Annotated in this window: 727 protein-coding genes, 4 tRNA genes, 1 rRNA gene, 1 other RNA gene, 30 pseudogenes and 3 riboswitches (2 of these 766 running past the window's edge); of the genes and pseudogenes, 360 read left to right on the top strand and 403 right to left on the bottom strand. The window is 62.0% G+C overall.

Going from position 1 to position 787518, the window contains the following annotated elements; translation table 11 throughout:
- Positions 1-1186, bottom strand: a 16S ribosomal RNA gene (locus NL528_RS07300) (it extends 305 nt beyond the left edge of the window).
- An 831-nt stretch (positions 1187-2017) separates the two neighbouring features.
- On the opposite strand from NL528_RS07300, the gene NL528_RS07295 reads away from it, so the two are divergent.
- The 4 genes from NL528_RS07295 to NL528_RS07280 all read left to right on the top strand — a co-directional run bounded on the left by NL528_RS07295 (position 2018) and on the right by NL528_RS07280 (position 6871).
- Positions 2018-4075, top strand: coding sequence for a M23 family metallopeptidase (locus NL528_RS07295; protein ID WP_309182026.1), 2058 nt, complete (start codon positions 2018-2020; stop codon positions 4073-4075).
- Between the two features lie 156 nt (positions 4076-4231).
- Positions 4232-5854, top strand: coding sequence for a hypothetical protein (locus NL528_RS07290; protein WP_309182025.1), 1623 nt, complete (start codon positions 4232-4234; stop codon positions 5852-5854).
- 329 nt (positions 5855-6183) lie between these two features.
- On the top strand, positions 6184-6543 hold the full coding sequence (locus NL528_RS07285) for an SPW repeat protein (RefSeq protein WP_309182024.1): 360 nt from the start codon (positions 6184-6186) through the stop codon (positions 6541-6543).
- Positions 6544-6604: 61 nt separating this feature from the next.
- Positions 6605-6871, top strand: a complete 267-nt coding sequence (locus NL528_RS07280) for a hypothetical protein (RefSeq protein WP_309182023.1) — start codon at positions 6605-6607, stop codon at positions 6869-6871.
- Between the two features lie 57 nt (positions 6872-6928).
- On the opposite strand, the gene clpB is transcribed toward NL528_RS07280, so the two are convergent.
- Positions 6929-9568, bottom strand: coding sequence for an ATP-dependent chaperone ClpB (gene clpB / locus NL528_RS07275; protein WP_309182022.1), 2640 nt, complete (start codon positions 9566-9568; stop codon positions 6929-6931).
- Between the two features lie 326 nt (positions 9569-9894).
- Between clpB and NL528_RS07270 the strand changes: the two genes are divergently transcribed.
- From NL528_RS07270 to NL528_RS07260, 3 genes are all read left to right on the top strand, one after another.
- Positions 9895-10683 (top strand): MOSC domain-containing protein, encoded by a 789-nt coding sequence (locus tag NL528_RS07270; protein WP_309182021.1) that lies wholly within the window; start codon positions 9895-9897, stop codon positions 10681-10683.
- Positions 10684-11090: 407 nt separating this feature from the next.
- Positions 11091-11852, top strand: a complete 762-nt coding sequence (locus NL528_RS07265) for a DUF4239 domain-containing protein (RefSeq protein WP_309182020.1) — start codon at positions 11091-11093, stop codon at positions 11850-11852.
- A gap of 164 nt (positions 11853-12016) precedes the next feature.
- Entirely contained in the window at positions 12017-12412 is a 396-nt protein-coding gene (locus NL528_RS07260; protein ID WP_309182019.1) for a nuclear transport factor 2 family protein, read from the top strand.
- Between the two features lie 270 nt (positions 12413-12682).
- Here the strand turns inward: NL528_RS07260 and NL528_RS07255 are convergent, their stop codons facing one another.
- Positions 12683-13435 carry a class I SAM-dependent methyltransferase gene (locus NL528_RS07255; RefSeq protein WP_309182018.1) on the bottom strand — a complete coding sequence of 251 codons (753 nt, stop codon included), beginning with the start codon at positions 13433-13435 and terminating at the stop codon, positions 12683-12685.
- Between the two features lie 3 nt (positions 13436-13438).
- Entirely contained in the window at positions 13439-13795 is a 357-nt protein-coding gene (locus NL528_RS07250) for a hypothetical protein (RefSeq protein WP_309182017.1), read from the bottom strand.
- 20 nt (positions 13796-13815) lie between these two features.
- Here NL528_RS07250 and NL528_RS07245 point away from each other — a divergent pair, with 20 nt between their 5' ends.
- The 3 genes and pseudogenes from NL528_RS07245 to NL528_RS07235 form a co-directional block, all read left to right on the top strand.
- Positions 13816-14181 carry a hypothetical protein gene (locus NL528_RS07245; RefSeq protein WP_309182015.1) on the top strand — a complete coding sequence of 122 codons (366 nt, stop codon included), beginning with the start codon at positions 13816-13818 and terminating at the stop codon, positions 14179-14181.
- Between the two features lie 270 nt (positions 14182-14451).
- Complete coding sequence (locus NL528_RS07240) at positions 14452-14628, top strand: hypothetical protein (protein ID WP_309182014.1); 177 nt, start codon at positions 14452-14454, stop codon at positions 14626-14628.
- Between the two features lie 30 nt (positions 14629-14658).
- Positions 14659-14781, top strand: a pseudogene (locus NL528_RS07235) (DUF899 domain-containing protein); the annotation flags it as partial.
- A gap of 194 nt (positions 14782-14975) precedes the next feature.
- Here NL528_RS07235 and NL528_RS07230 read toward each other — a convergent pair.
- On the bottom strand, positions 14976-15626 hold the full coding sequence (locus NL528_RS07230; RefSeq protein WP_309182013.1) for a TIGR02594 family protein: 651 nt from the start codon (positions 15624-15626) through the stop codon (positions 14976-14978).
- Positions 15627-15861: 235 nt separating this feature from the next.
- Between NL528_RS07230 and NL528_RS07225 the strand changes: the two genes are divergently transcribed.
- Positions 15862-16734 (top strand): alpha/beta hydrolase, encoded by an 873-nt coding sequence (locus NL528_RS07225; RefSeq protein WP_309182012.1) that lies wholly within the window; start codon positions 15862-15864, stop codon positions 16732-16734.
- A gap of 123 nt (positions 16735-16857) precedes the next feature.
- Here the strand turns inward: NL528_RS07225 and metW are convergent, their stop codons facing one another.
- Positions 16858-17520, bottom strand: a complete 663-nt coding sequence (metW, locus tag NL528_RS07220) for a methionine biosynthesis protein MetW (RefSeq protein ID WP_309182011.1) — start codon at positions 17518-17520, stop codon at positions 16858-16860.
- The gene (locus NL528_RS07215) at positions 17517-18728 is read right to left on the bottom strand and encodes a homoserine O-acetyltransferase (RefSeq protein ID WP_309182010.1); all 1212 of its coding nucleotides are present in this window, start codon (positions 18726-18728) and stop codon (positions 17517-17519) included. Before NL528_RS07215 ends, metW begins: the two co-directional genes overlap by 4 nt.
- 84 nt (positions 18729-18812) lie before the next feature.
- Positions 18813-18892: riboswitch (SAM riboswitch) on the bottom strand.
- Positions 18893-19086: 194 nt separating this feature from the next.
- Between NL528_RS07215 and NL528_RS07210 the strand changes: the two genes are divergently transcribed.
- The 3 genes from NL528_RS07210 to NL528_RS07200 are packed head-to-tail and all read left to right on the top strand — an operon-like array spanning position 19087 to position 22025.
- Positions 19087-19935, top strand: coding sequence for a chorismate mutase (locus NL528_RS07210; protein WP_309182009.1), 849 nt, complete (start codon positions 19087-19089; stop codon positions 19933-19935).
- 30 nt (positions 19936-19965) lie between these two features.
- Positions 19966-21075: a histidinol-phosphate transaminase gene (hisC, locus tag NL528_RS07205; RefSeq protein ID WP_309182008.1), complete on the top strand. Its 1110-nt coding sequence runs from the start codon at positions 19966-19968 to the stop codon at positions 21073-21075.
- On the top strand, positions 21072-22025 hold the full coding sequence (locus NL528_RS07200; RefSeq protein ID WP_309182007.1) for a prephenate/arogenate dehydrogenase family protein: 954 nt from the start codon (positions 21072-21074) through the stop codon (positions 22023-22025). The genes hisC and NL528_RS07200 overlap by 4 nt, the downstream gene beginning before the upstream one ends.
- A gap of 45 nt (positions 22026-22070) precedes the next feature.
- Here the strand turns inward: NL528_RS07200 and NL528_RS07195 are convergent, their stop codons facing one another.
- The 3 genes from NL528_RS07195 to NL528_RS07185 all read right to left on the bottom strand — a co-directional run bounded on the left by NL528_RS07195 (position 22071) and on the right by NL528_RS07185 (position 24399).
- On the bottom strand, positions 22071-22589 hold the full coding sequence (locus NL528_RS07195; RefSeq protein ID WP_309182006.1) for a hypothetical protein: 519 nt from the start codon (positions 22587-22589) through the stop codon (positions 22071-22073).
- Between the two features lie 192 nt (positions 22590-22781).
- On the bottom strand, positions 22782-23015 hold the full coding sequence (locus NL528_RS07190; protein ID WP_309182005.1) for a hypothetical protein: 234 nt from the start codon (positions 23013-23015) through the stop codon (positions 22782-22784).
- A 196-nt stretch (positions 23016-23211) separates the two neighbouring features.
- Positions 23212-24399 carry a DUF2125 domain-containing protein gene (locus NL528_RS07185; RefSeq protein WP_309182004.1) on the bottom strand — a complete coding sequence of 396 codons (1188 nt, stop codon included), beginning with the start codon at positions 24397-24399 and terminating at the stop codon, positions 23212-23214.
- Between the two features lie 109 nt (positions 24400-24508).
- Here NL528_RS07185 and NL528_RS07180 point away from each other — a divergent pair, with 109 nt between their 5' ends.
- Positions 24509-25114: a gamma-glutamylcyclotransferase gene (locus NL528_RS07180; protein ID WP_309182003.1), complete on the top strand. Its 606-nt coding sequence runs from the start codon at positions 24509-24511 to the stop codon at positions 25112-25114.
- Between the two features lie 727 nt (positions 25115-25841).
- Entirely contained in the window at positions 25842-26471 is a 630-nt protein-coding gene (locus tag NL528_RS07175; protein ID WP_309182002.1) for a hypothetical protein, read from the top strand.
- An 817-nt stretch (positions 26472-27288) separates the two neighbouring features.
- Here the strand turns inward: NL528_RS07175 and NL528_RS07170 are convergent.
- The 4 genes from NL528_RS07170 to NL528_RS07155 form a co-directional block, all read right to left on the bottom strand.
- A complete protein-coding gene (locus NL528_RS07170; protein ID WP_309182001.1) occupies positions 27289-27465 on the bottom strand; it encodes a tetratricopeptide repeat protein in 177 nt (58 codons plus the stop codon).
- 144 nt (positions 27466-27609) lie between these two features.
- Complete coding sequence (locus tag NL528_RS07165) at positions 27610-28989, bottom strand: adenylate/guanylate cyclase domain-containing protein (protein ID WP_309182000.1); 1380 nt, start codon at positions 28987-28989, stop codon at positions 27610-27612.
- A gap of 280 nt (positions 28990-29269) precedes the next feature.
- The gene (locus NL528_RS07160; RefSeq protein ID WP_309181999.1) at positions 29270-30931 is read right to left on the bottom strand and encodes a hypothetical protein; all 1662 of its coding nucleotides are present in this window, start codon (positions 30929-30931) and stop codon (positions 29270-29272) included.
- A 559-nt stretch (positions 30932-31490) separates the two neighbouring features.
- Positions 31491-31775, bottom strand: coding sequence for an usg protein (locus NL528_RS07155; RefSeq protein ID WP_309181998.1), 285 nt, complete (start codon positions 31773-31775; stop codon positions 31491-31493).
- A 254-nt stretch (positions 31776-32029) separates the two neighbouring features.
- Here NL528_RS07155 and NL528_RS07150 point away from each other — a divergent pair, with 254 nt between their 5' ends.
- Entirely contained in the window at positions 32030-32347 is a 318-nt protein-coding gene (locus NL528_RS07150; RefSeq protein ID WP_074272317.1) for a co-chaperone GroES, read from the top strand.
- Between the two features lie 140 nt (positions 32348-32487).
- On the top strand, positions 32488-34137 hold the full coding sequence (gene groL, locus NL528_RS07145) for a chaperonin GroEL (protein WP_309181997.1): 1650 nt from the start codon (positions 32488-32490) through the stop codon (positions 34135-34137).
- 133 nt (positions 34138-34270) lie between these two features.
- Here the strand turns inward: groL and NL528_RS07140 are convergent, their stop codons facing one another.
- Entirely contained in the window at positions 34271-35320 is a 1050-nt protein-coding gene (locus NL528_RS07140; RefSeq protein WP_309181996.1) for a malate/lactate/ureidoglycolate dehydrogenase, read from the bottom strand.
- 334 nt (positions 35321-35654) lie between these two features.
- Here NL528_RS07140 and NL528_RS07135 point away from each other — a divergent pair, with 334 nt between their 5' ends.
- Positions 35655-36089, top strand: a complete 435-nt coding sequence (locus NL528_RS07135; RefSeq protein ID WP_309181995.1) for a VF_A0006 family four-cysteine protein — start codon at positions 35655-35657, stop codon at positions 36087-36089.
- Between the two features lie 69 nt (positions 36090-36158).
- Here the strand turns inward: NL528_RS07135 and NL528_RS07130 are convergent, their stop codons facing one another.
- From NL528_RS07130 to ftsE, 4 genes are all read right to left on the bottom strand, one after another.
- On the bottom strand, positions 36159-36932 hold the full coding sequence (locus NL528_RS07130; protein WP_309181993.1) for a 1-acyl-sn-glycerol-3-phosphate acyltransferase: 774 nt from the start codon (positions 36930-36932) through the stop codon (positions 36159-36161).
- A gap of 132 nt (positions 36933-37064) precedes the next feature.
- Positions 37065-37784 carry a YdcF family protein gene (locus NL528_RS07125; protein WP_309181992.1) on the bottom strand — a complete coding sequence of 240 codons (720 nt, stop codon included), beginning with the start codon at positions 37782-37784 and terminating at the stop codon, positions 37065-37067.
- Positions 37785-37858: 74 nt separating this feature from the next.
- Complete coding sequence (locus NL528_RS07120) at positions 37859-38830, bottom strand: ABC transporter permease (protein ID WP_309181990.1); 972 nt, start codon at positions 38828-38830, stop codon at positions 37859-37861.
- A 22-nt stretch (positions 38831-38852) separates the two neighbouring features.
- Positions 38853-39512: a cell division ATP-binding protein FtsE gene (gene ftsE / locus NL528_RS07115; RefSeq protein ID WP_074270991.1), complete on the bottom strand. Its 660-nt coding sequence runs from the start codon at positions 39510-39512 to the stop codon at positions 38853-38855.
- A 211-nt stretch (positions 39513-39723) separates the two neighbouring features.
- Here ftsE and NL528_RS07110 point away from each other — a divergent pair, with 211 nt between their 5' ends.
- Both NL528_RS07110 and NL528_RS07105 read left to right on the top strand, forming a co-directional pair.
- The gene (locus tag NL528_RS07110; protein ID WP_309181989.1) at positions 39724-40593 is read left to right on the top strand and encodes an MJ0042-type zinc finger domain-containing protein; all 870 of its coding nucleotides are present in this window, start codon (positions 39724-39726) and stop codon (positions 40591-40593) included.
- Positions 40594-40686: 93 nt separating this feature from the next.
- Positions 40687-41061 carry a response regulator gene (locus tag NL528_RS07105; RefSeq protein ID WP_309181988.1) on the top strand — a complete coding sequence of 125 codons (375 nt, stop codon included), beginning with the start codon at positions 40687-40689 and terminating at the stop codon, positions 41059-41061.
- 127 nt (positions 41062-41188) lie between these two features.
- Here the strand turns inward: NL528_RS07105 and NL528_RS07100 are convergent, their stop codons facing one another.
- Both NL528_RS07100 and NL528_RS07095 read right to left on the bottom strand, forming a co-directional pair.
- Complete coding sequence (locus NL528_RS07100; protein ID WP_309184821.1) at positions 41189-42262, bottom strand: DUF4175 family protein; 1074 nt, start codon at positions 42260-42262, stop codon at positions 41189-41191.
- A gap of 79 nt (positions 42263-42341) precedes the next feature.
- On the bottom strand, positions 42342-44216 hold the full coding sequence (locus NL528_RS07095) for a TIGR02302 family protein (RefSeq protein ID WP_309181986.1): 1875 nt from the start codon (positions 44214-44216) through the stop codon (positions 42342-42344).
- Between the two features lie 182 nt (positions 44217-44398).
- On the opposite strand from NL528_RS07095, the gene NL528_RS07090 reads away from it, so the two are divergent.
- The 4 genes from NL528_RS07090 (at position 44399) to NL528_RS07075 (ending at position 47609) form a co-directional block, all read left to right on the top strand.
- Positions 44399-44779 carry a carboxymuconolactone decarboxylase family protein gene (locus NL528_RS07090; RefSeq protein WP_309181985.1) on the top strand — a complete coding sequence of 127 codons (381 nt, stop codon included), beginning with the start codon at positions 44399-44401 and terminating at the stop codon, positions 44777-44779.
- 158 nt (positions 44780-44937) lie between these two features.
- Positions 44938-45849, top strand: a complete 912-nt coding sequence (locus NL528_RS07085; RefSeq protein WP_309181984.1) for an NAD(P)-dependent oxidoreductase — start codon at positions 44938-44940, stop codon at positions 45847-45849.
- Positions 45850-45965: 116 nt separating this feature from the next.
- Positions 45966-46907, top strand: a complete 942-nt coding sequence (locus tag NL528_RS07080) for an ABC transporter substrate-binding protein (RefSeq protein WP_309181982.1) — start codon at positions 45966-45968, stop codon at positions 46905-46907.
- Positions 46908-46928: 21 nt separating this feature from the next.
- On the top strand, positions 46929-47609 hold the full coding sequence (locus tag NL528_RS07075) for a DUF2270 domain-containing protein (RefSeq protein WP_309181981.1): 681 nt from the start codon (positions 46929-46931) through the stop codon (positions 47607-47609).
- Between the two features lie 76 nt (positions 47610-47685).
- On the opposite strand, the gene NL528_RS07070 is transcribed toward NL528_RS07075, so the two are convergent.
- The 4 genes from NL528_RS07070 to argH form a co-directional block, all read right to left on the bottom strand.
- Positions 47686-48516 (bottom strand): sulfite exporter TauE/SafE family protein, encoded by an 831-nt coding sequence (locus NL528_RS07070; RefSeq protein ID WP_309181979.1) that lies wholly within the window; start codon positions 48514-48516, stop codon positions 47686-47688.
- Positions 48517-48861: 345 nt separating this feature from the next.
- Positions 48862-50127 (bottom strand): diaminopimelate decarboxylase, encoded by a 1266-nt coding sequence (lysA, locus tag NL528_RS07065; protein WP_309181978.1) that lies wholly within the window; start codon positions 50125-50127, stop codon positions 48862-48864.
- A gap of 169 nt (positions 50128-50296) precedes the next feature.
- The gene (locus tag NL528_RS07060) at positions 50297-50572 is read right to left on the bottom strand and encodes a lipoprotein (RefSeq protein WP_309181977.1); all 276 of its coding nucleotides are present in this window, start codon (positions 50570-50572) and stop codon (positions 50297-50299) included.
- Between the two features lie 103 nt (positions 50573-50675).
- Entirely contained in the window at positions 50676-52073 is a 1398-nt protein-coding gene (gene argH / locus NL528_RS07055; RefSeq protein ID WP_309181976.1) for an argininosuccinate lyase, read from the bottom strand.
- 112 nt (positions 52074-52185) lie between these two features.
- Here argH and NL528_RS07050 point away from each other — a divergent pair, with 112 nt between their 5' ends.
- Positions 52186-52863 (top strand): TlpA disulfide reductase family protein, encoded by a 678-nt coding sequence (locus NL528_RS07050; protein WP_309181975.1) that lies wholly within the window; start codon positions 52186-52188, stop codon positions 52861-52863.
- Between the two features lie 9 nt (positions 52864-52872).
- Here NL528_RS07050 and NL528_RS07045 read toward each other — a convergent pair whose 3' ends face one another.
- The 6 genes from NL528_RS07045 to NL528_RS07020 all read right to left on the bottom strand — a co-directional run bounded on the left by NL528_RS07045 (position 52873) and on the right by NL528_RS07020 (position 57009).
- Positions 52873-53055: a hypothetical protein gene (locus NL528_RS07045; protein WP_309184820.1), complete on the bottom strand. Its 183-nt coding sequence runs from the start codon at positions 53053-53055 to the stop codon at positions 52873-52875.
- A gap of 235 nt (positions 53056-53290) precedes the next feature.
- On the bottom strand, positions 53291-54172 hold the full coding sequence (locus NL528_RS07040) for a 3-hydroxybutyryl-CoA dehydrogenase (RefSeq protein ID WP_309181974.1): 882 nt from the start codon (positions 54170-54172) through the stop codon (positions 53291-53293).
- A gap of 191 nt (positions 54173-54363) precedes the next feature.
- Complete coding sequence (locus NL528_RS07035; RefSeq protein WP_309181973.1) at positions 54364-55308, bottom strand: FAD-binding protein; 945 nt, start codon at positions 55306-55308, stop codon at positions 54364-54366.
- On the bottom strand, positions 55308-56057 hold the full coding sequence (locus tag NL528_RS07030) for an electron transfer flavoprotein subunit beta/FixA family protein (RefSeq protein ID WP_309181972.1): 750 nt from the start codon (positions 56055-56057) through the stop codon (positions 55308-55310). Before NL528_RS07030 ends, NL528_RS07035 begins: the two co-directional genes overlap by 1 nt.
- Positions 56058-56173: 116 nt before the next feature.
- Positions 56174-56746, bottom strand: a complete 573-nt coding sequence (locus NL528_RS07025) for a cob(I)yrinic acid a,c-diamide adenosyltransferase (protein ID WP_309181971.1) — start codon at positions 56744-56746, stop codon at positions 56174-56176.
- A gap of 68 nt (positions 56747-56814) precedes the next feature.
- Positions 56815-57009 carry a twin transmembrane helix small protein gene (locus tag NL528_RS07020; RefSeq protein ID WP_074271005.1) on the bottom strand — a complete coding sequence of 65 codons (195 nt, stop codon included), beginning with the start codon at positions 57007-57009 and terminating at the stop codon, positions 56815-56817.
- Positions 57010-57145: 136 nt separating this feature from the next.
- Between NL528_RS07020 and NL528_RS07015 the strand changes: the two genes are divergently transcribed.
- Positions 57146-58039 carry a YihY/virulence factor BrkB family protein gene (locus NL528_RS07015; protein WP_309181968.1) on the top strand — a complete coding sequence of 298 codons (894 nt, stop codon included), beginning with the start codon at positions 57146-57148 and terminating at the stop codon, positions 58037-58039.
- Here the strand turns inward: NL528_RS07015 and NL528_RS07010 are convergent.
- Positions 57966-59216: an ATP-binding protein gene (locus NL528_RS07010; protein WP_309181967.1), complete on the bottom strand. Its 1251-nt coding sequence runs from the start codon at positions 59214-59216 to the stop codon at positions 57966-57968. The two genes, NL528_RS07015 and NL528_RS07010, sit on opposite strands and share 74 nt — an antisense overlap.
- A gap of 83 nt (positions 59217-59299) precedes the next feature.
- Entirely contained in the window at positions 59300-60172 is an 873-nt protein-coding gene (gluQRS, locus tag NL528_RS07005; protein ID WP_309181966.1) for a tRNA glutamyl-Q(34) synthetase GluQRS, read from the bottom strand.
- Positions 60173-60408: 236 nt separating this feature from the next.
- Between gluQRS and NL528_RS07000 the strand changes: the two genes are divergently transcribed.
- Positions 60409-61056 carry a DNA-3-methyladenine glycosylase 2 family protein gene (locus tag NL528_RS07000; RefSeq protein ID WP_309181965.1) on the top strand — a complete coding sequence of 216 codons (648 nt, stop codon included), beginning with the start codon at positions 60409-60411 and terminating at the stop codon, positions 61054-61056.
- A 2-nt stretch (positions 61057-61058) separates the two neighbouring features.
- Here NL528_RS07000 and NL528_RS06995 read toward each other — a convergent pair.
- Positions 61059-61706, bottom strand: a pseudogene (locus tag NL528_RS06995) (LysR substrate-binding domain-containing protein); the annotation flags it as partial.
- Between NL528_RS06995 and NL528_RS06990 the strand changes: the two are divergent.
- The 4 genes and pseudogenes from NL528_RS06990 to NL528_RS06975 all read left to right on the top strand — a co-directional run.
- Positions 61684-61857, top strand: a pseudogene (locus NL528_RS06990) (long-chain fatty acid--CoA ligase); the annotation flags it as partial. The pseudogenes NL528_RS06995 and NL528_RS06990 sit on opposite strands and share 23 nt — an antisense overlap.
- Positions 61858-61984: 127 nt before the next feature.
- Positions 61985-63073: a DUF2855 family protein gene (locus tag NL528_RS06985; protein ID WP_309181964.1), complete on the top strand. Its 1089-nt coding sequence runs from the start codon at positions 61985-61987 to the stop codon at positions 63071-63073.
- Between the two features lie 95 nt (positions 63074-63168).
- The gene (locus NL528_RS06980) at positions 63169-64956 is read left to right on the top strand and encodes an NAD(P)/FAD-dependent oxidoreductase (protein ID WP_309181963.1); all 1788 of its coding nucleotides are present in this window, start codon (positions 63169-63171) and stop codon (positions 64954-64956) included.
- 119 nt (positions 64957-65075) lie between these two features.
- Positions 65076-66047, top strand: coding sequence for a peptidyl-alpha-hydroxyglycine alpha-amidating lyase family protein (locus tag NL528_RS06975; RefSeq protein ID WP_309181962.1), 972 nt, complete (start codon positions 65076-65078; stop codon positions 66045-66047).
- Here NL528_RS06975 and NL528_RS06970 read toward each other — a convergent pair.
- Positions 66044-67804, bottom strand: a complete 1761-nt coding sequence (locus NL528_RS06970) for a chloride channel protein (protein ID WP_309181961.1) — start codon at positions 67802-67804, stop codon at positions 66044-66046. The two genes, NL528_RS06975 and NL528_RS06970, sit on opposite strands and share 4 nt — an antisense overlap.
- Positions 67805-67988: 184 nt before the next feature.
- Here NL528_RS06970 and NL528_RS06965 point away from each other — a divergent pair, with 184 nt between their 5' ends.
- Positions 67989-68546 carry an HNH endonuclease gene (locus tag NL528_RS06965; protein ID WP_074277668.1) on the top strand — a complete coding sequence of 186 codons (558 nt, stop codon included), beginning with the start codon at positions 67989-67991 and terminating at the stop codon, positions 68544-68546.
- A 40-nt stretch (positions 68547-68586) separates the two neighbouring features.
- Here the strand turns inward: NL528_RS06965 and NL528_RS06960 are convergent, their stop codons facing one another.
- Both NL528_RS06960 and NL528_RS06955 read right to left on the bottom strand, forming a co-directional pair.
- Positions 68587-70005: a M20 family metallopeptidase gene (locus NL528_RS06960; protein WP_309181960.1), complete on the bottom strand. Its 1419-nt coding sequence runs from the start codon at positions 70003-70005 to the stop codon at positions 68587-68589.
- Positions 70006-70943: 938 nt separating this feature from the next.
- Entirely contained in the window at positions 70944-71573 is a 630-nt protein-coding gene (locus tag NL528_RS06955; protein ID WP_309181958.1) for a LysR family transcriptional regulator, read from the bottom strand.
- Between the two features lie 122 nt (positions 71574-71695).
- Here NL528_RS06955 and NL528_RS06950 point away from each other — a divergent pair, with 122 nt between their 5' ends.
- Positions 71696-72373, top strand: coding sequence for an L-2-amino-thiazoline-4-carboxylic acid hydrolase (locus NL528_RS06950; RefSeq protein WP_309181957.1), 678 nt, complete (start codon positions 71696-71698; stop codon positions 72371-72373).
- 307 nt (positions 72374-72680) lie between these two features.
- Here NL528_RS06950 and NL528_RS06945 read toward each other — a convergent pair whose 3' ends face one another.
- Positions 72681-73331 (bottom strand): hypothetical protein, encoded by a 651-nt coding sequence (locus NL528_RS06945; protein ID WP_309181956.1) that lies wholly within the window; start codon positions 73329-73331, stop codon positions 72681-72683.
- Between the two features lie 1624 nt (positions 73332-74955).
- On the opposite strand from NL528_RS06945, the gene NL528_RS06940 reads away from it, so the two are divergent.
- Positions 74956-75063, top strand: a complete 108-nt coding sequence (locus NL528_RS06940; RefSeq protein WP_309181955.1) for a hypothetical protein — start codon at positions 74956-74958, stop codon at positions 75061-75063.
- 253 nt (positions 75064-75316) lie between these two features.
- Here NL528_RS06940 and NL528_RS06935 read toward each other — a convergent pair whose 3' ends face one another.
- From NL528_RS06935 to NL528_RS06910, 6 genes are read right to left on the bottom strand one after another with little or no spacing between them, the layout of a single operon-like run.
- Positions 75317-75598, bottom strand: a complete 282-nt coding sequence (locus NL528_RS06935; protein ID WP_309181954.1) for a hypothetical protein — start codon at positions 75596-75598, stop codon at positions 75317-75319.
- 37 nt (positions 75599-75635) lie between these two features.
- Positions 75636-75806 carry a hypothetical protein gene (locus NL528_RS06930; protein WP_309181953.1) on the bottom strand — a complete coding sequence of 57 codons (171 nt, stop codon included), beginning with the start codon at positions 75804-75806 and terminating at the stop codon, positions 75636-75638.
- 23 nt (positions 75807-75829) lie between these two features.
- Positions 75830-77245, bottom strand: a complete 1416-nt coding sequence (pyk, locus tag NL528_RS06925; RefSeq protein WP_309181952.1) for a pyruvate kinase — start codon at positions 77243-77245, stop codon at positions 75830-75832.
- A gap of 3 nt (positions 77246-77248) precedes the next feature.
- A complete protein-coding gene (locus tag NL528_RS06920; RefSeq protein WP_309181951.1) occupies positions 77249-78559 on the bottom strand; it encodes a glycerate kinase in 1311 nt (436 codons plus the stop codon).
- Positions 78552-79625: a tartrate dehydrogenase gene (locus NL528_RS06915; protein WP_309181949.1), complete on the bottom strand. Its 1074-nt coding sequence runs from the start codon at positions 79623-79625 to the stop codon at positions 78552-78554. The genes NL528_RS06920 and NL528_RS06915 overlap by 8 nt, the downstream gene beginning before the upstream one ends.
- A gap of 47 nt (positions 79626-79672) precedes the next feature.
- A complete protein-coding gene (locus NL528_RS06910) occupies positions 79673-80980 on the bottom strand; it encodes an MFS transporter (RefSeq protein ID WP_309181948.1) in 1308 nt (435 codons plus the stop codon).
- A 143-nt stretch (positions 80981-81123) separates the two neighbouring features.
- Between NL528_RS06910 and NL528_RS06905 the strand changes: the two genes are divergently transcribed.
- From NL528_RS06905 to NL528_RS06885, 5 genes are all read left to right on the top strand, one after another.
- Positions 81124-82029, top strand: a complete 906-nt coding sequence (locus NL528_RS06905; RefSeq protein WP_309181947.1) for a LysR family transcriptional regulator — start codon at positions 81124-81126, stop codon at positions 82027-82029.
- Between the two features lie 142 nt (positions 82030-82171).
- The gene (locus NL528_RS06900; RefSeq protein ID WP_309181945.1) at positions 82172-83689 is read left to right on the top strand and encodes an AMP-binding protein; all 1518 of its coding nucleotides are present in this window, start codon (positions 82172-82174) and stop codon (positions 83687-83689) included.
- 215 nt (positions 83690-83904) lie between these two features.
- Positions 83905-85020: a hypothetical protein gene (locus tag NL528_RS06895; RefSeq protein WP_309181944.1), complete on the top strand. Its 1116-nt coding sequence runs from the start codon at positions 83905-83907 to the stop codon at positions 85018-85020.
- Between the two features lie 181 nt (positions 85021-85201).
- Positions 85202-86173: a S1C family serine protease gene (locus NL528_RS06890; RefSeq protein WP_309181943.1), complete on the top strand. Its 972-nt coding sequence runs from the start codon at positions 85202-85204 to the stop codon at positions 86171-86173.
- A 37-nt stretch (positions 86174-86210) separates the two neighbouring features.
- Positions 86211-87296: a dienelactone hydrolase family protein gene (locus tag NL528_RS06885; RefSeq protein ID WP_309181942.1), complete on the top strand. Its 1086-nt coding sequence runs from the start codon at positions 86211-86213 to the stop codon at positions 87294-87296.
- A gap of 42 nt (positions 87297-87338) precedes the next feature.
- On the opposite strand, the gene NL528_RS06880 is transcribed toward NL528_RS06885, so the two are convergent.
- Both NL528_RS06880 and NL528_RS06875 read right to left on the bottom strand, forming a co-directional pair.
- Positions 87339-88238 (bottom strand): SDR family oxidoreductase, encoded by a 900-nt coding sequence (locus tag NL528_RS06880; protein ID WP_309181941.1) that lies wholly within the window; start codon positions 88236-88238, stop codon positions 87339-87341.
- 36 nt (positions 88239-88274) lie between these two features.
- A complete protein-coding gene (locus NL528_RS06875; RefSeq protein ID WP_309181940.1) occupies positions 88275-89015 on the bottom strand; it encodes an SDR family oxidoreductase in 741 nt (246 codons plus the stop codon).
- Positions 89016-89135: 120 nt separating this feature from the next.
- Here NL528_RS06875 and NL528_RS06870 point away from each other — a divergent pair, with 120 nt between their 5' ends.
- From NL528_RS06870 to NL528_RS06855, 4 genes are all read left to right on the top strand, one after another.
- Entirely contained in the window at positions 89136-90074 is a 939-nt protein-coding gene (locus NL528_RS06870) for a LysR family transcriptional regulator (RefSeq protein ID WP_309181939.1), read from the top strand.
- 152 nt (positions 90075-90226) lie between these two features.
- The gene (locus NL528_RS06865; protein ID WP_375144043.1) at positions 90227-91549 is read left to right on the top strand and encodes a hypothetical protein; all 1323 of its coding nucleotides are present in this window, start codon (positions 90227-90229) and stop codon (positions 91547-91549) included.
- A gap of 7 nt (positions 91550-91556) precedes the next feature.
- The gene (locus tag NL528_RS06860; protein WP_309181937.1) at positions 91557-92429 is read left to right on the top strand and encodes a hypothetical protein; all 873 of its coding nucleotides are present in this window, start codon (positions 91557-91559) and stop codon (positions 92427-92429) included.
- Between the two features lie 91 nt (positions 92430-92520).
- Positions 92521-92727, top strand: coding sequence for a hypothetical protein (locus NL528_RS06855; protein ID WP_309181936.1), 207 nt, complete (start codon positions 92521-92523; stop codon positions 92725-92727).
- Positions 92728-92947: 220 nt separating this feature from the next.
- Here the strand turns inward: NL528_RS06855 and NL528_RS06850 are convergent, their stop codons facing one another.
- From NL528_RS06850 to NL528_RS06825, 6 genes are all read right to left on the bottom strand, one after another.
- The gene (locus NL528_RS06850; protein WP_309181935.1) at positions 92948-93601 is read right to left on the bottom strand and encodes a DsbA family protein; all 654 of its coding nucleotides are present in this window, start codon (positions 93599-93601) and stop codon (positions 92948-92950) included.
- Positions 93602-93756: 155 nt separating this feature from the next.
- The gene (locus tag NL528_RS06845; protein WP_309184819.1) at positions 93757-94536 is read right to left on the bottom strand and encodes a sulfite exporter TauE/SafE family protein; all 780 of its coding nucleotides are present in this window, start codon (positions 94534-94536) and stop codon (positions 93757-93759) included.
- 88 nt (positions 94537-94624) lie between these two features.
- The gene (locus tag NL528_RS06840) at positions 94625-95347 is read right to left on the bottom strand and encodes an LrgB family protein (protein WP_309181933.1); all 723 of its coding nucleotides are present in this window, start codon (positions 95345-95347) and stop codon (positions 94625-94627) included.
- Positions 95344-95730 (bottom strand): CidA/LrgA family protein, encoded by a 387-nt coding sequence (locus tag NL528_RS06835; RefSeq protein ID WP_309181932.1) that lies wholly within the window; start codon positions 95728-95730, stop codon positions 95344-95346. Before NL528_RS06835 ends, NL528_RS06840 begins: the two co-directional genes overlap by 4 nt.
- A 63-nt stretch (positions 95731-95793) precedes the next feature.
- The gene (locus tag NL528_RS06830; RefSeq protein WP_309181931.1) at positions 95794-96273 is read right to left on the bottom strand and encodes a PaaI family thioesterase; all 480 of its coding nucleotides are present in this window, start codon (positions 96271-96273) and stop codon (positions 95794-95796) included.
- 6 nt (positions 96274-96279) lie between these two features.
- The gene (locus tag NL528_RS06825; RefSeq protein ID WP_309181930.1) at positions 96280-96714 is read right to left on the bottom strand and encodes an acyl-CoA thioesterase; all 435 of its coding nucleotides are present in this window, start codon (positions 96712-96714) and stop codon (positions 96280-96282) included.
- Positions 96715-96802: 88 nt separating this feature from the next.
- Between NL528_RS06825 and NL528_RS06820 the strand changes: the two genes are divergently transcribed.
- On the top strand, positions 96803-97369 hold the full coding sequence (locus NL528_RS06820; protein WP_309181929.1) for a TetR/AcrR family transcriptional regulator: 567 nt from the start codon (positions 96803-96805) through the stop codon (positions 97367-97369).
- A 29-nt stretch (positions 97370-97398) separates the two neighbouring features.
- On the opposite strand, the gene NL528_RS06815 is transcribed toward NL528_RS06820, so the two are convergent.
- Complete coding sequence (locus NL528_RS06815) at positions 97399-97881, bottom strand: hypothetical protein (protein ID WP_309181928.1); 483 nt, start codon at positions 97879-97881, stop codon at positions 97399-97401.
- Between the two features lie 206 nt (positions 97882-98087).
- Here NL528_RS06815 and NL528_RS06810 point away from each other — a divergent pair, with 206 nt between their 5' ends.
- Together NL528_RS06810 and NL528_RS06805 are read left to right on the top strand one after the other, a co-directional pair.
- On the top strand, positions 98088-98351 hold the full coding sequence (locus NL528_RS06810; RefSeq protein ID WP_309181927.1) for a PsiF family protein: 264 nt from the start codon (positions 98088-98090) through the stop codon (positions 98349-98351).
- Positions 98352-98489: 138 nt separating this feature from the next.
- Entirely contained in the window at positions 98490-99575 is a 1086-nt protein-coding gene (locus NL528_RS06805; RefSeq protein ID WP_309181925.1) for an AbrB family transcriptional regulator, read from the top strand.
- A gap of 106 nt (positions 99576-99681) precedes the next feature.
- On the opposite strand, the gene NL528_RS06800 is transcribed toward NL528_RS06805, so the two are convergent.
- The gene (locus NL528_RS06800; RefSeq protein ID WP_309181924.1) at positions 99682-100218 is read right to left on the bottom strand and encodes a disulfide bond formation protein B; all 537 of its coding nucleotides are present in this window, start codon (positions 100216-100218) and stop codon (positions 99682-99684) included.
- Positions 100219-100371: 153 nt separating this feature from the next.
- Here NL528_RS06800 and NL528_RS06795 point away from each other — a divergent pair.
- Positions 100372-100456 (top strand) — tRNA-Leu (locus NL528_RS06795).
- Positions 100457-100866: 410 nt separating this feature from the next.
- Entirely contained in the window at positions 100867-102030 is a 1164-nt protein-coding gene (locus tag NL528_RS06790; protein WP_309181923.1) for a tyrosine-type recombinase/integrase, read from the top strand.
- A gap of 128 nt (positions 102031-102158) precedes the next feature.
- On the opposite strand, the gene NL528_RS06785 is transcribed toward NL528_RS06790, so the two are convergent.
- The 5 genes from NL528_RS06785 to ccrA form a co-directional block, all read right to left on the bottom strand.
- The gene (locus tag NL528_RS06785) at positions 102159-103544 is read right to left on the bottom strand and encodes an AMP-binding protein (protein WP_309181922.1); all 1386 of its coding nucleotides are present in this window, start codon (positions 103542-103544) and stop codon (positions 102159-102161) included.
- Positions 103545-103552: 8 nt separating this feature from the next.
- A complete protein-coding gene (locus tag NL528_RS06780; protein WP_309181921.1) occupies positions 103553-104374 on the bottom strand; it encodes an enoyl-CoA hydratase-related protein in 822 nt (273 codons plus the stop codon).
- A gap of 13 nt (positions 104375-104387) precedes the next feature.
- Positions 104388-105524: an MFS transporter gene (locus NL528_RS06775; protein WP_309181920.1), complete on the bottom strand. Its 1137-nt coding sequence runs from the start codon at positions 105522-105524 to the stop codon at positions 104388-104390.
- Positions 105525-105596: 72 nt separating this feature from the next.
- A complete protein-coding gene (locus NL528_RS06770; protein ID WP_309181919.1) occupies positions 105597-106802 on the bottom strand; it encodes an ABC transporter substrate-binding protein in 1206 nt (401 codons plus the stop codon).
- 147 nt (positions 106803-106949) lie between these two features.
- Positions 106950-108191: a crotonyl-CoA carboxylase/reductase gene (gene ccrA / locus NL528_RS06765; RefSeq protein ID WP_309181918.1), complete on the bottom strand. Its 1242-nt coding sequence runs from the start codon at positions 108189-108191 to the stop codon at positions 106950-106952.
- A gap of 225 nt (positions 108192-108416) precedes the next feature.
- Here ccrA and NL528_RS06760 point away from each other — a divergent pair, with 225 nt between their 5' ends.
- Positions 108417-109163, top strand: a complete 747-nt coding sequence (locus NL528_RS06760) for a FadR/GntR family transcriptional regulator (protein WP_309181917.1) — start codon at positions 108417-108419, stop codon at positions 109161-109163.
- 24 nt (positions 109164-109187) lie between these two features.
- Here the strand turns inward: NL528_RS06760 and NL528_RS06755 are convergent.
- Positions 109188-109687, bottom strand: a pseudogene (locus tag NL528_RS06755) (GNAT family N-acetyltransferase).
- Between the two features lie 105 nt (positions 109688-109792).
- Between NL528_RS06755 and NL528_RS06750 the strand changes: the two are divergent.
- Together NL528_RS06750 and NL528_RS06745 are read left to right on the top strand one after the other, a co-directional pair.
- Positions 109793-110431, top strand: coding sequence for an XRE family transcriptional regulator (locus NL528_RS06750; RefSeq protein ID WP_309181916.1), 639 nt, complete (start codon positions 109793-109795; stop codon positions 110429-110431).
- Positions 110432-110957: 526 nt separating this feature from the next.
- On the top strand, positions 110958-111422 hold the full coding sequence (locus tag NL528_RS06745; protein WP_309181915.1) for a GNAT family N-acetyltransferase: 465 nt from the start codon (positions 110958-110960) through the stop codon (positions 111420-111422).
- 259 nt (positions 111423-111681) lie between these two features.
- On the opposite strand, the gene NL528_RS06740 is transcribed toward NL528_RS06745, so the two are convergent.
- Together NL528_RS06740 and NL528_RS06735 are read right to left on the bottom strand one after the other, a co-directional pair.
- Positions 111682-112557: an alpha/beta hydrolase gene (locus NL528_RS06740; RefSeq protein ID WP_309181914.1), complete on the bottom strand. Its 876-nt coding sequence runs from the start codon at positions 112555-112557 to the stop codon at positions 111682-111684.
- Between the two features lie 153 nt (positions 112558-112710).
- Positions 112711-113112, bottom strand: a complete 402-nt coding sequence (locus NL528_RS06735) for a hypothetical protein (RefSeq protein WP_309181913.1) — start codon at positions 113110-113112, stop codon at positions 112711-112713.
- A gap of 1502 nt (positions 113113-114614) precedes the next feature.
- On the opposite strand from NL528_RS06735, the gene NL528_RS06730 reads away from it, so the two are divergent.
- The 7 genes from NL528_RS06730 (at position 114615) to NL528_RS06700 (ending at position 120550) form a co-directional block, all read left to right on the top strand.
- On the top strand, positions 114615-116054 hold the full coding sequence (locus NL528_RS06730; RefSeq protein WP_309184818.1) for a TIGR00366 family protein: 1440 nt from the start codon (positions 114615-114617) through the stop codon (positions 116052-116054).
- A 275-nt stretch (positions 116055-116329) separates the two neighbouring features.
- On the top strand, positions 116330-116494 hold the full coding sequence (locus tag NL528_RS06725) for a hypothetical protein (protein ID WP_309181912.1): 165 nt from the start codon (positions 116330-116332) through the stop codon (positions 116492-116494).
- 202 nt (positions 116495-116696) lie between these two features.
- Positions 116697-117029, top strand: a complete 333-nt coding sequence (locus tag NL528_RS06720; protein ID WP_309181911.1) for a hypothetical protein — start codon at positions 116697-116699, stop codon at positions 117027-117029.
- Positions 117030-117034: 5 nt separating this feature from the next.
- A complete protein-coding gene (locus NL528_RS06715; protein ID WP_309181910.1) occupies positions 117035-118846 on the top strand; it encodes a DNA polymerase in 1812 nt (603 codons plus the stop codon).
- Positions 118843-119214 carry a hypothetical protein gene (locus NL528_RS06710; protein WP_309181909.1) on the top strand — a complete coding sequence of 124 codons (372 nt, stop codon included), beginning with the start codon at positions 118843-118845 and terminating at the stop codon, positions 119212-119214. Before NL528_RS06715 ends, NL528_RS06710 begins: the two co-directional genes overlap by 4 nt.
- Before the next feature lie 137 nt (positions 119215-119351).
- Entirely contained in the window at positions 119352-119561 is a 210-nt protein-coding gene (locus NL528_RS06705) for a hypothetical protein (RefSeq protein WP_309181908.1), read from the top strand.
- A gap of 179 nt (positions 119562-119740) precedes the next feature.
- Positions 119741-120550 carry a hypothetical protein gene (locus NL528_RS06700; RefSeq protein ID WP_309181907.1) on the top strand — a complete coding sequence of 270 codons (810 nt, stop codon included), beginning with the start codon at positions 119741-119743 and terminating at the stop codon, positions 120548-120550.
- A 50-nt stretch (positions 120551-120600) separates the two neighbouring features.
- Here the strand turns inward: NL528_RS06700 and NL528_RS06695 are convergent, their stop codons facing one another.
- The 3 genes from NL528_RS06695 to NL528_RS06685 form a co-directional block, all read right to left on the bottom strand.
- Positions 120601-121638 (bottom strand): amidase family protein, encoded by a 1038-nt coding sequence (locus NL528_RS06695; RefSeq protein WP_309181906.1) that lies wholly within the window; start codon positions 121636-121638, stop codon positions 120601-120603.
- A 151-nt stretch (positions 121639-121789) separates the two neighbouring features.
- A complete protein-coding gene (locus NL528_RS06690) occupies positions 121790-123025 on the bottom strand; it encodes an IS701 family transposase (protein WP_309181905.1) in 1236 nt (411 codons plus the stop codon).
- The gene (locus NL528_RS06685) at positions 122988-123386 is read right to left on the bottom strand and encodes an amidase family protein (RefSeq protein ID WP_375143988.1); all 399 of its coding nucleotides are present in this window, start codon (positions 123384-123386) and stop codon (positions 122988-122990) included. Before NL528_RS06685 ends, NL528_RS06690 begins: the two co-directional genes overlap by 38 nt.
- Before the next feature lie 579 nt (positions 123387-123965).
- Between NL528_RS06685 and NL528_RS06680 the strand changes: the two genes are divergently transcribed.
- The 7 genes and pseudogenes from NL528_RS06680 (at position 123966) to NL528_RS06655 (ending at position 130233) form a co-directional block, all read left to right on the top strand.
- Positions 123966-125732, top strand: coding sequence for an AAA family ATPase (locus tag NL528_RS06680; protein WP_309181904.1), 1767 nt, complete (start codon positions 123966-123968; stop codon positions 125730-125732).
- 920 nt (positions 125733-126652) lie between these two features.
- Positions 126653-127101 (top strand): annotated as a pseudogene (locus tag NL528_RS06675) (IS3 family transposase); the annotation flags it as partial.
- A 34-nt stretch (positions 127102-127135) separates the two neighbouring features.
- Positions 127136-127741 carry an HNH endonuclease gene (locus NL528_RS46955; protein WP_375143987.1) on the top strand — a complete coding sequence of 202 codons (606 nt, stop codon included), beginning with the start codon at positions 127136-127138 and terminating at the stop codon, positions 127739-127741.
- A gap of 60 nt (positions 127742-127801) precedes the next feature.
- Positions 127802-128455: a hypothetical protein gene (locus NL528_RS06670; protein WP_309181903.1), complete on the top strand. Its 654-nt coding sequence runs from the start codon at positions 127802-127804 to the stop codon at positions 128453-128455.
- A gap of 105 nt (positions 128456-128560) precedes the next feature.
- A complete protein-coding gene (locus tag NL528_RS06665) occupies positions 128561-129043 on the top strand; it encodes a phage terminase small subunit P27 family (RefSeq protein ID WP_309181902.1) in 483 nt (160 codons plus the stop codon).
- Between the two features lie 215 nt (positions 129044-129258).
- Positions 129259-129531 carry a hypothetical protein gene (locus tag NL528_RS06660; protein WP_309181901.1) on the top strand — a complete coding sequence of 91 codons (273 nt, stop codon included), beginning with the start codon at positions 129259-129261 and terminating at the stop codon, positions 129529-129531.
- 261 nt (positions 129532-129792) lie between these two features.
- On the top strand, positions 129793-130233 hold the full coding sequence (locus NL528_RS06655; RefSeq protein ID WP_309181899.1) for a hypothetical protein: 441 nt from the start codon (positions 129793-129795) through the stop codon (positions 130231-130233).
- A 392-nt stretch (positions 130234-130625) separates the two neighbouring features.
- On the opposite strand, the gene NL528_RS06650 is transcribed toward NL528_RS06655, so the two are convergent.
- A complete protein-coding gene (locus NL528_RS06650; protein WP_309181897.1) occupies positions 130626-131063 on the bottom strand; it encodes a potassium channel family protein in 438 nt (145 codons plus the stop codon).
- Between the two features lie 275 nt (positions 131064-131338).
- Between NL528_RS06650 and NL528_RS06645 the strand changes: the two genes are divergently transcribed.
- Entirely contained in the window at positions 131339-131524 is a 186-nt protein-coding gene (locus NL528_RS06645) for a hypothetical protein (RefSeq protein WP_309181896.1), read from the top strand.
- A 117-nt stretch (positions 131525-131641) separates the two neighbouring features.
- A complete protein-coding gene (locus tag NL528_RS06640) occupies positions 131642-132187 on the top strand; it encodes a hypothetical protein (RefSeq protein ID WP_309181895.1) in 546 nt (181 codons plus the stop codon).
- A gap of 168 nt (positions 132188-132355) precedes the next feature.
- On the opposite strand, the gene NL528_RS06635 is transcribed toward NL528_RS06640, so the two are convergent.
- Complete coding sequence (locus NL528_RS06635; protein ID WP_309181894.1) at positions 132356-132928, bottom strand: hypothetical protein; 573 nt, start codon at positions 132926-132928, stop codon at positions 132356-132358.
- A 476-nt stretch (positions 132929-133404) separates the two neighbouring features.
- Between NL528_RS06635 and NL528_RS06630 the strand changes: the two genes are divergently transcribed.
- Positions 133405-133593: a hypothetical protein gene (locus NL528_RS06630; protein WP_309181893.1), complete on the top strand. Its 189-nt coding sequence runs from the start codon at positions 133405-133407 to the stop codon at positions 133591-133593.
- Between the two features lie 93 nt (positions 133594-133686).
- Here NL528_RS06630 and NL528_RS06625 read toward each other — a convergent pair whose 3' ends face one another.
- The 4 genes from NL528_RS06625 to NL528_RS06610 all read right to left on the bottom strand — a co-directional run bounded on the left by NL528_RS06625 (position 133687) and on the right by NL528_RS06610 (position 136720).
- Positions 133687-133836, bottom strand: coding sequence for a hypothetical protein (locus NL528_RS06625; protein WP_309181892.1), 150 nt, complete (start codon positions 133834-133836; stop codon positions 133687-133689).
- A gap of 86 nt (positions 133837-133922) precedes the next feature.
- Positions 133923-134318 carry a hypothetical protein gene (locus tag NL528_RS06620; protein WP_309181891.1) on the bottom strand — a complete coding sequence of 132 codons (396 nt, stop codon included), beginning with the start codon at positions 134316-134318 and terminating at the stop codon, positions 133923-133925.
- Between the two features lie 143 nt (positions 134319-134461).
- Positions 134462-135706, bottom strand: a complete 1245-nt coding sequence (locus NL528_RS06615; protein ID WP_309181890.1) for an integrase family protein — start codon at positions 135704-135706, stop codon at positions 134462-134464.
- Between the two features lie 237 nt (positions 135707-135943).
- Positions 135944-136720: an outer membrane beta-barrel protein gene (locus NL528_RS06610; RefSeq protein ID WP_309181889.1), complete on the bottom strand. Its 777-nt coding sequence runs from the start codon at positions 136718-136720 to the stop codon at positions 135944-135946.
- Positions 136721-136930: 210 nt separating this feature from the next.
- Between NL528_RS06610 and NL528_RS06605 the strand changes: the two genes are divergently transcribed.
- The gene (locus NL528_RS06605) at positions 136931-137902 is read left to right on the top strand and encodes an AraC family transcriptional regulator (RefSeq protein WP_309181888.1); all 972 of its coding nucleotides are present in this window, start codon (positions 136931-136933) and stop codon (positions 137900-137902) included.
- 346 nt (positions 137903-138248) lie between these two features.
- Here the strand turns inward: NL528_RS06605 and NL528_RS06600 are convergent, their stop codons facing one another.
- Entirely contained in the window at positions 138249-138515 is a 267-nt protein-coding gene (locus NL528_RS06600; RefSeq protein WP_309185370.1) for a hypothetical protein, read from the bottom strand.
- On the opposite strand from NL528_RS06600, the gene NL528_RS06595 reads away from it, so the two are divergent.
- Entirely contained in the window at positions 138399-139595 is a 1197-nt protein-coding gene (locus NL528_RS06595; protein ID WP_309181887.1) for an outer membrane beta-barrel protein, read from the top strand. The two genes, NL528_RS06600 and NL528_RS06595, sit on opposite strands and share 117 nt — an antisense overlap.
- A gap of 64 nt (positions 139596-139659) precedes the next feature.
- Here the strand turns inward: NL528_RS06595 and NL528_RS06590 are convergent.
- From NL528_RS06590 to NL528_RS06580, 3 genes are all read right to left on the bottom strand, one after another.
- Positions 139660-140849, bottom strand: a protein-coding gene (locus NL528_RS06590; protein WP_375143898.1) for an IS3 family transposase whose coding sequence is annotated in 2 segments (ribosomal slippage) — positions 139660-140600 and positions 140600-140849 — 1191 coding nt in all. Because the reading frame shifts where the segments join, the coding sequence is not laid out codon by codon here.
- A 121-nt stretch (positions 140850-140970) separates the two neighbouring features.
- Positions 140971-142428: an aspartate ammonia-lyase gene (gene aspA, locus NL528_RS06585; RefSeq protein ID WP_309181886.1), complete on the bottom strand. Its 1458-nt coding sequence runs from the start codon at positions 142426-142428 to the stop codon at positions 140971-140973.
- A 183-nt stretch (positions 142429-142611) separates the two neighbouring features.
- A complete protein-coding gene (locus NL528_RS06580; RefSeq protein WP_309181885.1) occupies positions 142612-143214 on the bottom strand; it encodes a hypothetical protein in 603 nt (200 codons plus the stop codon).
- Positions 143215-143495: 281 nt separating this feature from the next.
- Here NL528_RS06580 and NL528_RS06575 point away from each other — a divergent pair, with 281 nt between their 5' ends.
- Positions 143496-144842, top strand: coding sequence for a hypothetical protein (locus NL528_RS06575; protein ID WP_309181884.1), 1347 nt, complete (start codon positions 143496-143498; stop codon positions 144840-144842).
- A gap of 114 nt (positions 144843-144956) precedes the next feature.
- Here NL528_RS06575 and NL528_RS06570 read toward each other — a convergent pair whose 3' ends face one another.
- Complete coding sequence (locus NL528_RS06570; protein WP_309181883.1) at positions 144957-145682, bottom strand: hypothetical protein; 726 nt, start codon at positions 145680-145682, stop codon at positions 144957-144959.
- Positions 145683-145812: 130 nt separating this feature from the next.
- A complete protein-coding gene (locus NL528_RS06565) occupies positions 145813-146058 on the bottom strand; it encodes a hypothetical protein (protein ID WP_074271061.1) in 246 nt (81 codons plus the stop codon).
- A gap of 142 nt (positions 146059-146200) precedes the next feature.
- Between NL528_RS06565 and NL528_RS06560 the strand changes: the two genes are divergently transcribed.
- Complete coding sequence (locus tag NL528_RS06560) at positions 146201-146857, top strand: hypothetical protein (protein WP_309181882.1); 657 nt, start codon at positions 146201-146203, stop codon at positions 146855-146857.
- A gap of 200 nt (positions 146858-147057) precedes the next feature.
- Here the strand turns inward: NL528_RS06560 and NL528_RS06555 are convergent, their stop codons facing one another.
- Positions 147058-148038: a nitronate monooxygenase gene (locus tag NL528_RS06555; protein WP_309181881.1), complete on the bottom strand. Its 981-nt coding sequence runs from the start codon at positions 148036-148038 to the stop codon at positions 147058-147060.
- 107 nt (positions 148039-148145) lie between these two features.
- Between NL528_RS06555 and NL528_RS06550 the strand changes: the two genes are divergently transcribed.
- Positions 148146-149708, top strand: a complete 1563-nt coding sequence (locus tag NL528_RS06550; RefSeq protein WP_309181880.1) for an AMP-binding protein — start codon at positions 148146-148148, stop codon at positions 149706-149708.
- A 150-nt stretch (positions 149709-149858) separates the two neighbouring features.
- Here the strand turns inward: NL528_RS06550 and NL528_RS06545 are convergent, their stop codons facing one another.
- The 9 genes from NL528_RS06545 to NL528_RS06505 form a co-directional block, all read right to left on the bottom strand.
- Complete coding sequence (locus tag NL528_RS06545) at positions 149859-150431, bottom strand: dihydrofolate reductase family protein (protein ID WP_309181879.1); 573 nt, start codon at positions 150429-150431, stop codon at positions 149859-149861.
- Between the two features lie 50 nt (positions 150432-150481).
- Complete coding sequence (locus NL528_RS06540; RefSeq protein ID WP_309181878.1) at positions 150482-151252, bottom strand: SRPBCC domain-containing protein; 771 nt, start codon at positions 151250-151252, stop codon at positions 150482-150484.
- A gap of 149 nt (positions 151253-151401) precedes the next feature.
- Positions 151402-152172 (bottom strand): thioesterase family protein, encoded by a 771-nt coding sequence (locus NL528_RS06535; protein ID WP_309181877.1) that lies wholly within the window; start codon positions 152170-152172, stop codon positions 151402-151404.
- A gap of 10 nt (positions 152173-152182) precedes the next feature.
- On the bottom strand, positions 152183-152818 hold the full coding sequence (upp, locus tag NL528_RS06530) for a uracil phosphoribosyltransferase (RefSeq protein WP_309181876.1): 636 nt from the start codon (positions 152816-152818) through the stop codon (positions 152183-152185).
- A 226-nt stretch (positions 152819-153044) separates the two neighbouring features.
- Positions 153045-154013 (bottom strand): nitronate monooxygenase family protein, encoded by a 969-nt coding sequence (locus NL528_RS06525; RefSeq protein ID WP_309181875.1) that lies wholly within the window; start codon positions 154011-154013, stop codon positions 153045-153047.
- A 135-nt stretch (positions 154014-154148) separates the two neighbouring features.
- Complete coding sequence (locus NL528_RS06520; RefSeq protein WP_375144042.1) at positions 154149-154673, bottom strand: hypothetical protein; 525 nt, start codon at positions 154671-154673, stop codon at positions 154149-154151.
- A 119-nt stretch (positions 154674-154792) separates the two neighbouring features.
- Positions 154793-155374: a YqaA family protein gene (locus tag NL528_RS06515; protein ID WP_309181873.1), complete on the bottom strand. Its 582-nt coding sequence runs from the start codon at positions 155372-155374 to the stop codon at positions 154793-154795.
- A gap of 94 nt (positions 155375-155468) precedes the next feature.
- Entirely contained in the window at positions 155469-155867 is a 399-nt protein-coding gene (gene hisE, locus NL528_RS06510) for a phosphoribosyl-ATP diphosphatase (protein ID WP_309181872.1), read from the bottom strand.
- Between the two features lie 110 nt (positions 155868-155977).
- On the bottom strand, positions 155978-156403 hold the full coding sequence (locus NL528_RS06505) for a hypothetical protein (protein WP_309181871.1): 426 nt from the start codon (positions 156401-156403) through the stop codon (positions 155978-155980).
- Between the two features lie 254 nt (positions 156404-156657).
- Here NL528_RS06505 and NL528_RS06500 point away from each other — a divergent pair, with 254 nt between their 5' ends.
- The 5 genes from NL528_RS06500 to NL528_RS06480 all read left to right on the top strand — a co-directional run bounded on the left by NL528_RS06500 (position 156658) and on the right by NL528_RS06480 (position 163795).
- On the top strand, positions 156658-157716 hold the full coding sequence (locus NL528_RS06500) for an ABC transporter substrate-binding protein (protein WP_309181870.1): 1059 nt from the start codon (positions 156658-156660) through the stop codon (positions 157714-157716).
- A 122-nt stretch (positions 157717-157838) separates the two neighbouring features.
- Positions 157839-159611 (top strand): glucan ABC transporter ATP-binding protein/ permease, encoded by a 1773-nt coding sequence (locus NL528_RS06495; protein WP_309181869.1) that lies wholly within the window; start codon positions 157839-157841, stop codon positions 159609-159611.
- Between the two features lie 206 nt (positions 159612-159817).
- Positions 159818-161236: a D-alanyl-D-alanine carboxypeptidase family protein gene (locus NL528_RS06490; RefSeq protein ID WP_309181868.1), complete on the top strand. Its 1419-nt coding sequence runs from the start codon at positions 159818-159820 to the stop codon at positions 161234-161236.
- A gap of 176 nt (positions 161237-161412) precedes the next feature.
- A complete protein-coding gene (locus NL528_RS06485) occupies positions 161413-163095 on the top strand; it encodes a long-chain fatty acid--CoA ligase (RefSeq protein WP_309181867.1) in 1683 nt (560 codons plus the stop codon).
- Between the two features lie 214 nt (positions 163096-163309).
- A complete protein-coding gene (locus NL528_RS06480; protein WP_309181866.1) occupies positions 163310-163795 on the top strand; it encodes a peroxiredoxin in 486 nt (161 codons plus the stop codon).
- A gap of 199 nt (positions 163796-163994) precedes the next feature.
- Here NL528_RS06480 and rnhA read toward each other — a convergent pair whose 3' ends face one another.
- Genes rnhA through ispH form a run of 3 tightly spaced genes read right to left on the bottom strand, consistent with a single transcriptional unit; the run spans position 163995 to position 166398 of the window.
- Positions 163995-164456 (bottom strand): ribonuclease HI, encoded by a 462-nt coding sequence (rnhA, locus tag NL528_RS06475; protein ID WP_309181865.1) that lies wholly within the window; start codon positions 164454-164456, stop codon positions 163995-163997.
- Complete coding sequence (locus NL528_RS06470) at positions 164444-165424, bottom strand: homoserine kinase (protein ID WP_309181864.1); 981 nt, start codon at positions 165422-165424, stop codon at positions 164444-164446. Before NL528_RS06470 ends, rnhA begins: the two co-directional genes overlap by 13 nt.
- 11 nt (positions 165425-165435) lie before the next feature.
- Positions 165436-166398 (bottom strand): 4-hydroxy-3-methylbut-2-enyl diphosphate reductase, encoded by a 963-nt coding sequence (ispH, locus tag NL528_RS06465; protein ID WP_309181863.1) that lies wholly within the window; start codon positions 166396-166398, stop codon positions 165436-165438.
- A gap of 220 nt (positions 166399-166618) precedes the next feature.
- Between ispH and NL528_RS06460 the strand changes: the two genes are divergently transcribed.
- Together NL528_RS06460 and NL528_RS06455 are read left to right on the top strand one after the other, a co-directional pair.
- A complete protein-coding gene (locus NL528_RS06460) occupies positions 166619-167311 on the top strand; it encodes a DUF1013 domain-containing protein (RefSeq protein WP_074271078.1) in 693 nt (230 codons plus the stop codon).
- A 256-nt stretch (positions 167312-167567) separates the two neighbouring features.
- The gene (locus tag NL528_RS06455; RefSeq protein ID WP_309181862.1) at positions 167568-167864 is read left to right on the top strand and encodes a hypothetical protein; all 297 of its coding nucleotides are present in this window, start codon (positions 167568-167570) and stop codon (positions 167862-167864) included.
- A gap of 237 nt (positions 167865-168101) precedes the next feature.
- Here the strand turns inward: NL528_RS06455 and NL528_RS06450 are convergent, their stop codons facing one another.
- The 9 genes from NL528_RS06450 to NL528_RS06410 form a co-directional block, all read right to left on the bottom strand.
- Positions 168102-168308: a DUF6494 family protein gene (locus tag NL528_RS06450; RefSeq protein ID WP_309181860.1), complete on the bottom strand. Its 207-nt coding sequence runs from the start codon at positions 168306-168308 to the stop codon at positions 168102-168104.
- Positions 168309-168323: 15 nt separating this feature from the next.
- Positions 168324-168596, bottom strand: coding sequence for a hypothetical protein (locus NL528_RS06445; protein WP_309181859.1), 273 nt, complete (start codon positions 168594-168596; stop codon positions 168324-168326).
- A gap of 222 nt (positions 168597-168818) precedes the next feature.
- Positions 168819-170729, bottom strand: coding sequence for a propionyl-CoA synthetase (locus NL528_RS06440; protein WP_309181858.1), 1911 nt, complete (start codon positions 170727-170729; stop codon positions 168819-168821).
- Between the two features lie 287 nt (positions 170730-171016).
- Complete coding sequence (locus tag NL528_RS06435) at positions 171017-172375, bottom strand: tetratricopeptide repeat protein (RefSeq protein ID WP_309181857.1); 1359 nt, start codon at positions 172373-172375, stop codon at positions 171017-171019.
- Between the two features lie 164 nt (positions 172376-172539).
- A complete protein-coding gene (locus NL528_RS06430) occupies positions 172540-173289 on the bottom strand; it encodes a lysozyme inhibitor LprI family protein (protein WP_309181856.1) in 750 nt (249 codons plus the stop codon).
- 278 nt (positions 173290-173567) lie between these two features.
- A complete protein-coding gene (locus NL528_RS06425; RefSeq protein WP_309181855.1) occupies positions 173568-174371 on the bottom strand; it encodes a glucose 1-dehydrogenase in 804 nt (267 codons plus the stop codon).
- Between the two features lie 23 nt (positions 174372-174394).
- A complete protein-coding gene (locus NL528_RS06420; protein WP_309181854.1) occupies positions 174395-174805 on the bottom strand; it encodes a DUF1850 domain-containing protein in 411 nt (136 codons plus the stop codon).
- Positions 174766-176874: a TRAP transporter permease gene (locus NL528_RS06415; protein WP_309181853.1), complete on the bottom strand. Its 2109-nt coding sequence runs from the start codon at positions 176872-176874 to the stop codon at positions 174766-174768. The genes NL528_RS06420 and NL528_RS06415 overlap by 40 nt, the downstream gene beginning before the upstream one ends.
- Positions 176875-176965: 91 nt before the next feature.
- Positions 176966-177913 carry a TAXI family TRAP transporter solute-binding subunit gene (locus tag NL528_RS06410; RefSeq protein ID WP_309181852.1) on the bottom strand — a complete coding sequence of 316 codons (948 nt, stop codon included), beginning with the start codon at positions 177911-177913 and terminating at the stop codon, positions 176966-176968.
- A gap of 627 nt (positions 177914-178540) precedes the next feature.
- On the opposite strand from NL528_RS06410, the gene NL528_RS06405 reads away from it, so the two are divergent.
- Complete coding sequence (locus NL528_RS06405) at positions 178541-179698, top strand: EAL domain-containing protein (protein ID WP_309181851.1); 1158 nt, start codon at positions 178541-178543, stop codon at positions 179696-179698.
- Positions 179699-179953: 255 nt separating this feature from the next.
- A complete protein-coding gene (locus NL528_RS06400; protein ID WP_309181850.1) occupies positions 179954-181138 on the top strand; it encodes a YncE family protein in 1185 nt (394 codons plus the stop codon).
- 96 nt (positions 181139-181234) lie between these two features.
- Here the strand turns inward: NL528_RS06400 and NL528_RS06395 are convergent, their stop codons facing one another.
- Positions 181235-181714, bottom strand: a complete 480-nt coding sequence (locus NL528_RS06395) for a hypothetical protein (RefSeq protein WP_309181849.1) — start codon at positions 181712-181714, stop codon at positions 181235-181237.
- A 215-nt stretch (positions 181715-181929) separates the two neighbouring features.
- Here NL528_RS06395 and NL528_RS06390 point away from each other — a divergent pair, with 215 nt between their 5' ends.
- Positions 181930-182235, top strand: coding sequence for a hypothetical protein (locus NL528_RS06390; protein ID WP_074277682.1), 306 nt, complete (start codon positions 181930-181932; stop codon positions 182233-182235).
- 240 nt (positions 182236-182475) lie between these two features.
- Positions 182476-183819, top strand: a complete 1344-nt coding sequence (locus NL528_RS06385; RefSeq protein ID WP_309181848.1) for an IS5 family transposase — start codon at positions 182476-182478, stop codon at positions 183817-183819.
- A 99-nt stretch (positions 183820-183918) separates the two neighbouring features.
- On the opposite strand, the gene NL528_RS06380 is transcribed toward NL528_RS06385, so the two are convergent.
- Positions 183919-185112 (bottom strand): hypothetical protein, encoded by a 1194-nt coding sequence (locus NL528_RS06380; RefSeq protein ID WP_309181847.1) that lies wholly within the window; start codon positions 185110-185112, stop codon positions 183919-183921.
- Positions 185113-185205: 93 nt separating this feature from the next.
- Positions 185206-185835 (bottom strand): CoA pyrophosphatase, encoded by a 630-nt coding sequence (locus NL528_RS06375; protein ID WP_309181846.1) that lies wholly within the window; start codon positions 185833-185835, stop codon positions 185206-185208.
- 79 nt (positions 185836-185914) lie between these two features.
- On the opposite strand from NL528_RS06375, the gene NL528_RS06370 reads away from it, so the two are divergent.
- From NL528_RS06370 to NL528_RS06355, 4 genes are all read left to right on the top strand, one after another.
- A complete protein-coding gene (locus NL528_RS06370; protein WP_309181844.1) occupies positions 185915-186340 on the top strand; it encodes a PaaI family thioesterase in 426 nt (141 codons plus the stop codon).
- 157 nt (positions 186341-186497) lie between these two features.
- Positions 186498-187511, top strand: coding sequence for an aldo/keto reductase (locus NL528_RS06365; protein ID WP_309181842.1), 1014 nt, complete (start codon positions 186498-186500; stop codon positions 187509-187511).
- Positions 187512-187538: 27 nt separating this feature from the next.
- Complete coding sequence (locus tag NL528_RS06360; RefSeq protein WP_309181841.1) at positions 187539-188855, top strand: tetratricopeptide repeat protein; 1317 nt, start codon at positions 187539-187541, stop codon at positions 188853-188855.
- A gap of 186 nt (positions 188856-189041) precedes the next feature.
- Positions 189042-189302, top strand: coding sequence for a DUF1488 domain-containing protein (locus NL528_RS06355; protein ID WP_309181839.1), 261 nt, complete (start codon positions 189042-189044; stop codon positions 189300-189302).
- Between the two features lie 11 nt (positions 189303-189313).
- Here the strand turns inward: NL528_RS06355 and NL528_RS06350 are convergent, their stop codons facing one another.
- From NL528_RS06350 to NL528_RS06335, 4 genes are all read right to left on the bottom strand, one after another.
- Entirely contained in the window at positions 189314-189541 is a 228-nt protein-coding gene (locus NL528_RS06350) for a hypothetical protein (RefSeq protein WP_074277691.1), read from the bottom strand.
- A gap of 274 nt (positions 189542-189815) precedes the next feature.
- Positions 189816-190274 carry a hypothetical protein gene (locus tag NL528_RS06345; protein ID WP_309181838.1) on the bottom strand — a complete coding sequence of 153 codons (459 nt, stop codon included), beginning with the start codon at positions 190272-190274 and terminating at the stop codon, positions 189816-189818.
- Positions 190275-190337: 63 nt separating this feature from the next.
- Positions 190338-191603 (bottom strand): serine hydrolase domain-containing protein, encoded by a 1266-nt coding sequence (locus tag NL528_RS06340; protein ID WP_309181837.1) that lies wholly within the window; start codon positions 191601-191603, stop codon positions 190338-190340.
- A 168-nt stretch (positions 191604-191771) separates the two neighbouring features.
- Complete coding sequence (locus tag NL528_RS06335) at positions 191772-192929, bottom strand: hypothetical protein (RefSeq protein WP_309181836.1); 1158 nt, start codon at positions 192927-192929, stop codon at positions 191772-191774.
- A 919-nt stretch (positions 192930-193848) separates the two neighbouring features.
- On the opposite strand from NL528_RS06335, the gene NL528_RS06330 reads away from it, so the two are divergent.
- The 5 genes from NL528_RS06330 to NL528_RS06310 all read left to right on the top strand — a co-directional run bounded on the left by NL528_RS06330 (position 193849) and on the right by NL528_RS06310 (position 197324).
- Positions 193849-194649 (top strand): lytic murein transglycosylase, encoded by an 801-nt coding sequence (locus NL528_RS06330; protein WP_309181835.1) that lies wholly within the window; start codon positions 193849-193851, stop codon positions 194647-194649.
- Positions 194650-194824: 175 nt separating this feature from the next.
- Positions 194825-195250: a hypothetical protein gene (locus NL528_RS06325; protein ID WP_309181834.1), complete on the top strand. Its 426-nt coding sequence runs from the start codon at positions 194825-194827 to the stop codon at positions 195248-195250.
- Positions 195251-195380: 130 nt separating this feature from the next.
- On the top strand, positions 195381-196163 hold the full coding sequence (locus NL528_RS06320; protein ID WP_309181833.1) for a transposase: 783 nt from the start codon (positions 195381-195383) through the stop codon (positions 196161-196163).
- Between the two features lie 187 nt (positions 196164-196350).
- On the top strand, positions 196351-197079 hold the full coding sequence (locus NL528_RS06315; protein ID WP_309181832.1) for a hypothetical protein: 729 nt from the start codon (positions 196351-196353) through the stop codon (positions 197077-197079).
- Positions 197080-197201: 122 nt separating this feature from the next.
- On the top strand, positions 197202-197324 hold the full coding sequence (locus NL528_RS06310; protein WP_309181831.1) for a hypothetical protein: 123 nt from the start codon (positions 197202-197204) through the stop codon (positions 197322-197324).
- A gap of 47 nt (positions 197325-197371) precedes the next feature.
- Here the strand turns inward: NL528_RS06310 and NL528_RS06305 are convergent, their stop codons facing one another.
- Both NL528_RS06305 and NL528_RS06300 read right to left on the bottom strand, forming a co-directional pair.
- On the bottom strand, positions 197372-197494 hold the full coding sequence (locus NL528_RS06305; RefSeq protein ID WP_309181830.1) for a hypothetical protein: 123 nt from the start codon (positions 197492-197494) through the stop codon (positions 197372-197374).
- Between the two features lie 145 nt (positions 197495-197639).
- Positions 197640-197828: a hypothetical protein gene (locus NL528_RS06300; RefSeq protein ID WP_309181829.1), complete on the bottom strand. Its 189-nt coding sequence runs from the start codon at positions 197826-197828 to the stop codon at positions 197640-197642.
- A gap of 111 nt (positions 197829-197939) precedes the next feature.
- Here NL528_RS06300 and NL528_RS06295 point away from each other — a divergent pair, with 111 nt between their 5' ends.
- From NL528_RS06295 to NL528_RS06285, 3 genes and pseudogenes are all read left to right on the top strand, one after another.
- Positions 197940-198317: a hypothetical protein gene (locus NL528_RS06295; protein ID WP_309181828.1), complete on the top strand. Its 378-nt coding sequence runs from the start codon at positions 197940-197942 to the stop codon at positions 198315-198317.
- 47 nt (positions 198318-198364) lie between these two features.
- Positions 198365-198487: pseudogene (locus NL528_RS06290) on the top strand (type II toxin-antitoxin system RelE/ParE family toxin); the annotation flags it as partial.
- 244 nt (positions 198488-198731) lie between these two features.
- Entirely contained in the window at positions 198732-199262 is a 531-nt protein-coding gene (locus NL528_RS06285) for a hypothetical protein (RefSeq protein ID WP_309181826.1), read from the top strand.
- Positions 199263-199785: 523 nt separating this feature from the next.
- Here NL528_RS06285 and NL528_RS06275 read toward each other — a convergent pair.
- Entirely contained in the window at positions 199786-200274 is a 489-nt protein-coding gene (locus NL528_RS06275) for a GGDEF domain-containing protein (RefSeq protein WP_309181823.1), read from the bottom strand.
- A 495-nt stretch (positions 200275-200769) separates the two neighbouring features.
- On the opposite strand from NL528_RS06275, the gene NL528_RS06270 reads away from it, so the two are divergent.
- On the top strand, positions 200770-201465 hold the full coding sequence (locus NL528_RS06270) for a DUF1223 domain-containing protein (RefSeq protein ID WP_309181822.1): 696 nt from the start codon (positions 200770-200772) through the stop codon (positions 201463-201465).
- Positions 201466-201497: 32 nt separating this feature from the next.
- Positions 201498-202352, top strand: a complete 855-nt coding sequence (locus NL528_RS06265) for a protein-disulfide reductase DsbD domain-containing protein (RefSeq protein WP_309181821.1) — start codon at positions 201498-201500, stop codon at positions 202350-202352.
- 99 nt (positions 202353-202451) lie between these two features.
- Here NL528_RS06265 and NL528_RS46950 read toward each other — a convergent pair whose 3' ends face one another.
- The gene (locus NL528_RS46950; RefSeq protein ID WP_375144041.1) at positions 202452-202691 is read right to left on the bottom strand and encodes a hypothetical protein; all 240 of its coding nucleotides are present in this window, start codon (positions 202689-202691) and stop codon (positions 202452-202454) included.
- Between the two features lie 488 nt (positions 202692-203179).
- Between NL528_RS46950 and NL528_RS06255 the strand changes: the two genes are divergently transcribed.
- The 4 genes and pseudogenes from NL528_RS06255 (at position 203180) to NL528_RS06240 (ending at position 206821) form a co-directional block, all read left to right on the top strand.
- Complete coding sequence (locus NL528_RS06255; RefSeq protein WP_309181819.1) at positions 203180-203872, top strand: haloacid dehalogenase type II; 693 nt, start codon at positions 203180-203182, stop codon at positions 203870-203872.
- A 973-nt stretch (positions 203873-204845) separates the two neighbouring features.
- The gene (locus NL528_RS06250) at positions 204846-206036 is read left to right on the top strand and encodes a 50S ribosomal protein L11 methyltransferase (RefSeq protein WP_309181818.1); all 1191 of its coding nucleotides are present in this window, start codon (positions 204846-204848) and stop codon (positions 206034-206036) included.
- A gap of 30 nt (positions 206037-206066) precedes the next feature.
- Positions 206067-206180 (top strand): annotated as a pseudogene (locus NL528_RS06245) (RNA polymerase subunit sigma); the annotation flags it as partial.
- Between the two features lie 2 nt (positions 206181-206182).
- Positions 206183-206821, top strand: a complete 639-nt coding sequence (locus NL528_RS06240; protein WP_309181817.1) for a DUF1109 domain-containing protein — start codon at positions 206183-206185, stop codon at positions 206819-206821.
- Here NL528_RS06240 and NL528_RS06235 read toward each other — a convergent pair.
- From NL528_RS06235 to NL528_RS06220, 4 genes and pseudogenes are all read right to left on the bottom strand, one after another.
- Positions 206745-207635, bottom strand: coding sequence for a hypothetical protein (locus tag NL528_RS06235; RefSeq protein WP_309185368.1), 891 nt, complete (start codon positions 207633-207635; stop codon positions 206745-206747). The two genes, NL528_RS06240 and NL528_RS06235, sit on opposite strands and share 77 nt — an antisense overlap.
- Before the next feature lie 58 nt (positions 207636-207693).
- Positions 207694-207861, bottom strand: a pseudogene (locus NL528_RS06230) (IS3 family transposase); the annotation flags it as partial.
- A gap of 4 nt (positions 207862-207865) precedes the next feature.
- A pseudogene (locus tag NL528_RS06225) lies at positions 207866-208015 on the bottom strand (IS30 family transposase); the annotation flags it as partial.
- 41 nt (positions 208016-208056) lie between these two features.
- Positions 208057-208620 (bottom strand): annotated as a pseudogene (locus tag NL528_RS06220) (IS3 family transposase); the annotation flags it as partial.
- A gap of 14 nt (positions 208621-208634) precedes the next feature.
- Between NL528_RS06220 and NL528_RS06215 the strand changes: the two are divergent.
- The 11 genes and pseudogenes from NL528_RS06215 to NL528_RS06165 all read left to right on the top strand — a co-directional run bounded on the left by NL528_RS06215 (position 208635) and on the right by NL528_RS06165 (position 216070).
- Entirely contained in the window at positions 208635-209030 is a 396-nt protein-coding gene (locus NL528_RS06215; protein WP_309181816.1) for a transposase, read from the top strand.
- Positions 209027-209374, top strand: coding sequence for an IS66 family insertion sequence element accessory protein TnpB (gene tnpB / locus NL528_RS06210; protein WP_309181815.1), 348 nt, complete (start codon positions 209027-209029; stop codon positions 209372-209374). The genes NL528_RS06215 and tnpB overlap by 4 nt, the downstream gene beginning before the upstream one ends.
- Before the next feature lie 94 nt (positions 209375-209468).
- A complete protein-coding gene (locus NL528_RS06205) occupies positions 209469-211100 on the top strand; it encodes an IS66 family transposase (RefSeq protein WP_309184817.1) in 1632 nt (543 codons plus the stop codon).
- Positions 211101-211113: 13 nt separating this feature from the next.
- Positions 211114-211485: a hypothetical protein gene (locus tag NL528_RS06200; protein WP_309181814.1), complete on the top strand. Its 372-nt coding sequence runs from the start codon at positions 211114-211116 to the stop codon at positions 211483-211485.
- 160 nt (positions 211486-211645) lie between these two features.
- A pseudogene (locus tag NL528_RS06195) lies at positions 211646-212278 on the top strand (IS630 family transposase); the annotation flags it as partial.
- 612 nt (positions 212279-212890) lie between these two features.
- On the top strand, positions 212891-213169 hold the full coding sequence (locus tag NL528_RS06190; protein WP_309181813.1) for a DUF2282 domain-containing protein: 279 nt from the start codon (positions 212891-212893) through the stop codon (positions 213167-213169).
- Between the two features lie 68 nt (positions 213170-213237).
- The gene (locus tag NL528_RS06185) at positions 213238-214092 is read left to right on the top strand and encodes a DUF692 domain-containing protein (protein ID WP_309181812.1); all 855 of its coding nucleotides are present in this window, start codon (positions 213238-213240) and stop codon (positions 214090-214092) included.
- Between the two features lie 9 nt (positions 214093-214101).
- Positions 214102-214329: pseudogene (locus tag NL528_RS06180) on the top strand (DNA-binding domain-containing protein); the annotation flags it as partial.
- Between the two features lie 21 nt (positions 214330-214350).
- The gene (locus NL528_RS06175) at positions 214351-214857 is read left to right on the top strand and encodes a hypothetical protein (protein WP_309185367.1); all 507 of its coding nucleotides are present in this window, start codon (positions 214351-214353) and stop codon (positions 214855-214857) included.
- 18 nt (positions 214858-214875) lie between these two features.
- Positions 214876-215355: a DoxX family protein gene (locus NL528_RS06170; RefSeq protein WP_309181811.1), complete on the top strand. Its 480-nt coding sequence runs from the start codon at positions 214876-214878 to the stop codon at positions 215353-215355.
- A gap of 220 nt (positions 215356-215575) precedes the next feature.
- Positions 215576-216070, top strand: coding sequence for a YHS domain-containing (seleno)protein (locus tag NL528_RS06165; RefSeq protein ID WP_309181810.1), 495 nt, complete (start codon positions 215576-215578; stop codon positions 216068-216070).
- A 619-nt stretch (positions 216071-216689) separates the two neighbouring features.
- On the opposite strand, the gene NL528_RS06160 is transcribed toward NL528_RS06165, so the two are convergent.
- Positions 216690-216947 carry a hypothetical protein gene (locus NL528_RS06160; RefSeq protein WP_309181809.1) on the bottom strand — a complete coding sequence of 86 codons (258 nt, stop codon included), beginning with the start codon at positions 216945-216947 and terminating at the stop codon, positions 216690-216692.
- Positions 216948-217029: 82 nt separating this feature from the next.
- Between NL528_RS06160 and NL528_RS06155 the strand changes: the two genes are divergently transcribed.
- A complete protein-coding gene (locus NL528_RS06155; RefSeq protein ID WP_309184816.1) occupies positions 217030-217797 on the top strand; it encodes a heme-binding protein in 768 nt (255 codons plus the stop codon).
- Between the two features lie 602 nt (positions 217798-218399).
- Positions 218400-219461, top strand: a pseudogene (locus tag NL528_RS06150) (IS630 family transposase); the annotation flags it as partial.
- Positions 219462-220073: 612 nt separating this feature from the next.
- Here NL528_RS06150 and hutC read toward each other — a convergent pair.
- Complete coding sequence (gene hutC, locus NL528_RS06145) at positions 220074-220778, bottom strand: histidine utilization repressor (protein WP_309181808.1); 705 nt, start codon at positions 220776-220778, stop codon at positions 220074-220076.
- Positions 220779-220806: 28 nt separating this feature from the next.
- On the bottom strand, positions 220807-222222 hold the full coding sequence (locus NL528_RS06140) for a formimidoylglutamate deiminase (RefSeq protein ID WP_309181807.1): 1416 nt from the start codon (positions 222220-222222) through the stop codon (positions 220807-220809).
- 114 nt (positions 222223-222336) lie between these two features.
- Between NL528_RS06140 and hutI the strand changes: the two genes are divergently transcribed.
- From hutI to NL528_RS06120, 4 genes are read left to right on the top strand one after another with little or no spacing between them, the layout of a single operon-like run.
- The gene (gene hutI / locus NL528_RS06135; RefSeq protein WP_309181806.1) at positions 222337-223539 is read left to right on the top strand and encodes an imidazolonepropionase; all 1203 of its coding nucleotides are present in this window, start codon (positions 222337-222339) and stop codon (positions 223537-223539) included.
- The gene (hutG, locus tag NL528_RS06130) at positions 223536-224363 is read left to right on the top strand and encodes an N-formylglutamate deformylase (protein ID WP_309181804.1); all 828 of its coding nucleotides are present in this window, start codon (positions 223536-223538) and stop codon (positions 224361-224363) included. Before hutI ends, hutG begins: the two co-directional genes overlap by 4 nt.
- Positions 224360-226024 carry a urocanate hydratase gene (gene hutU, locus NL528_RS06125; RefSeq protein WP_309181803.1) on the top strand — a complete coding sequence of 555 codons (1665 nt, stop codon included), beginning with the start codon at positions 224360-224362 and terminating at the stop codon, positions 226022-226024. Before hutG ends, hutU (NL528_RS06125) begins: the two co-directional genes overlap by 4 nt.
- Before the next feature lie 37 nt (positions 226025-226061).
- Positions 226062-226610 (top strand): HutD family protein, encoded by a 549-nt coding sequence (locus tag NL528_RS06120; protein WP_309181802.1) that lies wholly within the window; start codon positions 226062-226064, stop codon positions 226608-226610.
- A 45-nt stretch (positions 226611-226655) separates the two neighbouring features.
- Here NL528_RS06120 and NL528_RS06115 read toward each other — a convergent pair whose 3' ends face one another.
- The 7 genes from NL528_RS06115 to NL528_RS06085 form a co-directional block, all read right to left on the bottom strand.
- Positions 226656-228095: an FAD-binding oxidoreductase gene (locus NL528_RS06115; protein ID WP_309181801.1), complete on the bottom strand. Its 1440-nt coding sequence runs from the start codon at positions 228093-228095 to the stop codon at positions 226656-226658.
- Positions 228056-229165, bottom strand: coding sequence for an aminotransferase class I/II-fold pyridoxal phosphate-dependent enzyme (locus NL528_RS06110; protein ID WP_309181800.1), 1110 nt, complete (start codon positions 229163-229165; stop codon positions 228056-228058). Before NL528_RS06110 ends, NL528_RS06115 begins: the two co-directional genes overlap by 40 nt.
- Positions 229146-229754, bottom strand: coding sequence for a carboxymuconolactone decarboxylase family protein (locus NL528_RS06105; protein WP_309181799.1), 609 nt, complete (start codon positions 229752-229754; stop codon positions 229146-229148). Before NL528_RS06105 ends, NL528_RS06110 begins: the two co-directional genes overlap by 20 nt.
- Before the next feature lie 26 nt (positions 229755-229780).
- Positions 229781-231343 carry a histidine ammonia-lyase gene (gene hutH, locus NL528_RS06100; protein ID WP_309181798.1) on the bottom strand — a complete coding sequence of 521 codons (1563 nt, stop codon included), beginning with the start codon at positions 231341-231343 and terminating at the stop codon, positions 229781-229783.
- 14 nt (positions 231344-231357) lie between these two features.
- Positions 231358-232152 carry an ABC transporter ATP-binding protein gene (locus NL528_RS06095; protein ID WP_309181797.1) on the bottom strand — a complete coding sequence of 265 codons (795 nt, stop codon included), beginning with the start codon at positions 232150-232152 and terminating at the stop codon, positions 231358-231360.
- The gene (locus NL528_RS06090) at positions 232152-233051 is read right to left on the bottom strand and encodes an ABC transporter permease (RefSeq protein ID WP_309181796.1); all 900 of its coding nucleotides are present in this window, start codon (positions 233049-233051) and stop codon (positions 232152-232154) included. The genes NL528_RS06095 and NL528_RS06090 overlap by 1 nt, the downstream gene beginning before the upstream one ends.
- Before the next feature lie 86 nt (positions 233052-233137).
- Positions 233138-234124, bottom strand: a complete 987-nt coding sequence (locus NL528_RS06085; protein WP_309181795.1) for an ABC transporter substrate-binding protein — start codon at positions 234122-234124, stop codon at positions 233138-233140.
- 147 nt (positions 234125-234271) lie between these two features.
- Here NL528_RS06085 and NL528_RS06080 point away from each other — a divergent pair, with 147 nt between their 5' ends.
- From NL528_RS06080 to NL528_RS06055, 6 genes and pseudogenes are all read left to right on the top strand, one after another.
- A complete protein-coding gene (locus NL528_RS06080; protein ID WP_309181794.1) occupies positions 234272-235057 on the top strand; it encodes an IclR family transcriptional regulator in 786 nt (261 codons plus the stop codon).
- Positions 235054-236052 carry an NADPH:quinone oxidoreductase family protein gene (locus NL528_RS06075; RefSeq protein WP_309181793.1) on the top strand — a complete coding sequence of 333 codons (999 nt, stop codon included), beginning with the start codon at positions 235054-235056 and terminating at the stop codon, positions 236050-236052. Before NL528_RS06080 ends, NL528_RS06075 begins: the two co-directional genes overlap by 4 nt.
- Positions 236049-237251: a CoA transferase gene (locus NL528_RS06070; RefSeq protein WP_309181792.1), complete on the top strand. Its 1203-nt coding sequence runs from the start codon at positions 236049-236051 to the stop codon at positions 237249-237251. The genes NL528_RS06075 and NL528_RS06070 overlap by 4 nt, the downstream gene beginning before the upstream one ends.
- A gap of 10 nt (positions 237252-237261) precedes the next feature.
- The gene (hutU, locus tag NL528_RS06065) at positions 237262-238935 is read left to right on the top strand and encodes a urocanate hydratase (RefSeq protein WP_309181791.1); all 1674 of its coding nucleotides are present in this window, start codon (positions 237262-237264) and stop codon (positions 238933-238935) included.
- 298 nt (positions 238936-239233) lie between these two features.
- Positions 239234-239470, top strand: coding sequence for a hypothetical protein (locus NL528_RS06060; RefSeq protein ID WP_309181790.1), 237 nt, complete (start codon positions 239234-239236; stop codon positions 239468-239470).
- 1147 nt (positions 239471-240617) lie between these two features.
- Positions 240618-240986 (top strand): annotated as a pseudogene (locus NL528_RS06055) (VOC family protein).
- Between the two features lie 610 nt (positions 240987-241596).
- On the opposite strand, the gene NL528_RS06050 reads toward NL528_RS06055, so the two are convergent.
- The 7 genes from NL528_RS06050 to NL528_RS06020 all read right to left on the bottom strand — a co-directional run bounded on the left by NL528_RS06050 (position 241597) and on the right by NL528_RS06020 (position 248709).
- Complete coding sequence (locus NL528_RS06050; protein WP_309181789.1) at positions 241597-242349, bottom strand: enoyl-CoA hydratase/isomerase family protein; 753 nt, start codon at positions 242347-242349, stop codon at positions 241597-241599.
- Positions 242330-243844, bottom strand: a complete 1515-nt coding sequence (locus NL528_RS06045; protein ID WP_309184814.1) for an AMP-binding protein — start codon at positions 243842-243844, stop codon at positions 242330-242332. Before NL528_RS06045 ends, NL528_RS06050 begins: the two co-directional genes overlap by 20 nt.
- A gap of 83 nt (positions 243845-243927) precedes the next feature.
- Entirely contained in the window at positions 243928-244926 is a 999-nt protein-coding gene (locus NL528_RS06040) for a branched-chain amino acid ABC transporter permease (RefSeq protein ID WP_309181788.1), read from the bottom strand.
- A 113-nt stretch (positions 244927-245039) separates the two neighbouring features.
- On the bottom strand, positions 245040-245933 hold the full coding sequence (locus NL528_RS06035) for a branched-chain amino acid ABC transporter permease (RefSeq protein WP_309181787.1): 894 nt from the start codon (positions 245931-245933) through the stop codon (positions 245040-245042).
- Positions 245934-246031: 98 nt separating this feature from the next.
- Positions 246032-246796: an ABC transporter ATP-binding protein gene (locus tag NL528_RS06030; protein WP_309181786.1), complete on the bottom strand. Its 765-nt coding sequence runs from the start codon at positions 246794-246796 to the stop codon at positions 246032-246034.
- The gene (locus NL528_RS06025) at positions 246797-247561 is read right to left on the bottom strand and encodes an ABC transporter ATP-binding protein (RefSeq protein ID WP_375143986.1); all 765 of its coding nucleotides are present in this window, start codon (positions 247559-247561) and stop codon (positions 246797-246799) included.
- Between the two features lie 35 nt (positions 247562-247596).
- Positions 247597-248709, bottom strand: a complete 1113-nt coding sequence (locus NL528_RS06020; RefSeq protein WP_309181784.1) for a substrate-binding domain-containing protein — start codon at positions 248707-248709, stop codon at positions 247597-247599.
- A gap of 411 nt (positions 248710-249120) precedes the next feature.
- Here NL528_RS06020 and NL528_RS06015 point away from each other — a divergent pair, with 411 nt between their 5' ends.
- Complete coding sequence (locus tag NL528_RS06015) at positions 249121-249834, top strand: GntR family transcriptional regulator (protein ID WP_309181783.1); 714 nt, start codon at positions 249121-249123, stop codon at positions 249832-249834.
- A 458-nt stretch (positions 249835-250292) separates the two neighbouring features.
- Here NL528_RS06015 and NL528_RS06010 read toward each other — a convergent pair whose 3' ends face one another.
- Positions 250293-250796: a hypothetical protein gene (locus NL528_RS06010; protein ID WP_309181782.1), complete on the bottom strand. Its 504-nt coding sequence runs from the start codon at positions 250794-250796 to the stop codon at positions 250293-250295.
- A gap of 239 nt (positions 250797-251035) precedes the next feature.
- On the opposite strand from NL528_RS06010, the gene NL528_RS46945 reads away from it, so the two are divergent.
- Positions 251036-251689, top strand: a complete 654-nt coding sequence (locus NL528_RS46945; RefSeq protein ID WP_375143985.1) for a tyrosine-type recombinase/integrase — start codon at positions 251036-251038, stop codon at positions 251687-251689.
- Between the two features lie 182 nt (positions 251690-251871).
- On the opposite strand, the gene NL528_RS46940 is transcribed toward NL528_RS46945, so the two are convergent.
- Positions 251872-252054 carry a helix-turn-helix domain-containing protein gene (locus NL528_RS46940; RefSeq protein WP_375144040.1) on the bottom strand — a complete coding sequence of 61 codons (183 nt, stop codon included), beginning with the start codon at positions 252052-252054 and terminating at the stop codon, positions 251872-251874.
- 387 nt (positions 252055-252441) lie between these two features.
- Here NL528_RS46940 and NL528_RS05995 point away from each other — a divergent pair, with 387 nt between their 5' ends.
- From NL528_RS05995 to NL528_RS05980, 4 genes are all read left to right on the top strand, one after another.
- A complete protein-coding gene (locus tag NL528_RS05995; RefSeq protein WP_309181779.1) occupies positions 252442-252741 on the top strand; it encodes a hypothetical protein in 300 nt (99 codons plus the stop codon).
- Between the two features lie 95 nt (positions 252742-252836).
- Positions 252837-253046, top strand: a complete 210-nt coding sequence (locus NL528_RS05990; protein WP_309181778.1) for a helix-turn-helix domain-containing protein — start codon at positions 252837-252839, stop codon at positions 253044-253046.
- Positions 253043-253417, top strand: a complete 375-nt coding sequence (locus NL528_RS05985; RefSeq protein WP_309181777.1) for a hypothetical protein — start codon at positions 253043-253045, stop codon at positions 253415-253417. The genes NL528_RS05990 and NL528_RS05985 overlap by 4 nt, the downstream gene beginning before the upstream one ends.
- 11 nt (positions 253418-253428) lie before the next feature.
- Positions 253429-255018 (top strand): phage/plasmid primase, P4 family, encoded by a 1590-nt coding sequence (locus NL528_RS05980; RefSeq protein ID WP_309181776.1) that lies wholly within the window; start codon positions 253429-253431, stop codon positions 255016-255018.
- Between the two features lie 529 nt (positions 255019-255547).
- On the opposite strand, the gene NL528_RS05975 is transcribed toward NL528_RS05980, so the two are convergent.
- The 3 genes from NL528_RS05975 to NL528_RS05960 all read right to left on the bottom strand — a co-directional run bounded on the left by NL528_RS05975 (position 255548) and on the right by NL528_RS05960 (position 259963).
- Positions 255548-257314: a DUF6460 domain-containing protein gene (locus tag NL528_RS05975; RefSeq protein WP_309181774.1), complete on the bottom strand. Its 1767-nt coding sequence runs from the start codon at positions 257312-257314 to the stop codon at positions 255548-255550.
- 1081 nt (positions 257315-258395) lie between these two features.
- Positions 258396-258836, bottom strand: coding sequence for a DUF4440 domain-containing protein (locus NL528_RS05970; protein WP_309181773.1), 441 nt, complete (start codon positions 258834-258836; stop codon positions 258396-258398).
- 668 nt (positions 258837-259504) lie between these two features.
- On the bottom strand, positions 259505-259963 hold the full coding sequence (locus tag NL528_RS05960) for a Rid family hydrolase (protein WP_309181772.1): 459 nt from the start codon (positions 259961-259963) through the stop codon (positions 259505-259507).
- A gap of 1027 nt (positions 259964-260990) precedes the next feature.
- Here NL528_RS05960 and NL528_RS05955 point away from each other — a divergent pair.
- The 3 genes and pseudogenes from NL528_RS05955 to NL528_RS05945 all read left to right on the top strand — a co-directional run.
- On the top strand, positions 260991-261299 hold the full coding sequence (locus tag NL528_RS05955; RefSeq protein WP_309181771.1) for a hypothetical protein: 309 nt from the start codon (positions 260991-260993) through the stop codon (positions 261297-261299).
- 430 nt (positions 261300-261729) lie between these two features.
- Positions 261730-262650: a tyrosine-type recombinase/integrase gene (locus NL528_RS05950; protein WP_309181770.1), complete on the top strand. Its 921-nt coding sequence runs from the start codon at positions 261730-261732 to the stop codon at positions 262648-262650.
- Positions 262651-262662: 12 nt separating this feature from the next.
- A pseudogene (locus NL528_RS05945) lies at positions 262663-263205 on the top strand (transposase zinc-binding domain-containing protein); the annotation flags it as partial.
- 232 nt (positions 263206-263437) lie between these two features.
- Here the strand turns inward: NL528_RS05945 and NL528_RS05940 are convergent.
- The 6 genes from NL528_RS05940 to NL528_RS05915 form a co-directional block, all read right to left on the bottom strand.
- Complete coding sequence (locus NL528_RS05940) at positions 263438-263614, bottom strand: hypothetical protein (RefSeq protein WP_309185364.1); 177 nt, start codon at positions 263612-263614, stop codon at positions 263438-263440.
- A 247-nt stretch (positions 263615-263861) separates the two neighbouring features.
- Positions 263862-265253, bottom strand: a complete 1392-nt coding sequence (locus NL528_RS05935; protein WP_309181256.1) for a carbohydrate porin — start codon at positions 265251-265253, stop codon at positions 263862-263864.
- Between the two features lie 235 nt (positions 265254-265488).
- Positions 265489-266883 (bottom strand): multicopper oxidase domain-containing protein, encoded by a 1395-nt coding sequence (locus tag NL528_RS05930; RefSeq protein WP_309181255.1) that lies wholly within the window; start codon positions 266881-266883, stop codon positions 265489-265491.
- A gap of 307 nt (positions 266884-267190) precedes the next feature.
- Positions 267191-267436 carry a hypothetical protein gene (locus tag NL528_RS46935; RefSeq protein WP_375143981.1) on the bottom strand — a complete coding sequence of 82 codons (246 nt, stop codon included), beginning with the start codon at positions 267434-267436 and terminating at the stop codon, positions 267191-267193.
- A gap of 480 nt (positions 267437-267916) precedes the next feature.
- The gene (locus tag NL528_RS05920) at positions 267917-269281 is read right to left on the bottom strand and encodes a PQQ-dependent sugar dehydrogenase (protein WP_375143980.1); all 1365 of its coding nucleotides are present in this window, start codon (positions 269279-269281) and stop codon (positions 267917-267919) included.
- A 28-nt stretch (positions 269282-269309) separates the two neighbouring features.
- Positions 269310-269744: a DUF2231 domain-containing protein gene (locus tag NL528_RS05915; RefSeq protein ID WP_309181254.1), complete on the bottom strand. Its 435-nt coding sequence runs from the start codon at positions 269742-269744 to the stop codon at positions 269310-269312.
- 409 nt (positions 269745-270153) lie between these two features.
- Here NL528_RS05915 and NL528_RS05910 point away from each other — a divergent pair, with 409 nt between their 5' ends.
- The 3 genes and pseudogenes from NL528_RS05910 to NL528_RS05905 form a co-directional block, all read left to right on the top strand.
- Positions 270154-271617: a carbohydrate porin gene (locus tag NL528_RS05910; RefSeq protein ID WP_309181253.1), complete on the top strand. Its 1464-nt coding sequence runs from the start codon at positions 270154-270156 to the stop codon at positions 271615-271617.
- A 166-nt stretch (positions 271618-271783) separates the two neighbouring features.
- A pseudogene (locus NL528_RS46930) lies at positions 271784-271960 on the top strand (ISL3 family transposase); the annotation flags it as partial.
- 124 nt (positions 271961-272084) lie between these two features.
- A pseudogene (locus tag NL528_RS05905) lies at positions 272085-272308 on the top strand (IS3 family transposase); the annotation flags it as partial.
- 338 nt (positions 272309-272646) lie between these two features.
- Here the strand turns inward: NL528_RS05905 and NL528_RS05900 are convergent.
- The gene (locus NL528_RS05900; RefSeq protein WP_309181252.1) at positions 272647-273732 is read right to left on the bottom strand and encodes an IS5 family transposase; all 1086 of its coding nucleotides are present in this window, start codon (positions 273730-273732) and stop codon (positions 272647-272649) included.
- A gap of 757 nt (positions 273733-274489) precedes the next feature.
- Between NL528_RS05900 and NL528_RS05895 the strand changes: the two genes are divergently transcribed.
- Entirely contained in the window at positions 274490-275524 is a 1035-nt protein-coding gene (locus NL528_RS05895) for a radical SAM protein (protein ID WP_309181251.1), read from the top strand.
- Positions 275525-275530: 6 nt separating this feature from the next.
- Here the strand turns inward: NL528_RS05895 and NL528_RS05890 are convergent, their stop codons facing one another.
- Both NL528_RS05890 and NL528_RS05885 read right to left on the bottom strand, forming a co-directional pair.
- A complete protein-coding gene (locus NL528_RS05890) occupies positions 275531-276370 on the bottom strand; it encodes a PhnD/SsuA/transferrin family substrate-binding protein (RefSeq protein ID WP_309181250.1) in 840 nt (279 codons plus the stop codon).
- 80 nt (positions 276371-276450) lie between these two features.
- On the bottom strand, positions 276451-277596 hold the full coding sequence (locus NL528_RS05885) for an acyl-CoA dehydrogenase family protein (RefSeq protein ID WP_309181249.1): 1146 nt from the start codon (positions 277594-277596) through the stop codon (positions 276451-276453).
- Between the two features lie 294 nt (positions 277597-277890).
- On the opposite strand from NL528_RS05885, the gene NL528_RS05880 reads away from it, so the two are divergent.
- From NL528_RS05880 to NL528_RS05810, 14 genes are all read left to right on the top strand, one after another.
- A complete protein-coding gene (locus tag NL528_RS05880) occupies positions 277891-278670 on the top strand; it encodes a nucleoside phosphorylase (protein ID WP_309181248.1) in 780 nt (259 codons plus the stop codon).
- A 93-nt stretch (positions 278671-278763) separates the two neighbouring features.
- Positions 278764-279468: a TIGR04282 family arsenosugar biosynthesis glycosyltransferase gene (locus NL528_RS05875; protein ID WP_309181247.1), complete on the top strand. Its 705-nt coding sequence runs from the start codon at positions 278764-278766 to the stop codon at positions 279466-279468.
- A 20-nt stretch (positions 279469-279488) separates the two neighbouring features.
- Positions 279489-280595 carry a hypothetical protein gene (locus NL528_RS05870; RefSeq protein WP_309181246.1) on the top strand — a complete coding sequence of 369 codons (1107 nt, stop codon included), beginning with the start codon at positions 279489-279491 and terminating at the stop codon, positions 280593-280595.
- 202 nt (positions 280596-280797) lie between these two features.
- Complete coding sequence (locus NL528_RS05865; protein ID WP_309181245.1) at positions 280798-281877, top strand: radical SAM protein; 1080 nt, start codon at positions 280798-280800, stop codon at positions 281875-281877.
- Positions 281874-282710, top strand: coding sequence for a glycosyltransferase family 2 protein (locus NL528_RS05860; protein ID WP_309181244.1), 837 nt, complete (start codon positions 281874-281876; stop codon positions 282708-282710). The genes NL528_RS05865 and NL528_RS05860 overlap by 4 nt, the downstream gene beginning before the upstream one ends.
- Positions 282711-282865: 155 nt before the next feature.
- On the top strand, positions 282866-283234 hold the full coding sequence (locus NL528_RS05850; protein WP_309185362.1) for a hypothetical protein: 369 nt from the start codon (positions 282866-282868) through the stop codon (positions 283232-283234).
- Between the two features lies 1 nt (position 283235).
- A complete protein-coding gene (locus NL528_RS05845; RefSeq protein ID WP_309181243.1) occupies positions 283236-283472 on the top strand; it encodes a hypothetical protein in 237 nt (78 codons plus the stop codon).
- A gap of 649 nt (positions 283473-284121) precedes the next feature.
- Positions 284122-284529 carry a hypothetical protein gene (locus NL528_RS05840; RefSeq protein ID WP_309181768.1) on the top strand — a complete coding sequence of 136 codons (408 nt, stop codon included), beginning with the start codon at positions 284122-284124 and terminating at the stop codon, positions 284527-284529.
- 392 nt (positions 284530-284921) lie between these two features.
- A complete protein-coding gene (locus NL528_RS05835) occupies positions 284922-285869 on the top strand; it encodes a metallophosphoesterase (protein WP_309181767.1) in 948 nt (315 codons plus the stop codon).
- A 112-nt stretch (positions 285870-285981) separates the two neighbouring features.
- Entirely contained in the window at positions 285982-286260 is a 279-nt protein-coding gene (locus NL528_RS05830) for a cupredoxin family copper-binding protein (RefSeq protein ID WP_309184812.1), read from the top strand.
- A 32-nt stretch (positions 286261-286292) separates the two neighbouring features.
- Entirely contained in the window at positions 286293-286961 is a 669-nt protein-coding gene (locus NL528_RS05825) for a sigma-70 family RNA polymerase sigma factor (protein WP_309184810.1), read from the top strand.
- A 14-nt stretch (positions 286962-286975) separates the two neighbouring features.
- Entirely contained in the window at positions 286976-287776 is an 801-nt protein-coding gene (locus tag NL528_RS05820) for an anti-sigma factor (protein WP_309181766.1), read from the top strand.
- 237 nt (positions 287777-288013) lie between these two features.
- Positions 288014-289741, top strand: a complete 1728-nt coding sequence (locus NL528_RS05815; protein WP_309181765.1) for an adenylate/guanylate cyclase domain-containing protein — start codon at positions 288014-288016, stop codon at positions 289739-289741.
- Between the two features lie 202 nt (positions 289742-289943).
- Positions 289944-290168, top strand: coding sequence for a hypothetical protein (locus NL528_RS05810; RefSeq protein WP_309181764.1), 225 nt, complete (start codon positions 289944-289946; stop codon positions 290166-290168).
- Between the two features lie 402 nt (positions 290169-290570).
- On the opposite strand, the gene NL528_RS05805 is transcribed toward NL528_RS05810, so the two are convergent.
- Both NL528_RS05805 and NL528_RS05800 read right to left on the bottom strand, forming a co-directional pair.
- Positions 290571-291513, bottom strand: a protein-coding gene (locus NL528_RS05805; protein WP_309176881.1) for an IS630 family transposase whose coding sequence is annotated in 2 segments (ribosomal slippage) — positions 290571-291162 and positions 291161-291513 — 945 coding nt in all. Because the reading frame shifts where the segments join, the coding sequence is not laid out codon by codon here.
- 84 nt (positions 291514-291597) lie between these two features.
- Positions 291598-291990 (bottom strand): hypothetical protein, encoded by a 393-nt coding sequence (locus NL528_RS05800; protein WP_309181763.1) that lies wholly within the window; start codon positions 291988-291990, stop codon positions 291598-291600.
- 1902 nt (positions 291991-293892) lie between these two features.
- Between NL528_RS05800 and NL528_RS05795 the strand changes: the two genes are divergently transcribed.
- The 8 genes from NL528_RS05795 to NL528_RS05755 all read left to right on the top strand — a co-directional run bounded on the left by NL528_RS05795 (position 293893) and on the right by NL528_RS05755 (position 305809).
- Positions 293893-295089, top strand: coding sequence for an NAD(P)/FAD-dependent oxidoreductase (locus NL528_RS05795; protein WP_309181762.1), 1197 nt, complete (start codon positions 293893-293895; stop codon positions 295087-295089).
- Between the two features lie 1793 nt (positions 295090-296882).
- Complete coding sequence (locus NL528_RS05785) at positions 296883-298235, top strand: efflux RND transporter periplasmic adaptor subunit (RefSeq protein ID WP_309181761.1); 1353 nt, start codon at positions 296883-296885, stop codon at positions 298233-298235.
- Positions 298236-298275: 40 nt separating this feature from the next.
- On the top strand, positions 298276-299007 hold the full coding sequence (locus tag NL528_RS05780; protein WP_309181760.1) for an ABC transporter ATP-binding protein: 732 nt from the start codon (positions 298276-298278) through the stop codon (positions 299005-299007).
- Between the two features lie 68 nt (positions 299008-299075).
- Positions 299076-300239, top strand: a complete 1164-nt coding sequence (locus tag NL528_RS05775; RefSeq protein WP_309180288.1) for an ABC transporter permease — start codon at positions 299076-299078, stop codon at positions 300237-300239.
- A gap of 520 nt (positions 300240-300759) precedes the next feature.
- Positions 300760-301674, top strand: a complete 915-nt coding sequence (locus NL528_RS05770) for a 3-hydroxyacyl-CoA dehydrogenase (protein ID WP_309181759.1) — start codon at positions 300760-300762, stop codon at positions 301672-301674.
- Between the two features lie 23 nt (positions 301675-301697).
- On the top strand, positions 301698-302672 hold the full coding sequence (locus tag NL528_RS05765; protein WP_309181758.1) for a 3-hydroxyacyl-CoA dehydrogenase NAD-binding domain-containing protein: 975 nt from the start codon (positions 301698-301700) through the stop codon (positions 302670-302672).
- A 67-nt stretch (positions 302673-302739) separates the two neighbouring features.
- Entirely contained in the window at positions 302740-304284 is a 1545-nt protein-coding gene (locus NL528_RS05760) for a CoA transferase (protein ID WP_309181757.1), read from the top strand.
- A 364-nt stretch (positions 304285-304648) separates the two neighbouring features.
- The gene (locus NL528_RS05755) at positions 304649-305809 is read left to right on the top strand and encodes an IS30 family transposase (RefSeq protein ID WP_309181756.1); all 1161 of its coding nucleotides are present in this window, start codon (positions 304649-304651) and stop codon (positions 305807-305809) included.
- 107 nt (positions 305810-305916) lie between these two features.
- Here the strand turns inward: NL528_RS05755 and NL528_RS05750 are convergent.
- The 7 genes and pseudogenes from NL528_RS05750 to NL528_RS05720 all read right to left on the bottom strand — a co-directional run bounded on the left by NL528_RS05750 (position 305917) and on the right by NL528_RS05720 (position 317240).
- Positions 305917-306239: pseudogene (locus tag NL528_RS05750) on the bottom strand (antibiotic biosynthesis monooxygenase family protein).
- Positions 306208-306636: a DUF3293 domain-containing protein gene (locus NL528_RS05745; RefSeq protein ID WP_309181755.1), complete on the bottom strand. Its 429-nt coding sequence runs from the start codon at positions 306634-306636 to the stop codon at positions 306208-306210. Before NL528_RS05745 ends, NL528_RS05750 begins: the two are co-directional and overlap by 32 nt.
- 30 nt (positions 306637-306666) lie before the next feature.
- Positions 306667-308940 carry a hypothetical protein gene (locus tag NL528_RS05740; RefSeq protein ID WP_309181754.1) on the bottom strand — a complete coding sequence of 758 codons (2274 nt, stop codon included), beginning with the start codon at positions 308938-308940 and terminating at the stop codon, positions 306667-306669.
- Positions 308940-311954: a DEAD/DEAH box helicase family protein gene (locus NL528_RS05735; RefSeq protein WP_309181752.1), complete on the bottom strand. Its 3015-nt coding sequence runs from the start codon at positions 311952-311954 to the stop codon at positions 308940-308942. The genes NL528_RS05740 and NL528_RS05735 overlap by 1 nt, the downstream gene beginning before the upstream one ends.
- A complete protein-coding gene (locus NL528_RS05730) occupies positions 311951-313777 on the bottom strand; it encodes a DUF262 domain-containing protein (RefSeq protein WP_309181751.1) in 1827 nt (608 codons plus the stop codon). The genes NL528_RS05735 and NL528_RS05730 overlap by 4 nt, the downstream gene beginning before the upstream one ends.
- Positions 313774-315114 (bottom strand): restriction endonuclease subunit S, encoded by a 1341-nt coding sequence (locus NL528_RS05725; protein WP_309181750.1) that lies wholly within the window; start codon positions 315112-315114, stop codon positions 313774-313776. The genes NL528_RS05730 and NL528_RS05725 overlap by 4 nt, the downstream gene beginning before the upstream one ends.
- Positions 315111-317240, bottom strand: a complete 2130-nt coding sequence (locus tag NL528_RS05720; RefSeq protein WP_309181749.1) for a class I SAM-dependent DNA methyltransferase — start codon at positions 317238-317240, stop codon at positions 315111-315113. Before NL528_RS05720 ends, NL528_RS05725 begins: the two co-directional genes overlap by 4 nt.
- On the opposite strand from NL528_RS05720, the gene NL528_RS05715 reads away from it, so the two are divergent.
- Complete coding sequence (locus NL528_RS05715; RefSeq protein WP_309181748.1) at positions 317187-318470, top strand: IS256 family transposase; 1284 nt, start codon at positions 317187-317189, stop codon at positions 318468-318470. The genes NL528_RS05720 and NL528_RS05715 overlap by 54 nt on opposite strands.
- Before the next feature lie 92 nt (positions 318471-318562).
- Here the strand turns inward: NL528_RS05715 and NL528_RS05710 are convergent, their stop codons facing one another.
- Positions 318563-318754: a type II toxin-antitoxin system prevent-host-death family antitoxin gene (locus NL528_RS05710; RefSeq protein WP_309181747.1), complete on the bottom strand. Its 192-nt coding sequence runs from the start codon at positions 318752-318754 to the stop codon at positions 318563-318565.
- Between the two features lie 318 nt (positions 318755-319072).
- Here NL528_RS05710 and NL528_RS05705 point away from each other — a divergent pair.
- From NL528_RS05705 to NL528_RS05695, 3 genes and pseudogenes are all read left to right on the top strand, one after another.
- Positions 319073-319402 (top strand): annotated as a pseudogene (locus NL528_RS05705) (hypothetical protein); the annotation flags it as partial.
- 126 nt (positions 319403-319528) lie between these two features.
- A complete protein-coding gene (locus NL528_RS05700) occupies positions 319529-319729 on the top strand; it encodes a hypothetical protein (protein ID WP_309181746.1) in 201 nt (66 codons plus the stop codon).
- The gene (locus tag NL528_RS05695; RefSeq protein ID WP_309181745.1) at positions 319695-320597 is read left to right on the top strand and encodes a hypothetical protein; all 903 of its coding nucleotides are present in this window, start codon (positions 319695-319697) and stop codon (positions 320595-320597) included. The genes NL528_RS05700 and NL528_RS05695 overlap by 35 nt, the downstream gene beginning before the upstream one ends.
- On the opposite strand, the gene NL528_RS05690 is transcribed toward NL528_RS05695, so the two are convergent.
- The 3 genes from NL528_RS05690 to NL528_RS05680 form a co-directional block, all read right to left on the bottom strand.
- On the bottom strand, positions 320598-320816 hold the full coding sequence (locus NL528_RS05690; RefSeq protein WP_309181744.1) for a hypothetical protein: 219 nt from the start codon (positions 320814-320816) through the stop codon (positions 320598-320600).
- 1973 nt (positions 320817-322789) lie between these two features.
- The gene (locus NL528_RS05685) at positions 322790-323128 is read right to left on the bottom strand and encodes a hypothetical protein (protein ID WP_309181743.1); all 339 of its coding nucleotides are present in this window, start codon (positions 323126-323128) and stop codon (positions 322790-322792) included.
- A 303-nt stretch (positions 323129-323431) separates the two neighbouring features.
- Positions 323432-323656, bottom strand: coding sequence for a hypothetical protein (locus tag NL528_RS05680; RefSeq protein WP_309181742.1), 225 nt, complete (start codon positions 323654-323656; stop codon positions 323432-323434).
- A 276-nt stretch (positions 323657-323932) separates the two neighbouring features.
- Here NL528_RS05680 and NL528_RS05675 point away from each other — a divergent pair, with 276 nt between their 5' ends.
- A complete protein-coding gene (locus NL528_RS05675; protein WP_309181741.1) occupies positions 323933-324814 on the top strand; it encodes a zincin-like metallopeptidase domain-containing protein in 882 nt (293 codons plus the stop codon).
- Between the two features lie 588 nt (positions 324815-325402).
- Here the strand turns inward: NL528_RS05675 and NL528_RS05670 are convergent.
- The 17 genes from NL528_RS05670 to NL528_RS05590 form a co-directional block, all read right to left on the bottom strand.
- Positions 325403-325478: transfer RNA gene (locus NL528_RS05670), tRNA-Phe, on the bottom strand.
- Between the two features lie 219 nt (positions 325479-325697).
- Positions 325698-326681, bottom strand: coding sequence for a tripartite tricarboxylate transporter substrate binding protein (locus NL528_RS05665; RefSeq protein ID WP_309181740.1), 984 nt, complete (start codon positions 326679-326681; stop codon positions 325698-325700).
- Between the two features lie 333 nt (positions 326682-327014).
- On the bottom strand, positions 327015-327206 hold the full coding sequence (gene yacG / locus NL528_RS05660; protein ID WP_309181739.1) for a DNA gyrase inhibitor YacG: 192 nt from the start codon (positions 327204-327206) through the stop codon (positions 327015-327017).
- The gene (locus NL528_RS05655) at positions 327196-327819 is read right to left on the bottom strand and encodes a Maf-like protein (protein WP_309181738.1); all 624 of its coding nucleotides are present in this window, start codon (positions 327817-327819) and stop codon (positions 327196-327198) included. The genes yacG and NL528_RS05655 overlap by 11 nt, the downstream gene beginning before the upstream one ends.
- A 194-nt stretch (positions 327820-328013) precedes the next feature.
- Positions 328014-329426: an amidase gene (locus NL528_RS05650; RefSeq protein WP_309181737.1), complete on the bottom strand. Its 1413-nt coding sequence runs from the start codon at positions 329424-329426 to the stop codon at positions 328014-328016.
- A 207-nt stretch (positions 329427-329633) separates the two neighbouring features.
- Complete coding sequence (locus tag NL528_RS05645; RefSeq protein ID WP_309181736.1) at positions 329634-330101, bottom strand: arsenate reductase ArsC; 468 nt, start codon at positions 330099-330101, stop codon at positions 329634-329636.
- Positions 330102-330105: 4 nt separating this feature from the next.
- A complete protein-coding gene (locus NL528_RS05640; protein ID WP_309181735.1) occupies positions 330106-330267 on the bottom strand; it encodes a hypothetical protein in 162 nt (53 codons plus the stop codon).
- Complete coding sequence (locus NL528_RS05635; protein WP_309181734.1) at positions 330264-330767, bottom strand: UPF0262 family protein; 504 nt, start codon at positions 330765-330767, stop codon at positions 330264-330266. Before NL528_RS05635 ends, NL528_RS05640 begins: the two co-directional genes overlap by 4 nt.
- Positions 330764-332059, bottom strand: a complete 1296-nt coding sequence (gene hisD / locus NL528_RS05630) for a histidinol dehydrogenase (protein WP_309181733.1) — start codon at positions 332057-332059, stop codon at positions 330764-330766. Before hisD ends, NL528_RS05635 begins: the two co-directional genes overlap by 4 nt.
- Before the next feature lie 161 nt (positions 332060-332220).
- Positions 332221-332670 carry a DUF2948 family protein gene (locus tag NL528_RS05625; protein WP_309184809.1) on the bottom strand — a complete coding sequence of 150 codons (450 nt, stop codon included), beginning with the start codon at positions 332668-332670 and terminating at the stop codon, positions 332221-332223.
- Between the two features lie 94 nt (positions 332671-332764).
- Complete coding sequence (murA, locus tag NL528_RS05620; RefSeq protein ID WP_309181732.1) at positions 332765-334054, bottom strand: UDP-N-acetylglucosamine 1-carboxyvinyltransferase; 1290 nt, start codon at positions 334052-334054, stop codon at positions 332765-332767.
- 187 nt (positions 334055-334241) lie between these two features.
- On the bottom strand, positions 334242-334901 hold the full coding sequence (locus tag NL528_RS05615) for an epimerase (RefSeq protein WP_309181730.1): 660 nt from the start codon (positions 334899-334901) through the stop codon (positions 334242-334244).
- A 17-nt stretch (positions 334902-334918) separates the two neighbouring features.
- Positions 334919-335743, bottom strand: a complete 825-nt coding sequence (locus NL528_RS05610; protein WP_309181729.1) for an alpha/beta hydrolase — start codon at positions 335741-335743, stop codon at positions 334919-334921.
- 129 nt (positions 335744-335872) lie between these two features.
- Positions 335873-336364 (bottom strand): hypothetical protein, encoded by a 492-nt coding sequence (locus NL528_RS05605; protein ID WP_074271181.1) that lies wholly within the window; start codon positions 336362-336364, stop codon positions 335873-335875.
- A gap of 170 nt (positions 336365-336534) precedes the next feature.
- Entirely contained in the window at positions 336535-336843 is a 309-nt protein-coding gene (locus NL528_RS05600) for a UBP-type zinc finger domain-containing protein (protein WP_309181728.1), read from the bottom strand.
- 130 nt (positions 336844-336973) lie between these two features.
- Positions 336974-338677: an FAD-dependent oxidoreductase gene (locus NL528_RS05595; protein WP_309181727.1), complete on the bottom strand. Its 1704-nt coding sequence runs from the start codon at positions 338675-338677 to the stop codon at positions 336974-336976.
- 96 nt (positions 338678-338773) lie between these two features.
- Positions 338774-339250, bottom strand: coding sequence for a hypothetical protein (locus NL528_RS05590; RefSeq protein WP_309181726.1), 477 nt, complete (start codon positions 339248-339250; stop codon positions 338774-338776).
- A 152-nt stretch (positions 339251-339402) separates the two neighbouring features.
- On the opposite strand from NL528_RS05590, the gene NL528_RS05585 reads away from it, so the two are divergent.
- The 3 genes from NL528_RS05585 (at position 339403) to greA (ending at position 341447) form a co-directional block, all read left to right on the top strand.
- Positions 339403-339477, top strand: a tRNA-Thr gene (locus NL528_RS05585).
- A gap of 425 nt (positions 339478-339902) precedes the next feature.
- The gene (locus NL528_RS05580) at positions 339903-340925 is read left to right on the top strand and encodes an LLM class flavin-dependent oxidoreductase (protein ID WP_309181725.1); all 1023 of its coding nucleotides are present in this window, start codon (positions 339903-339905) and stop codon (positions 340923-340925) included.
- 39 nt (positions 340926-340964) lie between these two features.
- Positions 340965-341447, top strand: a complete 483-nt coding sequence (gene greA / locus NL528_RS05575; protein ID WP_309181724.1) for a transcription elongation factor GreA — start codon at positions 340965-340967, stop codon at positions 341445-341447.
- A 277-nt stretch (positions 341448-341724) separates the two neighbouring features.
- Here greA and NL528_RS05570 read toward each other — a convergent pair.
- A pseudogene (locus tag NL528_RS05570) lies at positions 341725-342906 on the bottom strand (IS701 family transposase); the annotation flags it as partial.
- 45 nt (positions 342907-342951) lie between these two features.
- Complete coding sequence (locus NL528_RS05565) at positions 342952-343797, bottom strand: LysR substrate-binding domain-containing protein (RefSeq protein WP_309181723.1); 846 nt, start codon at positions 343795-343797, stop codon at positions 342952-342954.
- A gap of 340 nt (positions 343798-344137) precedes the next feature.
- On the opposite strand from NL528_RS05565, the gene NL528_RS05560 reads away from it, so the two are divergent.
- The gene (locus NL528_RS05560) at positions 344138-345439 is read left to right on the top strand and encodes an MATE family efflux transporter (RefSeq protein WP_309181722.1); all 1302 of its coding nucleotides are present in this window, start codon (positions 344138-344140) and stop codon (positions 345437-345439) included.
- Between the two features lie 412 nt (positions 345440-345851).
- Here the strand turns inward: NL528_RS05560 and NL528_RS05555 are convergent, their stop codons facing one another.
- Positions 345852-346433 carry a TetR/AcrR family transcriptional regulator gene (locus tag NL528_RS05555; protein ID WP_309181721.1) on the bottom strand — a complete coding sequence of 194 codons (582 nt, stop codon included), beginning with the start codon at positions 346431-346433 and terminating at the stop codon, positions 345852-345854.
- Between the two features lie 89 nt (positions 346434-346522).
- On the opposite strand from NL528_RS05555, the gene NL528_RS05550 reads away from it, so the two are divergent.
- Both NL528_RS05550 and NL528_RS05545 read left to right on the top strand, forming a co-directional pair.
- Positions 346523-347191, top strand: coding sequence for a hypothetical protein (locus tag NL528_RS05550; protein ID WP_309181720.1), 669 nt, complete (start codon positions 346523-346525; stop codon positions 347189-347191).
- 44 nt (positions 347192-347235) lie between these two features.
- Positions 347236-348147: an SDR family oxidoreductase gene (locus NL528_RS05545; RefSeq protein ID WP_309181719.1), complete on the top strand. Its 912-nt coding sequence runs from the start codon at positions 347236-347238 to the stop codon at positions 348145-348147.
- Positions 348148-348456: 309 nt separating this feature from the next.
- Here the strand turns inward: NL528_RS05545 and NL528_RS05540 are convergent, their stop codons facing one another.
- The 4 genes from NL528_RS05540 to NL528_RS05525 all read right to left on the bottom strand — a co-directional run bounded on the left by NL528_RS05540 (position 348457) and on the right by NL528_RS05525 (position 351812).
- Entirely contained in the window at positions 348457-349011 is a 555-nt protein-coding gene (locus NL528_RS05540) for a helix-turn-helix domain-containing protein (protein ID WP_309181718.1), read from the bottom strand.
- Positions 349012-349128: 117 nt separating this feature from the next.
- Entirely contained in the window at positions 349129-350394 is a 1266-nt protein-coding gene (locus NL528_RS05535; protein ID WP_309181717.1) for a CaiB/BaiF CoA-transferase family protein, read from the bottom strand.
- A gap of 2 nt (positions 350395-350396) precedes the next feature.
- Positions 350397-351194 carry an enoyl-CoA hydratase/isomerase family protein gene (locus tag NL528_RS05530; RefSeq protein ID WP_309181715.1) on the bottom strand — a complete coding sequence of 266 codons (798 nt, stop codon included), beginning with the start codon at positions 351192-351194 and terminating at the stop codon, positions 350397-350399.
- Positions 351195-351368: 174 nt separating this feature from the next.
- A complete protein-coding gene (locus NL528_RS05525; RefSeq protein ID WP_309181714.1) occupies positions 351369-351812 on the bottom strand; it encodes a helix-turn-helix domain-containing protein in 444 nt (147 codons plus the stop codon).
- Between the two features lie 172 nt (positions 351813-351984).
- On the opposite strand from NL528_RS05525, the gene NL528_RS05520 reads away from it, so the two are divergent.
- From NL528_RS05520 to NL528_RS05505, 4 genes are read left to right on the top strand one after another with little or no spacing between them, the layout of a single operon-like run.
- Positions 351985-352704, top strand: a complete 720-nt coding sequence (locus NL528_RS05520; protein WP_309181713.1) for a hypothetical protein — start codon at positions 351985-351987, stop codon at positions 352702-352704.
- 29 nt (positions 352705-352733) lie between these two features.
- A complete protein-coding gene (locus NL528_RS05515) occupies positions 352734-353231 on the top strand; it encodes a 2Fe-2S iron-sulfur cluster-binding protein (protein ID WP_309181712.1) in 498 nt (165 codons plus the stop codon).
- Positions 353224-355596 (top strand): xanthine dehydrogenase family protein molybdopterin-binding subunit, encoded by a 2373-nt coding sequence (locus tag NL528_RS05510; protein ID WP_309181711.1) that lies wholly within the window; start codon positions 353224-353226, stop codon positions 355594-355596. The genes NL528_RS05515 and NL528_RS05510 overlap by 8 nt, the downstream gene beginning before the upstream one ends.
- Positions 355593-356447, top strand: a complete 855-nt coding sequence (locus NL528_RS05505) for a xanthine dehydrogenase family protein subunit M (RefSeq protein WP_309181710.1) — start codon at positions 355593-355595, stop codon at positions 356445-356447. Before NL528_RS05510 ends, NL528_RS05505 begins: the two co-directional genes overlap by 4 nt.
- 38 nt (positions 356448-356485) lie before the next feature.
- On the opposite strand, the gene NL528_RS05500 is transcribed toward NL528_RS05505, so the two are convergent.
- From NL528_RS05500 to NL528_RS05440, 13 genes are all read right to left on the bottom strand, one after another.
- The gene (locus NL528_RS05500; RefSeq protein WP_309181709.1) at positions 356486-357259 is read right to left on the bottom strand and encodes an enoyl-CoA hydratase-related protein; all 774 of its coding nucleotides are present in this window, start codon (positions 357257-357259) and stop codon (positions 356486-356488) included.
- Positions 357252-357914, bottom strand: coding sequence for a TetR/AcrR family transcriptional regulator (locus tag NL528_RS05495; protein ID WP_309181708.1), 663 nt, complete (start codon positions 357912-357914; stop codon positions 357252-357254). Before NL528_RS05495 ends, NL528_RS05500 begins: the two co-directional genes overlap by 8 nt.
- A complete protein-coding gene (locus NL528_RS05490; protein WP_309181707.1) occupies positions 357890-358237 on the bottom strand; it encodes an SDR family NAD(P)-dependent oxidoreductase in 348 nt (115 codons plus the stop codon). The genes NL528_RS05495 and NL528_RS05490 overlap by 25 nt, the downstream gene beginning before the upstream one ends.
- Before the next feature lie 138 nt (positions 358238-358375).
- Positions 358376-359203, bottom strand: a complete 828-nt coding sequence (locus NL528_RS05485; RefSeq protein ID WP_309181706.1) for an enoyl-CoA hydratase-related protein — start codon at positions 359201-359203, stop codon at positions 358376-358378.
- A 93-nt stretch (positions 359204-359296) separates the two neighbouring features.
- Positions 359297-361123, bottom strand: coding sequence for an AMP-binding protein (locus NL528_RS05480; RefSeq protein WP_309181705.1), 1827 nt, complete (start codon positions 361121-361123; stop codon positions 359297-359299).
- Between the two features lie 86 nt (positions 361124-361209).
- Positions 361210-362379, bottom strand: coding sequence for an iron-containing alcohol dehydrogenase (locus NL528_RS05475; RefSeq protein ID WP_309181704.1), 1170 nt, complete (start codon positions 362377-362379; stop codon positions 361210-361212).
- Between the two features lie 73 nt (positions 362380-362452).
- Positions 362453-363658, bottom strand: coding sequence for an ABC transporter substrate-binding protein (locus NL528_RS05470; RefSeq protein WP_309181703.1), 1206 nt, complete (start codon positions 363656-363658; stop codon positions 362453-362455).
- Positions 363659-363741: 83 nt separating this feature from the next.
- On the bottom strand, positions 363742-364749 hold the full coding sequence (locus NL528_RS05465) for a nitronate monooxygenase family protein (RefSeq protein ID WP_309181702.1): 1008 nt from the start codon (positions 364747-364749) through the stop codon (positions 363742-363744).
- A 22-nt stretch (positions 364750-364771) separates the two neighbouring features.
- On the bottom strand, positions 364772-365959 hold the full coding sequence (locus NL528_RS05460; RefSeq protein ID WP_309181701.1) for an acetyl-CoA C-acyltransferase: 1188 nt from the start codon (positions 365957-365959) through the stop codon (positions 364772-364774).
- 15 nt (positions 365960-365974) lie between these two features.
- On the bottom strand, positions 365975-367105 hold the full coding sequence (locus tag NL528_RS05455; protein WP_309181700.1) for an acyl-CoA dehydrogenase family protein: 1131 nt from the start codon (positions 367103-367105) through the stop codon (positions 365975-365977).
- Positions 367106-367128: 23 nt separating this feature from the next.
- Positions 367129-368310, bottom strand: a complete 1182-nt coding sequence (locus NL528_RS05450; protein ID WP_309181699.1) for an acyl-CoA dehydrogenase family protein — start codon at positions 368308-368310, stop codon at positions 367129-367131.
- Between the two features lie 12 nt (positions 368311-368322).
- Positions 368323-369060, bottom strand: coding sequence for an SDR family oxidoreductase (locus tag NL528_RS05445; RefSeq protein ID WP_309181698.1), 738 nt, complete (start codon positions 369058-369060; stop codon positions 368323-368325).
- A gap of 46 nt (positions 369061-369106) precedes the next feature.
- A complete protein-coding gene (locus tag NL528_RS05440) occupies positions 369107-370663 on the bottom strand; it encodes an AMP-binding protein (RefSeq protein WP_309181697.1) in 1557 nt (518 codons plus the stop codon).
- 230 nt (positions 370664-370893) lie between these two features.
- Between NL528_RS05440 and NL528_RS05435 the strand changes: the two genes are divergently transcribed.
- Together NL528_RS05435 and NL528_RS05430 are read left to right on the top strand one after the other, a co-directional pair.
- A complete protein-coding gene (locus NL528_RS05435; RefSeq protein ID WP_309181696.1) occupies positions 370894-371637 on the top strand; it encodes an SDR family NAD(P)-dependent oxidoreductase in 744 nt (247 codons plus the stop codon).
- On the top strand, positions 371637-372314 hold the full coding sequence (locus tag NL528_RS05430; protein WP_309181694.1) for a glutathione S-transferase family protein: 678 nt from the start codon (positions 371637-371639) through the stop codon (positions 372312-372314). Before NL528_RS05435 ends, NL528_RS05430 begins: the two co-directional genes overlap by 1 nt.
- 5 nt (positions 372315-372319) lie before the next feature.
- Here the strand turns inward: NL528_RS05430 and NL528_RS05425 are convergent, their stop codons facing one another.
- Together NL528_RS05425 and NL528_RS05420 are read right to left on the bottom strand one after the other, a co-directional pair.
- Positions 372320-373519, bottom strand: coding sequence for a CoA transferase (locus tag NL528_RS05425; RefSeq protein WP_309181693.1), 1200 nt, complete (start codon positions 373517-373519; stop codon positions 372320-372322).
- 105 nt (positions 373520-373624) lie between these two features.
- On the bottom strand, positions 373625-374260 hold the full coding sequence (locus NL528_RS05420) for a 2-hydroxychromene-2-carboxylate isomerase (protein ID WP_309181692.1): 636 nt from the start codon (positions 374258-374260) through the stop codon (positions 373625-373627).
- Between the two features lie 258 nt (positions 374261-374518).
- On the opposite strand from NL528_RS05420, the gene NL528_RS05415 reads away from it, so the two are divergent.
- Complete coding sequence (locus NL528_RS05415) at positions 374519-375034, top strand: helix-turn-helix domain-containing protein (RefSeq protein ID WP_074271874.1); 516 nt, start codon at positions 374519-374521, stop codon at positions 375032-375034.
- A gap of 362 nt (positions 375035-375396) precedes the next feature.
- Here NL528_RS05415 and NL528_RS05410 read toward each other — a convergent pair whose 3' ends face one another.
- The 8 genes from NL528_RS05410 to NL528_RS05375 all read right to left on the bottom strand — a co-directional run bounded on the left by NL528_RS05410 (position 375397) and on the right by NL528_RS05375 (position 383373).
- A complete protein-coding gene (locus NL528_RS05410) occupies positions 375397-376392 on the bottom strand; it encodes an oligopeptide/dipeptide ABC transporter ATP-binding protein (RefSeq protein WP_309181691.1) in 996 nt (331 codons plus the stop codon).
- The gene (locus NL528_RS05405) at positions 376389-377378 is read right to left on the bottom strand and encodes an ABC transporter ATP-binding protein (protein ID WP_309181690.1); all 990 of its coding nucleotides are present in this window, start codon (positions 377376-377378) and stop codon (positions 376389-376391) included. Before NL528_RS05405 ends, NL528_RS05410 begins: the two co-directional genes overlap by 4 nt.
- Entirely contained in the window at positions 377379-378302 is a 924-nt protein-coding gene (locus NL528_RS05400) for an ABC transporter permease (RefSeq protein WP_309181689.1), read from the bottom strand.
- The gene (locus NL528_RS05395; protein WP_309181688.1) at positions 378299-379240 is read right to left on the bottom strand and encodes an ABC transporter permease; all 942 of its coding nucleotides are present in this window, start codon (positions 379238-379240) and stop codon (positions 378299-378301) included. The genes NL528_RS05400 and NL528_RS05395 overlap by 4 nt, the downstream gene beginning before the upstream one ends.
- Positions 379241-379257: 17 nt before the next feature.
- Entirely contained in the window at positions 379258-380862 is a 1605-nt protein-coding gene (locus NL528_RS05390; RefSeq protein ID WP_309181687.1) for an ABC transporter substrate-binding protein, read from the bottom strand.
- A gap of 235 nt (positions 380863-381097) precedes the next feature.
- Positions 381098-382267 (bottom strand): amidohydrolase/deacetylase family metallohydrolase, encoded by a 1170-nt coding sequence (locus NL528_RS05385; RefSeq protein ID WP_309181686.1) that lies wholly within the window; start codon positions 382265-382267, stop codon positions 381098-381100.
- 49 nt (positions 382268-382316) lie between these two features.
- Positions 382317-382439 (bottom strand): hypothetical protein, encoded by a 123-nt coding sequence (locus NL528_RS05380; protein ID WP_309181684.1) that lies wholly within the window; start codon positions 382437-382439, stop codon positions 382317-382319.
- Position 382440: 1 nt separating this feature from the next.
- The gene (locus tag NL528_RS05375; RefSeq protein ID WP_309181683.1) at positions 382441-383373 is read right to left on the bottom strand and encodes an N-carbamoyl-D-amino-acid hydrolase; all 933 of its coding nucleotides are present in this window, start codon (positions 383371-383373) and stop codon (positions 382441-382443) included.
- A gap of 556 nt (positions 383374-383929) precedes the next feature.
- Between NL528_RS05375 and NL528_RS05370 the strand changes: the two genes are divergently transcribed.
- From NL528_RS05370 to upp (NL528_RS05360), 3 genes are all read left to right on the top strand, one after another.
- Positions 383930-385180, top strand: coding sequence for a GTP cyclohydrolase II (locus NL528_RS05370; RefSeq protein WP_309181682.1), 1251 nt, complete (start codon positions 383930-383932; stop codon positions 385178-385180).
- 89 nt (positions 385181-385269) lie between these two features.
- Entirely contained in the window at positions 385270-386436 is a 1167-nt protein-coding gene (locus tag NL528_RS05365) for a DUF1688 family protein (RefSeq protein WP_309184807.1), read from the top strand.
- A gap of 16 nt (positions 386437-386452) precedes the next feature.
- Positions 386453-387082: a uracil phosphoribosyltransferase gene (gene upp / locus NL528_RS05360; protein ID WP_309181681.1), complete on the top strand. Its 630-nt coding sequence runs from the start codon at positions 386453-386455 to the stop codon at positions 387080-387082.
- A gap of 14 nt (positions 387083-387096) precedes the next feature.
- Here upp (NL528_RS05360) and NL528_RS05355 read toward each other — a convergent pair.
- Positions 387097-387252 (bottom strand): annotated as a pseudogene (locus tag NL528_RS05355) (hypothetical protein); the annotation flags it as partial.
- A 272-nt stretch (positions 387253-387524) separates the two neighbouring features.
- Positions 387525-387950: a VOC family protein gene (locus NL528_RS05350; protein ID WP_309181680.1), complete on the bottom strand. Its 426-nt coding sequence runs from the start codon at positions 387948-387950 to the stop codon at positions 387525-387527.
- 63 nt (positions 387951-388013) lie between these two features.
- On the opposite strand from NL528_RS05350, the gene NL528_RS05345 reads away from it, so the two are divergent.
- A complete protein-coding gene (locus tag NL528_RS05345) occupies positions 388014-388232 on the top strand; it encodes a hypothetical protein (RefSeq protein ID WP_309181679.1) in 219 nt (72 codons plus the stop codon).
- Positions 388233-388318: 86 nt separating this feature from the next.
- Here NL528_RS05345 and NL528_RS05340 read toward each other — a convergent pair whose 3' ends face one another.
- The 11 genes from NL528_RS05340 to NL528_RS05290 form a co-directional block, all read right to left on the bottom strand.
- Positions 388319-389320, bottom strand: coding sequence for an amidohydrolase family protein (locus NL528_RS05340; RefSeq protein ID WP_309181678.1), 1002 nt, complete (start codon positions 389318-389320; stop codon positions 388319-388321).
- Positions 389321-389382: 62 nt separating this feature from the next.
- Entirely contained in the window at positions 389383-390087 is a 705-nt protein-coding gene (locus NL528_RS05335) for an ABC transporter ATP-binding protein (RefSeq protein WP_309181677.1), read from the bottom strand.
- Complete coding sequence (locus NL528_RS05330; RefSeq protein ID WP_309181676.1) at positions 390080-390835, bottom strand: ABC transporter ATP-binding protein; 756 nt, start codon at positions 390833-390835, stop codon at positions 390080-390082. The genes NL528_RS05335 and NL528_RS05330 overlap by 8 nt, the downstream gene beginning before the upstream one ends.
- A 118-nt stretch (positions 390836-390953) precedes the next feature.
- The gene (locus NL528_RS05325) at positions 390954-392213 is read right to left on the bottom strand and encodes an ABC transporter substrate-binding protein (RefSeq protein ID WP_309181675.1); all 1260 of its coding nucleotides are present in this window, start codon (positions 392211-392213) and stop codon (positions 390954-390956) included.
- 28 nt (positions 392214-392241) lie between these two features.
- Entirely contained in the window at positions 392242-393207 is a 966-nt protein-coding gene (locus NL528_RS05320; protein ID WP_309181673.1) for a branched-chain amino acid ABC transporter permease, read from the bottom strand.
- Entirely contained in the window at positions 393204-394055 is an 852-nt protein-coding gene (locus NL528_RS05315; protein ID WP_309181672.1) for a branched-chain amino acid ABC transporter permease, read from the bottom strand. Before NL528_RS05315 ends, NL528_RS05320 begins: the two co-directional genes overlap by 4 nt.
- 13 nt (positions 394056-394068) lie before the next feature.
- Positions 394069-394947, bottom strand: coding sequence for a polysaccharide deacetylase family protein (locus NL528_RS05310; RefSeq protein WP_309181671.1), 879 nt, complete (start codon positions 394945-394947; stop codon positions 394069-394071).
- A 1-nt stretch (position 394948) separates the two neighbouring features.
- A complete protein-coding gene (locus tag NL528_RS05305; protein ID WP_309181670.1) occupies positions 394949-395656 on the bottom strand; it encodes a fumarylacetoacetate hydrolase family protein in 708 nt (235 codons plus the stop codon).
- Positions 395653-396555, bottom strand: a complete 903-nt coding sequence (locus tag NL528_RS05300; RefSeq protein WP_309181669.1) for a polysaccharide deacetylase family protein — start codon at positions 396553-396555, stop codon at positions 395653-395655. Before NL528_RS05300 ends, NL528_RS05305 begins: the two co-directional genes overlap by 4 nt.
- Before the next feature lie 37 nt (positions 396556-396592).
- On the bottom strand, positions 396593-397243 hold the full coding sequence (locus tag NL528_RS05295; protein ID WP_309181668.1) for a cysteine hydrolase: 651 nt from the start codon (positions 397241-397243) through the stop codon (positions 396593-396595).
- 8 nt (positions 397244-397251) lie between these two features.
- The gene (locus tag NL528_RS05290) at positions 397252-398496 is read right to left on the bottom strand and encodes an alpha/beta hydrolase family protein (protein WP_309181667.1); all 1245 of its coding nucleotides are present in this window, start codon (positions 398494-398496) and stop codon (positions 397252-397254) included.
- A gap of 290 nt (positions 398497-398786) precedes the next feature.
- Here NL528_RS05290 and NL528_RS05285 point away from each other — a divergent pair, with 290 nt between their 5' ends.
- From NL528_RS05285 to NL528_RS05240, 9 genes and pseudogenes are all read left to right on the top strand, one after another.
- Complete coding sequence (locus tag NL528_RS05285; RefSeq protein ID WP_074277724.1) at positions 398787-399473, top strand: GntR family transcriptional regulator; 687 nt, start codon at positions 398787-398789, stop codon at positions 399471-399473.
- A 76-nt stretch (positions 399474-399549) separates the two neighbouring features.
- Positions 399550-400713 carry an ABC transporter substrate-binding protein gene (locus NL528_RS05280; RefSeq protein ID WP_309181666.1) on the top strand — a complete coding sequence of 388 codons (1164 nt, stop codon included), beginning with the start codon at positions 399550-399552 and terminating at the stop codon, positions 400711-400713.
- Positions 400714-400720: 7 nt separating this feature from the next.
- Positions 400721-401587 carry a branched-chain amino acid ABC transporter permease gene (locus NL528_RS05275; protein ID WP_309181665.1) on the top strand — a complete coding sequence of 289 codons (867 nt, stop codon included), beginning with the start codon at positions 400721-400723 and terminating at the stop codon, positions 401585-401587.
- A gap of 16 nt (positions 401588-401603) precedes the next feature.
- Entirely contained in the window at positions 401604-402539 is a 936-nt protein-coding gene (locus tag NL528_RS05270) for a branched-chain amino acid ABC transporter permease (protein ID WP_309181664.1), read from the top strand.
- Entirely contained in the window at positions 402536-403315 is a 780-nt protein-coding gene (locus tag NL528_RS05265; RefSeq protein WP_309181663.1) for an ABC transporter ATP-binding protein, read from the top strand. Before NL528_RS05270 ends, NL528_RS05265 begins: the two co-directional genes overlap by 4 nt.
- Positions 403308-404018, top strand: a complete 711-nt coding sequence (locus tag NL528_RS05260) for an ABC transporter ATP-binding protein (protein ID WP_334400070.1) — start codon at positions 403308-403310, stop codon at positions 404016-404018. The genes NL528_RS05265 and NL528_RS05260 overlap by 8 nt, the downstream gene beginning before the upstream one ends.
- Positions 404019-404296: 278 nt before the next feature.
- Positions 404297-404784, top strand: a pseudogene (locus tag NL528_RS05250) (heme-binding protein).
- Positions 404785-405117: 333 nt separating this feature from the next.
- Positions 405118-406335, top strand: a complete 1218-nt coding sequence (locus tag NL528_RS05245) for a serine hydrolase (protein WP_309181660.1) — start codon at positions 405118-405120, stop codon at positions 406333-406335.
- Between the two features lie 136 nt (positions 406336-406471).
- Positions 406472-407998, top strand: coding sequence for an ABC transporter substrate-binding protein (locus NL528_RS05240; RefSeq protein ID WP_309181659.1), 1527 nt, complete (start codon positions 406472-406474; stop codon positions 407996-407998).
- A 15-nt stretch (positions 407999-408013) separates the two neighbouring features.
- On the opposite strand, the gene NL528_RS05235 is transcribed toward NL528_RS05240, so the two are convergent.
- The 4 genes from NL528_RS05235 to NL528_RS05220 all read right to left on the bottom strand — a co-directional run bounded on the left by NL528_RS05235 (position 408014) and on the right by NL528_RS05220 (position 411745).
- Positions 408014-408970 carry an oligopeptide/dipeptide ABC transporter ATP-binding protein gene (locus NL528_RS05235; RefSeq protein WP_309181658.1) on the bottom strand — a complete coding sequence of 319 codons (957 nt, stop codon included), beginning with the start codon at positions 408968-408970 and terminating at the stop codon, positions 408014-408016.
- Complete coding sequence (locus NL528_RS05230) at positions 408967-409962, bottom strand: ABC transporter ATP-binding protein (RefSeq protein WP_309181657.1); 996 nt, start codon at positions 409960-409962, stop codon at positions 408967-408969. The genes NL528_RS05235 and NL528_RS05230 overlap by 4 nt, the downstream gene beginning before the upstream one ends.
- The gene (locus NL528_RS05225) at positions 409959-410735 is read right to left on the bottom strand and encodes an ABC transporter permease (RefSeq protein ID WP_375143984.1); all 777 of its coding nucleotides are present in this window, start codon (positions 410733-410735) and stop codon (positions 409959-409961) included. The genes NL528_RS05230 and NL528_RS05225 overlap by 4 nt, the downstream gene beginning before the upstream one ends.
- Positions 410736-410830: 95 nt before the next feature.
- Positions 410831-411745, bottom strand: a complete 915-nt coding sequence (locus NL528_RS05220) for an ABC transporter permease (RefSeq protein WP_309181655.1) — start codon at positions 411743-411745, stop codon at positions 410831-410833.
- Between the two features lie 761 nt (positions 411746-412506).
- Here NL528_RS05220 and NL528_RS05215 point away from each other — a divergent pair.
- Complete coding sequence (locus NL528_RS05215) at positions 412507-412782, top strand: hypothetical protein (RefSeq protein ID WP_309181654.1); 276 nt, start codon at positions 412507-412509, stop codon at positions 412780-412782.
- 511 nt (positions 412783-413293) lie between these two features.
- Here the strand turns inward: NL528_RS05215 and NL528_RS05210 are convergent.
- Positions 413294-414880 carry a porin gene (locus tag NL528_RS05210; RefSeq protein WP_309181652.1) on the bottom strand — a complete coding sequence of 529 codons (1587 nt, stop codon included), beginning with the start codon at positions 414878-414880 and terminating at the stop codon, positions 413294-413296.
- A 368-nt stretch (positions 414881-415248) separates the two neighbouring features.
- On the opposite strand from NL528_RS05210, the gene NL528_RS05205 reads away from it, so the two are divergent.
- Positions 415249-415731, top strand: coding sequence for a MarR family transcriptional regulator (locus tag NL528_RS05205; RefSeq protein WP_309181651.1), 483 nt, complete (start codon positions 415249-415251; stop codon positions 415729-415731).
- A gap of 32 nt (positions 415732-415763) precedes the next feature.
- Here the strand turns inward: NL528_RS05205 and NL528_RS05200 are convergent, their stop codons facing one another.
- Positions 415764-416900: a dienelactone hydrolase gene (locus tag NL528_RS05200; RefSeq protein ID WP_309181650.1), complete on the bottom strand. Its 1137-nt coding sequence runs from the start codon at positions 416898-416900 to the stop codon at positions 415764-415766.
- A gap of 413 nt (positions 416901-417313) precedes the next feature.
- On the opposite strand from NL528_RS05200, the gene NL528_RS05195 reads away from it, so the two are divergent.
- Together NL528_RS05195 and NL528_RS05190 are read left to right on the top strand one after the other, a co-directional pair.
- Complete coding sequence (locus NL528_RS05195) at positions 417314-418312, top strand: glycoside hydrolase family 16 protein (protein ID WP_309181649.1); 999 nt, start codon at positions 417314-417316, stop codon at positions 418310-418312.
- The gene (locus NL528_RS05190) at positions 418302-419771 is read left to right on the top strand and encodes a GH1 family beta-glucosidase (RefSeq protein WP_309181648.1); all 1470 of its coding nucleotides are present in this window, start codon (positions 418302-418304) and stop codon (positions 419769-419771) included. Before NL528_RS05195 ends, NL528_RS05190 begins: the two co-directional genes overlap by 11 nt.
- A 34-nt stretch (positions 419772-419805) precedes the next feature.
- On the opposite strand, the gene NL528_RS05185 is transcribed toward NL528_RS05190, so the two are convergent.
- Positions 419806-420042 carry a hypothetical protein gene (locus NL528_RS05185; protein ID WP_309181647.1) on the bottom strand — a complete coding sequence of 79 codons (237 nt, stop codon included), beginning with the start codon at positions 420040-420042 and terminating at the stop codon, positions 419806-419808.
- A 98-nt stretch (positions 420043-420140) separates the two neighbouring features.
- Between NL528_RS05185 and NL528_RS05180 the strand changes: the two genes are divergently transcribed.
- The 5 genes from NL528_RS05180 (at position 420141) to NL528_RS05160 (ending at position 426041) form a co-directional block, all read left to right on the top strand.
- Positions 420141-420461 (top strand): hypothetical protein, encoded by a 321-nt coding sequence (locus NL528_RS05180; protein WP_309181646.1) that lies wholly within the window; start codon positions 420141-420143, stop codon positions 420459-420461.
- A 222-nt stretch (positions 420462-420683) separates the two neighbouring features.
- Entirely contained in the window at positions 420684-421403 is a 720-nt protein-coding gene (locus NL528_RS05175; protein ID WP_309181645.1) for an outer membrane beta-barrel protein, read from the top strand.
- Between the two features lie 251 nt (positions 421404-421654).
- Positions 421655-423799 (top strand): HAMP domain-containing methyl-accepting chemotaxis protein, encoded by a 2145-nt coding sequence (locus NL528_RS05170; protein WP_309181644.1) that lies wholly within the window; start codon positions 421655-421657, stop codon positions 423797-423799.
- A gap of 43 nt (positions 423800-423842) precedes the next feature.
- Positions 423843-424892 (top strand): acyltransferase, encoded by a 1050-nt coding sequence (locus NL528_RS05165; RefSeq protein ID WP_309181643.1) that lies wholly within the window; start codon positions 423843-423845, stop codon positions 424890-424892.
- A gap of 87 nt (positions 424893-424979) precedes the next feature.
- A complete protein-coding gene (locus tag NL528_RS05160; protein ID WP_309181642.1) occupies positions 424980-426041 on the top strand; it encodes an MBL fold metallo-hydrolase in 1062 nt (353 codons plus the stop codon).
- A 23-nt stretch (positions 426042-426064) separates the two neighbouring features.
- Here the strand turns inward: NL528_RS05160 and NL528_RS05155 are convergent, their stop codons facing one another.
- A complete protein-coding gene (locus NL528_RS05155) occupies positions 426065-429262 on the bottom strand; it encodes an adenylate/guanylate cyclase domain-containing protein (RefSeq protein WP_309181641.1) in 3198 nt (1065 codons plus the stop codon).
- Between the two features lie 220 nt (positions 429263-429482).
- Here NL528_RS05155 and NL528_RS05150 point away from each other — a divergent pair, with 220 nt between their 5' ends.
- From NL528_RS05150 to NL528_RS05135, 4 genes are all read left to right on the top strand, one after another.
- Positions 429483-429731 carry a hypothetical protein gene (locus NL528_RS05150; protein WP_309181640.1) on the top strand — a complete coding sequence of 83 codons (249 nt, stop codon included), beginning with the start codon at positions 429483-429485 and terminating at the stop codon, positions 429729-429731.
- Positions 429732-429792: 61 nt separating this feature from the next.
- Positions 429793-429927, top strand: a complete 135-nt coding sequence (locus NL528_RS05145; RefSeq protein ID WP_309181639.1) for a hypothetical protein — start codon at positions 429793-429795, stop codon at positions 429925-429927.
- 133 nt (positions 429928-430060) lie between these two features.
- Entirely contained in the window at positions 430061-430309 is a 249-nt protein-coding gene (locus NL528_RS05140) for a hypothetical protein (protein WP_309181638.1), read from the top strand.
- 66 nt (positions 430310-430375) lie between these two features.
- Positions 430376-430573, top strand: coding sequence for a hypothetical protein (locus NL528_RS05135; RefSeq protein WP_309181637.1), 198 nt, complete (start codon positions 430376-430378; stop codon positions 430571-430573).
- A gap of 92 nt (positions 430574-430665) precedes the next feature.
- Here NL528_RS05135 and NL528_RS05130 read toward each other — a convergent pair whose 3' ends face one another.
- Positions 430666-431160 carry a type II toxin-antitoxin system HicB family antitoxin gene (locus NL528_RS05130; protein WP_309181636.1) on the bottom strand — a complete coding sequence of 165 codons (495 nt, stop codon included), beginning with the start codon at positions 431158-431160 and terminating at the stop codon, positions 430666-430668.
- A gap of 111 nt (positions 431161-431271) precedes the next feature.
- Here NL528_RS05130 and NL528_RS05125 point away from each other — a divergent pair, with 111 nt between their 5' ends.
- From NL528_RS05125 to NL528_RS05115, 3 genes are all read left to right on the top strand, one after another.
- On the top strand, positions 431272-432492 hold the full coding sequence (locus NL528_RS05125) for an IS701 family transposase (protein WP_309176641.1): 1221 nt from the start codon (positions 431272-431274) through the stop codon (positions 432490-432492).
- 202 nt (positions 432493-432694) lie between these two features.
- The gene (locus tag NL528_RS05120; RefSeq protein ID WP_309181635.1) at positions 432695-432850 is read left to right on the top strand and encodes a hypothetical protein; all 156 of its coding nucleotides are present in this window, start codon (positions 432695-432697) and stop codon (positions 432848-432850) included.
- Positions 432851-432987: 137 nt separating this feature from the next.
- A complete protein-coding gene (locus tag NL528_RS05115) occupies positions 432988-433122 on the top strand; it encodes a hypothetical protein (protein ID WP_309181634.1) in 135 nt (44 codons plus the stop codon).
- A 24-nt stretch (positions 433123-433146) separates the two neighbouring features.
- Here the strand turns inward: NL528_RS05115 and NL528_RS05110 are convergent, their stop codons facing one another.
- Both NL528_RS05110 and NL528_RS05105 read right to left on the bottom strand, forming a co-directional pair.
- Positions 433147-433548: a MarR family transcriptional regulator gene (locus tag NL528_RS05110; protein ID WP_309181633.1), complete on the bottom strand. Its 402-nt coding sequence runs from the start codon at positions 433546-433548 to the stop codon at positions 433147-433149.
- A 98-nt stretch (positions 433549-433646) separates the two neighbouring features.
- Positions 433647-434504 carry an SDR family NAD(P)-dependent oxidoreductase gene (locus NL528_RS05105; protein ID WP_309181632.1) on the bottom strand — a complete coding sequence of 286 codons (858 nt, stop codon included), beginning with the start codon at positions 434502-434504 and terminating at the stop codon, positions 433647-433649.
- 330 nt (positions 434505-434834) lie between these two features.
- On the opposite strand from NL528_RS05105, the gene hemA (NL528_RS05100) reads away from it, so the two are divergent.
- Both hemA (NL528_RS05100) and NL528_RS05095 read left to right on the top strand, forming a co-directional pair.
- The gene (gene hemA / locus NL528_RS05100; protein WP_309181631.1) at positions 434835-436064 is read left to right on the top strand and encodes a 5-aminolevulinate synthase; all 1230 of its coding nucleotides are present in this window, start codon (positions 434835-434837) and stop codon (positions 436062-436064) included.
- A gap of 126 nt (positions 436065-436190) precedes the next feature.
- Positions 436191-439697, top strand: a complete 3507-nt coding sequence (locus NL528_RS05095; protein WP_309181630.1) for a hybrid sensor histidine kinase/response regulator — start codon at positions 436191-436193, stop codon at positions 439695-439697.
- Positions 439698-439977: 280 nt separating this feature from the next.
- Here NL528_RS05095 and NL528_RS05090 read toward each other — a convergent pair.
- The 5 genes and pseudogenes from NL528_RS05090 to NL528_RS05070 form a co-directional block, all read right to left on the bottom strand.
- A pseudogene (locus tag NL528_RS05090) lies at positions 439978-440264 on the bottom strand (transposase); the annotation flags it as partial.
- Between the two features lie 316 nt (positions 440265-440580).
- Entirely contained in the window at positions 440581-442518 is a 1938-nt protein-coding gene (locus tag NL528_RS05085; protein WP_309181629.1) for a hypothetical protein, read from the bottom strand.
- Positions 442499-442885 (bottom strand): hypothetical protein, encoded by a 387-nt coding sequence (locus NL528_RS05080; protein ID WP_309181628.1) that lies wholly within the window; start codon positions 442883-442885, stop codon positions 442499-442501. Before NL528_RS05080 ends, NL528_RS05085 begins: the two co-directional genes overlap by 20 nt.
- A 278-nt stretch (positions 442886-443163) precedes the next feature.
- Entirely contained in the window at positions 443164-443544 is a 381-nt protein-coding gene (locus NL528_RS05075; protein WP_309181627.1) for a hypothetical protein, read from the bottom strand.
- An 80-nt stretch (positions 443545-443624) separates the two neighbouring features.
- Positions 443625-444290 (bottom strand): response regulator transcription factor, encoded by a 666-nt coding sequence (locus tag NL528_RS05070; RefSeq protein WP_309181626.1) that lies wholly within the window; start codon positions 444288-444290, stop codon positions 443625-443627.
- Between NL528_RS05070 and NL528_RS05065 the strand changes: the two genes are divergently transcribed.
- Both NL528_RS05065 and NL528_RS05060 read left to right on the top strand, forming a co-directional pair.
- Positions 444246-444614 (top strand): hypothetical protein, encoded by a 369-nt coding sequence (locus NL528_RS05065; protein ID WP_309181625.1) that lies wholly within the window; start codon positions 444246-444248, stop codon positions 444612-444614. The genes NL528_RS05070 and NL528_RS05065 overlap by 45 nt on opposite strands.
- Positions 444602-446266, top strand: coding sequence for an MFS transporter (locus tag NL528_RS05060; RefSeq protein WP_309181624.1), 1665 nt, complete (start codon positions 444602-444604; stop codon positions 446264-446266). Before NL528_RS05065 ends, NL528_RS05060 begins: the two co-directional genes overlap by 13 nt.
- Positions 446267-446348: 82 nt before the next feature.
- Here the strand turns inward: NL528_RS05060 and NL528_RS05055 are convergent, their stop codons facing one another.
- The 3 genes from NL528_RS05055 to NL528_RS05045 form a co-directional block, all read right to left on the bottom strand.
- Positions 446349-446822 carry a secondary thiamine-phosphate synthase enzyme YjbQ gene (locus NL528_RS05055; protein ID WP_309181623.1) on the bottom strand — a complete coding sequence of 158 codons (474 nt, stop codon included), beginning with the start codon at positions 446820-446822 and terminating at the stop codon, positions 446349-446351.
- 151 nt (positions 446823-446973) lie between these two features.
- A complete protein-coding gene (locus NL528_RS05050; protein WP_309181622.1) occupies positions 446974-447537 on the bottom strand; it encodes a hypothetical protein in 564 nt (187 codons plus the stop codon).
- Between the two features lie 166 nt (positions 447538-447703).
- Positions 447704-448327, bottom strand: a complete 624-nt coding sequence (locus tag NL528_RS05045) for a 2-hydroxychromene-2-carboxylate isomerase (protein ID WP_309181621.1) — start codon at positions 448325-448327, stop codon at positions 447704-447706.
- Positions 448328-448599: 272 nt separating this feature from the next.
- Between NL528_RS05045 and NL528_RS05040 the strand changes: the two genes are divergently transcribed.
- The 5 genes from NL528_RS05040 to NL528_RS05020 all read left to right on the top strand — a co-directional run bounded on the left by NL528_RS05040 (position 448600) and on the right by NL528_RS05020 (position 451203).
- Positions 448600-448971, top strand: coding sequence for an AtpZ/AtpI family protein (locus tag NL528_RS05040; protein ID WP_309184806.1), 372 nt, complete (start codon positions 448600-448602; stop codon positions 448969-448971).
- Positions 448972-449043: 72 nt separating this feature from the next.
- Positions 449044-449799 (top strand): F0F1 ATP synthase subunit A, encoded by a 756-nt coding sequence (locus NL528_RS05035; protein WP_309181620.1) that lies wholly within the window; start codon positions 449044-449046, stop codon positions 449797-449799.
- A 56-nt stretch (positions 449800-449855) separates the two neighbouring features.
- Positions 449856-450086: a F0F1 ATP synthase subunit C gene (locus NL528_RS05030; protein ID WP_016847054.1), complete on the top strand. Its 231-nt coding sequence runs from the start codon at positions 449856-449858 to the stop codon at positions 450084-450086.
- A 60-nt stretch (positions 450087-450146) separates the two neighbouring features.
- A complete protein-coding gene (locus NL528_RS05025) occupies positions 450147-450713 on the top strand; it encodes a F0F1 ATP synthase subunit B (RefSeq protein WP_309181619.1) in 567 nt (188 codons plus the stop codon).
- 4 nt (positions 450714-450717) lie between these two features.
- On the top strand, positions 450718-451203 hold the full coding sequence (locus NL528_RS05020) for an ATP F0F1 synthase subunit B (protein ID WP_309181618.1): 486 nt from the start codon (positions 450718-450720) through the stop codon (positions 451201-451203).
- Between the two features lie 55 nt (positions 451204-451258).
- Here the strand turns inward: NL528_RS05020 and NL528_RS05015 are convergent, their stop codons facing one another.
- The 5 genes from NL528_RS05015 to NL528_RS04995 all read right to left on the bottom strand — a co-directional run bounded on the left by NL528_RS05015 (position 451259) and on the right by NL528_RS04995 (position 456685).
- Positions 451259-451897, bottom strand: a complete 639-nt coding sequence (locus NL528_RS05015) for a hypothetical protein (protein ID WP_309181617.1) — start codon at positions 451895-451897, stop codon at positions 451259-451261.
- A gap of 133 nt (positions 451898-452030) precedes the next feature.
- Positions 452031-452618 carry a GNAT family protein gene (locus NL528_RS05010; RefSeq protein WP_309181616.1) on the bottom strand — a complete coding sequence of 196 codons (588 nt, stop codon included), beginning with the start codon at positions 452616-452618 and terminating at the stop codon, positions 452031-452033.
- 44 nt (positions 452619-452662) lie between these two features.
- Positions 452663-453952 carry a pitrilysin family protein gene (locus NL528_RS05005; RefSeq protein WP_309181615.1) on the bottom strand — a complete coding sequence of 430 codons (1290 nt, stop codon included), beginning with the start codon at positions 453950-453952 and terminating at the stop codon, positions 452663-452665.
- On the bottom strand, positions 453949-455367 hold the full coding sequence (thrC, locus tag NL528_RS05000) for a threonine synthase (RefSeq protein ID WP_309181614.1): 1419 nt from the start codon (positions 455365-455367) through the stop codon (positions 453949-453951). The genes NL528_RS05005 and thrC overlap by 4 nt, the downstream gene beginning before the upstream one ends.
- A 394-nt stretch (positions 455368-455761) precedes the next feature.
- Positions 455762-456685 carry a formylglycine-generating enzyme family protein gene (locus NL528_RS04995; RefSeq protein ID WP_375144039.1) on the bottom strand — a complete coding sequence of 308 codons (924 nt, stop codon included), beginning with the start codon at positions 456683-456685 and terminating at the stop codon, positions 455762-455764.
- Between the two features lie 626 nt (positions 456686-457311).
- Between NL528_RS04995 and NL528_RS04990 the strand changes: the two genes are divergently transcribed.
- The gene (locus NL528_RS04990) at positions 457312-458313 is read left to right on the top strand and encodes a helix-turn-helix domain-containing protein (RefSeq protein WP_309181612.1); all 1002 of its coding nucleotides are present in this window, start codon (positions 457312-457314) and stop codon (positions 458311-458313) included.
- A 60-nt stretch (positions 458314-458373) separates the two neighbouring features.
- Here NL528_RS04990 and NL528_RS04985 read toward each other — a convergent pair whose 3' ends face one another.
- A complete protein-coding gene (locus tag NL528_RS04985; RefSeq protein ID WP_309181611.1) occupies positions 458374-459615 on the bottom strand; it encodes a threonine ammonia-lyase in 1242 nt (413 codons plus the stop codon).
- 171 nt (positions 459616-459786) lie between these two features.
- On the opposite strand from NL528_RS04985, the gene NL528_RS04980 reads away from it, so the two are divergent.
- Entirely contained in the window at positions 459787-460713 is a 927-nt protein-coding gene (locus tag NL528_RS04980; protein ID WP_309181610.1) for a LysR substrate-binding domain-containing protein, read from the top strand.
- Between the two features lie 9 nt (positions 460714-460722).
- On the opposite strand, the gene NL528_RS04975 is transcribed toward NL528_RS04980, so the two are convergent.
- On the bottom strand, positions 460723-461322 hold the full coding sequence (locus NL528_RS04975; RefSeq protein WP_309181609.1) for a thiamine pyrophosphate-dependent enzyme: 600 nt from the start codon (positions 461320-461322) through the stop codon (positions 460723-460725).
- Positions 461319-461894 (bottom strand): thiamine pyrophosphate-binding protein, encoded by a 576-nt coding sequence (locus tag NL528_RS04970; RefSeq protein WP_309181608.1) that lies wholly within the window; start codon positions 461892-461894, stop codon positions 461319-461321. Before NL528_RS04970 ends, NL528_RS04975 begins: the two co-directional genes overlap by 4 nt.
- A 333-nt stretch (positions 461895-462227) precedes the next feature.
- Here NL528_RS04970 and NL528_RS04965 point away from each other — a divergent pair, with 333 nt between their 5' ends.
- Positions 462228-464897 carry an EAL domain-containing protein gene (locus NL528_RS04965; protein ID WP_309181607.1) on the top strand — a complete coding sequence of 890 codons (2670 nt, stop codon included), beginning with the start codon at positions 462228-462230 and terminating at the stop codon, positions 464895-464897.
- A gap of 27 nt (positions 464898-464924) precedes the next feature.
- On the opposite strand, the gene NL528_RS04960 is transcribed toward NL528_RS04965, so the two are convergent.
- A complete protein-coding gene (locus NL528_RS04960; RefSeq protein WP_309181606.1) occupies positions 464925-465104 on the bottom strand; it encodes a hypothetical protein in 180 nt (59 codons plus the stop codon).
- Between the two features lie 422 nt (positions 465105-465526).
- Between NL528_RS04960 and NL528_RS04955 the strand changes: the two genes are divergently transcribed.
- Entirely contained in the window at positions 465527-465841 is a 315-nt protein-coding gene (locus tag NL528_RS04955) for a hypothetical protein (RefSeq protein WP_309181605.1), read from the top strand.
- Positions 465842-465901: 60 nt separating this feature from the next.
- On the opposite strand, the gene NL528_RS04950 is transcribed toward NL528_RS04955, so the two are convergent.
- The 13 genes from NL528_RS04950 to coxB form a co-directional block, all read right to left on the bottom strand.
- Entirely contained in the window at positions 465902-468130 is a 2229-nt protein-coding gene (locus tag NL528_RS04950; RefSeq protein ID WP_309181604.1) for a tetratricopeptide repeat protein, read from the bottom strand.
- A 27-nt stretch (positions 468131-468157) separates the two neighbouring features.
- Positions 468158-468478, bottom strand: a complete 321-nt coding sequence (locus NL528_RS04945) for a hypothetical protein (RefSeq protein WP_309181603.1) — start codon at positions 468476-468478, stop codon at positions 468158-468160.
- Positions 468472-471012, bottom strand: coding sequence for a tetratricopeptide repeat protein (locus NL528_RS04940; protein ID WP_309181602.1), 2541 nt, complete (start codon positions 471010-471012; stop codon positions 468472-468474). The genes NL528_RS04945 and NL528_RS04940 overlap by 7 nt, the downstream gene beginning before the upstream one ends.
- Before the next feature lie 17 nt (positions 471013-471029).
- A complete protein-coding gene (locus NL528_RS04935) occupies positions 471030-471353 on the bottom strand; it encodes a hypothetical protein (protein ID WP_309181601.1) in 324 nt (107 codons plus the stop codon).
- A gap of 197 nt (positions 471354-471550) precedes the next feature.
- A complete protein-coding gene (locus tag NL528_RS04930) occupies positions 471551-473209 on the bottom strand; it encodes a porin (RefSeq protein WP_309181600.1) in 1659 nt (552 codons plus the stop codon).
- A gap of 283 nt (positions 473210-473492) precedes the next feature.
- Positions 473493-474260 (bottom strand): SURF1 family cytochrome oxidase biogenesis protein, encoded by a 768-nt coding sequence (locus NL528_RS04925; RefSeq protein WP_309181599.1) that lies wholly within the window; start codon positions 474258-474260, stop codon positions 473493-473495.
- Positions 474257-474646: a DUF983 domain-containing protein gene (locus NL528_RS04920; protein ID WP_309181598.1), complete on the bottom strand. Its 390-nt coding sequence runs from the start codon at positions 474644-474646 to the stop codon at positions 474257-474259. Before NL528_RS04920 ends, NL528_RS04925 begins: the two co-directional genes overlap by 4 nt.
- Before the next feature lie 74 nt (positions 474647-474720).
- Positions 474721-475617 carry a cytochrome c oxidase subunit 3 gene (locus NL528_RS04915; RefSeq protein ID WP_309181597.1) on the bottom strand — a complete coding sequence of 299 codons (897 nt, stop codon included), beginning with the start codon at positions 475615-475617 and terminating at the stop codon, positions 474721-474723.
- 92 nt (positions 475618-475709) lie between these two features.
- Positions 475710-476354, bottom strand: coding sequence for a cytochrome c oxidase assembly protein (locus NL528_RS04910; RefSeq protein ID WP_309181596.1), 645 nt, complete (start codon positions 476352-476354; stop codon positions 475710-475712).
- A gap of 5 nt (positions 476355-476359) precedes the next feature.
- Entirely contained in the window at positions 476360-476524 is a 165-nt protein-coding gene (locus NL528_RS04905; protein WP_309181595.1) for a CoxF protein, read from the bottom strand.
- A gap of 18 nt (positions 476525-476542) precedes the next feature.
- On the bottom strand, positions 476543-477481 hold the full coding sequence (locus tag NL528_RS04900; RefSeq protein ID WP_309181594.1) for a heme o synthase: 939 nt from the start codon (positions 477479-477481) through the stop codon (positions 476543-476545).
- A gap of 64 nt (positions 477482-477545) precedes the next feature.
- Positions 477546-479165 carry a cytochrome c oxidase subunit I gene (gene ctaD / locus NL528_RS04895; RefSeq protein WP_309181592.1) on the bottom strand — a complete coding sequence of 540 codons (1620 nt, stop codon included), beginning with the start codon at positions 479163-479165 and terminating at the stop codon, positions 477546-477548.
- An 81-nt stretch (positions 479166-479246) separates the two neighbouring features.
- Positions 479247-480086, bottom strand: coding sequence for a cytochrome c oxidase subunit II (gene coxB, locus NL528_RS04890; RefSeq protein WP_309181590.1), 840 nt, complete (start codon positions 480084-480086; stop codon positions 479247-479249).
- A gap of 546 nt (positions 480087-480632) precedes the next feature.
- Between coxB and NL528_RS04885 the strand changes: the two genes are divergently transcribed.
- The 5 genes and pseudogenes from NL528_RS04885 to NL528_RS04865 all read left to right on the top strand — a co-directional run bounded on the left by NL528_RS04885 (position 480633) and on the right by NL528_RS04865 (position 484683).
- Positions 480633-481181, top strand: coding sequence for an invasion associated locus B family protein (locus NL528_RS04885; RefSeq protein WP_309181589.1), 549 nt, complete (start codon positions 480633-480635; stop codon positions 481179-481181).
- 219 nt (positions 481182-481400) lie between these two features.
- The gene (gene tldD, locus NL528_RS04880) at positions 481401-482825 is read left to right on the top strand and encodes a metalloprotease TldD (protein ID WP_309181588.1); all 1425 of its coding nucleotides are present in this window, start codon (positions 481401-481403) and stop codon (positions 482823-482825) included.
- The gene (gene lepB / locus NL528_RS04875) at positions 482825-483598 is read left to right on the top strand and encodes a signal peptidase I (protein ID WP_309181587.1); all 774 of its coding nucleotides are present in this window, start codon (positions 482825-482827) and stop codon (positions 483596-483598) included. Before tldD ends, lepB begins: the two co-directional genes overlap by 1 nt.
- Before the next feature lie 11 nt (positions 483599-483609).
- Positions 483610-483944 (top strand): annotated as a pseudogene (locus tag NL528_RS04870) (MmcQ/YjbR family DNA-binding protein).
- A 166-nt stretch (positions 483945-484110) separates the two neighbouring features.
- The gene (locus NL528_RS04865; protein WP_309181586.1) at positions 484111-484683 is read left to right on the top strand and encodes a nucleotidyltransferase family protein; all 573 of its coding nucleotides are present in this window, start codon (positions 484111-484113) and stop codon (positions 484681-484683) included.
- A gap of 51 nt (positions 484684-484734) precedes the next feature.
- On the opposite strand, the gene NL528_RS04860 is transcribed toward NL528_RS04865, so the two are convergent.
- The 4 genes from NL528_RS04860 to NL528_RS04845 all read right to left on the bottom strand — a co-directional run bounded on the left by NL528_RS04860 (position 484735) and on the right by NL528_RS04845 (position 487824).
- Entirely contained in the window at positions 484735-484944 is a 210-nt protein-coding gene (locus NL528_RS04860) for a GDCCVxC domain-containing (seleno)protein (protein WP_309181585.1), read from the bottom strand.
- A 144-nt stretch (positions 484945-485088) separates the two neighbouring features.
- On the bottom strand, positions 485089-485643 hold the full coding sequence (locus NL528_RS04855) for a PAN domain-containing protein (RefSeq protein WP_309181583.1): 555 nt from the start codon (positions 485641-485643) through the stop codon (positions 485089-485091).
- 222 nt (positions 485644-485865) lie between these two features.
- Positions 485866-487236 carry a glutamate--cysteine ligase gene (locus tag NL528_RS04850; RefSeq protein ID WP_309181582.1) on the bottom strand — a complete coding sequence of 457 codons (1371 nt, stop codon included), beginning with the start codon at positions 487234-487236 and terminating at the stop codon, positions 485866-485868.
- Between the two features lie 96 nt (positions 487237-487332).
- The gene (locus NL528_RS04845; RefSeq protein ID WP_309181581.1) at positions 487333-487824 is read right to left on the bottom strand and encodes a MarR family winged helix-turn-helix transcriptional regulator; all 492 of its coding nucleotides are present in this window, start codon (positions 487822-487824) and stop codon (positions 487333-487335) included.
- A 234-nt stretch (positions 487825-488058) separates the two neighbouring features.
- Between NL528_RS04845 and gstA the strand changes: the two genes are divergently transcribed.
- A complete protein-coding gene (gene gstA, locus NL528_RS04840; protein WP_309181580.1) occupies positions 488059-488673 on the top strand; it encodes a glutathione transferase GstA in 615 nt (204 codons plus the stop codon).
- Positions 488674-488841: 168 nt separating this feature from the next.
- On the opposite strand, the gene NL528_RS04835 is transcribed toward gstA, so the two are convergent.
- The 4 genes from NL528_RS04835 to NL528_RS04820 all read right to left on the bottom strand — a co-directional run bounded on the left by NL528_RS04835 (position 488842) and on the right by NL528_RS04820 (position 494836).
- Positions 488842-491058, bottom strand: a complete 2217-nt coding sequence (locus NL528_RS04835) for an FAD-dependent oxidoreductase (RefSeq protein ID WP_309181579.1) — start codon at positions 491056-491058, stop codon at positions 488842-488844.
- 127 nt (positions 491059-491185) lie between these two features.
- On the bottom strand, positions 491186-492394 hold the full coding sequence (locus NL528_RS04830) for an acetyl-CoA C-acetyltransferase (RefSeq protein WP_309181578.1): 1209 nt from the start codon (positions 492392-492394) through the stop codon (positions 491186-491188).
- Between the two features lie 126 nt (positions 492395-492520).
- Positions 492521-494311, bottom strand: coding sequence for an acyl-CoA dehydrogenase C-terminal domain-containing protein (locus NL528_RS04825; protein WP_309181577.1), 1791 nt, complete (start codon positions 494309-494311; stop codon positions 492521-492523).
- Between the two features lie 99 nt (positions 494312-494410).
- Positions 494411-494836, bottom strand: coding sequence for a nuclear transport factor 2 family protein (locus NL528_RS04820; RefSeq protein WP_309181576.1), 426 nt, complete (start codon positions 494834-494836; stop codon positions 494411-494413).
- A 135-nt stretch (positions 494837-494971) separates the two neighbouring features.
- Between NL528_RS04820 and NL528_RS04815 the strand changes: the two genes are divergently transcribed.
- The 5 genes from NL528_RS04815 (at position 494972) to NL528_RS04795 (ending at position 502165) form a co-directional block, all read left to right on the top strand.
- Positions 494972-495559, top strand: coding sequence for a PadR family transcriptional regulator (locus NL528_RS04815; RefSeq protein ID WP_309184805.1), 588 nt, complete (start codon positions 494972-494974; stop codon positions 495557-495559).
- Between the two features lie 258 nt (positions 495560-495817).
- Positions 495818-499243, top strand: coding sequence for a hypothetical protein (locus NL528_RS04810; RefSeq protein ID WP_309181575.1), 3426 nt, complete (start codon positions 495818-495820; stop codon positions 499241-499243).
- Between the two features lie 211 nt (positions 499244-499454).
- Positions 499455-500195: a hypothetical protein gene (locus NL528_RS04805; protein WP_309181573.1), complete on the top strand. Its 741-nt coding sequence runs from the start codon at positions 499455-499457 to the stop codon at positions 500193-500195.
- 261 nt (positions 500196-500456) lie between these two features.
- Positions 500457-501383, top strand: a complete 927-nt coding sequence (locus NL528_RS04800) for a sulfite exporter TauE/SafE family protein (protein ID WP_309181572.1) — start codon at positions 500457-500459, stop codon at positions 501381-501383.
- Positions 501380-502165, top strand: coding sequence for a TIGR02186 family protein (locus NL528_RS04795; protein ID WP_309181571.1), 786 nt, complete (start codon positions 501380-501382; stop codon positions 502163-502165). The genes NL528_RS04800 and NL528_RS04795 overlap by 4 nt, the downstream gene beginning before the upstream one ends.
- Before the next feature lie 153 nt (positions 502166-502318).
- On the opposite strand, the gene NL528_RS04790 is transcribed toward NL528_RS04795, so the two are convergent.
- The 9 genes and pseudogenes from NL528_RS04790 to NL528_RS04750 form a co-directional block, all read right to left on the bottom strand.
- Positions 502319-503671, bottom strand: a complete 1353-nt coding sequence (locus tag NL528_RS04790; RefSeq protein ID WP_309181569.1) for a divalent metal cation transporter — start codon at positions 503669-503671, stop codon at positions 502319-502321.
- 90 nt (positions 503672-503761) lie between these two features.
- Positions 503762-504043: pseudogene (locus NL528_RS04785) on the bottom strand (MBL fold metallo-hydrolase); the annotation flags it as partial.
- Between the two features lie 57 nt (positions 504044-504100).
- A pseudogene (locus tag NL528_RS04780) lies at positions 504101-504151 on the bottom strand (hypothetical protein); the annotation flags it as partial.
- A 1176-nt stretch (positions 504152-505327) separates the two neighbouring features.
- Positions 505328-505507 (bottom strand): hypothetical protein, encoded by a 180-nt coding sequence (locus NL528_RS04775; protein WP_309181568.1) that lies wholly within the window; start codon positions 505505-505507, stop codon positions 505328-505330.
- 79 nt (positions 505508-505586) lie between these two features.
- Complete coding sequence (locus NL528_RS04770) at positions 505587-505784, bottom strand: hypothetical protein (RefSeq protein WP_309181567.1); 198 nt, start codon at positions 505782-505784, stop codon at positions 505587-505589.
- A 391-nt stretch (positions 505785-506175) separates the two neighbouring features.
- Positions 506176-506886 (bottom strand): ligase-associated DNA damage response endonuclease PdeM, encoded by a 711-nt coding sequence (gene pdeM / locus NL528_RS04765; RefSeq protein ID WP_309181566.1) that lies wholly within the window; start codon positions 506884-506886, stop codon positions 506176-506178.
- A 3-nt stretch (positions 506887-506889) separates the two neighbouring features.
- Positions 506890-509472, bottom strand: a complete 2583-nt coding sequence (locus NL528_RS04760; RefSeq protein ID WP_309181565.1) for a ligase-associated DNA damage response DEXH box helicase — start codon at positions 509470-509472, stop codon at positions 506890-506892.
- 200 nt (positions 509473-509672) lie between these two features.
- On the bottom strand, positions 509673-510902 hold the full coding sequence (locus tag NL528_RS04755) for an ABC transporter substrate-binding protein (RefSeq protein ID WP_309181564.1): 1230 nt from the start codon (positions 510900-510902) through the stop codon (positions 509673-509675).
- A gap of 192 nt (positions 510903-511094) precedes the next feature.
- A complete protein-coding gene (locus NL528_RS04750; RefSeq protein WP_309184804.1) occupies positions 511095-512021 on the bottom strand; it encodes a methyltransferase domain-containing protein in 927 nt (308 codons plus the stop codon).
- Positions 512022-512206: 185 nt separating this feature from the next.
- Between NL528_RS04750 and NL528_RS04745 the strand changes: the two genes are divergently transcribed.
- From NL528_RS04745 to NL528_RS04725, 5 genes are all read left to right on the top strand, one after another.
- Positions 512207-513244 carry a ligase-associated DNA damage response exonuclease gene (locus NL528_RS04745; RefSeq protein ID WP_309184803.1) on the top strand — a complete coding sequence of 346 codons (1038 nt, stop codon included), beginning with the start codon at positions 512207-512209 and terminating at the stop codon, positions 513242-513244.
- The gene (locus NL528_RS04740) at positions 513241-514887 is read left to right on the top strand and encodes an ATP-dependent DNA ligase (RefSeq protein ID WP_309181563.1); all 1647 of its coding nucleotides are present in this window, start codon (positions 513241-513243) and stop codon (positions 514885-514887) included. The genes NL528_RS04745 and NL528_RS04740 overlap by 4 nt, the downstream gene beginning before the upstream one ends.
- 101 nt (positions 514888-514988) lie before the next feature.
- The gene (locus NL528_RS04735) at positions 514989-515291 is read left to right on the top strand and encodes a DUF6460 domain-containing protein (RefSeq protein ID WP_309181562.1); all 303 of its coding nucleotides are present in this window, start codon (positions 514989-514991) and stop codon (positions 515289-515291) included.
- A 25-nt stretch (positions 515292-515316) separates the two neighbouring features.
- The gene (locus NL528_RS04730) at positions 515317-516051 is read left to right on the top strand and encodes an MBL fold metallo-hydrolase (RefSeq protein WP_309181561.1); all 735 of its coding nucleotides are present in this window, start codon (positions 515317-515319) and stop codon (positions 516049-516051) included.
- 1 nt (position 516052) lies between these two features.
- The gene (locus NL528_RS04725) at positions 516053-517378 is read left to right on the top strand and encodes an MATE family efflux transporter (RefSeq protein WP_309181560.1); all 1326 of its coding nucleotides are present in this window, start codon (positions 516053-516055) and stop codon (positions 517376-517378) included.
- Between the two features lie 153 nt (positions 517379-517531).
- Here NL528_RS04725 and NL528_RS04720 read toward each other — a convergent pair whose 3' ends face one another.
- Together NL528_RS04720 and NL528_RS04715 are read right to left on the bottom strand one after the other, a co-directional pair.
- The gene (locus NL528_RS04720; protein WP_309181559.1) at positions 517532-518629 is read right to left on the bottom strand and encodes a quinone-dependent dihydroorotate dehydrogenase; all 1098 of its coding nucleotides are present in this window, start codon (positions 518627-518629) and stop codon (positions 517532-517534) included.
- Positions 518626-518970 carry a DUF952 domain-containing protein gene (locus tag NL528_RS04715; protein WP_309181558.1) on the bottom strand — a complete coding sequence of 115 codons (345 nt, stop codon included), beginning with the start codon at positions 518968-518970 and terminating at the stop codon, positions 518626-518628. Before NL528_RS04715 ends, NL528_RS04720 begins: the two co-directional genes overlap by 4 nt.
- 186 nt (positions 518971-519156) lie before the next feature.
- On the opposite strand from NL528_RS04715, the gene NL528_RS04710 reads away from it, so the two are divergent.
- A complete protein-coding gene (locus tag NL528_RS04710) occupies positions 519157-519810 on the top strand; it encodes a helix-turn-helix transcriptional regulator (RefSeq protein ID WP_309181557.1) in 654 nt (217 codons plus the stop codon).
- 11 nt (positions 519811-519821) lie between these two features.
- The gene (locus tag NL528_RS04705; RefSeq protein ID WP_309181556.1) at positions 519822-520322 is read left to right on the top strand and encodes a mismatch-specific DNA-glycosylase; all 501 of its coding nucleotides are present in this window, start codon (positions 519822-519824) and stop codon (positions 520320-520322) included.
- 134 nt (positions 520323-520456) lie between these two features.
- Here NL528_RS04705 and NL528_RS04700 read toward each other — a convergent pair whose 3' ends face one another.
- On the bottom strand, positions 520457-520621 hold the full coding sequence (locus tag NL528_RS04700; protein WP_309181555.1) for a hypothetical protein: 165 nt from the start codon (positions 520619-520621) through the stop codon (positions 520457-520459).
- 139 nt (positions 520622-520760) lie between these two features.
- On the opposite strand from NL528_RS04700, the gene NL528_RS04695 reads away from it, so the two are divergent.
- Positions 520761-521735, top strand: coding sequence for an ABC transporter substrate-binding protein (locus NL528_RS04695; RefSeq protein ID WP_309181554.1), 975 nt, complete (start codon positions 520761-520763; stop codon positions 521733-521735).
- 105 nt (positions 521736-521840) lie between these two features.
- Here NL528_RS04695 and NL528_RS04690 read toward each other — a convergent pair whose 3' ends face one another.
- The 8 genes from NL528_RS04690 to NL528_RS04655 form a co-directional block, all read right to left on the bottom strand.
- Positions 521841-522062 (bottom strand): PRC-barrel domain containing protein, encoded by a 222-nt coding sequence (locus NL528_RS04690; protein ID WP_309181553.1) that lies wholly within the window; start codon positions 522060-522062, stop codon positions 521841-521843.
- 58 nt (positions 522063-522120) lie between these two features.
- A complete protein-coding gene (locus tag NL528_RS04685; protein ID WP_309181552.1) occupies positions 522121-522294 on the bottom strand; it encodes a hypothetical protein in 174 nt (57 codons plus the stop codon).
- A gap of 398 nt (positions 522295-522692) precedes the next feature.
- Positions 522693-523475 carry a class II aldolase/adducin family protein gene (locus NL528_RS04680; protein ID WP_309181551.1) on the bottom strand — a complete coding sequence of 261 codons (783 nt, stop codon included), beginning with the start codon at positions 523473-523475 and terminating at the stop codon, positions 522693-522695.
- Between the two features lie 292 nt (positions 523476-523767).
- Positions 523768-525408: a lysine--tRNA ligase gene (locus NL528_RS04675; protein WP_309181550.1), complete on the bottom strand. Its 1641-nt coding sequence runs from the start codon at positions 525406-525408 to the stop codon at positions 523768-523770.
- 186 nt (positions 525409-525594) lie between these two features.
- A complete protein-coding gene (locus NL528_RS04670; RefSeq protein WP_309181549.1) occupies positions 525595-526512 on the bottom strand; it encodes a transporter substrate-binding domain-containing protein in 918 nt (305 codons plus the stop codon).
- Between the two features lie 94 nt (positions 526513-526606).
- On the bottom strand, positions 526607-527197 hold the full coding sequence (locus NL528_RS04665) for an SCO family protein (RefSeq protein ID WP_309181548.1): 591 nt from the start codon (positions 527195-527197) through the stop codon (positions 526607-526609).
- Positions 527198-527221: 24 nt separating this feature from the next.
- Positions 527222-527416 (bottom strand): hypothetical protein, encoded by a 195-nt coding sequence (locus NL528_RS04660; protein ID WP_309181547.1) that lies wholly within the window; start codon positions 527414-527416, stop codon positions 527222-527224.
- A 134-nt stretch (positions 527417-527550) separates the two neighbouring features.
- Entirely contained in the window at positions 527551-528024 is a 474-nt protein-coding gene (locus tag NL528_RS04655) for a hypothetical protein (RefSeq protein WP_309181546.1), read from the bottom strand.
- A gap of 284 nt (positions 528025-528308) precedes the next feature.
- Between NL528_RS04655 and NL528_RS04650 the strand changes: the two genes are divergently transcribed.
- The 3 genes from NL528_RS04650 (at position 528309) to NL528_RS04640 (ending at position 531139) form a co-directional block, all read left to right on the top strand.
- Positions 528309-529967, top strand: a complete 1659-nt coding sequence (locus NL528_RS04650; RefSeq protein WP_309181545.1) for an FAD-binding dehydrogenase — start codon at positions 528309-528311, stop codon at positions 529965-529967.
- Between the two features lie 120 nt (positions 529968-530087).
- The gene (locus tag NL528_RS04645; RefSeq protein ID WP_309181544.1) at positions 530088-530768 is read left to right on the top strand and encodes a hypothetical protein; all 681 of its coding nucleotides are present in this window, start codon (positions 530088-530090) and stop codon (positions 530766-530768) included.
- Between the two features lie 71 nt (positions 530769-530839).
- Positions 530840-531139 carry a hypothetical protein gene (locus NL528_RS04640; protein ID WP_309181543.1) on the top strand — a complete coding sequence of 100 codons (300 nt, stop codon included), beginning with the start codon at positions 530840-530842 and terminating at the stop codon, positions 531137-531139.
- A 39-nt stretch (positions 531140-531178) separates the two neighbouring features.
- On the opposite strand, the gene NL528_RS04635 is transcribed toward NL528_RS04640, so the two are convergent.
- Entirely contained in the window at positions 531179-532243 is a 1065-nt protein-coding gene (locus tag NL528_RS04635; protein WP_309181542.1) for an aromatic ring-hydroxylating dioxygenase subunit alpha, read from the bottom strand.
- A 120-nt stretch (positions 532244-532363) separates the two neighbouring features.
- On the opposite strand from NL528_RS04635, the gene NL528_RS04630 reads away from it, so the two are divergent.
- The 7 genes from NL528_RS04630 to NL528_RS04600 all read left to right on the top strand — a co-directional run bounded on the left by NL528_RS04630 (position 532364) and on the right by NL528_RS04600 (position 537164).
- Positions 532364-533272 (top strand): LysR family transcriptional regulator, encoded by a 909-nt coding sequence (locus tag NL528_RS04630; protein WP_309181541.1) that lies wholly within the window; start codon positions 532364-532366, stop codon positions 533270-533272.
- A gap of 71 nt (positions 533273-533343) precedes the next feature.
- Positions 533344-534267, top strand: a complete 924-nt coding sequence (locus tag NL528_RS04625) for a PHB depolymerase family esterase (protein ID WP_309181540.1) — start codon at positions 533344-533346, stop codon at positions 534265-534267.
- 139 nt (positions 534268-534406) lie between these two features.
- The gene (locus tag NL528_RS04620; protein ID WP_309181539.1) at positions 534407-534757 is read left to right on the top strand and encodes a RidA family protein; all 351 of its coding nucleotides are present in this window, start codon (positions 534407-534409) and stop codon (positions 534755-534757) included.
- Positions 534758-534929: 172 nt separating this feature from the next.
- Complete coding sequence (locus NL528_RS04615) at positions 534930-535613, top strand: RNA polymerase sigma factor (protein WP_309181538.1); 684 nt, start codon at positions 534930-534932, stop codon at positions 535611-535613.
- Between the two features lie 159 nt (positions 535614-535772).
- On the top strand, positions 535773-536294 hold the full coding sequence (locus tag NL528_RS04610) for a DUF4142 domain-containing protein (RefSeq protein WP_309181537.1): 522 nt from the start codon (positions 535773-535775) through the stop codon (positions 536292-536294).
- Between the two features lie 10 nt (positions 536295-536304).
- A complete protein-coding gene (locus NL528_RS04605) occupies positions 536305-536625 on the top strand; it encodes a cupredoxin domain-containing protein (protein ID WP_309181536.1) in 321 nt (106 codons plus the stop codon).
- 173 nt (positions 536626-536798) lie between these two features.
- Positions 536799-537164, top strand: a complete 366-nt coding sequence (locus NL528_RS04600; protein ID WP_309181534.1) for a nuclear transport factor 2 family protein — start codon at positions 536799-536801, stop codon at positions 537162-537164.
- 52 nt (positions 537165-537216) lie between these two features.
- Here the strand turns inward: NL528_RS04600 and NL528_RS04595 are convergent, their stop codons facing one another.
- Positions 537217-537789: a hypothetical protein gene (locus tag NL528_RS04595; RefSeq protein WP_309181533.1), complete on the bottom strand. Its 573-nt coding sequence runs from the start codon at positions 537787-537789 to the stop codon at positions 537217-537219.
- 125 nt (positions 537790-537914) lie between these two features.
- Positions 537915-538330: a transfer-messenger RNA gene (gene ssrA, locus NL528_RS04590) on the bottom strand.
- 67 nt (positions 538331-538397) lie between these two features.
- On the opposite strand from ssrA, the gene NL528_RS04585 reads away from it, so the two are divergent.
- A complete protein-coding gene (locus NL528_RS04585; RefSeq protein ID WP_309181532.1) occupies positions 538398-538856 on the top strand; it encodes a Hint domain-containing protein in 459 nt (152 codons plus the stop codon).
- A gap of 148 nt (positions 538857-539004) precedes the next feature.
- Here the strand turns inward: NL528_RS04585 and NL528_RS04580 are convergent, their stop codons facing one another.
- The 3 genes from NL528_RS04580 to NL528_RS04570 form a co-directional block, all read right to left on the bottom strand.
- Positions 539005-539580: a cytochrome c gene (locus tag NL528_RS04580; protein WP_309181531.1), complete on the bottom strand. Its 576-nt coding sequence runs from the start codon at positions 539578-539580 to the stop codon at positions 539005-539007.
- Positions 539567-540856, bottom strand: coding sequence for a sulfite dehydrogenase (soxC, locus tag NL528_RS04575; RefSeq protein WP_309181529.1), 1290 nt, complete (start codon positions 540854-540856; stop codon positions 539567-539569). The genes NL528_RS04580 and soxC overlap by 14 nt, the downstream gene beginning before the upstream one ends.
- A 288-nt stretch (positions 540857-541144) precedes the next feature.
- A complete protein-coding gene (locus tag NL528_RS04570) occupies positions 541145-541462 on the bottom strand; it encodes a BA14K family protein (protein WP_309181528.1) in 318 nt (105 codons plus the stop codon).
- Positions 541463-541789: 327 nt separating this feature from the next.
- On the opposite strand from NL528_RS04570, the gene NL528_RS04565 reads away from it, so the two are divergent.
- Genes NL528_RS04565 through NL528_RS04555 form a run of 3 tightly spaced genes read left to right on the top strand, consistent with a single transcriptional unit; the run spans position 541790 to position 543921 of the window.
- Complete coding sequence (locus tag NL528_RS04565) at positions 541790-542041, top strand: hypothetical protein (RefSeq protein ID WP_309181527.1); 252 nt, start codon at positions 541790-541792, stop codon at positions 542039-542041.
- Between the two features lie 43 nt (positions 542042-542084).
- Complete coding sequence (locus NL528_RS04560; RefSeq protein ID WP_309181526.1) at positions 542085-542555, top strand: DUF2231 domain-containing protein; 471 nt, start codon at positions 542085-542087, stop codon at positions 542553-542555.
- A gap of 1 nt (position 542556) precedes the next feature.
- Positions 542557-543921: a sorbosone dehydrogenase family protein gene (locus tag NL528_RS04555; protein ID WP_309181525.1), complete on the top strand. Its 1365-nt coding sequence runs from the start codon at positions 542557-542559 to the stop codon at positions 543919-543921.
- Positions 543922-544087: 166 nt separating this feature from the next.
- On the opposite strand, the gene NL528_RS04550 is transcribed toward NL528_RS04555, so the two are convergent.
- The 3 genes from NL528_RS04550 to fdhD form a co-directional block, all read right to left on the bottom strand.
- A complete protein-coding gene (locus NL528_RS04550) occupies positions 544088-545062 on the bottom strand; it encodes a helix-turn-helix domain-containing protein (protein WP_309181524.1) in 975 nt (324 codons plus the stop codon).
- A gap of 543 nt (positions 545063-545605) precedes the next feature.
- Positions 545606-545833 (bottom strand): hypothetical protein, encoded by a 228-nt coding sequence (locus NL528_RS04545; RefSeq protein ID WP_309181523.1) that lies wholly within the window; start codon positions 545831-545833, stop codon positions 545606-545608.
- A gap of 615 nt (positions 545834-546448) precedes the next feature.
- Positions 546449-547258, bottom strand: a complete 810-nt coding sequence (gene fdhD, locus NL528_RS04540; RefSeq protein WP_309184802.1) for a formate dehydrogenase accessory sulfurtransferase FdhD — start codon at positions 547256-547258, stop codon at positions 546449-546451.
- Between the two features lie 589 nt (positions 547259-547847).
- Between fdhD and NL528_RS04535 the strand changes: the two genes are divergently transcribed.
- Together NL528_RS04535 and rpoH are read left to right on the top strand one after the other, a co-directional pair.
- Positions 547848-548189, top strand: coding sequence for a hypothetical protein (locus NL528_RS04535; RefSeq protein ID WP_309181522.1), 342 nt, complete (start codon positions 547848-547850; stop codon positions 548187-548189).
- A gap of 404 nt (positions 548190-548593) precedes the next feature.
- Positions 548594-549526 carry an RNA polymerase sigma factor RpoH gene (rpoH, locus tag NL528_RS04530; protein ID WP_309181521.1) on the top strand — a complete coding sequence of 311 codons (933 nt, stop codon included), beginning with the start codon at positions 548594-548596 and terminating at the stop codon, positions 549524-549526.
- Positions 549527-549706: 180 nt separating this feature from the next.
- Here rpoH and NL528_RS04525 read toward each other — a convergent pair whose 3' ends face one another.
- Both NL528_RS04525 and NL528_RS04520 read right to left on the bottom strand, forming a co-directional pair.
- Positions 549707-552043: an FdhF/YdeP family oxidoreductase gene (locus NL528_RS04525; protein ID WP_309181520.1), complete on the bottom strand. Its 2337-nt coding sequence runs from the start codon at positions 552041-552043 to the stop codon at positions 549707-549709.
- A gap of 812 nt (positions 552044-552855) precedes the next feature.
- Positions 552856-553380, bottom strand: a complete 525-nt coding sequence (locus tag NL528_RS04520; RefSeq protein WP_309181519.1) for a hypothetical protein — start codon at positions 553378-553380, stop codon at positions 552856-552858.
- A gap of 337 nt (positions 553381-553717) precedes the next feature.
- On the opposite strand from NL528_RS04520, the gene NL528_RS04515 reads away from it, so the two are divergent.
- The 10 genes from NL528_RS04515 (at position 553718) to NL528_RS04470 (ending at position 565502) form a co-directional block, all read left to right on the top strand.
- Positions 553718-554110 carry a hypothetical protein gene (locus tag NL528_RS04515; RefSeq protein WP_309181518.1) on the top strand — a complete coding sequence of 131 codons (393 nt, stop codon included), beginning with the start codon at positions 553718-553720 and terminating at the stop codon, positions 554108-554110.
- Between the two features lie 101 nt (positions 554111-554211).
- Entirely contained in the window at positions 554212-555396 is a 1185-nt protein-coding gene (locus NL528_RS04510) for an efflux RND transporter periplasmic adaptor subunit (RefSeq protein WP_309181517.1), read from the top strand.
- Positions 555393-558506, top strand: coding sequence for an efflux RND transporter permease subunit (locus NL528_RS04505; RefSeq protein WP_309181516.1), 3114 nt, complete (start codon positions 555393-555395; stop codon positions 558504-558506). The genes NL528_RS04510 and NL528_RS04505 overlap by 4 nt, the downstream gene beginning before the upstream one ends.
- Before the next feature lie 215 nt (positions 558507-558721).
- Entirely contained in the window at positions 558722-559126 is a 405-nt protein-coding gene (locus tag NL528_RS04500; protein ID WP_309181515.1) for a cupin domain-containing protein, read from the top strand.
- A gap of 97 nt (positions 559127-559223) precedes the next feature.
- Complete coding sequence (locus NL528_RS04495) at positions 559224-559889, top strand: 2Fe-2S iron-sulfur cluster-binding protein (protein WP_309181513.1); 666 nt, start codon at positions 559224-559226, stop codon at positions 559887-559889.
- The gene (locus tag NL528_RS04490; RefSeq protein ID WP_309181512.1) at positions 559886-560866 is read left to right on the top strand and encodes a xanthine dehydrogenase family protein subunit M; all 981 of its coding nucleotides are present in this window, start codon (positions 559886-559888) and stop codon (positions 560864-560866) included. Before NL528_RS04495 ends, NL528_RS04490 begins: the two co-directional genes overlap by 4 nt.
- Positions 560867-560879: 13 nt before the next feature.
- Positions 560880-563084 (top strand): xanthine dehydrogenase family protein molybdopterin-binding subunit, encoded by a 2205-nt coding sequence (locus tag NL528_RS04485; RefSeq protein WP_309181511.1) that lies wholly within the window; start codon positions 560880-560882, stop codon positions 563082-563084.
- Positions 563081-563596 (top strand): cytochrome family protein, encoded by a 516-nt coding sequence (locus NL528_RS04480; protein ID WP_309181510.1) that lies wholly within the window; start codon positions 563081-563083, stop codon positions 563594-563596. The genes NL528_RS04485 and NL528_RS04480 overlap by 4 nt, the downstream gene beginning before the upstream one ends.
- Before the next feature lie 151 nt (positions 563597-563747).
- Entirely contained in the window at positions 563748-564995 is a 1248-nt protein-coding gene (locus tag NL528_RS04475; protein WP_309181509.1) for an oxalate decarboxylase family bicupin, read from the top strand.
- 90 nt (positions 564996-565085) lie between these two features.
- The gene (locus NL528_RS04470; RefSeq protein ID WP_309181508.1) at positions 565086-565502 is read left to right on the top strand and encodes a thioesterase family protein; all 417 of its coding nucleotides are present in this window, start codon (positions 565086-565088) and stop codon (positions 565500-565502) included.
- Positions 565503-565518: 16 nt separating this feature from the next.
- Here the strand turns inward: NL528_RS04470 and NL528_RS04465 are convergent.
- The 3 genes and pseudogenes from NL528_RS04465 to NL528_RS04455 all read right to left on the bottom strand — a co-directional run.
- A pseudogene (locus NL528_RS04465) lies at positions 565519-565695 on the bottom strand (cytochrome d ubiquinol oxidase subunit II); the annotation flags it as partial.
- 329 nt (positions 565696-566024) lie between these two features.
- Positions 566025-567050: an aldo/keto reductase gene (locus NL528_RS04460; protein ID WP_309181507.1), complete on the bottom strand. Its 1026-nt coding sequence runs from the start codon at positions 567048-567050 to the stop codon at positions 566025-566027.
- 61 nt (positions 567051-567111) lie between these two features.
- Positions 567112-567984 (bottom strand): NAD(P)-dependent oxidoreductase, encoded by an 873-nt coding sequence (locus NL528_RS04455; protein ID WP_309181506.1) that lies wholly within the window; start codon positions 567982-567984, stop codon positions 567112-567114.
- A 210-nt stretch (positions 567985-568194) separates the two neighbouring features.
- Between NL528_RS04455 and NL528_RS04450 the strand changes: the two genes are divergently transcribed.
- On the top strand, positions 568195-569340 hold the full coding sequence (locus NL528_RS04450; protein ID WP_309181505.1) for an AraC family transcriptional regulator: 1146 nt from the start codon (positions 568195-568197) through the stop codon (positions 569338-569340).
- 168 nt (positions 569341-569508) lie between these two features.
- On the opposite strand, the gene NL528_RS04445 is transcribed toward NL528_RS04450, so the two are convergent.
- Complete coding sequence (locus NL528_RS04445) at positions 569509-569871, bottom strand: hypothetical protein (RefSeq protein ID WP_309181504.1); 363 nt, start codon at positions 569869-569871, stop codon at positions 569509-569511.
- 21 nt (positions 569872-569892) lie between these two features.
- Here NL528_RS04445 and NL528_RS04440 point away from each other — a divergent pair, with 21 nt between their 5' ends.
- Positions 569893-570750, top strand: a complete 858-nt coding sequence (locus NL528_RS04440; RefSeq protein WP_309181502.1) for a transcriptional initiation protein Tat — start codon at positions 569893-569895, stop codon at positions 570748-570750.
- A gap of 103 nt (positions 570751-570853) precedes the next feature.
- On the opposite strand, the gene NL528_RS04435 is transcribed toward NL528_RS04440, so the two are convergent.
- From NL528_RS04435 to NL528_RS04415, 5 genes are all read right to left on the bottom strand, one after another.
- Positions 570854-571243 carry a response regulator gene (locus tag NL528_RS04435; protein WP_309181501.1) on the bottom strand — a complete coding sequence of 130 codons (390 nt, stop codon included), beginning with the start codon at positions 571241-571243 and terminating at the stop codon, positions 570854-570856.
- A gap of 164 nt (positions 571244-571407) precedes the next feature.
- The gene (locus NL528_RS04430; protein ID WP_309181500.1) at positions 571408-571740 is read right to left on the bottom strand and encodes a cytochrome c; all 333 of its coding nucleotides are present in this window, start codon (positions 571738-571740) and stop codon (positions 571408-571410) included.
- A 13-nt stretch (positions 571741-571753) separates the two neighbouring features.
- Positions 571754-572989 (bottom strand): molybdopterin-dependent oxidoreductase, encoded by a 1236-nt coding sequence (locus tag NL528_RS04425; protein WP_375144038.1) that lies wholly within the window; start codon positions 572987-572989, stop codon positions 571754-571756.
- 226 nt (positions 572990-573215) lie between these two features.
- Positions 573216-573875 (bottom strand): response regulator transcription factor, encoded by a 660-nt coding sequence (locus NL528_RS04420; protein WP_309181498.1) that lies wholly within the window; start codon positions 573873-573875, stop codon positions 573216-573218.
- Positions 573872-576583, bottom strand: a complete 2712-nt coding sequence (locus NL528_RS04415; RefSeq protein WP_309181497.1) for a PAS domain-containing protein — start codon at positions 576581-576583, stop codon at positions 573872-573874. Before NL528_RS04415 ends, NL528_RS04420 begins: the two co-directional genes overlap by 4 nt.
- A gap of 2020 nt (positions 576584-578603) precedes the next feature.
- Here NL528_RS04415 and NL528_RS04410 point away from each other — a divergent pair.
- The 5 genes from NL528_RS04410 (at position 578604) to hemA (NL528_RS04390) (ending at position 584165) form a co-directional block, all read left to right on the top strand.
- On the top strand, positions 578604-579245 hold the full coding sequence (locus NL528_RS04410; protein ID WP_309181496.1) for a glutathione S-transferase family protein: 642 nt from the start codon (positions 578604-578606) through the stop codon (positions 579243-579245).
- A gap of 219 nt (positions 579246-579464) precedes the next feature.
- The gene (locus NL528_RS04405) at positions 579465-580148 is read left to right on the top strand and encodes a winged helix-turn-helix domain-containing protein (protein ID WP_309181495.1); all 684 of its coding nucleotides are present in this window, start codon (positions 579465-579467) and stop codon (positions 580146-580148) included.
- Positions 580145-581173 carry an agmatinase gene (locus NL528_RS04400; RefSeq protein WP_309181494.1) on the top strand — a complete coding sequence of 343 codons (1029 nt, stop codon included), beginning with the start codon at positions 580145-580147 and terminating at the stop codon, positions 581171-581173. The genes NL528_RS04405 and NL528_RS04400 overlap by 4 nt, the downstream gene beginning before the upstream one ends.
- Positions 581174-581189: 16 nt before the next feature.
- Positions 581190-582665: a catalase gene (locus NL528_RS04395; RefSeq protein ID WP_309181493.1), complete on the top strand. Its 1476-nt coding sequence runs from the start codon at positions 581190-581192 to the stop codon at positions 582663-582665.
- Between the two features lie 237 nt (positions 582666-582902).
- Positions 582903-584165 (top strand): 5-aminolevulinate synthase, encoded by a 1263-nt coding sequence (gene hemA / locus NL528_RS04390; protein WP_309181492.1) that lies wholly within the window; start codon positions 582903-582905, stop codon positions 584163-584165.
- Positions 584166-584330: 165 nt separating this feature from the next.
- Here the strand turns inward: hemA (NL528_RS04390) and NL528_RS04385 are convergent, their stop codons facing one another.
- Positions 584331-584567: a hypothetical protein gene (locus tag NL528_RS04385; RefSeq protein WP_309181491.1), complete on the bottom strand. Its 237-nt coding sequence runs from the start codon at positions 584565-584567 to the stop codon at positions 584331-584333.
- 275 nt (positions 584568-584842) lie between these two features.
- Between NL528_RS04385 and NL528_RS04380 the strand changes: the two genes are divergently transcribed.
- Complete coding sequence (locus NL528_RS04380; RefSeq protein ID WP_309181490.1) at positions 584843-585106, top strand: DUF3551 domain-containing protein; 264 nt, start codon at positions 584843-584845, stop codon at positions 585104-585106.
- 92 nt (positions 585107-585198) lie between these two features.
- On the opposite strand, the gene NL528_RS04375 is transcribed toward NL528_RS04380, so the two are convergent.
- Together NL528_RS04375 and NL528_RS04370 are read right to left on the bottom strand one after the other, a co-directional pair.
- Positions 585199-586689, bottom strand: a complete 1491-nt coding sequence (locus NL528_RS04375) for an ATP-binding protein (RefSeq protein WP_309181489.1) — start codon at positions 586687-586689, stop codon at positions 585199-585201.
- Entirely contained in the window at positions 586649-587326 is a 678-nt protein-coding gene (locus tag NL528_RS04370; protein ID WP_309181488.1) for a response regulator transcription factor, read from the bottom strand. Before NL528_RS04370 ends, NL528_RS04375 begins: the two co-directional genes overlap by 41 nt.
- Before the next feature lie 321 nt (positions 587327-587647).
- Here NL528_RS04370 and NL528_RS04365 point away from each other — a divergent pair, with 321 nt between their 5' ends.
- Together NL528_RS04365 and NL528_RS04360 are read left to right on the top strand one after the other, a co-directional pair.
- Complete coding sequence (locus tag NL528_RS04365; protein WP_309181487.1) at positions 587648-587872, top strand: hypothetical protein; 225 nt, start codon at positions 587648-587650, stop codon at positions 587870-587872.
- 81 nt (positions 587873-587953) lie between these two features.
- A complete protein-coding gene (locus tag NL528_RS04360; RefSeq protein ID WP_309181486.1) occupies positions 587954-588682 on the top strand; it encodes a hypothetical protein in 729 nt (242 codons plus the stop codon).
- Between the two features lie 68 nt (positions 588683-588750).
- Here NL528_RS04360 and NL528_RS04355 read toward each other — a convergent pair whose 3' ends face one another.
- Both NL528_RS04355 and NL528_RS04350 read right to left on the bottom strand, forming a co-directional pair.
- Positions 588751-590019, bottom strand: a complete 1269-nt coding sequence (locus tag NL528_RS04355; protein WP_309181485.1) for an efflux RND transporter periplasmic adaptor subunit — start codon at positions 590017-590019, stop codon at positions 588751-588753.
- Between the two features lie 2 nt (positions 590020-590021).
- Positions 590022-593198 (bottom strand): efflux RND transporter permease subunit, encoded by a 3177-nt coding sequence (locus tag NL528_RS04350; RefSeq protein WP_309181484.1) that lies wholly within the window; start codon positions 593196-593198, stop codon positions 590022-590024.
- Between the two features lie 981 nt (positions 593199-594179).
- Between NL528_RS04350 and NL528_RS04345 the strand changes: the two genes are divergently transcribed.
- Positions 594180-594497 (top strand): hypothetical protein, encoded by a 318-nt coding sequence (locus NL528_RS04345; protein WP_309181483.1) that lies wholly within the window; start codon positions 594180-594182, stop codon positions 594495-594497.
- Positions 594498-594649: 152 nt separating this feature from the next.
- Here the strand turns inward: NL528_RS04345 and NL528_RS04340 are convergent.
- Positions 594650-594723 (bottom strand) — tRNA-Gly (locus NL528_RS04340).
- 200 nt (positions 594724-594923) lie between these two features.
- Here NL528_RS04340 and NL528_RS04335 point away from each other — a divergent pair.
- From NL528_RS04335 to NL528_RS04315, 5 genes are all read left to right on the top strand, one after another.
- Complete coding sequence (locus NL528_RS04335) at positions 594924-595502, top strand: methylated-DNA--[protein]-cysteine S-methyltransferase (RefSeq protein WP_309181482.1); 579 nt, start codon at positions 594924-594926, stop codon at positions 595500-595502.
- A gap of 10 nt (positions 595503-595512) precedes the next feature.
- The gene (locus NL528_RS04330; RefSeq protein WP_309181481.1) at positions 595513-596352 is read left to right on the top strand and encodes an AraC family transcriptional regulator; all 840 of its coding nucleotides are present in this window, start codon (positions 595513-595515) and stop codon (positions 596350-596352) included.
- Positions 596353-596404: 52 nt separating this feature from the next.
- Positions 596405-596764, top strand: coding sequence for a VOC family protein (locus NL528_RS04325; RefSeq protein WP_309181480.1), 360 nt, complete (start codon positions 596405-596407; stop codon positions 596762-596764).
- Between the two features lie 130 nt (positions 596765-596894).
- Entirely contained in the window at positions 596895-597296 is a 402-nt protein-coding gene (locus NL528_RS04320; RefSeq protein ID WP_309181479.1) for an SRPBCC family protein, read from the top strand.
- A 104-nt stretch (positions 597297-597400) separates the two neighbouring features.
- The gene (locus tag NL528_RS04315; protein WP_309181478.1) at positions 597401-597868 is read left to right on the top strand and encodes a hypothetical protein; all 468 of its coding nucleotides are present in this window, start codon (positions 597401-597403) and stop codon (positions 597866-597868) included.
- Between the two features lie 96 nt (positions 597869-597964).
- On the opposite strand, the gene NL528_RS04310 is transcribed toward NL528_RS04315, so the two are convergent.
- The 3 genes and pseudogenes from NL528_RS04310 to NL528_RS04300 all read right to left on the bottom strand — a co-directional run bounded on the left by NL528_RS04310 (position 597965) and on the right by NL528_RS04300 (position 601849).
- Positions 597965-599416, bottom strand: a complete 1452-nt coding sequence (locus NL528_RS04310) for an MATE family efflux transporter (RefSeq protein ID WP_309181477.1) — start codon at positions 599414-599416, stop codon at positions 597965-597967.
- A 180-nt stretch (positions 599417-599596) separates the two neighbouring features.
- A pseudogene (locus tag NL528_RS04305) lies at positions 599597-600614 on the bottom strand (hypothetical protein).
- A gap of 128 nt (positions 600615-600742) precedes the next feature.
- Positions 600743-601849: a 2'-deoxycytidine 5'-triphosphate deaminase gene (locus tag NL528_RS04300; RefSeq protein WP_309181475.1), complete on the bottom strand. Its 1107-nt coding sequence runs from the start codon at positions 601847-601849 to the stop codon at positions 600743-600745.
- A gap of 122 nt (positions 601850-601971) precedes the next feature.
- A riboswitch (SAM riboswitch) is annotated at positions 601972-602051 on the top strand.
- A gap of 69 nt (positions 602052-602120) precedes the next feature.
- On the opposite strand from NL528_RS04300, the gene NL528_RS04295 reads away from it, so the two are divergent.
- Positions 602121-603314 (top strand): O-succinylhomoserine sulfhydrylase, encoded by a 1194-nt coding sequence (locus tag NL528_RS04295; RefSeq protein ID WP_309181474.1) that lies wholly within the window; start codon positions 602121-602123, stop codon positions 603312-603314.
- A 165-nt stretch (positions 603315-603479) separates the two neighbouring features.
- Here NL528_RS04295 and NL528_RS04290 read toward each other — a convergent pair whose 3' ends face one another.
- The 3 genes from NL528_RS04290 to NL528_RS04280 are packed head-to-tail and all read right to left on the bottom strand — an operon-like array spanning position 603480 to position 606579.
- Entirely contained in the window at positions 603480-604550 is a 1071-nt protein-coding gene (locus NL528_RS04290; RefSeq protein WP_309181473.1) for an SGNH/GDSL hydrolase family protein, read from the bottom strand.
- Positions 604551-604564: 14 nt separating this feature from the next.
- Positions 604565-605323: an SGNH/GDSL hydrolase family protein gene (locus NL528_RS04285; RefSeq protein WP_309184801.1), complete on the bottom strand. Its 759-nt coding sequence runs from the start codon at positions 605321-605323 to the stop codon at positions 604565-604567.
- Positions 605320-606579 carry an OpgC domain-containing protein gene (locus NL528_RS04280; protein WP_309181472.1) on the bottom strand — a complete coding sequence of 420 codons (1260 nt, stop codon included), beginning with the start codon at positions 606577-606579 and terminating at the stop codon, positions 605320-605322. Before NL528_RS04280 ends, NL528_RS04285 begins: the two co-directional genes overlap by 4 nt.
- Before the next feature lie 235 nt (positions 606580-606814).
- Here NL528_RS04280 and apaG point away from each other — a divergent pair, with 235 nt between their 5' ends.
- Positions 606815-607207: a Co2+/Mg2+ efflux protein ApaG gene (apaG, locus tag NL528_RS04275; protein WP_309181471.1), complete on the top strand. Its 393-nt coding sequence runs from the start codon at positions 606815-606817 to the stop codon at positions 607205-607207.
- Positions 607208-607320: 113 nt separating this feature from the next.
- Here apaG and NL528_RS04270 read toward each other — a convergent pair whose 3' ends face one another.
- Entirely contained in the window at positions 607321-608469 is a 1149-nt protein-coding gene (locus NL528_RS04270) for an IS4 family transposase (protein ID WP_309184800.1), read from the bottom strand.
- Positions 608470-608861: 392 nt separating this feature from the next.
- On the opposite strand from NL528_RS04270, the gene NL528_RS04265 reads away from it, so the two are divergent.
- Positions 608862-610184 carry a (Fe-S)-binding protein gene (locus NL528_RS04265; RefSeq protein WP_309181470.1) on the top strand — a complete coding sequence of 441 codons (1323 nt, stop codon included), beginning with the start codon at positions 608862-608864 and terminating at the stop codon, positions 610182-610184.
- A gap of 16 nt (positions 610185-610200) precedes the next feature.
- On the opposite strand, the gene NL528_RS04260 is transcribed toward NL528_RS04265, so the two are convergent.
- The 3 genes from NL528_RS04260 to NL528_RS04250 all read right to left on the bottom strand — a co-directional run bounded on the left by NL528_RS04260 (position 610201) and on the right by NL528_RS04250 (position 613555).
- Positions 610201-611202, bottom strand: coding sequence for an Hsp33 family molecular chaperone (locus NL528_RS04260; protein ID WP_309181469.1), 1002 nt, complete (start codon positions 611200-611202; stop codon positions 610201-610203).
- 218 nt (positions 611203-611420) lie between these two features.
- Entirely contained in the window at positions 611421-612347 is a 927-nt protein-coding gene (gene argF, locus NL528_RS04255) for an ornithine carbamoyltransferase (RefSeq protein ID WP_309181468.1), read from the bottom strand.
- Positions 612347-613555 carry an aspartate aminotransferase family protein gene (locus NL528_RS04250; protein WP_309181467.1) on the bottom strand — a complete coding sequence of 403 codons (1209 nt, stop codon included), beginning with the start codon at positions 613553-613555 and terminating at the stop codon, positions 612347-612349. Before NL528_RS04250 ends, argF begins: the two co-directional genes overlap by 1 nt.
- A gap of 479 nt (positions 613556-614034) precedes the next feature.
- Here NL528_RS04250 and NL528_RS04245 point away from each other — a divergent pair, with 479 nt between their 5' ends.
- On the top strand, positions 614035-614544 hold the full coding sequence (locus NL528_RS04245; RefSeq protein WP_309181466.1) for a GcrA family cell cycle regulator: 510 nt from the start codon (positions 614035-614037) through the stop codon (positions 614542-614544).
- 57 nt (positions 614545-614601) lie between these two features.
- On the opposite strand, the gene phoB is transcribed toward NL528_RS04245, so the two are convergent.
- From phoB to NL528_RS04190, 11 genes and pseudogenes are all read right to left on the bottom strand, one after another.
- Positions 614602-615303, bottom strand: a complete 702-nt coding sequence (phoB, locus tag NL528_RS04240; protein ID WP_074271485.1) for a phosphate regulon transcriptional regulator PhoB — start codon at positions 615301-615303, stop codon at positions 614602-614604.
- 60 nt (positions 615304-615363) lie between these two features.
- Entirely contained in the window at positions 615364-616080 is a 717-nt protein-coding gene (gene phoU / locus NL528_RS04235; protein WP_309181465.1) for a phosphate signaling complex protein PhoU, read from the bottom strand.
- Positions 616081-616091: 11 nt separating this feature from the next.
- A complete protein-coding gene (gene pstB / locus NL528_RS04230; protein WP_309181464.1) occupies positions 616092-616913 on the bottom strand; it encodes a phosphate ABC transporter ATP-binding protein PstB in 822 nt (273 codons plus the stop codon).
- Entirely contained in the window at positions 616910-617755 is an 846-nt protein-coding gene (pstA, locus tag NL528_RS04225; protein ID WP_309181463.1) for a phosphate ABC transporter permease PstA, read from the bottom strand. Before pstA ends, pstB begins: the two co-directional genes overlap by 4 nt.
- Positions 617756-617759: 4 nt before the next feature.
- Entirely contained in the window at positions 617760-618749 is a 990-nt protein-coding gene (gene pstC, locus NL528_RS04220; protein ID WP_309184799.1) for a phosphate ABC transporter permease subunit PstC, read from the bottom strand.
- 235 nt (positions 618750-618984) lie between these two features.
- Positions 618985-619995 (bottom strand): phosphate ABC transporter substrate-binding protein PstS, encoded by a 1011-nt coding sequence (gene pstS / locus NL528_RS04215; RefSeq protein WP_309181462.1) that lies wholly within the window; start codon positions 619993-619995, stop codon positions 618985-618987.
- Between the two features lie 140 nt (positions 619996-620135).
- The gene (locus NL528_RS04210; RefSeq protein WP_309181461.1) at positions 620136-621437 is read right to left on the bottom strand and encodes an ATP-binding protein; all 1302 of its coding nucleotides are present in this window, start codon (positions 621435-621437) and stop codon (positions 620136-620138) included.
- 84 nt (positions 621438-621521) lie between these two features.
- A complete protein-coding gene (locus NL528_RS04205; RefSeq protein ID WP_309181460.1) occupies positions 621522-622577 on the bottom strand; it encodes a lysylphosphatidylglycerol synthase domain-containing protein in 1056 nt (351 codons plus the stop codon).
- Positions 622578-622827: 250 nt separating this feature from the next.
- Positions 622828-623354: pseudogene (locus NL528_RS04200) on the bottom strand (DinB family protein).
- A gap of 9 nt (positions 623355-623363) precedes the next feature.
- Entirely contained in the window at positions 623364-623660 is a 297-nt protein-coding gene (locus NL528_RS04195) for a hypothetical protein (protein WP_309181459.1), read from the bottom strand.
- Between the two features lie 2 nt (positions 623661-623662).
- Positions 623663-625057 carry an OmpA family protein gene (locus NL528_RS04190; protein ID WP_309181458.1) on the bottom strand — a complete coding sequence of 465 codons (1395 nt, stop codon included), beginning with the start codon at positions 625055-625057 and terminating at the stop codon, positions 623663-623665.
- 328 nt (positions 625058-625385) lie between these two features.
- Between NL528_RS04190 and NL528_RS04185 the strand changes: the two genes are divergently transcribed.
- Complete coding sequence (locus NL528_RS04185; protein WP_309181456.1) at positions 625386-626444, top strand: polysaccharide deacetylase family protein; 1059 nt, start codon at positions 625386-625388, stop codon at positions 626442-626444.
- 6 nt (positions 626445-626450) lie between these two features.
- On the opposite strand, the gene NL528_RS04180 is transcribed toward NL528_RS04185, so the two are convergent.
- Both NL528_RS04180 and NL528_RS04175 read right to left on the bottom strand, forming a co-directional pair.
- On the bottom strand, positions 626451-626642 hold the full coding sequence (locus tag NL528_RS04180) for a hypothetical protein (RefSeq protein WP_309181455.1): 192 nt from the start codon (positions 626640-626642) through the stop codon (positions 626451-626453).
- A 2-nt stretch (positions 626643-626644) separates the two neighbouring features.
- Positions 626645-626902, bottom strand: coding sequence for a hypothetical protein (locus NL528_RS04175; RefSeq protein WP_309181454.1), 258 nt, complete (start codon positions 626900-626902; stop codon positions 626645-626647).
- A gap of 239 nt (positions 626903-627141) precedes the next feature.
- Between NL528_RS04175 and NL528_RS04170 the strand changes: the two genes are divergently transcribed.
- Positions 627142-627942, top strand: coding sequence for an SDR family oxidoreductase (locus NL528_RS04170; RefSeq protein WP_309181453.1), 801 nt, complete (start codon positions 627142-627144; stop codon positions 627940-627942).
- Positions 627943-628118: 176 nt separating this feature from the next.
- Here the strand turns inward: NL528_RS04170 and boxB are convergent, their stop codons facing one another.
- The 4 genes from boxB to NL528_RS04150 all read right to left on the bottom strand — a co-directional run bounded on the left by boxB (position 628119) and on the right by NL528_RS04150 (position 634172).
- A complete protein-coding gene (gene boxB / locus NL528_RS04165) occupies positions 628119-629555 on the bottom strand; it encodes a benzoyl-CoA 2,3-epoxidase subunit BoxB (protein WP_309184798.1) in 1437 nt (478 codons plus the stop codon).
- 153 nt (positions 629556-629708) lie between these two features.
- A complete protein-coding gene (boxC, locus tag NL528_RS04160; protein WP_309181452.1) occupies positions 629709-631397 on the bottom strand; it encodes a 2,3-epoxybenzoyl-CoA dihydrolase in 1689 nt (562 codons plus the stop codon).
- 299 nt (positions 631398-631696) lie between these two features.
- Positions 631697-632512, bottom strand: coding sequence for an alpha/beta hydrolase (locus NL528_RS04155; protein ID WP_309181451.1), 816 nt, complete (start codon positions 632510-632512; stop codon positions 631697-631699).
- A gap of 121 nt (positions 632513-632633) precedes the next feature.
- On the bottom strand, positions 632634-634172 hold the full coding sequence (locus NL528_RS04150; protein WP_309181449.1) for a benzoate-CoA ligase family protein: 1539 nt from the start codon (positions 634170-634172) through the stop codon (positions 632634-632636).
- A gap of 237 nt (positions 634173-634409) precedes the next feature.
- Here NL528_RS04150 and NL528_RS04145 point away from each other — a divergent pair, with 237 nt between their 5' ends.
- Positions 634410-635306 (top strand): helix-turn-helix transcriptional regulator, encoded by an 897-nt coding sequence (locus NL528_RS04145; RefSeq protein ID WP_309181448.1) that lies wholly within the window; start codon positions 634410-634412, stop codon positions 635304-635306.
- 170 nt (positions 635307-635476) lie between these two features.
- Here the strand turns inward: NL528_RS04145 and NL528_RS04140 are convergent, their stop codons facing one another.
- A complete protein-coding gene (locus NL528_RS04140; protein ID WP_309181447.1) occupies positions 635477-636262 on the bottom strand; it encodes an IclR family transcriptional regulator C-terminal domain-containing protein in 786 nt (261 codons plus the stop codon).
- Between the two features lie 123 nt (positions 636263-636385).
- Here NL528_RS04140 and NL528_RS04135 point away from each other — a divergent pair, with 123 nt between their 5' ends.
- Together NL528_RS04135 and NL528_RS04130 are read left to right on the top strand one after the other, a co-directional pair.
- Positions 636386-637744: an aromatic ring-hydroxylating dioxygenase subunit alpha gene (locus NL528_RS04135; RefSeq protein ID WP_309181446.1), complete on the top strand. Its 1359-nt coding sequence runs from the start codon at positions 636386-636388 to the stop codon at positions 637742-637744.
- A gap of 126 nt (positions 637745-637870) precedes the next feature.
- On the top strand, positions 637871-639307 hold the full coding sequence (locus tag NL528_RS04130) for a glutamine synthetase family protein (protein WP_309181445.1): 1437 nt from the start codon (positions 637871-637873) through the stop codon (positions 639305-639307).
- Positions 639308-639454: 147 nt separating this feature from the next.
- Here NL528_RS04130 and NL528_RS04125 read toward each other — a convergent pair whose 3' ends face one another.
- The 11 genes from NL528_RS04125 to NL528_RS04075 form a co-directional block, all read right to left on the bottom strand.
- Positions 639455-640927 carry a GH1 family beta-glucosidase gene (locus NL528_RS04125; protein ID WP_309181444.1) on the bottom strand — a complete coding sequence of 491 codons (1473 nt, stop codon included), beginning with the start codon at positions 640925-640927 and terminating at the stop codon, positions 639455-639457.
- 55 nt (positions 640928-640982) lie between these two features.
- A complete protein-coding gene (locus NL528_RS04120) occupies positions 640983-642836 on the bottom strand; it encodes a beta-(1-6) glucans synthase (protein WP_309181443.1) in 1854 nt (617 codons plus the stop codon).
- Between the two features lie 399 nt (positions 642837-643235).
- The gene (locus NL528_RS04115; RefSeq protein ID WP_309181442.1) at positions 643236-643961 is read right to left on the bottom strand and encodes an ABC transporter ATP-binding protein; all 726 of its coding nucleotides are present in this window, start codon (positions 643959-643961) and stop codon (positions 643236-643238) included.
- Entirely contained in the window at positions 643954-644721 is a 768-nt protein-coding gene (locus NL528_RS04110; protein WP_309184797.1) for an ABC transporter ATP-binding protein, read from the bottom strand. The genes NL528_RS04115 and NL528_RS04110 overlap by 8 nt, the downstream gene beginning before the upstream one ends.
- A 4-nt stretch (positions 644722-644725) precedes the next feature.
- Positions 644726-645673, bottom strand: coding sequence for a branched-chain amino acid ABC transporter permease (locus NL528_RS04105; protein ID WP_309181441.1), 948 nt, complete (start codon positions 645671-645673; stop codon positions 644726-644728).
- On the bottom strand, positions 645670-646587 hold the full coding sequence (locus NL528_RS04100; RefSeq protein WP_309181440.1) for a branched-chain amino acid ABC transporter permease: 918 nt from the start codon (positions 646585-646587) through the stop codon (positions 645670-645672). Before NL528_RS04100 ends, NL528_RS04105 begins: the two co-directional genes overlap by 4 nt.
- Before the next feature lie 221 nt (positions 646588-646808).
- Positions 646809-647981, bottom strand: a complete 1173-nt coding sequence (locus tag NL528_RS04095) for an ABC transporter substrate-binding protein (RefSeq protein WP_309181439.1) — start codon at positions 647979-647981, stop codon at positions 646809-646811.
- A gap of 395 nt (positions 647982-648376) precedes the next feature.
- Positions 648377-649264: a sigma-70 family RNA polymerase sigma factor gene (locus NL528_RS04090; RefSeq protein WP_309181438.1), complete on the bottom strand. Its 888-nt coding sequence runs from the start codon at positions 649262-649264 to the stop codon at positions 648377-648379.
- Between the two features lie 6 nt (positions 649265-649270).
- Entirely contained in the window at positions 649271-649579 is a 309-nt protein-coding gene (locus NL528_RS04085; RefSeq protein WP_309181437.1) for a hypothetical protein, read from the bottom strand.
- A gap of 91 nt (positions 649580-649670) precedes the next feature.
- Positions 649671-650423 (bottom strand): SDR family oxidoreductase, encoded by a 753-nt coding sequence (locus NL528_RS04080; protein WP_309181436.1) that lies wholly within the window; start codon positions 650421-650423, stop codon positions 649671-649673.
- Between the two features lie 96 nt (positions 650424-650519).
- Positions 650520-651266, bottom strand: a complete 747-nt coding sequence (locus NL528_RS04075) for an SDR family oxidoreductase (protein WP_309181435.1) — start codon at positions 651264-651266, stop codon at positions 650520-650522.
- A 178-nt stretch (positions 651267-651444) separates the two neighbouring features.
- Between NL528_RS04075 and NL528_RS04070 the strand changes: the two genes are divergently transcribed.
- Together NL528_RS04070 and NL528_RS04065 are read left to right on the top strand one after the other, a co-directional pair.
- Positions 651445-652851 (top strand): DHA2 family efflux MFS transporter permease subunit, encoded by a 1407-nt coding sequence (locus tag NL528_RS04070; RefSeq protein WP_309181434.1) that lies wholly within the window; start codon positions 651445-651447, stop codon positions 652849-652851.
- 115 nt (positions 652852-652966) lie between these two features.
- On the top strand, positions 652967-654241 hold the full coding sequence (locus NL528_RS04065) for an NAD(P)/FAD-dependent oxidoreductase (RefSeq protein ID WP_309181433.1): 1275 nt from the start codon (positions 652967-652969) through the stop codon (positions 654239-654241).
- A 159-nt stretch (positions 654242-654400) separates the two neighbouring features.
- Here NL528_RS04065 and NL528_RS04060 read toward each other — a convergent pair whose 3' ends face one another.
- Genes NL528_RS04060 through NL528_RS04050 form a run of 3 tightly spaced genes read right to left on the bottom strand, consistent with a single transcriptional unit; the run spans position 654401 to position 657250 of the window.
- Complete coding sequence (locus NL528_RS04060; RefSeq protein ID WP_309181432.1) at positions 654401-655615, bottom strand: ABC transporter substrate-binding protein; 1215 nt, start codon at positions 655613-655615, stop codon at positions 654401-654403.
- Positions 655616-655672: 57 nt separating this feature from the next.
- Positions 655673-655996 (bottom strand): 2Fe-2S iron-sulfur cluster-binding protein, encoded by a 324-nt coding sequence (locus tag NL528_RS04055; protein WP_309181431.1) that lies wholly within the window; start codon positions 655994-655996, stop codon positions 655673-655675.
- Positions 655997-656005: 9 nt separating this feature from the next.
- On the bottom strand, positions 656006-657250 hold the full coding sequence (locus NL528_RS04050; RefSeq protein WP_309181430.1) for a cytochrome P450: 1245 nt from the start codon (positions 657248-657250) through the stop codon (positions 656006-656008).
- A 101-nt stretch (positions 657251-657351) separates the two neighbouring features.
- Between NL528_RS04050 and NL528_RS04045 the strand changes: the two genes are divergently transcribed.
- Positions 657352-657864 (top strand): MarR family transcriptional regulator, encoded by a 513-nt coding sequence (locus NL528_RS04045; RefSeq protein WP_309181429.1) that lies wholly within the window; start codon positions 657352-657354, stop codon positions 657862-657864.
- Positions 657865-658104: 240 nt separating this feature from the next.
- On the opposite strand, the gene NL528_RS04040 is transcribed toward NL528_RS04045, so the two are convergent.
- Entirely contained in the window at positions 658105-659964 is a 1860-nt protein-coding gene (locus NL528_RS04040) for a feruloyl-CoA synthase (protein ID WP_309181428.1), read from the bottom strand.
- Between the two features lie 332 nt (positions 659965-660296).
- Here NL528_RS04040 and atzF point away from each other — a divergent pair, with 332 nt between their 5' ends.
- On the top strand, positions 660297-662093 hold the full coding sequence (gene atzF / locus NL528_RS04035; RefSeq protein ID WP_309181427.1) for an allophanate hydrolase: 1797 nt from the start codon (positions 660297-660299) through the stop codon (positions 662091-662093).
- A gap of 135 nt (positions 662094-662228) precedes the next feature.
- On the opposite strand, the gene NL528_RS04030 is transcribed toward atzF, so the two are convergent.
- The 9 genes from NL528_RS04030 to NL528_RS03990 all read right to left on the bottom strand — a co-directional run bounded on the left by NL528_RS04030 (position 662229) and on the right by NL528_RS03990 (position 671036).
- Positions 662229-662966, bottom strand: a complete 738-nt coding sequence (locus NL528_RS04030) for a GntR family transcriptional regulator (protein WP_309181426.1) — start codon at positions 662964-662966, stop codon at positions 662229-662231.
- Positions 662963-663361, bottom strand: coding sequence for an oxalurate catabolism protein HpxZ (gene hpxZ, locus NL528_RS04025; protein ID WP_309181424.1), 399 nt, complete (start codon positions 663359-663361; stop codon positions 662963-662965). The genes NL528_RS04030 and hpxZ overlap by 4 nt, the downstream gene beginning before the upstream one ends.
- A 4-nt stretch (positions 663362-663365) precedes the next feature.
- Positions 663366-664763, bottom strand: coding sequence for an AtzE family amidohydrolase (locus NL528_RS04020; protein WP_309181423.1), 1398 nt, complete (start codon positions 664761-664763; stop codon positions 663366-663368).
- A 7-nt stretch (positions 664764-664770) separates the two neighbouring features.
- Positions 664771-664953: a DUF4089 domain-containing protein gene (locus tag NL528_RS04015; RefSeq protein WP_309181422.1), complete on the bottom strand. Its 183-nt coding sequence runs from the start codon at positions 664951-664953 to the stop codon at positions 664771-664773.
- Positions 664954-665027: 74 nt separating this feature from the next.
- Positions 665028-666863, bottom strand: coding sequence for an ABC transporter ATP-binding protein (locus NL528_RS04010; protein WP_309181421.1), 1836 nt, complete (start codon positions 666861-666863; stop codon positions 665028-665030).
- A gap of 205 nt (positions 666864-667068) precedes the next feature.
- Positions 667069-667968 carry an ABC transporter permease gene (locus tag NL528_RS04005; protein WP_309181420.1) on the bottom strand — a complete coding sequence of 300 codons (900 nt, stop codon included), beginning with the start codon at positions 667966-667968 and terminating at the stop codon, positions 667069-667071.
- An 11-nt stretch (positions 667969-667979) separates the two neighbouring features.
- Positions 667980-668993 carry an ABC transporter permease gene (locus NL528_RS04000; RefSeq protein ID WP_074271529.1) on the bottom strand — a complete coding sequence of 338 codons (1014 nt, stop codon included), beginning with the start codon at positions 668991-668993 and terminating at the stop codon, positions 667980-667982.
- A gap of 6 nt (positions 668994-668999) precedes the next feature.
- Positions 669000-670622 carry an ABC transporter substrate-binding protein gene (locus tag NL528_RS03995; protein WP_309181419.1) on the bottom strand — a complete coding sequence of 541 codons (1623 nt, stop codon included), beginning with the start codon at positions 670620-670622 and terminating at the stop codon, positions 669000-669002.
- A gap of 264 nt (positions 670623-670886) precedes the next feature.
- Positions 670887-671036 (bottom strand): hypothetical protein, encoded by a 150-nt coding sequence (locus tag NL528_RS03990; protein ID WP_309181418.1) that lies wholly within the window; start codon positions 671034-671036, stop codon positions 670887-670889.
- Between the two features lie 271 nt (positions 671037-671307).
- Between NL528_RS03990 and NL528_RS03985 the strand changes: the two genes are divergently transcribed.
- Together NL528_RS03985 and NL528_RS03980 are read left to right on the top strand one after the other, a co-directional pair.
- A complete protein-coding gene (locus NL528_RS03985; RefSeq protein ID WP_309181417.1) occupies positions 671308-671706 on the top strand; it encodes a DUF3775 domain-containing protein in 399 nt (132 codons plus the stop codon).
- Positions 671707-671793: 87 nt separating this feature from the next.
- Positions 671794-672240, top strand: a complete 447-nt coding sequence (locus NL528_RS03980; protein WP_309181416.1) for a host attachment protein — start codon at positions 671794-671796, stop codon at positions 672238-672240.
- 71 nt (positions 672241-672311) lie between these two features.
- Here the strand turns inward: NL528_RS03980 and ugpB are convergent, their stop codons facing one another.
- Positions 672312-673622, bottom strand: a complete 1311-nt coding sequence (gene ugpB / locus NL528_RS03975; RefSeq protein ID WP_309181415.1) for a sn-glycerol-3-phosphate ABC transporter substrate-binding protein UgpB — start codon at positions 673620-673622, stop codon at positions 672312-672314.
- A 213-nt stretch (positions 673623-673835) separates the two neighbouring features.
- Here ugpB and NL528_RS03970 point away from each other — a divergent pair, with 213 nt between their 5' ends.
- The 5 genes from NL528_RS03970 to NL528_RS03950 all read left to right on the top strand — a co-directional run bounded on the left by NL528_RS03970 (position 673836) and on the right by NL528_RS03950 (position 680327).
- Positions 673836-674831 (top strand): TRAP transporter substrate-binding protein, encoded by a 996-nt coding sequence (locus NL528_RS03970; protein ID WP_309181414.1) that lies wholly within the window; start codon positions 673836-673838, stop codon positions 674829-674831.
- Positions 674832-674931: 100 nt separating this feature from the next.
- Positions 674932-676917, top strand: a complete 1986-nt coding sequence (locus NL528_RS03965; protein WP_309184796.1) for an ATP-binding protein — start codon at positions 674932-674934, stop codon at positions 676915-676917.
- Positions 676887-678635: a DUF3369 domain-containing protein gene (locus tag NL528_RS03960; protein ID WP_309181413.1), complete on the top strand. Its 1749-nt coding sequence runs from the start codon at positions 676887-676889 to the stop codon at positions 678633-678635. The genes NL528_RS03965 and NL528_RS03960 overlap by 31 nt, the downstream gene beginning before the upstream one ends.
- Positions 678632-679369: a response regulator gene (locus tag NL528_RS03955; protein WP_309181412.1), complete on the top strand. Its 738-nt coding sequence runs from the start codon at positions 678632-678634 to the stop codon at positions 679367-679369. The genes NL528_RS03960 and NL528_RS03955 overlap by 4 nt, the downstream gene beginning before the upstream one ends.
- A 346-nt stretch (positions 679370-679715) precedes the next feature.
- The gene (locus tag NL528_RS03950) at positions 679716-680327 is read left to right on the top strand and encodes a sigma-70 family RNA polymerase sigma factor (RefSeq protein WP_309181411.1); all 612 of its coding nucleotides are present in this window, start codon (positions 679716-679718) and stop codon (positions 680325-680327) included.
- Positions 680328-680334: 7 nt separating this feature from the next.
- Here the strand turns inward: NL528_RS03950 and NL528_RS03945 are convergent, their stop codons facing one another.
- Complete coding sequence (locus NL528_RS03945; RefSeq protein ID WP_309181410.1) at positions 680335-680724, bottom strand: hypothetical protein; 390 nt, start codon at positions 680722-680724, stop codon at positions 680335-680337.
- A 226-nt stretch (positions 680725-680950) separates the two neighbouring features.
- Between NL528_RS03945 and NL528_RS03940 the strand changes: the two genes are divergently transcribed.
- The 7 genes from NL528_RS03940 (at position 680951) to NL528_RS03910 (ending at position 686743) form a co-directional block, all read left to right on the top strand.
- Positions 680951-681643: a cytochrome c biogenesis CcdA family protein gene (locus NL528_RS03940; RefSeq protein ID WP_309181409.1), complete on the top strand. Its 693-nt coding sequence runs from the start codon at positions 680951-680953 to the stop codon at positions 681641-681643.
- An 18-nt stretch (positions 681644-681661) separates the two neighbouring features.
- Complete coding sequence (locus NL528_RS03935) at positions 681662-682225, top strand: thioredoxin family protein (RefSeq protein WP_309181408.1); 564 nt, start codon at positions 681662-681664, stop codon at positions 682223-682225.
- Between the two features lie 137 nt (positions 682226-682362).
- Positions 682363-683772, top strand: a complete 1410-nt coding sequence (locus NL528_RS03930; protein WP_309181407.1) for a cytochrome ubiquinol oxidase subunit I — start codon at positions 682363-682365, stop codon at positions 683770-683772.
- On the top strand, positions 683769-684779 hold the full coding sequence (gene cydB, locus NL528_RS03925; protein ID WP_309181406.1) for a cytochrome d ubiquinol oxidase subunit II: 1011 nt from the start codon (positions 683769-683771) through the stop codon (positions 684777-684779). Before NL528_RS03930 ends, cydB begins: the two co-directional genes overlap by 4 nt.
- Entirely contained in the window at positions 684779-684907 is a 129-nt protein-coding gene (locus NL528_RS03920) for a DUF2474 domain-containing protein (RefSeq protein ID WP_143205052.1), read from the top strand. The genes cydB and NL528_RS03920 overlap by 1 nt, the downstream gene beginning before the upstream one ends.
- Before the next feature lie 147 nt (positions 684908-685054).
- Positions 685055-685648 (top strand): L,D-transpeptidase, encoded by a 594-nt coding sequence (locus NL528_RS03915; protein ID WP_309181405.1) that lies wholly within the window; start codon positions 685055-685057, stop codon positions 685646-685648.
- A 57-nt stretch (positions 685649-685705) separates the two neighbouring features.
- Positions 685706-686743: an amino acid ABC transporter substrate-binding protein gene (locus tag NL528_RS03910; protein ID WP_309181404.1), complete on the top strand. Its 1038-nt coding sequence runs from the start codon at positions 685706-685708 to the stop codon at positions 686741-686743.
- A gap of 106 nt (positions 686744-686849) precedes the next feature.
- Here the strand turns inward: NL528_RS03910 and NL528_RS03905 are convergent, their stop codons facing one another.
- Both NL528_RS03905 and NL528_RS03900 read right to left on the bottom strand, forming a co-directional pair.
- Complete coding sequence (locus NL528_RS03905) at positions 686850-687989, bottom strand: acyl-CoA dehydrogenase (protein WP_309181403.1); 1140 nt, start codon at positions 687987-687989, stop codon at positions 686850-686852.
- Positions 687990-688143: 154 nt separating this feature from the next.
- Positions 688144-689328: an acyl-CoA dehydrogenase family protein gene (locus NL528_RS03900; RefSeq protein ID WP_309181402.1), complete on the bottom strand. Its 1185-nt coding sequence runs from the start codon at positions 689326-689328 to the stop codon at positions 688144-688146.
- A 159-nt stretch (positions 689329-689487) separates the two neighbouring features.
- Here NL528_RS03900 and NL528_RS03895 point away from each other — a divergent pair, with 159 nt between their 5' ends.
- Both NL528_RS03895 and NL528_RS03890 read left to right on the top strand, forming a co-directional pair.
- The gene (locus NL528_RS03895) at positions 689488-690033 is read left to right on the top strand and encodes a carboxymuconolactone decarboxylase family protein (RefSeq protein ID WP_309181401.1); all 546 of its coding nucleotides are present in this window, start codon (positions 689488-689490) and stop codon (positions 690031-690033) included.
- Between the two features lie 146 nt (positions 690034-690179).
- Complete coding sequence (locus NL528_RS03890; protein WP_375143983.1) at positions 690180-690686, top strand: VOC family protein; 507 nt, start codon at positions 690180-690182, stop codon at positions 690684-690686.
- 94 nt (positions 690687-690780) lie between these two features.
- Here the strand turns inward: NL528_RS03890 and NL528_RS03885 are convergent, their stop codons facing one another.
- The 3 genes from NL528_RS03885 to NL528_RS03875 all read right to left on the bottom strand — a co-directional run bounded on the left by NL528_RS03885 (position 690781) and on the right by NL528_RS03875 (position 694258).
- Positions 690781-692028 (bottom strand): MFS transporter, encoded by a 1248-nt coding sequence (locus NL528_RS03885; protein WP_309184794.1) that lies wholly within the window; start codon positions 692026-692028, stop codon positions 690781-690783.
- Between the two features lie 190 nt (positions 692029-692218).
- The gene (locus tag NL528_RS03880; RefSeq protein WP_309184793.1) at positions 692219-693463 is read right to left on the bottom strand and encodes an MFS transporter; all 1245 of its coding nucleotides are present in this window, start codon (positions 693461-693463) and stop codon (positions 692219-692221) included.
- Positions 693464-693562: 99 nt separating this feature from the next.
- The gene (locus tag NL528_RS03875; RefSeq protein WP_309181400.1) at positions 693563-694258 is read right to left on the bottom strand and encodes a DUF938 domain-containing protein; all 696 of its coding nucleotides are present in this window, start codon (positions 694256-694258) and stop codon (positions 693563-693565) included.
- Positions 694259-694501: 243 nt separating this feature from the next.
- On the opposite strand from NL528_RS03875, the gene soxX reads away from it, so the two are divergent.
- The 9 genes from soxX to NL528_RS03830 all read left to right on the top strand — a co-directional run bounded on the left by soxX (position 694502) and on the right by NL528_RS03830 (position 700820).
- Positions 694502-694840 (top strand): sulfur oxidation c-type cytochrome SoxX, encoded by a 339-nt coding sequence (soxX, locus tag NL528_RS03870; protein WP_309184792.1) that lies wholly within the window; start codon positions 694502-694504, stop codon positions 694838-694840.
- A 31-nt stretch (positions 694841-694871) separates the two neighbouring features.
- Entirely contained in the window at positions 694872-695366 is a 495-nt protein-coding gene (gene soxY, locus NL528_RS03865; protein WP_309181399.1) for a thiosulfate oxidation carrier protein SoxY, read from the top strand.
- Between the two features lie 92 nt (positions 695367-695458).
- Complete coding sequence (gene soxZ, locus NL528_RS03860) at positions 695459-695770, top strand: thiosulfate oxidation carrier complex protein SoxZ (protein WP_309181398.1); 312 nt, start codon at positions 695459-695461, stop codon at positions 695768-695770.
- Positions 695767-696630: a sulfur oxidation c-type cytochrome SoxA gene (gene soxA / locus NL528_RS03855; RefSeq protein WP_309181397.1), complete on the top strand. Its 864-nt coding sequence runs from the start codon at positions 695767-695769 to the stop codon at positions 696628-696630. The genes soxZ and soxA overlap by 4 nt, the downstream gene beginning before the upstream one ends.
- Before the next feature lie 8 nt (positions 696631-696638).
- Positions 696639-696944 carry a hypothetical protein gene (locus tag NL528_RS03850; protein WP_309181396.1) on the top strand — a complete coding sequence of 102 codons (306 nt, stop codon included), beginning with the start codon at positions 696639-696641 and terminating at the stop codon, positions 696942-696944.
- 39 nt (positions 696945-696983) lie between these two features.
- Positions 696984-698729, top strand: a complete 1746-nt coding sequence (gene soxB / locus NL528_RS03845) for a thiosulfohydrolase SoxB (protein ID WP_309181395.1) — start codon at positions 696984-696986, stop codon at positions 698727-698729.
- Positions 698730-698794: 65 nt separating this feature from the next.
- A complete protein-coding gene (locus tag NL528_RS03840; protein ID WP_309181394.1) occupies positions 698795-699211 on the top strand; it encodes a hypothetical protein in 417 nt (138 codons plus the stop codon).
- Positions 699212-699222: 11 nt separating this feature from the next.
- Complete coding sequence (locus NL528_RS03835) at positions 699223-699666, top strand: DsrE family protein (RefSeq protein ID WP_309181393.1); 444 nt, start codon at positions 699223-699225, stop codon at positions 699664-699666.
- Positions 699667-699779: 113 nt separating this feature from the next.
- Positions 699780-700820: an MBL fold metallo-hydrolase gene (locus tag NL528_RS03830; RefSeq protein WP_309181392.1), complete on the top strand. Its 1041-nt coding sequence runs from the start codon at positions 699780-699782 to the stop codon at positions 700818-700820.
- A gap of 169 nt (positions 700821-700989) precedes the next feature.
- Here NL528_RS03830 and NL528_RS03825 read toward each other — a convergent pair whose 3' ends face one another.
- Genes NL528_RS03825 through NL528_RS03815 form a run of 3 tightly spaced genes read right to left on the bottom strand, consistent with a single transcriptional unit; the run spans position 700990 to position 703657 of the window.
- A complete protein-coding gene (locus tag NL528_RS03825) occupies positions 700990-701784 on the bottom strand; it encodes an ABC transporter substrate-binding protein (protein WP_309184791.1) in 795 nt (264 codons plus the stop codon).
- A gap of 59 nt (positions 701785-701843) precedes the next feature.
- Positions 701844-702617, bottom strand: coding sequence for an ABC transporter ATP-binding protein (locus NL528_RS03820; protein WP_309181391.1), 774 nt, complete (start codon positions 702615-702617; stop codon positions 701844-701846).
- On the bottom strand, positions 702614-703657 hold the full coding sequence (locus NL528_RS03815; RefSeq protein WP_309181390.1) for an iron ABC transporter permease: 1044 nt from the start codon (positions 703655-703657) through the stop codon (positions 702614-702616). The genes NL528_RS03820 and NL528_RS03815 overlap by 4 nt, the downstream gene beginning before the upstream one ends.
- 134 nt (positions 703658-703791) lie before the next feature.
- A riboswitch (cobalamin riboswitch) is annotated at positions 703792-703993 on the top strand.
- A 110-nt stretch (positions 703994-704103) separates the two neighbouring features.
- On the opposite strand from NL528_RS03815, the gene NL528_RS03810 reads away from it, so the two are divergent.
- The 3 genes from NL528_RS03810 to NL528_RS03800 all read left to right on the top strand — a co-directional run bounded on the left by NL528_RS03810 (position 704104) and on the right by NL528_RS03800 (position 707179).
- Positions 704104-706371, top strand: a complete 2268-nt coding sequence (locus NL528_RS03810; RefSeq protein ID WP_309181389.1) for a TonB-dependent receptor — start codon at positions 704104-704106, stop codon at positions 706369-706371.
- A gap of 239 nt (positions 706372-706610) precedes the next feature.
- Positions 706611-706895, top strand: coding sequence for a hypothetical protein (locus NL528_RS03805; RefSeq protein WP_309181388.1), 285 nt, complete (start codon positions 706611-706613; stop codon positions 706893-706895).
- On the top strand, positions 706892-707179 hold the full coding sequence (locus NL528_RS03800) for a hypothetical protein (RefSeq protein ID WP_309181387.1): 288 nt from the start codon (positions 706892-706894) through the stop codon (positions 707177-707179). Before NL528_RS03805 ends, NL528_RS03800 begins: the two co-directional genes overlap by 4 nt.
- Positions 707180-707262: 83 nt before the next feature.
- Here the strand turns inward: NL528_RS03800 and NL528_RS03795 are convergent, their stop codons facing one another.
- Positions 707263-707505: a hypothetical protein gene (locus NL528_RS03795; RefSeq protein ID WP_309181386.1), complete on the bottom strand. Its 243-nt coding sequence runs from the start codon at positions 707503-707505 to the stop codon at positions 707263-707265.
- On the opposite strand from NL528_RS03795, the gene NL528_RS03790 reads away from it, so the two are divergent.
- The gene (locus NL528_RS03790) at positions 707504-707860 is read left to right on the top strand and encodes a hypothetical protein (protein WP_309185365.1); all 357 of its coding nucleotides are present in this window, start codon (positions 707504-707506) and stop codon (positions 707858-707860) included. The two genes, NL528_RS03795 and NL528_RS03790, sit on opposite strands and share 2 nt — an antisense overlap.
- Before the next feature lie 30 nt (positions 707861-707890).
- On the opposite strand, the gene NL528_RS03785 is transcribed toward NL528_RS03790, so the two are convergent.
- A complete protein-coding gene (locus tag NL528_RS03785; protein WP_309181385.1) occupies positions 707891-708634 on the bottom strand; it encodes a hypothetical protein in 744 nt (247 codons plus the stop codon).
- A 186-nt stretch (positions 708635-708820) separates the two neighbouring features.
- On the opposite strand from NL528_RS03785, the gene NL528_RS03780 reads away from it, so the two are divergent.
- Positions 708821-709573, top strand: coding sequence for a transporter (locus NL528_RS03780; protein ID WP_309181384.1), 753 nt, complete (start codon positions 708821-708823; stop codon positions 709571-709573).
- 12 nt (positions 709574-709585) lie between these two features.
- On the opposite strand, the gene NL528_RS03775 is transcribed toward NL528_RS03780, so the two are convergent.
- On the bottom strand, positions 709586-710830 hold the full coding sequence (locus NL528_RS03775; protein ID WP_309181383.1) for an ATP-grasp domain-containing protein: 1245 nt from the start codon (positions 710828-710830) through the stop codon (positions 709586-709588).
- Positions 710831-711004: 174 nt separating this feature from the next.
- On the opposite strand from NL528_RS03775, the gene NL528_RS03770 reads away from it, so the two are divergent.
- Together NL528_RS03770 and NL528_RS03765 are read left to right on the top strand one after the other, a co-directional pair.
- A complete protein-coding gene (locus NL528_RS03770) occupies positions 711005-712243 on the top strand; it encodes an MFS transporter (protein WP_309181382.1) in 1239 nt (412 codons plus the stop codon).
- Between the two features lie 79 nt (positions 712244-712322).
- Complete coding sequence (locus tag NL528_RS03765) at positions 712323-714065, top strand: amidohydrolase family protein (RefSeq protein WP_309181381.1); 1743 nt, start codon at positions 712323-712325, stop codon at positions 714063-714065.
- Positions 714066-714094: 29 nt separating this feature from the next.
- Here the strand turns inward: NL528_RS03765 and NL528_RS03760 are convergent, their stop codons facing one another.
- Complete coding sequence (locus NL528_RS03760) at positions 714095-715288, bottom strand: ATP-binding protein (RefSeq protein WP_309181380.1); 1194 nt, start codon at positions 715286-715288, stop codon at positions 714095-714097.
- Positions 715289-715347: 59 nt separating this feature from the next.
- Positions 715348-716070 (bottom strand): response regulator, encoded by a 723-nt coding sequence (locus NL528_RS03755; protein ID WP_309181379.1) that lies wholly within the window; start codon positions 716068-716070, stop codon positions 715348-715350.
- Positions 716071-716291: 221 nt separating this feature from the next.
- Between NL528_RS03755 and NL528_RS03750 the strand changes: the two genes are divergently transcribed.
- From NL528_RS03750 to NL528_RS03735, 4 genes are all read left to right on the top strand, one after another.
- Positions 716292-716465, top strand: a complete 174-nt coding sequence (locus tag NL528_RS03750; RefSeq protein ID WP_309181378.1) for a hypothetical protein — start codon at positions 716292-716294, stop codon at positions 716463-716465.
- 126 nt (positions 716466-716591) lie between these two features.
- Complete coding sequence (locus tag NL528_RS03745; RefSeq protein WP_309181377.1) at positions 716592-717512, top strand: MipA/OmpV family protein; 921 nt, start codon at positions 716592-716594, stop codon at positions 717510-717512.
- A 7-nt stretch (positions 717513-717519) separates the two neighbouring features.
- The gene (locus NL528_RS03740; RefSeq protein ID WP_309181376.1) at positions 717520-718281 is read left to right on the top strand and encodes a hypothetical protein; all 762 of its coding nucleotides are present in this window, start codon (positions 717520-717522) and stop codon (positions 718279-718281) included.
- 28 nt (positions 718282-718309) lie between these two features.
- Entirely contained in the window at positions 718310-718687 is a 378-nt protein-coding gene (locus NL528_RS03735) for a DUF2147 domain-containing protein (RefSeq protein WP_309181375.1), read from the top strand.
- 103 nt (positions 718688-718790) lie between these two features.
- Here the strand turns inward: NL528_RS03735 and NL528_RS03730 are convergent, their stop codons facing one another.
- Positions 718791-720062, bottom strand: a complete 1272-nt coding sequence (locus NL528_RS03730; protein WP_309181374.1) for an MFS transporter — start codon at positions 720060-720062, stop codon at positions 718791-718793.
- A gap of 258 nt (positions 720063-720320) precedes the next feature.
- Between NL528_RS03730 and NL528_RS03725 the strand changes: the two genes are divergently transcribed.
- The 6 genes from NL528_RS03725 (at position 720321) to NL528_RS03700 (ending at position 727905) form a co-directional block, all read left to right on the top strand.
- Positions 720321-721085, top strand: coding sequence for a class I SAM-dependent methyltransferase (locus NL528_RS03725; RefSeq protein ID WP_309181373.1), 765 nt, complete (start codon positions 720321-720323; stop codon positions 721083-721085).
- A 19-nt stretch (positions 721086-721104) separates the two neighbouring features.
- Positions 721105-721779: an ABC transporter ATP-binding protein gene (locus NL528_RS03720; protein WP_309181372.1), complete on the top strand. Its 675-nt coding sequence runs from the start codon at positions 721105-721107 to the stop codon at positions 721777-721779.
- Complete coding sequence (locus NL528_RS03715; RefSeq protein ID WP_309181371.1) at positions 721776-724238, top strand: ABC transporter permease; 2463 nt, start codon at positions 721776-721778, stop codon at positions 724236-724238. Before NL528_RS03720 ends, NL528_RS03715 begins: the two co-directional genes overlap by 4 nt.
- Entirely contained in the window at positions 724228-725310 is a 1083-nt protein-coding gene (locus tag NL528_RS03710; RefSeq protein WP_309181370.1) for a lipocalin-like domain-containing protein, read from the top strand. The genes NL528_RS03715 and NL528_RS03710 overlap by 11 nt, the downstream gene beginning before the upstream one ends.
- Before the next feature lie 29 nt (positions 725311-725339).
- Complete coding sequence (locus tag NL528_RS03705) at positions 725340-725732, top strand: MAPEG family protein (protein ID WP_309181369.1); 393 nt, start codon at positions 725340-725342, stop codon at positions 725730-725732.
- A gap of 550 nt (positions 725733-726282) precedes the next feature.
- A complete protein-coding gene (locus tag NL528_RS03700) occupies positions 726283-727905 on the top strand; it encodes a porin (protein ID WP_309181368.1) in 1623 nt (540 codons plus the stop codon).
- A 101-nt stretch (positions 727906-728006) separates the two neighbouring features.
- Here NL528_RS03700 and NL528_RS03695 read toward each other — a convergent pair whose 3' ends face one another.
- Both NL528_RS03695 and NL528_RS03690 read right to left on the bottom strand, forming a co-directional pair.
- On the bottom strand, positions 728007-728426 hold the full coding sequence (locus tag NL528_RS03695) for a hypothetical protein (RefSeq protein ID WP_309181367.1): 420 nt from the start codon (positions 728424-728426) through the stop codon (positions 728007-728009).
- A 13-nt stretch (positions 728427-728439) separates the two neighbouring features.
- Positions 728440-729309 (bottom strand): formylglycine-generating enzyme family protein, encoded by an 870-nt coding sequence (locus NL528_RS03690; RefSeq protein ID WP_309181366.1) that lies wholly within the window; start codon positions 729307-729309, stop codon positions 728440-728442.
- A 266-nt stretch (positions 729310-729575) separates the two neighbouring features.
- Between NL528_RS03690 and NL528_RS03685 the strand changes: the two genes are divergently transcribed.
- The 3 genes from NL528_RS03685 to NL528_RS03675 are packed head-to-tail and all read left to right on the top strand — an operon-like array spanning position 729576 to position 732275.
- On the top strand, positions 729576-730472 hold the full coding sequence (locus NL528_RS03685; RefSeq protein ID WP_309181365.1) for a DUF4399 domain-containing protein: 897 nt from the start codon (positions 729576-729578) through the stop codon (positions 730470-730472).
- Positions 730473-730479: 7 nt separating this feature from the next.
- On the top strand, positions 730480-731871 hold the full coding sequence (locus NL528_RS03680) for a caspase family protein (RefSeq protein WP_309181364.1): 1392 nt from the start codon (positions 730480-730482) through the stop codon (positions 731869-731871).
- A complete protein-coding gene (locus tag NL528_RS03675) occupies positions 731868-732275 on the top strand; it encodes a hypothetical protein (protein WP_309181363.1) in 408 nt (135 codons plus the stop codon). Before NL528_RS03680 ends, NL528_RS03675 begins: the two co-directional genes overlap by 4 nt.
- 103 nt (positions 732276-732378) lie before the next feature.
- On the opposite strand, the gene NL528_RS03670 is transcribed toward NL528_RS03675, so the two are convergent.
- The 3 genes and pseudogenes from NL528_RS03670 to NL528_RS03660 form a co-directional block, all read right to left on the bottom strand.
- A complete protein-coding gene (locus NL528_RS03670; RefSeq protein ID WP_309181362.1) occupies positions 732379-733572 on the bottom strand; it encodes an ABC transporter substrate-binding protein in 1194 nt (397 codons plus the stop codon).
- 111 nt (positions 733573-733683) lie between these two features.
- Positions 733684-736839, bottom strand: a complete 3156-nt coding sequence (locus NL528_RS03665) for a multidrug efflux RND transporter permease subunit (RefSeq protein ID WP_309181361.1) — start codon at positions 736837-736839, stop codon at positions 733684-733686.
- Positions 736836-738042, bottom strand: a pseudogene (locus NL528_RS03660) (efflux RND transporter periplasmic adaptor subunit). The gene NL528_RS03665 and the pseudogene NL528_RS03660 overlap by 4 nt, the downstream one beginning before the upstream one ends.
- Positions 738043-738753: 711 nt before the next feature.
- Between NL528_RS03660 and NL528_RS03655 the strand changes: the two are divergent.
- The 5 genes from NL528_RS03655 to NL528_RS03635 all read left to right on the top strand — a co-directional run bounded on the left by NL528_RS03655 (position 738754) and on the right by NL528_RS03635 (position 748287).
- Positions 738754-746019, top strand: coding sequence for a tandem-95 repeat protein (locus NL528_RS03655; protein ID WP_309181360.1), 7266 nt, complete (start codon positions 738754-738756; stop codon positions 746017-746019).
- Between the two features lie 188 nt (positions 746020-746207).
- Complete coding sequence (locus NL528_RS03650; RefSeq protein ID WP_309181359.1) at positions 746208-746705, top strand: tail fiber protein; 498 nt, start codon at positions 746208-746210, stop codon at positions 746703-746705.
- A 12-nt stretch (positions 746706-746717) separates the two neighbouring features.
- Positions 746718-747221: a tail fiber protein gene (locus tag NL528_RS03645; protein WP_309181358.1), complete on the top strand. Its 504-nt coding sequence runs from the start codon at positions 746718-746720 to the stop codon at positions 747219-747221.
- A 9-nt stretch (positions 747222-747230) separates the two neighbouring features.
- On the top strand, positions 747231-747752 hold the full coding sequence (locus NL528_RS03640; protein WP_309181357.1) for a tail fiber protein: 522 nt from the start codon (positions 747231-747233) through the stop codon (positions 747750-747752).
- A 10-nt stretch (positions 747753-747762) separates the two neighbouring features.
- Positions 747763-748287, top strand: a complete 525-nt coding sequence (locus tag NL528_RS03635; protein ID WP_309181356.1) for a GNAT family N-acetyltransferase — start codon at positions 747763-747765, stop codon at positions 748285-748287.
- A gap of 145 nt (positions 748288-748432) precedes the next feature.
- Here NL528_RS03635 and NL528_RS03630 read toward each other — a convergent pair whose 3' ends face one another.
- A complete protein-coding gene (locus NL528_RS03630) occupies positions 748433-748735 on the bottom strand; it encodes a DUF6916 family protein (protein ID WP_309181355.1) in 303 nt (100 codons plus the stop codon).
- A gap of 273 nt (positions 748736-749008) precedes the next feature.
- Between NL528_RS03630 and NL528_RS03625 the strand changes: the two genes are divergently transcribed.
- The 3 genes from NL528_RS03625 to NL528_RS03615 all read left to right on the top strand — a co-directional run bounded on the left by NL528_RS03625 (position 749009) and on the right by NL528_RS03615 (position 753658).
- Entirely contained in the window at positions 749009-750766 is a 1758-nt protein-coding gene (locus NL528_RS03625) for an acyl-CoA dehydrogenase family protein (protein WP_309181354.1), read from the top strand.
- A gap of 176 nt (positions 750767-750942) precedes the next feature.
- Positions 750943-752091: an iron-containing alcohol dehydrogenase gene (locus tag NL528_RS03620; RefSeq protein WP_309181353.1), complete on the top strand. Its 1149-nt coding sequence runs from the start codon at positions 750943-750945 to the stop codon at positions 752089-752091.
- 16 nt (positions 752092-752107) lie between these two features.
- A complete protein-coding gene (locus tag NL528_RS03615; protein ID WP_309181352.1) occupies positions 752108-753658 on the top strand; it encodes an AMP-binding protein in 1551 nt (516 codons plus the stop codon).
- 26 nt (positions 753659-753684) lie between these two features.
- Here the strand turns inward: NL528_RS03615 and NL528_RS03610 are convergent, their stop codons facing one another.
- Positions 753685-755103, bottom strand: a complete 1419-nt coding sequence (locus NL528_RS03610; protein WP_309181351.1) for a PHB depolymerase family esterase — start codon at positions 755101-755103, stop codon at positions 753685-753687.
- Between the two features lie 484 nt (positions 755104-755587).
- Between NL528_RS03610 and NL528_RS03605 the strand changes: the two genes are divergently transcribed.
- Genes NL528_RS03605 through NL528_RS03585 form a run of 5 tightly spaced genes read left to right on the top strand, consistent with a single transcriptional unit; the run spans position 755588 to position 761086 of the window.
- Positions 755588-757183 carry an ABC transporter substrate-binding protein gene (locus tag NL528_RS03605; protein WP_309181350.1) on the top strand — a complete coding sequence of 532 codons (1596 nt, stop codon included), beginning with the start codon at positions 755588-755590 and terminating at the stop codon, positions 757181-757183.
- 48 nt (positions 757184-757231) lie between these two features.
- Complete coding sequence (locus NL528_RS03600; RefSeq protein WP_074271587.1) at positions 757232-758179, top strand: ABC transporter permease; 948 nt, start codon at positions 757232-757234, stop codon at positions 758177-758179.
- Between the two features lie 11 nt (positions 758180-758190).
- On the top strand, positions 758191-759084 hold the full coding sequence (locus NL528_RS03595) for an ABC transporter permease (protein ID WP_309181349.1): 894 nt from the start codon (positions 758191-758193) through the stop codon (positions 759082-759084).
- On the top strand, positions 759084-760097 hold the full coding sequence (locus NL528_RS03590) for an ABC transporter ATP-binding protein (protein WP_309181348.1): 1014 nt from the start codon (positions 759084-759086) through the stop codon (positions 760095-760097). Before NL528_RS03595 ends, NL528_RS03590 begins: the two co-directional genes overlap by 1 nt.
- Positions 760094-761086, top strand: a complete 993-nt coding sequence (locus NL528_RS03585) for a dipeptide ABC transporter ATP-binding protein (RefSeq protein WP_309181347.1) — start codon at positions 760094-760096, stop codon at positions 761084-761086. The genes NL528_RS03590 and NL528_RS03585 overlap by 4 nt, the downstream gene beginning before the upstream one ends.
- Before the next feature lie 290 nt (positions 761087-761376).
- Here NL528_RS03585 and NL528_RS03580 read toward each other — a convergent pair whose 3' ends face one another.
- The 9 genes from NL528_RS03580 to NL528_RS03540 form a co-directional block, all read right to left on the bottom strand.
- Positions 761377-762417 (bottom strand): IS110 family transposase, encoded by a 1041-nt coding sequence (locus tag NL528_RS03580; protein WP_309180212.1) that lies wholly within the window; start codon positions 762415-762417, stop codon positions 761377-761379.
- Between the two features lie 188 nt (positions 762418-762605).
- A complete protein-coding gene (locus NL528_RS03575; RefSeq protein WP_309181346.1) occupies positions 762606-764585 on the bottom strand; it encodes an acetyl-CoA carboxylase biotin carboxylase subunit in 1980 nt (659 codons plus the stop codon).
- Positions 764582-766198 (bottom strand): carboxyl transferase domain-containing protein, encoded by a 1617-nt coding sequence (locus NL528_RS03570; protein WP_309181345.1) that lies wholly within the window; start codon positions 766196-766198, stop codon positions 764582-764584. Before NL528_RS03570 ends, NL528_RS03575 begins: the two co-directional genes overlap by 4 nt.
- Positions 766199-766353: 155 nt before the next feature.
- Positions 766354-767958 (bottom strand): AMP-binding protein, encoded by a 1605-nt coding sequence (locus NL528_RS03565; RefSeq protein WP_309181344.1) that lies wholly within the window; start codon positions 767956-767958, stop codon positions 766354-766356.
- Positions 767959-768061: 103 nt separating this feature from the next.
- A complete protein-coding gene (locus NL528_RS03560; protein ID WP_309181343.1) occupies positions 768062-768928 on the bottom strand; it encodes a 3-keto-5-aminohexanoate cleavage protein in 867 nt (288 codons plus the stop codon).
- 62 nt (positions 768929-768990) lie between these two features.
- The gene (locus tag NL528_RS03555) at positions 768991-769809 is read right to left on the bottom strand and encodes a helix-turn-helix domain-containing protein (RefSeq protein WP_309181342.1); all 819 of its coding nucleotides are present in this window, start codon (positions 769807-769809) and stop codon (positions 768991-768993) included.
- Positions 769810-770016: 207 nt separating this feature from the next.
- Complete coding sequence (locus tag NL528_RS03550) at positions 770017-770673, bottom strand: glutathione S-transferase (protein WP_309181341.1); 657 nt, start codon at positions 770671-770673, stop codon at positions 770017-770019.
- Positions 770673-771842, bottom strand: a complete 1170-nt coding sequence (locus NL528_RS03545) for an acyl-CoA dehydrogenase family protein (RefSeq protein ID WP_309181340.1) — start codon at positions 771840-771842, stop codon at positions 770673-770675. Before NL528_RS03545 ends, NL528_RS03550 begins: the two co-directional genes overlap by 1 nt.
- Before the next feature lie 133 nt (positions 771843-771975).
- The gene (locus tag NL528_RS03540) at positions 771976-773130 is read right to left on the bottom strand and encodes an acyl-CoA dehydrogenase family protein (RefSeq protein WP_309181339.1); all 1155 of its coding nucleotides are present in this window, start codon (positions 773128-773130) and stop codon (positions 771976-771978) included.
- 211 nt (positions 773131-773341) lie between these two features.
- On the opposite strand from NL528_RS03540, the gene NL528_RS03535 reads away from it, so the two are divergent.
- From NL528_RS03535 to NL528_RS03525, 3 genes are all read left to right on the top strand, one after another.
- Positions 773342-774556: an ABC transporter substrate-binding protein gene (locus NL528_RS03535; RefSeq protein WP_375144123.1), complete on the top strand. Its 1215-nt coding sequence runs from the start codon at positions 773342-773344 to the stop codon at positions 774554-774556.
- A 194-nt stretch (positions 774557-774750) separates the two neighbouring features.
- A complete protein-coding gene (locus tag NL528_RS03530; RefSeq protein WP_309181337.1) occupies positions 774751-775746 on the top strand; it encodes an ABC transporter substrate-binding protein in 996 nt (331 codons plus the stop codon).
- A gap of 657 nt (positions 775747-776403) precedes the next feature.
- On the top strand, positions 776404-777810 hold the full coding sequence (locus tag NL528_RS03525; RefSeq protein WP_309181336.1) for a cytochrome B6: 1407 nt from the start codon (positions 776404-776406) through the stop codon (positions 777808-777810).
- 190 nt (positions 777811-778000) lie between these two features.
- On the opposite strand, the gene NL528_RS03520 is transcribed toward NL528_RS03525, so the two are convergent.
- Positions 778001-779308: an MFS transporter gene (locus NL528_RS03520; protein ID WP_309181335.1), complete on the bottom strand. Its 1308-nt coding sequence runs from the start codon at positions 779306-779308 to the stop codon at positions 778001-778003.
- Between the two features lie 209 nt (positions 779309-779517).
- Here NL528_RS03520 and NL528_RS03515 point away from each other — a divergent pair, with 209 nt between their 5' ends.
- The gene (locus tag NL528_RS03515) at positions 779518-780273 is read left to right on the top strand and encodes an SDR family oxidoreductase (protein WP_309181334.1); all 756 of its coding nucleotides are present in this window, start codon (positions 779518-779520) and stop codon (positions 780271-780273) included.
- Positions 780274-780282: 9 nt separating this feature from the next.
- Here NL528_RS03515 and NL528_RS03510 read toward each other — a convergent pair whose 3' ends face one another.
- Complete coding sequence (locus NL528_RS03510) at positions 780283-781470, bottom strand: acyl-CoA dehydrogenase family protein (RefSeq protein ID WP_309181333.1); 1188 nt, start codon at positions 781468-781470, stop codon at positions 780283-780285.
- Between the two features lie 112 nt (positions 781471-781582).
- On the opposite strand from NL528_RS03510, the gene NL528_RS03505 reads away from it, so the two are divergent.
- Positions 781583-782545 (top strand): tripartite tricarboxylate transporter substrate binding protein, encoded by a 963-nt coding sequence (locus tag NL528_RS03505; RefSeq protein WP_309181332.1) that lies wholly within the window; start codon positions 781583-781585, stop codon positions 782543-782545.
- A gap of 54 nt (positions 782546-782599) precedes the next feature.
- Here the strand turns inward: NL528_RS03505 and NL528_RS03500 are convergent, their stop codons facing one another.
- The 3 genes from NL528_RS03500 to NL528_RS03490 all read right to left on the bottom strand — a co-directional run bounded on the left by NL528_RS03500 (position 782600) and on the right by NL528_RS03490 (position 784820).
- Positions 782600-783442 (bottom strand): amidohydrolase family protein, encoded by an 843-nt coding sequence (locus NL528_RS03500; RefSeq protein WP_309181331.1) that lies wholly within the window; start codon positions 783440-783442, stop codon positions 782600-782602.
- 119 nt (positions 783443-783561) lie between these two features.
- Entirely contained in the window at positions 783562-783900 is a 339-nt protein-coding gene (locus NL528_RS03495) for a monooxygenase (RefSeq protein ID WP_309181330.1), read from the bottom strand.
- A gap of 200 nt (positions 783901-784100) precedes the next feature.
- Positions 784101-784820, bottom strand: a complete 720-nt coding sequence (locus tag NL528_RS03490; RefSeq protein ID WP_309181329.1) for a LysM peptidoglycan-binding domain-containing protein — start codon at positions 784818-784820, stop codon at positions 784101-784103.
- A 1238-nt stretch (positions 784821-786058) separates the two neighbouring features.
- Here NL528_RS03490 and NL528_RS03485 point away from each other — a divergent pair.
- On the top strand, positions 786059-786502 hold the full coding sequence (locus tag NL528_RS03485; RefSeq protein WP_309181328.1) for a hypothetical protein: 444 nt from the start codon (positions 786059-786061) through the stop codon (positions 786500-786502).
- Between the two features lie 387 nt (positions 786503-786889).
- Positions 786890-787249, top strand: a complete 360-nt coding sequence (locus tag NL528_RS03480; RefSeq protein ID WP_309181327.1) for a hypothetical protein — start codon at positions 786890-786892, stop codon at positions 787247-787249.
- Positions 787250-787385: 136 nt separating this feature from the next.
- Here the strand turns inward: NL528_RS03480 and NL528_RS03475 are convergent, their stop codons facing one another.
- Positions 787386-787518, bottom strand: the final stretch of a protein-coding gene (locus tag NL528_RS03475; RefSeq protein ID WP_309181326.1) for a tannase/feruloyl esterase family alpha/beta hydrolase. Its footprint extends 1709 nt past the window's final position; only the last 133 of its 1842 coding nucleotides appear in the window; its start codon lies off the right edge, out of view; its stop codon occupies positions 787386-787388.

Here is a 787518-nt window from a genome sequence, read left to right as displayed (position 1 = left end):
TGTAGCACGTGTGTAGCCCAGCCCGTAAGGGCCATGAGGACTTGACGTCATCCCCACCTTCCTCGCGGCTTATCACCGGCAGTCTCCTTAGAGTGCTCAACTAAATGGTAGCAACTAAGGACGGGGGTTGCGCTCGTTGCGGGACTTAACCCAACATCTCACGACACGAGCTGACGACAGCCATGCAGCACCTGTCTCCGGTCCAGCCGAACTGAAGAACTCCATCTCTGGAGTCCGCGACCGGGATGTCAAGGGCTGGTAAGGTTCTGCGCGTTGCGTCGAATTAAACCACATGCTCCACCGCTTGTGCGGGCCCCCGTCAATTCCTTTGAGTTTTAATCTTGCGACCGTACTCCCCAGGCGGAATGCTTAAAGCGTTAGCTGCGCCACTAGTGAGTAAACCCACTAACGGCTGGCATTCATCGTTTACGGCGTGGACTACCAGGGTATCTAATCCTGTTTGCTCCCCACGCTTTCGTGCCTCAGCGTCAGTATCGGGCCAGTGAGCCGCCTTCGCCACTGGTGTTCTTGCGAATATCTACGAATTTCACCTCTACACTCGCAGTTCCACTCACCTCTCCCGAACTCAAGATCTTCAGTATCAAAGGCAGTTCTGGAGTTGAGCTCCAGGATTTCACCCCTGACTTAAAGACCCGCCTACGCACCCTTTACGCCCAGTGATTCCGAGCAACGCTAGCCCCCTTCGTATTACCGCGGCTGCTGGCACGAAGTTAGCCGGGGCTTATTCTTGCGGTACCGTCATTATCTTCCCGCACAAAAGAGCTTTACAACCCTAGGGCCTTCATCACTCACGCGGCATGGCTGGATCAGGCTTGCGCCCATTGTCCAATATTCCCCACTGCTGCCTCCCGTAGGAGTTTGGGCCGTGTCTCAGTCCCAATGTGGCTGATCATCCTCTCAGACCAGCTACTGATCGTCGCCTTGGTGAGCCGTTACCTCACCAACTAGCTAATCAGACGCGGGCCAATCTTTCGGCGATAAATCTTTCCCCGTAAGGGCTTATCCGGTATTAGCACAAGTTTCCCTGTGTTGTTCCGAACCAAAAGGTATGTTCCCACGCGTTACTCACCCGTCTGCCGCTGACGTATTGCTACGCCCGCTCGACTTGCATGTGTTAAGCCTGCCGCCAGCGTTCGCTCTGAGCCAGGATCAAACTCTCAAGTTGGACTTGAAACTTTAAACCGGCTGATCACAACGTTTGACGAGGTCCCACCATATTTATCGCCTGCGATTCACATCGCGGACGACGATGGTGTAACCTATGTAAACGTGTACCGCCGAAGTCTTTCGTCCGGCCTCAATCAATGAAAACCGAAGTTTTCAAGTAATCGAGACCACGCAAGGACTCCGCCGTCCACGTTTCTCTTTCTTCATCTTCACTTGTCAAACAGCCCGGGACCCGAGGGACCCTCTCCCCTAAGGGAGTTCCGACACCCTTATCCGACGGCAAATAACAACCGATTTCTATCGGCTGTTGATCCACTCATCAGAATGAGGAGCATCAAGGGCGCGAAAGACTGCCTTGGCCGTTGGGCCAATGCAGCGCCGCGCTCAGTGGCCGGGTTATAGGCCCGCCCAATCGGACCTGTCAACAGCCATCGTCAACAAAATGTCGCATCGTGTGGAAGAAATTTTCGACGCCAAGAAGTCTAGATATTTGCGGACTTTGCGCCGTACTTGAGCCACAATCCTGCGACGTTCTGGCTATAACGTATGCACGGAAGCGCCGGATGCCAGTGGGGGCTGCCGGTGTTCATCTACCAGGGACAGGCGATCTTCCATGAACCCGTCGCCTTTCCCACGCGGCCGAAACATATCGAGAGATCTGCACGCCATTGACGTTCGAGACTCCGGCCGGTCTTCTTCTGGCCTCTGATTCCCGAATCTCCATGCGTGCGGCACGCCATGCTCCGGGATCGCCCCTAGGAGGGCAAATCCGGGTCAGGAACGAGCAAAGGTCTTGTCGAATGTTGATGGAATTTGGGGGGATACAGGGTTGAGCCAGAAGGCGTCACGCGGGAGCGGCTACGGACGCGAGACCGGGATCATTGATCTCGGTCACGAGCCGCCACTTTCCGTCGATGGCTCCGAGGCCGCGGTGATCGATCGCCGCCGTGTCTCCGTACAATGGTTTAGCGGCACTATCCTGACTGGTCTGTGCGGCGCAGCTCTGATCGGCGGCGCCGTTTTTGCGTCGCTGGACGGCGAGATGACCTTTGCCAAGGTGCCGGAGCGCGTCGAGGGCGCGCTGCGCGGCGCGTTCAGCGGCAGCGACAAAGCCGTCAGCCTGCACAAGAGCGACCGCCTGCCGCCGCCCAGTGAGTCGACCGCCGCGCGCAATGTGGTGCGGGTGTCCACCGTCACCCGCGTCGGCAACCGCGACGTGATGCGGGTGCGGCCGTTCATCCGGATCTCCGGCAATCTGTCGATGACGACCAGCGATCTCAGCGCCAAGATCCCGCCTTTCAATGCCCAGCGCATGCTGACCGACGTCGGCGCCGAGACGCCGGCCCCCTCCGACGATCCGAACGATGCCGCCGAGCCCGACGCCGAGGTCTCCTTCGTCACCAAGGACCTCGCACCGGTGCTGCCGAAGGCAAAACTCGCCGCCGTGGTCGCGCTCGATGAAGTGTTGATGCGGGTACGCGACGCCGCGAACTGGCGCGGCAACACCGGCGGCGTGCGCTATACCGCCCTTGCGAATGCCACGGCCGACGCCAGCGGTTCTCAATCCGACCTCAAGATGGCCTATGCCCCGGAAGGTACCGTCGCCGACCCCTATGCCGGCTTCGAAACCCGCGTGGTGCCGGAAAACGTCACGCTGCTGCCGAAGACCAAGGAACAGGCAACCGGCGGCAATCCATCCGGCGAGCGCGTTCACGTCGTCAAGAAGGGCGATACCGTCACCTCGATCCTGCGCGATCAGGGCGCGACGCCGGATGAGGCCAAGGCGATCGCGGCGACGCTTGGCCCCCGCGGCCGCGACGGCGGCTTGAAGGAAGGCCAGAAGCTCCGCATCCTGATGGCGCCGGCAGCGCCAGGTCCCGGCACGCGGCTGCAGCCCTATCGCGTGATCGTCGCCAACGACACCTCGATCGAAGCCGTGGCCGCCTTGTCCGACCTTGGCAAATATGTCGCCGTCGACGTCCAGAGCATGAACACCGTCACCGAGACCGCCGACAACAGCGACGACGATGATGACGATGGCAGCGGCGTGCGGCTCTATCAAAGCATTTACGAGACCGCGATGCGCAACAAGGTGCCGACGAGCGTCATCGAGGACATGATTCGCATCTATTCGTACGACGTCGATTTCCAGCGCAAGGTGCAGCCGGGCGATTCCTTCGACGTGTTCTACGCAGGCGAGGACGAAGGCGCGACCATCACCGAGAAAACCGAGGTGCTGTTCGCAGCACTCACCGTCGGCGGTGAAACCAAGAAGTATTACCGATTCCAGACCCCCGACGATTCGGTGGTCGATTACTATGACGAGACCGGCAAGAGCGCGAAGAAGTTCCTGGTCCGCAAGCCCGTCAACAACGCGATCATGCGCTCGGGCTTCGGCGGCCGCCGCCATCCGATCCTAGGCTACGTCAAGATGCATACCGGCGTCGACTGGGCCACGGCCTACGGCACCCCGATTTTCGCGTCCGGCAACGGCGTGGTCGAGAAAGTCGGACCGGAAGGCGGCTACGGCAAATATGTCCGCCTGAAGCACAACAACGGATACGAGACCGCCTACGGCCACATGTCGGCCTTCGCCAAGGGCATGGAAGTCGGCAAGCGGGTACGGCAAGGCCAGGTAATCGGCTTCGTCGGTTCGACCGGACAATCGACCGGCCCCCACGTCCACTACGAAATTCTGGTCAACGGCCGGTTCGTCGACCCGATGCGCGTCAAACTGCCGCGCGGCCGTTCGCTCGAGGGACCGGTCATGGCAAGCTTCGAGAAGGAACGCGATCGTCTCGATGCCCAGATGAGCAATCGCGGCGGCGCGGCGCGCGTCTCCGAGGCCACCGGCACGGCGCCGGTGCGGCAGGTCAGCAATCGCTGAGCCTTTTCGATCGAATCTTCCGAGAATCAGACGCCGTTCGCGCGGCGTCATATGTCAGGTTTATGGCTGCGGCGCCTGACTTTTCCGGCAGGTTTCGTTTGCCAAACGAGCATCCCGGACGAATACTGTTTCCCATAAGCAACGGGAGGTAGCGTCATGACGAGCAGACTTGCACTCGGTGCGGCTGTCGCGGCGGCGGTGTTTTGCGCCAGCGGCGCTTCGGCGCAGACCTATGTGGTGAGCCAACTCGTTCCCGGCTCGGCGTTTCACGGCGTGCACGGCCTCGGTATCGACAAGGCCGGGCGATTGTTTGCCGGCAGCGTCGCAGGTGCCGCGCTTTACGAGGTCGATCGCAGCACCGGCACCGCCAAGATCGCAATCCCGGCGCCGGAAGGCATGGCGGACGACATCGCGTTCGCGCCCGACGGCACCATGGCGTGGACCGGATTTCTCACCGGCGATCTCTACTCCCGCAAGGGCGACGGTCCGATCAAGAAACTCGCTTCCGGCCTGGCCGGGATCAACTCGCTCGCTTACCGCAAGGACGGCCGGCTTTACGCCAGCACCGTCTTCCTCGGCGACACGCTCTACGAGATCGACGTCGAGGGCGTGAAGCCGCCGCGCCAGATCATGGAGAAGATGGGCGGCCTCAACGGCTTCGAATTCGGGCCGGACGACCTATTATACGGCCCGCTATGGTTCAAGGGCCAGGTCGCCAAGGTCGATGTCGACAAGGCCGAGCTGACGGTGGTCGCCGACGGCTTCAAGGTCCCGGCCGCAGTCAATTTCGATTCCAAGGGCAATCTCTGGGTGGTCGATACCGCGCTTGGCCAGCTGGTGCGGGTCGATCCGAAAACCGGCGCGAAGAAGGTGGTCGCCCAGCTCAAGCCGTCGCTCGACAACCTCGCGATCGACGACCAGGACCATATCTACGTCTCCAACATGGCCGACAACGGAATCCAGGAGGTCGATCCGGAGACCGGCGCCGCCAAACAGATCATATCAGGCAAGCTGGCCTTGCCCGGCGGCATCGGCGTCGTCTCCGACGGCGACAGGGACACCATCTATGTCGCCGACGTGTTCGCCTACCGCACCGTCGATGGCACCACCGGCGAGGTCTCCGAGCCCGCCCGCATGCATGCCGATGGCGTGACGCTGGAATATCCGATGAGCGCCACCGCGAAGGGCGATAACGTGATCCTGTCGAGCTGGTTCACCGGCACGGTCCAGGTGATCGACCGCAAGACCGGCAAGACCAAAGAGATGATGCATGGCTTCAAGGCGCCCCATGACGCGGTGCTGCTCGATGACGGCAGCCTCCTGGTCAACGAGCTCGGCAGCAAATCGCTGCTGCGCGTCAGCGGCGAACACGGCAAGGACCGCACGGTCGTCATCGGCGATCTCGCCGGACCGGTCGGACTGGTCGCAGGCGCCGGCGGCACGGTCTATCTCACCGAAGCCTTTGCCGGACAGGTGTCGAAAATCGAGGCCAATGGCGAGAAAACTATTCTCGCCAAGGACCTGAAGATGCCAGAGGGCATCGCGCTGGCCTTCGACGGCCGATTGATCGTGGCCGAAGTCGGCGCCAAGCGCATCATCCAGGTCGATCCGGTGACGGGCACCGTCACCGAGATCGCCGGCAATCTGCCGATCGGGCTTGCCGGTGCGCCGGGCGGCCTGCCGACCAACATCCCGACCGGGGTCGGCGTCGGCATGTCGGGCACGATCTACTTCTCGTCGGATATCGAGAACGCGATCTATAAAATCACGAAAAAATAGGCGCGGGAACCAGGCGGCGTGCCCGTGACCCGGCTTCCATTGGAGCGGGCACCGGGGCGGTGTAGCGGCGAAAGCAGCGTTATCGAACAGCAGCCTACCAAGCGCTCGCATCATCGCGAGAGGCCAGCAAATCGCGGCTCCGAATTTGCAACCGCACTTACACCGGAACGCGTCCAGGTTGTCTTTTTCCGGTGGTCACCGGCTACCGGCCAGGGCAAAGCGCCCGCTCATGCCGCTGGTTTCATTAAATTTTTATCGCGCGGCCGCGGAACCGGCGCGGTCGTTCTCCCGTTGTTCCCTACGGGAAGACCTTCTCAATGGAGGTTGTCATGGAGAAATGGACGAACGCAAAATTATGTGACGTCGCGAACTTGATCCTCGGCGCAGTTCTGTTCGTGTCGCCCTGGATATTCGGATTCGATGCTGGACGAGCCTCGCAAAACGCCAGCATCGCCGGCATCGTGATTGCAGCGCTTGCCATCGGAGCACTTGCGGCATTCGCTGTGTGGGAGGAATGGCTGAACCTAATCGTGGGATTGTGGACGCTGGTTTCACCCTGGGTATTGGGCTTCCAGGGAACCAACGCGATGACGGTCCATGTGGTGATCGGCGCCGCCGTGGCGCTGCTTGCGGCCATCGAACTCTGGATCACGTCGCATCATCCGCCGCGGCTTACCACGCATAGCTGAGGCACGGCGTTTCTCCGCCCGCCGCCGCTGGCGGGCGGAGCCAGCTGAGGGATAACAAGCCATGAAGCGCGTCACACGTGACGACGTTATCAAAGCGATCGGCCCGGTCGACGATGTGACCATCGCCGAAATCATTGGCACCGGCGCGACGGTGGACGAATTGGCGGAGGCTCAGGCCTGGATCGCCAACGACGAACCGCTGATGAACGACGGCCGGCCGCTGGCGACCGGTCGCGTTCGCCAACTCGTCGATATCCTCGCGGAGATCGAGCAGAGCGAGGCCGACGAGGACGGCAAGGAGCCCGGACCTGCCGTCAGCGAGGCCTGATGCACCCCGGCATTAGGCATCCAGGGTCAAGCGCGGGCTCATCGCCGGCCGCCCATCTCAGTTCAACTTCCGCTTCGGCACCGGCGCTTCGAATTGCGCGATCTCGGCGGTCTGCGGCGCCTTGCCGTTGAAGGTCAGCACATTGCCTTCGCTCGAGATCACGACGCGATCGCCGTCGGCGACTTCGCCGGCGAGGATCATCTCGGCCAGCGGGTCCTGCAGATTGCGCTGGATCACCCGTTTCAAGGGGCGTGCGCCATAGGCGGGATCCCAGCCCTTGGCCGCCAGCCAGTCGCGTGCCGGCGCATCGAGCGTCAGCGTGATCTTGCGCTCTTCCAACAGCTTCTGCAGCCGAGAGAACTGGATCTCGACGATCCGGCCCATCTCGCTCTTCTGCAGGCGGTGGAACAGGATGATCTCGTCCACACGATTGAGGAACTCGGGCCGGAAATGGGCCCGCACCATGCCCATGACCTGCTCGCGCACCGCGGAAGTGTCCTCGCCTTCGGGCTGATTGACCAGAAACTCCGAACCGAGATTCGAGGTCATGATGATCAGCGTGTTGCGGAAGTCGACGGTGCGGCCTTGGCCATCGGTCAGGCGGCCGTCGTCGAGCACCTGCAACAGCACGTTGAAGACGTCGGGGTGCGCCTTCTCGATCTCGTCGAACAGCACCACCTGATAGGGCCGCCGCCGCACCGCTTCGGTCAGCGCGCCGCCCTCGTCATAGCCGACATAACCGGGAGGCGCGCCGATCAGCCGCGACACCGAATGCTTCTCCATGTATTCGGACATGTCGAGGCGGACCATCGCGGTCTCGTCATTGAACAGATACTCCGCCAGCGCCTTGGTCAGCTCGGTCTTGCCGACACCCGTCGGGCCCAAAAACATGAACGAGCCCATCGGGCGGTTCGGATCCTGCAGGCCGGCGCGGGAACGGCGCACGGCGGTCGCCACCGCACGCACGGCTTCGGCCTGGCCGACGACGCGCCGGCCGAGGCTGCCCTCCATCTTCAAGAGCTTGTCCTTTTCGCCCTCCAGCATCTTGTCGACGGGAACGCCAGTCCAGCGCGACACCACCTGCGCGATGTGGTTGGCGGTGACCGCCTCCTCCATCATCTCGCCGGGATTTTCCTTGGTTTCGATGTCGGCGAGCCGCTTCTCCAGCTCGGGAATCCGGCCATATGCCAGTTCGCCCGCGCGCTGGAATTCGCCGCGGCGCTGCGCGTTGGCGAGTTCGATACGCAAACCGTCGAGTTCGCTCTTCAGCTTCTGGGCGTTGGAGAGCTTGTTCTTTTCCGCACTCCAGCGCGAGGTCAGCGCCGCCGACTTCTCCTCGAGCTCGGCGAGTTCCTTTTCCAGCGTCTGCAGCCGGGTTTTCGAGCCGGGATCGCTTTCCTTCCTCAGCGCCTCCTGCTCGATCTTGAGCCGGATGATTTCCCGGTCCATCGAATCGAGCTCTTCCGGCTTAGAATCGACCTGCATCTTCAGCCGCGCCGCCGCCTCGTCCATCAAATCGATGGCCTTGTCGGGCAGGAAGCGGTCGGTGATGTAGCGGTTCGACAGCGTCGTCGCGGCCACCAATGCGGAATCGGTGATGCGCACGCCGTGATGCTGTTCGTATTTGTCCTTCAGGCCGCGCAAAATCGAAATAGTGTCCTCGACGGTCGGCTCGGAAACGAAGATCGGCTGGAACCGGCGCGCCAGCGCGGCGTCCTTTTCGACATGCTTGCGATATTCGTCGAGCGTGGTCGCGCCGATGCAATGCAGCTCGCCGCGCGCCAGCGCGGGCTTCAAGAGATTGGAGGCGTCCATCGCGCCATCGGCCTTGCCGGCGCCGATCAGCGTGTGCATCTCGTCGATGAACAGGATGATCGAGCCTTCGGCGGAGGTGACTTCCTGCAGCACGGCTTTCAACCGCTCCTCGAACTCGCCGCGGTACTTTGCGCCGGCAATCAGCGAGCCCAGATCGAGCGACAGCAGCTTCTTGTCCTTCAGGCTTTCCGGTACGTCGCCGTTGACGATCCGCAGCGCCAGACCTTCGGCGATCGCGGTCTTGCCGACGCCGGGTTCGCCAATCAGCACGGGATTGTTCTTGGTGCGCCGGGAAAGCACCTGGATGGTGCGGCGGATTTCCTCGTCGCGGCCGATCACGGGATCGAGTTTGCCCTCGCGCGCGGCCTGGGTCAGGTCGCGGGCATATTTCTTCAGCGCGTCATAGGCGTTCTCGGCCGTGGCCGAGTCGGCGGTGCGGCCCTTGCGCAACGCCTCGATCGCCGCATTGAGGTTTTGCGGCGTGACGCCGCCTTTGCTCAAAATGGTGCCGGCCTCGCTGCCCTTCTCGAGCGCCAGGCCCAACAGCAGCCGTTCGACGGTGACAAAGCTGTCGCCGGCTTTTTCGGCGGCCTTCTCGGCGGCGTCGAACGCGCGCGCCAGCTCGGGCGCCAGGTAAACCTGTCCGGCCCCGCTGCCGGATACTTTTGGCAGCTTGTTGAGGGCGTCTTCGGTCGCCTTGAGGATGGCGCGGGAATTACCGCCGGCGCGGTCGATCAGTCCCCCGGCAAGCCCCTCGCTGTCGTCCAGCAGCACTTTGAGCATATGCAGCGGCGAGAACTGCTGGTGGCCATCGCGCACGGCCAGTGATTGCGCAGATTGGATAAACCCGCGCGCCCGCTCGGTGTATTTTTCAATATTCATCGTTGAGTTCCCTCAGCCTGCCGGCACCACCCGGGGCGCGATCAGCAAAAGTGGGAACCGGTTTTGCGTCCGATCGCGCCCCATTTTAGTTTGGCGCGTGATCTTGTCGCGAAACCGCTCACACTTTCGCGGACCACGCGCTAAGGCATGGCGACAGCATCTTCATTGGGTTTCCACTGATCGCGTTGACATTCCTCAACCGGCCGTGGTCGTCGCCATCATTTCAGGCTTGACGCAAATGTGGGCATCGACACGGAAAACGGAAGGGGCGTGATCACGATTTTGCGAGCGGTGGCGCCGTGGTCGGGAATCTCCTAAAAGGCCGCATGTCCCCTGCCCCATCCGCGCAAATCGCCGGTATCTACCGCTATCCCGTCAAAGGCCTGACCCCGGAACCGCTGCCGAGCGCCGCGCTGAGCGCCGGCCAGCCGCTGCTGGCCGATCGCCGCTACGCCATCGAAAACGGCCCCTCCGGCTTCGACCCGGCCGAACCCAAATGGATGCCAAAACCGCATTTCCTGATGCTGCAGCGGGATGAATGGCTGGCGGCGCTGCAGACCCATTTCGACGATGCGAGCCACGTGCTGACCATCCGCCGGAACGGAGCCGTCGCGGCCCAGGGCGATCTCGAAACCGCCGAAGGCCGGGCCGCAATCGAGCAGTTCTTCGCTCGGACCTTTGCCGGGGCGATCAAGGGGCCGCCAAAGGTCCTGACCAGCCCGGGCCACAGCTTTTCCGATGTCGCCCGCAAGGTCGTCTCGATCATCAATCTGGCGAGCCTGCGCGCCATCGAGAACATGGTCGAACAACCCGTGCACCCCTTGCGCTTCCGCGCCAACCTCTATGTCGAGGGCTGGCCGGCGTGGCACGAATTCAAGTTGCTCGACCGGACCCTCGCCATTGGCGAGGCGCGGCTCAAGGTGGTGAAACGGATCACCCGCTGCGCCGCCGTCAATGTCGATCCCGACACCGCTGCGCGCGACCTCGCCATCCCGCAGGCGCTGATGCGCCGGCTCGGTCACAACGAATGCGGCATCTATGCCGAGGTGATCGCTGGCGGCAGCATCGGCGTCGGCGATGCGATCGCGGCGGAGCAGCCGGTGTTGTTGTTGTGACTTAGCTCGCGCCGGTAGGATGCTGTCATTGCGAGCCAGTCGCTTCGGATTCGATGCAGTCCCTCTCGACTCGTCGTCGCCCTGCTTGACCGGGCGATCCAGTATTCCAGAGACGGCAGCGATAAAGCGCATCAGCGGGTCTATGAATTTTCGTTCGCCACCCCAGAAAAACCTTTGCAACAATATCGGCACCTTTGAGACATGCCGGGGCGGTCTGACAACGTCCGCTGTTCGGAGTAGACCGGAAGGGGCTGGCAGGGATCAAAACAGAGCTTTTGACCCATACGCGACATACGCGCCTCGTCCAGTTCTGGTTGAACCTGGTCTCAAGAACGGGTCTTTAGACAAGCCCGCACAATCGGAGCTAGGATCAGCATGGTCACCGAGATGGTGGAGCATTCGCAAATATGATGAATCTATTGATTTCGTTGCTTGTGTTCGCGCTGATATTTGGCGGCGCCCTGGCTGGGATGGCCGTTCGGCCGTTATTGTCGGAACACCACTTGCACTCGGACTCCAAAGACGTCGTAAAGCTGACCGCGGGCCTGATTGGCACACTGACCGCACTCGTACTGGGTCTGTTGATCGCATCCGCAAAAACTACGTTCGACCAGAAAACAAACCGGGTCAGGCAGATGACCGCAACGGTCATCCTTCTGGACGATCTGATTATGCAGTACGGACCGGAAGCAACCTCTGTCCGAAAGCTCCTGCGGCAGAGCATACCACCGATGGCTGATCGCATTTGGCACGAGCAAGCGAGCCCAACCGGGAAACCCGTTCGCTTCGAGTCCAGCGTGGAGGCGTGGGCATTCTATGATGAGCTCGAACGGCTATCGCCGAACAACGATACGCAACGCTCCCTGCAGTCTCGCGCTATTGCGGCTTTCACGGAAGGCGCGCAAATGCGACTGCAGTTGTTTACGCAGGCCGGCAGTTCAATTCCGACGCCCTTTCTGGTAATTATGGTATTTTGGCTGAGCGCGATCTTTGTGAGCGCCACCCTGTTTGCGCGGGCGAACATGGTCGTCACGATCTCGCTGTTTGTATGCGCGCTGTCGTTTGCCGGCGCGATCTTTCTGGTTTTGGAGCTGGATGATCCTTTCACGGGACTCATGGGGATTTCAAGCTCGATACTGCGGAGTGCACTTTTGCCGCTGAACTCGTAAGCTCTGGTGGTTGAGACCACCGAGGTAGATTGGAAGTAACTGGCCGATGGTGAAACTGACGCGATTTACCCGAAGCGGGCGTCGGCGTCGGTTGCCGGACGACGTGGGCGACCTCTTCCAGAGGCGATCTGAAGCCGTTACGGTGCCGTAGATCGGAGATTGAGATGGACGATCGAACCGTGCGGATGGCGCTGCAGCGCCATTGGGATGCTTCGGACGCGAGCGATTTCAAGGTCGAACATGAAATCTACCGCGAGGATGCTGTGCTTGATTATCCGCAATCGGGCGAGCGGATCCGCGGTCGGCACAACATTCAGGAGAGTCGAACCGTCCAGCCAAACAAGAAGCGGTTTACGGTCCGGCGAATGATCGGCAGCGGTGATCTCTGGGTCACTGAATTCGTACTTACCTATGACGGCGTACCATCCTACGCGGTGAGCATCATGGAATTCCGCGAAGGATTGGTGGCCAACGAAACGCAATATTTCGCCGATCGGTTTGACCCCGCACCCTCGCGTGCGCATCTTGTTGAACGAGTGGGCGAAATCACATCGTTCTAAATGCACCGCCGAGGAGAACCCGGATCGGCGTTGATGTTGATGTAGATGAGACTTCATCAGGGCTTGTGCCCTGCCTTCGACGACCGCTCATGGCACGTTCAAGACATGCCGACAGACTCCGGGAGTGTCCGTTGTACGGCGTGGACCGGAAGTGATCGGTGGACCGTCAAAACGGCGCACACCCAACTCGGACATTGCAGTCGCTTGCATGCTCGAATTGCTTGCTCCGGCCGAGGCCACAGTCTTTCGTCGGATTATCGAGTATCCGAGTCAGGGATGTTTCGGTGCTCGAAGTGCGTATAGTCGCTGGTAGATCATCGACTCTGGTATCCAATCAAGCAAAGTGTATCCAAGTGGCAGCTTGATCAGGTTAGCGATAATTCTGGATGAACGCGGATGCCAATAAACCGACAGGTTATAAAATTTAAGCGGAGTGAACCCTAAAGTCGTGAACTCGTGCATCAATCGCTTATGACTGAAGTGCCTTCTGTAGTCCACAATTGGACCCGAAAGCAGAAATATTTTGCCGGAGTGTTCGTTGGCAACTTTCTTCAGAAGCGCTCCCTGCTCCTCCAGCGACAGATAGTGGACGCATTCGATGGCTGCGATCACGTCGTAACCCTCGAATGACGCTTGTAAAAAATCAGCGCTTTCAAATCTGGCATTTGGCAGGTTTAGCGATTTAGCGCGACCGATCGCTACATCGCTTATGTCAATGCCAACCACGGATCGTGCTTTGCTAAAAATTGTCTGGGTCAAGTGGCCTTCACCACAACCGAGTTCAAGAACGGATTTGTCCCGGATGAATGGCTTCAGACATCGGCGCAGCACGTTATCCCTGAATCGCGCGTGAGAAATATGCCAGGGGTCCGGGGCCGCGTAATAGAGATTGAAATCTGCAGCCGTTCGCATTGCTGGTTTCCGCCGATTGAAAACAAGCGCTGTTCGCGAGTCTCCAAAAACCAATTTGCCTGTGGCGCGCAGGCGCGATTCCGGCGCTTCCAGACTTTCCTTTGGGGGCAACGCCTATCGCATGTCCACCCTTTCGCGCCATAGCGCCTCGAAAGTATCAGAATCATTCAGTGTCAGGGCTTGCGCGTCTAATGGATTGCCGGGCTTCTGTGTGACAGCGCTTGTAACTTTTCCGTTGGAAACGGGTTGCGCGGATGCCTCTTTAGGCCATTCCAACAACGATTTCGAAAGCATGGGCTTGCCCTCGTACCAGCACTTTCGTCCATCGATCAGACGATAGGACCACCACTGCCCGTGCGGATTTTTTGGCGCCGCGGCGCTGCATTGCTGTTTGGCCTGCGCATTTGGTATCCCAACGGATAAGAGCGTAACAATCCAGGCGGCCAAAGCGATTGATGGCAGTTTGCTCATTTGCGCACTGCGAAGCTGCTTTGTCGCTGCAAGCGGCTTACAGCGACTGCCAAATCGGGGCGTTCGAGAACTTCCACCAACCTATCGAGGATACGCTCATTGTTCTGCGGCCGGGGCCGAAGGTAGTCTTCCAGTATGAGTTGCGCTTCGTTAATCGCCTGAAGAGCCAATTGTTGATCGGTCATCTCTTCTTACCCATTAAACAAATGCCGCCCAGGGAAAAAGAAGAAGCAAGAAATCAAGCCGCTTTGGGGAGATATCCCCACTTTTTTGAGTTATCCGATCAATTTTTATTTCAATGCGAGAAGCCCTCGGCGCACGATCGCGGCGGCTTCCTAGTTCAACACCGCTTCCGAAGTCGACTGACTGGTAGCTTGTCGAACTGACGATGTCAGTTCGTTGGGGTAAAGCGGACCTTCCGGTTGGGCGCGTTGAAGTCCGGAAATGGAGTCCCGTCCTTCCGACTTTGAGTTGGAGGTCATCGGCTTTGGCGGCGTGACCGAGATACCCGCCTCTTGGCTCGGCATCACGAACATGAGCCGCCGCAGGCGGACCGCGGCTGGCATGCCCCGCAAACCGTGCGGCGCTAACCCTCATCCGGAAACCGGAGCAGATGGGGTAAAATCCCCCAGGGTCCACACCCGAGGAGCAACAACATGACCCCACACATCCCCGAGGAATTTTCCACCAGGTTGATCGACTGGAGTCCCTTCGTGATCATGGGGAACACGATGCCGCCCCGAGATCCTGATGAAGAAGAAGAGGACGAGGACGAAGAGGAAGAGGACCGCGCCGACGAACCGCCGGTCGTGCGCGAGCCGGACGAAGACTAGAGCATGATGCTTTTAGGATTGGGCATAGCCTACAAGTGGTGGAACTGGCACGACAGCTACGTCGCAGACGCAGCGCCCGACAAGAAGTGGGTCGAGGTGTCGGACGCCGGAGAGGCGGCGTTCCGGAACCAACACGCGAGCACGAGGCGATGAGGCAGGCGATGTGCCGTGGGATCTGACGGGCGGCGACGGTCGGTCGGACGGAACCACTCTTCGATCCGGACAGACCGAACCATGTGGTTACCATCGTGCCTTGCCCCTCGCCCGCCTTCACGCTTTGCGTGAAGGCGACCTCTCCCCATAAAAGGTCGGGGAGAGGTGAAGGGAGCGCTGCACATTGCGATTCGCTAGCCCGTCGGCATGACGTAGGCATAAATCCGGCCGCGCGAGATCGGCGCTTCGCGGACCCGGTTGCCGTTATTGCCCGAGATCATGATCGGATTTCCGGAGGCATCGATGCCGGTGATGATGCCGACATGGCCGCCGCCGCGCCGCCCCATCACGGCGATCGCGCCGACCTGCGGGCCGGAGACGCGCTGGCCGTAATGCGCGAAGGAAGCAGCCATATCGGAGCCGGTGCCCTTATAGCCGGAATGCTGCAGCACCAGGTTCATGAACCGCGCGCACCACAGGCTGCCGCGGCCGGTCGGGTTGCCGCCGAGATAACGGCGTGCTTCGGCAACGACGTTCGAGGCACCGAAGCTGCCTTGCGTTGTGACGCCGCCGGTGTTCGGCACCAGACTGGCGTTGGTATCGGCAAAGCCGCGCGCCTGCATTTGCGCCACGCCGCGATCCCAGTGCGAACCGCGCACTACTTGCCGATAGTGCCTGTGAGCGTAGCGCCGCGCATAATGGCCGGCGTGATAGGCGCGAGCATGTCGCCCTGCGCCGTGGTGAGATCTTGCTGAAGCGGGAGTGGCGGAAATGGCGATGGCCATTGAACACAATGCCAGCGCGATAGAACGAAGCGACCGGCGAAACGCAAACAACTGAACCATACTTACTCGATCCTCTGTGACACCCCCCCATTCCCCATCGCACTCGGGTGGAAACGAACGCGGCGGCGGGTTTGAAATTTTCGGTGTGGCGACAGGAAGATTTGATGCGGCACTGCGGAAACGATTTCGGGGTCATTCCGCGATGATTGTTTGGCCAAAAAGAACCTGTGCTGCCGCATTGCGGCCCCGAAAATTAACTGCAAAATTCGGGGCGGCCCACGAGAAGGAATGACAAATGCCCTATGCCGTCACGAAAGATAATGTCCGTCTCCATTACGAAGAGGCGGGAAATGGAACTCCGATCATTTTCCTGCACGAATTCGCGGCCGACCACACCAATTGGGAGCCGCAGATGCGCTACTTCTCGCGCGGCCACCGCTGCATCGCCTATTCCGCGCGCGGCTACGCGCCGTCCGACGTGCCGCCGACAGCCGATGTCTATACCTACAAGCATTTCTACACCGACGCGCTTGCGGTGCTCGATCATCTCGGAATCGCAAAGGCGCATCTCATCGGCCTGTCGATGGGCTCCTATTCGTCGCTGCAGATCGGCCTCAACGCGCCCGAGCGCGCGCTGTCGATGACGCTGGCCGCCGTCGGCTCCGGCTCGAACCTCGAAAATCTCGAAGCTTTCCGCAAGCAATGCCGGGCCAACGCCGAGCAATATGAGGCGATCGGATCAGTCGAAGTCGCCAAAGCCACGCGAGAGGCGCCGAGCCGGATTCCGTTTCTGCTGAAAGACCCGCGCGGTCACGCCGATTTCTATGCCGCCCTGGCCCGCCACGACGCCAAAGGCTCGGCCAACACCATGCGCAGCTTTCAGGGCGGCCGGCCCTCGATCTACACCCTGGTGGAGGCGATCCGGAAAGTGCCGACGCCGGCGCTGATCCTGTGCGGCGACGAGGACGACAATTGCATCGAGCCCAGCCTGTTCCTGAAGCAGCATTTGCCCGCGGCGGGGCTCTCGTTCTTCCCGAAGTCGGGCCACGTGCTCAATCTGGAGGAGCCGGCGCTGTTCAATGAGATGGTCGAGCGTTTCATCGCGCTGGTCGAAGCAGGGAGGTGGCCGGTGCGTGATCCGAGATCGATGATGGCTACGCCAGTCTAGCCGTCATTGCGAGCGAAGCGAAGCAATCCATGGAGCCACAAAGAAAGAATGGATTGCTTCGTCGCGGAGTTTATCATCGGGCGCGCATTCGCGCGACCCGTTGGCTCCTCGCAATGACGATACCTACTTCGCCTTGCCGCGGCTAAGCAAAAACACGCCCTGCTCGCCGAACATGTTCCAGAACCACCAGGGCAGATTGAGCCTCAAGGGGCGGCCGTAGAGATCGAGCGCCACTGCGCGCTCCATCTTGACGTTGATCTCGTCGCAGAGCTGCACGAAATCCTTGATGGTGCAGAAATGGATGTTCGGCGTGTCGTACCAGGTGGCCGGCAGGTTTTCCGTGCGCGGCATGTGGCCGCCGACCAGGAGCTGCAGCCGCATCTTCCAGAACCCGAAATTCGGGAACGAGACGATGGCGCGGTGGCCGATCCGCAGCAGATTCTCCAGCACCACCTTCGGCTGCCGTGTTGCCTGCAGCGTCTGCGACAGGATCACGTAGTCGAAGGCATCGTCCGGATAATTGACGAGGTCGGTATCGGCGTCGCCCTGCACCACGGCAAGGCCCTTCGCGACACAGCGGTTGACGCCCTCGCGCGACAGCTCGATGCCGCGGCCGTCGATGCCCCGACTTTCCAGCAGCATCAGCAATTCGCCGTCGCCGCAGCCGACGTCGAGCACCTTTGAGCCGCGCTCGATCATCTCGGCGACCAAAAGATGATCGCTGCGATAATTCCCGGTGCGGTCAGGCGTGACGCCCGCGAGCGGCAAGGTCTGCTGGATGCTCATGATGGCTCAGCGTCATTGCTTCCGAGTCCGCGCGCCTTGCCCGCGGACTGCAGAAAGGCGCGGGAAATGTCGAAGAATTCCGGCACCTCCAGCAGGAAGGCGTCGTGGCCGCGATCGGTTTCGATCTCGGCAAACGACACCCGCGCGCTCGACGCATTGAGCGCATGCACCAGCGCCCGCGATTCCGCGGTCGGGAACAGCCAGTCTGACGTGAACGACACCACGCAGAACCGCGTCTTGATGCCGCGGAACGCCCGCGCCAGCGCGCCGTCATGGTCGGCGGCGATATCGAAATAGTCCATCGCCCGCGTCAGATAGAGATAGCTGTTGGCATCGAAACGCTCGACGAACGACGAGCCCTGGTAGCGCAGATAGCTTTCGACCTGGAAATCGGCGTCGAACGAAAACGTCGGCAGGTCGCGGTCCTGCATCCGCCGGCCGAACTTGCGGTGCAGGGCGGCATCGGAGAGATAGGTGATATGCGCGGCCATCCGCGCCACGCCGAGCCCGCGATGCGGGTGCGTGCCGTGCTCGAAATAGCGCCCGGCGCGCCAGTCGGGGTCGGCCATCACGGCCTGACGGCCCAATTCGTGGAACGCGATGTTCTGCGCCGAATGCCGCGTGCTGCAGGCGATCGCCAGCGTCGAGAACACGCGCTCGGGGAAAGCCGCGGTCCATTGCAGCGCCTGCATGCCGCCCATCGAGCCGCCGACCACGCAGAACAGCGTCTCGATCCCCAAGCGATCGATCAGCATGGTCTGCGCACGCACCATGTCGGGAATGGTGATGATGGGAAAATCGAGCCCCCAGACTTTTGCGGTGGCGGGGTTGATCGAGGCCGGGCCGGTCGAGCCCATGCAGCCGCCGATCACGTTGGAGCAGATGATGAAGTAGCTGTTGGTGTCGAGCGGCCGGCCGGGGCCGACCATGGTGTCCCACCAGCCCGGCTTGCCCGTCACCGGGTGCGGGTTGTTGACATGCTGATCGCCGGTCAGCGCATGGCAGACCAGAATGGCGTTGGAGCGATCGGCGTTGAGTTCGCCATAGGTCTGGTAGGCGATCTGGAACGGCGCCAGATCGATGCCGCAATCGAGTTTGAGCGGCTGATCCATCCCGAACTTCGCGAGCTGCGACGTCGGATGATCGGCCTCATGGGCGCGATCCTCGCCGTGGATCGCGGGACTTGCTATCGACTGCACCTTGGTCATCCCGGCACCGTCCTCCTCGCGGAGGATCCTCGAACGGAAATCAGGCCATAAAAAACCCGGCCTGAACATAAGGTTCGGCCGGGATCACTTCTGTCCCCGGCCTGTTTAGCGAGTTGTTTAACGTGGCTGCAAGCCGGCCGGCTCAAATGACCACGGAGTGGCTTAAAGGTAGTCCCGGACTGGCCTTTCGTCAAGGCAGGCCCAAAGCGCGCGGTTAACCGCGCCATGCAGGTGGGCCATGCAGGCGGGCCATGCAGGTCCTGGCGGCGTCGTTTCTCTTTGCTTTCAGCTTCCGTCTTTCCTAATCAGTGCCCTTGCTTGCCGGCGGCATCAGGCCGTCCGGCCGTTAGGGTTCGACATGTCCAAAGCACCCCCCGCCCCGCCCTCGCTGGCGGTGCTGCGCAAAGAGATCGACGCGATCGACGAGCAGGTCCATCAGCTCTTGATGGCGCGCGGCGATATCATCGATCGCCTGATCCAGGTGAAGGAGACCCAGGAGGTCGGCTCGGCGTTCCGTCCGGCGCGCGAGGCCGACATGATGCGGCGACTGGTCGAGCGTCATCGCGGCATCCTCCCGATCGATACCGTCGAGAGCATCTGGCGCGTCATCATCTCGACGTTCACGTATGTGCAGGCGCCGTTCTCGGTGCATGCGGATGTCTCGGTCGGCGAATCCGCGATGCGGGATTCGGCGCGGTTTCATTTCGGCTTCGTCGTGCCTTATGTGGCGCATTTCAGCGCCCAGGCCGCGGTCGAGGCGGTGGCGAAATCGAAGGGCGATCTGGCGCTGGTCTCGGCCACCTCCAGCCGCACGCCGTGGTGGATCGGCCTCGAGCCTGATGGCGCGCCAAAAATCATCGCGCGGCTGCCGTTCCTCGAGCGTGCCGATCATCCGGCGGCATTGCCGGTGTTCGTGGTCTCCCGCGTCGCCGATAACGCGATGGTGACCGAGGTCGAGACCTGGAGCGTGCGCGTCTCCGGCTGGAATGCCGATATCGCGCGTGCGATCGCGCCGCTCGCCGAAATCGTCGCCGTCCCCGATACCGCCTTCGACGGCGCGGCGCTGCTGGTATCGATCGCAGGCACCGGGCTGGAAAAGATCAGAACCGCGCTGATCGAGGCCGGCGCCTCGGTGCGCTCATCGGCCCTCGTCGGCAGCCACGCAACGCGCTATACGGTGCCCCCGAACGGGGCGGCCAAACCCTAAAAGCCGCCCCAAAATACCCCGGAGTTAACGATGTCCCGCCCCGTGCCGAATCCCGGCATTCTCGATATTGCGCCCTACACGCCCGGCAAGAGCCCGGTGGCGGAGCCGGGCCGCAAGGTGTTCAAGCTGTCCGCCAACGAGACGCCGTTCGGGCCGTCGCCGAAGGCGATTGCGGTCTACAAGGACGCCGCGGCGCATCTGGAGAACTATCCGGAGGGCACATCGCGGGTGCTGCGCCAGGCGATCGGCCGCGCCTTCGGGCTCGACCCGGACCGCATCATCTGCGGCGCCGGCTCGGACGAGATCCTCAATCTGCTTGCGCACGTCTATCTCACCCATGGCGACGAGGCGATCTCGACCACCCATGGCTTTCTGGTCTATCCGATCGCGACGATGGCGAACGGCGCCAGGAACGTCGTCGCGCCCGAAACCAATTTCACCGCCGACGTCGACGCGATTCTGTCGCGCGTCACGCCGCGCACCAAGCTCGTCTGGCTCGCCAACCCGAACAACCCGACCGGCACTTACCTCCCGTTCGACGAGGTCAAGCGGCTGCGCGGCGGCCTGCCGGAGCACGTGCTGCTGGTGCTCGATGCCGCCTATTCCGACTACGTGTCGCGCAACGACTACGAACTCGGCATCGAGCTGGTGGCGACCACCGAGAACACGGTGGTGACGCACACGTTTTCGAAAATCCACGGCCTCGCGTCGTTGCGGATCGGCTGGATGTTCGGCCCGGCCCACATCGTCGACGCGGTCAACCGGATTCGCGGCCCCTTCAACGTCTCGACGCCGGCGATGCTGGCGGCGGTGGCGGCGATCGAGGACACCGCGCATGTCCAGATGTCCAGGACGCACACCGAAAAATGGCGCAACTGGCTGACGGACGAAGTGACAAAACTCGGCCTCAAGGTGACGCCGAGCGTGGCCAATTTCATCCTGATCCATTTCCCGCTCGAGCAGGGCAGGACGTCGGCTGATGCCGACGCGTTCCTGACCCGGCGCGGGCTGGTGCTGCGCGCGCTGAACAATTACGGCCTGCCGCACGCGCTGCGCATGACCATCGGCACCGAGGAAGCCAATCGGCTCGTGGTCGACGGTTTGCGCGACTTCATGGCGGCCAGGATGGCTGTCAAGTGAGCGTTGACGGGAACGCTGCGCCGCATTTCAAGAAGGTCGCGCTGATCGGCTTCGGCCTGATCGGCGGCTCGATCGCGCGCGGCGCCCGGCTGCAGGGGCTTGCGGGCGAGATCGTCACGACCGCGCGCTCGGAGAAGACCCGCGCGCGCGTGGCCGAACTCGGCATCGTCGACCGCGTAGTGGCGACCAACGCCGAAGCCGTCAAAGACGCCGACCTCGTCATCCTCTGCATTCCCGTCGGCGCCTGCGGCCCGGTGGCGCAGGAGATCGCGGCTTTCCTCAAGCCGGGCGCGATCGTTTCCGACGTCGGTTCGGTCAAGGGCGCGGTCGCACGCGAGATGGCGCCGTTTATTCCCCCGGGTGTGCACTTCGTCCCCGCGCATCCGGTCGCCGGCACCGAGCATTCCGGCCCGGATTCCGGATTTGCGGAATTGTTCATCAACCGCTGGTGCATCCTGACGCCGCCGGAAGGCACCGACGCGGGCGCGGTGGAAAAACTGCGCGCGTTCTGGGCCGGCCTCGGCGCCAGGGTCGAGATCATGACGCCGGATCATCATGATCTCGTGCTCGCGATCACCAGCCATCTGCCGCATCTGATCGCCTACACCATCGTCGGCACCGCCGACGAACTCGAAGAGGTGACGTCGTCGGAGGTCATAAAGTTCTCCGCCGGCGGCTTTCGCGATTTCACCCGCATCGCAGCCTCCGATCCCACGATGTGGCGCGACGTGTTCCTGAACAACAAGGACGCGGTGCTGGAGATGCTCGGCACCTTCAACGAGGATCTGTCGAAACTCACGCGCGCCATCCGCCGCAATGACGGCGAAGCGCTGTTCGAGCATTTTACCCGCACCCGCGCCATCCGCCGCGGCATCGTCGAGATCGGCCAGGATTCCGCCGCGCCCGATTTCGGCCGGCCGCATGAACATCTGACGAAGAAGCCGGGTTGAGAGCGGGCGCATGCGGAGTATCCAGTACGCCGCGGCTTCCCGGTTTTATCCCTGATGTCTCTGGAATATTGGATCACCTGCATGCGCGGGTGATGACGACTGGGGGTATGCCTTCCGAGCGAGCCGCAGGCGGGCGATCGAGCCGGCGCTGATCTGCATGGCGGTGCCAACGAGCCACCACGAGCCAATGACGAGCTCCCATGCGCGGTGCGGCGCTTCATCGAGCACGATGGCACAGACCGAGATCAGCGCGGCCACGGCGGCGAGGAATGTGCCGGCGGCGCTGAGCAGCTCGACCGGCTCAACCCTCGGCGGATGGCGGGCGCCGCTGGCCGGGAGCCAGGGAATATCGATCCCGAGATAGAATGCGATCATTCCGGCCAACACCATCGCCGCGGTGAATCCGAACGTGTCGAGCGCCGCGATGTCGGTTTTTGCCAGTTGCGCGGCCACGAACGTCCCGCACATCGCGCCGGCCATCGCCAGGCCGCTGCGCCCGATGACATGCGCCGCCCGGCTGATCAGATAATAGTCCTGCATCGCGTGGTTTCCTTCGTTGGGCATGATGAACCTCTCGTTCTGGCAGGGATCGAGCGCGGCATTCGCACATCGATAGTCGCGAACACGCGATCATTTCGCGTCACGTCTCGCTCACGGCCGGGTGTTGGAATTTCTTGACGCGCGCGTCCGCGCCTGAATGAAAGTAAGCGGGCTCCAGCCGGGGCGACCGAGCCCGCTTCGATCCGGGCACGCCGGTTACTTGCGGGGTTTGACGTGCCGGGGCACGATCGGGTGGCTCATGACCAGCCGCGGCGCCATCGCGTGGGCATTGGCAACCGGCCGCGCCGATCCGTTACCGAGATCGCCGTTCGGATGATAGAACGCCCACATCCCCGGCTCCGATGCCTCCAGCGGGTCCTGCGCCGACGCCGGTGATGCAATCAACACCGCCAAAACCGCGGCCGCGCCGAACAATTTGAACCTGGTCATGTCTCTCCTCCTCCGCATGACCCGCAGCTGATGTGCGGGCCTTCACTAGGAGAGACTGGGGTTCGCGCCTCGGCATTCCCGCGATTTCGATCACGGTTCGGCGAGCAGGTGTTTACCGTCACGGCTGCCGGCCCGGCCTGGTGAGCAATTGCGCACGGGGGCCGGGACGACGATGGAGAAATGTCGACGGAAAGATTCAGAACAGCGGCGGGATGTCCCCTACCTTCAACGGGCCGAGAAACACCGCACCGTCGACGAAGCGCAGCGGAAAGGCCCGCGCCTTCTTGCCTTCCAGCACCGCTTCGCTGCCGAGCGAGTTGATTCCGGCGGTGACGCCGACACTGGCGTTCTGCTTGACGACCTTGCCAAGCCCCGGGATCGCGCGGTCGAGCGCGCCGAACAGGCCGTTGATGTCCTGGCTCTTGACGCCGGGCGCGACGCGATCGAGCGTTGCCTGCGGCACGCCCTGTTCCAGCATCTTCTCGATGCCGAGCGCGGGAATCACCTTCTCGATACCGGCGACCGTCATCTGTAATTCGCCTTCGATCCGGCCGCTGGCATTGAGGCCCAGCGTGCCGGCGGCAACCGCGATCAGGTCGCCCTGCTGGATTCGCGACTGCACGATCTCGACATGGCCGCCCACGGCCTGGATTTCGCGAAACCGCTCGGGCCAGGGTTTTGGCGAAAAATCCTTCAAGCCGCTGAGCTTCGTGCGCACATCGGCATCGAAGGGCGCTGCGAGCAGCGGATGCACCTCCTGCACGCTGCCGCCGGCGATCTGCAACACGGTTTCAATCACGGGGTGATCCGCCGGCGAGCCCTCGGCGATGCGGCCATGCAGCTCGACATTCCTGGCGCGGGCGAGCGGCGTCTGCACCGATCCGTTGACGCGATCGATCGCGGGATCGTCGAACACCAGCGAGACGCGCTGCGGCACGGCGGGCAGCCCGACCACGCTGCTGCGGCCCTTGCTCCAGTTCACCATCATCGACGGCGGCTGGCCGCGCTCGGAAATGGTGGCCGGCGCCTTGAATTCGGCGATCAGCAATTTCGGATCGTAGATTTGCGCCACCACCAGGATTTCGCCGAGCTTGGCCGTAAACGGCGCCTGCGATCCCGCGGTCTGCGACAGCAGCGCCACGCTGGCATCGTCGCAGCGGACTTCGAGGCGGAACGGGAAGCCGGCGACCGAGCGGTTGCCGCAATCATAGACCCGGCCGGATTTGGCTTCCTGGGCCCGCCAAGCGTCGGCGCGCACGCCGACCTCGGAAGCCGCATAGAACCAGAATCCGCTCCAGGCGCAGGCTGCAACCACGAGCAGAGCGGGCATGAGGAAAAGGCGCCAAAGCGGGCGCCGGCGCGGCGCGGGGGACATGTCAGGCATGCGGCGTCCTTTGGCTGACGATTTTGTCAAATGTAAGCGGTGAAACCCGGCGGCAAAAGATGCTGAATCTGCTTCGCTTCTCCCTGTTGTTCTGGTAGCCGTGCGCGCGATGTCGACGATTACCTTGCCCGAGACGGAATTCTCCGAAGGCGACCTGTGGGTGTTCGGCTATGGCTCGCTGATGTGGCGTCCGGGCTTCGAATTCCTCGAACAGGCCCCGGCGCGGCTGATCGGGGAGCATCGCGCGCTCTGCGTTTACTCGTTCGTCCACCGCGGGACGCCGGAAAAGCCGGGCCTCGTGCTCGGGCTCGATCGCGGCGGCGCCTGCCGCGGCATCGCCTTCCGGGTCGCCGAGAAGAACCGCGCCGCCACCATCGCCTATTTGCGTGAACGCGAGCAGGTCACCTCGGTCTATCGCGAGGTGACGCGTTCGGTGTGGCTGGAGAACGAGGCGCGGCAACGCGTCAGCGCACTGGCCTATGTGGTCGATCGCGGCCATGTGCAATATGCCGGACGGCTGTCGCTGGCGGAGCAACTGCGCCACGTGCAGCAGGGCCACGGCCAGTCCGGCGTCAACCGCGACTATGTGCTCGCGACCGTGAAGGCAATCGAGGCCGCTGGCTTTCGCGATACGCAATTGCATCAGCTCGCCATGATGCTGCACGACGCGCATCCGCTGCACCCGCTCCGGCAGGGCGAGCGGGAAGCGCCCTAGTGGATGAATCCGATTCATGGTGTCCACTTTTACCCACGAGATCGATCGGACGTCGCCTTGGGCTTGGAGCGTCCGGTCGAAACCGTCGGTCTTGAGTCCGGATTACCTTCAACTCCGGACACGTCGCCGCACCGCGCTAGTTGAGGCTATGTGCAAAACGGCGACATCAAGTTAGTCGAAACAAAGAGGCCCCCAACGAAAGAGGCCTCAACAAGTTCAAACCGCTGGCAACAGTGCATCATACCGGGAGCGTATCTTCCAAGCGGGGAGAAGTATCTCATGTGTGCTTCGCGCCATCGCCTTTACCCTCGTTAAGCAAGAGCCTCATCGACCTCGTCGAACGACCGTTCCGTCAGTTCAGTCGTCTTTGGGATTTAGGACGACTTTCGGAACGCCTTGCTCATCACGGCCATTATCAAAGTGCGCCTGCTCAATGGGGCGATGTCGCCGAGCGTAATGTGCATCCAGAATGATCCCGCTTCCGGTTCGCAAGCGCGATGCGATCAGCGAAACGAGTTCGCCGAATGACGCGCGACACGACATTCGCGAGCCGTGCATCCGGAGCTGATTCGAGTTGCATACAAATATAGATTGCTTTGTTTTGAAGTATTCATCATAATATTATCTATTATTTTATGTATTGTTTATCCTTAACCAAAGGTTAATTTCGTTATTTACATAACTGACGTTCGGTTTACCTTGTCTCATCGAACTCGGAGAAACCAAAATGCGTCGTCGGCTTGGTCAGGTCCTTTGCTCAACTTTGCTCTTGCTCACAGCCGGAAACGCCCGCCTCGCCGCGATAGAGAACGAACCGGCCGCCAACTCCACCGCCTTAGGTGCAGGTACCAACGTTAGCTGTTCCCAGCGTGCAACTCCGGTGGAACCAGCAGATCCTTCGGCGGATTCTTCGGTAACGGCTACGATTTCTCACAAATTCATCGCCAGCCAACGATTCAGGGAGAACACGTCACCTGCGGCGGAAGTCAAGATTTCGTGGCTTGGCGCGACTTTCGTGCGCCGCTTCGCCGTCAAGATCGAAGACGATACAAATGACGTGGCATTTCAAATTCATGTCTTGAACAAAGCATCAAGCGATAACCAACTCATCGCCGAACTCCATGATCGCTATGAGACTCGTCTCGCCGACGTTTGGTGCTTCCTAAAACTCCAGGCGAACGGTGAAGACGGTGCGTTGCAGACCAACGCTGTGCCAAACATATTTTTTGTTCGCGACGCCGCAGGCGAGCTCGGGGCGGTAGACACGATCTGGGGCGGCGCCGGATGGGAAATCGGCGCGAGCCCGGTGAGAGGTCAACGCGAATGGCCTTCCGGATCGCACGTCATCTCGCGCTGAGGTCGCGCGGACGCCGTTTTTCGGCCTCGAATGTCTCAGTGGAGCCTGCCCGCAGCGCGAAGTCTGAAATATCGCACGGGCTCCGCGCCAGTCGTGGCAAATCTTCGCCCCGTACGAAATCAGGTCGTTACAGTACGCGGCAACATCTCGCCTGCGCCCGAAGTGGATCGCTCCAACTCCACCGAACGCGCCAAGACGGATTGTTTGCGTAAGCGGGAATGCGCCATACCCAGATCGTCTCGTAAACGCTGTCTCCCAAGCGCTCGACATCAGGCTGTACTGTCGGCCAGAAAGCTGAACCAGCGAGAGCGAGCGCCAAAATTGACGCCGTTGAGATGATTGCCTTGCGCATCGCGCGAACTGCCCTTCGTATCGATTAGTGGGTTTTGATACCCGAAAATTAAATGCACCACGCGTCGCCCGCGCTCTGCGCGGGACATCGATGTTGGCCTTATGAGATTTACTTGGGCGAAGTCTCGTTATCCGGAATGCGAAAGTAAAAGCAATTCAGGCAACCAACGGTCAGTGAATAGCAACACTTCCTCCCACCGAAAAATCCGGAGAACTACGGCTTTCGACAGAAATCATTCCGGGTTGAAATTGACGGCGTTCTCAGCCATGCGGATTCATTGTCGACGCCGCCAATGCTCCACCGCGCGAGATTGGTGGGAGCATCCCCATGACCGACGAGGCCATGAGTCCTTTGCGGCGGCTCAGGGCCACAGAACTCTGAGGGACGACAGCCCATTGGCCGCATTAGCGCTGTCGATCATTTCGTTTCGCCCGCAGCCAAGCGCAGGCCCTCCAGGAAGAACTCTCACTGCTCCGGGACACGCCAGTGTTTGGCGCCCGGGATCACCGAAGGCGTGATATCCCGCAGGCGGTCGACGATCGCTCGCGCCTCGTCGAGGCGTCCCAGATGTGCGCAACAGGAGGCCAGAAAGCGGTAGCACGGCGGCCAAGTCGGGTTTTCCTGCAGCGAGAGGCGTAGCATCGCCGCCGCTCGTTCCAGGTGGCCAGCGAAAAAGTGACCGATCGCGATCCCAAGCGACGGCGGGGCTGGCCGCAGCGGATTAAAGCGCAGAGAGTTTTCGAAGTGCTCGATGCCGAGGTTGATTTGTCCGGCCCAGAGCCTGAGCTATCCGCTCCGGAACCAGGCAATTGCGGAGCTCGGATTGAGCTCGAGAGAGCGGTCGATCAGAACGATCGCTGGATCGATATCGCTCTCGAAGTAGCCGATCACGAACGCCGCCTCGGCGAGAACATAGGGGTCATCGCCGGAAGCACGAATCGCACGGCGGGCAAGGTCGACACTTTGCTGGCGTTCCCTTTCCGGGTCCTCGGTCCAGCCGTTCAAATCAAGGTTTTGGCGGCAGCTGGCTGCCAGGACAAGGGCCGGTCCGTAGTAGGGGTCAAGCTCCAGCGCGTGCTGGAGCAGATCAAGTGCGTGGAGCAATCGGAGTCTTTCCCACGACATGGCGTCGGCGCGGGCGCGGAGATAGAGGTCGTACACCGTAAGGTCGGTGGTCTGACGTTGAATCGAGCGACGAATTTCAGCCGCGACTACCGCGGGCTCAATGACACCGGCTACGCCAATGGCGATCTTGTCCTGAAGATCGAAAACATCATTGAGCGAGCCATCAAAGTGGTCGGCCCAGAGATGAGCGTCGCTGACCGCGTCGATCAGTTGGCAGGTGATGCGCACGCGATTTCCGGCCTTCCGGATCGAACCCTCCAATACATAGCGAACGCCAAGTTCGCGACCGACCTGCTTCACGTCCACGGCACGACCTTTGTAGGTGAAGCTCGAGTTGCGCGCGATGACAAAGAGCCAGCGGGTGCGGCTCAGCGCCGTGATGATCTCTTCCACCATCCCGTCGGCGAAATACTCCTGCTCCGGATCGCCGCTCATGTTCTGGAAAGGCAAGACGGCAATCGAGGGCTTGTCCGCCAGCACCAGGGCGGGTCTTTTTTCTGCGGCGACGCCGCGATCCCTAACTCTGATAACGCGGATCGGATGTTCGATGTTCTTAAGCTTCTGTTCGCCGGCATCTTCAAAGGAGACGTCGTCGAGTTTGTGCCGTACATGCCGGTAAGCATCGTCGGAAAGACAAATACCGCCCGGATCCGCGATGCCTTCGAGGCGAGCCGCCACATTGACCGCGTCGCCAAATATATCGCCAGCATCCTCGATCACGCCGCCGACATTGATGCCGATCCTGAATTCTATGCGCTGATCCGGTGGTACGTCCGCATTGCGTTCGGCCATGCTACGCTGAATATCGACTGCGCAACGTACCGCATCCATAACGCTGTCGAACTCGGCGAGCAGTCCGTCACCGGTATTTTTGACAATAGCCCCGCGATGGGCAGCAATATTTGGGGCAACCAAGCCCTGCAAATGTTCCCTCAGCCTTACGTGCGTGCCTTCTTCGTCCGCGCCGGTCAATCGGCTGTAACCGGCAACATCGGCCGCAAAGACCGCAACGAGCCGACGCGCGAAGGGATTGCGAGCCAAGGATTGCCCTCCTCGCTATAACGCGACGCGTTGGCGCGGCCATTTCGAAAAATGCACACAAAATCGCAGCGCCGCGTGTAACTTTCCGATCCTAGCGCCGTTTGTCTTCGGATACCACCCGGACAGCCAGCTTGGCCGGGGTAACGCGTGCGCTCTGGGTCATTCGCCGAGCGAATTGTCCGTATCGCGGCCGATCGTGCCGCGGCGGCAGCGATCGGCATCAACGGTCGGCCGCCAGTTTTGTGCCGGCTGACCGTTGACTGCACGAGCCCGTTGATTGTCAGTCGGCGTCGGCGTGCCGATCGTGATCGTGATCGTCGGGCAGATGATCGCGATCAGTTCCTGGCGTAAACGAAACGCCACGGAGCACTTCGCCAAAGCGCGCCGTTCGAATCACCGTGAAAGTTTCGCCCGCGGGAAGGCTGGTTGCAGCTAATTTATCCCTGATCATGACCAGTTGATTCGGATCAGCACCCTGGTCGCCGTTTCCACTGACGGTCGAGGTGATCGCCCAGATCGTTGCGGTACCATCGCGATTGACGCGCCCCATGATGTTGCGAAGGCCGTCGCTGGCGGGCGACCAGGGAAGGCCGGTCTTGGGATTTTGGCCGCTCGGATAATCGGTCACCGTGTATGGCACGCCAAGGTTCAACCCGGCCTGCAGTACGTAGGCCAGTTTCCACGCGCGGAGGTTGGCGTCGAACACCCATTTCTGCAGTCCCGCGCCGGTTTGCGCGGCGGCCGCCTTGTACTTGCCGGACGCCGGATCAAAGCTGCTGGTGCCGTCGCCTTCGTCGGTGACGTAGAGCGTCTTCGCATCGGCGAACCAGACTCCGAACGGGAACGACGTCGCTTTTTTCGCCAAATTCGTCGGGAAGCCCGCAAGGATGCACATGTTGTAGGGGACGACCCCCTTCGTCTGCAGCTGTGAAGCGTCGTAAGGGATCGGCGTCGCAGGCAGGCTTGCGATCGCCTTCGGTACGCCGACGCCGTTCGGGCATGCCAGCGGCCTGCCGTTCGCATCGAAGCCGGTCGCATCGATGAAGTAGACCGAGTTGATGCCGTTACCGCCGCTGCCCTTGGTGGTATAGATGACGTTGTTGAAGATCGAGAGGCCCCGGAAATTGGTGTCTTTGCCGATCTTGTCCGCGGTCAGCCCCAGTTGCGTGATGTTGAAGCTGCCGACGGGCGTCGGCAGGCCCGGGTTCTGCGCGACGAGTGCGTTCCGTTCCGCGGTCAGGATTTGCAATCCGGCGCCAATAATGATCCCGTTTGGCTGAGGATTTGCGCCGTTGCCGGCGTTGCCCGCCGTATAGACAATGCGCGCTCCGCCGTTGTCGTTCAGGATCGCGGCGCGTCCGTTGTTGCCACTATACGCATTGGTTTTCGTGAAACGAAACCGACCATGTTCGTCAAGTTCTGCAACCACGCGGTAATTGCTTCCGGGAACGGGGTTGGTGGGATCGACCACCGCAGCCGTGTTGGAATTCGAAACATCGAGGGCATCGACGGGCGCAAGGTATCCCATGAACGTCACGACCCGGCCGTCGGTCGAAAGGTTTAGCGCGATCTCGGATTTGGACGGAAAGCTGGTCACCATCTGATCCCTGGTCAGGGGACCGCGGTCCGAGCTGTTGGGCACTTCGAGCGAGTTGATCAACTCGCCGGACGGCTTGAGTTGATCGAGCACGATTTTCGCGGTGATGCCGAAGCTGCCGTCAACGAGCGAATTGTTCCAGACATACGGATAAGAGCCGTCGTTCGTCGCGGCCACGCAAATGGGCGCGACGCAGTTGGGCGGCAGTTGTGTCCCCACCGCGACATTTGCCGGATTGTTGTCGTATACGGAACGGCTCAGCAGCAAATTTCCCGGCCTGAATTGAACACCATCGTCGTCAGCAAGAGCAACCGTGGCTCCCGCGACGCTCGATAAAACGACCATTACTGCCAAACCTGGTTGAAAAACCGGCATCTGGGCTAGAAAACGCGATCCTGCACCATTCATCGCAACCTCCCATGCTTCGCCCGCAGCAATGCTTGCTGCTCCAGGGCGAAAGGACCCTGCCTGTGCTCCATTACAGTCGTAAGAACGCGACGCGAATGGATGTGGAAGGTTTGAGGGGAGTCCGAGGTTCGAGGCGATTGGTTGTGGGATCATCCAGGATATTGTCGGGAGCGCCGCCGGATAAGCTGACATTCGCAGCGCGCGTCACTTCCGATATTCCCCGGTGAGCTGACATTCACCGGCAAAAACCGGAATTCATGATCGCTTCCTGTTCTTGAGTGAGACGCTGAGGAGAACGCATCAGCCCGTTACCCATCTACGCCGCTGACGCCTGGCGTCCACTTCCACGCACTTATTCGATTACCTCGTCGTCGCCGGCGAGCAGAAAATACGGGATTGTGATCTCGCTGAACTGGCCCGCTTGAAGAGAGTGAATTTCCCGAAAGCAATTTGCGCATGAGCGACAGTGATCACCCCAAAGCCGTGCGCCCTCGCGTTAATGCAGCCGGAAGACTCCATCCACGGCGCGTAGTTCGGCTGGCTTGATCAGTTTGGAGTGCGCGACGGTGACCGCAAACAGCGGGCCTTCGAGCTTTGTTTCCCAGAACGCGAGAAAATGCTTTAGCACCGGGAAATTTGGAAACATATCGTAGTCCTGCCAGACGTAAGTTTGCAGCAACCAGCGACGATCCGGACGGCGATAAACGATTTCCGCTGTCGTCAGTCCGTAGCCCAAGACCTGCTTCCTGAAATCCTTGGAAACCGCATCTTTCTCGACCATGGCAACCTCCAGCCAACCAAGACAGTTGCATGATTCTCAATTCGCCAGGAACGAAAACGTTCAATAGGTCATAGTAATCAACGCGTTAGCAGCAGATTCCTTCGCCTGCTAGCAATCGCCGCAAGCGTTCCTCCTCAAACATCGTGGGCGAAAGCCCTTGCGCCCCAGTGCCACAGGCGTATGTGAAGAGCGGCTAGCACTCGTTCATTGCGACTGCCAATCCAGAAATAATCACAAAAGCCAAGGAGGATCGCATGAAATTCCGTCCGCTCCACGACCGCGTCGTGGTCAAACGCATCGATGCCGAAGACAAAACCGCAGGCGGCATCATCATTCCGGACAGTGCCAAGGAAAAGCCCTCGCAGGGCGAAATCGTCGCCGTCGGCCCGGGTGGCCGCGACGAAGCCGGCAAGCTCATCCCGATCGACCTCAAGGTCGGCGACCGCGTGCTGTTCGGCAAATGGTCCGGCACCGAGGTCAAGCTCGATGGTCAGGAACTGCTGATCATGAAGGAAAGCGACATCATGGGCGTCCTCACCGACGTTCCCGCCGCCAAGAAGAAGGCCGCTTAAGCGCTTTAGCCCATTCCCTCATCCTGAGGAGCCGGCGCAGCCGGCGTCTCGAAGGAAGAGGCCCGTCCAAATCTCATCCCTCAAGAACCCGCCCATTGGCGCGGACCTCGGGATCTGACGAGTTGAAAACGGAGATCATTATGTCAGCCAAAGAAGTCAAATTCGGCGTCGATGCCCGCGACCGCATGCTGCGCGGCGTCGAAATTCTCAACAACGCGGTGAAGGTCACGCTCGGTCCGAAGGGCCGCAACGTCGTGCTCGACAAGTCGTTCGGCGCTCCCCGCATCACCAAGGATGGCGTCACCGTCGCCAAGGAAATCGAGCTTGAAGAAAAGTTCGAGAACATGGGCGCACAGATGGTGCGCGAAGTGGCCTCCAAGGCGGCCGATGCTGCCGGCGACGGCACCACCACCGCGACCGTGCTGGCCGCAGCCATTGTGCGCGAAGGCGCCAAGGCGGTTGCCGCCGGTATGAATCCGATGGATCTGAAACGCGGTATCGACCTGGCTGTGGACGCCGTGGTCGCCGACCTCGTCAAGAACTCCAAGAAGGTCACCTCCAACGAGGAGATCGCTCAGGTCGGCACCATCTCGGCCAACGGTGACGCGGAGATCGGCAAGTTCCTCTCCGACGCCATGAAGAAGGTCGGTAACGAGGGCGTCATCACGGTTGAAGAAGCCAAGTCGCTCGAGACCGAACTCGAGGTCGTCGAAGGCATGCAGTTCGACCGCGGCTACATCTCGCCCTACTTCGTCACCAACGCCGACAAGATGCGCGTTGAAATGGACGATGCCTACATCCTGGTCTATGAGAAGAAGCTCTCCAGCCTGAACGAACTTCTTCCGCTCCTGGAAGCGATCGTGCAGACCGGCAAGCCGCTGGTGATCGTCGCCGAAGACGTCGAAGGCGAGGCCTTGGCCACGCTCGTTGTGAACCGTCTCCGCGGTGGTCTCAAGGTTGCCGCCGTCAAGGCGCCGGGCTTCGGCGATCGCCGCAAGGCCATGCTGCAGGACATCGCGGTGCTGACCGGCGGTCAGGCGATCTCGGAAGATCTCGGCATCAAGCTCGAGAACGTCACGCTGCAGATGCTCGGCCGCGCCAAGAAGGTGATGATCGACAAGGAGAACACCACCATCGTCAACGGCGCCGGCAAGAAGGCCGACATCGAAGCCCGCGTTCAGCAGATCAAGGCGCAGATCGAGGAAACCACCTCGGACTACGACCGCGAGAAGCTGCAGGAGCGTCTGGCCAAGCTCGCTGGCGGCGTCGCGGTGATCCGCGTCGGCGGCGCGACCGAGGTCGAGGTGAGGGAACGCAAGGATCGGGTGGATGACGCGATGCATGCGACCCGCGCCGCGGTCGAGGAAGGCATCGTGCCGGGCGGCGGCGTCGCGCTGCTGCGTGCCTCCGAGCATCTCAAGGGGCTGCGTACCAAGAACGATGACCAGAAGACCGGCGTCGATATTGTGCGCAAGGCGCTGTCCGCGCCGGCCCGCCAGATCGCGATCAACGCCGGTGAAGACGGTTCCGTGATTGTCGGCAAGATCCTCGAAAAGGATCAGTACTCCTACGGCTTCGACTCGCAGACCGGCGAGTACGGCAATTTGGTCGCCAAGGGCATCATCGATCCGACCAAGGTGGTTCGCGTCGCGATCCAGAACGCAGCTTCGGTCGCGGCGCTGCTGATCACCACAGAAGCCATGGTGGCCGAAGTGCCGAAGAAGAACGCGGGCGGCGGCCTGCCTGCGGGTGGCGGCGGCATGGGCGGCATGGGTGGCATGGACTTCTAAGCCAGCCGTTCAGAGCTGGTTCAAATGAGAAAGGCCCGGCAACGATGCCGGGCCTTTCTGCATTGGCTACACGTCCATCTCGACGATATCGGTCAGAAACGATAGCCCCTAGCCCGCTACCCCGTCTGCCCGCTCAGGTATCCACTCGAATCTGATAGCGTTCGGCGATCGCTGACAACTGGGCCCAGGTCGTGTCATCTATTTCGATGCCATCGGCGATGCGCGCGGCGCGGGCCATTCGCTCGGGCTCGCCGGCGACCAGGACCGGGAGATCCTGGTCGGCAGGCTTGGCCGATTTCACCCAGGAAATCATGGCGTCGATCTCGCTCATCATGCTGTCGCGCATCGAAAGCCTGCCGGGATCGATCACGATGCTCAGCATACCGTTGATGATGCCGCGCTCGGGCGGCGTTGGCGTGGTGACACTCGCCGAGCCGACAATGGCCCCCGCCAACAGTTCACACACGAGCGCCAATCCGGAGCCCTTGTGCTCGCCGAAAGGCAACACCACACCGCGCGGCTCGCTGTGCATCACCGAGGGGTCGGTGGTGGGTTGGCCTTTGTGGTCGAGCAACGCGCCGTCGAGCATCGGCTTGCCGGCATTGTGCGCAACCCTCACCTTTCCCAGGGCCACCCGGCTGGTGGCAAAATCGAGCAGGATCGACGCGTTGTTATCGGTGCCCGGAATCGCGATGCAGACCGGATTGGTCAGGAACCTGCCCTCCCGGCCGCGGAAGGGCGCGACCGGTGGCGGTCCCGAAGCGACGTTGACGAAGTGCAGCGCCACCATTCCCGCTCCTGCGGCAATCTCGCCATAGGCGCCGACGCGGCCAATATGGTGCGCGTTGCGCAACCCGTTCACCGCAACGCCATGCTTCTGCGCCGCCTCGATCGCCCATTCGACCGCCTGGCGGGCGACCACCTGGCCGTAGCCGGCGCGGGCATCCCATACCGAGATGGTGCCGGTGTCCGACACGATCTCCGGCGTCTGGTTGACCTTCAGCGTCCCGCCCTCCAGGTCGCGCACATAGGCGACCAGCATCCCGACGCCATGGCTGTCATGGCCGCGCAGGTTGGACTCGACCAGATGCTCGGCAACAATGGCTGCCTCGGCAGGCGAACTGCCACCCGCCGTGACGTTGCGGTTGGCAAGCGCACGCAGCCTGACGTGGTCGACAATCATGCTTTTCTCCGTTCCGCGGCGCGCCGGCGCGCGCCTTCACAGTCAAGGTCGGCAAGTAACCAACCATAGCCGCGGAGCCCAGTCATCGAGAATGTTCGCCGGCGACTGCGGACACGAGTCAACGATCGCGATGTACGCGCCGCATCATCATGAAATTCAGACAACGATGTCGCGCCGACGGTTCTTCTTGACTCCTCCCGCGCCAGCTAACAAATTCCGGCCATAGGTCCAAACGCCTTGCTCTTACGACCCGCGGTCGTCAGCTTTGCCTGACTGGTGCGGTCAAGGCACCCCCGATCGATGAAGTTTGTCACGCCGCTAACTGGAGGGGCTTGTGCACGGCACGATCTGCGAAAGCCGGACGGTCCCGCCCGCGGGCGCCGAGGTAGCCACCGGTTGGCGCATCCACAGCGTTCTCGATGGGTGTGCTGGTGGCTGGGTCAAAGGATGGGCTCACCCGCTGTCAGCCATTCTGACCATCATCGTCGTTGCCGGAACGCTTCTTGCTTCCTCCGGATCGGTCATCGCGCAAACCAGCACAGAAAAACAGGCTCAATGCGAGCTGTCTGCCATCCGCGATACGAGATCATCCCTGGCCATTCAGTTCATCCGTTCTGCCTGCAATTGGCTCGCACTCAACGGCGACTCCTTGTTGAATGAAAGCAGCAAAGGATATTACGTTTGCCTCGTGCGCCAGCTGTCGGGCGTCCAGGCTGATGAAGCTGCTGCGGCAATTGTCTCGGCATGTCGCACATCCAGTCCGCCTTGAGGAGTTCGCCGCTCTCCTGCACTGCCGGGGATTTGGCCGCTCGGCCAAAGCGCGACGCACCAAAACGCTCTACCCCTTCGCCGGCGCCGAACTCTTCACCCGGCCGAACAATTGCGCCTGCTCGCGGCGTGCCGCCTCGACCAGCCGGTTGGTGGCGTCCTCGATGCCGGTGGCAATGCGGGTGTTGAATTCCTTGCGGGAGAGGCCTGGCGGCAAGGGATCGAGGAATTCGACCACCAGCGTGCCCGGATAGCGCATGAAGGTGCGGCGCGGCCAGAACAGTCCCGAATTGAGCGCGACCGGCAGACAGGTCACGCCGCAATCGACATAGATCATGCCGATGCCGGACTTGTAGTGCGGCTCGGCATCGACCGGCCTGCGCGTGCCCTCGGGGAAGATGATCAGTTGACGGCCGCGCCGAACCGCCTCGGCGGCACGGCGGGCCATATCCTTGAGCGAGCGGGCGCCGGCGTCGCGGTCGATCCCGATCATGTTGGCTTTGATCAGATACCAGCCGAAGAACGGAATCCAGGTCAGGTCGCGCTTGAGGATATAAAGCGGCTCCGCGAACAACGGCATCAGCGCGAACGTCTCCCACATCGACTGATGCTTGGACGCGACGATCAGCGGGCCCTTCGGGATCTTGTCGGTGCCGCGAAACTCCACCCTGGTGTTGCAGATCACGCGCAGCAGCCAGATGCTGCTGCGGGCCCAACATTTCGCAATGCCCAGGATCGCCCAGCGCGGCATCAGGAAGGTCGGGATCGCGATGATCAGCCAGCACACCAGCAGCAGATAGAACAGCACGTTGAAGACCAGCGAACGCAAGAAAATCAGAACCATCGAAAACCGCACCCTCTCATTCCGTCATTCCGGGACGCGAAGCGAACTATGACCCGCAATCGCGCATCTGAGAATTTCGAGATTCCGGGTCTGGTGCTCGCGCACCATCCCGGAATGACGACGTTTAATACATCAGTTGGCAAGCGCCGTCGCCGGCCGGTGTGGCGCGAGCGAACCGGGCGGCTGTTCGGCAAAATCGGGCACGAGATCGAGGCCGGCATCGGCCAGCCGCACCCGGACCTCCGCGGCGACGTATTTGGCGTATTCCGATAGCAACAGCCGGAAGGTCGCGCCACTCGTCCACCACGGCTCGTCGCGCCATTTGTCGCCGACCACCGCGAACGGAATAAGCTGGATATCCGGCATCGCATGCGACAATTCGACGATAGCACGCGGCATATGGTAATTCGATGTCACCACGATCAGCGACTTGAAGCCGCGCTCGCGGGCCCAGCGCCGCGTCTCCGCCGCATTGCTCCTGGTATTGACCGCCGAGCGGTCGAGATCGACGCAGCAGCCCAGCAGCGACTGGTTGTCGGGCAGCAAGCGGGAAATGTCGCTGACCGCACTGGTCGGATGCACGCCCGAGATCAACAGCCGCTTGCCGTAGCCGCCGGCCAGCAATTCCATCGCATCCGACACCCGCGACGAGCCGCCGGTCAGGACCACGATGCCGTCGGCATTGCGCGCCGGCTTGATTTCGACGCCGCGCAGTTGCGACAGAAAGCCGACGAAGCCGACGCCTGCGCCGACGAACAGGGTCGCCAGCACAGCGACGATGGTCGCGCGCAGCCATCCCCGCGGCGGCACGGCCGGCGCGTTCGGCGAATTATCGTCGGGCGGCAAACTCATGCGATGCTGGCAATCCTCGTCCCCAAGGTAATTCTACAGCGCTTTTCGCGCGAAGTGGATACCGGTTCGGGCCGTCAATCGATGTCGTCAAGCGTCGAAAACAGCGTCCGCCGCGAGGCCCAGGCCGTGATCGCGGCGATCAGCACCGCCTGGGCGGCGAGCGCCAGATAGCCCGACGGACGCAGCGAAAACGTCCCCAGCAGGGCGGCAAACTGATCGCCGACGGGGGTGCCCGAGAACCAGCCCGCGATCGATTCGGAGAAGCCGAAACCAAGCATTGCGGCACCGCCGCCGATCAACCCGCCTTCGAGGCCTAATCTCAGAAAATGCCGCAGGAAGCGGTTGGCGATGTAGCTGTCGCCGGCGCCGACGAAATGCAGGACCTCGACGATCGGACGGTTCGCCGCCATCGCCCCCCGTGTCGCGAACGACACCGAAATGATGGTCGCGATAATCACCAGCGCGAGGATACCGATGCCGGCAAACACGGTGGCGCCCGTCATCGAGCGCATCCGCTCGATCCAGGCGCGATGATCGTCGACGGTGGCGGACGGTGCGGCCTGCGTCACCCGGCCGCGCAGCGCGGCGAGGTCGAGCGTCGCGCCGGGCTGCAGCCGCGCGACGATCACGCGCGGCACCGGCAGATCGTCGAGCGACAATCCGCTGCCGAGCCAGGGTTCCAGCAGTTTGGCGGACTCGTCCTTGCTGAACGGCCGGATCTCGATGATGCCGGGCTGCCCCCGCATCGCTTCGGCGACCGCTGCGGCGTCGCGGTCGAGATCGCGCCCGGCTAGAGGGCGCACCTGAATGGTGATTTCGGAGGCCACTTCCGACTGCCATTCCGCCGCCGACGCGCTCACCAGGAGCACGGTGCCGGTCGTGATCGAGGCGAGGAAGGTCATGATGGCGACGACCGCGACCAGCGCGCGGCCGGAGATCGAGGCGCGCGGCACGATTGGCGACATGTTGCGCGCCCGCGCCGGCAACTGCGGCCGTTCGTGCCCGAGGTCCACCAGCGGGGCATGCTCGTTGCCAAGTTTACTCATGGATAGAGTCTACTCATCGAGCCTACTCATAGATATGCAGCCGTCCCTGGTGCAGCACCAGCCGCCGCGCCTCGTACTGATCCATCAGCGTGATGTCGTGGGTCGCGATGATGACCGCGGTGCCGGACTTGTTCAATTCGATGAATAGCCGCAGCAGCCGCCGGCCCAGCGTCGGATCGACGCTGCCGGTCGGCTCGTCCGCCAGCAACAGCTGCGGCCGCGAGATCACCGCGCGCGCAATCGCCGCGCGTTGTTTTTCGCCGCCCGACAGGATCGGCGGCAGCGCATCCATCCGCTCGCCGAGGCCGACCCATTTCAGGAGATCGATCACTTCGCGGCGGTAACTGGATTCGTCGCGGCCCATCACGCGGAAGGGCAGCGCCACGTTTTCGTAGGTCGTCATGTGGTCGAGCAGGCGAAAATCCTGCAGCACGATGCCGATCCGCTTGCGCAGGTCGGCGACCTGGTCCTTGCCGAGCAGCGAGACGTCCTGGCCGAACAGATTGACCAGCCCGCGGGTCGGCCGCAGCGACAGGAACAACAGCCGCAGCAGCGAGGTCTTGCCGGCGCCCGACGGCCCGGTGAGGAACTGGAAGGAATGGGCCGGGATCAGGAACGAGAGGTCGCGCAGAATCTCCGGGCCGAGCCCGTATCGCAATCCGACATTTTCGAACCGAACCAATCTCAGCTCCGTTCGATTTGGGGCGTGGCCGGGAACCCAGAACCTTGAGAACGGCCACCTCGAGCACAGTCACTTTGCGAACAGCCTCGGGCGTGCAGCCCGCCGGCCCGGCCGCGAACCCGGCAAAACGGTTTTGCGTCGGTTATGGTTTCCGGTTCGTTAACGGTCGCATTGTAGCATCGAGACAGAGACAAGGTGGAAATCGGGCTCCATGCACATCGTTTGCCCCCATTGTACAACATCTTACGCCATCAATCTGGCCACCCTCGGTGCCGCCGGACGTACGGTCCGCTGTTCCCGTTGCAAGGAAGTGTGGCTGGCGCGGCCTGAGGACGCGATCGATATCCCGGCGCCGGTACCGGCGATGGCCGCGGCCGGCCAATCGACCACCGAGGCCGACGCTGCCGCGGAATGGGAAGCGATGGCGCGCGAGGACGAGGGCCAGGAGACCCCGGTGGTCGACAGCCCCTCGATTTCGGCCGATTGGCCGGACGGGAACGCAGGCTCCGGGGAAGGCACCGATTGGCCGTCGGTCGCCCGGGAAGACGCCGAGGCCCATGAGGAGGTCGTTTCGACGCACGCGTCGCGACTGGCCCGGCTGTTCCGGCTGCCCGCATTGCCCCGCATTCCCTTCATGCCGGTGGTCGGCCTGCCCACCGCCTGTGCCGCGATGGGCGCGCTGCTGCTGGCGCTGGTGATCTGGCGCGCCGACGTGGTGCGCCTTTTGCCGCAGACCGCGACGTTCTACCGGATGGTGGGGTTGGACGTGAACCTGCGCGGGCTCGCGTTCAAAGACATCAAGATCAGCAACGAAACCGTGGAAGGCAAGCCGGTGCTGGTGATCGAAGGCGTGATCGTCGGCGAGACCCGCAAGCCGGTCGAACTGCCGCGGCTGCGCTTTTCGGTGCGCGACGCCCAGGGCGCGGAAATCTATGCCTGGAACGCGGTGCTCGAACAGGCGGTGCTGCAGCCCGGCGAACGGGCATTTTTCAAGTCGCGGCTCGCCTCGCCGCCGCCCGAAGGCCGCAATATTGATGTACGATTCTTCAACAAGCGGGATTTGGCCGGCGGCCATGCGTAACATAGCGTTTTCGAGCGAAGTGGATCCCGGTTCGCGTCAAGAAAACGCGTCAAATTAATAGAGCGTTTTCGAGCGCGCGAGAGATAACATTCCATGCCACGCGTGTTGATCGCCGACGATGAAGACTCGATGCGCCTGTTGGTGGCGCGCGCCATCGCCATGGACGGCCACCAGACGGCCACCGCGGAAGACGGCGCCGAAGCGCTGGAGATTTTGACCCGCGAGAACGGCGCCTTCGATCTGCTGCTCACCGATATCCAGATGCCGGTGATGGACGGGATCGCGCTGGCGCTGGCGGCGGCGCGCGATTTTCCGAAGCTGACGATTCTGCTGATGACCGGCTTTGCCGCCCAGCGCGAACGCGCCTCCGGCCTCGATGCGATCGTGCATGACGTCGTGACAAAGCCGTTCTCGGTGGCGGATATCCGCACCGCGGTGGCGGATGCGCTGGCGGCGAGGAAGGGGTAGCGGGGAAGAAGCCCCGACAACTCGTCATTGCGAGGAGCGAAGCGACGAAGCAATCCATTCTTTCTTTTCCGCGGAGAAATGGATTGCTTCGCTTCGCTCGCAATGACGGCGGCGGGCGCCCAACCGCTCAGTAATCCTTCAGCAGCCGCTCGATGTAATCGAGTTCGATCTGCGGACGCGACGGATCGGCGAGGCGCCGGCGCAGTTCTTCCAGGATCCGACGCACCCGCTGTACGTCGATCTCGCCGGGGATTTTCACCGTCAGATCGTCGCCGAATTCGCGGCCGCGCAGCGGCCGGCCCAGCGGATCGGTCTGGTTGCCGCCGCTCTGCTGCCGGCCGGCGCGATTGCCCGGGCCATCGCCGGACTGGTCGCCATCGCCCTGCTGCATGGCGTCGGCGAGGTTCTGGGCGCCCTTGCGCAACGCCTCCAGCGCGCGGCCCTGCGAGTCCACGGCGCCGTCGGCATTGCCTTCTCCGAGCCTACCGCTGGCATCGCCCATCGCCGAATCGGCCTGATCGAGGCCGTCCTCGCCGTCGCCCTGGTCGCCTTGCTCGCCCTGCCCCTGTTCGCCGCCCTGACCCTTCTCGCCTTTCTGACCTTTTTCGCCGCGCTGGCCCGGCCCCATGCCGCGCTTGGCGAGTTGTTCCTGCAGTTTCTTCAGCCGGTCGCGCAGGCTCTGCTGGTCCTGCTGCAGGTCGGCCATGCCCTGGTCCCCCTGCTTGCCGCGCATCCGGTCGCGCCGCGAATCCTGGCCCTGCTTGAAGGTCTTGTCGCGCAACTGCTGCTGCTTGCGGATCATGTCGCCGAGTTCGTTCAGCGCCTGCTCCATCTCGCTGTCGCCGGGCTGGCCGGGCTGCGCCATCTGCAGGTTTTCCAGCATCTGCTGCAACTGCTCCAGCAATTGCTTGGCGGCATCCTTGTCACCGGATTTCGACAGCCGCTCGAGGCGATCGAGCATGCTCTTCAGATCGCGGTCGCTCAATATGCGCGGCCGGAACGCGTATTTTTCCAGATTCTGGATCGCCTCGGACTGATTGCTGAGACTGCCGTCGGTCTTCTTGCTCTTCAGATTATCGACGGAATCCCGCATCGCCCTTTCGGCATTCTCAAGCAGCTCATCGAGCGCTTCCTGGGCTTTGGCCGCGGTCGAGAACGCCGGCGCGCAGAGCGCGATCGCCAGGATCAGCGCGGCAACCATCGCGCGCCCACAGCCTTTCGCGCGGCTGGCGCTTTCCTGACCCATTGAGATGAATTTTGCGATCATCATCGGTGCTCGATCATCTCGGCTTGTGCGTATCGCGGAAGTTCTTCAAGCGCTGCCGTAACGCCTCCTGCTGCATCGCCAGATCTTCCAGCTGGTCTTCGGTCGCATGCGCGGTCTTTTCCCGCAGCGCCTTGGATTGTTCGAGGATGACGCGAACTTCCTCCGGCACCGGCGGCATATTGGGGATCGGCGCCCGATCCTGCTGCTGCGCCAGCTGGCGCAGGAAATTGTCCATCGCCGCGCGCAGATTGTCGGTCAATTTCTTGATCTCTTCGTCGCTGGCGCCGCGTTCCAGCGCCTGCTTGAGCGCGTCCTGCGCTGCGCGCAGCGCCTTGTCGACATCGGTGATGTTGCCGTCCTCGATGGTGACCGCGAGCGCCCACAGGCTCGCCACGACCTCGCGCAGCGCATCGTCGGTGCGGGCCGCTTCGAGCTGCCGCGCGACGCTGTAGAGGCCGAGATACTGGCCGGCTTCCGGCGTGAACAATTCCGGCGCGATCATCAGCGCGTCGAGCGCGGTAAAGACCTGCGCATTCTGGTTGGCGTCGAGCGCCAGGATGCGGCGCTGCTCGATCAGGGCCCGCGCCAGCGGCTTGGTGAACAGCCGCTCCGGCAGCTTCATGTTGAACGGCTCGCTGCGGCCCTCATTGCCGGCCTCGTCCTTGGCCGTCAGCGTCAGCGTGACGTCGGCGCCGGCATAGGGGTCCTCGCTGAGATCCTTCACCGTTTGGCCGACGCCGTTGCGGGTGCGCGCATTCGGCAGCACCAGCGCAAACTGCGGCGGATCGAACAGCGGCCGTGGCTCCGCGGATTTGCCGGTTTCCTTGCCGGTTTCTTTAGGGGTATCGCCGGGGCGCACGGCAAATTGGGCGCGGGCTTCGGTGACGCCGTAATCGTCCTCGAGCCGGTAGGACATCTGCAGCGAGCCGCGGGCCTGGCGCTCCGGATCTTTCGCCAGCGCAATGGTCGGGGGGCGGTCGGGCGTCGCGGTGAACTTCCATAGCGGCTGGCCGGCGGGGGCGCGGACATGCGCGGTGCCGTCGGCCGCGATCTTGAAGTGGCGTTCGTTGGTGCCTTTCGGCGCCTCGGCGCTGGGTGCGATCTCGGTCACGCCGCCGCCGACCACCACATCGATGGTGCCGCCGCTGGAGCGCACCAGCAGCGTGCTGCCGGCCGGAACCGGCAACGGCCCGCTATCGGGCGTGCCGGCATCCTTGTTGGCGGCCGACAGGATGATCGGGGGCTTGCCGGTATAGTTTGGCGGCGTCACCCAGGCGTCGACCCTGACATTGGCCGGCGCCAGCACGCCGTTCCAGTCGAACACCGCGGCAACGCGCAGCGCGCGTTCGTCGCCGGCGGCCACATAGGTTGCGACCATCATCACCATGACCAGCGCACGCAGCGCCCAGGGGTCATGGATCGCCAGCCGCGGCGAAGGCAGCCCCGCGCGGATCCGCTTGAGCGACGCCAGCGTCCGCTCGCGCTGCGCCTGCCACAGCGCCAGCGCGACCGGATCCCTGGTCGCGAGCGTATCGGTCAGCGCGGTGGCGGGGCGATGGCGGATGCCAGTGCCGCGGTCGAGGCGGCGGAGGGCCTCCTCGCGGGTCGGCCAGCGGAAACGAATCAGCGGGAACAGCGTGCCGACCGCCAGCAGCACGAACAGGCCGCTGCCGATGGCGCGCGCCACGAACGGCAGCGTCAGCCACAATCCGGCCCAGGACACCACCAAAAACAGTCCGATGACGCTCAACAGACGCGCGAGACTAGGCCAGCCGCGTTCCCACGCGATCGCATATTTGGCCCGCTGCAGGGCCTGCGTCAGCTGCAGCCGCGCGATGGTGTCAGGCTCGCGCGCGGGCTCCGGTGGGTCGGGGGTGGCGCCGCTCAATAAAATCTCCGGGTTGCCGACAGGCAAGCCTAGCACAGCGGCGGCAATGAGGCACCCGTTTCAGCCGGTAACCCACACCCGGAAATACGCATAACACGAAGGCGTGACTGCGGGGCTGCGACCCCGTAAAGCTCCGGTGTCGAGCCATCAAAGGCCGCCCAAACAAACATCGAGGAAACCTCATGGACCAGAAAACGCACGACAAGGGACTGGAAATTCGCAAGGCGGTGCTCGGCGAGACCTATGTCGCCAACGCGCTGAAGAATTCCGACAGCTTCAACAAGCCGTTCCAGGAACTGGTCACCGAATATTGCTGGGGCGCGGTGTGGGGCCGCGAGGAACTGCCGCGCAAGACCCGCAGCATGCTCAACCTCGCCATGATCTCGATCCTCAACCGGCCGCATGAACTGCGCGTGCACATCAAGGGCGCGCTCACCAACGGCGTGAGCCGCGACGAAATCCGCGAAGTCTTCATGCAGGTCGCGATCTACGCCGGCGTTCCCGCGGGCGTCGACAGTTTTCGAATCGCGCGCGAAGTGTTCGCCGAGATCGACAAGGGGTGAGAGCCCATTTGGGCCGTCATTGCGAGCGAAGCGAAGCAATCCATCTCGCCGCGCAAAGAAAAAATGGATTGCTTCGTCGCGGAGCCTGTCATCGGGCGCGCATTCGCGCGACCCGTTGGCTCCTCGCAATGACGTTGTGAAATAAGGGAAACATCATCATGGAAATCGGATTCATCGGCCTCGGCAAAATGGGTTTTCCGATGGCGCGGCGGCTCGTTGAGGCCGGGCATCAGTTGACGGTGTTCGACACCCGCAAGGAAGTCGTCGACAAACTGATCGCGATCGGCGCGCAAGCGGCGGCGTCGTCGAAGGAAATCGCCGACCGCTGCGAGACCGTGTTGGCGAGCCTGCCGTCACTGCAGGCCTCGCTCGACGTCGCAACCGGCACCGGCGGCGTCATCGAAGGCAAGCGCGTCAAGCGCTTCGTCGATCTCTCGACCGTCGGCTCGCAGATGGCGGTGCGGATTCACGGCCTGCTCGCCAAGCGCAACATCGTGCAGGTCGATAGTCCCGTCTCGGGCGGCGTCGGCGGCGCCGAGAAGGGAACGCTGGCGGTGATGGTGTCGGGTCCGCGCACCGATTTCGAGGTGCTGAAGCCCGCGCTCGACGTCATCGGCAAGGTGTTCTTCATCGGCGAGAAACCCGGCTCCGGCCAGACCATGAAGCTCGCCAACAATTTCCTGTCGGCCACCGCGATGGTCGCGACCTCGGAAGCCGTGGTGATGGGGGTCAAATCCGGGCTCGATCCCGCCGTGATGATCGACGTCATCAACGCCGGCTCTGGGCTGAACACCGCCAGCCGCGACAAGTTTCCGCGCGCCGTGCTGCCGCGCAGCTTCGATTTCGGTTTCGCCACCGGACTGATGGTGAAGGACGTGCGGCTGTGTCTCGAGGAGATGAAGTCGCTCGGACTGTCGATGGAAGTCGCCGAAGCCGTCGGCCGGCTCTGGGAAGTCGTGATCCGCGACATGGGTCCGGAGTCGGATTTCACCTCGGCGATCAAGCCGATCGAGAAAGCGGCGGGCGTCGTCGTCGGCGGCGCCAAGGGCGGCAGTCACGCGGCGAAGTGAGGCCGCTCGCAACACCCCGTCGTCCGGCCGAGCGGTAGCGCGGCTAGCCGGTTTCAAGTAGTATGCCGCAAGTTCTCCGAAGGGGGACTGGCATGAGACGGCGCACATTCTTCCAATTGATTGGCGGCGCGGCGACCCTTTATGCGCTCACGGCGTCGGCTCAGCAGACCAACGTGCCAACCATTGGCGTCCTGGTGCGCGCGGCTCCCGGCTGGCAACAATTCTGGGAATTGTTTCGCGAGGCGCTGCGCCAGATCGGTTACGTCGACGGGAAAAACGTTCGGTTCCTGTTTCGATCGGACCAGGGAGAGATAAGCCGCCTTCCCGAGTTGGCAGCCGAACTGGTGCGGCTCAAGGTTGACGTGATCGTGCCCTGGTTCACTCCGGCCGCTGTTGCCGCCAGACAGGCGACGCGCGAGATTCCAATCGTGTGCGCGGTCTGCGGAGACATGATCGGGACCGGGTTGGTCGAGAGCCTGGCCCGGCCAGGTGGAAATGTCACCGGCAACTCCAGCCTGAACGCGGAGCTGTCTGCGAAATTTATCGAACTGATCCGCGAGATTGTGCCGTCGGTGCACCGGGTTGCGGTGCTCGCAAATGCACCCGATCCTTTCTCGAAAGTGTTTGTCAGGGAGATCCAGCTGGCCGGCCAGGCCTCCGGAACGGCGATTGATCCGATCCTGGTCCACGGTTCCGAAGAACTCGACGCCGCTTTTCAGTCGATGCAGAGATCGCGACCCGACGCCGTCATCGTCCAGCCCAGCCTGCCGACCAAACGAGCGGCGGAACTGGCCCTGAGCCACCGAATACCAGCCATTTGCGGATGGCGAGACTTCGTCGGCGACGGCGGGCTCATGGCCTATTTCGCCGCAGAAGCCGACATGTACCGCGAGGCCGCTGTTTTCGTCGACAAGATCCTGAAGGGTGCCAGGCCGGCAGACCTTCCGGTCGAGCTGCCGTCCAGGTTTGAGCTGCTCATAAACCTCAAGACCGCGAAGGCAATCGGATTGACCATTCCGGCGGCATTTCTCGCCCGCGTTGACGAAGTGATCGAATGAACGGACAAGCGGAGCCCCGTCATGTCTCCAACGGTTTCCAACGAAGCAAAGCCCCGACACACATTCGATTCCGCCGAAATGGGCGCCATCGCCCATCTCTACCGCGGCGAAGTCTATCGCTCGACGATCTGGCGAACGCGGCTCGACAACACGACCAATTGGTCGATCGTCACGATGGGCATCGCGCTGTCGACGACCTTTTCGAGCCCGGAGGCGTCACCCCTGCCCCTTGTGCTGGTAGGGCTGCTGCTTGCGGTGTTTCTCGGCATGGAGGCGCGGCGCTATCGCTATTTCAATGTCTGGCGCGCCCGCGCTCGCTGGCTGGAGATGAATTTCTATGCGCCAATATTCACCGGTGAAGCCCGCGACGATAGTTGGCAGGTGATTCTCGCACGCGACTACACGGTGCCGCGCCACCACATTTCGTTTGTCCGCGCGGCGGGGCGGCGGTTGCGTCGCAACTACGTCTGGATTTTCGCCATCCAGGCAATCGCCTACTATGGCAAGATAGCCATCCATCCGACGCCTGCGGCGACCTTGGTCGAATATTCCGATCGAGCCGCCGTCGGACCGATTCCCGGCTGGATCGTTCTGATGACAGGCTTTGCCTACTATTTCGGCTGGCTGGCGTTCGCGCTCGGCACGATGTGGCTCGACCAACGCCAGCACGACGCCAAGGGCGACAAGGTGGCGATGGGTTAAGCAGGAGGTGACGCCTGCCCCAACCCGCCATGGTCGGGCGATCGACTTGACGCCAAAGCGTCCGCGAACATGCTCGTCAGTGGGCGGTGCTGCGGGCGAAAGCGGTGATATTCGAGGATGACGAATGCAGCTCGTGGGATGCAAGATTGCCGGCAACCACGATCAGAGTTGTAGCGAGCACCAGTCGGAGCGCCGTTTCCGGTACGCGGTGCGCACAATAGCTGCCAATCAAAATGCCGGGCAACGAGCCCACCAGCAGCACGGCCATCAGGTGCCAGTCGATCGCACCCGTCGCCCAGTGTCCAATCCCGGCAACCAGCGTTAACGGCACCGCGTGCGCGATGTCGGATGCGACGATGCGCGCCATCGGCAGTTGTGGATAGAGCAGCAGAAGCGCGGTTACGCCGACAGCGCCGGCCCCGACCGAAGAAATCGAGACCAGCACGCCAAGCGCAACACCCACCAGCACGGTCGCGCGGGCGGCGGTGCCGGGGTTGATCTGCTCCAGACGCCGACGATAGCGCTGCATGATTGACTTACGGAATATCAGCGACACTGCGGTGAGCAGGAGCGCAAAACAGAGCACCAGGTTGACCAGGCTGCGCGAGGATTCGCCGCTGAGATCAAGCTGCCACAGAATAACGAGCGTCAGGATGCTTGCCGGGATGCTGCCGCTTGCGAGCCGGATCACCGCCGGCCAGTGGATGCTCCTCGCCCAACCGTGCGCCGCGGTCCCGGCGGTCTTGGTGGCAGCGGCGTAGAGCAGATCGGTGCCGACCGCCGTCGCCGGATGGACGCCGAACACCAGGATCAGCAACGGAGTCATCAGCGAGCCACCGCCCACGCCCGTCATGCCAACAAGAAGGCCGACGCCGAATCCCGAAACGACGTAGAGGGGATCGATCATGAGCTGTACAAATTCTCCGCTTCCGCTCGCTTGCCATCAACGCATGCCTTCGCCGGTCAGCCGGCCGCGCAACAGCTCGCCACAACGCTGTCCCGAAATGTCCAGCACGAGTCCAAGACATTAAGATCACCAGGCAGGTGCAGCAACCGTCCGGGGCCAAAAAGAAGAATTCATGCTTGTATCGGGAATAGGCAGTGGGTTTTACCCAATCGGACGACGCCCGGCGGAACCGGTGCTCCCGGGCTCCCGAGATCGTTGCCGCGGCGCCCACGTCAGGCGCGCAAAGCAACGATTAGCGGACGCGGCATTCGCTTTGAACGAACCGTTCCAGAAATACGCCTTGCCTCACAGCCACGGCGCCGGCTTGTCCATCGCGATCAGCGCCTCGACCTCGACGCGCGGGCGCACCACGGCGTATTGATCGCCCTTGACGAGGACTTCCGGCACCAGCGCGCGGGTGTTGTAGCTGCCGGACTGCACCGCGCCATAGGCACCGGCGGTCATGATCGCCAGGAGATCGCCGGCCTTGGGCTCCGGCAGATTGCGGTCGAGCGCGAGGTAATCGCCGGTTTCGCAGACCGGCCCGACCACGTCGGCGGTGATCGTGTCCGCGCCCTCCGCGGCCTCACGGACCGGCAGGATGTCGTGATGCGCCTCATACAAAGTGGGGCGGATCAGATCGTTCATCGCGGCATCGATGATGACAAAATTCTTGGCGTCGCCCGGTTTTACATAGATCACGCGGGTAACGAGGATGCCGGCATTGCCGACGATCATGCGTCCGGGTTCGAACATCAGCGTGCAGCCGAGATTATGCGTCACGCGCTTGACCATCGCGGCATAGGCGTCGGGCGCCGGCGGGGCTTCGCGGTCCATGTAATAGGGAATGCCGAGCCCGCCGCCGAAGTCGATATGCGAAATGGTGTGGCCGTCGGCGCGCAGCGTTTGCACGAATTCGGCCAACAGCCGGAAGGCGACCTCCAGCGGCCCCAGATCGGTGATCTGGCTGCCGATATGCACGTCAGCGCCGGTGACCTTGATTCCCGGCAGCTTGGCCGCGCGGGCGTAGACCTCGCGGGCGCGGGCGATCGGAATGCCGAACTTGTTCTCGGATTTGCCGGTCGAGATTTTCGCATGCGAGCCGGAATCGACGTCCGGATTGACCCGGATTGAAATCCGCGCGGTCTTGCCGCTTTCGACCGCCAGCCGCGACAGCAATTCGAGTTCGGGCTCGGATTCGACGTTGATGCAGAGAATGTCGGCGGCAAGTGCTGCGCGCAGTTCGGCCTCGGTCTTGCCGACGCCCGAGAACAGGATTTTTTGCGGCGGAATGCCGGCGGCCAGCGCACGCTTCAACTCGCCGCCGGAAACCACGTCGGCGCCGGCGCCGAGCTTGGCCAGCGTGCGCAGCACCGACTGGTTGGAATTGGCCTTCATGGCGTAGCAGACCATGGCCTTTTCGCCGGCGAAGGCTTCGGTAAAGACCCGGTAATGGCGCTCCAGGGTCGCGGTCGAATAGCAATAGAACGGCGTGCCGACGGCCTCCGCCAGATCGATAAGATTTACCGCCTCGGCGTGCAGCACGCCGTTGCGATAGTCGAAATGATTCATGGCTAGTGTTCCGGTTCTAACATTCGCAATACCTTGCAGCGAGCACATTTGCGAATGTTAGAACCTCAGGAACACTAGCAAAATATGACTCTGATGCGGCCCTGGATTTGACATTCGCCAGGAGGACTCGCGGCAACACTGTAGCGAATGTCAAATCCACCGCATCAGCTCAGTTACTGTTCAGCAGCGGGTCGAGGACGAATGATTTCTTGCGGCCCTTGGGCGCCTCCGGCGGAGCATCCGCGCCGTAGGTCGGATTGAACACGCCGGGCTGAGCGGCCCGCGCGGCGTCGGAATCCGGCGCCGCAGTCGCCTGAGGCGGTGCGTTCGCGGTCGGCGGCAGGTCGAGCGGGCCCTTGCGTCCACAGCCGCCCAGCGCGAGCACGATCACGCTCAGCAGGATGAGGGCCCATCCCGATGATGTCAGGCGGTAGTTACTGATCACGACGAAATCCCCAATAAGCGGCCGCACCTTACAAAGATTGCGTTGCCGTGGCGAGACCTGACGATCCCCCGATAATCATGAAATTGCAGCGAAATTTTTATCCTCAGCCCAATTTTCGCTCTTTTTCCAGCCGCTTCAGCCAGGCTTTGGCCTGCGCCTGCACGTTGTTCGGCGCGGTGCCGCCATAGCTGGTCCGGCTTTTCACGGAAGACTCGACCGAAAGCACCTTCAGCGCCTCGGCCGTAATCTTCGGCTCGACCGCCTGCATCGCCTCGAGCGGCAGTTCGTGCAGCGCCACGCCCTCCTTCGACGCCACGCCGACGATGCGTCCGGTGACGTGATGGGCGTCGCGGAACGGCATTTTCAGCGTCCGCACCAGCCAGTCGGCGAGATCGGTGGCGGTGGCATAGCCCTCGCCGGCGGCGGCTTTCATCCGCGCCTCGTCCGGCACCAGGTCTTCGACCATACCGGTCATCGCCCGGACCGCCAGGGAGAGCGCGCCGAACGCTTCCATCGCGCCCTGCTTGTCCTCCTGCATGTCCTTTTGATAGGCGAGCGGCAATCCCTTCATCACGATCAGCAAGCCGGTCAGCGCGCCGATCACCCGGCCGGTCTTGGCGCGTACCAGTTCGGCCGCGTCGGGGTTGCGCTTCTGCGGCATGATCGAGGAGCCGGTCGTGAACTTGTCGGAGAGCCGCACCAGGCCGACCAGCGGCGAGGTCCAGATCACGATCTCCTCGGCAAAGCGCGACAGATGCACGGCGGCGATCGACGCCGCCGACAGAGTTTCGAGCACGAAGTCGCGGTCGGAAACCGCGTCGAGCGAATTGGCCATCGGCCGGTCGAAGCCGAGCGCCTTCGCCGTCGCATTCCGGTCGATCGGAAACGACGTGCCGGCCAGCGCCGCGGCACCAAGCGGGGATTCGTTCAGGCGCTTGCGTGCATCGGCAAACCGGCCGCGGTCGCGCGCGGCCATCTCGACATAGGCGAGCAGATGGTGCCCGAACGTGACCGGCTGCGCAGTCTGCAGATGGGTGAAGCCCGGCATCACGGTCGCGGCATGTTCCAGCGCCCGCGTCGCCAGCGCGTGCTGGAACGCGGCCAGCGCCGCATCCGTCTCGTCGATGGTGTCGCGGACAAACAGCCGGAAATCGGTTGCGACCTGGTCGTTGCGCGAGCGCGCGGTGTGCAGCCTTCCCGCGGCGGGCCCGATCAGTTCGAAAAGCCTGCTCTCGACATTCATGTGAATGTCCTCGAGCGCGCGCTTGAATTCGAACGATCCCTTGCCGATTTCTGACAAAATCGTGTCTAGACCTTTATCGATATTTTTCGCATCACCAGCGGTGATAATACCCTGCGCCGACAGCATCGCGGCGTGGGCCTTGGACGCGGCGATGTCTTGGGCATAGAGGTGACGATCGACTTCGATGGAGACGTTGATTTCCTCCATGATCGCATCAGGACGTTCCGAGAACCGGCCGCCCCACATCTTGTTGCTCATGACTTCTTATCCAGAACTTGCATTTATCGCCGGGGCCAGCGAAACGCCGGGCCGGTCTCGACCGTAGTATTCGGCACTGCATAGCCGTATCTGATACAGGATGACAAACGATATGCCCGAAACGCCCCAGCTTCCCTCGGCCGCCACGCGCCGGATCCCGCTTGCCATCGGCGCGGTCGTGGTGGGCACGCTGATCGGATTTGCCGGGGTTTATGGGGTCGGCGGCCTCAAGCGCGGCGCGAGCGGCGATTCCGCCTGCAATGGCGCCGTCAGCCTCGCCCAAAAGATCGGGCCACTGGCGCATGGCGAAGTCGCCGCCCTGACCATGGCGACAACCCCCTTGCGGCTGCCGGATCTGGCCTTCGAAGATGCCGACGGCAAGCCCCGAAAACTGTCCGACTGGCGCGGCAAGACCGTGCTGCTCAACCTGTGGGCCACCTGGTGCGTGCCGTGCCGTAAGGAAATGCCGGCGCTGGACAGCCTGCAGACCAAGCTCGGCGGCAAGGATTTTGAGGTGGTCGCGATCAACATCGACACCCGCGATCCCGACAAGCCAAAAAACTTCCTGAAAGACGCCAATCTGACCCGGCTCAGCTATTTCACCGACCAAAAAGCCAAGGTTTTTCAGGACCTTAAGAGCATAGGCAAGGCGCTGGGGATGCCCACCTCGGTATTGGTGGATGCCCAAGGCTGCGAAATCGCCAACATTGCCGGTCCGGCCGAATGGGCCAGCGACGACGCCATCAAGCTGATCAAGGCCGCGGTGCAGCCGGCGGCCGCAGGGTTTTAGGCGGAAATTTCAGGCGGAGATATTGAGATTGCCGCCGACGCCCGGGCCGAGATTGGCGGTCGAAGGCGATGACTGGCCGCCCAGAAGGGTCAGGACCGCGGATTTCTCGGCGTCGGCGTTGGATTTCATGATCGTGGCCGCGACCTGCATCTGGGTATTCCCCGCTTGAGCGGAAAGAATACTCGAGATCATATCCATACGCAGGACCCCCGAACGCGGGGAGACTAGCGGACGGGGGTTAACGAATGCTGGAATTTCTGGGCAGGAGACAACGGCCCTGACAGCGATTGAACCTGTCATACGCGGGCTTGACCCGCGTATCCATCATTCTCCACTAAATGCATTTTCAGAGAGGACGGATTGCCGGGTCATAGGCGAGCGGAAGCGACGCCGTCCTTCGGACGGCTATGCCCGGCAATGACGAAACTCAGCGCGTCGGGACCGGCTTTTCGCCGCGGTAGTCGTAGAAGCCGCGCTGGGTCTTGCGGCCGAGCCAGCCGGCCTCGACATATTTCACCAGCAGCGGGCACGGCCGGTATTTGGAGTCGGCGAGCCCCTCATGCAGCACCTGCATGATCGACAGGCAGGTATCGAGGCCGATGAAATCGGCCAGCTCCAGCGGCCCCATCGGATGATGCGCGCCGAGCTTCATCGCCGCATCGATCGCCTCGACATTGCCGACGCCCTCATAGAGCGTGTAGATCGCCTCGTTGATCATCGGCAGCAGGATGCGGTTGACGATGAAGGCGGGGAAATCCTCGGACACCGCGATCTGCTTGCCGAGCCTCGTGACGAATTCCTTGGCGGTGTCGAAGGTCGCGTCGTCGGTGGCGATGCCGCGGATCAGTTCAACCAGCTCCATCAGCGGCACCGGATTCATGAAATGAATGCCGATGAAGCGCTCGGGACGGTCGGTCGATGCCGCAAGCCGCGTGATCGAGATCGACGAGGTGTTGGACGCGACGATCGCCTCCGGCTTCAGCACCGCGCAGACGTCGTGAAAGATCTTGCGCTTGGTCTCTTCCTTCTCAACCGCGGTCTCGATCACGAGATCGCAGTCCGCCAATCCATCGATCGTCTCCGCTGGGACGATCTTGCCGAGCGCCTGCTTGCGCGCGTCCTCGGTAATGATCTTCTTGACCACTTGGCGCGACAGATTGCCGTTGATGGTCGCCATCGCCGATTTCAGCCGGTCGGCGGATATGTCGTTGAGCACCACGTCGAAGCCGGCGAGCGCCGCCACATGCGCAATGCCATTGCCCATTTGGCCCGAACCGATCACGCCGACTTTCTTGATTGGCACCGTCATAATGTCATCCACCGGAACGGCGCGCACATCGCGCCTGCCCATGCCCATAAAGCCTCGGTTCTAACCGCGGCTTTAAATCTATGTTTAACGCGTTTTCTTCACGCGAAGCGGGATCCACTTCGCTTGAAAACGCTGTCCCTAAAACCAACACCGGCCGGACTTTCGTCATCCGGCCGCCGTTTGACTGTCGCTTACTTTCCGAGCTTGCCGAGCGCCTCGGTCAGTTCCGGAACCGCCTGATAGAGGTCCGCGACCAGGCCATAATCGGCGACCTGGAAAATCGGCGCGTCCTCATCCTTGTTGATCGCGACGATCACCTTGGAATCCTTCATGCCGGCGAGATGCTGGATCGCGCCGGAGATTCCTATCGCGACATATAGTTCGGGCGCCACCACCTTGCCGGTCTGGCCGACCTGCCAGTCGTTCGGCGCATAGCCGGCATCGACCGCGGCGCGCGAGGCGCCGACGCCGGCCCCGAGCTTGTCGGCGAGCGGCTCGATATATTTGGCAAAATTCTCGCGGCTCTGCATGGCACGGCCGCCGGAGACGATGATCTTTGCCGAGGTCAGTTCGGGGCGGTCGCTTTTCGCGACCTCCTCGCCGACGAAGCTGGAGAGGCCGGGATCGGCCGCGGACGCAGTGTTCTCCACCGGCGCACTGCCGCCGTCGCCGGCGGCCGCGAAGGTCGAGGTCCGCACCGTGATCACCTTCTTGGCGTCCTTCGATTTCACGGTCTGGATCGCGTTGCCGGCATAGATCGGCCGCTCGAACGTATCGGGAGAAACCACCTTGATGATCTCGGACACCTGCATGACGTCGAGCAGCGCTGCAACCCGCGGCATCACGTTCTTGAAGCGCGAGGTCGCGGGCGCGACGAAGGCGTCGTAGCCGGGCGCCAGCGCCACGATCAGCGCGGCCAGCGGCTCGGCCAAATCGTGCGCATAGGCGGCACCATCCGCCAGCAGCACCTTCTTGACACCGGCGAGCTTGGCGGCGGCGTCGGCGGCCGCCTTGGCATTTTCACCGGCGACCAGCACATGCACGTCGGCGCCGAGTGCGGCAGCCGCGGTCAGCGCCTTGTTGGTGGAATCCTTGATCGACGCATTGTCGTGTTCGGCAATCAACAGCGTGGTCATCAGAGAACCCCGGCTTCGGTCTTGAGTTTCGAGATCAGCTCGGCGACGTCCTTGACCTTGACGCCGCCCTTGCGGCCCGGGGGTTCCGTGGTCTTCAGCACTTCGAGATGCGGCGTGAGATCGACGCCGTAATCGGACGCGCTCTTGTCGTCGATCGGCTTCTTCTTCGCCTTCATGATGTTGGGCAGGCTCGCATAGCGCGGCTCGTTCAGCCGCAGATCGGTCGTTACGATCGCCGGGCCCTTCAATTTCACGGTCTGCAGGCCGCCGTCGACCTCGCGCGTCACCTTGAAATCGGAGCCGTCGACTTCGAGCTTGGAGGCAAAGGTCGCCTGCGACCAGCCGAGCAGCGCCGCCAGCATCTGGCCGGTCTGGTTGCTGTCGTCGTCGATCGCCTGCTTGCCGAGAATGACGAGGCCGGGCTTCTCCTGGTCGACGACGGCTTTCAGAATCTTCGCGACCGCCAGCGGTTCCACATTGCCTTCGGCCTTGACCAGGATGCCGCGGTCGGCGCCCATCGCAAGACCGGTACGGATGGTCTCGGAGGCCTGCGCCGGACCGATCGACACCACCACCACTTCAGTCGCCTTGCCGGCCTCTTTCAGCCGCAGGGCTTCCTCGACGGCGATTTCGTCGAACGGATTCATCGACATCTTGACGTTGGCCAGTTCCACGCCCGTTCCGTCGCTCTTGACGCGGACCTTGACGTTGAAATCGACCACCCGCTTTACCGGCACAAGAACCTTCATCGATCCTCTTTCGCTTGAATTCTTCAGGTTTGGTTGGCTTGGGCGCGGAACCTAAAGGTCCCGCTATCGGCGGTCAACGCGCGAAAGCCAAAAATCGCCCCCCGGATATGGCTACCTTAGCGGTTCTGGCCGGGCACCCACAACACGTCTCCGGCGCCATTATCGTTCATGGCGCGGCTGGCGACAAACAGGAAGTCCGACAGCCGGTTCATATACTGGATGGCGGGCTCGCTGACGGGCTCGTCCGGCTTGGCCGCGAGTTCCACCATCATCCGTTCCGCCCTGCGACATATGGTGCGGGCGAGATGCAGATATGCGGCTGCCGGGGTACCGCCGGGCAGAACAAAAGAGGTCAGGGGCGACAACCGCGCGTTCAGGCCATCGATATCGTGCTCGAGCCGTTCGACCTGGCTCGACAGCATGCGCAACCGCTCCGCCTTGCCGTCGCGCTGGGGCACCGCGAGATCGGCGCCAAGATCGAACAGATCGTTCTGGATCAGGCCCAGCATGGTATCGAGCTCGCGCGCGTCCTTCAGATGCAGCCGCACCACGCCGATCGCGGCGTTGGTCTCGTCCACGGTGCCATAGGCGCTGACGCGCAGATCATATTTCGGACGGCGCTCGCCACTGCCGAGCGCCGTGGTGCCGTCATCGCCGGTTCGCGTATAGATTCGGTTGAGCACGACCATTTGCGGGTCCTTTAATGTTTGCGCATGATCTTTCCGGAAAACCGGCTTCCACTTTTCCGGATCATGCGCTAGCGGCCCATCGCCCAGACCGCGAACATGGTGATGACGATCGCGACGAATTGCAGCAGCACCCTCAAGCGCATCAATTGCTGCGAGCGGTTCGGCGAGCCGCCGCGCATCATGTTGATGAGGCCGAGCAGCAGTACGATCGCCACGGCCGCAACCGCGATGGGGAGGACAATTGAACTCAGGAAGGATGCCATTGGCGCTACATAACACCGCGCGGAGCCGACCGCTACACGCTCACAGGTTGCTTAACGATCTGGCTTTTAGCCCAATAATATCAGAAGCTAGGCCAATCTTCGGATCGAGCCGTTAATTGCCGGATCAAGGTGGTATGTGAGACAGCTCCGCTACGTCTATCACGTCGTGTTGGATGCATTTTACACGTTCCTCGCCGACGATGGCTGGGCGATCGCGAGCCATATCGCGCTGTCGACGTTGATGGCGCTGTTTCCGTTCCTGATCGTGCTGACGTCGCTGGCCGGCTTTTTCGGCTCCAAGGAGCTGGCCGACCAGGCGGTGGGCCTGTTGCTGCAGGTCTGGCCGAAACAGGTCGCCGATTCGCTCTCGGAGCAAATCCACGAAGTGCTGACGACGTCGCGCGGCGACATCCTCACGATCGGCGCGGTGCTCGCGGTGTATTTTGCCTCGAACGGCGTCGAGGCCCTGCGGGTGGCGCTCAACCGCGCCTATGCGGTGGGGGAGCCGCGACGCTGGTACTGGCTGCGGCTGGAATCGATCGGCTACACGCTGGTCGCGGCCATCACGGCGCTGGCGATGGCCTTCCTGATCGTGCTCGGTCCCCTCTTCATCGAGGCGGCGCGGCGTCATATTCCCTTCTTCGTTGAATCCAACGAGAGCATCCTCAACTTCGCGCGCTACGGCATCACGATCACGGCGCTGGTCGTCGCGCTGGTCATTCTGCATGCCTGGCTGCCGGCCGGTCGCCGCAGGTTTCTGCATATCCTGCCCGGCATCATCTTCACCATGATCGCTTCGCTGATCTCGGGCGTCGTGTTCGGCCAGTATCTCGCGCGCTTCGCCAATAATTACGTCACGATGTATGCGGGGCTGGCGTCGGTCATTATCGCACTGGTGTTCCTGTATTTCATCGCCGCGATCTTTGTTTACGGCGGTGAACTGAACGCGGCGATCATCAAGTCGCACGTGCCGCACGACGTGTCGCTTCATGCAGCGCAGTCGCTAAGGCGCGCGGACTCACAGGCTTGACCAGGAAGGCGTCGGCGCCGGCCGCGCGCGACGCCGCCTCGTCCTCAGCCCTGCCCGACACCCCGATGATCGCGATGCGGCCGAGCGGCGGGTCGAGCGCGCGGATCCGGCGGATCGCCTCGACGCCGTTGATGCCCGGCAGCACCATGTCCATCAGCACCGCATCGAAGGCGCCTTGCGCGAGCCGTTCCGGCGCCGCCTCGCCGAGGCCGATGAACTCCGCATGATGGCCGAGTTCGGTGAGGATGGCGTTGAGCACGACGCGGCCGAACGGATTGTCTTCGACGCTGAGCAGCCGCAGCGGCTGCGCCGCACCTGAGGATCCATCGGCGTCGGCAATCTCGGCTCTCCTGGCGGTTTTGGCGCGGGTCAGGGTCACCGCCAGGGTGAAGATGGTTCCGCCGCCGCGCCGGGGTGCGACGACGATGTCGCCGCCCATCGCGCGCGCGATTTGTTTGACCGACGACAGCCCGAGCCCGGCGCCGCCGAACCGCGCGGCAATGCTGACATTGGCCTGCGAGAACGGCCGGAACAGGCGCTTGATTTCACCGAGCGCGAGACCGATGCCGCTGTCCGATATCGTAAAGGCGACGCTGACCCTGCCTTTGGGGCCGCGCAGCGGCGCGACCGTCAGCGCAACCACGCCCTGTTCGGTGAACTTCACCGCATTGTCGATCAGGTTTTCCAGCGCCGCGCGCAGCCGGACGGGATCGCCGACCACGAACGCCGGCAGCTTCTCGGAGATATCGACGGAAGATTGCAGGCCTTTCGCCGCCGCCCGCCCCGCCAGCGAATCGCCGATGCTGCGGGCGAGCACCCGCAGATCGAACAGATCCTGCCGCATCCCGGCGGCAGGACCCCGGCTTCGCGCCGCGTCGACGAACAAGGTCGCAAGGCTCGCCAGATGTTCCGCGCCGGCCTTGATGGTGTCGACCCAGCGCCGCTCGCGCGCATCGAGGTCGGACGTCGCCAGCAGATTGCTGATGGCGAGAATTCCGGTCAGGGGCGTGCGCACCTCATGGGCGAAGGCCGCCAGCGCCGCTTCGACCATGCCGGCTTCAGCCTTGGTTGCATTGCGCTTGCGCCGCGCCTTCGCGGCCGGCATAGGCACACGCTTCTTCGCCGGCCGCTTTTTGGTCAGCCGCGTTGTGCCCCCTGCGCGCGGTTTTGCCGCCATGATTCCCCTTAACCCCGTCCCTGCCGAAGAATTGCATGGCCGGGCCACGGGAGTCACGGAGCCGTTTAGCCGTCTCCGTAGAACTACGGCAGCCCGACCAAATCGCGAATATCGGCCGGAGTTGCGCCCTGCGCCCGCAATTCCCGCAGGCCGGTCGCCGCGGTCGATTTCGAGAGTTTCTGCCCGCCGGCGTCGCGAATCAGCCGGTGATGCCGGTAACCGGGTTGCGGCAGACCGAGCAGATCCTGCAGCAGGCGATGGACGCTGGTCGACCAGAACAGGTCCTGGCCGCGCACCACATCGGTGACGCCCTGCAAGGCGTCGTCGATCACGACCGACAAATGATAGCTGGTCGGAATCTCCTTGCGCGCCAGCACCACGTCGCCCCAGGCTCCCGGCAGCGCGGTCACGGCGCCACGCTCGCCGTCGGGACCTTCGCCATGCTCGGTCCAGCCGAGTTCCCCGGCACGCGCACAGGCCGCTGCCATGTCGAGCCGCCGGGCATAGGGCACGCCTTCCGCGATCAACCGCGCGCGCTCGTCCATGGAGAGCGATTTCGCGGTGCCGGGGTAGAGCGACGCACCGTCGGGATCGCGCAGCCATGTTCCCTTGGTCTCGCGTTGCGCGACCAGGCGCGCGATTTCCGCGCGGCTCTCAAAGCTCGGATAGATCAGCCCCTCGGCCGCCAGCCTTTCGACCGCGTCGCGATAGCTCGAAAAATGCTCCGATTGCCGCCGCACCGGCGTTTCCCAGGTAATCCCGAGCCAGGCGAGGTCCTGATAGATCGCGGCCTCGAATTCCGGCCGGCACCGCGTCGCGTCGATATCCTCGATGCGCAGCAAAAATCTTCCGCCGGCCCGGCGCGCCAGATCGAAATTCAACAGCGCCGAACAAGCGTGGCCGAGATGGAGATAACCGTTCGGGCTTGGCGCAAAACGGAAAACGGAGGGCGGCATTCAAGAGGTCTCGTCTTGCCCGGGCATAGTAGTCTGCCTTGCGCAGACTACGTAAACTTGTCTGCGCTCCCGGGCATCCACGTCTTCGGCGCCGCGTGAGAAATTTGTCAAGTGAAGCCACAAACTGGTGCCAGTAAGACGTGGATGGCCAGGCATGGGCGAGCGGAAGCGACGCCGTCCTTCGGACGGCTATCCCCGGCCATGACGAAGAAAGAGAAACCCGCTAAGTCTCTCCCATGCTCATCCATCTCAACACCCAGGCCGATCTCGAAGACGCCGTCCAGGCCCTGGTTGAGCAGGACCCGCGGCTGAAGCCTGTTCTCGAGCAGACCGGGATGCCGGCGCTGCGGCAGCGCGAGGCCGGCTTTGCCGGCCTTGCTGCGATCGTCTGCGGCCAGCAACTCTCGACCGCGAGTGCAGCGGCGATCTGGGCACGCATCAGTGCCGCCTTCGACCCGTTTCATCATGACGCGATTCGAAAGGCGCGCGCCGACCGCCTCGGCCGGCTCGGGCTGTCGGCCGCCAAGATCAAGACCCTGAAGCACATCGCGCGCGAGCTGGCCGAGGAACGCCTGAACCTCGACGTGCTCGCCAACGAGGACGCCGACGCCGCCCACAACACGCTGACCTCGCTGCCCGGCATCGGCGCCTGGACCGCCGACGTCTATCTGCTGTTTTGCCTCGGCCATGGCGACGCTTGGCCCGCCGGCGACCTTGCGGTGCAGGAGGCCGTGAAGATCGGGCTCGGCCTGAAGACGCGTCCGACCGCGAAACAAATGACGCCGCTGGCCGAGCCGTGGCGGCCGTTGCGCGGCGCGGCGGCGCATCTGTGGTGGAGCTATTACCGGGTGCTGAAAAAGCGAGAGGGCGTGATTTCAAAGTAGCCCTAGCCGCGAAGCCGCACCCGGTCCTCGCGCGCGCATGCAGTGACGAAGTCGATCACCGCGCGTACCGCGGGGAGTTCGACAAGGTCCGGATGCGCCAAGAGCCAGAGATCCGCCACGCTGACGAGCTTCTGCGGGGCGACGCGAACCAGATCGGGGTCATCGGCGGCGACAAAGCAGGACAGCGCCGATATTCCAAGGCCCGCCCTTGCCGCGGCCAGCATGTCGCCCTGGGACGAGCAGCGCAGCACGACCGATCCCTGCCGGGTGATGAAGTCGCTCCAGCGCGCCAGACGCTCGTTCGACGCCCGGTCGGCGAAGCCGATGACGCTGTGTCCCTTCCATTCGTCGCGCCGTTCCGGCAGCCGCCGGCGCGCCGCGTAGTCGCGCGAGGCGTAGAAGCCGGTCCCGAGGCGGCCGATCTTGCGGCCGATCAGGTTCTCTTCACCGCTGTCGACCGGGCGCAGCACGACATCGGCCTCGCGGCGTCGCGCGCTGGCCGGAAACGGATGGGTGATGATCTCCAGCTGGATATGGTCGTGCGCGCGCAGGAATGGCCCGAGCCGCGGCATCAGCCAGTGGGAAGCCAACGTCGCACCGATCGACAGCTTGACCACGCCGCGCGCCGCCGCGCTGTCGCCCGCGGCCGTGCAGGATTTTTTGCGCGGCCGTCTCGCCAATTTCAAGGTGCCGAAGGACATTCAATTCCTCGACGCACTGCCGCGCGAAGCGACCGGCAAGATCTTCAAGCGCAAGCTGCGCGATCCTTATTGGCAAGGCCATATTCGCGCCGGGGCATGATGACCGGTCACAAAAGCCGAACGTTGTTTTAAACAAACGACGTCCGTTTTAAACAATGTTGCTGTTGCAAAATGCCCGAAGGCGGCGGCAAAGATCGCGGCAGCAAAACAACGCCGGGATCGAAACCATGAAATCCACCGACTTCATCGTCGCCCGCGATGACCTGCAGCAATGCAAGGTGATCGAGACACAGCTGCCTGATGCCGCAACGCTGCCCGATGATGCGTTGCTGGTAAAGGTCACGCGCTTCGCGCTCACCGCCAACAACATCACCTACGCCGTAACAGGCGATCAGCTGAAATATTGGCAGCTGTTTCCGGCGCCGAACGGCTTTGGCAACATTCCGGTGTGGGGATTTGGCGAGGTGACCGCCTCGAAACATCCCGGCATCGCCGAGGGCGAAATCCTGTTCGGCTATTTCCCGATGGCGACGCATCTCGTCATCGAGGCCGCCGACGTCAGCAAGCGCGGTTTGCGCGATGCCGCCGCGCATCGCCAGGGCGTCGCCCCGGTCTACAATGCCTATGCCCGCGTCAGCGGCGCCCCTGCCTTCGCCGGGCGGCAGGGCGACTGGCAGGCGCTGCTGCGGCCGCTGTTCATGCTGTCGTTTCTGGTCGACGACTTCCTGGCCGAGAACGATTTCTACGGCGCGCGCAGCATGCTGCTCTCGAGCGCCTCCAGCAAGACCGCGTTCGGGCTTGCCCATCTGCTGCATTTGCGCGAAGGCATTAAGGTAATCGGCCTGACTTCGGCATCGAATACGAAGTTTGTCGAATCGCTCGGCTGCTACGACGAGGTCGTCACCTATGATCGCGTGACCTCACTGCCGACGAACGCGCCGGCCGCGTTCGTCGACATGGCGGGCAACAGCGAACTCCGCGAACGGCTGCACCGGCATTTCGGCGACCAGATGAAATACTCCGGACGGATCGGGCTGACGCATCGCAGCTCCTCGCCGAACGAGCCGGTATTGCCGGGCGCCAAGCCGGCGTGGTTCTTCGCGCCCGACCAGATCCGCAAGCGCGCGAAGGAATGGGGACCCGGCGGCGTCGACGCGCGGTTCGGCGCAGCCTGGGCAGGTTTCGCGCCGAAGCTGGACCAATGGCTCACCGTGACCGAAGGCCGTGGGTCGGCTGCCGTGCAAGCAGCCTATCTCGATACCCTCAACGGCCGCGTGCCGCCGGATCAAGGGCATATCCTGTCGCTGGCGGAATAGGCGGCATCTCCTCACGCCCTTTCTGCGCCGTCCCCAATGGGTATAGGGTTCCGACCAGGGAAACGCCGCGTAGACGGCTGCTGAGAGAGACGCGCATGCTCGATAAAACCGACGATCTTTCGCTCGCCGTCGATAATTGGCTGACGCAATTCGAGGCCGCATTGGCTGAACCCGATGACGGCGCGCTGGAGAGCCTGTTTCATTCCGACAGCTACTGGCGCGACGTGCTGGCGCTGAGCTGGAACATCCAGACCATCAATGGCGCCGATGCGATCCTGAAGGAGTTGCCGACCCACGCCCGCCGCGCCGCGCCGTCCGGGTTCGCGATCGATCCCGGCCGCCGGGCGCCGCGCAAGGTGATGCGCGCGGGCACCTACGCGATCGAGGCGATCTTCAAATTCGAGACGGGTGTGGGGCGCGGCAGCGGCATCGTCCGCCTGATCCCGGACGATGCCGACGGCCACACGCTGAAAGCCTGGACGCTGCTGACGGAGCTTGGCGAACTCAAGGGTTTTGAGGAGCAGCTGGGGACAGCGCGCCCGCGCGGCAATGCCTATTCGCGGGATTTTCGCGGCCCCAACTGGCTCGATCTGCGCAAGGCCTCGGCGGCCTATGCCGACCATGATCCCACCGTGCTCGTCATCGGCGGCGGCCAGTCCGGGCTGTGCATCGCGGCCCGGTTGAAGCAATTGAATGTCGATACGCTGATCGTCGATCGCGAACAGCGCATCGGCGACAATTGGCGCAAGCGCTATCACGCGCTGACGCTGCACAATCAGGTCCAGGTCAACCACCTGCCCTATATGTATTTCCCGCCGAACTGGCCGACCTATATCCCGAAGGACAAGCTCGCCAACTGGTTCGAGGCCTATGTCGAAACCATGGAGCTGAATTTCTGGACCGGAACCGAATTCGAGGGCGGCAGCTATAACGAGAAGGAAGGCCGCTGGACCGTGACGCTGCGCCGCGCCGACGGCTCAAAGCGCACCATGCATCCGCGTCACGTGGTGCTCGCGACCGGCGTCAGCGGCATTCCGAGCGTGCCGGATATTGCCGGCATCAAGGATTTCGCGGGCAAGGTGATGCATTCCAGCCAGTACGACGACGGCGAGAACTGGAAGGGCAAGCGCGCGATCGTCATCGGCACCGGCAACAGCGGCCACGACATCGCGCAGGACCTCTGTTCAAGCGCCGCCGAGGTGACGCTGGTGCAGCGCAGCCCGACGCTGATCGTCAGCATCGAACCGTCGGCGCAACTGGTCTACGCGCCCTATAATGACGGCACGCTCGAGGACAACGATTTGATCGCGACCTCGATGCCGCTGAAGCTCGCACGCAAGAGCCACGCCATGACGACGGAGAAATCCAAGGAGCTCGACAGGGAATTGCTGGAGGGACTGGCGCGCGCAGGCTTCAAGCTCGACTTCGGCGAGGACAATACCGGCTGGCAGTTCAAGTACCTCACCCGCGGCGGCGGCTATTATTTCAACGTCGGCTGCTCCGACCTGATCGTCAAGGGCGAGATCGCGCTGAAGCAGTTTGCCGATATCGATACATTCGTCGCCGCCGGCGCCAGGATGAAGAGCGGCGAGACGCTTGCCGCCGATCTGGTCGTGCTCGCGACCGGCTACAAGCGCCAGGAAGAACTGGTGCGCAAGCTGTTCGGCGAAGCCGTGGAAGAGCGCGTCGGCACCATCTGGGGTTTTGGCGACGGGCAGGAACTGCGCAACATGTACACCCGCACCGGGCAGCCTGGTTTGTGGTTCATCGCCGGCGGCCTGGCGCAATGCCGGATCGGCTCGAAGCATCTGGCGCTGCAGATCAAGGCGATCGAGGAAGGGTTTTTGCCGCGTGGTGCTGGGCCGCGGGCGGCGCTTGGATGAATCAACCAACTAACACCGTCATTCCGGGGCGCGAAGCGAACCCGGAATCTCGAGATTCCGGGTCTGGTCCTTCGGACCATCCCGGAATGACAACTCCAAAAAATCCGGGGGAATCACACATGCCGACCATTCTCGGCTCGGGCGAACATTGCTACCGCGTGGTGGAAAACTTTGCAAAACTGCCGGCGGGATGGAGTCTGACCGATGTCGCTTCGGTCGCGGTCGACAGCAAGGACCGTATCTACGTCTTCAACCGCGGCGACCATCCGATGGTGGTGCTCGACCGCGACGGCAATTTCATCACCAGCTGGGGCGAAGGCCTGTTCAACCGCGCCCACGGGCTGCACATCGACGCCGACGACAACCTTTATTGCACCGATGACGGCGACCACACCGTGCGCAAGTGCGCGACCGACGGCAAGGTGCTGCTGACCATCGGTATCCCGAACAAGCCGGCGCCGTTCATGAGCGGCGAGCCGTTCCACCGCTGCACCCATACCGCGCTGTCGCCGAACGGCGAGATCTACGTCTCGGACGGCTACGGCAATGCCTGCGTCCACAAATACACGCCGGACGGCAGGTTGCTCAAAACCTGGGGCGAGCCCGGCACCGATCCCGGCCAATTCAACATCGTCCACAACATCACCACCGACGCCGACGGATGGGTCTATGTCGCCGACCGCGAGAACCACCGCGTGCAAGTGTTCGACGGCAACGGCAAATACGAGGCGCAGTGGAACAATCTGCACCGTCCCTGCGCGCTGCATTGCTGCGGCGGCAAGCACCCGCACTTCATCATCGGCGAACTCGGCCCCGGCATGGCCGTCAATCGCAAGGTGCCCAATCTCGGCCCGCGCCTGAGCATCGTCGATTCGAAGGGCAAGCGCATCGCCCGGCTCGGCGGCGAGAACGGGCCGGGGCTGGAGACCGGCAAATTCCTGGCGCCGCACGGCATCGCCTTGGATTCGAAGGGCGACATCTATGTCGGCGAGGTCGGCGTCACCGACTGGAAGACGAGCTTTCCGGATACCGAGATGCCGGAGGAGGTGAAAGTGGTTCGCTGCCTGCAGAAGCTGGCGAAGGTCTCCTAGATCTCGCCAACCGCCTCGCGCCGCCGCCGGTCGGATTCTTCCGCATAGCGCCGCATCGCGTGGGCCTCGGTGAGGATCCCGATCGGCCGGTGTTCGCCGCCGGCTTCGACCACCGCCAATGATTCCGCTTCGGCGGCGTCGAAGACGGCGATGGCTTCCTGGATGTTCATGACCGGATGCAGCACCACATCCCGGTGATGAAGGATGTCGACGAGGCCGTTCTTGGCCACGATTTCCGGGGTGTGCGCTTCGGCCACCAGCGCCAGCCCGACATAGCGTCCGTCGCCATCGACGGCCACGACCTGGGTCTTCGAGCCCAGCGGAAATTTTTCGCGAAACTCCTCGATGCCGATGCCGGCGTCGACCGTCGCCAGATCCGGCCGCATCAGGCGGCGGACGGTGAGGTCCCTGATCCAGCCGACATCGGCGGCGCTGCGGATGGTTTCGCCGCGCAGATGCAATCGCCAGGTCGCGAACGAATAGCCGAACAATTCGCGGGTGATCTGGGTCGAGATCATGACCGCGACCAGCACGATCGTGGTGAGCCAGAGATTGCCGGTCGATTCCAGCGCGATGAACGACATGGTCAGCGGTCCGCCGATCACCGATGCCGACAGCGCGCTCATGCCGATGATCGCGTAGACGTTGGGATCGAGCGCCAGACCCGGCCACACCAGGTCGACGCCGGCGGCGAACAGGCGGCCGCCGAGCGCGCCCATGAACAGGGTGGCGAAAAACAATCCGCCGCGAAAGCCGCTGCCGAGCGAGATGATCGAGGCGATCGCCTTGAGAACGAACACGCCGGCAATGATCTGCAGCGGCATCGAGACAATGCCGGAAAAATGCAGCGCGCCATGGCCCGACGACATCACCTGCGGCGTCAGCAGCGCGAGCAGGCCGACGGCGAGGCCGCCGAGCGCCGGGCGCAGCGGCGCCCACAGCCGGGTTTTTACCAGCACCGCTTCGCACAGCGCCACGCCGCGCATGATGACGATGCCGAACAGCGCCGCCAGAATCCCGAGCAGGGCTGCGATCGCGAGATCCCGCCCGAGCACATCGCCGACCGGGCCGACGCCGATGCCGAGCGACAGCGCCGCAAATCCATGGGTGACGAAATAGCCGGCCACCGCGGCGACGCCGACCGGCGTCAGGCTGGCCGGGGTATAGCCCCCGATCACGAGTTCGAACGCATAGAAGGCGCCGGCCAAGGGGGCTCCGAACGCGCCCGCAATCGCGGCCGCCGCGCCGCAGCCGACCATGATTCGCTGGTCGGCGCGGCGCAGGTGAAAGCCGCGGCCCAATGAGGCGGCGAGGCCGCTGGAAAGCTGGGTATAGCCCGCCTCGAGCCCGACCGACGCCCCGACGCCCGAGGACCAGATCGTCTGCAGCGCGACGATGACGCTGCCGCGAAACGACATCCGCCCGCCATGCAGGGCATTGGCCTCGATCGGGTCGATTTCGCGCGCCGGCCGCCATCCCGACAGCCACAGGAACGCCACCCCCAGCAACAGCCCACCAAGGCTCGGAACCAGCAGGGCCCGCAGCGTATCGATGCTGGCCTGGCTCGAGAGCCGCTCCCGGATGCTGATGTTGAACAACAGCGCGTGAAGCCCGGCCACCGCGATGCTCATCGCCAGCACCACCAGGCCGCCGATGGTCCCGATCAGCGCCGCAAGCACGACCAGGCTGGTTTCATGGGCGCGAACGAACGCCCGCAGCCGGCGCGGCGCTTCGAGGTAACGGGAGGGGGTGGTCATCTCAAGGGGTCCGTCAGCGGCCAAATACAGCCCGTCCGCCCCTTTAGCGGTGTTCCCGCCACCGATGCAATCGTGGCGGCGCGATGGCGGATAAGCCGCTCAATGCTCTTCACAATCCCGTCACGCTGCCTGTAGTATGTCAACGCATGCTGCTTCGCAGCGATATGGAGGCCAGGAGCGTTACTTGAACGCACATGTCTCACAAGGCGGTTGGCCGGTACTGGTGCTGAACGCGGATTTCCGGCCGCTCAGCTACTATCCGTTGTCCCTTTGGTCGTGGCAGGACGCGATCAAGGCGGTGTTCCTCGACCGCGTCAATATCGTCGAGCACTACGACCGCGCGGTGCGCAGCCCCACTTTCGAAATCCAGCTGCCCAGCGTGGTGTCGCTGAAATCCTTCGTGAAGCCAACGACGCACCCCGCCTTCACCCGGTTCAATGTCTTCCTGCGCGACCGCTTCATCTGCCAATATTGCTCGGCGCATGACGATTTGACCTTCGATCACATCATCCCGCGCAGCAAGGGTGGCCAGACCACCTGGGAGAACGTGGTCGCGGCCTGCTCGCCCTGTAACCTGCGCAAGGGCAATCTGACCCCGCAGCAGGCCCGGATGTTCCCGAGGCAACACCCGTTCGCCCCGACCGTGCACCAGCTGCACCGCAACGGGCGGCTGTTCCCGCCGAACTATCTGCACGATAGCTGGCTGGATTATTTGTACTGGGATACCGAGCTCGATCCGTAGGGTTTGCGCGCGTCCCTCCTGCGAAATTTTTGTTCACCCTTCACGCCACCGACATGTCCAGCGGCGGCGCGACATTGTCCGGCAGCGGGCTGACATAGGGCGTGCGGGCGGTGCGCTTGTTGAGGTCGGCCTTGGCGGCGGCAATCAGTTCCGGCTCGTTCAGCGCCTGGATGCCGAGCCCGGCCATGGCCTTGGCGGCCTGCACCATGGCCTTGTGGGCGTGCGGGCTCTTGCCCTGCGCCACGACCTGCCAGGTGTGGAACGGGGTGCCGATCGCGACCGTCGGGGCATGAACCTGAACGGTCGGAACCACCCAGCTCACATCGCCGACATCGGTCGAGCCGATCAGCGGATTGCGCCGGGCGTCCAGCGGCACGATGAAATCGGCCAGCGGCCGGTCGGTCGGATCCATGCCGATCGTGTGATAGACGGAGGCGATGTCCTTGTCGGTCAGGGTGGCTCGGATTTTTGCGGCGAATTCTTCGTCCGCCTCGTCGAAATGCGGCGGACCGAGATCCTCCATGATGCGGTGGAGGGCTTGCTCGAGCGGGGTGTTGGCCAGAACGTTGGAGACCGCGGAAATGATCCGCATCTCCATTTTGGTCTCGGTCATCAGCGCAGCACCCTGCGCGATCTTGTGAACGCGCCCCACCAATTCGTTCATGCCGGGCAAATCGCGGGCGCGGATGGAATAGCGCACGCGGGCGTGGGCCTGCACCACATTGGGGGCAATGCCGCCGGCGTCGAGCAGCGCATAATGGACGCGGGCGTCGCTCGGCATGTGCTCGCGCATGTAGTTGACGCCGACATTCATCAGTTCCACCGCGTCGAGCGCGCTGCGGCCAAGATGCGGCGAGGCCGCGGCATGCGAGGTGCGCCCGGTGAAGATGAAATCGGCCCGCGTGTTGGCGAGCGATGGCGTCACCACCACCTCCCAGAAACTGCTGGGGTGCCAGGTGATGGCGATGTCGGCATCATCGAAGGCGCCCGAGCGCACCATGAAGGTTTTCGCAGCACCGCCCTCTTCCGCGGGACAGCCATAATAGCGCACACGCCCCGGCACCTTGTGGATGGCCAGCCAATCCTTCACGGCGGTCGCCGCGAGCAGCGCGGCCGAGCCCAGCAAATTGTGGCCGCAGCCATGGCCGTGGCCACCGGCCTCGACCGGGCGAGGCTCCGCCACGCCCGCTTCCTGGCTCAAGCCCGGCAGCGCGTCGTATTCGCCGAGGAAGGCGATGACGGGGCCGCCCTCCCCCCACTCGCCGATCACGGCGGTAGGAATATCAGCGACATTCTCGCTGATGCGAAAGCCCTGATGGCGCAGTTCGGCCAGATGTTCGGCGGAAGAGCGCGCCTCGGTGTAGCACACCTCGGGCATCGCCCAGACCCTGTCGCTGAGGTCGACGAAACGCGGTTTGATCGCGTCAACGCCACGCCAGATGTCGCTGCGGTTGTCCATCTTCTGGTCCTCGATCCCTGTGAGAGCGAAAAAATGCTATCAGCTTCGCCGGACCCCGCCTAGCGCCGGCCGTGGCACCAGCCATGCCGGCGGCGCGAAGGATATGCGCAAGCGATCTCGCGGCGCGATACGCCCGAGCTTTGCGAAGGCACTCCCTCAAAAAAGAGGGAGCGGGGAATGCCGGATGCGCGCTGCACCCGCGGTCTCGTGTGCAAAATTTGTGCGAAGAAACGCACACGAGCATACAGGTTCAGCGGAGGCAATCCGGCATTCCCTGCGCAATGGCTTTACGGCTTATGGCGCGCTCTCCCCGGCGACGAATTCATCTTGTCACCGTCATCGGCGAATTAGCGGCTTTGCCAAACCCGGTCGGGCTGACAAAAACCTCCGCCGACTTGACACCGGCAACGGGTGCCAGAACCACACGCTTTTGCCGTACGCTTCAGCGCCGTTCGTCCTGCGCGCCGGTGAATCGCTCACGAGAGAACTCGCCCTGCAACACCGCTTCGCGCCGACGCTTCCGCGTCCACCGCATCCTTATCCCACGTTCGTGACGACGCGCGACCGCCCCTCTTACCGGGAAAGGATGGGGCAAGCTGGTAGCGCTGATTTGCCCGACGGGACCAGCGGAATTTTGCCCGTCGGGTTAATATGCCGCAGGCCTGTAGGGCGGATTGGAGCCCACCGGGTCGCGCCAAGGCGCGGCCCGTTGGGCGTAATCCGCCGTGATGGATTCCAGATGTCGAACGACCGTCGCGCGGCGTGATCTCCGTTTCATCGCGACGCGCCTTTCGAAGCGATTGGCGGCGCCGCATTTCGGCGTATGGCGATCGCGGCTGGCCTAAAGTGGCGGATTACGCCCATCGGGCCGCGCTTTGCGCGGACCCGTTGGGCTCCAATCCGCCCTACGAGCTCCTCCAAATGATAAAGCACCTGCCTCAACTTCCGATGATGCCGACCAGACGAGGGCTGCGGCGGCTTGCGAGCGCGTTCTCGGCCGGCAGGGCGCGCAGCCATTCGCGGAAGCTGACGACCTCGGGACAATCCGCAGTGCCTTCAGGCGCAATCAGCCAATCACCCAAACCGGATCCCTCATTGACCCGGTCGCAGCGATAGCCCGGATGGTGGCCAAGACCGCGGGCTATCAGCAGGTCGACCTTGCCCTCGACCAACTCGTGCAAGCCGGCGGGCTGCAGCACCCGCAAACCGATTTCCGCATGCGCGCTACGAAACTCCGCCAACTCGAGGCGGCGCAGATCGAAGCTGACATGGACCCCCAACTGCAGCAGCACCGCACCTGCCGGTTTCAATTGCGAGGTCGCGTCCGCAATGCGACGAAAACCATCGGATATCCCGGGCAGATAGGCCTGACCGGCCGCGGTCAGGATGAGCTGCTTATGCAGCCGCTCGAACAGGCGTACGCCGAGGCGCGCCTCCAGCGCTTTCACCTGCTGCCCCACGGCGGCGGGCGTCACGTGCAGCTCGTGCGCGGCCAGCTTGAAGCTGAGATGCCGCGCGGCGGCTTCGAATGCGCGGAGCGCGTTGAGTGGTGGAAGGGCGTAGGTCATCGCGCTGCATGGCCGTGGCCTTGCAATAGATTTTCTAATGTTTGACCGAAGGAACCATGCTTTGCGCTGACTTGGTGTCCCCGGTTACGGTCGGTTCGCAACATCCGGAGATTAGGTGCCCAATGGCTGCGATTATCCATCCCTTCTACGAGCAGCATCGCGGTGCAATGGAGGCCGCCATGCGCCATCGCCTCGACCTTGCCGAGGCGATGTTGTGCGAGCGCGCGCATCTATCCAATATTGACGGGATCAGGCAGGAGGTGATGGACGAATTCGAAATCGTGCTCACCCAAATGCCCTATGTCGGAGGCGCGGCAAGTCGTATGAGCGATTTCTTCATGCGTCTCATGGGCTTTATGGCCATCAGCCGAGTGCTCCGGCGACACGGCGTGTCGCTGTCCGTGATCGGCGAAATCGAGCGAGAGACCTACAAGGCGCAATTGCTCACCGTGCCCGAAGCGGAACGTCTCGCCTCGGGGCGTCAATTCATGTCATCAGAGAATCAGACTTTGCTGCGCGAGCAGGCTGCAAAAAGCCATCAGAAAGAGTTTCCGGAGGATTTCGTCTACGATTTCGTCGAGCCGGGCCCGGGTGACAACTTTGAATTCGGCATCAACTACAAAGCTTGCGGCTTTTGCAAATTCGCGGCTCGCCATGGAGATAAAGAAATCTTGCCGAACATTTGCGGGCTTGATTTCGACGCCTATGCAACGCGAGGCATCCACCTGGAAAGGACGCAAACGTTGGCTGGCGGCGCGAACCACTGCGATTTCCGATTCTCGCGGCTCCCGTCGGACTAGGACGACGCACGTGTGTGCTTCGGGTCATTCGCGTCGCCTTTGACTAGAGCGTGATGAGTTTAGGTTGAAGCGCATGGTCAACTTCTCCCTCGCCCCGCTTGCGGGGAGAGGGTCGGAGGCGGCCTTATGGCCGCCGTTCTTGGTAGAAGAACGCCGATGCGAAGCATCGGCTATGGTGAGGGGGAATCTCCACGAGTTCAGTGCGCGGAGAGTCCCCCTCACCCGAAGCCTTCGGCTTCGACCTCTCCCCGCAAGCGGGGCGAGGTGACCCGAACGCTGACGCCGGTTCAACCCGAAATCATCAGCCCTAGTTTACCGGCTTGATCTCGGAAAAAACCGTGCTGAGACTGTCCACGATGGGCTCGGCATCGACTGCCATGGCGGATATCTTCAGTTCCGGGAAGTATACCAGAAACCGGTGCCTTGTGCGGGCGGCATCGCCGGTGGTGTCACTCTCTCCATGGATCGCCTGGAGGACGCAGGATCCAACCGCGATTGTTTCTTCTGATTTGAATTTGTAGGAGACCGTGCTGGTTTTCTCCTCGGTGCTGCCGTCACCGTCCGTTGTTGCCGCATGCATCCTGTAAGTCAGGTCCGATCGGCGATCAAAATTCCCGGGGAGTCCATCAGCCGTATATTTCGCTGTTCTATGCGAATATTTGCCAACATAGGTTGTCGACATCTCCGCCGATGCGACGACGCCATCGACATAGGTTGCCTTCGTGACGAAAACGGGTGGGTTTGGGCGGGTGGACGGCGGCATCTGGCGAATCCAGATGACGTCATCGCCCGATTTGTCTCGATAGATCTGAACACGCGTCGTCGTCCCGTCCTGGCCATGATAGGCCAACTCGACGGGAACCATGGAATTTTTGACGGCGTCGCAGTCGACGGAAGGCGGGGATTGCGCCGACGCAGAACTCGCAAACAGCAAAAGCGATATCGCAACAATACGCATGGGTCGTCCTCGATCCGGGCCACGATCAAGACCGGGCGCGATTTCACGATCAATACGCGGTTGGCCATCCCTATCCGCTATTATCCGTTATCGTCTGTCGCTCATCACGGCTTGGAAGTTCAATCGCGGCTTTAGCCCCCGTGCGCTGATACGACTCGACCGGAAGCTGGCGGCGAAGGCACGGGTTCTGCGACCTCCGGCGACGTCCGCTATTCCCCCGCTATGGGCGGACAAGCGGCGTGCCCGACCCTGGCACCCGATTTATGAGTACACGGCCCAACTAATGCGCGCCGACCGCCCAATCCGGCTTTTGCGCATTCCGCACAATGCGCAGTCCTGGCGAAGGGCCTCCACGCGGCAACCGAATGATTGTCGCCGCGGAGGAGTAACGTTTAGCAGCAGAAAGATTTGATGGTCGAAAGCGCCACCTGTCTGCAGATCTCATAGGACTTTAATCACATTTGTTAATAAGTGCGAATGTTTTCTTGGAAGGGACTGGGCCGACAGCTTGCGTGATTTGCCCGTCGGGCAACGCAAGCAGTTGTGGCGGTGATGGACCAAGGGTACCGCGTGGTCTAAGCCGGGACGAGGTCGTCGATCGACCTGATCTTGTTCTCGCAGGCCGCGATGCCAATCAGCATCGCCTCCGCGATTCGGTGGTGATAGAGGCTTTCGCTCAGCTTAACCGATCTGAACCACGCGAAGATTGTTGGTGTTGCCGGCTTCGCCTCAGATCAAGAGATTGAGACCGTCCCTGGTCCAGCTTGGTTGGCTAAAATAGTGTCCGCACTCGCCTCCGATTAATATCCGAGCCGTTGATTTGTTTCACGCTTGATGTTGGTTCGAGCTGTCACGCAGATGTTCAATTCATAAACGTGAATTTAGTGGAGGCAACAAATAGGTTTCCCCATTTTCAGTCTATCGCGACCTCAGCATTTGTTTTGCTTGGGCACGCCAGCGTCGGACAAGGCCCCCGGTGCGGACGGCCCCGTCCATTCCAAAGGAGAATGTCATGAGAGGACGAGTGATGGTGGTCTTAGCAGGTGCGGCGCTTGTCGGCAGCCTTGTAGCTACTGATGCACAGGCACGCGGAGGCGGAGGACACGGAGGCGGTGGCGTCGGTCACATCGGCGGTTTCGGCGGAGCTCACATCGGAGCTCGCGCGGGTGGCTTCGGCGGAGCTCGCGTCGGAGGTATTGGCGGACGTTATATGGCGGGCATTTCCCGAGGTGCCGTTAGGTATGCGACGGGAACTGGCAACGGAACGGGGATTGGCAACAGGACGGGCATTCGCTACGGAACGGGCATTCTCCGTGATCGCTTTTTGATTTTAGCAGCGTCTGCGTTTGCGCAAAATGCGACAGCTAACGGCTCCGCCGGTGCTGGCTCCACGGATGCTTCTGGGCCTGCGCCCGCATCATCTGGTGCAGTTCCGGTCGGAGGCCCGTCGCAAGAGACGATTTCGGGTCCAGGCTTCACCATCGTTGGTCGCAATGGCGTTTCCGCAAAAACAGTAGGAATGGCTCCGGCCTCTTCCTCCCCTGCTCCGTCAAACACACAGAACCAGGCCGCTCCTGCGTTTCGGAGTGGCAATCTTGTTCGGCTGCGTTCAGGAGGACCATTGATGACCGTCAAAGATATCAAGGGCGATCAGGTGGATTGCTTTTGGACCGACGTGACTGGCCAGATTAACGCCGATAGTTTCCCCGTTGACGTGCTCCAGATGGGATAACAGTGCCTGCCGCGGCGCGATGTCGCCTGTTCGCACGAACGGATGTGACGGGTTGACCTGACGATGTCAGTTCGTCAGGGTAAGGCGGACATTGCGGTTGGCGGCTCAATGGTCGGAGTGTAGTCCACTCAGAATTTGAGTGGCCGATATTGCCTTTCCTGACTTGCCTTTCCTGACTTGCCTCTCGGACGCAAAATGCCGGGTTTTGCACATTCCGCACAATGCGCAGTCCTTGCGAAGGGCCTTCACGCGGCTAACGAATGATCGTCGCAGCGGAGGGGTAACGTTTCCCGCGCAAATTTTCGTTGGGAACGAACTGTGCAAACACCTCCTTGACGCGGTTCGCAGGAGTGACATCGCGCGTAAAGCGAAGCTCCGTTGTAGCCGCGATTTCGTCCAATCGAGGTGCGTAGAAGGCGCTTTCATACAGCGACCCGTTGAAGCGCAAATCGCCGTCGCCGAAGTAGGCGTCGGAAATAAACAAGAGGACAAACAGTGCCGATCCGACGACGGCAAAATATTTGAAAATGGGCATTGGGACGCGAGCCTCCTTCTCTTGAGGAAAGGATGCATCACTTGGCATAAAGGCCGGGTTTAAGGCCGCGCAGCTTTTGCCGGAGCAGTTGTTGGCCGGTTGGCGATTTGCGAAAACTTTTAATCAATCTTCCCAGGGCTTCCATCTCCGGCCACCGCTGCAGCTCGATGAAAGGGACGGTGCACACGCCGAAATGGCCGACGATCACTTTCCAAGCTGCGCGACCTTGGCCTAGCCGATCTGAACCACGCGAAGATTGTTGGTGGTGCCGGCTTCGCCAAACGGGACGCCGGCGACCACCACAATGACGTCGGTCGGCTTTGCAAAATCCTCGGCCAGCGCCGTCCTGGTCGCGCGATCAACCATTTCCTCGTAGCTATGGACGTCACTGGACAGGACGCTGTGCGCCCCCCAAAGCAGGCAAAGCTGCCGGGACACCCGTTGATCCGGCGTAACGGCGAGGATCGAGACCTTCGGGCGCTTGCGGGCGATGCGGGCCGCCGTGGTGCCGCTAGATGTGAATGCGACGATGGTCGATGCATGAAGAACGGCCGCGAGATCGGCGGCAGCGGCGGCAACCGCGTGCGGCGCGGTTTCCTCCTCGCCGGGCTGGGCGGCATCGATGATCGAGCGATACATCTTGTGCCGTTCAGTGCTTTCGATGATGCGGCTCATCATCGCCACCGCTTCACGTGGATATTGCCCGGTCGCGGATTCCGCCGACAGCATCACCGCGTCCGCACCATCATAGATCGCGGTCGCGACATCGGACGCTTCGGCGCGCGTCGGCGTTGGGGCCGCGATCATCGAGTCGAGCATCTGCGTTGCCACGATCACCGGCTTTCCGACCAGGCGGCAGCACCTGATCAGCTCCTTCTGCCGGCCCGGCACGTCTTCGTGGGGAATCTCCACGCCGAGGTCGCCACGGGCGACCATGACCGCGTCGGAGAGCCGGACAATGTCATCGATCTGTTCGAGCGCTGCGGGTTTTTCGATCTTGGCCATGATCCCGGCGCGATCACCGATGAGCCCGCGGGCTTCGATGACATCTCCGGGCTTCTGAACGAACGAAAGCGCCACCCAATCGACGCCCAGTTCCAGGCCGAAGGCGAGATCGGCGCGGTCCTTCGCCGTCAGCGGAGACAGATTCAGAACTGCGCTGGGGACATTCACGCCCTTGCGATTCGAGATGACGCCGCCGATGACGGCTTTCGCATCGATGAAATCGGGACCCACGCCGGTAACACGAACGCGGACCCTTCCATCGTCGATCAGGAGATCATCGCCAGGCTTGACTGCATCGAAGATCTCGGGATGAGGCAGCGGGATCGACATCCCGTCGCCGTCGGACCCGGACAGGATAAAGCGCACCTGTTGCCCGGCTGTGACGGCGAACTTCCCATCCTTGATGGTCCCGACCCGAATTTTCGGCCCCTGCAGATCCTGCAGAATGCCGATCGGCCGCCCGATCTTCAGTTCCAGCGCACGAATCGAGGCATGGACTTTGGCATGGTCCTCATGGGTGCCGTGACTGAAGTTGAGCCGGAACGTGTCGACGCCGGCGAGGAAGAGCGCTTCCAGCATTTCGGGCGATCCACTCGCCGGTCCGACGGTGGCGACGATCTTGGCCCGGCGATTGCGACGCATGGTTCAATCGGCCTGTCGGCCGCCTCTGGTGATCAGAACCGCTCTGATGTCGTTGACGTTGGTGCCGGTCGGCCCGGTGCAAATGAGGTCGCCGATCCCGGCAAAGAAACTGTAGCTGTCATGCGCGACGAGATGGGATCGCGGGTCAAGATTGGCTGTGCGGGCCAGCACAAGTGTGTCTGGGGTGACAAATGCTCCAGCCGCGTCTTCGGTTCCGTCGATGCCATCACTATCGGCCGCAAGCGCGAAAATGCCGGGCTCGCCGGCCATGGCGATGGCGAACGCGAGCAGGAATTCGGTATTGCGCCCGCCGCGCCCGGCCCGTCCCTTGCCGATCGTGACGGTGGTCTCGCCGCCGGACAGCAGCACGGCGGGCGCCGCGACGGGAAACCCATTGAGACGGCACGAACGCGCAATCCCCGCCATCACGACACCCAACTCACGGCTCTCGCCTTCGAGCGCGTCGCCCAGGATCAGCGGCGCAAGGCCCGCCTTCGCGGCGATTTGCGCCGCAACGGCCAGGGCGAGCGAGGGAGCGGCGATGACGCGGACGGAATTTTGTGCGGAAAGGCTTTTCGGCGTCTCCTCACACGCGGCGAGTACCGCCTGCGCAGCGGGCGGCAGATCGATTTTGTAACGTGCAATGATTTCGTGCACATCGGCCAGCGTGCTGGCGTCCGCAACAGTTGGTCCCGACGCGATCGCAGCGGGGTCGTCGCCGGGAATATCGCTGATCGCCAGCGTCACCACCCTGGCCGGGTGCGCGGCAAGCGCGAGGCGGCCGCCCTTGATGGCCGAGAGATGTTTGCGGACGGCGTTCATCTCGACAATATTCGCGCCGCTCGCCAACAGGCTGGCATTGACGGCCTGCTTATCGGCCAAAGTCATCCCGCCCGCGGGCAGAACCATCAGCGAAGATCCGCCGCCCGACATCAGCGCCACGACCAGATCGTCGGCCGTCAGCCCCTTCACAGCCGCCAGGATCCGGCGACCGGCCTCCTCGCTCATGGCGTCGGGCGTCGGATGCGAGGCCTCCAGCACCTCGATGCGCCCCGCGGCTGCGCGCTGCCCGTGCCGGGTCACCACGACACCGCTGAGATCGACGTCACCCCAGGCTGCATCCAATGCCGCCGCCATCGCCACCGAGGCCTTGCCGGCCCCGATTACCACGCAGCGGCCCTTCGGTCTTTCCGGCAGATGCCGCAGCACGGCCGCCCCGGGATCGGCGCTGGCCACCGCAGCGTCGAAGACGTCCCGCAGCACGGCTCGCGCCTCAGCGTCGCTCCAGCGCGTTGGTGACGGACCGTCAGACATTGGAGCTTTGGATGGCCTCCACCACGGCATCCGTCACGTCTTTGGTCGTCGCGGTGCCGCCGACGTCCGGGGTCATGATGCCGGCGCCGGTGACCTTTTCCACGGCGCGCATCAGCCGAGCCGAGGCGTCCGCCTCGCCGAGATGATCGAGCATCTGCGAGGCGGTCCAGAAGCTGGCGACGGGGTTGGCGATGCCTTTGCCGGTGATGTCGAACGCCGAGCCGTGGATCGGTTCGAACATCGACGGAAAGCGGCGCTCGGGATCGATATTGGCGGTGGGCGCCACGCCGAGGCTGCCCGCCAGCGCGCCGGCGAGATCGGACAGGATGTCGGCGTGCAGATTGGTGGCGACGATGGTATCGAGGGTCTGTGGCTTGAGCGTCATGCGAACCGTCATAGCATCGACCAGCATCTTGTCCCAGCGGACGTCGGGAAATTCCTTCGACACCTCGTCGGCGATCTCGTCCCACATCACCATGCCGTGACGCTGCGCGTTCGACTTGGTGACCACGGTGAGGAGCTTGCGCGGCCTCGACTGGGCCAGCCTGAATGCGTATCGCATGATGCGCTGGACGCCGACCCGGGTGAAGATCGCCACCTCGGTGCCGACTTCCTCGGGCAGGCCGCGATGGACGCGACCGCCGCAGCCGGCGTATTCGCCCTCGGAATTCTCGCGCACGATCACCCAGTCGAGATCGCCGGTGCCGACATTGCGCAGCGGCGACGTGATGCCGGGCAGGATCTTGGTCGGCCGGACGTTGGCGTATTGGTCAAAACCCTGGCAGATCGGCAGGCGCAGGCCCCACAGCGTGATGTGATCGGGAACGTCGGGCGCACCGACGGCACCGAAATAGATCGCGTCGAACTTCTTCAGCTTCGCCAGACCATCGGCCGGCATCATGGCGCCGTGCTTGCGGTAATAGGCCGAGCCCCAGTCGAAGGTTTCGACGTTGAACTTGACGTCGCCCATGCGCTTCTGCAGGCTTTCGAGCACCGTGGTGCCGGCGGCGATGACTTCGGGGCCGATGCCGTCGGCGGGGATGGCAGCGATTGAATATTCACGCATCTGATTTCTCCAAGTGAACTGGGTTTGAGTGAATCGGGTTTGAGGGATTATCGTTGGGGAAGCGCGTCCGCGGCGGTTGCGGCGGGTGTGCGTTGTGATCGCGCCAGGACGAGGGTGAGAACGGCGGACAGCACCAGCAATCCGGCAACGAAATACAATCCGCCCTGGAAGCTGCCGGTGAGATCCTTGATCCAGCCGATCATCGCCGGGCCGACGAAGCCGCCGAGATTGCCGATCGAATTGATGGTCGCAATTCCCGCCGCGGCGGCGGAGCCCGACAGGAACATGGTCGGCATGCTCCACAGCGGCGGCTTTGCCGCGCTGATGCCGATATTGACTAGCGTCAGCGCCAGCAGGACGGCGAGCACCGTGCCGGCAAACCCGGCGAACATCAGACCGAGGGAAGCGAGCACGCAGGCCCCGACCACGTGCCAGGTACGCTCCCCGGTACGATCCGAGTGGCGCGCCCACAGCACCATCGCAACGACCGCGACGATACCGGGCAGCGCGTTCAGGAAGCCGACCTGCAGCGACGAGAGGCCGAACTCCTTGATGATCTGTGGCGCCCAGATGCCGAGGGTGTAGAGGCCCGCCGATGTCCCGAAATAAACCAGTGACAACGCTATGACGCGCAGGTCGGCGAGGCCGTGCCAGACACTATGACTGGCGGTTCCAGCCTTGTTGGCCGCTTCCGCATTCATCGTGTTCACCAGCCAGCGACGTTCGTCGTCGCGCAGCCATTTTGCTTTTTCCGGCCGGTCAGTCATGTAGAAGAGCACCACGACGCCGAGGATGAGGGCGGGGACCGCCTCGACGATGAACATCCATTGCCAGCCGCTGAGGCCGAGCACCCCGTGCATCTCAAGCAGCGCGCCTGACACCGGCGACCCAAGCACGGTGGACAGCGGCGCCGCGGCCATGAAAATGGCGGTGACAGCGGCGCGCTGACGCGCCGGGAACCAGTAGCTGAGATAAAGAATGATGCCCGGGAAGAATCCGGCCTCCGCCGCGCCCAACAGGAAACGCAGCGTGTAGAAGCTGTTCGGCCCCTGAACGAAGGCCATGGCCCCTGATATCAAGCCCCAGGTGATCATCACCCGGGCGATCCAGATCCGGGCCCCGACCTTGTCGAGAACGAGATTTGACGGCACTTCGAACAGGAAATAACCGAGGAAGAAAATGCCCGCGCCGAGGCCGAATACGGTCGGCGAGAAACCCAGCTCCTTGTTCATCGTCAGCGCCGCGAAACCAATGTTGACGCGGTCGATGAAGGCAATGAAGTAGAGCAGCATCACGAAGGGGACGATGCGCAGGGTGATCTTGCGCAGCACGTGCTTTTCGAGCTCGGCGCTCATGTGGGCTCCTCTCCTGGTCTGTCTTGCTTTTGATTTCCGCGCCGTCCGGCGCGTTGAAGGTCACCCTGCGACCCCAGCCGTCAGGACTCAATTGGCTGCCGTTTATACAAAAAAATGATATAATCTCCGTCCAGGAGAGAATGATGGATCTGCACCAGTTGCGATGCTTCGTGGCGGCGGCCGAAGAACTGCATTTCGGCCGGGCGGCGCAGCGGCTCGAAATGCTGCCCTCGGCGCTTGGACGCTTTGTCCGGCTGCTCGAGGAGGACCTCGGCACAAGGCTGATGACGCGCACCACCCGCAGCGTCACATTGACCGACGACGGAGCCGTTCTGCTCAAGGAGGCCCGCACCTTGCTCGCGCAGGCCGATACCCTGGCCGCCAAATTCCGCATGCGCGGTCGAAAGCAGGCGGCAACCGTGCGCGTGGGCGCGATCGACAGTGCGGCGGCGGGACTGTTGCCGATGCTGCTGCACGATTTCCGGGAACAGCGCCCGGATGTGACGGTCCAGTTGGCCGAGGAGAAGACCATCCGCCTGCTGCCGCGATTGCTGTCCGGCCGCCTTGACCTTGTCTTTGTCCGCCCGCCCGAACGCCCGGACAAGCGGCTGGAGTTCATGTTCCTGTTCCACGAAACGGCTGTGGTCGCACTCTCCGATCATCATCCATTGGCTTCGAAGAAGCGGATCAGCATTGCCGAACTCGCGGACCAGCCGCTGATCGTGCCCGAACGCCGTTCGCGACCGCATAGCCACGATCTCACGATGAAGCTGTTCGCCGAAGCCGGGCTTGAGGCGCGCATTGCCCAGATTGCCGATGAAAAGCAGACCATCGTCAATCTTGTGTCTGCCGATCTTGGAGTCGCGATCGTCCCGAAATGGACGTCACGCATGGCGGCACGCGGTGTTCGTTACGTCCGGCTCGCGTCATCCGACATGAACAAGCTGCCGCTGGCCGCAGCCTGGACCCGTGGAACACGCGATCCGATCAGGGACGACATGCTGGAGATGCTCAAGGACCGGCTGTCGCACTATGCGCGAGAGGCATGAAGCGAGCGCCTCGGCCATATGGACGCCGCGCCCGTCTTGAGTCACAACATCTCTCGCTGGTGACCAGGGTTCGGACGTTCGAGAACGTGCGCCATCGTTCGCAAACAACGACTTGGAAAAAGCCAGACGACGGGAGGCCTGCATGCTGATTCCCCTGGCCGACGTGCCGCGCTGGTACGCCGAGCGCAAACCGAAAGACGCGGTTGCGGTCAGCCATGGCGCGGATACGCTGACCTGGGAACAACTGGAGCGCGGCGCCAACCGACGCGCCCGCGCCTTTGCCGCCAAAGGCGTCAAACCCGGCGATTTCGTCGCCATTGGGCTACCCAACAGCAATGCGTTTTTCGAAACCAGCTTTGCAGTGTGGAAGTGCGGCGCGACGCCGACCTCGCTGTCGTGGCGGTTGCCACGCGGCGAGGCGGCTGCGGTGCTGGAGATTCTCAAACCGGCGCTGGTGGTCGGTGGCGAAGCCGACTGGAATGCGCCGAACGCGCTGCCCGCCAATTTCGTACCCGATGGTTTTTCCGACGAACCGCTGAACAACCCGGTGGCGCGCTATTGGAAGGCGATGACCAGCGGCGGTTCGACCGGCCGGCCCAAGGTGATCCTCGATCATAATCCCGCGGTGGTCGACACCGCAGCCGCGCCCCTGCTGGGAATGCCGCTCGGCGCGTCGCTGCTCAATCCCGGCCCGCTCTATCACAATGCGCCGTTCATCGTATCGCACTCGGCCTTGTTTGCCGGCGGACGCGTCACCGGCCTGGTCAAATTCGACGCCGAGGAGACGCTGCGCCTGATCGAAGCCAATCGGGTGCAATGGGTCAACTTCGTGCCGACCATGATGCACCGGATCTGGGCGCTGCCGGAGGCGGTGCGCAACGGCTACGACCTGTCGAGCCTGCAAATCGTGTTTCATATGGCAGCACCGATGCCGCCATGGCTGAAAGAGAAATGGATCGGATGGCTCGGACCTGAGCGGATCTGGGAGCTCTATGGCGGCACCGAGCGGCAGGGCGCATGCGTGATTTCAGGCGTCGAATGGCTGGCGCACCGGGGCTCGGTCGGCAAGATCGGCGAGACCAGCGGCCTTCGGATCATCGGCGAGGACGGCCGCGATGTCGCGCCCGGCGAGACCGGAGAAATCTATTTCCTGCCCAATGACGGCGCCGGCAGCACCTATCATTATCTCGGCGCCGAGCCGAAGCGCCGCGCGGACGGCTGGGAATCGCTCGGCGATATCGGCCGGCTGGATGCCGACGGCTATCTTTATCTCGGCGACCGGCTGGCCGACATGATCCTGCGCGGCGGCGCCAATATCTATCCGGCCGAGGTCGAAGCCGCCGTGACCGCGCATCCCGACGTGCGCTCCTGCGTCGTGGTCGGCCTGCCCGATCCCGAATTCGGACAGCGCGTGCACGCCATCCTCGAACTGCGGGAGGCCGCCGACGCCAAAGATGTCGTCGACGGCATGGGCGGCTTCCTGGCCGACCAGCTCAGCCGCTACAAGCATCCGGAAAGTTTCGAGATCGTCTCGGTCTGCCTGCGCGACGATTCCGGAAAAGTCCGCCGCACCCTGCTGCGCGACGAGCGCGCGGCGTGGCTGCAGGAAAACCGCCCGTTCCGGCTGATGCCGCGGCGCGCACCGGCCAAGGCCGAGTGACAGCCCGCGCGAGATTTCGCCGGTCAAACGCCCCCCGTGCGTTGCAGCGGCAGTTGCTTTTTCATATTATACAATCTTAAGATAAGTACCGGCGTGATTGCTTTATCCGGTTTCGCTGGTAGCGCCGCCGCTTTGGCGCGGAATTTCGATTTTCAGGCACGAGATTTTTTAGAGGCGTCATCGCCGAACGACGCCTCAGCATTTGGGGGGACGCCATGAACGCAATGACCTGGGCAAAAACATTAGCCGCCATAGGCTCGGTCCTGCTGATCGCTTGCATCGTGTGGATGGCAAGGGAAATCCCCCCGCCGGTGACGTCGATCGGCTGCCGCGAAAGCCTCAAGGTGGAACTGGCAGACCAAACCCAAAAAGACAGGGATAATGCGGGCAACCTTCGCATTGTCGGCGTTTCGCCGAAATCCGTCACCCTCGGCAGCCGGTTGTGCGTCGTCGTCGCGGGCGTCGCCGCGGCTGCCACAGAGGCGCAAAAGCCCGGCGCGACCCCTCCCGCTTCCGTGGCCGTCAATTTGTTCCTGAACGAGGAGGTGACCAAGCTCTCGGCCAAGGCAGCACCGGTTCCCGGCCCGCAAATGCTGACCTATCAATTCGGCGAGCACACCGATGCGTCATCCGACGAAGGCAAATTCTGGCGCGGCTTGCTCGCCGGCAAGACCATCGACGGCGTCATGGCGTTGAGCGTCGGCGTCTCTACTACGCAAAGCAGTGCGCCTACCGCCCTGGCACCGGGCAATATCGAGTTGGTCGTCTACAAGACCAGGATTCTCGCGGTTGGCGGCCTTGCGATGCTCATTCTGCTCGTGGCCTTCGTGGTGTTCGCTGCCAACTCCACCGTTCTTCGCGATACCCCCGATTTCGGTCCAAATGGTCCAACCGGCACCTACAGCCTTGGCCGGACCCAGATGGCGCTGTGGCTGGTGCTGTCGGTCGCCGGCTTCATATTCCTCTGGCTGACGCTCGGCTTCTATCTGCACGTCATCACCACCGCGGTGCTGGTGCTGCTCGGCATCAACGGCGCCACCGGGCTGGCGGCGATCGTGATCGACCAGCCCAAACTCGCCGCTCAAGGTGCTCAGGCCGCAGGCGCCCCACCCGCCAGAACCTCGATGGGTTTCATCGAAGATCTGATCTGCGACGCTGAAGGCGCCAAACTGCAGCGGCTCCAGATGGTGATCTGGACCTGCGTTCTGGCGGTTATCTTCGTCTGGAACGTGGTCGGGAATTTCGTGTTTGCCGACTTCGACACCAATTTGTTGCTGCTGATGGGAATCGCCAGTTCGACCTATCTGGGATTCAAGATGCAGGAAAAGTAGCTCGTCTGGCCGAGGCTGATCCCGGCGGTATTCACTTTAGACGATCCACACTTCCTGAACGGCAGCCGCCGCGATAGACTGTGAACCGGCTTTGCGACGGTTCCACCGTTTTCGATCTTTCCTCTCGACGAAAGCCGCTGTTTACTCTGGTTCCGGCTGATTTGTTGAATGGAGATTCGGGATGGTTTCGTTGACCGAATGGAAGGTACCGCCGGCCAATCAGCCGCGCCCGGGCGATTACAGTTTCGACCTCGACCGCACGCTTTCGTCGGTGGTCGGACTGCATTCGATCATTCCGCCCGACGCCTTCAGCGCGGAGACGCTCGGCACCGAACGCGCCGGCAATGGCGTGCTGATCGATGACGGCCTGGTGCTGACCATCGGCTATCTCATCACCGAGGCCGAAACCGTCTGGCTGCATCTCGGCGACGGCCGCGTGGTGTCGGGCCACGCGCTCGGCTTCGACTTCGAAAGCGGCTTCGGCCTGGTGCAGGCGCTCGGCCACCTCGATCTCGATCCGCTGCCGCTTGGTTCTTCCGCCGCCACCAAAATCGGCGACCGCGTGGTGGTCGGCGGCGCCGGGGGGCGGACGCGATCGGTCGCAAGCCAGATCGTGGCCAAACAGGAATTCGCGGGTTACTGGGAGTACCTGCTCGATGAGGCGATCTTCACCCATCCCGCGCACCCCAATTGGGGCGGCGCCGGGCTGATCGACAGCCGCGGCGAATTGATCGGGATCGGCTCGCTGCAGCTCGAACGCGAGCGCGAGGGCAAGGCCGAACACGTCAACATGATCGTGCCGATCGACCTGCTCAAGCCCGTGCTGGACGATCTGCGCAAGTTCGGCCGCGTCAATCGGCCGTCGCGGCCGTGGCTCGGCATGTACTCGACCGAGATCGACCACCGCGTGGTCGTGGTCGGCATCGCCGAGAAGGGACCGGCGGGCCGGGCCGAACTGAAGACCGGCGACGTGATCCTTGCCGTCAACGGCGACAAGGTCACCAGCCAGACCGGCTTCTACCGGAAAGTCTGGTCGCTGGGGCCGGCCGGCGTCGACGTGCCGCTCACGGTCTATCATGAGGGTGTCACCTTCGACGTGACGCTGACCTCGATCGATCGCGCCAAACTGCTGAAGTCACCAAGACTGCACTAAACAAGGCTGCACTAGATACGAAATACGGGAGCCCTCGATGAGCGAGGCCGTGGTGGACGACATCGTGGCCGTGCTGCCGCCGCTGTTGCAATCGCTGGAATCCCTTGGCTTCATTGCGCGCCATCTCAACCCGCCGGATTTCGGCCGGGTGATGCACGCCGCCGGCGCGCCGGACCAGGCGTTGCGCGCGGTTCGGCCGCGGCTGGCGGAATGGCCGGAGCAATTCGCCGGCATCCGAACATCGCTCGAATCCGCCAGCGATGCAGCGCTGGCCGCCTACCAGGGCCTGCGCGCGGTGCAAAACGGCAATGGCGACATCGTCGCGGTGTTTCGCGCGCTGCGCCACGCCACGCGCGCGCAGGAGGCGCTCTATCCGCTGTCGGTGAAATTGCCGCCGGTCAGCGAGTTCTTTGTCGACCCCTCGCTGCGCGACGACACCGATCTGTTGGCGCGGCTCGCCCAGCCCGGCAACGAAAACACCGGCATCATGCATGACCACAACGAGCCCGGCAGCCGCGGCGGCTTCTCGCTCTATGTACCGGAATACTACACGCCGGATCGCGCCTGGCCGCTGGTGATGGCGCTGCATGGCGGCAGCGGCAACGGCCGCGGCTTTCTGTGGAGCTGGCTGCGCGATGCGCGCAGCCGCGGCGCGATCCTGGTTGCGCCCACGGCGACGGGAAATACTTCGAATAAGAGTACCTGGGCCTTGATGGGCGACGATACCGATACGCCGAACCTCGCGCGCATTCTCGATTCCGTGCGATCGCGCTGGAACGTCGATTCCAGAAAGATGCTGCTGACCGGCATGAGCGACGGCGGCACCTTCTGCTACGTGACCGGATTTGAGAGCGCCTCGCCCTTCACCCACCTCGCCCCGGTCGCCGCGACGTTTCATCCGCTGATGGCGGAAATGGCCGACGCCGAGCGGCTGCGCGGCCTCCCGATCCATATCGTGCATGGCCGGCTCGACTGGATGTTCCCGGTGCAGGTGGCGCGGCAAACGCAGCAAGCGCTCGCGGCCGCCGGTGCCGACGTCACCTACCGCGAGCTCGACGATCTCAGCCACACCTATCCGCGCGAGATGAACGGGCCGATGCTGGACTGGCTGCGCGGAGCATAGTCAACAAACCAGCGGCGCACGATGCGCCGCCGGTTCAGGATTTCACCCGTTGGCTTTGGGGTGGAGCAGGTCGGAAAATCCGACACGGTGCAGCATCTCGTTGCGAACCCGGTCGATCACGGCGAAGGCAACCTCGGCGCCGTCTTGCGTCGGATCGATGTGAACGCGGAACGGCCTCTGGCCGAACGGCATATCGACGATTTTGACGATGGCATCGGCCACCGACGCGGCGTCGGCCTCCGGTGGCACGATCGCCGAAAACGCCTTCATGATCTGCTCGCCGAAGCCGGCATAGGGGCCGGCTTCATATTCCGCGGCGCGCGCCCGATCGGCGGGCGAACCCGAATGCGCGAAATGATTGGTGCCGCCGGTGAACGCACCCGGCACGATGATCGAGGTTTCAATGCCCCAGCGCGACAGTTCGCGCGCATAGACCACGGCAAGCGCATCCATGCCGGCCTTGGCTGCAAAATAGGGCGCGAGATAGGGCGGCGTGCCGCCGGCCGAGCTGCTGCTCGACACCCAGACCAGCAATCCCCGGCCCTGCTTGCGCAGTTGCGGCAACGCCGCACGATTGACACGCTGGGTGCTCAGCACATTGATGTCGTAAAGTTCGGCCAGTTGTTCGGGCGTGAACGCTTCCGCCGGCCCGAACACCATATGGCCGGCGTTGTGCATCACGACGTCAAGATGCCCCTGTTGCGCGACGATCTTCGCAATCGCCGCGTCGGCCGAGTCCTGCGAACCGACGTCGAGTTCAAGCGCGCGCAGATCTACCTTGTTGTCGCGCGCAAATTTCTCGACGTCCGCGACGACAGCCGCGTTGCGGCCGGTGGTCTCACGCATTGACGCGTATACCGTGTGGCCGGCTTTCGCGAGCGCGTCGGCGGTCAGCCGGCCAAAGCCGCTGGACGCACCGGTGATGACGATAACCTGTTTCATGACATTTTTCCTTTTTGTGCGATTGCTTGATTTGCTTCAGACCATGCCGCCATTGGGGCGCAGCGTCTGGCCGTTGATCCAGCCGCCGTCCGGGCCGGCGAGGAACGAAACGCTGGCTGCGATATCCTCGGGCGTGCCGAGCCGCTCCAGCGGATTCATCTTCGCCATGCGCTCGATCAGCTCCGGCGATTTGCCGTTGAGGAACAGATCCGTGGCCGTCGGGCCAGGCGCCACCGCGTTGACGGTGATCGAACGGCCCCGCAGTTCCTTCGACAGCACCGCCGTCATGGTTTCGATCGCGGCCTTGGTGGCGGCGTAGACGCCATAGGTCTCGAGCTTCACCCCGACGACGCTGGTCGAGAAATTGATAATGCGTCCACCATCGCGCAGCCGTATCGCGGCTTCGCGCATCGCGTTGAAACTGCCCTTGAGGTTGATCGCGATCTGCTGGTCGAACAGCGCATCGTCGCTGTCGGCGATTTTTGCGAGCTTCATGATGCCGGCATTGTTGACCAGCACGTCGACCCCGCCGAAGGCGGCTTCCGCCGCATCAAACATGCCGCGCACCGCGCTGGGATCGCTGACATCGGCCTTGGCGGTCAGCGCCCGGCCGCCGTTACTCTCGATCTTACGCGCCAGCGCCTCGGCGGATTTGGTGTCGCCGGCATAGTTGATGACGACGGTAAAGCCGTCTTTGGCGAGCCGCCCGGCCACCGCCGCGCCGATCCCGCGCGAGGCGCCCGTAACGATTGCTACCTTGTTGGATTCGTTTGCCATTTCTGGTCTCCTCATGGTCTCGCGGCTGCTCCGCGTTCGATGGGAGAGAGCTAGACCTTTCCTCGTTCCGGATAATCATGCATTATCTGGCATCATAATTCGGGAATTACGAACAATAGGATGGACCGGTTCGACGCGATGCGGGTCTTCTCGCGGGTGGTGGAGCGACGCAGTTTTTCGCTGGCCGCCGAGGATCTCGGCCTGCCGCGCTCCACGGTAACGGACGCGGTGAAGGGGCTGGAAGCCCGCCTCGGGGTTCGACTACTCGAGCGGACCACCCGACAGGTGAGCCCGACGCTGGATGGCGAGGCCTACTACCGGCGCTGCCTGTCATTGATCGCCGATCTCGAGGATGCCGAAGGTGCGTTCGGCGGTGCCAGGCCGAAGGGACTGCTGCGTGTGGATGTGCACGGAACGCTGGCGCGTCATTTCGTGATGCCGCGCCTGCCCGAATTCCTCGCCGAATATCCCGGCATCGAACTCTACATCAGCGAGGGCGATCGGCTGGTCGATCTGATCCGCGAAGGAATCGATTGCGTCCTGCGCGTCGGCGATATCAAGGACAGCGACATGATCGCGCGCCGCGTCGCCATGCTTGATGAGATCACCTGCGCCGGACCTGCCTACATCGATCGCATCGGTCAGCCTGCGAGCGTCGACGCGCTCGGCGGCCACATCATGGTCGGCTTCCATTCGTCGGCGGCCGGGACGCTGCTGCCACTTGAGTTCGTCGTCGATGGCGCCGTGCGCGAGGTGAGGTTGCCGGCGATGGTTTCGGTCAACGGCGCCGAGAGCCTGGTCGCCGCCGCGCGCCTCGGGCTGGGGTTGATTCAGGTGCCGCGTTATCACGTCGAAGACGATCTGAAACGGGGAACGCTTGTCGCCGTACTGCCGGACTGTCCGCCGTCGCCGACCCCGGTCTCGTTATTGTATCCACGCCATCGCCAACTATCGCCGCGTGTCCGCGTGTTCATCGATTACGTAATGCGGGAGTTCGGTGCCGCGCGAGGCAGCGATCATGAGCGGAGCCCTGCCGATGTTGCTCGCACACGTTGGTGATGCCCTGCCGATCGCTGTTTCAAGGCATCGTGATGCCCGCATCATTGCAGGCGTCCTACATAATCTCGTCTGAATCTGGCTGCAGACATGCAGCATGTCGCGAGCAGCGGGGGCGCTGTTCAGTTGGTCTCGAACCTTACGGAATTTTCATGATGCCCCCGAACGACGCCTTCGTCCAACAACCCCTTCCTTCCCGCTCATCTGCTTCCGTGCTGCTATCGAAAGGCGTGGCGCGCCTCGAAGGCACGTTGAAACTAACGACCGCGATCCTTGCGCTCGCGGCCGGCGTCTATACTTTTCTCGGTGTTCGCGAACTGTTGAACGGCAGCCCGGGCATGGTGTTGTTTGCCGCGGTGATCTATTCGGTCGCGGTGTCGGTCGGCATCTATGCGTTCTGGGTGTTCCTGATGCATTTCATGCCACATGTGGTCTCTCGCAGCGGCCGTGGCCTGATGATCGGCTGTCTACTGCTGGGATCGCTGATGATCGTGGCGATGTCGTCCTGGCTGAACGCCTCGGCGCTCGCCGGCGCGGCGGCGATCCAGCAGCATCTCGCCATTACGGTGCAGAACTATACCCGTGATCTCGACACCGCGAACACCAACGCCATCGCGGCACAGGGACTGTTGCCGGATATCCAGCTGGCGTCGTCCCGCTTCGCGAAGCTCGCCGACGCCGAACGCGCCGGTTCGCTGACGGGCACCGCCGGGTCCGGCACCGTGGTACAGCTTCTCACGCAAATGTCCGGGCAACTCGATAGTCTCGGCCAGCAGGTCCAGGCTTCGGACAAACGTGTCTCGGCCTTGTACGAGCAGGGAAGTAAAAGTCTTGCCAGGATGCGGGAGTTGATTTCCGACCGCGGTCCGATTTCGGCGCGCAGCGATGCATTGGCAACCGAGTCCCTGACGCTGATGGGCGTGATCGCCAATCTGCAGCAGACCTCGGTTGCGCCGGCGGTCAAGCGCGCCGCGACGTCGCTGTCATCGAGCTTCATCGCGCCCGCCGCGGGCGGCCGTACGGCCGATCTTGCCGATCGCCAGAATGCGGTTGTCGGCAAGGTAGAAAGCTCGATTGCCGCGCAGGCGGCGTCGCTCTCAGGTGCCGCGGACAAGATCCTGGCAATGCCGAAGGTCGAACCGATCAGGTTTCAGACCTTGTCGCCCGCCGAAGCGGTGTTGCGTTATGCCGGCGATTTCGTCCCGAGCTGGGCCGGCGCGATCTCGATCGACCTGATGCCGGCGGTGCTGGTCCTGATCCTGTGCGTGGTTTACGCCGCGATCCGGCGCGAAGGATTGCCGGCGGTCAGCCCGTCCAACATGACGGTGGGCGAACTGGTCGCGGCCTTGCAGATGGCCCGCGAGGTCGGAGCGGCACAGCGCTCCGAGCCAGGGGTAGCGAAACCCGATTCCGAACCTTCTGCCGGGCCGGCCGAGGAGAACGTCACTGCGCTGTCGTCGGCCCGGTACACCAAATAGCACGGCGATGCCGACCCTTCCGCGACGCTTTCAGACTTGGCTGCCCGACAATCCGGATGAAGCCGTGCTGCGCTGGATTTTCCGCGGCGTCGTGACCGTCACGATCGTTTTGCTGGCGGCCGACCTCGCCCGCCTGAACGGATGGATCGTTTATTCCGACCTCGCGGCAGCGCCGACCGAGATCCAGGAGAATCTGCCCTCCCTCAATCTTCCCAGCCTGCCGTCGATCCTCGCGCCGCTCCTGCCGGATGGCGACAAACGACTGACGCCGCTGCCAAAGCCGGAAGGCATCCTGGCAAACCCGATGACGATCGAGTTGCTGGGCGGCGGCAAGTTGATGGTGACCGGCACCATCACGCCCGGAATTTCCAAAGCCTTCGCAACCGAGATCGACAAACGCGGCGATTACATCAAGACCGTGGTGCTGAATTCGCCGGGGGGTTCAATTGCCGATGCGATGGCGATGGGACGGCTCATTCGCGAGAAGAAGCTTTCAACCGAAGTCGAGGCCGGAAAATACTGCGCCTCCTCATGCCCGCTGGTACTCGCGGGCGGCATCGAGCGTCGCGCCGGCGACAGGGCCATGATCGGCGTGCATCAGGTGGCGGCGATCACCTCTGCAGCCAATAGCCCGCCGCGCGACGAGATGAGCGTGACGCAAGACATCTCGGCGCGCTGCCTGCGCTATCTCGCCGAGATGGGCGTCAATCTGCAGGTCTGGGTGCATGCGATGGAGACGCCACACGACAAATTATTCGTCTTCAAGCCGGATGAATTGAAGGCGCTCAATCTAGCGACGACGATACCGGCTGCAGCACCCGCGCCGCCTGTGCCCGCGAAGGTGCGATCGTCAGAGAGCGCCATCGCGGCCCCGCGATGAGCGCAATTGCGCCCACGCTGGGGCCGTATTCGCCGGACCATGCGGAACCATCCTCGCCTACCCACGTTGTCAGCGGTCATTGGAGGTTGCCATGCGAACGTTCTTCGGAATGATTTTGGGCGCGCTGCTGCTGGTCGGCGGCGTCTACGTCTACGACTCGATGCAGACCTCAAGCGTCGCCAACGGCCAGGTCGCGCAAGCCAATCGCACCATCGTTAACTGGGACGTCGCGGCAGCCGATTGGCAGGCCCTGAAAGGGCGCGCCCATGACGACTGGGTGAAAATCTCGTCGAAGTAATCGCGCGGCGATTCAGCACCAATCAGGGCGCCCTCGTTTCTGACGAGGGCGCTTTTTTGCCTGGCAAACGCTAAAGCATGATCGCGATCATGCTCTGGATTCTTGTGTTGACGCGTTTTCTACCGCAGATAAGTCTACGCAATCTGCGTAAACTTGATTGCTATGCGAACCGGTATCCACCCCGGATCAGGTCCCGGGCAGGCTTTCGCTCGAAAACGCTCTAATTGCTCGCCTTCGCCTTGCGCGCGTCGGCAATGACCATCTCGAATTCCGCCATGGTCAGGACGCCGGGCACGCGGAATTTGCCGACAATGAAGGAGGGCGTCCCGTTAAAGCCGAACGCCTTGGCCTGATCGTTGTTGCGCGCCAGGATGGTGTCGATCGCCTTGACATTGGCTGTAAGATCGCGGTTGAGGCGATCCATGTCGATGCCGGCGGCCGCGAGCAGCTCGCCGAGGCGCGGCTCGGTCAGCTTCGAATTGACGCCGATCATCGCCTCGTGGGCTTTCAGGAACTTGTCCTGATATTTGGCGGCCAGCGCCATCCGCGCGGCGACCTTGGAGACCGGGCCCAGGATCGGCCAATCCTTCAGCACCAGGCGGACCTTGCCGTCGTCCTGCACGACCTGGCGAAGCTCGGGCTCGAGCTTGCGGCAATACGGACAATTGTAGTCGAACCACTCGACGATGGTGATGTCGCCATCGACATTGCCGGCCACCGGGATTTCGGGATCGCGCAGCACCAGCGCTTCCGTCAGCACCTTCTCCTCGTCGTCTTCCGCGCGCGCCGAACGCGGCGCGATGCCGGTGCCGAGCGCCGCAAAGCCCGCGCCGAGCAAGCCAAGCGCGTCACGCCGGGTCCGCTCCGATCTCATCAAATCATTCATAGCTGTTCCGACTGGTCCCGTTGCGGCCTAGAGCCTCGGTTCTGATCCAATCAGAACCGAGGCTCTAGCCTATTGTTCTGACGCGTTTTCTTCACGCGAACCGGTACCCACTTCGCTCGAAAACGCTATAGTTCACTCTACGTTCAAGATAGGGATAAGTTACGCGCCAGCATATAGAGCGCCACCGCAATAATGACCACGGCAAACACGATATTGAGCGCGCCGCGGCGCTCCGCCAGGTGCTGCGCCGACCGCGTGCCGGCCACCCCGCCGACGATGCCGCCGGCGACGAACAGGCCCGCCAGCGGCCAGGAGACGAGGCCGGACCAGGCATAGCTGGCGGCGGTGGTCATGCCGAAGGTGGTGACGGCGACCAGCGAGGAACTGACCGCGTTCATGATCGGCATGCCCGTCGCCAGCATCAGGGCCGGCACGATCAGAAATCCGCCGCCGATGCCGAAGAAGCCGGACATCGTCCCGGTCGCCAGCCCGAGGCCGGCGATGGCCGGCATGTTGGACAGGCTGATCTTGACGTCGGGCAGCCCGATCCGCGCACGCGTCTTCAGCATCAGCATCGCGATGACGAGCATCACCAGCGCAAACAGCGCCAATAGTTTCTGGCCATCGACCATCTTGCCGAGGATCGATCCGCCGAAGGCGCCGATGATGCCCGCCGCCGCAAACACCAGCGCGCAGGACCAGACGACAGTGCCGCCGCGCGCATGGTTGGACAAATTGACCGCGGCATTCGCGGCCACCGCGATCGCACTGGTGCCGATCGCGACATGCGGCTCGGGCACGCCGACCACATAGACCATCAGCGGCACGGCCAGAATCGATCCGCCGCCCCCGACCAGGCCAAGGGAAAATCCGACCAGCATTCCCGATGCCAGTCCAAGCAGGCTTTGCGTTGTGGAGATGATCAAAATGGAAGACTCACTTTGAGACCGCTATAGAAGAATTTTCTGCGGACTGCCATGGCTACAGCACAAACCTGCACTGCAACAGGGATCAGCGCACCAAAAGCGTCGCCGCCAGCGGCACCAATAGCGATGTCACCAGCGCGTTCAGGCTCATGGCGATGCCGGCGAACACGCCCGCCACCGCGTCGACCTGGAAGGCGCGCGCGGTGCCGATGCCGTGGGCCGCGATCCCGACCGCAAAGCCGCGGGCGCGGAAATCGGTAATTCCGGTCCGGTTCATCAGCGGCGTGACGATGATCGCACCCATGATCCCGGTGAGGACCACCGAGACCGCCGTCAGCGACGGATCGGCGTGCAGGGATTCGCTGATGCCCATGGCGACGCCGGCGGTGACTGATTTCGGCGCCAGCGAGAGAATGATCGCGCGCGGCAGGCCTGCGGCCTCGGCTAGCAGCACCACCGAAACGATCGCGGTGATGGAGCCGACCACGAGCGCCACCAGCATCGGCAGGATTGCCGCCGCCACCACGTTTCGGTTTTCGTAGAGCGGCACGGCCAGCGCCACCGTCGCGGGTCCGAGCAGGAAATGCACGAACTGCGCGCCGCCGAAATAGGTCGTGTAGGACGTCTTGGTGAGCAGCAGGAAGGCGCCGATGATCCACATCGAATGCAGCACCGGATTGGCCAGCGGATGGCGGTGCGTCCAAAGCGACACCGCATCCGCGATCGCATAGGTCAGCAGCGTCACCGTCAGCCAGAGCAGCGGCGACTGCGACAGGTAGACCCACAGTGAAAACGGATTGTCGCTCATGGCCTGTCCTGTCCGCGCGCGAGGAAGCGGTTCGCCACCAGAAACGTCGCGACCGTCACCAGCAAGGTGATGACCACGGAGACGGCCAGGATTGCCAGGATGGCGATGCCGTGCTCGGCGAGCAGATCGAGCTTTTGCACGACGCCGACGCCTGCGGGGACGAACAACAGCGACAGATGCGCCAGCAGGCCGCGGCTGGCGCTTTCCACGCCATCGCCTTGCAGCGGCCCGCGCGCGAGCACGACGAAGCGGTCCCGCGCCAGCAGCAACAGCAGCAGAAGCACCAGCCCGACCACCGGGCCCGGCATCGGCAGGCCGAGGCCGCGCACGAAAACTTCGCCGATCAATTGGCAAAGCAGGATCAGGCTAAGGCTTGCGATCATGCGACCATCCGCGCCGAGAGGGCCCTATCAGGTGGCCGCCGCGGACGCTTGTCAATGTGCCCGTCAGGCCCGCGCGTGAGGGTTGTCGTGCTGCGTTGCAGGTTTGCGGCGCGGCAACGCCATCAAGGTGCCGGTCATGGTCGCGATCAGCGTTTCGACGCCGTCATGTTCGGCATAAGCCCGGCCTTCCCACACCGTCAGCGTGCGGCCGGGTTTGACGACATGAGCGCGGAACGCAAAACGCTCACCCTTCGCCGGCGCCAGCAAATTGGTCTTGAACTCGACGGTCAGGATGTCGGAACCGGCCGGCATCAATGTGAAAGCGGCGATGCCGCAGGCGTTGTCGAGCCCCGCCGTGATCACGCCGGCATGAACGAAACCGTTCTGCTGGGTGAAATTGGCCGAATAGGCCATCGACAGGTCGACCTCGCCGGGCTCCAGCCGCGCCAGCGAAATGCCGAGCGTGCGCATCGCCGGCTGCCGCTCGAACGTGTCGGTCGCGACCCGGCGAAAATCCGGGTTCTTGGGGACGAAGCGCGACATCTGCGTTCACGCCATCGCCGGCGCTGATGGAGCGAGATGTTTCGCCGCGGCGTCGCGGATTTTGACCTCAAACGACGCCGATTTGCGCGCCTGCCGGTCCATGTGCACGCCTGTTATCTCGCAGGTAGCGGCAATCTCGCCGGTTTCGGCGTTGCGCATTTCGTGCAGCAAGCGGATCGACCTGTCGCGGATCTCCAAAAGCCGGCTTTTGACCTCGACGATATCGCCGGCCAGTAATTCGCGCTTGTAGGCGATGTTCTGCTGCACGGCGGCCATGCCGCGGCCGGATTCGCGCAAATAAGTCGGCGTCAGCCCGAGCCGGGCGAACAGATTCCAGTTGGCTTCGTCGAATTTGCCGACATACCACATGATATTCATGTGGCCGACATGATCGCATTGCCACGGATAGACCGTGCCGCGATAGGTCGCCTCGTTTTCCATCGATCGCTCCCGCTTTCGACTGCTGATACGGTAGCGTATCACGGGAGTCATGGGTTAGCAATACGGTACCGTATCAGAAGGGGCCGATATGACCGACGGCAAGGGCGACGCCTGGATCGAGGCCGGTTTCAGGGAGATCGCGCGCTCTGGCGTCGAAGGCGTGCGGGTGGAGGTGCTGGCCAAGAATCTCGGCGTCACCAAGGGCGGCTTCTACCGGCGCTTCCGGGATCGCGCCGCGCTGCTCGAGGGCATGCTGCAGGGCTGGAGCGCGGGGCGCATCGCCGCAATCGAAAAGCAGACCAGCCTCGATGGCGCTACCGCCCGCGAACGGCTGAAGGCGCTGATCGCGCTTTATTCGGAGCGGATGAATACCGAGGGCATGGCAATCGAACTGGCGATCCGGCAATGGGCCCGGTCCGACCAGGCCGCCGCCGCAGCCGTGGCCAGCGTCGACGCGGCGCGCTTGAGGAATGTCGGACATCTCTATCGCGCGACGGGTCTCGCGCCTGACGAAGCCGATGCGCAGGCGTTCCTGTTCTACTGCTTCATCTTCGGCCAGAGCCTGCTGTTTCTCGAACGCGGACCGCGCAAGCGCGCGCAACTGGTCGCGAAGTCAGCCGAGAAACTGGTCGAGGAAGAACGCGCGACCGGCTGAAAGCCGGCCGCGCTTGTCGGTGAAGAGCCTCAGCCCTTCAGCTTCTTGGTACATTCGCTGTAATAGCCGCCGCCCTTCTGGATCCACTTCAGGCCACCATTGCCGCCGGTCGCCTTGTTGGCGTTGTACTGGTCGACGCAAGTGTGCATTCGGGCCTTGCCTGCGCTCTCCTTGGAATATTTCGCATCCACGGCGGACGGAAATACCGCGGGCCCGGACGGCGCCGCCGGTGCTGCCGCAGGCGCGGCTTCCTTCTTGGCCTCTTTTGGCGCGGCTGGCGCTGGAGCGGCAGCCGGAGCCGCGGCCGCCGCCGGCGCGGCGGTGGCATCGGCGCCGCAATTGGCCTTGCGGAAGTCATTCCACTTCTGGCCGTTCAGCGTGCCGGCGGCCTTGGCGGCCTGATATTTCGCGCTGCATTCCTGCGTGGTCAGCGCCTGCGCCGGAGCTGTTGCCGCGAACGCGGCGAAGCCCGATACCGCAATCGCACACAATAATTTGGCTTGAATGTTCATCCTTGGTCTCCCTCTTCACTTCCTGGGGGGTATCGACGATCCGGAGGCGCCCATCCTAGCGCAACCGGAACTCGCGACAACGCGCGGGGCCAATGGTTCGCCCAAAATATTGTAGCGACGAAAATGCCAGATCGTCCGCTTCATTCACCCGCGGTTCATCATCACCGCGCGACGGTTGTCCCGTTCCATTCCATTTGAGGTGTCCCATGACGAAGATTTCCTCCCTTGCGACTGCGGCCGCTCTTGCTTCGCTGCTGTTGACGGGCTCCGCATACGCGCAGACGGCGGCGCCAGCCAAGGACGCCACCAAGACCGAGACCAAGGCGCCGGCCGAAAAGAAGGCCGAGAAGCCGCGGACCGCAGCCTCCCTCGAATGCTCGAAGGAAGCCGACGCCAAGGGGTTGCACGGCAAGGAGCGCAAGAAATTCCGTTCCGAATGCAAGAAGGGCGCGACCGACAAGGCCAAATGATTTGAACCACGGTTTTGTCCCCGGCCGGTTTGCGCTGAAGCGTAAACCGGCCTCCCTTTTGACGGGGAGGCAAAGGCACGCATTGCAGCAATCGCCTGGTGCATTTGTCGCCCCAGCGCGGATTTGCCATAAGGCGGCGTGACCCTGATCCCCGCAACGATCGCGCTTGCCGTTCCCAGCCGCGCCAGGATTCTCAACACGCTCGAGACGCTCGCCATCGGCAGCGCCGGCGGCCTGCTGTTTTTGTGGGCACACCTTCCGGGCGGGCTGATTTCCGGCGCCATGATCGCGGTCGGCATCGCCGCACTGGCCGGGCGGCCGCTCGGGGTGCCGCCACTCCTGACCCAGTCGGTGTTGTTGCTGCTCGGCATATCCCTGGGCTCGCTGGTGTCGCGGCAGTTGATCCAGCATATGGGCTCCTACCCCCTGACCATTGGGCTGCTCGCGCTCGCGACCTTCTGCTCGACCTTCGGCAGCAGCCTCTATCTGCAGCGCGTGCACGGCTGGGACCAGACCTCGGCATTCCTGGCCGGGAGCCCCGGCGCGCTGTCGCAAATCACCATTCTTGCTGCCGAGCGGGGCGCGGACGTGCCGGCGATTGCCGTGGTGCAGACCATGCGCGTGATCATCCTGACCGCAGCACTGCCGCTGCTGTTGTCGCTGACCGGCGTGGCGCCGTCGTCGCCGCCGGCCGTGATCGCGGCGATTGCCTCGCCGCTCGAACTGGCCACGCTGATCGTGGCCTCGGTGGCGGTGGCCCTGTTGCTGCGGTTGGCGAAATTTCCCGCGAGCTGGATGTTCGGCGCGATGATCGCCTCGAGCGTGCTGCACGGCACCGCCCTGATCGAGGGCGGCCTGCCGCCATGGGTGCGCAGCGTGGCGCTGGTCGGCATCGGCGCCCTGATCGGCTCACGCTTTGCGCGGATGAAGGCTTCGACCTTGCTCAGCCACGTCAATGCGGCGCTCGGCTCCTTCGTCATCGCCATCATCATCTCGGCGATCTTCGTCGCGGTGATTGCACTCACCACCCATGTGCGCTTCGCCGACGTCATCGTGGCGTTCGCGCCGGGTGCGATGGACGCCATGCTGGCGCTGGCGCTGACGCTGCACATCGACCCGATTTTCGTCGGCGCGCATCATCTGTCGCGCTTCGTGTTCGTCACCATCACCACGCCCGGCATCATCCATCTGTTCGGACGGCCGCAGGATGACGTCGACGATTAAGCTCTGAACCTCAACCTGAGGAGCGCGCAAAGCGCGCGTCTCGAAGGATGGCCGCATCGGGGCCTCATGGTTCGAGACGGCGCAAGCGCCTCCTCACCATGAGGGATCAACGTCTGGATGTCCTGACCAGGCCCCACGCCGCGATCACGGCCATCAATAGCGAGATCAGCACATTGTAGCCGGCCAGCGACAGGCCGAGGAAGCGCCATTGCACCTCGTCGCAGCGGATCACTTTGACGCTGTCGAGCCGCTCCAGCAGATTGCCGGCGCTGCCGAGATTGCCGACCGGGCCGGTGCAATCGGTCGGCCCCTGCCAAAGCCCCCATTCGACGCCGGCATGGTAGGTGCCAAGCCAGGCGTTACCGAGGGCAGCTAGCGCGAGAATGGCGAGCCCCGCCAGCAGCACCGGACGCGGGGCGCCCTTCATGGCCGCGAACGCGACCAGCGCACCCAGCGGCACCGCGAGATAATAGGCGTAGCGCTGTTCGAGGCAGAGCGGACAGGGGCGGATATCCAGCACCAGCTGGAAGAACCAGGCGCCCGCCAGCGTCACCGCCGCAATGATCGCCACGGCCAGCGCCGCGGTCAGCGCGGGATTGGCTGACTTGCCGGCGTGCGGCGGGTGTGCGGTGGCGCGTGTCACGGTCAATCTCCTGCCTGTAAAGGCGCGTCGTATCCCCTGGGCATGAACCTGTCGAGGCACGGGACAATCACTTCCGCGCGGGTTGACCCGGGCAAGCCGCCCGCTATATTCCGCCCGCTTCGCGATGCCGGCCCCCAAGGCAAGCCTCCGAAGGCCCCTGTGGCGGAACTGGTAGACGCGCTCGACTCAAAATCGAGTTCCGCAAGGAGTGCTGGTTCGATTCCGGCCAGGGGCACCAACTAGGCTGTTCAAGCCCGTTCCAAAGCGTCCGCAACCGTCCGCGCAGTGCTCGGAAACCTTGAAAAATAGGCACTTCCGCGTACATCGGTGTTCGTCACCGTTTGCTCTCATCCGATCCCAGCCGACCGATTTGTTGGTATTTTTGTTGGTATCGGGAGAACAAACGTTCACGGCGACTTTCGCTATTCCGAACGAAGGGATTTGAGCAGATGGCCCGCAAGAACGATGGCGCGTGCGCTAACCCCAAGCAGATCAGGACCGACGTCGACTGCCGCGCCGCCCGACCGAAATTCGACAAGGGCGCGTGGAGCCCCGCCAAGATTTCCGACATGACCGGGAGCGGTCTCTATCTCTTCGTCACGCCGGACGTGAGCAGGCCCGGCAACGGCTGCCTCCAAGCTCTAGCGGATGGGCTACCGCTTCCACATCCGTCAGAAAACCTACTCCATCGGCCCATACGGCAACGGCAAGGATGGCACGTTCTCGCTCGCCGACGCGCGGCGCGAGCGCGACAAAGCCAAAGACCTGCTCAAGGAAGGCAAAGACCCGAGCACCGAGAAGCAGCTCGACAAGCACAGGCAGGCGGCCGCCCGTCCTTTCGAGCAATGGGCCGACGAGTGGCTCGCGAAGAAGAAGGTGGAGAAAGTCAAACGCGGCAGGATCGGTGCGGTGCGCGACCCCAAGACCATCGAGGTGCTTGAGCTGCGCGTCGGCTACGTCAAGGATCGCTTCGGCAAGCTATGCAGGCAGGACATCAAGCGTCCGGACGTGCTCGCTTTCATGCGTTCATACGAAGCCGAGGGAAAGCTGGAAACCCGCGACCGCGTGCGCAGCATCGGTGAGCAAATCTGCGACGATGCCGATGTCGAAGGCGACGGCTACAATCCATTCCGCAACCTGAATGGGCAGATGATTGCCAATATTTCGACGCCGCGTCCCGGCGTCACTGAACCACGCGACGTGACGCGCGTCTTCAAGCTCATCAGCGCACCGTGGACGAGAGCGAGGTTTAGTGACGTTGTTGGCCTTGCCTTGCGCTTCGATGCGCTGACCATTCCCCGCCCCGGCATGGTCAATGAAATGGAGTGGAGCGAGGTCGATTGGGATGCCAAACGCTGGACTATTCCAGCCGTAAAGATGAAGACCGGCTGGGACCATGTCGTGCCTTTGTCACGGCAGGCACTTGCAATCCTGCGTAGCGTTCAAAAGCTGACCGGCCATCGCCGGTACGCATTTTCCTGCCCGAAGGACGCGCCGCTATCAAACAACACGCTCAACAAGCGCTTGCGGCTGCTTGGCATTGACACCAAGACTGATCATTGCGCCCACGGATTCCGGACTACCTTCTCGACCCTGTCTCACCACGAAGAGATCAAGGACGCCAAGGCGTGGGATGGCGATGTCGTCGAGCTGCATCTCGACAACTCTACTGTGGAAGGTCTCTACAAGAAGCACGGACCGCTCGCGCTGATCGGCTCGCGCACGAAGCTGATGCAGCATTGGGCTGATCGGATCGACCACTGGCTCGATCCCAAGAAGGTGATGCCGATCAAGGGAGGCGCGCAGGGTTGAGTCACCTATCATCAGGCTGGTTAAGGTTGCCCAATTCAGTCCGTGGCAAACTCATGGGATAGGCGGAGCGTCGGTTGAGTGCCGCCGCCCCGCGAACTACCTGGAAGAGGCCTTTCCTGGCTGAGTTGCTAGTCTGATCTCGATAGGACCCAGCTCGCCGCCGCTCGTCGATCGGCCTTGCCCGTACGTCCAAGCGGTAACGCCTCGACGATATGGATTTGATCGGGGATCTTGAATTTTTCGATCTTCGTCGCGGCCCAAGCGCGCAACTCTTTGTCAGTAATGTTTGTTGCCGAGCGCAGAACAACCATCATGTGCAGCGCCTCGCCCAGATTGGCGTGTGGGACACTAAAGCACAGCGCAGCGGCCACCGCGGGGTGCTCACCGAAAAGATTATCGATTTCAAGCGGAGCGATCTTGTTTCCGCCTCTCGAAATGATCTCTTTAGATCGACCAACAAGTTCTACAAGCCCATCATCCCGTAGTCTCGCCAGGTCGCCTGTCTTGAAGAACCCATTGTCGAATGAGGTATCCGTCAACGTCGGATCGTCGAGGTAACCGAGCATTCGAGACGGAGTCTTGATCTGAAGCTCTCCCTCTCTCTCAGACCGAGATAACTCAGTTGGAACCAGCTTGAACTGCACGCCGGGGACTGGACGACCGATGGTACCGAGACCGACGGATTGGTCGGAAGGCGCTAGACAGAAGTCGCAAGATCCGGTCTCGGTCAAACCAAACAGATCGAAGTACTCCGCCTCGGGAAAATACTTCTTGAGCTTGCTCGGAAGCGTCAACCCGAGTGACTCGCCCCCGGTGAGGATCCTACGCAATTTGGAAGGGGCCGGCCTGGGCGCCGCCACGATCAACTTGAGCATCGTCGGGACGGCTGCAAGCGTCGTGCAGTCGCGAAGCAACCCGCCGACAGTGTCCATGGAGAATTTTGGCAACAAGACGACACGAGCACCGTTCGCAAGACCCAAGAAGGTGACCCACATTCCGAAGATGAACGTGAGCTGCAAAGGGCAGAGCACGACATCGGATCTTGCAAGCGGCAGAAGCTTGGAGAGCATCTCGAGCTTCGCTATAAAGCCGCCGTGCCCAATCACCACTCCCTTCGGCACGCCTGTGCTACCTGACGTGAAAACGATCAGGGCCGCGTCGTTGAGCAACGGCCTAGTTGCCGGGGCGCCTTCTGCAATTGCCCCCACAGAACCTGCAGCCACTGAAAAACGCGCTCCCGTTCGACGCACGACCATCTCGCGGGTTGATGCTGCAGCCCCGACGTGCAATGGAACCACGACCGCGCCGACAGCCCATATGCCCAGGAAGCCGATAACGTCCCACGGCCCGTTGCTAATTTGAAGGATGATCGGCTCAGCGTTGGCAACCTCAGCGTCTTGAAGTTTGCTAGCGAGCAGTGCCGATTCGCGAGCGAGTTCGGCGTGAGTGAACCCTAAGTCGGCGCCTTCTAGACCGATGTCGTTGCCTGATTGACGCAGGATCCAATCGTTCAAGCGGACTGTCATTGGCTGCGGCTCGGAAAACGGCTGTCACGCCAAATCAGGGCCGCCTTCAGCCCCTGCGAACGGGCAATCTCCATGAACTGGATCTTGTCAGGAGAGCCGCCCCCCTCGATCTGAAGATCAATATCAAGCGCCGTGTCAAGCGCTTCCGTCAGCCCACGCATTTCGAAGGACTTGTTGAGCGCACGCTTCGTCTGCTTAACGAGGTCGGGATCTATGGCCGCAATATGCCGCGCGACCCGGGCCGCGGTTTCTTCGAGCTTCGCGTCCGGAACAATACGGTTCACCAAACCAAGCTGGTATGCACGATCGCAAGAGATTCTATCCTCTCCAGTGAGAATGATTTCTTTTGCCACTTTAGGACCGACCAACCACGGCAAGAGCATCACGACGATCCCCGCGCCAAACTTCAACTCCGGTTCTCCGAAGAACGCTGTGTCGCTGGCGATCGTGATGTCGCAGGCCATCATCAGCTCGAACGCGCCGGCAAGACATGCCCCCCTCACGCTCGCAATAGTCGGCTTGGGACTTCGCCAGAAGCGCATGACGACGTCAAAATCCTTTTGAAGCAGGGGCCGCCATTGCGTGACGCCGATCGGCTGCTTCTCCATCTGTTCCTTGAGGTCGAAGCCGGAAGAGAACGAGGTCCCACTGCCGCTCACCACGATCGCGCGCACCTCGGCATCCGCCTCCGCCGCGTCCATTGCCAACATGATCTCCGAAAGCATTTGGCCATTGAGCGCGTTCGTTCTTTCAGGACGCGTGAGAACGATCTGCGCCGTCGAGTCGACGCGTTGATATTGGACGTACGTTAGGTTCATTGATTATCTCTCTTCATTGGCGTCCTTGGGCAAGCTTTTTTGATTCTGGCATGCGGCGAAGCTGCAACATCGCAATTGTGCCGAGAAACGGCCCAATCGCAAGTATAGAAAATGCGAGATGCCATCCGACAATTCTGACGACAAACGGCATCGCCTGGATGCTTACAAGAGTGATCAGGAAACCGAGGCTCGTTTGGAGAGTGAGCATCGTGCCACGCAAAGGCGCGTCGCATAGCTCGGCGACCGCCGCGGAAAATTGAGCAGAGTCTGCAATCACGGCGACGCCCCATATGACGCCGACCAAGATGGTGAAAGCGGGCGGAGCGCCAAACGTGAAACCGATCAAGATCGCGCAGCAACCGCTTACCGTCATGGATAGGCTGGTTACGGCCGTTCTTCCCCATCGGTCTGCCGACCAACCACCCAGCAGTGCTCCCACGGCTCCCGATCCGACTATTGCGAACGTCACAATATTTGCGCTGACTGGAGGCGTCTGTTGTGCGGCCGCAAAGCTCGCAAGGACAAACGTACCAATCCACGACCACATTGCGTAGAGCTCCCACATGTGGCCGAAATATCCTAAATTCGCCGCGCGGACCGCACGGTTGTTCCACCCCTGCAAGATATGGGAGACTTTGAATTTCGGCGCGGCCCAGACGTTGGGGCCAAGTCCGACGAAGCAAATTGCGACAGCGGCAATCAATGCACCACAACCGGCCGCCACGCATGGGACCGTCCAATCCGTGGCCGCCACAATGTGAGGGGCGGCGGAGCCTAAGGTAAGTCCGCCAACCAAGAGCCCGATGAGCAAACCTAGGTCACCGGTAGCCCAGGTGGCTGCGATGGCCATGCCCACAGGGTAGACCCCAGCCATGCAGGCGCCCGTGATAAAGCGTAGGGCGAGCACGAAGAGCGAGGTTGGCTCGAAGAAAACGATCGATAATGTCGCCACGGCAGCGATCAGAGCCGACCCGGCAAACAACTTCCGCAAATCCACGCGGTCCGGAAGTGCAAGGGCAGCGCTGAAGAGTGTTCCAACGACGAAGCCGGCTTGGACGGCGTTGGTGAGCATTGCTTCGTGAAACAACGAAAGGTGCCACGAAGCTTTAATGACGTTGATGGACGCGCTCGTCGCAAACCAGGTCGACATAGCTGCTGTCTCTGCCACCAGCAGCATAGCGAACGAAACGCCCTTCGAACCAATTCGGACCACCGGGCCCCGCTATTTTACTAGGGGACAGCCGCCTTGATCCATTGGACGAAAGGCTTCGTCTCCCGGGATCGTGGCAACGAGTTTGTAAAAGTCGTAGTCCATCTTGGACTCGCTCGGCTTTTTCACTTCGAACAGATACATGTCATGGATCGTGCGGCCATCCTGCCTGATCGATCCTCTGCCGAAGAGATCGTCTTCCGTCGGCATGTACTTCATCTTCTCAACCACAGCCGTTCCCGAGCGCGCCTTATCCTTGTCCATCGCGTCGATGGCCTTCATCCAATGCAACATGGATGCGTAGACGCCCGCTTGATTCATGGTCGGAAAGCGTCCCTCGTTTCGGGCCGCGAAGCGCTTGGACCACGCCCGGGTCTTATCGTTGAGATCCCAATAAAAGGCCTCGGTAAGAAGCAGCCCCTGAGCAGTTTGCAAGCCCATCGACTTGACGTCCGAGAGGAACACCAGAAGGCCCGCCAGCTTTTGGCCTCCGGCGGTCAATCCAAACTCTTGTGCTTGCTTTACCGATGTCACGGTGTCGCCGCCGGAGTTTGCGAGGGCGATGATTTGGGCTTTGCTGCTTTGTGCCTGGAGAAGGAACGAGGAGAAGTCCGTCGTTTGAAACGGCGCAAACACCTGACCGACGACGGTGCCACCCTGAGCCTTTACGATGTCCGACGCATCGCGCGCGAGCGCGTGCCCAAAGGCGTAGTCTGCGGTCAGGAAATACCAAGTCTTGCCGCCCGTCCCAACGACGGCTTTTGCGGTCCCATTAGCGAGGGCCCAGGTGTCATAAGTCCAGTGAACGTTGTTCGGCGTACAGGCTTTTCCAGTGAGGTCAGAAGAACCCGCAGCATCGATCAAGAACGTCTTGTCCTTGTCCTTGACAAGCTGAGATATGGCCAAGGCGACCGAGGAGGTGGGAACGTCGACGACAGCATCAACCTTGTCGACATCGAACCATTTCCGCGTGATGTTGACGCCGACGTCCGCTTTGTTTTGATGATCCGCTGCGAGCACCTCGACCTTAAAACCGCGCCTTTCAGGGTTGAAATCTTCTACCGCCATCTTCGCAGCGAGAACCGAACCAGGACCATCGATGTCGGCATACACGCCGGATTGATCGTTCAGCACACCAGCCTTGAAGGTAGGCACCGTCTGCGCGTTAGCGAGCGTCGGAAACAATGCGAGAGCCAGCGCGCACGCGGTAATCTTCATCTCATCCTCCCTAAATTTTTTCTTCGGTGGCTCGAGCCGCTCTTCCGGCGGCTCAAAGAGTTAACTTGTAGTGCACCCTTCGTGGCAAAATCAGCGCGCGATAGCTGTCCTTCACCTCAGGCACTGGAAGCCAAATCAGACACTCCGTTAGTTCGAAACGCCGAGGCCAGCTTCGGGAGCTCCAACCAGGATGGTCGTGTTGCCGTGGGCAAGCTTGCCGTTCATCATGTCCTGGTGAGCTTGACCAACCTGATCAAACGAGCGCACCTCTCCCATGCAAGGGCCAATTCGCTTGGCAATGACGAGGTCGTTGTAGGCCTTAGCTTGCTCGGTATTTGTGCCATGCGAGCCTTGCAGCCGCTTTTGGCGAACCCAGTGGTATCGAAGGTCGACTACGGCCGAGTAGCCGGTCGTCCCCGCGCAAATCACAACCATGCCACCCGCGTTGCACACGAAGATTGAGGTGGGGATTGTATCTTCTCCGGGGTGTTCGATAACGATCTGCGGGCTGCGCTTCTCGCCCAGGACGTCCCAGATCTTCTTGCCGAATGCTCGTGCTTGCACTGTCCAGGCCTTTTGCCCCTTGTCATCGGTCCAGTGCGGAGGCTGCCCCCAATGATTGAATTCTCGGCGATCGATGAAGCCGACCGCCCCAAGCGACTTGCAATATTCGCCCTTCCTCGCATCGGAGACTACGGCGATTGGCAAGGCGCCGGCTTCCTTGGCGATTTGGATTGCCTGTGATCCAACGCCGCCGGAACCGCCCCAAACCAAGACAACATCCCCCTTTTGGACCGTGTGCCCATGCCAACCGTGGAGCATTCGGTAGGCGGTAGTTCCGACCAAAGTGGGAGCTGCGGCCTCCTCCCAGGTGAGATGTTTTGCTTTCGGAAGGATCTGATGATCGTAAGCGAGGCAGAATTGCGCGAATGAGCCAAAGTTCGTGTTGTAGCCCCAGATTTGCGCACTGTTGGCTAGCATCGGATCGCGGCCGGCAAGGACGTCCGGATCATTGGGATCCCAAAAGCCTGGATGCACAACGACCTCGTCGCCGATCTTGATGTCCTCGACCCCGTCTCCCACCGCGTACACGATCCCGGAGGCATCGCTTCCGCCGATGTGAAAATCGTGAGTTGACCCTTGAGCCTTCCGAGCGGCAATCACGTCGATCGGGACGCCGCGGGCTGCCCAGACGTTGTTGAAATTGAGGCCCGCGGCCATGACTGCGACCAGGACCTCCTTCTTTCCAGGCCTTGGCGTCTCAATTTCCTCGACCCGGAACGCTTTCACCGGATCCCCCAACCGATCACTTCGAACGACCTGCGCGTGCATTCGCTGGGGGACATCGCCCACTGGCGGCAATTCACCGACCGAAACAACATCAACCATCCCTGTTTCCCTTCCCATCGAACATCGCATCGCGCTGGACACAATGTTACTGTGGCCTCTTGGGCCGCCCAATTCGGCCGCCCACTGATTTTTCGGAACGAAACCTATCGTCAAATGTCTATTTGTCAAACAAATATTAGATTTGGTGAGAAGCCGCCTTGTGGAACTTGCGGCTTGCCGGTACTGCTACGAGTGAGATTCTTGGCTGTAATTCAGAGAAGGTAGATGGCGAAAGCGGCAGACTCTGAGGTCGATCTAGGCGACGTGGTAACGGCAAGTGCCGCCAAACAAATTGCGGAGAATATTCGCGCCGCGATCCTTCAAGGCAGGCTCAAAGTTGACGTTCGACTGCCGTCGGAGGATGAACTGGCCGCGAAATTCAACGTCTCGAGACCGACAATCCGCGAAGCTTTGAAACGCTTGGCGGCCCAACACTTGATCAGATCGCGCCGCGGACCGACCGGCGGCAACTTCGTCACAGCGCCTGCGCCCCCGGAGGCAGGACGTTCGCTTGCCAATACGACCACGCTAATGGTGGCGGTCGGAGACATTAACGTCGATGAAATCGTGACTGCGCGACTGGAGTTTGAATCAGTCTGCGTCAAATTGGCGTGCGAACACCGCACCAATGATCAGTTGGAGCGCATGAGGACTGAACTTGAGTTGCAGAAGAAGGGCAACCTCAGTGATGAGGAGTTCTGCGATTCCGACGTGAGGTTTCATCGCGCCATTGTCGATGCCAGCGCGAATTCGCTCATGCAGTTTCTGATGCATTCGGTGATCGAAGGCCTTCAGCCAATCAGCAACATGATTATTTTCCGTGTGCGAGAGCGACAAGAGATCGTCGCGTTTCACAAGCGCATTCTTACGGCCATTGCCGATCGGAAAAAGACACTCGCCGTCGAGGCATTGACCGAACTTGCCGCCTACACCAGGGATCGTCTTGCAGCTGCGATCGAAAGGCGCAGCTAAAAATCCTCGCGCCTCGGCATCGAGTCACAGGCGCAATTCCAAGCATGTCAGGTCGAGCCAGCGTCCGAATTTCTGACCAACCTCAGCGAACCGTCCAACAAACCGAAAACCCAACCTCTCGTGCAGGCAGGGAGGCAGAGTTTTCTGCTTCGATACAGGCGATCAGGACGTGAACGCCTCGCTCCTTCGCTGTCGCGACGAGGGCCTCCATAAGCATTTGACCTGCGCCCCTTTCCCTTCCGATCGGAGCGCACATACACGGAATGCTCCATCGTGTAGCGAAAGCCTTCGACGGCGCGCCAAAGGCCGTAGGTTGCGTAGCCGATCACCTCGCCATCCTTTTCAGCGACCACGACCGGGAAATTCTTTGCCCTGCGTTCAGCGAACCAAGCTTCACGGTCGGGAAGGTCCACGAGAGTTTCATTCCAGATCGCCGTGGTATTTTGCACGGCGTCATTGTAGATGCCGAGAATCGCTTGGAGATCCGAGTCGGAAGCCGGGCGAATACGGACAGCAGGGTTCATGCGATTTCCCTGTATAAGTTACTTTTCGGTCTCTTTTAGTGGACGAAATGAGCTTGGCAGGTCAAGCTTGACCTAGCTCGGCCGGCGCTCGTTTATTAAAAGCGGATGACGTCCACTAAGTTAGATAGCCTCGATCAACGTATTGGAGCGCGCGTCCGTATTGAGCGGGAAGTGCGAGGATGGTCACTGACCGAACTCGCCAAGAGGTCCGGTGTCTCAAGGGCAATGATCCACAAAATCGAAAGAGGCGATAGTAGCCCGACTGCAATGCTGCTTGCACGATTGTCTGGCGCGTTCGAGATCAGCATGTCCACGCTCATGGTACGAGCTGAAATGCAGGAGGGGATGCTGCTCCGCAAGGAACAGCAGCCCCTCTGGATCGACCCGGTGACAGGATACGTCCGACGCCACGTTTCGCCTCGATCAGAGACGCCAATTGAGATCATCCACGTGGAGTTGCCCCCCGGTAAAGAAGCCTCCTTTCCAGCCTCGTCCTACACGAACCGAAAGCATCTCGTCTGGGTTCTCCACGGCTCGCTTGTCTTTGTGGAGGGTAGCGTCCGGCACGACATGAATGAGGGGGATTGCCTTGAGCTCGGGCCACCCAACGACTGCACCTTCAGGAATGAAAGCGTTGAAGCTTGCCGCTATTCCGTGACCGTACTGCGCCAGACTTGCACAGGCTTTCCAGCCGCTCGAACAGCGTTTCCATCGCGCGTGCGCGGACGGTCTCGGGATCGCTGACGATGGACTTGCGATCGGACATACTTCGAAGCTGCCTCGTTGACTTCCATTGTAGCAAGAGACCCGATGATTTCACAGCCCGTCATTGCGAGCCAACGGGTCGCGCGAATGCGCGCCCGATGACAGGCTCCGCGAAGCAATCCATGTCGCCGCAAAGAAAGAATGGATTGCTTCCGCTTTCGCTCGTTGAGCCACGGCGGACAAGTCGTCGCGGAGTTTATCATCGGGCCCGCCGGAGGCGGGACCCGGTGGCTCCTCGCAATGACGTGGGACCAGGCGAGCCTTCACGATCCCGCGGCGCGATGCGCCCGAGTCTTGCATGATCCGTTCCCTCGAAAATCAGAGGGCGCAGGAAACGCCGGGTGCCCTAAGCACCCGCGGCCCCTGTGCATTGGTAGTGAGCACAGGGTAGTCACCACAGGTACCCGGAACACCCGGCGCTTCCTGCGCAATGGTTTTACAAAGATGGGCTTGACAGAAAATCACTGATTTGCCCGTCGGGCACCTTTTCCACTAAGGTCGCCCGATGGACATGCTCGTGAAGCTCTATGCTCTGCCCGATTCCCGGCCTGCATACGATCGATTGCTTAAGGCCGGAATCGTCATGCGGCGCGCGCTCGCCCCCGAAAAGCACAAGGTCACAGCCTGGGTGCGGCAGGCATTTAGCGAGGCATGGGCCAGCGAAGCCGAGGTCGCCTTCAGCCGCCAGCCGGTCTCCTGCTTCATCGCGGTCCAGCAAAAGAAGATCGTGGGATTCGCCTGCCATGATGCGACCTGTCCCAACTTCTTCGGTCCCACCGGCGTCGACCCGAAGGCGCAAAAAAGCGGAATTGGAAAAGCCCTGCTGTTCGCCTGCCTCGAGGACATGAGGCAACAGGGCTTTGGCTACGCCATCATCGGCGGCGTGGGACCGGCGGAGTTTTATTCGAAAGCGGTCGGCGCAGTGGCGATCGAGGGATCGGAGCCCGGGATTTATCGGGGGCTGCTGTAGGTCCGTAGGGCGGATTGAGCCGACTGCGTCCGCCGCAGCTCATCGAGCGAAGGCGGAAGGCGCAATCCGCCAAGTCGGCGGCTTCAATGGCGGATTACGCTAACGCCGGCCACTTCCGGTTTTCCCCTAACTTCGGACAAATCGCTGCACCGCACTAAGTGACGCCATGTGCCAGAAGCGGACGTTGCCATGTCGGTCCATCGATCTGCCGTGAGCACAACAGACCAACGCTTCGGCTCAAGGTGCAGCAGCTGGCGGCTCATCGGAAAGCGTCACGAACCTCATCGATGGCCAGCATTGGATTCTGCAGATGGGGGAAGTGCCCTATGCCCGGAAGAAGAGTCAGTTTCGCGCGCACTCGTTCGGCGAACTCTACTCCCATCTCCTTGTTGATGTAGAGGTCTTTCTCGCCCCAAACGACCTTCACGGGCGTCTTGAGCCGGGCAAGTTGCGATTCGAAGTGATCCTGGTCTCGCGTAAAGTGCGAGTAGTAGTGGGAGAACGCGTCTGCCGACGTCATCGCTCCCTGGGTCCATCCTCGGAACATGTCGTCCTTGAACTCACGCGCAACTTCAAAATGCTCTTCCTCGGGCAAACCTCTCGTGAAGGTGTTCTGCAGGATCTCGTCGCGATTGCTGTTCAGGTTGGCGCGGACCTGATCCATCGCAGGTCCCTCCTTCAAGCTTTGCAGGCTCGCGTACATGAATTGGGGCCTGTTGAACGGGGCGAAATCGCCCACGATGATCGTCCTTGCTATATCGGGTCTTTCCACGGCCAGCAGGAGCGTAGGCAGCGCGCCGATATCGGTTGCGTAGATCGTCAGCTTCGATGTGTCGATCCCTGCCTTGCCGATGTATCGATCCAGAATTCGCGCGTAGTCTTTGGGCGCATAGGAAAACCTGTCGACCGTTGGCCTCGATGAGAGGCCATAACCCGGCCAGTCGAAAGCGTGGACCTCGTACTCATCGGCCAGAGCCTTGGCGATGGCCTTCCAGACGTACAAGGTCTCCGGAAACCCATGCAGGAAGAGAACGGTCCCCTTTGGGCTCGAGTTGCGCATAACCATGCGCCTGAGCGTGATATCTTGGTCGATCTCGAAGAAATCGATCGCGTCGTCGTTCACCGGCTGTGACATGATGTCTATCCTTTCGACGTTGTTACACCCGGCTCGGCAGTCAGCGCGGCGACCGTCGCGGCGACTGCGTCATCGATGTGAACGATTGCCATCATACAGTGCGACTGAACACCTAACGCCCGCGCATGACGTCCAAGTAAGGCCCTGCATATCTCAAGGTTTCGGCTGCATGCCCTGCAAAAAGCGAAGCGGGTTGAGCGGGCCAATGGGGATCAGTTCGAAGCTCATCATATGTGCTTTACCCAAAGGCAGCTTTTCGAGCATTTCGTGAGCGACGGCCGGATCGGTGACGTTGATGATGAACGCCACGCCCGGCTTTCCCTGTAGCGAGTACCACTGCTCGATCTTGCCATCGAGGTAGAGGTCGACAGTTTCCCGAACTTCCTCCGGTAGGACAGCAAACACCTGCGATTGTTCAAAACCAGGATTGATGGTCCCGATGGCGAGAATTTTGGTCGTCGGCGTCGTTTTCATAGCGGCTCCTTGTGCGTTTGCCGAATTGAAGCCGACAAGGCAGCCAATAAGTGCCAATGCGGCGGCAGAAACGAATTTCATGTTATCTCCCCTCTGTGTGTCGCTCAGGCGACCGGGTGAACCCGTTGGGAGAGCATCGCCTGCAAGGCAGGCCGGTTCTGCCTTCGCTTTCGCGTGCAACGCCTTCTGCAGTTTCTGAACAGTTTTCGGAGTTGATAGGTTGCCCAATCTCCAAATCCCTCAGCACTTGTTGCGTCTGTTTTGAACTGAGGTCCCTTCCCTCCACCGGCATTACCCGGCTTCAGCGGTACTACGAACCTCTCCCTCTGCCCCCAACAACGGACATAGGGCGGCCACGGCGGCATGACCGAAAAGTGCCACGACCGGACTCATGTGCCGCAGCAACTAGCGATACTATTCGATCATCTCGTCGGCGCGCGCAAGAAGTGTTGGCGGGATTGTAATGCCTAGCGATCATCGCACCGCCCCAATGCCGACCGCACCCATCCAAAACCAATTCCGCCTCAAGCGCGGAAAGCAGCATGTGCTTCCCGCGCGGATGACGACCGTCACTTCACAGGCGGAATGAACCGCGATTGCAATGGGCCGATCTCTTGGCAGTCAACAGCGACGCCGAGCGCTGTCTCACTAAGGCGTCCGTCCAGACGCTTGGTAGCGTCGGCACATTGCGGCCAGTCAGAACCGCTGCGGCCGATGCGGCTCACAAGAACCTCAATACTCGAAAGCAACGCTCGCAACTCTCAGCGGAGCCTCAGAGATCGATGCCAGGGTTGCCCCTGAAAGCGGACATTGCTCGATACAGTCGGCACGTCTCAAAGGTGCCACAAGCGGACATGACAGCCGCTGTGGCGCCAGGCTTCATTTCGGAAGGCATTCCACTTGATGACCTGCTTCGGGTCAGCCTTACCTATGCACTTCAAGTCTTCTAACCCACTTCTTAATTTGGCTCCCGCCTCCTTCAAACTGCCTTCAAGTGCCAACTTGGCCGCCCTGCATCGCTCTTCATTCGAGAACTCCTGAAACACTACGGTCGGAAGAAGCCTCCATTCCGCCCTGTCGTTAGTGGCGGCGGGCTGACTGAGTATGAGAACACGTACATCAAGACCCACATCGGCATGCTCCACTGTGATGCGACGACAGGCAGGGCCTCGCGGAGGAGCGGCGCGCGGATTCCGAACGGCCGCGGCGCTTCTTGATGGTAGGGATCGAGTGGCCGGGGCCGCCGAGGGGTGCGGTGCGCCAAGGGCTAGACTGCGGCCCCGCGCGGCCAGCCTGGCATCCGAAGGCAGAAGACAACGTTGATCTATGTCAACATCATCCATCCGAGGGAGCCGACGCTCTCCGCGACTTTTTGCGACTACGCTGTTGCGCCTGCGACTTTTCAGGAGGGCCGAGCATGACGCGGCACCCTTTCGGGCAGGAACGGTGAACTCACCCCGTCAATCGCATTGGAGTTCGCCAAATTATCGGATCAAACTGGATCGCCAAACTGACATTTCGAGAGCACCCTGATCATAAGCAGTTCGCGCGTGAGGTCTTGGGAGGATTTCGCAATGACAACAATGCCAGCCGCATCTTCCGGTGGTCCAGCCGAGCAAGAAGGTGCACTGGTTCGGATCGCAATCGGCTTCACCGCGTGGGCGGAGCGCTGGTTTCCCGACGCCTTTATTTTTGTCGCCATTGCCGTCGTGGTGGTCGCGCTCGCAGCACTGATAAACGGGGCTTCGCCGCTCGCTGTTAGTGTAGCCTTCGGCAACGGCTTTTGGAGTCTGATCACCTTCACCATGCAAATGGCCTTCGTTGCTATCGGTGGATACGTGGTCGCTACCTCCGCCCCAGCGCGGCGCCTTATCGGCTGGCTTGCTGACTTGCCCAGCACCGGCACCGGTGCCGTGGGCCTCGTCGCCATCGTGAGCATATTGGCCTCGTTGCTTAACTGGGGGCTCAGCCTGATCCTTGGTGGACTGTTGGTGCTTGCGCTTGCGGCGCGCCGCGAATTGCGGATGGATTACCGCGCGGCAGCGGCTGCGGCGTATCTGGGGCTCGGTGCGACTTGGGCGATGGGGCTGTCTTCGTCGGCAGCACAGTTGCAGGCAAATCCTGCAAGCTTGCCGAAGAGCCTATTATCGATCACCGGCGTTATTCCGTTTTCCGAGACGATCTTTCTGTGGCAATCGATGGTGATTACTGCTGCGCTTCTCGTGATTTCCGTCGTCATTGCGGTTCGGTCGGCCCCCGGACCCAACACCGCGGTCACCGCCGAAGCAATGGGGATCGATGCCTCACGCGAAGACGCGATTGTCGTGGCGCCGCCCAGGCAGCCTGGGGAATGGCTCGAACATTCACCCATCCTTACTATTCTGCTCGCGCTCCTCGCGCTTGGCTGGGTGATCAACGAATTCTCTCGCCAAGACTGGATGATCGCAATTTCTAGCCTCAATACCTACAACTTCATGTTTATCATGCTCGGACTTCTCCTCCATTGGCGGCCGAAGCGATTTTTGGCGGCGGTTGTCAAGTCGGTACCGGCGACGTCCGGCGTGCTGATCCAGTTCCCGTTCTACGGCGCAATCGCCGCCATCCTGACCCAAGCGAAGAATGGTGCAGGCGTAACCGTTTCCGATCAGATCACCCATGCCTTCGTAAGCATGTCTACCCAGCATCTCTATCCGTTGGTGATCGGAATTTATTCGGCGGTCTTGGGTTTCTTCATCCCGTCCGGGGGCGGGAAGTGGCTGCTCGAAGCGCCCTATGTCATGCAGGCGGCCACCGACCTCAAAGTGCACCTCGGCTGGGCTGTGCAGGTGTACAATGCCGCGGAAGCATTGCCCAATCTCATCAACCCGTTCTGGATGCTGCCGCTCCTCGGCGTTCTAGGTCTGCGCGCTCGTGACGTCGTGGGTTTCACGTTCCTGCAATTACTCGTGCATCTGCCGGTCGTGCTGTTCTTGCTGTGGGCGCTGGCCTACACGCTCGAATATCATCCGCCGGTGATGCCATGAGAAACGTCCCGACACTTCCGAAAGCTCGGAAGAGTTTAGTTCGCTAAATTCACGCCCGCCGCAAGCCATAGCTGGCTCCGATGGCAGCACGCGAAACCATGCCATTGCGGCATTTCCGGCCTGCTTCGTGCTGCTTGGAAAACGGCCTCATCACCGACCGAGAATTGTTTGGTGGGGATCATCCGCCAGGGCGGGCTCGTCGAGTGTGATCGGGCGCACATCCGGTCCGACGAGGGTGGGGTAAGGAAGGTCCATCAGTGATGGAGGAGATCCCCATGACCAAGCAGAAGCAGAACCAGAACCGCCAAACCAGCAGAGCAGAACTTAGCCTGGACGAACTCGAATCCGTTTCAGGCGGCGCCATCACCTGCCGCAAGGCAGGTCGAGATCAACAGGAATACCTGACGTACAAGCTCGATACGCTGTTGGTGAGCGGCTAATGCCGCATTGGAGCTCGCGTAACGGGCCTGTGTTCAGGGCTCATGGGGAATCCGCCAATTCGGCGGCCTCTAGCGGCGGATTACGCTACGCTAACCCTGTCAAGCGGCATTTTTGGTAGCCTTTACAGATATCTAGGGCAACGGCGCACAGGGCCGAGCTAACCGGGAGCTAACATTGCAGTTTTTCGGCTAAAGTTAGCCGATGAAGGCGAAAGCGAAGAAGCGCAAGGAGCCGGACGCCCGCTATGAGGCTTTTCGCGCCCAATGGGAGCGGGCGAACCCTTGGAACATGACGGCTGTGCAGGCTTGCCTGATGGGCCGGACGCAGTGGGTTCAAGTCGAGAGCCGGAAGGCGGACGGCGCCGAAGGCTACAAGATCGACCACGCCCGCGATCCTGACGCCTTTCCCGCGCCGAATTGGCCGAAGCGCACGCTCAATGACCTCGTGACGGTGACATTCAACGGCCGCATGATTGATCGGCATGATCACCCGGCGCTCCTGCGGCTGGTCGGTGCGAAACAGAACTTGACCTGATCTTTATGAGGACCAAGTTCAAAAATATCGTCGTGTGCGATTTCGAATACGAAGTCGCGCCCGGCGATCTACCTAATCCGCTCTGCATGGTGGCCTACGTGCTGGATGAAAACTGCCAGCACGTTCGCACCATTCGCTTGTGGCGCGGCGAGTTCGGCTATGCGCCGCCGTTCGACATCGGGTCCGACACGCTGGTGGTCGCCTACAGCGCGTGGGCCGAGATGACCTGCTTCAAGGTGCTCGGCTGGAACTTTCCCAAATACATCTTTGATCAGCACACCGCCTATCTCGCGGCCAGCAACATCTTGTTGCCGTACAGCCCTGACGAGGCGCGCATCAAGCCGCGCAAGCGGCTGTCGGATGCCTGCCGCATGTACGGCATTGAAGGCTGGGAAGGCATCGATAAGGGCGACATATCCGAGAGCATCGGCAACGGGACGTGGCGCGAGAAATACATTGAGCAGGAGGTTTTCGATTACTGCGAAGAAGACGTTCGCGCGAGCAAGCGCCTCTTACGCGCCCAACTGCGCGGAACCGACTATTACGAGCCCGCCAGCGTGCCGAAGGTGTTGCACTGGTCCGAGTACAGCGCGAAGGCTATTGCCCTGATCCAGGCGCGCGGCATGCCGATCGACATGGTTTTGTGGAACCTCGTGCAGGAGAACAAGGCCGACGTGATAGCCGACCTGATCCGTCGCTTCGACCCGAGCCATGGCAGCCCGCACCGGATCTTCTCGGATGAAGGTGAGTGGGAATACGTCCGGTTTGCGGAATGGCTGGCCTATGCCGGCGTCCCCGCTTGGCCCCGGCTCGAGAGCGGACAACTCGACGTTTCAGCCGACGCTTTCGGTCTGATGAGCCATGTGCCAGGCATTGAAGGCCTGTACGCGTTGCGCGACAGCCTCGGTTTCATCAGCAAAGCGCGGCTTCCGATCGGCCGCGATGGTCGAAATCGGCCGTCGCTGTTTCCATTCGGTACGTCGACCGGCCGCAATGCGCATGCGAAGAGTCCGTATAATGCGCATGCCGGCATGCGGTCGTTCATGCGATTCCCGGCCGGCTCGGTAGGCTTCTATCTCGACTGGCGCAGCCAGGAAGTCGGCATCGCTGCCGCTCGATCCGATGATCCGATGTTGAAGGCCGACTATCTGGCCGGCGATATCTATCACGCCCTCGCCGTCATGTGCGGCCTCGCCGATGATCCTGATCCTGTGCGCTGGAAGAAGGCAAACCGCGCGGTGCGGGATCGGATGAAGCCATTGCAACTCGGCATCAACTACGGCATGGGCGTGCCGTCTCTGGCCCGCGGTCTCAATCGTCACCCGCTGATCGCGAGCGAAATCATCCAGCTGCACAAGCGAAGGTATCCGCGCTTTTGGCGGTGGCGTGCCGACACCGTGACGGCAGCCATGCTCGATAGGCGGATCGAGAGCGAATTCGGCTGGCCATTGCGGATCTCGCACAGCCCGAACCGGCGCACGCTCTACAATTTTCCGATGCAAAGCGGTGGCGCTGAAATGCTGCGGCTTGCCACGGTGCGTCTGGTGGAAGCCGGCATCGTGCCGATCATGCTCATTCACGACGGCATCCTGTTTGAGGATACTGGGCCGGAGAAGATCGAACATGCGATCGAGATCATGAGCAAAGCCGGCCGGGAAGTTTGCGGCGGGCTTGAGATCGGCGTTGAACTGGACAAGCGGATCGACGGCGGCGAGCGGTATGTCGACAGCCGGCCAATGGCGCTGAAGATGTGGTCGACCATCATGAACACGGTCGAAGCCATCGGCGCGTTGCCGAAGAAACGGGGCGTTGCGTGAGCGGAAAACAGCGATACGCGTACAGCCCGGGCCTCGGCGAGCACATCCCCGTCGAAGAGGTTGAGCTCGACCAACAAGCGCGCAGGAGGAAGCGGCCGGAGTTCACCGCGATACCGTTGGTGTGGGCCACCAACATGGCGAAGGCGGCCGGAATTCCCGGTGCTGCGGTCCTGGTGCTGTTGCACTACATGGCATGGAAAGCGCGAAGCCCAACCTTCCCGCTCTCGAATGCACTGCTGACAAAATACGGCATTGACCGCAAGGTGAAATACCGGGTGCTGGCGCACCTGGAGGCAGCCGGCCAGATCAAGGTCGAGCGACGCGGACCCAAGAAAGCGCCGATCGTGACGTTGCTCACCCCACCGTGATTTGTCTCTTAAACGGCCATGCACTGTCCCTTAAACGGTCATGTGATCGTCCCTTAGACGGACATCAGGTCCTGTGTTCTCTTATATTGATCTCTTGTCTTAGTAGTATTGGTATTAGAAATGGGAACGTGGAACCAATGGCTCCTGTTCGATTGATTGACGAGGCCTTCAGTCGCCAGAAAATCTTGCCGGAGGAGGAGCGACGCAATCGAAATCCCCCGCCGCTATTTGATGGCAGCTTCCGCTGGTTTCGGTCACCAAACATCATCGATCTCTGGCACTACCGCAGTGAGGAAGAGAAGCGACGCATCGTCGATCTGATCTGGCGTCGACGTCTGGGACTGTAGTGCTATAGTCTACGCTGCAGCACCGAGAGGAGGCCTCGATGTCCGGCAAATCGCGCTACGGTGGCGTTATAAGCAACGCCACCAGGTATGACACCGCGGCCAAGGATAGCCCAAATGCCGCCGCTACGATCTCGACCGAGGCCATTCAGGCCTCATGGGCGCAGTATGTACAGAACCTTGTGAGCGAGCAGATCGCAGCGATTCATGATGGCGTCATCGGGGGAGTTGGCGAGGCCATCAACGAGCAGCTCGACCGCTTGTTTGATGAAGCCGACAAATATCTTCGACGCGCATTGGACGGTAATTCGGCGAAGTTGGAAGCGGCGCTGGCCGACATCCGCGCGGCCAAGGTAGAAATGCGTGAAGAAATCCGCACCGAGCTTCGTGCTGAACTGCGCGCCGAGATCACAGACCGAGTGGCGCTGATCAATCAGCCCGCCGATGGCACGGCGGGTCCGCGCGGCGAAAAAGGCGAGCCCGGTTCGCTGCCGATGGTCGAGTCGTACAACGCCGGCCGCGTCTATTATCGCGGCAACGTGGTTACCGATCAGACCGGCAGCTATCAGGCCAAACGTGACACCGCGACAGCACCCTGTCCGGAGAGTGAAGACTGGACCTGCTTGGCGCGATCCGGCGCAGATGGCAAGGACGGTCGTACATTCCGGCCTCGCGGCACCTATGATCCCTCAAAAGACTACAAGCGGCTGGACATCACCATGCTCAATGGGTCCAGCTTTGTCGCGCTGCGTGACGATCCCGGCCCATGCCCGGGCGAGAACTGGCAGCTGGTCGCTTCCGCCGGCAAGCGCGGGCAACAAGGTCCGAAGGGCGAGCGCGGCCCGACAGGGCCACTCGCGAGTGCGCCTCGCATCGCCAGCACCGATATCGATGCCGGGTACAATCTCAATCTCCTTTACACGGACGGCTCTAGTGAGACCATTCCGCTCCGTGCGGCGTTCGAGCAATTCTTTTCGGAGACAGGCGCATGAAGGAAGCAATCCAACCGTTTCACCGCGACGACTTGAAACGCGTCAGAGAATTAACTTATCTCCGCGCATCCACTGAGGCTTACTTCCTGCTTGGCGTCAAAGGCTGGAGATTCGACGGCGCCACGTTTAACCTCCCGCCCCGCGATATGGAAGCTCGCCTGCTGTTCGATCAAAGGTGCCGTGCAGGGCGTCGTTGGCTGCAGGATGGCCTCCGCCCCGTGGCCAACGAACGCCTGATCGAGCCGGCGCTGGATTTCAGCGCGGCTCACGACGAGCGCCGTCTGATACGCCTCTGCTGAGATAGCACCTCCGCCTCCCGGTAGGACCATGTGCCCCCACACCTCCCGAAGCTCGGGCTTGATGCCCTCGTAGATCGCCTCGAATGTGGTTGGGATATCGTAGCCGCGAAGAAACTCCGAGATCGCGCCCATTGTCTCATGGAAGAAAATGCTCCAGGTCGCGGTCTGAGTGAGGGCACCGAAGTCGTCGCCCAGGTCCACCTCCACGACCTCGGCGCCGGCTTCCCGCAGCTGCCGCACCACCTCGCGGAAACGGGCCTCGACCTCTGGATCGACCAGGTCGAGAAATTGCCGCGGCGCGTAGGCCAGCCGCCTCCGCTTCACGTCGTATCCGCGCCCGGATGGCTCCACGGCCCTTTCACCGGTCACCACCTGATCCATAAGAGCGCAATCCTCAACGCTGCGGGCGAACACGCCCGTTGTGTCGAGGGTATGCGAGATCGGCGCGACGCCATTGCGCGGCCATCGCCCAGTCGTAGGCTTGAATCCCACCACGCCACAGAGCGATGCGGGCACCCGAATCGATCCGACGGTATCGCCTCCCAGCGACGCGGGCACGATGTTGGCGGCGACGGATGCAGCGGAGCCGCTCGAGGAGCCGCCCGAAACGCGATCGCGGGCGAGCGGATTCTTCACCTGGCCATAGCGGGCATTGTGACCGGTCAACCCGTAGGACATCTCGACGAGGTTGTTCTTGCCGAAGACCAGAGCGCCCGCACCCTTGATGGCGCGGACAGCGTCCGCGTCTTCCCGCGGCACGAAGTGAGCGAGACCGTCGAGACCTAGCATTACAGTTGCCGTTTTGATTTGAAGTGAGCGCGCTGAGCAGCGGCTTGGTGAGCTCGGCGCCAGAGTGACCATGCGATGATGTGTGCGGGTTGGATGCGCTTTCGCGCGAGCCTGATAGCGATACGGCGAACTTCCTGGATTGACCAACGGATCAACGGCGGGATAGCGATGCTTTTGTTTTTGCCGTAGTTCGGCGTTGCGTTTTTTTTGGCGGCGGTGGATTGGCGCGATGGCGGATCACCGCCATCATGGCGAAGGCGAGCATCACCAGGGAAACGTGGCGGTGCCAGCCATGCCAGGATCTGCTCTCGTTGTCATCGAGACCAAACTCGTTCTTCGCAGTCTCAAAGCTGTCCTCGATCGCCCACCGATGGCCTTCGACCGTCACCAGCGTTTCGATCGATGTTGCCGTTGGGCACCAGGTGGTGAAGAAGGCGAGATCGCTATCGGCGATGCGACGACGGATCAGCAGACCTCGCGTCCAAAGACCGTGATTTGCGCTGTAAAATTCTTCAACCTCGAGATCAGCCAATTCGAGATAGCACCAATCATACAGCCGCGGTCCTTTGGTTCCGGCCCCTGCCGAGAGGCGTTTCCAGTCGGACGCGCGCAGCGTTTGGGCGATGTCGGCGGCCGTGCCGGCAACGGATCGCCGCTTGCCCCAGGATTGAAATACATGAGCGCTGCTGACCCCGAGTACATAGCCCTTGCCTGCGCGACGCAACTGCTGCTCAATATCGCCAACACCGTAGACAGTATCGCCAGCAACCCATTTGAACGGGACAGACGCGGCTATGGCGCGTGCGATCATTCGCGTCGCAAGCTTTGGTTTGGTCGCAAAGCCGGCATCGGGGGGCACGTATGCGGCTTCGAGGCGACCTGGATCGTCGGTCCATTCCTTTGGAAGATACAGTGCGCGATCGATGAAGGCATGACCGTGGCGCGAAACGTAGGCAGCGAAGACGCCGATCTGGCAGTTCGTGATCTTGCCTGCGGAACCAGTGTATTGCCGCGCCACTCCGCACGACGCCTTGCCCTGCTTGAGAAAGCCGGTCTCGTCGATCACGAGGACCGCGTCGTCATCCGCCAAATGTTCGATGACATAATCGCGAACGATATCGCGCAGGCCGTCAGCATCCCAATCCCTGCGACCCAGGATCGCCTGTTGCCGCCAAGGGCCGGGATCGCCAGCCGCTTCCGCTCGCATCCAACCGGTTTTGCGTTGCTCATCCCCGAGCAGACTCTCGAGAAACAAGCCTGCATTCCTCGCAACACGATTTTGATTGAATAACGGACGTATCCGTTTCTTGATCTCACGAAGCGACGCCGCCCACAGCGCAAGCGTCTCTTCAATTGACGCTGCCTGCGTCCACGATCTGCGAATCATGGTTGCCCATGGATTCAGAAATCGAGAGAGAAGGCAACTGTAGTACTAGGCTCGTAGGCAGCCCTTTCGTCAAATAGCTGTCCTTCACCCCGAGCGGCACGCCCAGGAGTGGGGCCGCCGACCCGGCCGCACGCGCTTTGTCCGCGTCCCTCGCGGCCGCGAGCACGGCGGCCTCGTCGATAGTGATGAAGGCATTGAGCTCGGCAAGCGCTCGGGCGCGCTGCAGAAGCGCCGTGGTGTAGGTCTCCGACGTGATGTCGCCGTTCCGAACTGCGGCTGCAACGGCTGCGAGCCCAAGCGAGGTGAGGTTCGTGGTTTCTCGCGATGCGGTGTGGCGTGAAGTGGCGGTCGTGTCGTCCATGGAATCCTCGCAAAGAGCTGAGACGCGGCATCTCACTGCCGCGAACGGCGGCGCAGCTCGATGCCATTACGATCATAATATTAAATTACGATCGTAATTCAATACAGATTCTCGCGGCGGCGCGGCGTCCCCGGACACATAAGCGTGAGGCGCCGACGATGCGGATTGATCGAGTCGGGCAATCAATCGTTTCGACGAACCACCTTCTTGGCATCGTCGTCATAGTGAGCGCAGGGCTTCTCAGTTTGCGGGACACGCCCTCTATTTGCTCGGGCATGCCGGCCGGCGGGACTGCTGGCCTACCTCACTCCGCCGCAATGGGTGACGACTGTCAGGCCGAGCACATGACTTCCGCTAGACTGTATGTCCCCCTCCACAAAATGAGGCGACTCTCCTCCTGCGCAAGACGGATAGGCTACCACGGTTTCCCTAGCTCTGGCGCGGCTATCGGCAGAAAGACCCGGCAACGAGCGACGCCCCTCAAGCCTGCTTTACAACTTGTACTTGATTTTAGTATTGATGCCTCCGAGCCCTTGGCGAATCAATCTAAGGGAGAAGAAAACTGGCTGGGGGGCGGCCGTGACAATCATCGAGAACATTCGTCTGCTCAAAGGCGCAGCCGTATTGGCGGAGCGTAAAGCGGTCACGCCGAGCCTTGATCTTAGGCGGTTCAATCTCTTCTACGGCTTCAACGGCTCAGGAAAGTCCACCCTTTCCCGTACATTCGCGGCACTTCAACACGGCAAGAAGCAGGACCGACTTCCCGAAGGGTGCACATTCGAGATCGAGATGTCTGATGGGACGAAATTCGGCTATCCCAAGGCGCTGACCGGCCTCGAGAAGCGCGTCTGTGTTTTCAACAACGACTTCATCGCCGAGAACTTCCGCTGGGAAACTGGCATGGCGAACCCTGTCTTTTATATCGGCGCTGACCAAGCGGAGGCGGCGGACCAGCTAAAGGCGCTTGAGGCGACCTTTCCGACCGCGCAAACGAAGCACGAGGGCGAGGCGAAGGTCTTTAGGGAGCGTGAAAAGGCGTTCAACGAGTTTAAGCGGCTTCTCGCGCGAACCGTCTCCGAACGTCTACGTCAGGCTGCCCGATACGAGGCACCGCAGTTCGTCGCAGACGTGGACAAGCTAGGTGCCTCGGCAGATGACAAGCTGAGCGATGCCGATCTCGACGCCGCCACTGCGACCTGCGCACGGTCCGAACCTCCTGCCAAGGTCAAACTCGTTGAAGTTCCGGTTTCCTCGCTGCTGGAGCTGATTGAGGCCGCCGTTGAGCTCGCTCCAAAATCCGTCGGGAGCATCGTCGTGGAGGGGCTCGACGTCCATCCGCAAATGGTCCCTTGGGTCAAGCAAGGCCACGAGTACCATGTTGGCCACGACTTGAAGTCGTGCCTGTATTGCGGCAAAGCGATTACCGATGAGCGCAAAAAGCTGCTCACCGAGGCTTTTGACGACAACTTTTCCAAGTTCATCACCGAACTGAACACTGCCGCACATCACGCGGGTGACTGCGTGGAAACTCTGGCTATCGCGAAGGCTGCCATACCGGCCGCCGCCCAACTATCAGCCGAATTTCAGCCGCCGTTTGAAACCGCCGCGTCTGCGTTCACCGCTGCGCTGGATAATGTCAGTCCCCTGTTGGTGACGGCATTAAAAGCATTTCGCGAACGTAAGGGCGCGCCAACTAGTCCGGTCACGATGGCGCTTCCACCGGCCGAAGAAGTGAGGGCTCGCATCAAGCTGCTCGATGAGAGCTGCAACGCGGTCAATGCGATCTGCAAGCAACACGCCGACATGGTCGACGGCTTCAACGAACATCAGAAAAAGGCCCGAGAAGCAATTCGCCAACACTTCGTGGCCACCAGTGCCGACGACTACGCGAAACACGTCAGCGAGATTTCCGACGCTACGGCGAAACAGGTTGCAGCTAAGGCGGCAGTCGAAAAGCTGGAAGGGGACATCGTCGCGCTGCGCGCAAAGGTCCAGCAGCACGGGGCCGCCGCCGACAAGATCAATGCGCTGGTCAAATCGTATCTCGGTCACGGCGAACTGACGATCGTCGCCGTTGCGGAGGGCTACGAGCTCCCGCATAATGGCAACTTAAGCGATAAGCTCAAAACACTTTGCGGGCGTCACAATGACTTGGACCGAGACCGCCTTAACGCGTTGGAGCGGCTTTCTCAGGTCGAGTCACATTCTGACAGTCTGGACGATTTGATCGCACAATCGTCGGTGACGGTGGAGGAGAGTCGGGACGCGAATGCAGCGCTGGTGCACCTCATGGAAGTGGTGGACCTAGCCCACCTCACCGACCTCCGAAAATACTGCAAACCGTAGCAGCTGCCATACAAGGGGAAAGAGCAACTTGGCCATAGCAGCAGCGCCGCAATGAACGCAATTATTCAGCTATTTCAAGCGTGCGGAAAATTCTCCGCTAACTTGCGGCCGCTAAAAGTGGAGCGGCCCCGCGCTCGCAAAAGCCACGACCTCCGGCTTTTGGACCTGCCCCCCGCGCCCACTGAACACGAACCATCCCGGCGCAAAGGAATTGGCCGCGAAAAAGTGGCGGAAACCGCCGGGGTTTGGGCAACCTTGCCCAGGTGACATGGGCAACCTTGCCCACCCGGTCCCCTTCTTATCTTCTTCTCTCTTGTTACTTCTCACCAATTAATAAGGTGAGGGATATCTACAGATGAAGGTTTAGAGATGGTATGGAATCGACCAGAGAGCGACGATGAGGACGAAGACGATGTATCGTTCTCTCGGAGGTACTGCATCTACGAAGAGGATCGACTGGCCCAGACCGGCAAAATGAGCACCGGATTAAACGGTCGACGCTGGTTCCGGAGTGAGAATATCATTCCTATCGAACAAGCCCGGGCGCGACGAAAGGCCCAGATATAACGAGGCGAGATGCAGAAACGCCTTCGATCGCTCGCGGATTACCGGGCTCGGAAACAGCGTCGGTACCGAGAACGCCTGGCAATGGCGCTCGTCGAAAAATGCAACTATAGTGGCGCCCGAATCTGAGGGGGAAAGGATCGATTGAAGAGGGCTGCTCCAGTTGCCGCTGCCGGGCCGGGAGGGGCCCACTTCGAAGGACAGGTCGGTGCTCACTACCTGCTTACGATGTTAGCGGGAGGTGCCCCACGAGGGTTGCCTGGTACAATCATCGATTCAGTGGCGTTCCAAAGAGCAGACACTCATCCGCTCGATGATGTTGTCGTGCGAGCCCACGACGCTATCGGCAACGGCGCCATCCAACGCAGTTGCGCAATTGGGTGAAGCAGCTGGCGGACGATCCGCAGCATGCATTCCCCGGCCAGGGCCAGATGAAGCCGGAGCAGTTGGAGATCGCGCAGCTCAAGCGCGAGGTCGCCAAGCTGAGAGCCGAACGGGACATCCTAAAAAAAGCCGCGGCCTACTTCGCGAAGGAATCAACATGAAGTTCGCCTTCATCGCGAAGCACCGGGGGATCTGGCCGGCGGAATGGTTGTGCGGGGCGCTCGGTGTCTCGCGGGGTGGGTTCTATGCCTGGCTGACACGGCCGCGCAGCCAACGCAGCCGGAGCGATGAGGAGTTGGGCGCGAAGGTTCGCGCCAGTTTCCTCGCCAGCGATCGAACCTATGGCGCGAGGCGAGTGTGGCACGACATGTTGGCGGAAGGCGGGTTGTGTGGACTGCATCGGATCGAGCGTTTGATGCGGCTATGCGCGCACTCAACTGCCGGGCTCTGATGATATGGAGTGGATTGATTGGCCTCTTTTGAAGAGAAAAGGCCTTCAACACCTTATTACGGGGTATGAGATACCTGTTATCGAGGTCGACGGTGAACTGGGCGAAATTATAGAAGTTTTCGTTCGAATAAACTCAACCGGCAAAGCGCTCACACGACAAGAGACGCGACATGCCCGTTACTATCGCAGTCCGTTTCTGAAGGAAGCTTCCCGATTAGCAAATAGGTTCAAGAAGCACTTTTTGAAGAATGGAATTTTTACTGCCGGTCAGATTGATCGGATGAAACACGTAGAATTTACGTCAGAGTTGATGTTGTCGCTGGTTCAAGGAGACGTCTTGAACAAAAAGACCGCTTTGGACAGAGTTATGCAAACGAATTCCTTCGACGGTCGTCAACTTAGAAGAGCTACTTCACTGGCAACGACCACGTTGAACCGCGTTTGCTCCCATGGGGGATGCGCGGCCAAACTGACTTGGGACGATTTTACAATCGATCACATCGATCCGTACAGCAGGGGTGGACGGAGTCAGTTGGAGAATGCTGCTCTGATGTGCAGACGGCACAATTCGTCGAAGGGAAACAGGAAAAACCGTAGAGCAGCGGCATAATAGCCATAGATGCTGCAAACGACACTGAGTTGAAGGCTGCGGCAAAAACAGGGGTAATAGATGGCATTTGAGGCCGAGCGTGGGGGCATTCCGTTGCCACTCCACCGCGTCATCCGCACAGATTTTTACATTGATGAGCAACAGCTTCTGCAGTCGGTTGATAATGACCGCCCTCTTCGGAGCTTGAGCGCCGTATGGCTAAAAGACACACAAAGTGTCGGTGGCTTCCTAGGAGAACTCCAACACGTCATGCTGTTCGACGAAGTGGGGCAAGCCTCGCCGGTCAGGAAGAGCATCAATGCATTCGCGTGCTTAGGTGCCATAATGCAGCTACAGAACCGCAATCCAAGGGAGGTGATCGACTACATCGATAGCGTCCGGTTTTCGCCACGTTGGACCAGCGTACAAGAATCCGGAGTCTTTCCACGACCAGCTTTGGCTACGGCAATCTTGCAATCGGACATCGTAATCGAGCGCTCGCCACCAGTCGCCGAAAAGCTACTGAGCTTGGTTCATGGAGCGACCTCTACATCATTGGGGGTGTTGCTAGGGACAAGTTTCACCAATGACCCTTACGTCATGATACTCACCATCCCCGCGGGGATTTTGGTGATGGGTACGGTGCTCGGTATCTCTAGAGGTTTGGAGCGAGGCCTCGCCAAGCGCGTGGAGAAGGCAGTGAATCCGCCTACGCGCCGCACAAAGTCGAAATAGACAAGCGCCAAGGCCCGCTTTCTGGCTTAACCAAGCGGATGATCTCGGTCAGACCCGAGTAAATCGTGGTAGATTGCTCCATGTGAGGCTGGAAAGGAGGCTCTCATGCCCGGTCCGCCGCCTGAACATCCACGTCTAAGTCTGCTCAAGGGGAACCCGGGCAAGCGTCCGGCCCGCTCACCGCCCCAGCCTGCATGTCCTGAGGAATGTCCTCCGCCGCCTCGGCACCTGAACGCCTACGCAAAGGAGGAGTGGCAGAACATTGCGCCCGAGCTGCATCGGCTGAACTTGTTGACTGTTCTCGACATCGGCCCACTCAGCGCCTACTGCAGCGCCGCAGCCCAGCTGCGGCAGGCCGAGGAGGCCATAGAGGAAATGGCGAAACGAGACCCGCGTGGCCATGCCTTGACGATCAAGGGAAGCGCAGGCAGTCAGGTCACCAACCCGCTCCTGCGCATCGCGAGCCAAGCGATGAACGACATGCAGCGCATCGGCGCTCAGTTCGGTCTGACGCCTACCGGACGGCTGAGGCTTTCTGGAGTCAAGCCGCCATCTGCGCCGTCGAAGTTCGACGGGCTGCTTGGATAGCGCCGGCACAGCGCTCAGTCATCTCGACTTCTGCGGCTGGTTCAGCGGTCTGCGGCTGGCATGGCGGCCGAGAGCTGCAGCAGCGACTGCAGGCCGCGCTGAACACCAGAAGGCCGCTTCACCCCTGAAAGCGGACATTTGGGCGCTGGACAGATTTTCCGCAGCTGTTTACCCTGAAAGCTTCGCTAGCGAGGGTAAAAATGAGGAGGGTAAAAATGCGATTGCTTGCGGCGGCAGCTTTGATTTTTGCATTTCATGGACCGGTGATCGCGCAAACGACGCAGTGCCAGTTCGTACCAAAGGCCAGTGATCGCCTTGCATGTTATGACAGGTTGACACCGCCCGAAGCGGCGCCCAAAACCCCGGCCGTGACAGGCAAGACTGCTGCGACAAACTCTCCCGCCGATCAAGCTCAGTTGGTCGACATACTTGCCGTCGAAAACTCAAAACTCGACGGCAAGCTGAAGTCGATCTGCCGCGGCTGCTAGTCAACGCGCCATCGACGATCGAGCAGCTTCGATCAACCAGCAGCCGCCAAGTCCGCGCCGCCGCCCATGCGTTTTTCCGAACCCCGCCGCACCCGACACAGCGGCCGACGCGCGAACCCCCGAAACGGTGTCTGACACCTGAGAACACCTTTGCCAGACCCCGACCGCTCTGTCACCCTCGTGTCGCTATCAAATTGTCAAACCAAAGGGGTTCAGGATCGCAGCGCGCAGTTCATGAATCGTGCGACATGGAGAAACCAAATGTTCAATCGCCGGAACCTCGTGACGCTCATCGTTGGCACAGGCATGCTCATCGTTGGCACCGGCATGCTAGTCACCGCCGGATTTGCTCAGCCAAAAATGCAGCATCACAACGATGGTCACAACCTTCTTGGACCCGAGCTCCACCAAAATGGAAAACATGAGGTCGGCAAAATCGGTCTCAATGCAGTCGTCGCAGAGGTGAGCAACGACAAGGTGGTCGGAATGAGCGTGGGCGACCTGCCGGCGCGAAAAGTCAAGTCGAACAAAAAACTGGCGAGTGGAGACGCCGGTACCGTGAAGATTGCAGCGAATGGTCCGATTCGACTCGCGCAGGTGGAGGTCTATTATGGATACTGTTTTGAAACCGGTATCGACGAGTACTGCTATTGGTATCCTGCCACTGACGTCGTCGTAACAGACGTATGGGTTCCGTACTGAGCGCGCAGGATGGGTCGAGCGACTCGTCCGCCGTAGCTCACCGAGCGTAGGCGGAAGCGATACCCATCTCAGGCCGAAGACCACATCCTACCACACTGTCGAGCTTGAACTGTCCCTCGGAGTGCACCGCCACAATAACGTCAACTGGCATTCCAACGAGTTCGACGATAGCCAATGCAGGAAGATTTGCGAACGCATCAGCGACGTCCGCGGGCGGTCTGAGACATGTTCATAAAAAGTGACGAGTCGCGGGTTGCAGCAGCGACTGAAGGCCGCGCTGAACGCCGGAAGGCCGCTTCACCCCTGAAAGCGGACGTGGAGGGCCCACACCGGCATGTCCGAAAAGTGCTGCCGGACATCGTATCGCTTATTTGGTCAATCTGAACGCCCCGCTATTCAGAGACGGCGGTGTTAGAACTAATCATCATTGTTCTTCGCAGCACTTCAAAAATAACGGCCGTCGACCATCCAAATAATAGCACACCATTCATCGCCGTCATGGGACCAAGCAGCTGCCAGTCCTCCACCGGTATGACATCACCATAGCCGAGTGTCGTGTAGTTCACGAATGCGAAATACACGAGTTTTGAGCCGACGGGCGCAACACCAACAATCAAATAAGCCAGCGACCAAACAATCACTTCGAAAGCATGCGCCGCCATCAAGACCGAAACAGTTGCAGTCATAGTGATGATCAGGAGCAGCGACGGGTGGCTTCTTTTCTTTGCATGCGATGCTTGTACTACACGCACTACCGCGGTCATCACCAACGCATGTATTATAATGTTACAAACACTAACGACGCCGCCTACTAGAAATTGGATCAGCATGACGATCAGGATCTCGTAAAGACGGCAGAGTGCCTATTCGCAAGACGCAAATTAGCATAGGTCAGTTTGAACATGTGAGGGAGTTAATTTAGCTCGGAGATTTCCGCTAATGGGATGGTCCGGCCGTGCTCCTGCCCCACCCGCCAGCAAGGCTGGTAAGGGTGCCAAAGACAAGGCGCCCGACGTCCGCTTTGCCCTCGAAAGCAGACTCCGCCGGAGCGGACGGCCGACAGTCCGCGCAGCGGATCAGCCCCGCCTCGCAGCGCGCCCCGCCCATGCGTTCGATCGACGTCGTCGCTATAGACACCGGCCAGCGAGCGAACGCATCAGCGGCCAACTGGCGTCGCCAAAAATGCCGATCCGGCAAGAATGGCAGCTACGCGCCGCCAGTTCACATGATCCGGCTGACCGAGACCCGCGTGATCACGCCTTACGTATGGGTTCATCCGGACGAGGAATGATAGGCCGAAAAAGCTGCTCCTTTCACTTGTAGTTTACTCAAACCCTTTTCGATCCTCGAAATAATCCCGCTGTGCAAGGGTATACCGTTTGGGGCGATCTCCAAGGGAGGACAAACAATGGTTCGCAAAACGATAATTGCCTTAATGGCGCTGGCTGCAATTGGTTTAGCCACTCCCACGGGAGCTTTCGCTCGCGGCGGCGGTGGCGGTGGCGGTGGAGGCGGCGGTGGCCACGGAGGTGGCGGCATGGGCGGTGGCGGTGGCGGCGGCCACGGTGGCTTTGGTGGCGGCGGCTTTGGCGGCGGCCACGGTGGCTTTGGTGGTGGCGGTTTCCACGGCGGCGGCTTTGGCGGCGGCGGGTTTCACGGAGGTGGTGTTGCCGCCTTCCGTGGGGGAGGCTTTCAGGGCGGCGGGTTTCAAGGACGTAACTTCGCCGTCTTTCACGGTGGCCGCTTTCATGACGGTGGCTTCCGTCATGGGTTCCACAGGCATCGTTTTGTAGTGTTCACCGGTTTCGGCGGCTACCCCTACGACGACGACGACTACTACAACGACGGCTATTACGATGATGGCTATTACGATGATGGCGGCTGCTACCTCGTCCGTCGCCGAGTGCTGACCCATCACGGCTGGCGCATTCGTCGGGTTCAAGTTTGCGGCTAAGCGTTTTGTACGATCAACGCACCCGTCGGCACGAGCAGTCGGGTGCAACGTCCTGCTTGCTCAGATGTGGCAGCCGCGCCGCGAGCCGCACGCGCCCCGCCCATGCGTTCGATCGACGTCGCCGCTACCAGACACCGGCCAACACGATCCACGCACCAGCGGCCGCTGCTAAAGACCGGTTAGCGCATCCAACCGCTTTTGGCTCAAGGTCTGCTTGGCGAGCAGCGCTTTGGCGACCGCCTCGATCCGCGCACGGTGACGGCGCACCAGTGCGCCGGTCATTTTGCGCAGTCGCCTCAGGATCGCACTGCGACGCTTCTCGTTGGAGTAGGTCCAGACGCCAGATGGCAATTGGACATCCGGACATCCGGTGATCTCATCGAGCAGCTGCTCGATCACGAGGCGGTCGTCGCCGTCGCCGCCCAGACATTTTCCGAGCAGGCACGCTTCGGCCTCGGCTCCTGCCATCCGCGCGATGATGTAGCCGTACCAAACCGCGTTGTCGGCCACCCGAAACTTGCCCCGCTGCTCCCATTGATAGAGCGTCAGATAGGGATTGTGGATGATCGCGTGGCCCGCGCTGTCATGATCCATCGCAATCGATGCGCCGCCGCAGGCCAAGGTCAGGACGCGCGCGATCACGGCATGGCCAGCCTCGTGACAGGCGGTATGTTTTGGATCGTTGAGGGCGCGTCGCGGTTTGGCGGCGGGTTTCCGCCGTTTCGGTTTGGCCTCTGCCATATACGACACCTCGCCCGATCGTCGTCGGCAGTCACGCATGCGACAGCAGCGCGATCAACGTCGCGCTACGACAGCGTGTCGTATGAAATCGATCACTTTTCGTTTCACGGCGTTTCAAAATAACCCGGCCAGCGATGGGCTGACCGGGCTGGTCAAATCGGACACAGTGTCCAATTTCGTTCGATCAGGCCGCGAGCCGTTCCTCGATGATCTCGTCGACAGTCTTGCCCCGCTTCGCCTGCCGCACTTTCCGCTCGCGGAAGGTCTCGGCCAGCGCCATAGCGCGCTGGCCTGAGTAACGGCGCGCCTAACCAGTAATTGTCCCTAGGGACAATTGCGCGCTTCGGTTTTGTCGCCTTTTATGGGCGTGCGTATCACCCGAGCCCGATACGCCCTAGGCAACGGTCCCGTAGCTGCCGCCCAGTTGTGGGACTGTTGTTGGGGGGGGCGCGACCACATGCGCACCGAAATCATGAATGGCGTACAGGGAGGCGCTCGTGGGATCGATGGAAGAGTTCATCCACTATGCGAACCTGATCATCGTCAAGCGACAGGTTGCCGATCCGAGCATCACGGACGAACAGCGGCGGATGCTCGCAAGGCTGCTCGCGCTAGAGGAAGCCAAACGCTTTCACGGAAAGGACGACGGTCACACTGAACGCTAGTCCGACTTGGTCAAAGCGGGATTGGTATCAGTCGCAACGGCACCGACCCAGACGCGCTCGTCAGTGCAGGGCCCATGCACTCGGGTTCTGGAATTAGCCAGTGCCGGTTTCCGTCAGCACCGCCCTGATCTCCGCGTCGATCTCGGCAACATCATGCTTGCCCGAACGCGGCGCGCGGGCGGCCCGGCCATGCGTTCGATCGACGTCGGGGCTACCAGACACCGGGCGAGGTGATCGACGCACCAGCGGGCTCGCCTCGCGATATGAGCGCAAAAAAAGGGCGGATCGCTGCCGCCCCTTTCCATATAATCTCGCGTCGTCATCCTTGGTTACTTGCAAATCTTGCCAGCAACAATTCCCATGTATGCCATCCAATCACCCGCATCCTTGTTATTTGACGGTTTGCCTTTAGTAGTGCCATCGATGAATTGAAGTATTTGGATACGTGCTTCTTCGGGTGTCATTCGTGGTGGGCAAAACCGCAAACTTGGGGATTTCTCTGCCATGGATTTGCTGATAGCAATTCCGTATTCGAGTCCTTGGATATATGCTAAACATTTATCCCTAGTCTTTTTTTCCGAACACATTGAGTACAGTGTTTGCGTTGTGAAAGGACCGGTATAGTCATCACCGGTATAGCCCCATTCATTTTGTTGCTCTGCTGACGCAACCGACATGCTTGCGAACATCGCCCCTGCACACGCCATCAAGAAAATCTTTTTCATTTGCTTACCTCCAAAATTTCCGGGGAACCGCTCGATTGCTGGGATTGCCAAGCCAGTGCTAGAGCGTTCCCGATGCCAACGTAAAGCCTACTAAGCGGCTCGACTGGTGAGGAATGACCGTTTCACCTGTGTCGGACGCCGGATCAGGCGGCGAGCAGTGCGGCTTCCGGCTTGTCCTCCGGTGTCTCGTCCAGCGTCTCGCGCAGCGACCGCTCGATGACCATCGCCATCTCGCGCCGCAGGCCGAACTTCTCCCACCGCGCATAGACCGCCGTCACACCCTTGCGGGTATGGGCGAGAATCGCGCCGATCTGTTCAAGCGAATAGCCGGACCTATCGAGAATCGTCGCCGCCGTGCGTCTCAGATCGTGCGGCGTCCATCGCTGCATGCCGAGTCCTTCGACGATGCGCTTGGCCGCTTCGTGCAACTGGTTGCGTCCGCCTACCTGCCTGAACAGCCGCACGTCCGGAGCGCTCTGCAGCGACGGCTGCAGAAGCTCCAGCGCCAAGCCGGTCAGCGGCGTCAGGAACGCGCTCCCGGCCTTCATGCGCTCGGCCGACAGCGACCAGTGCGGACCGTGCGCGCTCGGCCCGGTCAGGTCCCGCAGCTCGCTGCCAACCATGCCCGCCACCATGCCCGGACGCGCCGCTGTGACGAGGATCAGCCGCAGCGCGGTGGCGGCGTCGCGCGAGACCTTGAACCGTTCCGGCTCATCCAGTGCGCGCCAGACCTTCCGAATCTCGTCGCTGCTCAGGAAGCGGGCGCGCGGGGCGATGGCACCGCCGGGAGCCGCAAGGTCGGAGAACGGGTTGACGGTCGTAAACTTGCGACCGGGCTGCCGCGACCATTTGAACAGCGCGTGCAGGATATGCTTGGTCTGGTTGGCCGCTGCCTTCTTGCCGCGCTTGACGGCGATGTCCTTCAGCATATTGGCGGCGTCGTCGTCGGTGATCGAGCACAGCGCCCGGTCGTTCCAGCCGTAGACGCGCCCGATCCGCTCCAGCGTCTTGAGCGTCTTTTTCCCGGAGCGGAGCGAGGCCAGCTTGCCGTCGTCATAGAGCGCGACGACTTCGGCGTAGGTCTTAGTTTTTTTTTCTGCCTCGACGCGCTCGGCCTTGGGCGTTACCGGCGTGCCGCCCGCCGCGATGATCTTGCGGGCGTCGTTCGCCAGTTCGCGCGCTCTGGCCAGCGGCACGTCCGGGTAGCGGCCGAACGTGAGCCATTTGACCTTGCCCGTGCCGCTGTCGCGATAAGCGAAGGCGAACGTCTTGATGTCCTTCGGCGTGATGCGGATGCAGAGGCCGGGGCAGGCGGCGTCGCCGATGGCGTACTGGGTAGCGCGCGGCTGGTAGGACCGGAGGCCGGTGTCGGTGAGCTTCACTTTCATGATGACGTCTCTCAGGGCTGCTGTTAGCGTGGCTAACAAAAAGGGCGATACACTATGGTACGCTGAGTGACGACAAGACAAGGTCGAGATACGTCCGAAAGCCTATAACTAAAGGGGTTTCCTAGTCCCACACCGTATCAGGCCGTCACACTGCGTATCTCAAATTTATTTAGCTGACGCTAATCCGCCCTTGCGAGCTTCTACACGGTGTCAAAGCAGGGAAGCGATGCCGGCCCGTCACCGCCCCGGCGAACCGACCCGGTAGTTGAGGCCGAGCATCACGGAATCGATCCGATGACCGATCCGGACCGGCACCGGCGACGGATTAGTGCTGAGTGTCGTATCGAGCGTGCCGGATCCAAAATCCATGTGGCTGTATTCGGCGAAGACCGACCAATTCGTCGCGATCAGGTATTCGAGGCCGGCACCGGCCGTCCAGCCGGTGCGCGTCTCCGCCCCGGTGTAAGTGTTCGTAAGACCCATTGCGGTGATCGAATAATTCAGGTCCGAACGCACCCATGCCGCGCCGCCTTTGGCGTAGACCAACAGTTGCGGCAGGGCCACATAGCCGACACGCGCCGTCGCGGTCGCCACCCATGACGCGCGCGAACTCAGATCGTAGATGTCACCAAACTGCGGGTCGCTGGGGCCGGGCACGACGTGATTGCGGCCCTTGAAGTCGGTGGCGTCAAACATGCCCTGCGCGCCGACCACCCAATTGCCCGCCTGATAGTCGCAGCCGATCTGGCCGCCGCCCATGGCGCCCGTCGCACGTTCGGACCCCAGATCAATATTTGGACGCGAGCTTAGGGCGAGCCTCGGATCGACGTCGGTAAAGCTGTCGCGGTGCTCGCCGCCGCCGGCATTGGCGCCGATATAACAGCCCGTCCAGGTGTAGATGGGCGCCATGGCCGGCGCCTTCATCGACATCGAGGTCCGCAGATCGGCAGCGTCCGACGGCCCGCTTGCAATGCCGGCAACGAGCGCAATACCCAACAGAAGCAGCTTTTGCATGAGACCCCGACCAATCCTGTAAACGGCAGCCGCTGTTGGCATGCCCAGCGCGACTCTTTCGCGCTCGCGGAATTACGCTAATCGGCGCCGCGGAATCGGTCTTGGACCATGCGGAAACAACGGCAGGACTGGACGGAACTGGCGGAAGTTTAATTGTTGTGTTGCCGCGATGCCGCATGGCCTAGAGTGGCGCAGCAACGGAATCGATTCATGAATTCCCCGCCGGGCAACTTCTTCAGATTATCGACGGATCAGTTTGCGGAGCGGGATCGTGTCGAGGCTGCGCGCGAATTGATCGGGCGGTCGCTGATGAAGATGGAATTCGATCTGCTGCCCGATGTTCCCTTCAATATAGAGATGGTGTTCCGGGTGCTGCCCGATTTCGGCCTCGCGTCCGGCACCTGTTCCGCGATGGATTGCCTGCGCACGGCGCAGATGATCGAGAGCGACGACCTCATTCTGACGGTCGCACTATCCGGCGGCAGCGTTCTTCATGTACGCGACAGCGAAATCCCAATCGGCGGCGGCATGGCCGCGCTCACGCGCACGACCGACGTCAGCCGCTGCGCCATTCATTCGACCTCCGAATTCGTCAACTTCCGTCTTCCCTTCGACAAGATCGCGCCGATGATCGCCGATCTTGACGCTGCCGCGATGCGGCCGATTCCGGCAGACACCGAGGCGTTGCGGTTACTGGTGCATTACGCCAGCGCGTTGAAGAACGAGGCCATGCTGGCGACGCCGGAGCTCCAAAGCCTGATCTCCAGCCATCTGCAGGATCTGGCGGTGCTGGCGATCGGTGGGACGCGCGATGCCGAAATGATCGCAAGCCACCGCGGCATTCCCGCCGCGCGGCTGCGGGCGATCAAGGCCGACATTGTCAGGAATTTTGCCGACCGCGATCTCTCGATCGATGCCGTCGCGCTGCGCAACGGCATCACACCGCGCTACGTCAGCATGCTGCTCGAGAGCGATGCGACGACGTTTTCCGAATTCGTGCTGGCCCAGCGGCTTCATCGGGCGCATCAGATGCTGACCGGCCAACGATGGTCGAACCGAACCGTGAGTTCGGTTGCGTTCGATGCTGGTTTTGGCGACCTGTCGTATTTCAATCGGGCCTTCCGCCGGCGCTATGGCGCGACACCCTCCGACGTCCGCAACAAGGCGCGACGCGAGCAGTGAGGCTTGGGTACTCGAACGGCGGAAGAGCTTCATCATCTTGTTCGCAAGCGCGCCACGTCCGGCGGACGGCCTGCTCGATGCAGAAAACAACCCAATGTTGCAATGGAGCCACAGGCAGTTCGTTCCGGCTGTGACTATGATGCTACGGCGGGGGCCTTGGATTCGGAGGGCGTCTTCCTGGCGGCAGATCGGACATCGCCAGCACTGGGAATGTAGTGGGAATGAAACAGGTTGTTCTGGCCGGCACGGTGCTGCTGGCGACGGCGATCGGAGCTAACGCCGCCGATCTTCCGGTCAAGGCGTTCTTCAAGGCGCATCCTGTGCCTCCCTGGAGCTGGAGCGGCTTCTACGCCGGCGTCAACGCCGGGTACAGTTTTGGCAACGATACTTCGACGAGAATTTTGTCGGCGCTGCCCAGCTCCCGGGCGTCGGCCATGTTCTGCCGCGCGGGGCCGTGGCCGGCGGTTAGCTCGGCTACAACTGGCAGTTGGGTCATGTGGTGCTGGGCGTCGAAGCCGACGGACAGTGGACCGGTCAGCGGGATACCGGCTGCGGCGGCCTCGAATGTGTTCTCAACTTCAACGGCGAGGTCGGGGCCTTTTCGATGCGCCATGAGCTCAATTGGTTCGCGACCGCGCGCGGCCGGGTGGGCTTGGCCAACGAGGGCTACCTGATCTATGCCACGGGCGGCGCGGCGTGGGCCGGGGTGCGCGAGACGGCGATGGGCCAGATCGATGAGGCGCGCGGCGAAGTCGCCGTGAACAATGTGCTCACCGGCTGGGCGCTGGGCGGCGGCATCGAGGCGCGGCTGTGGGGCAATTGGAGCGCCAAGGTCGAGTATTTGCATCTCGACTTCAACGGCACGACCACGACGAGCCACATCGTCGGAGGACCCGTCGCCGGCGTCAGCTTTGATGTCATGAGTTTGGCCAAGACCCGCGTCACCGACGACATCGCCCGCGTCGGTCTGAACTATGGATTCTGGAACACGCCGGCGGTGGCTCCCGCGCCGATCGATCCATCGGCCGCGGCGTGGCGCTGGACCGGCTTCTATCTCGGCATCAACGGCGGCTATGGCACCGGCAACACCACGTTCCAGCAAACCAATTTCATCGATCCTGCGGTGCTGCCGCCGGGACCCGGCATCACCAATAATGTCTCCTCGTTTGCCCCCCAGAAGCTCGGACCGTGGGGCGGCCTGGCTGGCGGCCAGGGCGGTTTCAACTGGCAGATCGAGCATGTCGTTGTCGGCGTCGAGGCCGACGCGCAATGGACCCGTCAGGATGACGTCGGCTGCGGCCAGGCTTGCATCTCCGGCGATAGCGAGGCGCAGCGGCTCAACTGGTTTGCAACCGCGCGAGCCCGCCTCGGCTGGGCCAACGACGGTTATCTGTTCTACGTGACTGGCGGCGGCGCCTGGGGCGAGATCGAACAGACCAGCACGTTGGTATCCAGCGACATTTTCACCCTGCATTCGAAGCAGACCCGCAGCGGCTGGGTCGGCGGTGGCGGCATCGAAGCCCGGCTTGTCGGCAACTGGACCGTCAAAGCCGAATATCTTCATCTCGATCTCGGCAGCACCACCAACTCGCTTGCGGTCACTGACATTTTCTATAACTCGTTCTCGGTCAAATCTTCGTTCCGGGACGACATCTTCCGCGCCGGCTTGAACTACAAGCTGGGTGCAAACTAGAGCGTTTTCACGCGAAAGCCTGCCCCGCACTTGAAACGGGGGCAGGTGACCTTGCCCCCAAGTTTTATCCAATCCCGAGTTCGCTCGTGGCGTTTGGGTTGCCCGGTTGGACGGTGGTAGCGACGGGAGCTGGCGCGGAGCCATCGGCATAGCGCAGCGCCAGATCCCGGCGCGGATTGCAGGTGAAGGCGTACTCGGAAGGTGTCTTCCATCCGAGCTGAGAATGGGGGCGTGAGCCGTTGTAGTCGGCGCGCCAGCATCCAAGGGCAACGCGAGCCTGCGCCAGCGAAGAGAACAGCGTTTCGTTTAACAATTCATCCCGTAGCCGGCCGTTAAAGCTCTCGATGAAGGCGTTCTGCATGGGTTTGCCCGGCGCGATGTAATGCCATTCGACGCGGGCTTGGTCCGCCCATGTGAGGATGGCGTTACTGGTAAGCTCGCTGCCATTGTCGCTGACGATCATCTTCGGCTTGCCGCGCTCGATCATCAGCCGATCCAGTTCCCGCGCCACGCGGACCCCGGAGAGCGAGGTGTCGGCCACCAGCGCCAGGCTTTCTCGGGTGCAGTCATCGACGATGGTCAGGATGCGGAAGCGGCGGCAGTCGGTGAGTTGATCCGACACGAAGTCGAGCGACCAGCGTTCGTTGGGCGCCATCGGAACCAGCATCGGCGCCCTGGTTCCGATGGCCCGCTTGCGGCCGCCACGGCGGCGCACCGCCAGCTTCTCCTCACGATAGAGCCGGAACAGCCTCTTGTGGTTGATCACGTAGCCCTCCCGCTTGAGCAGAACATGCAGGCGTCGGTAGCCGAAACGGCGGCGTTCCTGGGCGATCGCCTTCATGCGCTGACGAATGCCGGCATCATCCGCCCGGGTCGTCTGATATCTCATGGTCATGCGGCAGCAGCCGATGGCTTTACACGCCCGCCGTTCGCTCATCCCGTGGGCTTCCACCAGATGAGCGACAGCTTTCCGCTTCCCCGCGGGCGTCACCATTTCTTTCCCAGGAGATCCTTCAGCGCCACATTATCCAGCATGGCGTCAGCCAGAAGCCGCTTCAGCTTCGCGTTCTCGTCCTCCAGCGACCGCAGCCGCTTGGCCTCAGAGACGTCCAGCCCTCCGAATTTGGCCTTCCATTTGTAGATGCTGGCGTCGCTGACGCCATGCTTGCGGCAGAGATCGGCGACCGGGACCCCGGCCTCGTGCTCCTTCAAAATCCCGATGATCTGTTCTTCTGTAAATCGATTGCGCTTCATGCTCTGGTCCTCGTCTTGGGCCAGAGCGAACTTCAAACTGGATTAAGCCCGAGGGGCAAGGTCACAGGTTCTCGCCCGTGTCGTCTGGAGTGCATGACGACCGACATAACAGCGAACCGTCTCACCCGATCTCCTTGGGCGCCACCATCTCTACCTGCGGCTGCCCCGCCACCGACGTCACCGCGAACGCCCGCGGCTGCGTCAGCACCTCCGGCTGCAGGATCTGGTCGAGCTGCTCGCGCGTCAGAAGCTTCTTTTCCAGCACCAGGTCGTAGACGCTGGCGCCCGTGACCAGCGCTTGCTGGGCAATCTCGGTGGCGTTGGCGTAGCCGATATAGGGGTTGAGCGCGGTCACGATGCCGATCGAGTTTTCGACGCCGCGGCGCAGATGCTCGCGGTTGGCGGTGATGCCGCTGACGCATTTCGTCGCCAGGGTCAGGCAGCCGGCGCGCAGATGATTGACGCTCTTGAACAGGCTGTGGGCGATGATCGGCTCGAAGGCGTTGAGCTGCAACTGGCCGGCCTCGGCGGCAAAGCTCACGGTGACGTCGTTGCCGATCACCTCGAAGGCGATCTGGTTGACGACCTCGGGTATCACAGGATTGACCTTGCCCGGCATGATGCTGGAGCCGGCCTGCATTGGCGGCAAGTTGATCTCGCCCAGGCCGACGCGCGGGCCGGACGACAGCAGCCGCAGATCGTTGCAGGTCTTCGACAGTTTCACCGCCACGCGCTTGAGCACGCCGGAGAGCTGCACGAACGCGCCGCAGTCCTGGGTCGCCTCGATCAGGTTCGTCGCAGTCACCACCGGAATGCCGGTGACCGAGCGCAAATGCCGGCACACCAGCCCGGCATAGTCCGGGTGCGAGTTGATGCCGGTGCCGATCGCGGTGGCCCCCATGTTGATTTCACAAATCAGGAGCACCGCCTCCTTCAGCCGCTGCTCGTCCTCGCCCAGCATCACCGCGTAGGTCGAGAACTCCTGTCCCAGCGTCATCGGCACCGCGTCCTGCAACTGGGTGCGGCCCATCTTGATGATGTCCCTGAACTCATCGGACTTGTGTTCGAAGGCCTCGCGCAGCACCGCCATGGCTTCGACCAGGCGCATGATGCCGGCATAGCCCGCGATCTTGAGCGCGGTCGGATAGACGTCGTTGGTGCTCTGGCTCATATTGACGTGCTCGTTGGGGTGCAGAAACTTGTAATCGCCCTTCGGCCGGCCCAATAGCTCCAGCGCGCGGTTCGCAATCACCTCGTTGGCGTTCATATTGGTCGAGGTGCCGGCGCCGCCCTGGATGACATCGACCACGAATTGCTCGTGCCATTTTCCGGCTCGCACTTCCTCGGCAGCGGCGACGATGGCATCGGCCAGCTTGGCATCCAGTAGCCCAAGCTCCCGGTTGCTCTTCGCCGCCGCCAGCTTGATCGAGGCCAGCGCCGTGACGAGATCCGGATAGATCGAGATAGGGGTGCTGCTGATCGGAAAATTCTCCACCGCGCGGAGCGTGTGGACGCCGTAGTAAGCGTCTGCCGGTACATCCCGGTCGCCCAGAAGATCGTGTTCGCGTCGCGTGCTCATCGGAGCCCTCTCGTCAGGGGTGTTCGTGAGTTCCCGATAAGATCAGGAAGGGGCGGTCTTTCCAAGACTCATCAAGTGTGACCGTCCGGAGACGCGCAGGCTTTGCCGCGGCGGCGGCGAGGCGGTCACGATGCGCCGCCGGGATGTGCGACGAATTCTCCGATCAACCCGGCCAGCCGTCATTCACTCCGCATCGAACAATCTGATCCTGGGTATATCGAGCTTTACCGGCTCGGCCGCGAAAGCTTGCGCGGGCTCGGTTTGCTCCCTGACCTTCTGCTCGACGTCACGCAGCTCCCGCTCCTGCCGCTGCTGGTACCGGCGCTTCTCGGCCCATTGCTGGCGGCGGTCGGCGCTGCGTTTCTCTGCGCCGGCCCGCTTCATGTCGACGTCGCGGACCTTTGCAGATGAGTCTTCGGCTGAAGCGGCCGGTGCACGTGCAGCTTGTGCGACCGGTTCGGCCGGCTGCACCGCGGCCTGAGAAGTGTTCGCCGGTTCTGTCTGCCGCGGAGTTGGCTGCAGCTGGTTCTCGGCGGGCGCCGCGACGACGACGGGATTCGTTGCCGCCGCCTGCGTCGCAGCGAGATACGACACCGGCTCCGAGGGCGCTGCGATCACAGGTATCGGCCGCGCCGACATCCGTTGCTCCAGCCTGCTCATCTCGGTGCCATTCCTGGACGGATGCGGGTTGACGATGTTGGCCATCAGCAGGCCGCCGCCGAGGCCGGCAACGATGGCCGCGATCACGGTTCCCGCTCCCGCCAAATAAGCTGTCGATGTGCGCATGGTTCGGCTCCTTCGAGCGGGCAACGTCCAACTCCATTCGATGTTCCTGCCGCCGAATCGCCGGCAGGGCCGTTCAGCCGGGATGGAAAGCGTATTGCGGCGATACGAGCCGTGTTCCCTGCCACCGCTCGCACAACACCGGAAATTTTGAATGCCAATTTGTCGCATTGTGATTGTACAGATTGACAATACAATTTTTGTGCGAACACTCTGCGACAGGGACGAAATTGCTGCCGCGGACTGAATTGAGGTGGGTGGAAGTTCATCGAGGAGTGATCGAAATGATTGCCAGATTTTTTCTTGTGCTCATCGTCTTGGTATTTTCGTTCAACCGCGCCGCGCTCGCGCAGACCATTACGCCAGAGCCGATTGCGCTCCCCCCGAGCGAATTTCCGCTGCCCAGTGCGGAACTGGACAAACAGGTGGCGGCCAATGATACGGCGGCGCTGCGCAAGCACGCCTGGATCCTCTGGTCGGGCGTGACCGCCGACTCGACGCAATCCTTTCAGGGGCAAAAACTCCCGATCTGGGAAACCTGGCTCTCCGAGCAGGAAGCGTTTTCCGGCCCGGCGCTGACGGCGTCGGTGGCGCGTCAAGCGAGAAGCCTGCGCCCGTTCGCAATACCCCGCCAACTCAGCCACCGCACCGTGCGATCCGGCAACCTTTTGTCGATGCAGATCGCGCCGAGCGCGGCGAAGAGCCGACTGCTCGCCTTCGTCAAGCTCAGTCCCGACTCGGCAAATTTCGTGGCGGTATCCCATCCGACGGCGAACCCGGGCGGGCCCGACACGAACTACACCAAGAGTTCCGACCTCGATCGGTTGAACGCGTATTTCAACCAGAACGCAACGCCGGTCGCGAACCGGAAGATCGTCGACTTTCCCGCGGCCGCGACCGATCTCAAGATGGTGTTCGTGCCGGCGAAAGCCGATCAGCTTTCGGCGATACCGCTTTGGGCCGGCCCGCAGAACAGTTCCAGCCCCAGCCAGCCGACCCCCGACACCTGGAATCAATGCGTCGCCGTCGATCCCAGCAACTCCCGGTCCGGCACGACGCAGATCGATTGCAACGGCAAAACGGTGACGGCCCAGATCGTCCCGCTGACGAGCTTTTATGCGATCAAGGTGGATGAGGATACGGCGAGTAGGATCAACGCGACGCTCAGCCTCAGCGGGGCTTCAAGCCTCGCGAGCGGCGATTACCAAATCCTGCTGGCCATGCACATCACGACCAAGGAAATCGCGAACTGGACCTGGCAGACCTTCTGGTGGCAGAACGGCCAGAACCCGCCCGGCAACATTCCCGGAAGCGTCGATGGCATGCTGGGCCCGGACCGGATCAAGGGGCCGTGGCGCAGCTATGCGATGTGCATCTCGGATTCGATCGTGTTCCCGCCGACCGATCCCAAGGGCAAATCGGTCGTCTGTTACAATCCATTCCTCGAAACCGCGCAGGCCGACGGCATCAATTCGAACTGCATGTCCTGTCATGCCCGCGCGACATATCCTGGAGCGCCCTATCCCGATACGTACATCCCGAACGGCTGGGTGGATATGGCCGACCCGACGCTGTTTTCGGATCAGGTGAAGACGGATTTCGTCTGGGCCATCCAGGGCTCGGCGCATTGAGGTGAATCATAACGTTTTCGAGCGAAGTGGAGACCGGTTCGCGTTAAGAAAACGCGTCAGATAAAAATCGTGGGAGCGGTGCGATGGCCAGATGGCGATCGCGTCGCCCTCGCCTCAAATCATCGCGGCGACTTTTTCCAGCCCGATGATGCGGGCGAGCGAGCGCACTTCGCTCTTCTGGTCTTCGCGGAGCTGGAACAGCAGCGGCATTGCCGCCGATTTCAATTGCTGGACTTCTTCGGAGTCGGGATCGATCGGCACGCCGGTGGCGCCCGGGTCAACCTGCCGCTTGGCGTGGATCTTGCGGGCGACGGCGCGCAACGCGCTCTCCACCGGCGGCCAATAGGATTCCTGCTCCGAGGACAATTTCAGGCGTTCCTTGATGCCGGCGATCTGCACGTCGCTCAATAGCGCGTAGGTCTTTTGCGGCTGCGGCTTGCTCGCGGCCTTCGGCTTCGGCGCCGCGGCCGGGTCGGCCAGCTTCGGCATGACGTTGTCGGCGGAGGTGCTGGAGGCATAGGCCTGACGCAGCGGCTCGGTCAGCAGCACAGTTTGAGGTTGGGCTTGGGTTTGAGGTTGGGTCTGGGCTTGCGGCTCGGCTTGAGCCTGTACCTGTGCCTGAATTTGGGTTTGCGGCGGGTCGAACGACGCCAGCGCCAAAGCGGCGATGGCAAGCCGGTCCTTCTTGGCTTCCTTGTTCGAAACAAGGGGCTTGTCGATCACCGCGGCAGCCACCTCGTATCGCGCCGCCGATACACTGTCGCGGCCGAGAATACTGGTGGCGGCGGCGCCGACCACGAGGAAACAGGTCAGCGCGACGAGGGTAATGGCTCTGGTCAAAAAGGTCTCCATTCGCGTCGACCGCCTCGGCCTACCCTCGAAAACTGGATGCCAATTAAGGCTTTACCATGCCGCTGAAGGGGTCACGGCATGGGGAACGAGCTGAAAATCGTGCTGAAATAACCGGAAATCAGGCCGCCGCGGCCAGATCATAGGCATCCTGGATATCCGCGACGATTTCGTGCGCTTCCCATACCGCGCCCGGCGCGACCGAGCGCAGGCTGACCGTCCAGTTGGTCCTGCGCGTGCGGGGCGTGCTGACGATGTCGAATTCGACGCTGCGGCACATCGGATGCCGCTGCAGGGCATAAAACACCCGGGTCTTGAGTTCATCGATTGTCGCCGGGGTTTTTGCAAAAAGCGCCTCGAAATCCATCTCGCATCCCCTTCGCTGTCGGGCGGTCCGGCGGTGGCGGCTGACCATCCTCTGGGGCTATTGTTGGGGCTGCCGTAGTTAACGGCGCGTTAAGGCCGCACAGCCTCGATAGGGCGCGAACCGCGCCGCGGGACAGTTTTGAATGGCGGGATCGACACATCAGAGCACGACGGAAGCGGCGGCAACGCCGTCGGTCCGCACCGCCTTGCTGGCGGCCACCACCGTCTCGATCGTCACGCTGTTGATCGCGACCTTCGAATTGGCGATGGCGGACTGGCCTTCGAGCTTTGTCCTGCTCGGCATCCTGCCGCTGGTCGCCTTGATGTTTTTCGGCTGCGGCCTGTGGTCCGCGACATTGCTGATAAGGGTCCGCCACGGCGGGGCCCAGTTCGCGGCACCGTTTTTCATTTGCGCGTTGACGCTTACGATCCTCGCCTGGGCGCCGCTGCAGCAGATCGCGTTACAGCGAAATTTCGACTGGCACCGCACTGAGCGCGAACGGATCGTGGCGCGGGTCGAAGCCGGCGATCTCAAGCCCAATGTCGACACCAACGAAAACCTGATCGCGCTCGGCGACGACGCGCCGAATGTCTCCGCAGGCGGTAACGACATCGTCGTCGACCAGACCGACCAGGGCACCTATGTGCTGTTCCTGACCTCGCGCGGCCTGAAGCACACTTTCACCGGCTTCCTGCACGTGCCGTCCGGCGGCGATCCCAAAAAATTCTTCGAGTTCGACGACAAGCCGCCGACCCGGCTCGTCCGCTACGGCAAGGTTTGGTATTTCGTGGCGAACTAGGGCGGCCTCGAACCACTTCTCCTCTCGTCGTCGCCCGGCATAGCCGTCCGAAGGACGGCGTCGCTTCCGCTCGCCTATGACCGGGGCATCCAGTACTCCGTGTCCCGCATCGTAATCACGACGTGTGCCGCGGTGTACTGGATGCCCCGCTTGAAGCGGGGCATGACAGTGAATGCCCGTTTACAAATTGAGCGTTTCTCTCAGCCGAGCTTCACATGCGCGCTCGCGGCTTCGTATTCCGCAATTGTCCGCGCCACGAGTTCGTCGACCGGGAGCACCTCGGTCACACCCGAGGTCGCATGGCCTGCGCTCCAGATATCCCGCCAGCGTTTCGGGCGGTTTTCGCGGGCACCGACGTCGATGTCCTTGCCGATATCGATTGCGCCGCGCTGCGGCAGATCGTCGGGGTCGAGGCCCGCCGCCTCAATCGACGGCCGCAGCATGTTGGTCTGCAATCCCGTGAACGCGGTGGTCAGCAGAATATCGTCGGCGCTGCTTTCGACCAGCATCGCCTTGTATCGCGCGTCCGCCATGCTTTCGCGCGTGGCGATAAACTTGGTCCCCATGTAGGCGAGATCGCAGCCGAGCGCCTGCGCCGCACGGAGCGCGTGGCCGTCGCCGATGCCGCCCGCGAGCACCACCGGCCCGTCGAAGAACGCGCGCACCGCGCGCACGAACACGAACGGGTTGAGCCAGCCGGTCTGGCCGCCCGCGCCCGCCGTCAGCAGCACCAGCCCGTCGGCGCCGGCGGCCACCGCGCGCTCGGCGTGGCGGATGCTGGCGACATCGGCGAAAACCAGCGCGCCGGCATCGTGCAGCGGCGCCAGCACCGGCGCCGGCGATCCGACCGACGTGATGACCATCTCGGGCCGGTGCCGCAGCAACACCGCTAGATCCTGTGCGAGCCGCGCGTTGGAGCGATGCACGATCAGGTTTGCGCAAACCGGCGCCGCGGGCTTGCCGCTTGCATCCGAATGCTGGCGCAGCCGCTGGTCTATCTCGCCAAGCCAGCCATCGAGCTCCTCGGGGCTGCGGCAATTCACCGTCGGGAATGAACCGATCACGCCGTTGCGGCAGGCAGCCGCCACCAGCTCGACCCCGGAGACGAGGAACATCGGTGCTGCGATCAACGGCAGGCTGAGGCGGTCGCGGAAGCGCGAAAGAGGATCGGCGGTTGGCAAGGGGCTTGTTCCCGGCTTGAGCAGCGGCTTTTGTGTGCTAGCGTTGCGGCCAACTTTGGCACGATCAAACGCCGAAGACAAAGCGACACAATCGGGAGGACGAGAGAATGAGCGATCCGCTCTATGCGTTTCCATCGACGTGCGAACAGACGCTGCGCGCGCTGGCGCGCTACCCACAGCGCACGGCGTTCAGCTGGCCGGGCGGATCACTCAGCTATCAGGGCGCGACCGAGCTGATCGGGCGGATCCAGAAAGTGTTCATGCAGCTCGGCTTTGCGCCCGGCACCCGCGTCGCGTTTTTGACCGCCAACCGCGCCGACACCTGGTGCGCGGGCGTCGCCGCGCAACTGGCGCGGCTGGCAATCACCTGGCTGCATCCCCTGGGATCGCTCGACGATCAACTGTTCCAGCTCGAGGATTCCGAGGCGCAGATGCTGGTGATCGACGGCGTCACGTTCCGCGATCGCGGCGGCGATCTCGCCGCCAAGGCGCTCGGCGTGAAAAACGTCTTTACGCTCGGTCCCGCCAATTGCGGTGTCGATCTGTTGCAGGCGATCGAGACTGCCGGCCACGCCAGCCCGCGCTGCTTCGCCGGCCCCGACGATATCGCGACGCTGAATTACACCGGCGGCACCACCGGCAAATCCAAGGGCGCGCTGCGTTACCACCGCGAATATGGCGGCTTTGCCAGCGCGATCCTGGCCGATTTCGAAATTCCGGAGACGCCGCGCTATCTCACGGTGGCGCCGATCAGCCATGTCGCCGGCACCAAAGTGCTGCCGACGCTGATGCGCGGTGGCACCGTGCATATGCTCAAGGGCTTCGATCCGGAGGCGGTGTTCAAGACCATCGCGCGCGAGCGCATCAACTTCACGCTGTTCGTGCCGACCATGATCTATGTGATGCTGGATCATCCTTCGCTCGACAAGACCGATCTGTCCTCGCTCGAATTGCTGCTCTATGGCGCGTCGGCGATGTCGCCGAGCCGGCTGGTCGAGGGCATCGAGCGGATCGGGCCGGTGTTCTCGCAGCTCTATGGCCAGACCGAATGCTATCCGGTCTCGGTGCTGCGCAAGGCGGACCACGATCCCAAGACGCCGGAGCTATTCCTGTCCTGCGGATTCCCGATTGCCGCCTGCCAGGTCAGGATTTTGGACAATGATGACCAGGAGGTCGCAACCGGCGAGGCCGGCGAGATCTGCGTGCGCGCCTCACATGTGATGGCGGAATACTGGAGACGGCCCGAGCAGACCGCGGAAACGCTGAAGAGCGGCTGGCTGCATACCGGCGACATCGCCCGCGCCGACGAGCGCGGCTACATGTTCATCCTCGACCGCAAGAAGGACATGATCGTCACCGGCGGCTTCAACATCTTTCCGCGCGAAATCGAAGATGTCCTGTCGCAGCACGCCGACGTCGCGATGGTCGCCGTGGTCGGCGTGCCCGACGACAAATGGGGCGAGGCCGTCACCGCCGTGATCGTCGCGCGCGACGGTACGAGGCCGAACGCGGACGAACTGATCAACCTCGTGAAAGCCAGGAAGGGTTCGGCGCACGCGCCAAAGCACATCAAGTTCGTCAAGGAGCTGCCGATGACCGGCGTCGGCAAGGTCGACAAGAAGGTGCTGAAGGCGGGCTTTTGGGTCGGCCACCAGCGGATGGTGGGCTGACGCTCGCGTGTCCCGGACGCGGTGCAGTGCTTCTTCAGCGCTGCTCCGCAGAGCCGGGACCCACAGTGCCGCTTGCTGGGTCCCGGATCAGCAGCGCACCACGCCGCAAACGCGGCGCGTTGCGCAGCATCCGGGACACGAGCGTGTCGCTCACCCCAGCAATTGATCGACCGGCTCATAAAACAGCACGACATTGCCATTGCCGAACGCCCGCGACTTCGCGAGCTTCATCGGCAGCTTGCGCTTGACGCCCTCGAACAGCGTGCGGCCGCTGCCGACGACCAGCGGGTTGAGCACGATCTGGTATTCGTCGATCAATCCGGCTTCCGCCAATTGGGCGACGAGGCTGCCGCTTCCCATAATCACGATGTCAGGACCGGGCTTTTGCTTCAGCTTGCGGACTTCGGTGGCAAGATCGCCCTTGAACAGCGTGGTGTTGCGCCATGAGGCCTGGTCCATCGTCGTGGAGAACACGTATTTCCTTAAGTTGTTCATCCGCTCGGCAATGGTTGGATTGCTTTGCATCGCAAGCGGCGTCGGCCAGAAGCTCGCCATCAAATCATAGGTGATCCGGCCGAACAGCAGCTGGCCGCCGCCGCGCGCGTTCTCCGCGACGAAGGCCTGCCACTCCGGGTCCTGCTTATGGGCCCAGCTCATGTCGCCTTTGGCATCGGTAAAGTAGCCATCCAGCGACATCGAATTGTAGACAACCAGCTTTGGCATTGATTGCTCCTTCCGGAATTTGGTGGTCGATCGCCCGCGAAAATTCGCGCTCAGTGCACTTCGGGCAGGTGCTCGTTCCGGCCTTCCACCCAGCGCAGCGATCCCGGCGTCGTCAGCATTTCGCCGGACTCCAGCAGCGTCTTGATTCCGGAAAGAATCATCGGCCAGCCGCCATAGAGCTGGTTGTTGGCGCCGTCGCGCAGCTGATCGTGGGTGACGGTGAGCCGGCAGGAATCGCCGACCTGTTCGATCTCCCAGGTCACCCGCGACGTCCCCTCGCCCTTGACGTCCTCGCCCCAGACCGCCCGAAAACTCTGCACCAGCCGGCGCGGCGGATCGATCTCCAGATTCTCGCCCTCGAAGATCAAATTGCCGTGGCCGCGGCCCTCGTAGCGTGAGCCCTGCGCCCAATCCGACGTGACGACGGCGCCAAACGTGTATTTGCGCCGCATCTCGGTGTCGGTTATGGCGTGCCAGAGGCGCTCGGGCGTTGTCTTGATGTAGATTTCGAAAACCTTCTCCATCGTCTTCTCCAATGTGCGCTTGAGTTCGCTCAAGTCGGCGGCCCAGGGTTCGGCGTATTTGCTCACCCAGCGGTCGTGGACCAGCCGGATCGGAACCGGGTTCAGGAAGTGCAATTTCTCGCGGCCGCGCCGCTTGCTCACGACGAGACCGGCCTCCTCGAGCAACTTCAGGTGCTTCATCACACCGAAGCGCGTCATCGGCAGCCGCTCCTCGAGTTCGCTCAGCGTCTGCCCATCCCGCTTGAACAATTCGTCGAGCAGGCTTCGGCGCGTCGGGTCCGCAAGGGCTCTGAACACAGCATCCATGGGACGGATAATAGGTGACCATTTGGTCACGTGTCAAGGTTGATGCGGCCGGCCCAGCCCTTGGCGCCGACGGCAGGACGCCTCGCCAGTTTTTGTTAGGGAAAATGCCGCTTGGCAGCGCATCGCGTGACTTCGACGCGTTACCGCTTCTCGATCACGAGGCTCTGGACGGCGCGGCCGAAATAGCCGCTTCGATCCGCGAGCCGCGACATCGCCAGCCCCGCGCCGTCAGGGCCGATCCAGCATTCCCCATCGAGCAGGATCCACTCGCCGACCGGCTGCCGCGCAAAATTGACGCTGAGGTCGGCGTTGATGAAGGTCCATTGGCGGAAGTCGAGCGCGGATGTTCCGTTGGAAAAGTCGGCCGCGACCACGGCGCGCATCGCCTGCGAGATCGGCGATCCCGCGATCAGCGGCTGGTCGATCCGAAACCAGATCGCGGCGGGGCCGACCATGCCGAAGCGGCCATGCGCGGCGCGCATCGAAATGCACTTTGTGAATGGACTGCCGGCATTGTCGGCGGGTTCGACCATCGATTGATCGGGCCCCGGCAGTTCGAGCGGCACATCCGCGATCTCGGGCGGCAATGCCAGCGACTGCGTCTTGATCTTCAGCACGGTCGCGCCGACCACGACAACGCCGTCGGCAAGCAGTTTGATCGCGCAAAGCTGGATCTTGCGGCCCTCGCGCAAGATTTCGCGCTCGATCGTCAACGGCGCCACCGGCACGGGGCGCATCAGATCGATGGTGACGCGCGCAATCTGCATCGGCACCGGCGACGGTATCGCCTCGGCCGCCCACACCACCAGCGCTGCCGGCGCCGAACCGTGCTGCATGCGCGGATCCCAGGGGCCAGCCGCGTCGGGGCTGGTGACGACGCGATCGCCGTCGACGCGAAAGATCGGATCCATCAAGCGGACATCACTTGGTGCCGAACATCCGGTCGCCGGCGTCGCCGAGGCCCGGCAGGATGTAGCCGTGGTCGTTCAGCTTTTCGTCGACGGCCGCGGTCCAGACCGGGATGTCGGGATGCTCCTTCTGGAAGTGCGCGATGCCCTCGGGCGCGGCCAGCAGGCAGACAAACCTGATGTCACGGGCGCCCCGCGACTTGAGCAGGGCTGCGGCCGCGCAGGCGGAATTGCCGGTCGCAAGCATCGGATCCATCAGGATCACCGTGCGATCCGACAGATCCTGCGGCGCCTTGAAGTAATATTCGACAGCTTGCAACGTCTTGGGATCGCGATAGAGCCCGATATGCGCCACGCGCGCCGACGGCACCATCGCCAGCATTCCGTCCAGAAATCCGACGCCGGCGCGCAGGATCGGCGCCAGCGTCAGTTTCTTGCCCGCGATCATCGGCGCCTGCATCGGGGTCAGCGGCGTCTCGATGTCCACCAGTTCGAGCGGCAAGTCGCGCGTGACTTCATAGCAAAGCAGCATCCCGATCTCGTTCGTGAGCTCGCGAAAGCCCTTGATCGAACGCTCGCGCTCGCGCATCAGCGTAAGCTTGTGCTGGACCAGGGGATGGTTGACGACGTTGAGCTTGCTGGCTGTCATGCGGGTCTTTGTGGCACAGGGGTTGCGTGCGCATCAAGTGGCACCAGGTCTCTACTGGCGTTCCCCGGATGCAGCGCACCGCGCAAGCGGTGCGCTGCTGATCCGGGGTCCATCTTGCTTTGCGAGGTGTGGGTCCCGGCTCTGCGGAGCAGCCATAGCGCGTCGAAGACGCGCGTAAACGCGCTTATGCACGCTGCGCCGCGTCCGGGACACGATGCATCCAACGTCACAGCGCGGGGTCGATGGCCTCGGCGTATTCTTGTCTGAACCGCGCGATCAGGTCGCCGGCGGGCAGCACTTTTGCGACGCTGCCGACGCCCTGGCCGCTGCCCCAGATTTCCTTCCAGGCCTTTGGCTTTGCCCGTTCGCCCGACGCGTCGGTGCCAAAACTCATTTTCGACGGATCCGAGGTCGGCAGGTTTTCCGGATCCATGCCGGCGGCGACGATCGACGGCTTCAGATAATTGCCGTGCACGCCGGTGAACAGGTTCGAATAGACGATGTCTTCCGCACCCGCCGCCGTGATCATCTGCTTGTAGCCTTCCACCGCATTGGCTTCCGCGGTGGCGATGAAGGCGGAGCCGATATAGGCGAAGTCGGCGCCGAGAATCCGCGCGGCGCGAATGGCGCGGCCGGTGGCGATCGCGCCCGACAGCGCGATCGGACCGTCGAACCATTGCCGCGTCTCAGCGACAAAGGCGAACGGCGAAATCTCGCCGGCATGGCCGCCGGCGCCGGCGGAGACCAGGATCAGGCCATCGGCGCCCTTCTCGACCGCCTTGTGCGCGAACCTCTGATTGATGACGTCGTGGAACACGATGCCGCCCCAGCCATGGGCTGCCTGATTGAGCTCCTCGCGCGCGCCGAGCGAGGTGATCATCATCGGCACTTTGTGCTTCTCGCAAACCGCAAGGTCGTGATCGAGCCGGTTGTTCGACTTGTGCACGATCTGGTTCACCGCGAACGGCGCCGACAGCCGGGCGGGATGCGCCTTGTCGTGGGCGGCGAGTTCCTCCTTGATCCGCGCGATCCATTCGTCGAGCAGCGCCGCCGGCCGCGCGTTCAGTGCCGGGAACGATCCGACCACGCCGGCCTTGCATTGCGCGATCACCAGGTCGGGTACGGAAATGATGAACAGCGGCGCACCGATCACGGGAACCGACAGACGCCCCTTGAACAAGGCCGGCATGGACATTCGAATAGTTCCTTCAGGTTAGTCAGCGGAGTGAGCGTTGGCCCTGGGGATGCCAGACATCGTACCAACTAGCCAATCTTTCCACTGTCAAGTATTGCGTTTTGACGCTGGATCATGAACCGATCGGATCATACTCTATTGGCACAGCGCCCGGATCACGTAATTCTCGGTCTTGCAGTCGCCCGGCTCGCGTTTGCGGCCTGGCAGGAACACTTTCGGCGAGCATTTTTCGGCCGCGTCGGTGTCGAGGCTCTTGCCTTCCTTGTAACCCTTGCTCTGACAGAGCCTGTCGGCGCCGGCCTTGCAGTCCGGTGCACCGTTGGTGGCCACCACGCACGCCGCGCGCCCGGTCACCATCAGCGACGGCTTCGCCATGTTCGACAAGCTCTCGCCGGCATCTTTTGCGCGGGCGTTGAGATCGTCGATGGTCTCGCCTGGGCTCTTCATTTTCGGCAGGATCGCGAGCGATTTCTCGAACAGCTTTCCCATTTCATTGATCAGGCCCGGATTTTCCTCGCGCACCGCTGGCGGCGGCGGCGCGGGCTCGATCTGCTGCGGCACCGGCTGCGCGGGCACCGGTTGCTGCGCCGGCGACTGCACGCCGAGCGAAGACGGCGGCGCGGCCTGCGGCCAGGAGGCCACCGGCGCCATCGTCAGCATCGACAACGCCAAGCCCGCGGTCGCGACATGCGCGCCGAACGGCCTGAAGAGAATGTCGATTCGATCGAGCATATTGGCCAGCGTAACCTGAAGGCCCGGACCGGCAAAGCTGCTTCCGGCTAGATCAACCGGAACGCGATGTAGAATCCGAGCACGAGGACCGCAGCCCCGAGCGCCACCCACAGACCCAACCGCTTTTCCAGTTCGGCCCGAATGACATCGCCGTAGCGGTTGAGCAGGACGGCGACCACGAAGAACCGCCCGCCGCGTGCGACAATCGAGCACAGTATAAACAGCCCGATGTTGTAGCCGGCGAAACCCGAGGTGATAGTGACGAGCTTGTAGGGGATCGGCGTCAAACCCTTCACCAGGATGATCACCGCGCCCCATTCGGCATACGACGCGCGGAAGGCGTCGACCTTGTCGCTGAGGCCGTAGAGCGTGATCAGCCAGTGCCCGATCGAGTCATAGAGCAGCGCGCCGATCGCATAGCCGAGCAAGCCGCCGGTCACCGACGCGACGGTGCAGATGGCGGCGAACCACCATGCCCGCTTCGGCCGCGCCAGCGACATCGGCAGCAGCATGATATCGGGGGGGACCGGGAAGAAGGAACTTTCGGCAAAGGCTACGGCTGCCAGAATCCAGAGCGCGTAGGGCTTGTCGGCGGCGTCGATGCACCAGTCGTAAATTCGTCTCAGCATGGGCGCGATGAACCACCATCGGGCGCATTTGTCCATGGCGGTCAATGAGGGATTTTGAGGCTTCTTGCAGCGTTTTCGAGCGAAAGCCGCGCGCTTAGCGTCGCTTGCGCAGGCGGTTTTCGAGCGCGACAATTCGCCGCCGCACTTCCGGGGTAGCGGGGACCGCGGACAGTTTCACCGTGGACTTCGGCAGCTTCTCGGCAATGCCCATCAGATGTTCCCGCCGCTCCATCTCGCGCCAGACGTCCTCGGGCCTTACCCCGGCCGACGCCCATAGAACGGTCAGGTTATAGAGCAGGTCCGCGCTCTCGCGGACCACGGCGTCGGTCTTGCCGTTGACGGCGTCGATCACGACTTCGATGGCTTCCTCGGCGAGTTTCTTGGCCATCTTGGCCGGACCGCGCTGAAACAGCCGGGCGGTGCGCGACGTTGCCGGATCGAGATCCTTGGCCGCGATCACCGCTTGATAAAGCCGCCCGAGCGAATCACTCATTGCTCGAACCTAATCGAAACTCATGGCCAGCGTGTTAACGGCCGGTTTGACAATCAAAAAATCCACCGGCCGGAACAGCCGGTGGATTCGTTTTTCCTAAAATTTTGTCGTTACCAGCCGGCATTGGGATGGCCGCGGAAATACGGCACGGATGCCTTGGAGCCGTAGTAGCCGCCACCGTAATACGGGCCACCCCCGTAATACACCGGGCCGCCGTAGTAGGTCGGGCCGCCGCCGTAATAACCATAGCTGTCATAATAGTCGCGGCGGTCCTGGGCCGCGGCAATCGCCAAGCCCGTGCCGACGATCCCGGCAAAGGCCGCCGCGGCCGCAGCACCGCCGCCGCGATAATATCTGCGGCGCGCGCTGATGTCGGTCGCGCCACTGGTCCCGGTCGCGGCCGTGATGCCCTTGCCTGAAGGTGCCGAGCCCGCGAACGCCATCGACGGTTCAACCGCCGTCAGCGCGACCGCCACAACCGTCGCCACCGCGCAGGCGCGGCCAATTGATGAAAACACAGCTTTTCGCGCAAACATCGCACTATCCTCCGTGGTCGCATGGCCCGACAGGCCTTGGATAGCTAACCACTGCGCCGATGTTAGGTTCCCCATTCCGAATGGGAGCTGAACGATCTCTGGCGGAATCGTGGCAGTCATCGACCATTCAGACTGGATGCGGCAAAATGCGTGCGTTCGGTGCTTGTTTCGGTGCTTGTAATGACGCGCGCGATGTCGTGAAACAGACACAGCCGGCGCGGCAACTTGCCCCACCCCATGCTGACGTAAGCCCGATGCGCGTAATCCGGACCAAAGCCATCCGCTCGATCCTGGCCGCGCTGATCGGCCTTTGCTCCATCGTGTGCGGCGATCCGAACCAGAGCCTGGCCGCCGACGAACCGAGGCCCCCGATCGCGATCCAGTTTTCGCTCGATCGGCCGATCGAGGCGGGCGCGGCCCCGTTCATACTGGCGTCGGCCCGCGGTCTGTTCAGTTCGGAGGGTCTGGCGGTCGCGATCAATCTCGCCAGCGGATCGCCGGACGCCATTGCACGGGTTGCGGCCGGCAGCAGCGATTTCGCGCTGGTCGATTTCAACGAACTCATTCGTTTTCGCGACAAGGCAAGCGCGCCGCCGATCAAGGCGGTGTTCGTGCTGTTCAACAAATCGCCCTATGCCATCGTCGCCCGCAAGAGCCGGGGCATCCACGCGCTCTCCGATATCGAAGGCAAAACCCTCGGCGTCGCCGAGGGTGACCTTTCGATCCGGCTGTGGCCCGGTTTAGCGCGGCAAAACGGAATCAAGGCCGCAAGCGTCAAGCAGAACAGAATCAGCGCCGCGGTGCGCGAGCCGATCTTGTCGGCGGGGCAGGTCGATGCGGTAGCCGGCTTTTCCTATCTGTCGGCGGTCAATTTGAGGGATCGCGGCGTTCCGGCCGATGACCTTGCGGTGTTTCAATATGCCGATTACGGCTGCGAGGCCTACGGGTTCGCCATCATCGTCAACCCGGCATTCGCGGCCAGGAAGCCCGAGGCGGTGAAGGGTTTTTTGCGCGCAGTCATTGCCGGCACCCAACTGGCCATCCGCGAGCCGGAGCGTGCGGCGGATGAGGTTGTCAGCCGGATGGACGGCGGATCGCGCGATCTCGAACTCGAGCGCCTGCGTACGGTGATCTCCGACAACATCCTCACCGGCGAAGTCAAACATAACGGCATCGGCGGCATCGATACCGCGCGGTTCGAGCGCTCGATCGACCAGATCGCGGAAGATTTCAAATTCCAGAAGCGGCCGACGGCTGCCGATATTTTCGACGATACCTTCCTGCCCCCGCTCAACGGCCGCCTGATCGATTGAGCAAAAGGCGTGGACGCTGGTTCTTGCGCTGGTTCTTGCGCTGGTTCTTGGCGGCGATCCCTGATTAGAATGCGGCTCGACCGCACGCGCCCGTTGCCCCCTCCAGCCATTCCGGCAGTTCCATGCTTCGCCTTTACACCCGCGTCCTGGAGTTGCTCGGCAAGGAGGCCGGGCTCGGCTGGATTCTCGCCGGCGCCAATTTGCTGCTGGCCGGCGCGCAGTTCGCGGAGCCCGTGCTGTTCGGCCGCATCGTCGATGTGCTGTCCGGCAAGCCGTCGACGGGTCCGCTTTCCTCGTCCTCGGCCTGGCCGTTGCTGGGGGCCTGGGCGGCGTTCGGCCTGTTCACCATCGGCTGCAGCGCCGCGGTCGCGCTCAACGCCGATCGCCTCGCGCATCGCCAGCGCCAGGCAGTTTTGACCGATTATTTCGAGCACATCATGCAATTGCCGTTGACCTTCCATACCGGCACCCATTCCGGCCGGCTGATGAAGGTGATGCTGAACGGCACCGATGCGTTGTGGCGGCTCTGGCTCGGTTTCTTCCGCGAGCATTTTGCCGCGATCCTGTCGCTGGTCGTGCTGTTGCCGCTGTCGCTCTACATCAACTGGCGGCTGGCGATCCTGCTGTTCGTGCTGTGCGTGGTGTTCACGGTGCTGACCACATTGGTGGTGCGCAAGACCTACGGCATGCAGAGCGAGGTCGAGGCGCAATATAGCGACCTGTCGGCGCGCGCCTCCGACGCGCTCGGCAATGTCGCGCTGGTGCAGAGCTTCGTGCGCATCGACGCCGAAGTGCAGGGCCTGCGCTTCGTCGCCGACAAGCTGCTGGCCGCGCAGATGCCGGTGCTGTCATGGTGGGCGCTGGTCACCGTCATCACGCGTGCCTCCACCACCATCACCGTGCTCGCGATCTTCACCGTCGGCATCGCGCTGCACGAACAGGGGCTGACCTCCGTCGGCGAGATCGTGATGTTCGTCAGCTTCGCGACCATGCTGATCCAGAAGCTCGAACAGGTGGTCAGCTTCATCAACAACGTGTTCATGGAAGCGCCGCGGCTGCAGGAGTTCTTCGACGTACTCGACGCCGTCCCCGCGGTCCGGGACCGCCCCGGCGCGATCGATACTGGACGGCTCTCCGGCCTGGTCGAATTCAACGACGTGTCGTTCTCCTATGACGGCAAGCGGCCCGCGGTCGAAGACCTTTCCTTTACGGCGCTGCCCGGCCAGACCATCGCGCTGGTCGGCCCGACCGGCGCCGGCAAGTCGACCGCGATCGCGTTGTTGCACCGCGCCTTCGACCCGCAATCCGGCGTCATCAAGATCGACGGCATGGATATCCGCGGCCTGAAGCTGACCGCGCTCAGGCGGAATATCGGCGTCGTGTTCCAGGAAGCGCTGCTGTTCAACCGCTCGATCGCCGACAATCTGCGCGTCGGCAAACCGGACGCCACCGAAGCGGAAATGCGTACCGCGGCCTCGCGCGCCCAGGCGCTGGAATTCATCGAACGCGGTGAGCGGAAATTCGAAACCCATGCCGGCGAACGCGGCCGCATGCTCTCCGGCGGCGAAAGGCAGCGCCTGTCGATCGCACGCGCGATTTTGAAGGACCCGCCGATCCTGATCCTCGACGAGGCGACCAGCGCGCTCGACGCCGTCACCGAGGCCAAGGTTAACGCCGCTCTCGATGAAGTGATGAGGGGACGCACCACCTTCGTGATCGCGCACCGGCTTTCGACCATTCGCAACGCCACCCGCATCCTGGTGTTCGACAATGGCCGCGTGATCGAAAGCGGAACTTTCGATGAACTCGTGGCCAAAGGCGGCCGTTTTGCGGAACTCGCAAGGGCCCAGTTCATGGTGCAGGAAAATGCCCGCGCCAGCATCGAGGCGAAGTAGGCCGGCGCGACCATCATCGCGCTTCGGATTTTGCCGAAATTGCGTCCAATTCGTCCACGATTTAATCCCCGGGCCTCTGTTCTGGATCGGCAAGCCGGTATAGGTTTGCGCTGCGGTAAGCGACCGCGCCGGACACGCTTGAAACCCGAAAGTCAGATGTCAGACCTCCTTTGCCAAGGCGGGTCTCAAAGGACCGGAATCGGATAGTGCATTTTCTTCAACCACTGCTTCGCAACTCATCGTTGATCCGGATATTTTTCGTCGCAGCGCTTGCTGTCGTTACGTCGCGTATGGTGCACGCGGAAGCGTTGCTGGTCGTCGAAGCCGATACCGGAAAGGTGCTGCAGGCGGATAACGCCACGATGCCGTGGTATCCCGCCTCCGTCACCAAGATGATGACGGCCTATGCCACGCTCAAGGCCGTCAAGGACGGCAAGCTGTCGCTCGATACGCTGTTCACGGTGTCGCCCGTCGCCGCCTCGCAGTCGCCCTCCAAGATGGGCTTGCGGCCGGGCACGCAGGTCACCGTCGAAAATGCGCTGGCGATGATGTTGGTGAAATCGGCCAACGACATGGCCGTGGTGCTCGCCGAGGGCGTCGGCGGCTCGATCGACGGATTCTCGGCGATCATGAACGAGCACGCGCAGCGGCTCGGCATGACGCAGACCAGTTACGTCAATCCGAATGGCCTGCCCGCCGACGGTCAGATCACCTCGGCGCGCGATCTGGCGATCCTCGCCCGCGCCATCATTCGCGATCTGCCGGAATACGAATATTTCTACCACATTCCCTCGATCCGCTACGGCCGCCGGGTCACCAACAATTTCAACCATCTGATCGGACGCTATCCCGGCGCCGACGGCTTCAAGACCGGTTTCATCTGCGCCTCCGGGTATAATCTGGTGGGCTCGGCGACCCGCAACGGCAGGCGGCTGATCGCCGTTGTGCTCGGCTCTTCATCCGGCCATATGCGCGCGGTGCGGGCCGCGCAGTTGCTCGAGCGCGGTTTCGCCGCCAACGGACTGTCGTGGTTGCGTCCCTCGCTCGGTACCGTCGACAATCTGGCGCCGATCGATGCCTCGCCACCGAACCTGCGCGACGAGATGTGCGGCGGCAAGCGCCACAAGCCGGCCAGCGACGAGGATGAAGAGACCAGCGCCGCCAACGCCGGCGGTTCTGCGAGCGGCGGCGAGAGCGCTGTCACTTTCTTCACCGCCGGACTGCAGCCGCCAATGCTGAAGCCGTCGGCGCTGCTGGCGGAGGGCCCCGTGGCCTCCGAACCCATGGTGGTGTATACCGGCCCGAAGCGAACCGGAGCGGCCCTGATCGCCGCGGTCGCGGCGGACACCGAAAAGCAGGCGACGCCGCGGCGCGGAAAGAAATCGCGGGTCGCGGCCAGGAAGCCGGACGCGGCGGCTTCGCCCAAGAACGAAGCCAAGACCGAAGCGAAGACCGAAGCCAAATCCGATGCCAAACCGGCCCCGGTCAGGCATGCCAACGCCAAGCCCGATGCCGCCCCGAAGGCGGCCGAAAAGCCCGCCGCCACCGCCGCCAAGCCGGCAGCAAAACCGGCCAAGCCCAAGGCTGCCGCCAAGCCCAAAACCGAGACCAAGCCCGCCGGCTAATAGCTCCGTCGGCCCCCTCGCTTAGGCAAGTTTTTGGACTCCCTGACCGGTTGTTTTTGGCCGACAATGCGTCGATAGCGCGCAGCCGCTTGCCATCGGCCGCGGCATTCTAAATACTGCCAAAAACAAGGCGACCCGGCCAAGAAACGGGGGCTCTAAACCAGAGGGGAAATACCATGGAGCGAATCTGGCTCAAGCAATACCCGGCCGGCGTGCCCGCCGACATCGATGTTACGCAGTATTCATCGCTGGTTGAGCTGCTGGAAGAAAGCTTTGCGAAGTTTTCCGATCGCAAAGCCTTCATCTGCATGGACAAGTCGATCAGCTACCGCGACCTCGACGAGATGTCGCTGGCGCTCGCTGCCTATCTGCAGAGCAAGGGCCTGCAGAAGGGGGCCCGCGTCGCGCTGATGATGCCGAACGTGCTGCAATATCCGGTCTCGACCGCCGCCGTGCTGCGCGCCGGCTATGCGGTGGTGAACGTCAATCCGCTCTACACCCCGCGCGAACTCGAACATCAGCTGAAGGATTCCGGCGCCGAAGCGATCGTGGTGCTGGAGAATTTCGCCACCACCGTGCAGCAGGTGATCGCCAGGACCGCGGTCAAGCATGTGATCGTCGGCAGCATGGGCGACCTGCTCGGCTTCAAGGGCGTGATCGTCAATCTGGTGCTCCGCCGCGTCAAGAAGATGGTGCCGCCCTATTCGATTGCGGGCGCCGTCACCTTCAACGACGCGCTTGCGGCCGGCCGCGGCCTGAAATTCACCAAGCCTGCGATCACGCGCGAAGACGTCGCTTTCCTGCAATATACCGGCGGCACGACGGGCGTTTCCAAGGGCGCCACCCTGCTCCACCGCAACGTGCTCGCCAACGTGCTGCAGAACGACGCCTGGCTGCAGCCGGCGCTGAAGAAGCCGCCGATTGTCGACCAAATGGTCATCGTCTGCGCGCTGCCGCTTTATCACATCTTCGCACTGACCGCGTGCTACCTGCTGGGAGTACGCAGCGGCGGCACCAATCTGTTGATTCCCAACCCGCGCGACATGGCCGGCTTCGTCAAGGAACTGGCGAAGTACCAGGTCAGCTTTTTTCCGGCGGTGAACACGCTCTACAATGGCCTGTTGAACACGCCAGGCTTTGACAAGCTCGATTTCTCCAAGCTGAAAATCGCCAATGGCGGCGGCATGGCGACGCAAAAGCCGGTCGCCGAGAAGTGGCTGGCGGTGACCGGTATCCCGCTGTCGGAGGGCTATGGCCTGTCGGAGACTTCGCCGACGCTGACCTGCAATCCCGCCGACACCGACAAGTTCTCCGGCTCGATCGGCATTCCCGTTCCCTCGACCCATCTCTCGATCCGCGACGATGACGGCAACGAAGTGCCGCTCGGCCAGCCCGGCGAAATCTGCGCCAAGGGTCCGCAGGTGATGGCCGGCTACTGGAACCGGCCGGAAGAGACCGCGAACGTGATGACTGCCGATGGTTATTTCCGCACCGGCGATATCGGCGTAATGGATGAGAACGGCTACACCAAGATCGTGGACCGCAAGAAGGACATGATCCTGGTCTCCGGCTTCAACGTCTATCCGAACGAAATCGAGGAAGTGATCGCGAGCCATCCGGGCGTGCTGGAATGCGCCGTGATCGGCGTCCAGGACGCCAAGTCGGGCGAGGCCGTGAAAGCCTTCATCGTCAAGAAGGACCCCAATTTGACCGCCGAGGAGGTGATCAAATTCTGCGCCACGCAGCTGACCGCCTACAAGGTCCCCAAGCAGATCGAGTTCAGGACCGACCTGCCCAAAACCAATGTCGGCAAGATCCTGCGCCGCGAACTGCGCGACGAGAAGAAGGCCGCGGCCTGAAGCCCCCCGTCGTCATCGCGCGGAGCGGGAATAATTCAAGCCTCGTCATTCCGGGATGGTGCGCCAGCACCAGACCCGGAATCTTGAGATTCCGGGTTCGATGCTTCGCATCGCCCCGGAATGACGGCTTCGCCCATCAAACCACGGTGAGGTAGTTTCCTCCCCACCCCAAAATGCTCTAAGACACACCCGCACATCCCAGGGAGAATTGACGATGACGATCAGCGTTGGCGACAAGTTGCCGGAAGCCAAGTTTCGCGTGATGACGGCGGAAGGTCCGCAGGTCAAAACCACCGACGATATTTTCAAGGGCAAGAAGGTGGCGCTGTTCGCGGTGCCCGGCGCCTATACCGGCACCTGCCACAAGATGCACCTGCCCAGCATCTTCCTCAACGCCTATGCGATCAAGGACAAGGGCGTGAACACGATCGCGATCGTCTCGGTCAACGACGCCTTCGTCATGAACGCCTGGAAGCGCGACACCGACCAGCGCGACGAGGCGGTGTTCCTCGCCGACGGCAATGCCGACTTCACCAAGGCGATCGGCATGGAGCTCGACGCTTCCGGCAACGGCCTCGGCATCCGCTCGCACCGTTACTCGATGCTGGTGGAAGACGGCGTGGTCAAGAAGCTCAACCGCGAGCCCGCTCCCGGCAAGGTCGAGGTTTCCGGCGGCGATACGCTGCTGGGGCAGCTATAAGCAGAGGCCGTCGCCGCACACACAACTGTCGTCGCCCGGCTTTGCTTCCCTTCTCCCCTTGTGGGAGAAGGTGGCGCGCAGCGCGCCGGATGAGGGGTCTCTATCCGCGGAGAGAACCCCTCACCCATCCACGATACTTCGTATCGTGGCCACCCTCTCCCACAAGGGGAGAGGGGAAGAGCCGCTTCGCTCTCCCCGCCTACGCCTTCAACCGCGCCATCGCGACGCCCTCGCGGGCGAGCTGGTCGGCGCGCTCGTTTTCCTCGTGGCCGGCGTGGCCCTTGATCCAGTGCCAGTGCACCTGATGCGGTTTCAGCGCGGCGTCGAGCCGCTGCCACAAATCGACATTCTTGACCGGCTTCTTGTCCGCGGTGCGCCAGCCGTTCTTCTTCCAGCCATGGATCCAGCCGGTGATGCCCTGGCGGACATACTGGCTGTCGGTGGTGAGGTCGACCACGCAGGGTTTCTTCAGCGCTTCCAGCGCCGAGATCGCCGCCATCAATTCCATGCGGTTGTTGGTGGTGTGCGCCTCGCCGCCCTTCAATTCCTTCTCGGTATCGCCGAATTTCAGGATCGCACCCCAGCCGCCGGGGCCGGGATTGCCCGAGCAGGCGCCGTCGGTGAAAACCGTCACCCGGGGCAATTCGCTCACGCCGCACATCCCGGCTGCGTCACGCCGTAATCGCGCAGGCTGGAGACGCTTTGCTGGAAGCGCAGCTTGCGGACATATTCGAGCGGGTCTTTCGGCTTCACCAGCGCGCCCGGCGGCACGTCGAGGAAATCGACCAGACGCGTGAGAAAAAAGCGCAGCGCGGCCCCGCGCGCCAGGAGCGGCAGCGCATCCTGCTCGGCATCCGACAGTTTGCGCTCGCGGCCATAGGCGTTGAGCAGCGCGCGGGCCTTGGTGACGTTGAAGGAATGATCCGGCTCGAAGCACCAGGCGTTGAGGCAGATCGCGATGTCGTAGGCCAGGATATCATTGCAGGAAAACGGAAAATCGATCAGGCCCGACAATTTGTCGCCGAGGAAGAACACGTTGTCGGGAAACAGATCGGCATGGATGACGCCGACCGGAAGGCTCGCAGGCCAGCGCGCTTCCAGATGATCGAGTTCGCGGCCGATGAAATCGCGCAGGCCCGCCTGCACGCTGTCGGCGCGCGGTGCGGCCAGATCGAACAGCGGCCGCCAGCCTTCGACCGACAGCGGATTTTTCCGGAACAGCGGAAAGTCGCGGCCGGCGAGATGCATTTTTGCGAGCGCCTCACCGACCCCGCCGCAATGCGCCGCATTGGGCCGCCGCGGCCACATGCCTTCGAGGAAATTGATGATGGCCGCCGGCCGGTCCGCCAGCGTCGAATAGACTTCGCCCTTGCGGTTCCTGGCCGGCTGCGGGCAGCGCACGCCGCGCTCGGCCAGATGCGCCATCAGAGAAAGAAAGTACGGCAGATCATCGGCCGCCACACGCTTTTCATAGAGCGTGAGGATGTAGGCGCCCTTGCTGGTGTGCATCAGAAAATTGGAATTCTCGACGCCTTCGGCGATGCCCTTGTAGGACAGCAATTCGCCGATGTCGTAGCCTTTGAGGAATTCCGCGAGCTCTTCGGCGGCAACGTCCGTGTACACCGCCATGGGGACGCGCCTTACGCCGCGTCGGGTCGCAATGAACGCGGCAGCGGGAAGAATTCATTCTCTTCGGCGGCCGACACCGTCTCCACATGCAGCTCATAACGCTCGGCGAACGCGCCCATGATCTCCTCGACGATCACTTCGGGCGCCGAGGCGCCCGCGGTGATGCCGAGGCTCCTGATGCCCTCGAAGCGCGGCCAGTCGAGATCGCTGGCGCGCTGCGCCAGCACGGCGATGGGACAGCCCTCGCGTTCGGCGACTTCGCGCAGGCGCTGCGAATTCGACGAGTTCGGCGCGCCGACCACGATCAAAGCATCGACCACCGGCGCCACCTTCTTCACCGCCAGCTGGCGGTTGGTGGTGGCGTAGCAGATGTCTTCCTTGTGAGGTCCGGAGATGTTCGGGAACCGCTCCTTCAGCATCGCGACGATCTCGGCGGTGTCGTCGATCGACAGCGTCGTCTGGGTCACGAAAGCGAGGTTGTTGGGATCCTTCGGCGTAAAGGTCTTGGCGTCTTCGTTGGTCTCGATCAGCGTCACCGCGCCCTGCGGCAATTGCCCAAGCGTGCCGACCACTTCCGGGTGGTGGGAATGCCCGATCAGCAGGATTTCGCGGCCGCGCTTGAAATGGATCGCGGCCTCGCGGTGCACCTTGGTGACCAGCGGGCAGGTCGCGTCGAGCGAGAAGAAATTGCGGGCGCGGGCGTCGGCCGGGACCGATTTCGGCACCCCGTGGGCCGAAAACACCACCGGCGCGTTGGTATTGTCGGGGATTTCGGCCAGTTCCTCGACGAAAATCGCGCCCTTGGTCTTCAGGCTGTCGACCACGTAGCGGTTATGCACGATCTCATGGCGGACATAGACCGGAGCGCCGTAGATGGTCAGCGCCCGTTCCACCGTGTCAATGGCCCGGACCACGCCGGCGCAGAAGCCCCGGGGTGAACAAAGCACGATTTTCAGGTCTGGTTTGGCTGGCATAGGGGCTATCTCGGAGACCGAATCACCCCTCGCCGGCGGGCGGGGAACGGCCAATTCGCATAAGGACTTGGGGCTGCTTTGGGGCACTGTCAAGGCACTTTTGCTGGGCCATTGCGCCAATAGCCCCTCCGGGCTTATATAGGGCCTCAATTCCCGTCATCACTGATGACCACTGACTTCGCCTCCAAAAGAGGTGGGCGGAGCACAAAGGAGATTTGCCATGAGCAATGCACCGCTGATGCCCAAGGCGACGGCCGTGTGGCTGGTTGATAATACCGCGCTGACCTTCGACCAAGTGGCGGATTTCACCAAAATGCATCCATTGGAGGTCCGCGCCATCGCCGACGGCGACGCCGCCCAAGGGATCAAGGGCATGGACCCGATTTCGACCGGGCAACTGACCCGCGACGAGATCGAAAAGGGCGAAAGGGACCCGAACTACCGCCTCAAGCTCGGCGAGAGCAAGGTGGCGCTGCCGCCCGCCGCCAAGAAGAAGGGCCCGCGCTACACCCCGGTGTCGCGCCGCCACGAGCGGCCGAGCGCGATCCTGTGGCTGGTGCGCAACCACCCCGAATTGAAGGACGCGCAGATCATGCGCCTGGTCGGCACCACCAAGACCACGATCGCCAGCGTCCGCGACCGCACCCACTGGAATGCCTCCACCCTGACCCCGATGGACCCGGTGACGCTCGGCCTGTGCTCGCAGATCGAACTCGATTTCGAGGTGCAGCGCGCCGCCAAGGAAAAGCCGGTCCCCGCAGCCTATGGCGGCGCCACTCTGTTGCCGGCCTCCGAGACCACCAAGAAGGAGCCGGAATACGAGCCGACCGAAAAGCAGCGCGACGACCTCAACGTCGACGCCGTGTTCGCCAAGCTGAAGACAATCGGCGGCAAGAAGCAGGACGACGAATAAGGTATTTCGCATTCCCGTTGAGAGATTTTCGAACGCGGCGGGGCAACCGGCCGCGTTTTTGTTTTGGGATGGCGACAAGGCGCTTGCGGCGCGCCTGCCAAGGATTTTAATCCGCAAAACGACTGGTCGGAACGGCGAATGCTTCCGGGGACCGTCCCTCCCGGAAGCCCTGTTACAGATGAGTATTTGTGCCGCGACCGCAACCGGAGTAGCTTTTCCGCGTATTTTGAGAAGCCCTTTGCGGTAAGAGGCCTTTGTGCGCACGGTTCTGATTATTCTGGGGATTTGGCTACTGTTAAACGTGCTGTTCGTGGTGGTGATGACACCTCCGCGCCGGCCGCGAAAGTACGGCGCGCCTCGCTCTTCCGATGCCAACCTCGCGCCCGCAGCGATCGACCAGGAAACGCATCGCCACGATGCCGAGGAAAAAACCTCGCTCAGCTTCATTATCATTTCGGTGGCGATGGGCGCCTTCTTTGTGCTGGCCGCACCGATCGCCGAGGCCGTCGACGCGCTCAAGGGCGCTTTCAGGAAGCAGCCGCCCGCCGAGTGAGCGGCTGCCTCACGCCTTCTTCAAGAACTCCGTGCGCAGCACCAGGCCATTGACCTTGTCGGTGCGGTGAAGCGCTTTTTTCTTCCTTCTCCCTTTGTGGGAGAAGGTGTCTTCGCGAAGCGACGACGGATGGGGGGTCTCTATCGGCTGAGGCAGACCCCTCACCCGTCGCCTCACTTCGTGAGGCGCCACCCTCTCCCACAAGGGGAGAGGGAAGAAGGAGTCCCCTCGCCCGGCTTAGCCGAGTTCGATCTCGCCCAAGATCTCGTGACTGAGACTGACGCCACCGATGGTGAGCACCATTTTGGCAGGCAGTTTCTCATGGCCCTTCAGGCTACCGCTCGCGACGGCGTCGCGGACAGCCTTTTCGATTTCACGCTGCGAGGTGATGCCGACCTTCTTGAGGAAGCCGCGCAGGCTGGTGTTGAAAACGTCCTCGTTCATGGTGCTCTCCCGATGTCACGGTCGGTCCGGATGATTCAGCATGTATTCGCCGAGATCGCGCTGGCGGCGGTCGGCGCGGGCGTTGGCGTTGTTGCGCTGGACGTCGCGGTCCTTGCGGCAGGCGATGTATTCCGACGAGCCGACCGCGACATTGTTGGCGCGGCAGAAGGCGTCGTCGTCATCGCCGCCCGCAATGGTCATGGTCGGCTGCCCCCGCTCGAGGCAGCCTGCGAGCAGCGGGGCGATGAGCAAGAGCGGGATGAGGGGTCGTGCGAATTTACGTCGCATGCATTGTCCGTTCGTCCGGTTTCGTCATTGCCGGGGGCCTGTCCCCGACTTGATCGGGGATGACCCGGCAATCCATCGAAATAAAGGCAATTGCCCGATAGTGGAGGTGGAATATAGGCCTTGTTCCGTCATTGCGAGGAGCGAAGCGACGAAGCAATCCATTCTTTCTTTATGCGGCACGATGGATTGCTTCGCTTGCGCTCGCAATGACGGCACGCGCGGCTACACCCTCCCCTTCAGCGCCTCCCCGATCTCATCGAGCACCTTGGGATCCTCGATGGTCGCGGGCATGATCCAGGCCTCGCCGTCGGCGATCTTCTTGATGGTGCCGCGCAGGATTTTGCCCGACCGCGTTTTCGGCAGCCGGCCGACGGTGATCGCGAGCTTGAAGGCGGCGACGGGGCCGAGTTTTTCCCGCACCAGCGCCACGATCTCCTTTTCGATCTCGAGCGGGCTGCGCGTCACGCCGGCCTTGAGCACCAGGAAGCCGCAGGGCACCTCGCCCTTGATCGCATCCTTGATGCCGAGCACCGCGCATTCGGCGACATCGGAATGCGAGGCGAGAATTTCTTCCATGCCGCCGGTCGAAAGCCGATGACCGGCGACATTGATGATGTCGTCGGTGCGGCCCATTACGAACACATAGCCGTCCGCATCCTTGTAGCCGGCGTCGGAGGTTTTGTAATAGCCGGGGAATTCGGTGAGATAGGCCTCCCTGAAGCGGTCGTCCTGCTGCCACAGCGTCGGCAGGCAGGCCGGCGGCATCGGCAGTTTTATGACGATCGAGCCCATGGTGCCGGCCGGCAGCGGCTTGGCCGCTTCATCGACCACGTCGACCTGATAGCCCGGCATCGGCACCGTCGGCGAACCGTGCTTGACCGGCAGCATGCCAAGCCCCATCGGATTGCCGGCGATGCACCAGCCGGTTTCGGTCTGCCACCAGTGATCTATGACAGGCACCTTCAATTGCGCTTCCGCCCATCCCACCGTCGGCGGATCGGCGCGCTCGCCGGCCAGGAACAGCGTGCGGAATTTCGACAAGTCATATTTGCGGATGAACGCGCCCTCCGGATCCTCCTTGCGGATGGCGCGGAACGCGGTCGGCGCGGTGAACAGCGCCACCGCCTCGTGTTCCGCGATCACGCGCCAGAACGCGCCGGCATCCGGCGTCCCGATCGGCTTGCCCTCATACATGATCGAGGTCGCGCCGTGGATCAGCGGTCCGTAGACGATGTAGCTGTGGCCGACCACCCAGCCGATGTCGGAGCCGCACCACCAGACTTCGCCGGGCTTGACGCCGTAGAGATTGAACATCGACCATTTCAGCGCGACCAGATGCCCGCCATTGTCGCGCACCACGCCCTTGGGGATTCCCGTGGTGCCCGAGGTGTAGAGGATATAGAGCGGATCGGTCGCGAGCACGGGGACGCAGTCGGCGGATTTGTTCGCCGCCATTGCCTTGCTGCGCAGCCCGGCCCAGTCATGATCGCGGCCGGCGGTGAGATCGCAGCCCTGTTGCGGCCGCTGCAGCACGATGCAGGTCTCGGGCTTGACACTCGAAAGCCTGATCGCCTCGTCGAGCAGCGGCTTGTATTGCACGATGCGGCCGGGCTCGAGCCCGCAGCTCGCCGAGAAGATCAGTTTTGGCTTGGCGTCCTCAATTCGTGTCGCAAGCTCCTTGGCCGCAAAGCCGCCGAACACCACGCTGTGCACCGCACCGATCCGCGCGCAGGCCAGCATCGCGATGACAGCCTCCGGCACCATCGGCATATAGAGGATGACGCGGTCGCCTTTGGTCACGCCGAAATCGTGCATGATCGCCGCGAGCGTTTTCACCTCGTGCAGCATCTCGGCATAGGTCAATTTGGTGATGCTGCCGGCCAGCGGCGAATCGTGGATCAGCGCCACCTGGTCGGCGCGACCACCCGCGACATGGCGATCGAGCGCGTTGTAGCAGGTGTTGACCATGGCGCCCGTAAACCAGCAGCCGTAGGGGCCCATCGAGGGATCGAAGATCTTCATGGCCGGCTCGATCCAATCGATCTCGGCCGCCGCCTCCGCCCAAAAACCCTCGGGATCCCGGAGCGAGCGGGCGTAGACCTCGTGATACCGGCTTTTCTCGTGGATGTTCATGGCGTGTCTCCCCGTAATCTGCCCTCCGTCATGCCCGGGCATAGTAGTCTGCTTTGCGCAGACTACGTACACTTGTCTGCGCTCCCGGGCATCCACGTCCTTGCTTCCTTTGAAGAGGTAGGACGTGGATGGCCGGGACAAGCCCAGCCATGACGATGCGAGCAAATAGCGTTGTTCTTTGAGCCATTGTCACGGGAAGCGGCGCCAGATCAAGCCGGAACAGTGCGTCAGAATGCGCGGCGAACGCGACTCTTGCCTCTCCCATTGGGAGAGGTGGAGGCACCCGCCTACTGCTGGGCGGCGGTATTGAGCTGGTCCAGCCGATCCACCATCGCCTGGCGCAGATCGTAGCCGCGGCGGCCGAAGGACGCGTTGCGCTTGTCGATGAAGTCGCGCTGCTGCCGGGTCAGCGCCAGCGCCGCGCGATGGCTGTCGGATTCTGCGCTGGCGATCACCCTGAGGAACACATCGTTGATGTTGCGGTCGAGCTGGGCGAGGCCGGGGTCGGCGCAAATCGCTTTCTCTACCTGACGCTTCGCGGTGGCGCAATTGAAGCTCGGCAAATTCTTCTGGTAGGCCAGCGTGCCCAGCCGTTCGACTTCGAGCGCAATCTCCTGATGGTTGGTGGCCGCGGTCTTGTCGGAGGGATCGAGGCGGATTGCCTCGGCGTAATCCTGCAGCGCGCGGGCCCGATCGCCCTTGCCGCGCCATGCCGCACCGCGGTTGTTGTAGGCACGTTGAAACTTCGGATCCAGTTTCAGTGCCGCATCGTAATCCGCAATGGCGCGGTCGTAGTTTTTCAACGCCTGATACGCATCGCCGCGGTTGGTCAGGAATTTTGGCTCGGGACGAATTCCAATCGCCTCGTCGTAATCGGCGATCGCGCGGGCGTAATCGCCATTGCCGGCGAGGTGCAGCCCGCGATTGTCGAAGAATTCCGGCTGCGACGGATCGATCCGGATCGCCGCGCTGTCGTCCTCGAGCGCGCGCTCGGAGTGGCCGAGCTTGCGATAGGCCGAGGCCCGGTTGGTGTAGGTCCGGGCCCGGCTCGGTTCGAGGCGGATCGCCTGGTCGTAATCGGCGATCGCCTTCTGATACTCGCCCTTGAAATACCAGGCGGCGCCGCGGTCCGAAAACGCCTGGGCGAAATCCGGCTTGAGCCGCAGCGCCTCGTCATAATCCTCGATGGCGCGATCGTATTTGCCGGCATTGTTGAAGGCGTTGCCGCGGCTCTCGTAGCCGTTGGCATTGTCCGGCTCGAGCCTGATGGCCTGGTTCAGCGCCTCAAGCGCAGCCTCCCTCTTGCCGGTCTGGCGAAGGATTTCGCCGCGGGCGCGAAACGCGCGCGCACGGTTGGGGTCTTTGGCAATGACCGCATCGATCTCGGCCAGCGCCTTTTCGCTCGCGCCGTTGCCATAGTGCGCAACGGCGCGGGTAATCATGGCATCGAGGCGGTCGGCGTCCGGCGTCGCCGGATTGTCGATCAGCGCGGTGCAGCTTGCGATCAGCTGGGCGGGAGCCGCAACCGTCAGCGCCGCGCAGGTGACCGGCGGTTCCGCGGGCGTTTCGGCGCGTGCGCCGGCCGACGCCAGGATGGCGATGGCAAGCACCACGCTTGCGGCAAAGGGTGAAATCGATGATCGCATGGCCGGCTCTCAAAATACGGGCACCTCGCGCGGACATGCCGCGTTTGACGCTATGTCGCCGCAGCCTGCGCCGAGGTTCGAAGAGCCTTCGGAATCTCTAAGCGAGCGAACCAGAGTGCGCCGCGAGCACCACTTCACCTCTCCCTTCGGGAGAGGTGAAGCAGCTAATACCCGTCGACGCCCAGCAATTTCTGCAGCCGCTCCTTCATCGCCTTGCGCAGATCGTAACCCGGCCGACCGAACGCGGCATTGCGGCTTGCGATAAACGCGTTCTGCTCTTGCTGCAGCGCGCGCGCTTCACCGGGACTCCTCGCCTCGCCGATCACCCTCATATTGGCCGCGTTAATTTCGCGGTCGAGATCGGCGATCTCCGGATTGGCGCAGATCGCCTTCTCCACCGCGCGGCGAGCGGTGGCGCAATTGAAGCTCGGCTTGCCGGCAACCGCCTTCAGCGCGCCGAGCCGCTCCAGCTCCTGCGCCAGCGACTTGTAATTGCCGCGTGCGGCCGGATGATCGGGCTTCAGCTTGATCGCCGCGCCGAAATCGGCCAGCGCCTTCGGCCGGTCGCCCTTCTTGCGCCAGAGTTCGCCGCGCGCGTTGAAGATATCGGTGAGCGTCGGATCGAGCCGCAGCACCGCGTCATAGTCCGATATGGCGCGGTCGATGATATCCTTGCGCTCAAAGGCGCCGCCGCGTGCGATCAGCGCCTTGATGCGGTCGGCTCTTTCAGTCTTTTCGTGGTCGATCAGCGCGCCGCAGGTACTGACGATCCTGTCGTTATCGTCGCCGGCGGCGGCCGCGGCCAGGCATGGCGCGGGATCTATCAGCAAATCCTTGGCCGGCTCGACGCCGGCCGCGAAGGCGCCGGGCGAGAGTGCGACCCACAGGACGGACGCGAAAACAGCCCTCGTCATATTGAAGCAACCTCGCATCGACTGCCTGGCAAGAAGTTTTCGATATAGGCGTGATCGTAGCAAGCGGTCCGCCGTTCGGACAGCGGCAGATTTGCAATTGATCGCGTCGTGCCGGCCCATATGCGCAATTGCGCATCAGGAGCCGGGACCCATACGCCGCGGCTTATCGGTTCGAGAGAGCTGTTCGACGGCCTTCGCGCTACACAAAAGCCTGTGGCTATGGGTCCCGGATCGGCGCTCGCTATCGCTCGCTTGTCCGGGACGACGAGAGATGAGAGTTAACCCGCCCGACAGGTGAGCCCGCCATCGACGACGAGCTCGATGCCGGTGACATATCTGGACTCGTCCGACGCGAGATACAGCGCCGCGTTCGCGACATCCCAGGCCTCGCCCATGTGTCCCATCGGCACCTGCGCATCGCGGGCGCGCCACATCGCTTCCACATCGCCCTTGGCATAGCTCGCCGCCAGGCCCGCCGAGTGTTCGACCATCGGCGTCTTCATCAGGCCCGGAAGGATGGCGTTGACCCTGACGTGCCCAGCTGCAAATTCGACCGCAGTGGTGCGCGTCATCTGATTCATCGCGGCCTTGCTGGCGCCGTAGCTGACGTAGGAAATGCCGACATGGCGGATCGAGGCGATCGACGAAATGTTGATGATCGACCCGCCGCCCTGCCGCACCATCACGGGAATCACGTGCTTCATCGCGAGATAGGCGCTCTTGAGATTGACCGCGAAGACATGATCCCAGCTCGCCTCGTTGACCTCGACCACGCTGCCCATCTCGGCGATCCCGACATTGTTGTCGAGCACGTCGATACGGCCATAGACCTTCAGGCACGCCGCCGCCATCGCCTCGACCTGATCGGCTTGCGAGACATCGGCGGTGAACGCCGTCGCCTTGCCGCCTTCACTCGCGATGATCTTCACGGTCTCTGCGGCGGCGGCCGCATTGCGGTCGACGCAAAACACCTGCGCGCCCTCGCGCGCAAAGGTCACCGCGGTTGCCTTGCCATTGCCCCAGCCCGGACCGATCGAGCCCGCGCCGACTACCATCGCGATCTTGCCCTTGAGCCGTTCCATCGACTTCTCCCTAATGTTTTCCGTTATCGTTCGCAGGCGCGCATGGTCGTGACGTTGGCACCAATGGGATGCTCGAAAATCTCCGACAGCGTCCGGCAATTTCCGTCCACGCATAACCGCCATTCGCCGGCGGCGCCGGAATTACCGAGGATGACTTCCGGCATCGGCGCCCGCTTCGGCTGCCATTGAAACCAGCCGTCGACGAGGCGCGCGTCCGGCGGCGGCTCCATGCCGGCGCCAAAGCCCTTGATGCGCGCCTGCACCAGTTCGAGGCCTTGTGGCGTGATGTGCCAGTCTTCCTGCCAGGCGGTCTTTTCGATCGAATGGGTCCATACAAGCGTGAACGCCGCGATCGACAGCGTTTTCACGACGCCTAGGGAGGCGAGGCACAGGCTCAAGCCGCCGCCACCGCGTTGCGCGGGCGCTGCCGCCATTGCCAGAGCACGAGAGCCGCCGCGAGCGCAAAACCCAGCGTGTCGCTGAAGCGGAAATCGCCGAGCAGGCACAGCGCCGAGACGAAGGCGAGCGCGATTTCAGGCCACGACAGCCGCGTGAACAAAAAGCCGATCGCGACGATGCCGAACAGGCCGATCGCAACCAGCGCCTTGAAGGTGGCGAGCGCCACGGCGCCGTAGAACCCGAGCTGGGCCGCCATGGGATCGCCGGCCTGCAGCATCAGCGCCGGCGAATACACGAAGATGAAGGGAATGACGTAGCCGGCAAGCGCGATGCGCATCGCCTCCCAGCCGATCTTGTCGGGATTTTCCCGCGCGATCGGCGCCGCCGCCAGCGCGGCCAGCGCCACCGGCGGCGAGAGGTCGGCCATGATGCCGTAGTAGAACGCGAACATGTGGCTGGAAATCAAGGGCACGCCGAGCTTGGCGAGCGCAGGTGCGGCCAGCGCCGCGGTGATGATGTAGGTCGGAATCGTCGGAATGCCGGTGCCGAGCAGGATCGACAGCAGCATGGTCATGATCAGCGCCAGGAACAGGCTTTTCGCGCCGAGCCCTATGATCCAGCCGCCGAAGATGGTGCCGACGCCGGTCTGCGTCATCATGCCGATGATGGTGCCGACGATGGCGCAGGCCATGCCCACCGTCAGCGCCGATTTGGCGCTGTCGGCGAGCGAGTCGCGACAGGCGGCGAGCGTGGCGCGGCCGCCGCGCGTGATTGCCGCGATCAGGATCAGTCCGCCGACCACGCTTGCGACCGGCAGGATCTCCAGCCCGTTGCGCGACACCGCGGCAGCCACCAGCGCCAGCCCGATCCAGAAAACGTAACGCACCACGAGGTTGGAGAAACCGAGCGTGATGCTGGTACCCAGGATCAGCGCCACCGTGAGCGTGAGACCCATGCTGCCGGCGTAGAGCGGCGTAAAGCCTTCGAACAGCATGTAGACCAGTGCCGCCAGCGGCAGCACCAGATACCAGCGCGCCACCAGCGCCTTCCAGGCGCTCGGGATTTCCGAGCGCTTCATGCCGACGAGGCCGTGCTTGCCGGCTTCCAGATGCACCATCCAGAACGCGGAGGCGAAATACAGCATCGCCGGAATCACCGCGGCCTTGACGATGGCGGAATATTCGACGCCCAGCGTCTCCGCCATGATGAAGGCGACCGCGCCCATCACCGGCGGCATGATCTGTCCGCCCATCGAGGCGGTGGCCTCGACGCCGGCGGCAAAGGCGCGGCGATAGCCGAACTTGATCATCAGGGGGATCGTGAACTGGCCGACGGTGACGACGTTGGCGACGCCGGAGCCCGAAATCGTGCCCATCATGCCCGACGCAAACACCGCGACCTTGGCCGGTCCGCCGCGGGTGCGGCCGAACAGGCCGAGCGACACATCGGTGAACAGCTGGATCATGCCGGCGCGTTCGAGGAACGAGCCGAACAGGATGAACAGGAAGATGTAGGTCGCCGACACATAGATCGGCACGCCGTAAATCCCTTCCGTGCCGTAGGAGAGATGGGTGATGATCTGATCGAAATCATAGCCGCGATGATTGAACGGCGCCGGCAGATACTGGCCGAAGAACCAGTACAGCAGGCAGGCACCGCACATCAGCGGCAGCGCCAGGCCCATCAGGCGCCGCGTGCCTTCGAAAATCAGCACGGCCAGCAGCGCGCCTACGGCAAGGTCGGTATTGGTCGGATCGCCGTCGCGCGCGATCAGGTCGGCATAGAAGATCCACTGATAGAGCCCGCACAGGAATCCGACGCCACCGATCAGCCAGCCGACCGCGCGGCCGAAAGCGTTCTTGGCGGTGAAATTGCCGATCAGGCCGAAGGTCATCAGGATCAGGAAGCCGACGTGCACGCCGCGCACCACCTGGCTCGGCAGCACGTTCCATGCCGCGACCACGAGCTGGAACACCGCAAACGCGATGCCGATGAGGTAGGCCAGATGGCCCCAGCCGCCGGGGCCAAAGCCTTCCGGAAACCCGTGCTCGAAATTGTCGAATTCGACCTTGACCTGCGCTTCTGCGCCCTCGGCCTGCAGCATGTGAATGATTCCCCCGCCCGTGCCCGCGACGCTTATATCACCGGTTCGACCCGGGGAAAGGTCATGGCAGGCACGGCGGACGCGGAGGGCGCTACTTGATCAGCCCCTTCTCCTTATAATAGCGGATCGCGCCGGGGTGCAGCGGCACCGGGCTGCCGGTGGCTGCCGTCTCGAGCTTGATCTCCTTGCCGGCGGAGTGCGAATTCGCCAGTTCCGGCAAGGATTCGAAGATCAGCTTGGTCATCTGGTAGGCGAGGTCGTCGCTGACGGCGGAACTCGTCACCAGATAATTGATCACGGCCGCGGTCGGGACGTCCTTGTCCTGGCCGGTATAGGTGTTGGCGGGAATGGTCACGGAGACGAAGGGCGGGCCGATCTTGTCGACGATCTCCTTCGGCACCGACACCACGGTGATGTCGGCCGAGGTCGAGAGATCCTTCAGTGAGGCGACGCCGAGGCCGGCCGATTGCAGCGTCGCATTGAGCTGGCGATTCTTCATCAGGTCGACGGATTCGGCGAACGGCAGATATTCGACCTTGCCGATGTCCTTGTAGGTCATCCCGGCGGCGGCCAGGATCGCGCGCGAGTTGAGCTCGGTACCGGATTTGGGCGCGCCGACCGAGAGGCTCTTGCCCTTCAGATCGGCCAGCGTCTTGATGCCGCTGTCGGCGGTGGCGACGATCTGGATGTAGTTCGGATAGATCGCGCCGATGGTGCGCAGCTTGTCGAGCTTGGACTTGAAGCCGGCCTCCTCGTCGCCTTCCCATGCGGCCTTGAGTGAGTCGCCGAGCGTGAACGCGATCTCGCCGCGGCCCTGCTGCAGCAGGATCAGGTTTTCGACCGACGCCTTGGTGGCCTGCACCTGGGTTTTTACGTTCGGGATCTTGTCGCCAAAGATTTTCCCAATGGCGACGCCGAGCGGGTAATACACGCCGGAGGTGCCGCCGGTCAGCACGTTAATGAATGATTGGGCTTGGGCGGCAGGCGCCGCCAAAGCCGCTGCCGCCACAATTGCGGCCGCCATCAACTTCGAATTCATGAGCATTATTCCCCCTAAAAATTCCGCCGGAAATTGGACGGGGCGAGGCCCCCGGTCAACCCATCCAAACGACGCACGCGAAGGTCAAATACGCATGCGCGGTCGCGCCGGACGCATGCGGGAACCGGCGAGACCGGCAGTATCGAGCCGGAGTGACGATCGGGCAGCGAGATGCGACACGGCGTTCCGCGCCATCCGCCTCGCGCATCGAAACGTCGCGCAGCTGAAATAATCCGAGGCGCGATTCTCGCCTCGAAGAGCTCGCTGCAGTGGCACGAACTGTGGACAAGCCGACAAGCGAACACAGACGTTAACGCGCATCCAGCGATGAGACATCGGCGCGGGCGCGCGCGTCGGTTCATGGGGCAAGCCCAAGGCGTCAACCGACAACGGTTGGGCGCTGTCCTGGTATCTCGCAGCCCGATTCGTTGCCGATTTCGTTACAATTTTATTCTCAATGCCGGTTTTAACCCTACCAAAGCAATCATCGCTGCGTCCCTAAAACTCCAAGATTACAGCCGCCGCGCGGATGTACGACTATCGTCGGCATCTTTGGAGACGGCGAGAATGATTCACATCAATCCCAGCGAACACGCGCGACCCGTCGGGTTCGGACAACGAAAGGTAATGCCGCGCGCATGCGTCACCGACGGCAAAAAGCACCTTCGAACCTTCCTTTCCGACGCTCTCGAGGAGTTGGGCTTCATTACCAGCGAATGCGGCCAGGCCAGCGAGCTGGCTGCCGTCCTGGACGCGCAACAGCCCGATTTGTTCGTCCTCGGCGTGTCTTTCGACGGGGTCGAGGTCGGTAAAATTCTCGAGACCCTGGTCAGGAAGAATTTCACCGGCAAAGTTCTGGTCATCGGTCAACCGGGATCGATCATGGTAAAGGCCATCAGGCAAATTGGCGAGGAATACGGTATCGCGATGCTGCCCTGCCTGCAGACGCCTTTCAGCGCGGGGACGCTGCGCGACAGCGTCGCGACGCTGCTGCCTTCAGAACCGGCGCCGAGCCCGGCGGTGGACGTGGCCGAGGCGTTGAAGGCCGGCTGGCTCGAATTGTGGTATCAGCAGAAAATCAATGTCCGCACCCTGGTGCCCAGTGGCGCCGAAGCGCTGGTGCGGATGCGGCATCCCGCCTGGGGTGTGGTTCCGCCGGCCTACTTCATCCCCGACGACAAGGATCCGCATTTTCGCGGCCTGTCGGAATTCGTGATCGGCCGCGCCATCGAGGATTGGCGCTACCTTCTCGAGCAGCAGGGGCCGGTCGATCTCTCGATCAATATGCCGGTGTCGTTTCTCGGCGATCGGCAGGCGGTACGCGATCTGTGCCGCGCGATGCCCGATCATCCTGCGTTCAGCGGCTTGCTGATCGAGATCGACAGCGCCGAGGTGATCGGCAATCTGGATCTCGTGATCGATGTCGCACGCGACGTGCGCCTGCATAATATTGCGATCGTGCTCGACAATGTCGGCGCGGAATGGCCGGCGCTGATGGGGCTTCGGAGCTTTCCGTTCGTCGAGTTGAAGGTCGATCATCAATTCGTCACCGGCTGCGCGGATGACCGGCTGAAAGCGACGGTGTGCCGCCGAATCGTCGAACTGGCCCAGGACCATGGCGCGCGCGCGGTGGCCCAGGGCGTCGAGACCCGCGCCGATTTTCTCGCCGCGCACGGCATGGGCTTCGATCTGATGCAGGGCTACCTGTTCAACAAGCCGATGGGGATCAGAAAATTTGCCCGGTCGCGCTCCTTGCTGGCGTCCAGCCCGGACAGAAGGCCATGAGCGGCCCCCGGCAGGTCCGGACCTGCCGCCTTCACTGAAACGACATGTCGAGGCATTTCGAGATGTCGGAGCCGAGTCCGTTGATGATGCAACCGCGTACCTTCAGCGCATTGTTGTCGCTGGCCCACACCGAATAGCCGCCGGGACCGAAGAACGAATTGGTGTTCGGCTCGGCTCTGGCAACAGTTCGGTTCCCCGCGTAGTCTGAGTGCGACCCCGGCCCATCAGAGGCCGGTTCTACCGGGAGAACGCCACATGCATCTCTATCGCGCCGTTGGATTGTCCTATGGATTGTTTTTGGGATCTGCCATCCTGCTCTGCAGCTCCAGCCTCAATCTCGCTTATGCAAAGCCGTTCATGATCGTCGGGAACGACGAGAAAGTCTGGTGGGACGACGATGGAAAGACCGTCCTGTCGGCGCCCGGCAAGGATACGGTTCTGATCGTCGATCTTGCCGATCCTGAAAATCCCAAGATCGTCGCCACCCTGCCCCTTAAGAATTCGATCGTCGGACCGCCGGTCAATGTCGACATCGACCCATCAGGCTCGGTCGCGCTGGTAGCGGATTCGGTGGACGTCACCAAGGACGGCGACGCGCTGAAACAGGTCCCCGACAACAAGGTTTACGTCATCGACCTCAAGGCCAGCCCGCCCAAACTGGCGGCGACGATCACCGCGGGCAAGCAGCCGTCGGGACTGAGCATCAGTCCGTCCGGCAAGATGGCGCTGGTTGCCAATCGCGGCGATAACTCGATCAGTGTGCTCTCGCTCAACGGCACCGACGTCAAGGTCACCGACACCATCTCATTCCCCGACAGCGTTGCGCATGTGGTCTTCACGCCGGACGGCAAGCGGGCGCTCGCGGTACGGTTTCCCGCGCACAAGGTATCGGTACTCGACATCGTCGGCGACAAGGTATCCTACAACAAGGTCGATTTGCCGACCGGCCAGTGGCCCTACAATGTCGTCGTCACGCCCAATGGCAAGATCGCACTGACCTCCGACAATGGCGGCGCCGGCTCGTCGGACGGCAGCGTCGACACCACAAGCGTGATCGATCTCGAGGCCACTCCGCCACGCGTCATCGACCGGGTGGTGGTCGGTGACGGGCCCGAGGGGCTTGCGATGTCCCCGAAGGGCGATCTTGCGGTCGCCGCCATCCTGCGCGGCTCCAACATGAAGAAGGCGTTCTTCTACCAGAAGAACGGCAGCCTCTCGATCTTGAAGATCGACGGCAAGAAGGTGACGAAGACCCAGGATATCGAGGTCGGCGGATTGCCGGAGGCCGTCATGTTCACGCCTGACGGGAAGTACATCCTGGCCGGGAACTACATGACCCAGGATTTCTCGATCTTGAAAGTCAATGGCACCAGGGTCACGGATACCGGCAAGCGCTTCAAGGTACCGGGACATCCGGCTTCGGCACGCATGGGACACTGAAGCAGCGCGCCTGGTTCGCAAACCGGGCAACAGGCCAAATCTCCCGCGATGCGCTGACCGGCGCTTGAGCCCGGTCAGCGTTCGACGCCGCAACACTCACTGAAACGACATGTCGAGGCATTTCGAGATGTCGGAGCCGAGTCCGGACGAAATGATGATGCAGCCGCGTACCTTCAGCGCATTGTTGTCGCTGGCCCACACCGAATAGCCGCCGGGACCGAAGAATGAATTGGTGTTCGGCGGCTCGGTTTCGGTGGCGTCGAACGAATAGCTCGAGTCGGCCTCGAAGATGCGGGGCTTCTTGGTGCAGCCGCCGTCGGTCTGCACGTTGATGACTTCCTTGTTGTCCCGCGTCAGCGCGAGGCTGACCTGGCAGCGGAAATATTCGGAGGTCTTGACGTTGAAGACATACGCATAGGATTTGCAGGTCGCGGTGTTGAGCTTGCCCGCGCTCAGGCCCCGGCTGCACGAAATTCGCTGGTTGTTGCTGAGCTTGAATTCATCGGCCGCGGCCGCTTGAGCCAGCGTCATGAACGACAGCGCAACACCGAAACCGATTTTCATGACGAGGTTCATCCGAATCATCCCTATGAGGTTTTTTGCAATACACGGTTGTAGACGGAAAGGGGAACATAGTCGCGAAGCGGGACGTGGGAAATCACAAAGTCGCAGGGAGCGACGTGATGGCCCGCGTGGGTGCGGCTAAGGTGCCATTGACGGAATCATGACGTTCGTGATTTGTTCAAGAAGGTGGACAAGAGAGGCATTTTTCGGCCGCCGGGAGGATGACGATGACGGGATTTTCGACCAAAACCTTTTTGTTGGCGGCAGCACTGGCCGCACTGACGACATCCGCATTTGCGCAAGGGGCGGAGCCGGCGCCCTGGGAGCTGAAGCCGGACACCGGCTATGGCTACGGCAAGGACGGCAAAACGTTCGCCTACAAGATGGGGACCAACAATGCCGGCATGCTGCTGAAGGGCGCCAAGAAGGTGCCGAAGGGCACGTTGTTCTTCATCGGCCAGAACGGCCAGTTGTACATGCGCACCGGCCCCTATCTCGAGGGCGACGGCAAATTCATGTTCGGGACGAATTGAAGGGGCTTGGTCGTCCCGGCCAAGTGAGCGCAGCGAACGCTGAGCCGGGACCCATACTCTTTCCGTCCTCCGTGAAATATCCCGAAGCGATTGATTGGCAATGGAAATTGCGGGGATTGCTGTGATTGGATTTGCCAGCAATCGTAGCTGCTGCGTCGATTTTCTTGCAAATTCGTGTTGAGGATTCCCTCGAATCTGAAGCTGTGATTCTCTACCGATCATGTGATCGGAGGGGATTCGATGCGGCCACGGGAGCGGCGGGAAAGCGGCGAGCAGGATCTGTTTCGTTCGCGGCTGGACCAGGTCATCAACATGGATCACGCGCTGGCGAAGCTGGCGCGGACGATCGACTGGGGATTTCTGGAAGAGAAGTTCGGGGCGGTTTACGCCGACGGCTCCGGCCGGCCGCCGCTGCCGACCCGGCTGATGGCGGGGCTGGCGATTCTCAAACACACCTACAACCTCAGCGACGAAGTGGTGTGCGAGCAGTGGATCGAGAACCCGTATTACCAGTACTTTTGCGGCGAGGAGTTTTTCCAGCACCGGCTGCCGCTCGATCGCTCCTCGATGACCCACTGGCGCAACCGCATGGGAGAGGAGCGGCTGCAAGCGCTGTTGCAGGAGAGCCTGGCGGTAGCGACGCGAACCGGCGCGATGAAGCCTTCGGAACTCTCGCGCGTCATTGTCGACACCACGGTGCAGCCGAAGAACGTTGCCTTCCCGACTGACGCCAAGCTGTTGAACCGGGCCCGTGAGAAGCTGGCGACGCTGGCCAAAAAGCTGGGCGTGGAGCTCCGGCAGTCCTACACGCGGGTCGGCAAGTCCGCGCTGATCCAGCATCAGCGTTACGCCCATGCCAAGCAGTTCAAGCGCGCCAACCGGGCTCTGCGCACGCTCAAGACCTATCTGGGCCGCGTCATCCGCGACATTGCCCGCAAGATCGACGGCGACCATGGGCTCGAGGGCAGCTTCGCTCACCTGCTCAGCCTTAGCCGGCGGGTGCGCGAGCAGGAACGCGGGCAGCGCGGCGCCAAGGTCTACAGCCTGCATGCCCCCGAAGTGGAATGCATCGGCAAGGGCAAGGCCCACAAGCCTTACGAGTTCGGCGTCAAGGTCAGCGTTGCCACCACCCTCAAGCATAGCAAGGGCGGCCAGTTCGTCGCCCATGTACAGGCGCTGCCGGGCAATCCCTATGACGGCCATACGCTGGCCGAGGTGATCCCGGGGATCGAGAAACTCGTCGGCGCTACGATCGATCGGCTCCACGCCGATGCCGGCTATCGCGGCCACAACGCGCCACCCGACTACAAGTTCAAAATCTACACCTCAAAACAGAAGCGCCGCGTGACCCCGGCGATCAAACGAGAGATGCGTCGCCGCTCTGCCGTCGAGCCAGTCATCGGCCATCTCAAGGACGAGCACCGAATGGGCCGCAACTATCTCGCCCACCGCAATGGCGACCTCAACAACGCCATCCTCGCCGCCGCCGGCTACAACTTCCGCCGCCTCGTCAAGTGGCTCAGGATTTTGTTGTGCCTCTTCTTCGCCAGCCTCTTCCCTCAGCTAAATCCGTTGCCTGCGTGAAAAGGCCATTCTTCACCGGAGACTCTTTCACTGCCGAAACGAGAGGCCGCGGCGTATGGGTCCCGGCTCGCGCTTCGCTTGGCCGGGACGACATCAAACCTAAAACGCCGCCGCCAATTCCTTTGCGCCGGGCTTGTTGCTGTTGCTGTCCATCCGATCGTCGGTCACGGCCAACAGCTTCGCCACCGTGTTGTGGCGGATCGCGACCGGATTGCGTTCGTAGCCGCCGCGCTGGAAGAAATTCGAGGTCGGCACCTGTTCGCGCATCGCCTGCGGCATCGTCACCATGTCGAGCCCGGTGCCATCCCCGGTCAGGTTCATCATTTCAAGTTCGGCTGCGGTCAGCGGGCGATTGTACCCCTTGGCGCGGGCGAAGATCACCGAGGTCAAGAGTTTGTGGGTCTGCAGCAGCGGCCCGACGTCGATATCCAGCACCATGGCGTGCACCGCCCAGCCCTGCGGCGTATCGGCGAGTTTTTCGTGCGCCGACCAGTCGTCGGGCACCGTGCGCGTGAACGCCACCATCTTCTTCAGGACTGCGATCTTGTGCTCCAACGCCTTGCGCGGCGGACCGGAAAGCGTGGCGGCCTTCTCGGTCAGTTCCCTGACGAATTCGTGGCCCTGTTCGGCGACCAGTTCGATACTGTTGGTGGTGAGCAGCTGATTATAGCCGATCGCGCTCGAAATCGCGCGCTTGCCGCCATGCTCGATTCCCGACTGCACGTCGTAATTGCCGGTGCCGCCGGTCTCGAACGAATAGACCCGCACCGCCTGCTCGCGGGTCAGGCCGGAGGCCAGCGCGTAGCGGGCATACGCACGTTTGAATTCGGCTTCCGTCGCCGGCCGTTGCGGCGTGAACTGGAAATGCTCGGCGGCCGCCTTCATGAGATCCGCGACCACGGGAATAGCCTTGTGCTCGCGCGGCGGCTTTCCCTCCTCGGGCTCGGGATTTACCGGCCGTTTCGGGCCGGTATAGACCGGCGGCTGCGTCAGCACGTAATCGTCAAGCGCGATGGTCAGGTGCTCGCGCCGCTTGGCATTGCGGCCGCGGCGTTTTTCGGAGATCGACGCCCAATAGGCGCCGGCCTCCTCGTCGAACGCCGCGCGTGCTTCCTGATATTCCCTGAGCTTGCGGCGATATTCCGCGATCGCCTGCGGCGAAGCCGCCTGGGCCATCGCATTGGCGGTCGAAGCCGAAAGCGTGCCGAGCTTGACCGCCACGGCCGGCGGCGCACCCGCGAACCACGCGAGCGCGACCAACCCAAATCCAACGCGAATCAATTGCGGGCGCATCGCCCTGTTGTAGCAAGCGCGCGGCTTAAGTCAGCCACGAAAAACACCTCTTCCTGAGGGAGAGGTAAAGGAGAGAGTCTGCGTCAGTCGAATCTACTTCCACGCGAACACCGGCTGTTCCAACTCGGCAACGCGGGTAGCGCGACCCGCCAGCACTTCGCGGAACTGATAGATCAGCGCCGCGGTCGGCGCGTGGATATGTTGACCGGCGAGGCGAAAGCGGATCACGCGCCGGGTGCTTTCGGGGATCGTGGTGAAGCTGAACGCGTCCTCCCGCTCGATCTCCTCCAGCGCGATCCGATGCACGGACGCGACCTCCGCGGGATTGGGTAAAATCGTCGCCCTCCCCGTCACCCACACCACGACCGGCGTGATGAGGTAGCCGGACCGGGTCGGATAGTCGTCGAGCAGGCCGAGCACGTCACGCGACCCAAGCTCGAGGCCGAGCTCCTCGTGCAGCTCGCGCAATGCCGCCTCGGCTTGCGTCTCGCCGGGATCACAGCGCCCGCCCGGCAGCGCCCATTGGGCGCTGTGCGAACGCAGGCTCGCCGCACGCCGGGTCAACAGAAACGTCGTATCGCCGCCGGCGTCACTTTCCGTAAGCGCGATGGCGACCGCGGCGCGCTTCAGCGCCGGCGCGGCTTGATCCGGCTGGGTGCGGGGGAATGCCGCGCAGAGCTCTGCGATATTCCGCCGGGTGGCATCATCAAATGAACGGGCCATTGCGCTTGACTACAACAGTCCTGCGACCGATGAAATGACCCGGAAAGCATGACCACCTGCCGGGAACGGAACGCATCACATGACGACGAGCAAGGCCGCGGACAAACTCAAATCCGACGGCTGGAAGATCGTCGAAACATCCGGGTTCCTGCACCTGATCGGACCGCTGTGGCAGCGGGTCGCGGACGGCGAGCATGAATATGCGCTCGTTACCGAGGACAAGCACCACAACCGCCGCGGCCTGGTGCAGGGCGGTGTGCTCATGACCTTCGCCGACCGCACCTGCGGCATGACCGCGCGCTACGTCTCGGGCAAGCCGACGCTGGCGACCGTGCAGATGGATACGCATTTCGTCGAGGCCGGCAAGATCGGCGAGGTGCTGGTGTCGCGTCCGCACGTGGTGCGCTCAACCCGCAGCCTGATCTTCATCACGACCGAGGTAACCGTCGACAAGCGCTGTATCGCAATGGCGTCCGGCGTGTTTAAGATATTGAGGAACGAGTGAGGGAGCGCCGTCCCCCCGCGTCATTGCGAGGAGCGATAGCGACGAAGCAATCCAGACTTGCTTTGCCGCCCGATGGATTGCTTCGCGGAGCCTGTCATCGGGCGCGCATTCGCGCGACCCGTTGGCTCGCAATGACGACCCAAAGAGTGAGGACCACATGCAATACCGCCAACTCGGCCGCAGCGGCCTGAAGATCTCGCCGATCTGCCTCGGCACCATGATGTTCGGCGGGCCGACCGACGAGGCGACCTCGTCGCGGATCGTGGCGAAAGCGCGCGAGGCCGGCATCAACTTCATCGACTCGGCCGACGCCTATAATGGCGGCAAGTCCGAGCAGGTGGTCGGCCGCGCGATTGCGAACGTCCGGCAGAACTGGGTGCTCGCGACCAAGCTCGCCAACCCGATCGGCGACGATCCCAATCACGGCGGGCTGTCGCGGCGCTGGGTGCTGCAGGCGGCGGACGAAAGCCTGAAGCGGCTCGGCACCGACTACATCGACATCTATTACCTGCACAAGGAGGACCATGCGACGCCGCTGGCCGAGACCGTGCGCGCGATGGGCGACCTGATCCGGCAGGGCAAGGTGCGCTATTTCGGCGTCTCGAACTACCGCGCCTGGCGCGTCGCCGAGATCTGCAACATCTGCGACCGGCTCGGCATCGACCGCCCGATCGTCAGCCAACCCTATTACAACGCGATGAACCGGATGCCGGAAGTCGAGCATTTTCCGGCCTGCGGCTATTACGGCCTCGGCATCGTGCCCTATAGCCCGCTGGCGCGCGGCGTGCTGACCGGCAAATACCGCCCGGATACCGCGCCCGACAAGGACACCCGCGCGGGACGCAACGACAAGCGCATGATGCAGACCGAGTGGCGGCCGGAATCGCTGCAGCTTGCGCAGGAGATCAGGCGCCACGCGGAAGCCCGAGGCATCACCGCCGGACAGTTCGCGGTGTCGTGGGTGCTGAACTCCTCGTTCGTCAGTGCGGTCGTCGCCGGTCCCCGCACCGAGCAGCAATGGGACGATTACCTGAAGGCGCTCGACTATCGCTTCACCGCGGAAGACGAGGCGCTGATCGACCGGCTGGTGACGAGCGGACATCCGTCGACGCCGGGGTTCAACGATCCGGCCTATCCGATCGAGGGGCGGCGGGCGAAGACGGCGAGCTGATACAGACAAACCGCGCGTGAGGCATCGATGTCCCATCAGGATCGCTACGGCCTGACCCTGTCGACCACCTCCTCCGAGGCCGCGCAAGCCTATCGCGACGGCATCGACCTGCTGCTGTCGGCATGGACCGGTGCCGCGGAGGCGCTCGATCGCGCGGTCGCGGCCGATCCGGAGTTTGCGCTGGCGCAGATCGCCCGTGCCCGCATCCATACTTTCTATCAGCAGGGCGACGTGGCCCGGAAAAAGGCGGCGCTCGCGCGCGAGCTGGTCGCCCGCAACGGCACTGAGCGGGAGCGGAGCCATGTCGAGACGCTGGCGCTGGCCGTGGAAGGCCAGATCCCGGCGGCGCTGGCCGCGGCACTGGCGCATCTCGAAACCGCGCCGCGCGATGCGCTGGTGATGTCGCTGCCGCTCGGCGCGTTCGGGCTGTTCGCGTTTTCCGGCATGGCCGGTCACGACCAGGCGCGGGTGGATCTGTGCGAACGCCACGCCCATCATTACGGCGACGACTGGTGGTTCCTCACCTATCACGGCTGGTCGCTGACCGAAAATGGCGAGCTCGCCCGTGGCCGCGCCATGACGGAGCGCGCCTTCGGCCTGCGCCGCGCCAACGCCAACGCGGTGCACTCCCTGCTCCACGCGATGTTCGAGGACGGCTCGCTCGCCGACGCCGATGCGCTGGTGACGGAGTGGGTCCCGGGCTACGACCGTACCGGCATTTTGCACGGCCATATAAGCTGGCATCAGGCGCTGGGCGCGCTCGAAGCCGACGACGCGACCCGGGCGCTCGCGATTTATACGGATGTCCTGAAACCCTCGGTCACCTCGGCGCCACCGATCAACGTCATCTCCGACGGCGCATCGCTGTTGTGGCGGCTTTCGGCCTACGGCCACGACGTCCCGCGCGAGCTCTGGACCGAGGCGAACGCCTTTGCGCAGCGCGCCTTTCCGAAACCGAGCATTCCGTTCGCCGATGTCCATATGGCGCTGTTCGCCGCCGCAACTCACAACTCCGCCGCGCTGGAACAGCACCTTGGCGTGATCGAGCAGCGCTTGTCCGAGGGCAAGCTGGCGGCCGGACCTGTGGTGCCGAACATCTGCCGGGCGATGCACGCCTTTGCCGATGCGGACTATCAGGGCTGCATCCGCCATTTGGCGCCGGTGCTCGACGATGTCGTGCGGATCGGCGGCAGCCACGCGCAGCGCGAAATCATCGAGGACACCTTTGTCGTAGCCCTGATGCGCGGCGGCGAACTGGCCCGCGCCCGCACGCTGCTCGACCAGCGCCTGCATCGCCGGCCCTCGCCGCGCGATGCGCGCTGGATGGCGGCGGCGGTGGGTTGAGCCATTTTGGCGTCTCCCGGGAACAATAGCCCGAGCGCGCCGTTGAATACTTTGGCGCGCGGCGAACAATTGTCGGCGTCAGCGGAAAATTCCGATGGATTTGATCCCGATAACCGGTGTCGTCGTGCTGTTGCTCGGCGGCGGCGGGTATTGGGGTCGCCATCGTGGTTACTGATGAGAATTACAATGATCGATTTTCCAAACCATAGCCGATCCTATGACGTGACGCGGCACGCCGTGCGGTTCTGGGGATATGACAGCGCGATCGAGGCGTCGTTTTTCGTCGACGAAGCGGCGCTGACGCGGATGCAGCCGGGGGTCCCGCCCGACGAATCAGGCTTCCTGCATGCCTTCGACGCCAACCGCGACAAAATATGCGCCGCGGCGGCCAGGGTTTACGTTCGCGGCAGCCGGGGATCTTACGATCTGGGCCCGTCCAACTTTTGAAACGGCCGGCCTCAATCCGCCGGGCATAGCCCTTCTTCGATCGCAACCGAGTGCAATGTGCCGGCATCGGTGACGCCTTCGGCCGCGGTCGCAAGAATCCGCGACGCCATCTTCGCCTTGGTCGCCGGTGTGGCGGGCTTGCCCGACGCGGTGTCGATATGGGCCGAGGCCTGTTCCAGCACGGATTTCATCATGGCGACGAGTTCCGGCTTGAAGTCGATGGGCGAAATCTTTGTCATGCGTACTCCGTTGACGCGGACATAGCGCGGCAACGTGACTCTAATGCGACCATCGTGTGGACGTTCGCCTTGGAGGTTAATGACGAAGCCGTGACGTTGGATCGCTTCTGATTCAATTGTCAAACAGCGGCATCGTCATTGCGAGGAGCGTCAGCGACGAAGCAATCCATATTTCCGCAAACCGCGAGATGGATTGCTTCGCTGCGCTCGCAATGACGAAGAGTTGACGTACACCCACGTTCTCGCGGCGCGATGCACCCGAGTTTTAGAGTCACTAATCCGAGGGGCCGATCCAGACCCCCCTGGACGGCCACGCGCCTTCCCTGACGTTCGAGACCCGGCACGTCGTCTCGTCGAGCATCTCGATGCAGGCGGTGCCGCGCAGGACGGCGCCGTCAGGCTTGACGACCAGCACCGGCGCTTCCGGGGAGTGCATCCGCGACGTGACGATGAGATCGCCGTTCGGCATGACGACCACGGGGCCGGCGCCCCAGCCCGGGGTGCTCTGCGCGTTGCAGGCGACCCGCGCGGCAGTGGCCTTGTCGGCCGGCGACATCGCGGTCTGTGCATTCAGGTCATCGATCAGCGGGCGCAACACGCCTGCCCCGCTCACCCCTTGCGCGCCTGACGCCGCCACGAAGGCGGCGCCGTAGGCGACGCCGGGCCCGGTGTCGGGCGTCAGCGTCGAGGTCGGCGCGCTCATCGCGAGAGGTGGCCTGGTCGTGGTCGGCATGGCTGGCATTATCGCAAGGGCTCGACCTCAGGTCGAACCCGATCTTTTGGCGAACCGCGCACCTCACTTCACCATGGCGCCGTAGACGATGTCCTGGACGTTCTCGCGGTAATATTTTCGGAGTTCGCCGGGCGCCGCCGTTCCGACCACCACGACGAGGCGCTCCTTCGGGTCGGCGAAGAACTGCGTGCCGTAGGCGCCGTTCCAGGTGAACTCGCCGGGGTTGCCGGGGACCGAGGACAGGCCCTCGCTGGTGCGCACCGCGACGCCGAGGCCGAAACCAAAGCCGCCGCGATGCGGCTCGACGGTCGCGACGTTGTTCTTGATCTCGGGTCCAAGGTGGTTGGAGGTCATGAGATGCACGGTCTTCGGACTTAGGATGCGCTGACCGTCGAGTTCGCCGCCGTTGAGCAGCATTTGCCCGAAGCGGACATAGTCGCCGACGGTGGCGAACGAGCAGGCGCCGCCGCAGTCGAATTTGGTCGGCGTGTCCAAAAGCTTGATGCTCTGCGGCTTGCCGGTGACGGGATCATTGGGAAACGGATAAGCGAGACGGTCGCGCTGCGCCTCCGAAGGGTGGAACGTGGCATCCTTCATGCCGAGCGGCTGCCAGACATTTTTCGACAGATAGTCGCCGAGCCGCTGCGAACTGACTTTTTCGATCACCGCGCCCAGCACGTCGATCGAAAACCCATATTCGAATTCCGTCGAGGGCTGGTGCACCAGCGGCAGCTTTGTGATGCGATCGATGAAGGCCTGGGTGTCGCCCGCGATCGCGGGGTCCGTGCCACCCGGGTACATCCGCGCCAGCGGGCTCGAAGAGTCCGGCCGCCCGCCATACATCAGGCCCGAGGTGTGGCGATAGAGGTCGTGAATCGCGATCGGCGACGCCTGCGCTTCCATCTTCAACGAACCGTCCGCCTGCGGAACGCCCACCTTCATGTCGGCAAAGCCCGGATAGTAGTCCGCGAGCCTGGCCTGAAGCGGCAGGCGGCCTTGCTCCATCAGCGTGAGACCTGCGACCGCCACCATCGGCTTGGTCATCGACGCCAGCGCGAACACGGCATCGATCGGCATCGGCGTGCCCTTGGTCGCATCGAGCTGGCCATAGGCCTTGTAATGGACGAGCTTGCCGTCGCGGGCGATGGCGACCACGGCGCCGGGCACGCGTTTGGCTGCGATCTCGCGCGCGAAAAAATCGTCCAGCCGCGCCAGCCCTGCCTGCGAGAATCCGACATCGTCCGGCTTTGCCTCCGGCAACGGCCCGGCCTGCGCCGCATGAGCAGCGATGCCGGCGACCGCAGCCGCGGCCAAGATGAGTTTCTTCATGATTTCCTCCCAGGGCGGATTTTTTTTACCCGCGATTGTCGCGGTTGTTATGCCAATTCGGCTCCGCCACGGGCATGCTAAAACACGCCCGCCAGGGCAACAAGCCGTACGCGGTCGCAGCGGCTATGCGTCCGTGCGCAGCGATTCCACCGTCACGCCGGCATCGGTTCACTGAAAATAAGCCGCGTTGCCGAATTTGGTTTCGGTGGCTTTGACGTAGTCCAGCACAAAGCCGATATTCCGCGTCAGCCGCTGCGCATAGACATCGGCGCCCATCAGCGAATAGAAACCGAGATCGACCACAAAGGCCTTGGGATCGGTGTAGCCGAGATAGCCGGTGGCCGGCGCGTCCAGGAATTTCTTGATATCGGCGAGCTTCTGCACGGCGGAGCGGTCGAACCGGCTGAACCAGTTCAGGTTACGCGGGCTCCAGCTGCTGGCGATATCCGCGCCGCCATTATCGGTCGCGTAGAAATGCGCATGACCCTGATCGTCCTTCCGAATCACGACGTTGCCGCCGCTGTAGCGGTCCCATTGCTGGGTCACCGCGTCGATCAGCATGATCACGGAAAATTCACGCGCCAGTTCGAGCTCGTCGCCGACATAGCCGTTCTTGAGCGTGACGGTCCTGCCCTGCACCGGCTGCGGTGAGGATGCCTGCAGCAATCGAATGATCGGATGAGACGAGTTCGGCGCGCCGTTCGGCGCGGCGTGGGTATTGGCGATTTCGTCGAGGGCGACGTTGGTGTCGTCCTTCTTGGCCTTGACGCAGCCTTTCAGCGGCGCGCCGCTCTGGATCGCCTTCAGTATATTTGCCTTGTTTTCGAGCCGCTGCCGGTTGCTGATGTGCGCGTTGTCGATCAGCGACTTGAGCGCCTTGCTGCCGACGGGACCCAACTCATAGGGCGCGGCCGGACGATAGATGGAATCGAAACCCAAGAGCGCGCCGAGCTGGGAGGCCCCGATCTCGACATCGGGATTGGCCGCCGAGTTGTGCGGAATATAGGATCCGCGGGATTTGTAGCCTTTCGGGTCCGAGCTATCGATCTTCTCGATCTTCATGTTGATCGATGTCGACCCGGACAATTCCTTGAATTGATAGCTCGCGCTGTCGTCGAGATTCATGCCCTTCCATTTTTTCATCCAGTCCGTGGTATCGGGCGCAAGCGCCTGGCCCTTGGCCTGGAGCGCCTCCAGGATCGGATAGCCCTGGATGTCGCTGACCGGCGCCGCAGATGCGGCGAATGCGAAAGCGATTGAGAGAGCTGTTACAAATGCCGCGGCCTGCGCCTTGACGCATCGGCCGATCCCGTTTGATGTGATCATCGCCGCTTCTCCTCGCAATTGCATAATAATTTGCATCAATGTCGGGTAGTATAGCCGATCTGGCCGAAGTTCGAAGCGGCTTTTTGCGTGCAAGAAGGCGCGTTCTCGCGGCGCGTTGCGTCCGAGTTTTGCGTCATTGCTCACCCTCTTCGAAACAGAGGGCGCAGGGAAAGCCGGGTGCGCGCTGCACCCGCGGTCTCGCGTGCACTGTGCACAAGAACACGCACACGAGCATACAGGTTCAGCGGAGAACATCCGGCCTTCCCTGCGCAGTGGTTTACGGCTTACTTCGTGCTCTCCCTGGTGAGGCGTGCTCTTTTGCCACCATCGCCCGCGAGAAGCCTGGCTCTCGCGAACTTGGCGCCAGCGTCGGGCGCCAGAACCACACGACTTCGCCGTCCGCTTCCGCCACGTTCGTCGTCGTGACTTCCGCGTCCACCGCATCCCACCGCACGTTCGTGACGATCGCGAGCCGCCCCTCTTGTCGGGTGAGACGCGCGGAGAGAAACCACTGATTTGCCCGACGGCGGAAGCGAAATATTTTTGCGCGAGGGACTGGACAAACGGTTTGCGCAATTGCGGAGTGATTTGCCCGTCGGGCAACTCGGAGGGTTGGCAAAGGCGACCCACCACCTATCGGCAGCGTCATCCTGAATGGTGAGCACGCTTGCGCTCTACCCATCCCATGGACTGCACTTCCCTTCTCCCCTTGTGGGAGAAGGTGGCTTCGCGGAGCGAAGCCGGATGAGGGGTTCTCTCCGCGAACACTGAATTTGCGGAGACAGACCCCTCACCCGTCGCCTCACTTCGTGAGGCGCCACCCTCTCCCACAAGGGGAGAGGGGAAGAATGCCGTCGGCGAAAATGCTATAGTGGTCATCCGAATGAAGACCGCGTGTGCGAACCGGAGAGGTTGTCAAATGACCAGGGGCAGCAGGCTTGCGACGGCTACTGTGATCGCGTTGGCGGCGCTGGCGGCTGCCGCCCGGCACGCAAACGCCGCGCAATGCGGCAATGGTCCGGGCGGCTTCGAGACCTGGAAGCAGGAGTTTGCCCGCGAGGCCGGGGCTAAGGGCATCGGCGCCACCGCGGTCGCCGCCCTGATGCAGACGCATTACGCGAGCGCAACGATTGGCGCCGATCGCAGCCAGCACAGTTTTGGTCTCTCGCTCGATCAGTTCCTCGCCAAGCGCGGCGCCTCCACCATCGTCGCGCGCGGCCGTTCCCTTAAAGCTTCGCAAGCGGCATTGTTCGCGTCGATCCAGCAGCGCTACGGCGTGCCGCCGGGGCCGCTGATCGCGATCTGGGGCATGGAGACCGGCTTCGGCAGCCAGCGCGGCAACCAGAACATGCTGTCGTCGATCGCCACCCTGGCCTATGACTGCCGCCGCCCCGAATTCTTCACCGAGCAGCTCTACGCGGCACTAAAACTCGTCGACCGCGGCGCGCTGTCAGCCGCCACGCGCGGCTCCATGCATGGCGAAGTCGGCCAGACCCAGTTCATGCCCAAGAACATTCTGGCCTACGGCACCGGCAATCTCGACGTCGCCGCCAACGCGCTGAACTCGACCGCCAACTTCCTCAAAGCCCACGGCTGGCGCGCCGGCGCCGGCTACCAGCCGGGAGAACCAAACTTTGCGGCGATCGAAGCCTGGAACGCGGCGGGGGTTTATCAGAAGGCGATTGCGATTATGGGACGGCAGATTGATGGGGGCGGGTGAGGCGTCGGCGGTGAGGCGGTGATAGTTGCCTTGCCGGGCGGGCACTCCACTGGCCGAAAGTCTCCGCAACACCACGCAACCCAACAACCAGAATCGACAAGGCACCCTGGCGTAAAATCGGCGCCTCGATATAAGCATGCGGCCCGCCTTGTGTGATTTGAACAGCGAGTATTTGATGAAGCGATTATCTTTCAAGGGTATTGCGATCGGTAACATCGCTGACATCGTATCCACGAACGTCGTCGTGTTGCCCGTCGCGGTCTACATCCTGTTCAGAGCGGGATTACCTCCCGGTATTGGCGCCGGTCCTGCCGGGGAAATCCTGAAAGGAAGCACTCTCCTCGCTGTCTGGTCCAGCATTCTGGGCGGGCTCTGCTCCGTGCTGGGCGGTTACGTTTCCGCACGCATCGCGAAACATGACGAAGTGCTGAACGGCGCACTCTCGTCGATCCTCTGCGTCGGTGGCGGAGTGTATGCTGTGGTCAGCGGCAGTTCGACCTACCCTTTATGGCTGCACTTGGCCTTCCTGCCGTTGAGCCCTGCGCTAGGGGCTCTAGGCGGCTTCCTACGCTCGCGGAGTAATGCGCCCGAATCACGATGACAGTGCACTTAATCGGACGGGAATGTTTAGTGCACTGAAGATCATCTAGCCGGCCTTCGCAACCGAGAAGGCCGTGGAGCTAAGGTGAATTCGTAATCATCGAATCACTTTTGACCACGAGGAGGCGAGGATGATGTACAGCGGGATTGATCTGCATTCTAACAACAGCGTTATCGCGATCATCGACGATGCCGATCGGGTTGAGGCACAGAAGCGCTTGCCGAACGACGTCACGAAGATCATTGGCTTTCTGGTTCGCTGGCAAGAGCAATTGGCCGGCATCGTTGTCGAGTCGACCTACAACTGGTATTGGCTGGTCGACGGCTTGCAGGACGCCGGCTTCCACGTGCATCTCGCCAATACGGCTGCGATCAAGCAATACGAAGGACTGAAGCACAGCGGCGACGAGACCGATGCGCAGCACCTGGCCCATTTACTGCGGCTGAGCATCTTGCCGACGGGCACGATCCTGCCGCGGGAGCAGCGGGCGACGCGCGATCTGGCGCGCAAGCGCATGCAGCTGGTGCAATCATGCACGGCACATGTCCTCGCGGTCGAGAACATCATGGCCCAGCAGCTGGGCGGGCGAATGACCAGCAATCAGATCAAGCGCCTGACCGACGATGCGGTCGACAACCTGTCCCTGGCGGCGGATGTAGGCTTGGCAATCAAGGCCAACGTCGCGGTTATCGCGACACTGCAGTCACAGATCGAGCTTCTTGAAAAGCGCCTGCAAGAACGCGTCAAGCCGCGTCCGCAATACGGCTTGTTGACCAGCGTGCCGGGCATCGGCCAGACGCTCGCCACCGTCATTCTTCTGGAAACCGGTCCGATCGATCGGTTCGCCGCAGCAGAGCAGAATCGCCCACCATGCGTTCTTGGCCCGTGGAGTGAGACACCGAGCGGTTCTTGACCGGAGCGATGCTGCGCGACGGATCGATCTAGAGTAAATGGTGCCCGGGGCTCTACTACACTAAACTAACACATTGATATTGTTGTATTTTTCTTAGTGCACTCTTGCGTCCCGCCCATATTTGCACGCACATTCAGCAAGGGCACCACGGTGCGCTATGCTCCAGCGATTACGAATCGGGGGTGGCATGTACGAGCATCCAATAGAAGACGTGCATCGCCTCATTGATACGGTCGAGGAGGCGACACGAGAGATTGATCGTGCTCCCACGGACTCCATTCAAATTCAGCAAATTCCTGAACTTAGTGCAGTAATCCTCGAGCTGCTGGGATGGACCAATACGGCGTATATGGAGAATGAGCTGAGCATCAATCCGTCTGTGCTTAGCAAATTCGTCAAGATGCGCGGAGTCGTTAGGAAGCCTCTCGCGAGGAAAGTTGCAGATCGGCTGCGGAGCTATCTAAAGAGTCAAGATCAGGCGTTTTTGCAGCCAGACGTAATGCAGCCTCCGAATGGAGAAACGAAGACCAAGCCAAAATCGGGACCGATCGGCGGCGACACATTTGTTGGCGAACAATGGGTTGCTGTCCGAACAGCGTCAGAAATAAAGATGAAGATCGGCGCGATTTCATCGCTCTTGGACAGCATCATCGTTCAGACCAAGGGGGCGAACGAGCCAGCCGATCAGCAAGTCCTCACTGAAATTGAGCGCCAACAACTGATCGCAATTTTGGAAACGGCACTCAATGTTCTTCGTTCACCCCTCATCGAGAAAGGTTTGCTGAAAAAAGCACAGATGGTTCTAAAGAGGGGTGCCGAGAACGCAACGGAGAAAGGTGTGCAGCAAGGATTGGGGAAATTAATGGATGGCGCCGGGGCTCGAATTGTAGAGTTGATAGCAATGCTATTCAGCTAGCCGATCGGCATGTTCGTAGAATCTTGCGGAATTTCGGTGACAGTGCACTTAATCGGACGGAATGTTTAGTGCACTGTCACCTTAATTCGAAAGTGCCCGCTTGCAGGCCGGATAGATCCGCCATGATCGACCTCATCGAGGTATCGAGGAATGCGGCTGCGCAATTCTTCAAGGATGACGTGCGGTCCGAAGAACCCGCCAACGCGTCGTTTGTCGGCGGATTTCTCCGTCAACGTCTTTCTTGATTGCCACCCGTCAAACAAGTGCCTTGCCCTGCGGCCAGGCAGGGAAATCAGGAACAAACCCAGATAATCGCTACCGCCATCGGCAAGCCCAAGGCCAAGGCGACGGCAATCGTCGCTGTGAATGCGGAAAGCAAATTTGCCTCAGGCTGCACCTTGTCCAGTTCAGACATCGCTCTACTCCACGGCTCGGCAAGGCAAAAAGCCGTCACCGGGACAAAGCGGCGACGGCTTCTCGCTCGCACACACGTTTCCAGAAGGGACGGACCAATGGTGCTCGGACATGGTTAATGGAGTATTAACGGCGCAGGGTCGGCATCAAATATGCAGCCAAAGCTGGACATTACCCATATGGCGGCCGCGACCTTTGATCGCCTGTCCGTCGCCCCCTTGCGATCCTAGCGCGCTCTCGAACTGTCCGAACCATGACAGCGTGGAATAACAGAAAACAGCAATGACGAAGCATTTCAATGCGCGTCCTCTTCGCAAGGGGAAACGCTTGCGCATCGGTCAACTGCTCCATGCGCCACCCGCTCGTCCAATTCAGGGGGTATGATACGCTCCTCACCCGAGGAACCTGGTCAGTGCAGGTCTTGTACAAGAACGAGGACGTCTACCATGCGCTTGTCAAAAGCAGCCACTTTGGCGCTTATCGTTGGAGCTACAAGCTTCATGTCCGTGTCTTTGGCGCTGGCCGCTTCTGACTGTCCAACATTGGCAGAACTGGCGGATTGGGGAGAGAATTCGACCGGCGACATTAGCGTCATGTCCGGGGGAAGTTGCCAATTTCCGATCAAGATGCGCGGCACGGTCAGTGGTTCGGACATTTTACAAAAGCCGCTACACGGCAAGTTGAAAAAACTCAACATAGCTACTTACGAATACAAGGCGAAGGCTAGATATAAGGGAAGCGATACTTTTGCCATCAAGGCAACGGGTCAGGGGCCGACGACTTCCGGCACGTCGATAATTACTGTGCACGCGACGATCAAATAGCGGTCCTCCATGGCGGACGCGCGTATCCGCCAACGCCTGCGGTATCGCCTCCCGGAAACCGCCTTGAAGCTCTCAAGTGCGATTTGGCGGGCAAGCACTCGATCCGCATCAATGATCCGTGGCGGGTCGTGTTCAGGTGGACCGATGCGGGTCCCGAAGACGTGGAGATCAAATTCTTCAAGACCGGCGCGGCGTTCTGGATGAACATTCAGGCGCGCTTCGATCTCGAAACCGCCGAAGGCGCGCTCGCGCCGCAGATCAAGAAGATCGCGCCTTACGAGGCGGCGTGAAGGCATTGCGCTCGGCCGGCAGCACGGATGACGGTGGCCGACGCCGCGGCGGGAGCGAATCGTCTTTGAATGAACATTCAGCCGCCCCGGCGCGACCAAGGACTGATCCGTTGGAGCCTGCCCAATGCGTCATTCGACTTTTGCCGCCGTCGCGACAAGGAATTTGCTGCCCGGTCGCAAAATCCTGTGCGTCCTGACCGCCCTTGCCGTGATGGCAGCCGCCTCAACGGCTGCCGCCAGCGAGTGGCGTTACGGTTGCAGAGGCGTGCTCCCGAGCGGGGACGCGCCGATCATCATCTTCAACCGCGCCTCGCTCGTCATGCTGCCGAAGGCCTGGGTCAAGGGATCGCTGTTTGCCGCTGTGTACGACGAGCTTCTGAGCTCGAGCTTTCGAGCGACCGACAACAATTCGGGGCTGGTTCCGACCATGGTGTTTACGCGCGATGACCATCCCGACGAGAAGCTGACGCTGACCGAGAAGTCGTCAAAGACGATTTCGGACGTTCAACGTCCGGCCGGCCGCCAGCCGCGCTCCGAGCAGACAACCACGTACACGAAGGTCTATCGATGGGTCAGCGACGGTATCTACGCAGGTCCATACGATATCAAAATGGACTGCATCAATTATGAGCTCTCGGCGCCGTTGCACCGATAGGCCTCTTTGCGGGTCGCCGTCGACGATATCGCGCGCGGCGCTTGAAAGCTCTCGGTGACGATCCGCAGCTTCTCGTCATCCGACCAGCGCCGCCGGCGACCAGTCTCGACCACCTCAAGCCGTTCAAGCTGAGTACTGCGCTTATGGCTGTCCATAAGGACTGTTACGCACCAATTGGACTAATCCAACAAGGCGGCCCTCGCCGGAGGGAGACGGAATTAGACCGGATAGTAACGAAGCTGTCGTGTCAAAAGCGCTCATTCAGCATCCCCCGGGATTTGCTGAATATCATAGGTTGTATTTTCGTTTGTTTCAAACCGTCAGAATAAATCTGCGAGATGAGGGGAAACGCCGTCGCGCGACGTGTGCGCAGAACGCGTCTTGATTTCGGTCAAGGCCAAATGGTGCGCCATTCAGAATAAAACCACGAACTCTTATGTCATTGAAGTTACATGGTAATTTCTACCGGAATTTCGGTCGGGCGCAGTCAGGACGAGCGCGCAGAGCCCCGAAAACGACGTCCTCATTCCGCGTCGATCCGCGTAACCTGATTGCGCCCCAGTTGCTTCGCGCGGTAGAGCGCCGCGTCCGCCTCATTCAGCCATGCTCCTACCGATTTGCCCTCAGAGTGCGATAGCACCGCCACCCCGGCACTGATGGTCACGACATGGTCTGTGGGATTGGAATCGTGCGGGATTGCCAATTCCTCGATTGCCTGCCGGTAGCGCTCGGCCGCCGCCAATCCGTCGTCAAGAGACTGTTCGGGCAACAGGATCAAAAATTCTTCGCCCCCGTAGCGATAGACCTGGTCGCCGCTCCGCGCCGTGTTCATGAGTGCCCGCGATACGGCCTCAAGCACTTCATCGCCAGCGAGATGGTCCTTGCTGTCGTTATAAGCCTTGAAAAAATCGACGTCGCACATGACGGCGCAACAGGTGTGGCCATAGCGATCCGCCCTCGCGCTGATGTTTTCGAATATCCTGTAGTCCAGCCCCGTTTCTTCGAGAAACATCGTGATCTTGTGGCCGTTCGGCGTTGGCTAATAGTGAAGATCTATCATCCGGCAGCACCCATCGATATCGCGGCAAAACTGCAGCGGCAGCGAAACCCTCGCGTAACCCGGGCCGGCGGCATCGTCAGCGAACGTGTCCCATCGCAAGATTTAGATCGAACGTTATAATTCGAACGGGGCGTTTGCAAGCGCAGAGGGGCCATGCGCGATGGGAAGACGAGGCTCGCCTCGGGACGCTGACCCGGCGGATTGGCTTGCACCGCCGATGCTGCAAGCGGATCTCCGAGCGCGACGACTTCGGTTTCAAGATTTCGTGTAGTCCCCGGCAGCGACCGCGTTGCCGACCTGGCGTCGAGCGCTATCGGCCGCAAAAGCACCGATCTGGCTGTCCACTGCGCGAACGACTGCTGGTTTCGAATTGCCCCCTCACGTAGGCCCCACGTAACAATGCGGTCGGCGATAGCGAATATGGAGCGAACCCATCGGAGGATCGCCATGTTGTCACGCCTGCTCGCTGCGCTCGGATTTGTCGCCCTCCTGTCTCCCGCGGTAGCAGCGGAGCGACCCGTTGTGGTCGAACTGTTCACCTCGCAGGGTTGCTCGTCCTGCCCGCCCGCGGATGCCTATCTGATCGAACTGTCGAGGGGACAGCGCGACGTCCTGCCGCTCGCCTTTCACGTGACCTACTGGGACCAACTGGGATGGAAGGATCCTTTCTCGCTGCCATCGGCCACCGAGCGCCAGAATCAATATGGCCGGCGCTTCGGAGATGGATCCTATACGCCGGAGATAGTCGTCGACGGCGCTGCCGGCATGGTCGGCTCGCGTCGATCCGCAGTCGCGTCCGCGATCGAACGGGCCAAACGGGAAAGCGTCACGGCGGCGGCGGTTCGCGTCACCAGGAACGGCAAGAATGTTTCGATCGAGGTTGGCTCCGGCAGCGGCAGCGGCAGGGTCCTGTTGATCGGCTTCGACCGTGAACATACGACGCCGATCGGACGCGGTGAAAACGGCGGACGCACATTGACGGAGGCGAATATCGTCAGATCGATCCGCCCGGTCGGACAATGGTCAGGCAGTCCTCTCAAGATCAGCGAACAATTCCCTGAAGGACAAGACGTCGCGGTCCTGCTCGAAGCTCCGGACGGCCAGGTTATCGGGGCGTCGCGGCTGGCCGACGGCTCGACCTGAGCCAATTCGAAATGCATCAACCTGAGCACGACATGGCACCTGCTCGCTTCTGCCTTGTTGCCGCGCTGTCCGCCGCGCTTGCCTCGTGGACTTTCGACAACGCGCGCGCCGCGGCCACCGATTGGGTGGGAGACGGGCATGCGGCCGTGCGCCTGATCACGGCAACCGAAAACCTCGCCACCGCTTCGGCACTCGATGCCGCGCTGGAATTCCGCTTCGGCAACGGCTGGCACGGCTATTGGCGCACTCCCGGAGACGCAGGCGTCGCGCCTGATATCGACTGGTCGGGTTCGGACAACGTCGCGGGTGGCGAAGTCGCATGGCCGGCGCCACATCGCCTGGTCATCGAAGAATTGCAGAACAGCGTGTACGAGAAGCAGGTCGCGCTCCCGATCAAACTATCCCTCAAGCACACCGGGCTGGCGACGAAGATCCGGGCCATGATCGCCTATGCCGCATGTTCGGATGTATGCGTGCCCTATCAGGCCGAACTCTCGCTGTCGCTGCCGGCCGGGAACGGAACGATTTCCGCCGAGGCCTCCCTCATCGAGCAGGCCCGCAGATATGTTCCGGGAACAACGCGGGCCGCCGGGATTGAAGTCGTCGCCATGCACATCGAGAGTAACACGTCCGGGCCCAGGCTCGTCGTCGATTTGCGCAGCGAAAACACACCGTTCGTCCGGCCGGACCTCTTCGTCGAGGGTGTCGGCAGCGGGATTCCGGCGGCGCCAGAGGTCGATCTTGGCGACGGCGGCAAAGCCGCCCGCCTGACCGTTCGCCTCCCGGCACAGCCTAAGGCCGAACGTCCTTTAACGCTGACATTGACCGACGGCGAACGTGCAGCGGAATTCGAGTTTCCGGCCAACACGCCCCGATCCAAGCGGTGAAAAAAGCGGATATGCCGCCGGATCGATGAGACCGCCGCCATGTGACGCGATCGGGGCCGTGCGTGATTCGAACGGACATTGCGTGGTCGGTTCGCCTCACTACAGGGCTCCGAAGTATTGGGATAGCCGTATCAAGGCAAGGCTCAAGAGCGCGATGAAGCCGGAAGCTGCCGCGCACAGAACGATTGGCCTCATTCCCCTGGATCGGATATCGGAAAACTTCGTTCCGAGGCCGATTGCCGCCAATGACACCGTCAGGACAAACGCCGTTAACTTGCTTGCCGCAACGTTCAGAACGGCTGGATGCGGAATCGTGCTGTTCCCGATCACAAGGAGGATGAATGCGACCAGAAACCACGGAAGCAGTGCAGGCTTCGCGGTTGATTTTATCTCCTGATCCCGACCACGACCGATTCCCGGAGCTCGTCAGTCCGCGGTTCCGGGAAATCATCGCTCATGGCCGCAAGACGAATACCGCCGCCTAGCGGGAAGCGCTCGAGAATGCGGCTTTCTTTCGCGACCACATCGCCGCCCTCCTTCACCCCCGATCAATTATCCTTGCGCCTGTCACCGACGGTGTAGCGCCGCCGTTTTCCGATCTGACCGGCAGCCAAATGCTCCAGAGCCTCTGGAGCATCACAGGCATGCCGACCATGGCCGTTCCATGTGGGCGCGACGGGGCCTTCCAATCGGCGTCCAACTGATCGCGGCGCGTTACCGCGAGAACTTCCTGCTTGGCGTATCCGAGATGCTGTCGGGGATGATCTCCCTGCCAACGCCAGCGACAAACTGACTGAGGCCTTCCACCCCCTGCTAGAGAGAGCTCCATGCCCATCGACCGTCGTAGATTCCTCGAAATTTCTTCCAGCATCGCGGCTTCCGGGATACTCACCTCGGCTGCTGCCGCGGCCGACGCGAAGCCTGCCATCAAGGCGATCGCCTTCGATGGCTTTCCAATTTTTGACCCGCGCCCCATCTTCGCGATGGCCGAAGAGTTCTTTCCGGGCCGCGGGGCGGAATTGTCCAACGTCCGGCGCATCCGGCAATTCGAATACACCTGGCTGCGCACCACGGCACAGAAGTATCGGGACTTTCTCGGCGTCATCGACGACGCGCTCGTTTTCGCGACCAAGTCGCTTGGCCTGGAGATGAGCGATGAAAAGCGGAAAGCCCTGGTCGACGGCTATCTGCACATGAAAGCCTGGCCCGATGTCGCACCCGCACTCGCCAAGCTGCGAGAAAATGGCATCCGCCTCGCTTTCCTGAACAATTTCACGCCGGCGATGCTCGACGCCAACATTCGCAACGCCGGCCTCACGGACTTCTTCGAGCACAGGCTCAGCACGGACGCTGTCGGCGTCTACAAGCCTCACCCGAAGGCCTACCAGATGGGTATCGATGCCTTCAACCTGAAGCGCGAAGAAATCCTGTTCGCAGCCTTTGCTGGCTGGGATGCGGCTGGCGCAAAACGGTTCGGCCATCCAACATTCTGGGTCAATCGCCAAAAGCAGCCCCCCTGAACAACTCGGTGTCCTTCCTGACGGCGAAGGCAGCGGCATGAGCGACCTGCTCCGATTTCTGTCGTACTGACGAATCACCCTCTCTAGTCCCGGAAATGGAAGAGTTGGCCGGCACAAATCGCGTGCATCATCAACGACAAGGGATATCGCCGCCGCAATGCGCCGCCCAAACCTCAGTCGAACGCCGAAATCTTTTTCGGGCAACGTAACAGATACGCGGTACCACACGTAGCTCATCTCCGGGTGGGCTCGTCCGACAGAACAATCGTTCGTGCGGCGATACCGCCGTGGACGATCAACCTTTTGGAGGACTACAATGAAACTTGCTTCAAAGTCTGGCGCGACAATCGCCGCCGCTGCAGCGGCCCTCTTCCTTGCCGGTGCGACTATGACTCCCCAGACGGCGCATGCCGCTGACGGAAAATGCATCGGCGCCAACGCGTGCAAAGGCCAGAGCGCGTGCAAGGGTGGCAACCACGCTTGCAAGGGTTTGAACGCCTGCAAAGGTCAAGGCTTCGCCGAGACCACCAAGGCGGATTGCGTTGCTGCCAAGGGCAAATTCAAGGCCTCTTGACCTTCGCAGCGGGATCGTGGCTCGACTTGGGTCGAGCCACGGTTTCTGAAGCAGAATAGACCGATTTGCGAATTTCGCGCGACCGAGGGATCGCAACGGAGAGAGACACTCGACGCAATAATCAGATTCAACCCGTCGATAGGTAACACAAGTCACCGCTCGCGCGTACTTCATTACGACCGCAAGTACCCCGAACCGATGGCTATATGCGCGCGACCACTTTCGAACCTAACCCGACGGCCCGCATTGGCGATCTGGCGCCGGCGGAGGCCGGTGTTGCTCCAGCCGGCACCGCTTGCCGCGAATTCGACCCCTGCCAGCCAATTCGCTTGGATTCGAGAACGCAACCCATGACCAGAGGTGCGCATCGGCTGCACAGGCGAGCTTGAGGAAATCGCGTTGAACGCCGAATCTGAAGTTCACGTTCTTGAGCGGCTGAATGGATTACTTCAGATCGATCCACACGATCCTGGCGCTTTGATCGAGAAAGGCGCCCTGCTTCATCGGCTCGGCAAGGCCGAGGAGGCGGCATTATGTTTCGAAGCCGCCTGCCAAATCGCCTCCAACAATGAGCTGGCCCTGACGAATCTGGCAGTAGCGCTCGCGGAATCGGGAAAACGCCATGACGCGGTCGTGGCTCTTCGAAGAGTTGTGGGCATCAACCCCGGGAATCATCACGCCCGACATCAGCTCCGACGGTTGCTGTCGATGATCGTTCCGTTCTGGCACCCTCGGATGCTGAACGATGCAGGTCGAAATGATGCGTTCGAGAGAGCGATTCGGGTTGCTCTGGAGAAGGAAAGCCAGCGGGCTCGCATTCTTGACATCGGAACGGGCAGCGGCTTGCTGTCGATGATGGCAGCCCGCGCGGGCGCCACAAGCATTGACACCTGCGAGAGGGTGCAAGTTATTGCGGAAGCTGCCGAACAGATTATCGCGGCAAACAACTTCCAGGATCAAATAAGGGTCATTCGCAAATCGTCCGATGAGCTTGTCGTTGGGCGGGATATCGAGGAACGAGCCGATATCCTTATCTCGGAAATCGTCTCGAGCGACCTTCTCGCCGAGGGGGTGCTGGACACGTTTCAGGACGCGCATTCGAGACTAATCCGACCAAATGCGACCATTATCCCCCAGGCCGCGGCTGCAGTCGGATGTCTCGTCGAAAGCGCCATCCTGCACAGATATGCATTCGTGTCCGACGTATCGGGATTTGACCTGTCGCCATTCACCGCTCTAGCCCCGCTCCGCCTCCCCGTTCACGGAACGATGACATCCTGGCGCAGACTGTCCCGCGATTTCGAGATCGTCCGTATCGACTTGACGGCTCCAACGTTCGGATCCGAGCTTTCCAACATCGCGATCAAGATAACCGCCGATGGCGAGGCCGTTGGCGTCATTCAGTGGATCAGCCTGGATCTGGCCGAGGGCGTGAAATTCTCCAATCATCCGGATGGCAATTTCGACGGTGGATGGCTTCAGATTTTGCACACGTTTCCGCGACCAATCTCGGTTGCAGCGGGAGAATGGCTCGAATTGATAGTCGGCCACGATCGCGCCAGCATCATTGTGAGTCCGGCAAATCTCTAATTAAGGTCGGCCATGAACCTTGAAGGTAGCAAAAGCGCTTCGATACAGGATACTGCCACGAAATTGTCGGTGACCGAGGGGGCTGTCAGAGTGGCGTTGCACCGCGGGTTAGCCAGTCTCTTCGCCAGGTGCAGGGAGTCTTGAAGATGGACACCGAACAACTTATTCGGTCCTTGGCCGTTGACAACGGCAGTCATGCATCGCCGATCTGGTTCTCTCTGACACAGTCATTGCTTGTTGCCGTGCCGGTTACCAGCCTGCTTTTCTTTCTGGTACTGGGCTTTCGGTCCGATATTGCGATAGCTATCCACAATCCGTTTTTCGGCCTGAAGTTTGCCGTCACAACGACGCTGGCAATCTCGACGCTTGTCCTCGGCTTGCATCTGGCACGGCCAGAAGCAACGCTTGGATGCCGCGCGTGGCCGTTGCTGATACCGATCGGGCTTTTGGCTGCCGGGATAGTTGGTGAAATGATGTTGCCGCAGGGGCTTTCAGCATTGACACGTCTGGTCGGCACCAACTCGCGGATTTGCCTTGCTGCCATCCCCTTGATGTCGCTGCCACTCCTGACGGCTACATTGGCAGGGCTGCGCCAGGGAGCCACCTCGCACCCAGCGCGCACGGGCGCCGTAGCCGGACTATTTTCCGCTGGGTTAGCGGCGACATTCTATGCTTCGAACTGCACCGACGACTCGCCGCTCTTCGTCATTACCTGGTATTCGCTTGCCGGAGCCATCGTTGCTTCGCTGGGGGCACTGGCGGGGAACAAGGTATTGCGGTTTTGACGCACGCTGAACGGGGCGGCTTCGCATCGGAGCACAGATTGCTGGCGCTTCCCGCAAGCAGGTGCACGTCGCCGGATCGAGACAGGCACTGAGAATCGAGCGATGAAGGGATCGAAGCATTCGGTTTGTGCACCTCGAGATCGACGAGGAGGCTGGCGCCCACGTCGAGCTCATCTTCCGATACTATGCGGCCAAGCAGCAGAACTTGATGGCGGTATCGCCAACCGTTGTCCAGACACCGTATCTTGATCTGATCAAAGAGATTGGAGATCTTCTCAAGTACCGTCGGCGGCGCGACGCTCAGGAGTCTCCACGCACTCTTCCAAGCGAGCGTCTCTCGCACCCCCTGCTCGCCGAGCGCGGTCCCGACCACCCGTCGCATGCGGCGCTCCCATTCCTCGTTGTCGAGACTCTTGATCGAGAGCAGATCCACAAGAACCTTGCGCGAGGCTGCATCAGCTAAGAGCTTGGGCTCGACCTGATAGATGCTGTCGATATTCGTCGTCGCGCCGTCAACGACCGCGTCTTGCGCCGAGACGAGTTTGCCGGCGTCGGCGAGAACGATCTCGGCTTTGCGAACGCGCTCCCTGAAGGACCACCACTCCCGCGACTTGCTCAGGGCAGCGACGAGCGCCAAGCATGCAATATCGTCTGGAACAGTCGGAGCGCATGCCGCTTCGAGCCACCAGCAAATATCGCGCTCGCTGAGCTCCTGCTTGGACCGGGAGCGCAGTTCTCTCAAGCGGGACATGCGCTGGCGCTTCAGGCAAGAGGGGTGAATGACTTTGGTGAGCGCATCTTCGTCCTTCACCAACGGGAGCCATCGCTCTACGAGCATCTGATCTTCCAAAGGATGCAGAGATATCACGTGTGGCCTCTGCGCGCGTTGCATAGTGAGTGTGGTAGACGAGCTCGGTTTTGAGCGTGTGAAAGAAGCTCTCCATCGGGGCATTGTCATAGCAGTCGGCCTTGCGGCTCATCGATGCCCTCAAGCCGGCGGACTGCACGACCTTGCGGTATTCCGCCGAGGCGTATTGGGCGGATTCAACCGGTCGTCGCAACACTCGTTGTTTGGCTCACTCGGAGGAATTCGTCGAGAGTTTCCGCCGGTGTTTTCCAGCCGAGGGTTTTTCGGGGCCTGGTGTTGAGTGCAATGGCCACGGCCTCAAGGTCATCGGCATTGTGTGCGCTGAGATGGCCATCCGCAAGGCCACCAGCGGCAGCTCGGCACGCAAATGATCCGCCATCGCCCAGCCGACGATCCTGCGGCTGTAGAGATCCATAACGGCGGCCAGATAGAGCCAGCCCTGATCGGTCTCGACATAAGTGATGTCGGCGAGCCATATCCGGTTCGGTGCAGTGGCGGTGAAGTTGCGGCCGATCAGGTTCGGAGCGATCGGCAAGTCGTGGCGGCTGTCGATGGTCCGCACCCGGCGTGGCCGCGCCATGATGGCCCTGATACCGTGATAACGCATCAATCGCTCGATGCGACCGCGGCTCACCCTGCGGCCTTGCGCCTTCAACTCGACGTGGATGCGGGGGCTGCCATAGCGTCCGCAGGTATCGCGATGGACCCGTCTGATGTCTTCGACGAGCTCACGATTGGCGGCCGATCGCCGGCTCTCCAGGCGCGTGCGCCAGGCATAATAGCCGGCCGGCAAGACGGCGAGCACGTCGCACAGGATCGTCACCGGGTAGTCAGCGCGGCGATCTTCGATGAAGCGGAATCGTAACCCTCCGGTGAGAGCCGCCTTCCGGGCGGCAACCTTTCGAGCGATAGTTTGCAGATTGATTTGCAAGCAAACGAGCAAACGTGAGCAAGGTTTCGGTTCTATCTGGTCCGGAGCGGCGGCGGCGATGGACCACGGTCGAGAAGCTTCGGATCGTCGAGGAGAGCCAGGCGCCTTCGGCCCGCGTCATCGAGGTGGCGCGGCGGCATGATGTGCATCCCAATCTGCTAACCGTTTGGCGGCGGCAGGCGCGAACAGGCGCCTTCGAACCCGCGCCGACGTTGCGGCAGGAGGACGCGGTACAATTTGCGGCAGTCTCGGTTGCGCCGGAGCAGCCGGCATGGACGTCCCGCGCTGGAACTGGTGGAACGATCGAGATCGCGTTTGCGAGCGGAGCGCAGCTTCGGATCACGGGCGCGGTCGATCCCGCGACGTTGACGGCGGCGGTGGCAGCGCTGTCGGGGGGACGGGCCCGATGATCCCGTTGCCGACTGGAGTGCGGGTGTGGCTTGCGACGGGCCATACCGACATGAGGAAGGGCTTTGCGAGCCTGGCACTCCTGGTTCAGGAGATGTTGCAGCGCGATCCGCTGAGCGGTCATCTGTTCTGCTTCCGGGGCCGGCGCGGCGACCTGTTGAAGGTGATCTGGCATGATGGCCAGGGCGCCTGCTTGTTCACCAAACGGCTGGAACACGGCCGATTCCTGTGGCCGAGCGTCGCCGACGGCGTAGTGACGATCTCACCGGCGCAGCTCGGTTATCTGTTGTCGGGGATCGACTGGCGCCATCCGCAAGAGAGCTGGCGTCCGACGTCGATGGGGTGATGATTCTGCTTGCGGCTATCGATGGATGTGATTCCATCGGACCGTGACCGACAGTTCTGAATCGCTCCCCACCGATCTTGCCACTGCGCATGCGATGATCCTCGCCGAGCGCGCCGCGCGGATTGAGGCGGAAGCGCTGGCTGCAAGGGCGCAGGCTGAGGCCGTGAGTGCCGAGGCCGACGCCGCCCATGCAAGAGCGGATCTGGCGAGCACGGAAGCGCTGATCAGCCATTACAGGCTCGAGATCGAGAAGCTGCGGCGCCAGCTTTATGGCACCCGATCGGAACGCACGGCACGCCTGCTGGAGCAGATGGAGCTTCAGCTCGAGGAGCTGGAAGCATCGGCCACCGAGGATGAACTGGCGGCCGAGCAGGCGGCGGCGAGATCTCAGGCCGTCCAGTCGTTCCAGCGCAAGCGGCCATCGCGCAAGCCATTCCCCGATCATCTGCCGCGCGAGCGCATCGTGATCCCGGCGCCGGCCAGTTGTCCCTGCTGCGGCTCGAGCCGGCTGTCGAAGCTTGGCGAAGACATCACCGAGACGCTGGAAGTTGTCCCGCGGCAGTGGAAGGTGACCCAGACCGTGCGCGAGAAGTTCTCTTGCCGGGCCTGCGAGAAGATCGCCCAGCCTCCGGCGCCGTTCCATGTGACGCCGCGGGGCTTCGCCGGGCCGAACCTGCTGGCGATGATCCTGTTCGAGAAGTTCGGCCAGCATCAGCCCTTGAACCGGCAGAGCGAACGATATGCCCGGGAAGGCGTCGACCTGAGCCTGTCGACGCTGGCCGACCTGGTCGGCGCGTGTACGACCGTGCTGCAGCCGCTGCGCGAACTGATCGAGGCGCATGTGCTCGGTGCCGAGCGCCTGCACGGCGACGACACAAACGTGCCGATCCTGGCGAAGGGCAAGACGATCAAGGGACACATCTGGACCTATGTCCGCGACGACCGCCCCTTTGGCGGTCGGGCGCCACCGGCGGCGCTGTATTATGCCTCACGCGACCGGAGGCACGAACATCCCGTGCGGCATCTGAAGGCCTTCAGCGGTATCCTGCAGGCGGATGCCTACAACGGCTACAATGAGTTGTACGATCCCTCGCGGGCGGAGGGGCCGATCACGTCGGCGCTGTGCTGGGCCCATGCCAGGCGGCAGTTCTTCGAACTGGCGGACATCGCCGCCAATGCAAGACGAGGCAAGAATGCGGGAGCGATCTCGCCGATCGCACTGGAGGCAGTCAAACGCATTGACACCCTGTTCGAGATCGAGCGCGGCATCAACGGCCTTGCCATGGAAGAGCGGCTGGGCATCCGCAAGGAACGGAGCGCGCCACTCCTGGCCGCGCTGGAAGCGTGGCTGCGTGAGCAGCGCTCCCGCCTCTCGAAGTCATCCCCGGTCGCCGAGCCGATCGACTACATGTTGAAGCGCTGGGATCGGTTCGCTCGCTTCATCGACGATGGGCGGATCTGCCTCACCAACAACGCAGCGGAGCGTGCCCTGCGCGGCTTTGCCCTGGGCCGCAAATCCTGGCTGTTCGCGGGCTCCGATCGTGGTGCCGAGCGTGCTGCCGTCATGGCCACCTTGATCATGACGGCTAAGCTCAACGACACCGACCCGCAGGCCTGGCTTGCCGATATGCTCGCCCGGATCAACGACCATGCCGTCCACAGGCTGGATGAGCTTCTGCCCTGGAACTGGCGAAAGCCTATGCCAAGCCACGCCAAAGCCGCGTGAGCCAAGAGGACACATGAGATCGAGCGGTTTTTCCGCAGCAGAAAAATCGGCGGTGACCGCTGCCTGCCAGCACCTGATCGACGACTTCCTGAAGCCCCGCTTCCTGCCCACCATTCGGCCGACGCAGTTCAACTATCCGGTCGATATCCTCGGCAAGTGGCACGGCACCAAGTATCGCTTCATTCAGCGCTACCGCTCCGGCTTCCCGGAGAATCTCGGCGAAGAGTTTGACGCGCCCTTCGCCCGCCTCGACCGGATTAACCGCGATCGCTTCGACCTCCAGTGGCACCGCCACACCGGAGAATGGTTCTGCCTGTATCGCGGCCTTACCCTCGCCGAAGCGATCGACGCGCTAAAGTCCGATGGATTGTTCCATCCCTTTTGAACACCGCAGGTCCAGCTACCCCGCGGGGCTCACCGGGTGGATACGCTGCTTCCGTCGCTTCTTTCGGATATCAAAAATTTCTCGGTCCTGATCATGGTCATCTGGAACGCAAGTTCGTCACATTATATGATAGCTCGAATCTCTATAGAGGAGAGCGCTTGTGGCGAATGCAGGTGTGAGAGGCCGGCCGATCGCGCCGTTGGTTCTGAGTCCGCAGGAGCGGGTGTACTTGGAGAGGCAAGTTCGTCGTCATCGTGTTGCCCGGTCGCTATCTGAGCGATGCCGCGCGATCCTACGATGTGCGGATGGATTGCCAAGCAAGTCTGTGGCTGCCGAACTCGGCCTCCACGAACATACCGTTGGCAAGTGGCGCCGCCGATTTTTGAAGGATCGCTGTGATGGCCTGCTTGACGAGGCCCGTCCTGGCCGTCCTCGAACCATCAACGACGATCAAGTTGCTGCCGTGATCGAGCGGACATTGCGTACGACGCCGACCGATGCGACACACTGGTCGATCCGCTCGATGGCCGCGGAAACCGGCTTTTCCCACACCACGATCCGCCGAATGTGGTCGGCGTTCGGCTTGCAGCCGCACCGTAGCCAGACATTCAAGTTGTCGAGCGATCCGCTGTTCGTCGACAAGGTGCGCGATATCGTCGGCCTTTATCTGTCCCCGCCGAACCGAGCCCTTGTCCTCAGCATCGATGAGAAAAGCCAGATTCAGGCACTCGATCGCGAGCAACCGGTCTTGCCGATGATGCCTGGCGTGCCGGAACGTCGTACGCACAGCTATGCCAACGCACTAGGGTCTCGGGGCGGATGATTGTGAGAACCTGAAGGATCGACGGGAACCAGCGATAGACCTGGACGAAGAACCAGCGATCGCTGTTCGTAAGCTGGGCCCTCCCCCTTACCCTGCGTCGCAAGACAATAAGTTGCCGAAGCGCCGCATTCTCGGTTCCAAGCCGGCTCTTCGACTTGAATGGTGAAGCCGGTGCGGCCAGAACGAAGCAGACCAGCGCGATCATCGCGCCAATTTAGCCGCTTCTATCGCTCGATAAACTGGGATAGGGTTTTCGGTACACACAGGGGCCCCGGAGACTGACCAACACTGCCGAGCGGTCATATTCCGCTTGGGCGGCGTTGTGCCGTTCGCGCTCTGAATATGCGCTTTATACCCTTCGTCTCCCAACCCCGGAGTTCTGCCACAATCAAACTGACCCACTTCTTTTGCGCTTTTGCGCCCCTTCAAACAAGGGGTTACGCCGGCATTGTAGCTTGCAGACAGTCCCCGCGAGCGGCAAATTAGAGAGCAGAAAAAAGATTGAATAAGGTAACAACGGCACCCATCGCTCCGAATAATCATAACGAGCCGATCGTGGCTCGATTTCAGGGAGATGATCGCATGGATCGCAATTCGTTTACTTTGGTCCTGGCGGGTTCGCTGGCTTCCGCCCTTGCGGCGATAGCAACACCGGCCTCGGCGCAGGATACCGGCAAGGAAAAATGCTATGGCGTCGCCCTCAAAGGACAGAATGATTGTGCAGCCGGTGCGGGCACTTCATGCGCTGCGACGTCGAAGGTCGACTACCAAAAAAATGCCTGGAAGCTGGTACCAGCTGGCACCTGCACCAGTATTGTAACCCCGAACGGTCATGGCTCGCTTAAGCCGGATAAGGCTTAGTCCCGATCCTGAGATGGCGCGGGTCAACTTGCGCCACTGCGCTCCATTTTGATCGAAAGAGAGTCGTTGTGAAGTCATCTCAGCTTCCCTGCCTTTCGGGCGTCGGATTTAAGCCTGAGCATTTTTCGGCGATCAATTCCGAACGACAGCCAATCGGTTTCTTCGAGGTGCACGCGGAGAACTATATGGGCGCAGGCGGACCGCCGCACGCGCGGCTTAGTCGCTTGCGTGAAGACTACTCGTTGTCGATTCACGGCGTCGGTTTGTCGATCGGCTCGATGCAAGCGCTCGACCAGGATCATCTCCAGCGATTGAAGGGCCTATGCGGACGCTATGAGCCTGAAAGCTTCTCCGAGCACCTCGCGTGGTCCAGCCACGACGGCATCTTTCTAAACGACCTCTTGCCGCTGCCTTACACGAAAGCGACGCTGGCACGTGTCGCCGAGCATATTGACCAAGTGCAAAGTGTGCTCGGCCGCCAGATGTTGCTTGAAAATCCCGCCACCTATCTCTTCTTCGAAGAGAGCACGATCCCGGAAACCGCGTTTCTAACAGAGCTCGTCGGCCGGACAGGCTGCGGTCTGTTGCTCGATGTCAACAATGTCCTGGTTGCTTGCATCAATCACAAGTTGGACCCAAGCAAATATCTTGCCGATTTTCCGATAGAAGCAGTCGGCGAAATCCATCTCAGTGGGCATTCGGAAGCCCTGGATGACGTCGGTGCGCCGCTGCTGATCGATTCGCACGATACGCCTGTGACGGATCGTGTATGGAGTCTCTACTCTGAAGTGATCTCGATGACCGGTCGGATCGCCAGCCTCGTCGAGTGGGATAACAACGTACCCCATTGGCCCTTGTTGCGGCAGGAGGCGGCGGCGGCGCAGGCTGTCCTCGATAGCGCCGCACAACGCGTCGCGGCTTGAGCAACGGTCATGTCCATCGCAACGCAGGGCCGGTTCGCAGGTGCCCTCCTCGACCTCGACCAACCTGTTCCCGGCGGGCTGACCGCTTGGAATCTCGCGCGTCCCGAGCGCCGTTTTGGCATTTATCGAAACAACGTGAGGGACGGGCTTGTTCGCGCGCTCGCGTCTCGATTTCCGGTTGGCGAGACAATTGTCGGGGAAGCGTTCTTCGCTGCGATGGCGCGGGCGTTCATCGCACTGCACCCGCCAAGATCGCCAATGTTGCTCGACTATGGCGATGACTTCGCCGACTTCGTGGAGACCTACCATCCGGCGGCAGGGCTCAGCTATCTGCCCGATGTGGTGAGGCTCGAAGCGGCCCGCGGCAAGGCGTATCATGCCGCGGACCTGTCGCCGCTTGAACCCGCTATTCTCGCGGAGTTCGATCCCAATACTCTCCCGGCCATCACCCTTGCTTTTCACCCGTCGGTGTCGCTGGTCAGGTCGGTCCATCCGATCGTAACGATCTGGGCAATGAATGCTGGCGAACTGAAATTGGCACCGATCAAGACATGGATCGGTGAGGACGCCCTGGTCGCCCGCCCTCATCTCACGGTCCTCGTTCAGCGACTTCCTCCCGGGGGAGCGGTATTTCTCACTGCACTGATGACGGGAGCGACGCTGGGTGCCGCAGTTGAGGCGGCACTGGCCAACGCCAACGGATTCGATCTCGTCGCAAACCTTGCTGGCCTGCTGCGCAGCGGCGCCGTAGCAACCATCAAATAAACTGCCGAAAGAGAAAAAATGGATCAGGCTCGAACGGTCTCAAGCGTTGTACCGCATGCAATATCAGAAAAGGTCAACGGCCTGATCGGACTCTTCAGTGTCATCCCTCACGATGTCATCGCACTGATCGCACGCATCTCGGTGAGCGCTGTGTTCTGGCAATCCGGGCAAACCAAGCTGGATGGCTGGCACGTTTCCAGCAACGCGGTCTATTTGTTCCAGAACGAATACAAGGTGCCCTTGATTGACCCTTTGGTAGCCGCACATGTTGCTGCCCTCAGTGAATTTTTATTCCCAGTTCTGCTGGTCATTGGTTTGGCAAGCCGGTTTTCCGCTCTCGCCCTGCTCGGTATGACGCTGGTCATCGAAATCTTCATCTATCCTGAGGCCTGGCCGACGCATGGCACCTGGGCCGCCTGCTTTCTTCTGGTGATCGCTCGTGGACCTGGGCTCTTTTCACTCGATCACTTGGTTGCGCGCAAGCTCGGCCGCTCCTGATCTATCCTCGCCTGGCGCGCCGGTCGCGTTGACGTGATCGGTGCGTGAACATTTTCGAGGACCGCCCCTGTAACAACCGGACTGAGTTTACGAATTTCCTCAGGAGAAGGTGTTTTCGCGAAAGCGATCCCGGCTCGACGGTTGAGACATCTCCAGGTTCGTAATGAAAGCAGCGTCTCGCATCGTGCCGAGTAGCTGCATTAACTAGGACAGTGATAACATGAAGATCAAGCACACACTCATTAGGCTAGCGACTGCGGTTGCCTTCGTGACGGGCATTGTTGCAGGTGCTCCGGCGTTCGCAGCCGGACCCGGACCGGAAATAAACGCCACCATCACCGGACTCGCCTTGCGCGGCTATGACCCGGTTGCCTATTTCACCGACGGCAAGCCGGTCATCGGCGACTTCACCATCACTGCCCAGCAGGACGGAGCGACCTATCGCTTCGCCTCAGAAGATCATAAGGCGCTCTTCCTGAAGGATCCGGCCAAGTATCTGCCGGAATATGGCGGTTTCTGCGCGTTCGGTACGGCTAAAGGCTACAAGGTCGACGGCGATCCGACTGTTTGGAAGATCGTCGACAACAAGCTCTATCTCAATCTCGCCCCCGCAGTGGCCAAGCGCTGGGATGAAGACATTGCTGGCAACATCAAGTCCGCCAACTCAAATTGGACGGACGTCAAGAACAAGGCCCCGAGCGAACTGCAGCATTAAAACACGCTCGACCTACTCGATACGGGGGCGGGGTTGTCGTGCTGCAACGACGAAAGCGCGTTACGGTTCGGCCGGACCGCCCCCCAAAACGACCCTGACAACGCAGCTGCTCTTTCGCGCCAGCTAATTGCTTGAAAGCTTGGTGGTGCGCGCGGTACCAACCGGTCTCAGCGGCGGCAATGAGCGATCCAATGAAATTCGGCGCTCGGGTCCAAGGGCCATGCAATAAACGACAGTGTCGGTCAAGCGAGCGAACTCGGTCAGGTACCTCGCGGTGTGTAAGGGGGGGCGGATCGTGCTAGGAAGCGGATCAGCGAGGGATTGTTCGTCCAGGTTTGACTGCTCCCTTAGTTGCAGAAGCGTGAAAACCCACAAGATACGATGATCGACAGTCATAACAAAGGCTTGGCAGACGGAATATGACGGTCTGGAAGTGAAATCTCCGCCGCCGAATTTGGCAACTTGCCCGCGACGTTCATGCTGGCTCGGCGAAACTACGTCGGCACCGGATGCCGACCCGGCGATATAAAGGACGACGCGTCCAACTTCTTGCGATTGACCATATCACGGAACTCGGGCCCGGCACACGCCGGACCCTTAACTTCGGAATGTGGCTGAATCAACCGGCCTTGAACTTGCCCTTGGCAGCGGCGCAGTCGGCTTTGGTCAACTCCGAAAAGCCCTGGCCCTTGCAGGCATTCTGACCCTTGCAGGCGTGATTGCCACCCTTACAGGCGCTCTGGCCCTTGCAGGCGTTGGCGCCGATGCAGTGGCCTTCGCCTGCCGCATAGGCGACCGTCGACATGTTCGCCCCAGCCAGGAACAGAGTGGCAGCAGCTGCGGCGATCGCCGCTCCAGATTTTGGGTTAAGTTTCATGACAGATTTCTCCAGACTTGGGTTGACATCAAGCGAGCCATGAGGGCCGTACGACCTCCAAAGACCCCGTAGCAAAACAAATATCTTCGCTGCGCTCGACCTGTCATGCTTCGCGTATCTCCCCATATCGAACCGGCCAGGAGTTGCCCCACAACTGATATCAACGTACCCATCGGCTTGGACAAAACATTATTTGCAAAGCCACTACGAGCGCTTCGATCCCGTCATCATTCAGGCGCTTGGCTATCCCGAAACATTCAAGTGGAGTCTCATCTACAAAAGCGACCGGGACGATTGGGTCCTTGCGATGGTGGCAAGCCGTTTCGGCTTCGGATTCTTCCCCGAACATTCAATAATCCATGACGGCATCGTCGCACGCCCGCTTGTCATTCCAGAATACTGGCGAAATATTCACTTGGTTACAGTTAGTGATGGTCCTAAATCTCATGCGGTTGGTGCTATGGAAGCGGTGACCGTTTGCGAAAAATCCGGCTATCGCGTCACTGCGACGGTGGTGGATGCGTCCGGCCTTGTCAAAGCCGTCGCCAAAGGCGACCTGGCCCCGCCACATACCCTCGACAGCAGTCACGGCAAATCCTACGGCGCAGTCTCGCTTGGCCCGAATTTTGGTGAAAGCACGACGAGCGCCGTCGTTGGGAGGGTGAGCAGTGGCCCAGCCTTCGGGCCGCTGCAGCATCTCCCCGGCGTCTTCCTGGTACCCGGAGGCGTGGTTATCAAGTCGGGCGAAGATGTCGTCGGCGCTATTGGCGTCGGCGGCGCTCCGGGAGGCGATAAGGACGAGGTTTGCGCCCAAGCAGCCGTTGCCAAAATCGCTGACCGACTCAGATAGCCGCGCGCTAACCGATCCGCGGGAGGAAGGTCGGCGGGTTTTTGTCGTAAGTTGGTGCACTGGATAGAACGGGACGTGCCGCCACTGCCTTTTGCGGCCGAGCGTTTCTCGCGAAAAGAAGAAGCCCGCCAAAGGCAGGCTGCTTCGTCTCGACAATGCGACAGGTTTGGTTGCGGGGACACGCTACCACCTATACTGATGGTGGCCATCTGAGGTGAGCATCGACGATAGTGCGGTAAGCGACGTGATCCGCAAGGTCAGACGGGGGCGAGCTCTAATTTGGGATTGGAAGCGGAAAAATCGTCGGTTCTGAATCGCATGTCCAATAGCTCATGGACAATCCAAATCCATTTTGGGCGCAAAATCGCACGGAGGTCTCGGGGCAGTCCGCTTCCACAATTGCTCTACAAAAGAAGACGGACCCGACGTTCTGCCGGGCCCCAACTCCTGAAGACTAAGCAGGCTTGAACTTGCCTTTGGCGGCGGCACATTCACCCTTGGTCAGTTCAGCAAAGCCCTGACCCTTGCATGCGTTCAGGCCCTTACAGGCATAAGTTCGTCACATTATATGATAGCTCGAATCTCTATAGAGGAGAGCGCTTGTGGCGAATGCAGGTGTGAGAGGCCGGCCGATCGCGCCGTTGGTTCTGAGTCCGCAGGAGCGGGTGTACTTGGAGAGGCAAGTTCGTCGTCATCGTGTTGCCCGGTCGCTATCTGAGCGATGCCGCGCGATCCTACGATGTGCGGATGGATTGCCAAGCAAGTCTGTGGCTGCCGAACTCGGCCTCCACGAACATACCGTTGGCAAGTGGCGCCGCCGATTTTTGAAGGATCGCTGTGATGGCCTGCTTGACGAGGCCCGTCCTGGCCGTCCTCGAACCATCAACGACGATCAAGTTGCTGCCGTGATCGAGCGGACATTGCGTACGACGCCGACCGATGCGACACACTGGTCGATCCGCTCGATGGCCGCGGAAACCGGCTTTTCCCACACCACGATCCGCCGAATGTGGTCGGCGTTCGGCTTGCAGCCGCACCGTAGCCAGACATTCAAGTTGTCGAGCGATCCGCTGTTCGTCGACAAGGTGCGCGATATCGTCGGCCTTTATCTGTCCCCGCCGAACCGAGCCCTTGTCCTCAGCATCGATGAGAAAAGCCAGATTCAGGCACTCGATCGCGAGCAACCGGTCTTGCCGATGATGCCTGGCGTGCCGGAACGTCGTACGCACAGCTATGTGCGGCATGGTACGACCTCGCTGTTTGCCGCGCTCGATGTCGCCTCGGGGTTCGTCATCGGCAAATGCTACAAGCGCCATCGAGCAGTCGAGTTCTTGAAGTTTTTAAAAGAGATCGATGCCCAAGTTCCTGAAGGCCTCGATGTCCATATCGTCATGGACAACTACGTCACCCACAAGACACCCAAGATCAAAGCGTGGCTCGCCCGCCGGCCTCACTATCACGTCCATTTTACGCCGACTTCCGCGTCATGGATCAATCAGGTCGAGCGCTGGTTCGCTGAACTCACCAGAAAGCAGATCCAGCGAGGTGTCCACACCTCCGTCAGGCAGCTCGAGGCCGACATCCGCACCTTCATCGACCTGCACAACAGAAACCCGAAGCCCTTCAAATGGACCAAGTCCGCAGACCAGATTTTGGCTTCCGTCATTTGCTTGGGGAAGTCGGCAAGGATCTTCGTCGACTCCATTATCGTCGTTAGTGACTCCCCTTTCAGCATTTCAAGTTCGACGAAATCGCACACGACAACGTCGTTGAAGCGCGACCTCGAAAGATGAGAACGAAGTTCTTCGCTTCTCAGGAAGTTGCTGTCCACAACCATGCGCATGTTCGTCTCTCCGGAGGAGTGTCGGCTGATCCTTGGCCGCCGCGCGCGAGAACTCAGGGTGAGTTTGCTACGTCCTACTCAAGGATGCGCAACGCAAGATCGACGGCATTTGGCGACCACCGGCTACAATCTCGTAAGAACGAAAGCGAAAGAATAGTAGATGCCGCGCAACATCGCGGCAACAGCCAGACGGCCCCGCGCCGATCATTCGACCGTTGCGCGGTGCGTTGACAGCCTTGAACGCACAATGAAGCTGAAACTGTTCGATTGCCTTCCACGCGGCTATGTGACGCTTGCAGCATCAGCTGCAGGCCGCTTAAACTCTAACCCTGATGAGCCAGAGCCTCCCTTCTCAAAACGCCTGACAAGTCTTAAATCATCTGACGACGGACACAGCGTTCGTTCGGCGGCATTGCGTTGGCCCGTGCAGGTCTTACCCTCCCGATGGATTGAACCGGGCCACCAGATGATAGCTTTGACCGGGATAGAACAGCATAACGTGGGTGATGAACTGGCTGACGTGTTGCGTTCTGCGCTCCACGACGAGGCAGGCATCGCCCTTCTTGATATCAAGCGCCGCCGCGACTTCGGCGCTGGCGTTCCGCGCGCGGATGTGATGTTCAGCCTCGCTCCACGGCACTTTCGCGAGCAGCCAGTTCCCTGGCGACTGGCCGCTGAAATCGACTTTTTCCGCCGAAGGCACCGCAACGAGATTGATCAAGCGGTGCTCGAACAGGATTGGCCGATCGTCAGCGAAATGAGCACATGTGAGCGCGAGAACCCGGGTGCCGACCGGTACGCCCAGATGAGCGCTATCCTGCGCGGTTGATTTTCGCACTTTGCTGGACAGCAACTCCATCCGATAGGATTTGCCCTCCCGCACGACCTCGTCTTCGGTGTCGGAAATCTGCAGGACATTCTTCTCGGCTTCAGGCGTCGCGACGAAACTCCCGGACCGACGACGGCGAACGATCAGCCCTGACGCCGCCAGCGCGCTCAGCGCCTTGTTGACGGTCATTCGCGAGCAGCGGTATTGCTTCAGCAGCTCCTGCTCGGACGGCACGCGCGCGCCCGGCGGCCAATCGCCCGAAAAAATAGCGGTCTCCAGCGCGCGCTGAATTTCCGCGTAACGCGCCACGGTGCTCTTTTTGTCCAGAGTTGGCGTGCTAGGAATCATTCACCAGCCTCGCGAGCGCCGCGCGATATCGAACGGTTATCGCTTCGTTCTGCCAATGACGCCCCTCTTCGACGACGATCTTGCCGCCGACAAGGACCGTCTGCACGGCCGGACGCCCTGGAACGAAAATCCACGAATCGAGCCAGTGCCCGGCACGCGTCGTTGCGAAGCTCGTGTGCTCGGCGTCAAGCGCCACAATATCCGCGCGACGGCCGATCGCGATGGCGCCGACCGGACGCGCGAGCGCCTGCGCGCCGCCTGCAAGCGCCTCCACAAAGAGGCGCTCGCCCGTCGATTCACCCGGCTTCGTTGTCATGATGTTGCGCCCGCGATTGCCAAGGCGCTGACTATACTCGAGCAGCCGCAATTCACCCGCGGCATCGATCTCGATGTTGGAGTCGGTGCCCAGACCGAACCGCCCTCCGGCCGCCAGAAAATCGGGACCGTTGAAAATGCCGTCGCCTAGCGACGCTTCCGTGATCGGGCAAAGGCCTGCCACCGCGCCCGAATGCGCCAGTGCGCGCGTTTCATCAGCTGTCATGTGGGTCGCATGGATCAGGCACCAGCGCTGATCGACAGATATGTTTTCCATCAGCCATTCGACCGGTCGGCGACCGGACCAGGCGATGCAGTCCTCGACTTCCTTGACGTGTTCGGCGACGTGAATGTGGATGGGGCCGGCGCCGGCGCCCTGAACGACAGTCCGCAGCGAGGCCGGTGTCACCGCGCGCAACGAATGCGGGGCGATCCCGACCGCCGTCGAAGGTAACGTCGCGGCAACCGCCCGCGTGCCTTCAAGCAATCTCAGGAATCTGTCGGGATCATTCAGGAAGCGGCGTTGACCAGCAGCAGGCGCTACACCACCAAAGCCGCCGTAGTTATAGAGCGCCGGCAATAGCGTTAGTCCAATCCCGGTCGCCGATGCGGCCGCGACGATCCGTGACGCCATCTCGGCCAGATCGGCATAAGGCGATCCGTCGATATCGTGATGCACGTAGTGGAATTCAGCGACCGACGTGAAACCCTGCTCGAGCATTTCAACATAGGCGTAAGCCGCGATGGCTTCGACGTCGTCGGGGGAAAGACGACCGAGGAAGCGATACATCACATCGCGCCACGTCCAGAAACTGTCGTTGCCCGCCCCCCGGCGCTCGGACAGTCCAGCCATCCCGCGCTGAAAAGTATGACAATGAAGGTTGGGAAGGCCCGGCAGCGCCAAACCCTTCACGTATGTGCTGTCGCCGCGCTCGGCATCGATCTCGACATTTGCAATGATGCCATCCACGACCGAAAGACGGACATTGCGGGCCCAGCCGTTGGGCAAAAATGCGTGGTCGAAAAACAGCTTATGACCTGCCGCCGGTTGCTTCCGATCGGAAGCGTTGTGCGTTTTCTGTGGGGTCATTCCAGGCCAGTCTCCACTGCTGATCAATTAAGTATAGACAATTGAAGACCGGCACGCAATTATGTATAGACAATTGAAACGCCATGGAACGGCGGCGGCATTCTGCGAGGGCGCATGCAGTATGACAGGATTTGGATCGATGCACGGCTGGTCACGGTCAATCCAGCAAGTGCCGGGCTCGGTATCATCGAGAACGCTGCGATCGCGGCAAAGGATGGCCGGATCGCTTTCGTCGGCGCGGCCTCCGATTTGCCTGGCAACTGGAGCGCGGCTGAAACGACGCGGCTCGATGGCCGGTGGGTAACCCCGGGACTGGTCGACTGCCATACCCATCTGGTCTACGGCGGAAGCCGGGCCCACGAGTTTGAACTGCGACTGGCGGGCGCCAGCTATGAAGACATCGCGCGGGCCGGCGGCGGCATAGTTTTCACCGTCAAGGCCACGCGGGCTGCGAGCGAAGACGATCTGGTCAAGGCCTCGCTGCCGCGGCTGGATCATCTGATCGCCGAAGGCGTCACGACGATCGAGATCAAATCCGGCTACGGCCTCGATCTGGATAGCGAATGCCGCCTGCTGCGGGCCGCCCGACGTCTAGGCAAGGAACGTCCCATCGATGTCACGACGTCGTTCCTGGGGGCCCATGCGCTACCGCCCGAATACACCGACAAGGATCGCTTCATCGCCGCGGTCTGCGACATGATTCCCGTCATCGCACGCGATCATCTGGCGGATGCGGTCGACGCGTTTTGCGAGGGGATTGCGTTTTCGCCGGAGCAAACCGCTCGCGTGTTCGACGCGGCCCGGGCCGCCGGACTCGCGATCAAGCTGCATGCGGACCAGCTCTCGAACCTGCACGGCGCGCGCCTCGCGTCGGAACATGGCGCACTGTCGGCGGACCATCTCGAATATACCGACGAGGACGGCGCTATCGCGATGGCCAAGGCCGGAACGGTTGCTGTGCTGCTGCCGGGCGCATTCTATGTGCTGCGCGAGACGAAAATGCCGCCGGTGGAAGTGTTTCGCCGGCATGGGGTGAAAATCGCGATTGCGACCGATTGCAATCCGGGCACTTCGCCGCTGACGTCACTGCTGCTGACCATGAATATGGGCGCAACACTGTTCCGCCTGACTGTGGACGAACTGATCGCTGGCGCCACGCGCGAAGCCGCGCGTGCGCTCGGCCGTCTGTCGGACGTCGGGACGTTGGAAACCGGCAAATGGTGCAATCTCGCGATCTGGGACATCGAGCGGCCGGCCGAGCTGGTCTATCGCATCGGCTTTAACCCGCTTTTTCAACGTGTCTGGAGGGGAGCATGACGCCCTGGTTGACTGTCCGCCGCGGTGACGCACCGCTGATCGTTTCATTTCCACATACCGGAACCGAGATTCCGGCCGAACTGGAAAGCCGTCTGGTCTCGCCATGGATCGCCCGCAAGGACGCGGATTGGTGGATCGACAAACTTTACGCCTTCGCTGCGGATCTCGGCGCGACCACCATTCACACCGCGATATCGCGCACCGTGATCGACGTGAACCGCAACCCGGCCGGCACCACGCTTTATCCTGGTCAGCAGACCACCGAACTGTGCCCGACGACGACCTTCGATGGTGAGCCGCTTTACAAGAGTGGCGCCGAACTGGTCCCGGCCGAGATTGCCGAGCGTCGCACGCAATATTTCGATCCATACCATGCGAGACTGGAACAGGAGATCGTGCGCCTTCGACAGCTGTTTCCGACCGTCGCTGTCTACGACTGTCACTCGATCCGGTCCGTCATCCCCCGGCTGTTCGATGGTGAGTTGCCGAACTTCAATATTGGTACCAATTCCGGCGCGAGCTGCGATCCGGCTTTGACCGCAGGCGTCGAAGCCATCTGCGCCAAGACCGGCTTCACACACGTCACCAACGGCCGCTTTACCGGAGGCTGGATTACCCGCCGCCACGGCGACCCGAAAAACGGTGTGCACACCATTCAGATGGAGCTGGCGTGTCGCGGCTACATGCCTGAGCGGCTCGGGCCCGTCGCCGAAGGCGAATGGCCGGCATCCTACGATCCGACCTACGCCCAACCGATGCGCGACGCATTGGAAGGCATTCTGAAATCCTGTCTTAGTTTTGCTCACGAGAGGAATTTGTCATGACCCGTATCGATAACGCCCGCGTCATTCGCGCCGCGCACGGCACCGAACTGTCGGCCAAGTGCTGGCTCACCGAAGCGCCGCTGCGCATGCTGATGAACAACCTCGATCCCGACGTGGCCGAAAAGCCCGGCGAGCTCGTGGTGTATGGCGGCATCGGTCGCGCCGCCCGCAACTGGGAGAGTTTCGATCGCATCGTCGCGTCGCTGCGCGATCTCGAGGACGATGAAACGCTGATCGTGCAATCGGGAAAGCCCGTCGGGGTTTTTCGGACACATCGGGACGCGCCGCGCGTGCTGATCGCCAACTCGAATCTGGTGCCGCATTGGGGCACCTGGGATCACTTTAACGAACTCGATCGCAAAGGCTTGATGATGTACGGCCAGATGACGGCCGGCTCGTGGATCTATATCGGCTCGCAGGGCATCGTCCAGGGCACCTACGAGACCTTCATCGAGATCGGTCGTCAACATTATGGCGGCAGCCTCGCCGGAAAATGGATTCTGACCGCCGGACTCGGCGGCATGGGCGGCGCACAGCCGCTGGCCGCGACCATGGCCGGCGCCTCCTGCCTGGCCATCGAATGCCAGCCCAGCCGCATCGAAATGCGTCTGCGCACCGGCTACCTCGATGTTCAGGCGAAAGACCTGCAGGATGCCCTCGCCATTATCGAGAAGTCCTGCAAGGAGAAGAAGCCGCTGTCCGTTGGCCTGCCGGGCAATGCCGCCGAGATCTTGCCCGAATTGGTGCGGCTCGGTGTGCGCCCCGATGTGGTCACCGACCAGACATCCGCCCACGACCCGATCAACGGCTATCTGCCGAAGGGGTGGAGCCTGACCGATTGGGAATCCAAGCGCGAGACCGATCCGAAAGCCGTCGGCAGCGCGGCGCGCCGCTCCATGGTCGATCATGTCCGCGCGATGCTTGCCTTCCATCAGATGGGCGTGCCGACGCTCGACTACGGCAACAACATTCGCCAGATGGCCAAGGAAGAAGGCCTCGAAAACGCGTTCGATTTTCCGGGCTTCGTGCCGGCCTATATTCGTCCGCTGTTCTGCCGCGGTATCGGACCGTTCCGATGGGCCGCGCTGTCCGGCGATCCCGAAGATATCTACAAGACCGACGCCAAGATGAAGGAGCTGCTGCCTGACAATGCGCATCTCCACAACTGGCTGGACATGGCGCGCGACCGCATCAAGTTCCAGGGATTGCCGGCGCGCATTTGCTGGGTCGGTCTCGGCGACCGCCATCGCATCGGACTCGCCTTCAATGAGATGGTGGCGCGCGGCGAACTCAAGGCGCCCATCGTGATCGGGCGCGACCATCTCGATTCCGGCAGCGTTGCCAGTCCGAACCGCGAAACCGAGGCAATGAAGGACGGCTCCGACGCGGTATCGGACTGGCCGTTGCTCAACGCGCTCATTAACTGCGCCAGCGGGGCCACCTGGGTTTCGCTGCATCACGGCGGCGGCGTCGGCATCGGCTATTCTCAGCACGCCGGCATGGTGATCGTCGCCGACGGCACTCCTGAGGCGGCGAAGCGGCTTGAGCGCGTGCTCTGGAATGATCCCGCGTCCGGCGTCATGCGGCACGCCGATGCCGGTTACGACATCGCGATCGCCTGCGCCAAAGAACATGATCTGAAGCTCCCAAGCATCACCTGACGCCATGCGCGTGCTGCGAGCGCAGGATTATCGGCGAATGCCGTGGAAGAACGGCGGCGGCGAAACCATCGAAATGATGGTTTCGCCCGCCGAAGCGTCGTTCGAGACCTTCGACTGGCGCATCAGCATGGCGCATGTCGCCGTGCCCGGACCGTTCTCGTTGTTCCCGAACATCGATCGCACCCTGAGCGTGATCGAGGGCGCCGGCATCACACTGGCCCTTGCCGACGAGGACAGCGTCTCACTTAACTGGCGGTCCGAACCGTTCCGCTTCGCCGGCGACGTCGCGGTCGAAAGTCTGCTGACCGCCGGGCCGATCGACGATCTCAATGTGATGACGCGGCGCGGTCGCTGCGATCACCGCGTCTCGCGCCATCCCGTTGCGACGCCCACAAAAATCGGTTGGCAGGGCCATATCGGCATCGTCGTCGCGATCGATGGCAGCGTCGACGTTCGAACCGAACAAGACAGGTTCACGCTCGGACCGAAAGATGCGATGATCTTTTCCGCCGGAGATGCGCAGGAATTCACCGCGTCATCGCCCAGCGATGCGGATCTGTTTCTGATCGAGATCTGGAACGCCTAGAGCCATTTTGCGAAATGGATACCGGTTCACGCGAAGAGGACGGCGCTAAAGGATCTTTCCCGGATTCAAAATGTTTCCAGGATCGAAAACCAGCTTCAGAGTCCGCATCACATCGAGCTCGGTCGATGACAGCGCGCGTTTCAGCGCAACGCGCTTGACCAGACCGATGCCATGCTCGGCACTGATGGTACCGCCGAGCGACAAGGCAACATCCTCGATGGCGCGCGCGAGATCGGACCATTTCGCGCTGAAATCGGCCGACGACATGCCCACCGGCGGCAGCACATTGAAGTGAATATTGCCGTCGCCGACGTGGCCGAACGGGACCGGAATGCAGCCCGGCACGACGTCATCCACCGAGACGCGTGCCTGCGCGACGAATTCGGCAATCGCTGCAACCGGCACGGCGGTATCGCTCTTCAGGCTTCCCGGCGCCTCGACCATCGCCACGGCGATGCCCTCCCGCAGCGACCACAAGGCCTGGCGTTGCGCTTGCGTTGCGGCAATGGTGCCATCGACCACCATTCCGTTCTCGATTGCGGTGGCCAGCAGCGCCTCGAATGCCTCCGCGAGATTGAAATACGCGCTGGCGCTATCCGCTTCGACAAGCACGATCCACGGCGTTCGGGCTTCAAACGGCTCACGTCGCTTGCCAATGTGGGCGAAATGAAATTCCAACCCTTCGCGCGGCATGATCTCGAAGGCGCTGATCGCCTCGCCAAGAGTCCGACGCGCCAGCACGAAGAATTCCAGCACGGCCTCAAGCGACGCCGCGCCGATGCAGGCAGTCGCCGACACGACAGCGGCAGGACGAAGATGGAGGGCTGCCGCCGTGATCAGGCCGAGCGTGCCTTCCGAGCCCAGGAAAACCTGCTTGAGGTCGTAGCCCGCATTGTTCTTTCGCAGTGGCATCAGCCGCGATATCACCCGGCCGTCCGCCAGCACCACTTCGAGGCCAAGCACCTGATCGCGCGCCATGCCGTAGCGAAGCACGTTGTTTCCGCCGGCATTGGTCGACAGGTTGCCGCCGATCTGGCTCGAGGCGGCGCCGTGATCGAGACCCAGAAACCGCCCGGCATCGGCGGCGGCCTGCTGCGCCGCGTGCAGCGTGCATCCCGCTTCGACGACCATCACATTGCCGATCGGATCGATCGATCGGATCTGGCGCATACGTTCGAATGAAATGACGACGCTGGAACGCCCCGGCTCCGGCGTCGCACCTCCTGCGAGTCCGGTGCCACCACCGCGCGGCGCCAGCGAGACACCCGCCGCCGCGCATGCCTTGACGACCACGGCGGTCTCCTGCGTCGTCCGCGGCCGGACCACGCACAGGATGTCGCCGCCGGTCGGGCACGCCAGGTCACCGCGATACCCGGCGATGTCCTCGGCCTTGTCCAAAACGGCGTCCGCCCCGACGAATGCGCGGAGCGCTGCGGCAAGGCCGGTCATGTCGGCTGCACGATCCCGCCGATCGCCGCGAGACATGCGGCGGTGTCCTCACGCGATCCGATTGTGATCCTCAGCGCGCCCGGCGTCCCGGGCCACGGAAATGCCAGAACGAAGATGTTCTTCGCCTTGAGCTCGGCGGCGATGGCAGCGGCGGGGCGCGGCGTGATGACCGTCACGAAATTCGCCGCGCTCGGCAGCGCGCGGAATCCGAGTTGCTGAAGGCCGAGCGACAACTGCCGGCGTTCGGTTGCGGTATGCTCCAGCAGCGCGGCGAGATGGGTCTCCTGGTCGAGCGCCGTCCTGGCCGCGGCAAGGGCAATCGCATTGATGCTGAAATTGACTCTGATCTTGCGATAGAAATCGGCCAGTTCCCGTGAACTGGTGATGCCATAGCCGACGCGAACGCCGGCGAGGCCATAGGCCTTGGAAAAACTCCGCGTCGCGATCCATGGCCCGCGCCGCTGCGCCAGCAGCGGTAAGCTCTCCGGCCCACCGGCATGGCGGCCGAATTCATAGTAAGCTTCATCGAAATGCAGCAGCAGATCGTCCGGAAGGTGCTTGACGAGATGTTCGATCTCCGCCTGACCGAGCAAGCCGCCGGTGGGATTGTGCGGCGAAGCCACGAACACCAGTCGTGTCCGTGGTGTCACGGCAGCCAGCGTCCGCTCGATATCGACGACGCCGTCCTCACGCACGGCGACGCCAACATGAACCGCGCCGCGCATCGCAATCGTCTTGGCATAGGTCGGAAAGCCGGGAACGGGCGCGATAGCCTCATCGTTTGCGTCCAGCGTGATATCCGCGCTGGCATAAAGCAGTTCGTTGGAGCCCGACCCGATGACGATATTCTCCGCGGAAGCGCCGGTGCGCTGCGCCAGCGCGGCGACAAGATCCTTGCCGTCGTGATCCGGATAACGATTGAGTTCGGCGGTAGCCTTTCGCATCGCCTCGACGACGGCAGGCGCCGGCGGGAATGGTGATTCGTTGAGGTGCAGACTGCGAACCGGCAGGTCGGCGCCGAGATCGGGCGGCGTCACCTGTGGCGGGACGATTTCGAGCCGCAGAATGCGCGGCGTAACGACACTGTCAGGCATGCGACCAGTCATCAGGATTTTCCGAATTACCGGGGGAGAGACCAAGAATGTCACCGTCCGTGGTGACACCGAGACCGACCACCGTTCGATTGGCATAATTGAAGTACGAGACCACCTGGTTGACCTCGAGAATTTGTCCGTCGTCGACGCCCGCCCTGCGCATCGCGTCCACGCAGCTTTTCAAGGCATCCTGCGCCTGCGGTGTCCGCGTCAGAACGTCCGCATACCGAAGCGCAATCGCTTCAGCATCGGTGAACACACCCGAGAACGATCCGGACTGAAGCGCACTTCGAATCGCGCTGGCGCGCGCCTCGTCCTTGAGCAGTCGCTTCAGGCCTGAAAAGTGATGGTCGACGCAATAGGCGCAATCGTTGAGTTGGCTGACATAGACACCGAGCGTTTCAAGAAACCACTTTGGCGTCGTGTTAGCCGCATGGTGCAGCACATATTTATAGAGCGCCATGTGGCCTTCCATGCTGTGCGGCCGCAAACTGTGCGCCAGCATGATGTTGTCGACGTTATCGTCCGGACCCTTGACCCGATCGTAGAGCGCCTTGAGGCGGCCATTGGCCTCGGCATAAGGAATATGGCTAATCCACATCGATTCGGACCTTCGGTTCGGAACAATCAGGCGATGGTTTCATCCAAAAGCGAATCGCCTGCGAGATCGCCAATCGCACCCGCGACGAGCAAACGCTTGGCCGCAGCGATGTCGGGCGCGAAATAGCGATCCTGCTCCAGCCTCGGCACTTCGTTCCGCAACCGGCGAACGGCTTCCGCGAGCGGTGCGGCCGGTTCGAGCGGCTTGTGGAAATCGGCACCCTGCGCCGCAGAGAGCCACTCCAGCGCAATGATGGCCGCGGCATTATCGGCCATTTGACCCAGCCGGTACGCGCCATGACAGGCCATCGAGACATGGTCTTCCTGGTTCGCCGATGTCGGGATCGAATCCACCGACGCCGGATGCGCCAGCATCTTGTTCTCGCTGGTGAGAGCGGCCGCCGTGACCTGCGCAATCATGAAGCCTGAATTGAGACCCGAGTTATCGACCAGGAACGCCGGCAGACCCGAGAGCGTCGCGTCGATCAGCATGGCCTGGCGACGTTCCGACAATGAGCCGATTTCGCAGATCGCGAGCGCGATGATATCGGCCGCGAACGCCACCGGCTCGGCATGAAAGTTTCCGCCCGACAGCACCTCGGCCTCTTCGGGGAACACCAGCGGATTGTCGGAGACGGCGTTGGCCTCGATCCCCAGCGTCTTTGCCGCAAACCGCAGATTGTCCAGACAGGCGCCCATCACCTGCGGCTGGCAACGCATGCAATAGGGGTCCTGCACCTTGAGCTTGGCGCGATACGCTTCGCGAATCGGGCTGCCGGCGAGCAGCTTGCGATAGATCGCCGCAACATCCTGCTGGCCGCGATGGCGCCGCACCGCCTGAATGCGCGCATCGAACGGCGCATCATTGCCGCGGCAGGCCTCGAGCGAGAGCGCGCCGGTCACCAGCGCGGCCCGCATCACGTCCTCCGCCGCAAACAACCCGGAGAGACCAAGCGCGGCCGACACCTGCGTGCCGTTGATCAGAGCCACGCCTTCTTTCGGGCCGAGCGTCATCGGCTTTAGTCCGGCGTGACCCAGGCCGTCCGCGGCGGCCATGACCTTGCCGCGATAGCGGACTTCACCGACGCCCATCAGCGCCGCAGCCATATGCGACAGCGGCGCAAGATCGCCGGACGCGCCGACCGACCCCTTCGCCGGAAGGCAGGGATAGACGCCGGCATTGGCGAGCGCCAGCAGCGCCTCGGTCAACTCCCAGCGCACGCCGGAATGGCCCTGCGCCAGTGCCGCGGCTTTCATGATCAGGATCAGCCGCACCAGATCGTCGCTCAGAAACTCACCGGTTCCGGCGCTGTGCGACAGGATCAGATTGCGTTGCAGCTGGACCAGTTGATCGTCCGGAATCCGGATCGCGGCGAGCTTGCCGAAACCCGTATTGACGGCGTAGATCGCCCGGCCCGTCGCGATCAGTTTGACGACAGCCGCGTGGCAGTTGTCGACGATTTCACGCGTTCCTTCGACGAAGCTGACCTTCGGTCCATCGCGCAGGATGTGCCGCCACATGGCGAGCGGGACAGCGCCGGGTTCAATCACCACGTTATCGACCTTCGAGGCCTTCTTCTGGTTCTGCATGACGTCCTTCTGACCTAACCCAACAACAACGCGTCGTCAGAGAGCTCTTCGCCCTGATCCCGCTTGAACAACTGCAGCAGGTCGGACACCTGCATCGCGGCGCGTGCCTCACCTGCTGCATCGAAAATGATCCTGCCGCGATGGAACATCACGGTGCGGTCGCCGTAATGCAGCGCCTGCGCCATCGAATGCGTGACCATCACCGAGGTAAGCTTCAGTTCGGCGACGATCTCGCGCGTCAGCTCCATGACGAATTCCGCGGTTTTCGGATCGAGCGCTGCGGTATGTTCGTCGAGCAGCAGCACCCGCGTTTCACCGGTTGTGGCCATCAGGAGACTGACGGCCTGCCGCTGGCCGCCAGATAGCAGGCCGACCTTGTCGTCGAGGCGTTTTTCGAGCCCCAGATTGAGAAGCTTCAGCCGCTCGATCGTGTTCTCACGAATGCCGCGGTCGATTGCCAGCCGGAAACCACGCGGCTGCGTGCGGCCATGCGCCAACGCAAAGTTTTCCAGGACCGTCAGATCCTCGCAGGTCCCCATCTTGGGGTCCTGGAACACGCGCGAGATCAGCCGCGAACGCTCGTGGATCGGCCACTGCGTCACATCGATGCCGTCCACGACCACCCTGCCCGTATCCGGCTTGACCAGGCCAGCGATCACGTTGAGCGCCGTCGACTTGCCGGCGCCGTTGGAGCCGATGATGGTCAGAAACTGTCCTCCCGGCACAACAAGATCGAGTTGCCGGATAGCGGTCGCTTCGAGCGGCGTGCCTGTGTTGAAGGTGACACGAACTTCACCGACTTCGATCATTACGCCCTCCGCTTGAGCAGTTTGCCCATACCCGACCGGGATGACTGGCTGACCAGCGTCACCACCACGAGCAGTGCCGTCACCAGTTGCACGTCGGAGGCTTTCAATCCGAGGAAGTCGGCATTCAGCGAAAACGCCACCGCGAAGCGATACAGTAGCGCGCCGAACAGGCAGGCGATTGTCGCTTGCGTGATGGTTCGCACGGGAAGGATCGACATTCCGACGATAACCGAAGCCAAGCCGATGATGATGACGCCGATGCCCATATGCGCATCCGCCGAACCGAAGCTCTGCGCGAACAACGCCCCCGCCAGCGCGGTCAGCGCATTGGCCATGCCGAGCCCGACCAGTTTCATCCGCCCGACATTGATGCCGTTGGCTGCGGCCATCGCGGGATTTGCACCCGCGGCGCGCATGTTCATGCCGACGCCGGTGTGCAGGAACAGATCGAGCGCGACCTTGATGACGACGACGATCACCGCGAGCAGAACGGGACTGAGAAAGTAAGCTGGAACGCCCCATCCCTGGACCGAGGTGAACACCGTATGGGCGCCGAGCAGCGGCTTGTTGGAGCCGCCCATGATCCGCAGGTTGATGGAATAGAGCGAGATGGCGACGAGAATGCCCGACAGAATATGAAGGATATTGAATCGGACATTGAGATAGGCAGTCGCGAAGCCGGCGAGGAAACCAGCGCCGACCGCGGCGAGCGTCGCGGGCCAGGGATTCCAGCCGAATGACACAATCAGAACGGACGCCACTGCGGCGCCGAACGGAAAGCTGCCCTCAACCGTCAGATCGGGGAAATCGAGGATGCGAAAACTGATAAAGGCGCCGAGCGCGACGAGACCGAAAATCAGCCCGACCTCGACGGTCCCGAGAAATTCATAAAGCGACATAGCATCCTATCTTTCTACTTGCCTGAGCAGGGTCAGCGTCGGGGCATCGCCATCCCCGACGCCTTGCTCGATCGTTGCGATCAACTTCAGTTCACGACCCTGGTCGCGCGCTTGAGGACGGCGTCGGGGATGGCGGTGCCCATGGCTGTCGCCGCGCCCTTGTTGACGACGACAACGAAGTTCGGCATTTGCTGGTAGGCAACCACGGCATCGATCTCGCCGGGCTTCTTGCCCTTGAGAATCTCGGCGACCATGTGACCGGCGAGGCGACCGACCTCGATGTAGTCGAGGCCCATTGACGCGACCGCGCCCCTGTCGACGCCGCGCGTCTCGCCCGTAAAGACCGGCGTGCTGGTTTCCTGACCGATTTTGACGACGGTTTCGAGTGCCGCAACGACGGTCGTATCGTTCGGAATATAGATCGCATCGACATTGCCGGTCAGCTTCTTGGTCGCCGGAATGACTTCGTTTGCGGTCGGCGCCGCGGCTTCCACAATGGAAATACCAAGTGGCTTGGCCTCATCACGCAGTCGCTCGAGTGTCGCATTCGAGCTGTCCAGGCCGGGATTGAAGACAAAACCAATTTTTTTCAGCTTGGGGAGAATTTCCCGAAACAGCTTGAGTTGTTCGGCGATCGGCGCCGCGTCGGAGACGCCGGTGATGTTGCCGCCGGGCGCCTTGTATTGCGGAATCAACTTCGCCTTGACGGGGTCGGTCACCGTCGCGAACACGATCGGAATCGTCGTGGTGACGCTGGCCATCGCCTGCGCCGTAGGGGTCGTGATGGCGACGATCACGTCGACGCCGTCACCGACGAATTTCTTGGAAATCTGCTGCTGCGTCGGCAGGTTGCCGTTGGCGGTCTGATAATCGACCTTGATATCCTTGCCGTCGGCAAATCCCTTTTCAGCCAGGCCCTTGATCACGCCGTCCCGGGTTTCGAGCAGTTGCGGCACTTCGACGATGGTCGATATCGCGACCTTCTTCAGTTCGGCGCTGTGAACACCACTGCTTCCCAGAGCAATGGTCATAGCGGCCAGCAAAGCCGCACTTGTCCGCAAAATTCTCTTCATCTGGCTCTCCCTGCGTCGAGGTTCGCGACGGTGATCAATGAGCTTCTGGCAGCCAGTCAATTTTTTGCTTGCCAAATAGTGAGCGTCTGTTCCACAGTATGAGCAATGAATTATTCATCTGTCAACAACAGTCGCGAGGAAGCTCCCTTGGCCCCCTCCAACGCCGCCGGCGTCGGGCTACTCAAGAAGGCGTTCCAGATTCTCGACCTGTTCGCCGACGAGCGGCCGAGCTGGACGCAGGCCGAACTCGCGAGGGAAACGGGGCTGGCGCGCTCGACATTGAGCAGGCTGGTGCGATTTCTGCAGGCTTCCGGCTATTTGATGGAACAGCGCGGACGCTACACGCTCGGCTTTGCCGCCATCGATCTCGGTCGCCGCGCGCAATTGCAGTTCGACCTTGTCGGCGTTTGCCAGTCCTTTCTCGAGGAGTTGGCGCAGGCGACGGCTGAGACCATCATTCTGACCGGCTACGACGAGGCGCACGCCAGCGTGGTGTGCCTTGCACAGATTCCCAGCCGGCATGGTGGGCTGCGGGTCTTCGAGAATATCGGGACGTCCTACCCGCTTCATTCCGGCGCGACGGCAAAGGCGGTGCTGGCCTTTCTTCCTCCGCGCCAGATCGCGACCGTTCTAGCCGGCGACATTACCGGCGTGAATCCGGTGACCACGATGAGCGTCGAGGCACTGCGCGATCAGCTCGCCGATGTGAAGGCGCATGGCTTCGTCGTCACCCACGAGGAGACCTATCCCGGCGTCAGCGGGATCAGCGTTCCGGTGCTGACGCCGCGCGGACAACCACTCGGGTCGATCGCCATCGCCGCGCCGTCGCAGCGCATGGACGACGCACAGATCGAGATTTTTGCAAAACTGCTGGTAGACGCCGGGCGCCGCGCGGCCAACCGCATCGCCGGCCTCACCGCGAGCGAGACATGACACGACCATCGGACATGCGGGCATGGCGATCGAGTTCGCCCGGCCTTGAAGAACTGGAATTGGCGCGCACGACGATCCCCTCCTTCAACGCCGACGAAGCGCTGGTGCGGGTCGAGACGGCCGCTCTCAATTTTTCCGATCTTCTGATGATCGATGATCGTTACCAGATCCGGCCACCCCGGCCGTTCACGCCGGGACAGGAAATTTCCGGCGCCGTGGTCGCCGCAGGCGCGCAGTCAGGCCTCGCAGCCGGTCAGCGCGTCGCCAGCAAGGTGCTGTGGGGTGGCTTCGCCGAATACGTAAGGGTCCGCGGCGACATGACCATTCGCGTGCCCGACGGAATGTCGAGCGAAGCAGCCTGCGCATTGCCCGTCGTCTATACGACGGCGATGGTGGCGCTGACGGAAAACACGGTCATTCGTCCGGGCGAGACCGTACTTGTCCTTGCCGCCGCCGGCGGCGTCGGCCTTGCCGCCGTCGAGATTGCCAGGCACCTCGGCGCCCACGTGATCGCGGCGGCCGGCGGCGAAGAGAAATGCCTTTTGGCGCGTCAGCACGGCGCGCATGAGTCGGTCGATTATCGATGCGTCAACTGGAGCGAGGACATCAAGCGACTCACCGCCGGGCGCGGCGTCGATGTCATCCTCGACCCCGTTGGCGGTGCCGCAACCAAGGAAGCCCTGCGCATGATCGCATGGGACGGCCGATTGCTGATCGTCGGCTTTGCATCCGGCGAAATTCCGCAAATTCCGGCCAACCGCCTGCTCCTGAAACGCGTATCCGCCATCGGCGTTTACTGGGATCATGATCGTGACGCCGCCATGCTGGCGAGTGTATCGGCGAAACTCGCAACATTCCTGCAAGACGGCGCAATCCGGCCGCATGTCGAGACCTCCTTCAGCTTCGATCGCCTGCCACAAGCGCTCAAGGCACTGGCCGCCCGTCAGACCACGGGCAAGGTCGCGATTACCTTGAACAACAAGGACACCGCATGAGTACGCAGCTCCCGGCAAATCTGTTCCAAGGATTGCGCGTTCTGGACCTGACGCGGGTCATGTCGGGGCCGTTTTGTACGGCGATGCTGGCCGATCTCGGCGCCGAGGTGATCAAGATCGAAATTCCGGGCTTCGGCGACGAAGGCCGCCACTTCGCGCCGCATGTGAACGAGGAGAGCACCTATTTCGCGCTGCTCAATCGCGGCAAGCGCAGCGTCACGATCAACATGAAATCGCCCGAGGGCATCGCATTGATCCGCGATCTGTCCCGACAGGCTGACGTAATCGTCGAAAATTTCCGGCCCGGCGTCATGGAGCGGCTGGGCCTTGGCTATCAAATCCTGCAGGCCGACAATCCTCGGCTCATCTACGCATCGATCTCGGGCTTCGGCCAGGACGGTCCGCTGGCGGATCTGCCGGCGTTCGATCTGGTGATCCAGGCAATGAGCGGTCTGATGAGCGTGACCGGTGAGGCCGGCGGACGTCCGCTTGCCGTCGGCGAGAGCGTCGCGGATATCACCACCGGCGTCTTCGCCGCATGGGGCATCGCAGCCGCACTCTATGACCGCGAGCGCACCGGTGTCGGCCGCCGACTGGAAGTCGCGATGCTCGACTCCGTATTTTCGATGCTGCTGACCAATCTGTCGCGGCGGCTGTTCACCGACAAGCCAACCCGGCGCGTCGGCAATCGCCATCCCGAAACCTATCCGGTCGACAGCTTCTCAACACAGGACGGCGACATCGTCCTGGTTGGATTTTCCGAGGCGATCGTCAAACGCATCTTCGAAGCCATCGGCTGCCCCGACCTGTCATCCGATCCGCGATTTGCGACAAATCGCGACCGCAACACGCATGAAGCCGAGTTGCGCGCCATCATCACCGACTGGGCGGCGGGCCTGACCCAGGAACAGGCCCTGGCGCGGTTGCGGGCAGCGGACGTTCCGGCAGCGCCGGTCTGGACGCTTGACGACCTGCTCGCCAGCGACCACGTCGCCGCTCGCGATCTGCTGCAGCCCGGCTTCAATACCAAGCTCGGCGATATTCACGTCGTCCCACAGCCGGTCCGGTTTTCCGGGACGCAAGCCCCTGGCCGGACACGAACACCGACCCTCGGCGAAGACACCGACAGTGTGCTGCGCGAGGAGCTCGGACTCGACAGCGACCGCATTGCCGCGCTGCGCGCGGCGAAAACGATCTGAGGAACACATCATGCTTCGCAATAACGATCGCATCATCCGCGCCCCGCGCGGACCGGAACTCACAACCAAGAGCTGGCAGACCGAAGGGCCGCTGCGGCTGTTGATGAACAATCTCGATCCGGATGTGGCGGAGCGCCCGGAAGAACTCGTTGTCTATGGCGGCATCGGCCGCGCCGCGCGCAACTGGCAGGCGTTCGACGAGATTGTCAGTGTCCTCAAAAGGCTGGAGCTGGACCAGACGCTGCTGGTGCAGTCCGGAAAACCGGTTGGTGTCTTTCCGACCCATCCCGGCGCGCCGCGCGTGATCATCGCGAACGGCAACCTGGTGCCGAAATGGGCCACCTGGGAGCATTTCAACGAGCTCGATCGCAAGGGTCTGATGATGTACGGCCAGATGACGGCCGGCTCATGGATCTACATCGGTTCGCAGGGCATTGTGCAAGGCACGTTCGAAACCTTTTCGGAAATCGGCCGGCGTCATTTTGGCGGAAGCCTTTCGAACCGCTGGTTCCTGACCGCGGGCCTCGGCGGCATGGGCGGCGCACAACCGCTCGCAGCCACCATGGCCGGCGCCTCGATTATCGTGGTCGAATGCCAGCCGAGCCGCATCGAATTTCGCAAGCGAACCGGCTATCTAGATCGCTCGACCACCAGCCTCGATGAAGCGCTGGCGATGATCGACGACGCCAAGAAGACCGGCAAGCCGGTCTCGATCGGTCTCGTCGGCAATGCGGCTGAGGTCTATCGCGAAATCCTGCAGCGCGGCATCGTCCCTGACGTCGTCACCGATCAGACCTCGGCTCACGATCCGATTCACGGATACTTGCCGATCGGTTGGACGCTCGACCAGTGGCTCGAGCGACAGGAAAAGGACCCGGCGGCAACGGCTGACGCCGCCAAGCTGGCGATAGCGGAGCAGGTCCGCAGCATCCTCGCCTTCAAGGAAAAAGGCGCCATCGCACTCGACTACGGCAACAACATTCGCGCCATGGCGATGGAAAAGGGCGTCGCCAACGCGTTCGACTATCCCGGCTTTGTCGAAGCCTATGTCCGGCCGCTGTTCTGCCTCGGGAAGGGTCCATTTCGTTGGGTCGCGCTGTCCGGCGACCCCGAAGACATCTACAAAACCGATGTGAAGGTGCGTGAACTGATGCCCGATGATGTGTTCCTGCATCAGTGGCTCGACAAGGCGCGCGCGCATATCAAGTTTCAGGGATTGCCGGCGCGCATTTGCTGGCTTGGGCTGGGCGACCGGCATCGCGTCGGCATGGCGTTCAACGACATGGTGGCGCGCGGCGAGTTGAAGGCCCCGATCGTAATCGGACGCGACCACATGGATTCCGGTTCCGTCGCCTCGCCGATGCGCGAAACAGAGGGCATGCGTGACGGCTCCGATGCGGTTTCCGACTGGCCGATCCTGAACGCGCTGCTCAATTCAGCGTGCGGAGCGACATGGGTGTCGTTCCATCACGGCGGCGGCGTCGGCATGGGATATTCCCAGCATTCTGGAATCGCCTTGATCGCGGACGGCTCGCGTGACGCCGACGAGAGGATCAGCCGCGTGTTGTGGAATGATCCTGCCACCGGTGTGATGCGGCATGCCGATGCAGGATATGAGTCGGCGATCGCATGCGCCAGGGAGAATGGGCTCGATCTGCCGAGCCTGCAGCCGCCGCAGCCTTAGTCCGTCATTCCCTCCCGGACGATCAACCTTATGGCACGATACCGACGTGCGGCGAACAAGAAACGCTCGCCAAATGGCGGGGCACTTCAACGTCGCCACGCGTCCTCAGTATGTCGGCCCAAATCGAGGAGAAAACTCTCGCAATCGTAAACAGCTATTGCAACAGCGTGATGCTCGCCTTCGACGCCTCCCGGCGTACGTCGCGCAACGGACGATACAGCTGTCGAGCTGGCCTTCCGTCAACTCGGACCCTCAAGCTTGTTAAGCACAGGATCGGAAGCGCTTTTTTTGGAGGCAAATGCCGAACCAGTTAAGTCGGTCCGATTCGGCACACGATTTGCTCTCCATCGCAGCATCCGCATTGGCGGCGGTGCGGAATGATGGAGGCAATTATGCCTGGGCATCCAGCGCAATGCGTGGTGAAAACCCGCGTCATCCTCGCTTTGCTCATTCGGATCTCTACCTGCTGGACAATGGAAGCAACGTAGAGATGGAGCTATCTGCAATGGTCGGCAATGGATTTCCAAATATTTAGAGGACTCCCTGTCGACTACGGCATCTTCAGTGCGTGGGGTGTGATAGAGAAATCATTTGGCCTTCTGTTGGCCTACAATTTGGCCGTGTTGGTGCAGGCTCGTCGTTGGGCTTATTGGCATTTTGGAAACGTAATCCAAAGAAGACAGCGTCAAGACTGCGGAGGCGCGTGGCGATGAGAGCGCGTTCGAACTGCAAAATCGTTGGTCTGGCTGCGTTGGGGCCTCCTAGAAAGAGTTTCTCGAGATGACCCACTTGTGCCATTGCATTTTTTATTGCGAGTTGTTGGTTGGGACCTGGTCCGCGGAGGGTATTATGGCCAGCGGTCATGTGAACCGCGTTAACAGATCCCATGATTGAGGCGCAGAGGAGCTAAGCTGCGTCATCCTAAACCGGAGGTCTGATCATGACTCACCTCGGCGCATCGCAATGTTCCGCCACGCGACGCTGCGCGTCGCACCACATCGCTACGCGACGCTTGAGCCGCTGGGGTAGCCCGGCGGCTTGCGCGCGTATAGCGCGGACTCCCCAATCGCCTGTGGCTCCGAGACGCCTACCGCAGCCAGCCGGAGGTTGAAACCGAGGAGATCTGACAACGAGGGCGCGAGCTAGTCCCGCGCCGCCCGACCCGCCGGCGGGCCTTAATTCCGTCGGTGCAGATCGCCTTGAAGCCAGCGTCCAAGGCCCTTGGACTTCATGGAGTCTTCAAACGCGGCAAAGGTCGTAAGTACCTGATTGCAGACAGCGCATTCAAACGTATGCAAGTCGACGCCCCGGGCGCGTGCTGGCTCGATGCTGACGAGCATCATTTGGGCCTTGCACCTCGGACAGGCGGGGCGCTCAATTGCAGCGAATGGAACGACGGACGACAGGCGTTGAGATTGGGGCATGATGCTTCCCTCGAACGGGCGGGAGCGCAACACTCTCTGTCACCGGTAATGCCTAGGAGGCGGAGCGGTGATTGTTCAATTATGCGCCGCCAGGGGTCTCAAACGCGAGTTAATTCGCAGATATTTGGAAGGAAGGTAAGCGCCTCGCGGAAATTGCGAAACCGGAAGCTCCCGCCCGATGCGGTGAGCGTCCGCCGCCAATTGCCAGTCTGGGGCCTGGCAACGGCGCGGGGAAAATGAAACGGGAGAGTTCTGCCCATGATCGAGGGGATCAGCGCGGTCACACTCGGCGCCCACGAAATGCCACGAGCCGTCCGATTCTACCGCGCGCTAGGGTTTGAGGTCCTGCATGGCGGCGAAGAGTCTTCATTCACCAGCTTTCGAGCAGGGACGAGCTATCTCAATCTCATCGCCCAGCCTGCCGAGCGGCGCTGGTCCTGGTGAGGGCGGGTACTTTTTTACGTCGCCGATGTTGACGCACTTTACGACCGCGCGCTCGCCGCGGGATACGAGCCGGCTACCGTGCCCCGCGATGCCGAATGGGGTGAGCGCTTCTTCCACCTAATTGACCCCGATGGCCACGAACTCAGTTTCGCCCGGCCTTTGCTCCCGGTTTCCCTCCAATAGCAGCTCGAAGCGGCCTGCCATTCCGAGGGGCGCCGGGAGAGCGTATGGTGCTCCGATGATCCGCTGAACCTGGGAGGCAATCATGCAGTTCAGGACAACAGGACTACTGTTGCTCGGCGCGATGGCACTTCCCGCCTCCGGGGCCGCCCAAGACGTCACCGCTTCCGGCGCAGCTGACTCCGACCTTGCGCAAGCCCGAGCGGACGCTTCAGTCGCCGCACGCAAGGTCACGGCCTCGATTCCCAAGAGAGTGGATCTACGACGAGGACTGGTAGCTGATGCAGTGTCCATCAAAGTCTTGTGCTGAAACGGCGCTTTGATCCGATACAGCGCGCTATGCGTCGCGCGATGTCCTCGTCGTTTGTAACCACAACGCCACAAGGCGGAAGGCCGATCGATGCGCTTTTGACGTAAGGCACCGCTGAAATCCGCATTTGGCCGCAGGCCGCTGTGCGCCAAAAGCGGTCGGTCAGAAGATCACCGTTGGGTGAGATCAGAACGCGTTGTCGATATGATTCTGCTCGCTATTGAAGCGACGCAGTGGGCGGTTGGCGGAGGCACCGTCATGCTTGTTCGTCCTATCTGACCGCCTGAACGAGGGACGGAGGACTCAATAAGGCGGAGGGCGCCGGTTCAAGAACGCCTCGACCCCTTTGACTCTGTCCGAACTCGCTCTCACGTTCCGTGCCTCGCGCTCCTCGTCGGGAACATCCTCCGCAAGAGCTCGCGCCGAGCGCCGGGAAAGGAAGCGCTTGACGGCTGCAACAGCGGTCGGGCTGTTCCTGGCGATGCTTTCGGCGCGTTGCATTGCCGTTGCGCGAACGTCCTGCGCGACGACAACCTGGCCCACGAGCCCGATCGTATTCGCCTCATCCGCTGTGATGAGCCGACCCGTGAGAAGGAGATCGCGGGCCCACGTGTAGCCGATCTGCCCTTCGAGCTTGAGCGCGCCTCCACCGGACGGGAATATGCCCCACTGGACTTCCGGAAACCCTAGCTTCGCGCCCCGCGCAGCAATGCGGATGTCGCAGGACAGGACGAATTCGAGCCCGCCCGCGACGGCGTGGCCGTTGATGGCAGCGACCAGTGGCTTCGTGAAGGTCTGTGTCTTGAGCAGGGCGCGGTCGACAAGGTCGTCGAGGTTTGGATCTAAGGTCCAGTCGATCGACAGGCCGGCTCCTGAGCAGAAGGCTTTGCTGCCCTGTCCCGTGACAACGACGCATCTCGCCGTGGAGGCTTCGAGGCGCGGCCAGAGCAGGGCCAGTTCCTCGAACATCGCGCGCGTGAGCGCATTTCGGCGCCCCTCGTTCTCGATCGTAACGAGCACAATGTGGCGCTGCGGTTCAGTGACGCTGATGGACATGGCCGCCGTGATCTGCTCGGGGGGTTGCGGACAGAAGCGATTGCCGGACGAGATGTTTCTGAATCTTGCCGGCCGGGGTGCGTGGGAACTCAGCGACGAAGAATACCTGCTTGGGTGTCTTGAAACCGGCAATTCGTTGTCGGGTGTAGGCAATGACCTCGGGCTCGTCGGTCGCGCCGGGCGTCTCCAGCATGACGACAGCCACGACCCGCTCGCCGTAATCGGCATCCGGCAACCCAACCACGGCACAGTCCCTGATCGCGGGGTGAGCGATCAGGATCTGCTCGACCTCCTTGGCGAAGACGTTTTCGCCACCCGACCGGATCATGTCCTTCTTGCGATCGACGAGGTGAAGGTCGCCCTCTTCGTCGACGCGCCCGAGGTCGCCCGTGTGCAGCCAGCCGCCGGCGAAGGCTTCGGCCGTTGCTTCCGGGCGATTCAGATAGCCTGACATCAGGCAGGGAGCACGAAGGCAGATTTCACCCGTCTCGCCGGCGGCAACGGGTTTCATCTCCTCGTCCAGAAGACGGAGCTGCACGCCGGGGAGCGGGCGCCCGATCGAACCCGGCTTCTGCTCTGCGCGCTCTGGCGGCATGAACGAGATAAATGGCCCCGCCTCGGTCATCCCGTAGACATGCGTAATGCCGACTTCGTGCGCGCCCCGCTCGCGGAACGCGTTCAAGACTCGCACCATGACGTTCGACGGGTCGTAGCTGCCGTAGGCAATGAAGCGCATGCTGGACATGTCGGCCGTCGCAAAAGACGGAGCTTCCACGATCTGCCGCAATGTCAGCGGAACGGAGAACATCCCGTTGCAGCGATGGCGTTCGATCAGCCTGACCGCCTCCTCCGCATCGAAGCGCTCCGCCAGCACCACTGCCCCGCGCCGATAGAAGAACAGTTTGAAGTAGTCCCACGCTCCCGTGTGGAAGAGAGGCATATAGCAATAAAAGCGCTCGCCGGTCCTGATTCCGTAGGCGCCCGATGCCGCCAGAGCGTCGAGCACCGTGCGGCGATGCGAGATGACGGCGCCCTTGGGACGTCCCGTTGTCCCGCTCGTATAGAGAATGATGTGAGGATCGTCCCAACTGGCGGGAGCCGAAAGCGCGGTGGCCGGCCCGTCGGCCAGGAGGTCCCGCCAGCGGAGATGGCCCGATCTTGCCTCGCCGCAGTAAATCAGCCGCGGCGGATCTGCGAGCGCTTCAATTGCCGCCGCGGCCGTGTCAGCGAATTCGGCCCCAACCACCAGCATGCTCGGCTGAGAGCTGGCGAGGATGTAGGCAATCTCGGCGGTTCTCAGCCATATGTTGATGGGCACGAGGATCGCGCCTATGCTCGCCAAGGCGTAGTGCAGCAGAATGTAGTCGTCGCAATTCCGTTCCAGGATCGCGACACGGCTGCCGCGAACGATACCGTGTCGGCCGAGCCCGCGCCGCAGGGTGTGAACGCCATCCCGGAAATCGCGCCAAGTCCAGGTCCGATCCTTGAAGATCATGGCCGGTTCGTCGGCGGCCCAGACGGCATTGTCCTCGACGATGTCGCTGACGAGATAGGGCCGTGCGTCGTCAACAACCACCATCATCTCCCGGTTTCGAATGTACGTAGCTTGGACTTTCCGGCTGCCTTGCCGCGAGCCGCCGAGCGCCGTCTTAGTGTTCCGACGACGCCATCGGGAAAGAAATAGACGCTCATTACGAAGAGTAGGCCGAGCCAGAGAAGCCACCTGTTCGGATCCGTAACGGCGTCGAGCCCGGGAACGCCCGCGGCGTGCACGTGAAGTGCTGCGATGCCAAGGCGCAGATAGGTTTCGGCGAGCACGAATAGCGTTACGCCGACAACGGCCCCGTAGATCGTCCCGGTCCCGCCGATGACCGCCATCAATAAAACATCGAGCATGATCTGCAGGCTTACCGTCGTGTCAGGACCGACATAGCGGAGCCAAACAGCGTAGAGGCTACCGGCGAGGCAGGCGCAGCATGCTGCGATGCAGTTGATCTGGACGCGGTAAGTCAAGACGCTGAAGCCTATCGCCTCCGCCCGCATCTCATTCTCTCGGATGGCTTGAAGCACGCGGCCGAACGGCGAGTTGACGAGCCGCAGCAGGAATAGGAACACGATCCCGCAAACGATGAAGATGACGTAGTAGAGAAGCAACGTGCCATTGATCGTTCGGTCAAAGATCTTTTCTGACAGGATGATATTTGCCGGGCGGAAAAATCTTGGGATCTGGAAGACCAGACCGTCCGGACCTCCGGTCAGGTCATAGAACTGAAGGACGAACAGGCTGAAGGCCGAGGCCGCGGCCAGCGTGATCATGGCAAAGAAGACGGTACGCACGCGCATGCTGCAGAAGCCGATGAGGCCCGCTGCGAGCGCGGTCACGATTAGCGCGCCGGCGAGGCCGCCGAGCAGCACCGGAAGCTCCGCCCCAAAACGACGGAGCGAAATGCCGACGCCGTACGCGCCGATGGCGAAGAAGGCGGTGTGCGCAAAGGAAATGATTCCAGTATAGCCGATTAGCACATCGAACGAGGCTACGACGACGATCATCACGAGGATCTTGACCGCGCCGCCCACGACCGGTCCGGCAGGCGCCGCGAATGGCGCGACCGCCAGGAACACGCCGATGACGAGAAGAAGCACAGAGAGCGTGAAACTGCGCGGCAAGTCGCTGGAGAGGATGGTGGCGCTCATCGACTCTTCTCCAGCGCGTAGAGACCGCCGGGGCGCCACATCAGCACAACGACCATCAGGAGAACAGTTGATGCGAGCGCCACCTTGGGCGCCAGATAGGCCATATAGCTGCCCGTCAAGGCGACGAGCAGAGACGCCACGAAGGTCCCCGCGATCGATCCGGGGCCGCCGATCACGATGACGATCAAGACCAGGACGAGCGTCCGGCCGCCGATCGCCGAATTCAGCGACCCTTCCGACAGAGCCCAGAGAACCCCTCCGAACCCGGCCAGCGCTGCTCCGGCTACGAACACCAGGACGAAGATATGGTCAATTCTGTAGCCGAGCGCCTCGACCATCTCGCGGTCCTGGACGCCCGCCCGGACGAGCAGACCCAGCCGGGTTCGCGACAGCACGAGGTGCATCACGGCCAGCAGGGCGAGCCCGATCGCAATGACGAAGACCCGGTAGCGCTCGATGGTCGCGCCGGCGATCGAGAGCGTTCCACTGAGCCCGACAGGAAGCCCCAGAGTCTTCTCTTGCGGTCCCCAGATCATCATCACGAGTTGCTCGATGACGATGGCCCCTCCCAACGTGATCAGAATTTGCTTCAGGTGGTCCCCGTAGACCTTTCTGACCACAACCCTCTCGAACAGGAGGCCGAGCAGGCCGGCGCAGAAAATGGCCACGCCGGACGCCGCCAAGACCGACAGCAAGTTGGCGGCAAGATGCGTCGAGGCGACCGGCCCGGCCAGCAGCCCAAACACGAGCCAGCCCATATAGGCGCCGATCGTGATGAAGGCGCCGTGGCCGAAGTTGAGCACATCCATCAGCCCAAAGATCATGCTCAAGCCGGACGCCATGACGAACAGCATGATTCCGCTCGCCAGACCCGCGAAGGTCAGTGTCAACCACGTCGCCGGTGACCAGATGCAGGCAAGCGCTAGAACGGGAACCGCGAGCAGCACTCCAACCGGCCACACCCATTCGTTTGAAATCGAAGAGCGCACTACGTCCTCTCAGCTCGCCAGCCGGGCGCGGCCGGGCGTTGAGGTCCCCGCGCGGCGGCGAAGCCGAGCGCGTTTTCGCCGAGCTTCGGGTCGGAGCGGAACGCCTCCATCGCCCCCGCGAACCTCACGCTTCCGTCGTCCATGAGCACCACGTCTTGGGCCAGCGCGAGAGCGACGTCGTAGTTCTGCTCGACGAGAAGAATGGTTGTCCCCTCTCTGTTGCAGTCGCGGAATGCTTCCATGATCGCGTCGATGATCGCCGGCGCGACACCTTTCGTGGGTTCGTCCACCAGCAGAATCTTGCGAGGCTCGATGATGGCGCGGGCGATCGAGAGCATCTGTTTCTGGCCTCCCGAAAGATGCCCAGCGCTGCTGTTCCAGAATTGCTCAAGCGGAGGAAAATAGCCAAAGACGCGCGCGAGCCGCGCCCGATCCATGCGACCGCTGCGCGCGGCGAGGATCATATTCTCGCGAACGGTCAGCTGCCCGAAGATGCCCGTGTTCTCGGGCACATAGCCGACGCCGCACCGCGCGATCTCGGCTGTCCGGAATGCCGTGATCGGTCGATCCTGAAACGTGACGGCTCCGCTGCTCGCCTTCCAAAGGCCCATGATCGTGCGCAACGTCGTTGTCTTGCCGGCGCCGTTGCGGCCGAGAAGCGCCGTCACGCCGCCCGCACGGACCGCGAACGTCACGCCCTGAAGGATGTGGAACCGGCCGATATGCGTATGCACGTCGGTGAGCGCGAGAGCGGTTTCCGTCATTCAGCAATGCCCGGAGCGGGCACGCCCGAGATAGGCTTGCTGAACAAGGTCGGACGAGATGACCGTCTCGATGTCCCCGTCGGCCGCAAGGGCGCCCTGATGCAGGACGATGACGCGATCGGCGAGCTGGCCGATCACATCCATCTTGTGCTCGACCAGCAGGATCGTGTGACCGCCTTCGGCCTTCAGCCCCGCGATCAGGTCGAGGATGAGAGGCACCTCGTCGGCGCTCATGCCGGCCGTCGGCTCATCGAACAGATAGACCTTCGGAGCCAGGGCGGTCAGGACGGCGACCTCGAGCTTGCGCTGGTCCCCGTGGCTCAACGCCCCAACGAGCCCGTCGCGATGTGCTTCCAGCCCGGTGCGGACCAGGATGGAGTCTGCTTCCTCGATCAGGATGCGGTGGCGGCTCCAGGTAGAGAGGAAAGACCATCTCGCTCCCCTGCGCGATTGCACGGCGAGGCGGACATTCTCGTGAGCCGACAGACTCGGAAACAGATTTGTCAGTTGGAATCCACGTCCGAGACCACGCCGCGCGCGCTTCGAGGCCGGCCAGTTGGTCACCCGCTCCCCGAAGAGAAAGACGTCTCCCTCGGTCGCCGCCGTATGACCGGAGAGAAGATTGAAGAAGGTGGTCTTGCCGGCGCCGTTCGGTCCCACGATGGCCGTGAGCGTCCCCTCCACAAATGAGCAGGTCACGGCGTCGACGGCCTTGTGGCCACCGAAGCGGACGCCTAACCCCGTCGTCATGAGTGCCGGTTCCATGGACGCAGCTGATCCTTTCGACGAATCTGCGAGCCTCATCGCTTGTTGCGGATCGGGATTTTGAACTCGCTGGCCGAGATCTCACGCACGAGCTCCGGGACTGCTCGGTTCAAGCCGTCGACGTTCTTCAGGCGAATGTCGTACATGGGCATCATGGCCTGATGATCCTCGGCGCGGAACATCATCTTGCCGCGGGGTGAATCGAACTCCATCCCCTCCATCGCCTTGATCACGGCATCCGGCTGCGTGCTCTTTGCCTTCTCGATGCCCGTGATCGCGGCGATCGCTGCCGTGAAGCCCTCTACCGTGAAGTAGTCGGGCGGCGCGTCGTAGCGCTTTTTCATCTCCGCAACGAGCCAGTCGTTGATCGGATTCTTGGGGAGTTCGTAGTAATAGAAAGCGCCGCCCTCCATGCCCGGTGCTACCTTGAAGCTTTCGAGCGACGTCAGCGTGTTGATCACCGCACTGACTTCCAGCCCGTAGCGCTCCGGACCCCAGTTCTTGATCTTGCCCATGTAATTCGGCAGGATTGCGAAATAGGCGAACAGGATCTTGCGCCCCTTGTGGGCGGACATCTTGTTCGCCAGCCGCTCAAGCGCCGGCGTCAGGTCGGCCGCATCCATCGGAACGTATTCCTCGGCGATCACCTTTGCCCCGGAGGGCGCGACCGCCTCCTTGAGCGCGGCGGCCCCGTCATGCACAAACGCGTAATCTTCGCCGATAATTCCAATGGCGGCGTCAGGCGTGAGGTGCATCGCGATCGACTGCGCCTGGATATCGAACGAGTTATTGCGCGACGACTTGAAGATATAACGGTTCCAGTCGGCGCCCGTGATCGAATCCGCGACGGCCGGTGCGACCAGGAGGATCTTTTCGTACTCATTGGCGACGGGGAGCATCGCCTTCGTGACACCCGAGGAGGTCGAGCCGATGGCGATATCCGCGCCATTCTCGTAAGCCTGCGCAAGCAAGCTGCGTGCCCGGTCCGGTTTCACGTTTGTGTCCTGCTTCGTGACTACGATCGCTCGGCCGATCGCCTGCATCGTGCCTTTCGTCACGTATTCCAGGCCGAGGTCGAAGCCCTGGTAGAACTGGCGTGAGTAGTCCTCCAGAACCGCGCTGCCCGACGCGTCCTGAATAACGGTCATCTTGATTGGCTCCGCCGCGTTGGCAGCGGCCACGGACCAGAACAGAAGCGCCCCAATCAGAGCAGCCCTTTTCATTGATCGATCCCTTATCATCGTCGCGCCAGGTCCAAGGCCCGCAAACGGGCCGGCATATCGAGGCCAGCACGCTCCGCCGTGGGTCCGCAGGGCAATCGTTAACAGACAATAATCTGATATGACCAGTTTGATAATGTCAAGTGATCAGTTATTGTGCAGACGACGCCGAAGGTATGGTCAGTCTGTTTCGACCGATTCATGTCGAGTCGTTTCTGTTTGTTCGCGCGGCCAGCAGGTGGCGGAGGATTCGAGAGCAAGTTCGCGCGCTTCACAGGCCAGACCTCGCGTGGAGCCATATTTTCTGAAGCTAAATCCGAGGAAACTGGGACAGCATCGATGTTGAATTTACAGCAGACGAAATTCCGGTCGAAGCAAGACGACACGGCGGGCGGACTTTCCAGGGACGAGATCGTGCGCGTCCTGGAGCAGGAAATCATGACCGCCCAGTTGAAGCCCCGCGAGCGTCTGGACGAGCGGGTGCTCGCGGCACGCTTCGGCGTGTCACGAGCGCCGGTTCGCGACGCTATCGGCCGGTTGGCCTCGCTCGGTCTAATCGATGTGCGGCCGCGTTCGGGAAGCTACGTGGCCTCGCTAAACGTCAGCGAGGTCATCGAACTCCTCGAATTGTTGTCCGGTCTGGAAGGCCTGTGTGCCTGCTACGCTGCGCAGAGGGCCGATGCCACCGAGCGGAACGAGTTGAAACGCCTGGCGGATCTATGCACGCAATCTGCCTCAGCAACCACTGAGGAATACATCGGCGCCAACAACATGTTCCATGAACAAATCTACCTGTGTGCCGGGAATCGGCAACTGGCGGGTCTTGCGCGCCAAGCTCGCCGGCGCATCGATGCATATCGCCATCTTGCCCTCCGTGTCCCTGGTCGACTTCGCGAGGCCGCTGAAGAACACATCGGGATCGTTGGCGCGATTTGTGCCGGCGATGGTCTGACTGCCCAGCGCCTGATGGTTTCTCACGCCGACATACAGAAGAACGACTTCGCGCAATATATATCGATCATCGAAGCGGCGGAATCCCGCCCCGATCACTGACTGATCCGGGCGGCGGACCGGCCGCCTCGCTCGCAATCGCGTGCGGTCGTTGCGTCTGCGTCCTGACATCCTGCGTCGTCAAGAGGATGAAGCGCGCTGTTGTGTTTGGTGCAAAGACAATTTGCTCGAAGGCTTTGCGGCGGCAAAATCTTTGCCTCGCCAGGCGCCAGCCAAGGAAGTCCAGAGATCGAGAAATCACCATCAGCCATCAAAACCCGAATGACCGCCTCTGAAACGATGTGCTCGCCCGAGACCGGGCCCACGCACGAAGCCAACTCTTTCATGTAGCACTTGGTTAGACTCGACATCTTGGGCAGTGTTTTTAACCCAAGAACGGCTGGAGGCTTATGCCAGTCCTTGCCGTTGAAACAACAGAGACGCGCAAGCCTTGTCGAACCGCACGGACACGGGCCATGCAAAGCAGCTGCTCTCTTTCGCTTCGCTTCGCCCACGCTCGTTCAGGGTCCCACCCGGCTGTTGTATACGGTGATCCAGGCTTCATGCTCGGCTTTGAGATTTTCGACGAGGGCATTCACCGCCGCTTCACTGATGGCCTGTGGCTTTCCATGGCTAAATTCGTTTCTACGTTTGTGAATGTCGTTTAGTAGGTCGGCAACAGCCGCAAATCCGTGCCCGCGAAGGTCGTCAAAATAGTTTGTCCCGAAGAATATCTTATACAGATCATGGAGGCGGCTACCGACTCCGGAATAACGCCGGAGTTGGTCATCTAAAACCCGCTGTGGAAGCTTGCGCATCGCTGTGCGGTGAAGTCGCTCGATACAGGTCTCGAAGTAACCCCAGAACAGCAACACCAAGGCCGCCCGTGCGGATGGGCGTTCAGCATCGGCAAAGTGTGCAAAAGTCTGAAACTCGGCGACTGGACGCTCCCACTCGCGCTGGAGCATCTGCAGATAGATGTAGTCCTCATAGCGGCCTTCGGCACCCATGAAGGCCGCAGGCATGGTGAACTCCCGACCATCTATGATTACCGTTTGGGGTGAAGTATCTAATGGGGCCGAACCACATGCCGGGCAACACACGTCAATCTTGCGAATACCGTGGCATCCCCCCCCCGCACCTCACGTAACCAGACCAGAGGCTCGACCACGAGTTTCCTGGTAACCCGTCGTACCACATTAGATGGTCCTCTCGTCGCCCGTGGTGTAGCTCGGACATCGCCAAGCCGAGTGGTTCATGTTTGGTGCGCGCCCCCGTTCCCCCCTCTAGCGGTACCCGCGCCTTTGCTTTTCGGCCCACTTCAAGACTAAGGCGAGATCAGCCTTACCACGAGTCGGATGCGCTTCAATGCGAACGGTCCCTGCACGTCCAATCCGTCCCATTCGCGGACGGCAGCCCATTTACCAAACAGCGTTGGCTGCACGTCGATCGGCGCAAACGCATAAAGGAGCTTGTCGGCGACCTCGCCGAACACGACGCCCGCAAACAACCGGTTGTAGTTCTCGGCGCCGACGATCTGCGCCATGCGCTCCTGCATGGCCTGCTGCTGGAGTTGCGACAGGCGGAATGTACCGAGTTCAGCCCGGCTGACGGGGAATGGCGCATACCCGCCAAAAAGTTGAAGATGAGACGGCCACACCGGGTGCCGCTGGCGTCTCAAGCTCTCACCATTCTTCGCGAGCTCCAGGAAATCACTGGCGGATCGAGATATCTCTTCCCGTCGGTGAGATCCTGGCATCGCCCAATCAGTGACAACACCCTTAACGCAGCGCTGCGCCGTCTCGGATACGACCAGATCGAATTGACCATTCATCGCCTGCGATCCACCGCGTCAACGCTCCTGAACGAAAGCGGCAAGTGGCAACCGGATGCGATCGAACGTCAACTTGCGCATTAGGAGCCGAATGAAATCCGTGGCGCCTATATCCATGCCGCCGAATTTTGGCTGGAGCGCGTGCGGATGATGCGGTGGTGGGCGGACGAGCTCGACCGGCTAAGTGAGCACGGTCGTGTCATCAAAATGAGTGTCTGAGGAAAAGCGCGTTCAAAGTGGGGTTGTTCCCTTAAGTCGCACATCCATTAGTTCGACATGTTGGGGTCAAGGAGCGCCAGAAGTGAGCGCACCACTACTAATCGCCGACGTCCGATCGTTGTCGTGATGATACGGCCAGCTCCTATCAACTCGTAAAGCTTCGTGCGTCCCAAGCCGGTCACTTCGCATGCATCGTCAATCGTGCAGGTGAGCCGCTGGGCGAATGGCATCGTGCTCGGTTCTGCGGCTTTCGGAGCGGATAGACCGACTTGTGACTGTTGTCCGCCAGTTTTCTCTCGTCGATTGTATCTCACGTGGCCCTCCTATTCGCACAAAGCTCGACAGGGCAAGAGTTGTTTGTGCGACGAGCAACGTCAATGCGAACAGCGGCTCAAGCTTTGGCTTGGATCATTCGGCAACAACCACTGGAATTGGGACAGTGGACGTCCGACATGGGACCACACATAAACGAGGCACAAAAGAGTCTTGCGAAAGAGATCGCCTCTGGCGAGGTGCAAGCGTGGGGCAGACCGCGGCCTCACGGCTTGCCGGAGCAGATACCGACCAGCCAGTTTCGCATCCCTGGCCTTCCAGTTTCAGTCGGGGTCCACGGTGACATGACCTCATCAGTTCCTCAAAGACCCTACGAGGGTCCACGTTGGGAGGCGATCGAGTTTGATGAGGGCGAGATCGAACGGGCATTTCCAAAACCACCACCCATCTCCGCCAGAGAATGGATGGAAACGGAAGCCAATCGTCTGCTCGGTACCACCGGTCAGTTGGGAAAGCTTGAGGACATGGTGCGCCGCTGCATGAAGGACCTTCCTTGCAAGAAGCGCGAAGCTGAAACGGCGCATAGAATGCTACCGACGCACCTGAGACGCCAGCGCGGTAAACCACCCAAGAAATCCGGGTGACTGTTGGTCGTTGGTTTATTTTCGAGCTGAGAGGAATTTCTTGCATCTTCGCCTGCACACGTCGGGACTACCCCGACCGGCAACGGAGATACACAATGGAACCAGTATTAGCCCACAGCATCGCGGAAGCCAGCGCCCGCTCCGGCATTGGTCGCACCTCAATTTACGAGATGATTAACTCCGGTCAGCTCACCGCCCGCAAGTGCGGACGGCGCACACTAATCCTCGCCCAGGACCTGCAGAGGTGTCTGGAATCGCTACCGCGCGCCAAATCAGCGGAAGGCGCGAGGGAGTCAATGTCATGAACCGCTCAACCGAATCATCCTATGCCGAGCAGTCAGCGATAGCAGAGGATCGCGCCGTTAATCTTCTCGCCAAATTTCCCTGGCCGATTGCCCATGGGATTTTACTCAGGGTTGAGTTGTCTCTAGCGCATAAGTGGAAGCAGGAACAGGATGAGCTGCTTCGCTCGCCTGGCCCGTGCTACGGCATCCAGATATTCGACAAAGACTTCCAGGAATTGCAGAGGGCGCTCGCCAACGTTCCACCCACTGGACGGCCAACTGTCGATGAAGAGAAACAGCTAATCGCTCTGTTCGCCGCGTTGCCTTCGGACGACGCGTGGTGGACGGCCCACAGAACTGCAAAGTGGACAGCCTTCAAGGCGCGACGCTAAGGGAGGCAATGATGAACAATATTACTGCCAATAAAACCGGCCCATTGTCGCGGACCCCAGTCCTCGGTCTCGTAAGCGATTTCTGCACTGACTTAGGAAACGCCCGCCGTCTCGTAAGTCGTCACGGTGCAAATATTCGGTTCATTGCCGAATGGGGTACTTGGCTCATATGGAACGACGCGGCGGGTCGATGGGAAATCGATCGAGACGGCGCAGTCATGCGTCTTGGCGAAGAGACGATTCTGGCCATGCTTGCGCACGCGCTTACCCTCAATAATCAGGCGGATCGAGACCAGTTGCTCAAGCATTCAATGCGGAGTCAATCTGAGCCCCGGCTCAGGGCTATGGTGAGTTTAGCCCAATCCGAAGATGGCGTGACAATCTCAGCGGACAGGCTGGATGCCGACCCGTGGCTGCTTGGAGTCCAAAACGGCGTCATCGATCTGCGGCTCGGATCGTTTCGTACACCACGCCGCGACGATCTGATTACGAAGTGTACCAGCGTTCCGTTTGACGCGAGCGCGGATTGCCCCAACTGGAACGAGTTTCTCAAGACAGTCACTGGCAACGATAGCGAACTGCAAGCATACCTCCAACGCGTCGCCGGCTATCTGTTGACGGGGTCGGTCAGAGAAGAGGTAATGTTTATGCCTTACGGAACGGGCCGGAACGGAAAATCTACTTTCCGTGAAACCTTGCACTCATTGCTTGGAACCTATGCTCTCGCCGCCGATGCCACTTTATTAATCGAACGCAAAGTACCCGGGGGCGCGACGGAAGAGGTCGCTCGTCTAAAAGGTAAACGATTTGTCGCTGTCAATGAAACTGCCGAAAATGATCAGCTCAACGAAGCGCGTGTGAAGTTCATTACAAGCCAGGACATGCTCTCAGCAAGGCCTCTGTACGGCCATCTCTTTGATTTCTTCCCGACACACAAGACATTCTTGACCACCAACCACAAACCGATCATCCGCGGCACGGATGAAGGCATTTGGCGGCGCGTCCACCTGATCCCGTTCACCATCGCGATCGACGCAAATTCAGTTCAAAAGGATTTCCGTGAGCGCCTGCTATTACCCGAGCTATCGGGCATCTTGAACTGGGCGCTCGCAGGACTGGCAGCCTATCTCAAGGAGGGACTCAATCCGCCAAAGTCGGTACTCGCCTCAACGCAGGAATATCGCGAGGACATGGACGTTATAGGTCAGTGGATCGCGGACCGCTGCGATTTGGATCACCATGCGGCGACCCCGACCAATCTGGCGTATGGGGACTATACCTGGTGGGCGAACGAAGAGGTCGGTTGGTCGCTGAAGAAACCAAGATTCCGTCGGCACCTGAGCGATCGGGGCTTCACTGCTGCGAAAGGCACCGGCGGAACGAGAATGATCGTCGGCTTGCGCCTGAAATCGACGGGCACGCCAGCCGGAAGTGGATCAGGTCCGCTCGGCACCCTCGACGACGGCAGCACGATTTACGATGACGGCATTCGTCCGGCACCCGGCACTGACGGCTTATCATCGGATTCGCCCGATTTGGCTACTGGCCCATCCGACAACGGCCGGCATGCCCATGAGGATAGTGGCGGTAGTGGCGCTTAAAGGCCATTTTTGCAGACTTTTTCAGATAACTCTCATATGGGAAATTTTATGAAATCGGCACTGAACCGCCACTAGCGCCACTCGCTCCCCTTATGTGGCGTGAACCGCCCGTCAGTTTTTGCGCATTTTTAATATCTTGAGCGGAAACGTCGCGAGACGGACTTTTCCTGCTGAGCCGACGATGAACTGTTGTGATTAGAGAGGGTATCAAGGTGTCGTTCCTAGCGAAACTGAGAGCCGCCGAAGCTGAAGCCGTACCACAGGTCGCCGACCCCTGGCGCCTACGGCTGGAGCGCGTGCAAGGCAAAGTTGACTTCGACGGTCTGGAACGTGTGAGCACTCAGACAGTGTTGGACCTGCTTGAGGTGCCGCAACGCGGTCGGACGGCCGGTGTCTACCGTCGTCTCGCCCAGTTGATGTCTGAGTTCGGTTGGACCGCTGTGCGTGTCCGCGACCTAACCCGCGGGGGCTACAAGGAGCAGGTTCGTGGATACTGCCGCGATGATCGCTGCAAATCCAAGCTACCTAATCAAGAATCGGTGGCTTGATGCTGGTGTGATCGACTGGTCGCCCAGTGACGACAAAGACCCCACGAGATTGAAGCTAGTGAGCAAAGCAACACGTAGCGAAACGGTATGCCTAAAGTTTTGCCGACCATCAAATTGCCCCAGAAGCCCCAAACTACTCCCCATCTGTCCAGCAACAAGAAGCCCGCGACGGCAAGGATGATGCCGGAGGCAATAAAATACTTTGGTTCGAGCTGTTCCGTAATATCTCCACGTCGACGAATACTCTTTGCATCCGACTTGATCGGTTCGGCGGCGCAGTGCTCGCCGACTTTAAGCCAGACTTTTCGGCGGAACATTATCCAGAAATCCGCAGCGTCCTCAGCGAATTTTGAAAGAAGCTCTTGCTTAGGCGCATTCAGCTCCGGGTCCATAGCCTCGTTGTTGGCCCGTCCAGCAGGCTGGGCGGCTTCATCGCGATCAATCTTTGTTGCCAGCATAGCTGCGAACATCCGGGCGCCAAACGTAATAACCAAACAAAGAGCAAGCTGTCCAACATTAAACCAATCTGCATGCAATGCTGCGGCCAACATTCCTATCGGAACGACACCTACACCCAACATGACAATTCCGACAAAGACACCAAATGCGTCCCAATAATGGAGCGTTACCAAGAAGCCAAAAATCCACGTCGCGAGGGCCAAAACGATAGACGATACGAAGAAGCCGTATGCCGATATTCTTCGTGTCGCGCTAAATAACGCAAGCGGTAGAAGAATAACGGCACAAACTACAAATACAATTCGGGAGACGGCGGACACATAGCCGGCGACGTTTGTGGAGACCCAAGCGAGGCCCATGATCCACAAGGCCGTTAAACATACGAGCGCAGCAAAAAACACTACCCCGGCTAACACACCGCCAATGCCCTTGAGTGCGCGAATGTTAGCCCTGTTCATTTTTGCTGCCGCAGGCACAATCAAGTCGGCGTCTATGATTTGATCGTCTTTGATTTTGTCAGGCTTCATCAACTCCGTATTGAACGTCGGCAGCGGCGCATTGAGTTGACGAATGACCAGCCATATCGGAATAACGAACAAGGCACCGAGTAGCAAATAACTCGCGGCGCTAGCGACTTTATCTTCTTGAGGAGCGCGCAGTGATGGTGATTGAGGGTTCCGATCGCGCACCCGCTCTTGCGCCTCAGCGATCTGAGCAGAGGTCATGAGGTGGGCGACTGCGTCTCGATTTGCTAACGCATCTTTGTCACCTTGAGCAGCTGACAAACTGTACCACCTGTACGCCAGGACATAGTCCTTCGGCACGCCCGTTCCACTATCGTACATGAGGCCGAGATTGTACTGCGCGTAGGCACGGCCTTGCTCGGCGGCGCGCCGATACCATGTCACAGCCTCCACGTAGTCTTGCCGCACTCCCTTGCCAAGGTTGTACATCAGTCCAAGGTCATTCTGCGAATCACCGCGGCCTTCTTCGGCGGCGAGACGAAGCAACTTCAGAGCTTCAGCGTAGTTCTGCGGAACGCCCTGACCGTCGCGGTACATGACGCCCAGATTGTATTGAGCGTAGGCGCGGCCTTGTGCGGCCAGCGTGCGAAAAAGTCGCAGGGCTGTCGCGTAGTCGGCGCGTCCATAGGCCGAGTAGGCTAGGGCTTCATCCTCCGATGGTCCTGCGGCAGCAACTCCTGCCACGGTCATCAGAAAGACCGATGCCGCCAGCATCGTTAGCAATCGCCGCATCATTGCTCCGTTCCTCATGCCCAGCATCGGCATGCAATGTAACGTTGAATTGCTGCAACTATTTTGAGGTATTGTATAAAAATGTACGCAATCGGGCCTCCTTAAACAGGGCGAAGGCTCGGAACAATGAGCTGCTGACATAGGTGACGGGGCCTCACTTTCCACGTGGAGGTGCGACCGCTAAAGCTTGACCTCCGAAACCCTATGGCCACACCCGTGTCCTATGCCGCACGACGCAATTCGAATTTTCGCGCAGCGATTAACTACGATCGCAGAAGCCGACCGCGAAAGAGACCTCACGGCTTGTGAGTAATTAATTATTAAGATTAATTGAGGCCGCCGGCCGGAGTTTGCGATGATGGTGATTGTAGCAACTTGAGGCGCTCGAAATTGGGGGTCGAGATTGATCAGAACAGTTTGGCTCGCGAGCTTATGCCTCGCTGCATCCGGTGGATTTGTCGCTTCACGTGTCGTATCCGCTCCGATGCCTGAGCCCGTTGCAGCGGCGGATGAGCAAACGATGAGCGGAACTAGCCCATGGCGTGACACACTGACGAAAACGGACAAATTCGCAGCGGTCTACACTCTTCATTCTGCTGACACTTTACCCCGCATATCGATCGCGTCCAACGCGGCTCTACTACAACCGATCAAGCCCGAGCTTCGTATAGATGTCGGTAGACAGGAGCGGCAGGCCTCGATTGGAATTCTGCTTCCTAGGCCTCGCCCCAAGAACAAGCTGGCAAAGAATGGCTACGGCGTCCGTCGCTCGCAAGCTATTTCTGAAACCAAAACGTGCCGCCAACAGGATGCCATCGCGAAATTTCTAGCCTCAGGCGTCATCTCAACTCGATGCGCGACTTAATCTTCCTTTTATCAGGCGGCCAGAAATCAGGTTAAGCTGCTGCGCGCTTTATTTGCGCTTCACTGCCCGAGAGCTCACCGAAGATAAAAGGACGCTCTCCCGGCGCGTGACGATGAGTTCGTGCCGGGCCTTTAGTAACGACACCCCAGTAGGACCGCGGGGGCGGCCAACGGCGAATTTGCCGCTGTCACGGATGAACGCTTAGGTCGACCTGGCCGGCGCCGGAGAGCGGGCACAAACGCGCGTCGATTATTTCCCGTCGTTCCAGATGTCGGCCGCGAGCTTCCAGTCACTGCCGACTTTCTCCCACACAACGAGATACTTCCCCGTTACTTCCTGCGGCGTCGGTCCCTTCGTTTTGAGACTGAAGGTCCCGATCTCTCGCGCTGCGGAGGAGCCGAGCGGCTTAACGTCTAACGTTGTGAGTTTCGGATCGGTGACTTGTTCCGCCATCCCTTTCCACATTGCTCCAATCGCGGTATTCCCCCGCACCATCGGCGAGCCCGGCGGGAACGCAGTCGCGTCATCGGTATAGAGCGACGCAACGCCGGCGAAATCCCCCTTGGTGAAGAACTCGATCCATTTTGCGTTTGCTGTCTCAATCTCGGTTTTCTGGGCGAACGCTGGCGCCATCGACCAGACAGCCAACGTAATTGCTAGGACAATTCTGCGCATAGTGATCGGCTCCATTCCTTGTTCATAGGTGCACTTGGTTCACACTGTTGGACGGTCTTTGCAGGACTGCGAATTTCGCCATCCTGACTTTTTACGACCAAACCATCGCGTTGCGGTTGAGCCGCGCGTCCGCCTAAAAAGATATCTCATCAGCCCTCCGCACCCGACTGGTAAGCGTCCGGCCTGCGCCGTGTTGCGCTGATCGAACCCTATCTGATCCTGCCGACCTTGGGGCCTCCTTCTATAGCTCCAGTAGGAGTGGCGCAGGTCGAGGTACTGGCCCGTGTCGAGCGGCGCCGGAACGCGAGTGCGGGGGCCTAGAACAGGAATGCAGTCGGCTCCGAGTGTCTCACCAGCATCTGGATGGGAGCGCCATCTAGCTGGATCTCACGTTCCTGCAGAAAGCCAGCGCGTTCCAACACCCTGCGCGACGCAAGGTTTGCTGGGCGAACCAGACCGACCACGCTCTTGGCGGCCAATTGTTCGGGTCCGGTTGTTTCGGGCTTGTTTGGGCGGCACGACGGCGGATCCATCGATCGACCGAGAGCGCGCTGTCGCCGCCCAGTGCCAGCGCGACGAGTCCGGCGAGGTAGGCAAGGTCGGTCTCGATGCCGGACTCGCCGAATTTGAGGGTGGCAGAGATAGGTATAGGCCAGGATAGGCCCAAGCGTGCTGCCGCCCGTCTATGCTGGAGGTAGCACTGCCTTGAAGACGATTTCGATGAGCTGCTCAGGAAAGGCCAGCCTGGATACGCCGATCAGATTGCTGGCGCACTGAGGCCGCGCCTTGGCGTAGGCTTCTTTGCGCACCTTGCCCGCGACCGCAAATGCCTCGTCGACATCGAGGACATAGAGCGTCTCTTCCACCACGTGGTCGAGGGTGGCCCCGAAATGTGCCAGGATCTTTGCAGCGTTGGCATAGGTCACCCGCATCTGCTCTGCCATCATCGAGAAGTCGGCCGGCTTGCCGGACTCATCGAGCGCCGCGGGCGCGATCATGGTCCCCTTGTCGTCCTGGCTGAGCTGGCCGGACACATGGATCGTGTTTCCGATCTTGATCGCCTGTGCATAGCCGTAGTCGTCTTCCGCTGGTACACCGTGATAGGCGGCCTCTTTGCCATTCGCTGCGGTCGTGTTCGTCATATTCTTATCTCCTGTTGTATAGGCCGGCTCGGATATCCGAGCCATTTGTCCATCACGGGGTTCTGCGGAGCAGATGAGTCCGGGGCGGCGTGTTTGTCAATCGGCACGCAATCTTGGCTCTGACTCAGATTTGATGATGGCGGCTCGCGATAGCTGGTCGCGCCAGAAGCGGATCGCCTTGAAATGACTCTCGATTGTCAGACGGAGCGACCACTTCCAGAGTGTGGGGCGCCGGTAAGGCGGCAATCGCTGCGCTGTCGGATGCTATGTCCCTGAATTGACTCCGGGATCTGATTTCACGGCGCGATCAGGTGTCATCAAGATTGCGTCAGAGCCCAATCTTGACCCCCGATCGGCGTCCAACGCCGACTTCATGAGGGCGACCAATTCGGGGCTGAACTTGCCGGGCGAAACATTAGTCATCACAGGCTCCTCGTGTGAGGTGCCATCTAGCCGCTCACTGTGACAGCGATGCGTAGGCGACGGTAACTTTCGGTAACGTTGATGCGACCTCTTGACGATCGGTCCACAGGCAACCGTGATGCCGAAACCGTCACCCCTCTGGCACCCCAGCCATACGCATTCTGAGCGAGCGCCAACCGCTGACCAGCCCGATGATGCCAAGGTGCCAGCTTCAAGTCCGCTCAGCGACGTCACGGTTCGTTCGGTTCAAACGTTCAAGGGCGGCGCTGCATCCCACTAACACGCACGGGCGTCACCGAGGACCCATCAGGTCCGCTCAGAAAAGGCGCCTGTTGGGGGTAGAGCGGACATGCCGTGAGCCCGTCTCAACTTCCGAGTTTGACCCAGTGCAGAAGTCCGATCTGCCAATCCGGGGCTATTCAGTATTTCATTTGTTTGAAGAAGCGTAAGCCATTTGCACGTCTCTTCGTAATTTGCCGTTAAATGCTTTGGCGTAGGCGTTTGGCGTGCGGTCGTGGTGCACCTGCACGCCTTCAAGGCTAGCCCGGAGCGACGGCACCGCGCTCCGGGCGAGGGCCACAGAGTGATTTCGGAGGCTGGATCGTTGAGACGTTTTAAGAATGTGCTGTCGGCAAGTTCTCTCGTCATACCGCTTGTCTGTCTCGTCCTTTGCCTCTGGGCGGGGACACATTGGGCCGCAGATAGAGCCGACCGGCAAACCGGCTTTGGCGCATACATGCTGTTGGAAGTTGCAACGCCCGCCATACTGTTCGCGTTGGCTGTCTCAGTTGCTCTTCGATTGATGGTGTTAGAACGGCAGCAGCAGCAGTTTCTCTGTCTGCTCATCGCGGCGTTATTGGCACTTGCTTCGAATTGGTGGTTGATCTGGTTCGTTATTCGTGGCTTACCGTAGGGGCACGCTGGACAATGTCTCCGACTGACCCAGGCTGTGTGAAAACTCCGAAGTCAAACTTTCGCGGAGAATGTTTGTCTCGAATACCCTCAATTAGAAAAGAACGGCACTGGCCGGTACCGCCGAATGAAGAGACGAGAGAACACAATTCTGTTCGCTCTCCACGCGTGCACGTTTTCACACAGCCTGGGTCAAAAGCGGCCTTCGAGGCCGGGACGCGTCACGTCCGGTTCTGCTCTGACAGCGGTCTTTGCGAGAGCTCATAGGCAGTTCGGCTAGGGGCCAACGCACTAAATCGCTGCGCGATAGCCCGCTGAAGCGGGGGCTTAGCCGAGGGCGCGGTAATCTATGAGAGATCATCGGTAGCCGGCCGGTCGGCCTGTCTTGAAGATCGAGGTGTCGTCAACCTCATCCAAGACAGGAGTTGCCCATGAGTACGGTTACGGTCAGCCCGTTGCGCCAGCGCATGATCGAGGACATGAATGCACGCAAGCTCTGCGCGGGAACGCAGAGGGGCCATATTCACAGCTGCAAGCGGTTCGCTACGTTTCTCAAGCGGTCCCCGGACACGGCCACATCGGAGGATATCCGCCGGTTTCAACTGCATCTTTCCGAGAGGGGCGCGAGCATCTGCAATCGCAACCGCATCATGACCGGGCTGCGGTTCCTGTTTCGCGTGACGTTGCGGCGACTGGATCTTGCGGCCGAGATTTATCACCTCCGTGAGCCGCAGAAGCTTCCGCTGGTGATGAGCCAGGACGAGACCCGGCGCCTGCTCGCGGTCGCGAGCAGCCTTAAGGTGCGCGTGCTGCTCAGCCTCGGCTACGGCTGCGGCCTGCGCGCCGGCGAGGTGGTCAGGCTGAAGGTCAAGCACATCGACAGCGCGCAGAAGATCATTCGGGTCGAGCAGTCCAAGAGCCGCAAGGACCGCAATGTCATGCTGTCGCCCGACACGCTCGACCTGCTGCGCCAATGGTGGAAGACGCGCCGGCGGGGTTTCGATTCCACAACTCCCGTGGAGGAGCGCTGGCTGTTTCCAGGCCAAAGGCCCGGCAAGCCGATGACAACCCGCCAACTCAACCGCCTGTTTCATGAGGCGGCCGATGCGGCCGGAATCCGCAAGGGCGTAACACTCCATGCGCTTCGACACTCCTTTGCCACCCATCTACTTGAACGTGGCACCGATATTCGCGTCATCCAGGCGCTGCTGGGGCACGACAAATTGGACACGACAGCGCGCTACGCCCGCGTCGCCACCGGCATGATCGCTGGCATCAAGAGCCCGCTCGACCTGCTGTCGCAGCCTTGCAGGAAGCCCAGGAAGAACAGGAAAGACCAGCCGCCGACGTAACGGCCCGCGGTCATGTCTCGCCCGGTGCTGGAGGTCGCGGATATCTTCCGCGACCATGGAGCGGCGTGGCGGCGTGCCAATGTCGGTCACGTCAGCCTCGACCAGATGAAGGTGATGTCGGCCGCCGAGCGCTGCCGCACGGCGGCGCTCGGCGGCCATGTGGCGCGCTGCGAAGATTGCCCGCACACGGTCATCGCTTACAACAGCTGTCGTAATCGCCATTGTCCGAAGTGTCAGGGCACGGCCGCCAGGGAATGGCTCGCCGCGCGCGAGGCCGATCTGCTGCCGGTGCCGTACTTTCATGTCGTGTTCACGCTGCCGGCCGCCATCGCGGACATCGCCTATCAGAACAAGGCCGTGATCTACGACATCCTGTTCACGACTTCGGCCGAGACCATGACGACCATCGCGGCCGATCCCAAACACCTCGGCGCCCGCATCGGCATCACCTCGGTGCTTCACACCTGGGGCTCGGCGCTGACGCATCATCCCCATGTCCACATGATCGTGCCGGGCGGCGGCATCTCCATTGATGGCACGCGGTCCGCATGTCGCCTTCGGGTCACGAGCGTCGCCCCTCTGCAACATACGGCCGCCCGTCGGCGTCCGCTGTGCCCCGTTAGCGACCGAAGTCCTACGGCGGCGCAACATGTCGTGAAGGGCCAAAGGCGGAAGTGATCCCGACTCGCAGCGTCGCGAAACGGCGATTGTGCGACACATCGAGGATGGCTCTGTTGAGCCATATTCCCTACTCTGTGCTCCAGACGATTCGCGCCGCAGAAGGTACTCATGCTCGATCATCCAGAGAAAACTGCTCGGCTTTAAAGCTCATCTCTGCCAAATCGAGCGCATCAACAAATACATCGATCACGCGAACAGGGTTGCTCTCGTCAACGAAATCATCGAGGCATTCGGGCAATAGCGTCCACTGCCCACGATCCGCCTGCTCAACGAAGCGCCTCATCAGCTTCCCCCGCAGAATCACGAGAGAATCATAGAAAAGCAGCCAAGTTCTTACACAGCCAGGGTCATAACCGGACTAGGCACCGCAGCAAACAGCATCTTGCGCAGTAGGGACGCGAGCTACCTCGCGCCCCCAGATCCGTACGCCATTCCAGCACTGGCGATTCTGGCGTGGCCGGATGTCGACCGCGACAAGCAGCATCGATACCGCGGCCAACTGCCGTGAGGATCAGGCCGCAAAGAAAGCCCTAGAAATTCAGCGCTGAGCGAAGGACAATGACCCACGCGTTCGGTCGGAGCTTGCCATCGGGGTTAAGGACGCCGCCACCCGGCCGGATGATGTATTGGAGTTCGGGTTGCAGCGTCCACCATGGTTTCGGTTGCGTTTGATACATCATCTCGATCATCGTTTCGCTGCTGCGCACCGGAAAAAAGAAGTTACCGAATAGTCCGGTATCGGCATCCAGCCCGCGCGCGTTGTCGCCGATGCGCGCGTGGGCAAAGGCAACGCCGACCTTGTCGTCGGGACGCCCCGGCACCAGACCTTTGTAAAGCAGGCCGCCGTCGGCGTAGAAGTTGATCAGGTTGCGGTCGTTGGGAACGCCGCCCGCGCGAAGGAATGCGGAAAGGCCTTGGTCGTCGGTGCCGGGAACGCGATAGAGCGTCTGATCCATCACGCCGTAGACGCCGCCGTCCCCGGTGTGCTTGAGCGGAATGCCGGTGGACTGCGGATTTGCGAGCGAGAGGCCGGTATTGTCGAAGCGCTGATCGAAAAACCGCGAGCTGGTGGCGTACCACGCCCCGATGCGGTAGGTGCCGGGAAGTCCTTTGGCGTCCTTGCCCTGATTGGCCAAGTAGCTCGCCTCTGCGATGACAAAGGCGCCGCCGCGAAAGCTGAAGACCGTCCCGGTCGGAAGCGGACCCGGTAGATTGGAGCCGTCGCCGCCGCTGGGATCGCCGCTGAACACCGCGGCCTGGAACTGCAGATCGTCGCGCGGCTTCACACGCACGCGAATGCCGGGGGCGGGCAACGGATAGGCGGGCCCCGAGGCCGGCAGGTTGCCGGCGAGAAAGGTCGGCCAGCTGATGCCGTTGTTGAGGAAATTGGATGCAGTCTCGCTCTGCAAGAACTGGCTGTCTGCCAACATCAGGCCGGCGCGGACGGACCAGTGGTCGTCGGGCGCGTTGTGCTCGTACCAGAGCGCATAGAGCCGTGCGACCGGCCCCGCCTCGAGATTCGACACGGCCAGGATGTTGCCGAGATAGGTCGAACTGAAGAACGGACCATGGGTGACGAGGCCGTGGATATGGATTTTATCTCCCTCCCACCCCAAAAGCTTTTGCAAGTCGAGGTCGACATGCGGCTGGAAGATCCCGATCCCGACTGCGCCGGTCTTGATACCGCCGCTCACATTGGCCAGGAAATCGTTGGTGTAGCTAAGGGTGAAGGTAACGCCGAGGCGCTCTAGATAAGACCGTACGCCGCCCCAATCACCAGTCGCGTATGACCCGCCCGGCGTGGCCGGATTGTCCGACCGTTGCGCTTGCGCCCAGGCTTTCGTCCCTAGTTCGTTGAATGCGCCAAACAAACAAACCACGCCCGCCGCCAACGCCCATCGACGCCGGCCGATCCTCGGCATGAGAGGATTCCAGGAATTCATGCCCCGGCTCCAAGAGTTGACCCGGTTTCAAGAACTCATCTGATGCGAACGTGATCTGTCATTCAGACAATTGTGCGGCCGTAGTTGATCTGACCGGATACGACAACATCGCACGCTGGCCCGATAATAGATCAATGCCGTACGCCATGCCGCGGACAGGTCACGGCTATTGCCAGAAATTGTCGTCAATGAGCGTGACTACGGAAACGGATCGTCAAGTGGCAATGCCCTGATACCTGAACTCCGTCATCATGCCGGTGGCCTGGTGATAGAGATTGTGACAGTGGAACGGCCATCGCCCGGGATTGTCGGCGTCGAAAGCGATCCGGACACGGCCCATTGGCATGACCAGAACAGTGTCGCGGACGGCTCCCTGGATCGGCCGGCTGTCGATCGCGATCACCTGGAAAGCATGGCCATGCAGATGCATCGGATGCGCCATCATCGTGCGATTGACCAGATCGATCTCAATACGCTGCCCCTTGTCCAGCATGAGCGGTTTGACCTGAGGCCAGTACTCTCCGTTCATGGACCATGCATAAGGTTTCATTGCGCCGCCGAGAGCAATCGTATGGATGGCATCCGCGGGGCGTGACGGCAGCGGTTGCACCGCCGCAAGGCGGGCCTCCAGCGAATGATCGACCGGCGGCGCGGTTTGCGCGCTCTCCGCGATCCGCGGTATGCGCGCCCCGGTCGTGGCGAGGATGATGCCGGTCTGCCGACCGTCGCCTTCCAGCCGCGCAAGTATCGGAAACGCGCCGACTTCTGGAAGATCAATCAGGATATCGAGGCGTTGAGCCATCGCGATGGGGAAGCGGCTGCCCGCAACCGGATGTACGGGCTGGCCGTCAGTCGCCACCACGTGGCCGACGAGTTCGCCGAGATCTACCCAGAACTGGCTCGAGGACGCGCCGTTGATGACGCGGAGCCGGATCCGGCCGCCACGCTCGACGCGCACGACCTCCGGATCGGCGAGCGTTCGGTCGTTTGCCAGGATGGCGTCATATTGAACGTCATTCAGATCCATATGCATGCCGCCCGGCCCCGACATGTTCATTGCCGGCATCTCCATTCCTGACATGCCCGCGTCGGGCACGTCGGCAGCCATGCTGCTCAAGCTTGCATGCACCGCATTGGTGCCGACTGTGCGACCTGGAGCCTGCTCCATCTTTTGCAGCATGGCCTGTACCGCGGCTACGTTCGTGCCGGTGAGGCCGGCGAGCACTTCCTCCGGCGTTCGGAAGGTGAAGTCGTGCAGCATGAGAACGACTTCCTGCCGGTCTTCGCGAAGTTCCGCGGCGTCATGAACGATGAGCGGCGCGGTCATCAGGCTCTGCTCCTGCATGTCCTGATGCGAATGCATCCAATACGTGCCCGGAATCGGAGCATAGTCGTAGGCTTGAACCGCGCTGTTCGCGATCGGCGGGCTCTCCGGCCACGGAAAGCCGTCCTGCGTCCAGGGCGGAAGCTGCCCATGCCAATGCACAATGGTGCGCGCGCCAGTCTCATTCACGAGGTCAACGCGGAACCGTTCACCGGGGTCGAGGCGTAGCCCGGGACGGCCGTCCGGACCGATGAGCCCGAAGACCTTGGCCGGTCGACCATTCACTTCAATAATCCGTGTTCCGGCGACGAGCCGCTTCCCAGGAGAGGCTGCAGCGCGCCCCGCGCCCGGGAGAATGGGCAGGGTCGCGGCGGCGAGTGCCGCCTTCAGAAAGCGACGCCGAGAAAAGGGATCGACCCGCAAACGCGAGTTTTGGCCCGCGACGGCATCTGAATGATTGGGAACAGGGGCGTGCTGCACACGCATGTCATCAACTCCATCTCGCTACGATACCCCCATGGGGTATCTAGGGTGCGTAGGAGACGACAACAACGCTTCGTGCCATCACCACCGCTTGAAGGAGTGGTCGACCTCATGGAGGCGCTGCGCAAGCAGCGTCGGCGTGCTGTGCAGGATCGATGGTGGGAACGCCACCATGATGGCGCTCGTAGAATAGACCGTTCGGCGTGAGGATGCCGTCGAGATCCTGCAACGGCGTGCGTCCGGACGCCGATAGATACTGGGGCAACGTCTTCGAGATGTTCTTGATGACGTCTTTTTCGAACGGGGAAGGCGCGCCATATGGCTGGCTTCCCATGAGATCGCCGGGCGTCTTCATCCATTCCGGTACGTTGGGAGGGAGGTTGCCCGTATTTTTGGTCGCGGCGGGCGCTCTTCATGTCCAGCGAGGCCACCAGCAATGACGGCCCCGCCCAACAAGGCACCACCTTCCGTTAGAAATCGTCGGCGGGACGCAGAGGTAACATTCTTGCCGATGTCGGTTGGCGTGGTCATTGTTATCCTCTGCGCGAATCGGTGTGCCTGGAACAAATCGTTGATGCTCGGCCTGTCCCAGAGGCAAGGCATCCTGACGGTAACTACAGAACGCGGCGGTGCTTGTCGCGGATTGCTGCGCCTTATCCGCTCTTGCCGGTTCAACAGGTCAGACAGGAATCGCCTCGGTCCAAGCCGCCTCAAGATCATATGATCGCCGATCGGTGGGTTCACGGCCGGCCAGTCCGGGTTCGGCGGGCTCTGCCATTCTGAGTGCGCCGCCCAATTGTAGTTTGGTAGCCAGCCGGGACCATTAAATTCCATTTCAGTGGGGGCCCGACGCAGAATGGGGATTACTTGATGACACCCGCCACACGGTGTCTCCGACGTCATCGGCGATCAGCAGTCCGCCGGTCCGATCGACTGCCAGACCAACCGGCCTTCCGCGCGCGTGATTGTTTGCATCGAGGAAGCCGGTAACGACGTCCTGCGCCGGGCCGCTGGGTATTCCGCCGCTGAACGGCACGAACACTACCTTGTAGCCGTTGAGAGGCGTTCGATCCCAGCTTCCGTGTTCGCTGACAAACGCACCGCTGCGATAGTTTGCCGGAAGCCCGGAGCCTGTGTACATGGCTACACCCAAGGGCGCGACGTGGGAGCTCAGCGCGTAGTCCGGTACAATCGCCTTTGCCACCAGATCGGGGCGTTGAGGCTGGACCCGCGGGTCGAGGTGCTGGCCGTAATAGCTATAGGGCCAGCCATAGAAACCGCCGTCCTGCACAGAAGTCAGATAGTCCGGAACCAGATCGGGGCCGATCTCATCGCGTTCGTTGACGATGGCCCAGAGTTTGCGGGTCTCAGGCTCCCACGCGAGGCCCGTGGGATTGCGCGTGCCGCTGGCGAGTATGCGATGGGCGCCCGATGCCCGGTCGACCTCCCAGATCGCGGCTCGTTCATACTCAGCTCCAATTCCGTTTTCGGTGATGTTGCTGTTGGATCCGACACCGACATAGAGCTTGGAGCCATCCGGGCGGGCCAACAAAGCCTTGGTCCAGTGATGATCGATCGGGCCGCCAGGAAGGTCGGTCAGCTTGGTGCCAGGGGCAGTGATGCTGGTTTGCCCTTCCTGATAGGGATAACGGATGATGGCATCGGTGTTGGCAACATAAAGATCATTGCCAACCAAAGCGACGCCAAAGGGCGAGTTAAGATGATCCAGCAAGACGGTTCGTAGCTCCGGGACGCCATCGCCATTGGTATCGCGCAACAGCGTTATACGGTTTGCGCCTTTTGCCCTCGCGCCGGCGAGCCACTCTACCCAGGCGGTGACGAGGTCCTTGGGGCGGAAGATCGGCGCTGTTGGACCATTGCCCTCGACCACCAGCACATCTCCGTTCGGAAGGACGAAGAGGGATCGGGGATGCTCAAAGCCGGTGGCTAATGCATGGATTTGCAATCCCTGCGGCACCGTCGGCGCTTCATCGTTTCCCCACGCAACTGCTCTGGCAATCCGGATCGGCGGCAGCAAATATTGCTGCAGCGCGGGGAGCATGGGATGGGCGCCGATCTCGCTTTTCGGGTCACCGCCGTTGTCGTCGCAGCCCGCGAGTCCCAAACCGGCGACGGCGACACAGACGGCGACACCACGCCGTAGTTTCGCCGAACGGACAATCTTGAGGACGCGCATCATGTGTCTGCTCCAACGCGATGAGGGTCCGTCAAGCTCCAGCCGAGGCCGTCGCCAACAGAATGACTACGGCGACCCCGGAAAGCATCAGGCCGGTCGGTACGACTGCGGTATACCCGTCGCGGCTGTGGATGAAGACATTGATCAGTGAGAGCGAGACACCAACTGCGTAGCCGAGCGCGTGGAGCCGCGCCGGCCTTTGCGTACCACGTGCAAGGTCGATCACGGCAGCAATCACCGCAAAGCCGGCCACGATCAGACCAGCCACTATCAGCCAGACGGAAAACCTCTGCCACATCACCTCGGCAGTCCGCCAATAGAGCAGATCGGTCACAAAAGCGGCCGTGAAATACGCGACGGAAAACGGAAGCAAGATTCGATGAATCGCTTGTCTGTCGGCTTTGGCCGTTGACTGCGTGCTGGCATCGCGCGCGAAGGACGTCTCATTTATCGTGTCGTGCTGCATATCTCGATCCTCAGAGCCATTACCGTTTTTTCACATAGTAAAGCGCTGCGGGCTCGCCATTAAATTAGAGTTTAGTGTCTTGGGGAGTCGGATCGCTGACGGATCTTGATGGCACTAAGCGTCTTGGCGATGCGCCACGGCCAGATCGCACTGTTGTTGTGGTCAAAATAATAATGGTCGCGCGCCGCTAACGGCGAAAAGCTCGGCCGGCGTCGGTTGAACGGAACCGGTTTCGTCGATTTGCGCGGCTTTGAATGACGCCGTTTCACCGCTCCAGCGCCAGGGCAATCTCCACAGCGACCACCCTCGCAAGGTCCGCAATTGGCGGGCTTTGCACTTCGGTGTAAGCTCGCTGAACTCTCCAATTCGCGCGAACCCCTTCCAGTTTGAGTATTCGTTGGAGTTTCATATGAAAATATTCCGACAGAATTGGTCTCGCACACCCGGTATTGCCGCGGCATCGTCGATCGTTATTGGCATTTTGTTATTGGGCGAAACGATGGCGTATGCGCAAGTAACGCGGTCAGCCGACAATGACGTCATTGCCGACGACAATCGTAGCTTTGCCAATCCGTCCCAATCCCCCACTCAAACGGATCCAGTTTTCAAGCCGAGCCCATCGGGAACGACCAGGACTGCAGGTAAGCCGCGGGAAAATGTTACCTATCAAGACAAGATGACCGGCGACTGGGGTGGGCTACGTACGCAACTCCACGATCGGGGCGTAGACGTTGAGCTGAAGTACGTTTCGGAGAGCGCAGCGAACCCGATCGGCGGACAAAATAAGGGGGCCGCGTATACGCAACAGGTCTCCCTGGGAGCCAAGCTGGATCTCGATAAGCTGGCCGGGTTGCAGGGAGCGCAGGCGGTCATAACCCTGAACGACCGCGTCGGGACAGATTTGAAGCCTATTATCGGTAGCCTGCAATCGCCCCAGGAGGTTTTCGGAGCGGGGCAGAATGCGCGCATCTCCGAAATGTACTATACTCAGCAACTGTGGTCCGACCTCATCGAGCTCAAGGTGGGATTTTCTCCAGTTGGTGACGACTACAACACCAGTGAGCTCTACTGCTACTTTCAATCTGGCGTGCATTGCGGTCACACACCCGCTCTGAGCACAAACATTGTAGCGTTCAATTACCCGACCGGGGCTTGGGGCGGCCGCGTCAAGATTCAAGGCTTTTCAGAGTCCTACGTTCAAACCGGCATTTACCAGGTTAATCCTAATGCGGGCAGTCCGGGGTCCGGCTTCGACCTGGGCTTTCATGGCACCGGAGTCCTTGTGCCCATCGAATTCGGCTGGCTGCCGGCAAGCGGCCTCGGCGGCTTGCCGGGAAAGTACAAAATTGGCGCCTACTACGATTCATCCAGCTACGCCGACGTTCTCCGCGACATCAATGGCAATAATGCGGGCATCACGGGACTGCCCATGTTGACCGACCTCGGACGTTGGGGCGGATGGCTGCAAGGCGAGCAAATGGTCTACCGGGAACCCGGCTCGCACAATCGCGGTGTCACGGTTTTCGGCGTCATCGCATTTGGCGACCAGAGAACGTCCCAGTACACATGGACAGGAGCAGTTGGTCTGGTGCAAAAGGGCGTCGCCAGTCGCGACGATGACTATATCTCCGTGGCTGTCGCCCGTGTGCACCTGAACGGCAATTCCGTCTTGTATCAGCAGGGCCTGAACGTCGTGAAACCGGGAAGTGTCAACGTGGCAACCGAGGAGACGATCTATGAGATCAACTATGGTGCGCAAGTAACGCCGTGGTTTCTGCTGCGTCCTAATCTGCAATATATCCAGCGGCCGGGAGGAACCGGAGTCATTCCCAACACTTTCGTCGTCGGGTTGACGGCGACCGTCGACTTCTGAAATCCGTTGACGGGCAAGCGCGCCTCGGCAGAGGCTCGGCAAATAGAGCGGACACTCGATGAGGTTTCGCAGACCTGAGTGTGAATGCTGTCGAAAAATGGCTCTGACTCACTTTTGATACAGTTTGTGGGATGTGTGGCGCTTTGATTGGGGGAGAATCAGTGCCATGCAGCAGGCACTCCACCGCTCCAGTCTGGTGCCGCGTGGGTTTGTTGTAGAGAGTGCGTACTACGAGGGTGATAAAGCCATTATTGCGGTCCGGGCATCCGGAATCGTTGGTCTGTGCCCATCGTGCGGAACGGTTTCCCGGCGTGTCCATAGCCGGTATCGGCGACGCGTGACCGATCTGCCGCTTTCGGGGCGGATCGTACAGCTCCTTGTGATTGCCCGCCGATTCCGCGGCGACGCCGTCCTGTGCGGGCGTCAAATCTTTACTGAGCGCTTCGCCGAAGGGTGCTGGCTCCATCATCGCTGCCTCGATGTATTACGGCTGGTCCAAGGAGTTCCTGGAGGCCGGCAAGCGCCGGCTGGCGGGCGATACGGCGCGCGACGCAACCTCCGGCGAAGTAAAGGACCTTCGCCGTGAGACCTCCGCCTTGAAGGAGGTCGTGGCCGATCTCACCCTGGAGAACCCCCTGCTTAAAAAAAACATGAACGGGGATGGGGAGGACGAGGCATGAGATATCCGTCAATACGGCGCCGGAGCGCTCGTTGTCGTGGCGCGATTTGACAGCGCCGTCAATCGCTCGTCTGCAACCAACAGCTGGCCAGTCAAGAATTCGCGCTCGGCCCGGTTCAGCTCCAGCGCAAAGATCAGCTGATACTGGCGCTCCTAGCTATCCACGGAAACGAGGAGCCGCAGCGCGAGCTTCAAACCGCGACGTCGGTCGGCCCTAGCAGGTTGCTGAAGAACTTGGAAAGTTGAGTTTCTTTGTCTCAATGGGACGGTCGATCCGGGTTTCATGTGTTGTGTTGGCTGGCTTGATGCAGTTTTGTTGACCTGCACGCGGGCGCTGCTCGTTGGCGCCGCTAGGCGGCCATCAGCTTGGGGATGCGGATCAGGTTATAGGCGATCAGATTGAGCAGGAAGTTGGCGGCGACGCGACCGATGCCGCGATGTTTGGTCTTGCGCATGGTACCGTGCTGCTTGCCCCAGCCGAAGATGCACTCGATCATCGCCCGGCGCGATTGCGACATGCCGTACCCTGGATGCCGCGTGGTTCGTTCGTCGATGGCGCTGTTGCGGGTCTTGCCGGTTTTGGTGACGGCCTGGTTCTGCGTCACATGCGGTGTCACGTTGATGGCCCGAAGATTGGCCACATGATCGGTGGTATCGTACGCCTTGTCCTCACCGACCGTGATGCGGTGGCCGGCAGCTTTGCTTTTGGCCTTTAGCATGATCTCCGATGCTCGGCGCTCGGCGGTACCATTGGCGTGTGTAACCATGCCGGCTACCGCCAGCCCATGCCGGTTCTCCATGGTGGCATGGCCCATATAGCAAAGCTTCGCCTCCCGCCCGGCCGCCTTGCGGTAAAGCCGGCTGTTGGGGTCACTGGTGCTCGCGTGGGTGTCGTTCTTGCGCTTCTGGCCATGGAAGTTCGCGCCGTCATCATCGTCGCCGCTGCCGTCCTTGGGACGAAAGCTCTTCTGTGAAGCCCAGGCTTCGATCAGCGTTCCATCCACCGAGAAATGCTCGTCCGACAGCAGCGGCCTGACCTGCGGATGGTTCAGAAGTCTGGTCATGAACTTCTTAAACACCTCGCCGTTCTGCAGCCGGTCGCGGTTCTTGGTAAAGGTGGTCGGGTCCCAGACCGGGTCGTCGGGCGAAAGCCCCACAAACCAGCGGTACAAAAGATTATAGTTCAGTTGCTCCATCAACTGGCGTTCCGACCGAATGCCGTAGAACACCTGCAGCAACAATGCGCTCAGCAATTGCTCGGGAGGAATCGAGGGACGCCCATCGCTGGCGTAAAGTCTCCCAAGGCTGCGGTTTAACTCACTCAAGACATCCCGGACCAGCACCCGGATCTTCCGCAAAGGATGGTTGGGAGGCACCCGGGCCTCCGGCGAAATGTACGAAAACATCCCGCCCTGATCCGCAAACCTGCCACGCATGCTCGTCCCCAGCGATTCGAGATGATAAAGTGAATCACCAAGTTCCCACCGTGGCGAGGGGGTTCTTCAGCAAACTGCTAGGCAAAGTACGTCCTCCAGTCCATCATTAAGTGCTTTCAGTTCTTCCGTTGTTTGGTGTTGAGTGAGTAACCGCGAACCGCCGCGAGTAAAGTTCATCCACTAGCCGCCACAGCGCTTCTAGTAGACAAGCACAGGGACGTCTCGCCGCCTCGAGAGCGATTGCGGTACTCGGTTTCCGATAAGGCCGCGTCCGTAAATACAAAAAGATCCTAACGGGTTTTTCACCGTTGGGAATTCTGGCTAACCGAGTGTCGATCGATTTATTAAATGAATTTACCTCGGATGCGGAAGTCGAGGCATTTTTAGAACTTCAAATCGAGTCGTTCTTAGTCTGCGTAGAATGTCACGGTAGGATTGAGAACCTGGGAATCCCAGTCAGTTCTGCCGCGAACCGATAACCGGAATAATGTCGGCATGATTCATCAGCTCTGATGCAATTTGGAACCAATCGGTCCGCGAAGGGGGCGGCCGAGAAAAGCTTGGCTGGTTTCATTGGTGGGCTCGGCAGGAACCGAACTGCAACCAAGCCGTTATGGGCGACAGGAAAGAATACGATCGTTGATTTTCATGCATTTTCGTTGGAGATTGGTCGTGTTCACAGCGTTCCGGTGAGATCGTTTCTGGCGCAAAACCGGTACGGTAGAGACCGAACGTTGAGAGTACCATGGATTAATACATGAGGACGAATGCGAACGTTGAACTCGACGCTGGCACCAAGACATTTGCCTCGGGCCTCCTGCCGGATTTGATAGCTGCGCTGCGTCGCGGCCGTAAGGGCGATCTCGTCGCCGTGACCAGCCGCGATCCAGGCATCGGCCCCGAACTCGAGGCATGGTGTCGCTTCACCCGCAACAGCCTGGTCGACACAGCCATTGAACAAGGTCGCACCCGATGGGTGCTCCGATACGGAGAGGCTCCCGAGAATGTCGGAGGAGACCGGCCTGTCGGCTCTCGACTATGGCTTTACACCAATTTCGACTGCAACCTGAGCTGTGACTATTGCTGCGTGCGCTCATCGCCCAAGGCGCCGCGGCGGGCGCTTGGTATCGAGCGGGTGCGACGGATCGCAGTCGAGGCGGCTGAGCTCGGCGTCAGCGAAATTTTTGTGACCGGCGGCGAGCCGTTCGTGCTGCCGGATATCGGCGAGATCCTTGCCGCGTGCGCTGCGGCGGCGTCGACCACGGTGCTCACCAACGGCATGCTGTTTGCCGGAGCTCGGCTCGCAACGCTACGGGCCTTGCCGCGCGAGCGCGTAACCCTGCAGATCAGCCTCGATAGCCCGACGCCGGAACGTCACGAGAGCCATCGTGGAAAGGGGACATGGGCACGCACCTGGGAGGGAATCGAGCGAGCCCGCGCCGAAGGATTCCGCGTGCGGTTGGCGGCGACCGTGTCGACTGACGCGGAGGCCGAGGAATTCCGCAGTTTCGTTGACGCCCATCATGTGAGCGAGGAAAATCGCGTAATCAGACGAATTGCGCTGCGGGGCTCCGCTAGGCAGGGCATTGCATTGGCAAGGGCGGACCTGGTTCCCGAGGTGACGATTACGGCAGAAGGTGTCTTTTGGCATCCGGTCGGAGCCGAGGATAACGACCTGTTGGTCAGCCGCGACATCTTTCCACTCGCCGAGTCCTTCGCAGCCGTGCGCCGCGCCTTCGATCGCGAATCTGAGCATCAGCGCCGGTTGGCAATGATCTTCAATTGCGCCTGACTGCGCTCAGGGTCGCTTTAGAAAGCCCTGCTGCGCCGACGCTTCCCGCAACTCAGCATACGCCTCAAGCTGCGGCGCTATCCATTGGCGCAGGCCTTCCGCCTCGAGCACCGGACGATGCGTCGGGTTGTCGTAGCTCATCCCGAAAAGGGCTTTGGCGAACTGCTGCTCCAACGCGGGGTCCAGATCGGGCCGGGCCGTGAACATGCAGTGATTATAGGGCCGCGAGGTCCAGATCTCGGTTAGCGCTCCTTCCGGTACCAGACGCTCGGTGTGCACGGCATTCCAGAACGGGCTGCCGATTGCGCCGGCGTCGGCGCGGCCGTCGAGGACTGCGCGAACGACATCGGACTCGCTTGTCCCCGTGTCGCCGTGCTTGCCGAGGTCGGAGTTGAAGCGCAGCGATCGGTAATCCTTCCCCTCGACCAGTCCCTCCCGCTGCAGAAAATAAACCGGAAGGATTGCCGCATGGCCGCTGTCGCGGCTGCCGAGGGCCAAGGTGCGGCCTTTAAGATCGGCAAGCCTGACAACCGGTCCACCCGTGACGGCGACGATCTTGGTCATCCAGCCCACGTCGGTATCGCGCATCGCGATAGGTCGGCAGCGCTTGTCGCTCCAGGCATCGGACTGGATATAGGCGAGGTTTGTATTCCACCCGATATCAATGTGCGGCAGCGGCTCACCGGGCAAGGCCAGGAGAGCGGCGACCTGGGCCTCGTAGCTCTGAAACAACACGACTTCGACAGGCAGATGCGCTTCCTCGTGAAAATACCGTCGCATGCCCTCCCAGATGCCGACCACCTTCGGATCATATGCGACGGCACCTACCCAGATCGTCCGGCTCATGGTTGCTTCTCGCTTTCTCTGACCATTTGACCGCCATCAAACGCGAACGAACGATCCCTGGCGGCGCAGCGCTCTCGCGCTCAGAACAGCGGTATTCCCAGGACGGCTTTGCCGATGAACTCGCGCAGAACATCGCCCGTCGGCGCCATGACAGCGCCGGCATGAGCATCGCGGAACAATCGCTCGATGGCCAAATGCCTGGAAAATGCAGCGCCTCCGCACACCCGCATCGCCGCTGAGGTGACGGCGATCGCAGTGTCACCTGCCGCCGCCTTGGCCTCGAGCACACGCAGCATGGTGGTCTCTCGGGGGCGTTCGAGGTGATCGACGAGATCGTCGACACGCGCCGCGAGCCCGTCAGTGTCGATCTGCATCGTCGCAAGCTGCGCGCGGAGTGTCGGCAGGCTCTCTCCAAGGGTCTGGCCCAAATGCTCGAAGCGCGCGCTCTTGAGATGAGCCGCAGTTCCCGCCACTGCGGCCCGGCAAAGACCCAGCGCGACCGCGGAGGTCCCGAGGTTGAACAGTGGAAGCACGATCTCCAGCATCGCCTTGAAGCCGGCGCCGTCGTCGGTCAGTTGCAGACCAGGCTCGACTTCGCAATCCTCGAGGATCATCGGCGCGGACGCGTTGGCGCGCATCCCAAGACCATCCCAGGGGCCGGCAACTGACAGTCCGGGCGTACTGCTGGCCAACAGGTAAAGGGTGGAATCGGTTGGACCCGTCGCATCAGGAGCGAGGGCCGAGACAACATAGCTTTGCGCGTGACCGGCGCTCGTAACCCAGGATTTTTGGGCTGTGAGGCGGACGTTGGCTCCATTGCGCTTCGCTCGCGATACGGGCGCCCAGAAGTGGCTGCGCGATCCAGCTTCGCTGAATGCCAGCGTGGTGAGATGCCGGCCTGCCGAAATGTCCTTCAGCGTCTGCGCCACCGGGACGCCCGAACGGGCCGCCGCGATCGTCGCGGTGCCGCACATGTGCATCAAATAGACCATCGAGGCGGACGCGTCCGTTTCTGCGAGCGTCGTGACGACCGCAGCGAGGGTCCGCGGTCCCAGGGCAGAGCCGCCCACTTCGGCGGGCAGCATAATCCCCAGCAATCCGGCCGAACCGAGCGCCGCGATTGCCTCGGACGAAAATCGAGCATCCTTGTCGTTTTGCCTTGCCGCCGGCGCGAGGATCCGATCTGCGATTTCCCTGGCATTCGAAACTGCGGTCTCGTGATTCATGACAGCCCTCGAGATCCTTACGCCACAACGTCACTGCCCACGTTGAAAATATCGGACCCGCCTTCCTCAAGACAGATGCTAGGCGATCCGTTCCGTCGGATCAACACGATCAACTTCGCACATGGCCAACCCGAGCCATACCTGCAGTGGCTGCGGGCATTGGGCTTGTGATCAATTCCCAGTCATTGAGCCGTCGAAAGGCACTTGTTACATCATTCGGGTCGTTTTTTCATGATGCCGGAGGCGCTGTTGTCTCCGGCTCCAACCTGCGGAGCGGCAGCCAATTGACGGCGCTTGCCCACTGACGTGGAGAACGCTACCAATGACCGGCTACGGCGTAACGAGGTCTGTCTGGTGATGGCGGTCAATGACGGCGGAGTGCCGCCCATCCTTGCGCAAAAGCATTACACGCAGCCGTCCGCATTTACGCCGGAAAATCTGCTGCGCGAAGCCCGCAGACAAAAGCGGATTGCGGACTCCCGCGTCCCGGACATCTGCATCCTCGACCCTGACGGCGACATGGTGCGCAGTCTCATTGCCGGCAGCGAGGCCCGGCTGGAATCGGGGTGGGCCTGCTACCATACGCAGCTCTACACTTTCAGCCGCAACGGGATTGATTTCGGAATTGTCGGCTGCGCCGTCGGCGCCTCTTACGCGGTGCTGATCGCCGAGGAAATGTTCGCATCGGGCTGCAAACTGTTGATCAGCGTCACGTCCTCCGGACAGATCGTGCCGATACGCCCGCCGCCCTATTTCGTCATCATCGAACGCGCGCTGCGCGACGAAGGCACCAGCTATCATTACATGGCCGCGTCGGACTATTCGCATGCCGATCCCGGATTGATCTCGGCGCTCAATGGCGTATTCGAGAGATTTCCCGTGCCCGTTCTCACGGGCGCAACCTGGACAACAGACGCGCCGTTCCGTGAAACCCAGCCAGCGATCGACGCTATGCGCGAAAGGAACCTGGTGGCAGTCCGAAATGGAAGCCGCCGCGCTTTACGCGTTTGCGCAAGTCCGACAAAAGCCCGTCCTGTGTTTTGCCCATGTGACAAATCAAATGGGGCGCATTGATGGGGATTTTGAAAAGGGTGAAGCGGACGGCAGCCATGACGCGCTCCAGTTGATTGCGATCGCCGCCGATCGCCTGCGGTCCCGGTTCCTGCCGTGAGCGCGGCGATCGGGATCATACGCAAGGCGCCGCAGCCCGGCCGCTCAAAGACGCGGCTCGCGACCGCCATTGGCGAGGTGGCCGCATCGGAGCTCTCCGCTTGCTTTCTGCGCGATGTTGCGGCGGCAATCGAGGCGGTACCGGAGGCGCTCGGCAGGCGCGGCTACGGCGTCTACGCTCCTGCGGGAGCCGAACACATCATGCATCAGTTGCTTCCCGCGGGGTTCGGACTGTTGCTGCAAACCGGTGATGATCTGGGGTACGTGCTGCTTGGCGCGATGCGCGCGTTCCTGCATGCCGGACATGACGGTGTCCTGCTGGTCAATGGCGACAGCCCGACCTTGCCAACCCGCTTCCTGGTACAGGCCGTCGAAGCCCTGCGCGAGCCGGGGGACAGGATGGTGGTCGGGCCGGCAAGCGACGGCGGCTATTACCTCATCGGCCTGAAACGTCCACATCAGCATCTGTTCACGCAGATCGCATGGGGAACGGAAACCGTGGCTCGGGCTACATGCGAGCGCGCCGCCGAAATCGGGCTTGCCACGACACTGCTTCCCGAATGGTATGATGTCGACGACATGCAAACGTTGCGATGGTTGCAGGACGAACTGGCCGGCGATTCGACCCGCTTTCGTGCTGGTGGATTTGCTCCGGCAAGCCGGACCTTTCTCAACGCAGCCGCGCCGCAGATAAGCCCTTAAGGCCGCTAATGCCAGGGTCCATGACCAGTCAACCCGGTCGACCGATGCGCTACGCCATCGAGGTGCTCCCATTTTATCTGTTGGCGAGCGTCGGTGCTGTCCTGGTTGGTCTGACCCTGGTGACCCCTTTTGCTTTCGAGACTTATGGTGACAATGCCTTCATCGCTCTGACCGTAGCCGCAGGCCTGCTGACGATTATGGCAACGCACCTGGCCGAGCGCGTGCGAACCGGGCGTGCGCTATGGCTTATCTTCGGAATTGCGATCGTGCTGAGAGCCTATGTGCTCCTGTTCGATCCGCTTCTGTCCAGTGATATCTATCGCTATGTCTGGGATGGCAAGGTTCAAGCCGCCGGCATCAATCCATACCGTTATTTTCCGGCCAATCAGGCGCTGGCATTTCTGCGCGACGAGGCGATCTTTCCTCACATCGACCGGGTCGATTCTGCCGTCACCATCTATCCTCCGGTGGCGCAGTCTTTCTTCCTCATTGTCACGCGGTTCGGTGAAAGCGTGACCATGATGCGGTTCGCAATGCTGGGGTGCGAGGCTCTCACTGTTGTACTGATCATGCTCTTCCTGCGGCGGATAAACCGCCCGATTACGCGCGTGATCGCCTATCTCTGGCATCCGCTTCCGTTGTGGGAAATCGCCAACAGCGGTCACGTCGACGCGCTGATGGTTGCGCTGATGCTGCTGGGCCTGTGGATTGCCCTGACCGGCCACGCTCTCCGCGGATCCGTTCTGATCGCATTTTCGCTGCTGGTAAAACCTTACGTGGCGCCGGTGCTGGCTGCGATCTGGCGCCCATGGGACCTCAAGATGCCGCTGGTCGTGATCGCCGTCGTGGTGCTTTGTTATCTCCCTTATCTATCGATCGGTTGGGGCGTTCTCGGATACCTGGCGAAAGGCTATCTGACGGAAGAGGGGATCAGTGCCGGCTATGATCTCTGGCCGTTGTCGCTCTGGCGGCTTGTGTTTGGCACGCATCAAGGTGATGTTGCTGCTTATTTCGTACTGGCTGCGCTGGTCCTCCTGTTCAAGGGATTCTTGCCGACATCAACATGCTGTTACTCCTCACGCTTTTGTTGTTGTCGCCGAATTACCCCTGGTATTTTCTCGTCGTGACGCCGTTCGTTGCCCTGTGTGGCACCGCGCCGACCTGGGTCGTTTCGATCGGTGCGCTCTTGCTGTCCGAACAACTCGATTGGGACCTCTACATTCCGAGAATCGTGACCAAGTCAATTCTGTTCGGAGGTCTCTTGCTGGCTTGGGCCTTGGTGAGCTGGAGAAGCCGCAATTCGCAGACCGCAGACGCGGAGTTGGTGCAATGAGTATTTCAGGCGAAGCGCCAGGCACTCGCGCGGCCTTCGATCCGCGCCGCTATCACGAGCAGGTCTCGGGCGAGCGCACGGAGGTCGCCCGGCGTCCGCCGGTCTGCCTTTATCTGGAGGTGACCAACCGCTGCAATCTGCTGTGCACCACCTGTCCTCGCACCTACGAGGAGCTCGAGCCGCCGGCAGACATGAGCTGGGATCTGTTCGCGTCGATTGTCGACCAGGTTCCTGATCTCGCACGGGCGGTTCTGCACGGCGTCGGCGAGCCCATGCTAGTCGCGAACCTGCCCCGGATGGTCAGATATCTGAAGGACCGCGGCGTTTACGTCCTGTTCAACACCAATGGAACGGTGCTAGGTGAGCGCAACGGCCGCGCGCTGATCGACGCCGGGCTTGATGAGCTGCGTGTGTCGCTCGACGCGTCAAACCGCGAGAGCTTCAAGGCGATCCGCGGCAAGGATTATTTCAGTCGCATCATCCGCAACGTGCGTGCGTTTCGCGAGCTGCAGGAGCGGGAGGGACTCACCACTCCCAAGGTTTCCGTTTGGCTCACAGGCCTGAAAGAGACTGTAGAGGAGCTTCCGACATTTGTGAAAATTGCCGCCGAGATCGGTGTCAAGGAGGTCTATCTGCAACGGCTCGTTTTTTTCGACGAAGCAGCCATTGGCAAAGCACAGCCGGATCAGGCGTTGTTCGAACGGCTGACGGAGGGCGAAGCGATCTATCTGAAACAGGCCGAGAATCTGGCGCGCTCCCTCGGTGTCACCTTCAGCGCGTCGGGCGCGGCGACCGAGCCGGGGTTAAGTCTGAAGGGCAGTGGCGACGGTTCGCCGTGGTCGCTCTGTCGGCGGCCCTGGTCGTTGATGTACTTTACGGCCAATGGCCGCGCCTTGCCCTGCTGTATCGCGCCGTTTTCGCAGCATGGCTACGACAACTACACGCTGGGCCATGCAGGGCGGCAGTCCTTGCATGACATCTGGAACGGGACCGCGTACCGGGACTTTCGTGCGGCGCTCCTGTCGGACAAGCCGCCCAGGAGCTGCGCCAATTGTGGCCTGCGCTGGAGCCTATGAACGCGGTGAATGACGAGACCGGCTCGAGGCGGCCTGCATGGCTCCGTACGCCCGTTATTTCCGCGATCATTCCCTGCCCCGACGAGGAAACGGCGATAGGGCAGGTCGTAACTGCGGTGCTGGCGCAGAATGTGGGCGAGGTCGTCGTTGTTGACGGCGGTTCGCGAGACCGTACGGCCGAGTTCGCAGAAGCCGCCGGGGCCCGCGTGATTGTCGAGCCGCGGCGTGGCTACGGTCGCGCCATCCAGGCGGGCATCGCCGCCCTGCGCGATGACGCCGACATTCTCCTCTTCCTCGACGGCGACGGCAGCGATCCTGCGGAATTCATCCCTGATCTGGTGTCGCCGATCGTTGCTGGGCGGGCCATCTTCGTTCTCGGCTCGCGCGTTCGCGGTCGGCGCGAGCCCGGTAGCCCGGCGCCGCAGCAGATTCTCGCGGCCCATGTCGGCCGGCTGCTCCTGCGCCTCGTCTATGGCGCGAGCTTTACCGACCTGTCGCCGTTTCGCGCCATCCGACGGGACGTCCTCATACGTCTCGGCATGAAGGAGGAGACCTATGGCTGGAACCTGGAAATGCTGATGCGGGTAGCGGCCGCCCGCTTGCCGGCACTGGAGATCGCTGTCGGGCAGCGGAGCCGGATCGGCGGCGTATCGAAGGTCTCTGGCAATCCCGTCGCCGGCTTCAAGGCGGCCTGGTCCATGTCGATGACGTTTGTCAGGGATCAGCGAGTGCCGGCACGATCCCCACACGCAACGATGTCCCGGGGAGATTTTCGGCCCGCTTCCTCCGGCGGAGAGAACACGGCGAGGTACCCGCCATCGCCCGCGAGCTGATACGTGGCGATCTCACGATAGCCCACGGCGGTCAGTTCGCAACGCAAGAGCTTTATTGGCGTGCCGTGCTCCGGCGTCGGACGCTCGAGGTCGACGATTCCGACCCGCGCACCCCGCTTCAAGGCGGGCGCAAGATTGTAGAGAAAGGCATAGGGTTGGGCGACCTCGTGATACATGTGCACGAGGATGGCGGCATCCAGCGAGGAGGCGGGCAGGCTGTCGCCGCGTTGAAAGCAGCTGCGCCGTTCGAAGTCGAATTGATGCCGGCGCTGATCCACTATCTCCAGGAGCAGAATGTGACTGCGGTGAGCGGCATTCGCCAAACCGTGTGGGACGTATCATATGCCGGTGACGAGGGCGGTATCGTGTGTCATCTGTCGCGCTCCGATGAAACCGGACAAGCGCTTGTCGTCTCATTGACCCACGTTCGGGTGGCTCGCGCGATGCCACTTGTGCCTGCTGTTCTCGGGTATCAGAAGCATCGGGTTAAGAAACTAAAGAAGCAGGGCCAGAGGCAGAACTGAAATGGCGCACGCGATTATGCGGGGAAAGAATGGTCGCCGATACGAAGTGGATTTGGGCGACTCGCCTATACGCGTCGAAATTCATGCCAGCGAGGAAACCGTCGAGATTTTTGTGGAGGCAGATTTTGAAACGCACGCTGAAGAACGGCGACGTTTTGCGCTGATCAACATCCCACGCCACCTCTTCAGCGAGGCCACCGGCCAAGCGGCACGCCGAAGAGCACGGGAGGATCGTTGACCCGGCCTCGGCCCCCGCTTCCCTATTCGAACGGTTGCTGCATGCTCCCTACCGCGCAGCGGTTTAGTGGAATATATGTTTTGCGACCCCAATATTTTGCGACATGACAGCGGAGGTTCATCGGAAGGGGCGACTTCCGGAGTGGGTCATTCGCGTCTATTCGACCCTGTCGTTGTCGCTTCCGCTTTCCCCGAATTAGCAGACGTTCGCAAAGCCGGCATCCGAAAACCTGCACAACTCCGGACGTCTATGGGAGCAGCAGTCGTCGCCTCCGCACGGGACGCCAGTAGGTCGTGGCCGCGCACTTACCGCGACCAGCCGCAGGACCAGTCAGTGACGCTGACTTGCATATTCAGTTGGCCGGAGTGCGAAGTTGCTGACACCGGGGTCCGATCTTCAGGCTCTAAGCAAACTGAGACATTATGCCTCTTGGGCGAAACACCCATTTCTAAGGCGCGTCCGGTCTCGTAGAATGTAATTGCGGGATGTGCCGAAGTCACCGTTCGGGACGAACGAGCAGTACTAGTGCTGTCGGCAGGTACGCTACCCTAAGAGACCGCCCCCTTTTCGGTTTCACACCACGATTTCACATTCCACGAAACGCACGCAGCTTTGCGGCGGCTCGTTGCAGTAACCTAAGGAGAAAGCGATGAGCAAGATCGATCGAAGGTCTGCATTGGGAATCGGGTTGGCAGCGGCTTCGGCGGCCATGATAAAGCCAACCGCCGCTCAAACCACGGGCTACAAGGACACGACGCCGTGGCCAGGTGTCGTGGTGCGCGCTTACGATGGCGAGACAGCATCCATCATCCCCGGTTTTAAGACCGTCTCAATGCGCGATGTCATTATGCAGCCGGGATCGAAGACAGCCGGCCCCCCGATGATGAATGCCATGATCTGCCATATCCCCGAGGGGGAGCTTCGGATCGAGCAGGAGGGAAAGACCTTTACAGCCAAGAAGAACTTTGTCTGGACCTGCAACAAGGACACAAAAGAGCAGGCGTACAATGACGGGAACGCGGTCGCAATTATGAGGATCACGGACCTGAAGGCCTAGGCCTCGTTTCTTCGCAAGAGACCGATTGCAGGTGCGGATGGCGTACTCGACGAGGCGCCATCCGCGGAATGTCGAACGCCAAAGATAGCCGTGGAGCACATAAGCTGCTCTGAAGGCTGCGAGAAGGCGCTGCCGCCGAGAGTCTTCCTTGGGTCAAACTCCGGCCCTTCGGCCGTCCCGGTCACATGACTGCTCTTGGGGGCGATCAGTAAACGGCCGAGCCTTGTCTCGGTAGTCGAGGCAACTTGAACAAATCTTCTCTTCCTCAGGAATGAGGTCGAGACCGAGAAATTGTATATTTTTTGGAATAAGCCCCGCGATGGTCGAGTCTCCTGTCTGGCGGCGCAATTCAGCGCTGTTCAGAGCCGCTTGGCTCCATTGGGAGATGTGACATGGCCAAAAACGGCTTTGAGGACCGTGGACAGGGATTAGGTCGCCGCGAAGTGCTTGAATGCATGGTCTGGGCGGGGACCGGGGTACTTTGGACCGTGACCGGTGGCGTTCCCCATTCGCTGGGGTTGATCGGCGACGCTCTTGCCGCAGAAGCCACCGGCTTCACGTTTCTACAGATGAGCGATAGCCACATCGGCTTCAACAAGGCGGCGAACCCGGATGCGCTCGGCACGCTGCGCGAAGCCGTCGCCAAGGTAAAGGCGATGCCGATCAAACCGTCCTTCATCATTCACACCGGCGATATTACGCATCTTTCCAAACCTGCCGAATTCGACAATGCCGACAAGGTGTTCGGCGAAACTGGCGTGCAGATTCATTATGTGCCCGGCGAGCATGATATTATCGATGAAGAACGCGGCAAAGCCTATTTGGAACGCTATGGTAAGGGTTCGAAGGGCGCGGGCTGGTACAGTTACGACGACCACGGCGTTCACTTCGTCGGTCTCGTCAACGTCGTCGATCTGAAGGGCGGCGGACTCGGCAACCTCGGCGCCGAGCAGCTCGCATGGCTCGAGGCCGACCTAAAGGACAAATCCAACAGCACGCCGATCGTCGTGTTTGCGCACATCCCGCTGCAGGTGATCTACAGGGAATGGGGCTGGGGTACCGAGGATGGTACGCAGGCGCTTGCTCTGCTCAAGCGCTTTGGTTCAGTCACCGTTCTAAATGGACACATCCACCAGTTGGCCCAGAAGGTCGAGGGCAACATCACCTTCCACACCGCCTTGTCGACGGCTTTTCCGCAGCCGGCCCCCGGTAGCGCACCGTCGCCAGGCCCGATGCTGGTCCCCGCCGACAAGCTTCGCACCTTTCTAGGATTGTCCACCGTCACGGTCGCGCACGGCAATAAGCCGCTCGCGATCATCGACAAGACCTTGGCCGGTTAATCGAGGATTTCACATGCGAATTCTGATCGACCATATCCGTCGCGCGGCGACCCGCTTTAGTCCCAGCCGGACGTTAGTCATTGCAATGCTTTTGGGTCCAACCTTTGGAGCGATGCTGGCGCTTGCTGCGGTAGCGCAGGACGCGACGAACGTGATCACCATCGACAACTTCACGTTCTCCCCCAAGGAATTGACGGTCGCTGTAGGAACGACCGTGAAGTGGGTCAATCACGACGACATTCCGCACCTGGTGGTGGAGAACAACAAGACCTTCCGCTCGAAGGCGCTCGATACTGACGACTCGTATTCCTATACATTCACCAGCGCCGGCACCTTCGACTATTTCTGTGGCCTGCATCCACATATGGTCGGACAGGTCATCGTCAAATGACCGCGAACCATTTGAGCCTTAGCGTGTCAAACATGGCAACACCCTTATCGGTACGTCGTTCGGGTTTCCGGCGTACCGAGCCTAACGAAGTCGTGTTAAAAGAGCGGTTGGAAGGCTCAGATCGTTTGTCTGGCCAGCAGCAGGCGTCGGGCCCAATTGTGCCGAACCAGGATGAACGCGCACTGTTCGATGAAGTGTTTCTGCCCCATATGGCCGAAGCCTATCGTCTCGCGCGATGGCTTACCGGCAATTCATACGACGCCGAAGACGTTGTCCAGGACGCGGCGTTGCGCGCGTTTCGCGGCATCAAGAGCTTTGGTGCCATCAATGCTCGCGCGTGGTCACTGACGATCGTGCGCAACACCGCCTATAGCTGGCTGATGAAGAACAGGTCAAAGGCGGTGGTTTTCACGAACGATCTAAGTGTCGCCGAGCAGCAGGAGCTTGAGCATGAAGGTCTCCAGGGAACGAGGGTAGAGACGCCGGAAGAGATCGCACTTTTCAAGGCGGATGCAGAAGATCTTCAGCGCGCCCTGGCCCAGCTGCCGGCGCACTTTCGCGAAGTTATTGTTCTGCGGGAAATGAACCAGCTGAACTATCGCGATATCGCAGAGATCACCAATGTCCCGATCGGCACCGTTATGTCCCGTCTGTCCCGTGGCAGGCAACTTCTGATCGCGCTTTTAGGAGATCGAAAGTAATTATGATTGCATCGATGAAAGACAACGACGAACTGCAGCTGAACGCCTATTGCGACGGCGAGCTCGATCCGGCTTCTGCGATCGAGTTCGAGCGGCGGTTGGCTAGCGATGACACGTTGAAGGCCAGATATGACCGGCTGCTGTCATTGCGTCGCGCCGTTCGTTCGCTTCCGCAGTATGACCTGCCGCCCGGCCTGCAGGTTCGCATCAAATCGACGGTGGATGCGGATCGTCTGAGCCGGGCGGGAGGTCTGGGCCCGGTGACACGTCTGGCTCAGGTCAACCGTCTGCGTCAGCGCAACTGGTCGTTGCAGGCGCTGGCCGCGGCCGCGGTGTTTGGTGCGGTGATCTCGAGCTCTGTCATGATGACGATGGAGCGCTACGATATGCGTGAGGACGTCGCCCGCCAGGTCGTCGCAGGCCATATCCGGGGTCAGCTGGCCTCGCAGCCTTTTGACGTTGCATCTTCTGACCGCCATACGGTCAAGCCGTGGTTCACGTCGCGCCTGCCGGAATCGCCTCAGGTCCCGGACCTCGCGGCGCAGGGCTTTGTGCTGGTAGGCGGGCGCGTCGATGTCGTTGGCCACGATCCGGTTGCAACGATTGTCTACAAGCATGCCGCGCATACAGTCAGCCTGACGACCTTGCCGCCCGGCCAATCTGTCTCTGACCAAGCGATTGCTGGCTACAACGTCCGAAGCTGGAGTGATGGGGAGTTCACGTATATTGCAGTTTCGGACTTGCCCAGCGCAGATCTTGCATCATTCGAGCGCGCATTTTCGGGAGGAAGTCCGGCGCCGGAAATCAAAAAATAGACGAGCGAGATCGTGTAGTCCTCCGCCAGGACGTAATCACTCGTGAGCCACGACACGGCTGTCTGGCAGGCGCATCGCTAATGCCAACAAAATCTTGAAAAGCTAGGCAAACGAACTCTGCGCGAACGGATCTATGGCCTGATCGTCTCCGGCTAATTGCCAAGTGGCGGCCGGCTCGCCGCTTAGAAACTCTTGTAACTAACATCGGCTGAACTGCACCCTATTCGACTGGATTGCATGGCCTCTATTTCTCAAAAGCAGCTTATCCGCAGCATCGGCGTCCGGCAGATCCGCCTCGCCTGCGGGCTGGTGTTGTTCGCCTATCTAATCAGCCATTTTCTCAACCACGCGCTCGGCAATATTTCGATGGATGCCCTTGCCGCCGGTGTCTGGTACCACACCGCATTCTGGCAATTTTTCCCGGTCGCGATCGTGTTTTATACCGCAGCACTGGTCCACGCCGGTCTCGGAATCTGGGCGCTTTACGAGCGTCGGCAATTTCGCTGGAGGGCCATCGAGCCACTCCAGCTCGTCCTTGGCTTGAGCGTTCCGGCGCTCATTATCAGCCACCTAACCGGTGTGCGGCTCGGCCATACGCTTTTCGGATACGAAAAGCTCTATCCGCAGGTGCTTTATGCCTACTGGATCGTAAGGCCGTACAAAATGTGGCTGATGTTCGGGGTCCTGACCATCGCCTGGACTCACGGCTGCATCGGTCTTTATTTTTGGCTCCGGATGAAAGCGTTCTACAAAAGCGCGTCGCCATTTCTCCTCTCCGTGGCGGTGCTGGTTCCGACGCTGGCCATGCTGGGTCTCTATCAGGGCGGACGAAGCGTCGTGGCAGATAGCGCCCGCGCCGAATGGCGCGCGGACAATCTTTCGCAGCGCCAGGTCGGTATACCAGCCGAGCAAGACGTATTGGACAGCATCGCGGATTATTTCCTGATCTTCTATTTCGGCCTGCTCGGATTTGTCTTGCTGGCAAGGTGCGCGCGCGCCCTCAACGAGCGCCGTGGCGGCATGATCAGCCTGTCATATGGCCATGGCAGAACGATTCGCGTGCCGAAGGGCTTGAGCGTGCTTGAGGCAAGCCTGCGCTATAACATCCCACATGCAAGTGTCTGCGGCGGCCGCGCCCGCTGCTCCACCTGCCGCATTCGCGTGATCGGGGACTGCACGTCGCTGCCGGAGCCGTCCAAGCGGGAGGCCTTTGTGCTGAGCCGGGTGGGTGCGGAAGATCCGTCCATTCGATTGGCTTGCCAGTTGCGGCCGACGGCTGATCTCTCGTTCTTCCAGCTCTTTATGCCGCACACCACGTCGGCAAGTGCGCACGCTTCAAACCCGACCCGAATCGGCCAGGAGCGTTATCTCGTCAGCATGTTCGTGGACATGCGAGGTTCGACCAGGCTCGCTGAAAACCGATTGCCGTTCGATACCGTTTTCATCGTCAATCGCTTCCTTGGCGCGGTGTCGCAGGCTGTGATCGAATGCGGCGGCAGGCCCAACCAATTCATCGGTGACGGAGAACTGGCGCTGTTTGGGCTCGCTACCAGCCCGCAAACCGCCTGCCGCCAGGCGCTCAAGGCGGCGGCGAGGATCGCCGCCAATGTCGATGAGCTCAATCAATTCCTCAGCCATGATCTGCGCGAGCCGATCCGCTTCGGCATCGGCATTCATGGCGGCGAAGTGATCATCGGAGACATCGGCTACCGCGATCACATGGTGTTCACCGCACTCGGAGACGCGGTCAATGTCGCAGCTAGGCTGCAGGAGATGACAAAGACCCTCGCATGTGAGGTGATCCTTTCGGAGGAAGTTCGCATAACCGCCGGCTTGCCGCCCGACGGGTTACCGCGGCAGGAAGTTGCGATCCGCGGACGCGCCGAACCGATGATCCTCCGCTCCGTCGGTGACGCGAAGGCGTTGACCGCGCTGGTTGACGACGTGGATGTTGCCGCAGCGTGAGAGCGCACCCTGACAACCGTTCAGAAAATTCTCCTGAACCAACCGCAATTTTCTCGAACCCCGTTCGTCGGCCACAACCAAGGCGTTGGCTCCTTGCATCGCGACGAAGATTCCTTCGAGAAAGGAAGTAACCTAACGAATTTGATTTGACAGCCTTGTCACGCGCCAAGCCTAGTCAGCTTAGGTTTGAAGAAGCAAAAAGATGGCCAGGGATCTGGAATCGAAGAGAGATCAGAACCCCTCGGCCGAGGCAAATATCGCCATAATCTATGTAGGACTCGGCAATCCGGACCAGGCCATGGTTTGGCTCAACAAGGCCTACGATGCGCGATTCAACCCGTCGATCCTGCTGCGGCCTGCCTTTGATCCCATTCGCTCTGATTCCCAATTCAAGGATCTCTTGCGCCGTATAGGGCTACCGAACTGACGGTAGAAAGCGTCTCGTCCCGCGGACGCGACTTCAGCTTTCCTTGAATAGCGACAACAGCCCGCTTGAACAGAAGTGGCTGACAGCTCGATCGGCTGTCATCGAGACCGTTTGAAGACTTTGAAGATTTTGCTTTCGGGAATACCCGCCCCGTGCGCCAGAGAACAAATCAGTTGCGCCCACGGCTGCAAAACCTCTGGCTTCACTAAAGGTAACTGGCCAACGTCCCCGCCTGCGGTTGCTTTTGAGGCCATGCGGATGAGTAAATGCCCGCCAAAGGGCGCGCGCCCTCAGCGTCAAAAAGACCGCCGAAACGTCTAGTTCTCAACGGACGGGTAACGCCTCTCCGCCGCCAAACTGGGACGGATCGTTGTAGCTAGAGCAGATTCCGACTGATGTAGGTCATCGTCTATATCCCGCATGGCGAAAATAGTTGGCGCACTGGTCGGGGACAAACGATTTTACGAGTTTGCCGATCAGCCGCCAGAGTTCCTTCACGGTGCGCTTGGCGCCTTTGCGCAGCGCGGCTTTGAGTTTCGAGAATGCCATCTCGATTGGGTTGAGGTCTGGCGAATAGGCGGGCAGATAGCGAACTGTTGCGCCAACAGCCGCGATTGCTTCGCGCATCCCGTCGATTTTGTGGGTCCGCAGATTGTCCATGAATACGATGTCGCCTTTTGTCAGCGTCGGCACGAGCACCTGCTCGACATAGGCCATGAATGTGGCTCCATCCATCGCACCATCGATGACATAAGGTGCGGTCAGGCCGCTGACGCGCAACGCCGCGATGAACGTCAGGGTTTTCCAGTGGCCGTGCGGTACACTCGCGACGAGTCGCTCGCCACGCGGCGAACGACCAGAATGACGAACCATTTTGGTTGTCACCGACGTCTCATCAATAAAGACGAGCCGTCGCGCGCGTAAAGACGATTGCTCGGCTTTCAGCGCGGCGCGTGCAGCGGCGACATCAGGCCGATCCTGTTCGGCGGCGTGCAGTGTTTTTTTTGAACGTGATGCGGTGCCGCTCGTAAAATCGCCAAATCGAGGTTCTGCCGACCTTCAGTCTTTTGGCCGATGCGAGCCGTGTGCCGATCTCATCGAGTGTCAGATCGGGTTCAGCGGCCACCAGATCGAGCAGCCACTGCTCATGCAGCTCGAGCGGCGAGCGACAGTGGCCGGTGCCGGGCTTCGCTGCGACGCTACCGGTTGTATGCCAGCGATCCATCCAGCGGATGGTGGTCGAGGCCGCAAGATCAAGCAGGCGCGCGGCTTCCCGGCAGCTCTCGCCGCCCTCGACCAAAGCCACCACACGATCTCTCAAGTCTGTCGAATAACCCTTTGCCATGATCGTCCTCGCCCCTAATGGTAGCGAAGACCGAATCTGATTTGCTGCAGTTAGGGAATCCCCCTGTGCACAAAGAGATTCACATCAGGCGGAAACCGCTCTAGGGGTGTCGTTGTAGTGGATCGGCGGCCGCGGCGGTTCGTATGCCCAACCGGGAACGGCGGCGAAGCTTGATGCCACGTCGCGACGAATGAAGACGTGATGGCGCGAGCGGAAGTGATGTATCGTTGCAGCTTCGGCGGAAGCACTTAGGGCGATCAATAGTCCTAGAGCCAAAACAGAACGCATCGCATTTGCTCCAATAGGCCAAGAGGCCAACGGTCCCATTTCAGCGACGTTGAAAGATGTTTTCATGTGGATCACTTCTTTGCTTGATCGAGATTGATTTCGACTGACGAGCGCGAAGCTGGAGAGCGCGAACGCATAGGCTATTGCTATTGTCGTGAGTTTTACGTTTTCTTCCTCGTGTGGCTTCACGCACGGGTCACTGTGAGAATGCATTCTTAAATTGCGCGAGATAGTCGAGGCTCCCATAGACCCACATGGGCTCGTCGCGTTGTTGTGGGCCTTGGTCGTTCATGCAGGCAAAGCTCCAGGGCGGAGCTGCGATCTCACGGCCTTCGATCCTGTATCCCTGCAGTCGACTGCCAACTGTCGGTCGAGCGCCGACATGCGCTCGATTGCTGCTTTTGTTGGTTCGCACATGAGCCGTGGCTTGAGTCGCGAAAAATGGCACAAGCAGTAGCGTCGCCAGAAGATATGTAGTCTTCATCGTTCAGCTTCCTTGATTGAGCCTCGCGCGAACGGAGGCATGTGCGTTTCTGAAAGGAAGACCGAGATTGGAGTCTGGATATTTCCCGATCACGCAAATGTTTGGCAGTGTTGCAATCTGTCTCGATGAGGCAGACATCGCGTGGGTTCATGACGAGGCCGGGCCACTTCTGTATCGGCGAGACGGCGGCGGATAGCAGCGATGCCATCGCCGCCTGCCAGCGCCGTTGCTCAGCCTCGATGCAGCACGTGAGGTGTGATCGGCGCGCCGCGCAGCGTGCGCAGAAGCTCGCGCTTCGTTGAAAGTGCGTGATGAAATATTTCCCAAGGCTGGCTGCTCTTTACGATAAGAGGCCGAGCGCTTCCATGGCTTCTATCACCATATGGAGAAACAAATGACCAAAGTGACTCTCGTGTCGACCGCGCTGATCGCAGCAGCCGTATTCACAACTCAGGCCATGGCTACCCGCAACGATGTCGCGGCACGGCACGCCAAGGCCCATACGAGCGTTACGGACTGTGTGCGGGCTCCGGACGTGGGTGCGTTTGCCTCGGATCCCTATACTGTACCCCCCTGCATGCCCAATACCGCTACTGATACGTTCCAATAGCGACAACGGGTCGGGCTGGCAGACCTCGCCAGCCCGACTGCGCGGGACTCCACGCCTGTCGACGCTCAAATTTTGTCGGCCGCAGCGCGGCGGTGTACGCCGCTCTCGTGCGTCGGCGGCTGTGAGCCACCGTTGCGCGATCAGGAGTTTTGAGATCGAATTTCGATTTGTGGATTCAATCTTGGCGATGAAGGTCCGTTCGGCTTCCTCTAGGCTTGCCGAAGAGGCGCACGAAGCAAAGCCCCACGCGAGTTGGAAGAATTCGGTTTCAGCAACAGCGCGATCAATGTTTGGGTGCGGGATGCCCATGGCGAACTTGTTCACTGCTTGCCAGGAGCTGATCGTACCATCGATCGATCTCGCGTGCCTGATCGGGCGTGACATCCTCTAGATGCAAGGTTCTCAGCTCGTGCTCGGTTGGCTGGTAATTGCGACCATCGCGAATCGGCCATGGTCCCTTGTGAAGTGGCGGGGCGTCGTCTGCAGATCCAGTGTTTGCGAACAAAAGCGACGCCAGAGCCAATGCGACCCCCAGGACAAACTTGCTTGACATAGTTCGCTCTCAATCAGCTATTGAGCTCAGACGTAAGCTCAAATGGGAAACCACCTAGAGAACAAATGAATCAGCTTGCTCGCCACATTGCTTGGGGGCTTGTCACCCCAGGAACATGGATGCGAAAGGATCATGCACATGTTTATGAGGTTGCGCGGGTTGCTGCACAGACCTGCAATCTACCTGGCGAACTTGAGCGCCCGAGAGAACCATATGCTTGTCAAGGAAATGTACTGCGTTAGCTGCGAGCGCAGTGGGAGTACCAAGCGCAATGGTCCTCACCGCCAACAGTGCGTAGACGAGAATAGTACGTCGTGATTTATCAGCTATCATGGCGATTCTCCGTGGCGAAGGCTACGGCGAACGACGGAGTGGACTCCGACAGGCTCGCTCTTCTTCTTTCGAGATCGATTTGTCGCCGTCTTAATCCAACAACATTGTGTGATGAAGATAACCCAGACGGTATGCGCGGATGCTCAATCGTCGTGGCCGCACGATGGCGTCGACTTCACCGCCAAGCGCGTCGGCGTCATCGGCACAGGTGCCACCGCGGTTCAGACGATCCCGGAGATCGCGCAGCAGGCCAAGCACCTGACGGTGTTCCAGCGCACGCCGACCTTCTGCGTGCCTGCGCGCAACGGCTGTGTCGATCCCGAGGTGACCAAGGCGCGCAAGGCCGATTACGACGGAATCCGCCAGCGCATCAAGGATTCGTTTTTCGGCTTCGATCTGAACTTCATACCGAAGTCGGTGCTCGAGACAACGCCCGAGGAGCGCGAGCAGGAGTTCGACAAGATGTGGGACACCGGCGGCTTCGCCTTCTGGCTGGCCAACTACCAGGACATGTTTTTCTCCAAGGAGGCGAACGATGTCATTGCCGACTACCTCAGGCGCAAGATCCGCTCGGTCGTTAACGACCCGGCGATCGCCGAGAAGTTGACCCCCAAGACTTACCCCTACGGCACCAAGCGCCAGCCACTGGACACCAACTACTTCGAGACCTTCAACAAGAAGAACGTGGTGCTGGTGGATGCGACCGCCGACGGCCCAATCGAGGAGATCACGCCGAACGGCATTCGCGCAGGCGGCAGGGAATACCCGCTCGACATTATCGTTATCGCCACCGGCTTCGACGCGCTGACCGGCTCGCTGAAGAAACTCGGCATCAAGGGGCGCGGCGGCAGGGCGCTAGCGCAGGAGTGGGAGGACGGCCCGCAGACCTACCTCGGCCTGGCTATAGCCGGCTACCCGAACCTGTTCACGATCACCGGCCCGCAGAGCCCCTCGGTGCTGTCGAACGTAACGGTGTCGATCGAGCAGCACGTCGAGTGGATCTCCGAATGCATCGCCCACATGCGAAGAAGCAAGCTTGCAACGATCGAGGCGACCCCGCAGGCGCAAGACGCGTGGGGTGCCCATGTCGCCGAGGTCGTGAACTCGACCCTGATGCCTAGCGCCAATTCCTGGTACATGGGAGCCAACATCGACGGCAAGCCGCGCCGCTTCTTGCCCTACCTCGGCCCGGAAGGCGTCGGCGGATACCGCAGGAAGTGCAACGATGTCGCTGAGAACGGCTACGAGGGCTTCGTGTTCGCGAGCCGAGGTCAGGGCGGGACCGTGCACCCGATTGCGGCCGAATAAACTTAATGATCCTCGACCGGGAGCTGTCGCGGCTCCCGGCATGGCGGTCGCCGAAAAGCTCGATATGACCGCTTGGGGTCAAAATCGGAAAAGCTCAAGGCGAGCATATGTTTTCCGCTTTGCCCCCAACGCACTAAATCGCTGCGCGATAGTTCGCCCGTTGAGGCGGTGCGGCTTGCCTGCGAGCATGGTGGCCGCGGGTAGAAACGTAGAACGTCCGCAAATTCCGCGTCCGAGATGCGGAAGACCACATCTGCATCGTCAAGAATTTGAATGACGAACACCGTGCAATCGGAGAAGCAGTGATCATCTTGACGAGTAGGTTGAAACAGTTTCGGTTGGACAAAATTGAGGTTTGTTGCAGTCTTCAAAAATTGGTTCGCCCTATGATGCTCCATGGCTGTCGCAAGGCTGATCGCGCAGAAGTTGTCGAACGTGACCTTTTTACAACGCCTAACTCTTTGAAATCACATAAGAGGCAAAAGGAGCTTTCCCCACTTGTGCAACACTCGTGCCATAACGCCAAAGTTGTGCATCCCTTCGAGGCCAGTACACCCTTCGAAAAATTACCCGGCACTCAAATCACGTACCGCGGTTAAATCTCCATAGCGCCCGCGGCACCGCCGGTGCCCCACTTCCCGCGATTTCGTGCCTTGGCGCTTTTCGGACGCCGGTCGTCGGAGCGCGTCGATAGCCTCGTCAAGCCGGCATCCGAAAACCTGCACACCAGGCGACATCACATTCTTGCCGTTACAATCACCCATTGGGCGATCCGACGCTGTCGCAGGCTGGCGGCCCAGATGACGAAGGCGATTATCGACATCGCCGGCCCGCTCGGCATCTTCGTGCCCGATTACATCATCGTCCGCAGGAACGGCACGCCGGCAAGAAGGGCTGAAGTCGCAGCATGAAGGCGCGCCGCCTCAGCAGGTCTTGTTCGCGCCTGTTGTCTCGCTCCGCAGGGGATTTACGAAGAGCGCAGCGCTGTACCTCGATACCTCTGGCAGATTTGGACTCCCGCAGTCGGAAAAAATGTTCGGGCACGACGGAGGGTGGCTCCAAAAAAAATCGGGACAGCTGGGAATTTTTGCGCCCTTCCGGTGTTTTTGTTGGCAGCGATCGAGCCCCACCGCCTGGACGGCGATGGTCAATGCGCAAGTAAGAGCGTTGGCCAATGCGCTCTACGTTATGTCTCCAAACAACTGTCTCCAATGCGCAACATAGTCTTGAAAGGGAGTGCAGAGATGAAACACGTGTTAGCCTCTCTCACTATCGGCGTTTGTCTGGTGCTTCCGTCGGCGGGCGTAGTGTTGGGCGCCGGTCCGCCCACCAAACCTGCCCAAAATCCCACGACAGGTCAGCACGGCTCCAATCACGGTTTTAGCTGTACCGCAGGTACTAACACTCCGGGGGCTGCTGTTGCAGCGCCAGGGTCGCCGTTCAACCCAAGTGGGCAGGCAGGCACCGTCTATGCGGGAAATCCAGGCACAGAATCGGTAGCGCACGCAAATTCCACGGCCGCCGTTTCCCAATACGACGTCGCTTGCTTGTCACAGGTGCCATAGCCCGGGGTGTCCGGCATTGAGCGTCGGGTCTCGTTCGCTTCCAGCGGCCGTCGCGGTTTGCCGTCCAACTGCGAGCAGTAGCTGCTGCTGTTTGCGAATGGCGGCGGCAGCGTTTTACGCGCGCTCGTCGGACACGTTCGGCTTGAATTGACCAACCCGTTCTGGCGTCGAGGCGTGCGTTGACGCCTCGAGGAGAACGGCAAAAGGTTGAGACAGGGTGATAGCCACATGCGTTTCGTAGTTGTGGCAGGTCTGTTTTGCACGCTGATAGTCGGGCTGGGCTACACCTATGGCCAGGAAAGCTCGGTCCCCACCTTCCTCACCGCACCGGTCGAACGCGGCAGCATCTCTACTTTGGTGAAGGCCAGCGGCACGATCGAGGCGGTTGTCAGCGTCGATGTCAGTTCGCAACTGTCGGGGCGAATTGCGCAAGTGTTCGTCAATTTCAACGATACCGTAAAGGCCGGGCAGCCGATCGCGCAGATCGATCCGGAGATCTTTGCCGCCCGCGTCAGTGAAGCCAAAGCCGCACTGAGGGTGGCGAGGGCGACTGCCGAAGTGGAAAAGGCTGCGCTGGAACGAGCGACAGTCGCGGTGACGAATGCGCAGACCGCCAGGAAACTGGCGGAGGCACAGTCGGCGGCAAGCAAGGCCAGGCAAGATGAAGTGGAGAGAGACCTCCTGCGAAAGCGCGAGCTGGCGCGCACCGGAAGCGGAACAGAGCGAGACTTGAGTCAGGCGCAAGCTCAGCGCGATGCCGGGGCTGCCGACCTGCGCGGTTCCCTCGAGCAGATCCGGATGAAGGAGGAGGCCATTGCGATTGCGGCGGCAGAAAAGCACATGGCCGAGGCCAATCTCGAGAATGCCGAGGCTGTCGTCGAGCAGAGGCAGGCGGCGCTCGATCAGGCGGGGCTTGATCTCGAACGTACCGTCCTCCGCGCGCCGATTGACGGGATCGTCATCAAGCGGGATGTCAATCCGGGACAAACCGTCGCCGTCAGCCTCGAAGCCAAAACATTGTTCAAGATCGCGAACGATCTGCGTGAGATGGAGGTCCACGGCAAAATCGACGAGGCCGATGTCGGGCAGTTGAAGCCGGGCCAGGCGACCCGGTTCACAGTGGACGCTTATCCGGATCGAACCTTCAGCGGACGGGTTCTACAGATCCGCAAGGCTCCCGAGGTCGTGCAAAACGTCGTCACCTATACGACCGTCGTGTCCGCGCCGAATCCGGACCTCTTGCTGTTGCCGGGAATGACTGCGCAGCTGCGGATCGTGGTGAGCAATACCGGCGAGATTCTCAAAATTCCGAGCCAGGCCCTGCGCTTCCGGCCAAACGGCGCCGGTCCTGCGTCGGCTCACCAGAGTGCGAACCAGGCTGCCTCCTCCAAGGCGTCCGCGACGGTGTGGCTGGTGGGCGAGGACGGGCGACCGGACCCGGTTGTCGTGAGGCTCGGCGCGAGCGACGACAGCAGCGCAGCGCTGCTGGAGGGCGCGCTCAACGAGGGCCAGCAAGTGATCGTCGGGATTGCGAACTCGCAGAAGCAGAGGGGCTATTTCGGCGTTCGTCTTGGATTCTAAGGTTGGATTCCAAGGTCGGATTTTGAAACTGGATTTTAGGATGCCGCCGCTGGTCCGGACCATTGGAATTTCAAAACATTATCCCTCCGGGGGGACGATCATCCATGCGGTATCAAACGTGTCGCTCTCGATCGAGCACGGCGAGTTCGTTGCAATCCGCGGCCGCTCGGGTTCGGGGAAGTCGACCTTGATGAGCCTTTTGGGTCTCCTGGAGCGGCCGGATTCCGGCGAATATGCGCTAAGGGGCCGGGAAGCTGCAAGGCTGAGCGAGGACACGCGCGCAGCCATCAGGAGAAAAGACATCGGCTTCATATTCCAACTGCCAGCCCTCCTGCCGCGGGCAACCGCGCTGGAAAACGTCGAACTTCCTCTTGTTTACGCCAGCGTTCCTCGCGCCAAACGACGTCGCACAGCCAAAGATGCGCTTGACCGCGTAGGCCTGGCTGGCCGCAGTCATCATTGGCCGAATCAACTTTCGGGAGGAGAGCAGCAGCGGGTTGTTATTGCCCGTGCGATGGTGAACGATCCTGCCCTCATCCTGGCCGACGAACCGACCGGCTCACTGGATAGCAGCACCAGCGACGAGATTCTGTCGGTGTTCGAGGGCCTTCATCGCGATGGTCATACGATCATCATGGTTACGCATGCCGCCGAAGTCGCCGATCGCGCGCGGCGACAGATCACCCTGCACGATGGGCGAATCATCGAGGACGCCGTGACATCCGGCAAGCGTTCGCTCCTGAACGCCATCCCGTTGGATTCTTCCCAATGAGTCCCCTGGAGAGTTTACGAATCGCCACCCGAGCGCTTCGCGTCAACAAACTGCGGAGCGCCTTGACCATGCTTGGGATCGTCGTTGGCGTCGCAGCCGTGGTCTGCATGGTATCGGTGGGAGCCGGCGCACAAGCGGAAGTTTCGGAGAAGATCCGCACACTTGGAGCCAACCTCCTGCTGGTCATGCCCGGAGCCCGAAACGCCGGGGGAGCGAGGCTCGAATCCGGAACACAGCCGACGCTGACCGAAGAGGACGCCGCGGCCATCCGCCGCGAACTGGTGGATGCGCAGGTCGCGGCCCCGCTGCTGTCTCGTTCCATGCCCCTCGTGGCCGCAAACAGGAACTGGGTGACGCTGGTGGCTGGAATTAATGCCGACTATCTGGTGGCGCGCGAATGGCAAGTTACCAACGGCCGATCCTTCACGGGCGAGGAGATCGCATCCGGAGCCAAAGTTGCCATCGTGGGGTCGGTGATCATCGAGGAGCTCTTCGATGGGCGTGCGGGAATAGGAGAGACATTTCGGATTGGCAACGTCCCATTCACCGTGATTGGTGTGCTGGACAACAAGGGGTTGGGCGCAGCTGGCCGCAGCCAGGACGATGTCGTGTTCATTCCGCTGTCGACTGCGCAGAGCCGCGTGCTCGGCGCCGTGCGCGGCACGACCCGCCAAGCACTGGATTTCATCTCGATCAAGGTGTCGGATGCGACCGCGATGTCGGAGATGGAACGCGAGATCGAGGCGTTGCTTCGGCAGCGGCATCGCATTCGCGGGGATGCCCCCAGCGATTTCAGGATCGAGAATCCGGCGGATGTCCTGATTGCACGCGGGGCCGCCGTGCGGACCCTCGGAATTCTGTTAATCGCGGTGGCCGCGGTTTCGCTGGTCGTTGGCGGCATCAGCATCATGAACATCATGCTGGTTTCGGTGTCCGAACGCACCCGCGAAATCGGTTTGCGCATGGCCGTCGGAGCCAGCCGCCGCGATATCCGATGGCAATTCCTGATCGAAGCCTTGATCCTGGCGCTGATCGGGGGGCTGGTGGGTGCGGCGTTGGGAGCCGCCGCAGCGGTCGCAATCGCATGGAAAGCTGGCTGGCCTATCCTGATCAGCCCCTGGGCAGTCATCCTGGCTTGTGGATTTGCAGGGTTCGTCGGAATTTCGTTTGGCCTCTATCCGGCCCATCGGGCCGCGCGGCTTGATCCGATTGTGGCATTACGGTTCGAATAGACGAAAGACTTGAACGGTCATTTTCATCCCTCCGTTAAGATGATTTCGCGGCGACCGAAGACCTGGGACCGCAAGCCTACGCCCAAATCTCGTTGGTCCACTCCAGTGCCGGGCACCTCCGCGACTTCTGGTTTTGACCCCAAAGGAGACCTCGGCACAGTCGTTTCCGCAGCGAAACGGTTTCCCGCGTGCGGAGGTGCGATATCCCTTCGGTTCGAAGCGAGGAGCGCCCCTACCGTTGCTGGGTAAGTCACACATCGTGGGCCCGGAAAATGACGCATGGGTAAGCCGCGCTGGCTTTTTTTTCCCCGGCTGTCAGCGCTCAACTAGGACTATTGAGACCGCCGACTGACCTCAGACGGCCTCACGGCGCTCGGCGCTGAGACGCGGCAAGCCAGGCAATGCGACCTTGGAGGCTTGTCTGGCGAGCGGGGTCTTCCGCGAGCGGACGTTCACCGCTGCTCGTCGCCAGCGAAGTTTTTGGTTCTGCAGGCTCGTCGGCCACCCAAAAGGACAAACCATGAGCGTAGTCCACGGCACGAGAACAAATGCCTCATCGGGCGCCACCCGCCATGGCCGATTATTCGTTCTCGAACTGAGCGGCGACCGAATTCACTCGATGAATATCGACGGATCAGACCGCAAAACCATTGTTACCGACTGCCATTTCCCGGACGGCATCGTCGTGGATGCGCAGGCGGGTCATATTTATTGGACCAACATGGGCGTCCCCAACCTGGACGATGGCTCAATCGAGCGAGCCGACCTCGATGGCGGGAATCGCAGAGTCATTGTCCCGCAAGGCATCACGCACACGCCGAAACAAATCCACCTCGATAAGGACAGCAGCAAACTCTATTGGTGCGACCGCGAGGGCATGCGGGTAATGCGTGCGAGCCTCGACGGCTCGCAGGTCGAAACGCTGGTCGAGACCGGCCGCGGCGACAAAAACAGTCGCGATCAGACCCTGTGGTGCGTCGGAATAACCATCGATTCAAAGTTTGGGAAAATCTATTGGACGCAAAAAGGCCCGACGAAGGGCGGGCTGGGCCGTCTGTGCCGCGCAAACATAGATATTCCCAACGGCCAGGACCCAGCGAACCGCTCTGACATCGAGGTGCTGTTCGATCAGCTGCCGGAGCCGATCGATCTCGAGCTCGATCTCAAAAATCGCGTGCTGTATTGGACCGATCGCGGCGATCCTCCGCGCGGCAACACCGTCAATCGTGCGCCGATCGACAAAAAGTCAGCGCCGGAGATCCTGATCACGCACCTGATGGAAGGGATCGGCATCGCCCTTGACGTTCCCGGCAACCGGATGTTCGTCACCGACTTCGCCGGTTCGGTCTATTCCGCCGATCTCGATGGAAAGAACGAGCACAACTTCCTTTACGCCCAGGGCAATCTCACCGGCATCGCCTATGCCGAAGTCTAACCAAACGCATCGGAGAGATGACCATGTCCTACGACAAGCCAATTCGGCGAATAGCGATTGTTGGCACCGGAGTCATCGGCGCTAGTTGGGCCGCTGAATTTCTGGCCCGCGGATTGGATGTCGTCGCCACCGATCCTGCGCCAAAGGCGGAAGCTAATCTGCGCGAATACATTGACGAGGCATGGCGGGACCTAACAAGCATTGGCCTTTCGAAGGGCGCGTCGCGGGACCGTTTGCGCTTCACGACTAACATGAAGGAAGCACTCTCAGAGGCCGATCTCGTCCAGGAAAACGGGCCTGAACGTCCGGATTTCAAGATCAAGCTGTACGCGGAGATGGAGGAGGTTGCGCCGGTTGATTCTCTTTTCGCTTCGAGTTCGTCGGGGATAACGCCAAGTGTGATTCAATCGCAATGCAAACACCCGGAGCGTGTCGTCATCGGACACCCATTCAATCCACCGCATATCATCCCGTTAGTCGAAGTCGTCGGTGGTAGTAAGACGTCGCCGGACGCGATTCAGCAAGCGATCAGCTTCTATGCTTCGATCGGCAAGAAGCCTATCCATTTAAAGAAAGAGCTTCCCGGACACGTGGCGAACCGGTTCCAGGCGGCGCTCTACCGCGAGATGCTTTACATGATCGAGCAAGGCGTTCTGAGCGTGGAAGACACTGATGCTGCCGTCTGTTTTGGGCCCGGCCTTCGCTGGGGCGTGATGGGCCAAAGCTTGCAATGGCACTTGGGCGGTGGCGCAGGTGGGATCCAACATTTCATGGATCATCTCATGCCTCCACTGGAGGGCATGATGAAGGCCCTTGGAACTCCAAACATTACGCCTGAGCTAAAGCAAAACGTCATTAACGGAGTCATGCGGGAAGCTGCCGGGCGCCCGGTCGATCAGCTCGCTCAAGAGGAAAACCGAGTTTTAATCGGGCTTCTCAAGCTACGAGAAGAAATCGGCCTCAACAAAGCGAGTGCCGAACCAATGGCTGCGGCCTAAGTCGCTCAACGAAAGAAAGGTGGAATAAATCAATCTTGCAAGGCTTGAAATAGAAGGGAAACCGGCAATGAGCACCGCGACAATAACTAACCGAACGGTTGAAACGAACGGTGAGAGCAATCGGTTAACTGAGGCGCTGGAAGACAGTTTGAGTCATCCGGCAACATCGCCAGACTTCGATCTGAAGAAGGGCGTGAATGAAGTCCTCGCGGATGTCGGCATGACGAGCGACGACTGTGGCGGAGAACTCAGTTTCTACGGACAAGATCCAATTCTTCCAAGTCCGCTGCGGTTCGGGACAATGGCTGCAGTCGGTCTGGCAGCGAGAAGCGTAGCGGCGGCCGCTCTTTGGAGACAAGCCACCGACGAAGGACAGAACATCTCCGTAGACGTGCGCAAGGCGCTGCGGCGGTTCTGCGGATTTTTCGAAGGCAAATGGGAAACCGTCAACGGCCGACCGCCCACGCCCGGTGGCTATGCGGTTAGCCCATTCCTAAAGACGGGGGATGCGTTTTTTCGCGAGACACGCGACGGACGATACGTGGTGGCGCTCGACTTTTATCCTCAGCTCTTCGTGCGAACCCTCGATTTTCTCCGCTGCAGCCCGAGTACCGAGTCAATTAACAACGCCATACTCCAATGGGACCCCGTGGAACTAGAGCAGGCTGCGGCGGCCGAAGGGCTCGTTCTAGCGATGGTGCGGACGAACGAGGAAATTCGTCGCGAACCCCAATATACACAAGTCCTCTCCAAAATGCCGCTGATCACGGTGGAGAAAATTGGGGAGAGCGAGCCCGTGCCGCTCAAGGCGAGGGGCAATCTTCCTCTCTCTGGCATCCGCGCATTGGGAATGGGTCATGTCATCGCGGGGGCCGCGATGGGAAGAGACATGGCTCTGTACGGCGCGGACGTGCTCAACATCTGGAGGCCCCGCGATTCGGAGATCGAAGCCTTCGCGTGGGATGTCCAGGTGGGAATGCGTTCCACCATCCTCGACGACTCGAAGGAAGATCGCGCACGGTTCAATCAGCTTCTTCGGGATGCCGATGTATTCTTTGCCAACAAGCGGCCAGGGTTCTTGAAAAGGCACGACCTCGATGCCGAGGCGCTTTGCGCGCAGAAGCCCGGATTGATTCACGCGACCGTCGTTCTCCACGGTGAGAAGGGACCGTGGTCGAACCGGCCGGGGTTCGATGAAATCGGTGCCACGGTGTCTGGCCTCTTCACGATTGAAGGTTCCCCGACTCGGCCGAAGCAACCGCCGATTATACCGATTTGCGACAACGTGGTCGCCTGGTTAGGCACGACGGGAATCCTTGCAGCCCTGCGCCGGCGCGCGATCGAGGGAGGCAGCTATCGCGTTGTGGTTTCCCTCACAAGGATTGTGCTTTGGTTCCTCTCGTTAGGCATCTTCGACAAGGCGTACGCAAAATCGACTGCGGGCTCGACCGACGAGCACACCTACGTCGCTCCGGATCTGTTTACCGCGGAAACGCCGCTTGGAACCTATCAGGGAATGACAGATCAGATCGTAATGTCGCGCACACCCGGCTCCTTCCAGACGGTCCTTGTGCCGAGAGGCGCCAGCAAACCCGAATGGCTCGCGCATTGAGAGCACTGTCCCCGAAAGGAAGTTGCTGAAACCGAAGGACAGACAGCACGAACAATGGTGCTCAAATGGAGCACGATGGCAGCCGACACTCGGCCTGATGAGGCGCCGCCGGTCGTGGAGGTGCTGCGTCCGGAGCGGCTTCGAGGATCAGCAGGACACTTGCGGTAATCGCGCTAAGCTGTGCCAATGTTTGGTCATGCGGATGCCGCTTACAATTTTGCCACGCACCTCATGCTGCAGTTTAGTGAGGGGCAAGGCACCCTAGCGAGATTATTGAGTTGGAGACTGCGATGTCGCTTATTGGGCGGTGGTCTCAACCGGTCGCCGCAACACTTTATCTTAGAGGGAAAAGATGGAGTGTGGGATGGAACGGAGATTTCATAGAGGTTTTACTGCGGCAGAGAAGACGGAGTTATGGGATCGCTGGAAGCGTGGGGAGTCGCTGAAGGCGATTGGACGAGCTTTTGGTAAGCAGTCATCGTCGATCTATTTTTTGGTAGCTCCGCATGGTGGGATTCGTCCTGCGGAGCGGCGTCGCTCCAGGCTGGCGTTGACGCTCGCGGAACGCGAGGAGATTTCCAGAGGCGTTACGGCACATCAATCGGCACGGTCGATCGCCAAACGGCTTGGCCGCTCACCCTCGACGGTGAGCCGGGAAATGAGTCGCAATGGCGGCTATGATCGCTACCGAGCGACACTTGCGGACGAGAATGCCTGGGCGCGATCTCGTCGTCCAAAATGTTGTAAGTTAGCGACCAATCCGCGGCTGCGGCAGGCGGTGGCAGGGAAGCTCAGATTGGATTGGTCCCCCGAGCAGATAGCCGGTTGGCTGAAGAGAACGCACCCTGAAGACGAGTGTAATCAGGTGTCACACGAGACCATCTATCGCAGCCTGTTTGTCCAAGCGCGCGGCGTGCTGAAGAAAGAGCTGCTTAGCCATCTTCGATCGAAGCGCTCGATGCGTCGCTCCAGGCCGGTTGACCCGAATGGCGATAAACGGGGGCATATCAAGGATATCGTCTCAATCCGTCAGCGACCGGCGGCGGTTGAAGATCGGGCGGTGCCTGGTCATTGGGAGGGCGATCTCCTGTCCGGGCCGAACAACACCTACATCGCGACCTTGGTCGAGCGTCATACCCGTTACGTGATGTTGGCCAAGGTGGCAGGCAAGGACACCCGGACGGTTGTCACCGCGCTCATCAAGCAGGCGAAGAAGCTACCAAAGGAGCTATATAAATCCCTGACCTGGGACCGGGGCAAGGAACTTACGGATCATCGTCGCTTTACGTTGGCGACCAAAATCGACGTCTATTTTTGCGATCCGCAAAGCCCGTGGCAACGCGGGTCGAATGAGAATACCAATGGCCTGCTGAGACAGTACTTTCCTAAGGGCACCGACTTGTCGATGCATTCGCAAGCCCATCTGAACAAAGTAGCTCGTCAGCTAAATGAACGACCACGTGAGACCTTGCAATTTGAAACACCAGCAGAGAGATTTAACGCCTGTGTTGCGTCGACCGGTTGAGCCGGCAGGCACAAAGCGGACATGGCCACCGCGGCGTCTCATGTCTGCTTCTGCGAGAAAAGCAGACATCATTGCCAAATAAACTGAACTATGTCGCAACTCGAACGTCACGTCACCGCAGCTTTGCTTCCCACCGTCTGAATAGTCTCGAACCCCTCGAATTGCCGGTGCCCAAGATAGAGCGGCTTGTTATCGCCGGCCTTATGGTGCGCGGCGCGGAACGCCTCTGATTGGTCCATGCTTCAAAGGTGGCACGGTTCTTCCACACCGTGCGTAAAGCATAGAGCGTGTAATCCTCAGTTCCGGAGCCCTTGAGAAGGTGCAACTCTACTAAGCCCGGCACCTTGTCGAGATGACTGTCGCGCGACAACCTGTCTTGCTCGAAGGCGGCTTCGCCATCATCGAAGTAATAGTAACCGCGGAACGGCATCTGGGCCCGCCCAGACCACGGCATCCTGATGAAAGCGACTGCCCAACTGGCGAGCTGCAGCGTTGTCGATCCCTAGTGCGAAGAAGCTTATCTCTTCAGGCCACGCCCCGCTCGGATCAGCGCCGGCCCCCTCAATGACATAGGGACCCAAGGCTCGGAGACAATCTCGCAATCGCGAATGCGCGGCCTTGTTAACCTCAGCGCTTTGAACCTGCCCAAACGGATTGAACGCGGTGATGAAGAGGCCGCAGGTTTGTCCGCTCATCTTATAAAGCCGCCGGAGGGGGTCGGACTTGACATCGATGCCGAGGGTAAAGGCGTCTGACCCAGTGCCGACGCGGTATTTGGTGTTACGGTAGGCGGCGATTTTGTCAGAAGCGATTTTCGTGGCGGCCAAAAGAAAACCTTTGCAATACCTTCGGTGTGATCAGACTGGGCCTCGTCTGAGCGCAATGATGCTCAGCAGCTCATCGTCGGGAGCGACGAACTCCTGTTCGCGTGCCTCTTGGAAGGAAATCCAACGGAAGCCGTCTTTTTCCACGCGATTGAACACGTAGAAGCTAGTCTCCTGAGGCTGCTGTGGTGCCCCGAGACGAAAGAAAGGCATCGCGCGGCACATCGTGCGTGCCCCGTCCATCCAGAAAGCCAGAGTGTTGGACTTTGTGGGCCTGACCAACTCGACGATCTCCGTCACGAAGGTGGGATCACTGCCAGATAGTTTTTCAATCTTGTACCTCATGCCGGAGTCAAGCACCTCGGCCATCCCCGGTCGCACGAGCTGAAGCCGGCGAAGCGTGGAGGCCGTCGCCTCGTAAAAATCGCGAATCTGCTGCTGCAGTTCATTATCCAGGCGGGCCGCATCGCTGGCCTTCATATGACCGCCATGGCCTTTCCAGGAGTTGCGGTAGCGTCTAGCGACGTCCAGAATGGTGGTCGACTTACCAAGTGCTCCGATGGAGCTTGCCGACTCGACAAGCTCGGCACCTGCCACGTCAGTCGCAACCGCACGCAAATCCTTGTCGCTGGTGATGCGGCTTACATCCTTTAGGCTTGCTCCAGCGAGACCAATCCAGAAGCCGAAATCGGCACGCTCAATCCCGGCAGAGCCAGTGGGATGAAGCCACCCCGCCATTACTTCCTGCCAATCCTGTCGCATGGCTTTCACGTGGCTTGCGCCAACCGCCGCGAGGTAAACCGCGCACATCTCGAAGAAGTGCAGCAGAGTTTCCAGGCGCTCTTTCGGCTCGATGGAAACCTGGTAGCGGCGATAAATGGTTGCGATTGGGTATGGCAATTCGCGCCACCAATCCGCAATCTGCCGCTCGATATTGAGTACTCCTTTCAGGGCATCGATCTTATCTGCAGCGTCCGCAAGTGCCGTCCAGTCGTGTTCGAGAGCCGTCTGCATATCGCGGAACTCTGCCTGCAGCAGCGCGATATCGCTGTTGATGCGCGCAATTCGTTCCTGTGTCGCAATTGCCGGGATCGGTAGTTCCAGTGAAAGCAAACCGGGTACCTGAACGCGTTGTATGGTAGAACCACTTGCCGCCGCATCGCGCAACTCTCTGCCAAACGGACTATTGAGCAACTGCGCCAAGAAACGTGGATTAGCCCGCGCGGTATCGATTGCAAGGCGATACACCGCGGTCGGCTTCACCGTCTGCTCCTGCAGGTCGGCGGTGACGCGGCTGCCGGCGTATTCTGGAACAAAAAGAAAAGCCGTTGTCTGGTCGTTCTCCGGGAGAGGCTTGTCTGCGCGCTCAATCCGGTCATGCGCTAGAAGTGAGCGCAGCGACTCTTTCTTATGCCGTCCCTTGGGTGTGAGCTTCTTGATCAGCTCGCCGTGCTCAATGTCAGCGAAAGTTCGCTCGTCCTTCGCGTCAAGCCACATCCATCCGGGGCCGCTCTTCTTGGATGGGCCGGCCACAAGCGCCGAAGCCAGGAGCTCAGCGCTTTCGGTGTCCCGGAGGATGCCGACGAATTTCGGCAGGTCGTCCTTGCGCTGAAACGCGACGAGCGCACCTTCGATGGCAGTGCCTGCCAATGCTCCGGGCGCCAGATCAATGATTGCCGATACGTGTAATCCGACCTCAGCGAGGGAAGCGAAAGTCTTGGCGGAGGCGCGATTGAAGAGAACGCCCCGGCCTGTCACCCAGCAAAGAATGCCGTTCGTCGCCAACAGAGGCGCCAGCGCGCGGACAACATCGCTGCCGAATCCATCACCGTCCTCGCCGGGAGGCCGATAGCCGATCGGCGGCGCGCAAATGATTGCGTCGCATTTAGCACTCCCGACAACGCTTGCGATATCCGCAGAAATGAAAGCGGTCTTCCCTGCAAGAAGGAGTCGCAGAGCTGCCGCGAAATCCGCGTTGCGCGCGACATACGTGAGATGGGCCTCGGGATGGCTATGAAGAAACCGCACTGTGAGCAGCGTGTCGCCGGCGGTGTATTCCAGCACGCGCTCGCAGCGTGACTGAATGCAAAGTGAGGATACGAAATCGGCAATAGCGTCAGGCAACGAGCCAGAAGGCGCCTTAGACCGAATTCGCGAATATTCGCTGATAAGCCGGAGGGCGTCGCTGATTTCCAGATTTGCCTTGCATGCGTGCCCGGCAATTTCCTGGGATGAAAGATGGCGGGCATCCCGACGCAAAACGTCGAGTTCCCGCTGTAGTCTTTCTTTATCAACTCCTTGCGTCATTAAGCCCTATCCTGCGGTCTGGAACCATGGGATTCGCGAAGCGCTCGGTTGAAGAAGTGCCGTGTCGCCTGTTCGCGGGCTTTCGCATCCGTCAGCACGATATTGCGCATTTCGTTGTCACGCTGAAACATGCGGATTGCGCCTTGGAAAAACGCATCCCGGAAGACGGCATAGACAACGTCGGGAGGATTGTTTCGGAGCATTTCAGTCATGTCGTCGTTGAGCACCTCACGGTTTACCTGCTCAAAGCGAACCATGTCGGCTTCCGTGAACTCTGTTCCGTGACGATCGTTGAAGGTCTTTACGATCTCGGAAAGTTCTTTCTTCTCATCCTCAGTATACGGTTTCGCACCGAACTCTTTGATGGCCTGAAGCGGATCGGCCTCGCCGGCGGAAAGAGACGCGCTGCCTTCCTCCTTCTGAACAACTTTGAAGGCCTGAAGACGAAGCATATCCTCGGTTATCTCAATCTCTGGCGGCAGCTGGCGGTTCGGAAGCAATCGGGCAAGCCAAGAGGCGTAGGAATACAGCTTCTCAAGGCCCGTGTCCTCAAGGCGTATCACTTGCGCGACAAAGCTGTAGAAGCGCATGTAGCTTCGAAGGAGCTGACGAAATTCTTCCTGTCTGCCTTCATCATCCTCGGCTTCAAATCGGGCGACGGCATGCCTTACCAGGCCTTCGAGGCGAGCGCGGTCTGCTCCATCGAGTGGCCCTTTGTAAAAGGTCTGCGAGAATCTCTCGATCTCGGCACGGTTGAGAAATCCGAACTTGAAGAGGCGGCCTTCCAACTCGTAGATTTGGTTGGGATCGGACATCGCCTCCAGGCTCGTTACCTCATAGTAGGGCCGGAAAGCGGCTTGCACGTCTTCAACCGTATTCTGGAAGTCAAGAATGTAGGTTTGCTCCTTCCCTGCTTTTGTGCGGTTCAGCCGGGAGAGGGTCTGTACAGCCTGCAAACCCGCGAGCTTCCGATCGACATACATCGCACAGAGCTTCGGTTGGTCAAAACCTGTCTGGTATTTCTCGGCGACGATAAGAATCTGGTACTGATCCGGATACGGCGTGCCGTCAGGCCTGAACCCGTCAAGGCGGCTAGGTAACTCGGTTTCAGAGAAGCCATTCAGCTCAGCTTCGGTATATGTTTGTCCGTCCAGATTAAGCTCGCCCGAAAATGCCACGAGAGCTTTAAGATCCGCGTATCCTTTGGCTTTGAAGTAGTCGCGAACGCCGAAGAAATAGCGGAGAGCATGTTCGCGGCTCTGCGTGACTATCATCGCCTTCGCTTGCCCGCCTATTTCACTCATCACATGGCGGCGGAAATGTTCGATGATAATCTCGACCTTCTGGCCGATGGCGGTTGGATGCAGCGATGCGAAGCGCGCGACGCTGCGCTGCCCCCTCCGCCCACTGAGTTCGGGATCGTCCTCAATGGCCTTCTCTAGCTGGTAGTAGGCTTTGTAGGTCATGTAGTTCTGCAGCACGTCGAGGATGAAGCCTTCCTCGATGGCTTGGCGCATGGAATAGAGGTGAAATGGGTGTGGGAGTCCATCGGCTCCCTTTATCCCGAACCGCTCCAGCGTCACGTTCCGTGGCGTTGCTGTGAAAGCGAGAAAACTGATGTTGGGCTGAGGCCCGCGCTGCTTCTGATATTCTGCGATCAAATCTTCGATGTCGTCACTTGATGAAGCCTCGCGGGTAAGGGCCTCGGTCATCGCCTGGGCAGACTTACCGGACTGGCTTCCATGAGCTTCATCAACGATTACCGCGAATTTTCGCTTTCCCTGCCCCGAAATCTCCTTGAGGTGCTCGGTCGAGAACTTCTGAATCGTCGTGACTATGATGCGCGCGCCTTTGGCAATAGCGTCCTTCAGTTGGCGCGACGTACCGTCGATCTTTTTGACCACGCCCTGTGTCTGCTCGAACTGCGAGACCGTACTTTGCAGCTGACGGTCAAGCACAATGCGGTCGGTGACAATGATCGCCGTATTGAATATCGGCTGATCAGCTTCGTCGTGCAGATTGATCGCTTGATGGGCAACCCAACCTATCGTGTTCGATTTGCCCGATCCTGCCGAATGCTGAATGAGATAGTTCTGACCCGCACCACGGGAGCGCGCATGCGCTATTATTCTGCGCACGGCGTCTAACTGCTGAAACCGCGGAAAGATCATTGTCTCTTCCCGCTCGCTGCTCTCCAGGTGCATAAAGCGTCCGATTACGTCGAGCAGCACGTCCCGCGAGAAAACCGCTTTTCCCCAACCGCCATCTTGGTAAAGATAGGCAACCCGGAACTCGTCCTCGATATCCTCGTTGCCGGCACCGCCTGCGCGCCCGCGGTTGAATGGCAGGAAGCGCGTCTTGCCGTTTGAAAGCCGGGTGGTCATCGAGACGTTGTCTTCGTCCAGCGCGAAGTGGACGAGCGCCCCGCGTTTGAAGGTAAGGAGCGGCTCGCCTGCAGGCGAGCGGTCCGCGCGGTACTGCCGCTCGGCATGCCTGAACGTCGAGCCCGTCAAGAGATTCTTGATTTCCAGCGTAACGACGGGGATACCGTTCACAAACAGCACCGTGTCTATCGCGTTCTCGGACTTGAGGCTGTACCCGACCTGCCGGATAACTGACAGTATGTTCGCTTCGTATTCCTGCACGCGTTTCGGCTCAAGCGCGCTGGCCGGCTTGAAGTAGCAAAGAATAAACCTGATCCCGGGGATCATTTTGATCCCGGCCCGCAGCACATCGAGCGTCGATCGCGATTTCAGCGCTTTCTCAAGATTTTTGAAAAGCTCAGCCTCCGCTGAGCCCGAGTAATGCGCCTCCAGCTTCGCCCATTCTTCGGGTTGCGTTCCCTTCAAGAAGCGGATCAGCAATTCTCGGTCGAGAGCACTGGCGCGATCGTAATTGTCCGGCCCGCGCAAAACGTAGCCGTGCTTTGATATCAGCTGCCCGACTAGGTGCTCTTCGAGTACGATTTCCTTGTGTATCGATGAGGCGCTTCGTGGAACAGTTTGATCGTTCATTGCGGCACCTCACGCAGCAACGCTTCAGGGTCCCAGACTTGCTCTGCCAGCATTCGGTAAAGCTGCCCGCGTTCTTCAATATCGGCCGTCTTGAAGGTTTCGCGCGCTTTGAACGGCAGCTTGGAATCGTTTACGAATCGTAGAAAGCCGGGATTATGTGAGTAGCAGTCTGCATGCAGCGAGTGGGCCAGCAGGTTTTGGGTGCGGTAGTGCTTCAGCTTCTCGTCATACGGCAGGTCGCCATAGCTCGCATTAAAAGACTTGGGCAAGAGTAGAAGGCCTCCGATACGGTTACGGTGCTCCGCAAAGTCCGACGGGTGGTTAAATTCGTCAGCATGGCGTTCCGGATGGTCGGCCCAAATATGCTCCACCTCGTAACGAGCCCCGCCTTCGCCGATGTATTCTGCATATCGAGAGCTTTGACCTGACTGCGTCTCAACGTAGTCGGTAAGCCGCGCGAGAAGCCGGTGGATGGCATAGCGGTTCTGCTGGTGTACGCGAAGCCGGTCGTTGCTCGCGAAAGTCTCGGTTTCCTTGAGCAGCTGCTCATGCAATCGCGCCGCAAGGGGCCCCGCATCAAGGCCTCGAATATCGCGCATGACCAAGAACATTGCGTATTGCATCGTGGAGTATGCGATGCTGCGGAAATTCCAAAGACGCCAGGCAAGGAGCACCTCAACGAAACGCGCAACAATCCTGATCTTCGCATCCACTACATGCGGATCGTCATCCGGCTTCAGCGGCGCGAGAATCAGCATGTACTGCAGCGTGAAGCCGTGCTGCGCATTGTACTGGACGAGTTCAAGCCCCTCCACTCGACGGCGAGAGGCCTCCATAAGGCGCAGATACTGCTTAGCGTAAAAATCAAAATCGCGGTCGATGAACCGGAAGAAATCATCCGAACCTGTGAGGCCTACCGACGCACTGGCATCGCGCAGCCAGCGATGGAACTCGGTGCCGATTCGGTCGAAATCTTCGGGCTTCGCTCCCTTCTTGCGTTCGCGAATTTTTGTAGCATATTGGCTTCGCAGCCAAGCTTTGAAACAATCGGCTTCGACCTCTTTCCCTGCTTCGTTGAGCTCCATGATGCGTTCTCGCCACCGATGGTTCGCGGACAGCCGCTTACGCTCATCGATGTTAGCGAGCAGGTAACCTTTGAGCATGTCCGTTGGGCTCAGCGAGAGCCCGCGGTCATTCATGGTCTCGAAGATCGTGTATGCGTCATCGTCCGAATAGGCTGTGATTTCTACGAGATGCACATTTTCCAACATCCAATCGATAAAGTAGGGAAGCGCATCCGCCCGTAACTCTTCCGGCCAAGCTGCTTCCATGTCGCGATACCGCGCAAACAGGTTCTGCACCGACTCTGACCGGTCGGAAGGATCGAATGCCGTATCCTCGAAAAGCGCTTCCATGCAGGGATTGCGCTCATCGACATCGAGGTTGAATGATTTTTCGCCGAACTTCTCCGAGACGATGAGCTCATCAATATTGACCTGGTCTGGCCGTCCGCCCTGCAGGTTGCGAAGCAGGATCAGGAGCAGCGTCAGACTCGTAAGCCGTTGCTGGCCGTCAACAATGTAGCTCGCGCTGTCTTTCTTGCTGATGATGATCGAGCCGAGAAAATAGTGCGGGTATTCCGAGACCTGCTTGCGCGCATGACTTGGCTGATAATCCTCCAAGAATTTCCCAGTGAGGTCGTCGATCAGCTCGGCCGCCTGCTTCTCTCCCCATTTGTATTCCCGTTGATAATAGTCAATCGAGTACTTCACTCCCTTGAGGAGTTCCCGGACGGTTTTCGCCTTTCCAAGAATCTCCCTCATGCCCTCATTGCCTCTTCGATCTGCTCCGGATAGTTATTTTTTGCGACTTGCGTCGTCCAAGTAGCCACGTCGATCTGCCCGGTGACAGCGGCCGTAATCAATGAGGACCGGTACTCGCGCAGGCGCTCAACTGAGGCTTCAATGCTTTTTCTGACTTTATCGATAGGTATCAAAGAGCTATTCAGTCGATCTACGATAGTACACTGCTCTCGTAAAGTTGGTAGCGGCAGACAGATGTTTGCCATGCGATTGAGACCGAGGTCGTTATTGGTCGCCCCACGTGTGAACAATTGCGACTGCGCATAGCATCCAGAACTGTTTAGGGTATGCGCGACGTATGCGGGGCACGCAACTGACCGTCGAATCTTTAAAAGTGCCACATGAACCCATATGTGGAATTCGAATTCCAAATCAACTAAACGTGCAATTCCGGTAGTGCCGCCCTTGGTGTAGAGCACGTCATCCCTTACGGGCTTCGACTTCTTTGTGATCTCTCGATAAAGTTCGTGAGAGATGTACTTAGCGTCATCGAGGGACCAGCGATCGACTTTGACATTTCTAGCGGAGATGAAGGGAATTCCTTCATCTACATATTCTGGTGAGATGTGCGGGCCGTCAGAGATGCTGGTCACAACATTTTTTATGCGTGCCAGTTTCCAGCCGTCTGGAAGAATAGGAAACCATGCATTGCCGGTCTTTTTTGAAAGAACATCCTTAGACGCTCTTCCGGTGACAGTTTCATAAATGTGCGATGCGCGCTTTACGGTCAGTAGATTGATCAACTGTTGCTTCTTGTCGATCAACTGTTCAATTTTGGCTATCTCGCGATCTAGAAAATCAGAAGTCGCTCGTTGAACTTCCAAAGAGGGCGTCGCGATCCAGTCGTTTGGGAAATCAGAGAACTTGATCGATTGACGGACGCCGCCACCAAGTGAGTAGTAATATTTGGCAATATCCAATGCCAGTAGCGCGTAAGCCCAGAAGCGGGGGTCTTGATCCGCCCCCACTTCCAAAGCGTCATATGCCGAGGTGATTATTCCGCGCTCATGAACCAGTGCTTGGCGCAAACTACGTTTATCGTTCTGCAGATCAGTTAATCGCATAACAATATTGCCAGGCTCAACGAGCTGATAGGTCTCAAAGCTTTCTGGTAAAAGCCCCTCTGAGCTATCAATGTCCTTGTTGACGATCTTGCCATAGCTAAGTGAAAGCAGATTGCTTTCGCGCATCCCGGTATTCTTGTGCCCTTTGCGCACCCGCAAAACTCGATGAAGCTTATTCAGCTGCCAGGTCTTTGGCGGACACGCGCCGTGAACACGTTCCTGCAAAGTGGTCACGCTGCCACCTCTTTCAGCAACCCAGCAATCTCAGCCTCCAGCACCTTGAGCTCAGTGTCGATTTCCTCAAGCGGGCGCGGAGCCACAAACCGGTAGAAATAGCGGTTGAAATTTATCTCGTAGCCTACTCGACCGATTTCCCCATCACGAGCGTCACGATAGCTTTCGTCGACCCACGCGTCCGCTGCGAACGGCGTGACCTCGCGGGTGACGTATTCCCGCCAATCCTCTTTGAGCGGCACCAACTCGTGATCGCGAAGTTCGGCATCACATTCTGATTGTCCATGCGTATCAGTGCAAATAGCTGCGCTTTCATCACGCTCAGACAAACCAGTGATGATCAATTTGCGGACTGCCGTACCGACCGTTAGGTCGGTGGACTTAAGCGCCTTAGTTAGGGCCTTCTCAAATTTGTCGCGGTCGGTGAATAGGGTGTTCGGCAGACGCCCTAAAGCATCGATGATCTGCTCCTGTTGGGCGATGTTAAGTTTGAGAAACGCCTTCTCGGCTTTTACCCTCTCGATACGGTTTTCACTTGCCTGATAGTTTAGCCTGAGCGGACGTTCAATGCGAATCTCGCGATGGCCGAAATCCGTTACGTCGAAAATCTTCGAGACGTCGTTCTCACCGCTCTCGCCGTTCAGAAATCCGGCGTAGATGCGGACAATCTCTGCACGCCCCTCACCAGAAATTTCGCGGCGCTTGGAGCCGAGCGATTTGCGCAGGGATCGCCAAAACCGCTCACCGGAAGCATCAATTAGCTGCACCTTGCCACGGCGATTTACGGGTTTGCGGTTAGTGAGCAGCCAAACATAGGTTTGGATACCAGTGTTGTAGAAAAGGTCAGTGGGCAAGGCGACAACCGCTTCAACCCAGTCATTCTCCAGCATCCATCGGCGAATTTCACTTTCACCCGAACCGACTCCGCCAGTGAAAAGCGGAGAGCCGTTCATGACAATGCCAATTCGAGAGCCCACCTCGTCATCGCGCATCTTCGAGATCATATGCTGCAGAAAGAGCAACTGGCCGTCCGAAATCCGCGGCGTACCTGCGCCGAATCGGCCATCGAAACCTTGCGTGTCCGCTTCCGCTTTGATCGGGTCCTGATACTTTTTCCAGTCGACGCCGTAAGGAGGATTGGAAAGCATGTAGTGGAAGCGCTTTCCCTTGTGGGCGTCCTGCGTCAGCGTATTGCCGAATGTGATCTGTTCCGGATCATGACCCGTGACCAGCATATCGGATTTGCAAATACCGAACGACTCACCATTCAGCTCCTGCCCGAACAGCTCGACGCGGATCGACGGATTAAAATCTTTAAGCGCCTCTTCCGTCAGCGCGAGCATGCCGCCCGTGCCGCATGCCGGGTCGTAAACCTGACGTATGATCCCGCGCCCGGTGAGCTTGGCGTCATCGTTGGCGATGAGAAGATCGACAATTAGGCGAATGACCTCGCGTGGGGTGAAGTGCTCACCAGCGGTCTCGTTCGAGATTTCCGAGAAGCGCCTGATCAACTCCTCGAACAGATAGCCCATCTCGATATTGGAAACGGTGTCGGGATGCAGGTCGATCTCGCAGAACCGCTCGAACACATTCCAGAGAATGCCACCTTCCTTGAGACGTTTGAGCTGGTCAGTGAAGAGGAACTTGTCGAGGAATATGTCGCGTACATTGGCGGAGAAGCTGGTGATGTAGTCCACCAGGTTCGCATGCAATTGGGCTGGTTCTTGCCCCCGGAGACTCTCGAATGTGAACCGGGAAAGATTGTAGACCTTGACGTTGCCGCCGACGGCTCCGAATAGGATCATGTCGCGTGTGGCTTCGTCGACGCCAGCCGGCAGAGTAGCCGAGGCTTCCAGAACGGCCTTTTTTGATTCTCTGAGAAGGCAGTCAAGCCGGCGAAGAACGACGAATGGTAGAATCACCTTGCCATATTCGGATTGCTTTAAGTCGCCTCTCAGGATGTCGGCGATTGACGAGCTATCGCTGAAAGTTGGTGACGGCGGGAATCGGAAAGGCGGCATATCGTGGGGGTGCTTGACGCCTCCACTTCTCCACCGAAGGAGCGATATGCCGTGTCCAAAGATAACATCATCAAGCTGATTCAGCCAGCAAACGTCGACGATCAACTCACGGAAATCTTGCGTACTGGGGCACGTGTTCTGTTGGCCCAGGCGGTCGAGGCCGAGGTCGCGGACTTTCTCGGCAAGCATGCCGATTTGAAGACCGCAGACGGCCACCAGCGGGTCGTGCGCCACGGTCACCTGCCGGAGCGCGAGGTGATGACCGGTATCGGTCCGGTCGCCGTCCGCCAGCCGCGTGTGCGCGATCGCGAGGCGGACGCTACCGACCCCGACCGCATCCGGTTCTCGCCCTCGATCCTGCCGCCCTATATGCGCCGCTCTAAATCGATCGAGACGCTGCTGCCGATCCTTTACCTGAAGGGTATCTCGACCGGCGACTTCTCCGAGGCGCTGGCAGCACTGCTCGGCAAGGATGCTGCCGGATTGTCGGCATCCGCCATCGGCCGCCTGAAGGACGGCTGGCTTGACGAACACACCGCGTGGCAGAGGCGCGATCTGTCGGCGAAACGTTACGTCTACATCTGGGCCGATGGCATCCATCTCCAGGCACGCCTCGAAGACGAAAAGCAGTGCATCCTGGTGCTGATCGGCGCGACGCCGGAAGGCCGCAAGGAACTGGTCGGCTTCACCGATGGCGCCCGCGAGAGCGCGCAGGACTGGCGCGATCTGCTGCTCGATCTGAAGCGGCGCGGGCTCGACGTGCCGCCGCGGCTTACCATCGCCGATGGCGCGCTCGGGTTCTGGAAGGCCGCCGGTGAGGTCTGGCCGAAAACGCGCGAGCAGCGCTGCTGGGTGCACAAGACCGCGAACGTACTCGCCAAGTTGCCGAAGAGCCAGCAGCCGAAGGCCAAACGCGCGTTGCAGGAGATCTGGATGGCCGAAACCAAGGCCGCCGCCGAGCTGGCGTTCGACGCCTTCATCGCGAGCTACACGCCCAAATACGAGAAGGCGGCCGACTGCCTGGGCAAGGATCGGGACACGCTACTGGCGTTCTACGACTTCCCGGCCGAGCACTGGAAACACCTGCGAACGACCAATCCCATTGAAAGCACCTTCGCTACCGTGCGCCACCGCACGATCCGATCGAAGGGATGCCTGTCCAACAGGACGGCGCTCGCGATGGTCTTCAAGCTGCTCGAGGCCGCGCAGAAAAGCTGGCGTCGTCTCGATGGCCACAACCAGTTGCCAAAACTCGTTCTCGGTGTGACATTCAACAACGGGATCGAGGTCATCGCTAAACCCGCTGACCGTCAGCCCATAACCGCCGCCGCCTGACCGGCCCGGCCGTCACCAAAAATTGGCGATAGCTCGCGATTGACCATGCAAACGCACTGAGGCTCTGAACTTTCGCACTCTGCTTGGCCACTTTATTCCCCTTGGTGTTCTTCAATCGACTCTTGGGGGCTGGCCTTGGCCGCCGTCAGACGCTCGTAGTCCTCGATGCTGATCACGACGACCACAGCGCGGCCGTGTTTCTCGATCTTCACCGGTTCCTGACGCGCGATGTCAATCAATTGGCCAAAGCCGTTTTTGGCTTCAGCCGCTGACATGGATTTCATCTGGCTCTGGAGCCCCCGTTTGGGACATAATGTCCAAATTAGCCAAGCACTTCAATCACGGATTAGCTGCCCCTCTATGCATATTCGTGTATATCTCCCTTATACACGAATGCGCGGTCGGCCGTGTCCATGCTCCACGGGGTCAGGTTGCGTCCAGTCAGGCGCCCGGCCGGAGCCGTCGCTAGCCCTATAGGCATCATGAGCACCGGCGCCCCTCACGGCCCCTCCTGCACGACCGGCATTTCAATGCGGCTTCTAGTTTCCATATCGGTGTATCGCGCGGCCGCCGGATCATCGAGCGGGATGCTTTGCGCGGGTCTCGTCTACGGCTTCCTGACGACGGCGCCAAATGCTGTGGTCGCGCCGATCCATCCCAAAGCGATGCCGGTGATCCTGACCACGGACGAAGAACGCGACGTCTGGATGCGCGCGCCGTGGGATGAGGCGAAGGCGTTACAGCCGTTGCCCGACGATGGCCTGAATATCGTCGCGCGCGGCGCAAACAAAGAAGATACCTTAGCGCCACATTGGCCGAGCTGCCAGGCACTGTCTGACCGAGCCTTGGGAGACGAGGGCACGCTACAGGGCGGCCGACCCCGCCTCCTACAAAAATGCGCTTCGAGGCTCGCTACGGTGAACGCCCGTTAACCAGTTTTGTCGCCTAATCGGAAACGAATCGGTCCACAGGGCGATTGTCCTGGCCGGGCCGGTAATTTGACCGGCGAATCAGCTCGTGCTACGCGAAGGTGATTGAGCCTACTATTGGAGCAAGCCATGAATGGCCGCGAGGGAGCACTGCGAGAAGCTGGTGTAGCCATGGGCGTGTCGTCAGTCGCTTACGATTCATCTTTATCCATTGAAACCGCAGAGTTTTCTGGCGGATTTTCGGGCTACGGCGAATTTACCCCGATAACCGTTCGCTCATATACTGTGCAGGACGATGCCCACTTGGAACGAAATAAACGTCGAGATTGATGGTATCGGTCAGCCGAACGCCGCGGACCAAGTCAGGCAGAAATACATCCAAGCACTTGAACAGCGCGTCGATCGCGCTGTTATAGCTTATTATTCGGGTTTTCTTCAGTCGAAGTCGCCCAATGGGCTGCCACACCCAGAGACTGCGATTACCGACTTGGATATGAACGGCCTGATGGCCGTCGTTCACGGTGTCGATCGAGACCGTGGGCTTGACCTCGTTCTTCATACGCCGGGCGGAGGCATCGAAGCGGCCAGAGCGCTTGTCGAATATCTGTACAAGATGTTTGGCAAAAATATCCGGGTGATCGTGCCGCATATGGCGATGTCGGCGGGCACCATGATCGCTTGCGCTAGTCGCGACATACTACTCGGCAAGCATTCCTGTCTTGGTCCGACCGATCCTCAGGTGAGAGGCCACCCTGCAATGGGTGTTCTAGCTGAAGTCGATCGAGCGATAAATGAAATGAAAGCTGAGCCGCTCAAGCAAATCTTATGGCAGCAAGTCTTCAGCAAGTATCCACCAGCGTTCATCGCTGATTGTGAGCGGTCAGTTGAGGGCACACGGCGCATGGTGGCTGCGTGGCTTGAACAGAATATGTTCGCGACAGCCCCCGATCCGGGCGACAAAGCGAAGTGCGTCACTGAATTGTTGATGGACTACGAAGGCACTACTGAGCACTCTCATCACTTTCTGATCGATAAATGCCGCGAGATTGGTTTGAACGTCACGGCCATCGAAGACGATCAACCGCTTCAGGAAGACATTTTGAGCGTGCATCACGCATTCGTTGCCACGTTCGCGCGGACGACCGCCATCAAAGTAATTCAGAATGCCAAAGGTGCAAACTGGACTGTAGGAGCCTAGCTAAGCGAAGACCACCTGGCCTGGTTTCATCGCCGCTATACCCTGCATTTCCATCGTTGTTTTTGACGCAGAATTGTGAACCTTCAAATAAGCGTTCGGCTTCAGCGTCGCTGCGATTCCCTGCAATTCTAAAGCCGTGTAGCGGCTCCCGTCGACCTCTAGACTACCGCCCAGAGCTGCGACGCCTTGTAGCTCAAGTGCCGTCTTGCTGTTGATCACCTAGACGCTCTTTCTAATCAATCGGCTAACCTCCTATATACCCGCTAGCGCTTCGGTCGACTATGATTTTTGGCTGGCGTCGCGCGGTGCTTGGAACGAAATCTCAGCCCCTCCGCTTGAATCCCGGTTCTCTTGCGTGGAGTTTTGGAGTGGCGTTCCAGCGTAAAAAACCGGCCGCGATTGGCGCCAAGGCGCCCTTCCCTGGATTCATCGAGCCGGCGCTGGCGACGTCAATGGCCGGGGGGTGCGGGAGGACCTATGAACTGGACTGATCTTGCCCGACACACAGCTATTGCGATCGGTGAACTTGGCTGCACGGCTGTTGATGTTTGAGCTGTAGGTGCGTGGCGAGAAGGGTCAAACACGGGCAGCGCCTCGACGACCCAAAAGCTTGGCTTTCAAAGGGCAGAAATGATGAAGACCATTTTCGCTGCGGCCATCTCGCTCTTGTCGATCGGGTCATCCTGCTTTGCCGCCGGTGATGTAACACGACCTTGCGTCCTAAAGGCCACCGAGGCGCTGCCAAAGATTGCAGCGTTAGAGGTTAAAAAATCGCACACGAGACCTATGCCGCCGGAACAGCTTGCAAACTGGAAAGGCTAATCGAAGCCAATCATCGTTGACATCGATACGGTCGCTGCCGGCGTCGTTGAACAATACTCATATACTTGCGCGACCAGTCCAACCGGACAAGCATTCGTACAGCGCATAATGAACCGCTAGGGCTTGGGCTTCGAGGATCGACAAGAACCTGATCCGGCGCGATCTGACGCCGGCGCACCGGGCAAAGCAGATAGCGAAGCGGAAAGCCGGCCTATGAAGCGGTGCATCCGGAGACGCAGCACGGCGGCGCCTCGGGCAGAGCCGGTGGCGGCAAGAGGAAAGCGGCCAACTTGGCCTCTTCCGAAAGAGACACGGCAGCCAAAAGCGGAAAATCGACACGCGCTGTTCGCCGCGACGCAACCCGCGCCAAGGCGCTAGGTCCCGGCCTGGACCGTGTCACCAGGGACGTCGCTGGATAAGGGCTTCAAACTGGAACGCGTCCTCTACGGAGGCTCCGCTCTTTGTCGCACCGCGGCAATTCACAGGACGGGTGGGTAACGATGATCTCGCAGCACTTCGGAACCCATGGCTAGTGTAGGCTCGGCCCAAGAAGCTACAGGGGGAAACGAAAAAATGCGTCGCGCCGCGCTCATCAATCCGTTCAATCTAATTCCCGAGACACCCCGAACCATCGATGGCCGGACGGGGCGAGCACCGCGGTCGACGCCTGTGTGCTCGAATTGTAGTTCAGACGATGTAGTCTGTCATGCCACGATCCAGTGGAGTAACGAGGCCCAAGAATGGCAGCTTACCGGCACATTCGGGCAGCCTGCTCGATGCAACAATTGCAACACCTCATGTAACATCGTGTGGCTCATGCTGAACTAGGCTGCTCTCTGCCCGCGGCAACGGCCGCGTTGACGGTTCGGCGGACGATGCCCGGGGCGCGCTTCTCCTCCCAGACTCGAAAAGCTGCGTTCGCCGTTCTTGCGAATTTCGCCCTTCCTGCGCCGCCCCGACTGCGCTTCTCTCAAGGGGCTGCCAGGGCCGCGCATGCGGCCAAGCTGGAGGTTCAGCAATCTGTTAGATGTGCGATTTGTTAGTTGTGGTGTCGGCACACGGGCTGCTAACAGCACGGTCCTTACAAAACTAAGGAGTCGTAAAGTTGAGAACTGCCAGCACCAAAAAGAAGAAGTCGTCGCGTCGTGAATGGACGCCTGCGGATATCCGAGACCTCAGGAAGCACTCGAAGGCACGGACGCCTGTAGACAAAATTTCTAAGGCGACCAAGCGCACAATAGGCGCGTTGCGCGTCAAGGCTTCGCAAATGGGCATCGGTCTCGGACATCAACGCTGAGATGCGTTAGCAGTCAGCGGCGAGAACCAATCCGAGCTTGGCGCTGCTTGGGTTTTAACAGAGTGCCGCCCGATCAGGGCTTTGGCGCCCCTGCACTGACGACGTGGCGACGGGCTGTACTCGCATTATTGGCAAGCTTGCGTTTTACGGAAGCTTGAGCAGCCTGCGCATCCCGCTTGTCCAACGGATCGTGCCAATGCCTGCTCACGATCTTCGTCTTGTCAGGACGCTTCGGCTCCGTTTCAGCCGGCGCAACCAGATCAGGTTTTACCGAGATAGGGTCGGCAGAACCTTCAACGGTGTATGACGCCTCAAGCTTGTCACCCTTTGCCGAAGTATTTTGAATGTTAGTTGAGATCGCCTTGTTGTCCGGTGACGAGGCAATCTCAGCGGGCCGGGCGATTTTCTGCAAAACGTCTGCTTTAGGAAAAGACCTACCAAGCCGCGGATAGTCTGCGCTCGTGTAAGGCGACAAGCCAAATTTGATTACAGCCGCGATTGCGAGGCCGATCAGACAAAAGAACGCAAGCCAAACCGTTCTCATCGCAGTTGGAGCATGTTCAGTCCCTTACGGTTCCGGCTGTATTAGCGATGCGAACAAGGACTAAGCGGGTGTTGATCGTGCAAATGCGGCGCTTCAGAGGCTTATCCACACGAAATTACCCCTCAAAGCTCGCTTATCCAACGCTGCTTAAGAGTGCCGCACGCGACTAGCTCAGCGCTTCAAATCAAATTCAGCTTTCAGTCGGGCAGCGATCCGCTCTAGCATCTCGCGACGCTCGGCATCGTCGACGTTTCCCTCTTGTAGAACTTGGACCTTCCAACTGTCGCCGTCGGGCTGAACCGAAAACGACATATCGGTCGGCTCATCGCAGATGTCCTCCATTTCCACCTTGATGGAGGCCTCGAGTTCGGCCGCGGTCTTACTTGGTTTTTTCATAGGCTATTATCTCCAACCGCTGCTGGGATACAACGCGCCGGAAGCGGCACACAGTCCCTGCGTTAGTACTTTTTTAACGATTTACTTTTGGGACCTTCTATCTGCGCGGCACACCTCTTCGCGCGCGCGAGGGGGCCCGCCTGTCCATGCCCCCCGGGGGGTGAAATTGCCCCATTAGCCTCTCTCCCCACGGCGAACTCGGAAGCCTTGCCCGACGCGGCAATAGCATGCGGCCCGCAACACGGCCGCGCTAACCGCAGTAGCGAGGCAAGTATCATGAAGCGTGATCTCTATGAAACGGTGTCGGCCCGGATTATTGCGGAGCTAGAAGCCGGCGCCGCGCCATGGATTAAGCCATGGTCGGCAAGCCCAGGCGCCAACACGCCATGCAATGCCGCGACCAATCGGCCGTACTCAGGATGCAACGTTATCCTTCTGTGGATGGCTCAAACGGCCGGCTATCGCACGCCGCGGTTTCTGACGTTCAAGCAGGCCTTGGAGTTGGGCGGCAACGTGCGCAAGGGCGAGCACGGTACAAGAGTCTATTTCGTCAAGCAGCTTCAGGTTCGCGACAAGGGCGCGGAGGATGACACCGCAACGCGGCTTGTGCCGATGATGCGCGAGTACACGGTGTTTAACGTCGATCAATGCGAAAATCTTCCTGAGCGGGTCGTGACGCTAGGGGATGTGAAGCCACGTAATTCGGACGAACGTGACGCCACGATTGACGAATTCTTGGCCAGCAGCGGCGCCACCATCCGCGAAGGGTTCGGCGAAGCCTACTTCCGGCCCAGCGACGACGTGATCAGCCTGCCACGGTTCGAGGCGTTCAAGAACGCTGCTCAGTTCTATTCGACCGCGTTTCACGAGCTTGGCCACTGGTCAGGTCACAAATCGCGGCTCGCACGTGATCTGCGCCACCGCTTCGGCGAGAGGGCTTACGCTGCCGAGGAGCTGGTCGCCGAACTCTGTTCAGCCTTTCTTTGCGCTGAGTTTTCGATTGACGGCGATCTGCGCCACGCCGGCTATATTCAAAATTGGATTGGGCTGTTGAAGGCCGATAGCCGCGCATTCTTTACGGCGTGCAGCAAGGCGCAAGCAGCCGCTGACTATCTGCGTGGGTTGGCGCTGTCTGACCAGCAAAGCGACGCCGCTTAGGGCGTCGCCAACACGACCGAGCCGGGCTCAGCGCGCTCCGCGACGTGGCTAGGCATCCCGAGCGGAGTGGCTGCAACGACTGGCGTGCGCCTGCCCTGCTGTCGACTTCGCGAGCAACCTTCCAACCTTCAAAGGAGGCTTCTGTGGCACCATCAGGAAATAGCGACCCCAAGCGGCGCGCGTCGTATGAACCGCTCTACGACATCCACCCGCGAACCGGTGCTACCATCGAGGTGTTCTACGCCGACCGGGCGCTGGAAACTTTTGGCAGGGGCGGCGCTGGCTGGTTTTGGTGGTACCGCCGACGCGGGTCTTCGCCCGATGGGTCGGCTACCGGCCCGTTCGCCACAAGCTACTCAGCATATCGGGACGCTGTGAATAGTGGCGAGCCGGCGGTGTCGTTCGGCCGGCGAAGCGGGCGCCACTGAGGCCGCTTAGGAACCGTGTTGCCGATTGCAGATGGCACTGAAAAAGGGCGATCGAGCGATCAACTTTTCCGGTTAAACTCAGCCCACAGAGTTAATGCGGACATAGCGCGGACACAGTAAATTCGCGATACGCCCAACAGTAGCTAAGCTATTGAAATGATGGTGCCCAGGGGCGGGATCGAACCACCGACACTGCGATTTTCAGTCGCATGCTCTACCAACTGAGCTACCTGGGCATTTCCCTGCGGCCATGGCCCGGGAGCGCCGGTTTATAGTCAGGCTGGGCGGCTGTGTCCACCCGCCTTCGCCGTCGGCTTCGGCGCGGCAGGCCCCGCTTCGATTTCGCCCACAAACGATTGGCAAACAACAGCTTTTCGGCGTCCGCCGCGCCGTGTGCCGAACGCTCACGAGATCAAATTGAGCCGGTGCGGCATCGGCGCTTCACCTCTCCCCCCTTAATTCTCCACCCTGATCTTGGCCTCCTGGATCACCGGGCCCCATTTGTCGATTTCCGATTTCAGGAAGGCCGCCAGCTCGGCCCGGGTCGAGCCTTTCGGGTTGGCGCCGAGTTCCTCGAACCGGGTCTTGACCGCGGGATGGACCAGCGCCGCGTTGGTGTCGGAGTTGATTTTGGCGACGACGTCCGGCGGCGTCTTGATCGGCACGAAGAAGCCGAACCACGAAAACACGTCGAAGCCGGGCACGCCGGATTCGGCGATGGTCGGGATGTCAGGCACGACGGACACGCGTTCCTTCGTGGTCACCGCGAGCGCGCGCACCTGGCCGCCCTTCGCGTGCTGCAGGATCGAGGGCATGTTGTCGAAGATGACGTCGACGCGGCCGGGAATGAGGTCGTTGATCGCCGGCGCACCGCCGCGATAGGGGATGTGCGTCATCTCGACCTTGGCGAGCCGCTTGAACAGCTCGCCGCTCAGATGCAGCGTGGTGCCGTTGCCGGACGAGGCGTAGGTGACCTTGCCGCGGTTGGCGTTGCAATAGGCGATGAATTCCTGGACCGATTTCGCGGGCGAGGAATTCGGCACGCACATCAGATTGGGCTGGGTGATCAGCATCGTCACCGGCGCAAAGTCGGCGACGGAATCGTAGGTCAATGACGGATAGAGAAACTGGTTGGTCGCCATCCCCGGCCCGGCGATGAAGATGGTGTAACCGTCGGCGTCGGAATGGGCGACCATGTCGGCGGCGATGTTGCCGCCGGCGCCCGGCTTGTTCTCGATCACCACCGACTGGCCCCAGACCTCCTGCAGGCGGTTGCCGACCAGGCGCGCGGTGATGTCGGTCGAGCCGCCCGGCGTGAACGGCACCACGATGCGCACCGGCTTGGCCGGCCAGTCTGCGGCCAGGGCGCGCGAGGCGAGAATCGTAGGCGCGGCCACGGCAGCAGCCGTGAGGCCAGCAAAATTGCGGCGATTCAGCATGGGACGATCCCTCCGGCAGGAACCGCCTGATTGCCTCAGGTCGTGCTGTTGTCCGGAGTGTGGAGACAGGCTCCGATTAAATCAATGCGCCTAAAGCGGGATGGGTCTGGCTTGATCTCCCTCGCCCCGCTTGCGGGGAGAGGGCGTAGGCGGCCTTTTGGCCGCCGTTCTTGGTAGAAGAACGCCGATGCGAAGCATCGGCTATGGTGAGGGGGACTCTCCACAAGTTCTGTGCGCGGAGAGTCCCCCTCACCCGAATTGCTTCGCAATTCGACCTCTCCCCGCAAGCGGGGCGAGGTGACCCGAACGCCGGCACCGATTCAACCTAGAGGCCTATTCCGCGTCTTCCTCGTCGTCCTTGCCGGGAATGACGTAGGAGCCGGACAGCCAGCGGTTGAGATCGACATCGCGGCAGCGCGGCGAACAGAATGGCAGCGTCGGGCCGGAGGCCGGCTTGCCGCAGGTCGGGCACTTCTTTGCGGCCGCCTTGCCGGAGCCGGTATCGTTGGCTGGCTTAGCTGGCATTCAACCAGCCGAAGCGGATCGGAAAGCCCTCGCCGCCGAGCAGCGTCACCGTCTCGTAGAGCGGCAGGCCGACGATGTTGCTGTAGGAGCCGACCATCTTGACCACGAAGGATCCGGCGATGCCCTGCACCGCATAGCCGCCGGCTTTGCCGCGCCATTCGCCGGAGCCGATATAGGCCTGGATGTCGTCCTCGCTGAGCCGCTTGAAGCGCACCCGGGTCTCGATCAGGCGCTGGCGAAAGGCTTCTTTCGGCGTCACCAAACAGATCGCGGTGTAGACGCGGTGATTGCGGCCCGACAACAGCCGCAGGCATTGCGCGGCCTCGTCGACCAGATTGGCCTTCGGCAGGATGCGGCGGCCGACCGCGACCACGGTGTCGGCGGCAAGGATGAAGGAGCCGCGCAGCTCGTCGTCGAGCTGGACGGATTTCAGCGCCGCATCGGCCTTGGCGCGGGCGAGGCGATTGGCGCAGGCGCGCGGCAGTTCGCCCCGCTTCGGGGTCTCGTCGACGTCGGCGGGACGCAGCGCGTCGGGCTCGATACCGGACTGGTTGAGCAGGCTGAGCCGTCGCGGCGAACCGGAGGCAAGAACGAATTTGGGACGGCCAAGCATGCGGATTTTTTTCGGGAAGGATTCGGGGGCTGAATGCGCGCGGAACCTATCGGAAGGCACCGCTTTTCACAACCGGGGAACCCGACCATCGCGGCCCCCGGGCAAGCGGGAGCTCCGGCGCCGTGACGGTGGATCGGCACTGCCAACATTGCGATTCCGTGACACCGGCCTTGTCGGATCGAGCCGCGGCGGATTCAGCGCACCGGATCGATCGGCGTCGCCACGCCGAGGCGGGCCTCGATGGCCTCGGCCGCTTCGAGGCAGAGGTCTTCGCGCAACCGCCGCCCGGTGATCAGTACGCCGATGGGTAGTCCAGTGTCGGCGTCACGCCCGGCCGGCACGCAGGCCGACGGCAGCCCGAGCAGATTGGCCGGGACCACCGGGCGCATCAGCTCCTTGGTCGCAGCCGCACCCGCCGGCGTCGCCGAATCAAAGCCATGCTCGAACGGCAATTGCGTCCAGGTCGGCGACAGCAGCAGCGGCCGGTCCGCCATGAACGTCGACCAGGCGCGCGCGATGCCGTCGCGCTCGACCATCAATTGCGACCATGCCGCGACGTCGGCCAGAGGCGTTACGGCCGCATTGAAGCCGTCCAGGAAGGCCATCGCCTCGGCGCCCATCATCGGCGACAACAGCGCCAGCACCGAGCCGAAATCGCCCATGATGAAGCGGGCCCAGCAGTTGACCGCGTCGGCGTAGCGCGGCGGGCTGGCTTCTTCGACGACATAACCGGCGTCGGCCAGCGCCTCTGCGGCGCGCCGCACGGTCGCCGCCACCTTTGGATCGGTGTTGCCGCCGGGCGGCTCGGGCAATACAGCGACGCGAATCGGCCGCGGCAATGCCGGGCCATCGAACGGCGCATCGATCGACCAGGGGTCGCGCGGATGCGCCCCCATCAGGACGCGCAGGCCGAGCCGCACATCCGCGACGCGGCGGGCCATCGGACCCTGCACGTTCATCAGTTGCACCGCCAGCATGCGGTCTTCGGCCGGCACATAACCGGCATCCGGCACGCGGCCGGCGGATGGACGGATAGAGGCGATGCCGCAGGCGTTGGCCGGATTGCGCAGCGAGCCGCCGATGTCGTTGCCAAGGCCGATCGGGCTCATGCCGCTGGCCAGCGCCGCGGCCTCGCCGCCGCTGGAGCCGCCGGCGGTGCGACCGGGATGCCAGGGATTTCGGGTCAGACCGTGCAGCGAACTGTCGGTGTGCACGCGCAGCGCCATGTCAGGCAGGTTGGTGCGGCCGATCGGGATCGCGCCGGCGGCGCGCATGCGCTCGACCACCGGCGCATCCGCCGGCACCACCGCCTTGGCCAGCGCCGGCACGCCCCAGGTGGTCGGCAGGCCGGCCATGTCGATATTTTCCTTCACCGTAAACGGCACGCCATGCAGCGGGCCGACCGCCTCGCCGGCCCCCAGCCGCCGGTCGGCCACGGCGGCCGCCGCGCGGGCCTCGTCGGCCAGGATTTTCACCACGGCATTGAGCGCCGGGTTCACGGCATCGATACGCGCCAAATGGGCATCGACCACCTCCGCCGAACTGAGCTGCCGGCGCGCAATGCGCTGCGCCAGTTCGGTGGCCGAGAGTTGCAAGATCTCGCTCATTATCTACTCCCACATGTGCAATGAAGCCGCGCCACCCGCCCGCCGGTCAGACTAACACTGCGCCTGCCTTGCGTCGCCCCTGCGAAAGCAGGGGCCCATAACCACCGGCCGTCGTAGTGGAAAAGAAATGTGCGACAGCCACTACCTCAAATTGCTCCGCCGCGTCGTATGGGTCCCTGCTTTCGCAGGGACGACAGCGTGGATGTGTCACCCGCTTGCCGCGCCCACCTTGGAAAACCGCTTGCGGATGCGCAGCAGCAGCGTGTCGCAGACCTCGCGATAAGCCCCGAGCTTCTGCTCGCGGCTGCCCTCGGTGCCGGTCGGGTCATGCGTCGGCCAGTATTCGACGTCGGCTGCCATGGTGCGCGTCAGCTCCAGCGCCCTGTGGTGCGCTTCCGGCGACAGCGTGATGATCAGGTCGAAATTCAGCCCTTCCCAATCGTCGAGTTCCTCGAACGTCATCGGCTTGTGACCCGAAATGTCCTGGCCGAGTTCCGCCATCACGGCGACCGCGAACGGATCCAGTTCGCCCTTCTTGACGCCGGCCGACCTGACATAAAGCGCCTGCGGAAACATCTGTTGCAGCAGGCTTTCGGCCATCGGCGAACGCACGCTGTTGAAGCCGCATGCGAACAGCACGGCTTGCGGATTACGGGCGCGAAGCGGCGCCATCATGCGCTCAGGCTTTTCTCGTTTGAGGCGAGACCTTCTCCGGCATCGGGATCATGCGCTTCATGTGACGCATGACCTGATCCGAAAACCGCTTCGCACTTTTCGGGGTCATGCGTTCTGTTTTACGCATGATCTGATCCGAAAACCGGTCCCCACTTTTCGGGATCATGCGTCCTGCCCCTTCCAGTGCAGGACGCAGATCAGCGTGAACAGCCGCCGGGCGGTCTCGAAATCGATCCTTACCTTGCCTTTCAGCCGTTCCTGCAGCGTGCGCGAACCTTCGTCATGGATGCCGCGGCGGCCCATGTCGATGGCCTCGATCTTGTCCGGCGTCGCGGTCCGGATCGCCTGATAATAGCTGTCGCAGATCATGAAATAGTCCTTCACGATGCGCCGGAACGGCGTCAGCGACAGCAGATGCGCCACCACCGGCGTGCCGTCCTCGCGGCGGATGTCGAACGCCAGCCGGTTGCCGGTGATGGCCAGATGCAGCGTGAACGGCCCGGTCCCCGCGCCTTCCGGCGCGAACAGATTCTGCTCGATCAGATCGTAGATCGCGATCGCACGTTCATGCTCGATATCGGGGCCGGAACGCCCGATCGATTCCTCATCGAGCGTCACCGCGACGATGCGTTTGTGCTGGTCCTCGTCTGGTGGCTGCTTGGTCATGTGAGGTTGAGACGAAGTCCTACGGAACGTGAATGGGCATCGAGACCTTCAGCTTTACCAAGCGTCATCGCAGCCGGTCCCAGCGCGCGCAACTGGTCCGGCCCGCATTTGAGGATCGAGGTTCGCTTCATGAAGTCAAGTACGCCGAGGCCCGACGAGAACCGCGCCGAGCGCGCGGTCGGCAGCACGTGGTTGGAGCCGCCGACATAATCGCCGATCGCCTCCGGCGTATGGGGGCCGAGGAAGATCGCGCCGGCGTTGCGGACCTTTGCCGACAGCGCCTCGGCATCCGCGGTCATGATTTCGAGATGCTCGGCGGCGATGGCGTTAGCGAGCACCACCGCCTCGTCGAGCTGTTTTACCATGATGATGGCGCCAAACTCGTTCCACGAGGCCCGCGCGATTTGCGCGCGGGGCAGCGTCACAAGCTGGGCTTCCAGCGCGCGCTCGACCTCGGCGGCCAGTGCCGCGCTGTCGGTGATCAGGATCGACTGCGCGCTGGCATCGTGCTCGGCCTGCGCCAACAGATCGGCGGCGATCCAGCCGGCATTGCCGGTGTCGTCGGCGATCACCAGCACTTCGGACGGGCCCGCGATCATGTCGATGCCGACCTTGCCGAACACCTGGCGCTTGGCGGCGGCTACATAGGCGTTGCCGGGGCCGACGATTTTGGCGACCGGCGCGATGGTGGCGGTGCCGTAGGCCAACGCCGCCACCGCCTGCGCGCCACCGACGCGATAGATCTCGGAGACGCCGCCGAGATGGGCTGCCGCCAATACCAGCGGATTGAGCTTGCCGTCCGGCGACGGCACCACCATCACCAGGCGCGGCACGCCGGCGACTTTCGCCGGCACCGCGTTCATCAGCACCGAGGACGGATAGGCCGCGGTGCCGCCGGGAACGTAGAGCCCGACTGCATCGACAGCACTCCAGCGCCAGCCGAGCTCGACGCCGAGCGCGTCGGTGAAGCGCTCGTCCTTCGGCAACTGGCGGCGGTGAAAAACCTCGATCCGGTCGCGCGCGAATTTCAGCGCATCCAGGGTCGGGGCATCGCAGGCCCCGACCGCGGCGTCGACCTCGGCCGCGGTCACGCGCAGGCCGGAGGCTGCAATGTCGAGCCGGTCGAACTTGCGCGTCGCCTCGATCAGCGCGGCGTCGCCGCGCGCGGCCACGTCGTCGACGATGGCGCGGGTCGCCCGCTCGACATCATCAGAGACTTCGCGCTTGGCGGCGAGAAATTTCGCGAATTGCGCGTCGAAATCGGCGCTGCTTCGGTCGAGGCGAACGGGCATGACGGCTTTCTGGGACTTAATCTAAGGGCCCATGCTCAATGGCGCGGCGGCCAAGGGCCGTCAACCCTTTGGGGCCGGTCATTCCGGGATGGTCCGAAGGACCAGACCCGGAATCTCGAGATTCCGGGTTCGATGCTTCGCATCGCCCCGGAATGACAGTGCTACACCTCGAACCCTGACGGCGCGGTGCCGATATCGCTGGTCCCGAGATCGTCGGTCCCAAGGTCGGTCAGTTCGCATTCCAGGCATTCGACGTCCAGCCGCAGCGCCCCGCCATGGCCAAACAGCAGCAGCGCGCTGCCGCCGGGGGCCTCGCCGGGGTGGAATTCGATCCCGACCAGTTCCAGCGTCGCCTGGGGCTGCCCGAGGTCGATGTTGCGTGACTTGCAGGCCAGCACCCGGTCGAAGCGCAGCGCCGCAATCAGGCGGCGGGGGCGCGTTCCGCCGGTTAACGTCTGTTCCCAGTCCAGCCGGTTCATGCCGACCACCAGCCGCATTTGGTCCTGCCGCCAGACGATGTCGGATGTCTGCACACGGGCGTCCTGCACATGCGCCGATATCACCGCGAGATCGTCCGCATCGAGCGCAATCAGTTTGAGCTGGTCGGGCAACGTCATCGGCAAAACCTTACCTTTAATTTGCGCGTATCCTAATCGCAAAACCGGTACGGATCATGACCGGGGAGATGCTTTTGCGGGATACGCGTTAGTCGCTGATGCGCTGGATCGACGCGCCGCAGGCCGACAGTTTTTCCTCCAGCCGCTCAAAGCCGCGGTCGAGGTGATAGACCCGGTTGACCATGGTCTCGCCTTCGGCGGCAAGCCCCGCGATCACCAGCGACACCGACGCGCGCAGATCGGTGGCCATGACCGGCGCGCCGCGCAGTATTGCGGACCCCTCGATGGTCGCGGTCTCGCCGTCGAGCGAAATCTTCGCGCCGAACCGCGCCAGCTCCTGAACGTGCATGAAGCGGTTTTCGAAGATCGTCTCGGTAATCTCCGAGGAGCCGCCGGCGCAGGCCATCAGCGCCATCAATTGCGCCTGCAGATCCGTCGGGAAACCCGGAAACGGCGCGGTCGAGACCTTTACCGGTTTGATGCCCGCGCCGTTGCGCGCGACGCGAATGCCGTCATTGTTGACGGTGACGACGGCACCGGCTTCGGTCAAGATGTCGAGCGCCGACTGCAACAGCTCCGGCCGTGCGCCCGAGAGCTGCACGTCGCCGCCGGTCATGGCCACCGCCATCGCATAGGTGCCGGCCTCGATGCGATCGGGCAGCACGGTATGCCGCGCGCCATGAAGTTTTGCCACGCCCTCGATGACGATGCGCGGCGTGCCGGCGCCGGTGATGCGCGCGCCCATCTTGTTGAGGCAGTCGGCGACGTCCTTAATTTCCAGCTCGCAGGCCGCGTTGGTGATTTCAGTCGTGCCGCTGGCGAGGCTTGCCGCCATCAGCGCGACATGGGTGCCGCTCACGGTCACCTTGGGGAAATCGATCGGCGCGCCGCGCAGGCCGCCCGGCGCTTTCGCGATCACATAGCCGCCGTCGATGGCGATATCGGCGCCGAGCTTCTGCATCGCCATGATCAAGAGATCGACCGGCCGCGTGCCGATCGCGCAGCCGCCCGGCAGCGAGACCTTTGCCACGTGCATCCGGGCCAAGAGCGGCGCGATCACCCAGAAGCTGGCGCGCATCCGCGACACCAGCTCATAGGGCGCGGTGGTGTCGATGATATCGGCCGCCGAAATATGCAGGGTCTGGCCCTGATATTCGCGGTCGCCGGGCCGCTTGCCCGCGGACATGATGTCGACGCCATGATTGCCGAGGATGCGCTGCAATTGCGCGACGTCGGCGAGCCGCGGCACGTTGTCGAGGATCAGCGTTTCCTCGGTCAGCAAGCCTGCGATCATCAGAGGCAGCGCCGCATTCTTCGCACCCGAGATCGCGATGGTGCCGTTGAGCTTGCTGCCGCCGACAATACGAATGCGGTCCATATTATTTCCTGCCCTGATTATTTCTTGACTATAGGGGGTACGCGCCCAGCGCAAAAGGCCTTGAAATTTGCGGCTATTTGATGGGTTGGAGATCCAACCGCAGTGTCATTCCGGGGCGGTGCATAGCACCGAACCCGGAATCTCGGGATTCCGGGTTCGCGCTACGCGCGCCCCGGAATGACAGCAACTAAATGCGATTGATATCCTCGCTCTCCAGCACCGGCTTCGGATAGCCGTCCCTGGCCACCTTGATCATGGCGCGGCCGAGTTGCTCGGAGGTCGTCATGTATTTCGGCGCGACGCGATTGAGGTATGACAACAGCGGCGCGGTGACGACGTAGATTGCCTGGACCCATGATGTCTTCGATCGCACCCCGTGCAGCGGCTGAATGCCGGCAGGCCGGAACATATACGCCGCCTTGAACGGCAGCTTGAGCAGGTCGTTTTCGGTCTTGCCTTTGACCCGCGCCCACATCTGCGGGCCCTGCTCGGTCGAGTCTGTACTGCGGCCGGTGACATAGGTGAACACCATGCCGGGATTGAGCCGCGACAGCGTCTTCGCAGCCGCAAGCGTGATATCGTAGGTCAGATGCCGGTAGCGCACCTCGTCCATGCCGACCGAGGAGACCCCGAGGCAGAAGAAGCAGGCGTCGTATCCTGCGAGCTGGGATTCGATCGCCGAGAAATCCGTAAAATCATCGTGCAGGATTTCGCTGAGCTTGGCGTGCGTCCGCCCGGTCGGGCTGCGCCCGACCACCAGCACGCGCTCAATCCCCGGATCGATCAGGCATTCGCGCAAGACGCCCTGCCCGACCATGCCGGTGGCGCCGAACAGGATGACTTTCATGGCCGGGTGAACTCCGTTCATCGCTTGATGAACGCCAGAAGATCGGTGTTGATCGTGGCCGCTTCCGTGGTCGGCATGCCGTGCGGAAAGCCCTTGTAGGTCTTCAAGCTGCCGTTCTTCAACAGCTTGGCCGACAACGGCCCGGAATCGGCATAGGGGACGATCTGGTCGTCATCGCCATGCATCACCAGCACGGGCACATTGATCTTCTTGAGGTCGTCGGTGAAATCGGTCTGCGAGAACGCGACGATGCCGTCGTAATGCGCCTTGGCGCCGCCCATCATGCCCTGGCGCCACCAGTTCTGGATTACGGCCTCGGAAGGTTTGGCGCCCGGCCGGTTGTAGCCGTAGAACGGCCCCGCCGGGAGGGCGCGATAGAATTCCGAGCGATTGGCCGCGAGTTGCGCCTGCAATCCGTCAAACACTTCCTTGGGCAGGCCGCCGGGATTGGCGGGTGTCTGCACCATCAGCGGCGGCACCGCGCTGATGATGGCCGCCTTTGCCACCCGGCTCTCGCCATGGCGGGCAATGTAGTGCACCACCTCGCCGCCGCCGGTGGAATGGCCGACGTGAACCGCATTCTTAAGGTCGAGATGCGCCGTCACCGCCGCCAAATCATCGGCATAATGATCCATGTCATGGCCGTCGCCGGTCTGGCTGGACCGGCCGTGGCCGCGGCGGTCATGGGCGATGACGCGATAGCCGTGGTTGAGAAAGAACAGCATCTGCGCGTCCCAGTCATCTGATGACAACGGCCAGCCGTGGCTGAACACGATGGGCTGCCCCGAGCCCCAGTCCTTGTAGAAAATCTCGATGCCGTCCTTGGTCGTGATCGTGGGCATGATGCGCTCCTCTTTGTCGTCATTCCGGGACACGCGTAAGCGTGGACCCGGAATCCAGAGATATGTTGATCGAGATTCCGGGTTCGCGCTTCGCGCGCCCCGGAATGACGAGACTGGTTCAGCCGAATTTCACGCCGGCTTGAATCGCCGCCACGCGCCGATGATCATCAGGACGAAGAACACCAGCACGATGCCCTGGACCACCGCGAACACCGGTCCGGACGGCGGATTGCCCGGCGCCACCGCGGTCAGCGCCGGTATCTTGAGGAAGCTCTGGATCACCAGCACGAACACATTGAAGTAGAGCGAGAGCAGGGCCGTCACCACATAGATCCAGCGCCACGAGCCGGAAAGCTTCATGGCGTAGAGCGCGATGCAGGCGATCGCCAGCAGCACCAGCGAGAGGATGCCGATCATGTGCGACGGCAGCAGCTGCGTGAACGGAAACAGGAAGCCGGTGGCGCTGGTCAGGATCGTGAACAGCAGGAAGATCGCAGTCAGTCCCGGCTTCCGGTCGGAGGCGAGCATCCCGAACATCACGACCAGGCCTGCGACAATTCCGATCAGGCTGATGATCACGTGAACCAACGTGAACGTCGCCAAGCTCATCCCCAAGACCATGTGGTGCACTCCCCGTTGAGAACCGGTCAGCAGGTTACGACGCAGCGGAGAAAATTACCACATGCATCCGTGGCAGGATGGTCAGCATATCATGTGCATCAACTAAAGTATGGATTTGCTTGAACAGTTTGCATGTCTGTCACAAATAAAGGCAGCTCAAAAAACTGGAGCTAGTAATAACGCGGGATTTTCCCGTTATGCGGTGTCTTGCGGTTCGAGAGGTCGAACAGCACTTCATCGACATAGCACCAGCCCCAGCCTTCCGGCGGATCATAGCCTTCGATGATCGGATGGCCGGTGGCGTGGAAATGCGCGGTGGCGTGCTTGTTCGGGGAATCGTCGCAGCAGCCGACATGGCCGCAGCTGCGGCAGATCCGCAGATGCAGCCACCGGCTGCCGCTCTTGAGGCATTCCTCGCAGCCGAGCGCGCTCGGCGTGACGGTATGGATGCCGGCGATGTGGGTGCAGCCTTTTGACATGCGCTTTCTTTGTTTTGACGCGTTTTCTACGCAGATAAGTCGACGCAATCTGCGCAAGCTTGATTGCTATGCGAACCGGCATCCATCCCGCATCAAGTGCGGGACAGGCCCCGCTTGAAAACGCTTTGTTCTACAGCGCCGGCTTGGCGCTGTCGCCGAGAAAGCCGTGCAGCGCCGCCACGACCTGCGCGCCCTCGCCGATGGCGCCGCCGACGCGCTTGACCGAGCCCGAGCGCACGTCGCCGACCGCGAACACGCCAGGCACGGTGGTCTCCAGGGGCGGCACCGGGCGTTCGCCGTTCTGGCCGTCCTGCACGCCGGTCAGCACGAATCCGGCGCGGTCGACCTTGACGCCGCAGCCCTCGAGCCAGCCGGTCGCCGGATCAGCGCCGACGAACAGGAACAGGTTGCGGACGTCGAGCATGTAAACATCCGGACCCAGGCGGCTGCGCCAGCGCACGCGCGCGAGCGTTTCGCTGCCTTCCAGCCCGACCACTTCGGCGTTGAAAATCAATTCGATGTTCGGCGTCGCCTCGATGCGCTCGATCAGATAGCGCGACATGCTGGAGCCGAGGCCGCCGCCACGGATCATCATGTAAACTTTTCGCGCGTGTCCCGAGAGGAACACCGCAGCTTGTCCGGCGGAATTGCCGCCACCGACCAGCACGACGTCCTGGTTGGCGCACAGCCTGGCTTCGATCGGCGAAGCCCAGTACCAGACGCCGCGGCCTTCAAACCGGTCGAGATTTTCGATCTCGGGCCGCCGATAGCGCGCCCCGCTGGCCACCACGATTGATCTTGCACGCAGGAAGCGTCCGCATTGGGTCGCGAGTTCGAAGGCGCCGCTGCTCTTCGAGCAGTCGAGCGACTTGATCGACACCGGGATCAGCATTTCGGCGCCGAACTTCTGCGCCTGGCTGAAGGCGCGCCCCGCCAGCGCCTGCCCGGATATCCCGGTCGGAAATCCCAGATAGTTTTCGATTCGCGCGCTGGCGCCGGCCTGACCGCCATAGGCCCGCGAGTCGAACACCGCGACCGACAACCCTTCCGAGGCCGCATAGACCGCGGTGGCGAGCCCGGCCGGACCGCTGCCGACCACCGCGACATCGTAAACCTTGTCGGGCCCGTGGTGACCGATCATACCCATCGCCATCGCAAGCGCCGTCTCGGTGGGATTGCGCAGCACCGTGCCGTCCGGGCACACCACCAGCGGCAGATCGGCGCGCGAGGCCGAATAGCGCGCGACGAGGTCGGCGGCGTCCTTGTCGGTGGCGGGATCGAGCAGATTATGCGGCTGGCCGTTGCGCGCCAGGAAACTCTGCAGCCGCGCCATGTCGCCGAGCGAAACAGGGCCGATCAGCACCGGGCCGCCGACGCCGCCCTGGATCAGGCTGACCCGGCGCAGGATCAGCGCGCGCATGATGCGCTCGCCGAGATCGGCTTCCGCGACCAGCAGCGCGCGCAGTTTGTCGGGGGGAATCAGCAGCGTTTCGACATCGCCCTCGGCGTGGCCGTCGACCAGCGCGACGCGGCCGGAGAGCTGGCCGATCTCGGCCAGGAATTGACCCGGGCCCTGATCGATCACCGGGGAGACATGGCCAAGGCCGTCGCGCTGGGTGATCACGACTTCGCCCGACAGTATCACGAACATGCCTGGCCCCGGCTTGCCGGTCTCGAACAGCGCTTCGCCGTGCTTGAAGAAGACCACCTCGCCGAACCGGCGCATGCGGTCGATTTCGTGCGGCATCAGCGTCGGGAAGGTCTGCTCATGACGCGGGAACGCAAAGGAATTAGTCGCTGTCGCCGGATCGGCCGTGGTGTTGTCTGCGCTCATCTCGCCGCTCGCTTGCCTGGAAAGAAAATTGAATCGTCACTTGTGCGGAAAGCATTTTTGGGGCCTTCCGGCGAACGGCCGGGATTTTCCCGACGGCTAACGGCCCGGCTCTTTTCCGCTGCCGTCATCTAGTGGCGCTTCAGCGTCTTCGGAAGATGCGCCCACCGCATCGCTACGCCCGCGCGCTTGCGATTTTCGGCGCTTGAGATTTTCGCGCAGCGCCAGCTTCAACCGGTCCTGTCGCGAATCCTTCACAGGCGACCCCGGTTGTCGCTCGCGCTTGGCTTGATCGTCTTTCATCGCAGGCCCGCTCGAATACAAAGTCATTCCGGGAGAATACACCCGCGACCGAACCACATGCACGGGCGCAACCAACGCCGCACGGCCAGCCCCGCTCATGATGCCACGCTGGGATTTTCCGCCAATATCGGCAACTGGCCATTTGGGGAGTAACGGCGCTTCAAATGCGACGAATCCCGCAAAATGATCGAATTCGAGGCCATGTCCGGCCCGCTTAAAGCGCTGGCGGAGCGGACTGAGGAAACCGGGAACCGGATCGGCCCGGAGTTGCAAGGGTTGAAGCAGAAAGCGGGTGACTCAGCCGATTTTTTGGGCCTTCTTCTACGCTTCTGACCCTGCCGCGTGCTTGCGCCAGAGGGGTCGTTGTGGCAAGAACCGGCCGCCTGTAGGGCCCGTGTTTGGGCCGATTCTCCTGATCCGGGCATGCTGCCGTAGCTCAGTGGTAGAGCACTCCATTGGTAATGGAGAGGTCGACAGTTCAATCCTGTCTGGCAGCACCATTCATTCCATCGCAAAAGCCCTGTAAAATCAGCATAATTCGACGTTTTGGCTTTGTCGTCGGTTTCAGCCATTTCAGCTATTTCGGCCGGAACAGACCAAGAAAGCATGTGCCAACTGACACAAAACTGGCACAGCGGTTCTACTTTTGTCTCCGACCTTCCAGGACCGGGCCTTCGCGCTTCGAGCCGGCCGCGCCCGGCCCTCGGCAGGGCGGCCCCTCCCAGGCCATGACGCGGCTCCTGGGACAGGCGCTGACTGCCAGGTGGTGTGCGGGAAGCCATTTCGAATCTGACCACCGCCACGCGCCTGCGGCTCCGTTATGCTGCCGCTCGCTGGCGGGACCCCCGTTCATGAAGTAGCCAAAGCCGTCCGCGCACGAGCGCGGACGGTCGCAAACCAACCTGGATATCAATAGATTGCCCGCATGAAGAAGATCGGCTTTCTCTCGTTCGGGCACTGGACGCCCTCGTCGCAATCACAGACCCGCTCGGCCGCAGACACGCTCCTGCAATCCATCGAGCTCGCCGTCGCGGCCGAGGAGTTGGGCGCGGACGGGGCCTATTTTCGAGTCCATCACTTCGCCCGCCAGCTTGCCTCGCCTTTCCCGCTCCTAGCGGCCGTCGGCGCGAAGACAAGCCGCATCGAGATCGGGACGGCGGTGATCGACATGCGCTACGAGAACCCGCTCTACATGGCCGAGGACGCGGGCGCAGCCGATCTCATCGCCGGCGGGCGGCTGCAGCTCGGCATCAGCCGAGGCTCGCCCGAGCAGGTGATCGATGGCTGGCGGTATTTCGGTTATCAACCGGCCGAGGGCCAGAATGACGCCGACATGGGGCGGCGTCATGCCGAGGTGTTCTTCGATCTGCTGCGCGGCGAGGGCTTCGCCCAGCCGAATCCACGACCCATGTTTCCAAATCCGCCCGGGCTGTTGCGCCTGGAACCCTATTCTGAAGGCCTGCGCGACCGGATTTGGTGGGGCGCCGGCTCGAACGCCACGGCGATCTGGGCAGCAAAGCTTGGGATGAACCTGCAGAGCTCGACGCTCAAAAACGACGAAACAGGCGAGGCCTTCCATGTGCAGCAGGCCGCTCAGATCCGGGCCTACCGTGCCGCCTGGAAAGAGGCCGGTCAGACGCGCGAGCCGCGGGTCTCAGTCAGCCGCAGCATCTTCGCACTGATGGACGATCGTGACCGCACCTATTTTGGGCGCGGGCGCGAAGATGATGACCAGATCGGATTCATCGACGAGAGGACCCGGGCGATCTTCGGCCGTAGCTATGCCGCCGAGCCGCATGTCCTAATCGAGCAGCTCAGGAAAGACGAAGCTATCACCGAGGCCGATACGCTGCTGCTGACCGTTCCCAACCAATTGGGCGTTGCCTACAACGCGCATGTGATCGAAGCGATCCTGACCCACGTCGCTCCCGCCCTGGGGTGGCGTTAATGAAGCGCCCTACCATATCTCACGAAAAAGGAGGCTGACTTGAGTGTTGCCTTCACCAAGGAAGACAGTGCCGAAACTGCGTCGGAGACTCTGCTGCCCGACCGCCCGGTTTCACCTCATCCGAACCTCGTTACGGAAGCGGGATTAGAGGCTCTGGAATTTCAGCTCCATCTGGCTCGCGAGGCATACGAGACGGCGCAGAAGATCGAAGACGTGAATGAACGACGGCGGCAAGCGGCAATCCCGTTGCGTGATGTGCGCTACTTTGTGGCGAGAGTTCGGACGGCTCAGGTCGTCAACAATCCTACGTCGACTGACACTGTCGCCTTTGGGAGCACCGTGACCTTCAGGCGCGACGATGGGCGCGTGCAGAAATATCACATCGTGGGAGAGGACGAAGCGGACCCTAAGGCCGGTTCGATTTCCTTCGTATCCCCAGTGGCAAGGTTTCTGATGGGCAAAGCTGTCGGGGATGAAGTCGGCGCATCAGGCCAAAAGCTTGAGATCATTTCGATCTCGTAGCACGTCCCGCACCGGGCGCAGCCGAACTTTGGAATGGCCGCTTTGCGCCAGGAGCGGCCCTTCAACCGCCTAACATTACAGTTGCCGTTTTGCTTTGAAGTGGGCTCGCTGAGCGACCGCCTGATGAGCTCTACGCCAGAGTGACCATGCGATGATGTGTGCGGGTTGTATCCGCTTTCGCGCGAGCCTGACGGCAATGCGTCGGACTTCCTGGATCGACCATCGGATCAACGACGGCGTGGCTGTGGTTTGACCCTTGCCGTGGTTCGGCGTTTGGTTTTTTTGGCGCCGGCGGATTGGCGCGATGGCGGATCACCGCCATCATGGCGAAGGCGAGCATCGCCATGGAAACGTGGCGATGCCAGCCGTGCCAGGATCTGCTCTCGTTGTGGTCGAGCCCGAACTCGTTCTTGGCGGTCTCGAAACTGTCCTCGATTGCCCACCGATGGCCTTCGACCCCCACCAGTGTTTCGATCGATGTTGCCGCTGGGCACCAGGTGGTGAAGAAGGCGAGATCGCCATCGGCGATACGACGACGGATCAGCAGACCGCGTGTCCAAAGGCCCGGATTTTCGTCGTTTGGTTCTCCGGCCAGGTCGGCCAATTCGAGATAGCACCAATCATGCAGCCGCGGTCCTTTGGTTCCGGCCCCTGCTGACAGGCGTTTCCAGTCGGACGCACGCCGCGTCAGGGCGATGTCGGCAGCCGTGCCGGCGACCGATCGACGCTTGCCCCAGGATCGAAATACATGCGCGCTGCTGACCCCCAGGACATAGCCTTTGCCTGCGCGACGCAGTTGCTGTTCAATGTCACCGACACCGTAGACCGTATCGCCTGCAACCCACTTGAACGGGACAGGCGCGGCTATGGCGCGTGCGATCATTCTCGTCGCAAGCTTTGGTTTGGTCGCAAAGCCGGTATCGGGGGGCACGTATGCGGCTTTCAGTCGATCTGGATCGTCGGTCCATTCCTTCGGAAGATACAGCGCGCGGTCGATGAAAGCATGACCGTGGCACGAAACGTAGGCCGCGAAGACGCCGATCTGGCAGTTCGTGATCTTGCCCGCCGAACCAGTGTACTGACGCGCCACGCCGCACGACGCTTTGCCCTGTTTGAGAAAGCCGGTCTCATCGATCACGAGGACCGCGTCATCGTCCGCCAAATGCTCGATGACATAATCGCGGACGATATCGCGCAAGGCATCCGCATCCCAATCCCTGCGACCCAGGATCGCCTGTTGCCGCCATGGACCAGGATCGCCTGCGGCCTCAGCGCGCATCCAACCAGTCTTGCGTTGCTCATCTCCAAGCAGACCTTCCAGAAACAAGCCAGCATTCTTCGCAACACGCTCTTGCCCGAACAATGGACGTATCCGCTTCTTGATCTCCCGAAGCGACGCCGCCCACAACGCAAGCGTCTCTTCAATCGACGCTGTCCGCGTCCACGATGTTCGAATCATGGTTGCCCATGGATTCAGAAAACCTCACAAAAGGCAACTGTATTGCTAAGTGCGACGCGCTTCTTCAATCAGCCAATCCCGGAAGGCCACCAAGGCCGGGTTGGACTCCGACGACATCGGGTAAACCGCATAATGGCAGTAGGAAACGCGCAGGCTGTGTTCGGACAAGCGAACCAGCTTTCCGGCCAGGATATCCGATCCTGTGAACGACAGGCGCCCGAGCGCAATCCCCTGTCCTGTCACCGCGGCCTCCATGAGCGCGTTTGTGTCGGTAAAGGAAGTGCCTGCGATATCGCGATCAAGCTTCAAACCGGCAGACCTGAACCAGGCGCGCCACGACAAGTTGCGGTCGATCAGCAGCGGCTCCGATAAAATCGATGCGGGATCTTTCGGCAGACGCCCGCCGTTGAGGCTCGGACTGCATACCGGGAAAAACTCTTCCTCGAGAAGCTTGATGGCCCGGAGTCCTTTCCAATCGCCCATCCCGAACCGGATTGCGACGTCGACACCGTCTGATTTGAAGTTGGCCAGAGACTGAGCCGTCTTGACGTGCAGATTGATGTGCGGAAACCGCGCCTTGAAACGAGGAAGGCGCGGAACCAGCCACCGGGCCGCCATGACCGGCAGCAGGCTTACGGTAATTTCTGCGTCGGTCCGATACGTCTTGATGCTGCCGAGCGATGCGCTCAATTCCGAGAAAGCGTTTTTGACGCCGGCCTGCAGTCTAACTCCGCTGGACGTGGGCACCATTCGGTTGCCCTGCCGCTCGAAAAGGGTGAGCCCCAGTTCTTCTTCCAGCTGTCTTATTCGCTGGCTGACGGCGCTGTGCGTCACGTGCAATTCGCGCGCCGCCTCGGAGTAGCTGCCGTGGCGGCAGGCCACCTCGAACACCCGCAAGGTCTCCAGCGACGGTAATCGTGCCATTCGCGAGTTGTTAGAAGCGCTAACAAGTGTTGTCAAATCTTATCGTTCGATCCGCGGCCTTGTCGGAAGTAATCGACAGGTCCGAGATGGAGCACCCGCCATGCAAGCCTCCCACGTCATGTCATGCCAAACCGGCAAACTTTCACGATCCGAAAAGTGCAGCCGACAATCGCGCGAAGCTCGCGCCGGATTTTCCGGAATCGATGCGCCGGCCATAAGCCGCCGGCACCCGGAAGCGAGCCGGCAGCCTCGCGGTCAAGCCGCAGATTTTGACTCCCGTACCCACATGCTGCTGGAGCAGCCAATCGTGCCCACAATCATGCGGCTGGCAATACCCAATGCCGCCGTCATGACCGTCCAGGTCCTGATCGGATTGCTCGAAGTCTATTTCGTTTCGCGACTGGGTGTGGATGCTCTGGCCGGCGTCGCGCCGGTATTTCCGCTGGTTTCGCTGGTGCTCTCCGTCGCCCAGGGCGCGATCGGCGGCGGGTTTGTCACGACCGTCGCACGCGCCCTTGGGACCGGCCGGATGGACGCCGCAAGTGAATATGCGTGGTACGCCGTCACCTTAAGTGTTCCGCTTGGCCTCGCGACAACAGCCGTCATGGTTGTGTTGGGTCCAGGCCTCTACGGCCACATGGGCATCTCCGGAAATGCTCTCGCAATTGCTCTCTCGTATTCGTCCACCATTTTTGCGGGCGCCACGCTGATCTGGTTGTTCAACCTGCTGATGGCCGTGGTTCGTGGCACCGGCAACTTGCAGGTCCCAGTGATCGTGGTCGGTGGCGGAGCCTTGATCCTTGTCCCGCTTTCGCCGGCATTGATCTTTGGCGCCTTTGGTTATCCAGGGCTTGGTCCGTCGGGCGGCGCCGTGGCGATGCTCGTGTATTACGCTTTCGGAACCCTTGCCTACGCAGCCTACCTCTGGGGCAAGTTCGGCGTCCTCAAGCCGTCATTTCGCGTGCCAAAACTCTCCCTCGCCCCGGCGCTTGCGATTCTCCGTGTCGGCGGAATGTCGGCCATCGTCTCGGCCACCACGAACCTGACACTCGCGATCGTCACGGCCTATGTGGGAATGGGCGGGATCGAGGCTTTGGCAGGTTATAGTGCCGGCTCGCGGCTGGAGTTTCTTTTGGTGCCCCTTGCCTACGGCGTCGGCGGTCCGGTCGGAATCGTGGTGAGCGCGAACCTCGGTGCCGGCAAGATCGAACGGGCCGTAAGGGCGTCATGGGCTGGTGTTCTGATGGCCTGCGCCCTGACCGAATCGATCGGACTGGCCGCGGCTGCTTTTCCGAAGCTGTGGATCGGAATTTTCAGCCAGGATCCGTCCGTGCTGCAGGTTGGCGCAGAATATCTGCACCGCGTCGGGCCGTTTTTTGGATTCTTTGGGCTCGGCTATGTTCTTTATTGCGTCGGACAAGCGACCAGACAGATGGGAGCCTCTGTCCTCGCCGCTCTGCTCAGGGCCGCCATCGCGGTGCTCGGGGGCTTTGTGGTTGTCTGGTTAAAGGCCGACGTCACATGGAATTTCGTTGCCGTGGCGTTGGGAATGGTCGCTTTCGGCCTGTTCGCATTGCCACCTCTGGTTAGCCGCTCCGGCTATGAGTAGCGTGCCTTCGATGGAGGTGATTTGCGTCACGATCGGAAAGTGCCTGAGAGCGTGTACCCCAGGCCGCTCAGTTGTCATCGTGTCACTAGACGACACCTGGACTCGGACAGCGGCTGGAAAGCCTCGTCGCCTGGCACGGTTTCCTTGATGGTGTAATAGTCCCACGCGCTTTCCTGGTCGTTATTCTGGTTCAAGAAGGAACGCGACACGCCCGCCACGATAGCGAGGCAGATTCCTTCAATGCTCCGTGCTGGCATCGAAGACGCCAAATAGGTCATGGGTCGCGAGGACTTCGGAACTCGCAAAGGTCGACGCAACTCGATGCCACTGAAAGCGCGTAAACTCACTCCATTGAACTTTCGCAAGACGCCCGCCCCGAATGCGCTCCTGAGGCCGCGTCCTGCGATCGCAACTAAGTCCTGGCAAATGCCTGGACCAGCGCTCGGATCGGCTCCTCGGCGCGCTGCAAGGGCTCCAGGCGGCGATAGGTGCGCGCGAGCAGCAGCGCTCCCTCGAACTGACTCAGCGCTGCAGTCGCCAGCAGCTTGGCGCGCTCGGCGTTGAAGTGGAACGACTGCAGACTGGTCGCGATCTCTTGCTCCCAGCTCTGAAACGCGGCACCCGCTGCTGCGGTCAACGCTTCCGATGCCCCTGACATATCGAGCGCCGTTGGCGCAATCGGGCATCCCTCCTTGAAATCGGATCGCTCCAGATCTGCCGCCATGCCACGGACGATCCGGATCAAGAACTCATCGGCGGACTTCGATGTCTTTGCGGCCCCTGCGATGGCTTGGCGGACAGAATCTCCGGCGTATGTCAGGGCAGCAACCGCTATCTCTTCTTTGCCGTTCGGGAAATGGAAATAGAGCGAACCGCGGGGCGAGCCGGCTGCGGCCAGAATGTCGCTCAGCGCGGTGCCGTTATAGCCCTGACGACGCAGGAGTTTGGCCGCCGCGATGATGGTTTTCTCTTTGGAATCAGGCTTGTCGCTCATGTCCCCCAAATAGCACTTGACGATCGGTATGTCGACCTACATACTATGTCGGTCGACATACTTACATGAATACACACCGGAGTACGCGCATGCGCAAAGCCATCAGGTCATCGCTACTATTCTTTCTGGTGATCGGCGGAATCGGCGAGGCCGCGGCGCAGTCCCCCTCTAATCAACCAAGGGCAAGCGGCATGGAAACAGACACAGCGAAAATCAAGCAAGCAATGCTCGGAAACTGGGAAAGCATCGCTCCGGAGGTGCGGCCGAGCAAGAACCCGGACGGCTCGCTCAAACCATTCTACCTCAAGCGCGCATTCAAATATCTGCCGTCGGATCGATTCGAACTCGAGATCGTCAACTCGGCCGACCCGTACGGGGCGGTGCCGCTCGCACGCACCAGGATTGGCGGCCACATGCTGTGGCAAGGCTCACACCCGATCGCGCCGGGAGCGCAGAAGCTCGACTTCGTTGCCGACGAGAGCTACGAGGTAACTCCGCTCGCGCAGGGATTTGCCGATGTGCTCAATAAGGTCGCGTCGGCTGGATACGCTCCTTGGGCGGTCAACACGCCTCAGAGCGTATTCGGAAAGAGCTTCGCTCCCTTCGCTCTGAAAGAAGGGACGAACTTCATGGAGTACGACCTCGTCTACCTTAAAGGCGACCTGCTGTTCTGGGGCGCGCGCAACATTGACGGCCGCGGGTTTGATACGGAGCAGAACCGCCCCACCAACCTCCAGATCCCGTTGATCCGGAAGTGAGCCTGTTGCGAAGTGACTTAATCTCCTGAGCAAGGATCTCCTTCATGGCCGTTTCGGCGCAGGCTGAAATCCCCTCGCAACTCGGCAGATCGGCGATCGTGACGGGGGCGACGGGCGGTCTCGGTTACGAGACCGCCCTGGCGTTGGCCAAGGCCGGGGCAGAGGTCATTGTGACCGGCCGCGACAATCGGAAGGGGCAGTCTGCGATCGAGAAGATCAATCGTGAAGTGTCCGGCGCTCGGTTAAGCTACGAGCCGCTCGATCTGGCCAACCTTGCGTCCATCGCAGATTTTTCGCAGCGGATGCATTCCCGGCAGTCGCTGGATCTCCTGATAAACAATGCAGGAGTGATGGCACTGCCGCGCCGGCAAACCACGACAGACGGCTTTGAAATGCAGTTTGGAACAAACTATCTGGGTCACTTTGCTCTCACGGCTCGGCTGATGCCATTGTTGCGCCGGGCGAGCGGGCCACGCGTCGTAAATGTCAGCAGCCTGGCGCACCGAACCGCGTTCATCGATTTCGATGATTTGCAGGGAGCGCGGGTATACTCGCCATGGAAGGCGTATGGGCAATCCAAGCTCGCGATGCTGATGTTTGCGCTTGAACTGCAACGGCGGAGTGACGCGACCGGCTGGAACTTGACCAGCAATGCGGCCCATCCGGGATTTGCCCGCACGGGCCTCTTCGCGAGCGGTCCGGGCGGTTTGCTTTCTCTTGCGAGCGATTTCGCCGCTCCGTTTTTTGGTCAATCGGCAACCGACGGAGCCCGACCGATCCTGTTCGCGGCGACGAGCCCAAAAGCAACGCCGGGCGCCTATTATGGACCCGGCGGACTCGGCGAATTGCGAGGCGCCCCGGCGCCGGCCCTGATCATGCCCCAGGCCCGCGACGCGGCAAGGGCAGCGAGACTTTGGGAAGTTTCCGAGAAACTCGCAGAGACGTCTTTCAATTGACGGCAGGCAGATGCAATCGCAAAGCACGTCATTTACCTCGGACTTTCGACGAACAATCTGGAGCTGATGTTGCGGTTCTGATTTCTGTCAAAGTACGGCCAGAGCCGCAGCTCGTTCCCGTGATCAGCTAGTTGTTTGCCACTTCAGAACTCCTTTTTCGATTTGCCGGGCGCCGGGCATCCCTAAGCGTTCTTCAAATACGTTGCACCGTCCAATAGCCCGACCATCGCGCGCTTCCTGAGCGGTCGCTCCAGGTCCAGCGGCCGGTGGTGGCGGAGGGTTTGCGCCCGCATCAGGCAAACCACAGCATTATTTGTCCTTATCGGCTACGGATTTGCGCAGAACTAGACTGGCACGTTCCGGATTGACCTTTGCGCGCGGGAGTTGACCGCCGAATCGCTTCCGGTTGAAAGGCACGGCGCCAGAGCCCGCGACAATTTCGACGTCTTCGAGCTGCAACGGCTTGCCGCGCGCTGACAGCAAGGTGGGATATTCGATTTGCCGTCCGCTGCTGCGATCCTTGAAAACCACCTGCGGCCCTGCCGGCTCGGCAAGCCAGTCATCGCCCCACTTTTTAAGTGCCAGGTAGGTCGGAAAAAAATCGCGGCCCTTTTTGGTCAAGACATATTCGTAACGCCCGCCATGCTCCGGCAACGGCACGCGCGTCATCATGCCGAGATCAACGAACTTCTTCAGCCGCGCGCTGAGAATGTTCGGCGCAACGCCAAGATAGTATTGAAACTCGTCGAACCGCCTGGTCCCATAATAGGCTTCCCGCAGCAGCAGGATCGACCAGCGGTCGCCGACCACCTCCATGGCACGGGCGATGGAGCATTCCTTGTTGGAGGAACCGGAGCGCTTCACGGTGTGTCTCGCAGTCTCTTACCCTCGGTGATTCCCGATCGCTTATAGCAGGAGAGCCGTGCTGTCCGCCTGCCCCTTTTCGATCTTGAAATCGCTTCGCCGAGGGCGGCAGCGCGGTCAAGCCGCCTGCCCGGCAGGCTCCCGTGGTTTGACCGCAGCTTCGGGTTCAAGCGCGCGACGGTGCGTAACGAGCACCCCGGTCTCGGAGAGCCGCTGCAGTTCCGCCTCGCTCACGCCCAGTTCGCGAAACACCTCCCTGTTGTGCTCGCCCTGGAAAGCCGGTGTGCCGATCGGCGTCAGTTCATCGCTGGAAAAGCGCCAGGGGCGGCCCGGCAATATGTATTCGCCGCCGCTGCGATCCGGAACGAGCTGGACCGCGCCCCAATAGTCGCTCCAGTCCGACTTGGTGAGTTCCTTGATCGAGCGGATTTCGCCCATCGCGATCTTGGCTTCGTCGAACTGGGCGTCGAGCGTCGCCATGTCGGGAAAAGTCAACATCCAGGACTGGATGATCTGGTGCAACGCGCCGAAATTCAGCCGCCGGGCCGCGGCGCTAGAAAACCGCGGATCGTCCATCAAATCGACGCGCCGCATCGCACGGAGCCAGGACGGAAACGTCCGGCTGCCGATAATGCTGGTGGCGACGGTGAAATGCTCACCCTGTGGACCCGTGAAGAACGAGCAATCGGTGGCGCCGAGCACCGCAGGCTCCGCACCGATGTCGTCGTCCGACAGATCGACATGCGCGCGTTCATTGACCGCGAGCAAGGTCGCCGCCATCGCAACGTCGATATACTGGCCTTGCCCGGTTGTCTGGCGACCGTGGAGCGCCGCCAGGATGGCGATCACCGCCTGCAATCCCGCATAGACGTCAGCATGCGACAGGCTGTCGGTGCGCGGCTCTTTCAAGGCCTCGCCATAGTGCCGAACGCTGTTCTCGGTGAAGCCGGCCTCGGCCTGCACCGTCGGCGCATATGCCATCCGGCTCCGCCAGGGACCGCCCTGACCGTAACCGGTGATCGACGCGTAGATCAGCCGTGGATTGCGCTTCGACAGAGTCTCGTAATCGAGACCGAAGAAGCCGAGCGTCCCCGCGCGAAAGTTCTCGACCACAACGTCCGCGGTATCGCAGAGCTTCAGCGCGAGATCATACGCGCCGGGAATGTTTAGATTGATGCTGACGTTGCGCTTGCCGGCGTTCTGCTGCGCATAATAGCCCGACATGCCGTCGGTCGACGGAAACGCAAAGCGCGACACGTCCGGGCTCGGCGGTTCGACCTTGATGACCTCGGCGCCGAGATCCTGCAAGGTCCGCGCGCACAGTGGACCTGCGAGTACGCGGGAAAAGTCGACGACGCGAATTCCGCTGAGAGGACCACCCATGGTCAGCGCCCCCCGAATTTGGCGAGGCCGGGGCCGTTTTTGCGGAACGAGGCAAGGCCGGCTTTCAGATCTTCCGACGCCCAGATCGGCGCCTGTACCCTTGCCATCGCCTCGTCGGCCGCGGCCACCCCGTCGTTGACGGCGATGTGGGCGAGTTCCTTGGTGGCCGCGTGGGCCAATGTCGGACCTTGCGCGAATTCCTCGGCGATCGCCATGGTCGCCTTCTCCAGCGATTCTTCCGGAACGGTAAGATTGATCAGGCCCCACTTTTCCAGGGTCGGCGCGTCGTAGCGACGCGCCAGCATCGACATCTCCTTGGCGCGCAGTGCACCGATCCGCTGCACCTGGCGCTGGATGCCGCCCAGCAATGGATGCAGCCCTAGCGTTGCTTCCACCGAACCGATCTTCGCCGACGACGCCGCGATGACGTAGTCGCAACACAACGCCAGTTCGAGGCCCCCGCCAAGGCAGACGCCATGGACACTCGCGATCAACGGGATCGGCAGCAGTTCCATGAAGCGCAGGAACTCGACGCCGTTCAAGCGGCGGTTTTCGCCGCCCGTATCGCCACTGCCCTGCTCCACGCGTCTGTCGAAAATATCGAGATCGGCGCCGGCAGAGAAGTGCCGAAGCCCGCTGCGAAGGACGATTGCCCGGCTACCGGCTTTCTGCGCCGCTTCGACCTGCTCGACGATGGCATTGATGAGCTTTGGCCCAAGCAAATTGTAGGGCCGATAGACCATGGTCAACACGGAAATATTGCCGCGCTGCTCGCGCGTAATCAGCACATCCTCGGACACCACGCACCTCCATCGTTCGGCGCGACGATACGCGCCCTGCCTGTTCATTCCGGTCAGATTACAACATGACTTGCATTTTGCAAGTCATGTTTGCGCGGCCGGGTCAAGTTAAATGACAACCGTCATTTCAAATCAGCGGTGCTTCGGTTTGCAGACTCAGGGCGGTTCGAGGCTCTATTTCCGAAAGTGCGTCAAACGCCAGCGGACCAGTTCGTCCGCTCCCGGACCTGCCTGCGGCAGCAAATCCTGCTTTCCGACGCGTTGCCCGGTCTCGTTGTCGACCATTGCAAGCTTCACCGTGTGTCCGGTTTTTCGATCCACAAATTTGAGTGGAGGCCCCGCGTTTCCGGAAACCGCCCACTTGTCTCCCACCTGCAACAGCGCCTGCATCACGAGGATGGTGTCCCGGCCCTTCGCGGTCAGAACGTATTCATATCGCTCGGGATTGGTCTGGTACCGGCGCCGCTCGATCAATTCGCTGTCCTCAAGGTGCTTCAACCGGTCGGACAGGGTTGCGTTGGTTACTCCCGTTGACCGGCGCAGGTCCTCGTACCTGCTCAGCCCGAGCGACAGGTCGCGCAGAATCAGTACGGCCCAACGGTCGCCGATCGCGTCCATGACGCCGGCGATCGAGCACGCCATCCCATCAAAACTCTTTGACTTCATAAAATGCTTGCCTCTTGGTCGCTCTTATCATTAGAGTGACTCGTTGTCGACCACTATCTCCGCTTCCGCGGGCCGGCCCCGGCGATAGCGGAGCCACCGATATCGACGGAATGGGACATTGAACATGTGCGAACTTCGCGATCTCGTTATCGATGCCCACGGAGGCATCGAGCGTTGGAATAAAGTGAAAACCATCGAGGGCGACATGTCCATCACCGGCGGCCTGTGGGCGCGAAAAGGGTGGCCCGACGTTCTCAAGAACGTCCACGTCACGGCCGCCGCCGGTCATCAATGGATTAGCTACCGGCCCTTCATCAGCGAAGGCATGCGGAGTTCATGCACCCCCGACCATACCGTGATCGAAGCGCTCGACGGAAAGCCCGTCAAGGATCGCAGGAATCCCCGCGCCGCCTTTGACGGCCATACCGTTGAAACGCCTTGGGACGACTTGCATCTCGCCTATTTCAGCGGTTACGCGATGTGGAATTACCTGAATACGCCCTTCATCTTCGCGCTACCAGGATTTCAAGCCGAAGAAATGGAACCCTGGGACGAAAACGGCGAAGAACGTCGGCTGCTCCGGGTTGTTTTTCCGGATCACGTTGCAACGCACTGCCCCGAGCAGATTTTCCACGTCAATGGCGAGGGCTTGATTTGCCGGGTGGACTACAGCGCACCCGTCGCCGGGGGCGCACCGACGGCGCACTACCTGTACGACCACAGGGATTTTTCCGGAATCAAGGTGGCCACGCGGCGGCGGGCGCTTCGCAGGAAAGCTGACGGCACCGCGATTCCAGATCCGGTTTTCGTCGCGATCGATATCGCCGAGCTCAGCTTCTCATGACTGGACCGTTGCCCGCCTCGGAGGAAAGAATGATCGATACCGACAAAAAGCATTACGTCGTGACGATCGACGTCAACGGCGTGCGTCACACCGCTTCGGTGGAAGCACGCAAGCTTCTGGTTCATCTGCTACGAGACGATTTCGGCCTCACAGGGACCCATGTCGGCTGCGACACCTCGCAGTGCGGCGCCTGCACCGTCGATATCGATGGACAAGCGGTCAAATCCTGCACGGTTCTCGCCGTGATGGCGGACGGTTCTTCGATCACGACGATCGAAGGACTCGCGCCCGGCAATGGCGAATTGCATCCGGTTCAGGCTGCATTCCATGAGCATCACGCCCTGCAATGCGGCTTCTGTACGCCCGGGATGATCATGACGGTCCGTCAGTTGCTCAAGCAAAGCCCGAATCCGACGGAACGCGAAATCCGTCACGGCCTCGCCGGCAACATCTGCCGCTGTACCGGCTACAACAACATCGTGCGCGCCGTCGAATCCCTCGCCTCGGAGACACATCGCCATGACTGAAGCAGCCGCGATCAAATATGTCGGCCAACCGCTGCGGCGGCGCGAGGATTTCAAGTTCGTCACGGGCAAGGGACGCTATACCGACGATATCAAGGCGGCGGGCATGTTGCATATGGCCGTCCTACGATCGCCTCACGCGCATGCCGTCATCAAGCACGTCGATCTCTCGGTGGCACAGACGGCGCCAGGCGTCCGTTTGGCTTTGTCGGGGGCCGACCTCGCGGGCAAGATCGGCGCGATCGTTCCCAACTGGATCATACCGGGGACAAAGGTGCCGAACAGACCTGTCGTCGCCATCGACCGGGTTCGTTTCGTCGGCGAATGCGTCGCGCTGGTGATCGCCGAGACCCAGGCGATGGCCCACGATGCCATCGGGCTTATCGATGTCGACTATGAGACACTTCCAGCCGTGATCGACGAGGAAGCCGCGATCCGCGACGGCGCACCGCAACTCCACGACCACGTGCCCAACAACATCACCACGATCTACAAGATCGGTGGCGGCGACTACGGCAAGGCCGCGCGGGAGGCCGATCAGGTCATTGCGCTTCGCGTTGCCAACAATCGCCTGATCCCGACCTGCATGGAGACGCGCTCCATTCTGGCTGAACCGAACGTCGACGGAAGCCTGACCATCTACCTGCAGAGCCAGGTGCCCCACATGCATCGCCGCTGGATCGCGGACACGGTTGGCATTCCCGAACACCAGTTGCGGATTGTGGCGCCCGATATCGGCGGCGGATTCGGCGCCAAGATGCATCTGTACCCGGAGGAACTGCTCTGCCCGTATCTGGCGCGCCGGCTGGGCGTTCCGATTAAGTGGTGGGAATCCCGCTCCGAAAGCCACCAGTCCACCAACCATGGCCGGGCGCACACCGAGACCATCGAAATCGCGTTTCGCAACGATGGCAAGATTCTCGGCCTGAAAGTCGAGACGCTCGGCAATGTCGGCGCCTACCTGTCGAACATGGCAAGCGGCGGTCCGACCGTGAATACGATCAATTTCGGCACCGGCGCTTACAAGATCGAGCACTATGAGGCGCGCTCCAGGGTGATCGTGACGAACACCGTGCCGGTCGATGCCTATCGCGGTTATGGCCGGCCCGAGGGGGGATACATCGCCGAACGCGCGATCGACGCGGTCGCGCGTCACCTCGACATCGATCAGGTCGAGGTGCGTCAAAGGAATTTCATTCAGCGCGGTGATTTTCCGTACAAACCCTACAACGGCCCCGCCGTGATCTACGATAGCGGCGACTATGAAGGCTGCCTGGCAAAAGCAATGGGAGCCTTCAACTACGCGGCACGCAGGAGCGAACGCCATCAATTGCGGGCCAAGGGCCGCTATCGCGGCATCGGTGTCGCAGCCTATACCCACATGTGCGGCATGGCGCCGTCACGCCGTCTGGCGTTGATGGGATTCAACCGCGGAGGCTGGGAAAGCGCGCGGGTCAGCGTGGACTCGAGCGGCCGGGTAACGATTTTTTCCGGATCCATGAGTCAGGGCCACGGCCACGTCACCTCGCTGGCGCAAGTTGCCGCCGACGTACTGCAGGTACCGATCGAGCACATCGACGTGGTGCAGGGCGACACGCGGCAAGTCCAGGCCGGTCACGGCACCTTCAACTCACGCTCGATGGCGGTGGGCGGATCGGGCGTTCATGTCTCCTCCACCCGCGTGGTCGCAAAGGCAAAGAAGATTGCCGCAAGCATGCTGGAAGTGGACGAAGGGGACGTTTCCTATCGGGCGGGCAAGTTCAGCGTCGCGGGGACCGACATCGCACCGTTGACGTTCGGCACGGTGGCCCGGATGGCCTATGTCGGCCACAAGCTGCCGGATGGAATGGAGCCTGGCCTCGACGAGACGGTGTTTTACGATCCCAAGGGCATGGGCGCGCCTTCGGGAATCCACATGGCCTATGTCGAGGTCGATCCGGAGACGGGGATCGTCGATATTCTCGATTATGTCGCCGTTGACGACGCCGGCACGATCATCAATCCCCTGCTTGCCGCTGGACAGATTCATGGCGGCGTCGTGCAGGGTATCGCGCAGGCGCTCTATGAAGAAGTCAGCTACGACCCTGATACCGGACAATTGATGATTGGCTCGCTGCTCGACTATGCTGTGCCGCGCGCCGAACATGTCCCCAGCATACGAACGCTGTTTCAGCAGACGCCCTCCCCCACCAACCCGATCGGCGTAAAGGGTATTGGCGAAAGCGGCTCGATCGCGGCGCCGCCATGTATGGTGCACGCCGTGCTCGATGCGCTTTCGCCATTCGGGATAAAACATCTCGACATGCCGATGACGCCACCGCGCGTCTGGTCGGCGATCCAGAACGCACGCGCCGGAGCAGGCCGATGATCCCCTCATCATTCGATTATGTTCGCGCAACCTCGCTCGCCCACGCGATCGGGCTGCTGCAGAAGGATCCCGACGGCAGCAAGCTCGTTGCCGGCGGTCATACGCTGATTCCGACGTTGAAATTGCGGCTGGCATCGCCGGCGCTTTTGGTCGACATCGGAGGCATCGGCGAATTGAAGGGAATCCAGATCGCCGACCGCATCAGGATCGGCGCCCTGACAACGCATGCCGAACTGCTGGCGTCCGAACCCCTGCGAACGGTGCTGCCGATCTTCCATCAAGCCGCCGACCTGATTGCCGACCCGCAGGTGCGCAATCGCGGTACGATCGGCGGCTCACTGGCAAACGCCGACCCTGCGGCCGACTGGCCGGCGGTCGTCGTCGCACTGAAGGGAGAACTGGAGCTCGCAGGCCCGACCGGCAACAGGCAGGTCGCGGCAAGGGACTTCTTCGTCGACATCATGACCACTGCGCTCGAGCCGGAAGAAGTGCTTGTGGCCATCCACATCCCCTACCCTAACGCCGGTGCGCAGTTCCGATATCGCAAGATCCGCCACCCGGCGAGTGGCTATGCCGTGGTCGGAGTTGCCGTGGCACTGCGCCAGCAAGACGGCATCGTTTCGGAAGCCACGATTGCCATCACCGGCGCGACCGGCCGGGCTTTTGCGGCGGATTGCGCGAGTGCGCATCTGGTCGGCAAGCCACTATCGACCGAAACCATCGCAAACGCCGCCTTGCTCGCCAGTGAACAGGCCGAGTGCCTGTCGGATGGCTACGCGTCGGCTGATTATCGCAAGCATCTCCTCAGGACCGAGATCATCAGGGCGTTGACGTCGCTGACCAATGCCTGATCGGCAAGCGCATTTTCCAGCTCGGCGAACGATCGCAATTATCCCGCGACCTTCGAAAAATCAGGCTTGCGGCGCTCCGCAAATGCCGCGAACGCTTCGCGCGCTTCGGCGGTCTGCAGGCGCTGGCGAAACAACGCGCCTTCGCGGCTGATTTGAGCGGCGATCTTGTCCATGTCGCGCATCAATGCCTTGGTGTGGTTCAGTGAACCGGCCGGTCGTTTGGTCAGGGCCTCGGCCGCCGCCCGGGCCCTGGCGCGCAAATCTGCGGCCGGCACGACGGCGTTGGCCAGGCCGCAGGCCAAGGCGGTGGCGGCATCGAGCGGTTCGCCCAACGCAAACATCGCGTAGGCACGAACGTGCCCGATCCGCGCCGGCAGCAACCAGCTCGAGGCGGCCTCCGGAACCAGCGCCAGATTCACGAACGGCGTCATCAGCTTTGCGGTGTCGGCAAGGAAAACCAGGTCGCAATGCAGCAGCATCGTCGTGCCGACGCCGACCGCGTTGCCTTGTACGGCGGCAACGAGCGGACGGGTGGCCCTACCGAGATTGCTAATGAACCGATGCGCCTGGGGCTCACCGGTGTCCTTGCCATTGGCTTGGGCACTGAAATCGGCAAGGTCATTTCCGGCCGTAAAACTGTCACCGTCTCCCTGGAATAGAACCACGCGGACAGCCGGATCCTTCTCCGCGCGCTCCAACCCATCCGACATGGCGCTATACATAGCGTTGCTCAGCGCGTTCTTTTTGTCGGCGCGGGCCAGCGTCAATGTCATGATGCCAGCGGACAGTTCGGTTCTTACATGTTCAGTCATGATCGCTCTTCTCCTTGCAGCTTTTGTCTGGTCGCCGAGCACTCGATGCTATCCTCGCTCCTCGCCCCGCCGATTGACCGCTTAGGGCGTGCCGTCCGGCTTCAAGAAACTCGTCGGACAGCTTCTCGTCGCCGACCGCACGCGCGAGCGCGATCGACCCCATCATGGTTGCAAGCGCGCCGGCCGCGATCTGGCGTGCCTCCTTCGGCGATTTTTTCGGAAACAACATGGTGACCACGTCGATCATTTCGTCGAGCTTCCTTGCAAATATGTGGCGCGCCTTCTTGCCTGAACGGGCGATGTCAGCACCGAGGGCCGGCAGCACGCAGCCGTGTGCCCGATCATCACGATGACCAGGGCTCAGATATTCTTCAACGATAACGTCGAACCGTTTCTCGACCGGCATTCCCTTCATAAGCTTCAGCCATTGGGAGAGCTTTCGATCCATGGCCAAGGCGAACGCCTCGACCACCAGAGCTTCGCGCGATTCGAAATGAGCGTAGAAGCCACCGTGCGTGAGACCCGCGAGCTTCATCAAGTCGGCCACGCTCATGCCGTCGGCGCCGCCTTGACGCAGAGCATAGGAGGCCTCCTCGACAATCCGGCTCCGGGTCTGCAACCCGTGGCCCTTCACGTAACGCATTGCCGGCTCCATCGAAAATTCGGAGACAGTCTGAGCATTTGCGGCTCGATTTCGAGGAACGTTCCCCACCCTCCTCCCACAGCATTGTGTATGAGCAGTTTCGGAGAGCCGTTTCGATTGCGGACGTCTGCAACAGCGTCAGCGACCTGTCTTTCGCTGGAAACATCGCAGATCATCGCGTGGGTATCCGGAAGCTCCTGTTCCAGCGCGCGGATGCGATCTGGGGAGCGCGCCAGGGCAATGACACGAAATCCTTCCGCCGCGAAACGCCGGACGATCGCGGACCCGGTGCCAGGGCCGACACCCGTAACGATTGCAATCGGCTTGTCAGGCATGGACGCCTCGCCAGAACTTACATCGCCGGAACGGGGTTCTAGACAGCATAGGCACACCAGACGATCGGTTGCGATCGCACTATATTAGATGATACTCATCATACCACGCAACTGCAATTTGGGCGGCAGGCGGCGGCCCTAACGCCCCGCGAATGCGGGTTTTCGCTTGTCGACGAAGGCGCGCACCGCCTCCTTGTGATCGGTCGTCCGCGACGACCGGACCATGTTTTCCGCTTCCTGATCCATTGAATCCAGAAAATCCGATTTCAAGGCATGGTCAAGGTTGTCCTTGATGTAGGCCAGCGCGATCGACGGTCCCTCGGCCAGCGACCTTGCGAGCGCAAATGAGGCCTCGCGCATCTCGGCGTCGGGCACCACACGGTTGACGAGGCCTAGCGTCTCGCAACGGCGGGCGTCGATCCGTTCGGACAGGAACATCAGTTCCCGCGCCCGCGACGTTCCGACAAGCCGGGTCAGCAACCATGCGATACCGTAATCCCCCGTCAGCCCGATGCGGGCGTATCCCGTGGACATGATCGCGGATTCGCCGGCGATGCGGATATCGCAAGCAAGCGCGAGGGCCAGTCCGGCGCCTGCCGCGGGACCCGGAAGCGCTGCAATCGTCGGCTTTCTCACCGCCATCAGCGCACCGGTCAAGGTGCGTTGCTTGGTCCGCAAATCGGCAACGCGTTCTTCGAACGGTATTTCGGCCTTGTTGGAACTGGCACCCATGCCCTTGACATCGCCGCCGGCACAAAAGGCGCTGCCCGCACCCGTGATCAGCAACGCCCCGACGCCAGGATCATCGCCGCATTGCTTGACCATCCGTCGCAAGGCCGGAGTCAGACGATCGGAGAGCGCGTTGCGCGCCTCCGGGCGATTTAGCGTGATAACCGCGACGCGGTCGCGGATTTCGCACAACAGCTCGCTGGTTCCGGTGTCGATCTCGATCCGACCTTCTGCCATCTCAACCACTCCTTTTTTGATTCCATCGAAATCGCGATCTCCGGCGTGGAGGTCATCGATCGTTCGTAGACCGCAAAGGCCTCATGCAATCTCCTAAACGACGATCACTTGGCCGCAAGGTTCAGACGAATAGATCAGTTCCATCTGCGTCGCCCGATTGATCAGGACGGCGCGTTGATTGATGTACGCCTTGTCCGTGATCTCGCCAGCCGCCAGCGAGGGCGGCTCCTCAAGGAGCGTGAAGGCGGAGATGCGCTCGCTGCTTCCGACACCGGCATTGTAGAGCCGGAGGCATTGTTGGAGAAATGCGATCACGCCCGGATCACAATTGAGATTGCCGTCGGCGTTCGTGGCGTGCTTTCTGGCCATGACTGGATTCAACCAGCCCAGCACTGCGCAAGATTGGCGATTTTCGCCGGCAATGACGACGTCCTGCAAAACACCGTAAGTGGCCGCCAGTGCCGCGGCTCGCAGATTGCCGACAGCCACCCATGTCCCGTTGGCGAGCTTGAAGTTTTCGGAAACCCGGCCGGTGAAGCGCAGACCACGGCTCGGGTCGGCAGGATCGATGAACGACACGGTGTCGCCGACCCGGTAGAAACCTTCATCGTCAAAAGCCGCCGACGTCAAATCCGGGCGGCCAAGATAGCCTGGCGTCACATTGGGGCCGCGCACGCGGGCCTCATAAGTATCGCCGGCAGGGATGAGCTTTAACTCTATCCCAGGAGCCGGAAGTCCCAACTCACCCGGCGCGTCGGTCGCCCAGTGCGTGGTGGCGATCGTGGGCGACGTTTCGGTGGTACCGTAGCCTGACATCACCGGAATAGGCCTGGCCGTCGACGCCTTCGCCAGGTGATAGAGCTTGTCCAGCGTGGTCCGTGATATCGCAGCTCCCGCGTAACTCATGCGGTCGAGCTGCCGGAAAAAATTGGTTCGCAGATCCTGGTCGGTTTCCAACGCCTCGCACAATAGCGTGTATCCCGCCGGCACATTGAACATTGCTGTCGGCGATATTTCTTTCAAATTGGCAATCGTCTTGTGAAACAATTGCGGGACCGGGCGCCCCTCATCGATGTAGAGCGTGCCGCCATGCTTCAGAATGCCGTGCAGGAGGACATTGCTTCCCATGGTGTGATGCCATGGAAGCCATTCGACCTGCACTGGCGCTTCACGAGGCGATACCAGCAACGCTCCCATCTGCAGCGAACTTGCCATCATCTTGTGGGTGTTGATCACACCTTTGGGAAGCCCGGTCGAACCCGAGGTGAACAGGATTTTGGCGGCGGCTTCCTTGTCGATCGAACGAAAGGCCTGCTCGAACTCCGCGCCGGGACGCGTCAGGTAGAGCGATTGAACCGACACGGATCCAGCCTTCTGATCCGCCGCAATCCATGTCGCGGACGCAAACTCCGGAATCTTGCGTGCGCCCGAATAGGTCTCGCTATCCTGCACGAAAACGAACGAGGGCCGAAGCAGCGTTGCGATATCCTGCAAGCGAGCCAGGCCGCCCGGCATGAGCGAATAGTTCGGAGATATCGGGGCTGCGACGACCCCGACCGTCATCGCCGCGAACATGACGATTGCCTGCTCGATCGAATTGCCGGAGAGAATGGCAAGTCTGTCACCGCGCCTGGCGCCCAGATCGATCATGGCCTGCCCAACCGACTGCACTCTTTGCCAGAGTTCGGCATAGGAAATCCTTTGCCACTCGCCGTCGCGGCCGCGCTGGGCCAGAAATACGCGCTGCGGCGCCTTCTCCGCCCACTCCGGGATAAAATCCAGGATCGACCATTGGGGGCTTTCGAACCTGATCGGGGACCGCAGCACGAGCGTTCCGTCGGAGCGCTTCTCGATCCCGACCTCTCGCGGCGCGAACCGGAGGCCTTCTGCAGGGACAAATGGAGTTTCGTGACGGGTCATGCGGCGCGTGCTCCTGTCCGACGATCTATGCTGTTCGTTGATTGCCCAGGGGTTTGCGTGTCTGGCCCCTGGCATCGCAACGGCCGCTATGCGGCAAGTTGAAGAATCTCGACGATATCCTCCGGACCCTTGATGACCCGTGGGTTCGCCCTGGTGAAGATCGAAAGCATCGCATTGCGACCGATCAGTTCAAACTTCTCCTTGGTCACACCAACCTCCGAAAGATGGCCGGGTAACCCCAATCGACCGATGAACTGGAAGAAAACGTCGCTGGCCTTGGCGTCCGGCGCGCACCACGCTTCGGCAATCTTCCTTTGGGCCTCATCCGTCACGGACTGATTGTATTTCAGCACGCTCGGCATCATCACCGCCGTACACAGATAATGCGGAACATCGCAGGTGCCGCCCAGCACGTGTCCGATCGCGTGACTGGCCCCCATCGGAACGCGGCATTGTAGTCCGAAGGCGGACATCCAGGAGCCGAGCTGGCAAAACTGTCGTGCTTCCAAATCGTCCGGGTTTTCTTTGGTGGCCAATAGGCCGTCGTACAGGTATCGCAAACCTCGCAGGCACACACTTTCCACCAACGGATTGCCCCTCGGAGAGCAAACCGCTTCGATCCCGTGATCCATCGCGCGCGTGCCTGACCCGAGCCACAAAGTCGCCGGGGTGTGCCTCGTAATTTCCGGATCCAGGATGATCGACAGCGGCATCATCAATGGATGGCTGAATATTTGCTTCAACTTCCTGCGCGAGTCCGTAACGAGAGTTCCAGAGTTATACTCTCCACCCGAGAGTGTGCTGGGGATCGCGATCATCCTCACCTTCGGAGCGCGAAATGGACCTGGCCGCGGACCATCGGGCGTCGAGACCAGTTCGAATCCATCGAGGCCGGATTCATCGGTGATATTGTGTTCAAGGCACATCAAGACGATCTTGGCCGCATCGACGACGGATCCGCCTCCCACGGCGACGGTCAAATCCGCTTTAGCTTCTGCGGCGTGCGCGGTTGCCTCCACCGCCGACGCTCGCGTCGTATGTTGCGGGACGCCGTCGAAGGTGCCGGCATATCTGCTACCCAGCGCCTTGCGGATCTTTTCGATCTCATCGGTCTGCGTGTTCAGCGTTCTGCTGACAATGAGGAAGACGCGCTTGGCATCGCGCCGTTCGGCCTCCTCGCGCAAAGCCTGGCCCGCTGGCTTGCCGAAGATCACCTGATCCATCGGCGGATATTGATGAAAGCCGACTTTTGTCATGCTAGTTCTCCATTCATGGCATTCGCGAGAAGCGGTTTCGTCCTTTATTCCATGGCGCCATCCCCCTGATGCGTCATTCGGAACTTGCGTCCAAAATCCCGCCGAACGGCTCCCAGCCGCTGCCACTCCACCGCTGTAGCTGCATCTGGCTCCAGATCATGTTGCTGGATTCGCCGGTATTCACCTCGATTCCTGGAAACGCTGTCGGAAGCACCACGTGACTCAGCGACTTTGCCTGTGTCAGGATATTTTTTCGCGAAAGATCATCCCCGCACTGCTTGAGTATCCGCTCGAGAATCATGCCCTCCATATAGCCGGTGAGATAGCTGGTGTTCTCAAAGTCCGCTCCCGGCAGGTACTTGCCAAAGAACGCCTTGTAACCCTGCACGCCTTCATCGTCGTTCCACCTTGAATCGGTCGGGTCCTTGTTGATGGTACCGACGATGACGCCGACGGAATTCTCCAGTCCGGCAGGTTTCAACGTGCCGCCGATCGACCCCGATGGAAAGTTGATGATTATCTTGGCCTTCCAGCCGATCTCGGCCGCCTTGCGGATTGCCTGCGCGGCAAATTTCGGCGTGCCGGCAATGAACAGCGCCTCGGCGCCCGAGCTCTTGAGATTGACGACCTGGGAATCTATGGTCGGTTCGGTCACCTCATATGCTGCGGTGACAACCCGCTTTTCGAACTCTCCCTTCAAGAACGATTTGAAGGCGCTGACGTAGTCCTTACCGAGGTCGTCGTTCTGGAAGAGAATCGCGTATTTTGCTCCGGGCAATGCCTTGTCGAGGAACTTGGCGTAAATTCTTCCCTCAGTCTGGTAGCTGACCAGACCGGTCGTCGTCAGCGGATATTCGGCTATGTCGGTGAATTTGCTGGAGCCACTGACGATCGCGATCGAGGGAACGCCCTTGCCCTTGAGATACTTCGCCGTCGCCGAATTGCCGGGAGTGCCGAGTTGGCCGAAGATGAATGATACCTCGTCACTTTCGACCAGCTTGCGGGCGTGCTCTACCGCTTTCGGCGGACTGTAGGCATCGTCCATCGCGACGTAATTTATCTTGCGGCCGTTTATGCCGCCACGATCGTTGATCGACTGCACATAGGCCAACACGCCCTTGCCAACCAGGCCGATCGAGGACGCAGGACCACTGAAAGGGAATATCCCGCCGATCTTGATCTCCGTCTTGGTCACGCCAGGTTCGTCGGCAGCCAGAGCGGGCGATGCGAGCAGCGATGCAGCCACACACGCGGCTGCGATGCCGAATTTGATACTCATGCCTCTCTCCCGTTACGTCGGTTCGAGCCGTGCGCTTTGCTTCTCAGGCTGTCAGTTTCGAAAACTCGAGCACACTGCTCACTTCATGCGACTTTCATCGCCTTCGACTGTTCAACGCCGTCGAGAAAGCCGACCAGGCGTTCGCGGATCAGCCGCTCAGCGTCCGCCATAATGCGATCGATCAGTTCCCTGACCGTCGGGATGTCGTGGATCAGCCCGACCACCATGCCGCAGCTCCAGGCGCCGGCATCCGTCTCGCCGTCGATCATCACCTTGGGATAGACGCCCGCGACCTGCTCGTGGATGTCATGGATCTTGAGACTCGCGCCCTTTTCGCGCTCGATCTCGAGGAGGTGATCGACGCCCGTGTTCTTGAGCACGCGCTCGGTATTGCGCAGCGCGCGCATCACCAGCACCGTGTCGAGCTCGGAGGCCTCGACCAGCGCCTTTTTAACGTTGGGGTGGACCGGCGCTTCCTTGGTTGCAATAAAGCGTGTGCCCATGTTCATGCCGGCGGCGCCCATCGACAGCGCCGCGACCAGGCTGCGCGCATCCGCCATGCCGCCCGAGGCGACGAACGGAATCTTCAGTTCATCTGCTGCGCGCGGCAGCAGGATCATGTTCGGGATATCGTCCTCGCCGGGATGGCCGCCGCACTCGAAGCCGTCGACACTGACGGCGTCGCAGCCGATCTTCTCGGCTTTCAGCGAATGCCGAACCGAGGTGCATTTGTGGATCACTTTGATGCCGGCGGCCTTCAACGCCGGCATGTACTGCTCTGGGCTGCGGCCCGCGGTTTCCACCGCCTTGACGCCACCTTCCTTGATCGCGGCGATATATTCCGGATAGGGCGGCGCGGTGAAGCTCGGCAGGAAGGTCAGGTTCACGCCGAACGGCTTGTCGGTCATGTCGCGGCAGCGCGCGATTTCCTTGGCCAGCAGCTCCGGCGTCTTCTGGGTCAGGCCGGTGATGATGCCAAGGCCGCCGGCATTCGACACTGCGGCCGCGAGTTCGGCAAAGCCGACATAATGCATGCCGCCCTGGATGATCGGATGCTGGATCCCGAACAGTTCAGTGATTGCTGTCTTCACGTGTGAGCTCTCCGTTTTCCGATCAGTGGACGATTTCAAACAAACCCGCCGCGCCCATGCCGCCACCAATGCACATGGTCACCACGCCGTATTTCGCCTTGCGCCGCCGGCCCTCGATCAGGAGGTGGCCGGTCAACCGCGCGCCGGTCATGCCATAGGGATGGCCGATCGCGATTGAGCCGCCATTGACGTTGAGCTTGTCAGGATCGATGCCGAGCTTGTCGCGGCAATAGATCACCTGCACCGCATAGGCCTCGTTGAGCTCCCAGAGGTCTATATCGTCGATCTTCAGGCCGTGCCGCTTCAGGAGCCGCGGGATCGCGGCGACCGGGCCGACGCCCATCTCGTCCGGCTCGACGCCGGCGGCGACGAAGCCGCGGAAGATGCCCAGCGGCTTCAGGCCCTTCTGCGAGGCGATCTTGTCGCTCATGATCACGCAAGCCGAGGCGCCGTCGGAAAGCTGGCTGGCATTGCCGGCGCTGATGGTCTTGCCCTCGAACACCGGCTTGATCTTCGAAAGACCATCGGCTGTCGTGTCGGGGCGCGGTCCCTCGTCCTTTGCCAGCGTCACCTGCTGATAGGTAACTTCCCTGGTGTCCTTGTTGACGACGGCCATCTTGGTCGTGATCGGTACGATCTCGTCATTGAAGCGGCCGCCCTGCAGCGCGGCTCCGACGCGGCGCTGGCACTCGAGCGAGTACTCGTCCTGCCGGTCGCGGCCGATTCCGTAGCGCTCGGCGACGACTTCGGCGGTCTCCAGCATCGACATGTAGATCTCGGGCTTCATCGCCATCAGCTCGTCGTCGACGGCGTGAAACCGGTTCATGTGCTCGTTCTGCACCAGGCTGATCGACTCGATGCCGCCGCCGATCGCGATCTCGACGCCATCGAGCATCACCGAGCGCGCCGCGACCGCGATCGCCTGCAGTCCGGACGCGCACTGGCGGTCGATGGTGGTGCCGGCGACCGTGACCGGAAGGCCGGCGCGGATCGCGCCCTTGCGAGCGACATTCATCACCATGGTGCCCTGCTGCATGGCGCAGCCCATCACCACGTCCTCGACTTCGCCGGGCGCAATCCCGGCGCGCTTCACCGCTTCGGCCATCACATGGCCGGCCAGGGTCGGGCCGTCGGTGTTGTTGAGCGCGCCGCGATATGCCTTGCCGACGCCGGTGCGGGCGGTGGAAACGATCACTGCTTCGGTTGTCATGTTTGCCTCTCTGCCTTAAGCGGCCGCGTGGAGCTGCGCAAACCGCAGCAAATGAAACGCGGGATCGCCGAACTGGATGTTGATGGAGGAAATCCGTTTGAAGTAATGGCCGACGTTCAATTCGTCGGTCATGCCCATGCCGCCGTGGAGCTGCACCGCCTGGTCGGCGATGAACCTGCCGGCATAGCCGATCTTCGACTTGGCACCGGACGCGAGCCGGGATAGGCCGGCCTCATTCGCACCGAGGCTGAGGCTGAGGTGCTGCATCAGCGAGAGCGCTTCCTGATGCGCGATGAACATATCGACCATCCGGTGCTGCAGCACCTGGAACGAGCCGATCGTTGAGCCGAACTGTTTTCTGGTCTTGGAGTATTCCAGCGTCGCGGAGTTCAGTTCGGCCATCGCGCCGACCGCTTCCGCACTGAGCGCGCCGACGGCGCGGTCACGGCAGGCTTCCAGCGCGGCCACGCCCTCGCCCTTGTTGCCGAGCAACTGCCCCCTGACGTCGCGCAGGCTGATTTCGGCAGCGCGGCGGCCGTCGATAGTCTTGAAGCTCTGCAGGTCGAGATTCGCGGCACGGCGATCGACCACGAACAGGCTGACGCCGCTGCGATCGTGGCGATGACCGGAGGTACGGGCGGAGACGATCAAATAGTCCGCCCAGGGCGCGGCGACCACCGCGGTCTTTTCGCCGCTCAGGACGTAGTCCTTGCCCTCGCGCCGCGCCGTGGTCGCGACGTTGGCGAGATCGAAGCGCGACCCCTTCTCACTCCAGGCCAGCGCCCAGGTCTTCATGCCGGCAATGATGTCGGGGATAAAACCCTGCTTCTGCTCCTCGGATCCCGTGTGCTCGAGCAGGCCGCCAGCGAGCACCACCGTCTCGACAAACGGCTCGACCACGAGGTGACGGCCGAACTCCTGCATGATGATCATGGTCGACAGCGGCCCGCCGCCGAGACCGCCGACGTCCTCGGAGAACGGCGCGGCGAACAGGCCGAGTGCGGCAAACGACTCCCATTGTTTGCGGCCGAAACCCTCTTCGCTCGCGACGATCTTGCGGCGCGCCTCGAAATCATACTGGTCGCGCAACAGGCGCTGGACGCTGGATCGCAGTAATTCCTGCTCTTCCGTGAACTGGATATCCATCCGATTCCCCTGTTTGCCGATCCCTAGAGGCCGAGCACCGCTTTTGCGATGATGTTGCGCTGAATCTCGTTCGACCCGCCGTAGATGCTGAGCTTGCGCGAGTTCAGGTATTTTTCCGACGCGGTGTGGCCGTAGTCCGGCCCCGGCATGAAATGATTGGCGCTGACCGGATGTTCACGGATCGCCAGGCCATAATTGCCGATCGCGCGGTGGGTCAGCTCGGTGATGTTCTGGAAGATCTCGGTGCCGCGGATCTTGAACAGCGACGCCGCCGGTCCCGGATCGATGCCGCGCGCCATCTGCGCCACGACGCGCAGCTCGGTCGCCTCCAGAGCCAGCACGTCGAGCTCGACGCGGGCGATATCCCTGATAAATTCGAGATGCGCGGGATCGCCGTCTCGAATCTCGGCCTTCACGATCTGTTTCAGCTTGTTGAGGTAACGCGTCGAACGGCCGATGCCGGCCATGCTGGTACGCTCATTTCCGAGCAGGAATTTTGCGTAGGTCCAACCCTTGTTTTCCTCACCGATCAGATTCTCGACCGGAACGCGCACGTCCTCGAGAAACACGTCGTTGACCTCGTGCGATCCGTCGATGGTGATGATCGGACGCACGGTGACGCCCGGCGACTTCATGTCGATCAGGAGGAACGAAATGCCGGATTGCGGCTTGGCCGCCGGATCAGTGCGGACCAGACAGAAAATCCAGTCGGCGTGCTGTGCCAGTGTCGTCCAGGTCTTGTGGCCGTTGACGATGTAGTGATCACCATCCCGCACCGCCTTGGTGCGGACAGTGGCGAGGTCGGAGCCGGAGCCCGGCTCCGAATAGCCCTGGCACCACCAGTCTTCACCAGAGAGAATCCGCGGCAGAAATTTCTGCTTCTGCGCGTCGCTCCCGAACGTGTAAATCACCGGGCCGACCATGGTGACGCTGAACGCCAACGGCGGCAGCGTTCCGGCACGGGAGGTCTCCTGTTCGAATACAAAACGTTGCGTGATCGACCAGCCCGGCCCGCCATATTCCTTCGGCCAAAGCGGCGCGATCCATCCTTTTTTGTGCAGGATCCGGTGCCACAGCAGCATCTGCTCCTTGGTCAGGTCGGTCTCCGGATTGGCAACGCGCATTTCCGGCGGATAGTTCGCCGCGATGAAGGCCCGCACCTCGTCGCGAAACGCGGCGTCCTCGCTGGAAAGGTTCAGCTCCACGAGCAGCTCCCGTTACCACTTCTCGCCGAACGGGCGTATTTCCAACTCGAACGTCCAGGCGCTGCGCGGCTGCTGGTAGAGCTGCCAATAGGACTCCGCAACCGACGACGGCGGCATCAGGAGATCCGGGTTATCGAGGGCGCCCGGCCCCAGCGCTTCGATCCGCCGCTGGCGCACCCATTCGGTGTCGACGCCCGAGTCGATGATGAGATGGGCGACGTGGATGTTTTTCGGACCCAACTCGCGCGCCGTCGCCTGGGCAACGGCCCGCAAACCAAACTTCGCGCTGGCGAAGGCCGCATAGCCGCTGCCGCCGCGCAGGCTCGCGGTCGCGCCGGTGAAGAAGATATTGCCCTTGCCCCGGGGCAGCATCAGGCGCGCCGCTTCGCGGCCGGCGAGAAAGCCGGAATAGCAGGCCATTTCCCAGACTTTTCGAAACACCCGCTCCGTGGTCTCGACGATCGGGAAGTTGACGTTGGCGCCGATGTTGAAAATGCACACCTCAAGTGGGGCGTGTTTGTCGGCATCGCCGAGGAACGAGATGATCTCGTCTTCCTTGCGTGCATCCAGCGAGCGGGAGTGGATTTCGCCACCCGCTTCGCGGATATCCTTCACGAGCGGTTCCAGCTTGGCCCCATCGCGACGGCCGGCAAAGATCGTGAAGCCCTGCGATGCGAATTTCTTTGCAATCTCGCCGCCGATGTAGTCCCCGGCACCGATCACGGCCACGGTTGCGTTTCTCTTCTGCAAGGGTATTCTCCCGGTTAGGTCAACTCTCTGATTTCCGATATCTGGACTACGCGCCGCGCAATGATGCCGCGAGCTTGTGCTTGAGGATCTTGCCGGTCGAGGTCGCCGGCAAGGCATCGCGCACGACGATCTCCGACGGCCGCTTGTACGAAGTGAGTTGCGGATTGATGAAAGCCATCAGATCAGCCGGCTTCACAAGTGAGCCCGGCATCAGCTGCACGAAGGCAACGACCTCTTCGTTGCCTTCGACGGCGCGACCGACCACGGCGCACTGAACCACCGCTTCATGCGAACTGAGGACGGCTTCGACCTCCGCCGGATAGACGTTGAAGCCCGAGCGGATGATCATTTCCTTGGTGCGCCCGACAATATAGAGGCAATCGCCCTCGAAGCGCGCGAGATCGCCGGTATTGAACCAGCCCTCGCTATCGATCGCCTTCGCGGTCAGATCAGGCGCGCGGTAGTAGCCGCGCATGACGTTCGGCCCGCGGACGTGCAGTTCGCCGATTTCGCCTCTTGCCACCGGTATGCCATCGACCGTCCTGATCCGGGCCTCGACGCCCGGCAGCAGCGTCCCGACCGCCTGATCGTCGCGTGGCGCATCGAAACGCACGCCCGATATTCCGGGCGAGCATTCGGTGATGCCGTAACCGTTTGACAGCGGCAGACCGAACTCGTGTTCGACGCGCGACTTCAAATCGAGATCGAGCGAAGCACCGGCCACCGCGATCAGCCGCAACGATCCGCGATCCAACTGCTTTAGACCTGCCACCGCCTTGTATTCCAGCAGGCGCTGATAGGTCGCAGGCACACCGTTGAGAATGGTGATTCCCTCCTCGGCGATCGCCTTGGCGAGCGCTGCGGGATCGTATTTGCTGACCAGGCGGACGGTGCCGCCGACCATCAGGGTCATGATCAACAACGAAATTCCGACAATGTGCGAGATCGGCAGCACGACATATACCTTGTCGCGTGCTTCCATTCGGCGGAAATGCGCCGTGGTCTTCGCACTGATGAGCAGGTTTTCGTGGGTGAGCATCACGCCCTTTGGCGTACCCGTGGTTCCCGATGTGTAAATCAGCACGGCGACCTGTTTCGCCGGGTCTTTCTCGACCGGTTCAGCGACAGTATCTTCGTTCAATGGGCCGACACCGATCGCCTTTAAAGCCCCAAGTCGCCATCTCTCCGCGCCATGGCGCTGCGCATGAGCCGCCGCTTCCTTCGAAATTTCCGGGGTGAAAAACATCCGCCGTGCGCCGCTGTGATCGCGGATCTGGTCAAGTTCGCGCGGGGACAATCTCGGATTGGCGACAATCGCCCAGACATCGATGCGGCTCGCCGCCAGCAGCAACGCAGCGAGCGCGATGCAGCTCTCGCTCACAATGACCATCCGATCGCCGGCTCTGACGCCGAGCGATTTAAGACCGGCGGCGATATCTGCGACCGAACGATCAAGTTCGCGATAAGTCCACGAAACTCCCTCCTCGACCAGTGCAACGCGTTCGGGATGACTGGAAACATGCCCATCAGCAACCTGATGAATGCGGTCCGGAATCTCGGCGGCGATCTCGGCAAGATTGATCGCTTCGGACTGTTTCGCCACGGCCTACCTCCCGAGTCATTTGCGCCGCTTTTCACGCGGCCTTGTCGTCGGCGCAATTAACGTTCTTTTTTAGAACTCGTCAATCACTATTCTGGCCGAGGCGTTCAACCGATAGTGAGGAACCGGCATGAATGATATGAAGACAGGCAAAAAATGGACAAATTCCATTTACAACGGCCCCAAGGCTCGATATCTTTTTAGTACTAAATAAGAACTTACAGGGAGCGAGCATGGCGGAAGGTCGCGGCGTGGCAATATTGGTCGGCGCGGGCGACGCCATCGGCGCGGCCGTCGCGCGTCGCTTTGCCGAGGGCGGCTATACGGTCTGCATCTGCAGGCGCGACGCCGCCAAATCCCAGGAATTGGTCGACGAACTGAGGGCCGCGGGCCTCGAGGCGCACGCGTTCAGCGTCGATGCCCGTCAGGAGGTCGAGGTCCAAAAGCTGTTTGCCGACGTCGAAACGAACCTCGGATCGATCGAGGTCTGCCTCTTCAACGCTGGATCGAATGTCAACAAGCCGCTGTTGGATACCACCGAGAAGCTGTTCTTCAAGGCCTGGGAACTTGCCTGTTACGGCGGGTTTCTGGTCGGCCGCGAGGCTGCGCGCTACATGCTTCCGCGCGGTCGCGGCACCATCTTCTTTACCGGAGCCACCGCCAGCGTCCGCGGCGGCCAGGGTTTCGCGGCATTCTCATCCGCAAAATTCGGACTTCGTGCGGTGGCCCAGGCGATGGCCCGCGAACTCGGGCCGAAAAATATCCACGTCGTTCATCTCCTGATCGACGCCGGCGTGGACAGCGAAGCCATCCACCAGCGAATGAAGGCGGCCAGAGGCATCGAGGCCAGCGAAATCCCCCCCGACAGCCTGACCAAGACGTCCTCGATCGCCGAAGCCTATTGGTTCGCACATCAACAAACCCGGGACGGCTGGACCCATGAACTCGATCTCCGCCCGTCCGTGGAGAAGTGGTGATGGGAGCAACACCGGAACTGACATTGTGGGGTGTCGGAACGAGCCGGACCATTCGGCCCCACTGGGCCATGCATGAGCTGGGCTTGTCGTACAAGACGAAACCGATAGGCCCGCGGACCGGCGAGACCAAGACCGCCGAATATACCAGGCTCAATCCCCGTCAGAAGGTTCCTCTGTTGCAGGACGGCGATTTCTGCATTGGGGAGAGCGCCGCGATCGTGGCTTACCTCTCGCGAATGTATTCGACGCCGGAGCGCACGCTGATTCCGGAAAGCCCGCGGGAATATGCGGCCTGGCTGGAATGGTGCTTCTTTGTCGTCGCGGAACTGGACTCCACCAGCCTTTACGTCATGCGCCGGCATCGGGCCGACGCGCTCGGTCCGATCTATGGCGTTGCACCCGAAGTCGTCGCCAAGGCCGGCGAGTATTTTCGCGAACAGCTCCATCACGTCGAGGTCGCGCTGTCCGATGGCCGCCAGTTCCTGATGGGCGACAGATTCACCAGCGCCGACATCCTGCTGACCACGTGCCTGGATTGGGCGATCGCCTACGGCGTCGGCATTTGCGACAACGTGCAGCCCTATCTCGAACGCATCCAGGCGCGACAAGCCTATCAGCTCGCCAAGGCTGCCAACGTCCCGCTGGCGCCGATCGTTCCAGTGCAACAAAAAGCCTGACCGGATTAAACCGCGACCCGGACCGACTTTTCCCTGACCATCTTGTCGATGGCGACGTCGTCGTAACCGAGATCGTGCAACACATCGCGTGTGTGCTCGCCGACGCGGGGAGCCGGGCCGCCAATGACAGCTTCATTGATCTCGAACCGGGCCGCCGGCTTCGGCTGCCGCACCCGTCCGACCATCGGCTGATCGAACTCCGCGATGATGTCGCGCGCGACAACCTGTTCATTGTGAATGATCTCGCCGCGGCGCAGGATCGGCGCACAGGGAACGTCGGCGGCATCGAGCCGTTCGAGCCATTCGGCTGTTGTATGCTGCGCAATATATTCCCCCATCTTGTTGATGCGGGCGGTGGCATTGACCGAACGCGCCGACGGCGTTGCAAATCGGGGATCCTTGGCAAGCTCCGGATCGCCCGACGCCCTGCAGAAGCCCTGCCATTCGGAATCCGAGATGGTGCCGGCAGTGATGTAACCGTCGCTGGTCTTGAACACGAGGTCGGGACGATCGTTGGGATCCGCCGCCGCGGCTTCGGTGCCGACCACGGTGTACTGCATCATGCCTTCCGGCCAAAGGTACGAGATCATGGTGTCCAGCATTGCGACCTGGATGTGATCGCCCTGCCCGGTCTTCTCGCGCGCATACAGCGCCGACGACACCGCCTGCGCAGTAAAGACGGCGGTGGTCTTGTCGCAGACGATGGTGCGGATCATTTGCGGACGGTTGGTCACCGGCTGCGACTGGATGTCGGCAAAGCCCGACAGCCCCTGGATGATCGGATCGTAAACCCGCTTCTTGACGTAAGGCCCGGTGTCGCCGACGCCGCTGATCGAGACATAGATGAGGCGCGGGTGGCGCTGGCGCAGCTCGTCGACGCCGAGGCCGAGCCGCTCCATGGTGCCGGGCCGGAAATTCTGCACCAGCGCGTCGGCCTGCGCGACCAGCCTGGCAAGGACTTCGCGGCCGACCGCGCTCTTGACGTCAATCGAGAGCGAACGCTTGCCGCGATTGGAAGAGATGAACAGCGCGGAGAACTCGCCGCCCTTGTCGATGGTAGCGCGGCTGCGGCGAGTGATGTCGCCACCGATCGGCTCGATCTTGAGCACGTCGGCGCCCTGGTCTGCCAGAAACATGGTCGCGTACGGCCCCGAGACCACGCCGGTCAAATCGAGCACGCGAACGCCGTTGAGTGGGCCGGGCATGGTATTCTCCCTTCACTACGTTCCGGACCGGGAACGACGATAATCTATTCTTGTCGTTCGACCCGCCGATATCCACCCGCCAGTTGCGGGCTGCAGGCCGTGATTTCAAGCCGTCTTGGACATTGTGCGGCTAGTCTGTTCGACAATCGATTCCTCGACGTCGCGGAGCTGATCCTTGCCGAAGAACATTTCCTTTCCGACAAAGAAGGTTGGCGAACCAAATGCGCCGCGGTTGACCGCGTCGGTCGTCAAATCGATCAGCCGCTTCTTCACGTCATCCTGCTGCGCGCGCGCAATCAGCCTCTCGATGTCGATGCCTGACGAGGCAAAGGCGCTGCGGAACACCTCGAGGTCGTCCATCTTCTTGGGTTCTTCCCACATGTGGTGGTAGGCGGCGCGGAAGTAGGGTTCGAACGTGTCCTCGAATTGAGCCGCGACGGCGCCCCGCATGAGCATCAGCGTATTGACCGGGAAAAACGGATTTAGCCGGAACCTTGTGATGTTATGGCGATGAATAAACCGCTGGGTCTCCAGCGCTTGGTATTCTGGCTTGTTCTTGATCCCACGAAGCGACTCAGCGGGCGACATATTGTTGGTCGCCTTGTAGATCCCGCCGAGCAGCACCGGAACGTATTCGAACTTCACTCCGGTGCGCCGTTCGATGCCCGGAAGGGCAAGCTCCGCCAGATAAGCATTCGGGCTTCCGAAATCGAACTGGAATTCAACCTTCGGGGGATTCATCACCGGCTTCTCCTGGGGGCACGCGTTATGTGGTCAGAGATCAGTCGCAACGGCCAATAGCCGTGCCTTGGCTGACAATTGTTCATATAGTTCTAAAAACGAACTGTCAATTAGTGCCGGTGTCGGTTAGGTTATTTCGGTAAGTACGGGTTCCTTCGGCAGTTGTTTCGCCTTAAGTTCCTATTTAGAATGACGCGACGGCTCGGTTCCCTGGTCGATTCGAGCGGATTGAAGTGTCGTGATGACTGGAGAGCAGGAATGAAGTGGGACGCCCTGGAGGAAGAGCCGTGTTCACTGGCCCGCACCATCGGTGTGATAGGCGATCGCTGGACCCTTCTGATCTTGCGGGAGTGCTTTCTGCGCACGCGACGGTTCGAGGGATTTCAGTCGGCGCTCGGGATCACGCGCCATCTGCTTGCCGAACGGCTTAAGAAGCTGGTCCGGCAGGGCGTACTGCGTCGCATTCCATATCAGGAATCGCCCAAACGGCATGAGTACATCCTGACCCAAAAAGGCCTGGACCTGTATCCGGTCATGATGGCGTTGGTGCACTGGGGCGATACCCACATGGTCGACGAACGCGGACGGCCCTTGCTGCATGAACATCGCAATTGCGGCAAGATGTTTGATCCCGTGATGATTTGCTCCGAATGCCGTGAGCCGCTTCTGCCCAAGGAGGTTCATACTCATCCAGGTCCCGGCGCGCGCTCTGCCGCCGAGAGACTAGCCGCCCAGAAGTCTACCAAGGCAAAGCCGCGCCGCCGCGCGGCATAGGAGCCGACCTTTTGCCATCAAGTCCGATCGAGGCCTCAGTCCACGAGGCGAGCCGTACCGCTCGGCATGCGAAGCGCTAGGGAGCGCCTGACCAGTCTTGGGCATTGATTTGCTCGCTGCGCAGCGCCGATCCTAGCACCTCGACAGTAGCGGTGGCTCCACATGGCGTCACTTTGCCGACATCTCCAGTTTATCCAATGACCGCTTTGCGCCAGGAGCAGCCGTTCGATGGGCGTTTCCTTAATTTTCACGGGCAGGACTCTTTTTTCGCAGTGACCGGCGGTTGGCCGTGATCCGCATCAGTCTGGGCGATCAAGGCCCTGCATCTTGTCGCTCCCCGATACGGCGGCGCCTGACGTGAATCACCGAGCGGGCCCCGGCTTTTCGGGCAGCGCTTCGAGATGACACGCCGCCCACTGACCGTTTCCGGTCGACCGAAGCTCCGGCTCTTCCGTCCGACAGCGATCGAACACGAATGGACACCTTGTGTGGAAACGGCATCCGCTGGGTGGATTGATCGGGCTCGGCACGTCGCCCTTCAGGATCATCGGGTTGCGGGCGGCCCCGGGCTCCGGCACCGGCACCGCTGAGAGCAGTGCCCTGGTGTAGGGATGCTTCGGCGCAGTGAAGATTTGCTGCCTCGGCGCCATCTCGACAATCTTGCCGAGATACATGACGGCGACACGATGCGTCATGTGCTCGACGATCGCCAGATCGTGGCTGATGAACAGCAGCGCGAGGCCGAACTGCTGCTGCAGATCCTGCAGCAGGTTAACGATCTGCGCCTTGACCGAGACGTCGAGCGCCGAGACCGCCTCGTCGCAGACGATCAGTTCGGGTTCCGCCGCGAGTGCGCGGGCGATGCCGATGCGCTGGCGCTGACCGCCGGAGAATTCGTGAGGCCGGCGGTTCAGCGCGTCGCGCGGCAGCCGCACGGTGTCCATCAGCGCCGCAACCTTCGCCTCGAGTTCGGCGGAAGATTTTGCGAGACCGAAATTGCGGATCGGCTCGGCCAGGATACCGCGCACGCGCATCCGCGGATTGAGACTGGAGAACGGATCCTGGAACACCACCTGCACGCGGCGGCGCATGCTGCGCAGCCCCGCGGGTGAAAGACCGTCGATACGTTGGCCGTCCAGCACCACCTGGCCGGCGGTGATGTCGAACAGTCGCAGGATGGCGCGGCCGACCGTTGACTTGCCGCAGCCGGACTCGCCGACGAGAGACAAGGTCTCGCCACGCTCGACCTCGAAGGACACGCCGTCCACGGCATAGATCCAGGCCTTGCGGCGGAACAAGCCGCCGCGGACCGGAAAATGCTTCTTGAGGTCGTTGACCTGGAGCAGCGGCGCACTCATGCCTCGGCCGCCGCCTTGGGCGCGTAATGGCAGGCGGCGATGTGGCGGGGAGCCTTCTGTTCGAGACCCGGCGCGACCTCGCGACAGAGATCGGTCGCCAGCGAACACCGCCCGGCAAAGACGCAGCCCTCGATCCGCGTCTTGAGGCTCGGCACTTGCCCGGGGATCTCGGCGAGGCGCCGCGCCGCACCCGTGAGCGAGGAGCCAAGCTTGGGCACCGCGCCGAGCAGGCCCTGCGTATAGGGATGACGGGGCGAGCGGAACAGCTCGGCCACCGGCGCCTCCTCAACCTTGCGGCCGGCATACATGACCATGACGCGCTCGGCGATTTCGGCGACCACGCCGAGATCATGGGTGATCAGAACGATCGCCGCGCCGACGCGGCGCTTGAGGTCCAGCATCAACTGCAGGATCTGCGCCTGGATCGTGACGTCCAGCGCCGTGGTCGGCTCGTCGGCGATCAGGAGTTTTGGGTTGCAGGCGAGTGCCATGGCGATCATCACGCGCTGGCGCATTCCGCCCGAGAGCTGATGCGGATATTCGCGCACGCGCCGCACCGGCTCCGGGATGCCGACCAATGTCAGCATCTCGATGGCGCGTGCCTCGGCGCCCTGCTTGTCGAGGCCCTGATGCATCCGCAGCGTCTCGCCGATCTGCCGGCCGACGGTCAGTACCGGATTGAGGCTCGACATCGGCTCCTGGAAGATCATCGAAATATCGTTGCCGCGGATGGCGCGCATCTCGCGCTCGGAGAACGGCAGCAGATCCCTTCCCTGGAAACGGACAGAGCCCGCGATCTTGCCCGGGGGCTCGGGGATGAGCCGCATCAGCGACATCGCGGTGACCGACTTGCCGCAGCCGGATTCACCGACGATGGCCAGGGTCTCGCCTTCGTCGACATGGAAGGAGACGCCGTCGACGGCGCGGTTGATACCCTCGGGGGTACGGAAATGGGTCTGCAGATTCTGGACTTCGAGCAATGCCATCTATAGGCCCTTGGCCATTCGCGGATCGAGCGCATCACGCAGGCCGTCGCCGAGCAAGTTGACGGCAAGCACAGTGACCGACAGGAACGCGGCGGGAAAGAACACGATGAAGGGCTTTACCTGCCACAGCGCCCTGCCCTCGGCCATGATGTTGCCCCAGGACGGAATGGTGGGCGGCGTGCCGGCGCCGATAAAGGAGAGGATGGACTCCACGATCATGGCACTGGCGCAGATATAGGTTGCCTGGACCAGCATCGGCGCCAGCGTGTTGGGCAGGATGTGGCGCAGGATGATCATCGGTGTTCGCGTGCCGGAGGCTGTGGCCGCGTCCACATAAGGCTGCTCGCGCAGCGACAGCACGACACTGCGCACCAGACGCGTCACGCGCGGGATTTCAGCAACCGTGATGGCCATGATGACGTTGCCGACGCTGCCGCGTGTCAACGCCATCAGCGCGACCGCGAGCAGGATCGGCGGGATCGACATCAACCCGTCGATGAACCGCATCAGGATGCCATCGACCCATCGCACGAAACCCGAGACGAGGCCGATGGCAAGACCGGCGATCGAGGCAAGTAGCGCCACCGAAAGGCCTACGGTGAGCGACACCCGCGCCCCGTAGAGCATGCGTGAATAAATGTCGCGGCCCAGCATGTCGCTGCCGAACCAGAAGTCCGCCGACGGCGCGCGCGTACGCTTGGCGGGCGCGAGCGCGGTGGGGTCGACGGTTCCGAGATACGGCGCGAAGACCGCGATCAACACGAGGCAGAGCAGCAACGCGCCGCCGATCGCCACCGTCGGATGATTGCCAAGGAAGCCGAGGACGCCGCGCCGGATTTTAACCGGCAGCAGAAGATCCGGCAGGTGCGGCGCGATGACGAGGCCTGGCGGCACCGGCGCCGTGCTTGATGTCGAGACGGTCAATAGCGGATCCTCGGATCGACCAGGGTGTAGGTAAGGTCGACTATCAGGTTGACCAGCACATAGAGGAAGCTGAACAGCAGCACGATGCCCTGGATCACGGGATAGTCGCGGCGCAGGATCGCATCGATCGTCAGCCGGCCGAGGCCTGGAATCGCGAACACGCTTTCGGTCACCACCGCACCGCCGATCAGGAGGGCGATGCCGATACCGATCACCGTCACGATCGGAACGGCTGCGTTTTTCAGCGCATGAACGAACAGGATGCTGCGCTGGTCCAGGCCCTTGGCGCGGGCGGTGCGGATATAATCCTGCTGCAGCACCTCGAGCATGGAGGCTCGGGTAATGCGCGCAATCAGCGCGATGTAGACACTGCCGAGCGCGACGGCCGGGAGGATCAGGTTCCGCAGCCATGGCCAGAAGCCTTCGGCCAGCGGCGTGTAGCCCTGCACGGGAAGCCATTCGAACTGCAGCGCGAACACGTAGGCAAGGACGTATCCGACAACAAAGACGGGAAGCGAGAACGCGAACACGGCGAATGCCATGATGGTACGGTCCACCCAGCTCCCCGCCTTCCATGCCGCCACCACGCCGAGGGGCACGGCGATGAGAATGGTCAGGACGAGGGTAACCGCCATCAGCGAGAGCGTCGGCTCGATGCGCTGCGCAATCAGCGAGGCGACCGGCAGGTTGGTGAAGATCGAGGTGCCGAGATCGAAGTGCAGGATGTGCCAGACCCAGCTCCCGAACTGGACCAGAAACGGCCGATCGAGGCCGAGGCTCTGGCGAATACGCTCAACGTCGGCCGGGCTCGCCTGGTCGCCCGCGATCACCGCCGCCGGGTCGCCCGGCGCGATGTAGAGCAGGCTAAAGACGAACAGCGCGACGATCGCCATCACGGGCAGGGTCGCGAGAATGCGCCGGACGATATACGAGACCATGTCGGTTCACCGCACCGTCATGCGGTCTTTGACACGCCCCAGAAGAATGGCAGCGGTCCCTTCACCACACCGGAGACGTTCTTGCGCCACGCCGTGTAGCTCAGGAAGAAGCCGGTCGGCGCATAGACGACGTCCTCGAGCGCCGCCCTGTTGAGGCGATTGACCGCAGCCTTCTCCTCATCGAGATTTTTGGCGTCGAACCATGCCAGCACTTCCTTTTCCACGGGCTCGCTCGTCGGCCAGCCAAACCACGCCTTGTCGCCATTGGCACGAATGGCGTTGTAGGCGGCGGGATTGATGCAATCCGCGCCGGCGTGCCAGGTGTGAAACACCTGCCAGCCCCCCTGGCCCGGAGGCGTCTTCTGGGCGCGGCGGGAACCGACGGTGCCCCAGTCGGTCGCGACGAAGTCGACATTCATGCCCATCTGTTTCAACAGATCCGCGGTGACATCGCCCTGCGCTTTGGTGATCGGCTGATCCTGCGCCACCACGCAGGTGACCGGCTGGCCCGAATAACCGCTCTCGGCCAAAAGCTTCTTGGCGGCTGCGAAATCGCGCTTGCCCTTCAGGATCTCGCCGCCCTCCTCGGTGTAGAGCGGCGTATCCGGCGTGAAGAAGCCCGGCAGCGGCTTCCAGAGCGAGGTATCGTCCCCAACCAGCGCACGCATGTAGTCTTCCTGGCTCAGCGCCGCGAGCACGGCGCGTCGCGCCCTCACGTCGTTGAAGGGCGGGTGCAAATGGTTCATCCGGAACGAACCGATGTTGCCGAGCGGGTCGGCGATGTCGACGTTGATGTTGCGGTTCTTCTTGAGCGACGGCACGAGATCGGTGATCGGACTCTCCCACCAATCGACCTCGCCGTTCTGAAGGGCTGCCGCCGCGGTGGCAGGATCCGGGATCACCACCCATTCCACGCGGTCGACCAGCATCTGCTTGCCGCCGGCGAGCCAGGACGCCTTCTCCTGCCGCGGCATGTAATCGGCAAACTTCTCAAACACCGCCTTGGCGCCCGGCACCCACTCGCTCTTCGCGAACTTCATGGGGCCCGAGCCGATATAGTCGGGGATCTGCTTGAACGGGTCGGTCTGGGCGATCCGCTCCGGCATGATGAAGGCACAGGGAGTACTGTTCTTGCCCAGCGCCAACAGCATCTTCGGATAGGGCTGCTTCAGCCCCCATCTGAAGGTCCTGTCGTCGACGGCGGTCAACTCGTTCTGGATCGCCTTGAGCATCAGCCCCATGGGATCGCGCGCCGACCAACGCGTCAGGCTCGCCACCACATCCTTGCTCAGCACAGGCTCGCCGTCGTGGAACTTCAGCCCCGGCCGGAGCCGGAAGGTCCAAACCAGACCGTCATCGGACACCTCCTCGAACTCGACCATCTGCCGCTGCGGCTGCAGCGTGGCATCGAGGCCGTAGAGGGTGTCCCAGACCAGCGCGGCGGCGTTGCGCACGACATACTGGGTCCCCCAGATGGGATCGAAATTCGCGAGGTTGGCCTGGGGCACAAAGCGCAGGGTGCGCGCCGCGGCGCCTTGGGAAAGGGCCGGCATCGAAAGGCCGCCCGTCGCTGCCAGGCTGCCCGCCCCGGCCAATCCTTTCAACAGAGTCCTGCGATCCATAGCGCTCTCCCAGTCTCGCGTTGTTACGGCGGTTCCACCCATTTCATTGGCCGAGGGTTCGGCACCAAATGAGGTGAAACGGGCCAGTCAGACCGATGCCGATCTGCCTCTTTTGCTTGCAATTGGTATGCCAGCACGGCCCGCTCGTTCCGCCGCCAGAGCCCAGCCGGCCACAAATCAGAAAGCATTTGCGAGCGATCAAATTTTCGAGCGATCACATCAACTTACGTTCAGCTTAGCCTGCGAGCGGCTTGAATTTCGACGATTGGTTGGGGTGCCACCAACGGCCGCCAATGACGACGCCTTCCGACACGATCTTGCGGTCGCCGATCAGATGCTCGCCGACGACGTCGACGTAGTCGAACTGGCCTTGCTTGATCGAGATGAGGGTGGCGTCACCGACGCTCCCCGGCTTGAGGCTGCCGAGTTCGGGACGCCGCAGCGCCATCGCCGCATTGACCGTCGAGGCCGCGACCACGTCAGGGAGCGGCATGCCCATGCACAGGAACTTGGACATGGTCGTCACCTGATCGAAGGCTGGACCATCGATGCAGAGGAGATGGACGTCCGAGGAGATGGTGTCGGGATAGAAGCCGTTGGCGAGCATCGCGCGTGCGGTTTTGAAGGCGAAAGAACCTTTGCCGTGGCCGATATCGAACAACACGCCGCGTTCTCGCGCCTCCAGCACCACCTTTTTCACCGTGCCCTGGACGGTGGCGGGCGTGTTGGGAAACGGCCGGAATGCGTGGGTGAGAACGTCGCCCGGACGCAGCCGGGCGAGCACCTCCTCGTAGCTCGGCGGCGGATGGTCGATGTGCGCCATCAGTGGCATGCCGACCTGCTCGGCCACCTCAAGCGCGATTTCGAGCGGCACGATCCCCGAAGTGCCGGAGGCGTGAAGACCTACTCGAACCTTGATGCCGACGATGAGGTCGCGATTGGCCTCGGCCACGGTGACGGCGTCGACCGGATTCATCAGGCGCATCTCCTCGCTCTCGCCGACCATGACCCGATGCGAGAAGCCGAAGATGCCGGCATGCGAGACATGCAGATAAGCGAGAATTCGGACCTGGCTCGGCTCGATCACGTGCTTGCGGAAGCCCGCGAAATTGCCGGGGCCGGCGCTGCCGGTGTCGACCGCCGTGGTGACGCCGGAGGTGCGGCAGAACTCCTCGGCGTCGATGCCGAGCGAGGTGCCGCCCCAATAGACGTGGGTGTGCAGATCGATCAGGCCCGGGGTAACGATGGTACCCGAGACGTCGCGCACGTCGGTTCCCGGATCGGCCTTGAGCTCGTTTCCGACCATGGCCACCTTGCCGGCGGCGAAGGCGACATCCGTCACGGCATCGAGCTTCTGGGAGGGGTCAATCACCCGGCCGCCGCGCAGGATCAAATCGAAAGGCATCGTAATCTCCTGATATGACAGTGAAGGAAGCGGCGGGAGCGCGTCTGGCCTATCCGACGGACGCCGACAGGCGCGACGAGAGCCGGGTCGGCTTGACGTGGGTATTCATGTGCAGCTTCCACTGGTAGCATTGGTCGTGCGGATCAAGTTCGCGAAAGAGGATTCCGGACATTCTAGTTTTCCGGAGGCGGCACCGCGCCGGTGCGGCTGCTGATCAGGCCGTAATGCTCGATACGGCGATGGTTGGCAAAGTTGAAGATCGTTTTCTTGCCGAAGACGGTGGCGTCGAGATCGCAGGCGTGAACCAGCAGCTCGTCCTCTTCGGTCCTGGCCTCGACGACGATCTCGCCATTGGGATCGACGATCAGGCTGCCACCAATCAGGGGATGTCCATCCTCGATACCGGCCTTTGCGACGCACACGACCCATGTCGAGTTCTGGTAGGCACCGGCCTGCACGGACAGCCGGTTGTGAAACAACCGCTTCTCCGACCCCTCCTCGCTCTTCTCGGCATTGACCGAGGGCGTGTTGTAACCGATCAGCACCATCTCGACGCCCTGCAGGCCCATCACGCGATAGGTCTCCGGCCAGCGCCGGTCGTTGCAGATCGCCATGCCGAGGATGCCGCCAAGCGCGCGCCAGACGTTCAAACCGAGATCACCCGGTTCGAAGTAGCGCTTCTCCAGATGCTGGAAGGCGCGTTCTGTATCGAACTCCGAATGGCCCGGCAGATGAACCTTGCGATACTTCCCGACAATTTGGGCGGATTTATCGGTGAGGATGCAGGTGTTGAAATGGTGCCTGTCCGGTGTCAGTTCGGCGTAGCCGAAGCTCATCGCTATCTGGTGTCGGGCCGCTCGCTCGAACAGCGGTTTCGTCGTCGCATTGGGCATCTCGCGTTCGAACCAGCCATCGGCCTCGGCCTGATCCTCCATGTACCAGCGCGGAAAGAAAGTAGTGAGTGCGAGCTCCGGATACACGATCAGATCGGCGCCCCTGGCTTTGGCTTCATCCATCAGCGCGATCATGCGCTTCACGACGGCTTCACGGCCGTCGGCTTTCTGGATCGGGCCCATTTGGGCAGCGGCAACATTGATGACGCGCATGGCTAGGTTTCTGGATGCTTTTATTGAGGCTGCGTTGTGTAAAAATGAAGCAGTTGGCGGAGTTCGGAGTTCTTTCCGGCCCAACCGGAGTCAGCAATTAAAGTTTTGATTCACTCGAAGTCAATTCCGGAGAAGGTCCGAGGTGACGCACGTCTGTTCTGCGTTTCCGGCTGGCCCGTCATCGGCCACCGGCAGTTCTGACGAGGGGACGATCATCAACTCAATGCAGGTGACCGATCGTCGTGCGTGCCGCGTGACTGTGCTTGGTCGAGCGCGACAAACGCACGACGAATGGTGCTAAGCACCCTCTCGTTTTTCGGCGATGATCCGCCGGGGCGGACGCGACGGACAGTCCGTCTCATTTTCGAGGCCGCTGCGTCCAGGCTGAAAAGGTTAACAGCCGAGGCGGCTTAGCGGTGGCGGGAATTGGAATCGCCGTTGTGTTCGGTCGGAATTTGATTATACTGCTCGCTCAGCTGCAACCGCTGCTGATTTGATCGTTGGTGACCAGGCCCGTCTGCTCAGGCGGGCCGTCGCCGTTTTAGGGTCTGTAGCGATGACTCGTTCGAATCGGGTTGACCATATTCGCATTACCTCGCACCCGGCACCGGGCGCCAAGCTCAACTTCCCGATCGCGTGGGGCGCAGCCAGCGCGCGTGAACGCGGACCGGTGATTGGCACGGTATCGCGTCCGCAGGATCGCAACGTGATCGGTACCCACGGCGGCTCCTATTCGGTCTATCGTGCGCTCGCCGTGTCATCAGGCGCACTCGATCCGATCCGGCGTCCGGATCTCACCAACACCCATCCCGCCGAAACGATCGGGCCGTTTCCGCAATGGACTGATCCGCAGCGGATCGTCTCGCTCGATCCGTGGGGACATCTCGCCGCTGAAAACTTCGCAAAGGAGATTGCCGAAGGCATCGACATCCGTCCGAGTATCGCCATTACGCGCGCCCGTCTCGATCTGCCCGAACTGCAGGCGGCGATCGAAGCCGGGCGGCTCAAGCACGACGGCGAGTTCGTACACAAGAATGGAAGCGTCTCCGTGGTCAAGATTGCGATCGACCCGGTGTGGTATCTGCCTGGCCTCGCGCAGCGCTTCGCAACCACCGAGAACAATCTGCGCCGGCAACTGTTCGAACAGACCGGAGGCATGTTTCCGGAACTGGTGACACGGCCTGACCTGCAGGTATTTCTGCCGCCGATCGGCGGCACCACGGCCTATCTGTTCGGCGACGTTACCAAGCTGCCGGACCACCGCACCAAGATAACTTGCCGCGTGCATGACGAGTGCAACGGCTCCGACGTGTTTGGTTCGGACATCTGCACCTGCCGTCCATACCTGATCCACGGCATCGAGGAATGCGCGCGCGCCGGGCAAACCGGCGGATTAGGCATCATCATCTACAATCGCAAGGAAGGCCGCGCGCTCGGCGAAGTCACGAAATTTCTTGTCTACAACGCACGCAAACGCCAGGAAGGCGGCGATGCCGCGGCTCAGTATTTCGAGCGCACCGAATGTGTCGCTGGCGTGCAGGATGCCCGATTCCAGCAGTTGATGCCGGATGTGGTGCACTGGCTCGGACTGAAGCGAATCGACCGCTTCGTTTCCATGAGCGACATGAAGCACGATGCGCTGACCAGCCAAGGCGTCGAAATCGTCGAACGCGTGCCAATTCCCGACGATCTTGTGCCCGCCGACGCGCATGTGGAAATCGCGGCAAAGAAGGCCGCCGGTTACTATACGGCCGAGCCGCAGCAAGACCCGATCAATCCGGTCGGCCGATCGCTCGAAAAATATTGAGAGGGGCGGCAGTGTCCCTTGCAAATCCGGAGACGTCAGCCGCCTTGTCATTGCTGAATGCCAGGGCGGTTCGCGAGCGCGCGCATCGTATGCTCGCGATCGGCCTTGACGATGCGCTTCCGAACTTCCGTATCCACCTCGATTGCATCGACCGCACGGTCGACCTGGTGCTGAAGGTGACGCGCGAAGCATATCCCTCCTTCGAAATACCCTTTCATTCGCGCTGGCGGCACTTCGTCGCCAACGGAGACAATCGTTGGGCTGATATCGCCGACCAGAGCAGATGGGCCGATCGCGCAGCCCGCGCCCGGGCCGAATTCGATCTGGCAATCGTCAGCGTCTTTCTCGATGCCGGCGCCGGTCCATCGTGGCGCTATCGCGATCCAAAAACCGGATCGGCGATCGGCCGTTCGGAGGGGTTGGGACTGGCGAGCCTTGCCATGTTCGCGGGCGGCGCATTCTCGGCTGATCCGCGTGAGCCATTGCGGGTCGATGCCGGCGTGCTTGCAAATTTCGCCGCTGCCGACCTCGAGCGCGGCATGCAGGTGTCGGATGCCAATCCGCTGGTCGGGGTGGACGGTCGCGCTGAGCTGTTGCGCCGGCTCGGCACGCTGGTGGCCTCGAAACCGGACGTATTCGGCAGCCGCGACACAGCGCGGCCCGGCGGCCTGTTCGATCAACTTGCGCTGCTGGCAGACGGCCAAGAGCTTCCCGCCCCAACGATTCTGACGGAGTTGCTGCAACAGCTCGGGCCGATCTGGCCATCGCGGCTGACGCTGGGCGGGATCGCGCTCGGAGACTGCTGGAAGCATCCGGCGTTAACGACAGCGGACGCGACCAGCGGTTTGGTGCCGCTGCACAAGCTCTCGCAATGGCTGGCCTATTCCCTGATCAAACCGCTGCAAACCGCCGGCATCCGCGTAACCGATATCGATGGCCTCACCGGCCTTGCCGAATATCGCAACGGCGGACTTTTCGTCGATACCGGCGTGCTCGCGTTTCGCGATCCGGAAGCAGCGCAGCAAGAGCACGAGGTAGCATCGTCGCTGGTTGTGGAATGGCGCGCGCTGACAGTGGCACTGCTTGACCGCATCGCCGATGGCGTGCGGCACCGCCTCAAGCTCGATGCCACCTCGCTGCCACTAGCGAAAATTCTCGAGGGCGGGACCTGGGCTGCCGGCCGGCGGCTGGCGCGCGAACGTCGCGCTGACGCTTCGCCTCCGGTGAAGGTCATCAGCGACGGCACTGTATTCTAGATCCGGGGTCAGCAACATGGACGGCGTCACGATCGTTGGGCATCCGCTGGTGCAACACAAGCTGACGCTATTGCGGAAAAAGGACATTTCGACCAAGTCGTTTCGCGAACTCCTCAAGGAGATCGGGATGCTGCTGTGTTACGAAGTCACCCGTGATCTGCCGCTGGCCGATGTCGACATCGAGACGCCGCTTGCGCGTATGAGGTCGCCGAAGATCGCGGGCAAGAAGCTGGTGTTCGCGCCGGTGCTGCGGGCCGGCATGACCTTTGCGGAAGGCATGGTTGATCTGGTGCCAACCGCTCGGATCGCTCACATCGGCCTTTACCGCGAACCCCAAACCTTCGTTGCCGTGGAATATTTCTTTAAAGCGCCGAGCGATCTGCACGAGCGGCTGGTGATTGTGATCTCCCCGGTGCTGGCAACGGCGAACTCCGCCGTCGCGGCGGTCGACCGATTAAAAGAGCGCGGCGCGAACGACATTCGATTGGTATGTCTCATTGGCGTGCCGGAAGGTGTCGAGCGCATACGCGGCATTCACCCCGACGTTCCGATTTGGCTCGCGGCGATTGACGAAGGGCTGGACTCCAATGCCTACATTTTGCCAGGTCTCGGCGACGCCGGTGACCGTGCCTACGGCACTAAGTAGGCTGGCGATCGATTCAGCCACCTAAGGAACGTTCCCAGCCAAACGGAGCCACCGCGCGGCAGGATTGCGTCGCCATAAAAGGTGATGATCAGCGATCCCGTGCGCGAAGATTCGCGCCTGAATCTTCTAGCAATGCCCGAAAGTGGACGTTCAAAACTCTCGAACGTCACAAGTCCGGCTGTCGCGACGCAACGACCGCGACGCCACTGGGCGCGGTCGAGTTCAAAACGATGGAGTTCCCATCTGCATGTGGAGCAGATAAGGCACACAATGGAGGTTTTGAGGGCACACCTCTCTCCCCCTCGCAACATGCTGACCATGCGGCAATATCAGGTCCACCCCGACCGGACTCGCTGTGCACACCATTGATCCAGGACCGCGCAGCAATAAGTTGCTCGCGCCGCTTCCACACGAAGACTTCCACCTCATAATTCCGCAGGGGCTACGCTGCCGATCCGAGGATCTCTGCCGTGATCCCGCGATCGCGCTGGAGGAATTCCACGGTGTTGCCGTCGGGATCCTCGACGAAAATGGTGCCAATTCCGAAATCAAGCGGTTCATCGGCCGAGGTGATGTCGCGCCGACGCGCTTGATCGACGGTGAGTTGATACGGGCGCAGGCCGTGCGTCAGAAGCAAGCTGGCGATCTCTTCGAGACGGGCGACCTCCAGGGTGAAGTGCCTCGCCGGGTTGACTTGTTCTAGGTCGGGGCGGGACGGCATCAGGTGAACCGAAAAATGGTCCCCTGCGAAAAGCCAGTTTGGCTTTTGTTCGCAGGGCGTGAGGCCCAGAATTCCGACATAGAACGCCTCTGCGCGGTCCATATTTTGGACAGGAACGCCGATGTGGTGCAGTCCTTTGACAAGCAATTTGTTGCTCCCTCGACGACATCAACCAAGACGAAATTCCCTAATAGGGGATGGTTTGGAAAAATGGAAGCCAGTTCTGCCAACAATCTCTTGAAACAAGAGACAGGTCGCAACCATGATTTGCGGTCCTATCGTAATTCAGCTCTAGCCGCGCGGGCACGATACATGATCCGAAAAACCTTCCCGTTGGCCGTGCCGCTTTATGCCGATTTCGAAACAGAAGGAGCGGTCGTCGCCTGGCCACCGAGGACCGATGCCATTTGCCTCGACGGGCAGATCTAATGCCTCGCCGGTTTAGCTGCATGGCCATGGCAGCGTATCAGCCGCGGAAAAGATCGAGCTAACCTGGCGCCCTGCACATCAAGGCTCTATGCCCCGACTTTCGATATCTTGAACAAGCGACTGGCGTTGCCGAAGGTAATTTTCTCTCGATCGGCTTCCGATAACTGCGCCCTATTCACCAAGCCCACCGGATCGTCATCACCCATGTCGAAAGGAAAGTCGGAGCCCAACATCAGCCGCTCAGTGCCAACCATCGCTACCAGCGCCTCGATCAGGTCAGTGCGAAACACGCAAGTATCGAACCATAGCCGCTTCAGATAACTGGATGGAGCCTCTGCGGTCAGGCGTTTCACCTCGGGACGTACCTTCCACGCGTGATCCATGCGACCGGCATAGAATGGATAGAAGCCGCCGCCATGGGCTATCACCAGGTCGAGTTCGGGATGCCGGTCGAGCACGCCGCCGAGAATGAAATGCGAAATGGCGATCGTCTCCTCGATAGGTTGGCCAACGCTGTTGACCATGAAGAATTCGCCAAGCCTCTGGCCATGCGAGAAGCCCAGCGGATGCACGAAGAGTGGCACGCGCAGTTTCGCCAGGCGCGCATAGAGCGGGTCGAAGACCGCATTCGACAGTTCGAGATTTTCGACGCGGGTGTCGATCTGGAAGCCGCGCAGGCCGAGCGCCTCGACCGCATGCACGGCTTCCTCGATAGCTCGGGCGGGAAACCGCATCGGCAGCGTACCCATGCCGGCGAAATGCGCAGGGTCTTCGGCAACCAATGCGGCGACATCCTCGTTCTGTACCCGCGACAAGGCCACCTGCAATTCTTCACCGGCCCAGTAGTGCTGCTGCGCCGGTGCCGGCGCGATGACCTGAAAATCGACGCCCATCCGCTGCATCACCTCGCGGCGCGCTGCGACGTCGAGCATCAGCCTCTGCAACAGCTTGCCTTGCTCGGCGTCGGTGGCCCGGCTTTCCGGAGACATGTCGCGGCGATAGGGATTGTCCATTGGATCGTGATGGCCGGCGACCAGCGGATCGACGCGCTTGCTGATGGAATGGGTGTGCATATCGACGACGGTCATGCGATCACTTTACTCAATTCAGTTCCGAGGCCGGCGCCAGCCGTCTTCGTTCATGGCTTTTCTCACTGCACGCCGAGGCGTTGGAATAGCAGATCGGTATGCTGACTCAGTTCCTTCGCATCACCTTGATGCACGATCTGCCCGGTCTCAAGGATGTATACCCGGTCGGCAACGGCCAATGCGCTGTAGAGATTCTGTTCGACCAGCAGGATTGACAGCCCCTCGCGCTTCAGATCAAGAATGATTCCTTCGAGATGCTGCACCATCACCGGCGCCAGGCCTTCGGATGGCTCATCCATCAGGATAAGTTGCGGATCGATCATCAGCGCGCGGCCGACCGCGAGCATGCCGCGCTCGCCACCGGACAATTGTCCGCCGCGGTGATGTCGCCGCTCCGCAAGACGCGGAAAAATCCCAAACACTCGGTCGACCGTCCAGCCGTCCTTGGCGCGCGCGCTCTTCAGCATGGTAAGATGTTCAGTCACCGTCAGCGACGAAAACAGCCGCCTGCCCTGCGGCACGATCGCGATCTTGCGGTCGGCGATGTCGTGTGGGCGCAGGCCGACCAGACTTTCGCCGCGCCAAGTGATCGAGCCCGAGCGGATCTGCGGCGGCGTCAGCCCCATGATCGAGCGGATAAAGGTGGTCTTGCCCATGCCGTTGCGGCCAAGCAGCGCGACGATCTCGCCGGCGCCGACGTCGAGCGAGACGTCGCGGACCACGACCGCTTCGCCATAGCCGCTGTGCAGGTCGCGAACCTCAAGCATGACGCGGCTTCCCGAGATACACTTCCTGAACCTTCTTGTTGCAACGGATGCCCTCCGGCGCTTCCTCCACCAGAATGCGTCCTTCAAACATGCAGGTCACGAAGTCGACGAGACCAAGCGCGAGATCCATATCATGCTCGATCAGCACCACCGTGATGTCTCGATCCAGCGACCGGATGATCTCCGCAACCATTGAGCGCTCCGATGGCGATAGGCCAGCAGCCGGCTCGTCGAGCAGCAGCATTGTTGGGGTCGTGACAAGTGAGAGTGCAATCTCGAGCTGGCGTTGTTCGCCATAGGACAATTCCTTGACCGTGACATCGGCACGTTCCGCAATGCGGGCCGCGCCGAGCGCAGCAGCGATGCGCGGCGCTTCGACGGAATCCCTATCGGGCCTGCCGAACAGCGAAAATTTGCGCGGCGACAACCCGCGCAAGGCCAGGATCATGTTGTCCTGCACGCTCAGCGTCGGAAACAGATTGGTGATCTGGAAGGTGCGGGAAATGCCGAGCTGCGCGCGGCGATGCGGCGGCAGCTTCGTGATTTCGTGACCATCGAACATGATCCGGCCACTGGTCGGCGGTACCATCCCGGCGATGGCGTTGAACAGCGTGGTCTTGCCGGCGCCGTTGGGGCCGATGATGGCGCGGCGCTGGCCGCGCGGCACGGACAGGCTCACGCCGTCGACCGCACGCAGCGCGTCGAAGGCAACCACAGCATCTGTCAGCGTCAGGATCGGCTCGGGCACGAATACAATTCCCAGCGGAGCATTATCGGGCGAAGTGGATACCGGTTCGCCGTCCGGCAAAGCGATCAATTATAGTCGGGACTCGGCTATTGAGCCGCGTCCCGAAATCGGTGATGGATCACGCCTTCTTGATGCCCTGGAAGTTGCGCGAATAGGGCGGCTGCTTCAGGTAGGTCTCCGGATCGTATTTCCAGAACTGCGAGACGTTCGGATAAGTGGTGACCGGCACGTTCCAGAATTTGCCGTCGGCGCGTTTCACGACCTTGCGGATATAGACGTCGTAGATTGGGTTGCCGTAGGCATCGAGCTTGACGGCCTTCCCGAGCGGCGAGCCATCGAGTTCGGTCTTCAATACTGTGTCGATGAACGCTTCGCGGTCTTCCACCTTGCCACCCATCTTCTTCAGCGCTGCGTCGATCCACATCACCCCGGAATACATCGAGAAACCGTAGAGCGACGGGATCTTGCCGTACTTCGCCTCATACTCCCTGGCGAACTTCTGCGTCACCGGATTGTCAGAACCCTCCGCAAAATGCGCCGGCGACATGATGCCTTCGCATTCCTCGCCAAGCGTCCGGATCACCGACTGGTCGGTGCCGTTCATCGCGGCGAGCAGCGGCGTCTTCGCCTTCAGGCCGAAGCTGGAATACTGCTGGATGAAGCGGGTAGCATCCGCACCGGTCTCCATCGCGAAGATCGCATCGACTTTGAGGTCGGCGATCTGGCCTAGATAGGGGCTGAAGTCCGCCGTGTTGAGCGGATGCCAGAACTGTTGCACGATCTCGCCACCGCCTTCGGTGAACACCTGGGCGAGCCCGCCGCACTGCTCGTGGCCGAAGGTGTAGTCCTGGCTGATGGTAGCGATCTTCTTGTAACCCTGCTTCAGCGCCCAATCGCCGAGCGGATGGGTGAATTCACTGGCGCTGTACCCGGCGACGCGGATGACGTTCTTGATACGCTGACGCTGCGTCAGGTCGTCGGCAGCAATAATCGGAATAAAGTAGGGCGTGCCGGTACCCTTGACGTAGTTGGCGACCGCCAATCCGGTGTTGGCGAGCAGATTACCGATCAGCATGTGGCAGTTGCCCTGCTCGACCAGGCGGCGTGCTTTCTGCAAGGCGGTATCGGGGTTGGAGGCGTCGTCCTCGATCACCAATTCGACCTTTCGGCCACCCATCTCGCCCTTGACCTGATCAAGATAGAACTGCACACCCTCGACCATCTCCTTGCCGCCCGACGCGACAACGCCGGTGAGCGGCGCGAGCAGACCGATCTTGATCGGGCCTGCCTGCGCCTGGGCACTGCGCCATGGTCCGACGCCTGCGCCTGCGACGGTTAATGCGGCCGTTGTGTTTTTCAGAAATTGTCTGCGGTCCATTTCGATATCCTTTCGTAAAAGCATTCGATTAACGCACCTTGCGCGTCAGAGTGGCGCGCAGCTTGCCGATGATGCCCTCGGGGGCGAGGATCATGATGAGGATGAAGGTGATGCCGAGCACCATTTGCCAGCGCTCGGTATAGGCGCTGACAACGTTCTCCAGCGCGATGATCGCGGCGGCGCCAACGAACGCGCCAAACAGCGTGCCTACACCGCCGGCGATCATCATCAACACGCCCTCGACTGACTGCGCCAGCGCCACGGTTGACGGGCTGACGAAGTTGTTGAACATCGCATACAGTGCGCCTGCAACTCCGGCAAAGAATCCGGACACGGTGAAGCCGATGAATAAATGTAGCGGCACGTTGTAGCCGAGGCTGCGCATGCGGCTTTCGCTGTCGCGGATGCCGCGCAGCGTCAGACCGAACGGCGAGCGCACGAACCGCCACATCGCAAATGCCACCACCGCGGCGCTGGCAAGCACGGCCCAATAAAACGCGCTGTTGGTCAACAGCACCGCCGGACGAACGTCGCCGCGCATACCGTTTTCGCCACCGGTCACCTGGGTCCAACGCAAGCAGATACCCCAGACGATCATGCCGAGCGCCAATGTCAGCAGCAGGAAGTAGACACCGGAGGTGCGCACCGCGAGCAATCCGAAGATCGCCGCAACCACTGTGGCAGCCAACACGCCGGCGGCGAAGGCGACCGCCGGCGGCAGTCCGGCATGGGTCGTGGCGTAGACGACGACATAGGTGGAGACGCCGAAGATCGCGCCATGGCCAAGCGACGTGCGCCCGGCAAAGCCGGCAAGGATATCGATCGACATCGCGAGAATGCCGAAGATCAGCACTTCGGTGGCGAGTCCGACCTGATAATTCGACAGCGCCAGTGGCAAGGCCGCGGCAGCGACAACAATGATGGCGGCGATCAGCGCTGCGCGACCAGTCATCCCGGCGACACGCGAAGGCGTCGGTGTGAGCGGCATCGTCATGCGGCGCGTCCGAACAGACCGAGCGGACGGAATGCCAGCAGCGCCGCCATGGGACCGAAAATCACGAAATAGGCCAGTTCCGGAAACATCACCTGGCCGAGCGTGTTGAGCAGGCCGACCAGCAGGCTGCCGACACCAACGCCGACCAGGCTGCCGCGCCCGCCGATGATCACCACCGCGAGGCTGAATACCAGGATCTCGGCATCGGCCGACGGATACAGCGACAGAAAGGCGCCGCCCATCAAGCCGCCGAGGCCGGCCAAAGCCGAACCGAGCAAAAAGGTGACAAGAAACACGCGGCGGATATTGACCCCTGACGCTTCCACCATCTCGGCATCATCGACGCCGGCGCGAATCAAGGCGCCGAGACGCGTATGATTCAGCAGCAGCCAAAGCGCTGCGAACACCACAATGCCGGTGACCAACACAAACAGACGATAGGTCGGATAAAATACGCCCAGCACACGCAGGCCGCCGCGCAGCGTCTGCGGGATCGGCACCGTAAAACTGTCGCCGCCCCAGATCACCAGGGCCAGATCATTAAGTACGAACGCAAAGCCGAGCGTCAGCAGCACCTGACGCAGCTCGTTGCCTCGTACAAAACGCAGCAAACCCTGGTCGAGCACGAAGCCGATCGCTGCAATGGCAGCCATGGCGCCAATGCCGCCGAGCGCAAAGCTGCCGGTCTTTACTGCGACGGTGAAGCCGATGTAACCGCCGAACAGATACAGCGCGCCATGGGCCAGATTGACGATGCGCAGCAACCCGAATATCAGCGTAAAGCCGCTCGCCACCACAAACAGCAGTGCGGCGAAGGTCAATCCGTTGAGGAGTTGAAAGATACTCATCCCTGATCCGTGACTACGGCGGTTTCGGTCCCACGGAGAGATACCAGTCGAGGATCTGTTCTCCGGTCATGAACGCGACGTCCGGCTTCTTCCGGATGGTTTCGAAGATGCGGCGGAAATATTTCAGGCGATGCGGCGCACCCATGATGTAGGGATGCAAAACCAGCGCCATGATCCGGGCGGAATCCGCTGCATCGTCGTAGATTTGTTCGAACTGGTCGATGGCGCGGTCGTAATACTCCGAGGCCTTGTGATGCTGGATCAGCATCATCGCGACGTCATTGCATTCCTGGGTATAGGGCACATTGACGATAGGCTTGGTGGTGGTCTTGAGCCAGACGGGCTGGTCGTCCAGCACCCAGTCGGCGACATAATCGTAACCCTCCTCCTTGAGCAGGTCCGGAGTCTCCCAGGTCTCGGTGAGGCCAGGGCCAAGCCAGCCACGCGGCCGCTTGCCGGTCGCCTTGGCTATCACGTCGGCGGTCTTGCGTATGTCCTCGCTCTCGTTCTCCACCTTCTGCATGTTGCGCTGGGTGAAGCCGTGGCCCATGAACTCCCAATTGCGCGCCATCGCCGCCTCGACGATCGGCGGATAGGCCGCGAGCGCCGAACCGTTGATGGCGAGTACACCAGGGATATTGAATTCGTCGAACACCTTGAGGATGCGCCAGAACCCGACGCGGTTGCCGTATTCGTGCCAGGCCCAGTTCGGAATGTCGGGGGTTGGTGAGCCGCCGGCCGGCGGCGTCAGCACGGTGCGCGGCATCGTCTGCCTAGCGTCCCACTCCTCGATGTTGACGATCACCCACACTGCCATCCGCGCGCCATTCGGCAGCTTCAGCGGCGGACGGGTCGCAATCGGCGAATAGGCAATGCGTTCGGTGGGCAACATGTCATGCCTCAAGTGGAGCGATGGTGATGGTAAGCGAAGGCAACCCGTCGACATGGGCGGTAATCAGATCGCCCGGCACAACGGGGCCGACTCCCGCCGGGGTGCCAGTATAAATTAGATCGCCTGCGCCGAGCGCGACTTGCTTCGACAGTTGCGCAATCACCTCGGGCACGCTCCAGATCATCTGCCCGATATCGCCGCGCTGGCGCTCGGTGCCGTTCACCGAAAGCGTGATGATGCTGCCCTTGAAATGCCGCGCATCGCGCGCCGGCGCGATGGTGCCGCATGGCGCAGAGGCGTCGAAGCTCTTGCCGACTTCCCACGGCAGACGCTGATCGCGCGCGTCACGCTGACGATCGCGCCGCGTCAGATCGATGCCGACGGCATAGCCCCAGATATGATCGCGCGCGTCGGCAACGGCAATGTCACGTCCGCCGCGGCCGATCGCGATCACCAGTTCCACCTCGAACTGAAAATCGGAGGTGAACGGCGGATAGGGCACCTGCGCGCCATCGGGCACCACGGCATCGCGCGGCTTCTGGAAGAAGAACGGCGGATCGCGTTCGTCGGCTTCCTTCATCTCGCGAATGTGGTCGACATAGTTGCGGCCGACGCAATAGACCCGGCGAACAGGAAAGAAGCCGCCGCCGGCGACCGGCACCTCGGTGGCCGGGATCGCTGGCAGCACGCGCTGGACCGCGGCGCTCACGCCTTCGATCCGGGCTGCACGGCGGTCTGCCCGTTGTACCAATCGAGAATCTGCTCGCCATTCCAGTGCACGACGCCCTCGAACTTGTTCAGGTAGTCGTAGATCGCCTCAAGATACTTGATCCTGAACGGCTGTCCGCTGATGTAAGGGTGGATCGCGAGCGACAGGATCTTCGGCCGATCCCTGCTCTCCTCATACAGCCGGTCGAAGCTGTCGATTGCGCGCTTGAGCATATGATCGCTCTCGTGATGCTGCACCATCATCATCGGAATGTCGTTCAACTCCGCCGTATAGGGCAGCGTCACCAGAGGCCCTTTGGCGGTACGGATCACGGTCGGCTCGTCGTCATAGACCCAGTCGCCGATATATTTGACGCCGGCTTCAGCGAGGTATTCGGGGGTCTCCAGCGTCTGGGTCAGGCCGGGTCCGAGCCAGCCAACCGGCCGCTTGCCGGTGAATTTTTCGATCACGCCCATCGAGCGATCAATCATCGCCTTCTGGTCCGGCTCCTTGTGGATCGGCCCCTGCTCATAGGCGTGGCCCATGAATTCCCAGTTGGCATCCTTGGCCTGTTGCGCCACGCGCGGATAATCCTCGCAGACCCGCGCGTTGATCGAGAGGGTCGGCGCGATCCCGAGTTTCCTGTAGAGATCGAAGAAACGCCACACCCCAACGCGCATGCCGTACTCGTGCCAGCTCCAGTTCGGCACATCCGGCAGCAGCGGAATTCCTGTAGGCGCCGGCAGTACCTGCCGTGCCATCGGCTTACCGATGTCCCAGACTTCGAGATTGACGATGGTCCATATCACGATGCGGGCGCCGCCCGGCAGCTTCAGCGCCGGACGGTCGACGATGGCGGAATAATCGCACCGGTCGCGCGGGATCATGGGGTTGGTCATAGGAAGTTACTCTTCGGTCGGTTGGTAATCTGAGCGGTCATGCAGCACTGTTCCGGCGCGGGGCAAGCCCGTCGGGCGCCATCACCGCGTCAGTGTCCATCACAAGGCCGAAGGCGGTCTTGATGCAGGCGAGACCGGCTGCGTGCAACTCGGGGCCGTCCATACTGTCGACGCAGTCCTCGACCACGATCACCGCATAATCGCGGACATTGGCCGCGGTCGTTGTCGCCAGCACGCAGGAATTGGTATTCACGCCGGTGATCAGAAGCGTGTTGATGCCGTGCGAGCGCAGCAGGAAATCGAGATCGGTGCCGAGGAAACAGTCGTACCGTTTCTTGGTGTTGACGACGAAATCACGGGGATCCAGCAGCTGCGGCATCACCGTGCAGCCGGGTCCACCGATGATGTTGTGACGCATCACGTTCTTGCGGGTGGCGGTCGGGTCTTCGGCGCGGGTGCGCCAGAACGGATTGGCGCGAATTTCGTCGGCGTCGCGATAGGATGTCACCTGATGGACGATCGGAATATCGACGCTGCGGCACCAGTCGAACAGCCGCTTGTTGGCGGCGATGATGCGGGTCGCGACCTCGGGCGTGGTCGGCATGGTCGCCACCGCCATATCGAGATGACCGCGATGCAGGTCGATCGCGACCACAGCAGCCCTGGGGTGAACGACACCGAGATTCATTTCGCGCCTCATATCAAGGAATTGATGGATGTTCTCAACAAAGCACGCTGATCGATTCCAAAGCGATCGGCGAGCCAATCGGCCAGCACTTCCTGGCCGATGGTTGGATTGTCATGCTGGCAGTGCTCGGCGCCGGTTTCCTCGGGGTCGAGCACCCGCATCGTCGCGTCAACGCCGTGCGCCCTGGCATAATCGTAGGTGCTGCGCGCCGCGGTCACCGTCAGCACATCGTGGCCGCCGTGCAGCACCAGATAGGGACAAGCCATGTGTTCGAGATGCCCCTTCAGCGTGAACGGCTTCATCAGCGCGTGTGCCTCGGCCATCGTTTTCGCGCCGAACACCCAGCGGATGTGCATGGCAAGACCGAAGTCGTCGCCCTTGGTGCCCCACATGTCGTGCACCGACCAAATCGCGCCATGCGAAATAGCTGCCGCCAATCGTGGCTCGTAACACGCCGCGCGCGCCGCGTAGTAGCCCCCGAGACTCGATCCGCACACAGCGATGCGTAACTCATCAACGTCGGGACGCTGTTCGAGCCAGTCGATGCATTTGCCGATTGGTACTTCGCTATCCGCGCGGGTGACGATCTTGTGGCGACGCAGCGTGCCGCCCTGTCCAGGCCCATCGATCATCAGCACCGAGATGCCGCGCTGCAGGCAGCCATGAGCCTGCATGAACCACATCTCGTCCTTAATAGAATCGAGCCCGCCCATGCAGATCAGCACCGGCAATTTGTCGCCGGGAAACGGCGCGCGAATGAAATAGCCGCAGATCGGCTTGCCCGGCTCATAGGGAATCTCGACCACCTCGCCGGGCGGATTGAGGTGACCGATGAACTTGTGAGAGCAGCCTTCCATCTTTTCGAAAGTGGGAAGCCTGCGCGGATCGTCAGGTTCAAGATGGAATTCAGCCTGCCGGTAATAATCTGCCGCGCGCAGGAAGCAGTTCATCGCAGTGCGGATGTGACCGGACTTCTCTTCCGTGAGCCCGCGATCCCAGTTGCGGTCGGCAATCCGCATCCACTCGGCGTGCCAGCTTTCCAGATCGCCCGGAGTCATCCGCGATCCCGCCTGCATTACCTCGCTGACGCTGCCACCCCCTTCCTGGGTTTCGCCCAAGCCGCGACGGAATTGATAAGCCAGCCAGGGATGTTCCGGCCAATGATGCCAGCCAAATGGCTCGTAGTGCGGACCGCGATCAGCAGTGATCTCCTCGATGGCGCTTTCACTTATGTTGGGATTCGCCGTCGCCATCGGACCTACGCCATTTTCACCATCGTTGGACGATCCATGGTTCTTTGAAGTCAGTGCCGAGTCAATGAAAATTACATACACTTTGGCCGTTGCATATCATTTTCGCGCCATGCCCAGCATCTAGGCACGATAATTCTGCAGCCAAATATGGATTTTTCAGCGAGCATGTGGTCGAATGCTGCGGCGGGATTTTAAAGTGTATTCACCCTGAGGTAGCCCACGCAATGGCCGACCAAGCTGTTCTCGAGCCAACCGGCGGATCGCGCGCTGGCAATCGAGCCCTCTCGGTGATGGACCAGATCCGGGAAGCCGTTCTGAACGGCTCGGTCGCTGCCGGCGAGCGGCTCAACGAAGTCAGGCTCAGCCGGGCGCTGGCGGTCTCGCGCACGCCGGTGCGCGCCGCATTGCAAGCGCTCGCGGGCGAAGGATTGCTGGATTACGCGCCCAATCGCGGCTTCACCGTCCGCGAATTTCCGCTCGATGCCATTGTCGATGCCTACGAGATCCGCGCCTCGCTCGAAGGGGTTGCTGCGCGGTTTGCCGCGGAACGCGGGCTCAGTCCGGACGAAAAGGCGACGATCGAGCGCAGCCTCCGCGCCGGCGACAGATTGCTGGAGCGCGGCTCGTTCGAAACCGGCGACCTCACAATCTATCGCGACATAAATGGTGACTTCCACGACACACTGCTCGCCGCCGCGCGCAACCGGATGCTGGCCGAGATGATCCGGATCTGCCATCACGTGCCGGTGTCGTCGAGCCGCAACATCGTTGCCTTCGAGCATCGCGACGTTCGCCGCCGCCACGACGATCATCATCGGATCTATGAGGCAATCATTGCCCGCGAGCCGTGGCGGGCGGAGATGTTGATGCGCGAGCACGTCTCGAGCGTGAAGGCATCGCTGGTCAAATCCATGACCGAGCGCAGCAGGGACAATGACGCCGACGCTACATCTGCCGGCCGGCTCCTGGTCAAATAGGCAACAGCCAGGCGAAGGGTCAAAGGTGGCACTTTGTTTGCATGCAAACGACAACCGATCAGGGAAAGGGATGCAGATGCTTCAAGATTCATTCAAGAGCGCGATCGTCGGCGCGGCGGTCATCTGCCTGTCCGCGGGCGTGGCACGTGAATCGAAGGCCGCCGCTGCGAGTTGCGCATCGCCGATCCCGCTTGGTCTGACCACCGCCCTCACCGGCAATCTGGCGTTGCTCGGCACGCAGGCCCGCAACGGCGTCGAATTCGCTGTCGATGAAATCAATGCCAATGGGGGGATTGCCGGCAAGAAACTCACCCTGACGACGGAAGACACCGGTGCATCCAGCACCGACGCACTCAACGCGATGAATCGTATACTCGAAGGCAAGCCGCTGATTATCTTTGGATCGATGATCAGCCCGCATATTTTCGCCCAGACCGAGGGTGTCACCAAATCGGAGACGCCGTTTCTTGTCGGCGCCACAAATGCCAAGGTCACTGCGCAAGGCAGCAAGTGGCTGTTCCGGACCCATGTCCATGACGGCCAGCTGGCCGATCTCATTCCCGAATATCTGGTGAAATCGCTCGGGAAGACCAAGCCCGGCATCATGGCCGTGGCAGACGATTACGGCCTTGGTGCTTCCAAGGGCATTCAGGCCGCGCTCGCCAAACTCAACGCGACGCCGGCGGCGGTGACATCATATGCCCCGTCCGACAAGGACATGAGCGCGCAGCTTCTGGAAATCAAGGACAAGGGAGCCGACAGCCTGATCCTGTTCGGCCGGCCCGCCGACGTGACGCTCGTGATCAAGCAGATGAACGATCTCGGCATCAAGCTGACGACGATCGGAAACGCCAGCATGGTTGCGCAGACAACGCTCAATAATCTGTCGGCGGCAGAGGCCGACGGCGGCTATGCCATCGGCGGCATGATTCCGCAAACATCGACCGACACCAAAATCCTGGATTGGGCGAAACGAGTGCAGGAAAAATACAAGGTGCCGGCAGACAATTTTACCGTCTCGTACTACGACACCGTCTATATGCTGAAATCGATCATCGAAAAAGTCGGCTGCGACAAGCCGGCGATACGTGACGCATTGGCGGCCACCAAAGACTGGAAAGGCATGTTGATTGACTACCAGGCGGACGCGCGGGGCGACCTCGCACACACGCTTGGCATCTACCGCAACAAAGGCAAGACACCGGAGCTTGCCGGGCCGATTAAGGAAAGCGGATTCTAAATCCTTCATGGGCCAGCTCGTCATCAACGGTCTTGCACTCGGGAGCATCTACGCTCTCGTCGCCCTAGGCCTGCTGCTGATCTTCAACACCGTTCAGATCGTCAATTTCGCCCAGGGACAGCTCCTGATGCTGGGGGCGTTCATTGGGATCAGCAGCGCTGTGACGCATGAATTGCCGGTCGCGATGGCATGGATCATCACCATGGTGGCAATGGCCTTCGTCGGCATCGTCTTCATGGTTCTGGTTTATTTTCCGCTCCGCGGGCGACCGCCCTTTCTGGTGATCCTGACGACGATCGCCATGGGGATCGTTCTGGAGAACCTCGCGCTGATCATCTGGGGACCATTGCCGGTGTCGATGCCCTCCCCGGTCCACGGCGCCCCACTACGATTTTCCGGCGTCGTCATTTCCATGCATCAGATTTTTATCTTCGTGACACTAGCGGTAATCCTGCTGCTGCAATTCCTGCTGCTTACAAAGACGCGGTTCGGCATCTTGATGCAGGCTACCGCGCAGGACCTGCACACGGCCCGCCTGGTCGGAATTCCCGTCAACCGCACCATTGCAGTGGCCTTCGCGCTCGGTGCGATGCTTTCCGGCGTGGCCGGCCTGCTGGTGGCGCCGATATTCCTCGCCGAACCCACCATGGGGGGCAGCTTGGGCCTGAAGGGATTTGTCGTCAGCGTCATCGGCGGCTTCGGCAACCTGCCGGGGGCCGTCATCGGCGGGCTCTTTCTCGGGTTGATCGAGACTTTCGGCGCTCGCTACATCTCGTCGAATTTTCGCGACGCCTATGCCTTCATCGTCATGATCGCCGTACTGGTCGCATGGCCGCGTGGCCTGTTCGGCGAAAAGAGCAGCGAGAAGGTGTAAGTTGAAGACCTCGAGCTTGAAGACTCGGATCGCCCACGCGCTGTTCGCCATTGCCGTGCTGACGATTCCATTGGCGGCCCGTGATGGCTACATCATTCAACTGCTCAACATCGCCATGCTTAACGCGATCGTGGTGCTCGGTCTGAATTTCGCGACCGGCTGGACTGGCCAGATCAACTTCGGCCAGGCGGCCTTTTATGGGCTCGGCGCCTATACCACTGCCATTGCCACCAAGGCCGGTCTGCCCTGGATCTCAACACCGTTCCTTTCGGTGGCGGTCGTGGTCGCCGCAAGCCTCGTACTCGGCCTGCCGACGCTGCGTCTGCGAACCTACTATCTCGCCATGACCACGATCGGCTTCGGCGAAATCGTACGGTTGATTATCGTGCATTGGGAGCCGGTCACGGGTGGCACCTCGGGCTTGCGAGCGATACCTGGCATCAGCCTGTTCGGCTTCGGTCCGCAAGGACAGATTCAGCACTATTACGTGTTGATCGCCGTACTGGCGGTCGCTGTGCTGGTTGCGGTGCGGATCAGGCATTCGGCGCTCGGCCGCGCCATGATTGCGACAAAGGATTCCGAGATTGCCGCCGAACAGAGCGGCGTCGACACCACACGAACCAAGCTGCTCGCCTTCATCATAGGCGCGATCTACGCCGGCCTGGCCGGCTGCCTGTATGCGTCCTCCATCCGTTTCATCAGCCCCGACAGCTTCTCCGGAATCCAGGCCGTCCTACTCATGACGATGCTGATCGTTGGCGGCATGGGCTCGATTGCCGGCTGTATCATCGGCGCGGTGGCGCTGACGCTTTTGCCGGAGGCTCTGCGGTTTCTCGGACAATGGTACCTGGTGCTCTATGGTCTCGGCGTCATCGTCGTTATCGTCCTGGCTCCCGGCGGTCTCGCATCCATTGCCTCCACGATCCGGCTTCGCCTTGCGGGGGCGCGATGAGCGACCGCCCGATCCTCGCCGCGCGTGGCGTGACCAAACGGTTCGGAGGTCTTGTCGCGCTGGATGGCGTCGATCTCGATATTCCGCGCGGCGTTGTCCAGGCGATCATCGGACCGAACGGCTCCGGCAAGACCACACTGCTCAATGCACTCAGCGGCGCCTCGCATGCCGATGCCGGTTCGATTCAAATCGACGGCCAGGAGCTGTTCAGACTTAAGCCACATCGAATCGCACGGCTTGGGCTTGCCCGTACATTTCAGAACATCCGGATCTTCAATAACCTGAGCGTGATCGAAAACGTCAAGGTTGCCGGCGCGTGCAACACGCCAATATCCCTGTTTGGCATCGTCACAGAGAATGGCCGTCAAAAGCAAAATGAAGCGGAGATCGAGCACCGCGCGCGCGAGGCACTGGAGGTCGTCGGCCTCGGCGGCCGTGCCAATGATCGGGCTGCACAACTGCCTTACGCCCAGCAACGATTGCTGGAGATTGCGCGAGCGCTCGCGTCTAAACCTGACGTGTTGCTGCTCGATGAACCGGCGGCCGGCATGAACATGACCGAAAGCATGAAACTGCTTGGCACGATCGCGGACTTGAAAACCAGCGGCATGACGATCCTGCTGGTCGAGCACAATGTGCGCCTGGTGATGGGCATCAGCGACCGCGTGGTGGTGCTGGATTTCGGCAAGAAGATTGCAGAAGGCACGCCAGAGGAGGTGCAGCGTAATCCGAAGGTTATCGAGGCCTATTTGGGCAGGCGGCACCGGCATGCTTAAGGTCGAAAACCTCAGGGTTTCCTATGGCCATATCGAAGTGCTGAAGGGCATTTCCTTTGATGTCGATCCGGGCGAAATCGTGGCCCTGATCGGCGGCAACGGTGCCGGCAAGACCACGACGCTGAGTACGATTTCCGGTCTGCTCCGGCCGACCTCGGGCAAAATTACCTGGAAAGGCGAGACGATAAATGGCGCGGCCGTGGAGAACATCGTCAGCGCCGGCGTCGCCCATTGCCCTGAAGGTCGTCGTATCTTTCCCGGCCTCACGGTGCGCGAGAATCTGATCACAGGCACGGCATCGCGCTCTTACAGGAAATCTGAAATCGAGGCCGATCTGGCGCTGGTGCTCGACCTGTTTCCGCGCCTGAAGGAGCGTTTCACGCAGGGCGGTTGGTCGCTTTCCGGCGGCGAACAGCAGATGCTGGCCATCGGCCGCGCGCTGATGAGCCGCCCCAGCCTGCTGATGCTGGACGAACCATCGCTCGGATTGGCACCCATTGTGATTGAACAGGTGTTTGACAAGATCCTGGAACTCAACAAGCGTACCGGCCTCAGCGTCCTTCTGGTAGAGCAAAATTCGGCGATGGCGCTCGATATTTCCGCGCGCGCCTTCGTGATGGAGACCGGCACAATCACACTGTCCGGGCCATCAGCGGCCCTTGCCGACGATCCGCGGATTCGCGAGGCATATCTTGGAGGCTAACTCTTGCAGCGGTTGGATCGGATGCGATCAACAACAACTGCCTCGCCTGCCACTCGGCCGACCATGTATTGAACCAGCCTTGGCTGTCCCGGGCGGCCTGGCAAGAATCCGTCAACAAGATGATCACCGCCTACAAGGCTCCTGTCAGCCCTGACGACGCTAAAGCGATCGTGGACTATTTGGTCCGCACCAAAGGCGCTTCATAGATCCGGTAACACAAAGCTCGCAGCGATCGCATTCTCGCGCCGCAAACTTCAACGAAATGAAATCAGCCCGCCATGACGAAACTTGGAATGAGTGTTGGGATCTTGGCAACGGTCTTCTGCCTGTCAGCCGAGGCACAGACCGTCAACGTAATGACCCTTGATCAAGCCGGAGCCCAGACAGTCCTGCACGCCGCGAATGAGAGCGCGCAGCAGCGGAATGCGCCCTCGGCAATCGCGGTGGTCGATCCTGCCGGCGATCTGCTTGCTTTCCAGCGGATGGATGGTGTCCGCCCGGCAAGCGCGGACCTCGCCATCGACAAGGCACGAACGGCTGCGCGGCTACAACGGTCGACGGCGGAGATCGAGGACGACATTATCGAGGCCGAACGGCATTCGTCACCGCCGGCATCGCGGCACTGCGCGGCGGCGTGCCGATACGCGTAAACGGCGAAGTCGTGGGCGCGGTAGGTGTTTGCCGGCATGAGCAAGGGGATCGACGCCGAGATCGCGAACACCGCGGCGGCGGCGCTGAGCCCCTTACCGAAGACAGATCAGCGTAGGTGACGGAGTTACAGTTCGCTCCTTGCACGAACGTCGCGTCCTCATCAGTCTTGCGCGTGCGTCCCATCCAGATTCGAAACTCGGGCCATAGCAAGCGCCCACCATCTCGTTATGGGCGGTGCTGATGGCCTACCTGTCTCTGCCACCCCCCTGGGCGTCGCGGCCACCGGTCTTGCGCCCGCAGACCTGTGCCGCGCCATCGGACGGTAGGCAATTACAGTGGGATGGTGTAGGCGGTCAGGACACACTTCGGCGAACATCTTGCTCAATCCGTCGAAGCCGGAGGTCGGCCGGCGGCCGGGCTCCTGAAGAATCCTGATTGAAGGAAAGTCATGACCTCTCGTCGTTCCAGCCTCCGTGGACCAACCAATCAATCTGACCAGGACGCGAATCCGGCTACGGCCTATTACCCCGATGCGACGTGGCAGCACAGGACGCCTTCAGAGTCAGGTGTCCGTCCCGACCTCCTGAAGCAGGCGATCGATTTTGCAGTCGCCGGGGAGACGAAGGCACCCCGCGACCTGGTGATGAACCATTATCAAACCTTCGGCCGCGAGCCGTTCGGCTACGCGATCGGGCCGATCCAGGAACGCGGTGATCCGACTGGAATCATCATTCGCAAGGGCTACATCGTCGCTGAATGGGGAGATCCGCTCAGGGTCGATATGACTCACAGCGTAACCAAGAGCTTCCTTTCCAGCGTCGTCGGAATTGCCGTCGAGCGGGGCATGATCAAGAGCGTCGATGACGCAGTAAGGGATTATGTCCCACCGGTGCAGCTCTACACCCCGCCTTCGACCACCAACAAATCGGATCGGCTCAACGCGTCCGATATGCTGTTCCCGTTTGAATCGCCGCACAACCGCACGATCACCTGGGACGATCTGTTGCGACAGACCAGCGACTGGGAAGGCACGCTGTGGGGCAAGCCGGACTGGGCGGATCGGCCTGGCGACAATCCGGCGGAATGGGGGACGTTGCCGCGCAACAAGCCGGGCACTTTTTATAAATACAACGATACCCGCACGAATGTGATGGCGCTCGCAGCCCTCAACGTCTGGCGGCGCCCGCTGCCGCAGGTCCTGAAGGAAAACATCATGGACCCGATCGGCGCCTCCGGCACCTGGCGCTGGTTCGGCTACGAGAATTCCTGGGTCGTTCTGGATGGCACCGTGATGCAGTCGGTGACCGGCGGCGGGCACTGGGGCGGTGGCATGTTTATCAATGCCTCCGACATGGCCCGCTTCGGCTACCTCACGCTGCGTCGCGGCAAGTGGAAGGATCGTCAACTGCTCTCGGAGCGATGGATCGATCAGGCGCGCACGCCGACCAAGCCGGAGCCGATCTACGGCTATATGAACTGGTTTCTTAACACTGACCGGAAGCGCTGGCCGAGTGCTCCGGCCACCGTTTTTGCCCACGTCGGCAACGGCACCAACATGGTCTATGTCGATCAGGAGCACGATCTCGTGGCCGTGGTTCGCTGGATCGATCCTGAGGCCGTCGACGGTTTCCTGAAGCGGTTGCTGGCGGCCGTCGACCAAGGATAGATGGGCGCCATCGCTTGGCAAAGACCGCCGTGGCGGCAGGGGCCGCAGCCAGGATGATGGCATGCGGGTTGCTTCTGTTCCGCGACGCCGTATGTTTCTGCGTCGTCTGCTTTTTTCGGAGTTGAGAGGACAATAAATGCGATCGGATACCTGGCTCCGCGGCCTGCTGCTGGCCGCCTGCACGACACTGGCAATGGCGGCCCCGGCGCTGGCGCAAAAATCGGCGGACACGCTGCGCATCACCTGGCGCGACGCCATTCCCGATGTCGACCCCTACTACAATTCGCAGCGCACCGGCATGGTGGTGGCGTTCCACGCCTTCGACTGCCTGGTCTATCGCGATCCCGTCACCATGGAGATCAAGCCTGCATTGGCGACGTCGTGGAAGCAGGTCGATACCACCACGATCGACTTCACCCTGCGCGAGGGCGTGACGTTCCAGAACGGCGACCCGTTTACCGCCGACGATGTGGTCTACACGATCAACGACATCATCCACGACAAGCAGGTGGCAATCCCGGCCTATTACACATCCTATGCCGGCGCCGAGAAGATCGACGACTTTCACGTGCGCCTCAAGCTGACCGGTGTGTCGCCGGCCGTGATGGAATATCTGGCGATGGTCACGCCGATCTGGCCGAAGGCCTATCGCGAGAAAATCGGTGCCGATGCCTACGCCCGGGCTCCGATCGGCACCGGCCCCTACAAGATCACCAAGGTCGACGGCACCACCGAGATCGATATGGAGCGGTATGACGGCTACTACGCCGGCAGCCCCAAGGGCCGGCCTGCCATCCGCTATATCAAGATCCACGAAGTGCCCGACGCCACTACCGAGCTGACCGAGCTACTTGGCGGAAAAGCCGATTGGATCTGGGGCTATAATGCCGACCAGTTCGCGAATATCGCGCGGATGCCAAATTTGAATTCAGTGCGGTTCGGCACCATGCGAGTCCATTTCGTGACCATCGACGCCGCCGGCCGTTCAGGCGCCGACAATCCGCTGACCAAGCTGAAGGTGCGGCAGGCGGTCATCTCGGCCATCGACCGCGCCACGATGGCCAAACAGCTGATCCAAGGCGATTCGCAGGTCATCGACACGCCGTGTTTCCCCAGCCAGTTCGGCTGTGACGTAGCCGCCGCCGTGAAATATCCGTACGATCCGGCCAAGGCCAAGCAGCTTCTGGCTGAGGCCGGGTATCCCAACGGCTTCGATACCGAGCTGGTGTCTTATGCAACACCGCAGGTCGGCGCGGCCTTGCAGAATTATCTCAAGGCTGTCGGCATCAACCTGCGCATCCAGCAGCTCCAGATCGGCGCGGCCATCCAGCTGGCGGAAGCAGGCAAGGCACCGCTGTATTCGGGGAGTTGGGGCAGCAATTCCGTCAACGATGCCTCGGCGTTCATGCCCTATTGGCTCGGCGGCGGATTGAACGACTACGCGCGCGATGCCGATGTGCAAAACCTGTTGAAGCAGGCCGGGGCCAGCATCGATCCGGAGCTGCGTCGCCAGGCCTTTAGCGAGGCGATCCACCTGTCCACGGAGCGGGTTGATTTCGTGCCGCTGTTCAGCGACGTCCGCTATGTCGCATTTTCAAAGCAGTTGAATTTCCAGGGCTTCCCGGACGACGTGCCGCGTTTCTATCTGTCGACCTGGAAATAGCGACTGGCGCCTGCCCTATGCCGGGATCGCCAGCAGACATTCGACCAGACGGCCATCCTTGCGGATGTTGTCTGGCATGGTAGCGGCGCATTTCGCCAATGCGCTCGGGCAACGCGGGTGGAAACGACAACCCGGCGGGATATTGGTGGGATCCGGGTAGGCGTCGCCCAGACCGACATCGGGAATGCCGAGAGCCGGATCCGGTGTCAGCACGGAGGCCAGCAGCGCCTGTGTGTAGGGGTGCGTGGGGGTGCGGAACAGCTCCTGCGCCGGCGCCTGCTCGACGATCCGGCCGAGGTACATCACCGCCACTTCCGTGGCGATGTATTCCACCACCGCCAGGTTGTGGCTGATGAAGAGATAGGTCAGTCCAAGCTCCCGCCGCAATTCCGCCAGCAGGTTGAGAATCTGCGCCTGCACGGAGACATCCAGCGCACTGGTGGGCTCGTCGCACACCACGATGCGCGGGTGCAGCACGAGGGCCCGCGCGATGGCCACACGCTGCCGCTGGCCGCCGGAGAGCTGGCCCGGCATGCGCTCGGCCATCTCGCTGGAAATTCCAACGCGCGCCAGCATCTCCATGACGCGATCGGCCTGCCGCGCCTTCGGCAGATTGCCCTGGGAGGCCAGCGGCAGACCGACGATGTCGCGAATGCGCTGGCGCGGGTTGAGCGAGGAGTACGGGTCCTGAAACACGGGCTGGATCAGTCGGGCACGTTCGCGCCGATCCATGCCGGTCAGGCTGCGTCCATCCACCAGAATCTCGCCCGAGGTTGGCGGCAGCAGGCCCATGATGAGACGGGCAAGCGTTGACTTGCCGCAGCCGGACTCGCCCACCACCCCCAGCACATCGCCCGCCGGGAGCGAGAACGTCACCCCGTCCACCGCGCGCACCGGGCGACGGGCACCCGGCATGCCGCGGCGCTGCTGGAATTCGCGGTACACGTTCCGAACTTCGATCGCATGGGTCATGCCGCGGCAGCTCGCTTCCAATCCGGCGGCAGCCGGCAGAGATAGCAATGATCACCGCCGGCGTCGCGCAGCGGCACGGTCCGGTCGCATTCCGGCGCAGCCAACGTACAGCGGTCGCGAAACCCGCAACCCACGAAGCCCGGCGCTATGCGAGGTACCACGCCCGGAATGTTGCCCAGCGGTTCGCCAGTCTGCGTCGTGCCGGGCACGGGAATGCAGTCCAATAGACCGCGCGTGTAGGGGTGCGTGGGCGCGGCGAACACCTCAGCCACGGTGCCGGTTTCGATCACCTCGCCCGAATACATCACCGAGACGCGCTGCGCCATGCGCGCCACCACACCGAGATCATGCGTGATCAGCAGCAATGCCAGTCCCAACTCCTGCTGCAGCTTCTGCAGCAGCCGCAGGATCTGCGCCTGGACCGTCACATCGAGAGCCGTTGTCGGTTCGTCGGCGATCAGCAACTCTGGATCGCACATCAGCGCCATGGCGATCATCACCCGCTGGCGCAGGCCGCCGGAGAGCTGATGGGGATATTGCCCGAGGCGCATTCCCGGAGCGGTAATGCCCACGCGCGCCAGCAGTTCGGCCGCCCTGTCCATGGCTTGCCGCCGCGTGGCCCGGCGATGGCGTTCGAAAACCTCGGACATTTGCGACCCGATCGTGTAGGCCGGGTTCAGGCTCGTCATCGGTTCCTGGAAGATCATCGCCATCTTGTCGCCGCGCAGCCGCGCCATCTGACGCTCCGACATGCCCAGCAGATCCTGGCCCTGGAAGCGGATGTGATCTGCGGTGCGGCTGATCCCGCGCGGCAGCAGGTTCATCACCGACAGCGCCGTAATGGATTTGCCGCAGCCGGACTCGCCTACCATGCAATGGGTTTCGCCGCGTCCTACCGCGAGCGACAGGCCCCGCACCGCTTCGGTACGCCCGCCGATGGACACCCGCAGATTGGCGACGGTGAGAACCGGGTTTGGTACGACGGGTGTCATCGCCGCAGATCCGCCCCGAGCATGTCCCGCAGCCCGTCACCCAAGAGGTTGATGCCGAGCACCAGCACGAACAGCGCGACCCCGGGGGTCATGATCACCCACGGGCTGAAGAACATGTATTCCTTGGCTTCGGCGATCATCAGCCCCCAGCTCGGCAAAGGCGGCGGCACGCCCAGGCCGAGAAATGACAATGCCGCTTCAAGCAGGATCGCCAAGGCCATTTCCAGCGTCGCCACCACCACCAGGTGATTGGCTATATTGGGAAGCACCTCGCGCACCAGAATATGCACTTGCGAGGCGCCGGCGGCGCGGGCGGCGGCGATGTAATCGAGGTTGCGCACCTGCATCGTGGTGGTACGAGCCACCACGGCGAACCGGTCCCACAGCAACAGCCCGAGCGTGAGGATCACCACCGCAAGCGAACTGCCAACCAGCGCCACCACTGTCAACGCCACCAGGATCAGCGGGATCGACAGCCGGCAGGTGATCAGGAACATCACAGCGTCGTCGGTCCGCCCGCCATAGAACCCGCCGATGATTCCGACCGTGATGCCGATAAGGCCGGATGTGATGACGGTCAGCACGCCGATCAGCATGGAAATGCGCGTGCCGTAGATGAGGCGCGACAAGTAATCCCGCCCGATCTGATCCGTGCCCAACAGATGCTCCGGCTGGCTGCCATCCATCCACACCGGAGGAATGAGGCGGAGGTTAAGATCCTGCGCGAATGGATCATGCGGCGTCAGATAGGGCGCGAAAATCGCGACCAGCACCGCGGTCCCAACGATCACCGCGCCCAGCAGCGTGGCGAGGTGACGAAAGGCAGGTAACCGTCGGCGGCCCGGCCGGGCTTGTGCGATCAAAACACTCATCCGCGCAGCCTTGGGTCGAGCACCGCATTCATCATGTCCGCCAGCAAGGTCAGCACGATGTAGATGACCGCCAGGAACAGCACGACGGCCTGTACCACCGGAAAATCATTTTTGATAATCGATTCCCAGGCCAGATAGCCGACGCCCGGCAGCGCGAACACCGACTCAATCACCACGGACCCTCCCAACATGAAGCCAAGCTGCACGGCCGCGATCGAAACGACCGGCATCGCCGCATTGCGCAAGGCGTGCTTGAGGATGATCTTCGGCCGGCTTAACCCCTTCGCGCGCGCGGTGCGAATATAATCCGCTGCCAATGCGTCGATCATTCCCGAGCGGGTCAGGCGCATCAGCGCCGGGATCGCCGAAAATGCCAGCACGATCCCCGGCATGATGTAGCCCTGCCATGTGTCGACGCCGGAAATAGGCAGCCATTGCAACTCCAGTCCCAGCAGGACGATCATGACCAGACCGAGCCAGAAGCCCGGCATCGCCTGCCCCAGCAGTGCCACCATCATGATGCCTCGGTCCATCGCCGAGCCCTCCCGCACCGCCGCCAGAATGCCGAGCGGCAGGGCGACCAACAGCGCGATAGAAAGGCCGGTCAGGCCAAGTGTCAGAGTGACCGGCAATCGGTCGCGGATCAGTCCCCATACCGGGACATGGTAGAGGAAGGATCGGCCAAGGTCGCCCTCGGCAGCGTGGCCGGCCCAATCGAGAAACTGCACCACCAACGGCCGGTCGAGGCCATAATTCCTGGTAATGATCGCGATGTCGGCCGCACTGGCGTTCGGACCTGCGATAGACGCGGCCAGGTCGCCGGAAAGGCGGGTCAAGATGAAGCTGACGACCAGAACGGTCAAGCACACCGAGGCGGCCAGCCACAGTCTGCGAACGATAAACAAGGCCATAGTCGAGGACTACGATAGCGCGCGGGTCGCTGCAAGATCAGATGTAGAACCATAGCAACGGCGACATCCGCATCTGCCTGTGTTTTCTGCATGTGCACGCAACGTGCTCGCCAATTTGCCCAAGCCTATAGCAACGACCGCCGCCCTAGGGGGCCGCCGAGAGTCGCGACATCAGCTGCGCTCTGGCCGAACTCATGCGCCCCTCGAGGGCTGCGCCTTCGTCCAGGGGAATGGGCCAGAACGGATCGACGTGAAGCGCGATCTTTCGATCCGGACATCTGCGGTGGCGCCAGCCAACAGTCTCATTGCACCGAGTTCATCTGGTAGTGATCGGCCGCCGATCGTCGCGCTGGAATGTAAATGTTTGTAAACACTAACACTGAGAGAGGGATGCCCGTGTCAAGCAGTGCGAAAATAGCCGCCGAAGATCGGTCGACCGTGTACAGCTTACTGGCGAACGCTGCCTCTCGCGCGCCGCAGGCAACGGCTATCACCTTTCTGCCGTCGATGGAGTCCCAGCCGATAGGTCTTACTCAGGGCGCTTTCCTGTCTCGCCTGCATCGCACGAAGAACGCATCGAGGATGGGAACGAGATAGCTCCGGCCAAGGTCGATTGGCGCGCTCAGTCGGATCGGTCCTGATATTTTCTCCATGCCCAGCCGAAAGAGAGCTTCCAGTTCGTCAGCTTCCGCCAACAGGCGCCTTGCCCCTTGAACTAGGAGTCGCCCTTCGTCGGTCAAGCTGATGGCGCGTGTCGTGCGATGCAAGAGCGCCGCTCCGTGGTATTTCCAACCAAGCGAGCAAAGCGAGCCGTGCGGCAATTTCGCATTCAACTGCTTGAGGACGTCATCAATGCCGCGCACTCGACTTTGGCAACGCAGTTACGCGTGGAATACGTCTGTGGCGCGCGCGTGTCCTCCCTTCTCCAAGGCTGCTCTCTCGGTGACCTCGACATGGTCTCACTGACGTTGACGTTCCGCGACACGAAGAACGGCGACGACGTTCCCTGTGCGCTGCCCAAGCAACAGAAATCCTAAGTCAGGCCGCTCCATTGGTAATGGAGAGGTCGACAGTTCAATCCTGTCTGGCAGCACCATTCACTCGATCCCAAAACTTTTGTCCGGTTTGCCCGACCGCCCCGATCGGGCCTGGGCCGCCCGCCGGCGGGTCCAGCAACGGACCGGCTTCAACCTTGCTTGCTGCGTCAGCGCCGCCAAGGGGATCGCATGGGCCGGGACGCCTGCGCCAAAACGAAAAACCTCCGGCAGGGCATTGCCGGAGGTTTCGGAGGTTTAGCATCAAGTAGGTTATGTCTCCTTGAAGCCTGCCATTTTAATACCTTAGAAAATTACCTGAGTAAATCATGTTTTTTTGCTCGGCTCCCATGAGCAAATGCGACAGCGCAAAGCCGCACGCATTACCGGCGCGTTGCCGGAGCGGGCCAGCATTGGCATTTGCCGCGACGACAGCGGCGTCACACGCATCAAGCAACGAAAAACCCCCGGCAGTTTCCTGCCGGGGGTTTCTCAAAGTGTCAGGCGATCGGGATCAGAAGTTACGCTGAGCGCGAACGTTGAAGCTGACGGTGTCCTGGTCCTTGTACTCGTAAACGGTGGTCGGCTTCGGAGCCGTTGCAGCCAGAGTGGCGGCGCCCGCGAAGTTTTGGTCGAGGTGGAACCACATGACTTCAGCCGAGAACGTCAGGTTCTTGACGGGGGTCCAACGGGTGACCACACCGAGCTGCGAGACGTTGTAGTCCGGATTGCAAACGAAATCCGCAGATACAGCCTTGGCCGGAGTAGTGTAGACCGCACAGAATTGCGCCTTGGCAGTTCCGTCATAACGGACAGCCGAGTAGCTGCCGAACAGACTGGTCGACCAGTACGGATCCCAGTTGTGGTTGAACGCACCACGGACACCGTACGCCGTGGTCAGATGGAGCGATCCATCGCCGCCGAAGATTGTCGGCAGATAGACGGCATCCGTCGTCGCACCGAATCCGACGCTCTGGTAAGCGCCTGCACGGTTGGTGTTGCCGAACATCGCGAAGCTGGGCGAGGCCGAGCTGGTGGAGATCACGTTCTTCGTGTCACCCTTAGCCCAGGTCGCGTCGATCTTGAAGTCGTCGCCGGGACCGGTCGGGATATTCTTGATCTGCAGGGCAGCCATCACCGAACCGCCCCACTTGGTGTCGGGGTGGCCAGAGATTTCCGACAGAGCGTTCGGAGAAGCGCCCGCGACGCCAACAACGCCGGTCGGAGCCACGACCGCGTTCAGGATGTTGTAGGAGCCGGAGACTTCATGCGCTGCCGCCGAAATCTGGAACAGACCCCATGCCTGGTCGACGCGGAGGTTGCCGACGACGTCGGGAGCATGCACGCCGGCGTAAGCGTTGGCGATAGCGCCGGTCGAACTGAGTCCCGTCGACAGGTTGGCGACAACCGTGCGGTTGAACACGGTCGGATCGTCGAGACCGATGGTGCCCGACACGCCGTTGCCGAACTGGGCGGTGTACTGGATGTTGTTCACGCCGGTGACAGTGTCATGACCGCCGAGCAGGAACGACGAGTTGTTGCCCGGATAACCGTTCCACGGCGTCGCGTAAGCCGAAGACGACTTACCGAAGGTGAAGCCGGCGAACTGGATGAACACGTACTCAACCGCGACGTAACCTTCGCCGGGCTGGTTCAGCAGGCCGGTATTGGTGCCGGCGGCCGGAGAAGCCGTGAAGTTAGCCGGGTTGGTGGTGTTGTTGCCCTGGGTCGTGAACTGGAAGTCAGCCTGACCGAAGGTGCGGACGACGCCGTATTCGGTGGCAGTGCGGGTATCGACCGTCAGCGCCATACGGGAACGGGCGGCGAAGTAATCGCGATAGCGATTGCCCTGGCCGAGATCGCCCGACCACGCCGGCTGATCGTAGATGCTTCCGTTGAACGTGGTGTCAATGCGCAGATAACCACCCAGCTTGATGCAGGTGTCGGTGCCCGGGATGTAGAAGAAACCAGCTCCGTACAGGGAGCAGACCCTCACGTATTCGACCGCTTTGGCCTTTACGGGAAGATCGGCCGCCTGAGCCCCACTCATGGCGATAAGACCCGCCGCTGAGCCGAGGATAAGGCTCTTAACCATCTTCATGTTAACCTCCAAATTGTTCTTCGCATTGCAACATGCAAAGCGGATTAGACTGCCGTCGAAAAAACGTTGAAGATCAACGCATCTTCAAGCTGGTGGACTTCAGCGAACCACCTGAGACGAGACGGTTTGAGGCGCCCCCCTCCGTCACGAGAAAGTTATGCATGTGCTAATTAGATAATCAAATTAGTTTATTCGCTCAGCTATTGATTAAGGCGCCGATGTGACTTTTTGGCAACTGGCCCGCCGCACCGTCTTCAGCAGAAAATTCCCGGCGAATACCGTGTAAATTGCTGCAGATAGCCGATTTACTCGTGTCGTTTTTGTCGAACATCCGTTAAGGGATGACGAGAACCCGAGTACGGCGCCCAATGGATGAGTCCGCCAAGAAGAATCAGGATGTCATTCGGCGATTCGCCTGGGAAATCGCCTCGATCAGTGCGCACCTGGAGGAACTTCGCCACTTCTGGGCCAAGACCCTCGGTATCAGCGGTCCGCAATGGATGATGATCGTGGCGCTGGCGGATCTCGACCAGGGCGACGGCGCACCGGTCAACGCCGTTTCGAAGATGCTGCATGTCGATCCGTCGTTCGTCACGACGCAATCGAAGCTTCTCGAGAAAAAAGGCTTCATCCGCCGCAAGCCCTCGAGCGAAGACGCCAGGATCGTCAAGATGTCGCTGACGGACAAGACCTACAAGCACCTGGCAAGCCTGGCGGCGCAACAGGAAAGCCTGAACGAATTCATTTTCGCGGAATTCAGCGCCGGCGAAGTCGACGAGCTGACCGGCAAACTGGCCACGCTCAAAAAACGCCTGGAGAAAGCCTGTCTGAAAGTCGCCATCGATTTCTGAGGCGTTTCGGAAGACCGACGCGCTAGGATTCTTTAGGATTCTTGCGGCTGGCGATCGAAGCTGACGCACCCCGTTCCCAGCCGGGAGGCAATCCAGTCGAAAATGAACTCGTTCGCCAGCGTCGGATTGTCGATGTGGCCCTGGGCGGCCGCGGTCTCAGCGCGCTCGAAGATTTTCAGCGTGACGTCGCGGCGGTCGACTCCGAGCTGGTCGGCCAGCTCGGTCACGCGATCGGTCTTGAGCCAGCCTCGGCCGCCAACGGTGATCAGCAGCGGACAACGGATGTTGCGCAGGATGCGGCTGGTTTCGGGGCTCCAGCCGGTGTCGTCACCTGCGGACGCCATTCGCCGCTTCAGGAACGCCTGCTCGTGCAAATCCCAGATGCCGCCATCGCAAACGGCCGCAGCAAAACGCGGATCGTAAGCGATACCGCGCGCGACAAAGGATGAACTCCAGCCGTCGCCAAGGATCGCGATGCGGCCGTCGTCGACGTCGTCCCTGCCGACCAGGTAATCCATCACGGGCTCGATCGCCGATTCGAGCTTTTGGTGACGCATCAGCTGTTCGAATGGCAGGCCGGTCTCGTCACCGAGAACGTCGACCGCGAGCAGCGAAATTCCGCGCTCGAAGGCATGGGGCGCCAGCTTGAAGAGATATTCTTCCTTTCGATGCCCGGGCTCGCCAATGCAAATGACGACCGGCGCAGGACCTTTCGTGGCGTGCGCAGGCAGATAATAGCCCTGCAGCGCGAATTCACTCAGCCAGGGAATGGAGACGACTTCGCCGCGAGGCCGGCGGTGGCGCAGGTAATTCGCGGCGCATTCGCGCATCGCCGATACCGCGGCCCGCTGTTTGTCCGGCGCAAGGTCGAAAGGATAGGCGGCCGCGGAATAGTAGTTCAGCGCACGAAGCCAGTTGCTTCTCGCCGTAACCAGATTGCCCGCGGCAAACGCCGCAAACCCCCGGTCGTTGTTGGCGTCCGCCGTCTTCGACCATTCGTCGTACCAGCAATCGTCGTCCGTGAAGTCGATGCGGCTTGCGGTCAGCCAGCATTCGGAGACCGTCGAGCCGCCTTCCTGGGCCGCGGCCAATAATCGCATGAACTCGAGCGAGAGGTCCTCCCGCTCAGGCCAGCAGATCCACCCATCGCGGTTGAGATCGAACCTCATGCGGCAAGCCGGTTGCGTGCGGATGAGGCCGGCCGTGAATGCCGCAATCCCGGCAAACGATTGACGGCGGCGAGCAAAGGCGCATGCGCGATGAATGTTTCAGCCGACTTCAACACGCCCAGCCTCTATGCTTTCACTGCGAGATAGAAGCCTGCCCGATTCCGTGCAAGTCACATCGTTGTGCGAACCTGCCGCGCATAGCGGGGTTGCTTGCGCGAGGGAGCACAAGCAACGAGGGACCGCGACAGCTCGTCGCTATAAACGTGAAAGCCTTGATATTCTGCAGTAAGATCGCACTGTTGTTTCTCGTTGTTTCTCGTTGTTTCTGGTTGTTTCTGGTCGGACGGAGGTGGCAGCATGACAGATGAAATGTCAGATGACCTGCCACCGCGCGCACGAAAGGATCCTCAGACGTGACGCCGCAAGTCCTGGTATTGATCGCCGGTGTCTTGCTTGCCGCCCCGGCATTTGCACAAGCCGATCTTGTGGCGGCGCCGGCCGGGCTCACCCTGCAGGTGACGACCGATCCTTCCAGCATCATGTGCCGTCGCATCGAAACGCTGGATCCGGCATCGTCAGCTTTTCTGCCGTTGCATCGGACCTTCCACGATGGCTTCGACACCCATCCGCTGTCGACCGGAAGATGGGTACCCCACTACGCCGGCGGCGCCGCCTGGCCGGAAGCGCGCTACTGGGGCGGCGACGGCTCCGATTTCAAACGCAAGACCAGCGCCAACGGCGAACAGCAGATTTATGTTGATCCCCGTTACGGCGGACGATCGACCACGCCGCTCGGGCTGGACCCGTTCAAGGTCAGGAACGGCGTTCTTTCGATCGTCGCAAGGCGGACACCGGCCGAGCTCAAGCCGGTCCTGTTCAACAACGAGTACATCTCGGGCATCCTGACGACCCAGGGCACGTTTTCGCAGAAATACGGCTACTTCGAACTCCGCTCCAAGATACCGGTCGGGATCGGCGTCTGGCCCGCGTTCTGGCTGCTCGCCGATGACGGCGGCTGGCCGCCCGAAGTCGACGTCATGGAAGGACGCGGGCAGCGGCCCGGCGACCTCGTGATGACGACGCATTGGCGGATTCCGACCGGCCGCATCGAATCCTGCGGGTTCGACTTTGCCTTGCCGGACGCTGCGACCGAATTTCACGACTATGGCGTGCTATGGATGCAGGATCGCATCATCTATTACATCGACCGCAAGCCGGTCTCGGATATCAAAGTGCCGATCGGCTTCAACGATCCGATGTACATGATCGTGAATCTGGCGATGGGTTCGAAGGATTTCGGCGGCGTGGGATTCGTCGATGGCCAATCGCCCGCGACGGTCGCCTTCGAGATCGACCGGATCTCCGTCTATCAGATCGACGCCGTTCCGACGGGAGAAAAGGATGTTCGGTAAGTTCTCGCGCCGGCAATTTGCCAGGCTTGCCGGCCTTTCCGCACTCGGCATGGCGACATCGGCCAGGTCTGCGGACAGCGACGCCAGGCCGGTATCCGACCGCCGGCCTGCTGCCGGCTTCCCGAAAGACTTTATATGGGGCACCGCCACCTCGTCATATCAAATCGAGGGCGCTGTCGACGAAGACGGCCGCGGCCGTTCGATCTGGGACACATTCAGCCATACGCCGGGCAAGATCGCGGACGGCAGCAACGCCGACCGCGCCAACGATCACTATCATCGCTACAGGCAAGACGTCGGCCTGATCAAGCAACTCGGCGTCAAGGCCTACCGGTTTTCGATCGCGTGGCCGCGGGTCTTTCCGGAAGGCACTGGCGCGCCGAATCCAAAGGGCCTCGACTTCTATGACCGCCTGCTGGATGAGCTGCTGAACAACGGGATCGAGCCCTATGCGACGCTGTATCACTGGGACCTGCCGCAGGCGCTGCAGGATCGCGTCGGCGGCTGGCAATCCAGCGACACCTCCAAGGCGTTTGCGGATTATGCCGGCTATGTGGCGCAGCGCCTGACCGACCGCGTGAAGAACATCTTCACGATCAACGAGGCCGGCCGTTTCCTGAACTTCGGCTATGGCTGGGGTATCGACGCCCCCGGCCTCAAACTGCCGGTGGCAGAACTGAACCAGGCCCGCCACCACGTCGTGCTGGGGCACGGCCTTGCGGTGCAGGCGATCCGTGCGCACGGGCGCGCCGGCACCAAGGTGGGTTTCGCCGAAAACATCGCGGCCTGCGTGCCCGCGATCGATACGCCGGAAAATGTTCGCGCCACCGAGATGGCGACGCGGGAGTTGAACGCAGGCATTCTGAGCGTGATCCTCGAGGGCCAATACACCGAGGGATTTCTGGAATATTCCGGTGCGGCCGCCCCCAAATTCACCGCCGATGAGCTCAAGATCATTGCCTCACCGAACGATTTCGTCGGCCTCAACATCTACGCGCCGCAATTCTACATCGCGGCCTCCGACAAAAAGCCGGGCTGGACCGTGCTGCCCTTCCCCGTCTCGTTTCCGCACATGAAGTCCGAATGGCTCCGCATCGGCCCGGAGGTGATCTATTGGGCGCCGCGGATTGCCGCGAATATCTGGAACCTCGACACGATCTACATCAGCGAGAACGGAACCTCCTCGGAGGATAAACCGGCCGCCGACGGCCAGGTCTACGACCTTGACCGCGTCATGTTCCTGCGCAACTACCTGACGCAATTGCAGCGCGCGACCGCCGAAGGCGTGCCGGTCCGCGGCTATTTCCTGTGGAGCCTGATGGACAATTTCGAATGGATATTCGGGTTCGAACAGCGCTTCGGGCTGTATCACGTGGATTTCGACACCCAGGCGCGCCTGCCCAAATTGAGCGCGTCGTTCTATCGCGACGTCGTCGCGCGCAATGCGATCGGCGCCTGAAGGCGCGCGGCCGGAAGGCCGGCGCCGGCCAGCTTCATTCATATCGCGCCGCTTGCCGTATCGGGATCGAAGCCTGCTCGAGGGCGGGATGCTTCCTGTCCATTGCCACAGTCGCGGCACCTTCATGCGCCAGATTCCGCGATGATTCGTGGTTCATGAACACGCCTGCGGCGCCGACCATCAGCACAACATAAAACGCGAACATGCCGCCGACCCATCTCCAGTAGAGATCGCACTCGACGGGGGTAAGACTTTCGATTAACCGGCGCATGCTCGCCTCCTGAAGGGAACGAATACGCGCCGTATAGACTGCAACCAACGCCTGATATGTGACGCACGGCACAGATGCCGCGTCAAAACGGAGAACCAGTGACCGGGGCCGAACTAAAAAAACTTCGCGAAGATCTCGGTGAGGCCGTCGGCCGGCCGCTGGCTGTTGCCGACATGGCAAAACTGTGCGGGTTGCCGGCCGCCGACGGCGCCACCACGATCCGCAAATGGGAAGTCACCGGCCCGAGCGGCCCCGTTGTCCAGCTGCTTCGCATCCTGGCGATGGCCAGCGATCGCTACCCGATCCTCGAGATGTTCAACGTGTTCGACCGCCACGACGTGCCCGAGAAGGAGCGGCCGGCGCGCCGGCAGGCGTTCCGCGAACAGATGCGCAGCGACGTACGGCGTCGTCTTGGCTAAGGGATGGGCTACAAGAAGCCCGCGGGGCTTCCGAAAATTAAGCCTTCCTTCAGCTTTGATTAGGCCTTCGTTAAGTACAGAAAACGTTTGTTTGCCAACAGGTTGGGTTCTCATTCGGCGTGACCGGCCAGTGACAGCATTTTATTCAAATGCTGGCTATCTGCGCGCCACGGATGGCGCCGGCACGCGGCGTCTCCGAACGATTTTGCCGGAGACCAGACCATGAAGAAATTCCTGCTTGCCACTGTGGCGCTCGCAGCCCTCGGCGCGCCGGCGCTCGGCGCCGATCTCGGCGCGCGCCCGTACTACAACAAACCGCCGGCCTATGCCGCGCCGCTCTACAACTGGACCGGCTTCTATATCGGCGGTCACGTCGGCGGCGCGTTCAGCGGCAGCAATACTTTCAATGGCCTCGTGCTCAGCGACTACAGCGCCCGCCTGATGGGCGGCGTGCAGACCGGCGCCGACTGGCAGTTCGCGCCGAACTGGGTCGTCGGCGCCGAGGGACAGTACTCCTGGCTCAGCCGCAACAATCTCAACGCGTTCTTCCCCGCCGGCCTCGCCTTCACCAGCGACCAGCGCGCGCTGGCTTCGATCACCGCCCGTGTCGGCTATACCTGGGGCCCGGGTCTCGTCTACGTCAAAGGCGGCTACGCCTATTCCGATAACCGCGACACCCTGACGCTTGCAGGCGCGCCGGTCGCTTTCGCGCTCGATACCGACCATCGCAACGGCTACACCGTCGGCGCGGGCGTGGAATACATGATCACCCAGAACTGGTCGGCCAAGGGCGAGTATCAGTACTATAATTTCGGCGACACCCGCTTCGTGATGCCCGCTGTGCTGGTGCCGTTCGGCAGCTTCCACAATGACGAGCACACGCTGAAGCTCGGCGTCAATTATCGCTTCAACTTCGGCGGCCCGGTCGTCGCGCGCTACTGACCGGCTACTACCATAACTTGCAGAAGGCCGGCTTTCACGCCGGCCTTTTGCGTTTGGGGTCGTGGCGCGAACGACGTCCTGCAGCCGCATCGCGGCTTGATTCCGACTCGCGGAAAAACCCCGACCAAATCGAAAGAACTCCGCTTGAAAATCGCGTAAATCCGTCCCGTTTTCCCGAGTTTATTAACCCGGTACCGCGATACTGCCGCCCGAGGATTCATCCAAGGGTAGTGCGCACGGGGCATCGGCAAATGGCGTTACAGTTCAGAATCGGCAAACCAAAACTCAAAGGCTCCCGCTTTCCGCAGATGGGGGTCAGGGGCAGCCTGTTTGCCGCCTTCGCGGTCATCGCTAGCATGGCGATCGTGATCAGCGTCGGCGCCGGCTTCGTGTTTGGACAGCTCGGCGGCGCCATGGTCGATCTGAGCGGGCGCGACATTCCCCGTCTCGCCGCCAGCCTGCAATTGTCGGCGCAGAGCGCCAGCCTTGCCAGCCAGGGACCGGCGGTGCTCGCCGCGCGCAGCGAAGAGTCGCTGTCCGAACGCTCCAGGAAGATGAAGGAGACCCAGACGCTCGCGCTGCAAAAGCTCGGCGAGATCGTCGAACTGGGGGCCGACAAGACCGTCGTTGCGGCTCTCACCGAGACCGTGAAGAACATCGATGACATGATCAAGAGCCTGGGCTCGGCTGCACGCGAGCGGCTCGACGTCGCGGCCTTGCACGAGCAGCAATATAACGCGCTGCGCAAGGCGCAGACCGACTTCGTCGCCGCCTCGAGCCCGGCGATGATGGACGCCGAGAGCCAGATCAACGCGATCCTGGGATCGGCCAATCTTTCGACCGACGACGCAACCGAGGCCGCGCGCACGGTCGAGCAGCTCGGCAATGTGATCGCCAGCACCAATTTGATGGCCTCCGACATGACGGCGGCGCTGACGGCCAATAACAGCGACGCGCTCGAGGCCATCGAGAAGGAATTCAAGCAGACCCAGGCGCGCGTCAAAGCGAACCTCGAACAGCTGCCGAAGAATGCCGGCACCAAGGCGCTCAAGGAGGCGGCGCTGAAATTGCTGGCGCTGGGCGAGGGCAAGACCCGCGTCTTCAAGATCCGCCAGCAGGAACTCGACGCCGCCGATTACGGCGAGACCATCCTGGAAGAAACCCGCAAGCTCAATGTCGGCCTCGGCATCAGCGTCCAGCAGCTGGTCGACGGCGTGCAGAAGGAAACCGACGCGTCGACCTGGCAGGCGCGCCAGCAGATTGCTTTCGCCACCAAGGTGATGCTCGCGCTCGGCACGCTGACGCTGGTCGGATCGATCCTGTTCGTCTGGCTCTATGTCGGCCGCAATATCCTGCGGCGGATCCGCAGCCTGCAACGCTCGATGCAGCTGTTGTCCGGCGGCGACCTCGAATCGGAAATCTATCACAGCCATCAGCGCGACGAGATCGCGTCGATGGCCAACTCGCTGCAGGTGTTTCGCGAGAGCATGATCGAGGCCCGCGCGCTCACGGCCGATCAGGACAAGGACCGCACCGCCAAGGCCGAACGCACCTCGCGCATGGAGGCCCGGATCGTCGAATTCGAATCGACCGTCCGCAACGCGCTGGACAGTTTGCAGACCGCGGCCGGCTCGATGCAGACGACCGCGCAAAGCATGTCCGCGACCGCCGATCAGTCCAGCGCGCTGGTCAGCGCGGTGGCGTCGGCCGCCGAGGAAACCTCCGTCAACGTGCAAACCGTGTCGTCGGGCACCGAACAGCTCTCCTCCTCGATCTCCGAGATCGGCCGTCAGGTCGTCACCTCGGCGGAAATCGCCCGCAAGGCCGTGGAAGAAGCCGGCGCCACCGATGCCACCATGCAGGGCCTTGCCGATAACGCCGCCCGCATCAGCGTGGTGGTCGACCTGATCCAGACCATCGCCTCACAAACCAATTTGCTGGCGCTCAACGCCACCATCGAAGCCGCGCGTGCCGGCGACGCCGGCCGCGGATTCGCCGTGGTCGCTTCCGAAGTGAAGAGCCTCGCCAACCAGACCGCGAAGGCGACCGACGAAATCCGCCAGCAGATCGTCAGCATGCAGACGGTGACGAATTCGGCGGTCGGCGCCATCAGGAACATCAGCAGCACGATCAGCGAGATCAACGACGTCACCACCGCGATCGCAGCCGCGGTCGAGGAGCAGGGTGCGGCGACGCGCGAGATCGCGCGCAACATCCAGCATGCCGCCGGCGGCACCAGCGAGGTTTCCAGCAACATCGTCGGTGTCAGCAGCGCCTCGACGGAAGCCGGAACCGCCGCCAGCGAGGTGCTGAACGCCTCCGGCGCGCTGCGCCGCGAAGCCGAGGTGCTGCGTGCGGAGATCGACGCGTTCCTGGAGAATATCCGGGCGGCCTGAACGGCTTGCTCCATTGTCGGGCGCAGGTTAAAAGCCGCTCGACATGAGGAGCGAAGCAGGCGGTGGAAAACTTGAGGGGCTACAGGCGGCGCGCGCCATCGCCGCGCTCAGCGTTGCCTATTTCCACTCCTATGTGGCGCTGCGCGGCTTTCCAGAGGATGCGCAGCATCCAATCCCCTTTCTGAAGGCTTGGGGCTTTCTCGGCGTTGATTTCTTTTTCGCGATCAGCGGCTTCGTCATCTGCCTCGTCGCTTCAAAGCCGGATTTTGCCCCCACGGCTTTCGCGATCAAACGCCTGTTTCGCCTCTACCCCATGTACTGGGTGGCGATGGCTATCGTTGCGGTCTTGATCCTGGAGGACAGGTTCCCGGATACAATCGACTTGGGGCGCTACCTCTACTCAATGACGCTGCTGCCGCAGCATGGGCCGTCGGCCTATCAGGTCAGTTGGACCTTGGAGCGTGAGCTCGTCTTCTACGCTTTGGTGGCAATTATCGTTCCGTTCGCCGGCATTGCCGGTCTTGCGGTCGTTCTGGCTGGACTTGCTTGGGCCGGATTTGTTTATCACGATCCGTGGTCATTTCATCTGGTATCGATCAGGCAGGGCGATTTTCTGGGCGGCGTCCTCGTATTCCTTTTCAGCAGGCGAATTCGCCTTGCTTCGTCAACAGCGGGCCTCGCGCTTGCGGCGGGCGTATTCGCGCTGGGCTACCTCTGGTTCGTCCCGTCACGCATATTTCCGTTCGCCACCGCTATCTGTCTCGCACTGGTCCTGCTCGGGATGATCAATCTGCGCCTTCCGTGGGAGCACTGGTCGCTGCGTTGGCTGGTGATGGTCGGTAACGCTTCGTTTTCTATCTATCTACTGCACGGCCTCCTCCTGTATTATGGTCCCTGGTTCAGCGCCAAGCTCGGCAATTTGCCCGCGTGGCTGTGCGAGCCTTGGCGATTTGCGATGCTCGCTGTCACGTGTGTCCTCTCTTATGCGACCTGGCAGCTCATCGAACTGCCGATGATCTCGTTCGGCAACAGATTGATAGAACCGCCCGAGGACATGCCGGCGGAGATCGTCGCACCACCCGAGAGAGCTTGACTTGGGGCGGGTAGTTCTCAGTTCTTTGCAGGGGTCGCAGCCGAAATTCGGCTAGCGCCGCCCTCATTGAGCGGCTAAGTCGATACCATGCATTCGAAAACAGACAGCGTCCATTCCTCGGCTGAGGCACTGCGATACCCCTGGGAAAACCACCCCGGCCACGATCAGGTCGTCGAGGTAATGCCGGGCGTGTTGTGGGTACGGCTGAAGCTGCCGTTCCGGCTCAATCACGTGAACATCTATCTGCTGGCCGATGGCGACGGCTGGGCGATGGTGGATTCCGGATTCGGCAATGAGGAAACGATCGCGGCCTGGACCACGCTGTTCGACGGCCCGCTTAAGGCCGTGAATGTCTCCCGCCTGATCGTGACCCATTCGCATCCCGACCATGTCGGTCTTGCGGGCTGGATCGTCGAGCGCTTCGACTGCCCGCTTTATATGTCGCAGGTCGAGTACCTGCAGTCGGTCTATCACCAGAACCGCGGCACCGAAGAACGCAAGCTGGCGCAGCGGCTGTTCTTCCGGCGCCACGGCATGGACGAGAACCTGACCGACAAACTGCTCGGCCGCGGCCAGGATTATCTGAAACGGGTGTCGGTGCTGCCGCCGGCCTATCGCCGCATCTCGCATGGCGACGAAATCTCGATCGGGACGCGGCGCTTCAAGGTCATCACCGGCGGCGGCCATGCGCTCGACCAGGTGATGCTTTATTGCGCGGCCGACAAATTGTTCCTGTCGGCCGATCAGGTCCTGAGCAAGATCTCGCCCAATGTCAGCGTCTGGGCGGTCGAGCCCGACCAGAATTCGCTGGGTGAATATTTGGCTTCGCTGGCGAGCCTCACCACCACCCTGCCCTATGATTTGTTGGTGCTGCCCGGCCATGGCGTGCCGTTCTACGGCTTGAAAACCCGCATCAAGCAGCTGGCCGATCACCACGAGGACCGCTGCCGGCTGATCGCCGATGCCTGCCGGGAAATCCCGCAGACCTCGAAGGAACTGGTGCCGGTCGTGTTCCACAAGCACGTGCTGGACGTGCACCAGATGGGCTTTGCCGCCGGCGAACTGATCGCCCACGTCAATTACATGCTGGTCGAGGGACGCCTGACCTCGGAAGTGACCGACGGCGTGCTGCGCTTCCGGACGACGTGACGCCTTACGAGCGCGTCCTTATCTTATCCCCGGTTCCCAACGTGGGTGATCTCGGAAAGGGACGCTTTGGCGCGACGATGGAAGATGACGGCGCCTTGACGCCGGGCAATGTCGAGGGCGGCCGCAAAGGCCAAGCGCGCCTCGTCCGCATTGCCGCGATCAAGCGCTAGCAGACACGCGCCGCGCAAGCGATAGATCTCCGGCAAATAGAAGCCAATGCCCGGCTCCTCTATCCCGGCGATGGCGCGATCGAGATGAGCGAGGCCATCCGCCGGTCGGCCGGCGGCCAGCAGCACTTCGGCGGCCAGGCCAAGATAATATTGTGGAAGCGGACCCACCCTTGTTGCATTGTCGATCTCGGCATCGATCAGCCGCGCGGAGTCGGCGACGCCCGAGCCAATCGCGGTAGCCCAACCGGCCAGCACCAGGCTGCCCGCGCGCCACGGCAACAGGCCGAATTTTTCCGCCAGCCCTGCCGCGCGATGAGCTGCCGCAAATGTGGCATCGCGATCGGCCCCAAGCTGGTGGCCGATGCCGCTATTGTGGAGCCCATGAGCGAGGCTGTTGGGATGGTCGAGCATTTCGGCGAGGGCGACCGCCTGTGCGAGGTTTTGCCTGGCCTGTTGGCCCTCGCCCGCCAGCTGCAATGAGTTGCCGCACTGCGAATGCGCGCAAACGCCGGGATCGTGACCGCCGAATTGATGACCAAGGTGACGATGGCGCGTCATGTCATAGCGCTCGATACCGTTCCGGCAACCGTCAATTCCGCCCATGACGTCGCCCTGGAAAAAGGCCGTCGACCACTGGCAATGGTGCGCCTCGAGTAACAGTTCGTCGTTGCCGGAGCGTTGCGCCAGCGTGACGAGTTCGCTTGCCCGGTCGCGCGCCAGCGCGGTCTTGCGCCTGAGATTGGCATTGATCCACAGGCCCCATTTGGCCTGGAATAACTTGGCGCCTTCACCCAATTTCTCGCCGATTTCGCTGGCCCTTGTGTAGGCATCCTCCACATCGACACTCTGCAGGCCGCGAACGACGACCAAGGCGGAGCCGAGCTTGAGCAGAAAATCCAATTGTCGGCGCATCCCATCTTGGGTCGGCAATGCTTCGGCGCGTCTGAGACCCGCCGAGAAATGTGCGATCGCTTCCGGATAAGCCGAACGGCTCACGGCCTGATCGCCGGCCCGCATGCGATAGTCGCAGGCGGGCACCAACAGGCCGGCCTCGCCGAAATGATGCGCCAGCAAGTCCGGTTCGCTGGCGGCAATGCCGGCGAACTGCTCCTCAAGCGCTTTGGCGATGCGTTCGTGCCATTCGCGCCGACGCGCCAAAAGCAAACTCTCATAAGCGGCGTCCCGCACCAGCGCATGCTTGAAACTAAAGCTCCGTTCCAGACTGCGCTCCTCGGGAAAGACAATTCCCGCTGCAACCAGCTTCACCAGCGTGGCCTCAAGTTCGCCGGCACTGCTGGGGGCAACCGCATCGAGCAGTGAAAAGGTGAATTGCCGGCCGATGACGGCGGCGATCTGAGCCACTTCGCGCGCTTCGCCGAGGCGGTCGAGACGGGCCATCAGCGAATCCTTGAGCGTCGTCGGCACCGCGCTGTCTCCACTCGCCGATTCCATGACGCTCTTCGTCAACTCCTCGACGAACAGTGGGATGCCGTCAGTTTTAGCGACGATCGCAGCGACCGTTTCCACGGACAAGCCGTGCGCAGCGGCGACACCGGCGACCAATTGCGTGCATTCCCCGCGTCCCAAACGACCGAGGGTCAACAGCGTCGCATGCGGCCGCGCCAGCCAGGGCGGTGTGAAATCCGGACGCGCGGTTACCAGCGCAAGCGCTCGCGTCTTGCCGAGACTGTCGGTCAGACGCATCATCATTTCAAGCGTGGTGGCGTCGATCCAATGGGCGTCCTCCAGCACGACGATCACCGGATGGCTCTCGCCCATACGAAGAAACTCGTCGACGATGAAGGCCAGTGTCGACGCCTTGCGTTGAGCTGGCGTCTGCGCCGGCGCTCCCTGCGCTGCAAGCGGGAGCGACATGAGATCGGCCAACAACGAAAGCCCTGCCGTATCGGTAGCCGTCCGCTGCGCAAACAGGGCGCCAAGTTTCTCGATCCTTGCATTCGGCGTATCTGTTGCGGTGATGCGAGCAGCGCGATTGAGGTACTGGATCACCGGATAAAGCGCGCTATCGCTGTGATAGGGTGAGCATTGCAAATTGATGCGTGCATAGGGCTCGCTGGCAAGCGCTTCATGCAGTGCCTCGATCGCGCGCGATTTTCCGATGCCCGCTTCGCCGATTACCGTGACAATCTGGCCTTCACCTTGCCGCGCCAGCTGCCAGCGTTCGAGCATTAACCCCATTTCATGGGCGCGGCCGATCAGTGGCAGATTCCGACCGGTGCGAATCGCGGCAAAACGGCTTTCGACCGACGCTGCACATCGCACGCGCCAGGCCGGCACCGGGCGGGCGAACCCTTTCAATTCGTGTTCTCCCGTGCTCTCGAGCTCAAACAGCCCACCCAGCAGATTCTGGGTCGCCTCACTGAGGATAATGGTGTCAGGCCCGGCAAGCGCCTGCAGCCGTGCGGCAAGGTTGGGGGTTTCGCCGACAATGGTGCGCTCTTGCGCCGTGCCGATCCCGATGATTTCGCCGACCACGACGAGGCCGGTGGCGATGCCGATTCGGACCTGCACCCGCGTATTGTCTGGCAATTCGATGCTGCCGGCTTCCGCCAGGATGCCGATGGCGGCGTGAACGGCGCGTTCCGCCGCATCCTCGAAGGCACGGGGAAAACCGAAATAGGCCAGAACGCCATCGCCCATGAACTTGGCGACGTAGCCTCCGTATCTCCCGATCGCGCCGGCGGCCGCATCCTGATAACGCCGGATCAAACTCCCGAGCAGCTCGGGATCGACCTTACCTGACAGCGCTGTGGATCCCACCATGTCGGCGAACAAGACCGTCACCTGACGCCGCTCAGCGTCGCCCGGCCCCGAACCTTCGTGGTGGGAGGGCTTCGGTGGGGCGGCCTCATCGCCACGTCCGGCGATCGCCTTCAACAGCCTGCGGCGGTTGCCCAGCGATAGGCCAAGCTGTTCGAGATCGCGCTCACTCAGTTCGGGCAGGATATCGAGGTCGATGTCGTTCGCCTCGAATGCATCCGCATATTGCTCGAAATTGTGCCGGCGCAACCAGTCCCGAAGACCGCCCATGCGTGAGTTCCCCACACCACCCGCGAAGCGCGGACTGGCACATACATTCGAATTGTAGGCCAGCCGGCGACGCAGAAGAAGCCAAGGATCGAGGCGAACCCCAACAAATCCATAGCTATTCGGCCGCAAAGGGCGCACGGTCGGGCATGCGAGTCTCCATGCCGCGCCAGACGAACGTGCCTGTTCGAGCCTTAAATCGCGCCGGCCTTTTGCTGCCGCCATGGTGACGCTGTCGGCACTGCTTTTTGCGAACGGACTGCCCAACCTTCCAGCGTTGCTGATCGAGCCGCACCGCAACCCCGGCGGAATTTGGCGCATCAAATTCAGCTATGAGACCAGCGAACCGCTTTCGATGAGCGCGGTCCAGGCGTCGACAATGGCCTCATCGCTTCATGAGATCGGCGAGGCCGAATTGGCCGACGAGATCGACGGCGCGCTGAAAAGTGCGGCGCGCTATTCGTCGATGTGAAGTTCTGCATTCGATTACGGCGTCATCAACAAAGCCAACCACATACCCAAGGGAGATCGACATGGCCAAAGGCGAGCAAAAGGGCAATCGGGAAACCAAGAAACCCAAGAAAGAGAAGATCAAGACCATCGCCGCGGCGCCAAGCCAGAAGACCGCGGGATGGCAGCCGACCTTCGGTTCCGGCAAAAAGAAATAGCGCGCGGCTAACGTCAGTATCTGCGCCCTTTCGGGCGGTCGGCTGTAATGGCGGGCGCGCCTGCGTTGCGTGGTGGCATGTGGCTGTTTGATCGTGGCTGCGCCGGGCGGTGCCGCCCTCATAAGGAAATTCGATGAAAACTGCTCTCTCCATATTGGCGCTCTTCGTATTCGCGCAAAGTGCTCTGGCCGCAGGCCCGAAATGCAGTGCTATTGAAAGCACGAGCGCACGGCTCGCCTGCTATGACGCGGCCTCTCCTCCGAAAGTAGAAAAGCCGGCAGCGGTTGAAAAAGCGGGCTCGCGCCCTGAATACAACGACCCCTTCCTTGCGGAAGACGCCCGAACCACTGCCAAGCTGAACAATATCTGCCGCGGTTGTTGAAGACGGCGGCAAGCACGACGGCTCCGCTTTCTCGCGGACGAACGAACAAGACGCGAAAGCACACCAATGGCCAAAGCGTCCGACTACCGAATCGTCACGTTTCAGCGGAAACCCGGGCAGTGGCGCGCCAACATCACGCCGGTCGTTGCTCCAGCTACGATCACGCGGGGCGCGATCCTGGGATTTGTGACGGCGGAAGACAGCAGCTCGGAAGAAAATGCCGTGATCGCGGCAGGTCGTGCGATCAAGGAATTGGAATCGTAGCCCGGATTTCACCGCGCTCGACGCTTGCGCAACGCCATGAGTTCGCCGAGTCGATCGGGTGCGCGCCGAGATCCCGGGACGTTCCGTGCGACTTACCGCGCCGGCTTCCTGGCCGGCGATTTCCCGGTTCGCAGCCGGCCTGTCTTGTGCACCTTCGAGCGGGCCTCCGGCAAACCTTCTCGGAAACCGGGGAGGTGGACCAACGCAGTACTGGCGGCGAGGCCGAAGAAGCTGGAGCGGCTCATGCCGAGTTCGGCCGCACGCCGGTCGACCCGGCCGATCAGGCTCTTCGGCAAATAGACATTGACCCGCTCCGACGGATCCGGCGGGTCCACTCCGACAATGAAATAAGCGAGGAAGTCGCAGCCCTTGGGAAGCATGATCCGTGCGATCGGCGTCGGCTCGGGAAGCGGCCGGTCCTGCTCGAACAGCGCATCGACCGCTTGCGCCAGCGCGTTCTCCGCCCTTTCGATGGCTTTCTCCTGCGATGTCCCGCCGGCGACGCAGTCCGGAAAATCGGGAAACCACGCCCCGAACGTCCCCTTCGGGCCGCGCTCCAGCACCGCCGGATAAAGCCGTCTTTTCATTTGGCCGCCTCCCTGGATTATGCTATTTCACACACTTCTGGTGTGTTTAATCACACACCACCCTAGCATTACAGTTGCTTTTTTTGCGGGCTTCTGAATCCATGGGCAACCATGATTCGAATGTCGTGGGCGCGGGCCGCGTCGGTTGAGGAGACGCTTGCGTTGTGGGCGGCGTCGCTTCGAGAGATCAAGCAACGGATACGTCCGTTGTTCACGCAAGAGCGTGTTGCGACGAATGCAGGTCTATTCCTGGAAGGTCTGCTCGGAGATGAGCAGCGCAAGACCGGTTGGATGCGCGCGGAGGCGGCTGGCGATCCCGGCCCATGGCGGCAGCAGGCGATTCTGGGTCGTGGAGACTGGGACGCCGATGCCCTGCGCGATATCGTGCGCGACTACGTCATCGAGCATTTGGCGGATGACGATGCGGTGCTGGTGATCGACGAGACCGGTTTTCTCAAACAGGGCAAAGCGTCATGCGGAGTGGCGCGGCAATACACTGGTTCGGCAGGGAAGATCACGAACTGCCAGATCGGCGTCTTCGCTGCCTACGTTTCGCGTCATGGCCATGCGTTCATCGATCGCGCGTTGTATCTCCCGAAGGAATGGACCGACGATCCGGATCGTCTGGAAGCCGCATATGTGCCTGCCGATGTCGGCTTTGCGACCAAACCAAGGCTTGCGACGAGAATGATCGCACGCGCGATAGCCGCGTCTGTACCATTCAGGTGGGTTGCCGGCGATACCGTCTACGGTGTTGGCAACATCGAACAGCAGCTACGTCGGGCAGGCAAAGGCTACGTGCTTGGGGTCAGCAGCGCTCATGTGTTTCGATCCTGGGGCAAGCGACCGCCGGTCGCCGGTACGGCTGCAGACCTCGCCCGGACGCGGCACTCATCCGACTGGAAGCGCCTGTCGGCGGGAGCCGGAACCAAAGGACCGCGGCTGCACGATTGGTGTTATCTCGAATTGGCCGATCTCGAGGCCGAGCAGTTCAACAGTGCAAATGACGGTTTGTGGACACGCGGTCTACTGATCCGTCGTCGCATCGCCGATGATGACCTCGCCTTCTTCACCACCTGGTGCCCAGCGGGAACAGCCCTTGAAACGCTGGTCGCGGTCGAAGGCCATCGATGGGCGATCGAGGACGGCTTTGAAACCGCGAAAAACGAGTTCGGGCTCGATCACAACGAGAGCAGATCCTGGCATGGCTGGCACCGTCATGTGTCCTTGGTGATGCTCGCCTTCGCCATGATGGCCGCGATCCGACATCGCGCCAATCCGCCACCGCCCAAAAAAACGAAACGGCGCCCCCCGGCAAAAGCCAAAGCATAACCACCCCACCACTGATCCGTTGGTCAATCCAGGAAATCCGCCGCATTGCCATCAGACTTGCGCGAAAGCGGATTCAACCCGCACACATCATCGCATGGTCTTTTTGGCGCAGAGCTCACCAGGCTGCCGCTCAACGCGCCCACTTCAAATCAAAAAAGCAACTGTAATGCTAGCATCGTCGCGCGGGACGGGAAAGGGACGGATGGATCGGCAGGACGAGCTCCGCATCATCCGCGCGGCCTATTCGAGGCAGGTTCTGGCCGCCCGGCGCGGCGACGATCCGCGCCTCGACGCCGCGCAGCCTGGTCTGTCGCTGCCGACCGGCATCCTTGCCCGCGTCAATGGCTGGCTCGATTGAGCCTGCTTCCAATTCGGTGAAAATGGGCGCACGATCTTTAAATGCGAGTCCTCATGTCGCGGCGAGCGAACTTCCGTGTTCAAAGGCTGCGGCCGTGATGATCGCCGCGTCATCAACATACCCAAGGGGAGACCGCCATGGCCAAAGGCGAGCAAAAGAGCAATCGGGAAGCCAAGAAACCCAAGAAAGATAAGATCAAGACCATTGCCGCGGCGCCAAGCCAGAAGGCCGCGGGATGGCAGCCGAACGTCGGTACCGGCAAGAAGAAATAGCGGGATCCGCGCATTCCCAGGCGGTCACTCCGCCTCGAACGCCTCGATGAAGCGCATCAGAAACTCGCGAAAGACGGCCTGATCTTTCGGCGAGAAGGCGCTGAACACCCGTTGCTCGATCGGGTCGACCTGCTGATGCGCGGCGTGGAGCGCCTCGCGTCCGACCTCGGTCATGTGCAGTTCGAGCACGCTGGGATGCCGCGGGTGCGGTGATCGCGTGATCAGACCCTGCTGCTCCATGGTCTTGAGCAAAATCATCATGGCCTGCGGCGTAACCAGGCAGGCGCGTGCCAGCGTCGCCGCGGTGATCCCCGGCTGCCGATCGAGTTCGAACAGCGCCACGTATTGCGACGGGGTCAGGCCGACCGATTTCAACGCCGTGCTTTTGGTCCGGACCATCGCCTGCTCGGCGCGCTTGACCAGCATGCCAAGGCGCTCCGGCTCGGAAGACGGATGCGACGAGGACCTGCCGTCGACAGCTTTGCGCGCGGAAGATTTGTGCCCTGGCAATTTGCCTTTGCGGTTCACTTCCACGGCACGATCGCCCCGCTGCGCACCACCGAGCCGAACGGGCCCGGTTCTTCCCGGCCGACATGGACCAGCTCGCCATAGAAGGATTCGTCTGGCGAGGGGTCGAGCGCGAGGTCCAGAAGCGGGCCCGCAACCTCGTCCGGCTGCGGCGCGCCGGTGAGGTCGAGCCAGGCGCGCGACGCTCCGGTATCGATCAGACCCGGCGAGATCGATGCGATCAGGATCCCGCGCCGCAAATCGTCGGCGCGGCGCTGGCCCGCGAGCACGCGCACGGCCGCAACCTGGCCGATCTTGGACGGAATGTTGATCCAGGCCGGCCAGGCCTGGCCCGGCGCGCGGCCGGAGCGCACCGCGTCGCGCCAGCTGCAGACCGCGCGGTCGACGTCGTCGAGCGATTGCAGGTTTTCGAACCGCGGGTGCAGCGCCGGCGCCAGCGCGCGCAGGCTGCCGGCCCGGCTTGCAACCACGAACAGCCGCCCGCCGTCGCGCAGCAGCGGAGCGAAGCTGCGCAGCACATGCGTGGTGCCCAGATTGTTGGCCTCGACATAATAATCGATCACGGCGCGCGGATCGTCGTCGGGCTGCACCCGCGCGTAATGATTGGAAAAGACGATATCGACGCCGCCATGGCGCGAGACCAGCAGGTCCGCGAACCGTTCGACCGCCCCTGGCCTGGCGACATCGAGGACTTCGCCGCGCACCTCCGCCCTGGCGTTCGAGAGACGCTGCACGGATTCGGCGACGCGGGCCGGGTCGCGACCGGTCAAATACACGGTGTCGGTGGGCTCGAGCCGCTGCGCCAGCCCCTCCGCGAGCGAGAAGCCGAGATTGCGCGTCGCGCCGGTGATCAATGCTATTCTGTTCATAACTTTATTGTTATCAACATATTGATAAGAATCAAGGCCCACGAGGGGAAATTTTCGACCCGATCCGCACGACGCCGGGCACTTTCGATTTGATGTTTCAGCGGTCGGGAGCGGCAGCGGCGGTCGGCGCCGCTTCAAGCGAACGCATCACCCGCTAGCGTGTTGATCAAGATCAACTTTTGTCACACCTAGGTATGATCCCGGAGCCCCGCTCAAATGTGGGATTCCGCATGGACATCAAAGCTGGAAAAGCTCTAAAAAGGCACAGTTCCAAGAAGGATGGCCGCACCGGCCAGTTCCGCTCCGGGTCTTGCGATGGATTACAGCAAATTCTTCAGTGCCGCCCTCAACCGCCTGCATGACGAGCGGCGCTACCGCGTTTTCGCCGATCTCGAGCGGATCGCCGGCCGGTTCCCGCATGCGGTCTGGCACTCGCCGAAAGGCCAGCGCGACGTCGTGATCTGGTGCTCCAACGACTATCTCGGCATGGGCCAGCACCCCAAGGTGGTCGGCGCCATGGTCGAGACCGCGACCCGGGTCGGCACCGGCGCCGGCGGCACCCGTAACATCGCCGGCACCCACCATCCCCTCGTGCAGCTTGAAGCAGAACTCGCCGACCTCCACGGCAAGGAAGCCTCGCTGCTGTTCACCTCGGGCTATGTCTCGAACCAGACCGGCATTTCGACCCTCGCCAAACTGATTCCGAACTGCCTGATCCTGTCGGATGCGCTCAACCACAATTCGATGATCGAAGGCGTCCGCCAGGCCGGCTGCGACCGCCAGATCTTCCGTCATAACGACATGGCGCATCTCGAACAGCTGTTGATCGCCGCGGGCCCGGACCGGCCCAAGCTGATCGCCTGCGAGAGCCTTTATTCGATGGACGGCGATGTCGCCCCGCTCGCCAGGATCTGCGATCTCGCCGAGAAATATGGCGCGATGACCTATGTCGATGAGGTCCATGCGGTCGGCATGTACGGCCCGCGCGGCGGCGGCATTGCCGAGCGCGACGGCGTCATGCACCGGATCGATGTGCTGGAAGGCACATTGGCAAAGGCGTTCGGCTGCCTCGGCGGCTATATCGCCGGCAATGCCGACATCATCGATGCCGTCCGCTCCTATGCCCCGGGCTTCATCTTCACCACCGCGCTGCCGCCCGCGATCTGCTCGGCCGCAACCGCCGCGATCCGCCACCTGAAGACCTCGAACTGGGAGCGCGAGCGGCACCAGGACCGCGCCGCCCGCGTCAAGGCGATCCTGACCGCCGCCGGCCTGCCCGTGATGTCGAGCGACACCCATATCGTGCCGCTGTTCGTCGGCGACCCCGAAAAGTGCAAGCGAGCCTCCGATATCCTGCTCGAGGAGCACGGCATCTACATCCAGCCGATCAACTATCCGACGGTCGCCAAGGGCACCGAGCGCTTAAGGATCACGCCGTCGCCCTACCACGATGACGGCCTGATCGACGGGCTCGCCGAGGCGCTGCTGCAGGTCTGGGAACGGCTCGGCCTGCCGCTCAAGCAAAAGTCGCTGGCGGCCGAATAACCTTAAGCCTCTCCGGGCCCGAAAATCGGATCCTGGGCCGGCCGCGCACGATGCGCCGCCGGTCTGATCCGGCTATACTCCCGTCTTGCGACGGCGCAGCCGTCGCGCGCCAGGGAGACACGCAGCGTGCTGCACGACTGGGGCGTCATCGCCGCCGCATTCGCCTATATCGGGTTGCTGTTCTTCATCGCCAGCCATGGCGACCGGCTGTCGTCGACCCAGCGTGGCCGCGCCAGCGGCCTGATCTACCCGCTGTCGCTGGCGATCTACTGCACCTCCTGGACCTTCTTCGGCTCGGTCGGCTTCGCCACCCGCACCAGCGTCGACTTCCTTGCGATCTATGTCGGCCCGATCCTGATGATCGGGCTGTGCACGCCGCTGCTGCGCCGCGTCATCCACCTCGCGAAATCGCAGAACATCACCTCGATCGCCGACTTCATCGGCGCGCGCTACGGCAAGAGCCAGGCGGTGGCCGCAACGGTGGCGATGATCGCGATCATCGGCTCGGTTCCCTACATCGCGCTCCAGCTCAAGGCGATGGCCTCCTCGCTCGAGACCATCCTGAGCGAGGACCAGGCGTTCTCCTCCATCCCGATCATCGGCGACATCGCACTGGTCGTGACCCTCGCCATGGCCGTGTTCGCGGTGCTGTTCGGCACCCGCCAGACCGACGCCACCGAGCACCAGCACGGCCTGATGCTGGCGGTCGCCACCGAATCCATCGTCAAGCTGGTGGCGTTCATCGCCGCCGGCGCCTTCGTCACCTTCTGGATGTTCTCGCCGCATGAACTGGTCGAACGCGCGATGAAGACTCCCGAGGCGGTGCGCGCGATCAACTATGTGCCCTCGATCGGCAATTTCCTGATCATGACGCTGCTGTCGTTTTGCGCGATCATGCTGCTGCCGCGCCAATTCCATGTCAGCGTGGTGGAGAATTCCAACAGCGCCGAAGTCAGTCGGGCGCGCTGGCTGTTCCCGCTCTATCTGGTCGCCATCAACTTGTTCGTGATTCCGATCGCGATCGCGGGCCTTATCATCTTCCCGTTCGGCGCCGTCGACAGCGACATGTACGTTCTGGCGCTGCCGATCGAGGGGAATTCGCCATTGCTCAGCGTCGGCGTCTTCATCGGCGGGCTGTCGGCGGGAACCGCGATGGTGATCGTGGAATGCGTCGCGCTGTCGATCATGGTCTCCAACGACATCGTGCTTCCGCTGGTGCTGCCGCGCAGCGGGGAGATCCATGCGGCGCAGAGGGACTTTGGCAACTTCCTGCTGAAGGTGCGCCGCTTTGCGATCTTCGCCATCATGGTGATGGCGTATTTCTACTACCGCGCGCTCGGCAATACCCAGTTGGTGGCGATCGGCCTGCTGTCGTTCGCTGCGGTTGCGCAGCTCGCACCGGCGTTTTTCGGCGGCCTGTTCTGGCGTGGTGGCACCGCGCGGGGCGCCATGGCCGGCATGCTGGTCGGGTTCGCGGTGTGGCTCTACTCGCTGTTCATCCCGAGCTTTCTGGAAACCTCTACCGCCGGCCTGATGCTGCTGCAGCACGGCCCGTTCGGCATCGAGGCGCTGCGTCCGCAGGCGCTGTTCGGCGCCGAGCTGCCGCCCTTGCTGCACGGCGTGCTGTGGTCGCTCTCGCTCAATATCCTGGCCTATGTCGTGCTGTCGCTGGCGCGCCTGCCGTCGTCGATCGAACGGCTGCAGGCCGACCTGTTCGTTCCGAACACGCTGACGCCGATCGCGCCGACGTTCCGCCGCTGGCGCTCCACCGTGACCGTGCAGGACATCCAAAGCACGGTGGCGCAATATCTCGGCCCCGACCGCGCGGCCCACGCCTTCGAGGCCTTTGCCGCCGCCCATCCCGGCAACCTCGACCCGGCGGCGCCCGCCGATTTCGAACTGCTGCAGCACGCCGAACGCCTGATTGCGTCCTCGATCGGGGCGGCCTCCTCGCGCCTGGTGATGTCGCTGTTGCTGCGCAAGCGCACCGTCTCCGCCAAGGCCGCGCTCAAGCTGCTCGACGATTCCCACGCCGCGCTGCATTTCAACCGCGAGATCCTGCAGACCGCGCTGAACCATGTGCGCCAGGGTATCGCGGTGTTCGACGCCGATCTGCAGCTGATCTGCTCGAACCGGCAGTTCGGTGAAATTCTGGCACTGCCGCCACACCTGGTGCAGCTCGGCATTCCCTTGCAGGAAATCCTCGAATTCATGGCCGCCGTCAGCGCGTCCGGCTTCGGCGACAGCGACAGTTTGATGCGCCGGCTCGCTGCCTACACCACCGAAGGCGACCCCTATCTGGAGCGGCTTCCCGACCGCCATATGGTGATCGAGGTCCGCTCCAACCGGATGCCGGGCGGCGGGCTTGTCATCACCTTCTCCGACGTCACGCCGAGCTTCGAGGCCGCCGAGGCGCTGGAGCGGTCCAATGCGACGCTGGAGAAGCGCGTGCGCGACCGCACCGAGGAGCTCACCCGCCTGAATTCCGAGCTGGCGCTCGCCAAGAGCACCGCCGAGGACGCCAATATCTCCAAGACGCGGTTTCTGGCCGCCGCCAGCCACGACATCCTGCAACCGCTGAATGCCGCGCGGCTCTATGTGACGAGCCTGGTCGAGCGCCAGAGCGGCGGCGAGGATTCGCGGCTGGTCGAGAACATCGACGACTCGCTGGAGGCGATCGAGGAAATCCTCGGCGCGCTGCTGGATATTTCCAGGCTCGACGCCGGCGCCATGACGACCTCGATCACGAGCTTCAAGATGGCCGATCTGATGCGCTCGCTCGAGATCGAATTCGCGCCGATTGCGCGGGCCAAGGGGCTGAAGCTGAGCTTCGTGCCCTGCTCGCTGCCGGTGGAATCCGATCGTTTGCTGCTGCGGCGGCTGCTGCAGAACTTCATCTCCAACGCCATCAAATACACCCCGCGCGGGCGCGTGCTGGTCGGCTGCCGCCGCCGCGGCCAGTCCCTGCAGGTCGGCGTCTACGACACCGGCGTCGGCATTCCCGTCCTCAAGCGCGGCGAGATCTTCAAGGAGTTCCACCGTCTCGAGCAGGGTGCGCGGATCGCGCGCGGCCTGGGGCTCGGGCTCTCGATCGTCGAACGGCTCGCCCGTGTGCTCAACCACGGCATCGCGCTCGACGCCAATGCCAGCGGCGGCTCGGTGTTCTCGGTCACGGTGCCGACAGCAAAGGCGGTCAACTACACGGCGGCCGTCACCAGTGCGACGCCGCTGTCCAAGACGCCGATGAGCGGCTCGCTGATCGTGTGCATCGAGAACGACGCGGCGATCCTCGACGGCATGAAGACGCTAATGACCGCCTGGGACGCCGAGGTGATCGCGGTCGCCGATCCCGAAGCCGCGATCGCGGCGATCGAAACCGCCGGCCGGCGCGTCACCGGCCTGTTGGTCGACTACCATCTCGACCGCGGCAACGGCGTCGCCGCGATCCGCGACATCCGCCGCCGCTTCGGCGACACCATTCCGGCGATCCTGATCACGGCCGACCGCAGCCCGCATGTCCACGCCGCCGCGCGCGAGGAAAAGATCGCGGTGCTCAACAAGCCGGTCAAGCCGGCATCGCTGCGCGCGCTGATCGGACAATGGCGCACCCAGCAGATGGTGGCCGCGGAATAGAGGGTCCCTGAACTCAACCGAAGCCCGACGGGCGCAGGCGGGACCGCGCGCTGTCCAGGCTTGCCGGCCGCAAGGCCGAGGCGGTCTTGCTCTCAACCAAAATATCGCAAACAACCCCATGCAAAGTAACAAGGGATCGCTGGCATGGATGCTTTACACGCGAAAACATTTTGACACGTCGGGCAAATCACCGGCACTATTCCAGCATTGCGTAACTTGAGACCGCTTCTGGCCCGCCAAACAGTTGTTGGCGCGTGTAGAGACTAAGAATTCCGACAATTGAATCCTCATTAGCACGTAGCCAAATGCGAATTGCTGCGAGTTTGACGAACGCTAGGTAGTTGGCCGCGAGTTGTCGTGCCGGGTCGCGACGCGCCGACATTGCTTAATCTTGTTGAAGAACCGTTCGATCAGGTTGCGCGCGCGATATAGATACGAGCTGAAGCAGATCCGGTCTTTGCGATTTCGTTTCGGCGGAATGTTCGCCCATGCTCCTTGCTGGCGGGCAAGCTCCCTGATCCAGTCTGCATCGTATCCGCGATCCGCGAGCAGCCCCCTCACCCCTGATGTCTTTGAGTTTATCAGAGCAGCCGCCGCAAATCTCGAAGAGCAAAAGCATTGACCAATATCTGCAGGTCCAATCGGTCCAGAAAGGCCGGTGCGAGCCAGCTTCTCTGGATCGGCTTACCAACCAGGACGAACAGCGCGAGACCTCGCGCCAGCGCGTCGGACGGCGATCGACGAAGATGCAGCTCAGCTGGTCGCCACTCGCGCCGGAGGTCCGGTAGTGGCCCATTGTGTCATTTCGCAGCAACGCAGCAATTCGGTCGCTATTGGTGCATAGCAGACTCAGGCAAGCTAACCGCTCGGCAGATTTATGGGTTCACGGCCTAGCACCTGTCTTGCGAAATTCTGTATCCGCCTTTGCGGGCAACGGCTTGCGCTTTTTGATATAGAGGACCGCCTCGTACGGCAGATCCCACTTCTCTGTGCTGCGCGCAAACAGCACGATCGCTTCAACGCCGTCTGCATCAAGCGCCTGGTTGCTGAGTCCCTCCATCGTTCTCCTGATTTCGGCGCGCAGTTGTTCGGGAAAGAGGTAAAAGCCCACCCGTGCCTTGTGCTTCTGGGATGGCTGGATCTGCATCGAGTTGACATGGCCCGGTTCACGATAATTCTTCCGGACCATGGCGCGCAGCTTATCGAGCGATCGCTCGATGCGGCGCTGTTCGGAAGGACTGGCTGCACCGAGGAGATGAAGGCCAACCGTCGTCCATCCGCCTGGCCGCCGTTCGTTCAACCGGTCAATGATCTGCGTGAAAAAAACGCTCAGGTTTGGTTTGGGTTTTGGCATCGCGATTCCCAAATCCAATCCGTCGTAGTAGCGATCGATCGGACCCGACATGCCGGCAACCGTGAACAACATGTCTTTGTCGGGAAGGACAAAATTGAAGCCGTTTTCAAGATAGAGCCCGAGGAAATCCAGCTCATCACCCAAAAGGTCATGAACCTTCTGGAAATGCGCGCGTTCGCTGAGGTAGTGCAGGAGCAAGAGCGGCTTGTCGAGGACCTCGACGATACACAATAGATCAGCGATCAACACTGTCGGCGCGAGTTGATGATCTTTCGGCACCCAGCCGACTTTCTTGAACTCCCCTTCCGCCGAGCTAAGAACCGAAAGATCGTCCAGCGTCACCGAAAGCCGGATAACGCGGTCGACGGCCTCCGGATCGATCCCCAGACCCGCCACGACGGAAATCGAATCCGTATCCCCCGATTGCGCCTTGGCAACCAAATTGGCCAGCCGCTCGGACTGCACGGAAGGAGCGAGAACCATCTGCTGAACATGCCGCTTCACGCGCGCGGGTGCCCCCCGCAGCCCTTCGGGCGTCAGGCGGTTCGCCTTTGCTTCGGCGGCAATCACCGTACGATCGATGACAACCAGGACGTCCGTCTCAAATATCTGGTCGCCGATCTTCCATTTAGCGCCGGGCGTGACGTCCGCGCCGGGAAACGCCGCACGCAACGTAGTCTCCAGCTTTTTCTGAAGATAGTTTGAGCGCGTCTTCTCCACCGCCTCCTTAAGTCCGGCATCGCCTGCGAGCCGGTCCATGATGCGGTGGATGTGGCTGAAGACAGCCTGGGGCATCGGTAGGAAAAAGGAAGTACCGAGGTCTATTGCAGGCGCTTCCCAGAAAGGGTTGCCAAGGAACAGATGCTCGGTCTTCGCTTCGGCAAGGGCCCCCGGTGACAATGATATGGCGCGAAACGCGCTCTCTACGACCTGTGAGGGACGGCTCGACAGTTTGGCGATCTCGTCCGGCGTAAATGTTCCGAAGTCGGAGAGCCGGAGGTCATAGTGCGCCATTACGGCGGCCTTTGCGCCATCAAGGTCAATACCAGGCATAGCGGCGAGCATGTCTTCCGCGTTGCCGACCAACCCAGGCACGTTCTTGAAATAGAGCCGGAAAATCTGCCGCGGATTATTTCCCCGCAAAACCCTGCGAAATCTCTCCCAATGTTCGGTCTGCCGTCGCTCATATTCGCTGACAGCGCAATGCATCACCTCAATCAAATCCGTGCAGCTAAACCCATGATGAGAAGCGAAGGGGGCATCCAGGGCCCCGTAAAGCTCTTTCGAGATCTGGATGACACGGCCAAAGTGCGCCCAATTCCGAACGGCCATTGTGTGCAGACGAATCCGTTCTTGCAGCGAGAGCACCGCAAGTTCCTGCTCGTCGGATACCTTCTCGGCGTCGAGCGTTCGTTGCAGAAAGAACGTGTCTGATAGCTTGGGCAGGCTATCGAAGACTATCTGCATGATCTCCGGCAGCACCGGAGCCGGGCCCCACCGGTCCGGCGGGATTGATGGCCTGAAGCAGCTCGGCGTGGTGCTGCAGGACGTCCTTAAGGGGCTTCTTCTTCGAGCCGTCGCGCGACCCGACGAAGGTTAGCAGGTTGTATGCAGCAAAAGAGGCCATGATTCCGATTGGATCATGGTGTCGAAGTTGGTCTTTCACCAACTCGAGGGTTTTTGGAAAGTCGGCCACCGCTGCGAGAGCTGTCTCACGCATCGCAGCTTTGAGCTTTGGGTGATTTTCCTCGCTAACGGAAAAGGCCTCAAATTTGAACTTAGACCTTTGCTCTTTGCGATTGCCTGTATTGGGTCGCGACCTACGTTTGCTCATGTGCCATCATAGCACGCCTTTAAATCTGGCAGGCAGTCCTCATGGAAACCGGTAGTGGCAGGCTGCCGGTCGGATGCTCCGATGTGCCTCTACCGAAGCGAGAGGTGCTGCAAGCAATTGAAGTCAGGGAATGTCATCGTTCCTGCGGCTCCCGCCGATCAAGTTCGGCTTGCTCCAGATGTTCTATATGTGCCACGGGGTCGCATTCAAACCAACATTAGGCGGCGCTCGGTCTAATCCACTTATATTATGCTACCGAAGACGGAACGCGAATCCGATCAGTCAATCGAATAGGCATTGAGATTGAACAAGTCCATCTTCGTGAAACGAACCTTGCGGACGACACCGAGGCTAAGCGCCTTATGAATGTACTCATCCAGCCAATTGAGGACGTCGGCCGCGACCTCGGCGCAGGCGAGTTTGTCGGGCCCGCGAAAGCGAGTGCCGATGAGCCGGCCATCGCCCGCTGCGTTTCGGGCTCGACGATCCTCGCCCTTAGGCGCAACGGGCGCCGAGCAGATCGCGGAAGCGGCGGCGCTGACGACCAGTGCGGCGCTCAGTCGCGCGGCTGTGCTGTGACCGCGATCGCGCAGCAGCACGCCTGCGATCAGCAAGGACAGCCCGACGACCGCGCCCCGGCATCCGAGATCGATCGCCATCAAACCGCTGCTGCCCACGATCAGGATCACTCCATCCGGCGTTCTGAGCGGTAAGACTTACAGGGCAACGCTCCGGCGCATCAAGCGCTGGGCCGCCATTGGCCACCGGCGATTTTCGCCGCCGCGATCACGGCCTGGGTGCGGCTTTCGACGCCGAGTTTTTGCAGGATCGCCGAGACATGCGCCTTGATGGTCGCTTCGGAGACCCCGAGCTCATAGGCGATCTGCTTGTTGAGCAGCCCCTCCGACAGCATCATCAGCACCCGCACCTGCTGTGGGGTCAGCGTGACCAGCCGATCGCGCAGCCGTGTCATGTCGGGGTCGTTAACTGCCGACAGGTCGGTGTCCGCGGGAACCCAGACGTCGCCATCCATCACCTTCATGATCGCGTCGCGCAGCGTCTCGACCCCGAAGCGTTTTGGAATGAAGCCGGAGGCGCCGAAATCGAGCGATCGGCGGATCGTGCCGGCGTCGTCGCTGGCGGAAACGATCACCACCGGGATCGCCGGATATTGCGCGCGCAGGTAAATCAGCCCGGAGAAGCCCGAGATCCCCGGCATGGTCAGATCGAGCAGGATCAAATCGACGTCGGAATCCTGTTCCAGGAGCGCGGTGAGATCGTCGAACGACCCGGCCTCGCTGATGACGGCCGAGCGCACGACGCTCGCCACCGCCTGCCGCAACGCGTCGCGGAACAATGGATGGTCATCGGCGATGACGAGATGGGTACTGGCAGCGGTCGTCATTCGTTTCTCGCAAAGGGCCTGCGGCAGACCCGGATCGCTTTGTCCCTTGCCGGGCCGTCATGTGCAAGCACCCAATCCTATCACATCTCAAAGCAGTTAACCGGCGCGGTTGTGCGCTGCAATACCAAGGGCTCCTCCGCATTGATCCAGCGCAAACACAAGGCTTCGGTGGACGAAAAGCGAAAGGGCCAAAAGTCGTATTGGGGCGGCTTTCACAGCGATGTTACCTTAACGCCGGAGCCTGCGCTCAATCCGGCCAAGATCGGCGCACGGGCAAGCTTGGCGTCAATGCTTTCGGGGAGCGAACCAAAATGTCTACCATGACTGCAACTTCAGCCAGGACCGGAGGAATGACCAAGGACGAACGTTTCGTCATTCTGGCTTCCTCGCTCGGCACCGTCTTCGAATGGTACGATTTCTACCTGTACGGATCGCTCGCCCCGATCATCGGCGCGCAGTTCTTCTCGGACTATCCGCCGGCGACGCGCGACATCTTCGCGCTGCTCGCCTTCGCCGCCGGCTTCCTGGTGCGCCCGTTCGGCGCCATCGTGTTCGGCCGCATCGGCGACATCGTCGGCCGCAAATACACCTTCCTCGTCACCATTCTGATCATGGGCCTGTCGACCTTCATCGTCGGCCTGTTGCCCAACGCCAAGACCATCGGGTTTGCCGCCCCGGTCATCCTGATCGCGTTGCGCCTCCTGCAAGGTCTCGCGCTCGGCGGCGAATACGGCGGTGCGGCGACCTACGTGGCCGAGCATGCCCCGGATGGCAAGCGCGGCTATTACACATCATTCATCCAGACCACGGCGACGCTCGGCCTGTTCCTGTCGCTGCTGGTGATCCTGTTCACGCGTTCCGCGCTCGGCGAACCTGAATTCGCCGCCTGGGGCTGGCGCATACCGTTCCTGGTTTCGGTGGTCTTGCTCGGCGTTTCGGTCTGGATCCGGCTGCGCCTGAACGAATCGCCGGTGTTCCAGAAGATGAAGGACGAGGGCAAGAGCTCGAAGGCCCCGTTGACCGAAGCCTTCGCCAACTGGAGCAATGCCAAGATCGTCATCCTGGCGCTGCTCGGCGGCACCATGGGCCAAGGCGTGGTCTGGTATACCGGCCAGTTCTACGCATTGTTCTTCCTGCAATCGATCCTGAAGGTCGACGGCTACACCGCCAACCTTCTGATCGCGTGGTCGTTGTTGTTCGGCACCGGCTTCTTCGTGGTGTTCGGCGCCCTGTCCGACAAGATCGGCCGCAAGCCGATCATTCTGGCGGGCTGCCTGATCGCGGCGCTGACGTTCTTCCCGATCTTCCGGATGATCACGACCAACGCCAACCCGGCGCTGGAAAAGGCGATCGAAGCCACCAAGGTGGAGGTCGTCGCCGATCCCGCCGGCTGCGGCGATCTGTTCAACCCGGTTGGCACCCGCGTCTTCACCGCGCCGTGCGACACCGCCCGCGCCTTCCTCGCGTCGTCGTCGGTCAAGTATTCGACCACGTACGCCGCCGCAGGCTCCGGCGTGAAGGTGATGGTGAATGGCAAGGAAGTGGCCTACCCCGACGCGAAGGCCGGTAACCCGGCCGTCGCCGCAGCCGTTGCCGCCGCCGGCTATCCCAAGGCGGGCGACGCCGGCATCGTGAAGATGTCGAACCCGTTCGACATCTTCCGTCCGCAGGTTCTGGCGATCATCGGACTGCTGTTCATCCTGGTGATCTTCGTCACCATGGTGTACGGGCCGATCGCGGCGATGCTGGTCGAACTGTTCCCGACCAAGATCCGCTACACCTCGATGTCGCTGCCCTATCACATCGGCAACGGCTGGTTCGGCGGCTTGCTGCCCGCGACCGCGTTCGCGATCGTGGCGTCCACCGGCGATATCTATGCGGGTCTTTGGTATCCGATCATCTTCGCGTCAATCACTGCTGTCGTCGGCTTCTTCTTCCTGCCGGAGACCAAGGACGTCGATATCAAGACCAACTGACGGTCTCGGTTGCGGCGACAGCCGCCCGGATCGGACATGTCCAACAAACCGGCCGCGGATCGCTCCGCGGCCGGTTTTGTTTTCAGCCGACGCTTCCGATGAACTGCAGCACGACCTCGCGCCGATGCGGACGCGCGCGGTGCTCGATCAGATAGATCGCCTGCCAGGTGCCGAGCGAAAGTTCGCCCGCCAGCACCGGAACCTGCAGCGAGGTCGCCGTCAGCATGGCCTTGATATGCGCCGGCATGTCGTCGGGACCCTCGGCTTCATGCGTCCATCCGGCATTCTCCGGTGCCAGGCGGTGCAGCGCCGTCTTCAAATCGTCGAGCACCGACGGGTCGGCATTTTCCTGGATCGTCAGCGACGCCGAGGTATGGCGAATGAACAGCGTCACCGCGCCTTCGCGCGCACCGGCGTCCGCCACGAATTTTGCGATCTCGGCGGTGAGGTCGGTGAAGCCGACACCTCGCGTCTGCACCGCGAGAAGCGACGAGACGATGGCAGGTGCTGCGATCGCGGATGGCGGCGTGCGGGAGAGTGATTTGGGTGCGGTCATAAACTCTTTCTCTCCGTCGTCCCTGCGAAAGCAGGGACCCATACTCAGCGGCCTCTCGTGTTTGGGAGGAAGGAGTTGATACCTTCTGCAACAACCAACGGCGGTGACTATGGGTCTCTGCTTTCGCAGGGACGACAGCTGCAAAGCCCCGTCAAATCTTGCCGTTGAAGTCCCTCTGCACCCGGTTGGCCATCTCGATCAAACGCCGCCAGGCCCGCTCCAGGAACGACATCATGCGATCCATGTCGCGATCGCTCGGCAGCGGGATCTCGATCTTGCGCTCGCCCTCGGCGACCTTCGGCTCCGCCTTCCGCAGCGAATCCGATTTCGGCTGGGATTCATCTTTCGGCAGCGCATCGCTTTTCGGCAGCGGCTCCTCGATCTTGCCGGTAATCGTCGGCTCGCGCGCCGCCAGTTCAGCCTTGAGCTTGTCATTGTCGGCCTGCAGCCGGCCGATTTCCGCATCGAGCGCGGCGCGCTCGTCGGGCACGGCGTAGCAGGCCCAGCCCGCGCCGGAATTGTTGCAGGTCGAAACGGTGCCGGTTCGCGTATCGAGCCGGAGCACGCCGTCGGCCGTCGGCGACAGCGCATAGCGGCCGTTCTCGGTGTCCGGCGCCGCCTGCGCGACCGCGCTCGCTGCGCCGCCGAGACAAACCGCCAGCGCGGCAAGGCCAAGGAAAGAGGAGAATTTCGAGGACGACGTCGCTGTGCTCATGAGCTTGCTCCCGCCTCAGCACGGTTCCGGTACCTCAGTCCCATAGCGTTTTCGAGCGAAAGCCTGCCCCGGACTTGTTCCGGGGTGGGTACCGGTTCGCATAGCAATCAAGCCTGCGCAGATTGCGTAGACTTATCTGCGGTAGAAAACGCGTCAAAGCAAAAAGCTATACCTGTGACCTATAGGGCGCGCGGCCGGACTTCAACGCGTCTGCCAGCAATTCGATCCGATCCTGTCCCCAGAATACCTCGCCGTCGAGCACATAGACCGGCGAGCCGAACACGTCGGATGCCAGCGCATCCTGGCGGTTCTGCTCATAGACCGCGCTGATCTCCTCGGACTGCGAGCGCTCGACCAATCGCCGGCCGGGAAGCCCGGATTCGTCGGCCAGTTGGACGATGGTGGCAGGATCGGCGAGATTGAGCTGATCCTCCCAGACGCCAGCAAAGGCCCGCCGCAGATATCGATCGGGATCGAGACCGGCCTCGAGGGCCGCGATCACCACGCCATCGGCAAGCCGGGCGTTGAACGGCCAGTTCGCCGGCTGCAGATGGAATTTCAGGCCGCGCTTGTCGCGCCAGCGCTGCAGCTCGACCATCCGGTAGCGCTGCCGCACCGGGTGGCGCTTCATCAGCGGCAGCCCGCCGGTCTCCGAGAACAGATCGACCAGCACCACCGGCTTGTGATTCACCTTGAGATCGTAGGTACTTACGAGGTCCCGAAAAAAGTTATGCCCGATATAGGCCCAGGGCGATTGAAACGAGAAATAGTAATCGACCTGACGCGGCATGCGGGCTCCGGGAAGAAGGATTTGAGGTGCGCGGGTGCATCCCAACAGACCCGTCTGAGCCGCGCAAGATTGATCCGTGCCGAATTAGCTGCTGCACTGCGATGACGGGTCCACAGCGCAGTGGAAAATTTCCGAATAAATCCAGTTAAATCAATGCACTAACTGGTTACGGCGCAATCTTGACTTGATTAGACGCGGTAAGTATGGTCCGCGCGGCTTTTAAGGGTGACGGGCGTAATTTCCATCCACCGCGGCATCGGTTAGTCTTCAGCATGGCTGAAGACACCAACGACGGCGCAAATGGAAATCGCGATCAATCGTCCTCCGACGAAGCCGCGCTTTCCGCAAGGCTCGGAAGTCTCGACAACCGGTTGTCCGAAATTCGTGACAGCCGCAAAATCAGGACTGACCAACCCGGCACTGAGAGCGGCGACAGGGCTGCCAGGGCTTCCGCCATGGCGCTCGGTTTCCGCCTCTCCTCGGAGTTGGTCGCGGGCGTTGCCGTCGGGGCAGGGATTGGCTGGGGTTTCGACCGTTTGTTGTCGACATCGCCGTTCGGTTTCATCGTGTTTTTGCTGCTCGGCTTCGTCGCCGGCGTGGTCAACGTGGTGAGATCTGCAGGTGTAGCTTCAGGCAGGCGCTGAGCACTGACGGGAAGTCACGACATTTGAAATTCGATTGCCGGCCGAAGTGCCGGAGGACCAAGAGCCGCGCGGATGAAAATCGACCCGATCCACCAGTTCAATATCGAGCCGCTGTTCACGATCGGCCACATCGGCAATCAGACGATCGCGTTCACGAACTCGTCGCTCTACATGTTCGTCGCGGTGGCGTTGATCTCGATCCTGATGATCGGTGGCGTCTCGGGGCGGCAACTGGTGCCGGGGCGATTCCAGTCGATGGCCGAAATCTCCTACGAGTTCGTCGCCGGCACGATCCGCAGCACTGCCGGCGCGGAAGGCATGAAGTTCTTCCCGCTTATCTTCTCGCTGTTCATGTTCATCTGCGTTTCGAACCTCGTCGGCATCATTCCCTATACCTTCACGATTTCGAGCCACATCATCGTCACCGTGGCGCTGGCGCTCCTGGTGTTTCTCACCGTGCTGATCTACGGCGTTTACAAGAACGGCCTGAAATTCTTCAAGATTTTCGTGCCGTCCGGCGTTCCGATCTACATTCTGCCGCTGGTCATGTTCATCGAGATCCTGTCGTTCTTCCTGCGGCCGGTCTCGCACAGCGTGCGTCTGTTCGCCAACATGCTGGCCGGCCACATCGCGCTGAAGGTGTTCGCGGGCTTCGTCGCGATGCTCGGCGTCTCGCTCGGCGCGCTCGGCTGGGTCGGCGGCATGATGCCGCTGGCGCTCACGGTTGCGCTCACCGCGCTCGAGCTCCTGGTCGCGTTCCTGCAAGCCTATGTGTTCGCGATCCTCACCTGCATCTACCTCAACGACGCCCTTCATCCGGGACACTAAGCGGTCCCGGGAATTCCCACCCACCACCCTTTGTCTTTCTTCCCAAGGAGCTAAAAATGGAACCGGCAGCAGCTAAACTTATCGGCGCGGGCATCGCATGCATCGGCATGGGCGGTGCGGGCGTCGGCGTGGGCATCATCTTCGGCAACTACCTTGCCGCAGCGGTGCGCAATCCCTCCGCAGCCCAGGGCCAGTTCGGCAACCTGATCTTCGGCTTCGCCGTGACCGAAGCCCTCGGCATCTTCTCGCTGCTGATCGCACTGCTGCTGCTGTTCGTCCCGCTCTGAGCGGAATCCCTTCGCGCCGCCGCTCGTCGGCGGTGCGCCTGACAGCAACAGGAGAACTCCATGGCTGAGAGTCATGGCGAGGCAAAAGGCCAGAAGACCGGCGCCCATACCGAGGCGGATGGTGGACATCATGGCGGCGGGTTCCCGCCGTTCGATTCCTCCACCTTCGCGTCCCAATTGGTGTCGCTGGTCATCGCCTTCGTCGCGCTTTATCTGATCGTCTCACGCATCGCGCTGCCGCGGGTCGGCAGCGTCATCGATGCGCGGCAGGATGCGATCGAGGGCGATCTGTCGGCAGCGCAGAAGCTGAAGGACGAGTCCGACGCGGCGCTGAAGGCCTACGAAAGCGAACTGGCGGCCGCGCGCTCCCGCGCTCAGGCGATCGGCAACGAGACCCGCGAGAAGTTGAACGCGGCCTCGGAAGCCGAGCGCAAGACGCTGGAAGACCAGCTTTCCGCCAAGCTCGCCCAGGCCGAGAAAACCATCGCTGCAACCCGCGAGACCGCGATGAGAAATGTCCGCGGTATCGCTGCCGACGCGGCCGCGGCCATCGTGCAGCGGCTGACCGGCGTGCTGCCTGACGGCAGCGCGGTGAACAGCGCCGTCGACGCTTCGTTGAAGGGATAGTCCGATGTTCTACGAACCGGAAACCTGGGTCGCGATCGCGTTCGTCATCCTGATGATCGTGTTTGCCTATCTCGGTGTCCACAAGACGGTGCTGAAGGCGCTGGACCACCGCGCCGAACGCATCAGGGCCGAGCTCGACGACGCCCGCCGCCTCAAGGAAGAAGCCGCAAAGCTGCTCGCGGAATACAAGACCAAGCGGGCCAGCGCCGAACGCGAGGCCGAAGAAATCATCTCGAACGCCAAGGCCGACGCCGAACGCATCGCGGTGGAAGCCAAGGCCAAGATGGAAGATTTTGTCGCCCGGCGCACCAAGACCGCCGAGAGCAAGATCGCGCTGGCCGAAGCGCAGGCAATCGCCGACGTCCGTTCGGCGGCGGCCAATGCCGCGGTGGCGGCGGCCTCGACCATCCTGTCGCAGTCGGTCAAGGGCCCGGTGGCCGATGACCTGCTGGCCAAGGGCATCGCCGAAGTTCGCGCCAAGCTGAACTGATCGATCTCACCTGATACAAAAAGCCGGCGCGAGTTCATCGCGCCGGCTTTTTTGTTCACTTCTTCTTCGTCGCCTTCGGCTTCGGTTCCGGCTTCAGGGCCTGCGGGTCGAACCCGATATAGAAGATGTAGGTGTCGCCGACCGCGACCGACGGCGCCGGATATACCAGGTCATCGGCGACCAGCGTGAACGGTTCGCTGCCCGATTCCGACATCCCGACCGTGGTCTGGTAGACCTTGGTGGCGATGGTCTTTTCCGACACGCCGCCCTGCACCACGGCAACGCGCAGCGGAATCTGGACCGAGGTCGGGGCACCAGCCGGGCCGGCGATAATGCGGCCCTGGATTCCGACCCGCGCGGTGATCTCGCCGCCATTGATCTGGCATTCGCGGGCGGTCTTGGTGATGGTCGCCTGAAACTTGAGATCGTTGCCGATCGGCTGCTTGCCGGGCGCCGCCACCGCATAGGTCGAGGCGCCGGCGCGGATCTTCACGTCCGGGCAGAACAGGCCGGACTGGTCGACGTTGTCGGACCCCGCCGCCGCCGCCGGCGCATTTGGCGCCGGCTCGTCCGACTTGCCGCCGAACAGGCTCTTGAAGCGATCGCTCAGCGATTGCGCCGCTACAGGCTGAACCAACAGGCTGCAGCCGAGCGCGGCCGCTATCGCGACCCTGACCAAACGATTGTCACCCATGCGACGTCCCTGACATCATCCGACCGAGTTCCAAGGCCGCCTTATAACAGCGCAATGGCGGCGAACCCAAGGCACTTAAAGCTAAGCACGTGGCTGCACATCGGGGCGCTTCGGGGCGCCTCAAAATTAAGGTTTAGCCGCGGAAATCCTCGTGCAGCAGGCCGAACAGCAGATGATCTTGCCAGACCCCGTTGATGCAGAGATAGCGCCGCGCCAGCCCCTCGCGGGTAAAGCCGCATTTCTCCAGCACCCGGATCGAGGGCGTATTGGAGGGAATGCAGGCGGCCTCGATGCGGTGCAGATTGAGCTCGCCGAACAGCGACGGCAGCAATACGCGCAGCGCCGTCGTCATATAACCGCGATGGGCATGGGGCTGGCCGACCCAATAGCCGATGGTGCCGGCCTGCACGATGCCGCGGCGGACATTGGCGAGTGTAATACCGCCGATCATCATGCCGTCCGATTCGCGGAAGATGATGAACGGATAGGACCGGTCGGCGGCGATGTCTTCGGCATAGCGGCGCAGGCGGCGCCGGAAACCGGCACGGGTGAGATCGTCGGACGGCCAGATCGGCTCCCACGGCGTCAGATAGGCGCGGCTATGTTCGCGGAGCTGCGCCCATTGCAGGAAATCCGACATCTGCGGCGCGCGCAGCAACAGACCGTGCCCGCGTGGCACCAGTGCCGCCGGTCCGCTTGATGGCAAACGAAACAGGGCCATGCCTGAAACTCCCCCGCCCGCATCCGGTCGCAGGGCGCCTGCCCTCAATGCAGGAGCGTTTTCGCCTTCGACCGGGTCAATCCTTCCGCAAAAGACACCGCCGTGTCCAGACCCCTTCCGCTGCCAAGGGCGACAACCGCCGGCCGGCTGCGCGACAACAGGCCCCGCGCGGCGTCGCGGGTCGATTCCACGCTGACCGCGTCGATCCGCCCGACCAGTTCCTCCACCGTCAGCGGCCGGCCATAGGCCAGCATATGACGCGCCAGCTGCTCGGCGCGGGAGGAACAGCTCTCCAGCGCCATCAGCAGCCCCGCCTTCATCTGCGCCTTGGCGCGGGCGATCTCGGCTTCGGTCAGGGTTTCGACGGCGTCGTTGATGACGTCGACGATCACTTCCATCATCTCCGGCGCGTCGGCCGGATCGGTGCCGGTATAGAGCCCGAAAAAGCCGGTATCGGTATAGGGCGCGTGGAAGGTGTAGATCGAGTAGCACAGGCCGCGCTTTTCGCGCACTTCCTGGAACAGCCGCGACGACATCCCGCCACCCAGCGTGTTGGTGAAGACCTGGAGCGAGAACAGCGACGGATCGGTCTGTGGGACGCCCTCGAGCGCCAGCGTCAGATGCGCCTGTTCGAGATCGCGATGCACCACGCGCGAACCACCCTTGCCGAACATCGCCGCCTGCGGTTTCGGCGCGGGCGTGCCTTCAAAACTGGCAAAGCGCTGCGTCGCTTCCTCGACGACGCGCTTGTGATCCACGGCGCCCGCCGCCGCCACCACCATGTCGGGACCGCGATAATGCGTCGTGAGGTAACTGCGCAGCATGTCGCGGTCGAATTTCTTCAGCGTCTTGGCGGTGCCGAGCAGCGAGCGCCCCATCGGCTGGTCCGGATAGCAGAGCTCGTTGAGATGCTCGAACACGACGTCGTCGGGCGTGTCCTGCGCCGCCCCGATCTCCTGCACGATGACGCTCTTCTCGCGCTCCAGTTCGTCCGGCACGAAGGAGGGATTGGCGAGGATGTCGGACAGCACGTCGAGCGCCAGCGGCACGTCGGCCTTCATCACCCGCGCGTAATAGGCCGTGGTCTCGGTCGAGGTGCCGGCGTTGAGATCGCCGCCGACCGCCTCGATCTCCTCGACGATCTCGCGCGAGGAGCGCCGCGCGGTGCCCTTGAACGCCATGTGCTCCAGGAGATGCGAGATGCCGTGCTCGTTGGGCTTCTCGTCGCGGCCGCCAACCCCGGTCCAGACGCCGAGCGCGGCGGTCTCCAGATGCGGCATGATGTCGGTGACGACGGTAAGGCCAGACGCCAGCTTGGTAACGTCGACGCTCATCCGGCAACTCCCTGCTTGGCGGCACGGCTGACCGAGCGGACGAATCGCTCGACTGCCGCCGAATCGTTTTTCATCACCGTGATGTGTTCGGATTTGGTCATCAGGCCGTCGAGCCAGGCCGGCAGTTGCGGCCGCACACCGCAGGCGGCTTCGACCGCATCGGGGAATTTCGCCGGGTGCGCGGTCGACAGCACGATGTTGGGTATCCTGGAATCGGAACTGTCGCGATCGGCCACCGCCAGCGCGACCGCGGTATGGGGATCGACGAGATCGCCGGCCTCGCGCCAGGCGGCGCGGATCGCGGCGGCCGTTTCGGTCTCGTCGGCGCGGCCGGCGTCGAATTCCTCGCGGATCGCAGCCAGTGTCGCGTCCGGCAGCACGAAGCGGCTGGATTGCTTCAGCGACGCCATCAGCCGACGTACGCTGTCGGCGTCGCGGCGGCTTGCCTCGAACAACAGCCGCTCGAAATTCGAGGATATCTGGATGTCCATCGACGGCGACGCGGTGGCGTGGACCTCGCGCACTTCGTAGATGCCGGTTTTGAGCGTGCGGGCCAGGATATCGTTGACGTTGGCGGCGATCCGCAGGGTTCGCACCGGCAGGCCCATTCGCTTGGCAACATAGCCCGCAAAAATATCGCCGAAATTTCCGGTCGGCACGGTGAAGTCCACCGTCCGCGCCGGGGCGCCGAGCGCGACCGCTGATGTGAAGTAGTAGACGACCTGGGCCACGATGCGCGCCCAGTTGATCGAATTGACGCCGGAGAGCGAGACTGCATCGCGAAAGCCGTGATGGTTGAACAGCGCCTTCACGATCGCCTGGCAATCGTCAAACGTGCCCTCGATCGCGAGCGCATGCACGTTGGCGGCGCCCGATGTCGTCATCATCCGCCGCTGCACGTCGGAAATCCGGCCATTCGGAAACAGCACGATCAGGTCGACATTATCGAGACCGGCAAACGCATCGACCGCAGCCCCCCCGGTATCGCCGGAGGTGGCGACCACGATGGTGGTGCGCTGCGCGCGCCTGGCCAGCACGTGATCCATCAGCCGCGAGATCAGCTGCATCGCGACGTCCTTGAAGGCGAGCGTCGGACCGTGGAACAGTTCCAGCACGAACTGGCTGGCGCCGGTCTGGCGAAGCGGCACCACGGCGGGATGGCGGAAGGTGGCGTAGGCCTCGTTGGCCATGCGGCCGAGATCGGCGTCGGAAATCTCACCGCCGGCGAACGGCCGGATCACATCGACCGCAACTTCCCAATAGGGCCGGCCGAAAAATCCGGCGATGGTCTGGTGCGAAAGCTGCGGCCACACCTCAGGCACGTAGAGGCCGCCGTCGCGGGCAAGCCCGGTCAGCATCACATCGCAGAAGCCAAGCGCGGGGGCCTCCCCCCGGGTCGAAATATACCGCGTCAAACCGCCCTCCAAAGGCGCGGACCTGCCGTTAAGCCTTTGATATTGATGGATTATAGTTCTCACTCCGGGTGAAAACCGCCGGGCACCATAAAGCGTTTTCGAAAGAATGGGAAATGCCATGACGCCTCGAACCGTCATACCCCGCAGGCGGGGTATCCACTACGCCGCGGCTTCTCGGCTAATCACTGACGTCTCTGGAATACTGGATCGCCCGCTTTCGCGCTTTCGCGGGCGACGACATATGAGAAATTGGCACGCAGCTTCGCCGTCTCAGGGCCGATCACCGCGATGGAAGCGCGCGATCTCGTCCTGCGGATATTTCGTCAGATACGCCGCGAGCTCCGGTTCGGCAATTGCGGCGGGGCCGTTGCGAAGCGTTACCGAAGCATACACATCATCGCGCCTGTGGACTCCGTGAGACGCACCGGAATCCGACGTGGCTGGTCGAGGTATCGATCGCCTCGGCATGGCGCGCCGCCGGGCGGTAGCGGCGGCAATAGTTTGGTGCGCAGAGATGCGAGCCGCCCTTGATGACCTTGCGCGGGATTTTGACGTTCGGCTCGCGAGGATCGTAGCTGTCCTCCTCGTGGCCGCCGCGTGGATTTTCCGGTACGCGGCACGCCTTCGGCGCATCCGCCTCGTGCCTGGCTGCGTACCAGTCCGAGGTCCATTCCCAGACATTGCCGATCATGTCGTGCAGGCCATAGCCGTTGGCCGGGAAGGCTGTCACGGGCGAGGTGCGCTCGTAGCCATCTTCGTGAAGGTTATGCAGCGGGAATTCACCCTGCCAGGTGTTGGCCATGTGGACGCCACCAGGCGTCAATTCGTCGCCCCATGCGAACTCGGCGCCGTCAAGGCCGCCGCGCGCGGCGAATTCCCACTCGGCTTCGGTCGGCAGATCCTTTCCCGCCCACCGCGCATAGGCCAACGCATCCGAATAAGCGACGTGCACCACGGGATGATCGTCCAATGCGCCGATGTTGCTGTTGGGCCCGTACGGGTGCCGCCAGTCGGCTCCCTTCATGAACGACCACCACTGGCTCCAGTCGCGCAGGTCGAACGTCGATCGCGGCCGCACGAACACGAGCGAGCCGGCGTAGAGCATGTGCGGCAACGCACCGGGATAATCTCGTGGATCGGGTGAAATTTCGGCAAGAGTCTTGTGACCGGTCGCGATGACGAAGCGCTTGAACTGGTGGTTGGTCACCGGCGTGCGGTCGATCCAGAATCCATCCACCCTCACGCGGTGCGCCGGCGCTTCCTCGGGATAATGATCGTCGGAACCCATGCGGAACATGGCGCCGGGAATCCAGACCATGTCGGCGGTCCGGCACACCTCCGGTCGCCGTTCGTCCCGCCTGATGTCGGTCCCCAGCAACGTCATGACGCAGACCCCCGACGTGCGCGGTTACGCCCTTTCCATCGCGGCCGCGCGCGTGGTGGTAGCGCGAGGCGGAAGCAGATCAGTCAGCCCCTCTTCCCTTTTTCTGCGCTTTTTTTGGCACAACGCATTGGCGCATAAGCTTCGCAGCTCAAGGAGTTACAGGCGCGAAGCATCAGCGTGTCGATACGCTAGATGAATCTCGAACCGGTGTGATGTGCAGTTTGTGCCAATTTGCGGCGAGGTCACTTCTCAACCTGAATGTGTAATTTCGCAAACCGGTCGATTCGTCGATTGGCCGCTGATCTGCAGACAATCTGAGTGAATCCGCGACGCAGATATCCGGATCCGCGAAGAGACCTTCATGATTCCGCGCGCAGATCGTCGCGGCCCGACCAAGCGCGTTGTCGACGCACCAAAGTTGTGCCTAAATGTCCGCGCGGTGATTTGGGCTCGGCGGACTGCTTCATCGCGCAGCTTTCGATCGTGGTCGAAACAAACGGCCAGGCTCGTGAGCCGGGAAGCGGTCAATGCGAAGTTCTGAGGCAAGGGAGCCTCGAATCATGAGCCCGCATCTTTCGGTTAACAGCTGTCGTCTGGACAGTTTTGAGGGTCTTCATCAGGCTATACGGGGATCCCAGGTCGAGGTGATGCAACTCGGACGCGGAAAGTTTCGCGGCGCGTTGAGCCACGTCGGCATCGGAGATTTCTCGCTCAGTATTGGTTCGTTTTCCGTCGGCGTCCGCACCCAACGCATTGCGACCGACGACAAGCTCGTCATCGGAATGCTGCTGAACGCGGAAGATCGCGTCACCCATTGGTCTTTCGACATGCGGCCGGCCGACGTCCTGGTCATGCCTCCCAGTACCGAGCATGACGGAACTTTCCACGCCGCCGCTTCCTACGCGGCGATCCGTCTCGATCTGGCCGAGGTCGCCTCTCTGTTCAGGGGCGAACCACGATTGAGCGATCCAGCCACATGGATCAGCAAGAGCCATTATCGAGCGGACCCCTCGATCGGCATTGCATCGACGCGCCGATTGCCGCTGATCGTTTCCCGCCTGGCACGGCAACAGGCGGCGTTGTCCGACGGTGCCGCCGATTTCTGGAAACGGGCAATTGTTGACGCCGTAACGGCAACGATCATGCATTCACTGCCACCAGACAGCCGCGGCCCGTTGCCATCGGCGATACAGCTGGTCAGGAACGTCGAGGATTATCTCGACAAGGCCGGCGCCCGGCCCGTCCACATTTCAGAAATCTGCGCGCATTTCAACGTCTCGCGGCGGAGTCTGCATCGCGCGTTTGACGACGTTCTTGGTCTGGGACCCGTGACGTTCCTGCGCCACAAGCGGCTGTGCGCCATTCATTCCGTTCTGAGGCAGAGCGACCCTGCGGCGGTCACCGTTGCCAAGGTGGCGATGCAGCAGGGCTTCATTGAACTCGGACGCTTCTCCCACTACTATCATTCGCTGTTTGGCGAATATCCATCGGAAACGCTCGGTGGTCGCGGGGCTCGGGCCCGTCAGGAGCCTGGCCGGCATGCCGCTGGAATATCTGCGTGATCGGCACGGGCCGAACCGGGTAATGGCATCCGGCCCTTTGGGAAGAACCCGTCCGCGCCGCTACTCGCCGCCAATATCGACGGCGATGTTGGCAGCCTTCAGCGCCGCAATGGTCGAAGCCAGATGCGACCGGTCCCGGGTTTCGATCACCACCTCGAGCTGCACCGCCTTTGCCGGCAGATCGGTGAAGATGCGCTGATGCGACACCTCGACGATGTTGGCGCCGGTCTTGCTCAGGACCGCGACGACGGTGGCGAGCTGGCCGGGCCGGTCGACAATGTCGAACCTCAGTTGCGACAAGCGGCCCTCGCGGGCCAGTTGACGCGTCAGCACGCCCGCGAGCAGCCGCGTATCGATATTGCCGCCGCTGAGGACCAGACCGACCGCACGGCCCTTGAAGCGCGCCTCATTGGCGAGCACCGCGGCAAGGCCCGCTGCACCCGCGCCTTCGGTCACGGTCTTCTCGATGGTGATGAGGAGGCTCAGCGCCTGCTCGATCTGCTGCTCGGTGACGAGCACGATGTCATCGACCAGCGCGCCGACGATCTCGGACGTGATCCGGCCAGGCGCCTTGACCGCAATCCCCTCCGCCAGCGTATCGCCGCGCATCGCAAGCTGCTGCCGCTTGATCAAATTGTACATCGACGGATACAGCGAGGCCTGCACGCCGACGATCTCGATACCGGGCTTGAGCGTCTTGGCCGCGACGGCGATGCCGGAGATCAGGCCGCCGCCACCGATCGGCACGATCAGCATGTCGAGGTCGGGCACCGAAGCAAGCATCTCGAGCGCGATGGTGCCCTGACCGGCGATGATCAAGGGATCGTCGTAGGGATGGATGTAGGTCAGGCGCTCCTTGCGGCCATGCTCCGCGGCGAGCGCCGCGGCTTCCTCCAGCGTCGCGCCGCCTTCGATCACATTGGCGCCGTGCCGGCGCGTGTTCTCGATCTTCATGGTTGGCGTGCCCAGCGGCACGAAGATGGTTGCCGGGATCAAAAGGCACGCCGCGTGATAGGCCACGCCCTGCGCGTGGTTGCCGGCCGAGGCGGCAATCACGCCCCGCCGCCGTTCATCGGCGGACAGCGCCGACAGCCGGTTGAGCGCGCCGCGCTCCTTGAAGGTCGCGGTGAACTGCAAATTTTCGAACTTGAGCCAGACGTTGGCACCGGTGATGTCCGACAGCGTGCGGCTGCGCTCGAAATTGGTCCGCTTCACGTGGCCGGCGAGCACGGAAGCGGCCGCCTCGACGTCGCGGAGGGTGACCGGCAAGCGGGCAAGGGAGGCAGTCAATGTTTCGCTCATCAATGTCGCCGGTCTATTCTGTTACCTATGTAGCCGGTTAGGACCGATCGCGATACGCCCCCTTCAAGGGCGGTCTGGTCCAAAGCGGGGCCTGTTGACGTTCATCGCGCAAGTCCATTTATGGTCCTGAATGCATATGATGCTTGTGGGATGAATCATTTAAGGTAGCCGATGGATCTCAAGCAATTGCGTACGTTCCGGGCCGTGGCGGAGCTCGGGAGCCTCAGCAAGGCGGCGGACCGCCTTCGGGCCGCGCAGCCTGCGCTCAGCCGGCACATCAAGCTGCTCGAGCACGAGCTTCGGGTCGAGCTGTTCGTCCGCAACGGGCGCGGCATGCTTTTGACAAGTGCGGGCCGGATGCTGCTCGACCGCACCACGGGTCTGGTCCGCCAGATCGAGCAGGTGCGCGACGATTTGCAATCGGCGAGCGGCAAGCCATCCGGACGCGTCATCCTCGGGCTGGTTCCGACGGTGAGCGCGGTTTTCTCCGGACGGTTCGCCCGCCGCGTCATCACGGATTTTCCGGATATCTCGCTGCGCATCGTGGAAAGCTATGGCGGGCATCTGGTGGAATGGCTGCACCGGGGCGAGATGGATCTGGCGATCACCTACGGCCCCGCGGTGGATCTCCATCTCCAGGTGCAGTCGATCGGGCGCGAAGACATCGCCGTAGTGGGGCCGCCGGGGTCGGGCCTCAACAAGAAGAAGCACGTCGACCTGAAATGGCTGGTGAAGCAGAACCTGATCGTTCCCAGCATTTCGCACGGTCTGCGGGCCCTGCTGGAAAAGGCCGTGGCGCGGGAAAAATTGTCGCTCAACCCGCTGATCGAGGCCGATTCCTATCGCGCCCAGATCAGCCTGATGGAAGAGGGACTGGGCTACACGCTGCTGCCGCCCTCCGCCATCCGCGCCGAACTGGCGGCGCAGCGCCTGGAGATGGCCGCCCTCGTCAGCCCGTCGATCTCGCGCGAACTCATCCTGGCATCGCCGATCGACCATCCGACGTCGATCGCCACGACAACGATCTCGACGCTGATCATGTCCGAGATCGAACAGCTTTCGAAGGAAGGTTTCTGGAAGATCAAGATGACGGTATGACAGCGCGCCTCAATTATAGAGCGCGCTGTCGCCGAGAACCGACTGCCGGAACCGCGTCGTCAGGATGACGCCGTCGGCCGGCGGCATCACGAAGACCAGCGCCTCGGGATTGATCTTGATCTGCGCAAACACCGGTCCGCTTCCCTGATGCGCGAGATCGCGGATTTCGGTGACCTCGGCTGGCGTTCTGACCACCCGCGACGTCCGAATGCCGGCCGCGGCCGCCATCGCTGCCAGATCCACGCCGGCGGCGGTGTGGGTCTTCTGCATGCCGGTTTCGCCGAAACGCTCGTTGTCGAGCACCGCGATGGTCAGGTTCGCAGGCTTCTCGACCGCGATGGTGGCCAGCGCCCCAATGCTCATCAGCATCTCGCCATCACCGGTGATGACGAGCACCCGCCGCTTCGGCTGCGCCATCGCAAGTCCGAGCCCGATCATGGAAGCGGCGCCCATCGCGCCCCACAGCGGAAAATTATTGGGGTGATCGCCCGCGGCCGAGACATCCCAGTTCGGCGCGCCGAGGCCGGCGATCACGAGCAGATCGCCGCGCGCCCGCAACAGTTCATTGACGACGTCGCGACGGTGAAGCAACGCATTCGGATGGGTCATTTGCGGGCAAGCTCCTTGAAATTCTTGGCGCCGAGCACGCGCTGTCCGATCAGGACCGCCGCCGGCCGCCAGGTGTTGAAAGCGAGGTTCGCAGCGCCCTGGACCGTCGAGGCGACCAGATCAGGCTCATCCGCCCGCGTCACGATCACGCCCATCGCCTCCAGCACCGCGCGTGTCCCCTGCCCCATCGGGATCTGCCACGGGTTGAACTCACCCCAATCGCCGCGCATCGTCACGATCATCAGCAGCGGCATGTGGCAGATGGCGGGCAGCGAGAGCATGTTGATGCAATTGCCGACGCCGCTGGACTGCAGCAGGAGCACGCCGCGTTCGCCGCCCAGCCAGGCGCCGGCCAGCATCGCCACGCCTTCTTCCTCCGTCGTCAGGGTGACGAGGCGGGTTTCCGGATCGGCCTCGAAGGCGCGGATCAGGCGGCTATGGCCGGCATCCGGCACCATCGCGACCTGGCGCACGCCCGCGTCCTTCAGCGCACGGTAGACCTCGTCCGGCCAGGACGGCAGGGCCGGCGCTGGCGACGCCTGGCCTCCGGCTTTTGCTCCAATATCAGCCATCGAACTGCGTTCCCTCTCCGATTCGCGTGCTTGGTCTGCCGCGAGAGTAAACCGTTGCCGCAAAGCTGCGAATTTCAATGTCGACATGGCTTCTATTGCAAATTTGAAACCCTCGGCACCAGCTGCGCAGGCCAATATCGAGACTGCCCGGAGCAGTATTCACCCGCGCTCGCTGCGGATCATTAGCGAATTCTTAACGATGATATCTTTCCGCCGGATGGAACCGGACCGAAGAACCATTTCAACACCGATGGACCATAGGCTCTTCGCCAAAACGGTGCCTCCGCCGGGACAAGGCCTCGATGGCTTCCAGGCGGGCACCAGGGTTGGATGATGCTCGAACACGATTGCCCTGTGATAGAGGACCCGGATTTCCTGCTGGCGGCACTCGAGCGGGCGAACGATGCCGTCGTGATCGTCGACAGCGATCTGCGCGTCAGCCATTTCAACGCGGCAGCCGAGCTCGTCTGGGGGCTGAACCGCACGGAAGTGCTCGGTCGTCATGTAGGCTGTCTGGGGCTTGAAGATCTGCAACAGCATTCGGCGCCGGTCTCGGGTGAAACGAGCGGCGACGACGCTTTCAGGACACGCAGCTCCGAGATCACGATCAAGCGCAAGGATGGCAGCCGGGTTCGCGCCGCGCTGTCGCTTTCGCGTGTCGAGGCCGGCGGCCGGACCTCGACCATCGCCTACGTTCGCGACATCACCGCCGAAGCCGATCGTCGCGCCCGATCGGCGCTGCTGTCGGAGGTCGCGGACCGCACCAACCGCGCCGTCGTCGTCACCGATCCCGACCGGAGGATCGTCTATGTCAACGCGGCGTTTGCCGGAATGTTCGGCTACACGCCCGAGGAGGCGACGGGACGGCAGCTGCGCGAGTTGATCGCGGGCCGCCATACCGATCCCGAGACGCTCGCAAGATTGCGGCGCTGCATCGATGAGGAAAACGGCGGCGAGGAGGAAGTCCTCGCCTACGACAAGAACGGCGACGAGATCTGGGTCTCGGCCAACGTCAAGGCGTTCCGCAACGCCCGCGGGCAGGTCAAGTACATGTTCGCCCTGCTGACCGATATCACCGAGACCAGGCAGTTGCGGTCGCTGCAGCAGCTGATCATGAACGCACTGGCCGATGAAATCCCCTTGACCGATATCGCCGATCGGCTTTGCCGGCGTGTCGAGGAGATCGCGCCCGATGTCGTGTCCTCGCTGCTCCACATCGACACCGCTGGACTAATTCATCCGCTGGGCGGCCCCAGCCTTCCCGAGGATTATTCCCGGGCGCTGGATGGCGTCGCCATCGGCCCGGATATCGGCTCCTGCGGTTCCGCGGCGTATTACGGCGAGGCCGTGCTGGCGCAGGATATCGACACCGATCCGCGCTGGCAGCCGTTCAAGACCCGGCCGCTCGAGGTCGGCTTGCGCGCCTGCTGGTCGACGCCGATCAAGGGCAAGGATGGCCGCGTGATCGGTACCTTCGCCTTCTATTTCAGGGAATGCCGCCCGCCAAGCCGCTGGCATCAGCGCATCGTCGACGCCTGCGTCCATCTCGGCGCGCTGGCGATCGAGCGCAAGGAAGCGCGCGCCCAGATCGCGCGGCTCGCCTATTACGATACGTTGACCGGCCTGCCGAACCGCGCGCGCTTGCGCGACATGATCGCCGAGGCGGTCCAGGCCTGCCCCGCCGGTGGACACGTCGCGCTGGCGTTTCTCGATGTCGACAATTTCAAGGACGTCAACGATACGCTTGGACACTCGGCCGGCGACGAATTGCTGGTCGAATTCGCCCAACGCCTGCGCGCGCAGATTCAGCCGGGCGACCTGCTGGGACGTCTCGGCGGCGACGAATTCGTGATCGTGTTGCCGAACCGCGACGCCAGCGAGGCCTCAACGGTCGCTTCGCGGATCACGGAAGCTGTCTCCACGCCGCTCCCGATCGGAACCAGGCAGGTGCCAATGTCCGCCAGCATCGGCATCAGCATCTATCCGGACAACGCTGATGACATCGATACTCTGATACAGCAGGCCGATGCGGCCATGTACAAGGCCAAGCGCGCCGGCCGCTCCACCTATCGCTTCTTCTCGGCGGACATGGACCGGCTCGCCGAACAACGGCTGGCCCACAGCGCGGCGTTGCGCAGTGCGATCGCCAACGATGCCCTGAAGTTGCATTATCAGCCGCAGATCCGGACGAGCGATGGCGCCATCCATGGCGTCGAGGCGCTGGCGCGCTGGCATGACCCGGTGCTCGGCGAGGTCTCGCCTGCGAAATTCATCCCGCTGGCCGAAGAGTGCGGACTGATCGAGCAGATCGGCCTGTGGTCGGTCCGCGAGGCCTGCCGGCAAATGGCGGAATGGCGCAAGGCCGGGCTGGATATCCCCTGCGTGTCGGTCAATCTGTCGCCGATCAATTTCCAGAACGTGAATCTGGCATCAGTTGTCGCCGGGATCCTCGCGGATCACGGCCTGCCGGCGGAAGTGCTGATGCTCGAGATCACCGAGGGCGTGTTCCTGAACGAGCGCTCGGTCGCGATCGAGACCATGAATGCCCTTCGCAAGCAGGGTGTCGGCCTGTCGCTGGACGATTTTGGAACCGGCTATTCGAGTCTCAGCCGGTTGGCGCATCTGCCAATCCGCGAGCTGAAGATCGATCGCAGCTTCATGCGCGATGTCGAGAGCGACCCCACTGCGCGGGCGATCGTTACCACCGTGATCCGCGTTGGCCAGAGCCTGCAGCTCACCGTCGTGGCCGAAGGCGTCGAAACAGATGGGCAGAGAGACTTGCTGGCGGAACTTGGATGCGACGTCGTTCAGGGATTTCTCTATGCGCGCGCGCTGTCACCTCCTGCGTTCGGGCGTTGGCTGCTTGACCACAGCGCCACGCGGGCAGGTGCGATGCTCAGGCGCGTTGGCCGATCCCTGGCCCGGCCGCCGGCCGGGTTTTCGCCTCATGATGCGCAAGCGGGCGCGGGATCGCATCAGGCGGGCGTCGCCAATACCATTTAGGCAATGGTTGGCACTCTCTGCACGTGGTCACCCGATGTGCCATCGGCCCTTGTGAATATCGAACTTGACCGAACCTTCGCTCCGCATTTTCATCAGGAGCGATTGGCATGCTTCCTCATTCGGAATATTGGCGCGCCGCATCACCTCGAACACCTTCAGCGGCTTCTCGCGCAGCGCTTCCAGAATCTTCTCTCGCTCATTTAGCATCGCTCAAACCCCTTTTGCTTTTCGACGGTATGGCCCACGAGCGCAAAATTGCAAGCGGTTAAAAGCAATTCGACTGCCGCAACATGTAAGGAGGGCTGGCCAACGGGTCCGCGCGAGGCGCGGCCCGATGCCAGATTCCGGCTTAACCCGCCTTTTGTCATCAATGGAGGGCGACTATGCTTCGCTACCCCTGCGGGCCGATCTGATTTGCAGTCGGCTCGAATCTTACCTAGCGTAGCCGAAATGTTGGGACGAAAACTTCAATGCAGCCTGATCGATCGAATGCAGCCAGAGGATGTTCGGAATGCACGGCCTGCTGTGACGGCTGGCTGAGGATCACTGTCCGCGGTCAGGATGTTTCGCCGGGAAATCCCTGCCGCTTCAGTGTCGCGCACAAATGCAGCATCTACCAGGACAGGCCGGTGGATCCGTGCCAGCAATTCATTTGCGGGTGGCTCGCCGACAACAGTCCGCTTCCCGAATGGATGCGGCCGGACAAGGCGAATTTGATTCTGCTTGCCTCAAACTTTCAGTGGCGGGGCGTCCCGGTCCATGTTGCCGTCGCCGTCGGCGCACGGCCGAAGGAGAAAGCGATCAACTGGCTGAAGGAGTTTTGTCGGCAGAGCCAGCGGCCGCTGATCTTCCAGACCGACGGCGAATGGATCGCATATGGCCCCCCGCAATTCCAGACCGAAATGGCGGAGCGGCTGTCGAGCGGCAAGAATCCGTGGACGTGACCGAGTGACCCTGCGCGAATTGCGATCCGCGGAGCTCACAGTGAGCAAGGGTTTTCCAAACTACTTGCTGCCGGGATTTCGCACCGCTTTGTCCAAAAACTCCTGGAGCGATGCGATGCAGTCAAGGTCGCGGTAGATTCGACGCTTCTGGTCACGTATTTGGGCGGACAATCGGCTTCGCTTCGTTGCGTCGCGGCCGAGCGCGCCTGCAAAGCCGACATATTCATCGACGGTCCGCGCCGTGGTCTCTCCGACCCCCATCATGTCAAGGATCGCCGCCGCGTGGCGGCCGCGCATCATCGCGCCGGCCAATGTCACGATGGGAAGATCGTGAACGAGGCTCTCCAGGATCGAATTGCAGCCCGACCAGCCGATGCTATCCAGCACGACGTCGCATTGACCGATGGCGGCGACGAACAGATCCGGCGCAAGCCGGGGCAGGAAAACACAGTGATCGCCGGCGCTGAGAGCGGCGGCCTTGAAGGCGCGCTCGAGCCTATTTCGGAACAAATTGGTGACGCCGCTACCGCCTCCGAATTCGATGAAAGCAAATTGGGAGTCGGGAACCTCCGTGGCGATGCGCGCGAAGACCTCGTCGAATTGCGGCAGGTACTTTGGCAACGATTGGCCGCACCAATAGACAACGGCATTTTCGCGCAGACCGAGCTTGGCCCGGTCGATCCCGGGCGGCGAGACGTCCGGCGGTTCGACATAGATCGATAGATTGGGCAACCGCACCAGTTTTTCAAAATAGTGATCGGCGGCGTCCGCGGGTTCCATGAGATCGCTGCTGATGAAGTAATCGACGGTCGGAAATCCCGATGTGACCGGGTGTCCCCAGGAAACGCACTGAACCGCGGCGAGCCGCTGCGCCGCGAGTTGCGCCGACACCTTGTCCATACCGATTTCGGGAAAGATCAGAACATGCGGCGCGTCGTCGAGGACCGCGCGCCGCCACCCGTCGAGTGATAGCGGACCCTGCACGAAGCGGTCGCACATCGCTGCCGCCGCCTCGGTCTCGCCATCGCGCTCAGGGTTCGTGTAATAGCCGGAGACGTGAAACCGATCGCGGTCCAGCATTTTGAGCCATCCTTTGATCGGGATCTTCCAGTTCGAATGCTGCCGGAAAAACCCGCTGACGATACCGAGCCTGATCTTCTCGCCCGCGGCGGGCGGATCCGGGAAAACCGGCGTCTGATATCTCGCGGCCATGATTTTGCAGACCAGCGCGCCATAGCGAGCTTGAAGCTCGCGGTCGTTGCGGCCCTGATAGGGAAGATAGAACGGCTGATGCGACCCGATCGCCTCGGTGAGCGCGGCGGGGACGGCCGCGCGTTCCAGATTCGCGGACAGTTTTGCCAGCCGGCTTGCATAGGCCGCGCGCCGCTCGTCGATCTCCGCTGCGTCCGCGTAAAGCGCGGGAAGCTCCGCCATGCACAAAGCGAGTTCGGCTTCCAAAAAATCCGGCCTGAGCGCAACCGCACGCTCGAAATGCGCCCGCGCTTCCGCGATCCTGGTCTCACCACGCAGCGCGACGCCGCAATTGTAGTGCGCCATGAAGAAGTTCGGCTCGAGCCGCAGCGCTGACCGATATTGCGCGATCGCTTCCTCGCGCCGGCCGAGGCTGCGGAGAATATTGCCAAGATTGTTGCGGGCACCGGCGCTGTCCGGACGCAGTGCGACCGCCCGCTCCGCATGGGCCAGCGCTTCAGGCAGCCGATCGCTGTTCTGAAGCAGCAAAGCCAATTGGAGATGGGCGTCGACAAAGTCGGGGCGCAGCGCGATGGCGCTGCGGTAATGCTTCTCGGCGTCAGGCCGTTGACCAGCCAGTTCGAGCACCGAGCCCAGATTGAAATGGGCAAGCGGCGAATCGGGCGCGGCTTTCAGGACCTGTTCGAACTGCACCAATGCTTCGTCGAGGCGCCCGAGCGACCGCAATCCGCGTCCGAGATTATTGCGCGCCTCGATATATCCGGGATTAAGCGCCACCGCGCGCTCGAAGCAGGGGATGGCGTCGGCAAACGATCCATTGGCGGCGAGGATCACGCCGCGGTCGTTGTGGGCCTCGGCAAATGCCGGATCGAGGGTCACGGCGCGGCCGAGCAGCGACGCCGCATCGGGCCGTCCGAGCTGATGGGCGACCACGCCGTAGAGGTGAAACGCGCGCGCGTTGCCTGGATCAGTATCGCAGACGGACTGGTAGAGCCGCTCGGCCTCAGCGAGACGGCCGGCGCGATGGTGCACCATCGCGGCTGCGAGCGTCTGCTCTGAACGGCCCCCCGCGGTCATGACCCTGTTCCGAAACCAGCCCCCCGTTCAGCGCCCGTCGCAAGACCGGTAGCGACCGAGACCCAAATCTCGCTCGCAGGGACTTCCGTAGACCCAGACCGGTTGATCGCAGGGCAGCGCACGCGTCGACCGAAACGGCGTATCGCAGGCGATGTTCTGGGCGGGATGCAGCACCAGCGTCGGGCCGTCATAGGGCGCCGGCGCGACCGGTTGCGCCTGGTATCGAACAACATGCGCGTGACGATGATGTCTTGTATAATTCTTTGGCGCCTTATAGGCATCGGCCCATCCCTGGCTGGTGCCGAATGCCACCAAAGAAGCCAGCGCGACGACGATTCGCATCAACATGGTTGCTCTCCCTTATTTCCCGCAGCCGTCTCGATTGAAAATGCCGCTGGCCTCTCGCCGGAAAGCCAAGTCTGCCACATTCGCGCGTAGGCCGCCTCGATATTTCCCGTCAACTTTGGCAGATCGAACAACGCACATGTGTCACGGCTTTCCTGCAAGGTTTGCCGCAGCGCGGCCAAGCGTTGCGGGTCACGCGCCAGCGCCAGCGCGGTCTGTTCATACTGTTCGAGCGATTGCGTGATCAATTCGGCCATACCGGTCGCCGTCAGCAGGCTGCCGGCGACCCGGCCGGCGAAGGTTTCCCCACTGCAGGTGAGCACGGGAACTCCGGCCCACAGCGCATCGCTCGCAGTGGTGTGGGCGTTGCACGGCAAATTATCGAGAAACAGGTCGGCGTGCCGGTGGCGCCCGAGATGCTCGGCTGACGGGACGACCGGGGCGAAGACCAGCCGGGTGGGGTCGACGCCGCGTTTGCCGGCTTCCGCACGGAGGTTCTGTTTCACAAGCTGGTTGGCCTCGAGCAGCCACAAGACGCCGCCGGGAACCGAACCCAGCAGGCGCATCCAGATATCGAAAAGTGCCGGCGACAGCTTGTAGGAGTTGTTGAAGCAGCAAAACACGAGTCCTTCGGCCGGCAGGCCACATTGCTGCCGCGAGACGCCGGCGGTCACCTCGCGCCGCCTGTCGTTCACCTGATAGCTGCAGGGAAGGTGGACCAGCCGCTCCGAAAAGAACGGCTGCTGGCTCGCCGGAACGACAAGGGGATCGACGATGATGTAGTCGATGAAATCGGCCCCCATGGTAGCGGGGTAGCCGAGATAGCTCACCTGCACCGGCGCCGGGCGATGGGCCGAAATCGCCGGTCGCGCGTGATGGGTATAGCCCTTGAGATCGATCAGGATGTCGACCTGGTCGGCGTGAATGAGCCGTGCCGCTTCGCGGTGAGACGCGGCGCGGATGTCGACAAAGCGATCGAATCCGCGCGCCAGCCGCGAGCGCATCGGGCTGTTGTCGTCGGGTCCGTAGGAATAGGCGAAAACCTCGAAGCGGTCGCGATCGTGGCGCTCGAACAACTCGGCCATCAGCCCTGCCGTGGCGTGCTGATGAAAGTCTCCCGAGAGATAGCCGAGCCGGATGCGCCCGCGCCCGACCGATACCCGATGCGGAAAGACCGCGTCCGGCGGCGGCCTGATCGGCTCGATCCATTGCCGGGCACAGACCAGTTGATCCCCGGCGGATGCCGGCGTCGAGAGCAGGTAAAACGGCGGGATGCGAACCCCCTGCCGCACCATGCCGAGGAGCTTCTCCTGATCGGCAGTGTAATCATCCCAGGCGCACGCCTGCGCGCGATGATAGGTGAGCTGGCCGAAGGCATCGGCGTAATCGGGCCGAAGCCGCAACGCGTTGCGATAGGCCGCGATCGCCTCGGACAGATTACCGAGCTCTCGCCAGGCGTTGCCGAGATTGTAAAATGCCTCGGGGAAATCGGGCCTGTGCGTCAAGGCCTGTTGGAACGCCGCCCGCGCTTCCTCGAACCCGCCCTGCGCCAATAACGCCGTCCCCAGATTGTTGCTTGCATCGGCGTGATCGGGCATGCGCTCGAGCAAGGCGCGGTAAAGATCGATCGCCTCGCTTGCGCGTCCGAGTTCCTGAAGCACGATGCCGGCATTGTTGATCGCGTCGGTGTAATCCTTCCGGAGCTCGATGGCCCGGCCGTAATCCGCCAGCGCCGCTTCCAGTTTCGACTGCTGCTGCAGCACCGTGGCGCGATTATAGATCGCCTCGGCATAGTCCGGCTGCAGCTTGACGGCATCATCGAAGGCCGCGAGCGCGGCATCGGGGAGACCCTGGTCCTTCAAGACCGTTCCGAGATTGTTGTGAACGACGGCAATGCCGGGGTTGAGCGAAATGACCCTGCGATAGGCCGCTTCGGCGGCTTTCAGCTCATGCTGTTGATGCAGCACACCGCCGAGATTGAACCCGGCCTCCGCGTAGCCCGGCCTGAGCGCGAGCGCTTCGCGATAGGCCGACGCCGCCTGGTCGGGCCGGCCCTGCATCTGAAGCAGCACGCCGATGTTGTTGTGGGCCTCGGCATAGTCTTGCCTCGCCGTGATGGCGGACCGATAGGCTGCCATGGCTTCGTCGAGATCGCCGTGCTGCCTCAGCGCGTTGCCGAGCGCCAGGAAGGCCTCCGCGTAATTCGGATTGAGTTTGATGGCATGCCGGTGCGCGGCGATGGCGTCCACCAGCCTGCCCTGCTGCTGCAACACCGATCCGAGATTATTGTGACTCGCCGGATAATCCGGCCGGAGCTCGATCTCTCGTCGAATCAGCCGCTCGGCGCTTGTCAGATCGCCCTGCTGCGCGGCGATGATCGCAAGGTTGCCATGCGCCGCCGCGTTGGTGGGATCCATTCTCAGGACCGAAGCATAGAGCCGCTTCGCATCTCCTATTCTGCCCTTGCGGTGTGCTGCCAGGGCATCTTCCAACAGCTGTTGCGGTGTCGAATGTCCCACAGCGTCGTTCGTTCTCACGCCGAATCCGGCCGCATTCAATTGGGCTGCCGATAATTGGTGTACTGGATATCGAAACTGGTCGCGCCATAGAGCTTCACATAGACGATCGGACCGGTGAGCTTGACTTCGTCGATCGAGCGCGGCCCCTTGAACAGGGTTCCCTCGTTCTCATGGCCGGCGGGATAGATCACGGCCTGGCCCGTCGGCGGCGTGAGCGTCACGATCATGGTCACCGCGGTCGCCGATTCAGGAATGTATTTCGACACGTCGACCTTGATCGGTGTCGGCTCGACGGGCTGATCTGGCGGGACTTCGGCCTGCGCAAATTGCACCAGGGCCGGCGGCGGCTGCATATCCATGGTCTGGTTCCCTGTAACGCTCGCAGGTCTGCCAAATTCTACCCTGGCGAGGTGCCGGTAAAATCAATTTCTTGGGGCATCCTGCCGGCGTTCGACGATCGATGGCGATTGGACTTCCCGGCCGCGATCGAAGCAGATCGCCTAAAGCGAAGGGGGACCCGTCGCCAAGTCCCCCTTCATCCCCTGTTCGCTGGCGCTCAGAAGTTGAACGTCATACCCGTGGTCGCAGCTCTGATGGTTGCGCCACCGATCGTGTTGTTGAACTGATCGCGAGAGCAGACCTGGTAGCCATGGCCACTCGCACCAAGGCAGTAGTGCGCGCCCGGACCTTGATTGAGCTGGGAGCCGACAATGTACCAGCTGGCCCAATCGCTGAAGTAGTAGCGGGCGCCGATCGCATACTGGCTGGCGTCATTGCTGAACAGGTTTCCTTGCAACGTTGCCAACGGTGCCAGCACCGGATCGTTGACGCTCAGCATCGCCGGGTTGCCTGGGCTCTTGAAAGCGTGGGCGTAAGACGCGCTCAGTGCCCACATGCCGATCCGCTGCGTGGCGCTGGCGAATACGGCATCGCGCGAGCGCTCGTTGAACGGTTGTTCGGCAGGGGTCACCTCGCGCCGGATCCACTCGTAATAGGCATTCAGCTGCAGGTCGCCGAGACCATCGTTGAAGTGATAGCCGCCGCCCACCTTCGCAGCCCATTCGTTGTGCGTGCCGGTCAAGACTTGCGAACCATCCGCCAGGAAGACCGGTGCGAACGCGGGCGTACCGGCCAGGGCGGGTTCGAGCCCGTCGTCGCCATGACGATTGACGTGCTCGTGGAGCTCATAGGCGGCGATCGCCGAGAACGGCCCGTTCTTGTAGGTCAAAGAAGCACTATAGGCGTTGCCGAAGGAGCCGTCGGTACAACCGTTGCCGCCGATGTTGCCGGGAAGCGCGCCACCGGTGTTCGGGAAGTTGCTGCCGCTGCCGCGGGCCGACGCGCCGTTGCATTGAAAGATATCGCCGTATGCATAGTCGCTGTTGTCCTTGGCCTCGTTCTGGCCGGGCGAGGCCAGCGCGCTGAACTGGAAGCCATTGAAGATCGGCGATTCATACCAGACCGCGTGGTTCATGCGCCAATCGAACTCGGCGCGGTTGTCGCCGCCGGTATTGCCCATGATCGAATTATAATCGCCAAGCGTTCGAGTGAACGGATCCATCGCCGCGGTGGATTTCTTGTACGGCGTATCGGTTTTACCGGCCTTGATGGAGCCCCACGGCCCCTCCATCCCGACGAAGCTGTCGCGCGTTCCGAACGCCGCGCGCTCGGTTGGCGCCGACGCGAAATCGACTTGAGATTCGATCTGGGCCACGACGGCCATGCCGTCCCAGCCATACGGCGCGAGGTTATGCCTGACGCGAATACCGAAGCTGGAAATGTTGCTCGCGACGCCGAATTTCGTTCCCTGATCGTAAACCGAGGGATTGAAGACGTCCCCTGAAAGATCGATCGAGCCGTAGAGCGTAACCGTCGTGTTGTCGATCAGCGGTCCCAACGGACCCGCCTTGACCGGAATGCCGCCAATCGTCATGCCGCCGGGCTTGGGTGCCGGTGAGGTCGCGACGCCGGCGTGCAGAACCGGATTGCCCTTGAATTTGCTGGGGTCGGTAACGGCCGGCGCGGCCGCCGGCGCCGCTGCTACCGGCTTTGCCGCGGACAGGCTGCGCACTTTTGCGCGCAGCTCGGCGTTTTCTTTTTCGATTTTGTCGAGCCGAGCTATCACGTCATCGAGTGTCGCAGATCGTGCCGCACCGCTGAACGAGACCAAGCAAAGAGCGGCGCAAGCCGTCCCCGATAGAAGCGTATTCCTCATGACGTTTTTTTCCCCGCGTTCGTAGTCGATTCAACTTACGAGCGTGGGGAGCGTAATGTATACCAAATGCCATAGGAAAGAGCTGGGGGTCCTTAGCGTGACAAATATGCAAAGTGTCGCAAAAAAGGTACATGAGTACTGCCGCAATGCAGCATTTTGTCGCAGGGATCCTCCATAACGTCGCACCCGCTTTGGTTGTGGCACGTATCTCTGACTGACTGATCGATCAAAGCATTCTAAACAAGGCGCTTTCGGCCCGCTTGTCGAAGCGAGACGCGTCGGGTCAACCTCGCCGCTGCGCTCGCCACCACACGCCGAACGCGATCACCACCGCGCCCGCCAGCGCAAACCAGGTGACGGCGTATTGCAGGTGATCATCCTTGAGGTGAACTTCGAGCGGCCCGGGTTTTGGAATGCCGCTGGCGGGCACCGGACTTTCCAGATCGATGTAGAACGGCGCGATTTGTTTGCCGCCCTCGCTCCAGCCGAGCGCGCGCGCCATCGCAAGATGATCGCGCGTGAACCACAGCCGCCTGGCGGCATTTTCAGCCGGCGTCAGCGTGCCCGCGCTTTCGGGAAAGCGGATATAGCCGGTCAGGTTCACCGGCGCATCGGTGACGAGCCGGCTCACCGCGCGATCCTGCTGGGCGCGATCCTGCATCGTGTTCTGCACGAAGCCGGCATTGACCACGACGATCGCTCCATCCGGCAGCCGCGCGGGCAAAAACGCCCAGGTGCCCGGACCGGAGACATCCTCGCGCACGGCCGAGCCGGAAGAGTAGACCATGGCGTCGGCAAGCTTTGCGTAGGTCGCGGCAAAGCTGACGCGGCGGAATTCGTCGTGTGCCTGCGTCAGCGCGCTCCATTGCGAAGGCGCCGGCAGCGCCTCGGGCGCGGCGGCGAGCCGTTCGTTCAGCGCCGCGATCAGAACGTGCTTCTCGACCCGGCGCTGCAATTGCCAGATCCCGAGGCCGGCAAACACCGCCACCATCACCAGCGTGAAAGCGCCAAAACCGGCGATGCCGCGGCGCCGCGAAACCGATCCGGTCATTTCGGCTCGCGGTCGATCAGCCGGCCGGGGGCGGCCTTGTGATGGAATTGCAGCGCGATCAGCAGCGACTTCATCGAGCGCAACGGCAGCAGCGTGGTCGCCAGAATCAGCGGCAGCCAGAGCACGGCGTGCAGCCAGAACGGCGGCTGGTATTTCACTTCCACGATCAGCGCGGCGCCGACCACGATCGCGCCGGCCAGCATGATGATGAAAATCGCAGGGCCGTCGCCGGCGTCGATAAAGGCGTAGTCGAGCCCGCAGGATTCACAGCGCGGCGCCAGCGTGAGAAAGCCCGCGTAAAGCTTGCCCTTGCCGCAGCGCGGGCATTTGCAGGCGATGCCGCGCATTGCGCTTTGCGCCAATGGGGGCAGCGTCTGATCCGGCATGCTCTGGTCTTTCGTTGTTTTGAAACAAAAAGGGCGGCCCTGCGGCCGCCCCCTTGTATCACAATGGCTTCTGGCTAATGCGCGCCGTGCGCGACGGTTTCCGCGCCATGGAACCAGACATAGATGCAGATGAACAGGAACAGCCACACCACGTCGACGAAGTGCCAGTACCAGGCGGCGAATTCGAAGCCGAGATGCTGGGTCGGCGTGAAATGGCCGGCATAGGCGCGGATCAGGCAGACGGTCAGGAAGATGGTGCCGACCAGCACGTGGAAACCGTGAAAGCCGGTCGCCATGAAGAAAGTCGCGCCATAGATGTTGCCGGAGAAGCCGAACGCGGCGTGGGCGTATTCATAGGCCTGCACGCAGGTGAAGGTGGCGCCGAGCACGATGGTCAGGATCAAGCCGTATTTCAGTCCCTGGCGGTCGTTCTCCAAGAGCGCGTGATGCGCCCAGGTCACCGTGGTGCCCGAGGTCAACAGCAGCAGCGTGTTGAGCAGCGGCAGATGCCAGGGATCGAAGGTCTCGATGCCATGCGGCGGCCAGGTGCCCGGCACGCTGCAGGCGCCCATCGCCGTTCCGGCGCCGCAGCCGAACACCGCGTCGCGCGTGGCGTGGACCGCGTCGGCGGGGAACAGCGCGGAGTTGAAGAAGGCCCAGAACCAGGCGACGAAGAACATCACCTCGGAGGCGATGAACAGGATCATGCCATAGCGATGGCTGATCTGCACCACGCGGGTGTGGTCGCCCTTGTACTGGGCTTCGCGGATCACGTCGCCCCACCAACTCGCCATGGTGTAGAGCACGCCGATGGTGCCGATGCCGAACACGATCGGGGCCGCCGCATACATATGATGCATCCAGCCGATCGCACCGACGGCCATGATGAACGCCGAGATCGACCCGACGACCGGCCACGGGCTCGGATCGACGAGATGATAATCGTGGTGCTTGACTTGCGCCTCAGCCATTGCGGTCTCTCCGTTAGCGGTGCCGTATCCTTCGGCACGTATTCGTCTCAAAAATCAAATCGAAAAATTCCAGTAGCCCGGAATTCCCGGTGTCAGAGGTTTCCCTTGCGCTTGTCCGGCTCGCTCGCAGCCAGCGGCTTCGGCAAGGGATCGCGCACGGGATAGAAGGTGTAGGACAGCGTGATGGTGTTCAGGCCGTCGTTCTCGCTGTCGGCGGCGAGCGCCGGATCGACATAGAACACCACGGGCATGTCGCGCTTCTCGCCCGGCGCCATGGTCTGTTCGGTGAAGCAGAAGCAGTTGATCTTCTCGAAATACGATCCCACCGTCAGCGGGGTGACGTTATAGGCGGCCTGGCCGGCGGTGGTCCGCGCCGCCTGGTTGGTCACCGAATAGAATATCGTGACGACTTCGCCGATCTTGACCTCGATCTCGTTCTGCTCCGGCACGAACTTCCACGGCAAACCGGGTGCGACATTGGCGTCGAAACGCACTGTCACCTTGCGCGCCAGCGGCGCGCCCGAGGGCGCCGAGGTCGCCACCTGGGTGGTACCGTTGAAGCCGGTGGCGCGGCAGAACCAGTTGTAGAAGGGAACGGCGGCGTAGGACGCGCCGACCATCAGCACCACGACGAAACCGCAGATCGAGGCCACGACCGCATCGCGCGTCAGGCCGCGGCGCGAGACCATTTTGTGGCTTGCGGCAGGCGCTTCGCGTTGAGTGGGTTGCTCTGTCATATCAACTACATCGGCCGCACGAGAACGGCCGGCCCCTTGACCAGGGTGACCGCGAAAAACAACAGGACCAGCACGCCGAGCGCGAGCGCGATCGCGATCGAGCGGTGACGGCGGCTTCTTTTCTGCGCCTCGGTGAGGACGATTCCATCTGGCATCCGCTTGTCGTCCATTCGCGTCCCATGCGCCCCCTACCCGATCGCCGATGCGGCGGCGCGAACAACGACCTCGAGCAACAGGGTCGCGAACAGCGCGAACAGATAAAGGATCGAGAAGGCAAACAGTTTTCGCGTCGCGCGCGTGGCCACAACGCCCTCGCGGCGGCGATAGACGTTGATGGTGAGCGCCAGCATGCCGGCGCCGAGCACCAGCGAGGTCACGCCATAGACCGCGTCGAAATAGCCGAGCGGCCAGGGCGCGACGGCGACGGCCACCAGCACGACGGTGTAGAGCAGGATCTGCAGCCGCGTCGCGTCGGGACCGGCGACGACCGGCAGCATCGGCACGCCGGCGCGGGCATAATCGTCGCTGCGGAACAGCGCCAGCGCCCAGAAATGCGGCGGGGTCCAGAAGAAGATGATCAGGAACAGCAGAATCGGCTCCATCGACAGCGAGCCGGTCGCCGCCGCCCATGCCACCACCGGCGGCAGCGCGCCCGCGGCGCCGCCGATCACGATGTTCTGCGCGGTCCAGCGCTTCAGCAGCATGGTGTAGATCACGACGTAGAAGAAGATCGTGAACGCGAGCAGCCCGCCCGCGACCCAGTTGACGAGAATGCCGAGCGTCATCACCGAGAAGAACGCCAGCGTCATTCCGAACGCCGTCGCTTCGGCTTGCGTGATGCGCCCGCGCGGGATCGGCCGGTTGGCGGTGCGCGACATCAACGCGTCGATATCGCCCTCATAGGCCATATTCAGCGCGCCGGAAGCGCCGGCGCCGACCGCGATGCAGAGGATCGAGGTGAAGGCGAGGACGGGATGGAAATGGCCCGGCGCGATGATGAGGCCGACCAGTGCGGTAAAGACCACCAGCGACATCACCCGCGGCTTCAATAGCGCGATGTAGTCGCCGACCTCGGCCTCGGAAATCCGAGGGCTCAGCTCGATGGCGTTGTGATCGACAACCGACAAAACAGATCTCGCTTTGGTTAGAAGCACGGCGCGCCCTAGAGCGGCGCGCCGTGCATTTTTTGGGTTACTGCACGCGCGGCAGCACTTCGAACTGGTGGAACGGCGGCGGCGACGACAGCGTCCATTCCAGCGTGGTGGCGCCGGCGCCCCACGGATTGTCGGCCGCCTGCTGCTTGCGCACGAAGGCGTCGATCACGCCGTAGATGAAGATCAGCACGCCGAAGCCGGAGATGTAGGAGCCGATCGAGGACACCAGGTTCCAGCCCGCGAACGCGTCGGGATAATCGACGTAGCGGCGCGGCATGCCGGAGAGGCCGAGGAAGTGCTGCGGGAAGAACACCAGATTCACGCCGATGAAGGTGAACCAGAAGTGCGCCTTGCCGATCGCCTCCGAATACATGTACCCCGACATTTTCGGGAACCAGTAGTACCAGCCGGCGAAGATGCCGAACACGGCGCCCAGAGACAGCACGTAGTGGAAGTGCGCGACCACGTAATAGGTATCCTGCAGCACGCGATCGACGCCGGCATTCGCCAGCACGACGCCGGTGACGCCGCCGAGCGTGAACAGGAAGATGAAGCCGATCGCCCACAGCATCGGCGTCTTGAACTCGATCGAGCCGCCCCACATCGTCGCGATCCAGGAGAAGATCTTCACGCCGGTCGGTACCGCGATCACCATGGTGGCGGCGACGAAATAGGCCTGCGTCGCGCTGGACATGCCGACCGTGTACATGTGGTGCGCCCACACCACGAAGCCGATGCCGCCGATCGCGACCATGGCGTAGGCCATGCCGAGATAGCCGAACACCGGCTTCTTCGAGAAGGTCGAGACGATCTGGCTGACCATGCCGAACGCGGGCAGGATCAGGATGTAGACTTCGGGATGGCCGAAGAACCAGAACAGATGCTGGAACAGCACCGGGTCGCCGCCGCCGTCGGCGGCGAAGAAGGTGGTGCCGAAATTGCGGTCGGTGAGCAACATGGTGATCGCACCGGCCAGCACCGGCAGCGACAGCAACAGCAGGAACACCGTGACCAGGATCGACCACACGAACAGCGGCATCTTGTGCAGCGTCATGCCCGGCGCGCGCATGTTGAAGATGGTGGTGATGAAGTTGATGGCGCCGAGGATCGAGGAGGCGCCGGCCAGATGGATCGACAGAATGGCGAAATCGACCGCCGGTCCGGGATGGCCCGAGGTCGACAGCGGTGCATACAAGGTCCAGCCCGCGCCGACGCCGTTGGCGCCCGGCTCACCCTCGACGAAGGTCGACAGCAGGAGCAGCGCGAAGGAAGCCGGCAGCAGCCAGAACGAGATGTTGTTCATGCGCGGGAACGCCATGTCGGGCGCGCCGATCATCAGCGGCACGAACCAGTTGCCGAAGCCGCCGATCATCGCCGGCATCACCATGAAGAAAATCATGATCAGGCCGTGCGAGGTCACGAACACATTGTAAGTGTGGGTTTCGTGGAAGATCTGGACGCCGGGATACATCAGCTCGGCGCGGATCGCGATCGACATCGCCGCACCAATGACACCCGCGATGATCGCGAACACCAGGTACATCGTGCCGATGTCCTTGTGGTTCGTCGAATAGACGAAGCGCCGCCATCCGGTCGGATGAGCGTGCGCGTGATCGTCATGGGCGTGGTCGTCGTGTGTCGCTGCGCCTGTTGCCATGTTCCAAATCCTGCCTTGCAGTCCCTTGATCGGACCCTTTAGGTCCCGTCGCCCTTGTCCCGTTGCGCTAAAGCTGTCGGCTTACTGCGCGGCCTGACCAGCCGAGGCGAACGAATTCGCCGGATTGGTCGCAAACTTCTTCTTCGCAGCCTCAGCCCAGCTCGCGAATTCCTGATCGTTCACGACCCGTACCGCGATCGGCATGAAGGCGTGATCCTTGCCGCACAGTTCCGAGCACTGGCCGTAATACATGCCGAGCTTGGTGGCCTTGAACCAGGTCTCGTTGAGACGGCCGGGCACCGAGTCGATCTTGATGCCGAAGGCCGGCACCGCGAAGGAGTGGATCACGTCGGCGCCGGTGGTCTGGATCCGGATGATCTTGTTGATCGGCACCACCATCTCGTTGTCGACGCCGAGCAGCCGCGGCTGCTTGTCCTGCGCCAAGAGCGAATCGAACTCGAACTTGCCGTTATCGGGATAGGCGTAGCTCCAGTACCACTGCTTGCCGGTCGCCTTGATAGTCAGGTCGGCCTTCGGGATATCGAGTTCCTGGAACAGCAGGCGGAACGACGGCACCGCGATGCCGACCAGGATCAGCACCGGAATCAGCGTCCAGGCCACTTCGATCAGCGTGTTGTGGGTGGTCCTGGAGGGGACCGGATTGGCCTTGGCGTTGAACTTCACCACCACGATGATGAGCAGCGCGAGCACGAACAAGGTGATGACCGTGATCAACACGAACAGGAAGTTATGGAACCAGGTGATGTTCTCCATCACCGGCGAGCCGGCTTCCTGCAGCTTGTATTCCCACGGCGCAGGCTGCCCCAATTCGGCGAATGCCGTCCCGCTGGCGGCGAGCGTCATGCCTGCCACCGCTAATCCCAGCAAATGCCGGCCCATCTGGCCCTTCGACATCTTCATGCCGCTCGCGCTCCCTTGATAAATCCCCAAAGCATCCCCGGCCGAATGGCCGGAAATGCCGCACGATCCGCCCTGACAAACGGCCTTACGACGTACTCTATGAGTGCACCTTGTAAGCACACTTTAGGAGCACTCGAGCCAGATCGCTAGAACGCGTCGAAATCCAGCCTCTCAAACCATAATTCGCAGGCTCTCGCAATGCAGTAGTGGGACGCAAAGCCATGCGTCACGGGCTAATCTCCGGATGTCACATTTTCCCGGTAAATCAGGCCAAAGCCGCACTTTTGGCGGATAGCGCCGCTTGACAGCCGGATTGCCGGATGTAGGCACAGATGGGGTGCTTCACAGGAACCTGATTCGCAGGTCCTGAGCGGCCCCGCCGGGCGCGGCAATGCTGGAAGGATGCCTTCAAGGCGCCGTCATTACGGTATCAGTCGGTTCGCGTGCTGTCCGGCCGGGCCCAACGGGAATATCGCCGGCTTGGCCCTTGGAAATACCGGCCTTTGGAAACCAGGGGCCTTGGAAAATATCAGAGGATCGACCCGGATGGGGCGTTCGAAACATCAGGCGAGACTGAAAGCGCGGTCAGGATGGGCGCCCACCCGCTGGCTGGACAGCTTGCTGGCCATAGCCTTGCTGCTCGGCATGACCCAGGCGGCCAGCGCGCAAGGCGCGGTGCGGTCGGTCCATGGCGACTGGCAGATCCGCTGCGACACCCCGCCGGGCGCGCAGGGCGAGCAATGCGCCCTGATCCAGAGCGTGGTAGCCGAAGACCGCTCCAACGCCGGCCTCACCGTGATCGTGCTGAAAACCGCCGACCAGAAGAGCAAGCTGATGCGGGTGGTCGCCCCGCTCGGCGTGTTGCTGCCCTCGGGCCTCGGCCTGAAACTCGACAATGTCGACGTCGGCCGCGCCGGTTTCGTCCGCTGCCTGCCGAACGGCTGCGTTGCCGAAGTCGTGATGGACGAGAAATTGCTCGGGCAGCTGCGAACCGCCAAGACCGCGACATTCATCATCTTCGAGACCCCGGAAGAGGGGATCGGGTTTCCGCTAAGCCTGAACGGGCTCGGCGAGGGGTATGACAAGTTGCCCTAGGGGTATTCTTCAGCCGCCAGGACCCTCCCTATTTGTGGCCACAGTGCCTATCTTCAACATTCGTCGCCCCGGCGAAGCGAAGCGCGAGCCGGGAGTCATAGCCACAGGTTGCCGTGTTGTAAGATGAGCCCGCCGCGAGTCTATGCTTAAACACTGGAACCTGTGGTTATGGGTCCCCGCATTCGCCGGGACGACTGGAACAATCGTGTTGGAGACGTCATGACCAATCTCGCCACAACCTCCCTCGTCGACCGCGCCAATCTCGACCGCGATGCCGTCCGCCGCGAGATCGCGCGGGGGCTCGAGGGGGCCGACGACGGCGAATTGTTCCTGGAATATGGCCAGACCGAAGCCTTGATGTTCGACAATGGCCGGCTGAAGCAGGCAACCTATGACACCTCGCAGGGATTTGGCTTGCGCGCGGTCAAGGACGACGCGGTCGGCTATGCGCATTCGTCCGACGTGTCCTTGCCGGCGCTGATGCGCGCGGCGGACGCAGTGTCAGCCGTCCGCGGCGGCTATTCGGGCTCGTTGGCAGCTGCCCCCGCGCACACCAACGTCAAACTCTATAGCGACGACAACCCGCTGGATGGACCGGGCTTCGAGAGCAAGGTCAAGCTGCTCGCCGAGATCGACGCCTATGTCCGCGACAAGGATCCGCGGGTGCGGCAGGTCTCCGCCAGCCTCAGCGCCACCTGGCAGGTGGTCGAGATCGTGCGCCCGGACGGCGAGAGCTATCGCGACATCCGCCCCCTGGTGCGGGTCAATATTTCCGTGGTCGCGGGCCAGGGCGACCGCCAGGAAAGCGGCAGCAAGGGCTATGGCGGCCGCGAAGGCTATGCGCGCTTCATCGAAACCAAGGCGTGGCGGGAAGCGGCCGACGGCGCGATCCGCGAGGCGCTGGTCAATCTGGAATCGGTTCCCGCACCCGCAGGCGAAATGGACGTGGTGCTTGGCGCCGGCTGGCCCGGCGTGATGCTGCATGAGGCGGTCGGCCATGGGCTTGAAGGCGATTTCAACCGCAAGCAGACCTCGGCTTTCGCCGGCCTGATGGGCAAGCAGGTCGCGGCCAAGGGCGTCACCGTAGTCGACGACGGCACGATGGCTTCCAGACGCGGCTCGCTGTCGATCGACGACGAGGGCACGCCGACCAACCGCACCGTGCTGATCGAGGACGGCATTCTGGTCGGCTACATGCAGGACCGCCAGAACGCGCGGCTGATGAACATGAAGCCGACCGGCAACGGCCGCCGCCAGAGCTACGCGCATGTGCCGATGCCGCGCATGACCAACACCTACATGCTGTCAGGCCAACGCGACCCCGCGGAAATCCTGGCCTCGGTGAAGAACGGTATCTACGCCGCCAATTTCGGCGGCGGCCAGGTCGACATCACCTCGGGCAAATACGTGTTCCAGTGCACCGAGGCCTACAGAATAGAGAACGGCAAGCTCGGCGCGCCCCTGAAAGGCGCAATGCTGATCGGCAACGGGCCGACCGACCTGCACAGAATAACCATGATCGGCAACGATCTTGCGCTGGATACCGGAATCGGCACCTGCGGCAAGAACGGCCAGGGCGTGCCGGTCGGCGTCGGCCAGCCGACGCTGCGGATGGAACGGATTACGGTTGGAGGAACGGGCTAGTGAGCACCGATAGCGAACCATCAGCCGCAGCAAAACCTACGAGCTGGCGCGCCCAGGCGGTCCAGCTCGTCGCCATCGTCATGGCCGTGTTCGTCGCCAAGGGCGCACTGGCCGAGCCGTTTTACGTGCCGTCCGGCTCGATGGAGCCGACGCTCTTGATCGGCGACGCGCTGCTGGCGTCGAAATATCCGTACGGCTACGGTGCGGCGTCGTTGCCGATCCAGATCACGCTGCCGGAAACCGGCCGCGTGTTCGGCGAGACGCCGAAGCGCGGCGACGTCGTGGTGTTCCGCTGGCCCGGCGACCGTTCGCAGGCCTGGGTCAAGCGCGTGGTCGGACTGCCCGGCGATCGCATCCAGATGCGGCAGGGCCAGCTCTTCATCAACGACCATGCCGCGACGCTGAAGCCCGACGGCCTTGGCGAGGCGGAAGACGATTCCGGCAGCAGCGAGCGGGCCTATCGCTATATCGAGACGCTGCCGAACGGCGTCACCCACGCGATCTTCAAGATGCGCGACAACGGCCAGCTCGACAACACGCCGGAAATCACCGTGCCGGCCGGAAAACTGTTCGTGCTCGGCGATAACCGCGACAACTCGGCCGACAGCCGCGTTGCCGTGCGCGATGGCGGCGTCGGCCTGTTGCCGATCGACAATCTGGTCGGCCGCGCCGACGCGGTGGTCGGATCCTGGGACATGGGCATACGCAGCCAGCCGGTATGGACCTGGCTTTCGGGTTTTCGCCTCGCGCGGTTCTTCACCGCAGTGAATTGAGCCAAGTCCAAATGACCTTCGACGACGTCAGGAAAATCGCACTGGCGTGGCCGGAGGTCGAGGACGGCACCTCCTACGGCACGCCGGCGCTGAAAGTGCGCAAGAAGATGCTGGCGCGCTTGAAGGAAGACGGCGACAGCCTGGTGATGCCGGGCGTTCCCCAGGATGAGCGCGAATGCTGGTGGAGAGCCAGCCAAAAGTATTTTACTTCACCGATCACTACCGCGATTACCCGATGGTGCTGATCCACCTGTCGAAGGCCAAGCGCGCGGCGGTCGAACCGCTGCTGCGCCGGCATTGGCGGACGCTGGCCTCGAAGAAGGCGATTGCGTCGATGGATTCGTAGGTTCTTCCGTCATTGCGAGCGAAGCGAAGCAATCCATCTCTGCCGCGGAAAGAAAGAATGGATTGCTTCGTCGCGGAGTTTATCATCGGGCCCGCCAGAGGCGGGACCCGCTGGCTCCTCGCAATGACGGTAGGAGCATTCGCGTGAGCCAACCCTGCGAACGGCCATGAACCAGGACGAATTCCTCGCCGCAGCGCTGCGCAATCCCGTCAACGAAATCATCGCCGATGAACTGTTTCGCCTGGCGCTGCCGGACGCGTGGATCGTTTCCGGCTGCCTGGTGCAAACGGTGTGGAACGCGCTGACGAACCGCGCGATCGATTACGGCATCAATGACTATGACATCTTCTACTTCGATCCCGACACCTCGTGGGAAGCCGAAGACAGGATCATTCGGCACCTGCAGGGCATATTTGCCAGGCTCAACGTCACCGTCGAAGCACGCAATCAGGCCCGCGTTCATCTCTGGTATCCCGAAAAGCACGGCCTGCCCTACCCGCCGCTCGCTTGTTCGACCGACGGTATCGAGCGCTTTCTCACCAGAAATAACATTGGAATCCGGCGAACGCCTGATAGCTACGACGTCTACGCGCCCGATGGATTTGACGATGTCGCCGGCATGATCGTGCGGCCCAACCGGGCTGCGAATTTTTCGCCTGTGAATTACGAGGCGAAGGCGGCGCGCTGGAAAAAGCTGTGGCCGGAGATCCGTGTGCTACCGGCCGATGCAGCACCGTAAGGCAAGTCCGCTTCGGCCGTCGCGCTTCGAGCCGGTGGACAAGTCCTTTGACTATTTACAGCACGCGTCTTTGCCGCGCTCCTGGATCGGCGGGCACGGCACCGATCCATAGGAACAGAACACGCAACAATCGCCCGGCAGCGGCTTCAGTTTCTCACCGCAGCCCTTGCAGACGTAAAAGAACTGGCAAGCATCCGTCGGCATTTGCTCCGTCGCCTGGAAGCTGCACTGTGGGCAAGTCAGGGTCGATTCGAGTTGCATTGCGCACCCGCTAAAACGACGTCGTTAGTTCGGTGAGCCATTGCGGCAACGCCTGGACCATAACGGCCTCGATACGAAATACGCAATGTTGAGCCCGATTGTTTCGGCGCGGGCAGCGGAATTGCGCGCCGGCGCACGGAGAATTTACCGCACCACGCCCGAACTGAATCCCGCCTTGCGCCGCGGCGGCTTGATCTCTTTCTTTAGATAGCAATGCGCACCCCGGCCGGCGTAGCCCGGCCGCGCATAGGTCCAGGCCCGGCATTTGTTGTCTTCGGTGCAAGCCGCCTTGCAGGCCTCGTCGCCCTCATCGCTTTTGAGTCCAAAATTCCGGTAATCGCCCCCGAACCGGTCGATCGAGGTTTCGACCGTGCTGTTGCGGGGTTCGACCACGCCGGCGCCGCGCACGCCGGAGACGCAGCAATTGTCCTGGATGCGGGCCGGCACGTTGCTCTTGAGCCAGCAAACCGCGCTGGCGCTGATGTCCGTCGGATAGTTGAAACTCCACGCCCGGCAGCGCTTGTCGCGCTCGCAGACCAGCGCGCAATCAGCGGGATCGCCCGAGGTGACCGGGGAACTCAGATAATCGCCACCGGGACGGTCGAAATTGGCCTGCGCCAGCCCCTCGCGCGCAACAATGACGGTCGCCAGAAAGGCGAGCGTCACCACACACGCCCTGAGCAGGCGACCTATCCCCATATCCTGTTGCTTTCGACTGCGCGTCTGTCCCGCGAGCCGTCATTTGACCGCCATCAACCTGTACGGCTGATGAACGGCCCAAAAATGATGCAATGGGCTGATAGCTCTAGCTCCTTGTTTTGACGCGTTTTCTACCGCAGATAAGTCTGCGCAATCTGCGTAAACTTGATTGCTATGCGAACCGGTATCCATCCCGCATCAAGTGCGGGGCAGGCTTTCGCTCTAGAACGCATATTCCTGATAGGCCGGCTCCACGCAGCCGTGCCAGGCGCCGTTGAATTTCTCCAGCATCTCCTCCGCCGGCGTGCGGCCGGAGTCGACGATCTGGTCGAGCGGCTCGAGATGGCGGCCCTCGTCGCGGCCGAGATGATCGACATGGCCGCGGCGGCGCAGTCCCGCATGGGCCAGCGCCAGGCATTCCTTGGCTATCTCGAACAAATAGCGATCCCTGATCCTGGACTTGAAACCGAAACGCGGCACGTCGTCGCGCAACGCCTGACGTTCATGCGCATTCCAGTGCTTTACGATGTCCCATGCCGCGTTCAGGCTGGTATCGTCGTACAGCAATCCGACCCAGAACGCCGGCAGCGCCGGCAGCCGTCCCCACGGCACGCCGTCGGCGCCGCGCATTTCCAGATAGCGCTTCAGCCGCACTTCCGGGAAAATCGTCGAGAGATGGTTGGCCCAGTCCGACAGCGTCGGGCGCTCGCCGGGGAATGCGCAATTCCTGCCGTCGAAGAAGTCGCGGAACGATGAGCCCGCGACGTCGATATAGTCGTCGCCGCGCTTGACGAAATACATCGGCACATCCAGCGCGTAGTCGACCCAGCGCTCGAACCCCATGCCGTCCTCGAACGCCCAGGGGATCATGCCGGAACGCGCATTGTCGGTGTCGCGCCAGATCTCGGAACGGAACGACAGAAAACCGTTGGGCTTGCCTTCCGTGAACGGCGAATTGGCGAACAGCGCGGTCGCGATCGGCTGCAACGCCACCGACACCCGCAATTTCTTGACCATGTCGGCTTCGGAGGAGAAGTCGAGATTGGTCTGCACCGTGCAGGTCCGGTACATCATGTCGAGGCCGTATTTGCCGACCTTCGGCATGTAATTGGTCATGATCTTGTAGCGGCCCTTGGGCATCACCGGAATCTGCGCCCGCGACCATGACGGCGTCATGCCGAGGCCGAGGAAGCCGATCCCCAACGGCGTTGCGATCTCGCGCACCTGCGCCAGATGCGCCATCAGTTCCGACTGGGTCTGATGCACGGTCTCGACCGGCGCACCCGACAGTTCGAACTGACCGCCGGGCTCCAGCGAAATCGCGCCGCCGCCGGTGACGTCGTAAAGCCCGATGATGCTGCCGCGCTCCATGATCGGCTCCCAGCCGAGCAGCAGCTTCATGCCCTCCAGCAGCGCGCCGATGCCGCGCGCACCCTCGTAAGGCACGGGTTCGCGGCCCTGCAGCGTGAAGGGGGTTTTCTCGTGCTCGGTGCCGATCCGGAACTCGGACGGCGGCTTCACGCCCGCTTCCAGCCACGCAACTAATTCGTCGCGCGATTGCAGCGGCGTCATATCGATCTGGTCACGCGCCATAAAAAATCCGGATGTGGGGCGATTCGACCGAACGCGCCGTGTGGCAGGGGCATCCACGAACCCCGGGGCTCGCGGATGCAGATGGTAAAAACGATATCATCGGGCCGGTACGCCGTCTCTTGCGGCGGCGGCCGGCTTGGCCTCGCTGCAGGAGCAACCCAGCCGGTCGAGCAGACCGCAGAGTTTGACGGCATCGGCATCGGACAATTTGGAGCCGACGTATTTTTCGATCGCGGCGGAATAGGCGTTCCACATTTTCTTCTGCAGTTCGCGCCCGGCTTCCGTGATCTCGACGAACAGGCCGCGCTTGTCGATCTTGCATTCGCGCCGCGCCGCCAGCCCCTCGTCGACCAGACGGTCGATCAGCCGCGAGGTCGAGTATTGCGGCAGCAGCATTTGCTTTTCCAGTTCGACCGGGCGCATTTCGCCGGACGGCGCGCGCGACAATTCGAGCAGCGCATCATACCAGGCCAGCGGCGGAAAGCCGGCCTTCTTCAAATCCTGTTCGACGCAGTCCAGCACCCGACTCTGCACCCGCATCAGGCGGATCCAGGCGGCGGTCACCTCGGTCGATGGTTTGCGTTTCATGGTCTAGTCCATACCTGTCACAGGCAAGTGTACCGCACTAAATGCAGCTGCATCAATCTTGACTATTTCATGCATATGCATTTAGTCATTCCGCAGCGTTTTCAAGCGAAGTAGGTCCGGTTCGCGTGAAGAAAACGCGTCAAAATGACGATTTTGAGCCTGGTCGGTTCTGATCCGATCAGAACCGACCAGGCTCAAGGGCCTTAGCCAATAATCCGAGGGAAGGAAAATCCTATGAAATTGTATTATTCACCCGGTGCCTGTTCGCTCTCCCCCCATATCGCGCTGCTGGAGGCCGGTCTCTCCTACGATCTGGTCAAAGTCGACCTGCGGGCCAAGAAGCTGGAAAACGGTGACGATTTTCTGAAGATCAATCCGAAGGGCCAGGTGCCGGCGCTGGCGCTCGACAGCGGCGAACTGGTGACCGAAGGCCCGGTCATCGTGCAGATGATCGCCGACAAGGCCAGGGACAAGAACCTCGCGCCGGCCCGCGACAGCACCGAGCGCTACAAGCTGCTGGAGTGGCTCAACTTCATCACCACCGAATTGCACAAGAATTTCGGTCCGATGTTCTCGCCGGTGCTGGCCGACGACGCCAAGGCCTTCTTCAAGGACCGGGTGATGGGCAAGTTCAAGTATGTCGACAGCCAGCTTGGCGGCGGCGAGTATCTGATGGGCAAGCACTTCACCGTTGCCGACGGCTACCTGTTCACCATGCTGTCCTGGGCCGACCGGATGAAATTCGACCTCTCGGGCTTGCCGAATCTTTTGGCCTACAAGGCCCGCGTCGGCGCCCGCCCGATGGTCCAGGAAGCGCTCACCAAGGAAGGCCTGATGAAGGCGGCGTGAGCTTTCAGCGACAATAAAATATGCGAAGGGCCGGATCGATGATCCGGCCCCTTTTTGTTGATCCATCGTTGCCGTCATTCCGGGGCGATGCGCAGCATCGAACCCGGAATCTCGAGATTCCGGGTCTGGTGCTGACGCACCATCCCGGAATGACGGGACCCGATTGCGTTACGCCGCGGCCTGCTTCTTCGGCGGGAAGCGGCCGTAGAAGGTCTCGCCCTTCGCTGCCATCTCGACCAGGAGTTTCGGCGGGGTGAAGCGGGAGCCATATTTGGCCTCCAACTTGTGGCACAATTCGACGAATTTTTTCGTGCCCATGAAGTCGATATAGGACAGCGCACCGCCAGTGAACGGGGCAAAGCCGAAGCCTAGGATCGAGCCGACGTCGGCTTCGCGCGGATCGACGATCACGTGATCCTCCACCGTGCGCGCGGCCTCCACCGCCTGCACCACCAGGAAGCGCTGCTTCAATTCCTCGACCTCGAGCGTGTCGGGATCGAGATGCTTGGGCTGCAGGCCCGCCAGTCCAGCCCACAGGCTCTTCTGGCCCTTGCCCTTTTCGGGATAGTCGTAAAAGCCCTTGCCGTTCTTGCGGCCGAAGCGGCCCTGCTTCTCCACCATCTCGACCATCAGCTTCTTCTGCGCCTGGTCGATGGCGTTCGGACCGAGATCGGCCTCGGTCGCCTTCATGATCTTGAGGCCGAGATCGAGGGCTACCTCATCCGACAGCGACAGCGGCCCGACCGGCATGCCCGCCATCCTGGCGGTGTTCTCGATCATCGCCGCCGGCACGCCTTCGAGCAGCATCTCGCTGCCTTCGGCGATGTAGCGCATCACGCAGCGGTTGGCGAAGAAGCCGCGTGAGTCGTTGACGACGATCGGCGTCTTGCCGATCACGCGGACATAATCCAGCGCGGTGGCGAGCGCGACGTCGCCGGTGTTCTTGCCGACGATGATCTCGACCAGCATCATCTTCTCGACCGGCGAGAAGAAGTGGATGCCGACGAATTTGCCCTGGTCCTTGAACTCCTCGGCCAGCGAGGTGATCGGCAAGGTCGAGGTGTTGGAGGCGAAGATCGCGCCGTCCTTCAACAGCGGCTGCGCCTTGGCGTAGGTTTCCGCCTTCACCTTGCGGTCCTCGAACACCGCTTCGATGACGAGATCGCAATCTTTCAGGACATTATAGTCGGCGGTGGCGCTGATGCGGCCCAGAATGGCGTCGCGGTCGCTTTCCTTGGCGCGGCCCTTCTTGATCAGATCGTCGATAACCGATTGCGCGTGGCCCTTGCCCTTGTCGGCGCTCTCCTGGTCGCGGTCGATCAAGACCACGTCGATGCCGGCGCGCGCCGAGACATAGCCGACGCTGGCGCCCATGAAACCGGCGCCGATCACGGCGAGCTTCTTGACTTTGGTCGGCGGCACGTTTGGCGGACGCCGCGCGCCTTTGTTCAATTCCTGCATCGACAGGAACAGGCTGCGGATCATCGCTGCGGCTTCCTTGGAGCGCAGGATCTGCGTGAAGTAGCGCGACTCGACGCGTAATGCGGCGTCGATCGGCAACTGCAGGCCTTCATAGACGCAACTCATGATGGCGCGCGCGGCTGGATAATTGTCAAAGGTTTCGCGGCGGAAGATGGCGTTGCCGGCCGGGAACATCTGCATGCCGGCCTTGGAGAACACCGGGCCGCCGGGCAGCTTGAAACCCTTCTCGTCCCAGGGTGCGATGGCCTTGCCGCCGCCCTTGATCCAGTCTTTTGCCGCCTTGATCAGGTCGGCCTGGGGAACGATGGCGTGAATCAGATTGAGCGCCTTGGCCTTGTCGAGATTGATCGCTTCGCCCTTGAGCAGCAACTGCATCGCATCCTGCGGCGAGACGATGCGCGGCACGCGCTGGGTGCCGCCGGCGCCGGGGAACAGGCCGACCTTGATTTCGGGCAGTCCGAGGCGGGTTTTGGGATTTTCGGCGGCGACGCGGTAGTGACAGGACAGCGTTAGTTCGAAACCGCCGCCGAGCGCCAGGCCGTTGATCGCTGCGACCCACGGCTTGCCCGAGGTTTCGATGGAGCGGAACACCAGCGAGAACCGGCGGCTCTGGTCGAACAGCATCTGGTTGGCGGCAACTTCACCCTTGGCCTGGAGCATTTCGGCATAGCTGCGGCTCATGCCCTCCAGCATCGATAGATCGGCGCCGGCGGACAACGCCTCCTTGCCCGAGGTGATGACGACGCCCTTCACGGCGGCATCGGCCGAGGTCTGCTTCACGATCTCCTCGAGTTCGTTGACCGAGGTCTCGTCCAGCACGTTCATCGAACGGCCGGGCGTATCCCATGTCACCAACGCAATGCCGTCGGCGTCGGTTTCGATCTTGAAATTGTTGAAGGCCATGTTGGTCGCTCCCAATGCGAAATCGTATTCTGACCGTAGGGTGGGCAAAGGCGCGCTTCGCGCCGTGCCCACCATTTTGATCGGTGTCTGTCCTGGTGGGCACGCTACGCTTTGCCCACCCTACGTTCTAGACCCGCTCGATAATCGTCGCCGTACCCATGCCGCCGCCGATGCACAGCGTCACCAGCGCGGTTGATTTATTGGTGCGCTCGAGCTCGTCGAGCACGGTGCCCAAAATCATCGCCCCGGTCGCGCCGAGCGGATGGCCAAGCGCGATCGCGCCGCCATTGACGTTGATCTTCGAAGGATCGATGTCGAAGGCCTGGATGTAGCGCAGCACCACGGACGCAAAGGCCTCGTTCAACTCGAACAGGTCGATGTCCGACTTCTTCATGCCGGAACGCTCGAACAGCTTTTCGGTGACGTCGACCGGACCGGTCAGCATCATCGCGGGCTCCGAGCCGATATTGGCAAACGCCCGGATTTTCGCGCGCGGCTTCAGGCCGTGCTTGCTACCTGCTTCCTTGCTGCCGAGCAGCACCGCGCCGGCGCCATCGACGATGCCGGAAGAGTTGCCGGCGTGGTGCACGTAGTTGATCTTTTCGACTTCCGGATGCGACTGGATCGCCACCGCATCGAAACCGCCCATCGCGCCGACCGCCGCGAACGAAGCCTGCAACTGGCCGAGCGACTGCATCGTCGTGGTCGGGCGCATGTGTTCGTCCTTGGCGAGGAGGGTGAGGCCGTTGATGTCCTTCACCGGCACCACCGAATTCTTGAAGCGGCCCTCGTCCCAGGCCTTGGCCGCGCGCTGCTGGCTCTGCACCGCATAGGCGTCGACGTCGTCGCGGGAGAAACCGTATTTGGTCGCGATCAAATCGGCCGAGACGCCTTGCGGCATGAAATAGGCCGGCACCGCGATCGAGGGGTCCATCGGCCAGGCGCCGCCGGAGGCGCCGATGCCGACGCGGCTCATGGATTCGGCGCCGCCGCCGATCACGAGGTCATGCTGGCCGCTCATGATCTGGGCCGCGGCGAAATTCACGGCATCGAGGCCGGAAGCGCAGAAGCGGCTGATCTGGACGCCCGGCACCGCCTCGCCGAGACCGGCCTTCAGCGCCGCGAAGCGCGCAATGTCGGAGCCGGCTTCGCCGACCGGATCGACCACGCCGAGGATGACGTCGTCGACGACGTCTTCGCCAAGGTTGTTGCGCTCCTTCAACGCCTGCAGCGGCACCGTCGCCAGCGCCAGCGCGGTCACCTCGTGGAGCGCGCCATCGGACTTGCCGCGGCCGCGCGGGGTGCGAACGTGATCGTAGATATATGCCTCAGGCATGACGCCCTCCTGATATGAGGATCATAATATATAGCTATCTTTTGTTTGAGCATGATCTTTTCGGAAAACCGGTATCCACTTCTCCGGATCATGCTCGCGAAGCCGCGGGGAAACGGCGAAAGAAACTCAGAACGCTTCCGCCGCCAGTTCCATGGTGGTCGCGCTTCCGGTCTGGATGCGCGCAAGATGTACGGTGGTTTCCGGCAGCATCCGTTCCATGAAGAAGCGGCCGGTCACGAGCTTGGTGGTCAGATAGGATGTGGCGCTGCCGGCCGCAATCTTGTCCAGAGCCACTTTCGCCATTCGCGCCCACATATAGCCAAAGGTGACGAGGCCGAACAATTGCATGTAATCGGTGGCGGCGGCGCCGGCATTGTCGGGTTTCGCCAGCGCATTCTGCATCAGCCAGCCGGTGGCCTGCTGCAGATGGCCGAGCGCGGTCGAGAGCGGCGTCACGTAGGGCTTCATCGCCTCGTCACCACCGTGGTCCTTGGCGAACGCGGCAACCTCGCCAAAGAACGCCATCGCGGCGCGGCCGCCGTCGCGCGGCAATTTGCGGCCGACCAGGTCGAGGGCCTGAATCCCGTTGGCGCCCTCATAGATCATGGCGATGCGGGCATCGCGCACGAACTGCTCCATGCCATGCTCGGCGATATAGCCGTGGCCGCCATACATCTGCTGCGCCAGCACCGCGTTGGAAAACCCGACGTCGGTCATCACGCCCTTCATGACAGGCGTCATCAGCCCCATGTGGTCGTCCGCCTCCTGGCGATCCTTGGGATCGCTGGAGCGGTGGGCCACGTCGCTCTTCAGCGCGGTCCAGATCACCATGGCGCGCGCGGCCTCGTTGAAGGCGCGGATGGTGAGCAGCGTGCGCCGCACGTCGGGATGCACGATGATCGGATCGGCCGGCTTGTCGGCCGCCTTGGCGCCCGTCAGCGAACGGCCCTGCAGGCGCTCGCGGGCATAGGCCACCGCATTCTGATAGGCGACTTCGGATTGCGCGAGCCCCTGCACGGCGACGCCGAGGCGGGCCTCGTTCATCATCACGAACATGCCCTGCATGCCCTTGTTCTCTTCGCCGATCAGCCAGCCGGTGGCGCTGTCGTAGTTCATCACGCAGGTCGAATTGCCGTGGATGCCCATCTTGTGCTCGATCGAGCCGCAGGAAACGCCGTTGCGCTGCCCCAGCGAGCCGTCGGCATTGACCAGGATTTTGGGCACCACGAACAGCGACACGCCCTTGATGCCGGCGGGTGCGCCCTCGATGCGCGCCAGCACCAGATGGATGATGTTGTCGGCGAGATCGTGCTCGCCGGCGGAGATGAAGATCTTGGTGCCCGTGATCTTGTAGCTGCCATCGGCCTGCTTGACGGCCTTGGTGCGCAGCAGGCCCAAATCCGTGCCGCACTGCGGCTCGGTGAGATTCATGGTGCCGGTCCATTCGCCGGCCACCATCTTCGGCACGAACATTTTCTTCTGCTCGGGCTTGCCATGCACAATCAGCGCCGCGGTCGCGCCCATGGTCAGGCCGCCATACATCGAGAACGCCATGTTCGCCGAACTCTGGAATTCGGTGACGGCCTGGCTGAGCGTGACCGGCAGCCCCTGCCCGCCATATTCCGTCGGCGCGGACAAGCCCAGCCAGCCGCCCTCGGTGACCTGCCTGAAGGCTTCCTTGAACCCCTTCGGGGTGGTGACGCTGCCGTCGTCGTGGCGGACACAGCCTTCGAGATCGCCGACCCGGTTGAGCGGCTGCAGCACTTCCTCACTGAGCTTGGCGGCCTCGCCCAAGATGGCCTCGCGTACATCGGCGGAGGCGTCGGTAAAGCCGGGAAGATTGTCGTAGCGATCGATCTGGAACACGTCGTTCAGCAGAAAATTCACGTCCTCAACGGGGGCTTTATAGATCGGCATGGTTTTCTCCCGGCTCGCTGTTCATGCAGCGCAGCAACGTTTGCGTTCCCAAAATGGACCTTAACCGGTTCCGTCGATTCAAGGCACTATTAAAGGCAGTTACGATCGAGACAGTGGTTGCGACTTTGCGACGCCGGCATCGTTTCCCTGCTTCATGAGCTGTTCTCCCATCAGCCGGTGCAGCAGGTTGATCGCCTTGAGCGGGCGCACCATCACCTTGAAATGCGTGATCTTGCCGTCGGCGTCGAAGGTGATGATATCGACGCCGTTGATCCTGATGCCTTCGATTTCTTTTTCGAACTCGAGCACCGCGCCATTGGCGTTGCGCCATTCGCCGACATAGGCGAAGCCCGGACCGCCCAGCACCTTTTCAGCACTCGCGAGATATTTGAACGTGATGTCGCGGCCGCGTTGCGGCGTATGCACGACGGGACTCTCGAACACTGCATCGGGGTGGAGCAGATCCCACAGCGCCGCGGTGTCGTGGGACTTCATATAGCTGTACCAATTGTCGAGCCCGGTCATTGGGACATCTCCTCTGGGCGAACGTGCGGTGCCCGGCTTTGGGGTGGGTTCAGTCTGACCGTTGATATGCACATTGACGCATATGCGCCTATGTGCATAAAGTCAAGGATGATGGTCGAAAAGGAGTGGCGGCCGATGGCGCTTGGCGACGCGATCCTCGCATGCCTGACCGAACGTCCGATGACGGGCTATGAACTCGCCAAGACGTTCGATGCCTCGATCGGTTTCTTCTGGAAGGCCGACCATCAGCAGATCTATCGCGAGCTCTCGCGGCTGCGCGACCGTGGCCACGTGCAGGGCCGCGAGGTCGTGCAGTCGGGCAAGCCGAACAAGCTGGTCTACACCCTCACGCCAGAGGGCAGAGCCGCGCTGAGGCATTGGGCCGCCCGGCCGAGCAGTCCGGCTTCGATGAAGGACGACCTGCTGGTGCGGCTTTACGCGCTCGACAGTGTCGACGTCGAGCCGTTGCGCGACGATCTGATGGCACGGCTGGAGCACCACCGCGACCGCCTCGCCCGCTACGAACGCCTTCTCACCAAGCGCTTCCCGCAAGGAACCGCGTCCGCGGCGGATACCGGCAAGCTGCTGCTGCTGCACATGGGACTTCGTCATGAGCGTAGCGTGGCCGAGTGGTGCGAAGAGGCCATCGACGCCTTGTCTGCCATTTCCAGCCGGGCGAACTTGGTGCCGCTCGCGGACAGCCAACACGACAGCAACGGCTGAGCTGCCGCGACCGGGCTGATCGGGACGGCGCCTGGAACCCGGCTTTGGCCGCAACGCCTCGGCACGCCCCTCGATTGTTCCGCCAGCGGCAACTTTACTGGCCCAAATGCCCAAACCTTAACCCGTTATTTACCGTAACGCGAAAAAGTCAGGATCTGAGGCAGACGACCTGCGCGGAATTCGATTGTCTCTTCGTTGGGACGCGCGGGGAGGCTGCAGGCGCAGGGTGTGGGCGCCGGAGCGGAACCGGATCTGAGCATGAATTCGCGCGTATCGTGGAGTGTTGACGGCATCGATCCATCCGTCCGCGAAAGGGCCGAGGCAGCCGCGCGCCGCGCCGGCATGACCTTGAGCGACTGGCTCAATTCCACCATCGGCGAATCAGCCCCTCCCGTGTTCCGCAGCGCGCCCTACGATCAACGGCCGGCGATGCCGAGCCAGGAAAGCCGCGACGTCGCCGACATTCACCAGCGGCTGGATTCGATCACGCGGCAGATCGAACAGATTTCGCAGCCGAGACCGCGGAGCGAAACGGCCCCGCGCAGCGAAAATGCGCCGCGCAATGAGGCGCCCCGCAGCGAGCCGTCCGTCGCCCGGCAGCTGAACGACGCCATCTCACGTCTCGACGCGCGGCTGTCGCAGATTTCAAACCCGGCCCCGGTGCGCCAGACCCAGACCCAGGACAGGCAGCGCCAGTCCGAGGCGGTCGAGCGCGCGGCCGCCCAGGTCTATCGTCCCTCGCCGCCGCTGAGCCCGGCCTCGTTCGATTCGGCGATCGCAGAAATCGCGGCGCGCCAGAACGAACTCGATGGTCCGCTGCCCCGGCAGATGCCGCCGCGCAACCCTCCGCCGATCGCCCCGGTTGCGCCGCCGTTGGCGGCTTACGCTCCCCCGCCGGCGCCGCAGCCTGCGCCTTCGGGCCCGGATTTCTCCTCGCTCGAACGTCATCTGATCAAGATCACCAGCCAGATCGAGGCGCTGCAGCGCCCCGACCATGTCGAGCAGTCGATCGCCACGTTCCGCAGCGAACTCGCCGAAATCCGCGCCGCCATCACCGAAGCGATGCCGCGCCGCGCGATCGAATCGATCGAGAACGAAATCCGCTCGCTGTCGCGCCGCATCGACGAAAACCGGCAGAACGGCACCGACGGCCAGGCGCTTTCCGGCATCGAGCGCGCGCTCTCCGAAATCCGCGAGGTGCTGGGCTCGCTGACCCCGGCCGAGCAACTCGCCGGCTATGACGAGGCGATCCGCAATCTCGGCGCCAAGCTCGATCTGATTCTGCGCGCCAATGACGATCCGTCGACCGTCCAGCAGCTCGAGGGCGCGATCGCCGCATTGCGCGCCATCGTCTCCAACGTCGCTTCCAACGACGCGCTGGCGCGGCTTTCCGAAGACGTGCACACGCTGGCGTCCAAGGTCGATCAGCTGTCCCGTTCCAACAACAACAGCGATTCCTTTGCAGTCCTCGAACAGCGCATCGCCGCGCTGAGCTCGACGCTGGAAAGCCGTGAGCGACCGGCCGCGAGCGATAATTCGGAACAGATCGAAGCCGCGCTGCGGGCACTGACCGAACGGCTCGACCGGATGCCGGTCGGCAACGACAACGCTTCGGCGTTTGCCCATCTCGAACAACGCGTGTCGTATTTGCTGGAGCGGATCGAGTCCTCCACCGGCGATGGCTCCGGCAATCTCGGGCGGGTCGAGGACGGGCTGCAGGACATCCTGCGCAGCCTCGAACGCCAGCACGCGAACCTAGTTGCGCTCGCCGATAACACCCGCAACGTCAGCGCGCCGGCACCGCTGTCGATGGACCCGGACCTCGTCGATATCGTCAAGCGCGAATTGTCCGACATCCGTTTCAGCCAGTCGGAAACCGACCGCCGCACCCAGGATTCGCTGGAGACGGTTCACAACACACTCGGCCATGTGGTCGATCGCCTGGCGATGATCGAAGGCGATCTGCGCGCGGTCCGCGCCGCGCCGCCGGTGGCGCCGCAGCCGATGATGGCGCCGCCGGCGCCAGCGCCCGAATGGATCGAGCCACGCGTGGAAGCGCGGACCGAAACGCCCCGGGTCGCGATGCCGCCGCAGGCCTTCGTGCCGCAGCCCAAACCCGAATTGCCGAATCCCGCCGCCGCGCAGGAGCATTTTGCGGCCGCGCCGCGCGAATTCCATGCCGTGCAGCCGCCGGCCATACCCGCCGCCGCCCCCGCGACGCCGCGCGCGATCAGCGAAATCCTGGAGCCGCACGCAGCACCTCAGCGCGTTGCGATCGAGCCGGAATTGCCGCCGGACCATCCGCTGGAGCCGGGTACCCGGCCGACGGCGCGGATGTCTTCGCCCTCCGAGCGCATCGCAGCCTCGGAAAGCGCGATCAGCGAAATTCCGGCCGCCAAGAAAGAGCCCGTCAGCACCTCGAGCTTCATTGCCGCCGCACGCCGCGCCGCCCAGGCCGCCGCGGCTCAGCCCGTCAATGAGAAGGCCGCGCGCGCGGCGTCGAAGGCCGCCGCCAAGGACAAATCCAAGGAGAAATCCAAGGTCAAAATCGCGGTTGAGGGCCAGGCGCCCTCGACCGTCACCTCGAAGATCCGTTCGCTGCTGGTTGGCGCGAGCGTGGTCGTGATCGTGCTCGGCACCTTCAAGATGGCGATGAGCCTGCTCGACACCGGCAGCGCGCCGCCGATGCCGGCGATGGAAAATTCGAGCGAGCAGACCGCCCCGCCGCCGCCGCCCGCCGACACTAGCGCGCAGCCCGCGATGCCGGCGCCCGCGGCGCCGTCGATCACCTCGCCGACCCCGATCGGCCGGCAATCCAACAACAGTTCCGCACCCAACACGCTGGACAGCGCGCAGGTTGCGATCCCGCAAGCAACGGCCTCGCCGCTCGCGGCCAGCGACATCACCGGCGCGATCCCGACGACGCCGACCCCCGGCAAACTGGCCACCGTGCAGGTGCCGCCGACCGAGCGGCTGCCTGACGGCATCGGCGGACCGAACTTGCGCGCCGCGGCGCTGAAGGGCGATCCGACCGCGGCCTACGAGATCGGCGTGCGCTTTGCCGAGGGCAAGGGCATTGCGCCGAATCTGGACGAAGCAGCGAAATGGTATGACCGCGCGGCGCAGGCCGGCGTGGTGCCCGCGATCTTCCGGCTCGGGACCTTCTACGAGAAGGGCATGAGCGTGAAAAAGGACGTTGATACCGCGCGGCGCTACTATCTGCAGGCGGCCGAGCGCGGCAACGCCAAGGCGATGCATAATCTGGCCGTGCTCGACGCCGACGGCGGCGGCCAGGGCGCCAATTACAAGGGCGCGTCGCAATGGTTCCGCAAGGCGGCCGATCGCGGCGTCGCCGACAGCCAGTTCAACCTCGGCATCCTCTATGCCCGCGGCATCGGAGTCGAACAGAACCTCGCCGAGTCCTTCAAGTGGTTCAGCCTGGCCGCAAGCCAGGGCGATGCCGACGCCGGCCGCAAGCGCGACGATATCGCCAAGCGGCTCGACGCCCAGTCGCTCGCCGCGGCAAAGCTCGCGATCCAGACCTTTACGGCCGAGCCGCAGCCCGACGACGCCGTCAATGTGGCGACCCCGCACGGCGGCTGGGACAGTGCTCCCGCACAGGCCAATGTGACCAAGCCCGCCGCCAGGCCGGCTCCGGCCAAGCGCACCGCCGCCGCGCATTAAGGCGTTGAGCGACGCCGCCCAGGCGCCGCCGGATGTACCTCAGCGATGAACCCGTGTAGATAAGCGCGCCACCAAGGGTGTGCGCGCGATCTTGCCGAACGCTGTCGCGCGCAGCCTTGAACTCCGAGGATCGAATTGGAGTAGTGAGTTGTCTGCCGATGACCCTCAGGACGACGCAAGCCACTTTCGAAGGTCGCCGACAGGCCCTTCGGTGGCCCCACCACGCAAGCCGATCGACCGGCCTGTGGCGCGGCCGCTTCGCGCCGCCGGCAACCTGCGGCGTCTTGGGTCGGTTCTGATCTTGATGCTGCTGCTTTCCGGCGTCGGCGTCCGCGCCTACCGGGACCTTTCGCGGCCGGAGGCCTGGGCCTACTGGAAAGATCAATACTACGCTCCGAGCCTGACTTCCGCCCTGATCGCCCAAGTCAACGTCAAACCCAATATCGATGGCCGGCCCGCCCTCGCCATCAGCGGCAGGATCGGCCCAGCCGCCGCGAGCTGGTTCCGCGACCGGCTCGACGAGGCCCATCTCGCGGCCGGCGATGTCATCCTGCTGTCGTCTCCAGGCGGCGATTTGAACCAGGCCATCATCATGGGCGAGGTCGTTCGATCGCGCGGGCTGGTCACCGCCGTTGGCGTCGCCGACGCTTCGGGCCGCATCAAGCCGTCCTATTGCGCCAGCGCCTGCGTATTCGTCTATGCTGGCGGGAAAACCCGCTACGGCCTCGATGGCTCGGCCCTGGGAGTCCACCGCTTTGTGACCTCGACGCCCGGGCGCGACCCCGTCGCCGACACCCAGCGGACCGCGGGGATGGTCTTGAGCTATGTGACCAAGATGGGCGTCTCCTCGGCCATCGTGGAAGCCATGTCGGAGACCAGGGACGTCCGCTGGCTCGGCACAAAGGAAGCTTCCGCGATGAACCTCATCACCGATCCGCTTCGGGCGCCGTGAGTCCTCCACCCACGCATTAATCCTGATTATTCACCACACCCGAAGGCGCGTGGGGCTTTGCGGCAAAAAAAGCCCCGCGGGCGGATTCTTTAGTCCCTCCGACCTCAGATTTCGGTTATGCAAAGATGCGGCGCCCGATCCGCGCTCGCCCGTTTTGCGCGCGCGAGATGCGGATTTCGCCGCCGGCAAATGCCCGATCAAGAATCCATGCCGTGAAGCGGCCCTCGGCCGGCTCGCGGCGCAATCATAAAAGCGACCCGCGTGCAGCTGTATCTCCCGATCGCCGACATTCCGGTCAATGTTTTCCTCATCCTGGCGATGGGCGCGGCGGTTGGTTTCGTTTCCGGCATGTTCGGCATCGGCGGCGGTTTTCTGATGACGCCGCTCCTGATCTTCGTCGGCATCGCGCCCGCGGTCGCGGTCGCCTCGGTCGCGAGCCATATCGCGGCCTCCTCGTTCTCCGGCGCGATATCCTATTGGCGGCGGCGCGCCATCGATCCGATGCTGGCGCTGGTGCTTCTGAGTGGCGGCAGTATCGGCACCGCGCTCGGGGTGTGGACCTTCACGCAGCTGCGCGCGCTCGGCCAGCTCGATCTGCTGATCGCGCTGTCCTATGTGATCCTGCTGACCGCCGTCGGCGGGCTGATGTTCTGGGAAGGCCTGCGCGCGCTGCTGCGGGCCAGGCGCGGCGGCGCGGCACCGGCGCGCCGCTCCGGCAGCCATGGCTGGGTTCATGGCTTGCCGCTGAAGATGCGCTTCAAGCGCTCGAAGATCTATCTGTCGGTCATTCCCATCATCGTGGTCGGCCTGGTGATCGGCTTCATCGGCGCGGTGATGGGCATCGGCGGCGGCTTCATCCTGGTGCCGCTGATGATCTATCTGTTGCGGGTGCCGACCTCGACCGTGATCGGCACCTCGATGGTGCTCACGCTGGTCACCATGGTGTTTGCCACCCTGCTGCATGCGGTCACCAATCATCTGGTCGACGCCGTGCTGGCGCTGATCCTGATGGTCGGCGGCGTCACCGGCGCGCAGTTCGGCGCCCGTGCCGGGCAAAAAATCCGCGGCGAACATCTGCGCCTGCTGCTCGGGCTTTTGGTTCTCGCCGTCGGCGTCCGCTTCGCTATTGAACTCGTGATCCGGCCCGAGGATCTCTTCACCATCCGGGAAACCGGAGGCACCGGATGACCGCGCGCGTCCGCCTCACGCTCGCGGGCCTGGCACTGGCTGCGGCGCTGGCGGCAACGCCTGTGCGCGCCGAACGGCTGATCGTGTCGGTGTCGAACCATCGCGTGACCGTGACGCCGAACTATTCCGGCGAGGAACTGGTGCTGTTCGGTTCGGTCGAAAAAGACGCCACGACCCCGGCCAGCCGCAACAATTACGATCTCGTGGTCACCGTTGCCGGCCCGCGGGCCGACATGGTGACGCGCCGCAAGGAACGCAAATTCGGCATCTGGATCAACACCGACTCGCGGCAGTTCCTGCAGGTGCCGACCTATCTCGCACTGTTTTCTAACCGCCCCTTCGACGCCATCGCCTCGCCCGAGGTGCAGCGGCGCCAACAGCTCGGCCTCAACAATGTGCTGCTGACCCAACGTGTCGGCCCCGACTATGCCGACGTGGTACCGAACGACGCGTTCCGCAGCGCCTTCGTGCGGCTGCGCAGCGAACACGGGCTCTATCGCGAGGCGACCTCGGCGGTGACGTTCCTGACGCCGACGCTGTTTCGCACCGGCATTCCGCTGCCGGCCGCGGTGCCGATCGGCACCTATGACGTCGAGATCAAACTGTTTGCCGACGGCGCGCTGGTGACCAAGACCGAGACCGCGTTCGAAATCGTCAAGGTCGGCTTCGAACAGTTCGTCGCCACCACCGCGCGCCAGAACGGTTTTATCTACGGGCTGGTGACCGCGTTCATGGCGCTGATGACGGGCTGGATGGCGTCCATTGTGTTCCGGAAGGATTAGACGTCATCCCTGCGTGAGCGCAATTGCGCTCATCGCTGGAGGTGCGAGCTCTTGCGAGCCTCGAAGGATGACTAGCTCGGTGCCTGCTGCCATCCTTCGAGGCTCGCCGAAGACGGCGAGCACCTCAGGATGACGTTCGCGTATGTGGCTCAGCTACGTATTACCTCCGACAAAAACCCCGACCCCCATCGCCAGCACGCTGAGCAGCATCGCCGCAGTCGACAGCCATCCGAGCCAATAGAGCGGACCAGCGATGACGAAATGGCCCATCACGTCCTTGCGGCGGGACATGATCATCAACAGCACCATCACGGGAACGGCGAGCACGCCGTTGACGACCGCGCTCCAGTACAGCGCCGAGATCGGATTGATCGGGCTGAAATTGAGCGCGATCCCTATTCCCGCCGACAGCGCCAGCACCGCGTAGAACGCCACCGCTTCCTTGGGCTTGCGTGCGAGCCCGACCGGCCATCGCCGGCCCTCGCCGACGGCATAGGCGGTGGCGCCGCCGAGCACCGGGATCGCCAGCAGGCCAGTGCCGATGATGCCGAGCGCAAAGATCACTTCGGCGAATGCGCCGGCGATTGGACGCAGCGCCTCTGCGGCTTGCGCCGAGGTCTGGATATCGGTCTTGCCCGCCGCATGCAGCGTCGCGGCGGCAGTGACGATGATCGACAGCGCGATTAGATTGGAGAACGCCATTCCGACCACGGTGTCGGCGCGGATGCGATTGAATTCCCTTTGCGCGCCGTAATGCTTGTCGATCAATGGCTGCTTGTGCACATCGACGCGCTGGTCCTCGGCTTCCTGCGAGGCCTGCCAGAAAAACAGATAGGGCGAGATGGTGGTGCCGAAGATCGCAACGATGGTGGTGAAATAGTCCGCGCTCCAGGTCAGCCGTGGAACCAGCACGCCGGCCAGCGCCTCGCCCCACGAGACATGCGCGAACGCGAGTGCGGCGACATAGGCGAACAGGCTGAGCGTCAGCCATTTCAGCACCGACACGTAGCGTTTGTAGTCGAGAAAAATCTGCGCCACGACCGATATCACGCCGAAAACCACGACATAGATGATGCCATGTCCACCGATCAGCAATTTGGTCGCATCCGCCATGGCCGCGAGATCGGCCGCGATGTTGACGGTGTTGGCGATGAACAGCAGCGCCACCACGACATTGAGCAGCCACGCCGAATAGTAGCGGCACACATTGCCCGAGATGCCGTGCCCGGTGACGCGGCCGACCCGTGCGGAAATTTCCTGGATCGCCACCATCAGCGGAAAGGTCAGCAGCATGGTCCAGCCGATGCCGTAGCCGAGCTGCGCGCCGGCCTGGCTGTAGGTGCCGATCCCCGAAGGATCGTCGTCGGATGCACCGGTGATTAATCCCGGCCCGAGCGCCTTGACGACGTCGCGAAAGCGAAACGGCTGATGCGGCTCGGCCTTCGGGGCCGGCTTGTCGCCGGGCTTCTTGTGGTTCTTCGCGGTGATCTTCCTGAGTTGCGTCATACCCGGTCCAGTCGCCGCGATAACGAACCGGGCAAGCTCCGGTTCCTGCAGCATCTTAACCGAAGGCGCGGGCTATTTCATTGCGCAGTATCAAGCGCGAGACGACGGCTCGATGACCGTTGCGACGCCGGGCTCCAGAATCCGCAACCGCGCCCCAAAGCCGAGTGTATCAAAGGACGCGCGCAGATCGCTCGCGCTCTGGCGGAAATGCGCCCATCCATCGGTATGAACGGGCACGATCACGGCGTCCGGAAACGCGCGCGCCGTCTCGATGGTGTCATTGGTGTCGATGGTCAGATGGAACGGTCCGCGGGTCTGCGCCGCGCCCGCGAATGGCAGCACCACGCCCGCCTTGAAGCGTTTTGCGACCTCGACGCCTGCCTCTCGATAGCGTTCAAGCCATTTGTAACCCGTCTTCCGGCTCACTCCGAAGCGGCGGCATGTCACAGCAAACGCCTCCTCTCGCTGAACAACCGACATCACAAACCGCATCCGTTCATCCACGGCACAGGTCTCCATCCAACCCATCGGCAAGGCCCTCCTCGCCGAGTATTTGACCTGTTACCCATGTCGCCGGTCTATTGTGTTACCTATGTAGCCGGTTTGGACCACGATCCGACCTCTCCCTATGGGAGAGGTGAAGATAAAGCCGAGATCTCCCCGCTTCGTCATTGCGAGCCAACGGGTCGCGCGAATGCGCGCCCGATGACAGGCTCCGCGAAGCAATCCATCTCTCAGCTTGTGGAGGCATGGATTGCTTCGTCGCTATCGCTCCTCGCAATGACGGGTTGAAGCGTCTGATTCAAATTTCAAACAGCAAGGGATATGCATCCGCGTTCTCGCGGCGCATTGCGCCCGAGGCTTGCGTCGATTTCGACCCTCTCGAGAACAGAGGGCGCAGGGAAAGCCGGGCGCCGATTGCACCCGCGGTCGTGCGCACAACAAGCGCACGAGTGGACCACAGGTTCAACCGGGTCACCCCGGCTTTCCCCGCGCGAAGGGTTACGGCTTACTTCGTGCTCTCCCCGGTGACCGGCTTGTTTGCCACCGTCGCCTTGCGGATGACAGATCCATCTCAAACCCGGTCGGGTGAAATGCATCTTGCGCAAAACTTGACGCCAGCATCGGGGCGCCAGGACCACACGACTTCACCGTCCGCGACCATCAGCGCCAAAGGTCTTGCCGGGCCTCGTGCCGCCCGGCGAGTTCTGGCGAAAACGGTTAGCAGCGCCGTTCGTCCGCGCGCCGGCCGATCGCTCACGGGAAGACCCGCCCTGCGATCCCACTGCGCGCCCGACGCTGTCGCGTCCATCGCATCCCACCGCGCGTTCGTGACGACTCGAGAAACGCCCCTTGCTCGGGTGAGACGCGCGGAGAGAAACCACTGATTTGCCCGACGGCGGAAGCGAAATATTTTTATCGGAAGGGCTGGACAGGTTTTTACTGATTTGCCCGTCGGGCAATTTTTGTGACCGTCACCCTCCCCTGGGTCGTCCGAAACGCGGACGCCGGGAGCGAGACGGTGCTGATGCGCTGGGGGGCATGCCGCCACGCCGCGCACGCCCGCCGGTCAACTCCGCGAGCAGCTAACCCGACGACCACGCCCACGGCCGAGAACGCGACAACCGTGCTTCCGCCATCAGGAGAAAGCTCCCGTCAGAGAATGATGGATGCCTTATCAAGATATTTCTGAACTTGCAGGTCACCGTGCTGGACTTTGCCTGACCCGCTTCCAGAAGACTGTGAACCGCCGGTCGCTTTCTCAAGGTCGCATTCGCTCAGTTCTGCCAGGGGAACGTGGGCTTCGAGGTCCTCGTCATCGCGCTGTCGTGTCATGATCGCGCTCCTTTGCTTGCGAACACCCGCGCACAACTCAGAGTCATAGCGCGGGTGATTGACATGTTGTGCCTGACCATCACGCTACGGCACCTTGAGCGAGGCTCCATTTGGCGGCCACGTTACCCGCAGCGGTGCCATCCGGCTTCTGCTCGGTGTACTCAAATTTTACACGTGCGTAACTAAGCGACAGAGATGATCCACCAGTGGCCTTCTCGAGTTGTTCCTCGTTCAATTCGTATTTCGAAAGCTTAGGCTCGGTGTTGAGGCTGCTCATGGTCTGCTCCTTTGATGAAGGTGTGACCATGCTCAATCCGCGTCGCCGAGACTGTGACGCAAATCACGCTGCCCATGCGACGTTGTCGCGTCCATCGCATCCCACCGCGCGTTCGTGACGACTCGAGAAACGCCCCTTGCTCGGGTGAGACGCGCGGAGTCAAACTACTGATTTGCCCAACGGCGGAAGCGAAATATTTTATGGGAAGGGCTGGACAGGTTTTTACTGATTTGCCCGTCGGGCACTTTCCAACGCGTCTCGCGCAAAAATTCACCGCCGTCATTCCGGGATGCGCCGCAAGGCGCAGGCCCGGAATCCATAACCACGATCGAGGGTTATGGATTCCGGGCTCGCGCCAAGAGGCGCGCCCCGGAATGACAGTGAGGGATACTCAATAACACCGCGAGGCGGCGATCGCGTGCAGTTTGCGGTCGCCGAGCACATGCGCCATGAAGCCCGGCGTGCCGAAGATTTTGGCGAATGCCGCGTCGCGGATGCTTAGCCCCCCGGTGTAGGCGCCGAACGCCGGCATCACCGCGCGCTCGCCGTCGCTGGCAAAACAGCGCCGCTCCATGGTGCGCCCGCGCGTCGGCACCCGCGCCTTGGGATGCAGATGGCCGGCGATTTCGCCGAACGCGCCGGTCGGCTCGTGGCGGAACACGATGGGCCCGATGGCGACTTCGCTGGCGACCACGCCGCCGAGATCGGACGGCAGTGCCGGATCGTGATTGCCCGATATCCAGATCCAGTCTCGCCGCGCCTGCAGCGCAGTCAGCGCCTCGCGATTCGAATCCGCGAGACGTTCATGCGCGGTTCGATCGTGAAAACTGTCGCCGAGCGCGATCACCATGCGCGGGTCGTGGCGGGCAATGACGGCGGCAAGCCGGCCGAGCGTCGCCACCGTATCGTAGGGCGGCAGCAGCACGCCGCGCGCGGCAAAGCTGGAACCCTTTTCGAGGTGCAGGTCGGAGACGACGAGCAGGCGCTGCTCTTCCCAGAACAGCGCGCCGGAGAGATCGGCGAGTAGCGCTACATCTGCAATCGTAACAGTCGAAGCGCGCACGGTTTGATCATCCTCTGAAGATTGCGCGGCTGCCGTCACGTTTTATCCTGTCTTACCTATCGCCTCTTTGACGAGTTCATTGGCGGCTTCCGCCAGCAATTCGTCGGACGCTTCGCCATAGACTGACTCGCGGCCGATTTCCAGCATCACCGGGACCGCGAGCGGCGAAACGCGGTCGAGTTCCCGATGGGTGATTCGCCCATGAATACGCGACAGCATATCACCCAGCCGGCGAAGATCGAGCAATCCCGACGCGGCATCGGCGCGCGCCGCGCGCAACAGCACGTGGTCGGCCTGGTGCTTGCGCAGCACGTCGTAGATCAAATCAGTCGAGAACAGCACCTGGCGGCGGGATTTTTCCTCGCCGGTGAAGCGCCGCGCGATCAGGCCGGAAATGATCGCGCAATTGCGAAAGGTGCGCTTCATCAGCGCGGATTCGGCGAGCCACGCCTCGAGATCGTCGCCGAGCATGTCCGGATCGAACAGCGCGTTGAGATCGAGCTGGCCGTGCCGGACCATGAACGACATGTCGCCGAGGCCCCACACCGCCACCGCATATTCATTGGCGACGAAGCCGAGCGGCCGCACCCGCGCGCGCTCCATCCGCCGCGTCAGCAGCATGCCTAGCGTCTGGTGCGCCAGCCGCCCCTCGAAGGGATAACAGATGAGGTAATGCTTGCTGCCGCGGGGAAAGGTTTCCACCAGCAGCTCGCGCACTCCCGGCACGCGCGAAAATCCCTGCTGCAGCGACAGCCAGTCGCGCACCTGATCCGGCAACGCGTTCCAGGCCCGCTTGTCGTCGAGCAGTTTTCGCACACGTTCGGCGAGATAGGTCGAAAGCGGAAATTTGCCGCCCATATAGGACGGTACCTTTGCATCGCTGTCGTTGGCGCGGGAGACGTAGACCTGGTCCTCGACGAGGGCCTCATACCGCACCACCTCGCCGCCGAACACAAAGGTGTCGCCGACCACGAGCCCTTCGATGAAATATTCCTCGATCTCGCCCAGCATCCGGCCGCCGCGCCCGAGCGCGCCGGTCGAGCCCGAGCCGCCGCCGCGCGAACGCACCAGGCGAACTTTCAGCATCGACTCTTCGACGATGGTGCCGACGTTCATCCGGTAGCTCTGCCGCACCCGCGGATTGGTGACGCGCCAGCGCCCCTGCTTGTCCAGCTTGATGCGCGCAAAACGCTCATAGCTCTTCAGCGCGTAGCCGCCGGTGGCGACGAAATCGACCACGTCGTCGAAATCGGTTCGCGTCAGGCCGGAATAAGGCGCCGCCGTCAGCACTTCCGAATAGAGTTGGTCGGACAGAAACGGCTCGCCGCAGGCGCAGCCGAGCACGTGCTGCGCCAGCACGTCGAGCGCGCCGATGCGCAACGGCGGAGTGTCCTGCGCATTCTCCGCGACCGCGTCGATCGCCACCGCGCATTCCAGCACCTCGAACCGGTTGGCCGGCACCAGAACCGCGCGGGACGCCTCGTCGATGCGGTGATTGGCGCGGCCGATTCGCTGCATCAGCCGCGACGCACCCTTGGGCGCGCCGATATTGATCACGAGATCGACGTCGCCCCAATCGACGCCGAGATCGAGCGAGGAGGTGCAAACCACGCCGCGCAGCCTGCCGGCCGACATCGCGTCCTCGACCTTGCGACGCTGCGCGACATCGAGCGAGCCGTGATGCAGCGCAATCGCAAGGCCATCGTCGTTCATGCGCCAGAGATCCTGGAACAGCATCTCGGCCTGGCTGCGGGTGTTGACGAACACCAGCGTGGTCTTGTTGCGCCTGATCAGGTCGTAGACCTCGTTCAGCGCGTGGCGCGCGCTGTGGCCGGCCCATGGCAGGCGCTCCCTGGTGTCGAGCATTTCGACAACAGGCGCCGCGGCGCCGCCGGCGACCACGATGTCGGCGCCTTCTTGTCTGCCGTCGCGCTGCGGCACCAGAAACCGCGCCAGCGATTCCGGCTCGGCGACGGTCGCCGACAGGCCGATCGCGCGCATCTCGGGCGCCAGCCGCCACAGCCGCGCCAGGCCGAGCGACAGCAGATCGCCGCGCTTGGAGGTCACCAGCGCATGCAACTCGTCGAGCACGATGCGTTTCAGCGATGAAAACAGAAACGGCGCGTCGTCGGACGACAATAGCAGCGCCAATTGCTCCGGCGTGGTCAGCAGAATATCCGGCGGATAGCGCCGCTGCCGCTGCCGCCGCGACACCGGCGTGTCGCCGGTGCGGGTCTCGACCTTGATCGGCAGCCCCATCTGGGCAATCGGCGTTTCCAGATTGCGCGCGATATCGACCGCAAGCGCCTTCAGCGGCGAGATGTAGAGCGTATGGAGGCCGCCGCTGCGCTGCACGGCGCGGCCGGTGGAGATGACGGTTTTCTTGGCCCCCTCCGCAGGCGATGGAATGGAAAGCTCCACCAATGTCGGCAGAAACCCCGCCAGCGTCTTGCCGGCGCCGGTCGGCGCGATCAGCAGCGCGGACGCATCCTCGCGGGCTTTTGCGAGTAGCGCGAGCTGATGCTCGCGCGGCAACCAGCCGCGCGACGCGAACCATTGAAGGAAGCGGTCGGGCAGCAGGGGCTCGGCTTCGGCCGATGGCAAGGGCAGGACAAGGGACGGCACAGGTTAAGAGCTAAGCCGTCGGGAGCGCTTCGTCGAGGGGCACTTGCTTACCTCGCCCCGCTTGCGGGGAGAGGTCGGATTGCGAAGCAATCCGGGTGAGGGGGTACAGGTCTATCAATTGACACTAACTTCGTTGAGAGAGCCCCTCACCCCACCCTCTCCCCGCGAAGGGCGGGGCGAGGGAGATCGACGACCGCCCGCTACTCCGTCACCGCCTTCTCCGAAATCTGCCAGTCCTTGCCGTCGAAGATCGAGATGTGCAGCGTCTTCATCGGCGTGTAATCGTCGGGGGTGTAGCTGTAATTGATATCGTCGAGGAAGAATGGCGAGTGGTATCCGGCGAGCGTGCTCGCGTTCTTCAGCACGTTGGCGCGGGTGAGCTCGTCGCCGCAGCGGCGCAGGATTTCGCCCATCGAGACCGCCTGGCCGTAGCCGGCATAGGCGATGGTGTTGTCGGGATCGACATTGGGCAGATATTTCGCGCGCAACGCCTCGAACGCCATCACGTCCTTATCCTTTTCCCAGCGCCCCGGTCCGGCGTCCTTGGAATAGCGGATAGCAACGATGCCGGCAGCATTCTCGAAGCCCGCGGCGTTGAGGATCGAACGTCCGGTCGATCCGGCCGAAAGCAATTGCAGCGGCTTCCAGCCGAGTTCAACCACTTTCCTGATCGACTGCGACGACGCCTTGCCGGTCGAGATGTTGTAGAAAACATCCGCGCCCGACTTCGAGAGGTTGATGAGCTGCGAATCGACCGTCGGCTCGGTCAGATCGTAGGTCTGCTCCATGATCACCTTGGCGGTGCCGCCGGCATCTTCCAGCACCTTCTTGAAGGGACCGAGGAAGTCGCGGCCGAAATCGTCGTTCTGGTAGAGGATGCCGACCTTGGCGTTCGGCTTCACGCTCACGACGTGTCTTGCCAGAATGCGCGCTTCGGTCGGATAGAGCGGCAGGCCCGCCATGGTCCATTTGAAGTTCTTCGGATCGTTCCACTTCGAGGCGCCGGTATTGAGCAATAGCTGCGGCACGCCTTTCGAGTTGAGATATTTGTGCACGGCGGTCTGCGGCGCGGTGCCGAGCGAGCCGAACAGCGCCAGCACTTCCTCCTGCTCCACCAGCCGCCGCGTCGCCTCGACGCATTTCGGCGGGCTGTAGGCGTCGTCCATGGTGAAGAACTTGATCTTGCGCCCGTTGATGCCGCCGTTCTCGTTCAGCATCTGGAAATAGGCTTCGCCGATGCGCCCCAGCACGCCGTAGATCGAGCCGGGGCCGGAATGCGGCACGGTCTGGCCGAGCTTGATTTCGGTGTCGGTCGCGCCGGGATCGTATTTCTTCTCGGCCGCCCAGACATAAGGCGCGGGCATGGCTGATGCGGCGATGGCGGCAAGCGCGGTGGCGCCGAATTCGCGCCTTGTTTGTTTCTTGTTCATTTTTGTTTCTCCCTGGTTGCGGGCAATGATCTACATTCCGGCAGGCACGGCAATAGAGAACTGGGAGTGGCGCGACACAATACCGCTTGTAGAAGCCGACGACATTTCCGCGAGGCGGAAATCGCAGCGTGTAGACTCAAGTTTTGGCAGCGACTCTTCCCCCTCTCCCCTTGTGCGAGAAGGGAAGAGCGATCAGGTTTTCGCCGCGACCACGACCAGGCCCGGCACCGGAAAATTGTCCTCGTTGCGGGCGGAACGGTCTTCAAGCCGGGACAATTTCAGTCCAGCGGCCTCCACCGACGCGCGCACATAGTCCGCGCTGTGCGCGTAGCGCAGCCCCGGGCCGACGATGACGCCCTCGCCGTCATGGGTTTCGGCCGTGAACGCGAGTACGCCGCCGGACACCAGCACGCGTCTCGCCTCCGCCAGCACAGGCAGGAGATCGGCGACATAGACCATCGCGTCGGCGGCGAGAATGAGTTCGGCGCTCGTCTCGGGCTTGCTGCGCAGTCCCTCCAGCATGTCGTCGACCTCGAGCTCGGCATAGAGCCCCGTCAGGCGCGCCTTTTCGATCATGCGCGGCGACAGGTCGATGCCGATGAAGCGATCGACATTGCTGGCGAAGGCCGCAGCGGCGAGGCCAGTGCCGCAGCCGAGATCGATCGCGCGCTTGAAGAAGGCGGGTTTTTTGGCGACGGCACGAACCAACAGCACTGCCTTGAACAGAATTGCCGGGCCGCGATAGCCGAGGTCGTCCACCAGGGCGGTTTCGAACCGCGGCGCATATTGGTCGAACAGCGTCTGCACATAGGCTGGCGGCATGCCGGACACTTGTTCGGCGCCGAGCCGCATCAGCCGCAGGCTGGCACCATGGCGGTCGCCGCGGTCGGCGGCATGGGCGTTGCGGAACGCCGCGATCGCAGCATCCTGCTCGCCGAGCGCTTCGCGGATGTCGCCAAGCGTGAACCAGGCGGAGACAAAATCCGGCGCCAGTTCGGTGGCCTGCAGCAGCAGATCGGCGGCGGCGACGAGATCGCCCTTCAATTGCAGATCGCGCGCGAATTCAAAGCGGCGGTCGGCCATCAGATCGCCGGAGGACAGGAACACGCGGGCGGGCATTTCGGGGACCACACTTGTCATTGTTCGTCATTGCCGGGCATAGTAGTCTGCCTTGCGCAGACTGCGTAAACTTGTCTGCGTGCCCGGCAATCCATCAATCAAAGGATTCTTCCGAAAGATGGATGCGCGGGTCAAGCCCGCGCATGACGGCTAAAAATTGGGCCAAGCCGGCCTATATATCCAAAATGCGCCCGCAAGACATCCTGATGCCCGTTGCCGCCGGCCTGTGCTGCAAGCCCGGCGGCTTTCATATCGATCCGGTGCGGCCGGTCGAGCGGGCGGTGATCACCCACGGCCATTCCGACCACGCCCGCCCCGGCCATGGCGCGGTGCTGGCGACGCAAGAGACGCTCGACATGATGCGGCTGCGCTATGGCGACAATTTTGCGGGCAGCACACAGGCCGTTGCCTATGGCGAGGAGATCCGGCTCGGCGACGTCAGAATTAAATTCCATCCCGCCGGCCATGTGCTGGGCTCGGCGCAGATCGCAGTCACCTGCAAGGATACCTGCATCGTCGCGTCCGGCGATTACAAGGATGCGACCGACCCGACCTGCGCGCCGTTCGAGGTGGTGCCGTGCGACGTCTTCATCACCGAGGCCACTTTCGGCCTGCCGGTGTTTCGCCACGGCAACGCCGCCGACGAGGTCAAAAAACTGCTGGCGTCGGTGGCGCTGTTTCCGGAACGCGCGCATCTGGTCGGCGCCTATTCGCTCGGCAAGGCGCAGCGCGTGATCGCGCTGCTGCGCGCGGCCGGCTACGACGCGCCGGTCTATCTGCACGGCGCGATGGAGAAGATCACGCGCTACTACGAAAGCCGCGGCATCGCCCTCGGCGATCTCCGTCCCGTCAAGGGCATCAAGAAGGCCGATCTCGCCGGCACCATCACGCTGGCGCCGCCGTCGGCCACCGCGGATATCTGGACGCGGCGGTTTCCCGATCCGGTCACCGCCTTTGCCTCCGGCTGGATGCGGGTGCGCGCCCGCGCGCGGCAGCGCGGCGTCGAACTGCCGCTGGTGATTTCGGACCACGCCGATTGGGACGGGCTGACCGCGACCATCGAAGCCACCGGCGCGGGCGAAGTCTGGGTCACCCATGGCCAGGAAGACGCGCTGGTGCATTGGTGCCAGACAAAGGGCCTTGCCGCGCGGCCGCTCGATCTGGTCGGCTATGGCGACGAGGATGAAAGCGAAGCGGTGTCGGTGGACGAGGCCGAGGCATGAACCGTTTTGCCGAACTTTTGGATCGCCTCGCCTATGAGCCCGGCCGCAACAACAAGCTGCGGCTGATCACCAACTATTTTCGCGAGACCGCCGATCCCGATCGCGGCTACGCGCTGGCGGCGCTGACCGGCGCGCTGTCGTTCAAACATGCAAAACCGGGATTGATCCGCGATTTGATCACCGACCGCACCGATCCGGTGCTGTTCGGATTGTCCTACGACTATGTCGGCGACCTCTCGGAGACGGTGGCGCTGATGTGGCCGAAGGCGGCCCTGCCCGGCCACAACAACCCGCCGCCGCCGACGCTGACCGAGGTCGTCACCACGCTGCGCACGCTCGGCAAGACTGAACTGCCAAAGCAGCTCGCGCGCTGGCTCGACGAACTCGACGAGACCGGGCGCTGGGCGCTGCTAAAGCTCGTCACCGGCGCGATGCGGATTGGGATTTCGGCGCGGCTGGCAAAAACGGCGGCGGCTGCCCTTGGAGACAAGGATCCGCACGACGTCGAGCTGATGTGGCCGGGCCTTTCGCCACCCTATCTCGAGCTGTTCGCGTGGCTGGAGGGCCGCGCAGAAAAGCCCGTCAATCGCGATCCGACGCCGTTCCGTCCGGTGATGCTGGCGCATGCGATCGAGGATTCGGATTTCGCCAATCTGGACGCATCCGATTTCGTCGCGGAATGGAAATGGGACGGCATCCGCGTCCAGGCGGTGAGCGGCCGCGACGGGCGCGGCCACATCCAGGCGCGGCTGTATTCGCGCACGGGCGAAGACATCACCAAGAGCTTTCCGGACCTGCTGCCGTCGCTGCATCTGCCCGGCGCCATCGATGGCGAGCTATTGGTGCTGCGCGACGGCCGCGTGCAGACCTTCAATGTGCTGCAGCAGCGCCTCAACCGAAAGGTCGTTTCTCCGAAGCTAACAAAAGATTTTCCGATCCATCTGCGCGCCTATGATCTGCTCGGCGACGACGAAAACGATCTGCGCGAGCTGCCGTTCATCGAACGCCGCGCCCGGCTGGAGGCGTTCGTCAAAAAGCTCGACGACCCACGCATTGATCTCTCGCCGACGATTCCCTTCGAAAGCTGGGAGGCGCTGACCGCGGCGCGCGCCGATCCCGCCGGCGCCGGCGCGGGCGAGGATGCCGAGGCGGTCGAGGGCGTGATGCTGAAGCGGCGCGACGCGCCTTATCTGCCGGGCCGCCCAAAAGGCCAGTGGTGGAAGTGGAAGCGCGATCCGCACATCATAGATGCCGTGCTGATGTATGCGCAGCGTGGCCACGGCAAGCGTTCGTCCTATTACTCAGACTACACTTTCGGCGTCTGGACCAAAGGCGACGGCGGCGACGAACTGGTGCCGGTCGGAAAAGCCTATTTCGGCTTCACCGACGAGGAACTGCTGCAGATCGACCGTTTCGTCCGCCGCAACACCACCGAGAAATTCGGCCCCGTCCGCCATGTCGTGCATGAGCCGGATCAGGGTCTGGTGCTGGAAGTCGCCTTCGAGGGGCTACAGCGCTCGCCGCGGCACAAATCCGGGGTCGCGATGCGGTTTCCGCGCATCAGCCGGCTTCGCTGGGACAAGCCGCCGCGCGAGGCCGACCGGCTGGAGACGCTGGAGCGGATGCTGAAGACTGTCCAATAATTAAGGTTCCAACGCCGGACGGCAGCCATTGACCCCCGCAAGCGGGTTCCCCATGTGCCCTGCCGTGACCTATAGTGCGGGCACCACCGCAGGAGAGACCGATGCCCAACGACGTCAGAGACTTGCCGGCCAGCAATGACGGCCTGTACCGCTTTCTCGGCGGCTCGCCGCTGGCGGTGGCGTTCCGGCTGATCCTGCTGTCGATCCTGGTTGGCGTGGTGCTCGCCGCCATCGGCTTCGATCCCTGGAACATCATTCACAGCATCCGCACGCTGTTCCAGCGGCTGTGGGACCTCGGCTTCGACGCCGTGAATTGGCTGTGGCGCTACTTCCTGCTCGGCGCCGTGATCGTGATCCCGATCTGGCTGCTGTCGCGGCTGTTCGGCACGCCGCGCGGCCGGTAGACTTCCCTCAAAACGGGTGCAGCCGATGCAATTGCGATTTGTCGGCTGCGGCGACGCGCTTGGCTCCGGCGGCAGGTCGAACACCTGCTTCCATGTCACCGGCAAAAGCGTCAATTTCCTGATCGACTGCGGCGCCTCGTCGCTGCCGGCCTTGAAGCGGCTGGAGATTGCACGCGACGACATCGACCTGATCCTGATCACGCATTTCCACGGCGACCATTTTGCCGGGCTGCCGTTTCTGTTGCTGGATGCGCAGTTCACGCGCCGCACCCGCCCGCTGGTCATTGCCGGGCCGCAAGGGATCGAGACGCGGCTTACGCAACTGATGGAAGCGCTGTTCGAGCATTCATCCAAGACCAAGCAGCGTTTTGATCTCTCGGTCGTCGCGCTCACGCCTGAGCAAAGCCGCAGCTTCGGCGCGGTAAAGGTCACGCCATATCCGGTGGTGCACGGCGAATCCGGTGGGCCGCATCTCGCCTACCGGATCGAGGCCGAAGGACGCGTCATCGCCTACAGCGCCGATACCGAATGGACGGAGACGCTGATCCCGACGGCGCGCGACGCCGACCTGTTCATTGCCGAGGCCTATTATTACGACAAGGTCGTCAAGAATCATCTCAGCCTGAAAACGCTGGAAGCGCATCTGCCCGAGATCAACGTCAAACGGCTGATCCTCACCCATATGAGCGACGACATGCTGGGACGGCTGGATGAGCTGCCCTACACCGCGGCTGAAGACGGCATGGTAGTCATATTCTGATATGCACGCGCCAAATCCTGCTTCGAAAGTAACGACCAGGCAGGTGTTCGCCATCGCAGGCCCGGCGATGATCGCGAACCTGACCACGCCGCTGATCGGCATCGTCTCGACCACGGCGATCGGACGGCTCGGCGACGCCACGCTGCTCGGCGGCGTCGCGATGGCGTCGGTGCTGTTCGACTGCCTGTTCTGGCTGTTCGCGTTCCTGCGCATGAGCACGGTCGCGTTCACCGCGCAATCGCTCGGCGCCGGCGAGACGACGGAATGGCGCGCGATCCTGGTGCGCGGGCTCATCGTCGCGGCGCTGATCGGCACGGCGCTGATCGCCCTGCAGATCCCGCTCGCCACCGCGCTGCTCACCGCCATGGGCGGCAGCGAGGGCGTGACCCGCGCCGCCAAAACCTATTTCACGATCCGGATCTGGTCGGCGCCGCTGGTGCTCGCCAATTACGTCGTGCTCAGCTGGCTGATCGGTCAGGCCCGCGCCACGCTGGCGCTGACGACCCAGATCACGATCAACGTCACCAATGCGGTCGCGACCGCGCTGCTGGTGCTGGTGTTCGACGCCGGCATCGCCGGCGCCGCCATCGCCGCCGTGATCGCGGAGGCCACCGGGCTATTGCTCGGTATCGTGATCGCGGCCCGCCTGACCCAGGGAAAGTTCGGCATCTCGCGCGCGACACTGTTCGACCGCGCAAAACTGCTGCGCATGCTGTCGGTCAACCGCGACATCATGGTCCGCACCGCGGCGCTGATCGCGGTATGGCTGTTCTTCGCCGCGCAAGGCGCCCGCGCCGGCGACATTCCGCTTGCCGCCAATTCGGTGCTGAACAATTTCCTGCTGATCAGCGCCTTCTTCCTCGACGGCCTTGCCAACGCCGCCGAGCAGCTGTGCGGCCGGGCCTATGGCGCCCGCGACAGAGACGGATTTTCGGGCGCGGTAAAACTGGTCGTGATCTGGGGTTTTGGCTTTGCGCTGGCGGTGGCCGCGATCTTCGCACTGTTCGGGCCGACGCTGATCGATGTCATGGCCGCGAACCCTGAGGTCCGGCGTCTTTCCCGCGACTATCTGCCGTTCGTGATCTTCGCGCCAATGCTCGGCGTGTTCGCGTTCGCCTATGACGGCGTCTATATCGGCGCGACCTGGGCCCGCGACATGCGCAATCTGATGGTGCTGTCGCTGCTCATCTTCCTCACCGCATGGCTGGCGCTGCGATCGTTCGGCAATGCCGGCCTCTGGGGCGCGCTGCTGGTGCACTACGCCGCCCGCGGCGGCCTGGAAGCGCTGCGCTATCCGGCGCTGTTGAAGAAGTCGTTCAAGACGTAAGGTGGCTGAAGCTCCCTCGCCCCGCTCTTGCGGGGAGAGGGTTGGGGTGAGGGGCTGCCTCAACGAACACCGAATGCGCGGAGTGTCCCCCTCACCCGAATTGCTTCGCAATTCGACCTCTCCCCGCACGCGGGGCGAGGTGAACCGATTCAACTACTGCACCGGCCAGTCCTCGGCCGTGATCGTGGCGGCGTCGGCGCCGACGATCTCCGACAGCGAGTCGCGGCCGGTGCGCAATAACGTCGAGGCGAGATCGTTCTTGATGTCCTCGACCAAGCCAAGGCCCTTGTAGATCAGCGACGAATACAGCTGGATCAGGCTGGCGCCGGCGCGGATTTTTGTCAGCGCGGCGCCGCCGGAATCGATGCCGCCGACCCCGATCAGCGGAAACGCACCCTCGGCGCGGACATAGGTCTCCGCCACCATCCGGGTCGACAGCCGGAACAGCGGCCGTCCGGACAGGCCGCCTTGCTCTCGCGCGCGATTGGTTTCGCGCAGAGTGGAGGGGCGCGCCAGCGTGGTATTGGCCACGATCATGCCGTCGACGCGGCGCGAGCGTGCGATGTGCACGACGTCATCGAGTTCGGCGAGACTGAGATCCGGCGCGATCTTGAGCAGCACCGGCGAATCGCCGGCATTGGTGCGGACGCGCTCGCGGGCATCGATCACTTTGGCCAGGAGCTCGTCGAGCTGGGCCGATTGCTGCAGATTGCGCAGGCCCGGCGTGTTCGGCGAGGAGACGTTGACGGTGAAATAGCTCGCGACCGGCGCAAAGGTCTCGATCAGCTTGACGTAGTCGGCGACGCGGTCCGGCGAATCCTTGTTGGCCCCGACATTGACGCCGACGATGCCGCCGTGATGCGCGCGCGCGGCAAGCCGCCGCAGCACCGCTTCCGCGCCGTCATTGTTAAAACCCATGCGGTTGATGACCGCTTCATCCCGCTCCAGCCGGAACAGCCGCGGCCTGGGATTGCCCACCTGCGGCTTGGGGGTCACCGAGCCGATCTCGACAAAGCCGAACCCGAGCCGCAGCAGCGCGTCGGGCGCCTCGGCGCTCTTGTCGAAGCCAGCGGCCATGCCGATCGGGTTCGGAAAATTCAGGCCGAACGCCCGCACCGCGAGTTTCGAATCGTCTACCCGCTGCCGGATCGGCGGCAACAGCCGCAGGCCCTGGATCGCCATGCGATGGGCGTCCTCCGGATCGAACCAGCGCAGCAGCGGCAGCGAGAAGGCGTCGAAGGCGCGAATCACGGCACAAGCTCCGGGATCTCATGATAACCGTCGGATCGCGTGCGCAGGTCGAGGATGGCGGTGACCGCGCCAAGGTCGAGTTCGCCGTAGAGGTGCGGGAACAACTCGTCATTGCGCGACGGTTCCCAGCGCAGCGCATCCCCCAGCGCGTCGGCATCGACCGCGATCAGGAACAGGCCGGTTTGCCCGAAGTAATGCTTCCGCGCGGTCTCCGCGACCTGCGAAGCTGTGGAAAAGTGAATAAAGCCGTCGCGCGCATCGTCGGCGCTGCCGCGGTACACGCCCTGCCGCTCGGCCTCGCGCCAGGCCGAGGCGGGGCTGATTTTGTAGATCGTGCGCACGGTTCCGGCGTTCCCTGCTTGTCGTTGAGTCTCTTGGGGTTTTCCCGAAAATCGCCGGGTGAGAAGCCGACCGTATCGGCGCCGGGCGCTCAACTCAAGCGCCGCTATGGCGGGCGGCGCGCGGAAGATTTGCGCAAACCGCCCGAATAAGGCAATAATTCCTAGATCAGCCCCAAGGGATTCCCGATGGCCAAACATTCCAAGTCACAGCGCATCCTGACCCACGCCCAGGTCTGGACCGCGCTCGACCGGCTCGCCGAACGCGCCGGGTTCTCGCCGTCGGGCCTCGCCAAGCGCGCCGGGCTCGATCCCACCACCTTCAACAAATCCAAGCGCATCACCGGCGACGGCCGCGAGCGCTGGCCTTCGACCGAATCGGTCTCCAAGGCGCTCGCCGCCACCAACTCCTCGATCGAGACCTTCGTGCAGCTGATCGGCGACGGCGCGCGGGGGTCGCAATCGGTGCCGCTACTCGGCTTCGCGCAAGCCGGCGCTGGCGGCCATTTCGACGACAGCGGCTTTCCGGCCGGCAAAGGCTGGGACGAGGCGGCGCTGCCCTCGACCAGCGACGAGCACGCCTATGCGCTGGAGATTTCAGGCGATTCGATGAAGCCGACCTATCGCGACGGCGACGTCATCGTGGTGTCGCCGGGCACGCCGATCCGCCGCGGCGACCGCGTGGTGGTGAAGACCACTGGCGGCGAAGTGATGGTGAAAGAGCTGAAACGCCGGACCGCAAAACTGCTCGAACTGCAGTCGGTCAATCCGGCGCATGCCGACCGCACGCTGGATGCCAATGAGGTCGAGTGGATCGCGCGCATCGTGTGGGTGAGCCAGTAGGACTTCCGCCGTTGCCGGACGTCCTCGGCGACCTGCTGGATCAATCGCTTCGCGCCGTGCTGTGTGGCACGGCGGTGGGAACGGCATCCGCGCGGGCTGGGGTTCATTACGCGCATAAGCAGAACAAGTTCTGGCGGATCCTGCACGAGACCGGACTGACGCCGGAGCTGCTGCAGCCGCACCAATACCGCGACCTGCTCCGTTACCGGATTGGTCTCACCGATTTCGTCAAAACCCATTCGGGAATGGATCATCAATTGCCGCTCCCCGAGCTCAGGGAGAGCGCGCGGGCTCGTCTGCGTGCAACGATCGCGGAGTGCCGTCCGAGGTTGCTGGCGTTTACCAGCAAAGCCGCAGGGCAGAATTTTCTCGGCGGCAAGAGAGATTACGGCGAGCAGGTGGAAACCATCGCCGATACCCAAATCTGGATATTGCCGTCGACATCGGGCGCTGCGAACGGAAGCTGGCGACCGGAAATCTGGCACCAGTTTGCGGATCGGGTGAGATCGTAGTGATTCGTCATTGCCGGGCTTGACCCGGCAATCCATCAAAAATGAGAAGCTTTTTACGAAGCGAGATGGATGCGCGGGTCAAGCCCGCGCATGACGAGATGGGTTGGACGCCGATATCGAGCTGACGCGCCCCTCTACGTCGCGTAGTCCGGCTCCTTGCGGTCGAGCATGCGCTTCAAGGCATCGAAGTGCCGCTGCGCCGGGGTCGGCCCCTTGTACAGATGATCGTCCCGGTAATCGCGCTGGGTCTTCTCGACCACGGGCGCCGGAAGCTTCTTCAGCGGTTGACCGGTCCACATCGCGTAGATCTGAACTTGCGCGGCGCGTTCGACGTAGCTGCCCGCCCCGCGTCTGGACGGGCTCTGGATTTCCGCTCCCAGACGCTCCGCAAACTGCTAGAATATGTTCCACGGCATGTTCCTTACAGGGAGGGGGCACATGCGACGGCGGGAATTCATCGAGCTTGCTGGGCTAACCTCCGTTTGGGCTGCTCGTCCATTTGCAGCGATTGCCCAATCAAAGGCCATAGCGAGGATCGCAATTATCGGATCACTCGGTCAGAACGCGATCGATGCACTCAAAGATGGCTTGCGCGAGTTCGGCCTCGTCGATGGCGAAACAATCATCATCGTCGGCAGCCCAGCCAGTGCGGCTTCGCCGGAGGCAGTCTCGACGACGGTCTCCGATCTCATCTCGCAAAAGATCAATTTGATCTTTGCGTCCGGGGCACTCGCCGGAAGAATAGCTAAGGATGCAACGAGCACAATCCCAATCGTCTGTCTCACCGGCGATTTGGTAGGGGCGGGATTAGTCCAAAGCCTCGCAAGTCCCGGCGGCAACGTCACTGGCATTAGCATTTTGACGGCAGAGGCGAGTGCAAAACGCCTTGAGCTGCTAAGGCTGCTCGTCCCCACCCTTGAGCGGGTTGCGGCGCTCTTCAATATCGCAGACCCTACAGCTGCCCTCTCGCTGAAGCCAATAGAAGTAGCGGCAACAAAGCTGCAGCTCACCATTGAGGCGTTAGGCGTACGGGGAGAGAGCGACTTCAGAAATGCCTTTGCAGCAGCGATTGCGGCCAGGGCGCAAGCCATCGCACTCACCAGCAATCCTCTGTTTGATATAGCCGGGAGCCAAATCGCGGAACTTGCGTTGCAGAACAAGCTGGCGACCATAAGCTTTGCGGATACATTCCCAAAAGTCAGGGGACTTATATCTTACGGACCGAATATTCTGGCCTCCTATCACCACGCAGCTTATTTCATTTCCCGTATCCTGCGCGGCGCTCGACCGAAAGACCTTCCTGTTGAACAGCCTACCAAGTTTACCCTCGGCATCAACCTGAACACGGCGAGGGCACTCGACATAAGGGTTCCGGACGGTTTATTGGCGTCCGCCGACGAGGTGATCCAATGAGGCGGGAGTTGCTTGCCAGTGGCTTTGCACTGTTCGCTGCATTTCATCCTTATTGAAATGAAAAGGAGCGCGCGCTCTGGGCGGCGCGCGGCCGATGCGAATGGTCTAGCTCTCCACGAACTTGACGGTTGAGACCGGCCATCTTCCATCATGACCTTTGATCGAAATCCGAAGCCCGTGCAATTCATCCAGCCAAACGTGCTCGACCGTGCCTGCCTTTCCGTCGGTAAGGACGACGGCTTTGCCGGTCAATTCGGCTTGCGCCTCGCCATACTCATTCAGAATCTCATTCAGAATTTTTGACGCACGGCGCTTCACCGATGGCATTGCCCGTCCATGTTCGGCCGCGCCGTCTTTGGCTCAACGGCGAGGTCTGTCCCAGCGCTCAGCCGCTGGAATGATTTGATGGTGACGGCTCTAAATCGCGGAGCCGGTCGATTTGCCTTTTAAATCTCGCTGGTAGTTCCGGCTCTGGTTTCAGCGACGCGCGCATTCTCTCGCCGATCTCTTCAACGATGGCGCCGCTATGTGTGTGGTCGATGTCAATACGATTGGGCATAACGAAGCCTCGTTCGGGTTAGAAAGCGCCAGCAGCGGACATCCCGCGCCTGCTCCTACTTCCCCCTCCCGCAGCTTCCTGCTTGCGAGTACGGCTGGCAATTTCTGCATGGAACCGGAGACCGCCGCTTTTGGCTATCCGCGCGAGCGCTTGCTTTGACAACAGCGGGTCTTTGGTAGCGACCTTTGGCTATCCCGCGACATGCGCCGGATTGTTACCAGCGAGCGGCGGTCTCATGAGTTATAAACCCGTGACGGGAGCAATCGTTCCCGAGTTCCAATCGCGACGCCATTCGGACGAATGAGGAACCTATTCGAGCGTGGCGCCGGACACCCGGCGAAGCTGTTCGCCAGGAGGGTTCCGGTTTAAGCCAACCTGCTTTCGGGGACGACGAACCGCTACGTCGCGTAATCAGGTTCTTTCCGGTCCAGCATCCGCTTCAGGGCATCAAAATGCCGCTGCGCCGGCGTCGGCCCCTTGTACAGATGATCGTCCCTGAAATCGCGCATGGTCTTTTCGACCACGGGCGCCGGGAGCTTCTTCAGCGGCTGCCCGGTCCACATCGCGTAGATCTGAACCTGCGCGGCGCGTTCGACGTAATAGAGCCGGTCATAGGCGTCGGCGACGGTGCTGCCTACCGTCGAGATGCCGTGATTGGCCATGAACAGCACCGACTTGTCGCCGATCACTTTTGCAAGCCGCGCGCCTTCCGCCGGATCGAGCGCGGGGCCGGTATATTCGTCGTCATAGGCAATGGCGCCTGACAGTCCGACCTCGGTCTGGCCGATCTCCTTGATGCGCGGATCCTCGAGCCGCGTCAGCGCGCTGGCATAGGGCATGTGGGTGTGAAACACCGCTTTGGCCTGCGGCAATGCCTTGTGGATCGGCGCGTGGATGCAATAGCAGGAGCGCTCGACTTCGCCCTCGCCGCGCTTGACCTCGCCATCGTCGATGCCGACTTCCATGAAGCAGGAGGCGGTCACCTCCGACCAGTGGGTCCCGAACGGAATCTGGTAGTAGCGGTCGGTGCTGCCGGGCACCACGAAGGTCAGATGGTTGAAGATGCCTTCGGAAAAACCCTGGTTGAAGGCCAGCCGATGCGCCGCGGCGAGATCGACCCGCGCCTGCCACTGCTCGGCGCTGGAGTTATCGAGCGCTTTCGGCGAAACCCTGAACTGCATGAGCATCCTCCAATGGTGTCTGCCCCTCGACGGAGGCTTGGACAGTTTATGGAGGATATTGTAGCGCAATCCGGGCCGGCGATGGCTGAAATTGCAGCGGGCCTGCTATCTCGGTTTGCGGCCTCGCAGATACGTACCCGGGACGCTCTGCTTCCCCTCTCCCCTTGTGGGAGAGGGTGGCGCCTCACGAAGTGAGGCGACGGGTGAGGGGTCTGTCTCCGCGGATAGAGACCCCTCATCCGGCTTCGCTTCGCGAAGCCACCTTCTCCCACAAGGGGAGAAGGAAGAAGGCTTACCCCGACCTCGCCAGCGCGCCGTCGATCATCGCAACCGCATTCGTGACGCCATAGACCGCGACGAACGAGCCGAAGCGCGGGCCTTTTTCCTGGCCGAGCAGCACCTGGTAGAGCATGTTGAACCAGTCGAGCGAAACGCCCGGCCGGCCATCCTTGCCCTTCTTAACGGCGTCGAGGAACGGCTCGCGGCGGCCGATCTCGTAGACCACGTTCTGGATGTCCTCGGCGGTTGCGCCTGCCGGCATGTTCGACAGCGCATCGCGCAGATCCTGCAACGCGGCGCGTTCGCTGTCGGTCGGCTCGCGGAATTTTTTCGTCGGCGCCACGAAGTCGCGGTAATAATTGATGGCGTAGCCGACCATCGCATCGAGCTTCGGGTGCGTCTGTGGCGTCACGCCGGGGCGATAGCGACCGATAAAGCCCCACAGCGTCGCGGCATTCTCCGCATTCGACGACGACACCAGCGTCAGCAAGAGCTGGAAGGTGACGGGCATGTCGGCCTTGGGCGGATTTCCGGCGTGGATATGCCAGACCGGATTTTGCAGCTGCTGCCTGGCATCCTGCCGCGGAAAGCCCTCGAGGAATTGCTGGTAGTCGTCGACGTTGCGCGGGATGACGTCGAAATACAGTCGCTTGGCCGCCTTCGGCTCGCGATACATGAACAGCGACAGCGATTCCGGCGAGGCATAGCGCAGCCATTCGTCGATGGTCAGCCCGTTGCCCTTCGACTTCGAAATCTTCTGGCCCTTGTCGTCGAGGAACAGCTCGTAATTGAATCCCTCCGGCGGCCTGCCGCCGAGCGCCGCGCAGATCTTGCCCGACAGTTTTACCGAATCGATCAGATCCTTGCCGGCCATTTCATAGTCGACGCCGAGCGCAAACCAGCGCATCGCCCAGTCCGGCTTCCACTGCAGCTTGCAATGCCCGCCGGTAACCGGAAGCGTGACGCGCTCCTTGGTCTCGGGATCGTCGTAGGAGACCGTTCCGGCCTTCACATCATGCTCGACGATCGGCACATACAGCACCATGCCGGTGCGCGGACAGATCGGGAGGAACGGCGAATAGCTCGCGGCGCGTTCCTCGCGCAGGCTCGGCAGCATCACCGCCATCACGGCGTCGAACCGCTCCAGCATGCGCAGCAGCGCCGCGTCGAACTTGCCCGAGGTGTAGTAGTCGGTCGAACTCGCGAACTCGTAGTCGAATTCAAAGGTGTCGAGGAACGCGCGCAGCCGCGCATTGTTGTGCGCGCCGAAACTTTCATGGGTGCCGAACGGATCCGGCACCCGCGTCAGCGGCCGGCCGAGATGCTTTTCCAAAAGCTCCTTGTTCGGCACGTTGTCCGGCACCTTGCGCAGGCCGTCCATGTCGTCGGAGAACGCCAGCAGCCGGGTCTTGATCTTGTCCTCGGTCAGCACGCGGAAGGCGTGGCGCACCATGGTGGTGCGCGCGACCTCGCCGAAGGTGCCGATATGCGGCAGGCCGGACGGACCGTAGCCGGTCTCGAACAGCACCTCGTCCTTCGGGCTCTTTTTCAGCCGCGCGACAATCGCTTTCGCCTGTTCGAACGGCCACGCGTTGGATTGTTCGGCGAGCGAACGCAGATCGCTCGGGCTGGCGGCAAGGTCGATGGTGGACATCCAGGGAGTCTCCAAGGCCGCGGAAACTAGCGCTTCCGCGTTAAAATGCAAAATGACGGCGGGAATCCGGGAATTTAGCCCCGTCATTGCGAGCGAAGCGAAGCAATCCATAGCGCGGCAAGCTGAGGAATGGATTGCTTCGTCGCTTTGCTCCTCGCAATGACGGGGATAGCACTGAGTTCGTTCCTAAAACGGGCTGACGGAAAAGTACCGCAGCCACAGATCGGTATAGCGGCCTTTTTCCCAGAGCCGGAACAGCGCCCAGTTCAGCGACTGCCGCAACAGATCGTTGCCCTTGCGGACGGCGATGCCGATGCCCTCGCCGAAAAAACGGCTCTCGACGAACGGCCCGCCCGAGAACGCGCAGCATTCGCCTGAATCGGTGCCGTTGATCCAGAACGCCAGCGAGATCGCATCGCCGAAGATGAAATCGACCTCGCTCCGGCGCAGCGCCAGCCGCAGCGCGTCGTCATTGGCGTAGGAGCGGATCTCGGCATCGGTGAACATCGCCTTCAGATAGGCCTCGTGCGAGGAGCCGGCGATGACGCCGACTTTCTTGCCTTCGAGATATTCGGGGCGGACCTCCGGCATCACGGCGTCGCGCCGCGACACGAAGCGCGCCGGCGCGCGGTAATACGGATCGGTGAAATCGACCTTGGCGCGCAATTGCGGCGTCACCGCCAGGGAGGCGATGATGGCGTCGCCGCGGTTGCTGGTGATGGCGTCGATCAGGGTTTCGAACCGGCGCATCTGGATGGTGCAGGTGACCTTGATCTCGTCGCACAGCGCGCGCGCCAGATCGACATTGAAGCCGGCCGGGTTGCCGTCGGGGCCGGTGAAATTGAACGGCGGGTAATCGGTCTCGGTCAGGAACCGGATCACGGTCAGGCGCGACAGGTCGGGCCGGTCCGGACGCCGCCGCGGGTCCCAGAAGCCGGGCACCGCCTGCGGGGCCGCCTCGACCCCGGGCTTTGGCGGGGTTTGGGCCTGCGCCGCGCCGGCCGATGCAACGATCGCCAGCGCAGCCGCGATCAACCACCCGGCCAAGGCGGCACGGACGGTATGAGGCAGGCTCACGCGGGATAACAAGGCGGTCTTTGGCATATCGGGCAAATTGTTACGGGATTGGAGGGCCTTATAGACCATCCGACACGCGATGCGAGGGCCGTTTGGGTTAATTTGGGCCGGCAAATTGGGGTTACAGATAACGCTTCAAATCGGTCGCGGCTTCCTCGGGCGTCCGTTTCAGGTTGAACGGCGAGACGAAGTGGCCGTCGCGATCCATCAAATAGATCAGCGCGGTATGGTCCATGGTGTAATCGCCGTCCTTGAGCGGGACCTTCTTGGAATAAACCCGGTACTCCGACAGCACCTTGGCCACCGCCTCGGGATCGCCGGTCAGCCCCTTCAGATGCGGATCGAAGCTCGAGAGGTAATCCTTCATCGCGGCCGCGGTGTCGCGCTCGGGATCCACCGAGACGAAATAGGCGTTGACCCGGTCGGCATCCTTGCCCATCGCCTTGAGCACTTCCGAAATCTCGAACAGCGAGGTCGGACAGATGTCGGGGCAATGGGTGAATCCGAAAAAGATCAGCGTCGGCTTACCCTTGAGGTTCCTGTCGGTCACGACCTGGCCGGCCTGGTCGGTCAGTTGAAACGGACCGCCGATCGCGGCGGGCGCCGTGACGGTGCGCAGCCCGCCCATCGCCCACAGCATCAGCACGAGGCCCACCACCAGGCTGCCGGCGAAGGCTGCAAAAATCACCAGCGGGCGGGTGGTCCGGTCCATCGTCAAATTCCCTTTTGTTCCGGATCAGAAGCAGGCCGAGATGCCGGCGGCGATCATCTCAAAAAACACCGCGGTCCCGTAATGGAACCACAGCACGGCGGCACCGAGCAGGGCGACGGCGCCAAGGCCGGCGGCGCCCCAAACGATCGCCGAGGCCACCCTGCCCTGAGGCGGGGTTACCACCATCATCCCGTGCTGGGTGGAAACCGGCTGAACCATAGGCTTCAGATAGAGCGAGTTCCGTATGCGGGCAAGCGCCGTGTCGGCGCAGCCGATCACGTCATGCGGAGCTAAATCGCTGATTTCGCACGAGGCCTTTTCAGCGTGAGGACTTTATCCGCGCGAAGACCCTGTCAGCGGGAAGACTGGGGCCGGTTCGCGGACGCTTGGGCGTCGAGGTAGCAGGGCTTGTACAGCTGCTGCAATTGCTTGCCGCGCAGGAAGATCATGCGCGGGGTCAGGCCGCCGCGCTGGGCGATCCAGTGCCGCACCGCCGACGGATACATCGAATACAGCATCTGGGTCGCTTCGGCGTTGGTGACCGCGCGGCCATTGGCGCCGAAATCCCAGGCGGCATGGAAGCCGAGATTGGCGTGCGAGGTCACGCAGATCTTGTTATGGGGAACCGCGCCGAGGACGATGGTGCAGGCCGAGGCGCACAGGCCGTCGATGATGACCGCTTCGCCGGAAGAACGCAGGCCCTGATATTTGTCGACGTAGGTGCCGATCCGGCCGCCGCGATCGTCCGCGATCCGGACCACCGCATGACTTGCCCCCACCCCCGCCAGCAACAAGACCGCCGCGAGCAACCCCGTCATCAACTTCATATCCAGCCCCAGTCCAAACCTGTCGAACCCGAATCTGATCGTCTCAGTGATGCAAGACTGCGCCAGCGTGTTGCGAGACGGCATTTTTGTCTAGGTGGAGGAGGCCGCTCAAAACAAATTCAAATTAAGTGTTGCGCCCGCGCTGCAGTTTGCGGCCGAAAGGTCCCAAACTGGAACAAGTTAACGATTCCTTTTGGTGCGCACCCGCCACAGGCAAGCGCCATTTGGCGTTGACCGCCTGCGTCGACACGGTCTTGAATCAGAACGGGCTGGGGAGGAACGCGATGGCTGATGATGCAGACGTAATCGTGGTCGGCGGCGGGCTGGCGGGGCTGGTTGCGGCCACCGAGATCGCCGACGCCGGCAAACGTGTCATCGTGGTCGACCAGGAAGGCGAACAGAGCCTCGGCGGCCAGGCGTTCTGGTCGTTCGGCGGCTTGTTCCTGGTGGATTCGCCGGAGCAGCGCCGGCTCGGCATCAAGGACAGTTTTGAACTCGCGCTGCAGGACTGGATGGGCACCGCCGGTTTCGATCGCGACGAGGATCTTTGGCCAAAGCGCTGGGCGGAAGCCTATGTCGCGTTCGCCGCGGGCGAAAAACGCGGCTGGCTGCGCGCGATGGGCCATCGCATCTTTCCCGTGGTCGGCTGGGCCGAACGCGGCGGCTATGACGCGATGGGCCACGGCAATTCGGTGCCGCGGTTTCATGTCACCTGGGGCACCGGACCCGGGATCGTCGAGCCGTTCGAGCGCCGCGCGCGCGAAGCGCAGAAGGACGGCCAGCTGACCTTCAAATTCCGCCACCGCGTCGATGCGCTATCGATCAGCAATGGCGCCGTCGATGGCGTCAGCGGTTCAATCCTTGAACCCTCGAATGTCGAGCGCGGCCAGAGCAGTTCGCGCAAAATCGTCGGCGACTTTACGCTGCGCGCGCCGGCCGTGATCGTCGCCTCCGGCGGCATCGGCGGCAATCACGACCTGGTCCGGCAGAACTGGCCGAAGCGGCTCGGCGAACCGCCGAAGCACATGATCTCCGGCGTGCCCGAACATGTCGATGGCCGCATGATCGGGATCACCGAGGCCGCCGGCGCGCGGCTGATCAACCGCGACCGGATGTGGCATTACGTCGAGGGCATCCGGAACTGGTCGCCGATCTGGCCGCGCCACGGCATCCGCATTTTGCCGGGACCCTCCTCGATGTGGTTCGACGCCACGGGCAAGCGGCTGCCGGCGCCGCTGTTTCCCGGCTCCGACACGCTCGGCCAACTGCACTACATCATGTCGACCGGCCACGATTATTCCTGGTTCGTGCTGACGCAGAGCATCATCAAGAAGGAGTTCGCGCTCTCCGGCTCCGAGCAAAACCCCGATCTCACCGGCAAAAGCTGGCGCATGACGATCAAGCGCGCCACCAACAAGGGCGCGCCGGCGCCGGTGGAAGCATTCAAGCAGCACGGCGCCGATTTCATCGTGCGCGACAATCTCGAAGATCTCGTGAGCGCGATGAACGCGCTCTCGGGCGACAATCTGCTCAAGCCCGAGCACATCAAGGCGCAGATCGAAGCGCGCGACCGCGAGATGTCAAACCCTTACGTCAAGGACGCGCAGGTGATGAACATCCACAACGCGCGCCGCTATATCGGCGACCGGCTGATCCGCACCGCAAAGCCGCATCGGATTCTCGATCCCGAACACGGCCCGCTGATTGCCGTGAAGCTGAACATCCTCACCCGCAAGACACTGGGCGGCTTCGAGACCGATCTCGACTCGCGCGTGTTCGGCAATGACGGCCAGATCATCAGGGGATTATACGCCGCCGGCGAAGCCGCCGGTTTCGGTGGCGGCGGCGTGCACGGCTATCGTTCGCTGGAAGGGACGTTTTTGGGCGGGTGTCTGTTTTCGGGGCGGAATGCGGGGCGCGCGGCGGCGAAGGCGGTGGGGTGATCGAAGCGGCTGCGTGCTTCGCCGCTGGTCGCGGCCGTAGTCCTCGGGGCGCGAATCACGATAGCGACGCGGCTGAAGCAATTTGGTCATTATCCATGATGTTTCCGTGAGAGGAGTGGCATGTCAGGAACGGCGAATTTCAAATTAAAATTTATGGGTTGGGTGGGTTGTATCTGCCTGATCCCCGGAATCGCATTTGCGGGTCTCACAACCGCGCAACGCAAGTCACAGTTCGAGCGAGCGCTTGGCCTGGTCATCTCCGCGGTTACTCCCGACATGCCGGTCGATGAACGCGATCGCCTCATCGAGGCATACATGAATGGCAAGTCGAACAAGGGGCTAGCCGTTCAAGACGTCTACCGCGGATATATTGTTTCGGTCCTTCACGAAGACGAGGAAGCTGTCGGCGACCGGGCGCTGGAGGCTTGTCAAATGCGCTTCGCAAAGCCATGCGCTCTTGTCGCGATAAACGACGAGATCGCGACGGATGGGCAGCTTGAATACAAGGATATGCCACGCCTCCACTACGCCGGCGACTTCGACCTCTCTCAAATTCCGACCATCAGACTCGACACTCGAAATCGCGCCGATCTTCAGCGGTATTTCCGGGCGAGCGAACCAAAGGCAATCGCCATACACCCCTGGGGTGAGCTTTTCATCTCATGGGGCACCGCAGATGCGCAACAAACGGTTCTGAACAAATGCAACAACTTCGGCCGTGACAAACAGAATGGCCCTTGCTTCCTGTACGCCATCAACACGAAAGTGGTTCTTCCCGAACGCATAACGCGACCGAAGTAAATTCGCGTGAGGGCAGCGAGATCGGTCGCGCCGGCCGGAAGGCGAACGCCGTGGGCTAGAAAGCCGCCTCGTTGGCTTCGGCGTCAAGAAAACGGACGCCGGCCGGCGATCGACCGGTTGCGGTCAACGTCGGGCCTAGATTACCGGGGACGGATGAAGCCGTTCGCTTCGACGATCACATTCGCCCGCTGTTTCGTCCGATGGACCGCAACTCGATGCTGTTTGCGTTTGACCTGTGGAAGGAAGCCGACGTTGCCGCGCACCGGGAACAAATACTGGCACGGCTTCGCGCCGGCACCATGCCCTGCGACGGTGCATGGCCCGGCGAGAAGATCGCGCTGTTCACGCGCTGGGCTGCCGACCAGCGGTGAGCGGGGCGAGCCCCGCGCACCAGCTTCAGAACTATCAGCTCACGCCGCCTTCGCCGCGCTTTTTTCCGCCTCGATCCGCCGCGCCAGCACCCAGCGGAAATAGGTCAGCGCCGCATCCGCGCCGATCGCGAGCAGCTGGTAGTTCGGATCGGCGTCGAACACCGTCTGCTGCGCCTCAATGATCGCCTTGTCCTCGTTGAACGCCTCTTCGAGGCTGTTGCGCAGCGACAGCGAGATGTTCGGATTGTCGATCTCGAAATCGTGCAGATAGTTCCAGAAGAAATGCGTCGAGCTTCGCGTCTCCGGCGTCATGAACTGGGCGTTGCGATACTGCCGCGTGCCCGGCACCTGAACGCCCTTCTCCGCGCCCTGCCCCGCCGGCGCAAACATCGTATCGAGCAGGAAGATGCCGGGAACGATCATGCGGCCGATATTGCGGCGGTCGATTTTGTCGGCCCGGTTCGAGATCACCTTCTGATGATAGGGCGGCGGTTCGGCGCCCATATGCCAGCGCTCGACGCGAAAACCGTCGTCCAGCTTTTCGATCGCGACCGGCTTCGTCTTGTAGGCGTATTCCTCGGAGCCCCCGAGCGTATGGGTATGCACGAAAGCGAGATGCGCAAAATCGCTGAGATTGTCGACGATCAACAGCCAGTTGGCCTTGTAGTGCATATAGCCGGGCAGCCCGCGCCATTTGGCATCCGCAAGCGGCGGATAATCCACGATCAGGTTCGGATCGGCCTTTTCGGCTTCGCCCATCCAGATCCAGATCAGATTGTAGCGCTCGACCACCGGATAGCTGCGCACGCCGAGTTTTGGCGGGATCATGTCCTGGCCGGGGATCTGGATGCACTTGCCGCCCGGCTCGAACTTCATGCCGTGGTACATGCAGCGGATGTCGTCGCCTTCGATCCGGCCCATCGACAGCGGCGCGGCGCGATGGCAGCAGCGGTCGTCGAGCGCCACGACCTTGCCGCTTGCGCCGCGATAGATCACGACCGGGCGCTCCAGAATCGTGCGGGCCAGCTTCGTGCCGTCGATCAATTCGTGATTCCAGGCCGCGACGTACCAGGAATTGCGAAGAAAGATTCCGTCATCGGTCATGACACCCCTCCCTGTTTTTTGGAAATGCTCTTCTATTGCCACCTCTTCTATGTCATCGGGGATGGCGCCGGAATCCGGATTTCCTGGACACACTGTACCGGCCCATGGACAATCGCGGGCATGGATTGGCGGGATTGGGAGCTGTTTTGCGAGGTCGTGCAGCATGGCGGCTTTAGCGCCGCCGCACGCGTGCTCGGGCATCCCAAGTCGAGCCTGAGTGCTGCAGTGCAGCGGCTGGAAAGCAATCTCGGGCTCCGGCTGATCGAACGCACCACCCGTCATTTGCGCCTGACCGACGCGGGCCAGACGATCTATCAGCGGGTGCGGCCGCTATTCACAGCGCTGCACGATACCCATGGCGAGGCGCTGGCCATGAGTAGCGCCATCGCCGGCACGCTGCGCATCAAGGCGCCTTACGAGTTCGGCGCGCACCATGCAGGCCCGGTGGCCTGCGAATTGATGGGCCGTTACCCGGATCTGGTGATCCGGATCGATGTCGAGCACGAATTCGTCAGCCCCGTCGCCGAGAACTATGACATCGTGTTCGCGATGCTCGAGGCCCCGCTGCCCTCGACGGGTATTGTGATCCGACGGGTTTCTTCGCTGGAGCGCGGACTGTTCGCGGCGCCGGCGCTGCTGGAAAGGCTCGGCGAGCCCCGCACCCTGGAAGACCTCGCCAAATTTCCTCTGCTCATTGGTCCGAGCGACACGCCCTGGGCGCTGACGACGCCGGCGGGCGTGAGCGAGCAGCTTGCGGTTTCAAACGCGCGGCTGGTCAGTTCGAATGCCGACATAAGGCTGCAGGCGGCGCTGGCCGGGCACGGTGTGTTGCGGGTGACCGCGAGCTACACAAAAGTCGCCGTTGCAGCGGGATTGCTGCGGCGGCTGCTGCCGGATCACGTGTGCGAGCCGCTCAACGTGCACGCGCTGCTGCCGGCGCGGCAGTTCGTTCCGGCCAAAGTGCGATGTTTCCTCGATGCCATGGAGGCCCAGGAACGCGGCGGCGCGGCGGCGCAGATCGAGGCGTAGCCACGGCACGCGGTTGATCCGGTTCAGGCGTCGTGATGCAATGGAACCATGGGCTGACGGAGCCTCCTCGAATGGAAATGCATCAGATTCGCTGCTTCCTCGCGGTCCTGGCGATCGGGCTCGGCGCTAGCGCTGCTTCTGCCGAGACGCTCGTGATCGGCGGTGCGACGCGCACGTTCATCACCCAATTCCCCGACACCAGGCCCGCGCCGCTGGTGATCGTGCTCCATGGCAATACCCAGACCGGCGCCGACGTCATGACCCGAACCTCATGGCCGGAGGTCGCCAAACGCGAGCGTTTTGGCGTGATCTTTCCCGACGGCCTCAATCGCGCCTGGGCCGATCTGCGGCCCCACGGCAAGCGCGCCGGCCGCGTAGCGCCGAAAGGTACCGACGACACAGCCTTCATCGTCGCCCTGATCGGGAAATATGTCGCTGACGGCACCGCGGACCCGAAGCGGATTTACGTCACCGGCCTCTCAAATGGCGGCGCGATGACCATGACGCTCGCTTGCGCGCGTGCCGATCTGTTCGCGGCGGCCGCCAGCGTCATCATGAATCTCACCGACGAATCGGCCAGCGCCTGCCGCCCGTCGCGCCCGGTGCCGATGCTGATCATGAACGGAACGATCGATCCCCTGATTCCGTATCAGGGCGGCAAGGGCGCCAGCCGCTTCGCGGTGGAAGGATTTTGGTCGGCCGAAAAGACGCTGGCGTTCTGGCGCCGCGTCAATGGCTGCGAGGCGCAGGATGCCGCCGCGACCGATCTCGACGACCGCGATCAATCGGACCGGAGCACGGTGACGCTGATCTCGTCGCACTGCCCGCCGGGGCGCGATGCCGTGCTCTATCGCGTCAATGGCGGCGGCCACCGCATGCCCAGCCACTTGCCGGATGCGCGCTTTCCAGGCATCGCGACCGCGTTCTTCGGGCCGCAAAACCACGACATCGACGGTGCCGAGACGATCTGGGCGTTTTTCAAAAAATTTCCCTAATGCATGGGTGATCCCGGCAGGCGTCATGGCGAACGCTGTGGCCGATGGCGCGCCAACGCGCTAGATCATTTCGGAAAACCGGTTTCCACTTTTCCGGATCATGCGCTAAGCAGTCGCCGCAACCAATCAGGAGAGCAGTATGACCATCCAGCGTTTCGAAACCGGCCCGCGCATGAGCCAGGTCGTCGTCCACGGCAACACCGTTTATCTCGCGGGGGTCGTGGCCCACAAGGCGACCGGCGAAAGCGTGACCAAGCAGACGCAGGAGGTGCTCTCGATCATCGACAGCCATCTCGCCAAGGCCGGAAGCGACAAATCGAAGCTGCTGACGGCCACGATCTACCTCACCGACATGAAAAACTTCGCCGAGATGAACGCGGTGTGGGACGGCTGGGTATCGGCCGGAAACACGCCGGCGCGCGCCACCGTCGAAGCCAAGCTGGCCGCACCGCAATATGGCGTTGAAATCATGGTGGTCGCGGCGAAGTGACGCCGGCGAACGCACAGGCTTAGGTCCAATATCGGACAACAGGGCTCAGGCGCGCCGGCGTCTGGGCCCCTCTCCGGCGATATTCGTAATTTTTGGAGTTTACCAGGGAACCTGTTCGGCACGGCCGCATCTAATACCTCGATAACCATTTATCAGATCGAGCAAAACCATCATGCGTCACACCCAGGCCCCACGCGCAGTTCCGAGCGGCCCCATCGACGCCGAACTGGTCCGGCGCGCGCGGTCCCGCGACGAGGCCGCGGTTCGCGCGATCATGCAGACCAACAATCGCAGGCTGTTCCGGCTGGCCCGCGGCATATTGCGCAACGACAGCGAAGCCGAGGATGTGGTCCAGGAAACCTATGTCCGGGCATTCACGCATCTGGACCAGTTCCGCGCCGACTCCAGCCTTTCCACCTGGCTTTCCCGTATCGCCATGAACGAGGCGCTCGGGCGGCTGCGCCGGCAGCGGCCGGGCGTGGAGTGGAGTTCGTTGCCGCAACGCGTGCTCGAAGCGCAAATCATCCAGTTCCCCTTGTCGGCCGCCGCCGATCCGGAAAAATCCATGGCCCAGCGTGAAATTCAGCATGTCGTCGAACACGCGATCGACGAGCTGCCCGAGGCGTTTCGTCTCGTCTTCATCACCCGCGTGATCGAGGGCATGAATGTCGAGGAAACCGCCGAGATCCTCGGGCTGAAGCCGGAAACCGTGAAGACGCGGCTGCATCGCGCCCGCACCATGCTGCGCGACAATGTCGAGAAGAAAATCGGCCCCGTGGTAATGGAGGCGTTTCCGTTTGCCGGCAGGCGCTGCGAGCGGCTGACCGACGCGGTGCTGAAGCGGCTGGGCTTCTGATTCTGGTCTGACGCGTTTTCTTCATGCGAACCGGTACCCACTTCGCTCGAAAACGCTTTGCATAATTTTTCCGGGAACCTCCGCGCATCAGCGCCATCCAACTCCTGTGCAACCAACCAGGCGCCGGCCGTTTCCGGCAGGCCACAGGAGTGTCAAATCATGTTCGTTCGTTTGAGCGCGGCTATCGCCGCATTGAGCCTTTTGGGCAGCGCCGCCCTCGCCGAAGGCGCCAAGCCCACCGATCCGCAGATCGCGCATATCGCCTACACCGCCGGCGTCATCGATATCGCCGCCGCCAGGCAGGCGATCTCGAAAGCCGGCAACAAGGACGTCAAGGCGTTCGCCGAAGACATGGTGCGCGACCATGAAGCCGTCAACAAGCAGGCGCTGGACCTCGTCAAGAAGCTCAATGTGACGCCGGAGGATAACGACACCAGCAAGGCGCTGTCGAAGCAGGCCGCCGACAAGCTTGCCGAACTCGGCAAGTTGAAGGGCGCCGACTACGACAAGGCCTATGTCGCCAACGAAGTGGCCTACCACAAGACGGTCAACACTGCGCTGGAGACGCAGTTGATTCCGTCGGCCAGCAATCCCGAGCTGAAGAGCCTGCTGCAGACCGGCCTGAAGATCTTTCAGGGCCACGAGCAACATGCCGAACACGTCGCCGCCGAACTGAAGTAGGGAGCCCGCCATGTTGTCGAGACGGCATCTCTCCGTCGTGACGCTGCTTGCGCTTGCAGCGTTGGCCGTCCCGGCACATGCGGCGACAATTCAGGTCGTCATGGAAAATCTCGTGATCTCGCCGGCCGAGGCTTCGGCCAAGGTCGGCGACACCATCGAATGGATCAACAAGGATGTCTTCGCCCACACCGCGACCGCGCGGAACGGCGATTTTGACCTGACGATACCGCCGAACAAGACGGTGACATCGGTTTTGAAGAAAGCCGGCACGGTCGAATATTATTGCCGCTTCCATCCCAACATGAGGGCGGTGCTCAATATCGCGCCGTAGCGCGCGCCATGACCTCCGAGGTAATCGATCCCTGCGCGCGAACCTTCGATAGTCGAACTGCCGAATAAATTCGGTGCCAGAGCCTGTTCGGCTCTGGTTTTTGTCTTGACGCGTTTTCTTCACGCGAACCGGTATCCACTTCGCTTGAAAACGCTCTAACGAAGGAGAGCAACATGACTGACCACACGACCATTGCCCACCGCTACATCGAGCTGTGGAACGAGCGGATGCCGAGCCGCCGCCGCGAGATGCTGGCGACCAACTGGACCAGCGACGCCAGATATGTCGACCCACTGATGTCAGGCGACGGCCATGACGGCGTCGATGCCTTGATCGCGGGCGTGCAGCAGCGCTTTCCGGATTTCAAGTTCAAGCTGATCGGCGAGCCCAACGGCTATGGCGATCGCGTCCGCTTCTCCTGGGGGCTCGGCCCCGAGGGCGCCGACAGCCCGATCAAGGGCACGGATTTCGTCATCCTGAAGGACGGGCGGATCCGCAACATCACCGGCTTCCTCGATCAGATCCCGCAGGGCGCCTGAGCAAGATTTGTGGGGCCGGATTGGCGCAAGCACAATCCGCCCCACCCACCAGTCAGCCGCGCCTTCTCCGCTGCAACGCCATCGCCAGCCGGACCGCGACGCCGGCCTGCCACACCGGATAAAGCACCGACGTCTGGTCGAGCCCGAGCGCATTGTCGAGCGCCAGCAGCGCGCCAGCGAGCGTGCCGGTGATCAGCATCTGCAACCAGGCCACGACGTCGCGCGGGCCCGCAGGCAACCGGCCGATCCCGAGCGCCATGATCGCGCTGCCGATGAAGCCGCCGGCGAGCCCGGCCAGGATATTGCGCATCATCTTGTCGGCGCCGTTGGCCTGCCCGTCGATGAAGATCGCGGCATTCACCGCGCAGACGAATGCGACCATGGTCACGATCGCCGCCAGCAGCGCCGCCCACCACGGATTGACGCTGGTGCGGCGAGCCACGATGAAAACGAGGACGGCAAACGGAATCGCCGCCAGCGCAATGCGCAGATCGCCGGGACCGCCGCTGACCCTGTCGATCAGTTGCGGCAGCAGCGGCGTCAGGACGCCGGACAGCACGCCGCCGCCGCCGATTGCCAGTAAGCCGTTTCGGGAGGTGTCCTGGGAAGTGATCGCCTGGTTCACGCGTTCACCTCCATGTTTGCGGCATGGCCATGGTCTAGCACGGCGGCGGCCGGAACATAAGTCACCGCGCGACGCCTGCACCGGCCCACAAATAAAAGCCGCGCCAACCCGAGGGTTGACGCGGCAATGGCCGTTCTGTTGCCAGGTGGACCAACCCCGAACAGGTTACGCCGCGAGGCGCACTTCGTTCAATGCAACGTTATCGTTTGCATTTAGGTTTTTGACCCGATAACGGCGGTATCATGCCGAGCACAATTCAGAGCTTCTTCACGACCATCGATCCTGGTTCGCCCCCGCCATAGCAGCCTAGGGATCATGCCTTGCGGCGTAATCGATCTCACCTGACGTTTAAGCATGATCTTTTCCGAAAACCGGTACCCAATTTTCCGGATCATGCTCTAGATGAGACCTTTAAGCTCAAGCTGCTAAGGTGGAGGCGCCGGGTACTGCCCCCGGGTCTGCCCGCGGTCCGCTCAGAGTTTCAGCGCCATCGTCTTGCGACGAAACGACCCTACGCGGGATCGGCGGGGAAAGATAGGCTGAAAGCGGCGGCCTTCATCCTGTGGAAGGCCGTGCTAAGAATACCAGTCTCCAGGGAAAGAAAGTAAATGGCATTCGCTGCAGGGACTGAGATCGCGACACCCGGGGGGACGGTCGCGATCGAGAATCTGAAAGTCGGCAACGAAGTACTGGCGGGCGCCGGCAGCGCGCCGCATTTGACATGGACCCCTGTGGCGGTGGCGTTCATCCATAGTACGCCGCCGGGGACGCTCCATCCGGCAATTTGTTATATCGTCTTCGATGCAGGGCGGAGTCTCGTCTGCACCCAGGATCAGCTTTTCATGCGCCCCGACGGGACCCTTGCGCCCGCCAGTGACCTCCCGCCAGGCGGCAAACTGCTCGACCAGAATGGAAACGATGTTCTAATCGTGGAGGTCATTACGGGGACGTACTCAGGCGTCCTTTATCGCTTTGAGACCAGCCTGAGCGCGGAAGGGTCGATTGACGGACATCTCATCCTGGCGGGCGGCGTCGTCGCCGAAGACTTTGGGTTGCAGTCCGGCTAGGACCCAATCGACCCGTCGAAAGAGGCCGCAGAAAGTCCGTTCGGCTCACCTTATCCGGCCGGCGAGTCTACCGGTTGAGAGCTGATGGCACGCTGGGCGGCAAGGTATTAGTCGATGGGTGCGCCCGTACTATTGGCAAACCCGGTTTTTACTTGCTTCCTCCGCACCCCGTCACGCATGCCGGATTTTTGATGTCGGGCCGGGAATCGCCGACGAACATATTTCGATTCGGCATCTTGATCGCGCTTAGCGACCTGGCGTCGAGGGTCGCCTCTGCCGGCAGCAGGCCGTTCAGATGGAGAATGTAAGCCGAGACCGCATAAACGTCTTCGCTACTTAGCGATTGCGGCGCGTTCTGCGGCATGGCGCGGCGGATATAATCGAATAATGTCGGGGCGTACGGCCAATAGCTGCCGACGGTCCTCACCGGATTTGGCGTCGCGAGTGTGCCCTGCCCGCCGACAAGCCGATCGCCAACGCCACCCTCACCCTTTGCGCCGTGACAAGCCGCACATTGCCGATCGAAGACCTCGCGGCCGTGATTGACGCTGCCGCTTCCCGGCGGAAGGTTGTCACCCTCGCGATCGACATCGATATTCCAACCAGCGATCTCCGCCGGCGTTGCAGCCCGCCCGATGCCGTAGGTACTTTGCGCCTGCGCAGGTGTCGCGCATGCAAGCGCAAATAAGGCGAACGCTGCGATGCAAGGCTCACGCATTGGCATTGGTCACCTCACCGCCGGCCGAGATCCGCCAAGGCCAGATCGCGTTGTTGTGGTAGAAATAGTTCTCGCCGCGAACCGCGAGAAGTTCGGCCAGCGTCGGCTGGACGTAGCCGGTTTCATCGATTGCGCGACTTTGAATGACGGCGGGTTGGCCGTCCCAATGCCACGGAAGCCTGAAGCGGGTCACCGCCCGGGTCAACACCGGTTCCTGCAGCTGCGCCTCCTGCCAGCTCTTGCCATCATCGACCGAGACATCGACACGCCCGATCTTGCCGCGGCCGCTCCAGGCGATGCCGCTGATCTCACGGAATCCAGGCGCGCTCAGCCGCTGTCCGCCCGAGGGTCGCGTAATGATGGATTTCGCTTCCATATAGAATGTGAACTCGCGCGCCGAGCCGTCCGGCATCAGGTCCGTATATTTCGAGGTCTCCTCGCGCGAATAGGCGGGCTCGGCGGCGACGCGCAGACGTCGCAGCCATTTGATGTTCATGTTGCCTTCGAATCCCGGCAACAACAGCCGCAGTGGATAGCCTTGCTGCGGGCGCAGCCGCTCGCCATTCTGGCTGTACACCAGCATCGCGTCTTCGAGACATTTTTCGATCGGAATGCTGCGCGTCATCGCGGCGGCATCGGCGCCTTCGGCGATCAGCCATTTTGCCCCGGCCTGCAATCCCGCTTCTTGCAAAACAAGTTTGAGGCTTACGCCGGTCCATTCCGCACAGCTCAGGAGACCGACAAGGTCGGACGCCGTTTTGCCGTAGGGTTTCTTGTAGCCGGGGTTGCCCGAGCATTCGAGGAAATAGATGTGCGACTGGGAAGGAAAGCGCCGAATGTCGTCCATGGTAAAGATCAGCGGTTTGTCGACGAGGCCATGGAGCATCAGCCGATGTTGCGCCGGATCGATGGTGGGAACCCCGCCGTGATGGCGTTCATAGAACAGGCCGTTCGGCGTGATGATGCCGTCGAGATCCTGCAGTGGCGTTCGCCCGGATGCCGACAAATATTGCGGCAGGTTCTTCGGGAGGTTCTTGATGACATCCTTTTCGAATGACGAAGGCATTCCGTAAAGCTGGCTTCCCATGGGATCGCCAGGCGTCTTCATCCAGTCGGGGACATTGGGCGGCAGGTTGTCGGCGTTTCCCGTTGCCGCCGATGCTTCGCTGCCGGCGAGACCACCCGCAACGACGACCCCTCCCACCACAATGCCACCGTTACGCAGAAATCGCCGGCGCGAAGTCGCGGCAAGACCCTTGCCGTCGTCGGTTGGCTCGGTCATCGTACGTCCTCCGCTCGAAATCAGTGCGCAGAATTAATGCGATGAAGCCCCGCAAATATTGCAGAACGAAGGCATCTTGATTGTAGTTCACCGGGCAAGACACTGCTTGCCGGGGATTGCTACCCTTGGATCATTCTTGCGGCGATCAAATTGCCGCTGGTCGGAACGCCACCTGCCCGCGGTCCTCGCCTGAACGTGGTTCATGGAATGGCCGCATCGTCGCCGATGCGGGCCATCTCGATCTGCCGCGCCCAGTCCCGGCCGCCTCTGTCGATGCTTCGTGCCAGTTCACTCGCACGGATGCCGGCGACCATCATATCCGCGGAACGTCCCGGAGTTCGGATCATAGGAATGGTACCGCTGGGCGCAAGACGCACCATTTGCACTGCTGTCCATGGCGGCATAAGCGTCGCCGCTGCCGAATAGCTCCGGCGTCCTGGCGTCCAACCCCGCCGCCGGCGTGGGCCGGCCGCCGTTCAGAACATCATTGTTCGGGTAGCAAAACGCGAACGCACCTGGCTCCTGAATCGCCGCCTGCGCGAATACCGGCGTTGCGGACATCAGCGAAAGAATGGCCGCCGCACCGAGGATCCTGAATCTGGTCATGGCTGTTCTCCGTAATTCGATTGGCAGCGAGATTGGGGAATTCTCGCTTTCGCCCTGAATGCTCAGGTGCGTCGCTACGGAGGTAAGTCAAAACTCCACTCATCCCACTAAATTGAAATTCAGAACGCGAAAGTGATTTTTCTTCGATAGTTTGCTCCGCATTTCGAGGCGCGCGTCGGTGAGGAAGCGCAGAAGAGAACGCGCGTCGGTCCGCCTACTGGCTTTCTGCTTGGCTGTTCTAAACTTCAATTTAATGGCGTCGTCGAATCGACGGACCTACATCGGGCTTACGCGTCCAACACTCTCGTTGAACAATGGAGGCTCGTCATGTCCAACACATCTGCAAAAATCGCTCTCGCATTCCTCGTTCTCCTGGCGGCCCCTGCCGCTTCCTACGCAAGGATGGCGGGTGGAGCAGGCTCAGGAAATGTGCCCATCAACGGAATTCCCGCGGGGCCTGCAAACGCTGGTGGGCTGAACAATGTGAACGTCGATCCGAGCGGCATCGGCAACGCTTCCAAATTGGCGCCGCTGCCGCAGCCGCACATAACCGTCCCGACAATTCCGCAGTTCAAGTAAGACGAAGAGAACTCGCGGTTTCGCGCAGCAGGAGTATTGACGCATGAAGCACGCTACGATAACGGAAGCGACGTTCATGGGCGACGCCAATTTGAGGCCAACCCGGAAGCGTCGTGGACGACCGATACACAAAATCCTGGTGTCGTTTTCCGCCGCCTATTTCACCGGCGCGCTCGTCACCGATCTTGTCTACTGGCAGATGCCTGATGTGTTGTGGGAGAGGTTCTCCATCTGGCTGATCGTCGCCGGTCTGGTCATGGCGGGCCTCGCCACCGTCGCTTACGCAATCGACCTGGCGGCCCGCAGACGAATCGACAGGCCGGCTTGGCCCCGCGCCGTCGGTTACGCGCTCGCTGTCCTGCTCGCGCTGATAAATGCCTTCGTTCACAGCCGCGACGGTTACACCGCAGTGGTACCGACCGGCCTGATGCTTTCCGGACTGGTCGTCGTCGTTCTCTTGCTGACGGCTGCAGTTTCCGCGGCCCTGGCAAATCGCCATCGTATTGGAGGATAATATGCACGCCCTCAGAATTGCAGGCTCGACGAAGCTACCGCGTGTTGCCGCTATCCTCGTCGCTGTCGCCGGGTTGGGACTCGCCGGCTGTGACGATCATGCCGGCGATCCGAAAGTGCAGATCGGCGCCAATCCCGTGCTGCCCGAGGTGCAGCAATATTTGATGCCGCCGATGCGAATCGCAAAGGTGGTCGGATGGGGAAAGGATGAGGCTCCCACGGTGCCGCAGGGATTGCAGGTCCATGCATTGGCGACCGGCCTTCAGCACCCCCGGTCCCTCTACGTCCTCCCCAATGGAGACGTGCTGGTGGTCGAGAGCAACGGCCCGAAGGCGCCGGTTTACCGGCCAAAAGACATCATCACCGGCTGGGTACAGTCGTTCGCCGGCGCCAAGGCGAAGGACGCCAATCGCATCACGCTGCTGCGCGATGCGAATGGTGACGGCCGCTTTGAAACGCGAACCGTGTTTCTGGACCACCTCAACTCGCCCTTTGGAGTTGCCCTGGTTGGTCACGATCTCTACGTCGCCAACACCGATGCGATCGTCCGCTATCCCTACCAGGACGGGCAAACCAGCATCACCGCGCCGGGCACCAAGCTTACCGATCTTCCTGGCGGGCCCATCGATCATCACTGGACGAAGGCTCTGTTGGCCAGTCCAGACGGCTCCAAGCTCTATGTCGGCGTCGGCTCGAACAGCAACATTGGCGAAAACGGAATCGGGGCCGAATACGAACGAGCTGCAATCTGGGAGGTCGACCGTGCGTCGGGCGCGCATCGTATCTTCGCCAGCGGAGTCCGTAATCCCACCGGGCTGCAGTGGGAACCTGAGACCGGCAAGCTCTGGGCCATCGCCAACGAACGCGACGAGATCGGGCCCGACCTGGTTCCGGATTATCTGACCTCGGTGCAGGACGGAGGTTTCTATGGCTGGCCCTATAGCTATTACGGCCAGCACCTGGACCCCCGCATCGTACCGCAGCGGCCCGATCTGGTGGCCAGAGCGATCAAGCCGGACTACGCGCTAAGCTCCCACGTGGCGCCGTTGGGTGTCGCCATGTACACAGGCACCGATCTTCCGGCAAACTACCGCGGCGGTGCGTTCGTCGGCGAACACGGAAGCTGGAATCGAACGCCTCTGAACGGCTACAAAGTGGTCTTCGTGCCCTTCAGCGGTGGACGACCTAGCGGCCCGCCACAGGATGTCGTCACGGGCTTCCTCGATGCGAACAATCACGCGCACGGAAGGCCGGTCGGTTTGGCAGTCGACCGGACCGGCGGACTACTCATCGCCGACGATGTCGGAAACACCGTGTGGCGGGTGTCGTCGCTTCAACCGGGTTCTTCACCAAAGCCGGCAACTTAGCAGGCGCTGTATCATCCGTGTCGTCGATGGGCAGGTCCCGCGTACCCAGCCAGTTGATCGGGCAGCTACCCCGCATGGCGCAACGAAAACGCCATGCGGGGACGCTCGCTGATCTCGCCCGGCAGATACCCTTCTTCTCGACAGACTTTGACGGCCGTCGCGGACGTCACCGTCGAAATCGCTCCCGATAGTCGCTAGGCCCGGTTTCGATTCTTCGCAGGAAGGCGCGGCGCATCGTATCCGGGCTGCTAAAGCCACAGCGCGACGCCACGCGCTGCAATGGGGTTTCGCTCTCCTCGAGCAGTCGTCTCGCCGCATCGACCCGCGCCATTTCGACGAAGTCCGCGGGCGTGGTGCCGGTTTCGTCCTGAAACACACGCGTAAAATTGCGTACGCTCATCGCGACCCGACTTGCCAGCGAAACCAGGCTCAGATCGAGCGAGAGATGATCGAGAATCCAATGCTGCAGGGATCGAATCTTTCCCTCGTCGGCCATCTGCGCTGCCAGATGCGCGCTGAACTGCGATTGGCCGCCGGGACGCTTTAAAAAGACCACCAGCCGACGCGCGACCGTCAATGCAAGATCGCGCCCGTGATCGTCCTCGATCAGCTTCAATGCGAGATCGATGCCGGCGGTCACTCCGGCCGACGTGTAGAGCGCGCCATCCTGAACATAGATCTGGTCGGGCACGACCTTGGCGGCCGGAAAACGTTCGGCAAGTTCGGCGGCATGCTGCCAATGCGTCGTCGCGCTCATTCCGTCGAGGAGGCCTGACGCACCGAGAAAGAATGCACCGGTGCATACCGAGCCATATCTCCGCGTCTTCGGAGCACGGCGTCGCAGCCAGGCGTGGATATCTCCGCTGTTGTAGGCGATGGCGTAGTCGGGCGTTCCGGCCACGAGCATCGTGTCGATTGACCTGACGTCGTCAAAGATCGAACTATCCGCGACGAGCGACATGCCTCCTACCTTGATTGTTCGGCGCGCGCCGGTCGCTACCAACCGGACCTCGTAGAGAGGTCCACCGGATGCTTGGCGATTGGCTTCCAGAAAGGCATCCAGCGGCCCCGACACGTCAAGAGATTGCGCGTTCGGCGGTACGATGATGGCAACGGGTTTCTGCGCGGGCCTGGCAACCATTTTGCCGTTTTTCCTCCGCCTTTCCCAGGAAAGGGCACCTCTCGCTACAGCAGTCGTTCACGGCCAAATTAGCCGGGCCTTTGGCCAAAATCGTCGGATGAGCCGTGTTGCGGCCAACCTAACACAGATCTATTTCCTGACCAGTGAAAACTCGAACAGGACAGAGATGGAGCCCGACAATGCTTTCAAAGCCGCTTTTTACAATTTCGCTCTTGCTGAGGCTGATGGCGATATCCACCGCAGCCCACGCGGGGTCAACAATCACGGACAAAAGCTATTGGCCGAACGAAGCCATGCAGGGTGCACAGGACCTGTCTGGCAGTTCGCTTGGCAATCCAAATTCTGCGCTCGCAGACGACGGATCCGGGTCAGGTTTGCAACCGGCAACGAATGCAAATGACAATGCATCCACTTGGCGGTATCAGGGCGGGCCAAAATCCCGGTGATGCCCGTACGACCGCAAGGGACAATACTCTCGTGGCGTTGTCACGTCACAAAAAGCCCCGACCTGGTCGGGGCTTTTCGTGTTTGGTGAGATCGGCATCACTGACCGGCAGGCGCCGAGATCACATGTCCCTCACTGTAGTCGGACCAGTCCTGCTGCTGCGCGGATGGCGAAGCCATGGAGTCATTGGCGTTGCGGAACTGCTGGCTTGCAGCCGCCCGCGCGCGATCCGATTTGTGGGTGTAACGCCCGGCGGCTGCGGCTATCTGGATTGTCGACCCGACAATCAGCAAGGTGGCAAGAATGGATAGAGCCGCCTTTCGCATTGTAGTCTCCCGTATATGGTCTCCGAAGGCACTAGCGCCCCGGCACGAACAACTGCAACGGCGGCGCGCCTCTATCCGGATAGAGATGGTGTCGGACGATGCCCTCGCCGAATAAATGAGTTCACTATCGCGTCATTCCTCGTTCACAGATTTTTCATTCCAATCGGCCGGCAATGGGGATCACTTGTACTCAACAACCTCGACAGATGTTTCCAATCGTCCGATCCACGGAAGCGTCTTCAGGGTCAAGTTTGAGCATCGCACTCGGAAGCGAGGAAACGTCGGCCGATGTTGGCTGGTGATGGGGCGGAAGAGGCGCGGTCCCGATGAGACGAGGATCTGGTGTCAGTGACGGTGGCACGGCTGGATTCGCAGGGGCCATCAAGCCGTGCATGCCGCCGCGTGCATAACTGGCAGAGATCCCGGCCCGAATGAATACCATGGTCGCAACGACGAGCTTTCGCATCTTGGACTCCCTGGAACGGTGGGCATTATGGTTTCAACACACAACTGCTCGTATGATCGATGATCCGGCCGTTCGACGGATCGCGTTCTCTCCGAGAGAGAGCGCTGGAGCACACCATCCCCATCCATGCAGAGGTCACTATCGCGTTATTACCGCAATGGCTCATCTGAAATTCGACCAGGATGCGTAAACACTTCGAATCCGTCCGCGCGTGCGATGGCGGCGAGTGTAATACCCGCTGCGTCCGCCATGCGAACAGCCAGCGCGGTTGGTGCCGACACCGACACCATCACGGGCGCACCTATCGCAGCGCTCTTCTGCACCATCTCCACTGACACCCGGCTGGTGAGAAGAATGATCCCCTCGCTCGCCACAATAGACGCACGCGCCAGCGCACCCGACAGCTTGTCGAGCGCATTATGGCGGCCAACGTCCTCGCGCAACGCAACAATACCACTCGTGGCATTCCAGAACGCAGCTGCATGTACTGCGCGCGTCTCGATGTTGAGCTTTTGACGCGATGACAGGCCCTGCATGGCCGCCATGACCTGTTCGGGCGAAAATTGCGGGCCGCGCCCGACAACAGCCGCGGGACGCATTGCTTCCGCGACTGATTCTATGCCGCACAATCCGCACCCTGTCGGCCCCGCGATGTGCCGCCGTCGTTCCTGCAGGCGATCGGCCCTCGGTTTGCTGAGCCACATCCGCAGTTCGATACCATCTTCGAGAGACATGATGTTTAGCGAATCGACATCCTTGGAAGCGCTGATGACGCCTTCGCTGAGGTTGAAGCCGACCGCAAAATCCTCCAAATCCTGCGGCGTCGTCATCATGACGGCATAGGTCCCGCCATTATATGTCAGCGCCACCGCGGTCTCTTCCGGAACCGAACGATTGCCGACGCTCGGACTGCCATCTCGCCAAATCCGGCGAGGAACGACTCGGGCAGGTTCCATCATGCGTTGCTCCATTCAGGGCGTGCCGCGCCGGGAAGCAAGAGCCCGCCAAGTAGTACAGTCGCTGCCTGACGCAGCCTTCTCAACTAAAAACGGGTTTAGCTTTCGGACATTCATTCAACAGCGAGAGGGAGAACGACGGTCAGTTCCAGGACCTGTCACCAGAACCAACGCGGATCGATTCTGAAACATTGTTTAATGGCGCGATGAGCACTGCAAGCGTAGATCACGTTCAGAACAGCCACGCCTGTCCCCCGAGGCGATATTATGCGGCTGTCGACTGGACGGCGCGCGCCGCGCTTCATGCCCCCTCAACAAGGCGGGTGCGCGCCGTCTTTTTTTGCGAGGGCTGAAATCTCGGCCTGCCTGCAGCAACACTCGATCAATACGCGGGCGCGCCTGCCTGGCTCTCGTGAGGCGGGCATTCATTGGTTGATTGAAAGAGAATTTAGTAGGGGGGAAGAATAGCAATTCCCATATCCAGTCCATCGCGACGTTGGCGTTTACTTTGCTGAACCGCGCCAACGTCTGACAACGCCCTGTGGCGGAAAGTCCGCCCATCGAAATGGAGAATGTTATGCGAGGACGAGCGATGATGATTTTGGCAAGCGCACTGCTTGCCGGCAGCCTTGTTGCCACGGGTGCACAGGCTCGCGGAGGCGGCGGCGGCGGCGGCCACATGGGTGGCTTTGGCGGAGGCCACATGGGCGGTTTTGGTGGAGGTCACATGGGTGGATTTGGCGGTGGTCACATCGGAGGTCTTGGCGGAGGCCACGTCGGTGGCTTTGGCGCCGGTCACATTGCCCACATGGACCACGATCACTTTGGCGCTGGACGGCGTCATTTCGTCGGCGGCTACTACAACTACGGCCTCGATTGCCCGTATAACCCGAATTACACGTCGAGCACCTGGCCGTATACCTGCACCTACTGAGTGGTCGGTCGATCCGGAAGTCGCGAGCGCGCGGCTTTCGCTGCCTTAACGGACTCACCTGGAGAATTGGCGAACAGCAGATCGCCACGTCTACCGGGTGGGCCCAACTTACAAGAATAGCAGTCTCGAACCTTCGCCATTCGAGCGTGATGCCGCCGAAGCGGCGAGCTCGGCGGCACGAGGTTCGATCGGCTTCACAGGCATTGTCGTTGATGATGTCAACGTAGCTATTTAATAGCGAACAAGAAGCGCCAGGCCGCCGCATACAACGAGCCGCGTACGTGAATTCGAATTTAATGTCCTAAATCTCATTTTAATGGCTCCCCCGCGCGCTTTGCCTATCATTCAGTGATCCGCTCAAGTTTCAGATGGCGGAAGCTAACTTTCACGGCGGAGTGACTGAAATGGGCATTGAAGGACAATTCGCGGGCCTCGCAACTCGAACACGGCTCGCACCAGCGTTTGCCGGAAATGGACGCGGCAAAGGTTATCTCTACGACATCCGGCGCTTCGAGATGCTCGAAAGAGACCAGGAGTACAGGCTCGCCAAACGCTGGCGCGAGCACGGCGACCGTGATGCCGCGAATCAGCTCGTCACAAGTCATCTGCGTCTCGCCGCCAAAGTCGCCATGGGCTACCGCGGCTACGGTCTTCCCGTTTCGGAAATCATCTCCGAAGGCAACGTCGGCCTGATGCAGGCAGTCAATCGCTTTGAACCGGAAAAGGGCTTTCGCTTCTCCACCTATGCGATCTGGTGGATCAGGGCTTCCATCCAGGATTACATCCTGCGTTCGTGGTCACTTGTGAAAATCGGCACGACCATGAGCCAGAAGAAACTATTTTTCAAACTGCGCTCGGCAAAAGGCAAGATCGCCGCATTCGAAAGTGGCGACCTGCACCCCGATCAGGTCTCTCTGATTGCAACGAGCCTCGACGTCGCGGAGCGCGATGTCGTCGACATGAATCGGCGCCTTGGCGGCGACAAGTCCATCAATGCGCCGCTTCATGAGGACGGTGAAACCGGCGAATGGCAGGACTATCTCGTTGATCAGTCCCCCTCGCCGGAAGCCATCGTTGTCGAACAGGACGAAAAAGAACGTCAGCATAAGGCACTGGTCGCCGCGATCGAGGTACTGGACGACCGCGAACGTCGCATCTTCGAGGCGCGACATCTGGTCGACCAACCACTGACGCTCGAAGAGCTTGCGGCACAATTCAACGTATCGCGCGAACGGATCCGGCAAATCGAGGCGCGCGCGTTCGAGAAAGTACGAAAAGCGGCCAGGAACCTCACCGTACATGCGCCGGCGGCGATGCAGGAGGCTTTGGGCACCTAAACCAAGTGCCCATCAGCCGATCGCGTTCAAGACTTTAGATTATCGGGCCGTGGATCGGCCCGCATAAACTCCACGTATAGTGCTTCATGCGACGTGGACATCATCCACCTGCCTCCATTCCTGCGCTCGCCGGCGTTTCCTGGCGGATGGCTTTGCAGAATTCACCATCCATTTTCGGCTCTATCCATCGGCGGTCTGAAACCATCGGCGCAACACCCCATGGTTTGACGAAGCATGGAGCAGAACCGGCGTCGACTTGTAGGAAGGGGTTCCGGATTTGGCGTCGTAACGATCGAGCGCAACCAGGACATTCGCCTCCGGATAATAGGCCGCGATCGAGCCCTGCGCGATATTGTAGGCGACCGCCGTCAGGTTGCGCATAGCGCGCTCGCCTGATGCCGATCCCACATCGGACACGACGCTGATATCGACGAGGTCTCCGTGCTTCAAGCCGCGGCTGGCGAGGTCCCGCTCATTGACGAACACGACGTCGCGGCGCCCGGTAATGCCGCGATAACGGTCATTTAGGCCGTAGATCGTCGTGTTGTATTGATCGTGACTTCTGATCGTCGTAAGCGTCAGAGCTTCTGGATCTGCGACACGCGGATCCTCATCGAGACCGGGATAAACGAAGAAATTTGCCCTCTTCGTCGGTGTCAGCCACTCTCGTTCCGATGCAGCAACATACAGTCGAAATCCGCCCGGCCGCTTGATGCGAGCATTGAAGTTGGCGAACTCCGGGAAGACCGCCTCGATGCAATCGCGAATCTTTCCGTAATCGGAAACCAGGTCCGCCCATCCGACCCGGGTTTCTGGTAATGTAGCCAACGCCATCCCGGCGATGATTTCGGGTTCCGACCTGAGATGCTCGGACGCCGGCTTCAGTCCGCCGCGTGACGCGTGGACCATGGACATTGAATCTTCCACAGTGACCGACTGGCGGCCGCTCGCCTGAACATCAATCTCGGTGCGTCCCAGACAGGGAAGAATGAAGGATTGTTTCGCGAGCAGCAGATGGGTGCGATTGAGCTTGGTGGCAATATGCACTGCGAGATCAAGGTTCCTCATCGCATTGAACGTGACTTCCGGATCGGACATTGCAACTGCAAGATTGCCGCCAAGACAGACCAACGCCTTCGAGCGTCCATCCCGGATCGCCTCGACAGCTTCGATCGCATTGTGGCCCTTGTTGCGTGGCGGGTCGAATCCGAACACGCGGGCTATTCCGTCCAGGAGTCCGTCATTCGGGCTCTCGGTAACGCCGACCGTGCGGTCCCCCTGCACATTAGAGTGACCGCGCAGCGGAGAAATGCCGGCGCCCTTGCGTCCGATATTACCGCGGAGCATCAACAGGTTGGCGATCTGCTGTACATTGCCTGTGCCGTGCCGATGCTGGGTGATGCCCATACCGTAATTGATAATGACCCGCTCCGCCCTGGCGTAAATATTGCCGACGGACTCGATATCTGAACGCGACAGACCCGAGGCCTCCTCAATCGCGTCCCACGAGGTCGCGTCGAGATCAGCCAGCAGTTCGTCAATTCCGGTGGTATGATTCTTGATGAAGTCACGATCGAGAACACCTGGACCGCCATCGGCAAGGTTTTTCGCATCGAGCGCCAACAGCGTCTTCATGATTCCTTTCAACACCGCGATATCGCCACCGACTTTCACCAGATAGTAGGTCGAGGCAATCGGCGTCGAGTTCAGCGTCAGCATCTCGACGGGGTGCTGCGGTGACGTGAACCGCTCCAGGCCGCGCTCGCGCAGTGGGTTGAAGACAATAATCGGCACTCCCCGCTTTGAGACCTCACGCAGGGTCGTCAGCATGCGAGGGTGATTGGTCCCGGGATTATGGCCGATGCAAAAGAGTGCGTCGCAGTGATCGAAATCCTCCAGGGTCACCGTTCCCTTGCCAACACCTATCGACTCGGGCAGGCCGACGCTTGTCGCCTCGTGACACATGTTCGAGCAATCGGGAAAGTTGTTGGTTCCGTATTCCCGCGCGAACAGCTGATAGAGAAAAGCCGCCTCATTGGACGCCCTGCCGGACGTATAAAACTCCGCCATATCGGGGTGCGGCAACGCACGGAGCGCGGCGCCGATCTTTGCCAGCGCCTCGTCCCACGAAATCGGGAGGTATCGGTCGGTCGGCTGGTCATAGACCATCGGATGCGTGAGGCGGCCCTCATTCTCCAGATCGAAGTCCAACCATTTCCAGAGCTCATTGACCGTGTGTGCGGCAAAGAATTCCGGGGTCGTCCGTTTGGCGGTCGCTTCCCATGCGACGGCTTTGGCGCCGTTCTCGCAGAACTCAAACGAGGAGGTATGTTTCGGATCGGGCCAGGCGCAGCCTGGGCAATCGAACCCATGCGGCTGGTTCATGCTGAGGAGACCGCGGGTCTCCTTTACGATATCCATCTGACCGCGAACGGCATCCGCGACCGCTTTCAGAGCGCCCCATCCCGCTGCGGCGCCCTGATAGTCGCCAACGCCTACGACATCGTCTTCGCTCATTGTGCACTCCATCGTCGCGGTGATGTTTGGCCGGGAGATACTTCCCGGAATAGAGGTTTTGCATCAGAGACGTTTGTGGACATCGGGCGCGAACAAGGTCCGCTCAATTAAACAATGTTTTAGGTTTCCGAGAGCGGCAGCGGTCCGCGCTCCAATTCTTCACATCGGTGATTTCAGCACGCTGAATTCGACTCCGAGTCATTCAATCTGGATACGCGACCAACTGCGGCTGGATCGAAGCCAGAGAATAAACTCGTATTTACTTGAGGAGTTGCGAGGGACCGGCCACTTTCAACCGTGAGACTGTCCGAAGCCGTTTAAAACCGGGCATAGCATAACAAGCAGATCTGCCATTCCTCGACGTGCCAACGCTGACACCGAACGGGCCAGGATTGACCGATGTCACAAGAACTCGCTCCGGGTGGTCGCTCCCGCTGCAGCGACGCGGGCTTCCAAAGGATAGTGCCAATGAAATTGTCGGCGATTGCTGCGCTTCTTCCGCTCTTAACAGCTTGGTGCCTGTTGTGCGCCGACCCTGCATTCGCCCAGGTCGAAGATCCGCTCGATCCGCTCACGGCTGTGCCTTCGCTGGGAGCCACCTCTCCGCTTGGTATGGGCTCCAATGGATTGGTCGGCACGACCGGAATCCCGCTGGGCGCCACCGAAGTGACATCACCCGGAGTCAGTCCGGCTCCGACAGGCGGCGTGACGGGCACAATTGCAATACCAACCAGCGGCGCAATCACAAGCAACGGCACGACATGTTCGACCGTGGGAACATCGTCATCGGGAATGTACGGATCGACTGCGACCTACGACGGCGGCGGAACGGCAACCGGAAGTGCGGCGCCTGCCACCGCCGCAAATTCGGGCACCACCGCAAATTCGGGAACATCAACCTCGTCGGCAACCTCGGAGACGTTGGAAATGCCGATATCGTCAGGAACGCTGGACACGTCGGGAACGTCGGGAATGTGCGGCTCCGGCTCAAGCAGCATTGCTTCATCGTCCATGCCAACCTCAACGTCGCCAGCCGTGCCAGGCGGCGGCGCTCGAACCGGAATTCCGTTGGGATCTTTCGAGATTGGCAATCTTGGCGTCGGTTCCACACCGCCGGTACCGGTGCCAAGCGTATTGCCCATCGTGGGCACCGTGGGGCCGAGTTCGGTGGTACCAACGATGCCCACTGTCTCACCGACGACTTCACCCGCGACGACCGCAAGCAATCCGGCGTGCGCGGCGCCCGGCGCGAGCGGGGTCGGGAGTTTCGCCGGCGCCGGGACCGCCGGGGTACCCGGCACGTCGATCAGCGCGCGGACGCTGAGGCAATTTATCATCTGTCAGCGACAATGAAAATGGAAACTCATCGCTTCCGCTGCATCGCAAGCTGCGCTGCGTGCGCTCGCCGCGGATTCCTCGCGCTCATGCCGGAGACACTTCCATGAGGTCCTTGCTGATCGTCGCGACGGCCTTGCCCTTGTTGTGCAGCACCACGGCTTTTGCCCAGGTCGACACGGTCATGCCTCCACTCGGCGTCACCTCTTCGCTTGGAATGGCTCCCGGCGCGCTAGTCGGCCCGAACGGCTTGGCGGTGGGCGCATCACCCTCCGTCAGTCAGGTGCCCAACGGCTTAACGGGCACAATTACCATTCCGAGTGTAACCAGCGGCGCGGCATGTTCGACGGTTGCGACTTCGCCAATGGGAACTTTCGGATCCCCCACCACCTACGACGGCGGCGGAATGGCCATGGCGACCGGAACTACGACGCCTGGCTCGGCCACGTCGGGCCCCACGGCGACGTCGGGTATATCGACGTCGTCGACGATTTCGGCGACGTCAGGGATATCGACATCCTCCGGAATGCTGGAAACATCCGGATTGACGGGGATGTGCGGCTCGGGCTCAAGCAGCCTTGCCGCATCGTCGACGCCGACTTCAACCTCGCCGACCCCGACGAGCAGCGGCGCGCGAACCGGCGTTCCGTTGGGGTCTTACGAAATTGGCAATCTTGGAGTCAGTTCCGCAGCGGCGGTACCGACGACAGGCCTATCGCCGCTAATGGGTAGCGTGGCTTCGGCGCCAGCGGCGCCGACGATGCCCACCGCTTCATCCACGACAACAAGCACCATCCCGTGAAACATTTTTTCATCTGTGAGCGAGAGTAGCCATGAAAAAGAAATTCTTTATCCCTGTTGCCCTATTGACGGCGGCGCTTGCCGCCGGGGGCCTTCTGTACTTCAAGCACATCGTGCCCCTGGAGAAGGCCGTTGCGGCGCCGGCTCCGCCACCCGCCGTTCCGATTGTCGCCGGGGTGGTCGCCCAGCATGACGTGCCGATCTATCTTACCGGCGTCGGCACGGTGATTGCGTATAACACCGACGTCGTGCGCGCCCAGATCCAGGGACAAATCATCAGCATCAACTTCACCGAAGGCCAAACCGTGCATGCCGGCGACCTGCTCGCGCAGATCGATCCGCGTCCCTATCAGGCCTTGATCGATCAATACACCGGTAACCTGGAACGCGATCAGGCCCAGCTCATCAATGCCCAGGCCAACCTGAAACGCTACACCACATTGGGAGACAAGGGCTGGGCCACTCCGCAATTGCTCGAGACCCAACAGGCGCAAGTGGGGGAATTGAACGCGGCTATCAAAGCCGACCAGGCATTGATTGACGCCGCGAAGGTGCAGCTAAGCTACACGCGGCTGACGTCGCCGATTGATGGCGTGGTCGGCATTCGCCAGATCGACGTCGGAAACATTATCAGCCCGTCGAATACGAACGGCCTCGTCGTCGTCACGCAGCTGCATCCGATTTCGCTGATATTTACGCTGCCGGAGACCAGCCTGCCGCAAATCGAGCAGCAACAGCAGAAAACCAAGACGCCGCTCCCGGTGCTGGCCTACAGCCAGGATGATACGATCCTGCTCGATCAAGGCGAACTCGGCCTCGTCAACAACGAGATCCTGCAGACAACGGGCTCGATCCAGCTCAAGGCGAATTTTCCCAACAAGTCGAACCGGCTCTGGCCGGGCCAACTCGTCAACGCGCGGCTGCTCGTCGATACAAGGGATAATGGCCTGACCGTCGCAGCGTCGGCCGCGCAACAGGGCCCGAATGGAGCCTATGTCTACGTCGTTGATCCCAACAACACGGTCGAGAGCAGGCCGGTCAAGGTCGCACAGATCAGTGGCGGCCAGGCGCTGATCGATTCCGGCCTCAAGGCCAACGAGCAGGTCGTGGTTGATGGGCAATACAAGCTGCAGCCGGGCGTTCAGGTAACGCTGCTCCACGGCAAGGCGGCAGAAGAACAAGCTGCACAAGACGCAATGCAGGCACCCATACCATGAACATATCGGCACCGTTCATCGAACGGCCGATCGCGACCGCTCTGCTGATGGTGGGGTTGTTGGTGGCCGGTCTGATCGCCTATCCGCTGTTGCCGGTGGCGTCGCTTCCGAACGTCAACTATCCGACGCTGACGGTCACGGCGCAGTTGCCGGGCGCCGACCCGCAGACCATGGCATCCACGGTGGCATCGCCGCTCGAGTTGCAGTTCGGTGAGATCCCCGGCCTCACCCAGATGACGTCGTCGAGCGCACTCGGCTATGCCCAGATCACGCTGCAGTTCGATTTGAATCGCCCCATCGACGGGGCGGTCGCAGACACGTTGTCGGCGATCAACGCGGCGAACGCCTATCTGCCGAAGAACCTGCCGTACCCGCCGCTGATCCGTAAGGTCAATCCGGCTGAAACGCCGATTCTGGTGCTCGGCGTCACCTCGGACAGCCTGCCGCTAACCGTCGTCGACGCCTATGCGCAAAATATTCTGCTGCAAAAGATCTCCCAGATCTCCGGCGTCGGCCTCGTGGGCGTCGGAGGCGAGCAGCAGCCGACCGTCCGTGTGCAGGTCGATCCAGAGGCTCTGGCGGCTCGCGGCATCAACCTCGAAGACGTGCGCACGGTGCTCGGACAGGCGAATGTCGACCTTCCCAAAGGCACGTTCAACAGCCCGCGCCAGACCTACACGATCAACACCAACGATCAGCTGTTCCAGCCCGACAAATACGCCGACCTGATCATTGCCTACCGCAACGGGTCGCCGGTGCGAATCAAGGATATCGGCCGAGCCGTCAGCGCGGGAGAGAACGAGCTGATCTCCGCCTGGTTCAACAAGAAGCGGGCCATCATTCTGGCGATCCAGCGCCAGCCCGGTGCCAACGTCATCGAAACCGTAAAGCGGGTCAAGGAGATGATGCCCGTACTCCAGGCCTCGATCCCGGCCGCCGTCAAGGTAGACGTCATTTCCGACCGCACCCAGACCATCCGCGCATCGGTCGCCGACGTGCAGTTCACATTGCTGCTGACGGTTGCTCTCGTCATCATGGTTATCTTCATATTCCTGCGCAGTTTCTGGGCGACCATTATCCCGGCCGTCACCGTGCCGCTGTCGCTGGTCGGCACCTTCGCGGTGCTCTACGAGATGGGCTACAGTCTCGACAATCTTTCCCTGATGGCCTTGTCGATCGCGGTCGGCTTCGTGGTCGACGACGCCGTCGTCGAGATCGAGAACATCACACGACACATAGAGGAGGGCCTCTCGCCGTACGATGCGGCGATGAAGGGGTCTGGCGAGATCGGCTTCACCGTCATGGCGATCACGTTCTCGCTCATCGCCGTGTTCATTCCGCTATTCCTGATGAGCGGCTATGTCGGATTGCTGTTTCGCGAGTTCGCGATGACGGTGAGTGTGGCCCTCGTTCTCTCGCTGATAATCTCGCGGACGCTCACGCCGATGATGTGCGCATATCTGCTCAAGCCGGAGCGCAAGGAGCACGGATGGCTCTACCGGATGTCCGAGCGAGGCTTCGATGGTCTGCTCCACGTCTATGAGGCAGGCCTCAAGATCGTGCTACGGCATAAGTTCATCACGCTGATGGTGATGTTCGGTACGGTCGCGCTGACCGGATATCTCTACGTGATCATTCCCAAGGGATTCTTTCCCCAGCAAGACACCGGATTGATCATCGCGCAGTCCGAGGCGGCGCAGGATATATCCTACCAGGCCATGCTGGAACGCCAGCAGGCTCTTCAGGATGCCATCATGCGGGATCCGGCCGTCGACACCGTCGGAGCGGCCGTGGGTGCCGGGGGCGGTGTCTACACGCTCAACGACGGCCGCGCCTATATTCAGCTCAAGCCCGCTAATCAGCGTGACCCGATCGAAAAGGTGATCGCCCGCCTGCGAACCAACCTCGCCAAGATTCAGGGCATAACGCTTTATATGCAGGCCGCACAGGACATCACCATCGGCGCACGGCTAAACAAGACGCAATTCCAGTACACCCTGAACGACGCCGATCCCGGCGAGCTCAACCATTGGTCGGCGCTATTCCTCGACAAGATCAAGGCGGTTCCCGGCATCACCGACGTCACCACCGATCAACTCAATGGCGGGCCAATGCTCGACATCGCGATCAAGCGCGATGTCGCCTCGAGCTACGGCATCTTGCCCTACACGATCGACAACACGCTTGGCGACGCCTTCGGCCAGCGCATCGTCTCGACCATTTATACGACCCTGCAGCAGTACCATGTTATCCTGGAGGTCAATCCCAAGTTTCAGTATGGGCCAGAAGCGCTCAACGGCATCTATGTCAAATCGTCGAGCGGGCAGCAGGTGCCGTTATCCACGCTGGTCGATACGGTGGTGAAGGTCGCGCCGCTCCTGATCAACCACACAGGCCAGTTCCCGTCGGTTACGATCTCGTTCAATCTCGCGCCGGGCACCGCGATCGGCCAGGCCGTAAGCGCCATTCAGGCCGTTCAAAAAGATTTGCACCCGCCGCTCTCGCTGCAGACCAGCTTCCAGGGCAACGCCCAGGCATTCGGAGCGTCGCTGAAGAGCACACCGATCCTTATTCTCGCCTCGCTCTTCGTCATCTACCTCATTCTCGGCGTGCTGTACGAGAGCCTGATCCACCCGATCACCATCATCTCCACCCTGCCCTCGGCCGGCATCGGCGCGCTGCTGCTGCTGATGGCGGTTCATGTCGATCTGAGCGTGATTGCGATCGTCGGTCTGATACTGCTTATCGGCATCGTCAAGAAGAACGGCATCATGCTGGTCGACTTCGCCCAGCAGGTTGAACAGAGCGACGGCCTGACGGCGGAGGAATCGATCTACCAGGCCTGCATTATGCGCTTCCGACCGATCCTGATGACGACGATGGCAGCGCTGCTCGGTGGCGTGCCAATGATGGTTGGCACAGGAGTCGGTTCGGAAATTCGACAGCCGCTCGGCTACGCCATCGTCGGCGGTCTCGCACTGTCGCAGGTCCTCACCCTCTACACGACGCCGGTCGTCTATATCTACCTCGACCGTCTACAGACCTGGCTGTTCGGACACAAGCGGAAGCAGGCATCTCCCGGCATCGCAGAGGCGGCGCCGGCCGAATGAACATTCCTTGACGCACGCTGCTCCGCGCTCTCGGTGATCGCGCGACCTGCATCAGCTTGAGCGATCATCATGACTTGGTGGGGAAGGAAGCTGCGAGTTCCTTCCCGGAGGATTCCGGCTCAATTCGTCGCGGATCACTAAACTCCAATTTAGTGGCTCTCTCATCGGCTGCTGCTTAACTTCCTGGTTGAAGGTTCAAATTGATCCGGGACGCCATGGCTACCTCTGCCGCTATCCACATCGTCAGCCCGGCTGAATTCGATCGGGGAACGGCGCAGACGCCGGGCTCCGAGCGTCGCGCCGCCATCGCACCGGCGCTCGGCATCGAGTCGGCCATCTGGGGCGGTTTGTTCGAGGTGGCGCCGGGATCGCGGACGGGAATTCATCATCACGGGGAACAGGAGACGATCGCCTACGTCCTCTCCGGCATCTGCGAAATCCGCTGGGGCGAACGAGGCGAATCGGTCGCGCGCGCAAAGGCCGGCGATTTCATTCATGTCCCCGCCTTCCTGCCGCACATGGAAATCAATCCGTCGAAACAGCGGCCGTTTCGATGGGTAGTCGTGCGCAGCACCGCGACGCCGATCGTGGTCAATCTTCCGGACGATACCTGGCCGTAAGCCGCGGTGTCCCTGCGAGCGGCAGGAAGACACCAGGCCGTAAGCCTGATGTCTTCCTGCAGGCAGCCTTCACGGACTTCGTCAACATGGAGCAATCATGGACGAGCACGAACCTAATGCGGAGCCAAATGCATTTGAAGTTACCCGCCGCACGGTGATCGAGACCGGAGCCACTGCGCTGCTCCTGACCACGCTACCACGTGCCGCTTTAGCGGCGGGCGAGGCCGATGACAACGAACCGCTCCCGCCTCCCGTGAAGGTCGAACTTCAGATCAACGCCCAGCCTCATTCGCTGACGCTGGATCCCCGCACGACATTGCTGGACGCGTTGCGCGAACACCTCGCGCTGACCGGTTCGAAGAAGGGTTGCGATCACGGCCAATGCGGCGCCTGCACGGTACTGATCGATGGACGCCGCATCAACTCCTGCCTGACGCTTGCGGCGATGCACGATGGCCACTCCATCACCACGATCGAGGGGCTTGCACGGGGTGATGATCTGCATCCGCTGCAGGCGGCGTTCGTCGAACATGACGGCTTTCAGTGCGGCTACTGCACTTCCGGGCAGATATGCTCCGCGGTCGGAATGCTGGCCGAAAGCCGGTTGGGCATGCCGAGCTATGTAACGGAGGACCTGACGCACCCGCCCACCGAACTCAACGATGCGGAAATTCGAGAGCGGATGAGCGGCAACATCTGCCGCTGCGCGGCCTATCCCAACATCGTGGCGGCCATCAAACAAGCCGCGGGAATGCCGACATGAAGGCTTTCACCTATCAACGCGCCGATTCCGTCACGCAGGCGGCCACTGCTGCCATCAAGCCCGGCGCCAAAATCATTGCCGGCGGCACTAATCTGCTCGACCTGATGAAATTGCAGGTCGAGACCCCCTCAACGTTGATCGACATCAACCGCCTGTCGCTCGACAAAATCGAAGACACGCCCGATGGCGGCTTGCGCATCGGAACGTTGGTTCGGAACAGCGATCTCGCCGCTGACTGGCGCGTGCGGCAACGTTATGGTGTCTTGAGCCGCGCCCTGCTGGCTGGCGCAAGCGCGCAGTTGCGCAACAAGGCCACGACCGGCGGCAATCTGCTGCAGCGAACCCGCTGCTACTATTTCTATGACGTCACCAAGCCCTGCAACAAGCGTAATCCCGGCTCCGGCTGTGCGGCGCTTGCCGGGTTCAATCGCATTCATGCGATCCTGGGCGCCAGCGAGCACTGCATTGCGACGCATCCCTCGGATATGGCGGTGGCGATGCGGGCGCTCGATGCCAAGGTGGAGACAGTCAATGGCGAGGGCCACACCAGGGTCATTCCGATCGGGGCACTTCATCGCCTGCCCGACAAAACTCCGGACATCGAGACGTCACTGAAGCCAGGCGAAATCATTACGTCGGTGACGCTGCCTCCGCCGCCTCCCGGCATTCAGGTCTACCGCAAGGTCCGCGATCGCGCCTCCTACGCATTTGCGCTGGTTTCAGTCGCCGCGGTCGTCGATAGCATGCATGGCCGAATTCGCTCGGCCCGTCTCGCATTCGGCGGACTGGCGCCAAAACCCTGGCGATCGCCGCCGGCGGAGCAAACCCTGGTCAATGCCTCTGCGAACACAACCACCTTCAATGCGGCGGCAGATGCGGTTCTCGAAGGTGCAAGCGCATTCGGCGGCAATGATTTCAAGATACCGCTGACGCGGCGCACGCTGCGCAGCGTGCTGACAGAGTTGACTCGGGCCTGAGGGAGACGAGTGCATGGAAATGAATTCACCCGTCTGCAGCAATGCACTCGACGCACAGGGCCTGGTCGGCAAGCCGCTCGACCGCGTCGACGGCCGAATGAAGGTCACCGGCGGGGCGCGTTATGCCTATGAGATGCAACAGGACAACGTGCTCTATGGCTTTGTGGTCGAAGCTTCGATCGGGAAAGGAACGATCCGATCAATCGACACACGCGCCGCGGAGAAGGCTCCGGGCGTCGTGCTGGTTGTCACCCATCACAACGCGCCTGCGCAGGGCACCGGCAATCACCGTGAAGCGCATCCGGTGCTCACGGGGCCGCAGGTGACGCGCTACGGCCAGCCGGTTGCCTTCGTGATCGCCGAGAGTTTCGAGGAGGCCAGAGCGGCCGCTTATCTCGTGGACATCAAATATGATCGGGCGGTCGGAAAATATGCGCTCCGCGCCAACCTCGGTGCGGCACGCGTTCCGCGGCCCAGCGATAGTCAGCCCGCCGACAGTGCGGTAGGCGATTTCGCGGGCGCGTTCGCCAGCGCCCCGGTGCAGCTCGATGTGACCTATGCCACCCCATTGCAAAGCCATGCGATGATGGAACCGCATGCCACTCTGGCGATGTGGGACGGCGACAAATTGATCCTGCATACCGCCAACCAGATGCTCAATCAGGGTCAGCAGGTCATCGCGACAACCCTGAAAATTCCCGTCGAGAACATACGCCTGATCAGCCCGTTCATCGGCGGCGGTTTCGGCGGCAAACTCTGGGTCAATGCCGATGCTGTCCTGGCGGCGATCGCCGCGCGGGAACTCAAGCGGCCGGTGAAAGTCGCGCTGACGCGCCAGCAGATCTTTCACGTCACGACCCACCGCTCCGACACGATCCAGCGGCTGCGCCTGGGCACCGATCGCGATGGCCGCATTCAAGCGATCGGCCACGATGTATTCTCCGGCAATTTACCCAGCGAGCAAACCTATGAGGGCGCGGCCCTGCAGACCCGTACGCTCTATGCCGGTCCCAATCGGCTGACACGACATCGTCTCGTGCCGCTGGATATTCCGGTCGCGTCCTCGATGCGTGCCCCGGGCGAATCTGTCGGGCTGATGGCACTCGAATGTGCGATGGACGAACTCGCCGAAAAGCTCAATCTCGATCCGATCGAATTACGCATTCGAAACGAGCCGGGCGAAGACCCGGAAAAACACATCCCGTTTTCGAGTCGTCATTTGATTGCCTGCATGCAGGAAGGTGCCCGTCGCTTTGGGTGGGACAAGCGCAATCCAAAGCCGGGCCAGATCCGCGACGGGCGCTGGCTGGTGGGAATGGGCATGGCCGCGGCGACACGCGGCAACCCGCTTCGGCTTTCCAAGGCCAATGTCCGACTGGATTCCGATGGTCTCGCCACCGTGCGAATGGCGATGACCGACATCGGCACCGGAACTTATACCATCCTGGCGCAGATCACCGCCGACATGCTCGGACTGCCGATGGAACGTATCCGGGTCGAACTCGGCGATACCAACTTTCCGGAAGCTGCGGGCTCGGGAGGCTCGTACGGCTCAGGCAGCTCGGGCTCGGCCCTGTTCGAGGCTTGCCAGGTGTTGCGTGAAAAGCTCGCGCAATTGGCCAGCATGGACGCCCGGACCGCTCACTTTGCCAACGGCAGCATCGAATTCGAGGAGCAATCCATCCCGCTGACGAAGCTCATCGCGGGCGGTGGTATCGAAGCCGACGGGGAGATCAGGCCGGGACGCACCGCGCAGGATTTCTCGCAACAATCCTACGGCGCGCATTTCGCTGAAGTCGGCGTCGATGAAGATACCGGCGAGGTACGAGTGCGGCGCATGCTCGGCGTATTCACCGCCGGCCGTGTGCTAAACGCCAAGACGGCGCGGTCTCAGGCGATCGGCGGAATGGTATTCGGCGTCGGTGCCGCGCTGCACGAAGGCATGACGCTCGATCCCCGCTTCGGCTATTTCGTCAATCGGGATCTCGCCGAATACCTGGTACCGGTGCACGCCGATATTCCGGCCATCGACGCCATGTTTCTTTCCGAACTGGACGACAAGTCCAATCCGCTAAAGAGCAAGGGGATCGGTGAACTTGGAATCTGCGGCGCCGGCGCCTCGATCGGCAACGCGGTCTACAACGCGTGCGGCGTCCGGATTCGGAATTATCCAATCACGCTCGACAAGCTGCTTTCCGGCCTGCCGATGCGTGCATGACCGGGAAAGAAGCAGCAAGCAGTCAGCGCCGCCCGATCGTAGTTGCCACGATCGCGATTGCTGCGGCCGTCGCGATCGGTCTTGCGACCTCGCGCGGCCTGGCTGCGGGACCTGAGGCGACGCCACCTTCTCCTCACGCTAACGATTATCTCCCGAGTATCAGTGACCTCATGATCGCGACGATTCAACCGCGGCACGAGCGGCTCTGGCGGGCCGAGCAGGATGGAAACTGGGAGTTTGCAGCCTACGAGCTTGGAAATCTGCATGGCGCGTTCGATCGCCTCGGGCACGCCCATCCGGTCGAACACGACGTCTCTTTTCCGGACATGATCGCCTCTGTGACGGAGCAGCCGTTCAAGGAATTGAGGAGCGCGATCCAATCGAAAGACGCCACCGCGTTTACCCAAGCCTATGCTGATCTGACCGACGCATGCAATTCATGTCATCAGGCTCTCAACCACGGCGTCGTCGAAATCCGTGTGTACCGACCCGGACGTCCGCGTCGGACCTGAACACCAACAGCACCCGGCCCCGGAATTGACGCTCGGCATATTCATGTCGGCTCGATCCGCAAGACATTCTGAACGCTAATTTAATGGCTCACGATAATCGTGAAACTATCTTTGATGTACGCGCAGTTTAATTTTTAGAGGAGCGACAACTATGTTTTCGAGACGGGATGTGTTGGCGGTATCCGCTGCGGGTGCTGTGATGACCGCGAGCGCAGCACGCGCTGCCTCCTTTGGTAACCCGGACCAGCCGCCGCAAGGCGCTGTCAACGCCAAAGCTCCGGGAACTCTCAGGGATCCTGGCCCACAAAGCGAGGCCATCGGCAACCAGTTTCCCTCGGCGCAATTTCCGCCGGCAACCGACGTCGGCGGCATGCCGATGGACTGGGCCTCATTCAACAATGCGCCAAAGCGGGTCCAGAACGGCGGCTGGGCGCGCCAGGTGACGCAGAAGGATTTTGCGATTTCCGACACGATCACGGGAGTCAACATGCGGTTGACGGCCGGCGGTATCAGGGAGTTGCACTGGCATCAGGCGGCGGAGTGGGCGATCATGACGTACGGCAGTTGCCGCGTGACGGTTCTCGACGCCGAGGGCCGGCCATACATCGCGGACGTCAATGAGGGCGATCTGTGGTATTTCCCCGCAGGCCAGCCGCATTCGTTGCAGGGGCTCGGCCCGGACGGCTGCGAATTTGTGATCTGCTTTGACGACGGCGACGCCAGCGAGTTCAATACGCTATTGGTGACCGACTGGTTCGCCCATACCCCTCCCGAGGTGCTTGCCAAGAATTTTGGCGTTCCGGCCAAGACGTTCGCCAACATTCCGCTGCAAAACCTCTGGATCTTCCAGGGAACGCTGCCCGGCGATCTGACATCGGACCGCGCCGCCGTCAGCAAGACCGGGGGCGTTCCGCCCCATCCCTTCATCTTCAGGCTTGGATCGTCAGCTCCGACGAAGCAATCCGAGGCCGGCGACGTGCGGATTGCCGACAGCAACAACTTCATGGTCTCGACGAGGATTGCCGCCGCGCTGGTGACGGTTCGTCCGGGTGGCGTCCGCGAGATGCACTGGCATCCGAACGCCGACGAATGGCAGTATTATATCAAGGGCAAAGCACGCATGACCGTGTTCAATACCGGACCGAACGCGATGACGATGGATTTCAATCCCGGAGACATCGGCTACGTCAAGAAGAACCTGGGGCATTACGTCGAGAATGTCGGCGACACGGACATGGTCTTTGTCGCGGTCTTCAGGGCCTCGCGTTATGAAGAGGTTTCCCTGTCGAACTGGCTGACGCATACGCCGCCGGCGCTGGTTGCCCAGCATCTGAATGTCGACGAAGCGACCATCGCAAAATGGCCGGAGAACGCCCCGGGCGTGATGCCTAAATCATAGATCGCAACGGCAAAACAAGATCTCCGGCACCACAGTCACTTCTGATGCCGGAAAGGCCGTCAGTCCACACGAATCGCGGACGAGGAACATATGCTTGCGCTCAGTAACGTCAGGGTCGGTATGGCCGCCGAGATGACCGTGACCGTCACATCGGTGATGACGGTCGCTCATTTCGTGGCTGATATGCCGCGGGTCTACGCCACGCCTATCATGATCCTGCATATGGAAATGGCGTCAGGCTCCGCGATTGCTCGCCATCTTCCAGACGGCTTTGTAAGCGTCGGCATGGACGTGAAAGTCCGCCATCTCGCCGCAACGCCGGTCGGCCGCACGGTCCGTACCACTGCTCGCGTCCTCGAGATCGACCGCAAGAGCGTCGTGTTCGAGGTCGAAGCCTGGGATGGCGACCGCAAGATCGGTGACGGCACCCATCGCCGCGGCATCGTTAACATGGTGGAGTTCGAGAAGCGCTTCGGCGTGAAGCAACTCAGCACAAGCGCGGCTTGAGCCTATAACCGCGGGCGACCACCAGCCAGGTCTCGTTGCCGTCCCAGATCGGCGCGACGGCGCTCAGCATCGCGCCACGCCTGGATTCGCCGGTCGCCAATCCGAACAGCAAGCCGACGCCGAGATCGACACCGTCAAGCAGCACGTAAAGCAGAATGCTGATGGCCAAAAGCGAGACCCAGAACATGACCATGGCTATCTTCCTGCGATGACGTAGAGCAAAATGCTGGCGGCAAAAAGCGAGAGCCAGAGCATGAACATGGCTATTCTCCAGCGATGACGTAGCTTGGTTCCTGAATTTGTTCTTCATCGGCCTGCGACATCAGCCGGTTCGGATGACCCTGGCTCTTGAAGTCGATCGTGGAGACGAGGGCCATTATGTGAAGGTAACAACGGGACAACCGCGGACCATTAAATTCGCCGTTAGGTTTCAAGCTCAAACCAGACCGGTGGCGCGACCCCGCATTTCAACGAGCGGATCAAGAGAATCATCGAGCAGCAATTGCTTGGCGTCGCTTTGCGTCACGCTGCGACGTTTCGTGCGGGCGGCGCCATGAATTCAGGGCCGACCGGATCGGCGATGGTCTCGCGCAGGATCCGATCGATCTCGGCCTTGGCAGAAGGATCGAGCGACCAGCCAGTCACCTCGTCGACCGGCTGCAACTGATCGGGACGACGCGCCCCCCACAATGCTGTCGTGATGCCTTGGTCCAGCATCCAGCGGACCGCCAGGTGGATAACGCGCTTGCCGAACCGTTGTGCGAGGCGGTCGAGCTTGCCCACGGCGGCCAAGTATTGTGCGTACCGAGGTTTTAGGAACTTCGGGTCGGAACGCCTCAGATCGTCGCCCTCGAAAATCGTGTTCGCCTGCATCCTTCCGGACAAAAGGCCGCGGCACAACGCCCCATATCCCAGCATCGCAATTCCATGTTTCTGGCAGTAGGGCAGAAGGTCGGCCTCGATTCCGCGTTCGAACAAATTGTACGGCGGCTGCAGTACATGCAGCGGCGCAATGCGGCGAAACCGTTCCATCTGGCCGACCGAAAAATTGCTCACGCCGATGGCGCGGATCTTCCCTTGCGCGAACAGCATGTGCATTGCATCGGCGGTTTCTTCGATCGTAATCAGCGGGTCGGGCCAATGAACCTGATAGATGTCAATGTAATCGGTCTGAAGCCGGCGCAACGAATCTTCGACCTCCCGCATGATGCGGGCACGACTGGCGTTGCGAGATACCCTCCCACCCTCCCATTGAAGTCCGACCTTGGTGGCGATAATCACGCTCGAGCGTAGCCCGCTTTCGGCGATCGCCCTGCCAACGATCTCTTCCGAGCGGCCGAATCCATAGACCGGGGCCGTGTCGACAACGTTGATCCCATGCTCGAAAGCGGCCTGGATGGTAGCGATCGATTCAGCTTCGTCGGTTCCACCCCACATCCACCCGCCGATGGCCCAAGTCCCAATAGCGACAGGCGACACCTTGAGCGACGTGCCCTGAATGTCGGTGCGTTCCATGTTCATTTTGAGAGCTTCTGCTTGACGAGCCATGATCCTGTTCTTTCCTTGAGTGCGTGCGCCTTGGGACTGTGGGTGGCAGACAAGTCCAACCTCAACCGGCAGTGACCGAGGGCACGGCGTAGAGCCCCGCCTCCTCGGCGGCGATAAGCCCGAGGGCGGTCCAGTCAAGGTCGCCGTAACCACGCGCGATACCCGAGATCAGCCGGTCACGAACGACTCCCACCGATGGCATCGGAGCGCCGGCCTTCTCTGCCTCCGCGAGCGCCAAGCGCACATCCTTCAGCACGAGGGGCAAGACGAATCCGGGCGTGTAGACCTGCTTGGCAATCTTGTCGCCATAAATCCTGTGCGCGCGTCCACCGAACATCGCGCTCGTCATAATGTCGATGAACGGCTGCGGATCCAGCCCGCGCTTGCGGACGACGGCGACGACTTCTCCGAGCATCTCCAGTGCCGTTGCGCTCATCATATTGCCGAGCAGCTTGAAGAGGTTTGCGTCTCCTGGGTCGGAACCGACTGTAAAAGTCCGTTGTCCGAGGCTGTCGAGGACCGGCCGGCAACGCTCGATATCGGCCGGGGCGCCAGCGGCAACGATGAACAGCTGGCGCGCCTTGGCGGCATCCGGATTCCCGAACACCGGCGCAGCGACGTAACCCTGCCCGTGCCGCGTATGCTCGCTCGCCAGGACCGACGCGGCCGCCGTGCTAATTGTGCTCATCGACAGGTGGATCGCGCCGGGCATTAAACCCGCGGCCAGACCATCCAGATCGTCGTCGCGGCGACCGAATACGACTTCGCTTACGGCATCGTCGTCCGGCAACATGCTGATGACGACGTCACAGTCGAGCAAGTCGCCGATATCCGTCGTCGGGCTGAGACCGAGCGCCTCGAGCTCACCGAGTTGATCCGAGCGGCGGACATATGCAATCACCCGTCGTCCGGCGGCCGCGAGGTTTGCGGCCATCGGCCTTCCCATGTGACCAAGGCCGACAAAGCCGATTTCTCCCAGCGCCGACCAGCCGGTAGCGGTCGATCTCGAGACGCCGGAGTGCTCGCGGGAGGGAGGAGCGAAAGGAGAGCAAGGTTCATGCTTGGACATAGAGGTTCCTAACCGGGTCCAGCCGCATCGTGCGACGAACACACGCCAACAACTGGTGACTAACGGGGCCGGCGCTTGTCTCAGCTTGCCGCGCCTTACGTCTTCTTGCTTGGATTCCTGAAGATGGCCCAACCAGGCACTCGTCAAGGTGCATGTTCCGTCCGGAGGCTCGCGCCTGTTGCCGCGAATAAAATCGAATTTAGCTATCTGAACCCAAATTTAATGGTCCCAACAATCCATCCGCATAGTCTAGGCCCTGACTTCAATTCTCATGAAGGCGCAAGGATGCGAATGTCGGGAGAACGAATGAGTGACGTCGGCATTAGTCGCTCCGATTTTCGTGCCTCACCCCCACCGATCGTCGACATTTCGCCGCCTGATATCGCCCGCCGCCGACTAACGACTTGGGGCGCAATACAGGCGGACAACGTGAGAATTACCCGGCGCGAGACTTTCGAATACGGCTTTCGGGCGCGAAGACATTTGCTGATCGCTTACGAACGCGCGGAACGAGATGACGGCGAGACGCTCATCGAGGGCTTGCCAAAATCGACCCTGCGCGAGTTCAATTGGAAGCTCAGCCTGGTGCCGGCCGGGCATCGGTTCTACGGGTGGCAGACGCCGCGGGTGCTGACGCGCGTCACCTATTTCTATATCGATTTGCAGGATCAGTTGTTTGATCCAGGATCCGGCATCACCTGCCCTGCGATCAGCCCACGCCTGTTCTTCTTCGATCAAGCGGTCTGGGACACGGCGCTTAAACTCAAGGCCGAGGTCGGGAATTCCGACCCATGGAGCCGCGAATATGCGGAGGCCCTGAGCCTCGTACTGATGCACGAAATCATGCGATTGGAACGAGCGACATCCGCTGCGGCCAAGCCACTACGTGGCGGCTTGCCGGTGTGGCAGCAAAAACGCGTGGTGGAATTCATCGAGGAGCATCTCGCGGAGGAGATTTCGTTGGCCGCTCTGGCAGCACTCGCCGATCTGAGTCTCTATCACTTCGCGCGCGCCTTCACGCAATCCTTCAGCATGCCTCCGCATCGCTACCATATGGCCCGGAGGATGGATCGCGCCAGGAGCCTGTTGCAGAGGCGATCGCTCTCGGTGACGCAGATCGGCATCCAGATCGGCTTCCGCGAGACGAGTTCATTCACCAGGGCATTTCGCAGGTTCACAGGACTTACGCCGACCGAATATCGGCGTCATCGAGACGACTAAACTCAGAAGGGGAACCAGCACCACCTATAACGCATGCGATGGCCAGGCGGACAAACTAACCTGTTGTCAGGCAGAGTTGGGGCTGCGGCCATGCCGTCAGAGGTGGGCGAAATCCCCACCTCTGCGTTCACGTTCGGACGCTCTCTCGAAGGGGGCGAGGCTGTGTTGTCAATCGTTTGATTTGGGTCCGCCATGATAGCGGTATGCATCGGGCTCGGCCGCTTGATGCGACATAATGGCGTACCCGTTCTGCCAGTTGCGGTAGTTGCCGCCATCGTCGTACGGATTGCCCGCTCCCAGATTCTGGCAGTTTGCGTCAGGGTCGAACTGCGCGCAATAGCCGGGGTCTTCGATAACTGCCTGCGCGAGAGCAGGAGTTGCGAAAGCTGCCGCAGCAACGGCGGCGGCGCCAATCAATGCTAGTTTCATCTTGGCCTCCTTGTAGGATGATGTGAGGTACATCGGAATCCAGTTGCAGTTGCGCCAGTAACTTCTGTTTGAGAAAGCACTTTGGTGCGGACGTTCGCGCACTGATCTCGCTCAAAAGATTTAATGGTGTCGAACAACCCCGCTGCCTATCTGCCTGATAGCTACAAGCAGGAGATAGCGGCCGTGAATGTCGTCGCCGGAAGAAGGGGTGTATTGAGAACATTGGCTTTGAGTCTGGCCACAAGCGCGATCGGCCTTGCATCGGCCCGGGCTCAGTCCGGAACAGCGACCGTCGAATCCGCGTTGATACCTTCCGGTGCCACCCACCTTGACGCATTGAAGAAACGCCTGGCGCAAGCGCCGCGCCGTCGCGATTTCAAAACCGTGCCGATGATCCTAGACCATCAGGAGCAATGGGATTACGAAGCATTGACGGAGGTGCTCTCCTATCGGCCTGCGCCAAGGCAGGCCTGGGACAACACCGACATCGGAGGGCCCTGGCTGAACCTGATGCGCAACGCGCTCAATTCGCAGATCTGGTCGTTCAAACATCCGGATTTTCTCGCCGTTTCGGTGACCCACGGTACGGCGCAGCTTGCGCTCTACGATCAGGCCATTTGGGACAAGTACCGGCTCACGAGCCTGGCCGGCGACGAATTCAAGACCAATACACCGATCATCGATCGGAAGTTGGCGGCCGCCGATTCCGCCAACTATGAGGACCCGGCGGGCCCCTTCTCCAGTGAGGATAATTCGATACCTGCACTGATGCGGCGCGGCGTTGTTTTCATGTCCTGCCACAATGCAATCTGGGAACACGCAGCGGCCCTCATCAAATTCGGCATCAACCCTGATAAGCTCTCTCATGCCGCGCTTGCCGCGGAACTGACCAACCATCTGGCGGACGGCGCCGTTCTAATTCCAGGGGCCACTGGCACGCTGCCCGAGTTGCAACAGGTCGGTTTTCACTACGCAACGTAATACGGGCTGCCTGTTGCGCATCGAGGCCGAGTGTTGGCCGTCGAGCCCACCCATGTCAGCGACGCCTTGGGACGGCATCACGTTCGTGGTCGCCGAGACCGTCCTACTTGCTGGTTCTGCCGGGATGTCGATTAACGGCAGCTTCGACGCAGTTGATCAAGGCGGGTCCGGCGAAGGGCTTGGCCAGGAAGCAAATGGCTCCGGCCTTCAGGGCGCGGGCGCGGACGCTGTCTTCGGGAAAAGCCGTGATAAAGATAAACGGCGCGACGTACCCCTGGGCGCGCATATGGCTCAGAAGATCCAAGCCGCTCATGGCGGGCATCTGCACATCCGCGATGACACATGACGAGTCGCTTAGACGGGCCGACTGCAAAAACTCCTCGGCCGACGCGAATGTATGGACCAGGTATCCATGCGAGCTGAGAAGATTATTGGTCGCGGTCCGGACAGATGCATCATCGTCAATGACTGAAATCACCGAAAGAGTTGACAAGATGGGCCTTCCTGACACGGTGGCAAGGTGCTTGCTTTGGCGCTGCCTCAACACAAAAGTGGCCCGCCAGGCAGGATTGTGAAATCATACCGAGGTTTGTGACCCCCAAAAACCACTACGCAAGCCACAAGCATTCGGTCTCTTGATTGACCAAGGACCAGCGTCTATTTCGCGCCCTTGAGGGCGGCCAAATACTCGACGATCGGTCCGACATCTTCCGGGGCTACCGGAGCCTTATAGTTGTTGATCATCTTGCTCACCTCCGCTGCCCAGGACTGCTTCGACATCGCGGGCTGGTTCAACACCATGTCAGCCGAGTGACAGGCAAGGCAGTTGTTGTTGATCGCGTCCGAACCCTGGCCGGCTGGAAACATGCTATTGTTGTCTGGTAGATCGACCTTGACGGGCTTCAGTTCGAATGGCGGAGCGCCGTGCGCGACGGGAGGAATTGACCCGAAACTCACAACAACGGCGATCGGCAGCAAATAGCGTAACATCGAACATACTCCATCAAACCGCAACGACTTCGATCGATTCGGTGACGTTGCGCATGAAACCGGCCGGATTCCAGTTTGGCGCGTCGGGTTGGGCCACGCCGTTGCTGTTGGTGCATCGGACCAACAAGTCGTATTTACCGGGAGCTGGCAGCGTTAATTGGGTCTGCCACTGCCGAAATCCGTATTTGCCTTCGTCTTTCTCGAGTTGCGCCTGATGCCAGCTTTGGCCCCGGTCGATTGAGAAATCCACCGCCGCCACGCCACAATCGCCGCCTAATGCGATGCCGCGCACCGTCGTTGATGTAGTGGCGCTAACCTTACTGCCTGACGCAATGTTTGTGACGAAGGATCTGGGGACCATCCGATTGATCGGTATCATCCGCACGCCTGTTTCGCCCGGCTTGATGCTGGCGTGCGGCGTGTCGGGAATGGTGTAGGCAACCTTTGTCCAATAATTGACGTCGGGTTGATCCAGCACCTCGATATCGTTCAGCATCTTGACCCAATAGGTCGCATACCAGCCGGGCACGACCAGTCGCAGCGGAAATCCGTTCAACAGCGGCAGTTGCTCGCCATTCATTGCGTAGGCGATCATCACCTCGCCATCGCGCGCGTGGTCGATCTCGAGCGATTTCATGAAATGCGGCGCATCCTCCACCACGGGCTCGTCGAGCCCTTTGAAGCGCACCTGCACGGCGCCCGGCCTCACGCCAGCCTTGTCCAGCACGTCCCTTAGACGCACCCCCGTCCAGAGCGCATTGCCCATGGCGCCATTCGACCATTCTCCGCCGGACACGCGAGGCTGGAAGAAGCCGCGCGAGTTGCCGGAGCATTGGTTCACCGCGGCCAATTCAACGCCCGGCAACCCGTGGAGGATATCATTCAGCGATAGCGACAATGTTTGGTTCACATGGCCGCGTACGGTCAGCCTGAACGCGCCGGGGTCGATCTCAGTCGGGATGAGCGCCCAGTGCCAACGCACATAGAATTGATCGTTGGGGGTAAAGACACCCTTGTCGAAAACCTCAAAGGGAGTTTCCAGCAGCGGGGGACGAGTCCGCTGCAGGATCATCGGTCCCTTCTGCGGAAAGGCGGTCGTGACCTCCCGCTCTCCGGGACCGCCGGGCAGCGGAAGACTAATCATCTTTTGCGCCCATGCTGGCCGTGAGAGAACCGCGGCTGCCGCGCTTGCTTCGGCAAGCAGTCGCCTTCGCGAAATCAAGCGTTGGAAAGCGCCCTTCTCCGCCATTGAAATCCTCCCGGGTGTTTGTTGCCAACCGAAGACCAATCGTGCGGCCGAGAAGCGTCGGCGGATCGGCTCGTTCATCAGGTCTTGGTTGATACGCCTATTTGGTGCGAACGGCTCGACCTACAAGAGTTGGCCTGAACGTCATGTTGGTTTGGGCTCCTCATACTTTAGTTTAGCCCGGCTGTCCGCGTCCGGAGGCCGCCTTCGCCGGCGCCCCAAAAATGCACTAGCGCTTGGAGCGGCTAATTCCCAGCGCTTCGGCCTTTTTCAGCAAATCGGCCAGCGATTTCGCACCCATCTTCCTCATAACGTGTCCCCGATGGATCTTCACGGTAATCTCGGCCAGTCCGAGTTCGGCGGCTATCTGTTTGTTCAAGAGGCCCGTCGATACCAATGCCAGAATTTCCCGCTCGCGAGGGGTCAAGGCTTCAAAATGTGCCTGCAAGTTCGCTACAATCCTGTCTGCTTCGCGCCTCTTGCGATCCCGTTCAATAGCCGTCATCACAGCGTCCAGCATGTCCTGGTCGCGAAGCGGTTTGGTTAGAAAATCGACCGCTCCACCCTTCATGGCCCTGACGGTCATCGGAACGTCTCCATGGCCGGTCATGAAGATGATCGGAATCTGAATGTTCGCCTTGGCCAGTTCGGTTTGAAAGTCCAGCCCGCTCAATCCGGGCAACCTGATGTCAAGTACAAGGCAGCTGGCGACATCTGGAAGCTTGGCTTGCAACATTTCGGACGCCGAACCGAACACCTCGACCGCCAATCCCACGGATTGAAAAAGATTGGTCAGCGCCCTGCGCATCGATGCGTCGTCGTCGATGACGATAACGATCGGTTCCTTGGCGTCACCGGGTTCATGCGATGATTTGGCCCGCTCGGTCATAGCGCATCCTCTTGATGCAAGGGCAGGACGAATTGAAACGTCGCACCGGGCCCTTCATTGCCGGAAACTGACAGACGTCCCCCGTGAGCTTCCACGATCGAACGGCAGATCGAAAGCCCCATTCCCAGGCCGCTGGCCTTGGTGGTGAAGAAGGCGTTGAAGAGCCGGTTTGCGTTCTCGGCCGAGATCCCGACGCCGCAATCTGTTACGCTCAAGAGCACTTGGTCTGTCTCGTCCTGGCCTGATCGGACCACCAATTCGCGCGGCCGATCCGTGACCGGCTGCATTGCCTCAATACCGTTCATCACCAGGTTGATAATCACCTGCTGTAGCTGGACTCGATCACCAAGGATCCTGGGCAGGGTCGGTTCCAATTCCATTCGCAGGGATACCCGATGGCTGCCCAGCTCACGCTGTACCAGCGCGATGACCTCCCTGACGACGTTATTGAGGTCGAGCGGCACCTTCTCAATGTCGGTCTTGTTCGCGAGCGCGCGGACACGCCGGACCACCTCGCTCGCCCGGCTGGCATCGTCTATGACCCATTCCGCCGAACGGCGAGCGGCGGCCAAATCGGGAGTTTCGCGATCGAGCCAGCGCAGGCATGCGTCCGCGTTGGCGACGACGGCGGCAAGCGGCTGATTCACCTCATGGGCGATGGAGGCGGTCAGTTCGCCCAGCGCCGTGACGCGCGCCACATGCGCGAGTTCCGCCTGCGTGTTGTGCAGCTTCTCTTCGGCCCGTCTGGTCGAAGTGACATCCACCATCGCCCCAATAAATTCCAGTTGACCCGCTTGATCCCTGACAGCATGAGCGACAACACTGACATGCTTGACTGAGCCGTCAGGCATCAGCAATCGATGTTCGTATTGGGCGTCCTTTCCGTCGCGGGACGCGCGGTCAATCGTTTGCTCCACGAAAGCACGATCTTCCGGATGGACGCGTTGAAGAGCCATGTCGGAGGTGACTGAACGCGGATTTTCGTATCCAAGGATCCTGAAAAATTCCTTGGATCCGAAGCGTTCTCCGCTTGAGACATTCCAGCCGAAGCTGCCGGTCTGGCTCACCCGCTGTGCTTCGGTCAATTTGGCCTCGCTTCGCCGCAATTGTTCCTCGGCTCGCTTGCGGTCCTCGATGTCGGTTGACGAGCCGTACCATTTAACAATGTTGCCCGACTGATCGCGCAGCGGCACGGCCTGGAACAAAAACCAGCGATATTCGCCATCGAAACGCCTGAGCCGGGCTTCAAGCTCGCCACGTATACCGGACTCCCGTATGGCACTCCACTTCACCAACATGCCCTTCTTGTCGTCGGGATGAAACGCGCGAGGCCAGGCAGTCGCGGCCTGGTCCAATGAGATGCCGGTATAGACCAGGGCCGGCTGATTGAGGAAATCGAGGATCCCCTCGGGTCCAGCGCGCCAGACCAGCGTCGGGATGGTGTCGATGACCAGTCGAAGGCGGTCTTCGGATTTCTTGATTTCGTCAACGGCTTCTTGCAGCGCCACGTTTGCGAGGTGCTGCTCGGTGACATCGACGTGTGTACCAACCAACTCGGTCACTTCACCGTCATCACTGAGAACTGGATGTCCTACGGCATGCACGTATCTTGTCGAACCGTCCGGAAGAACGATGCGATAGTCGCCTTCGAAGTCCGTTTTCTCTCGGCGAGCCTGCCGCACCATTTCGACAACCCGGTCCCTGTCTTCGCGGTGAACGCAATCCCATAGGGGTTGCGCTGGTGCAGCGTCCCGTTCCGGATCGAGTCCCAACAGGCGGTGCGCTTCGGGAGACCGAAACACGAACTCTCGCCGCCGCACATCCCACGCCCAACTGCCTGTGCGACTCAAACGCTCGGATTCGGCCAAATAGGCCTCGCTGCGTCGCAGTTTCCGTTCGGTTTCCTTTGCAAACGTAACATCCGTCACCGCCCCTCGAAACTCGACGCCACCCGACGCATCCCGTACCGCGCGGGCCACGGCGTGGACGTGTTTGACCGAGCCATCCGGCATCAACAATCGATATTCGTGGTCGAAATCCTTACCATCGATGGAAGCTTGATCAATGGTCTGTTGCACGGCGGCGCGATCTTCCGGATGGGTGCGCTGGACGATCAATTCCACGGTCGGTTTCGTCGCGTGGTCGAACTGGAAGATTCGGAAGGTTTCGTCTGACCAGAAGATTTCTCCGCTTGAGACATTCCATCCAAAGCTGCCGGTACGGCTCAATCTCTGCGCTTCGGTCAGATGCATTTCGCTCTGAAGCAGTGCAGCCTCAATCCGCTTTTGGTCCTCCACCGCTGCTTGCAGGTCACCGCTGGAACGCCGAAGGGCTTTTGTCGCTTCTCTCTGCGCCGAAAGCATGAATGCAACAAAGAGAGACGTAATGGAAAACAAAATCAGACGTGGAACTTCCGAAACACCTCCCGCGAGCAAATTGTGCTTCCAGGTAAATGAATTGATTGGAGGCAACAGGTAATAGTGGAATGCCAAAAGGGCGAGTGCGATCGCCAACAATGCCGGGCTGAAGCCACCAAACCATGCAGCGAAAATAACAGCGCAGAGCATCGACAATGCGATGGGTTCAGTATTCAGTAAACGTGTCATGATCTCCGCAGCAATTATCGCCACGGCGACTGACAAGACCGCCATTGCGTAGTGAGAGACCGTGGGGGAGGTCGGCCAGTGAGAGAGATTGGGTTTGGTCATTTTCCTTGCCCGTCCCGCTTCGCGTAGTGAGACCGCTGACCGCCGCCGAGGCGTATAACGACGCCCTGCCCAACCCTCGTGAGCTTCCACGATCCAACGGCCGACCATGCCCAAGCCGACGGGTTTGGTGGGCTCAATTCGAGACATTTGTGATCCGGCTGCTCATCATTTCCAGAGCGTCCCGCGCCTCCGGGCAAGATTAGAGGATTTTGAGGAAATTTGGCAATTCGATTGCCTCCGCCGCGGCGCGGCATTGGTGGTTCCCGGGCCGAAGGTGCTCGAAACTCTGGACAAATCTGCGCAAAATCGAACCAAACGCCGCAATCTCGCGCAGGCAATTCCGGCCCCTGGAGCGCACTCTGATCGATTGCCTACGCACAATCGACGCGAGCGACCTCGATCCAACGGTCGCTTCAGACCCACAATCAAGGAGCCGAACGATGAAGATGAGATACTTACTGGCAGCATCGCTGCTGTCGCTGGCGGTGTCAGCTACGGCTCAAGCGCGAACGAACGAACATCGCTCTTTGCCGCAAGCATACGGAAGCCCGGGCCGCGAGGTCGCAGCTCCTCCCTGGAGCGCTGCCTGCATGACCGACCACGGCCCAAGCCAATGCGACGAGCCCATGTGGGTCTATGGTAGCCCAAGCGCACTCGCGCGATACAAGAGTGCGTTCTGACTTCGACCGGCTAATCGAGTGTTGCGTCAGATCGCCAGTCGCTGCCCAACCGGAATTACGCTAACTGGCACACGAGCAGGCGTCCGGCGGTTGATTGGCCCGATGCTAACCTGTCGGAATTCCCCAACTATCCAATTGGGCGATGGCCTACAGGCGGATCGCCGAGTGCTGCAGAGCAGAAACACCGCGCGGTTGAGTCTTGGAAGACCTGGCCATCTGTCATTCGCCGCGTGTGACGAACGGCGCTCTTCTTCGATTTACGTGGTGTTCGCCGCTGACGTCCCGGGAAGGTCGGGTCCCAGCGGCGAACACCACCATAAACCTCCGTATAGATCCCCCGATCCCGTTCTATAGCGTCCGAGTACCCACGTACGATTGAGCCGGCGGTCTCAATCCTCTTAGTCTCGCTGCTAATCGGAAGAGCCGATTGCAGGCGACAACATGTCAACGATCCCGGCCAAAGATACCGAACGCAACCGTAACGAGCCCGATCGGCGGGATCACGTTATATCCGCCTGTCACGGCAAGGAACGCCTGCTGCGTCGCCATGGGGGCCCGCAGATGAGGGTCAAGCTCTGCGTCCGACGTCCCTATACGCAGCGAGATTTGGCAGGCCGTTACGACCCCGAAGGTGTTCTTCACGTCTGCGCGACCTACGACGGCCAACGCGACGTGAGCACAAACCATTACCCACGCAAAGCCCACAGGAGGCAACAATGCGCAACATTCCCCAATATCGCTGGAACTGCGAAGCCAAGCGTTGCGCGATCTGCGACGGGAAGTTTGGCCTCGTTCGGTACTACTGCTGGCGAACTGCCCTCTGTTCAAGAAAGTGCGCTGTCCGCTTCAAGACACGCCAGGACGGCGACCGCAGATGGTTACGTCAACTCCACGCTGCCTGACAACGGTCGCGGCGAAACTCCCGCGGCAATTTTCCAAAGTTCGGGATTCCGGAGCAGGGAGCTTACGCAGTGAAACTCTTATGCAAACTCATCCTCGGGAGCCGTCTTTGCTTCGCACTGGGAGGCGCCAGGTGAGATTCATCTTGGTGAATGGCCGGACGCCCCGCCCGCAATCCTCCTGTGTGATGTGCGCTCAGCCAATCGGAGCAGGCTACCTGCGAGAAATCGGGACGCACCTCGTCTACTGCGATCACGATTGCTACGCGGATCACTGCAAATGCGCCGTCTTGCTTCTCGAAAATCAGGCGCGGGCATCATGACCCCTTCGCGGCCAAATAAGCCGGGCCTTTGGCCGGAATCGTCGGATGCCGAGCGTTGTAGCCAACGTCACATCGATTTATTTGCTGGTGCAGTGAAACACCAACCAGGAAGCTGTCGATGTACCAGCTGCACTATTACCCAGCGAATGCCAACGCTGCGCCGCACATGCTGCTCGAAGAGATCGGAGTCCCATATGACCTCGTCCTCGTTGATCGAGCCAAGAACGCCCAGAAGTCCAGGGAATATCTCAAGATCAATCCGAACGGACGGATCCCCACTTTGGTTGACGGCCAACTGATCATGTCCGAAGCCGCCGCTATCGTGCTCCATCTCGTCGATCAGCATGCTGACGCAGCGCTCGCCCCTCAGGTCGGAACGCCTGAGCGCGCCAAGTTTTACCAGTGGCTGACCTTCCTGACGAACTCGCTGCAGGAGGAACTGATGATCTGGCAATATCCGGATCGTCTGGCCGGCAAGGATGCCTCCGCGGCCGACGCCGTCAAGCGCGGCGCCGAAGTGCGCGCCAGCCGGTTTCTCGACATTATCGAAGATCATCTCAAGGCTAACGGCCCGCTGTTTCTCGGCAAAAGGCTCAGCGCCGTCGATTTCTATCTAGTCATGCTCTCGCGTTGGGCCCGCCCGATGGCTCAGCCGCCGCGTTCGCGTCCCAACATCTCAAAGCTGCTCGACAGGGTGACGAGCCTCCACTCGGTTCGCCGCGCCTACGAGCAAGAAGGAATAGCCGACGAGATCTGCTGAACAATCAACCAATCCGGCCGCCGGAGGCGAATCCGCGCGGTCGGTGAAAAGGACACTACAATGAGAGCTCATAGCGCCAGCCGCAACAAACCCGATCGGATGAATTCGGTATTCATCAGTGCCGATTCGAGGACTTCGGAGCTGAGATCAGCCTCAATACATTTGCTAAGTTCACCAACCAGACTTGGACAGCATCGAGGCTCTGCTCGGGGCACGCAGATGCCGCCCGCGTTGCAGGATGAAACCTCGGAGCTGCTGGCCGATGTCGACGGCTTGCCCATTCTGGTTCGTTTCCGCCTCAACGATGTGCCCGTTGAAGTGCGATCCGATCTTGTCTCCAATGGCGCCGACATTCGTTCGCTGCTGTCGATCACGCTTGAGAAGATGGTTGACCGGATGCGCGGAACGCCTCTCCGAGAGGAGGCCACCTGCACGCGGCCGCTCGCGACCGTTGAATTGATATCGAGCGGAGAACCCTTGGTCCGGCTGCAAGCGCGGTTAAACGAAACCGTGCTGCGCGTGGGATCACTGGAGCTCGATCTGATGGATCGAGCTGCGAAGCGTGGCGATCGTAAGATCGATCTACGACCGCGCGAATTTCAATTGCTCAAGTACATGATGCAACGGAACGACAAGTTGCTGACGCGGGAAACTCTCCTGAAGGAAGTATGGAACTATAAATTCGTCCCCGAAACGAACCTTGTCGATGTTCACATGGGCCGGCTGCGTCGCAAGGTCGACGGGTCGAACGAGTTCCCCATGATCCGCAACGTGCGCGGCGCCGGCTTCGTTCTCAGTGCGACTCCCCTGTCGCGGGGTTCACCGTCGAAACCTGCCGAACGATCAGGCAATCCGGACGTCGAAGACAGATCGCAGAAGCTCTTGGAAGGGATTTCGCAATGACCGCCGATAACACCAGCCGCAACACACCCGACCGGATGGACTTGCCCTTCGTCGGTCTGGCAACCTTTGCTCGCCAACCGGCTTGCCCCGACTGGGATAAGCTCGACGGAGCCGACGTCGCCGTCCTCGGGATCCCGATCGACACAGCATCGAGCTATCGGGTTGGCACACGTTTCGGGCCGCGCGCCATCCGCGAGGTTTCGATGTTTCACGGCTTCGGGACGGAGGGCGTGTTCGATTTCGAGGACGAAGTCACCTACCTGACCCCCGCCGAAGTAAAGATCGTCGACGCCGGCGACAGCGACGTGATCTACGCCGACACAAAGCGCAGCCTGGCCAACGCCGAGCAGGCCGTGCGCGCCCTGCTCGACGCCAAAACCATGCCTTATATCCTGGGCGGCGACCACGCGATCACGATGGCGACTGTCGCCGCGTTCTCGAACGAGAAGCCGATCCACATTGTCCATCTGGATGCGCATTTCGATTTCATCGACGAGCGCAACGGCATCACCTGGGGCCACGGCAGCCCGATGCGACGGGCGTCCGAGATGCGGCATGTCAAGGGCATCACCACGCTAGGACCGCACAACATGGCCGCGGTGAGCCGGAAGGATTGGGAAGCGGCAAAGGCTTATGGCACGCACGTCGTACCCTTGCGCAAGCTCCGGGCCCAGGGCGTCGCCGCGTCTCTCGCGCACATTCCCGACGGCGAGCGCGTCTATGTCTCGATCGACATCGACAGCTTCGATCCGTCGATCGCACCGGGAACGGCCACGATCAGCCACGGCGGCTTCAGCTACTACGAGGGCAAGGACATTCTCCGCGAGGTCGCCAGACGGTTCGAGGTCGTCGGCGCCGATTTTGTCGAGGTTTCGCCGCCTTACGATCCTTCCGGGATCACCTCGCTGCTTGCCGCACGAACCAGCCTCGACTTCATCGGATCCATTTTTCACGAACGCGCCAAGCGACGCGGCAGGCAGCCCCGGGCCGTAGCGCAATCATTCCTGCAACCCGTTCAACCGTGACCCAAGGAGCAACTCAATGAGCAATGAGACCAAACGCCCACCGCTGGCCCATGCGTCCGGTACCCCGGTCACGGACAATCTCAACATTCAGACCGCCGGGCCGCGAGGGCCGGCGCTGCTGCAGGATGTCTGGCTGATCGAGAAGCTGGCCCATTTCCACCGCGAAGTGATTCCCGAGCGCCGCATGCACGCCAAGGGCTCCGGCGCCCATGGCACCTTTACCGTCACGCACGACATCACCCGCTACACCAAGGCGAAGCTTTTCTCCAAGATCGGCAAGCAGACGCCGATGTTCGCCCGCTTCTCCACCGTCGCAGGCGAGCGCGGCGCCGCGGACGCCGAACGTGATATCCGCGGCTTCGCGCTCAAGTTCTATACTGAGGAGGGCAACTGGGACGTCGTGGGAAACAACACCCCGGTATTCTTCTTCCGCGATCCCCTGCGCTTTCCCGATCTCAATCACGCCATCAAGCGTGATCCGCGAACCGGTATGCGCAGTGCTGACAACAACTGGGACTTCTGGACGCTGCTGCCGGAAGCTCTGCATCAGGTCACGATCGTCATGAGCGAGCGCGGCATCCCGAAGAGCTTCCGCCACATGCACGGCTTCGGCAGCCACACCTATAGTTTCCTCAACGCCGCAAACGAGCGCATCTGGGTCAAGTTCCATTTCCGCAGCCAGCAGGGCATCCAGAACCTGACGGACGCGGAAGCCGAAGCGCTCGTGGGCAAGGATCGCGAGAGCCATCAGCGCGATCTTTACGGAAGCATCGAGGCAGGCAATTTGCCGCGCTGGACGCTCTTCATCCAGGTGATGACGGACGCCCAGGCGAAGGCCTTCCCATTCAACCCCTTCGACCTGACGAAGGTCTGGCCAAAGGGCGACTTCCCGCTGATCGAGGTGGGATTTTTTGAGCTCCACCGAAATCCCGAAAACGTCTTCGCCGAGGTCGAACAAGCGGCGTTCTCGCCTGCCAACATCGTGCCAGGCATCAGCTATTCGCCCGACAAGATGCTGCAGGCGCGCCTGTTCTCCTATGGAGACGCGCAACGGTATCGCCTGGGGGTCAATCACCACCACATCCCGGTCAACGCACCAAAATGTCCATTCCACAGCTATCATCGTGACGGCGCGATGCGCACTGACGGCAATCTCGGCGGAACTCCGACCTACTTCCCCAATAGCCGGGGCGAGTGGATCGATCAGCCGCAGCTTAACGAGCCGCCGTTGGAGATCGAAGGTGCGGCCCAGCATTGGGACCATCGGGTCGATGACGATCACTGGCAGCAGCCGGGCGATCTTTTTCGCAAGATGACTCCCGCCCAGCAGCAAACGCTGTTTGACAATACGGCTCGTCAGGTCGGCGGTACGGCCAAGCACATTCAGGAGCGCCACATCGCCAATTGTACCAAAGCAGATCCGGCCTATGGCGCTGGCGTCGCGAAGGCACTGGGCATCGACTTCCGACCGCAGACGATCGCCGCGGAATAGGTCCGCCGGCTGGCGGCGTTCAGCCACGCTGCCAGCCGTCCCGACCAACGTACCGCTGGCGAAACCGCGCCAAGCCGTCAGTCTCAACTTTGGAGTCCATGATGTCCAAACAGATTGCACCCAAGCTCCTTGCGGAGTTCATCGGTACATTTTCGTTCGTGTTCATCAGCGCTGGCGCCGCGCGCCGTGATCGGCGAGATACCCGCTGTATAGTCCGATCCCGAGAGGTTCCCAGGAATGTTCGACTATAACGGAAGCTTTCAATCCGCCATTGCTGTGCTGAAACGCGAGCGCCGCTATCGCACCTTCGCCGACCTGGAGCGCAAAGCGGGACAGTTCCCTCATGCGCTCTGGAACAGCCCAAGCGGCGCGCGGAATGTCGTTGTCTGGTGCTCGAACGACTATCTCGGCATGGGCCAACATCCGAAGGTAATCGAAGCGATGTGCACCGCCGCCCGCACAATGGGCGCGGGCGCGGGCGGAACGCGCAACATCTCGGGCACGAATCGGGCGCTGGTACAGCTGGAGGCAGAGCTTGCCGACCTGCATGGCAAGGAAGCAGCTCTCGTTTTCACATCTGGCTATGTTTCCAACCACACGGGCATCGCGACGATCGCGAGGCTCCTTCCGGACTGCCTGATCCTGTCCGATGCGCTCAACCATAATTCGATGATCGAAGGTATGCGTGCCGCGGGCTGTGCCAGGCAGATCTGGCGCCACAACGATCTTGAGCATCTGGAGGAGTTGCTCTCGCGCGCAGCGCCCGACCACCCGAAACTGATCGTGTTCGAGAGTGTCTATTCGATGGACGGCGACGTCGCTCCACTCGAGGCAATCTGCGATCTTGCACAGCGCTATGACGCGATGACCTATCTGGACGAGGTCCATGCCGTTGGCATGTATGGGCCGCGCGGCGCGGGGTTTGCCGAGCAACACGGCGTTATGGCACGCATCGATGTCATCGAGGGAACGCTTGCCAAGGCCTTCGGGACGCTCGGCGGCTACATCGCCGCCAGCAACGCGGTCGTGGACGCGGTCCGATCCCATGCTCCCGGATTCATCTTCACAACAGCCTTGCCTCCCGCAGTGGCGGCGGCTGCGACTGCCTCGATCGCCCATCTCAAGACGTCGGACGTAGAGCGCGCAGGTCAGCGCGCCGCCGTGGCGGCGACCAAGGCGGTGCTACGAAAGGCCGGCCTGCCGGTGCTGGCGACCGAGACGCATATCGTGCCGGTCATGGTCGGCAATCCCGACCTGTGCAAGCGGGCGAGCGATCTTCTGCTTGAACGGCACGGGATCTACATCCAGCCGATCAATTACCCGACGGTTGCCAGAGGCACCGAGCGACTGCGGATTACCCCCACCCCTGCGCACGATGTTCGGCTGATCCAACAGTTGGCTGACGCCTTGGTTTCGGTTTGGCAGGAGCTCGAGCTCCCGCTCGGAATAGACTGTCAGCCCGGCGAGCAGCTTGCGCAGACGATCGCGGCCAGCGGATAGCCTCGCCGCTCAGTTGCGCGAGCCAGATGCTTCACCGTCCTGCTCGGTTGCGAGTTTCCAAAATCAGCGAGGCGAAGCTGCCGAAGCAGCTTCGCCTTCAACGTGAGCACCTTCGCCCATGAGCGTCGCCTAGACCGTCAGCCCACGCAAGTGCGGGGCTGTTTCTTAGTTGTAGCCGCTGGTACCGGGCGACGAGCCGCCGAACGAAGAGTCTCCGGTGCCGCTCAATGTCGTCGGACCGTCCGGATTACCGTTCGGGTTGCCGTAGTTCGAATGCAGATGGACCATACCGACGGCATCGCGATCAGCCCTCGCGACCGCTTTATGATGATGCGTGTTTGCAAAGGCGGCCGTCCCCGAGAGGGCGAACGCGGTAGCCAATGCGATTGTGGTGAGTTTCATATTTGTGTCCTTCGTGTAGATCGTTGTGTCCCTCGACCTGTAGATAAGAGACAATCTCGATCGTCCCACTAAATTCGTTTTTAAGCGCGATGGAAGCGGCCAAGACCCTCGCCGCAGCACTCCGTTGGGAGTCGCCGATCACGGAATCAGATGCAAGGCGCTGGCGCCTTGCCGTTGATTCTGGTGAGTTAGCCAAGATTATTTTCTTTATAATGGCTTTCGCGCTCGCCAATCTCCATGTTGAGAGTGGGCATCCAGGACAATGACGACTGGATATGAAGATAATTTCGATGACAGCGATCGCTGCAGTAACTGCTCTCTCAGTTGTGGCTTTCGGCGCAACGGGAACTGCGAAGGCGGGCCCCATAGTTCCCCCCGGACATGACTGTCTCGAATATGCCGAAGGCGGGACGGATTGCAGCTTCACGAGCTACGCGCAGTGTGAGGCGACCGCTTCGGGCCTCGCCGCCGAATGCTATGCACCCGCAGTTCGCGATGATGAGCATTGGCGATGGCAAGGCCGAGGTGTCGGCCAGTAGCAGCTACCAGATCCTGACTCCTGCTTCTAACAGCAAGAAGAAGCCCTCACCCTCAGTTCGTCCGCCCCCCGGGCGCGCCGAGGTCGCGCTGTTCACTCATGCCTGTCGGGACAAATGATCTCCAACCGACCGCCCTGGCCGGAGTGGATCACGAGACGAAAGCCGTGCAACTTCACGATCGCGGCCACCAGATTCAGGCCAAGGCCCACGCCCGGCGTACTTCGGATCTTGTCGGAGCGGTAGAAACGCCGCAGCACCGCCTCGCGCTCCTGCTCACTGATGCCGGGGCCAGTATCGGTCACGCGCACGATGGTTTCGCCATCGCCACGCAACAGTTCGATATCCACCTTGCCGCCTTCGGGCGTAAACTTGATGGCATTGTCGACGAGATTGGCGACCGCTTCGAGCAAGAGATCCCGGTCACCGCGCACGTAAAGCCGGTGTCCCACATCGACCCGCAAGCTGATATTCTTGTTTTCGGCGATCGGTTCGTAGATATCGCAGACCTCGCGCAGCATTTCGTGCAATGGGACATTACCGAAGGCCGCCGACCGCCGGCTGTTCTCGATTGCGGCCAGGCGCAACAGAGCCGTGATGATCGTCAGCGACTGATCGATGTTCGCGACCGCCTTGTCTGCAACCGCCTGGAGCTGTTCCATCGTCGTTGCGTTGGTGCGGCCGCGCTCGAGAGCGAGCCGCGCCCGCGTCAGCGGCGTGCGTAAATCATGGGCGATGTCGTTGCCTACCCCGGCGAGCGCGTGGATCATCGTTTCCATTTCATCAAGCATGCCATTGACGATGGACGCGAGCCTCGAAAACGGATCGTCGACGTCACGGTGCGGAAGCCGCTCACGCAGATCGCCGGCGATGATACGCTGAACATGCTGATTTACGTCTTCGACGCGCTCCTGAGCCCGCATGCTCAACCACGCACCAGCCAGCAGGCACAGGCAAAACGCCGGCAACAGACCCAGCGCAAGTGCCTGACCGACAACATGGGAAATTTCCCTGGTTTCGTCGACCTCTCGTCCGATCGCCAGCGCATCGCCATTCGGCATTCGGCGGGCGATCGCGCGGATCGCGCGCGTCTCTCGACCGGTCGGCAGCGTTCGGACGACCGAGAGGCTCTGGACCGAATCATTCATCTGGAGCCCTGGTGGGAACTGTTCCAGATTGCCCGTTATCCGGCGGCCATCCGCGGCGAACAACCCGGCATATTGAACGCCACGGGAATCCTGCCTTAGATGCTCGTCGATTGCATCCAACCGTCGTTCACCGGGCAACGCCGAGATAACGTTGAGTTGCCTCGCGATCATTCGGTCAGATCGCGCGATCAGGTATTGATCGGTCTGCCAGTAGATGAATCCGAACAGCGCGATGACGAAAACCGCGAATGCGCCGGTCACCGCCAGCGCTCGACGGAAGGTAATTGAACGTATGATTTGCGCCTGAAGCATCTGATCTCGCCGCGTGCACATTCTATTTAATGCCCGCGGCGGCTTAATGCCCGCGGCGGCGCGTTGCCCCCCGGCCATCGGAGCCCTATGGTCCGGTGCGAAGGATAAAGCCGGCACCGCGAACATTGTGGATCATCGGCACTTCTTCCGGTCCGTCCACCTTGTGACGCAGCCGCCCCATATGCACGTCCACCAGGTTCGTTGCCGGAACGAATTTGTAGTTCCAGACCTCCTCCAAAAGCATAGCTCGCGTCAGCAGCTGGTCGCTACGTTGCATCATATATTCGAGCAAGCGAAACTCACGCGGCAAAAGATCGATCACCCGGTCGCCGCGTTTGGCGGTGCGCTCGATCAGATCCAGTTCCAGCGGTCCTACCCGCAACGTCGTGTCGCGCGATTCCGCGGGTCTGCGCAGCAACGCCTCCACTCTGGCGACGAGCTCGACGATCGCGAACGGTTTGGTGAGATAGTCGTCGCCGCCCATCCGCAATCCGCGCACGCGGTCATCCACCGCGCCGAGCGCACTCAGCACCAGTACCGGCGTGCGCACCTGGTCCTTCCGGAGCGCTTCGATGACCGTAAGGCCGTCCATTCCGGGCAGCAGCCGATCGACGATCATGGCGTCCGGCCGAGAAGATCGTGCCTTGTCGAGGCCTTCTATACCGTTGGCCGACCACTCGATTTCAAAACCGCGGTCGGCCAGTTCGGCTGTGATTTCCTCAGCCGTCTCGCTGTCATCCTCGATCAGCAACAATTTTGTCATCAATCGATTCCCGACTGCGGCGAAGACCGTCGCAGGGTTTGAGGTTGCTGTTTCCACGACTGCCCGCTTGCCCGAGACCGCTGCCATTCAACGACCCGCAACTGTCATTGGCTTCTCCCGAAGGGAGCCGGACAGCGCCGCCCGCCTTTCGGGGGCAAAAGGCGTGGCGTCGCCGTCCGCTCGGCGGCATCTGCCCACCGCCTGAGGGGGCAAGCGCGGTGGGGCCGCTCGCTAAAAAAATAGCCCTCATGAATGAGCCGCACCATTAAATAGCATTTTATAAATAGCATTCTAGAATTGCCGTGGCGGGTCGATCAAAGCGTGGACGACTGTTCGCGGATCAGGTTCAAGGATTGGACCAGTCAGCAGCCCGGCGGCGATACGCCCGGCGTCGCCGCGGCGCCCGTGGCGTTGGCCGGTGCCGTCGTGCCGGGCGTCGCCAGGTTCATCGTCCTGCTCTCGGCGCATGCCGACGTGTTCGGCGTTGGCATAACCGCCGCTGTCGGATCGATGCTGGTTCCGCCAAGCTGCGCGATGTCCTGCTGAATCGTGCCGGGCGGCGGGTTCGCCGGAATTGCCGGCGTCGAGAGCGGCAGAGCCGTGCCATTGGTCGGCGGACCTCCCGGCATGGAGCTGCATACGGTAGTCGAAGGACTGCCAATCGGGCTCGACGGCGAGACGGTCCCAGTCGTCGTGATGACGGTTGGCGTGGCAATTGTTCCCAATGCCGCAGGCATCGTCGCAGTCGGTGACATCGTCATGGTCGGTGCCGTCATCGTGGCTATTGTGCCCGGCATGGATGTGGAGATTGTGCTCAGCGCCGTCGATGATGTTGGTACGGGCATCGGCGTAATGGAAGGTGCCGGCAGAGGTGGCACTGCGGGCGGCTGCGGCGCCGGTATGGTCGTGCCGGGAAAATCCGTGATGAATGACGTAGCCGGTTGTGCGGACAGCGGCAGAAATGGTGTGGTCGTGCTTCCGATGAATGATGCGGTGGCCGTGTTTCCAACTATAGATGCGGAAGACGCAGCTGGTGCTGCCGACATCGTCGGCGCCGCGGCTATCGATGGCGTCGTTCCGATTGTGCCGGCCATTGACGACAGGGAAGTAACTGGCACCGCGGGAGTTCCAGGCGTGATTTGCCCTGTCGGTGTGGAACAGGTCACGACCGTCCCCGGAAGCGTGGGATCAGAAGCCAGCGGTACCGGCGCCAGCGTCGTGTCGGGTGCGCCTGGCTGTGTGGCCGCGGAGAACGGACTCGGGCCAAAGAGCGGGGAGGTCACGATCGTTCCCGGCGTCGATGAAAGGCCCATGGCAGTGGTGCCCATGGTGGAGACTTGCGCCAGGCTCGCATGAGCGCCTAACAGCAGCGTCGCCATTGTCAACAGCAAGCGGTGCATCGCCCGTCCCTCCGCTGCGCCGATCTAGCTTGTCTGCGCCTTGCGCGCCGCGACCTTGCTGCCTTCCGCCAGATTCACCATCGGATTGAGGATGACCTGATCGCCCGGCTTGACGCCGTCGTGCACTTCGACCTCCGTGCCGAAGTCGCGCGCGATCGTGATCTTTTGCAGATGGGCGGTGCCGTCCTTGACGACCGCGACATGCAGGCCGTTCTGATCGAATACGACCGCATCGGCCGGTATCGTCATCGATGGTGTCTTGCGCGGAATAAGCAGCTCGACCGTGCAATAGATCCCGGGGCTGAGCGCACCGTCCGGATTGGGGACGTCGATCTCGGTCAGCAGCGTCCGGCTCCCGGGCTGCAACGCGCTCGCGATCCGCGTGACCTTGCCGGGAAAACTCCGGTCCGGAATTTCCGGGACACGAACCACTGCATCGACGCCGGGCCCAAGCCCAAAGGCCTCATCCTGGGGGACGAACACCTGGGTACGGATCACATCAGGGTGCATCAGCGTGAACATGAAGGTCGATCCGGACGTCACCAGGCTGCCATTGTCGATGTTGCGCTGTGTGATCACGCCGTCGAATGGCGCCACGACGCGCTGGTAGGCCTTCTCCTGCTCGAGGATTCGAATCTGCGCCTCCTGGGCGGCGATATTCGACTGAGCTACGCCGACCGCTGCCTGTTGCGCCTGCAGGGTCAGGCGATCGTTGTCGCCTTGCTGAAGCGTGAGCCATCCCTGCTTGACGAGCTTGCTATCGCGCCCGTTGGTGACTTCGGCGAGCTCACGACTTGCCTGTGTTTGCTGCAACGTGGCCTGGTTCTGGGCCAGCGTCGCCTGGGCCTGCGTAATCTGGTGGTCGAGCTCAGGGGCGGTAATCTCTGCCAACAGGGCTCCGGCCTTGACCCGATCGCCGATGTCGACGTAGCGTTTTTCGATGTAGCCGTTGGTGCGCGCAAAAATATTCGCCGCTTCGAATGCGGTCGTCGTCGCCGGCAAGGTGACGGTAATTTTACTATCGCTGGCGCGAATCGTACCCACGCGAACGTCGGGAACCAGGGTACGGCTCTGTTGCGCGGTAGCCGCGACGTCGAACTCGGCCTGGTAGTGGCGCCAACCTCCTACCGCAAGGCCGCCTGCGAGCAGCAGCAGCGCGCTTGCCCCGAATAGCGCGCCTCCGTAACCTCGCCGCTTGGGCGCAGCGTTCGGCAACGTAACAACACGATCGGTTTCCGGATCAGGCCGGTCCTTCGGCACTTCAGTTTTCGGCCGCACACGAGTCTCGGTCATTCCTAAGCTTCCTCGAATACGCCATGGTGAGGCTTTCCGTCGTTGCCCTTGCGCAGCATGGCGAACAGGTAAGGCACGATCAGCAACGTGGTCGGTGTCGCGAACAAGAGGCCGCCGATGACGGCGCGCGCGAGCGCAGCGTTCTGTTCCTCGCCGGCGCCACCGATCGCCATCGGGATCATGCCGACGATCATCGCGGCGGCGGTCATCAGCACGGGGCGGATTCGGGTGTGGCCGGCACTCAGAGCGGCCTCAAAGGCGGAGTGCCCTTTCAGCTGCTGCTCGCGCGCGAAGGTCACGAGCAGGATCGAGTTCGCTGAGGCGACGCCGACTGCCATGATCGCTCCCATAAGCGACGGCACGTTCAGCGTGGTACCGGTGATGAACAGCATCGTGACGATGCCGCAGAGTGTCGCCGGCAGGGCCAGGATCACCACGAACGGATCGCCGAAGGTCTGATAGTTCACAACCATCAGCAGATAGACGAAGACCGCGGCGAACAGCAGCCCGATACCCAGATTCCGGAACGAGTCGTTCATGCTCTGGATCTGGCCGATTACCTGAATTGAATTGCCGGGCTTCAGTTCCTTCTGCAGCTCAGTCGTCACCTTGTTGATGTCGGCTGCAACACTGCCGAGATCGCGGCCCTGCACGCTGGCATAGACGTCGAAAACCGGCTGAATGTTGGTCTGGTTGGAATTGGTGGCGACCTTGTCCCGCTTGAACGTCGCGACATTGCTCAGCATGCCAGGGACCGTTTGCCCACTCACCGCCAACGAAGTGGAAACCGGCGTGTTCGCGAGCGCATTGAGCGAGTTGACTTTGTACTCCGGCGTCTGCACAGCCAGATAATACGGAATCCCCGAGGTCGGATCGGTCCAGAAGTTAGGCGAAACCTGCTCCGACGAGCTCAGGCTGACATTGATGTTGGTCGCCACGGTGCTGGCATTGAGGCCAAGCTGCGCAGCGCGCGTCCGGTCGATCTGGGCGTAGAACGCCGGCGCGTCGACTTCCTGCTGCAGATGCGCGTCGACGATGCCTGGAATTGCGGCGAGGCGTTGACGGAGCTCCCTTGCAACCGAAAGGTTGTTCTTGTCGTAGCCCACCGTCCGGACGTCTATCTGCGCCGGCAGTCCGAAGTTCAGAATCTGCGTTACGATATCGGCCGCCTGGAAATAGAATACGTCCTCCGGGAATGCGGCGGGCAGCACCTGACGCAATTTCTTGACGTAATCGGCGGTTGGTTTGTGGCCCTCCTTGAGCGCTACCTGGATGACGCCGTCGTTGATCCCGATCGTTGAGCCGTCGGCGAACGCCAGATTGAAGGCTCGCGCCGGCAGTCCAATATTGTCGACGATCAGGGAGCGGTCCTTTTCCGGAATGACCTCGCGAATCTTGTCCTCAACCGCCTGAAAAATCGCTTCGGTGCTTTCGATACGGGTGCCGGCGGGAGCACGAACGTGGAGCTGGATCTGGCCGCCGTCGATGAGCGGGAAAAAGTCCCGGCCAACGAATAACAGCATCACCGTGCCGAGACTGAGCATCAGGACGACGACGACCGGAACGATAGCCCTCCGCCGAAGCAGCGTTGCCAGCAATTTCGCGTATCCATTACGCAGGTGCTCGAACCCGCGCTCGAATGCGGCGGTCATCCGCGAGAAGAAGCCCCTCGGGGCTCCATCCTCTGCGTGATGACGTTCGCCCTTGAGCAGCAGGCCGATCGTGATCGGCGTTAGCGTCCGCGACAATCCGTAAGAAGCCAGCATCGCAAATACGACGGCAAGTCCCAGCGGCGTGAACAGGTACTTGGCTGGTCCGTCGAGGAACACCACCGAGGTGAACACGCAGCTGATGGCAAGCGTCGAAACCAGCGTCGGCACCGCGATTTCGGCGGCGCCATGCAGCGTCGCCTCAGAGAGCGGCATGCCCTCTTCGGTCCACAGCCGGTGGGTATTCTCGATGGTCACGGTCGAATCGTCGACCAGGATGCCGACCGCCAGCGCAAGGCCGCCGAGGGTCATGGTGTTCAACGTTTCGCCCAGAAAATACAGCACCACGAGCGACGACAGGATCGCCAGCGGAATTGAGATCATCACGACCAGCGTCGATCGCCACGAACCAAGGAAGACAAGGATCATCAGCGCGGTGAGGCCCGCCGCGATGGCGCCTTCACGCAACACGCCGGTGACCGAGTTTGTAACGAAGATCGACTGGTCGAACAGCTCGTTGACCTTGAGTCCGGCCGGTGCGGAGGAGCGGATCGCCTGCAGCGCGTTCTTCACGCCGTTGACGACCGCCAGCGTCGACGCATTGCCGTTCTTGATCACGCTAAGCAGAACCGAGCGGCGGCCATCCTCGCGCACGATGTTCTGCTGCACCAGCGCCCCGTCGCGGACCTGCGCCACGTCCTTCAATAAAATGGTGGCGCCGTTGGCGAACTTGACCGGTATCATGTTGAGGTCGTTGATCGACGCCGGCGTGGCGTTGGTTCGCACCGTATATTGGGTGTCGCCGATCTTCGCCGTTCCCGACGGCAGCGTGAGGTTTTGCGTATTGACCGCATTGACGATGTCGAGCGGCGTCAGTCCCCGGGAAAGCAGCTTGTCCGGGTCGATATCGACCATGATCTGGCGATATTTGCCGCCCGCCGGCGTCGGCAGGGTGACGCCGGGAACCGGGGCCAATTGCTGACGAACGCGATAGATGCCGAAATCGTAGAGTTGCTGCTCGTTCAGGCTGTCCGAATTGAGACTGAGCTGCAGAACCGGAACGCTGGACGCATTGAACTGCACGACGATTGGCGGCTGGATGCCGGGCGGCATCAGGGCGCGGATGGCATTGGTCGCAGACACGATTTGCGCGATAGCGAGGTCGAGATTGACGTCCGGCTGGAAGTAGATCTTCTGGATCGACAGACCATTGAGGGTCTGCGCTTCCATGTTTTTGATGCCGTTGACGTTGGCGCTGATGGAATATTGGCTGTAGGTGCTGACGCGCTGTTCCATTTCCGGCGTGGTGAGGCCGGTGTACTGCCATATGACAGTCACCACGGGAATGCGGATTTCCGGAAAAATATCGGTCGGCATCGATCGGATGGCGGCGACACCGAGAAACAGGATCAGAGCTGCCAGCACATAGAAAGTATGCGGAAACCTCAGCGCAAAACGAACAATGCCCATGATTTATCCTTGCAGCGCAGCCCGCAAAAGAGGCCCTACGACGGGAGTCGGCTACGAGACATTTTCATTCCGTCATGGCCGTCAATCGGGACGGATGCGTTTGCGGACAAAGGAGCGTGAGAACAGAACATCTTTACCACCCGACATAGTCAGCCGTTGCGTGCGCGAACTTTTCCACGACCACGCCTTGAGAGTTTCCCAGGTATTTTCTCTGGAGGGTCGCCCCACCGAAAACTTCCGGCAACAGAACAGGGGCCAGATGCCGCTCTAACAATGGTCGGAGACCGACACGTTCTCAATTAAAAACCAATTTAGAATTCCAAGCAGGTTTCTGCCATCGCACGACGCACCGATCTCACGCGGCGTTGAAACGAGGTGAGGAATTGTGACTTTGATCGGCTGGTCGTTACTCCATCTCCATAGAGGAGCCAAACGCTGTTGGCTTTCATACCCAAGGGAGAAATCGAATGACCCCGCTCAAACTTCTGTCGACTGCACTGCTCGCCGCCGCCACGCTTGCAACTCCCGCGATGGCTCGCGAGGGCCACGTAACCTCGCGGCACCCGGCCAATGCGGTCACTACGTCCGACGGGCGCGCCTGCGTCCCCGCTCCGGCCGTCGGCGCATTTGCCACACAGCCCTGGGATAGCAGTCCCCCCTGCGAACCCGTGTCGGCTAATTGATCCGTCCGCGTCTTGGACCGGCGTAGCCGTTCGACGGTGGCAACAACAAATCCGGATCGATGTCCGTCCGGACTGAACGCTGACGTGACCGCACTCGCAGAGGTCGGGCGGGCAATAAGCCCGACTTCTTTTTCTGGCGCTTGAGAATGCCCTTTTGAGAACCAGACACTTCGGCGTGCCGGATCTTTACGCACGATCAAAGGCAATAAGCCTGCGCAAAACGTTCAACACTCGTCTTGACGCGGGTCACCGGCGGACGTTGCGGACCCAATGACATCACGAGCCCCGGAGAATAACGATGCTGATCCACCTACCAATCATTATCCTGACTTCCCTGCACCCCATCGCCATCGCGGACGCCATACCGCAATTTGAAATCGCGCGGGAGTGCCAACTCGAAGGCGGTACGAAGGAGATGGAGGAAAGGTGCGTTATCGATGAGAACCAAGCACGCAACCAACTTCAAGCAGAATGGATACAATTTAGTCCCAGCGCCAAATTCCAGTGCAACGAAGAAGCCGGCATCGACGGTACCCCCAGCTATGTCGAATTCCTGACGTGCCTCGAAATGGAGAGAGACGTGAGGACCGAGAGAGAGGCCAAGACGTCACAGTAACGTTCGCCGCCTGCGATCATGGATCAAGATCATCCGGCGCTACGTCGATCGCAGCGCGGCCACCAAAGCCCTGATCCGGCAATTCAACGAAAGGCGAACATAACGTGCAAAACCAACGACAAAACCCTGCCCCTGAAAGCGGGCTAAGTAGCTGGAGCGGGCGAAGGGAATCGAACCCTCGTATGCAGCTTGGGAAGCTGCCGTTCTACCATTGAACTACGCCCGCATTCGCCTCTTCTATTTGAGCATGATCTTTTCGGAAAACCGGTATCCGCTTTTCCGGATCATGCTCCCCATTGATTAGCCGAGACCGGGCGATCCGCCAAGCGGTTCCCACGCCCTCCGCGCCAAGCCCTTAACCGAACCCCAAGATTCCAGATGCGCCGGCCTGTGACGGTGTTATGATGCCCCGGGGGGTTGGGCGTCATGGCGGGGCGTGCGTACAGCATTTTCGATACCGGCATCGGCCGCTGCGGCATCGCCTGGGGCGATTGCGGCATCATCGCCGTGCAGCTCCCGGAAGCCCGCGAGATTGACACAAGGCGGCGGCTGTTTCAGCTCTATCCCGAGGCCCGCGAAACCCGCGCGCCAGTGGATGTCGGGATCGCGATCGAGAGCATCGCCGAGTTGCTGCGCGGCGGGAGCGCCGATCTTTCCGACGTGACCCTGGATATGACCGGCATCCCCACCTTCAACCAGCGCGTCTATGCCTTCGCCCGCAGCATCCCGCGCGGCGAAACCCGCACCTATGGCGAGGTCGCGTCCCATCTGCGCGCGTCGGGCGCGGTGTATTCGGTGGCGCAGGCGATCGGCCGCAATCCCTTCATGATCATCGTGCCCTGCCATCGCGTGCTCGAAGCCGGCCACTATGCCGACAAGATCTCGCCGAACGGCGGCGCCATCTCCAAACGCCGGCTGCTCTCGATCGAGGGCGCGCACCCGACCGCCAGCAAGACCCTGTTCGACGTGCTGCTGCCCGTTGCGCCGCCGCGCCCGCAGACCTAAATTTGACGGTATGATCCGAACGACACTGCTGCAGCGAAAACGCATTTCCGTGTCCGAGTTCCGCTGCACGGCGGCGCCCGGCGACGCGCCGTTCGCGGAACAATATGCCTGTCATTCGATCTCCTATGTCCGCAAGGGCAGTTTCGGCTGCCATTGCCGGGGGCGCTTCCACGAGCTGGTGGCGGGATCGATCCTGGTCGGCCATCCCGGCGACGAATACATTTGCACCCATGACCACGTCATCGGCGACGAATGCCTGTCATTTTTCCTCGATCCGGAACTGGTTGAAACGATCGGCGACAACAGGGACATCTGGCAGGTCGGCTCGGTGCCGCCGCTGCCGGAACTGATGGTGCTGGGCGAACGCGCGCAAACGGCGGCAGGTGGCAACAGCGATGTGGGTCTCGACGAAGTCGGGCACCTGTTCGCCAGCCGTTTTGTCGATGTGGTTTCCCGGCGCGCGCCCAGGCCCGTGACGGCGACATTGAGAGACCGCCGCCGCGCAGTAGAAACCGCGCTGTGGATCGACGCCAATTCGCACCGGGCCATCGAGCTGGAGGATGCCGCCGCCCAGGCCGGCATCAGCCCGTTCCATTTCCTGCGGCTGTTCTCCGACGTACTGGGGGTGACCCCGCACCAATATCTGGTGCGCTCGCGGCTGCGCCATGCGGCGCGGCGGCTGGCCGATGACGACAGCCCGATCACCGATATCGCCTATGATGTCGGCTTTAACGATCTGTCCAATTTTGTTCGCACCTTCCACCGCGCCGCCGGCGCCTCGCCGCAGAAATTCCGCCGGGCTTCGCGGGGCGACCGCAAGATTCTCCAAGAACGGCTTGCGCTCCACTGACTAGGGTTGCTCCAGGCCGCGCGGCATCTCGCGCGTTTCACTGGAGAAAATCATGTACGACCACATCGGATTACGCGTCGGAAATCTCGACGCCAGCGTGCGCTTCTACACCGCGGCATTGGCGCCGCTCGGCTATGTCCTGTGCTCGCGCGACGATGCAGGCGCGGGGTTCGGCCCCAAGGGCGAGCCGGCACTGTGGTTGCATCTAGACAAGGGCAAAGCCAACACCGGCGCCCACGTCGCCTTCCGCGCGCCGGACCACGCCGCCATCAAGAAATTTCACGCCGAAGGGCTGAAAGCCGGCGGCCGCGATAATGGCGAGGCCGGCCATCGCAAGGACTACAGCCCGACCTATTTTGCCGCGTTCCTGATCGACCCCGACGGTAACAACGTCGAGGCGGTTTGTACCTGACGCGCTGCTGCCACCGGCGTCATTGCGAGCGAAGCGAAGCAATCCATCGCGCCACAAGGAAGAGTGGATTGCTTCGTCGCTTCGCTCCTCGCAATGACGATTCCCATACCTGCGAAAAGGACTCACTCATATGGCTTCCATCCACAAAGACATCGCCATCGACGCAAGCCCCGATCACGTCTGGGATGCGGTGCGCGATTTCGGCGCGCTGCATACGCGTCTGGTGCCCGGTTTCGTGCTGGACACAAAACTCGATGGCGACGCGCGCATCGTGACGTTCTCGAACGGCACCGTGGCGCGCGAGCTGCTGGTCGATTGCGACGACGCCAGGCGGCGGCTGGTCTATGCCGTGATCAGCGAACGCCTGAAGCAGCACAGCGCGTCGGTGCAGGTGATCGCCGATGGCGACAGCCGCAGCCGGCTGCTCTGGACCGTCGACGTGCTGCCGCACGAAATTGGCCCTTACATGAACGCGCAGATGGATCAGGCCGCGTTGGCGATGCAGAAGGCACTGGGACGCGCCGCAGCATAGCGAACGTGATCTTTCTCACAGATTGGCCGCTCCCCCTCTCCTAGCCTTGCCGCGTGCGTCCGGATGGCGCCGCGTCCGCGGCTCCGCGCACGGGGAGTTTTGCCATGACTGGAGCTGACAAGGTGGTGTGCCAGGCGGCCACGCTATTGCTGCTGTTCACCCTGACATCGATGCCGGCGAAGGCCCAATTCGCAGGTTTTGGCGGAGGTGGCGGCGGCGAAGATATGATGACGCAGATGGCGCCGATGCTGGAAATGATGAAGGCGAAAATGGGCAAGCGCCGCTTTGGCATGATGATGCAGACCATCGGGCCGATGATGGGCAGCATGATGGAAGGTGGTGGCGGCGGCGGTCTCGGCGGCATGATGGGCGGCGGCGGAATGCCCGGCGGTTCGGGCGGAATGATCCCCGGCGGATCTGGCGGCGGCGGCATGGGCATGGGCGCCATGGGCGGCGGCGACATCATGGGCATGCTCGGCGGAGGAGGCGGCGGCGAGCTGATGGGCATGATCCCGCAATTGATGCGGATGGCCAATTTCGGCGGCGGCCACCGGCGTCACCGGCGGCGCTAGAACTTCGGTTCTGATTGAATCAGAACCGAAGCTCTAGATTCTTGTTTTGACGCGTTTTCTTCACGCGAACCGGTATCCACTTCGCTCGAAAACGCTCTAACGCGCTTGCGACAACACCGGACGAGCTGCCGGAACGGGACCGGGCTTTGGTCCCCACCGGGTCAGGATCACGCTCGCGCATGACAGCACGCCGAGCACCACCATCGATGCCGCGGCGAGCGTGAAAAAGTTTTGCGCAGTCGCATCGTGCGTCGACAGCCACCAGCCGCCGGTGCCGATGAACAATAGCCGCGCGGTTTGTGCCAGAACCGGACCGACCACCTTGGCGGCGCCCTGGGATGAGAAATACATCGACGACGCCAGTCCAATGAAGGCGTACATCGGGGCTGCCGTCGACAGATATTGGTGGCTGGCGGCGCGCACGCCCGCGTCACGGGTGAAGAGGTTGACCCAGAGATCCGGGAAGATGGCGATGAAGGTCGCGATCGCCCCGACCGCGATGAACGAAACCAGGCCCGCGGTCCAGGCGATCTTCCGCGCCCGCGCGATCCGTTCCGCGCCGATTGCCATGCCGATCATCGGCACCGAGGCGATACCGACCGCGAACGACACCGACGTCAGCAGGAATTCGAGCCGCGCGCCGATTCCGTAGCCGGCCAGAATCGCGGTGCCGAAGCCCGCCAGCATGTGGGTAAAGATGCTGATGGTCAGCACCGACTGCAGCGGCGAAAAGCAGGAAATCGCGCCGACCTTGAGGATGTCGAACAACATCGCCCATTGAATCCGCAATCCCAAGAGCTTGGGAACGACGCGGGCCCGGCCGGAGAACAGATACCAGGACATGATGGATATGCTGATCACATAGGCCGTGAGCGAGCCGGCGGCGACGCCGCGCATGCCGAATTGCGGGATCGGCCCGAGGCCGAGGCCGAGCGTGCCGCCGAGAATGATCTGGCAGACCGCCGAAGAAAGCATCATCAGCGACGGCAGTTTCATGTTGCCGGTGCCGCGCAAAATTCCCGCCATCGTGTTCATCAGCCATGGCGCGACGGCGCCGCCGAAGAAGATCTGCACATAGGCGATCGCCTGCGCCAGCACGTTGCCGCGGCCGCCGAGCAGTTCGAGCAATCGCGGCCCGAAGATCAGCATGCCCAGCATGAAGGTCAGTCCGAAGCAGACGCCGATCAGCAGTGCGTGTGCGGCCAGCGTCGAGGCGCGCTCCCGGTCGCCGGCGCCGAGCGCACGCGCGATCGCGGAAGCGACGCCGCCGCCCATGGCGCCGCCGGACATCGTCATGGTCAGGATCACGCAGGGAAACACCAGCGCCATCGCGGCCAGCGATTCCACGCCCAGCCGGCCGATATAGGACGTCTCCGCGATCACCACGCAGGTGCTCGCGGAGAGCGCGATCACGTTCGGCCAGGCGAGCCACAACAGCGTGCGCAGGATCGGGCGATCGAGCAGCGCATTCCGCACAGGCGGCTGCGGCGGCGGAAGCGGACGTTCCTCCTCGTCTACGGGTATTTCGGCAACCGCAATATCCGGCATCTCGGCTCCCAGGCGCATGACCCGCCAAAGTGTGAGCGGTTTGGCGACAAGGTCATGCGCCAATCATAAATTTTTCCGCAGTCTGATTGCTATGGCACGGTGTTCCCTACCATGACCGGGGCCGATTCCACGTGCGCGGGGCGCAATGCGGGCCTGCGCGATTGCAGGCGAGCGCTCGCTTTAGCCGATCGACCAGATTAACGGCGGTTTACCGCCCTGCGCCGGCTTCAAATGCACCGGAATACAGCCCCTCCAGAACCCTGGCGCAGGCCGGATGATAATCGGGCACATCGGCCATCAGCTTCCAGGTCTGCTGACGGAGTTCGAACGCTCCGTCAGAGGCGCTGATCTCGGCGACATCGTCCTGCGCCTCGAACAGGATGCGCAGGAATGCGACAAAATCCTTGGCCGTGCCGCGGTTCGCCGCGAAGGCGTGCGCGATTTCGTCGAAATACTGCATGCCGACCAGCTTGCCGGTCAGGTGCAGCAAGTATCCGGCGTCCTCCGGACCGAACACCTGCACCATCACAGGTGCTGCGGTCCGCACATATTCCATCGCGTAATTGCGATAGGCCTTTTCCAGCCGCGGTTTTGGCCAGCTCGCGACCGGCAAGGCGGGTGCGGTGGCGGGATCGAACAGGGGGGCTTCGAGATGCCGCGCGAACACCAGGCGCTGATCGAGCTCCAGCGGATGGTCATATTCGCAGTAATAGCCTTCGAGCCCGTCCTGGCCGTCGACGCTCTGCTTGGTGCAGACGAAGCCGAGGCGCAGATCGCCCAGCGCCACGCCATTATTGGCGTGCCATCCCCGCAGCATCGCGCGCGAGACCTCGCCGGGCACGCCGCAGATCGCGGTGCCGCGCCAGATCCAGCGCGGCGGCGGATAGCGGATCCAGGCCTTGCGGTCGGTCTCGCACATATATTCGACATGGACGCCGCCGATCCAGTTGGAGAGATAATGATACTGCGCCGCCGCGACCGCGGGCGGCAGATGATCAAGGCCGAGTTTCTGCAGCCCAGGCAGAAAACGCTCCTGCTGCTGGCGGCGAAACACGCGGAATACGAATTCGGCGGCGTCGGCGGTGCCGCGACGGCTCACGACGGTGAGAATGAGCCCGGTGAAAAAAGCATGGTAGAGATCGGCGACGCTGCGCCATTTCAGCCATTGCGCCTCGCGCGCTTCCTGCTCTCCGGTCATGCTCGCTCCCGTCCCGATGTTCTTGTTGGTTGCGAGCATATATCAACCGTCATTGCGGGCGCCAGCGAACCAATCCATGACGCCGCGTGTGCGGTATGGATTGCTTCGTCGCTAACGCCCCTCGACGGCTAGACCTTGAAATGCTTGGAGAGCTTCAGGCCTTGCGCCTGGTAGTTGGAGCCGATGCGCTGGCCGTACATGGCGTCGGGCCGCGCCAGCATTTTCTCGTAGACCAGGCGGCCGACGATCTGGCCGTGTTCGAGGATGAACGGCACCTCGCGCGAGCGCACTTCCAAAACCGCGCGCGAGCCCTGCCCGCCGGCGCCGGCATAACCGAAGCCGGGATCGAAGAAGCCGGCGTAGTGCACGCGGAATTCGCCGACCAGGGGATCGAACGGCACCATCTCGGCGGCGTAATCCGGCGGCACCTGCACGGCTTCCTTCGACGCCAGGATGTAGAACTCGCCGGGATCGAGGATCAGGCTGCCGTCGGGCCGCGCCGCGATCGGCTCCCAGAATTCACCGACCGCATAGCCGCCGCGGCGATCGATATCGACGACGCCGGTGTGGCGCTTGGCGCGGTAGCCGACGAAACCGCTGGCGTTCTCGCCACTCAGATCGACCGAGAGCGCGACCCCGCTGGCAAGATCGGCGTCATCGATATCGACCAGCCGCTCGGCGTCATGCAGCGCGTCGAGTTCGTCGGCATTGAGGATGGCGTCGCCGGTGCGGAAGCGGACCTGGCTCAGCCGCGATCCCTCGCGCAGCAGCACCGGGAACGTCTTCGGGCTGATCTCGGCGTAAAGCGGACCGTGATAGCCGGCGCCGATCATGTCGAAGCGGCGGGTGCCGTCGGCGATCACGCGGGTGAACACGTCGAGCCGCCCGGTCGAACTCTTGGGATTGGCGGCGGCGACGATTTGCGGCGGCAGCGCCAGGCTTTCCAGCAATGGCACAATGTAGACGCAATTGGTCTCAAGCACCGCGCCGTCCGAGAGATCTATTTCATGCAGCTTCAATTCGTCGATGCGCTCGGCAACCGTAGCGCCCGGCCCGGGCAGGAAGCTCGCCCGCACCCGGTAGGCGATATCGCCGAGGCGCAGATCGAGGCTCGCCGGCTGGATCTGGCTCTCGACAAAGGGATAGGCCGGCAGGATCAGGCCCGCATCCGCCATCGCCGCGATCATGCGGTCGGGCAGGATTCCGGTGGCATCGGGCGGCAGCGTGAACGACACGGCGGTTTCCCAGGGAAAACTTATACGGAGGACCCAAATGGCCCCCAAACCCTGAATTTAAGGGCTTTTACGGGTTAAACGATGGCCGCCTTGACTGAAAGGGCGCAAGCGAATATCAGCATGACTTATCCCGTGGTGATTTGAGCCGGCCGGCTTGCAGCCACGTTAAATAAATCGCTAAACAGGCCGGGGACACGTGTGATCCCGGCCTGTGGAAATTTTTCCAGGCCGGTTTTTTGTGACCATTTTTGATGGTCACGACGGAGGTCACATGTCTGAGACTAAAGCGACTACCCGCTATCGCCCCGAAACCCGCCTCGTCCATGGCGGCACGCTGCGCTCGCAATTCGGCGAGACGTCCGAAGCGCTGTTTCTCACCCAAGGCTACGTCTACGACAGCGCAGAGCAGTGCGAGGCGCGCTTCAAGGGCGAGGATCCCGGCTTTATCTATTCGCGCTATTCCAATCCGACGATTGCGATGTTCGAGCGCCGGATGATCGAGCTCGAGGGCGCGGAAGCGGCTCGCTCCGCCGCCACCGGCATGGCCGCGGTGACGACCGCGATCCTCGCACCGCTCAGGGCCGGCGATCACGTTGTCGCCTCGAAAGCCCTGTTCGGCTCGTGCCTCTACGTGGTGCAGGACCTCTTGCCGCGCTACGGCATCGAAACGACGCTGGTCGACGGTCTCGATCTCGACCAGTGGCAGCGCGCGCTGCGGCCGAACACCAAGACCTTCTTTTTGGAGAGCCCGACCAATCCGACGCTCGATGTGCTCGATATTCCGGGGATTGCCGAGATCGCGCACCGGGGCGGTGCACGGCTGGTCGTCGACAACGTCTTCGCCACGCCGATCTGGCAAAGCCCGCTTTCGCTTGGTGCCGATGTCGTGGTCTACTCCGCGACCAAGCATATTGACGGCCAGGGCCGCTGCCTGGGCGGCATCATTCTCTCGTCCGAAGCCTTCATCGCCGAGCACGTTCACAATTTCATGCGCCAGACCGGGCCGTCGCTCTCGCCGTTCAACGCCTGGGTCTTGCTCAAGGGGCTTGAGACGCTCGGCGTCCGGGTGCGTGCGCAGACCGACACCGCAGGCCGTGTCGCCGAGGTGCTGGCAAACCATCCGAAGATCTCGCGATTGATCTATCCCGGCCGCGCCGACCATCCGCAGGCTGCGCTGGTGAAGAAGCAGTTGCGCGGCGGCTCCACACTGGTCGGCTTCGAGGTGAAGGGCGGCAAGCCGGCCGCCTTCCGCGTCCTCAATGCGTTGAAGCTTACGAAGATCTCCAACAATCTCGGCGACGCGAAGAGCCTGGTGACGCATCCGGCGACCACCACGCATCAGCGGCTGGCGCCGGAGGCCCGCGCCGAACTCGGCATCAGCGAGGGCTTTATCCGCTTCTCCGCCGGGCTCGAGCATGCCGATGATCTGATCGAGGATTTTGCCGCGGCGCTGGAGAAGGCGTAGCCGCAAGCGAAAACACCATCGTCGTCCCTGCGAACGCAGGGACCCATAACCACAGGACGTTGTTGGTTAGGGAAGCCGTCGACCACTTCCTTTATCAGCGCCGCCGCGGCGTATGGGTCCCTGCGTTCGCAGGGACGACGTTGATAGTTGGGGAGCGCAACGACCTCACATCGGCCGATAGGTCCGCACGTCCGACGGCACGTTGACGCCGAGCTTGATCTGGCCGACCGACTTGATGATGTCGTCGCCGAGTAATTGCGCGAAGCAGGCGTAGCCCCAGTCGTTCATGTGCAGGCCGTCGGCGATCACGAAACCTTCGATCGGGATCGCCTGCTTCTCGTGCCAGTCGCGCATCACCTCGAAGCGCGGGAAGATGCCGACGTGGCGCAGCTCGGCGACCTTGCCGAGCAGCTTCACCATCTTGCCGGCGCTTTCCGGCTTGGCGGTGACGGCCGGCGAGTACTGCGGATCGACCAGCACGAGATCGGCGCCCGCCGCCTGAATGCGCGCGATGCCCTCCTCCACCGTCTTGGCGGTCTCGGCCGGATCGAGGTTGCGCAACACCGCGTTAGTGCCGACCTGCCAGATCACCAGATCCGGATGCATGTCGATGACTTCGCTCTGCAGTCGCTTCATCATCTCCGGTGCGTCATCACCGCCATGGCCGCGATTGATCACGGTGATGTCGGCACTCGGATATTTCTGGCGCAGTTGCGCCGCAAGGCGGTTCGGATAGGTGAACTCCGGCGACGTCGAGCCGTAGCCTTGGGTCGACGACGAGCCGAACGCAATGATCACCACCGGTTGGCCGGCAGCGAGCTTGGCCGCGACATGCGGCAGCGAGCCCATCGACTTGGCGCCGCCCTTCGGCGGCAGGCAAGGAACGCGGCTGAAAATGTCGCCGGCCGACTTTGCGACCGCCTTCACCTTGTCGATCGCTCTGCCGGTGAGGCTCTTTTGTTGCGCGGGCGTTTGCGCTGCAGGATTGGCCTGATTGGTGGCGGCCACATTGCCGCCAGTCGCGCCGGTGGTGGTCTGTGGCGGTGCCGTTTTGGCGGCCTCAGACTTCGCAACCTCAGACTTAGCTGCCTCGGGTTTGGCGGCGTCGGAAAGCGCCGCCTGCTGGGCAATCTGCGCGTGGGCATATGGCACCGATGCCGGCGCCAGCGCGAGCAAGGCCGCGACGGTGGCTACGGTCAGCGATGCATTTCGGTAAAAAGGGTAGTGAGAACTCATTAACGCTGGTTTCCTCAATTCTGCTGCGCCGGATTGAGATGGGCCGCATCGATTACAAATGTCGACAGCGCACGGCCAAGGCAATCGTGAACGCGTTTGGCGAGATCAGTGCCATGCGCGGTGCTAAACAGGTCGAAATCTCCGGAATCGTTCCAGTGGTGCATCATGGCGAAGCGGTCGAACAAGGGAATGTCGTGCTGCTGCGCCACCACGCGCATACTATCTAGGTATGGCGGCGCGGAAATCATCGTCTCCGTGCGCGGGCTGTATTGCAGATTGATCAAAACCACATCCGTTCCCGCGTTTTGCAACGCAACAACCCCTTCGTTGAGCGCACTCCGAAAGTCGTCAGGATCGATGGATCGCATAGCATCGACGGTTCCGGTCTGCCAGATGACCAAAGTAGGATTTTTTGCCTCCACAAGCTTAACGAGCGTGGCGGCCGCTTCCTCGGCGGTTTTCGCGATCTGTAGTTCTACGGACAGGCTGATCGGGACCGATGGCAGCTTTTCCTTCAGCATCGCCTGCAACCTGGCGGGGTAGGCGCTGGCCTCCGACGAAGCGATGCTGGACGAGCGGCTGCCGATCACCAGGATGTTCAGCGGCTTGCCGCTTTTAACGGCTTCGGCGACTTTCGGAAGCGAGCTTTCGCTCGATAGCAGATAGGCCGGGACCTCGCAGTTCGGCGGAGCATCCTCGGCACGCGCCGATCCCGCGGTCAAACAACCGGCAAGCAGCATCAGGCCTAGCCGGGCCCCGAAATCGGACCTCATGCGCCCCCTCCCGCCATATCGGCGTTGCCGCCGGTGCCTTTTGTTTTCGACGCACCCTTGTCGGCGGAGTGTTTGTACCACGAAATCAGCCACGCCATTCCGCTCATAATGAGGATTCCGCAGATGCTCACCAGAGCGTGCAATGCAGCACCACCGGAAACTTCGGCGAGGACGAAATGCCCCGCGAACGCCAGGAATACGCCGAGGCAGAATATCTCAAGCGAGTGCTGGCCGCACAGGATCAATGGTCGCAGCCAGGGCGACTTTAATCCTGACCATTCCCTGGGGAGGAAGCGTGCGGTGATGAGCGCCAGCGCCAGGAAGTGCGCAAACCGCAGCACGTCGAGATCGGTCTTGTCGATCGGATACATCCATTCTTCGACGCGGTGCGGCAGCATATGACCGAGTTGCGGCACGTGCCAGGTCAGCGTGACGTAGAGCGCGGCGACCAGATAGACGATCGAAATCCACATCGTGACCGGCGACGACAGGATCCGCGACATCCGCCGCGCCCCGCCCATCGCGCACCAGGCGCCGAACACGAACAGCAACTGCCAGGCGAACGGATTGAAGAACCAAACACCGTTCGGATAGGCCGTCAGATAGAGATCGTAGTGCCAGGTCAGCGCATAGAGCCCGGCCGAGAGCGCCAGCGTGACGTCGGCTTTCCACTTCATCAGCCACAGGATCAGCGGCAGGAACAGCATCAGCACGATGTAGAGCGGCAGCACGTCCATGTTGACGGGGCGGAATCTCAGCAGCAACGCCTGGACGATAGTGACATCCGGCTGCTTGAGAAAATCCATGATGCCCATCTCTTCGGTGTAGAGCGGATTCTCGAAGGAGGTGGCGACGTAGGAAATCTCCGCGAGGAAGATCGTGAACAGGAACACATGCGCGACATAGATCTGCCAGACCCGCCGCAGGATCCGCGCCGTCGCCACCACAAAGCCCGCCTGCAGCATCGCGCGGCCGTAAACGAAGGCGGCGGTGTAGCCGGAGATGAAGATGAAGATTTCGGTGGCGTCGGAAAATCCGTAATTGCGGATCGTGAACCAGGTCAGGATGTTGGGCGGCAGATGGTCGATGAAGATCAGCCACAGCGCGAGCCCGCGAAACAGATCGAGCCTCAATTCGCGCTCGCCGGCCACGGGCAGCGTAATCGCCGGCGCGGCAGCCGCAACCGCATCGCCCTTCGCGAGCGCGGCTGCGTCCGCGACCGGCGGTCCGGCAATTTGATCGGCAATCGACGTCATCAGGTACCGTTTTGGACAGGCGGATTTTCGCCAGCACGCGTCTGGAAGGATAATATCGGCCCGCAACTTGCAAACAAGATACGGGATTGTCGCGCGGGGTGCGCTTTAGGATGGAACTATGTTGAAAGCGCGATGGAAAATGACGCCGGCGCGGGGTTTTGCAGGCCGCTGCGGCGATTGGTTCCATCCGATTCTTTCGCTATGATAGGGCCCAGGATTAAAGAAGATCGCCCGCATGTACCGCGCCGTCACCCGCCAGATCGAAGTCACCGTCGAGCCGAACTTCCTGCCGGAACGCTCGTCGATCGATCGGGGGCAGTATTTCTGGTCCTACACCATCGTCATCACCAATTCCGGCACCGAGACGGTGCAGTTGCGGACGCGGCACTGGATCATCACCGACGCCACCGGCCGCAAGCAGGAAGTCCGCGGCGAGGGCGTGGTCGGCGAGCAGCCGGTGCTGGCACCCGGCGAGCGCTTCGAATACACCTCGGGCGTGCCGCTCCCGACCGCCTCGGGCTTCATGGCCGGCCGCTACCAAATGGTCAGCGAAAGCGGCGAACGGTTCGAGATCGACGTGCCGACGTTTTCGCTGGATAGTCCGGACGGGAAACGGGTGTTGAATTGACGCGCGCTTGCGCGCGTCATCACCGGGCTTGACCCGGTGATCCATCTTTCTTCGCAAGAGTCTTGCGAAAGTGATGGATGCCCGGGTCAAGCCCACGGCTGTCCGGTTTAATTTTAGCATAGGCTGAGGCTCAACTGTCGCTGATCTTTGATGATCGGAGGCGGTGGAAGGAGCAGCCTGTTGATCGGTCGTCTGTGCATAAGGTTTACGCGCACCAGACGGGTGAAGGTGAGCAGGCTGTGAACGGCTCGCTGGGCGGTGTGTGCCAGGCGCAGCAGTAGGAAGGCGATCAGAGCCACTGCGATCTGAATGCGCACGGCATTTTCGGAGCGTCCAATGAACTGCTTGATTTTGAGGGTCTGCTTGACCCAACGAAAGAACAGCTCAATCTGCCAACGGCGTTTATAGAGATCGGCGATATCGGTTGCCGGTAGATCGAGGTCATTGGTGAGGATGCGCAGGATCCTTCCGGTGTCGATGCGCACGCGGATCTCGCGGACGGGATCCTGGAACGGGTTTTGACGGTTGCGTGCCATACGTTGCGGCAGATGGCCGATGCGATCAGAAAGAATATTTGAGCCTGCCGCGACTGCATTCTTGTGGACCACGTGAAGCTTGGTGTTGCTCTTGAGCCGGGTCACGATCCGGCAGTCCGCGGCGTGGAGTTTGGCCCACCAGGAGTAGTCATAATAGCCGAGGTCGAACACGTAGGTGGCCCCGGCCTCGATCGGCATGTCCTTGGCGGCAGTGATGTCATTGATGTTGGCCGGCGTGACAGCGGCATAGATCGGGCAAACGGCGTCGGGGTCATAGACGATGTGCATCTTGGCGCCGCAGACACCTGCCGAGAACCTCGCCCAGTCCTTGCTCAGCGCGCTCAGACGAAGGCTGCTCGAATCGATCAGGTGCACCGCTTCGCCGGTCTTGCGCTTGAGCCCACGCGTGAGCTGCCCGACCAAATGCGCGAACAGGCCGCTGAACACCTGCCAGGGCCGCTGTGCGTTGGCATCCGCAAGCGTCGAGCGCGACACCTCATCGCTGCCCAAATGGTAGAGCCTGGTGGCGTGGCTCTGCAGACCGGCCTCGATCTCTCGCAGGCTCTGCGCCCCCGACAATTGTGCGTACATCAGCGCAATTAATTGGCTCTTCGTCGTCAGGGTGCGAACATGCTTGTCGGCCCCGTGCTCATCCACAAGCTGATCAAAGCGATGCCACGGAACCTGCTTCAATACGCTGTGGAATACACTATTGTGATGCTGCATGGCTTGATCCTTCTCCGTGTCCCAAAACGTCGCCAAACGCTTGGAACACAGAAGAATCAATGCCATGCGCCATGTCCACCAAAATTAAACCGGACAGCCGTGGGTCAAGCCCGGGCATGACGAAGGTGCATGTGACACAGCTTCACGATCTCGCCGCGCATCCCGCGCGAGTCTTGCTTCGAAACTTCCCGCTCTCTCCCATCAGAGGGCGCAGGGAATGCCGGATGCGCGCTGCACCCGCGGTCTCGTGTGCAAACATGCACAAAAAACGCACATGAGCATACAGGTTCAGCGGAGGCAATCCGGCATTCCCTGCGCAATGGTTTTAAATTCCGAGGGTCATTACGAGCCGTGTATAGCTTATCCGTCCGCCGACTGAGAGCTGGTCGCCGATGAACGATATTCCTTTCGAGACGGCGCTGGGCGAACGCGTCGAGGACATGCTCGACGCCTGCACACGATGCGGCAAGTGCGTCGAGGTCTGTCCAAGCGTGAAGCCCGCCGGTATCGCGGACACGCCACCCGAGGACATCATCGGCGGCATACTCGACCTTGTGCGTACCGGCGACGGTCCCGAGGCGTCACGCAAATGGGCGGCGTCCTGCATGCTGAGCGGGGAATGCATCAAGGCGTGCGACTACGGCGTCAACCCGCGGTTCCTGCTGGCGATGGCGCGTCTCGGCATCGCCAGGGCCGACAACGAACTTCCTGAACGGCGCCGACAGGGGGTGGAGAGATATCGTGATGTCAGCCGCGATGTGACGATGCTCTCGCGTTTGCAGCTCGATGCGGCGGTACTAGAGCGGCTGGGTCAGAAGTCGGCGTCGGTATCGACGCCCGCCGAGGCGCCGGATTTCGTGTTTTACACCGGCTGCAATGTGCTCAAGACGCCGCACATCGCGCTGCTTGCCCTCGATATCATGGATGCGCTCGGCATCACCTACCAGGTGATGGGCGGACCCAGCCATTGTTGCGGCATCGCGCAGCTGCGCGCCGGCGACGTCGAAATGTCCGGGCGCATGGGCTCGAATACGATCGAGAAGTTGTCGCACTCCAGGTCCGGTCAGGTGATCTCCTGGTGTCCGAGCTGTTACGTCCAGTTCACGGAAACGACGCTGCCGACAATCGAACGACAGCGCGGCTCGCGGCCGTTCGAGATGACGCCGTTCATGCGATTCCTCGACGGCCGGCTCGACGAGTTGAAGCCGAATTTGCAGCGGCGGGTCGAAATGCGGGTTGCGTTACACCGGCATCCCGGCGTGGCCGGCGTCATGGAAGCCGCCGCTGAAATCCTGAAGGCCATCCCCGGCGTTGAGCTCGTTGACCTGAAGCAGCCGGCGGTCGGCCTGCAGAGCGTCAATGTCGGCGTGTTGCCCGCGTTCAAACGCGAGCTGCAGCTTAACGAACTCCAGGCGGCGCGCGATGTGGGCGTCGATGCACTGGTTGCGGTCTATCATTCCGATCATCGCGAGCTGTGCGCGCACGAACGCGACTGGCCGTTCCGTATCATCAACATCCTTGAGGTGGTCGGCGAGAGCATGGGGTTGCATCGGCATGATCGTTACAAGCAGCTCAAGATCATGCAGGATGCCGATCAGATCGTCGCGGAATGCAGCGATCTGATCGCAAAGCACTCACTCGACCCCGGCAACGCCCGCAACGTCATCGTCAAGGTACTGCTTGGCGACCAGCCACTTGCCCTGCGAGCGACGTAACGTCGCCTATGCCGCCCTACTCCACCCCCGCCTCATGCGGCGTGAACTGATACACCGAACTGCAGAACTCGCAGGTCACCACCACCTTGCCGTCCTTGACCATGTCGGCGCGGTCCTGTGGGGCAAAACTTTTCAGCATCGACGACACCGCGTCGCGCGAGCAGGAGCATTGCGCGCGTAACGGAAGAGGCGCGAAGACGCGGACGCCGCGTTCGTGGAACAGGCGATACAGCAAGCGCTCGCCCGACAGATCGGGATCGATCAGCTCGACGTCCTCGACGGTTGCGATCAGCGACTGGCCCTCGACCCAGGCGTCATCTTCCTTGACCTCATGCGTGGCCGCGCCTTCCGGCGCGTTGCCGGGATGCAGATCGGCCTGCCGCGCGCGCTCCGGCGCCTTCGGCAAAAATTGCAGCAAAATGCCGCCGGCGCGCCAGCGGTGCTTCGGGCCGTCGCCGCCGCCGCGCCATTCCTCGCCGACCGCAAGGCGCACCCTGGTCGGAATCTGTTCCGAGCGCAGAAAATATTCATGCGCGGCGTCCTCGAGGCTGTCGCCGTCGAGCGCCACCAGCCCCTGATAGCGGCTCATGTCCGGACCCTGATCGATGGTCATGGCAAGATGGCCCTTGCCGAGCAGCTGGCCGGAACTAAGCCCCTCCTTCAGCCGCGTCGCGTCGTAGCGCGCATAGGCGCGCAGGCGATCCGGGGCCTGGAAATCCACGATCAGAAACGACACCGGCCCATCGGTCTGTGTCTGCAGGATGAAGCGGCCATCGAATTTAAGCGACGAGCCGAGCAATGTCGTCAGCACGATCGCTTCGCCAAGCAGCTTGCATACTGCCGGCGGATAATCGTGCTTGGTGAGGATGTCGTCGAGCGCGGGGCCAAGCCGGGTCAGCCGTCCACGCAGATCGAGTGTATCGACCTCGAAGGGCAGCACTGCGTCGTCGACGGGAACCGACGAAGGCGCCCGAATGGGCGCCTTGGCCGTGATTTTGGTGTCTGATTGTGAATCCATGGCGCTTTATCTGGGGTCGGAAGACGGAAATCGAAAGGGGTAATCCGTGTCCCGGACGCGGTGCAGCGTGCAACGCTGCTCCGCAGAGCCGGGACCCATTTGTGCCCGCCACATGGACCCCGGCTCTGCAGCGCACCGCCATAGCGCGTCGAAAGACGCGCGTAAACGCGCTTGTGGCGCTGCGCAGCGTCCGGGGAACGCAAACTGTGAGAACGCCGCTACGCCACCGCGTCAAAGCACCAGGCCAGAATGCCCTTTTGCGCATGCAGGCGGTTTTCGGCCTCGTCGAACACGACCGACTGCGGGCCGTCGATCACCTCGTCGGTGACCTCCTCGCCGCGATGGGCGGGCAGGCAGTGCATGAACAGCGCGTCCTTATTGGCCAGCGACATCAGCTTTGCATTCACCTGATAGGGTTTCAGCACATTGTGGCGGTGCTCGCCGTCCTTGTCGCCCATCGACACCCAGGTGTCGGTGACGACGCAATCGGCGCCGCGCACGGCGGTTTCCGGATCGTTGCCGAGCACGATCGGGGCTTGCGTTGCCTTGATCCAGTCCTTCATTGCCTTGTTCGGCGCAAGCTGCGGCGGGGTAGCGATGTTCAGATTGAACTTGAAGCGCTCGGCCGCATGCGCCCATGACGCGAGCACGTTGTTGTCGTCGCCGGTCCAGGCCACGGTGCGGCCCTTGATCGGCCCGCGATGCTCCTCGAAGGTCATCAGGTCCGCCATCACCTGGCAGGGATGCGAGCGCCGTGTCAGTCCGTTGATCACGGGCACGGTGGCGTGCGCGGCGAGCTCCAGCAGCGCGTCGTGGTTGAGGATGCGGATCATGATCGCATCGACATAACGCGACAGCACGCGCGCGGTATCGGCGATGGTCTCGCCGCGACCGAGCTGCATTTCGGCACCCGTGAGCATGATCGCTTCACCACCGAGCTGGCGCATGCCGACGTCGAACGATACCCGCGTCCGTGTCGAGGGCCGTTCGAAGATCATCGCCAGCGTCTTGCCTTCGAGCGGCTTCTCGGGCTTCTCATGCGCTTTCAGCTTCGCCTTCATGGCGGCGCTGGCGGCCAGCATGTTCTGCAACTCCGTGAGCGGCAGCTCGTTGATATCGAGGAAGTGGCGGACGGCCTTGCTCATCACCCCGCCGCCTTCTTCAACTGGCCGCCGGATAGCGCCATGCAGGCGCGCTCGAGGCTGGCAACCGATTCCTCGATCTCGGACTCGGAGACGATCAGGGGCGCCAGGAAGCGCACCACATTGTCGCCGGCGCCGACGGTCAGCAGCTTCTGGTCGCGCAACGCATTGACGAGATCGCCCGACGGCACCACGGCCTTGACGCCGACCAAAAGGCCTTCGCCACGCACTTCCGACAGCACTTGGGGATAGCGATCGACCACCGAGGCCAGCTTCTGTTTCAACAGCAGCGACATCTTCTGCACATGGTCGAAGAAGCCGGGCTTCAGCATCACGTCGAGCACCGCGTTGGCGGCCGCGACCGCCAGCGGATTGCCGCCGAAGGTCGAGCCGTGCGAGCCCGGCGTCATGCCGGACGCGGCTTCCGCAGTCGCAAGGCACGCGCCGATCGGAAAACCGCCGCCGAGCGCCTTCGCCAGCGACATCACATCCGGCGTGACGCCGAGGCGCTTATAGGCGAAGAGATCGCCGGTGCGGCCCATGCCGGTCTGCACCTCGTCGAACACCAACAGCAGGCCCTTGTCGTCGCAGAGCTGACGCAGCGCCTTGAAGAACGCGTGCGGCGCGGTGCGCACACCGCCCTCGCCCTGCACCGGCTCGATCAGGATGGCCGCGGTGTTTGGGCCGATCGCCTTTTTCACGGCTTCGAGATCGCCGTGCGGGACCTGGTCGAAACCGTCCAGCGGCGGACCAAAGCCTTCGAGATATTTGGCGGAGCCGGTCGCAGCCAGCGTGCCGAGCGTGCGGCCGTGGAACGCGCCCTCGAAGGTGACGAGGCGGTAGCGCTCGGGATGGCCCTTTGCGGCGTGATAGCGGCGCGCGACCTTGATCGCGCATTCCATCGCCTCGGCGCCGGAATTACAGAAGAACACGAAATCCGCAAAGCTCTGCTCGCACAGCCGCGCCGCGAGCTTGTCGCCGTCGGGCGATTTGAACAGGTTCGACATGTGCCAGAGTTTCGTCGCCTGCTCCTGCAGGGCCGCGACCAGATGCGGATGGCAATGACCGAGCGCATTCACCGCGACGCCGGAGGTGAAGTCGAGATAGCGCTCGCCATTGGTTGCGATCAGCCACGCGCCTTCGCCGCGCTCGAAGCCAAGATCGACCCTGGCGAAGACGGGAAGCAGATGCGACGTGGCGCTCTTGGTCATGGCAATCACTGATGGTTATGAGACAGTCACGATGCCTGCCGGGGCGCGGCAGCAGCCCGTCTTCCGAAAACAAAACGTGCCGCCTTTTTCGGGCGGCACGTGGCAAACATTCTATGCTGGCGGCGGTAACTGTCAACACGCCACGAGACGTGCCTTCCTGCACTGCAAGAAAAGCGCAATCCGTAACATTCCGGGGCGGTGGAAAAACACGATTGCAATGCTTAAGTGTGGGAACATGTGGACGCACCGACGGGGACTCTTGCGCCAGAGTCCCGCCATATTGTAGCGTCTGAGCCGTCGGGTACGACATCTCGTGCGGCGGATCTGATCCTCTGAAGTCCGGTGTTCTGCGTACACGCTCGGGCGCGCTTTCTGCGCCCGGCGAGGGCTAAGGGATTCTGCCCGCAGGGATATTTGAGACGATTGGCATCGCCAGCGCTGCCCCAGATTGGCCGGCGCGACGCGAAGGGAAGAATGCGATGACAGTATTGACCTGGTCCGACGATCGCGTCGAGCAACTGAAAAAACTTTGGGAGTCCGGCCTTTCGGCCAGCCAGATCGCCGCGGAACTCGGAAATGTGACGCGAAATGCGGTGATCGGCAAAGTGCACCGGCTGGGGCTTTCCGGCCGCGCCAAGAGCCCCTCCTCGGCCGCCCCGCGGCAGCGCAAGGCCCGCCCAGCCCAGCAGATGATGCGGGTTTCGCGGCCGGTGTCGCGCGGCAACACCGCGCTGGCCCATGCCTTTGACGTGGAGATGGAGCCCGATCCGGTCACCTACGACAATGTGGTGCCGATGAGCCAGCGGCTGTCGCTGCTCGAGCTCAACGAGGCCACCTGCCACTGGCCGATCGGCGATCCCTCGAGCAACGACTTCTTCTTCTGCGGCGGCAAGGCGCTCGCCAGCCTGCCCTATTGCGCGCACCACTCGCGCGTCGCCTATCAGCCGGCTTCCGATCGCCGCCGCCCGGCGCCGAAGCCGACCAGGTAAGGCACGCGCACTCTCCGGTGTCGTCCCCGCGAAGGCGGGGACGACAGTGGAGTGTTTTCACTCCACCTTCGCAAATCGATCGTCCAGCGCGTAGCCGGCGCCGCGGACGGTGCGGATCGGGTCCTGCTCGCGGCCGGGGTTGAGCAGTTTGCGCAGGCGGCCGATATGCACGTCGACGGTGCGCTCGTCGATATAGATGTCGCGGCCCCAGACGCTATCGAGCAGCTGCTCGCGGCTGAAGACACGGCCGGGATGCTCCAGGAAGAACTCCAGCAGGCGATACTCGGTCGGGCCGAGATCGATCGGACGGCCCGAGCGCGCGACCCGGCGCTTCTCGCGATCGAGTTCGATGTCGCCATAGGTCAGCACGGTGGCGAGCCGCTCCGGGCTCGCCCGCCGCAACAGGCCTTTCACACGCGCCAGCAGTTCCGGCACCGAAAAGGGTTTTACGATGTAATCGTCGGCGCCGGTCGCCAACCCCCGCACCCGCTCGCTTTCCTCACCGCGCGCGGTCAGCATGATGATCGGCAGCTGCTTGGTCTCGGGCCGCGCGCGCAGGCGGCGGCACAGCTCGATGCCGGACAGTCCCGGCAGCATCCAGTCGAGCACGATCAGATCGGGCACGCGCTCCTTCAGCCGTGTGTCGGCGTCGTCACCACGGCCGACGGTTTCGACGTCGTAGCCTTCGGCATCGAGGTTGTAGCGCAGCAGCGTCGTCAGCGCTTCCTCGTCTTCGACCACCAGAATGCGGGCGCTCATCAGTGTAAGCCTCTCTTCGTCTTATTTTGCCGCGTTTTCTTCACGCGAAACGCTACGTCTCTAGTTCCCGGGTACCGTCGTGGCGAACGTCGTCATGTCGCCCTTCGGACGCTTGTCCATGATCTGCTGGCCCTCGATCATGTAGAACACGGTTTCGGCGATATTGGTGGCGTGGTCGCCGATCCGTTCGATGTTCTTGGCGCAGAACATCAGGTGAATACAGAACGAGATGTTGCGCGGATCTTCCATCATGTAGGTCAGGAGCTCGCGGAACAGCGAGGTGCAGATGGCGTCGACTTCCTCGTCGCCCTTCCACACCGCCATCGCCGCCGGCAGGTCGTGCGCCGCATAGGCATCGAGCACCGACTTGACCTGCGACTGCACCAGGTCGGTCATGTGCTCGAGGCCGCGGATCAGTTTCAGCGGATGAAAATCGTTCTCCAGCGCCGCGACCCGCTTGCCCATGTTCTTGGCGAGGTCGCCGATCCGCTCCAGATCGGTGGCCACCCGCATCGCGCCGACGATTTCGCGCAGATCGATCGCCATCGGCTGGCGCCGCGCGATCGTCAGCACCGCGCGCTCCTCGATCATGTGCTGCAGATTGTCGATTTCGGCATCGGCGGCGACCACGCGCTTGCCGAGCGCGATATCGCGGCGCACCAGCGCATCGACGGATTCGGTGATCATGCGTTCGGTGAGGCCGCCCATCTCGGCGACCAGCCGGGTCAATTCCTGCAGATCGCTGTCGAACGCCTTGGCGGTATGTTCAGAAGCCATGTGTTATCTCCTCAACCGAACCGGCCGGTGATGTAGTCTTGGGTGCGTCGATCGCTCGGCGAGGTGAAAATCTTGTTGGTGTCGTCGAACTCGATCAACTCACCAAGGTACATGAAGGCGGTCTTGTCCGAGACGCGCGCCGCCTGCTGCATATTATGGGTAACGATGGCGATGGTGTAGTCCTCCGCCAGTTCCTGGATCAATTCCTCCACCTTGGCGGTCGAGATCGGGTCCAGCGCCGAGCAGGGCTCGTCGAACAGGATCACCTCGGGCCGCACCGCCACGGTGCGGGCGATGCACAGCCGCTGCTGCTGGCCGCCGGAGAGCGATAGGCCCGAGGCGTTCAGCTTGTCCTTGACCTCATTCCACAGCGCGCCGCCACGCAACGCCTTTTCGACCCGGCCGTCCATCTCGGATTTGGAGATCTTCTCATAGAGGCGGATACCGAAGGCGATGTTCTCATAGATCGTCATCGGAAACGGCGTCGGCTTCTGGAACACCATGCCGACCCGGGCCCGCAGCAGGTTGAGATCGAGCTTGGGGTCGAGGATGTTGGTCTGGTCGAGCATCAATTGACCGGTCGCACGCTGGCCGGGATAGAGATCGTACATCCGGTTGAAGATCCGCAGCAGGGTCGATTTGCCGCAGCCGGACGGCCCGATGAAGGCGGTGACGCGGTGGGTGCCGAGCGCAAGGTTGATGTTCTTCAGCGCGTGGTGCTCGCCGTAGTAAAAATTCAGGCCCCGCGCGGTGACCTTGGCCGGCGCGTCCGGCAACGCCACCGGGGGAACGGATCCGCTCGCGCTGCTCACCGATACAGAAAGATCGTTCATTTTGCGGTCCTCTCGGCGCCCAGGATGCGCGCGCCAATGTTCAGCGCGAGCACGGTCAAGGTGATGAGCAAGGCCCCGCTCCAGGCCAGCTGCTTCCAGTAGGCGTAGGGGCTTTGCACGAAATTGTTGATGGTGACCGGCAGGTTCGCCATCGTCTTGGTCAGGTTGAGGCTGAAGAACTGGTTGGACAGCGCGGTGAACAACAGCGGCGCGGTTTCACCGGCGACGCGCGCGGTCGCCAGCAGCACACCGGTGATCAGGCCCGACCGCGCGGCGCGATAGGCGATGCGCTTGATCACGAGCGAGCGCGGCAGGCCGAGCGCGGACGCCGCTTCGCGCAGCGGATTGGGCACCAGCACCAGCATGTCCTCGGTGGTGCGCACCACGACGGGGATCACGATCACGGCCAGCGCGAGGCAGCCGGCAAAGGCCGAAAACCCGCCCATCGGCACCACGACGGCGCCGTAGACGAACAACCCGATGATGATCGACGGCGCGCTGAGCAGGATGTCGTTGATGAAGCGGATCACTGAAGTGAGGCGATCGTTCCGGCCGTATTCGGCGAGATAGGTGCCGGCGAAAAGACCCAGCGGCGCGCCGACGCCGACGCCGATCACGGTCATGATGATCGAGCCTGTGATGGCGTTGCGCAGGCCGCCGTCGGTCGATCCTGGCGGCGGCGTATCCTGGGTGAACACGGCGAGATTGATGCCGGCGAGGCCGTTGTAGAGCAGCGTGAACAATATCAGCGCCAGCCACGTCACGCCGAACAAGGCGGCGCCGACGCACAGCGCGCGGATGACGATGTCGTACCGGCGGCGTGAGGCGTAAATCGGGTTCATGGCCCTAATTCCCCGCCTTCTTTTCCAGCCGCATCAGCATCAGCCGGGCGGCGGCGAGAACGAAGAAGGTCAAGATGAACAGCAACAGCCCGAGCAGGATCAGGCCCGACTGGTGCAGGCCGTCGCTTTCGGCGAATTCGGAGGCGATCGCCGCCGAGATCGTGGTGCCCGGCGCGAAGATCGAGCCCGAGATGCGGAACGAATTGCCGATGATGAAGGTCACCGCCATGGTTTCGCCGAGCGCGCGGCCGAGTGCCAGCATGATGCCGCCGATGACGCCGACGCGGGTGTAGGGAATGACGACGTTGCGGACCACTTCCCAGGTGGTGCAGCCGACGCCATAGGCGGCTTCCTTCAGCACCGGCGGCACCGTCTTGAAGACGTCGACCGAGATCGAGGTGATGAAGGGCAGCACCATGATCGCGAGAATGAGCGCGGCGTTGAACAGGCTGAGATAGGACGGGGGACCCGCGAAGATCGCACCGAGCACCGGGACGCCGTCGAAAATGTTGATCATGAACGGCTGGAACGTGTTGGCGAGGAACGGCCCGAGCACGAAGAAGCCCCACATGCCGTAGATGATCGAGGGAATGCCGGCGAGCAATTCGATGGCCAGGCCAATCGGACGGCGCAGCCACAGCGGACAGATCTCGGTCAGGAAGATCGCAATGCCGAGACCGACCGGAATGGCGATCAACATCGCGATCCCGGACGTGACCAGCGTGCCGTACATCGGGCCGAGCGCGCCGAGCACCGGCGGATCGGCGGACGGCGCCCAGCGCTGCGTCCACAGGAAGGCAAAACCGTATTCCCTCATCGCCGGAAAGGCGCCGACGATCAGCGAAAGAATGATGCCGCCGAGAATGAGCAGTACCGAGATCGCGCAGCCGCGGGTGATCCAGTAGAAGGTGACGTCACCAAGCTTGAACGCGCTGAGTGCCCTGGCACGATCGTAAGGTCCGGCTGCTTCCATTACGTCGCTCTGAACGGCCATGTCCGCCACGCCAATCCCCTGTCTAGTTCAAAGCCACTCAAATCGCCACGCCCCGAAGCGATTTTACTGAAGATTTACTGGCGTCATTCTCCGATGTGCGATTGCACATCGGAGATGGTCCGGAAGACCAGACTTCAGATGCGCAATTGCGCATCGGGGAATCCTTGGAATCCGGGTTCGCTCGTTGCACTCGCGCCCCGGAATGACGGGGCGCGAGATTCGTTGCAGACCAGTCTCAGCTCTTGATGTCGGCCGACCAGGTCTTTTCGATCAGCTTGACCACCGATTCCGGCATCGGGATGTAGTCGAGCTCTTCGGCCATCTTGCCGCCCTTCTGGAACGACCATTTGAAGAACTTGATGGCTTCCTGGGAGGCTGCCTTGTCGGTCGCATCCTTGTGCATCAGGATGAAGGTCGAGGCGGTGACCGGCCACGACTTCTCGCCGGGCTGATCGGTGAGGATCACGTAATAGCCGGGAGCCTTCGCCCAGTCGGCGTTGGAGGCGGCCGCCTGGAAGGCCTCGACGGTCGGCTGCACGGTCTTGCCGGCCTTGTTGATCATCGCGGTGTAGGTCAGCTTGTTCTGCTTGGCATAGGCGTACTCGACATAACCGATCGAGTTCTTGGTCTGGCCGATATTGCCGGACACGCCTTCGTTGCCCTTGGCGCCGACGCCGGTCGGCCATTCAACCGCAGTGCCGGAGCCAACCTTGGTCTTCCAGTCCGCGCTCACCTTCGAGAGATAGTCGGTGAAGTTGAAGGTGGTTCCCGAACCATCGGAGCGGCGCACCACGGTGATGGCGTCCGAGGGCAGCTTCAGCTTCGGATTGAGCTTGGCAATCGCCGGATCATTCCATTTGGTGATCTTGCCGAGATAGATATTGGCAAGCGTTTCGCCGTCGAAAACCATCTCGCCGGGCTTCACGCCCTCGAGATTGACCACGGGGACGATCGCGCCCATGACCATCGGCCACTGAACGAGGCCATCCTTGTCGAGCTGCTCGACCTTCAGCGGCATGTCGGTGGCGCCGAACGTCACGGTCTTGGCCTGGATCTGCTTGATGCCGCCGCCGGAGCCGATCGACTGATAGTTCAGACCGTTGCCGGTCTCCTTTTTGTAGGCGTCGGCCCATTTCGAATAGATCGGGAACGGGAACGTCGCGCCCGCACCGGTGATATCGGCGGCGAATGCCGACGTCGAAGCGGCGACCAAGCCGGCAGCGACGATTGTCTTGAGGAAATTCATGGTTGGTCTCCATTGGTGAGCGAAGCGCCATCCGCGCCCGAGCGCGCTCACGTCGGTCCGTTTAGGAGCGGTCGATAGAGCTTTTACGAAGGTTCGATGACAGTTGGATGACAGTCTTAAGCGATTGAAATCGCTTGGATTTAGGCCGCTGTCGGAGGTTTTGCCTGGGGAAAACAGGCGGTAAAAGTCGCACCGTTTTTGGGCACGCTTTCGATCAAAAGCCGGCCGCGATGACGGTTAAGAATATGTTTCACCAGCGATAATCCGAGCCCGGTTCCACCTTGGGCACGGCTGTCGCCGACGTCCACCCGGTAGAAGCGCTCGGTCAGCCGCGGCAAATGTTCCGGCGCGATGCCGGGGCCGAAATCGCGCACCAGCACGCGAATTTCCGGGGTGCCGTCGGTGGACGCCGCCTGGACCAGCGAGACGATCACCTTGCCGCCGGACGCGCCATATTTGAGCGCGTTCTCGATCAGATTCTCGAACAGCCGCAACAGCTCCTCGCGGTCGCCCGCGATCGTCACCGGCGTCTCGGGCAGATCGATCTCGATTAGGACCTGACGCTCGCGCGCCAGTGGTTCCAGCCCGTCGGCGACCTGGCGGATGATCGGCACGATATCGATCGAGGTGTCGGGACGGACATGGGCTGACAGTTCGACCCGCGAGAGCGACAGCAGGTCGTCGATCAGCCGCGCCATTCGCGTCGCCTGGGTATGCATGATGCCGAGAAAGCGCTCGCGCGCCCGCGCATCGTCCTTGGCCGGCCCCTGCAGCGTATCGATGAAACCCGACAGCGCGGCCAGCGGCGTGCGTAATTCGTGACTGGCATTGGCGACGAAGTCGGCGCGCATTTCCTCGACCCGGCGCAGCGGCGTCTGGTCGTGGAACGTCATCAGCATGCACTTTTCGGTGCCGCCGAACAGGGTGGGCACCGGCACCGGCGTGACGATCAATTCCATCCAGCGATCGACCGGCACGTGGTCGAGATAGGTCGCGCGACGCGGTTCGGTGGTCGCGATCGCCTCGCGCAGCGCGGTGATGATCTCGGGCGAGCGCAGCGCGAACTGGGCAAGCTCGTTGCGGCGCAGCGCCGGCGCGAGCTGGGCGGCGGCGGCATTGAGATGGATGACGCGGCCGGCGCGGTCGAGCAGCACCGCCGGATCCGGCATGCCTGCCACGACCGCGCTGACCGCGGCGGCTTCGACCGGATTGACGCCGCGGACATCCTCGCGCGAGGCGACCGCATCATGCAGGCGCCATGGCACCAGGGCGGCAGCGGCGATGCAGACGAAAACCGCGGCGGCGCGAACCGGCGACAATTCGCCGAAGGCAACCAGCACGGCAAGGGCAAGGCCCGCCGCGAGCAGGATAATGGCAGAGTGCCGCAGCCGGTCCGGCCACGGCGCAAAGAAGGAAGTAGAAGCGGAATCGTCTATCGCCATCGAGCCTTACTTCCCGTCATTTCTGACACGCTTGCTTCACGCGAACCGGGGCCCACCTCGCGCAAAAACGCTTTGGGCCGCTTGTCAGGCGCCGGTGTCTCCACGCTCGCGCACATAGACCGCCTCACGTCGCGGCTTGGCGTCGGGGCCGGGCGTCAACTGGCGCAGGCGCTTGAGTCGCGCACCCAGGATAACTTCCCGAAACGTCAACAAGATTACAGATATGACAAACGGCGCAATATAATAGAGCACGCGGAACAAAAGCATCCCGGCCAGCAGATCCTCGCGGTCCATCTGCCAGAGGCCGACCAGCATGGCGGCGTCGAACACCCCAAGCCCGCCGGGTGAATGGCTGGCGAAGCCCAACAGGGTCGCCGAAACGAAAATCACAGCGACGACGACAAAGCCGAGATTGGGCTCGTCCGGCACCAGCACATACATCGCCAGCGCGCAGAACCCGAGATCGACGATGCCGATGGCGATCTGCAGCAGCGTCAGCGGACCGCCCGGCAACGACACCGTCCATGGCCCGCGGCCGACCCGGCGGGGCTGGGTCCAGACCCAGACCACATAGGCCACCAGCGCCACGATGATCGCGAACGCCACCACGCGGTTGAGCCAGGGCGGAAGCTGGTCGATGGAAGCAGCGGCCTCCGGGTGATAGGCGATGCCCATTCCCAACACCGCGGCATTGCCGAGCCAGAAGGTCAGCCCGGCCAGGAAGCATATCTTGGCGACGTCGATCGCGTTCAGCCCCCAGGCCGAATAGATCCGGTAGCGCACCGCGCCGCCGGTGAAGACGCTGGCGCCGACATTGTGCCCGATCGAATAGGAGGTGAAGGCGGCGAGCGCGTTGGTGCGGTAGGGAATGTTGCCGTGGCCGATGGCGCGAACCGCGAACCAGTCATAGAATGTCAGGGTGAAATAGCCCGCCGCGACAAACAGCGCCGCCAGCCAGATCTGGCGCGGCTCGGTCGACTTGATGGCCTCGATCACCTCATTGGAGTCGATACCGCGGAGCATGTGGTAGAGCACATAGCACGCGATGGCGATGACCGTGATGCTGACCACAACCCCCAGCTTGTGCAGGATTTGCTTCTGGCGCAGAAACGAGACCGCTCTGCGTATTGCTTCCAGCATCTAGACCTCGAATGGCGATCTCGCGACGACGGCTGCCGGGCGGACCCCGCCGACGCTACGCTGCTCCCTGCCCCCTCTGGTAGCGCGTTTTGAGCCGGAGTGGAATTCGCCTGACGACAAATAAAACACGCTTCTTCAACATATTAGGCGGAATTCGTGACAGCGACTGCACAGTTTTGCTGCATTCCCGCGCCCTGAACAAGGTCGTAAAACACCGGAGCCACCGGCTTTGCGCGGGCAGGGCGCACCGTCAGGCGGCGGATTTCGCCGAAAGTCGCTGGTAGATCAACAGATCGAGTTCCGGCGCCTGGCCGGCCAGACCGGTCAGTAGCGCGTGGACCTGGCCGCGGTGGTGTGTCTGGTGGTTGAACCAATGCGCCAGCGCCGGCCCCAGCGGCTGCTCGAACACTTCCGGCGTCGAGACGCGGCGGTACCTGATCGTGCCGGCAATGCGGGCATCGTCCAGCTGGTCGACGAAATCGATGATGCGCCGGTCCTCGGCCTCGCGCGCGGGGCGAAGTTCGGCGAGCGTGCCGAACAGGATCGCATCCAGCCGGTCCGGCGCGTCGCCCTCGCCGGTGAAGCGCTGCATCCAGATCCGGTCGGTCGCCAAGAGATGATTGAGAGATGATTGAGCGTGCCGTGCACCGATTTGAAGAACGCGCCGCGATCGGCGCGATATTGCTCGGCGCTGAGCCGCGCCGCGGCGTCGTACAGCCGCGCGTTGGCCCAAGCGTTATAATGCCCGAGCATTCGATAATGGGCGGTCAGGGTCATGGCCAGATCTCAGCCCACGGGCGCGCTGCGCGAAACCACCCGGTCGCGCAGCCACGATCCGACCGCGCAACCACATAGGTAAAGCGCGAACATCACGAGGCCGAGGTCGAGCCAGTAGCCGAAGCGGCCGGGGACAATTCGCGCGAACGCTGCCGCAACCAGTGCCGCCGCCAGCACCGCAAGCCAGCGCGCCAGCGTTTTCGAGACGCCCTGGCCGCGCTGGACCACCGAGATCCAGCCCATCGCCAGGCCGAGCAGCAGCGACGCCAGGAGCCAGCCCCAGTAGAATGTCGTCAGATAAACCATCGCTACCTCACCACGAAATCGATGCGGCGGTTTTGCGCCTTGCCTTCTTCGGTATCATTGCCGGCAACCGGTTGCGTGCTGCCATAGCCGACCGGGGTGAACCGGTCCGCGGGCAGGCCCGCCTTGACCAGATAATCGGTCACGGCCTGCGCGCGCTTTTCCGACAGCGTCCGGTTGGACGCTTCCTCGCCGTCGGTATCGGTATGTCCGGCGATCTCGATATTGGACGTCGGACAGCGCAAGGCCGTCTCGATCAGGCGGTCGAGCAGGCCGGCCGAATCCGCCACGATGTCGGCCTTCCCGGATTCAAACCGGATCTTTCCCTTGCCGAGCAATTCGGCGAATAATTGCTGACAGACGGTCGCATCCACCGGCGCCGCCGCCGGCTTGACCGAGATTTCCGGCTTGTACTGCCAGCCCGGCGGAAAGTCCTTGCCGAGACCGGCGCGGATCTGGTTGGCCGCCGCCTCATAAAGCGCGTCGCCCGACAGCTTCACCTCGCGGTCGGAGACGACAAGCGTGCCGGTCGACAGCCGCGACAATGCGCCGAGCGCGGGCACCACCGCGTTGGCAAAGCCCGACGGCGCGCCGACGCTCGCCTTGAGATTGTCGACGACCTTTTCGCTGAAGAACTTGCGGCCCGCCGCCTGCACCAGCGCCGCATGGACATTGTTGTCGGGCACATAGCCGGTCAGCGTCAGCGTCACCGCGACCGGATCCTTGTAGGCCTGGAAGATGTAGGGCGGCGCCTTGATGTCGTTGGCCGCGACCGAGTAACCCTCGGGGAGATTTTTCAGCGCCGCCGCGATCGCTTCCCGTCCGCCAAGCTCGCGCGCCATGCCGGAAAGGCTGACCTTGGTATCCGACAGCGTGATCTTGCCGTCTTTCAGTTTGCCGATCTGGTCGAGCAGCAGCAACACGGCATTGTCGAAACGCGGCGGCGCGCCGCGCGACAGATTCATCTGATCGACGACCTCGACACCGCCAAGACTGGCGCGCGCCGCCTCCACCAGTTTGCCCTTGCTCGCCGGCAATGGCGAACTGCCGCCGAGCCGCACCCGGACGACGTCGCGTTCCGCCGACCAGACGAACGGTTTGGCTTCGGGCACCAGGCGGGTTTCATCTTCGACCAGCCGCACGCCCGGCACGGCTTCCACCGACGCCACCGCACTCTGACGGCCGTCTTCGGAGAACGCGTCGGCCGCAAACGTCACGTCGCGGCCGGCGACCGATATCCTCCGTTTGTCGAGGACGGTATCCTTCAGCGCCGCAGTCGAACGCTGGGCGAGGTCAGCTTCCAGCGGTTCGGTACTGGTCCAGGCGGCGATGACCCAAAAGATGACCAGCGGAATCACACCCGGCCACCATTTGCTACTCCACCTGAAAAGTCCGTGCATTCGATGTCCTGCGGGACTTGGCGCCCCGTTTCCGAAGTTCTTCAGCTATTGCTGCATCCCCTGGCACCAACTTCGGAAACGGGGCGCCAGCAAAAACCATGATTCCGGTGCCGCTTGTCGATTTGACGTTCCTGACGCGAATTCGCGGCACCAGTGCAGGAACGTCAAATCGGCGGCACCGGAACGGAGAGAAAACAAACCCTTGCGAGGCTGTCAAACCCGAAATACCACAAAGGGGTAGGGGTGCGGATATTCTATCCGGCTAACCGTTTCTTCAGTGGTCTTTCGCTAATTTCGGCGAGCACTCCAACCCGGCCAGCCGCGCCCGATGAAATCGCTCCGCAACACCGTTATCCGCGCCGGGCTGGAAGCGCTTTACTTCTCAGGTGCGCACTACCTGCTGCGACCAATCTTCGCGGGCGTGGGCGCGATTTTCATGCTGCACCACGTCCGCCCCAGCGGCAGCGCCCAGTTCCAGCCCAACCGTCACCTCGAAGTCGAGCCGGCGTTCCTGCACGCGATGCTGGCGCATCTTCGTCAGCTCGACATCGATATCGTCACCATGGACGAAGTGCATCAGCGGCTCTCCGAACGGAATTTCGCGCGGCGCTTTGCCTGTTTCACCCTCGACGATGGCTATCGTGACAACCGCGATTTCGCGCTTCCGGTGATGCGTGAATTTGACGCGCCCCTCACCGTCTATGTCGCCAGCGATTTCGCCGACGGCAGCGGCCGGCTGTGGTGGGTGGCGCTGGAAAAAGTGATCGCCGGGGCGACCGCGATCGAGGCCCCGATCGGCGGGATCATCACCCGCTTCGATACCTCGACGCCGGCGGCCAAGCAGACCGCGTTCGACCGGCTGCATGACTGGCTGCGCGCGTTGCCGGGAGAACATGATTTGCAGCGCGAGATTTCCGCGCTCTGCGCGCGGCACGGCGTCGATGAGACCACGATCGCCCGCGACCTCTGCATGTCGTGGGAGGAGTTGAAGGCATTCGCCGACGATCCGCTGGTCACCATCGGCGCGCATACCATCACGCATTGCAATCTGGCGCGGCAGTCGGAGGCGACCGCCGCTTGCGAGATCGACACCAGCCGCGCGCGGATCGAAGCGGCGCTGCAAAAGCCCGTGCTCCATTTCGCCTATCCCTACGGCGACCGGATCGCCGCCGGCCGGCGCGAATTTGCACTGACCCGGGCATCCGGATTCAAGACCGCGGTGACGACACGGCCGGGCATGATCTTCCCGGAAAGTGCTGCGCACCTGACCGCGCTGCAGCGGGTCTCGCTCAACGGCAATTATCAGGACGCGCGCATCCTGCCGGTCCTGACCTCCGGCGCCGCGACCGCGGTGTGGAACGGCTTTCGCCGCATCGACGCGGCGTAGACGAGGTCAGTCATAGGAAGAAGGCCTTGCCGCTTCCTGCGTTGGTGTGGCGACGCCGGCAGTTGCCTGCATCAAGATCATGGCCAGGATGTGGAAAATCAAAAACGCAGCCGCGATCGTTGCCAGCAGCCCGGTTTCACCCACCACAGGAAGCCGGGCGGACGACTTCGCCCGGAACGGCCCTTCATTTACTGACATTTTCATGACCTCCGGATCGCGATTTTCGGAACGTCAGCTTCGTTCCGCGCCGCGGCGACCAGATGCCGATGCTCCCGGACGATGCGGCGCGCGTGACGCCGCCGCGACTGGTGCAGCGAGACCAGGATCGCGACAAAGAAGCCGTTCAGCATTGACGCCATGGCCAAAAATATCGGCGCTTCCGCACGGCTCGTCGGAGGCATCTGCGGACCGCCGGCATCGCGATGAGGCAACCGCCATTCGATTGTTGGATTTGGCACAGGAACCTCCGTGGAGCCGGCACTGACGCCGTTTGGTTGCTTGATGGTTGCAACCGGAGATATGCAGCGAGTCGTCGCGCTTTGCTTTGCCGCTAGCTTTATTTGTCCTTGCGGTTTGCTTGATTTCCGGCCGGGCGCGCGGAACTTGCCTTCTCCCCTGGTCGGAGACGGGAAGAGTCCCCCTGCTTGACTCATGGAACCCTCGCGCCCAAAACCGTCCGCAAATCAAGGGAGGCGTCATGTTCAAGGATCTGTTTTCACTCAAAGGCCGCGTCGCACTCGTAACCGGGGGATCGCGCGGCATCGGCAAGATGATCGCGGCGGGGTTTTTGGCGCAGGGCGCGGCGAAGGTCTACATCACCGCGCGCAAGGCCGGCCCTTGCGAAGCAACCGCGCAAGAACTTTCAGCCGCGTATGACGGCGAATGCATCGCGCTGCCGATCGATATCTCGACAGTCGCGGGCTGCGACAAGCTTGCCGGCGAAATTATCAAACTGGAGCCGAAGCTCGATATCCTCGTCAACAATGCCGGCGCGGCCTGGGGCGCGGAGTTCGACGAATTTCCCGAAAGCGGCTGGGACAAGGTGATGGACCTCAACGTCAAGTCGCTGTTCTTCCTGACCAAGGCGCTGGCGAAACCGCTGCGCGCGGCGGCAAGCCATGAACGGCCCGCCAAGGTCATCAATATCGCCTCGATCGACGGCATCTTCGTCAACCCGGGGGAAACCTATTCCTATGCCGCGAGCAAAGCTGCGGTGATCCACCTGACGCGGCGGATGGCGACCAAGCTGATCAAGGAAAACATCAATGTCACGGCGATCGCGCCGGGCGCGTTCAAGTCCGACATGAATCGCGCGGCGCGCGATCACGCCGACGAGGTGGCGCAGCGGGTGCCCGCCCGGCGCGTCGGAACCGATGAGGATATGGCGGGCGTCGCGATCTATCTGGCGTCGAGGGCGGGCGATTATGTGGTCGGCACCACCATCGCCGTCGATGGCGGCGTCGTCTACGCCAATGCCGGACTTGAGATCGCGGGGTAAGGGCGGGGACGATTGCTGCGACGGAGGGTGCGCTCCCTCGCCCCGCTCTTCGCGGGGAGAGGGCTGGGGTGAGGGGCTCTTTCCGCGCGTTGCGATCTATCGATAAACCTGTACCCCCTCACCCGGACTGCTTCGCAGTCCGACCTCTCCCCGCAAGCGGGGAGAGGTAAGCAAGATCACGTCTCGATCTTCACATACTCGAAGTCGCCGGGCTTGTTGTCGATGCCGACCTTGGGCGGCGAGATCCAGGAGGCATAGGTGCCCGCCTCGGTGACCGGCGTCATCAGCGAGGCGATGAAGTCGCCGTCATCCGACGACGGCAGCCATTCGCCCTTGCGCCGGTTCCAGGTGGCGTCATCGATCAGCACGCCCTCGGGAGTGGCGTTGATATCCCTGAACTCGCCGATCTGGCGATGGAACGCGACGTTCGGCAGCGTCAGCTTGAAGTGATAGCCCGATGTCGAGATGATCTTGTTCCAGCGCAGCATGCCCTTGGCGCAATCCTGCGTGTAATCGTCGCGCAGCCGCATGTTGAGCGCAGTCAGCGCCGGCTCGTCGACCCGCTTGACCTCGCCATTCACCAGCTTGAGCACCGGATAGGTGGCGTTCTTGAGCTGATGGTCGTCGTCGATCTGGGTTTCCTTGTAGCGGCCCTTGATGCCGGCGTTGAAGGCGTTCGCCGCATTGGTCGAGACTTCCGAACCGAACAGATCGAGCGACAGCGAATAATGCAGGTTCAGTTTCTTCTGGATGGTCGGCAGATCGATCACGCCGAGCGCGCGGACCTTGGCGATATCGGTGGGATCGCTGATGCCGGCCGCCTTCATCGCTTCACAGGTGCGCTGCACGACGCGGCTGATGCCGGTCTCGCCGACGAACATGTGATGCGCCTCTTCGGTCAGCATGAAGCGGCAGGTGCGCGACAGCGGATCGAAGCCGGATTGGGCCAGGGAGTGCAGCTGCATCTTGCCGTCGCGGTCGGTGAAGTAGGTGAACATGAAGAACGACAGCCAATCGGGCGTGGCCTCGTTGAAGGCGCCGAGCATGCGCGGGCTATCGGCATCGCCGGAGCGACGGCGCAACAACTCATCGGCCTCCTCGCGGCCGTCGCGGCCGAAATATTTCTGCAGCAGATAGACCATCGCCCAGAGATGGCGGCCTTCCTCGACATTGACCTGGAACAGGTTGCGCAGATCGTAGAGCGAAGGCGCGGTCTTGCCGAGATGGCGCTGCTGCTCGACCGAGGCCGGTTCGGTATCGCCCTGGATCACGATCAGGCGGCGCAAGGTGGCGCGATGCTCGCCCGGGACTTCCTGCCAGGCGGGTTTGCCGTAATTTTCGCCGAAGGGAATCACGCGGTTCTCTTCCTGCGGCGCCAGCAGGATGCCCCAGCGATATTCCGGCATCTTGACGTAGTCGAACTTGGCCCAGCCGCGCGGATCGACCGAATAGGCGGTGCGCAGGTAAACCAGCGACTGCTGAAAACCCTCCGGGCCCATGTCGCTCCACCAGTCCATGTAACCGGGGTGCCAGCCCTCCAGCGCTTTCAGCACCTGGCGATCCTCCGAGAGATTCACGTTGTTGGGAATCTTGGTCGAGTAATCGACGTTCATGAAGTTCATGGCGTGCTCCTTTGGTGGTCTCGTGTCCCGGACGCGGTGCAGCGCGAAGCGGTGCGCCGCCGAGCCGGGACCTATTCAGTGGCGATGTGGGTCCCGGTTCTGCAGCGCGTCACTGACGTGCCGTGCAGCGCCCGGGACACGAAATCACACCCGCGTCATATCGAACTGCGCCTTCTGGCCGGTGCCGTAGCGGCGCAGCGCACCGTCTTCGCCCACGGCGTTGGGACGCTGGAAGATCCAGTTCTGCCACGCCGTCAGCCGCGAGAAGATCTTCGATTCCATCGTCTCCGGCCCGACGAAGCGCAAATTGGCTTCCATCCCGGTGAGGCCGTCAGGCGAGAAGGAGGTGCGCTCCTCGAAGAACACCCGCACTTCGTCGTCCCAATCGATATCGTCGAGCGCGAAGGTGACGAGGCCGAGTTCTTCGGCCTCCTCGGCATCGATCACCTTGCCGATCGCGGCCTGCGCGCGGTCGATATCCGTTGGATCGGCCTGGAAGCGCGATTGCAGCCGGGTCAGGCCGTGGCTCATCGGATACGGGCCGAAATTCATCGCGGTCAGTTCGATCGCCGGCGGGGCGCGGTTGTCGCCCTGCTTCTGGCCGATCAGCATGTAGGAGCGGTCGGCGGCGAACACGAGTTCGGCCAGCGTGCCGACGAAGCAGGAGCCGGGCTCGACCAAGGTCACCAGCGTGCGCGAGGTGACGTCGATGCGCTTCAGCACCCGCTTCCAGTACTGCCTGATCTCGTTGACCAGCCAGTGCGCTTTGTTGGCTTCGAGGAAGGCGTCGCAGGCGACGACGTTGGCGCGCTCGCCATGCGACTTGAACACCAGCATCGCGGTTTCGAGTTCGTTGATGCGCAAATGAAGGATCGCGTCATCGAGCTCGCGCGCGACCTGCAGCGGCCAGAACGACGCGCCCTGCCCGATCAGGCCCTCGATATCGGCTGGCGGAGCAGCTTCAGGCGCCTTGATCGAAATGGTGGCAATGCGCGCGGCGCGGTCGATGTCGACGCTGACGAAACCGTAGCGGATGCTGTTTTCGTCGATGGTGCGGTTGAGCGGCGTCAGGACAACGCCCTTGCCGTTGCCGTTGCGCCTGGAGGCGGCGGCGAATTCTTTCGCGCGCTCGGCGACCTTGGCATCTAATTTACTGCTGGGCACGATCTCGTCGACCAGCCGCCACTGCACCGCGCGCTTGCCCTTGATGCCTTCCTCGATGGTGCAGAAGAAGTCGGCATGGTCGCGGCGCACCTTGCGCTTGTCGACCACCCGGGTCAGGCCGCCGGTGCCTGGCAACACCGCCAGCAGCGGCACTTCCGGCAGCGACACGGCGGCGGCGCCATCGTCGGCCAGCATGATGTGATCGGTGGCGAGCGCCAGCTCATAGCCGCCGCCGGCCGCGGTGCCGTTGACCACGCTGATGAAGCGCTGGCCGGAATTCTCGGATGAATCCTCAAGCCCGTTGCGGGTCTCGTTGGTGAATTTGCAGAAATTGACCTTGTGCGCGTGGGTCGAGCCAGCCAGCATGCGGATATTGGCGCCGGCGCAGAACACCCGGTTCTTGCCCGAGCGCACCACGACGACCTTCACTTGCGGGTGCTCGAAGCGCAGCCGCTGCACGGCGTCCGCCAGTTCAATATCGACGCCGAGGTCGTAGGAATTCAGCTTGAGCTGATAGCCCTCGAACAGCCCGGCATTCTCGTCGACATCCATGGTCAGCGTCGCGACATCGTCAGCGACGTTGAGCTTCCAGTGCCGGTAGCGCGACGGATCGGTCTGAAAATCGATGTATTTCGCGCCGCCTGCGAGAACGCGATTTTCGCCTGCCATTGGGCCACCCTGACGCTTTTGTTGGCTTAACTTGTTCGGCTGCCTTGCTCAGTTTCATGCACAATAGTGCATGTTTTCGGGTTAGTCTAGTCTAAAACGCCGGAACATGCATTTTGTTTCATGTCCGGCTGACGGCGCCGAAAGCCACCCAATCGGTCTTGGCGAGCTGCGGCCGCGCCGGGGACATAGGCCCATCGCGGCAGCGGCAGATCTGCGGCGGCTGAAGGCGGCGCGATCATCGGGACGTGATCCCGATCCTGGCTCCGGCCAATGCGCCAGCCCGCCCGACACCCAATGGCCTAGGCGGCCCGCCCTTGCGAACCGTCGACACGCAAAACCGCGTTTGCGAATTCCGAGATCGCATCCAGCGTCGCCCCCGGCGCCTCCCGATGCGGCTGGTGTCCCGCCCCCGGGATCAAGGTCACATCGACCGGACAATAGCACTCTTCCCGCGCGATCTCGACCTGGCGCATGGTCCCATACTGGTCATCCACACCCTGCAGGATCGCGATCGGCACGCGGATATAGGCGAGGAATTCGGAAATATCCCAGGTGCGGAATTTCGGATTGAGCCAGGCGCCGTTCCAGCCATAGAAGGCGTTGTCGACATCCTTGTGCCAGCGGGCGAGCTTCTCTTTCAGGTTCGTGGTCTCGTAGGCAGTCTTTGTTTCGGCGATCGAGGTCACCGAGATATCCTCGACAATGAAATGCGGCGCGATCAGCGCCATGCCCTGCACGCGGTGATCCTGATGGCTGCCGGCGTAGATCGCCGCGATCGACGCGCCGTCGGAATGGCCGACCAGGAGGCCGCGGCGAAAGCCGATCGCGTCCAGGAGCTTCGGCAGGACATCGAGCGCCTCGACATGCATGTAGTCGAGCTGCCGCGGCAGCGTGACCGGCGACGAGGCGCCATAGCCGGCGCGGGAGTACACGAACACGCCGGCGCCGGTGGCGGCCTGCAGCTTCTCCGGAAAATCGCCCCACAGCGCCGCCGAGCCGAGGCCTTCATGCAGCATGACAATGGTCGGCGCCTGCTCGGGTGACGGACCGATCATGCGGTATTCGAGATCGGACGCGCCGATGCGGAGGAAGCCGGAGGGGGAGAGGGTGGTCATGGTGTATTCTCACTCCGTCATTCCGGACAGATCGCGAAGCGAGCTGATCCGGAATCTCGAGATTCTCTGGTGCGCAATTGCGCACCTAGTTCGCGCTCGCGCGCGCCCCGGAATGACGACTTCAATTACGTTCCCGCAACTTGAACCGCTGGATTTTTCCGGTCGCCGTTTTCGGCAAGCTCTCCACCACATCGATCCAGCGCGGATATTTCCACGGGCCGATCTTCTGCTTGACGTGTTCCTTCAGCGCCTCATGCAGCCCCTCGGTCTTGCTGTCCGCGCGCAGCACGACGAAGGCTTTCGGCTTCAACAGCCCTTCCGGATCGGCCTCGGGCACCACGGCGGCTTCGAGCACGGCCGGGTGGGTGATCAGCGCGCTCTCGACCTCGAACGGCGACACCCAGATGCCGGAAACCTTGAACATGTCGTCCGAGCGGCCGCAGAAGGTGTAACGGCCGTCGGCATCCCTGATGTATTTGTCGCCGGTGCGGGTCCAGTGGCCCGCAAATGTCTGGCGGCTTTTGCTGCGCTGGTTCCAGTAGCCCTCGCCGGCCGAGGGCGCATCGACGAGCAGCTCGCCGACCTCGCCATCGGGTACATCGTCGCCGGCGTCGTTCACCAGCCGCACCTTGTAGCCCGGCACCGGACGGCCCGACGTGCCGTATTTGATGTCACCGGGCGCATTGGAGAGGAAGATGTGCAACAGCTCGGTCGAACCGACGCCGTCGAGAATGTCGACGCCGAAGCGTGACTTCCAGGCGTTCCCGACCGATTCCGGCAGCGCCTCGCCGGCGGAGGTGCAGACCCGCAAGCGGTTGCCGCCGCGTTCATGCTTCATCGTCTCGTCGTTGAGCATCGCCGAAAACAGCGTCGGCACGCCGAAGAAGATGCTGGGGTTATATCTGTTCATCAACGCAAACATGGTTGCCGGCGTCGGCCGCTCGGAATTGAGCACGGTGGTGGCGCCGACCGACATCGGAAACGTCAGCGCGTTGCCGAGGCCATAGGCGAAGAACAGTTTTGCCGCCGAAAGCCCGACGTCATCCTCGCGAATGCCGAGCACCTGCTTGGCATAGGTTTCCGCGGTCGCCGCGAGACTGGAATGCAGATGCCGCACGCCCTTCGGCATGCCGGTCGAGCCCGACGAATACAGCCAGAACGCCGGCTCGTCGGGATGGGTCGCGGCGGTCGCGAATGTATCGCTTTCGCGCGCCAGCTCGTCGGACAGTTTCTTGTGGCCGTGCGCGTCGTTGCCGGACACGATGACATGCTCGAGATCGGGCATCCGCCCGACCATGTCTTTCACCACGGGCAGCAGCGCTTCGGAAATGAACAGCACGCGCGCGCGGCAATCGGCCAGCACGTAGGCATATTGATCGGAGGTCAAAAGCGTATTGAGCGGCACCGGCACGATGCCGGCGCGGATCGCGCCCAGAAACACCGCCGGAAAATCCGTCGTATCCAGCATGATCAAGGCGACGCGCTCTTCGCGGCGGACACCGAGCCGGCGCAGCATGTTGGCGACGCGGCAGCTCTGCTTCTGCAGGCCGCGATAGCTGAGTTCGGAAACGGTATCGGTGAAGGCGAGTTTTTCGCCGCGACCCTCATCGACATTGCGGTCGAGCAACCAGGTCACCGCATTGTAGGAACTGCCGCTCATGCCACGTCCCTCCAGCCCAATTCCCCAAGCGTAAAGCACGCCACGACGCTTCTCCCCGGTTTTAAGAATTATAATTCATAGAAAGCCACTCCACGCGCTTGCTGTCAATCCTCATCGGCATTATGTTTCCTAGAGTCGGGCTCAGACTGCGTCAAAACCCGACCCTGGTCTTTTGGTTTGACGCGTTTTCTTCACGCGAACCGGTGCCCACTTCGCTCGAAAACGCTACGGGGGGATATGACCGAAAATAGCGATCCCGAAATCGATTTCCTGGAGCAGCTCGGCCAGCGCGTGCGCACCATGCGCGCGCTGCGCGGCATGTCGCGCAAAGTGCTCGCAAAAGTTTCCGGCATTTCCGAACGCTACATCGCGCAGCTCGAGAGCGGCAAGGGTAACGTCTCGATCGTGCTGCTGCGCCGGGTGTCGAACGCGATGGGCGCGCATCTGGAAGATCTCATTCCCGCCGCCGAGCCGGTGCCCGACTGGGCCGTGATCCGCGATCTCCTGCGGAAAGCGTCGCCCGGCCAGATCGCACAAGCCAAGAACGTCCTTGCCGGTGGCGCAGCGTCGGCGCAGCGGCATCTGTCGTTTTCCGGCATCGCCCTGATCGGCCTGCGCGGCGCCGGCAAATCCACTCTCGGCAAGATGCTCGCTAAAAAGATCGGCTGGAGCTTTGTCGAACTGAACAAGGAGATCGAGGCGCAGAACGGATTGTCCGTTGCCGAGATCATCGCGCTCTACGGGCAGGAAGGTTTTCGCCGCATGGAGCAGGCAGCGCTGACCCAATTGCTGGCACGGAAAGAATTGATGGTGCTGGCGACCGGCGGGGGCATCGTCTCCGAGCCTTTGACCTTCGACCTGATCCTGTCGTCGTTCTACACCATCTGGCTGAAGGCCGAGCCGGAAGAACACATGGCGCGGGTGCGCCGCCAGGGCGATCTGCGCCCGATGGCGGACGATCGCTCGGCGATGGCCGAGCTGCGCAACATCCTGTTGAGCCGCGAGCCGCTCTATGCGCGGGCGTCGGCGGTGGTGGACACGGCGGGGCTCAGCGTCGACGCGGCGGCAGCCCGACTGAGCGACGCGGTGGCGCCGGTGCTGCAGAACGAGTCGCGGATGTTCGCGCGGGGCTAAGTCTCGTGTCCCGACGCGATGCAGCGTGCAACGCTGCTCCGCAGAGCCGGGACCCATCCCGATGGACCCCGGATCGGCGGCGCATCACCATAGCGCGTCAAAGACGCGCGTAAACGCGCTGGTGGTGCTGCGCAGCATCCGGGGAACGCATCCGGAAATTTGCTCCTCCATCACAGCAACATCGACTTCACCTGTTCCGCGCCCTCGCGCAGCAGCGGCAGGAACCGGTCGATCATTTCAGCGGCCGAGACGCGATCGACATGCGCGCCCATGTTGATCGCGGCGATGATGGCGCCGTCATAGCGGCGGATCGGCACGGAAACCGAACGGAAATGCGGTTCGGCCTCGCGATCGACCAGCGAATAGCCCTGCGCGCGGTCGGCGATGATGGCGGCGAGCAGCAATTTGGGATCGGTCACCGTATGCGCCGTCATCGGCGCGCGGTGCATCGCCGCCAGTCTTGCCGCGAGTTCGGCATCGTCGAACCGGCCGAGCATAGCGCGGCCGACCGAGGTGCAGAAAGAAGGCAGGCGATAGCCGATATCGAGGCCTGCCGAAAACATGCGCGCAGGACTGCCGCGCGCGATGAACACGACCTCCTCGCCATCCAGCACCGCGAGCGAACTGATCTCCTGCGCCGATGCCGCGATCCGGTCGAGCACCGGCTGCAGCACCGTCACCACCTGACTCGAACGCAAAAATGACGCGGCCAGGGTCAGCACATGCGGAGTGAGCGTGAACAGCTTGCCGTCGGTCGCGACAAAGCCGGCGCGTTCGAGGGTGAAGAGGATGCGTCGCGCGGTCGCCCGCGGCAGCTCTGCGGCGCGCGCGAGGTCGCTCAACGTCATCGGGCCGGTGGTGGTGCCGAATTTCTGCAGCAGGCGCAGACCGCGGTCGAGACTCTCGACAAAGTCGGTGGCACGCTCGTCGCTATCGCCGCGCTTCAGCTTTGGCATGTCGCGCTCCACGGCGCTCGCGCCGGTCAAAGATTGTGCTTGCCGTCCCGCAGATGCATGTCATAATTCGCCCATAAGTTCAATAGGCGAACAAGATAGCTCCCGACCGAAGGATGCGCCGCCATGATGAGCCAGGAAGCGAACGACCTGATCACGCGCACCGGGCGACAAGACCCCTGCGGGAAGCTGATGCGGATGTACTGGCAGCCGGCGGCGCTGGTGGACGAGCTGGCGGGGCCGCGGCCGGTCAAGCCGGTCAAACTGCTCGGCGAAAACCTGGTGTTGTTTCGCGACGAGAATGGCCGCTACGGCCTGATCGACCGCCATTGCGCCCATCGCGGCGCCGACCTCGCCTTCGGCCGGCTGGAAAATGGCGGCCTGCGCTGCGCCTTTCACGGCTGGCTGTTCGATGCGACCGGCCAGTGCCTGGAAACGCCGGCCGAGCCAAAAGGCTCGACGCTGTGCAAAGGCATCAAGCAGCGTTCCTATCCCGTGGTCGAGAAGAGCGGCATCCTCTGGGCGTATCTCGGCGAAGGCGCGCCACCGGCGTTTCCGGAGATCGACTGCTTCGTTGCGCCCGACAGCCACACCTTTGCGTTCAAGGGCCACATCAACTGCAACTGGCTGCAGGCGCTCGAAGTCGGCATCGATCCGGCGCACGCCTCGTTCCTGCATCGCTTCTTCGAGGACGAAGATACCTCCGGCGCTTACGGCAAGCAGTTCCGCGGCGCATCCGCCGGAAGCGACATGCCGATGACAAGGATCCTGCGCGAATACGACAACCCGATCATCAATGTCGAGCACACCGAATACGGCATGCGCCTGATCGCGCTGCGCGAACTGGATGAAGAGCGTACCCATGTGCGCGTCACCAACCAGCTCTTCCCGCACGGTTTCGTCATCCCGATGAGCACGGAGATGACGATCACGCAGTGGCACATCCCGGTCGACGACGAGAACTGCTATTGGTACGCGATCTTCACCAGCTACACGACGCCGGTCGACAAGAACAAGATGCGCGACCAGCGGCTCGAACTCTACGAACTGCCCGACTACAAATCGCGCAAGAACAAGTCGAACGATTACGGGTTCGATCCGCACGAACAGGCGACCGAGACCTATACCGGCATGGGCGCCGACATCAACGTGCACGACCAGTGGGCGGTGGAATCCATGGGCGCGATCCAGGACCGCACCAACGAACATCTGGGCACCTCCGACAAGGCGATCGTGCAATATCGCCGCCTGCTGCGGCAGGAAATCGAAAAGGTGTTGGGCGGCGAGAAGCCGTTCATGTTCCTCGACGACGCCCACGCGCGCAGCATCCAGGGGCCGGCGACCATGGACGGCATCGGGCCGACGCGCGGCTGGGAAATATTCTGGATGGAAGTCGACGTCAAGCGGCGCCGCGGTGCGCCCTGGGCGGCGCCGGTGCCAGGTGAGATATCCGACAAGATCCGCCATCTGTCGGCGGCGGAGTGATGCGTCTGGTTCAAAATGGAGTTGCCGTCATTGCGAGGAGCGCAGCGACGAAGCAATCCATTCTTTCTTTCCTTGGAGCGATGGATTGCTTCGCTGCGCTCGCAATGACGAAGAGGAGGTGACGCGTTGAGTTTCGTCGAGCGTCACGGCCTGTGGTCGAGCGAGCAGAAGGAGGCGGCGAGCCGTCTCCGCAAAATCGTCGAAGAGAAAAATCTCGAAGCGATCCGGCTGTCGTTTCCGGATCAGCACGGCATTTTGCGCGGCAAGACGCTGGTGGCGAGCGAGGCGATTGCCTCGCTCGAAAGCGGCTGTTCGATCACCACGACCATGCTCGCCAAGGACACCTCCCACCGCACGGTGTTTCCGGTGTTCACATCCGGCGGCGGTTTCGGCATGAAGGAAATGGAAGGCGCCGCCGACGTGCTGATGGTGGCGGATCCCACCACGTTTCGCGTGCTGCCATGGGCGCCCGCCACGGGATGGGTGCTGTGCGACCTCTATTTCAACGACGGACGGCCGGTGCCGTTCGCGACCCGGCATCTCTATCGCTCCGTCCTCGATCAACTCGGCCAGCGCGGATATGATTTCGTCGCCGGGCTCGAGGTCGAATTCCACCTCTTCAAGCTCGAAAACGCGCATATGGCGCCGGGGGATGCCGGTCAGCCGGGCACGCCGCCGTCGGTCAGCCTGCTCTCGCAGGGCTATCAATATCTGACCGAGCAGCGCTACGACCAGATGGAGCCGGCGCTGGAAATCATCCGCCGCGACGTGCTGGCGCTCGGGCTGCCCTTGCGATCGGTCGAGGTCGAGTTCGGCCCGAGCCAGTGCGAATTCACCTTTCAGCCGACCAAGGGGCTTAACCCCGCCGACAACATGGTGCTGTTCCGCTCGGCGGTAAAGCAGATCGCGCAACGACACGGCTACCACGCCACCTTCATGTGCCGGCCGAAACTGCCGAACGTGTTCGCGTCGGGTTGGCACCTGCATCAGTCGATCGTGTCGCACGCGGGCGCCGAGAACGCGTTCATGTCCAAGGACGGCAGCGAGGTGCTGACGCCGTTCGGCCGCGCCTGGCTTGCCGGGCTTTTGCAGCACGCCCGCGCCTCGGCCGTGTTCACGACGCCGACCATCAACGGCTACAAACGCTACCGCACCTATTCGCTGGCGCCGGACCGCGCGATCTGGGGCCGCGACAACCGCGGCGTCATGATCCGCGTGCTCGGCGGCCCCGGAGATAGCGCAACAAGGCTCGAGAACCGGATCGGCGAGCCGGCGGCGAATCCCTATCTCTACATGGCGTCGCAAATCCTTTCCGGTCTCGACGGCGTCGACCGCAAGCTCGATCCCGGGCCGTCGGCGGATACGCCGTACGAAGCCAAGGCAGCGCTGCTGCCGAAGAGTCTGCACGAGGCGGTGTTCGCGCTCAACGACGATCCGTTTTTCCGCGGGGCGCTGGGCGCGGAGTTCGTCGACTATTACATTCATATCAAGAACGCCGAGATCGAGAGGTTTCAGGCGGAGGTGTCGGACTGGGAGCATCGCGAATATTTCGAGATGTTTTGAGGGCATACCACGTCATTCCGGGATGGTGCGTTAGCACCAGACCCGGAATCTCGAGATTCCGGGTTCGCGCTGCGCGCGCCCCGGAATGACATTCGTTCCCACTATTCGTCAAATCCGGCCATGACGAAAAGTGGTTTGGCGGGCCCACTAGACCACCGCATTCTGCTTGATGATTTCGCGGTAGAACGAGGCGCTCAGTTTCGGGGTGCGGGCCTGCGTGTCGAAGTCGACCCGGTAGAGCCCGAAGCGCTTTTGGTAGCCATCCGCCCATTCGAAATTGTCGATCAGGCTCCACAGGAAGTAGCCGGCCACGGGCACGCCCTCCGACGTCGCGCGCTGCAGTTGGAGCAGATAGTTGCGCAGATACATGATCCGGTCGAGATCGTAGACATTGCCGTCGGCGGCCACCTCATCCGTCGCTGGTGTCCCGTTCTCGGTGATGTAGATGGATTTTACGCCCCAGATCCTCGCCGCATGCCGCGGCGCCCAATACATCGCCTCCGGACCGACCCTCAGCCAGGACGCATCCATATGCGGGAACGACGCGGGAAACGGCGCCAGGGTGAAGCCGCGCGCATTATCGGCGGCCAGGACGTAATGGTCGGGCTTGTAGACATTCAGTCCGACGAAATCGATTGGGGATGAAACGATGCCGAGATCGTCGGCGGTGTATTTCGGCGCATCCTTTCCGGCCTGCGCCAGAAAGCCTTCGGTGTATTTCCCCTCGAGGATGACAGTCAGATAGCCGGCATTGAGTTCGCGCGTCGCGATCTCCGTGGCGTGGATGTTCGCGGGCGTTTCGATCGCGGGTACGCAGGTGACCATGTTCTCGGCGAGGCCCACCCTGGTCCCCGCCCGGCCGCGCGCGCGGATCGCCTGCACGGCAAGACCGTGTCCCAGTGCTACGTTGTGACGAACCTGGTTCATCCCGGCCTCGGATAGATTCAAGCCCGGAGCGTCAATTCCAAGACCGTGACCGAGATGCACAAGCCGCGAACATTCGTTGATCGTGAAAATGTGCTTTGCACGATCGCTCAGGCGTTCCACGACATAACCCGCATAATCGGCAAAGGCTTTTGCAGTGTCGCGCGACATCCAGCCGCCATAGCGATCCTGCAGCGCCTGGGGCAAATCCCAATGGTACAGGGTGGCGAACGGCTCGATGCCGTTGGCCAGGAGTTCGTCGAGCAGCCGATTGTAGAAATCGAGGCCTTTCGGATTTGGCACCCCTCGGCCTTCCGGGAAAACGCGCGGCCACGCGATCGAGAAGCGATAGGTCCTGGCTCCCAGCGCCTTCATCAATCGGACGTCGTCCTTGTATCGATGGAAATGGTCGTCGGCGACATCGGCAGTGCTGTGATCGGCAATCTTGCCTTGCAGGTGCGTAAAACGATCCCAGATCGAAGGACCGCGTCCGTCTTCGTTGACGGCGCCTTCGACCTGAAAGGCCGAGGTCGCCGTGCCCCATCGAAAGTCGCCCGGAAAAGCCAACATGGCGTTCTGGCCGGTGGGCCGTGCGATGCCGGTATCGGCGGATTGGGCTGACACCGTCGACAGGCCGAGCGCCGCCGATCCAGCCATCTTGCCAAAATCGCGCCGCGACAGTCCGTTCGACGACATGACTTCACTCCTGAACTTTGCTCTTGGGACCCCGACCATTGCGCCAGCGCAACGGCTATTTGTCGCATTCGACCTTTGACGTCGCCGCGACGAATCCCGCGGCTGCGCCCGCCTGCGATTTCGGCGGCGGGACGGAAGCGACAGCAATCGGCTGAGTGGCGAGTTCATCCTTGCGCAGCGTCTTCGGGAACACGCCCGACAGACTCGGCAGCATGCTCAAGACGGCAACGGAACGCGACGGCCACAGCGCGGCGCCATACAGGAAAAACGCCGCCGAGGTCCACTGCGATTGCCAGTTGCTGGCCCCTTCGCTGAAAAAGACATAGAGCGCGGCAGCCACGAACAGGCCCGCGAACACCGCCTCGGTGACGGCGCCAATTTCCGATTTTCGAGGGTTGAGCCGCGTGACGGTCCAGACCGGCACAACCGCCATGGTCAGGCTTGCAAACGGGAAATCGCGTGAACGCGGGTCGAACACGAGGCCGAGCGCGATTTCCACGGCGACCAGCGTGCTCGCCATGAAGGAGAACCCCAGGACCAGCGCGGCCACCGATCGGGTTCTGCCCTCGCGCGGGCCGACCAATTCCAGAAAGGCCGGCAGCGGACGCCCGGCCATCAACGCGCTGGAGCACAACAGCGGCAAAACGGTTGCTGCAGCCAGGAGCAATCCCTGATTGAGCCAGCCCGCAAAACCGTAGCTTTCATAAAAGGCCTTTTCGCCCGCGAGGCCGAGCAGAATTCCACCTGTGGTAGCGGTCGCTGCCACAGCCAGCCATGGCGCCAATCCGGCTTCCGATCGCCGGCGCCACAGCGTCAACAGCGCAACTGCGAAGACGAAAGAACCGAAAGCCAGCCCGGCTGCCAGTTGCAGCTTCCAGAACGGATAGTTGCCGACGGCGGATCCGAACGAGTACTTCAGCTGACGGCTATCTCCATCAAGCAGGCCCCAATGGGCGCCGACCGTCCCTTCCCACTGACGCTTCCACGGCTCGTCATAGGCCTCGAACAGATTGAGGCGAAAGTTTCCACGACCGGCCCAGTCGAGCAGTTCGGAAAAGAAACGGGCCTGATTGACGCGAGACGGCAGCGCACCGTCGCGCATGCGTCCCTGGCTTGGCCAGCCGGCCTCGCCGATCAGGATCTCCTTGCCGGGCAAGGCGAGGGCCAGTTGCCTGTGAACGTGGATCACATGCGCCGCCGCGTCTTCGGCCCGCACCGGTATGTCTTCCCAATAGGGCAGGATGTGAATCGTCACGAAATCGACGTCGTCGCCGATCTCCCGGTAGCGCAGCCAGAATTCCCAGGCATCGGCGTAGCTCACCGGAATGCTGACGCGAGTCTTGACCGAGCGGATCGCGGCCCGCAGGTCCGACACGGTCATTTCTCCGCGCAGCAGCACTTCGCTGCCGACCATGACCGAGGTGACGACGCCGGGAGACGCCTTGGCCAGCGTGACCGCGGTCTCGATCAGCGATGCGTTTTTCGCGCGATCGCGGCCGAGCCAGATGCCGAGAATGACCTTCAGCCCGGCCTTTGATGCGAGTTCGGGTACCTTGTCCAGCCCGTTCTCGATCGAGTAGGTGCGGATGCAGCCGGTTATCCTGGCGAGTTGGCCGAGATCTTCCGCGATCTGCTCCGGGCTGATGATGATCTTCGAATTCCACGGGGTCTGCTGGCCCCGGAACGGCGCGTAGGACACGCAATCCAGCTTCTTCGCGGAATCGACAGCCGCATGATCCAGCGGCAGCGGCGCGGCCAGCCAGCCCCAGGCCATGACAATGAGGCCCATGGAAATCAGGAAAAGCACAAGGGGCGCCAGAAACGCGATCGGCGCCCCACGGCGGTAGGCGCCGGTCGTCGAGCGGCTCGATAAGCCAGATCTGAGCTCGGCGGGACCATCGAGGAACATCGCGCAATGCCTTCGGCTAGATCAGGACCAAGGGTTGCTCGACGTTCGCGCCGCCGACGCCTGCGAAAAACCACCCCAGACGCCCAAAAAGCAATTGAAGACCCCATTTGACATGCTTCAGCCTGACAGAGACCCGCTAAAGCTGGCTTGACGAGTTAACCGCACGCGACCCCAATGAACATCCAAGTTTGACCAAAAAGAGTATATCAGCGTCCTTCAACTTCCAACAATCTCGGGAATCGCCATGGCCATATGCGGCCGATCCGCTGCATCGCAACGTGGTCGGCTACGAGCCCATCGCCGGCTATGCGCGGACTGCAGCTCTCAATCCCGCTGCACGCAGTGTGGGCGAGCGAGAGATGTCTTCTTCGAACCGGCATCGCGGCTGAAATCCGCGCCTCAAATCCCCAGGTACCGGTGCTGCAGATCGGGCTCCGCGATCAACTGCGCCGAGGTCCCGCTCCACACCGCGCGCCCGCGCTCGATGATGTAATGCCGGTCGGCGATGCGGGCGAGGTTGCCGACGTTCTTGTCGATCACCAGCACCGATTGTCCCTGTGCTTTCAGCATCGACAGGCAGTTCCATATCTCCTCGCGGATCAGGGGCGCCAGGCCTTCGGTGGCTTCGTCGAGAATGAGGAGTTTTGGATTGGTCATCAGCGCGCGGCCGATCGCCAGCATCTGCTGCTCGCCGCCGGACAGCGTCACGCCCATATTGCTGCCACGTTCGGCCAGCCGCGGAAACAGCGCGTGGATCTTTTCGATGGTCCAGGGATCGGGACTGCCGAGGCGATTGCCGGACGCGGCGACCAGATTTTCGCGCACCGTCAGATTGGGAAAGATCTGGCGGCCTTCCGGCACCAGGCCGATGCCGAGCTTTGCAATCTTGTACGACGGGAGCGCGCGCACCTCCTGCCCGCCGAAGCGGATTTTTCCCGCGCGCGCCGGCGTCATGCCCATGATGGAACGGATGGTGGTGGTCTTGCCCATGCCGTTACGGCCCATCAGCGCGACCATCTCGCCGGCACGAATCGACAGCGACAGCCCGAACAGCACCTGGCTCAGGCCATAACAGGTTTCAATGCCGTCCACTTCCAAGAGGGTGTCAGCCTTAGTATCAGCCATGGGCCACCACCACGTGCTGATCGCCGAGATAGGCGCGTTTCACCTCTTCATTGTTGCGGATCGCATCGGGCCTGTCGCAGGCGATGACGCGGCCGTAAACGAGAACAGTGATGCGGTCGGCCAGCGCGAACACCGCTTCCATGTCGTGTTCGACAAGGACAATGGTGACTTCGCGCCGCAACTCCTTCAACAGTGCCACCATGCGCGCCGATTCGGTGATGCCGAGGCCCGCCATCGGCTCGTCCAGCAACAGCAATTGCGGCTTTGTCGCGAGCGCCACCGCAAGCTCCAGCTCGCGTTGCTCACCATGGCTCAATTCGGACACCGGCACGTCCGCGCGCGCTTCGAGCCCGACGCGCGTCAACGCAGAGCGCGCGGCGTCGCGCAGATGTTTTTCCTTGCGCGCATTGCCCCAGAAGCGGAACGAGTGGCCGTCATGCGCTTGCGCAGCAATCGCGACATTGTCGATCGCGGAAAAATCCGGCAGCAGCGAGGTGATCTGGAACGAGCGCGCCAGCCCGAGCCGGCTGCGCCGATAGGCGGGCTGCCGGGTAACGTCGCGGCCTGCGAAATGAATGGTGCCTGAGTTCGGCGCCAGTTGCCCGGTCAACTGGCTGATCAGCGTGGTTTTGCCGGCGCCGTTGGGGCCGATGATCGCGTGCAGCTCGCCGCTCATGACATCGAGCGACAGATTGTCGGTGGCGGTGATGCCGCCGAACCGCCGCACCAGCTTTTCGACGCGAAGCAAGGGATCAGCCAAAGAATCAACCAAGGCGCAACCTCCCGAGCAGGCCCATGATGCCGCCACGCGCGAACAGCACGATCAACAGCAGCAGCGGGCCCATGATCATCGCCCAGTATTCCGTGAACTGCGACAGCAATTCCTCCAGCACGAGATAGACGATGGCGCCGATCACAGGCCCGAACAGCGAGCCCATGCCGCCGAGGATTACCATCACCATCAGGTCGCCGGAGCGGGTCCAGTACATCACGGCCGGGCTGACGAAATCGGTGTTGTTGGCGAGCAGCGCGCCCGATAGTCCGCAGATGGTGCCGGCGATCACGAAGCAGACCAGCCGGTAGCGGTTGGCGTGAAAACCGATCGCCTGCATGCGCTGCTCGTTGGAGCGCACGCCCTGCACCACCATGCCGAAGCGCGAATTGATGATGCGCCACATCAGGTAAAGGCCGCCAAACAGGCAGCCGAGGCAGAGATAATAGAACTGCACGCGGTTCGACAGGTTGATCAGGCCGCCGAAATTGCTGCGCTTGTAGATGGTGAGACCATCGTCGCCGCCGTAACGCGACATGCCGGAGACGATGTAATAGGCCATCTGCGCAAAGGCCAGCGTGATCATGATGAAATAGACGCCGCGGGTGCGCAAGGAGAGCGCGCCGATCACGAGCGCGAACAGCGCCGATACCGCAAGCGCCACCGGCCACTGGATGAAGCCGGAGCCGATGCCCTCAAACGCGAGAATGCCGACTGCATAGCCGCCGATGCCGAGATAGGCGGCATGGCCAAAGCTCATCATGCCGCCATAGCCCATCATGAGATTAAGGCTGCTGGCTGCCAGCGCGAAGATCACAATCCTGGTAAACAGCGTCAGGATGAAGATGTTGCCGGTCAGTTGCGAATAGAGCGGCAGCAACAACAGGCCAATGGCGACGAGCGCCGCGACGACATTGCGGGGGGTGATCGGAAAAGTCATCGCCTGGCGGCCGGAAACAGCCCCTCCGGCCGCACCACCAGCACGATCGCCATCAGCAAATAGATCAGCATCGAGGACAGCGCGGGTGCCGCGGTCGACGCCGCAGCTCCGCTCAGAACCTTGCGCAGCAGATCAGGCAGGAATGCACGGCCGAGCGTATCGATCATGCCGACGAAGATCGCGGCCAGGAACGCGCCGCGGATCGAGCCGATGCCGCCGATCACGATGATGACAAAGGCGAGAATGAGGATGTTCTCGCCCATGCCGATCTGCACGGTGAGGATCGGCGCCTGCATCAGCCCGGCGAGACCGGCGAGTGCCGCGCCAAGCCCGAACACCAGCGTGAACAGCAATTTGATGTTGATGCCGAGCGCGCCGATCATCTCGCGGTTCGACGCACCGGCGCGGATCAGCATGCCCAGCCGGGTCCGCATCACCACGACATAAAGCAGCGCGGCCACCGCGAGTGCGGCGACGATGATCGACAGCCGATAGGCCGGATAATATACGCCGGGAATGATCTGGACCGGCACCGTCAGCCACGCCGGCAGCGGCAGCGCCAGACCCGCCGGACCCCAGATCAGCCGCACCGCGTCGTTGAAAAACAAAATCAGCCCGAACGTCGCCAGCACCTGGTCGAGATGATCGCGGCCGTAGAGATGCCTGAGCGCCACGAATTCCAGCGCCATGCCGAGCAACAGCGTGGCGCCGAGCGCCAGCAGCACGCCGAGCACAAAACTTCCGGTCCACGCCACGAAGGTCGCGGCGAAATAGGCGCCCATCATGTAGAGCGAGCCGTGCGCCAGATTCACAAAGTCCATGATGCCGAACACCAGCGTCAAGCCGGCCGCCAGCAGGAACAGCAGCAGGCCGAACTGCAATCCGTTCAACGATTGTTCGACGAGAACCAGCATGGATTCCTAAATCAGCTTGAAACAAAACAGCGGCAGCGCAGAAGCACCACCGCTCGTTGATCTCCCTCTCCCCGCTTGCGGGGAGAGGGTTGGGGTGAGGGGGACTCTCCACGGAGTTGGACTCGCGGAGAGTCCCCCTCACCCGGCGCTACGCGCCGACCTCTCCCCGCAAGCGGGGCGAGGTACGCAAACGACGAGCGCCGCAACGACAAAGCCCGCAATCACTTCATCGGGCATTTGTCGTGGAAGCGATCCTGGTCGTCCTTGACGATGGTCGCCACCGTCTTGAGCGAGAGCTGGCCGTCGGCGTCCTTGACCACGTCCTGCAGGTAGAAATTCTGGATCGGGATGTGGTTGTTGCCGTATTTGAACGGGCCGCGCAGCGACTTGAAGCTGGCCTTCTCCATCTCGGCCTTCATCGCGTCCTTTTTCGAGGTGTCGCCCTTCACGGCAACCACCGCACTGTTGATCAGCTGGGCGGCGTCATAGGCCTGGGCGCCGTAATAGGTCGGGCGCAAGCCCGGATATTTCTTGCGGTAGTCTTCGACGAACTTCTTGTTCTCGGCGTTCGGCAGGTCGTTGACCCATTCCTGCGCGCCGGGAATGCCGATCGCATTGTCCTTCTGCAGCGGCAACGACAATTCGTCGACGGTGAAGGCGGTATAGAGCGGGATCTGCGCCTTGATGCCGGCCTGCGCATACTGGTTGAGGAACTGGACGCCGGCCGCACCCGGATAGAACACGAAGATCGACTCGGCCTTCGAGTTTTTCGCCTTGGTCAGTTCGGCGGAGAAGTCGAGCTGGCTCGGCCACACCGTGTATTCCTCGCCGACCACCTCGCCCTTGAAGGTCGACTTGACGCCGGCCAGCATGTCCTTGCCGGCGGCATAGTTCGGGCCGATCAGAAACACCGACTTGACGCCCTTCTGGTTCATGTAGACGCCCATCGCCTGCGGCGTCTGGTCGTTCTGCCAGGAGGTCGAGAATACGTAGGGCGAGCACAATTCGCCGGCGAGCTGCGACGGTCCGGCGTTGGCCGAGATCAGGAAAGTCTGCGCGTCGACCGCGGTCTTCAGCGACGCCAGCAGCACGTTGGACCAGATATAGCCGGCAATGAAATCGACCTTGTCGGACTGCACCAGCTTTTCGGTCTTCTGCTTGCCGACATCCGGCTTCTGGCCGTCGTCCTCGTAGATCACCTCGACCGGCTTGCCGCCCATCTTGCGGCCCAGATGGTCGAGCGCGAGCTCGAACGAGTTGCGCATGTCGTTGCCGATGACAGCGGTCGGGCCGCTGAAGGTGGAGACAAAACCGATCTTGATGGTGTCCCCCGCGAGCGCAGGTTGCGCCAGCGCCAGCACCGTCGCGCCCGCCAGCCAGAATGCCGTTTTCATATTCTTTCCCCTCCTCGACTTATTGAAATATCCCGCGAGCCCGGGTGACCGCCGTCCGGGTGGCGCTGCCCGCGCCCCCGTCGTTCCGTTGGTCACGGTGACGTGTTTTGTGCGCGAAATCGCAAGTCCCCAGCAAGCCCGAACCGATGGCTCCCTTTAGAACCTTCGGCTCATACCCTAGCCGCCTGCACCATAATTCGCTGATGACGCGAAAGGCAAGAATTATAGTTCAGGTCGGTGGGTTGGGATTGTCGCAGTTTGCGGGATGCCCCTATCCGCAGGTCGGCTGCTACGGCCAACCGGGCGGGGAATCCTCAAAATCCTGCTGGCGGCCGTAAGCGTCGTGTCGAGAAGCGCGCGGGCGCACGTCAGCGCCTCGGGCATAGGCCGAGTGGTCAGATCAAATATTCCGCGCTCTCGATGATGTAAGGAACGTGGCGGAAATCCCGGATGGTCGCGACCTTGTCGGCCGACCAGTTCAGCAGCATGAAATATTTAGGTCCTGAGCCCGGCTGGTTGGGATCGAACACCAGGATGGCGGGACGGCCCTCCACCAGCCCCGGCACCAGGTGCCAGTCGGTGATCTTGTCGTAATTGCCGAAATAGCGGGAGACTTCGGCCTTGCCGTTCAGGCGGGTCTTGTTGACGAGATCGAGCCGCACGTCGTCGGCGATCATGGCGCGGATGGCGTCGAAATCCCGCGCGTTGAAATGCGCGACATAGGCGGACAGGCGTTTGCGATCGGCGTCCGACAATTTCGGGTGCGGCGCCTCCTCCGGTTCCTCGGCCAGTTCGCGCAGTTGCGTGCGTCCGCGATGCAGCGCAGCCTTTACTGCGGGAAGGCTGAAATCCATCACCTCGCAGACTTCCTGTAGCGAGCAGCCGAGCACGTCCATCAGGATCACGCTGGACCGCTGCGCGACCGGAAGCCGCATGAAGGTGCGAAGGCTGGCCGTTGCGATCTGACGGCTCAAGACGGGATCAAGCTGATCGGCGATCATGTCCAGTTCCTCGTCCGACTGGAGCGCCTGCTGCCGGTTGCGCCGGCGCAGGAAATCCAGCGCCGTATTGTGCGCGATCCGAAACAGCCAGCCCTCGGGATTGCCGATCGGGCCTTTGGTGGCGAACGCCTCCACCGCCTTGATCAGCGCATCCTGCAGCACATCCTCGCCATCGATCACCGAGCCGACCATGCGCGCGCAATAGCGATGCAGTTTTGGGCGCATCACTGCCAATAACTGGTCGATATCGTCGGTGGCCAACACTTCCAGGACCGGTTTCATTCTGCCTCAGGATTCACCCAGCATGCGATAATTGCCGACAATGGTAACGCCGCGGGGCACCGGAGGTTCGGCGCAACGCTCCCGAATCCCGCTCTGGAACGCCTGAAACGCCGCCAGTTTGGTCAATCCGCTGGAGCCGCCATCGGTCGTGGTCTCGACGAAATGGATGAACGTATCGTCCTCCAGACGCAGCGAAAGATAGCGGATGCCTTCCGGCTTGGCAGCCTTTAATTCCGCGAACACCGCCGCCACCAGCTCGGCATTGCCGTCGGCCGCCTCCGGCTTCGCCTTGTACCTGATCAGGGTCCGTTTCATCGCTGTCTCCCTTGTTCCGCGATACGATCATCGCCTCTCTGGCCAAGGACGTTTGGCACGACCAAAAGGATTCGGCCGCGCCAAAAATATTTCAGGCGTCGAGCGGGACGATGCCAAGGTCGCCCTTCATGCCGAACGCCACGCCCGTCGCGTAGGCGGGATCGGTGAGGATCGACACGACGTTGTCGCCGACCTTGCGCGGCGGCATCGGCGCCCCGAAGCCGGCGAGGAAGGTTTTGAGGCTGACGCCCTTGCTGCTCGCGTAAGCCTCGGCCGCGGTGCGCCCAAGCTCGGTGTCGCCGATGATCTGCTGCGGAACGATCGCCTGGAAGCGGATACCGAGATCGAGCCGCTTGGCCAGATCGTTGGCGTAGACCGCCATCAGCCACAGCATCCGTTTGGCGCCGGCATAGCTGCCGGACAGCGGCGAGCCGTTCAGCGCCGCGCCGCTGGAAGCGATGATCACGCGACTGCCGCGGGCTAAGGGAAGCCGCAGCGTTTCCTGCACCCAGTGAAAGCCGGCCTTGACGTCGACGTCCCACGCCCGGCTGAAATCTTCCCAGCTGAGTTCGTAAAGCGGGCCCATCGGCGGGGTCGCACCGGCGTTGAGCACGAGCACCGATGGTCGGATGTCGGAGAGAACGCCATGCGCAAGCGTTGCGTCGGTGACGTCGCCGCGAACCACGTTCACGCCGAGCCGTTTTGCGACTTCGTCGAGGCGCTCCGGGTCGCGCGCGACGACGGTCACCTGCGCCTTGCGGGCCACCAGCGCCTCGACGATGCCGAGCCCGAGCCCGCGGCTTCCGCCGGTCACGACGACCTTCTGTCCATCGAGAATATCCATGGCGATCGGTTCCTTTTCTTCAACACTGTTTCGGTTATCTTCAAGCACCCGGTCGATGCAGATCACCACCGGGTGCTCGGGCGACGCATCGCTCGTTCACGCCGCCAGGCCAGCTACCATCGCGGCGACCTGCCGTTCCGAGGCCTTCGGCGAGGACTCGAACTGTCGGCCGAAATCCGCCGCGAACGGATCCGGGAAGATGTATTCCTGCCCGGCCTCGATCCCGTCGAGGATCGCGAACGCCACGTCGCGCGGCGAGGTCTTCGGCATCGCAAGCTCGCGGCTCATGTCGGTATCGACGGGGCCGGCGTAGACGCCGAACACCGAGGTGCCCTGTGACCCGAGGAGTATACGCGCGGCCTGGGTCAGGGAATGGAGCGCGGCCTTCGAAGCGCTGTAGGTCGGGACAAAGGGGAGGTTGGTGAGGCCGGCCGCGGAGCCGATGTTGACGACCGCGCCGCCGCCGTTCCTGGCCAGCGTCGGTGCGAGGCACTGGAGCAGTTGCAGCGGCCCGAAGTAGTTCACCTCCATCTCGCGCCGGGCCTGGCCGATGACGATCGATTCCGCGATTCCGCCCATAAACGCCACACCGGCGTTGTTGAAGACGAGATCGACGTCCGAAGCCGCGTCCGCGGCCGCGCTGATCTGGTCCGCGTCGGTCACGTCGAGCCGCAGCAAAACGAGCCGCTCGTCACGCAGGTCGCGCAGCGCCTCCGGATTGCGCGCAGTAGCGTAGACCTTCCCAACGCCCCGGCTGAGCAACGCTTCCGTCAGTGCTCGCCCGATGCCGCGGTTGGCGCCCGTTACCAGGGCGACGGCTCCCTTGATTTTCCGTGCATTCATCGTCTTGTCCTTTCTTATCGCGTCTCGGTTCCAAGACGTTCGGTCTCAAGACGTCCGGCCATCGCAAAAGGATTCGGGTCGAACAAATAAATTTTCGGCCGCATCCTTTGCCTGTTCCGTCTCGTCTTCTCCGCGAGAGCGCCGCGAGAGGCGGCATCAAGACCAGCGGAGAAGGACGATGCAGGAAGGCTACGATCGCAGTGCGAAGAACTGGGTGCTCGGCGTTACATCGCTCGCATCCTTCATGATGGCGCTGGATGCGCTGGTCATCACCACCGCCTTTGCCACCATCCGCGCCGATTTCGGCGCTTCCGTCGAGACGCTGCAATGGGCGGTCAACGCCTTCAACCTGACCTTTGCCGTGCTGCTCCTGACCGGCGCCGCGCTCGGCGACCGGTTCGGGCGGCGGCGGACGTTTGCCGCGGGCATTGCGCTGTTCGTGCTGGCGTCGGCAGCCTGTGCACTGGCCGGCTCGGCCGGATGGCTGATCGCGGCCCGCGCCGGGCAAGGCGCCGGCGCCGCACTGGTGATGCCGCTGGCGATGGCGATCCTGAGCGGCGCATTCCCGAAGGAAGAGCGCGCGCGGGCGCTCGGCATCTTCTCGGGCGTCACCGGATTCGCGCTGATCGTCGGCCCGGCCATCGGCGGCTTCATCACCGAAAGCTTTGGCTGGCGCTGGATCTTCTGGATCAACCTTCCCATCGGCATGATCGCGATTGGCTTGGTGGTCGCCCGTTTGCGCGAAAGTCTCGGGCCGTCGGCAGCGCTGGACATCCCCGGATTGCTGCTGGTCGCGATTGCAGCGCTGGCGCTGGTCTGGAGCCTTCTGCGTGGCAATCTGGTGGGATGGACCAGTTCCGAGGTGATGAGTGCGCTCGTTGTGGGCCTGCTGTTCGCCGGCGCCTTCGTGGCCCGGGAATGGCGCGCGGCGGCGCCGATGGTACCGCTGCGACTGTTCGCATCGCGGTCATTTTCCGCCGCGCTGTCCGCGAGCTTCCTGTTTTACGCGGCGATGTACGGCGTGCTGTTCCTGCTGCCGCAATTTCTGCAGACGACGCTCGGCTCCGGCCCGCTCAGTGCCGGCCTTCGGCTGCTGCCCTGGACCGCGACGCTGTTCGTGACCGCACCGATCGCAGGCTCGGTCGTCAACAAATTCGGCGAACGGCCGCTGGTCGTGACCGGCTTGCTGATGCAGGCGATCGGGTTTGGCTGGATCGCCGCCATCGCGATGCCCGGGCTCGCCTATTCAGCACTGGTCGCGCCGTTGATCCTGGCCGGTGTCGGCGTGTCGATGGCGATGCCGGCGGCGCAGAACGCGATCCTGAGTTCGGTTGCCGTGACCGAAATGGGCAAGGCCTCCGGCGTCTTCAACATGGGGCGGTTTCTCGGCGGCATGTTCGGTATTGCAGCCCTGGTAGCCGTCTTCTCTGCAAGGGGGGCCGTCGATTCGGCCGCAAATTTCTCAACCGGCTTCGCCGCGGCGATGATGGTTGCGGCGGCTCTCTCGCTCGCAGGCGCGCTGGCCGGTCTATGCCTGCCAGCGCGGCAGCGCGTGGCCGGTGTGCAGGTGCCGCAGAAGGCCTGACACCAACCGCGATACGTTTTCGCTATCGGCCGATTGGCAAACCAACCTTGGACCAGACGCACAAATGCATACATAATCGAACGCACGGAGACATCTGAAACCGAGGTCGTATCCCATGACGAGCCCGCCGGCAGAACCCCATCACGTGGTGATCGTCGGCGCCGGTTTCGGCGGCCTAGAAGCCGCCTTCGGCCTGGCCGGCGCGCCGGTCAGGATCACGCTGATCGACCGCCGCAACCATCATTTGTTCCAGCCGCTGCTCTATCAGGTCGCGACCGCATCATTGGCGACCTCCGAGATCGCCTGGCCGATCCGCTATCTCTTGCGCGATCGGTCCGATGTCACGACCCTGTTCGCCAACGTCAATGGCGTCGACGCCGCGGCCAAGCGCGTACTGCTCGATGACGGCGACGCAGTGCCCTACGACACGCTGATTCTGGCGACCGGCGCGCGCCATGCCTATTTCGGCCACGACGAATGGGAGCCGTTCGCGCCCGGCCTGAAAACGCTGGAAGACGCCACCACGCTGCGGCGGCGCATCCTGGTCGCGTTCGAGCGCGCCGAACGCGAGACCGATCCGGAGCGGCGGGCGGCGCTGCTCACCTTTGTCATTATTGGGGCAGGCCCTACCGGCGTCGAAATGGCCGGCACCATCGCCGACCTGGCGAAAGACACGCTGCCGCCTGACTTCCGCAACATCGACACCAAGAAGGCGCGCGTGGTGCTGATCGAGGCAGGTCCCCGCGTGCTCGCAGGTTTTCCGGACGATCTGTCGGCCTATGCGCAAGCCTCGCTCGAAAGCATCGGCGTCGAGGTGGTGCTGGATAAGCCCGTCACCGAATGTACCGCCGATGGTGTGGTCTTTGGCGGCAACCGGCTGGAGGCCAAAACCATCGTCTGGGCCGCCGGCGTCCGTGCCTCGCGGGCCGCGGAGTGGCTGGGCGCACCGGCCGATCGCGCCCACCGCGTACAAGTGCTGCCGGATATGACGATACCCGGCCATCCCGATATCTTTGCCGTCGGCGACACCACGACGATTGCAGATGCTGACGGCAAGCCTGTGCCGGGCATCGCGCCGGCCGCCAAGCAGGAGGGCCGCTATGTCGCGGCCCTCATCAAGGCGCGGCTGAGCGGCGGCACGCTGCCGCCATTCCGCTACAAGCACGCCGGCAGCCTGGCGCAGATCGGCAAGCGCAAGGCCGTGATCGATTTCGGCTGGCTCAAATTGCGCGGCAATCTCGCCTGGTGGATCTGGGGCATCGCCCACATCTATTTCCTGATCGGGCTGCGCCACCGCCTCAGCGTCGCACTGAGCTGGCTCTGGATCCACGCCAGGGATCAACGCGCCGCGCGACTGATCACACAGGGCAGCAGCAAGATCACGCAGTGAAGCGTCAAGCTTCTCCGGCCATGGCCTGAATCCTGAGTGCGTGGAGAGTTAGGGTGAGAAGTTTGGAGTGTGGGCAAAGGCGCGACAGCGCCGTGCCCACCGTCTACCAACATTGGCATTCCAAATGGTGGGCACGCTTCGCTTTGCCCACCTACGACCTCACTTCACCAGTGAACACCCGCCATCCCCGATCGGCCGGAACGCCTGCTCCGCCGGAATCGTCGACACCAGTTTGTAATAATCATACGGATATTTCGATTCCTCCGGCTTCTTGACCTCGAACAGATACATCGGGTGAATCACGCGGCCGTCCTGGCGGATGGTGACGTCGCCGAACAATTTGTCCTTGCCCTTGAATTTCTTCATCTGCGGCACGGCGTCCTTGGCGTCATCGCTGCCGGTCGCCGCCACCGCATTGAGATAGGCGAGCGTGGAGGCATAGACGCCGGCCTGATTGCCGCTCGGCATCTTGCCGTTCATGCCCGGCCGCGCCGCGAAGCGTTTTGCGAAGGCGCGGGTGTCGTCGTCCATGTCCCAGTAGAAGGCTTCCAGCAGTTGCAGGCCCTGGGCCACCTTCAGCCCCATGCCGTGGACGTCGTTGACGAACAGCAGGAACGCCACCATGGTCTGGCCGCCCTGCTGGATGCCGAATTCGGCCGCCTGCTTGACCGCGTTGATGGTGTCGCCGCCGGCATTGGCAAGCCCAATCACCTTGGCCCTGGAAGTCTGCGCCTGCAGCAGGAAGGATGCGAAATCCGAGGTGCCGAGCGGATGCCGGGCTGAGCCCAGCACCTTGCCGCCGTGTTTCTCGATGTAATTGGTGGCCTCGGCCTCGATACCCTGGCCGAGCGCGTAATTCACCGTGACGAAATACCAATCCTTGCCGCCGCGCGCCATCATCGCCGCCGCGGTGGTGTTGCCGGTCGCCCAGGCGTCGTTGACCCATTGAATGGTGTTCGGCGAGCAGGCTTTTCCGGTCAGGTCGGAGCTTGCGGTCGATGAGGCCAGGAACGTCATGCGGGTGTCGCGCAGCAGCGAATTGATGGTGAGGCCCACCGCCGAATTCGGCACGTCGACGATGGCATCGACGTCGTCGACGTCGAGCCATTTGCGCGCGATCGCCGAGCCGACATCGGCCTTGTTCTGATGATCGGCATAGACGATCTCGACCTTGATGTTCTTGGCCCCGCCGGCAAAATCCTCCGCGGCCATGCGCGCGGCTTCCACCGAGCCCATGCCGTTGGTGTCCTGAAAGATGCCGGAGATGTCGTTGAGCACGCCGATGCGGACGACGTTACCGGAAATTTCGGCCTGCGCCGCGCCCCCTATCACGCATGTCGCGGCAAGCGCCACAACCCAATTCAAGCCTTTCATCGTTGTCCCTCCCCTTGATGGCGCGATCCCGTAAATTGCCGGGCGCGATCGCTGAAATCAGATCTGCCGTTCCGGCAGCCGCAGCACCAGGCCGTCGAGCTCCGGCGTGATCTTGATCTGGCAAGACAGCCGGCTGCCCGGCTGACGCGCCGAGGCGGTGCCGTCGAGCAGCGCATCCTCCTCGTCACCCATCGCGGCCAGCCGGCCAATCCACCGGTCATCGACATAGACGTGGCAGGTCGCGCACATGGCGTTGCCGCCGCACTCGGCCACGATCCCGTCGATGCCATGCCGGGTCGCCGCCAGCATGGCGCTCTCGCCGGGTTCGGCTTCGATGCGTTCGGTTCGGCTGTCGGGACGAATGAAGGTAATGATCGGCATGGTCCGGCCTCAGGCGGGGGTGAAAGTGACCGGCAGGCTTTCCAGCCCGCGCAGCGTGTTGTTGTAGCGGCGCTTCACCGGCCCTGATATCTCGATGGCCGCGACCTTGCGCGCCAGCGCCGCCAGCATCACCTCGCCTTCCAGCCGCGCCACCAATTGGCCGACGCACATGTGGACACCGCCGCCGAAGCCGACATGGCCCGAGGTCTTGCGGGTGATGTCGTAGCGATTGGGGTCGCTCCAGCGCCTGGGATCGCGGTTGGCGGCGCCGAGGAACATCAGCACCTTCTCGCCCTCGCCGATCCGGCAGCCGCCGATCTCGACCTCTTTGGTCGTGGTGCGGAAGAAGGTCTGCACCGGGCTTTCGAAGCGCACCGCCTCCTCGAACGCATTGCGCGCCAGCGATGGATCGCGGCGCAGCCGCGCAAATTCTTCCGGGAAACGCGCCAGACAATAGATTGCAGCACCGATGCCGTTGACCGTGGTGTCGATCCCGGCCGAGAGCAGCGAGCGCACCAGCAACGGCGCTTCGGCCGCGGTGATATCGCCGGCGTCGGCGCGGTCATGGATGCAGGCGCCGAACCCGCCAGGCGCGAGATTTTCGCGCTGGCATTGTTCGGCGACATAAGCCTGATGCGGCGCCGAGCGTTCGATGGCGTCCTGGCGCAGCTTGTTCGGCGGGCCAAACGCGTTGAACACCAGCCCCGCATAGGGCAGCAAGTTCTCGCGGCCCTCCTGCTTCAGGCCCATCGCGTCGGGAAATACCGACATCGGATAAGCCTCGGCGAGATCGGCGACGGCGTCAAAACTGCCCCGCGCCAGCAACTCGTCGACCTTGGCCTCGGCGGCCGCGGCAAAACCTTCGCGGAGCTGTTTCATCACCGCGGGCGACAATACCTTGCTGAGCACCGCGCGGGTCCGCGTATGCGCCGGCGGGTCAGCCTCGAGAATGATGCTCTGCGGCCGCCACGGCGTCTCCTTGGCAAAATCGCTTAAACCCACGCCGCGGCTGGAACAGAAGGTCAGGGGATCGTTGAGCACGGCGCAAACTTCGGCATAGCGCGCCACCGCGTACACGTTCCACTTGTCGAGATGCACGACGGGTCCGGCCTCCCGCAGCGCCTCGTGCGTCGGAAACGGATCCTCAAAGAATTCGATCGCAAACGGATCGACATCGAGGCCGGAAATGCCGGGTGAACCGTTGACCGCCGGACCGGCGCCGCCGTGCGACGCAGGTATGTTCGCTGCACTCATCGGGACCTCCCGAAGTTTGTTCTTGTAAGGAAGTTTAGTCTTGTAAAAGGCCGCCCTATGTCTCTACTTCTCGACCGCACCCCGTAACGACGATCAGGGATATGAGCAGCAGTCCGTCCCCCAGGAAGCCACGCCGGACGAAGCCGGCGGAAACCGCAGACGCCGATCATGGGCCCACGCTCGATCTCGATCGCTACGTTCCGGCCTTCGTCACCTTCATCGCCAACAAGCTCTCGAACAGCGCCACGACACTTTACCAGCGAAAATTCGGCGTCAATGTCACGGAGTGGCGGATCATGTCGCTGCTGGCGATCGAAGCGGGCATTCCCGCATCGCGTATCTGCCACGTGATTGGCTTCGACAAGGGTCCGGTGAGCCGTACGCTCGCGCTGCTGCAGAAACGCGGCCTCGTCGCGATCCGGACCGACCCGGACGATGGCCGCAGCCACTCGATCTCGCTGACGGCAAAAGGCCGCGCGACGCATGATAGAGTCATCATCGCGGCGCTCGATCGCGAACGCCGGTTGCTGTCCTGCCTGAACAAGGACGAACAGGAAGTCTTGATCGACCTGCTGCGACGCATCCACGAAAACCTCGGCGCCGTCACCGGTTAGACCGGTTCCTGGCCGCGCAGACGCGCCGCCGCGCGTATCGCGTACGGCAAGCATTCGCCCGGTTCCAGCTAGGCTGCGAAGCATCTTCCCTCCCCGAACAGGCGCGGCCGTTGACCGGCTCGTTGTTCATCTTCGGAAACGCTTGCACATATTAGTTGCCTTGGCAACAATAAACCCGAAGGCCGGCCATGGCGGTGAGCGCAGGCGGACCGGCGGCCGATCCGGAACCGGCCTCTCAGCTCACCCCGCGCAGCCGATCCATTCGGCCGACGCATCATCGTCCAGCGTCGCCACCGCACCGGCGCGCCGGGTCAGCACCGCGCGCTGGTTGATGTAGCCCTTGTCGGTGATCTCGCCGCCATCGACCGACGCCGGTTCGGCCAGCAGCAGCGCCCGCGTCGCGTGACCGGAGGAGTTTCCGCTTTGCGTTTTTAGCTTTGCGAGGCCTTGTGCGAAGGCGGCACGAACTCTTTCGTGGCCGATCACATCCTTCACGTCGGCGCTATCGGACAAGCCAGCATGAGCGCGGCAGGCGGCAATATTCGGAAACACCATGAAGCGCACCTCGTCGCCGCCATGGCCGGTCACGACGATATCCTGCGCCAGCGGCGCCAGCGCCGATATGCCCGCGACGCGCAGGGTGCCGACGCTGACCCAGGTGCCGGAATTCAGCTTGAAATCCTCGGCGACGCGGCCGTCGAAGAACAATCCGAGTTCCGGGCGCGCCGGATCGGCAAAGGTGACGGCATCGCCGATCAGATAGAAGCCGTCACTATCGAACGCCTGCGCAGTTAGTTCCGGCGCCTTCCAGTAGCCCGGCGTGACGTTGGGACCGCGCACGCGCACCTCGAGCTTGTCGCCGGAAGGCACCAGTTTTAGTTCGGTGCCGGGGATCGGTACCCCGATATTGCCGGATCGCTTGGCCTGGAAGTGGCAGTCGGTCGCGAGCGGCGAGGTTTCGGTCGAGCCCCAGGCCGACACCATCGGCAGCGCGCGGCCGCTGGTTTTGACCGAAAGCTCTTCCAGCGCGTCCCAGAGATTCTGCGGCAACGCCGCACCCGCATAGAACGCGAATTTCACTTCGCCGAAAAAACGGCGGCGCAGTTCGTCGTCGCCGCGCAGCGCCGCGATCAGCATATCGAAGCCGCGCGGCACGTTGAAATAGACCGTCGGCATCACGCTGCGCAGGTTCGCCAGCGAGGTTGCAAACAGCCCCGGCGCGGGCTTGCCGCCGTCGACATAGAGCGTGCCGCCATTGCGCAGCACCAGGTTGAAATTGTGGTTGGCGCCGAACGTATGGCTCCACGGCAGCCAGTCGAGAATCACGAGGTCGCGCGCCGCCTCAAGGAACGCCCAGGTCTGCGCCTTGGCCTGCTGGCTCGAGGTCAGCATGCGCTGGGTGTTGATCACGGCTTTTGGCGTGCCGGTCGAGCCCGAGGTGAACAGGAATTTGGCAATCGTATCCGGCGTCACCGCCGCAAAAGCCTGTTCGACGGCGGGCGTTTCCGGTGTCGCCGCGATCGTACGAAACAGGATCGCGTCGGCGTCCGCAGCGTTGCCGCTGATGATCCTGGCCGAATGCAGCGGCTGGATCGCCGAAAGCGCCGCCGCAAACGGCTTTGTGCCGGACACATAGATCGCGCCCGGCTGCAGCAGCGTGATCATGCTTTTGAGCTTGTCGAAATCTTTCGACATCAGCGAATAGGCCGGTGAGATCGCCGCCGAGGGCACGCCGACATGCTGGGCGGCCAGCGCGAACAGCGCGTGATCAATGCCGTTGTCCGCCAGGATCACCAGCGGCCGTTCGGCGCTCAACCCCTGCGCCAGGATCCAGGCGGCGGCCGCGCGCACCTGGCCGACGGCTTGCCTGTAGGTGACGGTGGTCCATGGCGCACCGACGCTTGCGCGCTCGCCGAGAAATATCCGGTCCGGCGTTTGCGCGGCCCAATGCTCCAGCCAGTCGCCGACGCAGCGCGCGCATTCACGGAGCGGCATGGTCGATTTCAGCACGATGCTGCCGTCGGCGCGGCGGTCCGCGACGATCGCGGGTGTTGCAAACAGGGCTTCGGGATCATCGCGACGGGCAGCTAAAGACGTCATGGGTTTCCTCGGGACCTACCCTCTTCGAACGGGGCATGGTTTTGCTCTACGCGAGAAACGCACAGCGCGGCAATGTGTCAACGCGCGCCGGGGATGCTGCCACCTCAGGGACGGCACTGCCTACAAAATGAGCAGTTCGGTTTGGGCGGCATGCCCTCGCCATTTCCCGATAATTGGCTTAAGCATCTGATCCGACAAAATGATTTCTATCCCTCGGGCTGCATCGATAATGTACACAATGGCACATCGCTTGCTTCAATCGGGGTGGATAGTTCTCGCTGCAAAGCCGTCCGCCATGACGCGCTTCCGCCAGCCAACGGACGGGGCACCCATTGACTGAAACCGTCGCTGCGATCGTCGCCGCGCATCGCGCCGGCACCACAACGCCCGCGCAGACCGTCGCGCGCAGCTATGCGCGCATCCGCGACTACAACGATCCGGCCGTGTTCATCAGCCTGCGCGACGAGAAGGACGCGCTTGCGGAAGCTGACGCATTGTCGAAGAAGGATGCAGCGCAGCTTCCGCTTCTTGGCGTGCCGGTCGCGGTGAAGGACAATATCGACGCACTGGGTATGCCGACCACCGCCGCCTGCCCGGCATTTGCCTATTCGCCGGCGCATGATTCGACCGCGGTCGCGAAATTGCGCACGGCCGGCGCCATCATCATTGGCAAGACTAATCTCGACCAGTTCGCCACCGGGCTCGTCGGCGTGCGCTCGCCCTATGGCATTCCGGTCAATCCGATGCGCGGCGATCTGATCCCGGGCGGATCGAGTTCGGGATCCGCAGTGGCGGTTGCCGCTGGCCTCGTGCCGCTGGCGCTCGGTACCGACACCGCGGGAAGCGGCCGGGTGCCGGCGATGCTCAACAATATCGTCGGCTTGAAACCGAGTCTTGGGCTGATCTCGACCGCCGGCGTGGTGCCGGCCTGCCGGACGCTGGATTGTATTTCGGTGTTCTCGCTCACCGTCGATGACGCCATGACCGCGCTATCGGTCATGGCCGGGTCCGACGGCGCCGATCCGTTTTCGCGCAACCGGCCGCTGGCGAATATGACCGCGTTTCCCGGCAATCTCCGGCTCGGAATCCCGCGCAACGGCCAATTGATCTTCTTCGGCGACAAGGCCTCCGAGAAGGCCTATGGCGAGGCGCTGCAGCGCTGGACCTCGCTCGGCGCGACCCTGGTCGAATTCGATCTCGAGCCGTTCTACGAGACCGCGCGGCTGCTCTATGAGGGACCGTGGGTTGCCGAACGCTATCTGGTGATCCGCAACATGCTGGCATCGTCGCCGGATTCGATTCACCCGGTCACGCGCGAGATCACCGCGGCGGGCGCGCGGCTGACCGCCGCCGACACCTTTGCGGCACTCTATCGCCTGCAGGCGCTGCGCCGCGTCGCGGAGCGCGCATTTACAAGTCTCGACGCCGTCGTGCTGCCGACCGCGCCGACCGCCTACTCCACCGCGCAGGTGCTGGCCAATCCGGTCGAGCTCAATTCCAGGCTCGGCACCTACACCAATTTCGTCAATTTGCTCGACCTCTGCGGACTGGCGCTGCCGGCGGCGATGCGGCCCGACGGCATTCCGTTCGGCATCACGCTGTTGGCACCGGCGGGCCACGACGCCCAGCTCGCCAGCATCGGGCGGGTGTTTCACGCCGATACAAAACTGAAGATGGGGAGTAAGTGCTTGACGCAGCCGCCGCTGGCGGCGGTGCCGTCCGGCGTGAACGGCGACGAAATTGCCATCGCAGTGGTCGGCGCGCATCTCTCCGGGATGGCGCTGAACGGCGAATTGAAGACACTCGGCGGCCGCCTGCTCGAGGAAGCCGCGACCGCGCCGGACTACACGCTCTATGCGCTGAGCACGACGCCGCCGAAGCCCGGCATGCTCCGTGTCGAGCCGGGCAAGGGATATCAGATCGAACTCGAACTTTGGGCTTTGTCGGCGGCCGCATTCGGAAAATTCGTCGCCGCGATTCCGCCGCCGCTGTCGATCGGCACGATACGGCTGGCGGATGGCCGCGATGTGAAGGGGTTTCTCGTCGAGCCCTTAGCGATCAACGGTGCGCGCGACATTTCGTCGTTCGGTGGCTGGCGCGCGTTCATGGCGGAGAAGGCGGTGGTTTGATCGTCATTGCGAGCGAAGCGAAGCAATCCATCTTGCGGCACAAAGAAGGAATGGATTGCTTCGTCGCGGAGCCTGTCATCGGGCGCGCGTTCGCGCGACCCGTTGGCTCCTCGCAATGACGGGATCGTATGGTGCCTACACCGACACCGCGTAGAGCTCATACTCCCCGCGCACCAGTTCGATATGCGCGCGCATCGCGGCCGCGGCGCCGGTCTTGTCGCCGCGCAGGATCGCGACCACGACGCGGTCGTGCTCGGCATGGGATTTCGCCAGACGTCCGAGGTTGCGGAACTGGGCGCGGCGAAACGGCTGCACCCGCACCCGCGTCGCCAGGGTGATTTCGGCGATATAGCCATTCTGCGAACCGGCATAGATCGCGTTATGAAAGCGCTCATTGACCTCGTGAAAGCGGTCGGGATTGCCGGTGTAGCTCAGCACCCGCAATTCCTCATGGATCGCTTCCAGGCCGTGGCGATCCGCGGGCGACATCCGTTCGGCGGCGAGGCCTGCGCACATCGCCTCCAGCTCCGCCATCGCCTCGAACATGCCGGTCAGCCGCTCGATCGAGGGCCGCGCCACCACCGCGCCGCGATGGGCGCGGGCATCGACCAGGCCGCTCGCCGCCAACTGGCGCAGCGCCTCGCGCACCGGCGTGCGCGAGACGTTGAAACGTTTGGCAATGTCGGTCTCGTCAAGGGCGGCCCCCGGAGCCAGCGCGCCGCGCACGATCTCGTCGGCGAGTTGCAGCCGCAATTCCTCGGCGCGGGTGATCTTGTCCGGTTGCGGCGACGCGCGATCGACGCGCCGAACCACGACTTCGGGTTCGGAGCCTGACGGCGGAGACGCTTGCGTCGGAAGATCGTCCAGACTCATGCCTTCGGATCCTTCGGTTCATCGATGATGCTGACATGGGCGGCGACGATTCTCCAGCCCTCCGGAAACCGCATCCAGGTCTGCATCTGCCGCCCCACCCGGCCCGGCGCGCCGTCGCGACGGAACAGCGTGGAAGCCACCGCCGTATCGCGGCCATAGCTGGTGATGACGGTCTTGTCGGTCTTGCGCATCAGCCCCACGGGCGAACGTGCCGCGCGAAATGCCATGATCGCGTCATAGCCGTAGAGATTTTCGCCGATGCCGTAGCGCAGCGTGCGCGAATCCTTGCGGAACAGTTCGTCGAGCACGGCGACGTCGTTCGACACCAGCGCCTTCTCGTAACGCGCGAACTGCGCGGTCACTTCGGCCAGTACGTCGGGCAGATCGATTTCCATTTCTCTATAATCCTCTCGGCGAAGGTGCCGCGGCGACGCCCATGCGCTCCAGCGCGTAAGCCACGCGCAACGCGATGTCTTCCCGCCAGGGTGCGGCGATGATCTGGACGCCGATCGGCATCGGCTCCAGCGGCACCGGCACCGCGACCACGGGCAGGCCGATGAAGGAGATCGGCTGGGTGTGAATGCCGATATTGGCGCGCACCGGCAATTCGACGCCATCGAGCACGAAATTCACCTGTCCAAGTTTTGGCGCGACGCAGGGCGTGGCCGGCGCGATGATCACGTCAACCGACTTGAACAGCTCCAGCACCTGGGCGCGGTACCAGCGCCGGAATTTTTGGGCGCGATCGACCAGTGGCGCGGGAACCATGGCGCCTGCGATCAATCTGTCACGCACCGCCGGATCGAAATCGTTCGGTCGCTTGCGCAGGCGGTCGAGATGCAGCGAAGCGCCTTCGGTGGTGGAGATGACATAGGCTGCGGCGCGGGCGCGTGCGGCTTCGGGGATTTCAACGATCCGCGTGGCGCCAAGCGCCTTAGCGACGCGGGCGACGGCCTCGACGGCTTCCGGAAAAACGTTCTGCTGAAAATAGCCGCCGGCGATCGCGACCCGCAGGCTCCCGATGTCCTGCGCCAGCAATGGCGCGACCTGTTCGACCGGCCGCGTCGTACAGGCCGCGTCGGCGGCGTCGGGTCCCTGCATCGCATCATAGGCCAGCGCGAGATCGCCGACATGGCGCGCGAACGGGCCGAGATGGTCAAAACTTGCGACAAACGGAAACGACCTTGCGCGCGACAGCCGGCCGTAAGTCGGTTTCAAGCCAAAGATGCCGCAGAACGACGACGGCACCCGGATCGAGCCATTGGTGTCGGACCCGAGCGCCAGCGGCACCAGGGCGCCACCGACCGCGCTGCCGGAACCGCCGGAAGAGCCACCGGTCATCCGCGTCGGATCGTGCGGATTGCGTGACGGGCCGTCATGCACATTCTCGCCGGTGAAGTCGTAAGCGTATTCGCCCATGTTGAGCGCGCCGACCAGCACGGCCCCTGCCGCTTCCAAACGCTCGATCAGCGTTGCGTCACGCGATGAAGGCTTGAGGTCGCGGTTGATCTTCGATCCGGCGCGAGTCGGCAATCCCTGCACGTCGAACAGGTTTTTCACCGCGAATGGTACACCGGCGAGCGGGCCGACTTTCTCCCCCGCCGCGATCGCAGCATCGACGGCGCGCGCTTTGGCGCGGGCGCGATCGGCGGTGACGTCGGTGAAGGAATTAAGAACGGAGTCATGCCTGGCGATCCGCGCCAGCGCCGCTTCGGTCGCGGCGAGTGCCGACAGCTTGCCGCTTCCGACCGCTTGCGCGGTTTCAGCGGCCGACAATGCCTCGGGTTTTTCGGTCATCGCGATGTCAGGCTGTATAGACACTGGCCGGCTCGGTTTCGTCGGGCAATGCAAATTCATCGACCAGCCGCGCCAGCCTCAGCGACACCTGGAGATTGGCCTTGACCGCCGGCCGCCAGGCCTCCTCGACCGGTAGCGCCAGCGCCTTCGAGACGGCGTCGATATATTCATCCAGCGGATCGGCTGCCATCACTCTCCCAATCAAACTTCTTGTTTGAGCATGATCTTGTGGGAAAACCGGTATCCACTTTTCCGGATCATGCTCTAGTGCACCGGCAACGGCGGATGCGGGATCGCCGTCAGCAGCTCCTTTGTATAGGCATCCTGCGGATTACCCAAGACCTGTTCGGACGGACCTTGTTCGACGATTCGACCCGCCCGCATCACGATGACGCGATCACACAACAAACGCACTACGTTCAAATCATGCGACACGAACAGATAGCTCATGCCCATCGACGCCTTGAGGTCCTGCAGCAGATTGAGCACCACCGCCTGCACGGAAACGTCGAGCGCCGCGGTCGGCTCGTCGAGGATGACCAGCTTTGGATACAGCGCGATCGCCCGCGCGATGCCGACGCGGGCCTTTTGTCCACCGGATAATTGATGCGGGAACCGGTCCAGCAGGTTGACCGGAAGCCCGACGAGGCCGGCGAGTTCCTCGCAGCGGGCGCGCAGCGCGTCACGTCCCCTGATGTCGCCGAGTTGCATGATCGGATCGACGATGGCGCGCGCGGCGGTAAAGCGGGGATTGAGGCTGTCGGTCGGATCCTGGAACACCATCTGGATGCTCTTGCGCAACGGAAGCCGCGCAAAGGCATTGGGCAGGATGCCGCCGATCTCGTCGCCGTCGAACATGATGCGGCCCGAGGTCTGGTCCAACAGCCGCATCACCATCATCGACGTGGTCGATTTGCCGCAGCCGGATTCGCCGACCAAACCGACGCTCTCGCCATGGCCGACGGAAAAGCTGATGCCGTCGACCGCACGGAACTGCTCGGCCTCGACCGGCGGCTTGCGGCCGAACAATTTGCCCAGCGTGGCGGTCGCGCCCTGGCGCGGATATTCCTTGACCAGTTTTTCGACCAGAAGCAGCGGTTTTGCATTTTCGTCACCCCCGGGCTTGACCCGGGGGTCGATCGCACTTGGGGAAGAGTCTTGCGAGGAAGGATGGATGGCCGGGCATAGGCGAGCGGAAGCGACGCCGTCCTTCAGACGGCTATGCCCGGCCATGACGGATGATGGGCGGGGCGGGATTGCAGGCAGCGCCGCCACCTCTTCCTCCGGCAATAGATCGCGCAAGGAAACGCCGAGCCGCGGCGTCGCGCGCATCAACTTCCTGGTATAGGCGTGTTCGGGGTTGGCAAAAATATCGGCCGATTTCGCGGTCTCGACAACGCGGCCCTTCTCCATCACGATCACGCGGTCGCAATAGGCGGCAGCCAGTCCCAGATCATGCGTGATCAGGATGGTCGACATCGACCGGCGCTTCGTCAGTTCGACGATCAGGTCCATCACGGCTTTTTGCGTGGTGACGTCGAGGCCGGTGGTCGGCTCGTCCGCGATCAGAAGCTGCGGATTGCAGGCCAGCGCCAGCGCGATCACGACGCGCTGGCACATACCGCCGGACAATTCGAAGGGATAGGCGTGATAGCGCTCGCGGGGACGGGCGATCTTGACCGCTTCGAGCGCCTCGATCGCCTTCTCGCCGCGATCGCTCGCCGCGGCCTGCACGTGCTGACGCAGCACGTCCTCGATCTGGTCGCCGACTTTGCGGATCGGATTGAGCGCCGCGCGCGGGTTCTGAAAGATCATCGAGATTTCGCGGCCGCGCAGATCGCGCATCTGGTTCTCGGTCGCGGCCCTGACGTCGATGCCGGAGAACATCACCGAGCCTTCGGCGATCTTGCCGGCGCGGTCGAGGATCCGCATCACGGCGTAAGAGGTGACAGATTTGCCGGAGCCGGATTCGCCGACGATGCCCAGCGTCTCGCCCTTGGCCACAGTGATGTTGACGTGCTGCACGGCTTTGACGATGCCGCGCCGGGTCGCAAATTCCACCGTGAGATCGTTGACGTCGAGCAGTGGCTGCGCGGTCATATCAATGCCTCCGCGAGCGACGTGCGCCCCCTCGCCCCGTTCTTACGGGGAGAGGGTTGGGGTGAGGGGCTTCTATCAGCGTATTCAGGAGGGAGAAGAGTACGCGGAGGGCCCCCCTCACCCGGATCGCCAAGAGCGATCCGACCTCTCCCCGCAAGCGGGGCGAGGTGAAGAGACCGAGGCGCTTCGACACCTTTGTCATTACTCACGTCCTCCGCTGCGGATCGACGATGTCGCGCAGACCATCGCCGAGCAAATTGAAGCAGAACACCGCGATCATCAGCGCGAGACCCGGGAACAGCGCGATCCACCATTCGCCCGACACCATGAAGCCGGCGCCTTCGGCGACCATGATGCCCCATTCGGCAGTCGGCGGCCGGACGCCGAGGCCGATGAACGACAGGCCGGCGGCGTTGAGGATCGCGTAGCCCATGGTCAGCGACATCTGCACGATCATGATCGGCATGATGTTCGGCAGGATATGCACCAGCAGAATCCGGAACTCGCCATTACCCGACAACCGCGCCGCCTGCACGAAGCCGGCATTGCGGCGAACGTTGGCCTCGGCGCGGGCGACGCGGGCATAAAGCGGGAAATTCACGATCGCGGTGGCGATGATAATGTTCTGCACGGTATTGCCGAGTGCCGCGACAATGCCCATCGCCAGCACGAATAGCGGAAACGCCATGATGGTGTCGGCGATGCGGCCGACGATGCGATCGGTCCAGCCGCCGAAATAGCCCGCCGCGATACCGGCGAGGCCGCCCATCAGGAATACCAGCACCACCGATGCCATCGCGATGAAGCTATCGAGGCGGGTTGCCACGATGACGCGGCTGAAAATGTCGCGGCCCAATTGATCGGTGCCGAACCAGTGCGCCGCCGACGGTGACTTCAGCGCCGCGGCGGTATCGCTGGCGAGCGGATCGTAGGGAACGACGTAAGGGCCGAACAGCGCCGCGAACACGATCACGATCAGCAGCCCGAACGCAAAGGCGGTGACGCGGTTCTCGCCGAGCACATAGCGGGTGTGTTCGAAGATCGCTGATAGTCCCGAGGTGCGCGCGGGACCGACGGGTTCAACGGCAGGCGCGACGGTGCTCATGCTCTTGCCCCTTACCCTTCGAGCCTCACTCTGGGATCAATCACGCCATAGAGAATGTCGATCATCAGATTGAGCAGCACATACATGACCGCCATGGTCAGCACAAAACCCTGCACCGGCGCGAAGTCCGACGAGATCAGCGCTTCCACCGCATAGGAGCCGATGCCGGGCCAGGCGAAGACTTTTTCGACAAGCACGTTGGCGCCGAGCAGGAACGAGAACACCATGCTGAGCGTGGTGATGACCGGCAGCATCGCGTTGCGGAACGCATAGGTGACGATCACGGTGCCCGGCGACAGCCCGCTTGCACGCGCCGTGCGCACGAAGTCCGAGGCCAGCACCGCGAGCATCGAGGCGCGGGTCATGCGCGCGATCGGCGCCAGCGAGAACACCGCGAGCGTCACCGCCGGCAGGATCAACTGGCTGAGCGCGGAGCGAAACGCCTCGAAATCGCGCGCGATCAGGGTGTCGATCAGATAGAAGCCGGTCACCGTCGGCGGCGCGCTGTAGAACACGTCGAGCCGGCCGAGCGGCGCCGGCGACCAGCCAAGCCGGAAATAGAAGACGTAGACCAGCACCAACCCCGTGAAGAACACCGGCAGCGACACGCCGGCAGTGGTGGTGACGCGGCAGAGATGGTCGATCCACGAACCCGGTCTCGTCGCGGCGAGCACGCCAAGCGGGATTGCGATCACGATGGAGACGACGAGGCCGAGCAGCGTCAGCTCGGCGGAGGCCGGCAGCCGGTTGCGGATTTCGGTCGCGACCGGCTGACCCGTGGTGAGCGAGTTGCCGAAATCGCCATGCGCGAGATCATTGGTGTAGCGGAAGAACTGCTCGATCAGCGGCTTGTCGAGGCCGAGTTTTTTGCGGATCTGCTCGACCGCCTCCTTGCCCGCCGCGGGGCCTGCGAAATACGCCGCGGGATCGCCGGGCAGCGCGCGTGTCAACAGGAACGTCACGATCACGACCCCGATCAGCGACGGAATCGCAAACATCAGCCGCTTGCCGATCATGGTCAGCATGGCGGGTTACCCCTTGGCCAGCGCGCGATAGTCGAGGCGACGGTGGAACCAGTATTGATAGCCCGAGATGTTCTTCTGCATCGCGACGTTGACGAAGGGCTGATACAGCGGAATGCGCGGGATGTCTGAGAAGGCGAGATCGACAAAGCCTTTGACGTCGGCGTCGTAGGCCGACATGTCGCCGGTTGCGGCTGCCGCGCGCGCGCCGTCGATCAACTTGTCCATCTCCGGCGACTTGTAGCTCATGGTGTTGAAGACGGAATTGTTGCCGTGATAGCACCAGTAGAAGAAGTATTCGGGGTAATCGAGCCAGCCCGAAAATACGTTGGTGTAGAGCGGCATTTCTTTCTTGTTCAGCTCGGTGCGCCAGTTGGCGCCGGGCACCTTGTTGATCGTGGTCTTGATGCCGAGCTGGGCGAGGCTCTCCTGCACCAGTACGCACAGCGGCTCGTTGACCCCGGCGAATCCGAGATCGAACGAGATCGTGGTCTCGAAGCCGTCGGCGTAACCGGCCTCGGTGAGCAGCGCCTTCGCCTTGGCCATGTCGGTCATGTATTTGGTCGGCTGCGGCCACGCGACTTCGGTGGCCTTGCCGACCGGCGCGCCGAACATCGGATTGGCGAGACCGAACAGCACCGCGTCCATGATCTTCTGGTACGGCATCGCGTAGGCCATCGCCTGACGCACTTTGGGATTATCGAACGGCGGCTTGGTCACGTTCATGCCGATGTACTGAATGCCGTTGGAGAACGGCAGCGACACCACGTCGAGCTTGCCGTTGGCCTTCATCTCCTGGAAGTCCCTGTACGGCAGCTCATAGGAGATATCGGCATCGCCGCGCTCCAGGAGCGCGCGGCGGTTGCCGGCCTGCGGCACCATGCGCCAGATCACGCGTCTGATCTTCGGCAAGGGACCGCCGACCCACTCGTCGTTACGCTCCATGATCACTTCGGTGCCGGCGGTCCATTTTGTCACCTTGTAGGCGCCGGAGCCCGCGGTCTGCTGCTTTGTATACTCGAGGCCCCAGGGATCTTTTTCGGAAGCATTCTTCTTCACCAGCTCCGAATTGACGATGCAGGGCACGATCACCGCGAGATCGGGAATCGTCAGGCGATCTTTCTTGGCAAAATCCACCCGCACCGTGTTGTCGTCGACGATGACGAACTGCTCGGGCTTGGTCAGCGAGCCCGCGCTCATCTGGAAGGTCGGGAAACCGCCGACAGAGACCGCTCGGTCGAGCGACCATTTGACGTCCTTCGCCGCGACCGGCGTGCCGTCATGGAATTTCGCGTTCTTCTTTAGTTTGAACGTCACCGACATGTCGCCGACATTCATGTCTTCAGCGAGTTCGGGCTTGAACTTGTCGCGGTCGTAATACGGCACGCCGCCGGGACCGCTCTTCATCTCGTGGCTGATCAGCCGGTCGTAGCAATTCCACGACACCTCATAGCCGGGCACATTGGTGCCGACGCCATGAATGTCGAGATTGTTCGGGCCGCCTTCGGAGACGATCAACAGTGTCTCCGAGCGGGCGTCGGCCTTCGCCGCGGACCAGATCGCGGGCGCGGGCGTCATGGCACCGGCGGCGGCCAATCCGGACACGGATTTCAGGAAATCGCGACGCTTCATGGAGATGCTCCAACGCCCGAGGAAAGCCGGCTTTGGAACGGGAATCGCAAGGTTCGTGCCAAACCTTAACGGAACGTCAATTGCACCTTAACCGAATGATTTAACTTGAGAATATCGATTTTCTGCCGCGAGACGACCGCATTCGATTGGGCGTCATATTGCATACAAAGCCATGGTGTTGCCTAAATATTGATCAGGTACTTTTTGGCGCCCGCTCGTTGGGCGAGGGCCCCATGATTTGAAGATCGCAGGGGCCCCGTCCCGCTAATCGCAAAAATCCTCGCTGTTGATGCGCAGGCAGCGCGGTGCGGCGATCCGTTTCTGCCGGGTGCAGCCTTGGTTCGCATCGATCTTCTTCAGCGCGCGGAGTGCTGCCATGGTCGGGCGGTAGCGGGGATAGCGCTTGTCGGACAAAAGCGACGCGCGACGCAGACAGTGTCGGGAAACCGCTTGATCAGGAGATCATGGAGCGCGACATTGCCGGTGTCCTTGGCCGCCGCGAACAGCTGCCCGGCCGGCATTGGCGCCCTAATCGGCAGCCAGACGGATCAACTAACGGATCTCGTCAGACGGGTCCGCGACGCCCTGTGTTCCCAGTGACGATCTATTGATCTCGCGCAAGGCAACGCTGGTGCGGGGACCCTGGTTCTATCGGGGAGTGAAAGCCTGCACCCGGGAGGTCCGTATGCGAAATGCCCCGAACCTGTCGATATCGCCGGAAAAAGTATTCTTCATTGTAACGAAGTCACGGCAATCCGACAGTAACGCCATCGGACCGGATGCCAACTCCGATTCGAGTGACGATGTGGCTGAGGATCACAGCAAGAGCACCGATCGCTCGGAACTCTCCCGCTTCATTCGGGATTTGAACGTCGACGAGCAGATTGACCTCGTCGCCCTGATGTGGCTCGGCCGCGGTGACGGCGATCTCGACAATTGGCGCGATCTGCGCTCGGAAGCGGAGCGTGCCCACAACAATCGTACAGCATCCTACCTGATCGGGACGCCGATGCTGGCGGACTATCTGGAGGAGGCCCTGTCGCAGTTCGGCAAGTCATTTGAGGCTTTCGAAGAGCATCTTTGATTTCCAGAATGCTTTGACTCCCGAGCCAATCTGCGTCGCGCAGGAAATGCGCACCGTGACCGGCATTCTGAAGGATGGAGTGCTTCAATGACCAAAATGAAGATCGGCACTGGTGACTGGATCGTCGTATGCGATGGGCGCAAGGCGCTTATCCTCGAAAATCTCGGAAACCGCATGTTTCCGAACCTGCACACAAAGGAAGTGCGCGAGCACCCGGACCTAGCGACGCGCGCGCAAGGAACCGATGCGCCGGGCAGCGTGCATTCGTCGATCGGTACCGCGCGAAGCTCGGTTGAGCAGACCGACTGGCATGATGAGTCTGAGCGCGCGTTCTTGCGGGCTCTTGCCGACCGGCTCGACGTTGCGGTCACAACCGGCGAAACCACGGCGCTCACCATCGTCGCGTCGCCGCGCGCGCTGGGCATGATCCGGCCGGATTATTCGGATGCCGTTCGCAAGGCGGTTCAATCGGAAGTCGGCAAGGATCTCGTGAAGATGCCAGTCCATCAAATCGAGGAGCAACTGCTGGCGTGAGCCTTGGGTATGGTCGTTAACGCCGGTAGTCGCGCCTGATCTCTCCGTGAACCAAGCATAAGTACCTCGGCCTATCGATCCGGATTGGCCCGCTCGAACTGGCGCAGCAGGCGGTTGCCGCGCTCCACGGCCAGGTCCATGGCTGCCTGCGCCGACCTCTTGCCGCTAAAAGCCTGCTCCAGTTCGTCGTCGATCACATCGCGGATCAGGACGAACGATCCAAGCCGGATTCCCTTCGAGTTCTCGGTCGGCGGCTTCAACATCATCTGCTCGATCGAGATCGCCACTCCCGGATTGCGATCGTAGAAGCCCTGCGCACGGGTCAGGTCGAACGCGGCGCGGGTGATCGGCAGATAGCCGGTGTTCTGGTGCCAGGCCGCCTGAATCTCCGGCTTGGACAGAAATGCAAAAAGCTTGGCGACACCGGCATATTCGGCGCGCGGCCGGTCGCGCAACACCCACAGGGTGGCGCCGCCGATGATGCTGTTTTGCGGCGCGTCAGCGACGTCGGGCCAATAGGGCATCATGCCGTAGCCGACCTCGAATTTCGAATTGGCCTTGATATCGGCGCGCGTCGCCGACGAGCCGATGAAGATCGCGCACTCGCCCTTTTGAAATCGCGGCTCGGCGGTCTGGCCCCGGCCGCTGTAGTCGAACGCCTTCGTCTGCTGCCATTCCGCAAGTTGCGCGATATGGCGCACCACCGCCGGATTGTTGAAGGTCAGCTCCGCATCGAGACCGCCAAAGCCGTTGGCGCGGGTCGCGAGCGGCAGATTGTGGAAGGCGGAAAAATTCTCGACATTGATCCAGGACGGCCAGGAGGTGGTCAGACCGCAAACGGCGCCCGCGGTGCGCAGCCGCTTCGCCGCGGCGCCAACCTCCGGCCAGGTCTTCGGCGCCACTTCCGGATCGAGGCCGGCGGCGCGGAAGAGATCCTTGTTATAATACAGGATCGGCGTCGAGCTGTTGAACGGGAACGACAGCATGTTGCCGGCCACGTCGGAGTAATAGCCGGTCACGGCCGGCAGATACGCGCGGGGCGAAAACATCTCGGACTGGTCCCGCATCAATTCGAACACGGGATAGATGGCGCCCCTCGCCGCCATCATGGTTGCGGTCGCGATCTCGTTGACCTGAACGATGGCGGGCTGGCTTCGCGAACGATAGGCGAAGATCGCCGCCGTCACCGTCTCGGTGTAATTGCCCTTGTAGCTCGGCACGATCCGGTATTCGGACTGAGATGCATTGAAGTCGGCGGCGAGCTTCTCGACCTGCTTGCCGAGTTCTCCCGACATCGCGTGCCACCACAGGATGTCTGTGGCGGCCTGCGCGGGAGACACAAGGGCGATGGTCGCGAGGGCTGCGAGGTATAAGAATCTCAAATTCAACTTCACCGTTGAAACACTCTCATCCGGCGCCGAAATGAAGCGTCTGCGCTGCCCGCCGTCATAGGACCCGGCGACAGCGGGATCAATCCGCCATCGCCTGTCATTGAGCACAATTAACGATATCGGCAGGATAGCCATATCCGCCCAGTTCTGTAAAATTAGTTGAACCTTTTCTTCCCGCCGCAGACTTCATCACAAGGGGATTTGTTGCCAGTGTACCGCCGCGCCGACCTTTCGCGGACCATGACGCTTGTTGTCGCGCTGCTCGCCGCAGTGGCCGCAACGAGTGCGTTTGCGCGCGAATTCCGCGCCGCCGACACCCAGAACGAGGATTATCCGACCGTCCAGGCGCTGCTGTATATGGGCAGCATGGTCGCGGAGCGCAGCGGCGGTCGCCACCAGATCAAGGTCTTCCATTCGCACCAGCTCGGCGAGGAAAAGGAAACCCTGGAGCAGACCCGGGTCGGCGCGATCGACCTCAATCGCACCAATGTCGCGTTGATCGGAAACTTGGTGCCGGCGATGAATGTGCTGGCCATGCCGTTTTTGTTTCGCTCCATCGGGCATTTGCAGAAGGTGCTGGATGGGCCGATCGGCAGCGAGATCCTCGACAGCTTCGAGCCCTATGGTTTCGTTGGCCTCGCGTTCTATGATTCCGGCGCCCGCTCGATCTACAACAGCGTCCGGCCGATCCGCTCGATCGCCGACCTCAGGGGTTTGCGGCTGCGCGTGCAGCAGTCCGAGCAGATGTCCGACATGATCAAGTCGCTCGGCGCCGAGCCGGTCGAACTGCCCTACGGGCAGGTGCTGACCGGGCTTGCCACCAGGCTGATCGACGGCGCTGAGAACAACTGGCCGTCCTTCGTCACCACCGATCACTTCAAATATGCCGGCTACTACACCCTCACCGAACACACGATGAGCCCGGAAGTGCTGGTGATGTCGAAGAAGGCCTGGGGCAGCCTCTCGGCCGAAGATCAACAAATCTTCCGCGAGTCGGCGCTGCGCTCCAGCCGCTTCATGCGTGAAAAGTGGCGGGATCTCGAAGAACGGTCGCGCAAGCAGGCCGAAGCGGCCGGCGTCAAGATCGTCACAGATATCGACCGCAAGCCGTTCGAGGCGGCGATGGCCGGGCTCTACGCCAAGGCGCAGCGCGACCCCGCGGTCGCGCAACTGATCGAACGAATTCGCAAGGTGGAGTGAATTGGCCGGAGCACCGCAACAGGACAAGGCAGTGGAACGGTCGGCGGGCTTCGCCGCGCGCGGCCGTTTTCGCATCGTCCAGCTGCTGCGTGCGGTACCGATCCGCTGGCGCATCCTGTCGATCGCCGCCTTGAACTCGGCCGTCGTGATCGTGCTCGCCGTCTTGATCTGGAACGGCGCCAAGGTGCTGGGCTCGGCCTGGGAAGATGTCCGGCAGGTGCGCGAATCCGACAAGATCCTGGCGTCGCTGGAGAGCGAAACCAGCCGCCTGCAGAACCTGATCCACCGCTACATCAACCAGCCGAGCCCCGAACTGTTCGCCGAGATCCTGCTGTTGCGCGAAGCGGTGCTCGGCACGCTGACCACGCGCGCTTCGAACGACCCGATGCTGTCGGGGTCGGTGGAGCGGCTCGAACACGTCACCAGCCGTTTCCTCGACGGTTTTGGCGAATTGCGCGCGGTACAGGGGAAAATCGCCAAGACCTATGAAGAGCAGGTGCTGGGTCCGGCCAAGGATATGGCCGGGCTTTACTCGATCATCGAGGGCGCCACCGGGCACCGCGACGCGCTGATCTGGCCGGCACTCGGTAAATCCCGCGAGGCATTTACCGCGATGCTGGTCGCCGCCAACTCCTATTACCTCTCGCTGTCGTCCGCCTCCGCCGACGACGCACGCAGGAACACCGAGACAATCGAAAAAACCATTCCTGTGATGACCGACCTCGCCGACAACGATCTGCAGCGCATGGCGCTGGCGCGGTTGAACACGCGGACCCTGGCGCTGCGGGAGGGACTGGCCAAACTCACCGAGGAGCTCGCCAACCGCACCGAGCTGTTGCGCAACACCATCGACGCCAGCCAGGCGGACGCGATCGGCGCCATCGACGAGTTGTCGGTCAAGATGCGCCAGCGCGAGCAAAAGGCGCAGGAGACCTTCGATCGGACGCTGTCCAACATATCGAGCCGGGTGCTGTCGATCGCCGTGATCTTTCTCGGCATCATCCTTTCGGCCGGCGTGCTGATCGCGCTCTCGATCCGGCTGCCGCTGCACCAGATCATGGCGGCGATGCACGCGATCACCTCGGGCGACTATGACCGCAGCGTGCAGGGAACGGCCGCCAAGGACGAGGTCGGCGCGATGGCGCGTGCGGTGGAAGTGTTCCGCGAAAACGCTATCGCCAAGCGCAAGACCGAGGACGAGCTGCGCGCCTCGAAGGAAAAGGCCGAGAGCGCGCTATTGGAGCTCAACACCGCCCAGCAGAACCTGATCGACGCCGAACGGCTGGCGGCGCTGGGCGGCCTGGTCGCCGGGGTCGCCCATGAGGTCAACAACCCGATCGGCATCAGCCTGACCGTTGCTTCAAGCTTTGCGCGCCGCGCCGAGATGTTCGAGTCCGAATTGCGCACCGAGCCGCTGCGCCGCTCCAAGCTCGACGAATTCGTGAAAACCTCGCGCGACGCCGCCCAGCAGCTGGTGGCGAACCTGCATCGCGCCGGCGAGTTGATCCAGTCGTTCAAGCAGGTGGCGGTGGACCGTTCGCATGCCGAGCGCCGGCAATTCTCCCTCGGGGAAGCCACCGACCAGATCGTCGCCAGCCTGCGGCCGGTCCTGAAGAAGGCCGCGATCACGCTGTCGGTCGACGTGCCGGAGGGCCTGATGATTGACGGCTATCCCGGCTCCTACGGGCAGATTTTAACCAATCTTTTCCTCAACGCCGCCAATCATGCCTTCGCCGACGGCCGCTCCGGGGCGATCTCGATCTCGGCAAGGGCCCGCGGCAGCGACGATGTCGAGATCATTTTCGCCGATAACGGGGCGGGAATGACGCCGGACGTGCAGCGGCAGGCCTTCGACCCGTTCTTTACCACGCGCCGCAACGAGGGCGGCACCGGACTGGGGTTGCATATCGTCTATAATCTTGTCACTCAACAGCTCGGCGGCCGGATGATGCTGGAGTCAAGACCGGGACAAGGCACTACATTTCGCATTATCATGCCGAAGGTCGCCAAGGGTGGACCCTCGATCACGGACGCTGCAGCCGACGGAACTCCTCAATGGCCGAACAGGACGATGTCCTCCACCTGATCGACGATACCGGCGCCGTTCCGGAGGTTTCGTCCGCGCGCAAATGGAAGATCGCCGTCATCGACGACGATCAGGCCGTGCATGAAGGCACCCGCTTTGCGCTGAGTGACTACAACCTGCAGGGGTCGACACTCGAAATCCTGTCGGCCTATTCCGCGGCCGAAGGCCGCATCCTGATGCGAAACAATCCGGATATCGCAGCCGTGCTGCTCGACGTCATCATGGAAACCGACGTCGCCGGCCTCGAACTGGTCGAATACATCCGCAACGAGATCAGGAACGAGACCGTCCGCATCATCCTGCGCACCGGACAGCCCGGCCAGGCGCCCGAGCGCCGCGTCATCGTCCAGTACGACATCAACGACTACAAGGCGAAGACCGAGCTCACCGCCGACAAGCTGTTCACCTCGCTGACAGCGGCCTTGCGCAGCTACCAGCAGCTCGAGCGCATGGTGCAGACCAGGCGCGGGCTGGAAATCATCATCGACGCCGCCTCGACGCTGTATGATTTCAAATCGATGCAGCGCCTCGCCGAAGGCGTGCTGACCCAGCTTGCCTCGCTGCTCAATGTCGATTGCGCCGGCATTCTGGTGCTGCGCGACGACGGCGGCTCGGCCGAATCCGAATTTTCCGTGCTTGCCGGCTCGGGCTGCTACAGCCGCTTCATCGGCACCACCAGTTCGAAAGCGCTCGATCCGGATTTGCGGCAGATGGTGGAGGCGGCGTTCCAGCGCCGCAAGAACGAATTCGCCGATCATCGCAGCGTGCTTTATCTGCGCACCGGCAGCGGCCGCGAAGTGGTCGTGCTGCTGCAGGCCGAGCGTCCGCTTTCGGAGACCGACCGCGCGCTGGTCGAGATCTTCTCCAGCCGGCTGTCGATCGCCTTCGACAACGTCATTCTTTATCAGCAGCTGCACGAGGCCAATACCCAGCTCGAGGACCGCGTCGCGCAGCGCACGCGGGCGCTAATGCAGGCCAACCGCCGGCTGTCGTCGCAATGGCTGCGGCTGCAGCGCGCCAACGGCTTCAAGAACGAGATCCTCGGCACCGTCGCGCACGATTTGAAGAATCCGCTCGGCGTGATTCTCGGCCGCACCGAAATGCTGACCGAGTTGATCTCGGCTGGCTCGCCCAAGGAAAACGTCACGGCGCAGGTCGACCATATCCGCGACGCCACCAGGCGCCTGACCTCGATGGTCGATCATCTGATTTCGGATGCGATGGCGGACGCCTTCGACATCACCATTCGCCGTGAGCCGGTCGATGTCGCAGCCCTCGTTGCCGAGGTCGCCGACGCCAACCAGCCGTTGGCCGTCAACAAGCAGCAAACAATTGCCGTATCCGCGCCGCCGAATTTCGTCACCATGTGCGACTCCGACCGGATCCGCGAAGCAATCGACAATCTGGTCAGCAATGCCATCAAATACTCGCCGATCGGCGGCAAGATCACGGTGGCGGTCGGCCATGAGGGCCATAGCACCGTCATTCGCATCGGTGACGAGGGCGCAGGGCTCAGCCCCGAAGACCTCGGCCGGCTGTTCGGCCGGTTCCAGCGGCTCTCGGCCAAGCCCACCGCCGGCGAGAGCTCTACCGGCCTGGGTCTATCGATCGTCAAACGCATTATCGACATGCATGGCGGCCATGTGACCGCGGAGAGCGCCGGACCCGGACAGGGATCGACGTTTACGGTTACATTGCCGGCAACAGAGACGTCATGACCCAGAGCCCGCATATCATCATCGTCGACGACGAGGCGCCGGCCCGCGAAATGGTCGGCGATTACCTCAAGATGCATGGTTTTGGCGTCACCCTGTGCGACGGCGGCAAAAGCCTGCGCAGCGTGATCGAGACCAACGTGCCCGACCTCGTGGTGCTCGACCTCAACATGCCCGAGGAAGACGGGCTGTCGATCATCCGTGACCTCAAGAGCCGCATCAACGTCCCCGTCATCATGCTGACGGCGACGGCAAGTCCGATCGATCGCGTGGTCGGGCTGGAGCTCGGCGCCGACGACTACATCGCAAAGCCCTGCGAGCTCAGGGAATTGATGGCGCGGATCCGCTCGGTGCTGCGCCGTAGTACGCCGGTGAAGGCAGCGGCGCCCGAAGCCGCGGCTACCAAAACGGAAAAGGATCAACTGGTGCGGTTCGGCACCAAATGGCTCGATCTCGGGGCGCAGGCGCTGCGCGACGACGAGGGCAACGAGCATCCGCTGACCGCGTCCGAATTCGGCCTCTTGAAAGTGTTCGCGGCCAATCCGAAGCGGGTGCTGTCGCGCGAGCGGCTGTTGGAATTGGCCAACGCGCGCGACGCCGAGGCCTTCGACCGCGCGGTCGATCTGCGCATCATGCGGATCCGCCGCAAGATCGAGATCGATCCGACCAAGCCCGCGGTGATCCGCACCATCCGCGGCGGCGGCTATCTGTTTTCGCCGACCGGCGACAAGGCGTGAGACTTCCTTCTCCCTCGCCCCGCCCTTGCGGGGAGAGGGCCGGGGTGAGGGGCTGCCTCCACGAATGCTGAATGCGCGGATAGTCCCCCTCACCCGAAATTCGCGCTTCGCGCAAATTTCGACCTCTCCCCGCAAGCGGGGAGAGGTGAAGAAGGCTTCCCTCCAATTTTCCGCTTATTGAAATTACTCGCATTTTACCCCCGAATGTTTCGTCCCGGGCCCTGCGACGAAACAATTCTCCCGGGCATGAAACCATTTTCTCCTTTTCGTGCAGACATCCCGAAACGTTGACTAACTAACAATCCTCCCAACGAAGCGCCGCCAAAAGGCGAAGTGGGAGCCTGTCATGCCGAACGTCATCGCCATCAACGCTGCAGCCCGCAAAAATATCGCGGCGGTCCGCGCGACCTCCGATGAGATGCTGCTTGAGAGTATCGCCCTGGGCGGCCGCACGGCGATGCATGTGCTTTATTCCCGTCACAACGTCCGGGTTTACCGCTTCGTCCTCCGCATGGTGCGCGACACCACCCAGGCCGAAGACCTGGTCAGCCAGGTGTTCCTGGACGTGTGGCGGACCGCCAGCCAGTTCGAAGGCCGTTCCCAGGTTTCCACCTGGCTGCTGTCGATCGCCCGCTTCAAGGCGCTGACCGCGCTGCGCCAACGCAAGCACGAAGATATCGAGCAGGAAGACGTGCTCGAGATCGCCGATGAGGCCGATACGCCGGAAGCCTCGCTGGACCGCGCCAATACCTCGGCCATCCTGCGTGCCTGCGTCGCAAAGCTGTCGCCGGCGCATCGCGAGATCATCAACCTCGTCTACTACCACGAGAAGTCGGTGGAAGAGGCCGGCGCGATCATCGGCATTCCTCAGAGCACGGTGAAGACCCGGATGTTTTATGCCCGCAAACAACTCGCGGAGCTGCTTAAGGGCGCGGGCGTGGACAGTCTGGCTGCATAAAAAACAGCTATTTCAGATACTTAAATGGAGGGCGGGGACGAAAATCGGGGTTGATTTCGAGGCCAAAGATTACCGGCGACGAAACAAATGAAACAATTGACGACATCACCCGGAAAAACTCCCTCCCTATATCGATCGTCAACAACGCAACACCAACGCCGAACAGGAGAGCGAACATGCTGAAGCCGTCCTTCCGCTTTTTCATTATCCCGCTCGGCGCCGTCGCCACACTGGCCTCATTGTCCGCCCAGAACATCGCCCCCCGCGCCCAGCGCGATGCCGGTTCGATGGTCGTGCGCGAACAAGTGATCGATTGCAGCACCAAGAGCGCCGCTGAGGTCTGTGTGATCCCCAACGGAGCCCGTTGAACCAGTTTCCAGACCACCAGACCTTCCAAGTTCTGACTCCCAAGTAACCTCCAACGACCCGGCCGGGATGCCCCCCAGCCGGGTCGCTCTGTATTTGGGGGAGGCGTTATCGTGAGCGCACCTCGAGGGGCTCACAGAGACGTGACGCGGCCTGGGATGCGGCCGGCGTAACGGCCCGCGCCGTCATCGCGAAGAACATCAAGCTCCCCGCAGTGGCCACATGGCGCTGCCGGGAGCCGTTGATGGACGGATCCGATGTTCAACCTCGTTCTCGCGCTGCTTGCAGGCGTCGTCACGGTCGCCGCACCCTGCACCCTGCCGATGCTGCCTATTCTGCTCGGGGCATCGGTCGGCCAGACCGGCAGGGCGCGGCCGGCGATGATCGCGCTTGGTTTCGTGATGTCATTCTCGATGGTGGCATTGGCGCTGAGCGCGATCACCCGGGCGTTCGATTTCGATCCCAACGTGCTGCGAACCGGCGCCGCGGTATTGCTGGCCGGATTTGGACTGCTGATGATCTGGCCCGCGCCGTTCGAGTGGCTGTCGGTCCGGTTCGGCCGGCTCGGCAGCAGCACCACGGCGGGATCCCGCCAAGGCATGATCGGCGGCTTCGTGCTCGGCACCACGCTTGGCCTGGTCTGGACGCCCTGTGCCGGCCCCGTGCTGGGCTCGATCCTGACCGTCGTGGCGACCTCGAAGGACACCGCATGGGCGAGCCTGCTGCTGGTGGTCTACGCCATCGGCGCGGCGATCCCGATGCTCTTGATCGCCTATGGCGGCCAGGCCGTCACCACCCGTATTCGCAGCATCGCGCGGATGACACCCAGGCTGCAGCAGGCCTTCGGCGTCGTCGTGATCGCCTTCGCGATTGCCTCCTATTTCCAATACGACACGCTGATCGTGGCGTGGCTGACCGGATTCTACCCCAATGGCCAGATCGGCCTCTGAACCCTCAAGGAGACTTCCATGACCCTACGCTCGCTCGCCGCATCCGCCGCACTGGTTGCGTTCAGCCTGACAGGCACGACCCTCCCCGGCATCAGCGGCGAAGCGCGAGCGCCGGATGCTCCGTTCGCGGTCGCGGCGGCACAGCAGGCCGCGCCTGAATTCACCGGCATCAGCAACTGGTTCAATTCGAAGCCGCTGAAAATCTCCGACCTGCGCGGCAAGGTGGTGCTGGTGGATTTCTGGACCTATGGCTGCGTCAACTGCGTCAACACGCTGCCGCACGTCACCGAGCTCTATGCCAAATACAGGGATCGCGGCCTCGTCGTGGTCGGCATCCACACCCCGGAATTCCCGTTCGAACACTCGGCGTCCAATGTGCAGGCGGCGCTGAAACGTCACGGCATCACCTATCCGGTCGGGCAGGACAATGAGTCGCAGACCTGGAACGCCTACCGCAACCAGTATTGGCCGGCGCAATATATCGTCGACCAGAACGGCAAGATCGTGTTCCAGCACGACGGCGAAGGCCAGTACGAACAGATCGACCGCACCATTGCACGGCTGCTGAACGCCAATAGCTGATCAATTCCGGCAGCGCGGCTACTATCGTCAAATTCGGCGTGATAAGGTTCGCGCCGGATTGTGGCACGATCCCGAAAAGTGGATTTCCGGTTTTCGGACAAGATCGTGCCCAAGAGACCGGCGATGGATGGTGCGTGATGTTCGAAGGCTGGGACGCCGTAGTATTGGCCCGGGCGCAGTTTGCTTTCACGATGTCGTTCCACATCGTGTTCCCCGCCTTCTCGATCGGGCTTGCAAGCTATCTGGCGGTACTTGAAGCGCTCTGGCTGTGGACCGGGCGCGAGGTCTTCATCAACCTGTTCAATTACTGGCTGAAGATCTTTGCCGTCGCCTTCGGCATGGGCGTGGTGTCCGGCATCGTGATCTCCTACCAGTTCGGCACCAACTGGTCGGCGTTTTCCGACAAGACCGGGCCGGTGATCGGGCCGTTGATGGCCTATGAGGTGCTGACCGCGTTCTTTCTCGAAGCCGGCTTCCTCGGCGTGATGCTGTTCGGCCTCGAACGGGTCGGTCACAAATTGCATTTCCTCGCGACCCTGATGGTCGCGATCGGCACGCTGATTTCGGCATTCTGGATTCTCTCGTCCAATTCCTGGATGCAGACGCCGGCGGGCTACGCCATCAATGCCGATGGCCAGTTCGTCGCCGCCAGCTGGCTCCAGGTGATCTTCAATCCGTCGTTCCCCTACCGCCTCGTGCACATGGTGCTGGCCGCCTATCTGACGACCGCGCTCGTGGTCGGCGCGGTCGGCGCCTATCATCTGCTGCGCGACCAGCATCTCGCCGGCCCCCGCGTGATGTTCTCGATGGCGATGTGGATGGCAACCCTGGTGGCGCCGATCCAGATTCTCGCCGGCGACCAGCACGGCCTCAACACGCTGGAGCATCAGCCCACCAAGATCATGGCGATGGAAGGCCATTACGAGAGCCATAAGGACGGCGCACCGCTGATCCTGTTCGGCCTGCCCGATCAGACCGCCGGCAAGGTCAAATACGCCGTCGAAATCCCGAAACTGGGTTCGCTGATCCTGAAACATTCCCCGGACGCGCCGATGGCCGGCCTCGACACCGTGCCGCGCGAAAACTGGCCGCCGGTGCCGATCACCTTCTGGTCGTTCCGGATCATGGTCGGCCTCGGATTCCTGATCATGGGGCTCGGCCTGCTCAGCCTGTGGATGCGCTGGCGCGGCAAGCTCTATGAATTCCGCCTGTTGCATTTGTTCGCGATCGCGATGGGCCCGGCGGGTTTCATCGCCGTGCTCGCGGGCTGGATCACCACCGAGACCGGGCGCCAGCCGTTCACGGTGTACGGGCTGTTGCGGACGGTCGAATCCGCCTCCCCGCTCGCGGCGCCCGCAGTCGCCTCCTCGTTGATCATTTTCATCATCGTCTATTTCACGGTGTTCACCACCGGCGTCATCTACCTGCTGCGGCTGATGGCGGCTCCGCCGCATCCCGGCGAACAGGGGCCGTCGCATGACGCGCCTGCCCGCGCCGCCGGCATCACGCCCGCCGCCGGCGTCGTCGTCGAGGGAGCCGCCCGATGATCCCCATCGACCTCGCCATCATCTGGGCCTTCATCATCGCGTTTGCCGTGTTCGTCTATGTGGTGATGGACGGTTTCGACCTCGGGCTCGGCATCCTGTTTCCGCTATTCCCGGAGAAAGCCGATCGCGACGTCATCATGAACAGCGTCGCGCCGGTCTGGGACGGCAACGAAACCTGGCTGGTGCTGGGCGGCGGCGGCATGATGGCGGCGTTCCCGCTGGCTTATTCGGTGCTGATGCCGGCGCTCTACACGCCCATGATCGCCATGCTGGTCGGGCTGATCTTTCGCGGCGTCGCCTTCGAATTCCGCTGGCGGACGACGCAGAGCGAGCGCAACCGCTGGGACATCGCCTTTGCCGGCGGTTCATTGGTGGCTACGCTGGCGCAGGGCATCGCACTCGGCGCCATCCTGCAGGGCGTGCATGTCGAGGGACGGCATTATGCCGGCGGCTGGTGGGACTGGCTGACGCCGTTCAGCCTGTTGACCGGTGCAGCACTGGTGATCGGCTATGCGCTATTGGGCGCGACCTGGCTGGTGATGAAGACCGAAGGCAGTTTGCGCGACCGCGCCTATCATTTGAGCTGGGTGCTGTTGCTGGCGATGCTGGGCGCGATCGGCGCGGTCAGCATTGCGACGCCGTTCCTCCACGTGCAGTACACGCAGCGCTGGTTCGCCTGGCCCAACATCATCCTGACCGCGCCGGTGCCGATCGCGGTGGCCGGCGTGACGGTGTTGTTGCTGCGCAGCCTTGCCAACAAATACGACTACCAGCCGTTCTTCCTGGCGCTGGCGCTGTTCGCGCTGTCCTATGCCGGCCTGGGCATCAGCATGTATCCCTACATCGTGCCGCAGAGCATCACGATCTGGCAGGCAGCCTCGCCCGCGAACAGCCAGATCTTCATGCTGTTCGGCGTCGGCGTGCTGGTGCCGCTGATCCTCGGCTACACCGCGTGGGCTTACTGGGTGTTCCGCGGCAAGGTCAGGCACGGGAGCGGCTATCATTGATGCCGCGAGAGGAAAATCCACGCCCGCTGACGCAGCGGCTATTGTGGTTCGCAGCCCTCTGGCTCGGCGGCGTCGGCACCGTCGCCTTGATCTCCTTTGGCCTGCGGCTCTGGATCGCACCGAAATGAGGTATTTCGGGCCATCTGCACCTTTCGAAAATTCGTGACATTTCAGTGACGTATCCGTCGCACTCGCCTTGAACTTGCCATCAAGCTGGCCCTGAGATTTGATGGTTCCAAGGATTTGGCTCAAGGGCCAAGAAGGAGAGCTTTGCAATGACGAGACTTCGTCACCTGATCTGGATCGTCGTCGCCGCCGGTGGCCTGATGCTTTCAGCCTCGCAAAGCTATGCCCAGCAGCCCGACGTGGGCGACCAGCCCGGGCTTCTGCCGGATGACAGCGTCGAGCTCGATCCGGAATACCGCAAGCAGATGGTGTATTATCGGACCAATGAGGCGCCGGGCACCATCATCATCTCCACCGCCGAACGCCATCTGTACCTGGTGCAAGGCAACGGCCGCGCGCTGCGCTACGGCATCGGCGTCGGGCGCGACGGATTCCAGTGGCAGGGCCTGGTCAATATCACCCGCAAGGCGGAATGGCCGGACTGGACGCCGCCGCCGGAAATGATTGCCCGCCAGCCCTATCTGCCGCGCTTCATGGCCGGTGGACCCGGCAATCCACTCGGCGCCCGCGCCATGTATCTCGGCACCACCGTCTACCGAATCCACGGCACCAACCGTCCCGACACGATCGGCACCAAGGTTTCATCTGGTTGCTTCCGGCTGGTCAACGCCGACGTCGCCGATCTCTACGATCGCGTGCCCGTCGGAACCAAGGTAATTATCCGGCAAAAGCCCGAACTGTAACCGCCGCTCCAGCTTCGCTGAAATCCGTTTTTCCCGATCATTGGTGAGAGATAAATCATGCGCACATTCCGAGGCGGCCTCCTGATTGGTCTGGCGGTCGCAGTCGCGATCGCGGCCGTTGCCATCACCTATGAGCGATACGACACCCGAACCCTGAAGCGCACGATCCGGCGCGGCGAGGTATTCTGCGGCGTCAATGCCGGCCTGCCCGGCTTCTCGATCCCCGACGACAAGGGCAACTGGAGCGGTTTTGACGTCGATTTCTGCCGCGCGGTGGCGTCGGCGATCTTCGACGATCCGAAGGCCGCGAAATTCATTCCGCTCGATGCCAGCGAACGCTTCAAGGAGTTGCAGAACCGCAAGGTCGACATCCTCTCCCGCAACTCGACCTGGAGCATGTCGCGCGAGACCAATTACGATCTCTACTTCCCGGCGGTCGCCTATTATGACGGCGAAGGCTTCATGCTGCCCGCGGCCCGCAAGATCGACTCGGCGCTCGACCTCAATGGCAGCAAGATCTGCGTGCAGGCGGAAACCACCACGCAGCTCAACCTCGCGGACTATTTTCGCGCCAACAACATGAAATACCAGGAGATGAAATTCCCCAAGCTGGAGGAAGTGGTCAAAGCCTATGATTCCGGCCAGTGCGACACCTTCACCGCCGACGCCTCGCAGCTCTATGCGCTCAGGCTTAATCTCTCCAAGCCGAACGACCACATCATCCTGCCGGACATCATCTCCAAGGAGCCGCTGGCGCCCGTGGTGCGGCAGCGCGACGACGACTGGATGATGATCGTGAAGTGGACGCTCTATGCGATGATCAATGCCGAAGAACTCGGCATTACCTCCAAGAACATCGACGAGGCGCTGAAGTCGAAGAAGCCCGAGGTGATGCGTCTGGTCGGCACCGAAGGCAGTTACGGCGAGGACCTCGGTCTGACCAAGGACTGGGCTGCCCGCATCATCCGCCACGTCGGCAATTACGGCGAGGTCTATGAGCGCAATGTCGGCGCCGAGTCGAAGCTGAAGATTCCGCGCGGGCTCAACCAGCTCTGGAGCGCCGGCGGGATTCAGTACGCCCCGCCGATCAGGTAGGTCCCTCAGACGTCATTGCGAGGAGCGAAGCGACGAAGCAATCCATCTATCCGTTATGCCGCGCTATGGATTGCTTCGCTTCGCTCGCAATGACGGGGTGAGACCGTCAATAACTCTTCATCCGCGCCAGCTGATCGGCGTGGAAATTGGCATCGCCGAACAATTCCTGGCAGACCCGCGCCCGCTTCATGAAGAAGCCGATGTCGAACTGGTCGGTCATGCCCATGCCGCCGTGCATCTGGACGCCTTCCTGAACCGCCAGCGTCGCGGTTGAGCCGGCGCGCGCTTTGGCGACGGCGACCGCTGCACCCGCGCGATCGAAATCGCCATCGAGCGTCTGCAGCGCTTTCAGCACCGCAGCGCGGGTGATTTCGATATCGATGTAGAGTTGGGCTGCGCGATGCTGAAGCGCCTGGAATTCGCCGATCAGCTTGCCGAACTGCTTGCGTTCCTTGAGATAGGTGACGGTACGGCCGAACACTTCTTCGCTGAGACCCACCATTTCGGAGGCAACCGCGCCGCGGCCGATATTGAGCACGCCCTCGAGCAACGCCCCGCCTTGATCAACCTCGCCGAGCACATGATCGGCATTGACCTCGACATTCTCGAACACGATCCGTGCCGCATTGTGCGAATCGACCATCGCCGTGCGCTCAGTCGCGATGCCCTTGGTCTTCGGATCGACCAGGAACAGCGTCAGGCCGTTGCGCTCGCCGGCGGCGCCGCCGGTGCGCGCCGCGACGATCAGGAGATCGGCGGTGTGGCCGTCGACCACAAAGGCCTTGTCGCCGGAAAGCTTGAACCCATTGCCGGAGCGCACCGCTTGCATCTTGGTTTGCAACGGGCGGTGTTTGGCTCCTTCGTCGATCGCGAGCGCCGCCAGCAGCGAGCCGTCGGAAATTTTTGGCAGATGCTGGGATTTTTGCGCATCACTGCCGCCGCGCGACAGCGCCGAGGCCGCCAGCACCGAGGTGGCGAGAAACGGCGACGGCATCAAGGTGCGGCCGATTTCTTCCATCACCACGCCGGCCTCGACGCAGCCGAGCCCGCTGCCGCCAAAGTTCTCCGGCACCAGCAGCCCGGAAAATCCCATCTCGGCAAACGTCTTCCAGAGATCGCGGGAAAATCCGACTGCGTCCTTGGCATCGCGCAGTGCGCGCAGATGCGATACCGGCGCCTTGTCGCTGATGAGGCCGCGCGCACTGTCGCGCAGCATGGATTGTTCTTCGGTAAGGACGAGGGCCATTTGAGAGGATTCCGGTTTGGATGTGTTTCTAATTTGAGGTCGTCATTCCGGGGCGCGTCGAAGACGCGAACCTCAGATGTGCAATTGCACGTCGGGGAATCTCGAGGTTCCGGGTTCGACGCTTCGCGTCGCCCCGGAACGACGGTTGCAGAGTTCACGCTCCCGGCAGATCGAGGATGCGCTTGGCCACGATGCCGAGCATCACCTCGCTGGTGCCGCCCTCGATCGAGTTGGCCTTGGTGCGCAGCCAGGCACGCGGGCGGGCGCCGCCTTTGGAGCGCTCGCTCTCCCATTCCAGCGCGTCGATGCCGCCGGCCGACATCAGGATTTCGTAGCGGCGCTTGTTCAATTCAGTGCCGTAATATTTCATCGCCGACGAAAACGCCGGATGCGACTGACCGGCCTTGGCCAGATCGACCGCGCGCTCGGCGGCCGCCGACAGCGCCGCCTCGTCGATCTCGAAGGTCGAGATCTGGCCGCGCAGCATCGGATCTTCCAGCCGGCCCTGCTCGTCGGTCCCGACCGAGTCGGCGGCAACCTGGCCAAGCGGCCGGCCGACGCCGCGCTCGCCCATGCCCGAGATCATCGCGCGCTCGTGCTGCAGCAGATATTTCGCGACATCCCAGCCGCGATTGACGGTGCCGACCACATGCGACTTCGGCACCCGCACATTGTCGAAGAAGGTTTCGCAGAACGGCGAATAGCCGGAGATCAGCAGGATCGGCTTTGTCGACACGCCCTTCGAGGCCATGTCGAACAGGATGAAGCTGATGCCGTCGTGTTTCTTGGCCGTGCCATCGGTGCGCACCAGGCAGAAAATCCAGTCGGCGTAGTTGGCATATGACGTCCAGATCTTCTGGCCGTTGATGATGAAATCATCACCGTCGCTTTCGGCGCGGGTCTGCAGCGAGGCAAGGTCGGAGCCGGCGTTCGGCTCGGAATAGCCCTGGCACCAGCGGATCAAGCCCGCCGTGATCTTGGGCAGATGCTCCTTCTTCTGCGCGTCGGTGCCGTATTTCAGCAGCGCCGGTCCGAGCATGGAAATGCCGAACGAGACCAGCGGCTGGCGGGCTCCGATCGCCGCCATCTCCTGGCGCACGATCTTGGCCTCCTCGCCGTCGAGGCCGCCGCCACCATATTCCTTCGGCCAATGCGGCACGGTCCAGCCCTTGTCGCGCATCCGCTCGAACCAGACGCGCTGCGGCTCGGAGGAGAATTTGGCGTTACGGCCGCCCCAGAACGTATCCGCGTCCGAGGTCATCGGCCGCCGCATCTCGGGCGGACAGTTCGCCTGCAGCCAGGCGCGGGTTTCACGGCGAAAATTTTCCAGATCGGGCATGGTGCGTTTCCATATTGTCGAGTTGGAAAGGACCTTAGTCACCGCACCGCGGAATTCAATATGTCTTGCGTCATGCCATGCCGGAGCGGCGGTGGTCATGCCGCGTGATCAGGTGTATTCGCAAAGCGCGTAACGATTGAAAAACAAGAGGAAACGGACATGCGCCTGAAGTTGCTTTCGCCTGGCGAAATGAGCGCGGACCAAAAAGAAACCTACGACGAGTCGATTGCAGGCAAACGGGGCGCCCCGCCGGCGCCGATGATGGCCTGGCTCAATAGTCCCGAAATGGCCCGGCATGCCACGCGCCTTGGCGGCGTGCTGCGCTTCGATACGATATTTCCGGCCAAATTGTCGGAGATCGCGATCCTCGTCACCGCGCGGCACTGGACCTCGCATTACGAATGGTACGCGCACAAGCGCCTCGCACTGAAGGGCGGCATGGACCCGAAAATCATCGATGACATCCGCGACCGCCGCACGCCCGTGTTCGACGATCCCAAGGGCCAGATGATCTACGACCTCGCCAAATCGCTGCATGAGGGCCACGGCGTGTCGAAGGCGCTGTATGACACCGCCGTCAAGGTGCTCACCGTGCGCGGCGTGACCGAGATCATCGGGCTGTGCGGCTACTACACGATGGTGTCGATGACGCTGAACACCTTTGAGTTCGAACTGCCGACAGGAGAAGTGTCCGACCTTGCGTGAGGCGTGATCGCCGCCTACGTGTCCCGGACGCGGTGCAGCGCTTCTTCAGCGGTGCACCGCAGAGCCGGGACCCGCGAGCTATGGGCCCCGGCTTAGCAGCGCATCGCTGACGCGCTGCGCAGTATCCGGGGCACGATACCCTTCGAATGGAGAACGCTTTGCCCGACAATCCACCCATCATCGCCGGTACCCGGATCGGGCATGTCCACCTCAAGGTCGCCGACCTCGACCGCGCGCTGGGCTTCTATTGCGGCGTGCTCGGCTTCGAACTGATGCAGCGGCTCGGCTCCGGCGCGGCGTTCATCTCGGCCGGCGGCTATCACCACCATATCGGGCTCAATACCTGGGAAAGCAAAGGCGGCCATCCGCCGCCGCCGGGCACGACGGGCCTGTTCCACACCGCGATCCTCTATCCGACCCGTCCGGCGCTGGGCGATGCGCTTTATCGCGTGATCAGCGCCGGTATCGAGCTCGACGGCGCCAGCGACCACGGGGTCAGCGAGGCGCTTTATCTGCGCGATCCCGACGAGAACGGCGTGGAGCTGTACTGGGACCGGCCGAAGGAGCAATGGCCGCGCACGCCGGACGGCGCGCTGTCGATGTTCACGAAGCGGCTCGATCTGGATGATCTATTGCGGCAGCGGGCGGTGTAGTTTTTGCCGTCATTGCGAGGAGCGAAGCGACGAAGCAATCCACTCTTCCTTTGCTCGGTGAAATGGATTGCTTCGCTTCGCTCGCAATGACGACTCAGGGACGCCCGCGGATCATGATCAGCACCGCCGCGGTCAGTTCCAGCCCGATGCAGCCGTAGAACGGCAGCGCATAGCTTCCCGAGGCGTCCCGCAGCACCCCGACCACGCCGGGACCGAACGCATAGGTGATCTGGTTGATCGCCGTGATCAGGCTGACCAGCACGCCGAACGATCGCGGGTCGAATTCGCGCTGCACGATCAGCGACGGCAGCGTGATCAGATTGCCGACCGAAAATCCGAACAGCGCGCAGGCCGCGATCGAGGCCATGTCGTTGTGCACATTGATGATGACGGCGAGCGCCACCGCCTGGCTGACGAACGACAGCGACGACGCCAGCCGCTGGTTGAGCCGGTCGATCACGAACGAGAACAGCACGCGCCCGACCACCGCCATCGCCGTCATCAACGCCACTGCAACCGCCGCGCGCTCGCGCCCGATCACCGAATCCAGGAACGAGATCAAATGAACGATGAAGCCGACCTGCGCGAACAGCACCAGCGCAAAGGCGCCGGAGACCGAGAGAAAACTGATATCGCGAAATGCCCGTGCACGGATTTGCGTGGCGGATGGCGCGTCTGAGGCCGCCAGCGCGCTCGTACTCAGGTGCAGCGGCGGTTGTCCGACGAAGATCAGGATCACCGGCACCATCAGCACGATCATCGCGACTGCCGCCGCGATCATCGCGCCCGAAAAGCCGAAATAGCCGATCGCGGCCGCCAGCAGCGGCACGCCGGCAATGCCGCCAAAGCTGGCGCCGTTCAGCGCCAGGCTGATCGCCATGCCGCGCTTGTGGTCGAACCAGAGGCCGAGCGTGTTGGTGATGACGGAAAGGCTGGTGCCGGCCCAGCCGAACGCCAGTACCGCATTCGCCGCATAGAGCTGCCAGGGCTCGCGCACCTGCCCGATCGAGATCGCGGCTGCCGCCATCGCCAACGTGCCCGCGATCAGGCATTTGCGTGGACCGAACGCCCTGATCGCCTCGCTGACGAAGGCGACCAGCGCCGCACCCGACAGGTAGAAGAACGTGGTGCCGGACGAGATCAGCGACGCCGGCCAGCCGCGCAGCCGGTGCAGCTCGGCGACATAGACGCTCTGGCCGTAAAAGCCGAGCCCCCAGCCAAAGGTCGCGAGCAGGAAGCAAACCAGCACGATCCGCCAGCCTTCGTAGCGGATGGAGGTTTCGTCGATGGTGGCGTGAGTGGATGCGTCCAATTTTTTCTTCTTTTGAATTTGCGCCGTCATGGCCGGGCATAGCGGTCCGAAGGACGGCGTCGCTTCCGCTCGCCTATGCCAGGCCATCCACGTCCTTCGTACCGGCATCAAGAAAGACGTGGGTGCCCGGGTCAAGCCCGGGCATCACGGCAACTATTAGCAGGTCAAGAAGAAGAAGACTTCGACCGCGGCCGAATTGTCAGCGGATGTCAGCAAACCGCTAAAGGCTCGGCTCCGGAAATTCATCCACCGACTGCAATCTGCGCCGTCGCTTCGTGAACGACGCGAACGACAGCACCGCAAGGCCGAGCAGCACTGGCGGGAACACCACCATGTTGACCGCCGACCAGCCGTAATTGGCCAACAGCTGCCCGGACGAGAACGATCCGATAGCCATCATCCCGAACACCAGAAAATCGTTGAAGGCCTGCACCTTGTTGCGCTCCTGCGGCCGGTGCGTCTCCAGCACCAGCGCCGACGCGCCGACGAAGCCGAAATTCCAGCCGACGCCGAGCACGGCCAGCGTAGCCCAGAAATGCATCGCGGTGACGCCGGAGAGGCCGATCATGGCGCCGACCGCCTCCAGCGACAGGCCGATCGCCACGATCACGGGCGCGCCGAAGCGGGCGATCAGCGAGCCGGTGAAGAAGCTTGGCCCATACATCGCCACGATGTGCCACTGAATGCCGAAATTGGAATCGCTGACGGAGAGGCCGCACATCTTCATCGCGAGCGGCGCCGACGTCATGACGAGGTTCATCATGGGGTAGGCGATGACGCCGCACAGGGCGGCGGCGATGAAGCGCGGCTGCCGCGCGATCTCGAACAGCGGCCGGCCGCCATGCAGGTCGGCCGCGGCCGGCTTTGGCGCATCGACGCCGGTCAGCACCGCCATCGCGATCAAGGCGACCAGCGCCTGCACCACAAAGCTGAACGCGAACAGATAAGGCGGCCAGATGTCCATGGTCCACTGCACGAGCTGCGGACCGAGCACGCCGGCGAATACGCCGCCAGCCATCACCCACGACACGGCCTTGGGGCGGAACGCGGTGCTGGCGCCGTCCGCGGCGGCAAAGCGGTAGGATTGCGACACCGCGCCATAGAGGCCGCCGAGGAAGGTCGCGCAGCAAAACAGCCAGAATGAGGCATGCAGGATCGCGAATGCGCCAAGCGCGCCGGTCGCTACGCCGCAGCCGGTGCCGATGATGAAAGCGACGCGGCGGCCATAGGCGCGCGAGATCGCGCCGGTCGGCAGCGTGCCCGCGGCGAGGCCCAGCACGTACATCGACAGCGGCACGGTTGCGAGCGAGATTGACGGCGCCAGCGTCGCGCCCACGATCGAGCCGGTGGCGAAGATCACCGCCGAATTGGCGCCGGTCAGCGCCTGCGCCGCGGCCAGCCGCAGCACATTGGAGCGCGCCCGCGCATCGTTGGCGATCTCGTCGGTGGCTGTCGTATCCAATATCGGCATTCCCGCCCGGCAGGCCCCGGCCGGGAGCCCTGGTGATTCCCGGCACTATGAAGAGGAGCCGCCGCGCGATCAACCGATGCAAACGGGCGCGCGCTATGCGCTGGCGTCACCCTTTTTTGATGGCCCGAACACCAGAATCAGGTTGTTGGCCGGCATTTGCACGGTCTCGAGCAAGACGAGGCCAACACCGTCAGCCAATCTCTCGACGTCGCCGATATCGCGCACGCCCCATTCGGGCTCGCGGCTGCGAAGGCTGGTGTCGAATACGGCATTACTCAGCGCGGTGTGCTTGCCGTCGCGCTTGAACGGGCCATAAAGAAACAACCGCCCGTCGGAGCGCAAATAGCGCGCGGCGCCCGCAAACAGGCCCTCGGCGACGCGCCATGGCGCGATGTGGATCACATTGGCGCAGAACACCGCCAGCAATTTGCCGGGGCCGCGGCCGTCGTGCATCTGATGACACCAGGCGGGATCGGAGAGATCGATCCGCAGCGCGGGGCGGATGTTCGGCAGGCCTGAATGTTTCAGCCACGCGCCGATGCTGTTCAGATGCGCCTCGTTGGTGTCGCTCGGCCACCAGGTGATATCAGGGGCGTGGCGGGCGAAATGCACCACATGCTGGCCGGTGCCGCTGCCGGCCTCTAGCACGTCGCCGGTTTTGCCGGCGAGGAATTTCAGCAAAACCGTGGAAATCGGCGCGTGGTTGCGGTGGAACGCCGCCGCGTCGAGCCGGCCGTCGGGTTCGACCGGCCGGCCATCCTTGCCGAATTCCACCACATGTTCCGCCACGGCCACTCTCCCGCGCCCTTTTAGACCGCACGGGCGCCGTCTGCAAAATTTGGCCGGAATGACTGTAATACGAGGGAACAATCGAGCTTCCGCGGGGTGCATTGGGTCAGTGCGTTAACCTCGGTCTCCCCGCGCCTATTCTCCACATTGCCAGCCGATGGTCTTTGTGCTTTTTGACCCCCTATATTGCGCAGGGATCGTCGATATAACGTCCGGGAAACGCCCTTGATCGCCACTTCCTCCATGAAGCCAGCTCTGGTCCTGGCGCTGTTGATCGGCGCCGCCGTCGCGGGCCCCGCTCATGCACAATCCGCCGCTGCCGAGGGCCAAAAGCTCGCATTCGACCGCGGCAAGGGCAATTGCCTGACCTGCCATATGATCAAGGGCGGCGACCTTCCCGGCACCATCGGCCCCGAACTGAAAGACATCAAAACCAAATACCCCAATCGCGACGACCTCGTCGCCATTGTGTCGGACGAAACCAAGCGCAATCCGCAGACCGTGATGCCGCCCTTCGGACGAAACCGGATTTTGTCCGAGAAGGAGATCAGCGCGGTGGTGGATTTTCTGCAGACGCTGTGACGCTGTAAGCGCACGCCAGGAGAGCTTTCGGATGAGCATCACGGACAATGAATTTTCGGCGACGCGGCGGCTGGTGCTGAAAGGCGCCGGCACAGTCGCGCTGGCCGGGCTTGGCGTTATCAGCTTCGATCTGCCTGCAGCCTTCGCCGCAGCCAACGACAAATATCCGGAGGAGGCGTTCAAGCAAAAGAGCGAGGCAGATGCGGTCAAATTGCTCTACGGCAGGACCGCCGAGCTCTCGGACAAGGTAAAGATGGACGCCCCTGAAATCGCGGAGAACGGCGCCGTGGTTCCGGTTTCGGTCTCTACGACACTGACTGACGTGACCTCGATCGCGTTCCTGGTCAGCGAAAACCCGAACGCGCTGATTGCGTCGTACAAGATTCCCGCGGGCACGATCCCGAGCGTGGCCAACCGCATCAAGATGGCGAAGACCAGCAACGTGATCGTCATCGTGGAAGCCGCCGGCAAGCTGTACAGCGCCACCAAGGAAGTCAAAGTCACCGTCGGCGGCTGCGGCGGCTGACGCGCATGATCCGGACCCGGAGGGCCACGTTAGTGCAAAGTGGGAACCGGTTTTCCGACAAGATCATGCGCAAATCATAAGGGAAGAAACCAATGGCATCGACCATTCGCGTGCGCGCCACCTCGAACGGCGACACCACCGAAGTGCAGGCGCTGATCCAGCACCCGATGGATTCCGGCTTTGTCAAGGACGCCCGGGGGCAGATCATCCCGCCGCATTTCATCCAGGAATTGACCTTCGAATATGACGGCAAGGCCGTGTTCGTCGCCGATTGGGGCGGCGGCATCTCCAAGGACCCCTATGTCAAGTTCGCCTTCAAGGGCGGCAAGAAGGGCGACGATCTGAAAGTGAGCTGGGTCGACAACAAGGGCGCGACCGACACCACCACGGCGAAGATTCAATGAAGACGCGATCCGCGATCCCTGTTGCTTCCGCCGCGCTGGCACTGGCATTGCTGGCGTTTGTGACCCCGCCGGTGGCAGCCGCCGACACGGTCGATCCGGCCGCCGACGCCAGGGCGTTCAAGAAATTCTTCACGGACAAATTCCCCAAGCTGAAGCCGGAGGATTTCGTCAACGGCCCCTATTCGATGAACGAGGACCTGCACAAGCAATGGGAAGAGAAAGAGCAATTCCCGCCTTACGAATTCTCGCTCGAAGCCGGCAAGGAGATGTTCTCAAAGCCGTTCAAGAACGGAAAGAGCTATCAGGACTGCTTCCCCAATAAGGGCATCGGCATCCGCCAGAACTATCCGTATTTCGACGAGAAGGAAGGCAAGGTCGTCACGCTGGAACTGGCGCTGAACCGCTGCCGCGAAGCCAACGGCGAAGCGCCGCTCTCCTATGTGAAGGACGACATGGCGGCGCTGACCGCCTATATGGCGTTCACCTCGCGCGGCAAGCCTTTCGACATCAAGATCCCCAACGATCCGCGCGCGCTGGAAGCCTATCAAAAGGGCAAGGAATATTTTTACACCCGCCGCGGCCAGCTCAATTTCTCCTGCGCCACCTGTCACGTCCAGAGCCCGGGCGAGCGCATCCGCGCCGAAGTGCTGGCGCCCGCGCTTGGCATTCTCAACGCGCTGCCGATCTACCGCTCGGAATGGAGCGGCATGGGCACCACCAGCCGTCGCTTCACCACCTGCAACAGCCAGATCCGCGGCGTGCCGCTCGATCCGCAGGCCGACGAATACCGCGATCTCGAATATTATCTGTCCTATGTCAGCAACGGACTGCCGATTTCCGGCCCGGGAGCGCGGCCATGAGCTCCAGGATGCTTAAAACTGTCCTCGCAGCGGCGCTTCTGCTCGCAGGCGCGGCGTCGGCGCTGGCCGCGAGCACCGAAGCCGACTTCAAGGCCGCCTCCGCCGCGGCCGAGGCCGCCAACAAGGAGGCCGGCAGCTTGCGCAACCAATGGACCACGACCGCGGCGACATTGGCGGCGGCAAAGAAGGCCGCCGATGCCGGCGACTTCGACGCAGCCGTTGCGTCGGCAAAAGAAGCCGAAGCGCTGGCAAGAGCGTCGATCTTCCAGGCCACAAGCGAGAAAGAACGCTGGAAAGCCATGGAAATTCGCTAACTCCTCTTTCGGCCCCTCTTGCAGGCGCGGAGATAATTTATGACCATCCGCCGCCGGGATTTTCTGACGCTCGCCGGTGCCGCCATGCTTTCGGGCGGCGTGCCGCGGATCACGCGCGCCGCCGACAACAGCGTCTACGATCTCGAGCGTTTCGGCAACGCGCGCATCCTGCACATGACCGACACGCATGCGCAGCTGCTGCCGGTGTATTTCCGCGAGCCGAGCGTCAATCTCGGGATCGGTGCGATGGCCGGAAAGCCGCCGCATCTGGTCGGCCGCGCCTTTCTCGACCGGTTTGGCATCAAGCCGGACAGCGCCGACGCCTACGCCTTCACCTATCTGGATTTCGAGAAGAGCGCCGCGCGGTTCGGCAAGCTCGGCGGTTTTGCGCATCTGAAGACGCTGATCGACCGCCTGCGCAGCGATGCCGGGCCCGGACGCTCGCAGCTGCTCGACGGCGGCGATCTGTGGCAGGGCACCGGGCTTGCCAATACCATGCAGGGCGCCGACATGGTGGAGGCGGCGAACCTGCTCGGCATCGAGGCGATGACCGGGCATTGGGAATTCACCTATGGCGAGCAGGCGCTGCGCGCCAACCTCGAACGCTTCAAGGGCGAATTCCTGGCGCAGAACGTCTTCCTCACCGAGGAAGCCGCCTTCAACGACGCCAAGGCGTTCGATCCCGCCTCGGGACGGGTGTTCAAGCCTTCGCTCATCAAGGAGATCGGCGGCCATCGCGTGGCCGTGATCGGACAGGCCTTTCCCTACGTGCCGATCGCGCACCCGAAGCGCTTTACGCCGGACTGGAAATTCGGCATCCGCGACGAGGAATTGCAGAAGCTGGTCGACGCTCATCGCAACAGCGACAAGGTCGATGCCGTGGTGCTGCTGTCGCATAACGGCATGGATGTCGATCTCAAGCTCGCCAGCCGCGTCACCGGCATCGACGTCATTCTCGGCGGCCATACTCACGATGCGGTGCCGCAGCCGATTTCCGTGAGCAATGCCGGCGGCACCACGCTCGTCACCAATGCCGGATCGAGCGGAAAATTCCTCGGAGTGCTCGATCTTGAGATTGCCAAGGGCCGGGTCGCCGACGTGCGCTACCGGCTGTTGCCGGTATTCTCGGAACTGCTGAAGCCGGATGCCGCGATGCAGGCGCTGATCGACAAGGTGCGTGGACCCCATGCGGCAGCCTACGCCGAGAAAATCGCGACCACCGATCGCCTGCTCTATCGTCGCGGCAATTTCGGCGGCACAGTGGACCAGGTGATCTGCGACGCGCTGCGCTCGGAACTCGACGCCGAGATCGCACTGTCACCGGGCTTCCGCTGGGGCAACAGCGTACTGCCGGGCCAGCCGGTGACGATGGAAGATCTGCTGACCGAGACCGCCATCACCTATCCCGAAACCTACGTCCTGAACATGACCGGCGGCCAGATCAGGGACATTCTCGAAGACGTCTGCGACAATCTCTTCAATGCCGATCCCTATTATCAGCAGGGCGGCGACATGGTTCGTGTCGGCGGTTTCGCCTATACCTGCACGCCGGCCGAGGCCGCCGGGCGCCGGATTTCCGACCTCAAGCTCGATGACGGCCGTCCGCTCGATGCCGGCAAGAGCTACAAGGTGGCGGGCTGGGCGTCCGTCAACGAGCAAAAGGGAATTCCGGTGTGGGACGTCTTCGCCAGGCATCTGCGGTCCCAGAAGATGCGCGACCCGCGCGGTACCGGCGTCACCTTGAAGGGCGTCGATGACAATCCGGGAATAGCGGGACGGGTATGAGGCATTTTGCCAGATATCGGCGGTCGATCGTTGGCGCGCTCGGTAGCGCCCTGATAGTGGCGTTGATGACCGCAGCGGTCTCCTCGCCCGCCCGCGCCCAGCCGGCGGCATTGCCCGACAAACCGTTCGCCGAGCACCACATCGTATTGCAGCTCTCGGACAATGACCCGAAAAAGCAAAGCCTCGTCATCAGCGTCGCCTATAACCTGCTCAAGGCCTACGATCCCGACAAGGTCGCGATCGAGGTGGTGACGTTCGGTCCGGGAATCGATTTGCTGCGCCCGGAGAACGACCACCGCCAACGGGTCGAGAGCCTTGTCGCGCAAGGCGTGCGTTTCGACGTCTGCCTTAACACCGTGGATACGATCGAACGCGACACCGGCAAACGGCCGGAATTCATCGCCGCCGCGACACCGGTTCAGGTCGGCGTCGCACAGATCCTGCTGCTGACCGAAAACGGGTATACACTGGTCAGACCTTAGGGAGTTTTATCATGTTTTGCCGTCTAGCGACCGTCGCCCTGCTCTCGCTCGCGTTTGCGTCGAGCGCGCTTGCCGCCGACAAGGCCCATCGCATCTCGATCCAGATCGACCAGAACGACCCGCAGGTGATGAATATGGTGCTCAACAACGCCGCCAACGTGATCGAGTACTACCGCGCGAAGAATGAGGATGTGGACATCGACGTCGTCGCCTACGGTCCCGGCCTGCACATGCTGCGCGCCGACACCTCGCCGGTGCAGGACCGCATCAAGCGGCTCAAGGATATGGTTTTCCCGGGCAAGATCCAGTTCTCCGCCTGCAACAACAGCAAGCAGGGCATGGAAAAGACCGAGGGACACGCGATTTCGGTGCTGCCCGAAGCCACGGTGGTACCGTCAGGCGTGGTGCATCTGATGGAATTGCAGGAGCAGGGCTGGAGTTACGTCCGGCCTTGAGGGAGCAAGACGCCTTCGAAATGGCCGCCCTGTGGAGACGAGAATGTTTGAGTAGGCCGTCGTAATGGAATAATATCCTCCGCGAGACCCAAATTGAGGACGCGGCAGCCGTCATGATCTTTCGTCAGCTCTTCGACAGCGTTTCAGGCACCTACAGCTACCTCTTGGCCAGCCGGGCCGGCGGCGAGGCGCTGATCCTCGATCCCGTGCTGGAAAAGGCCGACCGCTATTGCCAGTTGCTGCGCGAGCTCGATCTGCGGCTGGTCAAGGCGGTCGACACCCATCTGCACGCCGACCACGTCACGGGCCTGGGCGAACTGCGCGACCGCACCCAATGCATCACCATCATGGGTGAGCAGAGCAAGGCCGACGTGGTGTCGATGCGGGTTGCCGATGGCGACAAGGTGATGATCGAGGGCCTCAGCCTCGACGTGATGTACACGCCCGGCCATACCGACGATTCCTACAGTTATTTGATGGGCGACCGCGTCTTCACCGGCGATACGCTCTTGATCCGCGGCACCGGCCGCACCGATTTCCAGAACGGCAGCTCGCGGGCCCAATATGACTCGATCTTCAACCGGCTCCTGAAACTGCCGGAGGAGACCATGGTGTTTCCCGCCCATGACTATAAGGGCGACACCGTCTCCACCATCGGCGAGGAGAAGCGCTACAATCCCAGGCTTCAGGTGCGCTCGGTCGACGAGTATGTCGAACTGATGGCCAATCTGAAACTGCCCAACCCGAAGATGATGGACGTAGCTGTCCCCGCCAACATGCATGTCGGCCTGCATCAGCACGATCTCGCCATGGAAGGATTGTCGTTCACCGCCCGCGAAGCGATCGACAGATTAGGCCGCCCGGATATTCTGCTGGTCGACCTCCGGGAGAACAGCGAGCGCGCCAAGCACGGCACGCTCTCGGGCGCGCTGCACGCGCCCTATCCCGGCATCTGCGAGAGCCTCGCGCCCGGCGGCATGCTGCGCGAGGTCGCCGCGGCCACCGGGCGCCGCATCGTGTTCTTCTGCGCCTTCGGCGAGCGCTCGGCGATGGCGGTGGCCGCCGCCAAGAAAGCGGGCCTTGCCAACACCGCCCACATCGAAGGTGGCATGGATGCCTGGAAGAAGGCCGGCGGGCCGGTGATGCGTGGGTGAATGCGGTTGTTATGGAGCCGTCGTCCCTGCCTAGTGCGCAATTGCGCACGGGAGCAGGGACCCATACTCCGCGGCCTGTCGATTAAGCGATGTGGTAGACGCCTTCTGCAAACAACAAACATCGGTGGTTGTGGGTCCCTGCTTTCGCAGGGACGACGATGGAATTTGACTACCGTCCGACCCGCTGCAATTCCGCCGTCAGCATATCCAGCGCTTCCGCCAGCATCACGCCGCCGCACACCGTCAGCCGTTCCGGAATCACGATGCGTTTTTCCGGCGGATAGAAGTGCTGCAGCGCCGGATGCAGCAGAAAGGCGCGGCCGTTATCCTCGGCGCGGTCGCCCGTCTCCGACACCAGGAGAAAATCAGGCCGCAGGCTGACGATCGCTTCCAGCGAGGTGAATCCGCCGAAGGCGATGCCGAGATCGCCGGCCGGGTTGAACAAGCCGGTTTCGGTCAGCAGCGAAGAGACCAGGCTGTCGCGGCCGGACACAAAACCGCGCCGCGACAGCGGCAGCACCCGGTAATGCTTGCCGGTGACGGCCTCCCGGGCGCGCGCGATCGCGGCGTCGAGCCGGGCGATTTCGGCTTTGGCGCGATCCGGATGCTGCACCACCTCGCCCATCTCGCGGATCTGGTCCTTCACCTCGGGAAGCGTGCGCGGCACGGTGAATTCGGCGACATGCAGCCCCTTCGCCTTCAACAATTCCCGCGTCGAACGCTTGTCGAACCGGCTTGCGAGCACAATGTCGGGCTTGAGCACCAGCACGTCTTCGGCGCCGCCCGACAGGATCGGGTAATGGCGCGCCTTGTCGGCCGCCCAGGATTGCCAGCCATCGCGCGCGTATCGGCCCAATCCCAGGATTTGCTCGGGGTCCGCCAGCGTCAGCAGCAATTGATCGCTGCAGACATTCATCGAAACGATGCGCGGCAGACCGGTCGCCGACGACGCGCCGCTAGACATCGCCAAGGCTACAATCGCCAAGGCTACAATCGCCAACAGAGCTGCAAGACGCCGCCGCATCAGATTTCCGCCCAAGGCACGATCACGGTTTCGCGCTGGTATTCCGCGCGATAGGCGCTGATCCGGAACACGTCAGCGATCACCTGCGCCGACAGCGCCGTGGCCGGCGCGCCCTGCGACACCAGGCGGCCCTCCCCGAGCACCAGCACATGATCGGAAAATCGCGCCGCAAGCCCGAGATCATGCGTCACCACGATCACCAGCACGCCCTTGTCGGCGGCCGAACGCAGGCCCTTCATGACGTCGATCTGGTGGCGCGGATCGAGCGACGCGGTCGGCTCGTCGGCCAGGATCACGGGAGCTTCCACCGCCAGCACCCGCGCCAGCGCGACGCGGCTGCGCTCGCCGCCGGACAATTCGGTGACGCGGCGTTCGGCGAATTCCATGACATCGACCGCCTGCATCGCCCGCAGCACCGCCTCGGCGTCTTTGGGCGACAATCTCGCCGGATCGGTGGCGCCATGCGGATAGCGGCCGAGCGCGACGATATCGCGCGCCGGCAGCGGCCAATGCACGATGTGTCCCTGCGGCAAATAGGCAAAACGTTTGGCGCGCTCGCGCAACGGCAACGACGACAGCGCATCGCCGCCGACACGGATGGTGCCGTCGGACGGCAACAATCCCGCCAGCGCGCGCAGCAGCGTGGTCTTGCCGGCGCCGTTCGACCCGACCAGTGCGACCAGATGCCCTGACGACAGCGACAGCGAAACATCCCTGAGCACCGACCGGCCGGCCAGCGCCACATTCAAATTCTCGGCTGACAGCAGCGTCACAGGATGCCTCCGCCGAGTGCGCGGCGTTCGCGCATGATCAGGTAGAGGAAGAATGGCACGCCGATGATGGAGGTCAGCACGCCGACCTTGATGTCGCTTGTCGATGGAATGATGCGCACGGCGATATCGGCCGCGAGCAGCAGCGCCGCGCCAGTGAATGCACTCGGCACCAACAGCCGCGCCGGATCATGCCCGATCAGCGGCCGCATCAGATGCGGCGCGACGAGGCCGATGAAGCCGATCGTGCCGGACACCGCGACCGCGCCGCCGACCCCGAGGGCGACGCCGAGAATCACCAACAGCCGCAGGCGGGCGACATCGACACCGAGGCTTTGTGCGGTTTCCTCGCCGAGCGTAAGGGCGCGGAAAGCGCGGCGCTGGCTGAGCAGGATGACCGCGCCCGCGACGATGAAGGGCAGCGCCAGCATGACGTGCTCAAAACTGCGGTCCTCCAGCGAGCCGAGCAGCCAGAACGCGATTTCGAGCACCACAAAGGGATTGCTGGAGAGATTCATCACCAGCGCGGTTGCAGCGCCCGCCAGGCTCGAGATCGCGAGCCCCGCGAGGATCAGGATCAATAGCCCGGCGTTGCGGCCGGCGATCGCAAGCAACGCGAATACCGAGCCGAACGCGGCGATGACGGCCACGACCGGCAGCGCGTAGGAGCGCACCTCGGCCAGCCCCAGCGCAATCACCAGCACGGCGCCGAACGCCGCCGATTGCGGCGCGCCGAACAGCGAGGGCGAGGCGAGGGGATTGCGCAGCAATCCCTGCAGCGCCGCGCCCGACAATCCCAGGATGGCGCCGATCGCCAGCGCCAAAATCGTGCGTGGCAGGCGAATTTCGCGCACGATCACCTGCGCCACGTCGCTGCCGCCGCCGAACAGCGCTTCGACCACGGCGACCGGCGACAGCCGTACCGCTCCGGTGCCGAGCGAGACCAGCACCAGCAATGCCACAAGCGCGACAAGCGCCGCCGTTGCGCCAAAGCGCCGGCGCGCGGCAGCCGCGTTTACAGCGATTACGGCCTCAACACCCATCCATCGTCCTCGAACAGCCTCGCCTGCGCGGAACGAGTTCGCCAGGCAAGACTGCTCATGCGGCAAAAAGGGCGCACCCGTCCAGTGACGATTGCGGGCGCCGAATGATGGATTGACTCCGATCTCGACAAACTTCTACCGTAATTCCCGACGGTTCCTTGAGCCAGGGATCAAAAGGGAATGCGGTGCGGGGAAATCTCCCCAATTCCGCGGCTGCCCCCGCAACTGTAAGCGGTGAATCTTTCGTCACATGCCACTGGGAATCTCGGTCCTGGGAAGGCGACGAAGGGTATCGACCCGCAAGTCAGGAGACCTGCCGTCAGCCGTGGTCACACGCGAAGATGTCGGTCGGGGAGTACAGACATTAGCTTCACCAGGCTTGCGAGAGCACCGGTGAGACTTGGTTCGCTGTGACGTGCCACTGACGTCATACCGAGGTCTGAACCATGTCTTGCTCCATTACCGTCGCCAATCGGCGGCGTTTTCTGCTCGCCTGCAGCTTTCTCGTGCCCTTATTGTTTGCGGCCAGTTCCGGCGCGCAAGCACAGCAACCCGCCTCCGCCGATTCGTTGCCGCCGATCGAGATCAGCCCACCCGTCGACCAGAATCGAACCCGGGCGCAGCCGACCTACGATGAAAGCGGCGGTCCGCGCCGCGCAGCGCCCAACACGGCGCCGACGGGCAACACTGCTCCGCCGGGCACCGGCTCGAATTCCTCGACGCTGGCGTCACCCGGCGACGGAAACGGCGGCCGGCAATTTGCCGGCATCGTCGGCACTGCGTCGAACGTCATTACCGCGGACGACATCTCACATTCGCCGGCGCAAACCCTGCAGGAAATCATCGCGCAGGTGCCCGGTGTGCAACTGCACTCCTTCTACGGCGGCGTGAACGGCGCCGGCACAGCGGTGGACTTGCGCGGATTCGGCGCCTTCGCCACACCCAACACGCTCGTGCTGCTCAACGGACGGCGATTGAACGACATCGACCTCGGCGCGGTCGACTTTTCGACCATCCCGCGCGATTCGATCGAACGCATCGAAATCATCCCCGGCAACAGCGGCGCCGTGCTCTACGGCGACAACGCGATCGGCGGCGTCATCAATGTCGTGACAAAAACCGGCGTCGGCGGCCCTCCGGTCGCGATTCGCGGCGAAGCCGGGGTCGGCTCCTTCAACAGCCGCATGGCATCGGTCTCGGCCGCCACCAATTCAGGGCCATGGTCGACCTCGTTCTATGGCAACGGCTTCAAGTCCGACGGCTATCGCGACAACAACGCGCTGGATCAGCGCAACGGCATCGGCAACCTCAACTACACGACGCCCGACCTGAAGGCGTTTCTGACGGTGACCGGTGACGATCAAAAGCTGGGATTCCCCGGCACAAGGCTGGTGGATCCGTCGATCGGCCTCAACGAGTTGGTCACCGATCGAAAGGGCACAGCGACCCCGTTCGACTACGGCAACAAGCAGGGCAAGAGCGCTACTGCCGGCTTCACCAAGACCATGTGGAACGGCGTCGATCTCATCGTCGACGGTGGCTATCGGCAAAAGGACACCCAGGGCGCATTCTTCGGCCCCGACCCGGGCCTCAGCTTCTTTTCCAACTATGTCGACGCGCGATTGAAACAGTGGTCGATCACGCCGCGCGTGAGCATCAAGAACACGATTTTCGACATGCCGTCCGCAGCCCTCACCGGCATCGATTACTACGATGCGGTCTATCATCAGGATCAGAGCGCCCTGAGGGGCATGGCGCCGATCCACATGTTCGACATCAACCAGAAGTCGCTGGCCGGTTACTGGCAGCAGACCATCGGCCTGTTGCCGACCACCGATTTCTCATATGGCGGTCGCGTGCAGAACACCCATGTCGACGCACGAGATATTTTCGATCCGTTCGCGTCGCCGTTCGCTTTCAGCGCCCAGGCACTTCCGCTCTACAGCGACGAAACGAACTATGCCTTGCATCTCGGCATCGAGCATCGCTTCGACAACGTATTCTCGGTGTTCGGCCGTGCGGCGCATGCGTTCCGCACGCCCAATGTCGACGAGCGCGTTGCGTCGGGGCCGGCCTTCGATGCCTTCTTCAATCCGATCCCGCAGAACTTCCAGTTGAAGACCCAGACGTCGGAGGACGTCGAAGGCGGTTTCCGGGTCAAGACCAACATTTTCCAGATGCAATCCAGCGTCTACCTGATGAACCTCCAGAACGAGATCCATTTCGACCCGATCAACTTCTTCAACTACAATCTCGATCCGACAAGGCGTTACGGTTCCGAGACCAGCGCCTCGGTGCGGGTCAGCGACAGCGTGTTGCTGCGTGGCGGCATGGCCTACACCCGCGCCGTGTTCCGCGAGGGACCGTTCGCCGGCAATGACATCCCGCTGGTGTCCCGCTACACCGCCAATGCCGGCGTGACCTGGAACATCTGGCAGAATTACCTGGTCTTCGACGCGACGTTGCGCGGCTGGAGTTCGCGCATCATGGACAACGACCAGCCCAACCTGCAGACCCGCATTCCTGCCGACGCGACCGCCGACCTCAAGCTGAGCGGGCAGTATGAGCACTTCTTCTGGTCGCTCAGCGTCAACAACGTCCTCAACGCGCTGTACTACGACTACGCGGTGGCGAGTTCGTTCACGGCCGGGCGTTTTGCCGCCTATCCGCTACCGGGCCGCACCTACATGGTGAAGGCCGGCGCCACGTTCTAACCCCGACAGCCGGTTCGGAGCCCGCTCCGGAGCGGCTTTTCCTGGCTTGACGAAATGTGCTGCAGCGCCACAGGACCATCCGAAAGGCGGCGGCGCCGGGGCCGGCTTTCACCATGATGGCCGATTCGGCGCGATAACGCGGCTTTTGCGGGCGAAAAGAACCCCCTCAGCGCAGCGATCCATGGTAATACCGCCGAAACATCGCCCGGCGATATTCGTCGCGATTCCAGAGGTATATGATGAACGATGAGCCGAAAAGCGCCGCCGAAATGAAAGAGCTTCGGCTGAACCGGAAGCGCACCCAGGAAGTCGAGGGCATCAAGGCGATGGCCGAAATCGCAGCGGCTGATATCGCCATTCGAAAGCGGACCGAGACGTTGCGCGCACTCCGATTGGCCAAGGAAGCCGCCGACCTCGCCAACCCGCCCGAGCCGAAGGTCAAAGCCAAGGCCAAGGCCAAAAATCCCGTGAAGACTCCAGCCAGGATTGCAGCCAAGACCGTGAAAAAGGCTGACGTGACATGACAAAGGAAGATCGCGACCGCGCCCAGGCGCGGCTCGACAAACAAACCAGGGCGGCCCAGGACGCGAGGTCCGGCAAAGCGGACCGGGACTCGGCCAGCAAGGCCGTGCTCGACAACATGGCGAAGCTGAAGGCGTTGCGGCTTGCCCGCGAAGCGGCCGAGCCGCCACGTCCGGCCGCCGCACCGAAGAGGGCGGCCGCCAAGTCGAAGAAATCCAGCGGCGAGAAAGCCCCGGCGCTGACGGATTGGCTGGCCAGCCAGCAGAGCGGCGGTCGCCGTACCTGAATGCAAGCGCGCGCGGTTCTGCCCGGGTTAGAACCGCGACGCTGTGTGCTTCGACGTATTTCTTGGACGTGTTTTCGGTAGCTCTACGCCGGTGCCGGCCACTCGATCATCGATCGCGTCTTGGTCTCGGCGTCATAGACCTGCACCTGAAGCATCTGGAACTTGTTCTTCAGGGCCATGCCCGCCTCCTCGGCAGCTTCGACGGTGTCGTGATGCGACTTGAAATGGCCGTCGACGACCAGCGAGTATCCGCTGGTCGGCGCCTTGTCGGCGCGAATGATTTTGCGTGGCTGCACTTCTTCAGCCTCGATCTTCGGCTTCTTCATGCTGGATGCTGGCTCCGTGTTAGGCCCGTTTTGGAGCGTACTCCGCAAAAAGGGCAGGAAAGATCGTTCGACCGGCGCTAATATGCCGTTCAAACCCGGTCAGATTGAGGTCATACGTCATTCTGACAGAATACCTAGTGTTTTCGAGCGAATCGGCTATTCGAACAAACCGCCGATCGATCCGGCGAAAAGGAACAATATGGGTGGAATCGGCAGGAGGAGCGAACCTCCGAAGCAAGGCGACGACAAACCGAAGAAACCGCCGCCACCTCCGGTCGAGGATGACGAGATCGAGGATGGCGACATCGCCACGCCGAAGCGCGATCGCAGCGGCAACGACGACGAGCCGTTGTAGATTCCGACGCGGCGATTTGCCCGTGCGCGTTCACGTGTCGGCGTGCACCACTTTCGATGCCGCCGGTTCATTCCACATCGCAAGCAGCGCCACGAAAAGTGCGCCCGTGACGAGGGTGCTTAAGGGAAGGCCCAGCATGTTCCGGCCGGCGACGAAGTCGCCGGCCGTGGTGCCTGCGGCTCTGACGGCTACGATCGTCATCCAGTAATACGGCAGCGATCGAAGCAATCCATTACGGGCTGTCGCAAACAGCAACGCCAGAACCGGAACGAGCAGCAGTGACGCGCCACCGTCTCCGAGACGCAGGTCATGCGAGCAGTAGTCGCCGATCACCGTGCCGAGGCTGCCGGCAATGAACATGCTGATCCAATAACCCAGATCGGCACGAAGCGTCGTATCCCCGCCTTTGCCCGACGTCTGGCGCCAGGCGAATTGCCAGCTTGCGAAAACCGCCACAGCCAGAATCGCAGCGAGTCCGGCAATGACGAATGGCCGCGGCAGTTTCAAGTCACCGCAGGCGAAGTCGGCGAAATTTGTCGCCCCGGTCCGGACGATGATAACGGCCGTCCAATAGTAAACCTGATGGATGGACCGGTCGAAGCGCTCGCTGACGACGACGACGACGAGCGCCAGCGCCAGAAATGGCAATCCCGCGAGATGTCCCAACCCCACATCACGCGCAAAGAAATCGCCCATGTTGGCGCCGAAGATGCTCGCAAGACAGAGCGCCGCCCAATATCGCGCACTGAGCGTTGGCAAATGAATTCGTTGCATGGGGACCTTTTGCTTTCCGATGGCAAACGCGTAGAAGGCAATCCATGAAATATGAAAATGGTTTGAGCAAGGTTTCTGAATTCACGTCGGCCTTTTTGAGTGATCAAAATTACGGCACCTGCATCTTCCCGCCGCAAAGAGCCTGCAGCATCCCGAAACTACCCTGGATACCCAGGAGCTAACGCGGTGCGCGGCAGATTCTCGATCTTGCGTCGGTGGAATATCATCGTCGTTACGATGCTTGCGCTGACACACTCGGCTTTCGCCGGGCCTCCCTATGTCTCTGACGATCCCGAGCCGACCGACTACAAGCATTTCGAAATATATACGTTCAGCAACGGCACGGCCACGCGTGGCGATATCGGTGGTGCCGCGGGCGTCGATTTCAACTATGGCGCTGCGCCGGATCTTCAGCTGACTGCCACATTGCCTGCGGGCTTCGATCGGCCGGGATTGGGCAGGACGAGCTTCGGCCTTAGCAACATCGAACTTGCCGCGAAATACCGTTTCCTGCGCCAGGATTCGTTTGGCCTGGACGTCAGCATATTTCCCCGGGTGTTTCTGCCGAGCGGGTCGGCAAATATCGGTAACAACACCGCATCACTGCTTCTCCCGGTATGGGTCCAGAAGGACTGGAGTGGTGGATGGTCCGCCTTTGGCGGAGGCGGTTGTGTGATCAGCGGCCATGCTTCGCAGAATTTCTGCCTCACGGGCGGGGTCGTCACCTATCAGTTGCTTCCAAAGCTGCAACTTGGCGCCGAGCTATTCCACCAAACTGCCGACGGCAACGGTACCCCGGCTTCGACAAGTGTGGGATTTGGTGCCCGATACGACCTGAACGAAACCTATCACTTGCTTGGTTACATCCGGCAGGGAATTGAGAACACCAACGAAACCGATCAATTTTCCTGGTACGCGTCCATTCTTTTTACCTTCTGAGATTTCTCGTCGCTAAAAACCTTTGCGCTCGATCATCCGGATGCTTTTGAGATCGAGCAGATGCGCGCCAAAACCGCCGCGCGCGAGCTTCACGGCGAACTTCGGCGAGGCCAGCAGAAACACCCCTGTGATCGCCAGCGGCACCGCGCTGATCCAGTCGAGCCGCAGCGGCGTCAGTTCTTCGGTGCTGCCGGTGTAGGGTCCATTATCCCTGAGCAGGCGCCAGCACTCCCTCAAAATATCGCGCCGCGTCCCATCGCGCGATCCGCATCCGAGCAGCGCCTGCATCGCCAGATGCGTCCGCACGCCCTCGCGGCTTTCCGGCAACGCCGCCGGCGTCTCGCCTAGCGAAACGCGCAGCAACAAGCCGACCAGATCGCTACCGGCGCGAAAGGCATTCATCGGTTCGACCAGCCGCGGATTGCAGTCGATCAGATACGGCGTGGCGTCGTCATCGCGCAAAATGTAGTCGACCGACAGCGCACCTTGCCAGTCGAGCGCTTGCCCGATGCTTTCGACATGGCTGCGCACTTGCGCGCGCCTTACGCTTTGCTTGATCGCCTCGCCACCGCCGACGCCGGAGGCGACTTGTCGGTAGGCATGAAAGCCGATCAGTTGGCCGCGGCAAAACACCGATTGCGCCTTCTCGGTGGTGCCCGCGATCAGTTGCTGGACCAGCACTTCGCCGGCAAAGGCTTCGCCGGTGCCGAGTTCATGCAGCGCGCCTTCGAGGTCTTGCGCGCTACGCACAAACCAGATGCCGCGGCTCGCGGTGCCCACGGATGTCTTGACGACGGAGGGAAAGCTGATTGCGGCGCGCAACGCTTGCGCTGACGTCACAATTTCCGTCGGCGGCTGCGGCAAGCCTAATTGCCGCAGCAGCCGGCTGAACCCGGCCTTGCTGTGCGCCGTGCGATAAGATTCGAAACCCGCCAGCGCCACCCCGATGCGGCCTTCGAATCGCTCCGGCACCCGCGCGAACAAAAATCCCTGTTCATGGGTCGGCAGCAGCACGTCGAAATGCCCGGTGGCCAGCAACCGCTCGACAAACGCCAGAAATCCGGCCGGGTCAGCCCGCAAACCCGGACAGCGATGAAATTTCCGGACGAATTTCGAGAACCGCGCCAGACAGTATGGCGACGGATCGCAGATTTCGACGTGATGGCCCGACAGGCCCAGAATCGTGATCGCTTCCCGCGCCGAGGTGCTGGAACCCTCGGCAACGAGCACGCGCAGCGGTTTTCCGGGATCGGTCATATCCGATCATTGCTGCATCGCCCGGCTTTGTCGCTGATTTTAATGACGCATTTCCTCAATCCGGCGCGCTTCGCCGGGGCAGCCATGCAGCGGCATTCATGGACAAATAACCCCTAACCACTATTTTCACGCTGCCTTGCCGGGCCGAATTTTGCGACGGGGCTTTGGATAGACATGGTCGACGTTCTGGCCGCACCGCAACATGTGAAGACCGATAGTTCGCTGCGCACGCTCACAGCGATTTCGGTGGCCCATTGGGTCAGCCATTTCCATTTGTTCGTGCTGCCGATGCTGTTTCCCTTCCTTAAAGCGCAGCTCGGCGTCGGCTATATCGAGCTCGGCTTTGCGCTGACCGTGTTCGGCCTGGTGTCCGGCCTGACGCAGGCGCCGATCGGATATCTCGCCGACCATATCGGCGCGCGAAAGGTGCTGCTGATCGGCCTCTGCGTCGGCGGTTGTGCACTGATCGGACTTGGGCTGCATCTGAGCTACCCCGCGCTGATCGTCAGCGCCGCGGTGCTGGGGCTCGCCAACAGCGTCTATCATCCGGCCGATTATGCGATCCTGTCGGCGCATATGGACGTCACGCGGATGGGCCGGGCGTTTTCGATCCACACCTTTGCCGGTTTCGTCGGCGGCGCGGTGGCGCCGGCGATCATGCTGGCCCTCGTTGCAACGGTGGGCGGCCTTGGCGCACTGATCGTGGCCGGCGCGATCGGGCCATTGGTGGCGCTATTGATGATCGCGATGAGCCTGCCCGATGCCAGCGCCGCCGACCGCAGGGCGGACGGGGTGCAGGCGCCGCAGCAGAACGTCCTGACGCCCGCGATCATGATGCTAACGATCTTCTTCATGTTGCTCGGCCTGTCCAACGCCGGCATCAACAATTTCGGCGTTGTGGCGCTGATGAGCGGCTACGGCGTCGACCTTGCCGCCGCCAATTTCGCGCTGACGGCCTTTCTCGGCGCCAGCGCCGTTGGCGTGCTGGCCGGAGGTTTTCTCGCCGACCACACAAGGCGTCACGGCCAGGTCGCGGCCGCCGCTTTCGGCATCAACGCGGTGATCATGCTGGTCATCGCAACCGTCAACCTGCCGTCGCTGCTGCTGACGGCGCTGATGACGTCGGCAGGATTCCTCGGCGGCGTGATCGCGCCTTCGCGCGACATGCTGGTGCGTAACTCGGCACCTCCGGGTGCTGCCGGCCGGGCCTTCGGTATCGTCTCCACCGGATTCAATTTCAGCGGCATCCTGGCCCCGCTGCTGTTCGGCTGGATCATGGATCAGAACCTGCCGCATTGGGTGTTCGGCGCCTCCGTCGCCTTCATGGTTCTGACGGTGCTTTTGGCGCTGGTCACCGACCGCAAGCCGCAGGGCAAGTCCGAGATACCGGACTCAAGGCTGGTGCATTCCTGAACCTCAATCCCGGCGGTTGACTGCAGGGCGGGATCGCCGATGATGCGGGCAATAAAATTTCAACCCGGGATGAATCGCCATGGCCTCTACCCCTGATCTCGTCATCCGCGGCGGCAATATTGCCGATGGCAAGGGCGGAGACCTCTATGAGGCGGATGTCGCCATCACTGGCGGCCGCATTACCGAAGTCGGCAAGGTTTCGGGCAAGGGCAGAGACGAGATCGACGCCAAGGGCAAGCTGGTCACACCGGGCTTTGTCGACGTCCACACCCATTATGACGGCCAGGTCACCTGGAGCCACGACATCACGCCCTCTTCGCAGAACGGCGTCACCACCGCGATCATGGGCAATTGCGGCGTCGGTTTTGCACCGTGCCGGCCGTCCGATCACGTCAGGCTGATCCAGTTGATGGAAGGCGTCGAGGATATCCCGGAGCCGGTCTTGAGCGCCGGCATCCCCTGGGCCTGGGAAAGCTTTCCCGATTACATGGAATGGCTGTCGAAGCGTAATTTCGACATGGATATCGGCGCGCAATTGCCGCATGCGGCGTTGCGCGTCTATGTGATGGGCGAGCGCGGCGCGCGCCGCGATCCGTCGACGCCGGAAGACAACAAGGCGATGGCGGCGTTGGCGGGTGACGCCGTCCGCGCCGGCGCGCTCGGCTTTTCGACCTCGCGCACCCTGAACCACCGCACCTCGACCGGCGATTACACGCCGACGCTGAAGGCCGGCGAGGACGAACTGACCGCAATCGCCGGCGCCATGCATGGCGTCGGCCGCAGCGTGTTCCAGTTCGTGCTTGATCTCTCCACCATCAACGAAGATCTGCCGATGATGCTGCGGGTGGCCGAGAACACCAGGATCCCGGTTTCATTCTCGATCACGCAGAACGACAAGGCGCCGCAGCGCTGGCGCCAGACGCTCGACATCATCGGCGACGCGTCGAAGCGCGGCCTGTCGATCACGGCGCAGATCGCCGCGCGCCCGGTCGGGCTGATGCTCGGGCTGGAACTGTCGCGCAACCCGTTCCAGACCCATCCGAGCTACAAGGCGATCGCCCATTTGCCGCTGGCCGAGCGACTCAAGCGGCTGCGTCAGTCCGAGGTGCGCGCCGCGATCCTGAGCGAGCACGCGACTGCGACCGACGATCCGCTGTTCTTCCGGCCGAACTACGACAAGATGTATCTGCTCGGCAATCCGCCTGATTACGAACAGCCGCCGGAAAACACTTTGGGTGCGCAGGCCCGCCGCCAGGGCCAGCAGCCGGAAGCACTCGCCTATGACGCAATGCTGACGGATGAAGGACGCGGCATGCTGTATGTGCCGTTCCTCAATTACGCCGACGGCAATCTCGATGCGACGCGCGAGATGCTGCGCGATCCGAATTCAGTTCCGGGCCTCAGCGACGGCGGCGCGCATTGCGGCATCATCTGCGACGCCAGCTTCCCGACCTATCTGTTGACGCACTGGACGCGCGACCGCACCCGCGGCGAAAAGCTGTCGATCCCGTTCGTGGTGGCGGCGCAGTCGCGCAAGACCGCGCTGTCGGTCGGCCTCTACGACCGCGGCGTGATCGCGCCGGGCTTCAAGGCCGACGTCAACGTCATCGACTACGACCGGCTGCATTTGCATCCGCCAAAGGTGCATTACGACCTTCCGGTCGGCGGCCGCCGCCTGCTGCAGCAGGTCGACGGCTACGACGCCACCATCGTGTCAGGCGTGGTGACGCAACGCGGCGGCAAGTCCACCGGCGCGCACCCGGGCAAGCTCGTGCGCGGCGCCCAGGGCACCCTGCCGAAGTTCGGCGCGGCGGCGAGCTAATCGCATCTCTGCGTCGTCCCGGCGTTCGTTCACTGGGCAAAACACGCGGGAAAAATTATTTTCTGCCGAAGTCCTTTGGGTGACCGGTTCTGCAGCGTCAGCCTCCCGCCGTGACGTTCAACAATCTCCTTGGCAATCGCCAGTCCGAGACCTGCCCCGGGGCCGGACTTCCGCCGCCCCGGATCAACCCGGAAGAATGGCTCGAATACGCGTGACATGCTTTGCTCGGGAATGCCGGGTCCTTCATCATCGATTGTGATCAAGGCGGTGCTGTTGTTTTCCAGACCAACGGTGACAAAAGCGCCCCCGCCATGCGTTGCCGCATTGATGACCAGATTTCTGACGGCACGCGTCAGTGCCAACGGCGCCGATGAAATTGTCACCGCCTCCATTTTCATGATCGTCACCGACGCCTTCATCGACGCGAGATCCCTGCAGATTTCCGTGATGACTTGATCGACCCGGAGTAACTGACTTCTTTCCCGCTGTGTTTCCTCGCGCACGAGCTGAATTGCGCTATCCGCGATACGGTCAAGTTCCTGCAGATCGTCCAGCCACATCGCGCGATCTTCCTCGTCGTCAAGAAATTCGGCTCGCAGCCGCATTCTGGTCATCGGCGTACGCAGATCGTGCCCTGCGGCCGCGACCAGTCGCATCCGGCTTTCGGCAGCGTTCTTCAGCCTGGCCGTCATGGTATTGAGCGCGCGCGCGGTCGCCCTCAGTTCGGCCGGTCCGCTTTCCGGCAATCGCGGAACAACGCCGTCGGCGTCGATCGTTGCCGCTACGCGTTCCAGAACCGCAAGATGGCGCGTGATGCGGTGGGCAAACCACAGCGCCACACAAACTGTTCCGAGCGCGACCAGCAGGAACCAGCCGGCGAGCGCGAACAGAAATTCCGGGCGACGGCGCTCCGGGACTGGAAGTGCCAGCCAACCCGATTTCAATTTGATTGACACAAACGGGTGGGCGGTCGCGGCGGGCTGCGTTACAACGACCTCGAGATCGGATCCGGCGCTGCGCAATTGAGATTGCAGCAGGTTCGTCAGTTCCGGGCGCGGCTGACCTGGAGCAGGGCCCGATCCCAAATGCGAGAGCCTGTCGTTTTCGTCGTTACCGAACAGTGGTGCGATCAGCAGGATCGCCTCGGAAACCAGTCGGGCGTAATCCCCCTGTTCCTTTTGTATATGCCCCTGCCGTGCCAAAAATAGGGTTGCGGTCGCCATTACGACAACGCAGATGATCGACGCGACGAGCGTAACGACGACGCGAGCCCGCAGAGAATTCATTCGCCGGCCCCAATCTTCTCAACATGGGCGGTAAATACGTAGCCGCCGTTTCGCACCGTCTTGATCAGCTGGAATTCATTGTCGCCGAGCTTGCGGCGAACCCGGCTGAGCAACACGTCGATGGACCGGTCGAAAACGTCGCCGTCACCCCGCTTGGTGGCGTCCAGCAGATACTCGCGCGAAAGCGTCCGGCCGCACTTCGCGACCAACGCAAGCAAAAGATCGAATTCGGCCGAGGTCAGGTCCAAGAGTTCGCCGCCCGACTTGACGACCCGCCGCAACCCGGGTTGTAACGCAAAACCTTCGAACCGGTATTCCTGGGGAGCATGCACCGTCCGCCCCACGTCATTGTGGCGACGAAGCACCGCGCGGATGCGGGCTGCGAGTTCGCGCGGATTGAACGGCTTGCCGAGATAATCATCAGCGCCAATCTCAAGACCAATGATCCGGTCGACGTCTTCCTTGAGCGCGGTGAGAAGGATGATCGGAATGGGCGAGTTCTCACCGCGTATATCCCGGCAGATGTCGAGGCCTGATCCGTCCGGCAACATCACATCCAGCACGATCAGCTTGATGTCGTTCGACTCCAGCGCGGCGTGAAGGGTTCGCTTGTCGGACGCGAGCGTGACGCGAAAGCCCTGCTCGACCAGATAGCGGCCAAGCAGCTTTCGAATCTGAAGGTCATCATCGACAATCAGGATGTGCGGTTCGACGTGCACGCGTTCGCATCCCTTCGCTGACCCGGTCTGGATCGAATAGAGCACTTGCCCCGGTGGTTCAACGACGGAGCAGTCAAATCGACCTTTCCAGCAACATTGAGACACATGGCGGCGGTGCCGTCGCAACGTTCGGACATCGATGGCCCCAATTTGGAACTCGCCGGGGGCTAAGGCTTCACGACATCGGATGCCTCGCTGGGGCGCGAAGACGAGAAATCATCATGCCTAATCTTAGCGGAAAGCGAAAGCGGGTTGCGATCTGGGTTCTCGTCAAACTGTTTCTCAGCCTATGCGGCGGTCACGACGACGCGCCCGCCGCGATTGCGCTCGATCAACCTCTTGCCCTGGCTGTGGCGCAAACGGCCCGGCAATCCGCGAAGAACCACGTGCCGTGACCGACGTGCAAGGCGGCGCTTCTGCTCCGGTAACATTCGGAAACAAGCGGCAGAGTTCGGAACAAGCTTCGGTCGCAAACGACCGACAAAAACCAGTTCAATCAGTCCTGCCGCCGGTAAATCAAAATGCGCAAGACAGCCCCGACCAATGATCGCAGCCGACGGCATGCGGATAACACCGATGCGGCTCGACCTGGCACCCGGCGGCGCGACGTTCTCCGCATCGCCTTGATGGCTCTGATGCTGGCACCGTCTGTTGCAACGGCGGCGGAGCCTTTACTCACCTTGCCGGCCCCTCCGTTTGAATTGCCGGTTCTGCCGCCGGTGTCCGGCACCTGGACGGTCATGGTCGGCGCAGGGGGCGAATACAAACCGGATTTCGAGGGCGCCAACCGGAGCATGCTCAGCCCGGTCCCGATTTTTTCCATCCGTCGCGCCGGCTCGACCGAGCAGTTTCGCGGGCCCCGCGACAGCGCAAGCATCGCGGTGATCGACTTCGGCGACCTTCGGGCCGGCCCCGCCGGCAAGTTCGTGTCATCACGGAAAGCCAGCAGCTATTCGGAGCTGAATGGCCTCGGTGACGTCAAAACCACGGTCGAGCTCGGCGGCTTCGTCGAATACTATCCGGTCGACTGGTTCCGCACCCGCGGCGAACTCCGCCAGGGCATTGGCGGCCATCACGGCGTCGTGGCCGATCTGTCGGCGGATGTCATTGTCCCGGTCATCCAGCGTCTCACCTTGTCGGCCGGCCCACGCTTCACATGGGAAAGCACCAAGGCGACCTCGCCCTATTTTGGTATCGATGCCGTGCAGGCGATGGCGACAGGGTTGCCGGCCTTCGACGCCAAGGGCGGCGCGCACTCGGTCGGCGCCGGCGCCCAAGTATCCTATCGGATCAATCCGCAATGGGAAGTTCACGCCTATGTCGAATATGAGCGGCTGCTCGGTGACGCGGCGAAGAGCCCGCTGGTGACGCTTCGGGGTTCCCCGAACCAAACCACGGTCGGCATCGGCGCCTCCTATGCGTTCGACATCAAGATCCGATAGGGACGCCATGTGCCGCAGCATTCGATGCGTCCGCTTCGCGACGGTTGTTCTAATTGCGGTCAGCGTCAGCGCTTGCGCGGCGTTCGAAACCCGCGAGACGAAGCTGCAGGCCGTCAAGACCGTCGGCATCATCTCGGCGGTCGGAGATGAAATCACCTTCGCGAAAGGAGGACTAACCGGGCTGAACAACCGAAGACAAAGCTTTCCGATCGCCTCCTGGGGCCTCGATGACCTGATCGTCCAGCAGGCAACGACGGCCTTGAACGGACGCTTTCAGGTGCAGCCGGTCAGTTACAACCGCGCCGCCTTTACCGCCATCAAGGATTCCCCGGTTGCGCCCGTCAACCTCGTACGCAGCGATCCATTCAAGAAGCTCGTTCAGACCGAAGTGTCTCCCCAGGGACTCGATGCCTACATCGTCATTACCAAGGCAAAATCGAGCTTTGGTGGCGGCGCACGAAAGGTCGAAGGGATAGGTTTCATCACATACGGCACGGTGATGGAATCCTACCGCCAGGTCCACGCGCTCTACGAAATCAGAGTGTTCGACGGAAAGACCTTCGACGTCATCGAAAAGATGGCCGCACCGCCATTGGACGATGGGGGACAGGTCAGGATCGCCGGCCCCACCCGAATGATCGATGAAAGTTTCGCGACCAGCGTCGGCAATCCCGCCGAGAACGAGAAGCTGCGCGCAGCGATAGCGGACCTTGTCGCACGCAGCCTCTCGACAACCCTGAGCGACATGCATCTGGCAGATGTCCGCTAACCCGAAGCATCAACGTAAGGAGAATGTGATGAGATTTGTGCGCCTCAGCCTGGCTTTGTCCACATTCCTGCTGACCACCAGCCCCAGCCTCGCGGACGATATTTTTGGCACCTGGCTACGCGACAATGGTGCCCTGCAAGTCAAGTTTGAACCGTGTGGCGATGCGATCTGCGGAAACATCGTGTGGGTAAAGCCCGGTTCGGATTCGAAAGCCAAAGTCGGGCAGCGCCTGTTCTTTGAGATGCGGCCCAATGGGGTCAATTCCTGGACTGGAAAGGCCGCAAGTCCTGACAGCGGGTCGGTCTATTCAGGCAAAATGTCGATCGAAGGATCTGGCCTCAACACCTCGGGCTGCATGGTCGGCGGCTTGATTTGCAAGTCGGTGAACTGGAAAAAGATATCTTAGACCGACACCGCACCGGCGACGCCGAGCAGTTCGAGGTGGCTATGCGTCCCGGCCCCCATGCGCAATTGCGCACCAGGCCGGGACCACACCGTTTTGTTGCCCCTCACGCAAACTTCGGCTGCACCGCGTGGGCCGTCAGCCTCGCCCGCTCGGTGTTCGGCCACAGCAGCGCGAGGCCGAGCAATCCCGACACGACCAGGATCACCGCGTTGATGGTGAAGCCCGTCATGTAGCCGTCGAGCGGCGCCGCGGCGCTCTGGATCACGCTGCCCATCACATAGGGCGCGAGGATGCCGGCAAGCGTGTAGAGCGCGCCGTAGATCGAGATAATCGCGCCGCGCTGCGACACCGGCGTGAACTCACCGAGCATCGGCGTGCAGACCACATAGATCGATCCGCACAGTCCTGATCCGACCACCAGCAGGGCGATCATCAGTGCGCCGGGTGCGACATGGGGAATCACCGAGAGGACCAAGCCGCCGACGATCAGCGGCACCGCGCCCAGCACGCCGCGGGCGCCGCGCGTGGTGAAGCCGCGCGCCAGCATCAGCTGCGAGATCCAGCCGGTGAGCAGCACCATCACAGCGCCGAACACCCAGGGCAGGATCGAGATGAAGCCGGCTTGCTGCTGCGAGAAGCCGAGCCCCTTGACGATAAAGGGCGTGAACCAGGTCAGCCCCAGCGACAGCGCCCAATAGGCGCCGAAGGTCGCGGCGACACAGCCGACAAAGGTTCGCGAGGTCAACAGCCGGAAGTAGGGAATGCGCGGCTCATTGGCCGCCATCGCCGCGGTCTGCACCAGTGGGCCTTCCTTGCCGAGGATCAGCCACGCCACCGCCCACATCAGACCGACGATACCGAGCGCACCAAAGGCGTAATGCCAGCTGTAATTGACGATCAGCCAGTTCAGCGCAGGGACTGCGAGGATCACCCCGAACGCCGAGCCCTGCGACAGGATCGCAATCGGCAGGGTCCGCTTCTCGTCCGGAAACCACTTGAAGATGGCATGCGCCGCGACCGACGCCGCCGGGCCCTCGCCGGCGCCGAGAATCACCCGGCAGATCAAAAGCGTGGTGAAGCCGATGGTGCCGACCATCGGGAATTGCGCCAGCGCCCAGATCAGCGCCAGAGCCAGCAGCACCCAGCGGGTGTCGATGCGATTGACGATGAAGCCGACAATGATGGCCGCGATCGAGAACAGGAAGAAGAACGAGGAACCGAGCAGGCCGAAGGATTCCGGCTCGAGCTTGAGTTCGGTCATGATCGGCACGCCGGCAAGACCGACCACGATCTTGTCCGCAAAGTTCACCAGCATGAACAGAAACAGCAGAAAGGTGATTTTCCAGGCGCCTTTTGGCGTCGGTTGTGCGGTCATGATCGGCTCCCAAATTATCTTTGCCGGCTCTGTCAGATCGGCTTGGCCCGATGCTAGCCATGGCTTTCCGGACAAGGCAACAGCGCATTTGGACCGGACCGCGTGCGCTGCAACTATGCGCTGTATGCGACATGCCGCCTGACGTTGTTTCGCCTGGCGGAAGCAGGCGGATCACGATCGCGTCGCCGCGCGATTGAGCCCGTGATCTGCCATGGCCGCCCTGATATATGGTCCCATCCGTCACATCCGGGGAATCTCATGGCCAGATCAGTCCGTCGTCGCGCCAACATCATGGGCGCGTTTATTTCATTGGCCGTGCTCGCCGCAACAGCCGCGCCGGCGCAGGACGCCAAAACGCCGGACTATGCGGCGATCGTCGCCGCGCCCGACCGGGCCGATGCCGACCGCCAGGCCGACCAGCGCCGCCAGCCGGCCAAAATGCTGGCTTTCGCCGGCGTCCAGACCGGGATGAAGATTCTGGATATGGAAGCCAGCGCCGGCTACAGCACCGAGCTGTTGGCGCGCAGCGTCGGGCCGGCCGGGACCGTCTACGCGCAGGATTCGGCTGCCGTGATCGAGCGCTTCGTCAAGGACAAGTTCGACATCCGCGCGCAGAAGCCCGCGATGAAAAACGTCGTGCATGTCATCCGAGACTTTGACGATCCGATCCCCGCCGACGCCTCGGGCCTCGACATGATCACCTTCTTCTTCGCCTATCACGACATCACCTATATGCAGGTCGATCGCGCCGTCATGAACAAGAAGATGTTCGCGGCCCTCAAACCCGGCGGTTTTCTGATCATCGCCGACCATTCCGCAAAACCGGGCGATGGCACAAATGTCGCCAAGACGCTGCACCGGATCGAGGAGAGCACGCTGCGGCAGGAGATCGAGGCCGCCGGGTTCAAGCTGGCGGCCGAGGGCGATTTCCTGCGCCATCCCGAGGATCCCAGGGAAGCGGCGGTGTTCCGTCCGCAGGTGCCTACCGACGAGTTCGTGTTGAAATACCAGAAGCCGTTGTGAGGCACGGCTTTCGTCGCGCATGACCAACGGCAACCCCATCGTGCTTGATGTCACCGGCCTGACCAAGAGCTACCGCTCCGCCGGCGAGGAGATCGCCGTACTTCGCGGCGTGAATCTTGCGGTCGCGGCGGGAGAGAGCGTCGCGCTGACCGGTGAATCCGGCAGCGGCAAGAGCACGCTGTTGCATCTGATCGCGGGACTCGAGGCCGCCGATGGCGGCGAGATCCGCCTCGCGGACGTCATCGTCTCCGGTCTCGGCGATGCCGGCCGCGCGGAATTGCGGCGCGATCGCTTAGGGCTGGTGTTTCAGCAGTTCAACCTGATCCCGAGCCTGACCGTCGAGGACAACCTCGTATTCCAGTCGCGCATCGCCGGCCGTCACGACCCGGCATGGCATGCCGAACTCGTCGAGCGGCTCGGGCTTGGCAATTTGCTGAAACGCTATCCCGAGCAATTATCCGGCGGCCAGCAGCAGCGGGTCGCGATCGGCCGTGCGGTCGCGATAAGGCCGCTGCTGTTGCTCGCGGACGAGCCAACCGGCAATCTCGACGAGGCCACCGCCGACGAGGTTTTGGCGCTGGCCCGCGACCTGGTGGCGCGCACCGGATGCGGTTTTCTGATGGTGACGCACAGCACAAGGCTTGCCGCCACGCTGGACCGGCAGGTCAATCTTCACGCCGGTATCATCACATGACGCGCGCGCTCTGGATCCTTGCCGTGCTCCTGAGCCATTGGCGGCGGCATCCGATGCAGCTCGCGACCCTGTTGATCGGCCTAATCTCGGCGACCGCGCTGTGGAGCGGCGTGCAGGCGCTGAACCAGCAGGCGCGCAATTCCTACGACCGCGCCGCCGCGACCTTCGGCGGCGCCCGCACCGCGATGCTGGTCGGCCGCGACAGCGCCACCTTCCCGCAACAACTCTTCATCGGCCTGCGCCGCGCCGGCTGGCCGGTCTCGCCGGTGCTCGAAGGCCGGATCCAGATCGGCGGACGTTCGTTCCGGCTGCTCGGCATCGAACCGGTGACGCTGCCCGCCGAAGTCGGCAACGCCCCCACGATCGGCAAAGCCAATCTGCAGTCCTTCATGACTCCGCCCGGAGAAATGCTGGTGGCGCCCGAAACACTGTCCGATCTCGGCCTGAGCGAGGGCGCGACGCCGTCGACCAATGGCGGCCCGGCCTTGCCGCCGCTGCGCGTGCAGCCGCAACTGGTGCCCGGCGTGCTGGTGGTCGATATCGGGATCGCGCAAAAACTGCTGAAAATGCCGGACCAGCTTTCCCGCCTGCTGGTCGGCAAGGCAAAAGGCAAGCGCGCGGCGCTGGAGACGATTGCCGGCGACAAGCTCCGTCTGATCGAGCCCGGCGCGGAAAGCGATCTCGAACGCTTGACGGATAGTTTTCACCTCAACCTGACCGCGTTCGGATTGCTGTCGTTCTTTGTCGGCCTGTTCATCGTCAACTCGGCGATCGGGCTCGCCTTCGAACAGCGGCTGCCGATGCTGCGCACGCTGCGCGCCTGCGGCGTGTCGGCGCGCCTGCTTAACACCGTGCTGGTGATCGAGCTGGTGTCGCTGGCGCTGGTCGCGGGGCTGATTGGACTTGTGTGCGGCTATTTGATTGCGGCCGCATTATTGCCCGATGTCGCCGCATCCCTGCGCGGGCTCTATGGCGCGCAGATTCCCGGCCAACTGACGCTTAAGCCGGAATGGTGGTTCGCGGGCGTCGCCATTAGCGTTTTGGGCGCGCTCGCGGCGGCCGCTGCCAGCCTCACAAAAGCTGTCCGCATGCCGGTGCTGGCCACCGCCCAGCCCTACGCCTGGCAACAGGCGCAGCACCGCTGGCTGATGTTCCAGAGCGCGCTGGCGCTCATCGTGTTCGCGGTGGCGGCGGGCTTTCTGTGGTTCGGCGATTCCCTGATCGCAGGCTTTGCCGTGCTCGCGGCCATGCTGCTTGGCGCCGCGCTGATCCTGCCGGCGCTGCTCGAAATTGTGCTGTCGCTCGGCCAGCGGCATGCGCGGCGGCCGCTCGGCATCTGGTTCTGGGCCGACAGCCGCCAGCAGCTCTCCGGATTGTCGCTGGCCCTGATGGCGCTGTTGCTGGCGCTCGCGGTCAATGTCGGCGTCGGCACCATGGTCGAGAGTTTTAGCCGCACCTTTCTGGTCTGGCTCGACGGCCGGCTGGCCGCGGATGTCTATGTCAACGCGGCCAACGAGGCGCAAACGGCCGAGATCAGGGCGTGGCTGCGCCAGCGTCCCGAAGTGGACGCGGTCCTGCCCGGCGGACGCGCCGACACGCAATTCGGCGGCGCGCCGATCGAAGTGTTGGGACTGGCCGATCACGCCACCTATCGGGACAACTGGCCGCTGCTGCAGTCGGCGGACAATGCCTGGATCAAACTTCGTCCCGGCGATGCCTGTCTCGTCAGCGAACAATTGGCGCGGCGCTCAAGGCTTGCGATCGGCGACCGGATCGAGGTCCCGACATCGGGCGGCAACTGGCCGCTCCAGATCGTCGGCATCTATGCCGATTACGGCAATCCGAAGGGCCAGATCGCGGTCAATTTCGCCGCGCTGACGCGGCACTTTCCGGAAATCCCGCTGACGCGACTGGGCCTGCGCGTCGCATCGCCGAAGATCCCGGCGCTGATCGCAGCATTGCAGGAAAAATTCGCGCTCGACGACCGCAACGTCGCCGATCAGGCGACGATGAAGGCGGACTCGACGCGGATCTTCAACCGCACCTTCTCGGTCACCGCGGCACTGAATGCCTTCACCCTCGGCGTCGCCGGCATCGCGCTGTTGACCAGCCTGCTCACGCTCGGCAATTCCCGTCTGCCGCAACTGGCGCCGCTCTGGGCGATCGGCATCACAAGGCAGCGGCTGGCCGCGATCGAATTGCTCAAGACGATGTCGGTCGCGCTGATCACCACCTTGCTTGCGCTTCCCTTGGGGCTGCTGGTGGCGTGGTGCCTGCTGGCGGTGGTGAACGTCAAAGCCTTCGGCTGGCGGCTGCCGTTTCAAATCTTCCCGTTGCAATTGCTGGCGCTGCTCGGCGTCGCCATGGCCGCGGCATTGTGTGCCGCTTTGCTTCCCGTCGTCCGACTGGCGCGGATGCAGCCGGCCAGCCTGATCCGGATTTTCGCCAATGAGCGGTAGCGGCACGATATCCCGCCGCGGTTTTGCGGCCGGCGCGCTGCTGCTCGGGCTCGGCGGCAAGGCTTTTGCGCAGGGCTTTGCCGGGCTTGGCGAAACCGCCAGCGGATTTGCGCCCGTCGTTCCCGGCAAGGCGTTTGTGTTTCCAGCCGATCACGGCCCGCATCCGGGATTTCGGATCGAATGGTGGTACGTGACGGCCAATCTCGTCGACTCAAAAGGAATTGCCTACGGCGTGCAGTGGACGCTGTTTCGGCAGGCGATCGCAGCGGGCGCCGAGCTCGAAGGCTGGGCCAATCAGCAGATCTGGATGGGGCACGCTGCGGTGACTTCAGCGCAGTTGCACCGGACCAGCGAGACCTTTGCCCGCGGCGGCATCGGCCAGGCCGGTGTCGAGGCAAGCCCTTACCTGGCCTGGATCGATTCCTGGGAAATGCGCGGGCTGCCCGCGATGAACGCGGCCAACATCGCGCCGCTCGCCCTCAACGCATCGGGTGCCGATTTCAGCTACGCGCTGCGCCTCGATGCGGATCGGCCACTCGTGCTGCAGGGCGATGGCGGCTACAGCCGAAAATCGGAGCGCGAACAGGCGTCGTATTATTACAGCCAGCCCTATTTCGCTGTGACCGGCAGCATCACCATCGACGACAGGCAAGCCGAGGTCACCGGCCAGGCTTGGCTGGACCGCGAGTGGAGCAGCCAGCCGCTCGCGCCGGATCAAAGCGGCTGGGACTGGCTGTCGCTGCATCTGAACTCCGGCGAAAAGCTGATGCTCTATCGAATGCGCCAGACCGACGGCAATTACGGCTCCGGCAAATGGTTTACGCGTGACGGTAACGCACAGCAGATCGCCTCCGCCGATCTCACCATGACGCCGCAGGCCTTTACCGAGATCGAAGGCCGCAAGATTCCGACGACATGGCGCATCGCCATTCCAAAACTGGCGCTCACGATCGAATGCGTCCCGCTGAACGCGCGAAGCTGGATGGGTACAAGCTTTCCCTATTGGGAAGGCCCGATCCGCTTTTCCGGCAGCCACGCAGGGTTAGGATATCTGGAGATGACGGGCTATTAAGCCGCCACGCCGAAAAGGGGGATTTTGCGATGTATCATTTCACCGCGCTCGTCACGTGCCTTGCCATACTGTTTTATTTCTTCACCTCCATCCAGGTCTCGAAAGCGCGCGCCGCGTTCGGCATCAAGGTGCCTGCGACCTCCGGCAATCCCGATTTTGAACGGGTGTTTCGCGTGCAGATGAACACACTCGAATGGATGCCGATCTTCCTGCCCTCGCTGTGGCTGTTTGCCGTCTACATCAGCGATGCCGTCGCAGCCGGGCTTGGCGTTGTCTGGATCGCCGGCCGTATCCTGTACCTGATCGGCTATTCGGAAGCCGCGGCCAAACGCGGCCGGGGTTTTGGAATCCAGGCCAGCGCCGCGATCATTCTTTGGGTAGGCGCATTGGGCGCGATCGCCTGGCGTCTGATCCACGGGTGAATGATCCGATCACAACATCGTGGCGTTGTGCTGTCTTCTTCCCATCATGTTTCGGGTGAATATATTCAGCTAGGCAACGCATCCCGAATCGTGCGTTGCTGTTGCTCTGAACTGCCCCGTCCGCTGATCCCCAGCGGGCGGGGTTTTCATTGGCGCCAGATCCTTTATTTTAGACAAGTCCTTCACTCCAGATCAGTCTTTCATTCCAAATCAGCGCCGTTATTTGGAATATTACTACCGTCATCCTTTATCCGCTGCGGCGCGCGCGGCACGTGATCGAATCATGTCCGCCGCGGCGCTTGAAATGATGCTCATAATATAAGCGGCATTGCGCGATTTCGCGGCAAATCCGCATCATGCGCCATCTCCCTTTACCGTTGATCGCCGCGCCGCGGGTAAATACGGAGCGTGCGTTGCACAAACATCACAGCGGCCAGCGAAGCGCGGCACGTCACGTGTTTGTCATTCCCAAAAATTTGTTCTGCGCTATCGCTTAACGTACGGATCTACGCCTGCTGGACGAGTGTGGCGATCCAATCGGAGAGACAGAATGAATACGATCAGAAATTTAGTCCTCGGCTCGGCGGCGGCGCTTCTCGCCGCCTCGGGAGCCCAGGCGGCTGATCTTCCCGTCAAGGCCAAAGCGGTCGAATACGTGAGGATCTGCTCGTTGTACGGCGCCGGCTTCTTCTACATTCCGGGTACCGACACCTGCATCAAGCTGGGTGGTTATCTCCGCGTCGACACCACGTTCAACGGCGGCATCCACGGTACGCCGGCCTGGAACGGCGACATCGGCCAGGGCAATCGCTATCGCGACTACTTCGCCTCCCGTTCGCGTATGGCGCTGACGGTCGATACCCGCACCGCGACCGAATACGGCGTTGTCCGCACCTTCGGTCAGGCCGACATGCAGTTCTCGACCCAGGGCAGCACCACGGTCAATCCGGCCAACTTCACGGCATCGCCGAGTGCAGGCACCAATACGAGCCTGCTGAACCAGCCCGGCGAAGGTTACGTCGCCGTCGAGTACGTGTTCATCCAGTTCGCCGGCTTCACCTTCGGTAAGTCTTCCTCGGCCTACTCGACGCCGTGGAATGGTTTCCCGGGCAACATCAGTTCGAACCTGCTCGGCGGCAACAATACCGACACCGGCGTGAACAACATCCAGTACACCGCCCAGTTCGGCAACGGCGTATCGGCCAGCATCGGTCTCGACGATCCGACCGTGTGGGATCGCACCGCGGTCTACAATCTGGGACCGAGCGGAGTTGGCGTCGGTGGCGTCGGCGCACTCGGCACCAGCGCCAACGCTTATGCCGGCACGCATGCTCCCGACATCGTCGGCAATATCAAAGTCGACCAGGCCTGGGGCCTGTTCCAGATTTCGGGTGCTGCGCATGAAGTCTCCGGCTCCTACAACATCCTGAACACGGTTGCGGCTCCCGCTGGCGCCGTTGGCGTGGCCAACGGTTCTCCGACCGCGCTGTCGGAAATCTCCGGCCACCCCGAGACCAAGTGGGGCGGTTCGGTGATGGCGGCGTTGAACATCAAGAACATCCCGACCGGTGCGGGCGACGACATCAAGGTCGATGCGTCCTATGCGGTCGGCGACACAAAGAACGTGATCGCGACCAGCAGCGCTTCGCCGAACTTCGCGATGTTCGGCAGCACCAGCGCGCCCGGCGCCTATCAGAGCATCGGCATCGGTGCGACGACGGACGCAGTCTGGTTGCCGACTTCCTCCGGCGGCACAGGCGATCTGAAGCTGACCAAGGCCTGGGGCATCCGTGGTGCGTTCAACCACAACTGGGATCCCTACTGGTCGTCGAGCCTGTTCGGCAGCTACTCCTCCGTGCGTTACGACGGCGCGGTGGGCGACCTGTCGACCGCCAAGGGCGCGTATTGCGCGGCTTTCGCGGCCGGCCATCCCGGCGCCGGCGTCACCTACACCTGCAACCCGGACTTCAACGTCTCGCAGCTCGGTGTCATCACCCGCTGGACGCCGGTGAAGAACCTGACGTTCTCGGGTGAAGTCCAATGGTTCCACCTCGACCAGAAGTACTCGGGCACCTCGACCTTCGGTCCGGGCGCTCCGAAGCCGACGGCCACCTACGAGTTCAAGGACCAGAATACGGTTCTGCTGCAGCTTCGCGCTCAGCGTAACTTCTGATCGTCCTCACTCACGCGAACGCCGCGCTGCTTGATTGCAGCGCGGCGTTTGACGTTTTGGAACACACCAACTGGAAGACGCCAACGGAATTGCCGTTGCGATCATTTTGCCGATGATCGGCCGCCGTCCTTCGCCGCCGGCGCCGCCTCGCCGATCGAAAAACTGATCGGCACGCCCTGACCGTTGCGGCAGCTCAGCAGCCCTGAATAGGACGACGCCGCCGATGCGACGATCCGGCAGCTGTCATCGTCCATCGCCAGCGTTCCTTCCAGCCGCGATGGCGAAATCTTCAGCTGCATCACGCCGGATTTTTCCTCGACGCCGTTGACGCTGCAAAGCCCGACATGGCGCAGCGTCACGGGCCCCGAATAATCCGCGCCGGTGCGGGTCGTCGTCCTGGCCAGATTGCCCTTGATCTCCCATTCCTGGAGGTAGCCGATCTGCCCGCTGGCGGAATAGGACTGCGCCGACGCCGTCGGCGCACCGGTGCATATCAGTATGGCCGCCACGATCGCCCTCATCGACGCCTCGCGCTCACTGCAAATCCCGCACGACACGAAAACCGTTGGCGTAATAGCGCACGTCGACGTCGTAGCGGAACCGTGACGCGGATCTGACCTCGGTTGCCTTTGAGAGGAAATTGCCGCCGCGCAGCACCCGCAGGCGGCAATCGCCGGTCGTCCAGGCCACCGCGTCCCTGGGCGCATTTTTGTAATTGTCGTTCCAGCAATCCTCGACCCATTCGGCGGCGTTGCCTGATGTGTCGTAGAGCCCAAAGCCGTTGGGCCGGAACGAGCCGGTGGCAACGATCTGCTTGCTGCTCGAACTGCCGCAAGCATCGCACTGCGCGCGGCCCGAACCGACGTCTTTGCCCCACCAGAATGGCGTCTTGGTCCCTGCGCGCGCCGCATATTCCCATTCGGCTTCGGTGGGCAGGCGGTATCTTTGCCCGACTTTCTGCGACAACCAGGCGACAAAGAGTTTGCTGTCATCCCAGCTCACATTGATCACCGGCCGGTCGCCGCGTCCCCAGCCGTGATCGTCGGGCCGGTGCTTGCAGGCGCCGGCATCGGCGCACTGGTCCCATTCCGCGAACGTCACTTCGCGGCGGCCGATCGCGAATGGCTTGCGGATGGTGATCGCGTGCTCCGGCTTCTCATATGGGGTGTCGTTGGACCCCATCGTGAAGTCCCCGGGCGGGACCACCACAAGCTCGGGGCAGTCGGCGCAGTCACGAAAGGTTTCGCCGGGTTCGATGCTGCGTTGCGCCACCACAGCGTCGGGTGACGACGCGGGCCGGTCGGCCGGCGGGCCGGTGCTCAGCCCTCGCTGCGCGTTCGCTCCGGGACTTCCCAACCCAACCAGCGCTGTGAGGGAAATCACAGACAACAGCCGCAATTTCATGTCGTTATTTCCGCGGAGGCCATACTGAGTTCCTTAGAATATGCATTGTCAGATTCAATAGGCTCTAGCATGCTTTATCCGCTGGCAATCGGCAAGGCGAGGTACCCCGGCGCGAAGGCTTTTGGGGCCGGATTTCGGTTTACATCGCCCGGCAAACGAATATCGTTTGAACAGCCGTTTGGCGTTAGCAGCCGGGGTTCGCCGAGGGCGACGATTTTTTTAAGTAAGGACCGCACAGGCTGCGGTCCAATATTGGGAAAATTGCGATGGTCCAGCGAATCCTGAGGTCGATCCTCGTCCCTTTTTTCGGCTCCTTGTTGCTCTGCAACGCAGCGCTGTCCCAGACCGGCGGGCCGACGCCGTCGCCTCCGGGCGCCGCCGTGTACTTCATCGGATTGAAGGACGGCGACACGCTTCCCACCAAATCCACACTGCATTTCGGCCTGCGCGGAATGGGCGTCGCGCCGGCGGGTTCCGACCGGGCCAATTCGGGTCACCATCACCTGATCATCGATGCACCGACACCGGCCCTCAATACCGAAATACCGAACGACTTCCAGCACCTGCATTTCGGCGCCGGCCAGACCGAAACCGAGATCACGCTGACGCCCGGCGAGCACACCTTGCAGCTCGTGTTCGGCGACAAGAATCACGTGCCGCATTCGCCGCCTGTCATGTCGGAGCGGATCAAGGTCAAGGTGGCCGATGTCGCGCCGCCCCCGGCGCCGGCAGCCGCTGGCGAACGCAAGCCGTCGCCAAAGGATGCCAAGGTCTATTTCATCTATCCGACCGACGGCGCCTATATCTCGCCCAACCCGGTGATCCGCTTCGGTCTCCTCAATATGGGCGTAGCACCTGCAGGATTTGACAAGCCGAACACCGGACACCATCATTTGCTCGTCGACGCGGAATTGCCGCCGATGGATCAGCCGATCCCGAACGACTTCAACCATCTGCATTTCGGCGCCGGCCAGACCGAGGCGAAGATCAGGCTGCCGCTCGGCCCGCACAAGCTGCGCCTGCTGTTCGCCGACTCGGCCCACGTGCCGCACGATCCGCCGGTTTATTCCGACGTCATCAACGTGACCGTGACGGAGAGCGGCCGTCCGCCACCGAGGAAGCGCGTCAAACACCGCCGCCACTGGCGGTACTACCGGACTTGATACTGCGATGAAACTGCGAGAATTCCTGATCTACGGCTTCTGTCTTGCTGCGGGGGCGTTGTTCGCCACCGCAGCCGCGGCAGAGCGGCGCGTCGCGCTGGTGATCGGGAATGCCGTCTACAAGAATGCATCGTCGCTGCCCAATACGATCAACGACTCGACCGCGATCGCGGCGCTGTTCAAATCGGTGGGCTTCGAAGTCGTCATCTCACGCAACGATCTCGGCGTCGTCGATTTCAAGCGCAGCGTGCGTGAATTCCTGATCACGGCAGAGAACGCCGATATGGCGGTGGTCTATTATGCCGGCCACGGCATCGAGATCGGCGGCACCAACTATCTGGTCCCGGTGGATGCGAAACTCAGCCGCGACTACGACGTCGATGACGAGGCGGTGTCGCTCGACCGCATCATCTGGGCACTGCAGACGGTGCGCCGCCTGCGGCTGATTCTGCTCGACGCCTGCCGCGACAATCCGTTTGCCGCAAAGCTGCGCTCCGCAGGGAACCGAGCTACCGCCAGAGGCGGCCTTGCCAAGATCGAGGAAGTCAGCGCCGACACGCTGGTGGCTTATGCCGCGAAGGCCGGCTCGATTTCCTATGACGGCGACGGCATCAACAGCCCCTACGCCACCGCGCTGATCAAGCATCTCGCCGAGCCCGGCCTCGATATCCGCATCGCGCTCGGCCGCGTCCGCGATGATGTGGTCGCCATGACCGGCGGACGGCAGGAACCGTTCATCTACGGCTCGCTCGGCGGTGCCACCATCCCGCTGGTGTCGTTGCCGGCCAAGAAGGTCGAACCGCCGCCTGCGCCCGCCGCGGTCGCCAAGCGCGAGCCGCCGGCGGCGGCCGTACCTGCGCCAAGCCCGCCGTCACCCGCACCGCCGAAACCCGCGGTGGCCGTCGCTCCCGCGCCCGCCAGCGTGCCACCGGCGCCGCCAAAGCCGGTGGTGGTCGTCAACCCCGCGCCTGCCAACGTCCCGCCGGCGATCAAGATCGAACCGCCCAAGCCGGCGCTGCCGGCGCAAGCCGCACTGGAGACCGCCGATCCCTGCATCCGCGACGAACAGCGCCTGGCTCGCCTGCGCGCCAACCCGACGCCCGATGAAATCGCCAGCTTCCAGCGCGACCTCGGCTGCATCCGGCTGCGCCCCCAGGTGCAGCGCCTGTTCGAGAGCTACGTGACCGAACCGCGGCCTGCGGCGGCCCCGCCGGCGCCGAAGCTGCAGGCCGAGACCCAACCGGTTCCCGCCGAGGACGTCTGTGCGCGCGACACCGCCCGCCTGGCACGCCTGCGAGCCGAGCCGAGCATCAACGCTGTTGCAACATTCGAGCGGGAACTCGGCTGCGAGCAAATCCGACCGCAGCTGCGGCGGCTGCGTGAGAGCCTTGGCGGTTGACACGGCCGCGCACTCTCATGACAGACAGCGCGGCTCCGGATCATACACTTGCCCGACTCCAGGTTTTGCCCACGTTCAGCAAGATCATTTTTTTTCAAGTCGACAACAACCGGCATGGCCGCAATGCCGAACAGCAAAAGAAGAACAATGACGAGCGGGCAACACTCGTCGCGCAGAAACTCGAAATAAAGACGCGAGCCGTCATCGCAGGCCTCAAGAACAAGGCTACGGCGGAAAAGGCCTGCACTTCGATGTCAACCGCCGAGGGTCAGGCCTGCTGCCCCAAGGTCATGTTCGATGGCGCGGATCCAAAATTATGCAGCGTCGAAGCGATGTGCGAAGCCTTCGAGCATGGCGGCATGTTCGGAAGCGGTCTCGTAATCTGCAAGGTAGCCAGCAAATGAGCCGCCTTGGCGACAGGGCCGGAGGCGCGGCTTTTTTAAAGGTGTTGTCCCGGCGTTCGCCTGGCGTTCGCCGGGACAACGTTGAGATAGATAGCGCCTGCGATCACTTCGTCAGCGGACAACCGGAGTCCTTCGCGGTCGGGAACGCCTTGTCGCCCGGGACCACCGCGAGTTGCTTGTAGTAATCCCAGGGCTTCTTCGACTCCGACGGCTTCTTGACCTCGAACAGATAGAGGTCGTGCACCATGCGGCCGTTTTCCAGCACCTTGCCGCCTTGCGCAAAGAGATCGTCGACCGGAAGCTCCTTCAGCTTCCTGGCGACCGCCTCGGTGTCCTTGGTGCCGGCGGCCTTGACCGCCTTGAGATATTGCAGCGTCGCCGAATAGGTGCCGGCCTGGATCATGTTCGGCATCCGCCCGGTGCGCTTGAAGAAGCGATTGGCGAGCTCGCGGCTCTTGTCGTCGCGATCCCAGTAATAGCCTTCGGTCAGCACCAGGCCCTGGGCGGCCTCAAGCCCGAGACCGTGGACTTCGGCCAGGGTCAGCAGCAGACCGGCGAGCTTCTGACCGCCCTTGACGATGCCGAATTCGGCGGCCTGCTTGATCGAGTTGGTGGTGTCGAGACCGGCATTGGCAAGGCCGATGATCTTGGCCTTCGAGCTCTGCGCCTGCAGCAGGAACGACGAGAAATCCGACGAGTTGAGGGGAATGCGGACCGAGCCCAGCACCTTGCCGCCCTTCTCCTTGACGACATCGCCGGTGTCTTTTTCGAGCGCATAACCGAAGGCATAGTCCGCAGTCATGAAGAACCAGGTATCGCCGCCGGCCTCGACCAGCGCGCCGCCGGTGCCGACCGCCAGCGCGTGCGTGTCGTAGGCCCAGTGGAAGCCGTAGGGCTGGCAGGCATCGCCGGTGAGACGCGAGGTGGCCGCGCCGACCACGATGTCGATCTTCTTCATCTGCTTCGACAAATCGTGAATCGCGAGCGCCACCGACGACGTCGTCAACTCCGTGATCATGTCGACGCCTTCGACCTCATACCAGCGCCGCGCGATCGCGGTTGCGAGATCCGGCTTGTTCTGATGGTCGGCGGTAACGACTTCGATCTTCTGGCCAAGCACTTCGCCGCCGAAATCCTCCACCGCCATCTTGGCCGCTTCGACCGACCACTTGCCGCCGTAGTCGGCGTAGACCCCGGACTGATCGTTCAGAATGCCGATCTTGACGCCCTGTGCCGACGCCGGCCCGGCGAGGAAAAGACCGCACACCGCAACGGCCGCCAACAATCCCGATTTCATATGTATCTCCCAGTAGCTTCTGTCCGGAAATTTCGCGCAACAATATTTCATAACCCTGCGACTGCCCATCTATTTCGGATCAGCCAATAGTATTGGGCATTTGCGCCGCGGTCAGACCGCGGCCGGCTTCGCAGGATGCTTCCGATCGGCCAGCCCGCGGACCACCATGTAGAAAATCGGCGTGAAGACCAGGCCGAACAGCGTGACGCCGAGCATGCCGAAGAACACGGCGACACCGACCGCCTGACGCATCTCCGAGCCCGAGCCGGTCGAGATCACCAGCGGCAGCACGCCGAGAATGAACGCGAACGACGTCATCAGGATCGGCCGCAGCCGCAAGCGGCAGGCTTCGATGACCGCGTCCAGCCGCTCGCGCCCTTCGAGCTCGATGTCGCGGGCAAACTCGACGATCAGGATCGCATTCTTCGCGGCAAGGCCCACCAGCACCACGAAACCGATTTGCGTCAGGATATTGACGTCCTGCCCCATGATGCGCACGCCGATGGTCGCAGCGAGCAGGCACATCGGCACGATCAGGAGAACGGCGAACGGCAGGCTCCAGCTGCCATATTGCGCCGCCAGCACCAGGAACACGAACAGCACGCAGATCGGGAACACATAGAGACCCTGGTTGCCGCCGGTGACCTGCTGGTAGGACAGGTCGGTCCATTCGAACGAGAAACCGCTCGGCAGCGTTTGATCGGCGAGCTGCTTGATGGTGTTGAGGGCGGTCGTCGAGCTCGTGCCGGGCGTCGGCTCGCCCTGCAGTTCGGATGCCGCGTAGAGATTGTAGCGCGCGACGCGGTCGGGTCCGGAGATGTCGCGGAAATCGACCACGCTGCCGAGCATGACCATGTCACCCGCCGCATTGCGCGTGCGCAGCCGCGCGAGGTCGGAGGTCTCTTTCCTGAACGGCAGATCGGCTTGCGCGGTGACGTGATAGGTACGACCGAACAGGTTGAAGTCGTTGACGTAAGTCGAACCGAAATAGGTCTGAATCGTATCGTTGATGCTGGCGATGGGAACGCCGAGCTTCTGTGCCTTGACCCGATCGATGTCGACGAACAGTTGCGGCGTATTCGCGGTGAAGGGCGAGAACACCGAGGTGAGGTTCGGCGACTTGCGCGCGGCGGCGACCAATTCGTCGGTTGCGGCCGCCAACAACTCAGGACCGCGACCCTGACGGTCCTGGATGCGGATGGTGAAGCCGCCTCCGGTGCCGATGCCGGGCACCGCAGGCGGCGGAATCACGATGATGAAGGCACCCTGGATGCTCAGCAGCCGCTGGCGCAGATTGTTGGTGATGACGGTCGCGGTCAGCCCCTTCTTGAGGCGCACTTCCGGCTCCTCGAACACCGGGAACAGCGCCGCGGCGTTGCCGGCCTGCGTGCGCGTCGCGCCCGAGAAGCCGGCAAAGACCGCGACGCGAACGATACCCGGCGTATCCAGCGCAATCCGCTCGATCTCGCGTACCACTTCGGTGGTGCGCGCCAGCGACGCCGCGCCCGGCAATTGCGCCGAGATGATGACGTAGCCGCGATCCTGCGCCGGAATGAAGCCCTGCGACGTTGTCGCGAGCAGCCAGCCGGCGCTGCCGATCAGTGCGACATAGATCACGAGCATCACAGCCTTATGCCGGATCACGAAGCCGGCCACGCGCGCATAGCCGTGCGAGAGGCGGTCGAAGACGCGGTTGAAGAGGCCGGTGAAACTTTCCCAGCCGCGGGCGATGATGTTCCAGCGTGCCGGCGGCCGCTTGTCCTCGTGTGGAACCAGGATCAGCGAGGCCAGCGCCGGTGACAGCGTCAGCGAGCAGAAGCAGGAGATCGCGGTCGCCACCGCGATGGTGACGGCGAATTGCTGGAAGAACTGCCCGGAGATCCCGCCAAGGAACGCGGTCGGCACGAACACCGCGCACAGCACCAGCGCGATTGAGACCAGCGCCCCGCCGACCTCCTCCATGGTCTTGAGCGCGGCATCGCGCCGGCTCATGCCATGCTCGAGATGCCGCTCGACGTTTTCCACCACCACGATGGCGTCATCGACCACGATGCCGACTGCCAGCACAAGGCCGAACAGCGTCAGATTGTTGATCGAGAAGCCGAGCGCCGCCATCACAGCGAAGGTGCCGACCAGCGACACCGGGATAGCGACGATCGGGATGATCGCGGGCCGCCAGCCCTGCAGGAACACCAGCACCACAATGACGACGAGCGCCATGGCTTCGTAGATGGTCTTGATCAGCTCATGGACGGATTGCGCGATGAACTCGGTCGGGTTGTAGCCGATATTGTAGTCGAGCCCTTTGGGGAAGCTCGCCTTGAGCGTGGTCATCGTATCGGAGATGTTCTTGGCGGTGGCCAGCGCGTTCGATCCGGGCCGCTGTGTCACCAACATGCCGACCGCCGACTTTCGCAGCAGAAAGCTGTTGGTCGAGTAGGACAGCGCGCCGAGTTCGACGCGGGCGACGTCGCGCAGGCGCACCGTGCGGCCGTCGGAGCCGGCCTTCACCACGATGTCCTCGAATTGCTTTGGATCCTTCAGGCGGCCGGTAAACACCAGATTGGGCTGGAAGGCGCGGTCCGCGATCGGCGGCTCCGCGATCTGCCCGCCGGTGATCTGCAGGTTCTGCGAGCGGATCGCGGCCGTCACCTCGGCCGAGGTCAGGCCGAGATTGGCTATGCGGTCGGGATCGAGCCACAGCCTCATCGAATAGTCGCGGGCACCGAAGATCTGGATATCGCCGACGCCGTCGAGCCGCAGTAACTGGTCACGGACCTGCAGCAGCGCGTAGTTCGAGATATAGAGCTGGTCGAAGCTGTCGTCGGGCGACAGCATGAACACGACCATCAGGATGTCAGGACTGTTCTTGCGCGTGACGACGCCGTTGCGCTGCACCTCGTCCGGCAGTTGCGGCTGCGCGATTGCGACGCGGTTCTGCACCAGCACCTGGGCCTTGTCGAGATCGGTGCCGAGCTTGAAGGTGACGGTGATCGTCAATTGCCCGTTCGAGGTCGCCTGGCTGTAGAGATACAGCATGTCCTCGACGCCGTTGATCTGTTGCTCGATCGGAGCGGCGACGGTGTCGGAAACGATTTGCGCCGACGCGCCCGGATATTGCGTGGTGATGACGACGGTCGGCGGCACCACTTGCGGATATTCGGAGACCGGCAGCGTGGTGTAGGCGAGCGCGCCGACGATCAGCAGCACGATCGACAGCACCATCGCGAGGATGGGCTGGTTGATGGAGAGCCTGCCGAGATTCATGGCTTGGCACCGGCCGGGGCTGGAGCGGGACGCGGATTCACCTTGGCCCCGACGCGGGCGCGCTGCAGGCCGTCGACAATCACTTTATCGTCCGCCTTCAGGCCATCGCGGATCACGCGCAGGCCTTCATCGAGCGGCCCCAGCACCACAGGCTTCGCTTCGACCGTGTTATCGGCCTTGACCACGAACACGATCTTGCGCGACTGATTCGGTGGCAATCGCCGTATCCGGCAACAACAGGGCCTCATAGGGCGCGCTGCCGATCAGCCGCACGCGTCCGAACTGCCCCGGCAGGATCGAGAGATCCTTGTTCGGAATCACGGCGCGGCTGCGCAACGTCCCGGTCGAGACGTCGAGCCGGTTATCGATGAAATCCATCTTGCCGTCGTGCGACGGCTTGGTTTCGCCGGTCAGCTTCACCTGCACCGGGTTCGGGGTGTCGCGCGAACTCGGCCGCTTGCCCTCGAACCAGAGCCGGTTGTTCTTCAGGTAGGTCGCCTCGTCGACGTCGAAGTAGACGTAGATCGGATCGAGCGAGACGATCGAGGTGAGCAAGGTCGCGCCGCCCTCGCTGCCCTGCACGAGATTACCGATGCTGACGAGGTGGCGACTGGCGCGGCCGGCGATCGGCGCCAGTACATGGGTGAACTCGATGTTGAGCTGCGCCGCCTTGAGCGCACCTTCGGCTACGGTCTCGGCGGCGTGCGCCGCCTGCAAGGCCTGGCGGCGCTGGTCGACGACCTGTTCGGAGACAGCGCTGGTCTGGACCAGGTTCAGGCCGCGGTCGAGGTCGCGCTTGGCAAGCTCGGCCTTGGCGCGCGCATCAGCAAGCTGGCCGTCGGCCTGCTTGGCGACGGCTTCGAACGGCCGCGGATCGATGATGTAGAGCAGGTCGCCGGTGTGCACCATGTCGCCGTCCTTGAACTCGACATTGGTGACGAAGCCGCCGACGCGGGCGCGAACCTGAACTTCTTCGACCGCCTCGAACCGCCCGGTGAATTCATCCCAATCCGTGACGGTGCGTTTTACCGGTTGCGCGACGGTGACCGGCGGCGCCGGCGCGGCCGCCTGTGGTGGCGGTTTGTCGCCGCAGCCGGACAGCACAACGGCGATCAGGATGCCGAGCGGCCAGAGCCGGCCGAGTGGATGGCTGTTGAGGCCTTTGGCCAGGCGCCCCTGTCTCGCAGTCGCACTCAATGCCATCTCCCCTGCCCTTCGCGGCGCCACGATCGATCGGCGGTAGCCGATCCTTCGCGGCGGAGGCCACAGATGTGATCGGGTCACAGTCTGTTCAAGAACCGACCGGGATCAAGCAAAATAGTTACGCGTTCTGAGGGCTTTGCATCTTGCCCCCGTGCGTCGCAGGCGCGGTGGGGCAACAAGGCCGGCGCTGATATCGCCGATCACGCGATCGTGACGATCGTCATCGATGCCGGTCTGCGCGTGACGGAAGCGTGACGTCGTCACACCTGTCGTCGGCCGCCCGCCCTTGAGCAAAAATTCCTCTTCGCACGCGATCCAAAAATGCTTTCGCGCACGCACCGGCAGGCAGCAACCTCGGCGTGTCAAGGTTACCGGCATCTCAAAAAGGTTAACACGCGGGAACATTGACTCCCGGTTGCAGCGCCAATACGCTCATGGTTGCCAAGGCGTAAATTTTTTAGTGGCCGCTTTTCTTGAACATTCATTGATTTCGGCGGCGTGCGTGGGGCGTTTGCGGAATGACGGGCGAAATTTCAGTCGCTGGTAGTTTGCCTTGCAGAGTGACCCTTGCCATCGGCCGTTCCTTCAGCGGAACGGGACGGCTCCCACGCCATGCGCGATTTCAATCAAAAGATGTGAACGAGTTCACAGCTCGCTTCCTCAGGAGATCATAAAGAGTAAACCGGCCCAGCACCGGTTACGGGAGTAACCATGAGCACCATTCCTGCATTCACGTTCGGCGGCATCACCCGTCCGGCCCTCATCCTGGACCCGTCAGGGAATATCATTCTCGATCCGGCGGCGCAGGCCTTTATGGATACTTACGGGACCAAGGCGCTCTATGCCGGCTGCCCCCCCGGCACGCCGTTTCCTCCGATTCCGGACTTGCTGACGACACCGGTCGACACCAACCCGACCACCAACAGCGTCCTCGAAAACGCGGCGGTCAATACGCCGGTCGGCATCACGGCTTCCTCGAACAGCCTGCTTCCCTTCGCGATCACCTATTCGCTCACCGGTGACAACTCCGGCGGTGGCTTCAAGATCGATCCGCACACCGGCGTGGTGTCGGTCGCCGATCACACAAAAATCGATTTCGAGACCAGCCCGGGGCACGCCTACACCGTCACCGTACAGGCCACCGACGGTATCTTCACCACGTCACAGAGTTTCGCGATTGCCGTCGGCAACGTCAACGAAGCGCCGACGGGTGCCAGCAGCACCCTTACCACGAACGAAGATACCGCCCATGTCTTCACCGTCGCCGATTTCGGATTTAGCGATCCCCAGGACAACCCGTCGCCAAACGCGCTTCAGGCCGTCCATATCGACACGGTGTCCGGCAGCGGCTCGCTGACCAACAACGGCAATCCGGTGATTGCAGGCAGCGTTATCTCGGCCGCCGACATCATTGCAGGCCACCTCAAGTTCACGCCCGCCGCCGATGCCAACGGCGCCAGTTATGCGAGCTTCACGTTCCAGGTGCAGGACAATGGCGGCACCGCCAACGGCGGCGTCGATACCGACCCGACGGCCAAGACCATCACGATCAATGTCACGCCGGTCAACGATGCGCCGAGCTTCACGGAGGGTGCGAACCAGACTCTTCTGGAAGATGCCGGTCCGCAAACCGTCGCCGGATTCGCCACCGGAATCTCGGCCGGCCCCGCGAATGAAGCCGGCCAGACCGTGAATTTCCTGACCAGCAACGACAACAGTGCGCTGTTCTCGGTGCAGCCGACCATCGATGCCACCGGCCAACTGACCTTCACGGCGGCCGCCAACGGGTTTGGCGTCGCGCACGTAACGGTGCAGGCGCACGACAATGGCGGCACCGCCAATGGCGGCGTCGACACTTCTCCCGGGCAGACCTTCACGATCACGGTCGGTCCGGTCAATGACGCGCCGAGCTTTACCGTGGGCGCCGACCCGACCTCGCCGGAAGATTCCGGCGCCCAGACCATCAACGGCTTTGCCAGCAACATCTCGGACGGCCCCAACGAGACCGGCCAGACGCTGAACTTCATCGTCTCCAACAACAACAATGCGCTGTTCTCGGTGCAGCCGAGCATCGATGCGAACGGGAACCTGACCTACACGCCGGCCGCCAATGCGAACGGCAATGCGACGGTCCAGGTCCAGCTGCACGACAATGGCGGCACCGCCAATGGCGGTGTCGATACCTCTGCGGTGCAGACGTTCCACATCAACGTCCCGGCGGTGAACGACGCGCCGAGCTTTACGATCGGCGCCAACCAGGTCACGCTTGAGGATTCCGGCGCCCACACCGTCAACGGCTTCGTGACCGGCATCTCGCCCGGTCCGGCCGACGAGGCCGGCCAGACCGTGAACTTCCTGGTCTCGGACGACAACAATGCGATGTTCTCGGTGCAGCCGAGCATCGATGCCAGTGGAAACCTGACCTACACGCTGGCCGCCAACGCGAACGGCAGCGCCACCGTCAGCGTGCAGGCCCACGACAATGGCGGCACCGCCAATGGCGGCGTCGACACCTCGGCGGCACAGACCTTCACCATCGGCGCCACCGCGGTGAACGACGCGCCGGTCGGGACCGCCAATACCCTGACGATCCTGGAGGATCATACGCACGCCTTCACGGCAGCGGAGTTCGGATTTACTGATCCGGTGGATGCCGCAAGCGCGAGTGGCGCCAACGTGTTCCAGGACGTGATCATCACCACGATTCCAGGCGGAGCCGCGGGCACGCTGACGCTGAGCGGCGGCGCCGTCGCGGCCGGCCAGGTCATCGCGGTCGCCAACATCGGCAACCTCGTTTTCACGCCGGCCGCCAACGCCAACGGATCAGCGGAGGCTTCCTTCACCTTCCAGGTCCAGGACGATGGCGGCACCGCCAATGGCGGCGTCGACACCGATCCGACGCCCAAAACCATCACCTTCAACGTTACCCCGGTCAACGATGCCCCGGCCGGCACCGACAGCACGATCAGCGCCCAAGGCGCGCATACCTTCATTGCGGCCGACTTCGGCTTCACCGATCCGTCCGACGCCGCAGGCGCCGCGGGTGCCAACCACCTGTTGGCAGTCGAGATCACGACGATACCGGCGTCCGGCTCGCTGACGCTTAATGGGTCCCCGGTATCCGCCGGCCAATTCGTCACCGCGGCGGATATCGGCAGCGGTCTTCTCATTTTCACGCCGTCGGGAAACAGCAGCGGCAGCTTCACCTTCCAGGTCCAGGACGATGGCGGCACCGCCAACGGCGGCGCCGATCTCGACCTGTCGCCGAACACGCTGACGATCATTCAGAACACGCCGCCGGTCGCCAACGACGATTCGGTCTCCGCCACCGAAGCCGGCGGTCTCAACAATTCGGTCCCCGGCCTCAATCCGTCCGGCAACGTCATCCTCGGCACCGGCGCGCCCGGCGACGTCCAGGACACCGACGCGCAGGATGCGAGCAGCGCGCTCGCCGTCGTTGCGGTTCACACCGGCCCCGAGGGCGGGTCGCTCGCGACGGGCACCGTCGGGGTGCCCTTAGCTGGCGCCCACGGCACGCTGACGCTGAATTTGGACGGCTCCTACACCTATCTGGTGAATCAGACCGATGCCGCGGTCCAGGCGCTGCATACCGCGGCCGAAACGATCACCGACGTCTTCAACTACACCATCCAGGACACCGGCGGCCTGCAGGACACCGCGACGCTGACCATCACCATCCACGGCGCCGACGATTTGCCGCAGGCGGTCGCCGACACCGGCACCATGACCGAGGACGACGCGCCGACCTCGTTCAACGTCATCGCCAACGACACCCAGGATCCCGACCACACGGCCTTGAACACAATCGCGGTCGGTCCCGGCAGCGTCACCGTCACCGGCCCGGCCGGCGAGACCTTCGCCAATACCGACGCGACGGCGACCATCGTCAGCAACGAGGTTCAGGTTTCGCTGAACAACGCGCACTTCCAGCAGCTCGCGCTCGGCGAGCACGCCACGATCACCGTGCCCTACACGCTGACCGGCGATGCCGGCGAGACCTCATCCGCCAATCTCGTCGTCACCGTCAACGGCGTCAACGACGTGCCGGTCGCGGTGGACGATTCCGGCTCCATCACCGAAGACCAGGTCGGCACCTTCACGGTCCTGACCAACGATACGCTCGACGCCGACCACGGCGCGCCGAACAACGTCACCACGGGCGCCGTGACCAACCTGAGCGCTCCCGGGGGCGAAGGCATCACGACGTCGGACATCGGTGTCAGCGTCAACGGATCGAACCAGGTCGTGGTGACGCTCGGCTCCAATTTCCAGCACATGCAGGACGGCCAGACCACGACATTCGACGTGCCCTATACGCTGCACGGCGATCAGGCCGGCGATACCTCGACGGCGACGCTGCACGTCACCGTGAACGGCGCCAACGATGCGCCGGTCGCGGCCAATTTCACCTTCAACGGCGTCAATAGCGCCATCGGCAATACCGACCTCGTGGTCAACGACCCGACCGACGGAGCGCCGGATCCGGCCGGCCCGCAGGTGACCATCACCGCCAGCCTGCTCGGCGGCGCCACCGATGTCGACGGCCCCGGCCCGCTCGTCGTGGTGGCCGGCACGATCACGACCGCCCACAGCGGCACCGTCATCATGGAGGCGGACGGCGATTTCACCTACAAGCCGCCGGTCGGCTATATCGGTTCGGATTCCTTCACCTACCAGGTATCCGACCAGAACGCAGGCGTCTCGGGCGTCGGCCTCGGCACGGGAACGGTGACCATCAACGTCGCCTCGCCGCATGTCTGGTACGTCAACGCCGACGCAGCCACCGACGGCGACGGCTCGTCGGAAAAACCGTTCAACACCTTGTCGCATTTCGCCGGCGTCGGCGGCGTCGACTCCTCGGGCGACACCATCGTCCTCGAGACGGCGAGCGCCCACTATACCGGCGGGCTGACGCTCGAGAACAACGAGCAACTGATCAGCCAGAGCGCGGGCGTGACCATCGACGGCACCACGCTGTTCACCCCCAGCGGCGCCAACGCCGTCCTCGACGGCGGCCTCGTGCTCGGCACCGGCAACACCATCGAGGGCGTCGATTTCGGCGCGACCTCCGGCTTTGCGGTGTCCGGCTCCAGCGTCGGCACCCTCCACCTCGACGACACCACGACAGGCCTGATCAACAACGCTTCCGGCGGCGGCATCAGCATCGGCGGCTCGTCGAACGCCCTCACCGTCAACCTCTCCAGCGTCACCACAGGCGGCGGCACCAACGGCATCGCGCTGACCAATTCGTCCGGCACGGTCCATGTCCATGGCGGCACCATCTCCGGCGCTTCCAGCGCCGACGTCGCGCTGAGCGGCGGCACCGTTGCCTTCACCGATGACGGCGCAATCAACGACACCACCGGAACGGCCGTCTCGATCGCCGGCATGACCGGCGGCACCCAGGCCTTCACCGGCTCGGTCACCGGCGGCGCCGTGGCGCTTTCAACCAATACCGGCGCCACCATCAACTTCACGGGCGGCGTGTTTATCAACACCTCCGCTACCAACGGCACCGGCTTCAGCGCCACCGGCGGCGGCACGGTGACGGTGACGGGCGCGACCAACACCATCAATTCGGGACAGGGCACGGCGCTCGACGTCGAGAATACGACGATCGGCTCGGGCAACCTCACCTTCAAGAGCATCACCTCGAATGGCGGATCCGCCGACGGCATCATCCTGGTCAACACCGGATCGACCGGTGGCCTGCATGTGACCGGCGACGGCTCGACCGCCGCCAGCGGCGGCACCATCGCCAACAAGACCGGCGCCGATGGCAGCAGCACGCAAGGCACCGGCGTCTTCCTGAACAATACCCACGATGTTGAGCTTGCCTACATGCAGCTCAACGATTTCAGCAATTTCGCGATCCGCGGCAACAGCGTCACCGGCTTTACGCTGGATCACAGTGTCATCAATGGCGACAGCGGAACCTCGAACAGCCTGTCCGACCCGCTGGCGGCCTTTGCCAATGTCGGCGAAGACGCAGTCCGGTTTACCAACCTGCTCGGCTCCGGCTCGATCACCAATTCGACCATCAGCGGCGGCTATACCAACACGATCATGGTCGAGAACAACACCGGGACCTTGAACCGGCTGACGATCGATCACTCCACCATCGGCGGCCGGACCGACAATGGCACCGGCATGAACGACGGCATCAACTTCCAGGCCGACTCTGGAAGCACGGCGATGAACCTCACCGTGACCAACAGCGCGCTGACCACCGCGCGCGCCGCTTTGATTGCGGTCACCAACCAGGTCGGCACCAATACCGACGTCGTGTTCGACAACAATACGCTGACCAACAATCATCCGCTGACGGTCTCGGGCGGCCCGGGCCTCGACTTAGCCGGCCTCGGCAACATGACGTTCGACGTTTCCAACAACACGTTCGACATGCACGCCGCCAATGGCGGCACCGGCATCAAGTCCAACGTCATCGAGGTCAACAAGGGCACCGGCAGCGGCACCTCGACGTTCGATGGGACGATCTCCGGCAACACCATCGGCGTTGCCGCCACCGCCCATTCGGGCAGCGGCATCGGCTCGAACGATATCGACATCAACAGCCAGGACAATGGTGTGTTCAACGTCCTGGTCAAGAACAACATCCTCACCCATTACGACACCGCCGGCATCCAGATCTCCCAGATTGCGGGGAACAGCACAGTCAATGCGACGGTCACCGGCAATACCACCAGCAACGGCGACTCGAATGCCTTCGCCGGCCTCTATGTCGTAGCCGGCTCCGGCCTCGTGGGGGACAACGGCATTGTAAACCTCAATGTCAGCGGGAATGATTTTTCCAACGGCGATCCAGCAAATGGCAGCGATGTCTTCCTGCAGCAAAGCAGCCCGAGTCTCTCGACGTTCAACCTGTACAAGGGCGTTTCCGCTTCCGGCAGCCCAAGCCAGGTCGTGCTCGACAACAACCTCAATCCCGCCACCACGGTCGTCGCGACCTCCGGGACCATCCACATTGTGAGCACTGCACCGCCCCTACCGCTGCTCGCGGCCCCCGGCGGCGTGCAGGCTTCCTCGCCGACAACGGGCGAGATGCATCTGACCCAGTCAGAACTCGACTCCGTCGTGGCCGCGGCGATCGCGGAGTGGGCCGCCGCCGGCGCTACGGCCAGCCAGCTCGCTGCGCTTCACGCCGCCACTTTCAGTATCGCCGACCTGTCCGGCAGCATCATCGGCGACGAAACGTCTCCGGCGCATATCACGATCGACACCGATGCCGCCGGCCATGGCTGGTTCATCGATCCGACGCCGTCGGACAATTCGGAATTCACCCACGCCGTCAACGCCGCCGGCACCGACCTTCTGACCGACCCCACAAATGCGGCGGCCGGCCATCTCGATCTGCTCACCGCAGTGGTGCACGAGATGGGTCACGTGCTCGGGCTACCCGACAGCAACTCGGCAAGCGCCGTCAACGACCTGATGTACATCAGTCTCGTCGATGGCGAGCGGCGGCTGCCGGATTCCACCGACGTCGCCCAGGCCAGCACGACACCCGCCGTGCCTTCGACGCCGGCGGGGTCGAGCGCCTTCAACCAATCGTTCGCTTCAAATGCTTCCGGCAACGGTGCCGGCGGCTTCGGCGGCGCGGGGGCGGACAATTTCGTGTTCGCCCATGGCAACATCCAGGGCCCGACGCCGCCTGTCACGCCTGTCTTCGCTTTGGGCGACAAGTTCGACTTCTCGGCGCTGATCCCGCAATCCCACGGTTCGCTGGTCGGCGACGCGTCGCTGATACAAGCCGTCGGCGGAGCGGGCGGGTTCGCAGCGCCGCAGGTCAATACGGTCGACAGCAGCTTGGGAAGCAAGGCTGGCGCTATTTTGGTCAACGCCGCGCCAACCGACGGGACGCATTTCGGCGACGCCTTCAACGCGCTGCTCGACGGCCATACGGCCGTTCAGACCCACGCCGGCTGGCTGGTGTGAGCCGGGACTGACTGACGAAACTGACTAGGCGGGCCGACAAAGACCGCTTAAAAATAACAATCGCGGCGAACTGAAATCGCCGCGATCGACCGCCGAGAAGCGGGCCGCCCCAAGCAGATTCATATCGACTTATCGTTGCACTGTGGCATACTAGCAATGTTAGATAACATACATTGGAAGGAGCGCGCATGGCCGAGCCGTTTCTCGCAGAAATCCGCATAATGTCATTCGGCTTCCCGCCGAAAGGCTGGGCGCTTTGCGACGGTCAACTGCTTCCCATCAACCAGAATCAGGGCCTGTTCTCGTTGCTGGGAACGACATTCGGCGGCGACGGGCGCGTCAATTTCGGCCTGCCCAATCTGGACGGGCGAACGCCGATGCATATGGGCAATGGTCACACGCTCGGCGAGCGCGGCGGCGAGCAGGGTCACACACTGAGTATATCGGAATTGCCGCAGCATATCCATTCTGCGCAGGCCTCTCCGACCGACGGCGATCAGGTGATCGCAACGAATAATTATCTCGGACCGGTAAGCCAGCTGTACGGAGCGCCTACCAATCTCACCTCCCTTGTTCCAAGTGAGATCAGCCTCGTCGGCGGCAGCCAGGCGCATCTGAACATGCAGCCGTTCCTGGTCCTTAGTTTCTGTATTGCCCTTCAGGGCATTTTCCCGTCACAGACCTGAGGAAACCCATCCATGGCACAGCCTTATGTGGGAGAGATTCGCTTGTTCGCCGGCAATTTTGCGCCGGCCGGCTGGATGTTCTGCGAAGGACAGCTGCTGCCGATCTCCGAATTCGAAACCCTGTTCAACCTGATCGGCACCACCTATGGCGGCGACGGCCAGGCCACGTTCGCGCTGCCGGACATGCGCGGGCGTCTTCCGGTTCACCAGGGCAACGGCTTTACCCTGGCCCAGACCGGCGGGGTCGAGGAAGTGACGCTCACGACGTCGCAGATCCCCGCACACAGCCATCCGTTTGTGGCGACCATCAATATTGGCGGCGGGAGCGCGCCGGGCAACAACGTCCTCGCGCAATCCTCCACGGTCAAGGTGTATTCGGCCGTATCGCCCAACGTGGCGTTCGGTGCGTCGTCGATCACCAACACCGGCGGCAGCCAGCCTCATACCAACTTCCAGCCCTATCTCTGCGTCGACTACATCATCTCGCTTTTCGGCATCTTCCCGAGCCAGACCTAGGAGCACACCATGGATCCGTTCGTCGCGGAAATCCGCATCTACGGTTTCAACTTCGCGCCCAAGGGCTGGGCGTTCTGCGACGGGCAGATCCTGCCGCTGTCGCAGAACACCGCGCTGTTCTCGCTGCTCGGCACCACCTATGGCGGCGACGGCAAAAGCAACTTCGCGCTGCCGGACATGCAGGGCAACGCGCCGATGCATCCGGGCCAGGGCCCAGGGCTGTCGCTGCATGATCTCGGGGAAACCGGCGGCACCGATACCGTGACGCTGCTGGAAAGCGAGATGCCGTCGCACAATCACGGATTGATGGCCGAGGTCACGCCCTCGCTGCTATTCGCGCCGGGCCCCACGACGGCGCTCGGCCGGTCTGTCGGCGGGCCCGCTTATCAGACGAGCAGTGCCGGTCTGGTGCAATTGAACGTGCAGGCGATTGCGCCCGCCGGCGGCAGCCAGCCGCACAACAACCTGATGCCGTATCTTACGCTCAATTTCTGCATTGCCCTGCAGGGCGTCTACCCACCACGGACCTGAGCCGCGTTCGATGCAAATATCAGCGGTTACCGTCCCGTTCGGCTGGGCGCGTGCCGCCGAGGCCGGTCTGAGGTTTCGCCGGATCACGGATGTGGATCTGCCGTTTCTGGCGCGGGTCTACGCCTCCACCCGCGCCGAGGAACTCGCCCCCGCACCGCTGACCGACGCGCAAAAGGCTGCATTCCTGGACGCCCAGTTCCGGGCGCAGCACGCGCATTACCAGAAGTATTATCCGCAAGCCGACTGGCTGGTAACGATGCGCGGGGCCGAGGACATCGGCCGCCTCTACATCGAGCGCTGGCCGAGCCAGCATCGCATCATCGATATCGCCTTCCTGCCCGAACATTGCGGCAAGGGCTTTGGCGCCGCGCTGCTGCGTGACCTGCAGGACGAGGCCGCCGCCGCCGGCAAGGCGGTGTCGATCCATGTCGAGAAACTCAATCCCGCGATGCGGCTCTACCGGCGCCTCGGATTCGTCACCGAGGAAGACAAGGGCGTCTACGATCTGATGCGCTGGACCGCGGCGGCGGCGTGATCTCGCGCAAGATCGTTATCCCGTGGCCTCGTGGTTCGAGACGCGCGGCGTTGCCGCGCTCCTCACCATGAGGGTCTAAGACCTCATCCTGAGGAGCACGCGTTAGCGTGCGTCTCGAAGGGTGAAGCCACCGAACCCAAATGCGTTACGTGAACGTCGCGTGATAGCCGTTGCCGCCCTGCGTCGGCCCGACCGGCACCAGAAACATCTCCATCGTGCCGAGCGCCGGATGTGTCACCGGATAGGTCGCCTGCGGCAGCCACGGGCCTTGCGGCGCGACGAACAGCAGCGCGAACGCGCCACCCTCCCGTCCGCTGGCGCCCGCCGGAGCGACCTTCACCAGTTTCAACGGCACGACACCGCTCGATGCCTGCATGTCGAAGACCGTATCGCGATGCGGCGCGAAATCGTCGATCTTGAGCGTCGCGAGGTCGGTCGATGATGACATTGCAATATCCATCCGGTTAAGCCGTTCCCTCTAGCATATTGCGGATCACGCGACAAAATTTGCGTTGGCCACAATCGGGAGGCCCATACCCCTTTATGTCGTCCCGGCCCATATGCGCAATTGCGCATCAGGAGCCGGACCCAAAACCACCGATGCCGCGGTGGATGGGGCTGGAGCTGCAATCCCTTTCGTGACTAACATCGGTGGCTATGGGCCCCGGCGCCCGCGCGCAACCGCGCACTCAGCCGGGATGACGTCAGAGCGAGGTCGGCCATGGACGCGACTGTAACACCAGCTTTGCCGCGCGGCGCCGATCACATCGCGCCTGACTGCGCCGGGCAAAATTTTTACGCCATCGATCGCGGCCTGCGCGATCTGCTCGCGCTTTATCTCTCGCCGGACGTTTTCCGGCGGCTGGAGCCGCATTTCGATCGCCTCGGCGCGCTGGCCGGCGGAAAGCTGGATGAACTGGCGCGGATCGCCGACAAACATCCGCCGGTGCTGCACCCGCGCGACCGCTTCGGCCGCGACGAGGACTGGATCGATTATCACTCCGCCTACCGCGAGATGGAGCAAATCGCTTTCGGCGATTTCGGGTTTCACGCCATGAGCCATCGCGCCGGCACGCTCGGCATGGACCGCCCGCTGCCCGCGGTCGCCAAATACGCGCTGCAATATCTGTTCGTGCAGGCCGAATTCGGCCTGATGTGCCCGATCAGCGTGACCGACACCTCGATCCATCTGATCCGGAAATTTGGCAGCCGCGAATTGCAAGAATATCTGCTGCCGAAAATGCTGTCCGCCGATCCGGCGACCCAGTGGAAGGGCACCCAGTTCATGACCGAGCGCGCCGGCGGCTCCGATGTCGGCAGCATCGAAACCGTCGCCCGCCACGAGGACGGCGAATGGCGGCTGTATGGCGACAAATGGTTCTGCTCGCACGCCGACGCCGACGTTGCATTGCTGCTGGCGCGCCCGGAAGGCGCGCCGGCCGGGACCAAAGGCCTGGCGCTGTTCGCGCTGCCGCGCCGGTTGAAGGACGGCAGCCGCAACGCCTATCGCATCGTCCGGCTCAAGGACAAGCTCGGCACCCGTTCGATGGCAAGCGGCGAGATCTTGCTGGAAGGCGCCACAGCCTTTCTGGTCGGTGCCGCCGATCAGGGCCTGAAGCAGATGATGGAGCAGGTCAATCTGTCCCGGCTGTCGCATGGTGTCCGCGCGGCGGCGATGATGCGGCGCTGCGTCAACGAGGCCATGGTGTGCGCGCGAACGCGCTCCGCCTTTGGCAAAACCATCATCGACTATCCCCTGCTCCGCCGCCAGCTGCTGAAGATCACGCTGCCGGCGGAACAGGCGCTGTCGATGTTCCTGTTCGCGGCCGACGCGATGGACCGCGCCAATGCCGGCGCAAGCGACGCCGAAAATTGTTTGCGGATCCTGACGCCGCTTCTGAAATTTCGCGCCTGCCGCGACAACATTCCGGTGGCGACCGGCGCGATGGAGGTGCGCGGCGGCAATGGTTACATCGAGGAATGGGTGCAGGCGCGGCTGGTGCGCGACGCTCATATCGGCGTGCTCTGGGAGGGCACCAGCAACATCAATGCGCTCGACATCGTTACCCGGGCGGTCGGCAAGAGCGGCGCGCACAAGGCGCTGGAAGCCGCACTGCTGAAATTGCTCGACGAAGCCGCGGCCATTCCAGCGGCGTTCCGCGACCGCCTGCGGCAGACGCTCGACCGGACCATGCGCTTCGCCGAACGCGTCGCCGCCGATCCCGCGCGGGAAGTGCACGCGCGGCGTGCGGCGAGTGCGCTCTATCACATTACCAGCGCCGTGCTGATGACGCGCGAAGCCGCCCAGCCCGGCGCCGATGCGCGCAGGGCGCTCTTGGCGCGGCTGGTGCTGGAGCATCGCCTGGGCGTGCAGGATCCGCTGGCGCCCGAGGCCGGCGAATGGGAACGAGAGGCTGTGGAAATTTTGTTATCGGATCGCAGCGTGTCGGTTGCGGAGATTGGTGGGCTGCTTGAGTAAATAGCCTCGTCATTCCGGGGCGACGCGCAGCGTCGAACCCGGAATCTCGAGATTCCGGGTTCGCGTCTTCGACGCGCCCCGGAATGACCGGGGTAAGCATCTTCGGGCATGACGTCTCGCGCCAGCTTCGCTAGATTGCCGTCGAGGAAAGGAAACATCCGGGGGAGGACAAGCGCGTGCACCAGGGCCGTGTCGTATTCGGCGCGATGGATGAGGTTGTCTTCGGCCGTCCGGCGGCCGAGGCGATCGTCGAGCAGCTCGATCGCCTGAAGGCTGCCCGCGCCTTCCTGATGGTCAGCGGAACGCTCAACCGCGAGACCGACGAGATCGGCAAAATCCGCCGCGCGCTGGGCGCGCGCTGCGTCGCCATGTTCGACGCGATGCCGGCGCACACGCCGCGCAGCGCCGTCATCGCCGCCGCCAACCAGGCCCGCGCCGCCGATGCGGACATCATCATAACCGTCGGCGGCGGCTCGATCACCGACGGCGCCAAGGCGGTGCAGCTCTGCCTCGCCAACGATGTGAATACGGTCGAAGGCATCGACGCCGTTCGCGGCCAGGGCAGCGGCTCGCTGGCCGCGCCAACCGTGCGCCAGATCAGCGTGCCGACGACGATCGCCGGTGGCGAGTTCTCGTCGATCGCCGGCGTCACCAACGAAAAGACGCGGATCAAGGAAGGGCTGCGCCATCCGCTGCTGATGCCGCGCGCCACCATCCTCGATCCCTGGCTTTCCGTGCACACGCCGGAATGGCTGTTCCTGTCGACCGGAATCCGCGCCGTCGATCACTGCGTGGAAGGCATCTGTTCCCGTGAGGCGCATCCTTACGGCGATGCACAGGCGCTGAAAGGGCTAGCCATGCTGACCGAGGCGCTGCCGCGGGTGAAGGCGGACTCCAACGACATCGACGCGCGGATGGATTGCCAGATCGGGACCTGGCTCTCGACCGGGCCGCTGGCGTCGGGCGTGCCGATGGGCGCCAGCCACGGCATCGGCTATGTGCTCGGCGCCGAATTCGATGTGCCGCACGGCTACACGTCCTGCGTGATGCTGCCTTCGGTGATGCGCTGGAACAAGCCTGATAACGCCGAGCGGCAGGCGCTGGTCGCGGCGGCGATGGGACACCCAGGCGAGGATGCCGGCGATGTGCTCGACAATTTCATTCGCGGCCTCGGCATGCCGCACAGCCTGCAGGATGTTCGCGTAGGCCCCGAACATTTCGACCGGATCGCGCAAGCTGCGATGGCGACACCGTGGGTCCCGCGCAATCCGCGCCGGATCGAGGACCCGTCGCAGGTCCGCGAGATTCTTCTAATGGCGGCATAAGGGAACCAAAAGCAAGATGTACACCGGCAAGCATGCGCTTCTTCGTCCGCTTCAGCCCGCCTTCATCATGGCCGGCACCGGCGAGGCCGTCACCTATCGCGAGCTGGATGCGCGCAGCAACGCGCTGGCGCATCTGTTCCGCAACCGCGGCCTCAAGCGGCTCGACCACTATGCGATCTTCATGGAGAACAACAGCCGCTACCTCGAAGCCTGCGGCGCCGGCGAGCGCTCCGGCCTGTATTTCACCTGCGTGAATTCCTACCTGACCGCCAGCGAGCTCGCCTACATCCTCACCAACAGCGAGTCGCGCATTCTCATCACCTCAAAGGCAAAACTCGAGGTTGCGCGCGAGGCGCTGAAGCAATGCCCCAGGGTCGAGCTTTGCATCGTCGCCGATGGCGACGGCGAGAGCGAGCGCATCGTCGGCCTGCGGCAGGCAACGGCGGGCTTACCGACGACGCCGATCGCAGACGAGTCGGTCGGCACCGCGATGCTCTATTCGTCGGGCACCACCGGCCGGCCGAAGGGCATTTTGCGGCCGCTGCCGGAACAGCCGCCGGTACAGAACCTGCCGATCTTCGACTTCCTGCACAAGCTTTGGCAGTACCGCGAGGGCATGATCTATCTGTCGCCGGCGCCGCTCTATCATTCGGCGCCGCAGGCCGCGGTCAACCTCACCATACGATCCGGCGGCACCGTCATCATCATGGAGGGTTTTGATCCCGAGCGTTACCTCGAACTGATCCCGAAATGGGGCATCACGCATACGCAACTGGTGCCGACGATGTTCTCGCGCATGCTCAAACTGCCGGAGGAGGTGCGATCCCGCTACGATTTGTCGTCGCTGGAGATCGCGATCCATGCGGCGGCGCCGTGTCCAGCGATGGTCAAAGACGACATCATCAAATGGTGGGGACCGATCGTCCACGAATATTACGGCGCCACCGAAGGCCTCGGCTTCACCGCCTGCAACAGCCAGGAATGGCTGGCGCATCGCGGCACCGTCGGCAAGGTCTATCTCGGCGACCTGCATATTCTCGACGAGAACATGAAACCCTGCCCCGTCGGCACTCCGGGCATAGTGTGGTTCAAGACCGCGACGCCGTTTGAATATTTCAACGATCCCAACCGAACGAAGGAAGCCCGCTCGGCGGACGGCAGCATGAGCACCGTCGGCGACGTCGGCTATGTCGACGCGGATGGCTTTCTCTATCTGACCGATCGCGCGACCTTCATGATCATCTCCGGCGGCGTCAACATCTACCCGCAGGAATGCGAAAACCTCCTGATCACGCATCCCAAGATCGCGGACGCCGCAGTGTTCGGCGTCCCCAATGCCGATCTCGGCGAGGAAGTGAAGGCGGTGGTGCAGCCGATGCCGGGGGTTTCGCCGGGACCCGAACTCGCAGAGGAGTTGATTCAGTTTTGCGGCCAATCGCTGTCGCGCCAAAAAGTCCCCCGATCGATCGACTTCGAAGCCGAGCTGCCGCGGCTTCCGACCGGCAAGCTCTACAAACGTTTGTTGCGCGACCGCTACTGGGGCAACAAGACGTCACGCATCGTGTGACGGCGAGAGCGAGCTCCGAGCTTCCTTCATTTGCCGACCGGGCAAGTGCCGGGATTGTCGCATGGGGACGGTGATGCGCGCGTGGTGGCGGCGGCCTCGGAGGCTGGACCTTCAACCCCATTCACCAGGGCCGAGACGCGCCAGCGATAGGCAGATGCCGGCGTCAGGCCGGAATCGGCGAAACTCGCACCGGCCACGTCGGCCACCGCGGCAAACTGGCCATCAGCGCCGGCCCGCGCGATACGGTAGGATGTCGTTCCCGGCTGCGGGGTCCACGCCAGATCGGCAGAAATGTCCGAGGTGTCGATGACCATGAGCGCCGCCGGCGCCGCGGCGGCGGCCGGCGCGGGCGCGGGTACAGCCCGCGCGGTCAGTGCATCGAGCATCGCCTTGATCGTCCTGATCTGCGGCCCCGACTTGGCGACATAGCTGTCCGCGTGATTGACGTAGCTCCACCAGTCCCAGCACGCCTGCGGATTGAACGGCAGGTACGAACTCGACATGGTCTGCGGATAAAGCACGATCAGGCGATTGGTGTCCGCCCAGGCATTGTACCCGGTGTCGTCGACGTAACGCCGATCGATATCGCCACTGTCCTGCTTGCAGCCATGCAGCGCGATGTGGACCCGGCACGCCGCACCCTCCTCGCACGCCTTGGGAACGAACACGTAACCGGAGTCGCCCAGACTGAGCGAACCGGCGTCATCGGGCCGGGTGTAAACCGACTGGTCGAAACGCTTGACCGTCCCGCTCAATGTCCCCCGGTTGGGAGCATTCAACGCGCCATAGATATGCTGGAGAATGATTCCGGCCTGGTCATAGCCGCACTGGTCGATATACGGGACGGCGTTGTCGCCGCAGCCGTTGAGGCCGTCCTTGTGCGGGTCCTGCGCGATGACCAGCGAATGACCCGCGCCGATCGTGGTCTGGTAGTACAGGTTGCCTCGGTTGGCCTCGCCGAGATAATGCCGATAGAAATCCGCGGCCGCATCGGTGACCGATTTCGCCACGACAGCGTCGTTGTAGCCGTGGAAGACGTATATCTTCTGCCGCCGCACGAATTGCAGGGCATCGATATCGCCGGAAGCCGATTTGGCGTCGGCCTTTGCGAAAGAGCTGCCCAGTTCCGGCGGCGGCCCGGTCATGCATGGGCCGGTCGCGGTCATGATCGGCAGCGTGTAGCCGTTGATGATGTCGTCGGCATCCGCCTTCGCGCACCAATAGGGCCCGCCGGCGACCACGCCGACGCCCTTGATCACCGAAGACCAGGCGGTCGCGAACTGCACGGCCATGAAGGCGCCCGACGAGATGCCCGATATCGAGCTTTCGCCGATGTCGGCGTTGTAGCCGGCCAGTTTTGCAGGCTGTTCGGCCCGCGCCGGGCCCGCGGCCGACGCCGCCGCGCCAAAAGCGATTGCCGTCGCCATAGCCACGCCTGGGTTCATGACACGCTCCTGTTGAGCCGAAGACATCAGACACCTCTGGTATGCTGGTTTCATGCCAAAGCCGGGGAGCGGCTTGTCGAAAAGAAAGGCAAGGGCGGCAACCTGCTCGAAGTGCGCATGATCGCAAGCCCGATCATGAACGCCTCGGGCATTTCACCGCCGACAAGACCGTCACAAACGACCCGGCGAAGTCGGTGCTAAAACTCGCAATCGGCGACAAACTGTCGCTGGCGGCACGGCAGACGGCTTCGTCAGGCTGGCGGCAGCGTTCTTTGCCGAGATCGAACGCAAATACGTCGCGGTATAGCGCCAAACGCCGCGAATTCCGGCCACCAGGCGCAATTAATTCCACAATATGAGATGTCGCTCGCCGAGATAGTCCGAATTGCCAATCCCCGCACCGGCCGCGGCCGGTTGCCCGAGCCCCCCGTCATGATATCGTCCGGCGCAAATCGGCCGGTTGACCGAAAATTGGGAGGGGATCATGCGGAGCGTGAAAACGCTTGCCGTCGCGGTGTTGGCTGTGCTGGCGGCTTACGACGTTTCGCTCGCAGGCGAGCCGAAAGCGGGCGGCATCTTCAGGATCTATCACCGCGACAGTCCGGGCGGGGCCTCCATCCATGAAGGCGCGACTTATTCGCTCAACGTCCCCTTCATGCCTGTTTACAGCAACCTCGTCCTCTTCAATCAGCATATCGCCCAGAACAGCGTCGATACCATCGTCCCGGAACTCGCGGAGAGCTGGGCCTGGAGCACCGACAACAAGACCCTGACCTTCAGGCTCCGGCACGACGTCAAGTGGCATGACGGCAAGCCGTTCACATCCGCCGACGTCAAATGCACCTTCGACATGCTGATGGGCAAGTCGCCGCAGAAGTTCCGCCAGAATCCGCGCAAATCCTGGTACGAGCTGGTCAATGACGTGACCACCAACGGCGACTACGAGGCGTCGTTCAACCTGAAGCGGCCGGAACCGGCGCTGTTGTCGCTGCTCGCCTCGGGCTACACGCCGATCTATCCCTGCCACGTCTCGCCGGCCGAAATGCGCACCAGGCCGATCGGCACCGGCCCGTTCAAGTTCGTGGAGTTCAAGGCCAACGAGTCGATCAAGCTCGTGAAGAACCCGGATTACTTCAAGAAGGGCCTGCCCTATCTCGACGGCATCGACTTCACCATCATCCCGAACCGGTCGACCGCGATCCTCGGCTTCGTCTCCGGCAAGTTCGACATGACCTTCCCGACGGAAGTCTCGATCCCGCTGTTGAAGGACGTCAAAGCGCAGGCGCCGGATGCGGTGTGCGTGGTGGAGCCGAACAACGTCTCTACCAACATCATCGTCAATTCATCCTCGCCGCCGTTCGATAATATCGACATCCGCCGCGCGCTGGCGCTGGCGCTCGATCGCAAGGCCTTCATCCAGATCATGTTCGAGGGCCAGGGCGATATCGGCGGCACCATGGAGCCGGCGCCGGCCGGCCTGTGGGCGATGCCCAAGGAGATGCTGGAATCGATCCCCGGCTACGGCCCTGACATCAACGCCAACCGAGAAGAAGCGCGCAAATTGATGCAGAAGGCGGGCTACGGCCCCGACAAGCACCTGCAGATCAAGGTCTCCACGCGCAACATCCCGGTCTACCGCGATCCCGCCATCATCCTGATCGACCAGATCAAGAGCATCTATATCGACGGCGAACTCGACGTCGTCGACACCGCGCAATGGTTCCCGAAAGTGGCGCGCAAGGACTATGCGCTCGGGCTCAACCTGACCGGCAATGCGGTCGACGATCCCGACCAGTCGTTCTACGAAAACTATTCCTGCGGCTCGGAGCGGAACTACACCAATTACTGCAACAAGGACATCGAGAAGCTGTTCGATCAGCAATCGGCCGAAACCGACGTCAACAAGCGCAAGAAGCTGGTCTGGGAAATCGACAAGAAGCTGCAGGAGGACGTGGCGCGTCCGATCATCTTCCACGCCCGCACCGGCACCTGCTGGCAGCCCTATGTCAAGAACGTCACCATCATGTCCAATAGCTCCTATAATGGCTTTCGTTACGAAGACGTCTGGCTGGACAAGTAACGTCCATCGGCGCACAGGCTTCGAGGGCGGGTCAGGGAGAGCGGCCAAGTGTTCGGTTATATCGTGCGGCGCCTTGCCTTGATGCTCGTGACCCTGATCGGGATCTCGATCATCATCTTCGTGCTGCTGCGCGTCGTTCCCGGTAATATCGTCGATATCCTGTTCGACGCCGCGGGGTTCGTCGATCCCGCCGACAAGGCCAATCTGGAAAAGGAGCTGGGTCTCAGCGACCCGATCGTGGTGCAGTATCTGCACTGGATCGGCGGCCTGCTGCGCGGCGATCTCGGCTATTCCTATGTTTCGGAAAAGCCGGCGCTGGATGAAATCCTGCCGCGGATTCCGATCACCGCGCGGCTCGCCGGCCTGGCGCTGCTGTTCTCGGCATCGATCGGCATTCCCTTAGGCGTCATCAGCGCCGTCCGTCAGGGCACGCGGCTGGACTATGCCTTGCGCGTCGTCAGCCTCAGCGGGCTGTCGCTGCCGTCGTTCTGGCTCGGGCTGTTGATCCTGATGGCGTCGGTCTCGCTGTTCGGATCGATGCCGATCTTCAATCCGAACCCGAAAACCTGGACCGAGGCCATCGCGATCTATTGCGTGCCGGCAATGGCGGTGGGTTTTCGCAGCGCCGCGCTGACGATGCGCATCACGCGCTCCTCGATGCTCGAAATCCTGCGCCAGGATTACATCCGCACCGCGCGGGCCAAGGGCGCCTCCGAATCGTCGGTCAATTACCGCCATGCGCTGAAGAACGCCATCCTGCCCGTCATCACCGTGATCGGCATCGAGGCGGCGTTCCTGATCGGCGGACTGATCGTCACCGAAACCGTCTTCAACATTCCAGGCATCGCGCGGTTCCTGGTCGAGGCGCTGCGCTGGCGCGATTACCCGATCGTGCAGAACCTGGTGATGCTGATCGCCGTGGTCGTGGTGGTCGCCAATTTCACCGTCGACATGCTTTACGCCGTGATCGATCCGCGCATCCGGTATGGGGACTAGGAGACATCAACTTGGCCGTGGTCAACTACGATAGCGAGCTCCGACGCGCCGGCGCAGACGCCGCGCATGGTTGGCGCCGGCTGGCTTTCCTGGCGCAACGCCACATGCTCGGTACGATCGGCCTCATCATCATGGTGCTGTTCGTCTGGGTGGCACTCTCGGCCGACCTGATCAGCCGCTACGATCCGCTCAGCGTCGATTCCGCGCACCGTCTCGCTGCGCCCGACTGGCGTCACTGGCTGGGAACCGATTCATTCGGCCGCGACGTCTGGAGCCGCATCGTCCACGGCGCGCGCATTTCGCTGGCGGTCGGCATCGGCTCGACCACATTGGGCGCGTCGATCGGGGTGATCGTTGGTCTGACGTCGGGCTATCTGTCCGGCTGGGTCGATCTCGTGTTCCAGCGGGTGACCGATATTTTGCAGGCACTGCCGCTATTGGTGCTGGCGCTGGTGATGACCGCGGCGCTTGGACCTTCGCTGCCGAACGTTATTCTTGCGATCGCGATCCCGCTGATCCCGACAGTCGCCCGCGTGATTCGCGCCAACACGCTGGCGCTGCGCGAGCAACCCTTCGTGGAAGCCGCCAAATCGATCGGAATGAGCGAGGTGCGCATCGCGCTCCGCCACGTGCTGCCGAATACGCTGGCGCCGCTGATCGTGCTGGCGACTGCGCAGCTCGGTTCCACCATTCTCACCGAAGCCTCGCTGTCGTTTCTGGGGCTCGGCATTCCCGAGCCCTATCCGTCCTGGGGACGCATGCTGTCGGAATCGGCGGCGGAATATGTCCGCGTCGCGCCATGGCTGGTGATCTTCCCGGGGATCGCCATCAGCCTTGCGGTGTTCGGCACCAATCTGTTCGGCGATGCGCTGCGCGACATCCTCGACCCGAGGCAACGCGGCTGATGACCAAAGCGAAGACGGAAGACACGGTTCTCGACGTGAAGAACCTGCAGACAGTGTTCTTCACCAATTCGGGGCTCTTTAAAGCGGTCGACGACGTCTCCTTTACCGTCCGCCGTGGCGAAACGCTGGCGATCGTCGGCGAATCCGGCTGCGGAAAGAGCGTGAGCGCGCTGTCGATCATGCGGCTGGTGCCGGATCCGCCCGGCCGGATCGTCGGCGGCTCCGTGACGCTCGAAGGCACCGACCTGTTGAGCCTCGACGAGGCCGAGATGCGCAAGATTCGCGGTGACCGGATCTCGATGATCTTTCAGGAGCCGATGACCTCGCTCAACCCGGTGATGCGGATCGGCGACCAGATCACCGAGGCGGTCCAGTTGCACCGGTCGATGACGAACAAGGAAGCGTGGAAAAAGGCCGTCGAGATGCTGCGTCTGGTCCGGATTCCCGAACCGGAGCGGCGGGCGATTGAATATCCGCACCAGCTTTCCGGCGGCATGCGCCAGCGCGCCATGATCGCGATGGCGCTGGCATGCCGGCCGGCGCTGTTGATCGCGGACGAACCGACCACGGCGCTGGATGTGACGATCCAGGCCCAGATCCTGGCGCTGATCGTCGATCTGCAAAAAGAACTTGGCACCGGCCTGATCCTGATTACCCACGATCTCGGCGTGGTCGCGCAGACCGCGCAGCGCGTCATCGTGATGTATGCCGGCAAGAAGGTCGAGGAAGCCAGCGTCGAAGCGCTGTTCGAAAATCCGAGGCATCCCTACACCCGCGGCCTGATGGCCTCGATGCCGGCGGTGATCGGGCTCGGGGCAAAGACCGATGCGCGGCTGACCGAAATTCCCGGCATGGTGCCGTCATTGACCAACCTGCCGGTGGGCTGCGCTTTCGCGCCACGGTGCGCCATGGCGATCGATCGTTGCCATCAGGAATATCCGCCGCTGCAGGATTTTGGTGATCATCATCTTTCGGCGTGCTGGCGCGCCGCAGAACTGGTGGCGGCGCCATGACCGAGACACCTCCGCTGCTCGAGGTCACCGACCTCGTCAAACATTACGCGGTGCGCGGCGGCGTGCTGCGCCGTCGCGTCGGCACCGTGCATGCGGTCGATGGCGTCAGCTTTTCAGTGGGAACGGGCGAGACGCTCGGGCTGGTCGGCGAATCCGGCTGCGGCAAATCGACAGTGGCGCGGACCGTACTGCGGCTGGTCGAGCCGACCAGCGGCGCCATCAGACTGAACGGCCTGGACATCGCGCCGCTCAGCAAGGCGGAATTGCGGCCGCACCGGCGCTCGATGCAGATCGTGTTCCAGGATCCGTTCGCCTCCCTCAATCCACGCATGACCGCGGGCGATATCGTCGGCGAACCGCTCAGCGTGCACGGGCTGGCGTCGGGTCACGCGAAGCAGGAACGGGTGGCCGAGCTGTTCGCACAAGTCGGATTGCGGCCGGACCAGATGAAGAATTATCCGCATCAATTCTCCGGCGGACAGCGGCAACGCATCTGCATTGCACGGGCGCTGTCGCTCGGGCCGAGCCTGATCGTATGCGACGAGCCGGTCTCCGCACTCGACGTCTCGATCCAGGCGCAGGTGATCAATCTGTTGATCGACCTGCAGCGCAAGCACGGCTTCTCCTATCTGTTCATCGCGCACGATCTCGCGGTCGTCGCCCATATCAGCCACCGCGTCGCGGTGATGTATCTCGGCCGTATTGTCGAGATCGCGGACAAGACCGAACTGTTTGCCAACCCGCGGCATCCCTACACGCAGGCGCTGTTGGCATCGGTACCGGTCGCCGATCCCAAGGCCAAACGCCTCACCCCCATGATCGAGGGCGACGTGCCGAGCCCGATCAACCCGCCGTCGGGCTGCGCATTTCACACCCGCTGCCGCTATGTGATGGACCGCTGCAAGGCGGAACGGCCGGTGCTGGCGGAAGCCGGCACCGGGCACCGGGTGGCGTGCTGGCTCAATGAGGGGACGGGGCGGGCGGGGTAACACTATCGTCGTCCCGGCCTTGAGCCGGGACCCATATGTGGACGGCCCCCGTGGCACAAGAGCTTTTTGACGTGATCGGATCGCTTGCATCCATATGTCCGGCCTGTTGATGCGATCGGATTGATCGCTGGCCAAGATGGTTTGCGCGAGGCGAGTTCCAAACAACCTGGCGGCCTGCTAGCGGCCAATGGGTCCCACGGATTGTCTCGCATCGTTGATTGACCGATCGCTCCATCTGCTCTTGCAGCTCCGGGTCGGCCGGTGAGCGAACCCGCCGGCCGGCCAATCTGTTAAGCGGCGAATGCCGGGATGGCATTCATCCGTGCGGCATCGTAACTCTCGCCCGTCGCCATCAGCTTCCAGGCGATGCGGGCAACCTTGTTGGCGAGCGCCACGGCGGCCAGCTTTGGCGGCTTGCGCTTAAGCAGCGCGACCAGCCAGCGCGAGGGATGGCCGCGGCCGCGCCGAACCTGCTGGATCACCGAGGTCGCTCCCGCCACGAGCAAGCGGCGCAGGTCCTCGTCGCCGGCCCGCGTGATCTTGCCAAGCCTGGTTTTGCCGGCGGTCGAATGATCCTTGGGTGTGAGGCCCAGCCAGGCCGCAAAGTGCCGGCCGGAGCGGAACGCACGCGGATCGGGCGTCTTCATCACCAACCTCGTCGCAATGATCGGGCCGATCGAGGGGATCTGCGCCAAGCGCCGGCTGAGGGCATCAGCCCGGTGCCAGGCCACCAGCTTGGCCTCGATCTGCTTGAGTTCGGCTTGTAGCCGCGCATATTCGCGCCCCGGTACCGCAAACAGTTCGCGCGCCATTGCTGGCAGGCTCTCGTCCTGCGCAATCTGCGTCAACAGCGGCTCGATCTTGTCGAGGCCCTTGGGCGCGATCAGGCCAAACTCTGCCGCGTAGCCGCGGATCGTATTGCTCAGCTGGGTGCGCCGGGCGATCAGTCCATCGCGGATTCCCGTCAGCATCAGCGCAGCCTGTTGCTCGGCCGTCTTTACCGGCACAAACCGCATGCTCGGCCGGCTCATCGCTTCACACTGCCCTTCCGCATCCCGCCCGTCGTTCTTGTTCCGTGATATGTAGGGCTTCACCAACTGCGGGGCCATCAGCTTCACCTCATGCCCGAGTTTGGAAAGCTCCCGCGCCCAATATTGCGAAGCCCCGCAAGCCTCCATTCCGATCACGGTTGGTGGCAGGTTGGCAAAGAACTCCACCATTTGCTTGCGCGAAAGCCGCTTGCGCAATACCGGCTGCTCGGCGGCATCAACCCCATGCAGCTGAAAAATATGTTTCGACGTATCCATTCCAATGCGGATAATCTGCTTCACGGACGGCTCCCTTGTCTGAGATTTACAACAACCTCATTCTGGCACACTTGATGCCGTAGGGGGCCGTCCACCCCATCAACCACAGGTCTGCATTGTTGACACATGCTGTGGCGCCAGCTTTCGCAAAAACAAATATCGGTGGTTATGGGTCCCGGGTCGCGCTTCGCTTGCCCGGGACGACGCGTATGTTACGCCGCCGCCTCGATCTCGACCACGATCTTCCCCGTCGTCACCTGCTCGCCTTCCGCAACATCGATGGCCGCAATCGTGCCCGCTATGCCGGCCGTGTGTACATGCTCCATCTTCATCGCTTCCAGCGTCATCACCGGTTGACCAGCCGCGACCTTCTCACCCGGCTTGACCAGCACCGCGACGACGCGGCCGTTCATCGCCGCGCGGACTTTGCCGTCACCGCCGTTCGAAACCGCGGAGACCGGCGCGGCCAGCGTCAGGTCGCGCACCCTGAGCGTGAGGCCCCGGTGCAGGATATAGAGGCGATCTCCGTCGCGCAGAAACCTTGCCGATTCCATCACGCCGCTACTGTCGAAGCGGATGCTGTCGCGGCCGAGCCCATCGATCTCGAACCGGTGCACGTGGCCGTTGAGGCTCGCGGTGTAGCTCCCATCGCGTTCGCGCACGACTTCGACTTCCTGCACGCTTTTGCCCAGGTCGATGCGCGCAGCGATCGGGAATGTCGCCGCCAGGCTGCGTCCGCTTCGCCATGGTGGCGCGTGCGGATTGGTCACATAGAGCAGCAGCGCCGCCAGCGCGGCCTCGAAATGTTCCTCCGCCTGCGGCGCCAGCAGATGGTCGCGATGCTGGCCGATGAACGCCGTGGTCGCTTCGCCCGCGGCAAAGCTGGGATGGCGCAGGCAGGAGATCAGAAAAGACTGGTTGGTGGTGACGCCAAACGCCACGGTCTGCTCTAGGCCGGAGATCAGCTTGCCGCGCGCCTCGTTGCGATCAGCGCCAAAACTGATGATCTTGGCGATCATCGAATCGTAGAACGGCGGAATTTCCGAACCGTATTGCAGCGCGTGCTCGACGCGAATCCCGTCCGGCATCTGCCACAACGCCATATTGCCGGACTGCGGCATGAAATCGTGCCCGGCGTCTTCCGAGCATAGCCGCACCTCGATTGCGTGGCCGGAGAATTTGACGTCCTCCTGCGTGAGCCCGAGCGGCTCGCCGCTGGCGATACGCAACTGCAATTCGACCAGATCGAGCCCGGTGATCGCCTCGGTGACGGGATGCTCGACCTGCAGCCGCGTGTTCATTTCCATGAAGTAGAATTCGCCGCTTTGATCGAGCAGGAATTCCAGAGTGCCGGCGCCTTCATAACCGATCGACTTCACCGCGGCGACCGCGACCGCGCCCATCCGCGCCCGTAATTTCGGCGTAACCGCCGGCGACAGCGCTTCCTCGATCAGTTTCTGGTGCCGCCGCTGCACCGAGCAATCGCGTTCGCCGAGATGGACGGCGTTGCGGTAGCGGTCGCCGAACACCTGGATCTCGATGTGGCGGGGATCGACGATGGCGCGCTCCAGGATGACGCTGGGATCGCCGAATGCGCCCTGCGCTTCGGATCGCGCGCTGCGCAGGGCATCCGGAAACGCCGCGGCATCCGCGACCAGCCGCATGCCGCGCCCGCCGCCGCCGGCGACGGCCTTGATCATCACAGGGAAGCCGATCTTGTTCGCTTCCGCCAGCATCACCGCGTCGCTCTGGTCGGCGCCCTGATAGCCGGGCACGCAGGGCACGCCGGCATCTCGCATGATGTTCTTGGCGCCGGCTTTGTTGCCCATCGCCCTGATCGATTCCGGCGACGGCCCGATGAAGACGAGGCCCGCGTCGCGGCAGGCTTGCGCAAAATCCTCGTTCTCGGCGAGGAAGCCATAGCCGGGGTGCACGGCGCTGGCGCCTGATGCCTTCGCGGCGGCGATGATCGCATCGATCCGCAGATAGGATTGCGACGGCAGCGCCTCGCCGATCCGCACCGCCTGGTCGGCTTCGCGCACATGCAACGCGTCGCGATCGGCATCGGAATAGACCGCGACCACGCCATAACCGAGCCGGCGCGCCGTGCGCATGATCCGCAGCGCGATCTCGCCGCGGTTGGCGATCAGGATTTTGTGGAACGGCGTCTGCTTCATGGTCGCATCGCTCATGGCCGCGCCACCGAGAATTGCATGCGCTGTGGCGTCCGCGTCTCGGCCTCGCGGCAGATCGCCAGCACTTCGGACAAGATGCTGCGGGTATCGCGCGGATCGATGACGCCGTCGTCAAGCACGCGCGCACTGGTCGAGAACACATCCATCTGGCCGTCGAAAACGCCCGTGATCTGCGCCTTCATCGCCTCCAGCTTCTCTTTTTCAATGGGCTTGCCGCGCCTCGCGGCGGCGGCCTCGGTCACGATCGCCATGGTTTCGGCGGCCTGCTCGCCGCCCATCACGGCGGTCTTGGCGTTCGGCCAGGAAAAGCAGAAGCGTGGATGGAAGCCGCGGCCGCACATGCCGTAATTGCCGGCGCCGAACGAGGCGCCGCAGTAGATCGTGATCTGCGGCACCGTCGCCGAGGTCACCGCCTGGATCATCTTGGAGCCGTGCTTGATCATGCCGGCCTCTTCATAGGCCTTGCCGACCATGTAGCCAGTGGTGTTGTTGAGATAGAGCAGCGGCGTACGCGACTGGCAGCAGGCCTGGATGAAATGCGTCGCCTTGTTGGCGCCGGGCACATCGAGCGGGCCGTTATTGGTGATGATGCCGATCGCCTGGCCCTCGATGCGGGCGTGGCCGCAGACCGTGGCGGGGCCGTAATTGGCGCCGAATTCGGTAAAGTCGGAATCGTCGATGAAGCGTGCGATCGCCTGGCGCATATCGACGGGACGCTTGTGATCCATCGGCATGACACCGAGCAATTCTTCGGCGTCGTAGCGCGGTGGCTTGAACGAGTCTTGCAGCGGCTTCGGCCGGTCCCATTCCAGATTGGCCATGATGTCGCGCGCAATCCGCAGCGCGTCGCGGTCGTCCTCCGCCAAATAGTCGCCGAGGCCGGAAATCGAGGTGTGCATCTCGGCGCCGCCGAGTTCTTCCTCGGTCGCGATCTCGCCGGTCGCGGCTTTCAACAGCGGCGGCCCGGCGAGGAAGGCGCGGGTGCGGCCGCGCACCATCACGATGTAATCGGAGAGCCCGGTCTGGTAAGCGCCGCCCGCGGTCGAGGATCCGTGCGTCACCGTGACGACGGGCAGGCCCGCCGCCGACAACCGCGCCAGATTGCGAAAAATGTTGCCACCGCGGATAAAATCCTCGACGCGATAGCGCAACAGATTGGCGCCGGCGCTTTCGACCAGCTGCACGTAAGGCAGCTTGTTCTCCAGCGCCAGTTCCTGCACCCGCAAGGTCTTGTCGAGGCCGTAAGGCTGCAGCGCCCCGGCGTCGATGCCGGAATCGTTGGCGCTGACCATGCAGCGGATGCCGGAGACGAAACCGATGCCGGCAATCGCGCCGCCGCCCGGGATGCTCTTGTCGGCGTCGGGCACGTCGAACATGTAACCGGCCAGCGTCGACAGCTCGATGAAGGGCGCGCCGGGATCGAGCACCAGCGCCACGCGTTCGCGCGGCAGCAACTGGCCGCGCTTGTGAAAGCGGTCCTTGGCCGCGGCCGAGGCGGCGCGGGTGCGCTCTTCGAGGCCGCGCATCCGCGCGACCAGCGCCAGCATGCCGTCGCGGTTGGCCTTGTAGCCGGCGCTGCCGGTGGCGATGCTATTTTCGATTATGGCCATAAATACCTATCCTCGTCATTCCGGGGCGCGCGCAGCGCGAGCCCGGAATCCATACTCATTATCGTGGTTATGGATTCCGGGCCTGCGCCCAAGAGGGCGCATCTACGATGCGCAATTGCGCATCGGAGAATGACGGTGGGGGGTGTTGGCCATCATCACGCACTCTTCTTCTCTGCAAAATGTTCGGCAAAAGCCTGCCGCAGTTCTACCTTCCGCAGCTTGCCCGTCGCGGTCATCGGCATTTCATCCAGTATCTTGATGAACTTCGGCACCTGAAAACCGCCAAGATGTTTGCGGCAATGCTCGGCAATTCCGGCTTCGTCGGCCTGCGCGCCCGGCTTCAGCTTGACGAAAGCGGAGACCGCCTCGCCCCATTGCGGATGCGGCAGGCCGACCACGGCGGCATTCTGCACGGCGGGATGCGCCAGCAGCGTCTCCTCGATCTTGACGGAGGCGACATTCTCGCCGCCGGACTTGATCATGTCCTTCTTGCGGTCGAGGAACAGCACCTCGCCATTCTCATCGATCAGCGCGAGATCGCCGGTGTGATGCCAGCCGAATTTGCGCGCCTCTTCGGTGGCCTTCGGGTCCTTGTAATAGCCCATCATCACGTTGGGGCCGCGGTGCACGAGCTCGCCGGCCTGGCCGCGCGGCAGCAGATTGCCGGCATCGTCCATGATCGCGGTCTCGTTGACGATCAGCGATTCGCCCCAGTAATTGCCGAAGCGCGTGAGCTGCACCTCGGGCCGCGACATCGTGGTCGCCGGATACATCTCGGTCTGGCCGCTCGAGAGCACGAAGTTCGGGCAGAGATCGGCGATCGCGCGTTCCAGCAGCGGGCGGCCCATCGGCGCCATGGTGTAGATGCAGGTCTTCAGCCCCGAGAGGTCGTATTCCCGGCGGCGCGGGTGATCGAGGATCGCCTGATACATCAGCGACAGCCCGACGAACACGGTGAGCTTATCGCGCACGATGGCTTCCATACAGACCACGGGGTCGAAGCCGCGCATCAGCGCCATGCGGCCGCCGACCGAGAGATAGCTCAGCAGCAGCACATGGCCGGCGCAGTGGAACAGCGGGAATTGCCCGGTGATGCCGTCGTCGCGCCCGAGCTGCATCTCGATGCAATTGCTCATGACCGCCATCACGACGGCAAGGTGACAGTGCATCGCGCCTTTCGGGCGCGACGTGGTGCCGGAGGTATAGATGATCATCGCGAGATCGCGGTCGTCGAAATCGATCTCGGGCTCGATATCCGACTGGCCGTTGATGAGATCGTTGAAACTCTCCAACCCGGCTTTGGCGGCGTTGCCGGTCAGATCGACCGCGATCAGATCGATGCCGCGCTTTTCCAGCGCGGCGCGGCGGTCAGCCTGCGCGTGCAGATTATCGTCGATCAGCGCGAACCGCACCTCGGCGTGTCCGAGGATGTAGTCCATGTCGGCTGGACCGAGCATGGTGTTGATGGGCACCCAGACCAGACCCGCGCGATGGATGCCGAACAGCGCTTTGACGAACTCGACCGAGTTGTTGCAGATCGTCGAGATCTTTTCGCCCGGCTTTAGCCCGCGCCGCACCAGATAATTGGCGAAGCGGTTGGCGTCGCGCTCCAGCTCGGTGAAGGTGACGCGCCGCGCGCCGTCGGTGACGGCAACGCGATCGGGAAACCGCGCCGCCGCGCGTTTCAGGAGATCGCCGATCGCGACCCGGCCGATGCGGCCCGGACCGGGGACGCCGCCGGTGGCTGCGAGGTTGGTCATGCTGTCTCCGTTTCGCTCGGCCGTCATTCCGGGATGGTCCGGAGGACCAGACCCGGAATCTCGAGATTCCGGGTTCACGCTTCGCGTGCCCCGGAATGACAACTCAATGCCTGACCCCAAAAATCTGCCGCGCTTCCGCCGGGCTCGCGATCTCGCGGCCCGCCTTGCGCGCGCACGCTGCGATCGCCTCGATCAACTGCCCGTTCGACGTCACCTTGGTGCCGTCGGCGAGATAGAAGGTGTCCTCCAGACCGGTGCGCAGATGGCCGCCGAGATCGGCGCAGCGCTGATGCAGCGGCCAGATTTCGGCGCGCCCGATCGCGGTGACCTGCCAATGTGCTTCCGGCAGTTTGAGCTTCAAGAGGATCGGCAGCAATTCCGGATCGGCCGGCATGCCGGAGGCGACGCCCATCACAAAATTATATTCCAGCGGACCGGAATACATGCCGGTCTGCCGGTACATGCCGACGCAGCGGACGATACCGACGTCGAAGCATTCGAATTCCGGAATCGTGTCCGCCGCCTTCATCACGTCGAGATAGTCCTGCACCTTCTCGACCGCGTTATCGAACATCATCGGCGGCCAGGCCCAGGTGTTGTCGGCCTTCACTTTCAGATAATTCAGCGAGCCGGCGTTGCAGGCCGCCATCTCCGGTTTGGTCTCGCGCACGCAATCGAGCGCTCCGGAATAGTTCGGCCCCGAGGTGCCGGTGGTGTGATTGATGATGACGCCCGGGCAAGCCTCGCGGATCGCCTGCTGGATCTCCCGGCTGACGCTGACCTCCCACGACGGCAGATGGCCCTTGTTCGGTTCCTGCTGGCGCAGATGGATATGCATGACGCTGGCGCCGGCGTCGAAGGCGGCCCTCGCCTCGCGCGCCATCTGTTCCGGCGTGACGGGAACGTGGTGCTGCTTGGGATCGGTCAGCACGCCGTTCAGCGCGCAGGTAATGACGGCCTTTTCGCTCATGAAATTCCTTCGATCTGCTCGTGTCTTGTCGCAAAACAGGAACGAGGATCATGCGTCCGGCGCTAGCCGGCTTCTTGCGTCCACGCGCTATCGGCGCCAATGCGGCCGCTGTGGTAGATCGCCAGATCGCGCGAGCCGGAAAAGATCGCGCGCGGCTTCAAGCCGTAAAACCTTCGGATCGAGTGGCTGAAATGCGTGGAGTCGGGATAGCCGATATCCTGCGCGAGATGCGCAAGGTTGATGTCCTGGTTGGCGAAGTGCAGCAAATGCCGCGCCCGCTTCCAGGCCCGGAACGAGCGGAACGAGATCCCGGTCTCTTCCTTGAACAGATGCAGGAAGCGCGACGGCGATAATCCTGCTTCGGTCGCACAGCTTGCCGCGGTCACCGGCTCGCCGTCAAATTTGCCGATCTGCGCGATCGAGCGCACCACGCGCGGATCGAGCGCGCGCTGCGATAGTGCCTCGCCGAAACACATGGTGTCGAATTCGGCGTTCGACAGGTCGTCGCTGTATTGCCGATCCCGCAGCGCCGCATAGGCACCGCGAATCCGGTCGGCAAGCAGATGGCGTTCCGGACCCGTAAGCCGCGCATCGAGCGCATCGAGCGCGCCGGCGCGGACGCTTTCAGGCTCGATGGCGACGCAGATCGCCGAGCGATAGACGCTGGCGATGGTGTGGCGCTGATTTGGTGTGGTGACGGCAAGCTCGCCATGGCTCTCGCGACCGGCCGCGGTGGTGAGGCAGAGGCCGCCCTTGATCGCGACATAGACGTGAAAGGCCCCCGGACAGCGCTCGCGCGGACGGCCGAGCAGCCCCGCGTAAAACACGCGATCGGGGGTGATCAGCATCAGATGGCCGGAAACATGGCCCTTGGCGTCCATGACAGATCCTCCTCGCGCGGCTCTTTGGCCGCTGCGCGGGGCAACCATAGCGCAAATTCGGCGGCTGTCACCGACGAGATTCGGCCGAACATGACGGAAAAAGCTGATGAAACCGTCATTGCGAGCGAAGCGAAGCAATCCATGGGGCAACAAAGAAAGTATGGATTGCTTCGTCGCTACGCTCCTCGCAATGACGGAGAGGGCGCGTCAGGCGCGCACGCGCGGCGCCACGTTCTGCTCGAGGCCGGCCTTTTGTTCCGCGGCCACTGCCCGCTGGTAGCCGTCGCGCGCCTGCAATCGCGCCCAATAGGCGGCGACGTTAGGTCCGAATTCCCTGGCCAAACCGATGTTTTCGGCCAGCCGGAGGGCGTAGCCATTGACGATATCCGCCGCCGTGAAGCGCCCGGCGCACAGCGTCTCGGCTTTGCCGGTCGCGGCTTCGACAGCGCGCAGTCGGCCGAGGAACCACTTGGCGTAATCGCCGGCGACCTGCGGATTGCGCCGCTCCTCGGGTTCCAGCTGACTGTAGCGGAGCACCAACGTTTGCGGAAACGTCAGCGTCGCATCGCTAAAGTACATCCAGTTCAGGAAGGCGCCATAGGCCGCGTCGTCGACACCGACAACCAGCGACGTCGGGCCGTATTTGGTGCCGAGGTAATGGCAAATGCCGGAGGACTCCGTCATTTTGGTCTCGCCGTCGACCATGAAGGGAATGGTGCCGAGCGGATTGATCGCGAGATATTCCTTGGCGAACACCCGCGGCGGAAACGGCAGCATCTTGAGCTCGTAGGGCAGGCCCAACTCTTCCAGCATCCAGAGCGGACGGAACGAGCGCGCGCCGTCGCAGTGATAAAGCGTGATCATCAGGCGTTTCCTTTTTGGCCCGTTCCAGGCAGTGTACCCATCATCTTGCATAGCACCGTCAGCATCACCTCGTCGGCGCCGCCGCCGATCGAGGTCAGGCGGCTGTCGCGATAGGCCCGGCTCACCGGCGTCTCGTTCATAAAGCCCATGCCGCCCCAGAACTGCAGGCAGGCATCGGTCAATTCGCGGCCCAAGCGGCCAGCCTTCAGCTTGGCCATGGTCGCAAGCCGCGTCACGTCCTCGCCCGCGACCAGCGCTTCGGCGGCACGATAGATCAGCGCGCGCAACAGTTCGACCTCGGTCTGCATTTCCGCGAGCTTGAAGTGCACGGTCTGGTTATCGAGGATGGTCTTGCCGAATGCCTTGCGGTTTCGCGTATATTCGATGGTCTCGGCGATGATGAATTCGTGCGCCTTGAGGCAGGCCGCCGCGCCCCACAGCCGTTCCTCCTGGAACTGCACCATCTGGTAGGTAAAGCCCTTGCCCTCGTCGCCGATGCGGTTGCGCTTGGGCACCCGGACATTGTCGAAGAAGATCTGCGCGGTATCGGACGAGCGCATCCCCATCTTGTCGAGTTTGCGCGCGACCTGCACGCCCCTGGTTTTCATCGGCACGCAGATCAGCGACTTGTTGCGATGGACCTGCCCGTCGCTGGTGTTGGCCAAAAGGCAGATCCAGTCGGCCTGCACGCCATTGGTGATCCACATCTTGCCGCCGTTGATGACGTAATCGTCGCCGTCGGAGCGCGCATTGGTCTTGATCGAGGCGACGTCGGAGCCCGCACCCGGCTCGGAGACACCGATGCAGGCAACCGCATCGCCCGCGATCGCGGGCGCCAAGAATTCCTGGCGCACTTCGTCGGAGCCGAACCGCGCCAGCGCCGGGGTCGCCATGTCAGTCTGCACCCCGATCGCCATCGGCACGCCGCCGCATCTGATGGCGCCGAGCTCTTCCGCCATCATCAGCGCAAAACTGTAATCGAGCCCTTGGCCGCCGAATTCGACCGGCTTGTTGAGGCCGAGAAAGCCGAGATCGCCGAGCTTCTTGAACAATTCGTGCGAGGGGAACTGTTCCGCCTTCTCCCATTCATCGACGAACGGGTTGATTTCCGCGGCGATGAACTTTTGCAGGATACGGCGGGGTTCGTCGTGGTCGGCGGTGAAGAGCATTTTGCTTCCTTGTCGTTCCGGGGCGGCGCGAAGCGCCGAACCCGGAACCTCGATATTGTTTAACTTATCTCTGGATTCCGGGTTCGCGCTACGCGCGCCCCGGAATGACGGCTGAGGGTAAGAGGCATCCCGCTCACAGCCCCATCTGCCTTGAGGCAAGATCCTTCATGATCTCCTCGGTACCGCCGCCGATGGCGTTGACCTTGACCTCGCGGTAGATCCGCTCGACCTTGATGCCGCGCATGAAGCCGGCGCCGCCGAAAATCTGCACCGCCTCTGACGCGCAGAACGCCATGGTCTGGGTCGCCTGGTTCTTCATCATGCAGATCTCGGCAACCGGGCTTTCGCCCTGCCCGAGCCGCCACGCCAGCATCTCCAGCATTGCCTGCGACGCCGCAACCCGCTGCGCCATATCGACCAGCTTGTGGCGGATCACCTGATGCTGCGCGATCGGTTTTCCAAATGTCTTGCGCTCCCTGGCGTAGGCGATCGCCTCCTCGACGCAGACGCGGGCGTAAGCCGTGCAGCTCGCCGCCATGCCCATGCGCTCGCTGTTGAAATTTTGCATGATGAGCTTGAAACCCTGGCCCTCCTCGCCGAGCAGGTTTTCGACCGGCACGCGACACTCGTCGAAATGCAGCGTCGCGGTATCCGACGCCCACCAGCCCATCTTTTTCAGTTTGGTCCGTGACAGGCCCGGCGTATCACCTTCGATCAGGAGCAGGCTGACGCCACCCGCGCCTTCGCCGCCGGTACGCACCGCGACCGTCAGATAGTCGGCGCGCATGCCCGAGGTGATAAACGTCTTCTCGCCGCTGACGACGTAATGATCGCCGTCGCGGCGCGCTTTGGTGCGGAGATTGGCGACGTCCGAGCCGCCGCTCGGCTCGGTGATCGCGAGCGCCGAGATTTTCTTGCCTGCCAACACCTCCGGCAGCACCCGCGCCTTGATCTCGGGACGAGCAGCGCGCGCGATCGGCGGCGAGCCGATGGTGTGGCTCATCAGGCTTGCGCTGACGCCGCCGGCGCCGGCGCGCGCCAGTTCCTGCGAGGCCACGATCTTCATAAACTGGTCGGCGGCGACGCCGCCATATTCCTCGGGAAAACCCAGCCCCAATAGCCCGATCTCGGAGGCTTTTGCGTACAGCTCGCGCGGAAACTCGCCGGCTTCGTCCCATTCGCTGGCAAAGGGCTCGATTTCGCGGGCCACGAAGCGGCGCATCATCTCGCGGAACGCTTCATGTTCCGCCGTATAGAATGGGCTTTGCGCCCGTGTCCGCTCCAGCATAGTGGCCTCCCTGGGGTCTAAATTGCCCTGATTTGGCCGGCGCAACTTGCGTTGAGCGGCTGACTTTTTCCTTGCCGCGCCAGAGCGCAGCGTCGGCGGGTTGCGTCTCGCGTCCAGCAACTGAACGCAAGACGGATTCCTTAGGCCTGCCCTAGCCTGCGGCCAACAAAAATAACACAAAATCGGCGCTACGCCGGGAGGATCGAACGTGATCAGATCGAGCAGCGTTGCCCCGGCCGTATTTTTGGCGGCCTCCCTGTCGCTTGCCGCATGGACGCCGGCCGTGGCGCAGCAGCCAGGGATCACCGACACCGAGATCAAGTTCGGCAACATCATGCCGTATAGCGGCCCGGCCTCGGCGCTCAGCGTCACCGGCAAGGTGTTTGCCGCCTATTTCGACATGATCAACGAGAGGGGCGGCGTCAACGGGCGCAAGCTCAACATGATATCGCTCGACGACGGTTTTTCGCCGCCGAAGACGGTCGAGGCGACGCGAAGGCTGGTCGAGAATGACGGCGTCGCCTTCATGTTCGGCACCATGGGCACCGCGCCGAGCTCGGCGACGGCTAAATATCTCAACGGCGCCAAGGTGCCGCATCTGTTCCTGATCAGCTCGGCGTCGAAATGGAACGAGCCCGCCACCCGGCCCTGGCTGATGGCGCTGCCCTGGGCGCCCAATTATGTCGAGGAGGCCGGCATCGAGGTCCGCTATGCGCGAGCCAAAAACCCCAACGCGCGCTTTGCGATCCTTTACCAGAACGACGACGCCGGAAAAGATTATCTGCGCGGCGTCAGGCAAGCGCTCGGCGCCGATGCCGACAAGGCGATCGCGATGGCGACGAGTTTTGAAGTCGCCGACCCGACGGTGGATTCGCAGATCCTCACGCTCGCCAACACCAAGGCCGACGTGTTTCTGATCTACAGCGTGACGCCGCGCGCCTGCGCGCAGGCGATCCGCAAGGCCTACGAGACCGGCTGGCGGCCGACGCGCTTCATCGCCTCTGGTTGCGCCAACAAGGACACGGTGATGGTGCCGGCCGGCCTCGAGGCGGCCTCTGGCATCATGTCGGTGGTGGCGCTGAAACCCTACACTCCCGACTCCAAAGACGCCGGGCTCGTCGCCTATGCAGACTTCATGAAGTCGCGGTTGCCGAATGTCGATCCCGCCAACTTCGCGGCCGGCTATGGCTACATGGTCGCCCAGGCGCTGGTCGTGGTGCTGGAGCAGTGCAAGAACGATCTGAGCCGCGCCAACATCATGGCCCAGGCCGCCAACCTCAAGAACGTGTCGCTGTCGATGCTGTTGCCCGGCATCACGCTCAACACATCGCCGACCGACTATCGTCCGATCAAGGACGGTTACATGGTCGAATTCCGCGACAACCAGTTGGTCGTCATCAGCGATCTACTGCGCGGCGGGTCGTGAACGATGTCCGAGCTTGTCCGGCATCTTCTAACCGGACATGCCGCCGACATGCCGAGTTCGGCGCGATTGACCCATAAGTGAAATAGCGGCCGAGGTCGGAGGTACCGGCATGGTACTCCCGCCGAACGCGAAGACCCCATGCTCGCCGCGTGTTATCGTTCATTTCACCAGGCTGCCTTCGCATGGAGGTCCGTATGCCAGTGATCATTGGACGTCGGGAATTGATAGCTGCGCTTGGTGGCGCGGCGGTATGGCCGCTCTCCGCGCGCGCACAGGAGGGCGGGAGAAAGTACACGATAGGCATTTTCAGCGCAGGCAGCGAGCATGCCGAGATCTCCGCGCTGAATGCAACTTTTTTCGAGGCTCTGCGGGAGTTGGGATGGGTTGAAGGGAAGAACGTCGCGTTCGAGCTCCGCTACGCCGAGAATCGGCTTGAACGGTTGCCCGAACTCGCAGCCGACCTGGTCCGACGCAAAGTCGATGTTATTGCGGCAGCCGGAACTCTCACACCATTAGCGGCCAAGCGAGCTACCACGACTATTCCGATCGTAATGACAGCAGCGGGCGACCCGTTGGGGAGTGGACTCGTTGCCAGTCTGGCGCGACCCGGCGGCAACGTCACGGGCATGAGCCTGATGGCGCCGGACCTGGGGGCCAAGCGACTCGAATTGCTAAAAGAGGTTCTGCCCCGACTCTCTCGCGTGGCCGTGCTTTGGAATGCGGACAATCCTTATTCCGTGCTCGTCTTCAACGAGACGCAGGCCGGGGGACGGACATTGGGGATAGAGGTTCGATCCTTGGAGGTGCGAGGACCGGACGACTTCGATAGCGCATTCGAAGCTGCGGGAGGGCTGCGCCCGGATGCGTTGATTACGGTCGAAGACCCTCTCACGGCTGATCATCGAACGCGCGTCGCGGAATTCACCACTCGGCAGCAATTGCCGTCGCTTCATGGAATTCGGGAATTTGTGACAGCCGGCGGCCTCATCTCCTATGGACCAAGCATTGCTGATCTGTTTCGGCGCGCCGCTAACTACGTCGACAAGATTCTCAGGGGTGCCAAGCCTGCCGATCTTCCAGTACAGCAGCCAACGAAATTCGAGATGGTCATCAACCTCACGACCGCCAAGGCGCTCAGCCTTGAGCTGCCGGCGAGCGTCCTTGCTCGCGCGGACGAGCTGATTGAATAACGACGTTATGTCCCTTGTGGCCGATACTGTTGCAAAAGCCTTTTTGCGGCAGGGAACTCAAATTCTCCGAGCCGTAGGCGCGACGATCGAATAATAATATGGGGGACTACGCCGCCGCGCGCCAAACTCACAGGCGATTCCGCTAACGGGTTCGAGGCTGCAGGTCGACGATTGTCGCTTGTTTCGTCCTTTGGCGGAAATTCCGCCGCAGGACTTTTTGGGACTTTTGCAACACTATCTGCCAACAGGTGCCATTCGAGCCAGCAGCGCACATTCATTGCCGCTTTCCTCCTGTAGCGCCCGATGTCTTTCAGGCGTTTGGCGATCGTGTTTTTTGGAACCGCTGATCACTCACCCTGACTGGGCCGCCCCACTTTGGTGGAGTGACGGAAGTTCGAGAGTTGTCATGGCCTCATCGGGCGGCTTGCAAACTCCGTCGGGGTGAATCTCGTTGAGGCTCGTATACGGCCTGTTGCGGTTATAGTGGTTCTTGAAAAAAGTCAGTGTGACTCACGTAAGATCGAAATAAAAATTGTGGCACGCACTTCCATTTCGATTTTTAGCGCTACTTTATGAAAAACGCTGACTATCCGCGCGCCCGAGCCTGGCTTGGGCGTCGTGCTGTTCCATCAAGGGGGGAACATCAAGGAGAGAGCGATGATCCTAGTGAAAACCCGAAAACTTCTGGCCGGAGTGGCAGCTGCCTCCGTCATCCTTGCGTGCGGCTTTGCCTACGCGCAGCAAGGCCCCCGCGGCAAGTCGAGCTACATGCAGGTCGAGATCACCGAGCCGTTCTCGGCGACCTTCGCCAGGCTGTCCGCCCAGAAGCCCGAAGTCACGCGCGAGCACATGGCGCTTCTCAACGAGCGGTACGACCTGAGCAACCGGCCCGTCGCAGGGGTTACGATGGACCGCACCAAGCCGGTGCAGGAAGGAGTTCGCGTCAAGCTCCCGGCGGGAAAGACGTGGGAGGCTCTTGCGGCTATGAGCCCGGAGCAGATTCGCGAGCAGAACGCGTTTCCCAAGGGATTCTATCCGTTACCCCACCCGAAGCATTCGGAAGGCGGTTTCGTATTTCCGCACTTCCTGATCGACGAGATCAAGCGCCAAGAAGGCGGCCGCGATCTCACGCGTTTCGATGTCGAATACGACATTCCCGATCATTTCCTGCCGGAATTCCCGCCGGCGATCTACCTCAATCAGCGCACCGACCTCGGTGACGTCTCGCAAGGCAAGCTCGTCAGCATCGAGAACTATTACGAGCTGTTTAACGGCATTCTCCCTCCCAAGCAGATAGAAGGTTTGCGCCTTCTGGTGACGCCGTTCCCGCAACAGCAGTTCAATGAGACCGAGGACCGCCGCTCCGAGAAGCCGAGCCGCGGCGCAACGTGCTTCGACTGCCACTCGAACGGCCACACCAACAAGGCCACGCATCTTGCTCCAGACGCCCGTCCGCAGGAATCCCGCCATCGCGTCGTCACCCCGACGCTGCGCGGCGTGCAAATCCAGCGGCTGTTCGGCTCGCAGCGTGCGCTCAAGACCGTCGAGGATTTCACCCAATTCGAGCAGGCCGGAGCCTATTTCGACGGTGACCAGGTGATCGCCACCAAGAAGGGTCTGAACCCCCTCAATCGGATCCTCCAGGTCGACCTGATGGCGGAATTCCAGGAGGAACTGGGCTTCCCGCCGGCACCGAAACTCGACGTGTTCGGCAGGCTCGATCCGAGCAAGGCCACGCAAGCCGAACTGCGCGGCCAGGAGGTCTTCTTCGGCAAGGGCCGGTGCAGTGCCTGCCACGCCGCGCCCTATTACACCGACAACCTGATGCATGATCTCAAGACCGAGCGCTTCTTCAAGCCGGAGATGATCAACGGCATGAGTGAAGTCGGTGACGGAGCCGTCAAGACCTTCCCGCTGCGCGGCATCAAGGATTCGCCGCCCTATTTGCACGACGGGCGCCTGCTGACGCTCGATGATTCGGTCGAGTTCTTCAATTTGGTGCTCGGCACCAAGCTGACCGGCGAGGAGAAGCGGGATCTGGTTGAGTTCCTTCGCACGCTCTGACCGACGCGGCGCTTCAAGATCGCGACCGCGAACTACGTCCGCGGTCGCCGCCAACGCCAGTTGAGGCGCGATGGATATACCTTCAAGAGCATACAGACAGGGCATACAGACAGGGAGGGGTGCGTTCCCGGTGCTTGCGCGATCTCCGACTTGAGTGCGGAATGCGAGCAGTCATGGCGCGTGATCAAGGTCATTCGGCTGGCGCGACCATCGTCGACGCCGGCAAGCGATTTGGAATGTGCAGAAACAGCGCGCAAACGATCGCGGCGATGAGGCCGAGCAAGGCGAGTCCATAGAGTCCACCCGCGTAGCTGCCGGTCATATCTTTCATGAGGCCGACATACCAGGGCCCGAAGAAGCCTCCGAGATTGCCGATCGAGTTGATCCAGGCAATGCCTGCCGCAAGTCCGGGGCCACTGAGGAACATGGGCGGCATGGCGAAGAACGGGCCCTTGGAGCCATAAAAGCCCATCGCGGCGATCGACATTCCGACGAGCGCCCACCAGGTCCCCATCGTCATGCCGGCGATGACCAGCCCTACGGTCGAGAACACGCAACCGATGAACAGATTCCAGCGCCGCTCGTTCATGCGATCGGAAATGCGCCCCCACACCACCATGGCGATACCGCCGCAAATATAAGGGATCATGGTGAGCCAGCCGACCGTCATGTTGCTGTAGTTACCCAGCGACTTGATCATTTGCGGAATGAAAATAAGCATGCCCAGGCTGGCAGTGACGATGCCGACATAGTTCAACGCCAGCAGCAGCACCTTGGGATTATAGAGAGCCTGCCACAGCGTGAATTTGCGCACCGCCTCGGTGGCGCGGCGTTCGGCGGCGATCCTGCTGACGAGCCAGTTGCGTTCTTCCACGGTCAGGAATTTTGCCTGCTCGGGGCGATCCGTGAGCACGAAAAATGTCAGCACCCCGATCACAGCGGTCGGGATCGCTTCAGCGATATACATGACCTGCCAGCCCCGCAGACCGAACAAGCCATCGAGGCCGAGAAGCCCGGTCGATATCGGCGCGCCGATCGCCACCGCGACCGGCAGACCTACCAGAAAGCCTGACACGATGCGGGCGTGATGATGGCTCGGGAACCAGTAGGTGAAGTAAAGGATGATGCCAGGAAAGAAACCGGCCTCGGCGACGCCCAACAGGAAGCGCACGATCGCGAAGCTTGTCGAATTCGTAACGGCGGCGGTGCAGCCCGCAAGTATCCCCCAGGTGATCATGATCCGGGCGATCCATATTCTGGCGCCGATCTTTTCCAGGATCACGTTGCTCGGGACCTCGAAGATGAAATAGCCCCAGTAGAACATGCCGACGGCAAACCCGAAGGTGCCGGCTGACATGCCGATGTCGCCGCGCATGGTGAGGCCCGCGAAGCTCACATTGATCCGATCGATATAGGCAAGCACATACGACAAGACGGCAAACGGCAGCAGCCGCAGATACACTTTGCGCATGGTCGATCGTTCGAGCGTACGGTCCATTGTTCCCTCCCCCGAGGAATTCGTGGCCAGCCGAGCTTGTGCCGAAGTGTTTTTCTGACGGTACCACGCCGAAAAGGTTAGCTGCGATGCAATACATGCGACAGCGTTGCTGTCACAACAGAGTGCCGAAATTAATCGAACCCCTTTTCGAACCCATTTGAGGATTTCCAGTTGTCTGGGGATCTCCAGCATCGAAAGGGAGTTCAACCATGAAGATCGTCGTGATCGGCGGCACTGGCCTGATCGGCTCGAAGACCGTCGCCATTCTGCGCCAGGGCGGCCACGAGGTGATCGCCGCCTCGCCCAAAAGCGGCGTCAACACCATCACCGGCGAGGGGCTCAAAGCCGCCATGGCCGGCGCGCGGGTGGTGATCGACCTCAGCAATTCGCCCTCATTCGAAGACAGGGCGGTGCTGGAGTTTTTCGAGGCTTCCGGGCGCAACCTTCTCGCGGCGGAGACCGCTGCCGGCGTCCAGCACCACGTCGCGCTATCGATCGTCGGAACCGACCGGTCGCCCGACAATAGCTATTTCCGCGCCAAGGTCGCGCAAGAGAAACTGATCGAGGCCTCCGGCATCCCCTACACCATTATCCGCGCCACCCAATTCCTGGAATTCCTCGGCGGCATCGCCGCTTCAAGTGCGGATGGAAACACGGTCAGGCTTTCGCCCGGCCTGTTCCAGCCGATCGCGGCGGATGACGTCGCGCCTGTCGTCGCCGAGGTCGCGCTCGCGGCGCCGCGAAACGGCATCGTCGAGATTGCCGGCCCGGAACGCGCCCCATTCAACGAAATTGTTGCCCGCTATCTGAAGGCGGTCGGCGACCCGCGCGAGGTGGTGCGTGACCCCGAGGCCCGCTATTTCGGCAGCCGCGTCGAGGAGCGGTCGCTGGTGCCGTTGGGTGAAGCGCGCCTCGGCCGCATCGGTTTGGACGAATGGCTCCGCCGCTCACGGGCGGTTGCCTGATCCGTAACCTCACACCGCAAGATCGGCGCCGGTCATCATGTCATAGGCCAGCAGTTCGGCGCCGGTCTCCGTCGCATCCATGATCCGCCTGCCGATCAGGTCGCGCAGCGTCTCGGAGGTGCCGCCGCCGAGCGTGCCGTAGCGCGCGCCGCGATAGAGCCGCGATACCGGATATTCGTCGGTGAAACCGAATCCGCCGTGCAACCGGATCGCCTCGCTGGTGACCCGGTTGGACATTTCGTTGCAGGTGATCTTGGCCACCGCCGCCAGGAAAGCATCGGGAAACGGATTGGCGGTGATACAGGCGCGATAGAGGATGCTGCGGGCCGTCTCGATCTCGCGGTACATCTCTGCCAGCTTCCACCGCACGCCCTGATAGTCCCCGATCGCCTTTCCGAACACCGTTCGGTCCCTGACATAGTTGCGGGCTTCATCAAAAGCCCCTTCGGCCAACCCAAGCGATATGCTCGGATTGAGGCAGCGCTGCGTGTTGAAGGCGTTCAGCAGCTTTCGAAAGCCGTCATCGCGAACCACGAGATTCTCCAGCGGCAATTCGCAATTGTTGAACTGGATCTCGTGGAGGTTTTCGCCGCCCATCGTATGGTAGGTCCCGGTCACCTCGAAACCCGGCGTGTCGGGCTCCAGCAGAACGCAGCCGATACCCTCGCGGCCGGGCTTGCCGTCGATCCGCGTGAAGATCACGAACATGCCGGCTTCCCTGGCCCGGCTGATCAGCGTCTTTGTCCCGTTGAGAATGACGCGGTCACCCCTGATGACGGCGTTGGTCCGGTAGTTCGCGACATCGGTGCCGGCATGCGGCTCGGTCATGCAGACGGCCAATATGCAGTCGCCGGAGACCACCTTCGGCAGGATTCGCTCGCGAATAGCGTTTGGAGCGTAGGTCGCGATCACCCGGGTCTGAACCCCGGCCTCACCGAGGGTGGCCATTGCGGTAACGTAACAGGTCTTCGCAATCTCCTCGAGCACCAGCGCCGTATCAAATACCGCCAAGCCAAGGCCGCCATATTCCTCGGGGACCGACATGCCGAGCACGCCGATATCGGCGAGCTTCTTCATGTTTTCCCAGGGAAAGGTACCATCCATGTACTTTTGCGCGTTTGCCTTGAACTCTCCCTGAGCGAGGTCACGCACCGCTTCGACCATCCGCCGTTGCTGTCCGGTGAGTTGGAAGTCCATTGCCTGTCCCTGAAAATGGCTATGACTCGAAAATGCCTGTCGCGGATACGACGATTATAGGTCATTTTCGGTACGCGGTTGCCATAACATCATGCGCCGGGAAAAACCTGTCATGATCAGGAGTGCAGCTTTGCTTGCCGCAGCGCTTGTATTCACAAGCCCGGCCGCGCGCGCGCAAACCTATCCGTCCAGGCAGATCACGCTGATTATTCCATTTGCGGCAGGGGGCTCGAACGACCTGGTCGGCCGCGCCATCGGCAAGAAGCTGACCGAGGCGTGGGGGCAGCCGGTGGTGGTCGAAAACCGCGCCGGCGCGGGCGGCCTGATCGGCACCTCTGCCGTCGCCGCGGCGCCGCCGGACGGTTACACGCTCTTGCTGGTGTCGCCGACGTTTTCGATCAGCCCGGCGATCAGGAAGACCATGCCGTTCGACACGGTCAAGGATTTTACGCCGGTGGCCTTCATTGCCCGCGGGCCGCTGCTGATCACGGCATCGAACAAGCTCCCGGTGCAATCGGCCAGGGAATTGTTCGCTCTGGCCAGGAGCAAACCGGGCCAGATCACCTTCGCGTCGGCCGGTCTCGGCAGCATCAATCAGATTTCGACCGAGCTCATCGCGCTTTCGGCGAACGTCAGGTTCACGCACGTTCCCTACAAGGGCGGCGCGCCGGCGCTCAACGATCTCGTCGGCGGCCATGTCGACATCTTTGTATCGAGCCTTCCGCAGGCGCTGGAGCTCGTCCGAAGCGGCCAGGCCAAAGCCCTTGCGGTGACAAGCGCCAGGCGAACGGCGCTGCTCCCCGATGTGCCGACGCTCGAGGAGTCGGGGCTATCAGGCGTCGATCTGGGGTCCTGGTGGGGCATTGCCGGCCCGGCCGGGATGTCCGGAGATGTCGTCAACGCGCTCAACGCGGAGATCGGCAAGATGCTGACCTCACCTGAATTCGGCACGTTTCTCAGCAATGAGGGCGCCGAAGCCGAAGCCATGACGCCGCGGCAATTCGGAGACATGATGCGTCTGGAAACCGAGCGCTGGATCAAGGTCGCGCACGAGGCGAATATTTCGATCGACTAGCGCCGTGGCGGTGCCTGCATCCGGCATGGCGCAGGCGCCCTCCATCGGCCGGCACTAGCCTTTCTTCGGCGACCAGCCATAAGCCTTGGCGCAGGCTCCGCCCATCAGCATTGCGCGCTCGGTGTCGCTCAGGCGGTCAGTCTTGCGGAACGGTTCAACGGCCTGCTCGTAGCTGACGACTGCGAAAGCGCGCGTCCAGTCCGTGCCCCACAGGCAGCGATCGAAACCCCATGCATCGAATATCCGAGCAAGCGGATCCCAAATGTCTGGATACGGATACGGCGCCTGAGACAGCGTGCAGGCGCCGCTGACCTTGATCACGGCGTTCGGGCGCCTCGCGAGTTCCAGCACCTTCGGAAGGTCGGCCCAAGGCTCGGGCGGCGCGGGAGGTGTGCGCGGTTGCAGGATGCAGAGATGGTCGAGGATGAATTGCGTATCGGGATGGCGATCGATGATCGAAGCGCCCGCTTCCAGATTGCCCCAGCACAACATGTTGACCGGAAAGTCGTGGCGAACGGCTGCGCGTGCGATCCGGTCGAGGCTCGGATGGTTCGGATCGCGCTTCGCCTCCTTCGTCATCATGATGCGGATTCCGACCGTGCCCGGCGTTTTCTTCCATTCGGCAACGACATCGGCCACATCAGGATCGTCCGGGTCGACCGGCTTGACGATACCGAACCGGCCGGGATGGGCTCGTTGCACTTCGACGGCGTAGCTGGCGTCGTATTGGTACATGGAGAAGGCGGAGATGAAGATCGCGCCGTCGACGCCGACGTTGTCCATCGCCGCCACCATCTCGTCGCCCGTGACGTGATCGGGCCAGTTCGGCACGCTGTGCCAGGGCCGCTTCGGCGTGTTGGCCTCATAGGCGTGGACCTGGGAATCGATAATCGGCATCGGAGCAGTTCCTTATGTCTCAGGCTTTCGGACATTGCGGCAGGTTCAAAGCTCCGCCGTTCGGCGGCTTCAAACCGATTGTATCACGCCGCGCGTTGGCCGCGCCGCGATCAGGTTGGTCAGGCCACTACCTCAATCGCGTTGCCATTGACGCGGGTCTCGCCCTTCAAATTGTCGACCGTCACGTGTGTGTCGTACCAGGTAAGGCGAGGCCGGACCCCAAATCGCTCAGTCAATTCCACCACGCGCTCCTCTGTGAACCATGCTTGCGCCGATTCACGGCTGTCCCAGAGATAAACGCCGCCGGTGCCGCTTTCACCATTCAGGTAGTCCTTTCGGATCAAACCTCTCCTGGCGAGGCCGCGATAGATCGGCGCGGTCGAAGTGCCTCCTTTCACCGCCTGCTCCTCCGTGCGCTTTGGTAAATCGAACTGAACGACAACGATGCAATTGGGCATGGATGGTTCCTCGCGTTAAGTCGGCAATGAGATCATGCGTTAATTCGGGGACACGGTCAAAAAGCCGACCTCGCGGCGATGACCGCTCTGGCGCAAAGTGGACGTTCGCCGTAGTCGCGATGAGTGCGGAGTGCCAGAACCGGCCTTTGCGTACACCGTTAGGGCGGTGGGCCCGCGTTGCGACACCGGGTTGCCGCGTTTCAGCGCGCTTTCAAGGGAAGGACAAAGATCTGGCCGGGATATATACGATTTGGATCTCGAATCCGGTCTCGGTTTGCTTTGTAAACGACCGCGTATCGCGTACCCACGCCGTAGGTGACACGGCTGATGCGCCACAGGCTGTCGCCACGAGATACGACCGTGGTCGTCATCTTGGGCTCGACCACGGGGGACGATGAACCTCCATCTGACAGACGGGCGGCAGCAGTTGCGCGCGGCAGCTCTGAAACAGCAACGTCCTGCCGCTTCGCAATATGCAGAGGAGGTGGCGAGAGCAGGCGCGCTTGAGACGACCTGGTGGCGCGATCCAGTGATAATCGATTGGTCGCCGCCGTCTCTGGAACATTCAACGGCACTTCAGCGCGCGATCGGTTCACGCCGGAACTGGACTCTGTCTCGGCTAACGCGACCACCACGCCTTGTTTGGATGTTGCCATGGCGCCGTCGGGCGATCTGGACCTCAACGTCAGCTTGTATTCCCCAAGAGGCAGGCGGGGAGGGATCATAACGAATTGTCCAGATTGATCTGCGGTCGCTCCATCAAGGCGCTCGCCGTTTCGCAACAGTTCCACAATCGCTCCTGGCGCTGCCCTGCCAGCGATGACTGCGTCGCCCGTTCGCTCAATGCGGGCAATGTCGAAGACGGGCACAGATCCGTCGGTGACCGGCGGAGGTGGCGAAACGGCAAGTTCAGCTCCCATGGCGTTTGCGTCAGCTTGCGCTGTTGCGAGCGCCGCCGAGCTCTCATCTCGAGCGCTCGATCCAGGTGACGAAACCGTTGGCGCCGCGGTTGCGGCGCTCGTTTCAAGCGGTGGCTCGCGCCGTATCTCCGTGATGCCGAAGACAAGGGCTGCACCACATGCTGCAACAAGCGCGAGAGACGGCACGACTATTCGGCTCATCGATGTGGCAGTCATATTTTACGCGATCCTCAGCCAGATCATCACCAGCTGACCCTGCGCTGATTTTTTCCACTCATCAAGTCCGACTAACCGGATATTCTATCGGTCAGTTTTGCTGACCAATGCACATCGTGGAGAAACGCGGATAGGCCGTGTGAGCCCTCGCGATCTGTGCAGAAGCTTGACGTCTGCCTGTGGCGCAAAGCGGCCAGCCAGCGGGAAATCGCCGCCGAACTGCGAAAAGGACGATCGCGGCTAAGGGCGCTTCCGCACTGCCCAAGTCGATATCCCGTGCGGCGAGCGCAGCATCGCCACGCTTGTGAGTTCGTCGTCCGCCGCTATTTTTTGCACATCTGTTTGGACCGGGCGTCGAACCTGGCTACAGGCCTATCCGTCTGCCAAAGCTCCACGTCGTGGCTGTCGACGAGCCGCCTGGCGGATTTGATGGCGGACTCATCATCAACACAATCCAGCTGAACCACGCCAATGGTTCGGTCGTGTAGCCCAACGATATATGCACAATAGATCGGCATCTTGGCCTCCAAGCAGCGCGAAATGCCTCATGGGCGAATTGCCGGAAATCCCACGCGCAGGACGACGCGAATACGTCAAATGCGCAATCGGGACGCCGGGCCGTTCGTCGGAGACACGCCCCACGGTCGATGAATGCTTGCCTGCAAGATGACCGCGAGAGTGTTTGAATTCGAGGGGATTCACCTTGTCCTTTTCTAAAAGCGGAATAGTGCCGCCCGGTCGCAGATATCCCTCCGAAGCAGGGAGTGGCTGTGGCGAAGGCTATGCTCATGGCGACCTTATGCGGCTCATATAAAACCGGGGTTGCAGCGCTCTCGAAATCAAATCTCGCCCGGAAGATATTAGCCCATGTGAGTCAAGCCATCTCGCATGACACGCCGTCTGCAGACCTGCGAAACGGAGTAATCGACAGCACGGAAGCCTTGCCGCTTCGCAAACGATTCGATCTCCACAAGGCCCCGGTCCGCGCCTGACGGGCGAGAACGAACGAAAGCAGGTGAGTTATGTCTTCCCCTCAGGTCACCACTGGCGACAGAATTATTGATCCGATGATCGCGCTCGCGGGTTGCTCGACGCGCCAGCGCGTCGTGGTAGCCGGCTCGAAGAGCATGGAATTGATGCTGGAGTTGCACCGGCGTGGATATTTGCTGGCGGCTGCGGCGGGCAATTGCGGCCGTCCAACCGGTCAGTACGACGTTGCGCTTGTGGATTGGCGGCGACGCACGCTTCGCTCGCTCGAGACGACGATGGACTGGTTGATGAATTTCCTCAGCCCTCGCGCTGTGCTGGTTGTTTGGGTTGACGCACAGAAACCAACGGCGAACGAAAGCCTTCGCGCCTCTGTGGCGAAACGCGGCTTCGTGATCGTGCGCGGCGCCGTGCATGAATGCGGTTGCGCGCTTTTGGCGCGACGATCGCAGGACTATCCGGTCCAAAAGGCGGCGTAGCGCGCCGTTCGATGATCGGAATAGCCTCGAAAGGGAATCCAGATGGCCAGGCCGAAGGCACGACGTGCCATTATTCGCGAGTGGATGGCACTTGCGCGCGAGAAACGACGATCCGGCCAGCAGGCACTGGCTTTTGCAAAAGCCGCGATCCAACGACACAGCCTGCCGCGCAGCCGCCGAACGCCGCATGACGTGATCATGGGATGGCTGCGACCACGCACCGGACGACCCTGATTTGAGGCAAGGGGTTACCCGGAGGCTGCGAGTGTGTTTTGGGCTGCTTCCGGCGCAAAACGGTCGTTTCGCAAGCGATCCGGAAGCAGTTGGGCTGGACTGTGCACTTAGATTTGAATCGCCTCCCAACAGCCGGCCGTCTATGGTGTGCTTATGTCGCGCTTCGTGTTTTTGTCGATTGCTATCGTCCTATCACTGCTGCCGGTCGTCGCGCCGGCTGCGCCGGCTCATGACCGGCCGGCGCCACGCTGGCACGGCTACGGCTTCCTGCCGGGATATCATCAACCACCGAATAACAGCCTTCCAGCTTACGCCCAGAGAGCTTCGGTTTCGCGCATGGCGCGCCACAACCGGCGCCCTTGGTATATCGATCCAGTCCCAAGTTATTACGGGTACGATGGCGACTGGCACTATTTCGGCCGGCCTGGCTTTTACGGCGGTCGCTACAATGGCGGCAGCTTTGGCCCTTGCTGGACTCGGACGCCGATCGGGCCGAGCTGGAATTGCGGCTGATCAAGCTATTGCTTAAAGACCGCGCGCGCGTGCATCCGTTTGCCGGCAACGGCGGCTTATGCAAAAGGCGATGCTGCGCGCAGCGGAGCTGCACGCAGCATTTGGCCAAAGTCGTTCCGGTTGGCTGAGAGAACGCCTAACGCCCTTCCGGCCCGCGATGGTGTTCGTCGTCGTTATCATCCCCGTCCGGCTTGATTTGGGGATCGATGCAGGCAAAGTTTGCGGCGTCATTCGTCAGCCCGGCGCCCTGATAGGCCGCAATTTGCGGG

The organism is Bradyrhizobium sp. Ash2021 (assembly GCF_031202265.1).
Taxonomy (GTDB): Bacteria; Pseudomonadota; Alphaproteobacteria; order Rhizobiales; family Xanthobacteraceae; genus Bradyrhizobium.
Note: the sequence above shows the minus strand (reverse complement) of the source record. Positions and strands in the feature narration are given on the sequence as shown.

Coding starts and splice junctions, on each gene's coding strand:
- NL528_RS07290 (WP_309182025.1), top strand. CDS start 4,232: ATGACGAGCAGACTTGCACTCGGTGCGGCTGTCGCGGCGGCGGTGTTT.
- NL528_RS07285 (WP_309182024.1), top strand. CDS start 6,184: ATGGAGAAATGGACGAACGCAAAATTATGTGACGTCGCGAACTTGATC.
- NL528_RS07280 (WP_309182023.1), top strand. CDS start 6,605: ATGAAGCGCGTCACACGTGACGACGTTATCAAAGCGATCGGCCCGGTC.
- clpB (WP_309182022.1), bottom strand. CDS start 9,568: ATGAATATTGAAAAATACACCGAGCGGGCGCGCGGGTTTATCCAATCT.
- NL528_RS07270 (WP_309182021.1), top strand. CDS start 9,895: ATGTCCCCTGCCCCATCCGCGCAAATCGCCGGTATCTACCGCTATCCC.
- NL528_RS07265 (WP_309182020.1), top strand. CDS start 11,091: ATGATGAATCTATTGATTTCGTTGCTTGTGTTCGCGCTGATATTTGGC.
- NL528_RS07260 (WP_309182019.1), top strand. CDS start 12,017: ATGGACGATCGAACCGTGCGGATGGCGCTGCAGCGCCATTGGGATGCT.
- NL528_RS07250 (WP_309182017.1), bottom strand. CDS start 13,795: ATGAGCAAACTGCCATCAATCGCTTTGGCCGCCTGGATTGTTACGCTC.
- NL528_RS07240 (WP_309182014.1), top strand. CDS start 14,452: ATGACCCCACACATCCCCGAGGAATTTTCCACCAGGTTGATCGACTGG.
- NL528_RS07230 (WP_309182013.1), bottom strand. CDS start 15,626: ATGGTTCAGTTGTTTGCGTTTCGCCGGTCGCTTCGTTCTATCGCGCTG.
- NL528_RS07225 (WP_309182012.1), top strand. CDS start 15,862: ATGCCCTATGCCGTCACGAAAGATAATGTCCGTCTCCATTACGAAGAG.
- metW (WP_309182011.1), bottom strand. CDS start 17,520: ATGAGCATCCAGCAGACCTTGCCGCTCGCGGGCGTCACGCCTGACCGC.
- NL528_RS07215 (WP_309182010.1), bottom strand. CDS start 18,728: ATGACCAAGGTGCAGTCGATAGCAAGTCCCGCGATCCACGGCGAGGAT.
- NL528_RS07210 (WP_309182009.1), top strand. CDS start 19,087: ATGTCCAAAGCACCCCCCGCCCCGCCCTCGCTGGCGGTGCTGCGCAAA.
- hisC (WP_309182008.1), top strand. CDS start 19,966: ATGTCCCGCCCCGTGCCGAATCCCGGCATTCTCGATATTGCGCCCTAC.
- NL528_RS07195 (WP_309182006.1), bottom strand. CDS start 22,589: ATGCCCAACGAAGGAAACCACGCGATGCAGGACTATTATCTGATCAGC.
- NL528_RS07190 (WP_309182005.1), bottom strand. CDS start 23,015: ATGACCAGGTTCAAATTGTTCGGCGCGGCCGCGGTTTTGGCGGTGTTG.
- NL528_RS07185 (WP_309182004.1), bottom strand. CDS start 24,399: ATGCCTGACATGTCCCCCGCGCCGCGCCGGCGCCCGCTTTGGCGCCTT.
- NL528_RS07180 (WP_309182003.1), top strand. CDS start 24,509: ATGTCGACGATTACCTTGCCCGAGACGGAATTCTCCGAAGGCGACCTG.
- NL528_RS07175 (WP_309182002.1), top strand. CDS start 25,842: ATGCGTCGTCGGCTTGGTCAGGTCCTTTGCTCAACTTTGCTCTTGCTC.
- NL528_RS07170 (WP_309182001.1), bottom strand. CDS start 27,465: ATGCTACGCCTCTCGCTGCAGGAAAACCCGACTTGGCCGCCGTGCTAC.
- NL528_RS07160 (WP_309181999.1), bottom strand. CDS start 30,931: ATGGTCGTTTTATCGAGCGTCGCGGGAGCCACGGTTGCTCTTGCTGAC.
- NL528_RS07155 (WP_309181998.1), bottom strand. CDS start 31,775: ATGGTCGAGAAAGATGCGGTTTCCAAGGATTTCAGGAAGCAGGTCTTG.
- NL528_RS07150 (WP_074272317.1), top strand. CDS start 32,030: ATGAAATTCCGTCCGCTCCACGACCGCGTCGTGGTCAAACGCATCGAT.
- groL (WP_309181997.1), top strand. CDS start 32,488: ATGTCAGCCAAAGAAGTCAAATTCGGCGTCGATGCCCGCGACCGCATG.
- NL528_RS07140 (WP_309181996.1), bottom strand. CDS start 35,320: ATGATTGTCGACCACGTCAGGCTGCGTGCGCTTGCCAACCGCAACGTC.
- NL528_RS07130 (WP_309181993.1), bottom strand. CDS start 36,932: ATGGTTCTGATTTTCTTGCGTTCGCTGGTCTTCAACGTGCTGTTCTAT.
- NL528_RS07125 (WP_309181992.1), bottom strand. CDS start 37,784: ATGAGTTTGCCGCCCGACGATAATTCGCCGAACGCGCCGGCCGTGCCG.
- NL528_RS07120 (WP_309181990.1), bottom strand. CDS start 38,830: ATGAGTAAACTTGGCAACGAGCATGCCCCGCTGGTGGACCTCGGGCAC.
- NL528_RS07110 (WP_309181989.1), top strand. CDS start 39,724: ATGCACATCGTTTGCCCCCATTGTACAACATCTTACGCCATCAATCTG.
- NL528_RS07105 (WP_309181988.1), top strand. CDS start 40,687: ATGCCACGCGTGTTGATCGCCGACGATGAAGACTCGATGCGCCTGTTG.
- NL528_RS07100 (WP_309184821.1), bottom strand. CDS start 42,262: ATGGTTGCCGCGCTGATCCTGGCGATCGCGCTCTGCGCGCCGGCGTTC.
- NL528_RS07090 (WP_309181985.1), top strand. CDS start 44,399: ATGGACCAGAAAACGCACGACAAGGGACTGGAAATTCGCAAGGCGGTG.
- NL528_RS07085 (WP_309181984.1), top strand. CDS start 44,938: ATGGAAATCGGATTCATCGGCCTCGGCAAAATGGGTTTTCCGATGGCG.
- NL528_RS07075 (WP_309181981.1), top strand. CDS start 46,929: ATGTCTCCAACGGTTTCCAACGAAGCAAAGCCCCGACACACATTCGAT.
- NL528_RS07070 (WP_309181979.1), bottom strand. CDS start 48,516: ATGATCGATCCCCTCTACGTCGTTTCGGGATTCGGCGTCGGCCTTCTT.
- lysA (WP_309181978.1), bottom strand. CDS start 50,127: ATGAATCATTTCGACTATCGCAACGGCGTGCTGCACGCCGAGGCGGTA.
- argH (WP_309181976.1), bottom strand. CDS start 52,073: ATGAGCAACAAGATGTGGGGCGGCCGGTTCTCGGAACGTCCTGATGCG.
- NL528_RS07050 (WP_309181975.1), top strand. CDS start 52,186: ATGCCCGAAACGCCCCAGCTTCCCTCGGCCGCCACGCGCCGGATCCCG.
- NL528_RS07045 (WP_309184820.1), bottom strand. CDS start 53,055: ATGATCTCGAGTATTCTTTCCGCTCAAGCGGGGAATACCCAGATGCAG.
- NL528_RS07040 (WP_309181974.1), bottom strand. CDS start 54,172: ATGACGGTGCCAATCAAGAAAGTCGGCGTGATCGGTTCGGGCCAAATG.
- NL528_RS07035 (WP_309181973.1), bottom strand. CDS start 55,308: ATGACCACGCTGTTGATTGCCGAACACGACAATGCGTCGATCAAGGAT.
- NL528_RS07030 (WP_309181972.1), bottom strand. CDS start 56,057: ATGAAGGTTCTTGTGCCGGTAAAGCGGGTGGTCGATTTCAACGTCAAG.
- NL528_RS07025 (WP_309181971.1), bottom strand. CDS start 56,746: ATGGTCGTGCTCAACCGAATCTATACGCGAACCGGCGATGACGGCACC.
- NL528_RS07020 (WP_074271005.1), bottom strand. CDS start 57,009: ATGGCATCCTTCCTGAGTTCAATTGTCCTCCCCATCGCGGTTGCGGCC.
- NL528_RS07010 (WP_309181967.1), bottom strand. CDS start 59,216: ATGGCGGCAAAACCGCGCGCAGGGGGCACAACGCGGCTGACCAAAAAG.
- gluQRS (WP_309181966.1), bottom strand. CDS start 60,172: ATGCCGCCCTCCGTTTTCCGTTTTGCGCCAAGCCCGAACGGTTATCTC.
- NL528_RS07000 (WP_309181965.1), top strand. CDS start 60,409: ATGCTCATCCATCTCAACACCCAGGCCGATCTCGAAGACGCCGTCCAG.
- NL528_RS06985 (WP_309181964.1), top strand. CDS start 61,985: ATGAAATCCACCGACTTCATCGTCGCCCGCGATGACCTGCAGCAATGC.
- NL528_RS06980 (WP_309181963.1), top strand. CDS start 63,169: ATGCTCGATAAAACCGACGATCTTTCGCTCGCCGTCGATAATTGGCTG.
- NL528_RS06975 (WP_309181962.1), top strand. CDS start 65,076: ATGCCGACCATTCTCGGCTCGGGCGAACATTGCTACCGCGTGGTGGAA.
- NL528_RS06970 (WP_309181961.1), bottom strand. CDS start 67,804: ATGACCACCCCCTCCCGTTACCTCGAAGCGCCGCGCCGGCTGCGGGCG.
- NL528_RS06960 (WP_309181960.1), bottom strand. CDS start 70,005: ATGGACAACCGCAGCGACATCTGGCGTGGCGTTGACGCGATCAAACCG.
- NL528_RS06955 (WP_309181958.1), bottom strand. CDS start 71,573: ATGACCTACGCCCTTCCACCACTCAACGCGCTCCGCGCATTCGAAGCC.
- NL528_RS06950 (WP_309181957.1), top strand. CDS start 71,696: ATGGCTGCGATTATCCATCCCTTCTACGAGCAGCATCGCGGTGCAATG.
- NL528_RS06945 (WP_309181956.1), bottom strand. CDS start 73,331: ATGCGTATTGTTGCGATATCGCTTTTGCTGTTTGCGAGTTCTGCGTCG.
- NL528_RS06940 (WP_309181955.1), top strand. CDS start 74,956: ATGACCGTCAAAGATATCAAGGGCGATCAGGTGGATTGCTTTTGGACC.
- NL528_RS06935 (WP_309181954.1), bottom strand. CDS start 75,598: ATGCCCATTTTCAAATATTTTGCCGTCGTCGGATCGGCACTGTTTGTC.
- pyk (WP_309181952.1), bottom strand. CDS start 77,245: ATGCGTCGCAATCGCCGGGCCAAGATCGTCGCCACCGTCGGACCGGCG.
- NL528_RS06920 (WP_309181951.1), bottom strand. CDS start 78,559: ATGTCTGACGGTCCGTCACCAACGCGCTGGAGCGACGCTGAGGCGCGA.
- NL528_RS06915 (WP_309181949.1), bottom strand. CDS start 79,625: ATGCGTGAATATTCAATCGCTGCCATCCCCGCCGACGGCATCGGCCCC.
- NL528_RS06910 (WP_309181948.1), bottom strand. CDS start 80,980: ATGAGCGCCGAGCTCGAAAAGCACGTGCTGCGCAAGATCACCCTGCGC.
- NL528_RS06905 (WP_309181947.1), top strand. CDS start 81,124: ATGGATCTGCACCAGTTGCGATGCTTCGTGGCGGCGGCCGAAGAACTG.
- NL528_RS06900 (WP_309181945.1), top strand. CDS start 82,172: ATGCTGATTCCCCTGGCCGACGTGCCGCGCTGGTACGCCGAGCGCAAA.
- NL528_RS06895 (WP_309181944.1), top strand. CDS start 83,905: ATGAACGCAATGACCTGGGCAAAAACATTAGCCGCCATAGGCTCGGTC.
- NL528_RS06890 (WP_309181943.1), top strand. CDS start 85,202: ATGGTTTCGTTGACCGAATGGAAGGTACCGCCGGCCAATCAGCCGCGC.
- NL528_RS06885 (WP_309181942.1), top strand. CDS start 86,211: ATGAGCGAGGCCGTGGTGGACGACATCGTGGCCGTGCTGCCGCCGCTG.
- NL528_RS06880 (WP_309181941.1), bottom strand. CDS start 88,238: ATGAAACAGGTTATCGTCATCACCGGTGCGTCCAGCGGCTTTGGCCGG.
- NL528_RS06875 (WP_309181940.1), bottom strand. CDS start 89,015: ATGGCAAACGAATCCAACAAGGTAGCAATCGTTACGGGCGCCTCGCGC.
- NL528_RS06870 (WP_309181939.1), top strand. CDS start 89,136: ATGGACCGGTTCGACGCGATGCGGGTCTTCTCGCGGGTGGTGGAGCGA.
- NL528_RS06865 (WP_375144043.1), top strand. CDS start 90,227: ATGCCCCCGAACGACGCCTTCGTCCAACAACCCCTTCCTTCCCGCTCA.
- NL528_RS06860 (WP_309181937.1), top strand. CDS start 91,557: ATGCCGACCCTTCCGCGACGCTTTCAGACTTGGCTGCCCGACAATCCG.
- NL528_RS06855 (WP_309181936.1), top strand. CDS start 92,521: ATGCGAACGTTCTTCGGAATGATTTTGGGCGCGCTGCTGCTGGTCGGC.
- NL528_RS06850 (WP_309181935.1), bottom strand. CDS start 93,601: ATGAGATCGGAGCGGACCCGGCGTGACGCGCTTGGCTTGCTCGGCGCG.
- NL528_RS06840 (WP_309181933.1), bottom strand. CDS start 95,347: ATGAGCGACAATCCGTTTTCACTGTGGGTCTACCTGTCGCAGTCGCCG.
- NL528_RS06835 (WP_309181932.1), bottom strand. CDS start 95,730: ATGATCGCAAGCCTTAGCCTGATCCTGCTTTGCCAATTGATCGGCGAA.
- NL528_RS06830 (WP_309181931.1), bottom strand. CDS start 96,273: ATGTCGCGCTTCGTCCCCAAGAACCCGGATTTTCGCCGGGTCGCGACC.
- NL528_RS06825 (WP_309181930.1), bottom strand. CDS start 96,714: ATGGAAAACGAGGCGACCTATCGCGGCACGGTCTATCCGTGGCAATGC.
- NL528_RS06820 (WP_309181929.1), top strand. CDS start 96,803: ATGACCGACGGCAAGGGCGACGCCTGGATCGAGGCCGGTTTCAGGGAG.
- NL528_RS06815 (WP_309181928.1), bottom strand. CDS start 97,881: ATGAACATTCAAGCCAAATTATTGTGTGCGATTGCGGTATCGGGCTTC.
- NL528_RS06810 (WP_309181927.1), top strand. CDS start 98,088: ATGACGAAGATTTCCTCCCTTGCGACTGCGGCCGCTCTTGCTTCGCTG.
- NL528_RS06790 (WP_309181923.1), top strand. CDS start 100,867: ATGGGCTACCGCTTCCACATCCGTCAGAAAACCTACTCCATCGGCCCA.
- NL528_RS06780 (WP_309181921.1), bottom strand. CDS start 104,374: ATGAACCTAACGTACGTCCAATATCAACGCGTCGACTCGACGGCGCAG.
- NL528_RS06775 (WP_309181920.1), bottom strand. CDS start 105,524: ATGTCGACCTGGTTTGCGACGAGCGCGTCCATCAACGTCATTAAAGCT.
- NL528_RS06770 (WP_309181919.1), bottom strand. CDS start 106,802: ATGAAGATTACCGCGTGCGCGCTGGCTCTCGCATTGTTTCCGACGCTC.
- ccrA (WP_309181918.1), bottom strand. CDS start 108,191: ATGGTTGATGTTGTTTCGGTCGGTGAATTGCCGCCAGTGGGCGATGTC.
- NL528_RS06760 (WP_309181917.1), top strand. CDS start 108,417: ATGGCGAAAGCGGCAGACTCTGAGGTCGATCTAGGCGACGTGGTAACG.
- NL528_RS06750 (WP_309181916.1), top strand. CDS start 109,793: ATGACGTCCACTAAGTTAGATAGCCTCGATCAACGTATTGGAGCGCGC.
- NL528_RS06745 (WP_309181915.1), top strand. CDS start 110,958: ATGGACATGCTCGTGAAGCTCTATGCTCTGCCCGATTCCCGGCCTGCA.
- NL528_RS06740 (WP_309181914.1), bottom strand. CDS start 112,557: ATGTCACAGCCGGTGAACGACGACGCGATCGATTTCTTCGAGATCGAC.
- NL528_RS06735 (WP_309181913.1), bottom strand. CDS start 113,112: ATGAAATTCGTTTCTGCCGCCGCATTGGCACTTATTGGCTGCCTTGTC.
- NL528_RS06730 (WP_309184818.1), top strand. CDS start 114,615: ATGCCAGCCGCATCTTCCGGTGGTCCAGCCGAGCAAGAAGGTGCACTG.
- NL528_RS06725 (WP_309181912.1), top strand. CDS start 116,330: ATGACCAAGCAGAAGCAGAACCAGAACCGCCAAACCAGCAGAGCAGAA.
- NL528_RS06720 (WP_309181911.1), top strand. CDS start 116,697: ATGAAGGCGAAAGCGAAGAAGCGCAAGGAGCCGGACGCCCGCTATGAG.
- NL528_RS06715 (WP_309181910.1), top strand. CDS start 117,035: ATGAGGACCAAGTTCAAAAATATCGTCGTGTGCGATTTCGAATACGAA.
- NL528_RS06705 (WP_309181908.1), top strand. CDS start 119,352: ATGGCTCCTGTTCGATTGATTGACGAGGCCTTCAGTCGCCAGAAAATC.
- NL528_RS06695 (WP_309181906.1), bottom strand. CDS start 121,638: ATGCTAGGTCTCGACGGTCTCGCTCACTTCGTGCCGCGGGAAGACGCG.
- NL528_RS06690 (WP_309181905.1), bottom strand. CDS start 123,025: ATGATTCGCAGATCGTGGACGCAGGCAGCGTCAATTGAAGAGACGCTT.
- NL528_RS06685 (WP_375143988.1), bottom strand. CDS start 123,386: ATGGACGACACGACCGCCACTTCACGCCACACCGCATCGCGAGAAACC.
- NL528_RS46955 (WP_375143987.1), top strand. CDS start 127,136: ATGGAGTGGATTGATTGGCCTCTTTTGAAGAGAAAAGGCCTTCAACAC.
- NL528_RS06670 (WP_309181903.1), top strand. CDS start 127,802: ATGGCATTTGAGGCCGAGCGTGGGGGCATTCCGTTGCCACTCCACCGC.
- NL528_RS06665 (WP_309181902.1), top strand. CDS start 128,561: ATGCCCGGTCCGCCGCCTGAACATCCACGTCTAAGTCTGCTCAAGGGG.
- NL528_RS06660 (WP_309181901.1), top strand. CDS start 129,259: ATGCGATTGCTTGCGGCGGCAGCTTTGATTTTTGCATTTCATGGACCG.
- NL528_RS06655 (WP_309181899.1), top strand. CDS start 129,793: ATGTTCAATCGCCGGAACCTCGTGACGCTCATCGTTGGCACAGGCATG.
- NL528_RS06650 (WP_309181897.1), bottom strand. CDS start 131,063: ATGCTGATCCAATTTCTAGTAGGCGGCGTCGTTAGTGTTTGTAACATT.
- NL528_RS06645 (WP_309181896.1), top strand. CDS start 131,339: ATGCGTTCGATCGACGTCGTCGCTATAGACACCGGCCAGCGAGCGAAC.
- NL528_RS06640 (WP_309181895.1), top strand. CDS start 131,642: ATGGTTCGCAAAACGATAATTGCCTTAATGGCGCTGGCTGCAATTGGT.
- NL528_RS06635 (WP_309181894.1), bottom strand. CDS start 132,928: ATGGCAGAGGCCAAACCGAAACGGCGGAAACCCGCCGCCAAACCGCGA.
- NL528_RS06630 (WP_309181893.1), top strand. CDS start 133,405: ATGGCGTACAGGGAGGCGCTCGTGGGATCGATGGAAGAGTTCATCCAC.
- NL528_RS06620 (WP_309181891.1), bottom strand. CDS start 134,318: ATGAAAAAGATTTTCTTGATGGCGTGTGCAGGGGCGATGTTCGCAAGC.
- NL528_RS06615 (WP_309181890.1), bottom strand. CDS start 135,706: ATGAAAGTGAAGCTCACCGACACCGGCCTCCGGTCCTACCAGCCGCGC.
- NL528_RS06610 (WP_309181889.1), bottom strand. CDS start 136,720: ATGCAAAAGCTGCTTCTGTTGGGTATTGCGCTCGTTGCCGGCATTGCA.
- NL528_RS06605 (WP_309181888.1), top strand. CDS start 136,931: ATGAATTCCCCGCCGGGCAACTTCTTCAGATTATCGACGGATCAGTTT.
- NL528_RS06600 (WP_309185370.1), bottom strand. CDS start 138,515: ATGGCGCATCGAAAAGGCCCCGACCTCGCCGTTGAAGTTGAGAACACA.
- aspA (WP_309181886.1), bottom strand. CDS start 142,428: ATGAGCACGCGACGCGAACACGATCTTCTGGGCGACCGGGATGTACCG.
- NL528_RS06580 (WP_309181885.1), bottom strand. CDS start 143,214: ATGCGCACATCGACAGCTTATTTGGCGGGAGCGGGAACCGTGATCGCG.
- NL528_RS06575 (WP_309181884.1), top strand. CDS start 143,496: ATGATTGCCAGATTTTTTCTTGTGCTCATCGTCTTGGTATTTTCGTTC.
- NL528_RS06565 (WP_074271061.1), bottom strand. CDS start 146,058: ATGGATTTCGAGGCGCTTTTTGCAAAAACCCCGGCGACAATCGATGAA.
- NL528_RS06560 (WP_309181882.1), top strand. CDS start 146,201: ATGGCGGGATCGACACATCAGAGCACGACGGAAGCGGCGGCAACGCCG.
- NL528_RS06550 (WP_309181880.1), top strand. CDS start 148,146: ATGAGCGATCCGCTCTATGCGTTTCCATCGACGTGCGAACAGACGCTG.
- NL528_RS06545 (WP_309181879.1), bottom strand. CDS start 150,431: ATGCCAAAGCTGGTTGTCTACAATTCGATGTCGCTGGATGGCTACTTT.
- NL528_RS06535 (WP_309181877.1), bottom strand. CDS start 152,172: ATGGATCCGATCTTTCGCGTCGACGGCGATCGCGTCGTCACCAGCCCC.
- upp (WP_309181876.1), bottom strand. CDS start 152,818: ATGACAGCCAGCAAGCTCAACGTCGTCAACCATCCCCTGGTCCAGCAC.
- NL528_RS06525 (WP_309181875.1), bottom strand. CDS start 154,013: ATGTCCATGCCGGCCTTGTTCAAGGGGCGTCTGTCGGTTCCCGTGATC.
- NL528_RS06520 (WP_375144042.1), bottom strand. CDS start 154,673: ATGCTGACGATGGCGCCGGTGGCCTCCTGGCCGCAGGCCGCGCCGCCG.
- NL528_RS06515 (WP_309181873.1), bottom strand. CDS start 155,374: ATGCTGAGACGAATTTACGACTGGTGCATCGACGCCGCCGACAAGCCC.
- hisE (WP_309181872.1), bottom strand. CDS start 155,867: ATGAGTGATTCGCTCGGGCGGCTTTATCAAGCGGTGATCGCGGCCAAG.
- NL528_RS06505 (WP_309181871.1), bottom strand. CDS start 156,403: ATGTTTGCGCGAAAAGCTGTGTTTTCATCAATTGGCCGCGCCTGCGCG.
- NL528_RS06500 (WP_309181870.1), top strand. CDS start 156,658: ATGCGCGTAATCCGGACCAAAGCCATCCGCTCGATCCTGGCCGCGCTG.
- NL528_RS06495 (WP_309181869.1), top strand. CDS start 157,839: ATGCTTCGCCTTTACACCCGCGTCCTGGAGTTGCTCGGCAAGGAGGCC.
- NL528_RS06485 (WP_309181867.1), top strand. CDS start 161,413: ATGGAGCGAATCTGGCTCAAGCAATACCCGGCCGGCGTGCCCGCCGAC.
- NL528_RS06480 (WP_309181866.1), top strand. CDS start 163,310: ATGACGATCAGCGTTGGCGACAAGTTGCCGGAAGCCAAGTTTCGCGTG.
- rnhA (WP_309181865.1), bottom strand. CDS start 164,456: ATGTGCGGCGTGAGCGAATTGCCCCGGGTGACGGTTTTCACCGACGGC.
- NL528_RS06470 (WP_309181864.1), bottom strand. CDS start 165,424: ATGGCGGTGTACACGGACGTTGCCGCCGAAGAGCTCGCGGAATTCCTC.
- ispH (WP_309181863.1), bottom strand. CDS start 166,398: ATGCCAGCCAAACCAGACCTGAAAATCGTGCTTTGTTCACCCCGGGGC.
- NL528_RS06460 (WP_074271078.1), top strand. CDS start 166,619: ATGAGCAATGCACCGCTGATGCCCAAGGCGACGGCCGTGTGGCTGGTT.
- NL528_RS06450 (WP_309181860.1), bottom strand. CDS start 168,308: ATGAACGAGGACGTTTTCAACACCAGCCTGCGCGGCTTCCTCAAGAAG.
- NL528_RS06445 (WP_309181859.1), bottom strand. CDS start 168,596: ATGCGACGTAAATTCGCACGACCCCTCATCCCGCTCTTGCTCATCGCC.
- NL528_RS06440 (WP_309181858.1), bottom strand. CDS start 170,729: ATGAACATCCACGAGAAAAGCCGGTATCACGAGGTCTACGCCCGCTCG.
- NL528_RS06435 (WP_309181857.1), bottom strand. CDS start 172,375: ATGCGATCATCGATTTCACCCTTTGCCGCAAGCGTGGTGCTTGCCATC.
- NL528_RS06430 (WP_309181856.1), bottom strand. CDS start 173,289: ATGACGAGGGCTGTTTTCGCGTCCGTCCTGTGGGTCGCACTCTCGCCC.
- NL528_RS06425 (WP_309181855.1), bottom strand. CDS start 174,371: ATGGAACGGCTCAAGGGCAAGATCGCGATGGTAGTCGGCGCGGGCTCG.
- NL528_RS06420 (WP_309181854.1), bottom strand. CDS start 174,805: ATGGCGGCAGCGCCCGCGCAACGCGGTGGCGGCGGCTTGAGCCTGTGC.
- NL528_RS06415 (WP_309181853.1), bottom strand. CDS start 176,874: ATGCTGCAGGCCGAGGGCGCAGAAGCGCAGGTCAAGGTCGAATTCGAC.
- NL528_RS06410 (WP_309181852.1), bottom strand. CDS start 177,913: ATGAATTCGAAGTTGATGGCGGCCGCAATTGTGGCGGCAGCGGCTTTG.
- NL528_RS06405 (WP_309181851.1), top strand. CDS start 178,541: ATGCCGCGCGCATGCGTCACCGACGGCAAAAAGCACCTTCGAACCTTC.
- NL528_RS06400 (WP_309181850.1), top strand. CDS start 179,954: ATGCATCTCTATCGCGCCGTTGGATTGTCCTATGGATTGTTTTTGGGA.
- NL528_RS06395 (WP_309181849.1), bottom strand. CDS start 181,714: ATGAACCTCGTCATGAAAATCGGTTTCGGTGTTGCGCTGTCGTTCATG.
- NL528_RS06390 (WP_074277682.1), top strand. CDS start 181,930: ATGACGGGATTTTCGACCAAAACCTTTTTGTTGGCGGCAGCACTGGCC.
- NL528_RS06385 (WP_309181848.1), top strand. CDS start 182,476: ATGCGGCCACGGGAGCGGCGGGAAAGCGGCGAGCAGGATCTGTTTCGT.
- NL528_RS06380 (WP_309181847.1), bottom strand. CDS start 185,112: ATGCGCCCGCAATTGATTCGCGTTGGATTTGGGTTGGTCGCGCTCGCG.
- NL528_RS06375 (WP_309181846.1), bottom strand. CDS start 185,835: ATGGCCCGTTCATTTGATGATGCCACCCGGCGGAATATCGCAGAGCTC.
- NL528_RS06370 (WP_309181844.1), top strand. CDS start 185,915: ATGACGACGAGCAAGGCCGCGGACAAACTCAAATCCGACGGCTGGAAG.
- NL528_RS06365 (WP_309181842.1), top strand. CDS start 186,498: ATGCAATACCGCCAACTCGGCCGCAGCGGCCTGAAGATCTCGCCGATC.
- NL528_RS06360 (WP_309181841.1), top strand. CDS start 187,539: ATGTCCCATCAGGATCGCTACGGCCTGACCCTGTCGACCACCTCCTCC.
- NL528_RS06355 (WP_309181839.1), top strand. CDS start 189,042: ATGATCGATTTTCCAAACCATAGCCGATCCTATGACGTGACGCGGCAC.
- NL528_RS06350 (WP_074277691.1), bottom strand. CDS start 189,541: ATGACAAAGATTTCGCCCATCGACTTCAAGCCGGAACTCGTCGCCATG.
- NL528_RS06345 (WP_309181838.1), bottom strand. CDS start 190,274: ATGCCGACCACGACCAGGCCACCTCTCGCGATGAGCGCGCCGACCTCG.
- NL528_RS06340 (WP_309181837.1), bottom strand. CDS start 191,603: ATGAAGAAACTCATCTTGGCCGCGGCTGCGGTCGCCGGCATCGCTGCT.
- NL528_RS06335 (WP_309181836.1), bottom strand. CDS start 192,929: ATGATCACATCAAACGGGATCGGCCGATGCGTCAAGGCGCAGGCCGCG.
- NL528_RS06330 (WP_309181835.1), top strand. CDS start 193,849: ATGACCAGGGGCAGCAGGCTTGCGACGGCTACTGTGATCGCGTTGGCG.
- NL528_RS06325 (WP_309181834.1), top strand. CDS start 194,825: ATGAAGCGATTATCTTTCAAGGGTATTGCGATCGGTAACATCGCTGAC.
- NL528_RS06320 (WP_309181833.1), top strand. CDS start 195,381: ATGATGTACAGCGGGATTGATCTGCATTCTAACAACAGCGTTATCGCG.
- NL528_RS06315 (WP_309181832.1), top strand. CDS start 196,351: ATGTACGAGCATCCAATAGAAGACGTGCATCGCCTCATTGATACGGTC.
- NL528_RS06310 (WP_309181831.1), top strand. CDS start 197,202: ATGATCGACCTCATCGAGGTATCGAGGAATGCGGCTGCGCAATTCTTC.
- NL528_RS06305 (WP_309181830.1), bottom strand. CDS start 197,494: ATGTCTGAACTGGACAAGGTGCAGCCTGAGGCAAATTTGCTTTCCGCA.
- NL528_RS06300 (WP_309181829.1), bottom strand. CDS start 197,828: ATGCGCAAGCGTTTCCCCTTGCGAAGAGGACGCGCATTGAAATGCTTC.
- NL528_RS06295 (WP_309181828.1), top strand. CDS start 197,940: ATGCGCTTGTCAAAAGCAGCCACTTTGGCGCTTATCGTTGGAGCTACA.
- NL528_RS06285 (WP_309181826.1), top strand. CDS start 198,732: ATGCGTCATTCGACTTTTGCCGCCGTCGCGACAAGGAATTTGCTGCCC.
- NL528_RS06275 (WP_309181823.1), bottom strand. CDS start 200,274: ATGTTTCTCGAAGAAACGGGGCTGGACTACAGGATATTCGAAAACATC.
- NL528_RS06270 (WP_309181822.1), top strand. CDS start 200,770: ATGTTGTCACGCCTGCTCGCTGCGCTCGGATTTGTCGCCCTCCTGTCT.
- NL528_RS06265 (WP_309181821.1), top strand. CDS start 201,498: ATGGCACCTGCTCGCTTCTGCCTTGTTGCCGCGCTGTCCGCCGCGCTT.
- NL528_RS06255 (WP_309181819.1), top strand. CDS start 203,180: ATGCCCATCGACCGTCGTAGATTCCTCGAAATTTCTTCCAGCATCGCG.
- NL528_RS06240 (WP_309181817.1), top strand. CDS start 206,183: ATGGACACCGAACAACTTATTCGGTCCTTGGCCGTTGACAACGGCAGT.
- tnpB (WP_309181815.1), top strand. CDS start 209,027: ATGATCCCGTTGCCGACTGGAGTGCGGGTGTGGCTTGCGACGGGCCAT.
- NL528_RS06205 (WP_309184817.1), top strand. CDS start 209,469: ATGATCCTCGCCGAGCGCGCCGCGCGGATTGAGGCGGAAGCGCTGGCT.
- NL528_RS06200 (WP_309181814.1), top strand. CDS start 211,114: ATGAGATCGAGCGGTTTTTCCGCAGCAGAAAAATCGGCGGTGACCGCT.
- NL528_RS06190 (WP_309181813.1), top strand. CDS start 212,891: ATGGATCGCAATTCGTTTACTTTGGTCCTGGCGGGTTCGCTGGCTTCC.
- NL528_RS06175 (WP_309185367.1), top strand. CDS start 214,351: ATGTTGCTCGACTATGGCGATGACTTCGCCGACTTCGTGGAGACCTAC.
- NL528_RS06170 (WP_309181811.1), top strand. CDS start 214,876: ATGGATCAGGCTCGAACGGTCTCAAGCGTTGTACCGCATGCAATATCA.
- NL528_RS06165 (WP_309181810.1), top strand. CDS start 215,576: ATGAAGATCAAGCACACACTCATTAGGCTAGCGACTGCGGTTGCCTTC.
- NL528_RS06160 (WP_309181809.1), bottom strand. CDS start 216,947: ATGAAACTTAACCCAAAATCTGGAGCGGCGATCGCCGCAGCTGCTGCC.
- NL528_RS06140 (WP_309181807.1), bottom strand. CDS start 222,222: ATGACCCCACAGAAAACGCACAACGCTTCCGATCGGAAGCAACCGGCG.
- hutI (WP_309181806.1), top strand. CDS start 222,337: ATGCAGTATGACAGGATTTGGATCGATGCACGGCTGGTCACGGTCAAT.
- hutG (WP_309181804.1), top strand. CDS start 223,536: ATGACGCCCTGGTTGACTGTCCGCCGCGGTGACGCACCGCTGATCGTT.
- hutU (WP_309181803.1), top strand. CDS start 224,360: ATGACCCGTATCGATAACGCCCGCGTCATTCGCGCCGCGCACGGCACC.
- NL528_RS06120 (WP_309181802.1), top strand. CDS start 226,062: ATGCCGTGGAAGAACGGCGGCGGCGAAACCATCGAAATGATGGTTTCG.
- NL528_RS06115 (WP_309181801.1), bottom strand. CDS start 228,095: ATGTCTCGCGGCGATCGGCGGGATCGTGCAGCCGACATGACCGGCCTT.
- NL528_RS06110 (WP_309181800.1), bottom strand. CDS start 229,165: ATGACTGGTCGCATGCCTGACAGTGTCGTTACGCCGCGCATTCTGCGG.
- NL528_RS06105 (WP_309181799.1), bottom strand. CDS start 229,754: ATGTGGATTAGCCATATTCCTTATGCCGAGGCCAATGGCCGCCTCAAG.
- hutH (WP_309181798.1), bottom strand. CDS start 231,343: ATGCAGAACCAGAAGAAGGCCTCGAAGGTCGATAACGTGGTGATTGAA.
- NL528_RS06095 (WP_309181797.1), bottom strand. CDS start 232,152: ATGATCGAAGTCGGTGAAGTTCGTGTCACCTTCAACACAGGCACGCCG.
- NL528_RS06090 (WP_309181796.1), bottom strand. CDS start 233,051: ATGTCGCTTTATGAATTTCTCGGGACCGTCGAGGTCGGGCTGATTTTC.
- NL528_RS06085 (WP_309181795.1), bottom strand. CDS start 234,124: ATGAAGAGAATTTTGCGGACAAGTGCGGCTTTGCTGGCCGCTATGACC.
- NL528_RS06075 (WP_309181793.1), top strand. CDS start 235,054: ATGACACGACCATCGGACATGCGGGCATGGCGATCGAGTTCGCCCGGC.
- NL528_RS06070 (WP_309181792.1), top strand. CDS start 236,049: ATGAGTACGCAGCTCCCGGCAAATCTGTTCCAAGGATTGCGCGTTCTG.
- hutU (WP_309181791.1), top strand. CDS start 237,262: ATGCTTCGCAATAACGATCGCATCATCCGCGCCCCGCGCGGACCGGAA.
- NL528_RS06060 (WP_309181790.1), top strand. CDS start 239,234: ATGCCGAACCAGTTAAGTCGGTCCGATTCGGCACACGATTTGCTCTCC.
- NL528_RS06050 (WP_309181789.1), bottom strand. CDS start 242,349: ATGTCCATCAGCGTCACTGAACCGCAGCGCCACATTGTGCTCGTTACG.
- NL528_RS06045 (WP_309184814.1), bottom strand. CDS start 243,844: ATGATCTTCAAGGATCGGACCTGGACTTGGCGCGATTTCCGGGATGGC.
- NL528_RS06030 (WP_309181786.1), bottom strand. CDS start 246,796: ATGACGGAAACCGCTCTCGCGCTCACCGACGTGCATACGCATATCGGC.
- NL528_RS06025 (WP_375143986.1), bottom strand. CDS start 247,561: ATGGAACCGGCACTCATGACGACGGGGTTAGGCGTCCGCTTCGGTGGC.
- NL528_RS06020 (WP_309181784.1), bottom strand. CDS start 248,709: ATGACCGTTATTCAGGACGCGTCGGGCAGCGCGGTTCTGGAGGACTAC.
- NL528_RS06015 (WP_309181783.1), top strand. CDS start 249,121: ATGTTGAATTTACAGCAGACGAAATTCCGGTCGAAGCAAGACGACACG.
- NL528_RS06010 (WP_309181782.1), bottom strand. CDS start 250,796: ATGCCTGCGGCCTTCATGGGTGCCGAAGGCCGCTATGAGGACTACATC.
- NL528_RS46940 (WP_375144040.1), bottom strand. CDS start 252,054: ATGCCATTCGCCCAGCGGCTCACCTGCACGATTGACGATGCATGCGAA.
- NL528_RS05995 (WP_309181779.1), top strand. CDS start 252,442: ATGACCTCATCAGTTCCTCAAAGACCCTACGAGGGTCCACGTTGGGAG.
- NL528_RS05990 (WP_309181778.1), top strand. CDS start 252,837: ATGGAACCAGTATTAGCCCACAGCATCGCGGAAGCCAGCGCCCGCTCC.
- NL528_RS05985 (WP_309181777.1), top strand. CDS start 253,043: ATGAACCGCTCAACCGAATCATCCTATGCCGAGCAGTCAGCGATAGCA.
- NL528_RS05980 (WP_309181776.1), top strand. CDS start 253,429: ATGAACAATATTACTGCCAATAAAACCGGCCCATTGTCGCGGACCCCA.
- NL528_RS05975 (WP_309181774.1), bottom strand. CDS start 257,314: ATGCCGATGCTGGGCATGAGGAACGGAGCAATGATGCGGCGATTGCTA.
- NL528_RS05970 (WP_309181773.1), bottom strand. CDS start 258,836: ATGGAGCCGATCACTATGCGCAGAATTGTCCTAGCAATTACGTTGGCT.
- NL528_RS05960 (WP_309181772.1), bottom strand. CDS start 259,963: ATGACGAACACGACCGCAGCGAATGGCAAAGAGGCCGCCTATCACGGT.
- NL528_RS05950 (WP_309181770.1), top strand. CDS start 261,730: ATGAGTACGGTTACGGTCAGCCCGTTGCGCCAGCGCATGATCGAGGAC.
- NL528_RS05940 (WP_309185364.1), bottom strand. CDS start 263,614: ATGAGGCGCTTCGTTGAGCAGGCGGATCGTGGGCAGTGGACGCTATTG.
- NL528_RS05935 (WP_309181256.1), bottom strand. CDS start 265,253: ATGCCGAGGATCGGCCGGCGTCGATGGGCGTTGGCGGCGGGCGTGGTT.
- NL528_RS46935 (WP_375143981.1), bottom strand. CDS start 267,436: ATGAAGACGCCCGGCGATCTCATGGGAAGCCAGCCATATGGCGCGCCT.
- NL528_RS05920 (WP_375143980.1), bottom strand. CDS start 269,281: ATGATGCGCGTCCTCAAGATTGTCCGTTCGGCGAAACTACGGCGTGGT.
- NL528_RS05915 (WP_309181254.1), bottom strand. CDS start 269,744: ATGCAGCACGACACGATAAATGAGACGTCCTTCGCGCGCGATGCCAGC.
- NL528_RS05910 (WP_309181253.1), top strand. CDS start 270,154: ATGAAAATATTCCGACAGAATTGGTCTCGCACACCCGGTATTGCCGCG.
- NL528_RS05900 (WP_309181252.1), bottom strand. CDS start 273,732: ATGCGTGGCAGGTTTGCGGATCAGGGCGGGATGTTTTCGTACATTTCG.
- NL528_RS05895 (WP_309181251.1), top strand. CDS start 274,490: ATGAGGACGAATGCGAACGTTGAACTCGACGCTGGCACCAAGACATTT.
- NL528_RS05890 (WP_309181250.1), bottom strand. CDS start 276,370: ATGAGCCGGACGATCTGGGTAGGTGCCGTCGCATATGATCCGAAGGTG.
- NL528_RS05885 (WP_309181249.1), bottom strand. CDS start 277,596: ATGAATCACGAGACCGCAGTTTCGAATGCCAGGGAAATCGCAGATCGG.
- NL528_RS05870 (WP_309181246.1), top strand. CDS start 279,489: ATGACCAGTCAACCCGGTCGACCGATGCGCTACGCCATCGAGGTGCTC.
- NL528_RS05865 (WP_309181245.1), top strand. CDS start 280,798: ATGAGTATTTCAGGCGAAGCGCCAGGCACTCGCGCGGCCTTCGATCCG.
- NL528_RS05860 (WP_309181244.1), top strand. CDS start 281,874: ATGAACGCGGTGAATGACGAGACCGGCTCGAGGCGGCCTGCATGGCTC.
- NL528_RS05845 (WP_309181243.1), top strand. CDS start 283,236: ATGGCGCACGCGATTATGCGGGGAAAGAATGGTCGCCGATACGAAGTG.
- NL528_RS05840 (WP_309181768.1), top strand. CDS start 284,122: ATGAGCAAGATCGATCGAAGGTCTGCATTGGGAATCGGGTTGGCAGCG.
- NL528_RS05835 (WP_309181767.1), top strand. CDS start 284,922: ATGGCCAAAAACGGCTTTGAGGACCGTGGACAGGGATTAGGTCGCCGC.
- NL528_RS05830 (WP_309184812.1), top strand. CDS start 285,982: ATGCTGGCGCTTGCTGCGGTAGCGCAGGACGCGACGAACGTGATCACC.
- NL528_RS05825 (WP_309184810.1), top strand. CDS start 286,293: ATGGCAACACCCTTATCGGTACGTCGTTCGGGTTTCCGGCGTACCGAG.
- NL528_RS05820 (WP_309181766.1), top strand. CDS start 286,976: ATGAAAGACAACGACGAACTGCAGCTGAACGCCTATTGCGACGGCGAG.
- NL528_RS05815 (WP_309181765.1), top strand. CDS start 288,014: ATGGCCTCTATTTCTCAAAAGCAGCTTATCCGCAGCATCGGCGTCCGG.
- NL528_RS05810 (WP_309181764.1), top strand. CDS start 289,944: ATGGCCAGGGATCTGGAATCGAAGAGAGATCAGAACCCCTCGGCCGAG.
- NL528_RS05795 (WP_309181762.1), top strand. CDS start 293,893: ATGAAGATAACCCAGACGGTATGCGCGGATGCTCAATCGTCGTGGCCG.
- NL528_RS05785 (WP_309181761.1), top strand. CDS start 296,883: ATGCGTTTCGTAGTTGTGGCAGGTCTGTTTTGCACGCTGATAGTCGGG.
- NL528_RS05780 (WP_309181760.1), top strand. CDS start 298,276: ATGCCGCCGCTGGTCCGGACCATTGGAATTTCAAAACATTATCCCTCC.
- NL528_RS05775 (WP_309180288.1), top strand. CDS start 299,076: ATGCTTGGGATCGTCGTTGGCGTCGCAGCCGTGGTCTGCATGGTATCG.
- NL528_RS05770 (WP_309181759.1), top strand. CDS start 300,760: ATGAGCGTAGTCCACGGCACGAGAACAAATGCCTCATCGGGCGCCACC.
- NL528_RS05765 (WP_309181758.1), top strand. CDS start 301,698: ATGTCCTACGACAAGCCAATTCGGCGAATAGCGATTGTTGGCACCGGA.
- NL528_RS05760 (WP_309181757.1), top strand. CDS start 302,740: ATGAGCACCGCGACAATAACTAACCGAACGGTTGAAACGAACGGTGAG.
- NL528_RS05755 (WP_309181756.1), top strand. CDS start 304,649: ATGGAACGGAGATTTCATAGAGGTTTTACTGCGGCAGAGAAGACGGAG.
- NL528_RS05740 (WP_309181754.1), bottom strand. CDS start 308,940: ATGACGCAAGGAGTTGATAAAGAAAGACTACAGCGGGAACTCGACGTT.
- NL528_RS05735 (WP_309181752.1), bottom strand. CDS start 311,954: ATGAACGATCAAACTGTTCCACGAAGCGCCTCATCGATACACAAGGAA.
- NL528_RS05730 (WP_309181751.1), bottom strand. CDS start 313,777: ATGAGGGAGATTCTTGGAAAGGCGAAAACCGTCCGGGAACTCCTCAAG.
- NL528_RS05710 (WP_309181747.1), bottom strand. CDS start 318,754: ATGAAATCCATGTCAGCGGCTGAAGCCAAAAACGGCTTTGGCCAATTG.
- NL528_RS05700 (WP_309181746.1), top strand. CDS start 319,529: ATGAATGGCCGCGAGGGAGCACTGCGAGAAGCTGGTGTAGCCATGGGC.
- NL528_RS05695 (WP_309181745.1), top strand. CDS start 319,695: ATGCCCACTTGGAACGAAATAAACGTCGAGATTGATGGTATCGGTCAG.
- NL528_RS05680 (WP_309181742.1), bottom strand. CDS start 323,656: ATGAAAAAACCAAGTAAGACCGCGGCCGAACTCGAGGCCTCCATCAAG.
- NL528_RS05675 (WP_309181741.1), top strand. CDS start 323,933: ATGAAGCGTGATCTCTATGAAACGGTGTCGGCCCGGATTATTGCGGAG.
- NL528_RS05665 (WP_309181740.1), bottom strand. CDS start 326,681: ATGCTGAATCGCCGCAATTTTGCTGGCCTCACGGCTGCTGCCGTGGCC.
- yacG (WP_309181739.1), bottom strand. CDS start 327,206: ATGCCAGCTAAGCCAGCCAACGATACCGGCTCCGGCAAGGCGGCCGCA.
- NL528_RS05655 (WP_309181738.1), bottom strand. CDS start 327,819: ATGCTTGGCCGTCCCAAATTCGTTCTTGCCTCCGGTTCGCCGCGACGG.
- NL528_RS05650 (WP_309181737.1), bottom strand. CDS start 329,426: ATGAGCGAGATCTTGCAACTCTCGGCCACCGAACTGGCGCAGCGCATT.
- NL528_RS05645 (WP_309181736.1), bottom strand. CDS start 330,101: ATGATGGCGCCGCTTCGCGCCCGTAATCCGCAAGCCGTGCTGTTCGCA.
- NL528_RS05640 (WP_309181735.1), bottom strand. CDS start 330,267: ATGATCCCGAAAAGTGGGGACCGGTTTTCGGATCAGATCATGCGTAAA.
- NL528_RS05635 (WP_309181734.1), bottom strand. CDS start 330,767: ATGACCAAGCAGCCACCAGACGAGGACCAGCACAAACGCATCGTCGCG.
- hisD (WP_309181733.1), bottom strand. CDS start 332,059: ATGCCCGTTCGCCTCGACCGAAGCAGCGCCGATTTCGACGCGCAATTC.
- murA (WP_309181732.1), bottom strand. CDS start 334,054: ATGGACCGCATTCGTATTGTCGGCGGCAGCAAGCTCAACGGCACCATC.
- NL528_RS05615 (WP_309181730.1), bottom strand. CDS start 334,901: ATGAAAGTCATCCTGTTCGGCGCCACCGGCATGGTCGGGCAGGGCGTC.
- NL528_RS05610 (WP_309181729.1), bottom strand. CDS start 335,743: ATGCCCACGATCACGACCAAGGACGGCATCGAGATTTTCTACAAGGAC.
- NL528_RS05605 (WP_074271181.1), bottom strand. CDS start 336,364: ATGGTCTTGGGGATGAGCTTGGCGACGTTCACGTTGGTTCACGTGATC.
- NL528_RS05600 (WP_309181728.1), bottom strand. CDS start 336,843: ATGTCAAAAGGCTGCACCCACATCGCCGGCATCCATACCGTCACGCCG.
- NL528_RS05595 (WP_309181727.1), bottom strand. CDS start 338,677: ATGAGCGCAGACAACACCACGGCCGATCCGGCGACAGCGACTAATTCC.
- NL528_RS05580 (WP_309181725.1), top strand. CDS start 339,903: ATGAAGAAGATCGGCTTTCTCTCGTTCGGGCACTGGACGCCCTCGTCG.
- NL528_RS05555 (WP_309181721.1), bottom strand. CDS start 346,433: ATGAGCGACAAGCCTGATTCCAAAGAGAAAACCATCATCGCGGCGGCC.
- NL528_RS05550 (WP_309181720.1), top strand. CDS start 346,523: ATGCGCAAAGCCATCAGGTCATCGCTACTATTCTTTCTGGTGATCGGC.
- NL528_RS05545 (WP_309181719.1), top strand. CDS start 347,236: ATGGCCGTTTCGGCGCAGGCTGAAATCCCCTCGCAACTCGGCAGATCG.
- NL528_RS05535 (WP_309181717.1), bottom strand. CDS start 350,394: ATGGGTGGTCCTCTCAGCGGAATTCGCGTCGTCGACTTTTCCCGCGTA.
- NL528_RS05525 (WP_309181714.1), bottom strand. CDS start 351,812: ATGGACGCGATCGGCGACCGTTGGGCCGTACTGATTCTGCGCGACCTG.
- NL528_RS05520 (WP_309181713.1), top strand. CDS start 351,985: ATGTGCGAACTTCGCGATCTCGTTATCGATGCCCACGGAGGCATCGAG.
- NL528_RS05515 (WP_309181712.1), top strand. CDS start 352,734: ATGATCGATACCGACAAAAAGCATTACGTCGTGACGATCGACGTCAAC.
- NL528_RS05510 (WP_309181711.1), top strand. CDS start 353,224: ATGACTGAAGCAGCCGCGATCAAATATGTCGGCCAACCGCTGCGGCGG.
- NL528_RS05505 (WP_309181710.1), top strand. CDS start 355,593: ATGATCCCCTCATCATTCGATTATGTTCGCGCAACCTCGCTCGCCCAC.
- NL528_RS05500 (WP_309181709.1), bottom strand. CDS start 357,259: ATGACTGAACATGTAAGAACCGAACTGTCCGCTGGCATCATGACATTG.
- NL528_RS05495 (WP_309181708.1), bottom strand. CDS start 357,914: ATGGAGCCGGCAATGCGTTACGTGAAGGGCCACGGGTTGCAGACCCGG.
- NL528_RS05490 (WP_309181707.1), bottom strand. CDS start 358,237: ATGCCTGACAAGCCGATTGCAATCGTTACGGGTGTCGGCCCTGGCACC.
- NL528_RS05485 (WP_309181706.1), bottom strand. CDS start 359,203: ATGGCAGAAGGTCGGATCGAGATCGACACCGGAACCAGCGAGCTGTTG.
- NL528_RS05480 (WP_309181705.1), bottom strand. CDS start 361,123: ATGACCCGTCACGAAACTCCATTTGTCCCTGCAGAAGGCCTCCGGTTC.
- NL528_RS05475 (WP_309181704.1), bottom strand. CDS start 362,379: ATGACAAAAGTCGGCTTTCATCAATATCCGCCGATGGATCAGGTGATC.
- NL528_RS05470 (WP_309181703.1), bottom strand. CDS start 363,658: ATGAGTATCAAATTCGGCATCGCAGCCGCGTGTGTGGCTGCATCGCTG.
- NL528_RS05460 (WP_309181701.1), bottom strand. CDS start 365,959: ATGACAACCGAAGCAGTGATCGTTTCCACCGCCCGCACCGGCGTCGGC.
- NL528_RS05455 (WP_309181700.1), bottom strand. CDS start 367,105: ATGGATATCCAGTTCACGGAAGAGCAGGAATTACTGCGATCCAGCGTC.
- NL528_RS05435 (WP_309181696.1), top strand. CDS start 370,894: ATGGCGGAAGGTCGCGGCGTGGCAATATTGGTCGGCGCGGGCGACGCC.
- NL528_RS05430 (WP_309181694.1), top strand. CDS start 371,637: ATGGGAGCAACACCGGAACTGACATTGTGGGGTGTCGGAACGAGCCGG.
- NL528_RS05425 (WP_309181693.1), bottom strand. CDS start 373,519: ATGCCCGGCCCACTCAACGGCGTTCGCGTGCTCGATTTGACCGGCGTG.
- NL528_RS05420 (WP_309181692.1), bottom strand. CDS start 374,260: ATGAATCCCCCGAAGGTTGAATTCCAGTTCGATTTCGGAAGCCCGAAT.
- NL528_RS05415 (WP_074271874.1), top strand. CDS start 374,519: ATGAAGTGGGACGCCCTGGAGGAAGAGCCGTGTTCACTGGCCCGCACC.
- NL528_RS05410 (WP_309181691.1), bottom strand. CDS start 376,392: ATGAGTGCGCCGCTGCTCCAGGTCAACGACCTCAAGAAGCATTTTCCG.
- NL528_RS05405 (WP_309181690.1), bottom strand. CDS start 377,378: ATGGCATTGCTCGAAGTCCAGAATCTGCAGACCCATTTCCGTACCCCC.
- NL528_RS05395 (WP_309181688.1), bottom strand. CDS start 379,240: ATGGTCTCGTATATCGTCCGGCGCATTCTCGCGACCCTGCCCGTGATG.
- NL528_RS05390 (WP_309181687.1), bottom strand. CDS start 380,862: ATGGATCGCAGGACTCTGTTGAAAGGATTGGCCGGGGCGGGCAGCCTG.
- NL528_RS05385 (WP_309181686.1), bottom strand. CDS start 382,267: ATGCCTTTCGATTTGATCCTGCGCGGCGGCCGGGTGATTGACCCCTCC.
- NL528_RS05380 (WP_309181684.1), bottom strand. CDS start 382,439: ATGTCCGGAATCCTCTTTCGCGAACTTGATCCGCACGACCAATGCTAC.
- NL528_RS05375 (WP_309181683.1), bottom strand. CDS start 383,373: ATGCGCGTCATCAATGTTGCCGCTGCCCAAATGGGCCCGATCCAGAAA.
- NL528_RS05370 (WP_309181682.1), top strand. CDS start 383,930: ATGACTCGTTCGAATCGGGTTGACCATATTCGCATTACCTCGCACCCG.
- NL528_RS05365 (WP_309184807.1), top strand. CDS start 385,270: ATGCTCGCGATCGGCCTTGACGATGCGCTTCCGAACTTCCGTATCCAC.
- upp (WP_309181681.1), top strand. CDS start 386,453: ATGGACGGCGTCACGATCGTTGGGCATCCGCTGGTGCAACACAAGCTG.
- NL528_RS05345 (WP_309181679.1), top strand. CDS start 388,014: ATGGAAGCCAGTTCTGCCAACAATCTCTTGAAACAAGAGACAGGTCGC.
- NL528_RS05340 (WP_309181678.1), bottom strand. CDS start 389,320: ATGACCGTCGTCGATATGCACACCCATTCCATCAGCAAGCGCGTCGAT.
- NL528_RS05335 (WP_309181677.1), bottom strand. CDS start 390,087: ATGCTTGAGGTTCGCGACCTGCACAGCGGCTATGGCGAAGCGGTCGTG.
- NL528_RS05325 (WP_309181675.1), bottom strand. CDS start 392,213: ATGGACCGCAGACAATTTCTGAAAAACACAACGGCCGCATTAACCGTC.
- NL528_RS05320 (WP_309181673.1), bottom strand. CDS start 393,207: ATGACGATGCCGCTCACACCGACGCCTTCGCGTGTCGCCGGGATGACT.
- NL528_RS05315 (WP_309181672.1), bottom strand. CDS start 394,055: ATGAGTATCTTTCAACTCCTCAACGGATTGACCTTCGCCGCACTGCTG.
- NL528_RS05310 (WP_309181671.1), bottom strand. CDS start 394,947: ATGTTGCCCACCGAACGCATTGCCTATTCGCCGATTGCGACCCGTCCG.
- NL528_RS05300 (WP_309181669.1), bottom strand. CDS start 396,555: ATGACCAACCCCATGATCCCGCGCGACCGGTGCGATTATTCCGCCATC.
- NL528_RS05295 (WP_309181668.1), bottom strand. CDS start 397,243: ATGAATCTCGGTGTCGTTCACCCCAGGGCTGCTGTGGTCGCGATCGAC.
- NL528_RS05290 (WP_309181667.1), bottom strand. CDS start 398,496: ATGGCGACGGCGAATCCCAACATAAGTGAAAGCGCCATCGAGGAGATC.
- NL528_RS05285 (WP_074277724.1), top strand. CDS start 398,787: ATGGACCAGATCCGGGAAGCCGTTCTGAACGGCTCGGTCGCTGCCGGC.
- NL528_RS05280 (WP_309181666.1), top strand. CDS start 399,550: ATGCTTCAAGATTCATTCAAGAGCGCGATCGTCGGCGCGGCGGTCATC.
- NL528_RS05275 (WP_309181665.1), top strand. CDS start 400,721: ATGGGCCAGCTCGTCATCAACGGTCTTGCACTCGGGAGCATCTACGCT.
- NL528_RS05265 (WP_309181663.1), top strand. CDS start 402,536: ATGAGCGACCGCCCGATCCTCGCCGCGCGTGGCGTGACCAAACGGTTC.
- NL528_RS05260 (WP_334400070.1), top strand. CDS start 403,308: ATGCTTAAGGTCGAAAACCTCAGGGTTTCCTATGGCCATATCGAAGTG.
- NL528_RS05245 (WP_309181660.1), top strand. CDS start 405,118: ATGACCTCTCGTCGTTCCAGCCTCCGTGGACCAACCAATCAATCTGAC.
- NL528_RS05240 (WP_309181659.1), top strand. CDS start 406,472: ATGCGATCGGATACCTGGCTCCGCGGCCTGCTGCTGGCCGCCTGCACG.
- NL528_RS05235 (WP_309181658.1), bottom strand. CDS start 408,970: ATGACCCATGCGATCGAAGTTCGGAACGTGTACCGCGAATTCCAGCAG.
- NL528_RS05230 (WP_309181657.1), bottom strand. CDS start 409,962: ATGACACCCGTCGTACCAAACCCGGTTCTCACCGTCGCCAATCTGCGG.
- NL528_RS05220 (WP_309181655.1), bottom strand. CDS start 411,745: ATGGCCTTGTTTATCGTTCGCAGACTGTGGCTGGCCGCCTCGGTGTGC.
- NL528_RS05215 (WP_309181654.1), top strand. CDS start 412,507: ATGCAAGAGCGCCGCTCCGTGGTATTTCCAACCAAGCGAGCAAAGCGA.
- NL528_RS05210 (WP_309181652.1), bottom strand. CDS start 414,880: ATGAAGATGGTTAAGAGCCTTATCCTCGGCTCAGCGGCGGGTCTTATC.
- NL528_RS05205 (WP_309181651.1), top strand. CDS start 415,249: ATGGATGAGTCCGCCAAGAAGAATCAGGATGTCATTCGGCGATTCGCC.
- NL528_RS05200 (WP_309181650.1), bottom strand. CDS start 416,900: ATGAGGTTCGATCTCAACCGCGATGGGTGGATCTGCTGGCCTGAGCGG.
- NL528_RS05190 (WP_309181648.1), top strand. CDS start 418,302: ATGTTCGGTAAGTTCTCGCGCCGGCAATTTGCCAGGCTTGCCGGCCTT.
- NL528_RS05185 (WP_309181647.1), bottom strand. CDS start 420,042: ATGCGCCGGTTAATCGAAAGTCTTACCCCCGTCGAGTGCGATCTCTAC.
- NL528_RS05175 (WP_309181645.1), top strand. CDS start 420,684: ATGAAGAAATTCCTGCTTGCCACTGTGGCGCTCGCAGCCCTCGGCGCG.
- NL528_RS05170 (WP_309181644.1), top strand. CDS start 421,655: ATGGCGTTACAGTTCAGAATCGGCAAACCAAAACTCAAAGGCTCCCGC.
- NL528_RS05165 (WP_309181643.1), top strand. CDS start 423,843: ATGAGGAGCGAAGCAGGCGGTGGAAAACTTGAGGGGCTACAGGCGGCG.
- NL528_RS05160 (WP_309181642.1), top strand. CDS start 424,980: ATGCATTCGAAAACAGACAGCGTCCATTCCTCGGCTGAGGCACTGCGA.
- NL528_RS05155 (WP_309181641.1), bottom strand. CDS start 429,262: ATGGGCGGTCTTCGGGACTGGTTGCGCCGGCACAATTTCGAGCAATAT.
- NL528_RS05150 (WP_309181640.1), top strand. CDS start 429,483: ATGGTGACGCTGTCGGCACTGCTTTTTGCGAACGGACTGCCCAACCTT.
- NL528_RS05145 (WP_309181639.1), top strand. CDS start 429,793: ATGGCCAAAGGCGAGCAAAAGGGCAATCGGGAAACCAAGAAACCCAAG.
- NL528_RS05140 (WP_309181638.1), top strand. CDS start 430,061: ATGAAAACTGCTCTCTCCATATTGGCGCTCTTCGTATTCGCGCAAAGT.
- NL528_RS05135 (WP_309181637.1), top strand. CDS start 430,376: ATGGCCAAAGCGTCCGACTACCGAATCGTCACGTTTCAGCGGAAACCC.
- NL528_RS05130 (WP_309181636.1), bottom strand. CDS start 431,160: ATGAAAAGACGGCTTTATCCGGCGGTGCTGGAGCGCGGCCCGAAGGGG.
- NL528_RS05125 (WP_309176641.1), top strand. CDS start 431,272: ATGATTCGAATGTCGTGGGCGCGGGCCGCGTCGGTTGAGGAGACGCTT.
- NL528_RS05120 (WP_309181635.1), top strand. CDS start 432,695: ATGGATCGGCAGGACGAGCTCCGCATCATCCGCGCGGCCTATTCGAGG.
- NL528_RS05115 (WP_309181634.1), top strand. CDS start 432,988: ATGGCCAAAGGCGAGCAAAAGAGCAATCGGGAAGCCAAGAAACCCAAG.
- NL528_RS05110 (WP_309181633.1), bottom strand. CDS start 433,548: ATGCTGGTCAAGCGCGCCGAGCAGGCGATGGTCCGGACCAAAAGCACG.
- hemA (WP_309181631.1), top strand. CDS start 434,835: ATGGATTACAGCAAATTCTTCAGTGCCGCCCTCAACCGCCTGCATGAC.
- NL528_RS05085 (WP_309181629.1), bottom strand. CDS start 442,518: ATGCAGATAGTCTTCGATAGCCTGCCCAAGCTATCAGACACGTTCTTT.
- NL528_RS05080 (WP_309181628.1), bottom strand. CDS start 442,885: ATGAGCAAACGTAGGTCGCGACCCAATACAGGCAATCGCAAAGAGCAA.
- NL528_RS05075 (WP_309181627.1), bottom strand. CDS start 443,544: ATGGCGATCGATCTCGGATGCCGGGGCGCGGTCGTCGGGCTGTCCTTG.
- NL528_RS05065 (WP_309181625.1), top strand. CDS start 444,246: ATGGTCATCGGCGATGACGAGATGGGTACTGGCAGCGGTCGTCATTCG.
- NL528_RS05070 (WP_309181626.1), bottom strand. CDS start 444,290: ATGACGACCGCTGCCAGTACCCATCTCGTCATCGCCGATGACCATCCA.
- NL528_RS05060 (WP_309181624.1), top strand. CDS start 444,602: ATGTCTACCATGACTGCAACTTCAGCCAGGACCGGAGGAATGACCAAG.
- NL528_RS05055 (WP_309181623.1), bottom strand. CDS start 446,822: ATGACCGCACCCAAATCACTCTCCCGCACGCCGCCATCCGCGATCGCA.
- NL528_RS05050 (WP_309181622.1), bottom strand. CDS start 447,537: ATGAGCACAGCGACGTCGTCCTCGAAATTCTCCTCTTTCCTTGGCCTT.
- NL528_RS05045 (WP_309181621.1), bottom strand. CDS start 448,327: ATGCCGCGTCAGGTCGATTACTATTTCTCGTTTCAATCGCCCTGGGCC.
- NL528_RS05040 (WP_309184806.1), top strand. CDS start 448,600: ATGGCTGAAGACACCAACGACGGCGCAAATGGAAATCGCGATCAATCG.
- NL528_RS05035 (WP_309181620.1), top strand. CDS start 449,044: ATGAAAATCGACCCGATCCACCAGTTCAATATCGAGCCGCTGTTCACG.
- NL528_RS05030 (WP_016847054.1), top strand. CDS start 449,856: ATGGAACCGGCAGCAGCTAAACTTATCGGCGCGGGCATCGCATGCATC.
- NL528_RS05025 (WP_309181619.1), top strand. CDS start 450,147: ATGGCTGAGAGTCATGGCGAGGCAAAAGGCCAGAAGACCGGCGCCCAT.
- NL528_RS05020 (WP_309181618.1), top strand. CDS start 450,718: ATGTTCTACGAACCGGAAACCTGGGTCGCGATCGCGTTCGTCATCCTG.
- NL528_RS05015 (WP_309181617.1), bottom strand. CDS start 451,897: ATGGGTGACAATCGTTTGGTCAGGGTCGCGATAGCGGCCGCGCTCGGC.
- NL528_RS05010 (WP_309181616.1), bottom strand. CDS start 452,618: ATGGCCCTGTTTCGTTTGCCATCAAGCGGACCGGCGGCACTGGTGCCA.
- NL528_RS05005 (WP_309181615.1), bottom strand. CDS start 453,952: ATGAGCGTCGACGTTACCAAGCTGGCGTCTGGCCTTACCGTCGTCACC.
- NL528_RS04995 (WP_375144039.1), bottom strand. CDS start 456,685: ATGGTCTGGATTCCCGGCGCCATGTTCCGCATGGGTTCCGACGATCAT.
- NL528_RS04990 (WP_309181612.1), top strand. CDS start 457,312: ATGAGCCCGCATCTTTCGGTTAACAGCTGTCGTCTGGACAGTTTTGAG.
- NL528_RS04985 (WP_309181611.1), bottom strand. CDS start 459,615: ATGAGCGAAACATTGACTGCCTCCCTTGCCCGCTTGCCGGTCACCCTC.
- NL528_RS04980 (WP_309181610.1), top strand. CDS start 459,787: ATGGATCTCAAGCAATTGCGTACGTTCCGGGCCGTGGCGGAGCTCGGG.
- NL528_RS04975 (WP_309181609.1), bottom strand. CDS start 461,322: ATGACCCATCCGAATGCGTTGCTTCACCGTCGCGACGTCGTCAATGAA.
- NL528_RS04970 (WP_309181608.1), bottom strand. CDS start 461,894: ATGGCTGATATTGGAGCAAAAGCCGGAGGCCAGGCGTCGCCAGCGCCG.
- NL528_RS04965 (WP_309181607.1), top strand. CDS start 462,228: ATGCTCGAACACGATTGCCCTGTGATAGAGGACCCGGATTTCCTGCTG.
- NL528_RS04960 (WP_309181606.1), bottom strand. CDS start 465,104: ATGCTAAATGAGCGAGAGAAGATTCTGGAAGCGCTGCGCGAGAAGCCG.
- NL528_RS04950 (WP_309181604.1), bottom strand. CDS start 468,130: ATGACCGCGGGGGGCCGTTCAGAGCAGACGCTCGCAGCCGCGATGGTG.
- NL528_RS04945 (WP_309181603.1), bottom strand. CDS start 468,478: ATGTTGATGCGAATCGTCGTCGCGCTGGCTTCTTTGGTGGCATTCGGC.
- NL528_RS04935 (WP_309181601.1), bottom strand. CDS start 471,353: ATGGATATGCAGCCGCCGCCGGCCCTGGTGCAATTTGCGCAGGCCGAA.
- NL528_RS04930 (WP_309181600.1), bottom strand. CDS start 473,209: ATGAGGAATACGCTTCTATCGGGGACGGCTTGCGCCGCTCTTTGCTTG.
- NL528_RS04925 (WP_309181599.1), bottom strand. CDS start 474,260: ATGACCGGATCGGTTTCGCGGCGCCGCGGCATCGCCGGTTTTGGCGCT.
- NL528_RS04920 (WP_309181598.1), bottom strand. CDS start 474,646: ATGCCGGATCAGACGCTGCCCCCATTGGCGCAAAGCGCAATGCGCGGC.
- NL528_RS04915 (WP_309181597.1), bottom strand. CDS start 475,617: ATGGCTGAGGCGCAAGTCAAGCACCACGATTATCATCTCGTCGATCCG.
- NL528_RS04910 (WP_309181596.1), bottom strand. CDS start 476,354: ATGACAGAGCAACCCACTCAACGCGAAGCGCCTGCCGCAAGCCACAAA.
- NL528_RS04905 (WP_309181595.1), bottom strand. CDS start 476,524: ATGGACGACAAGCGGATGCCAGATGGAATCGTCCTCACCGAGGCGCAG.
- ctaD (WP_309181592.1), bottom strand. CDS start 479,165: ATGGCAACAGGCGCAGCGACACACGACGACCACGCCCATGACGATCAC.
- coxB (WP_309181590.1), bottom strand. CDS start 480,086: ATGAAGATGTCGAAGGGCCAGATGGGCCGGCATTTGCTGGGATTAGCG.
- NL528_RS04885 (WP_309181589.1), top strand. CDS start 480,633: ATGGGGCGTTCGAAACATCAGGCGAGACTGAAAGCGCGGTCAGGATGG.
- tldD (WP_309181588.1), top strand. CDS start 481,401: ATGACCAATCTCGCCACAACCTCCCTCGTCGACCGCGCCAATCTCGAC.
- NL528_RS04865 (WP_309181586.1), top strand. CDS start 484,111: ATGAACCAGGACGAATTCCTCGCCGCAGCGCTGCGCAATCCCGTCAAC.
- NL528_RS04860 (WP_309181585.1), bottom strand. CDS start 484,944: ATGCAACTCGAATCGACCCTGACTTGCCCACAGTGCAGCTTCCAGGCG.
- NL528_RS04855 (WP_309181583.1), bottom strand. CDS start 485,643: ATGGGGATAGGTCGCCTGCTCAGGGCGTGTGTGGTGACGCTCGCCTTT.
- NL528_RS04850 (WP_309181582.1), bottom strand. CDS start 487,236: ATGGCGCGTGACCAGATCGATATGACGCCGCTGCAATCGCGCGACGAA.
- NL528_RS04845 (WP_309181581.1), bottom strand. CDS start 487,824: ATGAAACGCAAACCATCGACCGAGGTGACCGCCGCCTGGATCCGCCTG.
- gstA (WP_309181580.1), top strand. CDS start 488,059: ATGAAATTGTATTATTCACCCGGTGCCTGTTCGCTCTCCCCCCATATC.
- NL528_RS04835 (WP_309181579.1), bottom strand. CDS start 491,058: ATGGCCTTCAACAATTTCAAGATCGAAACCGACGCCGACGGCATTGCG.
- NL528_RS04830 (WP_309181578.1), bottom strand. CDS start 492,394: ATGCCTGAGGCATATATCTACGATCACGTTCGCACCCCGCGCGGCCGC.
- NL528_RS04825 (WP_309181577.1), bottom strand. CDS start 494,311: ATGCCGATCTATAAAGCCCCCGTTGAGGACGTGAATTTTCTGCTGAAC.
- NL528_RS04820 (WP_309181576.1), bottom strand. CDS start 494,836: ATGACCGGGCTCGACAATTGGTACAGCTATATGAAGTCCCACGACACC.
- NL528_RS04815 (WP_309184805.1), top strand. CDS start 494,972: ATGGCGCTTGGCGACGCGATCCTCGCATGCCTGACCGAACGTCCGATG.
- NL528_RS04810 (WP_309181575.1), top strand. CDS start 495,818: ATGAATTCGCGCGTATCGTGGAGTGTTGACGGCATCGATCCATCCGTC.
- NL528_RS04795 (WP_309181571.1), top strand. CDS start 501,380: ATGACCGCGCGCGTCCGCCTCACGCTCGCGGGCCTGGCACTGGCTGCG.
- NL528_RS04790 (WP_309181569.1), bottom strand. CDS start 503,671: ATGACGCAACTCAGGAAGATCACCGCGAAGAACCACAAGAAGCCCGGC.
- NL528_RS04775 (WP_309181568.1), bottom strand. CDS start 505,507: ATGACACGACAGCGCGATGACGAGGACCTCGAAGCCCACGTTCCCCTG.
- NL528_RS04770 (WP_309181567.1), bottom strand. CDS start 505,784: ATGAGCAGCCTCAACACCGAGCCTAAGCTTTCGAAATACGAATTGAAC.
- NL528_RS04755 (WP_309181564.1), bottom strand. CDS start 510,902: ATGAACAAGAAACAAACAAGGCGCGAATTCGGCGCCACCGCGCTTGCC.
- NL528_RS04750 (WP_309184804.1), bottom strand. CDS start 512,021: ATGCCCGCCCGCGTGTTCCTGTCCTCCGGCGATCTGATGGCCGACCGC.
- NL528_RS04745 (WP_309184803.1), top strand. CDS start 512,207: ATGCGCCCGCAAGACATCCTGATGCCCGTTGCCGCCGGCCTGTGCTGC.
- NL528_RS04740 (WP_309181563.1), top strand. CDS start 513,241: ATGAACCGTTTTGCCGAACTTTTGGATCGCCTCGCCTATGAGCCCGGC.
- NL528_RS04735 (WP_309181562.1), top strand. CDS start 514,989: ATGCCCAACGACGTCAGAGACTTGCCGGCCAGCAATGACGGCCTGTAC.
- NL528_RS04730 (WP_309181561.1), top strand. CDS start 515,317: ATGCAATTGCGATTTGTCGGCTGCGGCGACGCGCTTGGCTCCGGCGGC.
- NL528_RS04725 (WP_309181560.1), top strand. CDS start 516,053: ATGCACGCGCCAAATCCTGCTTCGAAAGTAACGACCAGGCAGGTGTTC.
- NL528_RS04710 (WP_309181557.1), top strand. CDS start 519,157: ATGGCCAAACATTCCAAGTCACAGCGCATCCTGACCCACGCCCAGGTC.
- NL528_RS04700 (WP_309181555.1), bottom strand. CDS start 520,621: ATGTGGACCGGTCAACCGCTGAAGAAGCTTCCGGCGCCCGTGGTCGAG.
- NL528_RS04695 (WP_309181554.1), top strand. CDS start 520,761: ATGCGACGGCGGGAATTCATCGAGCTTGCTGGGCTAACCTCCGTTTGG.
- NL528_RS04690 (WP_309181553.1), bottom strand. CDS start 522,062: ATGCCATCGGTGAAGCGCCGTGCGTCAAAAATTCTGAATGAGATTCTG.
- NL528_RS04685 (WP_309181552.1), bottom strand. CDS start 522,294: ATGCCCAATCGTATTGACATCGACCACACACATAGCGGCGCCATCGTT.
- NL528_RS04680 (WP_309181551.1), bottom strand. CDS start 523,475: ATGCAGTTCAGGGTTTCGCCGAAAGCGCTCGATAACTCCAGCGCCGAG.
- NL528_RS04675 (WP_309181550.1), bottom strand. CDS start 525,408: ATGTCCACCATCGACCTTGCCGCCAGCCCGAGCGATCTGCGTTCGCTC.
- NL528_RS04670 (WP_309181549.1), bottom strand. CDS start 526,512: ATGCCAAAGACCGCCTTGTTATCCCGCGTGAGCCTGCCTCATACCGTC.
- NL528_RS04665 (WP_309181548.1), bottom strand. CDS start 527,197: ATGGACCGGACCACCCGCCCGCTGGTGATTTTTGCAGCCTTCGCCGGC.
- NL528_RS04660 (WP_309181547.1), bottom strand. CDS start 527,416: ATGGTTCAGCCGGTTTCCACCCAGCACGGGATGATGGTGGTAACCCCG.
- NL528_RS04655 (WP_309181546.1), bottom strand. CDS start 528,024: ATGAAGTTGATGACGGGGTTGCTCGCGGCGGTCTTGTTGCTGGCGGGG.
- NL528_RS04650 (WP_309181545.1), top strand. CDS start 528,309: ATGGCTGATGATGCAGACGTAATCGTGGTCGGCGGCGGGCTGGCGGGG.
- NL528_RS04645 (WP_309181544.1), top strand. CDS start 530,088: ATGTCAGGAACGGCGAATTTCAAATTAAAATTTATGGGTTGGGTGGGT.
- NL528_RS04635 (WP_309181542.1), bottom strand. CDS start 532,243: ATGACCGATGACGGAATCTTTCTTCGCAATTCCTGGTACGTCGCGGCC.
- NL528_RS04630 (WP_309181541.1), top strand. CDS start 532,364: ATGGATTGGCGGGATTGGGAGCTGTTTTGCGAGGTCGTGCAGCATGGC.
- NL528_RS04625 (WP_309181540.1), top strand. CDS start 533,344: ATGGAAATGCATCAGATTCGCTGCTTCCTCGCGGTCCTGGCGATCGGG.
- NL528_RS04620 (WP_309181539.1), top strand. CDS start 534,407: ATGACCATCCAGCGTTTCGAAACCGGCCCGCGCATGAGCCAGGTCGTC.
- NL528_RS04615 (WP_309181538.1), top strand. CDS start 534,930: ATGCGTCACACCCAGGCCCCACGCGCAGTTCCGAGCGGCCCCATCGAC.
- NL528_RS04610 (WP_309181537.1), top strand. CDS start 535,773: ATGTTCGTTCGTTTGAGCGCGGCTATCGCCGCATTGAGCCTTTTGGGC.
- NL528_RS04605 (WP_309181536.1), top strand. CDS start 536,305: ATGTTGTCGAGACGGCATCTCTCCGTCGTGACGCTGCTTGCGCTTGCA.
- NL528_RS04600 (WP_309181534.1), top strand. CDS start 536,799: ATGACTGACCACACGACCATTGCCCACCGCTACATCGAGCTGTGGAAC.
- NL528_RS04585 (WP_309181532.1), top strand. CDS start 538,398: ATGGCATTCGCTGCAGGGACTGAGATCGCGACACCCGGGGGGACGGTC.
- NL528_RS04580 (WP_309181531.1), bottom strand. CDS start 539,580: ATGCCAATGCGTGAGCCTTGCATCGCAGCGTTCGCCTTATTTGCGCTT.
- soxC (WP_309181529.1), bottom strand. CDS start 540,856: ATGACCGAGCCAACCGACGACGGCAAGGGTCTTGCCGCGACTTCGCGC.
- NL528_RS04570 (WP_309181528.1), bottom strand. CDS start 541,462: ATGACCAGATTCAGGATCCTCGGTGCGGCGGCCATTCTTTCGCTGATG.
- NL528_RS04565 (WP_309181527.1), top strand. CDS start 541,790: ATGTCCAACACATCTGCAAAAATCGCTCTCGCATTCCTCGTTCTCCTG.
- NL528_RS04560 (WP_309181526.1), top strand. CDS start 542,085: ATGAAGCACGCTACGATAACGGAAGCGACGTTCATGGGCGACGCCAAT.
- NL528_RS04555 (WP_309181525.1), top strand. CDS start 542,557: ATGCACGCCCTCAGAATTGCAGGCTCGACGAAGCTACCGCGTGTTGCC.
- NL528_RS04550 (WP_309181524.1), bottom strand. CDS start 545,062: ATGGTTGCCAGGCCCGCGCAGAAACCCGTTGCCATCATCGTACCGCCG.
- NL528_RS04545 (WP_309181523.1), bottom strand. CDS start 545,833: ATGCGAAAGGCGGCTCTATCCATTCTTGCCACCTTGCTGATTGTCGGG.
- fdhD (WP_309184802.1), bottom strand. CDS start 547,258: ATGATGGAACCTGCCCGAGTCGTTCCTCGCCGGATTTGGCGAGATGGC.
- NL528_RS04535 (WP_309181522.1), top strand. CDS start 547,848: ATGATGATTTTGGCAAGCGCACTGCTTGCCGGCAGCCTTGTTGCCACG.
- rpoH (WP_309181521.1), top strand. CDS start 548,594: ATGGGCATTGAAGGACAATTCGCGGGCCTCGCAACTCGAACACGGCTC.
- NL528_RS04525 (WP_309181520.1), bottom strand. CDS start 552,043: ATGAGCGAAGACGATGTCGTAGGCGTTGGCGACTATCAGGGCGCCGCA.
- NL528_RS04520 (WP_309181519.1), bottom strand. CDS start 553,380: ATGATAAATTGCCTCAGCGTCCGCGCGCTGATCGACGTGCCGGGTACC.
- NL528_RS04515 (WP_309181518.1), top strand. CDS start 553,718: ATGTTCGACGGTTGCGACTTCGCCAATGGGAACTTTCGGATCCCCCAC.
- NL528_RS04510 (WP_309181517.1), top strand. CDS start 554,212: ATGAAAAAGAAATTCTTTATCCCTGTTGCCCTATTGACGGCGGCGCTT.
- NL528_RS04505 (WP_309181516.1), top strand. CDS start 555,393: ATGAACATATCGGCACCGTTCATCGAACGGCCGATCGCGACCGCTCTG.
- NL528_RS04500 (WP_309181515.1), top strand. CDS start 558,722: ATGGCTACCTCTGCCGCTATCCACATCGTCAGCCCGGCTGAATTCGAT.
- NL528_RS04495 (WP_309181513.1), top strand. CDS start 559,224: ATGGACGAGCACGAACCTAATGCGGAGCCAAATGCATTTGAAGTTACC.
- NL528_RS04490 (WP_309181512.1), top strand. CDS start 559,886: ATGAAGGCTTTCACCTATCAACGCGCCGATTCCGTCACGCAGGCGGCC.
- NL528_RS04485 (WP_309181511.1), top strand. CDS start 560,880: ATGGAAATGAATTCACCCGTCTGCAGCAATGCACTCGACGCACAGGGC.
- NL528_RS04480 (WP_309181510.1), top strand. CDS start 563,081: ATGACCGGGAAAGAAGCAGCAAGCAGTCAGCGCCGCCCGATCGTAGTT.
- NL528_RS04475 (WP_309181509.1), top strand. CDS start 563,748: ATGTTTTCGAGACGGGATGTGTTGGCGGTATCCGCTGCGGGTGCTGTG.
- NL528_RS04470 (WP_309181508.1), top strand. CDS start 565,086: ATGCTTGCGCTCAGTAACGTCAGGGTCGGTATGGCCGCCGAGATGACC.
- NL528_RS04460 (WP_309181507.1), bottom strand. CDS start 567,050: ATGGCTCGTCAAGCAGAAGCTCTCAAAATGAACATGGAACGCACCGAC.
- NL528_RS04455 (WP_309181506.1), bottom strand. CDS start 567,984: ATGGCCGCAAACCTCGCGGCCGCCGGACGACGGGTGATTGCATATGTC.
- NL528_RS04440 (WP_309181502.1), top strand. CDS start 569,893: ATGGTGTCGAACAACCCCGCTGCCTATCTGCCTGATAGCTACAAGCAG.
- NL528_RS04430 (WP_309181500.1), bottom strand. CDS start 571,740: ATGTTACGCTATTTGCTGCCGATCGCCGTTGTTGTGAGTTTCGGGTCA.
- NL528_RS04425 (WP_375144038.1), bottom strand. CDS start 572,989: ATGGCGGAGAAGGGCGCTTTCCAACGCTTGATTTCGCGAAGGCGACTG.
- NL528_RS04420 (WP_309181498.1), bottom strand. CDS start 573,875: ATGACCGAGCGGGCCAAATCATCGCATGAACCCGGTGACGCCAAGGAA.
- NL528_RS04415 (WP_309181497.1), bottom strand. CDS start 576,583: ATGACCAAACCCAATCTCTCTCACTGGCCGACCTCCCCCACGGTCTCT.
- NL528_RS04410 (WP_309181496.1), top strand. CDS start 578,604: ATGTACCAGCTGCACTATTACCCAGCGAATGCCAACGCTGCGCCGCAC.
- NL528_RS04405 (WP_309181495.1), top strand. CDS start 579,465: ATGCCGCCCGCGTTGCAGGATGAAACCTCGGAGCTGCTGGCCGATGTC.
- NL528_RS04400 (WP_309181494.1), top strand. CDS start 580,145: ATGACCGCCGATAACACCAGCCGCAACACACCCGACCGGATGGACTTG.
- NL528_RS04395 (WP_309181493.1), top strand. CDS start 581,190: ATGAGCAATGAGACCAAACGCCCACCGCTGGCCCATGCGTCCGGTACC.
- hemA (WP_309181492.1), top strand. CDS start 582,903: ATGTTCGACTATAACGGAAGCTTTCAATCCGCCATTGCTGTGCTGAAA.
- NL528_RS04385 (WP_309181491.1), bottom strand. CDS start 584,567: ATGAAACTCACCACAATCGCATTGGCTACCGCGTTCGCCCTCTCGGGG.
- NL528_RS04380 (WP_309181490.1), top strand. CDS start 584,843: ATGAAGATAATTTCGATGACAGCGATCGCTGCAGTAACTGCTCTCTCA.
- NL528_RS04375 (WP_309181489.1), bottom strand. CDS start 586,689: ATGTTCGCGGTGCCGGCTTTATCCTTCGCACCGGACCATAGGGCTCCG.
- NL528_RS04370 (WP_309181488.1), bottom strand. CDS start 587,326: ATGACAAAATTGTTGCTGATCGAGGATGACAGCGAGACGGCTGAGGAA.
- NL528_RS04360 (WP_309181486.1), top strand. CDS start 587,954: ATGGAGCTGCATACGGTAGTCGAAGGACTGCCAATCGGGCTCGACGGC.
- NL528_RS04355 (WP_309181485.1), bottom strand. CDS start 590,019: ATGACCGAGACTCGTGTGCGGCCGAAAACTGAAGTGCCGAAGGACCGG.
- NL528_RS04350 (WP_309181484.1), bottom strand. CDS start 593,198: ATGGGCATTGTTCGTTTTGCGCTGAGGTTTCCGCATACTTTCTATGTG.
- NL528_RS04345 (WP_309181483.1), top strand. CDS start 594,180: ATGCTGATCCACCTACCAATCATTATCCTGACTTCCCTGCACCCCATC.
- NL528_RS04335 (WP_309181482.1), top strand. CDS start 594,924: ATGGCGGGGCGTGCGTACAGCATTTTCGATACCGGCATCGGCCGCTGC.
- NL528_RS04330 (WP_309181481.1), top strand. CDS start 595,513: ATGATCCGAACGACACTGCTGCAGCGAAAACGCATTTCCGTGTCCGAG.
- NL528_RS04325 (WP_309181480.1), top strand. CDS start 596,405: ATGTACGACCACATCGGATTACGCGTCGGAAATCTCGACGCCAGCGTG.
- NL528_RS04320 (WP_309181479.1), top strand. CDS start 596,895: ATGGCTTCCATCCACAAAGACATCGCCATCGACGCAAGCCCCGATCAC.
- NL528_RS04315 (WP_309181478.1), top strand. CDS start 597,401: ATGACTGGAGCTGACAAGGTGGTGTGCCAGGCGGCCACGCTATTGCTG.
- NL528_RS04310 (WP_309181477.1), bottom strand. CDS start 599,416: ATGCCGGATATTGCGGTTGCCGAAATACCCGTAGACGAGGAGGAACGT.
- NL528_RS04295 (WP_309181474.1), top strand. CDS start 602,121: ATGTCTGAGACTAAAGCGACTACCCGCTATCGCCCCGAAACCCGCCTC.
- NL528_RS04290 (WP_309181473.1), bottom strand. CDS start 604,550: ATGAGTTCTCACTACCCTTTTTACCGAAATGCATCGCTGACCGTAGCC.
- NL528_RS04285 (WP_309184801.1), bottom strand. CDS start 605,323: ATGAGGTCCGATTTCGGGGCCCGGCTAGGCCTGATGCTGCTTGCCGGT.
- NL528_RS04280 (WP_309181472.1), bottom strand. CDS start 606,579: ATGACGTCGATTGCCGATCAAATTGCCGGACCGCCGGTCGCGGACGCA.
- apaG (WP_309181471.1), top strand. CDS start 606,815: ATGTACCGCGCCGTCACCCGCCAGATCGAAGTCACCGTCGAGCCGAAC.
- NL528_RS04270 (WP_309184800.1), bottom strand. CDS start 608,469: ATGCAGCATCACAATAGTGTATTCCACAGCGTATTGAAGCAGGTTCCG.
- NL528_RS04265 (WP_309181470.1), top strand. CDS start 608,862: ATGAACGATATTCCTTTCGAGACGGCGCTGGGCGAACGCGTCGAGGAC.
- NL528_RS04260 (WP_309181469.1), bottom strand. CDS start 611,202: ATGGATTCACAATCAGACACCAAAATCACGGCCAAGGCGCCCATTCGG.
- argF (WP_309181468.1), bottom strand. CDS start 612,347: ATGAGCAAGGCCGTCCGCCACTTCCTCGATATCAACGAGCTGCCGCTC.
- NL528_RS04250 (WP_309181467.1), bottom strand. CDS start 613,555: ATGACCAAGAGCGCCACGTCGCATCTGCTTCCCGTCTTCGCCAGGGTC.
- NL528_RS04245 (WP_309181466.1), top strand. CDS start 614,035: ATGACAGTATTGACCTGGTCCGACGATCGCGTCGAGCAACTGAAAAAA.
- phoB (WP_074271485.1), bottom strand. CDS start 615,303: ATGAGCGCCCGCATTCTGGTGGTCGAAGACGAGGAAGCGCTGACGACG.
- phoU (WP_309181465.1), bottom strand. CDS start 616,080: ATGGCTTCTGAACATACCGCCAAGGCGTTCGACAGCGATCTGCAGGAA.
- pstB (WP_309181464.1), bottom strand. CDS start 616,913: ATGAACGATCTTTCTGTATCGGTGAGCAGCGCGAGCGGATCCGTTCCC.
- pstA (WP_309181463.1), bottom strand. CDS start 617,755: ATGAACCCGATTTACGCCTCACGCCGCCGGTACGACATCGTCATCCGC.
- pstC (WP_309184799.1), bottom strand. CDS start 618,749: ATGGCCGTTCAGAGCGACGTAATGGAAGCAGCCGGACCTTACGATCGT.
- pstS (WP_309181462.1), bottom strand. CDS start 619,995: ATGAATTTCCTCAAGACAATCGTCGCTGCCGGCTTGGTCGCCGCTTCG.
- NL528_RS04210 (WP_309181461.1), bottom strand. CDS start 621,437: ATGGCGATAGACGATTCCGCTTCTACTTCCTTCTTTGCGCCGTGGCCG.
- NL528_RS04205 (WP_309181460.1), bottom strand. CDS start 622,577: ATGCTGGAAGCAATACGCAGAGCGGTCTCGTTTCTGCGCCAGAAGCAA.
- NL528_RS04195 (WP_309181459.1), bottom strand. CDS start 623,660: ATGGTTTATCTGACGACATTCTACTGGGGCTGGCTCCTGGCGTCGCTG.
- NL528_RS04190 (WP_309181458.1), bottom strand. CDS start 625,057: ATGCACGGACTTTTCAGGTGGAGTAGCAAATGGTGGCCGGGTGTGATT.
- NL528_RS04185 (WP_309181456.1), top strand. CDS start 625,386: ATGAAATCGCTCCGCAACACCGTTATCCGCGCCGGGCTGGAAGCGCTT.
- NL528_RS04180 (WP_309181455.1), bottom strand. CDS start 626,642: ATGTCAGTAAATGAAGGGCCGTTCCGGGCGAAGTCGTCCGCCCGGCTT.
- NL528_RS04170 (WP_309181453.1), top strand. CDS start 627,142: ATGTTCAAGGATCTGTTTTCACTCAAAGGCCGCGTCGCACTCGTAACC.
- boxB (WP_309184798.1), bottom strand. CDS start 629,555: ATGAACGTCGATTACTCGACCAAGATTCCCAACAACGTGAATCTCTCG.
- boxC (WP_309181452.1), bottom strand. CDS start 631,397: ATGGCAGGCGAAAATCGCGTTCTCGCAGGCGGCGCGAAATACATCGAT.
- NL528_RS04155 (WP_309181451.1), bottom strand. CDS start 632,512: ATGACCACCCTCTCCCCCTCCGGCTTCCTCCGCATCGGCGCGTCCGAT.
- NL528_RS04150 (WP_309181449.1), bottom strand. CDS start 634,172: ATGAGCGGCAGTTCCTACAATGCGGTGACCTGGTTGCTCGACCGCAAT.
- NL528_RS04145 (WP_309181448.1), top strand. CDS start 634,410: ATGACCGAAAATAGCGATCCCGAAATCGATTTCCTGGAGCAGCTCGGC.
- NL528_RS04140 (WP_309181447.1), bottom strand. CDS start 636,262: ATGCCAAAGCTGAAGCGCGGCGATAGCGACGAGCGTGCCACCGACTTT.
- NL528_RS04135 (WP_309181446.1), top strand. CDS start 636,386: ATGATGAGCCAGGAAGCGAACGACCTGATCACGCGCACCGGGCGACAA.
- NL528_RS04125 (WP_309181444.1), bottom strand. CDS start 640,927: ATGTCGTCGAACGGACTGTCGCGGCGCGATTTTGGCAAGATGGCTGGA.
- NL528_RS04120 (WP_309181443.1), bottom strand. CDS start 642,836: ATGTTCCTCGATGGTCCCGCCGAGCTCAGATCTGGCTTATCGAGCCGC.
- NL528_RS04115 (WP_309181442.1), bottom strand. CDS start 643,961: ATGGCTGATACTAAGGCTGACACCCTCTTGGAAGTGGACGGCATTGAA.
- NL528_RS04105 (WP_309181441.1), bottom strand. CDS start 645,673: ATGACTTTTCCGATCACCCCCCGCAATGTCGTCGCGGCGCTCGTCGCC.
- NL528_RS04100 (WP_309181440.1), bottom strand. CDS start 646,587: ATGCTGGTTCTCGTCGAACAATCGTTGAACGGATTGCAGTTCGGCCTG.
- NL528_RS04095 (WP_309181439.1), bottom strand. CDS start 647,981: ATGAAAACGGCATTCTGGCTGGCGGGCGCGACGGTGCTGGCGCTGGCG.
- NL528_RS04090 (WP_309181438.1), bottom strand. CDS start 649,264: ATGAAACCGGTCCTGGAAGTGTTGGCCACCGACGATATCGACCAGTTA.
- NL528_RS04085 (WP_309181437.1), bottom strand. CDS start 649,579: ATGAAACGGACCCTGATCAGGTACAAGGCGAAGCCGGAGGCGGCCGAC.
- NL528_RS04080 (WP_309181436.1), bottom strand. CDS start 650,423: ATGGATATTCTCGATGGACAGAAGGTCGTCGTGACCGGCGGAAGCCGC.
- NL528_RS04075 (WP_309181435.1), bottom strand. CDS start 651,266: ATGAATGCACGGAAAATCAAGGGAGCCGTCGCCCTGGTAACGGGCGCC.
- NL528_RS04070 (WP_309181434.1), top strand. CDS start 651,445: ATGCAGGAAGGCTACGATCGCAGTGCGAAGAACTGGGTGCTCGGCGTT.
- NL528_RS04065 (WP_309181433.1), top strand. CDS start 652,967: ATGACGAGCCCGCCGGCAGAACCCCATCACGTGGTGATCGTCGGCGCC.
- NL528_RS04060 (WP_309181432.1), bottom strand. CDS start 655,615: ATGAAAGGCTTGAATTGGGTTGTGGCGCTTGCCGCGACATGCGTGATA.
- NL528_RS04055 (WP_309181431.1), bottom strand. CDS start 655,996: ATGCCGATCATTACCTTCATTCGTCCCGACAGCCGAACCGAACGCATC.
- NL528_RS04050 (WP_309181430.1), bottom strand. CDS start 657,250: ATGAGTGCAGCGAACATACCTGCGTCGCACGGCGGCGCCGGTCCGGCG.
- NL528_RS04045 (WP_309181429.1), top strand. CDS start 657,352: ATGAGCAGCAGTCCGTCCCCCAGGAAGCCACGCCGGACGAAGCCGGCG.
- NL528_RS04040 (WP_309181428.1), bottom strand. CDS start 659,964: ATGACGTCTTTAGCTGCCCGTCGCGATGATCCCGAAGCCCTGTTTGCA.
- NL528_RS04030 (WP_309181426.1), bottom strand. CDS start 662,966: ATGAGTCTGGACGATCTTCCGACGCAAGCGTCTCCGCCGTCAGGCTCC.
- hpxZ (WP_309181424.1), bottom strand. CDS start 663,361: ATGGAAATCGATCTGCCCGACGTACTGGCCGAAGTGACCGCGCAGTTC.
- NL528_RS04020 (WP_309181423.1), bottom strand. CDS start 664,763: ATGACCGAAAAACCCGAGGCATTGTCGGCCGCTGAAACCGCGCAAGCG.
- NL528_RS04015 (WP_309181422.1), bottom strand. CDS start 664,953: ATGGCAGCCGATCCGCTGGATGAATATATCGACGCCGTCTCGAAGGCG.
- NL528_RS04010 (WP_309181421.1), bottom strand. CDS start 666,863: ATGACCGCGCAGCCACTGCTCGACGTCAACGATCTCACGGTGGAATTT.
- NL528_RS04005 (WP_309181420.1), bottom strand. CDS start 667,968: ATGAGCACCGTCGCGCCTGCCGTTGAACCCGTCGGTCCCGCGCGCACC.
- NL528_RS04000 (WP_074271529.1), bottom strand. CDS start 668,993: ATGCTGACCATGATCGGCAAGCGGCTGATGTTTGCGATTCCGTCGCTG.
- NL528_RS03995 (WP_309181419.1), bottom strand. CDS start 670,622: ATGAAGCGTCGCGATTTCCTGAAATCCGTGTCCGGATTGGCCGCCGCC.
- NL528_RS03985 (WP_309181417.1), top strand. CDS start 671,308: ATGCGAAATGCCCCGAACCTGTCGATATCGCCGGAAAAAGTATTCTTC.
- NL528_RS03980 (WP_309181416.1), top strand. CDS start 671,794: ATGACCAAAATGAAGATCGGCACTGGTGACTGGATCGTCGTATGCGAT.
- NL528_RS03960 (WP_309181413.1), top strand. CDS start 676,887: ATGGCCGAACAGGACGATGTCCTCCACCTGATCGACGATACCGGCGCC.
- NL528_RS03955 (WP_309181412.1), top strand. CDS start 678,632: ATGACCCAGAGCCCGCATATCATCATCGTCGACGACGAGGCGCCGGCC.
- NL528_RS03950 (WP_309181411.1), top strand. CDS start 679,716: ATGCCGAACGTCATCGCCATCAACGCTGCAGCCCGCAAAAATATCGCG.
- NL528_RS03940 (WP_309181409.1), top strand. CDS start 680,951: ATGTTCAACCTCGTTCTCGCGCTGCTTGCAGGCGTCGTCACGGTCGCC.
- NL528_RS03935 (WP_309181408.1), top strand. CDS start 681,662: ATGACCCTACGCTCGCTCGCCGCATCCGCCGCACTGGTTGCGTTCAGC.
- NL528_RS03930 (WP_309181407.1), top strand. CDS start 682,363: ATGTTCGAAGGCTGGGACGCCGTAGTATTGGCCCGGGCGCAGTTTGCT.
- cydB (WP_309181406.1), top strand. CDS start 683,769: ATGATCCCCATCGACCTCGCCATCATCTGGGCCTTCATCATCGCGTTT.
- NL528_RS03920 (WP_143205052.1), top strand. CDS start 684,779: ATGCCGCGAGAGGAAAATCCACGCCCGCTGACGCAGCGGCTATTGTGG.
- NL528_RS03915 (WP_309181405.1), top strand. CDS start 685,055: ATGACGAGACTTCGTCACCTGATCTGGATCGTCGTCGCCGCCGGTGGC.
- NL528_RS03910 (WP_309181404.1), top strand. CDS start 685,706: ATGCGCACATTCCGAGGCGGCCTCCTGATTGGTCTGGCGGTCGCAGTC.
- NL528_RS03905 (WP_309181403.1), bottom strand. CDS start 687,989: ATGGCCCTCGTCCTTACCGAAGAACAATCCATGCTGCGCGACAGTGCG.
- NL528_RS03900 (WP_309181402.1), bottom strand. CDS start 689,328: ATGCCCGATCTGGAAAATTTTCGCCGTGAAACCCGCGCCTGGCTGCAG.
- NL528_RS03895 (WP_309181401.1), top strand. CDS start 689,488: ATGCGCCTGAAGTTGCTTTCGCCTGGCGAAATGAGCGCGGACCAAAAA.
- NL528_RS03890 (WP_375143983.1), top strand. CDS start 690,180: ATGGAGAACGCTTTGCCCGACAATCCACCCATCATCGCCGGTACCCGG.
- NL528_RS03885 (WP_309184794.1), bottom strand. CDS start 692,028: ATGACGGCGCAAATTCAAAAGAAGAAAAAATTGGACGCATCCACTCAC.
- soxX (WP_309184792.1), top strand. CDS start 694,502: ATGAAGCCAGCTCTGGTCCTGGCGCTGTTGATCGGCGCCGCCGTCGCG.
- soxY (WP_309181399.1), top strand. CDS start 694,872: ATGAGCATCACGGACAATGAATTTTCGGCGACGCGGCGGCTGGTGCTG.
- soxZ (WP_309181398.1), top strand. CDS start 695,459: ATGGCATCGACCATTCGCGTGCGCGCCACCTCGAACGGCGACACCACC.
- soxA (WP_309181397.1), top strand. CDS start 695,767: ATGAAGACGCGATCCGCGATCCCTGTTGCTTCCGCCGCGCTGGCACTG.
- NL528_RS03850 (WP_309181396.1), top strand. CDS start 696,639: ATGCTTAAAACTGTCCTCGCAGCGGCGCTTCTGCTCGCAGGCGCGGCG.
- soxB (WP_309181395.1), top strand. CDS start 696,984: ATGACCATCCGCCGCCGGGATTTTCTGACGCTCGCCGGTGCCGCCATG.
- NL528_RS03840 (WP_309181394.1), top strand. CDS start 698,795: ATGACCGCAGCGGTCTCCTCGCCCGCCCGCGCCCAGCCGGCGGCATTG.
- NL528_RS03835 (WP_309181393.1), top strand. CDS start 699,223: ATGTTTTGCCGTCTAGCGACCGTCGCCCTGCTCTCGCTCGCGTTTGCG.
- NL528_RS03830 (WP_309181392.1), top strand. CDS start 699,780: ATGATCTTTCGTCAGCTCTTCGACAGCGTTTCAGGCACCTACAGCTAC.
- NL528_RS03825 (WP_309184791.1), bottom strand. CDS start 701,784: ATGTCTAGCGGCGCGTCGTCGGCGACCGGTCTGCCGCGCATCGTTTCG.
- NL528_RS03815 (WP_309181390.1), bottom strand. CDS start 703,657: ATGGGTGTTGAGGCCGTAATCGCTGTAAACGCGGCTGCCGCGCGCCGG.
- NL528_RS03810 (WP_309181389.1), top strand. CDS start 704,104: ATGTCTTGCTCCATTACCGTCGCCAATCGGCGGCGTTTTCTGCTCGCC.
- NL528_RS03805 (WP_309181388.1), top strand. CDS start 706,611: ATGAACGATGAGCCGAAAAGCGCCGCCGAAATGAAAGAGCTTCGGCTG.
- NL528_RS03800 (WP_309181387.1), top strand. CDS start 706,892: ATGACAAAGGAAGATCGCGACCGCGCCCAGGCGCGGCTCGACAAACAA.
- NL528_RS03790 (WP_309185365.1), top strand. CDS start 707,504: ATGCTGGATGCTGGCTCCGTGTTAGGCCCGTTTTGGAGCGTACTCCGC.
- NL528_RS03795 (WP_309181386.1), bottom strand. CDS start 707,505: ATGAAGAAGCCGAAGATCGAGGCTGAAGAAGTGCAGCCACGCAAAATC.
- NL528_RS03785 (WP_309181385.1), bottom strand. CDS start 708,634: ATGCAACGAATTCATTTGCCAACGCTCAGTGCGCGATATTGGGCGGCG.
- NL528_RS03775 (WP_309181383.1), bottom strand. CDS start 710,830: ATGACCGATCCCGGAAAACCGCTGCGCGTGCTCGTTGCCGAGGGTTCC.
- NL528_RS03770 (WP_309181382.1), top strand. CDS start 711,005: ATGGTCGACGTTCTGGCCGCACCGCAACATGTGAAGACCGATAGTTCG.
- NL528_RS03765 (WP_309181381.1), top strand. CDS start 712,323: ATGGCCTCTACCCCTGATCTCGTCATCCGCGGCGGCAATATTGCCGAT.
- NL528_RS03760 (WP_309181380.1), bottom strand. CDS start 715,288: ATGGCGACCGCAACCCTATTTTTGGCACGGCAGGGGCATATACAAAAG.
- NL528_RS03750 (WP_309181378.1), top strand. CDS start 716,292: ATGCCTAATCTTAGCGGAAAGCGAAAGCGGGTTGCGATCTGGGTTCTC.
- NL528_RS03745 (WP_309181377.1), top strand. CDS start 716,592: ATGCGCAAGACAGCCCCGACCAATGATCGCAGCCGACGGCATGCGGAT.
- NL528_RS03740 (WP_309181376.1), top strand. CDS start 717,520: ATGTGCCGCAGCATTCGATGCGTCCGCTTCGCGACGGTTGTTCTAATT.
- NL528_RS03735 (WP_309181375.1), top strand. CDS start 718,310: ATGAGATTTGTGCGCCTCAGCCTGGCTTTGTCCACATTCCTGCTGACC.
- NL528_RS03730 (WP_309181374.1), bottom strand. CDS start 720,062: ATGACCGCACAACCGACGCCAAAAGGCGCCTGGAAAATCACCTTTCTG.
- NL528_RS03725 (WP_309181373.1), top strand. CDS start 720,321: ATGGCCAGATCAGTCCGTCGTCGCGCCAACATCATGGGCGCGTTTATT.
- NL528_RS03720 (WP_309181372.1), top strand. CDS start 721,105: ATGACCAACGGCAACCCCATCGTGCTTGATGTCACCGGCCTGACCAAG.
- NL528_RS03715 (WP_309181371.1), top strand. CDS start 721,776: ATGACGCGCGCGCTCTGGATCCTTGCCGTGCTCCTGAGCCATTGGCGG.
- NL528_RS03710 (WP_309181370.1), top strand. CDS start 724,228: ATGAGCGGTAGCGGCACGATATCCCGCCGCGGTTTTGCGGCCGGCGCG.
- NL528_RS03705 (WP_309181369.1), top strand. CDS start 725,340: ATGTATCATTTCACCGCGCTCGTCACGTGCCTTGCCATACTGTTTTAT.
- NL528_RS03700 (WP_309181368.1), top strand. CDS start 726,283: ATGAATACGATCAGAAATTTAGTCCTCGGCTCGGCGGCGGCGCTTCTC.
- NL528_RS03695 (WP_309181367.1), bottom strand. CDS start 728,426: ATGAGGGCGATCGTGGCGGCCATACTGATATGCACCGGTGCGCCGACG.
- NL528_RS03690 (WP_309181366.1), bottom strand. CDS start 729,309: ATGAAATTGCGGCTGTTGTCTGTGATTTCCCTCACAGCGCTGGTTGGG.
- NL528_RS03685 (WP_309181365.1), top strand. CDS start 729,576: ATGGTCCAGCGAATCCTGAGGTCGATCCTCGTCCCTTTTTTCGGCTCC.
- NL528_RS03680 (WP_309181364.1), top strand. CDS start 730,480: ATGAAACTGCGAGAATTCCTGATCTACGGCTTCTGTCTTGCTGCGGGG.
- NL528_RS03670 (WP_309181362.1), bottom strand. CDS start 733,572: ATGAAATCGGGATTGTTGGCGGCCGTTGCGGTGTGCGGTCTTTTCCTC.
- NL528_RS03665 (WP_309181361.1), bottom strand. CDS start 736,839: ATGAATCTCGGCAGGCTCTCCATCAACCAGCCCATCCTCGCGATGGTG.
- NL528_RS03655 (WP_309181360.1), top strand. CDS start 738,754: ATGAGCACCATTCCTGCATTCACGTTCGGCGGCATCACCCGTCCGGCC.
- NL528_RS03650 (WP_309181359.1), top strand. CDS start 746,208: ATGGCCGAGCCGTTTCTCGCAGAAATCCGCATAATGTCATTCGGCTTC.
- NL528_RS03645 (WP_309181358.1), top strand. CDS start 746,718: ATGGCACAGCCTTATGTGGGAGAGATTCGCTTGTTCGCCGGCAATTTT.
- NL528_RS03640 (WP_309181357.1), top strand. CDS start 747,231: ATGGATCCGTTCGTCGCGGAAATCCGCATCTACGGTTTCAACTTCGCG.
- NL528_RS03635 (WP_309181356.1), top strand. CDS start 747,763: ATGCAAATATCAGCGGTTACCGTCCCGTTCGGCTGGGCGCGTGCCGCC.
- NL528_RS03630 (WP_309181355.1), bottom strand. CDS start 748,735: ATGTCATCATCGACCGACCTCGCGACGCTCAAGATCGACGATTTCGCG.
- NL528_RS03625 (WP_309181354.1), top strand. CDS start 749,009: ATGGACGCGACTGTAACACCAGCTTTGCCGCGCGGCGCCGATCACATC.
- NL528_RS03615 (WP_309181352.1), top strand. CDS start 752,108: ATGTACACCGGCAAGCATGCGCTTCTTCGTCCGCTTCAGCCCGCCTTC.
- NL528_RS03610 (WP_309181351.1), bottom strand. CDS start 755,103: ATGAACCCAGGCGTGGCTATGGCGACGGCAATCGCTTTTGGCGCGGCG.
- NL528_RS03605 (WP_309181350.1), top strand. CDS start 755,588: ATGCGGAGCGTGAAAACGCTTGCCGTCGCGGTGTTGGCTGTGCTGGCG.
- NL528_RS03590 (WP_309181348.1), top strand. CDS start 759,084: ATGACCAAAGCGAAGACGGAAGACACGGTTCTCGACGTGAAGAACCTG.
- NL528_RS03585 (WP_309181347.1), top strand. CDS start 760,094: ATGACCGAGACACCTCCGCTGCTCGAGGTCACCGACCTCGTCAAACAT.
- NL528_RS03575 (WP_309181346.1), bottom strand. CDS start 764,585: ATGAGCGATGCGACCATGAAGCAGACGCCGTTCCACAAAATCCTGATC.
- NL528_RS03570 (WP_309181345.1), bottom strand. CDS start 766,198: ATGGCCATAATCGAAAATAGCATCGCCACCGGCAGCGCCGGCTACAAG.
- NL528_RS03565 (WP_309181344.1), bottom strand. CDS start 767,958: ATGACCAACCTCGCAGCCACCGGCGGCGTCCCCGGTCCGGGCCGCATC.
- NL528_RS03560 (WP_309181343.1), bottom strand. CDS start 768,928: ATGAGCGAAAAGGCCGTCATTACCTGCGCGCTGAACGGCGTGCTGACC.
- NL528_RS03555 (WP_309181342.1), bottom strand. CDS start 769,809: ATGGACGCCAAGGGCCATGTTTCCGGCCATCTGATGCTGATCACCCCC.
- NL528_RS03550 (WP_309181341.1), bottom strand. CDS start 770,673: ATGATCACGCTTTATCACTGCGACGGCGCGCGCTCGTTCCGTCCGCTC.
- NL528_RS03545 (WP_309181340.1), bottom strand. CDS start 771,842: ATGCTCTTCACCGCCGACCACGACGAACCCCGCCGTATCCTGCAAAAG.
- NL528_RS03540 (WP_309181339.1), bottom strand. CDS start 773,130: ATGCTGGAGCGGACACGGGCGCAAAGCCCATTCTATACGGCGGAACAT.
- NL528_RS03530 (WP_309181337.1), top strand. CDS start 774,751: ATGCCAGTGATCATTGGACGTCGGGAATTGATAGCTGCGCTTGGTGGC.
- NL528_RS03525 (WP_309181336.1), top strand. CDS start 776,404: ATGATCCTAGTGAAAACCCGAAAACTTCTGGCCGGAGTGGCAGCTGCC.
- NL528_RS03520 (WP_309181335.1), bottom strand. CDS start 779,308: ATGGACCGTACGCTCGAACGATCGACCATGCGCAAAGTGTATCTGCGG.
- NL528_RS03515 (WP_309181334.1), top strand. CDS start 779,518: ATGAAGATCGTCGTGATCGGCGGCACTGGCCTGATCGGCTCGAAGACC.
- NL528_RS03510 (WP_309181333.1), bottom strand. CDS start 781,470: ATGGACTTCCAACTCACCGGACAGCAACGGCGGATGGTCGAAGCGGTG.
- NL528_RS03505 (WP_309181332.1), top strand. CDS start 781,583: ATGATCAGGAGTGCAGCTTTGCTTGCCGCAGCGCTTGTATTCACAAGC.
- NL528_RS03500 (WP_309181331.1), bottom strand. CDS start 783,442: ATGCCGATTATCGATTCCCAGGTCCACGCCTATGAGGCCAACACGCCG.
- NL528_RS03495 (WP_309181330.1), bottom strand. CDS start 783,900: ATGCCCAATTGCATCGTTGTCGTTCAGTTCGATTTACCAAAGCGCACG.
- NL528_RS03490 (WP_309181329.1), bottom strand. CDS start 784,820: ATGGGAGCTGAACTTGCCGTTTCGCCACCTCCGCCGGTCACCGACGGA.
- NL528_RS03485 (WP_309181328.1), top strand. CDS start 786,059: ATGTCTTCCCCTCAGGTCACCACTGGCGACAGAATTATTGATCCGATG.
- NL528_RS03480 (WP_309181327.1), top strand. CDS start 786,890: ATGTCGCGCTTCGTGTTTTTGTCGATTGCTATCGTCCTATCACTGCTG.